This is a genomic window from Burkholderia sp. b14, from assembly GCF_900156195.1.
Classification (GTDB): domain Bacteria; phylum Pseudomonadota; class Gammaproteobacteria; order Burkholderiales; family Burkholderiaceae; genus Mycetohabitans.
This window is the reverse complement of the sequence record NZ_FTPJ01000003.1, coordinates 687,536-1,610,281: the sequence shown is the minus strand read 5'-3', so window position 1 is coordinate 1,610,281 and position 922,746 is coordinate 687,536. Positions and strand designations below refer to the sequence as shown.

The window sequence follows — 922,746 nt, the reverse complement described above, 5'->3', positions numbered from 1 at the left end:
CCTGTCCGTGCGCGCGCTATTTGACACCCCGGTGCTCAGTGCGCTGGTGCAAACGCTGAGCCAGCATCATGACGTAGTGGTGCCACCCAACGTCATTACGCCCGAGACGACGGCGCTCACGCCTTCGATGCTGCCGCTCATTGAGCTCACGCAGGCTGATATTGACCACATTGTCGAGCAGGTGCCCGGTGGCGTCGCGAATATCCAGGATATCTATGCGCTGTCGCCGCTGCAGGACGGAATTCTCTTTCACCATCTGCTCGCCAGCGACGATGATCCGTATCTGCTGATCACGCAGCTAGCCTTTGATACGCGAGCGCGGCTCGATCAGTATCTGGGTGCGGTCCAGCAAATCGTGAATCGCCACGACATTTTGCGCACTGCGTTTATCTGGAAAGGCTTATCCACGCCCGCGCAGGTGGTCTGGCGTGATGCGCCGCTGTCGACCACTGAACTTACTCTGGATCCTGCCGACGGGCCGATTGCCGAGCAGTTGGTGCAGCGTTTCGATTCTCGCCACACTCGGCTGGATCTAACGCAAGCGCCGCTGCTGCGTTTCGCGATTGCTCAGAACACTGATGGTCGCTGGTTGCTGGTGCGGCTACTGCACCATCTGATTGGCGATCGCTCGACTGCTGAAATGATGCACGCGGAGGTGCAAGCGTTCATTGCAGGTCAAGGCCGGACGCTGCCTGCTGCACAGCCGTTCCGTAATCTGGTCGCGCAAACGCGCCTGGGTGTAAGCCAAGCCGCGCACGAGCACTTTTTTACCGACATGCTTGCCGACATCGAGGAGCCAACGCTGCCGTTCGGCTTGGCGCAGGTGCATCGTGACGGCGCACATGTGCGTGAAGCGCACCGCAGGCTGCCGCAGGCACTAAACGATAGGCTGCGTGCGCAAGCGAGGCGCCTAAACGTGAGTGTCGCGAGCCTGTGTCATCTGGCGTGGGCACAGGTGCTCTCATGCGCTAGTGGCCAACAGTCGGTTGTGTTTGGTACGGTGCTGTTTGGACGGATGCGCGCTGGCGACGGTGCCGATTGTGCGATGGGGCTCTTTATCAATACGCTGCCGCTGCGCGTGGACTTAGAGGGCAGTGTGGTGGCAGCGGTGCGTGCCACGCATGCGCGGCTAGCGGCGCTGCTTGAGCATGAGCATGCGTCGCTGGCGCTCGCGCAGCGCTGCAGCGGCGTGCCGGCGGGCACGCCGCTCTTTAGTGCGCTGCTCAATTACCGGCACAATGCGATGGACTCAAACGAGCGCAGCATCCTCCCCGGTGTGGAGCTCCTGCACACCGAAGAGCGTGACAATTATCCGATCGGGCTGTCGATTGAAGATTTTGGACAGGCGTTGGGACTAATTGCGCAAATCGTTGAGCCACTGGACCCCGATCGGCTGTGCGGGTATATGCAGCAGGCGCTGGAAAGCCTGGCCGATGCGCTTGAGGGAACGCCCGTCCAGTCGATTGGGCAGTTGCAGGTACTGCCCAGCGAGGAGCGGACTTTATTGCTTCAAACGTGGAACGCAACGCAGCAGGACTCTCCACTGCATCAGTGCATCCACCAGTTGTTTGAAGCACAGGTGGCACGCACACCGGATGCGGTGGCGTTGGTCTGTGAGGATCAGACACTGAACTATGCGCAACTCAATGCGCAGGCCAACCGCTTGGCACATCAGCTCATCGAGTTAGGTGTTGTGCCTGATACACGGGTGGCATTATGCGCTCAGCGCAGCCCGGAAACGGTCGTGGGCATACTCGCTACGCTCAAGGCCGGCGGCGCGTATGTGCCGCTCGATCCCAACTATCCGCCAGAGCGCCTGGCTTATATGGTGACGGATAGTGCGCCCACCGTATTGCTCAGCATGGGAATACCGCCTGCCGCAGTGACGCAAAGCTTAGGCGTTAGCGTGCCGGTATTGGATCTGTATGCTGATGCAGGGCAGTGGGCGCATCAAAGCACGCACAATCCTGACGCGTGCAAGTTGTCGCTGAATGCACAGCATTTGGCCTATGTGATTTATACGTCAGGCTCTACAGGCCAGCCCAAAGGGGTTATGGTTCCCCACCAAGGCATTGCCAATCTTGTCACCGCGATCGCGCGAGCGCTTGGCATCACGACGCAGGACAGGATGTTGCAATTTGCGCCGCTGTCTTTTGATACGTCGGTCGAGGAAATCTTTACGCCGTTGACACAGGGGGCGGCAGTGGTGCTGCGCACGGATGCATGGTTGAGCGGGGCCGAACCATTTTGGGCGCTTTGTGAACGTCACCAGGTGAGCGTGGTGGATTTACCCGTGCAGTTTTGGACACAGTTGGCACAAGACGCAGCGCCCGTTGCCAGCCGGATACGTGCCATTCTCATTGGGGGAGAGGCGTTAAGCGCGTCAGCACGTGATGCCTGGTTTGCAGGTGATGGACACCGGCCGCGTTTGTTGAACGTTTATGGCCCAACCGAGACAACGGTGACCGCGACTGTGTATGAAGTCACCGATGACGAAAGTAGCTGGCGCACAATTGGCCGTCCAATTGATAACACCCGGCTCTATATCCTAGATCGCCACGGTCAGCCGGTGCCGCTGGGCGCAGTCGGCGAGTTGTATATTGGCGGCGCGGGCGTCGCGCGCGGTTACTTAAACCGACCGGAGCTGACCACTGAGTGTTTTGTGCGCGATCCGTTCTCGGTTGAGCCCGACGCGCGGATGTACAAAACGGGCGACTTGGCTCGTTATTTGTTTGATAGCAATGTTGAGTTTTTGGGCCGCAACGATGATCAAGTCAAAATTCGCGGCTTTCGCATTGAGCTGGGGGAGATAGAAGCGTGTCTCACGCAACACCCGCAAGTGCGCGATGCGGTGGTGCTGGCAACAGGTAACGACCAGAACAAGCGCTTGATCGCCTATGTGATTAGCCAGGCTGATGAATCGCTGGCCAGCACGTTGCGCGCGCATGTGGCCTCAGCGTTGCCCGAATATATGGTGCCTAGCGCGTTCGTGCGGCTCGATGCGTGGCCACTGACGCCTAACGGCAAGCTGGATCGGCGTGCGCTGCCCGCGCCAAGCGCTGACGCTCTTGCGCATCAAGCATATGAAGCGCCGCAAGGCGAACTCGAGACCACACTGGCGCAAATCTGGGCTGAGCTGCTGGGCGTCGAACAGGTGGGCCGCCATGATAGCTTTTTCGCACTTGGCGGCCATTCACTGCTGGCGGTACGTTTGATGAATCGGGTGGCCGCGCTCGGTATGCCATTGCCGCTCGCGGCGCTGTTTGCCGCACCTACGCTGGCTGGGCTGGCTGCCGTGCTCAGTGCGCAATGCACGTCAGACAGTAGCGTATCGTCGGCGATTACGCCCGTATCGCGTGACGGAGCATTGCCGCTGTCGTTTGCGCAGCAACGGCTATGGTTCCTTGCGCAACTCGACGGGGCGAGCGACGCCTATCATATACCGCTTGCGCTGTGCGTGCGGGGGCCGCTAAATCGGGGCGCATGGCAGCAGGCGCTGAATGCGCTCTTGGCGCGCCACGAAGCGCTGCGCTCGGTGTTCATCAGCGTTGACGGTCAGCCGCAGGTGCAGCTGCTGCCCGCCGAGACGGGCGTGCCGATAGCCTGGCATGACCTGCGCGGCGTGCCCGATAAGGAAGCCCGGTTAGCGCAATTCCGTGCTGAGGCGGCCCAAGCGCCGTTCGACCTGACCCGTGGTCCGCTGATGCGAGCCTGCGGGATTCAATTGGCTGATGACGAGCACATGGTGCTGCTCGTGCAGCATCATATTGTCTCGGATGGCTGGTCGATCGAGGTGCTGGTGCGCGAACTCAATGCGCTGTACCGCGCAGCTTGTGACGGACAGACGGATCCATTGCCGCCTCTAGCGATTCAGTATCCGGATTATGCGGCCTGGCAGCGACAGTGGCTCTCGGGCGAGCGGCTCAAGGCGCAAAGCGAGTACTGGCGCACGCAGCTCGCCGATGCTCCGGTATTGCTGGCGCTGCCGACTGACCGGCCTCGTCCGGCGCAGCAATCGTTTGCCGGCGCGCAGGTGCCGATTCGTATCGATGCCCACACCACGGGGGCGCTGAAGCGCGTGAGCCAAGCGCACGGCGCAACGCTGTTCATGACGGTGCTCGCGGCGTGGAGCGCGGTGCTCGCGCGGCTGTCGGGGCAGGATGATCTGGTCATTGGCATACCGAGCGCCAATCGCAACCACTATCAACTCGAGCCGTTAATTGGCTTCTTTGTCAATACGCTCGCACTGCGCGTGGATTTGTCCGGCGAGCCCAGTGTGACACAGTTGCTCGAGCGGGTGCGGCGTACAACGCTGGACGCGCAAGCGTATCAGGATTTGCCATTCGAACAAGTGGTGGAGATCGTGCAGCCGCCGCGCCGGCTCGAGCATACGCCGCTGTTTCAGGTGATGTTCGCGTGGCAGGACAGTGAGATCGCGGCTTGGGACTTGCCCGGCCTGACTGTGCAACCGATGGAGCTGGACTACGACGTCGCCAAGTTTGATCTGGAGTTAGGTCTGTACGAGGCGGGCGAGGAAATTGTCGGCAGCCTGGGCTATGCGACCGCGTTGTTTGAGCGCGCGACAATTGAGCGGCATGTCGGGTATCTGCAGACGATGTTGCAGGCAATAGCCGTGGATGGGCAGCAACCCGTCACGCATGTCGAGTTGTTGGCGTCAGCTGAGCGAACTTTGTTGCTTGACACGTGGAACGCGACGCAGCGGGACTATCCAGCGCACCTATGCATCCACCAGTTGTTCGAAGCGCAAGTAATACGCACGCCGGAGGCAACGGCACTGGTGTACGAAGACCAAACACTGAGCTATGCGCAACTGAATACACAGGCTAATCGTTTAGCACATCAGTTGATCGAGTTAGGCGTTGGACCCGATGCGCGGGTGGCCCTATGCGCTCAGCGCAGCCCGGAAACGGTCGTGGGCATGCTCGCCACGCTCAAGGCCGGTGGCACGTATGTGCCGCTGGATCCCACCTATCCGGCAGAACGCCTGGCTTATATGGTGGCAGATAGTGCGCCCACCGTATTACTCAGCGTGGGAACACCGCCTGCCGCAGTGACGCAAAGCTTAGGCGCGGGTGTGCCGGTACTGGATCTACACGCTGATGCAGCGCCGTGGGCGCACCAAAGCGCACACAATCCTGATGTATGCGAGTTGTCGCTGAATGCGCAGCACTCGGCCTATGTGATTTATACGTCAGGTTCCACAGGTCAGCCCAAAGGGGTCATGGTTTCACACCGCAGCTTGGTCAACTTGGTGACAGCGATGGTGCGTAGCCTGGGCTTAACTGCGCAAGACCGGATGCTGCAATGTTCGTCTCTATCCTTTGATGCGTCGGTTGGGGAAATGCTTGTCACGCTCACTCAGGGTGCGACATTAGTGCTACGCACCGATGCCTGGTTAGCCGGGGCTCAGTCATTCTGGGCGCTTTGCCAGGCTAACCGTGTCAGTGTGACGGATTTACCAACTCAATTTTGGGCTCAATTGGTCCAAGAAAAAGTTCCCCTTCCAGACAGTGTACGTGTGGTCATGATTAGTGGAGACGCGTTAAGCGCGTCAGCACGTGAGGGCTGGTTTGCAGGCGATGGGCACCGGCCGCGGTTGTTGAACGTTTATGGCCCGACCGAGACGACGGTGACCGCGACTGTGTATGAGGTCACCGACGACGAAAGTAACTGGCGCACAATTGGTCGGCCCATTGACAACACTCGGCTCTATATCCTGGATGCACATGGCCAGCCGGTGCCGCTGGGTGCGGTCGGTGAGCTGTATATTGGTGGTGCGGGCGTCGCGCGCGGTTACCTGAACCGGCCTGAGATGACCGCCGAGCGCTTCATGCGCGATCCATTTTCTCGAGAAGCCGACGCGCGGATGTACAAAACGGGCGACTTGGCTCGTTATTTGGCTGACGGCAATATTGAGTTTTTGGGCCGCAACGATGATCAAGTCAAGATTCGCGGCTTTCGCATTGAGCCCGGTGAGATCGAGGCGTGCCTGGTGCAACACTCGCAGGTGCATGAGGCGGTGGTGCTGGCCGTGGGAGAAAGCCAAGCTAAGCGCTTGGTGGCGTATGTGGTGGCCGAGCCCGATGACGCGTTAGCCAGCACTTTGCGCACGCATGTGGCGTCAGTGTTGCCTGAGTATATGGTGCCCAGTGCGTTTGTGCGGCTGGACGCGTGGCCGCTGACACCGAACGGCAAGCTCGATCGGCGTGCATTGCCGGCGCCGGACGCGGAGGCATTCGCGCATCAGGCGTATGAGGCGCCGCAAGGCGAGCTCGAAACCTCGCTAGCTGAGATTTGGTCCGAGCTGCTCGGTGTGGAGCAAGTGGGCCGGCACGACAGCTTCTTTGCGCTCGGTGGACATTCACTGCTGGCGGTGCAACTCATTGAGCGGTTGCGCCGTCGCGGTCTGGGAATCTCTGTGCGCGCGCTGTTCGATACGCCGGTGCTCAGCGCATTGGCCCAGTCGCTGGGCCAGCAACGTGACGTGGTGGTGCCAGCGAATCGCATCACGCGTGAGACAAACTCGCTGACGCCAGAGTGGTTGCCGCTGATCGAGCTAACGCAGGCCGATATCGATCGTATTGTCGAGCAGGTGCCGGGTGGGGTCGCGAACATCCAAGACATTTATGCGCTGTCGCCGTTGCAGGACGGCATCCTGTTTCACCATCTGCTGGCGGCTGAGGGTGATCCGTATCTACTGAGCGCGCAACTGGCTTTTGATACGCGCGAGCGGCTCGATCAGTATCTGGAGGCCGTTCAGCAGGTCGTCAATCGTCACGATATCCTGCGTACTGCGTTTGTCTGGGAAGGGCTGTCCACGCCCGCACAAGTGGTCTGGCGACATGCGCCGCTGTCGGTGACCGAACTGACGCTGGAGGTGAAGGATGGGCCGATTGCCGAGCAGTTGGCACAGCGTTTTGATCCCCGCCATACGCGGCTGGACCTGACGCAAGCGCCGCTGCTGCGTTTTGCGATTGCCCAGGACAACGATGGCTGCTGGCAGGTAGTTCAGCTGTTGCACCACCTGATTGGTGACCACTCGACTGCTGAAATGATGCACGCGGAGGTGCAAGCGTTCATTGCAGGTCAAGGCCGGACGCTGCCTGCTGCACAGCCATTCCGTAATCTGGTCGCGCAAGCACGCTTGGGTCTCAGTCAAGCTGAACACGAGCGCTTCTTTACCGAGATGCTTGCCGACATCGACGAGCCAACGCTACCGTTCGGTCTGGCGCAAGTGCATCATGATGCCACCCACGTGCGTGAAGCGCACCGCAGGCTGCCGCCCGCGTTGAACGATCGGCTGCGGGCGCACGCCAAGCGGCTGGGTGTAAGCCTAGCGAGCTTGTGCCACCTGGCGTGGGCGCAGGTGCTTGCACGCGCCAGCGGTCAACAACGAGTTGTATTCGGCACAGTCCTATTCGGGCGGATGCAAGCGGGTGAGGGCGCCGACAGTGCGATGGGGCTGTTTATCAATACGCTGCCGCTACGGGTGGACCTGGCCGGTAGTGTAGAGGCAGCCGTGCGCGCTATGCATGCACGGCTCGCGGCGCTGCTGGAGCATGAACATGCGTCATTGGCGCTGGCGCAGCGCTGTAGTAGCGTGCTGGCCGGCACACCGCTCTTTAGTGCGCTGCTGAACTATCGGCACAATGCGATCAGCACCGGTGAGAGCGGCAGGTTGCCGGGCGTTGAGCTATTGAAGGCCGAGGAGCGCACCAATTACCCGTTGACCCTGTCAGTCGAAGATTTCGATCAAGCGCTGGGATTGACGGCACAGGCGGTGGCGTCGCTGGACCCTGATCGGGTGTGCGGGTATATGCAGCAGGTGCTAGAGAGCTTGGCTGAGGCGCTCGAGACAGCGCCAGAGCAGCCGGTGCAGCAGCTGCAGGTGTTACCCAGCGAGGAGCGGACCCTACTGCTTGAGACGTGGAACGCGACGCAACGCGATTACCCCTCACATCTGTGCATCCACCAATTGTTCGAAGCACAAGTCGAGCGGACGCCACAGGCGCCGGCGTTAGTCTATGAAGACCAGACGCTCAGCTACGCTCAGTTGAATGCGCGGGCCAATCGCCTCGCGCATCAGTTGATCGAGCTGGGTGTTGTGCCCGATGGACGAGTGGCGATCTGCGTCGAACGTTCCCCGGCAATGGTCATCGGGCTGTTGGCGATTTTAAAAGCCGGGGGAGGCTATGTGCCGCTGGACCCGGCGTATCCGGGCGAGCGGCTCGCGCATATTCTCACGGATGCGGCGCCTGAGATTGTGCTGGCCGATGCAGCGGGCAGGGCGGCGCTGGGTGAGGCGGCCTTGGCTCATCGCACGGTGCTGGACCCGAATAGGCAGCCGGCGCAGGCGCAGACGAATCCGTTGGTGTGCACCCTCACGTCCCGGCATCTGGCGTATGTGATTTATACGTCCGGTTCCACCGGCGTGCCCAAGGGGGTACAGAATGAGCATCGTGCACTTGTCAATCGCCTGGTCTGGATGCAGCAAGCCTATGGTTTGACGACAGCCGACCGTGTGTTGCAGAAAACCTCCTTTGGCTTTGACGTATCGGTTTGGGAGTTTTTCTGGACGTTGCTCAATGGGGCGACTTTGGTTATAGCAGCCCCCGAGGTACACAAAGATCCCGCTGTCTTGATGGAGTTGATGATTCAGCAGCGCATCACTACGGCGCATTTTGTGCCGTCCATGCTTAGCACGTTCCTTCACCATGAAGGGGTTGAGCAGTGTACGTCCATAAAACGACTGATTTGCAGCGGCGAAGCGTTGCCTGGCGCAAGCGTACGGCTTTGCCAGAAGCTACTACCGAGTGTGCAGCTCTATAACCTGTATGGTCCAACGGAAGCGGCGATTGACGTAACGGCTTGGAGCTGTCCATCGGATTATGCGGACGATACCGTCCCGATCGGCCGGCCGATCGCGAACACGCAGATTTATTTACTGGATCGCAATGGCCAGCCGGTGCCGTTAGGTGCGGTGGGCGAATTGTATATTGGGGGGGCGGGTGTTGCGCGAGGTTACCTAAACCGTCCCGAATTGACGGCCGAGCGTTTTGTGCGTGATCCGTTCTCGGCCGAGCCTAATGCGTGGATGTACAAGACCGGGGATTTGGCGCGTTACTTGCCCGATGGGAACTTAGAGTTTCTGGGCCGCAACGACCATCAAGTCAAGCTTCGCGGCTTTCGGATTGAATTGGGCGAGATCGAGGCGTGCCTGACCCAGCATACGCAGGTGCACGACGCGGTGGTGCTGGCCCTGGGGGGAGACCAAGATAAACGGCTAGTCGCGTATGTGGTGGCCGAGCCCGATGACGCGTTAGCGGGCACCTTGCGCACGCATGTGGCGGCAGCGTTGCCCGAGTACATGGTGCCCAGTGCGTTTGTGCGGCTCGATGCGTTGCCGCTGACACCAAACGGTAAGCTGGATCGCCGAGCGTTGCCGGCACCGACTGCTGACGCGCTCGCACACCAGGCGTATGAGGCACCGCAGGGCAAGCTTGAGACCACGCTGGCTGAGATTTGGTCCGAGCTGCTCGGTGTCGATCAGGTGGGCCGCTACGACAGCTTCTTCGCGTTGGGTGGGCATTCGCTGCTCGCGGTGCAGATGATCAGCCGCAGCCGCACCGCATTGGGCATCTCCATTCCGATGCACACGCTATTCGAGGCACCCACCCTTGCCGCGCTGTCGCAGCGTGTATCGGCACAAGAGAACATGCAGGATGAGTCCTTTGCTGTGCTACTGCCCATTCAACCTCATGGTGCTCGACCTGCGCTTTTCTGTGTCCATCCTGTGACTGGGCTAAGTTGGCACTATCGAGGCCTGGTGAGCCATTTGGAGGCAGACCAACCGGTCTATGGCCTACAAGCCCGTGGACTCGACGGCGACTCGTCACCCGCCGTCACGATCGAGGCGATGGCGGCAGACTATATTCAGCAGATTCGTCGCATTCAACCACGCGGGCCTTACTATCTGCTAGGTTGGTCATTTGGTGGAAAAGTGGTCCATAGCATGGCAACGCAGCTTGAACAACAAGGCGAGCTAGTTGCGTTGTTAGCGGTGCTCGATACTACGCCGGATCATATGCAGCGGAATAACACGCCGGAGATTGCCGAAGACGATTTTTATCATCTGTTCGTACGTCACGCTGCAGGCAGTCTGTCAGAAGCCGGCCATTATTTGTGGGAGAAAACCCGTGCAGTGCTTGAAAATAATGTGCAGCTTGTTCAACATTTTTCGCCACGTATTTACAGTGGCGACATGTTGTTTTTTAGGGCGGCAGTGGCCCCAAATGCATGGACTCAACCTATCTCGCCAGAGGTATGGCAGCCTTATGTGTTAGGCAAGATTGAGGTTCATGACATCGCCTGCCAGCATTACGACATGGAGTTGCCTGCGCCTACTGCACAGATCGGTCGTGTTCTGCGCCAGAAGCTAAATGTATTACATAGAAATCAAACAACTGATAGTGAAAAAGAATATACAATATGATAATTAAATATTGGATTTGGTAAAAATCGGTTTTTCAATTTTTGACAAGATGACGTAAACATGAAAATCCTTGGCATCAACTCCGCCTATCATGAATCCTCCGCGTCGATTGTCATCGACGGTAAAATCGTAGCGGCGCTCGAAGAGGAGCGATTCACACGGATTAAGCATGCGAAAGAAGCGTCTGTAAGTGGCCCGGCTGAGCTACCGAAAAACAGCGTACTTCGGCTCGAAGGCGCTCTATGCCCGTTTTCGCTGGCCTTGGCTGACGCCGTTACTCGTCGTGCCGGTTGCGCTCGGCAGCGATTGTGCTGCTCGCGCGCATCCCGTACCCGGTCTATTGCCGCGATACTCGCTGGCTGATGTGGTTGCTGGGCCCGGCCACGGTTGCGTTCGCGGTGCCGATCTATGAGTACCGACAGTTGATCCGGCGCCATTGGCTGTCGTTGTCGGTCGGTGTTGCCGTGGGCGTGCTGTCCGGCGCCGCCGGTTCACTCGCGCTGGCGCGGTGGTTGCATTTGTCCGCCGACCTGCAGCACAGTCTGCTCACGCGTTCGGGGTCCACGCCGTTCGCATTGGCGGTGTCCGACCGGCTGCATGCGCCGCGCGATCTGACCGCGTTGTTTGTGATCGCGACTGGCGTGGTCGGCATGCTGGTCGGCAAACTGGTGCTGGCGATCCTGTCGCTCAGGAGTCGGTTGGCGCGCGGCACGCTGCTCGGCGCGGCGGCCCACGGTGCCGGAACCGCTAAGGCGTGCGAGCTGGGCAGCCAAGAGGGCGTTGTCGCCAGCCTGACGATGATGATCTGTGGGGTGTTGCTGGCTCCGCTGCTGGCCGTCTGGCTCGATTGAGTGATATCTGCTGTTTTGCTACAATCACCGTTCGTTTCGAGGAGCGTTGCGACGGCTAATAGCCGCCAGGCTCGAAACGTTTCGATCGGCGGTTCCGATTTGCGCGGTCAACGCGCGCGGCCGCCGCCACAACGGCGCTCACGTCTTTTATTTCTCTTGACAGAAAAGGAGGCGTGATGAACGCCGTAGTCTACGAAAAAAACCTATCCCAGGATTGTGTCGTTGCCGACCCGTCGCTCGCCGAATGGGGCCGCAAGGAACTGAACATCGCCGAGACCGAAATGCCGGGTCTGGTGCAGATCCGCGACGAGTACCAGGCCGAGCAGCCGCTGAAGGGGGCCCGCATCGCCGGCTCACTGCACATGACGATCCAGACCGGCGTGCTGATTGAGACGCTGAAGGCGCTGGGCGCGGACGTGCGCTGGGCGTCGTGCAACGTTTTCTCGACGCAGGACCACGCAGCGGCGGCGATCGCCGCAACCGGCACGCCAGTGTTCGCGTACAAGGGCGAGTCGCTCGACGAATACTGGGAGTTTGCGCACCGGATCTTTGAATGGCCGAACGGCCAGTTCGCCAACATGATCCTCGATGATGGCGGCGACGCGACGCTGCTGCTGATTCTGGGTGCGAAGGCCGAGCAGGATCGCTCAGTGATCGCCAAGCCGCTCAACGAGGAAGAGGTCGCGTTGTATAACGCGATTGCCCGTTACCTCGACACGGACCCGCACTGGTACTCGACGCGCCTCGCGCATATTCGCGGCGTCACCGAAGAAACCACGACCGGCGTGCATCGGCTGTACCAGATGGAGCGCGAGGGCCAGCTGCCGTTCCCGGCCATCAACGTGAACGATTCGGTGACCAAGTCCAAGTTCGACAACCTGTACGGTTGCCGCGAATCGTTGGTGGACGGCATCAAGCGCGCGACCGACGTGATGATCGCCGGCAAGATCGCCGTGGTGGCCGGCTACGGTGACGTTGGTAAGGGTTGCGCACAATCGCTGCGCGGGCTCGGCGCGACCGTGTGGGTGACCGAGATCGATCCGATCTGCGCATTGCAGGCGGCGATGGAAGGCTATCGCGTCGTCACGATGGACTACGCGGCGGATAAGGCCGACATCTTCGTAACGGCCACCGGCAACTACCATGTGATTAACCACGACCACATGAAGGCGATGCGCCACAACGCGATCGTCTGCAATATTGGCCACTTCGATTCCGAAATCGACGTGGCATCTACGCGCCAGTACCAGTGGGAGAATATCAAGCCGCAAGTGGACCACATCATCTTCCCGGATGGTAAGCGGGTGATCCTGCTGGCCGAGGGGCGGCTTGTAAACCTGGGGTGCGCGACCGGCCACCCATCGTTCGTGATGTCCAATTCGTTCACGAATCAGACGCTCGCGCAGATCGAGTTGTTCACGCGCGGCGACCAGTATCAGAACAAGGTCTACGTGCTGCCCAAGCATCTGGACGAAAAAGTCGCGCGGCTGCATCTGGCGCGCATCGGCGCGACACTGACCGAGCTCAGCGACGCGCAAGCGCGGTATATTGGCGTGGACAAGCACGGTCCGTTTAAGCCGGGCCACTACCGTTACTAACTGCGACTGCACGCGCGCCGGGGCACGATCGATAACGTGCCCCGGCGCGCACCGGCCGCATCACAGGGAGCCCCCGATGACTGTATTGCTGACCTGGTTGATCAATGCGCTTGCGCTGCTGATCATCACGTATATCGTGCCGTCGATCCAAATCAAGAGTTTCGGCACCGCGTTGATCGTCGCGCTCGTGCTCGGGTTGATCAACGCGATTATCCGGCCGCTCCTGATCCTATTCACGCTGCCGCTGACGGTGCTCACCCTGGGGTTGTTCATTCTGGTGATCAATGCGTTGTGCTTCTGGCTGAGTGCGACGTTGCTCAAGGGGTTCGAGGTCTCCGGCTTTTGGTCGGCATTCTTTGGCTCGATCCTGTACAGCATCGTGTCGTATCTGCTGAGCGCGTTGATCCTTGGGCATCGCTTTACCGTTGAGCGCTGGTACTAACGCGCGCTGGACGCACGCCGGCGGCACGTATCTCTTTCCAATACTTCTATGTCCTTGCCTGAAATCTCGTTCGAGTTCTTTCCGCCGAAGACGGCGGAAGGGGTCGATAAACTGCGCGCAACGCGTGCGCAACTGGCGCCGCTTAAGCCAAAGTTCATGTCGGTGACATTTGGCGCCGGCGGCTCGACACAGCAGGGCACGCTCGATACCGTGCTTGAAATGGCGGGTGAGGGCTTCGAGGCCGCGCCACATTTGTCGTGCATCGGCGCGTCGAAGGAGAGCTTGCGCGGCGTTTTGGCGCAGTACCGCCAGCACGGCATCAGGCACATCGTCGCGCTGCGCGGCGACTTGCCCTCTGGTATGGGAGAGGTCGGCGAGCTGCGCTATGCGTGCGACTTGGTTGCCTTCGTGCGCGCCGAGCACGGCGACTGGTTTCATATTGAAGTGGCCGCGTATCCCGAATACCACCCGCAGGCGAGGTCGCCGCGCGCGGACCTGGAGAATTTCGCACACAAGGTGAAGGCGGGCGCAAATTCAGCCATTACACAGTATTTCTATAATGCGGACGCCTATTTTCGCTTCGTCGACGACGCGCGCAGGCTTGGTGTTGACGCACCGATCGTGCCCGGCATCATGCCGATCACGAACTATGCGCAACTGATGCGGTTTTCCGAAATGTGCGGCGCAGAAGTCCCGAAGTGGATTGCGCGGCGACTGGAGAGTTTTGGTGACGACCGTGACGCCATTCGGGCATTTGGGCTGGATGTCGTGACCGCAATGTGCGAGCGGCTGGTCGTGAACGGTGCACCAGGATTGCATTTCTACACACTGAACGGCGCGTCGGCCAGCAAGGCGATTTGCGAGCGTCTGCGCATCTAGAGCGCAACAAGGACGGCCCGGCGCGCGTTGGCCGTTGAGAATTTGTCGAACGTGCGTTTTTTTTCCGCCTTGCCGGTTTGGCGAAATCCAGTACACTCGCGCCTACACCGGAGATCCCGGGACGACAATTCGGAGCAAGCATGCCACATAACCGTCCGTTATCCGAAACCTACCGCGCGACCTATCATGCCGTGCTCGCCGTGGTGACCGCGCTGGCACTGAGTGGCGCCGGGCTCGCGCAAGCCGCGTCGCTGCCCAACAAGACGCTAGTCTATTGCTCCGAGGGCAGCCCTGCGGGCTTCGATCCGGCGCAGTACACCACCGGCACCGATTTCACCGCCAATACGTTCACCGTCTTTAATCGTCTGGTCGAGTTCGAGCGTGGTGGCACGAAGATTGAACCTGGCCTAGCCGAAAAGTGGGATGTGTCGCCGGACGGTCTGCAATACACTTTCCATTTGCGTCATGGCGTAAAGTTTCACTCGAATGACATCTTCAAGCCGACGCGTGATTTCAATGCCGACGACGTGCTGTTCACGTTCAATCGGATGCTCGACCCGAATCTGCCGTTCAACAAGGCGTACAAGGTCCAGTTCCCGTACTTCACTGACTTGGGGCTGGACAAACTGATCGCAAAGGTCGAAAAGATCAATCCGTATACTGTGCGGTTCACGCTGAAGGAGGTCAACGCGCCGTTCCTGCAGAACTTGGCGATGGAGTTCGCATCGATCCAGTCAGCCGAATACGCGGACGCGCTGCTCAAGGCCAATCGCGCGCCGGATTTGAACCAGAAGCCGATCGGCACCGGACCGTTTATTTTCAAACGCTACACGAAGGATGCGACGATCCGTTTCGACGGCAATCCCGATTACTGGAAGCCGGGCGCGGTTAAGGTCGGCAAGCTGATCTTTTCAATCACTGTCGATCCAGGCGTGCGGAGCCAGAAGCTCAAGCGCGGCGAATGCCAGATCACAGTCTATCCGCGGCCGGCTGACATCGAGTCGCTCAAGAGCGACCCGAACGTGCAATTGCCGTCTAAGCCGGGCTTCAACCTTGGCTACTTGGCGTACAACGTCGAACACAAGCCGTTTGACAACGCGCAGGTGCGCCGCGCGCTGGATATGGCGATCAACAAGAAGGCTATCATCGAGTCGGTGTACCAGGGCGCGGGCCAGCTTGCGACCAACCCAATGCCGCCGACCCAATGGTCGTACGACGCATCGATCAAGGCGTTGCCGTATGATCCGCAGCAAGCCAAGGCGTTGTTGCAGAAGGCGGGCGTCAAGAAAGGCGCCGAGGTCACGTTGTGGGCCATGCCCGTGCAACGCTCGTACAACCCGAATGGCAAGCTGATGGCCGAGATGATCCAGGCCGACTGGGCGAAGGTTGGCGTGAAGGCGAAGATCGTCACGTATGAATGGGGCGAGTACATTAAGCGCGCCCATGCGGGCGAGCACGACGCGATGCTGATTGGCTGGACCGGCGACAATGGCGATCCCGACAACTGGCTCGGCACGTTGCTCGGCTGTGACGCAGTCCATGGCAACAACTTTGATAGGTGGTGCTACAAGCCCTTCGACGATCGGGTCGTCAAGGGCCGCGAGACCACCGATCAGGCGCAGCGCACGAAACTGTACATCGAGGCGCAAAAGATCTTTGCCAAGGAGCTGCCGTTCTCGCCGCTCGCGCATTCGACGACATACCAGCCGATCGCGAAGAACGTTGTCGACTTCAAGATCGATCCGCTGGGTTACACCCGTTTTGACGGCGTGAGCTTGAAGTAAGCGTTTCGACATCGTCCTGCGTGACGCTGGCGACGACACGTCGCTCAAGCGTTGAGCATGGACTGCGGCGGCCCGGGCGCGAGCCCGCGCCGCCGCTCACGCACTGGCACCCACAAACGGGAGTTTTCATGATCCGTTTTGTCTTGCGCCGCCTGGGAATGGTCATACCGACGTTTATCGGCATCACCCTTCTCGCGTTCGCGCTGATTCATCTGATACCCGGCGATCCCATCGAAGTGATGATGGGCGAGCGCGGCGTCGATCCGCAGATGCATGCCGAGGCGCTGCATCGCCTGGGGCTCGATGAGCCGCTGCCGTTGCAGTATCTGCACTATGTTGGCCGCGCGCTGCATGGCAACCTCGGCACGTCGTTGATCACCAATACCAGCGTGATGGACGAGTTCGTCGCGCGCTTTCCGGCGACACTGGAGCTGTCGGTCTGCGCCATGGCGTTCGCGCTGCTGTTCGGCCTGCCGGCGGGCGTTGCCGCGGCGCTCAGGCGCGGCTCGTGGCTCGATCACACGGTGATGGGGACCGCGCTGACCGGCTATTCGATGCCGATCTTCTGGTGGGGACTGCTGCTGATCATGCTGTTCTCGGTCACGCTCGGCTGGACACCGGTGTCCGGGCGCATCGCGGTGGAATACGACATCCCGTATACGACGGGCTTCATGCTGATCGATTCGCTGCTGTCCACCGATGAGGGCGCGTTCAAGTCCGCCGTGTCGCATTTGATCCTGCCGGCGGTGGTGTTGGGCACGATTCCGCTGGCGGTCGTTGCGCGGATGACGCGCTCGTCGATGCTCGAGGTGCTGCGCGAGGACTATATCCGCACTGCGCGCGCCAAGGGCTTGTCGCCGGTGCGGATCGTCCTCGTGCACGCGCTGCGCAACGCGCTGATTCCCGTTGTCACGGTGATTGGGCTGCAGGTCGGCACTTTGCTTGCGGGCGCGGTGTTGACCGAGACCCTGTTTTCGTGGCCTGGAATCGGCAAGTGGCTGATCGACGCCATCTCGCGCCGCGACTACCCAGTCGTGCAAGGCGGCATCCTGATGATCGCGACGCTGGTCATCCTGGTCAACCTGCTCGTCGATTTGCTGTACGGCGTGCTTAATCCGCGCATTCGCCACACGAGGTAACGATGGCAGACTTGCCAACTCCACCCCTGTCATCGCCGCAGGCGGTGACGCCGCCGCCGTCCGGACGCTTGCTGGCGGCGCGCGAATTTTGGGCCCAATTCTCGCGTAACCACGGCGCAGTCGGCGCGCTCGTGGTGGTCACGATATTGATCGTGGTCGCGCTGTTCGCGCCGCTGCTGGCGCCGCATAGCCCGATCGAGCAGTACCGGGAGTTTGTCAAGTTGCCACCGGCGTGGCTCGCCGGCGGCAACTGGCAGTTCGTGCTGGGCACTGATGAAGCGGGACGCGACATCCTGTCGCGGCTAATGTACGGCGCGCGGCTGTCGTTCTTCATCGGTCTGGTGTCAGTCGCGTTGGCGCTGCTGCCAGGCATCGTACTGGGCCTGGCCGCCGCATTCTTTCCGCGCTGGGGCGATGCGCCGATCATGCGGCTGATGGATGTGCTGCTCGCGCTGCCGTCATTGTTGCTCGCGGTGGCGGTCGTGGCCGTGATCGGGCCCGGATTGACCAACACGATGCTGGCCATTGCGATCGTCGCGCTGCCCGCCTACGTGCGGCTCACGCGCGCGTCCGCGCTCGGCGAGCTGCAAAAGGAGTATGTGACCGCCTCGCGCGTGGCGGGCGCCGGCACGTTGCGTCTGATGTTCTCTCAGGTGCTGCCTAACTGTACCGCGCCGTTGATTGTGCAAGCCACGCTCGGCTTCTCGACCGCGATTCTTGATGCCGCCGCGCTCGGCTTTCTCGGCCTGGGCGTGCAGCCGCCCTCAGCCGAATGGGGCGCGATGCTGGCCTCCGCGCGCGACTACATCGACAACGCGTGGTGGATCGTCACGATGCCGGGCTTGTCGATTCTGATCACCGTGCTGGCCATCAACCTGCTCGGCGACGGGTTGCGCGATGCACTCGATCCGAAATTGAAGAGGTTGTCATGAGCCCGAATCCGAATGCACCGTGCGATGCAGGTGCGCCGTTGCTGACGATCCGCAACCTGCATGTCGACTTCGACGGACTGGCCGCGGTCGATCGCGTGAATCTGTCGGTGGCCGCCGGCGAGGTGCTCGGCATTGTCGGCGAATCCGGTTCGGGCAAGAGCGTCACGTCGATGGCCCTGATGGGGCTGATCGACCCGCCGGGGCGCGTCAGCGCCGACGAACTATGCTTTGACGGCGTCGACCTGTTGCGCGCGTCGCCGGCTAAGCGCCGGCGCATCGTTGGCAAGGACATCGCGATGGTGTTTCAAGACGCGCTCACGAGTCTGAATCCAAGTTATACGGTCGGCTACCAGATCAAGGAAGTGCTTCGCTTGCATGAAGGGTTGCGCGGCGCGGCCCTGGAGCGCCGTGCGCTGGACCTGCTCGAGCAAGTTGGCATCCCGGACGCGAAGAACCGCATCAACGCGTTCCCCCACCAGATGTCGGGCGGGATGAATCAGCGCGTGATGATTGCTATGGCCGTGGCGTGCAACCCGAAACTGCTGATCGCCGACGAGCCGACCACCGCGCTGGACGTGACAATCCAGGCGCAGATCATGGACCTGCTGGTGCGCTTGCAGAAGGAGCGTGGTATGGCGCTCGTGCTGATCTCGCACGATCTGGCTGTGGTATCCGAGGTCGCGCAGCGGGTCGCGGTGATGTATGCGGGTGAGATCATCGAAATGAACCGCGTGCCGGATATTTTCTCGGCGCCGCACCATCCGTACACGGAGGCGCTGCTGGCGGCCATTCCCGAGCACAACCGCGGTGCGCGGCGGCTCGAGGCGCTCTCCGGCATGGTGCCTGGTCACGGCGACCGCCCTAGTGGCTGCCTGTTCGCGCCGCGTTGTAAGTATGGGGTTGACGATTGTTGGATAGGGCGGCCCGCGCTCGCCCAACTCGATGCGCAGGACGACGCGATGCGTGCCCGATGCATCCGTCCTCTAAATATGGAAAAGGTCGTGGTGCCGATACTCGATGCGGGGCGCATTGCGCTGGCCGGCGCGACGCCGGGGGATGACGCCGGCGAGTGCGTCGCGGCGCCGGCCGCGCCGCCTGCCAGCGGCGTTGCCAACGACCGGCATGACCCGCACGCACGCGGCGCGCACGAGAACGGAGGTAAACGATGAGCGCGGTGGCGCATGCCCGCGACACGGCGACGGCCGAGGATGCCGTGCTGGTTGCGGACCAACTGACCAAGCACTACGAGGTGCGCCGTGGCCTATTCGGCACGGCCACCGTGAAGGCGCTCAACGGCGTGTCGTTTTTGCTCGCCCGTGGTCGCACGCTGGCGGTCGTCGGCGAGTCGGGATGCGGTAAGTCAACACTTGCGCGGCAATTGACGATGGTCGAGAGCCCGACGTCTGGCCGCCTGTTGATCGATGGCGCCAATGTCGCGACCGCCACGCATGAACAGCTAGCCGAGGTGCGCAAACGCGTTCAGATGGTGTTCCAAAACCCGTTTGCCTCGTTGAACCCGCGCAAGACGGTCGAGCAGACGCTGGCCGAGCCGCTTGCGATCAATACCGGGATGAGCGCCGGCGAGCGGGCATCGCGCATCGCCGAGATGATGCGCACGGTCGGCCTGCGGCCCGAACACGCGAAGCGGTATCCGCACATGTTCTCCGGCGGGCAGCGGCAGCGCGTGGCGATTGCGCGCGCGATGATCCTGACGCCGCGCATCGTCGTAGCTGACGAGCCGGTGTCAGCGCTGGACGTGTCGATCCAGGCGCAGATCTTGAACTTGTTTATGGACCTGCAGGACAAGTTCGGCACCAGCTACGTGTTCATTTCGCACAACCTCGCGGTGGTCGAGCACGTCGCCGACGATGTGATGGTGATGTATTTCGGCGGCATCGCGGAACGAGGGGCCAAGGCAACCCTCTTCGCGCGGCCGCGGCATCCGTACACACGTGCGTTGATGTCGGCCACACCGGCTATTTTCGAATCCGACCGTCGCCTTAAGATCAAGCTGGAGGGGGAGCTGCCGTCGCCGTTGAACCCTCCTCGCGGCTGCACATTCCATCAGCGCTGTCCGTACCGGATCGAGCGGTGCGTGGCCGAAGAGCCGAGGTTGCGCGACGTTGACGGCCGCCAAGTGGCCTGCCACCGTGCGGAGGAGATGGATGCTTGAGTGGCGGCGCGGCCGCCGCGCGCGATGCAATACCGGCCTGACCAAGTGGCTCACGTGGTGGGTCGCCTTCGGATTGTTGGCCAGTATCGCATCATCCGCGCACGCATTGTCCGGCGCGTCCATGGTGCAGGTTCCGCTGGGGCCGTCAACCGTGCCGATACCCGCCAACCAGACCGAGGCGGCCACGCCGCTGCGCCAGCACAGTCAGCCGGCGCTGCAAGCCGACGACGGAACGGCGCCTAGCCGGCCCGGCGCCGCCCAGGCGAGTATGCCGCGGCCTGCGCACATGCCGTTCTATGTCGCGACCAGGGGCGCCCTGACACTGTACCTGTTTGGCACGCTGCACGTTGGCGACCCGGCTGACTATCCCGCCGAGCAACCGTTTCGGCAACCGATCATCGACGCGTTGCGTGCGGCGTCGTGCATGGCATTTGAGCTTTCGCCCGACGATCTGGTGATGTCGCAGGACGATGTGACGCGCTATGGCATGTGCTCGTATGCGTGTCTGCCACGGTTGCTGCCGGCCGATATGTGGACGAAGATCGTGCGTCGCATGCGCGGCAATCCTGCCGGGCTCGCGGTAATCCGCAAGACACGCCCATGGTTGGCGGCGCTGCTGATCGAGACCTACGACTCGTTGTCGGCCGGGTTGCAGGCCGAGTACGGTTCCGAGCCACAGCTCGAAAACCTATACGTGGGGCGTATCGTCGGTCTCGAGACGCGCGATGAGCAGATCGCCGCCTTTGCCGGACTGACGCTCGCCGAGCAGCGCGAGATGCTCGCGCAGGACTTGCGGCAGATGCCGGCCGACAACGTGTCCGACGTGCGCGTCCTGCATGCGCTATGGCATGCCGGTGATGCCGATGCGATGGCAAACTGGCAGGCGCGGCAATCGGCGAAACTGGCGCGCTCGCCGACGTTGTCGCGGCGCATTGATGATCGGATCGTGTACCAGCGCAGCGAGCGCTTTGTTGCACGTATGCTGCTGCTTGCCGAGCCCAACAGACCGATCTTCGTCGCGATCGGCGCACTGCATCTCGGCGGGCCAAAGGGCGTGCTCGCGCTATTGCGCGATCGCGGCTTTGATGTCGTGCCGCGCTGACATGTGCTGGGCTGCTCGCGTCGCTATCACGGCGCTGGCCGCGAAGCGGCAGGATCGTGCGGATGTGGCCGGGCCATGCCGAGGCGGCAGGCTAGTACGGATGTGGCCGGGTCATACCGAGGCGACGGGCTCATGCGAATGCGGCTGGGCTGTGCCGAGGCGGCAGGCCAGTGTGGCCAGCTTAGTGCAACGCGCCGCCCGTTTCCGGCACATCCATGCGGACTGATAAGGCAGTCTGCACAATGACCTTCAGCCCTTCAATGACGGACGCGGTTGGCAGGCTGGGCTGGCCTGGGTGGCGCACGGCCTGTCGCGGCGTATAGGGTATATGCACGAAGCCACCGCGCAATTGCGGTGCACGTGTCGCGATGTAGTGCGACAGGATGTAGAAGAGACGGTTGCACGTGAAGGTGCCGGCCGTTTGCGACACCGATGCAGGGAGGCCGGTCTCGCGTAGCGCATGGACGAGCGCCTTGATCGGCAGCGTGGAGAAGTAAGCCGCCGGTCCGTCGCTGACGATCGGGGCGTCGATTGGCTGGTAACCGTCGTTGTCCGGGATGCGTGCATCGTCCACGTTGATGGCGACGCGCTCGACGGACAAGTCCGGACGCCCGCCGGCTTGGCCGACACAGATTGCCAGCGACGGATGCGTTGCCTCGATCGCGTCTAGCAGTGCCTGATCGAGCGTGCGAAAGCGCACTGGCATCATCCGCGCGTGTACGATGGCGTCGCCAGACGGGGTCGCGATCCGTGCGCCGTCGAGTGCGCGCACGGCCTCCCACGATGGATTGATCAGTTCATTTTCGAATGGCTCAAAACCGGTTAGCAGTACGGTGTGCATCGTACGGTTTTCCTGAATGAAGTGATGGTGACACAGCAAGGCGGCGCACAGCCAAAGCGATATGATGCCCGGTGGCATGGGCAAAAGCCATTTAATTCGCTTAGCGGCGTCGTGCGCGCGGAAGCGTCTCGCTTCGGATTAAAAGTGTAAATGATAATGGTTATCGTTAATATGGATTGCGTCCATTGTTTGATCGCAACCCATGCTAAGTTTTCCTACATTTCCAATCGGCTTGCCTCTGTCAGGCGCCTCGCGGGCGAAAAAGTACGTTCACCAAGACAAGGCCGATGTTCATTCCGGTCCGCCGAAGATCGACGTGGAGATCGCGTCCGTTGCCAACTGTTCAGGGCTGCTAGATGAATTAAATGCCATCAGCGATGGCACGCCTGCCTGCCGGAAGGCGTCGCTGAAGCGTCTTCGATGGGGTACAGCGTCCTGCTCGCTCATCGATAAGCATGCTGCAATGCTCGACGAATTGAAAGCATGGCGTCGCGGTACGGCCTCGGCCACGATGCTGGGACTGGAGTGCCCTAGCGAGCTGTATGCTCAAGTGAAGCGACTGGTGGAGCAGCGGCTCGGCGAGACCTCGGAGCATTGTGGTGCGCTGGCGATCGATGCCGATGAGTTCGTGCATTGCCTGTATGTGATGGTCGTGACGCTGATTCAAGTATCAAAGGGCGACGGCGCCGGCGTTGAAGCAGCGTTCAGGCAAGCATCGGAATTGCTTGCGCATGACCCGGTCGGATGGCTCAAGGACGCGGGTATTCCGCATGGCATCGCGGATATGGCGGTGACCGCTGGCATGACTGGACCGTTGCTGGCACTGGCGGGGCTGGCGATCAAGGAGGGCCTTGCTGAATGGCGCCGTGCGCGCAAGACTGACAAGGCGTTGGCGCAGGCACTCGATCAAGTGGATAAAGAAATAGTCGCGCTGCAGGCGCTCTCTGCGTTGCTTGATGCGCGGCGTCACAACGTGGGTGGCACGGCAGAACAGCGCAATGATGAGGGTACGGGCGCTAATGCGACGCCTGTAAGCGGTCAGCCGCTGCCCAAGCTCACGGCCATCCAGCAGGAGCGGCGTGCCGCGTTGCGCTTTCTGCGCAAGCAGAACGATGCGGACAAGGTGATTGGTGCTAGTTCATTCGCCTCTGGTAGCGCCATTGCAACCAAATGTATCGTCGATACCACGTTAAAGGGCGTCTACATCGGACAGCAGGGTAGCGCTGTTGCAACAACTGCTGCTGGCGCTGCGGGCGTGGTTGGTTCGGCAGCACTGGGTCCGATGGCTGCGGCCGGTTCGCTGGCGCTCGGCGGTTACATGCTGCACAAGTCACGTAAAAAACGCGACGCGTTCCGTGCAGAAAAGCAAAGCACGGATTCGAGAATAGCTTTTTGGCTAAAACGAACTGAAGCGCAGCGCCGAGGCGGCGCGTCAATGGATCCGCCGTATGACGAGCATACGCTCAGCGAGCGCTATGCACGCTTTCTTCGCGAAAAGACTCAGCAGCACGATGCGTTCTTCACACGCTATACGGACTGGAATAAAGGGTTTGTCGCCGGTAGTGGCCTTTATACCGCTTGCACGGTCTCCAAGCTTGCGCTGGCTGGCATCGTCGCGGCGGGCGGCACCGCGCTCGCGACGCCAGCCGCGCCAGTCGTGCTGATGGCCGGGACAGGTCTAGCCAGTGCCGCGATGATTTTTTTCTCAATGCAGTACTTGAAGGGTCACGGCAAACTTCAGCGTTACCAGCGCTATTATCACGACGATGACCCCGAACTCGATCGGCATTTTTTGGCGAGTGTCGATTTGTTATGCGCGGACGATCGACCGGGGGCGGGTTTTGATCTGCGTAAGGTCTTCTATTATCAAGCGGCGGCACGCGAGGACCAGCGCCAGGCCTTCCTTGCTGACGTGGCTGCGCGATGCGCGAAGCGGTTTGACGATCAATATACCTATACAGCCGACGACGACGAGGCGATTCGCCGACGGGGCCCTAAACCGAATGGTAAGCAGCAGCTGACGCAGCTCGCGCGGCGTGCCGGGGAGGCAGTAGTAGGCCGGGCCAAGGCCGCATCGGCGTTTGCTCGTATGGTCCATCTGGATGCGCGGACACAGACCTCGCGGGCCGCGCGCAGCGCGTGGAGCAATGCATCCGGCGCGGCGCGCAATGCATGGAATGAGTCGCGGCGCCATTTGACAAGAATGAGCCTAAAAGCGTGGCTTGCCGATCCTGCGAATCATGCCGAACAGGCGCGCGTGCTCAAGCAAATGATCGAGACACAACTGATTTATTTGGAGCGTAAGCTTGAAACTAAGCACCGCGCGTATAGCCATATCGAGCGCGGGCTCAATGTTGATAGAGGCGCGATGCCAGCGCATCGTCGCGGCGTGGCGGGCGTGCCAGCCCCTGTCGCCGCGTCGATGCCGGACGTGGCCGCATCCGAGGTACAGCGGCTTGTGCTGGGATTAAGCCGCGACATCGAAAATGACGAATGCCTATACCGCCAGGCTGTACTCGTGCGCGATGCACTGAGCGTGCTGGCGAGCCGGCCTGCGGGGACCCCGGGCAGCCGGCAGTTGCTCGCTTGCGCAATCGAACAGTTCATCAGCACGCAACAGGGCATGCTGCCGGATGCGGATATGCCGCTGCCGGACCTGGAAGCCAGCCACGATCGCTTGGCGACGTACCTAATGAAGGAAGCGCCGGTGCGCTACAAGGACCTGCGCGGCAAGCTGGTCGAGACGGAGCTCCAAGCCACGCGCATTTGGCAGGCATGGGAACAACGGATGGCCAGCCTCGTGTCGCAGGCTGGCACCCTCCAGCCCAATGCTACGCGCGAAACGCCAGCACGTTCATCAGCACGATATTGGCCACGAGGATCGCCAGTGCGGTCGGCACTTGCGCCTTGATCACCGCGTTTTTGTCGGGCAACTCCAGCAGCGCTGCCGGCACGATGTTAAAGTTCGCGGCCATCGGCGTAAGCAGTGTGCCGCAATAGCCAGAGAACATGCCGATCGCGGCCATCACGGCTGGGTCGGCGTGGAACACCCCGACCAGCACCGGCACGCCGACGCCGCCGGTCATGACCGGGAACGCGGCAAAGCCGTTGCCCATAATGACCGTAAAGAGCGCCATGCCGATACAGTACACCGCGACCGCGATTACCCGCAGGTCCATGTTGATGTAGGCCGTGGTCAGGTGGGCAACTGCCTTGCCCACGCCAGCGTCCGAAAACACCAGTCCCAGCATGCCCAACATCTGCGGCAGCAGCACCGCCCACGACAGCGCATCGACCAGGCGCCGTGTTTCCCGGGTTGACTGCGCAAGCGTGTCGCGCGTGAGCAAGCATGCGAACGCCACGGCGACGAGGCAGCCGATGCCGAATGCCACGAGCGTGACGTTCTTCGGGTCCAGCAACGGTGTGCCGCCGACATTCAGATGCGGCGCGGACAGCGTGAGCACGACGGTGACGGCCGGGATCGTCAGCGCCGGAAGGAACAGCTTGTTGCCGAGTCGTTTCGCGCTCGCCGTGCGCAACTCCGCCGATAGCATTTTCGCCTTGCCGCCGGCCACGCCGCCGAATCCGGCGATGAGCGCCATTGCGATGACGAAGGCGCCGACCAGTTCAGCCGGCAGGCGCTCGCCGATTAGGAAGATGATGGCCGCCAAGGCCCAGAATGTGCCGGCCAGCCAGCGCTTTGGATGCGTGGTGTCGGTGACGATCATGCCCGCGACAATGGCCAGCAGGATGCCCACCAGCCAGTAAAGATAGTTGATCGACAGCATTACGCTTGTTCTCCGCTTGATTGGGTGGGGGGGACGTCGGCGCCGCGCGGCTGGGTCAGCAGTTCGCGATCCAGCGACCGGTCGAGCAGGTACAGCCGCGTGCCATGGATCAAAAAGGCGCAGATCGCGGTCGGGATACCCCACAGCGCGACGTGCAACGGCACTACGTCGATGCCTGCCTCGTGCAGGAACGTGGTCATCAGCACGATCGCGCCGAATGCCACGAACACGTCCTCACCGAAGAACAATCCGACGTTGTCGGTGGCCGCGGAGAACGCCCGCAGCTTGTATCGCACCGCATCGGCAAGCGCGCCATAGCGCGTTTGCGCGGCGCCTTCGGCCATCGGCGCGATCAACGGACGGACCATCTGCGGATGACCACCCAGGCCGGTCAGTCCCACCGCGGCGGTCACTTCCCGCACGAACAGGTAGACGATCAACAGGCGTCCCGCAGTGGCGGACTTGATGCCGGCAATCCACTGGTGAGCCCGCTCGCGCAGCCCGTGACGCTCCAGCAAGCCAATGACTGCGAGCGGCAGCAGGATAATCAGTGGAAGGTTACGCGTCTTAACAAAGCCGATACCGATTTCCGCGAGGATCTTGGCCGGCGGATAGTGAGCGGCGGCGGCTGTCACGATCGCGGCGGCGGTGACCACGAGCATCGGATTGAAGCGCAGCACGAAGCCGGCAATGATGACGGCCACTCCGAGCAGTGGCCAGAGATTGAGGGTAGTTTGCATGAGATCTCCAATTGGCAAGTCCAGCGGTGGTGAACAAGCATGAAAAACCCGGCTTCATGGACCGGGCTGTGTTGTCAAGCATCGGGTGCACAGCCCACCGCCATTGCGACGTGGCGGGCTGCGTCAACCCGGATGCCTTCATTGGCCAGCCGCGCGCGGATGCGGCGGGCAAATTCGAGTGCGTGCGGACCGTCTCCGTGCAGGCAGATCGTCTGGGTGTTCAACGTCACCCAATGTCCGTCCACGGACCTCACGCGCTTGTCCCGGATCATCACCAGCGTGCGCTCCAACACCGCCTCCTCGTCCTCGAGCAGCGCGCCGGGCAGCTTGCGCGGCACCAGCGAGCCATCGGACAGGTAGCCGCGATCAGCGAACACTTCTTCGATCGCGAGCAGACCGGCACGCCGGGTCGCTTCGATCAGGCGGCTGTTCGCCAGACCGAACACGGCCAGCGATGGGTCGAAGTCGCGCACCGCGGCAACGATCGCATTGGCCAGCGTGATATCGCGCGCGGCCATGTTGTACAGGGCCCCATGAGGTTTCACGTGAGCCACCTTGCCGCCTTCGGCATGCACGATTGCGGCAAGGGCGCCGAGCTGATACAGCATGCCGGAATAGACATCGGAAGGCGGTAGCGCCATCTCGGCACGTCCGAAATTGTCCGGATCGTTGAAGCTAGGATGCGCGCCGATCGCCACGCCTTTCTCGATGGCCCAGCGAACACTCTGACGCATGATGCTGGGGCCCCCTGCATGCCAGCCGCACGCGATGTTCGCCGAACTCACTAGTTCGAGCAGCGCTTCATCATTGCCACATCCCTCGCCGAGATCGGCGTTCAGATCGACTTCCATGTTCCTGCCTTCAATTCATGCCGCAGCCTTACAGCGCTCCTGCTGTAGTGCAATGGCCAGCTCGATATGGCGCAAATATTTGTTGAGTTCCGCCAGTGCGTTGCGCGCCTGTTCCAACGAACATTGGATGAAATGAACCCGTTGGTTCAACCGAGCCTGCGCGAGCAGCCACAGGTCCGCGGCGATCACGCTGCCGAACCGCGGGTAGCCGCCGGTGGTCTGGGCGTCGCTCATCAGCACGATCGGCTGCCCATTCGGTGGCACCTGAATGGTGCCCGGCAGCACGCCGTGTGACAGCAGATCGATCGGGCTTTGCCGCTCCAGCACCGGGCCGGCTAGCCGGAAGCCCATCCGGTTGCTGTTTGGTGTGATCGACCAGTCCTCGTTCCAGAACGCGGCGTGGGCCTGCGTCGAAAAGCTTGCATATTCGGGGCCGGGTATGACCCGCACGCGCGTCGCGATGGCGCCGAGCCGGTGACCAGCGCCCTGTTCAAGATACTCTAGTGCGCACCAAGATGGTGGCTTGACCCCGAACGCCGGTGCTTCCGGACTGAATGCGGGGTTGCGCGCGCTCGCGGGCAGTGGCGTCACCGGCAAGCGATCGCCGTCCTTCAATACCCGCCCCGCGAGCCCGCCGAAATGCGCGCCCAAATCCGTCGAGCGCGAGCCCAGCATCGGCATCACATCAATGCCGCCGGCAATCGCCAAGTAGCCGCGCATGCCGATCGACGGCGCGCGCAGCGTCAAGGTTTGTCCTGCTTGCACCGGCAGGCTGCGCCATGCGTAGACAGGCTGGTCATCCAGCGTGGCGTGGAAGTCGGCGCCGGTCAGCGCGATGCGTGTGGCACGCGGGAACCGCAGCACCACCGGCCCTAGGGTCAATTCGAGCCCTGCGGCCCCCGGGACGTTGCCCACTAGCCGGTTGGCTACCTGCAGCGCCACGGTGTCGAGCGCGCCGGCGGTGCACACGCCACACTGGCGATGGCCGGTGCGGCCCAGGTCCTGGACGCTCGTCAGCGTCCCCGCGCGGATGACCTCGATCATGCGTGCCTCCCTGCCCAGTCATTGCGCGCCTGCAGTACCGCAGCGCAAGCCCGTCCATCTTTCATGCCAGCACCTCCGCGATGGTGAAGCGGACTTTATCGCCTGGCAGCAGTGTCGTGCTTGGTGTCCTGGCTGGATCGAACAGCACCATGTCCGAGCGCCCGATCAATTGCCAGCCGCCCGGCGACGTGGCCGGGTAGATGCCAGTCTGCTCGCCGCCGATGCCCACTGATCCGGCCGGCACCGCGAATCGCGGCTCGTGCCGCCGCGGCGTGGCCAGGCTTGCGTCGAGTCCGCCCATGTAGGCGAATCCGGGCTGGAAGCCGAGAAAGAACACAACGTATTCACCGGCCGCATGCCGCTCGACCACTTCGCGGGGCGAGTAGCCGGTGTGCCGCGCCACGTTTTCCAGGTCCGGTCCCGCCTCGCCGCCGTAGCGCACCGGGATCTCGACGACGCGGCATGCTGTCTCCTCGGCCGGGGCTCGCGCCCAAGCGCCGCGCAGCTGTATCGCCAACCCGTCCGGATCGGCATGTAGCGGGTCAAATACCAGGGTGACGTTGTTCATGCCAGGTACCACGTCCAGCACATGTGGCCAGTCGCGTGCCATCCGGGCCACATGCCACACGCGCTGCTGGTACGCGAGCGTGGCCGGCGGTGGCAGCTCGCACACCAGTGCCTGATCGCCCAGCGGGAAAATTCTTGGTGCAGTCATCATTGATTCGCCTCCATAGCCATGCATTCTGGTGAAGGGGGCGCGTATCCGCGCGTGCCTCAGGCATATTTTTATCTCGTATTGTCAATAAAATATAGAGAATTTATCAATAAGTGTTTTCACGAGACATTGCCGAGCGTTTGTCCGCCGCTATACTGGGGGCCCTGCAACGAACCACGGTCATTTGGCATGATCCGCACGCCAACGAAGATTGTCTCGTCAGAACACCTCATGTCTGAAACCAGCGCGGAGCTGTCTGAGTTCGAGTATGGATTGATCCTGGCTAGCCACGCGTTCGATCGTTGGATGGTGCGCTGTATGTCCGCGGCGGGCGCCAAGGACATGACGGCAATCGAGGTGTCGCTGCTGCATCATGTGACACATCGCGAGCGCAGGAAGAAACTGGCGGATATCTGTTTCGTGCTGAACATCGAGGATACGCATGTGGCGACGTACGCGCTGAAAAAGCTGGTCGCGCGCGGTTACGTGGCCAGCGAGAAATCCGGTAAGGAGGTGTTTTTTTCGGCGACTGAGGCCGGCCGCGAGCTTTGCCTGAAGTATCGCGAGGTGCGCGAGAGTTGCTTGATGGTGACGTTGGCCGAAGCCGGCCTGGACAATGCGCAGATCGGTGACGCCGCGCAGTTGCTGCGCACCGCGTCAGGCCTCTACGATACGGCCGCGCGCGCCGCGACGTCGCTCTGAGCGCGTCGGGCGGCGATCAATAGCAGAGCGCGTCTGTGACGATAACGTCCAGCGGCAAATCGTGCGCTTCGTGCGGCAGTGAGTCCGCCCGCGAGCATTCATAGGCGATCCCCACGGTGACCGGCGGGCCCGCGTGCGCCGGCCAGGCAGCCAGCGTCCGGTCGAAATAGCCGCCGCCGTAGCCGAGCCGGTACCGTGATGCGTCGAAGCCAACACATGGCGCTAGCAGCAGGTCCGGTACGACGCTGACTTCGTGCGCCGGCACGGGAATCCGATAGCGCCCTTCTTTCATCGGCGAGTCGGGTGTCCACGCGTGGTAGGCCATCGGCGCGTGCGGCGCGACGATAACCGGTAATGCTGCCCGCCGCGCGGCGTCGCCGCTCAGCCAGTGCGCGACCACGCGTCGCGCGTCGAACTCTGCAGCAACCGGCCAGAACAGGCCCACGCAACGCGGCGCATACCGCTGCAGCACATCAGCCAGGCGCACCGCCAATTCGACGTCGGCCTGCGTGCGCTGCGGCGTGCCGGCGAAGCGCTCGCGTTCGGCCAGCAACCGGGCGCGCAACGCCGTCTTCAGCGACGATCGCGTTGCGCTTTCTTCGCTCAGCAGTCCTGGCTCGCGTGCTATGCTTTTTATCACTGGCAGAGTCCTTGTTTAAACGTGAAAAAGAAGATACCCGTGCGCGTTCACCGAGTATATCGTGCGGTCACAGGCGCGTTGACGGCGGCGCTCTTTGTCGTGTGCGGCAGCGCTTTTGCGGTACGGTCGCTACCTGGCGCCGTGCCGTCCGATCCGGACCAGATATTCGTGCAGCTTCGTGAGGCGGCACGCAGGAACGACGCGGCCGGCGCTACACGGCTGGCGGCATTGATTCCCGATTATCCCGCTGCGTCGTATCTGACGTACTTCCAGATCAAGCCCACGTTGTTCGATGACCAGGGCCACGCGCGTGTCGATGCGGATGACGCACCGGTGCTCGATTTCTTGTCGCGCTACGATGGCCAGGCGATTGCGGAGCGGATGCGCAGCGATTACCTTGCGGTGCTCGGCGCGCGCCATGATTGGCGCAATTTCGACGCCCAATATGCGCGGTTTGTGCTCGACGACGATACGCAGATCAAATGCTACGCGCTCGAGTCCAAGGCAGCACGGCGCCAGGATGTCGCCGATGCGGCGCGTGCGCTGCTCGTCGAGCCTAAATGGTATGGTGACGGCTGCATCGACCTGATCACCGATTTGGCGCAGCGCGGCCAGTTCAGCGCCGATGACGTATGGGCGCAGATTCGGCTGGCGCTCGAGCAAGGCTACTCGAGTCTGGCGTCCAAGTTTGTCGAGGCGCTCGGCAGCGACCGGCCCGATTCAGTGCTGTACGAGCAGGCGACGTCGTCTCCGCCGCTGTATCTGGCGCGCGGGATGGCGCCGAATACGCCGGCACACCAATTGGCGTTGGTCGCGATCACGGCGATGGCACGCAATGATCCCGTGCTAGCCGCGACGACCTTCGCGTCGGTCAGTGAAGCGCTTACCCCCCAGGAGCGGGCGCTTGGTTGGGGAACAATTGCATACCAGGGCGCCATCAAGCGGCTGCCGGCGGCCGCGCACTGGTACCGCCTGACGACCGGTGCGCTGTTGAGCCCGCCGTCTTACGAATGGCGGGTGCGCAGTGCATTGATGGTTGGCGACTGGGCCATGGTGCGCTGGAGCATTGAGCAGATGCCGCCGAGGTTGCGCGCGCAGCCCGCGTGGGTCTACTGGCATGCCCGTGCGCTGGCGCAGGCCGGCGACAAGGAAGCTGCAGCGCAGGAATACGAATCGATCGCATCGCAGTTCCACTTCTACGGTCAATTGGCCGCGGAGGAACTCGGCCGCAAGACGACGGTTCCACCGCGCACCGAGGTCACCGATGCGGAAGTGGATGCGATGAGCAAGGTGCCCGGCTTCGCGCTTGCGCAGCGCTTTTATGCGCTGAACCTGCGTTTGGAAGGCAATCGCGAATGGAATTGGCCGCTGCGGCCGATGAGCGATCGGCAGTTGCTCGCCGCCGCCGAGTATGCGCGTCGCATTCAACTGTACGATCGCGCGGTAAACACTGCGGAGCGCACGCAACTGCAGCACGACTTCACGCTGCGCTACCTGTCGCCGTTCCGCCAGACGGTCGAGCGCGATGCACAGCGCACCGGGCTGGACATCGAATGGGCATATGGGTTGATGCGACAGGAATCGCGCTTCATCATCAACGCACGCTCTGGCGTCGGCGCGAGCGGCTTGATGCAGCTGATGCCGACCACCGCGCAGATGGTTGCCAAAAAAATCGGCCTGGGCAGGCTCTCGCGTGCGCAGATGAACGACATCGACACGAATATCCTGCTCGGCACAAACTATCTGTCGATGATCTACAATCAGTTCGACGGCTCGGCCGTGCTCGCGACGGCTGGCTACAACGCCGGCCCCGGCCGGCCGCGCCAGTGGCAAAAGAGTCTCAACCGGCCAGTGGAGGGCGCGATCTTCGCGGAAACCATCCCGTTTTCAGAGACGCGGGATTATGTGAAGAACGTGCTGTCGAACACGACCTACTATGGCGCGTTGTTTGAGGGCCAGCCGCAGTCGCTGAAGGCGCGCCTGGGCGTGATCCTGCCCGCGCCGTGACGAATCAGCGTGCACGAGCGTGGGTAGCGCGCGTCGTGTTCACGTCGGGAGGCGAATTATGCGACAGACGAGCGTCGTCGTGCTTGGCGCGTCTGGGTTCATCGGCCGCTATGTCGTGAACGCGCTGGTTCATGCGGGCAAGCGGGTCGTCGTCGCGACGCGCCGGTGTCAACATGCCGCGCATCTGACGCGGCTGCCGGTCGACGTGGTCGAGGCCGATGTCTATCCAGAGCGTGGCGCTGCTGTATCTGATCGGTGCGACGTGCGAGGCGTACTACAGCGCAAAGCGTATGATCGGGAAAAGTGAACGGCTGATGAATGTATACGCAGTGGGTGGCGCCATCCGCGACGAGTTACTGGGCAAACCGGTGCAGGATCGCGACTACGTGGTGGTCGGGGCGACACCCGAGCAGATGATAGCGCAGGGCTTTCGCCCCGTCGGCAAGGACTTTCCGGTATTCCTGCACCCGCGCACGCAGGAAGAGTACGCGTTGGCGCGCACGGAGCGCAAGACGGCAGCCGGCTATCACGGGTTCCAGTTTTTCTATGCGCCGGATGTGACGCTGGAGCAGGACCTGGCGCGGCGTGATCTAACCATTAATGCAATGGCGCGGGCGGTGTCGTCCGATGGCACGCTGCACGGGCCCGTGATCGATCCGTTCAACGGCCAGGCGGATCTCCAGGCGCGTGTGTTTCGCCATGTCAGTGACGCGTTCGCCGAGGACCCGGTGCGCATTCTGCGGGTGGCGCGCTTTGCCGCGCGCTTCACCGATTTCACCGTTGCGCCGCAGACACTGGCGTTGATGCGGCAGATGGTCGCGGCGGGCGAAGCCGATGCGCTGGTGCCCGAGCGCGTATGGCAGGAACTCGCGCGCGGTTTGATGGAGGCCGAGCCCTCGCGGATGTTCGATGTACTGCGCCAATGCGGTGCGCTGGAGCGCGTGCTGCCCGAAGTGGCGAGGCTGTTCGGTGTGCCGCAGCGTGCCGACTATCATCCGGAAGTCGATACCGGCGTGCATGTGATGATGGTGATCGACTATGCGGCGGCGCGGCACTATGCGCTGCCGGTACGCTTTGCCGCGCTCACGCACGACTTGGGCAAGGCCGACACGCCATCCCATGTGCTGCCACGCCACACTGGACATGAGGCGCGTAGCGTCGAGCGCATCCTGCCGCTGTGCGAACGTCTTAGGGTCCCCAACGATTGCCGCGATCTGGCGGTGTTGGTAGCGCGCGAACACGGCAACGTCCATCGCGTGATGGAGATAGGGGCGGCCGCGCTGGTACGTATGCTCGAGCGCAGCGACGCGCTGCGCAAGCCTGCGCGGTTTGCGCAGGCGCTGCAGGCCTGCGAGGCGGACTTGCGCGGGCGCCTGAATTTCGTGTCTCATCCTTATCCTCAGGCCGAACGACTGCGCGTCGCGCTGATGGCCGCTCGCGGCGTCGACGCCGGCGCCATCGCGCAACGCACGGCCGGCGAGCCGGCCCGCATTAAGGAGGCCGTGCATATGGCGCGTGTGCGGGCTGTCGAGTGTGCGATACGCGAGGGCGCACGGTAGCGTGCCGGCGGCTATTCCGGGGCTTTCACTGGTTGCAGCGACACCCAAGCTTGCTATGCTGTGCCGCGCCGCCGCGTAATACACGCGGTGCTTAGCGCGGACGGTCCGGTGCGCTCGTTGCCGAGCTGTTCCCCGCGCACATCCGTCCGACCGTGCTGCCGGTCGCCTACAGATGTTCGACCAGGAAAGTCAGCGTGCGCCCATGTGCCAACGCGGCTGCGCGTTGCTGGTAAGTTGCGCGATGCGTGCAGTTGAAGCCGTGGTGTGCGCCTGGGTACAGATGGAATTGGGCATTGTTCCGGCCCGTGAAGCGCTCCTTTACCTGACCCACCGCGGATAGCGGGATATTGGCGTCCTCCTCGGCATAGTGAAACAGTATCGGCACATGCACCTGTGCCGCGCGGTCCAACTGGTTCTGGATGCCGCCGCCATAATAGGCGACCGAGGCGTCCACCGAGCCGTGCGCGGCCATGTTGTAGGCGAGCAGCCCGCCGAAGCAGTAACCGATCGCGGCGATCCTGCCATCTTGTTCCGGTAGCGCGCGCAGCGCCTGCGCGGTCGTGGCGAGGTCCTTCAGCGTCTTGCCAAAGTCGACCTGCTGCATCAGCGTGATGCCCCGGCTGCGATCCGCGTCTTCATACCCGAGCTCGACTCGCGGCTCGCTGCGCCAGAAAATGTCCGGCGCCAGCACTACGTAGCCGTCTGCCGCGTACTGGTCGGCCACTTCGCGGATGTGCTGGTTGACCCCAAAGATCTCCTGGATCAGTACGATCCCGGGCCCCTTGCCGGTGTGCGGGAGCGCGAGATACGCCTGGAACGTTCCGTCGTCGGTGGCAATGTCATGCCATGTCGAATGCGTAGTCACGTTGATTTCCGAGTCGCTAAAAAGAATCGAATGGAAAGAATTGGTCAGTGTGCCACCATTTCAATTGCTGCGCGCGCATCGCCGGTGCATTGCGTTGCGGCGGTGACCGGAATGAATCATGTCAAAGTATTCCCCTAAATTAATTTGATGGCCGACTCACAGTCCGATGCGTTTCAGGCCCCGCGGCCCGACGACGGCGACCAGCGCTGCGCACAGCGCGACAATCGATAGTCCAATCGGTAGCGTCGTGGCTTGAGCCACGCCACCGATCAGCGCAGGGCCCACCAGCAATCCCACATATGCCATTCCCGCAACACGTGCCAAGCCCTGCGCTGCGCGCACGCCTTTGACGTTGGCCGCCGCGGCAAACAGTACCGGCATCATGTTCGCCATGCCGAGTCCCATTAACGTGAAGCCGATCAGCACGATATACGGGAAAGGCAGCAGCAACGCGATCACCATGCCGGTACAGGCGAGCAATGCGCTCATGCAGACGAGTTGGGGCGCGCCGAGACGGGCGCGGATCCAGTCGCCCGCGAATCGTGCGACGGCCATGCCGGCTGAAAACGACGCGTACGCCGTACCTGCAAAAGCGGGGCTGGTCAGTACGATGTCGCGCATATAAACAGTCGTCCAGTCGTACATTGCACCTTCGGCGATTAGCGCGATCAGCGCGACACTGCCGAGCAGCGCCAACTCACGCGAGCCGCTGTGTGGCTTGCCCGGCGGCGGATGCCTATTCTCGGCGACATGCGGCAACACGCGGCCACGCGCCGCGAGTAGGACCGCGGTGGCTATCAATGACACTACAGCCATATGCAGTTCAGGGGCAATACCTAGGCCAAGCAACGCCGCACCGGCAGCCGCCCCGCCCATGCCGCCGATGCTCCACATGCCGTGCAACGACGACATGATCGGCCTGGCAGCAGCGTTCTCGATCGCACTGGCTTCGGCATTCATTGCAACATCGATGGTGGCCATCGTGACCCCGAACAGTGCAAGCATGGCCAGCAGTGCAATATAGGAAGGCATGGTGAGCACGAGCGACGCACTGACTCCCATTGCGGGGCCGGTAATCAGGTACGCGCGGCGTGTACCCACCTTCGCGAGCCATGGCCCGACACACAGCATCGCCGCAATCGAACCGCCGGCCACTGCAAGTAGCGCGACGGACAATTGTGCGGCGTCCAGTGCGAATTTGTCGCGTACCGTCGGTATGTTTACGCCCCACGACGCGTACAGCATGCCGCTCACGAAGAAGACCGCCATCGTCGCGATGCGCGCGCGCCATAGTGTCGAGCGCGGCAATCGCCGCGCGGTGGAGGAGGGCGACGTGGCAACCGGGTCAGGCACATTCGAAGAGTATTGATCGGACACAAGCGAACCCCGCGGCGAGCCCGCCGAATGGGGCGGCGCCGAGCTGAAGTGAACGGGACCGCGTCCAGCGCGCGGCAAGACCACTCATTTTAGCGAACGCTTGATACCCGCGTCGCCAGCGAGCCGTTAAGATCATTGCGTGCTGTGCTGTGCTGTGCTGTGCTGTGCTGTGCTGTGCTGTGCTGTGCTGTGCCGTAGGCCCAATGCCGGAGGGGGAAGACACAGCAGAGGATGCCTGCCGCAGGTACCACGCGGGAACGGAATAGGACTCGTCGCCCGTGAGCGGCGGTAGCGTGACTGATCGAGGTGATTCTTGAACATCCCTGTAACTGCTCCGATTCATCTGCTGCACGCCCAACCGGTGGGAGTGCTGGCGACGCATGCTCGCCAATCAACAGGATTTCCATTTCCGACGGTTTTGTCCTACGCGTTGGATGCGCACCATCGTCCGGTTGTCCTAGTCAGTCGTCTGGCAGAGCACACGCGCAATCTTGCCGCGGATTCGCGCGCGGGTTTTCTCGTCTACGATCCCGCAGTTGACGTGTCGAACACCGAACGGGTCACGATCGTCGGGCGGTTCGAGCCGACCGATGAGACAGGGGCGACGCTGGCGCGTCGATATTTGCGTTATCACCCAGAGGCTGAGCAATATTTGGCGCTGGGCGACTTTGTGTTTTACGTGCTCAGGCCGCAGCGCATCCGCTACATCGGCGGATTTGGCGCAATGGGATGGCTGGACGCCGCGCAATGGGATGGTTTGCCTGCACTTGCGGAGCACGAAGAGCAGGCGTTGATCGACGCATTGACGCCGAGCGACGCGGCAGCACGCGGTTTCCGCCTGCTTGGGGTCGATCGCTTCGGCGCGGATTGGGTGCAACACGGCTGCCGTGCACGTGTAGCGCTGAACGAGCCGCAAAACGATCTGGAGGCGTTGCGTGCGGCGCTTGCCGCCGAACTGCGTCAACTCGGCTGACTGCCCGGACGGTGGCGCGTTCGCTACACGAAATTATTTGAAACACGAACGCGTGCGCATTCTTCTGCTGAAAGGGTTAAACCCGACGTATTAATTAATCTGACCATTCGTCGTCAGTAGAATAGTGCCTCGCTTCCTTGCGGTCAGGAAAAGTCTGGACTAGTCAATACGCGAGGGCCCACGCTTTAGCGGTTTATCAAATAAAATCGAACTCGAATGTCGATTGCCATGGTCTCCGGATGATTGTTGATCAGTGGTCACTGCGTTCGCCGCTGTAATAGGCAGTCGCGCGAGCATATTTTTGTAACATGACGTCAATCCAATGCTGAATCTGTATATCAACTATTTGTCTCAGTCGCATTTTGTGTTAAATTCACCCGGTACTATTCCGAGGTGATCTCTATTGGAGCGACTTAACGGGCGCAGAACCGAGTCGTGTCTACTATCCAAGGACCCCTATGTCATCGTACAAAGAGCTTCTTGCACAGCGTGAAAAGCTGGAAAAGCAAATCGAAGAGGCAAAGGCCAAAGAGTTTGCTGAAGTTGTCAACGACATCAAACAAAAGATGGCCGATTATGGTATTACACTGGCTGATCTCGGCTTTGGCCGGGGCAAGCTGGCGAAGGCGGGACGGCCTCGTGCAGGTGTGGCGCCGAAATATCGCGACCCTGCTAGTGGCAGCACTTGGTCGGGTCGTGGCAAACCGCCGAAGTGGATTGCTGGAAAGAATCGGGATCAGTATTTGATTCAGCAATAAGTCAGGAGGCCGCGCAAGCGGTTATAGCGAGGGTGTGCCGAACCACGGATCGCCCACAAAGAGAAGGCCGTGTGCCCGACAAGGGCCACTGGCCTTTTTTATTGCTGCGTCTCAAACCGTGCCGGGCGCAAAACTGTGTCGGATGCGAAACTGTACCGGACGCGAAACTGTACCGGACGCGAAACAAGCCGGGCGTCAAACCATGGTGGATTCAAAACCATACCGGCTGCGTACTCTGACGGATACTGCGAAATGGCGTGTGATAGCCCTGCAGCGTGTTGCAGACGTGGAATGAGAATGCGTCACATCATCGTAAACTGATGATTTTATTCTGAAAAATCGTGAGAGCGGCGCGAACCAGATTCGGCTGATAAAATAGCCATCCAATCAATGGTCTTCGCCGCCCTGATCTATTTTTCATGACCGCTCCGTTGCCCGAGCGCCAAGTCGTCGCACAGAAATCCACATTGGTGAGCATCGTACTCAATACGGTGCTGATGATGACGCAGATCGTGGTCGGCGTGCTTGCCCATTCGCAAGCGCTGGTTGCCGACGGGGTGCATTCGCTGGCCGACCTCGTGTCTGACTTCGTCGTGCTGGTTGCCAATCGGCACAGCGGGGCCCACCCGGACGCCGATCACAACTACGGCCATAGCCGCTACGAAACCGTTGCTTCGCTTTTTCTGGGTAGCCTGCTGATCGTCGTGGGCATCGGCATGATGTGGCGCGGCGCGCAGCGCATCGCCGATCTCGATGGCATTCCGCCCGTGCATGTGTCCGCGCTCATCGTCGCCGTGGCGGTGTTGTTTTCCAAGGAATTACTGTTCCGCTATATGTTGCGCGAGGCGCAGCGGGTGCGTTCGGCGATGCTGGTGGCCAATGCATGGCATGCTCGATCCGATGCCGCGTCCTCGCTCGTGGTTGCGGTCGGCATCGTCGGCAGTCTGGCGGGCTGGCGGTGGCTGGATCCGATCGCGGTAGCCGTCGTCGGCTTCATGATTGTCCGGATGGGCTGGATTTTTAGCTGGGATGCGCTCCAGGACTTATCGGACCGAGCGTTGGACGAACAGACGACACGTCGGATCCGCGAAATGCTGCTATCGACACCTGGCGTACAAGGGGTGCATGAACTGAGAACGCGCAAGATGGGCGATGCGGCATTGGTCGATGCTCATATTCTCGTAGAACCTCGAATCACCGTTTCCGAGGGGCACTATATCGCAGAGACGGCCCGTTTGCGTGTGCTGAAGGAGCCGCACGTGCTTGATGCGTTGATCCACGTTGATCCGGAGAGCGACGACGAGCGCATCGCGTGGGAAGCGTTGCCGCCGCGCGATCAGTTGCGCAAGAATCTGGAGCGCGAACTCTTCCCTCACGGCGTGCAGTTCGTGTCGTTCGACATCCATTATCTGCGGCACGGCGTCGAGCTTGACTTGCTGCTCACACCGGGCAGCGGCGCGCAAGCCGGTGGTGACCATGACTTAACTCAGGCGCTCGATCTCGATGCCGTCGCCCAGCGTCTCGGCGTGTGCCAGATCCGGCTGCAGCAGAGGGTTGGTCCGGCTGCGGTGCACGCGACGACCTAATGTGCACACCGTATCAAAGCGGCAATTGCGTGTCGAACTTGATTTCCCGCAGTACGATGCTGGTGTGGACTTGCGCGACGGCTGGAATCGTGAAAATGCGCTCGTGCAGGAACGTGTCGTAAGCTTTGATATCGGCTGCAACGATTTTTAGGATGTAATCGGCCTCGCCCGTCGTGCTATAGCATTCGGTGACTTCCGGGCAGGTCGCGATTTCCCGCTCAAATTGCTCCACGCCGCCCTCGGTATGGCGCGTCAAATGGATATGGGCGAGCGCGCACATAGGTAATCCGAGCTTTTCCCGGTCGAGCAACGCAGTGTAGCGCTGGATCACCCCCGACTGCTCCATTTCCTTGATTCGTCGCCAGCACGGCGTACTCGATAAACCGACTTGATCGGAAATTTCCTGTACCGAGCGGCGCGCATCGAGCTGCAGCAGGCGCAATATCTTTTGAGAAAACGCATCGAGTGCCAAGAGTGCCTCCCTTTAGCGCGTTTCTATTTCTTGAATGGTAGAGAAGTCGCGAATAAAACGCAATTCGTATCGGTTGTATTGAGTGACTTGGTCTCTGTCCAGTCTACTTGCCGCGGCACTTTTACTCATAGTGCCCATATTCGCCGCGTTGGCGTGCGGGCCGGCGTTTTTGCGATTGGCAATTGTGTGAGTCGAGCGGCTCCATTAGACTGCGCGCGCTCGCAACAAAAACTTTTTTACGCTCTTATCATGCGCGTCGTGCTGGTGGCCAATACGCTGTGGTCCATTGTCATCTTTCGTCCAGGGCTGCTGCGCACGCTGGTTGGAATGGGGGTTGATGTCGTCGTGATGGCGCCTGTCGACGATACGTTGCCACGTGCACGCGAACTGAACGTGCGGGTCATCCCGCTGGAGCTGTCCGCGAAAGGCACGAACCCGCTGCACGATCTCGGGTTGGTGCGCACGCTCGTGACGCGCTACCGTGCGCTGAAACCGGACCTGGTGTTCCACTACACCATCAAGCCGAATATCTATGGTTCGATCGCGGCCAAGTTGGCTGGCGTGCCGTGTATCGCCGTGACCACCGGACTTGGCTACGCGTTCGTGAATACCAATCTCGTCGCGCGCGTGGCCAAGGTGCTGTACCGCTTCGCTTTTCGTTTCCCGCGCGAGGTGTGGTTTCTCAACGGTGACGACCGGCAGGACTTCGTCGCGCAGCGACTGGTCGATCCGGTCAAGACGCAGGTGTTGCCCGGCGAGGGCATCGACCTCGCCCATTTCGCGCCGCGTGCAGCGGGCATGCCCGACGGCAAGGTGCGCTTTCTGCTGATCGCCCGCATGCTGTGGGATAAGGGGGTTGGCGAATACGTCGAGGCCGCCCGCCTTGTCCGCGAGGTGTATCCGCAGGCGGTGTTCCAATTGCTCGGCGCGACCGACGTTGCCAATCCAAGTGCGATCAGTGCCAAGCAGATGCGCACGTGGGCCGCCGAAGGCGTGGTCGAGTACCTCGGCACGACGCAAGACGTGCGCGATATCATCGCGCGCGCTGATTGTCTCGTATTGCCGTCCTATCGCGAAGGCGTGCCTCGTACGCTGCTGGAGGGGGCGGCGATGGCCAAGCCGCTGGTGGCGACGAAGGTGATCGGGTGCCGGGAAGTCGTAGTCGACGGCGAAACCGGACTGTTGTGCGCGCCCAGGGATGCCGCGGACCTGGCGCGCAAACTTCAGCACATCATTGAAATGGGGCCAGACGCGCGCGCGACCATGGGCGCGCGCGGGCGACGAATGGTTGAGCAGCGCTACGACGAACGGATCGTCATTGAGCGCTATCTAGAAGCGATGCAGCGGATTGGATTGAGGATCACTGACATGCCGGTAGCGTGACGGCTGGCGGCTTAGGGGCTCAAAGGCCGCCGCCCTGTTGCCCGGGTCCCGTTTCGGACTCCGCGGGGCCTGCCGTTGGCTCGAGAGGCGTTGCTTTTGCGAGTTCGTCGTTCGTTGTCTCCGCCAGCCATTGGGCATGCGCCGCCTGGTGGACGCTCAACTCCGACAGCATGTTGCAAAACAATGCCCCCTGCTCGATCGCATCGTCGAGCGCCACATGCGTGTGCGGATGGGCGTCGAACCAGTGCTTCGGCAGTCGCGGCTTGATCGCCTTCCGGTAAGGCAGCCCGGTCATTGCAAACGCCAGCGTCTTGATGTCTAGCGCCGACCAGGAAAACGGGCAGCGGCCAGCAAAGCGCATCATGTACCAGAACATGAACGTGAAGTCGAAGCCGGCCGGATAGGCCACGAAGACGGGCTTGCCGGGTAAAGCCTCGACCCAATCGACATAGGCGGGCAGTGCTTCTTCGGGCGCGCGCGTATCTGTACGGCATGCTGCCCAAGCGTCGGGTTGCGTTTTCCACCACGCGTCCTGAATCGGATGCGCAGACGCGCCGGGCAGCGTGTCCAAGTTGGCAGAGAACGTTGCGATCAGTTGTTTGTCCGCGGTATAGGCCGCTGATGCGAAACTCAGCATTGAATGCGGGCCGGGAATTGGGCCGTCAGCCTCGATATCAGTGCTGACATAGATTTCGTCCATTGAGTATCCGGTTAACTGGCAGTAATGTGGTCCGCCACGTATGGGTTCGTGCGCCGCTCGTCGCCGAAGGTCGACATCGGACCGTGTCCGGGGACGAAGCGTACGTCGTCACCGAGCGGCCACAGCTTCTTGCGGATCGACGAGATAAGATCTGCATGATTGCCGCGCGGAAAATCTGTCCGCCCGATCGATCCCGCGAACAGTACGTCACCGACCAGCGCAAGTCGATGTTCGCGGCTGAAAAAAACCACGTGTCCCGGCGTGTGTCCCGGGCAGTGAAGGACCTCCAGTATCTCATTGCCGAACCGCACGGTATCGCCATCGTGTAGCCAGCGGTCCGGCTCGAACGCTTGCGCCGCCGGTAGGCCGAAACGCGTGCTCTGCTGCGGCAGCAATGCCAGCCAGAATTGTTCATCCGGATGCGGTCCTTCGATCGGCACGCCGTAGTAGCTTGCCAATGCACGGGCACCTGCGCAATGGTCGACGTGTCCGTGCGTCAACAAAACCTTTTCTACGCTCGCGCCGTGCTTTTGCACCTGCGCCTGGATCAATTCCAGATCTCCTCCCGGATCAACAATGGCGGCGCGTTGAGTCTGCTCGCACACGAGCAGCGAGCAGTTCTGCATGAAGGCAGTGACGGGAATCAGCTTGACTTGCATTGGGTTCGGAAGCGCACTGAACGGCTTGGCTGAATGAAGGCAACATTGTAGTCGTCATGTCCCGATCCGCGCATCCGCGCATCTGCACGTTCGCCTGGCCGCAGTAGCGTACTGCGGAAAATGACGATCTGCACTAATCGGGTATAATGGCCGGCATGCACCTTAATTGTGCATGCCAAGTCGGACGCCCCTGCACCATCCGGCGGAGTAGAAAAGGGCGCCGTCCAATAACAACGCCGCGTACGAAACGCGGTGGCATCCAGCATTGCAAGTCGGTGCGACACGTTCCATCCGGTTGGGCGCGGGGCGCCTGATTCCCGGCGTAGCCCGGCACCGGTACGGAGCCTTCACCGCTGGTCGACATGACGCTTGTTTCGCAAGCGCCATGCCAACCGTTGTAACGTCGTCAGCGGTGATTCGGGTCTGGTTGACGTCTCTAAAAAGGGGCGGCCAGACGTGCCTTAAAACCTGGCGGATCACGGCGCTTGCCGTTTCGCGATCGTCGCCCACCGTGCGCAGCCTGCCTGTTCGGTGCTGTGGCGCATCCGTTCGTTCGCCCAGAGCCGTGGCCCTTGGCGGCGGCTCACAATAGTGAAGACGTACCTATGAAAGCTCGATGGCCTCGATGTTATGGGACCGTTTGCGCTCTTCTTCTGCTGGCCGGTTGCGCGACGGACAGCGGTCGCAAGGAGCCAACGACGGTGAGCCCGACGATGGGAAGAGCGGGGGCAAGCAGTGCGGCGGTCGTCCAGTCGGTGTCAAGCCGCGCAAAGTTAGCCCTAGATGCACTCGCGCGCGGGGAGTCGGGCGATGCGCCGGCCGACACGGCCGCACGTCATGTCTCCTCGCTTGCCGATGCCGAGCCGCTGGTCGCGGATGCGCCTGATGTGTCGGACTTCAAGCAGGAGGGGCGCGCATCTTGGTATGGCCCCCGTTTCCATGGCCGTCGTACTGCGAACGGCGAGCGCTTCGACAAGAATGCGTTGACTGCTGCGCATCGGCGCTTGCCGCTGTCATCATTCGTGCGTGTGACCAACGTGGCGAACAAGAGATCGGTGGTGGTGCGGATTAACGATCGTGGGCCGTATCACAGCGGACGGATTATTGACGTGTCGCAGGCGGCGGCGAGTGCACTTGGGCTGCAGCATTCCGGGACCGCAAGAGTGCGGCTGCAAGGCTTGTCGCGCGACGAGGCCCGCGTGGCGATGGCCGAGCAACTCGCGTCGGTCAGATGATCGAAACTGCAGGTTGGTGCAATATGCTCTGTCCCGGGCCGTGGTTCAATCGCGGCTTTTTATCTTCCCGGTCCGTCCTTTTTCAATTCAAGCGCACGCGCATAGAGCACGCCACGTGATGCGCCCGTCAGTGCGACTGCCAGTTTGACCGCGGTGCTGACTGGCACTTCGTTCAGCAATGTCGTCAGTATTGCGTCGTGCTGGTGCGCATCACTTTGCGTGGGTGCGCCAGCACCTTCGACCACAAGGACGAACTCGCCACGCAGCCGGTTCGGATCCGCGGCAAGCCATGCTGGCCCTTCGGCCAGCCTGCACTGATGCAGGCTCTCGTGTAGCTTGGTGATTTCTCGCGCGATCAACATTCGACGCGACGGGCCAAGCGTTTCGGCCAACGCGCGTACGGTCTCGAGCGCGCGGTGCGGCGCCTCATAGAAAACAAGCGCTTCTTCACGCGACGCCAATGCTTGGAGCCGGGCGGTCCGCTGCGTTGGCTTGGTCGGCAAGAAACCGGCGAAGGTGAACGTGCTTGCCCAGTCGCCGACCACGCTTAGCGCCGCGGTCACCGCGCTGGCGCCCGGTATCGGCACCACGTCTAGTCCTGCGTCGCGTACTGCGTCGACCAGCCGTGCGCCCGGATCCGAGATGCCAGGCGTGCCCGCGTCTGATACGTACGCGATACGCTCGCCCGCGTGCAGGAAATCAACGACGCGTTGCGCGGCTTCGCGTTCGTTGTGTTCGTGAACCGCCAGCAAGGGGCCCGTGATTTGGTAACGCGCGAGCAGTTGTGCCGTGTTGCGCGTATCTTCCGCCGCAATGCGGTCCACCAGCGCAAGCACGTGCAACGCGCGCAGCGTGATGTCGGCGACATTGCCGATCGGCGTCGCCATCACATAAAGCGCTGGTGCCGGATAGTGCTGGTTCTCGGCGAGCGCGAGGGAATCGATCACGGAATACCTCAGGAGAAGCGATGAGCAACGAAGCGCCCGCCATTGTGCCACGACATGGTATAGCGACTGATACTGCCCGGCCGGCGACGCAGCCGACGCAGCCGACACAGCCGACACAGCCGACACAGCCGACGCGGGCCGAAAGGGCGTTAGACAACTTTTCGCGCCGGCCGATGTCGAAGCGGGTCGGTCGTGTTTTCGAGTCGCATGCGCTGCGCCATTTGAGCTGCCACGGGTTGGCGCTAGTAGCGCGCAACGTACGTTATCGGCGCGGGGAGATTGACCTTGTTATGCGGACCACCGATGGGACGATCGTATTTGTTGAGGTCCGTGCTCGCAATCGCCCCGATTATGGTGGAGCACTCGCCAGTGTCGATGTGCGCAAGCAATACCGCCTGATGGCCGCCGCCCGGGCTTTCCTGGCTACGCGTCTGGCAGACGGGCGCCTACGGGCGGTGCCGCCTTGCCGGTTTGACATCGTCGCGTTCGAGGGAGGCCAACTGACGTGGGTCGTCGATGCCTTCAGTGAAGATCCGCGACTGCGGTAAACTCGCGGGCGAGAAACGAGCATGAGCAATTGATGTCGATCGAGAGAATTCAGCGGCAGTTCCGTGAGAGCGCGGAGTTGCAATTGACTGCATTGGACGCACTGGGAGTGCCGATTGCCGCGGCGATCGATGCTATGTTCGCGACACTGGCGAACGGCGGCAAGATCCTGACATGCGGGGATGGCGTGTGCGCATCGGACGCGCAGCGTTTCGCGGCAGCGCTCGTCGGCCGTTTCGAGCGTGAGCGTCCGGGGTTGCCGGCGCTTGCGCTGGCCAACGATGACTCGATGAGAGCGTTGGGTGGCACCCAGGCGCACGACGAGGTCTTCGCGCGCCAGGTGCGGTCGCTGGGACACGGCGACGACATACTGCTGGCGATCGGTGTGCACGATGAGGCACCGGCGCTGGTTGCGGCCATCGATGCTGCGCATGAGCGGGAGATGATCGTCGTCGCGCTGACTGGGGCCGGCGGCGGGCCGCTGATCCAATCGTTGACCGATACCGACATCCATATTTGCGTGCCTGCGCAGCGTCATGCGCGGGTTCATGAGCTTCAACTGCTGACGATCCACTGCTTGTGCGATGGGATCGATGCAATGTTGCTCGGGGAAGAAGACTGACCAAATCAGGGAGAGCTTGTTGATGACTGCCACTTGCGTTCGCAAAACGCTTATGCATGCCGTCCTGGCCGTGGGCCTTGCTTCATCGCTCCAGGGCTGCGGCCTGCTGCTGCTGGGCGGCGCGGCCGGCGGTACGCTGGTTGCTGTTGACCGGCGCACGCTCGGGGCACAGACGGAGGACCGCGAGATCCAAATCAAGGCATTGAAACGGATCGGCGGTGCATTACCGGACACCGCCCACGTCAACCTAACGGTTTATAACCGTCGCGTGTTGTTGACCGGTGAGGTGCCGGATGAGGCCACGAAGCAAAAGGCCGAGTCGATTGTGCGTGACATCACTAATGTGAGCAGTATCGCCAATGAACTGGCCGTGCAACCCGCGAGTTCGTTTTCTTCGCGCACCAGCGATACGTATATCAGCAGTAAGGTGCAGGCTGCGTTGGTCGGCAGCAAGGATATCTCGGCAAACTATTACAAATGGACCACGGAGCGCGGCATTGTTTATTTGATGGGCTTGGTGACGGTTGATGAAGGCAATCGCGGGGCGGATGTCGTCAGTCGCGTGACCGGTGTGAAGCAGGTCGTCAAGTTGTTTCAGTACGTGAAGCCCGAGGATGCGAAGTCGCTGGTGGCGACGCCGGCATCCAGTGCTAGCGCGGCTTCTGCACCCGAGGTGGAGCAGCCGACGGGGGCGACAGTGGGCGAAGTGCCGCCGTCAGGGGTGACCGCGCAACCGCTTGATCAGCAACCGCCCGCTCCCGTGTCCAACTCGGCGATCAAGCCGGGTAACCCGGAGGCTTCAAATTGATGAGTGGCGTCAATCAGGTGCGTCGGCACGAGGTTTGGTTGTTGGGTGGGTTTAGGTCTGTTCAGTGGGGACTGTTGTGTTGGGGCGTGGCCGTTGTGCTGGCGGGGACGTCCACCGGTGCACATGCGTATGATGCCGAGCGCGCGCAGACCCTGGCGAAGCAGAATGCTTGCTTTGGTTGTCATGCCATCGAGCGCAAACTCGTCGGGCCCAGCTTTGCTGAGATCGCGCAACGGTACAAGGCGGATGCGACGGCGCCCGCGCGGCTGGTCAAGAAGGTCATGCAGGGTGGAGCAGGGGTATGGGGACCGATTCCGATGCCGTCGCAACCTCGGTTGAGTGAGGCTGATGCGAAGGTATTGGTGGATTGGGTGCTGGCAGGGGCGCCGCGGAAGTAGGAGGGGAAACGTCTTGCTTTCGAGGCCTGCATTTCTGCTATACTTGTCGTTTTAAGTGGGGCGGTAGCTCAGCTGGGAGAGCGTCGCGTTCGCAATGCGAAGGTCGGGAGTTCGATCCTCCTCCGCTCCACCAATAGATTCAAGGGTTTAGCCGATGGCTAGGCCCTTTTTCTTTGGTAGATTCGATTTATTGCGCCAATTTTGCGCCACTCGGGCTGTCGAAGCTCGAGGAGCAGTGAATGGCATCTATCATCCGTCGAGGCGATCTTCAGTGGCAGGCCCGCGTTCGCCGGAAGGGCTACCCTGTACAGACCAAGACGTTCAATACGCGCGCGGAAGCCGAAGCTTGGGCTCGACAGATCGAGTCCGAGATCGACCGCGGCATGTTCGTCAGCCGAACGGAAGCCGAGTCGACAACCCTGTGCGAGGTACTTGATCGGTACGAGCGTGAAATTGCGCCGCTGAAGAAAGGGAAAGCACAAGAAATTTCTTTCCTGCGGACGTGGAAAGCAGCTCCGATCGCACAACGATCGATGGCGTCAGTGCGCAGTTCGGACGTGGCCAAGCTACGCGACGACTGGCTGAAGCAGGCAGATCCACCTTTGAAGCCCGCGACGGTACTGCGGCGCCTGGCCGTTCTCTCGCACGTCTCCAGCATTGCCCGCAAGGAATGGGGAATGGAGAGCCTTTCCAATCCCGTCGAGCTCGTACGCAAACCGCAAGCAAAACGTCACGTTGCTCACCTTCTCGACACTAAGAATGATAGCTCCCGAGATGTCCCCCTTTCGCCTCGTGCCATCGAGGCGCTGAAAGAGTGGCGGAAGGCTTCCGACGGCCAGCGCGCCGGCGCCCGACGCGTCTTTTCCATCAAAGGAGACGCTGTAACCCGCGCGTTTGAGCGGGCCGTAGATCGAGCTCGGAAGATTTAAGAGCAGGAATGCGAAGACGCAGGCAAGGTACCCGACACGAAGTATCTAGTCGATCTTCGTTTCCATGACTTGCGGCACGAAGCTACGTCCCGGCTCGCGTCTATTTTCCCTATGCACGAACTTGCAAAGATCACCGGCCACCGCGATCCGCGGATGCTGATGCGGTATTACCACCCCAAAGCAGAAGATCTGGCAAAACGACTTAGATAGAGGCTGCGTACATACGTACGTATGTACGCGACGATCAGCAAGGCCATCTTGTTGCTTGGCGGACGATCGTATTTCGCCGAACGGCAGCGATAGGGCGCAGCCGATATGGCGATGAGTCAGCCGAGTGGCAACAAAATTTTCGAACTGATTGATGGCATCACGCCGGAGTGTCGTTCTTCGATGCCTTTTCGAGCGCGATGTCCGGCGCTGCACGCGGCACTACGGTCCTCGAACTGAGGACTTGGTGAAGCGAGACTGAAGTAACGATCAAGGCCGCCGCATACATACATGCGTACGTAATTACGTATATTATTGTTTTTAAATGGAAATATTGAATTTTCTGCTGCTTTGCTCTAGATTGATCAGCACAATTCGCAGCACCGAATCCCAATCGGGGCTGTGATGATGCTGGTGCCGCTGAGTCAAGTCAGTGAAGGGATAACTCAGAAAACGGCTGCGCTCCCGAGAGCGTAGGGAACCGACCAGGCTCTGCAATCTGCGCGAAGTTGCATTGCTGAATCGGTTTGTCAGTCCGCTAGCCACCTGCAAGGGGCTCTCACACGTGGGGGACGACACCCCACACGCGCTTTTCTTGTGTGTGAAAGGTAGACGTGCGCCCCTTGGTAGCCGCAGATTGCGGATCTCCGCGTGTCATTTTTATCGAACAACTTGCCGAATTGATCGGTAAGACCCCAGCCACGATCCGGACCTTCGCTGCAAAGGACCGGTACCGGTACCTCATCCCCACGCCTTTCAAGATGCCACATAGCCGCGCCTCTTTATCCCGACATACGCGTTCTGAAAGAACCTGGAATCGATCAAGGCAGCCAAACAGCAGCATGACGAAAACGTCATCTTCATCAAGGAGCTATACGAGCGCGCGAAGAAGAAGGTTCGCGCTGAACGGCAGATTGAGGACACCACCGCTCACGAGCTGGGATTCGACGAAATGATGCGGAGTCGATCAATCGGTGCACCAAGCATTGCGGAGTTGGAGAAACGGTTCCGGTTTCAAAAACGGCTTGCCATTGGAACGGGGACAGCTTTTCTTTTGATAGCGGCCTATGCAATTTCACGCGGCAACGTGCTCGGCATCTTCACGCTTGTCGCCGGATTGCCGGTGATGTTCATGGCCAGCTTGGATGTGCAATTTCGCCTCTGGCAGGTCCGCAACCGCCGACTGTCCGAGCAGAGCACGGCAGCCTTAGCGACTTCATGCGAGAGCCCGGTTGGTTTGTCAGCGTGCTCGATCCCGAGCTCGGGAAGCACCAGAAGGGAGAGCAGGCATGAAACGCAGCCCCCTTTTTCCTTACCGCGCTTCTGAACGGTTTCGTCTCGACCCCCGCACTCGCTGAGGGCACGACGCTTGGAGAGATCACCCAAGCGGCGAATCGCTCCGGCGATTATAGCCGCCAAGCCTTCATCTGTGCGATTCAGAGACCCATTTCGTGTTTGGATCGTCCGCTTCCTTCAGCCCCTCACGGACCTGCTGCCGGAACCATTGATCATGCGCTACCGCATCGGCGAACAACCGCAACGTAGGCTCGTGCCGAACCGTGACCTGCTCCAGGATCAGACGGTAAGCCTGCAGGGGCGACAGTCCTCGCTTGGCCAGAATAGCCGCCGCCTCGTCGTGGAGCACGTTGATCCGCGCCTTCACCTCGTCGTTGGTCATGATCAATACCCCGCTTCCTTCTGGTGTCGGACAGCCAAGATCGTGACGGCATCGGCATCCAAGCGGTACCGAGCTACGTAACCACTATCCCCGAAATCAATGGGCCACTCTCGATACTGCTCGGGCAGACCTTCTACGAGACGTCCCATTCGAGGGTGGGCGCCGAGAGCTTGTACGCCTTGTCTAATCGCTTCACCAGCCCGCCTCGCGGCATCAGGATTCTTCGGTCGCAGGAAGTCGCGCAGCCGCTGCATATCTCGGATAGCCGCCGGCGCAAAGATTACTTGTGGCATTCTGGCGGAGGCAGTTCGTTTTCAGTTCCCCAGCTCGCGAGCCACTTTTCCACTTCCTCGGCGGTCGCGTGCAGGCCAGTCGCCTGAAATTCATCCCATGCCTTGAGCGTGTCCTGGTTCAACGCCTCACGCTTTTCCTCGCGCTCGACATACTGCTCAATGGCTTCACGCATGATCCAATGCGGAGTGCGCCGACGAGCCTCGGCCAAGTGCTGAACCCGCCCTTTTAGTTCATCATCAATCTTGATAGATGTTGCCGTAACCATGACATGGCCTCCGTAGCAAAGGTAATACCTGCGACTACTATAGACCTAAGTGCAATTCGTGTCCACGCGACCCCAATAATTCGGCGAACCGGTTCATGGCTCGCTGGGACGGCTGGGCGTTCGCCGGCGCGCGTGCCTCGCCGCAGCCGCTGCTGCGGCACGGCGCAGTGCTTCTTGGTCGGCGCCTCGTAGGCGGACATCAATTCGATATTTGACCATCAGGTCGATCGCACGTCGCTTGAATTCATCGCTGCCAGTGAGCTCAAATGTGCCCCCGTACTTCTCCGCGGCCAACCGGAGCGCAGCCGTAATCGACATATCGTCACCGTCGCCTTTGGCGAGTACGTCGATGCCTCGACCGAGATCAACGAAAGCGTCACGACCATCGTCCAATCAATAGATAACCGCGCCGTCCCGGCGAACACGGAAATACAGTCCCTCGGCGACGTTTCGCGCAACCGGGTCCACATCATCAATGTGCACGACGCCGTCGGCCTCGTCATTGGCGAGGGCTTGCACCAGCTCTCGCGTACGTCGCTTTTCACTGTAGACGAAGCCGCGTAGCTGCCCTATAGCCGCACCGTCGCCAGCGGCCGCCTGCCATTCGACCCACTCGCGGTATGACAGTCTGCGATTCATTGGGTCTGCGAATATCGCCTGACGCTCTTTGCGGATCTCGCGTAGCAGCCGATCGCGCTCCCGCAGAGACTCGAATGCAACGACGCTATACAGCGCTTTACGGGCTGCGGCGACCGGAACCGTTTCTCGGATCTCGCGTCGCTTCTGACGAGCCGCCTCGCGGATGTCCAAGGATCGCTGCCGCACGGTGTCCGGGTCGAGTCGCGATACACGAACGCCCTCTTGTACTCGCCGTACCGGGCGCGTAGCTCGCGTCGGGCTTCGGCGTGCTCTTGCCGGCGCTCCTCGCGGATCTTGGGATCATGCTTCAGCGGCCGATGCTTGTCGTAGGTAAGAACGGCGTCGGTCGTCGACATCGAAGGTTTGAATGGGCCGAGCCGTTTAGTCAGCCGCGTTTTGCCCAGCTCCTCGTGCATGTCGCTGGCCTTGGTTGGCGTAGTGTCGCCTGAGTTGACGTCATAGATTGCGAACCCCCGCCCTTTTTCGCGCAGTCCGAGCCCGTACTTCGCGAGCAGGTTGTGAAGTTGCCGCCTTGGTAGATATCCCACCATAGGCCTAGGGCGATATCAGGTCATTGGAAGGGACGGGGTGCGTAGCGTAAGCCCTGGGAAGATAGACGGTCTTTGCTGCGGTAAACATGTCACTTTCCCCACAAATTCGAGTGATCAACTACTAAGTATATCTAAAGGAAAAGACATAAAGGAATAGATACAGGAGAATCGAGACAAATCTCCGGGAAGCCGCGCCATCGCTGGCCTTAACGGATTTTGCTAGCGTTTCAGTGAGAGTTGCTCATCACGGATAAGCCGACTTGTTTACAAGCCTTATCCACAGGCGAAAGCGCCCGTGAGAGTTCATCATCACGGGCGCTTCGCTGTGACGCTGCCTAGGTCGGAGGGGTGATTAAGCGTTGGAGTTCTGATTACGGAATCGCTGAGTCCGTCAGAACAGTTCCGGCTGCCGCGGCACATGAGGCGGGGACGGTAACAGGATCACACCACTGTCGGTCACTTCGACATTGGCGCGCAGATAGACAATCTGGACAGCCTTCAACGCCTTGAGGAAGGCTTTCTTGAAGTCCAGTACGGCACGATGCGTCTCATGGTTGCTACCGAATTGGCCCATAAGGGCCTCCCATCGAATGGGGCGGCTGCGACGCTGCGTATAGCTCATGCGGTAGGTAAGCCAAGTGTACACATCCATCGCAAGCGGTGAGCCCCGCAGTGCTTTGTAGACACGTAGGTCGATAGGCACTGGTTTATCGACGCACTCTCGGAAAAAACTTTCTGAGAGCCGCACCTTGCTTTTCCAGGTGCCGGCCAGTTCCCGCGCCTGAGGAATCCATAGAGTGCTGCTGTTGACCGGCGCTGGCAGCTCCGGAAGCTCAAGCCGCAATTCCTGTTCGTGTAGCTCCAGGCGATCGGCAATCGTTACGTTGTGCAACTGGAAGCCGCGATGCTGCATGTCGCCCGTGTACTGTACCGTGATGAGGGAGCCAAACAAGCGCTTCATCTGTTCGGCAACGCGCGTAGAACTACCGCGCTTGCCGCCGCCGCGTCGAATATCCAGCACGTCGCGGAGAAATACCGAAAGCGAGTCGCCCAGCTCGATAAGCGGCGATTGCGTTCGCACGGCCTCGGTGGCAACCCAGGACATGAGCAAGCGGGGATAGATCCAGAAGGGAATCCCGCCTTCGTAATCCGCGACGATTCGCAAGCGGAAGTCGCCGTTCTCGCGCTTGAACACGTCCACCTTAGGGTCTTTGTAGGGCATCGTAGCGATGACCAGGGCGCGCGCCATGAAACCCAGCGAGCCGGCGCTCTTGGCGTCCTCCTTCTCAATGGCAAGGTGCGCCTCGATCACCTCTTGCACCCATGCCGGCACCTTACCAGCGAGATAGTCGATCTCGGCCTGTACCTGGCGAAGCTGTATGCGTCTATCGGCGGCGCATAATTTGGCTGCAGCTTCGTTGCGTGTGGAGCACCAGCTGGCGGTCACCACGTCAGTCGTCAGTTTATGTGCGCTCCGATCGGATTGCTCCAGGATGACACGCGCAGCCTGAAGGCTCGTCATAGCGAACCTCCTTGGCTGTATTCGCATCCTTGCCTTTTTGCGTCCCCCTCGATCCCTCCCGAGAAATAGGAAAACGGATCAAGGTTGTGGGGTCATGGGCTCATTGGGCGGCCGGCCTGGCCAACGTTGAACCCCGCTTGCCATGCCGATGGGTTGATTCGAAGCTTGACGTTCATCGCGTACCCCCTGCCAACCCGGATGAGGGGACGCTTAGCCGCGCTTGCAGTTTCGCTACCTGCTCCGCCTTCGTCGGCCGGCCTCGCTGGGCTGGTCGGTTGGCGGGGTTGCACGGGTCAACAGCAATTTGCTGATCGATAAGCGCCGCAACATCGATGAGCCGAAAGACGCGCTTGCGGCCAACCTTCCCGGATTCTATCGGGTACGTGCCTTTGCTGAGGCGATTCCGGGTAGTTTGCGGCGCTTCGCTGGTGATCTCCGCCACCTGCGCAATCGACAGGGCGGGAGGGTACAGCGACGACAAGTACGGAAGTGAGCTGCCGGCATGCCCGGCAAAAAACGGAGGTTTGGAGCGTTGCATGGACGTACGCCTTCTGCAATCGCCCGCGCATCTGTACATTGGAATCGGTACTCACCATCGATCCGCCGATTCCTCGATGGCTTTCCTTACAGGCTCTTCTTCGTCCCGCCGCGGCCTGCTTCGTCGGTAGAACGGCCTCAAAGAGGCATCAGTGCTCTGTCGCTGGCTCTGTCCCGAAACGTCAACCGGGGTTCCTTCCAGTCTGACGGCCTGCTCAAGCAGGTTGGGGAGAAAGCTGGCCGTTTAGCGACGGCCAAAGCAATAACTGGGCTGATTGTACCGGGCTGTACCGATATAATTCAAGTTTCGCGGGCCTCCTGCGCCGATCACCAGCATTATTCGTTCGTTATCGGCCAGCCGCTTATCAACCAGCGGCTTCGAGGGCGCGTAGAGCAGAGCCATGTTGGCCAGTCACGGCACAGACGCCGGGATGGCTGCGCGGGGAAGCGGCTACGCGGGATCGCGTGGCGCGACCCCGCGGACCCGCGTCCGTCCCTTAATGGTGTGCACGTGCGGCGCGCGTGTGGGCAGCCTTCTTGGCGGCGGCGGAGCGGCCTGCCGCGCCCTTGGTCCTGGCGGCACGCTTGGCCGCAGCGGAGCGGCTGGCGGCCGGCCGTTTCGCCGCGGCGGACCTGGCCTGCTTTGACATCGACTCGCGTGTGGCACCGTCTGAATGCTCGCGTCGCAGTACGGAAGTCGTCGTGCGCGAGCGCTTAGCCTGGGTCTCCTTGCTTGCGGAACCCGTCGTCTTGTGTTGGCTTGCCGCGCTGTCCTTGGCCGCTTTTTTGCGGGTGGCCTCGCTGCTGGTGCCCTTCTTCGGCGGTTTCAGGTCGATGCCGGCTCGCCGCGCCTTTGACAACCCGATTGCCACGGCTTGCTTGGTCGAACGCACGCCATGCTTGCCGGCTCGCACATGCTCAACCTCTTCCTTGACGAATTCGCCGGCCTGTGTGCTGGCCGATTTCCCGGCGCGCTTGTCGGCCTGCGCTCGAGCCATAGTCTTTCTTTCTGGCATGACAATCCTCCTTGAAAGAGATGCTGTATGCGCAGATTGAGCAAACTCAGTGCCAACGCGTGGCTGCGGCAGGCGCTGGCCCTGCGCTCGCATGGATCGGATGGTTTTAGGCTATCGAGATGGCGCAACGCATGCCCTCGGCGTCCCGAATCGGTACCGGTGCAGCCCGATTCACCGATGCAGCCTGATTGCCCCATGTCGAGCGCGCAAAAGTCAGTGCTTGTGCGATCTCGGTCGCCGTCAGCTGGTCCCGAAAGCCGATGTGGTATCGGCTCGCCAGCCGTTACCGCAGCGGCTTTTGGACGCGGAACGGCTTCAATGTTCAGGCATACGATCGATAAAACATCGTTACCTGCGAGCACAAGATGAGCGTGCAGTATGGGCCGCCAGTGCCCGACCCGCTGCCCGCGTGCGGGGTTGGCTTCGGGCGGGAAGCGGGAGCGATGCTCACGCCGTGCCGTGCGGTGGCCCGGCGACACAAAGGGCGGGCGCGTTGGTTGCTAAATGCAGTAGGCTTTTTCATAGGAGCGAACATGACCAATACTGCAACACACCAAAAATCTACGCGATCCTCGACGATGCCACCTCATGGCGTCGATATGGCGCGTGCAGCCGAACAGGACGCGATTGCGCTGCTGGAGGCGGACCATCGCGCAGTCCAGCGGCTATTCGATACGTTCGAGAAGACGCCCGATAACGACCTTGATGCCAAGGCAACTCTGGTTACGCGCGCATGCGACGAGTTGGCCATGCATACGATTATTGAGGAAGAGATCCTGTATCCGGCCGCGCATCGCGCGCTGTCAGGACAGCCGCAAAAGGAAGTTGACGAGGCCTATGTCGAGCATTTTCTTGTCAAGACGTTGATGGAGAAACTCCGGGCCTCCCGGGCAGGCGACGATGGTTTTGATGCGGCGTTCAAGGTGTTGGCGGAAAACGTCCAGCATCATGTCAGCGAGGAAGAATCGGTGCTATTCCCTGCGCTGCGCAAAGCGGGCGTCGACCTAGATGAACTCGGCGCTCGTATCGCACAGCGCAAGGCGCAGTTGCAGGCAAAAGTGTCAAAGGATGTCGGTGACCGTACTTAATGCGTGAACGACCCTTGGTGCGCTGGGTCAGCCTGCCTGGCAAGGCAGGCTGACATTGCTGGGGGGCGCGCCACCGTTGGACTGACGTCGGAACAGGTGGTGCGCGCAGGCTTGCCACAGGTTGGCTTAAATTGACTCAGAGCAGCACAAGTCAGCGCAGATTGGCCGGCCTAGGTTAGCCCGAACTGGCTTAGGTTCGCTCAGGTGCCGGCAGGGACCCCGCGCCAGGAGTAGTATTTGATGACAAGCTGGGCCGATCTTGTGGCAGTTTCCACCCTTGTTCAAATTCGATGCAGCGCGCTTCGAGGCATTCTTCGCGATGCGGCTCCGGGACATGCTGACGGCGACGGAGCTTGCCAGCGGACATGATCATCCGATCAAGCAGCCTATTGGGCAATCAAATATAACCATAAGCTTAGGCATACGATCGACGTGCGCCATGGAAGCTTTGTCGGTTTGCTGCCCATTCGTCTGCTGTGCCGCTATGCTACTGTAGTTGTGTTGAATGCCACTGGACATTGGCCCTGCATCGAGGATCTTGCGGCCGGTTTCGTTTATCTGCACCTGCACGGCACCGGGAGTGAGGACGCCGGCGCGTACAAGCGGCCCAACGCCGCAATACGAAACCACACCGCATAGCGTGCTGGGCGCAAGCCGCCTGCCTGACGTATGATTAAAGCATCGGTGCGCCGCCCGTTACCGCAACCGTTGCGCCTGAAACATAGCTCGATTCGTCGGACGCGAGCATCACATACACGGGGGCCACTTCGGCTGGCTGTCCGGGCCGTTTCATCGGCACCTGCGTGCCAAATTGCTTGACCTTTTCCGCCGGCATCGTCGCGGGGATCAAAGGGGTCCAAATCGGCCCCGGCGCTACGCAGTTTGCTCGAATGCCTTTTTGCGCGAGCAATTGTGCCAATCCCGCCGTGAAATTTTGGATCGCCCCTTTGGTGGCGGCATACGCCAGCAACGTCGGATTCGGACGGTCGGCATTGATCGATGTGGTGTTGATGATGGCGCCGCCCGCCTTCATATGATGCAGCGCGGACCGGGTGATCCTGAACATCGCGCCAATGTTCGTATCGAAAGTGTTGTCCCACTCATCGTCTGAGATCTCGTCCAGCGACTCGTGCGTCATTTGAAACGCCGCATTATTGACCACAACATCGATTTTGCCGAATGCGTCAACGGCTTGCTGGACAATCCGCGCGCAGTGCTCGCGCTGTGCCACATCGCCGCGCACGAGCACGGCGCGTCGTCCCGCCTGCTCAACCCAGCGCGCTGTCTCGCGCGCATCGTCGTCCTCATTGAGATAGGCAATCAACACGTCAGCGCCTTCCCTAGCAAAAGCGATGGCGACTGCGCGTCCGATTCCGCTATCGCCGCCGGTAATGATCGACGCTTTGCCAGCAAGACGGCCCGAGCCTTGGTATGAATGCTCGCCATGGTCGGGTTGCGGTTGCATGTCCCCAGTGTGGCCAGGCACTGTAGTTTGCTGTTGGTGTGGCAGTGGGGGTTCTGGACGTTGATTTTCAGTCATGACACGCTCCTATTCGTTGATTGTCGCGCGACACCGGCGCGCACATGTAGGTGAAGCAACCAACAGGCCTGCCGCGCGCGCGCTCCGCTCAGCGCACGATGGAGCCGTACGACGTTGCGCCATACTGATCATAATTTGCCGCGGTAATTGGGTTCCCCGTCGGAAGTGGGCCACTCAACGCCGCTGCGACTTTGCTGCACAATGAGCGTTCATTTGCATTCCATCCGATCGTCCTGGCCAACCGTCTGCCCCGATGAACTCGTGCTGGACAGTACACTCAACGACAGGCGCATCAGTACCTCAATTGGAAATAGCCGTTGCTAATTTTTCATGGTTAAAGTGGCGGCGCGAGCATTCTTAGTGCAAGCGCGACTCGTTCGCATACCTTGGCAGTTTGGGTGCGGACCCTCGTGCAGTCTAGCTGACCGAGCGTGCGTGTGGGATGACAATGCTGCCGCAACATGGGACGGCGGCGCGCAAAAGTCAACGCGCCCGACAGCGTAATATATGGCCCAATACAACGAAGACGGGGAACGCAATGTTGGATGAACGTTTCGCGGCGAACGCCCAAGCGCTGTGCCTATCGCTGTCTTGGCTTGTGCGCAGTGCGCTCGTGCTGGCGGCGGTGGCCGTGGCGGCGGCGCCCGGTGTCGCGCTGGCCGGCGACGCTGGCACGGTCCGGGTGTTGTACGCCGGGTCGCTGGTGCATGTGATGGAGCACTCCATCGGGCCGGCATTCGAAAAGGCGTCAGGGCTGACGTTCTCTGGCTATGGCGCCGGCTCAAACAAGTTGGCCAACGAGTTGAAGGGTAAGCTGCGGCGCGGTGACGTGTTCATCAGCGCCACGCCGAAGGTCAATGCGAGCCTGGGCGGTGCTGCGAACGGCAATCAGGTTAGCTGGTATGTGAATTTTGGCGAGTCGCCGCTGCTGCTCGGCTACAACGCAAACAGCCGCTTTGCAGCGGCGCTGAAGACTGAACGCTGGGACAAGGTGTTGCTGCAGCCGGGCATCCGGATTGGGCGCACGGATCCGAAGCTCGATCCGAAGGGGGCCTTTACGCTCGAGGCGGTGACTCGCGCCGCGTCGCTGTATCGGCAGCCTGACCTGGTGCAGCGCATGCTCGGAACACCGGACAATCCGAAACAGGTGTTGCCGGAAGAAACACTAATGGGCCGCCTGCAGTCAGGGCAGCTCGACGTGGGCTTTTTTTATTCGACCGAGACGGCGCAGTTGCACATCCCGACAGTGAAATTGCCGGCCGAACTCGCGGTCAAGGCCAGCTATACGATCACGATCCTGAACGACGCGCCAAACCAGGAAGGCGCGATGCGCTTCGTGACGTTTCTGCTCGGCGCGAAGGCGCGCGCATTACTGCGTGACGCCGGCATCGACGTGATTGTGCCGAGTGTTGGCGGCGAGCGCACACAGCTCCCCGCACGCGTGCAGGCCATGCTCGACGCGGCGCGATGATGCTGCAACGTGGCAGTGGCAGTGGCAGTGGCAGTGGCAGTGGCAGTGGCGCGGGGCGGCGGCGCGCCACACCCCTGAGGTGGCTTGCGGCCTTGCTGGCGCTTTATCTGTGCGCGCCGTTTATTGCCATGCTGCCGCAGCTCGCGCATGCCGACTGGCGCGCGATCGAGCCCGGGGCGCTTGTCAAGGCAACCACCGTGTCGGTTGGCAGCGCGACGCTGGCTACGCTGCTGATCGCGCTCACCGGGATCCCGCTCGGTTATCTGCTGTCGCGTTCACGCTCTAGATGGGCGAGCGTGCTCGGCTTTGTTGTGCAATTGCCCCTGGCGTTGCCGCCGCTGTCCAGCGGCGTGCTCCTGTTGTTCCTGATCGGTCCGTACAGTCCGCTCGGTACGTTAACTGGCGGCGGGTTAACTGATTCGTTCGTGGGCATCGTGCTCGCGCAAACTTTCGTGGCCGCGCCGTTTCTGATTGTGGCTGCCCGTTCGGCATTCGATTCCGTCGATCCGGTCCTTGACGACGTCGCGGCTACGCTGGGGCATGACGCGCGCACGCGCTTGCTGCGCGTCTGGCTGCCGATCGCCTGGCCGTCCATCCGCGCCGGCATGGTGCTCGCGTGGCTGCGTGCATTCGGCGAGTTCGGCGCTACGATGATGGTGGCCTACCATCCGTACTCGCTGCCGGTGTATACGTATGTGATGTTCGGCTCGGTGGGTCTACCCGCGATGCTGCCGTTACTCGCGCCGACGTTGGGCATCGCGCTGGCACTGTCGCTGGCGGTCACCGTCCGTCTGCGGCCATCGTGCCCGGTCGCCATGGCCGCCCCGGGCGACGAGCTTGACCCATTGCGCTCGCTCGCCCGGGAAGTCGTGCCAGTGCCACGTCATTCGTCAGGTGGCACGCTTGCGTTTCACTTTACATGCACGCTCGGCGATTTCGTGCTCGATGTTCAATGGAGCGCGCGCAGCCGGCGGTTGGCGATCATTGGCGCGTCTGGGTCCGGCAAGTCCCTCACGCTGCGCATGATCGCCGGTCTGCAGCACGGCGCGACGCAATCGGTAATCGTCGATGGTGAAGTGCTGACGGCTAGCGCGCCGCAGTCGCGGCACATGGCCTACGTGCCGCAGGACTACGGTCTTTTTCCGCATATGAGCGTTGCGCGACAGCTTACGTTCGCCGCCGATGCCGACCCGGACGCCGCGCGCTACTGGAGCCTGCATTTGGGGATCGCACCACTGGCGCAGCGTCTGCCAGCCCAGCTTTCGCTTGGCCAGCGGCAGCGCGTGGCACTGGCGCGCGCATTGGCGCGCAAGGCGCGCGTGATCTTGCTAGACGAGCCGTTCTCCGCGCTGGACACCCCGCGCCGGCGTACGTTGCGCGAGACGTTGCGCACGTTGCAGCGGGAGATCGATGCGATCACGGTGCTCGTCACGCATGATCCAGAGGATGCGGCGTTGCTGGCCGACGAGATTCTTGTGCTGGACCGTGGACGCGTGTTGCAGCAAGGGCCGACGCGCGCGCTATTCGAGCGGCCGGCCAGCCTGAAGGTGGCGCAGTTGCTAGGTATCGACAACGTCGGCGAGGGCACACTGGTAGCCGGCGGCAAGGTAGATATCGGCGGCGTGTTGCTCGATGTGCGCGACGACGGTCTGCCAGCTGGTACACGGCTGATGTGGCGCGTCGATGCGCGCGGCGTCTCGATGACAGAGCAGGGCCAGCACACCGCAGTGGTGGAACGGGTGTATGAATCGCACGGCGAGACGCGCGTGGCGGTGCGACTGGGCACCGCGCTGCTTCATTGCCGTGCGCCATCGGACGCCGACGCGCGCACAGCGTTCGGGCTGCATGTTTGCGAAGGCCGCTGTTGCCGTGTCGATATCGCGGCAGGCACGACTACGGTGTGGCCCGTGATGCCGTAGCAGCTCGTCCGCCCAGCACGTCGTCCATCAGCTCGCTCATCCGCTTCCAATGCGAGCCTTCCCAGTAGATTCTGCCGCATACGTCGCAGGTCACAAACCGGTCGCATCGCTCGCGCACGTTGGGCGGAACCCGCGCGAGCACGTCAGCTTTATCGACTCGGCGCAAGGGCGCATTGCAGTGCAGGCATAGGCACAATGGCCGTGCCTGTGCGTGCAGCGACAGCCGCGCGGCGACTTCACGCAGCTGTTCGAGTGGATCGAGTGCGTGCACATAGCACCCATGCTCGATGCTGCGCCGCTTGAGTAATTCTCGGTCGCGCGTGAGCACAATGCGTCGCTCCTGCGCGGCGATTTGCTCGACGTTGCGATCGTCGATGCGATTGTCGTACAACGTGTCAAAGCCCGCCATGCGCAGCAGGCGCGCGAGCCGGCCTAGGTGGGCGTCAGCGAGGAACCGCAACGGGTCGGGTAGCGCGCCGCGCAGCGGCACCGGGGCGCGCTCGCTGGGTGGATACACGACCACGCTGTCCCCGTCGGCGAGCGGTCGCTCGAAGCCGGCCGCCTCACCATTGATGACAATCCGTCCCACTTCGGTATGCGGCACGCCCAGCGCCTCGATCGTATGCTTGACCGACGCATTGCGCGCGTACGATGCGGCGAATGTCCGCTGACGCAGTCCTGCCGGCAGGAACGCGTTCAGTTCAGCGTGGAAACGGAAGGTTGCCGTGGTCATTACAGTCGCTCCGGCGGCGGCTCGCGGCGCGACGCGCTACAGCGCGCGCCGGATCTTGGTCACGCCGAATAAGTTTAGCGCCAGCCCCGCGATCCGGTCGATCAGCCGGTGCAGTCGCGCACGCAGCACATGGCGTACACCAGCTTAGATACAACAGGAGCAGGCCGGCCGCAACATGCAGTGGCTCGACTGTAACATCCGGTATGCCAAAAAAGAAAAAAGCCGTCCACGAGTGGCGAACGGCGGAATATCGTACGACGTGATCAGCGTCGCAAGGATGTTATCCGATGTATCAACCTCGCAGAATTGGTATTTTCCCTACAGATCATGGCGGCATGAATTTAAGTTAACCGCGTTATTTGAGTGCCACGGATACGCAAATTTCGTTTTTTTTAGGATACCACTTCGTGAATGGAATGGCGTGTGGTGCAATGATTCATGTAGATGGAAAAATCAGTCGCTCTAGTCGTTCTATTATCGATTTCACGCTGTTTATCGGTAATCGAAAAAAGCATCGATTTCCTCCAATAGCGCTTGCGGCGCCTCCTCCGGAATATAGTGGCCGCACGGCAGCGTTCGGCCGCTGACGTCGCGGGCGACGCGGCGCCATTGCGCCAGAGGATCGAAGCACTGCGCGAGCACGCCAAGCTCGCCCCACAGCACGCGCAACGGGCAGGCAAGCTTGCTGCCCCGCTCGACGTCAACGCGCTCGTGCAGCAGGTCGATGCCGGCCGACGCACGATAGTCCTCGCACATCGCGTGCACGGCGCCGGGTTGCGCCAGCGCTTGACGATAGGCGTGCAGCGCGTGCGGCGCGAATGCCTCCCGACCGGCATGCTGCGATTCCATGAGCCGCTCAATATAGACGTGCGGTGCCGCGCCGATCAGCGTTTCGGGCAGCGGTTCCGGTTGGATCAGGAAAAACCAGTGAAAGTACTGCGTCGCGAAATGGCGGTTGGTTTGCTCGTACATCGCCAGCGTCGGCGCGATGTCCAGCAGCATCAGCCGCTCCACCGCGCCAGGGTGATCCAGCGCCATTCGATGTGCGACGCGCGCGCCCTGATCATGGGCGCAGATGAAGAAGCGTTCATGGCCAAGCTCGTGCATCAACTGCATGAGGTCGGCCGCCATTGTCCGCTTGGCATAAAGCACGTGTTGCGGATCGTCGGCAGCCGGCTTTGACGACGCACCGTATCCGCGCAGATCGGCGGCAATCACGGTGAACCGCTCCGCCAGTTGCGGCGCGACGCGATGCCAGATCATGTGCGTTTGAGGATGACCGTGCAGCAACAGCAGCGGCGGCCCGTCGCCTCCCAGGGCGGCGAAAATCTCGATGTCGGAGCGCCCCATCGCCGTGTCGACAACATGCACACTTACGTGGCGAAATCCAGCGATCGATTCGGTCGCACGCGTCATGGTCCCCTCGGGGCGGTCAGTGAAGGGCGTATTGTAGAAGCACGCTATTTCCTTTGTCCGTCTGAATCACGCAATTTTTATCGAAGCCGAACACTTCTTCAGTTAAAAGAACGGACGTGCATTAAAGTAAATTTCTGTTAGCCGCTACGTATAATAGAGCGGTCGTTCGATCGCCCCGGCTCCAGGAGACGTTCAGCATGGCCTTGCCCCCGTTACTGCAGTGTTTGTCGCTGCCGGTTGTATCGTCGCCGATGTTTATCGTTAGCTATCCGGAATTGGTGCTCGCGCAGTGCAAGGCGGGCATCGTCGGATCTTTTCCTGCGCTCAATGCGCGGCCGCCGGAATTGCTCGACGAATGGCTCACGCAAATCCAGCAGGCGCTGGCGCAGCACCGTGCCGAGCATCCGGACGCGGTGATCGGCCCGATCGCGGTCAATCAAATCGTGCATCAGTCTAATGCCCGTCTGGAGCGCGATGTGCGCGTGTGCATCGACCATCGGGTGCCAATCTTCATCACCAGTCTGCGCGCGCCGGTCAAGGAGATGATCGACGCGGTCCATTCATACGGCGGCATTGTGCTGCACGACGTGGTCAATCTGCGTCATGCGCAAAAAGCGCTGGAGGCGGGCGTCGACGGCTTGGTCCTGGTCGCGGCCGGTGCCGGCGGGCACGCGGGTACGCTGTCGCCGTTCGCGCTGGTCGGTGAAGTGCGTAAGCTATTCGATGGGCCGCTGGTCCTGTCCGGGGCGATCGCCAATGGCGCGTCCATTCTCGCCGCCCAGGCAATGGGTGCGGATTTGGCGTACATTGGCACGCGTTTCATTGCCACGCGCGAAGCGCATGCAGCGCACGCGTACAAGCAGGCCATCGTACAGGCCAGCGCGGCGGATATCATCTACACGAATTTGTTCACCGGCGTGCATGGCAACTACATGCGGCAGAGCATCGTGGCGGCCGGCCTAGATCCAGACAACTTGCCGATGTCCGATAAAAGTCAGATGAACTTTGGCGATGGCAGCAGCAAGGTTAAGGCATGGAAGGACATCTGGGGCGCCGGCCAAGGGGTTGGCCTGATGGACGATATTCCAAGCGTGGCCGAACTTGTCGCGCGGCTCAAAGACGAATACCAAGCCGCCCGCGTGAGGCTTGCGTTGTAGCGCGGCTCGTCGTGTTCCCGCCGGCTTGCTGGCAGGTGGCGGCACCGCGTGTGGCCAGCATCGTCACGTGTTCGCGGGTCGGCCAGTACGCGTCGCCAGCAAAGCGCTCGGCGATGAAGTCGACGAACGAGCGAACCTTTGCCGACAAGTGGCGCCGGCTGGGGTAAACTGCGAAGATCGGCAGCTCGCGCGGCCCTACGTGCTCGAGCAGCAGCGGCACCAGCGTGCCGTTTTCCAGGTCATCGCGTACGCAATCGGTGCCCAGATAGGCGATGCCGGCGCCGGCTATGGCTGCGGCACGTAGTGCCTCGATGTCGTCGGCCACGATATTGCCGCGGGTGACCACGCCGCCGCCGTTTTCGGCGTTGCCCAGCGGCCACTCGCGCGCGTGCGCGCCATTGGCGGCCAGACGCAGGCAGTTGTGTGCGCGCAGGTCCTCCGGCACCTGTGGCACGCCTTGCCGGCACAGGTAGTCAGGCGACGCGCAGATGACAAAATACGTGCGGGCAATCTGGCGGGCGATTAATGATGAAGTCCGCAGTTTGGACGAGCGTGAGCCGCGGATAGCCAGGTCGTAGCCTTCCTCCACCAGGTCGACGACGCGGTCGCTCATTGTGATGTCCACCTGCACGCTGGGGTGCTGGCGCGTGTACTCGACAATGGCTGGCATCAGGTACCGATTGCCGAACGTCGATAGCGCATTGATCCGCAGCGTGCCCTTTGGCACCACACTCGCGTCACTGACGGCTTGCTCGGCCTCCTCCAGCTCAGTGAGCGCCTGCACGCACCGCTCGTAATAGCCTCGCCCGGCTTCGGTGAGGCTGATACGGCGTGTGGTGCGGTTCAGCAACCGTGCGCCTAGGTGTGCCTCGAGGTGCATTACGTGTTTGCTGGCCATCGCAGGTGACAGGTGCATGCGCTCAGCTGCTGCCGCGAAGCTGCCGGCTTCGACGACATGGCGAAACACCTTCATGCTGACCAGCGTATCCATGATTGCGTGCGCTTACGCCGTGGCCGGCGCTTTATTCGTTCGTGCCAGGGAATAATGTTCGCTTTTAGGGCGGCAGGCAAGTGTGCGTTGCGTGCCGCGTTGACTCACGATCAGAACCGCCTGCATAGGCTTACGCCGAACGTGCCGACGGTCGACTGGTCAGTGAACTTGTCGTACCTGTACGCCGCATACAAGTCGGTGCGCTTGGACAGCAGATAGTCATCGCCGAGTGCCCCCGCGCCTGACACTCGCACGACGCTCAAGGGCGATGGCGATCTTGCTGAACGCGGTGTCACGCCGACCAATATTATATTTTACCGCTGCGGCAATGGCGTCAGTGTGCGTAGGGCCAGGCGTCGTGAGGGGGCGGAACATACGGCGGTGCGCGGCGTGCCGGCGGCACATGGCGATGCTCCGTATTGTACCGGGTGATGTCCGCCCGAAGTGAGCCGGCGCGCACCGCGCTGCGATCCATATCGGGCCGGGATGCCACACATATATCGACCGAAACCGGCACGATCGGGCTCAGTGGGCGCAATTGTGGTGTCGGCGCACCGATCCGCACGGTCATGTCGCGCTGCGCGGCGCCGGGTGCGACGAATGGCTGGACTAGCCTGCCGAGCTTGATCTTGCCATCTTGCCCGCGCGCTGCCGTAACCCACTGCGCTGCCGAACCGAACGTCCCGGCCTGCATGGACAGCGCACCGGCCAGCGCGCGTGGACCTTGCGGATCAACATGCGCGCTGCCGGCGTTGGCGGCGCCCACAGCCGGCAGGGCCCCGGAAGCGGTGTTGTGGAGACGGGCCGAGGTCCCGACGTTACCGTCCGCCGGACGCGCATCCTGCGGCGCGAAGCCGGGTAACCGCAGCGCCAAAATGAATGGCTGCATCTCCTCACGGCCCGGCGTGAGTGTCCCGGCAACTAGCCCGAGCGCGATCACCGCCCCGATTGCGACGGCAGACATGCTCAGTAACGAAAACGTACGGCCGCCACGCAGCAGCATGAAAGTCGATGATTGCAACGATTATCGAGCTAATCTATTCACGTGGCCTGTGCGTGTCGAGCCGAAAAATGTTAGGTGAGTTTCCGTGTTGTAACGGCATGTAACAGACGGGACAAGCGCCAAATCTATGAAGAATTTGCATAAAAAGGAGAGAAAAATGAATTTGTCTATTAGATAATTGGGCGCCGACAATAGGTACTTTTTCCACGTGGGCGCGCCCCTGGCCCGAGAGGGCCGCAGGCGATGCCCGACACGATGACGCCGCATGGCGCCGAGATGACCATGGCCCGATCCAAACTGCTACCCGACAACTTCACCCTCGCGTTGGTCACGACGGTGGCGATCGCGACTTTCTTGCCGTGTCGCGGCGGCGCGGCGCTGGCGTTCAACTGGCTCACGAATTGTGCCGTTGGTTTGCTGTTCTTCCTGCACGGCGCGAAGCTGTCGCGCGAGGCGGTCGTCGCTGGCGCGACCCATTGGCGGCTGCACCTGGTCGTGATGCTGTGCACGTTCGCCCTATTTCCGCTGCTTGGGCTGGCGCTCAGACCGCTGATCGCGCCGCTGTTGACGCCGGAACTGTATGCCGGCATGTTGTTCCTGTGTGCGTTGCCTTCGACAGTGCAGTCCTCGATCGCCTTCACGTCGATCGCCAAGGGCAACGTGCCGGCCGCGGTGTGCAGCGCGTCCGCTTCCAGCCTGCTCGGTATCTTCGCCACGCCGTTGATTGCCGGGATGATCCTGTCCAAGCAAGCCGCGGGCGGCGAGTCGTGGCACACCGTGTTCAATATCGTGCTGCAACTGCTGGTGCCGTTCGTTACAGGCCAACTGCTGCGGCCATGGATTGGCCGCTGGATTGCCCGTCATGCCGTGGTGCTGAAGCTGGTCGACCAGGGCTCGATCCTGCTCGTTGTCTATACCGCGTTCAGCGAGGCGGTCAATCAGGGGTTGTGGCACCAGATTCCGCTATCGGCGCTGTTCGCACTGCTGTTCTCATGCATGCTGTTGCTCGCGCTTGCGTTGCTGATCACCGGCTTTGCCGCCCGACGGCTTGGTTTTGATGAGGGAGACCGGATTACCATTATTTTCTGCGGTTCGAAAAAAAGCCTCGCAGCCGGTATTCCGATGGCCAAGGTAATTTTCGCTGGTCACGCGCTGGGCGCGATCGTGTTACCGCTGATGCTATTCCATCAGATCCAACTGATGACCTGCGCGGTGCTAGCGCAACGTTGGAGTGCGCGAGCGCCCCGCCGGCGCGACCTAATCGTTGGTGCGTCGTCGCGGCGCGGCTAAGCGCTGGCGTCGTTTGATGTGCCCGAGAGCAGCGGCGTGGCGTCCGGCGGCACGCCGAGCAATTGCAGCGACTCGCCGGTCACCGCGGCGAACACCGGTCCGGCGACCGAGCCGCCATAGAATGAACGGCCTGCCGGTTCATCGATCATCACCGCGACGATGACACGCGGATCGCTCATCGGCGCCATGCCGACAAATAGTGCGCGATACTTGTCCTTTGCATAGCTGGTGCCGGCGAGCTTGCGCACGGTGCCCGTTTTGCCGCCGGCGCGGTAGCTATCGATCATCGCGGCGCGCGCGGTGCCGCCGGGGCCGACCGCCATCTCCAGCATCGCGCGGATCGATGCCGCCGTGTCCGGTGTCGTCACGGCGCGATGGCCGCCGGTGGCCGTGTCCGGTTCGTCCCTGATCACCAGCTTGGCCGGCTTTATCACGCCGTCGCCGGCAAACGCGGTGTAGGCTTGGGCAACCTGCATCAGCGACATCGACAGTCCATACCCGTACGCATGCGTGGCTTGGTCGATCGGAACCCAGTGTTTGTACGGACGCAGCTTGCCCGGAGCGGCGCCGGGAAACGTGATGGCAGGCGGGTGGCCAAAGCCGTATTCTTGGTATTTGGACCAGATCGTCTCGGCCGGCAGCGACAGCGCCAGTTTTGCCATGGCGACGTTACTGGACTTTTGGATCGCCTGCGCGACGGTGATCATGCCGTAGTTCGACGTGTCGTGGATGACGTTGCGCCCGATCCGATAGGTGCCGGGGGACGTATCGATCAGCGTATCGGGGCGTACCTTGCCCGCATCCAGTGCCAGCGCAACGATCATCGGCTTGATCGTCGAGCCCGGCTCGAACGTGTCGGTCAGGGCGCGGTTGCGGACCTGGCCCGACACCCGGGCCGCCCGATCGTTTGGATCGAAGGTCGGCCAGTTTGCCATCGCCAGGATCTCGCCGCCGCGCGCATCGAGCACCACGACGCTGCCCGCCTTGGCTTGGTGTTGCTTGATCGCGGCTTCGAGCTGCGCATAGGCCAGCTGTTGGATACGGCGGTCGATCGTCAGCCGGATCGTGTCGCCATGCCGGGCCGGCGTGACGGGGCGCGCATCGTACAGGAACCGCCCGAGCCGGTCGCGGACCACCTCGCGTTGGCCAGCATTGCCTTTGAGCGCGTCGTTCAACGCTAGTTCGACGCCTTCCAAGCCGTTGTTCTCCAGGTCGGTGAAGCCCACGATTTGCGCGACCGATTCGCCTTCCGGATAGACGCGCTTCTCGCTGGCCACGCGCGTGATGCCCGCGCCGCCGAGCGTCTCGATGCGGGTTGCGGTTTCCTCGTCGATCTGGCGCTTGAGCAGCACGAAGCCACGATGCGGCGCGAGCCGGCGCTCGAGTTCGGCCACCGGCATGTCCAGCAGCTTGGCTAGTGGTGCCACTGTGTGCGGCTTGACCAGCCCGGGTGTGGCCCAGATCTCGTAGGTCGCTACGCTAACGGCAAGCAATGCGCCATGTCGGTCGACGATGCGCCCGCGCGTCGCATCCAGCGGCAACGTGAGCTGATAGCGCTTTTGGCCTTGGGCAGTATAGAAATCCCGGTCGATGACTTGTACCCACAACGCGCGCGCGGCCAACGCAGCGAAGCCAACGATCATCAACGCCAGGACCAGCCTGGAGCGCCAGCGTGGCATACGGACCGCGAGCAGGGGGCTTTTTAACGGTGCATAAGGATCACGCAACAACCTTTTATTCCAAAGCGACATGGCGGGTACGGCGTTCCGAAGCGGCGGTTGACGTGTATTTTGCTTTCAATCTCCTTTCGATGGCAAGCGTGCGTCGTCCAGAATTTACGTGTCGTCCGATATCTCTAAGCGACGATCGGATATGTGCATACTGACCAAGAATTCGTACATGCTTGATATCCGTACACGCCTGATGACTGCCCTCCACGAGCGCGAACGGTCTACAGTGCACCGAGATGGACCATGGCCGATAGCATCTACACGAAGGGCATTGATACGGCGAGCATCGCTCGCGCCTCGCATTCTCGGCGAACGGCAACCCTGATGTACGATGACGATGGCCGTCGGATTGACTCGCGTCTGTCATGGGGCTTAGCTGGCGTGCGCGAGGCGCCCGCACGTCGGTGCTGGCGGCACTATTGCCTCTTTGGCCTGTTGGGCGCAGAGCAGGCGAATTCGCTCGTAACTTGGTGTTTCGTGGCAAATTTACCGCACAAGCGCTGTGTGTGCACCGATCTTCGTAAAAATCTTCCCGCGTTTCTGCGGAAGAATAGTGTATTGCCAAGCGCCTCGCGTCCCCCTTGGGTGGCGCATCTCCCGGTATCCGCCGCGAGGCCTCTCCGGTACCCCAAAATACACAGGAGACAAATATGGGCGTCGACCGCCTCCCGTTCGGATCGCAGGATCCGCTACTGTTTGCCTACCAGCTGTCAGATAATCTGCGCGCCACCCGTGGCCGCATCTTTCTCACCGGGACGCAGGCGCTGGTGCGGCTCGCGTTGATGCAAAGCGCGCTAGACAAGGCGCGGGGGCTCAATACGGCAGGGTTCATCAGCGGCTATCGCGGCTCGCCGTTGGGCATGGTGGATCAGCAATTGTGGAAGGCTAAGCCCCATCTCGATGCGGGTGGCATCCGCTTCCTGCCGGCCGTCAACGAGGAACTCGGTGGCACCGCGGTACTCGGCACGCAGCGCGTGGAGGCCGACCCGCAGCGCACCGTCGACGGTGTGTTCGCGATATGGTATGGTAAGGGCCCGGGTGTGGATCGCGCCGGCGACGCGCTCAAGCACGGCAATGCGTATGGCTCGTCGCCGCACGGCGGCGTGCTGGTGGTGGCCGGCGACGATCATGGCTGCGTGTCCTCGTCAATGCCGCACCAGAGCGACTTTACTATGATCGCGTGGCAGATGCCGATCGTCAATCCGGCGAATGTCGCCGACATGCTCGAGTTCGGCTTGTACGGCTGGGCGCTGTCGCGGTTTTCGGGAAACTGGGTCGGCTTCAAGGCGATTTCTGAGACGGTCGAATCGGGCTCGACCGTGGACCTGGACGCGTTGCGAACCGAATGGTCCGCGCCGGCCGACTGTGTCAGCCCGCCGCACGGGCTACACAACCGCTGGCCCGATTTGCCGAGTCTGGCCATCGAGGCGCGCATGGCGGCTAAGCTTGACGCGGTCAGACATTTTGCGCGTGTCAACAGCATCGACAAGTGGGTGGCGCGCAGTACGCATGCGAACGTGGGCATCGTCACGTGCGGCAAGGCACACTTGGACCTGATGGAAGCTTTGCGGCGGCTCGGGCTCACGGTGCAGGATCTGGACGCCGCTGGTGTTCGCATTTACAAAGTCGGCCTGTCGTTCCCGCTCGAGATGACCCGCATTGACGCCTTCGTCAACGGGCTGTCAGAAGTACTCGTGATCGAGGAGAAAGGACCGGTCGTCGAGCAGCAGATCAAGGATAACTTGTTCAACCGCCGCGCCGATGCGCGGCCCGTGGTAATCGGTAAGCACGATGTGCAGGGGCGGCCATTGCTGTCGGCGCTCGGCGAGCTGCGTCCGTCGCGTGTGCTACCGGTATTCGCCGATTGGTTGGCACGCCACAAGCCGGCGTTGGACCGCCGCGAGCGGGTGGTCGAACTGGTCGCACCGCAGATCCTGTCGAACGCGGCCGATGTGGTGCGCCGGGTGCCGTATTTTTGTTCCGGCTGTCCACATAATACGTCGACCCGCGTGCCGGAGGGGTCGATCGCGCAGGCGGGCATTGGCTGCCACTTCATGGCCTCGTGGATGGAGCGGGATACGACCGGGCTGACCCAGATGGGCGGCGAGGGGGTGGATTGGGCCTCGCACTCGATGTTCACGAAGACGCCGCACGTATTCCAGAATCTGGGCGATGGCACGTATTTCCATTCCGGCTTGCTGGCGATTCGCCAGGCGGTGGCGGCGCGTACGAATATCACGTACAAAATCCTGTACAACGATGCAGTCGCGATGACCGGCGGGCAACCCGTGGACGGCAGTATCTCCGTGCCGCAGATCGCGCGGCAGGTCGAGGCCGAGGGCATTGCAGCGCTCGTCGTGGTCAGCGATGAGCCGCAGAAATACCAGGGGCACGAGGGGCTGTTTCCGCGCGGCACCACGTTTCAACCCCGCGCGCAACTCGATGAGGTGCAGCGTCGCCTGCGCGACACGCCCGGTGTTACCGTATTGATCTACGACCAGACCTGTGCCGCCGAGAAGCGGCGTCGCCGTAAGAAGGGCGAGCTCCCTGATCCGGATCGGCGCCTGTTCATCAACGAGGCGGTATGCGAGGGATGTGGCGATTGCGGCGTGCAGTCCAATTGCCTGTCCGTCGAGCCGCTGGAGACACCGTTGGGACGCAAGCGCCGTATCGAGCAATCATCGTGCAACAAGGACTACTCGTGTGTAAACGGCTTCTGCCCGAGCTTTGTGACCGTGCGGGGCGCGAAGCTGAAGCAGCCGGCCGGCACTGCATTTGACGTCAATGCATTATCCGCGGTGGCGGCGCGGCTGCCACGGCCGGCAACTCCATTGGGCGATGCACCGTACGATATTCTGGTGGCCGGCGTGGGCGGCACGGGTGTAGTCACCGCGGGTGCGCTGATCTCGATGGCTGCCCACCTGGATCGCAAGAGTGCATCAGTGCTCGATTTTATGGGATTCGCGCAAAAAGGTGGCGCGGTGCTGTCGTTCGTGCGGTTTGCCGCGACCGACGCGCTGCTGAACCAGGCGCGTATCGATACACAGCAGGCCGACTTGCTGCTGGCCTGCGACATGGTCGTGGGCGCGGGCGCCGACGCACTGCAAACGGTCCGGCATGGCCGTACCCGCATCATCGTCAATACCCATCCCATTCCGACCGCTTCGTTTGTCGGCAATCCTGATGCAGACCTTCACGCGCCAGCGTTGCTCGATAAGATGCGCTACGCAGCAGGTGACGAGCGACTCGAGACCTGCGATGCGCAGGCGCTCGCGCAACGGTTTCTCGGCGACAGGATCGGTTCCAACATTCTGATGCTCGGCTATGCGTGGCAGCGTGGCCTCGTGCCGGTATCACTCGATGCGATGCTGCGCGCGATCGAGTTGAACAACGTCGCGGTCAGCGCGAACAAGGTGGCATTCTCGCTCGGTCGGGTCGCCGCCGCGGATGCGGCGGCGCTCGACGGGCTGCTTCATACGCCGCGTGCCGAGGCCCCGACGCTGCCGTTCTCGGTGACGCCCGATGTCGCCACCGACGTGGACGCAGTGATTGCCGATCGCCAGGCTCGGCTGCTCGCCTATGGCGGGGCGCGGTACGTTGCGCGCTTTTGCGCGTTGCTCGACAAGGTACGTGAGGCGGAGCGGCGCCTGGCGCCCGGTGGCGCGGCAGCCGGGCACCGCAGTGAACCGTTGACGCGTGCAGTGGCGACGACCTTCTTCAAGCTGCTGGCTGTCAAAGACGAATACGAGGTCGCGCGCCTTTATAGCGACGGTACATTCCGGCAGGCGCTGCAGGCGCAATTTGACGGTGTGGCGGGACGCGATTTCCGTATCGAGTTCAACATGGCGCCCCCGGCACTCACGCACGCAGCTCTCGGGCAGCGGCCGAAGAAGGTGCGGCTGGGCCAATGGATGTGGCCTGCACTCGGTGTACTGGCCCGGCTCAAGGGATTGCGTGGCACGCCGCTGGATCCGTTCGGCAGAACGCTGGAAAGGCGCATGGAGCGGCAACTCGCGTTGGACTATGAGTCCAGCATCGATGCGCTGCTTGGCGTGCTTTCACCCGATACGTTGTCCGACGCGGTGCGGCTGGCTGAAGTCATGCAGCAAGTGCGTGGCTATGGACCGGTCAAGCTCGCCAGCGTGGTCGCAGCCAAGGCCCGCGAGCGCGCGCTCGCGCGGCGGCTTGGCATCGAGCCGGCGACCGGCGACGCGGTGCGGACCGCGCTCGAGCAGGCGCCCGCGACCGGCGCGTTGCGCGGTATACCGGTGGTGGCGCGCTGATTTGTCAGCCGCGAGCGCGGTGGCTGGCCTAGTGGCGCGTCGGCCTGCTGGTCGGTTGGCCGGCGATGCCGCCCGTTGCGTCAGATCATGGCGACTGCGATGGTGCCGCTTGGCCGTTCGTCGGCCGGATCCGGCCGCCAATCTACGTCGGTGCACAGCATGCACGGTCGCTCGCCGACCCACGTAGCGATCGGCAGCGGCCGTCTCATCGAGCAGGTAGCATCGCGACGCGTGCTCCAGCGACAGGAAGTTCCAGCATACCGCGGACAATGGCTCGCCGGCCGCAAACCGCTGTGCCGCACGCTTCATCGGATGAGAAAGCCAGCTCTGTACTCGTTCTGTGATGCTTGCTGGCCGCGATGGACACCGCAACGGCGCGCCGCGCCCGGTTTCGCGCGTACCAGTATGGTGCGCGTACTTCATCGGGGGAATCCGTCACGCGGAACTGTGTATCTTCGTTTCACCTCATTGTGCACATGCAAATCGTTTTTAATATTCTCATTCTGCTGTTGGCCGTCGCGGCGTCGGGGCTGATCGACCGGCTGGTACACGTCCCGCTGCCGATGCCGCTGATTCAGATCCTCGTCGGCGCCGCGCTTGCCTTCGCGCCGCTGGACCTGGCGACGCAGCTGCGGCTGGACCCGGAGATCTTTATGCTGCTGGTCATTCCGCCGCTGCTTTTTGCCGACGGATGGCGGATCCCGAAGCGCGAATTCTTCATGCAACGCCGCGCGATCCTCATGTTGGCGCTGTTTCTGGTGCTTTTCACCGTCGCCGGTCTGGGCTACTTCATCCATTGGATGATCCCGCAGATGCCGCTGCCGGTCGCCTTTGCGCTGGCTGCTGTACTGTCGCCGACCGATGCAGTCGCGCTCAGCGGCATCGCCGGCCCTGGGCGCATTCCACCCCACCTGATGCACATTCTCGAAGGCGAGGCGTTGATGAACGACGCGTCAGGGTTGGTCGCGTTTAAGTTCGCGGTCGCCGCGGCGGTCACGGGCGTGTTTTCGCTGCGTGACGCCACGATCGGTTTTGTGCTGATCGCCGCCGGCGGGCTGCTGGTCGGCGCGGCCATCGCATGGGCGGTCAGCTTCGTGTCCAGCCGCCTGTCGCAGCTGCCCGGCGACGGTGACCCGGCGGCCGGCGCACTGGTCACGTTGCTGATACCGTTTGCTGCGTACCTGTTCGCCGAACATCTGGGATTGTCCGGCATCCTGTCTGCGGTGTCGGCTGGGATGGCAATGAACTATGCGCCGATCGCGCACGTGGGTCCGCTGGATATACGGGTGCGTACGCAGAGTGCATGGTCGCTGATCGAATTCGTTTTCAACGGCGTCGCGTTCACGCTGCTCGGCATGCAGTTCCCGCACCTGATCGCGCCGGTGCTGATCGACGCGCATCATAGTGGCGCGACAGACTTCTGGACGTTGCTCAGCCAGCTCGCTGCAGTGATTATCGTGCTGTATGCGTTGCGCTTCGTCTGGGTCTGGTTGCTGCGCTGGTTCGCCAGCCGCCGCGCGTCTCGGCAAGGTGTCAAGGGCGCGGTGCCGGGCTTGCGGATCGTCGTGCTGACGACCGTGGCCGGCGTGCGTGGTGCGATCACGCTGGCCGGCGTGCTGTCACTGCCGATCGCGCTGCCGGATGGCACGCCGCTGCCCGCTCGGGAGCTAGCGGTGTTCATTGCGTCGAGCGTGATATTAGCGTCGCTCGCCATTGGCCTAATCGGACTGCCACTGCTCACGAGCGGTGTGCGGCGCGGCGTTGATCCGCACGCGCAAGAAGAGCGCGACGCGCGCGTGGCGGCCGCCGACGCAGCGATCCGCGCAATCGATGGCGAGCTGACGTCACTGAGCGCCGGCGAGGACACCGCACGCGCAGCGGCTGCTGGCGACGTGGCGGCGCGCCTGTGCGACGCATACCGGCATCGCAAGGCCAGGTTGGGCGAGGAGCAAGCGCAACGGCAGCAGGCGCGACTCACCGAGAGCGTCGAGGTGCAGATGCGTTTTGCCGCGATGCGCGCGGAGCGCATGGCGCTGGTGCGGTTGCGCGGGGCCAATCGGATCAACGACGTGACGCTGAATAAGCTGATTCGCGAGATCGACCTGTCCGAGACGGCGCTATCCACGCGCGCCGGTAAGCGACGGTTATGATGGCGGGCGCGTACAACGATGAGCGAACAACGACAACCAAGCAACGACAACCAAGCAACGACAGCCAACAACGACAGCCAACAACGACAATCGAAGGATAGCCTTTATGTTTGATTCCTACTTTCCATGCTGGCGTAGGGTCAGCGGCGTAACCGGGCGCTCCAGCGCGCCGCCCGGCGTCATTGCACCCGACGAGCGGCTGCCGGCCGCACAGACGCTGGCGATGGGCGTGCAGCATGTGGTCGCGATGTTCGGCTCGACCATACTCGCGCCGTTGTTGATGGGATTCGATCCGAACCTGTGCGTCCTGATGTCGGGTATCGGCACGCTGCTGTTTTTTGTGTTGGTCGGCGGCCGCGTGCCGAGTTACCTCGGATCGAGTTTTGCGTTCATTGGACTGGTGATCGCCGCCACGGGCTACACTGGGCAGGGTCCGAATCTGAACGTGCCGGTCGCGTTGGGCGGCATCGTCGCGTGCGGCGTTGTCTATACGGCGATCGGGTTGTGGGTGACCGTGGTCGGCACGAGCTGGATCGAGAAGCTGATGCCGCCGGTGGTCACCGGCGCGGTGGTGGCCGTGATCGGCCTGAACCTTGCGCCGATCGCAGTTAAGGGCGTCACGGCGACGACATTCGATGCGGCGATGGCGTTGCTGACCGTGGTCACCGTCGGCATAATCGCCGTGTTCACGCGCGGCATCGTGCAACGGCTGTTGATTCTCGTCGGACTGGCGCTTGCCTATGCGATGTATGCGCTCGTCACCAACGGGCTTGGGCTGGGCGAGCCGATCGACTTTTCGGTCGTTGCTCGCGCCGCCTGGTTCGGGATGCCGCGATTCGCGACGCCGGTATTCCAAATGCCGGCGATGTCGCTGCTGGCGCCGGTCGCGGTGATCCTGGTCGCGGAGAACCTTGGTCACATCAAGGCAGTCGGCGCAATGACCGGCCAGAGCCTGGACCAATATATTGGCCGTGCGTTCGTCGGCGACGGTTTGGCCACCATCGTGTCGGGCCTCGCTGGCGGTACTGGCGTGACGACATACGCGGAGAATATCGGCGTGATGGCCGCCACAAAGATCTACTCGACGCTCGTATTTGTGGTGGCCGCGCTGATCGCGGTCGTGCTCGGTTTCTCGCCGAAGTTCGGTGCGCTCATCGCGACGATCCCAGGCCCCGTCCTCGGCGGCGTATCGATCGTCGTATTCGGGCTGATCGCGGTGACCGGCGCGCGCATTTGGGTCGAGAACCGCGTCGATTTCACCGAAAACCGTAATCTGATCGTGGCCGCAGTCACGCTGGTGCTGGGCGCGGGCGACTTTACGGTGCACCTGGGCAACTTCGCGCTCGGCGGCATTGGCACCGCAACGTTCGGCGCTATCTTGCTGTACGCGCTGTTGCGCCGGCACGGGCGCTAGCACGCCTGCCCTCGTTAGTACCCGCGCTTGCGTTGTACGAGGCCAGCGACCGGCTCGTCGCGCTCGAGCACCGCACCGCGACCGGCGGCCATTCAGACCGTCTTCGAGTACTGCACCGCGACGCTGGAGGTATCCACATAGCGGTCGAACGTCATGCAGATATTGCGAATCAGCAGCCGGCCGCGCATCGGTACGACGATGCCCTCATTGTCTACCGACACCAGCCCGTCGGCTTGCAGTGCACGCAGGCGCTCCAGCTCCTGCTCGAAATACGACGAGAAGCGTATGCCGTACGTCGCCTCGACCTGCGCGAAGCGCAAGGAGAATGCACACATCAATTGCCCTATCACGTCTCGTCGCAGCTGGTCATCGGCGTTCAGCCGCCAGCCACGAGAAAGCGGCAGCTCGCCGCGGCGCACCCGAGCCTCGTAGCGCTCGACGTCCTTTTCGTTTTGCGCGTAGACATCGTCGATGCGGCCAATCGAGGACGCACCGATGCCCAATACGTCGCAGTCAGCGTGGGTGCTGTAGCCTTGAAAGTTGCGGTGCAGCGTGCCGTTGCGTTGCGCGATCGCCAGCTCGTCGTCCGGCCGGGCAAAATGATCCATCCCGATATAGACGTAGCCGGCGTCGCTGAGCCGTTCGATGACTAACTGCAGGATCGCCAGCCGCTGCGCGGGCGATGGCAGCGCGTTCGAATCGATCTGGCGCTGCATCTTGAACAGATGCGGCAGGTGGGAGTAAGCGAACACTGACAGCCGGTCCGGTGCAAGTTCGATGATGGTGTCGAGCGTGCGCGCATAGCTCGATACCGTCTGGTGCGGCAACCCATAGATCAAATCGACGCTGATCGACTTGTAGCCACTCTCGCGTGCCTGGCGGATCGCGCCGGCTGTCATCTCGTGTGGCTGGAGCCGGTTGACCGCTTGCTGCACGAGCGGATCGAAATCTTGTACGCCCAGGCTCAGACGGTTGAAGCCCATCTCGCGCAGCACTGCGATTGTCGAATCGTCAATCGCGCGAGGATCGATCTCGATTGAATACTCGACGTCGTTCCAATCCGGCGTGAGTGTGAAATGCTCGCCGATCCAGTTCATCAACTGCATGATTTGAAGCCGGCACAGGAACGTTGGCGTGCCGCCCCCCCAATGCAGTTGGCGTATCCGCCGGCCTTGTCCGAACAGCGTCGATTGCAGCGCAAGCTCCCGGCTCAGCGTTTCGACGTAGCGGTCGGCGCGGCTGCGGTTTTTCGTGACGACTTTGTTGCAGCCACAGTAAAAGCAAACGGTGTCGCAAAATGGAAGATGCACATACAGGGATAAGTCCCCGCCACGCGCATTGGACCGTTGGATGGCGCCTTGGTATGTCTCGACGTTCAGCGATGAATTGAACAACGCCGCGCTCGGATAGGACGTGTAGCGGGGGCCGTCGAGCGCGTAGCGACTGATCAACTCAGCATCGAACAGGTCGCGGGTGGTCGTCATGCGGGTGATGTCCTTGTGCGGTGCGCGGTGGCTTGCTCGGCTCTGGAGCCGAGCAGCGGCAACAAACTTTAGTCCACATACGAGTATGCCAGTGCCAGCGGTTCGGCCCATTGACAGAAATCAAAGCAGGTCTATCTTGGCATGGCGAGCGCCTATTCTGTGCCGACGGCATGCGCTACCGGAACGAAATTTTCTTTCCAGAGCAGGCGCAACAAGCGCCATGGTCTTCGGCTGCCCTACTTTTGGGCGCTGGTTACAATGCGATTTTTAGACCGGGGAAAGGGGATGGCGATTCACCGTGCAAAATGGCTCGTGTTGGCGGTGTGCCTGATATTAGCGCTAGCAGCGACGGAGGGCGCGCGTGCCAACGAGTCGCTGCTGAATGTGTCATATGACGTTACGCGCGAACTCTATGAGGATATCAACGCCAGCTTCGTCGCCAGCTATACGAAGAGCACAGGCGAATCCATATCAATCAGGCAGTCGCACGGTGCATCAACTTCCCAGGCGTTGTCCGTGCTATACGGGCGGCAGGCCGATATCGTAACGATGAACCATCCAACGGATATCGATCTGCTCGTTCAGCGTGGGAAACTTTTGCCTGAAAACTGGCGTACGCGGCTGCCGAATTCGAGCAGCCCTTATTCGACTACGGTGGTGTTCGTTGTGCGTAAGGGTAATCCGAAAAAGATTAGGGACTGGGATGACCTCGCGCGGCCGGGTATTCAGGTCATTATGGTCCACCCCAAAACATCGGGTAACGGCCGTTATACCTATTTGGCTGCATGGGGCTACAAACTGCAGCGGGGAGGGGATGACGCTCAGGCGAAGAAATTTGTGAAAGCGATTATGGCTGATACGCCGACGTTTGATACCGGGGGGCGAGGCGCAACGATGACGTTCACGCAGCATGGTATCGGCGACGTACTCGTGACGTTCGAGAATGAAGTGGCTTCTATCATAGGTGGCGAAGGGGGAGAGAACTATGAAGCGATATATCCGTCGATAAGCTTGCTTGTTGAGCCGCCGGTTGCCCTGGTGGACAAGGTCGTCGACGAGCGCAACACGCGTGAGCAAGCCCAGGCGTATCTCAATTACCTATGGTCGCCTAAGGCGCAGCAAATCATCGCAAATCACCATTTTCGACCACGCGACGCGACGATATTGGCGATGCATTCAGCGAAGTTTCCAGCAATTAAGACGTTTACTGTCGAACAGGTATTTGGTGGTTGGGCTAAAGCGGAGCAAACGCATTTTATCGACGGCGGAACGCTTGACGAAATAGTTCCGCAAAAGCGTCGATAGCGGCCTGAGATACACGGCGTGCATGAAGTGCCGCGCGCCGTTCAAGCGGGGGGCGGCTGCCTCCTGCGGCTATAGCCAGTACGAGCGTTACGCGATGTGCAGTCCCAGCCGGGCGAACAGCGCGCAGTCCTTGGCCAGCTGCGGGTGCCCCGGTTCCAGCAAGGGGTCTGCGTAGAGTACGGCGTTGGCGCCGGCAAAAAAGCATAGCGCCTGCAGCGCATCGTCCATGTGCTCGCGTCCGGCCGACAGGCGGATCACTGCCGTGGGCATTGTGATGCGCGCGACGGCAATCGTGCGGACGAACTCGAACGGGTCGAGCGCCGTGGCATCGGCTTGCGGCGTGCTCTTCACGCGCATCAGAGCGTTGATTGGCACCGATTCTGGGTAGGGCGTCATGTTCGCCAGTTGTGCAATCAACCCGGCCCGGTCGCGGCGCGACTCGCCCAGCCCGACGATGCCGCCGCAACACACCGCGATGCCCGCATTGCGCACTCGCTCGAGCGTGTCCAGGCGGTCCTGATAAGTGCGGGTCGAAATGATTTGCCCATAGAACTCGGGCGAGGTGTCGAGATTGTGGTTGTAGTAGTCCAGTCCCGCATCGCGCAGTGCCTTGGCCTGCTCGTCGTTGAGCATGCCCAGCGTGGCGCAGGTCTGGAGCCCGAGCGCCTTAACGCCGCGGATCATCTCCAGGATCTTGTCCCAATGCCGCGCCTTGGGATTGCGCCATGCGGCGCTTAGGCAGAACCGGCTCGCGCCGCTTTCCTTGGCCGCGCGGGCTGCACTGAGCACGTCGTGCAGCGACATGAGCGGCGCCGCCTTCAGTCCCATGCCAAGGTGAGCGGATGAAGGGCAGCGGGCGCAGTCTTCCTCGCACCCGGCGTTTCTGATCGACAGCAGCGCTGACAGCTCGATGGCGTTTGGAGCGCAGTGGTCGCGATGTGTTTGCTGCGCACGCAACAGCAGATCGCCCAGAGGCAATTCGTACAAGGCAGCGATGTCGCAGGTGCTCCAGCGCATGGTGTGCTGGTTACGCGTGACATCGGTGGTACTGCTGCGTTCGGCCCTCGCTGTACTGATGTCGGCCAGCGCGCATGTATCTGAACCGCCCCGAGCAATGGACGCTGGCAGGCCAGTGTGGGCCGTGCTTTGGGTCATAGTCATCGGTCTATCCCCGTTTCTGTCGAATCCGCTTGAATGTGCGCGGATTGATGCACATCGGCCAGTTTCCCACGGGGGTACGTCCTAGGCAGCGCCGATTGTCGGATTCCGTAAGCAGATTTACCAACGGGGTATGGTTTGCCGCCAAGGCCCGGACTAGCGCGCGTCAGTGCCCAAGTCGCTCGAGCAGTGCGTCGATATCGATGTACGTTGCCGTTTCCTCAGTGCACTTGCCGTCGCGATCGTAGAGCCATGCCCCGGCGCCGCGCGCAACGGCGATCAATGGCAACTGCTCATGGTGCTTCATCTGCGTGCACGGATGCCACACTGCGCGCAGACTACGGGAAATCAGATCAGACGAATTGTTCTTCAAAGTCTACAGTCATACGAATTACCCGGCGCCAGTCAACGGCCCGCCCAGACGACGGCGTTGTCCACTGCGTACAGCTGGCACGGATCGCGGCTGTGTTTCTGGCAATTGTCCAGCGCGACCGATACGGGATCGTCGCCCCCTTCGGCCCATGACCACGCACCACTGTCGGACAGCGCAAACGCGCGGCTCGGGTATTGTTTCAGGAATGTCTCATAGCCTTTGCGGCCGCTGTCATTTATGTAGGAGACTGCATCAATCGCGTCGATCGACGCATAGCCGGTCGGCTGCACAGCAGGCGTATCTTCGACGCGATAGCGCACGGCGGTGGGCATGCCAATCTGCGTGAGGAACTGCTGGGTTGGCGGCCACCAGAGCGCAATCCCGTCGCGATCCCCGACGATCCGGTGTGCATTGTCCTTGTAGAAGCCGAAATCCACAAGTTCTGCATGTGCACCGCCGGTTACGTAAGCACTGTACATCTGCGCCACCAGCTGTGGTGACCAGAACGAGTCGTTTTCGCCGTAGAACCACAGCGACGGCAGTCGCACTTTACCGCCATAAGTGGCGAACGCGTGCGTCAGGTTGTGCTGCCAGCTGCTGCATGCGTCCTGACGCAGTCCGCCGGCAAAGTTCAGCAGGCCGCGTACGCCGCGCTGCGGCCGCTGCCCATACGCGATCGTCGTCAGCCCACCGTGCGAAGCGCCGGCTACGACGATATGCTGCGCGTCGATATACGGCTGCGTTGACATGTAGGCGATCGTGGCCGTTACATCTTGCGCCTGGGCCAAGCCATTGTCGGCGACATCGCAACCGTGCTCGACATAGGCGCCGCCCGACTGCGCGAAACCCTGCCAATTCGGCGCTTCGCCTGCCCCTGCTCATATCGGATGCACCGGCGTCGCACAATCGCGGCAGGCGGCACGCGGGTCGGTGACGGGATATGAGGTAGGGTCGGCCTCATCGGCAAGGCTTCAAGCTTAAGCAATCAAAAATCGCCGGTGGTGATTAATCGAGTATGTCGCCGTCAACGTAGCGCCACCGACCGTCGTCACCGCGGCAAAACCGGCTCAGCTCGTGCAGCCGCTGTGCGCGCCCGCCACCTGCACCGGCGCTTCGGTAGCGCGCGATGAACTCGACCCGGCTATGCGCATCATCGTCGCTGACGTGTTGCTTGACCGTCAAGCCGAGCCAGCGGGTTGGTGTATCGGCGTTGCAGCTGAGATCCGGTGGACAGGTGGCAGGATCCCACGTCTGGCGCAAGTAGTCGAACGCATGGAGCGTATAGGCGGTATAGCGCGAGCGCATCAACTCGAGCGCCGAGGGCGCCGCTTCGCCGTCTTCGATGAAGCGCGCGCAGCAGGGGCCATAACGTGCCGAGCGGCCTTGCTGCATTGCGCCGCAGGGGCACGGCGCCTCGGGCGACAAGTGCAGACGTGCTGCGGGCCATGCGCGGGGCGTGTGCGGTGTGCTGTTCAAAACAGTTCGATCCCCATCGCGGTGGCTTCGCCGCCGCCAATGCACAGGCTTGCGACACCCCGCTTCAGGCCGCGTTGGCGCAGCGCGCCGATCAGCGTCGCGATGATGCGCGCACCCGAGGCGCCAATCGGATGGCCCAGCGCACAGGCGCCGCCATGCACGTTGACTTTCTCGTGGGGTAAGCGGTGTTCCTTCATCGCGGCCAGGGTGACGACCGCGAACGCTTCGTTGATTTCGTACAAGTCGACGTCCTGCGCGCGCCAACCATTCTTGTCGAGCAGCTTCGCGATCGCGCCGACCGGCGCGGTCGTGAACAGATTGAGCGCCTGCGCATGCGTGCTGTGGCCGACCACTCGGGCTACCGGGCGCAACTCGCCAGTGTACGCGAACGCGTCGGCGCGCGAAGCGCGCATCATCACGAGCGCGGCCGCGCCGTCGGAGATCGACGATGCATTGGCGGCCGTGATGGTGCCGTCCTTGCGGAACGCTGGTTTGAGCGTCGGGATCTTGTCTAAGTTTGCCTTGAACGGTTGCTCGTCACGTGACACGATCGCCTGGCTGGCGCGCGCGTTCACAGTAACCGGCACAATCTCCCAGTCGAACAAGCCGTTCTCGCTGGCTGCCTTCGCGCGCTGCAGCGAGGCGATCGCGAACGCATCCTGTTCTTCACGGGAGAATCCATATGACGCCGCACACTCCTCGGCGAAGGCGCCCATCAGCCGACCGCCGCCGCGCTCGTCCTTCAGATACGCATCCTCCAGGCCATCGAAGAACATATGGTCGATCAGTTGCGCATGACCCATGCGCAGCCCAGCGCGGGCTCTGGGCAGTAGGTAAGGTGCCTGCGTCATGCTTTCCATGCCGCCGGCCACGACGACCTGCGCGGTGCCCGCCACCAGCATGTCGTGCGCGAACATCGCAGCGCGCATGCCGGAACCGCACATCTTGTTGACCGTCGTGCAGCTGGTGGACAGCGGCAGCCCTGCGCCCAAAGCTGCCTGGCGCGCCGGCGCCTGGCCAACTCCGGCGGGCAGCACGCACCCCATCACCACCTCGTCGACCTGCGAGGGCTCCAAGCGCGCCCGTTGCAGTGCGGCGCTAATCGCCGCAGCGCCGAGCTGCGGGCAAGTCAGCGACGCGAAACCGCCCTGGAAACTAGTAATCGGCGTACGGGCGACGCTGGCGATCACGATCGGATCGTGTTCGATGGAGTCAGTCATCGGGGTGTTGTGTTCAAATCGAGGGGTTTCCTGGTTCGATTCAGCGCGTGACGCCGGCAGCTGGTTCGCCTTGGTGTACGTGGCCGACGGCTGCCGCCAGGCGCGCCGCATCGTCGGCGAGCACGTCGTTTGGATGAGGCGGCGGCGCCGCATCGGCTGGACGGTTGCGCTTTAGGGCATCCACGCATAGCGCATAGGTTGTATCCAGCTCGCCCGGCTCGCAGATCGTCATGCCCAGGTTGCGCATCTTGCCGTCGTGCACGCCGTACACCCAGCCATGCACGGTGAGCTGCTGGCCCCGTTGCCACGCATCGCTCACGATCGTCGTGCGGCACACGTTGACCACCTGCTCAATCGTGTTGAGCTCGACGAGCCGGTGGTGCCGTGCCTGGCCCAACGGCCATTCGGCAAGCAGCGCCGCGTGCTTGCCGTGCACGTCCTGGATGTGATGCAGCCAGTTGTCGGCCAATCCGACGCGCGTGCCGAACAGCGCGGCACGCACACCAGAGCAGCCATAGTGGCCAACCACCATGATGTGCTTGACCTTGAGCAACTCGACGGCGAACTGGATCACTGACAGGCAGTTCAGGTCCGAGTGCACGACCACGTTGGCAATGTTCCGGTGCACGAACACTTCGCCGGGCGGTAAGCCGATGATCTGGTTTGCGGGCACGCGCGAGTCGGAGCAGCCGATCCACAGGTACTCCGGGTTCTGTTGCTCGGCCAGTCTCGCGAAGTACTGGGGGTCTTCACTGAGCTTGCGTTCGACCCACAGCCGGTTGTTTTCAAACAGGTGTGCAAGCGGTTCGGACGCAGGAGTGGACGGTTTTTGGGGAGAGGATGGTTTTTGATCCATGGTCATCGTTTCGTTAGTTGGTCGTGCTTCGTACATTGCTTGTCGGTCAGGTCTCATGCAACGGCGGCGCGTGGCGTATGTTGGCCAGCGGCTTCGCGGCGCGGGCCGCCGCGAAGCATTCGGGGTAACGCACGCAAAATCGCTCGCTGCGTTCATAGGGAAAGAAATCGGGTAACATGCCAGCTAGTAACTGCTCTTTTGTCGACTGCCACAACGCCGGGTCGAAGAAATCCGGGTGGTGACGCAGAAACGCGGCGCGCACGCGCGGCTCACCGAGCAGGAACGTGCCGTAGGTCTGCGGGAAGATATCGTGCGGGCCGATCGCGTACCAGGGCTCGTCCGACATTTCGTCCTCGTCATGACGTGGTGGCGGCACGCGGCGCACATTGCAGTCCGTCAAGTATTCGATCTCGTCGTAATCGTAGAAGACGACGCGGCCGTGACGCGTCACGCCGAAGTTCTTATATAGCATGTCGCCGGGGAAAATGTTGGCCTTGATCAATTCCTTGATCGCGTCGCCGTATTCCTTGATGCCGTGATCGATCTGCTCGTCCGTGCCATTGTGCAGATACAGGTTCAGCGGCGTCATGCGGCGCTCAATGTACAGATGGCGGATCACTACGGTGTCGCCCTCGTACTCGATCATTGACGGCGCGTACCTCTCCAGTTCCTTGATCAGCGCATCGTCCAACCGCGACAGCGGCAACGCGACGTCCGAATACTCGAGCGTGTCGGCCATTCGGCCGAGGCGGTCGTGCCGCTTGACGAGCTGGTACTTGGCCTGGATCTGCTCGCGCGTCGTCTCCTTCGGCGGCGGGAAACTGTCCTTGATCAGCTTAAACACATAAGGGAACGAGGGCAGCGTGAACACCAGCATCACCAAGCCCTTGATGCCGGGAGCGATGATGAACTTGTCGCTGGAGTGCGATAGGTGATGCAGCAGGTCGCGGTAGAACAGGTTCTTGCCCTGTTTTTGCAGGCCCACCGACGTGTAGATCTCGGCCTTCGGCTTACCCGGCATGATCGAGCGCAGAAACTGCACGGTTGCCGATGGGACCTCCATGTCGACGAGGAAGTACGAGTGCGAGAAGCTGAAGATAATCAGGATTTGCTCGCGGCGCAACAGCACCGTATCCAGCGTCAGCCGGCTGTCCGCGGTATGGCGGATCGGCACTGAGAACGGGATCACATGCTCGCCGTTGATGATCCGCCCGACGATGTAGGCTGCCTTGTTGCGGAAGAACAGCGACGACAGCACGTGGATCTGGAAGTTGAACGCCGCGTCGAACTCGCCAAACGCGTCGTGAATCGAGCGCATCACGCAGCTCACGTCGCGTGGCAGATCCTCGAATGGCACATCGAGCTGGAAATTCGTGACGATGCGCTCCAGCGTCGACGCGAGCCCGTCGGCTTCCGGGTAGTATGCGCGATACGTGGGCTTGGCCGCCGGCTCGTCGTTCTCGATGTATTCGGTCGAGATGGCCGGGCGCACGAAAATGAAATCGTTATTGAAATACGAGCGGTGCAAGATCTTGCAGCACACCGAGTTGAAGAACGTCTCCGCGCACTCGGGTTGCCGGTGGTGGGTCAGTAGCCCAATGTAGTGCAATTTGATCTGCGGCCAGACTTCGTCGTCGATGTTCTCCGCGTCATACTCGTCCTCGAGCAGCTTGACGCACTCGCGCACCCGGTCGTCGTACGAGGTGATCCGCTCGCGCGCGAGCTTTTGCAACCCGTGCCAGTCGCCGCGCTCGAACTGGCGTTTCGCATCGATCGCGGCTTCGCGAAAGATCTGGTAGTGACGGTTGAAGCCATCCAGAATCGTCTGCGCAAGGTCAAAGCCGATCTGCGAAGACAGCAGTTTCGGGAAATGTTTCATCAATTTAGCGTCTTTTGCTGCGGTTCAGTCGCCGCATCATGCCGCTGCGACGACTCAAGCAGCGCTCGCGCTTGCGCTTCGTACTGGGCAAGATCCTCGAGCGTCGCGCTCAAATCTTCCAATTGACGCTCCAGCGCCTGCCGGTGCTCGGTTAGCGTGGTGAGAAAGGCCTGAAGCTGCGTGACCGTGTCGGTTGGCGATTCGTACAGCTCGAGCAGGGTGCGGACCTCGGATAGCGTGAAGCCGAGCCGCTTGCCGCGCAACGTCAGCTTCAACCGCGTGCGGTCCCGCGCTGAGAATACGCGGCGTAGGCCGCTCGCGCCTTCGCGGCTCGGCGACAGCAGGCCCTGGTCCTCGTAAAAACGGATCGCCCGCGGCGTCACGCCGAATTCACGGGCCAATTCAGTAATGGTGTAGTGCGTCGGCATGTCGGCGGCAACATGGATACAATGCACGTTTACGTTATCGTCAACCTTGCCGGAACGCAACGACTGCAAACCCGACCCCCATGAACGCGCTCGAACATCAGTTGGACTACGCTTTCGCCGATACCCTACCGGCCGACGGCACCGTGCACGAAGTCGCGCCCGGCGTGCTGTGGATCCGCATGCCGTTGCCCTTCAAACTCGACCACATCAACTTGTGGCTGCTGCGCGACCAATTCGGCGCGCAGCCCGGCTGGACGATCATCGATTCTGGGATCGCGAGCGACACGATCAAGGCTCATTGGGAGCGGATCTTCGACGATGTGCTGGGCGGCCTGCCGGTGCTACGTGTGCTGGTCACCCACTTTCACCCGGACCATTTGGGCTTGGCGCATTGGTTGTGCGGCGGTGGCGAACGCGGCCGCTGGCGCGCCCCGCTGTGGATGACGCTGGGCGAATACCTGATGGGTTGTCTATTGTCGTCGTCCAAGGAGGGGGGGTCGAACGCCGGCGGTGAGGCGGCTGCGCGGTTTTTCGCGTGCCATGGCCTGAACGATCCGCAGTCGGTCGAGAAGATCCGCGTACGCAAGGGGTATTATCACACGCTGGTTCCGCAGGTGCCCGCGTCGTACGTGCGGATGCAGGAGGGGGGCACGGTGACGATCGGCTCGCGGCGCTGGCGCGTCATCACCGGGGTGGGTCATTCAACCGAGCATTGTGCGCTGTATTGCGACGCGGATCGCCTGTTGATTTCCGGGGATATGGTGTTGCCGCGGATTTCGACGAATATATCGGTGTTGGAGATCGAGCCGTGCGGCAACCCGCTGGCGCAGTACCTGGATTCGCTCGGCCGCTATCACGGATTGCCCGAGGATACGCTCGTGTTGCCGTCGCACGGCAAGCCGTTCCGCGGCCTGCACACGCGCATCGCGCAGTTGCGCGAGCATCACGCGGCGCGGCTGGGCGAAGTACTCGAGGCGTGCGTGCGGCAGCCGCGCAGCGCAGCCGACATCGTGCCGCTGATGTTCAAGCGGCCGCTGGACCTGCATCAGATGACGTTCGCGATTGGCGAGGCGCTGGCCCATTTGCATTTCTTGTGGCACTCCGGCGAGCTTGAGCGCGTCGAGCACGACGGCGTGATTCGCTTTGCGCCGTACGCGGATTAGTGTGCTGTTCGACAAGCGCACGCGGTGTGTTCAAATCGATTGTCTCCAGTCGCGCTCGCAGTGCTCCGCAACAGAACCCTGCTCCGCTTTTGCTTCTCTTCATTGTTAACGCTTGCGACGGAAAACCCACCAGCGGGCGGAAAAAAAATTGACCGCAAGGCCAGCGAGCGAGCCGGCCGCTACTCCGACGTAAGGTACAAAGACGCGCGGCGGCAAATTAAGGACCACCACGCTGTACGCGGCATAGTTCACGCATCCGCCGGCGGACATCGCGGTGAGGTACCGCCACCATTCGCGCCATACGGATCCGCACCGCTTGTCCGAGAACGTGAATTGCCGGTTCAATCGCCAGGTGACCCAAACGGCCACGAGAAACGACGCCGCGCGCCCAGCGAAGTAGCCGAGCCCGAGCCACAGCATGAGCCATAGCATGCCAGCATCGACAATGAATCCCACTATACCGGCGAGCGCGAAACGAAGGAATTGCGAACGCACGTTAGCCTAGTCGACCTTCACGCTTGTATAGTCTTGTCGGCCGAACGGGCTCACCCGGTAGCCGCTGACATTGCTGCGCGTCAGCGCGGCCGCACTCGGGTACGCCAGGGGAATCCACAACGCCTTGTCATGAATGATTTTCTGCGCGGCGGCGTACGCCTTCGCGCGCGTGGGCTGATCGGTGGTGCGCTTGCCGTCCGCGATCAACTTGTCCAGTTGCGGGTCGCAGTAGCGGGAGAAATTGATGCCGGACTTCACCGAGGCGCACGAAAACTGCGGCGTCAGAAAGTTGTCTGGATCACCGTTGTCGCCGGACCAGCCCATGAAAAGCAGGTCATGCTGCCCTTGCTTAGCATCCTTGATCAGTTGTCCCCATTCGATGACCTTGACCTGCGCCTTGACGCCGATCCGGGCGAGATCCGCTTGCAATAGTTCCGCGCCGGCCTTCGGATTAGGATTCAACACGCTAGCGCTTGGCCGCACCCAAATCGACGTTTCGAAGCCGTTCGGATAACCGGCGTCGGTCAGCAGCTTTTTCGCCTGTTCGATGTTGTACGGGTACGGTTCGAGCGCTTTGTTATAGCTCCATGTATTCGGCGGGTACGGATTGACAGCTGCCACTGCAGTGTTGCCAAACACCGTCTTAATGTACGTCTGTCGGTCGAACGCGATGTTCAATGCTTGCCGGACTTTGTCATTGTCCAGCGGCTTATGCTGCGTGTTCAATGCGACAAACGCGGTCATGAACGCTGGTGTTTGCACGACCTTCAGCGACTTGTCGTTCCTGGCTGCCAGTACATCCTGCGGCTTGGGCGACAGCGCAATCTGGCATTCGCCTGACTTGATTTTTTGCGCGCGCACCGCCGCATCAGGCGTGATGGCGTAGATCAGCCGGTCGATCTGCGGTTTACGACCCCAGTAGGTTGGATTAACGTCGTAGCGGATCACCGCATCCTTCGTGTAGCTTTTCAGCACGAACGGACCGGTGCCAACCGGCTTCGCATTGATGTCGGCTTGTCTGCCCGCCTTTTCCAACTGGCTCGCGTACTCTGCCGAGTAGATTGACGCGAACGGCATCGTCAGGATCGACACAAACGCCGCATTGGACTCGGACAGTTCAAACTTCACCGTCAGGTCGTCCACTTTGGTGACCGATTTAACCAGCTTCGGCAGGTTCATCGACTGCGCATGTGGAAAGCCGCCGTTGCCCGCAATTTTGTGCCACGGATGATTCGGATCGAGCATCCGGTTGAACGTGAACAACACGTCGTCGGCGTTCAATGCGCGGGACGGCTTGAATTCTTCCGTAGTCTGAAACGATACGTTGGGGCGCAGGTGGAACGTGACGGCGAGCCCGTCCGGGCTGACCTCCCACCGGTCGGCGAGCGACGGCGCGAGCTTGCCGGCCGCCTCATCGTAGCGCAACAATTGATTGAAGACAACGTCGCCGGATGCGTTGGAGGTGGTCAGCGAGTTGTACTGCACGATGTCGAAGCCGTCCGGACTGGCCTCGGTGCACACGGTCAACGGCTTGGCCTGCAACCAGGTGGGCGCGGTCAGCAGCATGGTCGCCACGCTGAGCCACGCGGCTGCGCCGCGCGGTCCACGGGGCACGCTAACGGGGTGTTTCACACGCATACAATCTCCCAAAGCTTGTTCTTCACGGTTTCTGATGGTGGCCTCGACTGCCAGGCGACGGGGGCCGAATCCGGCTATTCTGATACGTTTTTCGCCACCGTGCTGTCTGTTGCGTCGCTTTATCGTGCGGCGCGTGGTTTGCGCGGCGCCCGCTCGAACGCGAAATCGTAGAGCCAGCGCGGCAGCACGTGCGGCAATGCGGCAACCACGCGCATCGGTCGGGGGAAGATGGCGAAGCGCTTCTTGGCGGCGATGGCGCTGCCGCGTTAGCGGCGAACCGGTCGGGATCCGTCAAAAACGGCATCGGGTAGGGGTTACCGTCGGCATCGGCGTACGGATGTAGCCGGGTGCGATCGTAACGATCGCCACGCCGGTGGGGCGCATCTCGACCCGCAGCGCCTCCAGGTACTTCAGCGCGGCCGCCTTGGACGCGCTGTAGGCGCCTGCGCCTGGCAGGCCGCGCACGCCCGCCACGCTGGCAATACCCACCAGCGTACCGCGCCGGGCGGCGACCATCGTGGCATGGCGCGGCGCGGGATGCCACGCACCCGCTACATCTTCTTCGCGGCTACTTGCCCGACTAGGTAATCAAGTACCTGGACGGTACCTTCCAGGCTGTTGGTCGCCGCCGGGCCGGTCTCGTATTTGCCTTGCACGACTACCGTCGGCACGCCGTCGATCTTGTAGTCCTGCGCCATTTGTGACACGCGCTTCAGTTCGCTCGCGACGGTGAACGAATTGTACGCATCGAGGTACTTTTTCTTGTCCACGCCTTGCTTGGCAAGAAAGTCTGCTTGCGCGTCCGGCGTCAGCAGGTAGTTCCGCTTGACGTGGATCTCGTCAAAGATCACCGGCGCGAGTTTGTCGCTCAGGCCGAGCACGTCCAGCGCGAGCAGCATCTTCGAATGTGGAATGAATTGGTCGCGAAACGCGACCGGCACGCGCCGGAACACGATGTTTGCACCTTGCTTGGCCTTCCACTTTTCAAGGTATGGGTCGAATTCGCCGCAATGCGGGCAGCCATACCACATGAATTCAGTTACTTCGACTTTGCCGGCCGGGGCCTTCACCGGATGGGCTGGCGCGAGCACCGTATAGTCCTTGCCGGCGACCGGCGCGGACGGTGACGCTTGGACGAACGGGGCTGCGCCGAGGGTGACAGCGACGGCGAGCAGGGCAGCGCTGAGGGTTTTCTTCATAGTGGACCGTGGCAAAAGCGTGGCAAGAAAAAAGCGGCACGAACCTGTTCAGACTGGTACGGATACCGCCGGTTCAAGAGCGTGCGCCACGCGCGCGTGGCGCGGGACGCGAGGCTATGGCTTCGTAAAACGGATCACGACGGTGTCGATGCCGGCATCGGACAGCCGCTGCCGGGCGCTGTTCATGTCTTCGAAGCGGGAGAACGGGCCGATGCGCACGCGGTAGTACACGACCCCGCCGGCGTCGCGCTGCGTGACCTTGGACTCGAATCCCTGCAGCGCCAGCCGTGCGCGCTGCTGCTCCGCATCCTGTTCCGTGCGGTACGCGCCGACCTGCAGGAAATAGCCGGTGTTGGCCTCGCTCGCGCCCGGCTTTTGCGGGGCGGCCGGCGTGCCGGCGCCTAGCTTGGCCGAGGCAGGGGTGGGCGCGCTGGCGCCGGGCGGCGCGGGACGGGGCGCCAACGTCGCGGACGGGCTCCAAGGCGCTCCGGGCTTGGGCTGCGCTGGTGTGGCGCTGGCCGTGGATGGGACCTCGATGATCTGCGGCTCTTCCAGCACGTCCGTTGACTGCGATTGCTGCGAGCTTTGGCCTGGCGCCGTGTTCGGCGGCGGCTGGGTACCCGACGGCGGTACCGGCTGACCAGGCGACTTGCCAGCCAGCACCCGATTCGGATCAAACGTCGCGCCGCTGCCTGCCGTGTCGGAGGTTGCCGCGGGCGCGTTGCCTTTGGACACGAACGGCGTTGGCGCTCCCCTGATGTACAGCGCCACCACAATCGCGATCGCCAGCCCGACGATCAATCCCAATACGATACCGAGGAACGTACCTCCACGTTGCTTCGAATTCGGCGAGGAAGATCGTCGTGCTTTTGCCATCGTGTTTGATTACCTGTATCTCTATGAAACCGCGCGGATGAAACCGTGGCCGTCATGCCGCCGTCGCGCCCACGTCATCCGTGACCGGGAAGCGCCGATTATACGGTCCCCGCGCATTCCGTTCCCTACATCTTCGCGGGCGCCGATACCCCGATCGTCGCGAGCCCGTTGGCTAGCACCTGGCGCGTTGCGGCCAGCAGTGCCGCGCGGGCCAGGCGCTCGCGCGCATCGTCCACGAGCACCCGTTCGGCGCGGTCGTTGTAGAACGAATGGAACTCGCCTGCCAGGTCGCGCAGATAGAATGCGACCGCATGAGGGGCCAGTTCGTTTGTTGCGTGCTCCAGCATTTGCGGATATTCGGCCAGTTTTTGCAGCAGCGCCTTGGACCGCTCGGTGCCGAGCGGCGTCAAATCGACCTGCGACCAGTCCTCAGGATCGTCTGCGTAGCGTGCGCGTAACTCCGACAGCACCGAGCAGATCCGCGCATGCGCGTATTGCACATAGTAGACCGGATTCTCGTCGTTTTGCTTCAGCGCGAGGTCGATGTCAAATGTGAATTCGGTATCGGCCTTGCGCGAAATTAGGAAGAAGCGCACCGCGTCGCGGCCCTTGCGCAGCATGTCGCTGTCCAGTTGCTGAGGGCTCAGTGAGGCGGCGGACTCGTCCGGATTGCCGCCGCCGGACCATACGATCAGGTCTCGCACCGTCACGTAGCTGCCCGCCCGCTTGGAGATTTTGATCTCGCGGCCGTCGCGCATCACGGTGACCATCTTATGCAGCACGTAGTCCGGATAGCCGCTCGGAATACCGATGGCCAGCGCCTGTAGGCCGGCGCGCACGCGCGCGATCGTGCCATGGTGATCCGAGCCCTGCACGTTGATCACTTTTGTAAAGCCGCGCTCCCACTTGGTGACGTGATAGGCGATGTCCGGCACGAAGTAGGTATAGGTGCCGTCCTTCTTGCGCATCACCCGGTTCTTGTCGTCGCCGTAGTCGGTGGTGCGTAACCACAGCGCGCCATCGTCCTCGTACGTCTTGCCGGCGGTCACCAGCGCCTGGACCGCGCGCTCGACGCGGCCTTCGTCGTACAGTGACGACTCCAGGTAGTACTGGTCGAACTTGACACCGAATGCCTTCAAGTCGATGTCCTGCTCACGGCGCAGGTAAGTCACGGCGAAGCGCCGGATTGCATCGAGATTGTCGACGTCACCGGCGCCCGTTACGGGCGTGCCATCACTGGCCGACGCCGTTTCGCCGGCCAGGTAGTCACGTGCGATATCCGCGATGTAGTCGCCGTTGTAGGCCGCTTCCGGCCATTGCGCATCGCCCGGCTTGAAGCCGCGCGCCCGCGCCTGCACCGAGAGCGCAAGCGTGTTGATCTGCACGCCGGCGTCGTTGTAGTAGAACTCGCGGTGCACGGTCCAGCCCTGTGTCTGCATCAGTGTGCCGAGGGCGTCGCCGAGTGCCGCCTGCCGGCCGTGGCCCACGTGCAGCGGCCCGGTCGGATTGGCCGACACGAATTCGATTAGCACTTGCTTACCATGGCCGCCGTGCCCCGGCGGCGCGAAGCCGAAGCGCTCGCGCTCTGCCAGTACCGCGTGCACGGTCTGCTGTTTCGCGGCGTCGGTCAGCCGCAGGTTCAGGAAACCTGGGCCGGCGACTTCCGCGCCGGCGATCAGCCCGGCCGCGCGCGGGTGCGCAAGGGTGGCCTCGGCCAGTTGTTGCGCGAGCGCGCGCGGATTGGCGCGCAGCGGCTTGGCCAGCTGCATCGCCAGGTTCGACGCGACATCGCCATGTGCGGCGATCTTGGGCCGGTCCAACGCGATGGTCGGCTGTATGAATGCTGCATCGCTGGCCGCCGGCGACGCCTGAACGGCTCCGGCGACGGCATCTGCTAGGATCAATTCGATGATGTGTTTCTGTGCGGGCAGCATGGAATGACGGCAGTTATCGGAACAGGCGGGCGCGGCGACCCGCTGGCCGCCTGCCTCGCGAACACGCCACAAAGCGAGAATGATGGATTTTAGCAGGTGCTAAACTGTCGAATACAGGTCCAAGCCGGTGCGGTGCGTATGCGGCGCCGCGACGCGGGCGCGACCGGATCGACGAAGCGAACAAGGAGCCGCCATGCTGATCACGTTTAAGTCTCGGGCCACCGTGGATGTGACGATGCTCGAAAACCTCGCGCAATTCCTGTTGGCGATCATCGGCAAGCGCTTCGGGCAGCGTGGCGTCATCGCGCATGACGAGTTGCAGCCGGCGATCGCCAAGCTCGAGGCGGCCATTGCGCAGGACAAGCAACGCCGGGCCGAACACGACGGCCATGCCGATGACGAGGAGGGGGATCACGAGGCGCATGAGGCGCCGATTGGCCTGGCGCAGCGCGCCTATCCGTTCCTCGACATGCTGCGGCAGGCGCACAAGGAGAACTCGGACGTGATCTGGGGCGTTTGAGCGCCAACCGTCCGAGTAATGCGGGTGCTCGATCGCGCGCCGCGCCGCCGCCGGGCACAGCCGGTGAACGGCTGATTGCGTGCCCAAGGGCGGGATCACAGTTGCGGCGCCAGCGCGCGCCGCGCGTCCTCCAGTGACAGGCCCATGCGGCGCGCGTAGTCCTCGAGTTGATCGTCGCCAATCCTGCCGACGGTAAAATATTGGCTGTCCGGGTGGGACAGATAGAAGCCCGACACGCTGGCCGCCGGCCACATTGCCAGCGATTCGGTCAGGCTCATGCCGATCTCGTCCGCTTGCAGCGCCGCAAACAGGTCACGTTTGACCAAATGGTCCGGACACGCTGGATAGCCGGGCGCGGGCCGAATGCCGGCGTATTGCTCGGCAATCAACTGATCGTTGTTCAGTGCCTCGTCGGCCGCATAGCCCCACAGGTCGCGTCGCACGCGCTGATGCAGTTGTTCGGCGAACGCTTCGGCAAGCCGGTCGGCGAGCGCCTTCAGCATGATCGCGCTGTAGTCGTCATGGTGCTGCTCGAACTGTTTCTCGCGCGCGTCGACTCCTAATCCCGCCGTGACCGCGAACAAGCCGATGTAGTCGGCGATGCCGCAGGCGCGCGGTGCAATGAAATCGGCCAGGCAGCGGTTGGGCCGCATCACGCCGTCTACGACGGGCCGCACGCTTTGCTGGCGTAGGTTGCGCCACGTCAGCGCAACCTGCGTGCGGCTCTCGTCGGTATAGATCTCGATGTCATCGTCGTTCACCGTGTTGGCGGGCAGCAGCGCGATCACGCCGTTCGCGCTCAACCATCGTCCCTGGATCAGCCGCGCGAGCATCGCCTTGCCATCGTCGAACACGCGCCGCGCCGATTCGCCGACCACCTCGTCGTCCAAGATCGCCGGGAAGCGTCCGGCCAGGTCCCAGGTTTGGAAGAACGGGCCCCAGTCAATGTAGTGTGCAAGCTCGGCCAGATCCTGGTTCTTGAATGTGCGCCGGCCGACGAATTTGGGCTTGGGGGGCACATAGCCGTCCCAGTCGATGCGGGTCTTGTTCTCACGTGCCTGCGCCAGGGTGACCAGCGGCTGGGCCTTCTTGTTCGCGTGCTGCTCGCGGATCCGATCGTAGTCGGCGCGCAACTCGTCGATGTAACGGGCCGCGCCCTCGTCGGACAGCAGGCTAGAGGCGACCGAGACCGAGCGCGACGCGTCGGGTACGTAGACAACTGGACCATCGTAGTGCGGCGCGATCTTCACCGCGGTGTGCACGCGCGAGGTGGTCGCGCCGCCGATCAGCAACGGAATGTTCTTGCCACGGAAATAATCGTCGCGTTGCATTTCGGCGGCAACGTAGGCCATCTCCTCCAAGCTCGGGGTGATCAGCCCGGACAGCCCGACAATGTCGGCGCCCTCGGCCTTGGCGGTCGCGAGGATGTCCGTACACGGCACCATCACGCCCATGTTGACCACCTCGAAGTTATTGCACTGGAGCACCACGGACACGATATTCTTGCCGATGTCGTGCACGTCGCCCTTGACCGTGGCGATCACGATCTTGCCCTTAGGCTTCACGTCCGAGCCGGCGGCGGCCAATTGGCGCTTTTCTTCCTCAATGAAGGGAATCAGGTGCGCGACAGCCTGCTTCATCACGCGCGCCGACTTCACCACCTGCGGCAGGAACATCTTGCCTTGTCCAAACAGGTCGCCGACGATGTTCATGCCGTCCATCAACGGCCCTTCGATCACGTTGATCGGTCGCCCGCCAGCTTGCGCGATTTTCACGCGCGCCTGCTCGGTATCCTCAACGATAAAGGTCGTGATGCCGTGCACGAGCGCGTGGGCCAGCCGCTGCTCGACCGGCTGCTCTCGCCATTGGAGGTTTTCCTCCTTTTTGGCCGCACCGCTCTTATACTTATCCGCGATCTCCAGTAGCCGGTCCGTCGCATCGGGCCGACGATTAAGCACGACGTCTTCGACGCGCTCGCGCAGCACGGGGTCCAACTCTTGGTACACGCCGAGCTGACCGGCATTGACAATGCCCATATCCATGCCGGCCTGGATCGCGTGATACAGGAACACCGTATGGATCGCCTCGCGCACTGGGTCGTTACCGCGAAACGAGAACGACACGTTCGATACGCCGCCGCTCACCTTGGCATACGGTAGGTTCTGCTTGATCCAGCGTGTCGCGTTAATGAAGTCGACCGCGTAGTTGTTGTGCTCGTCGATGCCGGTGGCGATCGCAAAGATATTTGGATCGAAGATAATGTCCTCGGGCGGAAAGCCCACTTCGTTCACGAGGATGTCGTAGCTGCGCTGGCAAATCTGGCACTTGCGCTCGAAGGTGTCGGCCTGGCCGTTTTCATCGAATGCCATCACGACGGCCGCCGCGCCGTAGCGGCGGATCAGCTTCGCATGGTGGCGAAACGCCTGCTCGCCTTCCTTCAGCGATATCGAGTTCACGATCGCCTTGCCTTGCACGCATTTCAGTCCCGCTTCGATCACGTCCCATTTGGACGAGTCGATCATGATCGGCACCCGTGCGATGTCCGGTTCTGACGCGATTAGGTTCAGGAAGCGGACCATTGCGGCGCGTGAATCGAGCATCGCCTCGTCCATGTTCACGTCGATCACCTGCGCGCCGTTCTCCACCTGCTGGCGCGCGACGGCGAGCGCGTCGTCGAACTGGCTGTTCAGGATCATGCGCGCGAAGGCTTTGGAGCCGGTCACATTGGTGCGTTCGCCGACGTTGATGAACAGTGTCGTGTCCGTGACGTTGAACGCTTCGAGCCCGCAAAGGCGCATCGTATGGTCGGTCATGAGTCTTTTTTTTCTTGATAATGCGCCCATGTGCGTGGCTTGACGTCCGCCAGGCGCGCGGCGATCGCTGCAATGTGCTCGGGCGTTGTGCCGCAGCAGCCGCCAGCCAGATTGATGAGGCCCGTGTCGGCGAATTCCTTGAGCAGTCCGGAGGTGACCTCCGGTGTCTCATCAAAACCGGTCTCGCTCATCGGGTTCGGTAACCCGGCGTTCGGATAGCACGACACGTACGTGTCGCACAGCTTCGCCAACTCGGCGATGTACGGCCGCATCAGCGCTGCCCCGAGCGCGCAGTTCAACCCGAAGGTTAGCGGCCGCGCATGGCGCAGCGCGTTCCAGAATGCCTCGACGGTCTGTCCGGACAGGATTCGTCCAGACGCGTCGGTCACCGTGCCGGAAATCATGATCGGCAGCACTTCGCCGGTATCCTCGAACAATTGGTCGAGCGCGAACAACGCGGCTTTCGCATTGAGCGTATCGAAGATCGTCTCCACCAGGAATAAGTCCGCGCCGCCATCGAGCAGCGCTTGCGCTTGCTCGTAGTAGCTGTCGCGCAATTCGTCGAAGGTGACATTGCGCGCGCCCGGGTCGTTGACGTCTGGTGAGATGCTCGCGGTCTTCGGCGTGGGCCCTATCGCCCCGGCGACAAAACGTGGCTTGTCCGGCGTCGAATACCGGTCGCATGCAGCGCGCGCCAGCTGGGCCGAAGCGATATTCATTTCGATCGCAAGCGCCTCCATTCGGTAATCGGCTTGGGCAATCCGGGTCGCGCCGAACGTGTTCGTCTCGACGATATCCGCGCCGGCGGCCAGGTACTGCTCGTGGATCTGGCCGATGATTTGCGGCTGCGTGATCGACAGCAACTCGTTGTTGCCCTTGACATCATGGTCCAGCGTGGCGAACCGTTCGCCCCGGTAATGGGCTTCGGACAGCTTGTAGCGCTGGATCATCGTGCCCATTGCGCCGTCCAGTATCAGGATGCGGCGCGCGAGCAGCGCGGGCAGTGCGCTGCCCCGGGTGTAGCGAAGGCTGTATGCGTTTTGCATGGAATGAATGCACGAATCGCGGCTGGCCACGTCGCGTCACGTCGTGACGGTCGGCGGCGGCGCGTGCCCAAATGCGCCACAATATAACATCTAAAAAGAAAAAAACCACTGGACATTGAACTGACCCGAAAAGTTGGGCAGCTTCGGAAAGCTAGGGCTGACTGGGCTGGGCCCTGTATTGCACAGGACCCAGCCCTTTTAGTTTGAGTTTGATGCGATTGTGGTTGTAGTCGTGGATGTAGCGTGCCAGACTGAACTGCAGTTCATCCAGGTTGCGCAAGCGCTCAAGATGGAAAAGCTCGGACTTGAGCGTGCCGCGTCAATCGCGCCAGCGCCTTTTTGAGCATCGCGCTCACTACCTCGAACGCCGCACGGCGGCTGGTCCCGTCAGCGACGATTTCGCCGTTATACAAGTCCAGCAGCGGCAAAAGGTCAAGCTTATGCCCGCCTCAAGTTCGTCCAAATAGCAAATGGGCTGGCTCACACCACTGGCGACATTAGCGTATTGCTGGTTATCGAGAACCAGCAACTTGAACGATATTCACTGCGCATTGCGCGCGAGCGTGATCACTTGACCGACTAAGCGAAGTGCGGCGTATTACAGGCGATTGTCAAGTCATGTGATCCGCTTGGCTGAAATGTATTAGCTGAAACGACCTGACGTGCTACGCACATTGAGTTATTGCCTGGCAGATGCCCGCTGTCGTTACCCGCTTGCATCGCCCGCCTGTCATACCGCGGCTTATCCGCCAGCTTATGTCCTCCGCCAAAAACCTCGCGCTTGTGAAGTATCGTTGCGCGCCTGTGCCTACTTTTCGCTAGCCTGCTGCGCAACTTTGCTACGCGTGGTGTCTTCTTTACTTCTTGCTGAGCTTGCCGATGGACTTCGATCTGAATGCCGCTTTGAACGACTATCAGGCCTATATCTGCGCGTTAGAGGCTCGCCCGACACCCGCCGCGTCGGCAGCACCGCCGCCGCAGCCATCCAACGCCGCGCTGACACCCCTTTTGACCAAGCAGCCCACTACCTACCAGGACCTGCCGACCGAAGTTATCGCGCGCATTGGTGACTACGTGCCCGTCCAAGACGTGATGCCATTTGCCACCGTTGACCGGCGCACCTATTATGCGATGCAGACTAGGCGCCTCGTTCATAGCTATTGGCAACGAGCAAAACAAGCGGTGACCTTTGAGTCGATCAACTGCCTGCTCGATGAGATGGACGGCACGCTTGCCGATCCAGCGCAGCACGTTGAACCCATGGACGCTCTATGCCAGCGGCTGCGAGCATTACACAGGGCAGATCGCGGCGATGTGTTTAAGCGTTTATTCGCAGCCGCGCAGCGTATCCCACAAGACGGTGTACAGATACAAAAAGCGCTGTTGCTCATGCACCGAGCTTTCACCTATGAGCGCGAATGGATGGAACTGTTTGACTTTGCCTACGCGCTGGCCGAACAGCGCGAGCCCGGGCAGGACAATGTGTGGCCGGAACTAGCGCTTGGGCTGTCGAATTTTTCACTCGACACACCTGAAACCCCTACGTTTGCTCAGTGGTATTACAAGATTCTGGCACGGCTGCCGTCGTTGAGCGTAGCCGAGCAAGCGCAGATCATTCCCACATTGGTCCGTTTACTAAATAAATTTAACCAAGCAGACCCGCGCGTCATTGAACTTTATACGCTCTTACATGACTACGCGTTACGCTTGCCCCCCTCTCATCAAGGCGCATCGGTCGGCGCGTTGGCAAGTTACGTGTGGCGCTTTCCGGAAGCGGAACAATCCGCGCGGTATGCGCAAATGCGCGATTGGGCGCTGTCGCTGCCTGACGACCAATGGGGGGTCGCGCTGCAGCGTTTGCCCGAAGGACTGGGTAGGTTCTCCCCTAAGCGACAAGCGCAAGAGCTGGCGTTGCTGGAACGCTATTTGACGCGCGTGCCGACGGTGCAGCGCACGCAAGCAGCAGTCGGGTTAATTAGAAGTATCTATTTCATCAATGACACGCTAGCCAAGCGGGGATGGCAGCAGGGATTGAGTCTACTGAACGGGGCGGGTGAAGCCACTTTATGGGAGGTACTGAGCGAGCTTCGGGCCAATGGAGTGCTATGGCACCTGAACAATCGCCAATGGAAAGTGGCGATGGGTGAGATCACGCGCTTTATGAAAGCCAACCAGTTTTCCAAACCAGCCCAGGCGCGAATCCAAGGCAGTGCGTGCTGGCTCAGAAGTCGGCCAGATTAATAGCTGAATCTGCATCATCAATTATTTGATCCTCACGTTGTTTCGGCTGCTTGCTGATTATCACTGTTAGCTTCGCACAAGCTTCTTCAGAAGTGTGAGTTGTCAACAGACGATGTAACAATTTCCGCATATTGGCATGGCACTATCCGCCAAGAACATGGCGTTCACAGCCCATCGCTGTGCTCAGCTTCCCGTTTTCAGCTAGCCTGCTGCGCGGCCTCACTTCGTATTGCGCCGTTTTTTATCGACTGCCGAGCTTACAGATGGACTTCGATCTGCATGCCGCTTTGAACGACTACCAAGCCTACATGTATGCGTTGGAGTCGTGCCCGCAGCCTGCTGCGTCGGCGCCCCCGCCGATACTGAAACCAGCAAGCGGTGGGCTGGCGAGCCCGTCGGCCAGCCGGCCTACGACATATCATGACCTGCCGCGCGAACTGATTGAGCAGATCGGTGACTACGTGCCCGTCCAAGACGTGGGAAACTTTTCAGCAGCCGATCGTCGCACGTACCATGCGATGCAAAGTCGGCGCTTAGTCTACCGCTACTGGCAACGAGCCAACCAAGCCGTGAGCCTCGCGTCAGTCAATCAGCTGCTCAGTGAGATGGGTAGCACGCTCGCCGATCCGGCGCGGCACGTCGAGCCGCTTGAGGCGCTGCGCCAGCGGTTGGAAGCGTTGCCATATCGCGAGCAGGGCGAAGCCTTTAAGCGCATGTACGCGGCGGCGCAGCGCATTCCGAAGGATGGCGTGCAGATACAAAAAGCGCTGTTGTTGCACTCATTGCGTGATTTTCATTGGAGCCATCGGGATGAATTATTCGACTTCGCTTACGCGATGGCGCAGCGGCGTGCGCCCGAAGAAGATAATGTTTGGACGGAACTCGCTGACAGTTTGAGATTCTTGTTGTTTGGCTCAGCTGAGTTTGTCGAGCGTTATCAGGCGCTCGTAGCTCGGCTTGCGTCCTTAAGGATGTCCGAGCAAGCGGAGCTGATCCCAGTATTGTGTCGGCGAATGGTTCACTTTGGGGGAAGCGACGACCGCCTCCCTGGGCTGTATGCGGTGTTACGCGAACAAGCATTGCAGCTGCCGCCCTCTCATCAAGGCGAGTCGGTTGGCATGTTAGCCAGTGCCATATGGGTTTTGCCGTACGCGGAGCGGCTCGCCCAGTACACGCAGCTGCGTGATGTAGCGCTGTCGCTGCCTGACGAGCAGTTGGGCGCTGCGCTACGCTATCTTCTAGAGGGGGTGACGGATTTACCGAGCGAGCATTATGCACACGAACTGCAGTTACTGGAACCGGCATTGCTTCGCGTACTGCCAGCGCAGCGTGCGCAGGCCGCACTCGGCCTATTCATGTATACCCACAAACTGGACGATGCACTGGCAAAGTGGGTCTGGCAGCGGGGGTTGAGCCTACTGAATGGCGCGAGCGAAGCTACCTTATGCGATGTGCTTAGCAGACTTCGAGCGCAGGGTGCGATAAGTAACTTAGACGATCATCAATGGAATATGGCGTTGGTTGAAATCACCCGCTTTATGGAAGCCAACCAGTTCTCCGAGCCGGCCCGGGCGCGATTCCAGGACAGCGTGCCTTGGCTCAGAAGTCTGCCACATTAACTATATTAACCAGTGGCTGAACCCGCATGCTTCGTTTATCCGGGGGATCCTTCGCAAGTCGGACAGGGTGATGTCAGTTCACCGTCTATCTTCAAGTGGTGACACCATCCTAGGATTCACCATGGACCACCGGATACCTCTCTCTTCCATTAATGTAGGCGCCAGCACATTATCTGCGCCACCCGCCGTGACAAATTAAGTTTAGGCGACTGTCACGCTCGATCGATCCGGAGTTAGACGCCGCGCTCATTTCTAGCCATATGATCATTATGATTAATATGGCAAAGGAGGGTGCGATGATTACCGAAGTCAATGCCGTGAACTTCCGACAAAACCTAGGTGAAATGTTCAATCAGGTACAGTATCGCAACGACAGTATCGTGATCAATAAGGACGGCAAGCCGGTCGCAGCGCTCGTCGACGCCGAATTATTCACCCGCATCCGGCGTATGCAGGACTGCTTCGATGCGCTCAGCGACCGAATCGCCGAAGCCTATGCTGGTATCAGGCTTGGCTTACTCGAGCAGCATGCCTGGGCGCATCGTTGCGGCTTGGCGCCAGGGCGGGTTGGAGGTGGCACTGTCGCACCACCTCTTAGACGAGAGGGTCCGAGTTCTACCGCGGTTGCCTAGGGTAGGCATGACACCGGCGCAAATTCGCGACCTAGCCGACAGTTTTATGTTATTGGCCGATGTAGTCGAGCCAGAAGGCGCACAGGGCGCAAGTCTGCGCGATTCCGCTGATCAGCCCATATTACTTACGCTGCTGGCAGCGAAAGGGCAGTATCTCATTACGGGGGACAAGGATTTGTTGGCGCTGGCGGATCGATATCCCATCGCCACGCCTACGGATTTCTGGACGCGCGATGGGACCTAGTTGAAATGGGCTGGTGATGCGAGTTCTAGAATGCACGACCTGTAGCTACCTTTTATTCCGACAGTGAAAGGGGCGCCGTACCTTTCGTAAAAGAGGTATTCGTATTGAAATGGATCAGATTTCGCCTCGCTCGATCAGCCGCGCCAGCGTTGATATGTCAATGCCGTAATTTTTCGGCTCGTGTATTGATCCGGCACGCTCGCGTTTGAGTAGCACGACACGATCGCGCGTAAGCGTTGCGGGATCGTCTTGCTTTAGCATTTGGCCTTCTGACACGAGGACCCACCGCATGCCGCTAGAGCCACTTTACGTTACGAACCGGGTTGTCACGATCATTCTGCCCAACTCGCCGTTTGTCGATGGGCCAAGGCGGTCGATCCTGTTGCTTCCCATGCCACGATCACGTTCGAGGATGCGCGTGAGGAACCGTCGGCGTTTCTGATTCTCATGGATGATGCCGATGATCCGGATCTATGGCCGCGTAACCGAACGCTCAAGCTGTTCCGGGATTGATGCGAGGTCCGCGTTCACACCGTTGTTCTGAACTACACCGATACACTGCTCGAGCACGATGACTGATCCAGATGCCACGGCAGCAGTTTATCGATCCGGTTAATCGGATGATCCGCGATGCGCCCCAGCACATTTCGCAGATACGCCTGTAGACTCTCCAGGTGTAGCTTGAGTTGGTGATCCAATTTCTCTGATTTGCGGCCGAACTGCATGCGTCGCAACTTGGCAATGAGCCGCTTCAGATGCTCGACTTCTGCAGCGCGCGAAGTGTGCCGGACTCAAGCAAATGACGCCGCTGCCGGCTGGCGGCCATATGAAGGATTCCTGCTCGAGTCGCATCATTAATAAGCACATGCCATTGTCGCTCCACCACAACAGCTTGAGCAAATCGGCGCGCTTGCCGCAAAAATGAATGGCCGTACCCAATGCCCGCGTATGGCCGCCTACTTAAGCAGCGCGTGCTCACCCAACGCATATCTCGCAAGGGCAGTTGTCTGGATAATGCCGCCATGCAGAATTTCTTCGGCACGCTTAAGTCCGAACTCTTCCATTTTGAGCGCTTGCACAACCTGGATGAGCTTGCGCAACCTGGATGAACTACAGACCAGTCTGGCACGCTACTCCACTACTACCACCACGATCGCATCAAGCTCAAATTAAAAGGGCTGAGTCCTGTGCAATACAGGACTCAGCCCAGTCAGCCCTAGCTTTCCGAAACTGTCCAACTTTGCGGGGTCGGTTCACATCCGGTAGGGGGCTTGGGGAGTCCGCCAGCGATCGAAGATCAGTGCAGCACGACGGGCTGGTTCATTAGGCTGTCGAATTGCCCGAGGAATTCGTCGACTTCCTCCAGCGACGGTTGCGCTTGGATCAGGCGCTGCACGTGCTCGCGAAAGCGCGCCGCCATCGAGCCGTCGATGAATATCTCGCGCTGCGCATTTTTGTCGACGATCTCGAATCCGCCGGACAGCATGGTGCCGTGCTCAGCTTGGGGGGCAAATTCGACAACGCAGTAGTTCGGGCTGTTGTAGATCATTTGCATGGCGACACTCCTCAATTCTGTTGCTCTGCCACGGTTTGCACCGTAGATGGAGAGGTTAATCAGAAATTCAAGGGGCCGACCCGGAACGGGTATTCCCTGCGATTACATTACGTTATGTTGTTGAGCTGACTGCCGTTCCGAATCTACCGATTCGACCGCCGGTGCGGAAAAGGATTCCAGCGCTAGGCCGACGCACTGAACGGCCAAGCGAAGCATCCGCGCTACGGTTGCGCCGGTGCTTGCCATGGCGATGATTCAGCATGGCCTATGCCTGGCACAGACGTGGGTGCATCGGCGGTCGCGGGCGCCGGACGCTTCTGAGCAGGCTCGGCCGGGGCGACGGTCTTTTCTTCGGACATGCCGGTCGCCTCGGATAGGATGGGCCGGCCTGTCCCGCTGTTCGCCGGCAGCTTGCCGTGCCATAGTAATTCGACTTGCGTGCCGTTTGGCTCGGTTTGCACTAGCCTGACCGGCAAGTAATCGAGCATGGGGCAGAGCCATACGTCGATGCGTCGTCGGTCGCCATTGCGGCGTGGCAGGCGCATGAAATGTAATGCATCAACGAATCCTTGCCGAGTCTGCACCGATTCGGTGCCAATCATCTCGATCGACCAGGTCTCGCCACTGTCGCTGTCGGCGACGAAAAACTGACGTGCGACGCCCGGTGTATAGGCCGACGGGTTACCGCGCACGAGGCTGGCTAATTGCATCACCATGCTGAAGCGGTCTTGCGCGCCGTCGGACAGTGGCACGATTTGAGGCGAACGCGAGAACGCGATGCGTCCCGGCTGCGTGTCGCGCTCAAAGCGCGTCGTATCGGTGCCTCGGCGCCCGCGCTGTTCCACGTAGCGTTGTGGCGCGAGCCCGAATGCGTCGACGCGGCCCTCGCTGGTGAAGCTGTATGTGCCTACGAACGGCAGCGTCATCGAGACGACCATTTGGTAACGTGTGCCATTGGTGGTCCAACGCAGCGTGCCAGCCTGATTTTGCACGCCATTGTAGAAAGTGTCGTACCGGATATCTGCGCTCGGGGGCAGCGCGAATTTTTCGCCGCCGGGCGTGAGCGGCGCGGAGGCCGGCGACAGAGCTGAGGCGGCTGATGTGCTCGAAGCGGTCGAAGTACCAGAAGTAGCCGAAGTAGCCGAAGCATCGGCTGCGCGCGACGCCTCGTCCAGCGGCGACGCGCCGCTCGCCACCGCGTCGCGCGTGGCCGGCTGCGGTTGCCAGCTGGCGCCGTATTCGCCGGCGAGCGGGCCGCGTGTGCCGGCAAAGGCCTGTGCGGCCGTGTCAGCCGGTGTGTGCGGGGTCAGCGCGCCCGGCCCGGTATTGTCTTTCGCGCGCGGTGTCCGGGTGGGCGGCAGGCCAGCGGTGTCGGCGCGCGTAGCACGGGACGTGTTCGGCTGTGGTACCACCGCTTGCAAGACATCGCTGGACGGCAGGGCTGCCGCGCTGGACGGCGAGAGAGGCGCCACGTGTGGCGCATCACCGGTCACCGACGCGGCGCGCTCGTGCTGCATCGCCGAGTCGATCGGCCGCGGTATCAGCACGGCGACCTGGATGGGGATCTCGCTCGGCATCAGTGCGGGGTTCAGTCCAGGCACGCGTTCTAACCACACGCCAGCTAGCGCATGGGCGAGCAATACCAGCGCCAAGGTGACGACCCAGCGCGTGGCTGGCCCGCGTGCATGCCGGCGGCATGAGTGGCTGGCAACGATCGTGCTGGGCCGCCGCGATGCGGCGTGCGAAGACAATTCCGCCATGGATTTCCAAGCAGGCGGGCACTACGCGTTGCATGCGCGATCGTACCCCAGTTCATAGGATAGCCATTGCATAGGACAGCCATTGCGCGCAGTCGCGCAGTGCCACGTCGATTTCGCCGCCCCAGCGGATATCAAACGTGCCTTCCTGTCCGGCCGCGATCAGCGCGAGCGCTCCAGTGGCATCGAACACTGGCCTGCAGAACGCATAGAGCGGCGGCAGCAGCATGCCCTGCGTCCGTGCGGCACCGTGTTTGCGAACCGTGGCAAATAGCGCTTTGGCATCCGCTGCGTGCGCGGGGCATTGGGCAGTTGCGACGCGCGTGCATCGCGCAGTTCGTGCTCGATTATCGCCGCTGCACGGCAGGTAGGTAGCAAACAGTCGCTCAGTGGCCGAACTGAGCAATGGCATTACATCGCCGAGCTTGAGCGAGGCTTTGGCTGGATGGCTCAACTCCGTCCAGTGTACGACAGTCGGCCCTGATTGCCCCAAACTGCGATGCCCACCGTCTGGTCGAGCTGATCACGTAGTCTGGTCAATGCGATTCGCGAGCTTCATGCCGTCCACGCGCACGAGTCGCGCCAGGCCCATCTGCAGCGTAAAGTCGCCGAGTTCGTAGCGCTGTGCCAAATCGCGCAGCATCATTGCATGTGGTTTGTTGATCAACACCGCGAGCAGCTTAAAGCCGACCTCGATCGACTGAATGCCAGAGCGCACCTTGTCTTCGCCGATATCGCCGCGCTCGTTTTCAACTTCCTCTCCCATTGTGGCGGGCGTCTGCTAGTGTTCAGACTATCGGGCGTGCCGCCCGCTTCCGGACAGGCCGATGAACGATTTTCCGAACGACCTACACTACGCCCGCTACGAAGCGCTAAAGCTGCGCCGACACGAGCATGGGATTCTCGAAGTGATCATGAGTGGTGAAGGGGCCAACAAGAGCGCGTTGGCCACCGCCGATGAACGGATGCATCGCGAACTGGCGGATATCTGGCGCGACATTGACACTGATCCGCACACACGGGTAGCGATCATCCGCGGCGAAGGTAAGGGATTCTCCGGCGGCGGCAATCTGGCATTGGTCGAGCAGATGGCCAACGACTTCCAGGTGCGCGCGCGGGTATGGCGCGAGGCGCGTGACCTCGTCTACAACCTGGTTAATTGCAGCAAGCTGGTGGTTTCAGCGATGCACGGTCCGGCGGTGGGGGCTGGCCTGGTGGCCGGCTTGCTCGCCGATATTTCAATCGCCGCGAAAAGCGCGCGCATTATCGACGGACATACGCGGCTGGGTGTGGCCGCCGGCGATCACGCGGCGATCGTCTGGCCGCTGCTGTGTGGCATGGCCAAGGCCAAGTATCACCTGCTGCTGTGCGAGCCGGTGTCCGGCGACGAAGCCGAGCGTATTGGCCTGGTGTCGCTGACGGTCGACGATATCGACCTGGTGCCGAAGTCCTTTGAGCTGGCGCAGCGATTGGCCAACGGCTCGCAAAGCGCCATCCGTTGGACCAAGTACGCGTTGAACAACTGGCTACGCAGCGCCGGCCCGACGTTCGATACATCGCTGGCGCTGGAATTCCTCGGCTTCGGTGGGCAGGACGTGCACGAAGGCATTCATTCGCTGCGCGAGCGTCGCGCGCCACGGTTTCCAGACGGTGCGCCGTTCTGACTGGACGATGCCCATTATGACCGAGCGGCAGAGGGAGGCAGGATCAATGAGCGAGTCAGGCGACAATAACCCATTTTCGTCATTCCCGCAGTTTTCGCCGAATGCCGGCTATCAGATGTTCGACAGCTTGCTCAAGCTGATGCGCATGCCGGACAGTTTTGCAGACGGCGGCGGGTCGACGTCGTCACCGCTCGGGCCCAGGCCGGATATCGTCGCGCAGCTGATGAGCGTCGAGGAGCTCGATAAGCGCATCATCGATCTTCAAGCGGTCGAACAGTGGCTCAAGCTCAACTTGTCGATGCTGCAGTCGATGATCCAGGCGCTGCAGGTGCAACGCTCGACGCTTGCGACGCTGCGCGCGTTCGGCGCATTCGTGCAGGCGCCGATGACGTCTGCGCCGGACGGCGCGTCTGGCGCAGGCCGTCCGTCGGGCGAGTCCGGCATAAGTGGCGATGCGCGCGGTGAGCCATGGTCGCCGCCGGCCGCAGCGGGTCAAGCAAACGAAGCAAATGGAGCGGATGATGCCCGGCGGACTGGCTCGCATGCGGCGCCTGCGGCTGACGATCCCCCAGAGCAAGCGGCGGCCGCGGATCCGTTTGCGTTCGCAAAGGCGTTTTACGATGTCGCGAGCGATGTGGTAAAGGGTGCGATGGAAGGCGCGGCCGGCGCCACCAGACCTGCCGACGCGGACCCGGCCGCCCCTGGCGAGGCATCGCCGCAACGGGACGCGCCGGCGGCGCACGGGATACGGGCGGCGCAGACGGGCGAACCGGTTGCCGGACAGCGGGGGCCCGATACGCAGGACGGCGCGCCAGCGGATCGCCGTACACCGGATACGTCGCGGGGTGAAGCCGCCGCCGCTGCCGCGGCGGCTGGTGCCGGCGAGCGCGCGGCCGCGTCCAGGGCTGGCGAGCCGCTCGACGTGTCAGCCTGGTGGAACTTGCTGCAGACGCAGTTCGAGCAGATTGCCCGGTTCGCGGTTGCGCCGCATACGATGCCCGGTGCATCGGTGTCGGCCGACGATATCAAGGAAGCGATGCGGCAGCGGGTCGACGAGGGGCTGGGGCGTTCGTCGCCGAGCGCTTCGGCGGGAGCGGGCCGATCCGCTACAAAGGTCCGCGCGCTGTCCAAGCGCGCGGCAGCAGCTGCAAGCGGATCGGCGACCCAGGGCGGCGCCATGGCGGAAAGTGGGATGGCTTCAAGCGGCACGTCGGTGGCGGCAGGCAAGTCGGCGAGGCGCAGCGGCTCGGCGAAGCACGGTGGCTCGGCGAAGCACGGCAGGTCCGCTGCGAAGGATAAATCTGCGACGCGCATCAAGTTGGCGACGGCGACGGGTCGCAAGGTCCCAACGGCTCGCAACGCTGCCACTCATGGTAACGCCACGAGTGGCACGGCCACGACAGGCAATAAGGCCGTGACTGGCAGTAGCGCCGACGCGGACAATAGGCCGTCAGCGGCCCGCAGGCGCACCAAGGGAACAATGCCGGCGGCCAGCGTGCGCGGGCGCCGCGGCCGGACCGCCGAATAGCACCGGACATCGATGCCGGATGCTCCCGCGCCGCTGGCTGCCCGACCCTTGCGTAGATCGGCCAGCAGACCGTGGCCAGCGTGTTGCTCGACCTGTAGACCGCCATCGTCATACCCCATGATGTGGCCGGCACCTGCGAACCAAACGAACCCATCTTGCCCTATTGTCCGGGATTTGTCCGCGTATAGCTGCGAATTTGTCGGTTACAAACCGCTTTCTTCTGTCCCCAAAAGCGTGAATTAGGGTTAGGATTGGCGGCCACGTTTGAACAATAAGGGGCGCGCCGCATTGGCGAAGCTTCACGACACCTATGGCCAAGCACATTTCCGCCGATGGGCAAACGGCAGAGGCAGCAGATTGGGGGCCGGCGCATGGCGACGGCGCGAGTGGCCGGATGCACAATGACGATACTGGCGTGCCCGAGCCGTCACTATCGCCGGTCGGCATTGGTGCCCTTGCCCATGAAATTGGTTTGACGAAGGATACGTTGCGCGTCTGGGAGCGCCGATACGGTTTTCCTCGGCCGCTGCGCAACACGGGTGGCGAACGCCTGTATCCGGCCGAGCAGGTCCGCAAGCTGCGGCTTGTGAAGCAGTTGCTGGAGGCCGGGCATCGTCCGGGCAACGTGTTGCTGCATTCTGAGTCGGTTTTGCGTACGATGGTGCGCCAGAGCACGCCGGTGTCACCCCACGTGGACTTGGTGCCGCTGCTCGAACTGATCGATACCGAGCGTTGGCCGGCGCTGCGCGACGAACTGATGTGGCGCCTGGTGCGCGTGGGCATCGAGCGCTTCATCGACGAAATCGCGATCCCGCTTGGCGCGCGGGTAGTCCAGGCGTCGGCGGGCGGATCGCCGAGCGCCGCGCATGCGCCGGCACTTGGACAAGTGCTGCAGGACGTTTTCCGACGTGCGGTGCGGCTGCTCACGGATAGCGTACGGGGCCGGCCCTGCGCGTTACTGGCAGCGGTCCCGGGCGCGGCGCATGATGTGCAACTGGCGATGATGGAAGTCTTGTTTGTGCTCTCCCGCTGCCGTTGCACGGTGATGAGTGCTGGTGTATCGATTGATGAGATCGCCGACGCGGCGCGCGCTAGCGATGTTGACATGGTCGTGTTATCGATGGCAGCCGCACCCGACGCCGAGTCTGCGGCGCGCGCGGCCAGCGAGCTGCAGACTCGGCTGCCGCCGCAAGTGCAATTGTGGACCAGCGGCGGCAACGTCCCGCGCCGCCTCGCGCAACAGGGGATCCAACACTTGGTGTCGATGACGCACATCGATAGTGCAGTCGCGCAGTGGCGTCAACACCGCGTGCTATCATAATTGGAACGCCGCACATTGGCGCCGCGCAACAGCCAAACACGATGGATAACAGACGCTGCGTGGCAACGCGAATTCTCTCTCGGAAGGCGTCGCCCGCTGCGGCATTTTTCCGCACCTGGGCGGGCCGCGCTCACGTAAAATCCTGCGTTTGCCCGTCTGCCGGGTCGAACCATGCGTCGCACGATATCGATGACGGGCGCAACGCAGTCTACGCTTTTCAGGTTGATAGGGTGGCACCATGAACACCATGCTTTATCCGGAACTCTACCGCTCGCTCGAATCGGTTCGCTGGGATATGGAAAAGGATATCCCGTGGGACAAGTTCGATGGGTCGATGTTGACTGACGAACAAGCGAACACAATTAAGATGAACGCGATCACCGAATGGTCCGCGTTGCCGGCGACGGAGATGTTCCTGCGCGATAACCATAACGACAGCGACTTCTGCGCGTTTATGAGCGTCTGGTTCTTTGAGGAACAAAAGCATGCGCTGGTATTGATGGAGTATCTACGGCGCTTCCGCCCCGAGTTCGTGCCGACCGAGCAGGAGTTGCACGCGGTGCGCTTCCCGTTCGACCCGGCGCCGCCGCTGGAAACGCTGATGCTGCATTTCTGCGGCGAGATCCGGTTGAACCACTGGTACCGCCGTGCGGCCGAGTGGCATACAGAGCCGGTAATCAAGCACATCTACGAGACGATTTCACGCGACGAGGCGCGGCATGGCGGTGCCTACCTTCGGTATATGAAGAAGGCACTGGCCACGGCCGGCGACTCCGCGCGCGCCGCATTCGCGAAAATCGGCGTGCTGATGGCGTCGGCTCGGCGTACCGAGAAGCCGCTGCACCCGACGAACCTGCACGTGAACCGACAGTTGTTTCCGCGGGACACCGTGCAATCGCGACTGCCCGACCCGGAATGGCTTGAGCGCTGGCTGGACGAACAGATCCGATTCGACGACACGTGGGAAAAAAAGGTGATCGAGCGGATCCTGCACAATTTGTCGCTGCTGTTCGAGCGCACGTTCACGACGGCGCAGGAATTGAACCGTTACCGCAAGGAGTTGGTGGCGCGACTGCAGCGCGATACCGACGTGAGCGGCACAGCGCAGCCGGCGTAGGCCCATGCCGGCTTCATTCGAGCGCAAGATCGTCGAGTGGCAAACGTTGCTCGGGTGCCGAGCCTCGCTCGGTGCGCCGGTCGTGTTCACCAATGGTGTGTTCGATATCCTGCATCGAGGGCATGTGACGTATCTAGACGATGCCCGCGCGTTGGGCGCGTGCCTGGTGGTCGGCGTCAACAGCGATGCGTCGGTGCGGCAGCTCGGCAAGGGCGACGATCGCCCGATCAATGTGGAAGCGGACCGCATGGCGTTGCTTGCCGCGCTGGAAAGCGTTGATTACGTTGTGATGTTCGACGAGCCGACGCCGATCGAGTTGATCCGCGCGTTGCGCCCGGACATTCTGGTCAAGGGCGGCGACTATGACATGGACAAGCTGCCGGAATCGGCATGGGTGCGCAGCTGGGGCGGCCGCGCACTAGCGATTCCGTTTGAGCACGACCGCTCGACGACGAAGCTGTTGCAGCGCGTACGCTCCCGCTGATCACGGGCTGAGCGCGTACGCGGCCATCCCCGAATCCTGGCCCGGCCCGCCGATCACCGGCTGTGGCTGTGGTTGCGGTTGCGGTTGCGGTTGCGGCTGTGCCGGGTCGAGCGGCTGGGCGCGCAGTGCATCCGGACGTACTTGGCTGCTCCGGCGAAACGGCTCCCTGGGACCGGCCGCCGGAGCCGGGCCAAACGCGCCACTGAGCGTCACGAATCCGAGTACGTTCGCCACTAGCAATCCTGCAATCAACCAGCGCAGCATCTGCGATTCTCCGTGCTTCTTCTCTAGAGGGGCCGCTGCGTCAGGCGCCGTGCCTGTGCGCCGTCACCTCGTCCTGCGCAATCAGCGCGAGCCCAGACAGTATCAAATGATCGTGCCGCGTGTGCGGCACAGTCAGCGCTGGCGCCAACGCGTCGGCGGCGCCGCCGCCAAGCACCATGCGTACCGACGCGCCGCCGAGTTCAGCACGCCATGTCAAGTAAGCATGCTCGATCAAGCCGGTTTGTGCGAGCGCACATCCGGCGCACAGCGACGCGGGCGTGTCGGCGCCGAACGTCAGGCCCGGCTTGCCGGCCAGCGCGGAGCGTGCGCCCGCCGGCGTCAGCGTCGGCAACTGCGAGGTATGCTCGCCGAGCGAGCGCATCATCAATGACCATCCCGGTGCAATCAAACCGCCGACAAAGATGCCGTCAGCGCGCAGCGCTTCGATCGTTGTCGCGGTGCCGAGCGTGACGATCAGCAGATGCTCACGCGGGTAGGCCGCACGTGCCCCGATCATGCCGGCCCAGCGATCGGTGCCCAGTTGTGCCGGCTCGCCATATCCGTTTGTCACCCCGCACTGCGAGCGGCGCGATACGATGGTCGTGCGTGCGATGCCTGGCCAGCGCGCATCGAGCATCGTCGACAGGCGCGCGGCGACGTGCTGGCCCGCAACGTTGGAGATCCAGATATCGGCTGGTGTCGGCAAGTCGTCCCACTGCAGTTCCGCCGCGCGTGCGGCGACGTCGCCCTGCGCGTCGTCTAGCGGGTTTTCGTGCGAGAACGCGCCGAGTTGCCGCAGACTGCCATCGGCATGCACCAGCGCCCATTTGGTGCGGCTATTGCCCGCGTCGATCACCAGGCGGTGGCCGGTCGTGCCGGCAAGGTCAGAATCGATCATGGCGGCTTACGCGTCGTCGTTGTGCGGCTGTTGTTCACGCGCGCATCCGGTAGCGGGCGGTTTGCCAGCGCCCGGGAGCGCGGGGGCGGGCGCGTCGGACGCGGGCACGCCGCCGGGGGGCAATCCGGACGGACGCAGTCCTGCGGTGGATACGGCAGCCGTTGGCAGTGCGCCCGTGCCCGCACCGCAAGTAGACGAACCGGGCGCCGGCTGCGCCGGCGCATCGATGCTTGCGGCAAGCCGCAGCGACACGTCGCCTGTGGCGATTGCCCGGATTGCTTGTGGCGTGCGTATCAGCAATTGTCCTTGTTCGTCAACGCCGTATGCGGTGCCGCGTGCCATCTCGTCGCCTTGCTCCAAGACGACGACTTCCTGGCCTGCATACGCATGCTCGGCGATCCAGGCGTCACGGAACGGCTCGAAGCCATGCCGGCCGAAGCGCTCCAGTCCGACTGCCAGCGCATTGAGCACCGCGCCGAGCACGGGGGTGAGCGCAGCATGCGGCCACGCGCGGGATAGTGCACCAGGCATGGTCGGCAGCGTGGCGCGAAGCGTTTCGTGCAACGACGCAATCTGCTGCTCCAACTCGTTGGCGCCATTGATGTTCAGGCCCACGCCGACTACCAGCGCGGTGGCGTCGCGCGTACTCCATACGGTTTCCACGAGCACGCCGGCTAGCTTTGCGCCGTCCAACAGGATGTCGTTTGGCCACTTGAGTGAGAGCCTCCCGCTGTCATCCAGCGGCAGAGTACGCAGCCCGTCCACGATCATTGCACCGAGCGCCAGGCTCAGCCCGGCGAGCCGGGCTGGCGCGCGCGGCATCAAGTAGCCGAGCGAGAACAGCAGCGCATTGCCCGGGGTGGCCAACCACGGCCGGCCGCGCCGCCCTCGTCCCGCCGTCTGCGAATAGGCAACGCGCACGCTTGGCTCGAACGGCACGCCGCGTGCTTTTTTCAGCCGTGCGGCGAGATCCGCGTTGGTCGAGCCGGTCTCGTAGACTACCTCGATTGCCCAGCGCGAAGGCCATGGGTCGAGCAGCTCGAGGAGTCGCTCGCGTTCGATGTGGCGGGCCGCCGGCCGCGGATCGCCGCTGGCGGTGGTCTCACCCGGGATGCCGGGCGGATCTTGGAGGGAAGAAGGATTGGACATCTTGCTATTGTAGCGAGGCTGTGCTGCGCCTTTCGATACAATGACGCTACGTTGACCCTTTGCCGTGCCCGCTTTGGATTTCGAGACGCCGCCGCTGCTCACTATCGATGCCGTAAAACCGAGCCAGGACCGGTCCGTGCCGTCAGGTACGGCGATTCGCCTAGGTGGCCAATGGACCGCGCTCTCGCTGGCGCTGGATCAACGGCGCGGCGGCATCGCAGCCAAGCTGCGCACGATGCGCGACGCGGCGGCCCGGGCCGATACGCTGTGGGACCTGTCGCCAATCCAGAGGCTGGATCATGTCGGCGCACAGGCGCTGTGGCAGATTTGGGGACGGCGCTTGCCGCCCGGCATCAGCTTGACCAGTACGCAGCGCGAGATCTTCAACCGGATCACGCTGCTTGAGGCAACGCGTGAACCGGCCGAGCCGGCGGCGGCAATCGATCCGATCACACGGCTCGGGCTCGCTATGTTCGATTTTGCCGGGCACCTGCGCGACGGCATCACACTGCTCGGTGGCCTGGTGATGGATGGCGGCAGGCTGCTGCGTGACCCGCGCCGCATCCCGTGGCGCGAGATCTCCGCAAACGTCTACGCGGCCGGTGCGCAAGCACTGCCGATCACCGCGCTGGTTGCATTTCTGATCGGCATCGTACTGTCGTATTTGTCCGCACAGCAACTGAGGTTGTTCGGCGCGAACGCTTACATTGTCAACATCCTTGGGCTGTCGATTATTCGGGAGCTTGGCCCGGTGCTGGCGGCGATTCTCGTGGCCGGCCGCTCCGGCTCGGCGATCACCGCTCAGCTGGGCGTGATGCGCGTGACCGAGGAGTTGGACGCAATGCGCGTGATGGGGATCTCGCATGGGCTACGGCTGATTTTTCCGCGGGTGATCGCGCTGGGTGTCGCGATGCCGTTGCTCGTGATGTGGACCGACGCGATCGCGCTGACCGGCGGGATGCTGGCCGCGCAACTGGTGCTCAATATCGACATGAGCTTCTTCATCCGTTCGTTGCCGAACGTGGTGCCGGTGGCGAATTTGTACATCGGCCTGGGCAAGGGCGTGGCGTTCGGCATGCTGATCGCGCTGGTCGGTTGCCACTTCGGCTTGCGCATCAAGCCCAATTCGCAAAGCCTGGGCGAGGGAACGACCACGTCGGTCGTGTCTTCGATCACGGTCGTGATCCTGGCCGACGCGGTGTTCGCAATCATGTTCCAACGGATCGGGTTGTCGTGAGGCGTGCATGATCCGACCGCACGCGCTGACCTCGATGGCCCTCGCACACGGCGCGCCGCCGGTGGCCGAGCCTGTTATCGAGGTGACCGACCTGACCAAGCGCTATGGCCGTACGGTAATCCACGAGCACCTGGACCTGGAGGTGCGGCGCGGCGAGATCGTATCGCTGGTCGGTGGTTCCGGCTCCGGCAAGACGACGCTGATCCGGCAGATTCTCGGGCTCGAGGCGCCAAGTTCGGGCACGATCCGCATCTTCGGCGAGGATACCGCGACGATGAGCGAGCACGCGGCCCGATTGCTACGCAGCCGTTCGGGCATGTTGTTTCAGCATGGCGCGCTGTTTTCCGCGATGACGGTTTTCGACAACATCGCACAGCCATTGCGCGAACTGGGCAAGATCCCGCCGGCGCTGTTGTCGGATATCGTCATGCTGAAGCTCGAAATGGTCGGGCTCTCGGGCCGGCACGCAACCAAGATGCCGGCCACGCTGTCCGGCGGGATGGTCAAGCGCGTGGGCATGGCACGCGCGTTAGCGTTGGAGCCGGAACTGCTGTTCCTGGACGAACCGACTGCCGGCCTGGATCCCCAGGCCTCAGAGGAGTTCGTCGAGTTGATTGCGACGCTGCATCGCGCGCTCGGCCTGACGGTGGTGATGGTCACGCACGACCTGGACACGATGGTGTCGTTGTCCACGCGTGTGGCGGTGCTGGCCGATCGCAAGGTGATCGTCGCGGCGCCGCTCGAGCAAGTTGCCGGCGTCGACCACCCGTTCATCCGCGAGTATTTTTTGGGCATGCGCGGCCGTCGTGCACTGCAGGCGCTGCCAGCGTCGCGCCGTGCCAAGCTGCCGGCGGACGCGCTCGAGCCGATACCCGACGACGCATTGCTCGAAGTCGAGCATGCCGCCCGGCGTGGGCATCGCGGCGAGCATCGTCGACCGGGCGTTGGCGTGGAGGGAAGCTGAGATGGAAAACAAGTCACATGCATTCTGGGCCGGGCTGTTTACGATCGTGCTGCTGGCGGCGATCGTGTTGACGATCGCGTGGTTCAGCATGGATCGCACCGAGCGCGTTCCGTATGACTTGGTCGCCACGACGAATGTAACCGGCCTGCGCGCCGACGCGGCGGTGCGCTATCGCGGACTGGCGGTCGGCAAGGTGCAGAACATTCACTTCGACACGCACCGCCCCGGCCGGATCGTGATCCGCATCCTCGTGGACAAGCGCGTGCCGTTGACCAACTCGAGCTTCGCGTCGCTCGGCTTTCAGGGCGTGACTGGGTTAGGCTTTATCCAGCTGGATGATACCGGCGACGATCCGCACCCCCTGAGCTCGTCCAACGAGAACGTCGCGCAGATTCCGATGCGGCCTGGCTTGGTCGACGATTTGCAGCGGCATGGCGTGGCCTTACTCAATCAAATGGAGAAGATTGCGGTCAACCTGCAGCAAATGACCGACGAACCGAACCGTCGGCAATACTTGGCCACCGCGCGCAGTATCCAGGATGCGGCCAGCGGTGTGGCTGCGCTCACGCAGCACCTGGAGCCGGTGACACGCAAGCTGCCGGGTACGATCGACGAGCTGAACCGGACGATGGGTTCGGTCAACATGCTGGCGACCAGCCTGTCCAACCCTAATGGACCCGTTGCGGCCAATCTGAATCGGGTGGGCCAGGCGGCCGAGCAGGCGGGTGTGGCATTGGCGCAGCTTAATACATCGATGCAGGAGCTGACCGCGCGAGTCGGCTACGAGACGTTGCCCCGCGTGAATTCGCTGGCCGACGACGTCAGGCAGGCCATGCGGTCGGTCAACAGCGCGGCAGGCGCGATCAACGCGAATCCGCGCGCACTACTGTTCGGTGCACCATCGCCCGAGCCCGGGCCCGGCGAGCCGGGTTTCTCGTGGTCGTCCGGCTCCCCGCACTAACGCGCGCACGTTGCCGCACTGCACGGTGGGCGTCCATTCGACAAGGATCATCGATGTCATTACGTATTATTAGTTCGCTTGCGGTGTTGCTGGGCGCGTTCACGTTCGGCGGATGTGGCACGGCCGGACACCGCGCGTCGCCGGTGGCCCATCGCTACGATCTCGGCGCGCCGGCCATGGCGGTGTACCCCGGTCCCATGAGCCCGAACGGGGCGGCATCTCGCGCTGGCGCCGCGTCGCCGGCGTTCGGTCCGTTTAAGCTGGTTGACATGGGCGCGCCGGCGGGCTTGGATTCGGACGGCATCGTCTACCGGCTCGCCTATGCGCACGCGCAGCAGCTGCGCACTTACACGTCGAACCGCTGGACCGCGACGCCGACACAGTTGCTGACGCAACGTTTGCGCGCACTGCTCGGCGCACGCGGCGTGGTGGTTTCGCCCGGCGACCCGGTGTCGGCACCGGTGTTGAGGGTCGAGTTGCTGGACTTCGAGCAGATCTTCGACAAGCCCGGCGCGAGCCGTGGCGTTGTCGCGTTGCGTGCGACGTTGCTGCGGCGGGGCGGACAGTTCATGCAGGCGACGTTCCGCGCTGATGCGCCGGCGCCGTCCGCCGATGCGATCGGCGGTGTGCGCGCCCTCGCGCAGGCCAGCGACGTTGCGCTGTCGCAACTAGTTGACTGGCTGGCCAGTCAGCCGGCGCTCGCGCGCTGAGCGACGGGGGCACGGCGTGCCGGTTGCCCCGTCGTTATAATTGACTCAATGCCGATGGCGGGACCGCTTTCCAATGACTTCTTTTTATCAGCACCATGTTTTCTTCTGCTTGAACCAGCGCGATCCGGGCGAGCGCCCGAGTTGCGCAAACTGCGGTTCGCAAGCGATGCAGGAATACGCGAAACGGCGTATCAAGGCGTTGGGCCTTGCCGGTGAGGGCAAGGTGCGCATCAACAAGGCCGGGTGCCTGGATCGGTGCGAGCTTGGTCCTGTGCTGGTCGTGTACCCCGATGCGACGTGGTACACCTATGTTGATGAAGCGGATATTGACGAGATTATCGATTCGCATCTGGTCGGCGGCCGGATCGTCGAGCGCCTGTTGATCGACGCGCCGCGCGGCGGAGTGTGACCGGATGAACGCGCAAACGCAGAAGTATCGGATCGATGGTCCGGTCGGCAAGATCGAGATCGCGATCGATCGTCCGGATCGTGGCGACGCGGGGGGCGAGCCACGTGGGCTGGCGTTGGTTGCACATCCGCATCCGCTGTTCGGCGGCTCGTTAGACAACAAGGTCGCGCAGACACTGGCGCGCACGTTGGTGCAACTCGGCTACGTGGCGGTGCGACCGAACTTCCGCGGTGTCGGTGCCACCGAAGGCGAGCATGATGACGGGCGCGGCGAGCAGGATGACCTGATTGCAGTGATCGATCACGCGCGCATGCTGCCGGGGCTGGCCGGTGTGCCGCTGGTACTGGCGGGTTTCTCGTTCGGCACATTCGTGCTGTCACACGTGGCGCAGCGACTGCGCGAACGCGGTGACGCGATCGAGCGCATGGTATTCGTTGGGACCGCGGCGAGCCGTTGGCAGGTCGCTGACGTGCCGTCCGACACCATCGTGATTCACGGCGAACTCGACGATACGGTGTCGATTGCGTCAGTGTACGATTGGGCGCGGCCACAGGAACTGCCGGTCGTGGTGATCCCGGGTGCCGAGCATTTTTTCCACCGCAAGCTGCACATCCTGAAGCGAGTGATTGCCGAGCGCTGGCGCGTATAATGGGTGCCGCGTCGCTGCCGCTGCACAGGCGGGGGGCGCATCACCCGTGCCGAGCCGGTGTTGGTTCGCCGCGTGGACACGAACGCTTGGTTCGTTCGCCAGTCCAATCGGCTTGCGCCGCGGGCCGCCGTAGCGGGCCGCTTCCCGAACTCCCCCGTTTAACGTCGATTCGATTGCTATGCGTTTGACCTTTGTCCCGACCGTTGTCGCCCGCGCGGCAACGCTCGCGTGCGTGCTGCCTGCCGCACTCGCCGCTTCCGCTCTGATTGTTCCCGCCGACGCGCTCGCGCAAGTGCCGCCTCCGGCTGTCAATGCGCGCTCGTGGGTGCTCGTCGATGCCAGCAGCGCGCAGACGCTTGCGTCGGCCAATGCCGACGAGCGGGTCGAGCCCGCTTCGTTGACCAAGTTGATGACCGCGTACTTGGTGTTCGATGCGTTGAAGACCAAGAAGATCTCGATGGACCAGACCGTGATCCCGAGCGAGGCGGTGCGTCGCGTGCGCGCGGAAGAGTCGCGCATGTTCATCGAGGCGAACAAGCCAGTGACCGTGCACGACCTGGTGTACGGGATGATCGTGCAGTCGGGCAACGACGCGGCGATCGCGTTGGCCGAACTTGTTGGCGGCAGCGAAGCGCACTTCGTGCAGATGATGAACGAGGCGGCGCAGAAGCTGGGCATGAAGAACACGCATTACGCCGACGTAAATGGCATGCCAAATCCCCAGCACTACACGAGCGCGGCCGACCTGGCCGTACTGTCAGCGCACCTGATTCGAGACTATCCTGAGTATTATCCGATCTTTGCAGTCAAGGATTTCACGTACAACAAGATCAAGCAGCCGAACCGCAACCGTCTGCTGTGGATCGACCCGACCGTGGACGGGGTTAAGACCGGCCATACGAAGGCGGCCGGCTTTTGCCTGATCGCCAGCGCGAAACGGCCGCTGCCGGGGGTGCCGGACGCGTCGCGCCGGCTGGTGAGCGTGATGATGGGCGAGCCTAAGGAGCACGATCGCACGCAGGACAGCCTGAAGATGCTGAACTACGGCTACGCGGCGTATGACACGCTGCGCCTGTACAAGGCCAATCAGGTCATCGATTCGCCGCGCGTGTACAAGGGCCAGCAGGACGCGGTGCCGGTCGGCGTCAAAAGCGACCAGTACATCACGGTTCCGAGGGGGGTGAGCGACAAGATCAAGCCGGTGCTCGAGCGCCATGGTCCGCTGGTCGGCCCGATCGCCGACGGGCAGGTGGTGGGCACGGTGAAGGTCGTCGCCGATGGCAAGGTACTGACGCAGTTCCCGGCCGTGGCGCTGCAAGCCGTGCCGCAGGCCGGCATCTTCGGGCGCTTGTGGGATTCGGCGCTGCTGACGCTGGCCAAGAAGTAAGCCGAGGATTAGGCGATCGGCCGCCGAGGCCGGCGCGCCCCGCGCGGGTGCGTCGTATGCATGAAACCGAGGATTGAAGGAACACTGTCATGAACTCATCCAGCGAATCACTGCTGCAGTTTCCGTGCGACTTCCCGATCAAGGTGATGGGCAAGGCGCACCCGCAGTTCCAGCAAGTCATCGTTGAGGTGATTCGGCAATTCGATGCCGAGTTCGACGACAGCCGGGTCCAGAGTCGGCCGTCCAACGGCGGCAACTACGTCGGCCTTACGGTGACTGTGCGTGCGACCAGCCGTACACAACTCGATGACCTTTACCGGGCGCTGACCGGGCACCCGATGGTGAAGGTCGTGCTATGACAACTGGGCGAGCGTCGTGCGCGGATAATCGTCGTGCGTGGCGCGCCGTCGCGATGCAACGCGGTGGCTAGTGCCGCCATCGCGCGGCTGCACCCGTAACGCGTTGTGTGGCGCCGATGTGCGCTGATGTAGCACTTACGCGGCGGCCGCGGACAAGGGTACGCCGCTCGGGCATTGCGCGTACAGGGCGCGAAAGCGCCCGGCTTCCTCGTGCAGCCATTCGCGTAACACCGTGACCCGGCGTGTCTCCAGCAGCGGTGCTGGACAGACGAACCAGTACGTCCCCGGGCTGGGGCCGTCTATGTCGAATAGCCGCACGAGCCGACCGTTGATCACCTCTTGCATCGCCAGCGAGCGGCGCACCAGCGCAATGCCCTGTCCCTCCAGCGCGGCTTGCAGCAGCATCGACGAGTCCTGGTATAGCACCCCGCGCCGCGGCTCGCTCCAGCCGCTCAGACCCGCCGCCTGAAACCATGGACCCCACATCTCGTCGTCGTTGCGCAGCAACGTCAGGCCGGACAGGTCGGCCGGCGTTTTCGGCAGCCGGCCGCCGTTGAAGTCGGGCGTGCATACGGGGAAAAACACCTCGTCGAGCAACGGCTCGACGAACAACCCCGGATAGTTGCCGCCGCCAAAACGCAGCGCAACGTCAACATCGTCCCGGTTGAAGTGCGTGATCGCGTTGGTGGACAGCAGCTCGACGTCGATTTCCGGGTGCCGCTCGATAAAGCGTCCGATCCGCGGCGTCATCCAGCGTGCGGCAAACGGCGGCAGCACGCTGATCACGAGCCGGCGTTGTCGGTCACCGGCGCGAACCGCATCGGTGGCCGCGGCAATGTCGAACAGGGCGGCGCGCACCTGGGCCGCATAGCGGCGCCCGCAGTCGGTCAACGCGACCCGCTTGCCATCACGCTTGAACAGCGGCATGCCGAGTTCGGCCTCCAGCGCACGGATCTGATGGCTGATCGCGCTGTGCGTCACGAACAGTTCCTGCGCGGCGCGCGAAAAGCTCTCGAGCCGGGCTGCGGCTTCGAAAGCCTTCAACGTGCCTAGATTGGGCAATTGGCGCAGGTCCATGGCGGTTCCTCTTCGATAGGTGGCGGGCGTCGCGGCGCTGGCCGTGCTTGTTAATTATGCTCACAAGCCGGCGAAAAAACATCGCTTTGCGCCGGGGCTGGCCATCGCTACGATTCTAGTTATCCTGGTGCATCCGGGGCGTGGGCAGGAGCGTACGATGAAACCCCTTTATTCAAGCATCACGTTCGAGGTTCAACCCGGGCAGACCGTGCCATTGCGCGTGAGCCGGGGCGTGGCGCTCACCATCGAAGGCGAGCGCGTTTGGATCACCCGCAGCGCGGACGAGCACGACTATTGGGTGGCCTCAGGCGAATCGCTGTCGCTGCGGCCTGGCGAGTTGATGTGGCTCGGCACAGAAGGCACGCGCACGGCGCGGGTGACCGTGGCTCTGCGCCCTCACTATGCTCAACGCGTTGCGTCATGGTGGTCGCGACGGCTGTCCGCCAGCCGGTTCAGCTGGCATACCGGATGGCTGTTAGTCTGATTGTCGCGGGTACGGGCGGGCGGACTCGCTTTTCGGTAAACTGACGGGATCATGCCCGCGCCGTCATTTGAATTTAACACCGAGCTTGTCGCATTGGCGGCGATGTCCAACGATGTCGTCGTGTGCTGGCGTGGCCTCGAGCCCTACGAAGCGAGCTTCGACGCGATGCGCGCGTTCACCGCCGCACGCACGCCGCTCACTACGGATGAAATCTGGCTGGTTGAACACCCGCCGGTCTACACGCTGGGCCAAGCCGGCGATCCGGCCCATCTGCTGGCCGCGCATAACGGTATCGCGCTGGTCCAGGTCGATCGCGGCGGGCAGATCACCTACCACGGGCCGGGCCAAGTCGTCGCGTACCTGCTGGTCGACCTACGGCGGCGCCGGCTATGGGTTCGTGACCTGGTGACGCGCATCGAGCAGGCGGTGATTGACACGCTGGCAGCGTATAATCTAGTCGGTGAGCGCCGGATCGGCGCACCAGGCATCTATGTCGCCGCCGGATCTACGCATCGCCATGCCGGTACGAAGATTGCAGCGCTTGGCCTGAAAATCCGCAATGGCTGTTCGTATCATGGCGTGAGCCTTAACGTGCGGATGGATTTGCAGCCGTTCCGCGACATCAACCCATGTGGCTACGTCGGTCTCGAAACGATCGACATGGCTTCGCTCGGCGTGTCGGCGCACTGGCACGACGTGGCAAGAACACTCGCCGAGCAGCTGACCGGCAACCTGCCGCCGGTTGCCGTCGCCGCATCGCCCGATGCAGCACGCGAAAGGGGCAACCCCGTGGTTGGCTGAGCAGGATGCGGCCGCCACTGCACTGGATTTCGACATGACGACTGCTGTTCCCGACCCATTCGCCACCCTCGCCGCATCTGCGGCGCACGCTTCTTCCGCCACCTACGATCCGAGCGCGAAGCAGAAGGCTCAGGCTAAGACTTCGCGGATCCCGATCAAGGTCGTGCCGATCGACAAGCTGAAGAAGCCGGATTGGATCCGCGTGAAGGCCGCGACCGGCAACTCCCGCTTTTATGAGATCAAACAAATCCTGCGCGAGCACAACCTGCACACGGTTTGCGAAGAAGCCAGTTGCCCGAATATCGGCGAATGCTTCGGCAAGGGGACGGCGACGTTCATGATCATGGGCGACAAGTGCACGCGCCGTTGCCCATTCTGCGACGTTGGGCATGGGCGACCGGATCCGCTGGATGTCGACGAGCCGGTGAACCTGGCACGTACCATCGCCGCGCTCAAGCTGCGCTACGTCGTGATCACCAGCGTGGACCGCGACGACTTGCGCGATGGCGGCGCCGGGCATTTTGTTGAGTGTATCCGGCAGGTGCGGGAGCTGTCACCGCAAACCCGGGTCGAGATCCTGACGCCGGACTTCCGAGGCCGGTTGGACCGCGCGCTGACCATTCTCAACGCAGCGCCGCCGGACGTGATGAACCACAATCTCGAAACCGTGCCACGACTATACAAAGAAGCGCGTCCAGGTTCCGACTACGCACACTCATTGAAGCTGTTGAAGGACTTCAAGGCGCTGCATCCGGACGTCGCGACCAAGTCGGGGTTGATGGTCGGGCTCGGCGAAACCGAGGAGGAGATCTTACAGGTCATGCGCGACTTGCGGGCGCACGATGTCGACATGCTGACGATCGGCCAGTACCTGCAACCCTCGGAGCACCATCTGCCGGTGCGCGCCTACGTGCATCCGGACACCTTCAAGATGTACGAGCGAGAAGCCTATGCGATGGGTTTCACGCACGCGGCCGTCGGCGCAATGGTGCGCTCTAGCTATCACGCGGACGTACAGGCGCAGGGCGCGGGTGTCGTCGCGGGCTGAAGCAGCGGGCGCCATCGCCGGGTGACGCGCGGGCGTCGTCGCGAACCGAGAGAGGGGGCCGGTCCACCAGGTTGCCTGCGCAGGCCTATCGTCAGGCTGCCAGCGCTTTTTCCAGCAACTGGTCGAGTTCTGCGAATTGCGGCGGACCGACATAACGTTTCAGGATCTGGCCGTCGCGGCCGATCACGAACGTGGTCGGTGTCAACTGGACGTTGCCAAACTGTTTAGCGGCGGAACCATCATCCATCGCCACCTTGAACGGCAGTTGCCGCGTTTGCGCATAGTTGGTCACGTACATCGGCGGATCGTATTGCATCGCGACGGCAACGAATTCGAGACCCTTGCCCTTGAACCGGTTGTACGTGTCGACCATCTGCGGCATTTCCTTCACGCACGTGTCGCAACTGGTCGCCCAGAAGCTGACTAGATAGACCTTGCCCTTCAGGTCCTCGGTGGTCAGCTTCTGACCGGACAGCAGCGTGAAGCTCGCTACGGGTGCCTGCTTGTGCGTACTAAAAGCGAAATACGCACCGACGGCCAGCGCGATGACGACAAGCGCGGTTGCGATCCATGAACGGGATGGGCGGGAAGTGGCGGGCTGGCTCATCGGCGTATTTTCGGCTGACACAACGCCGGTGGCGTCGCTGGATAGCATAACAACGATAGCCGACATTCTATCGCTGATTCGCGGTACCCGTGAGGCGTGCGTGCCCGCTGTGGCCTGATTGGCGCGTCGGCGATAATTGTCGTTTTTTTTGCGTTATGCCGCGTCGATCTCCAGCCGTGGCTGCGCGACGGGGGCCGGTCCAACGTTAAACCGACGTTTATGCTGGATGATATGGGTTATTTCTCTGCTGATAGTCGCCTGTTCGCCACAATTTGACTGGCGCACGGTGCGCAACGACGAGGGCCACTATACGGTGATGCTGCCGGCCAAGCCGTTGCTTGACGAGCGAGTGCTTACAATCGCCGGGCACACGCTGAAGATGCAAATGCAAACGGCGACGGTCGGCGACGCGATGTTCGCCGTTGGGGTCGTGACGCTTCCCGCCGACGATCCCGCGCTTCGTGCACAAGTGCTCACGTACCTGCAAAACGGTCTGGCGCGCAACGTCGGGGCGCAGCCCATGTTGTACGTGGTCCGGAGTCCGGGCAGCCATGACGCCGGGGGTGAAACGCGCATCGCGATGGATGTGGCCGGTCCGGTAGCCCATATGCAAACACAGGAGCAGCGCGTGATCCACGCGCAGTTTGTTGCGCGTGATCGACACGTGTACCAGGCTGCGGTCGTGTCCAGGCGTGAGCTCGACCCAGTGCAGTTGGAACAGTTTTTTGCGTCGTTGAAGGCGGATTGAGGCTCTATTTTTTCAATATCTGGAGCAACCTTGTGGTTGCGCTGCGCACCCATGTTCATTTTTCAAATGAGCTATGGACACTAACCACACGATTCTTATTGGTTTTTAAAGCTGTCCACATACGCTGTGGATAACTTTGTTGAAAAGTACCCGGGTCGCGGCTCGGGAGCACGCTGTGACGTCACGTGTAGAGGGGGTAATGTGATGTCAGGCAGTTCATGCATTTCTTTTATTTTCATGGAGTTGCGGTAAACCGTCGGAGATCTGCCGGATTCGGCCCAGAAGCGGTGCCGCTATCAAAACAGGTGTGCATAAGTCAAGGGTTGTTTTCTCCCGAAGGTTGGCTTTCGGGCTGAATTCTCACATGCTGGTGCGCCCGGGCGGGCTATGTGCTCGCATGCGACCGGCGTGCGGTTGTGAGTCGCGGCCAGGATCAGACCGTGATCGACGCGCGCCGGTATTGCACCGCCTCGCCGACGTGGACAGCGAGTACGTCATCGCTCAGATCAAGGTCGGCGATGGTGCGCGCAACGCGGCGCACCTTGTCGAAGGCACGCCCCGACCACCCCAGGCGCTCGCCGCAGATTTGCAGTAACGCTTCGCTGCGCGGATCGAGTGGGCACCAGCGGTTGAGGTCCTCAGCATTCAACGCGCAATTGGCCTTATGCTGGCGTGCCAATTGACGTTCGCGCGCGCGCCGCACACGCGCCGCGATCACGTGGCTCGCTTCGCCGCGCGCGCCGGTGCGGCGGGCAAGCTCGGCGGCCGACAGCGAAGGCACGTCGATGACGATGTCGATCCGATCGAGCAGTGGTCCAGACAGCCTGCCGACATAGCGGGCGATCTGATCGGGCGTGCATCGGCACCGTCCTAGCGGATCGCCGCGCAAGCCGCAAGGGCACGGGTTCATCGCGGCAACCAGTTGACATGCGGCGGGAAAGTCGGTTTGCGCAGCTGCCCGAGAAATCGTGATCTTGCCCGTTTCGAGCGGCTCGCGAAGGGTCTCCAGCACCGCGCGGCTGAACTCGGGCAGCTCATCGAGGAACAGTACGCCCAGGTGCGCTAGTGTGATTTCGCCGGGCCGTGGCGGGTTGTAGCCGCCGACCAGCGCGGCGGCGCTCGCACTATGATGCGGCGCGCGAAACGGACGGCGCCGCCAGTCTGCCGCCGTGAAGCCACGGCCGCTGGCGGACCGCAGCATTGCACAGGCCAGCGCGTCGTCGTCCGACATCGGTGGCAGTATGCCCGGCAGACGTTGCGCCAGCATCGACTTGCCGGCGCCGGGCGGTCCCACCATCAACATGTGATGCGAGCCGGCGGCAGCGATCTCCAGCGCCCGGCGCGCGGCAGGTTGGCCGATCACATCGGCCATATCCGGTGCGGGTTGTGCGGGTAGGGCGACGCCGCTCGGCTGCGCGCGCTCGATGCGAGCCTCGGGCTCGCCTTTCAGATGCGCGACGAGCGTGGCCAGGTCGGCAGCTCCGTACACGGCCACGCCTGGCGCCAGCGCGGCTTCCGCCGCATTGTCCAACGGCACGTACAGTTCCGGGTACGCCGCGTCGGGCCCAGCCTGTCTCGCGGTGCCGCACGCCATCGCGAACGCACCCCGGACCGGCCGCAGCGTGCCGCTGAGCGATAATTCGCCGGCGAATTCGCGGCCGGTCAGTGCATTGCACGGCAATTGCCCGCTCGCGGCCAGGATGCCCAGTGCGATCGGCAAATCGAAGCGCCCGGATTCCTTCGGTAAGTCCGCCGGGGCCAGATTGACGGTGATTCGCCGCACGGGCACGTCGAAACCGCAATGGGCCAATGCGGCCCGCACCCGCTCCCGGCTCTCACGCACTTCCAGGTCAGGCAGCCCGACGATCGCAAACGACGGCAGGCCGTTCGCCAAATGGACTTCGACAGTGACTTCGGGCGCGAGCGCGTGCAACGGCGCGCGGCTGCGGACCACGGCTAGCGACATGGCTCTTCCTTGCGGCATGTCGCCGCCGATCGGAATGTCCCGGAGCTTGCGCGCCTACACGCTGTCCACGCGCGCGGACAGCCTCTGCTCGAGCTCGGCCACACGCCGCTCCAGTTCCTCGAGCCTGAGCCGGGTGCGGGCTAGCACCTGGGCCTGGGTGTCGAATTCCTCGCGCGTGACCAGGTCCAGTTTGGAGAAGCCTTGCGACAGCATCGCCTTGACGTTGCGCTCGACATCCTTCGCCGGCGAGTTTTTCAGCATTTCGCTGAAGCGGGTCTGCAAATCGTTGAACACGTCGTTTGGCTGTTTCATCACTATTCCTCAATCTAAAAGTGGCATAAAGCCCGTGCATTACCTCTGATTGCCGCCATCGCGGCGCGATGTGATGCACGGCGCGTTTTGTCGCACAAATGCACGATTTTGGTGCAAAATCGACCAGACGCCTGTTTTTGGCGCAGCTCACCGCGGGCGGTTTGGCTGCGTGCCATCCCGGTCGCGCAGCCGATGGAAAGACTCTAGCACGTCCGACACGCCGCGTTGTCACGGTGAGTGCGGCGTTGACCATCCGGTCGAGCCCTGCTGGGCGCAGTGTCCGCGATGTACCACGTTGACACTTTCAAACCACTTGCAGTCCGTGGGCGCAGCATACGGCATGATCATTGCTTTAAGTGGCCCCAGCGCAAGAGGTCAGCCACCAAGAGGATTCCATGAAACTCATTACCGCAATCATCAAGCCGTTCAAGCTGGATGAAGCACGTGAGGCACTGTCGGCGATCGGCGTCTCGGGCATGACGGTGACCGAGGTCAAGGGCTTTGGTCGCCAAAAGGGGCATACCGAGCTGTATCGCGGCGCCGAGTATGTCGTTGACTTTCTGCCTAAAGTCAAGATCGAGGCCGCCGTGGCCGAGGACGTCGTCGAGCAGGCGATCGAGGTGATCGAGTGTGCGGCGCGTACCGGCAAGATCGGCGACGGCAAGATTTTTGTCACGCCGATCGAGCAGGTGATCCGCATTCGTACTGGGGAGACGGGTGCCGACGCGCTTTGACGCAAAGTGTCGGGGCCGCGCAGCGTCTGCAAACGAATTCGAATGAAGGGCAAGGAACAAGAGAAATCACTATGCGTAAGATTTTGAGGACGTTCCTGATAGTCGTATTGCTGTTGGCGGCTGGCATCGGGCTCTCGGCGCCGGCGTTGGCCGACGGCGCGCCGGGTGCCGTTGCAGCGTCCGCGCCCGAGTCGAGCGCGACGGATACGGCCCATGCCGCCAGTGCGGGGCCGGCCCCGACCCCGGTGGCGGCCGAGGCTGAAGCGCCGAGTGCTGCGCCAGCCATGGGCGCCAGCGCCGAACAGGCGGCCAGCGCGCCTGCCGTACCGACGGCACCGGTGGTGCTTGACGCATCAAAGATCAACTCTGGCGACACCGCATGGATGCTGATCTCCACGGCACTCGTGCTGTTCATGACGATCCCAGGGCTCGCGTTGTTCTACGGTGGTATGGTGCGCAAGAAAAACGTACTGGCGACCCTAATGCAGAGCTTTGCGATCACCTGTCTGGTGACGATCATCTGGGTGGTGCTCGGCTACAGCTTGGCCTTCACGCCCGGTAACGCGTTCATCGGCGGGTTCTCACGCGTGCTGCTGTCGGGCATGAGCTTTGTCAAGGGTGACAAGGGCGTCACGCTGACAGTGAGTCATCTGGCCCCGACGATCCCCGAATCAGTCTACATGACCTACCAGATGACTTTTGCGATCATCACGCCGGCATTGATCTGTGGTGCGTTCGCGGACCGGATGAAATTTTCGGCGATGCTGGTGTTCATGGCCCTGTGGTCGATCTTGGTGTACCCGCCGATTGCGCATATGGTGTGGGAGCCGACCGGCTGGCTCTCCGCAGCAGGCATCCTTGACTTTGCCGGCGGCACGGTTGTGCATATCAACGCAGGTATTGCCGGGTTGGTCTGCGCGCTGGTGTTGGGCAAGCGCGTCGGCTACGGCCGCGAGGCGATGGCGCCGCACAATCTAGTGCTGACGCTGGTCGGTACGGCGATGTTGTGGGTGGGCTGGTTTGGCTTCAACGCGGGCTCGGCGCTCGCCGCCGACGGTCGCGCCGGTTTCGCGATGGTAACCACGCAGGTCGCCACGGCCGCCGCGGCGCTCGCGTGGATGTTCACGGAATGGATTGGCAAAGGCAAGCCGTCCGTGTTGGGCATTGCATCCGGTGCGGTGGCAGGTCTGGTCGCGGTGACACCCGCATCCGGCTTCGTCGGCGTATCGGGCGCGCTGAGCATCGGCATCGTGGCCGGCGTGCTGTGCTTTCTGTCGGCGACATGGCTCAAGAACAAGCTTGGCTATGACGATTCGCTCGATGCATTCGGCGTACACGGCGTTGGCGGAATCATTGGTGCGGTTCTCACCGGCGTGTTCGCGCTTAAGGATATCGGCGGCGCCGACGGCAGCGTGATCCTGCAGCTTAAGGGCGTGGTCACCACGCTGATCTACAGCGGCCTCGTGTCGTTCGTCCTGCTTAAGATCATCGACGCGGTCATCGGCCTGCGCGTGACCGAGGAGGAAGAACGTGAGGGACTGGATGTGGTGCTTCACGGCGAGCATGTCGAATGAACCTGTGGCGTGCCCGGCGGGCAGCAGGCACGCCGTGGCGGGCCAATCGCGCAATAGCGAGAAGTGGCACAGCGTTTGACCCGTCGCGAAGCGGGTTTTTTATATCCGGTTCCCGCCATTGAACGTCAGCCATGAACTTCAGCCGTATCGAGCAGTATTGGCGCTGTATTGAGTAGTATTTGAGCGGCGTCGAGCGGTATTAAACTGCATCGAGCGGTAGCCACTCTGCCGTCAGAGCGGGTAGGGGCGGTGCGCGGCGATGCTGACGCGGACCTTGCAACGAGGCAAAACACCCCCATTTGGAAGAAGCAACCCTCTACAATTGCTTTTTTGAGCCTGTAAGCCTCGAGTTTCTATGGTTCCGCACCTCGTCACCGCGCTCAATGGTCCACTGCTCGACTTGGAGCGGCGGATTCTGGACGCCACGCCCGCGATTGAGCGCTGGTTCCGCCTCGAATGGCAGGAGCACACGCCACCGTTCTATTGCTCGGTGGACCTGCGCAATGCCGGCTTCAAGCTTGCGCCGGTCGATACGAACCTGTTTCCGGGCGGTTTCAACAACCTGCCCCTCGAAGTGCTGCCACTCGCCGTGCAAGCCGCGATGGCGGCCATCGAGAAGATCTGCCCGGACGCGAAGAATCTGCTGCTGATCCCGGAGCGCCATACGCGCAACGCGTTCTACCTGGACAACCTGGCGCGGCTCGTCACGATTATGCGCCAAGCGGGTCTGAACGTGCGGCTGGGCACGCTGGACGAAACCGTCACCGAGCCTGTTACGCTGCCGTTGCCTGACGGTCAGGCTCTGGTGGTCGAGCCGCTGGAGCGCTCGGCACGCCGTCTCGGGCTGAAGAACTTCGATCCCTGCTCGATCTTGTTGAACAACGACTTGTCGGCTGGGGTCCCGCCTGTGCTGGAGAACCTGCACGAGCAGTTTCTGCTGCCGCCGCTGCATGCCGGATGGGCGGTGCGGCGCAAATCGAACCACTTCGGCTGCTACGATGAGGTGGCTAAGAAGTTCTCCAAGTTCATTGGCGTCGACCCGTGGATGCTTAATCCATACTTCACTCGCGTGTCGGACATCGATTTCACCGAGCGCTTGCATGACGAGGCGCTGGCCGACGCGGTCGATGCGGTGCTGAAGAAGGTAGCGAAGAAGTACCGCGAGTACGGGATCAAGGATCGGCCGTACGTGGTGATCAAGGCCGATGCTGGCACCTATGGGATGGGCTTGCTGACCGTGCACGACGCATCGGAGCTTGCCGGGTTGAACAAGCGAGAGCGCAACCGGATGGCGGTCGTCAAGGAAGGGCTGCAGGTGCACGACGTCATTGTCCAGGAAGGCGTGCAGACGTTCGAGCACGTGAACGAGGCGGTGGCCGAGCCGGTCGTCTATATGATCGATCGCTACGTGGTCGGCGGCTTCTACCGCGTCCATGCGGGTCGTGCGCCGAATCAGAACCTGAACGCGCCGGGCATGCACTTCGTGCCGCTGGCCTTTGAGCATACGGCGCTGCCGGACGTGCACGCCAAGCCCGGTGCCGCGCCGCCCAATCGCTTCTATATGTACGGTGTTGTTGCTCGCCTGGCATTGCTAGCTGCATCGGTCGAATTGGAGAAGACCGATCCCGAGGCGATCCTGGTGTGACCCGCTGGCGCACGCGGGCTTCCACTGCGCGATAATGCACGCTGGATAGCCGCTTTGCGCCGGAACGACCCAATGGACATTCTCTTTATTGCCGACCCGTTGTCGCAGTTCAAGATCTATAAGGACACGACGTACGCGATGATGACGGAGGCCGCGCGCCGCGGCCATGCGCTTTATGCGTGTGAGCCGCGGCACCTCGCGTATGCGGGCGGCGGCGTCGAGGCCACGGTACGGCGTTTCTCGATTGTTGGCGATCACACGAACCCGGGTCAGTGGTACGACGCGGAACTCCCGGAGAATCGCGGCCTGGGCACATTCGGTGCGGTGTTGATGCGCAAGGACCCGCCGTTCGACATGGAGTATGTGACATCGACCTGGCTGTTGGAGATCGCCGAGCAGCACGGCGCGCGCATTTTCAACAAGCCGCGAGCGATCCGCGACCACTCCGAGAAGATGGCGATCGGCGAGTTCGCGCGGTTCACCGCGCCCACACTAGTCACGCGCGACGCGGCACGGCTGCGGGCATTCCACGGCGAGCACCGCGACGTGATCTTCAAGCCATTGGATGGCATGGGTGGCACGGGCGTGTTCCGGATACGCGAGGACGGCATGAACCTGGGCTCGACAATCGAGATGCTCAGCGACCATGGCGCGCGCACCGTGATGGCGCAGCGGTATATCCCGCAGATTAAGGACGGCGACAAGCGGATCCTGCTGATTGGCGGGGAGCCGGTACCTTATTCGCTGGCGCGGATCCCGCAGGGCACCGAGATCCGCGGCAACCTGGCCGCTGGTGGGGTAGGCTGCGCGCAGCCGCTGGCGCCGCGTGACCGCGAGATTGCCGCCGCGCTCGGCCCGGTGCTGGCCGAGCGCGGCCTGCTGCTAGTGGGCTTGGATGTGATCGGCGATTGGCTCACGGAGGTCAACGTGACGAGCCCGACATGTTTTCGCGAGATCACCGAGCAAACGGGGTTCAATGTCGCGTCGATGTTCGTCGACGCGCTAGAGCGCGCGGTTGGCTGACACGGGACCGAGACGATCTGCGCCAGCCTGATAAACTATTGAAGTTCATGGCGATTTTGACGCAGGCTGACATGGCTGGCATCTTGATCATTGCCCACGTGCCACTGGCATCGGCGTTGCGTGATTGTGTCGCGCATTTCTACGGCAGTTTGCCACCGCGCATCGGCGTGCTGGACGTGACACCGGACTGCGATCCGGTCGCGGCGCTGGCCGGCGCGCACGCGCAGCTACAGCAGGTGACCGAGCACAATGGTGCACTGGTATTGACTGATATGTTCGGGGCGACACCGGCCAACATTGCGGCGCAATTGGCGGCATTGCCGCACGTGCGGGTGGTGGCGGGTGCCAATCTGCCGATGTTGGTGCGTGCGGTGTGCTATCGGACGCTGCCGATCGACACGTTGGCGGACAAGGCACTGCAAGGCGGAGCCAAGGGCATCCACGGCGTCGTGCCGGGCACGCCTGCCACAGCGGCGTGCCTGCCGTGCGCCGAAATGGCGTCGGCGGCCCACGGGACTGCGTTGCCGCCGTGCAGCGCCGATCTGCCCGCGGATCCCGCGACGAGTATGCCGTGCGGCCCGACGGGCTGAGCGGCAGGCGCGCGTGCCGCATCGAGCCTGCGTGCGCCCGATGCAGGCTTTCCATCGTTTCAATCCCAACCAGAACATGATTCAAAAAGAAGCAACGATCGTTAATAAATTAGGGCTCCATGCACGGGCATCGGCCAAGCTGACGCAACTCGCTGGCAGCTTTCGGTGCGAGATCTGGATGGCGCGCAACGGCCGACGGATTAACGCAAAGAGCATCATGGGGGTCATGATGCTCGCGGCAGGTATCGGCAGCACGATCACCATCGAGACCGAGGGTCCCGACGAGCAGGCGGCGATGGATGCGATCCTCGCGCTGATCGCGGACAAGTTCGGCGAAGGTCAGTAACGCCAAACAATCGGTGCTGGCGGCCAGGTAGTGTCAACGCGTGCCGCGATCCCTACTGCGACATCGCGGCGCATTGCCCGATACTGCATCGCGGGCTGCGGCCAAACAGGGCAGAACCTATAATGGGCGTGACGGTCTGAGGCTGCGTCAGACATTGGCCGGGCAGACATGATGGCGCCCAGCGCGGGTTGGTTGACCACGCGCGTCCGATGCCCCCAATTGCCCAAACACAACTAGAGGAGGTGCGCGTGTCGTTCACGCTGCATGGAATCCCTGTATCTCGAGGCATCGCGATCGGCCGCGCGTACCTGATTGCGCCTGCCGCGCTGGACGTTGCCCATTATTTAGTCGAGCCCGACCATGTCGAGGCCGAGGTGGCCCGCTTCGTCGCGGCGCAGCAGGCTGTCCACGACGAACTCGATACGTTGCGAGCCGAGCTGCCGGCGGATGCGCCCAGCGAGATGGGCGCGTTCCTCAACGTCCACACACTGATCCTGCACGACGAGATGCTGGTCGAGGCGGTAATCGAACTGATCCGCGTGCGGCGCTACAACGCCGAATGGGCGCTCACCGAGCAGCTGGAGCGCCTGGCCAAGCACTTTGACGACATCGACGACGAGTACCTGCGCGAGCGCAAGGCAGACCTGGAGCAGGTCGTCGAGCGCGTGCTTAAGGCGTTGGCCGGATCACCGGCGACCGCCGTGATGGCCAACGGCGCGCGGTGCGGCATCGATGAGATGATTGTGGTCGCGCACGATATTGCACCGGCCGACATGCTGCAATTCAAGACGCAGACGTTTCGCGGGTTTGTCACGGACCTGGGCGGGCGCACGTCGCATACTGCAATCGTCGCGCGCAGCCTGGGCATCCCGGCGGCGGTGGGCATGCAGCACGCAAGCTCGCTGATTCGGCAGGACGACATGATCATCGTCGATGGCGAGCGTGGCGTGGTGATCGTCGACCCGGCGCCGATCGTGCTGGAGGAGTATACATACCGACAAAGCGAAAAGCTGCTTGAGCAACGCAAGCTGCAGCGGCTGAAGTTTTCGCCGACGCAGACCGTATGCGGCACAAAGATCGATCTGCTGGCAAATATCGAGCTGCCGGACGATGCACGCGCCGCGCTGGACGCCGGCGCAGTCGGCGTCGGGCTGTTCCGCACCGAATTTCTGTTCATGAACCCGCGTGGCGAGTTGCCGGAAGAGGAACAGCAATTCGATGCGTATCGACGCGTCGTGCAGACGATGAACGGCTTGCCGGTGACGATCCGCACAATCGACGTTGGCGCCGACAAACCGCTCGATTCGCGCGACGAATTCGAGACAGCGCCCAACCCGGCGCTTGGTTTGCGTGCGATCCGCTGGAGCCTGTCTGAGCCGCAGATGTTTCTCACGCAGTTGCGGGCCATCCTGCGTGCCTCGGCGTTTGGGGCCGTGAAGATTCTCGTGCCGATGCTCGCCCATGCGTGCGAGATCGACCAGACGCTGGACTTGATCGCGCAGGCCAAGCACCAGCTCGACGATGCGGGCCTAGCATACGATCCGAACGTGCGGGTCGGCGCGATGATCGAGATCCCGGCTGCCGTGATCGCGCTGCCTCTGTTTCTGAAGCGCCTCGACTTCCTGTCGATCGGCACCAACGACCTGATTCAATACACATTGGCGATTGATCGCGCGGACAATGCGGTCGCGCATTTATATGACCCGCTGCATCCCGCGGTACTGCAACTGATCGGCATGACACTGCGCGAAACCAGGCGAGCCGGCGTGCCGGTGTCGGTGTGCGGGGAAATGGCCGGCGATCCGGCGCTGACGCGGCTGCTGCTCGGGATGGGGCTGACCGAGTTCTCGATGCATCCGAGCCAGTTGTTGCTGGTCAAGCAGGAGGTGCTGCGCGCGCAATTGAAAAGTCTGGAAAAGCCGGTCGAGGACGTCCTGGCGTCATACGAGCCGGAAGAAATCCAGGCAGCGCTCGACCGGTTGCTGCAAGCGTAACGCGGCGGCGTGCTACGGCGCGGTGTCAGCGCCGCGATGCGGCACGCCACACACCAGGCAATCGGCCTGGCGGCCGATACGCATCGTCTGCCAGTCCATCGTCATCGCGTCGAGCATCATCAGCCGTCCGACCAGCGTACGCCCGATCCCGGCGATCACGCGCAGCGCTTCGGCCGCTTGCATCGCGCCGATGATGCCCACCAACGGGGAGAACACGCCCATCGTCGAGCATGCGACTTCATCGAACGGCTGGTCTGGCGCGAACACGCACGCATAGCAGGGTGAAGTCGGATCGCGCGCATCGAACGTACTGATCTGCCCGTCAAAGCGCAACGCCGCGCCGGATACCAGCGGCACGCGATGCCGGACGCATGCGCGATTCACCGCATGACGGGTCGCGAAATTGTCGCTGCAATCGAGCACGACGTCGGCGTGCAGCACCCATTGCTGCAGCAGTGCATCGTCCGCGCGCGCGCGGATCGCGTTCACGCGTACGTCGGGATTGATGCGGGTGAGCGTTGCACGTCCCGAGGCGACCTTGGCCTGTCCGATGGTGTCGCTCGAATGCAGAATCTGTCGTTGCAGGTTGGTCAGATCGACGGTGTCGGCATCGACCAGCGTCAGCGTGCCAACGCCCGCTGCACCGAGGTACATCGCAGCCGGCGAACCGAGGCCGCCGGCCCCGATAACCAACACGTGCGCGTCCAGAAAGCGCTGCTGTGCCTCAATACCGATTTCGTCGAGTAGGATGTGGCGCGAATAGCGCAGCAGTTGGTCGTCGTTCATTGCAGCATTCGTCGGAGTTCATGCGCGGCGTGTCGGCAACATCACCGCCGACACGCCGCCGCCGGCGTGTGCGATGTCGGCCGACAACGCGCGCCTGGTGTCTAGCGTGGCGCGGACGCGCCGGCGGGCGCCAATGCCGGGACATGGTCAGTACTCGGCACCGCAGGTAGCGCGGGCTTCACCGCGATCGGCGCGGACGCGGAGCGGGGCGGCTTATTCTCGGCCATCTTGCGCTCGGTCAGCGACTTGGAGACTTGCACCGGTTCGCCCTTGAGCTGGTGCATCGCCTGCTGCAGCATGAAGTCATCGCTGCTACCGAACTCGATCGGTGGACGGCTGCGTTCCTTCTCGCGCTGTTCCTGCGTCTTCTTCGAATTCTGCTCCTCAAGCTGACGCAATTGGTCGAGCCGGTTCTGCTCGCGCTTTTCCTGCTCGGCCTTCTCGTTCGGGTCCTGCGTGTTGGCCAGGTGATTCGAATAATCGACCTCGCGCGTGACCAGGGCATCGTCCGGATCGCCGTCCGCGAACTGGTCGACCGGGATGTCGGGACGAATACCCTTATTCTGGATCGAACGGCCGCTCGGCGTATAGTAGTACGCGGTCGTCAGGCGCAGTGCAGTGTCGGCGGTCATTGGGCGCACCGTCTGCACCGACCCCTTGCCGAACGTGGTCTTGCCCATGATCAGCGCGCGATGCTGGTCCTGCAGTGCGCCGGAGACAATTTCGGAGGCCGACGCCGAGTACGCGTTGACCAGCACCACCATCGGCACCGTCTTGTAAATCGCGGGCAGGTTCTTTAGCGGGTCGCTGTCGAAGGTCGACAACCGATAGTTGTCGAACGTGTCGCGATAGGTTTGCTTGGCATCGGCGATTTGGCCATTGGTCGACACGACCACCGAATCCGGCGGCAGAAATACGCCGGCCACGCCGACCGCGCTTTGCAGCAGGCCACCACCGTTGTTGCGCAAGTCCAGGATCAGGCCCTTGAGCTGCGGTTGCTGGTGTGCGATATCAGTGAGCTTAGCCGCCAGGTCCGGCACGGTGCGCTCTTGGAAGCTTGTAATTCGCACCCACGCATAGCCCGGTTGCACAATCTTTGTCTTCACGCTCTGGACTTTGATCACCGCGCGAGTGACGGTGATCGGGAACGTGCGCTCGTCGCTCTTGCGATAGATGGTCAACGTGACCTTCGTACCCGGCTCGCCGCGCATCTGCTTAACCGCCCGGTCCAGCGTCATGCCGCGCACCGGCTTGTCGTTGACCCGCGTAATCAGGTCGCCCGGGCGGATGCCGGCGCGAAACGCCGGCGTATCCTCGATCGGCGAGATGACCTTCACCAGGCCGTCCTCCTGCGAGATTTCGATGCCCAGCCCCGCGAAGCGCCCCTTGGTCTGTTCCTGTAATTCCTGATAATCAGTCTTGTCCAGGTACGATGAGTGCGGATCCAGGCTTGACACCATGCCTTTGATCGCCGCGGTCAACAGCTTCTTGTCATCGACTGGCTCGACGTACTCGTGCTTAATTTGGCCGAATACCTCGGCGAACAGCCGCAACTGATCTAGCGGCAGTGGCGCGGTTGTGCTGGTCGCGGCGGACGCCGAAAATTGGAGCGTGGCGAACATGCCGGTCGCGAGGCCGGCGGCGATCAGACCTGCGTTCTTCAGAGTCTTGCGCATAAAGTAAACAGTTGCGGTGGCGTGTTATGACGCGCGGCAGCGCCCGGCGGGCGCTCATCGGAGAGCAAGTATAACCGCCGTTGGACAGGCCACTGGCGGCACGGTTCGGAAAATTAGGCAGCCTTACCCTGGTTCGCGACCGCGGCCTGCGCGTTGGCGATCGCCGCTGCGTCACCTAGATAATAGTGCTTGATGGGTTTGAGTGCTTCGTTCAACTCGTAGACGAGCGGCACGCCGTTCGGGATGTTCAGCCCGACGATATCGATATCCGAGATGTCGTCCAGGTATTTGACCAGTGCGCGGATCGAGTTGCCATGCGCGGCAATTAGCACGTTGCGGCCCGACTTGATGGCCGGCGCGATCGATTCGTTCCAGATCGGCAGCACGCGCGCGACCGTGTCCTTCAAGCATTCCGTGAGCGGCAGCGACTCGCGCGGCACCTTGGCGTAGCGCGGGTCATTGTACGACGTGCGCGGATCGGACGGCTCGAGCGCCGGCGGTGGCGTATCGTAGCTGCGCCGCCATATCAGCACCTGTTCGTCACCGTACTGCGCTGCCGTTTCAGCCTTGTTCAGCCCGGACAGCGCGCCGTAGTGCCGCTCGTTCAGGCGCCACGAGTGCACGACGGGGATATACATGAGATCCATTTCATCCTGCACGTGCCACAGCGTGCGGATGGCGCGCTTGAGCACGGACGTATACGCGATGTCGAACGTGTAGCCGGCCTGCTTGAGCAGCACGCCGGCGTGCCGCGCTTGGGCCGCGCCTTTGTCAGTGAGGTCGACGTCGACCCAGCCAGTGAAGCGGTTTTCCTTGTTCCACGTCGATTCGCCGTGGCGGATGAGGACGAGCTTGTACATGTCAATGTGAACGGTAGTCAGGAAGCGGTAGGCCGCCGGCGCACGCCGATCCAACGGCGCACGTTAGCGCATCATACGGATATTTTATAATGTTGGATTGTCTTCTTTGTGCGAATGCCATCCGTGAAATTTTTCACCGAGCCAGCTAACCTTGTATTGATCGCTATTGCCCTCATTTCCGGAGGACTGCTGCTGTGGCCGGTCATCACGCGGCGCGACCGCGGCCTGTCCGCCGCGGACGCCACGCAACTGATCAACCGCCGTAATGCGGTCGTTATCGACTTGCGCGATGCCGATGAATTCGCGCAGGGTCACTTACCGCAGGCGCGTCATCTGCCGTTCGACGAGTTGAAGAGTAAAGTTGCGCAAGTGGCCAAAAACAAGAACACGCCAGTGCTGCTAGTCTGCCAAAACGGCGGGCATTCGGCCAGGGCGCAGCATGTGCTGAAGGAAGCCGGTTACGCGGAAGTGTTCATGCTGCAAGGCGGCGTCAACGCGTGGCAGCAGTCCGGCATGCCGGTCGTCAAGCAAGGAGCGGCGAAATGAACAAGGTGGTCATGTATAGCACCCAGGTCTGTCCGTATTGCCAGATGGCTGAGCGGCTGTTGAAGTCGCGCGGTGTCGAGCACATCGAGAAAGTGCTAATCGATCGCGATCCTGAACGTCGGGCGGAAATGATGGAGCGCACCGGCCGGCGTACAGTGCCGCAAGTCTTTATCGGCCAGACCCACGTCGGCGGCTACGATGACCTGTCCGCGCTCGACCGTGCCGGCGGGCTGATGCCGCTGCTCGAGGCAGTTTGACGCTCGTCTGATTGACACCTTTGCCGACGCTCCCGCGGCGTCGGCAAGCCGTTATACGCGCGCGCCCCGGTCTCGCTTGGGCCGCGCCATTCGCGCGGCGTGCAGCGGCTCGATGCCGGGCGCACCCGCCCCTTTCACCGAAGGAAAGTTCATGTCCGACCAGCAGAACAACCAGCCGTTCTTTAACATCCAGCGCATTTACTTAAAGGATTTGTCGCTCGAGCAGCCGAATTCGCCAGCAATCTTCTTGGAGCAGGAGATGCCCGGCGTTGAAGTCGAAGTCGACGTTAAGGCGGAGCGGCTTGCTGACGGCGTGTTCGAGGTGATCGTGACGGGCACCGTGACGGCGAAGGTCGCCACCAAGGTTGCCTTCCTGATCGAGGCCAAGCAAGCTGGTATCTTCGACATACGCAACATTCCGAACGAGCAGATCGATCCGCTGATCGGCATCGCCTGCCCGACGATTATTTTTCCGTACCTGCGCTCAAACGTCGCCGATGCGATCACCCGTGCCGGCTTCCCACCGATCCACTTGGCCGAAATCAACTTTCAGGCGCTGTACGAGCAGCGGCTGGCGCAGGTCAATAACCAGCCAGGCAACGGCGCGGCCAACGAAGGCTCCGCGACCACGCACTGAGCGCGGCGCAGATGATCGACGCACGGCCGATCGCTGTGGCGCCGAGTATCTGGACGGACTGCAACGAGGTTGCTGATGCGAGGTACCGGAAATGAAAGTTGCCGTACTCGGCGCCGGTGCGTGGGGCACTGCGCTGGCCAGTCACCTCGCGCAGCGCCATGACACGCTGCTGTGGGCCCGCGATCCGGCTCTCCTAGCCGACCTTGCTGCCGCGCGCGAGAATCGCCGCTATCTGCCAGGCATTGCGTTGGACCCCGCGCTGCGCTACGAGTCCGACCTGGGGAGCGCGCTGCAACATGCGCTTGCGGACGATGCGCTGTGCGTGCTTGGCACACCGGTCGCGGGGCTGGCCGACGCCTGCACCGCGATGCGCAATGCGGGCCACGTGCCGTCACACCTTGTTTGGTTGTGTAAGGGCTTCGATGTGGACACGATGCATTTGCCGCATCAGCTCGTTGCCGATGTGCTAGGCGCGCACCCGAGTTGCGGCGCGCTGTCTGGCCCGAGCTTCGCGCGGGAAGTGGCCCAGGGCCTGCCTGTCGCGTTGACCGTCGCCAGCGCGAGCGCCGAATGCCGGCGGCGCACCGTCGATGCATTCCATCATGGCTCGATGCGCGTCTATACTGGAGACGATGTCGTCGGCGTCGAAGTGGGCGGTGCGGTCAAGAACGTGCTGGCAGTCGCCACCGGCATTGCCGACGGGCTCGGGCTCGGCCTGAACGCACGTGCTGCGCTGATCACGCGCGGGCTGGCGGAAATGACGCGATTCGGCGTCGCGCTCGGTGGACGGTACGATACCTTTACTGGTCTGACCGGGTTGGGTGATCTGATCCTGACCGCGACCGGCGATCTGTCGCGCAACCGCACCGTGGGTTTCCAACTGGCGGCTGGACGCGCGCTGGATGAGATCTTGGCCGCGTTGGGGCATGTCGCCGAAGGGGTGCGATGCGCGCGCGCGGTATTGGCCATTGCGCGTCAGCATGGAATCGAGATGCCGATTACCGAAGCCGTCTGCGGCGTGCTGTTTGACGGCGTGGCGCCCCGCGCCGCAGTCGATGCGCTGTTGCGGCGGGATGTGAAGGCCGAGACGAACTGAACGGGGGCGGGCGAGTCGAGGTGTTCGTTTGCCGGGCACGGCATGTAGGAGGTCATCATGCAGTCAGCCCAACTGTTGATCGGCGGTTGTGTGCTTCGAGCGCGGCAAGCCGATATCACGACCCTAAAGGTTGACGCGATCGTCAACGCGGCTAATACGTCACTGCACGGTGGGGGCGGGGTCGATGGCGCGATTCACCGCGCGGCCGGTCCTGAGTTGCTTGAGGCGTGCCGGCACTCGGCGGCTGCCGCACCGGCGATGCCAGGATCACTGGCGCGTACCGGTTGCCGGCGCGGTATGTGATCCACGCGGTTGACCCCGTCTGGCACGACGGCGAGCACGGTGAACCCGACTTGCTGGCCGGTTGCTACCGCCGCGTGCTGGAATTGGCGCACGAGTCCCAGTGCCGCAGCATCGCGTTTCCGGCAATCAGTTGCGGAGTTTTCCATTTTCCGGCGCCGCAGGCCGTAAAGATCGCCGTATCGACCGTGATTGACACGTTGCGCGCCGTTCCGGCGCTCGAGCACGTGATCTTTGCGTGCTTCGATGCGGCCATGCTACGGCTTTACGAGGCGGAACTCGCGCGCTAAGAGATAACTGGCGACGACTATCGCGCCGTTCAGGCGCCGCCCTCGAAGCCATGTTGCCGCCACGCCTCGAATACCACGATGGCCACCGTATTGGACAGGTTTAGGCTGCGGCTGCCGACGCGCATCGGCAGGCGTACACGCTGGTCGGCGGCAAAGTGCTGCAGCACTGTGTCGCACAGGCCTCGCGTTTCGGCGCCGAATACAAACCAATCGCCGGGATGGAACGCGCGGTTTCCGAACATCGACGAGCCTCGGGTCGTGAATGCGAACATCCGGGCTGGGTCGGGCTGCTCTGTGGCGAGCAGTGTGTTCCAGTCTCGGTGTACGCGCATCTGCGCGTATTCGTGATAATCGAGACCGGCGCGGCGCATCTTCGCGTCGTCCAGTGGAAAGCCCAGCGGCTCGACCAGGTGCAGCGTGGCGCCAGTATTCGCGCAGAGGCGAATGATGTTGCCGGTGTTCGGCGGAATCTCGGGTTCGACTAGAACGACGTTGAACATGGAATGAGTCAATGAGGTGGCTGGCGTGGGTGTTGCCGGACGAGTGCCGGTCGTGATCGTGGCCGCCCGGGGCTGATTATGCGCGCGGCGTGCGCAGCGCGACGAAATTGGTGACGCGTCGCGCGCCAGCATCCTTGAGCATTCGCGCGAGCGTATCGAGCGTCGCCCCGGATGTCATCACGTCGTCGACAATGCCCACGTGTTGGCCGCGGACCGTCTTGCGCAGCGCGAATGCGCCAGCCAGGTTCGCGCGCCGGGCGGTTGCACCGAGCAGCGCTTGTTGCCCGGTGTCGCGCACACGCACGACGGCGCGCGGATCGGCGCGCACGCCGAGGCGCCGGGCGAGCGCACGTGCGATCTCCCAAGCCTGGTTGTAGCCGCGCGCTGAGAGCCTCGGCGCTGAAAGTGGCACGGCGATCAACACGTCGGGCAACTCAGGCAGGTCTTGCGACGCGAGTGCCAGCCGGCGCGCGAAATCGCGCCCAAGCTCGATACGGGAGCGAAATTTCAAGTCGGCCACCAACTGGTCGAGCGGCGGCGCATAATCGGCAAGCGTCACGGTGGCGTCGAACGCCGGTCGTGCCTGTACGCAAAACGAGCATTGCGTTGCAACATTGCGTGGCAGTGGCAGTGGCAGTGGCAGTGGCAGTGGCAGTGGCAGTGGCAGTGGCAGTGCGCAGCGCGGGCAGCGCAGCCGTGTTTCATTCCAGTAAATTTCATCGCAGGCGTTGCACAGTACATCGTGCGACAAATTGCCACAGAGCGCGCACTGCGTTGGTAATGCAGTGCGCCAAGCGCTGCGACATAAGCCGCGCAGCGTGGCTACCCAGCGGCGCTGCCCACGGCCGGTGCGCGGCGCGACGGGGGCGCGGCCTGGGTGGGCGATGCGCACCGCCGCCGCAGCGGGCCACCCGTGGCCCTGCTGTCGGCCACTGCTGTGATCGTTGACGGATATACTGTCGCGGGCTGGTGTGGGCAACGGGGTAGACTGCTTCATCAAGAAATGGAAAGGGATACTGGCTCAGGGCGGTCGAACGAGTATACTGCGGCCCTTCCCGCAAGCCTATGCTCATGCCAACCGATCACGACCGCCCGACGGACCAAGACACCGATGTGGGCGCGCAGCGCACCCCCAGGTTGCGCCAGCTCAGGCAGATTTTTGATCGCCGTGCCGCGCAATTTTGCGACGTGGCGTTCCTGCCGCGCGAGATCGCGCAGCGCATGCATGAACGATTGCAGTACATCAAGCTGCAGCCGGCGCGGGTGCTCGACGCGGGGTGCGGTGCGGGCGAGGACATCGATACGCTGCGCGTGCGCTTCGCGCAGGCCACCGTCTATGGCGTGGACCTATCGCGAGCGATGCTCGGCGCCGCGCACTCGTCGAGTTGCGGCGGCGCCGACGCGGCGTGCGGGCAGCTCGCCCCAGCAGGCGGCTGGCGTCGCTTGCTGCCGGCCGCACTGCGTCATCTCGCGCCGGGCCGCGCCCAACCGCGCGACCGGGTGCAGGCCGACTTCGGCGCGCTGCCGTTTGCGCCGGAGCGCTTTGACTTGCTATGGTCAAATCTGGCGCTGCAGTGGCATGCGCGTCCGGACCTGGTGTTTCCCGAGTGGCATCGGGTACTGAAAACCGGCGGGCTGCTGATGTTTTCCACGCTCGGTCCTGATACGCTGCGCGAGTTGCGTGGCGCATGGGCGGTCGCGGATGGCGGCGCGGCGCAGCACGTGCTCGACTTCGTCGATATGCACGACTGTGGCGACATGCTGGTTGCCAGCGGCTTCGAGATTCCGGTGATGGACATGGAGACACTCACCATCACGTACTCGTCTGCGCAATCGTTGTTGGCGGATGTGCGCCGCTGGGGGGCGATGCCGCCGCAAGGTGCGCGGCGCGGCGACGCGCGCGCCGATGTGTCGCGTGGCCTGATTTCGCGCGGCACGTATCGTCGCCTGCTCGACGCGCTGGAAGCCCAACGGCAGCCCGACGGCACGATACCGCTCACCTTCGAGGTGGTCTACGGTCATGCGTGGAAGGCGGTGGCCCGCGTGACGCCTGAAGGCCATGGCATCGTGCGCATCGACGAGATCGGCCATCTGTCGCGCGGTGGGCGCAGGACGTCTTCCTGATGCATCGGCAGGCGCGCGTGGGCGGCGAGACCGGTACTTCGTTATCCCGGAAATCGCTGCTGAAAATGACTGTCGCAAACTGCGTCAAAATGGCGCAGAGGCTTGTCGGGCAAAGGTTCGAGCCGGTTTGGCGTTGCTTGTGGATGGCCATGAACCCGCCTATAATGCGTCAGTTTGTCACCCGGGGTTCCGCAATATGGAGGCGATGGGCACGTAGCATACATTTGTCTGTGCCCGGACCATCTTTTGATTCGACGGGTGAGCGCCGGCAACGTCACGCAATTCGAGTTCAACCCGCGCTGTGTCCGAATCGAGCCGGGCCGCGAGTCGCGACAATATGTGACCGTGGCATCGGGTCGGGTGTTGATATCGGTTGGGCGGCATCTTGCGTTCGGCCATCGCGCCGAATTTGCGCGCGAGTTGCGCGCGCGGCTCAAGCAGAGCGCGTCGTGCGGGCACTGGGGCAGCAGGGCGGAAGGCGAGTCTGAATGGTAATTTTGGGTAAGGAAGCTATGAAAACAATCAAGCGAGCCCTCGTGGGCATGCTTGCCGCGAGTACGTGGCTCGTCGCAGGCACGGCCCAGGCGGTCAATGACATGCCGGGCGGCCCGGCGGTCAACCAACTGAATTTCCAGCCGCCCGTCACCAAGATCGCCGAGGAGCTCTACGGCTTGCATACGATGATGTTGATCATCTGCGCGGTGATCTTTGTCGGCGTGTTTGGTGTGATGTGCTATTCGATCCTCGTGCACCGCAAATCGAAAGGCTTCAAACCCGCCCACTTTCATGAAAGCACCACCGTCGAAATTATTTGGACCGTCGTGCCGTTCCTGATCGTCGTGCTGATGGCGTTGCCTGCGACGAAGGCGGTGGTCGCGATGAAAGACACGTCCAACGCGGATTTGACGATCAAGGTCACCGGCTACCAATGGAAATGGGGTTATGACTACGTGAAGGGGCTGGGCGAGGGGATCAGCTTTCTGTCGACGTTGACGACGCCACGCTCGATGATCAACGGCAAGGAGCCGATTTCCGATACCTATCTGCAGGAAGTCGACAATCCGCTCGTTGTGCCGGTGGGCCAGAAAATTCGGATTATCACAACGGCCGCGGACGTTGTGCACTCTTGGTACGTGCCTGCATTCGGTGTCAAGCAAGATGCGATTCCCGGCTTCACGCGCGAAACCTGGTTCAAGGCCGAAAAGGTCGGTACGTATCGTGGTTTCTGCACCGAGCTGTGCGGTAAAGAGCATGCGTACATGCCGGTTGTCGTTGAAGTCAAGAGCGCGGACGACTATGCGAAATGGGTCGCCGACGAGCAAAAGAAAATGAGCGCGTCCGCAAACGAGCCGAACAAAACGTATACGATGGATGAACTGAAGGAGCAGGGTGCAAAGGTGTACGCGGCCAACTGTGCGGTTTGCCACCAACCGACCGGCAAGGGCACCGGGCCGTTCCCGGCGCTTGACGGCAGCCCGGTCGTCAAAGGCCCGATTGCCGGACACCTGAACGTCGTGCTGAATGGAAAGGGACAAATGCCGGCGTGGGGGCCGACGCTAAGCGACGTCGACATTGCGTCGGTCATGACGTTTATGAGCAATACGTGGGACAACCACAACGGTGTGGTATTGCAACCACGGCAGGTCACAGACGCGCGCAACGGCAAAATGCCCGCCGTCGCGGTAGCCGGCAACGGCGCCTGATGTCCCGCATGCAACCGTTGATTCGGCCCCGGAATTCGTTTTAGGAGAAGTGTTATGTCAACGATCGGACACGACGTCGCGGCAGGTCACGATCACGCACACGACCATGCGCACGAGCATCCGCATGGCTGGCGGCGCTGGTTGTTCGCGACCAATCACAAGGACATTGGCACGCTGTACCTGATTTTCTCGTTCGTGATGTTTCTGTCGGGCGGGGTGATGGCGCTGCTGATTCGCGCGGAGTTGTTTGAACCAGGCCTGCAGATCATGCGGCCCGAGTTCTTCAACCAGCTCACGACGATGCACGGGCTGATCATGGTGTTCGGCGCCATCATGCCAGCGTTTGTCGGCTTTGCGAACTGGATGGTGCCGCTGCAAATCGGCGCGGCCGACATGGCGTTTGCGCGGATGAATAACTTCAGCTTCTGGCTGCTGCCGGTTGCCGCGGTACTGCTAGTCGGCTCGTTTTTCTCGCCGGGCGGCGCGACCGCCGCGGGATGGACGCTGTATGCGCCGCTGTCAGTGCAAATGGGGCCGGGCATGGATCTCGGCATCTTCGCGGTGCACATCATGGGTGCGTCGTCGATCATGGGCGCGATCAACATCATTGTGACGATCCTGAACATGCGCGCGCCTGGCATGACGCTGATGAAGATGCCGATGTTTTGCTGGACCTGGCTGATCACCGCATTTCTGTTGATCGCGGTGATGCCTGTACTGGCCGGTGCGATCACCATGTTGCTGTTTGATCGGCATTTCGGCACGGCGTTTTTCAATCCGGCCGGCGGCGGTGATCCGGTGCTGTATCAGCACATCTTCTGGTTCTTCGGTCACCCCGAAGTCTATATCATGATTTTGCCGGCGTTCGGGATCATCTCGCAGGTCGTACCGGCATTCTCGCGCAAGCCGCTGTTCGGCTATAGCTCGATGGTGTATGCCACGGCGTCGATTGCGATCCTGTCGTTCATGGTGTGGGCGCACCACATGTTCGTGACCGGTATGCCAGTCACCGGCCAGCTATTTTTCATGTACGCGACGATGCTCATTGCGGTGCCCACTGGCGTCAAGGTATTCAACTGGGTCGCAACGATGTGGCGTGGTGCGCTCTCGTTTGAGGCGCCGATGCTGTTCGCCATCGGCTTCATCTTTGTGTTCACGATGGGCGGCTTTACCGGATTGATCCTGTCGATGGCGCCGCTCGATGTCCCGCTTCACGGCACGTATTACGTGGTCGCGCACTTCCATTATGTACTCGTTGCCGGATCGCTGTTCGCGCTGTTTGCTGGATGGTATTACTGGTCGCCGAAGTGGACCGGCTGGATGTATAACGAGACACGCGGAAAGATTCATTTCTGGACGTCGATGATCTTCTTCAACATCACGTTCTTCCCGATGCACTTCCTTGGGCTGGCCGGTATGCCGCGCCGCTACGCTGACTATCCGGCGCAGTTCACCGATTTTAACCAGATTGCGACGATCGGTGCATTCGGTTTTGGGCTTGCACAAGTGTACTTCCTGCTGGCGGTCGCATTGCCGGCGTACCGTGGTCATGGCGAACACGTGAAAGCGGAAGACCAACCATGGGATGGTGCAACGGGTCTTGAGTGGACCGTGCCCAGCCCGGCGCCATTCCATACGTTCGAAACGCCGCCGACGGTTAAATGAGCATTGGACGGTAATCGAAACGAACATGCTGTTACTGTGATGGGGGCCCTGGCGGGCGCCGGGGCCGCAAAATGATGCGAACGGATTCACAAAAAAGACGAACGCCAGCTGAGCAACGTGCGGCCAACCGCCGATTGCTGGCTATTTTGATCGGGATTGTTGCCGTCTTCTTTATGAGTGTCGTGCTCAAGCATCGGGTCGCATGAAAAGTGGGAGGACGGTCATGTCGGATCGGCCGCAGGACTTGAAGGCGGGCGCCGTCGCGCGTTTCACCCAATCGATACGCGCGGTGCTATGGTCGTTTTTTGGCGTACGCAAGGGCAAAGATCATGAACGCGATCTGGCAAGCCTGAACCCGTTGCACGTGATCGTTGCGGGCGTTGTCTGCGCTGCGGTGTTCATCGGGATCCTGCTAGTGGTCGTTCACTGGGTGACGCAGCCGACCTCCTAATCGCGAAAGCCGGCGTCGGTGGTGGACAAGACAGGACCTGCATCAAGAAAGAACTGGACTGAAGTGGAGAATCAACAATGAGCGGACAAAACGAGAGCCCGTATTACTTCATACCCAATCCGTCGCAGCATCCGATCGCCGCGGCAGCGGGCTTGCTGGTCATGCTTGGCTCGCTCGCCGGCTGGATTAACGGCGTGTCGCTCGCGCCACTCACGTTTGCACTCGGTCTCGCGTGGTTGTTATTTGTGCTGTGGCACTGGTTCGGCGATTCGATCGGTGAGTCCGAGATCGGGATGTACGGCAAGCGCGTCGATACGTCGTATCGGTGGAGCATGAGCTGGTTTATCTTCTCCGAAGTGATGTTCTTTGGCGCGTTCTTTGGCGCGTTGTTTTATGCGCGGCAGTTCGCGTTGCACGACCTGGGTAATCTCGATGCGAAGTTGATATGGCCTGACTTTGCCGCAGTGTGGCCGAACAACGGCCCGTCCAATCTGGTCGCGCATTTCAAGTCGATGCAGCCGTGGCCCATTCCGACGATCAATACCGCATTGCTGCTAACGTCGGGCGCGACGCTAACGGTTGCGCACCATGCGTTGCGCGACGATCATCGTAACAAGGCGATTGTGTGGCTGGCCGCGACGGTGTTGCTCGGCGTGATTTTCCTATTCATGCAGGGATATGAGTATTTTCACGCGTACAACGAACTGAACCTGAAGTTGACCTCCGGTGTCTACGGCTCGACGTTCTTTTTGTTGACTGGGTTTCACGGTTTTCACGTGACGATGGGCGCGTTGATGCTGGCCGTTGTGCTGGTGCGACTGATCCGTGGACACTTCAAGCCCGATCATCACTTCGCGTTTGAAGGCGCCGCATGGTATTGGCACTTCGTTGACGTCGTCTGGCTTGGACTGTATGTGGTTGTTTACTGGTTGTGATATTCACTGTGACAAAACGCCGCCCTTCTTCAAGGCGGCGTTTTGCATTTTGCGGGAAGCGACGACATTTATCGTCCGTACGGAATGCCGGTCGACTCTATCCAACCCATCCAGTGCGCGAATAGGATGAACAGGAACAGTGAGATGGATAAGCCAACGCGCGTCGCGAGCGACCACACCATCCGTTTGGTGGTGCCGCGGTCGCGCATCATGAAATAGAGTGCGCACGCCATACTGGCAATAATCAGTGTGAACGCGATGGCAACAAGGATACCCATGAAGAAGGCCAAAAAAAGCTGTTTGGATATTATCCCACTATGTTGGATGGTACGCGCTGTCGTGCCGGCATGCTGAAAATCCGCTTTTGGCCAGCGTTGGCGGTGCTGATCGTTATCGCGGTGACCGTCCGGCTCGGATTCTGGCAGCGTGACCGTGCACACCAGAAAGAGGCGCTGCAGGCGCGTATCGAGCGGTTCGAGCATGCGACCCCGATATCGCTGGATGGTCGTAGATGGGCGCTGGCGGACATCGAGTTCCACCGCGTCGTGGTGCGCGGCCGGTTCGTGCCGGATGCGACGGTCTATTTGGACAATCGGCTGTACAACGACCAGCCCGGCTTCTATGTCGTCACGCCGCTGAAGCTGGCGGCTGGCGGCTACGTGCTGGTCAACCGGGGATGGCTGCCGCGCAACGCGCAGCAGCGCAGCGCGATCGCACCCTATCGTACGCCTTCCGGCAAGGTGACGATCGAGGGCGTGGCTCGGGCGGATGCGTCGCGCGCGTTCGAACTCGGGCGAGGGGGGGCGGCGCCGCACCAGTCGATCCGCCAGAACCTGGATGTGGGATCGTACGCAGCGGAGACCGGTTTGCCGCTGGAGCCGTTTGTGCTGCAACAGACCAATGACACGGCGGACGGGCTGGTGCGTGACTGGCCGGCACCGGACACCGGTGTCGAACGTAACTATGGCTATATGGTGCAGTGGTGGGGCATGGCGTTGGCGGCGCTTGCCTTTGGGCTGTATGCGGCGCGCCGCGCTGCGCGGGGCGGCAACGACGCTCAGGCATGATCCTGCACGGTGACTTGGTGACTTGGTGACTTGGTGACTTGGTGACTTGGTGACTTGGTGACTTGGTGACTTGGTGACTTGGCAGTGTGGCAGTGTGGCAGTGTGGCAGTGTGGCAGTGTGGCAGTGTGGCAGTGTGGCAGTGTGGCAGTGTGGCAGTGTGGCAGTGTGGCAGCGCGTGCAACGCGTAGCCAGCGCGGCAACCGATGTTGTGAATGAAGTGTGAAGGAGTGTAGCGTTGACCGATTCTTCTCGATCGGAACCCGGTTCCGAGGTGCCCGGTACGCGCCGCGTCGACCCGATGGTCACCGGCGGCGTGCCCGCATCGCATCGTGGCAGGCGGCGTACGCGGTGGATGCTGCTGTTGCTGGCCGCGGTTTGTGCCGCGCCCGTCGTCGCATCGTACTTGATGTACTACGTATTCAAGCCCGGCGGTGGCTCGACTAGCTACGGCCAATTGATCCAGCCGCAACGGCCGATTCCGGATCATCTTATCGTGCGTGATGAAACGGGTCATCCGATGCGGCTCGATTCGCTGAAAGGGAAATGGCTGATGTTGTCGGTCGATCCGAGCGCCTGCGATGACGCGTGCGCGAAAAAGCTGTACTTCATGCGGCAGGTGCGGGCGACGCAGGGCGCCGAACGTGAGCGAGTCCTTACTGTATGGCTGCGCACCGACGACGGCGCGATACCGGCGCGCGTCGCTGGTGCGTACCCGGACACGCCCAAGCTGATCGTGCCGCCGGCGCAGGTCGCCGCGTGGCTGCCGCCCGATCCGGATGTGGCTGGCGATTCGATCGCCTCGCACATTTACTTGGTTGACCCGAACGGAAACTTGATGATGCGCTTTCCGCGCGATCCGGATCCGTCGCGGATCAAGCAGGACCTGACCAAGCTGCTCAAATGGTCGAGAATCGGCTGAACGGTCGGGCCGCCTTTCGATGAAGTCCCTACACCATTGCCATGTTTGTCGTTGAGCTTGCGTTGATCGGCGCGGCGGTCGCGCTGTTGCCTCTCGGCTGGATCCTGTTGCGGGTGCGCTCGGACCGCTATCGCAAGCTGGCCTGGCTGACGATGTTCCTGACGCTGGACCTCGTGATGTTCGGTGGCTTCACGCGCTTGACCGACTCGGGCCTGGGCTGTCCGGACTGGCCCGGCTGCTATGCCAGTTCGTCGCCGTTTGCTGCGCATGCGTCGATCGCCGCCGCGTATGCGGCGATGCCTAGCGGACCGGTCAGTGTGATGAAGGCCTGGATCGAGATGACCCACCGCTATTTTGCGATGGCGATTGGGCTGCTGATCGTGCTGATGACCGCCATCGCGTGGATCCGACGATGGCGTGGCCAGCCCTTGCCGGCTTCGCCGTGGTGGCCGACCGCGTTGCTGGCGCTGGTGCTGGTGCAGGGGGCATTCGGTGCGTGGACCGTGACGTTGAAGTTGCAGCCGGTGATCGTGACCACGCACTTGTTGCTTGGCCTTGGCTTGCTGGCGGCGCTCGGCCTGTTCGCGGCGCGCATGACGCCAGCACCGCAGCGGGAGCCGGCCGCCAGCCGCGGTTCCGTGGCCGCGCTCGTCGCGCTTGCACTATTGATCGCGCAGATCGCACTCGGTGGCTGGGTCAGCACGAATTATGCGGTGCTCGCGTGCCCCGATTTCCCGACCTGCAATGGGCAATGGGTGCCGCCAATGGACTTCGCGCAGGGATTCCACCTATGGCGGGCCCTCGGCCTGGATGCCAACGGCGAGGTGATCACGCAGGACGCGCTCGTGGCGATTCACTGGACCCACCGCACGTTCGCGATAATCGTCATTGCCTATCTGCTCGGATGGGCGTGGCGCATCCGGCGCGTGAAGACGCTGACACGGTTGGCCGATGGCGTGCTGGCGGTCGTCGTGCTGCAGTTTCTGACCGGCCTGTCCAACATCGTGCTGCAATGGCCGCTGCCCGTCGCTGTCGCGCACAACGGCGGCGCGGCAATCCTGCTGTTGCTGGTTGTCATGTTAAACTGGCGCATTGCCTCCAGCCGCGCCGTTGCCGCCTCGTCGGCGGAATCGAGCCCCGTCACCGCGTGATTCACGAATGGACAGTACAACGCTTCGTCACTCGTCCGGCAGCCGCATCGCACAATATTTTGCGTTGACCAAGCCGCGTGTCACCCAGCTCGCCGTGTTCTGCGCGGTGATCGGCATGTTCCTGTCCACGCCCGGCATGGTGCCGTGGCAGAAATTGGTTGGCGGCACGATCGGCATCTGGCTGTTCGCCGGCGCGGCGTTTGCGATCAATTGCCTGGTTGAGCAGCGTATCGACGCGATGATGCGGCGTACCGCGTGGCGTCCGTCGGCGCGCGGCGAGATCACACCGGCGCAGATTCTGACTTTTTCCGCGGTGCTCGGTGGGCTGGGCATGGGGACGCTGTACACGTTCACGAACGCGTTGACGATGTGGTTGACGTTCGCGACGTTTATTGGTTACGCGGTCATCTATACAATCCTGCTGAAGCCGGCTACGCCGCAGAACATCGTGATCGGCGGCGCCTCGGGCGCGATGCCGCCCGCGCTGGGTTGGGCGGCAGTGCAGGGCACGGTGCCGGGCGACGCGTGGATCCTCGTGCTGATCATCTTTGTATGGACGCCACCGCATTTCTGGGCGCTGGCGCTGTATCGTCGCCAGGACTACGAGAGCGCGAAGTTGCCGATGCTGCCCGTTACCCATGGCGTGCACTTCACTGCGCTGCATATCCTGTTGTACACGCTCGTGTTGTTCGCCGTCACGCTGATGCCATTCGTGTCAGACATGAGCGGGGTGCTGTACCTCGCCAGCGCGGTCGTGCTCGGCGTACTGTTTCTGAGCTATGCATGGAAGATGTATCGCGACTATTCGGACGAGATTGCGCGCAAGACATTTCGGTATTCGATCGTCTATTTGTCGCTGTTGTTCGTTGCATTGCTGATCGATCACTACGCGCGCGGTTGGATCGGCTTCTGATGTCGGCGCGCGCTTTTTCCCATCTTCTGGCAGCGGCCCGGGTAGTATCCGGTCTACGCGAAGCGGCTCGTGCGAGCCACGGCGGGTTGCGGCGCGCGGTGGCCGCAGTCATGGTCGGCACGGCGCTCGCATTGGTTGGCTGCGGCGACAAGCCGGCGTTCATGAACGTCGACATCACTGGCGCGAGCCAGTTCGGCACCGACTTCGCGCTTGCCGATACCAACGGCCACGTACGTACACTGGCCGATTTCAAAGGCAAGGTGGTGGTGCTGTTCTTCGGCTACCTGCACTGCCCAGATGTGTGTCCGACGACGATGGCCGAACTTGCACAAGCGATGCAGCAATTGGGCGACCAGGCAAAACGCGTGCAGGTGCTGTTCGTCACGCTCGATCCAAAACGCGACAGTGCACCGTTGCTCGCACAGTACGTTGCGGCGTTCAACCCGTCGTTCATCGGCCTGCGGCCTGCCAACGACGTGCAGCTGTCGAAGGTGACCAAGTCGTTTCGCGTGTACTACGCGAAAGAGCCGGGCAAGGATGGTGCCGATTATACGGTGGATCACACTGCCGCGAGCTACGTGTTCGATCCCGCCGGCAAGCTGCGGCTGTTCGCGCGCGACGGCCAGGGTTCGATGCCGTGGGTGCACGATATCAAGTTGTTGCTCGACTAGGTGGCCCGTAGTCGGAGTTGGTAATCGGTGGTCGGTGGTCGGTGGTCGGCAGCCAGTAGCCCGATGGTCTCTCCCGTAAAAGCATAAGCGTATGCGTATTCGGTAGTTCACTTCGTTGGTGCTGCCATGCGACCATCGCGTTCTCAAAATCGAAGTGGGGTACCCATGCTACGCAGAACACTACTGAAAACGCTGTCCATCGTCGCAATGGCAGCTGCATTGTCGAATGTTGCGCGAGCCGATCCGGTGCTGCGCGTGGGCACGATGAGCGGCCCGGACGCGCAGATCTGGGCGAAAGTGGCGAAGGTGGCGGCGAAGAACGGCTTGAAGATTAAAGTCATCGAATTCAATGACTACGTGCAGCCGAATGCCGCGCTTGATGCCGGCGACCTGGACGCGAACGGCTTCCAGCACCAGCCGTTCTTGGACAGCCAGATCAAGCAGCGCGGCTACAAGATTGTGAATGTGGGCCTAACCTATGTGTCGCCGATGGGCTTCTACTCGAAAAAGTTCAAGTCGTTGAAGGAGCTGCCGGAAGGCGCCAAAGTCGGTATCCAGAACGATCCGTCCAACGGCAACCGCGCGCTGTTGCTGCTGCAGAAATACGGGATCATCAAGCTGAAGGCCGGTGCGGGCGTGGGCGGCGTGAACGCGACGCCGCTGGATGTGATTGAGAATCCAAAGAAGATCAAGCTGGTCGAGTTAGATGCCGCGCAGATGCCGCGCTCGCTCGATGATCTGGCTGCCGCAGCAATCAATAACAACTACGCGGTGGGCGCTGGCTTCTCGCCGATCAAGGATGCAATCGCGATCGAAGACCTGAAGGGGCCGTATGCGAACCTGATTGCCGTGCGCGTGCAGGACAAGAACAAGCCGTGGGTGAAGAAGCTGGTGGCCGCGTACGAGTCCGACGATATTCGCAAGTTCCTTGAGACGCAATTTAAGGGTGCGATCTTGCCCGCCTTCTAAGGCGTGACGCCCGTGGCCGGCTGCCGGGCAGGGTGGTCCGGCTACAGGGCCTACCTCCACACGGGGCCGCTCGCCGTATGGGTGGCTTACCGCGCCCGGCCATGTCGGCCGCGCATGAAGGCGCTGAGCCCGCATAAGCGCCGCGCCGACGAGCTCGCCCTTGGGGCGCGCGATAAGCGCATGTTCACGGCCGTGTCCTGCGACGACGCGCTCGCTATCACGGTGCATACGTTATCCACTAACCACAGATCCCGGTTTTTGCCTTTCCCTCCTTTCTCGCACGTACAGAACGCGTGCGGCTGGCCGACGGCACACTGGCGGGCAGCACCCTGACGATGGACCAAGCGCTGCGCAATCTCGCCTCGATTGGTTTGCCGATCGCCGACGTGGTAGTGAGCGATCGTGAACTGACGCTCGTTACCACGTACGTCGAAGGAGAGGCCGTTGTCGACGATGCTTAACGAGGCGTTGGCCTTGTCCGAAGTCGTCTAGCCCCGGCAGTGTGACTTGCGCAGCGCTGCAGGCGCTGGCCGGCTAACTCGCGGGTTGCCGATACGTTCCACATCGTGTGCGGCCATGCCGGCCGAGCGCTACGCGAAGACGATGGTGACGCGGCTGCTAGTCGCCGGGCGTTCGACCGTGCTTGTGTCGATGGTCCCGTTAGGGGGCGGCATTCGAAACTGACCGCCCTCCTAAGGCGCGAGTTAGCGCCGCGCGTACGGCCGAAGTACGCTGCCCGGAATGGGGCGTCGCGCGGCCTTTCTCCCGCTAATGCCCGGCCGACAGTCCGCATGCCGACGCTTCATGCGGCGTAGGCGAGGTGCGCGGGAGCGGTGAAAACCGTCAGCCGGCACCGGCCGTTTCAGCGCGTTACTTCTTCGCGTTAGGCTCTGTCAGTCTTTGTGCGTCGCGATGCGACTCGAGCCACATCGCGTTGATGACGCCGAACGCGAGTGCGACGCCAATACCCAATATCCAGCTGAAATACCACATGCTCTGCTCCGTCAGATCGGTCGATTGAAGTAAGGCGGCTCAGTACATCGAGTGCGTGTTGCTTTGCACCCCTTGCTCGGTGACCTTGCCGCGCATCACGCGATAGACCCAGCTGGTGTACAGCATAATCAGCGGCACGAACACGATCACCACGATCAGCATGATGCCCAGCGTGCGGTGGCTCGACGTCGAGTCCCACAGCGTCAGGCTGCTGGCCGGGTCCAGCGACGATGGCATGATGAATGGGAACATCGAGAAGCCAGCGGTCAGGATCACACCGGTCACCAGCAGCCCCGTCATGATGAAGCCCACCACGGTGAAGCGCGATGAGGCAAGCGCCAGTGCGAGCACGCCGGCCACGATGCCCAGCGCCGGTGCGAGCATCATCCATGGGTAGGCGATGTAGTTGGCCATCCACAGGCCGGGCGCGGCGGCCACGCGCTTGAGCAGCGGGTTGGCCAGCGCGTCCAGCGGCGCCGCGCGGGTGATCTCGAAGCCGGTGATGCGGGTGGCCACAAGAATGCCGGCCATGATGAACAGCACGACTGTGATCAGCGACGCGATGCGCAGCACGTGCGACGCGCGGCGCGCTACTGCCCCTTCGGTCTTGATGCGCAGGAACGCGGCGCCGTGCGCGACCAGCATGCCGACGCTGACCGCACCGCACAGCACCGCGAACGGGTTCAGCAGCGCGAAGAAGCCGCCATGGTAGCTCACGCGCAGATCGTCGTCGAAGCAAAATGGCACGCCTTGCAGCAGGTTGCCAAACGCGACACCGAACACCAGCGCCGGAATCGCGCTGCCGGCGAACAACGCCCAATCCCAGCTCGTGCGCCACCGCGGATCGTCGCGCTTGGCGCGGTACTCGAAGCCGACCGGTCGCATGAACAGCGCGAACAACACCAGCAGCATCGCGAAATAGAAGCCGGAAAAGGAAGCGGCGTAGACCAGCGGCCACGCGGCGAACATTGCACCGCCGGCCGTGATCAGCCACACCTGGTTGCCCTCCCAGGTGGGGCCAATCGCGTTGATGATCACGCGGCGTTCGGTGTCGGTTTTGCCGATGAACGGCAGCAGTGTACCGACACCCATGTCGAAGCCGTCGGTGAGCGCGAAGCCGAGCAGCAAGACGCCGATTAGCACCCACCAAATGACCTTCAAAGTCGGATAGTCAAACATAGTGATTTTGTCCAGTAACAAAGGCTTCGATCCACGGCATCAGGCTTGCCCTGCGTGAGACAGCTGTCGGGTTTCGTAAGCTGTTGCGTCGTCATGCGGCTGCGGCTGCTCGTGGTGGTAGCGGCCGGTATGCAGCGACGACGGCCCGAGTCTTGCATACTTGAACATCAGCGTGATCTCGACGATAAATAGCACCGTGTAGAACAAAACAAACCCGCCGATGCTCCAGTAAAGGTCTGAAGGCGCCAGGCTGGAGGCTGACGAGAACGTCGGCAGTACACCGGCGATCGTCCACGGCTGGCGGCCCATTTCGGCGACGATCCAGCCAAACTCGGCGGCGAGCCACGGCAACGGGATCGCCCAGACGCACCAGCGCAGGAACCAGCGCCGGCTCTCATGCGCCACGCTGCGCGTGGCGCAGAACCAGAAGGCGAGCACAAATGTCACGAGGAACAGGATGCCCAGACCGACCATCAGCCGGAATGACCAGAACACCGGTGCCACGGGAGGAATCGAGTGCTTGGCTGCCTCGGCGATTTGCGCGTCAGTCGCATTCAGCACCTCCGGTGCATAGCGCTTGACGAGCAGCCCGTAGCCGAGGTTGTTCTTGTGGGTGTCAAACACCGCGCGCGTTGCATCGGACATGTCGCCCTGCTTCATCTTTTGCAGCGCTCCGTACGCGACGATACCGTTACGGATGCGCTGCTCGTTCTGAGAGATCAGATCGCGCAGCCCGATCACGGGCTCATCGATCGAGCGCGTGGCGATTAGTCCCAGTGCGTAGGGTATGCGCAGCGCGTAGTCGGTGCGCTGCTCGTCCTGGTTCGGCAATCCGAATACGGTGAATGCAGCCGGTGCCGGCTCGGTGGTCCATTCCGATTCGATCGCGGCGAGCTTGGCTTGCTGAACTTCGCCGGTCGTGTAACCCGACTCGTCGCCGAGTACGATCACGCACAGCGTTGAGGCCAGCCCAAAACCGGCCGCGACGGCAAACGAGCGCAATGCGAAGTCAACATCGCGCTTCTTCAACAGGTACCACGAGGATACACCGAGCACGAACATCGCTGCCGTCACGTAGCCTGCCGACACAGTATGGACGAACTTGACCTGCGCGACCGGATTGAACACCACCTCAGCTAAGCTGGTCAGTTCCATGCGCATCGTTTCGTAATTGAACTCAGCGCCGACCGGATTGTTCATCCAGCCGTTGGCGATCAGGATCCACAACGCCGACAGGTTCGAGCCAAGTGCGACGAGGAACGTGACGATCAGATGCCCGACGCGCGACAGCCGGTTCCAGCCAAAGAACATGAGTCCAACGAACGTCGATTCGAGGAAGAATGCCATCAGACCTTCTACCGCGAGCGGCACGCCGAAAATATCGCCGACGTAGTGCGAGTAGTACGACCAGTTCGTGCCGAACTGGAACTCCAGCGTGATGCCGGTCACCACGCCCATCGCAAAGTTGATGCCAAACAACTTGGCCCAGAACTGGGTCATGTCCTTGTAGATCTGCTTGCGGGTCATCACATAGACGGCTTCCATGATGACCAACAGCCAGGACAGACCCAGCGTCAGTGGGACGAAAAGAAAGTGGTACAGCGCAGTAATGGCGAACTGCAGCCGCGAAAGGTCGACGACTTCGCTACTTATCATGATGATCACCTGAAGCGGGCGGATGTGTTGCGGGCACCGACAACAGCGCTTGCGCGACCTGGGCCGGCGGCAGTTCCATGTGCGGTGCCTGGGGATGACTGAACAACGTGTACTTGAAGACGAGCAAGATCGCGACCTTGGCCATCACAACCAGTGTCAACTCGCGAACCAGTCCAGGGCGGTGCAGGATCGCGGCTAGCAGACCGGAGCGCTGCGCAGGGTCGGCACGGTTGATATCGGTGCTATGGCGAACGTCATGGCTAAACATAGTGTTTCGTGGGCTGTGCGGCAGGCGCGACTTCAACGAAACTTATTTTATAGATGGGGGGAAATGAGGGGCAGTTATTGCAGCGCGTCAAACCGCCGCATTTTCACCGCGCTGCGGCCTCGCGCATCAGTATTGTGTCGATTTGTCGCGGTGCAAATAAAAACCCGGCCGAAGCCGGGTCCGGTGAGTGCACGCGGCAAACGCTCACGCGTATTGCTGCAGCGCGCCGCGCATTTTCTTCATCGCACTCGCCTCGATTTGGCGGATGCGCTCAGCGGACACGCCGAACTCGTCGGCCAGTTCATGCAGCGTCGCGCCGCCCGAGCCGTCGTCCTGCACCTGCAGCCAGCGCGCTTCGATGATACGACGGCTACGCGCATCGAGGGATTCAAGCGCATCAGCCAGGCCTTCAGTCTGCAGCAGGTCGCGCTGGCGTGACGCGAGCACCGCGGTCGGCTCGGTACGCGAGTCGGCCAGGTAGGCGATCGGCGCGAATGATTCCTCGCCGTCCTCGAACTGTCCTTCGAGCGCGATATCGCCGCCGGCCAGCCGCGTCTCCATCTCGGTCACTTCTTCACGCTTGACGTTCAGTTCCTTCGCGAGCCCTGCGATCTCGTCTGGCGTGAAAGGTTGCATGCCCTGCTTGTGGCTGCGCAGGTTGAAGAACAGCTTGCGCTGCGCCTTTGTCGTTGCGACTTTCACCATGCGCCAGTTGCGCAGGATGTATTCGTGGATCTCGGCCTTGATCCAATGAATCGCATACGACACCAACCGTACGTTCTGACGCGGATCGAAGCGCTTGACGGCCTTCATCAGGCCGATGTTGCCTTCCTGGATGAGATCCGCGTGAGGTAGACCGTAACCCAAGTAGTTGCGCGCGATCGACACGACCAGCCGCAGGTGCGACAGCACCAGCTGGCGCGCGGCATCCAAGTTGTTCTGCTCGCGGTATTCGGTCGCAAGGCGCGTTTCGTCGGTCTGCGACAACAGCGGGATGCGGTTGACTGCCTGAATGTAAGCGTCCAGATTGCCCAGCGTACCCGGCAGCATCGAATTCGAGGCGAGCGCCAGCGCGCCTGCGCCAGCCGGCGTCAAGCTTGCAGAGCTCGGTAGGCTCATTGCGTTGCTCACTCGTGTTACTCCTTGTATCGGCAGCTTCATGCGCTACTGCGCAAACGGCGTTCCGCTACATCTTAGCACTCAATGCCACAGAGTGCTAAACCGTTAGGCTGACAGTGGCGCAGCCGGTTCTGTTTAACTATTGATATGGATATTCTAATAGTTTTTTTGACCCGCGGACGCGGATAGAAGTTTCCTCCGGCGTGCGGGCTGAATATAAGGGGCAGAAGGCGGCAAAGAGTACGCGGTGAGCAGCGATCCGCGCGGCAACCTAAAATGGCGGGCGAACCACGTTGTCAGTGCTTGCTTAATATTTGGAGAACAATGAGTACGTTCACGACGAAGCACGGCCCGGCGGCGCCAGCGCAGCGCGTGCTGCGCGCAGCGTTGGCGGCACTGGCGCTGGCTGCCAGCGCGGCAGCCCATGCGGACCGGTTTGGCGTCCAACTCGGCGGCGGGATCGGCGACCGCCACATCAAGAAGGGCGACCTGGCGCTGGTATGGGATCCGGACATGACGTGGTGGGATACGGGATCCTGGCACTTTGCGCTGGTCGGCGAAATGCATGTGTCGTATTGGCATACGGACGAAGGCGATGGGCATTCGAACATCGGCGAGTTTGGTATGACGCCGGTGGTGCGTTTCATCAAGAACAGCGGCCAGGTCCGTCCGTATGTCGAGGCCGGCGTGGGCGTACGGTGGTTGACGCACCCGCGCATCTCAGCGCGTTTCACCGTCTCGTCGGCGTTCCAGTTCGCGGACATGGTTGGCGTGGGCGCGCAGTTCGGCGAGCGCCAGCAGTACCAGGCGGGATTTCGTTTCCAACATGTGTCCAATGGCGGTATCAAGCAGCCGAATCCTGGTATAAATTTCACCCAGCTTTATCTGCAATACAACTTCTGAAGCGGGCGTCACGCTCGGCCCGTTTCGCGTTCGAAGCGAGGCACAGATGGCGGCCAAGGTTATTGAGACGATCCGGGGATTGGAGCGCAAGCGCTTTCAAGCGATGGTTGACGGCAACAGCGAGTTGTTGGACACGTTAATTGCCGACCACGCCAGCTATGTGCATACGAATGGCAAGCGCGAAAGCAAACAGCAAGTGATCGATTCGATCGTCGGCGGCCGGCGGCGCTATCGGCAGATCGAGGTGCAGAGCCAGGAGATCGTGCCGCTGTCCCACGATATTTGCATGGTGAACGGGCGCGTGCTGATCGAGATGGAAGCCAACAGCGGCGCACTTGTGTACCCGATTGCCTACACGGCGGTTCAGGCAAACGACAACGGGCACTGGCGTCTGGTCGTCTGGCATGCGACGCGCTGCGCGGTGGAGTGAGCCGGCGCCACCGGGCGTCGTGTCCGCAAGCCGGAAGGCGGCTGCGGCAGCAGGTTGCCGCGTGCCAGTCGTCGCTGCAGTGGCGAGCGTCATCCGCTTGCCGCCATGGGCTGGGTTTTCAACAGTAGCGTGCGACCCAGATCGGTGCTCACACCGGCGCGTCGGCTATGGACCGAATAGGCCATCGGCACGAGCGCAGGCGCATGTCCAGCGTTGCATCGCAGGCGTAGCCGGCGGCCTGGGTTCATCGTTGAGCGCGGGCTGCGTTGTTGTCGCCCTTGCGGTCCGGTCAAAGCCGAACGGCCGATGAGGCGATAGCATGGTCGCTGTCAAACGACCGGCGAGGGCTTGCTCAACGGCGGGTTGATGCGGTTTCTGCCGGACGCAGGTCGGTCCGAATGTCAGCGCGAAGAAAGGATTTTGCGGCCCGATGCGAAACACTGTGCCGTTGTGCGAATGCGCGTGAGCGACTCGCGCATGAGGTAATTTGGCCACGATGCCAAAATGCTATATTGATGTCGCGTACAAAAAGTACGCTATCCGAAGCAATATGGAGATTAATATGGGATACAAAGTAATGAAGGTAGTGATGGCGGTTGCGTTGACCGTATCGGCCGTGACGGGTATTGCTGTGGCAACGAGCCAAAGCAGCTATGCGTGTGGCACCATGGCCCGTTATTGCAACTAACCTTGCGGTGCTATAGGAGTATTTGCAGCAGGTAGCAACGTGTGTCGCTGCGGCTATCCGACGCTGTCGCAGCGATACGCCAGCACAACGTAGCGAGCGAATCACAAACATGTCGCCACGCGTTGAGCCGTTGCATGGAACATAGCGTGTGCAGGCAACACAGGTGGACAGCGTTGCTGATCGGCCGCAACGGTCGATGCGCTTACGCGCACGGTGCCTGTCCCGATTCCCTCCATCGGGCAACGCGCTCGATGAGTTCGACTTGCTTCACGATGGCCTCGGGTGCCCTCGCGTGACCATCCAGTACGTCCGTTATCCATCGCGCGGTCGTTGCCGCATCCAAAGCGTCGGGCAGTTCGACCACGGGTGCTTGCGTCGATGCACGTTCAGCATCGACCAGCGTCTCGCATACCTGATCATGCAGCCAATCGACCTGCACCCGGCGCCGGGTATCGGCCGCGGCTTCTCCTTCGGTTCCACGCGCCAGCAACACACCACCGGCTGCTGCCTGCGGGAAATCGCGGAACAGCGCTGACAGGCTGTCACGGTAAGCCGGATGGGTATAGTTGACCAGCCGCAGTCCCGGTTCGGCGAACGGTTGTAGCAGCTTGACCAGCGTATGGGTCGTATTGCGCACGCCGAGTGTCGCGCGTAGCCCGAGCAAGCGGGACATCTTGGGCGCGAGCACGTCGATCGGCGCAAATGCGACCCGCGCGTGAGCGAGTGCCGGGTCGATTTCGTCGATCGAGCGCGCAGCCGGCAGGTCCAATTCGGCAAAGATTTCGGCGCTGGTCACCCGTCCCGGGTCCACTGTCACGCCATGCACGAGTACCGGCACGCCGCGACGCGCAAGCAACAAGGCGAGCAGCGGTGTGAGGTTTGGTTGCTTGCGCGCGCCGTTGTAGCTCGGTATCGACACAGGGCGGTAGTAATCGCCGCGCGTGGCGAGTGGTCTGAGCGACGCTTGCGCCGCAGCAAGCATCGCCGCAAGCTCCTGCGGCGTCTCGCCCTTGACTCTGTAAGCGAGCACCACTGCGCCCAGCTCGACATCGGAGACGCGCCCGTCGAGCATCGCGGTATAGAGCGCATAGGCATCGTCATGCGAAAGCGCGCGGGCGCCGCGCGCTCCTCGCCCGATCTCCTTAATCAACGGCGCACAACGAAAACTTGCGCCGCCGGGCGTGCTGTCGGATAACGGGTTCGATTCAGTCATGGCATCGGGCGACCAATGCACCGGCTATGTAAGCGCATGTGCCGATGCGATCAGCCGCTTCACTTCGGGAATGCAGGAGCCACACTGAGTATCGCATTCGAGGCTTTCTGGCAAGCGCGCAAGGCATGCCGCGCCGGACTGGCGATCGCCACCGGTTTAAACTTGGGTGTTTCGTCTAAGGCGTACGCCTCGCCGGTTGTTCCGCGGGCGGATACCGATGTAGTGCTCACACTCGTCAGGGGAGCATGTGATGGCTTATTTATTCGAGGTGCCCAACCCCGCGGTGCCGGTGGTGCAGTCGTCCGATGTGTTTCCGGTGCACCGTATCTATTGTGTCGGCCGCAATTACGAAGCGCACGCGCGCGAGATGGGCCACGACCCGCAACGCGAGCCCCCCTTTTTCTTTAGCAAGCCCGCCGACGCAGTGCTGTATGTGGCGCCCGGGACCGTGGGCGAATTTCCGTATCCGCCTGAGTCGGGCGAGGTCCATCACGAGATGGAACTGGTCGTGGCGATCGGGCGTGGGGGGCGCGACATCCCGGTAGAGCACGCACTGGAGCATGTGTACGGCTATGCGCTCGGGCTTGACATGACACGCCGCGATTTGCAGGCGCAGGCTAAGAAGTTGGGCCGTCCCTGGGACATGGCCAAGGGTTTTGACCTGTCTGCGCCAATTGGGCCGATCCATCCGGTATCGCAGGTCGGGCACGTCGCTGCCGGCCAATTGTGGCTGACGGTCAATGGCGTGCCGCGACAGCACGCGGACGTGTCGACGATGCTCTGGCCAGTGCCGGAAACGATCGCCTACTTATCGCGGTTCATTGCTCTGGCGGCGGGCGACCTGGTCTATACCGGAACGCCGGAAGGGGTGGGGGCGGTGGCGAAGGGCGATGTGCTCGAAGGCGGCCTGGACGGATTCGACATACTGACATTGCGTGTAGTCTGACACGCGCGCTGTAGGAGCAAGTTCATGAGGCACAAAAAGACGCGTGGTGCCGCCACTGGATCGAGACGGGCTTCAGCGCGTTTAACGCGCAGTTGGCGAACGATTCGCGCATCGGCAAGTTTGCGATCGGCGACACGCCGACCCTCGCTGACCTGTGCATCGTGTTGCAAGTTTTCAACGCGCAGCGCTTCAACATCGACCTGGCGCCCTTTGCCGCGATTCAGCGCCTCTTCGACAACGCGATGCAATTAGACGCATTCCGCCATGCTGTGCCCGCCGCTCAGCCGGATGCCAAATGAGCTGGGCTGAATCATTGCCGGTGTTCGGATCAACCTATGCGTCGGGCTTCGGATTGTGCGCGAGCCTGATCGTTGCGATCGGCGCGCAGAATGCGTATGTGCTGCGACAGGGTCTCAAACGCGTGCACGTTGGGATGGTCGTCGCGATCTGCGCATCGATCGATATCGTGCTCATCGCGGCGGGCGTCGCCGGCATGGGCGCGTTGATGACTCGGATGCCGGCGTTGCTCGTGGTGGTCAAATACGTCGGCGCGCTGTTCGTATTCCTGTATGGCCTGCGCGCGCTGTACAGCGCGTGGAAAGGGCCGGGACACCTCGATGCATCGGATCGAGACGGTGCGCAGTCGGCGGTTGGCATGGCCGGCACGATCGTCGCATTATCGTTGCTTAATCCGCATGTTTATCTCGATACCGTCGTGCTGCTCGGCGCGGTCGGCGGCCGCCATCCATGGCCGGCCAACCTGTGGTTCGCGCTCGGTGCAATGAGCGCGTCACTCGTATGGTTCTGCGCGCTCGGCTACGGCGCGCGGCTGTTACGGCCGGTGTTCGAGAAAGACGTCGCGTGGCGCGTGCTCGATGTGCTGATCGCCTGCGTGATGGGTTGGATCGCGCTGATGCTGGTGTCAGGCGGTTAACCGGGACGGGGCACGCGTTGCGCCGCGTGCTTACCCGAGCAGCGCGTCGGCAAATTCGGCGGCGACGAACGGTTGCAGGTCTTCGACCTTCTCGCCAACGCCGATGAAATACACCGGCACTGGGCGTTGGCGCGCGATGGCGGCCAGGATGCCACCCTTGGCGGTACCGTCTAGCTTCGTGACGATGAGTCCAGTCAACCCCAGCGCCTCGTCGAACGCCTTGGCCTGGGCCAACGCGTTCTGGCCGGTATTCGCATCAAGCACCAGCAGTATTTCGTGCGGGGCCCCGTCCATCGCCTTGCCGATTACCCGCTTGACCTTGCGTAGCTCCTCCATCAGATGCAACTGGGTCGGTAAGCGTCCGGCGGTGTCCGCCATCAGCACGTCGATGCCGCGCGCGCGCGCGGCGCCGACCGCGTCGAAGATCACCGCGGCCGGGTCACCGCTTTCCTGCTGGATCACAGCGACGTTGTTGCGCTGGCCCCAGATCACCAACTGCTCACGCGCGGCGGCGCGGAACGTGTCGCCGGCGGCCAGCATCACCGACTGGTTAAACGACTGCAGGTGCTTGGCGAGCTTGCCGATGCTTGTAGTCTTGCCGGCTCCGTTGACGCCGGCAATCATCATCACCAGCGGTTGTGTGCGGCCGAGCACCATCGATTGCTCAAGCGGCGTGAGCAATTCGATCAACAACGTGCGCAACGCCGCCTTGACCTGTTGTGCGTCAGTCAGTCTCTCGCTGCGGACCTTCTGACGTAGCGCATCGAGCAGGTAAGTAGTGGCATCCACACCGGCATCAGCCATCAATAATGCGGTCTCGAGCTCCTCGAACAGCGCCTCGTCGACCTTCACGCCGATGAAAATGCCGGTCAGGTTCGAGCTGGTTTTGGTCAGCCCCGATTTCAACCGGCTGAGCCACGAGCGCTTGGCGGTCGGCTCGGGAGCAGGGGGCGGCACGATCTCAACGATCTCTTCGTCCGCGCCGCCGACGAGCTGCTGCGTGGCGGTTCCAGCGGGCTTGGCGGGCACGGGTTGCGGTGCCACGCCGGACGCGGATCGGGCCGAGACTTCCGCAAGCGGCGCCGCAGAGGCTGGCGAGAGTGCCGGCGCCGGCGAAGCCGCGGGTGAGGATGACGTCCCGGATGCTGATGAGGGTGCCGGCTGGACTGATCCTGCCGGCTGCGCTGATTCGAGGGAGGAGGGCTCGGGCCCTGGCGCGCCGATCGCGCCCAGCGTGCCGCTTGGCGCTGCCTCAGGGGCCGACGCCGGTGCTGGTGGTGTGACAGGTGCTGTGGTTGCAGCAGGTGCAGTGGTCGTAGCAGGCGCAGCTGGCGCACCACGCGCTTCAGACGTGTCCGGGGCGGCCGGCGTGCCGGACGTGGTGGTTTGCGAGGCGGAATCCGCTACGGGCGCGTCTTGCTTCTGGCTGGACGCATCGCTCTTCCTGAATCGTTTGAAAAAGCTGAACATGGTTCGCAATGTGGCGGTACGCGCGCCGCGGGCGGGCGACGTCGGGGCCGGCAACGGAGCGCCGGTGGCAGACCAAACATTCTAGCAGAGCGCCGCATGGGCTTCTGAGTTTGTGCTCCGGCTATGGTAAGGTTGCTTCTCCTCACCCCGGCGCGGGAGGATGGCTGGTTGCGCGCGGCGACGGCGTCCGTTCCCGCGTCACGACAGCCTAATGGAATGAATCGATGAACCACTCGTCCCGCACGCGCGCCCGTGCGCCTTTTGCCGCCCTCGACGGTGCGCAAACGCGTGCCGCCGGTGCCGCAGCATCGCGCCGCGTTGCCGCGACGCGTCACGCGCCTCACCAGGTCCGCCTCATCGGCGGCATCTGGAAGCGTACGCCGCTGCCGGTGCTCGATCTGGCGGGGCTCAGGCCGACGCCGGACCGTGTGCGCGAAACCTTGTTCAACTGGTTGGGCCAGCAACTGGATGGCCTGGTGTGCCTGGACCTATTCGCCGGCACCGGGGCGCTCGGCTTCGAAGCTGCATCGCGCGGCGCGCAACGTGTGGTAATGGTCGAGCGCGATGGGCGCGCGGCTGCACAACTAAACGCGATCCGGCAAAAATTGGATGCGCAGACGATCGAAATTGTGCAGGCCGATGCGTTGCGGCTGGCGGCCGGCCTCGCGCCGGCAGGATTCGACATCGTGTTCCTCGACCCGCCGTTCAATGCCGAACTGCTTGGGCGCGCGCTGACGCTTGCGTTGCCGCTGGTGGCGCCTGGCGGTGTAGTTTATGTCGAATCCGATGCGCCATTGGCTGCGGTGCGGGACGCTCAAGCGCAGCAGGGCGTCGCTGCCACGCCCGGCTGGCCGTCGCTGCAGGAATGGCGCATCGTACGCCACGCGCGCGCCGGCGCGGTGCATTATCATTTGCTGCGGTGCGAAAATGGTGAATAATGCGCGTTCCAAAAACGAGCTGGCGGCGTTTTACCGCGACGTCACGCCGGCCACCGCTGTACCGGTCCCGCTTGCCGCCGGGCATTGGCGGCGAGTGCCAGCGCGACCGCGCATCGTGCCGCCGGCTTGTTAAGCGAGAGGAGAATATTGATGGTAGTTGCGGTCTATCCCGGTACGTTCGATCCGCTCACTCGCGGTCATGAAGATCTTGTGCGCCGTGCTTCGAGCATTTTCGACACGCTGGTGGTCGGAGTCGCCGACAGTCGCAACAAGAAGCCGTTTTTCTCGTTGCAGGAGCGTTTGGACATCGCGCAGGAGGTGCTGGGTCACTATCCGAACGTGAAGGTGATGAGTTTTGCGGGGTTGCTCAAGGACTTTGTCCGCGCCAATAATGCCCGGGTGATCGTGCGCGGCCTGCGTGCGGTGTCGGACTTCGAATATGAGTTTCAGATGGCGGGAATGAACCGCTATCTGCTGCCGGACGTCGAAACGATGTTCATGACGCCGTCTGATCAATATCAATTCATTTCGGGCACGATCGTGCGGGAAATCGCGCAGTTAGGCGGTGACGTCAGCAAATTCGTGTTTCCTTCGGTGGAGAGGTGGCTCAAGGACAAGGTCGCCGGGGCCTCTCGGGCCGCGGCCGGCGGTTGAATTACCGCTTGCACTACTGACGCAGCGGCAGCGGTATTGTCGAAGCGGCGCGGTCTATCGCACCTGACTCGGAGGCCACCGAGCGGACGTTCTTACTTTGCACGGACCGGGCATTCTCACGTTACGCTGACATGCAATGTTGCGCAGCCGAGAAGCAGGCCAGAAAAGTTATAATGTGTTGTTTTTTCTCGGAAAGTTGGTGGCCGTATGGCTTTGATGATTACCGACGAGTGCATCAATTGTGACGTTTGCGAGCCCGAGTGCCCGAACGGCGCGATTTCGATGGGGCCGGAAATCTATCTGATCGATCCGGATAAATGCACCGAGTGCATCGGTCATTTCGACGAGCCGCAATGTGTTCAGGTGTGTCCCGTCGAATGTATCCCGGTGAATCCCGAGCGGGTTGAGACCCGCGAGCAGCTAATGGACAAGTATCGCGCGCTGATGACGGTCGATGAGCGCGCCGACGGTGAGCGCTGAGCCACCCCGCGCCAATCTAATTGTCCTGTGCCGCCGTTGCGGCTTCTCTATCGTACTTAAGCGCGGTGAAGTTGCATCATTGCGCGTTCCATTTCCCCGCTGACAATCAGCGGCATCACCGCGAGACTTTTGTCGGTGGCTGCGTCGATAAGTTGCTGTTCTTCCTTGCGCGGCGGTTTCAGCACGAAATTGACCACGTCAGGTTTGGCGCCCGCGCGCGCGCCCTCCGGAATCAGCTCCCGCGGATGGCCAATGCCGATACGCAGACGCCAATATTGCTGCGTTGACAGATGAGCGGAAATATCCTTCAAGCCGTTGTGTCCGCCACTGCCGCCGCCTAACTTCAGTTTCGCGACGCCCGGCGGCAAATCCAACTCGTCATGAACGACGAGGATGGATTGGGGCAGAATCTTGAAGAACTGTGCCACTGCCACCACGGACAACCCAGACCGGTTCATAAACGTTTGGGGTTGCAGCAAGTGGATTTCCTCGCCGTGCAGGCGCACCTTCACATAGGCGCCGTGAAAGCGCCGCTCGTCGCGCAGCGTGGCGCCTGCTTTGTGTGCGAGCTGGTCGATGAACCAGAATCCCGCGTTATGCCGCGTGGCCGCATATTCAGCGCCCGGATTGCCGAGTCCGACGATCAACTTGATCATGATGGTCGTGCCACTCGTGAATTCAGTTAAAAAAACCCGCCGGGCATGGCCTCGGCGGGTCACTTCGTCCCGCTGATCCGACTTCGTTGCATCGTACCGGCGGATCGAGAGGATCGATTCTACTATGTGACGGGCACGCAGCATTGCGTCCCCGTATGCAGTGTCCGTACTGCGTTATGCAGCCGGCGTGCCGCCTTCTGACGATTCACCTGCTTCATCTGATACCGCGCCAGCAGGTAGCGTCGCCGACACGATCACCGGGTTTTCCTGCTCGACGTGCGGCGTCAGTTCAACCCCGGCCGGCAGCTTGACATCCTTCGCGTGCAACGACTGGTTCAACCCGAAGTTGGCCAGGTCGACTTCGATGAACTCGGGCAGGTTGCCCGGCAGGCACGATACTTCGATTTCGTTCAGCACGTGCGTAATCACGCCGCCACCGAGTTTCACCGCCGGCGAGCCTTCCTGGTTCATGTAGTGCAGCGGGACCTTCACCGTGATTTTCGTCTTTGCGTCGACACGCTGGAAGTCCACGTGCAGCACCATTCGACGGAACGGATGATATTGGACGTCGCGCAGCAGTACTTGTTCGGTCGCACCGGCGATCTCGAGATCGAGAATCGACGAATGAAATGCTTCTTTGTTCAGCGCGTGGTACAGCGCATTATGGTCCAACTCGATCAACTTCGGTTCGGTGCCAGCGCCGTACACGATTCCCGGCGTCTTGCCGGCATTGCGCAGGCGGCGGCTCGCACCCGTTCCCTGCTGGCTACGCTCGAAAGCGACTACTTTCATGTTGTCTCTCCAATGACTGCCCGCGACCAGGCAGTGGGTCCGGGCAAATTGCCCGGGTCATCAAAACGGGACCATCGAATCCGACACGGATCCCGTCGGTCCCGAAATACGCGGCGCGCGTTCGTAACTGCGCACCACGGGCTGGCAGTGCCACTCGAGGGCGGCCTTGCCGGAATACAGCTATTCTTAATGTTCGGCGAACAGCGACATCACCGAGTCGCCGCGGCGAATCCGCGAGAAAGTTTCAGCCAGCAGGCCGGCGCATGACAACGCGCGAATCCGCGAGCATTCCAGTGCCTCCTTGCCCAGCGGAATCGTGTCCGTCACGACCAGCTCATCGAGCGCTGAGTCCGCGATGCGCTGGATCGCGCCACCGGACAGCACCGGGTGCGTCGCATACGCGAACACTTTCTTCGCGCCGCGCTCTTTCAGCACTTGTGCGGCCTTGCACAGTGTGCCGGCAGTGTCGACCATGTCATCCATGATCACGCACGTGCGACCCTCAACTTCGCCGATGATGTTCATCACCTCGGCGACGTTCGCCTTCGGGCGGCGTTTGTCGATGATCGCCAGATCGGTGTTCAGCTGCTTTGCCAGCGCGCGCGCGCGTACCACGCCGCCGACGTCCGGCGACACGACCAGCAGCTTGTCGTACGCTTGCTTGCGCAGGTCGCCGAGCAGCACCGGCGTCGCGTAGATATTGTCAACCGGAATGTCGAAGAAACCTTGGATCTGATCGGCATGCAGATCCATCGTGATGATCCGTTCGACACCGGCGATTTCCAGCATGTTGGCGACGACCTTCGCGGAAATCGCAACGCGCGCCGAGCGCGGGCGGCGGTCCTGCCGCGCATAGCCGAAGTAGGGGATGGCTGCCGTGATCCGTCCGGCCGATGCGCGTTTGAGCGCGTCGACCATAATCATCAATTCCATCAGGTTGTCGTTCGTCGGCGCGCAGGTGGACTGCAAGACGAATACATCCTTGCCGCGGACGTTCTCTTGGATCTCGACCTGGATTTCTCCGTCCGAGAAGCGGCTGACCATCGCTTTGCCAAGAGGAATACCCAGGGTCTTGACGACTTCCTGTGCAAGCGAGGGATTCGCGTTGCCAGTAAATACCATCAGGCCGTCACTGTTCATCGTGCACCTGCTACTCGGGGGGCGTGGCATGGGATGGAGCGTGTGGCGCTAGGGCAAGATCATGCCCGCGCTATGGGTAACTGGCAGGGGAGGAAGGACTCGAACCCTCGAATGCCGGAATCAAAATCCGGTGCCTTAACCAACTTGGCGACTCCCCTACACGAACCGTCTGCCTGGTCGGGACTCGCGAACCCGACACGGCGAAACCTTTTATGACGCAAAAGTGTACAACGGATGGCGGTCCAGACTCGATGCTATCGCACTTTGCCAGCCGGCAGGGAGCTTTGCTTGCGCCAACTCCGCTTGCGCCCTGCTGGGAAATGCTGCGAATACACTCGCACCCGATCCCGTCATACGGGCGGGCGCGATTGTCGAAAACCAATCCAACACTTGCGCCACTTCTGCATATTTTCCCGCGACAACCGGCTGCATGTCGTTTCGACCAAAATGATCTGGCCAACCCGCCTCGCTTGCCTTATTGTCATCAGCGATGTTTTGCCGTGCAAGAAAGTCCATAATTGTGATGTGTTTGGTGTCTCTTGTCAATGCCTCGGAGCGGAAAATTTCAGCGGTCGGCACATGTACCGCGGGTTTAACCACCAGGAACGTGCGTGTTGGCAGCTGAACCGGTTGCAGTTGCTCGCCCACGCCTTGCGCAAAGGCATTGCGCCCGAACACGAAGAACGGCACGTCGGCGCCCAGTTCTAGTGCCAGGGCTTGCAGCGTCGCGCGCGGCAGATACAGCCGCCACAGCCGGTTCAACGCGAGCAGCGTGGTTGCCGCATCCGAGCTGCCGCCCCCGATGCCGGCTCCCATCGGCAGGCGCTTGTCGATGTCGATCTCCACACCGTAGCGACAACCGCTGCGCTGTTGCAACAGCTTTGCCGCTCGAACGCTTAGATCGGCCTGCTCGGGGACCCCGTCCAGTGGCCGCAGGTGGCGCACCGTGCCATCGTCGCGGCGCCGGAAATGCAGCACGTCGCTCCAGTCCAGCAACTGGAACACCGTCTGTAGCTCGTGATACCCGTCCTCGCGGCGGCCAGTCACATGTAGGAAAAGGTTGAGCTTCGCGGGGGCTGCGCAGTCGCGCAGTATGTCTTCGGTTTCAGTCATGGGGGTTCATCACGCCGTGGATGCCTGTGCGCGGCTTATTGGTCCAGTACGAGTTTGACCGACAGCGGTGGCGCCTGCCGCGTCAGGTTTACGCGCTTGACGCGGCTTACCGGCGCGGCGACGTACGCTAGGTATTCAATCGTCCAACCGTCCTGCTCGACGCGGCTCAGGCGGCCGGCGCCGTCGGTCGCCGTCCAGGCGCGCGAGTCTGGCGACACGGATGGCTGCAACCAGTAGCGCAGCCCTTCGACCGGCAGTGAGAAGCCCAGCGTGCCCTGCATTAGCTCGGATACGCTTGGCGCCATCTGTGGCGCTTTGTTGGGCAATTCGAGGGTGGCCAATCCTGGTGCCGACGCGACGATGGCCAGCGTCTGACCGAGCGGGCTCAGCAATTGCAGCTTGACGGTTTGGCCGGCTTCCTGCCAATCAAAATTGCCATACGCGTTGCGCGGCTGCCCATTTTGGTCCTCGTAGCTGACCGCGAAGCGTCCATGGTACGCGTGCACGGTTTGCCCGGCCTGCGCGCTGCCTGTGCCGGCAACGGGCGCAGTGGGCCGCTGTTGTGGCGTCACACAGGCGCTCAGCAGCGCAGCGAGCCCGAGCGCGCCACACCCGTGGCGCATGGCGCGCGACTGCCGCAGGCCGCCAGCAGCGCAGCGCAACACGCGGCGAACAGACGAAACACAACGAGCAGGCCGGGCGCGCACGTCGGCCAGTAGTGGAACTTGGTTCATCACAGGTCGTCGATCTGGAAGCGTTTCAGCGTCTTGACCAGCGTGTCGTTGTGCGGTTCCAGCTTCCGTGCGTCGCGCCACGCCGCGCGGGCCTGGTCACGATCGCCATTTTCCCACAGCACCTCGCCTAGATGCGCGCCAATCTCCGCGTTCGGCTGCAAGTTGTACGCGCGACGCAGCACCTTCACCGCACCAGCCTTGTCGCCGAGCCGATACTTGATCCAGCCGACGCTGTCCATGATGAATGCATCGTCCGGTGCCAGCGACGATGCTTTTTCGATCAGCTGATTGGCCTCGTCCAGCCGCTGGTTGCGGTCCGCGAGCGAATAGCCGAGTGCGTTATAAGCCTGCGGGTTTTCCGGTTGCAGCCGGATTAGATCGCGCAATTGCTTTTCCATTACGTCGTAGTGACCGTTGCGCTCGGCGGCCATCGCGTAGTCGTAGGCCAGGTCCGGATCGTCCGGAAACGCCTTAGCCGCTTGCGCGAGCCGCGCCTCGGCTTGGGCATAGCGCTTGGCGTCAAACAAGATCGCGCTGTCGGTACGCGCGATCAGCGCCGCTTCGCGCGGCGTCATCGGCTTGAGTTCGGCGAGCAGGTTGCGTGCGTCGTCGACCTTGCCCTCGCGGGCGATGATCTGCGCGCGCGTGATTTGTCCCGCCAGGTGTTGCGTGCTTCCGGGCGAGATCTTGTCCAGCCATTGCGACGCAGCCTGGTCATCCTTTTGCTCGAGCGCGATCTGTGCCAGATAGAGGTACGCTTGGCCCGGATCGGCGTTTGGCTGACGCTGCGCGGCCGCGACGTACCGTTGCAGGTATTGCTTCGCGCTCGACCAGTGCCGCTGCTGGATCTCGATCAGCGCGAGCGCCATCAACGGCAGCAGGTCGTGGCTGTCGTCATTGGCCAGTCGCGTGAACTCGATTTTCGCGTCGTCCAGCTGATCGCTGGCCAGATACAACTGGGCCAGCGACATCCGCGCCTCGCGCGCCTGCGGATTCTTACGCACGTATTGCGACAGCCGCTGCGTGGCCTCCGCGCGATCCTGTGGGCCGAGCTGCGCGAGCAGTAGCACTGCGGGCAGGAAGTCGGGCTTTTCCTTCAGCGCGACTTGCAGCGACTGGCGCGCGCCATCGCGGTCCTGCGTAAGTGCCTGCTGTCGGGCGATCGCGTAGTTCGCCTCTGGCTTGTCCATGTCGTGACGCAACAAACTCTGCAGCACATGCAGGCCCGACGTGCGGTTCGGGCCGCGCGCCAGCAGCATTTGCACCCCGATTAGCGCATTGGCACGATTATCCGGCGCAACCTTCGCCAATTGCTGCTCCAGCAGCGGCTTGGCTTCCTCGGGCTTGCCAGCCAGCACCAGCAGCGAGGCATCGATTTGCGCGGCACGATCCGACTGGGGCGCGTACTGTTGCCACAGCTGTGCCGCGTTCAGCGCGTCGACCGGGCTTTGCGCAAGCAGCGCGATTTCCGTGGCGCGCTGCGCGAAGCGCGGGTCCATCGTGTCGCGGGCCAATGCCAGGTAAGTCTGGTAGGCCGGTGCGGGCTGGTTGCGCTGCAGCGCAACCTCGGCGGCCAGCACCTGGTAGACCACCTGGCTGGTCAGCGGCAGGCGCGGCAGCGCCTTCTGCTCATCGGGCGTTGGCGTGCTGATGATATCGGTCAATTCCGGCGAGTCGTTGTCCTGCGCGGCGGTGGGCCGTGTGAGCACGAGCGAGACGGCGAGCAACGCGGCAGCCGCCGCCGGGCGTGCTGGGCCTCGGTGGAGCAGCTTGGCAAGAAGCAGGTTCATGGAAATCCAGTCAATGTTTCGATGGATTGTAACGCGGTGGCTACAATAGTGGGCGTGGACCACGGTGTGTCCACCTGCCTGCCTATTAGACATGCCAGAACTGCCGGAAGTTGAAGTGACGCGACGCGGAATTGAACCGTATGTCGCTGGACGACGCGTGCAGCGCGTCGAGGTGCGTAATGTTGCGCTGCGCTGGCCGGTGCCGGCCACGCTGGCGCGCGAGCTTGAGCAACGCGTGATCCACAAAGTGGAACGGCGCGGCAAGTACCTGCTGTTCGAGCTGGACGACGGATGGCTCATCGTGCACCTGGGGATGACCGGTACGCTGCGCGTGCTGCACAACCTGCCCGCGTTGCCGCCCGCCGCCCAGCACGATCATATCGACTGGGTCTTCGATGAGTTCGTGTTGCGTTTTCGCGACCCGCGTCGCTTCGGTGCGGTGTTGTGGCATCCGCGCGCGTCGGGCGGCGTGCTCGAGCATCCTTTATTGGCCAGCCTTGGAGTCGAGCCTTTTTCGAGCGCATTTTCGGGCACGCTGCTGCATCGTCGCACGCGTGGGCGCACGGTGTCGATCAAACAGGCGCTGCTGGCCGGCGACATCGTCGTCGGCGTGGGCAACATCTATGCATCCGAGAGTCTGTTTCGCGCCGGCATTCGGCCGAGTACGCCGGCGGGACGCGTGTCGCTGCCGCGCTATGAACTGCTGGCCGACGCTATTCGCGCGACACTGGCGGCGGCAATCGACAAGGGTGGCAGTACGTTGCGCGACTTTGTCGGCAGCCACGGCGAGAGCGGTTATTTCCAACTCGACTATTTCGTCTATGATCGGGCCGGCCTGCCTTGCCATGCTTGCGGTGTACCGATCCGGCACATCGTGCAAGGACAGCGCTCGACCTATTACTGCACGCGCTGCCAGCGCTGAATCGACCCCTTGGAGGCCAACATAGAACCAGCTGACTTCGCGCCGCGCCTGATCGCGTGGCAGCATACGCATGGGCGGCACGACCTGCCGTGGCAGCGCAGCCGGGACCCATATCGAGTCTGGCTGTCGGAGATCATGCTGCAGCAAACGCAGGTCTCGACGGTGATTCCGTATTATTCGAGGTTCCTCGCACGCTTTCCTCACGTTCACGCATTGGCGGCTGCCGCGGCTGACGACGTGATGGCGCTATGGAGTGGACTGGGATACTACACTCGCGCGCGCAACCTGCACCGGTGCGCGCAGGTCGTCGTCCAGCAGTATGGCGGCGCGTTCCCGCAGACTGTTGAGCAACTCGCGGCACTGCCGGGAATCGGCCGTTCGACGGCGGCGGCGATTGCCGCCTTCTCGTTCGGCGTGCGCTCGCCGATCCTGGATGGCAATGTCAAGCGGGTGCTCGCGCGGATTTTTGGGATTGACGGCTTTCCGGGCGACAAGCGCGTAGAGACCGCGATGTGGGCGCTAGCTGAGTCGTTGCTGCCGACGGCCGGTGACGCATCCGACAAGGCGTCCGGGAAGGCGTCCAATGACGCAGCCGATAGCGTACGCCAGCGCGATGGCGCACCGGTCGAGCCCATCGTGGCGTATACGCAAGGACTGATGGACCTGGGAGCGACGCTGTGCGTACGGGGCCGGCCAGATTGCGGTCGCTGCCCGTTTGCGCACGCGTGTGTGGCCAATCTGACGGGCCGACAGCGTGAACTGCCGGCCGCTAGGCCCAAAAAGCCCGTGCCGACACGCCGCATAATGATGCTGGTGCTGCGCAGTGCCGATCAGGTGCTGCTCGAGAAACGCCCGCCGTTGGGCATTTGGGGCGGGCTCTGGAGCTTGCCCGAGGCGCCGGACGTGGACGCGCTTGCCGCGCGTGCGGCGCAACTCGGCGGTGCGCCGGTCGTGCTGGCGCCGCTTGCCCCGCTGGCGCATACGTTCACACATTTTCGCCTCGAAATCGAGCCACGGCTCGCGCAACTGGTGGACGAACCGCGGGCCGCAGTGCGCGACGCGCAGGCGGACACTGCATGGGTGCGGCTGGATGCCATCGGCGACTATGGCTTGCCCGCGCCGGTGCGCAAGCTGCTCGATGCGCTGGACGGAACGTTGTTGTAGCCCAAGTTACAGCAGTGGGTGATGCAGGTTACAGCAGTGGAGTGGGTAGAGCAGGCTACAGCAGTTGGTGCTGCAGCATGTAGTGGTGCACGACGTCGATCCGCGCGCCGGCATCGAGGACTTCCATTAGTTTTTGCCGCGCGCGCGCGGAGACCGGCAGGACCTCGGCGAGCCGGTTGGATACCCAGCTTGGATCGTCGAATGCGTACGGCTCGATGAATGGCAGATTGCCCGGGCTGCGCTCGGACAGCGTGGCAACGATTCGCTCGAGCACCTCTGCGCACGCGCCGAACTTCGCGACGCGCTCGTCGCCGTTCAGCGGGCGGTCCTCGGGCAGTAACTGCACCTGGCCGCGTAGCAAGCCGTTGGGCTCAGTCCGATGCGACAACAACCGGAAGCGGCGTGTGCCTCGGGCGCGGATATGCATCAGGCCGAAACGCTCCACGTCGCAATCGACAATCTCGGCCAGGCAGCCGATCGATTCGGGTACTGGCGGCTCGTCCTGCTGGATCACTTCACTGCCGCTCTTGAGCAAGCATACGCCGAACGGCGCATGATCGCGCAGGCAGTCACGGGTCATGTCCTGGTAGCGGGCCTCGAACACCTTCAACGGCAGCAGGCCACCAGGAAACAGCACCGTGCGCAACGGGAACAGAGGCAGCTTAGCAAGGGTATCGGATGGGACAGTTGACATACGTTCGTGCTCGGTTTGGCGCGGCTAGCCGGACGCTCGGGCCGATGTACTGGCAAACGACGCGCTGTCACCATGCGCGCCGGCGATCTCGCGATGCCGCACCAGCACGTTTGCGGCGCTTGCGAAGCGCGCGGCGAGTGCCTCGGCAATGTAGACGGAGCGATGCTGCCCGCCGGTGCAGCCGATCGCCACGGTCAGGTACGCACGATTGTCGTCGCAGAAATGCGGCAACCACTTGGACAGGTACTCGGCGATATCGTCGATCATCGTGCCGACCAGCGGCGTGGCGGCAAGAAAGTCGATCACCGGCCGATCGAGTCCCGTCAGCGGCCGCAGCTCCCGGTCATAATAGGGATTAGGCAGAGTCCGCGCGTCGAATACCAGATCGGCGTCCAGCGGAATGCCACGCTTGAAGCCGAACGACTGGAACATTAGCGCGAGACCGGTCTGATCGTGTTCGATGAACTGCTTGACCCAGGCGCGCAGCGTGTTTGCGCGCAGGCTGCTGGTGTCAATCTGGTGCCCGAATTCCGCCAGATTGGCCACCAGCTCCCGTTCGTGCTCGATTGCATCGGCCAGCGAAGCCTGTATGCCATCGAGCGCGTCGTCCACCATTGACGCGGACAGCGGGTGCTTGCGGCGCGTTTCGGAGAATCGCTGGATGAGTGATTGCGTGCTCGCATTCAAGAACAGCACGCGAACGTCGTGGGTGTGGCCAAGTGCACGGATAATTTCCGGCATTTCGTCCAGCGAGCGCGCCGAGCGCGCGTCGATCGCGACGCCGAGTCGCGCCTGTCCCTCTCGGGACAGGAACGCCACGAGTTCCGGCAGGAACCGTGGCGGTAGGTTGTCGACGCAGTAGTAGCCGGCATCCTCGAGCGCCGCGAGTGCCACCGATTTGCCAGACCCGGACATGCCGGTGATCAAGATGATTCGCATCGAGTCAGGGTTCATGCGTTTCATCATAGCAGCGCTGCAGTGCTTCGGGCCGCTCAGATTAGCTTGCCTGGAAATTGTCCGTCCGGATCCTGCATCGCGAGCCGCTGGCGCTCCATAAAATCGCGCAATGTATCGATGCCGCGCAATTGCAGAATCGTATTGCGCACGGCGGCTTCGACCAGCACGGCCAGGTTGCGGCCGGCCGCAACCTGGATCGTGACCTTGCTGATTGGCAAGCCCAGCACGTCAACCGTTTGGCTTTCTAGCGGCAGGCGTTGGAATTCGCCGTCGGGGCGGCGCACCAGCTGTACAATCAGCTTGAGCTTCATTTTTCGGCGCACCGCGGTTTCGCCGAAAATCGTCTTGATGTCGAGCAGCCCGAGTCCGCGTACCTCCAGCAAGTTCTGCAGTAGCGGCGGGCAGCGGCCTTCGACGAAATCTGGGCCGAGCCGCACGAAGTCGACCGCATCATCTGCGACCAGCCCGTGGCCGCGGCTGATCAGCTCCAGCCCCAGTTCGCTCTTGCCCAGCCCCGAGTCGCCAGTCAGCAGCACCCCCATGCCGAGGATGTCGAGGAACACGCCGTGCAGCGTTGCGCGCGGCGCCAGGATACGCGACATGTATAGCCGCAAGCTGTCGATCACGGCGGCGGCGGACATCGGCGTGGTGAACAGCGGCGTCGAGGAGCGCGTGCAGCGAAGCACCAACTCCGGCGGCGCCGCTACGCCGCCGGCCACGACCAGGAACGGCGGTTCAAGGGCGATCAGCTCGGCCATGTTACGCGAGCGATCCTCATCGCTTTGCCGCTGATAGTAGTTGACCTCGGCTTCGCCCAGCACCTGGATCCGGTTCGGATGGATCAGGTTCAAGTGGCCGACCAGATCGGCGCTGGAGGTCGCATTGGCGACGGTTTCCGTTGAGAAACCGCGGTCCCAGCCTTCATGACCCGTCAGCCAACTTAGCTTCAGCGAAGCGGCGTTGTCGTCGAAGATGCTTTGCGCGTTGATGCTGGACGTATCCATGGTGGCCTTCTCGGGTTGCGTCGCGCGGCGCTGCTCATCGCGGTGTGCGACGCATGCGCTTGAATCTATTGTGTTAGAAGCGCACGCGTCGCGGCGATTAGGGTTGCCACTGAGTCAGCAGTTGGTGCAGCGCGCCACGGTCCGGCTCGGTGGACAGACTCTTGCGCGCTTGCTGGTCCGACAATAGTTGTGCGATCTCGGACAGGATTTCGAGATGTTGCTGCGTCGCCTGTTCTGGCACAAGCAGGAAGATCAGCAATTGGACCGGCTGGCCGTCCGGCGACTCAAACGGAATGGGTTCGGCAAGCCGCACAAATGCCGCCAGCGGCTGCTTCAGCCCCTTAATGCGCCCATGCGGGATCGCCACGCCTTCGCCCAGACCGGTCGAGCCGAGCCGTTCGCGCGCAAACAGGTTATCGGTGACGACGCTACGGGCAATGCCGTTTTGATTTTCAAAGATCAGGCCGGCTTGTTCGAAAACCCGCTTCTTGCTGGTCACGGACAGACCCAGCACGACATTCTCAATGGGCAGGATTTTAGCTAGACGATTCATAGGGACAGGCGAAAAGCAATTGTATCGCGCACGGGCTGTCGGCCAGCACTGGGGGCCGCGCGACGACTCACGGCAGACGCTTTCCGGCTGATGATTTTATAGGTGGCAACTATGGTAACCAAAGCATTATAGATCAGGCGAGTTGCGTATGGTGCAACGCGCCAACGCGGGTCCGGTCTACGCGATACAATGGTGCGGGTAATGAAAAAGCCGCCCGGTGCGGGCGGCTTGCCAACGCGGACCCGATCCGCGCTCAGGGTGCCGGTTGCTCGGGAACAGGCACGTACTTGATCGCCTCATGCTGGTGGCCTTGCAGCCGGCCCTTGTAACGCAATACCTGACGGTCGAGTTTGTCGATCAGCATGTCGATCGCCGCGTACAGGTCGCCATTCGCGCTCTCGACAAAGATGTCCTTGCCCTTCAGGTGCAGGTTGACCTCCACCCTTTGCCGTTTTTCCTTTTCCTTGTGATTGTCCACGGCCAGTAGCACAGTGCCATCGATCACCTGGTCAAAATGCCTGAGCACTCGGTCGAGCTTCGCGACCACATATTCGCGCAGGGCGGGCGTGACGTCCAGGTGGTGTCCACTGATCTTCAGATTCATAGCTGCCTCTCCGTGCTCAATAGCCGCTGGCGCAAAGGCATGATCCGGCGCCGCTCGAGCCTCGTCCCGCGTGTGGCGTGCACCCCGTTGTGACGAAAAAGGTGTGGCGGGCCGATATCGGCCGGCTCCTGAGCATATTCTATCTAAGCGCCGCGGCCGGTAAACGCCCACCGCAACATGCAGTAGGCTATAACGACTTACGCATGCTAACAGCCGGAATCTTCAGCGCTTCGCGATATTTCGCCACAGTTCGGCGTGCGACCACGAAGCCCTGTTCGGCCAGCAGTTCAGCGATGCGGCTGTCTGAAAGAGGTGTTTTCGGGTCTTCGGCTCCTATCAGTTGCTTGATGAGCGCGCGGATCGCGGTCGATGACGCCGCGCCCCCCGTATCGGTCGACACGTGCGAGCCAAAGAAGTACTTGAATTCGAGCGTCCCAAAGGGCGTCAGCATGTACTTCCCGGTCGTGACCCGCGATACGGTCGACTCATGCAAGCCCAGCGTATCAGCAATTTCTCGTAAAACCAAGGGGCGCATCGCGATCTCGCCATGCACGAAAAAACTACGCTGACGCTCGACGATTGCTTGTGCGACGCGCAAAATCGTTTCAAATCGTTGCTGGATGTTCTTGATCAGCCAGCGCGCTTCCTGCAGTTGCTGGCGCAACGAACCGCTGCCTGGGTCACCCCGGTTGCTGCGCAGGATGTTCGCGTATAAGTGGTTGACCCGCAGCCGCGGCACGACTTCGCGGTTCAACTCCGCCTGCCACCCCTGTGAGGTTTTCTTCACGATGATGTCCGGCACCACGTAGTCGGCCTCGGCCTTGCCGTACGCGGCGCCGGGGAACGGCTCGAGCGAGCGGATCAGCGCATGCGCGTCGCGCAGCGCGTCGTCGCTGGCCTTCAGGTGCTTGCGCAGACGCGTGAAGTCGCGCGCCGCCAGCAACTCCAGGTAGTTCGACACGATTTCCAGCGCCAGCGTGCGCGTGGCGCTTGGCTCCAGCCGCAACAATTGCAGCTTCAGGCATTCGGACGCCGAGCGCGCCCCGACCCCAGCCGGATCGAAGCTGTGCAGCAGCGCGAGCGCCGCGTTCAACTCATCGGCGTCGACCTCAAGTTCGGCCGGCAAGTCGGCGAGGATTTCGTCGCAGCTCGCGCTCAGGTAGCCATCGTCGTCCAGCGACTCGATCAGAAACGTGACCAGCGCGCGGTCGCGCGGGCTAGCCTTGGTCAGGCGCAACTGCGCGCCCAAATGCTCGCGTAGGCTGACCGTGGATTCGTGCAACTGCAGCGGCGGCATGTCGTCGTCGTCGGAGGTGCCACCGGGACGCACATAGTCGTCCAAATTCCACGACGCCGTGTCGGTGCCGCTGTCGCTGTTCATGCCGTTGTATTCGTCGACGGCGGCCGGCTCCGCGCTTTCCGCGCGCTCGCCGTTCACGCCGTTGGCGCTGCCGAGCACCGGTGCTGGTGCCTCGGCCATGCCGGTGGGCAGCGCGCTGCTTTGCGACGGCAACAGTGAGCCGTCCGCGGCGACCCGCAACGGGCTCGCGATCCAGTCGTCCTCGTTCTCCAGTAAAGGATTTTGCGCGATCGCCGTGGCGACCTCCTGCTGCAATTCGAGCGTCGACAGCTGCAGTAGCCGAATCGACTGCTGCAATTGCGGGGTCAGTGCCAGATGCTGCGATAGACGGAGTTGAAGGCTTGCTTTCATGGCAGATTGCTTTTTATTGTAGACAGTTTGCCACGTTGGCGGAACCTTGAGGGAACACGTTGGCCCATTTTGTGCATGTTTGAACGAGTCGGCGCACGCGAGCCACCCGCTGGCGCGGCAGTGTCGCCAGGTCGGCGCTGGCTGGGGCGGGAGCCCGCCCCAGTAAAGGGACTACATACGAAAATGTTCGCCCAGGTACACGCGGCGCACGCTCTCGTTCGCAATGATTTCCTTGGGCGCGCCGGCCGCGAGCACGCTGCCGTCGCTGATGATGTACGCGTGGTCGCAGATGCCGAGTGTCTCGCGCACGTTATGATCCGTGATCAACACGCCGATGCCGCGCTCCTTCAAAAAGCGCACGATTTTCTGGATTTCCAGTACGGCAATGGGGTCCACGCCGGCAAACGGCTCGTCCAGCAGGATAAAGCTGGGGCGGGTGGCGAGTGCGCGCGCGATTTCGACACGGCGCCGTTCGCCGCCGGACAGCGACATCGCCGGATTGTCGCGCAAGTGTGCGATCTGCAGCTCCTCGAGCAATGCGTCGGCACGCACCGATACCGCTTGCTTGGACAGCGGTTTGTCATGCTCGTCTAGTTGCAACTCCAGCACCGCGCGGATGTTCTCGTTGACAGACAGCTTACGGAATACCGATGCCTCCTGCGGCAGATAGGACAACCCCATCCGGGCGCGCTGGTGGATCGGCAGCACGCTGATCGGCGTGTCATCGAGCATGATCTCGCCGGCATCGAGCGGCACCAGTCCGACGATCATGTAGAACGAGGTCGTCTTGCCGGCGCCGTTCGGTCCGAGCAGCCCAACCACTTCGCCGCTTTTCACGTCAAGCGACACGTCCTTGACGACGGTGCGCGCGCCGTAACGTTTGCGCAAGTTGCGCACCGACAGCGTGCTGGCCGCAGTCCGAGCAGACACGGGGAGAACCGATGCGTTCATGGTTGCGACGTTCCTTGCAGCGTCGTGGACGGGGTCAGCGTCACGTCGCCGGCCGGTTGAGGCAGCGCGCCGCCCCCCGTGCTGGGGGTGAGCATCGCGCGCACGCGGCCGCTTGGATTGCCCGGTCCCGCGACATCCTTGCCCGACTGCGCGGTGTAAAAGTCCTTTTGACCATCGTAGGTGATCACACTGCCGCGCACCTCATCGACGAGTTTGGACAACCCATGCAAGCGCCGCACAACGGCGCGCGTGGTCAACGTTGTCAGGTCCTGCTTGCCGTCGTAGTCGATGCGCACCGCGTTGCCTTCGATGTATTCGTCCATGCCGTCGCGCTTCTGCCGGAAGTACGACAGTGTGCTGCCGTTGCTGGTGCCGATGGCGTGCTGGTAGCCTTGCGGATCCTGCTTGACTTCCACGCGGTCCGCACGGATCAGGATCGTGCCCTTGGTCGCGACGACGTGGCCGGTGAAGACCGTCAGCTGCTTCAGGTCGTCGTACGTCATGTTGTCCGCTTCGATGTTTAGCGGCTTGTCGCGATCCGCGCGCTCGGCGTGCGCAACGGACAGCGACAGCGCAAGCGGCAGCGCGACGGCCAGCGTCGACACGATCCGCCTGCCTGCCGTGCGGGCACGGCTCGCCCTGGCGCAGCGCTGCGGATGCAGCATGCGCGCAGGCACGGGGCGGTCAAACATTGGGTTCATGCGCGTCGTGCGAGAAAGAGGTGCCCGTCATTGACTGAACGGTCCGCCCGCCGCCGTGTCGGACGCGGCAATCATGCCGCGTACCTGGCCGAGCAGATGCATTTCGCGGGTCACGTTGTTGTAGATCATGCCATTGGCCGTCATCTGGGACGGGCCGCGTAGCAGTTTAACCGGCTTTTCGGTTTCGATGATATCGTCGTTGGTCAGCACGCGGAAGTGCTCGGAATCAGCTTGCATCCGCGGATCGGTCGGACCCGCGTCGCGCACGATGCGCGCGTCGTCGTACAGGTCCACGATCGAGCCGTCCGCATTAATGACAGCGTGCTTGCCGGTGGCGGTGACGACCGGCTGACCCGGCGCGAACGCGCGGATTGCTGGCAGCGTTGCGTGCGTCGCCGCATCGTCCTCATAGTGGACCATCGACGCGGCCGCGATCCGGTACTGCGTTACGCCACTTTCGTCCAGCATCGAGATCGAGAAGTGGTCGGCGAAATAGTCCGGCGTATGCGCCTTGGTCGCCGATACCCCCTGCGACGGGCGCGGCAATGTGTTCTGCAGCAGCCAGTACGTGCCGGCGGCGAGTACCGCCATGATCACGAGCGGCAACCAGGCGGACAGGCGTATCTCGCGCATCGCTTAGCCTTCGCACGCCGCCGCGAGCAGACCGTCATACCGGCCCTGTGCGCGCAGCAGTGTATCGATGACCTCGCGAGCGGCGCCGTGACCGCCGCGTGCGGTGGCGATCCAGTGCGCGCGACTGCGTACCTCGGGGTGCGCGCCCGCTGGCGCGGCGGCAAAACCGACGCGCAGCATGACCGCCAGATCAGGCCAGTCGTCGCCCATGTACCCGCATTCGTTGGCGGTGACGCCGGCGGCATCCAGCAACTTGTCGAACGCGACGAGTTTGTCGCTGATCCCTTGGTACAGATATGACACGCGGATCTCGCGCGCGCGCAACTCGACGATCTTCGAATCGCGCCCGGTGATGATCGCGGTCGCGACACCGGCCTGCTCGAGCAGCTTCAACCCATGGCCGTCCATCGAGTTGAAGCCCTTCATTGCATCGCCGTCTGGCGTAAAGTACAACGTGCCGTCGGTTAGCACGCCGTCCACGTCGAATATCATCAGCTTGACGCGCGCGGCACGTTCAATTGCGGTCAGGGCCATGGTCGGATCAGATGACTTTGGCGGAGAAAAGGTCGTGCGTGTTCAGCGCGCCGATCAGCGTGCCATCGGCGTCGGCGACCAGCATCTGGTTGATGCGGAACCGCTCCATCAGTTCCACGGCCTCCACTGCGAGTTGTTCGGCGCTAATCGTGCGCGGCTTGTGTGTCATCACGTCGGTAATCGGCAGGCCCAGGATGTCGCCCTTGTGCTCCAGCACGCGGCGCAAATCACCATCGGTGAAGATGCCTTCCACGTGTGAATCCTCATTCACGATCGCGGTCATGCCTAGCCGTTTCGCAGTGATTTCAAACAATGCGTCTCGCACCGTCGCGCACAGCGTCACGCGCGGCACCTCGTCGCCGGTGCGCATCACATCGCGCACATAGGTCAGTAGGCGCCGGCCCAACGTGCCGCCCGGATGTGAGCGCGCGAAATCGTCGGCGGAAAAGCCGCGCGCGTCGAGCACCGCTACCGCCAGCGCGTCGCCAAGCGCGAGCGTGGCTGTGGTACTGGCCGTGGGCGCGAGGTTCAGCGGGCATGCCTCTTTTTCCACGCGCGCATTCAAGTGCACGTCGGCCAGCTTGGCCAGGCTCGATTCCGGCCGTCCGGTCACCGCGATCAATTTTGCGCCGAGCCGCTTGATTAGCGGCAGGATCGCAACCAGTTCCTCCGATTCGCCGGAGTTGGACAAACCGATGAACACGTCGTTGGCGGTGACCATGCCCAGGTCGCCGTGGCTCGCCTCGGCCGGATGCACGAAGAACGCGGGTGTGCCGGTGCTCGCCAGCGTGGCCGCCAGCTTGCGCGCAATATGGCCTGACTTGCCGATGCCGGAGACTACCACGCGCCCCTTGCAGGCCAGCAACATTTCCACGGCGACGACAAACTCGCCGTTCAGGCGCGTACTCAGGCTCCGGATGGCCTCTGCCTCGATGTCGAGCACGTGCTGCGCCAGCTGCAATGCCCGGGCGCCATTGATTTTCGCTATCATGCGCGGAGTATAGCAAACGCGCATTTGGCTCGCGGCGCACCCGGCGGCGCGGCTCCCGAAGCGTTGATGGCGCTGCCGCGTGTGTACCGGCCGTTACTGCCTGGTTTTGCGCACGTCGGCCGACCACTGAAAGGACCGACGCAAGGGCTCGTATGACATCGCCGCTCGAACTCACGCTTTTTTTGTTGCTGGCCGCGGTGGTCGGGGTCGTGATCTTTCGCATGCTGAACTTGCCGCCCATGCTTGGCTACTTGAGCGTGGGCATGCTCGTCGGTCCCCATGCGCTGGGCATGGTGAGCGATTCGGAGCGGGTGCAGTATCTAGCCGAATTCGGCGTGGTGTTCCTGCTGTTCTCGATCGGGCTGGAGTTCTCGATCGCCAAGCTGCGCTCGATGCGCACGATCGTGTTCGGGCTGGGCCTGTCGCAGGTAATGGCCACGATTGCGTTGGCCGTGCTCGCCGGTATGGCCACGCGCGCCTGGCTGCACCTGAGTTGGCAGGCGAGCGTTGCGCTCGGCGGTACGCTGGCAATGTCTTCGACTGCAATTGTCAGCAAGTTGCTCGCCGAACGGCTCGAACTCGAGTCTGCGCACGGGCGCACCATCTTTGGCATCCTGTTGTTCCAGGACCTGGCCGTGGTGCCGCTGCTGCTCGTGATCGGCGCGCTCGGGGCTGATCCGAAGGAATTGGCGATTGCACTCGGGTGGGCTGTGGTCAAGACCGCCGTGGTGCTCACGATCTTGCTGTTTGTCGGACAGCGGTTCATGACTCGCTGGTTCAATGTGGTGGTCCGGCGGCGCTCGCAGGAACTGTTCATGCTGAACCTGCTATTGGTGACGCTGGGCGCCGCGTTCATCACGGAGACGTTCGGATTGTCGCTGGCGCTCGGCGCGTTCATTGCTGGCATGCTGATCTCCGAGACGCCATATCGGCATCAAGTCGAAGAGGACATTAAGCCGTTTCGCGATGTGCTGTTGGGCTTGTTCTTCATCACCACCGGGATGGTGTTCGATCCGCGGGTACTATGGCAGCACCCGCTGATGGTGCTGTTGTTCCTGGTCGGTCCGCTGCTGTTCAAGGCGGCGCTAATCACCGGCCTGGCTCGTCTGTTCGGCGCGATGCCCGGCGCGGCGATGCGCACCGGGCTCGCGCTCGCGCAAGCCGGCGAGTTCGGTTTCGTGCTGCTGAATTTGGTCCGCGAGCAACGCCTGATTTCGGACGAACTGATGCAAATAATCCTGGCGGCGATGTTGCTGTCGATGCTGGCGGCGCCGTTCGTTATCGATACGATGGACTGGATCGTGCTGCGCCTGTCTTCGAGCGAATGGATGATGCACTCCCTACAGATGACGCGTATCGTGACGCAGAGCATCACGCAGCAGGGGCACGTGATCATCTGCGGCTACGGGCGCAACGGGCAGAACCTGGCTCGGATGCTCGAGCACGAGGGCCTATCGTATGTCGCGCTGGATCTGGATCCGGACCGCGTGAGCGCCGCGGCGACGGCCGGCGAGCAAGTCGTGTTTGGCGACGCGGGGCGCCGGGAATCGCTGCTGGCCGCCGGTATCCATCGGGCGGCGGCGCTCGCGATCACCTATGCGAATACGCCCTCGGCGCTGCAGGTGCTGTATAACGTACATGAGCTGAAGCTAACCCTGCCGGTGATCGTGCGCACGGTGGACGACGCCGACCTAGACACGTTGCTGGCCGCGGGCGCCACTGAGGTGATCCCGGAGATCGTAGAAGGCAGTCTGATGCTCGCATCGCATACGCTGGTGCTGGTCGGCGTGCCGATGCGCCGCGTGCTGCGGCGCATCGAAGACTTGCGCAACAAGCGCTACAGCCTGTTGCGCGGCTATTTCCACGGCGCGGACGACTTGGATGAGGATGGCATCGAGCAGGTGAGGCTACAATCGGTGCCGATTGACGAAAGCGCTGACGCAGTCGGCCAGAGCCTGGACGAGCTCGGGTTGTTCGAAATGGGCATCGAAGTCACTGCGATCCGCCGGCATGGTATACGGGGTGTCGAGCCCGATCGCGACACGAAACTGCGCGCGCACGACATCGTCGTGCTGCGCGGCTTGCCCAACGCGCTCGCGCTGGCCGAGGAGCGGCTGCTGCGCGCGCGGCGTGGTGCGGCAACGAAGCCGGCCTAGCGCGGCACGCAGTCGAATGACGTCCGAATGAACCCGGCGCGGGCTGACACCCGGCGCCCGATCCGCAATGGAGACCACCATGCAAGAGCGCGCTGCGCCGCCACCGGCGGTGCTGACCGATTCTGCCGCCTATATCCGCCAACATATCCGTACTGTGCCCGACTGGCCGCAGCCTGGCGTGCAATTTCGCGACATCACGCCGCTGCTGCAGGACGCGAAATGCCTGCGGGTGCTGGTCGACTTGTTCGTGCAGCGCTATATCGACCAGCGGCTAGACTATATCGCAGGGCTTGATGCGCGAGGATTCATCGTCGGACCGATCCTTGCCTACGAGCTGAACGTGGGTTTTATTCCGATCCGCAAGAAAGGTAAACTGCCGTTCACGACCGTATCAGCGTCCTACTCGCTCGAATATGGGGAGGCGACGGTCGAAGTCCACGCAGATGCATGCCGCCCGGGCGAGCGCCTCGTGCTCATCGATGACTTGATCGCCACGGGCGGCACAATGATGGCCGGGCACGCGCTGCTGGAGCGGCTCGGTGCACGCGTCGTCGAGTGCGCGGCGATCATCAATCTGCCCGAGCTGGGAGGCTCGACGCTGCTGCGCAATGCCGGGGCACCGCTCTATACCGTATGCACGTTTTGAGCCGCTGCGGCCATGATCTGCTGGAGCAAGGCGATGTCTGAATTGCCGCTGTTCCTCGCCACGTCCGTGGCGATCACCGTCGCGTCGGGTCCGGGCTACTTGTCAGTACTCGCGCGGGACGTCTTGCAGGGGCGCGCCGTTGACCGCGTGTGGGCGTTAGGTTAGGCGGGCTGGCGGGCGTGACCTTCATCGCCTTCGACGCTCGGGTTGCCGCGTCGCAGAGTTGAAGAGGCGTTAGAATCATTGGTTTTATGCGCAAAGGGCATCGGCGATGACTTGGGGCTGCATTGACGCCGCGCGCCGTTTCCGGCGCGACCAGCATCTGCGGTTCGTGATCGGCGGGCAGCCGGTCGGCTGGATCCGCGCGGGCGACGTGCGTTGGCTCGCGCACTGGCCGGACGTGTTCGCCATCAGTGAGCGCTGCGTCGTGATGGCCGATGCATTCGATACCGTCCAGGCGCGCAGCGCCGCACTGGGCTCGGTCATGGGTGCGCTGGCCGCGCACGGCCTGATTCGCGGATGGCGCAACGAGACCTATGCGATACGCAATGCATTTGACGACCCGCCGCTCGCCTTTATCGAACGTGCGGCGTCGCGGTTCTTTGGCACGACGACATACGCTGTCCATCTGAACGGCGTGGTGGTGGGCCTCGACCGCGAGGCGCCGCCGCTGCGCGTCGGCGGTGCCGCCCCGCCGGTTGCGCCGCGCGCCGCGGACGGTGAACCGTATTTCTGGATCGCGCGCCGCAGCGACACGAAGCCGACCGATCCCGGCATGCTCGACAGCCTGGTTGGCGGCGGAATCGGCTGGGGGCTGCCGGTGTTCGACACACTGGTAAAGGAAGCGTACGAAGAGTCCGGCATCGATGCGTCGTTGCTCGTGAGCACGGCCAGCGCGGGGCGCACGATTCATGTTTTGCAGGAAATTGACGAGGGCACGCAGGCCGAGCAACTGTTCGTCTACGATCTGCTGGTGCCCGATGATTTCGCGCCGCGCAATACCGACGGGGAAGTCGCCGAGCACCGGCTGGTGTCGCGCACGCAATTGCTCGACATCGTTCGAGCTGGCCGGATGACCGTCGATGCGAGCCTGGCGACGCTTGATTGCCTGTTGCGCCGCGGCTGGCTTGATTCCGCCGAATGCGGCGCTTTCGACGTACTGCTGCAGGCGCCCGGCGATTGAACGCCGCTGCGTCGGCTGGCACCGGCAGACCTATCCAACCGTATTACCCGGTGACGAATTAAACAAGGGGTTATGGCATGGCCACCGAACACAGCTTCATTCTCAAACTCGCCTGCGCCGACCGGCCCGGCATCGTGCATGCGGTGTCCGGATTTCTGTTCGAGCGAGGCAGCAATATTCTGGATTCTGCACAGTTCGGCGATAGTCGCACCGGCGAGTTCTTCATGCGTGTGCACTTCCAGCAGGTGGGCGGCGATCCCGGCCTACACGCGCTGCGCGCCAGTTTCGCGACGCTGGCCGAGCAATTTGGCATGCGCTGGGAATTGCACGATGCGAACGTCAAGTCGCGCGTGATGATCATGGTGTCCAAGATCGGTCATTGTCTGAACGACTTGTTGTTCCGTTACCGCACCGGACAGCTTGCGATCGAGATCCCGGCGATCGTGTCGAACCACCAGGACTTCTACCAACTCGCGGCGAGCTACAACATCCCATTCCACTATCTACCGCTGGCCGACGGCACGCCGCAGGCGAAGGCGGCACAGGAATCCCGCGTCCTGGAGTTGGTCGAGCACCACGGCGTGGACCTTGTCGTGCTGGCGCGTTACATGCAAATTCTGTCGGGCGAGCTGTGTGAGAAGCTGGCCGGCCGGGCCATCAATATTCATCATTCGTTTCTGCCCAGCTTTAAGGGGGCGAAACCGTACTACCAGGCGTTTGATCGCGGTGTGAAGCTGATTGGTGCCACTGCGCATTATGTGACCACGGATCTGGATGAAGGTCCGATCATCGAGCAGGAAGTCGAACGCGTTGACCATAGCATGACGCCCGACGAACTGACGGCCGTGGGCCGGGACGTCGAATGCGTGACCCTTGCGCGGGCGGTGAAGTGGCACGTTGAGCACCGCATCGTGCTCAACGACACGAAAACCGTGGTATTTCGCTGACTCAGTGCACCGCCCACGGACAAGTGCACCGCCCACGGACACGCTCAGCACATCGGTGTTGGCGGGGCATGGGCGTTGACCAACGCGTCGTGCACTGCGAGCGGGCTAGGTGCGGCAGCGTGCGCCGCCCGCGCGCTCAGATCAGCTTGGAGAGCACCAATTCACGCTTGATATAGGCATAGAAGATGGGCGCCGCGATGACGCCGAGCAGCCCAAACGCCGCTTCCATCACCAGCATCGCAATCAGGAGTTCCCACGCCTTGGCCTCGATCTCGCCGCCGACGATACGCGCGTTCAGGAAGTACTCGAGCTTGTGGATCACCACCAGGAACGCGAGTGACGAAATCGCGACGCCGATCCCGGAAGCCAGCGAGATCAGCACGATCACGGTGTTCGAGATCAGGTTGCCGACCACCGGCAACAGGCCAACCACAAACGTGAAGATCACCAGCGTCTTGGACAGCGGCAGCCGCGAATGGAACAGCGGCAGGGCGACAAGCAGGTAGAGGCCGGTGAAGAACGCATTGACCGCTGAAATTTTGACTTGTGCGAACACGATCCGCCGAAACGCGTCGGCCAAGCGTGACACCCGCGTGACTAGCGCCGCGGACAGCGGCGCGCGAGTCGCATGATGCTGCGCGTCGACGGCCACGATTGCGCCGAGAATCATGCCGAGCAGCACGTGCGTGATGCCGCGCATCGCCGTTTTGCCGCCCTCCTGCAACTGCGTCGCGTGCGAGTGCAACAAGACGGTAATCTTCGATTCGATCTCGGCGGCGTTACTTGGCAGATACGTCAACGCCCAAGCCGGAAGCCGCGCACGCGCTTGATCGAAGAACCGCATCACCTGCTCGAACAGCGCTTGTACGCTGGTGACGTGCTTTTCTAGATGCTGTGCGATGCCCAACGAGATGCCGGTGAAGGCGGCGACCACCGCACAGGCGACGAACACGACCGCGAACCACCGCGCGCGCTGGCTGGACAAATGACGTTCCAGGCGCGGCGAGATTTGGTGCACGACCTGATAAACAAGTAGCCCCGCCAGCAGCGCGCCGAGCAACTTCAGCTCGATGACCAGCACCATCGCGGCGATCATGAATAGGTAGCTGGCGATATCCACCGGCGCGAGCCGGGACAACGACGCAGGGCCCGGTCGATTCACGTTGTGCGTCGGAAGCGGCTGCCCCGGACGCGACCCCTGCGCCGAGCCGCGTCCGTCATTGCCATCGCTCGGACGCGCCGCTTCATATTCTGTTGCCATCCCCAATCCTCGTTACGACTATTTGTCCGCACGGACGTTGGCGCAGCGTAGCACATGCGTTAGGCCTGCGTCTGGCGTGCGCCGAGCAGGGGCGCCAGGTATTTGCCGGTAAAGCTTGCCTTGGATTGTGCCACGTGTTCCGGCGTGCCCTGCGCGATGATTTGACCACCGCCAGCGCCCCCCTCCGGTCCGAGGTCGATAACCCAATCCGCCGTCTTGATCACGTCAAGATTATGCTCGATGATGACAACCGTATTGCCATGATCGCGCAATCGGTGAATGACTTCCAGCAGCAGTGCGATATCGTGGAAGTGTAATCCCGTCGTCGGCTCGTCCAGGATATAAAGCGTGCGACCAGTGTCGCGCTTACTCAGTTCCAGCGAAAGCTTGATTCGCTGTGCTTCGCCGCCGGACAATGTGGTCGCGGACTGGCCCAGCCGGATATAGCCGAGCCCCACGTCGAGCAGCGTCTTGAGCTTGCGCGCCACCACTGGCACCGCGCGGAAGAATTCATACGCGTGTTCGACCGTCATGTCGAGCACTTCGCTGATGCTGCAGCCCTTGTACTGGATTTCGAGCGTCTCCCGGTTGTATCGCTTACCGTGACACACGTCACATGGCACGTAGACATCGGGCAAAAAGTGCATCTCTACTTTCAGCACGCCGTCGCCCTGGCACGACTCGCAGCGTCCACCCTTGACGTTGAACGAAAATCGTCCCGGATCATAGCCGCGCTCCTTGGCCGACGGCACGCCGGCGAACAACTCCCGGATCGGCGTGAATAGGCCGGTGTAGGTGGCCGGGTTCGAGCGCGGTGTACGGCCGATCGGCGACTGATCGACGTTGATTACCTTGTCGAAATGCTCTAATCCGTCGATGGCCTCGTGCGGGGCGGGCTCGGCCGCCGAGCCGTACAGATGGTGTGCGACCGCGTGGTACAGCGTGTCGTTGATTAGCGTGGACTTGCCTGAGCCTGATACGCCGGTCACGCAGGTGAGCAGACCCACCGGCAGGTCCAGCGTTACATGCTTCAGGTTGTTGCCGTAGGCCCGCATGATCTGCAGCCGGCGCTCATCCGGTGCGCGCCGCTGCTGCGGCACCGCGATTCGCCGCGCGCCGCAAAGATATTGGCCGGTGATCGAGGCAGCGTCGTTCTCAATTTGCTGCGGTGTGCCGTGCGCGACCACCATGCCGCCGTGCTCGCCGGCGCCCGGGCCCATGTCTACCACGTAATCGGCCATCCGGATCATGTCCTCGTCGTGCTCCACGACGATGACCGAGTTGCCTAGATCGCGCAGGTGCTTCAATGTCGCGATCAATCGGTCGTTGTCGCGCTGATGCAGCCCAATCGAAGGCTCGTCGAGCACATACATCACGCCGGTCAGGCCCGAGCCAATCTGCGACGCGAGGCGGATGCGCTGAGCCTCGCCGCCGGACAGCGTGTCCGCGCTGCGCTCCAGCGACAGGTAATCGAGCCCGACGTTGTTTAGGAACATCAGACGCGCGACGATTTCTTTGACCACCTTGTCAGCGATTTCACGCTTGGCGCCGTCCAGCTTCAGCGTCTGGAAGTAACCTAGTGCGTCGCGCAGCGGCCAGCTGCTCACCTCTAAGATTGCTCGCGCGTTGTCGTCGGAGCCGATCTTCACATGGCGCGCCTCACGCCGCAGCCGGGTGCCCTCGCATGCGGGGCACGCCTGGTTGTTTTGGTATTTCGCCAGTTCCTCGCGCACCGCCGCCGAATCGGTTTCCCGGTAGCGGCGCTCCAAATTGCGGATAATGCCTTCGAACGGATGCTCGCGCACCGACGCGCGGCCGCGCTCGTTCATGTACGAGAAGGGGATGGCCTGTTCGCCGGAACCGTACAGCACGGACTGGCGCACCGCCTCGGGCAGGTCCTCGAATGCTGTTTCGATGTCGAACTCGTAGAATGCCGCCAGGCTTTGCAGCATCTGGAAATAGAACTGGTTGCGCCGGTCCCAGCCCTTCACTGCGCCGGCGGCCAGCGACAGCGACGGATGCGCGACTACCCGCTTCGGGTCGAAGAAGGTGATTTGTCCCAGGCCGTCGCATTCCGGGCATGCACCCATCGGGTTGTTGAATGAGAACAGCCGCGGCTCAAGTTCTTGCAGTGAGTAAGAGCAGACCGGGCACGCGAACTTTGCGCTAAACAGATGTTCGGTGTTGCTGTCCATCTCCAGCGCGATCGCGCGACCGTCGGCGAGCCTCAGCGCGGTCTCAAACGACTCTGCGAGCCGCTGCTTCATGTCTGGGCGCACTTTGAGCCGATCCACGACGACGTCGATCGTATGCTTGTCGTTCTTTTTTAGCTTGGGCAGCGCGTCGACGTCATAGATTTGCGCGGTCCCTTCGTGCGCGGTGCCGCCGCCGGAGCGCACTCGAAAGCGGATGAAGCCCTGCGCCTGCATCTGCTCGAATAGCTCGGCGTGCTCGCCCTTGCGGTTGACCACGACCGGCGCGAGAATCATCAGCTTCGTATCCTCGGGCAGAAACAGCGCGGCGTCGACCATCTGCGATACGCTTTGTGCCTGCAGGGCGATGCTGTGATCCGGGCAGTACGGCGTGCCCACCCGTGCGTACAATAGTCGCAGGTAATCATGGATCTCGGTGACGGTGCCGACCGTGGAGCGCGGGTTGTGCGACGTCGCCTTCTGCTCGATCGAGATGGCCGGCGACAGACCCTCGATCAGGTCGACATCCGGTTTTTCCATCAACTGCAGGAACTGCCGCGCATACGCGGACAGGCTCTCGACGTAGCGTCGCTGCCCCTCCGCGTACAGCGTGTCGAAGGCGAGCGATGACTTACCGGAACCCGACAACCCTGTGACCACGATCAGCTTGTGGCGCGGCAGATCAAGGTTGACGTTTTTCAGGTTGTGGGTGCGGGCCCCACGGATGCGAATCTCTTCCATTGAGCGATGGTGCCGGCTTCGCGGGCGTTGCTGCCAAACCTGCTACTATAACGACTTTTCTTCACCGCCGTACCAGCGCCCAACGGGCAGAGCTGACACCCGGTCAGGGTGCATGAATGGACGGAAATTCATCTCGATGCCCACATCGTCCGCTTCTTCTTCTCGAATGAGCGCGCCGGAGTTGCGCGCGACCGTCTCACTTGCGTCGGTTTTCGCGTTGCGCATGCTCGGTTTGTTCATGATCATGCCGGTGTTCTCCGTCTATGCCCACACGATCCCGGGCGGCGACGACACGGTGCTCGTTGGTATCGCGCTGGGCGTCTACGGCGTGACGCAGGCGGCGTTGTATATTTTCTACGGATGGTTGTCCGACCGCATCGGGCGCAAGCCGGTGATCGTCGCCGGGTTGGTGATCTTCGCGCTTGGGGCCGCGGTGGCCGCGCTCGCGGACACTATCCACTGGATCATCGTCGGCCGCGCGCTGCAAGGTGCGGGTGCGATTTCGTCGGCTGTGCTCGCGCTGATCGCCGACCTGACCAGCGAGCATCACCGTACGAAGGCGATGGCGATGATCGGCGGCAGCATTGGCGTCTCGTTTGCAGTAGCCATTGTCGGCGCGCCGGTGCTGTATGCGGTGATCGGCATGAGTGGGCTGTTCGCGGCAATCGGCGTACTATCGGTATTAGCGATCGCAGTGGTGCTGTGGATTGTGCCCGATCCAGCGTCACCGCCGGTCCATGTCAAGGCGCCGTTCGCTGAGGTGCTGCGTCACCGCGAACTGTTACGGATGAACTTCGGCGTGTTCGCGCTACACGCGACGCAGACCGCGCTGTTTGTCGTCGTGCCGCGGATCCTGGTCGGCGCCGGGCTGCCGGTCGCGTCGCACTGGAAGGTCTATCTGCCGGTCATGGCACTGGCGTTCGTGCTGATGGTGCCGGCGATTATCGCGGCAGAAAATCGGGGCCAGATGAAGGCCGTGATGCTCTCAGGCATCATCGCTATCCTGATTGGCCAGCTTGCGCTGGCCCAGGTCGGCCATGCGATGATGGCGGTAGCGGTTATCCTGCTCGTGTACTTTACTGGATTTAACGTGCTGGAGGCGTCGCAGCCGTCGATGGTATCGAAGCTCGCGCCGGGCACGCGCAAGGGCGCCGCGATGGGCGTCTATAACACGACGCAGGCGCTTGGGCTCGCGCTGGGTGGTGTGATGGGCGGCTGGCTGCTCAAGCTGCATGGCGATGCGTCGGTATTCCTGGCCTGTTCCGTGCTGGTGTTCGTTTGGCTTATCATTGCGGCCCCGATGAAGGTGCCGCCGCCAGCGGGCAGCCGCGGCGCGCATTGACCGCGCATCCGACGCCTCGTGTAACGCGTATCGAATCAAACTGGAGAAAGGCATATGGCATCCGTTAACAAAGTGATTCTTGTCGGCAATCTCGGCGCCGACCCGGAAACGCGCTACTTGCCAAGCGGCGATGCGGTGACCAACATTCGTCTGGCCACGACGGACCGGTACAAGGACAAGGCATCGGGTGAATTTAAGGAACTGACCGAGTGGCACCGCGTGGTGTTCTTCGGCCGCTTGGCGGAGATCGCCGCTGAATACTTGAAGAAGGGCTCGCCGGTGTACGTCGAAGGGCGTATCCGCACCCGCAAATGGCAGGATCAGAGCGGCCAGGACCGTTACTCGACCGAAATCGTCGCGGACAGCATGCAGTTGTTGGGTGGCCGTGGCGGCTCAGGCGGTGGTGGCTCAGGCGGTGGCGATGACTTCGGCGGCGGCACGTCAGGCGGATCGCGGGGCGAAGGCGGTGGCGCCGGTGGAGGGCGCGCGTCGGGTGGCGCACGCCAGGGTGCGGGCGGCGGTGCGAGCCGGCCCAGCGCGCCTGCCGGCGGCGGATTCGATGAGATGGACGACGATATTCCGTTCTAGCGAGTACTTTTAGGATGATGTAACTAGGAGGCCCGTACGCCTTATGCATACGGGCTTTTTCTTATTGCGGTTTCACTCTTATCAAATCGAGCCAAGGCAAGGGACAGTCTTTCCAAAGTCGATGGTGATTCCGTTGGTGTCCGGATACGCTATGTTCGGCAGTTCATCGTACGTCGTCGGGCGGCCCGTTGAGTCATTGTGCGGGCATGGTACCAAGCGTTGCCGCGCACGTGTGTTGTCAGACGCCGCCAGACTTGGCAATTAGGTGGGGCAGCTGTCGCAGAGCGACCGGCTTGATGGTTCTGCATGGCATAACCGCCACTTGGCGCCGTGGGCGGCAGAGTTCGAATCAAAGTCCATCGGCAACATGGTTAGTTGTGTTTCTAATAGACGTGGAAGTAACTGCCGGTGTCATTGGCGCACCCGCCCGCGCAGTGTCATCACCATCACACATCGTATTGATAGCTCCTTGGCAAACCGTGCAGGCGATTTGTCCCCTTCATGCGCGGCGCCGAGCGCTTGGCGCGCTGATGCAGCAGCGCCATCGGGTTGCCGCGCAGGGCCAAGGAGAAACTCATCCTCCATTAACCTTTTCTTCTTTATCAGCCCGACTACCTGCCAGCTCAAGTTCCGGCTAATACAAGTTAGCCGACAAGAGGCCTGCTCCATCGCAGTGATATGAGACGTACTGAGTGAGGCACGCGTAGCTAAACAGCACACGACAAAAACGCTTGGGGTTGCTGCGGATTGTGGCAACCACGCATGCGTCGTTTCCATTTCCGCGTGGAGGGCTATGTTCGGTTGAGTAGGTCACCCGTGTGCGGCCGCCTTCACAAACACGCGCTGCCTCTCGGTAAGCGCTGTTAACGGGGACTTTGTTGCCCGATAGCGGCGCAGCTGGCCGGTGACAATGGTGCATACCACGGCACCCGAGCGCAGCGCACGCTTGGCATTGTCAGCACGCGAAGTAGGGGCCTAAGCCCTGAATTGCCCGGATGATTAGTGGCAGATTTGCTTCATGTCGGCTTCGGACAAGCCCGTCATACGTTTGACCGTCTCGCGCTCCAATCCGCTTTCTAGCATCGTGCGCGCGATCTTCAGTGCGGCTTCCTTGTGGCCTTCTTCGCGCCCTTCTTCACGTCCTTCTTCACGTCCCAACATCCGGCCGCGCTCCAGACCTTTTTGCTCGCCTTTTTGCTCGAGCTTTTGTGCAATCGTCATCAAGACCTCCTCGTGTTGCGGGGAACGGATCGCCAACTCTCGCATAAATCGCTCCGGATCCGTCGTGTCGCCCCACTGCAGCATATAATGCATCAGCGACACCAATTGCTCGTGCGTAGTGTACCCCGCGATCAACAGGCTTGCCAGTTGCTCCAGCAGCGTCGCCAAATCACGTTGCCGGATATGCTTTTGCAGCAACTCTAGCATCGCCATGCGCCGATGCGTGAGGATTTCATCATCCGGAATCACCGTGACATCCACTAACGGAAAGCCTCCCGCATACAGCTGCGACGCCAACTCAGGCGCCTCGAAGCTGTCCAACCACCGCATTGAGTACGGATACGGACTGACTTGCCCGTGATAAAACAGCATCGGAATCACCAGCGGCAACTGGTCATGTCCGGCTTCTAGATGGCGCTGCATGGCGGCTATCGCGTAACGCATTAGCCGAAACGCCATGTGACGTTCCGGCCGGCTTTGATGCTCAATCAGCGCATAGACATACCCCTCGCCCTGCCGGGTCTGCAGCGACCACAGTACATCCGAATAGTAAGCGCGCAGATCTTCTTCCACAAAGCTGCCCGACTCCAGACGCAATGTGTTCAGGTCGCACTGCGCCAACCACTGCGTGGGCAAATGCAGGCTTAAGAAATCCCGCGCGGTGTCCGGATGCGTGAGAAACTGCTTAAAGAGCGCGTCGTGCGGCGTCATCGTCGATGAGCGTTTCATGCCGAACGTGAATGAGGGGAACCGCTTATTTTACCATCGCCTGCTCTCGATGCCCGCACGCTGCTGTGCATCGCTGCCTATGGATTTCTTGTTGCACCATGCCTCATTCGACAGTAATAGAACGCCGACATCCGCCGCCGGCCTGCCTTACCTGCGCACTACATGCCGCGCGGCCGCACAGCGCGTACAGCGACACATGCCTGATTCGATCGCGACGCTGCGCTGGTGCATCGCTAGGTCAGCTCATAATCCCAGTTCGGTGGCGATGATGTTGCGTTGAATATCAGAGGTTCCCGAATAGAGGAGGGATGCGATGGCGTCGCGCAGTCCTCTTTCAGTCGGGGTTTGAGCGAGATAACCTTGCGCACCGTAAATGCGCAGTGCGTCTATCGAAAACTTCGTGTACGTCTCCGAGACGAACAGCTTCGCACAGGCTGCTTCCAGCGTGGCATCTTTGCCCGCATCCTTGAGCCGCCCTACCCGGTAGACGAGTTCGCACGCGGCATCGAGGTTGACTTTCATGTCGGCGAGGCGATGGGAGGTGGCCTGGTTCTTCCCAATGGGTTGGCCGAACTGGCGGCAGGTACGCGCGTGGGTAATGCATGCTTCAAGGCGGCGCATGGCTCCCAACGTGATGGCAAGAATGCGTCCACGTTCATATTCGATGGCACTTCCAAAGACCTTGACGCCTCGTCCCTCCCGCCCCGGTACGCCTGACTTTTCCCCAACTGCCAGCCTTCGCGGCGTAATAGCATGGGGACACGCCGATAGCCGTAGCGCACGCATGTGTAGGCAATTTCGCGCATGCGTGCGTGAACTCAGCACGAGGGTCCTGGCGCTGCGGTAGTACTGAGCGCTGCGCGGTTGCTTTACGAGCCGGCAGGCCTGCCCCATCGTCAATCCGTAGCGGCTTACCACGTAACCCACTACCTCTGTCCTCAGCGCGGGCCGGGTCACTTTTTTGAGGCAACATCTTGCAACATAGTCTTGTCCAGGCTCAGTTCAGCAACTAGCTTCTTGGGCCGTGCATTCTCGTCCTGCAATTGCTTGAACTCACGCACTGGGTCCGACTGCATCCCAGCGTATTGCTTCTTCCTCCGCTAGAACGTCTGCTCGCAAATGCCGATCTGGCGAATCAAGTCTGCCACCGGCATCCCTAGTTCCGTTTGTTTGAGCACAGCCACAATTTGTTCGATCGCAAACGCTTGCGTTTTATGACAAACCACCTCGTTCAGGGCCAAGTTTGCCGCAAAATTCGCTTTCGAGTCAGCCCAGGATTCCTAAAGCAGATCAGTATTCCATCCACGCTAAATCTAACACCAGGCTGTAGGCTTTCACGCTGTATTATCGCGTCTCGTGCATCGCACCAACGTCGCCGTCCATTGATGGTCGTGAGCGTCATCATTTAACCCGTCAACGTACCGTACTTCCTTATGAACCCGGCTCTTGGCATCATTTTGATGATCGTTACACTCGCCGCCATCGGCGGCGGCATTGTCATTCCTGTGTTGCCCAGCCTGCTGCACGAGTTGAGCGCCACTGAGTCAGTCGCCAGCCAGTACGGCATGCTGCTGGCCATCTACGCGCTGGCACAGTGCCTGTGTTCATCCATGCTCGGCGCGCTCAGTGATCGTTTCGGTCGCCGTCCGATGCTGCTGGCCTCGCTAATCGGTGCCACGATTGACTATGCCGTGATGGCCATCGTCCCCTCGCTGTGGGTGTTGATAATCGGCCGCTTGGTGGCCGGCATGACGAGCGCTAACTTGGTGGTGGCGACCGCCTATCTTGCCGATATCGCACCTAGTGGGCAACGCGCCAGTCACTATGGTTACCTGCACGCCTGCTTTGGCCTGGGTCTGGTGGCCGGACCCGCGCTGGGAGGCTTGCTAAGCCAGGCTTCGTTACGGTATCCGTTTATGTTTGCTGCGCTATTGAGCGCACTGACTTTTGTGCTGGCCTGGCGGTCGCTGCCCGAATCCCATCACCCGCACCGTCGCGCGCTGGCCTGGAAAGAGATTCACCCTTTTGCCGCGTTGCAGGGTGTCATTCGGCACACTGGTGTGCTGCCGCTGCTGGCCGTATTTTTCATCATAGCGTTAGCAGGCCGTATACCGCATTCATTGTGGCCGATCTATAACGAAAACCGTTTTGGCTGGGACCCGCGCATGATCGGGATGTCACTGGCGGTGTTTGGCTTACTGCGCGCACTCACGCAGAGCTTGATGGTCAAGCCGGCCTCAGCGCGACTGGGCGAACGGCGAGCCATCCTACTGGGTCTGGGCATCGAGGGATTGGCGTATGTCATCATGGCTTTTGCGTCCCGCGGCTGGGTCGTATTTGCCGTGATGCCGATGCTGGTCACCGGTGGAATCGTATTGCCCACGCTGCAAGCGCTACTATCGCGGCGCGTGGCACAAGATAAGCAAGGGGAATTACAAGGCGCGTTGGCCAGTGTGCTGAGCCTGGTAGGGGGGATTGGGCCGCTGGTGGCCACTACACTCTACGCATTGTTCTACGCATCATGGACTGGCTGGGTGTGGCTTGTCGGCGCACTCCTGTTGCTGGGCGGCATGCTTAGATTGAACCGATTGTTGCGACAGTGGACTGCGCCTGATCTAAACGCTAACCAGCCATCGAGGCAATTGTCGGGCACGTGAAACAGAATCACGGCATGCACTGCTATGAGCGCTATAGTCTAGCAGGCTGTTGAAATAGTTCACCTCGTCGTCATCGAAGCGGGAGGGGTAAACGTTGAAACAAGGGAGCGGCCAGCATAGAGGCCGAAACGATGCGCAGAGCGCACGGCTACACCGAGGCTATGTTCACCATGGTGAAGCTCAATGACTTCGTGCCGGCCAGCCACCTCTTGCGCCCAATTCGTATCTGGCTGAACGACGCGCTCAAGCGTATGGAGCCGGTGTTCGTACGCATGGACGAGAGTGACGCGAAGGGCGGCCACCCGAGCATCGCCCCGCAGAAGCTGATTCGCGCGTTGCTGCTGCAGGTGCTGTATTCGATTCGAAGCGAGTGCATGCTGATGGAGCAAATTTCTACAACATGCTGTTTCGCTGGTTTGCCGGCCTTGCGATGGACGATACGGTGTGGGACCACTCTTTATGGGAGCGTGCTAGAGCCGTTTGCCCACGCGCTGATGCTGCAACGCCGTTATGATGAGGCCGGCATGTAATGGGAGGCCGCGGTGAGTTGGCAACGCGTCGTCGTGTCGTGGGGACTGCGCCGGTATTTCCGGCCGTATACCGAACTGCCGGATATCAGCGTGAGCCGCGTGCGCGCGCAGGTCAACAAGCGTCTGTGGACGCCCAGGGTACCGGCCGGATTCCGGCTGCGCGAGCGCTATGGCAGTGAGTGTGCGCCGCTCGTCGGCGAATGGCTCGAGCCTGAGCCGCCGGTGCCGGACCGCAAGCGCCCGATGGTCCTCTATCTGCATGGCGGCGGCTATTACTTCTGTTCACCACGTACGCATCGCACGATCACGTTCGAGTTGACGGCGCGGGCACGGGCCGCGTTGTTCGCGCTGGACTACCGGCTTGCACCCGAGCATCCGTTTCCAGCCGCGCTGCACGACGCGCTCGCGGCGTACCGCGCGTTGCTTGCGTGGCACGCGCCCAGTTCCATTGTGATTGCTGGCGATTCAGCGGGGGGGCGGCCTCGCGCTGGCAACGCTGGTCGCGCTGCGCGATGCGGGTGAGCCGCTGCCGGCCGGGGCCGTGCTGTTCTCGCCATGGACCGATCTGGCCGCATCCGGCGCGTCGATCGTCTCCAATCATGGACAGGACCCGATGTTTGCTGGGTCGGTGATTGGCCGCGCGGCGAAGCTGTACCTTGGCGACGCGTCGCCGGACCATCCGCTGGTTTCCCCCGTCTACGCAGATTTGCACGGGTTGCCGCCGCTGTTCATCCAGGTGGGCAGCACCGAGGTGCTGCTCGATGACTCGGTGCGCGTCGCGCACAATGCGCGCATGGCCGGCGTGACGACGCAGTTTCGGATATGGCCAGACATGCCGCACGTGTGGCAGATCTATGCGCCGTTTCTCCCGGAGGGGCGACGTGCACTGCGGGAGGCGGCACAGTTCGTGACGCGCGTTGCGGCGTGACGCGGCGCGCGTCGTCCCCCATCATGGCGCGTGCTGCGCGATCGCATCATACGCGGCCCGCACCGCCGGCTCGCCATAGCGTCGTTCCAGCCGGCGCACCGTGAAGTGCGCGTGGGCCATATTCTGGAAATGCTCGATGAATGCGGCGTTAACCAGCGCGCCAAGCACCGCGCCGAGCGCTGGCACGGATTTGGCGGCGAGTTGCTCGCTGACCTGGACCGAAAAGCGCGCAGCGACGGCATGGATTAACCGGGCCAATGCAGTGGATGCCTGGGCAGCCATGCCATGCGCGAAACCTTTGGCCGCGACGTCGGAGGAGGCCTTCGATACCGCTTGCGCGAGCGCGCCTCGCACGAAGAAGTAGCCCATCTCCGCGCGGCCTGGCCCAATTGCGGTGTGACCCATGGCAAGCACCGACAAGCATTCGAGTTGCACGTCGAGTGTGGACAGATCCTCGCCCTCGCTCCGCGCGATGTCGCAGATCGAGCGGAACATCAAGGTCGTCGTGACGGGCAACTCGATCGGCAGTGCGACGAGCCCGAATGCGCCGCCGGCCGCACCCGTGGTTGCCACCGCGACCTTATGTAGCCAGTTGCGCGGCCGCGGGGCCGCAATCGCCCCGAGCGTGGTGGGTCGTGCCTCTGCATCGGCCATCGCCGGATCGTATTCGGTGGACAACGGCAACGCGCTGTCGCGGTGGCCAAGGCTGTGCAGCGCAGCGCGCAGGCATCGGCGCAGCGCGATATGAGTCGCATCGAGCACTTTATCGTTGGCGCCGGCCGGCAGGCGCGACAGCAATGCCTCGAACGGCGCGCCGATCAAGCTGGTCAGCTTGATCGCTAGGCCGGGGCGCTCCAACAGTTGCCTGGCGCTGCGCAACGCCTTCAGGTCGGCATCGCGCATGGTCGCATTCGATGGGGCAATGAGCGCATTTGACATCGCATTGAACTCCGGAACAAAAAAGACGATTCGAGGACGGCCGTGACCGTCCATCTGAATTCGTTAGAGCGGCTTTTCTTGCTATAATTTCAATCAATTGATAAGGCAATTATTGTATACGCAAATATGCCATTCGACTCTTCCGCTCAACATTCGAGCGGGCAGGTACTGCCGTTTCGCGAATCGCTGCTTGCGATGCTGGGCCTCTCGTTTGTGACGATGCTTGTCGCGCTCGACCAGACCGTGGTGGGTACCGCGCTGCCCACCATCGTGGCAGACCTCAAAGGCTTTGACCTGTACGCGTGGGTCGCTACCGTGTACTTGTTGGCGTCGGTGATTACCGTGCCGATTTTTGGGCGGCTGGGTGACTACTACGGCCGCAAGCCATTTGTCATGGCATCTATCATTTTGTTCACGGCGGCTTCGGCGCTGTGCGGGCTCGCGCACGACATGTTATTTCTCGTGCTCGCGCGCGCCTTGCAGGGTGTGGCCGGTGGCATGCTGGTTGGCACGGCGTTCGCCTGTATTCCGGATTTGTTTCCCGATGCTCACGTCCGGCTGCGCTGGCAAGTGATGATGAGTTCGGCGTACGGCATCGCGAATGCGATCGGCCCGTCGCTCGGCGGATTCCTAACGCAGTATGGCGGATGGCGCTCGGTGTTCTACGTGAATCTGCCAGTCGGATTATTGTCGCTGTTCTTTGTCTGGCGTTGCTTGCCGCATTTGCGGCAGGCGCAGCACCAGGGTCGGATGCGGGTGGATTGGCTTGGCGCGGTGTTGATCGCAGCGTCGCTATGTGGCTTGCAACTATTCGTTGAGTTGTTGCCCAGGCACGGGTTGACGTGCGGCACTGGCGCGCTGCTTGTGGTCAGCGCGCTGTGCGCGGTGGGACTATGGAAGTGGGAGCGGCACGTCGCGCAGCCGATGCTGCCCATCGACATGTTCGGGCATCAAAGCTTGTCTGTGCTATTTGCGTTGTCGCTGTTGGTGGGCTTCTCGATGTTCTCGCTGCTGTTCTATGCACCGTTGCTGCTCCAGGGCGGTTTCGGTCTGTCGCCCCGCGATGCGGGCATCGTCGTCACACCGCTGGTGGTCTGCATCACGCTAGGCAGCATCCTGAACGGGCGCATTGTGACGCGGATCCGTCATCCCAATGCGCTGCTGCACGTTGGCTTTGCGCTGCTCGCATTGTCGTGTGTGGGCGTGGCGGTGTCCACACGGGCGATGCCGCAGGCGTGGCTGATGGTGTGCATGGCGCTCGGCGGACTCGGGCTGGGCCTCGTGACGCCGAACTTGACGGTATTCGCGCAGCAAAGCGCCAGTCGCGAGCATCTGGGCATTGTCACGGCGTTGCTGCAGTCATTGCGCATGATCGGCGGCATGCTCGGCACCGCAGTGACCGGAACATTGGTGTCTCATTGGTATGCGAGCGGAGTGCGCGATACGCTTGCGCGCAGCCATGCCGGTGCCTGGTTCGACGCGTTCGGCGATCCACAAGTGCTGATCAACCAGCAAGCTCAGCACAGGCTGGTTCAGCAGGTCGACGCGGCCGGGCACGATGGTGTCGCGCTCCTGGAGGGCGCGCGCGAGGCATTGGTAGGGGCGATCCACCTGGGCGTCGCGCTTGCTGCGCTCGTCGCAGTATGGGCGGTGTGGCACGCCCGGCGCGTGCCACGCATCCAGCTGGCGCGCTCCGCCAAGCATGAGCCGACAATGACGGAGTAGGCCGTGGAACTGCAAGAGCGAATCGCGATATTTCAACAATTTGGCCGGACCTACCGTGCATTCATGACCGCGTTCGAGTCGCGTGTCGGTTTGCCGTTGCCCCGCTGGCGGATTCTGCTGGCACTCTACGACCACGCACGGCTTGTCGAGCAGGGGGCGGCGAGCGGCGACGATACGCCGCACGGCGGACCAAGCCTGTCGCAAAAGCGGCTCGTGGAACGGCTCAGCATCGACCCGGGCGCATTGACCCGGCAGTTAAAGCAGCTTGAAAGCCTCGGGTGGATCGCCCGCAGTACGGACGAGCGGGACAACCGGTTAACCAATGTCGTGCTAACGGACGCAGGGCGTCAGGCAGTCGAGCACGGATTACCGCGCCGCAACGCGTTTCTTGCAAGTGCGCTCGGGGCACTGTCCGAAGATGCACTGCATGCGCTCGAGGAAGCACTCAAGAACATCGAGTGTTGCGTGACGCATGGCGAGCCGTCGGTCCTGGCCGAGCACGGCGACGCGTCAGCCATTGAATGACAGCTTGACCCGCGACAGCTTGACCCGCCGATAGGCATGCGGGTCCATCATCCGGGTGACTTCTCCGCAGGCAAAGCCTCGCCACGGGGCCTGGTATCCGGCGCGGCGCACGCAACGATGCCACGCGGCCCGGCTCAGTGCCGCGCCGCTCGCCCCACATTACAGGTTCCATGTCCTAGGCGGGCAGCCAGCGTGCCATCTCGACCTGCACCGGCTGATGGACAGCGCTGCCCAGCCATACGTCGCCGTCCTGGACCGTGCATTGCAGCCGCATCGTGCGTTCGGCCAGCGTCGCGAGCGCCGGCGCGACGCCTTCAGCGAGGTTCAATACGGTGACATTGCGCAGTCGCGCGACCTTGCCCTGGATCGCGTCCCACCAGATCCGGGATGTGCGTCCAGCGTATGCCAGCACGACCACGTCGTCTGCCCGCGCGCTCGCTTTAGCGATGCGCCGCTCGTCCGGCTGGCCGACTTCAATCCATCGTTGCACTGCGCCAGTCAAGTCCTTTTGCCACAGGTCCGGCTCGTCGGTATCGGACAGCCCTTTGCAGAACTCGAGCCGCTCGTGTGCATACAGCGCGAATGCCAACAGGCGCACCATCATCCGTTCATCGGTTTCGGACGGATGCCGGGCCAGCGTCAGCGAATGGTCTGCATAGTAATGACGATCCATGTCGGCGATCTGCAGCTCGGCTTTGTAAATTGTTGATTTCAGCGCCATCGGTTAAACAGTATTCGTTGCGAGTGCCGCGCCGGGACTTGCACGACCCGCATGGTCTGTGCAATCCGCGTGACCGCCGTCGCTTCTGTGGCGTACCGGCTCGCGTGATCGGCACCGCTTCGATGCTGGACACTTTTTACGCAGCATGCACAGCCTGTGTGGACGTGCATAGCTTGCGCGGACTGCACAGCCCGCGTAAGCGTGTATGCGATGCATCAAGATGGGGCACGGTCGCACGACTTATTGGCGCGCGGTTCGCGCGTTGTCCGGCAACGGCAGGTTGAAATTGGTGCGCAGTGGGTTGATGTCCAGCCCGCCGCGTCGCGTATAGCGTGCGTAGACTGCCAGCTTGATCGGCTTGCACACGCGTTGGATGTCGATGAAGATGCGCTCCACGCATTGCTCGTGAAACCCAGTGTGGTCACGGTATGATACGATGTAGCGTAACAGGCCGGCGTGGTCGATCGGTGGGCCGACGTACCGGATCTGGATGCTGCCCCAGTCCGGTTGCCCGGTCACCGGGCAATTGGACTTAAGTAGATTCGAAAACACCGTTTCATCGACAGGCGCCTGGTGGGTGTCCGCGCTCAGCAGTGACGGGTCAGGCGTGTAAATATCGGTGTCCAGATCCAACCGGTCTAGCGACGTTCCCGCAAGTTCATCTAGCGCCAGCGTCGCGAATTCGGCCGGCGGCGTGAGCCGTACCGACACGTTCGCGCCCGCGCATGCGCAGACGTCGCGGTGGATAGTCTCGCGCAGCGTGTCGATCGACGCAATACGTGTCTGCGCGAACGACCCTAGATACAGCTTGAACGATTTGGATTCGATAATATTGGGCGATTCGGCTGGCACGTGGAACGTAGCCAGCGCGATCTGCGGCTTGCCGCGCTCGTTCAGCCAAGATAGCTCGTACGCGTTCCAAATATCGGTGCCGAAGAACGGCAGTACTGCCGGTACGCCGATTGCGTCGCGGCCTTGCCTGCGCTCGATCGGGAACAACAGCGTCGGGTCATACTGCTGAGCATAGCCTACCGGCTTGCCCAAAGGGGATTGGTCGGGTGTCATGTTGCGGCTCGAACTTAAGCGAGGAACAATTTGTACGCTGGGTTGGCTGTTTCGTCCCAATGGGGATACCCCAGCGCCGCCAGGAACTGCTGGAACTGGGCGTCTTCGTCCATCGGCACTTGCAGGCCCACCAGGATCGAGCTGTAGTCCGCGCCGCCATTGCGGTAATGGAACAGGCTGATATTCCAGTCGGGCGCCATCGATGATAGGAACTTCATCAGCGCGCCCGGGCGTTCCGGGAACGCGAATCGGTACAGGCGCTCATCGCGGGCCAGCGGTGAGTGGCCGCCGACCATGTACCGCACGTGCTGTTTAGATAGCTCGTCGTTGGTCAGATTGACGATCGCAAAGCCATGTTTCTCGAAGGTCTGGGCAATCAGCTGCGACTCGTCGCGACGCTGGATCTGCAGGCCGACGAAAATGTGCGCTTGCTCAGCGTCGGCGATCCGATAGTTGAATTCGGTGACGTTGCGTGCGCCGATCAATTCGCACAAGCGCTTGAAGCTGCCGCGCTCCTCAGGGATCGTCGCTGCGAACACCGCTTCGCGTGCTTCGCCCACCTCGGCGCGTTCCGCAACGAAACGCATCCGATCGAAGTTCATGTTCGAGCCCGAGGTGATCGCAACAAACGTGCGGCCCTCCGACTTTTCGCGTTCGGCATAGGCCTTGGCGCCGGCGACGGCCAGCGCGCCGGCCGGTTCCAACACGCTGCGTGTATCCTGAAAAACGTCCTTGATCGCCGCGCATAGCGCGTCGGTGTCCACGGTCACGAAACCGTCGACGTATTGCTGCACGAGCCGAAATGTCTCTTCGCCGACGAGCTTGACCGCCGTGCCATCGCTGAACAGGCCGACTTCGCTGAGCGCGACGCGCTCACCTTTTGCGATCGAGCGCGCCATCGCGCATGAATCGTCGGTTTGTACGCCGATGACCTTGATCTCCGGGCGAAGCGCCTTGACGTATGCCGCGACGCCGGCGATTAGGCCACCGCCACCGATCGGCACGAAGATCGCGTCAATCGGACTCTGGTGCTGGCGCAGGATTTCCATTGCGACGGTGCCCTGGCCCGCGATCACGTCCGGATCGTCGAACGGATGCACAAACGTCAACCCGTACTGCTGCTGGATCTGCAGCGCATGCGTGTAGGTATCGGAATACGATTCGCCGTGCAACACGACCTCCACCGTCGGGCCACCGTGCGCGCGCACCGCATCGATCTTGACCTGCGGTGCGGTGATCGGCATCGCGATGACAGCCTTGCAGCCGAGTCGGGCCGCCGAATAGGCGACCCCTTGTGCATGGTTGCCGGCCGACGCGGTCACCACGCCGCGCGCCAGCGCGTCGCGCGGCAATTGCGCCATCCTATTGTATGCGCCGCGCAACTTAAACGAGAAGACCGGCTGATTGTCCTCGCGCTTCAGATAAATCGCATTCCGAATTCGAGCCGACAGGTTGCGTGCGTGTTCGAGTTCGGTTTCCCGCGCCACGTCGTAGACGCGGGCGGTCAGGATTTTCTTCAGATAATCGGGCGAGGACATGGCAGTCTGCAAAGGTATGGATCTGAAACGGCGGGAAAAGGATCAATCATAGCGCTATCCGGCGCCGCGTTCGTATGTAGGCGTGCATTCGATGCCGCAACGGCCGATTAGAGACCCGTGAAGTGGCCTGGATCAGCTGAGATATTGTTCAAACGGACAATGTCGAACGCATGGCCGCAATAAGCTGACATGGCGTGCTCCGGATGGAATACAAGATGCGGGTGGCGCGGCGAGCCGCATCCGGCGGCGTGGCTGCCCCGGATGCACCAATTCATAGGGTCGAATGGTTTTCTCCTCAAAAGGACGGCATCGGAAAGCCGGCACTCAGGTTGCTAGCCCAGCCAGCCGCGTCGATCGCAGGCGCCGTTCCGTTGTGCAGCTCGGCGCGCTGGCCGCGTCGGTGGGCGTGGGTGTGGCCACGACCGCGTTGGTCGGTGGCAACACGCGCATCGGCGGCTCGGGCGGTGGCGGCTCGGACAACGGTGAGAGCGCCCGCTTGCCGGTGTCCATCAAGGACGCGTCGCACGACACGGGCACTGGGTCGATGACCACGGTGCTGCTGGTGTTTCCTGACCATTTTTCGTTTCGTCCCGACGAGATATTCGTTGCCGTGCTGGGCCGCGCGCCATGGGCGCCAGACGTATTCGGTTATGTTGACCCGGTGCGCGGCACGTTTCATCCGACGGGAAGCGCAGCCGATTTCCGGCTCGACAGCGCGACGATGACGTTCAGCGTGTCGACATTGCGGCGCGACGGCGGCCAGTCACTGACGCTGACCATCCCGCCGTTGGCCAGCGGCCGCGTGTATTTCGCGTTCGGACGCGGGTTCGACGCAATGCCGCCATTCGGCGCGGGTGGGCCATCTAATGGCGCGGACAATCCGGTGCTGTACGACAAGTTCGAATTGCATACGGCTGACCACCCGAACTTCAAACTGACCAATGCCGATTTCTGGTCCGTGCCCTTCACGATTTCGGCAATCGACGCGAACACTGGGACACGGCGCGTGGTGGGTTATCCGCACCGGCGCGCCGACATGATCGCCGCATTTGATTCGATCCCTGTGCCCGACGCGGCGGAGCCGTTCGGCAATCCTAGCATCTTCAAGGCGCTGCGGGTGAGCGCGAACGATGGCCGGCTCACGCGGATACTGTCGCCCAAGCAGGCCCGTTTCACCGATTGGGGGAGGGACGATGCCACCCGGCTGGCCTTGGCGCAGCGCTTCACGCACTTCTGGGATCGCTACGTGAACGAGTTGTGCTGGCGGCCGAATCGCCTCTTTTCCTTCTACGGCAAGGATTTGACCGACAAGCGGGTATTCTACGGCCGCGTCGCGCCCGACGGCATGACGCTGTCACTGTTCACCGATGCGGCGTACACGGTGCCGTACCGCGTCCCGACGCTGCCGCGGCCTAGCGCGCGCTGGGGGCAGCCTGACTATTCCCCGGCCGATGGCAATCCGTCGCTGTTTCATAATACGGATTCGTCCGTAGGTCCGATCGACTGGGGATTTCTGCTGGCTGGTAACGCTGGCGCGCAGGCCGGCGACGGTGCGCATTGGGCCAGCGATCCGGCGGCGATCGCCATCGCGATGTCGATCTGTCGCGGCGTCATGCACCTGGACGACGGCTGCGTGTCATGGATTGATCCGGCGCGGTTCTACAACGGCGCGGGCGATGGCGTGGATACGCCGCGCATGCCGATCTTCTGGTACGCGAAGTTGCTACACGCGTTCGGCATCGACGCACGGGCGTACGCGTTTTCCTATGACGACGTGTACGGGACCGATCCGGCCGTGTATTTTGGCAGCCATCCCGAGTTGATCGTGCAGTTCGGCCAGATGTGAAGTACCCGGCGTGGCCATGCGCACTGACAACGCGCCGCCTGCGGTTGCAGTACAATCGGGGTCTGGAATCAGGATCGAACGATGCAGTGGCAGACCCGAACCGCTTTTTCGACTGTTAAGCCGCGCTGCAACTGGCCGGCGCCGTCGGCTATCGAGCGGCTCGCGCGTAGCTCGCGATCGTGCCGCTGCCGGTGACACCGGCGAAGCCTCACACCGTCAATGCTGGTCCACAAGACCTCGTGGCGACAGAACAGGCGCCCGTCAGGCTTTCCGCCTCCAGACCTTGCAGACCACAGCGCGTTACCGCGCCGTCGGCGCTCAAGTCCCGCGACTGCCTGGACGCGCTGGCCAACTGAATTGCAAAACATGAACGCACCTCAAGCCTTCGATCCTCATGGCGCGGCTGCCGCCGTTGCGCTGGATACTGAGCCGCGCTTGCGCGAGATTCCCTACAATTACACGTCGTTTTCCGACCGTGAGATCGTCATTCGCCTGCTTGGCGACGATGCGTGGCGCACGCTGGACGAGTTGCGTGCCGAGCGGCGCACTGGACGTTCGGCACGGATGCTGTACGAAGTACTCGGCGACATCTGGGTCGTGCGCCGCAATCCGTACCTGCAGGACGATCTGTTGGACAACCCAAAGCGCCGCGCGATGTTGATCGACGCGCTGAGCCATCGGCTCAACGAGATCGACAAGCGCCGGCATGCCGATCTGCGTGAGCACGGCGACGAGGCTGGTCACGGCCGCGCGGCCCGCGTCGGCTCGCTGGTCACGGCCGCACGCGGTGCGGTAGACGCGTTCGCGGCGCAATTCGAGCAAATTGCCGCGCTGCGACGCCGTGCGACGCGCGAACTGCGACGCTGGACCGAAAAGGACAATATCCGCTTCGACGGACTCTCGCGCGTGTCGCACGTGACCGATGCAACCGATTGGCGCGTCGAGTATCCGTTCGTCGTGCTGACGCCGGACACTGAAGCGGAAATGGCTGGCCTGGTGAAGGCTTGCTTCGAGTTGGGCTTGACGGTGATCCCGCGCGGCGGCGGCACAGGCTATACCGGCGGAGCGGTGCCGCTGACACCGTTTTCCGCAGTCATCAACACCGAGAAGCTTGAGCAACTCGGCCCGGTCGAGTTGACTGAGCTGCCGGGTGTGTCAGGCAAGGTCGCAACGATCTTCTCTGGGGCCGGCGTCGTGACGCGGCGCGTCACGCAGGCCGCCGAGCAGGCCGGGTATGTGTTCGCCGTGGATCCGACCTCGCTCGACGCATCGTGCATCGGCGGTAATATCGCGATGAACGCCGGCGGCAAAAAGGCCGTGCTGTGGGGGACCGCGCTGGACAATCTTGCGTGGTGGCGGATGGTCGACCCGGATGGCAACTGGCTCGAGGTCACGCGCGTCGGCCATAACCTGGGCAAGATCCACGACGTGCCGAGCGCCACTTTCGAGCTGCGCTGGTATGACGGCAGCGCGGCGCCCGGCGAAAAATTGTTGCGCAGCGAGACGCTGACCATCGAGGGCTGGCGCTTTCGCAAGGCGGGGCTGGGCAAGGATGTGACCGACAAGTTCCTCGCGGGTCTGCCCGGCGTGCAGAAAGAAGGCTGCGACGGACTGATCACATCGGCGCGTTGGGTGCTGCACAAGATGCCGGCCCATACGCGCACCGTCTGCTTGGAGTTCTTCGGCCAGGCGCGCGATGCGATCCCGAGCATCGTCGAGATCAAGGCGCACCTGTTCGCGACCGCGAAGGCGGGCGGCGCAATCCTGGCCGGGCTGGAGCACCTGGATGAGCGCTATCTGCGCGCCGTTGGCTACGCGACCAAGTCCAAGCGCAACGCATTGCCGAAAATGGTGCTGATTGGCGACATCGTCGGTGACGATGCGGACCGGGTCGCCGAGGCGGCATCGGAAGTCGTGCGCATGGCCAACGGCAAAAGCGGCGAGGGGTTTGTCGCGGTCTCGGCCGAGGCGCGCAAGCGCTTCTGGTTGGACCGTTCACGCACGGCGGCGATTGCCAAGCATACCAACGCGTTCAAGATCAACGAAGACGTTGTGATTCCGCTGAACCGGATGGGCGAGTACACCGACGGCATCGAGCGGATCAACATCGAGCTGTCGCTGAAGAACAAGCTGCAACTGGTGGATGCGCTCGAGGCGTTCTTCGTTGCAGGCAATCTGCCGCTGGGCAAGAGCGATGACGCGAACGAGATTCCCAGCGCGGAGCTGCTGGAGGACCGTGTCGCGCAGGCGCTGGCGTTGCTGCACCAGGTCCGCGCTCGTTGGCAGTATGTGCGCGACAATCTCGACGCGCCGCTCGCGCAGTCGCGTCAGCGGCTGCGCGAGCTGGGCTGCGAGGCGTTGGCCGAGAAATTTGCGGACCGGCTCGATGCGCAGCCCGACGCGAGCGTGTTTGATCTCGCGCAGGATCGCACGATCCGGATCTCGTGGAAGCGGGAGATCCGCGCCGAATTGCGGCAGATCTTCAACGGTGGGGCGTTCAAGCCGATCCTGGACGAGGCGCAGGCGGTGCACAAGCGGGTGTTGCGCGGCCGCGTGTTTGTCGCACTGCACATGCATGCTGGCGATGGCAACGTGCATACGAATATCCCGGTGAACTCGGACAACTACGAGATGCTGCAGGACGCGCACACGGCAGTGGCGCGGATCATGGCGCTGGCCCGATCACTGGACGGCGTGATCTCTGGTGAGCACGGCATCGGCATTACGAAGCTGGAGTTCTTGACCGAAGCGGAGATCGCCGAATTTCGCGCGTACAAGCAAAAGATCGATCCGCAGGGCCGCTTCAACAAGGGCAAGCTGCTGGATGGCGCGGATCTGCGCAATGCGTATACGCCGAGTTTCGGGTTGATGGGCTACGAGTCGCTGATCATGCAGCAGTCCGATATCGGCGCGATCGCCGATTCGGTCAAGGATTGCTTGCGTTGCGGCAAATGTAAGCCGGTGTGCGCGACGCACGTGCCGCGCGCGAACCTGTTGTATAGCCCGCGCAACAAGATCTTAGCGACGTCGCTGCTGGTCGAGGCGTTCCTGTATGAGGAGCAGACACGGCGTGGCGTGTCGATCAAGCATTGGGACGAGTTCAATGACGTCGCGGATCACTGCACCGTATGCCATCAGTGCGTGACGCCGTGCCCGGTCAAGATCGACTTTGGCGACGTGACGATGAACATGCGCAACCTGCTGCGCAAAATGGGCAAGAAACAATTCAATCCCGGGCAGGCTGTGGGCATGTTCTTTCTGAACGCGACCAATCCGCAGACAATTCATGCCGCGCGCGTGGTGATGATGGACATCGGCTACAAGGCGCAGCGCTTGGCCAGCGACGTGCTCAAGACGCTCGGGCGCAAGCAGACGCAGCGCCCGCCGGCGACCACCGGCCGTCCCAGGGTGGTTGAGCAGGTGATCCACTTCGTGAACAAGAAGATGCCGGGTAATCTGCCGAAGAAGACGGCGCGCGCGTTGCTCGACATCGAGGACAATAAGATAGTGCCGATCATCCGCAATCCGAAGACCACGACAGTGGACACAGAGGCGGTGTTCTACTTTCCCGGTTGCGGTTCGGAACGTTTGTTCTCGCAGGTCGGACTGGCCACGCAGGCGATGCTGTGGGAGGCCGGCGTGCAGACTGTGCTGCCGCCGGGATACCTATGCTGTGGCTACCCGCAACGCGGCGCCGGACAGTACGATAAGGCTGGGAAGATCGTCACGGACAACCGTGTGCTGTTCCACCGGGTCGCGAATACGTTGAACTACCTGGACATCAAGACGGTCGTCGTCTCGTGCGGAACCTGCTACGACCAACTCGCCGGCTATGAATTCGACAAGATATTCCCCGGCTGCCGCATCATTGACATCCATGAATTCTTATTGGAGAAGGGCCTTAAGCTGGACGGCGTGTCCGGTGTGCGCTACATGTATCACGACCCGTGCCATACGCCGATCAAGACCGTGGACCCGGTGAAGCTGGTCAACGAGCTGGTCGGCAGCCAGAAGCAGAGCTACCGGATCGAGAAGAACGATCGCTGCTGCGGCGAATCGGGCACGCTCGCGGTCACGCGTCCTGACGTGTCCACGCAAGTGCGCTTTCGCAAGGAGGAGGAAGTCCGCAAGGGGGCGGCCAAATTGCGCGGCATGCCGATTGCAGCAGCGCCGCTCGGCGCCGGCGCGCCGGCCGATGTGCCCGGCGGGCCCGTGACCAGCTCCGGCGTGGACGCGCCGCGCGCCGCGTTCGACGGCGACGTGAAAATCCTGACCAGCTGCCCGTCATGCCTGCAGGGATTGTCGCGCTATAACGAGGACGCGGGCATCGAGGCGGACTACATTGTCGTGGAGATGGCTCGCCATATGCTCGGTGAGAACTGGATGGCCGATTACGTGCAACGGGCGAACAGCGGCGGCATTGAACGGGTGCTTGTATGAACGCTGGTACGCCTGCTGGGTCGGCCGAGGTTGCGTCGCGCGACGCGGCATCGTGCGTGTTCTGTGCGCAGGAGGGGGGCACCGTGTTGTGGCGCGACGCGTGGCTGCGGGTGATCGAGGCGGACGAGCCGGACTATCCGGGATTTTGTCGGCTCGTGTGGAACGCGCATGTCACCGAGTTTAGCGACCTGTCGGCTGAAGAGCGTGAGCATCTGATACGTGCGCTGGCTGCGCTCGAGCGCGCCTTGCGCGCGACGTTGAATCCGGACAAGATCAATATCGCGAGCCTGGGCAACATGGTCGCTCACCAGCACTGGCACGTGATCCCGCGCTTTGCCGACGATCCGCATTTTCCGGCACCCGTGTGGGCCGCCCGGTGCCGCGAGCCGTCTGCGCGGCAGCATGCCGCACGCGTTGCGGCGGCGGCCGGCTTGGGCGCCGCGGTGCGCGACGCGTTGCAGCGCGAATTTGGCTGAACTGAGAATGGAGTCGTCGATGGCAGGTTTGTCTCCCGATACGCCGGTGCCGACTGGCATCGTCGTGCATTCGGCATCGCGCGTGCTGGAACTGCGCTATGCGGACGGTGCATGCTACAGGCTGCCTTTCGAGTACCTACGGGTGTGGTCCCCGTCGGCCGAGGTGCGCGGGCACGGCCCGGGCCAGGAAACGCTGCAGACTGGTAAGCGCGACGTGACGATCGTGTCAATTGAGCCAGTCGGCCACTATGCATTGCAGCCGACGTTTTCCGACGGACACAATTCCGGCATCTATTCATGGGATCTGCTGTACGATCTCGCGACCCGGCAAGCCGAATACTGGCAAGCCTATCTCGACAAGCTGGCGGACGCCGGCGTGGACCGTGACGCGCCGATGGGCGAGGCGGCGCGCACGCGCGACGGCCACCGCCACTGACATCCCTACACGCATTACCGCGGCGCATGCCGCGCTCTTTCACGCAAGGAACCGCCGCCATGACGAAGACCCATTTCGGTTATCAGACCGTCGATGAGAGCGAGAAGGCGCATAAGGTCGCTGGAGTGTTCCATTCCGTGGCCTCACGCTATGACGTGATGAATGACCTGATGTCGGGCGGACTGCACCGCATGTGGAAGGCCTTCGCCATCGCCCAGGCCGGGGTGCGTCTCGGCTACAGCGTGCTGGATCTGGCTGGTGGCACGGGCGACTTAGCCAAGGCGTTTGCCCGGCAAGCCGGACCGTCCGGACAGGTATGGCATACCGACATTAACGAGTCGATGCTGCGCGTGGGGCGCGACCGCCTGCTCGACCAGGGCATCGTCACGCCGACGCTATTGTGCGATGCGGAAAAAATTCCGTTTCCCGACCATTACTTCAATGTGGTGAGTGTCGCGTTCGGTCTGCGCAACATGACTCATAAGGAGGTCGCGCTCGCCGAGATGCGCCGCGTGCTCAAGCCTGGCGGCCGGCTGTTGGTGCTGGAGTTCTCCAAAGTGTGGCAACCGCTGAAGAAGTTCTACGATGTGTATTCATTCAAGGTGTTGCCGTGGCTCGGCGAGAAAGTGGCGCGCGATCCCGACAGCTATCGGTACTTGGCCGAGTCGATTCGGCTGCACCCGGATCAGGACACGCTAAAAACAATGATGGAACAAGCTGGACTAGACGCCGTCAAATATTACAATCTGTCAGGTGGCGTTGTTGCACTGCATGTCGCCACCAAATACTAGCGACCGTCCAGGAGATCAGATGTCGGCTCAGTCCCGTTTTTCCAGTCATTCCTCCCATTTGCCCGCTACCGGCGCACCGCGCCTGAGCACACGCATCAGCCGCCGGTTCGGCGCGATTGCAGCAGCCGGTTTGTTGGCTATCGGCTCGTTCAGCGCATTCGATGCCGACGCAAAGCGCATGGGCGGCGGCCGCTCGATCGGCAAGCAGTCACAGATCACGCGGCAGGCGACGCCGCCCGCACAACCGAACGCGCCGCGGCAGGGCACACCGTCCCAGCCCGCACAGGGCGCGCAGGCGGCCCGCGGGCAAACCCCGCCGCCCGCGGCGGCCCAGCCCAAGCGTAATTGGATGGGGCCACTCGCGGGATTGGCCGCCGGCTTTGGGTTGGCGGCGTTGTTGTCGCATTTTGGACTCGGCGGCGCGTTGGCCAGCGTACTAAGCAACGTGATCCTGATTGCCCTGGTTGCGCTCGTCGGGTTGTGGCTGTTCCGCAAGTTCGCTAATCGCAACGCACGGCCTGCTGCCGCTTATGCGCATGGTGGCTTCGAGCCGCCTTCCAGTGCGTCACTGCGGCAATATGACGCACCGGTGGCCGCGCCGTCGCAAGTACCCGCAGCGGACGGCTTGGGCCAAACGGGCGTCGTGCCCGAGGGCCAGGCCCGCGTCACCGCGGATCCTAGCGTGCTTGACGTTCCCGTGGTGCCAGCCGGCTTCGACGTCGACGCATTCATGCGCCAGGCAAAGGTGGCGTTCGTGCGGCTACAGGCGGCCTGGGATGCCGGCAATCTCGACGACATCCGCGAGTTCACGACGCCCGAAATGTTTGCCGAGATTAAGCTGGATCTCGATTCGCGCCACGGTGAAAACCGCACCGACGTGGTGCAGTTGAACGCCGATCTGGTCGGCGTCGAGGACCGGGGTGGCAACGAGTACGTGGCGTCGGTGCGCTTCCATGGTCTGCTGCGCGAGGCCCAGGGTGCCGCGGCCGAGCCATTCGCCGAAATGTGGAACTTAAGCCGCAACGCGCGCAGCGGTGAAGGCTGGGTGCTGGCCGGCATCCAGCAACTGTCCTGACGATCCGGCTACACGGAATCGGGCGGCGCAGGCAAGCGCCGCCACGGACGTTACAATAACAGCCCGCGCGAGCGCCGCTTGCGCGGGCTTTCTTTCTGCCCCGATGACCATTGCCGCCAAGCCTTTCGTTGCCGTCGTCAACCATTTACTGATCCGCGAAGCGTGGGCGCGCGAGCGCCTGCTGCCGTACGCGGGGAAAACCGCGCGGCTGGTGTTGTCTCCGGCCGTGCTAGAGTTGGCCGTGCAGGGCGATGGCACGGTCGCTGTGCGGCAGCGTCCGCCTGCCGGCGCCACTGCGCTGGCACCGGCCGCATCCGGCGGGGCGTGCGACGTGCGGGCCAAGGCACCGCACGCGGCGCGGGACGGCGCGTCGGCGTCGCACGCGCCTATGCCCCCAACGGTCGACGTAACGATCACGGTGCCGCCGTCGGCGTTGTCTGCGTTCACTGCCGGTGGGCAGGCGGCGATCCTCAAGCACGTGCGGATCGAGGGCGACGCGGAATTCGCGGCGACGATCGCGAAGCTCGCGGAGCATTTGCGCTGGGAGGCCGAGGAGGATCTCGCACGTCTGATCGGTGACGTGCCAGCCCACCGCATTGCGTCGGTGGCGCGGGCCGTCTCGGCCTACGCGCGCCGCGCCGCAGGGGGCTTAGTCGGTTCGCTGACCGAATACCTGCTGGACGAGAATCCGCAACTGGTCCGCCGCGCACGATTCGAGCAATTCGGCGATGAGCTCGCGCGCGCGCGCGACACGCTTGCTCGGATCGAGAAGCGCATCGAGCGCGCCGAATGCGGCGTCGCGACGCGCCCGGGCGGCGCCGCGTCATCCACGGGAGCACGCTCCCGCTCGGCTGACGACCTGCACTGATCCGGCCGCCCATGAGAATCCTACGCTTTTTCAAAATACTATTTACAGTCTATCGCTTCGGACTCGACGAGGTGATGCTGGGGCACATTGCCGACTGGCGCGTGAAGCTGCTGGTGCGCGTGATGACGTTCGGCCGTCCGATCCGGATTCCGCGCGCGCAGCGGTTGCGCCTGGCGTTGGAAAGTCTCGGGCCGATCTTCGTGAAGTTCGGTCAGGTCCTGTCCACCCGGCGCGACCTGTTGCCGGTGGATATCGCGACCGAGCTGGCGAAGCTGCAGGATCAGGTCCCGCCATTCGATTCTGCGGTGGCGACCGCGTTGATCGAGAAGTCGCTGGGCAAGCCGGTCGATGTGCTGTTCGATGAGTTCGAACGGGTGCCGGTGGCCAGCGCTTCGATCGCGCAGGTGCACTTCGCGCGCCTGAAGAGCGGCACGCACGCCGGCAAGCCCGTGGCAATCAAGGTGCTGCGCCCCGGCATGCTGCCGGTGATCGACTCCGATCTCGCGCTATTGCGCGACATCGCGCGCTGGACCGAGCGGCTGTGGGCTGACGGCAAGCGGCTGCGGCCCCGCGAGGTGGTGGCGGAGTTCGATAAGTACCTGCACGACGAATTGGATCTGATGCGCGAGGCGGCGAACGCGAGCCAACTGCGCCGCAACTTTGCTGCACTGGATCTGCTGCTGGTGCCGGAGATGTACTGGGAGTATTGCACGTCGACGGTGATCGTGATGGAGCGGATGATTGGCGTGCCGATCAGCCAGGTAGACACGCTGCGCTCGGCCGGCGTCGACATCCCGAAGCTTGCGCGGCAAGGCGTGGAGATCTTCTTCACACAGGTGTTTCGCGACGGGTTCTTCCATGCGGACATGCACCCCGGCAACATCCAGGTGAGCTTAGACCCGGACCATTTCGGCCGTTATATCGCGCTGGACTTCGGGATCATCGGCGCGCTGTCGGATTTCGACAAGAACTATCTGGCGCAGAATTTCCTTGCGTTTTTCAAACGCGACTACCACCGGGTCGCGACGTTGCACCTGGAATCCGGGTGGGTGCCCCCGCACACGCGGGTCGAGGAACTGGAGAGCGCGATCCGCGCGGTGTGCGAGCCGTATTTCGACCGCGCGCTGAAGGACATTTCGCTCGGCCAGGTGCTGATGCGACTGTTCTCGACGTCGCGGCGCTTCAACGTCGAGATCCAGCCGCAATTGGTCCTGCTGCAAAAGACGATGCTCAACGTCGAGGGCCTGGGCCGCGCGCTTGACCCGGAACTCGATCTGTGGAAAACGGCCAAGCCGTATCTCGAGCGCTGGATGAACGATCAGATTGGCTGGCGCGGTTGGATGGAAAGGCTGAAAATCGAATCGCCGCAATGGAGCAAGACGCTGCCACAAGTGCCGCGCCTGATCCATCATGCGTTGTCCCGGCATCACGATCAGCCGCCGCGTGCGACCGAGGCTTTGATGCGGCGGATACTGATTGAGCAGCAACGGACCAACCGTTTGCTACAAGGACTGCTGGTATTCGGGGTGGCGGTCGGCGCCGGCGCGCTGCTGGCCCACTTCGGGCTGGCGTCCCTGGTTGGTATCGAGTCGTGTATCGGAGGTCCCCGATGAACTCAGCGAGCGGCGGCTCGTGCCGCGATGGCGGATTTGGCCTGCAACAGGACGTGCCGCAATGGGTAGACAAACGCGCGTTCCTGTGCTCGATGCCGCCGCGATGCTGGCTCGGGTATGCTGTCCGAATAACGGCGCTGGCGCCGCCGGGCGCATTGCTCGCCGGGTTTTTCTTTGTCGGTGCGACGCCGAAAGGCCCGCCGTTTGGCATCGAGCGCGACACGCTGCTGAACTCGTCGTTCGAACGGGTGGACGAGCGTCCGGTCAACGGCTCACTGTCGGTGTTCGGTCAACATGAGCGCTGGATAAGCTGGCGTCGGCGTGCGTAAGACGCCACCATTTCCGGCTATAATTCAAGGCTTTGCGAGATCCTTGAGGGGTGATAGGGCGATGCCGATCTATGCATATCGTTGCGAGTCCTGCGGCTTTAAGAAAGACGCGTTGCAAAAACTTAGCGATGCACCGCTGAGCCAGTGTCCCGAGTGCGGCCGCGACACGTTCCGCAAGCAGGTCACTGCAGCGGGATTCCAGTTGAAAGGCTCCGGCTGGTACGTGACCGATTTCCGCGGCGGTAACTCGGGCGGCAATAACCAATCCGAGGGCGGGGAAGGCGGCGCGAGCAAGGCGCCCGCCGCGAAGGAGGCGGGCAGCGGCAGCGCGGACGGCGCGACCAGCGCCGGTGCGTCCACCGCACCGGCTGCGGCAGGCAGCGCGACACCGTCGTCCAACGCGGGCACGTCTGCCTGAGCATCGATCCATGAAAATCAAGACGACCAAGAAGACGCTGAAGAACGTATTTCTGACCGGGCTGCTGGTGCTCGTGCCACTGGCAATCACGCTGTGGGTGCTGGGGCTGATCATCGGCACGATGGACCAGACGCTGCTGTTGCTGCCCGAAGCGTGGCAGCCGGAGCGCGTGTTCGGCTTTCGCCTGCCCGGCCTGGGGGCGGTGCTGACGCTGGCGTTCGTTTTCGTGGTCGGCCTCTTGACTCAGAACCTGATCGGGCAGACGCTCGTCAACTGGTGGGAAAAGCTACTGGCTCATATTCCCGTCGTCGGTCCGTTGTACACGAGTGTCAAGCAGGTATCTGACACGCTGCTGTCGTCCAGCGGCAATGCGTTCCGCAAGGCGTTGCTGATCGAATATCCGCGCAAGGGCTCGTACACAATTGGCTTTCTGACCGGGATTCCAGGCGGTGACGTCGCTAACCACTTGAATGGCGATCATGTCAGCGTCTATGTACCGACCACGCCGAACCCTACGTCGGGCTTCTTCCTCATGGTGCCAAAAAACGAGGTGGTGGAGTTGGACATGACGGTGGATGCCGCGCTGAAGTACATCGTGTCAATGGGCGTGGTGGCCCCGGTTGCATCGCCGGTGCCGGCCGTTGCGCCGCCGCGCCGTCCCGTCGAGCCGCTGCTCTGATTATTGCGGGCGTCGCCCGCGCGCCGGCATGATGCCGATCGCGCCGTCGCCTATCTTTACGAATGAAAGACGAACATCATGTCGATGAGATCTGAATATTGTGGTCGGGTGACTGAAAAACTGCTGGGCCAATCGGTGTCGCTCTGCGGCTGGGTGCATCGGCGCCGCGACCATGGCGGTGTCATTTTCATCGACTTGCGCGACTGCGAGGGATTGGTGCAAGTGGTGTGCGACCCCGACCGGCCGGACATGTTTAAGACCGCCGAAGGGGTGCGCCATGAGTTCTGTGTGCGTGTGGTCGGCATCGTGCGGGCACGCCCGGAAGGCACCCTCAACGCGAATTTGACCAGTGGTCAGATCGAGGTGTTATGCCACGAGCTGACGGTACTCAATGCATCAGTGACGCCGCCGTTCCAGCTGGACGACGAGAACCTGTCAGAGACCACACGTCTGACGCATCGCGTACTGGACCTGCGCCGGCCGCAGATGCAGCACAACCTGCGCCTGCGCTACCGTGTCGCAATGGAGTCGCGCAAGTACCTGGACGAGCAGGGGTTCATCGACATCGAGACGCCGATGCTCACGAAGAGCACGCCGGAAGGCGCACGCGACTACCTGGTGCCGTCGCGCGTGAACGCAGGGATGTTCTTCGCGTTGCCGCAGTCGCCGCAGCTGTTCAAGCAGCTGCTGATGGTGGCGAACTTTGACCGGTATTATCAAATCACGAAATGCTTTCGCGACGAAGACCTGCGCGCGGACCGGCAGCCGGAGTTCACGCAGATCGACTGCGAGACGTCGTTCTTGAACGAGCAGGAGATCCGCGACCTATTCGAGGCGATGATTCGCCATGTGTTCAAGGCGACGATCAACGTCGAGCTTGCCGATCCATTCCCGGTCATGCAGCATGCGGAAGCGATGCGCCGCTTCGGCTCGGACAAGCCCGACCTGCGCGTGAAGCTAGAATTCACCGAGTTGACCGACGTGATGAAGGACGTCGATTTCAAGGTGTTCAGCACGCCGGCGAACACGAAGGACGGCCGGGTGGCCGCGCTGCGCGTGCCCAACGGAGCGGAGCTGACGCGTGGCGATATCGACGGCTATACGGACTTCGTGCGCATCTATGGTGCAAAGGGTCTTGCGTGGATCAAGGTCAACGAGGTGGCCAAGGGGCGCGACGGCTTGCAAAGCCCGATCGTGAAGAACCTGCATGATGCGTGCATTGCGGCAATCCTCGAGCGCACCGGCGCGCAGGACGGCGACATCCTTTTCTTCGGCGCGGACCGCGCCAAGGTGGTCAACGACAGTCTCAGTGCGCTGCGGTTAAAAATTGGCCACTCGGCGTTCGGCCGCAGTGCCGGACTGGTCGAGCAGGGCTGGAAACCGCTGTGGGTCATCGATTTTCCAATGTTCGATTACGACGACGAGGATAATCGCTGGGTTGCCGCGCATCACCCGTTCACCAGCCCAAAGGACGAACACCTCGAATATCTCGAGGTTGATCCGGGTCGTTGCCTTGCAAAAGCGTACGACATGGTGCTCAACGGCTGGGAAATTGGCGGCGGTTCGGTGCGGATCCATCGCGAAGACGTGCAAAGCAAGGTGTTCCGCGCGCTGAAGATCGGCCCGGAGGAAGCGCGTGCGAAATTTGGCTTCTTGCTCGACGCGTTGCAATACGGCGCGCCGCCGCACGGTGGCATTGCATTCGGCCTGGACCGGATCGTCACGATGATGGCCGGCGCGGATTCGATTCGCGACGTGATCGCGTTCCCGAAGACCCAGCGTGCGCAGTGCCTGCTCACGCAAGCGCCGAGCGAGGTGGATGAGCGTCAATTGCGCGACCTGCATATCCGGCTGCGCAACGCCGAGCCGGTGAACGCGTAGTACGGCGCGCGGCGCAAGTTGCCGATGTCCCGGCCGTTTAAGATCCCGGAGTCGGTGCTGGTGGTGATTCACACCGCCAAGCTGGACGTGCTGGTCCTCGAACGCGCCGATCGCTCCGGTTTCTGGCAATCGGTGACCGGTTCGAAGGACACGCCCGACGAGCCGCTTGCGCTGACCGCGGCACGCGAAGTGTTCGAGGAGACCGGCATCGCGGTTGGCACGGCGCAGGTGCCGGCCGACGCGCTGCTCGATTGGTGCCATGCGATCGAGTACGAGATCTACCCGCAATGGCGCTATCGCTATGCGCCCGGCGTGAAGCGTAATATCGAGCACTGGTTTAGCCTCTGCGTGCCGCAATCCATTGAGATCACGCTGGCACCGCGTGAGCACGTCGCGTATGCGTGGCTGCCTTACCGGGACGCCGCGGCGCGTTGTTTTTCGGCATCGAATCGCGACGCGATCCTGCAGTTGCCGGGGCGACTCGCTGCCAGTTAAGCGGAGCGCGGCAATGGTGGCCACCATCAGGCGTCTGGTTCGGCTTCGACAGACGATGCTGGATGGCCATCGTAAGCCTCGGTTGCGCTTTACCGCCGGCAATGACGTGCGGATCTTTGGATCCGGCACCGCGCTGTTCGATGCGTTGATTGAGCGAATTGACGCGGCCGAACACGAGGTCGCGCTCGAGACGTATATTTTCCGCGACGATCCATGCGGCGCGCGCGTCAGCGCGGCGCTGGCGCGTGCCGCCGCGAGGGGCGTGCACGTGCGGGTGATCACCGACGGCATCGGCACTCCGCGCAGTGAATTGCTACGTGCATGGCACGATGCCGGCATCGAGCACCGTATCTACAATCCGGGCGTCTTCAGTATCCGCTTCGGATTTTCCCGCACCCATCGCAAGCTGGCTGCCGTCGATCGACGCTATGGTTTTTGCGGCGGACACAACGTCATAGACGACCGGCTGGAAGCGGGCCAGCCGTTGCCGTTTGCCCGATGGGACTATTCGGCTGAGGTGATCGGTCCCGCCGTCGTGGATCTGGTCGAGGCGTTCGACCTGCAATGGCGACGTATCGACCAAGCTCGGATTCCGCCGCCGCCAGCAGTGCCGCACGAACGTCTGGCGCACGGACCGGGCGGCGCCCCGGCAACCGATGCCGCGGCAGCCCGCTGCTTAACTGCCGCTGGCCGGGACCCTCCCGGCGAGGCCACGCCGCGTCCCGCTCGGGCGCGCCGCCGTGCGCTCGGGGCGCTTGACACGCCGGCAGACGTACCGCAGGTCGCGTTTGTCGCACGCGATAACGTCAATAATCGACGCGCGATTGAGCGTGCCTATCGGCTGGCGATTCGGCAGGCGCGGGACGAGATCCTAGTGGCTAACCCGTACTTCGTGCCCGGCCGCCGGATGCGCCGCGAGTTGGTCCGCGCAGCACGCCGTGGCGTGCGGGTGTCATTGGTGATCGGACGCAACGAATTTGTCGCGCTGGACTATGCGGTGCCGTTTCTCTATCAGTCGTTGCTGCGCGTGGGTATCCGGATTGCCGAATATGACCGTACGATGCTGCATGGCAAAGTCGCGGTGGTGGATGGCGTTTGGGGCACGATCGGATCATCCAACCTCGATGCGTTATCGCTGGTGCTCAACCATGAAGCCAATCTAGTGTTGTTCCGGCATCCCGAGGTGGCCGGCATACGCGCGGCCATCCTCGAGGCTGTGGAACAATCGCGCGCCATCGACCCGCAGCGTTACGCATCGCGGCCGTGGCTGGTGCGAGTGGCGAACTGGATTGCGTACAACGGATATTGGCTCGCCATGAAGCTGCTCACCATCGGCAGCTACGATTGACGATGCAATCCATTCTTGATCCGGTGCGCAAAATCACTTGAAATGGCGCACATGCGGGTTCGACGGTGCGCCACGCAGCACCCAAAACGCGCGGGACCGGAGCACGAGCATCGAATCACATCATCACGTTGATGACCGATCATCGCGCTATACAGCACGGTCGTGCTTGTTAGAAACTCATTTCTAATAAATAGCTTGTTTCCGCGGGCGGCCGCCCATAATAATAGTACGGCCGTTCTATTTTGCGGTGCAATGAATGGACGGTAAAAATGGCGATACGAAAAGGCGAACAAACCCGTGCGGCGATTCTGGATGCTGCGTTGGCCCTGGCGAGCCGGGATGGGCTCGAGGGGTTGACGATCGGTCTGCTGGCCGAGCGCATGCAGATGAGTAAGAGCGGTGTGTTCGCGCACTTCGGTTCGCGCGAGGATTTGCAAGTTGAGGTGATCCGGGAATACCACCAGCGCTTCGAACAGGAAGTGTTCTTCCCGGCGATCCGGGAGCCGCGCGGGTTGCCGCGCCTTAGGGCGCTGGTTGGCCGATGGATGGAGAAGCGGATCCAAGAGGTCACCACGGGTTGCATCTACATCAGTGGTGCCGTCGAGTACGATGATCGAGCCGCCAGCGCCGTGCGCGAGGAACTCGCACGCAGCGTCAGTACTTGGCGCGGCACGCTGATCCGTGCCATCTTGCAAGCCAAGGATGAAGGGCATCTGCGTGCAGACACCGACCCGCGGCTAATGCTGTTCGAGTTGTACAGCGTGACGCTCGGGCTGCACCACGATGCGCGTTTCCTGCGCTTGCCGGATGCGGTCGAGGTCGCGTGGCGGGTGCTCGACAAAGTTTTTGTATCGTATCAAAGCGACGCTGGTCGCTGACGCGGGCAGAGCACTCCGCGCATCGCCGGTGCCTTAGTCAAAACGGAGAGAGTCATGGGACAGTACGCCGCACCGTTGCGCGACATGCAATTCGTGTTGCACGAATTGCTGAACGTCGAAGCCGAACTGAAGCAACTGCCTAAGCACGCGGATCTGGATGCCGATACGATTAATGCGGTGCTGCAGGAGGCGGGCAAGTTCTGCTCCGAGGTCCTGTTTCCGTTGAACCAGGTTGGCGACCAGCAGGGTTGCACGTACGTCGGCGACGGCGTGGTGACCACGCCCGAGGGCTTCAAGCAAGCGTACCAGCAGTATGTCGAGGCCGGATGGCCGGCGCTAGGCTGCGATCGGGCCTATGGCGGCCAGGGCTTGCCCGCGTTCGTGAACAACGCGCTGTACGAGATGCTCAATTCGGCGAACCAAGCATGGACCATGTATCCTGGCCTGTCGCACGGCGCGTATGAATGCCTGCACGCGCACGGCACGCCCGAGCTTCAGCAGCAGTACCTGCCAAAGCTGGTATCCGGTCAATGGACCGGCACGATGTGCCTGACCGAGCCGCATTGCGGCACCGACCTCGGGATCCTACGCACGCGGGCCGAGCCCAACGGCGACGGTTCGTACTCGATCACCGGCACGAAAATCTTCATTTCGAGTGGCGAGCACGACCTCGCCGACAACATCGTCCACCTGGTGCTCGCGCGGTTGCCGGACGCGCCGGCGGGGACCAAGGGCATTTCATTGTTCATCGTGCCCAAGTTCATCCCGGACGACAACGGCGAGCCTGGGCAGCGCAACGGCGTCAAGTGTGGCTCGATCGAGCACAAGATGGGTATCCATGGCAATGCGACGTGTGTAATTAACCTGGATGATGCCAAGGGCTGGATGGTCGGCGAGCCGAACAAGGGCTTGAATGCGATGTTCGTGATGATGAATGCGGCGCGGCTTGGCGTGGGCATGCAAGGCCTGGGGCTGACCGAGGTCGCGTACCAGAACTCGCTCGCCTACGCGAGGCAGCGGCTGCAGATGCGCTCGCTCAGCGGTCCGAAAGCGCCGGACAAAGCGGCCGATCCGATCATCGTACACCCAGATGTGCGGCGCATGTTGTTGACGCAGAAGGCCTATGTCGAGGCGGGTCGCGCGTTCACTTACTGGGCGGCTTTGCAGATCGACAAAGAGCTGTCGCACGAGGACGAGGCGGTGCGTCGGGATGCGGCCGACCTGGTGGCGTTGCTCACACCGGTCATCAAGGCGTTCCTGACCGACAACGCGTTCGAGGCAACCAACAACGCCATGCAGGTGTTTGGCGGCCATGGCTATATCGCTGAATGGGGCATGGAGCAATATGTGCGCGATGCGCGTATCAACATGATCTACGAAGGCACCAACACGATTCAGTCGCTGGACCTGTTGGGGCGCAAGGTGCTCGGCGACATGGGCGCGAAGCTGAAGAAGTTTGGCAAGCTCGTGCAGGATTTTGTCGAGGCCGAGGGCATCAACCCCGACATGCAGGAGTTCGTCAATCCGCTGGCGGATATCGGCGAGAAGGTACAGAAGCTGACGATGGAAATCGGCATGAAGGCGATGCAGAGCCCGGACGAAGTCGGCGCCGCGGCGGTACCGTACCTGCGCACGGTCGGGCATTTCGTGTTCTCGTACTTCTGGGCGCGCATGGCCCGTCTGGCGCTGGACAAGCAGGGTAGCGGTGACCCATTCTACCGGTCCAAGCTCGCGACCGCGCGGTTCTACTTCGCGAAGCTGTTGCCCGAGACGGCTTTCACGATCCGCGCTGCGCGTGCCGGCGCCAAGCCGCTGACCGAGATCGACGAAGCGCTGTTTTAATGGGTGGGAGCAGGCTTTAATTGGAGAGACACGTGAGCAATCTGATCATTCGCAAGGTGGCGGTGCTGGGCGCCGGCGTGATGGGCGCGCAAATCGCGGCGCACCTGATCAACGCGAAGGTGCCGGTGCTGCTGTTCGACCTGCCCGCGAAGGAGGGGCCCAAGAACGGCATCGCGCTCAACGCGATTGAGCACCTGAAAAAGCTGTCGCCGGCGCCGCTCGGCGTGAAGGGCGATGCCGCGCATATCGTTGCCGCCAACTACGAGGACGATCTGGACAAGCTGCGCGAGTGCGACCTGGTGATCGAGGCGATCGCCGAGCGCATGGACTGGAAGCACGATTTATACAAGAAGGTGTCCCCGTATATCGGCGAGAAGGCGATCTTCGCGACCAATACGTCGGGGCTGTCGATTATCCGGCTCTCGGAAGGCTTGTCCGATGACCTGAAAGCGCGCTTTTGCGGCGTGCACTTTTTCAATCCACCGCGGTACATGCATCTGGTCGAATTGATTCCGACCGAGCATACGCGCCCGGAGGTACTTGATCAACTCGAGACCGTGCTCACCAGCGTGGTCGGCAAGGGCGTGGTGCGTGCCAAGGACACACCAAACTTCATTGCGAACCGTGTTGGCATCTTCTCGATCCTCGCGGTGATCGCCGAGGCAGCCAAGTTCGGACTGCGCTTTGACGAAGTCGATGACCTGACCGGCTCACGGCTAGGCCGCGCAAAGTCGGCCACGTTCCGTACCGCCGACGTGGTTGGCCTGGATACGATGGCGCACGTCATTAAGACGATGCAGGACAACCTGGCCGACGATCCATTCTTCCCGGTTTACCAGACACCGCCGGTGCTCGCCGCGCTGGTGGCCAAGGGAGCGCTCGGACAAAAGAGCGGCGCAGGGTTCTATAAGAAGGAAGGCAAGGCCATCAAGGTGCTGGACGCGAAGACCGGCGAGTACGTGGACAGTGGCGCCAAGGCCGACGAGCTGGTCGCCCGCATCTTAAAGCGTGCGCCCGCTGAGCGGCTGAAGCTGTTGCGCGAGTCCACGCATCCGCAGGCGCAATTCCTGTGGTCGATCTTCCGTGATGTGTACCACTATATTGCCGTGCACCTTGAATCGATCGCCGATAACGCGCGCGACGTCGACTTGGCGATCCGCTGGGGCTTTGGTTGGAACGAGGGGCCGTTCGAAGGGTGGCAGGCCGCCGGCTGGAAGCAGGTTGCCCAATGGGTCCAGGAAGACATCCGCGCCGGCAAGGCATTGGCCGACGTGGTGCTGCCGGCATGGGTGCTGGACGGCCCTGTTGGGGAGCAGGGCGGCGTGCATACCGCGCAGGGCTCGTGGTCGCCGGCGCGGCGCACGTTCGTGCCGCGTAGCACGCTGCCGGTCTACCGCAAGCAGGTGTTCCGTGCATCGCTGGTTGGCGAGGCCAGCAACGATCCGCGCACGTATGGCAAGACGGTGTTCGAGACCGACGTGGTGCGCGCATGGGTCGACGAGCGGGCCGGCGAGGACGACGTGCTGATTCTGTCGTTCAAGTCGAAGATGAATACGATCGGGCCGAGTGTGATCGACGGAATCACGCAGGCGATCGACGTTGCTGAACAGCAATACAAGGCGCTGGTGATCTGGCAGCCGACGTCGCTGAAGCTCGGCGCGCCGGGCGGCCCGTTCTCCGCTGGCGCAAATCTTGAGGAAGCGATGCCCGCGTTCATGATGGGCGGCGCCCAGGGCATTGAGCCATTCGTGCAAAAATTCCAGCAGGGCATGCTGCGTGTGAAGTACGCGAATGTGCCGGTGATATCGGCCGCGTCGGGCGTTGCGCTGGGAGGCGGTTGTGAACTGCTGCTGCATAGCGCCAAGCGCGTCGCCCACGTGGAGACCTATATCGGGCTGGTCGAGGTTGGCGTGGGGCTGGTGCCAGCCGGCGGCGGGCTCAAGGAGGCGGCACTGCGCGCGGCTCAGGCCGCAACTGATGCGGGAGCGACGGGCAATCTGCTGCAGTTCCTGCAAAAGCCTTTCGAGGCCGCGGCGATGGCGAAAGTGTCGTCGTCCGCGCACGAGGCGCGTACGCTGGGTTATCTGAAGCCGTCTGACACGATTGTCTTTAATGTGCACGAATTGCTCGACACCGCAAAGAACGAAGCGCGCGCGCTGGCAGCGGCCGGCTATCGCCCGCCGCTGCCGGCCAATGCGATTCCGGTGGCGGGACGTTCGGCAATTTCAACCATCAAGGCGTCGTTGGTCAACATGCGCGATGGACGCTTTATCAGCGAACATGATTTCCTGATCGCCTGCCGCATCGCCGAGGTAATCTGCGGTGGGGACGTTGAAGCAGGCAGTACTGTTGATGAGGCGTGGCTGCTCGCGCTCGAGCGCCGTGCGTTCGTTGCGCTGCTCGGCACGCAGAAGACGCAGGAACGGATCATGGGCATGCTGCAGACCGGCAAGCCGGTGCGCAATTAACGCGGCCCGACAAGGAGTCTTGAGATGAGCAAACAAGTGCAAGATGCCTACATCGTCGCGGCTAGCCGCACGCCGATTGGCAAGGCGCCGCGCGGTGCTTTGCGCCATACGCGCCCTGACGAGTTGCTGACTCACGCGATCCGCTCGGCCCTCGCGCAGGTGCCAGCACTCGATACGAAGCTGATCGAGGATGCCATCGTCGGCTGTGCGATCCCGGAGGCGGAGCAGGGCCTGAACGTCGCGCGCATCGGCGCGCTGCTGGCAGGCCTACCGCCCAGCGTCGGCGGCGTTACGGTGAATCGCTTTTGCGCGTCCGGCATGACCGCGTTGGCGATGGCGGCCGATCGCATCCGTGTCGGCGAAGCGGAGGTGATGCTCGCCGGCGGCTGCGAGTCGATGAGCATGGTGCCGATAATGGGCAACAAGCCTTCGTTGCCGCCACCTATCTTCGATGCCGACGAGAATATAGGCATTGCCTATGGAATGGGGCTGACCGCCGAGCGTGTGGCACAGCGCTGGGAAGTGTCACGCGAGGCGCAGGATGAGTTCTCGCTGCGTTCGCACCAAAAGGCGTTGGCCGCTCAGCAGGCGGGCGAATTTGCCGACGAAATTGCGCCGTACACGGTGACGGACCGCATGCCGGATCTGGCGAGTGGCCGGATCGTCGTGAACCCACGTGAGATCGCGCTGGACGAAGGGCCTCGTGCCGACACGACGCTGGAAGGGCTCGGCAAGCTCAAAGCCGTGTTCGCGAACAAGGGCACGGTGACGGCCGGCAACAGCTCGCAGACCTCGGATGGCGCCGGTGCGCTGGTCGTGGTGTCGGAGAAGATCCTCAAGCAATTCAACCTCACACCGCTGGCGCGCTTCGTGAGCTTTGCGGTGCGCGGCGTGCCGCCGGAGATCATGGGCATCGGCCCAAAGGAAGCCATTCCGGCCGCGCTGAAGGCCGCCGGCCTGGCACTGCAGGACATTGACTGGATCGAACTGAACGAGGCGTTTGCCGCGCAGGCGCTGGCGGTGATTGGTGATCTGGGGCTTGACCCGGCCAAGGTGAACCCGCTGGGTGGCGCGATCGCGTTGGGTCACCCGTTGGGCGCCACGGGGGCGATCCGCGCCGCTACGGTCGTGCACGGGCTGCGTCGGCGCAAGCAAAAGTACGGCATGGTGACGATGTGCGTTGGTACTGGCATGGGGGCTGCCGGTATCCTCGAACGGGTATAACGCACGCCGATGCGTCGGGATGTATACCTGGCGCGACGCCTCAACGGCTCGACTGCTCGTGAGCAGCGTTGTTGCGCGAGCCATTTATTCGCCACTCACGTGCCGGGTTGCCCTACCCCCGTGCCGCGTGCGATCGGTCCACCGAGGAGACATCGGACGATGGATATCGTAATTAAACGTGAGCGCGGCGTGCTGACTCTCCAGTTGAATCGGCCGGATAAGAAAAATGCGATGACTGCCGTGATGTACCAGTCGATGGCCGACGCGCTCGCCCAGGCTCGCGACGATGCATCGGTGCGTGCGATCCTGATTCGCGGCCATGACGGGGTGTTTTGCGCAGGCAACGACCTGGAGGACTTCATGCAGCGGCCGCCGTCCGGGCCGGATGCCCCGGTGCTCCAGTTCCTGCAGCAGATCAGTACGGCGGCCAAGCCGATCGTCGCCGCCGTGTCGGGCCCGGCGGTTGGCATCGGCACGACGCTGCTGCTGCATTGCGATCTTGTTTATGCGGCCGACGATGCGCGCTTCTCGCTGCCGTTCACGCAGCTCGGGCTGTGTCCCGAGGCGGCGTCGAGCCTATTGCTGCCGCGCTTGGCCGGCTACCAGCGCGCCGCGCAGAAGCTGCTGCTTGGTGAGCCGTTCGATGCGCATGAAGCTCAAGCGATCGGTATCGTGAGTCAGGTCCTGCCGCTCGCACAGTTGCACGACTTCGTGCTGGCGCAGGCGACCAAGCTAGTAGCGTTGCCCGCGTCGTCGCTGCGTGTGACCAAGATGTTGCTCAAGCGCGACGCGCAGGCGCAGGTCGTGCAACGCATTGCCGAGGAGGCGGAGCAATTCGGCCGGATGCTGCGTTCACCCGAGGCGCGCGAAGCAATGAGCGCGTTCCTGCAAAAGCGTAAGCCGGACTTCTCGCCATTCGAGTGACTGCCACGCCGCACGAACGCCGGACAACGGGCTGCGATGTCGCGCGGCGCCGCCACGGTTCCTCGCCGGCCGTGCTCATCTAGCGGGGCGGTGCCGGCGCACTGTACTCGACGTAGCCGGATTCGCGACAAAAACTGACCAGTCGGATGCCGGCTTTGGCCGCGATTGACACGGCGAGCGCGGTCGGCGCGGAGATCGTCGCCACCATCGGCACGCTCACGCGCGCGCATTTGCGCACCAGTTCATAGCTGGCTCGACTCGACAGGAACACAAAGCCGTCGCGCATGTCCTCGCGCGCGAGCACGAGTTGTCCGATCAGCTTGTCCAGCGCATTGTGCCTGCCGACATCCTCGAACGCATAGCGGATCGTGCCGTGGGCATCGCACCACGAGGCCGCGTGCACGCCGCCGCATGCCTGCATTAGCGGCTGGTGTGCTGGTAATTCCCGCACCGCGCACGCGAGCGCATCCGTGGCCAGACGCTGCAGGAAACCGGTATGCTCGACGCGCTCCGGCTCTAGGTCGAGCAATTGCACGCTCTCGATGCCGCACACGCCGCAACCGGTCCGCCCGGCCAGGGCACGGCGTCTGTCCTTCAGTGACGCGAACGCGTGCTGCACCAGCGTGAGCTGCACCTGCGCGTAGCCCTCATCGTACATCAGTACCTCAATGTCATGGATTTCGCTGCCTGACGATACGATTCCCTCAGTCAGCGCAAAGCCGACTGCGAACAAATCCAAGTCCCGCGGCGTGCACATCATCACAGCGTGCGAAATCCCGTTAAATACCAGCGCCACCGGTACTTCGTCGGCGACGACATCGTGCTCTACCCGCCGCCCGCCCGCTGCCGTGCGCAGTACGGGGCGCTCCAGCAAGCCGGATTTTCCGGTATCAGCGTCGATGTCGACCCCGTTGCGGGAAATCGGGCCTGTATTGGTGTTGGCGTCGGGGTTGGTGCTGTCGGGGCTAGAGCTAGTGTCAGTGCCAGTAGTATTGGCAGTGCCAGCGATATTGGTACTGGCACCAGGGTCGGCGTCTGGGCCGTGCGGGTGGGCGGCGCGAGGCTCGGTATGCAAAGGCATGGGGAGCAATGAAGGGATGACGATTCGATCGTCCTACAATACCTGAAAAACGCACGATGCTGGCTGCATGCGATGCATCTGCGGTCGGCCTGCCGATGTTCCGTGCTATTCACCACCTTTTTTTGGGCGCTCACGACCATGCCGTTGCTCGATACTCCGTTGCTGCTCGACTTTGAGGTTTCATCGTGTGAAAACCTTACGTACATCCCGCTGGCGGTCCGCTACAACCTGGACCGCTTCGGCGTGCGTATCTCGCTGACGCAATGGCAGACATTGCCGCATGCGGATCGCGTGCTATTGGCGTGTTTTCCGCTGGACGATGATCCGCAGATTGAGCGCCGCTTTGACCAGGCGCTTGCCGAGATGCTGCGTACCCACCTAAACGCCGAGCCGTCCGTGCAGGCGCCAGACGTGTCGCCCGCATGGCAGCGTACCGACGCGGTGCCCGACGAGTTGCGCAGGCAATGCTCACTGGCTGGGGTGACCCCAGTCAGTGTCGCCCGCTGGGCCACACTGCCGCGGTTTCACCGATATGTGCTGACCAAGCTGTCACGAAGGCCGGTGGCGAACCACGATTTCGTGCCTGCGATGAAGTCCTTCGGCCTGATCTGACTGATCATGTCGGGCAACCTGGGGATGCCGTTTAACGCAAAGCGGGGCAACGCCGGCTAGCGCAGGCTTAGGCCACACGGGTTAGCGCAACTCGGCCAATGCCGTCCTGCGTAACCCGGGCAAGGCTGCTGAGCCGCATAAGGCGCTTCACTTTAAATCGGCGTACTAATAGGGTGATGTGTCAACATGGTCGCATGCCTACTGCCCAAAAGACCCCATTGATACGACTCAAGCTAATATCGCCAGAGGCCGCGGTGTCAGAGCTGGTCTGAATGCAACATCGGCCTGTCATTGCTGCCCAGGCAGGTCAATGCCTTCTCTATCCGCCAAAAATTTTGCCATTTTTGTTCATCACTGCGCTGATCCGCCCGCTTTTAGCTAGCCTGCTACGCAGCATCGCTTTGCGTTGCGTCTTTCTCACTTCTTGCTGAGCTTGCCGATGGACTTCGATTTAAACGCCGCTTTGAACAACACGCAGAGCGCCATTTATGCGATGGACGAACAAGCCCGCCCGCAGGCCACGGCTGCACCGCCTACGAGTGTGAAACGATTGGCAAGTCCCGTATCCGATACACCGCTAAAAAAGCCAAAAACGCACACTGCGCTGCCGGATGAAGTGATGTTGAATATTGCGGATCATCTGTCGTTTGCCGATCTTGCCGCGTTTTCACAAGTGAACAAACGCACTTATCATCTGATGGAGGAGAGGCGATGGGCCGCACGCTGCGGCGAGCAAACGTCCAAGGTCTCCAACCTCGCGTCGTGGCAACAGTTGATTGATGACATCGAGCGTATTCAGGCTGAACCGGGCCTGCGGGCCGAACCCTTCATCACACTGTCAAACCGATTACCGTGTTTACCCTACGAGCAGCAAAGCGAGGCTTTTGAACGGCTGTTCGCAGCAGCCGACCGCCTGCCAGAGCAAAGTCTTCAAATACAAAAAAAGATGCTTACCGGGCCTACCATGCGTCGCATTCACCCCCGCCAGCGGGCCAGGATATTTGATTTTGCCTATGCGATGGCCGAGAGACGGCGACCCGATCAAGACAATTTTTGGCCTGAACTGGCCCATGCGCTTTGGAGTATAAAGCTAGACCTATCAATCGCATCAAGGCAATCAAGCGAATATCAGGGGTACGTCGCAAGGTATCAGGCACTGCTCAACCAGCTCGCACACCTGGACTCGTTTCAGAAAGCCGAACTCGTTTCACGGTTGACTAATCAACTGAACGCTAGAATTTTTTTTCGTGGTGGAGGCAGTGTTTCCTCAGCCTATGCGATATTGCAGTAGCAGACATTATCGTTGCCTGCATCCGTTCAAGGCGCACCGGTCGGCACGTTGGCCGCCGCTGTAGAAACGCTGCCCGAGGCGGAGCGTGCAGCACGCTATGCAGAAATGCGACACTTGGCACTCTCGCTTCCGGATGAGCAACTGGGCATTGCGTTGCCCGGTTTTGCAGCCGGGTTGAGTAGCGTGCCACTCGAGCGACGCACGCCCGAATTTCAACGACTGGCGTTTGCGCTGCCGCGTGTGCCGCCTACCCAGCGCGTCCAAGTCGCAACTGATCTGCTGAAGCACACACCAGAGTTGGACGATGCGCTGTCAAAGCAGGTGTGGCGGCATGCGCTGCAATTGCTCGATGGCAGCAGCGACACGGCATTATCAGAGGTTCTTAGCAAGTCGCATATTTTGTTGTACGGTACGAAATTGCAATGGGAATATGTTATTGACGAACTTCAAGCTTTTATGGATCGGAACCACTACACTGAGCAAGCTCGTGCCACACAACTCGAGAGTATTCATTCTATTCTCTCGATTACTTCTCGATGGCGGGGAGTTTGTGGTCAGAACATTCGACTCCATCAGCGGTTTCGGCGTTAGACAGCCGGTTTAACTTTCTTTTCAGCTTGCGTCACTAATCTCAATGTAGCCGACTTTGCATGTCGGCTTTGCCTCGATAGACAAGCTGTACGCGCTTCAAGGTTACCGGCGCAGCGGATCAATTGGCTCGCGTCATCTTCGTCTTGCTTGGACTAAATTGTTGATACGGCACGCCTGCGCTGTTCGCAAGCGGCAGGCCTCAGCCGAGCGGCGGCAATACGCGCGGACGGCGTTGCGAATCGGTCGCGACGTAGGTCAGCGTCGCTTCGGTAACCTTAACGGTCTCGCCGGCCAGGCCCATACGTTGTGCATAGACCGACACGTCAACAGTGATCGATGTGCGGCCGGTGCGGATGATATCTGTATAGAAGCTGAGCAGGTCGCCGACGAACACCGGCTGCTTGAAGACAAACGAATTGACCGCGACCGTGACGACGCGGCCGTTCGCCCGCCGCGATGCCGGGATTGAACCGGCGATGTCAACCTGAGCCATGATCCAGCCGCCGAACACGTCGCCATGCACATTTGCATCGTGAGGCTGCGGCACGACGCGTAGCGCCACCGGTTTGTCATGAGGCAATTCAGTCAGGAAAGTGTTCATGAGCGGTTCCTGTGTATTGGTGGGCCGGCCGACGAGCCAGTCAGTGGTGGATGTCGATGCCAGGCCGGCGCATCGTGCGGCCTTCTGCGAGAATAGGAGCCCATTATTTTACCGGCAATCGATCCGCGATGCGCTGCTATGCCGCCGCTGAGCCGCCGCCGGCCGATCCCGTATTCGCTGTACAGCATCCTGCCGACACTAGTCGAGGTCGGTCTGGTGCTGGGGTGTTTCATTGTCAAGTATGAGGTGGACTACTATTCGGCTTCTCAGGCGCACGGGGTCTGGCGTGCTGGTTCGGCGGGCCAGGCCCAGCGCATTGAGTTCGGCATGCTGAGCCCTAGCACTAAGTCCGGCTTGCGATTAGGCGCGCATGGCCGCATGCGACCGGCTATTGCGTCGCGTGCAGCACCTCGCCGCGTTGCGAGCCCGTGTGCGCACGATTGCCCGGCACCGCCTAAGCGATCCACTCGCCGCGCAGCGTGAGCACCAGCGTGAAGGCGCAGGCCGCCAACATACCGAAGGCGGCAAAACCCATCTGATAGCTGCCAGTGCTTTCCTTGGCCATGCCCATGACGACTGGCAGGTAGAACCCGCCGATGCCTCCGGCCGCGCCGACAATGCCTGACAGTAGCCCAGTGCGTCCGGCCCAGCGACGCGGCACCAATTGGAAGGTTGCGCCGTTGCCTAACCCGAATGCGACATATAGACATAGCAGCAGCGCGATGCCGCTAGCCAACGGCGGCATCGTCGCGGCAAACAGCAGATCGGTGCAGCCGATGACCGCGAGCAGGACGAGCAATGTTCGCACGCCGCTCACGCGGTCGGCAACCAAACCGCCGATTGGGCGCACGATGGCACCGACCGCCGCCAGCAGCGACATGAATAAGCCGGCCTCGAGCTTGGGCAGTGCGTACAGGTCCGTGAGTAGCAGCGTCAAGTAGGATGACATGCCGACAAAGCCACCAAAGGTGATGCTGTAGACCAGCATGATCACCCAGGTGTCGCGCTCGGCCAGCACGGCGCGGTAGCGTTGCGGCAGCACCGCGATCGCAAGCAGTGCGCCGGCCAGCGGCAACAGCAATGTGCCGGTTGTGCCGGAGCCGAGCATGCCGGCATGCACCAGTTGCACCAGCGCGATGAGTCCCACCAGCGTGATGGCGAAGCTGCTCGCTGCGCGAGCTGTGCTGCCTGACTTGATGCTGCTGTCCTTGGCCCAGAAGAACAGTGCCAGGCCGGCCAGCGCCAGCAGTGGCAACGCGCCGAGCGTGGCAGCCTGCCAGCCCGCGTGCGTGGCCAATTGCGGGAGCAAGAACCCGTCGAGCACCGCACCGATATTGCCGGCGGCAGCCAGCCCGAGCACGAGCCCCTGCACGCGCGGCGGATAGTTGCTGCCAGCCATTGGCAGCGCGACCGCTAAGCTCGCTCCGCCTACGCCCAGGAATACGCCTAGCACCAGCAGCAACGTGTACGAAGGCACGCCCGGATAGGCCGGCAGCACGATGGTCGGGATTGCTGATAAGGCCACTGCGGCCAGCGCAATTACTCGGCCATTTGTGCACTGGTACAGGTTACCCAATGTCACGCGCAGGATGGCGGCCGACAACACCGGCACGGCGACCAGGAAGCTTTGTTCCGCGGGTGTCATGGTCAGGCTTTTGTTGATGAACGGTGCGAGCGGGCCGAACAGTACCCAAACGGTGAAGCCAGTATCAAGATAAAGAAAGCAGGCCACCAGCGCGCGCCAGTCGCCGCTTCGGAGCAAGCCGAGCAGGTTTTTCATCGAGATATGCCTCGCTGAGCAGATGGTGGGGAGTAACGGCATCGCGTCGTGTTGTTCGCTGGGCGGCGCAACGTGCGATGTGCCCCGGTTTTCCCCTCGACCGACGCGTTACCGCAACGACCGTGCCATTACTTTACGGTGCGGCATGCCGGCATCGTGCGCTGGCCGGCACGCTTTCGCAGCGCCGCCGCGCCGGTGATGTGTGCCGTCGAACATGACAGCAGCCGTGGAACAATTTGTGCGTAAAATGCATTAATTGGGGAATTGTCGCGTCGGCACTGTACGGTACGTTGTCGGTTGCTGCGTAGTCGCTGGCGGCATGACGGGCGCTAAACGCTACCATGGAGGCTGCGCGCTGCGCCGTGGCTGTCATCTGGTGCGGCGCAGCGCGGTGCCGTACGGTCCGACGCGTGGGTGCAGCGCGGTGCGGGGATGGCCAATGGAGTCGTTGCATGGAATTGAAATGGCTGGAAGACTTTGTGTCGCTGGCCGAGACGCGAAGTTTCAGCCGCTCAGCCGAACTGCGGCATGTGACGCAGCCTGCGTTTTCGCGGCGCATTCAGGCGTTGGAGGCTTGGCTTGGCACCGAGCTGATCGATCGTTCAGTGTACCCGACGCGGCTCACGCAAGCCGGACAGGTATTCTACGAGCAGGCGCTGACGATGCTGTCCCAGTTTCACGAAGCCCGTACCGTATTGCGCGGCCACGGGCGCGCGCCGGCTGCGACGATTGAGTTTGCCGTGCCGCATACGTTGTCGTTGACCTTCTTTCCGCGCTGGTTGGACAGGATCGAGAAGCATACCGGGCGGGTCAATGTGCGGCTGCGTGCGTTGAACGTGCACGATGCGGTACTGTCGCTGGTGGAGGGCGGTTGCGACTTGGTGATGGGCTATCATCATCCAAGTCATCCTGTTGCGCTGGACCCCGCGCGCTACGACATGCTCGTGCTGGGAATTGAGCCGATTAGCCCGTTCGCCGCGACCACGCGTAGCGGCCGTGCGCGTTTTACGCTGCCAGGCACGAAGGATGCACCGGTTCCCTACTTGTCGTATACGCCGAGTGCCTATCTAGGGCGGATGACGGAGACGATTATCGGCACTGCGCCGGTTCCGTTGTACCTGGATAAAGTGTACGAGACCGACATGGCCGAGGGGCTCAAGGCGATGACGCTGGCGGGTCACGGCGTCGCCTTCCTGCCGCACAGCGCGGTGGAGGACGCGGTGGCGGCCGAGCGCCTCGTGCGGCTCGACCGGCCGGCGCGGGGCGTGACGGCTGACCGGTTTACGCTCGCGATGGAGATCCGGTTGTATCGCGACAAGCTAGCGTCGCACAGGGACGAAGCGCGCGGCGAGCTGGTGGATACGGTGTGGCGCCTGGCGGCTGGGCTGGCTGTCGGCGCGTAACCAGCTGCGGGCTTCGGGCGCTGGTTTCTGGCTCTGGGCGCTAGCTTCAGCCGCTGTCGCCGGCCGCCGAGCGTCGACGGTGCGGCCGATTCCGAAGACAGCGATGCCACGGCGAGTTACTGGCGCGCTGCGTGCGCCGCCGCACGTTATGCAAGGAAAGCATAGAGCATGATAATTCGGCATTGGATTTAGTCGTGCCGCTTTTTCACAATGGCGGCCATCTTGACCGAAGAGGACCATTCATGTCCGCGCAGCAAACTGTTTCGAACGATTCACCGATGCCTTCCAAGCACGCCTTGCCTTCCTATTTACATGCCGATTCGCTCGGTCCGTGGGGCTCCTACCTGCAGCAAATCGATCGTGTTGCGCCGCACCTGGGCGCGCTTTCACGCTGGATTGAGACGCTCAAGCGTCCCAAGCGCATCCTGGTCGTCGATGTGCCGATCGAGATGGACGACGGTACGATCGCGCATTTTGAAGGCTACCGGGTTCAGCACAACACATCGCGCGGGCCCGGCAAGGGCGGCGTGCGGTATCACCAGGACGTGACGCTGTCCGAGGTGATGGCGCTGTCCGCGTGGATGTCGATCAAGAATGCGGCGGTCAACGTGCCGTATGGCGGCGCGAAGGGCGGTATCCGCGTTGACCCGCGCAAGCTCTCGCGCGGCGAACTCGAGCGAGTCACGCGCCGGTATACGAGCGAAATCGGCATTATCATCGGGCCGAACACCGACATTCCGGCGCCGGACGTCAACACCAATGAGCAGGTGATGGCGTGGATGATGGACACGTACTCGATGAACGTTGGTCAGACGGCGACGGGCGTGGTGACGGGCAAGCCGATCTCGCTGGGTGGATCGCTGGGCCGGCGCGAAGCGACCGGGCGCGGGGTGTTCACCGTCGGTTGCGAGGCAGCACGGCGCATCGGATTGGATATCGCATCGGCGCGCGTCGCGGTGCAGGGATTTGGCAATGTCGGCGGGATCGCCGCGAAGCTGTTCGTCGAGGCGGGCGCGAAAGTGGTCGCGGTCCAGGACCACACCGGCACGCTCTACAAGCCGTCCGGCATCGACGCGCATGCGTTGCTCGAGCATGTTGCGGCGCAAGGCGGCGTAGCCGGCTTCGCCGGCGCAGAGCCGCTCGGCGACGAGGATTTCTGGGGTATCGAGAGCGACATTCTGATTCCCGCTGCGCTCGAAGGCCAGATCAACGAGAAGAACGCATCGCGGATCCGCACGAAGATCGTGGTCGAAGGGGCGAATGGCCCAACTACGCCGCTCGCCGACGATATCCTGCGCGAGAACAACGTGCTGGTGATCCCCGATGTGGTCGCCAACGCTGGCGGCGTCACGGTGTCCTACTTCGAATGGGTGCAGGACTTCTCCAGCTTCTTCTGGACTGAGGACGAGATCAACCATCGGCTGGAGCGCGTGATGCGTGAAGCGTTTGCCAGCGTCTGGCAGGTCGCGCAGGAAAATGACGTGTCCGTGCGCACCGCGGCTTATATCATTGCGTGCAAGCGCATCCTGATGGCGCGCGAGATGCGCGGCCTGTATCCGTGATCCATTGCTAAGTCTCTAAGTCCTATTGCTGCAATTCAGACAGACCGCGTGGCGCGAGCCCGCGGTCTGTCTTTGCATTGGCCGCGCGCGGCGCGATCACCGGCAACGCGGTGGCGGCCTATACGCGAGCCGGCGCGAAGCGATTCACGGAACAACGAACGCAAAAGCTCGTAGATTAGTACTTCAACTCATTACTTTCATAATAATTACTTTGCTAAACTGACACGACTTTTCGCGAAGGAGATCGTGGATGAACATCAAGAAAGCCGCATTCACACTGGCTGCACTGGCCGCCCTTATCGGGGCTGCCCAGGCGCAAGAGACGGGGACGCTGAAGAAAATCAAGGATTCGGGCGTCATGGTGTTGGGGCACCGCGAGTCGTCGATTCCGTTCTCGTACTATGACGAGAAGCAGAACGTCGTGGGTTATTCGCAGGAGTTTGCGCTGAAGATCGTCGAGGCAGTCAAGCATGAACTGAAGACGCCCGATCTGAAGGTTAAGTTGATTCCGATCACGTCGCAAAACCGCATCCCGCTTGTACAGAACGGTACAATCGATATCGAGTGCGGCTCGACCACTAACAACCTGGAGCGGCAGAAGCAGGCGGTGTTCTCGAACACGATTTTCGTGGTCGGCACGCGGCTGATGACTAAGAGGAATTCGGGCATCAAGGACTTCGCTGACCTGAAGGGCAAGACGGTCGTGACCACGGCTGGCACAACGTCCGAACGGTTGCTGCGCAAGATGAACCAGGACCACAACATGGGCATGAACATCGTCAGTGCGAAGGACCATGGCGAGTCATTCTTGACGCTGTCGACCGGCCGTGCCGCCGCGTTCATGATGGATGATGCGCTGCTTGCCGGCGAACGTGCGAAGTCGAGTCATCCGGGCGACTTTGTGATCGTTGGCACCCCGCAAACGCACGAAGCGTACGGCTGCATGATGCGCAAGGACGACCCGGCGTTCAAGAAGGTCGTCGATGCGGCGATCGCGAAGGTCGAGACATCTGGTGAGGCGGCGCAGATCTACAAGAAGTGGTTTGAGTCCCCGATCCCGCCGAAAGGGCTGAACCTAAACTTTCCGTTGTCCGACGACATGAAGGCGCTATTCAAGAATCCGAACGACAAGGCGATGGACTGATCCGCTCGGCCGCATCGTTCACTGACAGGCGTGACTGAAACGGAAGGGATGCTTGCGGGCGCGCCTTCCGTTTCTTTTTGGAGTTGAGTCATGGGTTATCACTGGAATTGGGGCATTTTCATGACCCCGGTTTCGACCGGCGAGCCGACGACCTATCTGGGCTGGCTGGTCTCGGGGTTGTGGAATACGGTCGCGGTGTCGTTATGCGCGTGGGTGATCGCGCTGCTCGTCGGCGCGCTGATGGGCGTGTTGCGCACCGTGCCGAACAAATGGCTGTCCGGCATTGGCACGGTCTACGTCGCGGTGTTCCGCAACATCCCGCTGATCGTACAGTTTTTTATCTGGTACTTCGTGCTGCCGGAGATCCTGCCGCCGTCGATCGGCACGTGGTTCAAGCAGTTGCCGCCGGATGCGCAATTCTTCTCGGCATCGATTCTGTGTCTGGGGCTGTTCACGGCGGCCCGAGTCTGCGAGCAGGTGCGCTCGGGCATCAATGCGTTGCCGCGCGGGCAACGCGCCGCAGGCCTGGCGTTGGGCTTCACGTTGCCGCAGACTTATCGCTATGTGATGCTGCCGGTCGCGTTCCGAATCATCGTGCCGCCGCTGACCTCTGAGTTTCTCAATATTTTTAAGAACTCTGCCGTGGCGTCAACCATCGGTCTGCTGGACCTGTCCGCGCAAGCACGGCAACTGGTTGACTACACTGCGCAGGCGTATGAGTCTTTCATTGCGGTGACGCTCGCTTACGTATTGATCAACCTGGTCGTGATGGGCTGCATGCGCTGGGTCGAGAAAAAGACTCGGCTGCCGGGCTACATTGGAGGCAAATGATGCGTCAGTTCAACTGGTCCGGCATCCCGGATGCGCTGCCGACGCTGTGGACTGGCGCGGTGATGACATTGCAGGTCACCGTGCTGGCGATCGTTGTGGGCATCGTGTGGGGCACGCTGCTCGCGCTCATGCGGCTGTCGGGACTCAAGCCACTCGAATGGTTCGCGCGCGGCTATGTGACCCTGTTCCGCTCGATTCCGCTGGTGATGGTGCTGTTGTGGTTCTTCCTGCTGGTGCCCCAGCTGCTACAGCGGTTGCTGGACGTGTCGCCTGATGTCGATATCCGGCTCGTGTCGGCGATGGTCGCGTTCTCGTTGTTCGAGGCCGCGTATTACTCGGAGATCATCCGGGCCGGGATCCAGGCCGTGCCGCGCGGACAGCTCAGCGCTGCCTCCGCGCTCGGCATGACCTACGGCCAGGGCATGCGGCTGATCGTGTTGCCACAGGCGCTGCGCGCGATGGTGCCGCTGTTGCTGACGCAAGCCATCGTGCTGTTTCAGGACACGTCGCTCGTCTATGTGATCAGCGTCGCGGATTTCTTCCGGACCGCGGCAAACGTCGGTGACCGGGACGGTACGATCGTCGAGATGGTACTGTTCGCGGGCGCCGTGTATTTCGTGATTTGCGTGGTGGCGTCAAGCCTCGTCAAGGGTCTTCAGAAAAAGGTCGCAAGATGATTTCGATCAAGAATGTTTCAAAATGGTATGGGTCCTTCCAGGTGCTGACGGACTGCTCGACCGAGGTCAAGAAAGGCGAGGTGGTAGTCGTGTGCGGCCCGTCGGGCTCAGGCAAGTCGACGTTGATCAAGACGGTCAACGGACTAGAGCCGTTTCAAAAAGGCGAGATCATGATCAATGGGCAATCGGTCAGCAATCCTAAGACAAACTTGTCAAAGCTGCGTGCGAAAGTTGGGATGGTGTTCCAGCATTTCGAGCTGTTTCCGCACCTGTCGATCACCGAGAACCTGACGCTTGCGCAAATCAAGGTACTTGGTCGCTCGAAGGACGAGGCGAGCGCCAAGGGATTGAAGTTGCTTGATCGTGTCGGCCTGAAGGCGCATGCCGACAAGTATCCTGGGCAGTTGTCCGGCGGTCAGCAGCAGCGCGTGGCGATTGCACGCGCCCTGTCGATGGACCCGATCGCGATGCTGTTCGACGAGCCGACCTCGGCGCTCGATCCGGAGATGATCAATGAAGTGCTGGACGTGATGGTCGAGCTAGCGCAGGAAGGCATGACGATGATGTGCGTGACGCACGAAATGGGTTTTGCAAAGAAGGTTGCGCACCGGGTCATCTTCATGGACCGGGGGGTGATCGTTGAGGATGACCGCAAGGAAGACTTCTTTGTGAATCCGAAATCGGATCGCGCGAAGGATTTCCTGGCCAAGATCCTGCATTGACCGTTGCGTCCCCGGCGGTATCTACTGTCCGGGGAGCGGCCTGTTGCCACCGGCGGGTCGCATGCTACGGGTTCGTCACGTCGTATGGCGTCAGCTTGACCGTTGCGTCTTCAGTCTGTTTTGGCGGGTTCGATAATGCGAGCGCGACGAAATTAACGGCTGACGATTCGTTGAGCAGTCCTTGGACGCTAAGCAGCGATTTGCCCTTACCGTCGATGACGCCCATTGTTGTCGACGATCCGCCATCGCATGCGATGGCATAACCCGGGTCGCGGTTAAATGTCCCAAGCCGAGTGACCGTGATGGCTATCTCGGTCATCTGCATGCCTGTCGACTTGACGCCGCGTACGCCGCTATCATCTCCGGCGATGACTGTCCTGTACCGATTCGTTTTCAGTGCGGTGGGCGAGGCCGCGGGCCGAGACGACGATGGAAAATCAATTGCGCTGCGTGCATTCGGGTGCGACGCGTGGCCGAGTTCTCCAGGGCGGTTCAGTGGTGTATTCTCGAACGCATATTTCGGATTGGCCGCCTTTTCCGCGGGAAACTTGTTTTCGTATTGACCCGTGGTTTCGTTGATCTGCGCCAGCAATGGCGCGAGGGTCACGTAGGATCCATTCGGAAAAGTCACCTTATGATAGTCGTCCTCATAGGCGTCTTGGGGCCGCACACCTTCGATTTGTTTGATTCCTTTGACTTTGGCGCCGCCGATCGGGGCGTTGGCTGCGTACGATTTGATATCGATCTCGTCTTCCCGGATGCCGGTGTGTCCGTAGAATCCCCCATTGATGTACGCGATAGGGCCGAGCGGGTCGCGAGACAGCAGCTTGCTTTTCAAAGACTGATTTGGGGACATTAATCGCCGCGTTTCTTTATCTGACATGGCGCTGACGACGTACGGTTGTTTGCCGCCGCCCGCCAGATGTGGCACATATCTGTCTGCGGGGATTGACAGGTACTCAAGCCGTTTTGGGCCGTTCGATGTATCGATCCCTTTCATGCCGACACTGTCGAATACTTTGGAGTCGCCCTGGATCTTCACGTGGACGATGCCCGTGCCCGGTATGGCGCGCACACTGACCGGCCGATTGTCTCGACTCACCTTACGGACCGCTTCGCGGAACTTTGCAAGTGGCGAATCGGCAGGCACCGGTAAGCCCGTCGATCGCTGATCTGTTGCTGTACGATTGCCGATGCAGTCCGGTTTGAAACCATCGGCTTGGGTGGGGTCGCTCGTCGATGAAGTGGACGGCGCCGAACCGCGTCCGAGGACAGGGAAGCATTTCAGCATGGTGCGGGATATCCTTCGTGGCGTACATGGAAAGCATAGACGCAAAGCCGGCTCTGCTGGCGCGATAGTATCGGCGACGTCGATAACCGATGAAGGGTATCTCGCAGGTGAGGCGCGGCACCGCTAAGCGCGAAACGGGCAATGTCGTACCGAACCGGTTAATTCAGTTCAAATAGGGTTACCGGCGGCGGGCGGAATGGGCAACTTTACGATGGCACTGCTGCGGCGTTGTACGCGGATTCGATGGTGAACTCGCCGTCCTCGTTGGTGCTCAACACTGACTCGACGGTGGCCTTGCACAGCGGCTCTCGCGCCTTGGCCGCCACGTCGGCAGGCACCGGCACGTTGACACTGCACAACAATTGGCCCGCCTGGAACATCGCCAGATCCCCCGGGGCAAAGCGCGTCCACGTTTCATTATCGGTGAGCGGCTGCGTCGCAATCACCGCAACGCGATCCTCTGGCGTCGTGTATTGCGCAAAGTCGATTGTGACGTCCGTGTCGATCAAGTGCGCGGTCGAGAACGGCCAGCTGCGCACAAGGTAATACAAATGGGTCGAGCAGTGGACGAATAATGCCTGTCCGTTGGACATCAAAAAGTTGAACACACCGTGCCGAGTGATCTCGCGTGTGGCCTGTGCCAATGCGTCGAATAGCTCGTTTAGCGGTGGGTGGGTGCTAGGGAAGCACTCGCGCAGGTGCTGCATGATCGCACAAAACGCAAGCTCGCTGTCCGTCGTGCCGACCGGCAGGTACACGCCGCCGAGTGCTGGCGCATAGTCGCGCAGATCGCCGTTGTGCGCAAAGATCCAATGCCGGCCCCATAGCTCGCGCTGGAACGGATGACAGTTCTCCAGCACGATGCGACCCTGCGTGGCCTTGCGAATGTGTGCGATCGTGTTTTTCGACTTGATCGGGTATTGCTTGACCAGCTCGGCGATCGGCGAGGTCGCCGACGCCTGGTGGTCAATGAACAGCCGGCAGGCTTTGTCTTCGAAGAACGCGATGCCGAAGCCATCGGCATGATGGTCAGTGACGCCGCCGCGCGCCGCGAAACCCGTGAACGAAAAGGTTACGTCCGTGGGCGCCGCGCAATTCATTCCAAGCAGTTGGCACATGATGCGAGCACGCAATGCTTCGCGAGCGCGCTTAGCGCCCGCTACAATGATGTTTTTGAAGCATATCACCGAGCCCTGGGCCACCCACGCCGAAACAGCGACGTATGCGTCGCCGCTTCGCATTCAATGCGTGGCCACGGGCGAGCCTTCGCATGCGTGATGCGCATGCTTAACTGCCGATCGACATGAACTCGTCCCAGTCCCATTCCACCGCAGCCGGCGTCGGCTCGTCGGGCGCCACTGCGCTGACTCTCGCCCGTCCCGATGATTGGCATTTGCACGTGCGTGACGGCGCGCTGCTCGAAGCGGTGCTGCCGCATACTGCCCGGCAGTTTGGCCGCGCGATCATCATGCCGAATCTGAAGCCGCCGGTCACCACGACCGCGCAGGCCGGCGCTTATCGGCAGCGAATCCTTGCCGCGCGTCCCGCGCACGGCCCTGGTGCAGCGTTTGAGCCGCTGATGACGCTGTATCTGACCGACAACACGTCGCCGGACGAAGTCCGGCGGGCTCGCGAAAGCGGCTTCGTGCATGGCGTGAAGCTGTATCCAGCCGGTGCGACGACCAACTCGGACGCCGGTGTCACGGATCTGCGCCACTGCACGGCTACGCTGGAGGCGATGCAGCAGACCGGCCTGCCGCTGCTGGTGCACGGCGAAGTGACAGAACCATCGATCGACGTGTTCGATCGCGAAAAGGTGTTTATCGACCGAGTGCTCGAGCCGTTGCGGCGCAATTTCCCTGCGCTCAAGGTGGTGTTCGAGCACATCACGACGCGCGACGCCGCGCAGTATGTGCGCGACGCGGATGCAGCGTCGGGCACGCTGGGCGCAACGATCACCGCCCACCACTTGCTGCTGAATCGCAACGCGATGCTGGTCGGTGGCATCCGCCCGCATTATTACTGCCTGCCGGTGCTTAAGCGCGAGGCGCACCGCGTGGCGCTCGTCGAGGCGGCCACCTCGGGTCATCCGCGCTTTTTCCTCGGCACCGACAGCGCGCCGCATCCGAAGGGCCTGAAGGAGCACGCGTGCGGCTGTGCCGGTTGCTACACGGCGCTGCATGCGTTGGAGTTATACGCGCAGGCCTTTGACGAGGCCGGCGCCCTGGATCGGTTGGAAGGCTTTGCGAGCTTTTATGGCGCCGACTTCTATGGATTACCGCGTGCCACCGACACGGTGACGCTCGAGCGCGCGAGTTGGACGTTGCCGGAGGCCATCGACGCAGGCGGCATCAGCGTGGTGCCGCTCAAGGCCGGCGAAGCGCTCGGCTGGAAGCTGCGCTGACACGCATGGCGGACATGTCACCGCTGCGCGAGGCCGTGGCGCGGATCGACTGGTCGCGACCGTGGTTCGAGCCGTTCCGGGCCCATGGGATGCGTTGGCAACGGGTGCTCGATACTCATGGGGCCGGCGCGTGGCTCAGCACGATGACGCAGGATGCCCAAGCGGCGTCGCTGTGCATCGGCGCTGGCCTGCCGCTGACCTTCGTGGCGCAGTCTCTGTTGCCGCCCGGCACGCGTTACGAAGCGCACATTGCTGCGACAGGTTGCGTGCCCACGCGCGATAATCTGCACGATTTCTTCAACGCGGCGAGTTGGTTTGCCTTTCCGCGGACCAAACTCGCCACGATTGGCTGCAGCATGGCCGAGGCGCGGCGGCAGGCAGGTGCGCCCGCGCCCGGCAACGGCAGGGGGCCGGTACGCGATGCGCTGACTCACTTTGACGAAAACGGCGCAATCTTTGTGACTTCCGATGGTTCGTTAGCTGAAGCGCTGCACGCTTTTGACTGGCGCCGTCTGTTTGTCGAGCATCGCCAGGCGTGGCCTGCGCGTTGTGCTGTATACGTGTACGGCCATGCGCTGCTGGAGAAGCTGCTCGCGCCGTATCGCGCATGCACTGCGCATGCATGGGTCTGCCAAGTCGAGCCGGACTGGTTCGATGCGCCCGCGGCGCAGCGTCAGGCCGACGTGGATGTCCGTGTCGCCGCGGCATTGGTCGATGATAACGTCGTCGAGTGCCCGCCACGGCAGGCGTCGCGCGAGCTTGCCCAAAAGGGCGGGGCGCTGACGATCGCGCGGTTTTCGCCGTTGCCTGTGCTGGGCGTGCCGGGCTGGTGGGCGGCCAACGCCAATCCGCGGTTCTACGCGGACACGTCGGTGTTCCGCAGCGGCCGGCGCGGGCCGCGCCACCCATGCTAAGATGATGGCTTGCAAAGTAGGCCAGACAGCCGCGGCTGCCGCGCATCGCGCGGGAGGCGAGGAAAGTCCGGACTCCACAGGGCAGGGTGATGGCTAACGGCCATCCGTGGCGACACGCGGAATAGGGCAACAGAAAGCAAACCGCCGATGGCCTGGCGCAAGCCGGGATCAGGTAAGGGTGAAATGGTGCGGTAAGAGCGCACCGCGGCTGCGGCGACGCAGTCCGGCACGGTAACCTCCACCCGGAGCAATTCCAAGTAGGCAGGCGCGCGCCGGCAGCAAGGCGCAAGGACGGGCCCCGTCTTGACCTGCGGGTAGGAAGCTTGAGCGCGTCAGCAATGGCGCGCCTAGAGGAATGGCTGTCACGCGTGCCGGGTAACCGGCGCACGCACAGAATCCGGCTTACCGGCCTGCTTTGTTCCCTCCTTTCGCGACACGCGCTATGCGTCGACGATCTCGAACGAGTGCGTGAGTTCCGCGCTCTTGGCCAACATGATCGAGGCGGAGCAATACTTGTCGTGTGACAGGTTGATCGCGCGCTCCACGGTCGCCGGGTTCAAGTTCCGGCCGCTCACCGTGAAATGGAAATGGATCTTCGTGAATACCTTCGGATCCTGGCTTGCCCGCTCGGCCTTCAGCGTGACGTTGCAGTCGACAATGTCCTGACGGCTTTTCTTCAAAATCATCACGACGTCGTACGCTGTGCAGCCCCCGGTGCCCAGCAGCACTATTTCCATCGGTCGCGGGGCTAGGTTGCGGCCACCGCCTTCCGGGGCGCCATCCATTGCCACCATGTGGCCACTGCCCGTCTCGGCTACAAAAGCCATTCCGTCCTTGCCCAACCAGCTGACCTTGCATTCCATCGTGCGTTTCCAGACTTGAGTTTTTGTACATTGTAACGAACGCGCACGAGCGCTGTCGCGCGTCGCTGCCGCGTGAGCGTCGCATCGGCCGACGCCAAGCAACGGGAACCCGCCGCTGTGGACCGAGCCGGTTGCGGACGGCGGCGAAATCGTCCTGGTTGTCCGGCGTCGTTAGGTGAAGCGCTCGTTTAGGCCGCAGTGTTGGCGAGAGATCATTAACCTATTGATTGAAAAGAAATATTGGCTATTTATGGTGTGATTCCAATATTTTGTATGATGGCGGTGTGTTTAGCCCCGTAGTTTTTCTTGCGGCTTATCAGCGTAAGTTTCATAACGTCGTCTATTGGTCGATGCACGCTTGCTCGACCTCTGCTTGTCTCCTCCACCTCCTCCTTTGGTGGATTGAACCCGAACATTGGTTCGTTTTTTTTCACCATTATGTGGGCTAGGTTAGGGCTAGGGTAGCACCTGGCCTGAAAACCCTTTATAATTTAAAACTTTTCCGAAAATGCCCGCGGAAGAAGAATCAGGGAGAGCCTGCACCGCGCCATGATGCGCATCCACAAGCAGGACCACAGAAGGGCAGAGTATCTCATTTGGATCGATCATGAAGACGTTTTCCGCCAAAGCCCACGAGGTGAAGCGCGAATGGTACGTGATTGACGCGACGGACAAGGTCCTCGGCCGTGTCGCCAGCGAAGTGGCACGCCGCCTTCGCGGCAAGCACAAGCCGGAGTTCACGCCGCACGTCGATACCGGCGATTTCATCATCGTCGTCAATGTTGGCAAGCTGAAGGTCACTGGCAACAAGACGACCGATAAGAAGTATTACCGTCACTCGGGCTATCCGGGCGGCATTTATGAAACGACTTTTGGCAAGATGCAGGAGCGTTTCCCGGGCCGTGCACTTGAGAAGGCCGTCAAGGGCATGCTGCCGAAGGGCCCGCTCGGCTACGCGATGATCAAGAAGCTGAAGGTCTACGCGGACGCGACGCACCCGCACACCGCACAACAACCGAAGGCGCTCGAGATCTAAGGAGCCAGTCAGATGATCGGAAATTGGAACTACGGTACCGGCCGCCGCAAGAGCGCAGTGGCTCGCGTGTTTATCAAGGCTGGCAAGGGCGACATCGTCGTCAACGGCAAGCCCATCGCCGACTACTTCTCGCGCGAGACGTCGCTGATGATCGTGCGTCAGCCACTGGATCTAGTGAACCACGCGAACACGTTCGACATCAAGGTCAACGTGGTCGGTGGCGGCGAAACTGGCCAAGCTGGCGCCGTGCGTCACGGTATCACTCGTGCGCTGATCGACTACGATGCGACGCTGAAGCCGACGTTGTCGAACGCTGGCTTCGTGACGCGCGATGCACGTGAAGTCGAGCGTAAGAAGGTAGGTTTGCACAAGGCACGTCGTCGCAAGCAGTTCTCCAAGCGCTAAGCGAGCGCGTGCGCCGCGATGGACCGGTGCGCAGGTTCACCTGCAGGCGTCGGCATCGTGCAAAAAACCGCGGATCAGCCGATCCGCGGTTTTTTTCTTGGTGCGCCCAGCATGGGCGCACTTCTGTGGATGCAAGTCCCTGTTCTGCGGATGCAAGTCCCTGTTGATTTCAGGGCCTTCGGCACGATGTTCAGAACAGTCCTAGAATAGCGTTAAAGGCATTTTTGGAGAACTCGATGGACGCTGTGACCGATACCCCTGTGACCGAAATGCCGGCCCCGCTCGTCTTCACGGATGCAGCCGCCGACAAGGTCAAACAGCTGATCGATGAAGAAGGCAACCCAGAACTGAAGCTGCGCGTGTTCGTGCAAGGCGGCGGCTGCTCGGGATTTCAATACGGCTTTACGTTCGACGAGGAAGTCAACGAGGATGACACCGTGATGGACAAGAACGGCGTCCGGCTGTTGATCGACTCGATGAGCTACCAGTACCTGTTGGGCGCGGAAATCGACTACAAGGACGATTTGACCGGCGCGCAATTCGTGATCAAGAACCCGAACGCGACCACCACCTGCGGCTGCGGCTCGTCATTCTCGGTGTAAGCGTTCACTACCGAAATATAAGCGCATACTTGCCAAAATAAGTTGGCCGGCCCATCGCGAGTCGGTTCACTACGAGGGCGGATCAGCTCCCGTTGTCGTTTGCACACCGCCGCTGACGCATGCCGCCGAGAACTACGCAAGCGACACAGCCTAGCGCGGATACAATGCGCCGAGCACGCGGTCGCCAGCGGCACCGGTGACGCTTGGCAGGTTGCCAGGCAGGCGTGCGACGTGGCGCATCGCCAGCCAAGCGAATGCTAGCGCTTCGACTTGGTGTGGGGCCATGCCGAGGTCATCCGTGGTTTCGACGCGAACGCCCGCCGTATCAAAACGCTGCAGCGCGGTTTGCAACGCCGCCAGCAGGACGGTATTGCGCGCGCCGCCACCGCACACGTAGACGGCCTGGCAGCCGCCTGCATGATGTCCGATGTCACGCGCGACGGTCTGAGCTGTCAACGCGACCAGCGTCGCTTGCACGTCGTGCGGCGCCACGTCGGCAAACGACGAAAGCCGGCTCTGCACAACCATGACTCGTTGAACAAGTCCCGGCCGGTGCTTTTCGGGGGCGGCGCGCTGAAAAACGGTTCGTTGAGCAACGCGCGCAACAACGCATCGTTGACCTGCCCACGGGCGACGAACCGACCATTCTCGTCGAATGGTCTGTCCAAATGGCGTTGTGCCCACAGATCGAGCAACGCGTTCGCCGGGCCGCAGTCGAAGCCGCGGACCGGTTTGTGCGGATCCAAAATCGTAATGTTGCTGACGCCTCCGAGATTGCACACTACGCGGGTCTCGTGCTCGTGCGCGAACATCGCCGCATGAAACGCCGGCGCGAGCGGGGCGCCATGGCCGCCCGCCGCCACGTCGCGCGCGCGGAAATCGGCGACGACGTCGATACCGGTCAACTCCGCCAGCAACGCCGGATTGTTGATCTGCCGCGTATAGCCGAGTTCGGGGCGGTGTCTGATCGTCTGTCCGTGCACGCCAATGGCGCGGACGTGCTCGGCTGATACCTGTGCGCTGGTCTGCAGCGCGTGGCGGCACGCCGCATAGCACGTCGCCAGCGCGTTGGCGGCACGGGCCTCGCGGTGCACTTCGTCATCCGCTGCAGCTTGCAACGCGAACAAGGTGTCGCGCAACTCGGGCGGCAAGCTAATGAAGGCCTCGGCACGGACCTGGGGCCGTCCTTGCGTAAAGTCGACGATCACGCCGTCGACACCATCCATGCTCGTGCCTGACATCAGGCCGATATACAGCCCGTCGGCATCATGCGTCTGTCGTGAACGAGGGGGGCTGTCGTCGTATTCGGCGCTGGGTTGTCTCACCTAAAGCCCCCAGTGGCGTTGAGCGGTGCGTCGGCCCAATGGTCAGCGTGCACGATCGATGTGGCACGCCGCGGCGGCGTTGCTGCCAGGCTGTATTGCTGTCATTGTGATGCGACGCGCGGTGGCAGGACGTCGTTGTCGATCAACAAATTAGCCGAGTATCGCTCGAACGCGTGTAGCGTGGCGCCACGCAATGACGCGGGTTGACCGACCGATGCCGCGAGCGGATTGACATGGCGGCCTTGGTGCCGCACCTCATAGTGCAAATGGGGGCCGGTCGCCCAGCCGGTGCTGCCAACGTAGCCGATCACATCGCCGCGTGCGATTTTCGCACCGGTTTTCAGTTTCGGTGGGATTCGCGACAGGTGGGCATACACAGTCTCATAGTGCTGAGCATGGCGTACCACGATCGTCTTGCCATACCCGTGCCGCCACCCCGCGAATGCGACAGTTCCGGCCCCGCTTGCCCGCACCGGTGTGCCGCGTGGCGCGGCCCAATCCACGCCGCTGTGGAACGCGCGGCGTTTGGAAATCGGATGCACGCGCTCGCCGAAGCGCGACGACAGTCGGGCGCTGGCAACGGGACGCGGATCGAGCCCGCGCTGCAGCGAGTGCCCGTTGGCGGCATAGAAGTGGCCGCCGCGCTTGCTCGGCGGACGGTACCAGATGGCACGCACGGGCGCGGTGCCGACGGCATGGACCTCGAGGACGAGGATGCGTCGAGTGCGGGATGACTCGCCGGCCGCTGCGCCCAGTAGCACGCGGTAGCGCTGTCCGCGCAACGGGCCGGCCAGCGCGCGCATGGTCGGCAGCGCATCGAGCGCTGCGTCGATCGAGCTGCTCAATACGCCGGCTTGTCGCATCGCGCTGGCGAACTGGCTGTCGAGCGCGCCCGAGAACACGCGCTCGGATGGGGTGGTAGCGCGGTGTGGCTCGTCCAGCCGTAGGGGGCTGGCACTTGACAGCGCGCCGGCCGCTTGTGGCGGATGTTCCGCGGCGAATGTCTCGGTAGCGGCGCTGGCTGGGGGCGCAGAAGCGGCCAGCGCGGCGGCCACGTAATCGCCATACGGGCCCAGCGCCGTGCTGCGCCAACTGATGGCGCGCAACATGCTGCTGTTGACCTGGGCTTGCGTGGCCGCTGAGCGCGCCGACGTGTATGCCGAATGCGCCGGTATCGCGAGCGCGGATATCACAGCGGGAGCGTACGGGATCGTGCGTGCGATCGTTACGCTCAAGCTCACGGACGCGGCGGCGATCGGGTGAATGATCGCTTGATGGCGCCGCGCGGCGAAGTGACGCAGCGATACGGTGCCGCTGCGCGCGAGTGCAAAAACCTGCCGGAAGCAGTACCACATCACGTAAAATCCAGTTCTTGCACGAGAAAAGCGACGGCCTTGAGGGTTGTTTGAGGCAGGGTTGCGAGGTGCGGCGCGTGACGAGCGCCGCCGTGCCGCTCGTGATTCGATGACAGTTTCGTGAAAAGTTCCCGCCTAATGAGTACCGAGTCCAGCGTTGCCGGGTCGTCCCTGACCATTACCGATGAAGTCCGTGCCGCACTGGCGATAGCGCGTCGTGGTTGCGACGAGTTGCTGATCGAGGACGAGTTTGCGCAGAAACTGGCAAGGAGCGCGCAAACTGGCAAGCCATTGCGCATCAAGCTCGGGCTCGACCCGACCGCGCCGGACATCCACATCGGACACACCGTGGTGCTCAATAAGATGCGCCAGTTGCAGGACCTGGGTCATACCGTTATTTTCCTGATTGGCGACTTCACGTCGTTGATCGGCGATCCGTCTGGACGCAATCAGACGCGCCCGCCGCTCACCCGCGAGCAAATCGAGGCCAATGCGAAGACTTATTTCGAACAGGCCGCGCTGGTGCTCGATCGCGAAAAGACCGAGATCCGCTACAACAGCGAATGGTCAATGCCGCTGGGCGCCGACGGCATGATCAAGCTTGCGTCACGCTACACCGTGGCGCGGATGCTCGAGCGTGACGACTTCACCAAGCGGTTCCAGAGCGGCGTGCCGATCTCGATCCATGAATTCCTGTATCCCCTGATGCAAGGGTATGACTCGGTCGCGCTGCAATCGGATCTCGAGTTGGGTGGCACCGATCAGAAGTTCAATCTGCTGGTGGGCCGCGAGTTGCAGAAGCAGTATGGTCAGGAGCCGCAGTGCATCCTGACGATGCCGCTGCTCGAAGGGCTGGACGGGGTCGATAAGATGTCCAAGTCCAAGAACAACTACGTCGGTATCAGCGAGAAGCCGTCCGACATGTTCGGCAAGCTAATGAGCATCTCGGACACGCTGATGTGGCGTTACTTTGAGCTGCTTTCGTTCCGTAGCCTCGAGGAGATTGCAGACTTCAAGCGGCAGGTGCAGGCCGGCCGCAACCCACGTGAGCTGAAGGTGCTGCTTGCGCAGGAAATCGTCGCTCGTTTTCACTCGCAGGCCGATGCGCAGCGCGCGCTAGAGGATTTCAATCATCGTGCGAAGGGCGGGGTGCCTGACGATATTCCGGAAATGGCGTTGAGTGGCGCGCCGCTGCCAATCGGGCAATTGCTGAAGCAAGCTGGCCTGGTGCCGTCCACTAGCGAGGCATTGCGCAACATCGAACAGTCCGGCGTGAAGATCGACGGCACGACGATTACCGACAAAGGGCTGAAGCTTGAGGCAGGCGTGTATGTCGTGCAGGTCGGCAAACGGCGTTTTGCGCGCGTGACACTGCGCGCTTAGAGCAACGGACAACCCGACGACAGCCGAACCATAGCGAGGACTTGCATTGATCGCATTGATCCAACGGGTTGCGCGAGCCAGCGTGCAAGTCGATGCGCAGGTGATCGGCGCGATCGGCCCCGGGCTGCTCGCGCTGGTCTGCGCGGAACGCGGCGACTGCGAGGCTACAGCGGACAAGCTGCTCAACAAGCTGCTGGGTTATCGCGTATTCAGCGATACACAGGGCCGGATGAACCTGTCCGTGCGGAACATCGACGGTGCCGGCGGCGCAGGCGGGCTGTTGATCGTGTCGCAGTTCACGCTGGCGGCTGATACGAATAGCGGCTTGCGCCCCAGCCTTACCCCCGCCGCACCACCGGACGAAGGCAGGCGGTTGTACAACTATTTCGTCGCCCGTGCGCGGCAGCAGCATCCCATCGTCCAGACCGGTGAATTTGGCGCCGCGATGCAGGTATCGTCGGTCAACGATGGTCCGGTAACCTTCTGGCTGCGCGTGCCGGCCGCATGACTTGGGTGATCAAGCACGCCGGCGAGTGCCCGCGGATGCCATGCCTGTAGCAATCATGCGCTGGATGCCGCTAATCATCATTGACGTGAAGTCGGCATGCCCTGTCCAGTACACTGCCTGCGGGCCGAACAGCCTCGGATTGTCCGGCGGTGATGAATAGTCGATCGCGGGGCCTTTGCCGCTCGTGAGTTCAGTGACGCCGGCCGCTACGCGCCGGCGCAGTCAGTTCAGTATGCCGTTGGCCAGCCCACAAATGCGCATCACGCAGATCGGCTATTCGCCGCTGGTGCTCCACAGGTCGCGGATCGGTCCCGCATCCGGCGCTGCAAGGCCGAAGTGGCGATAGGCGAGCAGCGTCGCGACGCGTCCGCGCGGCGTGCGTTGCAGATAGCCTTGCTGGATTAAATAAGGCTCGATCACGTCTTCGATCGTGTCGCGTTCCTCGCCGATCGCGGCGGCCAAGTTGTCCAGGCCCACCGGGCCGCCATCGAACTTGTGTAGGATCGCCTCCAGCAGCTTGCGATCCATCAAGTCGAAGCCGACCGGGTCGACATCGAGCATCGCCAGTGCCGCATCGGCCGTCGTCGCCGTGATGCGGCCGTCGGACTTGACTTCGGCATAGTCTCGCACGCGCCGCAGCAGCCGGTTCGCGATCCGTGGCGTGCCGCGCGAACGCCGCGCGATCTCCAGCGCGCCTTCGGGCTGGATTTGCGCGCCGAGCAGGTGGGCCGAGCGTTCGACGATCCGCGCCAGTTCGCTTGCGGTATAGAATTCGAGCCGGGCGACGATGCCGAAGCGGTCCCGCAACGGATTGGTCAGCATGCCAGCGCGCGTCGTGGCCCCCACCAGCGTGAACGGATGCAGATCCAGCTTGACGCTGCGTGCGGCCGGTCCCTCGCCGATCATGATGTCGATCTGATAGTCTTCGAGCGCTGGGTACAGGATTTCCTCGACGACCGGCGACAACCGGTGGATCTCGTCGATGAACAGCACGTCGTTCGCCTCGAGATGGGTCAGCAGCGCAGCCAGGTCGCCGGCCCGTTCGAGCACCGGTCCGGACGTCTGGCGCAGGTTGACGCCCATTTCCCGCGCGACGATATGCGCAAGCGTGGTCTTGCCCAGTCCCGGGGGGCCGAATAGCAGCACATGGTCGAGCGCTTCCGAGCGGCGCTTTGCCGCTTCAATAAAGATCTCGAGCTGCCCGCGAACCTTTTCCTGCCCGACATATTCGTCCAGCAGCCGCGGGCGCAGCGCCCGCTCGAACGCCTCCTCATTGGGCGATGCGGGGGTCGTTGCAATGACGCGCTCCGAGCCGAGTTTGTCCGTTTCGATCATATGCTGATTGTACCGCGATGTAGCCGGCATGCCAGTTGCCATGCCGTGCTGCGCCGCGTGGAGCTCATGCCTTCGACAAGGCCTTCAGAGCGAGTTTGATGCCGTCCGACACACCGGTGCCGGCCGGCACGTTCTTGATCGCGGCAAGCGCTTCCTTCTCGGAATAACCGAGCGAGAGTAGAGCGTGCAGGATGTCCGGCGCGTGGTCGGACGATGAGGCGGCGGAGGCGGCCGCGCCGATGTCGGCGCCCAATTTGCCTTTCAACTCGAGTAACAGTCGCTCGGCGGTTTTCTTGCCGATGCCCGGCACCCGCGTCAGGCGGGTGGCATCCTGCAACGTCACTGTCTGCGCAAGATCGCTCACGCTCATCCCGGAGAGCACCGCGAGCGCCATGCGCGCCCCGATCCCGCTGATCTTCAGCAGTTCGCGAAACGTTTGTCGCTCCTGCTGCGTGAGAAAACCATACAGCAGATGCGCGTCCTCGCGCACGATCAGTTGGGTCAGCAACGTGACTTTGTCGCCAGTGCCCGGCAGGTTGTAGAACGTGCTCATCGGCACATCGACCTCGTAGCCGACGCCGTTACAGTCGACTAGCAGATGAGGCGGGTTTTTCTCGAGCAGGATGCCCGCAATGCGACCGATCATGACGAATCAATATAGAGTGGATGCGCCGAGTGTAGCGTATCGCGGCATCAACACGGCGCCGGCTTAACCGATCAGCCGGCCGCGTCGCACACGATAGCCTTTCTTCGTCAATGCCGGCGCGAGCGTGCCGAGCGCGTTGATCGCCGCGCCGCTGTTCGCGTGGCAGATCGCCATGCCGAGCGCGTCGGCGGCGTCGGTGCCGGGCAAGCCGCTCAAGTTCAGCAACCGGACCACCATCTGCTGCATCTGGTCCTTGGTCGCGCGCCCGTAGCCGACCACTGCTTGCTTGAGTTGCAGCGCGGTGTATTCGGCCACCGGTACGTGGCCCGATACGAGTGAGCAAATCGCCGCGCCGCGCGCCTGCCCCAACAGCAGCGTCGATTGCGGATTGACGTTGACAAATACTTTCTCAATCGCGGCCTGATCCGGGCGGTGCTCGCGGATCAGCGTCGCCACGCCGTCGAAGATCGTACCCAGGCGGCTCGGCAAATCGGCGTCCGCGGTACGGATCACCCCGCTGGTCACGTAGGTGAGCGCGTGTCCGTGCTTGTCGATGACGCCAAAGCCGGTGACGCGCAAGCCCGGATCAATGCCAAGTATTCTCATCGCGCCACTATAACCGACTGGTGTTGTCCCGACGCGGCCGGCGCGGCGGCGCTCACCGCGTCAGTGACGGAAATGCCGCGTGCCGGTAACGACCATCGCGACATTGTGCTCGTCGGCCGCTGCGATTACCTCGTCGTCGCGCATCGAGCCGCCGGGCTGGATCACGCAGGTCGCACCGGCCGCGACGACCACGTCGAGCCCGTCGCGGAACGGGAAGAATGCGTCGGAGGCGACCGCCGAGCCGGTCAACGACAGCTTTGCGTTTTGCGCCTTGATGCCGGCGATGCGAGCCGAATCGACGCGGCTCATCTGACCCGCCCCGACACCCAGCGTCATGCCGTTCGCGCAAAACACGATCGCATTGGACTTGACGAACTTCGCGACGCGCCACGCGAACAACAGGTCGTCCATTTCTTTGGGCGTCGGATGCCGTTTCGTGACCACGCGCAACTCGTGCGGCTGCACGTTCTTCGTGTCCGGCGACTGCACCAGCAAGCCGCCGCCGACGCGCTTCAGGTCGTACGCGTTGGCTGCATTGCCCAGCGGCACTTGCAGCACGCGCACGTTCTGCTTCGCGGCGAAGACTTGTCGCGCCGCGTCGGTCAACGACGGCGCGAGCAGCACTTCGACAAACTGCTTGGCGACCGCTTGCGCCGCCGCTTCGTCGACTTCGCGATTGAACGCGATGATGCCGCCGAATGCGGAAGTCGGGTCGGTCTGCAACGCCTTGGCGTACGCATCGGCCGGCGTTGTCGCCACGGCGACGCCGCACGGGTTTGCATGCTTGATGATCACACATGCCGGCGCATCGAACGTCTTCACGCATTCCCATGCCGCGTCGGCATCAGCGATGTTGTTGTACGACAGCGCCTTGCCCTGCAGTTGCCGGTAGTTGGCTAGCGAGCCTTCGGCAGATTGCAGGTCGCGATAGAACGCTGCGCCCTGGTGCGGGTTCTCGCCGTAGCGCAGGTCCTGCACCTTCGTGAAGGCCAGATTCAGCATGGCTGGGTACGCGCTGCGTGTCGCATGCTGCAGGTCCTCGCCGAGGCTAGTCAGGTAGTTCGTGATCGCGCCGTCATATTGCGCGGTGTGCGCAAACACCTTGGCCGCGAGCCGAAAGTTGGTTGCGTAGCTGACCGTGTTGCTGTTCGCGCGCATTTCGTCGAGCACCGCCGCATAGTCGGCCGGATCGACGATCACCGTCACGTCGCGGTGGTTCTTCGCGGCCGAGCGCAGCATCGTTGGGCCGCCGATGTCGATGTTTTCAATGGCTTCGTCGAGCGGGCATTTCTCCTTCGCGACAGTTTGCACGAACGGATACAGATTGACGACGAGCATGTCGATCGTCGGGATCCCATGCTGCTCGAGTGCAGCCATGTGCGCGGGCAGGTCGCGCCGCGCGAGAATGCCGCCATGGACCTTCGGGTGCAGCGTCTTTACGCGGCCGTCGAGCATTTCCGGAAAGCCAGTGTAGTCAGCCACCTCGGTGACCGGCAGGCCCGCGTCGGCGAGCAGCTTTGCAGTGCCGCCCGTGGACAGCAGGGTGACGCCAAGCTCATGCAGGCTGTTGGCGAAGTCGACAATGCCTGCCTTGTCGGAAACAGAAATGAGCGCTTGCTTGATCATGATGAAAAAAGAACCCGAAGCCGCGCTTGCGCGCGAATGACAAATGTGCGCCAGGCACGGGCGCCGCGCTACAGCAGACCATGCTCCTGCAGTTTCTTGCGCAGCGTGTTGCGGTTGATGCCGAGATATTCGGCTGCCAGAGACTGGTTGCCCCGCGCCTGTTCGAGGACGATTTCCAGCATCGGCTTCTCGACGCAGGACATCACCATTTCATAGACGTCGTGTGGGCGGGATCCGTCCAGATCGCGGAAATACATGCCGAGACTGTCGCGGACGCATTGTTCGATGTTGTGCTTGCTCATGCTGCTAATTAGTCGGTGTCGGGTAGCGTGTCGTGCGTGCCGGATGGGTCGTCGACGTAGACGAGGCGCTCCGATCGCGCCTTTTGAGCGTCGAAGAACGCGTTGACTGCCGCCAGTTGTTCCCGGGTGGAATCCAGCGTATTCATTCGATGCCGGAATGCGTTGGCGCCGGAAAGGCCGCGAGTGTACCAGCCGATGTGCTTGCGTGCGGTGCGCACACCGGTAAATTCGCCATAAAAGGCGTAATGGTCTTGCAGGTGCTCGTTCATCCACTGCTGGATCTCGTCGATCCGTGGCGGTGGCAGCACCTCACCGGTCACCAGGAAGTGCTCGATTTCGCGAAACAGCCAGGGTCGGCCTTGCGCCGCGCGTCCGATCATGATTGCGTCCGCGCCGGTGATCGACAGCACTTCGCGCGCCTTGTGCGGTGTCGTGATATCGCCGTTGGCGACTACTGGGATGCGCACTGATGCCTTGACCGCGGCGATCGTGTCATATTCGGCCTGACCATGATACAAGTCCGCGCGTGTGCGCCCGTGCACGGTGAGCATCGAGATGCCGGCCTGCTCGGCGAGCCGCGCGATCGTTAGCGCATTGCGGTGTTCGCGATCCCAGCCGGTGCGGATCTTCAATGTGACGGGAACGGCATCCGGCCCGGTGCCGACCGCACGCACGACTGCCTCGAGAATGCGTGCCACCAGCGCCTCGTTCTGCAGCAGCGCGGAGCCTGCCGCGACGTTGCAAACCTTCTTGGCCGGGCAGCCCATGTTGATGTCGATGATCTGTGCGCCATGCGCGACGTTGTATTGTGCGGCCTGCGCCAGCATCGCTGGGTCGGCGCCGGCGATCTGCACGGCGATCGGCTCGACCTCGCCGTCGTGATTGGCACGGCGCATCGTCTTTTCGCTTTTCCACAGTTGCGCGTTGGACGCGACCATCTCTGACACCGCGTAACCGGCCCCCATTCGCTTGCACAACTGGCGGAACGGGCGGTCCGTCACGCCGGCCATCGGGGCGACGAACAGATTGTTGCGCAGTACATGTTTGCCGATTACAGGCATCGGAAAGGGCGACGCGCCGCTACCCGGCCGGGCGCGGCGCGATCCGAAAGACGTTGGAAAGGGGCGTATTTTAGCGTTAACCGGCGGCGAACCCCGAGCGCTTTGAAAGTTTAATGAGCGTCACGGCTGTCATAGGCTTGGCCCCGCTTAGCGCCGTTGCCCGAACATCATCTGCCGCGCGAGCGTTGTCTTGACCGGTGGCACCAGGTCTAGCGCACCGAGCGCCAGGCCGCGCAGCGCCGCCAGCGGCGCGAAGTCGACGGTGAAGGCGCGTGCCAGCGCGTCGGTCGCGGCGATGGTCACGCGCCGGTCCAGCGCGCGGCGTGCGGCGAAGGCACGCAGCGCAGCCGGCTCGGGTCCGTGGTGCGCGAGTGCATCGACCAGCGCGTGCACGTCGCGCAGGCCTAGGTTCAGTCCTTGTCCGGCGACTGGATGTAACGTTTGCGCCGCGTTGCCGATCGATGCAACGCGGCGATCGGTCAACGCGGTCAGCGCATTGAGCCCAAGTGGGAAGGCTGCGCGCGCGCCAACCTTCTCGAAGCGGCCCATTCTGTCGCCGAATGCCCATTGCAACTCGTCCAGCCACTGTGCGTCGGACAGCGGCATGCGCCGTGCGGCCTGTGCCGGATCGCAGCACCAGACCAGCGCATAGTCCGCCTGCCGTGGGCCGCCGAGCGGCAGCAGCGCAAGGGGCCCTTCGCGCGTGAAGCGCTCCCATGCGACGCGCGGTTGTGGCGCGCTCACGCTGACTACGGCCACCAGCGCCGTCTGGCGATAGTCGCGCTGGGCGTGCTGGCCGGCGGCCAACCGCGTCGCCGCGGCTTCGTGATACATCCCGCCCTCCGCGTTGACGACCAGGCGCGTACGCACGACGCGTTGCGGTGCCGCGGCGCTCGCGTCACCATCGGGAACGGAGGGGGCGCCGACCGGCTCGATCGGCAGCGAGACGCCGTGTTCGTCTTGCCGCGGCGCGCGAGCCACGCTCGAGCTGATCCAGTCGCAGCCGGTGGCACGTACCGCTGTGGCTAGCGCATGCACTAGCGCGCCATAGCGCACCACGTAGCCGAGCGCTGGCACGCCGTGCTCGTCGCGCTCGATCACGGTGCGACCGAGGTAACCGCGCTGCGACACGTGGATGCGCTCGATTGGTGTCGCGTCGACCGGCCAGCCAAGCGGCTCGAGCAGCATGCGGCTGCCGTGCGACAATGCGAGCGCCCGCGGGTCGTCCAGCGATGCATCCGGTTCGCGCGCGTCGATCAACGCAACACGTAATGCACGGGTGCCGCCGCGGCGTGCGAGCCAGCCGGCGAGTGCCAGTCCCACTGGCCCAGCGCCGACGATCGCTACGTCATAGTCGTATCGCACTGCGTCGGCGCGTGCATCCGGCGCCGTATCGTGCAGGGGTTGGGCAAGATTCGATTCGATCATGGGGCAGATGTCCGTGGGATTCTGTCGCGCGGCCGCGCGTCACGCGCGCGCCGGTGTATCGCGCATCCAGGCTTCGATATCGTCGGCGTGTACCGGCACCTCTCGGGTCATCAGTTCGCAGCCGTGCGGTGTGACGATGGCGTCATCCTCGATGCGGATTCCGGTGTTCCAGTACGCGCGCGGCACATCCGGTGCGGCACGCACGTACAAGCCGGGTTCGATCGTCAGCGTCATGTTCGCGCGCAAGCGGCGCCACGGACGCGGCACGTCGCGCTCGGCCGTATCGCGCGCCAAGCTTCCAGCGTGCTGGGTATCCAGGGATGTGGCATCCGGGCAGGCGGCGTGCGCGCAGCGGGCATTCGGGCGGGCGGTATTCGGGCAGGCAGTATTCGAGTTCTGGCTGTCCGGGTCGGGATCTGGCTCCTGATAGTCGCCGCAGTCGTGCACGTCCAGACCGATCCAGTGACCGGTGCGATGCATGTAGAAACGCGTATAGGCGCGGCTGGCAATGACATCGTCGAGCGTGCCATGCACGGCCGCATCGAGCAGTTTCAAGTCAAGCATGCCCTGCGCCAGCACACGCACCGCCGCATCGTGCGGCACGTCGAACGGCACGCCGGCGCGTGTCGCGTCGATCGCAGCCTGTTGCGCCGCCAGCACGACATCGTACAGATCACGCTGCGCTGCCGTGAAGCGACCGTTGGCCGGAAACGTGCGGGTGATATCGGACGCGTAGCCGTCCAGTTCGCAACCCGCGTCGATTAGGACCAGGTCGCCGTCTCGCACGAGCGCGTTGCCGGCAGGATAGTGCAGCACGCAAGCGTTAGCGCCTGCCGCGACAATCGAGCCGTATGCCGGCGCCTGCGCACCGTGGCGGCGAAAAGCGTACAGCAATTGCGCTTCAAGTTCGTATTCGCGCACGCCCGGCTTGCATGCCCGCATGGCCTGCAGATGCGCGCGCGCCGAGATCGAAGCGGCCCGGCGCATTGTGTACAGCTCGTGCGCGTCTTTGATCAGACGCATCTCATCGAGCAGGATCGACAGATCGACCTGATGCGCTGGCAAAATGCGGCCGCTGCCGCCTTTGCTTACCTCCCGCCATCGCTGCACGGCCTCGTCTAGCTCCAGCGAGGTGTCGCGTGCGTAATGCAGCGTGTGCGCATTGGCCAGCAGCGCTGGCATCCGAGCGTCGAGTTCATCGACCGAGTAGGCGGCGTCCACGCCGAATAGCTGCTGTGCGCGTTGCGGTCCGTACCGCACCCCGTCCCAAGTTTCGCGCTCGATATCGCGCGGCAGGCAGAACAGCGTCGTGAACGACTGCGCTGCGTCGGCACGGATGACCAGCCAGGCGTGCGGTTCAGTGAACCCGCTCAGGTAGAAGAATGCGCTGTCATGCCGATACGGATACTCGGTGTCGCGGTTGCGGATCGCGATCGGTGCGGTTCGCACGATCGCCACGCCGCCGCCATGCGCGCGCAGTGCATCGATTACCCGCTCGCGGCGGGCGCGATACAGCGCCGGGCCGGCGGGCGGCCCCGGTAGTGCGTCGTCCGCCTTGGGGGGCGGGTCGTCGGCTGGGGTAGGGGAGCGCGTATCCGTTGGCATGTCGCGCTGCGCGACGGGGCTCGTCTTTGGAGTATCCATGGCGCGAGATTGTAGCGCCGGCTACGTGCGGGCCGCGCGTAGCGCACGCTCTAGTGCGTCTAGTTGCGCTGGCGTGCCGACGTTGGCCCATTGTCCGAGGAACAGCTCGTCGCTGGCGCGGCCTGCAGCAATTGTCGCGCGATAGTACGGCGTGAGTGCACATCGCGTGCCGCGCGGCAAGTCGGCGAACATCCGTGTGTCGTACACGCCGATGTTGCCGAACGTGTAGCGCGGCGCGCCGTCCAAACTCAGCGAGGCGCCGTTCAACACGAAGTCGCCGCATGAATGAAAGGGTGGGTTGGGCACCATCACCAGGTGCATGCCCGGCGCGTCGAGCGCGGTCAGCTGTTGTGCTGCCGCACGTAACCGCGTGTAATCGTAGTTGCAGTAGATGTCGCCGCTCACGGCCACGATGAGCGCCGGCGTGCCGCGGTGCTCCAGCAGGGCACGGGCCTGTGCGATGCCGCCGGCCGTTTCCAGCGCATCCGGCGAGTAGCGCAGCGTGACGCCGAAGCGCTGGCCGTTGCCCAGGCGCGTTTTGATCTGTTCGCCCAGCCACCCGTGGTTAATCACGATGGTGGTGAAGCCGGCTGCGGCCAGCCGCTCGATCTGCCACTCAATCAACGCCCGTCCGCCTACCTCGAGCAGCGGCTTCGGACAGGTGTCGCTCAGTGGCCGCATCCGTTCACCGCGCCCGGCGGCAAAGATCATCGCGGTATCCAGCGTCGCATCGATACCTCGCGCTGTGCATTTGAACATCATTCGCCCTGCTTAGAACGTGTAGCCGACTTGCACCGCGCGCCCTTCGAGTTCGTCCAACAGTACGGCGAACGGCGTCAATTCCCGGTAGCGTCGGGCCACCTTGCGCGCATAGTCGATAAAGCGCGGCACGTCGGTGAGGTAGCGCGGCTTGCTGTCCCGGTAGTGGAGGCGGGCGAACAGCCCAATGATCTTGATGTGCCGTTGCAAGCCCATCCATTCGAGTTGCCGGTAGAACTTGCCGAAATCCGCGTCCACCGGCAGGCCGGCCTTGCGCGCCCGCTCCCAGTACCAGGCGAAGCAGTCCAACTCAAACGACTCGTCCCAGCTGACGAACGCATCGCGTAGCAGCGATGCGACGTCATAGGTGAGGGGGCCGTGCACCGCATCCTGAAAGTCCAAGATGCCGGGATTGGGCTCGGCCACCATCAGATTGCGGGGCATGAAGTCGCGCAGCATGAACACCTGGGGTTGCGCGAGCGCGCTGCGCACGAGTGCGGCGAATGTCGTGTCGAGCGTCGCGCGTTGCTTGTCGGTCAGTGTTAAGCCCAGATGCCGCTCGACGTACCATTGCGGCATTAGCTCCATTTCGCGGCGCATGAACGGTTCATCGAACACCGGCAGCACGCCGGGGCGCGACGCCGACTGCCACCGGATCAGCGCGTCCAGTGCGTCGCGCATCAGCGCGCGCGCATTAGCCTCGTTCAACACGTCGATGTAGGTGCTCGTGCCCAGATCGGTCAGCAGCATGAAGCCGCGCTCGACGTCCTGCGCAAACACCTGGGGTGCGTGCAGACCCGTGTCGTGCAGCAGCGCGGCGATCGCGGCGAATTCGCGACACTTTTCCGGCGGTGGCGCGTCCATCGCGATCAACGTGCCGCGTTCGCCGGCCGAGCTTGCCGCGACCCGGAAATAGCGGCGAAAGCCCGCGTCCGAGGAGGCGAGCGTCAGTGTGTCGGGCGCGAGCCCCAGTGCTGCGGGCAGCGAGCCGAGCCAGTCGCGCAGCAAATCCAGCCGGGGATCGGCAATGGCGAAAGAGGGGCTTGCGCAGGTCTGCGTCATGAAAGTTGCGGGGATACGAAAACGTCTTGCCCTATAATACCCCACGACTTTTTTGATGCGACCAGCACCGGCGCGCGGCGCAGGCCCCGAGGCCGGGGCGGGCAGCTTTGCTGCGACGTTACCCGGGCGGCCGCTCATACCGGGGCGGCGTCGCTTCGTCTACTGCATTCATGCCGCCAACACAGCTCGATCGAACGAATTTGCCACCCGCGCCCCATTCGCGACGCGTGCTTCGCCTGACGCACGTCGCCGCCGCATTGCTTGCGGTACCGGGATTCCTGCCAGCGCTTGCGCACGCGCAATTGACCGGTGCAGCCGCACAGCCGACCCGGCTGGATGCGCCGTGGGGACTACGCGTCGCGCCGCAGCTCGAAGAGCATGTGCTGCCCTCAGGCGCGCCGCCGGCAGTGTTCGGGCTGGGCGAGGTGGCTAGCGGCACCGCGGAGCGCAACGCGTCGCTCGAGGGCAGTGCCGAGTTGCGCCGCTACACGTCCGTGATCAAGGCCGATTCGATTCACTACGACGTGGACACCGATCTGGCCGATGCGTTCGGCAATGTGCATATCGTCAACAATGGCAATGCGTTTGCGGGACCGGACGCGCACTTGAAGGTGGGCGCGTCTGAGGGCTATATTACGCGGCCGAAGTACCACTTCAACCTAACCGGTGGCTCCGGTGCTGCCGAGCGGATCGACATAATCGACGATGCGCGCTCGGTCGTGCACCGCGGTACGTATACCGGATGCCCATGCGACAGCGATCCGGCGTGGTACGTGCGGGCCACGCAGTTCAACATGGATACCGACGCCAACTTGGGCGTGGCGCACAATGGCGTATTGTTCTTCCAGCGCGTGCCGATCTTTGCCAGCCCGTGGCTGTCGTTTCCTCTCTCGGGCGGGCGCCAGAGCGGCTTGCTGCCGCCGACCGGCACGATGAGCTCGACCACCGGCTTTGAGATGTCGCTGCCGTATTATTTCAATCTCGCGCCGAACTACGATCTGACGCTTACGCCCCGGATGATGTCGCGGCGTGGCATGTTAATTGCGCCCAGTTTTCGCTACCTATCGCCGACGTACTCGGGCAACCTCACCGTCGAGTACCTGCCGTATGACCGCATCACGCACACCAAGCGCTATGCGGTGTTTTTCAACCACAGCCAGAACTTTGGCAACGGCTTCGGCGGATATATCTACTACAACCGAGTGTCGGACAAGACCTATCCGGAGGATCTCGCGTCGGGCAACTCGTTCCTGCTCGGCACGCAGATGCTGTACCAGCAGGAAATCGGCTTGACTTACAATAGTGGTCCGTGGGCCGCACTGCTGCGCGAGCAGCATTGGCAGACGCTGCCACCATCGACGGCGCCGTATGGCCGCGAACCCCAGTTGAACGTGAAATACAGCCGCTATAACGTCGGCGGCTTGGATTTTGGCGCCGAGGTTGACGCGACCCGCTTTTCGATCACCACGGCCGATGCGACCGAGGGCGCGCGCTTCGTGTTCAACCCGTACGTCTCGTATCCGATCCTGCGCCCTGGTTACTTCTTCACGCCGAAGGTGCAGTGGCATTTCACGTCATACGACCTATCCACGATCGGCGCGGACGCACCCGGCGGCCAGCCCAAGCGTTTCAACGTCAGCGTGCCGACGCTGAGCCTTGACTCCGGCCTGGTGTTTGACCGCAGCCTTCACCTGTTTGGCCAGGACTACATCCAAACGCTGGAACCGCGCCTGTACTATGTGTATACGCCGTACCGGAACCAGCAGTTTGCGCCATTGTTCGATACCGCGGAGGCGGACTTCGGCTTGGCCGAGATTTTCACGGCGAACAGCTTCGTCGGCAATGACCGCATCGCCGATGCAAACCGGCTGACTGCGGCGCTCACGTCACGCTTCATCGACGCGGCATCCGGCGACGAGCGGGCGCGCTTCGTGATCGCGCAGCAGTATTATTTTCGTAACCAGCGCGTGACGTTCACGCCATCGCAACCGACGTCACAGGCCGCGCACTCGGACGTGATCATCGGTTCGTCGTTCAAGCTCGGCGACGGCTTTGCGACCGAACAGGCGTTCCAGTACAACCAGAACAACAATCAGCTGGTGCGCACGAACCTCGGGTTTTCATGGAGCCCGGCCGAGCGTCGCGTGCTGAACGCGGCGTACCGCTATACGCGCTCGAACACGACGCTATCCTACGAGCCGATCAACCAGTTGGTGATCTCCGCGCAGTGGCCGCTTGCGCGACGCCTGTACGGCGTGGGCCGGGTGAATTACGACCTCGTCCGGCACCGCCTGGTCGACGCGTTGGCGGGCTTCGAGTACGATGCGCAATGCTGGTCATTCGGCATCGGGTTGCAGAAATACGCAAACGGCGTCAACAGTTCGAACCAGCCGTCCACCGGGACACGGATGCTCGCGCAACTGCAACTCAAGGGCTTTGCGACGATCGACAATGGACTGGGGCCGCAATTCCGAGCGAGCGTGCCGGGTTACCAGCCGGTGCCGCCGCTGCCTGCACCGCAGGCTCGGTTCACTCACTATCAATGAGACAATGTCGGTGGGTGGCGGACGGTGTCCGGCCCGCGCCGGTTTTTACCTGAACGGAGTAATGGTGGGAATGATGAAGACGATACGCTCGGCACTTCTGCAGTGCGTGCTTGCGCTATCCGCGCTCGGCGCGCTGGCGCCGCTCAACGGTGCGCACGCGCAAGCGTTGCCGTCGCATCAGACCGGACAGGAGGTGGATCGCATTGTCGCGGTCGTGAACAACGACGTGATCACGCGCCGCGAGCTTGACTTGCGTATGGCGCTGATCACACGCCGCTTGCAGCAGCAGAACGCGCCGTTGCCGTCGCCGGACCAGTTGCAGCTGCAGGTGCTGAATCAAATAGTTCTTGAGCGCATCCAGCTGCAGCGGGCCAAGGACGACGGCATCGTGATTGACGATGCGACGCTGCAACGCACGCTGACCCGGCTCGCGCAGGCGAACAACATGTCGCTCGACATGTACCGCGCACGGTTGGAGGCCGAGGGCGTGCCCTGGTCGGTTTTTAGCGCCGATGCGCGCAACGAGTTGCTGCTCTCGAAGCTGCGCGAGAAGGAAGTGGACAGCCGGATCACCGTGTCGGATGCGGAAGTGGCCAACTATATTGCCAGCCAGCGTGGGCCGACGCAGCGCGTGCATCAGGACCTGCGCTTTGAACATATCCTGATCAAGGCCGCGCTGAACGCGCCGCAGACTGAGATCGAGGCCGCGCGGCAAAAGGCATCGGATTTGCTCAAGCGCGCCCTGGCGAACGAGGACTTCGCGCGGCTCGCGAAAGACAACTCACAGGCGCCCGATGCGTCCAACGGCGGCGACCTCGGATTCCGTTCGATGTCGGCGTTGCCCGAAGCGATGACGCAGGCGGCCTCGCAGCTGCGTCCGGGGCAGGTTAATCCAGAGGTGCTGCGCACGCCGGAAGGTTTCGAGATTGTGCGGCTCGTCGATCGCCGGGTGTCCAGCGGCACGGGCAGCGAAGCGCCGAAGCTCGTGCAAACGCATGCGCGACACATCCTGATCCGGATCGGCGAAGGGCAGTCGGAGCCGGCGGCACGGCAAAAGCTGGTTGAACTGCGCGCACAGATCGAGGCAGGTGGCGACTTCGCGAATTTCGCCCGTACCTACTCGCAGGACGGTTCCGCATCGCAGGGAGGAGACCTGGGATGGATCAGCCCGGGCGAGACCGTGCCGGAATTCGAGCGGGCAATGAACAACCTGAAGGATGGCGAAATCAGCCAACCCATCCGGACCGAGTACGGTTATCACCTGGTCCAGGTGATCGGCCGCCGCGAAGCGCAAGGCTCTGTTGCGCAGCAGCAGGAGATCGCGCGGCAGGCGATTGGCCAGCGCAAAGCCGAGCAGGCCTACGCAGACTGGCTGCGGCAGCTGCGTGACAGCTCGTATGTGCAGTACAAGTTGGACGGACCGGCCTGAGCCCCGCGGAGCGGAACGTGACGACACCCGTTCGCATTGCGATCACCACCGGCGAGCCGGCCGGCGTCGGTCCGGAGTTGACCGCGCAAGCATTTGCGCGCGAGGTCGGGCGCTGGCGCGGGGACGCGCACTTCACGGTGCTCGGCGATCGCCGGCTGCTGGCCGAGCGCGCGAAGCAGGCGGGCGTGGATCCTGCCGTGTGGTCGACCGCGGCGGGCGCCGCTGTCGTGCTGCGCGATGTGCCGCTCGGCACGCCGAGTATGGCCGGCGTGCTGGACGCGGCAAACGGCCGCTATGTGCTCGCGCTGTTGGATGCGGCGATTGACGGCGCACTGGACGGCACGTTCGATGCCATTGTCACCGCGCCGCTGCAAAAAAGCACGATCAACGATGCCGGCGTGCCGTTCACCGGCCATACCGAATACCTGGCCGAGCGTACCGGTACGCCACGCGTCGTGATGATGCTGTCCGGCACCGGCGAGCAGCCGCTGCGCGTAGCCCTTGCCACCACGCATCTGGCACTTCGCGACGTGCCCGACGCGTTGAGCATCGACGGGCTGGTCGACACGTTGGCAATTGTCGATCGTGACTTGCGCGCGCGTTTCGGCATCGCGTCGCCGCGTATCCTTGTCGCCGGCCTCAACCCGCATGCGGGCGAGAACGGCTATTTGGGCCGCGAGGAAATTGACGTGATCGCACCGGCATTGCAGCGCGCGCGTGCATCGGGCATCGATGCACGCGGGCCGTATCCGGCCGATACGCTGTTCCAGCCGCGCTACCTGCGCGATGCCGATTGCGTGTTGGCGATGTACCACGACCAGGGCTTGCCGGTGCTCAAGTTCGCCACGTTCGGTGAGGGCATCAACGTCACGTTGGGATTGCCGATCGTGCGCACCTCCGTCGATCATGGCACGGCGCTCGACCTGGCGGGCACCGGCCGCGCCGATTGCGGCAGTTTGATTGCGGCGATCGATACCGCTGTGTCGATGGCTCGCCATCGACGGCACGCGGCGGCAGGCCGTTAACGGCCGCGTATGACCCGCTGAACGCGGCGGCGTGCCGGGCATCGCGCTGGCCGCCGCCATGCATCTGATTCGAAACGAGCTGCTTCATGAGTCATCGTCAGCACCAAGGCCACTTTGCGCGCAAGCGCTTTGGCCAGAATTTCCTTGTCGACACGGGCATGATCGACGCAATCGTGGAGGCGATCCGCCCGCAACCCGCGGACCGACTCGTGGAGATCGGCCCGGGCCTGGGCGCGTTGACCGCGCCGCTACTCGAGCGCGTGCAAACATTGCATGCGCTCGAGCTTGACCGTGACCTAATCGCGCGGCTGCAGCAGCGTTTTGGCAGCCGGCTCGTGTTGCATGCAGGCGACGCGCTGGCGTTCGACTTCGCTTCACTGGCTGATTCGGCGCATATCGGCGCGTCGCTCCGGGTGGTTGGGAATCTGCCGTATAACATCTCGAGTCCGCTGTTGTTCCACCTCGCGTCGTTTGCCGATGACGTGATTGACCAGCACTTCATGCTGCAGAACGAAGTGGTTGAGCGAATGATCGCCGAGCCGGGGAGTAAGGACTACAGCCGCCTGACCGTGATGCTGCAGTATCGATATGCGATCGACAAACTGATCGAGGTGCCGCCTGAGTCGTTCGAGCCGGCGCCGAAGGTGACCTCGGCGGTGGTGCGGATGATTCCGCGCGCCGCCGGCGACGTGCCGCCGGTCGATATCACTCGTCTTGGCGAAGTCGTGACGGCCGCGTTTTCGCAGCGCCGCAAAATGTTGCGCAATACGCTGGCGGCCTATCGGAGTCGAGTCGATTTTGACGCGCTCGGCTTTGATCTTGCGCGTCGTGCCGAGGATGTGCCGGTGCTTGAATACGTCGCGCTGGCGCAGCAGGTTGACGCCGGTGCAGGCTCGATGGGTAGCGTAGGCGCGGGTGGTGCGTTGGATCCTGAATCGACGCGTTAACACGTCTGCCTGCCCGCTTCGTGCGGCGTGCCGTGACGTTCCCATTTCAATCAAACATGGGTCGTGCTGATTAACGAGTAGGGTTAGAAAATGCCGGGCCTCTCGGAGGTCGAGTGCTGCAAACTTACGCTGACATTCAGCACGCAGAGGCTCGCGGCCGGCGTCAGAGTGGGAATGATGCAGCAGCGCATTGCCTTGTCTGGGATTTGGACTTACACTGTTAGCTAATATTTATTAGCTAACTTGGGTGGGAGGGCCGATATGTTGACTGTGAACATGCACGACGCTAAATCGCGGCTGTCGAGTTTGGTTGAACAACTTGAAGTGGGGCAAGAAAGCGAGGTGATCATTGCCCGGCATGGCACGCCCGTCGCACGGTTGGTGCCCTTTACCGCCCCCAAACGGATTGGCGCGGCACAGCATTTACTCGCCGGATTGGGCGTGCCGACTACCGTTGAGGCATTTAACGCGAACGACGATGTCATCGCAGCTGACTTTGAGGCGAGTGCAGGGCAAGGTCTTTTGCCGTGAAAGTGCTACTTGACACGCATATTGCGCTGTGGGCGGCAGAAGGTGCACCGCAGCTGTCTGCCCAAACCATCGAAATCATCGAGAATCCGGCCAATACGCTGCTGGTCAGTGCGGCGGCCATTTGGGAAATTGCAATCAAACACGCGAAGGGCAATCTGCGCATTCATCCGCGTGAAGCGCGCTTGGCGTTCCGTCTAGCGGGCTTCGCGCAGCTACCGATTATCAATGACCATGCAGAGATGGTCGCATTACTACCAACGCATGAAGATCACGCCGATCCGTTTGATCGCCTTATGGTAGCGCAAGCCCTCCACGAGGGGATCGCGCTGTTAAGCGCTGACCCGAAAATGTGGCGCTATCACCCGACGCTCATGCTGCAAGCCTAACGATAGCCAGAATGGGGGTGATTCGCATACATCGTTGTGGGTAAAGCTCAGGAGTTTAGGTTGGGGAGCATCAACGCTACGCGAGGCCGACGACGGCCACGAGCGTCCACTCGGCCACAGGGTGGTGCCGGTTGGGCCCGCCAGTGCCAGCACACGATGGCGAAGGCATCAAACGGCTTGCGGACTAACGCGGCGGTAACAGCCACCTGGATTAAGGACGTTTTTTCTCGATGAACTCGATCTTGTAGCCGTCCGGATCCTCGACGAAGGCGATCACCGTGGTGCCATGCTTCATCGGGCCGGCCTCGCGCGTGACCTTGCCGCCCTTCGCGCGCACCGCGTCGCACGCGTCACGGGCGTTGTCCACGGCAATCGCCAGATGGCCAAAGCCAGTGCCCGGCTCATAGACCGAGGTGTCCCAATTATGGGTCAATTCGATCACCGTATGGTCGTCCTCGTTACCGTAGCCGACGAACGCAAGCGTAAAGCGGCCTTCCGGATAGTCACGCTTGCGTAGCAATTGCATGCCTAGCACGTTCGTGTAGAAGTCCAGCGATCGCTCCAGGTTGCCGACTCGAAGCATTGTATGAAGAAGTCGCATGGTGGGATCCTTGAAATGTCGATGGCGTTGTGGGGAACGCGATAACAGCACCGTACGGCAGGCACGGCGCGATACGGCGAGGATTTTAACCCGCGCAGCACGGCTTTGCGCGATGCGGCCAAACGGCGCCGGTGAGCGTTACAGCGTGGGCAGCAGCTCGGGCGGATGGTTCTTCAACAAGCTGCGCGCCTCACGGAATTCCGGGAAGATCGACGCGACTGTGTTCCAGAAACGCGAGCTATGGTTCATTTCACGCAAATGCGCGAGTTCGTGCGCGACGACATAGTCGACGATCGACAGCGGAAAATGGATCAAGCGCCAGTTTAGCCGGATCTTGCCGTCGCTCGAGCAGCTCCCCCAGCGGGTTGCTGCTGATGATAGTGCGTACGCGCTATGTCGCACGCCGAGGCGTTGCGCATAGAGGTCGAGTCGCTCGCCGAACAGGCGTCGGGCTTCCTGCTGCAGCCAGCCTTGTACGCGATCCTTGATCTGCTGCGCGTGTGCATCCGGCGGCAAGCCCAGCTCGAGCATGGCCCGTTCGGGGTCATGCCGCAACGTGCCGCTTGACGACGTGATAGCGACGGTCAACGGCTTGCCTAGATAGGGCAAGGTCGCGCCATCGGTCCAGACGATCCGCGGCAGTGCGCGTTGTTCCGTGCGTGTTTGCCACTCGGCCAGCTTGGCGAAGATCCAACGCTGCTTGTCGGCGAGCGCCGCTTCGATATCAGCCAGCGTGGCCCAGCGTGGTGCGGTGACGGCCAGTCCGTTGCCGTCGATTGAGAATCCGATAGTGCGTCGCGCGGAACGCTTGAGCCGATAATCGAGCCGGTGCGAGCCAAGGTGCACGCAGCGCAGCCGGTTGCCGTCCGGCAGCTGAGTCTCGTTGCGCGGCGTGGCACCCGTCGGCAGTAATGGCGCTGGCGTCGCGCTTGCCGGGCCGGGGGACGGATGCAACGATGGCAACAGTGCGGCAAGCGGCTCCACCGGCGTTTGCGCCTGCAACGGTGGCAACGAGGGCAACGGCGCCGACGGGGGTTGCATCGATTCGGCACCGGGCCGGGGTAAGCAGGCGCCGCCGGCGGGTGCCGCCGCGCAGGTGGGCTCTGGCCCGGCCGGGACTTCGACGGATAGGCCCGGCAACGCGTTGCCGCTGTCGAACAGCGGCAGGTCGAGTTGACGCGAATCGAGCGCCGCGCGTCGCGGCAGGGGCGCGTGAGCCATAGCTATCGGTTCGACGGGGTGTCGCTGCGCGGGTCGCTGGCTATCGTATCGGAGCGCGCTCAGACCGCCTCGGACGACGACGTGCGTTTGGCATACACCGGCGTTTCGTCCTGCGCAGGATACGCGTGCGGATCGATGCGACGCATCTCGGTTTCAATCCATTCCTCGACGCGCGCCATGACTTCGTCAGCGTTCAGGTTACGGGTGTCGATGGGCTTGCCAATCGACACTGTGACTATACCCGGAAATTTCAGGAAGGAGTTGCGCGGCCACACGTGTCCGGCGTTGTGCGCGATCGGCACCACGGGTACCCCGGCAGCGACCGCGAAGCGCGTGCCGCCAGTCTTATATTTGCCACGCTTGCCCACTGGCACCCGTGTGCCTTCCGGGAACATGATGACCCATGAGCCCTCGGCCATCCGTTCCTTGCCCTGCCGAATCACCGACTTGAACGCGCTGTGTCCCTTGTTGCGATCGATGTGCACCATCTTCAGCATCCCGAGGGCCCAACCAAAAAATGGCACGTACAGCAGCTCGCGCTTGAAGACATAGCACAATGGACGCGGCATGATTGCCGGGAAGGCCAGCGTTTCCCACGCGGACTGGTGCTTGGACAGCAGCACGGCCGGGCCGTCGGGCAGGTTGTCCAGGCCTTCGATGTGCCAACTCGCGCCGACCAGGTGCCGCAGCGTCCACAGCGTCGAGCGGCACCAGCCGACGGCCATCCGATAGCGCCGGTGTGCGTTCAGAAACGGGAAAACAATGAAGCAGGCGCATGCATACGGGATCGTATAGACGATCAGGTAAACGAAGAACAGCGTCGAGCGAATCACGTGCATGATGGTTTGGTACAAAGCTTTGGGCGGTGCGGGTGCGTCAGCTCAGTCGGCCTCGGCGGCAAGGAAGTCGAGCGCAAACGCATGCAAGTCCGAATAGACTGTCGTGCCCGCCGGCAAATGGCCCGCGTCCAGCGTTTTCTGGCCCTTGCCGGTCAGCACCAGGTGACAGCTGAATCCTAGCGCTGCACCGGCTTGTAGGTCGCGCAGCGAATCGCCGACCACCGGCGTGCTGGCGGCATCGATCTCGAAGCGCCGGATGATCTGCGCGAGCAGGCCGGGTTTCGGTTTGCGGCAATCGCAATGGTCGGCGGGCGTATGCGGACAGAAGAAGATGGCATCGACCCGCCCGCCCAGCGCCGTCAGCTTGCGGTGCATCTTCTCGTGTATCTCGTTGAGCGTGGCCATGTCGAACAGGCCGCGACCGATGCCCGACTGGTTGCTCGCGATTACGACGCGGTAGCCCGCCTGGTTCAGCCGCGCGATCGCCTCGAGGCTGCCCGGGATCGGGATCCACTCGTCGGGTGACTTGATGAACGCGTCGGAGTCCTGGTTGACGACGCCGTCACGATCGAGGATCACGAGTTTCTTTTGCATCGTCAATTCACGCTGTTTGCCGGGAAAGAGAATCGGCCGTCACTCATGCTGCGAGCTTCGAGATATCGGCCACGCAATTCATCTGCTCGTGCAGCCGCGCCAACAAGCCCAGCCGGTTCGCCCGCAATGCAGCATCGTCGGCGTTGACCATGACGTCGTTGAAGAATGTATCGACCGCGTCGCGCAACGAGGCGAGCGCTGACAGCGCGCCTGTGTAGTCGCGTGAGTTAAGCCGGCCCTGCACGGTCGGCGTGACGTTGTGCAACTGCTCAAACAGCGCGCGTTCCGCCGGTTCCACCAACAGCTTTGTCTCGATGTGCTGGGCCGCGCCGTCGGATTTCTTCAGGATGTTTGTGATCCGCTTGTTGGCCGCTGCCAGCGATGCTGCCTCGGGCAACGCGGCAAATTCACGTACCGCATCGAGTCGGCCGGTGATGTCGTCAATGCGGGTCGGATTCTGGCTCAGTACCGCGTCCACCTCGTTCGCGTCGTAGCCGCGCTCGCGCAACAAACCGCGTAGCCGGTCGATGAAGAAGCCGTACAACGCGCTGGTGGGGTCGGCTACCTGCGGCTGGGACGCAAATTGCGCGTACGCATGCCGCAACAAGTCCATCAGATCCAGCGGCAGCCGCTTTTCGAGCACGATGCGCAGCACGCCGAGCGCGTGTCGGCGCAGCGCGAACGGGTCCTTCTCGCCGGTCGGCTGCAGGCCGATGCCCCAGATGCCCACCAGCGTCTCGAGCTTATCGGCGAGCGCGACCGCGGTGCTAATCGCGGTGGACGGTAGCTCGTCGCCAGCAAAGCGCGGTCGGTAGTGCTCCGAGCATGCCAGCGCGACATCGTCGGGTTCGCCGTCGTGGCGCGCGTAGTAGGCGCCCATCGTGCCTTGCAATTCTGGGAACTCGCCTACCATGTCGGTGAGCAGGTCCGCCTTAGCCAGCCGCGCGGCGCGCGCTGCCCGCTGCGCATCGACGCCGACGCCGGGCGCGATCACCGCCGCCAGCGCCTCGAGTCGCTCGACGCGCTGCAATTGGGAGCCCAGCTTGTTGTGGTACACGACATTGGCCAGCAGCGGCACGCGTTGCTCGAGCGTCTTTTTCTGGTCCTGTTCGAAGAAGAACTTCGCGTCGGCCAGCCGTGGACGCACGACGCGCTCGTTGCCCAGCACGATTTGCTGCGGCGTGTGGGTCTGCACGTTCGACACGATCAGGAAGCGTGACCGCAACTTGCCGCTGGCGTCGGTCAGCGCGAAATACTTCTGGTTCGTCTGCATCGTTAGGATCAAGCATTCCTGCGGCACCTGCAGGAATGCGTCATCGAAACGGCATTCGTAGACGATCGGCCATTCGACCAGCGCATTGACTTCGTCGAGCAGCGCCTCGGGCATCAGTACGTGGTCCGCGCCTGCATGCTCGAGCAATTGCGCGCGGATTGCCTCCTTGCGTGCCCGCATGCTGGCGATGACCTTGCCGCGCTGCTCAAGCGTGCGCGCATAGTCGTCTGCATGCAAGATCGCGACGCGACCCTCGGACAGAAACCGGTGGCCGAGCGTGACCGCGTCCGCATCCAATCCGAGCGCCGTGACTGGCACGATACGGTTCGCGTGCAGCGCAAGAAGCCGGTGCGCCGGGCGCACGAACTGCACGCTCGTGCCGTCCGGCCGCTGATACGTCATGACCTTCGGGATCGGCAGTTTGGCGAGGGTTTCGTCTAGTGCGGCCTGCAGACCATCTTCCAATGTCACGCCCGGTGCGGCGTAATTCAGGAAGAACGCTTCGGTCTTGCCGTCCATCGCGCGCTCCAGTCGCGTGAGCGGCATGTCCGGAAAGCCCAGCGCGGCGAGCTTTTTGGCTAGCGGCGCGCTGGGCTGCCCGTTGGCGTTGAGTGCCACGGAAACGGGAAGTACTTTTTCGCGCACCTGGCGCTGCGGCGCCACGGCGCGCACGTTGCGGATCGCGACCGCCAGCCGACGCGGCGTGCCGAACGGCTCGAATGAAGGCGAGCCGCCGTCAGCGACGTCGATCAGGTCGCGCGCGGCGAGTCGTTCGACCAAACCGTTAGCAAAGGCATTGGACAAGCGGGCGAGCGCCTTCGGCGGTAGCTCTTCGGTCAGCAGTTCGACGAGCAGGGTGGATGGTTGACTCATTGGGATGGCTTCTCTTCTGTCGTCTCAGGCGTCGTCTTCGAGCTTGCGCTCGACCTTCAGCGGCGGCACCCAATCGGGGCGGGCGGCCTCTTGCTGAGCGGTGACGGTGCCGCGCGCATGCGCGCCGGTCACCTCGCCCAGCATCGGAAAGCCGAGTGCCTCCCGCGAATCGTAGTACGCCTGCGCAATCAGCCGCGACAGCGCACGAATGCGGCCAATGTACGCGGCGCGCTCAGTCACGGAGATCGCCCCGCGAGCATCGAGCAGATTGAACGTATGCGCGGCCTTCAGGATCAACTCGTAGGCCGGCAGCGCAAGTCGTTGCTCGATAATGCGCCGGGCCTCGCTCTCATACGCGTTGAAGAACGTGAACAGCAGCTCGGCATTTGATTGCTCAAAGTTGTATGTCGACTGCTCGACCTCGTTCTGGTGAAATACGTCGCCGTAGGTTAGCTGGCGCAGCACCTTGCCGGCCGGGCCATCCTCTTCCCATTCGGTCCATACCAGATCAAACACGTTCTCGACCTGCTGGAGATACATGGCCAGGCGCTCGATGCCGTACGTGATCTCGCCGAGCACCGGCTTGCAATCGAGCCCGCCGACTTGCTGGAAGTACGTGAACTGCGTGATCTCCATGCCGTTGAGCCACACTTCCCACCCTAGGCCCCAAGCGCCCAGCGTCGGGTTCTCCCAGTCATCTTCGACAAAGCGCACATCGTTTTGCTTCAGATCTAGTCCGAGCGCTTGCAGCGAGCCCAAGTACAGGTCCAAGATATTCTCTGGCGCTGGCTTGAGGACGACCTGATACTGGTAGTAGTGCTGCATCCGGTTGGGATTTTCACCGTAGCGGCCATCCTTGGGACGCCGCGACGGCTGCACATAGGCAGCACGCCACGGCTCGGGACCAATCGCGCGCAGAAACGTTGCGGTGTGCGACGTGCCGGCGCCGACTTCCATGTCGTACGGTTGCAGGAGCGCGCAGCCCTGTTTGTCCCAGTAGGACTGCAGGGTCAGGATGATTTGCTGGAACGTGAGCATGAAATGCCTTTCAGGCGAAGCGTCTGGACGTGCGCACCGGCACACGCCGCCGCCCCGGGGGCAAGAAAATTGCTAAAGGGGGAGATTTTAGCGGAAAAGGGCGCGGGACCGATCGCTTTGCCGCGTACCGGGGTCGCCCACGCCTGCGGGCGCCCCCACGGCGCGGGACAGGGCACGTAGGCCGATTAGGCAGGAGGGAGCTGGCCTCTCCAAGTGTGGATCGCAAAGTCGACCGCCTCACGACCAGAGAAGAGCATGCTGCGTGCATTCCCCACGCTGAACGTCTTGATTGCCCCGCGGTCTTTCATCGCGCGGCCCACCGGTAGGAAGTGCTCGGAGTCAAGGAGGGCAGGGGCCTCGTAGACTGCCCATCGCCTGATACCGTTCTCGAGGATCGGCGAGCCTTCCCGCGTTTTCGGCCTGTTCGGCCACGCCCGTTGTTCCGCTAGGTGGAGCATCGTACAAACGTCGAAGTCTACGCCCAGAAGGAGAACGAAGGCGTCTGCGTCGTAGAGCTTGGCCAATGGTGACCTTTCACCAAGCGGGCTCTCGAGCGCATGGTCGGCTGTGATCTGATCGGCTCGCGGCCCAATTGCAGCAAACGAGCAGGTAGGGTGCAGGCTGCGGCGGGCGCCGGGCCAAGTACGAAATAGTTCAGCCACGGCGCCCATGTTGCGAGTCGGGGTGGTCGCCGGATCGTACGCCGGCATTTCTTCGCGAAGGGTCTCGACCCAGCTGGATGGCACAGGCGGCGCTTCCCATTCTGCGGGATCGGTCAAATGAGCAGTGTGGGTTGGCATGACCAGCGTCCCGTTAGGCCCGACGCAGTCCATTAGCGCTTGAATGACGGCCACGGCTCCTCCGGCGACCCACCCAAGCGAGCTGAGGGACGAATGCACGAGGATTGTGCTACCTGCCGTCACGCCACCTTCCGCGAGCTGCCGGGCAAGACTCGATCGGGTCCGCGGCACAGGGGTTTTTAGGATGAGGTTATGTTCGGTCATCACGGAATTTGTCAATCGAGGCGCGTCCTGGAGCACAGGCTGTTGGCTAAGGGGTTCATGCGTATCCGGCCTGGACTGCGCGCGTACTTGAGACATCAGCGCACCCAACGGCAACGCGAGTACGCCCTTGAAGACAGATGACGTGAACGCGCGGCGGCAACCGCAAAAGAAAGGTCGTTTCATGCTCGGCTCCTGTGTGGTTGATCGTTCAACGGCACGACAATCTTATCTTGTCACGATACTTGACCCCAAATATCGCGCGCGCTGTTGCAAGACTTGTTCTAGCTCATGCCAGTGCATGGGGCTGTGCCGGCTCCACTGTGTCATCGGCGTCTGAGACTCAGCTTCTGCATCGCGCCTACCCACCGTTCCATTTTTGTTTCCCGAAAAGAATAGGCTTTTGCAAAAGGTGGTGGGTGGTTGCCGTGCGTTAGAACGTAACCAAACTAGTCGGCGGCGGGTCGACGAAAACGTCCTGCTACGCCGATTTTGATGACTCAGACGACGCGCTCAAAGCGCAACTGCGCATTGAAGCTGCCCAGCACGGCCGCTCGATGGAGGAGGAGGTACGCGCCAAGCACTGATGCTGCCCAGTCCGCAAGGCGGGCTGGGCCGCCGGAACCACCATCGTTTTGCGGCGTTATCCGAACCTGAACTGGAATTCCCACCGCGCACAGAAAGGGCCCGGCCGGCCGCACTGCCTGAATGAGCGTCCTTGACACCCATGTCCTGTCGGAGCTGATACGCGCGCAGCCCGACGCAGGGGGGCTGGCCTGGCTGGATCGCCAAGCGTCACATGCGCTGTTGCTTACCGCGGTGACGGTGGCGCAATTGCAGTACGGCATCGAACGCTTGCCCGAAGGGCGACGCAAAAGAGCTTTGCGTGACGCGGCGCGGGCAATGCTGGAGCAGGACTTCCAACAACGCCGCGGGGAGAAGCGGCGTGCCTATTTGCATGGGCGGCCAGCGCGGGCGCCGCGTCCCATCCCAAACCCGATCGCCAACCCGACCAGCGATATGACCAATATGGTGATATTGCCGGCTATGATGTAGGGCGTCATGCCACTGCGGCCTTGCACGCGTACGTCAAGGGCGCCCACTGTGAAGCGGCGCAATTGGGTCTTGACCGAGCCGTCTGCATCGATCATCGCGGTGGCACCCGTGTTGGTGGCGCGCAGCATCGGCCGCCCGGTCTCGAGCGCGCGCATCCGTGCCATCTGCAGGTGCTGATCCAGGGCAATCGTATTGCCAAACCAGCCGAGGTTCGTCGAGTTGACCAGCACGCTGGCGGGTTGCGGCTGGCTGCGCAGCGTGCGGGCGATCTCTTCGCCGAAAATGTCCTCGTAGCAGATATTCGGCGCGATTGACTGCCCATGCACGACGAACGGTGGCTGTATTGAGCCGCCGCGCGAGAAGTCGCCCAATGGCATCTTCATCATGTCGACGAACCACCGGAAGCCCCACGGGATGAACTCGCCGAATGGCACCAAGTGATGCTTGTCGTACCGGTATAGGCCCGACGATTCCGGCGTGATCCCGTACAGTGCGTTGGTCAAATTCTTCGGCCCGTTTTCGGTCATTGTTGTGCCGACCGTACCGAACAGGACCGATGTGTGTGTGGCGTCCACGAAGCGCCGTACCGCCGTGCCGAACTCGGGCGGCGCTTCATACAGTGGCAATGGGATTGCAGTTTCGGGCGTTACGACCAGATCGGCCGGCTTTTCCGTGATGAGCTGCTGGTACAGTGTAATGGCGTGATGGATGCCGACCGGATCGAATTTCATGCTCTGCCCGACGTTGCCTTGAAGCAGGCGTACTGACAATGTGGGCCCGCTCGGCTGAGTCCACGTCACGCGCGCGAGCAGCATGCCGCAAACGAGCAGCCCTGAAGCAACGGCGACGGGCACGAGCCACGTGACCATACTGCGCGCCCCACCAATACGCATGGCTGCCTGTATGATCAACGCGCCGACGAGCGCGAGGATCCAGCCCACCCCGTAGACGCCGACGAGCGGCGCGAAACCGGCTAGTGGTCCGTCAATTTGCGCGTATCCGCTTGCGAGCCACGGAAAGCCAGTGAAGACGGTCCCGCGCAACCATTCGCCCAACGTCCACGCGCAGGCGAACGCCACGCTCGCATGCCAACTGGGCGTCAACGTCGCGCATTGCCCGCGCGGTGCGCGACATAAATGCCATAGTCCGGCCGAAAACGCCGGATAAAGGGCCAGATAGAGCGAGAACAGCACGACGGCGGCACCGGCCATGAGCGCGGGCATGTAGCCATAGAAATGCATGCTCACATATAACCACCACACCCCGCTGACGAATTGACCGAAACCGAATGCGCCACCGGTGAGCAACGCGCCGCGCAGCGTGCGGGTGCGCGAAACGAGCCAGAACGCACAGGCGAAGATCGCTACCTCAAGCCAGCCGCCGTGTGGCGTGGGCGCGAACGCAAGCGTATTCAGCGCGCCGATTGTGCCTGCCAGCGTCAAATGCAGTACCGCCGCACGACGGCTGCGCGACGCGTGTTGCAATGGCGGGAAGCCAGGTGAGGCAGCGCGCGGCGCGGGATCGGCGATCGGCTTATCGACCATCTGTCGGTATAGGAAAGACGTGCGTGGGGGTTGCCCTGAGTTTAATGATCATCGCGGTCGCGGGCCGCGAGCGCGCCGGCTGGCACGTGCTTAGCAAGCAGCATATGGACCTGTCGCGCGTCGCCACGCAGAATTTCAAACACGAAGTCGTCGATGCGCACTTTTTCGCCACGGTGCGGCACGCGGCCGAAGCGGTGCGTGACCAAGCCGCCGATCGTGTCGACCTCGTCATCGCAGTAGTGCGTGCCGAACGTCTCATTGAACTGCTCGATCTCGGTCAGCGCACGTACCCGGTAGCGGCCGTCCGGCGTCGCGATGATGTTGCCTTCCTCTTCGTCAAAGTCATATTCGTCCTCGATGTCACCGACGATCTGCTCGAGTACGTCTTCAATGGTGATCAATCCGGCGACACCGCCGTATTCGTCTACGACGATCGCAATATGGTTGTGGTTCGCGCGAAAGTCGTGCAACAGCACGTTCAGGCGCTTGGACTCGGGAATGAACACGGCGGGGCGCAACATGCCGCGCACGTCGAATTCCTCTTCCGCGTAGTAGCGCAGCAGGTCCTTCGCGAGCAGGATGCCGATCACGTTGTCGCGATTGCCATCGTACACCGGGTAGCGCGAGTGCGCTTTCTCCAGCACGAATGGAATAAACTGATCGGGGCTGTCGGCGATGTTGATCGCATCCATCTGCGCCCGGGGCACCATGATGTCGCGGGCGCACAGGTCAGCGACCTGGAACACGCCCTCGATCATCGATAGCGAGTCGGCGTCGATCAGGTTGCGTGCGTGTGCGTCCTGCAGGATTTCGAGCAACTCCGCACGGGATTCCGGCTCGGGCGAGATGAGATCGGTCAAGCGCTCCAGCAGCGAGCGCGGTTTGTCTGGATGTTTCGAGTGACTTTTCCGACTGGGATACGGGTCGTTCATTTTCAAGCGTCCCGCGGGACTGGACGCGCGATGGAGATAAACAAAGGATACACTAACCGAAATGCGCGTCTGTGACGCCGCGCACGATGGTAGTGGTTGCTGACCGGACGCCGTTGCCCGAGCAGCGCCCGAGCATTTTCTCGAGCGCGACATCGGGGATTTTGTGCGCCCGCAGCGCCTCGACGGTGCGCGCGACGTAGTCATAGGTGGTGCCGTAGCGGCCGCTTGCCCGGGCGAGCACGATACGCATGACGTCGTCCGACACGCGGCCAGCATAGGTTGCCGCTTCGCGGCGCATCACGAATGCCAGCGCGCGTACATCGCGCCCGTCATCGAGCATGCAGCGCAGCCACGCGGGACGGTACGAGCCCATCGACATTTCACGCCGCCACAGCACCTGCAGGTGCGGCATCGCACTGTGCCCATCGAGCCGGAACGCAATGCCCGGGCAGCAGCCGCCACGGTCCAGCGCGAGCACCAGGCCGGGCAGTTCGGGGGTGCCACGGTTCATCCGCGACCACAGGTATAGGCCCCGGTGATAGCCCATCACGCGTGCGCGGCACGATTCGACTGTTGGCAGACCGGGATTCCAAATCAACGATCCATAGCCGAACAGCCACAAGTCGCTCGCGCGGTCCCAATGCACCAGCGTATGTTCGATCGATGCCGCCAGTTCCGCGTCCGTCAGCAGCCGTGCGTCGCCGATCGTGGGCGGATAACCCGGCACCGCCCCGGGCGGCACGGCACTGGTGCGCACGGCCGGCGTGTGGGGGCACGGCGGCGCCGGTGCATCGTGCTCGCGTTCGTCAGGTTCGGCGTGGTTGCCACGTTCGTCTTGCATCATTCTCGGTAGGCTGTGGCTTGTTTAGCCCTGTTGCGCGTACGGGTCCGGATAGCCGAGTCGCGCCAGAATATCGGTTTCAATCGATTCCATCTCCTGCGCCTGCTCGTCATCTTCGTGATCGTAACCCTGCGCGTGCAGCACGCCGTGCACGATGAGGTGCGCGTAGTGTGCGTCCAGCGGCTTGTGCTGCTCGCGCGCCTCGCTTTCGACCACCGAGCAACAGAGCACCAGGTCGCCGCTGACCGACTCATTATCCGATTCCCCGTACGCGAACGTGAGCACGTTCGTTGGGTAGTCCTTGCCGCGATAGCTACGGTTCAGCGCGCGGCCTTCTTGCTCGTCGACGAAACGGATTGTCAACTCAGCGGGCGCGAAGAGCGCGGCGCGGACCCAACCGGCGATCCTAGCGCGCGGCAGCAACGCCTTATGAGCGGCGAACGCCTTGGCCGGGAACTGCACGCTGAGCGTGAGCTTCGGGGCAGGGGGCGCGTTCATGCCGGATGCGCGCCGTCCGGATGGCGCTTGGCGTGTGCATCGTAGGCCTCGACGATGCGTGCGACCAGCGGATGCCGCACCACGTCGGCACTCGTGAAATGCGTCAGCGCGATACCGCGCACGTTGTGCAGTACCTGTTGTGCCTCCACCAGTCCGCTCTTGTTGCCCCGCGGTAGGTCGATCTGCGTGATGTCGCCGGTGATCACCGCTTTGGACCCGAAGCCGATGCGCGTGAGAAACATCTTCATCTGCTCGGGCGTGGTGTTCTGCGCCTCGTCCAGGATGATGAACGCGTGATTCAATGTGCGCCCGCGCATGTACGCGAGCGGCGCGATTTCGATCATCTGGCGCTCAAACATCTTGGCCGTCTTATCAAAGCCGAGCAGGTCGTACAGCGCGTCGTATAACGGGCGCAGGTACGGGTCGACCTTCTGCGCGAGGTCGCCGGGCAGGAAGCCGAGCCGCTCGCCGGCCTCGACTGCCGGACGCGTCAACACGATCCGCTTGACCTGGTCTCGTTCCAGCGCGTCGACCGCGCAGGCGACCGCCAGGTACGTCTTGCCGGTGCCGGCCGGTCCCACTCCGAACGTCACATCGTGCTGCAAAATCTGCTTCAGATAATCGCGCTGCGCCGGCGTGCGTCCGCGCAGGTCGGCGCGCCGCGTGTACAGCGTTGGTCCGCGTTCGTCGTCGGGCGGCTCGGCGTCGGCTGGCCCATCGAAGGGATGGTCGGGGTCGCCGTGCAGGTGCAACGGCGCTGCCTCATCCCGCGTCGCGTCGGCACCTGCAGCCAGCTGCGGCTCGGTGCCTTCGGCACCCGCCGCGCGGGCGCTACTGCGGCTGGCGGCACGGCCTGGAGCGCGTGCCGGGTGCCCGGCACTGTAGCGCGCCTCGACCAGCGCGAGTTGGATATCGTCGACGGACAGCGGATCGCGTGCGAGATTGTAGAAGTTCTCCAGCGCGGTCAGAGCGACTTTTGCGGCGCGGCCGCGAACCGTGATTCGGTGGCCGCGGCGAGACAGTGTCACATCGAGCGCCTGCTCGATCTGGCGCAGGTTTTCGTCGAGCGGACCGCACAGGTTCGCCAGTCGCGTGTTGTCGTCGCGAGGCGCGGTGAATTCGAGCGTGGGCAGAGGTGTCTTCAAGATGCGTGAGAATGGGCGCCGGTCAATGCGTGCTTGCTGGCGTTAGCGCGAGTTCCCCGCGCAGTGAATGCGGATAGGCGTGGACAATCTCGACGTCGACCATCTGGCCGAGCAGGCGGGCGTGCGAAGCCTGCGGCGCCGGAAAGTTCACCACGCGGTTGTTTTCAGTGCGTCCGGCTAACTCGTTCGGATCCTTGCGGGCCGAGCGCTCGACCAGGATGCGCTGCACGGTGCCGACCATCGATTCGCTAATCTTCGCCGCGTGCGCTTCGATCGCGGCCTGCAATTGCTGAAGCCGCGCAAGCTTCACGTCGCGCGGCGTGTCATCATGCAGGGTCGCAGCCGGCGTGCCGGGGCGCGGACTGAAAATGAACGAGAAGCTGGTGTCGTATTGCACTTCGTCGATCAGCTTCATTGTCTTGGCATGGTCGCCGTCGGTCTCACCAGGGAACCCGACGATAAAGTCGGTCGATAACGAGAGCTGCGGCCGGATCGCGCGCAGCCGCCGCACGATCGACTTGTACTCGAGTACCGTATAGCCGCGCTTCATCGCCATCAGGATCCGGTCCGAGCCGTGCTGTACCGGCAGGTGCAGGTGGCTCACCAGCTTGGGCACGCTTTCGTACGTATCGATCAGCCGTTGCGAAAATTCCTTCGGGTGCGACGTCGTGTAGCGAATCCGCTCGATTCCCGGGATCTCCGCGACGTACTCAATCAGCATCGAAAAATCCGCGATCTCGGCGGTGCCGGCGCTGAGCGCACCCCGATAGGCGTTCACGTTCTGCCCGAGTAGCGTGACCTCGCGCACGCCCTGGTCCGCCAGGCCAGCCACCTCGGTTAGCACGTCGTCCAGCGGGCGGGATACCTCTTCGCCGCGCGTGTACGGCACGACGCAGTAGCTACAGTACTTGCTGCAGCCTTCCATGATCGATACGAACGCGGTGGGGCCTTCAACGCGCGGCGGTGGTAAGTTGTCGAATTTCTCGATCTCCGGAAACGAGATGTCGACTTGCGCGTGGCCGCTCGCGCGCCGCGCATCGATCATCGCGGGTAGCCGATGCAGCGTCTGCGGGCCGAACACGAGATCGACGTAGGGCGCGCGCGCGACGATCGCCGCGCCTTCCTGGCTGGCGACGCAGCCGCCGACGCCGATCAGCAGGTCGGGGCGCGCCTGCTTGAGTTCGCGCACCCGACCTAGGTCGGAAAAGACCTTTTCCTGCGCCTTTTCGCGAATCGAGCAGGTGTTGAACAGGATGACGTCCGCGTCTTCCGGGGAGTCGGTTTTGACAAGACCTTCAGCCGCGCCAAGTACGTCGACCATCTTGTCGGAATCGTACTCGTTCATTTGGCAGCCAAAAGTCTTTATATAGACTTTTTTGGGCATAGTGTCGCCGTTCGCAGTCGTTTATCTGGGGGCGGGGGAGAATCCGGAATTATACGCCTAGCCGGTGACATCCCTCATGTCGGCGAAGGGTGCGGGCAAAACGATCCGCCAGGAAGTCGAGCAGCAAGCGCAGCCGCGGCGATCGGTACCGGTTGCGGTGGGCGATCGCGTTCAGCGGCGCCGGATGACCGTGCCATGCCGGCATCACGATTTGCAGGTGGCCTGCGCGCACGTCGCTGGCAATATCCTAGATCGACTTGTACGCGATGTCATAGCCACGCTGCCGTCGCTTTGAGCGACGGTCACAACGCGCGTGGGGTATCGTTGCTTTTGCCACTGTACCGCCGCTGCAAATGCGCGTGGTTGAGAAGGCGCACGTGGCGCCGAACTCTCGTCTCCACGCTCAATATCGACGCGTTCGACTTCGGCAATGCGGGTGCGGCATGGCTTAGTGGTGGTGATCACCCACGGCGGCGGGTTTGACTGCGCTGCCGTGGGCCGTCACGACCGTTGCGCTGGTGGCGCTCGCGGTGACGTTGTTCATCGCCGGCGTTGGGCATCGCGCCGCGCGTATCGGCCGCGCGAACCCCTGCGCCGGTTAGCAGGTGCTCAAGCCGAGTGCCGCGGGCGCTGGGATCGACGCGTCGGTGCCCGGCTGCTCCAGTGCGCGCCGGAAATTGACCAATTCCTCGATTGTCAGCATCGGCAGTCGATGCTGCGTCGCAAAACGCTCGACATCGTCACCGCGCGTCATCGTGCCGTCTGGATTCATGAGTTCGCACAGCACACCGGCCGGTTTCAGCCCGGCCAGCCAGCATAAGTCGACTGTTCCTTCGGTGTGGCCACGGCGTGCGAGCACGCCGCCGGGTTGTGCGCGCAACGGAAACACGTGCCCCGGACGAACGATGTCGGTCGGTTTGGCCTGGTCCGCGATGGCCGCGCGAATTGTAGTCAGCCGGTCGGCTGCGGAGACGCCGGTGCTCACGCCGTCACGTGCTTCGATCGATACGGTGAAGGCAGTGCCGTGGCGGCTCTGGTTGGCCGCCACCATCTGCGGCAGCGCAAGCTGGCGAATCTTCGCATCCGGCAGGCACAAGCACACGATGCCGCTGCATTCACGGATCAACAGCGCCATCGTCTCGATCGTGAGCTTTTCGGCCGCAATGATCAGGTCGGCCTCGTTCTCGCGATTGAAGTCATCCTGTAACACGACAGGACGCCCAGCGCGTATCGCCTGCAATGCGGCGGCGATGCGCGTCGGGATCGCGTGGGGATCGGCGTGATAACGAGGGTACAGAACCGAGCCTGTCGGCGGCTCGAACAACGGTGTGGGTTTCGACATGAAACGCTCCTCGCAAGGGTTGGCGAAAAACGTTTCAGGGCAACGGCTGGCAAGAGACAACCCAAGGAAGACCGACACGGGCAGCCGCCGGCACGGCGAACTGGCCGTGTGCGCGCTGTCGGCGTCGTGCCCTCACATCTTCTCTCATCCGGACTATGACCGTCGGCTCTGGCATCGCACCAGATCTGCTGACCCGACGCGGCGTTTGCATGCCGCATCGGCGCTCGCGGGCTCGTCGCGCGCCGGTCGAAGAAGGACCGGTGCGCGGCATACCGCCGGTGGGGACTTTCACCCCGCCCTGAAGACGCATTAACGTGCCACCGGGCGTCGGTTCGATGACGCACGAGCGGCATCCGCGAGCATACAACAACACGCGACGTTGTGCTGCGCACGGTTGGTAGCGGCGTGCCGTCCATCAGTTAATTCGATTTGCGTCGCATCGCAACAATGCGGCGCGGCGCGGCGTGCGTGGCTCCAAGAATTTGACTTGAACGGTGCGCAACTCGCCAGACTGTAGGGTCTGTACGGGCGGTCGGCATTGCGGTTGGCATTTATATCGGCAGCCGCACGCCGCCGGAAATCGCGATCTCGATTCTCCCAGAAGTCGCGGCCGCGAAAAATGACATATCGCTACCGACGCCGCTGCGACCGCTGCAGGTGGGGAGTGAGGGCCGCACACGAGGCGACAGCTATGCACTCGCTCGCCATACAACGGCAGCGAGATGGGCCGGCCACAGTGCGGTTCATGACGCTGCATCGGCCCATGCCTTCGCGGCATGAATCGCGCGATGCCACGCCGCCAGCCCGCGTTCGACGTCCTCAGCGCGTGCGTGGCGTACGAAACGCCGATCCATTTGCCATTGCTGCTGTAGCTCGGCAATATCGTTCCAGTAGCCGACCGCGAGTCCGGCCAGATAGGCAGCACCCAACGCAGTCGTTTCCTGGATTTGAGGCCGGACCACGTCCACGCCGAGCAGGTCGGCTTGAATCTGCATTAGCAGGTCGTTTTCCACCGCACCCCCGTCCACGCGAAGCTCGCCGATGTGCAGTCCAGCGTCTGCTTCCATTGCGCGGACCACGTCGATCGACTGGTAAGCGATCGCCTCGAGGGCCGCCCGGGCAAGATGGCCGACCTGCGTGCCACGCGTAATGCCGAACACGGTGCCCCGCGCGTTGGCGTTCCAGTGCGGTGCGCCCAGTCCGGCGAAAGCGGGCACGATTGTCACGCCGTCCGTATGCTCGACCGAGCGCGCCAGTGCTTCGATGTCCCGTGCGTGCCGGATGATGCCCAGTTCATCGCGCAGCCATTGCACGAGCGCCCCGGCGATAAAAATACTCCCTTCCAGCGCGTACGTTACCTGGTTACCGATCTGCCATGCGATCGTGGTCACGAGGTTATTGCGCGATTCGATCGGCTGCTCGCCCGTATTCATCACCAGAAAGCAGCCGGTGCCGTAGGTGTTCTTGACCATGCCGGCACCCGTGCACATCTGGCCGAACAGCGCGGCGTGCTGATCACCGGCCACACCGGCGAGCGGAATGGTGGCGTTAAACAGGCTCGTCTGTGTGTCGGCGTAGATCTGCGAGGACTGGTACACCTCGGGCAGCATCGAACGCGGGATGTCGAATAGCGCGAGCAGCGCATCGTCCCACTGCAGGGTATGGATATTGAACAGCATCGTACGTGACGCGTTGGTCGCGTCCGTCACATGCAACTGGCGTCCGCTCAGGTTCCACATTAGCCAACTGTCGACGGTGCCGAAGGCGAGCTTACCCTGCGCCGCCTTGGCGCGCGCGCCATCGACGTGGTCCAGGATCCAGCGGATTTTGGTGGCGGAAAAATAAGCATCGATCGGCAGGCCGGTCTTCTCGCGCACCGTCGTTTCCAAGCCGCGCGCCTTCAGCTCGTTGCACAAGCCGGCGGTACGGCGGTCCTGCCACACGATCGCGTTGTAGACCGGCTCGCCAGTATCGCGGTCCCAGACGATCGTGGTCTCGCGTTGATTCGTAATGCCGATTGCGGCGATCGACGTGGCACTGAGCCCAGCTCCGACCACGGCTTCGGCGGCGACGCCGGCCTGGGTCGACCACATTTCGCGCGGATCGTGCTCGACCCAGCCGGGCTGCGGATAGATCTGGCGGAATTCCTTCTGCGACACGGACACGACATGTCCACCGTGATCGAACACAATCGCGCGCGAACTGGTAGTGCCCTGGTCGAGTGCAAGAATGTAGCGGTCAGTCATTGGCGTCTCCTCGGGCTTTCTATTTTGCCCGCGGCGCCAGGCCGCTGGCCAGGTTACACGTGAACCGCGCGGGCGAGGCGCAAATTGGGTTCGGCGGTGGCATGCGCATCGCCGCCGAATCGCTCGAACCAGGCCTGCACGTTGCCGACTGCCTGGGCGTCCAGTCGCAGGCCAACCTTGGAGCGGCGCCACAGCACGTCCTCGGCGCTGCACGCCCATTCCTCGTCACGCAAGTAGCGCAATTCGGCTTCGTACAAGCCGGGGGCAATTTCCGTGCCTAGATCGGACAGCTCTTTCGCGCTTTGCAGCAACCGCTCGACGCGTGTGCCATATGCGTGCGCGTAGCGCCGTGCAAGCGTGTCGGGCAGCCACCGATGACGCGCCGCGAATTGCTCGGCAAACGCCGCAAAGTTCGAGCCGGCGATATCGCCGCCGGGCAGCGGCGCATCGCGGGTCCAGGCCGGTTGCGTGATCGCCAGCGGCCCGCTGAGGCGGTCCAGCGCTTCTTCGGCGAGCTTGCGGAACGTCGTGATCTTGCCGCCGAACACCGATAGGATCGGCGCCTGCCCCGGGGGCATGTCTAGGTCTAAGCGGTAGTCACGCGTGACTGCTGACGCGGTGGCGCTCTCGTCGTTCTCCAGCAGCGGGCGGACACCCGCGTATGTCCATACCACGTCGGTACGCGCGATCGAGCGCTTGAAATAGCGGTTCACCGATTCACACAAATACGCGACTTCGCTTTCATCGATTTGCACGCGCGAGGCGTCGTCATGGTATTCGACGTCGGTCGTGCCGATCAGCGTAAAGTCTTTTTGGTAGGGAATGGCGAAGATGATGCGCTTGTCGGGGTTCTGGAAGATATACGCGAAATCATGATCGAACAGCTTGCGCGTGACGATGTGACTACCCTTAACAAGTCGGACGCGATGCTGCGCGCCCAGCTTCAACGTGTCGGTCAGCAACTCGCCGACCCACGGACCCGCGGCATTGGCGATGGCGCGCGCGCGAACCTGTTGCAGCCGTCCGTCGCGTGAGCGCAGTTGTGCGTCCCACGATGAGCCGTTGCGCTGCGCGCTCACTAGCCGCGTGCGCGTTAGGATCGTCGCGCCGCGAAGCTGCGCGTCGAGCGCGTTGAGCACGACCAGTCGCGCATCGTCGACCCAACCATCCGAATAGACGAAGCCGCGCGTGATCGAATCCACCAGCGGCGTGCCGCACGGATGGGTGCGCAAGTCGATGCTTTCTGAGCCGGGCAGCATCTCGCGCCGGGCGAGGTGGTCGTACAAGAACAGCCCGGCGCGGATTAGCCATGCCGGGCGCAGGTGTGGCATGTGCGGCATCACGAAACGCAGTGGGCGAATGATGTGCGGCGCTGCGCGTAGCAGAACTTCGCGCTCCTGCAGCGCTTTTCTGACCAGCCCGAACTCGTAGTATTCGAGATAGCGTAGCCCGCCGTGGATCAGCTTTGTGCTGGCTGAAGACGTGTGCGCTGCGAGGTCGTCTTGCTCGCACAGCAACACCTTTAGTCCACGGCCTGTCGCGTCTCGCGCAATACCCGCGCCATTGATGCCGCCGCCAACGACCAGTAGATCGTAGTGATCCGTGTTGTCCACCTTATCCCTCCGAATGTGACGGCACCGCCGCGCGGTCCCCGCGCTGCGTCCTTGCCTATGCGCGATTAGCAACATTAAATTTTCGCAAACGAAAATTTAGCGAATAAACTTAAAAATATCAAGATATTCAAATATGTGACAGAACGTTGGACGTTCGGGCAACGGAAGAGACGTTCAGCGCATATGCCCAGTCGCCGGGTGGTGTTCTGGGCTGAGGCGATGCCTGGCCGCCGGATGATGTTCGACGCTGGGAGGGAGCTCAGCCACCGGGTGCTGTTCGACGCTGGGAGGATGTCCAGCCGTCGGGTGCTGTTCGACGCTGGGAGGATGCCTAGTCGTTGGGTGCTGTTCGACGCTTGGAAGGTGCTCAGCCGTCGAGTGACGTTCGACGCTGGGAGGGAGCCTAGTCGCCGGGTGGCACCCGACGCAAGGACAGTGCCCGGACGCTGGGTGACGTGAGCCGCTGGCGTGGCAAATTGGGCGTCACCGGAATGATGTCCTGGCGGCTGTGTTTTTACGTTCCTCGGCGCTTGGGCGCGCCCGTGGCAGCGCTGGCGGCGAGGCGAGTGTCGTACTAGAGCATGCGCGCGCGGCGCTTGCGGTACCAGATCACGACGCCGGTCACCGACAGCATGGCGACGACGATGCCCATCGCCGAAATCGCGATCCGACCTGGCAGGCCAGTGATGCGCCCGGAATGCAGCGGGAATTGCATCTGCACGAAAATATCGGCAGCGGTGCCTTGCCATGGAATCCGCTCGCCGATCAAGCGCCCGTCGCGTGCATCGAAGTAAAGCACCGCCGGGCCGACGCCGGATCGGTCCCGCGAGACTGGGGAATCCTGATTCGGTGCGTCCTTCACTAGCAAAAGCGTGGCGAATTCACGCAGACTTCAGCATCGTTGTTCTCCAGTGACAAGCAAACCGAGCGACGGCGCTCATGCAAGCGTGAAATGTTTGTGGCGCGCGTTGCCGTGTTCAATTGGCGACGTGAACGTCAGTGCCCGCCGCCAGAATGACCTCTGTCATCTCACTGGGTGTCGGCGCGTCGGTAAACAGCGCGTCGACCTGGCTCAAATGGCCAAGGCGCACCAGCGCGGGGCGCCCGAACTTCGAATGGTCCGCCACCAGGAACACGCTGCGTGCGTGCTCGATAATGGCCTCTGCCACCCTAACCTCGCGCGTATCGAAGTCGCGCAGCGTGCCGTCCAGTTCGATGCTCGAGATGCCGATCAACGCATAGTCAACCTTGAATTGGCGGATGAAATCGATTGCCATCTCGCCGACCACGCCCTGGTCCCACGGACGAACGATGCCTCCGGTGACGAGCACCTCGCATTCGGCATAGCCGCTCATGACCGCCGCGACGTTCAGGTTGTTGGTGATCACGCGCAGGCCGCGATGGCGATTTAGCGCACGCGCCACTTCCTCGGTCGTCGTGCCCAGATTAATGAACAGCGACGCCTGGTCTGGAATATGGCTGGCGGCGAGTGCGGCGATGCGCCGCTTCTCCTCGTGGAACATGCGTTGGCGCGCGGTATACGACACGTTTTCCGAACTGGTAGGCAACGTGACTCCGCCGTGGTGGCGACGCAGCAAGTTTATTTCGGCGAGCCAATTCACGTCGCGCCGGATCGTCTGCGGCGTGACGTGAAAGCGTGCAGCAAGGTTCTCGACAGTAACGAAGCCTTCATGCTGAACGCAATCGAGCAATTCCTGCTGGCGTGCATTCAACGTGATGCGCGGGTCTCGGGTCATGTTCTTGTTAGCATGGTCGCGAAGCGGTCCGGGTTCGCGTATTGTAAAGGCCCACACACGATGTATAGCGAATGTTCTTTTTGGCACGGACTATTGGAACTGCCTGGACGAATGCCCGGTCTGTTCCAGGTCAGCAGAGTCGGGCGCGGCACGTTAAACTGCAACCGATACTACGTAGGGCATGCAGAAGTCGCGAACCGATACCCGGATCAAGCACTGCGAGCAGGGGTGCAGGCGTGCCGGGGCGCAGGCTTCGGAGGAAAAAATGCAAACCGACACTCAAACTGTGTTGCCGTGGCGTATCGAGGATATCGATTTGTCGCGGATCGATCGTTCGCGCGCCGCTGTGAACGAGGATTTGCTGCTGCTGTTATGCGCGGCATCGTTTATTGAAAGCGGCTCGGATTTGTATACCAGTAACCTCAGCGCGTTCTTCGATGGCGATCCAGAAGTGTCCGGATGGCTGAACCAGCATTGGGAACACGAGGAGTTGCAGCACGGCCGTGCGCTGAAGGCCTATATCAATTATGTTTGGCCAGAGTTCGATTGGGACCTGGCATTTGAGCATTTTTTTGACGAGTATTCGAAAACGTGCTCGTTGGAAGAGTTCGAAAAGACCCGGGCGTTGGAAATGGTCGCACGCTGCGTGGTGGAGACCGGTACGGCTACGTTGTATCGCGCGATCAACGAGTGCTCAGACGAGCCGGTGCTCAAGCAGATCACCGACAACATTCGTAGTGACGAGGTGCGGCATTACAAGTACTTCTTCAAGTTTTTCAAGAAGTACAACCAGATTGAGGGCAATGGCCGCCTTGCGGTGCTTGGCGCGCTGATGCGCCGCGTGATGGAAATCAAGAACGAAGATTCGGAGATCGCGTTGCGACATGTGTTCGCGGTCAGATATCCTGCACAGGTTCGCAATAGCGCCTACATGCGGGAAAAGGCGGCGCGCGTGAACACGCTGATACGCAGGCACTTATCGGCCGACATGTGCGTGAAGATGCTGCTCAAGCCGCTCGACCTGCCAGCGAAAATCCAACCCAGCGTGCATTATCCGCTGGCCAAGATCACGCAGCACGTATTTTTTCGCTAGCTAGTATGGCGTACGGCGGCGCTCGGTCGACGATCACGGACGGCTCGCTGCGCGTGAGCCGCCATTGACGAATCGGAGAAGACGATGACGGATCGGCAGACCGCGCTGATACGAGGCACATTCGATGAGTGGCCCGATGTGCTGCGCGCCTGGTTCGATGGCACGCATCTGCATGACAAGGCGTCGTTTGCGGCCTCATTGATCGCCGTCGATCCGCTCCGCTGGCCTTGCACGTCGCTGCTCAGCGTGGGCGAAATTGTCGTGCCTGATCCCCACGGTGTGCGGTTCGCGCTATGGCCGCAATCCCGCACCGCGCGGGCTCTTGCCGCCGGCGGCAACGCACTGCTCGAGTTCGTTTTCGAGCACGCGTGGTATCAGGTGCGCCTGGGCGTGAGCACGCCGCGCCGGCAGGACGCGACGACGCTAACTGTATTCGACGCCGTGCTGGAGGCGGCACAATGGCAGCGCGTCGACTATGCACAACTCGTAGCCGGCGTCACGTTCGAGCTGCTCGAGCCCGCGAGCGCTGCCGTGCTTGCGCGTTGGGACGCGCAAATCCGAGCGCTGCTCGCGCACGACTAGCGCGACGAGCCCTTCTTGGTACCACCGCCGAGCAGCGCACCCGGGCCGCCGTTGCGCCGTGGCGGTGATTCGGATGCGCGCGGCTGCCGTGCGTCGCGCTCCTGTGCTGGCGCCATTCGTTTGTCACGGCCACCGTGCGACGAAGGAGTGGTCGCTTCGCGATGCCGCCCTGGCGCGATCTGGGGCACCGCGCCGCTGCGCTTGCCTGCTGGCGCGGCGCCCGGCTTCGCAGTGTGCGTCGACGGGGATTTGCCCGCCTGTGCGGGCCGCAGGTTGGCGGCTGCTCCCGCCGGCGACCTGGCTGGCGCCGCCGGTTGTGACTTGGCAGCTGCCCCTGACTTGGTCGCTGCCCCTAGCTTAGCCGCTGCCCCTAGCTTAGCCGCTGCCCCTAGCTTAGCCGCTGCCCCTAGCTTAGCCGCTGCCCCTGTGCGGGATTTGGCCGCTGGCGCCGCTGGTGGTTTCGCCGCTTGACCAACTTGTGGCTTGGCGCCGGCGCGGCGGGGTTCGCGTGGCCCCGCGCCGCGCGCCGGCTGGCTGCGCCGCTGGATTGGCTCTGGTTTCGCGTTGGGATCCGGTTCGAAACCGGCAATGACCTCGCGCGGCAACGTGCGCTTAATTAGGCGCTCGATGTCCGTCAGCAATTGATGTTCGTCGACGCAGACTAGCGATACGGCCTCGCCCGTCGCGCCCGCGCGGCCTGTTCGGCCGATACGGTGCACGTAGTCTTCCGGAACATTCGGCAGGTCAAAATTCACCACATGCGGCAATTGGTCGATGTCGATGCCGCGCGCTGCGATGTCGGTAGCGACCAACACTTGCAGCGTGCCGTCCTTGAATTCTGACAATGCCCGGGTCCGGGCCGCTTGGCTTTTGTTGCCGTGGATAGCCAGGGCGCTGATACCGTCCTTCGTCAACTGTTCGGCAAGCCGGTTTGCGCCGTGCTTGGTGCGCGTGAACACGAGCACCTGAAACCAGTTGTGCGCCTTAATCAAATGCGTGAGTAGCTCGCGCTTGCGGTCGCGATCGACCGGATAGATCGTTTGGGTGACCGTCTCGGCGGTGGTATTGCGACGGGCCACTTCGATTAGCGCTGGCGAATCGAGCAGGTTGTCCGCGAGCGCCTTGATCTCGTCGGAGAATGTCGCCGAGAACAGCAGGTTCTGGCGCTGCAAAGGCAGATGCTTGAGCACCCGCTTGATGTCGTGGATAAAGCCCATATCCAGCATCCGGTCGGCCTCGTCGAGCACCAGGATCTGCAGGCTGCTGAGGTCGATCGTGCGCTGCTGAAGGTGATCTAGTAATCGTCCAGGCGTGGCCACGACGATGTCGACGCCGCGCCGCAGCGCGTCGATTTGCGGGTTGATGCCGACGCCGCCGAACATGACCGTCGAGCGCAGCTTGAGGTACTTGCCGTATTCGCGCACGCTTTGCTCGACTTGCGCAGCCAATTCGCGTGTCGGCGTCAAGATCAGGGCGCGAACCGGTACTTTGCTCGATGTCGCGCGCGAATGGGATAGCCTTTCCAGAATCGGCAGCGTGAAACCGGCAGTCTTGCCGGTGCCGGTTTGTGCGCCAGCCAGCAGGTCGCCGCCGCCGAGCACGGCCGGAATGGCTTGCCGCTGGATCGGTGTCGGCGTCGTGTAGCCGAGTTCGTTGACTGCACGAACCAGAGGTTCGGACAAGCCGAGAGAATCAAATGACATATTGGATGGTGTCGTCACCGGTCCGGCGCGCAACGCGCATCAGTCGCGAATCGGTGCAGTGAAAGTCTGAAGACGCGAGGGCAAGCCGACTGTCGCGATGCCCCGCGTAAGTAAAACAGCGTGATAACAAAGACAAAGGGCGCGGCCCGTGGTTCCGGCCGCGCCCTGAGATTGGGGATTCGCGTAGGATCAGTCGAGCGGCGCGGAGCGCAGTTCGTTGACCTGCTGCGGCGACACTGGCGTGCCCTTGTTGCCCCATGCCATGCGCAAGTACGTGACCACGGCGGCGACTTCCTGGTCCGACATCGAGTGCGCGAACGGCGGCATGCCGTACGGCTCAGGATTGGCGTGCGTGCTCGGCGGATAGCCACCATTAAGTACCATGCGGATCGGATTCACTGCCGACTGCATTTGCACCGACTGGTTGTTCGCCAGCGGCGGGAAGTGTGGCGGATAACCAAGACCGTTTTCCGCATGGCACTTCGCGCATTGATCGTTGTAGATCTTCCTGCCTTGCTCGAACAACTCCTTGCCGAACGCGACAGAGGTTTCCAACTGCATCGTCTCCGGTGCTTCCTTCTTCTGCGGAATCGTTTTCAGGTAAGTCGAGATTGCCCGGATGTCTTCGTCAGTCATGTATTGCAGGCTGTTGTGTACGACTTCAGACATAGGCCCGAACACCGCACCACGTTGCGACACGCCAGTCTTCAACAGATCTGAGATGTCCTGCAGATCCCAGTCACCCAGGCCCGCTTCCTTGCTCGATGTGAGCGACGGTGCATACCAGTTCTGCAGCGGGATCAGGCCACCGGCAAACGCCGCTGCCTGGTTCGAGCCGCCTAGCGCGTTGATCGACGTGTGGCACATGCCGCAGTGGCCCAGTCCCTCGACCAGGTAGGCGCCGCGGTTCCACTCGACCGACTTGGTCGGATCCGGCTTGTATTCGCCCTCGCGGAAGAACAACGTGCGCCAGCCGATCAGCATGTTGCGTTGATTAAATGGGAAGCGTAGTTCGTGCTCGCGGCTCGGCTGTGCAACCGGCGCCACTGAACGCAGATATGCGTAGATCGCGTCCGAGTCCGCGCGCGTGACTTTCGTATAGCTGGTGAACGGAAAGCCCGGATACAGCAATTCGCCGTTCTTGCCGCGGCCAGTGTGCATCGCGCGGTAGAAGTCGTCCGAACTCCACTTGCCGATCCCGTACTGCTCGTCCGGTGTGATGTTCGGCGTGTACATCGTACCGAACGGCGTGGCCATCGGCAAGCCACCGGCGAAGGGCTTGCCGCCGCGTACCGTGTGGCATGCAACGCAGTCGCCGGCGCGCGCTAAGTATTCGCCTTGCTTGATCAGCGCGGCCTGGTCGGCCGGGCTCGCGGCCATCGCGCTGCCGCCGTGGATATTGTTGCTGCCAGACCACAGCACCGGCACCAGTGCCGCGGCCGCTACCGCGATGACGGCCGACAGCGCGAAAAGAGTCTTGCGTTTCATCTTGATGTGTCTCCTGTCGCTTACTGCGGCTCACTGCCGCATTGCAGCGGCATCTTCGACGAACGGGCCGGCGCCGGCACTGGGTTAGCCGGTGCGGGTTGCGTGGAGAGCCAGTGGGCGACCGCGGCGATGTCGTCGTCGTTGAGGCGGGTCGCGACCGTGTGCATGCAGTCTGGCGCCTTCGCGCGGCGCACACCAGAGCGCCATGCGCCAAGCTGCGCGCTGATGTAGTCCGCATGTAGGCCCACTAGGCCCGGGATCGCCGGTTCCATGCCGGTCAGCGTCTTGCCGTGGCATGCCGCGCACGCGGGCACGTTGCGCGCCGGATCGCCGTTCAACACGATCTGCTTGCCGCGCGCCAGCGTCGACGCAGAGACGCTCGGCTGCGCCGGCGCCGGGTACGGCGGCCGTTGTTTTGAGTAATACTCGGCGATCTTGCGCAGGTAATCGTCGGAAAGGTACGTGACCAGATAGTTCATCGGCGGGTACTTGCGGTGCCCGTCGCGGAAATTGACCAACTGGTTGTACAGATATTCAGCGGGCTTGCCTGCAAGACGTGGAAAGTAGTCATTGTCGGTGCCCTGACCCTGATCGCCGTGGCATGCGGCGCACGCGGCGACGCGGGCTTCCATTGAGTTCAGAGGCGGCAGGTTCGCTTGCCCTTTGGCAGCGCTGGCAATGCCTGCGCTGGCAGCCAGAAGTGCAGCCAGCAACGGGCGCAAGAGGCGTCTAGAAGACACGCGTAACTCCATCGATAATGGGGACCGCATTGGGTAACGCAGGCGGTTTTGGCGAAGGCTTGGCGCGCCTTCCGAATCGCGGCGCCGACTTGCGGCGGCGAAGGTGCTGCAATGCAGCAGGTTATTCTATCACCGAACGGCCATATTGGCCATTTGGCTGAGCGTCGAGGGGGTCATTTGGCTGGACGTCGCGACGGACGACGCGATTCGGCCATCTGGCCGGTAATGCGATAATTGGCTAAGTCTCTTCGTAAGCCTCGCAGGTCTTTTCGCCATCGGACCAAAAACCTATTTGTGGCCGCTTGCCGCTGTCCCCAACGAGTTGATTTAAGTTATTTTATGCGTCAACGACTCAATAGATTCGCGCCGTGTAGCCGCCGATGGCCGCATTTCCTTCCGAAAATTTCTCGGTGATTTCATGGATTTCGATTCGATTCACGCGTACAGTGCGGTTGCAGACCATTACATGTTACAACAGCAGATTGCCGTTGTAGGCGCTGCGCCACCCAGTCTAATAGGGAGCAGTGCGCTTGCCGTGCTGCCGGCCCGCCAATGCGCGGCACAACAGTCGGTCAGTCCCGCACCGAGGCGCGCGACGACGTTTGAAGACCTGCCGCCTGAGATTATGCGGCGGATCGCCGCGCACACGTCGTTCGACGACATGGGCAGCTTGTCGTCGGCGACGCGGCGCACTTATCACGCGTTGCAGGACATGCGACGCAGCTGGCTTTGTTATCAGCGAGCCGACAATGTTTATCGGCTTGATTCGCGCCGCACGCAGGCGTTGCTGGACGAAATCGAACGGATCGACGGCGAAGCGATATTGCGGGCTGCGCCGCTCGAGGTGCTGTGGCCTCGAATACCGGAATTGCCACAGCAACACCGGGCGCAAACCTATAAGCGGATTTTCGACATGGCGGGCCGGTTGCCGACACATGCGAGCTTGCTGATACGCAAAGGGATGATTGGCACTATACCGGGATTGCCGGTCCAGGAGCAGGTGCCAATGTACGACTTCGTCCATGCGGCTATCGAAAAGAGTGATGCTGCCGGGCAAGGTCAGTTGTGGGCCTCGCTTGCATGGTTGCTTAGATGCTTGCCACTGGATCCGCCGCGCTTCGAGCGCGAATACTCGGCTTTTATCAGCAGGCTTGCCTCGCTGGATGCGCCTGCACAGGCGGAGTTGATCGTGCAGTTGGTGATGCTGCTGCCTGGCTTCTACGAGGATAGTCCGGATGAATCGGCCACGCTGGCCAGTTATCATCGGCTTATGCAAGATTGGGTGCAGCGATTGCCCCCGGCTTATCGGGGGGCGCCAATTGGCGCACTGGCCCATATGATATGGTTGCTGCCGGCGGAGCAAATGCCGGCGCATTATGCGCAGCTACGCAGCCTCACGGAGGCGTTGCCAGACGATCAGATCGGCTTGGTGCTTCGGCGCTTGCCGACTGCGTTGGTGTTGCTGCCACAACAGCACCATGCAGCCGAATTCACGCTGCTGGAGCCTCTTATCAGTCGCGTGCGGCCCGAGCATCGTGAGGCAGTCACATTGGGATTGCTCGAAAGCACCGTTGGACTGGACGACGCGACGCTATCCAGGTGGGCGTGGCGCAAGGCGTTTCAGCTGCTCGACAGCTGCGACGACACCTGTCTGTCTACCGTGGTCGACGAATTGGCCCATCAGCAATTGGTACCCTTGCTTCCCATGCAGCAGTGGGAGGATGCAAAGCACGAGATTCTAGCGTTCATCGAGCGTTACCCGCTCAGCGACGCGGCTCGCGCGAAGTTGCTCGACTTCGTCAATACGACGGTGCCGGAGGATTAACTTGCGTACGATTAGCCGTCAGCGGTGCTGCCATCCGCGTGCCTGCGCCATCAACCCGATGACTTCGTCGTCAGTGGTTTGCGTGAAATCGACGTAATATAGACTCACGCTACTGAACGAATCGAGCGGTGCGAGGCACACAGCGTCGTCCGCCAGCGTCGCAATCGAATTCCAGACGTCGCGTGGAGCGACCGGCGCTGCGGCGACTAGGCGTGCGGCGCCCAAATTGCGCAACGCGAGTAGGGCCACCTTCATCGTGCTTCCGGTGGCCACGCCGTCATCCACAATAATGATCGTGCGCTGCGCGGCTGGCATCGGTGTGGCGCCGTGTCGGTACCGCTCGCGGCGTCGCGCCAATTCCCGCTGCTGACGATGCTGCTCGGCGATCAGATAGTCATCCCCGGGGCGCAGCGCCACAACGATGTCCTCGTTCCAGAGCACTTGTGGCGGATCACCATCGACGATTGAACCTAGCGCGAGTTCCGGCTGCTGCGGCGCGCCGAGCTTGCGTACCAGCAGCACGTCAAGGCTGCCGCCCAGCGCTCGGGCGACCTCAAATGCCACCGGTACGCCGCCGCGCGGCAAGCCGACGACCAGCGGCGTCGCATCCCGATAGCGGGTCAGCGCGCCGGCCAGTGCACTGCCCGCCGCGCGGCGGTTTGGGAAAGGCAAAAGCGTGGACATCGTGTAGGTAATCCGGGATTTGTGTTGTCGCGACCGAAGATGCACCGCGACGGGTAGCTCATCATCGCGTGGACCGCCGGGGACGCTACACGTCGCGCGCCGCGGTCATCGCTTGTTCATTTCTAACTCCGCGCCAGTGGGTGGGTCCGTGGCCGGGTCCGACCTGAGTCGCTGCTTCATCGCGCTCAGCGCGGCATCCTCATCCGGTTGCAGTGTCACGCTCGCCTGGCCGTCACCGCCATCGACCGGCACCGGCGGATTCTCGACGAGGTTTAAGTCGCCACCCTCATTCCAGGGTCCGCGTACCGGTGCCGCGCCGGTCGACATCTTGAAATAACTGTTCGCATATTCCGGCGCGGGCGGCAGCTTGCCCGGCGGGAAATTCGACGTAATGGAATAAAGCGCTTTTTCAAATGATTTCTGATGAGAGACTTCGCGGGTCATCAAAAAGCCGAGCGCGTCTCGCACGCCAGAATCGTCGGTGACATTGATCAGCCGCTCATAGACGATCTTGGCCCTGGCCTCGGCGGCGATATTCGAGCGCAAGTCAGCGGTTGGCTCCCCGATTGTATCGATGTACGCGGCGCTCCACGGCACGCCGGCCGAATTCGTCAGCGGCGTGCCGGCGCCGTACAGCACTTGTGTCACGTGGCTGTCATTGCCGGCGCCATTCAGTTTGCGATAAAGCTCGGCCTGCTCATCGACCGCCTCGGCCAACTCGCCCTTCGCTCCACGATTGAGCATCGCGACGATAGACCCGATGATCTCCAGATGACTGAGTTCTTCTGTCGCGATGTCGAATAGCATGTCCTTGCGGCCGGGATCTTCCTCGCTGATGGCCTGCGTGAAGTAACGCATGGCTGCGGCCAATTCGCCTTGTGGGCCGCCGAACTGCTCCAGCAACAGATTAGCCAGGCCAGGGTCCGTGCCATTGACCCGTACGGTGTACTGCAATCGTTTGTTGTGGACGAACATGAAGCCTCCTGTGACGTGAAAGGTGTCGCGGTGCTCGCCAAGGCCGCACGCGTAGCGTCAGCCGCCGATTTGTTTGCGCAACGTGCGTTCCCGCCAATGCAATGCGCAACCGCATCGTGGCACGGGTATTGCGATAGCGACGTCACCCGCGTGCCCCGTAGAAGGCTATCTGGTGCACGCCGTGCGGTCGCAAGAAATCCATGCGCAGCCGGAACGGCTTGATCCGTTCGTTGAAAAGCGGCCGTATCCGGCGCAAGCGTGTGACAGGTAACGTAATGACGGCACTCTCGAGGGCAATGTGGATCAACGGAGGACGATGATGAACAGCTTGTCCGGCGTCAGTGATCATGGCGTCACGGTATTCGATTATTTGGACCACCATGCCAAGGTGACGGCGCAGCGCAACGCGCGGGGCGCGTGGGTACCGCAGATTCAAATCACGCGCGATCGCGAACCAGTGCAGTTCGATATGCCACAAGAGGTGGCGCCGGAATGGCTGACAGCTGATGAAGTCGTGCGCGCCGGAGTGGAGCGGGCGCGTTTGTTCATCGAGAGGCGACGAGGCGCTAGTTGACGGTGAACGACGCGGTACCGAGCGCCAGTCGGTTGACGGTGAACGATGCGGCACCGAGCGCTGGATTCCTGCTGCCTGTCGTACGCGGATGTCGGTGCGGGGTGTGTTGCTGGCGCGTCTGCGTACTAGTGGTATTGCTCGTACTCGTGGGTATCACATACCAAACGTACCACGTATCAAACACATCGTGTATCAAACGCATCGCGGGCTAAACCTATCGTGTGTGCGGCGCGGCTGGCTTGCGTTCGCTCAAGCCCGCAAATTGCGTGGCTTGCAGCCGGGAATGAACCATGCTAACGGCTAACGGCGTCGCCCGATAGAAGTAGCTGGCACCGTGTTTCAAACAAGGCGCGACGGCGGGCGCGGGGCGCCGCACGGCGTTGGTGTGTGGTGCCGACTCGACAGGAGAGGACCGTGCAGTACAACCCACCCCAAGCTGGAAGGCAGAATCCCGGCGCCGAGCAATCCTGGAGTGAAGGATTTAAGGTGCTCGTCACCGCTAAGCCCGGCATGGACGGCCGTTTTATTGGTGTGCTGAAGGTCGTGCGACAGGCCGATCGCCGCGTGATCTTCCCATTTCCGGGTGCTCCCGAGATCGGTCCATTCGACACGATTGAGCAGGCGCGTGCGGCGGCGCTCGAATATGGCCGCAAGGTTGTGGCTGACGACCGCCGCAATCCAGAGCGGTGACGACGCGGCGTTGCCGGAGGGCGCGCACGCGCCGGCGCCGAGGCGTTCAATACGATGGGGATGTGCAAATTCATGGCGATTTCTAGCGAGCAAACCGCGCAACAAGTCAGACAGGTTCTAGACGGCCGCCGACGCGGCGTACGGATCCTGTTGCCATTGGCTGGACCGGCCGTGGTGGTGTCGGTCGCCTATATGGACCCGGGCAACTTCGCCACCAATATCCAGGCCGGCGCTGGATATGGCTATCAGTTGCTGTGGGTGGTGCTGTTCGCCAGCCTCGTTGCGATGCTCTTCCAGGGCTTGTCGGCACGGCTCGGGATCGTGACCGGGTGTAACCTGGCCCAGTTATGCCGGGCGCGTTTGCCCAAGCCGGTGACCTTGTCGATGTGGATGGCCAGCGAACTCGCGGCGATGGCCACGGATCTGGCCGAGTTCATCGGCGGGGCCATCGGCGTGGCGTTACTGTTTCACATTCCGCTGCTCACCGCCATGGTGATCGTCGGCGTGCTGACGTACCTAATGCTAATGTTCCAGCGGCACGGTTTTCGGCCGCTGGAACTGGCGATCGGCGCCCTGGTCGGTATTATCGCATTAGCCTACGTTGCGCAGCTGTTCATCGTGCCGATTGATTGGCGGGCAGTGGGGCACGGCGCGCTCCACCCGTCAATACCCGACCATCCGGCATTGACCATCGCGGTCGGCATCGTCGGTGCGACGGTGATGCCGCATGCGCTTTTCTTGCATTCAGGATTGACCGGCGAGCGCGTCGTCGCGCGAAGCGACGCGGACCGTCGCGCGCTGCTGCGCTACAGTCGGATCGAGGTGCTCGTTGCGTTGAGTGTGGCGGGACTGGTCAACATGGCCATGGTGGTGATGGCCGCCGGCGCATTCCATCCTGGTCATGCACATGTTGCTGAGATCGACCAGGCGTACCGGACATTGACGCCGTTATTTGGTGCTGCAGCCTCGGCATTGTTCATCGTGTCGCTGATCGCTTCGGGCTTGTCAAGCTCGGTGGTCGGCACGATGGCGGGACAAATGATCATGCAGGGCTTCGTCGGTTTCCGCATTCCCGTCATCGTGCGCCGCTTAGTGACGATGTTGCCTGCATTCCTGGTAGTCGCTGCCGGTGTTGATGCGACCCGCGCCTTGATCATCAGCCAGGTGGTATTGAGTCTCACGGTGCCGGTGCCGATGATTGCGCTGGTTTGGTTGTGTCGCCATCGCGATGTGATGGGTGGCTATCGGCTCAGTCCGTGGCTTGCCGTATTATCGATGGTGGCCGCAGTGCTGGTGATTGGCCTAAACGTTGCGTTGATCGTCGATACACTGCGCTAACAGCCCGATTGCGTCTCAACAATGCGACGTGAAAACTTGTCGTCGCACGTGCGGCGGCTTAGGTGGCCGTACGGGTAAGGAGTAGGGTTCAGTCTTGGTCGGATCACCGTACAGGTTCTGACTGAACGGCTGGTAAGCCAGATTGTAGGCGCGGCGGCTGCCGTCGCTGAAGCGGGTCGTCAGTATCAAGCCCATGCTCGTGCTTGCCATGGCTGCCGAGTTAGCCAACGCAGGTGCGGGCATCGAGTTGAACGACGCGCCTTGGAGCGACGCCATGCTGACCGGCGGCGACAACGCTCCCGTCACGCGTTGTCGCTACCGCAGGCAGCCATCAGCGTGGAGCCCGCGAATGTGATGCCCAGCGCAAGCATCGGCGCGCCGACGAGCACATTGCTCGTCGTGCGGTGCTGGGTTGAACGCCGGCGTGGGGCGTTTGCGTCGTTACGGCTACGCCCGTTCTTGGCGAGAGGGGCGGGATACGGCTTTGGCCTGCTCATCGATCCATGCGTGCATCAGCTTGTAGGTGACAGCCAAAATGACCGGCCCGATGAACAGTCCGACGATGCCGAATGCAATCAGTCCACCAAGTACGCCGGCCAACACCAATAGCATCGGCAGGTCCACGCCACGCTGGATCAGCGGCGGACGTATGACATTGTCGAGACTGGAAACGACGAACGCCCAGATGAGCATGGCGACCCCGGCGATAGTCGCGTCCTGGTAGAACAACCAGATTGCCGCGCCAATTAACGGCAGCAGCGGACCGATCTGCGCCAGGCAGAAGATGAGGGTGATCGCGCATACCATGCCCGCGCCGGGTATCCCAGCGGCGAGTAGCCCCAGCCCGGCCAGCGCCGATTGCACAGCCGCGGTGACGACGATGCCCAGCGCGACGGCGCGGATGGCCTGGCCGGCCAGGCGCACCGCGGCCGTACCGCGTTCATCGGCAAGGCGATAAGCAAAGCGCCGCACAGCCCCGGCTGCCGCTTCGCCATGCATGTACAACACCCCGCATAGGATGAGCGTCAACAGCAGATGCACGAGTACGCCACCGACCGCGGTCGCGCGCGACACCATCCATTTCGCGCCGGTATCCGCGTAAGGGGCAACGAATTCCAGCAGGCCGTCGACGCCGGCGTGGGTGAGCCGCTGCCATGCCGAGGTGATGCGCTCGCCGACCAGCGGCACCTCGTGCAACCAAGCCGGTGGCGGAGCGGGCCGGTAGTCTGGCAGGGCGCGGGCGTGTTGCAGGATCGTATCGGCGTGGGCCGCGATGGCTACCACCGCGCCATACAGCGGCAACGCGATGACGATCAACAAGGCGGCCAGCATCAACGCAGTCGCTCGGCCGCGTCGTCCGCCGAGCCGCTCCTGTGCGCCGCGCATCATCGGCCACGTTGCCACGACGATCATCGTGGCCCAAATCAGCGCGGGCAGGAACGGGCTCATGATATACAGGCTGCCCCCGATCAACAGCGACAAAATAAAAATGATTAGCAAAGCCCGCGCGATATCTGTTTGCGCTTGTGAATGGTTCATACCGTCGATACCTCCAGCGTGATTGATGTGCCGCGCGCAGCGCGACGTGCATGGGGAGAGCAAGGATCGGTCCCGATTCACGTGCGCATGTTCCACACGATGGCGAAAAAACATGAGCTTATGGCCGGTGCGACATCACCGTTGCGACAGCCGCCGTTTCAACAGCGGTTCGAGCCGTTCGGCAAAGACTCGAAACCGTCTGGATACCGGTTCGCGGTGGGGGGCGAACAATGTCATCGGCATTGGGGCCGCTCGGTGCTTTGGCAGGACCTCAATCAGATCGCCGCGGCGCAGAATGCTTGCACCGAACAGATGCACAATCAGCCCTGATTGCCACAACCAACTCTGCGCACCGCTTCCATTAAGATGGCTCATGCCTGAGCCATGGAAAGTTCCAATTTCGAACACTGTCTAGGATGCGTGCACGGGCCGCCTCAGAGAAACGATTGGCTTCCATAAACTCGATGACCTGAGCCTTGGCAGATAATAATTTTTGATCGTTAATGGTCCGGAACACAGAATATGTCTGAAGCCCGGTGAGCAGACGCAATAACGCCGCTTCGCCCCTGCCATTGATCAAATCCAACCCTTGCGGCCATACTCGCTGCGACAGCGCCTCATCCAGATAACGAATACTAGACAGCAATCCGAGCGCCGCCCCCTCACGCTGCGCCGCTGGCACACGCGCCAAATGGCGCTCAAACAAGGCCAACTCCTGTGCATGTTGGTCAGGCGGCAACGCCTTGATTCCCGCCGCCGGCAAATGGCGAAATGCGATTCCCCACTGCTCGTCTGGCAGCGATAAAGCTAAGTCGCGCATTTGCGCGTAACGCACGGGCTGCTCCGTTTTTGGCAAGACCCATATGCTGTCCGCCAACGCGCCAACTGCCTTACCCTGATAAGCGGGTGGAAGGCGCAGAGTCTGTTCGTAAAAAAACGCGTACTGCGCGGATTTACTCGGGTGCGCCCTATCCGAATGCAAATGCCCCAGTAGCCCGACCAAGACCGAAATCAGCTCCGCTTGCTGGGACACGTTCAAAGACGGCAGCCGCGCCAAGATCGCCTGATAACGCTCAATGAACTCCGGTGAGCCGATGTTGAAATTGATCAACCCAATCGCCAGTGCCGGCCAGACATTGTCCTGCTCAGGCCCGCGCTGTGCCACTAAGGCGTGAGCGAAGTCAAATACTTCAAGACGCTGATACCATGGCAAATAACGAAATCTCAGCATCAGCGCCTTTTGTATTGGTAACCCATGCTTCGGAATGCGCTGCGCGGCTGCGAACAATCGCTTGAACGCTTCGCCTTGCTCGGCCTTCGGCAATGCTTGCAGACGCTGGCGCAACGCGTCAATCGGCTCGACGTGCTGCGCCGGATCGGCGAGCGTGCCATCCATCTCATTGAGCAGTTGATTGATTGACGCGAGACTTACGGCTTGATTGGCTCGTTGCCAGTAGCGGTAGACTAACTGCTTGGTTTGCATCGCATGATACGTGCGACGATTGACTACTGAAAAATTTTTCACGTCTTGAACGGGCACGTAGTCACCGATCCGCTCAATCAGTTCGGGCGGCAGGTCATGATATGTCGTGGGCCGGCTGGCCGACGTGTTAGCTAAAGCGCTGCTTGGTGGCTGCCGTGGCGGTGGCACCGACGCGGCGGGTTGCGGGCACGACTCCAACGCGCGGATGTAGGCACTATAGTCGTTTAAAGCGGCATTCAGATCAAAGTCCATCAGCACACTCAGCGGTCGATAAAAAGAAACGGCGCAATACGAAGCGAAACCGCACAGCAGGTTAGCTAAAAGCGGGAAGACGAGCACAGCTATGAACTTTTAAACGCCATGTTTTTGGCGGATAGTGCTCTGACGATATGCGGGAGCTGTTACATCGTTTTTTGGTAACGCACACTTTTGAAGAAGCTCGTGCGACGCTGGCCCTGGTAAACAGCAAGCAGCCCAAACAACGTGCGGCTCAAATAACTGATGATGCAGATAAGTTGCATCCTACTGTCTGCGGCCGCACCGCGCACACGTAATGCTGGAGCGAGCGAAGCTTGTCTATGGCGATGCCCACGAGCGTGGTTGGGTGCAGCGAAGAAGGTGCGTGCGCAGAAACGGCACGAACTGGCCACTGCCATCGAAGCGTTCCAGTCCCACGACCTGCGCGTTAAAGCGGGGCACCGACAAGGGGAAATCGGCAGGCATGGCGGCGGCCAACGACCAGCTAGGACACGCTGATGAGAAGATGACGCGCCGATATGTGCGGCACCGGAAGGGCAAGCTGGTGACGTCTACCCGGTAGCGAAGATTGCAGAACAGCGCGCTATTTGCGGAACAAAACAGCCCGCATCGTGGCGGGCCGCGTCAAATATGGTGGCGAATCAGGGACTCGAACCCCGGACCTGCGGATTATGATTCCGTCGCTCTAACCGACTGAGCTAATTCGCCGAAAGAATCTCAGATTATGGGCATGAGCAGACGTGTTGTCAACCACTTTCACGTCCCCCTTGGGGGCCGGCCGATGCAAAGCGGTTGGAATTGCGTTGCCGCAGCCTGCTTAATACGTCGAGCTTGCCCATGCGCGGCAGTCCGAGATTAAGGAATAGCAGGTCGAACGATTGCATCGACAGGGCTACGTCGGCCTCGACCCCGTCTTGATGTGATCGACCGCATAGCCCAAATGGCGGAGTGATCGGATCAGGCCATCCGCGAGTATGCTGTCATTTTCGGCAATAAGCATGCGTATGGGCATTTTAGTGCCGGCGGCGCAAACTTGTCCCCGTTCTCGGCGTTTTCTTATCGTACATATTGCAATGACATGCGGTGTCCAGCGCAATACGCATCGACCCTACCCTCCGGGGGACGCGGCGGGACCAGGCATGCTAGTTGCGAAAAGGACGCATGTATTTCGCGCTTGCAAACAACACTGTTTTTTTATACAGTATCCGAAGCCGTGCGTTGGCGCGGGCAGCGGTATTATCCAGAGATGGCCGGAATGGCCGCGATGCGAGGCGTGCCGCCTCGGTAACGGACTGCCGCTCATCATAGCAAAGGACGATTCATGGAAGAAAGCAAGAAAGGCTCAGCTGGACTGACTGCGGAGAAGAACAAGGCACTGGCTGCCGCGCTGTCGCAGATCGAGAAGCAGTTCGGTAAGGGGTCGATCATGCGACTTGGCCATGGCGAGGCAGTCGAAGACATTCAAGTCGTATCGACTGGCTCGCTCGGCCTAGACATTGCGCTAGGCGTCGGTGGGCTGCCGCGTGGCCGTGTCGTCGAGATTTACGGGCCGGAATCGTCCGGCAAGACGACGCTCACACTGCAAGTAATCGCTGAGATGCAGAAAATCGGCGGCACCTGCGCGTTTATCGACGCGGAACACGCGCTCGATGTCCAGTATGCGTCCAAGCTGGGCGTCAACGCGTCGGAACTGCTGATTTCTCAACCCGATACTGGCGAGCAGGCACTGGAAATCGCCGATGCGCTCGTGCGCTCGGGGTCGATCGACATGATCGTCATCGACTCGGTGGCTGCGCTCGTGCCGAAAGCCGAAATCGAAGGTGAAATGGGCGATTCACTGCCCGGCTTGCAGGCGCGGCTGATGTCGCAGGCGCTGCGCAAGCTGACCGGTACGATCAAGCGGACCAACTGCTTGGTCATCTTCATTAACCAGATTCGCATGAAGATCGGTGTGATGTTCGGCAACCCGGAAACCACCACCGGCGGCAATGCGTTGAAGTTTTACGCGTCGGTCCGGCTCGATATCCGTCGGATCGGCTCGATTAAGAAGAACGATGAAGTCATCGGTAACGAAACGCGGGTTAAGGTGGTCAAAAACAAAGTGTCGCCACCGTTTCGCGAGGCGATTTTCGACATCTTGTATGGCGAGGGGATTTCGCGACACGGTGAAATCATCGATCTTGGCGTCCAGGCGAAGATCGTTGAGAAGGCGGGTGCCTGGTATAGCTACAACGGCGAGAAGATTGGCCAGGGCAAGGACAATGCGCGGGAGTTCCTGCGTGAAAATCCGGATCTTGCGCGCGAGATCGAAAATCGCGTTCGTGAATCGCTCGGTGTCGTGGCGATGCCGGCCGGCGCGGTAGCCGCCGAGGGCGGACAAGCGTAACGCGAAGTGCGCACGAAGTGCCCGCGCCCTGTGCCAAGCCTGAAGGGGCGCGCGTTGAGGTATTTGTCGCGCCGAGATTACAGCCGTGCCGAACTGGCTGCTAAGCTCAAGCGCGACGCCCAGGAAGGCGACAATATTGAGCCGATTCTCGATGCACTCGAACGGGACGGTTGGCTGTCCGATAGTCGGTTTGCTGAAAGCGTCGTGCATCGCCGTGCGTCCCGCTTCGGCGCGGCCCGGATCGTTGGTGAGTTGAAGCGGCACGCGTTGCATGGCGACCTGCTGGACGACATCGGCAATCAATTACGGGAAACCGAATGGGAGCGGGCGAAAGCGGTGTGGCAAAAGAAATTTCAGGGCCATGTCGCGCAGTCGCCGGCCGAGCGTGCGAAGCAGGCGCGATTCCTGGCCGCCCGCGGCTTTTCCCGCGTGGTGATTTCGCGGCTCGTCAGCGGGATCGACGACGAAGCCGGCGATGAATGACGGTCTGCGTAGACCGCGTCGTGCTACGTAGCATGCTGTGCTCCGTCTATGCGTTCGTGGCGGTGAAGTGCGTTCCGGGGTGGGCACGCGGGTGTCGTCAGGCCGTCAGACCGGTATGCTAAAATCGCTGAGTTTTCCATCCGGCCGCAACCCTTTCCATGCCGCTCCCTCCCTCTGCTCCTCGTCGGGCGCGTCATCGCCGTGCGATTGACGTGCAAGCGTTCGAGCGCGGAGACGGCCTGTGGGACATCGAAGCATGCCTGACCGACTGCAACGCGCGTGACACGCAACTCGCAACCGGCGTTAGGCTGACCGAGCTACCTATCCACAAACTCCGGCTGCGGGTGACGATTGATCATCGGATAAATGTCGTCGATGCGCAGTCACCGGCGGTGAAATGGGTTTCTGATCTGGGGCATGGCGAAGACGTCAATCCAAGCGATCGCGCATTGATTGAGTTGGACCTGCGTCGTGGGCTCCGGCATGCCGTTACTGAGCGTCTTGGTGAGGCGGCGGGCCGCGCGCATCTGACCAATTTGCGCATGCTATCGACGAGTGTAGTAACCCTCCAGGCTTGCGTCGGCGACGTGTCGCAGACAGGCGTGTCAGACACGGACGCAGCCGGCGATGTGATGCCGTTTCAGCTTGTTCGCTGCCACGCGTCGAAGCTTGACGGCTCGTGGTCACGCAATGCTATCCGCGCTGGTATGGCCACGCGCCGCGTGAGGTCCGCGCCGCGTCGTGCGCGAAGCCGCGCCAAGCGCCGCACACAGCGATATTCATTCCAACTCTCAGACTGAAGGAATCACGCATGAAGATTCACGAGTACCAGGGTAAAGAGATCCTGCGGAAATTCGGGGTCACGGTGCCACGCGGCAAGCCCGCGTTTTCGGTAGACGAAGCCGTCAAGGTGGCCGAGGAGCTCGGCGGCCCGGTCTGGGTGGTGAAGGCCCAGATCCATGCGGGTGGCCGTGGCAAAGGCGGTGGTGTCAAGGTCGCGAAATCCCTGGATCAGGTGCGCGAATATTCGAACCAGATCCTTGGCATGCAGCTCAAGACGCACCAGACCGGCCCCGAAGGGCAAAAGGTCAACCGGCTGCTGATCGAAGAAGGCGCGGACATCAAGAAGGAACTGTATGTTGGCCTCGTCGTCGACCGTATCTCGCAAAAAGTCGTGCTGATGGCCTCCAGCGAAGGCGGCATGGACATCGAGGAAGTGGCTGCGAAGACGCCCGAGTTGATCCACAAGGTTGCGGTCGATCCGGCTAAGGGCTTGCAGGACGCTGAAGCAGACGAGATCGCTAAGAAAATCGGCGTGCCGGATACATCGCTCGCACAGGCTCGTGCAAACCTGCATGGACTGTACAAGGCGTTCTGGGAAACGGACGCATCGCTGGCTGAAATCAACCCGTTGATCCTGACCGGCGACGGCAAGGTAATCGCGTTGGACGCAAAGTTCAACTTCGATTCGAACGCGCTGTTCCGTCACTCGGAGATCGTTGCATACCGTGATCTTGACGAAGAGGATCCGGCTGAAATCGAGGCGTCAAAGTTCGATCTTGCGTACATCTCCCTGGATGGCAACATCGGCTGTCTGGTCAATGGCGCCGGCTTGGCGATGGCGACGATGGATACGATCAAGTTGTTCGGTGGCGAACCGGCGAACTTCCTCGATGTCGGCGGTGGTGCGACGACCGAGAAGGTAACCGAAGCGTTCAAGCTGATGCTGAAGAACCCGAACTTGAAGGCCATCCTTGTGAACATCTTCGGTGGGATCATGCGTTGCGATGTGATCGCCGAGGGCGTGATCGCGGCATCGAAGGCGGTGCACCTACAAGTCCCGCTGGTCGTGCGAATGAAGGGCACTAACGAGGACCTCGGCAAGAAGATGCTCGCCGACTCCGGGTTGCCGATCATTTCCGCGGACAGCATGGAAGAAGCCGCGCAGAAGGTCGTCGCCGCAGCCGAAGGCAAGTAAGCCGCCGCGCTCACTTCGAGGATACGCATGGTGTCGTTGCCACCGCGCCTGCGCGAGCTGCGACGCCGAACGAAAGAGGTCATTACATGTCGATTCTGATCAACAAAGATACGAAGGTCATCACGCAGGGTATTACCGGCAAGACTGGCCAGTTCCACACGCGCGCCTGCCGCGAGTACGCGAATGGCCGCGCTGCCTATGTCGCGGGTGTAAATCCGAAGAAAGCCGGCGAGGATTTCGAGGGCATTCCGATTTTCGGCAGCGTCAAGGAAGCCAAGGCGCAGACCGGTGCGACCGTGTCGGTGATCTATGTGCCGCCGGCCGGCGCCGCTGCGGCAATTTGGGAAGCCGTCGAAGCCGATCTGGACCTGGCGATCTGCATCACCGAAGGCATTCCGGTTCGGGACATGATCGAGGTGCGCGACCGGATGCGCCGCGAGAACCGCAAGACGTTGTTGCTCGGGCCGAACTGCCCGGGTGTGATCACACCCGACGAGCTGAAGATCGGCATCATGCCCGGTCACATCCACAAGAAAGGTCGCATCGGCGTTGTCTCCCGCTCGGGTACGCTGACGTATGAGGCGGTTGCCCAACTGACTGCGCTTGGCCTGGGCCAATCGTCGGCTGTCGGGATCGGCGGTGACCCGATCAACGGTCTGAAGCACATCGACGTAATGAAGATGTTCAACGACGATCCGGATACGGATGCGGTCATCATGATCGGTGAAATCGGCGGCCCGGACGAGGCGAATGCCTCGTACTGGATCAAGGACAACATGAAGAAGCCGGTCGTGGGCTTCATCGCCGGCGTGACGGCGCCCCCGGGCAAGCGGATGGGTCACGCTGGCGCATTGATCTCGGGTGGCGCCGACACCGCCGAAGCGAAGCTCGAGATCATGGAGTCGTGCGGCATCAAGGTAACGAAGAACCCATCCGAGATGGGTCGCTTGTTGAAGTCGGTGCTGTAAGCACCGCCGACACGTATTCATCACTTCCGGCACGGCCGGCCACCGCGATGCGGTGGCCGGCCGTATCTTTTTCCAGCCGGTGAAGCCCAGATCATCGCGCTGGCCTGCCGGAATCTTTCTCCCGCGCAACGGGTGCAAGGCGTGCTGTGGGGCACGGTCGGCGCCATCGCGCTGCGCGTCGTGCTGATTTCGTTCGCCGTATTGTTGCTCGACGTGCCAGTCCTGAAGCTCACTGGCGGCCTGTTGTTGCTGTGGATCGGTATCAAGTTGATGCGGCCGCAACCGGATGCGCATGGCAGCGTCAAGGCCGCGGACAAGCTGTGGGCGGCTGTGCGTACCATCATCGTTGCCGATTTCGTAATGAGCCTGGACAACGTGATCGCGATAGCCGGCGCGGCCGATGCGGCTGCGTCGGAGCATCGGCTGGGGCTGGTGGTCTTTGGCTTGCTGTTGAGTGTGCCGTTGATCGTATGGGGCAGCGCGCTGGTGCTCAAATTGCTGGGTCGTTTCCCGGCGATCGTCGCATTCGGCGCCGCGTTGCTCGGCTGGATTGCCGGTGGCCTGATCATCGGTGATCCCCTTGTGGGGAGGCTGCTTGAGGATAGCACGCAAGCGTATCACTACGTCGCCGGCGTTATCGGTGCGCTGACCGTGATCGGGATCGGTGGGTGGCTGAAACGCCGTAGCCGGTATGGCACGGCGGTGCGCGTTCGCTGACGCGCGGATACGGGACGCGACGGCCAATGCGTTCCGGCATTCCATCACGACGCTGCCGGTGTCGTTCATGCGCGGGGCCCCAATGGCGATCACGCAACAATGGCGCTCGTTTACGGCATTGCGATGCTCGCAAGTCCGGTGCACCGGTACCGGTCCTGCGATGCCGCCATGCCCAGTATGCCGATGGCGACACTGCAATGCCGCCACGCCCAGCATGCCGATGCGCCGCGACACGCGAATCTGGATGAGGCTCACGCACGGCACTCCGGCGGTGCAAAACGGTCCGGCAGCGTCGGCCTCGGGTCCGGCACTGGCCCGGGAATCGGGAGCGACGAAGTGGTCTTGCCGGCGGCGAAGCACTCCCAAGTCAGTGTGCCTGTGCTGCTGCGGTTGCTGCTGACGGATACTTGTGCATGGGGTGCGTCCGGATCGTCGGATGTCGACGGCACCAGCACGAGCGTGTTCTCGCCGGATGGTGCGACCAGCGATGTATAGCTGATCGTGATGGCCCCTGTTTTGTCGTCGATGTCAATCGACTCCACGTTGCGCGTCGCCGGCGGTCGTGCATAGCCGCTGCCGAGCCGTGGCGCGCCCGCTACGGCGTTTTCTGCCACGGCCAGCCGCGCTGGCGCAGCCAGCGATAGGCCCTCGCCGACTCGGCTGCGAGTCAGATAGTCGCGGTACGCCGGTAGCGCAAATGACGCGATGACGCCAACGATTGCCAGTACGATCATCAGTTCCACCAGCGTGAATGCCGCGCACGACGGTGTCGGTGTCCGTGCCGTGGTGCGGGAAGAATCGTCGGGCTTCTGGCGGGTCGATGCAGTCATCGGTGCGCTCCTCACAAGGGGCCGCTTCGGGAATCGAATGCGGTTTGAGGCATTCTGCGCAACAGGACGAGTCAGCTGCAGTCAGCTAAATAGCCAATGCATCGCCACAGCGGTGCGGAATTTTTGTATAGTGCGCCGGTTTCCCCGAGTCCGATCCGCCATGCCCGTATCGTTGCCGCAATTGCTGACGTTTGTCTTTCTTATCCTGGCCTGGATCCTGCCGTACGCGGTCACGTTACATACGTATCCGATTCCGACCTTCTACGCCGAGTACTTGGCGCTTGCGTTGTACTTGCTGGTCGGGGGATCGGTCTTCGCATGGGTGTTTGTGTCCGGCGAGCGCGCGGCGGTCGGTGCGCCGCGGGTGGCGCTCGTGCCGCTGCTGTTCGGCGCGTTGTTATTCGCGCAGCCGTTCATCATCGATACCGTTCAGCCATCGATGAATCTGCTCGGTGGCGGGTTTCTGCTCGCCGCGTTGATGACGACGCAGACGGGGTACTGGGTCAGTCGCCTGGGTTCGATGCAACGCGCGTTCAATGTGATGGCGTACGCGCTGCTGGCAGGTGGCGTATTCGCGGTGTTTTGTCAATTCGTCCAATTGTTTCATTTGGAAAACCGCGTGGCGCCCTTCGTGGTCAGCTACAACGTGCAGATAGGGCGGCGGCCGTTCGGCAACATGGCGCAGGCGAACCATTTGGCCACGTACATCGCGTTTGCGCTGGCCGCGGCGCTGTATCTGGTTCAGCAGCGACGGTTACGTTACCCAGTATGGATCATGTTGTCGGTGGTCTATACCGCCGGTCAGGCATTGACGGTCTCGCGTGGCCCTTGGTTGCAGACCGGCGTCATCGTGCTGGCGGGAGTATGGATGGCGTTCGAGGCGCATCGCAATCGCGTAACGTCCTATGGCGGACGCCACGACACCCGGCGTTCGCTGCGCGACTGGGCGACGCCGGTGTTGCTGCTGGTCATTTTCGTCGCCGTCAATATCGCGACGCGCTGGGCCAATGTGTCTTTCGGCTTGAATCTGGGTCAGTCCGCTGCCGAACGGTTTCAGGATGCCGGCCAGATTGCGCCGCGGTTGGCGCTCTGGAAATACGGGCTCGCGATGTTCGAGATGCACCCATGGTTCGGCGTCGGCTGGGGCGAATTTCCACGCATTCAATACGAACTCGTCAACAAGCTCGGTAACGTCGAGATTGCGAACAATTCCCATAACATCGTGATCGACCTGCTGGCCAAGACCGGTGTACTCGGACTGACGATCGTCGTGGTGGGACTGCTGCTGTGGTTCGTACGCGTTCTGCGTGGTGGTGAGCGGGTCGAACGGGTATTCGGCGTGGCGTTGATCGGCATCCTGTTGATGCACGCGCTGGTCGAGTATCCACAGCAGTACATGTTCTTCCTACTGCCGGCGTGGTTCGTGATTGGCTTGCTGGAGACCGCACCGCTGCGGGCGGCGCCCGCCGCCGCTCGGGGAGGGCAGGGCGCGCTGGTACTTGCCGGCCTCGTCGCGTTGTACCCAATCCAGCGCGACTATGCGCGCTCCGAAGTGCTGTACTACGGTTCTAACCCCTATGAGCAATACCGGGCCGATCCGGCGGTGCTGTTTTCCGCATGGGGCGAATATGGTTTCGCGACATTGTTGCCATTGGATAAGACCGATCTCGACAAGAAGCTGGCGATGCACCGCCAGGCGATGGCCCTATTGCCTGGAGAAACCGTGGTGCGGCGGTACGCGGTGCTGCAGGCGATCGCTGGCGATACCGATGGCGCGTTGCAGACCATGCGTCGGCTGAAAGTATTTGCGGACATGTTGAAGGATTGGCCGATGCAGCTTGCTGCGGTGTATCGCGCGTGTGACGATGCCGGCAGTGTGCTTGCGCCATTCAAGCAGACGCTTGTCGCCCGCTATGGGATCGTGCCGGTGGCGCCGCCGGAGGACGACGAAGACGGTGGGGAATGATCGGCTTCGCCGGTTTTGATCTAGCGCGGGACCCGTGGGTAACCCCCGTGGTTCCGGCCGTACCTATTCCCCCGCTACCCAATCCCCGGACTTGCCGCCGTGTTTCTCGAGCAGCTTTACATCGGTAATCGTCATGCCGCGATCCACGGCCTTGCACATGTCGTAGACGGTCAGCAGGCCGATCTGCACCGCCGTGAGCGCTTCCATTTCGACGCCGGTGCGGCCGATCGTCTCGACGCGGACGGTGCAGTGCACGGCCGCTGGCGTTTCGTCTAGGGTGAAATCGACGCTCACGCGGGTCAGCGCGAGCGGGTGGCACAGGGGAATCAAGTCGGATGTGCGCTTGGCGCCTTGGATCGCCGCGATACGCGCGACGCCCAGCACATCGCCCTTGGCGGCGCGGCCCTCGCGGATGAGCGCCAGTGTTTCGGCGCGCATCGCGATCGTGCCACGCGCAATCGCGACACGGCGGGTTGCATCTTTGTCGCCGACGTTGACCATCTGCGCCTGGCCGGATGCATCGAAATGGGTAAGTTCTGACATGATAGTGATGGCACGATATCGTTGCCGGAAGCGGCGTTGTGCAGCTTGCGGGGGCTTGCCGGTCCGCGGGAGGCTGGCCCGGTCCGCGGCGCATCAGCGTGCAATAGCGATTCACCGAGGCCCGCAGCCATCCCGGTATCATAGCAGTGGCACGCGTGGGCGCGTACGAGCACTGCGGCGCCCACGCCTACGTGTACTCACGGTGGTGCGGTGGCTGAACGGGTGCTGCCGTTGCACAGTCGTGTGCCGGGATGTCCTGACCGAGTCATGCAAATCAAACGTCTTATTGCGTTGTCCGTCATCGTTGCGCTGGTTTGGCCGCGGCTGCCAAGCGCCCAGCTATCCGGCGCGCCCGACACCGTGCAGGCCGGCGTGCGGGTGTCTACCGGCACGCCGGCGATTCCGGTGGTCAGCGCAACGGGCCGGGATGTTAGGCAATATGATCCGCGCTATTCCGATTCGCTGAGCGATGTCTTCGGCGTGTATCGCGGCAATGCGAGCAGCATCGAGCGTCCGGGTACGTCGAGGTTCACCGATGCGTCCCATGGACCGGACGGGCACTCGCTGCCCAGCCTTGGCGACGGCTCAGGCGGCTCGTTGTCGCCGCAGGCGGAGCGCAAGCTTGGCGAGCGGGTGATGCGTGCGGTGCGGCATGATCCCGATTACCTGGACGACTGGCTGGTGCGGGACTATTTGAACTCGGTCGCCTCACGTCTCGCGGCCGCGGCCCGCGAGCGCTACATCGGTGGCTACGTGCCGGATTTCGACCTGTTCTCAGTGCGCGACATGCAGATCAATGCGTTCTCGATGCCGGGCGGCTTCATCGGGATGAATACGGGCTTGATCGTCGCGACACGCACCGAATCGGAGCTGGCGTCGGTAGTCGGCCACGAGATGGGTCACGTGCTGCAACGGCATATCGCGCGGATGATCACGGTCAGCGAGCGCAACAGCTATGCGGCGATCGCCGGCATGCTGTTTGGCTTGCTTGCTGGCGCGTTGGCTCACAGCGCGGATCTGGGTTCGGCGGTGGCGATCGGGGGACAGGCGTTCGCCATCGACAATCAGTTGCGGTTTTCACGCACCGCCGAGCGCGAGGCGGATCGCGTCGGCTTTATGATGCTGAAAGGCGCGGGCTTTGATCCGTATGGAATGCCATCATTCTTCGAGCGCATGGAGCGGGGTACGGTCGCGAATGTTGGCGTGCCGCCCTATGCGCGAACGCACCCCCTGACCGGGGAGCGGATCGCCGATATGGCAGACCGGGCCCGCAATGCAGCGTATCGCCAGCCGCGGCAGTCGCCAGAGTACGTATTCGTGCGGGCACGCGTGCGGGTGTTGCAGAACAAGTCGGCAAGCGACCTTGCGGTTATCGAGCAGCGCTTGCGGGCGGAGATCGATGACCAGACCGCGCCGAGTGTGGCGGCGAACTGGTATGGCATTGCGCTGGCGCAAATGCTGCAAGCGCACTATGCGGCCGCGCAGGCTTCGTTGCGGCGCGCGCGGGCGGCATTCGGCGCATTGCAGTCGGCGCAGCCGGATGGCATGCCGTCCACGGTCAGCCTGGATGTGCTGGGCTCGGAAATCGCCCGCCGCGCCGGACGGCTGGACGATGCGTTGCGCGACGCCCAACTGGCGCGGCGCCGCAATCCGGCTTCGCACGCGGCGATCGACGCGTATTTGCAGGCGATGATCGCCGCGCGCCGGTACGCCGATGCGCAGGCGCTGGCACGGGCGCAGGCAGCCGCGGAGCCGCAGCGCAGTGAATGGTGGCGCTATCTGGCGCAAGCGAGTGCCGCACTGGGTGACACGGTCCAGCAGCGCCGCGCGCAAGCAGAGACGTTGGCGCTCGACGGCGCGTGGCCATCGGCGATCCGCCAGCTCAGGCAGGCGCGCGATACGCGCGGTGCGTCATACTACGACATGTCGGCGATCGCCGCGCGGCTGCGGGAATTCGAGGAGCGCTATCGGGAAGAGCGGGACGACGACAAGCATCGCGGATAGCGGGTCCACGGGGGCCGTCGTGCCGCACGCTCACGCTACGGAGTTGGCATGCGCGCTGCCGCGACGGCGGCGGGGCTAGGCTCGAAATGAAAGCGCACCGGCACATCAACGCGGTCAATGGGCTGGATCCGCAACGGCTCATGCGGACGCCAGACGAACGTATGCGGCTGCTCGTCGTCATCGAAATCGATGTGCTCGGAGAAGAGCGCTAGGTCGTAATCGTGCAATACCGCGACCCGGGCAGGCGCGCCATCATCGACGAACAATACGCCGCCGGCATCGTCGAGGTAGCACGCGCAAGGCACGAACGGTGCCCCGGTATGGTCGCACAGCGTCAGGACGTCACCGTGCAATGCTTCAGACAAATCCTCGTGCTTGGACATCCTGACAACGTACGGCGTGTACGCCAGTTCGACGTAGACTCGCTGCGGCCCGTTCTGGAAGTACCACTGGCCGTCTTTGTCGCCTTGGTAGTTGCGATTGATAAAGCCGAGCAGCGCCGGGTGCCGGATCGGCGTGCCCAGCTCGCCGCCCGACTGTGCTGCCTCATCGCGCATGCGCCAGTTGCCGCGTCTGTCCAGCAGCAGCCAGCCGGTGCAGTGTGAGACGTTGGGCCATTTGGCCAGTGCTTTCTTGACGATGTCATCCATCGCGAGTCACCGAGCGTAGGGTTGGAAGTAGCTCAGCACGCGCCGTGCCAGCCACTCGATGCGTCCTGGGAACGGCCCCGTCATGAAACCGACATGGCCGCCGTATTCGGGTTGCGCCAGTTCGACGGCCGCCGACACGTCGCGCGCTGCCGGTAGCGCATGCGCGGGCAGGAATGGGTCGTTGCGCGCGTTGAGCAGCAGCGTTGGCACTGTGATTTCGCACAGCAGCGGCTTAGACGCCGAGCGCTTCCAGTAGTCGTCCACGTCCCCAAAGCCGTGCAGCGGGGCGGTGACGATATCGTCGAACGCCCGGAAGTCGCGCGCCTGCAGCGCGGCGGTGACGTCGAACAAGCCAGGGTATTGTTGCGCCTTGATGACGGCCTTGCGCTTGAGCGTGCGTAGGAAATTACGCGTGTACAGGAGGTTGAAGCCGCTGGACAGCGCAACGCCGCCTACGCTCGGGTCCAGCGGCGCACTGATGGCCGCCGCAGCATCGACCAGTCTGCCAGCGTCCTCACGCCGTTCGCCGAGCCAGCGCAGCAGCACGTTGCCGCCCAGCGACACGCCGGCAACGAGCAGCGGGCCCGCGTGCGCGTCGTGCAGGCGGTGCAGAATCCAGTCCATTTCGGCGCTGTCGCCCAGATGGTAGAAACGCGGCGCCAGATTGATCGGGCCGCTGCAACTGCGGAAATGCGGGACCACGCCGCGCCAGCCCTGCAGTGCGACGGCCGTCATCAATGTGCGTGCGTAATGGCTGTCAGAACTGCCCTCCAGGCCGTGGAACAGCACGACGAGCGGCGCATCTGACGCCTGCCCGGCGGTATCAAGCCAATCCAACTCGATGAAATCGCCATCTGGTGTGGTCCATCGCTCGCGCCGGTAGGCGACTCGTGGCGCGCGTGCGAGCAGCGCCGGCACGATCGTTTGGATATGAGCATTGGGTAGCCAGCGGGGCGGCCGGTAGATCAAATCGATGTGGGCCGCGCCTGACGAGCGTTCAGTGTAGCGAACCCTGTCCATGGCGCATCTTCGCGGCGAACTGGCCGGCAGCCTTGTCCGGCATCGGGCTCGCGTGGATATGGGCGATCCGCCATTCGCCGCGCTCATGCACGAGCACGTAGGTCGAGAACACCATCGTCGCGGGCTCGGTCTGGTCGACCGGACGGTGTGCCTCAGCGATTGCGTAGACCACAGTGCTCAGGCTGTCGTGTATGCGGATGTCGACCGGCTCGATCGTCACGCGTGCCGCTTCGAACTGCTTCGCCAGCCCACCGCGGATTTCGCCAAGGCCGTGCATGTGCGTGCCGTCCGCGCAGATGCAGCTGGCGAATTCCTCGTCAATCCACAGGCTCATCGCATGATCCAGGTTCGCGTCGGCAATAGCTTGGTAGTACGCGTTGAGCGCGTCGGCGGCGGCGTCGAAAAGGCGGGCGAAACGTGGCATGGCGCGTCGATGATAGGTTCGGTTCTGGCGGGGCGCTCGTTTTGCGCGGCAAGCGTGGCGCGCCCCGACACAGCTCAGCGGTTGGCGATCAGCATCCCGCGCAGGTCGCCGAACACCTGTTCGGCAGACAGCTCGCGCAGGCACTTCAGGTGACCGAGCGGGCACTCGCGCGCGAAGCACGGGCTGCACTCGAGATGCAGCCATTGTACCTTCGCAAGCTCGGACAGGGGGGGGGTATGTCGCGGGTCGGTCGATCCGTAGAGCGCGACGAGCGGTCGGCGCAATGCCGCGGCCACATGCATCAAGCCGGAATCGTTGGTCACCACCGCGCTCGCGCGCGTGATCAGTGCACAGGCTTCGCCAAGCGACGTTTGGCCGCACAGGTTGCGCACGTTCGGGGCGCGTTCCGCGATGGCCTGAGCGACCGCGCTGTCCTTGGGCGAGCCCAGTGCGACGATCTGCGTGTACGGAAATGACTGGCCGATCATCCGAGCCAGCGCCGCGAAGTGCTCCGGCGGCCAGCGCTTGGCCGGCCCGTATTCGGCGCCGGGACAGAACGCGATCAGTGGCACCCGCGTGTCGAGATTAAACCGGTGTGACACGCGCACCGGCTCGTTCAAGTCAATTTCCAGCCGCGGCGGCGGCAAGTCGGCCGGCAGCTTGGCGCCCGGCGCGTAGGCGAGCGCCGCGTAATGCGGCACCATCGGCGCTCGCTCGCCCTTCGGCGGATTCGGATGCCGCACGTTCAGCAGCATATAGCGGCTCTCGCCGGTATAGCCGATGCGCAGCGGGATGCCGGCAAGCCATGGAATCAGTGCCGATTTCAGCGAGTTCGGTAACACGTAGGCTGCGTCATAGCCGGCTTCACGCAGATCGCTGGCCAATTGCCACCGCTGCCATAGCTGCAGCTTGCCGTGTTCAAGATCAGTCGAATGGATCTCGCGGATCTCCGGCATTCGCGCGAGCACCGGCGCCACCCACGCGGGCGCGACGGCATCGAGGACGATCCGCGGGTGCAGCCGCTTGATTAGCGCGAACAATGGCTGAGCCATCAACGCGTCGCCAATCCAATTGGGCGCGATTATGAGCGCACGGCGCATCAGGTCAGAAATTCCAGTCAAAAAGCGCTTCGGCCGGCTCTCGCCTGGGGCGCCGGAAGCGGGTCGATTACGGGGGAGGCAGCACGGAGACGCTGCGCGCGAAAGCTGTCGCACCGTGGTGTGACAGCTTTCACGACCAGCCTGCGCCGGTGCGTGGCGCTGGACTCAATGGCCCTTGAGCACCTCGCCGTCGCGCAGCTTGTAGCGCGTGCCGCAGTAAGGGCACCGGGCCTCGCCGTGCGTGACGTCGATGAAGATACGCGGATGCGCGCTCCAGCGAGGCATCGCCGGGTTTGGGCAATAGGCGGGGACGTCCTTCGCGCTGAGTTCAATCAGCGGCATTTCCTTCAGTTCGCTCATAGGGTCGATCTTGGGTTTCAAAGAGGCAGGTTCAGATCTGGGTCAGCCAGTGCGCGTACTGTTTGTTTTTCCCCGACACGATATCGAAGAATGCAGATTGGAGCTTTTCGGTGACCGGGCCGCGGCGGCCGGCGCCGATCGGGCGGTTATCCAGTTCGCGGATTGGCGTGACTTCGGCCGCGGTTCCGGTGAAGAACGCCTCGTCTGCGGTATACACCTCGTCCCGCGTGATGCGCTTCTCAATGACTTCGATGCCGAAGTCTTTCGCCAGCGTGATGATCGTGTCGCGCGTGATGCCGTCTAGGCACGACGACAGGTCCGGCGTATACAGCTTGCCATTGTTGACGAGGAAGAAGTTCTCGCCGGAGCCCTCGGACACGTAGCCGTCCACATCCAGCAGCAGCGCCTCGTCGTAGCCGTCGGCGATCGCCTCCTGGTTGGCGAGGATCGAGTTCACGTACCAGCCCGACGCCTTGGCGCGCACCATCGACACGTTGACGTGGTGGCGCGTGAACGACGAGGTCTTCACGCGAATGCCGTTGGACAGCCCTTCGTCGCCGAGGTAGGCGCCCCACGGCCATGCTGCGATTGCGACATGGATCGTGTTGCCTGTCGCCGACACGCCGAGCTTCTCGGAGCCGACCCAGATGATCGGGCGCAGGTAACACGACTGGAGTTTGTTTTCCCGCACGACGTCGCGCTGTGCGGCGATAATCGTTTCCTGGTCGAACGGCACGTCCATCTGGAAGATCTTTGCCGAGTTGAACAGGCGCCTCGTATGCTCCTTCAACCGGAAGATCGCGGTGCCCTCGCAGGTCTGGTACGCGCGCACCCCTTCGAATACGCCCATTCCGTAGTGCAGCGTGTGCGTCAGCACATGGATCTTCGCGTCGCGCCAGTCGATCAGCTTGCCGTCCATCCAGATCTTGCCATCGCGGTCGGCCATTGACATAGGGATTCTCCTCGCGGTGTCTGTCATTGGCCGCCCGCACGGAACGTGCAACGGCTCAGCCAAAGGACGTTATTTTAGCGCCAATTCGAACCCCGACGCGCATACGGCGTACAGCTTGCAGCGGCCCGCCGTCATTTCTCGCGGCGGGCCGCGCGCGGCACACGCCGGCGTTTCGGGATCCGTCAGTTGATCGTCAATTCCTCTTTGCGGTACGCCTTATTCATCGCAAGCGAGGCTGAATACAGCGCAAAATTGACCGTTGCCGCCATGTTCCAGCGTTTGTCCGATGTCGATCGCCGCGCCTTTGTCGATGGCGTGCGCACCTATGCGCTGACCTTTACCGCGATGTTCTCCTGGGGGCTAGTGACCGGCATCGCGATGAGCAAGTCGGTGCTGACCGTGCCGCAAGCCCTCGGGATGTCGCTGTTTGTGTATGCCGGTTCCTCGCAACTGGCCGTGTTGCCGCTGCTCGCCGCGTAGCTGCCGATGTGGACCGTGCTGCTGACCGCGGCGATGGTCAATACGTGGTTTATCGTGTTTAGTGCCGGCTTGGCGCCCATTTTCGTACCTGTCAAGGCCGCGCCGTCTGCTGGTGGGCTATTTCAACGGCGACGTGATTTACCTGCTGTTTCAGGCACGCGGATTCAAGCCAAGCTATGAACTCGGGAAAGAGCCGTTTTTCTGGGGCATGGCGGCATCGAGCTGGGTCCAGTGGCAGACATCGTCGATCGTCGGCATCCTGCCCGCACGCCTTTTCCCAGGCGATTGGGGATTGAGCCTCTGGTCGGCACGCTGGCGCTGGTGCCGATCATGGTGTCGGCGATTGTTGTCAAAATCCGCCAGTAACTGATTTGTTCGGCAAAATGTCGTGTAGAGCTGGTAAGCGGATGTTGTTGCTGGAGTGTCGTGTACCTTATGCGATAATATTTTAATCGACTGGGGCGACATGCATCATACGGTTCGCAGCCCCTTACACTAAACGATTGGTTGTTCGACTAGTTGAGCGTGCGGTAAAGCGACCATGTGATGCTGGGCGGCCAGTGCATCGACTTTGATGGCAAGGCTTGCGCGCCGGTAAGCGGGTGTGGCTAACAGTCCGGGGGAGCGGACAGTCCATATTTGTAACCCTGGCATAAAAGGTTATAGGGAAGCTACCTGTTGGTCAGGTAACATGCTCCCGATCGTTGGGTGACACACTATTTTTTTAAGTGTCGGTTTTTTAAGTGTCGGCTATAGTTGCTTGACAATCTAATGAGCGCGGGAATGTGCGTCGTTTTGCCGGTTAATCCTCGTGTCCGGTGCATGTTGTTAGGCTTTTTTGAATAATAGGCTTGGAGAGTACGTATTGCAACGGTTTACCGCTCCCATCGATGAAACTTCGTGGCAGTGTGACACTGCTGGTGACAGGCAGCATGGTGGCAACCCGTCGCTAAACGGCTTGCCCGCGGCAGTGCAGTGTGTCTGTCCACATTGTTGCCATGTTCGACATGGCTTGGCGCCGGCGGGCAGCGTAGAAGAGGATGCCGAATCTCAGGCGGCTATGAAGTACCCTTTGGTTTCGCTCGTTGTGCCGTTTTACAACGAAGAGCTGGTGGTCGAACCGTTCTTTCGCGCCGTCTTGCCGGTGCTGCGCAGCCTGCCCAAAGCGCACTATGAAGTTATTTGTGTCAACGATGGTAGTATCGATTCTACACAGCAGAAACTGTTGACTGCGCGCGCGAGCGATCAGCACATTTGTATCGTTGAATTGTCGCGCAATTTTGGCAAGGAGGCGGCTTTAACAGCCGGTATCCATGAGGCTCGAGGCGCGGCGGTCATCCCGTTTGACGCGGATCTGCAAGATCCGCCGGAGGTTATTCACCAGTTGGTGGCGCGATGGCGGGAGGGTTTCGATGTGGTATTGGCCAGACGTGTGAAGCGGCACACAGATACCTATGCCAAACGAGGGGCCGCCAAGCTTTTTTATCGACTACATAATGCAATCTCCGACACAGCAATTCCCGAAAATACGGGTGACTTCAGGTTGATGTCCCGCAATGTAGTGGAAGCGCTGAAGCGATTGCCTGAAAACCGGCGGTTTATGAAGGGATTGTTTGCATGGGTTGGGTTCCGCACGAGTGTGGTTGACTATGTTCGTCACTCAAGGGCGGGCGGCAAATCAAAGTTTTCTGCCTGGAAGTTGTGGAATTTGGCTCTCGAAGGACTGACCAGTTTTGGAACGTTACCGCTGCGGATGTGGACGTATATTGGTGGCACTGTTGCAGGGCTGGCCCTTTTTTATGCCACGTATTTAATTATGCGCACGCTGTTGCGGGGAGTCGATGTGCCGGGCTATGCATCGATCATTACTGTCGTGCTTTTTCTGGGTGGGATTCAATTGATAGGGATTGGTATGATAGGCGAGTACGTGGGACGCATATATATGGAAGCCAAAAGAAGGCCTGCGTATATTGTCCGGAAAATCTATCGTTAAGCGTGCATGGTTCATCGCAGTAAAAATTTATTCTGAAACTCAATTTCAAATTAGCTTTGTTCTACAAAACTGGTATTGATATGAAAAAGAAGGGCGGCGTGGATTGCGATTTGCGCATGCTCTGGTTGTTACCGATACACGCGGCTGTATGGACATTCGCCGCATGGCTGTCATGGGGTAACCTTGACAGGCAGGGTGACATGGTCGAGAACTACGTGTGGGGCATAGAATGGCAAGCCGGCTATTCAAAGCATCCCCCATTGTTTGCATGGATTACTGCAGCGTGGTTTCGCGTTTTCCCTCATACTGATATTGCGTACTTCTCTCTGTCGTCGCTTAACGTAATGGTGGGCTTGCTTGGTATCGTGGCTCTTGCCAAGCGCTTCTTGCCAGCGCGGCTCGCTGTCTTGGCAGGATTGGCAATGGCGGTCTCCCCACTGTACTCAAATCTTGCGATCAAGTTCAATGCTAATGCAGTTTTATTGTCGCTTTGGCCATGGACTGCATATTTCTTTGTCTGCTTTATGCAAAATCGCCGCGTGGGCTGCGCGATTGCGCTTGGTGTACTTTCCGGTGTATCGATGCTGGGTAAGTACTTTTCAGCGGTATTGCTCATAGCGTTATGCATTGCCGCATTTGTGTATCCGGCTTGGCGCGCCACTTTGTTGAGTTGGCGCTCGTGGCTGGTAGCAGGCACTGCAGCAGTCGTCGTGCTACCTCATCTTCACTGGCTCGTGGTCAATGATTTTCCAACACTCCATTACGCGCAAAACCGTGCGGGCGGAACGCTGGGAGATGCTATCGCGCGTTTTTGTACCTACACGGCTGCGCAATTAGGCTATCTTTTACCAAGTTTCTGCTTTGTTATTTTATTGGCCGGGGCACGCTGGCGGCAGGCGGCTCTCGCGATGGCGCGCAGTTGTGTCACGCCTTCCAGGCATGCTGGCCTTTGGTGGCTAGTCGCAGGCCCGCTTATTGTTGTGGGGGCGATAGCAGTGGTGGCGAAAACGCAGATGGCCTCCGTATGGGGCATGGCTCAGTGGTTCGCTATCGTTCCGTTTTGGCTGATGGTACTTCGTCGTGACGGATTCGAGATAACGCTGGAGCGCGTACCGCGGGTGATGTTGACCTACTGGCTGATCGTACTGACGATAGCGCCTATTGTCGGATGGCTGGCTGCGAAGCGCAATACAGAAGGGGGGAGCGAGCCGCGGGCTGAGCTTGCGGTTGCTGCAAGCGATCTTTGGCGCCAGCGGATGGGTGGGGATGTCCCGATAGTAGGCGGGGCAGTCCATGAAGCGCAATCGATTGCATTTTATGGTCGTGGACGCACACGTTTTTGGGACTTCCGTCACCCCCATGACACACCGTGGGTAAGCGCCACTGATGTGGCGCGTCAGGGCGCCCTTCTCGTTTGCCGGGACGGCGACCGTGATTGCATCGCTGCCGCAAGCTCGATTAGCGCAGTGTTGCCAACATTATGCGAGGTGCAAAAGCGGGCTTGGGGTATGACACTACCGGCGCGCAGATACCAGCTCTTTTTAATGCCGCCCCGCCTATAAAGACGCATCGACATTGTTTGGTGGGTTGAGCGCATCGCCTTCATGCCCGCAAGCACTACGTTGTGCGCAGTGTAAGCGCAATACACTTGGTCGCTGTGGCATTGCGTCACCATGCGATGCGTTAAAATGGACCATCGCGTGCAAATGCGTCATCTGAGCGGCAGGCAGCGGCCATCGCGCTGCGGCTTTACCCTTTCCTCAACTCCGTCAAGCCAACCTCATGACTCAAGTTCTGCGTTTGACCGACCTCATCGCGGACGGAAAGCTCCGCGGCCAGCGTGTGTTCATCCGTGCCGACCTGAACGTGCCACAAGACGATGCCGGCCACATTACCGAGGATACCCGCATTCGCGCGTCGGTCCCGGCGATCCGCCAGGCGCTCGATGCCGGTGCGGCGGTGATGGTGACATCGCACCTGGGCCGGCCCATCGAAGGGCAGTTCAAGTCGGAAGACTCTCTCGCACCCGTGGCCAAGCGCCTGGGCGAGTTGCTCGGCCGCGACGTGCCGCTGGTGGCTAACTGGGTTGAGCGTGGTGTGAGCGTGGCGCCCGGCAATGTCGTGCTGCTCGAGAATTGCCGCGTCAACCCGGGTGAGAAGAAGAATTCGGACGAGCTTGCGCAAAAGATGGCCGCGCTGTGCGACGTCTATGTCAATGACGCGTTTGGCACCGCACACCGTGCGGAGGCGACCACGCACGGGATCGCGAAGTACGCGAAAATAGCGTGTGCCGGTCCGCTGCTCGCGGCGGAACTCGATGCGCTGGGCAAAGCGCTCGGCAACCCGAAACGTCCGCTCGTGGCGATCGTGGCGGGTTCAAAGGTGTCGACGAAGCTGACAATCCTAAAGTCGCTTGCCGAGAAGGTCGACCAACTGATCGTGGGTGGCGGCATCGCGAACACGTTCATGCTGGCCGCCGGGCTGCCAATCGGCAAATCGCTGGCCGAAGTGGATTTAGTCGGTGAGGGCAAAGCGATCATCGACGCGGCGAACACGCGCGGGGCGTCGGTGCCGATTCCGACCGACGTGGTGACTGCGAAGGCGTTCGCGTCGGATGCCCACGCGCAGACCAAGGCGGCAAGCGAGGTGGCCGACGACGACATGATCCTGGATATCGGTCCGCAGACCGCGGCAGCGCTGGCCGTGCAACTGGAAAAGGCCGGCACAATCGTGTGGAACGGGCCCGTCGGCGTGTTCGAGTTCGATCAGTTTGGCAACGGCACGAAGACGCTCGCACAGGCCATTGCGAAGTCGGAGGCGTTCTCCATCGCCGGCGGCGGCGATACGCTCGCGGCGATTGCGAAGTACGGTATTCATGACAAGGTCAGTTATATCTCGACCGGTGGAGGGGCCTTTCTCGAGTTCCTCGAGGGCAAGACGCTGCCTGCGGTCGAGGTGCTGCAAAGCCGTGCGCAAACCGGTAACGCCGGCGCATAAACGGCCAACGGCGCGCGACCTTGTGCAACGCACCGCCGACACCGCAGCATAGCGGCGCGGCTGTCCTGGCTTGGCCGGCCGCGCGCAGCGGCGTTGCGCCGGTGTCGCATTCGCTCCGGGCAATCGCCTCCGCAGCAGCGCTTTAACCCAGTCGAGGAGACTCATGCATCGCGCTACCAAGATTGTCGCCACCATTGGACCCGCGTCCAGCTCGCCAGATATCCTGTCGCGGATGATCGCGGCGGGGCTGGATGTTGTGCGGCTGAATTTCTCGCATGGCACCGCCGATGATCATCGTCAGCGTGCCGAGTTCGTGCGGGAGGCTGCGCGACAGGCGGGCCGTGAAGTGGCGATCATGGCGGACCTGCAAGGCCCGAAAATCCGCGTCGGCAAGTTCGAGAACGGCCGTGTGACGCTCGCTGCTGGCGCGCCGTTCGTGCTGGATGCCGCGTGCGAACTGGGCAACGACGAGCGCGTCGGCCTGGACTATAAGGACCTGCCGCGCGATTTGAAGGCCGGCGATGTCCTACTGCTTAACGATGGCCTGATCGTGTTGAGCGTGCAGCGGGTGGTTGGCGAGGAGATCCACACGACCGTGAAGGTCGGCGGTGAATTATCGAACAATAAGGGGATCAACCGGCAGGGCGGTGGTCTGTCCGCTCCCGCACTGACGGCAAAGGACATGGAGGATATACGTACGGCCATGGCGCTCGGCGCAGATCTGGTCGCCGTGTCGTTTCCCAAAAACGCGACGGACATGGAGATGGCGCGGCAGCTCGCGAACATCGCCGGCGCACCGTACGGCTACAAGCCGAAGATGATCGCCAAAATCGAGCGTGCCGAGGCGATCCCGGCATTGCAGGAGATCCTCGATGCATCGGACGGCATCATGGTGGCGCGCGGCGATTTGGCGGTGGAGGTCGGTAACGCGGCGGTGCCGGCGCTGCAAAAGCGCATGATCCGGATGGCGCGGGAGGCGAACAAGACCGTGATTACCGCCACGCAAATGATGGAGTCGATGATCCAGAACCCGGTGCCGACGCGGGCAGAAGTCTCGGACGTAGCCAACGCGGTGCTGGATGGCACCGATGCAGTGATGTTGTCCGCGGAGACTGCGGCTGGCCGGTATCCGGTCGAGACCATCGAGACGATGGCGGCCATCTGCGTGGAGGCGGAAAAGTCCGAGCACGTCGAGCTGGACAAGGATTTCCTGGATCGTACGTTCACCCGCATCGACCAATCGATTGCGATGGGAGCGCTGTTCACCGCGTTCCACCTTGGCGCCAAGGCAATTATTGCGCTGACCGAGTCGGGCGCGACCGCGTTATGGATGAGCCGGCATTGGCTGCATGTGCCGATCTATGCATTGACGCCGCGCGTGGCCAGCGAGCGGATGATGGCGTTGTATCGCAATGTGGTGCCGCTGCACCTGGAATCGAGCCTGGACCGCGATACGGCGCTACAGCAGGCGCTCGAGTTGCTAGTGAGGAACGGTTACGCAGTGCGCGGCGACATTGTTGTGTTGACCGTGGGCGAGCCAATGGGGCAGGCGGGCGGTACCAATACGCTGAAGATCGTCAAGGTGGGCGACATTGTCTGAGGTTTTCACCGCTGGGCGCGTTCCAGTCAACGTACAATAATGGTCAATGACCGACGCGACAGCGCCCGATTTGAGGCAGCGCGCGGCGCACGGCACAACACGGATGCGCGCGGCTCACGGTAGCGCGGCCAATGCCGGGAAGAATTCTCATTGAAGGAGTGAAACATGCCTCTCGTATCGATGCGTCAACTGTTGGATCACGCGGCTGAAAACGGCTACGGATTGCCGGCGTTCAACGTCAACAACCTCGAGCAGGTGCAGGCGATCATGGCGGCTGCGGACGAGGCAAATGCGCCGGTGATCATGCAGGCGTCGGCGGGGGCGCGCAAATATGCGGGTGAAGCGTTCCTGCGCCATCTGATCGAGGCGGCGGTCGAGTCCTATCCGCATCTGCCGATCGTGATGCACCAGGACCACGGGCAATCGCCGGCGGTTTGCATGGCGGCGATCCGCAGTGGCTTTACCAGTGTAATGATGGACGGCTCGCTGCAGGCTGACGGCAAGACGGTTGCCAGTTATGAGTACAACGTCGAGGTGTCGCGACAAGTGGTCGAGTTTTCGCACGCGATCGGCGTGACGGTCGAGGCCGAGCTCGGCGTGCTCGGTTCGCTCGAGACGATGAAGGGCGACAAGGAGGACGGCCACGGTGCGGAAGGGACGATGACGCGCGAGCAACTGCTCACCGACGTCGAGCAGGCGGCCGACTTTGTGCGCGCGACGCAGTGCGATGCGCTGGCCATTGCGATCGGTACGTCCCATGGTGCTTACAAGTTTACGAAGAAGCCGACCGGCGACATTCTGGCCATCGATCGGATTAAGGAAATCCATGCGCGGATCCCGAACACGCACCTGGTGATGCACGGCTCGTCGTCGGTGCCGCAGGAGCTGCTGGCGGAGATCCGCGAGTTCGGCGGCGACATGAAGGAAACGTATGGCGTGCCGGTCGAGGAAATCCAGGAAGGCATCAAGCACGGTGTGCGTAAGATCAATATCGATACGGACCTGCGGCTGGCGATCACTGGTGCGATCCGCCGCTATTTCGTCGAGAACCCGAGCAAATTCGACCCGCGCGACTATCTGAAGCCGGCGCGCGAAGCGGCTAAGAAGGTGTGCCTGGCACGCTATCGGCAGTTCGGTTGCGAAGGGCAGGCCAGCAAGATCAAGCCGTTGCCGCTGGACAAGATCGCCGAGCAATACAAGTCGGGCGCGCTCAAGCAAGTGGTGCGCTGATTCGTCGCTAGCTGGGCCGGCGCGTGTTGCCGGTCCCGCGGCGCCATGCTGCGCTCGGTTTACAATACACGCCGTTCCCGCATTGCCGTGGAACGGCTTTTCCACTTTCTGGGACCCGACGATGCCCTCTGTGCTCTATGAATCCACGCTGAAGTCGCTGCCGCTACTGGGACGCGGCAAGGTTCGCGACAATTACGCGGTTGGCGACGACAAGTTGCTGATCGTGACGACCGACCGCCTGTCGGCGTTCGACGTGATCATGGGCGAGCCGATTCCGGACAAGGGGCGCGTGCTGAACCAAATGGCCAATTTCTGGTTCGACAAGCTTGCGCACGTGGTGCCAAACCACTTGACCGGCGTGGCGCCGGAAAGTGTCGTCGCGCCCGACGAGGTGCCGCAGGTCGCCGGTCGCGCGGTCGTGGTGCGGCGCCTGAAGCCGATCCTGGTGGAGGCGGTGGTGCGCGGCTACCTCACTGGCAGTGGCTGGAAGGACTATCAGGCCAGCGGCTCGGTGTGCGGCGTCGCGCTGCCGGCGGGCCTGCAGAACGCGCAACGGCTGCCGGAGCCGATCTTCACGCCGGCGGCAAAAGCGGACATCGGTCATCACGACGAGAACATCACGTTTGCTGACGTCGCGCAGCGTATTGGCGCCGAGCTGGCCGCGCGCATTCGCGACATCAGCATCTCGCTGTACAAGGCGGCCGCGGACTACGCGGCCACGCGCGGGATCATCATCGCGGACACCAAGTTCGAGTTTGGGCTCGATGACGACGGCAAGCTGTACCTGATGGACGAGGTGTTGACCGCCGACTCGTCACGATTCTGGCCTGCAGACCAATACCGGGTCGGCACCAACCCGCCGTCGTTCGACAAGCAGTTCGTGCGCGACTGGCTGGAGGCGCAGCCGTGGAACAAGGCGCCGCCGGCGCCGAAGCTGCCGCACGAGGTGATCGACAAAACCGCGGCGAAATACCGCGAAGCTCTCGAGCGGCTCACGGGCCAGCCACTGCATCGATAACGGAAGCGCGCAATGAATGAAGTTCAGCAGCAAGCACAGCAGCCAGCACAGCCCGGCGGTGCGCACAGCCACCCGAGCCCGTTGGTTGGCGTGGTGATGGGATCGTCGTCGGACTGGGACACGATGCAGCACGCCGTGGCGATCCTGCGCGAGTTCGGCGTGCCCTACGAGGCACGCGTCGTGTCCGCGCACCGGATGCCCGATGAGATGTTCGATTATGCGCAAGCAGCGCGTTCGCGTGGGTTGCGCGCGATCATTGCGGGTGCGGGCGGCGCCGCACACCTGCCCGGCATGCTCGCGGCCAAGACGACGGTGCCGGTGCTCGGCGTGCCGGTGGCTAGCAAGTACCTGCGGGGCGTGGACTCGTTGCACTCGATCGTGCAGATGCCCAAAGGCGTGCCGGTCGCGACGTTTGCGATCGGTGAGGCCGGCGCGGCCAATGCCGCGTTGTTCGTCGTTGCGTTGCTCGCGAGCGCGGACAGTGTCGGCGCGCCGGTCGACGCGGACGGCTTCGCGTCCAAACTCGCAATGTTCCGCGTGCGTCAGAACGATGCCGCGCGGGCGATGGTGCTGCCGGCGGATTGACGCGTCGCATGGGCCGATGCGCTGGCATGGCGGCCTTCGGCATTGAATTGTGTGTCTCAGAGGCTCTGCCGCCGACCTTATTATTCTGACAAGATGACAGATGTTCGCTTACCCGTAGGCACGGGTTCATCCTCGACAGCGTGTGCCGGCTCGCCCACATTCGGCGCGCCGATGTATCCACGCGCGCCAATCATGCCGGGCGCATGGCTGGGCATAGTCGGCGGCGGCCAACTCGGCCGGATGTTCTGTTTTGCCGCGCAGGCGATGGGCTACCGTGTCGCCGTGTTGGATCCGCAGATCACCTGTCCAGCGGGCGGTGTTGCTGATCGCCATCTTTGCGCCGCGTATGACGATCGCGAGGCGCTCGCTGAAATGGCGCGGCTGTGCGCGGCGGTGTCGACCGAGTTCGAGAATGTGCCAGCCGCCAGCCTAGACTGGCTGGCACGCACCACCTGCGTGAGTCCGTCCGCGCAGTGCGTCGCCATCGCGCAGGATCGTATCGCCGAAAAGCGCTGGATCGAGCAGGCCGGCGTATTGGTCGCGCCACACGTGGTGATCGAGTCGTCGGCCGCGCTGCAGGCCCTGTCCGACGAGGCCCTGGCGGCGGTGCTGCCGGGCATCCTGAAGACCGCGCGGCTCGGCTACGATGGCAAGGGGCAAATGAGCGTGTGCAACCCGGACGAGGTGCGCGCCGCGCATGCAGCGCTGGGTGGCGTCGCGTGCGTACTCGAGCAACGGTTGCCGCTCGCGTACGAGATCTCGGCCATCGTTGCGCGCGGCGCGGACCGCACGACGGTGGTGTTTCCAGTCGCGCAGAATATCCATGTTAACGGCATTCTGTCGCAGACGATTTCGCCGGCGCCGGTTGCGGATGCGGCGCTCATTGAGCGGGCGCAGGCTGCGGCGCTGTCGATTGCTGCACAACTAGACTATGTCGGCGTGCTGTGCGTGGAGTTCTTCGTGTTGAAGGACGGCTCGCTGGTGGCCAACGAAATGGCGCCTCGGCCGCACAATTCCGGCCACTATACGATCGACGCGTGCGTGTCGAACCAGTTCGAGCAGCAGGTACGCGCAATGACTGGCATGCCGCTGGGCTGCACGCGCCAGCATTCGCCCGCGGTCATGCTAAATTTGCTTGGTGATGTGTGGTTTGCCGACAAGACGCCGCGCGTGCCGCCATGGCACGAGGTTGCCGCGATACCGGGTGCGCACCTGCACCTGTACGCGAAGGAGGAAGCCCGCGTCGGGCGCAAGATGGGCCATCTGACGCTGACTGCGCTGACGCTGGATGAAGCTCGGGCGGCCGCGCGCGACTGCGCGCGCCTTTTGCATATCCGACTCGAATGAATGGTATCCGGCAACGCAACGACGGGCGTGGCGCGCCAACGCCGACGTCTGCTGACAGTGATGCGCCAACGCCGATGTTTGCCGACAGCGACGTGCCGACGCACGGGTGGCCGGCACTGGCCTTGATCGATGCCGCCGCACGCCGCTTGGCCGCTGGCGAACTAGTTGCGTTCCCGACCGAGACAGTGTACGGGTTAGGCGCGGATGCCCGCAATCCACAGGCCGTGGCGCGCATCTACGCAGCTAAGGGGCGGCCCGCGACTCATCCCGTCATTGTCCATTTGGCACCAGGTGACGATCCCGGTGGCTGGGTCCGCACGCTGGGTTCGGAGGCGCGGCGCCTGATCGATGCATTTTGGCCCGGGCCATTAACGTTAATCCTGAAGCGGGCCGACGCGATCCCGGATGCGGTGAGCGGCGGGCAGGACTCGATCGGGCTGCGATGTCCGTCGCACCCGGTGGCGCAGGCGTTGTTGCGCGCGTTCTCCGACTTGCAGCACGGCCACGGCGGTGTGGCGGCGCCGTCCGCGAACAAATTCGGCCATGTGAGCCCGACGACCGCGCAGCATGTACGCGACGAGTTTGGCGACAGCGTGCACGTACTGGACGGTGGCGCATGCGATGTCGGCATCGAGTCGACGATCATCGACCTGTCGCGTGGCTTTCCGGCGCTGCTGCGCCCTGGGCGGATCACGCCGCAACAGATCGCCGACGTGCTGGGCGCGCCGCCGCGGCTGCCCGACGGCAGCGATGCCACGGTGCCGCGCGCCTCGGGCACGTTGAAAGCTCACTATGCGCCGCGTACGCCGCTCGCGTTGCTGCCGCTCGAAGCAATCCTGTGCGAGGTCGCCGCCCATGCGCCGCATGAACGACTGGCGGTCATCGCGCGCGCTGGCCTGCCACAGGCCGAGGCATTGCGTGCGCGGCCCAACTTGCAGTTCGTCGCCGCGCCCGACGATCCGCACGTGTATGCGCGCGAACTGTACCGGATGCTGCGCGAACTGGATGGCGCGAACGTGCTGCGTATTTTCATCGAGCCATTGCCGGCCACCGCGGAATGGGCAGCGGTCAATGACCGGCTGCAGCGCGCGGCGGCGGCGTTCGAAGCTGGCGTCTGACACGAACAGAGCGGGCGTGGCCCGGTCGGGCGCCCCATCGCTGTCGATGCGTGGCTTGTGCGCGTTACCGGGCAATCACTTGCCGATGCCGTGCGCCGCGATCTGCTGCTGCGCGAATTGCGCGAACAACTGATGGGTGCGGGTCGTCGGGTGGATCTGGTCGGCGAACATATAGGTCTGGTCTGCGTTCTGCTCGGTGTAGCTGTCCGGCGCGCACAGCAGCGACGTGCCGTACGAGGCCGGGTTGGGCACGCCGGCCTGTTGCGCCGACGCGACCATTTGGGCCAAATTGCATGCGGTGCCGTTGGCGCCGACCTTGAATCCATTGGCTCGGTAATTGGCCGCTAGGTTGGTGATCCACGAGAATACGTCGAGCTGGATCACCTTCTGACCGATGCCGCCTTGCGTGAGCGCCGCCTTTAGCGCGGTGTTGAAGCCGGCCGACAGTTGCGTGAGCCCGGTGCCGCCATCGGCGCTGGACACACCGAGCGGCGTCACGCCGATGTTGGGTAGATTCGCGACGACCACCTTGGTTGCGCCGGCCTGCAGGATCTGGCCGACTACCTGGGCGAGCGTGAGGGCCGCCGTCGTGATGTTCTGTATCGCCGTGGCCTGCGTGATCTGGCCGGCCGCCAGCGCTTGCGCGTTGCCCAGCACATCGTTGGCCCCGGCCTCGACGAGCACTAACTGTTTGCTGTTGAAGCTGCCGTGCGCCTGCAAGTAGGCGCTGACCTGCCAAGTGACGGGCTCGGCCGTCATGCTGGCGCTGGTGGTCGAACCACTGGTATTGACCGTGGCCGCACCTTGCGCGTAATCCAAGCCGCCCGCCGCGGTCAGCGGCACGCCGAAGCCTGCGTTGAACGCCGGCGTGAGCGTATCGCCGTAGTATTGCGCGACGTTCTGCGCCCACACCTGCCCAGGATTTGTCGTGAAGCGGCCGCCGCCCAATGCGAGCGGGCCGGCAGCGCTCGTGCTGGTCACCGCATAGGTGCCGGCATCGGACAGGCTGTCGCCGAACGTGACCACTTGCAGCCGGATGTCTCCCGCCGGAGTCTGCGTCGATGGGTCGCCGCTGGTGCCGGCGCCGCACGCGGCGAGCAGCGCGAATACGGTACAGGCGATCGCTGTGCGCACGAAGCGCTGCAACGTGTTTTTCTGATTCTTCATTGAGTCTCCTCGTACGGTTGGTTGTGCTACCAGGCCGGATAGGCCGTAAGCGGCTGCACGCCGCGCGCTTGCCAAGCCGACCTCGCGGCGGATCATGTCGATACGGATAACGAAACGTTACCTGGGCGCTGGCAGTAGCCCAATGGCGTCGAATCGCATCCGCGTCCTCCGATATTCGTCTCGAGCGGCATGGCACCGCTCGTGCATTGTCATTGCTGTGCCGGGCGTGGGCGCACCGGCGCTACGTCCCGCTGGAGCCGTCTGAGCGGTCACAGTGAGAACGGATCAAGAGTACACCGACTCTAATCGCCGCTTACGTCTGTCGGCTAGAGGCTTTATTCAATGCGACACGTCCAACCTCGCATGCCGTCATGCCGTTAGGGTTTTTCTGGATGTTTGAAACACGGCATCGGCCGGCGGGCGTTACCGGGCGTGTTGGTATACCCATTCGAGCAGGGCATCATGTGCCTGCCGCGCGGCGGCGGCGCGTGGATCGTTGATAAAGCTCACCACCACGTAGCTTTCGCCGTTCGCGGCGGCGACATAGCCGGCAATCGCGCGCACGTCGCGCAATGTGCCAGTCTTGATCCGTGCATTGCCGCCCACCGGCGCTCCGGTGAGCCGGTGACGCATCGTGCCGTCGACGCCGGCAATGGGCAGCGACGCGACAAAGGCCTGCGCGACAGGGCTGGCGTTGGCCGCCACCAGCAGCTTAGCCATCGAGGCTGCGCTGACGTACTCGTTGCGCGACAAGCCGGAGCCATTGTCCAGTTGCAACTCGGGCATCGCCAGCCCACTCTTGGCCAGAAAATCGCGGATGACTTGTGCGCTGCGCGCGGGCGTGGACGGCACCGGCGGGGCGAGCGTGACGGGGATGTGCGATGCAATCGGGCGCGCGCCGACTGCGCCGATCGACAGGAATAGGTTGCGCGTCATCGTGTTGTTCGACAACTTATTGATGTCGTTCACGATCGTCGATAGTTCAACCCCGCGATGGGTCGCCACTAGCTGCGCGTTGGACGGCGTTGCACCTTCACGCACTTTGCCGGTGAAGGTGCCTCCGGTTTGCTTCCACAGCGCTAGGAAACCACCGGCAAAAAAGCTCGAGTGATCCAGTGCGGCCATGTTGACGGTACGTGCGCCGCAGCGCGTCGGATAGTCGCCGCTGAACACCGCTTGCACGATGCCTTGCGGCGTCGGCGTGATAGCCGGGGTCACACTTTGCAGCACGCCAGTGCACGCGCCGCGCGTCTTGCGCAACTGGTTGACGATTTTCAGTTGCGCGAGCGCAGGCGTCACGTCGATGGCCACGTCACCGTTCGGCGACGGGTTCAGCTTAAACGACAGCGACTTGAACGCATACAGCAGTGGATCCGGGCCGACGTTGTACGGCGAGTCGGTGTTGTTGTCGAACGCGGGCAGGTTATGTGTGGATGCGTCAAACCATCGCTTGTCCAAGACCAGATCGCCGTCCAGCGTGGTGATGCCTTGTTTGTGGATCTTGTCCACCAGGTCGATCAACTCCTCCGGCACGAGCTTTGGATCGCCAGTGCCTTGAATGTACAGGTTGCCGTGCAGTATGCCGGAGGCGTCGATGCTGCCGTCTCGGTATGCGCTCGTGCGCCACCGGTAATTCGGGCCGAGGATCGACAGGCCGGCGTAGGTGGTCACCAGTTTCATCGTCGATGCGGGCAGCATACGCTTGCTCGCATTCCACGCGAGTAAAGGCTGCCTGTCGTTCACGCGCTGCACGACGACGCTGACCGACGATAGCGGCACCCGCGCACGCGCGAGCCCGGCCATCACCGGCGCGGGCAGCGGGCCGGACGGTACGTTGGCTGTGCGGCCAGCGGTCTTGCTTTTGCTGCGCTTCGTGCGGGCCTTGGCGCACGATGCGTTGGCCGCCGCATTGCGACTTGCCTTGCGAGTTACCTTGCTCTTAGCCCGCCATCCCTTGGTTTGGGGCTTCGCGTCGGCGAAGGCCGGCGTGGGCACGCTTGGCAGTGCAATCCATGCTGCACACGCGAGCATCGCAGCCAGCCACTGGCGGCGTGATCGCTGCGTCGCATCACCCATTTGTCGCGGGAGGGTCGTGACGCGCGCAGCGCCCTGGTGGACATCGCCGTTACGGCTGCGCAATCGGACAACGGACAGGATAGAGCGGGCGAAGCCCGGGCGGGTGAAGCGGCCAAAGAAAGCGAACGGATACGGAAGCATAGAGAAGCGCGAGCGATAGAAACGCGCTGACGCCGACATGGCGGCCGGTTGCGCGCGAAGCGCTCATTGTAGTGACAATGGGACAGGTCGACGGCGCTACGATCAAAATTCGACACGGGACAGCAATGCGCCGGACCGGTGTGGCGACAAGGATAGAATGTGCGTATGACTCAATTGTGGATGGACGAACGGTCGGCACCATGCGTGTTTTACTCGTCGAAGATGACCCGATGATCGCTGAAGGTGTGCGCAAGGCGCTGCGTGCGGACGGCTGGGCAGTGGATTGGGTCCAGGACGGCGCAGTGGCGATCCTGGCCGCTGACGGCGAGCCGTACGACCTGATGCTGCTCGACCTCGGATTACCTCAGCGCGATGGACTGGATGTGCTCAAGACGGTTCGCGCTAAAAAACATGCGCTGCCAGTGCTGATCGTGACCGCCCGTGACGCGGTAGCCGATCGCGTCAAGGGGCTCGACGCGGGCGCGGACGACTATCTGGTCAAGCCGTTCGATCTGGACGAGCTTGGCGCCCGCATGCGGGCCCTGGTGCGCCGCCAGGCCGGTCGGACCGAGACAGTGATCCGGCACCGCGGCTTGACGTTGGATCCGGCCGCGCGCGAGGTCACACTCGATGGCGTGCCTGTTGCGTTGTCCGCGCGCGAGTACGGGTTGCTCGAGGCGCTGCTGGCGCGGCCTGGCGCGGTGCTCTCCAAGAGCCAGCTTGAGGAAAAAATCTATGGCTGGGGCGAGGAGATTGGCAGCAATACGGTCGAAGTCTATATCCATTCGCTGCGCAAGAAGCTTGGCGCGGAACTGATCCGCACCGTGCGCGGGCTGGGCTACATGATGCCGAAGGCGTGACGCGGGCTGATGAATTCGATTCGCCGACAACTGCTGTTCTCGCTAATTACGGTGCTGCTGGCGGGCTTTGGCCTGGCAGGCTGGCTCACCTTTCGGCAGGCCCGGGCCGAAGCCAATGAATTGTTTGACTTCCAATTGCAGCAAACTGCCGCGGCGTTGCCATCGGAGCCGTTCAGCTCCGCGTTCGGTGCGGGCGATCCGGAAAGCGGCGGTGTCGTGATCCAGATCTGGAGCCGCGAGGGCGTGCAGCTGTACTACTCGCACCCGCGCGCGCCCCTCGCGCCGCATGCCAGGCTGGGCTTTTCGACCGAACACACGTCGGGTGGCGACTGGCGGGTCTACAGCGCGGTGGTGGGCGACAATGTCGTGCAACTCGCTCAACCGATGAGCGTGCGCAGCCGGCTGGCGGCGGAAGTGGCGCTGCGCACGCTGTGGCCTTCGCTGATGCTGTTGCCGCTGCTGGGCGTGGCCGTCTGGCTGGTCATCGGCCGCGGGCTGAAGCCATTGCGCCGCGTGGCGCTTGCGTTGGACACGCGGCAGCCGGACGCGCTCGACCCGCTGCCGGACCAGCGGCTGCCCAACGAGGTGCAGCCGCTGGTGCGCGCGCTCAACGGATTGCTCGAGCGGCTGGCGCATGCGCTGGATACGCAGCGCGCGTTTGTCGCCGATGCCGCACACGAGTTGCGCACGCCGCTGGCCGCGTTGCAGATCCAGGTGCAGCTGCTGGAGCGCGCGCGGGACGACGCGGCGCGGCGGGAGGCGACAGCGGACCTGAGGCATGGGGTCGAGCGCGCGACGCGGCTGGTCGAGCAATTACTGGCGCTCGCGCGTGCCGAGCCCGCCGCGGACTGCGCCAGCGCAGGGGCACCCGTGTCGTTGCGTGCGGTGGTCGAGGACAGCGTGCGCGCGTACACGACGCTCGCCGCGCAACGCGGCGTGGATCTGGGCATGGACGCCGCCGCGGACGCGACCGTATCCGGCGACGCCGATGCGTTGCGCATGATGATCAGCAACCTAGTTGACAACGCGGTCAAGTACACGCCGCGGGGCGGGCGCGTCGACGTGTCGATCGATGTCGACGGCGCTGGCCGGCCGCGCGTGCAGATCGTCGATACCGGGCCCGGCATTCCGGCATCGGAGCGTGCGCGCGTGTTCGATCGATTCTATCGGATGCCGGCACGTGATGAGTCGCTTGCACAGATCTGCGGCAGCGGGTTGGGCCTGGCCATCGTGCATGGTGTCGCGCAGCAGCACGGTGCGTTATTGCAGTTGGACGACGGTCCGGGCGGACGCGGATTGCGCGTTAGCGTCACCTTTGCGCGGCACTCGGGCGGCGCGCGCGAAGCTACCTCGGCTCCGATGTGACGAGACATAAAAAGCGTTGATGTAACCAACGTTTACCGGCTGCTTTGTGTTTCGCCGGAACCGTATGCCGTTGATCGGGTCGGTAAAATAGGAGGGGGCCGTATGCGCGGCGCGCTGCGGATCCGACGTCCTTGAACCAGCCTAGGAAAGGAGTGACACGATGAAAAACTGCCATCGAATGGGGCTTGCCATGCTGGCGACCGGCTTACTCGGCGTCACCGGCTTTGCCACGCGGGTCGCAGCGCAGGACAACAACGGCTTGCCGCCGGTCAGCACGCAGGGCGAGGTCAGCTATACGTCGGGCGGTGTCGGATTGGACGAGTCGCAGGCGTTGCGCCGCGAGGCGCCGCATTGGCCGCTCACGTTGCGGTTCACTGGCTCGCGCGGCGAATACCTGGCCGACGTACAGGTGACCATCACGCGGGCGGGCGGCCAGGTCGTGCTCGATACAATTTCGCAGGGCCCGTACATGCTGGTCAAGCTCGCGCCCGGACGCTACACGGTACGCGCGCAGTATGAGGGCACGGCGCAAACGAAGTTGATCAAGCTGCAGCGCCATGCGACGCTCGCGTTCCGCTGGTCGCAGCCGTAAGCGCGGCGCGGTCGGCGGCGTGCCGCACGATATGCGGCAGCGCAATTTTGCCGATAATAGGTGCCACGGTTGCAACTGTGTGGCTGTGGCGCCTTGACGGAGGTTCAGATGGGTGTATCGTCAGACGAACATCCGATCACTATCGTCAGTAATCCGCACCGCGTTCGCATTATCCAACAAGGTGTCACTTACGCGGACACGCTGCACGCGCTTACGCTTCAGGAGACCGGCCTGGCACCGGTCCAATACTCGCCGCGCGCGGACGTGAACATGGCGCGGCTGATGCGATCGGAGCATCGTACCCCTTGCCCGTACAAGGGCGACGCAAGTTATTTTCATCGGAGAACCGAGGATGGCGTTGTCGAGAACGCGGCGTGGAGCTACGAAGAACCGTTCGATGCGCCGCTGCGCGCAACGCGGCGATGGGCCGAACCGGACACGTAAGACGCTGTACCGGAGCCGGTAAGCGCGTCAGCGGGGCGTGGTGAGCGCTGCCGGGCTGCGCAGCATCGCGAAACCACTGTCCGCGATGCGCTCCGCTTCCTGCTCCAGCGCGATTGACGTATGGTCAAGCAGCCAATCGCGCAGGATGCCGCCGAAGAACGCGTGCAGCAACTGTGCGCCGCGCCGCGGATCGAACTCGGCGGACAATTGGCCCTTGGCCATTGCATTGCGCAGCCCGATCTCCAGCCGCGCACGGCCATCGCGGGTCGCGTTGCGGTGACGCTCCAACACGGGGCCCATATCCTCCGTGTATTCGCATTTCGTGAACAGGATTTCGAAAACCCGCCGGCTGCGGGGATTTTGTGCGGCATCGCGCAGGCAGAACACGAATACGTCGCGGAGTTTGCCAAGCGGATCCTGTTCGCGCGAGTCGACGGTGGCTTCGACCAACGTTTCCATGGGTAGCGTGACCCGATCGACCATCGCGGTGAATAAGTCGGCCTTGTTTTTGAAGTGCCAGTAGATCGCGCCGCGCGTCAATCCGGCTGCCACGGCGACATGCGCGAGTGACGTGCGCGCCACACCCCGTTCAAAAAATACTATTTCGGCCGCGTCGAGAATGTGGTTGCGCGTCTCGAGCGCTGCTTCCTTGGTCCTTCTCATGGTCTCGTTGCTGCAAGCGCTGTTGCGCAAATTGCAGGGCCGGCACGAGCGGCCCGGGTGAATTGCACACAATGTGGGCCGGTGTGCAATGAATGACTTTAGAATGTTACGGTAATATACATTCAGCAATGAATGTATATACAATAGCACTCGTTGATCGTCAGGCCAACCGGCGTTTTCCTCCGGATTGCACGACACGCCGGGTACGGTTGTTGATCGGCGCGCGCGGATAAAGTGAAGCTCACCGCGTGCTCCCGCCGTATGCAACTTAGACGGTGCATTTTCGGTTCCGGGCGCCGCAGTATTTGCGCACGGCCTGTGATCAGGCGTCGGCAGACGCGACCCGGCAGTTCTAGGCGCGGGGTCCTTCCAATTCTTAGCCACAGTCAGATACAGAGGTGCGTTCCATGCGCGTCGATTGGGTTCGAGTACGTTTTTTCCCCGTTACCGCGGCGACCGCGGTAGCCACAGCTTTGATGCTTGCCGGATGCGGCAAGAAGCCGGTCGCTCCACCAGCGCAAGTACCCGAAGTCGGCGTGGTGACGGTGGAGCCCAGAGCGGTGCCGGTAATTACCGATTTGCCCGGGCGCACCAGTGCGTACCTCGTCGCACAGGTGCGCGCGCGCGTGGACGGCATTGTGCAGCGCCGCGAATTCACCGAAGGTAGCGAGGTCAAGGCCGGCCAGCGGCTGTACAAAATCGATTCGGCGCCGTACGAGGCCGCGCTCGCCAGCGCGAAGGCGTCGCTCGCCAAAGCGCAAGCCAATCTCGCATCGACCCGTGCTCAGGCGGAGCGCTTCAAGGTGCTGGTTGCCTCAAACGCGATCAGCAAGCAAGACTACGACAATGCGGTGGCCGCCGAGCGGCAGGCCGAGGCGGATGTCGCGGCCGGCAAGGCGTCGGTGCAGACAGCTGCCATCAATCTGGGCTATACCGACGTGGTATCACCGATTAACGGCCGCATCGGTTTGTCCGTCGTCACGCCGGGCGCATACGTGCAGGCGAACCAGGCCACGCTGATGGCCACTGTGCAGCAACTCGATCCGATGTATGTCGATCTGACCCAATCGAGCGCTGATGGTTTGCGGTTGCGGCGCGAGATCCAGGAGGGGCGCTTGCGCACTCAGGGCTCGAACAGCGCGAAAGTGCAGCTAATGCTCGAGGACGGCACGTTTTATCCAATCGAGGGCAAGCTGCAGTTTGCTGACGTGACGGTTGACCAGTCCACCGGCTCAGTCATCCTGCGGGCATTATTTCCAAACCCGGATCGCGTGCTGCTGCCCGGTATGTTTGTGCGCGCGCGCATCGTCGAAGGGGTGAACGAGCGGGCAATTGTTGTGCCGCAGGTCGGTATCACGCGCGACCAGAAAGGCATGCCGACCGCGTTGGTGGTCGGCCCGGACAACAAGGTCACGCTGCGCCAGCTGGTTACTAGCCGAACCCATGGCGCGAACTGGATTGTCGAGAGCGGCCTGAACCCGGGCGAGCGCGTCATCGTGCAGGGCACCGAAAAGGTGCGCCCGGGTGCAACCGTCAAGCCGGTGCCCGCGCAACTGCCGCCCGAAATGACAGCGAGCCCGTCGCCCGACGGGGCGTCGGCCGCATCCGGCGTGCAGCCCGCCGCGCCCCGCGGGGCCAGCCAGGCCGCCGCGAGTGCGAGCGCGCCGGCCGATGCAAGCGCTGCGCAATAATCCGAGGAGCATCGCTTCATGGCCAAATTCTTTATTGATCGCCCGATCTTTGCTTGGGTGATCGCGATTATTTTGATGCTGGCAGGGGTCGTGTCGATCTTCCAGTTGCCAGTCGCGCAGTATCCAACGATTGCGCCGCCGGCGATTCAGGTCAGCGCGAACTATCCGGGCGCATCCGCGAAAACGGTTGAGAATACCGTCACGCAGGTCATCGAGCAGCAAATGAGTGGGCTGGACCACTTGCTGTATCTGTCATCTACCAGCGACGACTCCGGTAGCGCGACGATCACGCTCACGTTTGCACCAGGCACGGATCCGGACATTGCACAGGTCCAGGTGCAAAACAAGCTGCAGCTGGCTACGCCACTGCTGCCACAAGTGGTACAGCAGCTCGGCACAAAGGTGACGAAATCGAGCAGCAGTTTCCTGCTGGTCATGGCGTTCGTGTCGAAAGACGGCGGCATGTCGAAGTACGACCTCGCAAACTATGTTGCCTCGAAAGTGCAGGATCCGATCAGCCGGATCGATGGCGTTGGCACGGTCACGCTGTTCGGTTCACAGTATGCGATGCGCATCTGGCTCGATCCGACTAAGTTGACGAACTACAGCCTGACGCCGATCGACGTACAGCAGGCGTTGCTGACGCAAAACGTACAGGTCGCTGGCGGCCAGCTTGGCGGCACGCCTGCGAAGCCCGGGCAGATGTTGCAGGCAACCATCACAGAGGCCACGCTGCTTAATACGCCGGAGCAATTTGGCAACATTTTATTAAAAGTGAACCCAGACGGTTCACGCGTGCGGTTGAAGGACGTCGCGCGCGTGGAGCTTGGCGGTGAGAACTACAATTTCGATACCAAGTACAACGGTCAGCCGACGGCGGGCTTCGGCATTCAGCTGGCCACTGGCGCGAACGCGCTGGCCACGGCCAAGGCGGTGCGCCAGAAGATCGACGAGTTGTCGAAGTACTTCCCGCAGGGGCTGGTCGTCGAATACCCGTATGACACGACGCCGTTCGTGAAGCTGTCGATCGAGGAAGTGGTCAAGACGCTGCTCGAGGGCATCGTGCTGGTGTTCTTGGTCATGTACCTGTTCCTACAGAATCTACGCGCGACTGTAATCCCGACGATCGCGGTGCCGGTGGTGCTGCTCGGCACGTTCGCGATCATGAACGCAGCGGGCTTCTCGATCAACGTGCTATCGATGTTCGGCCTGGTGTTGGCGATCGGATTGCTGGTGGACGATGCGATCGTGGTGGTAGAAAACGTCGAGCGGGTGATGGCCGAGGAGGGCCTGTCGCCACGCGAGGCGACGCGCAAGGCAATGGGGCAGATCACCGGCGCGCTGATTGGCGTGGCGCTCGTGTTGTCGGCCGTGTTCGTGCCGGTGGCGCTGTCCAGTGGCTCAGTGGGCGCGATTTACCGGCAGTTCTCGCTGACCATCGTCTCCGCGATGGTGCTGTCGGTGCTGGTCGCGTTGATCCTGACGCCGGCGCTGTGCGCGACGATCCTCAAGCCGATTCCGGCCGGCCATCACGAGGCGAAGACCGGCTTTTTCGGCTGGTTCAACCGCACGTTCGACCGCAGCCGCGACAAGTACCACGACGGCGTGCAGCATGTTATCCGACGCTCCGGCCGCTGGCTCATGATCTACTTGGCCGTGATCGTTGCAGTGGGGCTGCTGTTTATGCGGCTGCCGACTTCGTTCCTGCCCGATGAGGACCAAGGCACGATGTTCGTGCTGGTGCAGGCGCCGTCCGGCTCCACGCAGGAGCGTACCGCCAAGGTGCTGCAAGACGTGCAGCACTACCTGCTGCAGGACGAAAAGGATATCGTCGAGTCGGTGTTCACTGTTAACGGCTTCAGCTTCGCGGGCCGCGGGCAAAACTCCGGGCTGGTCTTCGTCCGCATGAAGGACTACTCGCAGCGCCTTGCGTCGAATCAGAAGGTACAGGCGCTGGTGCAGCGCACGTCCGCTCACTTCGCGTCGTATAAGGATGCGATGGTGATTCCGGTCAATCCGCCGTCGATTCCGGAGCTTGGCACCGCATCGGGCTTTGATTTTGAGCTGCAGGATCGGGGCGGGCTTGGCCACGAGAAACTGATGGAGGCGCGCAACCAGTTGCTTGGCATGGCCGCGAAGGATCCAACGCTCGCGCTGGTGCGTCCGAACGGGCTGAACGACATGCCGCAGTTCAAGATCAACATTGATCGTGAAAAGGCGCAGGCGCTGGGCGTGTCTGCATCTTCGATCGACCAGACGTTCTCGATCGCGTGGGCATCGCAGTACGTCAACAACTTCCTCGACACCGATGGCCGGATCAAGAAAGTGTATTTGCAGTCGGATGCGCCGTTCCGGATGAATCCGGAGGACTTGGCGAACTGGTACGTGCGCAGCGCGTCGGGCACGATGGTGCCGTTCACGTCAATCGCCACCGGTAACTGGACCTTCGGCTCGCCAAAGCTGGAGCGCTACAACGGCATCTCGGCAGTCGAGATCCAGGGCCAGGCTGCACCGGGCAAATCCACCGGCCAGGCGATGGCGGCGATGGAGGCGATTGCCGCGAAGCTGCCCGCCGGCATCGGCTTCGAATGGACCGGTTTGTCGTTCCAAGAGCGCCAGTCGGGGTCGCAGGCGCCGATCCTGTACGGGATCTCGATCCTTGTCGTGTTCCTGTGCCTGGCGGCGCTGTACGAAAGCTGGTCGATCCCGTTCGCCGTGATCCTGGTTGTGCCACTTGGGGTGATCGGCGCCCTGTTAGCGGTGACGTTGCGCGGGCTGGAAAACGACGTGTTCTTCCAGGTGGGCCTGTTGACCACGGTGGGCTTGTCCGCGAAGAATGCGATCTTAATTGTCGAATTTGCCCGCGAGCTGCAGCAGAAGGAAGGCATGAGCGCGATGGCCGCGGCGATGAAAGCGGCGCGCCTGCGGTTGCGTCCGATCCTGATGACTTCGCTAGCGTTCATCCTCGGCGTGTTCCCACTCGCAGTGAGCAACGGTGCGGGTTCGGGCAGCCAGCACGCGATTGGCACGGGCGTGATCGGCGGGATGCTGACCGCAACGTTCCTGGCGATTTTCATGATCCCCATGTTCTATGTTGTGATCCGCGATCGTTTTGGCTCGGACAACAAGCCGGCGGGTGAGCCGACGCCGTCACGCATCGAAGGTAACGGCTCGAACCAGCAAGGGCATTGATATGAAACCGATGAGCAAGCTTCCCATCGCCGTGGCCGTTGCCGCGCTGGTATCGGCGTGCACATTCCAGCCGAAGTACGAGCGTCCAGCGCCGCCCGTTGCGTCGACGTTTCCGCAGAGCGGTGTCTATGCGACGCAGCCGCGTGTAGCGCCTGGCCAGCAGGGCGCCAACGGTGTGGCCGCTGCTGATATCGGCTGGCGCGAGTTGTTCAACGATCCGCGCTTGCAGCGACTGATTGAGTTGTCGCTGCACAACAACCGGGATCTCGCGGTCGCGGTCTTGAAGGTGCAGCAGGCCGCCGCGCAGTATCGCGTGACCCGCGCGGACCTGCTTCCAACACTGGACGCGGTAGGCAGCGAGACCAAGACGCGTACGCCGAGGAATTTGTCGTCCTTTGATCGCACGATCAGCAACCAGTATTCGGTTGGTTTGTCGGCGTCATGGGAGATCGACTTCTGGGGCCGCTTGCGTAGCCTAAAGGATCAGGCGCTCGCACAGTACCTGGCGACCGCCCAGGCGCGTAAAGCTGCTGAGATCCTGCTGGTGTCGCAGGTTGCTGACCGATACCTGACGGTATTGGCCGCGGACGAGCAACTCGCGCTCACGCAGCGCACGCTTGATACCGCGAACGCATCGTATAACCTGGCGAAACTGCAGTTCGACACCGGTATCGGCTCCGAACTCGATCTGCGTCAGTCGCAGGGGATCGTCGAGCAGGCGCGTGCCAACCTGCAGGCGCAGCAGCGCGTGCGCGCGCAGGCCGAAAATGCCCTCGTGCTGCTGGTCGGCCAGCCGCTGCCGGAAGACCTGCCGGCCGGCCTGCCGCTGAACGCACAGAGTCTGCTCGCGGACATCCCGGCCGGGCTGCCGTCAGATCTGCTCACGCGCCGTCCGGACGTGATGGAGGCCGAACAGAGATTGCTGGCGGCCAATGCAAATATCGGCGCCGCGCGTGCCGCGTTCTTCCCGAATATCTCGTTGACCGGCAACTTCGGTACGCTGTCGCCGACACTGGGTGGGCTGTTCAAGCCGGGATCGGCTGCCTGGGGATTTACGCCGAAGATCGATTTGCCGATTTTCGAGGGTGGGTTGAACGTCGCGAATCTGCAATTGGCCGACGTCGGCAAAAAAATTGCGATCGCGCAGTACGAGAAGGCGATCCAAACTGCATTTCGCGAAGTGGCCGATGGCCTGGCCGCGCGCGGCACGTATGATCAGCAAATCCAGTCGCTGGACCGCTATGTGGCCTCGCAGCAACGGCGGCTTGAGCTGTCCGAGTTGCGTTATCGCAATGGCGTTGACAGCTATCTGAATGTGCTGACTGCACAAACCGACCTCTATGGCGCTCAGCAGTCGCTAATTTCGGCGCGGTTGAACCGGCTGACGAATCTCGTCGACCTATATCAATGCCTCGGCGGTGGTTGGCTGCAGCACACCGGCGATACCCCGCGGCCGGCTGACGCGGCGGCGGCGTTGGGTGCGGCGAGCACGCCAGTGACGGTGTCAGCGAGCGACGGTTAAGCGCGATGCGCGTGACGTTCGTTGGCGTCCCGCAGTCGCCCCCAATCGTCCTGGACCGGCTTTCGCAGGACACGGCGGGAGGGCGTTGCGAGTGCGCGCGGTCATGGCTGCGTGCGGTGGCGCGCATTCGCTTCGAAGGAGACTGTCATCTATGAGCGTCGGCCTGAACTCCCACCAACGCTGGCTCGCGTTGATGATACTCTGTCTCGGCGTGCTAATGATCGTGCTCGACACGACAATCGTCAACGTCGCCCTGCCGTCGATCCGTGCCGATCTCGGCTTCACGGAAACCACACTGGTGTGGGTCGTCAACGCCTACATGCTGACCTTCGGTGGTTTCCTGCTGCTGGGCGGACGGCTCGGCGACCTATACGGTCACCGCCGCGTATTCCTGGCCGGCATCACATTCTTCACACTCGCGTCGCTTGCGTGCGGGCTGTCGACGACGCAGCACGCGCTGGTCGCCGCGCGAGCGGTGCAAGGCCTGGGCGGGGCGGTGGTGTCCGCGGTGTCGCTGTCGCTAATCATGAACCTGTTTACCGAAGCGGGCGAGCGAGCGCGCGCGATGGGAGTGTACGGCTTTGTATGCGCCGGCGGTGGCAGCATTGGCGTGCTGCTTGGCGGCTTGCTGACAAGCGTGTTGAGCTGGCACTGGATTTTTCTGGTCAATCTACCGATCGGCATCGCGGTCTATGGGCTGTGCGCGGTATGGCTGCCATCGCGCCGCGCCGACGCGCTGCCGGCACGCGTGGACATCGGCGGCGCCATCACCGTGACCGCCTCGCTGATGTTGGCCGTCTACGCGATCGTGAACGGTAACCAGGCCGGTTGGTTGTCGCACACGACGCTCGGGTTGATCGCATTGGCCGTTGCACTACTTATCGGTTTCATTGTCGTCGAGGCGCGGGTGCGCGCGCCGCTGATGCCGCTCGGGTTGTTCCGCCTGCGTAACATCGCAGTCGCGAATCTGGTCGCCGTGTTGTGGGCCGCAGCCATGTTCGCCTGGTTCTTCCTCTCCGCGCTATATATGCAGCGCGTGCTCGGCTATAACCCCCTCGAGGTGGGGCTCGCGTTCCTGCCGGGGAACCTGATCATGGCGTTTTTCTCGCTGGGGTTGTCAGCCCGGCTGATCATGCGCTTCGGAATCCGCCGTCCGCTCGGCGTCGGCTTGCTGGCTGCGGCGCTTGGATTGGCGCTGTTTGCACGCGCGCCGGTGGACGGCGGCTTCCTGCTGGACGTGCTGCCCGGCATGGCGCTGTTGGGCTTGGGCGCGGGCATTGCGTTCAATCCGTTGCTATTGGCCGCAATGGGCGAAGTGGATCCATCCGAATCGGGGCTCGCGTCCGGCGTGGTCAATACGGCGTTCATGATGGGGGGCGCGCTGGGACTGGCTGTGCTGGCCAGCGTCGCGGCGGCACGTACCGACGCGCTGGCCGCGTCCGGCACCGTGGCGCAGGCTGCGCTCAACGCCGGGTATCACGTCGCGTTTGGCATCGGTGCATTATTTGCGTTGTTGGCCGGCGTGCTTGGATCCACACTGCTGCGCGTCAAGTCGCCCGCGCCCGACGTCCAGTCGGCGCTGACCGATTGATCGCAGCCCGGCCGGACAGGATGCTGCCGCGCTCAGAATGCGTAGCGGCCGACGATGAACAGCAGGTTGCCCGCGTTGATGCTGCCCAAGTGCGGTATGAACGTACCCATCACCGAAGCGCGCCGGTATGTATCGGATTGACGCGACCGGCGTCGCGAGTGGGAACGGCACGTAGTGCAGCACGTCGCTGCGTGCAGTGATGGCTGCGATGAAGCCCCCGCCGGCCGCTCATGTTGTGCTGATCGTTGGTTGGCCGCAAGTAATGTGAGCCGCCGCTGACGAACCGAGAGTTGGGCCGATGATGGCTAGCAGGGCGGGATGTCGATTGCAAGTCGTTACAGCGGGCGCCGCCACCGTACCAACAGGCTGGTGCCGTACGCGATGGCGGACAGCGAGGTGATCCAGAAGCTCGTCGGCCAGTCGGTGTAGAACGCCAGCGTGATGCCGCTCCATGCCTGCGTGAGCGCAAGCAGGGCCGCACACGCGACGCCGGCGCCGATCCGCGTGGTGAGATTCTGCGCGGCAGCGGCCGGCCCTACCATTAGCGTGAATACGAGCAGCACGCCGACGATTTGTGTGCATTGCGCGACCGCGATGGCGACAACCGCCAGGAACAGCACCGATACGGCGCGCAGCGACACGCCTTTGGCCTCAGCTAACTCGGGCTGCAGGCTCGAGAAAATCAGCGGCCGTGCGATTGCCGCTAACGCGGTAAGGGCCAGCAGCGCCAGCCAGGCGAGCGATGCCAGCACGCTGGTGCTCACGCCCAGCACGTTGCCGAACAACAGCGTGGTGACCTGCGTCGCATAGGCAGTGAAGAAATGCAGGAACAGCAAGCCGGCGCCGAGCGACAACGACAGCGTGATACCGATGGCGACGTCGCGTCCAGACAGGCGTTCGCCGAGCGCGCCCATCGCAATGCCGGCCGCGACCGTGAAGCCGATCATGCCCCACAGCGGCGAGACGCCGAGCAGCGCGGCGCCGGTGGCGCCGGTGAAGCCGACATGCGACAGCGCATGTCCCGCAAAGGTCTGCTGGCGCATCACCAGAAAGAAGCCGACGATGCCGGCGACGATCGCGACGATACCGGATGCCGCGAACGCGTTGATCATGAACTCGTATTCAAACATCGTGTGTTCCGCGGCGCGCGAGGGGGTGGTCGGGCTGGCGTGCCATCGACAGGTGATCAGAGCCAGGGTCCGACGCAGCGCTATGCTGATGGCTGTGGCTGTGGCCGCCGTCATCTTCGTGCGCGTGATCGCGCTTCTCGATTTCCACGCCGCCGGACATCACAAAGATCCGTCCGGCAAGTCGCATGACGTCGATCGGCGCGCCATATAACCGTGACAGTACCGGTGGCGTGATGACCTCGTCGACGGTGCCGAGCGCGGCGAGGCCGTTGCCCAGGTAGAGCACGCGGTCGATCGCGTTGAGTAGTGGATTGAGTTCATGGGCGCTGAACAGCACGGTGATGCCCAATTGGCGCTGTACCCGCCGCACCAACTCGATGACGCCGGCTTGGTGGTTCGGATCCAAGCTGATCAGCGGTTCATCCAGCAATAGTAATCGGGGCTGGCCGAGCAGGCATTGCGCGAGCAGCAGGCGCTGGCGTTCGCCGCCCGACAGTTCGGCGAGGGGCCGATCAGCCAGCGCCGACGCGCCGACGATCGCCAGTGCGTCGTCCACCGCTCGGCGGGTGCGGCTGCGGGCCAGCGTGATTCCCCAGCGGTGCCCGTTGACCGCGCATGCTACAAAGTCCCGGCCGGACAGGCGCCGCGCCGCCGGTGTGCTGCGCACCTGCGGCATGTAGCCGATCGCGGCATTGCCGCGCGTGACGGGCTGCCCGAGCACGCGTAGCGTGCCGCGGGAGGGGGGCACTAGCCCGAGCAGCGCACGCATTAGCGTGGTTTTGCCGGCACCGTTGGGACCTAGTACGCCGATGAACTCGCCGTTGTCCACCGTGAAGCTGACATCGTCGAGCAGGCGGCGTGGGCCCAATTCGAGCGTGACACGATCCAGCTCGATCGCCGGGGCAGTCATTGAGCCTGTCCTTGCAATGCCTTTTCCAAGGCGTCGAGTTGTTCCAGCATCCATTGCCGGTACGTTTTGCCGTCTGGCTCCGTTTCGGTAACGTGCACCGTCGGCACATGTGACTGCTGCGCAATCTTCAGCATCCGTTGGGTCGACGTGTCGCTGGCCTGGCTGTTGTAAATGAGCACCTTCACCTGCTGCGTCCTCAAGTCGCGCTCGAAGGCGGCGACATCGGCCGCGCTGGGCTCCGTCTCGTTCATTGCCGCAAGCTGAAAACGTTCGTTGCGCATCGTCAAGCCGATGGCCTCGGCCATGTAGCCGAACACGGGTTCCGTCGCGGTCACCGGCGCGCCTTGATAACGTTGTTTCAATGCTGCAATTTTCTCATCGATTGGCTTGAGCGAGTCGATAAATTGCGTCAGTCGGATGGCGTAGTCGGCCTTGTGCGCCGGATCCGCCTGTACGAGGAACGCACTGACCGCACGCGCCACCGCCGGCATGGTCGCGGGCAGGTACCACAGGTGCGGATTGTCGCCCGGCTTCTTGCCCACCAGCTCGGCGGCGACGATCTCGGTGCGCGCCTGGCGGTTTGCGCGCGCGCCGGCGAGCAACTTGGGCAGCCATGGATCGTAGTTCGCTCCGTTGTAGACGACCAGTTGCGCGGAGGCGAGCGCGCGCGCGGTTTTGGGGCTGGCTTCGAACAGGTGCGGATCCTGCTCGGGGTTGCTCAGAATGCTGGTGACCGACACATGCGGGCCGCCCAGCGCCTGGACCAGTTCGCCATAGAAGTTTTCGGCTGCGACGACTTGAATCGTCTGGGAGGCCGCAGCGCATGCGGGTGCGGCGGCCAATAGCGGCAGGCACAGGGCGATCGATGTGGCAACGGTTGCGACAAGGCGTTTCATCAAACGGCTCCGGATAGGTCCGCGACGCGGCGGACCGGGATCGACGAAAGGCCCGCTCCGACAGCGGCCGGGCGCGGGCGTGCTGGCGTCATCGCACGAGAATAGATGATATAACATAACAGCGCACCGCCGCCGCTCACCCTCGTATCGGGGGCCGTGGCCAGCGTATTTCGGGGGACGTCGAGGCTGAACAAAACGATGGCTTCTGTTATCGTCCCAAACATGCAAACGATTCTTTCCGTATCCAACCTTTCGAAGACGTATGCGTCTGGGTTCCAGGCGCTGCACGACATCAACCTCGATATCCGGCGTGGCGAAATCTTCGCACTGCTCGGGCCGAACGGCGCGGGCAAGACGACGCTGATCAGCATTATCTGCGGTATCGTCAATCCGAGCGCGGGCCGCGTGACGGTCGACGGCCATGACATCATCACCGATTATCGCGCCGCGCGCGCGACCATTGGGCTGGTGCCGCAAGAGTTGACCACTGACACGTTCGAATCGGTCTGGGGCACGGTCTCGTTCAGCCGCGGCCTGTTCGGCAAGCCGGCCGATCCTGCGCATATCGAAAAAGTGCTCAAGGCGCTGTCGCTCTGGGACAAGAAGGACAACAAGATCCGCACGCTGTCCGGCGGTATGAAGCGGCGCGTGATGATTGCCAAGGCGCTGTCGCACGAGCCGCGTATATTGTTTCTAGATGAGCCGACCGCAGGCGTGGACGTCGAGTTGCGGCGCGACATGTGGCGACTCGTGCGCTCGTTGCGCGACAGCGGCGTGACGATTATCCTGACCACGCACTATATCGATGAAGCGGAGGAGATGGCCGATCGCATCGGCGTGATCCGCAACGGCGAGATCATTCTCGTCGATCAGAAGACCGAGTTGATGCGCAAGCTCGGCAAGAAGCAACTCACGCTGCAACTGCACATGCCGCTGCAGCGCGTCCCGCAGCAGCTTGCTGCATACCGGCTTGAGCTGGCGCGCGGCGGCAACGAGCTAATCTACACTTATGACGAGCGTGCTGAGCACGCGGGTATCATCGAGTTGCTGCGCGCGCTGGATGACGCGAATATCGCGTTCAGGGACTTGCAGACGACGCAAAGCTCGCTGGAGGACATCTTCGTGAGCCTCATGCAAGAGCGCCGCGAACCATCACGACAGGAGGCGCTGTGATGAACGTGTATGCGATCCGTGCGATCTATCGCTTCGAGATGGCGCGTACCTGGCGCACGCTGATGCAGAGCATCGTGTCGCCAGTGATTTCAACGTCGCTGTATTTCATCGTGTTCGGTGCGGCCATCGGCTCGCGTATCCAGCATGTCAACGGCGTGAGCTACGGGGCATTCATCGTGCCCGGACTGATCATGCTGTCGCTGCTCACGCAAAGCATCTCGAATGCCTCGTTCGGCATCTACTTTCCGCGTTTCACCGGGACGATCTACGAGCTGCTGTCCGCGCCGGTGTCGTACGTCGAGATCGTGATCGGCTATGTTGGTGCGGCCGCGACCAAGTCGATCATGCTGGGACTGATCATTTTCGCGACGGCCCACTTGTTCGTGCCGGTCCAGGTCAACCATCCGGGTTTCATGCTGTTGTTTCTGCTGCTGACCGCGTTCACATTCGCGCTGTTCGGCTTCATCATCGGCGTGTGGGCCGACAACTTCGAGAAGCTACAGGTCGTGCCGTTGCTGATCATCACGCCGCTAACGTTTCTCGGCGGCAGCTTCTATTCGATCGACATGCTGCCGCCGTTTTGGCGCACGGTGGCACTGTTTAACCCAGTCGTGTATCTGGTCAGCGGATTTCGCTGGAGTTTTCAGGGCGAGGCCGAGGTGAGCATCGGCGTCTGCCTGGGCGTGACGATCTCATGCCTGGCGCTGTTTATGGCGATCGTCGCGTGGATCTTCAAGACCGGGTACCGCCTGAAGAGCTGAGCATGCCGGCGCCAGCTTTGCGTGCTTCGCGAATCCGAATCCTGTAGCGAGGCTGCGCGTGGCGTGCCTGCGCACGGCTGGTGCCGGACCAAACCTTGATCATCGAACCCCCGTCGTAAAAATCCGCCGTAGCGTAGCGCGGCGGTAACGGGGCAGGGAGTGCCACCGCCGAGGAAATCGACAGTTTGACCGGCAAACTACGAAGATTTGTTTTCCTGAACGGTGGGCGCTGCCAATGCGTTAAGCGCTTCGCTCAGATGACCGAATCCCACGGTGCGGAAAGCCGCATCGCGCAGTTGATGATGCCGACCATCGAGTAGGTCTGTGGGAAGTTGCCCCACATCTCGCCGGTGACCGGGTGCGTGTCTTCTGATAGCAATCCGAGGTGATTGCGCGCCGCCAGCATCGCTTCGAAGATCGCGCGCGCGTCTTCACGACGGCCGATCCTAGCCAGCGCGTCGATGCGCCAGAATGTGCAGATGTTGAACGCGGTTTCCGGCTTGCCGAAGTCGTCCGGTGCTTCATAGCGCCGCATGTAGGGCCCGTCGCACAGCGAGCGCTCGAGCGCTTCGACAGTGGATACGAAGCGTGGATCCTTCGGGTCGATCATGTTGACTTCGGCCATCAGCAGCACACTCGCGTCCAGATCCTGGCCGCCGACACTTTCAGCGAACGCGCCGCGCGCCTCATTCCACGCGTTATTCAGCAAGTATTCGCGGATCGCGTCGGCGCGCCCGCGCCACAGCATCTCGCGCTCGGGCAGCCTGAGCGTATGCGCGATCTTTGCGAGCCGGTCGCAAGCGGCCCAGTTCATCAGCACCGACGACGTATGGATGCGCGCGCGCGAGCGCAGCTCCCACATGCCGGCATCCGGCTTTGTATAGATTCGATAGGCATTTTCGCCGACGGCTTCCAGGTGCTCGAACTCGAACAGGCCGGCCGGGCGTATTAGGCGCCGGTCATGGAAAGCCTGCGTCGCACCCAGGATGATGTTGCCGTACACATCGTGCTGGAAGTGCTCGTGCGCCTGGTTGCCCACGCGCACCGGCGCGTGGTCGCGGTATCCGCCCAAATGCTCGACGATCGACTCCGGCAGCGACGCTTCCAGGCCGATGCCGTACAGCGGTTTGATATGTCCGCCCTTGGAGCGCAGCACGATGTTGCGCAGCCAGCGCAGGTAGTCCTCCATCGTGCCGACCTCGGACAGACTGTTCAGCGCACGTACGACGAAGAACGCATCGCGCAGCCAGCAATAGCGGTAGTCCCAGTTGCGGCTGCTGCTCGGTGCCTCTGGGATGCTGGTGGTCATCGCGGCGATGATCGCACCGGTATCCTCGAACAGCGACAGCTTCAGCGTGATCGCCGCGCGAATCACCGCATCCTGCCACTCCAGCGGTATCGCGAGCCGGCCAGTCCACGTGCGCCAGTATTGGATCGTGTCCTGCTCGAAATCGCGCGCGGTGTTCTCGATGCCTGTGGCAAGCGTCTCGTCCGGTCCGAGGATGAAGTTGACCTCGCGATCGAGCAGGAACTGCTGTTCCGCGACGATGTAGGACAACGGCGCGTCGGTCGTGAGTCGCAGCGTTTGCGCGGGGCCGACATAGCGGATGTGGTGGCTGCCGTGCGTGATCGCCGGTGGCAGCCGGCCCCAGTCAAAACGCGGGCGCAGCCGTACCGTGATGCGCACCGCGCCTTGCAGCGGCTTCACGCGGCGCACCATCGTCGTGGGGCGGAAATAACGCCCGCGCGAGTAGAAGCGCGGCGCGAAGTCGGTGATCTCGATACCCTGTCCGTTCGTGTCGTACAGGCGCGTGCGCAGCACTGCGGTGTTCGGCTCGTAGAACTGCTCGCCACGCGCATAGTTCTCGAGTTCGATGCTCCACAGGCCGGCGTGGTCCGAGGTGTCGATCAGTGCGTTGAAGACCGGATCGCCATCAAAGCGCGGCAGACAGCTCCAGACAACACAGCCCATCCTGTCGATCAGCGCGCTGAACGCACAATTGCCGATGACGCCGACATCGAGCGAGCGATGGGGGGCGGCACGGGGGGGGAGCGTCGGGGATGACTCGGTGGAAGACAGGATCATCGCGAAATACCTCAGCGTTCTAAGTTGGGATGGAGCAGGCGCGTCCACGGCGCGCGGCACAGCCATGGCCGCACCGCACGCGGCGCGTAGCGTGCAGTCTGCGCCAGCCCCGCGGTGTCGCGCAAGACTGACGGCACGTCGGTTGTGAAATCGACACGCGCGATCGCGATGCGGACCGAGACAGACGGGCTATCCGGTCGTCACAATCGAGCAGGAAGTCGAGGCCGCGCTTGGCACAGCATGGCCGCCGGCCTGCGCGCTGGAGTGTTGATGCACGGCATCGGATAGACGACGCTCGCGCGGTCCGCTAGATCGAGCCGACCGAGTCAAACACCGGACCTTGTACGTACCGCACATCGTATTGCTGCAGTAACTCGAACTGCGCTTCGTCCATGACGTGCGTGAAGATCAGCGGGATCTTCAGCCGGCTCGCGTAACTCACCAGTGGCTTGACCACTGCATCGCGCAACGCCGAGCCCGAATTCATTTTAATGAAGTCCAGCCGCGCCATGTCCGACACTGACAGAATTTGGCCGGCATTGGGCAGGTTGCCCGCGACCTTGAAGCCATAACTTTGGTAGCTCTTGGTCAAGTAGCCAAGAAACGTGCGATGCGCGACGGCCATCTCCGGCAGCTCGATGACCACACGCGCCGGATTCAAGCCGAGCGACACGAGCACGGTCGAGAAATGGCGTCCGTGGTCGTACTTGACGCTCTTCAATAACCGTTCATGCACGTTCAGAAATAGCAGGCCGCTGCGCTGCACGCCGAAGAAGTTGATCGCGTGCACAAGCCGCGACAGCCGGTCCAGTGCCACCAGATCCTGATCGTCGACGGTCGAGTCGAACGGATCGCGCACCGGCGTCCGCTCCGCGCCTGCTGACGCGGCCTGTGTCCTCGCCTGGTAGCCGATGTCGTCGCCGAAGCGGTCGGCCGCGTGCGCATCGGCGGCCAACGATTGCGCAAAGCCCCGCGAGCCCACGTCAAAGATCGGCTGGTACTGGCTGGTCAACTCCAGGCCATTGTGTCGGCCGCGCGCCGTTGCACCTGCGTGTAGCAACACGCGCTTGGCGAAGTAAGGATGGCGTACCGCGGCGGCGACGAGTGCAGGAAGGGACGGCGGAATCATTATCGAAATAGTAGCAGTCGCCGCGGCTGTCGCATCGACAAAAATTTGGCTGACGCGGTTGCGCCGAGCGGCATGCCACCGGTCGCACGCCGATGCGCCGGGTGCTCGAAGGTTGCTGATACCGGTGGCTTTCTGTTCGGGCTGGTGAACCGGGCAGTTCACGGCTCTTGTTTAGCCTTGCGTCGCGGCCCGCGCAGCATGCTGTTCCCACAGATGCGCGCAGATGAACATGACGACGCCGGCGAACAGCACGCCGACCAGCGCGTCAGGGCTGATCGTGCGCATCAGCGCGCCGGCAATCATCGGCCCAAAGCAACTCGCCACGCTCCACGATGCACCGATCAATGAGCTGGCGGTGACCAGCGCCGGGCCACGAAAACGTTCGCCGATCGCCGCCAGCGACAACGTGTAGATCCCGCCCGCGGCCGCGCCGAGCACGATTAGCACAGGCCAGCGCAGCCACGGCTGCGCGGCGATCATCGGCAATGTCGGCAGCAGCAGCGCCACGACCAGCGCGGCGCCCAAGTGCACGCGCGCCCGGCCGACGTGATCGGCCAGCCATCCAAGGGCAAACGCGCACACCGTATCGCCGAGCAGGATCGCAGAGCCGAACACGACGGCCAGTTCCGTTGCGACGCCATGGTGGATCGCAAACAGCGGTAGCAGCGACAAGGCTAGTGTATCGAACAGCGCAAAAAAGCCCGCACCGACCACTAGTGCCGGCATGCGGGGTAATACCGTTTGCCAGGCGCCATGAGGTTCATCGTCGGCTGGGCCGATGTCGTGGGCGATGCGCATCATCCACAGCCCCGGCAGCGCCAGCAGGAAGATCGCGCCGCACAATGCAAAACGCCATCCCGGGTAGTCGGCGATCATGCTGACCAGCAGCGGGCCAGCCATCTGGAACAGCGTGAAGTTGGTCGCGTACAGTGCGACGATGCGCCCACGCGATCGATCGTTGGCGAGCTGGTTCACCCAGGCTTCGGTGATCGTGAACAGCAGCATCAAAGCGGCGCCAGCGATCGCCCTCAGAAGCGCCCAGGCAATGAGGTTGACCGTCAACTGCATCGCAAGCGTCGCGATCGACGTTATCCACACCGTGCCGATGATGGCGCGGCGTGCGCCGATACGCGACGTGATGCGTGCTGCGAATGGCACGATTGCGATACCGCCGCCCGCCTGCGCGGCGGTCAGCATGCCGATCACGTGCGAGCCATAGCCGGCTTGCATCAACGCCAGGGCGGTGAGCGGCAACGTGGCGCCGATGCCTAGCCCGACGACGGCAACGCTGACGATTAACGCAAAGAAGTCGCGTGTAAAGATAGCTTTCATTCGTAGTATTATGGGGCCGGCGTACCAATGGCGGCAGGCCCGTTATCGTGGCGCCGCGCCCGCGGGTGATCGCAGCAGGCGGCGCGGGTTGTTCTGGCGCTCAGGAAGGTGTTACGCAGGCCGGCGCGCGCCGCTCCAGATTGTTCCAAGCTGCCAGCCCAAGCGCACCGAGCGCCATCGTGACGCCCAGCGCGTATCCGGACACCAGCATGCCGGCGGCCGGAATTGATACGCGCAGGTCACGCGCCACGTCTACCAGCCATCCCATGATCACGAACTCGGTGGTACCGATGCCGAAGGCGACAATGGCAATAGTGATGAGCGGCAAGGGCATGGGCAGGCTTCGGGGTGGGGAACCGCGGTTCGGGCACGCAGGGTGCGCGTGCCCCGGAGGCCGTGAAACACCATCTTACTGTATCCGGGGAAGCCCTGCTGCCGGACGTCGTCGATGGCGATTCGCCGGCGATTGCGCACCAGTCGTGCGCCGCGCGGCCATCAGCTCATACTGTGCCGCCGTGTCGCCCGGCGCCGGCGGCGAACCGCGGGCACCCGTGAGCCCTTCGTTGAGCATGGCTCAATAGCCGCTTGCTTCTTCGCGCATGAGCGCCAGTGCCAGTTCCGGCAGCGACGCGTTGTCATAGGCCGAGCGGCAGTTCGCGCGCAGTGCCGGCCGCGGGTGGCACTGCGCGGGCTGTACGGGAAACGGTACGTTTTTTGTGCGATCAGTGCGGATTGTCAGCGAGTGTTCATCTTGGGCGTGATGTAATGGATGTCATGCCGGACGATGACGCTGCACGCCGCACCCTTGTCACAGTATTCGACGGCCATCACTCTCGTTGTTCGCGAATTCGTATTGGCACTGCCGGTGGAGCCGGATATTTGGCCCGTGCCGCCCTTGCTCGAGTGCGCGGATCGCGACGATGTCGACTACGTGCTCGGACCGGTCTCGCAATGGCATCCCGGCAAGGTTAACGGGATTCGGGCGTTTGTCGATCCGAGCGGCTCGCGGGTGCCGGAGAGGTTGCACGTGGCATGCTCGCTGCGTCGCATTTTCCCGTCGAGATACACGAGCGTGAAGCCGATGCGCTGGCCGAGTGCTGCGGCTATCACGGTGACGCCGAGGAATACCTATCGCATGCGTCACGGATTGACGCGGCGACGTGGCGCGCCGGCTGTGGCCTCGTCAGGCGCAGGCGTGGCCGGTCAACTGACGCGCCACTCCCCCGTCGCAAAAGGCCATGGCGCCGCGGGGCGCGATGCCGGTTGCGCCGTGGCGTGCGGACTCTTCGTGCTGTTGGCCGAACCGCTTGGGTTGCCGCGTGTGACCATCGCGTCGGCCGGATGTTGCCGTTCTGGCGTGCCGCGGCCTGCGTTGCACTGCGGTGCAGGGGTGCCTTGCTCGGCGTCATAGCCACTGTCGTCGGCCTGGCCGTAGTGTGCGCAGACAAACTCGACGAAGGCGCGCGTCTTAGCCGCCATGTATTGCCGCTCCGGGTAGACTACGGACAGCGTGGTCTGACTTTCCAGAATCTCGCAGTCGGGCAATAGCTGGACCAGGCTGCCGCTGGCCACGTCACGCTCGACCACACGCTGCGGCAGCAACGCGATGCCCATGCCGCCGACAGCCGCGGCGCGTAGCATCTGTGCGCTGTTCACCACGTAGATCGGCTCGGGCATCGCCAACTGGTACTCGGCGCCGTGCGCATCGCGCAGATGCCAGAGCCGGCTGCGGTCACTGTGCGATTGCGCTAGCAACGACAGCGCAAGCAGGTCATTGGGCGTTTGCGGCGCGGCGTGCTCGAGCAGGTAATCCGGCGAAGCGACGATCACCGACGCGCACGAACTCAGGATCTGGCTGGAGAGTCCATTACCCGGCGCCACCGCGGCTTGCACTAGACCGACGTCGTAGCTGTCGCCGAGCGCGTCTACGGCCTGGTCACCCAGCGTGACATGTAAGCGGATCCGTGCGTGACGCTGGCGAAACTCTTCGACCAGTCCGATCAATTCGTCGCAAAGCGATGCCGAAGCGGCGACGCGCAATGTGCCGCGAGGCTCGTCGTCACCGTTGACCACGGTTGCTTCGATGAAGTCAAGTTCCTCGAGCAGTCGACGGCAACCCTGTAGGTAAACGTATCCTGCCTCCGTCAACGACACGTTGCGTGTCGTGCGATTGATAAGCCGCGTGTTCAGGTGGGCTTCCAATGTCGCGATCGAACGCGTGACCAAGGCATTGGAGACATTCAGTTGCTGTGCCGCGCGCCGAAAACTCTGTGTTTCCGCGACCCGGGTAAACACGCGCATGGCCTGGATCTGATTCATTCTGAGCTCGTGGTCGAGAAAGTTATGTTTGACAGCCGATTGTTTTTCCCATATTAAAGTTGCCCGGCCTTCGGTGTTCCGTTGGGGAAATCCATTCGGGATCTCAGACAGTTTATAGAGGATTGCGGAGATCAAGCAAACGGGGAGCGACAAAAATCGACAATTGGTAAGCGGATCGCATCGATGAGTGGACGCACCCGCAGCGCGTAATGCGCTCCGATATCACGTTATTGTCCCCAGTACCGCGGCACTTTCATGCATCTGCCCTCCCGTACACGGGGTAGATGCAACTTCGGCGCTTTGCGTCAGCTATTTCAAAATTGTAAACAGGTGCACGCAATTCTGTTCCGTTGTTGCATTCAGTGAATAACTGTCTGCATACGCGGCCGTTGTTAGGCTGCTAAAGATGAATATCTTCACCGGCTCGCTCGGCTTTACCACTTTATCGTGATGCGACTCGACGATTGGCCACGGTCGGAAAACAGCTGGCGCCTATAACTCCACGCTTAGTTTCAAATTATCCCGGCGCTCTTGTGCCGTAGGATTGCTGGTGTCTAAAAGATACTATGCCATGCATTTTCGGTAATATTGTCTTGGTGTATTCGACTATTTTGGTTTTTAATTCCGATATTCGTGCAAATTAGAAAAAATTTTCCTGTATTGGTTTGGATTTGTTTTCGGTTAGCGCGATGGAGCCGGCGTTCCGCGAAGCGGCTCCCTTAGGCCGGCGAAGTGCCTCAGTCTATTATGTCAGCGCGCCCATACAATACTCAGCACAGCGGCGACTGCGGCAAACAGATAGACTGATTCATACTCGAAGTCGCTGGCGATCAGTCTAGCCAGGGGCCCGGTGAGGCCCAGAGACAAATCGAGGAATACGGAATAGGCGGACAACGCCGCACCGCGGCTGGCCGGTGGCACCAGCGCGACGGCTTCGACACCCAGTGCGGGGAAGACCAGCGCGAAACCCAACCCGATCAGCGCCGCGCCGGCCAGCGCTACTTGCGGGATGGGCGCGAGCCACAGCGTCAGCAGGCCGCATGTTTCGACCAGGAACGATGCGATGGCGACGCGAAAGCCGCCATGCTTTTTGATGGCACCGGCGAATAGCAGTCGCGCGCCGCAAAACAGCGTGCCGAATACGGTCAACGATAGCGCTGCATCCAGCAGCACGCCACTTGCCCCGTATGTGAGCAAGCCGCGCATGACGGTCTTCTTGGGTCCGATTTTATCCGCCATGCGGCCGGCGAGTGGCCGCATGAGCAGTATCGATACGTATTGGATGCTGATTGCAGCGCCGGCAATGACCGAGCCATAGCCCAGGTCGTCATGGACATAGCCGGGCAGCACCGCGAGCGGCAAGCCAATGCTTAGGTAGCACAGGAACGTGAACAGCACGATCGTGACGATCTGCAACGTGACGGCCGCCGGCGTGCACCAAGCCTCTATCGGACGCGGATCCTATCAGTCGGCGGTGTCGATCTGCGCACCATGCTTGACCTTGGCGCCGCGCGGCACCGGCGACCACGTCGGACGCTGTGTTGCGCCGCCATCGACGATTACGATATAGCGCCCGGCCCAGCGCGATGCCTCGCGATTCGGCTTAAGCACCCATAGGAGCTGGCCTTCCCGGATGCGCGTCTCATAGTCAGCGTCCAGTATGCCGTAGTGATCCAAAAACGTATTGAGCGTGCCCGGGATTCGGATACAGCCTTTCGAGTGCCGCATGCCGAGCAGCGATTCAAGCCGGCCGGGATCGGTAGCGTGCATTTGCAGCCGCATCTGGCTCATTGCGCGGTTACCCCAGCCGCGCTGTGCCTGCGTCCATCCGAGGTCGTAGATTCGCTGGTCGCGCGCGCCATAGCCGCGAATGCCGTTGTCGTTGAACGTGCCTTCGGCGCGAAAGTCCATGTTGTCCGGAGTATGCCGGAATACCCCGAGCGGCGTGATGAAATGGTCATAGAGACCTGGCATGCCGGTAGAAACAGGCGATGCGCCAATCACCTGCCAAGGATCCGACGGCGTCTGACGCCACATCAACACGAATGCTTGTACGAATGGATTGCGGTCCACGACGGCGACGAATTCGCTTGCCACGTCAGGCAAGCCGGCTTGGGCGAGCGCGTTCTGCAGCAGTTGCCCATAGTGCGCTTGGGCAGCGGCGGGTATCGACAGGGTGCGGTTGACAGACTGCACATACAGCTTCCGATAGTCGAGCGCAGAAGGCACATTGGTATAGCGCGGCAGTACGGGGGCGGTGGACGGTGGCGCGTGGGTGGCCGAGGCCGTGGGTTGGGCCGGTGGCCGCGCGGGTGATGAGGCTGGCGTTTGCGTTGGAACCGGCATCGATGATGAGTCTACGGCAGACGATTGTCTCGGGGCAGCCGGTTGCCCGGAGGCCGAGGTAGCCAATGAGCCCAGGGCAGCAGATGAGCCTTGGGCAGCAGATGAGCCCGGGGCAGCAGATGAACTGGGGACAGGTGACGCGATAGGCGTGGACGCCGTTTCGATGATCGGTTTGACTGTGTCGACGGTCGATTGTGCGGTCAATCTTGGCCGCGGCGCAGGTTCGGCCGCGTGTGCGCCGGCGCTTGCGTCGGACTGCTGTGATGAGCCCACCGCCGGCATCGGTGTCCAAAGCGTTAGCGCAATCCATACGAGCGTGAGCATACGGCCGTGCAGCAATCTGGCCGAAGTGCAGTCAAACTGAGAGCGGCCGCAAGCTGAGTGTTGTGCGTTGTGCGCTGGTCGATGGAGAATAGGTGATGGATGGTGTGTTTTTTGCATCGCCAATAGACCGTGCCGCACCGCGGGAGTTCGCGCCACCTATCAGCGTGCCGCTGGGTGTGCGGCGGCAGTCCCAAGGAGTTGGAACGCAGCGACGGCGCACACGCGGCCGACGTCAACCCGAATGCCGATATAGAGGGCAATGGACCACCCCGGCAAATCCGCACGGGTATCGTCGACGACGCCTACGTGTGTGTGGCGTACTCGACAATGGGTCGACAGCAGACCGTGGCCCCGCTAGAATCGCGGTCCCGCGATCTCCGACGGCCTGCCGCAATGGACTATCAGGCGATCCTTCATAAAATTCAGCACGACGTCACGCCGTGGCTCGGCAAAGGCCGCGTCGCGGACTATATTCCCGAGCTTGCGAAGGTCGACCCGTCGCATTTCGGCATGGCAATTGTCACGTTGCGAGGCGAGGTCTTCTGCGCCGGCGACGCTTGGGTTCCGTTCTCGATCCAGAGCATCTCGAAACTGTTTGCGTGCACCCTGGCCTTTCAGTTGCAAGGCGACGCGTTGTGGCAACGCGTTGGCCGGGAGCCATCGGGCAATGCGTTCAATTCACTGGTGCAGCTCGAACATGAAAACGGAGTGCCGCGTAACCCCTTCATCAATGCAGGTGCCCTGGTTGTCACCGACGTGCTATGCCGGCGTTTCGTCCAGGCGGAAACAGCGCTCGTGCAATTCATGCGTCGTCTGGCCGGGCGCTCGGATATCGACTACAGCGCCAACGTCGCGGAATCGGAACTCGCGCATTCGGACCGAAATCGCGCAATGGCGCATTTCATGAAGAGCTTCGGTAACCTGCAGATGTCAGTGGACACGGTGATCGACGCGTATTGCCGGCAGTGTGCGATCGAAATGAACTGTGTCGACCTGGCTAGATCGGTCTTATTCCTGGCCAACGGTGGCGTGGTGCCGCACAGTGGCGAGCGCGTGCTCGGCGCGAGCCCGGCGAAACGCTTGAGCGCATTAATGCTCACCTGCGGTACGTACGATGCCGCCGGAGACTTCGTCTACCGTGTTGGATTGCCCGCCAAAAGCGGCGTCGGTGGCGGCATTGTTGCGGTATTGCCAGGGGAGTTCGGCATCTGCGTGTGGTCTCCCGCGCTGGACACGAACGGCAATTCACTGGCTGGTATGCAGGCGCTCGAGTGGCTAACGACGCTCAGCGGACGGTCGATATTTTGACGCGTCGCGCAGACCTGGTGCCGCGCAAACTAGGCGCGGGCGGCGTTTATGTCACGGCAGCGGGAATGCATCGCGTTAGATCGCCGATACGTCTCGAGCGGCGCTGATACTGCGATACCTTATAAAGATAGCGGGGCAATCATTGCCGGAGTTGAGCCCGGCGCCGGAGCGGATGCCGGAGTCGATGCTGGAGCCGATGCGGCTGCGGCTGCGGGTGCGGGTGCCGCGTTAGACGTTGCGGGGGACACCGAAGCCGGGATCGATACGGCTGGCGCCGGCATGGAGGTAGAGGCTGGCGCTCGAGCGGGACTGGCACCCACATTGGAAGCCGGGACGGCAACGGCGCCCGACGCTGCGATGGAACCCGATGCTGGTGCAGATTTTGGGGTTGCTTCAGCCGACGCAGCGGCGGCCGCTTCGACGTCTGCGCCGGCTGAGCGGACCTGCAGTGGCATGGCCGACGGAGTCGGCATCACGGGCATGTTCATCTTGAGCGGTGCGTCGGCTGGGGGGGCGGCCTTCTGATGAAACGTGCGCGTGTATGGACTGCTCGTCGCATCAAATTGTTCTTGCTGATACAGCGGTTTGGGCGACGAGCACGCGGCGAGCAAACTCGCAACGATCATCATGCACGTGCGTCGAAACAGTCGGGATCGAATCTGCATGGCGTAATGGATTCGGAGCGGCCAATCATGCGGCACGTCCACATCCGTGCTGCCTGTTTGCACACGTTTGGCCTGGGCGTGCGCGTTGTGCGCATGACTCAACATGCTGGTCGCGCTGCTCCAGCAAGTGCCGCAGCGCAGGCACTACGGTCCGTCGTGATCAGCGCATTATTATAGTTTCGTTCTGAAGGAAGGCATTGACGAAGTTCTATCGTAGGTTTTGCACGCGCTCGGCGCCGTGTCACGCGGTCTGCGCACGTATCGCGCAGCCGGTGTTCTGGATGGAACCGTCCGCTGACATTTCTCGGGTACGGCGGCAGCCGGTGGCATTGCACTGGTTAGCAGCATCGACTTGTCCAGCGGCATGATTAGCCTGGGGTAATGAATCGGCGAGGGCCGTACCGCGACGAGCAGCATGGACGGCGCAATGTACATCGTTGCGACGCTGTGCGTTGCGATGCTGTGGATTGCTGTGGGGGACGGGTGGGGCGGCGATGCTGCTTGTCGTGAGCGCGCAACGACGAACCGGTGGCGACCCTGCTATTGTAGTTGATAATGTAAATGATTATCATTATTATTTAGTGGCTTATAGCCTGTTCTAAGTGTCCGCGCTGCCCGGACGAGGGTTCTAGCGCGCCTTTTCGCCGCAACTCGTAGGCATATTATCAATGACGCGTAACAAAAAGACTTATCGTGCTCTGCTGATCGCCCCTTTATTCATCAGCGTAAAGTCGGGTTTTGCACAGGACGGGGTTACACAGCCCGTGCTGCCCACGATTGCGGTCAGCGCGTCGGCCGCGCATGGATCCTATGATGCAAGCCGTTCGCGTGCCGGCACTAAGACGGACATGTCGCTGATGGATGTGCCGCAGACCATCAACATCGTGCCACGCGCGGTGATCGATGACCAGAATGCGGCATCGATGCAGGACACGTTGCGCAACGTGCCGGGAGTCGGCTTTTCAGTCGGCGATGGCCAGCGCGACCAAATCACGATCCGTGGCTTTAACAGCATCACGGACCAGTATGTCGACGGCCTACGCGACGACGCGATGTACTATCGCGACTTGTCCAATGTGCAGCGGATCGAGATTTTAAAAGGACCGGCAGCGGTACTGTACGGGCGCGGCTCGGCAGGGGGCATCGTCAATCGTGTGCTTAAGCGGCCACAGGCGGAGCCAGTGCGGGATATCGGCGTGATGCTTGGCTCGCGTGGCGAGCGTCGCGGTGAAATCGACATGGGCTGGAACGCGAGTGATGCGGCACGCTTGCGTATCACCGGCGCCGTGGATAATTCGCGTAGTTTTCGCGATCAATTCGCGTTGAACCGCCAAGCAGTCGCGCCTTCGGCGCAATTCAAGCTGAGTCCGGATACAGTAGTGAACGTTGAGTTCGACTACCTACATGATCGCCGCACGTCCGATCAGGGCTTGCCTGCCTATAGGGGGCGGCCGGTCGATGTGCCGATCAACACTTACTACGGCTCTGCCGATGCGGCGAACAGCTCATACAATGACGCCTTGGCGAAAAGTGCAACGGTGTCGCTCGATCACCGCTTCAACAATTCGCTAGCCTTCCACGGCGCGCTGCGTGCCTATGATTTCTCACTGGAGCGGAAAAACTATGTCACGTTCCAGCCGATCAAGGCGGCTGTGCACCCGAGCGTCACGCTCGACCAGTCGACGCGCCAACGGACCGAGCATGGCGTGGACGGCGTATTTGAGCTGACGCAGCAAGCGACGCTGCTCGGCATGCGTCATGAACTGCTGTATGGGATCGAACTGTCGCAGCAGCAGAAATTCGACACGATCTATGGCGTATCGAAAGTGACAACGTATGATCTGTACCATCCACAGCTGATCGATTTACCTGGCGTGCCGGCCGGGATGCCGGCGCGCACGAATGCAGCGACGGTTGTCGGCCTGGCCGGCGTGTACGCGCAGGACCTGGTGACATTGACACCGCAGTGGAAGCTGCTCGCCGGCCTGCGCTTTGACTATTTGGATCAGATTCGCCACGATTACACGTCGTCCAACGTGAATCTTGCCCGTACCGACCGCGCATGGAGTCCGCGCGTCGGGCTGATCTACGAGCCGCTCGAGTGGCTGACGCTCTATGGCTCGCTCAGCCAGTCTTTCTCGCCGCTTGCTGATACCCTGATCAGCTCGGGTGCGTTCGCCAATGGCGCAGCGCTGGCGCCGCAAAAGACCACCGCATACGAAGTCGGTTCGAAGTTCGACCTCGGTGGCAAGGCGACGGCTACGGTTGCGCTGTTCGACATGCGGCAAACGAACCAACAAATTGGCGATCCGGCCAACCCCGGCTATGCGCTGCCGATCGGCACTCAGCACGTACGGGGTTTCGAGGCCGGCTTTTCCGGCGAAATCGCACCGAAGTGGTCCGTCTATGCCGGTTATGCGTATTTGAGTGGCACGGTTGACGGATCGCCGCAATCGACGGCGGCCGGGCTGACGCTGGCCAGCAACACGCCGGGCCTGATGCCACGCCATAGCGCAAGCCTGTGGCTCAAGCGCGAGCTTCCCTACGGCTTTTACGCGGCCGCCGGCGCACAGTTCCAATCAGCGCGCTACGCCTCTGCGAGCGATCAGGTCACGCTGCCTTCGTTTACCGTATTCAATTTGGGCGCCGGCTATCGCAGCAAGAAAATGGATGTGACGCTGACGCTGGACAATCTGTTCGATCGCCGCTATTTCATCTCGGCGCATGGCAATGCTGACATGTTCAACATGCCTGGTGAACCCCGTACGCTGACGGCCACGGTTAAGTGGCATCTGTAAGCGCGATGCTGCGCGCTAGGGACAATTTGGGTTCTTGAAATAGTCCTCACCCGTCCATATAATTAGCACTCGTCGCACGTGAGTGCTAACAACCCGTGCCACCAGGGTGCCTGGCTTGCCGGGCGCCAACGTTAAAAAGCGTTCTTCAGCCTGAATACAAAAGGAGTGTGTATGAACCTTCGTCCTTTGCACGATCGCGTCATCGTCAAGCGTCTGGACCAGGAAACCAAGACTGCGTCGGGCATCGTGATCCCCGAGGCAGCGGCTGAAAAGCCTGATCAGGGCGAAGTCCTGGCCATCGGCCCGGGCAAACGTGACGACAAGGGCGCGCAAATCGCGCTCGACGTCAAGGTGGGCGACCGTGTGTTGTTTGGCAAGTATGCCGGCCAAACGGTCAAAGTTGATGGGCAAGAGTTGCTTGTCATGCGCGAAGAAGACATCATGGCGGTCGTCCAGAAGTAACGGTCGCGTTCGGCTTTCCAAAGATTTCAAGGAGTTAGAAGATGGCAGCTAAAGACGTCGTATTTAGCGATTCCGCCCGTGCGAAGATGGTCGAGGGTGTGAACATTCTCGCCAACGCAGTGAAGGTGACGCTCGGCCCGAAGGGTCGCAATGTCGTGCTCGAGCGCAGCTTCGGCGGCCCGACGGTGACCAAGGACGGTGTGTCCGTCGCGAAGGAAATCGAGCTGAAGGACAAGCTGCAGAACCTGGGCGCGCAAATGGTTAAGGAAGTGGCTTCCAAAACCAGCGACAACGCCGGCGACGGTACGACGACGGCGACCGTGCTCGCGCAATCGATCGTGCGTGAAGGCATGAAGTATGTTGTATCGGGCATGAACCCGATGGACCTGAAGCGTGGTATCGACAAGGCGGTTGCCGCCGCAGTCGACGAGTTGCGCAAGATCAGCAAGCCGTGCACGACGAGCAAGGAAATCGCGCAAGTCGGCTCGATCTCGGCCAACAGCGACACGTCGATCGGCCAGCGCATCGCTGAAGCGATGGACAAAGTCGGCAAGGAAGGGGTGATCACCGTCGAAGACGGCAAGTCGCTCGCCGACGAACTCGAAGTCGTCGAAGGCATGCAATTTGACCGCGGCTACCTGTCGCCGTACTTCATCAACAACCCGGATAAGCAAGTCGCTGTTCTCGAGAATCCGTACGTGCTGCTGCACGACAAGAAGATCTCGAACATCCGCGACCTGCTGCCGGTGCTCGAACAAGTGGCCAAGGCCAGCCGCCCGCTGCTGATCATCGCGGAGGACGTCGAAGGCGAAGCGCTTGCGACGCTGGTGGTGAACAACATCCGCGGCATCCTGAAGACCGTTGCGGTCAAGGCGCCTGGCTTCGGCGATCGTCGCAAGGCGATGCTCGAGGATATCGCGATCCTGACCGGTGGTCAGGTCATCGCCGAGGAAACCGGCCTGTCGCTGGAAAAGGCCACGCTGCAGGAGTTGGGCCAAGCTAAGCGGATCGAAGTCGCGAAGGAAAACACGACGATCATTGATGGCGCGGGCGAAGCGAAGAACATCGAGGCGCGTGTGAAGCAGATCCGCACGCAAATCGAAGAAGCGACGTCGGACTACGATCGCGAAAAGCTGCAAGAGCGTGTCGCGAAGCTCGCGGGTGGTGTGGCAGTGATCAAAGTCGGCGCGGCCACCGAAGTCGAAATGAAGGAAAAGAAGGCGCGTGTCGAAGACGCGCTGCACGCCACGCGTGCCGCCGTTGAAGAAGGTATCGTGCCGGGTGGCGGCGTTGCGCTGATCCGTGCCCGTACTGCGATCGCCAGCGTCAAGGGCGAGAACGCCGACCAAGAGGCCGGCATTAAGATTGTGCTGCGTGCGATGGAAGAGCCGCTGCGCCAGATTGTGGCGAATGGCGGTGAAGAGGCCAGCGTGGTGGTCGCGGCCGTGGCGGCCGGCAAGGGCAACTACGGCTACAACGCGGCGAGCGGCGAATACGGCGACCTAGTTGAAGCCGGTGTGGTCGATCCGACGAAGGTCACGCGCACCGCGCTGCAAAACGCGGCGTCCGTTGCTGGCCTGCTGCTGACGACTGATGCGGCGGTGTGCGAGTTGCCGAAGGAAGACGCACCGGCACCGGCCGGCATGCCGGGCGGCATGGGTGGTATGGGCATGGACATGTAATTCGGCTCGTGCCGAATGGAGTCCGGGCGGCGCCCCGTGGGGGCGCCGCTCCCCCGGCCCGAAAAACCCGCAGCGATGCGGGTTTAGACTGCTGACGAACCCCATGTTTTTCGGAACATGGGGTTTGTTTTTTATGCGGCTGCGCTGTTGGTGCGGTATGGCGCGATTGGGGGGCAAGCCCGCAAGATCAGCAATGAGCCGCTGCAACGGTGCATTTTTTATAGTGCGCTGACTGCTGCCGCTAGCCGCCGGTCACGGTAGCCGGAACAGGACGGCGTTTTGTCTCGCGTGAACGGCAGCGGGCCGGGTCAATGGCGCAACACGCCGGCTGGCGTGTTCGGCTCCGCAGCTGGCGGACTTTGACCTTCGTCCGTGGTGCGGGCCCAGAAGAAGCGGTCCAGCAGGTATCCGCCCATGCCCGGTCGATAGGCGTGCCGGATCGCCTGGTGCACGTACTCCTGCGCCTCGCGCACTGCCTCGCCCGGATCCTGGCCATTGGCGAGCAGTGCCGTGATCGCAGCGCTCAGCGTATCGGCAAGCCCGATCAGCCGCTCACCGCCGCGGTCCCATGCATCCTGACGGACCTGACCTTCTTCGCTGAACAACGTGTTGAGCAGCTGCGAAGGCCGCGCGTCGGTGCACAACACGTATTCGCAGCCCTGCCCGAGCAGGTGGGCAATGGCACCGTCGAGCGTGATCGGATCGGCGTCGGAATCCGGCTGTGCCAACTGTACAAGGGTCGCCGGGTCTGCGATCAGCAACGTCGTCTGGGGCGCGAGTAGTTCCGCGATCGACTCGCGCAACTCGTCGCCGGCCAGCATGTGCTGCTCGTCGAGCGTGAAGTCCGGAACCAGAATCAGCGGCAAATCGTCATAATCTGCGACAACTTCCGCAATCGCACTGACAATTTCGGCCCGCGTCGTCGCGCCGACCTTGAAGGCGGCAACCGGCATGTCTTCGAGTAGCATCCGGGCTTGCGACGCGACCGCTTCGGGGTCCAGGCCGGTCACGTCGCCGGCGGCCGCCGAATCGCGCACTGCGTAGCCGGTCAACACCGACACCCCATGACAGCCGATGCTGGCTAGCGTGAGTAGGTCGGCCTGCAGGCCTGATGCGCCGGTCGGGTCCGACAGGCCAAAGGTGAGAACGATCGGAGGGGCGTCGCTGGACATGGAAGGCGTGAAGCGTTACAAGGGGATGGCGATGGCCGCGGCATGGGTGACATGAACCCGTGTCTTCGAATGGATCGGCCGCGCTGCATAGCCATTGCTAGGCAGCGACGCGACGACAAGGTACCATCGTGCCTTTCATTGTAACGGATCACTCGTTCGACGCGGCAACAAGATGGAATACAAGAGTTGGATGTGCCTGATTTGCGGTTGGATCTACGACGAAGAAGCGGGTCTTCCGGAAGAGGGGATTGCGCCCGGCACACGTTGGGAGGATGTCCCGATCAACTGGACTTGCCCCGAGTGCGGTGCACGGAAGGAAGATTTCGAGATGGTCCAAATCTGAACTACCGAGCGCCGACTCGTTGCATCGGTCGCGAGCGATGCGAATGCGCTATTCGCCGCTGCCGGTGCTGCGAGCCCATGCCGACGACGCGCCGACGCTGCTTGAGCAGGTCGGCGGCTACCTGGAAGAATGGCAAAATTGCGTCATGAATTTAAAGGGTCCAGATCCTCCAGATCCTTATGGCGTGTGTCGGCTGGCCGCCGGTGCGTTGCCCGCGCTTCGACTATGGCAGGATGGCGGCGACGTTGCGCAAGTCCATGCCAAGCATGTGATTGCACGATTGGACTTGCTGCTTGCTCAGCACGCGCGTGGCGTGGCAACGTACGCGCTGGGCTATGCGGGGAACGGGCGAGACGCTCAAGCGGCGGTTGGTCCAGATCGCCGTCGGCTGCATTCCGCTGCCCGATCCAGCTGCCGTGCTGTTCGACCTGGCCAGTGCAATCGAAGGCAGCCGGCGCGTGGCCGGGCTATAGTGGAGTCGGCAAAGTGCCATCGTCGAAGTCGCTAGAGACCCTCGGGTCTTTGCTAAAATCCGAAACATGTCAAAGACCACTGATCGCATCAACCTGACCAACCAGTTCCTGATCGCCATGCCAAGCATGGCCGATCCCACTTTTTCCGGAACGGTGGTGTACCTCTGCGATCACAGCGAGCGCGGTGCGTTCGGGCTGGTGATCAACAGGCCGACCGATATCGATCTGCAGGCGCTGTTTTCACGCATCGACCTAAAGCTAGAGATTGAGCCGCTGTTGCACGTACCCGTCTATTTCGGTGGACCGGTGCAGACCGAGCGCGGCTTTGTGCTGCATGACCCGGTCGGCAGCGGCAACTATACGTCGTCGATGTCGGTGCCCAGCGGGCTGGAGATGACCACGTCAAAGGACGTGCTCGAAGCGGTCGCGAACGGTAACGGACCCAAGCGCTTCCTGCTAACGCTCGGGCATGCCGGCTGGGGCGCGGGGCAGCTGGAGGACGAGATTTCGAAGAATGGCTGGCTGACCGTCGAGGCGGATCCGAAGATCGTGTTTGACGTGCCGGCCGAGCAACGTTTTGACGCGGCGCTCGCGCTGCTGGGCATCTCATCGACGATGCTCTCCGGCGAGGCAGGCCACGCATGAGTACGGCGGCGGCCACGCTGCTCGCGTTCGACTACGGACAAAAGCGCATCGGTGTGGCGATTGGCAACACGCTGACCCGCTGCGCTCGGGCACTCACAACCGTCGAAAACCGCAATCGCGAATACCGTTTCGCTGCGGTGGGCGAGTTGATCAACCAATGGCAGCCGCTGCGGCTGGTCGTCGGGCTGCCAGTGCATCCCGATGGCGCACCGCACGAGATGACGCAGCAGGCGCGGCGTTTCGGTAACCAACTCAATGGGCGTTTCAACCTGCCAGTGACCTGGGTCGATGAGCGCTATTCGTCGGTCGAGGCCGAAGCGGCAGGAGCGCGTGGTGCCATCGTGGACGCACAGGCAGCCTGCATCATTCTTCAGCAGTATTTTGATGAACCGCTATCCGAGAGCCGATGATGAGTGCCGCCATCGCGTCGATTGACGCGGAACAGTTGTATCGCGCGATGCGCGACCCGTTGCAGGCCGCGCTGGGCGATGCGATACGCTCAGGCACGACCGCACTGGCGGGAATCCATAGCGGCGGCGCGTGGATTGCTGAGCGGCTTGCCCAAGACCTGGGCGCGGCTTCATTTGGCGTGGTCAATGTCGCGCTGCACCGCGACGACTATGCGAAAAAAGGCCTGCACAGCCAGGCGCAACCCACGTCGTTGCCGTTTGGCGTTGACGGCAGGCGCATTGTGCTGGTGGATGACGTGCTATTCACCGGGCGCACGATCCGTGCCGCAATCAACGAGCTATACGACTACGGTCGCCCGGCGTGCGTTGAGTTGGCCGTGCTGGTCGACCGCGGCGGCCGTGAATTGCCGATCGCCGCGCGCTTCGTTGGCGCGGTGATCGACGTGCCGGTGAACGAGAGGCTTGTGCTGCGGCGTGACTGCCACGGTGCGCTGGCGTTCGTCACCGAAGCGCAAGCGTGACACGGCGTCGCGCGCATGGGCGTACCCGGCGTTGGCCGGTGTTGCATTGCTTATTTCATCCAGTGACGGCTGTGCGGCTGTCACCACGTTCATGATCGAACCGCGTTATCCATGAATACCGCCACCCCAGAGCCCGCCGAACCGACGCGCGCTGCTGCGCCGCCCGCTGAAGAACAACGTCCGGCCGCGCCGCATACTGAGGGGCAGCGCGCCGCCGCGCCGGCACCCGCCGCATTCCGCCCGGGTTTCCTGCGCGGCCACCCGCAATTGAACCGTCATGGTGAGCTTAAACATCTGCTGACGATCGAAGGCCTGCCTCCCGCGGTGGTCACGCATATCCTGGATACTGCGGCCCAATTCGTCAGCGTGACGGACCGCGACGTCAAGAAGGTGCCATTGTTGCGCGGCAAATCGGTGTTCAACCTGTTCTTCGAGAATTCGACGCGCACGCGCACGACGTTCGAGATTGCCGCGAAGCGGCTGTCCGCGGACGTGCTGAATTTGAACATTAATGCGTCATCGACGAGCAAGGGGGAGTCGCTGCTGGACACGATCAACAATCTGTCGGCGATGCATGCGGACATGTTCGTCGTGCGGCATGCGCAAAGCGGTGCGCCGTACCTGATCGCGCAGCACTGCGCGCCGCACGTACATGTGATCAATGCCGGAGACGGTCGCCACGCGCACCCGACGCAGGGGCTGCTGGATATGTATACGATTCGTCACTACAAGCGCGACTTCACGCAGCTGCGGGTGGCCATCGTCGGTGACATCCTGCATTCGCGCGTCGCGCGCTCCGATATCCATGCGTTGACCACGCTGGGCGTGCCTGAGATCCGTGCGATCGGGCCCCGCACGCTGCTGCCTGGCGGACTGGAGCACCTCGGCGTGCGCGTTTTCCACGACATGCAGCAGGGCTTGCGCGACGTTGACGTGATCATCATGTTGCGCCTGCAGAACGAGCGCATGAGTGGCGCACTGTTGCCGTCCGCGCAGGAGTACTTCAAGACGTGGGGCCTGACGTCGGAGCGGCTCGCGTACGCCAAGCCCGATGCGATCGTCATGCATCCGGGACCGATGAACCGCGGCGTCGAGATTGAATCAAGCGTCGCGGACGGCCCGCAGGCCGTGATCCTAAACCAGGTCACGTTCGGTATCGCGGTGCGTATGGCGGTGATGGGCATCGTCGCAGGCAACAATGACTGAAACGCAGTAAATGCAGCGGCAAGCATTCGAAAACACGTCTACGAGCATGAAGATTCATATCAAGGGTGGCCGCGTTATCGACCCGGTGGCGGGCACCGAGCAACAGGCGGATGTTTGGATCGCGGATGGCCACATTGTCTCGATTGGCGCCGCTACGGCGCCATGGCACGATGTCCAAACCCTCGATGCCACGGGGCTAGCGATCGCCCCGGGACTGGTCGATTTGTGCGCTCGGCTGCGCGAGCCGGGGTACGAGTATCGCGCGACGCTGGAGTCCGAGATGGCGGCGGCGCTGGCCGGCGGCGTAACTAGCCTCGTGTGTCCGCCCGATACCGACCCGCCGCTGGACGAGCCGGGGCTGGTTGAAATGTTGAAGTTCCGTGCTCGCAATCTGGACCAAGTCCATGTGTATCCGCTCGGGGCACTGACGGTGGGCTTGAAGGGTGAGGTTATCACCGAGATGGCCGAGTTGACCGAGGCGGGGTGCGTCGGCTTCACGCAGGCGGAGCGACCGATCGTCAACACTACGGTACTGCTGCGGGCGCTGCAATACGCGAACACGTTCGGCTACACGGTCTGGTTGCGGCCGCAGGACCCGTATCTGGGCCGCGGCGGTATCGCCGCCAGCGGACCGGTCGCGTCGCGGCTCGGGCTGCCGGGAGTGCCGGTGGCCGCCGAGACGATCGCGCTGCATACGATCTTCGAGCTGATGCGTGCGACGGGTGCGCGGGTTCATCTGCAACACTTGTCGTCGGCGGCGGGCCTCGAACTGGTGCGCGCAGCCAAGCGAGAAGGGCTGCCGGTCACGTGCGACGTCACGATCAATCATGTTCACTTGATCGATGTGGACATCGGCTACTTCGACGCTCAATTTCGCGTCGATCCGCCGCTGCGCTCGCAGCGCGACCGCGATGCGATCCGCGCGGCGCTTGCTGACGGCACCATCGATGCGATCTGCTCGGATCATACGCCCGTGGACGACGACGAAAAACTGCGGCCCTTCGGCGAGGCGTCGCCCGGGGCGAGCGGACTGGAACTGCTGCTATCGTTGGCGCTCAAGTGGGCGACTGAGGAGAAGCGGTCGTTGGCACACGCGCTGGCCAAGGTCACCTGTGCGCCGGCTGGATTGCTCGGGTTGCCGGCGGGCAGGCTCGAGCCCGGCGCCACTGCGGACCTGTGCGTGTTCGATCCCGCCGCGCATTGGCATGTCGAGCCACGGGCGCTAAAAAGCCAAGGGCACAATACGCCGTTCCTGGGATACGAATTGCCAGCGCGAGTGCGCACCACGATCGTGGCCGGGCGCGTTGCGTACGACAGCCGAGACCGGCAGGCGTGAACCGGTTTTCAGTCGCATGGCGCAAGGCGCGGCTTGTCGTGCACGTGCTGCAAGGCGCGTGGACGGTTGCCACGCGCTTTTCGCGCACCGACGACGATGGCCGCCGGGCATTGACGCGACAGTGGAGCCTGCGCTTTCTCGCGCTCGCTGGCGTGCGGCTCGTCGTGCACCATGACGAGCGTCGCATCGATGCGGGCACGATGGTGGTCGGCAATCATGTCTCGTGGATTGACATCTATGTGATCAATGCCTGGCGGCCGACACCGTTCGTCTCCAAGGCGGAGGTGCGCAACTGGCCCGTGATCGGTTGGCTGGCCGCCAAGCTCGACACCGCGTTCGTACGGCGCGACAAGCGCAGCGATGCAAAGCGGATCATGCACGAACTGGCGCAGCGGCTCCAAGGCGGGCGGTCGATCTGCGTGTTTCCGGAGGGCACGACGTCCGACGGCGTCGAGGTGCTGCCTTTTCATGCGAACCTGTTCCAAGCTGCGGTGTCGGCCGGCGCGCCGGTCCAACCGATTGGCCTGATGTACGAGGATGCGCACGGGTGCCAGTCCACCGCGCCCGCGTATGTGGGTGATATTACGCTTGGGCAATCGCTGGACGCATTGTTGCGTGACGGGCCGTTAACGGTCCATTTGTACGTCGGTGCGGCGCTTAAAGCCACCGAGCGACGAACTGCCGCGCATGATGCGCAGCATGTGGTCGGTGAAGCACTGCGTGAGATGCAGCGGCACGTGCAACCGCCATTGACGCGGCAGGTGCTATCCGATGCTCCTACATACATGAAGCGGTCCGTCAGTGCTCGACTTCTAATGTCGCAAGCCGACGCTGCAGATGCCATGAAGGATGCGTGGGACCGCGTGCATTGATCAGCGCTGCTTGCTGCAATCGATTTGTACTACAGTCCGTCTCTTGGGATCCGTATCGAGCCGTACTGCAGACAGTTTGTCGCCCCATACGCAGCCTGAGTCTAGCGCAATCACGTCGTCGCGCACTTGCAGGCCCAGTGCTGCCCAATGGCCGAACACGACCAGTGCATCAGCGGTGCGGCGGCCTGGCACGTTGAACCACGGCATGAAACCGACCGGTGCGCTGTTCGGACTGCCGCTTGCATTGAATTCTATCCGTCCGTGCACGTCGCAGAAACGCATGCGTGTCATCGCGTTGACGATCACGCGCGAGCGGTCATTACCGGACAGTTTGTCGTGCCATGTGTTGGGTTCGTTGCCCCATAGGTGCTGAAGGAATGCTTTCCAGTCAGTGCTGCGTAGCCGTGTTTCAACCTCGCGAGCAAGTGCAAGCGCGGTGCTGACATCCCACTGTGGCAGTACGCCGGCGTGTACGAGCAGCCTGCACCCATCATAGTGGGCCAGTGGGCGATGTCGTAGCCACTCGATTAGGTCGGCTGCGTCCGGTGCGCCGAGGATGTCGTCAAGTGTGTCACCGCGCTTTGGGCGATGCACGCCTGCTGCGATGGCCAGCAAATGCAGGTCGTGGTTGCCAAGTACGGCAACGGCGCGCTCGCCGAGCCCGGCGATGCGGCGTAATGCTGCAAGCGACGCGGGGCCGCGGTTCACCAAGTCGCCAGTGAACCATAACGGCGTGTCGGTCGGTGGTCCGAGCTTGTCGAGCAGCCGCTCCAGTGCATTGCAGCAGCCTTGTACGTCGCCGATGGCGATTGGTGTTGCGCTGGCCGTGTTGATAACGGCAGCGGTGGCTGCGGCGGGTTCAATCGCGCAGTGAGCTATGCATGATTTCAATATGTCAAGATCCTTCATCGTTTCGGCGAAGCACGAGGATGGCAAGACGGACGCTCACGGCAAACCTTGCATCAGCCAGCAAGCGGGACGTCACAACCGGTTGGGCATTGACAAGAAATTTAATGGTAGAAGCAACTCAAGCTATTTCGCATATGGGCAAAGCAGCTATTTCAGCTTACAGCAATCTGTGTAGGTGATTGCCGCGTAGCAAATCTTATATCACAGTGCATGACAGACGACTCTGGGCAAAACAAGGCCCCGCAGGTTCAACTGGTGGATGCAACACCGATGCTGGCGTTTAGTTTATCTGCTGGCGTTGTGAATACCAATGTTTTTCTCGGCCGTTGATTTAGCTGCTTGGCGACCTTGTTCAGATTTGCTTGCGAATAGCCTGCGAGGTTAGTGCCTTTCGGGAAATACTGGCGAAGCAGGCTGTTGGTATTCTCGTTGGTCCCGCGTTGCCATGGACTTTGTGGATCCCAGAAGTAGACTCGAACGTTGGTTGCTAAGTTAAACTTCTTATGCTGGGCGAGCTCTATGCCGCGGTCCCATGCGATCGATTGGCGCAATTTTATGGGAAGCTTTCGGACTTGTTTGCTTAACGCTGAAACGACGCTCTCAGTATCCTGGCGCATTTAACTGGTCATCGCAACACCTTCTGATCTAGTGTTCCCCAAAACGTAGATTAGGTGAGCAAGAAAAAGCGGTGTGGGTTATCCGCCGAACAAAAGGCATTGTTGTGGCGAAGATGGAAAGACGGTAAGTCGGACTGGCTTGAAGCTGCCGCCATGATCGCTCGGGGTTTCCAGCCTCAACGGACCGTCTTTTGTCAGCGCCGTCTTGCGGGTCTTGCCATTGCGATGTTTGGTCACATATTCCGGCCGCGCGGCGCTCGGCCGGCGCGTAGCCAGATGGTGGCCGAACTCGGCTCCCAGCGCGCGCTCGATCAGCACCTTCTTGAACGCCATGGATGCGGTCTGCATCGTCTCCGCGCTCATCAAGCCGGTCAAGAACCGTCTACGGTCTATTAACTCCTTTAGAATCGACGGCAGCGCCGTCTTGTGCCTGGCCGGTCGTATTGTTCTTGCGTGGTGGCATGCATGCTCCTTAGTCCACATGTTATGCCTTACACACAAAATTGATGACGGCCCCGTTTGCCAGGGCTATTCATTTATAATTCGGCGTTCCCCGATTGACGCCACCGGGTGCATGTCCCCGGGAACGTTTGTGCGAGTCGGGTCTGTTTTTGAACCGTAAGGAATTTGCATGATTCTCGTAACGGGTGGTGCCGGGTTCATCGGCAGCAATTTCGTGCTCAACTGGTTGCATAGCAAAGATGAAGCTATTCTTAACGTTGATAAGCTTACCTACGCAGGCAACCTACGCACGTTGAAGTCGCTTGAGGGTGACGCACGCCATTTGTTTGCGCGTGTGGACATCTGCGATCGCGCAGCACTCGGTACCCTCTTTGCAAATTATGCGCCGCGTGCGGTCGTGCACTTTGCCGCGGAAAGCCATGTTGATCGCTCGATTCATGGGCCAGCCGAATTTGTACAGACAAACGTGATCGGCACTTTCACGTTGCTGGAGGCCGCTCGCACCTACTGGAACAAGCTGGATGCTGATGCGAAGGCTGCATTTCGGTTCTTGCATGTGTCCACCGATGAGGTATTTGGCTCGCTATTGGAAAGCGATCCGCCATTTTCCGAAACGACACCGTATGCGCCAAACAGCCCATATTCGGCCACTAAAGCTGGCTCTGACCACTTGGTGAGGGCGTACCATCATACTTATGGCCTACCTACGCTGACGACAAACTGCTCGAATAACTACGGGCCGTACCATTTCCCTGAGAAACTGATTCCACTGACGATTGCCAATGCGCTCGCTGGCAAGCCGTTGCCGGTGTACGGTGACGGGCAGAATGTGCGCGACTGGTTGTATGTCGGCGACCATTGTGCGGCGATCTGTGAGGTGCTCGCGCGTGGCAAACCTGGTGAGACCTACAATGTAGGTGGTTGGAACGAAAAAAAGAACATTGAGGTTGTGCACACACTGTGCGATTTGCTGGATGAACTTAATCCAAAGGCCGCCGGCTCGTATCGCGACCAAATCACGTTTGTCACTGATCGTCCGGGCCACGATCGCCGTTATGCAATCGATGCAAGAAAGCTCGAGCGCGACCTTGGCTGGAAGCCTGCCGAGACATTCGAAAGCGGCCTGAAAAAGACTGTTCGATGGTACCTTGACAATCAAGACTGGGTAAACGATGTGCAGTCGGGTGAGTATCGCAAATGGGTTGAATTAAATTATGCACAACGCGCGTGACAATTGAGGGCAATGATGATGCACAGTGGGCGTAAGGGCATTATTCTCGCTGGTGGCTCCGGCACGCGACTTTATCCAATCACGCATGCCGTCTCCAAGCAGCTACTGCCAGTATACGATAAGCCGATGATTTACTATCCGCTTTCCACGCTGATGGTGGCCGGTATTCGGGACGTGCTGGTGATCTCGACGCCGGAGGACACGCCGCGTTTCGAAGCGATGTTGCGTGACGGGCACCAATGGGGCATAAATATTCATTATGCGATTCAGCCCTCACCGGATGGGCTAGCCCAGGCATTCGTCATTGGGCGCGAGTTCATCGGTAAGGCTCCTTCTGCGTTGATTCTCGGTGACAACATTTTCTATGGGCACGATCTTGTCAAGCAGCTCGAGAGGGCGAACGAGCGAGCAGACGGTGCCACCGTGTTTGCGTATCACGTGCACGATCCAGAGCGTTACGGGGTGGTCGAATTCGATCGTCAGTTTCGTGCGCTTTCTATCGAAGAAAAGCCGGCGAAACCACGCTCAAACTATGCTGTCACAGGTTTGTACTTCTATGACAACAGCGTGTGCGACATCGCAGCGACGATCAAGCCATCGCCGCGCGGTGAACTAGAAATCACCGATGTCAATTCTGTTTATCTTGCGCAAAGCAACTTGAACGTTGAAATCATGGGCCGTGGCTACGCATGGCTTGACACCGGAACGCACGACTCCTTAATTGAAGCGGCGACATTTATCGCAACGTTACAGAAACGGCAAGGGCTTGTCGTTGCATGTCCAGAGGAAATTGCATATCGGCTCGGTTGGATTGACGCTGAGCAATTGCAAAAATTAGCTGCTCCGCTCACGAAAAATGGCTACGGAAAATATCTACAAACTATTTTAACGGACCAAGTTGCATGGCCATCCAAGTAATACCGACTGAATTACCGGAAGTAAAGATCATTGAGCCAAAGGTATTTGGCGACACGCGAGGCTTTTTCTTTGAAAGCTTTAACGTACGTGAATTTGCTGAGCTTGTCGATTCGAATGCGGTGTTTGTGCAGGACAATCATTCGCGTTCCGCAAAGGGCGTGTTGCGTGGTCTGCACTATCAGATCGAACACGCGCAGGGCAAGCTTGTACGGGTCGTGCAAGGCGAAGTGTTTGATGTAGCAGTGGATATTCGAAAAAGCTCACCGAATTTTGCGAAATGGGTTGGCGTGTATTTGTCAGCCGAAAACAAGCGACAGCTTTGGGTGCCGGCAGGTTTCGCGCATGGTTTTGTAACCCTGTCGGAATCGGCGGAATTTTTGTATAAAACAACTGATTACTGGTTTCCAGAGTTTGAACGCAGCATTATCTGGAGCGACCCGCAGATTGGTATCAAGTGGCCGTATGATGGTGAGCTGCTGATTGCAGCAAAGGATGCTGTGAGTAGGCGCCTAGCAGAAGCGGAAGTTTTTGCTTAATGGAGGCGTTGATGAGTTTGAAAAACAAGCAACGCACGATACTGATTACTGGTGTAAACGGTCAGGTCGGTTTTGAACTGACGCGTACGCTACAAGGCCTTGGTAGAGTGGTAGCGGCCGACCGATCAATGCTGGACCTATCAGACCTTGGGCAGATACGCTCGATTGTGCACAGCGTGCAGCCCACGCTGATTGTGAATCCGGCCGCATACACCAGCGTTGATAAAGCCGAGAGCGAACCTGATCTGGCAATGATTATTAATGGTCAAGCGCCGGGTGTATTCGCTGACGAGGCTAAGAAGCTTGGCATCCCGCTAATTCACTATTCGACCGATTACGTATTTAATGGCGAGAAGGACGGGGAATATGTCGAGGGCGATCCTACTGATCCGCAGAACGTGTATGGCTCCACGAAGCTTGCTGGCGAACAGGCAATTGCGACGAGCGGTGCGAATTATTTAATTTTTCGAACGAGTTGGGTATATGGCAGACGCGGCAAGAACATCTTGCTGACAATGCTAAGGCTCGGTGCAGATCGGTCGAAGCTGAAAGTAGTAGCTGATCAGTTTGGAGCGCCGACATGGAGCAATACGATTGCGACGCTGACGGCACATGTCATTGCGCAGGCATTAATGGAAAAAGATCAAGAACATTGGTGGCACCAGCGGTCTGGCGTATATCATTTGAGTGCAGGTGGCTCAACGTCGTGGCATGGATTTGTATCGGCAATTTTTGAATTGTCAAAACTTGAAAAGCGGCCTGTGGTGGAGCGGATCTCGACGTCCGAATATCCAACATCAGCTAAGCGTCCGGCTAATTCACGGATGTCAAATGAAAAACTGGCGCGCGTGTTCGGATTGCGAGCGCCTGAATGGAGGGAGGCGCTACGCCTTTGCATGATTGACTAACGTATGGAATCATGGCAGGACGAAGCACGAGCTGACTGGCGCCGTCGTGGTTTTCTATCATCCCGACGCAGGTTGCGTGCAGCGTGCGAACGCTCTTGCGGAGATAGCGCATTGCGTGATCATTGACAATACCGAGCAGGCTAGCAGTGCGTCAAACCTTGGTTTAGAAGATGATGTCGTGTATATCGCCAATGGCGCAAACCTGGGCATCGCGACAGCAATCAATCAAGGTATAGAAGTACTAATTAAAGCGGGTTGTACAAGCGCTTTTATCTTTGACCAAGACAGCGAACCATCGAGCCAGCTTATTCGGGACTTGCCGTGCCTGCTCGAAAAGCAGTTGAATTATGGCACGCCGGTCGCATTGATGGGCCCTGCCTTTGAAGACATGCGGTTCGGTGGCGTGGCCCCTTTCGTACGTTTTAAATATTGGAAGCTGCAACGCATCACGCCGGTGGGTACGCAACCTATTGAAGTCGATTATTTAATCAGTTCGGGTTCGTGCATAAATCTCGCTGCATGGCGAAATATTGGCCCTATGGACGAAAGCCTTTTTATCGATTTGGTGGACTTGGAATGGTGCATCAGGGCACAATTAAAAGGCTATTTGGTGCTTGGTGCGCCGATGTTGCGTCTTGCGCATAAATTAGGCGATGAGCCGGTTCGCGTGTTCGGTCGTGCTTATCCAAGTCATAGCCCATTGCGTCATTATTACATATCTCGCAATACTGTCGCGCTAATCAAGCGACGCTATGTACCATGTAACTGGAAATCGACAGAACTTGTAAAAATTCCTGTCCGTTTTTTGATTTATGGTTTTTTTATGAGGCCACGCCTAAAACATCTATGGATGTCCTTTGTTGGTCTTTGGCATGGGTTGATAGGCCGGACGGGGCCATTAAAAAAGTCATAACGTACTGTATAATTTGCGGCATGCTTGATTTGCCAAATTTATTTAAAATCTAGTGTCAAAATGTTTAAACTTATATTTAATGATTTAAAGCAAAGTGCCGCCTCATGGCGGCTTTGGACTTTGCTTGGTTGGCTAGAAGTACGACAGCGTTACGCACGCTCGCGGATTGGCCCATTTTGGCTGACTATTAGCATGGGCGTGATGATCGGATCAATTGGCATCGTTTACGGTACGCTATTTGGCCAACAGATGAGGGATTATCTGCCATTTCTTGCTGTTAGCCTCGTTATGTGGGGTGCTTTTTCGCAGACTATTGTTGACGGTAGTACTGCGTACATCAGCAGTGGCCAATATATCCGCCAGGTATCGACGCCAAAGCTTATTTATGTATTGCAGGCTGCCTGGCGAAATTTAGTAATATCTGCGCACAACTTTTTAATTGTTTTGCTATTACTTATTGCGTTTGGAATCAAGGATTGGACGACGTTGCCATTCTTTGTTCCAGCCTTTGTGTTGTTTATTCTCAACGCGCTTTGGATTGCGATGGTGGTTAGCCTGCTATCGGCTAGGTTTCGCGATTTGCCGCAGATTGTCGCGGCAGTTATGCAGGTCGCCTTCTATGTAACACCTATCATTTACCGTCCAAATGCGTTAAGTCGATTTTCATTCATTGTAGAACTAAATCCTTTCGCGTACCTGATTGAACTCGTGCGCGCACCGTTGATCGGCCAGATGCCTAGTATCACGACATGGGGAGTGGCAATCAGCATGCTTGTGTTAGGCTGGTTCGTCGCGCTGGCCTTGAGTGGTCGCTACTTGAAACGCATTCCATATTGGGTTTGAAAGAAAGCAACATGGCATATATCGAACTCCGAGGTGCTACCCTCGACCTTCCAATTTATGATGTACAAGGTCGCTCACTAAAAAAGAAGCTGATGCGGATAGGCAGGAGGAACAGCATTGCCGAGAACCACGACGGAGTCATTGTAGTCCGGGCATTGGACAATATTGATTTGCGTCTCGAGAGCGGGGATCGTGTCGGACTCATAGGCCACAATGGTGCGGGTAAATCTACATTGTTAAGAATGATGGCGGGCATTTATGCGCCCACCCAAGGACAGGTCGTAACCGACGGCAAGACCGTTCCGCTACTTGATATCAATCTTGGAATGGACGAAAACTCGACTGGTATGCAAAATATTCGGCTGCGTGGGCTGCTGCTCGGCATGTCGGATCAGGAGATCCGTACAAAACAACAGTCGATAGCGGAATTCTGCGAACTGGGAGACTACCTTGACCTGCCATTACGTACATATTCTAGTGGGATGCGTATGCGCCTTGCATTCGCGGTGTCGACCGCAGTAGATGCCGAAATTTTATTGCTTGACGAAGTGATGGGTGTCGGTGATGCCTCCTTTATGCACAAAGCGGAGCAGCGTCTTGCGGATTTTCATAGTCGTGCAGAGATTGTGGTTTTTGCAATGCATGCGAATAGCGCGATCCGACGTGTTTGCAACAAGGCTTTGTGGATGGAGCGCGGTCATGTGCGTGCATTCGGCCCTGTCGAGGAAGTGGTAAATGCTTACGAGCAGCAAATAGGAAACTAAGTAAAGGGGGGGACGTGCCAGTTCAAAAAATTGCAACGCAGAATTTTACACATAATGTGACTGTAAAAAATCATTGGATTAAGTTGTGCCGCTTGCCTGATAAGTGTCGCGGGTAAAAATGATCTTTAATAAAAATTTTAAGCAGGTCGAGTTTGCATCTAGCTTTCCGATAAATCAATCTATAACACTTGCGCAGAATATTTAAATGGGGCGCGGCTGTCGGACGACTAAATGTTCATTGATTCAATACGTTAGCCGATGCCCGTAAAATAATTGAGTAGTGGTAGGTGGGGCGGGGCACAGCTTCCGATATTTTCTATTGGAGGAGTGTGTTCCGTTCGACGTAAAATCTTGTATCACGATATTGATTTGTAAATCCCCTTTTGTTGGAGAAATTAAATGCCGAACGACTGCGTTGCTCCAACTGTCGCCGTCATAATTCCGTTTTACAATGGTTCGAAATGGATCGAGCGTGCGCTTGTGAGTGTTACCGAACAAACCGTATTGGCCAACGAAGTTTTTGTTGTGAATGACGGCTCTCGTGTTGATGAACAAGCGGCGCTATATGAGTTATCCAAGAAATATCATTTTTGTATCATTGACAAGCCTAACGGTGGCCAGGGTTCGGCGCGCAATGCTGGCGTAGAAGCTGCTAGCTCTGAATATATTTGTTTCCTTGATCAAGATGATTTTTATCTTCATGACCATATCGAAGTATTGGTACATGCAATTCCGAGAAAGGATCGTCGCTTCGGTTTTGTCTATGGCGATGCAATAGAAGCCGATGGCAACGGAAATATTGTACGCACGGCCATGATCAAGGAGCATAATCCAGTCCATCCGAAGCGCGCAATCTTTGAACTGCTGCGGCAGGATATGTTTGTCTTGCCTTCAGCGTCACTTATTAGTCGTAAAGCGTTTCTTTCGGTCGGCGGCTTTGACTCACGCTTAACCGGCTATGAAGATGATGACTTATTTCTGCGCATTTTCCGTAAAGGTTATACAAATTATTTCGTCGATCGTCCTGTGTATGTTTGGTGCATCCATTCGGAAAGTACCTCCTATACAATCCGCATGAGTCGTAGCCGCTTCCTCTACTTTCAAAAGCTTGCTGAAACCTTTGGCGACGAAGAGGGTAAGCAGCGATTCTATTTCCGCGATTGTTTAGTCCCTCGATTCGGTAAAATTTTTATTGTCGATGCATTCAATGCAGTGATAAAACGTAGCGAATATCGGCATGAAGTTGATTCGATTTTGAGAAAGTACGCGTCGATGGTCTACGTTAATCCCCATATCGGTATCAAACACAAAGTAAAGTTATGGATGATGACATTTTTTCTGACTTCCTGCCCGCCTAGCTTCGTTTCTGCAATAAGCATTATTGCAAAGCTTCCTGCCATTCGGCGCCTGTTGATATAGTGCAATAAATTTTGTCTAAGCTTGTTTCATGTTATGGGTGCGGCCTTGTGTCAAAAATAATGGCCTTGTTTCCTGATGGGGGTAATTTAAAAGGCTGTGGTGTTTTGAGATATAAATTTTTGTGATATGCTCTTGAAAAGCGGTGTTTATCGTGGGGCGATTTAAACTTAAATTTTGTGGATTTTCATGCTGATTTCCGTTTCAATTGTCACCTATCGTCAGTCGTCGCATGTGCTGCGGAATACGCTTACGAGCCTAGGTGCTGCGTTGAGACGATTGGAAGGTTTGGGCGTGTCGGGGCGTCAGCCTTACGCTATGCTGACACTGGTGGATAATGGTACAGACTTACGCGGTTCAGACTATACATCCGCTCTTGAAAATTCCAATGCAGAAGTTTTGGTATTTTCTGGCCACGGTAATGTAGGTTATGGGCGAGGACATAACCTTGTTATAAATGGTGCAAGATCGCGTTTTCACTTGATATTGAACCCAGACGTTGAAATTGATGAAGATGCGCTTTGGAATGCAATTGATTTCCTCGACAAGCATGCCGATGTCGGTCTTATAACGCCGTTGATCTTTGGTGGCAACGGTATACAGCAGTACCTCTGCCGCCGATATCCCGCCGTTACTGATTTGCTATTGCGTGGCTTTACTCCTATATCTCTTAAAAGGTGGTTTGATCATCGTCTTGCTAACTATGAGATGCGAGAAGTTATTAACGACCACGACGTCGTTTGGGATCCACCGATCGTAAGTGGTTGCTTCATGCTATTCCGAACTGACATTCTCAAGAGACTTCGCGGTTTCGATCCACGCTATTTCTTGTACTTTGAGGATTACGATTTGAGCCTGCGTACTCACGCTGTTGCGCGGATCGCATACGTGCCGTCCGTGCGCATCGTGCATCACGGCGGCGGAGCGTCTCGTAAAGGCGTTAAGCACATCGGCATGTTTGCCCAATCAGCGTTTAAATTCTACCGCCGCTTTGGCTGGAAGTGGGTATGACTGGTTTCGTTGTCACAGGAGCGAATGGATTCATTGGCCGGCGGTTGTGTCAAGCGTTGCTCGGGCTCGGTGGTCAGGTCACCGGAGTGGCTCGTCATGGTCAGTCTGCTTGCGAAGGCATACATAACTGGTTGAGTGTAGGAAACGATTTTGAGGGGCTGGAACGTATTTGGCCGCGTCTCCTCCGCAGCGACTGCGTAATCCATCTCGCTGCCCGCGTTCATATTATGCGCGATGAGGCTGCGGACTCGCTTGCCGCGTATCGCGCGACGAATGTCGATGGCACAGTTCGCGTTGCAGAAGCGGCGCGCGCCGCAGGGGCGCGCCGCTTTGTCTTCGTCAGCAGCGTCAAGGCAGCGGGTGAAACGGATGGCGGTAGCCCGTTAAAGGAAACGGTCACTCCTGCGCCGGTTGATCCCTATGGCTTGTCAAAGCTGGAGGCAGAACGGGCGCTTACCACGTTCGGACGCAGCACCGGGATGGAAATTGTCATTGTGCGCCCGCCGCTAGTGTATGGACCAGGTGTGCGCGCCAATTTTTTGCAATTAATGACAGCGATTGACCGCGGGATTCCATTGCCACTTGGTTCCGTCGACGCGCGCCGCAGCATGGTCTTCTTAGATAACCTTGTAGACGCATTGGTGCGTTGTGCACTCCACCCATCTGCCGCAGGCGAAACGTTTCATGTGAGCGATGGCTTGGATTTGACGGTGGCAGAATTGGTGCGGATGCTTTCACGGCAGTTGAATGTACCCGCGCGGCTTATTCCGGTTCCGGTGCTAATGCTGCGGATTGCGGGCCGACTTACTGGCCGCTCAGAAGCGGTTGAGCGTCTAGTCAACGACTTGCGACTCGATATATCGCATATCAGCAAAGTTTTAGGATGGCGTGTTCCATACTCCATTGAAGAAGGTTTGCTGAAAACCGCTATATGGTATCGAGCAGCCCACTGAAACGAATGTCTCCTGTGCAAGTTTTGAATCTCCCCCCTTTAGAGGCGTGTGTGCTGCTCGCCGTGGCCGGGCTGGTCGCTGTTACTGCCATCTTGGCTTACCTGCTCCAAACCGGCCTTGCGTGGCGTCTTGCCACAGACGTGCCGAACGACCGCTCGCTACATATACGGCCAACGCCACGCGTCGGGGGATGGGGTATCGTTCCTGTCGTGGTGGTACTTATCTGGGTGAGCGCACCAGAGCTGTGGATGCCGGCCGCAGCGGCCGGTTTGCTGGCGGCGCTGTCACAGATTGATGACCGGCGCGGCTTACCTGCTCGGATGCGTTTTACTGGTCATCTGGTTGCGGTGGTGTCGTTAGTGCTTGCCTATCGGACGCCTGTCCCCTGGTGGGAGCTGGCGCTCATCGCATTCTTGCTGTTGTGGCTAATCAATCTCTACAACTTTATGGACGGTGCAGATGGTCTAGCGGGAGGTATGGCGTTATTTGGATTTGGCGGCTATGCATACGCAGCGCTTTCCGTCAACCATCCGGACGTGCAACTTGCTGTCGCGAGTGCAGTGATCTCCGGTGCTGCAGCCGGTTTTCTGCTTTTCAATTTCCATCCGGCCCGGGTCTTCCTTGGCGATGCCGGATCGATCCCGCTGGGGTTTCTTGCTGGAGCGCTGGGCTATTGGGGATGGAGAGGCGGAGTCTGGCCTGTGTGGTTTCCGGCGCTGACATTCGCACCCTTCATTGGCGATGCTTCTGTGACGCTGCTGAAGCGGTTGTGGCGTGGCGAGCGATTTTGGCACGCCCACAGAGAGCATTACTATCAACGGATGGTGCGTTCGGGGTTGGGACATGCGACTACGGCGCTAATTTGGTATTGGGTGATAGTGGCTGGCATAATGCTTGCCATTGTCGCTTTGCAGTTTACCCCTCTCTATCAGTGGATGGCAGTGTTCAGCTGGGTGCTGGTGCTCGTGGCGATGGGTTATTGGGTTGACCGGCGTTGGCGCAGCTATGTAGCCAGGTCTACTTTTCCTAAAGGTCTTGACGCCAATGATCAAACTTAAAGCCTCATGGCTTTCGACCAGTGCTTTTGCGTTTGATTTATGCTCGGTTGCGCTGGCCTGGGCCTGCGCCTACATCATTCGGTTTAATGGAGCGGTTCCGGACAATTTCCGCACCGGCGCGTTGCATGCACTGGTTTGGGTGCTGCCACTGTATGGCGCCATGTTTCGACTGCTTGGCCTATATCGCGGCATGTGGGTGTTCGCGAGCTTGCCGGATCTTGTGCGGATCGCCAAAGCGATCTGTTTCGGCGCCGTGCTGGTGATGATTGCGTCCGTGATGATCCAGCCGATTCCTATCATTCCCCGATCTGTGTTGGCTGTTTCGCCGATGTTGCTTTTTCTGGGAATGGGCGGCGCTCGTGCGATCTATCGTGCAACAAAGGAATTTTATCTATACGGTGGGCTGGTCGGTCAGGGCAAGCCAGTTTTCGTATTGGGGGCTGGTAATGCGGCGGCAGGTATTGTGCGTGAGCTAAAACGGTCGGGAGAGTGGCGGCTGGTTGGCTTGCTGGATGATGATCCTGTGAAGCACGGGCGGGAGCTTTACGGCTACCCAGTGCTTGGATCTATATCCGAACTGAAGCGGTTTGCCACTGAACTGAAGGTTGGGCACGTTATCATCGCCATTCCGTCTGCGTCGGTCGACGTGCATCGACGTATTGCGACCGCGTGCGTGAGGGCAGGAGTCCAAGCCTTTGTTCTACCAAAACTGACTGCACTGACTCAAGGTCAGTCGTCGCTGTCCAGAGTCCGCCAAATCGATTTGGAAGACCTGCTGGGACGCGATCCGGTGTCGATCGATACCGCACATGTCGAAGCGTTATTGAAGGGCCAAGTGGTGATGGTGACTGGAGCTGGCGGATCAATTGGGTCAGAATTGTGTCGGCAGATCCTGCGCTTCGGTCCCGCTCAACTGATTGCTTTTGACTTGTCCGAATACGCGATATACCGACTCAGCGAAGAGTTGCACGACCATTATCCAGACGTGTCGATCAAACCGGTAATTGGCGACGCCAAAGATTCTTTGCTGTTAGATCAGGTTATGGCCAGGTACGCGCCTCATATCGTTTTTCACGCCGCTGCATACAAGCATGTTCCGCTGATGGAGCAGCTTAACGCATGGCAAGCAATACGCAATAACGTGCTCGGCACGTATCGCGTTGCCAGTGCCGCGATCCGGCACAAGGTGTGCCGTTTCGTGCTGATATCAACCGACAAAGCCGTTAATCCAACCAACGTAATGGGGGCTAGCAAGCGGATGGCGGAAATGGTCTGCCAGGTATTGCAGCAGAGCACGCATGTAACCAAGCTTGAGACAGTGCGCTTTGGCAACGTGCTGGGCAGCGCGGGCAGCGTGATACCGAAGTTTCAGGAACAGATCGCGCGTGGCGGACCGGTGACCGTCACGCATCCGGGCATTACCCGCTTTTTCATGACGATTCCCGAAGCGTCGCAATTGGTGTTGCAGGCGTCGAGCATGGGTCAAGGCGGGGAGATCTTCCTGCTTGACATGGGCCAGCCGGTACGTATCGCCGATTTGGCGCGTGACCTGATCCGATTATACGGGTTTAACGATAACCAAATAAAAATTGTCTTTACCGGTTTGAGGCCGGGCGAGAAGCTGTACGAAGAGCTGTTGGCTGACAAAGAAACGACGACTCGCACGCCGCATTCGAAGTTGCGTATCGCCCGGGCGCGTGAAGTCCCGGGGAACTTGCTTGATGAACTGTTGCCGTGGTTGATGCAGAAGCGGATCCTGTCGGATGATGAAGTGCGGCGTGATCTGAGACGCTGGGTTCCCGAATATCAGCCGACTGGCGGCGCGATGCTGCACAGTGTGCCTACCAACAATCACGCCTCCCACGTCGGGTAATACGACCCATATTATGCGTTAGTGCTCAGCCAGCTCCCTTTTTCGGCTGGCGATGATCGCTAGCAATGTAGCGGTCGTCAGCGCGTAAAACGCTGCATTCATCACAACCGCGAAAACATCGTTCGTCAGTCCAAACACGAACGTACCCAGCACCATGATCAGACCCATGTATGCTGCATTTGTGATGGTTGGGTCTGAATGCCGCCGGTATTTCCAAAAGTATCGCAGTGGTCCGCCATAAAGCAATAGGAGACAGACAACGCCCACTGTACCTACCTCGGCAAGCATCGACAGTATCTCATTGTGCGCATGGTACATATGTAAATCGGATGCCAAATATTGATACTGTGGGATATGCATCATGGCTTCCCTGAATCGGCCTTTTCCGACACCGAAGGTCGGCTGTTCGGCATACAGTTCTAGTGATGCTTTCCATAATTGAAGACGTATGCCCGTCGACGATTCAGTATCGCCTCTCACGAGTTTGTGTATGTCAGATTCAAGCGCGTTCACGCGTTCTTGAACCATATTCGTAGTCGAAAGCGCGCCTAGTGCTGCTATCAGTAATAGTACTAGTCCGGCTGCGGCCCAACGATTGGACAACCAATGCCGTCTGGCCATCGAAGCCCACACGAGCACGGGTAGGGCTATCCAACCGCCGCGTGCGCCGGATAGATACGAGACGTAGCATCCACAGAGCAGTGCAATGACTTTAAATGCCCATTCGCCTAGCCAGATTCTCCGATCACGTTTAAGTGATGCAAAGGCAAGAAAGCCAAGCAGCAGGGCCGTTCCGCCAAAAGGGATGGGGTTCATGAACGCATTGCCGATGCGTCCGGGCGTGGACCAAGAGCCGGTGTGCAGCACCTCATGAAGTGCCCAGGCGCCGGTTGCGATGGCTCCGGCAACGAAGCCCCATTGTACCAAGCGGAGTTGGGCGGATGGCAGTGAGGCGAGCAGGAAGAAGCTAGGGACAATCAACCCAAACCGTAGTATAGAATCAAATGCCGATAGCTTGGCGGTCTGCAGTACGAGTACTTGAAATAAGACGGCAGCCGGCAATGCCAGCATGCTAATGAGATAAATTCGGTACTCGCGCCATATCGATCGGCAATGTTCCCAGTTGGACGGACGAGCTGCCCAACCTAGCGCTAACACGAGTAAAGTGAAATAGCAGTAACCGGTTCCCCCTTGCATTGTCAGCACTAGCGTAGGTGAAAGAATAATCGCGGCTGTGGCGACCCCTGTAACAAATCGGTTCGGGTGCATGAATACGAGGCTGTGGGTTGTTCTTCAGCGCGGCGCGCGGGCGATGGCATCTTCGATGCGCATGCCCGGCATCTTGCGCACGGGGCGCTCATTATAACTGCCGCCTTCATATCGATTGGCCACGCCGGTCACGGTCAGCACGCGGACGGTCAACGGTGTGCGCTTGAGCAGTTGGCCCGCTATGTACAACGCCGCAAAGGCCCGCGGGCTCCGCGGCTGAGCAACCCGGTCCACCCGCTGCAGCACCTTCCAGTTGCCGGAGCGGATCAGGTAGCGCTCAGCAATGCCGTACAAGGTGTCCTTCGACTGCACCTGATAGACCTCGATGTCATCGGCGCGTCAGGTCGCGCATAGTGCGTTGTGTGAACACAACTGCAACTTGAGCGAATCATTGAGATATGTGCGTCAATCGTATGCGACAGAACATCCACGTCCTGTTTCCAGACCCGCTCAAGAATGTGCGATCACGGCAGCGGTCGCGCGAGATGGCGAAACAGCTGCAGCGTTGTCGAACATAGAGTCGCCGAACTGCTCGCGCGAGCCCCACACCGGCTGCTGGTATGCGTCGAGACGCAGCAGCGTTTCGACGCATACCAGCAGGATTTGCGCGGACACCGGCTTCACGATGTAGTCGTCCGCGCCGGCGTCGAGCATCGACACGATATTCGTCTCGTAGCTGCGGCTGGTCATGAACAGCATGGGCAGCGTGGGAGGCAGGTTTTGCCTGGCCCATTTGAGCACCTCGTCGCTTGGCATGTCGGATACGCTCCAGTCCAGCACCAGCAGATCGAAGGTTTGCCTGAGCAACGGGTGCACGAAGGCCTTGCCTTCGGAGAATGAATGACACATGTGCCCAGCTTTGCTCAGCGTTTGGCAAATGCATTCCGCCTGGCTTGGGCCATCGTCCAGAACGCTGGTCATAGCGGCCGCCACCCCGCCACAAATCAACGCGGACGCTTGCGGAACACGAGCCAGCGGGGGGCCTTGAAGCGCACGATGCTCACGTACAGCCACACATAAGTTGCCACGAACAGCACGACAAAACAGAACAGGTGGACGGTGTGCCGCCAGAACAACGTTGCCGGGATCACGGCGATCAGGCAGAGCAACCACAGGTATGGCGAGGTCAGCGAATTGCGCCGGGTTAGCTCTCGTGCGGTGCGTGCGCCGACCACCCAGCGCATCAGTCGCTTGTAGACGAGCATATGCAAATGCACGCCGTCTGGAATGCCAGGTGACATGCCGCGCACGAATCGCTTACGGTAGATTGAAAAACAGACCTCGAAGATCGGATACATGAACAGCAGCAGCGGATACCAAGCGGAAACGTCGCGGTTGCGCATCACGAGCAGAATGGCCAACTCCGCCAGCATGAAGCCGATGAAATACGCACCGCCGTCTCCCAGAAAGATCAGTCCGGCCGGAAAGTTCCACAAAAAGAAGCCAATGATTGCCCCCATCATGACCAGCGAGCCAGACAGCACGATCGGGTCATGGACTTGGAATGCGACATACGCGAGTGAGGCGAACATCATGAAGCCGACCATCGACGCGAGTCCGTTGAAGCCGTCGATAATATTGATCGCATTGGCCAACCCGGCGACCGCGAGCACCGAGATCACCGCCGATACCCACGGATACGCGAGCGCGAAATCCAGCCATGGCACGCTGATACGGGTAATGGCCGCGTCGAGCAGCCAATACGCGAGTGCCGCGGCGACCATCGTCGCGACGAGCCGCGTAAAGGGACTCACGCGCCTGGTCAAGTCCTCGATCAGCCCGGAGGCGAACGCGGGCAAGCCGCAGGCGGCCAGCAGCAAAATGCCATCGGCTACCGATGGATACGCGCCGCGCAACTGCATGGCGCCGCCCACCAGCCCGAGCAGGATGCCAATGCCACCGATGCGCGGCACGGGCCGAACATGGAATTTTTGTACGCCCCCCAGATCGGTATCGGTCGACAGGCGCTGGTGCGTGTTCGCGTAACGGACGATGGCGAGCGTGACCAGCAGCGAAATCAAGAAGGCAATGGCGAAGCTGAGCATGGGTGCCGCATCTCCTCGCAGGGCTTAGGCGTAGCCGTTCGGATTGTTGACCTGCCAGCGCCAATGATCCGCGCACATCCTTTCGATGCCATGCTCGGCACGCCAGCCGATGACCCGCTCGGCCGCCGTCGGATCCGCGTAGCAGGACGCGACGTCGCCGGGACGGCGCGCGACAATTTCGTACGGGACTTTGCGACCGCTGACCTGCTCGAAGGCACGCACCACGTCCAGCACGCTGTAGCCCTTGCCGGTGCCCAAGTTCACGGTAAAGCTGCGGCTCTGCGCGAACAGTGTATCAAGTGCGGCAAGGTGTCCGCGCGCGAGGTCGACGACATGAATGTAATCGCGCACGCCGGTGCCGTCCGGCGTGTCGTAGTCTCCACCGAAGACCCGCAGACGCGGCAGCTTGCCCACGGCCACCTGCGCAACGAATGGCATCAGGTTGTTCGGGATGCCATTCGGGTCTTCGCCGATCAGCCCGCTCTCGTGTGCGCCCACCGGATTGAAATAGCGCAGCATGGCGACCTTCCAGCCAGCATCGGCGTGCGCCAGGTCGCGCAGGATTTGCTCGGCCATTAGCTTCGTTTGGCCGTAAGGGTTAGTCGCGGACAACGGGAATGACTCGTCGATCGGCACGCTTTGTGGGACGCCGTACACGGTGGCGGACGAACTGAATACGATGTGCTTGACATCATGCTCATTCATCACGCGCAGCAGCGCCAGCAGGCTGTCCAGGTTGTTCGCATAGTACTCCATCGGTTTTTGCACTGATTCACCTACTGCCTTGAGCGCGGCAAAGTGAATCGCGGCGCGGATCGGGCGGTGTTCGAACACTTGCCGAAGCGCGCGGTCATCGCGCGAGTCGGCTTGGTGGAACTGGATCGTCTTGCCGGTGATCTGCTCGACGCGGCGCACCGCGTCGACTTTGCTGTTGACCAGATTGTCGATTACCACGACATCGTAGCCCGCGTTGAGCAACGCCACGCAGGTATGCGAGCCGATAAAGCCCGCACCGCCGGTGACCAGGATCGTGCCTTGATTCGTCATCGTTGTCCTCATGTTTGACGGGCACGCGCACGGAACAGTGCGCGCTTGATGGATTGCAACACCGGGTACGGCGTTACGCAATGCAGCAGGTGCTTGCCTAGGCCGAGCCACCAATAGGGATTGAACGCCTCAAAGTAGGCAAGCTGCAGTCGCAGCGTCGAGACGATCTGCGTGCGTCGCTTTGTAGCACTGATGCTGCCTTCGTTCAGTTCGTAAACCAACCCGACTTCGGGCAGGTTCGCGCAGTCATGCGTGCGCATCAACCGTAGGAACAGGTCCAAATCCTCGGCCGCGCGGTACGCCGCGCGATAGTTGCCGGCCTGCCGGACCGCGTCCACGCGCAACATCATTGCCGGATGGATCAATGCGGTGCGCGCAAAGCGTTGCCGCCGTATGTCGGCCGGCTTGCTTGGCGGGGCCAACGTAAACAGCGGCGCGCCGTTGCGCGTGGCGACCTGTGCCCACATGCCGACCGCGGCCACGCGCGGATGCGCATCCAAATAGGCGGCTTGCTTCGCCAGCCGGCGTGCACAGGCAAGATCGCCAGCGTCGATACGGGCCGCGTAGCGCACCGAGCGTGCCGCCAGCGTATCGATGCCAGCGGCCAGCGCGCGTTCGATCCCACCATTGCGCGCCAGGCGTAGGATTTCGACCGACAGGCCATCGATAGCGGGCGCGGTGATCGGCGGCGTGCTGCCGTCGTCGACGATCAGCACGTGCACCGGCGCTGGCTCTTTAAATGAGCGAAGCGTGCGCTCCAGGTCGGCCTGGCAATTGTAGGCGGGGATCAGCACGCTCACGCTCGCGAGCGCGTCGTGATCAACATCGTTCATGGCTTGAGCTTGAGCCGGATATAGTAGAAATTCACCGCAGCCGCTGTGATGTAGCCTGCGGCCAAGCCGCCTAGCGCGCCGCGTGCACCGAATGCCGGGATCAATACGAAGTCCAGCGCGAGCGCGACGACCAGTGCCAACACCCATTTGGCTAGCAAGACGAATTTGGCCTGGTATTTGAGCACGACCAGATTGCTGATCGCCTCGATGCCGGCCGGCACCGACAGCCAGACCGCCACGCGCAGGATTTGTGCAGCGCCGTCGAAACCAGGTCCGAACACGATCCGCACGACCAGGTCCGCCGTTAGATCCAGCAGCAGCGCGCCGGCGCTCATCAGCGCTGCTGCCATCCACAGCAGCTGCCCCATATTGCGTCGCAGCTGCGATACGTCGGCGACACGATAGACGAACGCCGGTGCAAGCGTTTGCGCAAGCATCAGCGCGAGCGCGATCCAGTTCTCGTTCAATTGCTGTGCGGCTGCATAGCGGCCCAGGTCGGCAAATGACACGTAGCGCTCCAGCACCAGCCGGTCCAGCTTCAGGAACAAGTACATGCAGACGAGTCCGAGCCAGAAAACCGTTCCGGCGCGGCCGAACGTGTGCAGCAACGTGCGCTCCACACGCCAATCCAAACGCCCGTGGCGCGCGCGGTAATAGACGAGCAGCACGGCGGCGACGATCGCCGCCTCCATCACCCACAGCCATGCAAAGCTGGCCGCCGACGTGGCAGCGTGCACCAGCAGCCAGACGCCGCCGGCTTTGGCTAGCGCGGTGACGGTGCTCGTGATCAACTGTGGCTTGGCATAGGTGATGCTTTGCAGCCACGAATTGATCACGCCGATGAGTGGCTCGCGGAACAGCAGCGTCACGGCTAGCGCGGCCAGTATCGCGCCGACGGTCGGCTCAGTCAGCCCAGCAGCGATGCCGGCCCACGTCAGCGCGAGCGCGAGTGCCGATATTGCAAAGCGCAGCGCGAATGCGCTGCCGAGGATTGTGCCCAGGCGCTGCTCGCCATCGTGCACGATCATGGGGACTAGGATCTCCGCGCCGCACACCCAGGTCAGCGGCGCCAGCACGAGCAGTAGCGTGTTGGCATACTGCCACTTGCCGAACAGCTCGGCACCGAAGTAGCGGGCGAGCAGGCCGCTGATTAGGATCGCGACCCCAATTTGGGTGAGCCGCTCCAGGCCAAGCCAACAGAGGTTAGCGACCGCACGGACGACATCCGGATTGTTCTTGATTCGGTTTAGCATGCGCCGGCGGGGCGAAAAGTACGCGTCCTGACGTGGTATGGACGGCCATTTCGGCGATCATGGCCTTTAACCACGTTAAAATGACCAGACAAAGGGGTCTGAGTAAGCTGCAATTATAGATTGGATCCGGTTCCGAACTGGCGACCCGTGAGCGGCACTGCGAACAGACGGCGTAGGTTTGTTGCGCCACGCTTTGGCGGCCCCTCGAATTTTCGTTTCCAACAGGCACTCACTCATGATTTCTCAATCGATTTTCAAGGCTTACGACATTCGCGGTGTCATTGGCAAGACGCTCGATGCCGATGTGGCACGGCAGATCGGCCGCGCGTTCGGCAGCGAAGTGCGTGCGCAAGGTGGCGATGCGGTGGTGATCGGTCACGACGGGCGCTTGTCGGGCCCGCAATTGTCCGCCGCGCTGGCCGATGGCCTGCGCGCGGCGGGCGTGGACGTGATCGATATTGGCCTGGTGCCGACGCCACTCGGCTATTTTGCGGCCAGCGTGCCGCTCGCGGGGCGGCAGGTGGATTCGTGCATCGTTGTCACGGGCAGCCATAATCCACCGGACTACAACGGCTTCAAGATGGTGTTGCGCGGCGCCGCGATCTACGGCGAGCAGATTCAGGCATTGTATAAGCGCATCGTCGACAGCAATTTCGCCACGGGTGCCGGCAGCTACAGCGAACATGACGTGCGCGATGCCTACGTCGAGCGGATCGTGTCCGACATCAAGCCGGCTCGGCCGCTGAAGATCGTCGTCGATGCAGGCAATGGCGTGGCGGGATCACTTGCGCCGAGGCTGTTCAAGGCACTCGGATGCGAACTGGTCGAGCTGTTCTGCGACGTGGACGGCCATTTCCCGAACCACCATCCGGACCCGGCTCATCCCGAAAACTTGCAGGATGTGATTCGTGCGCTGAAGGAGACTGACGCGGAGATCGGCTTTGCGTTCGACGGTGACGGCGATCGGCTCGGCGTCGTGACCAGGGACGGCCAGATCATCTATCCGGACCGGCAATTGATGTTGTTTGCGCAAGAGGTGCTGTCGCGCAACCCGGGCGGGCAGATTATCTATGACGTGAAGTGCACACGCAATCTGGCCAAGTGGGTACGCGAGCAGGGCGGCGAGCCAGTGATGTGGAAGACCGGCCACTCGCTGGTGAAGGCGAAGCTGCGCGAAACCGGCGCGCCGCTTGCCGGCGAGATGAGCGGACACGTATTTTTCAAGGACCGCTGGTACGGTTTCGACGACGGTCTCTATACTGGTGCACGGCTGCTGGAAATTCTGTCGCGCGTGGCTGACCCGAGTCAGTTGCTCAATAGCTTGCCGAACTCGATCTCGACGCCCGAATTGCAGCTCAAACTCAACGAGGGCGAGAACTTCGAGCTGATTGGCCAACTGCAAAAGCATGCGACGTTCGACGGCGCCGACGACGTGATCACGATTGACGGCTTGCGCGTGGAGTATTCGGACGGCTTTGGGCTCGCACGCTCATCTAATACCACGCCTGTGGTCGTGATGCGCTTCGAGGCTGACAATGATGTCGCGCTCAAGCGGATCCAGGAGGACTTTAGGCGCGTGATCCTCGCGCAGAAGCCGGACGCAAAACTCCCATTCTAGGCGGTCCGGCACACCGCGGCCGTCGGGTCGCGCGACCCGTCTATCGGCGCCGCGTGGGGCCAGCCTACCGACGATGTTCGGGTCCGACGCGATAGCTGTGTCTATCCGCGCTACAATTCGCTACTTTTCGCCCGGCGGTCGAGAGCCCGCCGGCGATCCTCTTTCGCCGGCGATATGGCTGGTGTGGTTCCCGTAGCGTATTGATCCGCGTGCAAAAAATCCTAATCGTTCGGCTATCGTCGCTGGGCGACATCGTTCACAACATGCCGGTGGTCGCCGACATCCGGCGGCGCCATCCCGATGCAATCATTGACTGGCTGGTCGAGGAGAATTTCGTCGAGCTTGTCGAGCTCGTTCAAGGCGTGCGTCGCGCCATCCCGTTCTGTCTGCGCCGCTGGCGCAAGCGGCCGCTGTCGGCAGCGACGTGGCGCGAAGTGCGGCAATTCAGGCGCACCTTGGCCGCCGAGCAGTACGACGTGGTGATCGATTGCCAGGGTTTGGTCAAGAGCGCATGGGTCGCGAGCTGGGCGCGCGGCCACGTCGTCGGGCTGGGCAATCGCACCGACGGAGCCGGCTATGAGTGGCCGGTACGCTGGTTCTACCGCACGTGTGTGCCGATCGAGCCGCGCACGCACGTGGTCGAGCGCTCCCGGCAGCTGGTCGCGCGCGCACTCGGTGATCCGCCGCCGCGAGCCGATGCACCGGATATCGACTTCGGCATTGACCGGCGCCGCGCGGCGCTCGAACTGGCGCGTACGGGGCTGAACCTGCCGGTGCCGTACGTGGTGTTTGTGCACGCGACCTCGCGTGACGATAAGCAATGGCCTCAGAGTCGCTGGATCGAGCTGGGCCAGGCGCTCATCCGCCGCGGCGCGTCGATCGTGTTGCCGTGGGGCAATGAAGCCGAGCGTGCGACCAGCGAACGGCTCGCGCAGCCGTTCGGTGCCGCCGCGCTCGTGCCGCCGCGCTTGTCGCTGCCGGCGGTGACGGGGCTCATCGATGGCGCGGCGGCGACCGTCGGCGTCGATACCGGTCTGGTCCATATCGCCGCAGCGCTCAAGCGCCCGACGGTCGAGTTGTACAATTTTGCGACGGCGTGGCGCACCGGCGGCTATTGGTCGCCTGCCATCGTCAACCTGGGAACGGTGGGCGCCTCGCCGAGCCTGGCCGACGTCAAGCGTGCGCTGGCCCGCTTCGGATTGCTGTAGCGATATTTTCCTATGAGCGAATCACAAATCATCGAGGTCCAGACCGCCGATTGGCACGGGCAACACCTGTCGGTGCCGCGCGAGACATTGCTGGCCGCGGTAGAGTCCGGCAAAGTGCTGTATTTCCCTCGCTTGCGCTTTGCAATTGAAGGGGGCGAACCAGGGCTGCTGGATCCGGCAATCGCCGATCCGAAGCGCAAGAACATCAGCCTGGCGCCCAACGACGGCGCATTGCACGGCGTGTCGGGCGATGCGGTCACGCAGTCGGCCGTGCGTGCGCTGGTGTCGCGCTACCAGCTTAAGGCACGCGAGCTGGTCGATGGACTGTTCCCGGAATATACGGGTCAGCTTCGCGTTGCGCCCACCAGCCTGCGCTTGCATCGCGTCGAAGCGCGCAAGACGTCATGGCGCAAGGACGACAGTCGGCTGCACGTGGACGCATTTCCGTCGCGGCCGAACGGCGGCGAGCGAATCCTGCGCGTGTTCACGAACGTCAACCCACACGGCGAGCCGCGCGTGTGGCGGGTCGGCGAGCCGTTCGAGGAGGTGGCGCGCCGGTTTCTGCCTCAACTGCCTAAACCGGTGCCCGGCGCCGCATGGCTATTGAAGCTGCTCCACGTGACCAAGACGCGGCGCAGCGAGTACGACCATCTGATGTTGCACCTGCATGACGCGATGAAGGCCGACCTGGATTACCAGCGCAACGCGCCGCAGCAGACGATGCCGTTTCCGCCGGGCAGCGTCTGGGTCTGCTTTTCGGACCAGGCGTCGCATGCCGTGATGTCCGGCCAATTCATGCTCGAGCAGACCTTTTTCCTGCCGGTGCGCTCAATGGTGCAGCCGCAGCGCGCGCCGCTAGGCATTCTGGAGCGCCTCGCGGGCCACGCGCTTGTCTGACCGGTGGGCCGACGATCGATGCTAAGGATTCTGTATCGTGTGCTCTGGTACCTCGTCGCACCGTTGGCCGTTGTGCGCCTGGTGGTGCGCTCACGGCGCGAGCGTGGCTACATCGAGCACATTGGCGAGCGGTTCGGCCATGCGGCAGGCCGCGCGGCGCACGACAATGCCCCGCTGGTTTGGATCCATGCCGTGTCGCTCGGCGAAACGCGTGCCGCCCAACCGCTAGTGCAGGCGTTGCTCGACGAGCGTCCCGACGCGCGGGTGCTGCTCACGCACATGACGCCGAGCGGACGGGCGACCGGCGAGCAGCTATTCGGCTCGCGCGTGTTGCGCTGCTATCTGCCCTATGACATGCCCGGCCCGGTACGGCGGTTTCTGCGCGCATGGCGTCCCACGTTGGGCATCGTGATGGAAACCGAGGCGTGGCCGACGCTGATCGACGAGTGCCGCCATGCGGGCGTGCCGCTGGTGCTCACCAACGCGCGCATGTCGGAGCGCTCATACCGGCGCGCGTCGCGTTTTGGCGCGGCGGTGCGGCAAGTATTCGGCGGCTTTACGCGCGTGCTGGCGCAGAGCCCGGCCGACGCGCAGCGCCTGAGCGCGCTTGGCGCCCGTGATGTCGCGGTGCTCGGCAACCTGAAGTTCGATATGGCGGCCCCGGCGGAGTTGGCTGAGCGCGGCCGCGCCTGGCATGCGGCGATCGGCTCGCGGCCGGTGTGGGTGGCGGGCAGCACGCGCGACGGCGAGGAGGCGCTCGTGTTGGACGCATACCGCCGGCTCGGCGTCGCCGATGTGCTGCTGGTGCTGGTGCCTCGCCATCCGCAGCGCTTTGCCGAGGTCGCGGCGCTGGTCGAGCGCGCCGGACTCAAGCTGGCGCGCCGTTCGCAGTGGGCCGGTGCATCGGCGGCGAGCGGCTCACACGAGGTGGCCGCTATCGCGCCGCTGCCGGCTGACGTACAAGTGCTGCTCGGCGATTCGCTGGGCGAGATGCGCGCTTATTACGCGGCGGCGGACGTGGCCTTCATCGGCGGAAGCTTGCTGCCGCTCGGTGGCCAGAACCTGATCGAGGCCTGCGCCGTCGGCGTGCCGGTCGTGATCGGCCCACATACGTTCAATTTTGCCCAGGCGAGCGCCGACGCGATCGCGGCCGGTGCTGCACTGCGGGTGCAGGATCCGGCCGCGTTGGCGCAGGCCGTGCGCACATTGCTGACCGATCGCGCGCGCCGTGTGACGATGGGCGCCGCCGGGGCCGCGTTCGCGGCCCGTCACCGTGGCGCAACCCGTCGCACGATCGATGCGCTGGAGGCGCTGTTGCCGCCCGTTAAGCCGCGAACAGGCCGTTCTTCCCGATAAAGGGGCACCTCGTTCAGTCTGCTTTGCTCGTTCAATTCGCTATCACGGATGGCTTGTCATCGTGAATGTTGCGGATGTTCAGTATCATCGCGTCGAGCGATGCGCTAGCCATCGGCGCGAGATCCGCCTTATCGATGGTTAGTAAGCCAGACTTCATGGTGGCACGGGCCGGCAGGGCACTCAAATCCTCGGCGTGTTCCCTTGCTGGCGCAGCGTCAGCTGTACATTTTAATGACGGGTGATGGTCCGATACGCACTTGCGTTCTACGCAATGTTCATCAAAGCAGGCAGCCTGTCGCCTCGTCAAAATGACGCTTAATGATCCTTAATTGTTGATATTGTAATGGTGCTCGTTCACGTTGCTATGCTGTCATGCGATGGGCAATGGAGTCTTATCGCAGCATGCCGGTCATGCGAATGAGTATTACTGAAAAAGCGTTGGCAAAAACGCTCTCGAATATGGCGGATATGAAATAGGTGCGCGTCCCAATATCTGCTGGCTGCGCTCGTTATGTTAAGGATTCGTCTTACTCTCACCAATTCCGTGTAGTGGAAGTATGGTGTGATAGTGCAAGCCAGTTCGCTGCATGCGGATTTCTTCCAACGCTCGACGGAAGTTATACAACGTGGTGGCGTGGTGTGCCAAGGAGGCCTTTATGACAGCCGATTTAAAGATGACCGGTTGTTTCACCCCCTTTTTATCCTTCGTCAAAAAAACAAGAAAAAGCGGCAAAGATTGTAAGCTGAAGAAACCGAGCATCGATGCCAGCACACCCGCCGCTAGCGGTAAGCTGAATGGTCTGGCGATGCTAGGACAACTATGCCTTACTAGACCAGAAACCCCAAGGATGAACAATTATACTGTACTCTTAAAACATGAGGATAATAACGAAGATGGCGTACAGATTAAGCGAGGCAGACTAGCGGCATCGAGCTTTAACGTGAAACCAGCGCTTCGTAGCACCCGTGCCACCTCGTCATCGATTAAGAATGCGGGCTCAACGGTAACATGGACGTCGCATTCTGCTACTTCGGCGCAGCTTGGGCGGGTGGGAAGCAATGATTCGGCTACCGAAGTAGAAGACAGCAAGAATTCATTGTCAAACAGCGACAAGACTAATGCGACGCGAATGCAGAATTGGACTGCGGGCGTATGGAAGAAATTGGAGCGTTCGAATTCAATGGCCTCATTGCGAAAACGCCTGCCCCGGCTAACTCGCTCTAAATCTGACCCCCTGCCCCTCTCATACGCCGAACTACGCAAGCAGATGGATCTTCAATACCGTCAGTTGCTTAGCACGCCGCCGAAAGAACTAAAGGACGTTGAAGACGTACAGGCAGCTATCCCAGGGCTGGTGCGCACGGCAAAATGGGCGGAAGAAAAAAATGACCCAACACTGCCTCTTTTCGTTGTTCTATGTGCAGCTTATAAAAAGGTTTGTGTGACAAACGGCGGTTCCGCTGCGGTCGACAGATGGAAGAAAGACGTCGAGGCATTTGAAAAAGACGTGGCCGATGGTGGAAAGTGGGCACCGTTCAGGGACCAGTATGACCGATATGTAGGTGCACTAAATGAAAAAATTGTCGGACAAAGTCATCATGCAACGGAGGCGGCCGCGAACATCATCACTCGCCCTCCCCAGCGCGAAGTCGATACCGTCGTGGACATCGATCCGCGCGTACGCCGGTACCTTTTCGCCGTGAACGGTTGGGGCGTTCCAAAATAGCCTAGCCCCTGCAATTTGTCATCGCGCCGGACGATGATTGAGGATGCTCGACTTGATCGGCCTTTTCTCCGACATGGCCGACCACCACGTACGATTGTCGATGCGAGGGTAGTTCAATAAGTCGGCACCGACGGATCGACTTGCCGCGACCACGCATCGATACCGCCTTGCAGGTTATAGATGTGCTTGAAGCCGCGCGCCTCGAGGAACATGCCCACGCTCGCGCTGCGGGCGCCGTGATGACAGATGCAGACAATCTGCGCGTCGTCATCGAGTTCTTCGCTGCGCGCCGGAATGTCCTTCATCGGGATATGCACGATACCGTCGAGCCGGGCTGTCGATACCTCCCAGGGCTCGCGCACGTCGAGCAACACGGGTGCGGCCCGAGACGAGTCGGCAAGCCAGGCGGCGAGATCGGAGGCAGTGAGGTTCTGCATTGTTTAGAACTTGAATTGAGGCGGCTCGACCGCGTTGGTGAGGGGCGTGACGAACGTCTCGAAGATGTCGGCGATCCGGTATTGCTTGTCATCGACACGGGTGATGATCTGGGCGCGCATGACCGGTGCCACGCCGACGAATGCCGCGAGCCGGCCGCCGATCTTCAATTGCTCCAGCATTTCTTGCGGCAGCATCGGCAGCCCGCCCGATACGCAGATGACGTCATACGGCCCTTGTGTGGGCCAGCCGCGTGAGCCGTCGCCGGTTTCGACTTGTGCATGGGTCACGCCGTTTGCCGCCAGGTTGGCCCGGGCCAACTCCGCCAGCTCCGGGACAATGTCCAATGTCAGCACCGAGCGCGCGCGATGCGCGAGCAGCGCCGCCATGTAGCCGGAGCCGGCACCAATCTCCAGCACCACTTCGTGCTTTTTCACGGCCAGTTCCTGCAGCACTCGCGCCTCGATCTTCGGCAACAGCATGTGCTGGCCCGCCGGCAGCGGCACCTCAAGATCGGCGAACGCAATGTTGCGATAAGCAGCAGGTACGAAATGCTCGCGCTTGACGATCGCCAGCAGGTTTAACACGTCCTGGTCCAGCACCTCCCATGGGCGGATTTGCTGTTCGATCATGTTAAAGCGTGCTTGCTCGATGTTCATGGTGTCTTGACGGTTCGAATCGACGAAGATAAGCGTTGTAATTATACTCGACCCTCTGATGGCGTTGCCGTTTCCCCCGTCGCAGGCTTGGTTTTGCCGGTCTCTGTGGCAAATTGGTGCTGTAGGCCGCGCGTGCGGTACCGCTCCAGCGCGCCGGCGGCATCGCCGATCGTCCATTGCCGGATCTCATGAACTGTCGTCCCAACTGCGGTGCCTGTTGCATCGCGCCTTCCATTTCCGGTTCGATTCCCGGCATGCCGGGCGGTAAGCCCGCGGGCGTGGCGTGTGTTCAACTGGATGCGGACATGCGTTGCCGGATTTTTGGTGCGCCTGACAGGCCGCGGTGCTGCAGCGGCCTGCAGGCGTCTGAGGAAATGTGCGGACGCTCCCGCGCCCATGCGCTGCATTGGCTGACGCAGCTCGAGCAACTGACCGTCCCCTCGACGTAATGAAGGTGTTGCGCCGGCATGTCGGTGAATGCGGTGTTAAAGTCGTAGCGGGGCGTTCGGCGGCGTGTGCAAAACGCGTGTCAACGGTATAGGCTGACGTGCTGGTTGCCGCAAGGGGGGCGGCGCGCTGCAAGCGGAGTTGGGCATCCGGTAGCCGACACTTTCGCAGCAGCTGGGCGTGCTGCGGGACAATGAGCTGGTGGCGACCCGCCGCGAAGGCAAAAACATTGTCTATTCGGTGGCGAGCCCGAGCCCGAGTCCGAGTGCACTCGCGATCATGGCGGTGTTGTATGAGCAGTTTTGCGCCCATGCCAGCCAGGAGCCGACAGGCTGATTGACATCGCCAATTTCACGCCGAGGGGTTGCTCGCTGGCGGATTGCTCATCGGCGCCGCGGATGCCGTGCGGGTGGTGTCCGACGGCCGCATTGTCAGAATTAGTGGCATCTTGGGCGGGTTGCTGAGCCTGCCGCGCAATGACGTGGGCTGGCGGTTCATGTTCCTGGCGGGGTTGGCCGGCGCACCGGTCATCGCGACCCTGTTCGGCAAGCCGGTGGTCGTTGATATCGAATCGGGCGGGGGCGAGGTCCTGGCCGCCGGCTTCCGGGTCGGCGTCGGTAGCCGCTACGCCGGCGGCTGCACCAGTGGCCACGGCGTGTGCAGCCTTTCGCGCGGCTCGGTCTGCTCGCTGACCGCCACTGTGACGTGGACGGTGACCGGCGTGCTACCCGTCTTCGTGCAGCGGCACCTGTTCGGAGGTTGGTATGGTGGCCGTGACGGCCTGTTTCGCCGGCCTGCTGCGTGCGAGCCAAAAGAGGAGCATTGCATGATTGAAACGGTGGTCCGCACATTAGTGCGGGCAGCGGTCGCGCTGTCGTTGATCGCGGGGCTTGGCGTGGTGGTGACGATGGCCGTGGCGCCCGGTGTCGCGCACGCCGGAATTTTCCCGTTCGTGCCGGATCATTACACGTTCTCGCAGCGGCAGGTGCAGCGTGCGATCGAACGCAAGTTTCCGTATCAGCGCAGCGTTGGCCCATTGCTGGACCTGGCGCTGGCCAATCCTGTTGTCGCGTTGCGCGCAGATGTCAACCGCGTCGTGGTTACGGTCGACGCGCACTTGGCCAGTCCGTTGCTAGGGCGTCCAGTGGACAGTGTCGTGAGCTTGTCCAGCGAACTGGCGTACGATGCGCCTAGCCGCTCGGTCGTGCTGCGCAACCCGAGTATTGAGCGGGTCGACGTCGGCGGCGACGCGGCGCCGTACGCGCAACAGATCCATGCTGCCGCATCGATTGCCGTGGCTCAGTTGCTGGCTGACTACCCAGTCCACACGTTCAAGTCTGAACAATTGCGATTTGCCGGACAGCAATATGAACCCGGTACAATTACAATTCTTTCAGATGGCATACGCGTGCAGATCGTCGAGAAGTAGCGGCGTCGCGCGCTGCCGCCCCGGCTCAGGTTGTTTCTTCAAAGGACGATGGGATGGATCTGCTGCTGTTGCTCAAGGCGCTGGTGCTTGGCCTGGTGGAAGGCTTGACGGAATTCCTTCCTGTATCCAGTACAGGACATTTGATCCTTGTCGGTGAATTGATTGATTTTACTGGCGACGGCAGCAAGGTCTTCGATGTTGCGATCCAGTTCGGCGCCATCCTTGCGGTATGCTGGGAATATCGCGAGCGTATTGGCCAAGTGGTGCGGGGCCTGGCCACCGAGCCGCCAGCCCGGCGTTTCGCGCTCAATGTGATCGTTGCCTGTCTTCCCGCAGTCATGATGGGACTGCTGTTCGAGAAGCCTATCAAGGCGCTGCTGTTTTCGCCGGTGCCGGTGGCGATTGCGCTGATCGTCGGCGGCATCATCCTGCTGTGGGTGGAGGCGGCGCATCGCCGTCGCGATGGCGGCGCCGTGTATGTTGCCCGTGTGCAGTCGATCGATGAACTGACCGTTGTCGATGCTCTGAAAGTCGGGCTCGCGCAATGCTTCGCACTGATCCCCGGCACGTCACGCTCGGGGGCGACGATCGTGGGAGGACTCCTCACCGGCCTAGAGCGACGTGTTGCGACTGAGTTCTCGTTTTTCCTCGCCATCCCGTTGATTTTCGGCGCCACCGTGTATGAACTGGTCAAGGCGCGTGACGCACTGAGCGTATCGGATATTGGCCCGTTCACGGTCGGTTTCGTGACTGCGTTCGTCAGCGCATTCGCGTGCGTGCGCTGGCTGTTGCGCTACATCGCGACACATGATTTCACTGTGTTTGCGTGGTACCGGATTGGCTTTGGACTGCTGGTGCTGGTCGCTAGCTATCTGGCGGGTGTCACGTTCAACCACTGACCCGAGGTGTTCAACGCTTCGTGAACAGCAGATCCCATACGCCGTGGCCAAGTCGAAGCCCGCGGCGCTCGAATTTTGTCATCGGACGATAATCGGGGCGCGGTGCATAGCCGCTCGCCTCGTCCGACGCATTGGCGAGAGCCGATTCCGCGCGCAGTACGTCGAGCATCTGCTCCGCATAGTTCTGCCAGTCCGTCGCCAGATGCAAGTAGCCGCCGGTGCGCAGCCGCGATGCAAGCAGCTTGACGAACGGTGGCTGGATGAGCCGACGCTTGTGGTGGCGCGCCTTATGCCACGGGTCGGGGAAGAAGATGTGTACGCCATCCACGCTGTCCTCGGCCAACATATGCTCGATGACCTCGACCGCGTCGTGCTGAATCACGCGGATATTGTCCAGTTGCCTTTCCCCGATCAGCTTCAGCAGTGCCCCTACGCCCGGCTCGTGAACCTCGATGCCGAGAAAGTCGTCGCCTGGCCGTTGTACGGCGATATCAGCGGTTGTCGTGCCCATGCCAAAGCCGATCTCGAGCACGCGCGGCGCATCGCGACCAAAGGTTGCCTCCCAGTCGAGCGGCGCGCCGGTATAGGGCAGCTTGAATCGCGGGCCCAGTTCATCCAGCGCCCGTCGCTGGGCGTTGGATAAACGTCCCGCTCGAGTCACGAAGCTGCGGATGCGGCGCAGCGGCGGGGGGGCAGCGTTGGCGGGTGTCGCGCCGTGGCTGCTGTTCTCCTGGGCTTCATTCTCGGCACGCTTGTGCGCGGCCGCGTCGTTGTGGCGATCGGAAGGGTCGTGAGTCATCGTGCAGCGTTTGCGGCAGGCCGTCCAGCGCGGCACGTGCGTTGTCGGGTCGGCATGCGGCTGATAAGCAAAAAGCCGTTCGTATATTGAACGGCTTTCAGTGTCTTCGAGTGGGCGATGCGGCATGAACGCATGGTCCCGGGCATTCCGGCGGAAGTACAACTTCCACGAAGAGCGGAGATTGTGGCTTGGTTTGGCTATCCCGTCAACCGGACAATTCTATTTGTCCGTGACACCGGCGGGCGTGATGCGTGCGCCTGGCGTTTTGGCGCGCGGTTAGGGTGGCAACGCTGGCCGACAACCTTGATCCATGCAGGCACAAGTCGATGGTGCACGAATGAACCCGCTGGCATTCACCATGCTGCAATCGGTTTGCGGCGCGCTGGATAAGGTCATGCGGCTCGTGTCGTGCAAAGCACTCGAGCATGTGTTCGTCGAGCACGATTACCCATTGCGTCCGTCCACGAGTTGCTCGACGTGGCGGCGGTGCGCGAGCAGCAACCACCGCGCAGCGACTTCATTACCACTGGCCCTCTATACCGTCAGGCGTCTCGAATCAGTGTAGCAGAGCCTACAGATGAACTTAAAGAAGAGTTCAAAGCTTTGATGGAACGGATGGATGATGCGTGCCTGGCGACCTTTTCCATTCCGAAACGGCATTCCAAGCGTGTGTAGAAAAAGATCAAATCAGGGGATCTTGTAGTGGGAGAGTAGACGCCGAACTTCTTGTCTCGGAGCAACCTGGGTGTTTTGACCGGCACGATGGAACGCTCCGAGCCCAAATTCAAGTTCAGGTGTGAGTAGCAGGTTGTCAGTACGGCGACTGTTAGAGAATCCCGAGAGTCTTATGTGGCAAGGGTTGAACCATACTGGAGCGGGCGATGGGAATCGAACCCACGTCTCCAGCTTGGGAAGCTGGGGTAATAGCCATTATACGACGCCCGCGAAGCGCATTATTCTACAGTGTTTCTTTCGGCTTGGGGAGCAAAGCGTTGTAGCGGTGTCGTGAGCACATGAATTATTCAAGTCCCCAGCACGTCATGTGTCCGCTTTCATGGCTATGGTATGGAGCCACTTCCACTTATCAGTCGGGCACGTTGGTGACAGGAAACCCAGAAAATGAGATGCGAAGCAGTCTACAGCGACCGGCAGGACAAGCGGCTCACGCAGCGGAAGCGGCGCGGCGGTTGGGCGTTGAGCGCACGTTTTGGCGGCAGATTGGGCGCTACAAGGCCGACGGCCTGCAAGAGCTGATCGACAAGCGGCTGAACTTAACTGGTACCGGCGCGAGCACGGCGACACGCGCGAGCCTTGCACTGGCTGCACGAACAATTGCATACAGATTTTCTACACGCCCGATTCGTTTTCAGAATACGGGCGCCATCATGCTCAAAATCCGAACATCGTCACCGACACGGTGATGCGTGTGACGATCATCAATAATACCTCGACGATCACAAGCAGCACCAACGGCGACAGGTCGATGCCGCCGAGCGTGGGCACTACGCGGCGCAGCGGGTTCAGCAACGGCGCGGTCAATTGCAGCAGGATCGCCATCGCCGGGGAGCGCGGGTTGACCCACGAGAGCAGCGCCATGATCAGCGTTAGCCAGATCGTCAGGTTCAACGCCCACTTGATCATCGTCAACAGCGCGATGACGAATCCAGCGGGCAACAGTGAGGCCGGGTCGCCACCGGAGACGGCCACCATCAGGATGATGAACACGATCGCGGTGAGCCAGGCGGCGAACAGACTCGTCCAGTCGATGCCACGCGCGGCCGGAATGACCCGGCGCAACGGCAGCACGAGCCAGTTGGTTGCCTGGAAGATGCCCTGCGAGACCGGGTTGTACGGCGTGAGCCTGACCACATGCAACCACGCGCGCAGTAGCAGCGCGGCACCGAACAACGTGAAAATCGTATTGAGCAGAAAGCGGGCAATATCCCCGAACATCTTGTTTTCCCTTCGAGTGGCGCAGCCGACGAGTTGTAAGGTACCGGACGCGACGTGTCAAGGGCGCGGTGGCACGCGGCCGGATCGATGCGCCGCGCTATCGTTGGGCGCCGGTGCGTCCGTGCCACGCTGCAGCGCTGCTTCGACAGTGGCTTCGATCGCGTCGAGCCCGCTCGGCGCCGGCGAGCGTCGGCGCGCCAGCGCGGCCACTCTGCGCGTGAGCATTGCATAGAGCGCCATGTGATCTTCGCCCAATGCGGCCAAGGTGTCGAGCTGGCTGCGGATTACTGAAACGTCGCCGCGCGACACGGGCCCAGCGATCGCGCCGGGCAGACCTTTGTCGCGCACCGATTGTAGGGTGCGCTCGAGCATGGGCAGCAATGCGGCCAGTGCGGCGTCCTCGTCCAACCCAATATGTTTCCAAAGTGTGACGTTTTCGTACAGCGACGCCACCGCGAAGCTTGCCGCGTAGCTCGCCGCGCCGTGATAGAGCATTCGCGCACCAGACGGGATCGACAGTGGCACGCAGTCCAGGGCGCCGACGAGCGTACGCAGCGCGGCGTTCAGCGGCGCCGGAGCTTCGATTGTGATGGAGCAGCCCGCCAGCCGGTCCACGTCGGTTGCCTGTCCGGTGAACAGATATAGCGGATGGAAACCGCCCGTCAAGACGCCCTGGGCTCTGGCCGGCTCGAGTAAGTCGACACTGGATGCGCCGCTACAGTGCACGAGCGCGCACGAGCCGGCCCGCTCAGGGGAATAGCACAGCTGGGCGGCCACCGCGCCGATCGCATCATCTGGCACCGTCACGAAGACCAGCGTCGTAGCCTCGATAACATGTTGCAGATCTGAGACGATTTGACACTGTCCTGCCCGCTCGGCAAGTTGCCTGGACGATTCTTTTGAGCGGCTCGTGACCGCGGCAATCTGGTAGCCGCGTCGGTGCCACGCTGCTGCAAGGGTTTGGGCGAGCCGTCCGGCGCCGATGAAGCCAATGCTAGGATGAAGCGGAAAAGGCATGATTCATGCTTAGGTAAAGAGGACGGGGTCCATGATAGACCAACTGTGTATTGCTTCGCGTCAAACGTCGTAGCGACGCACTTGTTGCGTCCTCTGTCGTCGGTTGCGCGTTGAATATTGCGATGCAAGGCGTTTGTCAAGGGGCGAGTCGTGTGCCGCAGGTGGCGGGCGGCGGTAGGTGAGTAGCGTCGCGGTCCGTTATCGGCCACAACTCAATCAAAAAATACCTGACCAGGAGATTTGCGCCATGAGCTTCTTTTCGTATCGGAAACACCTGCGATTCCTCAATGCGGCTCAGCGCCGCTTGTGGTGGGAGCAAAGGATGCGCTTGACACCGCGCGTGCGGATCAGCGGTCTGTACGTGCCGCCGAACGTGAGTCGCGAGTTCGCGTATGTGAAGGTGGGTTGACGGTGCGGTACCTTACTGAAGTGGCGCAGCGTAATGGTCAATGCGCTGAGCAGCTACCATAGCGCTTGTAGTCGGCCCAGCCCTGTGGCGTTTGTCAACGCTGTGATCCTGGTGCTTGCATTGTCTGTTCTTTGTCAGGTTTTCTCCGAGTTTCCAATGTCTTAGGGGAAACCCGGCCCACGCCACCGCGCTCGGACCATACTCTATGCGGGTGCGTCAAACCACTGCCACTGCCACTGCCACTGACGCCGGTCGTCCCGTTACGGAGCCGGGCTGTGCTGCCGTGATAACACAATGAATGCGACGCGGCGCCGCCACGCGGTGACGTGCGAGTCCGGCACGGTTTAGTGACTTTGTAAATAATCTTTACCGACGCACGATATCAGACCAACAAATGTTGCGCAGCGAACGCGGCGTGTCGGTCCCGCACTGTCCCCTCACGTGCTGGCCGGCGCTCGCGTCCGGTCTTCGATGACGGCGAGACTTGCGGCAAGACGAATGCGGTCCCTATCATGCGGTCCCTGTCGCGCCAGCGCCCCATTGCATTTTGCAACAATTGGGCCCGGCCGTCCGCGCGCATTTTCGGTACATTGCAAGGGTGGTGCCGTAATAGGCGGCATTGTGTTCAGGAGAGAGTAGTGAAAAAGATCATCCAGATCCTAGTCAGCGCCGTCACCCTGTTGGCAGGGGCGAGCGCCGCGCAAGCGCATATATCGATCGGCGTGGGGATCGGGATTCCCGGTCCGGTATATGCCACTCCGATCTATACGCCGCCGCCAGTCGTCTATGCGCCGCTTCCACCTTCGGTAGTCTACGCGCCTCCGCCGCCGGTGGTCTACACACCGCCGCCCGCGGTCGTTGTGGGTGGCTACGGTGGCTATTACCGGCCGTGGTATCCGCATCCTCATTGGCACGGCGGTTATTATCGGCGCTGGTAGCGGACGGCAAGCCTGAGCCGTCGTGGTGACTGCGCCGTCGTGGTGATGATAGGTTGCTGCATACACGCCCGCTGGCGCCATTGCTATCCCAGGCCGATCTCCGTCCATAGTGCATCGACGCGCCGCTTGACGGCTGCGTCCATCACGATCGGCCGGCCCCATTCCCGGGAGGTCTCGCCGGGCCACTTGTTCGTTGCGTCGATGCCCATCTTGGAGCCGAGCCCGGCCACCGGCGACGCAAAGTCAAGATAGTCGATCGGCGTATTGTCAACCAGCACCGTGTCGCGGCTCGGGTCCACGCGTGTCGTCAGGGCCCAGATTACCTCTTTCCAGTCGCGCACATTCACGTCGTCGTCCACCACGACGATGAACTTTGTATACATGAATTGCCGCAAGAAGCTCCACACGCCGAACATCACGCGCTTGGCGTGGCCGGCGTAGCTTTTCTTCATCTGCACGATGGCCATCCGGTAGCTGCATCCTTCCGGCGGCAGGTAGAAGTCGGTGATCTCCGGAAACTGCTTTTGCAGCAGCGGCACAAATACCTCGTTCAGCGCGACGCCGAGCACGGCCGGTTCGTCCGGTGGTTTGCCCGTGTACGTCGAATGGTAGATCGCGTCGCGCCGCATCGTGATGCGTTCGACGGTGAACACTGGAAACCACTCTTGCTCGTTGTAATAGCCAGTGTGATCGCCATAGGGGCCCTCCAGCGCATGTTCGTAGCGGCCGGCCGGGCCGGCCACGCGAGCGCGCGGCGACATAGGTCCCGGCTGTGCCGAGATGTCTTGCGCTTCGCCTGCATCGGGCTGGATGAACCCCTCCAGGATGATTTCCGCGCGGGCTGGCACCTGCAGATGCGCCAATCCGGGCGTCAAGCAGCGGGCCAGTTCGGTTTTGCCGCCACGCAGCAACCCGGCGAACTGATATTCGGACAATGTGTCGGGTACCGGCGTGACGGCGCCGAGAATCGTTGCCGGATCGGCGCCGAGCGCGACGGCGACCGGATAGGGCTGGCCAGGATGGGCCAGCGCAAATTCGCGAAAATCCAGTGCGCCGCCGCGATGAGCGAGCCAGCGCATGATCAGCTTGTTGCGCCCGATCACTTGTTGCCGATAGATGCCCAGGTTTTGACGCGGCTTGTTCGGACCTCGCGTGACGGTGAGGCCCCAGGTGATCAGCGGCGCCGCATCGTGCGGCCAGCAGGTTTGGACTGGCAGCCGCGCCAGGTCGACATCGTCACCTTCGATCACGATTTCCTGGCAAGGTGGTGCGCTGACCGTACGGGGCGCCATGTCCCAGACGGCTTTGGCTAGCGAAAGCAGCCGTGTCGCATCCTTCAGGCCCTTCGGCGGCTCCGGCTCCTTCAGCGACGACAATAGGTGACCGATATCGCGCAGCGACGTTAGGGCCGCGTCGTCGCCATCGGCATCAACGCCCATGCCGAGCGCGACGCGACGTGGCGTGCCAAACAGGTTGCCGAGCACGGGCATTGTATGCCCAGTCGGGTTCTCGAACAACAGCGCGGGGCCGCCCGTATTAAGCACGCGGTCGCATAGCTCGGTCATTTCGAGCACTGGCGAGATGGCAGCACGCACCCTTCGCAGTTCTCCCAATGCTTCGAGGCGGCTCGCAAAATCACGCAGGTCTTTGTATTTCATCACACTATACGGACGTCGCCGGCCGTGCCGGGCACAAGGGGTACATTTTAGCTTGTGCGCGTGCGCGACACATTGGTTGCAAACCGGACCACCTGTCGGCCAGGGCACGCGGCTTGCTTCAGACCCATTGATTGACCGTTTTCTTTATAACTAAAGGTATTGATTTTTCGGATCCTTAGTTTTGACGATCTATAAAACCCTGTTAGAATCCGACCTCGTCAGTGGCGGGACCGCCTTGTGGTCCGCCATTCTGTTTGGCGCTTCGCGTCACGCTGATCCTTCCCGCTAAGGGCGGCGCAAACTGACATCGGCCGGCCGCAATACGCCGGCTTTTTAGTGCGGGTGGCCCGCGCGGCTTGATTGACGCGCGCGCAGCGTGTGTCACGAATCCTGACGCCCCCGTCCTCGTAGATGGCGCTCGCCATCTCTTCCCGGCATCGTCCCGCGGCTAACCAACGTAGGCGACGCCTTGGCCTGTCGTGCACATCGGCTGCGACTGCGCTTGCGTGCTCGCACGGATGTCGTCGTCGCTGCAAAGCACGGCGCGACCGGCCATGAACCATGGGAGCTTGTGAAGTATGAATACTTGGTTAGGCTGGCGACCGAAGAGCGATGTCGTGCAAACGGTACGCGAACTGCTACGCCGCGGCACGCGGCTTTCTTCCACGCTGTTGAGCCTCGTCGGCGCGCTGGCGGTGCTCACGAGCCTGACGTTGTGGTGGCAGCCGGCGCTGCGCGGCACCTTGGCCGCGAAGGTGATGCCGTTGATCGTGGATGCGGTGCATAATGGCCCGGCGCGATTGCTGTCCGGCCAACCGTTGCCGCCGTTCGCGCCGCACGCCAGAATGGAAGGCGACGCCGCCCCGCTGAGGATAACGCCCTTATCCGCTACGCCCAGCGGCAAAAGGTTCCTCGCGGCGACGTTCGAGCTGGGATATGACGACCTGCCCGGTGGGGCCGGCCTGGATCCGGTTACGCTCAATGGGCTCGATCCGCGCGCACTACCGTCGGTCGGCTCGCTGGCCCGGCTCATCCCATCCGAGCGTATTGCCTCCGATGCGCGAGACGATCGCGTGCTGGTGTCGACGCATGAGCAAGCGCTGGTTGCCGCTTACCTTGCACGGCGCTATCGCGTCGCGCAGGAGCCGGTCCGCCAGTTGGTTAAGGCGGCGTTCAACACTGGCCGCGAGGTTGGGCTCGACCCGCTGCTATTGCTGGCGGTGATGGCGATCGAATCGGGATTCAACCCGTATGCGGAAAGTGGCGTCGGCGCCAAGGGCCTGATGCAGGTGATGTCTAGCATTCATTCCGACAAGTTTGATTATTTCGGGGGGCAGAAGGCTGCGCTGCAGCCGCTGGCCAACATCAAGGTCGGCGCCCTGGTGCTCAAGGACTGCATTGCCCGTGGCGGCTCTGTAGCAGGTGGCTTGCGGCGTTACGTCGGCTCGACATCGCCGAACGACGGTGGCTATGGCGCGAAGGTGCTGGCCGAGCGCGCGCGGCTGCGGGATGTCGCGCGCGGACGTAGGGTGCCGGTTAACGCACCGCAATCGCCGGCGCCAATGCTCGTATCGACGCCGCCGCAGACCAATGCATCGACGCAACGGGTGCAAGTCAAGCTGGGCACTGAGCACCCGGTGGCCACACAAAAAGCGCTTGCCGGCGCCGATACGCATGCGCAGGACGACGCCGGCGCCAGTACCGTGTCGAAACATACCGAGCAGTTGGCCGACATCGGCGCTTGATCGGTGGCAGGCGCCGCTCGGCCGGCGGGGAAGAGGCGGCGGCGCTCGCTTAAGACGCGTCAAATAGGGTGTGCAACCGTGCGATAGCCTGTTGCAGTCGCTCGTACGACGTCGCGTATGAAATTCGCAGGTAATCGTGCGGCGCATGCACGCCGAAGTCCAGGCCCGGCACCATGCTGACCTTCGCTTCTTGAAGCATCACGGATGCGAGCGCCGCGCTGTCCGACGCAGCCCGGTGCGCGATGCCGCGGCAGTTCGCATAGACGTAGAACGCGCCATCCGGCAGGACCGGTATGCCGAAACCCAATTTGCGCAACGCCGGTACCAGGAAGTCGCGCCGTCGCTTGAACTCGAGCCGCCGTTGCTCGTAGATCTCAAGTGACGCGGGCTCGAAGCATGCGAGCGCCGCGTGCTGCGCGAGCGCGGACGCGCAGATGAACAGGTTCTGCGCGAGCTTCTCGAAGGCCGGTACCCAGTGCGGCGGCACCACGAGCCAGCCCAGGCGCCAGCCCGTCATGCTGAAGTACTTCGAAAAACTGTTTACGGTCACGACATGATCGTGTGCGCCGCGCAGTGACAGTGCCGAGACGGGCGGCGCATCATAGGTCAATCCCTGATAGATTTCGTCGATGATTGCGAAACCGTCGTAGGCACGGACCGTATCGACAATGCGTTGCAGTTCGCCCGCGTCGATCGATGTGCCGGTGGGGTTCGACGGCGACGCGAGTAGCACGCCGCGTGTGTTTGCGCCCCAATGTTGCTGTACGTGCGCCGCGCTCAACTGGAAGCGTTGCGCCGCGTCGCTCGGCACTAGAACCGCCCGGCCCTCGAAGGCGGTGACGAAGTGACGGTTGCACGGATAGGTCGGATCCGGCATCAGCACCTCGTCGTCGCGATCCACGAGCGCTGCGCAAGCGAGCAACAACGCCGCAGAGGCACCGGCCGTCACGATGATGCGGGCCGGCTCGACATCGATGCCATATATACGCCGGTAATGCATTGCAATGGCTTCGCGCAACGGCGTGATACCCAGCGCCGGCGTGTACTGCGTGAGGCCTCGGCGCAGGGCCGAAGCCGCCGCTTCGACGACGGCCGGTGGCGCCGTGAAATCGGGCTCGCCGATGCTCATGTGGATCACGTCATGGCCTGCCTGCTCGAGGCGGTTGGCTTGCTTGACGAATTCCATCACATGAAATGGCGCGATCTGGTCGATGCGTGAAGCGAGCCGACCGGCCCGGGCGGTGTCGAGCGGGTTGGGCATCGAATCAGTGTCGGTCATGCAGAATTCCTAGCGGATGCGGCAGCACGCATTCAACCGCGCGTCTTGACTTCGTCGGCGCGCATGGTCACCGCAAGCTTGTCGAGGACGCCGTTCACATACTTGTAGCCGTCGGCACCGCCAAATGTCTTAGCCAACTCGACGGCCTCGTTGATCACAACCCGGTACGGGATCTCGACATGATGCTGGAATTCGTATGCCGCGATCAGCAGCACCGCCCGTTCGACTGGCGACAATTGGTCGATCGGGCGATCCAGAAATGGCATGAGCGCTTCAGTCAGCGTCGCCGACTGCTTGATTACGCCATGTAGCAGCGCATCAAAATGGTCGCGGTCCGCTTTGTCGAAGCCGGGCTGCTCACGCATGGCCGCGTCGATCTCGCCTGGCGCTGCACCCGACAGCAGCCACTGATACAACCCTTGTGTGGCCAACTCGCGCGAGCGACGGCGAGCACTTCTCGTTGTCATGCCCGATCCTCGTCTGCCGCTTCGTCTTCTTCGTCCTCGTCGTCATCTTGATCGAGTTGGTCGAGCGCGGACGATAGGTTTGCCATTTCCACCGCAACGCGTGCCGCATCGCGGCCTTTCTCGGTCATTCTCGCGATCGCCTGCTCGTCGTTTTCGGTGGTCAACACCGCGTTGGCGATCGGCACGCCAAAGTCCAGCGCAATCCGGCTGATGCCCGCGCCGCTCTCGTTGGACACCAATTCGAAGTGATAGGTCTCGCCGCGAATCACCGCGCCGAGCGCGATCAGCGCGTCGAACTGGCCGCTTTCAGCGAGCTTTTGCAGCGCGAGCGGAATCTCCAGTGCGCCGGGCACCGTGACGAGCAGCACGTCTTCGCCCGCGATGCCAAGGCGCTCGAGTTCCTCGACACAGGCGTCGACTAGCCCGTTGCAGACCGGCTCGTTGAAGCGGGATTGGACGATGCCGATACGCAATCCGTCACCATCGTGATTCGGTTGATATTGTCCGATTTCCATGAGTGTTCCGTTGATGTGTTGGGCGAGGCGGGACGCCGCCGCCGGGCCATGATCCAAAATAGGCAGATAACGCGCGCGTCGCCCTATTCGTGCGAACGCGGGCCGCTGCCCGCGAATCCGTTTGCTGCTGCCGGCATGAGTTCAAAACCGGTGACCTCGAGGCCGTACCCCGACATGCTGCCCATCCTGCGCGGATTCGACAAGACCCGCATTTTGCCGACATGCAAATCATGCAGGATCTGCGCGCCGACGCCGTACGTCTTGAAATCGACCGGACGGCGCTTGAGTGCGGCTGCCTTGTCCTGCCGCTCGAATGCCTCAAATACGTCCAGCAGCCGCTCGCCGGACTCGTGCACGTTCAGCAACACCACGACGCCGGTTTCCCGCTGGGCAATCTCGCGCAGCGCTGCATCCAATGTCCAGGAGTGTGTACTGACACCCGTTTCGATCAAGTCGAGGATCGACAGCGGCTCGTGTACCCGTACCAGGGTCTCGACCTCAGGTGAGGGTTGCCCGCGTACCAGCGCCAGGTGCGGCGCGCCGCTCGGCTTGTCGTGAAACAGTACCGCATTAAACGGTCCATGCACGGTATGCATCGTGCGCTGCGCCACGCGTTCGATGATCGATTCGGTGCGACTGCGGTACTGGATCAAGTCCGCGATCGTGCCGACCTTCAAATCGTGCTGCGCGGCGAACTCGACGAGGTCGGGCAAGCGGGCCATCGTGCCATCGTCCTTGATCACCTCGCAGATCACCGATGCCGGCGTAAGCCCGGCCAGCGCCGTCAGGTCACAACCGGCCTCGGTATGGCCGGCGCGCACCAGCACGCCACCGGGCTGCGCCATGATCGGAAACACGTGTCCAGGTTGCACGATATCCTCGGCTCGAGCGTCGCGTGCGACGGCCGCCTGGATGGTGCGTGCACGGTCGGCAGCGGAGATGCCGGTGGTCACGCCTTGCGCGGCCTCGATGCTGACCGTGAACGCCGTGCCGTATTGCGTGCCGTTGCGCTGCGTCATCAGCGGCAGATTCAATGTGCGGCAGCGCTCCTGCGTCAGCGTCAGGCAGATCAGCCCGCGGCCATAGCGAGCCATGAAGTTGATCGCTTCCGGTGTGACGAAATCAGCGGCTAGCACCAAGTCGCCCTCGTTCTCGCGATCTTCTTCGTCGACGAGGATGACCATTCTGCCGGCCTTGAGTTCGGCAATGATCTCTTGCGTGGAAGCGAGTGTCATGGTGGACGATGGTGGCGCGATAGGAAAACCACTATTTTACGTCAGCACCGCGTCAAGAGCCGATTTCTATGCCGGTTCCGTGCGGGTTCTAGGCCGCTTGTGTGTCGGTATGGGGAGCGCAGCGCTTCGCGACGGTTGATCGCGTCACCGGGTGGTGGGACGCCTGGTAGATGTTTCGCGTGTTTCTTTGGCCGCTGGTCATTCTGGCGGAAACCGAATTTGGGAGAATTGCCTCCCCGCGAGAACCGCGCGACGCTCGACCTCGACAGCCGAGTCAATCAAATTTTGTTGCTCAAGAAACAGCAGGAATGCGCGAGTAGAGACTTTGCGGCAGTTATCCGGTAGCAGGAAACTGGCGCGCGCGATCTTGTGATCTTCAAACAGAAAAATGCCGGTTTGTTCGGCAGCAAGGCCGAAACCACTCATTGCTTCCTGTATGGCAAGTTCTCCGAGATTGGCTTTTCGGACAGGCGAAGCCATATTCGCTTGCATATATCGGTGATAGAGGTTCGTCTCGAGAACCGGGATGCTGTTATTGCGCGCCCATGTAACAATCCGTGCGCTGGTCGGCGTCTCGCTGCGCGTGACCTCATGCTGCACCATATCGACCAGTGCGACCAACCAGCCTGGCTTCAGAAGCAAATGGAGTGCATCGGCATAGGCGAGCGTAATCAGGGAGCCGGCATCAGGGAGCAGGGTGACGGTCGTGTTGCTCGCCATGGACTAACTGAGCAAGGCGTTGAGGTCATCCACCATGCGGCGCGTACTCGCCTCCGGCAGGCGCGGCATTGGCAGATGTGCCTGAGCCATCAGCAGAAACAAATCCTCGTCGCTCTCGATACCGAGTGCTTGCATCGCCTGGCGGTCGTCAATGCGACCGAGCGAGAAGTCGAGCAAGGTGCGGAAATTTTGGTTGCCGCGGGCTTCGGCTGCTTCGAACGTCTCCACTAGATAGCGAAGTTCGGTGTTAAAAAGCGCATTGACGGACGTGTCCGATTTCGCCGCAAGAATTTTAGCGCGCTTGAGCAGGTCGCGGTCAACCGCGCCCGTGAAGTTAACGGTTTCAGCCATGTTACCTCCATTGAGTTATAGTCATCGTAACACATATTTATGTAAAACACATAACCAAGTGTTGCGAAGCATGGAAGGTCTTGCGGATACGCAGAAAGTGCCCGGATCCTCTTATGATCGAGGGGCGCATCGCCTATCATCAAAATCAAGCTCGGATTTTGCATCGTGACGGCGAATTTTGCCCCTTCTCGCGTGCCTGACAAAGTGATTTGGTCGTTAAGCCGTGGTCCGACCTGGTAAATTAGCGATACTATTGAGCAGGCCGGTGATTCTAACCACCGTCGCTATGGCGGCAAGTGACTTTAAACCGGCGTTTCGGCGCGTGCAGCAGAGCGGCGACTTAGATTGCGCGTTTGCCGTCGTCGCGATGATCGTCAATACTGCTTTTGAGAAGTGCGCCGCGGGGCTATTGAGCGGTTCGATTCCCTCCCACAGCCGGTTTAGGCGCGACGCCGGCAAACAATAAACTCTTGAAAAATTGGATTACTTCAATGATTTATAGCCGTCCTGAGACGCACTGAGCATCCGCTCCACATAGCGCGCAATCATATCGACTTCGAGATTGACCGCGTCGCCAACGCGCAGGTATCGCAGCGTGGTCATTTGTATCGTGTGCGGGATCACGTTAATCGAGAATTTGCACCCATCGTCCAGGTCTTGCACGGCATTGACTGTTAGGCTGACACCATTGACCGTGATCGACCCCTTGTGCGCAAAGTACTTCGCAAGCGACGATGGCGCGATGATGCACAATTCGTGCGATTCGCCTACCGGATCGAAGCGGCTGACCTGGCCAAGCCCATCGACATGTCCGCTGACCAGGTGGCCGCCCAGGCGTTCATGCGCATGCAGCGCTTTTTCGAGGTTCACTTCGCCGGGTTGTGCGAGCCCGGCGGTGCAGTTCAGCGTTTCCCGTGACACATCGACTTCGAACTGCGTCGATGTCTTGTCCACGACCGTCAAGCATGCGCCTTGCACTGCGATGCTGTCGCCCAACCCGACATCGGACAGATCGAGCGTGCCGGCGGCGATCGACAGGCGCACGCCGTCCTCGATGGACGTGCCCAGCGGAGTGACCAATTCAATGCGGCCGATCGCCGCGACGATGCCTGTGAACATACGAGAGAATCCCTTCATTGTGAGCGCGGATCGCCCGTTTGCGGTGCGTTGTCAGATTCGGCCGACACAAGCCTGGCGAGGACCCGTAGATCGTCGCCGATCCGCTCGATCGAATGATATCGGAGCCGCACCCGCCGATCGAGCGCCGGCGGCGGCTCGAGGTTGAACATGCCGGTCGCGTTGCCGAGCAGGGCCGGAGCGATGTAAAGCAGCAGCTCGTCGACGCAGCCTTCGCGCAACAATGAGCCGTTGAGCTTGTAGCCCGCTTCGACATGCAATTCGTTGACGCCACGTGCAGCGAGCAGCCGTAGCGCAGCCGGCAGGTCAACCTTGCCGGACCGGTTCGGCAACGCAATCACTTCGGCGCCGGCCGCGCGCAACGCATGCGCACGCGGGGCGAATTCTCCGTCGTCGCGCGCGCAGATGACCAGCGGTGGCGCGCCGGCTAAAATCCTTGCATTCAGTGGCACGTCCAGACGGCTGTCCACCAGCACGCGCAGCGGTTGGCGAGGCGTGGGCACCGCGCGCACGGTCATCTGCGGATCGTCTTCGCGTACCGTGCCGATGCCGGTGAGGGTCGCGCACGCGCGGGCGCGCCATGTGTGTCCGTCCGTGCGCGCGGCGTTCGACGTGATCCACTGGCTTTGACCGTTCGGCAACGCGGTGCGACCGTCTAACGTCGCGGCGAGCTTGAGTCGCACCCACGGAACGCCACGCGTCATGCGTGACACGAAGCCGATGTTTAACTCTTGCGCCTCGTGCGCAAGCAGTCCGCAGCGCACGTCTATGCCCGCATCGCGCAGGATGGCCAGGCCACGGCCGCTGACCTGCGGGTTCGGATCCTCCATCGCGACGATTATCCGCGCCATGCCGGCTTCGACCAGCGTGTTCGCGCAAGGTGGCGTGCGACCGAAATGGCTGCAAGGCTCTAGCGTCACATAGGCAGTGGCGCCGGCGGGAGTGTAGCCGCGCGAGCGGGCGTCTTTCAGCGCGCGGATTTCCGCGTGGTCCTGTCCGGCCGGCTGCGTGAAGCCTTCGCCAATGACTTCACCGTCCTTGACGAGCACGCATCCCACGCGCGGGTTCGGCGACGTCGTGTATAACCCGCGCTCGGCGAGCACGAGCGCGCGTTGCATCTGCAGGCGATCAAAGTCTGAGAACATGGCAGGGGCCGGTGCTCAGCGTTGCAGCGCAGCGAACACGGTGCGGGCGATTGACAGCGTTTCGTCGATGACTGCGTCGTCGTGCGTGATCGACACGAAGCCAGCCTCGTACGCCGATGGGGCGAAATGCACGCCGGCATCGAGCATTGCGTGGAAGAACGCGTTGAAGCGGGGCACGTCGCAACGCATCACCTCGGCAAAGCTGTGCGGCACTTGCGAGGCGAAATACAGGCCGAACATGCCGCCCAGCGAGTCCGCGCTGAACGGCACGCCTGCGTCGCGCGCGGCGGCCTGCAGCCCACCGGCGAGCCGCGCGCTTTGCTGGGACAGGCGGTCATAAAAGCCGGGCGCCTGAATCTGGCGCAGCGTTTCGAGGCCGGCGGCGACCGCAAGTGGGTTGCCTGACAGGGTGCCGGCCTGGTAGACGCCGCCCAGCGGCGCCAGGTGCGCCATGATGTCGCGCCGGCCACCGAACGCAGCAATCGGCATCCCGCCGCCGATCACCTTGCCCAGGCAGGTCAGGTCCGGCACGATATTGAACAGCTGCTGCGCACCGCCGAGCGCGACGCGAAAACCGCACATGACCTCGTCAAAGATCAGCACGCTGCCGTACTCGGTGCACTGCTTGCGCAACGCGGCGAGGAATTCGGCCGACGCCCGCACGAGATTCATGTTGCCCGCGACCGGCTCGACAATGACCGCTGCGATCTGCGTGCCGAATGCGCTGAATGCTTCGTTCAACTGTTCAACGTTGTTGTACTCAAGCACGGTGGTGTGATGCGCGATGTCGGGCGGCACACCGGCCGAGGTGGGGTTGCCAAACGTCAGCAGTCCGGACCCGGCCTTCACGAGCAGGCTGTCGGCATGGCCGTGATAGCAACCTTCGAACTTGACAATGCGGCTGCGCCCGGTAAACCCGCGGGCGAGTCGCAACGCGCTCATCGTGGCCTCGGTGCCGCTCGAGACCATGCGGATCTGCTCGATTGATGGCATTAGGCGGCAGATCTCCTCGGCGATTTCGACCTCCGCCTCAGTCGGCGCGCCGAATGAGAAGCCCGAGGCGAGCGCGCGCTGTACCGCGGCCAGTACGCCTGGATTCAGATGTCCAAGGATCATCGGGCCCCACGAACCGATGTAGTCGATGTAGCGTTGCCCGTCTGCGTCCCATAAATAGGGGCCGTGCGCGCGTGCGATAAAGCGCGGCGTGCCGCCGACCGAGCGGAAAGCGCGCACCGGCGAGTTGACGCCGCCCGGAATCATGCGTTGGGCCCGTTCGAAAAGAAGTTGGCTCTTGGACATCGGATCCATCCCGCGTTGCAGCAATGACATCCGTGCATTGTACCGGAGCGGCGCGCGCGGCGCCGTCGCGTACAATGAGGTCCTTAATTGATGAAAGGCCGTGTGCGCGGCCTCCCGCAGTCTCTCCATGCCCGATTCCCCGACTGCTCGCCGCTGGCCCGATTGGCGCTTGATTCTCTTGCTTGGCGGGCTCGCCGCGTGTGGCCCGATCTCGATCGACATGTACTTGCCGAGCCTGCCGTCGCTGGCAGTGGCGTTCGACATCAGTGCGTCGGCCGCACAAGTGACGCTGACCAGCTTCATGTTCGGCTTCTCGATTGGCATGCTACTGTATGGCCCATTGTCCGACGCCTATGGTAGGCGCCCGATCTTGATCGGCGGTATCGTGCTGTATGGACTGGCCAGCATTGCCTGTGCGCTAGCGCCGTCGATCGGCTGGCTGATCGCAGTACGCTTCCTGCAGGCGCTGGGCGCCGGCGCTGCGTCGGTGCTCGCGCGCGCGATTGCGCGAGATGCGCATGGCCCCACCGATGCGGCCCGCGTGCTGTCGATGCTGGCCATCGTTACGTCAATCGGGCCGTTGCTCGCGCCGCTGGTGGGCGGGCAGTTGCTACTGCTCGGCGGCTGGCGCGCGGTGTTTGTGTCGCTGGCGCTGTTCGGCGCAGCCTGCGCCATCACGGCGGTGCGCAAGATTCCGGAAACGTGGCCGTCGCACAAGCGGCATGAGAACGCGCTCAGCGCGTCATTCGCCGTGTACGGGCGCTTGCTGACCGACCCGGTGGCATGGGGCCACATGCTCTGCGGTGGCATGGCGTTCGCCGGCATGTTCGCGTACATCACGGCCACGCCGTTCGTCTACATCGATTACTTCCATGTGTCGGCGCAGGCCTATGGGTTGTTTTTTGCGCTGAACATCGTCGGCATCATGGCGGGAAATGTCCTCAATGTACGGCTGGTCGGCGCACTCGGCGCGCTGCGCATGATCTCGGCCTCGTCGCTGGTGTGCTTGCTCGCCTCGCTCGGAGTGTTCATGGCCTGCACCACCGGCTGGGGCGGCCTGCGCTCGATCGTCGCGACGCTATTTTTTGTGGTTAGCGTGGTCGGTGTGCTAGGCGCGAACTGCACAACTGATCTGATGCACCGTTATCCACGCAACGCCGGTGCAGCGGCGGCGGTGTTCGGCGCGATGCAACTGGCGCTCGGCGCGTTGTCGAGCCTAGCGGTCGGTGCGTTGCAGGATGGCTCGCCACGCGCCATGGGGATCGTGATCGGCGTCTGCGGCGTGTTGACCTATGTCGGATATCAGCTTGTGGCCCGCTCGCACCGGTTACCGGCGATGGGTTGAGTGCCGGCTAGCGGTCGCGTGCCGACCAGCGGCGCGGCAGCGGGAGCGCAGAGCACAGGGGCGCAGCGGCGAAAGGGGCCGGCGACAGCGCGGCCAGGCGGGTTTTAGTCAGCTGTATCGCTCATCGGGCGCTTGGCCCAACGCGACGCATCGCCACCACTGTCAGGGGGGGCATCGCCGGGCAGCGTCTCGATCAACGTGTCCAGCAGGCGGTAGGCCTCGGCGAGTGTCTGCACGCCGATCTTGTTCTCCAATGACCGGTATTGTTCGTCAACCAGCGGGCTAATCCGCTTGACGAGGGCCTGGCTTTGCGGCGTTAGGCTCACGATCACTTTGCGCTGGTCGGACGCGACGCGCGAACGACGGATCAGTCCGTCCCGATCCATCCGTTCAAGCACCCCGGTCAGGCTCGGACTGAGAATGCAGCAAATTTTCGCGAGCTGTCCAGCTTCCATTTCCTGACGCGGATGGTCGTTCAGCGCGCGTATGATTCGCCACTGTTGCTCGGTCAGCGAGAATTGCTTGAGCATCGGGCGGAACATGCTCATGACGCTTTCGCGGGCCTGGAGTAGGAGCATCGCAAGGTTGCGATGGTCGAATTCACCGGTCATCGTCGTGTGGAGTCAGGCGTGTAGCGAAGCGGCTTATTATACGTTCCACGATGCGGTGCTCACGCGCGGTGTCTGATCTTGCCGACAATCATGCCGATCGGGATAACAGCAATGCAGCTGACGCATCACCGGGCGCCGCGCGGCGCAGCAATGCGGGCAGGTGATGCTTATTTGTGTGGGATGACAAAACAATGGTCGTGCGCCAGCCGTCATGCAATGCGCTGCTCGGTCTTTGAGTCGAACAACACCGCCTTGGAGAGGTTGAACAGTAGCGACATGGACTGCTGCGGCCGCGGATCGGAGGCCGGATGCACGCGGGACACCACCCGCTTGCCGTTGACCGGCGAGAAGACCAGCAGACGATCGTCGTGCCCAGGCGCTGGTGCATCACACCGGTGCATCAGCTTGATCTCCGAGCGCTTCTCGATGTGCAACTTCGCATCGAGGTTGGACAGCAGTTCGTCAAATAGGAAGGTGAATTGTGTGCGCACAATGTCCTTTAACATGACGGTGTGCCTGCGCGGCGACTGCTACGCTTCGTGACAAACGGTGTCGAGTGACCATTCGCTTGCTCCTGTCTGACCGCCAGATCGCACGGCAACGGATTGATATAACGAAGTTTTCGTTGAACTAAATGTACCGTTTGCTCGAAATTGTAGCTAAACTACAATTTATCGTCGAAAATATTTTTATCGGGCTACGGCCGATTGCGCGCCTGGCGCGACGGCCTACCCGAGCCAAATTTCCAACGTCACCGTCAACACACAATGCAAGTTGATCCAGGCTTTACGTTCGTCCTTTTCGGCGGCACCGGCGATTTGTCGATGCGCAAGATCTTGCCGGCGTTGTACCAGGCGCACCGCGGCGGCATGCTGCTTGCGGCAGGCAGAATCGTTGCGGTCGCGCGTGGCATCGGCGACCGCAACGCGTACGTGCAATGGATGCACACGCATGTGCGCCAGCACGTGAAGCCGGCCGGCGACGATGCTTCGTGGAACAGCTTTCTCGAGCGAATACTATTCGTGCAGATCGATCTCGGACAGCCGGAGGATTATGCGTTGCTACGCGATGCGATTTCGCCGCTGCCTGGCATTCGGGTGTTCTACTTGGCTACCGGGCCGTCGCTATTCGTGTCGATCTGCCGTGCACTGGCGACTGTGGGCTTGAGCGATGGCGCGCGCATCGTGCTGGAGAAGCCGCTTGGCTATGACCTGGAGTCGTCCAACGCGATCAATGACGCGGTCGGCGAGATCTTCGCGGAAGGCCAGATCTACCGGATCGATCACTACCTGGGCAAGGAGCCTGTTCAGAACCTGCTCGCGCTGCGTTTCGGCAACGCACTGTTCGAGCCGCTGTGGCGCCGAGAGTGGGTCGAGAGCATCCAAATCACAATCGCCGAAGAATTGGGCGTCGAGGGACGGGGCGACTTCTACGACAATACCGGCGCGTTGCGCGACATGGTGCAGAACCACCTGTTGCAGCTGCTGTCGATCGTGGCGATGGAGCCGCCTCACTCGATGGGGGCCGACGCGGTGCGCGATGAAAAACTGCGCGTGCTGCGCGCGCTCAAGCCCGTCGAGCCCCGCGACATCAGTCGCGTTGCGGTACGCGGCCAGTATCAGGCGGGCGTGGTCAAGGGTGCCGCGGTGCCGGCTTATGTGACCGAGCATGGCGTGAGCGCATCAAGCACGACCGAGACCTTCGTCGCGTTGAAGGTCGAAATCGAGAACTGGCGCTGGGCCGGCGTGCCGTTTTTCCTGCGCACCGGCAAGCGGCTTGCCGAGCGCGTTGCGGAAATCGTCGTCAACTTCCGCGCAGTCCCGCACTCGGCGCTCGGTCCAACGGCGCTGCGCAATGGCGCCAATCGTCTGGTGATCCGGCTGCAACCCAACGAATCGATCCGGTTATATTGCCAGGCCAAGCAGCCCGGTGAGGGGATGAATTTGCAAAGCGTGCATTTGGATCTGGCGTTCGACCAGTTCTTCAAGGAAGATCGCATGGAAGCCTACCAGCGCCTGTTGTTGGACGTGATCAACGGCCGGCTGGCGTTGTTCGTGCATCGGGACGAGCAGGAGGCGGCATGGAAGTGGGTCGAGCCGATCTTGGAAGAATGGGCTCGTCCCGGCACGTCGCCCAAGCCGTATGCGGCGGGGACGTGGGGACCGGCTGCAGCGAGCGCGATGCTCGCCCAGCATGGTACATACTGGCTCGAAGAAGAGAACTAGCAGGCACGCCACGCTTGTTTGAATCGCAGGGACCGGCCCGCCCGCAATGTCGGTGGGCGGTCGAAGGGAGTACGGAGGAGAAGTGATCGAGCTTCACGCTTTTGACGATGCGCGCGCCCAGCAGGACGCGCTGTCGCAGGCGGTCGGCGATGCGTTGCAGTCGTCGCTGGCCGCGCGTATCGGCGCGGCTCGTGCCACGCTCGCGGTGTCGGGCGGCACGAGCCCACGGCCGTTCTTGCACGCTTTGTCGCGGCGCGCGCTCGACTGGACGCGCATCGACGTCACCCTGGTCGACGATCGTTGGGTCCCGCCAATGCATGCCGACAGCAACGCGCGACTCGTGCGCGACACGTTGCTGCAGCACGCGGCGCGCGAAGCAGTGTTCCAGCCGCTGGTAGACGTCGACCAGGCGCCTGCCGCCCACGTCGCGGCACTGAACGCGGATGCCTCGCGCGCGCTGCCCGACGTGGCCGTGCTCGGCATGGGCGAGGATGGCCACACGGCGTCGATCTTCGCCGATGCGCCACAGTGGGATCTGGCTACACGGACCCACGAGCGCTATGTACTGGTCCAGCCGCGGCAGGCGCCGCATCTGCGGGTCAGCTTGTCGCTGTCGGCACTCAGGCAAATCGGCCGGCTGTTTCTGTTGGTCTCCGGGCAGCGCAAGCTGGACGTGCTGCGCGCCGCGATCGAGCATCCACAACACAACGCCATCTCCAAGCTGGCCAACGATACGGGAGTCAACGTCGATGCCTACTGGTGCGCCTAAGGCAGTGCTCGCGCGTGAGAGTCCACATCCGGATGGCCCGCGGCTGCTTGCCGACGTAGGCGGCACCAATGCGCGCTTCGCACTGGAATTCGGACCGGGGCAGATTGACGATATTCGTGTATACCCTTGCGCGGATTATCCGGGCATCGCCGCTGCGATCCGCAAGTTCCTGAAGGACAGTAAGATCGGTCGCGTGAACCACGCGGCCATTGCGATCGCTAATCCCGTCGATGGCGATCAGGTGCAGATGACCAACCGCAACTGGAGTTTTTCGATCGAGGCCACGCGTCGCGCATTAGGCTTTGATACGCTGTTGGTGGTCAACGACTTTACCGCGTTGGCGATGGCGCTGCCGGGTCTATCCGATGCACAACGCGCGCAGATTGGCGGCGGCGTACGCCGGCACAACAGTGTGATCGGGCTGCTCGGGCCGGGCACGGGTTTGGGCGTGTCAGGCTTGATTCCCGCAAACGACCGCTGGATCGCGCTGGGCAGTGAGGGCGGACATGCCACCTTCTCGCCGCAGGACGAGCGCGAGGATCGGGTGTTGCATTATGCGCGCAAGAAGTGGTCGCATGTGTCGTTCGAGCGAGTTTGCGCAGGACCGGGGCTGGCACTGATCTACCGCGCGCTTGCCGCATGCGAGAACAAACGGTTTGGCCCGCAACTCGAGCCGGCTGACGTGGTGCGGCGCGCGCAGGCGGCCGAGCCGCTCGCGCTGGAGGCAGTGGAGTGCTTCTGCACAGTGCTTGGCACATTTGCCGGCAATCTCGCAGTCACACTCGGCGCGCTGGGTGGCATTTATATCGGCGGCGGTGTCATCCCACATCTGGGTGAGTTGTTTTCGACTTCGCCGTTTCGTGCACGGTTCGAGGCGAAGGGCCGTTTCCAGGCGTACCTGGCGAACATCCCGACCTTCGTGATCACCGCGCAATATCCGGCCTTCCTCGGCGTGTCTGCGATCCTGGCCGAGCAACTCGGGCATCGTGCCGGCGGCGGATCAGCCGTGTTCGAGCGCATCCGGCAGATGCGCGACGTGCTCACGCCGGCCGAGCGGCGCGTAGCTGACTTGGCGTTGGACCACCCGCGCTCGATCGTCAACGATCCGATCATCGACATCGCGCGCAAGGCCGATGTGAGCCAGCCGACCGTGATCCGCTTCTGTCGCTCGTTTGGCTGCCAGGGACTGTCCGACTTCAAGCTGAAGCTGGCCACTGGCCTGACTGGCACGAACTCGGTTAGCCACAGCCAGGTCCACCTGGGCGACTCGGCGACCGACTTTGGCGTGAAGGTGCTCGACAACACCGTGTCGGCGATCCTGCAGCTGCGCGAGCATATGAACTTCGACAACATCGAGCGCGCGATCGACATGCTGCACAGCGCGCGGCGCATCGAATTCTACGGCCTGGGCAATTCGAACATCGTCGCTCAGGATGCGCACTACAAGTTTTTCCGCTTTGGCATCCCGACCATTGCATACGGCGACCTGTACATGCAGGCCGCGTCTGCCGCGTTGCTGGGCAAGGGCGATGTGATCGTCGCCGTCTCTAAGTCCGGCAAGGCGCCGGAGTTGCTGCGCGTGCTGGAGGTGGCGATGCAGGGTGGCGCGCAAGTCATTGCGATCACGTCGAGCAACACGCCGTTGGCCAAGCGTGCGAGCGTCGTGCTGGAAACGGACCCTATCGAGATCCGCGACTCGCAGGTGTCGATGATCTCGCGCGTGTTGCACCTGCTGGTGATCGACGTCTTGGCGGTCGGCGTCGCGATCCGGCGCGCGTTACCTGACGTGGGCATGCAGCAGGTGGTCGAGGCGGTGCGCGGGCATACCGACGAAGACGCCGCGGCGGTGCTGGACTGGCTCAGTCACGGCGCGGCATTGGAGCGGCGTGATACGCAATAAAAACGGTGCGGTCCATACGAATCAGCACCGATACGCGCCTCTGGCCGCCGCGAGAAACCCTAGTGCCGTTCCGCGTTCGCCACGCCGGCGTGGCGGCGGCCCCATCTGTCGTTGTCGTGCCAGCCGGTCAGAACACGTGCTGAATGCCCGCGTAGACGCCGGCCCAACCGCGGAGCGTTGTTGGTCACCGCGCTTGCAGATCGATTGACACCCAACCGGTTGCTGGGGACGAGCCAACCGATGGCTACTTCAGGCTGCCGGACAGGAATTGCTTGAGCCGCTCGCTCTTTGTGCGGCCGAATACCTCATCCGGCGGCCCTTGTTCCTCGACGCGGCCTTGATGCAGGAACATCACATGGCTTGACACGTTGCGCGCAAACGCCATTTCATGCGTTACGACGATCATCGTGCGGCCTTCTTCGGCTAGCGTTTGCATCACCTTCAGCACTTCGCCGACCAACTCAGGGTCCAACGCCGAGGTCGGCTCGTCAAACAGCATCACATCCGGGTGCATTGCCAGCGCGCGGGCGATGGCCACTCGCTGCTGCTGCCCACCGGACAGGTGCGACGGGTATTTCTTCTCGACCGATGCGCCGAGTCCAACCTTGTCCAGGTACTCGCGCGCCCGCTCCTGCGCCTGCGCGCGCGACAGGCCCAACACGTGCACGGGTGCCTCGGTGAGGTTTTCCAGTACCGTCATGTGTGACCACAGGTTGAAGTGCTGGAATACCATCGCCAGCTGGGTGCGCACGCGCTGCAACTGCTTGGCGTCGGCGACTTTCAGGTTGCCGGCGCGATCCGGTGCGGTCTTGACCTCGATGCCGTCCACATAGATCCGGCCCGCATTGGGCTGCTCCAGAAAGTTCACGCATCGCAGGAACGTGCTTTTGCCGGAGCCCGACGAACCGATGATGCTGATCACATCGCCGGCCTTGGCCTCGAGCGAAATACCTTTGAGTACCTCCTGGCTGCCATAGCGTTTGTGCAGATCATCAACGAACAACTTAGACATGGGCGAATTCATCGCGTGTTGAGCCTTTCACGGATTGAACTTATTGACCTTGCGGTCGTAGGTAGGCCAGCCAGCGCTGCTCGGCGCGCCGAAATAGACCCACCAGTGTGAACGAAATGCCCAAATAGAGCAGCGCGGCAATGCCGAACGCCTCGAACGATTGATACGTGGCCGAGTTGACGTCGCGTGCGATCTTCAAGATGTCCGGCACCGTCGCGGTGAAGGCGACCGTGGTGGCGTGCAGCATCAGGATCACTTCGTTGCTGTAGTACGGCAGCGCCCGGCGCAGCGCCGAGGGCAGGATCACGCGCCGGTAGAGCGCGAAGCCGGACATGCCGTACGCGCGCGCGGCCTCCATCTCACCGTACGGCGTTGCGCGGATCGCGCCGGCGAAAATCTCGGTGGTATAAGCACAAGTGTTCAGCGTGAACGCCAGCAGGGTGCAGTACATTCCCTGCCGGAAGAACGCATTGAGCAAGTCGTGCGAACGCACAAGCTCCAGACTGTAGATGCCGGTGTAGCACAGCAGCAACTGCACGTAGAGCGGGGTGCCGCGGAATATATAAGTATACAGCCAGACCGGGACGCTGATCCACCTGTGTCGAGATACGCGCGCGACCGCAAGCGGAATCGACAGGCAGAAACCGATGCCAATCGACACGACCAGCAGCCACAATGTGATGGCCACGCCGGTGATATTGTAGCCATCGGTGAACAGATAGGCTTTCCAGTAGGTATGTAGCAGTTCGATCATTGTCGCGACCGGGTATCAAAGATCCGCACGGCGAACGCCGGTTGAATAGCGGCGCTCCAGGTACAGCAACACGACGTTGGAAAGCGTCGTGATCGCCAAATAGATCACGCCGGCGACGATCGTGAAAAAGAAAAAGCGCATCGTGCCCTTGCCGGCGTCCTGCGACGCCTTGACCACGTCGGCAAGGCCGATGATCGATACCAGCGCGGTCGACTTGACGAGCACCTGCCAGTTATTGCCGATGCCGGGTAACGCAAAGCGCATCATCTGCGGGAACATCACCCGCGAAAACGCTTGCCAGCCTGTCATGCCGTACGCCGCCGCCGCCTCCATCTGGCCGCGCGGCACTGACAAGAATGCGCCGCGGAATGTCTCGGTGAAGTATGCGCCGTAGATGAAACCCAGCGTGAGTACGCCGGCGGTGAATGGGTCGATGTCGATCTGGTCGATCTGCATCAGGTCGGTCAGGTGATTCAGCCAGATTTGCATGCTGAAGAACACCAGTAGCATCAGCACCAGGTCGGGCACGCCGCGGATCAGCGTGGTATAGACTGTGCCGACCACGCGCGGCACATGGCTGCGCGAGAGCTTGGCCGCGGCGCCAAGCAGTCCGATTACGAAGGCGACCGCGAGCGATAGCAGCGACAACTTGATAGTTTGCCACGTGCCCGCTGCGATGACCGGGCCATACCCTTGCAGGAACATGGTGAAGTCAGTAGTCTAATGATGGGTCGAATATTCGGCGCAATTTGGGACGCCCGCCTATGTTAGGCGGCCAACAATGCGCGCAACGCGATGCCGGTACGCAGGATGTCTGCGTGATGCTCGGTACGCGAAGGGCGGTATTCTAACTCAATGGCGCACGAGGGCCGCCAGGCAGCGGGGCGGGCCTGGCAGCGCTGCGCCGGCTAGGCAGGGGCGATGACTCGGGCTGCGCCTTAGTGGCGGCCGGCACGGCATCTGGGGCGAGCCATGCGCGTCGTGCGTGCCCCAGCCGCTCGCGCATCTTCGCCCGCATCTGCGCCATTCGTGTCCAGTGCGTTTTTAGTATGACGCTGACGGTCGTTTTTTTACTGATCGTTTAGCGCAGTGTAGACGTTCAGTCACGCGGCTACGGTTTGCTCATGTAGTTGTTCGCGCTGTGCGGCGAGGCGCTGCTGCGCCGCGTGCAGCGCGTTCAGATTGATGATGCTTTATTGCAAGGCAGCATGGATCTGTTGCGTCATTTGCTGGTGCAACCGGCGTTGTTCGTCGCGGTTGTACTTCATGACCGCCATTGCACTTTGCCACAGTCTGTTCTGTTCGGCGCTCAGATGCAGCTTGACGCGTAGCGCGGCGAGTTTGCGCTCGACGCCGCCACAGTGCTGGATCGAATGCGCACCGGTGGGGCGTGGAGCGGATGGGATTGGCGGCGCAGCATGCCATGTGAGCGCGAGGTCATCGTGTTGGGATGGCTTAACAATTTCATTTGGGCTTCTGACGAGAACGGAAGCGCCGGGCCGGCTAGGTGCCAGACACGGGAAATGGCGTTCGTTCGCGCGGCTTCAATACAATGGTCAGCAATCTCGCGCAGACCGACAACGACCGCAATGTGATGCTTGCTGGCGTTGCGCACGATTTGCGCACGCCGTTGGCGCGGTTGCGGCTGCGCGCCGAGATGCTCGACGAATGCGACCGTATCGCGCGGAACTATCGCGCGGTGTGGCCGTCGGCAGACGCGGTTCGCGCCGACCTGCGTGCGGGGCCGCACTTCGTGCTGCCGGCTGCGACACTTGAGCGCGTGCTGTCCAACCTGCTGGACAATGCACAGGCCTATGGCGCGCCGCCCATGGTGATCAAAACCGCCCGCACGACGCGAGGCTTTACGTTACGGTCAGCGACCAGGGTGGCGGCATTTCGCCCCAGGATCTGGTCAATGCAAGCCGTCCCTTCGTGCGCCTGGACCCGGCGCGCGGCTGCAACGGTCATAGCAGCCTGGGGCTGGCTATCGTCGAGCGGCTCACGAACCGGCTGGGCGGCGAATGCCGGATCGGCAATCATGAGCGCAGCGGCCTGCGCGTCGAACTGGAGTTTCCGGCTCAGTCGGGCGCCGCGCAGGTCTGATCTCCCGCGACGTGCATCCCTGCACACGGGGACGGCGTAACTGCGTCAATTACCGAACAGGGTATTCAATGCCGCAGCAGCTTCGCTGTCGATTGTGTTGTACGTGACGCTGTTAGCCTCAAAGATATAGTGCGTGGTGTACTTGCCCAGCCGTGCCAAAATCTCCTCCTGGATCACGTCGGGCGCCGCGTCGAACTTCAGATACCACGCGGTCGACGATAATCTCGTCTGGAAGGCGCCGTATTCGGTCATCAGCGCGTCGAACTCGTGGGCGTCCTGGTCACGGCAGATGATGACGAGATTTCCTTTCATGCGGCCTCCTGCATTCATTCAGTGACCCATCATGATAACCGTTAATGGCCGCCGCGCCGCGCTGCGTGTGCAGTGCGGAAGGTAAGTGGTGCGGCTGGGCCACCTGGGCTGCGTGGCGCGCGTGCCGCATTCGCGCCACGGTGGAACAAGTCAAATACGTTAAAAGGTTGTAACGGTCATGGTGCTTGGTGTAGTGTCGGGGCGGTCTTGAAATGGGCAGCGTTTGCCATCGCGCTGTGGTGCGGCGGCGCGGTCCATCCGCATGCCCAGAGCGCCGGGGAGTTTGTCTGATGGATTTCGGTTTCAATTTCGGTTTTCGCTTCGATCCGAAGCGCGACGCCGCGGCGTCCGCGTGGCGCTTGTTGCCCAATCGGTGGGATTTCGTGGCCTTTCCGCTGATCATCGGCCTGATCGCGATGGCCGCGATCGGCTTCGAGCAGACAATGGCGCCGATCTCGACGCTGAAGGCTCAGGCGATCTCGCTAAGTCCGATGTATTTGCCGGAATATGCGCTGCGCACCACGTTGCGGATGCTCGCCGCGATGCTCGCCGCGTTCGTGTTCACGCTCGCCTACGGCACGCTTGCCGCAAAAAGCCGGCGGGCGGAGAAAGTGCTGGTGCCGATGCTGGATATCCTTCAATCGGTGCCGGTGCTCGGCTATATCTCGTTTACGGTCACCTTCTTCATTGCGCTGTTCCCGACGCGGGTTGCCGGGGCGGAGTGTGCAGCGATCTTCGCGATCTTCACCAGCCAGGCCTGGAACATGACGTTCAGCTTCTACCAGTCGCTGCGCACGGTGCCACGCGACCTGGACGAAGTGTCGCGCGGCTTTCACCTGACGGGCTGGCAGCGCTTTTGGAAGCTCGAGGTGCCGTTCTCGATGCCGGGCCTGATCTGGAACATGATGATGTCGATGTCCGGCGGCTGGTTCTTCGTCGTCGCGTCCGAGGCGATTACCGTTGGCAACAACACGATTACGCTGCCCGGCGTGGGTGCGTACTTGGCGCAGGCGATCACCGAGCGCAACCTGCCGGCGATTGGTTGGGTGATCTTGACGATGACGCTTGTGATTCTCGCCTACGACCAGTTGCTGTTCCGGCCGCTGGTCGCGTGGGCGGACAAGTTCCGCATGGAGAACACCGCGTCGGCGAGCGCCCCCCAATCTTGGCTGCTCGACCTGGTGCGCCGCACTCGGTTGATTCACCAGTTACTGGTGCCGGCCGGATGGCTGTTCGCGCGCATGGCGCGATTGCCGCTGCGTTGGCGCAAGCTGCCGCTGGTCGGGCCCGCGGTGAGGCCGCATCGCCAGCCCTCACGGCTTGGCGATCTCGCCTGGGGCGCTTTGGTGCTGGCTGGCACCGCGTACCTGTTGTGGCGCGTCATCAGCTATGTCAGCACCGGCGTGACGTGGGATGAGGTTGGGCATGTGCTCGCGATGGGATGCATTACGCTGGTGCGCGTGCTGGTGCTGATCGTGATTGCCTCGATCGTGTGGGTCCCACTGGGCGTGCTGATCGGCTTGCGCCCAGCGCTGGCCGAGAAGCTTCAGCCGCTCGCGCAGTTTCTGGCGGCGTTTCCGGCCAATCTGCTGTTCCCGGTATTCGTGATCGTGATCGTGCGTTTCGGGCTGAACCCGGACATCTGGCTGTCCCCGCTGATCGTGCTGGGCACGCAGTGGTACATCTTGTTCAATGTGATTGCCGGCGCGAGCGCGTATCCGAACGATTTTAAAGAGGCCGCGACCAACTTTCGCATTCGCGGCTGGCAATGGTGGCGTCAGGCGATGCTGCCGGGTATTTTCCCGTACTATGTGACGGGCGCGATCACGGCCTCTGGCGGCGCGTGGAATGCGAGCATCGTGTCCGAAGCGGTGCAATGGGGCGATACACACGTGGTCGCGCATGGGCTCGGTGCCTACATTGCGCAAATGACCGTGGACGGTGATTATCGCAAGATCATTCTCGGCATCGCGGTGATGTCGTTGTTTGTCACACTTTTCAATCGCTTGTTGTGGCGCCCGATGTACGCCTACGCCGAGAACAAACTGCGCCTGGATTGATCGATACGGTGGTTGCTATGCAAAATCCTACGAATGCCGCTGCGCCGGTAACGGCAGCGCCCGCCATTCGCGCGCCTGCGCCCGACGCTGTCCTTTTGTCCGTTGACCACGTGCGGCGTGGGTTCGAGAAGACCCAGGGCGAGCTGCTGGTGCTCGACGATGTCAACCTGTCGATCCGCGAGGGCGAGATCGTCGGCTTGCTCGGGCGCTCCGGCTCGGGCAAGTCCACGCTGCTGCGCATCATTGCGGGGCTGATTTCGCCGTCCGGGGGCGAGGTGACCTATCGCGGCCAGCCGCTGCGGGGCCCAGCGGAAGGCGTCGCGATGGTTTTCCAAACCTTTGCGCTGTTCCCGTGGCTCACCGTGCTGCAGAACGTCGAAGCGGGCCTAGAGGCCCAGGGCGTACCCGCGCGCATCCGGCGTGAGCGCGCGCTGGCCGCAATCGATCTGATCGGGCTGGACGGGTTCGAGAACGCGTACCCGCGCGAGCTGTCCGGCGGGATGCGACAGCGCGTGGGCTTTGCCCGTGCGCTGGTGGTGGATCCGACGCTGCTGCTGATGGACGAACCGTTCTCGGCGCTGGACGTGCTCACCGCCGAGACGCTACGCACCGACATGCTCGATTTGTGGACGCAAGGCCGCATGCCGATCAAGGCCGTGCTGATCGTCACGCACAATATCGAAGAGGCGGTGTTCATGTGCGACCGGATCCTGGTGCTGTCGTCCAATCCGGGGCGCGTGCTAGCCGAGATCCAGGTGCCGTTCAAGCATCCGCGCAACCGGCTCGATCCGGCGTTCCGCCGTCTAGTCGATGACATCTACGCGAAGATGACGGCGCGTCCGAGCGCTGGCGCGCCGCGCAAGGGCCTGGAGCTGCATAGCTGGTTGCCACACGTGTCGACCAACTTGATGGCTGGCCTGATCGAGACGCTGGCGGCCGCACCTTACCACGGCCGAGCGGACATGCCCGAGATTGCTCGCACGCTGCATCTGGAGGTCGACGATCTGTTCCCGATTGCCGAAGTGCTGCAATGGCTCGGCTTTGCCGACGTGCGTGAGGGCGATATCTTCCTGACACCGCCGGCCCGTGTATTTGCCGAATGCGGCACGCAGGAGCGCAAGATGATGTTCGCCGATCATCTGCTGCGCCACGTGCCGCTGGCGGCGCGGATCAAGCGGGTTCTCAATGAACGGCCTGGCCATCGTGCGCCGCGGGTGCGTTTCGAACAGGAACTCGAGGACTACTTGTCGGACAGTGCCGCGGAGGAAACGCTCGACGCGGTCATCAATTGGGGCCGCTACGGTGAGATCTTTTCATACAATGACCAGACGGAGATCTTCAGCCTGGAGGACGTCGAATCCTGATTGCAGTGGCTATGGCAGCGGGCATTGGGCAGGGCCGCCGCGACCCACTCGGGTACGCGCGGCAAACAATGGGAACAGTGGTAAGCAGGATAAACTCTGCTCAGCCTTCGTTGCTCTCGGGCGAGTCCGCGCACGCCTGCGCCTCATACGCGCCCAGACGGTTGTATAGCGTCTTCAAACTGATGCCAAGCGTTTGGGACGCGCGCCGCTTGTCACCGCCGCAGTGCTTCAGCGTCGCCAGGATGATTTGCTTTTGCGCATCGGCAAGCGGCGTGCCGACCCAGACGCTCATCGCATCGCCTTGCAGCACTGGCTTCTTGACTCGCGACGCCAGGTGCGGATGCTGAATCTCGACGGTTTTCTCCGCCAGAATGAACGCACGATAAACTGCATTTTTCAATTCGCGCACGTTACCCGGCCACGAATAAGTGCGCACCGTGTCAAGCGCGCGCTTGCTGAATGTCTTGCTGGTATTTTCCTGGGTGTTTAACTCGGCCAAAAAATACTGCGCGAGCAATTCGCGATCGCCGTTGCGTTCGCGCAGCGGCGGCGCGCGTAACGGGAAAACCGCAAGCCGGTACATCAGGTCTTCGCGCAGCCCGTTTTCCTTGACCGCGGTGGCCGGGTCGCGATTGGTCGCGGCGATCACGCGCACGTTGGCGCTGATCAACTCGTTGCCGCCGACCCGATAGAACGTGCCGGTTTCCAACGCACGCAGCAGCTTGACCTGACGCACCGGCGACATCTCGGTGACCTCGTCCAGAAACAGCGTGCCGCCGTGCGCATGTTCGAAGTAGCCGATGCGGCCTTGCACGGCGCCCGTAAAGCTGCCCTTTTCATGGCCGAACAACTCGGCCTCGATCAGGTTGTCCGGGATGGCGCCGCAATTGACCGCGACGAACGGGCCATCCTTGCGGTGGCTGGCGTCATGGATCGTGCGTGCGATCAACTCTTTGCCGGTTCCAGACTCGCCGACGATCAACGCGGTCGCGTCGGTGGCCGCGACCCGCTCGATTTGCTCGTATAGACCCAGCATTGCGTCGGACGAGCCATACAGCAGGCCGAACGACTTCAGGCCCGGCACCTTCGGGTGCGGGATGGTGCGTGAGTACTGTTCATCGGACGCTACTGGCGCGTCCGCCTCGCTTAACGACATGGTGTAGGGCTTTCTGGTGCAAAGAACCTATTTAACCACCTGCGCCAACTCAGCGGCAATTGCTTATGCTGAAGCGTCAGCCGTTTTGGCGTAAACGAATTGTGTTTTGAGCGCTCGACCGGAAGCGGTTACACTGGGGGCCCCGAGCGTGTCGATTATTCTTTGTAATCAACTTTACGCACCGAATAAGACTTCTAAATGGCATTATTACGCGGTTGGCGTAATAGTCTTGGATGAGGCGCGCAATTTTTCCAAATTGGCAGGCGGCACGTCGCATGCGCGTTGACGCGCAACGTCCGTGGGGCTGCCGACTTGCCGCTTATTTTCCGGACACGATTCCTTTCTCATGCCGCATATACTGATAGTCGATGACGACCCCAATTCCCGCAACGCATTGGCGGAGATCATCACGGGCGATGGTCTGACCATTGCGATGGCCGGCGACGTGCGTGAGGCGCGTATCCAGATCGTCAGGCAGGTGCCAGACGTTGTCTTTACCGACTTGAAGCTGCCGGATGGCAGCGGCGTGGACTTGTTCAACGATCTGGATCTGCGCTCCGGCGTAGAAATCGTGGTCATTACTGGGCACGCCACCGTGGAGTCCGCGGTCAGTGCGCTGAAAATGGGCGCAACGGATTACCTCGTCAAGCCGATCAATGTGCAACGGGTCAAGGCGATCCTCGCCAGGATCCCGCGTACCGGCGACCTGCGCGCCGAGATCGGCACGCTGCGTGGCGAACTGCGCCGCTTTGGGCGCTTTGGCCTGATGCTAGGCAATTCGGCGGCGATGCAACAGGTTTATGACCAAATCAACCGGGTGGCGCCGACATCCGCTTCGGTGCTGCTGGTCGGTGAATCCGGCACCGGCAAAGAAGTGGCCGCGCAGACCGTGCACGAGTTGAGCTTGCGGCGCAAGCAGGCGTTTCTGGCTGTCAATTGCGGCGCGGTGTCGCCGACGCTGATCGAGTCGGAAATGTTCGGTCATGAGCGGGGCGCGTTCACTGGTGCGGACCGACAGCACAAAGGCTATTTCGAGCGGGCCAGCGGTGGTACGTTATTTCTGGACGAGATCACCGAGATGCCGATCGAGTTGCAGGTTAAGCTGCTGCGCGTGCTCGAGACGGGCGTATTCATGCGGGTCGGCACCACTAAGGAAATCGAGACCGACGTGCGGCTGATCGCGGCGACCAATCGCGATCCCGAGCAGGCGGTACTCGAGGGCAAGCTGCGGCTGGATCTCTATCATCGGCTGAACGTATTTCCGATCAGCCTGCCGCCGCTGCGCGAGCGCGGCAAAGATGTCGAGTTGCTTGCGCAGAGCTTTTTGGACGAGCTCAACCAGCGCTACGGCACGGACAAGCACTTTCCGCCTTCGGTCAAGGAAACCATGCTGTCGTACACGTGGCCTGGCAATGTGCGTGAGCTTAAGAACTACGTGCAGCGCGCTTACATCATGGCGCCGGCTGATTCGTCTGCGACCGCATCGGTACCGCTGCAGATCTCGCTGTCTAAGCCGTCCGCCGGCACTGCGGTGACCATCCCGTTCGGCACATCGCTGGCCGACGCGGACCGTCAACTGATTCTGGCCACGTTGGAGCAATGCGGTGGCGTGAAGACGCGGGCTGCAGAGATCCTCGGCATCAGTTTGAAGACGCTGTACAACCGCTTGGTCGAATATGGCGATGACGCGCGCCACGCATCAGGCGAGGATGCCGGCGACAGCGATGAGGCGCCGGAGAACGTCGGGGCGAAGTACACCGGTAACTGACGAATAGGCTTAGCCGATCGATGAACAGGCGCCTGGGCGTGAGCGGGACTGATCGGCGGGTTCTTTGGCAGGGGTAGCCGGCATACGGGTTGCTGGTTCCCTTATCGTCTCCTTCAAGGAAGCGATTTATGTCAACGCTCAAATGGCGCGCCCATGCGCCGCAGCCCGATCCGCTTACGCCCACGCCGCCGCATCCGCCCGAGGTGCCACCGCCGGACATGCCACCGGACGAAGCGCCGCCTGATCCGACGCGTGATCCACCCGGTCCCGATATGCCGCCGATCGGCGATCCACCGCCGCAAGGCCCGGATATGCCGCACGTGCAAGCATCGGCGTTCCACGCGTCTGGTCAACGTCACCTGTGCGGGCGGCCCGCGTGGCTCAATGGCTGACGCACACATTGACCAGGGGGATGAACGCCGACGACCCCGGCCGTGGCGCCCATAAGATCGCTCTGCGCACCTGTTGCTGTAAGGATTACAACCCGGAGCGTAACGTTTACCCCACCACGCGAAGGCGGCGCGAAAGCTCAGCCGCACGGGTGGGTACAATCAGGGACCATGCAATGCAAGTTGGAGGCGCAATGAGCCGACCAAACACGCAAGCCGGCCAATGGTCGGACCGGTTGCCGTCCACCGGCACGGGTAACGCGGGCGACCACGAAGACAACATATCGGCCGGGCAGAACCGGCCTGCACCTGACGCGCCGGCAGATGGCGTCGCCAACCAGGGCGGCGCCCGCCGTGCCGGCTTGGACTATCATCGAGAAATAGGGACAGAGCAGGACGCGTAACACGATCGCGGTCATCCTGCTGGAAACCTACCCATTGCGCCTTTAGGGGCGCGGGCTGTGCTCGGCCTTTTTGTGCATTGCAGCATTAGGCACAAAATTTGCATGCTGGTGTCGATGATTTCATTTAAACAAACAGCAGGTGGCAATCCCTATGAGCAGATTGATCGTGGTATCCAATCGGGTCGCCCCGGCACAGGAGGGCCGTCCCGCGGCCGGAGGTCTGGCAATCGGCGTCTATGATGCGCTGAAGGAGGCCGGCGGCGTATGGTTTGGCTGGAATGGCGAGATCGGCGGTGAAGCGGGTAAGCCAACAATCGAGACCCGGGGCAACGTGACCTACGCAACGGTCGGCCTCAGTCGGCGCGACTATGATCAGTACTATCGCGGTTTTTCAAACGCGACGTTGTGGCCCGCTTTTCATTATCGGAACGATCTGACGCGGTTCGACCGCGCCGATTACGAAGGCTACATGCGCGTTAACGGGATGCTCGCCCGGCAATTGCAGAAGCTGGTTCGGCCGAACGACCTCATCTGGGTGCACGACTACCACTTGATCCCGTTCGGCAAGGCATGCCGCGAAATCGGCATGCGCAATCCGATTGGGTTTTTCCTGCATATTCCATTTCCGGCACCCGAGGTACTGCATACGATCCCGCCATACGCCACGCTGCTCAAGGCGCTGTGCAGTTACGACGTGGTCGGCTTCCAGACGAGCAGCGACTTGCAGTCTTTTACCGACATCGTGCAGCGCGAATGCGGCGGACAGTTGCTCGGCAACGGGATGGTCCACGCGTTCGACCACCGGTTCAAGGTCGCTGCGTATCCGATCGGCGTGTACCCGGATGCCATTGCGAAAGCCGCGCAGCAAAACGCCAGCCGCAAGCAGGTGGTCGGGCTGCGCGACAACATGCGTGAGCGCAAGCTGATCATCAGTGTAGACCGGCTCGACTACTCGAAGGGGCTTGCCGAGCGGTTTCAGGCATTCGAACGGCTGTTGCTGGATTCGCCAAGCCTGGCTGGGCACGTGTCACTGATGCAGATCGCACCGCCTACGCGTACCGACGTGCAAAACTACCAGTCGATTCGCAAACACCTGGAGGCGGAGGCGGGCCGGATCAACGGTCGTCTTGCACAACTGGACTGGACCCCGATCCTGTACTTGAACCGTAACTATGAGCGCAACCTGCTGATGTCGCTGTTCCGCGCGGCCCAGGTCGGATGCGTGACGCCGCTGCGCGACGGCATGAACTTGGTGGCCAAGGAATACGTCGCAGCACAAGACCCCGCTGATCCTGGCGTGCTTGTGTTGTCGCAGTTTGCCGGTGCCGCGGACCAATTGCCGGGTGCATTGATAGTCAATCCGTTCGACCTAGTGCAAGTCGCCGACGCGATGCGCCGCGCGTTGTCGATGCCTTTGGTGGACCGGCAACAGCGGCACCAAGCGATGATGGCAGTATTGCGGCAGAACGACCTGTCTGTATGGCGTGATTCATTCATGCGCGATCTACGTGAAGTGGTGGACCGCGACGACGCGTTGACTTTGCGCGTGATGGCGCAACCGGCGACGTTCGCCCGACCCGGTGTGCCGGTGCGGTTGCCTGCCACCACGTTGTCTTGACGATGCGCTCGCGCGCGATGGATCTGCTGGCTTGGGTATCGGATCCGGTCACGCACTGGATCAAGGACCGCTGTCCGACGATGGCGGCGTCGATCGCTTTCTATACGGCATTCTCGCTCGCACCGACGCTAGTCATTGTCATCGTGGTGGCCGGGTTTTTTTTCGGACAGGATGCGGTGCAAGGCCGGTTGTTCGGCGAAATACGCGGCGTGATTGGCGACGAAGCCGCACAAGGCGTGCAGGCCATCGTGGCGAACGCGTGGCACGCCGATATGGCAACGCGTACGACTACGGTGTCGATTCTGGGTATCGTGATCGGCGCATCCGCTACGTTCTCGACGCTGAACAGCGCGTTGAACGCGATCTGGCCGGTGCCGGAACCCGATACGCGCGCCAGCCTGCTCAGCCTGGTGCGGGTGCGCTTGATCTCGTTTGGCTTGGTGCTTGGCGTGGCATTCTTGATCGTTGTGCTGCTGATTTTAGACACCACGATCAGCGTGATTGGGCAATGGTTCTGGGGACCGCAAAGCGCTTCGTACCGGATAGCGAATGCAGTGCAGCACGTGGCCACACTCGGTTCGCTATGGCTGGCATTCTCCGCGATGCTGAAGTTCGTCCCCGATGCGTCGATCCAATGGCGCGATGCGTTCGCGGGCGGCTTGGCGGCGGCACTGCTGTTCTCCAGCGGCAAGAATATCTTCGCGTTCTACTTGGCACATGCGGGCACCGCCAATACGTTTGGCGCTGCGGGCTCCCTCGCCGTGCTGCTGATGTGGCTGTATTTCTCGTCGTCGGTGTTCCTGCTCGGCGCGGAGGTGAGCGCGACCGCCGCGCGCCGACGCAATGACGCCCATTAATCGTGGGTACGATCCTTGCAACCCCCCCTTGCCACTTCAATCCAGGAGAAGACGATGCAAACGACACGATGGATCCGCGTTGCCATTGGCATAATCTGTGCAGCTCATGTGGTCGGGCTGGCCGCCCAAAGCGCGGGCAGCAATAGGGCCGCGCCATTGTCGGGTTCCGAAACGCTCAGCGAGAAAATCAGTGATGGCGCTATTACCACGAAGGTCAAGGCTGCATTGCTGAACGCGAAGGGCGTGAAAGGCTTTCAAAATATCCACGTGAAGACCACGGCTGGCGCGGTGCGCTTGACCGGGACAGTACCCAGCCGTGAGGTGAAGGAAGCTGCTGCCGATGCGGCTAGAACGGTTGACGGTGTGACCCACGTGCACAACGACTTGCACATCGCGAATTAAGGCTATTGTGACATGCAGTCAGATACCGCATGGTGACTGCCAGGGCCGCGGCGAAGCGGCTTGTTAGGCCAGCTTCCACGCCCCTGCTGGATGCGGCGTGCATCGCCGCATCCAGCGCAGGCAGATTATCGTGCCGTAGCGTCGCGCAATTCGCGTACGCGATCATGATGCTTGAGTACGCCTTCGTATTGCCGCTCGACGAGCATCCGAATGTCCGCAGGCAACGCTTCATCCAGCGCCTGTCGGTAATGTTTCTTGGCTACGTCTTCGCCTTTTTCGCAGTCCGCTAGGATCTCGTGGTCACTGCGACCTTTGATGGCTGACTTCAGGTCCATCCAGCCACGATGCAGCGCCCCGGACGCGGATCCGTGATCTTCGGCCTTACCGCCGAGTGAATGGACGGCGGCTTGCAGCTCGCTGACCGCTTGCGAGCACGATTGGGCACAACTGGCGAACAGCGTCTTCAATTCCGGATTCGACGCATCCTCTGCCGCCTTGCGGAAGCCGGCTTCGCCGTCTTTGGACGTTTCGATCAGATCATTTAGAACGGAAACAATATGATTTGCCATCGTGTACCTCCGTTGGTTGTGGTTGATCGGAAACTGCGCACCGCGCAGATCCGGTATGCGGGTGGTCATCCCACCTGATTGGCTACCGGCGGCCCCTCCGTCCGGCTACCCCTGGCTCGGTTGCCACCCTGCAATGCGGCGAGACTAAGTGTGCCGCTCGTTGAGATCGGGCTGGCTGTCGCGCTCCACGTGCGGCGCTCGGGTCGGATCGAAGTCAGCCCAGCGTCCGTCGCGCCAGCGTCCGGAGGCGCGCTCGATATCCAGCGCACCTGCGTCGCGCAGCACACGTGATGCATTCTCCTGCGTGGCCGCGTCCACGTGCACGGCAACCAGCACGCCGGCGTCACGCGCCTCGCGGTCGACGAAGCGCTCGCGTCCATAATGCTGTTCGAGCGTGCGCCGGGTATGGCTCATCGCACCGATCATCGAGCCGACGTAAGCGCCGACCCCAGCGGAGATGATCGATACGAGCATCGGCGCGCCCGCGAGCACAAAAACCGCGACGCCAACGACTGCGCCCACGACAGCACCCAGCGCGACACCCTTGGCCGCGCCCTTCGGCGCTTCGCGTGCGCCGGGGTCGGTCGATACGTCGCCGCCGATCGAAAAGCGCGCGTGCTGGCCGGGTGGGTTGACGAAGAATAGGGTGACGTCCTCTTGGACAAAACCATGCTCGAACAGCGCCTGCGACGCGCGTTCGGCTTGAGGGAACGAGGTGAAGCGTCCCGCAACGATCAGTGACATAAAGCCTCCTTTGCAGGATGAGTGGGCAGGTTGCCTGGCGGCGTTAGGTTGCCGAGATTCGGAACAGGCCACTGTGCAGCACGACGGGTTGGCCGTCACTGTCCGCCAGTGCGAGCCGGGCGACTCGATGAATGCGGCTGCGTCCGCGCTCGAACGCTTGCAGCAATTCGCTCTCGAGCGCGGACGCGGCACCAAAGTGGTCCTCAAGGGCTTCGGCACTCACCGAGCACCGCACTAGGCGCCCATCGACGGACGCGGTGAAGTCAAGCATCATTCGTGCGCCGTCGAAGGAAGGTGGCGCGTCCTCGAAATGAATATGCGATGATGTTTTAGGTGGTACGTTCATGCCCCTCTTTACAGCAAGCAGCATGCCTGTAGCCAATCAGCGGCGACGCAACGGATCGACGACGCGCAAAACTTATCCATGCCGCCAGCGTTGCAAAAATAGCCGCCACCGCTAGCATGGAGAAGGTCCCCTAGTTGCCGGTGACGTTGAAAATCAGTGCAATGAGGGTTGTCTCGACAGCTTGGCCGGTCAGTCGGGCCGTGCCGAACATGCCATTCGCGCCAACGCTGCGCTCGCGTGGCGCCGAGACGAGAAGGGTGCATTTGTTGGGCGACTGGAACAGGCCGAAGCTGCAGCTGCGCAGCGCCATGCGCGACGTGGTATCGATCGTGCACGGGTGCGCGCCAAGCGTGGCCAGCAGCGCGAGGCCGGCGACAAGCCCTCGCTAGGTCCCGCGCGCGCCCAATTACTTCAGCTCGTACAGACCTGTATAGGTGGCCGAGTCGATTTCATTTAAGTGGATCATGAAGCGTGCCACCGCGTTGGTCGCGTCCGTACCAAGTGGCAGCGCGTCAATCTTTAGCGCGTGGATGCGAAACACGTACCGATGCGGCTTGTCGCCGCGTGGCGGCGCTGCACCGCCAAAGCCTACCGTGCCATAGTCGTTGCGTAGCTGCAGCGCACCGGTTGGCAGCAGGCTGCCGTCGGCCTTGCCGGCGCCATCCGGCAGCGATCGCACATGTGCCGGGATATTGACGAGAACCCAGTGCCAGAAACCGCTGCCGGTCGGCGCGTCCGGGTCGTACACGGTCAGCGCGAAGCTCTTGGTATCGGCGGGCGGGTCGGCCCATTGCAGCGCAGGCGACACGTTGCCGCCGTCGACGCCAAACGAACGGTCATCGAATTCCTGCTGCTTAGGCATGAATCCATTGTGCGAGAACCGATCGGACCAAATGCGAAATTCAGCCATGGACGTTGCTCCGGTAGATTGACGACGCGCGGTGCCGCGACATGACGGCGGCCGCATGGCATTGCCGTGCGGCGCGCGTGACGCAGCGTTCGCACCAGACGAGCGAGTGTAGCATTACGCGTGGCGCGACAGGGGGTGGGCGCCGCACGGGGCGACGAGACGCAGCGCTACGCGCGACGGCCGGCGAGTTCCGAGGCCAGCGCCAGCAAGTGCGCGGTGTGGGACGCCACATCGTAGTTGTACAGCAGATGCTCGTCGGGCCGGGTGAGCCGCGCGGTGCCGGCGCGCCAGCGCGTGAGCGCCTGCTCGACCGCCGCGGCGAAACTGCCCGCGTCCAGGTGCGAGAAGCGCCATTGCGCGTCGTCGCGAATGACTTCGGCGCAGCCGACGTTAGCGGCGGTGAGCACCGGCGTGCCGCACAGGATCGATTCGATGCCCACTAGCCCGAACGGTTCATAGGGCGCAGGCACGATCGTGAAGTCGGCTGCGCCGAACACGCATTGCATGTCTGTACGATAGCCGAGCGAGCGGATCCGCGGCGATGAGCTGGCGACCGGGCGGCCCGTGACCAACAGGCAGACCGGCTCGGCGCTCGCCTCGAAGTACGCGCGTAGCAGTTCGAATCCCTTGCCGGTGTTGGCCACGAACACAAATGCGGCGTGTCCGTCGGGGATGCCGAGCTGTGCCCGCATCGCATCGCGCTGTGCCGGCGCCATCGGCGCGAAGCAGTCGCTGCGCACCGGGGGATAGATGACACGGATCTTGTCCGGCGCGATGCTGAAATACTGCTGGACTTCTTGTGCCATCATCTTGGAGTGGGCGACGACCACGCCCGCGTTGCGATAGGTGTGGCGCTCCAGCGCGGTTTGCCAGCCGTCATTCCACTTTGGCTTGTTGCGACCATGGCGCAATGCGCCCGGATGCGTGCCGCCGCATACGACGATGTCGGCTGAGTCGACCCGATTGCACGCGATCACGATGTCCGCTTGGCTGCGTGTACGGCGCGCGCGCAGCCGCCAGGAGAACGCCGCGTCGCGCAGCGCGCGCGGCAGCCAGTTGACCCGGATGGCTTGCGCGTCGACGAGTCTGTACTCGGGCAGCGTTTTATCGAATTTGCGGGCGAAGACGATGGGGCGGACGCCCCGCGCGGCCATTGCGCCAATGATGTCGCGCGCGTAGCGCTCGAAGCCGCCGGCGTGGCGCAGCGCCTGGCATGACAATCCGATGCGCAGCCCCCGCCAGGTGCTGCCGGTGCCGCTGTCGCCGCGCGCTGACCGGTCTGCGCGCCGCGCATAATGGTATTTTAGGAACGTCGCCCGCGCATTCATCCGCGCGATGCCCAGGCCCGTCAGCCCGTCGAGGAATCCAGCTCGCAACATGAACGTGCGCACGAAAGCAAAGCCGCCGTGTGCGAGGGGGGCCAATGCGCTGATGCGGCGCTCGCGCGCGCGCAACATCCGGGCGCCGGCGCGAGCATAGGCCAGTGTCTTGTCCGCCACCTCTTCGCCAGAGCGATAACTGTAGTGCAGTAACCGGCCGTCAAGGCGCCCGGTGGGGCCTTCGACGATTAGCCGCTCGTGCACGGCATCGTCCGAGAATTTGGCCGCTTCGCGGCGGAACAACCGGACCACCCAATCCGGCGACCAGCCCGAGTGATTGACCCAGCGGCCGCAAAATTGCGAGCGGCGGGACATCGCATACCCTATATAGCCGGATGGCCCGCGCCCGGCCAGCACCGCTTCGATCGATTCCCTCAACTGTGGCGTCACGCGCTCGTCGGCATCCAGCGACAGCACCCACGGCCGGGTGGCGAGCGCGAGCGCCCGATTCTTCTGAGGGCCAAACCCCGGCCAGTCTGCTGTGACGACCTGTGCGCCGAAGCGCTCGCAGATCTGCACCGTCGCATCGGTGCTACCGGCGTCGACCACGACGATCTCATCAGCCAGGTCGCGCACGGATGCCAGACAGGCTTCGATGTCGTGGGCCTCATTGAGCGTGATGATGATCACACTGAGCGGTTCGCGATGCACGGTCATGACAATATGAGGGGAAGGTAACGGCGAAACCGGCAATATTAATGGATCTGGCCGCGGCGGCCCGTACGTCGGCGATTGCCTGACCAAGGGCGTGGCTGCACATACCACAGCTTCGTGACAATTCAATGTGCCAACACCATCGGCCAACATGTATCTGTTCAACGGCCTGGTGCTGGCGACATGGCGTTGGTGGAGCACGTCGCCACGGGCCTTCTGTTCGCGTCGCGGCCGGCGCGCTGGCTGGTGCGGCATCACGTGGGCGTGTTTCATGCGCGGCATTCAGCGAATGTGCCGCAGCGTTTTGTTCAGTGCTCGTCTTGCAGCGCGGGTACCGCGGCCGAGGTCTTTTTACCCGCGGTAGGCGGTGCTCCCAGGCGCCGCTCCCGACCGATCAGGCGCTTGATCGCGCGCTTGGCTAGAAACACTGCACGCTCCCGATACATTGCACCGCGATAGCGGTCAAATGACGCGTGTTTGGCTAGTTCTGGGTAGGCCTGCGTGACGGTACGGCAATGCTGGGCCAGCGTGTCGATGATGCGCAGCGCGTCGCCCAGCGCATGGCCATCGACGCGGGCCGCTTCCCGACGCGCGTGTGCGAATCCCATCGCAGTGAGCGCCATCCAGTAATTCCGGTGCGCCGGGTCAGCGCATTGCGATAGCGCGCGCTCGACATTCTTGGCCAGGTCCTGCACGCTGCGCATGTTTATGACTTGCGTGATGCTGCCCGAGCGTCGATGGTAGTTGTACAGGCGCTCGCTGAGCCGGTGCACTGTGCGGGCACGCAAATACAGGTGCGGCGTGACCGCGGCGTCCTCGTACAGTTGGGCAGGCGGGAACGCGATGCCATGCCACAGCGAGCGCCGGTAAATACGGGCCCATGCGAACATCTCGTAGGTGGCTGCGACATCCAGTAGCAGCCGATCGTCCACCTGATGCTCGCCAGCCCACTTGGCGCCGATCATCGTCAGCTCGTCCGATTGCTTGCCGTTGCGCCCTACGATCCAGATGTTGTAATCGATCACGTCGGCGCGCCCTATCCGCAGGATCGGAATGATCTTATCGGAGAAGTCCGGCTCCCACGTGTCGTCGCCATCCAGAAAGGACAGGTACGGCGACTGCGCTTGTGCGATGCCGGTATTACGGGCCGCGCTGCATCCGCCGTTGGGCTGCGTGATCACCCGGATATCAGCGTGCGGATTAGCTCGCACGATCGCGTCGATGCGCTCGCGGGAGCGGTCAGTCGAGCCGTCGTCGATCACCAGTGTCGTGATCTCGTCGAGATGGCGTTGCTTGAGTATCGACTGCAATGCATTCGCGATGCAGTCTTCGAGATTGTAGACGGGCACAACAACGGTCAGCAGCGTGCTCGTGGATACACGTCCGGAAAGAGTCATATCTGGCGTGAGAAAGCGGTTCGCGTCGCACTGCCCGGTCCGGGACATGCAGGAACCGCGCGGTGCGCTCGCACCCGCGCATCGCAGTGGGTTTGCCACACCTTACCGTCCGATGGATAGCATTTATGTGCGGTGCACCACATCATCGCGACGCGGTGCCCTATGCGAAGCGCCGGCGGATCATGAGTATACGGGCCGTCAGCCAATATGGTCCCGCCGTCAGGAATCGAACCTGAATCTCACGCTTAGGAGGCGCGTGCACTATCCATTGTGCTACGGCGAGAGGGCGTCATCATCGACGACATGCGACCCGGTGACCTGTCCGAAGCCGCGTACCGGTAGCATGCCGTGCGATCGGGAGTGGTCAGGATCACGGGGTCGTAAGAATACCACGAGCACGATCCCGACGCGCATCGGCGCGGCGCTCAGAATTCCACCACGGCGAAGTCGGCTTTGCTGACGTCGCACAACGGACAACGCCATTGCGCTGGGATATCGGCAAAGCGCGTGCCGGGAGCAATCCCTTCGTCCGGCAGCCCGTCTGCCTCGTTATAGATCCACCCGCAAATTAGGCAGACCCAGCTCTTGTATTCAATCACGTCAGACACGGCTGCAACCTTGGGCCTTTTTGGCCTGCTTGGAAAGCCGGTATCTTAGCGTAACGCAAGGCGCAGCCTACATCGGCCAATCGCCCGATACGGATTCACGCACAGTGGCTTGTGTCCGGCCGGTACAATGGGTGTTTTCTGTCCTTTTCTTGAGCCGATGTCGCTGTTTTCCATCACCGGCGCGCAACTCGCGTTCGGCCATGTCGCACTGCTTGACCACGCGGACTTCTCGATTGAACCGGGCGAGCGGGTGGGCCTGATCGGCCGCAACGGTGCGGGCAAGTCATCGTTGCTGAAGATCGTCGCCGGCCTGGCCAAGCCCGACGACGGCTTGATCACCCGTGCGCAGGCACTCACGACTGTCTACGTGCCGCAAGAGCCGGTCTTCGACCCTGGCATGCGCGTGTTCGACGCAGTGGCCGCGGGGCTCGAGCACACTCGTGCGCTGCTCGACGAGTACGATCGCGTTGCGCACGCGCTGGCCGATACGCCCGAAGGCCCGTCGCATGACGCGTTGTTGGCGCGCATGAATGTGCTGCAGGGCGCGCTGGACGCGCATGACGGATGGGCATGGCGCACCCGGGTCGCGACCACGCTCGCGCAATTGGGCCTGGAGGGCGCCGCGCGGGTGGATCAGCTCTCTGGTGGTCTGCTCAAACGCGTTGCGCTGGCCCGCGCGCTAGTGACGCAGCCCGATGTGCTACTGCTGGACGAGCCGACCAACCATCTCGATTTTGATTCGATACGCTGGCTCGAGGCGCTGTTGTTGTCGCTGCGCGGCAGCGTGTTGTTCATCACGCACGATCGCGCGTTCCTCGACCGCGTCGCGACCCGCATCGTCGAACTCGATCGCGGGCGTCTGTTGTCATACCCGGGTAACTTCTCGGCCTATCAGACACGCAAGGCGCAGCAGCTCGAAGTGGAGGCGGTCGAGAATGCGAAGTTTGACAAGTTGCTCGCCCAGGAGGAGATCTGGATCCGCAAGGGCGTCGAGGCGCGTCGCACGCGCAGTGTCGGGCGCATCGCACGCCTTGTGCAGATGCGCAACGAGCGCGCGCAGCGGCGTAACGTGCAGGGCAACGTGCGCCTTGACGTAAGCCAGGCCGACAAGTCCGGCAAGATTGTCGCCGAACTCACCGATGTGACTAAGCGCTACGGTGGGCAGACGGTCGTCGCGTGTTTTTCGACCACTGTGATGCGCGGCGACAAAATTGGCTTCGTCGGCCCGAACGGCGCGGGCAAGACCACGCTGCTTAAGCTGATGCTCGGCGAGATCGCACCGGACGAAGGCTGGGTGCGCACCGGCACGAATCTGCAAATTGCATACTTCGATCAGATGCGCGCGCAGTTGGACCCTGAGCGCAGCCTCGCGGACACAATCAGTCCGGGCAGCGACTGGGTGGAGATCAACGGTGCCCGCAAGCATGTGATGAGCTACCTGGGCGATTTCCTGTTTTCGCCGGAACGCGCCCGCTCGCCAGTCAAATCATTGTCCGGCGGTGAGCGCAACCGGCTATTGCTGGCGCGACTGTTCGCACGGCCCGCGAATGTGCTGGTCTTGGACGAGCCGACCAACGACCTGGACATTCCGACGCTCGAACTGCTCGAGGAGCTGTTGACCGACTATGACGGCACGGTGCTGCTCGTGAGCCATGACCGCACTTTCCTGGACAACGTTGTCACGTCGGTGATCGCGGCGGAAGGAAACGGCCAGTGGCGCGAGTACGTCGGCGGTTTCTCGGATTGGCAGATGCAGAAGGCGCGCGCCGATGTGCTGGCGCAGGCCGGTGCCGGGCTGCCGGCGAAGGCCGCCGCGCACCTCCCGGCCGCATCGAACGACGACAGTGCGTTGCATGACGCCCCCAGCGCCGCCTCAGCGCGCAATGAAAAGCGCAGCATCAAGCTGACGTTCAACGAGCAGCGCGAGCTGGATGCGTTGCCGGAGCGGATTGCACAGCTCGAGGCGGAGCAGCAGTCCATCAGTGCGCGGCTGGAAGACGGGTCGATCTTCGTGACGGATCCGGCCGAAGGCACGCGGCTCACCGAGCGCTATGCGGCGATCGACGACGAGCTGTTGGCCGCGCTCGAGCGCTGGGAGAGGCTGGAGGCCAAGCGCAAGCCGGTAAAATAGCGCCCGTTCCCACCCCGGCCGCCGGCAGCGCGCACGATTCGCGGGCATCGTGACGAGCGAGTTGTTTCGGCAGGGCTTTTTCAAGAACTCAACGAATTGTCCACGCGTTTGTCCACAACAACTGTGGACAACGGCGGAATTTATCGGAACATGGCTACAAAGAAATCCGGTCCCGCATACAGCGAAGCGTCGATCAAGGTGCTCAAGGGGCTCGAGCCGGTGAAACAACGGCCGGGCATGTACACGCGCACGGAGAATCCGCTGCATATCGTGCAGGAAGTCATCGACAACGCGTCGGACGAGGCACTGGGCGGATTTGGCGCGCAAATCGTCGTGACGCTGCATACCGACGGTTCGGTCAGCGTCGAAGATGACGGGCGGGGTATTCCGTTCGGCCTGCACCCTGAAGAAGGGGTGCCAGTGGTGGAGATCGTCTTCACCCGGTTGCATGCGGGCGGCAAGTTCGACAAGGCTGCCGGTGGCGCGTATACGTTCTCCGGCGGCTTGCATGGCGTGGGCGTGTCGGTGACCAATGCATTGTCGCAGCGACTCGATGTCACGGTGTGGCGGGACGGCAAGGTAGCCGACATCGGCTTCTCGCACGGCGACGTGGTGCGCCCGCTCACCGTACGCGCGGCCAAGGGCCGCATGGACAAGAAATCCGGCACCCGCGTCACGGCATGGCCCGACCCGCAATACTTTGACTCGGCCAACCTGCCGCAGTCCGAACTGCAGCGTTTGTTGCGCTCCAAGGCGGTGCTGCTGCCCGGCGTCGAGGTGGTATTGATCATCGAGAAAACCGGCGAGCGGCAGTCATGGAAATACGACGATGGGCTGCGTGGCTATCTGCTCGAGGGTCTGGCCGGCTACGATACATTGATCCCGCTGTTTGAGGGCGAGCGATACGCCGGGTCGTCACGCACGACCGACGACACGTTCGCCGAGGGCGAGGGCGCATCATGGGTCGTCGCATGGTCCGAGGAGGGCTCGCTGCTGCGCGAGTCGTATGTGAACCTGATTCCGACGCCGGCGGGCGGCACCCACGAGTCCGGGCTGCGCGACGGCCTGTTCCAGGCGGTCAAGAGCTTTGTCGAGCTGCATAACCTGCAGCCCAAGGGCGTCAAGTTGCTCGCCGAGGACGTGTTTGCACGGGTCTCGTTCGTGCTCTCTGCGAAGGTGCTCGATCCGCAATTCCAAGGTCAGATCAAGGAGCGACTCAACAGCCGGGATGCAGTCCGGCTGGTCTCTTCGTTCGTGCGACCGAGCCTGGAGCTGTGGCTCAACCAGCATGTCGAGCATGGACGCAAGCTGGCCGAATTGGTGATCAAGCAGGCGCAGGCGCGCACCCGTGCCGGCCAGAAGGTCGAGAAGCGTAAGAGTTCCGGCGTGGCGGTGTTGCCCGGCAAGCTGGTCGATTGCGAGTCGACGGACGTAGCACGCAATGAGTTGTTCCTGGTCGAGGGCGATTCCGCGGGCGGCTCGGCGAAGATGGGGCGCGATAAGGAGTTTCAGGCGATTCTGCCGCTGCGCGGCAAGGTCCTCAACACGTGGGAGACGGAGCGCGACCGGCTATTCGCGAACAATGAAGTGCACGACATCGCGGTGGCGATCGGCGTCGATCCGCACGTGAGCGACGATGCGATCGACCTGTCGAATCTGCGTTACGGCAAGATCTGCATCTTGTCGGATGCGGACGTGGACGGCTCGCATATCCAAGTGCTGCTGCTCACGCTGTTCTTTCGCCACTTTCCCCAACTCATCGAGCGCGGCCACGTGTATGTGGCGCGCCCGCCGCTGTTTCGCGTGGACGCGCCGGCTCGGGGTAAGAAGCCGGCGCAGAAACTCTACGCGCTGGACGAAGGCGAGCTTGAGGCGATAGTGGACAAGCTGCGCAAAGACGGCGTGCGCGAGTCTGCGTGGACGATTTCACGCTTTAAGGGACTGGGCGAGATGAACGCCGAGCAGTTGTGGGACACGACGATGAACCCGGATACCCGGCGGCTGATGCCCGTGCAACTGGGCGACCTAGATTTCGATGCGACCATCGGGCGCATGACGATGCTGATGGGCAAGGGCGAAGCCGCTGCCCGTCGCGCGTGGCTCGAAGAAAAGGGCAACGAGGCGCAGGCGGACATCTGACGCAGGGTGTGCGCGATGCCGCTAGGCGCCGCTGCGCACGATGCCCGGTGGACTTGAATTTGAGGCTGTCACCCAATGAGTGAAGAACTGGAATTGGATTTTTCGCCGCCCTCTGACGGCGAGTACCTGACGCTGGGCGACTATGCTGAGCGCGCTTACCTCGACTATGCGGTATCGGTGGTCAAGAGTCGTGCGCTGCCCGATGTGACCGATGGTCAGAAGCCGGTGCAACGTCGCATCCTGTATGCGATGCACGAGATGGGGCTGGCGGCCGACGCGAAGCCGGTCAAGTCAGCGCGCGTGGTCGGCGACGTGCTGGGCAAGTACCATCCGCATGGTGATTCGTCCGCGTACGAGGCGCTGGTACGGCTGGCGCAGGATTTCTCGATGCGCTACCCGCTGATCGACGGGCAGGGCAATTTCGGCTCGCGCGATGGCGATGGCGCCGCAGCGATGCGCTATACCGAAGCGAGGCTCACGCCGATCGCGCGGCTGCTGCTCGATGAGATCGAGCAGGGCACCGTCGACTTCATTGCGAACTACGATGGCTCGTTCGAGGAGCCCAGGTCGTTGCCGGTGCGCCTGCCGTTCGTGTTGCTCAACGGCGCATCCGGCATTGCGGTCGGCATGGCTACTGAGGTTCCGCCGCACAACCTGCGTGAGGTCGCGCAGGCGGCCATCGAACTGATCCGCAATCCGAACCTGGATCACGCAGCACTGATGGAGCGGATACCGGGCCCGGACTTCCCGGGCGGAGGCCAGATCATTTCGAGTCCAGCGGAGATTTCCGCGGCATACGAAAGCGGTCGCGGTAGCCTGAAGGTACGCGCGCGCTGGAAGATTGAGGAGTTGGCGCGCGGGCAGTGGCAACTGGTGATCACGGAGCTGCCGCCCAGCACATCGTCGCAGAAGGTGCTGGAGGAAATCGAGGAGTTGACCAATCCGAAGGTCAAGCTTGGTAAGAAGACGTTGACGCCCGAGCAACTGCAGACCAAGCAAAACCTGCTCGCGCTGCTCGACGCGGTGCGCGACGAGTCTGGCAAGGACTCGCCGGTACGGCTCGTGTTCGAACCGAAGTCCAGCCGCATCGACCAGACCGAGTTCATCAATACGTTGCTTGCGTACACGAGCCTGGAATCCAGTGCGCCGATCAACCTGGTGATGATCGGCGCCGATGGTCGGCCGCGGCAAAAGGGGCTGGGCGAGATCCTGCGCGAATGGATTGGCTACCGCTTCGCGACCGTGACGCGGCGAACGCGGTTCAGACTGTCCAAGGTGCAGGACCGGATCCATATCCTAGAAGGCCGGATGATCGTTTTCCTGAGCCTGGACGAAGTGATCCGGATCATTCGCGAGTCTGATGAACCGAAGGCGGCGCTCATCGCGGCTTTTGGGTTATCGCAGCGGCAGGCGGACGACATTCTCGAAATCCGTTTGCGCCAATTGGCGCGACTGGAAAAGATCAAGATCGAGAAGGAGCTGGGCGAGCTGCGCGACGAAAAGACCCGGCTCGAGCAGTTGCTGGATAGCGACGTGGCGATGAAGCGGCTGATTATCAAGGAAATCGAAGCCGATGCGAAGCAGTTCGGCGATGCGCGCCGCACGCTGATCCAGCAAGACAAGCGCGCGACGTTCGAGGCGCGGGTCGTCGACGAGCCGGTGACGGTCGTCGTCTCGCAGCGCGGCTGGGCCCGTACGCTGAAAGGACACGGGCTAGATGCGTCAGGCTTCACGTTCAAGGCTGGCGATAGCTTGTATGCCGCGTTCCAGTGCCGCACGCCCGATACGCTGGTGGCGTGGGGCAGCAATGGTCGCGTGTATTCGGTGCCGGTCGCGGCGCTGCCGGGCGGGCGCGGTGATGGCGTGCCGGTCACGTCGTTGATCGAATTGGAGGCTGGCACCCATCTGATGCACTATTTCGCTGCGCCGCTGGAACAGCCGTTGCTACTCGCCTCAAGCAACGGCTTCGGTTTCATCGCGCGGATCGGTGACATGATCAGCCGCGTGAAGGCCGGCAAGTCGTTCATGACGATTGATGCTGGCGCGCAGCCGCTCGCGCCGATGCCCATGTGGTCGGATGCGTCGCAGGTTGCATGTCTGGCACTCGGCGCGAAGGACGAGACACGCCTGCTGGTGTTTGGGCTGGACGAGATGAAGACATTGTCCAGCGGCGGACGTGGCGTGACATTGATTGGCCTGGACGGCAACGAGCAGTTGCTCCAGGCGCTGGCGATCGGCCAGGGCGGGTTGTTGCTCAGTGGCGCCGGGCGGGGTGGCAAGCCGCAGCAGGAGACACTGGTTGGTGCTGCACTCGCGCCCTACGTCGGCAAGCGTGCGCGGCGTGGCAAGGCGCCGGCGGTCAAGTTCAAGGTGTCGGGCATGCGCCCGGTATTGCTCGGGCAGCCGGCATGACGATTACGGAGAAACGAGCATGTTGAAAGTGCTGGAGGCGGCGATGTTCTTGCACATCGCCGCGGTCGTGATATGGGTCGGCGGCATGACGTTCGTGCAATTTTGCCTGCGTCCAGCGTTGTCCGACGTGTCGCCGCAATTGCGCCTGCCGTTGCTGGATTCGCTATTCGGCCGGTTCTTCTGGCTGGTCGCGGTGGCGATCGTCGTGATCCTGGCCACTGGCATATTCATGTTGGTGACGCTGGGCGGCGCGCAGGCGAACTGGCCGATGCATGCGATGGCCGCGATCGGTGTACTCATGATGCTACTGTTCGGCCACATCCGCTTCGCGTTATACCCGCGGCTGCAGCGCGCGGTCCAAGCGCAGAACTGGCCAGACGGCGCCCGCGTCGTCACGGGCCTGCGCCGGCTGGTGGCGCTCAACCTCGCGCTCGGTGCGGTAGCCACTGCGCTGGGCGTGATCGGGCGTTTCTGACCGTGGCCGCTACGCGGTTTGCCAGAGGACCAGCCCGTAGGTGAGCGCCACGGTCCCGTACACCGCATAGACCGGCACCTTGGCGCGCCAGAAGCACGTCAGCGCGAACGTGGCGGTGACCGCGTAGATTGGCTCCATGGGTACTTGCCAGGCGATCTTGGCGACGGCCGATATGAGAAAAGCCGTTGTCGCCACGCGCAACACTCGCATTGCGGACTTGAAACGCGGGTGCGATTCGAGCACCTTTAAGTTGCGCTGCGCGATCACCACCAGCGTTGCCGATGGCACGAATACCGAAAAGGTGGCGAACAGCGCGCCGGGGATGTGTCCGACCAGATACCCGAAGAACGGCACCACGTTCAACAACGGACCGGGCGAGACTGGCGACAGCGCGAAAACGAAAGTGAATTCGCTGTCGGAAATGTCCAGGATCGGCGGCACGAACAACGTCTTCAATACCGGCAGCGCCGAGAATCCGCCGCCGAATAGTGTCAGGCCCGCACCGGCCAGCCGGGGCCACAGCAACAGCATGGCGTTGCTCGATGGCAGCGGCAATGGCAATGCGTACAGTCCGAGTAGTACGGCGAGCAAGGCCAGCAGCAGTGAGTCGGTGCGGCACAGCACGAATGCTGATTTCGTCTGCTGCTCAGACGCCGGACTCGTGAACCAACCCAATGTGAACGCGGTGCCAAGCAGCGCGACATAGATGGCCGGGCTATTTAGGAGCAGCAGCGTGACGCTGGCCACGATGGCCGTGGCCCAGTCGATCGGGCGTTGTATCAAGGTGCGCACCTGCTTGATCCAGGTCGTGCCGATTAACGATGCCAGTACGACGCTGAAGTGCGTGACCAGCGATTGCGATGCGAGCGACGCCACGGTCGGCGTGCGATAGAACATCGCCAGCACGGTCATCACGATCGCGAAGGGCACCACGCTGCCAAGACCGGCCATCCACGCGCCCCGCCAGCCCCGCAGTGCGGCGCCGATCTGGATCGCGACATTGCAGCCGACCGGCCCGGGAATCAGCCAGGCCAGCGCGACCAGGTTCAGGTAGTCGAGCCGGTTGAACAGTTGCTTGCGCTCAACATAGTGACGCTCCAGTTGCGCGATCAGCGACAGCCCACCCCATGAAACGGATGATAGCCCAGCGATGACCAGCAGCAGCGACCACAATGGCTCTTGGCGGGATGGCACATCCTGCGTTGTCTGCGGCTGAAGCGGTCCACCATCGACGCCGGTGGCAGACGAGGGCGCCGGCGCGGCTGGTGAGGAGGCAACGGATGGAAGGTGAGATCGATTATGCGGCACGGCACGAGATTCAAGCGGACACACGTGGTTGCACGGCGTGCGTTGCTGCGACGCCTCCTGGTTCAGAATATGGACAAACCCCGAAGTGCTCGAGCAGCGCAAGCACCCCGTCGGGCGGCACCGGGCGCGAGAACAGGAAGCCTTGTGCCTCGATGTTGCCCAGTCCCGACAGCCATGCAATCTGCTCTTCGGTTTCCGTGCCTTCAACGACCACGGTCAACCCTAGCGAGCGGGCCAGATTGACGATTGCCGACACCATAACGCAGACATTGCGGTCCGCGGGAATGGCCTGGACGAACGAGCGGTCGATCTTCAGTGTGTCGACGGCAAAACGATTCAAGTAGGACAGCGACGAATAACCGGTGCCGAAGTCATCCAGTGCAATGCGCACGCCAAGCCGCTTGAGCGCGGCGACCTTCTCCGACACGATTTCGGGATACTCCATCATCGCCGTTTCCGTGATCTCGAGTTCGATGCGCCGTGCAGACAATTTATAGCGGTCCAGCGCCTGCTCCACGGCCCCGAACACATCGCCGCGCCAGAACTGCACGGCCGAGATGTTGATGGCCAGCGACAGTGTGTCGTAGCCGAGCGAGGTCCATTGCGCAAGCTGTTGGCATGCGCTGTCGATCACATAGTCGCCAATCGGCACGACCAAACCGGTGGACTCGGCAATCGTGATGAACTCGCTTGCGGTAATCTCGCCATGCTGCGGGTGGTTCCAGCGGAGCAGTGCCTCGAAGCCGGTGATGCAGCGGCGCGCCAAGTCGATCTTGGGCTGGTAGGCGAGAAACAACTGCCCTTCGGCAAGTGCGACGCGCAGTTGCTGCTCCCATTTCATCAAATGGTCGGCGCGGTGCGCGAGCTGCGGCGAATAGAACTGATAGCATCCGCGGCCGGCATCCTTGGCGCTGTACATCGCCAGGTCGGCCTTTTTCAGCAAATCGATCTCGCTTTCGCTAGTACTGGAGAGCAGCGCGATGCCGATGCTTGCGTGCAGCACGAATGAGCTGCCGCGCACGTCGAATGGCCTCAGGAAACTGCCGGCAATCGCCTCGGCCAATTGGACCACCTTCGGTTCAACGTGATCCTCCTTGACGATCACAACGAACTCGTCGCCGCCGATGCGCGAGAGGATACCGTTGCCATCGACCGTCTGTGCGAGCCGTGCCGATGTCATTTGCAGCACAATGTCTCCGGCGTTGTGGCCGAGCGTATCGTTGACCGTCTTGAAATTGTCCAGGTCGATGAACAGCAATGCGAGCCGGCCGACGTTTGCCGGCTGCGAGACTTCGGTGCGCAAAATCTGCAGCGTCTGGTAGCGGTTCGGCAAGCCGGTCAGCAAGTCATACTCGACGAGGTGCGTCATCTCGCGTTCACGGCCGAGCAGCTTGCGGATCAAGCCTGTGGCCACGCCGAAGAAGCCGAGGATCGCGATCGAAATGCACCCGGCCATCAACAGGTAGATATTGCGAGTGTGTTCATAATCGGCAAATTCTTCCTTTTGCGATAGGCCCACCATGACGCCGAGCGGGTAGCCGTCGATGTGGCGATACGACACGATGCGCATCACGCCATCGATCGGGTCGCGGTACGTGCCGGACACATGTTCAGACAGCGGATAGCTGCCGGTCGCAGAAAACGCGCCGGGTGCGTTCAGTGTGTTGCCAGTGCGGCGCGCCAGCACCGCGCCGGTGTCGGCGATTACCGATATCACGCCGTCGCGGCCAATTGCCGCGCTGTTATAGAAGTCATTGGTGAAATAGCTCGGGTCTTCCGACACCACGACCACACCCGCGAACGAGCCGTCGGGATAGTTGAGTCGGCGCGTGAGTTGCAACGTCCATTGGTGCGATACTCGGCCTAGTACCGGCTTGCTAATATACAGCTGGTCGAACGTCTCGTGCTTATGGACCTGAAAATGCTCGCGGTCGGACAAATTCAGCGGCTTAGGCCGCGAATCCTCTGTATTCGCGATTAGATAGCCATGCTCGTCAACCAGCGACACCTGAATCAGTGTGTCGCTCTGGATCACGCCCTTCTCGATCGTGCTGGCTAATTTAAAGCGCTGCGGCGACTTCTCGAATTCGTATTTGACGAAGCGGGTGATCTGGTCGACCTGGTGAATGGCCTTGACCGTATGTTGTTCGAAAGCCGCGGACAGCAGCGCGGCCGAAGCTGTGGCTTCGCGCTGGGCATTGTCCCGCTCCACTTGCAGCCGCGTATAGATTACTGCCCACAGCAGGATCAGCACCAATAACCCGAGAGCTGGGATGACCCACAGAGATCGCTGCCTGGACACCGCCGCGTCACGGCGCAAACGCGCTTCGCGTGCCGAGGGAGTCAGCGGAAGAGTCATGGAGCCAGGCCGTGATAGGGGGTGAATATCCCCGTGCGGCGGCGTGTCCAATGCGATGACGGGGCGTGATGCAGAACCGCCAAAGGCCGTGCCGCGCGGGCGCTCAAACAATGGTAATTAAAACAGCGCCACGCGTAAAACGCCCCCACCTTGTTAGGGTACCGTGTAACGCCTGGATGCTGCCTGTGACGCCAGCAGATTATGCGGGAAGAATGGCGGCGCGCCTACGCTGTCTACTCGGGATATATAAGAAATCTGTCCGAAGTCGGCTGAATCGTGCCTGGAACGTTCCATCTATGGCCGTTACCGTATTGCTGTCGATCCACGGTTCGCGCTTCGTGTCGTTGACGCGCCTCGCCATTGCACCCCAGAACCTCGCGTTGCCTCGTCTCATGATCGATCTACTCGAATCGTTGCGTTGTCGTGGGCAGTTCCAAGCACCGGCAAGGAAACGGCGCGCCGCGGGGCGGGGCACAGATGCCGTTATTCGACTTCGGCGATCAGTTCGATTTCCACGCAAGCACCCAGCGGAATCTGCGCGACGCCGAACGCCGAGCGGGCATGCTTGCCGCGTTCCCCGAACACCGTCACAAACAGCTCCGACGCCCCGTTCGTCACCAAGTGCTGCTCGGTGAAGTCCGGCGTCGAATTGACCAGGCTCATCATCTTGACAATGCGCTTGACGTGGTTCAGATCGCCCACGTGCGCGTGCAGCGTCGCAATCAGATCGATGGCAATGCTGCGCGCCGCCTGTTGTCCTTCTTCCGTGCCAATTGTGTCACCGAGCTTGCCGGTCCAGACTTGTCCGTTCCTTTTGGCGATATGGCCGGACAGGAACACGGTCTTGCCTGCCTGCGCACTCATCACGTAAGCGGCCGCCGGTGCGCCGGCAGTCGGTAGCTCGATGCCGAGCGTCTTCAGTTGATCGTATACATTCGACATGGGGACTCCAAAGGGTGAGGAAAATACAAGGGTGAGACCGGCCGGGCCGGATCAGAAAACTGCATACCGGCGCGCCGCAGCACCCGCCATCATCGACAATGTAACGCAGGACAGCGTTGCCCGGGCGCACGTCGGCGGGGGCCGCGATGCTGGACGGCATACGCCAGGCGGCGCTTTAACGTCGCGAACTGCGGCGACCCGGGGCTGTCTGCGTTTCTGTCGCGGTCTCTGGGCAAGTCTTGAATTTGGCGCGGGCCGTCCCCATTTGCGCGGACACGGACAAACCTGGCCTCGTGCCGTTGACGTCAACTCGCTGAAAGGACCTAGACTATGGCGCAAGAAACCATGAGCTTCCAGGCGGAAGTCAAGCAGCTTCTGCAACTGATGATTCACTCGCTGTACAGCAACAAGGAAATTTTCCTGCGTGAGCTGATTTCGAATGCGTCCGACGCGGCGGACAAATTGCGTTTCGAGGCGATCGCCGATGCCGGGCTGTATGAAGACGACCCAAACCTGCGTATCCGGATCGCGTACGACAAGGCTGCACGCACGATCGCGGTTGACGACAACGGGATTGGCATGAGCCGTGACGACGCGGTCTCGCACCTGGGCACGATCGCGCGTTCAGGGACCAAGGAGTTCTTTGCCAAACTGTCCGGCGATCAGCAAAAGGACGCGGCACTGATCGGCCAGTTCGGCGTCGGCTTCTATTCCGGCTTCATCGTCGCGGACCGGATCACTGTGGAATCGCGTCGCGCTGGCTTGCCCGCCGACCAGGGGGTGCGCTGGGAAAGCACTGGCGATGGCGAATTCAGCGTCGAGACGATCCAACGTGCGCAGCGCGGCACATCGATCACGCTGCATCTGCGCGAGGGCGAAGACGAGCTGCTGTCCTCCTACCGACTCAAGTCGATCATCCAGAAGTACTCGGATCATATTGGCCTGCCGATTCTAATGAAGAAGGAGGAGTGGGACGCTGAAAAGAACGAGATGGTCGTCAAAGACGAGGACGAGACCATCAACCAGGCTAGCGCACTGTGGACGCGTGCCAAGAGCGAGATCAGCGACGAGCAGTACAAGCACTTCTACGAGCATTTGTCGCACGATCACGAGGCGCCGCTTGCCTGGACCCACAACCGCGTCGAGGGACGCAGCGAATATATCCAGTTGCTGTACGTGCCTGGTCGTGCCCCGTTCGATATGTGGAATCGCGACCATCGCGGCGGGCTGAAGCTGTATGTGAAGCGCGTGTTCATCATGGATGAGGCCGAGCAGTTGTTGCCCAATTACCTGCGCTTCATCAAGGGCGTGGTCGATTCAAACGACCTGCCGTTGAATGTGTCGCGTGAGATTCTGCAGGAGAGCCGCGACGTGAAGGCGATCCGCGACGGCGTCACCAAGCGAGTGCTGTCGATGCTCGAGGAACTGGCTGGCGCCGACGACGACGCCGGCAAACAGAAGTACGCGACGTTCTGGCGCGAATTCGGCCAGGTGCTCAAGGAGGGCCTGGGCGAGGACTTCGCGAACCGGGAGCGCATCGCCAAGCTGCTGCGCTTCGCGTCGACGCAAACCGACAGCGCCGAGCAGAATGTGTCGCTGGCTGACTACGTCGCGCGGATGAAGCCGGAGCAGACGAAGATTTACTATGTGACCGCCGACAGTTGGCAGGCCGCGCGCAACAGTCCGCATCTGGAAGTATTCCGCAAGAAGGGTGTCGAGGTGCTGCTGCTGACCGATCGCGTCGACGAATGGATGCTGTCGTTCCTGCATGAGTTTGACGGCAAGCCGTTGGCCAGCGTCGCCCGTGGCGATCTGGATCTGGGTGCGTTGAACGACGAGGAGAAAAAGGCTCAGGAAAAGGTCGGTGAGGACCTGAAGCCGCTGGTCGAGCGGATGAAGGACGTGCTCAAGGAAAAGGCCAAGGACGTGCGTCTCACGTTCCGCCTGACCGACTCGCCAAGCTGCCTGGTGGCCGACGAGGGAGAGATGAGTGGCTACTTGCAGCGAATGTTGAAGGCGGCTGGCCAGAAGGCGCCCGATTTCCATCCGATCCTCGAAGTAAACCCGGAACATGCGCTGATCAAGCGGCTGTCGCCGGACGCAGCGGACTTTGCCGACTGGTGCCATTTGCTGTTCGATCAGGCGCTGCTCGCCGAGGGGGGCGCGCTCGATGATCCAGCGAGCTTTGTCAAGCGCACCAACACGTTGTTGCTGTCGGGCACGCATTGAACGACACGCTTGAGCGGCGCTCGGGCGGCCAGTTTTGTGCGCACGGCGACGGTTGGCGGGTGCAACCGCGTGCTGTCTTGAGCGCCGCACAGAAGGACTGGGTAACACGCGCGGGCTCGCTCACGCGCCATTTGGGCACGCTCGGTCGGGTGACCGTGCGGGTCACCTGTGAGAAGGTTGGCGTCGCGTGGCGCGACGAGGCGCGCGTGTTGCGCCTCGTCGCGCCACGCGCCGGTGTGGATTCGCGAGGCAGTGCTCGCAGTGGATGGCGTGGCCGTGGTGGCTGCGCACAGTGTCACGCCGCTGCGCGCGAGCTGGGGCGTATGGCAAGCCGTACGACGGCTGCGTACGCGAGCGTTGGCCGAGCTGCTGTATGCGGACATGACGGTGACACGCTCGCCGATCGTCAGCCGGCGCGTCGATGGCGCCCATCCGCTGTACCGGCTCGCTGTCGCACAGCTAGGCCCGGATCGGCCGCATGCATGCGTCGCGCGGCGCTCGGTGTTTACCCGCCATCGGCTACCGCTGATGGTGACCGAATGCTTCCTGCCGGCCATGTGGACCATGACGACCCTTTAAACTGCTGATGTTGCAAGGTTTTCCGCCGGTAATCCGGCCCGATACGACGATTCTGGTGCTGGGCAGCTTTCCCGGTGAGGCATCGCTCGGGGCAGGGCAGTACTATGCGCATCCTCGCAATCAGTTCTGGCGGTTATTGGGCGCGGTGCTTAACGAGCCTGAGTTGCAGGAGCTTGCGTATGACGCGCGGCTCAAACGCGTGTTGAAGCACGGAATCGGGATATGGGACGTGCTCGCCGCGTGTCATCGCGAGGGCAGTCTCGATTCGGCGATTCGCCATGCGAAGCCGAACGACTTCGCGTCGTTGAGAGCGCATGCACCGTTGCTGAAGAAGGTGTGCTTCAACGGCAAGACGGCGGGGCGGTTTGCCGATGTGATCGGTGCCGCGGGCTATGAGACGCTCGTACTGCCTTCGTCGAGTCCGGCCCATGCGATGCTGTCGTTCGAACAAAAGCTTTCGTGTTGGCGGGAGATTCTTTTCTGACGCCATCCGATCGCTGGTGACGCAATGTTGCGTGGCATGGGGCCAACCCACAGCCTGCGTGACCGAACGTCGAATCCGTTCCGCTTCAGTGGTAATCGCTTTCCCGCTGATGACGCACCGCCAGGATCGTCACCGTCCGATTGTCGTCGATCTCGAACAGCGCAACATATCCCGACGCGCCGAACGGAATGATCAATTCGCGCAGAAACGGCATCGATGGATGGGCTTTGCGGCATGTGAACGGCGACGATTCCAATGTAGCGATCCCGGCGGCGATGGCCGCAAGTGCACGAGTAGCGATTTCGACGTCGGCGTCGTCGCGATCGATAACGAAGCCATAAAGGCGGTCCAGATCATCTGAAGCCGCACGCGTGAACCGGACCGCGTACGTCATCGAGGCTTGCGCCTCGTATCGCGAAGAGCGTTGAGCCGCCGCTCTAGTTTCTCCAGTACTTCGGACGCAGGCAGATAGTCGCCGGTGCGTCGGGCCGCTTCGCGCGACGCGATGCCGCGGGCAATGAATTCGCTTTGATTGCGACGGCGTTCGATGCCCTCGCGGATCGAGTGCTCGACGAAACTCGACAGCGTTTCTCCTTCACCGAGGACGCTTTCGGCGGCGTCACGCAGTTCCGGTTCGACCCGAATGGAGGGGAAGGTGGCGGATTTCATGATATCTGTCAAAGCATCGCAGTTGCGATGCATTATCCGCTGATGGCTATGTTGATGCAAGTTAGCCGTTCGGTAGAGTCGATGGAGAGCGTCCAACGCTCCGAAATGGGCGACTTCCAGCGCCAGCGTCGCGCGACCCGTGGATAGCTGCAGGTCACCCCAACTCGATTACGGGTTGCTTAACCCGCTGCGCGACCCCGGATGCTATGCTTGGGACAAACAAAAACTGTGCAACACGCAAGACTTCGTTACATGACATCCTTGATCAAGCGCGCGTCGGCGCAAGCGCGCGCATTCCAGCGCGGTGAGCGGGCCGCGCAACCGTCGCGCGGCGCCACCCGCCGCACGGGACGCGACAAACACAAGAGCGCCGCGCAGCACGAGGCCGTACCCACCCTCGAAGCGCCGCGCAAAGCCCGTTTTGCGCCGGTGACATTTTCCGAAGAAGGGGGCGTGCGCTACCTGCATTTCGGCACTGAATGGATACAGGGCGCGATGCGCCTGAAAAAGCCGTTCGATATTGAACTCGAATACGCGCAGCAAATGATGGCGTGGCTGCTCTTTCTCGCGCCGCCCCAGCGTATTGTGCAATTGGGCTTGGGGGCGGCAGCCTTGACCAAGTTCTGTCATCGGCATTTTCTGCGCTCGCATGTGGAGGCGGTGGAATTGAACCCGGCAGTGATCATAGCCGCGCGCAGCATGTTTGAGTTGCCGAGCGACGACCGGCGCTTGAGTGTGCTCCAGATCGATGCATGGGATTTTGTTCATGACCCCGCGAACCACGGTACGGTCGGCGCGATGCAGATTGACCTGTATGACGCGACCGCACGCGGTCCGGTGCTCGATTCCGTCGCGTTTTATCGCGCGTGCCGTGCTTGCCTCGGCGGCGCCGCAGTGGTGACGGTCAACTTGTTCGGCGACCATCCGAGCTTTGTGCGCAACATGCGCCATTTGCGCGCGGCGTTCGATGCGCGGGTCATCGCGTTGCCCGAGGTGCATGAGGGCAACCGCGTCGTGCTGGCTTTCTCCGGACCCGCGTTGTCGATCGACTGGAACGTACTGACCGACCGCGCGAAGGTCATCGAGAAGGCGTGTGGGTTGAACGCCCGTCAGTGGGTCGCCGCCCTACGCGAGGCGTCCGGCGCGCCACGCCGCGACGCGCGCGACATCGCCGTCGGCGGGCATTTCATAATCTGAGTTCCTCCCCACCATCCCATCGTTTTCCCGACTTGCTTGGTGGTATCTGGATTATCCAGATGTTGCCCGCGATCGTACTGGCTTGTACACCCGTGTATGCGACCATCGCGGCTTGTTGCTCGGCTGGGCCGCGGGCATCCTGACCGGCACGTGGATGGCCGCATCGCTGAAGCTTGCGGGCTCGATTTATCTGTTGCATATCGGCGGATACACGATGCCGGGCTATGCGGCGGCGGTGTGGGCATTGCTCGTGAACATTGGGGTGGCGATCGTGGTCAGCATGATCGTGCGCGTGCTCGGCATGTCGCGCTTCGAAGACAGGACACGGCCCGAAGACTACTTGGACGTCGTTGAGAGCGAGACGTGATGCGCCCGTGGTCCGGAGCGTGCGGCAGCGCGAGTGCCGCCTTGAACCTACGGGCGCGCACCGGCATGCTGGGTAAATTGACGCTCTCAGACCTGGCGGTGCAGGACGACTGATCAGCGCGGCACCTGAAAGGCGGCACGTGCCCGATCGACGTCGGCCCGCACGCTGCAATCGTGCTGATGATCGTTGACTAGGCCCATCGCCTGCATCATCGCGTACATTGTCGTCGGCCCGACGAATTTCCAACCGCGCCGCTTTAAGTCTTTCGACAACGCAATCGACTCGGGGGACGTCGTCATCGTGCCGAGCACCTCCCGGGTCAGCTTGCGTGGCCGGCTCCGCGGGTCCGGCTCGAAGCGCCACAGGTAGGCGGCCAGCGAGCGCTCGCTATCGAGCAGCGCCAGCGCGCGGCGTGCGTTATGGATGGCAGCCTCGATCTTGCCCCGGTGCCGGATGATGCCGGTGTCGCCGAGCAACCGCTGCACGTCGCAGTCGGTAAACCGGGCCACCTTCTCGATGTCAAAGTTGGCGAATGCAGCGCGAAAGGCTTCCCGCTTGCGCAGGATCGTTAGCCAGCTGAGTCCGGCCTGGAACCCCTCAAGGCACAGTTTCTCGAACAGCCGGCGGTCGTCATCGACCGGAAACCCCCACTCCTTATCATGATAAGCGCAATACTCGGCGCCGGTGCCGCACCAATGGCAGCGCCGCGAGAGGTCCACTGTCGGTGCCGGCACGACCGATGGCCCGCCTGGCATCGCCGAAGCAGAAACAGAAGGGTGTATCATCGACGGTTTGGATTATCCTTGATGCGGTGTGTTGACCATGTATTGTAGTCGAGCGCGTGTCGGAGCCACTTAGCGCAATGGCGTAATCAACTGTTCAAGCTTGACCGCATCCGCCGCGAACAGGCGAATGCCTTCAGCCAACTTCTCGGTGGCCATGGCGTCGTCATTTAGCAGGTAGCGGAACGTCGGCTCATCGTGCGCGACGGGCTCGATCGGCACACTGGCCGCCTGCTGCGGGCAGAGCTTGCGCTGCACGGGCTCGTTGCTCTCATGCAGCTTCTGTAGCAAGTCTGGGCTGATCGTCAGCAGGTCGCAGCCGGCAAGCTCGACGACCTGGCTCGTTGTGCGAAAGCTTGCCCCCATCACTTCGGTCGAGTAGCCAAATTTTTTGTAGTATGCGTAGATACGCTTGACCGATTGCACGCCGGGATCGTTGGCGCCGCCATCGCGGGCCTCATCCCAATTCGCGCCGGCATTTTTCTTGTACCAGTCGTAGATGCGGCCGACGAATGGCGAAATCAGCTTGGCCCGGGCTTGCGCGCAGGCGACCGCTTGGGCGAGCGAGAACAGCAACGTCATGTTGCAATGGATCCCTTCCTGCTGCAACACCTCGGCGGCGCGCACGCCTTCCCACGTCGATGCGAGCTTGATCAGCACGCGCTCGCGGTCGATGCCCGCGGCCTCGTAGAGTGCGACCAGCTGATGTGCCTTCTCGATGCTTCTTTGGACGTCGAACGACAGCCGCGCGTCCACTTCTGTCGATACCCGCCCCGGGACGATCTTCAGGATCTCGACGCCAAACGCGACCAACAATCGGTCAATGATGTCGTCGACGGGCAGGCTCGCATGATCGCGTACTGTTTTCTCGAGCAGCGGGCGGTAGTTGTCCTTCTGCACCGCCTTCAGGATTAGCGACGGGTTGGTCGTCGCATCCTGTGGTTTGTAACGCGCGAGTTGCTGGAAATCGCCGGTGTCGGCGACGACGGTCGTGTACTGCTTCAACTGGTCTAGTGCAGTCGTCATGGCTAGGTTCCTTGTAGATCGTATCGCGTAATGCCGCGCTGATTTCTATTATTGTCTCGCAGCCGTGCGGCGTCCGATAGTTGTCCGACCAGTCGGTGCTCCCCCAGTTCGTCGGGGTGCCGGCAGCCGGACGTCGGACGCCGCGCCGCCGGCTTGCCGGCGCATTTAGCGGCGCCAGTTCAGGATGGTGTTCGCGATGAGGCCGGCCACTAGGCCCCAGAAGGCCGAGCCAATCGACAGCAGCGTGAACCCGGAGGCGGTCACCATGAAGGTAACGAGTGCCGCTTCGCGTTGTCGGGCATCCTGCATCGCATGGGTCAGGCCGGTCATGATCGAGCCGAACAGTGCCAGCGCGGCGACCGACACGATCAGTGCCTTGGGCAGGCTGGCGAACAGCGCCGCAATCGTCGCGCCGAAGATGCCGGCCAGCAAGTAGAACACGCCGCACCATACGGCGGCAGTGTAGCGCTTTGCCGGATCCTCGTGTGCGTCACGACTGGTGCAGATCGCTGCGGTGATGGCCGCGAGGTTGATCCCGTGCGAGCCAAATGGCGCTAGCAGCAGCGATGCGGTCCCGGTCGTGGCGATCAGTGGCGCCGATGGCGTGCTATAGTCGTGCGCGCGCAACACCGCCACGCCTGGCATGTTCTGCGAAGCCATCGCGACAATGAACAGCGGCACGCCGATGCTGATCAACGCGGCGAGGGAGAATGACGGGCGGGTGAACACGGGATGCGCGAGCGCGATGCTGAAATGACTAAAATCGATCAAGCCGAGCGCGCCGGCCAGCACCGTGCCGACCACCAGCGTAAGGGCGATCGCATAGCGGGGGCAAACGCGCTTGGTCACGAGGTAGGCGACGAACATCGTGAGCACCAGCGCGCGTTGTTGGCCCGCCTGAACAAAGATCGCGCTGCCGATCTCGAACAAAATGCCGGCCAGTAGGGCGGCGGCGATACCCGATGGGATCCTCGCCATCAATGAATCGAAGCAGCCAGTGACGCCAACCAGGGTTAGCAGCGCCGCACACACGACGAAAGCGCCGATTGCCTCAGCGTAGGGTACCCCGGGCAGGCTGGTGATGAGCAGCGCAGCGCCGGGCGTGGACCAGGCGACGACGATCGGCGCGCGAAAGCGTAGCGACAGCCCGATGGCCGTGACCGCCATGCCGATCGACAGCGCCCAGATCCACGATGAGATTTGGGTGTCGCTCAGGTGCGCGGCGCGGCCGGCCTGGAATATCAATGCGATCGAGCTGGTGTAGCCCGTCATCGCGGCCACAAAACCGGCGACCAGTGCCGACAGCGAGGTGTCACCGATCGGACGCAGCGGCGCGCGTAGTGTGGGCGGTGCGGCTGGGTCGGGTGGTGAGGACGCAGTCATGGATGGGAAGGGTTACTTGGCGTGATCGCGGCGTTGACCGTCAGTTTGAGGTCATCGGTCGCGGCATACTGTGAAGAACCTTCGAAACGCTCGGGCGGCATGATCGGCACGGGGACACGAAAACGCCAGTATAGGACAGGCGCCGCATCGCCGCCGGCTGTGTGGCCGACTCGCTGCCCCTGGGGCGTGTGCATGCCATCGGCGCGCCGACCGATGCCGGCGCGGGCAGCCGAAGTGCCCAAATGCTGCATTTCTCTGCGGCCGATTGACGCAGGGTGAGGGCGGCCTGCTGCCTGCAGCACGGTTGACTACGCGGTGCGCAGCGCGCAGTCGCGCGCCGGCGCTCAAGTGGACGCTCCTAGCGTCGGGGGTTACAATACGCCGTTTTTTTGGCCGGCTGCTCAACGCCAGCGGATTCGCGCAGAGCAGGGCGGTGCAGGCCTGCGCGGTTTCAGCGCCCCGATATTCCCCTACAGCCAGGTTAGATGCTTATGAACAGATTCGTCGTGATGGCTGCCATTGCGGTGCTCGCCGGGTCAGCCGGCACCGCGGCGGCGGACGTGGTCGGCAACGCGCGCGCCGCGCAAGGGAAGGTCGCCATGTGCATTGGCTGCCACGGCATTCCCGGCTATCGCGCCGCGTTCCCACAGGTCTACAAAGTGCCGATGCTCGGCGGTCAGAACGCGAAGTATCTGGAAAACGCATTGCAGGAATACAAGAAGGGTTCACGCAAGTTCGCGCCGATGCAAGCGATCGCCCAGTCGCTGACGGACCAGGACATTGCCGACCTGGCTGCGTACTACGCGGCTCAGACGCCGGCAAGCCGGCCCAATCCGGAGCGGTGACCGGAACGTGGCGAACGGTAGACGAGCAACAGGAGAACTCATGAAAAAGCGCATCATTGAAGCGTCGGGCGTCGCCAAGGCAATGATCGCCGCGTGTGCGGCCGTAGTATCGATCGGGGCCGCGCAAGCCGCAGACATTGGTAACGGGCGCGCAATCGTCGAGCGCACCAACTGCGCCGCGTGCCACGGAGCGGGGCTGGACAAGCCGGTGACTCCGGATTATCCGAAGCTCGCGGGGCAGCATGCCGACTACACCTATTGGGCATTGCGCCAATACCAGATGGGCGGTGGCAATCCGTCCTTTGGTCGCGACCATGCGATCATGGCTGCGCAGGTGCAGAGCCTGTCCGAAAGCGATTTGAAAGACATTGCCGCGTATATCGAGTCGCTGAAGGGCGATCTCGTGCTGAAGAAGTAAGCGGTCTTACGCCGCCGGCGCACACGCACGGCGGCGTCGCTGCGTCGGCCGGCCCTGTGCCGTCAATCCCGGGACGCGCGCTGTTCAATCAGCGCCAGATACGCGTCGGTATCCGGCGGGACGTTGTTGCGTTGTGCTTCCCAGATGATCTGGCCAAGACATTCCATGATCGCGTGGTGTGCGTCGTGGTCCGAGCCCAGGCGTGCAGTCAGGCGCTCGTGTGCGGCGCGGATGCCGCGCGGTTGGTCGATCGACAACTGCTCGCTGATTGCCAGGTGCATCGACAAGTGCAGGAACGGGTTCGTCTGGCCGCGCTCGGGCGAGTAGTCCTGCTCGCTTGCGTCGGCGCAGTCCAGGACAGCTTGGTACTCTGGGTGCTGGACGATCCAGTCCGCCGCTATGCTCTGCAGCGGGGTCAAGATTTCACCGGCGCGTTGCTTGCGCCACGTCTCGGTAAAAAAACGACGGACTTCGTCACGACTCGGATTGAACATCAGGCACTGAAACCGCTTGGTACGCGCAGCCGCGCAATTCCTCATTGTACGCCGAGCGTTGTCGTGGCGCCGCACCGTCGCACCGCGGTGCTCATCGCTGCATAGCCACGATGCAAGCTTCGTATCAGTGCATCCGCAGTGCTTTTGCGGCAATCATTATGTCATTGGGTGGGAGCGGGCGTCTTGCTCTTGAATTCGCACAGCGGCTCGATCGCACAATGCCAGCACTCAGGCAGCCGCGCACGGCATACGTAGCGGCCGTGCAGGATCAGCCAATGATGCGCGTCATGCCGGAATTCGGCCGGCGTGAGCTTCTCCAGCGCCACCTCTACCGCCCGCACGTCCTTGCCGGGTGCCAGCCCGGTGCGGTTCGCGACGCGGAAGATATGCGTGTCGACGGCGATCGTCGGGTGCCCGAATGCGGTGTTTAGCACGACGTTCGCCGTCTTGCGGCCCACCCCGGGTAGGGCCTCGAGCGCTTCGCGATCAGCCGGCACTTCGCCGTGGTGCTTGTCGAGCAGGATCCTGCAGGTCGCGATGACGTTTTTGGCCTTGGTCCGGTACAGTCCAATCGTCTTGATGTACTGCGCCACACCGTCTTCGCCGAGCGCCAGGATGGCTTTCGGCGTGTTGGCGACTGGGAACATCTGGCGCATCGCCTTGTTGACCGAGATGTCGGTCGCCTGTGCCGACAGCATCACGGCAATCAGCAGTTCGAACGGTGTCGTGTACTCTAGCTCCGTCGTCGGATGGGGATTCAAGCTTTGCAGCGTTTCGTAAATTGCGCGGCGCTTTTGGGCGTTCATGAAGATTCGTCGCTTTAGGGAACAGTTGGACGCAGACGGCGCATCATGCATCGAGGTCGGAGCCGTCTCTGCGCGCATCAGGCGGCGGGGGCGGCTCCGATGCAGCGCAGCCGTGTTCGTCCGTGTCCCATCCCAGGCGTCGCCGACGTGCTTCGGCCGCGTCGATTTGCGCTTGCACGGCTGGACTGACGTCCGATGTGTTGCGCGGCCCCAGCCCCTGGGCGGCCAGTTCCTCTTTCTTCTTACGGGCACGCTCGAGCGCCGCCTGGATGATTGCTTGCTTTCGTGCGGCGGCAGGGTTCTGCGACGACGCCATTGGCCCGGCCCCTGGCATGCCGGTCGTGGTGGCAGCGGCGGGCGTCGCGCCGGGCGGGTGACCGGGCTCGGCATTTGTGCGCTCTCGCACCGTGCCGGGCGACGCCCATCCCGATGCTGGCGGCATCGGTGTGGCATCCGGATTCATCGTCGCGCGACGAGCGGCGGCACGCTGCTGCGCCACGTCACGCTCTTTCGCGAGCCGTGCATTGCGCTGCGCGTGCCGGCGTCGGGCCGCATCGGCCTGCTGCGGTGACCATGCGTCCCATCCGGTGGCAGTGCCGGTCACGGGGACCATCTCGATACAATCGACGGGGCACGGTGCGACGCACAGATCGCAGCCGGTGCACCAATCTGCCAGCACCGTATGCAGCTGCTTTGGGGCGCCGACAATGGCATCGACCGGGCATGCTTGCATGCATAACGTGCAGCCGATGCACACAGTCTCATCGATTACCGCACGCGCCCGTGCACGCTCGACGCCGTTGGTCGGATTGAGCGCGATGATCGGCTTGCCGAGCAATGACGCCAGCCGGGCGATGCCTTGCTGTCCTCCGGGCGGACACTGGTTGTAGCCCGCCGTGCCGTCGGCAACGGCTTGCGCATAGGGGCGGCAGCCGCTATAGCCGCATTTGGTGCATTGGGTTTGGGGAAGCAGATCGTCGATCCGATCCGCGAGCGACGGAGAAGCAGTCACAGTGTCGGAACCTGGACGCGTCGAGAAGCGTGACGCATATTTTATCAATACGCAATTATCGCCTATTCCGATAGCGGCGTTGGACCCGCGTGCCATAATCCAACTGCTTTCCGTGTCAGTCTTAGGGCGATAACTGAGCGCGGCGCACCATTTCCTGCCGCTGTGGGCCTATCCGGTGGTGACGCGATCGGTCAACGCGGCTACTGCATCATGATTTGAACATGAACCAGCCGAGAATCAAAAGGGACCCCGAAGGCACGAGGCGCCGCATTCTCGCCGCCGCTGCCGAAGCATTCGCGAACGGCGGATTGTCCGGCGCGCGCGTGGACCAGATCGCCTGTCGTGCCGGGACCAACGAACGGATGCTGTACTACTACTTCGGCAGCAAGGAGCAGTTGTTCACTGCGGTGCTGGAGCAGGCGCTGACGGGATTTGCCGAAGCGGAACGCACGCTGGACCTGAACGGACTGGCGCCCGTGGAGGCCATGACGCGGCTTGCCCACTTCATATGGGCGTTCTATCATCAGCGTCCTGACCTGCTGCGCTTGCTGAACAACGAAAATCTGCATGAGGCGCGGTATCTGCAACAGTCGACGCGGATTCGTGAAACCGTTTCACCGATGCTCGCGACGCTTTCCGGGATCCTGGAACGTGGGCACCGCGCTGGGCTGTTCCGGGCCGGCATCGATCCGATGCGCCTCTATGTGACGATCTCCGGGTTAGGCTATTACATTGTGTCCAATCGGCATACGCTGAAGGCGACGCTCGGTCGGGATTTCGGACAAGGCGACGAGCACGCCGAGATGGTTCGACTCAATACGGATATGTTGCTGGCTTACTTACTGTATCGGTGATCTTACTGCATCGGTGACCGTCGTGCCGCGCTGCGCGACACAGCAGGCAGTGCGCAGCGCGACCCTATCGTGACGAAGGTCAGCGTCAAGCTTAAGCCCGTCACGGTTGTGAGGTTCTACCCGGTGCGTCGAGACAGGGGTTCGTCGATTCGCTTGCCAGCGTCGCCGTTCGGATGCGGCCTGATGTTGTGCCGTGCCGCGTTTAAGCTGACGGGGCGCGGTGTCCTATTTACCGCCGCGTCAGGAGTCAGACTTGTACAACCACCGCGTCGCGATACCTCCCGGCTCAGCAGCGCTGTTGCCGCAATGGCTCAATGAGCGTTCCTTGGCGAGCACGCCGTGTCCTTCGAGGCCCTCCGCGTCTAACGGGCCGCTGGCGGCTTTGAAAATGTTGGCCCGACCTAAGAACATGCGCGGTCAACCGCCTGCAGGAAGGCCTGCGGCGTTCGGTCTGCACGGCTCTCTTGTCGAAGGCAATCCAACGTTTCCTGCTGCGTCCCGCGTATATGGTCCGCAGCCGACGCTTCGCCAATCCGCGCTGGGCGCCGGGGAGCCCCCCAGCGCTCGCTGGATGCCTTCATTCCCACAAATGCTGCGTCAGGCGAGCACATCCTTCTCCACCGTGCCGTGGGCCCGTTGCAAGGCAATCGCGGCGGCTGTAGCACGAATGTTCCGCGGCTTGTTCATTCCCAAAGCCGCTTCGGCTTGGGAAGGGCAAGCGACGTCACCCATAAACGCGCCAGCACAAGGTGGCGTTGCACCGTTTCCAAAAGACGGACGTGCCGACGGGCCTAATGACCCATTCCAGCCGTTCGGTGTTCCCAGGTGGAAAAGTGACACCGCCTATTTAGACGAAGACGAGCCGTTTCCTTCGCTGCAGCAACCGGATCCCGCGAAGATGCTATTGTGCAGTCCATTTCGGCCGCCGAAGCCGCGCTCGGAGGAGGTGGATTCACCACAAGCTCGTATCCCCTTTGATGCATCGAAGGAGCAGTGGAAGATAAGTATATTACGTCCCCAGCAGGGGGGAGCCGTCTTCGCGAGAACGCCACCGGCTCCGCCATCTTCGACGCTGAAATACATACCACCTGTTAAAAAGCCATCGGGACAGCGCTCAAAGTCCGCGAGTCCGTTACAAGCTAGTCTCCCCGATAATGCATCGAAGGAGCAGTGGAAGATGAGCATATTACGTCCCCAGCAGGGGGAGGCCGTCTTCGCGAAAACGCCACCGGCCCCGCCATCTTCGACGCTGAAACACACACCTGTTAAAAAGCCATCAGGACAGCGCTCAAAGTCCGCGAGTCCGTTACAAGCTAGTTTCCTTGATGATGTATCGAAGCAGCAGTGGAAGAGCCGTATATTACCTCTCCAGGAGCGGAGCGTACCGGCGCATAAACCGCTGACCGAAACCCGTAGGAACGTCTATCAGCCGCAGTTGGCGCCAAGTATATTCTTGGCAGACCAAGAGACAGATTAATTTGAAGCCCAAACCAATTGGGAATGTGCACCCTGCCGGCATGCTACGCGAGTGTCGATGACGGCCGCCGATGGAGTGCCATTGCGAAATCACGCCGAGGCACTGGAGGCGTAAGCCGTGCATGGCGCCAGGCAGCGGCGCACAATTCGAATAGGACGCGATCATTGGAGCATGTATGGTTGACAGGCTAAAACTGAATGTATCTGGATGGGCTTTGCCACAGTTGCAGGTTCTACGTTCGGCTTCTGATGACAAGCCGGGCGTCACCCCAGGACGTGCCGGGGTTTCGGCACTGTTAAGCGGCTTGAAAAAGTATGGCTCGCGTCTGCGTGCTGCCGCGCTACCGTCTGAACGAGCGCAGTGGAATATATCCTCCCCAAGTACGGGCGGCGCGATGCAAGGCGCCCGCCCACCTCATGTTTGGGGACACGGCAATGCAATAGGCTTTTCTACAGTGCCGCGATTCGGGTCGCCACTTGAGCGTGGGGCGCCATCACAGTTGACCCCGATGGGGGGCAATAGCCCATTGGTTATGTCGATGCCTTCTCAACCTTTAAACCACGTGGTCGTTGTCCTGCCGCCGCCGCAGTCATCGATTATGTCTGCCATTTCACGGTTGTTAGGCGACGTACCAATGACGGCGGTACCAAGTAGTGCGATCATGCTGTCGTACGGTCCATACGGCTCTGGCAGTGGCAGCGCGCCGGCGCCTTCCTGGCCCGGCCACGGTAGCGTTCCGATGGCTGTGGGCTGGCATGAACCTAGCGGCGCCGAGTACGCGATGTCGGCGTTCGCCAATCACGGTGTGCCGCAGCAGAGGTTTCAAGAGCCGGGCGTTCATCCCAGTATGCCAATGCCGCAGCCTCCTTCCCCAAGATACGCTACGCCTCCAACCCTTGAGGATGCGCCGCCACGGCCGAATAATGAGGTTGCTCCGCCACGGCGGCCACCCAGACGAGTCGTTCCGCTGTCGTCGCAGCGGCGAAATACCGTTAGCCCCCAAAATCTTAATGCCTATTTGAGCGGGAAACAGAAAGAGGTTTTTGAACAGTTGGACGCGAAGAAAAAGCCGTCCAAAAAGGAATTACAAGATGCCAACGATGAGGCGTTCGCCGAAGGCATCAGGCTAAGCTTGATCCAACACGCAGCTTCGGACGGCTCGCGCGCAGATGCGACGCAGGCTTTGGATGAGTCTCGAAGTGCGGCCACGGATAGCGCGCCCTTGCGGACTCCCGCAGGCATAAAGCGCCAGCCAACGGAATCGGAGAACGATAGAGCAACTAAGCGACTCAGATCATCGTACATTCCCCTCGATCAAGCGCCCCGGGCATTTTACAAGCCCTCGCTCGCTCTGGGTAACATAGAGGACAACGCATCGGAGGAGTCCGAATCGCCCCATTAAAAGTAACGGCTCAGTTTTGCGTTGCGTGAACGCCAGTGCCGCTGATATGTCCGGCAAACCCAGATGCGGTGCGCCCGGTGTGAGGCCCACGTTAAGCTGCACTGCAACAAGTACAGCATTCAGATCCGTGACAGGATTGCACGAACTGTTTTAGAGGTCAGTCAAGCTAATCCTTGGCGACGTGCCCACTGTGATCGCGGTTGCCCGTGTTGGAGAGCCGACCGCACCGGCGCTACGTCTGCACTGCAGCCTCATGATCATGCTCATGAATGAACTCGCGGATCTGCGCATAGATGATCGTGCGCCAGCGTCGTCCCGAGAAGATCCCGTAGTGACCGCATTGCTCCACGGTGAAATGCCGGCGTGACGCTGACGCAATGCCGGTGCACAGCGTGTGGGCGGCGCGCGTCTGTCCACAGCCGGAGATGTCATCCAGTTCGCCCTCGATCGTAAAGAGCGCGGTATCGGTGATGTCCTGTGGGCGCACCGGCTCGCCGTTGACGATCCAAGTGCCTTGCGCGAGCCGGAATTCTTGAAACACGATACGGATCGTTTCCAAGTAATATTCCGCCGCCATGTCCAGCACGGCGTTGTATTCGTCGTAGAAGCGGCGATGCGCTTCGGCATCGTCTTCGTCGCCACGTACTAGGTTTTCGAAGAATTCCCAATGCGATTGCAAATGCCGCTCCGGGTTCATTGCAACGAACCCGGCGTGCTGCAGAAAACCCGGATAAACTTTGCGGCCTACGCCCGGATAGTTCGACGGCACCGTATAGATTACGTTGTTCTCAAACCACTCGTACGAATGCTGCGTTGCCAGCGAGTTCACCGACGTTGGGCTCTTACGGGCATCGATCGGCCCACCCATCATCGTCATCGTACGTGGTGTGTCCTCGCCGCGGCTGGCCATCAGCGAGATCGCCGCGAGCACCGGCACCGTTGGCTGGCATACCGAGATCACGTGCAGGTTCTTCGCGCCGATGTGTCGGATAAAGTCCTGGATGTACTCGACGTAGTCGTCCAGATGGAACGCGCCGGCCTCGAGCGGCACCATCCGTGCATCGATCCAGTCGGTGATGTAGACTTTGTGGTCCTGCAGCAGCGTGCGCACCGTATCGCGCAACAGCGTTGAGTGATGTCCGGACAGCGGTGCACAGACCAGCACGACGGGTTCATGCTTCAGTTGCGATACGGCGTCGCTGTTGTCGGAATACCGCTTGAAGCGCAGCAGCCGGCAAAACGGTTTTTCCAGGATCGTCTGTTCGACGACCGGAATGCTGCGGCCGTCCTTCTCGATTTGCTTAATGTTAAATTCGGGGCGTTCATAGTCCTTGCCGAGCCGGTATAGCAACTCGTAGGCGGCGGCCCAGCGCGATGCGCCAGGGACGTAGGCGAGCGGACTGGCCGGATTCGCGAACGATTTCGACGCGGATTGCGCCCAGGCAGTCAGCGGGCTCAGCAGCGCGCGCTGGAATTCGTGAAATTGATAGAGCATGCTTGCTCCGTGTTACGGCATGTGGGTTGATTCCCGCTGCCATCGGTACGGCGCCGGTCAAAGCCGGGCGCTCCTCGCCGCCCGCGCGAGATAAGCGGGCGGCCGGGCGCAGGATGACGCGTCCAATCCTGATATCCGATCATATCGGACAATCGCGGGCTGGTGCAATGCAGCAAATCCCGCTGGCGAGCGTGTCGCTTACTGCGGCCAGCGGCCATGCTCGGGCGTGCCGAGCAATGCCGCAAAGCAGGCGCCGGAATCAAACCGCGGCCAGCATAGCCAGTCGATTGAACCGTCGCGGCCGACCAGCGCCATGGTGTGACTATCGCCGATCAACGCATAGTCTTCGATTGCAAGGGGCATGGGTGGAGTCGGAGCAGCAGCTGCGCATGGTTCCCGATCATAAGGCAATTGAGCGCAGCCCGCGTGTTGCCGGCCTTTTGACAAACAGCTGAGCGGGCCGGCACGGGAACGTTTGTTGTTGACTCGCGGGCACACCGTGCCGTTGAGCGCGCCGGGCTTTCGCGGCAAGGTGGGCGGCGGTGCGATTCATCTGTCGCCGGACGGCCGTTTCCTGTATGCGACCAACCGTGGTGATGCTAACGAGATCGTGATCTATTCGGTCGATGCCGACAACGGCCGCCTGAGCCTCGTGGGCCGCCAGTCGAGCCTGGGCAGCACATCGCGTAGGGCGCGCGGTGCGGGTGCGGTGCCTCAGTCTGTGGGCGCCGGCGCGAGCACTTCGCGGCTGCCATTGACTCCCATTGACGACACCAGTGAGGCCGCTTCCATTTGCTCGACCAAACGGGCAGCGCGGTTGTAGCCGATGCGCAACTGCCGTTGCACCGATGAGATCGACGCGCGGCGGCTGCGCAACACGAATGCCACGGCCTCGTCATACAGTGGATCGGCCTCTGCATCGGGCGCCTCGCCGAATAAGTCCGTGGCCGCACTGTCCCCGGGCACGCCAGCTAGGATGCCTTCCTCGTATTCCGGTTCACCGAACTGTTTTAGATGTTCGACGACGCGATGTACTTCGTCGTCTGCGACGAAGGCACCATGGACCCGTTGCGGGTAGCCGGTACCGGGGGGTAGGAACAGCATGTCCCCTTGGCCGAGCAGCGATTCCGCGCCCATCTGATCGAGGATGGTGCGCGAGTCCACCTTGGACGAAACCTGGAAGGCCACCCGCGTCGGAATGTTCGCCTTGATCAAACCCGTAATCACGTCGACTGACGGCCGTTGCGTGGCCAGAATCAAGTGGATCCCCGCAGCCCGGGCCTTTTGTGCGAGCCGCGCGATCAACTCCTCGATCTTCTTGCCGGACACCATCATCAGGTCCGCTAGCTCGTCGATGACCACCACGATCATGGGCAGGGGCGCAAGCGGTTCCGGTGCGTCCGGCGTCAGCGAGAACGGATTGCCGACCTTGCGTCCGGCGTGCTCCGCATCGACGATTTTCTGGTTGAAGCCGGCGAGGTTGCGCACACCGAGCGCGGACATCAGCCGGTAGCGCTTTTCCATTTCCGCGACGCACCACGTCAGTGCGTTCGCGGCGAGCTTCATGTCGGTCACGACCGGCGCAAGCAGGTGCGGGATGCCCTCGTAGACCGACAGTTCCAGCATCTTCGGGTCAATCATGATCAGCCGGACGTCCTGTGGCGTTGCCTTGTACAGCAAGGACACGATCATCGCGTTGATCGCCACCGACTTGCCCGAGCCGGTGGTGCCGGCCACGAGCATGTGCGGCGCGCGCGCCAAGTCGGTCACGACCGGTTCACCCGTGATGTCCTTGCCCAGCGCGAGCGTGAGTTGCGATGCCGAACCCGTGTATTCCCGCGACGCGAGGATGTCCGCCAACCGGATCACTTGCCGCCGAGCGTTGGGCAGTTCGAGTCCCATGCAGGTCTTGCCCGGGATCGTCTCGACCACGCGGATTGACGTCAATCCGAGGCCGCGTGACAAGTCTTTCATCAAGCCTACGATCTGGCTGCCGCGTACCCCCAGTGCCGGCTCGACCTCGAAGCGCGTGATGACCGGGCCGGCCGAAGCGCCGATGACGGACACCGGTACCTTGAACTCCTTGAGCCGTTGCTCAATTAATTGGCCGGTCGCGGCGAGCGTCGCCTCGGATACCGGTTCGATAATGTCGGAGCCGCTTGCGAGCAGCGTCAGGGCCGGCAATTCGATAGGCGAGGCGGCGCTCGCCTGGAATGGGAACGTGTTGCGCTTCGAGGCGGGGTTTGCCGCCGGTACGGTTCCGTCGGATGCAGCATGCACCGTGGCGGAAACCGGCGCGCCGTCGGGATCGGGCATCAGCCCGGGCGTGGACATCGGCCCGGGGAGGGGCATTGGCAGGGGGATGGACATCGGCCCGGGGATGGGCATCGGCACGGGCGTGGATATCGGTTCGAGCATGGACATTGGCTCGGGTGTAGATGTCGGTGCTGACACTGGCAAGGGTGCCGGTGCGGAGACGGCAGTGGCAGCTGTTGCTGCCGCGACCTGGGCAGTCGGCGGGACGACAGGTGGGGGAGCGGTGGGGGATAGGCCTGGCGGTGCATCCACGCGCAGCTCAAGCGAGCGAAGGGTGTCCAAAGGCGTCTCGGCACGCGCTGGCGGGAGGGGGGCCAATGGTGGCGAGTCGGATTCCGACGACAATCGGATCGGCGGCGTGAGAGCCCATTCCGGTGTGGCTGCGTCAGGCGGTGTCGCAGCGGGTCTTGACTGGTCCGGATCCAATCGCGGCGCTGCACACGCCGAAGAAGACGTAACAGGGGACGTTGGAGCGAGCGTCGCCGGGGCCGGATCGTGAGGTATTGCCGCAGATTCTGACGAGGGTTGAGCCAGCGGTGACGCAGCAGGCACGGGCGCTTCTGGCAGCGCGGTGGCCGTGTTGCCGTGGCGACCCGCTTGTCGGTCAAGGCTTGCGCCGGCGAGCGCGGTCCATTGCGCTGCTTGTTGCTCGATCGCGCGCAGTGCCGCCACGATGCTTGGCGGTGCAGGCGGTGCAGGCGGTGCAGGCGGTGCAGCGAACACGCCGTCCAGTTGTGCTGGTCCACTCGCGGGGCTGGCGCGCTGTGCCGCAGCGCGTTCTAGGTAGTTGTCGCTCGGCCGATACGGGCGCGGCGGCGTGCGCGACGGCACTAGCCGGGGAGCGGGCGCGGCGGGGGCGCCGCCACGCGGCATCATGCGGCGCGCTTCGTCACCGTCGGGCACGGCTGTGCGCGGGATAGCGCGCGAATGGGCCGCGTACGGGGGCGCGGCCGGCCGCACCAGGGAGGCCGGCCTTGTCACGCGCAGGGTTTCCGCCGTCTTCAGCGGTTCGTTTCTGCCGCGTGAAAGAACCTTCGCGGTGTTGGGCGCAGGGGCGGTGCACGGCGCCGGGGTGGCCCTTGGCGACACCGCAGGCGGCGACGTGGCGGCGGATAGCGCGGTCGTTGGCCCGCGGCCGTGATCATGAAGGCTCGCCGATGGACCCGCCGACTCGAACCGGGCGTCCGGCGATGGGGCCGTAAAACCGCGTGTCATGCCCAGGTGCTTCGGCACGCGGCGCGCGTCGGGCCAGCGGGAGGCGCACGCGCGTTTGCCTCGCGTATCGTTCGGGCCAAAACCGCCGTTGCCGAGCGCGCAAAAATAACTTTTGCGCGGACTCTGCGTTGCGCCGCCGCCGGTGGGGCGACGTGTCGGGCGTTCGTGTTGTTCGTCGCGCGACGGGCGGCGTGTGCCGATACCGATGCCTAGGCCGAAAGTACGGTCCAGGTACGCGAGGCATGACGGCCATTGGGCGCCAAATAGCCACGGCAGTGTGGCGATCCACAACAGTGTGAACACGACGATCGACGCGGGTGTGCCCAGCAGCGCAGCCAGGCCCGCGGCGCTTGCACGGCCGATCGCGTCGTACGCGGCATGCGTGGCGAGCTGCGCCTCCAGTGCGCTGCTGGCGACCAAGACGACGACGGTGCCAAGCCACAGGCGGATCGTCCCGGGCCCCTGCAGGCCGGCGCTGCCCGGCCACAGCGCACGCGCGAGCCGCCACGCGAAGACGATGAGCCAGGCTGTGGAAAATCCGAATCCGCCGAGAACCACGCTGAGCATGCTTGAATAGAACCAGTCAGAGAAAGCAGGTGCCGCACTGCCGGACGACGATCGCGGACCAAGGAGCAAGTTTAACTGCTCGATGTGAATGCCGTGGCGACCACCGGTGCTGAGCGCGTATCGATGGCCGATGCAGCCTGCGTGTGCGCGAGCATCCCCGCGAAGGGGCAGCATGTTAACATCGCCGGCCATGCCGCACTATCGGTCTTGGCTACATCAAAGGGGAATTCATGTCCGTCAGTTCGTTTCATCACCGGCGTTTCGGCACGCCATTGTCGCCGGGCGCGACCCGTGTGATGCTGCTCGGAGCCGGCGAGTTGGGCAAAGAGGTGGTCATCGCGTTGCAGCGGCTCGGCGTCGAGGTGATCGCGGTCGATCGTTATGCCGATGCCCCCGGCCACCAGGTCGCACACCGTGCATACGTGATAGACATGACCGATGGCTGCGCGCTTCGTGCACTGGTCGAGCAGGAGCGCCCGCATCTGATCGTGCCCGAAATCGAGGCGATCGCCACCGACGAGCTTGCCGCAATTGAAGCCCAAGGACTGGCCGAGGTAATTCCTACTGCACGCGCGGCGCAATTGACGATGAACCGCGAAGGCATTCGCCGCCTGGCCGCCGAGCAACTGCAATTGCCGACCTCGCCCTACGCGTTTGCGGACTCGCTCGACGCGCTGCAAGCCGCGATCGACGACGGTATCGGCTACCCGTGCGTGGTCAAGCCCGTCATGTCATCCTCCGGCAAAGGCCAGTCCGTGCTCAGGAGCGCTGCAGACATTGAGCGGGCCTGGCATTGCGCGATGTCGGGCGGGCGTGTGCATCACGGCCGGGTGATCGTCGAGGGCTTTGTGCAGTTCGATTATGAGATCACGCTGCTCACCGTGCGAGCCACTGATCCAGCAAGCGGTGGGATCGCGACGTATTTCTGTGAGCCGGTGGGCCATCTGCAAGTAGACGGGGACTACGTCGAATCATGGCAACCGCAGCCTATGAGCCCGCTGGCGCTCGAGCGGGCGCGTGACGTCGCTCAGCGGATGACGGCCGCACTAGGTGGGCGTGGGCTATTTGGGGTCGAGCTATTCGTCCGCGGCGATCAGGTCTGGTTTTCCGAGGTCAGCCCGCGTCCGCACGATACCGGGCTCGTGACGCTGGCCACGCAGCGCTTTTCCGAATTCGAACTGCATGCACGCGCGATCCTGGGTTTGCCGGTGGATCCCGCGTTGCGCTCGCCCGGGGCGTCGGCGGTGGTCTACGGCGGTCGCGACGAGAAAGGCATTAGCTTCGACGGTGTTGCCGATGCGCTGGCGGTGCCGGGCGCGGATCTGCGGCTATTCGGTAAGCCGCAGAGCTTCGTCAAGCGCCGCATGGGCGTGGCGTTGGCGGTGGCATCGAGCGTCGACGAAGCCCGCGAGCGCGCACGCACGGCGGCTAGCCGTATCAAACCGGTCAGTGGCGGCGTATGAGCTCGATTGCACTGCGCCGCCGGATCATGGCCCGCAAGCCGCGTGTGATGCCACGACGCAAACCCGGGTGATAGATTTTCACGCCATCAATGGCCCCACCCTTGTAGCCACGGTCCGCACCGCATCACCTCGGCCGGGGCTCAGCCGGTCCAAAGGACTGAAACTGTACCAGCCCGTCCTTGCCGACGCGGTAGAGGTGGTACATGGAAGTCGACGGGTTGTAGAGAGTCAGGCACAGTGGCTTCAAATTCGACATGGGGCTTATCCTTTTGCTGGCCACTGCTGGCGCGCATGCAGCACGCGCAGGATCTCCACGCGCTTGTCCGTCACGCGGTAGACCATCAAGTAGTTTTCCGTCACCACGGCCTCGCGCGTGCCGCGCACGCGCCCCGGTCGGTACAGCGTCGGATTCGCCGGCAAGGCCTCGGCCTTCTGCTCGATCAGCTCGTCCAGCTCAAGCGCGGCCACCGGATTGTCCTCGGCGATGTAGTCCATGATTGCGGCGCGATCCTCGCGCGCCCTCGGGTTCCAGTGCAGCGCCAAGGTCAAGCGTTACCCCCGCGCTTCGCGATCCGCTGCTGCAGCGCCGCGCGGCGCTCGGCAAACTCGGCCTTGACTTCGGCGTGGGGAAGGGAAGGGCGCGGGTCATCAAGCGCCTGCTGCACCTGGTCGCGGAACCACTTGTCATAGGCCCGTGCGGCGTGCGCTTCCTTGAGCGCGGCCGACCGGTCGGGCCGTGTGGTGCGCTCGGCCGACGCCGGATCGAAGCCGGCTGCGTCCACGTCGAAGCGGCTGATGCCCAGTTCGCGCAGGAAGGCCACCAGCGTTTCGAGCTTGCGAAACACGCGCACGTCGCCGCGCTTGGCCGCCAGGAAACGCTCGGTCAGGCCGTACTTGGCCGCGATGGTCCAGCCGTTGCCATGGCCGACGACATGCGCCGCACGCACGGCGCCGGCTTCCACGAGTTGGGTGAGGGTCTTTTGGTCAATGGTCTCGGTTGCCATGGTGAAATCTCCGTCAATGGCTCTCGTTCATCAGTTCGGGCCGCATCGTTTTCGCTCCGGTGGTGGCCAGCGCGAGCTGGCGCTGAACTTGGTTCGACTTTTATTATTGTACACGCTACCACTTTACTATATATCGGGAGACATGGAATTCCCGGAAAGCCATGCGGCCAGCTTCGCGCTGCTCGTGTACGCGAGTGCGTGGCTTAAATGCCATGCGCCGGCTGCGTTTCTGTGCGCGCTACTCAACAGCCAACCGATGGGCTTTTATACGCCGTCACAGCTGGTGCAGGATGCGCGTCGGCATGGCGAAGGTGCTGCCAGCGGACGTGACCGTGAGCGACTGGGACAGCACGCTGCAAGGGCAAGACCTGGAGGCGCCGGTGCGGCTGGGCCTGTCGCTGATTCGCGGCTTAGCAAAGGAGGCGGCCGCGCGCATCGAATTGGCGCGTGCGGTGCGGCCCTTTGCAGATGTGACGGATCTGGCGCGGCGCGCGCAGCTCACGCGGCGCGATCTGCAAGCGTTGGCCGGCGCCAACGCACTGGTGAACCTCGCGGGCAATCGCCGCGCGGCGCTGTGGCACGCGCTCGCCGCAGTGCCTGACAAGGATCTGCTGCGTGCGACTGGCACCGACGACGCGACGCCGGCATTCGCGCCGCTCACGGAGGGGCAAGCGATCGCGCACGACTATCGCGCGCTCGGCCTGACGCTTGGGCGCCATCCGCTCGCGCTGCTGCGCGCGCAGCTACTTCGGCGTTGCTTGCTGCCGGCGACGACGCTGCAGGGCTATCGCGACGGGCAACTGGCGCGCGCGTGCGGCCTGGTGACGGTGCGTCAGCGCCCGGGCACCGCCAACGGCATGCTGTTTGTGACGCTCGAAGATGAAACCGGCCACACAAACGTGATTATCTGGCCGTCGCTGTTGGAGCGTCAGTGCAAGGAAGTGCTCGGTGCGTCGCTACTGGCCGTGTATGGCATCTGGCAACGGCAAGGCGAGGTGACTCATTTAGTCGCTCAGCGCCTGGTGGATCTGTCGCATTTACTCGGTTCGCTGACGACAACGAGCCGCAATTTTTGTTGACATCCCATCTTAGTTAAAGGCTTTACCGTGGCCAAACATAAGCAGCGTTGCGTCAGTCAACCCGCACGGGCTGCATCGGAATATCAATCGGCACGCGTACCAAGCGCGCATACCAGCCATGTTTGGGGCCGCCTCACTCTTTATCTAGTATGCCGTGCTTCGCCGGATCGGCGGCGCGTTCGCACTCGCGTACAACGCACAGCGAATGTCGTTCAAGGTACTGATTTTCGATCACGCGCAATACGCTATGTCGCCAGTGGCTTGGGATAGCCCCATTTGCTATTTGAACGAACTTGAGGCGGAAAATACTGCGCAAACCGGTGCGGGTTCACTTATGCGCGAGAGTCGGTGTACGAATGACCTAACGTCAGTGGGACTATGCCGGTGACATCTGTGTATCAGAAAGATAAACCGTTTGGTGCCCGGCTTAATCTCAGCCCGTTCGAATGTTTAAAGATTGAAGAACATTCTGGTGGTGCTGACATCTTGGCGTTTATCTCAAATAAATACGATGCGCTTACCCAGGTACTGAGTCGGCTGATATCCTGAAAATCGCCGACCATGACTACGCAGCCCACGCGTTGCAGGCGGTGCTCGACTATGAACAGGTGTTCCGTCAGCGTGGTTTTGCTCGGGTCGATATTATAAAAATTACGGGGAATGACGGTGGGGCACAGGCGCTGAAGGCAGTCGTCGTACATGGCCCGACGCTTAACGAGCGCGGCTACAGTGGGGCTGACATCGTGAAGATTGCCGGCAACGGCGGCGGTGCTTGGGCGCTCAAGGCGGTTGTTATGCACGGGCCAACGCTTTGCGAGCGTGGCTACAGCCGGACCGATATTGTAAAGATTGCCGATAACAACGGCGGCGCCCAGGCGCTCAAAGCGGTGTTCGAACACGGACCAGCGCTCACGCAAGCAGGGCGTTCGAACGAGGACATTGTGGATATGGCTGCGCGCATAGGCGCGGCCGGCCAGATACGAAAAATGGCTGCACAGTTGTCGAAGCGGCAATAGGTGCAGCGGTCAGCCAACATTGAAGGCACGCGACAATCCGATATGCGGTCACAGCGCCGCGATCACAGTATGGTTACCGGTCGTCACCTGATGACCTACCGAGGCGGGCGGGCCGCGTTAGCGACCCGATGCGGCAGTAGGCATTCTACTTCCTAGATCGGCGAACCTCAGCTAGGTAGTAGAAATGCGCCAAGGCCAACCATGCTTCGTTTTTCAGGTCGGTCTTTCTGATTTGGCAAACTGCTTAGCTATAGTCGATATATTTTTTTATTCTTTGAATAACTAAATTGGGATTTTGTCAAATGAAGATACTTGGCCACAGTAGGGTTATAGCGGCATTATCTAACATTAGAGATTTGCCGAGGCAAATCAATAGCAAAGCTATCTCGCAAAATTTGCGGAGCCCTATTCTTCAGAGTCTACAGCACTTGCGTGGCACTAAAAAAGATGCTTATTCTGGTTTTCGTGCTAGCCGGATGTCAATAAATGGTGCCGATGCGCAGCGGAAAAACATTTTTGGCGACAAGAAAATAGTCAGTAATTTTTGGCAGAAATCTAGCAACGTGTCTGACCAAAAGCGCGACGCTCTTATCGAGAAAGCCAACGATTTTCTGAGGCGGTTAGATCATGTGGAGAATGTCGCTGATAGATCAATCAATGCCACCCTTATAAAATTGAAAAATCATAGTCGAGGTATGCGAACAGAGCAACAATATGAGGTGGAAGATCTATCTGGAAAGATTAATAAAACCATTGAATCAACAAGAAGCAAGATTCAGGAAGTTATGCAAGAAAACAATTTGTTGCCTTACCGTAAGGCGACATTGCAAAAAACGGGGCTATCTCAAAACAAATATGATGAAATCATAAGAGATATTAATAATATTAGGAAGGATTTTCAGTCTAGTATAAATTCGGCAAAAAGCAGACTCGATGAGCTAAATAAAGTATAAAATTACTTAGCAATGTCGTGGATTAAGAGTCGGCGAGTCGCACGGTCAGGCTGCGCCAGTCCTTCTCATGCTTCACGCCAGATGAGCGTTATCTTATCGCCGGCCTAGCCGTGCCTTGATCCAATCGACGATAGGTCGCCGACGGCGCTCGCTATCTGCGGGACCAGCCGCCTTCCGTCGGTTGGGATCTTCCCACCATGTCACCGGTAACGGGTCGGGGTCAAAATTATATCGTGGTTCAGGTGCCAGTTTGGCTCGTTCTTCGCGGATGCGCGCCTGTATCGGCAAAAATAACTGTTCCTGCTTGCCCAACGTCTTTTCGAAAAATTTAAAGTCTAGCCACCCTTCGAGGTCAAGGAGAAGTCTTTCGCGTGTGGACGGTGGAATACCGCTACTCAGATCGAGGATCCGTTCCAGCGTCTGGGGAGAGTATATGTGCTTTCGGTTGCAGCGAATCTCTAGAATTATTTTTTTAAATCGATCTGTATCCATGCTCTGGCCACCGGACGTTCGGTCAAAGGTATCAAGCGCCAGCGCCAGCGCAAATTCGGGATTGTTCCCCTCGGCTAAGTTGCCAAAGGCAGCAATCAATCCTGCAACAATCGGCTCCTGATCGGATAGATCCAACATCGGCAAGATTTCATACTTCCACTGTTGCAGCTTTCGGCTTTGCTCGGCGGCGGTCAAGCCGGCCAGCGCTTCAGGTAACCCCGCCAACGCTTCGCCTTTGCCTATTGTCAACTGCTTGGCTGCTTCGAGCATGGATTCGTAGGTAGCAAGGCGTGTGTGCTCTGGCAGCCATCGAATCGCACGACCCAGCGCCTTGCGGGGTGTTGCTTGAAGCTTTTCGGGAAGCGCTTCGACGTAATTGAGCAAGCGCCGATGTCGCTCCAGCACCAAGTTTCGATCCAGGCAATGAAGCAAAAACAATTGGTTGGCGAGTCTCGTGCTCAATTTCGCCTGTCCGAGGTCGTCCAACCGTGCCATTTCGTTCAGCAGCCGATCAAATCGCGTCGTCAGCTCGGGCCTTGGACTATAGGGTCTGCCGTGAACGGCTGCCCAACTCTGTTCCCCGGTCCAATGAGAAGAGTCCAGTTGCAGCGCCAGGAATGGCAGTATCTTGCGCCGCTCTTCCAATGGACCAGCGATCGTGCGGTCGAGAATTGCATCGAACATTGCGATCATCGATTCAGCCGGCACAACATGATAGGAGCCCAGCCCCGCGGTGCTCACCACATGATAGTCAGGTCCAAAATGATGAATCATCTTGTCCTGCAGCGCCTTACTGTTCGGGATTTTCACTACCTCGGCAAATATGTGCGCAAATGCTTCTGTTTGCACTTCAAAAGGAAGCCCACTGATGCCAGACATGGCCAGCCTGTCTAGTGCTGCCAATAAGATGTTCGGATCCGCAACGTCGCTATTGAGCCCATCCAACAGCTCACGCAACGCTCCTATGCGGACCTCACTTTCGACGTTCTTCTCACGCAACGTCTTTTTTAGAAACGCGTGAACGCGCTCCATAGGCGCAATGCCAGAAGAAAGGGCCGATGCTTGCCGCTGAACCGTATGGGGATCCCCGCCGCTGCAGAAACCGCTTGAGGGGGAGTTGCCAGCACCGCTCTTGTGCGAATCGATGGACGCATAGATGGCGACGTTGTGAGCGTTCGGCGGTGGCGTGGTATTGAAATCCATGCTAGACGTATCGAGGATGAAAGAAAGCGTAAGGGCGCACTGCCACCTGGGCGGATGCGAGTAGGAGTGTGCCGACTATATAACGTACGGGTGACCGGTTTTCCGAACCATTGCTGATAAGGCATGCACAAAGTCGTTTTTTATGGCTTTATCGCATCAACAAGATAGGATAGAATCGCGAGCCCGCTAAGGTCCGGTAGGCGCGGCTGTATGAAGATAAAAACGGCTTACCTGATGGCTGTTGCCACGGTACCGAAGCTTTGTGCTACTTGCTGGACGTGATTTTGTTATCTGGAAAGGACGGTGCTAACCTGGCCCATCAAAACTTTAATTTTCGGAACAGAAAAGTGACAATCTGAAGCGCGATTTGGCGTAGTGCCGTAAATCAAATAATAGACGAGTCGCATAGTGATAGTGAGGCTATATCAGTCTTTTCTATTCGCCTCGCCAAATGGGCGTTATCTCATTGCCGGCCTAGCCGTGCCTTGATCCAATCGACGATGGGTCGCCGACGACGCTCGCCATCTGCTTGATTAGCCGTCTTCCGTCGGTCGGGATCTTCCCACCATGTCACCGGTAACGGATCAGGGTCAAAGTTATATCGTGGTTTAGGTGCCAATTTGGCTCTCTCTTCGCGGATGCGGGCTTGTATCGGCAAAAATAGCTGTTCCTGCTTGCCCAACGTCTTTTCGAAAAATTTAAAGTCTAGCCACCCTTCGAGGTCAAGGAGAAGTCTTTCGCGTGTGGACGGTGGAATACCATTACTCAGATCGAGGATCCGTTCCAGCGTCTCGGGAGAGTACATGTGCTTTCGGTTGCCGCGAATCCCTAAAATGATGTCGTTGAACTGGTGTTTATCCATACTCTGGCCACCGGACGTTCGGTCAAAGGTATCGAGCGCCAGCGCCAGTGCAAATTCGGGATTGTTCCCCTCGGCCAATTTGCCGAATGCTTCGATCAATCCTGCAACGATCGGTTCTTGATCGGATAGATCCAACATCGGCAGGATTTCATACTTCCACTGTTGCAGCTTTCGGCTTTGCTCGGCGGCGGTCAAGCCGGCCAGCGCTTCGGGCAACCCTGACAGCGCCTCGCCTTTGCCTATCGACAACCGCTTGGCTGCTTCGAGCATAGATTCGTAGGTAGCAAGGCGTGTGTGCTCTGGCAGCCATCGGATCGCACGACCCAGCGCCTTGCGAGGTGTCGCTTGAAGCTTCTCGGGAAGCGCTTCGACGTAACTGAGCAAATGCTGATGTCGGTTCAGCACAAGGGTGCGATCCAGGCAATGAAGCAAAAACAATTGGTTGGCGAGTTCCGCGCTTAATTCCGCTCGGCCGAGGTCGTCCAACCGCGCCATTTCGTTCAGCAGCCGATCAAATCGCGTTGTTAACTCTGGCCTCGGGTTATAAGGCCGTCCAGGGACAGCCGCCCAATTCTGATACCCGGACCAATGAGAAGAGTCCAATTGCAGCGCCAGGAATGGCAGTATCTTGCGCCGCTCTTCCAATGGACCAGCGATCGTGCGGTTGAGAATTGCATCGAACACTGCAATCATCGACTCGGCGGGAACAACGTGATAGGAGCCCAGCCCCGCGGTGCTCACCACATGATAGTCAGAATCAAAATGATGAATCATCTTGTCCTGCAGCGCCTTACTGTTTGGGATTTTCACCACCTCAGCAAAGATGTGCGTAAATGCTTCTGTCTGCTCAGCGCGAGGAAATTCATTAATTCCGGACATGGCCAGCCTGTCTAGTGCTGCCAATAGGATGTTTGGATCCGCAACGTCGCTATTGAGCTCATCCAAAAGCTGACGCAACGGTTCTATCCGAATCTCCCTTGGGCCGTCCTTTTCACGCAACGTCTTTTTTAGAAACGCGTTAACGCGCTCCATAGGCGCGACGCCAGAAGAACGGGCTGACGCCTGCCGCTGAGCCGTATTGGAGTCCCCGGCGTTGAAGAAACCGCTTGAGGGCGGGTTGCCAGCACCGCTCTTGTGCGAATCGATGGACGCATAGATGGCGGCATTGTGAGCGTTCGGCGGGGGCGTGGTATTGAAAGCCATACTGAACGTATCGAAAATGGAAGAAAGCGAAGGTCGCACTGCCACCTGGGCGGATGCCAGTAGGAGTGCGCCGACTATATAACGCACGGGTGACTGGTTTTCCGAACCATTGCTGATCAGGTATGTACAAAGTCGTTTTCAATGGCTTTGTCGCATCAACACAATAGGATAGAATCGAAGACCCGCTAAGGTCCGGTAGGCGTGGCTGTATGTAAAAACGGCTTGCCTGCTGGCTGTTGCCACGGTATCGAAGCCTTGTGCTACTTGCTGGACGTGATTTTTTTATCTGGAAAGGACGGCGCTCGTTTGGCCGTGCAGCAAGCGCTAACGCCAAGCGGTGTGCGCATATCCAGGGCGACAAAACAAGCAGCATCGTCGAACACGACCAACCTGCCATCTAACGCCTAGACGCTCACAAGGGCATTGCCTAGACGACTGCGGCACAATTCTGTTCATAAGCGGTGTCAGTCGTCGGCCCTGAACACTCCTGGGAAGATATAGGCAAGGCCGCGAAGTCGCAGCGGTTTCTTTTGCCAACTACTGCGCGAGCAGATTCACTTAAAGCATCCGTTGATTTGCCTTGCCGAGCTGATCCGCTGGGATCGGTTGAGCGCGGCGATGCATGCGAGTTCGTGCCGCACCGAGGCCGACCGACAGCCGTGCCGCGCTTGATCGCGGCACGGCTGTATTTGCAGCACGCCTTCGACTCGTCGCTCTGGCGATGGCTGGAGAAAACGTAGTAGCAAGTGTTCACTGGCAAGACGTACATGTAGACTAAGCCGCCAATCGATCCGTCGAGCCTGACGCGCTGATGCAAGCGACTGCGCGAAGCCAGCGTTGAAGAATTGCTCGCCGAGACGCTCGAAGCAGCCAAGCGTGCCCACGCTGTCAAGACTTCGAGCCAGCCATTGGTTGGTTGCGGCTCAAATAACTTGCCCCTCTTCGCCATGTTGAGCGCTCACGCTCATTGTCAGGTAGTACGCTCTGCTTCGCCCAGTAGGTGAAGCGTTCGCTGTCGAGCGCAACGTGTTTGCCTTGCCATTCAAAGTACGTGTCTGTCAATGGCACGGAGTGCTTGAAATGGATAGGTGGCTAGGTGTTTGGGCTCAGCTTACCAACCATACCCAATCTTTTGTCGAGCTTGATGCGGACGAGGTTACGCAAACCAGTGCGCGCTCGCTCGTGCGAGAGGGCCGGTGTGCCGATGGTTCAGCGTCGGTTTGAGCCATGTCGGCGATGTTTATGCCTCAAGAAGGCAAGCAATCGGCTAACGGGCTTAACCTCAGCCCACTCGAACGCATAAAGATTGAGAAACATTATGGTGGTAGTGCCACCCTGGCGTTTATCTCAAATCAGCACGATGAGCTCGCTCAAGTACTGAGTCGGGCTGATATCTTAAAAATTGCAAGCTATGACTGCGCAGCCCAGGCGTTGCAAGCGGTGCTCGACTGTGGGCCGATGCTTGGCAAACGCGGTTTCAGCCGAGCGGATATCGTCAAAATCGCGGGCAATGACGGTGGGGCACAGGCGCTGTATTCGGTGCTTGATGTTGAGCCGCCGCTTCGCGAACGCGGTTTCAGTCGAGCGGATATCGTCAAAATCGCAGGCAATATCGGTGGGGCACAGGCACTGCATACGGTGCTTGAGCTTGAGCCGACGTTTCGCGAGCGCGGTTTCAGTCGAGCGGATATCGTCAAAATCGCAGGCAATATCGGTGGGGCACAGGCACTGCAGGCGGTGCTTGAGCTTGAGTCGACGCTTCGCGAGCGCAGCTTCAACCGAGCGGATATCGTCAGAATCGCGGGCAATGGCGGTGGGGCACAGTCGCTGTATTCAGTGCGTGACGCTGGGCCGACGCTAGGCAGACGTGGCTTCAGCCGGGTTGATATCGTTAAAATCGCGGGCGGTGGCGCGCAGGCACTGCATACGGTGCTTGAACTTGAGCCGACGCTTCGCAAGCGCGGCTTTAATCCAACCGATATTGTCAGAATGGCAGGCAATGACGGTGGCGCGCAGGCACTGCAGGCGGTGTTTGAGCTTGAGCCAGCGTTTCGCGAGCGCAGTTTCAGCCAACCAGATATTGTCAAAATGGCGGGCAATAACGGCGGGGCGCAGGCATTGCAGGCAGTGCTTGAGCTTGATCCAGCGTTTCGCGAGCGCGGCTTCAATCCGACCGATATTGTCAAAATCGCAGGCAATAACGGCGGGGCACAGGCACTGCAAGCGGTGCTTGAGCTTGAGCCAGCGCTTCGTGAGCGCGGTTTTAGCCAACCCGATATTGTCAAAATGGCGAGCAATAGTGGCGGGGCGCAGGCATTGCAGGCAGGGCTTGAGCTTGAGCCGACGCTTCGCGAGCGTGACTTCCGTCAGGCTGACATCGTCAAAATGGCGAGCAACGGTGGCAGCGCCCAGGCGCTGAACGCAGTGATCAAGCTTGGCCCAACACTACGACAGCGCGGTTTCAGTCGAGCGGATATCGTCAAAATCGCGGCCAATGGCGGTGGGGCGCAAGCACTACAAGCGGTGCTCAAGCATGGGCCAACACTGGGCGAGCGCGGCTTTACTCTGACCGACATCGTCAAAATGGCGAGCAATAATGGCGGGGCTCAGGCGCTGAAGGCAGTGCTCGAGCATGGGCCAACACTGGATGAGCGCGGCTTTACTCTGACCGATATCGTCAAAATGGCGGGCAATATCGGCGGCGCTCAAGCATTGAAGACAGTGCTTGGGCATGGGCCGACGCTGCGGCAACGTGACTTGAGTCTAATCGATATCGTGGAGATTGCGAGCAATGGCGGCGCCCAGGCGTTGAAAGCGGTGCTCAAATATGGGCCGGTGCTGACGCAGGCAGGACGTTCCAACGAGGAGATCGTACATGTGGCCGCGCGCCGAGGAGGAGCTGGTCGAATACGAAAGATGGTGGCCCCTTTGCTAGGCGGCAACAGAGACGGCGTTACCAGCATTGAAGGCCCGTGACAAGGTGCAGGGCGTGTTGGTGGTGCCACGGTGGCCGCATGGTTGCCCGTTGCCGTGCGCGTGAGTAAGGCGCTGAACCTCAGTCGGCTGAACACAGGCGCTCGGGCCGCATTGCGTCACCCGTCAGGTTGTAGCTGCCACACTCGCCGGCATAAGTGAGGTTGCATGTGACGGATAACAATCATAAAAAGTTACATGTAACAAAAAGAGATCAGTATGGTCCATGTAAACTCACGCGTTCAAAAACACCGTGACGCACTGCGTAAGGCAGGACTTCACCCGATACAAATCTGGGCGCCAGATACACGTCGCCCCGACTTTGCGCAAGAATGCCGTCGCCAGTCTCAGCTTGTCGCCCAGGCGGACATGGCCGACCCGAATATGCAGCAATTTGTCGATGAGACTGTGGCGGATGTGAATGGCTGGACAGAATGAGGCGAGGGGACTTCGTGTCCATCGCCTCATTTTAGTTGAAACGATGTCCGTGAATTGTACAGGTGATGCGCAATGCATGCGTCCCGTCGCGCCGGATCCGGCCTTGGCTGCGTAAAGTGCTACAATTTAAAGCTATTTTCCGTATTTCATTAGGGGCAGCCGCGCACGCGGCCGCTTGAGCGAACGCCCATACATGTCAGATTCAGCCATTACCTCACGTTCCGTCCCGACTGACGCGGGGGCTTGCGGTGCTACGGCAAGCGCCGCCGCCTCCAATTCCGCGCCAGCCGCCGCTCCGTTGTCATTCGACGGGTTCGGCTTTGCTGCGCCGATCCTTCAGGCGATAGGCGAACAGGGCTACACGAAACCGACGCCGATCCAGGCGCAGGCGATTCCCATCGTGCTGGCCGGACGCGATGTTATGGGTGCGGCGCAGACCGGTACCGGCAAGACGGCCAGCTTCTCGCTACCGATCATCCAGCGCTTGTTGCCGCTCGCCAGTACCAGTGCGTCTCCCGCACGTCACCCGGTGCGGGCGTTAATTCTGACGCCTACGCGCGAACTCGCGGACCAGGTGGCGGCCAATGTGCATGCGTACGCCAAGCATACCCCGCTACGCAGCGCGGTCGTGTTCGGCGGCGTCGATATGAATCCACAAACGGCTGAATTGCGCCGCGGGGTCGAGATCCTGATCGCGACGCCCGGCCGGCTGCTCGATCATGTGCAGCAAAAGAGCACGTCACTGGCGCAGGTGCAGATGCTCGTGCTCGACGAAGCCGACCGGATGCTCGACATGGGCTTCCTGCCCGACTTGCAGCGAATCCTGAACCTGTTGCCGAGCCAAAGGCAAACGTTGTTGTTTTCCGCGACGTTCTCTGCCGAAATCAAGAAGCTCGCGTCGACCTACTTGCGCAATCCGGTCACGATTGAGGTGGCTCGCAGTAATTCGACGGCATCGAACGTGCGACAAATCGTCTTCGAGGTGGCCGAGCCGGACAAGCCGGCGGCGGTCGTGCAGTTGATTTGCCAGCGCGGATTGAAGCAGGTGATCGTTTTTTGCAACAGCAAGATCGGTGCGAGCCGGCTTGCAAGGCAACTTGAGCGCAATGGCGTGGTCGCCACCGCAATCCATGGTGACCGTTCGCAAAGCGAGCGGATGCAGGCGTTGGATGCGTTCAAACGCGGCGAGATCGAGGCCTTGGTTGCGACCGACGTGGCCGCGCGCGGCCTGGATATCGCGGAGTTGCCGGCGGTGATTAATTTCGACTTGCCGTTCAATGCGGAAGACTATGTGCACCGGATCGGGCGTACGGGTCGGGCCGGGGCATCCGGTGATGCGCTGTCGTTGTTCAGTGGCAACGAGCGTAAGCAACTGGCGGACATCGAAAAACTGATCAAGCGAGCGTTGACCATCGAGCCGCTCGAACTGGACCGGCCGGCACGTCAAGGCCGTTCGCGTTATCACGACGATCGCGATGACAGCCGTCGCGATCGTCATGCACACGTTGCTGACCGGGTGCGCGCGTCAATGCGTGACGCCCAGCCGGTTGATGATTTTTTCACGAAGCCGTATGAGCCGTCTCCTTCGGCCCGCCAGACATCGGAATGCGCGGAATCGAGCCCATCGACCGACAAGAAGGGGTCGAAGCGACCGCTGGCCGCGCTCCTGGGCGGCTTCGGCATGCCGCGCCGGAATTCGTGACCGTGTCACGCGCGCGTCGCCAGGCGCGCGCCCCAAGCGGGCACCGCCTCACGATAGAACGCCTCCAGCGTCGTGCATCGCTGGGGCGCCAACGCGAGCCCGAGATGCGACGCCGCAGCCAGTAGCGCCTTGAGCGGCCGGTCGATGTCGATCGGCGGTGCGCCGGTTTGCTTGCTCAATTTCTCGCCCTGCGCATTGATGACCACGGGCACGTGCAGATAAGCGGGCGTTGGATAGCCGAGGCAGCGCTGCAAGTAGATTTGTCGCGCGGTGGAATCGAGCAGGTCTGCGCCGCGCACGACGTCGGTAATCTGTTGCTGCGCGTCGTCGACGACCACTGCGAGCTGGTAGGCCCAAAGTCCATCCGCGCGCCTCATCACGAAGTCGCCGACCTCGGTGGCGAGATTCTGCTGTTGCGCATGCTGCCAGCGGTCATCGAAGACGATCACTGCGTTTTCCCCATCCGGCACCCGAATGCGCCACGCACGCGCTGGCTTGCCGTGCAATCCGCTTCGGCACGTTCCTGGGTAGGCGAGTGTCGTGTGTCGAACGTGCGTGCGCCGCAGCGAATCAGCGATTTCCTTGCGTGTGCATCCGCATGGATAAATCAGGCCCGCTGTATCCAATTGCGTGAGCGCTTGCTGGTACAGCGCGGTACGAGTGCTTTGCCATACCGGCGTTTCATCGCAGTGCATGCCGAGCCGGTGTAGCGTCTTCAAGATGTGTTCTGCTGCGCCGGGCACTGTGCGCGGTATATCGATGTCCTCTATCCTGACCAGCCACATGCCGTCATGCGCACGCGCGTCCAGGTAGCTCGCTAGCGCGCTGACCAGCGAGCCTTGATGCAGCGGGCCGCTCGGGGACGGCGCAAAACGGCCGCGATAGCGGCGCGGCGACGCGCTCCCGGTTACCCTCTGCATCGCAAAGCGTTTTTTACGTCATGACCAGTGGGCAAGCCGCGCCTATCGCGACCCGACAGGGCGCGCATCATGTGGCGATCTGTGCCGATGGCTCGGATGATGGGCACGTATCGTTCGCGCAGTGCGGGCACTGTTCGCCGGCGACATAAAGCGGCGATCGTTGTTCGGTCGGGGTGACGACCGCGCGGCACGCGAAGCACTGCACAGTGCCGGTCGGTTCGAGCTGCGGGTTGAGCGCCGTTCGATGATCGAACACAAAGCAGTCGCCATGGTAGTGAGCGCCGCCCACCTCTTCGAAGTACTTCAAGATGCCGCCATCGAGCTGGTACACGCTGTCGATGCCGATGTTGTGCATATGGATTGCGGCTTTCTCGCAGCGGATGCCGCCGGTGCAAAACGACACGACGGTCTTGCCTGCCAGTGTGTCTCGATGCGACGCGACAGCATCCGGAAACTCGCTGAACTTTGTCAGCCGATAGTCGATCGCGTTGTCGAATGTGCCCACGTCGACTTCGAACGCATTGCGCGTGTCGAGCATCACCACGGGACGGCCGGCGTCATCGTGCCCGCGATCGAGCCATTGCTTCAGGGTGCGCGCATCGATCGCCGGCGCGCGGCCGGCTTCGGGCCGTATCGCCGGTGACTTCATCGTGATGATCTCACGCTTGAGCCTGACCAGCATGCGTCGGAACGGTTGCTTGTCCGACAGGCTTTGCTTGAATGGCAAATCCGCGAACTTACCGCCAAACATCGGGTCGGTGCGCAGGTAGTCGATGAACGCGTCAGTTGCCTCGCGGCTGCCGGCGATGAACAGGTTGATGCCCTCGGGCGCTAGCAAAATCGTGCCGCGTAGCGCCAGCGCGTCACATCGCTGTCGCAGCACCGGACGCCACGTGTCGATCGCGTCCAGCGAAATGAATTTGTAGGCGGCAAGGTTGACGATACTCATGGTGTGCTGCTCTTGGCGAAAACAGAAATCAATGTGGCCGTGCGGCGACCGTAGGCATGGCCGTGCGGCGACTGTGGGCAGAAGGGCGCTTGGTCCGCCCATCGACCGGGATGGCGCCGGCGTCATAGGGTTGTATTATCGCCGATCCGTCGCCCAGACCGCATCAGCCAGTTGGTCAGCGAGCGGTCGCGCTTATTCACATAGGCCGTCTCGCTCACATAGTTCGTCTCGCCGACTGGGCCGCCTGGCGCAGACCGGTATGCTGTCGTGAGGGCCGGCGCGGCAGCATGACGGTCGGTGTCGCTCCCCGCAAGGTAAAATACCTCTATGTCTGATCCACGCTTCGTCCATCTGCGCGTTCACTCCGAGTTTTCCATTGCCGACGGCATCGTGCGTCTTGACGACGCGGTCGAGCGGGCAGTGGAAGACGGGCAAGGTGCGCTTGCACTGACCGATCTCGCCAACGCGTTCGGCCTGGTGCGTTTTTACAAGGCGGCTCGTGCGCACGGCGTCAAGCCGATCGTCGGTGCCGACGTCTGGGTCTCGAACCCCGACGATCGCGACAAGCCGGCACGGCTGTTGTTGCTCGTCAAGGACCGGCGTGGCTATCTAAACCTGTGCGAGTTGCTTAGCCGCGCGTGGTTGACGAACCAGTACCGCGGTCGGGCCGAGGTTGACTGCCAGTGGTTCGAAACGGGCCTTGCCGAAGGCCTGCTGGCGTTATCCGGTGCGCAACACGGCGACATCGGTATCGCGCTGGCCGCGGGCAACGTGCAGGCGGCCGCACGCCATGCGCAGCGCTGGTCGGCGATCTTCCCGAATGCGTTCTACATCGAGTTGCAGCGAATGCGGCAACCGGGTGTCGAAGCTTATGTACAGCAGGCGGTGGAGCTTGCTGCGCAGTTGAGGCTGCCCGTAGTGGCGACGCATCCGGTGCAGTTTATGACGCCGGAGGACTTCACCGCGCACGAAGCGCGTGTATGTATCTCCGAAGGCGACATACTTGCCAACCCGAGACGCGCGAAGCGGTTTTCGACGGACCAGTACTTTTTCACGCAGCAGCAGATGTGCGAGCTGTTTGCCGATATCCCGTCGGCGCTGGCCAACACGGTGGAAATCGCCAAGCGCTGCAACCTGACGCTTGAACTGGGCAAGCCCAAGCTGCCGTTGTTCCCGACACCGGACGGGATGTCGCTGGACGATTACCTCGTTCAGTTGTCCAGTAGTGGACTCGAGCAGCGCCTCGAGCAGTTGTTTCCGGACGCGACGCAACGTAACGCGCAGCGCCAGACGTATCAAGAACGGCTGGCGTTCGAGTGTGACACCATCATCAAGATGGGTTTTCCAGGTTACTTCTTGATCGTCGCGGACTTCATCAACTGGGCCAAGAACAATGGGGTGCCGGTGGGGCCGGGACGGGGATCGGGCGCCGGTTCGCTGGTGGCGTTCGCGCTCGGGATCACGGATTTGGATCCATTGCGCTACAACCTGCTGTTCGAGCGGTTCCTCAATCCCGAGCGTGTCTCGATGCCGGACTTCGACATCGACTTTTGCCAGGATGGCCGCGATCGCGTGATCCAATATGTGAAGAGCAAGTATGGCGCCGATGCGGTGTCGCAGATCGCCACATTTGGCACGATGGCAGCAAAGGCTGCGGTGCGCGACATCGGTCGCGTGCTGGACTTGGGCTACAACTTCACCGATGGTGTCGCGAAGCTGATTCCGTTTAAGCCCGGCAAGCATGTGACGATTGCCGACGCGATGAAGGAGGAGCCGCAGCTGCAGGAGCGATTCGACAACGAGGACGAGGTGCGCCAGTTGCTCGAACTCGCGCAACGCGTCGAAGGGTTGACGCGCAACGTCGGCATGCACGCCGGGGGTGTGTTGATCGCGCCAGGCAAGCTGACTGATTTTTGTCCGCTGTACACGCAGGGTGACGACGGTGGTGTCGTCAGCCAGTACGATAAGGATGACGTCGAGGCCGTCGGGCTCGTCAAGTTCGACTTTCTCGGATTGACCACGCTCACGATCCTCGATTGGGCCGAGCGCTACATCCGGCGACTGGACCCGTCCAAGCAGGATTGGTCGCTCGCGCAGGTGCCGCTGGACGACCCCGCGTCGTTCACGATCCTGAAGAACGCCAATACGGTGGCGGTGTTCCAGTTGGAAAGCCGCGGCATGCAAGGCATGCTCAAGGATGCGCAGCCCGACCGCTTTGAGGACATCATCGCGCTGGTCGCGCTGTACCGGCCGGGCCCGATGGATCTGATTCCAAGCTTTTGCGCGCGCAAGCATGGGCGAGAAACGGTCGAATATCCGGATCCCCGCGTCGAGCCTATCCTGAAAGAGACCTATGGCATCATGGTCTATCAGGAGCAGGTGATGCAGATGGCGCAGATCATCGGCGGCTATTCACTCGGCGGCGCGGACTTGCTGCGTCGCGCGATGGGCAAGAAAAAGCCTGAGGAGATGGCCAAGCATCGCGAGTTGTTCCGTGAAGGAGCAGCCAAGAATGGCTTGAGCGCGGAAAAGGCTGACGAGATCTTCGACTTGATGGAGAAGTTCGCCGGCTACGGCTTTAATAAGTCGCACGCGGCGGCATATGCGCTGCTCGCGTATTACACCGCGTGGCTCAAGGTGCATCATCCGGCCGAATTCATGGCGGCCAATATGTCGCTTGCGATGGATGACACCGACAAGGTGAAGATCCTTTTCGAGGACTGCATCGCGAACCATCTGGCGGTGCTGCCGCCGGACATTAATCAGTCGGCCTACCGCTTCGAGCCGGTGGCCGATGCGCCGGGCAAGCGCTCGAAGATGATCCGCTACGGCCTGGGTGCGATCAAGGGTAGTGGGCAGAACGCGATCGAGGAGATCTTGCGGGCCCGCGAGTCGCAGCCGTTCAGCGACCTGTTTGACTTCTGCGAGCGCGTCGATCGCCGCATTGTGAATCGCCGCACGATCGAGGCGCTGATCCGGGCCGGCGCATTTGATTCGCTGCACGAGAACCGGGCGCAACTGCTCGCGTCGGTGCCGCTGGCGATGGAGGCGGCCGAGCAGGCGAGCGCCAATGCGCTGCAGGGCGGCTTGTTCGACATGCCCGATGGCTCGAGCGGCCATCAGCATGAGTTGGTCGACGAGCCGGCGTGGACGGAGAAGCGCAAGCTGCAGGAGGAGAAAGCGGCGCTTGGCTTTTATATTTCTGGGCACTTGTTCGACGCATACAAGGACGAAGTGCGACGCTTCGTGCGCCAGAAAATCGGGGAGTTGAAGGAAGGGCGCGACAAGGTGATCGCTGGCGTGATCACGGCGATGCGCACGCAGATGACGCAACGCGGCAAGATGCTGGTCGCAGTGCTCGATGACGGCACTGGCCAGTGCGAGGTCACGGTCTTCAACGAGATCTACGATGCAAATCGCGCGATCTTCAAGGAAGACGAACTGCTGGTCGTGCAGGGACAAGCGCGCAACGACAGCTTTACCGGTGGCATTCGCTTCACCGTCGACATCGTCATGGATCTGGAGCGCGCCCGCCGCCGCTATGCGGACTCGCTACTGTTGTCGATCAATGGCAATGCGGATCCGAGGCGGTTGCGTGATTTGCTCGAACCGCACCGGCTGGCGGCAACTCCGCAGTCCGAACAGATGCCGGTGGTCGCCGGCACGTCGGGCCGGGCGCGTCATGCCGGTGGCCCGCCGCGCGGCCCGGCGGGCGATGGCGGCCACGGGCGTCGCAACGGCGACGCGCGTGGCGGCTCGGAGCCGGGCGGCTTGCGGGTCAGAATCCGCTACCAGGGCATTGGCGCGCAATGCGACTCGACGCTGGGCGACGCGTGGCGCGTGAGGCCCAGCGATGACCTTCTCAACCTGCTGCGCGCCGAATTCAGCGCGGGCGCTGTCGAGATTCAGTATCCGCAGCGCTGACACCACCGAAAGGATTGATTTGACTACATCTGAGAACAGCGGGGCCAGTAGCGTGGCCAAGCCCGTCGCGCACGTCGATGTACTGGCCCGCATCGGCCGGATCGTGCGGCCGTACTGGTGGGCGGTCGTGCTCGCGATCGTATCGATGGGGCTGGTGGCGGCGGCCGAGGCGGGCATTCCGGCGTTGCTCAAGCCATTGATCGACAAAGGTTTCGGTACGAAGGACCCGAGTTCGTCGGTTCACTGGTATGTTCCGGTGGCGATCATCGGGCTCGCGCTAGCTCGTGGGCTTGCACAGTACGCGTCCGGCTACCTATTGTCCTACGTGCTGAACCGCGCTTTGTTGGACCTGCGGTTGCAGATGTTCCAGACGATGCTGCGCGCACCGGCCGCTTTTTTCCAACGTGAGACGGCCAGCACGATCATCAATGCGATCGTGTTCGAGGTGAACCAGGTGCTCAACGTGTTGACGAACGTACTAGTCACGCTCGTGCGCGATTCGTTGACGGTGGTGTTCCTGCTCGGCTATCTGTTCTACCTCAATTGGCGGTTGACGCTAATCGTTGCGGTGATCCTGCCGGCGATCGGCTGGCTGGTCAGCAAGATTAACCGGCGTTTGCGCCGGCTCAATCGTGAGCAGCAAATGCTGACTAACCAGCTATCGTACGTCGTCGAGGAGACGGTCGGCGGCTACAAGGTCGTCAAGGTGCACAACGGCGAACCGTACGAAATGGGCCGCTTCATGCATATGAGCCGGCGCTTGCGTGGCTATGCAATGCGGGTGGCGATTTCCGGCGGCCTGGCTCAACCGCTGACGCAGTTCCTCGCATCGATCGCTTTGGCCGTGGTGATTACGATTGCCGTGATCCAATCGGCGAACGACCAGACGACGGTCGGTGGATTCGTCGCGTTCGTCACGTCGATGTTGCTCGTGATTTCGCCGTTGAAGCACTTGATCGACGTCAACCAGCCGTTGACACGCGGCATGACGGCCGCCGAGCTGATTTTTGGCCTGATTGACGAGCCGGTGGAGGATGCCGGCGGCGAACGGAAACTTGATCGTGCGACCGGCAGTGTCGAATTCGAACAGGTGAGTTTCGACTATGGGGCAGCGCAGCGGCCGACGCTCGACGACATCTCGTTGAAGATTGCGCCGGGTGAGATGGTGGCGCTGGCCGGGCCATCCGGCAGCGGCAAGACTACGCTGGTGAACCTGTTGCCCCGCTTCTTTGATCCGACCGCCGGGCGCGTGTTGATCGACGGCGTGCCGTTGCCCGAGTATCGATTGCCGGACCTGCGCAAACAGATCGCATTCGTTAGTCAGGATGTCGTGCTGTTCAACGATACGATTGCGGCTAACGTCGCCTATGGGCAGCCTGTAGAGCGCGAGCGCGTCGATGCCGCGCTACGCGCAGCCAGTCTCACGGAGGCAGTTGCGTTGATGCCGGCGGGGATCGATACGCTGGTTGGCGACAATGGCATGCGACTGTCCGGCGGACAGCGGCAACGGCTCGCGATTGCCCGCGCAATCTACAAGGATGCGCCGATTTTGATCCTCGATGAGGCGACGTCGGCACTCGATTCGGAGTCGGAACGCCATGTGCAAGCAGCGCTCGAAGTACTGATGCGGGGGCGGACCACGCTGGTGATCGCGCACCGACTGTCGACGATTGAGCGCGCCGATCGCATCCTTGTGCTCGATGGCGGTCGGATCGTTGAGGAGGGGACGCACGCGGAGCTATTGCGCCGCGACGGTCTGTATGCAAACCTGCATCGGATTCAGTATCAGCAAGGGACGGCGTAGCGGTGTACGCTACGCCGTGAGGTTGCTCCCGAAAAACAAATCCCTTGTTGAGCATTTAAACTCAAGCAAGAAGCGTCAAGAAGACGAGCAAGACGACGCGGGCGCGCTACACGCTCGAATTCAAGCTGGAGGCGGTGCGGTTGGTTAAAGCCGGTCAGCGTATTGCGGCAGTGGCTGCGACGTTGGACGTGCCGGCATCGGGTGGCATTGACCTCGCACGAGGTTCACATAGAGGCCGCGTGCGACATGCGTAATCAAGTCCGGCACGCTCGTGGCGTGCGAGCGCCTTGAGCATAGCGCGTTCGTTCTCGGGGAATAGGAGACGGAGCGTGTTTAACGAATACACCCAAATCCCTGCCTTGTCCCACCGGTCCATGGCCGCGATCAGTGCTCGAACAAGCATTCTATGATTTACAGAAACTAAACATTTATGGGCAGTATGTGTTCAGTGGCACAGGCAGGGCAAGACGGCTATGAACGGCAAAATAACAATGTTCACGCTCCGCTAATGTCGGCAACTCGGTGCTGGCTGACCGATTCACATCGGGAAAGGGGTGCGACGAAACTTGCCGCACTGAGATTGCGATGAGGCAACCTCGGTATCGGCAGGTGGTTTCGGACAAGCCGTGACGAACTGATGGTCGAAGCGAAACCCGGGTTCGATACTACAATCGTTTCCTTGCTAACTCGAACGTCAAGGAGCGACGCCGTCGTCGGCTCGGTTCGGTTCACTGCGGTCGCTTGCCCTCTTCTTTGTAGTCGACACTAAGGCCAACGATGCGAGTTATACGCTCGTCTAGCCACGTTCTTGCGATCTGGCGACCCGCAGTTTCGCCGTGACCCCCCTAGTATCGATCGATGCTGTTGGCGCAGGCCAGCACGACGTGCTCGCCATGCTAACGCCTGCGCCGTCTTGCGGCGCATTGTCAGCGCCGTGAGTTGCTCGTGTCCCGCTTCGCTCAACACGAGTTCCGCCTTGGGTCTTGCGCTCATCGCCGCCTCTTTGTATCCGTGGCATGCACTACACGGTACTACAGGTGGCAATTATTCAATAAATTCTTAATTCATGACACTAAGCGGTGTTTGAAATCGATGCCGCACCGGCTAAGGCTGAATTCGAGCTTTCTTCTGTCCGAAGGGCAGACCTAAGCAATAAATTTTTTGCTTATTCCTATCGTGATGCCTAAAATATCCATATCCTGTTAGCCAACAGGATTCGCTTTGAACGTCGCGCTAACATTCAGGAAGCGTTTCTCAAACTCGGCTGCTGCTTGATCTGCTGGAACATCATTTAGCGAGCGCAGTAGCCTTGATGAAACCGTCTCTAAGCGAGACTGGAAGGTTGGATTCGTGGCAGGCCGCCCGATCCAATCCTAACCTTGCTTTGGTGCCCGATGCTGAGCTACTGGCGAAACCACGTCGATGGGCACGATCTTGCCGTGCTCATACCGATAGCTCACGGTCTGCTTTTGGCCGACGACATACACCGTCGTCGCGGCGAGTTGTCGGTCGTGTAACAACAATTCCCCTGAAACGTCTTGCAGCGCGTGATGCTCGGTAACACGTACCACTATGCCGGTGTAATCCTTGCCGTGCACAGCCTCGGCGGCCCGAACAGGCCGGCTATCAGATAGCATGGCCGAGAGCAGTTTGCGCGAAGCGAGCCGCCGCATATACGGATCGGTCAGCTTCCCAGCGACCCACGGCAGGATGGTATCCTCCACTGGGAACTCCACATCTTCGTCTGCCTTCGTGGCGACGATCCGCAAGTTACCGGGCGCTTCCGAGTTATCGAGCACAATCGCTTGGTCGGCGTGCTCGAATGCGGCTGGCAGCAAATCCATCGTCGCAGCGTAGCGACGGCGAATCGCGTCCGGCTCGACGGCATGACCACCATCCGCCACGCGGTTAGCAACGCGGAGCACGTTGATTTCAGGACTTTCCGTCGTGACGAAGAATAGAGAGACGCGGTAGCCAAGCGCCTTCGCCTGCGTCATGAACGCGACTTTCTCAGGTGTGGACATGACCGTTTCGAAGGCAAAGTTGCGCCCCTCGAGCAGCGCCTGGAGACGACGCTGCTCCGCAATCCGAGCAGCCCTAAGGTTACGCTCGCGATAATCGGAGATCTGATCCTGAAGACTGCGGGCAATGTCGTCGGCGTTGATGTACTCTCCCGAGAACTGCTCCGGGTCGCCGACGACTGCCTCTGTAATGGTGGATTTCCCCGAGCCATTCGGCCCGGCGAAGATGATGACTGCTGGAATGCCTTGTTTTTCTGCGGTCGTGATGGTCATGCGACTTTAAAGGTCTTGCGCTTTACGCTGGACGCTCCAACGCTCACCTTGACGACATCGCCCGACACCTGCGTAGCCGCCTCTTTTGGATCGCGCACGACGTAAACGGGCTGGATGCCCTTTTTTTCAAGGTTATGGGCGGCCTTTTTCACCGCCGCGTTGGCGCGTGCCAAAAACACATCGCTGGCCATATAACGGCCAAGTCTGTCAGTAGGCATGATCCACTCCATTGGACACCTTCTAGTCAACATTATACTCTGTCGTACTAGGGGAAAGTCCCGCATCGGGAAGGGGCGGAGCAGAAGCTGACAATGGTGCGGGAGAGTTTCGAGCCAGGGAAATCGGTCTCGATGGTCGCGCGCCAACACGGCATGAATCCGAACCAGCTATTTCACTGGCGCAAACTGTATCAGGACGGGAGCCTGTCGGCGGTCAAGGCTGGTGAGGAGGTTATACCGGCGTCGGAACTGGCCGACGCACTCAAGCAGGTTCGGGAACTGCAACGACTGCTGGGCAAGAAGACCATGGAGAACGAGATTGTGCGCGAGGCAGTTGAATACGGGCGAGCAAAAAAGTGGATTGCGCGCTCGCCCTGGCTGCCGGAGGACGACCAGTGAAGCAGGTCTGCGAAGTTCTCGGCGTGGCGCGCTTCAATGTGGTGACGAAACTGTCTCGTCCGGCACAGTGGCGGGATGGACGCCGGTGGCGACGGATGGACGATGGTGCTTTGGTCGAGGAAATCCGGCTGGTGGTAGCCGAATTGCCCAGCTATGGCTACCGGCGCGTCTGGGGCATCCTGCGGCGTGAACGCTGTGGCGCCGGTCTGGCACCGGTCAACGCCAAGCGTGTGTACCGAGTCATGCGTACGCACGCATTGCTGATGCAACAAAGGCCGCAGCTATCTCGAGCGCAACGTCGCCGAGCCGGTGAGGCGATGCTGGAATAAGGCGCTAATCGAAAATATTTTCAGTTCGCTGAAAAGGTCGCACGCGTGCCGGCCGGCACCTCGCGACGCGGTGTGCCGCAATGTAAGGTTAAGAAGGCGCAGATTCGGTGCGGAACCGGCCTTTTTGCGAACTTTGGTTGCGGGGGTAGGATTTGAACCTACGACCTTCGGGTTATGAGCCCGACGAGCTGCCAGACTGCTCCACCCCGCGTCTGGAAAGAAAAAGATTATAGCGGGGTCTAACGAGTAGGTCAAATGATTACGGTGACCAACGCGCATGCCACCATGACGACGCTTAAGCCAGTGACCGTAGCAGGACGAGCGCGTGGCCGCCTCAGGAAGCCTCTGAGCCGGTGCAGTCTTGGTTGGGGCAGATCGGGTTCACATGGTCCGCTTCGTCCGGCGCGGTGGCGTCGACCGGCATGCGTGCGAGCTTGTTCACCAAGCAGCTGGAGCACAGGCAGCCCTGCTCGGGATCCAGCGCGCGGGCAGGCAACGGCGGCAAGCTTGCGCACCAGCAGGGGCGGCTGGGATTGTCCGCCCCGCAATCAAATGCTTTGCCGCAGTACGAGCACCGTTGTCCCATTTCCCACCATTCATTTCATTGACACTTGGCCTGGAGCCGTTCAAGCAGTTCGCGGGTGGAGTTGACCCCGTAGTCCCGGACACGACCTCACACTACGGTTGATGAATCCACGGTGCGTCGAAACTCGCGCGCTGAGCGATATTTCAGCGCGCTATGGGGATGCTTCTCGTTGTAATGCTCAAAGGCCATGGCGAGATTGAGCACGGTCGTCGCCGCATCCGATTTTGGCATAAAGGCTACGTAATCGCGCTTCATCGTCTTCACGAAGCTCTCAGCCATGCCGTTACTCTGTGGACTGCACACCGGCGTCGTCTGCGGCTTCAGACCGATTTCGGTTGCGAAGCGGCGCGTTTCGTCGGCCGTATAACCGGAGCCGTTATCGCTCAGCCACTCGATTTCCGAGGGTGCTTGTAGCGCATTGTCAAAGCGGTTTTCGACGGCCGCCAGCATCACATCACGCACCGCGTCGCCACTATAGCCAGCCGTCGTCGCCACCCAGCTTATCGCTTCGCGCTCGCAGCAATCCAGCGTGAACGTCACGCGCAGCGCCTCGCCATTGTCGCAACGGAACTCAAAGCCGTCCGAACACCAGCGTTGGTTGCTGCGTTCGACTGCGACCTTGCCATCGTGGCGACGTTGCACTCGAGGTGGCTGCGGCCTTCGTTGCATCAGCAATGCGTGCGTACGCATGACTCGGTACACGCGCTTGGCGTTGACCGGTGCCAGGCCGGCTCCACTGCATTCACGGCGCAGGACGCCCCAGACGTGCCGGTAGCCATAGCTGGGCAATTCGGCTACCACCAGCCGGATTTTCTCGACCAAAGCACCATCGTCCATCCGTCGCCACCGGCGTCCATCCCGCCACTGTGCCGGACGAGACAGTTTCGTCACCACATTGAAGCGCGCCACGCCGAGAACTTCGCAGACCTGCTTCACTGGTCGTCCTCCGGCAGCCAGGGCGAGCGCGCAATCCACTTTTTTGCTCGCCCGTATTCAACTGCCTCGCGCACAATCTCGTTCTCCATGGTCTTCTTGCCCAGCAGTCGTTGCAGTTCCCGAACCTGCTTAAGTGCGTCGGCCAGTTCCGACGCCGGTACAACTTCCTCGCCAGCCTTGACCGCCGACAGGCTCCCGTCCTGATACAGTTTGCGCCAGTGAAATAGCTGGTTCGGATTCACGCCGTGTTGGCGCGCGACCATCGAGACCGATTTCCCTGGCTCGAAGCTCTCCTGCACCATTGTCAGCTTCTGCTGTGCCGACCAGCGTCGCCGCCGCTCAGGGCCCCTCAACACTTCCATCACTTCCTGCCTGGTGTTAGTCACAAACACAGTCTTATGCCTATCCGCTAGTTTAAGTGGCTAACCGTGTCCGGTGATTCACGGGGCTGCTCCAATCTATGACCAGTACAACTATTATGACGAGCGCGGTGCTTGAGTTGTGGGCCATCTACCCGCGTCTCCGGATGCACGACGAGAAATGGAATGTGACGCCGTTTAGACAGATGGCGTAATGGTTTGTCGCGTCTAGCTCGATGGGATGAAGGCCGGCGGCCTTACCCGGTTGGCGTGGTTCTCAAATAGGGCGTTGCTAAAGGGCTGGCAATGAACGCTTACAAATATTATTGCATCGCAACGTCAACTGAGTCTTATCGGTTAGTTGGTTTCGGGAACGATTTCGTCAGGCCAGGGTGGGCTCGGTCTTCGGAGCTTCGGTGGTGATGGTAACACTACTGGGAACAGTGCGGGAAACGTTGATAGAGGCAAAGGTGCGGCAGGCTCTGGCGGTGTTACGGGTGTGTCTGCATCCGCTGTTGTCGGTGGTGCCGGGGGCGTCGGTATGGCAGCCGCCCCAAGGAGCTATTGCTATCGAGATCCCATCCGATGTGTTTTGAGACGTTGAATATTCGTTTGATGGGACCTCCTTTTAAGCCCCAGCGACATGAAGTGATTTCTACGCAGAATTCTGGCGAAGGCGGTCCATCACATCTTTGATGGACCACTTGCCACGCACGAGGCGAACAGCGGCACGCATGGGCCTAGTAATCCTCCATGAAGTTGATCGCCTTACTGACTCAAGATAGTTGCGAAGATGCTCTACTTCATTGCGCAAAGTATCCGCATCAGCCGAGTAGTTTTGATTCGTGATCTGCATGGCCTGTGTCGCGAGGGATATAAGCGGCGTTGGTTCGTGCGCGTTGGTGATGTGCGACACCATTTCCGACATTGAACGATCCCAGTTACTACGATCTTCGAGTGTGATTGTCTGCCCGGATTCCCGTATCGATATACCCACGAAGAGTTTGTTGCATACGACGGGAAGATAATCCTTGCTCAACAGTGTGTAGAGGATCGTCATGTAGTCTTCGTAGTAGGTAACAGTGTGATATACCTGCGAGGGGATGCGCTCCAACGCTTCGCGCGTGAATAACACGCCGCAAAATGGTGTGTGGTTTTGACCGGATAACGAAGCAACGAAGCGCGACCCATCGAAGTATCTCCCGGGGCTGGAAGCAAAGCGTGGTACATCATCGATCGTTCCGGCAGGGAATGCGCGTTCATTAAAATGTTCGCAATCGATGAATAGGATGCTTCGTTTCGGCATCACATTGATTGTGAGCGCGAGTCGTTCAGCTTCGTTCGGCAGTACCCAATCATCGTCGTCAATAAACCAGAACAGATCTGCATCAATGTTGTCGGCGACGAACTTAACGAGCTTGTACCTTGTGTCCCCGGCATCCTCATATCGGGTGCGCACAACGGTAGAATTGCGGACGAACGATGGCACATCCCCATTTGTATCCGTTACGAGATAACTTTTAAATTCCGTCGCATCGCCGGCCGCAGCGATAAAAGAGTTAATGGTGTCCAGACACCGCTCGAGTAATGCCTGCCTTTGGAACTGCGTACGAGTAACGATCGCAACTTTCTTCGATGTGTGCCCCGAAGCAGCGTTACGCAGGCTGTCTAGTTCGACGTCGATGCCGGAAGAAAATTGGAATAGCGGACTTGACAAGCCGACTCGAATGTTGCCATTCAACGTCTTAAGTTGGCGGTTTCGAATTCGTCCTGTGAGGTATGCGTGGAATGCCTGCGCATCTTTCGCACGATCAAATTCTTGCTTGTTGCCTTTGCTACCGTGCCAACAGGTAAGTTGAGGTGCAACGAGAACGGCTAGTCCGGCGCTGATAGTCTCAATGCTCAGGATGATGTCGTAAAGCTGAAAGCCGTCGAACGATGGAACTTTGACGCCGCGCTCGCGCATCTTTTTGATGTTGAGCAACATGACATTCCCGTCGATATTCATCGCCGGAAGGATATGTCCGGTCAAATTCGGGCCACCATGCGGATCTGCAATGTAACGCACCACGTCATTGGCTGTATATCCCACTTTTGTAGGAAGCAGTCCGGCGTTGCCTGCAAGTCCCCAGTTTGGCCATTCGCTATCGAGTTGGATAACTAGGTTACGGACTTTTTGATCGAAGTCTGAGCACAGATATACGTCGTCGTGAACGACGCACACGAAGTCTTCGATGGATTCCGAGATAATGCGATTTAGAAGTTCAAAGTACGACCGTTGGCCGGTCTCGACTATAATCGCGCTCTGGAAGCTCGTATGGCTTGCGGTAAATGTGGCGCCAGCCTTTTCTGATCTGGCAACGACGTGGATCATATCGGCCTCAAGCGATGGAATTGATTCAGTCCAAGCACCTTGACGTGTTTGTGCTTTCGACCCGCGTAGGTTGGTTTAACAACGGACTGGAAGCGCGTTTCGTATTCGTGAATTGCTAGGGAGGCAAGCTCGCGATCGCCAAAGTTCTTGAGCATGCCAATGGCCCGTTTTTCTCCATCGTTGCCGAAAAACTTCTTCATCAGAATGATGAAGTTGCGAAGGCTTAGATAGTGCTCCGGCGAAATGATGTCGCCGCGATAGAACCGGCCACCCGAGAAGTGGGCCACCGTTGAAGCGGGCTCATAGAGGACAGAATATCCGTTCAGCCACGCCTGCCATGAAATGTCGACATCTTCCATGTACAAGAAGTAGGTTTCGTCCAATCCGCCGACTGACCGGTAGAAGCCCGCGTCGATAAGTGAGAATGCGCCACTTGCCCATGGCGTCTCAAGCGACAGCGGGTCGTATTCCTTGGGATGCTCGAATGGCCATTGCCGTCCTTCGACGATGCCAATCCGAGGGGCACAGGCCTTGCGCCAGATAAGCAGATCGATGCTTCCTGCATTGACTATGCAGTCTGGATTAACGATGACGAAGTGATCCTGCAAATCATTTGCACGGAATAAAGTGTTATGATTCTCCGAAAAACCAGTCTTCTCCGTTGAGTTGTTCCGGATGTCTACAACGTCTATGCCAAACCGCTTCCCTGATGCGACGCGACGCGTGCTCTGCGGATCATAATTAATCGTCATCAACTTAACATGAAGTGACGTTGACCGCGACAGAGACGGAATTAAACACTCTTCGATGTGTTCTACGTGCGCAGCACTATATACGCACTGTACGGTGACAGTTTCCACGATGCCCTTGTTCAAGCTGCCTGCTATCAAATTTTTAGAGATGGGATTCTATACGATCCGGCCTGACACGGAGGTGTCAGGAACTTTGCGTGCTGAAGTCGGTTAAAAAAACTTAGGTCATGGCGCTGGTGAACCGCTCGTCGAACACAATGGCGAACTGATTGGCGGTTTGCCGCCAAGTGATAAGTGGTATCTTCCAATTCTTTTCGATGTTGCGCAAGGCCAAATACAGTAGTTTGCTGGCGGCTTCGTCGCTTGAGAAGTGGCCGCGGTTCTTTACGGTCTTGCGCAGCTGCATGTGCATGATTCCGATGGCGTTGGTAACTGGCGTGATATGAACCGATACCCTGCGTGTTCCCACCGCGCAGTTTTAGGCGTATGGTACGACCATTCGGGACAGGAGCCTCGGGGAGCACTTCGGGTGGGCAGGCCGCTCGTATGCGATGAGCCGCGAGCTCGTGTTAGTCATTAGCCGCTCCTGCGACCCGTCCGGTTGCGCTATGAGCGCGAATCCGTAGTTGTCGTGCTGTCCCACCGGCTCCAGATGTGTTTTCCATGGAGAACGTTTATGTGCTTCATTGGTTTAGACGTGTCGCGATCGGTCGCCGGGATCGCGTATTTGGAAGACGGCGTCGTGCGTGCCGGCGGCCGTGCCGGACCGCGCCGCGATGAACGCGAGAGATTTGCTGCCCAGCTTAGAGCTGACGATCACGTTGTGCTTGAAGCGACTGGCAATACTACGGCGATCGAATCGAATACGCTGCACGCGGCAACAACGTCACGAGCGAAACAACAGCAGTACAGGCGTCGGTAAGCGAGGCTTGCGCACTATGAATCGGTTATGCACCATCATCGAAGCGGGATGGCAATACGCGCGATTGCACGCGTCACGGCATTGGATCGGCGCACGGCCCGCTACTGGATTCATGCCGGCGAGTTTCCCGAACGGACGCAGCGCCCGCCAGCGACCAGCACGCTGGTCTCTATCGAGCCTATCTTGCTCAGCCCTGGCGTGAAGGCTGTCAAAATGCGGTAAGGTTATATCCGGAGATCGCGGCTCAGGGATTCGGCGGTTGCGGCATCGTGCGCCAAGCCCTTCAGCCTTGGTGACAAGCCTGTGCGTCCACGCAGCAGCAACGCACATATGTGCCGCGAGCGGTGCTTTCCTCTCGCCGCGTAGGCTGTTGGTTACTGGGCCGAGACACGGTGTCGCTCACCGACGACGACAAGCAGCACATCGAGCGCTTTGTTCAACAACTCGGCGAGCGAAATCCCCAGATTGTAGCGGTCCGGCTGCTGTCGCTCGAGTTCACCGACATGGTTAAGCGCCGCACACATGATGCGTTGGCAAGCTGGCTGCGCCAGATGCAGGCTAGCGGTGTACCGGAAACGCGGCGATTCTCGGCAGTTATCGGCCAAGACTACGACGCAGTACATGCAGCACTGCTAACGCCCTAGAGTAACGGCATCGTCGAAGGCCATATCAATCGGCTCAAATTCCTCAAGTGCCAAATGTATGGCTGCGCCGGCTTTCCGCTGCTTCATACTCGCGTGTTGAATCGATGCTGATCCACAGTACAAACTTCACACAAAGTGTAGAAGAACCATTTTCAACGTGCTGCTGACAATACTGTGTTTGGACCGCGCAAGTCAGTACAGTACGTCAGCGCCGAGTATCAAGCGTTGCTGGCGCGTCATCGCATCGTCTGCAGCATGAGTTGCAAGGGCAACTGTTGGGACAATTCGATTATGGAACGCTTCTGGCAACGCCAGTATGCTAACCACGACGAGGCACTGCGTGACATCAGCCAGTACATCGTCAGCTTCTACAACTGCGCGCGGTGGCATTCAACATTGGACTATCTGTCACCCGCTGCCTTCGAGGCGAAATTGGCAAAGAAAGAAACTATCTGACTGTCTGAAGTTAGTTGACCACGGCAATCCGTCAGCGCAAGGGAAAAACCCGAATCGTGCTTGAACTAAGGCAACAATATCCGCTCGCTGGCTTACTCAAGGCCACGGGTCTTGCTCGCAGCACCTTCTATTATCAGCGCAAGGCGCTGCAGATGGCGGATAAATATGCGAGCTTGAAGAAGGCCAGGATTGGCTTGATTTTCGACCAGCACAAAGGTCGGTATGGGTACTCGCATCGATTACCGCCGAAGAGCTTGCCCCACTCATTGCCGAGCGCGACGCGTTGTGCGGCGAGCTGTGTGTGACGAAGGTCGAGCGCGACTTGCTCAAGGAGCAGTTAAAGGCATATGGTATATGTTCGTCGCTGAGCCGGCGAGGCGATTGCTGAGATAATGCGCAACCGAAAGTTTTTGCAGTTCGCTGAAGGTCACACGCGTACATGGCCGGCACTTCGCGACGCGGCGTGCTGCAATGAAGAAGTGACCCACTGCTCCCACTTTAACAACGCGCATCGACTACACTCGATGCGCAGTTACGTCAGTCCCATGACATCCGGGAAGAATGGGTTCGCGGCTCAGCAACGTGCAGCTGCATCACTTCTTCAGCTCTAACATTCTTTAAATAGGGTTAAGGCTATTAAAATACAGATTCGGTGCGGAACTGGGCTTTTTGCGGCTCTTGGTCGCCGAAGTAGGATTTAAAACTACGATCTTTAGATTACGAGTCCGACGAGCTGCCAAACTGCCCCACCCAGCTTCTATAAATAAAAATTACAACGGGGGCCGCCGACCAGTAAAATAGTTATAGCGATCAACGTCTCATGCTGCTGTTTTAATGTTTGTGCCCTTGGCTGTTCCTATGCAGTCCGCGCCCGGCTGGACGGGTTCGCGCGGGCGTCTATCCTGTCCAACCGGCCGTGTTGCCTCTTGATCTCTTCAGCAATGATCCAAGCTTCGCTCTTTAGAGCGTCGCCGGTATGCTTGCTCTGCGTCAGCCTGAGGAGTGGGCAGAGGTGCCGGAGCATCGGGGCGATGAGCCGTTCGAAGAATGACGCATCGTGACGTTGGACCATGCCTTTCCTGAAGGACTGGTGGAGAAAAGTTTGGGGCGTTTGGTATCCGTCTAAGACGCCCTTTTATTCGTTGAGCAACACGGCGCCGCATTGACTGTTCTATTGGGCCTAAGCCGCCAAAATATGTAGGCTGAGCCTGCGGTGATAAGCCCGAAGCAAATAAAAGTAACCTTAAAGACGGGCAATAAGCTATCGCTTTCCTGCATGGTGAACAGTGACTGAAAAAGGTCCAATAAAATACTCGCGACAGTTACACCCAGGCTCATCGCGAGCATTTGAACGGTCGCAAATAGACCATTTCCACTGCTGGCGCCTCTGCCAACTAAGTCCTTAAGTGTGGCCGCACTCATTGCGGTCGCCTGTATTGAATAAAACCCACCAAAAGCAGCCAACTGGACTACACGAAGCCAAAGCGGTTGCTCTGGCGAAACCAATGAAAAACTCGCGATTATGCTGGCTATCAGCAAGCTATTAACAACCAGGATACGACGATAACCATAGTTTTTGATGAGCGGGTTAACAAACCGCTTGGCCCCCATGGCAGCCAAGGCCATAGACAGCATCATCAAGCCGGCCTCATAAGGGGCGTAACCAAGGCCTAGTTGTAACAGCAACGGAATCATATAAGGTAGCGCATCCCCGCCCATACGTGTCAGCCCGTTGCCGAGCAGACCTATGCGGTAGGTGCGTACCGTGAACAGGCTAAAAGAAAAAAGCGGATGATCCGTATGCGCCGCATGTCGACCATAGGCAATCAATGTCACCGAGCTGATTCCCAGCAATACCAAAACGACGGCAAAGGACAGATGGTGGTTCGCCAAGCCATTGAGCGCTAATGAAAGCGTCAGCACGCATGCTGCAAACAGCATATAGCCATTTAGGTCAAAGCGCTGTGCCGGTAGCTTGTTATTTGGGATGGCTATCTGAGCGGCTATGAGGACCGTCATGCCAATCGGCACATTAACCCAGAAAATCCATCGCCAGGAAGCAAGTGATACGATCCAGCCACCGAACGCTGGTCCCAGAGCTGAACCAAGAAGCCCGGGTATCGCCACAAAGCCCAATGCATGCAAGTACTGGCTTGGAGGATGCGTTCTTAGAATGGCCAGTCGTCCAGCGGGCAGCAATATGCCGCCGCCCAAGCCTTGAACGACCCGTGCCATCACCAATTCGTCCAAGGTGCGTGAGATGGCACAACCGATTGAGCCTACTGTAAAAAGGGCAACAGCTATGAGAAATATACACCGTGTACCTAGACGATCCGCCAGCCAGCCGGAAGCTGGGATGACCATAACCATCGCCAACGAGTAAGCGAGTACGACCGGTTGCATATGCAATGGATGTCTGCCAAGATTGTTCGCTATCTCCGGAAGGGCAGTATTCAGCACAGTAGAATCAAGGGTCTGCATAAAGAACCCGATTCCCACAATCCACAGTAGTACAGTCAATGCTTTTTCACTTTGCATGCGGTTTTATTGTGCAACAAGGTTTTAAAAACACGAGGCCGCTCTATCCCTATTGTCTCTATCCTGTGGTTTATGCTGCATGGCAGGAGAAGGTATGCAGGACCGGTTGTTTATCAAGCGTACTCTCAGGGTGAACAAATAGTCTACATGATTTGCTTTTTTTGGTACATAGTAATGTTCTTGCCACGCGGACGATCTCTATAAATGCTATGGAAAATATGCATAACTCATCAAATGGAGGGCGTGCGAGGATGTTGATTAATGGTTGCTTTCGACAGTAAAATATACCTTATCAATGGGAGATAAGCAGGATGACTTATTTCCATAACGAATGGCACTGCATTGCAGCCGTGCGAGCTATGTCGTTATTATGCGCTGCTGCCGAAACTTGGCTTGCAGCAGTTCGTGTATGAAGCCGCCCTAAAGGAAAAAAGCAATCTTCAGATTGCCTAGGCAGATGTGTGCGGAGGAATCCCTGGCGCCGGTCGCGCGGCGATTCGAGGGCGGGCAAAGCGTAAGCGCGATAGCCCGCAGACTGGCCGTCTCGGAGCGAACGCTGGGCAACTGGGTAAGGGCGATCAGGTCAATGAATTGAATGGTTCCGACGCCAAGACCGTCCCGCCGGAGTAGAGGGCGCATTCGCGCTGACGGGTCACCCTACATCAACACGATGTCGTACTGTTCCTGGCTCAGATTGGATTCGACCTGCAGCGACACGGGCTTGCCGATGAAGTCGCACAGCATCGCCAGATGCTGCGATTCTTCTTCGAGGAACAGGTCGATCACCTGCTGCGCGGCAACGACGCGAAACTCGCGGGGATTGAACTGCCTGGACTCGCGCAGGATTTCCCGAAGGATGTCGTAGCATACCGTGCGCGCCGTCTTGACTTGTCCCTTGCCTTGGCATACCGGGCAGGGCTCGCACAGCAGATGCGCAAGCGATTCGCGCGTGCGCTTGCGGGTCATCTCGACCAGACCGAGCTGCGAGAAGCCGTTGACGGTGACGCGTGTGCGGTCTCGGCTGAGTGCCTTTTTCAACTCGCCAAGCACCGCATCGCGATGCTCGCCATTCTCCATGTCAATGAAGTCGATGATAATGATGCCGCCGAGATTGCGCAGCCGCAATTGCCGAGCAATGGTATGGGCGGCCTCGAGATTGGTCTTGAAGATCGTGTCGTCGAAGTTACGCGCGCCGACGTAGCCCCCCGTGTTGACGTCGATTGTCGTCATCGCTTCGGTCTGGTCGATCATCAGGTAGCCACCGGACTTCAAGTCGACGCGGCGGGACAACGCGCGCAGGATCTCGGTTTCGATGTTGTACAGATCGAATAACGGGCGCTCACCGGTATAGTGATGCAGCTTAGCGGCGACAGCCGGCGTGAATTCATTGGCGAATTCGACGAGCATCTGCGATGTCTCGCGGGAATCGACCTGGATCCGTGTCGTCTCGTCGTTGACGAAGTCGCGCAATACGCGCTGCGCTAGGTTCAGGTCCTGGTACAGCAGTGTCGTCGGCGGCATCCGCGTCGCCTGCGCTTGGATCGTGGCCCATGTCTTGCGCAGGTAAGCAACGTCGTTGGACAGCGCCTCACTGGACGCATCCTCGGCGATCGTGCGCACAATATAACCGCCTTTTTCGTCGGCCGGCAGCACCGACGTTAGCCGGGCACGGACCGCTTCGCGTTCCGCCTCGCTTTCGATCTTCTGCGAGATGCCAATGTGCGGCTCCTGTGGCAAATAGACAAGCGTTCGCCCGGCAATGCTGATCTGCGTGGACAGGCGTGCGCCCTTGGTGCCGATCGGGTCCTTGACCACCTGGACCATCAACGTTTGCCCTTCGAAGACGATTTTCTCGATCGGTTGCTGCGGCGCACTGACCGCCGCATCCGACGCGAGCCGGGGGTGCCAGATGTCGGCCACGTGCAAGAACGCGGCGCGCTCGAGCCCGATGTCGATGAATGCCGATTGCATGCCGGGCAGCACGCGCACGACCTTGCCGAGATAGATATTGCCGACGCGACCGCGCGACAACGTTCTCTCGACATGAAGCTCCTGTACCGCGCCTTGCTGGACGATCGCGACGCGGGTTTCCTGTGGGGTGACGTTGATCAGGATTTCTTCGTTCATGATTTATTGGAACGCCACACGGGCCGCGCGTAGTAGCGCGGCAGTCTCGAAAAGGGGCAAGCCCATGATACCTGAATAGGACCCGTCGATCCGCTCGACGAACTCGGCCGCGCGGCCTTGGATACCGTAGGCGCCTGCCTTGCCGAGGGGCTCGCCGCTACGCGCGTAGCGCGCCAGCGATGCGTCGCCCACCGCGGCAAACCACACGCGTGACACGGACAGTGCGCTGGTGACAGTGGCATCAGCGCCGACCAGTGCGACGGCGGTCAATACCCGATGTTCGCGGCCGGCTAAGTGCTTGAGCATCTGCAACGCGTGATCGACGTCGCTCGGCTTGCCGAGGATTTCGTCATCGAGCGCCACAGTGGTGTCGGCCACGAGAATCGGCGCCGGCGTTGCATCGCGTTGTCGGGCCAGCAGTCGGTTCCGGCGTGCACCAGCGGCCGTTGCCTTGGCCAGCGTCACGCGTACAACGTAGTCCTGGGGAGATTCGCCCGGCCGTTCGGCTTCCAGTGCCTCGGCATCTTCGTGCTCTTGTGCGAGCAGCAATTCGAAGCGCACGCCGATCTGCTCCAGCAGCGCCCGACGACGGGGGCTTTGCGACGCAAGATAAATAAACGAATGGCGCGGCGTGACAGGGCAGGCACTGTTTGCGCCGGATGCCTTGTGTGTCAACGGGCTGGACGCCGCCGGATCGAGCGATGATGGAGTGGACATGATTACCTGGACGAGAAGGGCCGTGCCGCTCGCCGGCGGCCCGGGTGGTTGGCAAGCGGACACGTCAGACGTTACCGCTACGCCCGATGATAAGGATGATTTTGCGTGATGCTCCACGCGCGGTAAAGCTGCTCCGCCAGCAGCACGCGGACCATGGCGTGGGGCAGCGTCAGGCTGGAGAGTCGCAGCAGTAGATCGGCCTGTGCCTTGATAGCCGGATCCAACCCGTCCGCGCCGCCGATGACGAAGGCCACATCGCGGCCGTCTTGCTGCCAACGCGGCAGTTGCTGTGCCAGCTGCATCGTGGTCCAGTCAAGGCCATGTTCGTCCAACGCAATGAGTCGCGCGCCCTTGGGCAGCGCCGCCTCGATGCGGGTACGCTCGGCCGCCATCGCGCTTGTTGCGGCGCGTGCCGATGCCCGTTGTTCCGGCTTGATCTCGCGCAATTCAATGCGCAGTTCGGGCGGCATGCGCTTCGCGTATTCGTCAAAGCCGCGCGCAACCCAGTCCGGCATTCGGTGTCCGACTGCGACAATATGGAGCTTCATGCCAATGGCTTGGGCGCGGCTGCCGCCGCCATACATGTCACGTCGCCAGGCCCGGCGCGACTGGGCCGCTGTCTTGCGTGCCGGCCTGGCCGCCAAGCTTCATGCGCACCGGCTTGTCTCCCCAGATTTCCTCGAGTCGATAGTATTGACGCAGCGCGGGCTGCATAATGTGCACGACCGCGTCGCCGCAGTCGACCAGCACCCATTCGCCGGTGTCCTCGCCTTCGGTGCTGACGATGTCACCGCCGCTCGCTTTGACCTTTTCGCGCACACTGTTGGCCAACGCCTTGGTTTGCCGGTTCGAGGTGCCGCTTGCAACGACCACGCGGTCGAATAGTTCGGTCAGGTGGCTGGTGTTAAAGACGCGGATGTCCTGCGCCTTGACGTCCTCGAGTGCGTCGATGATAACGCGTTGCAATTTGCGGATATCCATGTTTATGTCTGATACAGATGATGTTGACGGATGTACTGCCAGACCGCGTCCGGCACGCTGGCGACTGCCTCAAGGTGGCCACACGCCCGTTCACGTAGCAACCGCCGCACGTTCGTGGCCGAGACGTCCAGTGACAGCGTGGTATCGAGCAGGACATGGCCGTGAGTCGTCGCACGCAGTGTGTCGGCCGACGCGCTGCGGCGCTCGATTTCGTCAAGCACCGTGGCATCCGCCTGCGATAGGTCGAATCCGGGACGCGTCGCGACACCAACATGGGCGAATTCGAATAATCGGCGCCAGTTTTTCCACGTATGCAGGCGGACCAGTTGGTCGGCCCCAATCAATAGCGTCAACGACGCCGCCGCGCCGTGGCGCGCGCGCCATGCGGCCAGCGTCTCAGTCGTGTACGTCGGGCCGGGATGATCGATTTCATCGGTCGCGACGCTCACCCGCGTGGCGGGTAGCATCAGCGACGCCGCCGCCAGGCGAGTCATCGCGAGCCGATGCCGCGCGCACGATACGTCGCTCTTTTGCCACGGTTGCCCCGCTGGCAGCAGCACAAGTTCGGTCAACCCAAGCCATTCGGCAAACCGGCGCGCGAGCGCTAGGTGGCCGACGTGGATCGGGTCGAACGTGCCGCCCAGGATGCCGATCCGTGTAGGCAGAAGGGGCGCGGCGGGCGTATCAATGGCGTCCGGCGATGATGGGTTCGGCGAACTCAGGTCTGCGTCCTTAAGCAATGCGATCGGGTGGCGGCCGCCGCGCTTCAGATCCAGTCGCGCACGACCAGGAAATCGCGATACAGCTGGGCCTCAGGCGAGCCGGCGTCCGGATGCCAATCGTAGCGCCATTTCGCTACCGGGGGCATCGACATCATAATGGACTCGGTCCGCCCGCCACTTTGCAGGCCGAACAGCGTGCCGCGGTCGAAGACGAGATTGAACTCGACGTAGCGGCCGCGCCGGTAGGCCTGGAAATCCCGTTCGCGCTCACCATAAGGCATCACGCGCCGCCGCTCGATGATCGGCAGATAGGCGGCGAGCAGGCCGTCTCCGACGTTGCGCGTCATCTCGAAGCCGCGCGCAAAGCCTAACTCCGCTATGTCATCGTAAAAAATGCCGCCAATGCCGCGTGGCTCTCCACGGTGCTTCAAGTAGAAATACTCGTCGCACCACCGCTTGAAGCGCGGATACCACTCGTCGCCGAACGGAGCCAGCGCGTCGCGGCACGTCAAATGGAAATGCCGCGCGTCCTCCTCGAACCCGTAGTACGGCGTCAGGTCCATGCCGCCACCGTACCAGAACACCGGCGCTTCGTCCGGGTGGGTCGTGACGAACAGCCGCACATTCATGTGCACGGTCGGGCAATAGGGATTGCGCGGATGGAGCACCAGCGACACCCCCATCGCCTCGAAGCTGCGCCCGGCCAGTTGCGGGCGGGCGGCACTGGCCGACGGAGGCAATGCGGCGCCGCTTACGTGCGAGAAACCGACCACGCCGCGCTCGAAGCATTCGCCGTCCTCGATCACGCGCGAGCAGCCGTCTCCTTGGAGCTTGTCACTCGGTTCACGGCGCCACGTATGCGTGTCGAATGGCTTGCCGTCGAGTTGGCCCAACGTATCGGCGATATGGCGCTGCAGCGCGAGCAAATAGTTGCGCACCGGTGCCAGATCGCCGAGCCCGGGGGCTGTGCCGCGCGCTGGCGCGCTGGCCGAAGCCGGAACGGAGGACGGGGTGGCTGGGTCGAACGGACGGCTCATTGCGGATCAGTGCTTGCGGTTCAGGGCGCGGTGACCAATGTCGCGGCGATACTGCATGCCATCGAATTGAATATGATGGATTGTCTCATAGGCGATCGACTGTGCCTCGCGCACCGAGTCGGCCAACCCAACCACGCACAGCACGCGTCCGCCCGAGGTGACCAGCTTGCCGTCGACTAGCGCGGTGCCCGCGTGGAATGTGACGGCCGTTTCGGTCTGCGCCGGAATGCCATCGATGCGGTCCCCTTTGCGCGTCGCGTCAGGATACTGGTGCGCTGCGAGCACGACACCCAGCGCCGTGCGCCGATCCCATTCGAGTTCGACCGTGTCGAGCATGCCGGCGAGCGCATGCTCGACGACACGGGCGAAGTCGCCCTTGAGCCGCGCCATGATCGGCTGCGTCTCCGGGTCGCCCATCCGGCAATTGAACTCGAGTGTCTTCGGGTTACCCTGTGCGTCGATCATTAACCCAGCATACAGGAAGCCGGTATAGCGCAGGCCCTCGTGCTCCATGCCGCGCACGGTTGGCAGGATGATCTCGCGCATCACGCGCGCATGCAATTGCGGCGTGACGATCGGTGCCGGTGAGTAGGCTCCCATGCCGCCGGTGTTTGGACCTTGGTCACCGTCGAGCAACCGCTTGTGGTCCTGGCTCGACGCCAGCGCGAGCACGTGCTTGCCGTCGACCATCACGATGAAGCTGGCTTCTTCGCCTTGCAGGTATTCCTCGATGACCACGCGCGCGCCCGCGTCGCCGAGTTTGTTGTCGGCGAGCATCATCTCGATCGCGCGGTGCGCTTCATCCAGCGTTTGCGCCACCACTACGCCTTTACCGGCCGCGAGTCCATCCGCCTTGATCACGATTGGTGCGCCCTTTGCCTCGGCGTACGCGTGCGCCGCCGCCGCGTCGGAGAACGTCTCGTATTCGGCGGTCGGAATGCCGTGGCGCTTCATGAACGCCTTAGCGAAATCCTTCGAGCTTTCAAGCTGCGCCGCCTCGCGAGTCGGCCCGAAGATCTTCAGGCCGCGCGAGCGGAACAGGTTGACGATGCCTGCCGCGAGTGGTGCTTCGGGCCCGACCACGGTGAATGCGACCTGCTCGCGCTCGGCGAAGTCGGCCAATGCGTGCAGGTCGGTGATATCGACGTTGTGCAGGCGCTCCTGCAGCGCCGTGCCACCATTGCCCGGCGCCACGTAGACCGCGGTGACGCGCGGCGATTGGGCGAGCTTCCACCCGAGTGCGTGTTCGCGACCGCCGGAGCCGACGACCAATACCTTCATGGATATCCTCGAAAAAGCCAAAAAATCTTCTGCGCGAGCCGTGACTAGTCGGCGATGACCGCGTTCGTGTAAACCTCCTGCACATCGTCGAGGTTTTCCAGCGCATCGAGCAGCTTTTGCATCTTGACTGCATCGTCGCCCGTGAACTCCACCTCGGTTTGTGGTTTCATCGTGACCTCGGCGAGTTCTGCCTTGAAGCCTGCGGCCTCGAGCGCGGCTTTGACCTGTGCGAAATCGTTCGGCGAGCACACTACCTCGATGCTGCCGTCGTCATTGGTCGTCACGTCGTCGGCGCCGGCCTCAAGCGCCGCCTCCATCAGTTTGTCCTCTGGCGTGCCAGGCGCGAACAGGAACTGACCGACATGGGCGAACAGGAATGCGACTGAGCCGTCGGTGCCTAGATTGCCGCCGTGCTTGGAGAACGCGTGGCGCACTTCGGCGACGGTGCGCGTGCGGTTGTCGGTCATCGTGTCGACGATGATCGCTGCACCGCCGATGCCGTACCCCTCGTAGCGGATTTCCTCATAATTCGCGCCTTCGACGCCACCTACGCCGCGCTGGATCGCGCGATTAACATTGTCCTTTGGCATGTTGGCGTCCGTTGCCTTGTCGATCGCCAGCCGCAGGCGCGGGTTCGATCCGGCATCGCTGCCGCCCAGCCGCGCCGCCACGGTGATTTCCTTGATCAACCGCGTCCAGACCTTGCCGCGCTTGGCATCTGCCGCGGCTTTCTTATGCTTGATGTTGGCCCATTTCGAGTGACCAGCCATGATGGTTTCTCCGACCGCGCATGCAACGCGCGCATCATTCATTCCAATATCGATGTGTCGTGGCGAAGTCCCTGGCGCGCGGCGCCATCGGGACGACAGCGTACGTCGCGCGCCCTGCTGTCCGCCGTGCGCGCGTCGCGTTCGCGCGCGAAGGGCGACGCGGCAAGGGCGTTCGACGGAAAGGCGCAATTTTAGCATGCCGGCTACGCCTACAAGCCGTGCGGCCGCAATGTGGCTTCCGACCCCATGCCGTGATCTGCTTCCCCGCCTGCCCTCCGGCTCTGCTCCCCGCCCGCTCCTCGGCCCTCTCCGGCCTAGGCCGTGCGGTGCCGGTCCCTAATTCTTGGTGCCGAACAGCCGGTCGCCCGCGTCGCCTAGGCCCGGCACGATGTACGCGTGCTCGTCCAAGTGTGAGTCCAGCGCTGCGACATACAATTTCACGTCGGGGTGCACGTGCGTGAATACCTGCACTCCTTCAGGAGCCGCAACGAGGGAGAGGAACAGGATATTGGCGCCCCGCACGCCACGGCGCTTCAGCACGTCGACCGCGTACACCGCCGAATAGCCGGTCGCCACCATTGGGTCGCACAGGATGAACGTGCGCTCCTCCAGGTCGGGCAGCCGCACCAGGTATTCGACCGGACGATGATCGTCTGCTCGGTATACGCCGATATGGCCAACGCGTGCCGACGGAATCAACTCCAGCAGCCCATCGGACATGCCCACGCCGGCGCGCAGCACCGGCACGATCGCCAGCTTGCGCCCGGCGATCACCGGTGCGTCGATTTCGACCAGCGGCGTGGCGATGCGGCGCGTGGTCAGCGGCAGATCGCGGGTGATCTCATAGCCCATCAGCAGCGTGATTTCCCGCAGCAGCTCGCGGAAGGTGCGCGTGGAGGTATCCCGGTCGCGCATGTGCGAGAGCTTGTGCTGAATTAGCGGGTGATTGAGGATGAAGAGGTTCGGGAATCGGCTGTCTTGTTTCATGGCGGCGGGAGGGTGGCGTGGCGCGGACGACGGCGAAGCGTCATACCAATTCAGTTTACCCAAATATTGGTGCCAATCCCAAGGTGATCGTCAATGCGGTGGTGCGTGTCAACGCGATACAGCCGATTCCAATACAATCAGCGCTTGGCATACGCTTGACGCGCCGGCCGCCGCGCAGGGCATCGACCCGCCCGCGTTCCGGAGCCAGCGGGAGAGGGCGATGCCGGCCGGCCGCTTCGGCGACAGCGCGGAGTTCGGCGCGGCCTGCGCCTTTCTGTGCAGCGCGCACGCGTCGTATATCACGGGCCAGAACCTGCTAATCGACGGCGGCGCGTACCCTGGCACGTTCTAACGCGTACGCATCGCCGATCCCGTTCGAAGCATCCACCGGAGGACAGCGCCCATGACCACCCGTATCGCGTTGATCGCGCACGATCACAAGAAAGACGACATCGTCACGCTGTGCGGCGAATATGTGCACGTGCTCAGTCGCTGCGAGCTTGTGGCAACGGGCACGACCGGCTCACGCATCGCGCACCGGCATGGCTTGCCGGTGCAGTGCAAGCTGTCGGGCCCGCATGGGGGCGACTTGCAGATCGGCGCGGAGCTGGCCGAAGGTCGCATCGACATAGTGATTTTCCTGCGCGACCCGATGACGCCGCAGCCGCATGAGCCGGATATCAACGCGCTCGTGCGCGCATGCGACGTGCACAACGTGCCGTGCGCGACAAACATGTCCACGGCGCGGATGATCCTTGAGCGGCTCGCGCAGCGGCTGGATGCGCCGGCCTGAATCGATTTGCCACCGGAGCCACGATGACCAAAGCCATTCGTTTTAAGCGCACCGGCGGACCGTAGGTGCTGCAGTGGGTTGACGTCGACGTGCCGGCACCCGGCGTGGGCGAGATCCGCGTGCGCCACCACGCGGTCGGTCTGAACTTCATCGATGTATATTCTCGCACCGGCCTGTACCCGCAGCCGCTGCCCGCGGGCCTGGGCATGGAGGCCGCTGGCGAAGTGGTCGACGTCGGCCCCGGCGTCACCGATTTCGCGCCGGGTGAACGTATCGCTTATGCGACGCGCCCGCCTGGCGCCTATGCGCAGGAGCGTGTGATCGCCGCCTCCAGCGTGGTCAAGCTGCCGCAGTCGATCTCGTACGAGCAAGGGGCCGCCATGATGCTGCAAGGCATGGCGGCGCAGTACCTGCTTCGGCGCGTTGTGCGACGCGGCCGATGCACATCGGGATCTGGAGGGCCGGCGCACGACCGGCTCATCAATCTTGCTGCCCTAGCGCCATATCGGCATTGTCACCGGCGTCGATGAGGCGTGCGATCGCGGCGTGTGCCGCACTGCGTTCATCGGCGCGCAGGAACGCGATCTGGTCGAGCGCATGCTGGATGACATCCTCCTCTCGCTCGCTCGTGTTGAGCGGTAGCAGCATGATTGCCTTGTGCCAGGCCGCCGCTCGCGTGTCGACGTGCAACGCCGGGACGCTTTCCAGCAGCGTCTGCGCGGCGAAAGCAGAGTACTGCGACGGCCAGCGCTCGATCATCGCGTACAGGGAGTACAACTGTGCCGGCTGCAGTTCCGCCGGAAACATCGGCAATGCCCGGAGCAGCCCAAGCCACGCTTCGGCCATCGCCGGTTGCGGTAGCGACATCGCGATCTGTCGAATCTGCCCATATTCCGTGATACTTGTCTGATGGCCCAACGCAGGCAGGGCGACACACAGTGCCGCCACCGCCTTGCCCTGGTCGGACGGTGGAAGGTCCAACAGCGCTTGCCGCAACGTGCGGTACCATTGCGTGGCTCGATGTAGCGTCGCTGCATCGCGTACATTGAATCCGTACACGAATGCCGGCAACTGGACCGCGAGCGCACTGATCAGCGTCGTCCGCTCGGCCGTGTCAAGCTGCGGGATCCATGCAACGAGTTCATCGTATCGCTGGATGAACCGTTCGCGCGGCAGTACGTGCAATTGTGATGCGAGGGCGGACCCATAGTGCGACGGTCTCGGATGGCGCTGCCACACATGCGCGTGACAGAATTCGTACGCGTTGGCGCGAACGCTTGGATCGAGGTATTTCAACGTGGTAACCACGGCCCTACTGACGACCGCATAACTTGCGGTAGGCAGTCCCGCGGCAGCGGTGAATACCGATTCGAAGGCTGCTGCTTGCTCGCGCTTGGGAAACCTTTGGCGCAGCAGTTGCGCCAACAGTGTCAAAATTGGGGTGACGCGCAGCCCAGGCCGCTCGACGATATCATGCTCGAGCTGTGCCACTAGCGCTTGTACGTCAGCGGCGCTGACTACGGTTTTGGCTTGGTCGGCATGGCGCTTGGATAGGGCCTGCTCGCGCAATACGGCATGGGTGCGCCGCTCGACCATCGACAGGTGGCAAAGGTCGCGGGTGTCCAGATACCGGCCGATTTGGATGATCAACTCGTCGGGCAAGTCGCAATAGGTGGCGGCTCGCGTACCTGCTACACCCGCGCGGGGCTGCAAGCGTGCATGAATCAGTGACGCCGGCCCGGGTTCGTGCATCGGTTGATGCTGTCGTTCCTCTCGTGTCACGGATAAAGCGGCTTCAAGGGCTGCAACCGAAACGTTTGCATCGGTGTCCATTTATCTCTCCTAGTACCGGGCAGTCGCGATGGGCTCGCGGGGGGGCCGTCTATAAACGGTGAGCCTTGATTCAACCGCAACGGCCGCCGTGTGTGTCTGTGGCCGTTGATAAGCAGACAGGACTTGGCGGATGAGATGGGCATATCAATCATATGTGAGCGTACACTGACATGATTTTGCGCCGCCTGCTTCACCTTTGATGCGTTTTTGGGCACGCGTGCGTTATGCAACCACGCTTGTGCCGGGCTGGCTTCGCGTGAAAGATCGTCTCCGGTTCTCGGGCTCGGGCATACCGGAGCCCGCGCGCAGGCGCGGCCTGCTTTGGACTTTCAATACGCGAATGGAACGCCCCGACCCTGACGAATTGCTCAATAAGCTGCAACGCGAGGAGGAAAAAAAACAGCGCGGCAAGCTGAAAATTTTTTTCGGTGCATCGGCGGGCGTGGGCAAGACGTTCGCGATGCTGCAGGCGGCACGGCGATGCCGCGACGAAGGCGTCGACGTCGTGGTCGGCGTGGCGGAAACCCACGGACGCAGGGAAACCGTGGCGCTGCTCGATGGAATGCCGTCGATTCCTGCTGCCCGTTATCCGTATCGCGGCAAGGTGTTGCCGGAATTCGACCTGAACGCGGCGCTGGCACGCAGGCCGCAGTTGATCCTGGTCGATGAGCTTGCGCATTCGAACGTGCCCGGCGCACGCCACCTGAAGCGTTGGCAGGATGTGCAGGAACTGCTGGATGCTGGGATCGACGTCTACACGACGCTTAACGTCCAGCATCTCGAAAGCCTGAACGATGTGGTTGGCCAGATCACTGGCATTCGTGTATGGGAAACGATTCCGGACCGAATATTCGATCTGGCGGACGAGGTCACGCTGGTGGATCTGCCCGCGGACGAACTGCTCGCGCGCCTGCGCGATGGCAAGGTCTATCTGCCACAGCAGGCAGAGCACGCGGTACGCCATTTCTTTCGTAAGGGCAACCTGATTGCGTTGCGGGAACTGGCGTTGCGACGCACCGCGGATCGGGTGGATGCGCAGATGCGCGAGTATCGCGCGGATCAGTCGATTGAGCGTGTCTGGCACGCGCGCGAGCGGATTATCGTGTGTATCGGCCCGGGCTCAGAGAGCGCGACGCTGGTGCGCGCGGCTGCGCGGCTCGCGGCGACCTTAAAGGCGGATTGGCTGGCGGTCTATGTCGAGACGCCGAAGCTGCAACGGCTGCCGGACACCGTCCGAAAGCGCACACTCGATGCGTTGAAATTGGCCGCCGAACTCGGCGCCGAAACGGTGACACTGGATGGGTCCGACGCGGCCCGCACGCTGCTGGCTTATGCGAGGATGCGCAACGTGTCTAGGCTCGTCGCCGGCATGCCGCGCACGCGACGCTGGCTTGCTCCGTCAGTCGGTGAGCGGTTGCTGCAATCAGCGTCCGACATCGACGTGACGCTGGTGGGCGCTGGCCGCGCGCATGAGCGGCGTGGTGCACGCGGCGACGTGCGCAGCTTCGCGTCGTCGCTGGGTGACGAGCGCCGCTCGACGTTGCGTCACTACGCGTATGCGGCGGCGATCAGTGCCGGCATCACGGTGGTGGCGACCGAACTGCTGCGCCGGATCGATCTGGCGAATCTAGCTATGCTGTACCTGCTCGGTGTGATCTTTGCCGCCGCAAGGCTGGGGCGCGGTCCGGGTGTGCTGATGTCGTTTCTCAGCGTCGCGTCGTTCGACTTTTTCTTCGTGCCACCGCGTATATCGCTGTCGGTGTCCGACACGCAATACCTGTTGACGTTCGCCGTGATGCTGCTCACGTCGCTGACGATCAGCCATTTGACGTCGAGTCTGCGCCGGCAGGCGCGTATCGCGACGCTGCGCGAGCGGCGCACCAGCGCGATGTACGCGATGACGCGAGAGTTGGGTGCGGCGCTTGCCACCGGCCAGATCATCGAAATCGGCATGCGGCATGTCGCGGAAGTGTTTCAGGCGCACGTGTCAATCTTATTGCCGGACAGCAACGACAAAGTCAGGCAGAAGGTCGAGGAGCCGGATCCGGCGATTATGCTGCAGCCATCGGCACTCGATACTGATATCGCGCAATGGGTTTACGACCAGCAAAAGCCAGCTGGACACGGTACCGACACGTTGCCGGCCGCCGACGCACTCTATCTGCCGCTAAAGGCGCCGATGCGCACGCGCGGCGTGTTGGCACTGGTGGCGGCGCGCTTTGAGGACCTGGCGGTGCCCGAGCAGCGTCGTATGATCGATACATTCGCCGCGCAGATCGCCCTAGCGCTGGAGCGCGTGCACTACGTCGAGATCGCGCAGGACGCGCTGGTCAGCATGGAGTCCGAGCGGTTGCGCAACTCGCTGTTGTCGGCCATTTCGCACGACCTGCGCACGCCGCTGACGGCCATCGTCGGCTTTGCGTCGATGCTCGCCGAGCAGCAGGGCGGTGGTGCGCCGCCTCGGCCGCAGGCCGAGCGCGACCTGATCGAGGCAATCCACGAGGAAGCGCTGCGCATGACGCGTTTGGTGACCAACTTGTTGGATATGGCCCGGTTGCAGGCCGGCGCGGTCCGGCTCAACCGCCAGTGGTTGATGCTCGAGGAAATGGTGGGCGCCGCACTCGCCGCATGCCGCCGGAGCTTGGCCGCCCATCCGGTGCACGCGCGCGTGCCGGCCGAGCTGCCGCTGCTGCGGCTCGATCCGGTGCTGATAGAGCATTTGTTCGCCAACCTGTTCGAGAATGCCGCGAAGTACACGCCGGCCGGCGCGCCATTATTGATTGATGCGGGTGTGGTCGAGGACGGCGCGCGCCGCTATGTCAAAGTGGCGGTCGAGGACAGCGGCCCCGGTCTGCCGCCGGGCGTGGAAGCGCGCGTGTTCGACAAGTTTACGCGTGGCGAAAAGGAATCGGCCAAGCCCGGCATCGGCCTCGGGTTGGCGATCTGCCGGGCCATCGTCGACGCTCACGGCGGTCGAATAGGCGCGGAAAACCGCGTTGATGCGCAAGGCCGCGTGCTGGGGGCGCGCTTCTGGTTCATGTTGCCGGCCGATGAGGTACCTCCGGGCGGCAGCGAAGCGCTGGAACAGGATGCCGACGCAGCGCGCAGCGGGCATGCGGTTGACGAGATCACACCGAAATCATGAGCGAATCGAACGTGACGATTGTCCTGATCGAGGACGAAAAGCAAATCCGCCGTTTCGTGGGCACCTCGCTGCAAGCGCAGGGCATGGCGGTATTCGACGCGGACACGGGTCGGCAGGGGCTGGTCGAGGCTGCCACGCGCCGGGCGGATCTGGTGATCGTGGACCTGGGCCTGCCCGATATCGACGGCCTGGACGTGATCCGCGAATTGCGCGGATGGACCGATCTGCCGATCATCGTGTTATCCGCTCGTAGTCAGGAGGAGCAGAAAGTGGCCGCGCTGGATGCGGGGGCGGACGACTACCTGACCAAGCCGTTCGGCGTGTCGGAGCTGCTGGCGCGGATCCGCGCGCAGTTGCGCCGGCGCAATCGCGGGGGCCAAGACGACACGCCGCAAGTACAGTTCGGCGGCATCGTCGTGGACCTGACCGCACGCCGCGTGACCCGGGATGGCGAGGTGGTGCATCTGACGCCGATCGAATACCGGCTCCTGGTCACGCTGGTGCGTCATGCCGGCCGCGTGTTGACGCACCGCCAATTGCTGCGCGACGTCTGGGGGCCTTCCCATGTGGAGAGCCATCATTACTTGCGCATCTACATGGGGCATTTACGACAGAAGCTGGAGCGCGATCCTGCGCAGCCCGAGCATATCGTGACCGAGACGGGTGTCGGATACCGGCTCGCCGGCGTGCAGTAGCAGCTTCACCGGGTGTGGCGCTGGGTCGCGGCACGGCCACGCTCGGCAGCGCGCCCGGCACTTTGATAGAATCGATGCAACCCGTTGTGCGGGACGGCCCGCGCGCTACGGTTCGTATCGGGGACGACCCCATTTCGTCAAGGTTGTAGCCGATGGCGTGGATCTTTCTGGTGATGGCGGGCCTGCTCGAAGTGGCATGGGCTGCCGGCCTGAAAAGCTCGGAAGGCTTTTCCCGGCCTGGCTGGTCGATCTTCACACTGGTGACGGCGCTGATCAGCTTCGGTTTGTTGGCACTGGCGATGAAACAGTTACCGCTGGGCACCGCGTATGCGGTGTGGACCGGCATCGGCGCGCTGGGCGCATTCGTGTTCGGCATCGTGATAATGGGCGAGGCGCTGACGCCGGCCCGGGCGGGCAGTGCAGTCCTGATCCTGGCCGGGCTGATCGGCTTGAAGCTCACGTCCGGCCATTGAGCGAGGCGGCGCTCGCGCGGCGACTGTCGCTATAATGGTTTCGGGTTTATCCAACACTGACGCTTGCGGCGCGCGCTGCACTGGCCCTTGCCGGTGCGCGCGGGGGCGCGCAAGGAGGCGTTAATGCTCTACGCCCTTTCTCTGGCAACCGGGCTTGCGTGGGCAAGCGGGCTGCGCTTGTACCTGACGGTTCTGTTGACCGGCCTGCTCGCGTCGTTCGACGTCGTGCGTCTTCCCGATGCGTTGTCGCTGCTGGGTTCGCCGTGGATCATCGGTGCCGCAGCGCTGTTGGCGATTGCCGAATTCCTGGCCGACAAGGTGCCCGCCGTCGACTCGCTGTGGGACGCGCTGCACACGCTGATTCGCATCCCGGCCGGCGCGATGCTCGCCTATGGCGCGGCCGGCCATGCCGATCCGCGCGTTTTGGCGGCGGCGGCGTTGGCCGGCGCGGCGATCGCCGGCACTGCGCACCTGGTCAAGGCTGGCGCCCGCGCGTTAATTAATCTCGCGCAGCAGCCGCCGTCGACCTGGGTCGTGTCGTTTGTGGAGGACACGATCGCCGTCCTTGGATTGTTGCTCGCGTTGTTCATGCCGGGGCTGTTCCTGCTGGGCATGCTGGTGTTCCTGGCGCTTGCCGCGTATGCGTTGCCGCCGTTGTGGCACGGCGTGCAGCTCGGTTTTCGCGGCATGGCGACGGACATGGTGCCGGTGCGCCGTCAGCTCTCGCCGTTGGCGGCGCGCGTGCCGCGCGGCAAATGATCGGCGCCGATTTCGTCGTGCGGGCAGATCATCCCGTTGAGCCGCTATTCGCGTCGCATGCTCGCTCGCTTGGCCTCGCCACGGCCGATACCGCGACGATCCCTTCTTTGGAACCGGCATAGTCGACATACTCGTTTGGCGATCCTAACCGGCAGCCGGAGACAAGTCGATGATCGCGCCGCCGCGCTTGCCGCGATCCGTCCTCATGCGGTGAGCCGCTTCGCGCGCAGAGATCAGTGTCGAGCGCGTTGGTTTTGAACATCCGCCGCAGCCGCTCGACATCCATGTTGGCCAGCGGCAACGACGGCGCCACGATGCGACTAGACCGCTTCGCGTTTCTCCGACCACTTGTCGCCGACCGGCGGCACGTAGCGTTGCAGCCCGTCAAGCAACGCGTCGACGTCCGACTCCACTTGGAGCAGTCCGACGTAGTCGTGCCGCATGAAGCCCTCATTGGCGGTGTGGCGCAGCATTGCCAGCAGCGGATCGTAATAGCCGGCGATGTTGAGCAGACCGACCGGCTTTTGGTGATAGCCGAGTTGCGCCCACGTGTAGACTTCGAACAACTCTTCGAACGTGCCGGCGCCGCCAGGCAGCGCGACGAACGCGTCGCTCAGGTCAGCCATCATTTTCTTGCGCTCGTGCATGTTTGCGACGACGTGTAACTCGGTCAAGCCGCGATGACCGACTTCCTTGTCGATCAATAGCTGCGGGATCACGCCGATCGCATGGCCTTGCGCTTGCAGCACGGCATCCGCGATCTCGCCCATCAAGCCGACGTGGCCTCCGCCATAGACCAGTGTGAGACCCGCGTGCGCGAGCGCGCGACCAAACGCCTGCGCCCCCTGCCGGTATTCGTCCCGACGGCCGACAGCGGAGCCACAATATACGCACACCGAATTAATCATCGCGCCCCCTTCGGGCGTTGCGTCTCGGCCTTGCCTGACTCGGACCGTGTCTCGCCCCTGCCGTCGCGCGGCGGCAGGTAGTCGGCGAATTCGCGCATCGGCAACCGGCCGGAAACCAGATCGTCGAACAATTGGCGCGAACGTCCGCGCAGATAAGGGGCCATCAGCGATACGATGTGTAGGCTCGCCTGATGCAATTCGGCCCGGATCGCTTCCTGCTCGTTGTACTTGCGTGGGTTCATCACGAACTGGTACGACAGCCAATAGGTCGAGATCACGCCGATGTTGGTCGAGATCACGCCGACCTCCTGGGGCGTCGCTTCCATCTCGCCGTCGGCAATCAATTGCTCGCACAACTGGCGCGCGAAATTGACTTTGTGCGTGATGATCTGCTTGAAGTGCGTCTCCAGTGTGCGGTTGCGCGCCAGCAAATCGTTCAGGTCCCGATAGAGGAACCGGTACGTCCACAGAAAATCTGCCATGTAGGCCAGATAGGCCCACATCTCGTCGATTGTTGGACGATGGTCATCGGGAAAGCGCAATCGCTTGCCGATCTCTTGCTCGAACTGAGCGAAGATGCTGTTGATGATGTCGTCCTTGTTGCGGAAATGGTAGTACAGGTTTCCTGGGCTGATTTCCATTTCCTCGGCGATCGTCGTCGTTGTGACGTTCGGCTCGCCGATCTCATTGAAGAGTCGCAACGACAGTTCGAGGATTCGGTCGCGGGTGCGACGGGGCGGTTTCGATTCCATGGCGTCGGCTCTGTGCGCCGGAAACTCCGGCTGGTGGGCTCGCACGGGCGAGATCGCCGGATTATAAACTGCCGTTTTCGCACTGAGGCGCAGGCTTTGTTGTATCGGACAGACTGATCGGCTTAGCAGACCTATGTAATAGATTCAGTGGAAGCATGCAGAGGTGCGAGCGGCGGCTCGGCGTTCCATGATCGGTCCGCTTCGGTGGCGTCCGGCAGCGGCGCGCCGGGCTGGGAGCGTTTAATATCGCGCACCAGAGAGCGGTATCGATGCATGCCGGAGTCGTCATCGACGCTGGCAACAGGCGGCGCGTTCGACGCGGACGGGGGCGCGAAGAGGCCGTCGGCGTGCCGGTCGGCTGGAGGTCACGCAGGGGACCGCCGTCTGCGCCGGCTTGCTCTTTGCGCCGGTGTGCTTCAGGGGCTACGGGGGTAGGTTGGACACTTTGGTCCACGCTCGCGCAGTGTAATGGCCCGCATTGCACGATGCCGGCGTGAAACCGGCCGGCGTGAAACTGGCGCGACAGTTACAAGACGTTCTTATTACGGGGCAGCAACAATGCGGGTACCGGCCAGCCGGTCATGCAACCATTGCCGATCCGGATCCAGCCATTGCGTACTGGCCCATAGCGTTATCCACGCGGACAGCGCGAGCAGCGTGTGCGGCACCGACCCTCCGAGCACCGAATGGAGCGCCAGCGGCGGCAGGAACCATAGCCAGGCAAGCACGTAGCGCAGCATTGCGCGCCCCAACCCGACCGGTGCGAGCGCGTGGTCAACGAGCCGCAGTCGCCAAGTTTTCATCGGCAATGTTTGGCCGCCATGGGTCCAAAACCAGACGAAATACGCGCCGACGACGAGAGTGATCCAGCCAGCCAACAGATTGTGATGCGTTAATCCATCGCGTTGCTGGGTCAGCGCGCTGAATAGGTAGCCGGCAATAAAGACGACGCCGAACAAAATGATGCCTTCGTAGAGCGCGCACAGCAGGCGGCGCCACAGGGATGGGGCGCGGCCACGAGGCACGTGTTCACGCGGCAGATTCACTGCGCGTGATCGTTGAAGAACCACGGCACCGACTGCGCCGGCTTTTCCGGCTCGGTTTGTGAGCCGGCGGCCGGGGAAGATGTCAACGCAGCGGCCGACGCCGACGGTGCCGGGTGGGTGTCGGGCGGCGTGCCCGGGCCAACTGGCGCCGTACCCGGGCCAACTGGCGCCGTACTGGCCGAGGTGCCGGCGCGTGGTGCAGCCGCGGCGGCATCGGCGCGCTCGCGTGAGCGCTCGAGCTTGCCTAGGTCCTTGATTTCAGGCTTACCGCTTGGCGGCGCGCTGACTACGGTCGGGCGTCGTGCTTTCTCGGTGGCCGCCAGCTTGCGCTTTAATTCGTCGGGCAATTGCTGATAGGCGCTCCACGCCTTTTCGCGTGCCTGTACGGAGAGTTCCTTGGACAACTGGTAGTTCTCACGCGCGACGCGCCGCTGCTGTGGCGTCATGCGGATCCATTCGGCCATTCGTTGATGCAGTCGCTGTTGCTCTTCTGTGCGCATTTTTGGATATCTGGCTGCAATTTTCAGCCATTTCCGCTTGCGCTCGGCGCTGAAATGATCCCATTGGGGGGCCAGCGGCGCTAGCGCGTCGCGCTGCGCCGCGGTAAGGCGGGCCCAGGACAGTGGGTTGGCCGCATCGGCTGCCATGTCGGCAACGGCGGCGTGGCTCGCCACTGCTGCTACCCCGCTGCCGACCGGCGCTGGCGCGGCGTCAGACGGCAACGCGCGAGACGACGATGCTGGGTGAAAGCGCGGATAGGTTGCCATGAACGCGACAAATGCAGCCATCACACCCGCATAGACCATAGCCAAACCGCGCTTGTTACTCACCGACATTGCTCCTAGTTAGCGTATCAGTGCCCGTGCGACAGGTAGGCGTGAAAGCCGTGGTCCAAGTAGGCGGACAGCGGCAGCTCGTCGCTGAGCATGGCTGCGTCGATCGCGGCGATGTCGGCTAGGCGCTGCTGGTTTTCCCAGTCGCGGATCGCGGCGAGACCGCACACCAGCGCCAGTAGCGGCCAGACTAGGGCTAGGCGGCTCCAGCGGGCGCGCTTGCGTGCGCCGCTGGTGCCCGTTGGCACGTTGCCGGCGCCGGCCAGCGCCGGCAGGTAAACCGGCCGCGTGCGAGTATCGGGTCTCTTTCTCGCAAGCGCGGCCTGTCGCGCGGCCGCCAGCCGGTCAGTCGTCGCGCGTGGCAGGCGCGCTGCGCCCTCGTCGAGCGCTCGGCGTACTTTCAGTGCAAATTCGATTTCTTTTGTCTCAAGTGTACCGCTCATAGTGTGATTCCTTTCGCCTTCAGCGCGACAGCCAGCGCATGCGTGGCCCGCGAGCAATGGGTCTTGACGCTGCCCTGCGAGCAGCCCATCGCGGCAGCGGTTTCGGCGACATCCATATCTTCCCAATAACGCATCAGAAACGCTTCACGTTGACGCGCGGGCAGTTTTTGGATCTCCTCGTCGATCAGCGCGAGCACTTGCTCCCGCTCGAGCCGGTCGGCGCTGTTCTCGACCGCGGTCGAATTGTCCGAGGATTCGTAGGTTTCCAGCACGTCGAACTCGTCGTCATCGCCGTTGCCCAGCGCCGAAAACAGGCTGACCCACGTGTTGCGCACCTTCTGGCGGCGAAAGAAATCGTGGGTCGCGTTCTGCAAAATGCGCTGGAACAGCAGCGGTAGCTCGGCCGCAGGCCGCTCGCCGTATTTCTCGGCGAGCTTGATCATCGCGTCCTGGACGACGTCCAGCGCGGCGTCGTCATCGCGCACCGCATACGCGACATGCTTAAATGCGCGCCTTTCGACGCCCGCCAGGAAATCGGCGAGTTCCTTGTCTGATGCCATCCTTGTGGAATTCGGCGCGACAGGTGACGCGTGACGCGCGGAAAGTGAATTGCCGGCTAGCCCGCGCCATCGGGGCGCGCCAACCCAACAAAAACGTGAAAACCCGCGGATGCTAGCAAAAAAAAAGGCCCTGTGGGAAGCCGGCATTTTTTGCTTGACCCTTGTTGCGCGACTCGATATGGTAATAGATTCGCAAGACGCTGTGATTGTCTCATTGAGGCGACGCTCACAAAGCTCGCATTCTCTCTAAGACGCGCCGCTTGAACCCGAGCCACAAGCCCGGTGGAGAGCCCCCGATCAATTTTTTGCCGAAAATTCGAAAGGTGAACGATGAATATGCCAAGCGCGGAATGCTCCACGTCGGATCTCTCCTCCCCTGCTGAAACCAAAACCGGCTCGATCGGCGCGACCGTGCTGATGCGCGCGCTCGCTGACGAAAACGTCGAATTCATTTGGGGATATCCGGGCGGCTCGGTACTCTACATCTACGACGAACTGTACAAGCAGGACAAGATCCAGCACGTGCTGGTGCGCCATGAGCAAGCCGCGGTGCACGCCGCGGACGCCTACGCGCGCTCCACCGGCAACGTCGGCGTGTGCCTGGTAACCTCCGGGCCCGGTGTGACGAACGCGGTGACCGGCATCGCCACCGCATACATGGACTCGATTCCGCTGGTGGTCATCAGCGGCCAGGTGCCGACGGCGGCGATTGGCCAGGACGCGTTCCAGGAATGTGACACGGTCGGGATTACGCGGCCGTGCGTGAAGCACAACTTCCTCGTGAAGGACGTGCACGAACTCGCCGCGACAGTTAAGAAGGCGTTCCACATTGCCCAGAGCGGCCGCCCCGGGCCGGTGTTGATCGACATCCCGAAGGATGTGTCGAAGGCGCCGTGTCACTACGAGCCGATCAAGCATATTGCGCTGCGCTCGTACAACCCGGTCACGAAGGGGCATTCAGGCCAGATCCGCAAGGCGGTCGCACTGCTGCTGTCTGCAAAGCGCCCGTACATCTATACCGGCGGGGGGATCATCCTGGCCGAGGCCTCGCGCGAGTTGAACCAGTTCGCGGATCTGCTCGGCTACCCGGTCACCAACACGCTGATGGGCCTGGGTGGCTATCGCGCGACGGATCGCAAGTTCCTCGGCATGCTCGGCATGCATGGCACGTACGAGGCCAACATGGCGATGCAGCACTGCGACGTGCTGATTGCGATCGGTGCCCGCTTCGACGACCGCGTCATTGGCGACCCCACGCATTTCGCGAGTACGCCGCGCAAGATCATCCATATCGACATCGACCCCTCATCGATTTCCAAGCGAGTGAAGGTCGACATCCCGATTGTGGGCGACGTGAAGGAAGTGCTCAAGGAATTGATCGAGCAGTTGCAGACCGCGCCGCACGGCCCGGACGGTGCCGCATTGGACGCGTGGTGGCAGCAGATCGAGCAGTGGCGTGCCCGCGATTGTTTGAAGTACGACCGCGACAGCGAGATCATCAAGCCGCAGTACGTCATCGAGACGCTCCACGAGCTGACCGGCGGCAACGCGTTCGTGTGCTCGGACGTCGGTCAACATCAAATGTGGGCTGCGCAATTCTACCGCTTCGACAAACCGCGCCGCTGGATCAATTCCGGGGGGCTCGGGACGATGGGCTTCGGTCTGCCGGCTGCGATGGGCGTGAAGATGGCGCATCCGGACGCCGACGTAGTGTGCATCACCGGTGAGGGCTCGATCCAGATGTGCATCCAAGAGCTGTCCACATGCAAGCAGTATGAGACGCCGGTCAAGATCGTGTCGTTGAACAACCGCTACCTGGGCATGGTCCGTCAGTGGCAACAACTCGAGTACAACAAGCGCTATTCGCATTCATACATGGACGCGCTGCCGGACTTCGTAAAGCTTGCTCAAGCGTATGGCCATGTTGGCCTGCGTATCGAGCGCAGGGCAGACGTCGAGCCGGCGTTGAAGGAGGCGTTGCGGCTCAAGGATCGTACCGTGTTTCTCGATTTCCAGACCGACCCGACCGAGAACGTCTGGCCGATGGTTCAGGCCGGTAAGGGCATCACTGAGATGCTGCTCGGCGCAGAGGACCTCTGACGAAGCGCGCGTCGGCGCGCGCGAAGGCGGCGCTGCCCGCGACACGCGGCGTGCCGCGGGTAGCGCCGGGCGCAAGAACATCGAAACGGGAAAGAGAAACAAGATGCGACACATTATTTCCGTGCTGCTGGAGAATGAACCCGGTGCGTTATCGCGCGTGGTCGGCCTGTTCTCGGCGCGTGGCTACAACATTGAGACCCTGACCGTCGCGCCGACCGAGGACCGCTCGCTGTCGCGCATGACGATCGTGACGATTGGCTCGAACGACGTGGTTGAACAGATCACGAAGCATTTGAACCGCCTGATCGAGGTGGTGAAGGTGGTCGACCTGACCGAGGGCGCCCACATCGAGCGCGAACTGATGTTGATCAAGGTGCGGGCGGTCGGCAAGGAAAGGGAGGAGATGAAGAGGATGTCGGATATTTTCCGCGGCCGCATCATCGACGTCACCGAGAAGACCTACACGATCGAGTTGACCGGGGCCAGCGGCAAGCTCGACGCATTCATCGACGGGATCGACGCCACGGCGATCCTGGAGACGGTGCGCACTGGCGGCTCGGGCATCGGTCGCGGCGAGCGGATCTTGAAGGTTTGACCTGTTCTGGTGCCGCGGCGGGCAGCGCGGCATCGGGGGCAATGAACACTGAATCGAAGTGACACTACACGAAGGAAATCACATGAAAGTTTATTACGATAAGGACGCCGATCTCTCGCTGATCAAGGACAAGCAAGTCACAATCATCGGTTACGGCTCGCAAGGCCACGCGCACGCGCTGAACTTGCGCGACAGCGGTGTGAACGTGACGGTGGGACTGCGTCGCGGCGGCGCGTCGTGGGCGAAGGCCGAGACCGCCGGCTTGAGCGTGAAGGAAGTGGCCGAAGCGGTGAAGGGTGCCGACATTGTGATGATCCTGCTGCCGGACGAGCAGATCGCCGACGTCTACAAGCGCGACGTGCATGAGCATATCAAACAAGGCGCGGCGCTCGCGTTCGCGCATGGCTTTAATGTGCACTATGGCCAAGTGGTACCGCGTGCCGACCTGGACGTGATCATGATCGCACCCAAGGCGCCGGGCCATACGGTGCGCGGCACCTACACACAGGGTGGCGGGGTGCCGCACTTGGTTGCGGTCGCACAGGACAAGTCGGGCGCGGCGCGTGACATCGCACTGTCGTATGCGGTAGCCAACGGCGGTGGCCGTGCGGGCATCATCGAGACGAACTTCCGCGAGGAAACCGAGACCGATTTGTTCGGCGAGCAGGCCGTGCTGTGCGGCGGCACGGTCGAGCTGATCAAGGCCGGCTTCGAGACGCTGGTTGAGGCAGGCTACGCGCCTGAGATGGCGTACTTCGAATGCCTGCATGAGTTGAAGCTGATCGTCGACCTGATCTATGAAGGCGGCATTGCGAACATGAACTACTCGATCTCGAACAACGCCGAGTACGGGGAGTACGTGACCGGCCCGCGCGTGATCACCGACGAGACGAAGCAGGTGATGAAGCATGTGTTGCGTGACATCCAGACCGGCGAGTACGCGAAAAGCTTCATCCTTGAGAACCGCGCCGGCGCGCCGACGCTGCAATCGCGGCGGCGCCTGACGGCCGAACACCAGATCGAGACGGTTGGCGCGAAGCTGCGTGCGATGATGCCGTGGATCGCGAAAAACAAGCTGGTCGATCAGTCGAAGAACTGATCACGCGCTCGCACCACGCACGCGCCATCGCGCGTTCGAGCCGCCTGGGGCGTCATGCCCGGGCGGCTTTTCTTTATTCGCCCACAGGCCGCGGGCGTGACAGGCGGCCGGGGTTTGCTATCCTTCTATTTTCTTGGAACTGGCGTTGCCTATATGACTTATCCTCATCCGATCATTGCCCGCGAAGGTTGGCCTTTCATCGCTGCCGCGTTCGTCGTGACGCTGCTGATCCATGCATTCGTGGGCTTCGGCTGGGCGTGGCCTTTCTGGCTGCTGACACTATTTGTCGTGCAGTTCTTTCGCGATCCGCAGCGGCCGGTGCCGCAGCAGCCGAATGCCGTGTTGTGCCCGGCTGACGGACGGATCGTCGCGGTCGAGACTGCGCACGATCCGTACGTGAACCGCGACGCGCTGAAGATCAGCGTGTTCATGAACGTGTTCAACGTTCATTCACAACGCTCGCCGGTTGACGGTGCGGTGACCCAGGTCGAATATTTCCCCGGCGCCTACCTGAATGCAGCAATCGACAAGGCGTCGCTGGAGAACGAGCGCAACGCGATCGTGCTGCAGACCGCGGACAATCACATTGTCACCTCGGTGCAGGTGGCCGGATTGATCGCTCGGCGCATCCTGTGCTACGTGCGCACCGGCGAGCCGCTCTTCCGCGGCCAGCGCTATGGCTTCATCCGCTTTGGCTCGCGCGTGGACGTCTATCTGCCGTTGGGCAGCAAGCCGCGGGTGTCGATCGGCGAGAAGGTACAGGCGTCGGCGACGATCCTGGCCGAGCTTTGAGCGGCGCAAGGAGGGCTTGATGGCTGATTTCAAACCGCGACGCCCGCGTGCGGGCGGGCCGCGCCTGGCGCGACCGTTCCGGCGCAACCGCACGGTGCAAGAGCAGATCGCGCGGCGCAGCCTGCGGGCCGCGCGCCAACAATTGCTACGCAAACGCAGCGTCTACCTGCTGCCCAATGCGTTCACAACCGCTGCATTGTTCTGCGGTTTCTTCGCCGTGGTACAGGCGATGAACGTGCGTTTTGAGATCGCCGCGATCGCCATCTTCGTCGCGATGGTGCTGGATGGCATGGACGGCCGCGTGGCACGCATGACGCATACACAAAGTGCGTTCGGCGAGCAGTTCGACAGCCTGTCGGACATGGTGTCGTTTGGTGTTGCGCCAGCGCTGGTGATGTACGAGTGGGTGCTCAAGGATCTAGGTCGCTGGGGGTGGCTTGCCGCGTTCGTCTATTGCGCTGGCGCCGCGCTGCGCCTGGCACGCTTCAATACGAACATCGGCGTGGTCGACAAGCGCTATTTTCAGGGCCTGCCGAGTCCGGCCGCTGCCGCGCTGGTGGCCGGCTTCGTATGGCTGGCGACCGATAATCGGGTGCCGCTCAAGCTCGGCTGGCTGCCGTGGGTCGCATTTGGCCTGACGATCTATGCGGGCGTTACCATGGTCTCCAATGCGCCGTTCTACAGCGGCAAGGCGCTCGACGTCCGGCATCGGGTGCCGTTTGCGGCGATCCTGCTGGTCGTAGTCGCCTTCGTACTTGTGTCGTCTGATCCGCCGCTGATGCTGTTCGGCCTGTTTGTATTGTATGGTTTGTCCGGCTATGTGCTGTGGATGTGGCGCGCGATATCGCGCAAGCCCAATCCGGTCGCGTTGGGTGCTGTCAAGCCGGCCGCCCACGAGCCCATCACGGATAAGGCGTCGGACAGGGTACGCGCGGTGGAAAGATCTGCTACCCAGGAGCACATCGCAAACAAGGCGTTGGACAACGAGCGCCGCGCGGACAAGCGGCCATAGTCATCGACTATTGGCCAATGGCACGGTTAGGTTGCGTTGCACGTTGACCTAATTGACGCTATAGTCGTCCGAATCAATATGGCTGCACGGCTTCTACTATCTCTACCGGTCGGCGCGTTATCTCGCGCGCCGACGTCGGCGTGTCTATCGCGCTGAATCGATTCTGCCTCCGCTTCGTCTCGCCTGTTCGCACCGGCGTCACCTGCGGTGTGCCGATAGAGGAGGTTGCCGCTTACCCCACTGATTCGAGTCCGGAGACTGACATGGCAGACAAGTTGATCATATTCGACACGACGTTGCGTGATGGCGAGCAATCGCCGGGCGCGTCGATGACGAAGGAGGAGAAGATCCGCATCGCACGACAGCTCGAGCGCATGAAGGTGGATGTGATCGAGGCGGGCTTCGCGGCCAGTTCGGACGGAGATTTTGACGCGATCCAGGCGATCGCCTCGCAGGTCAAGGACAGCGTGATCTGCTCGCTGGCGCGCGCCAATGACAAGGATATTGCGCGTGCGGCCGAGGCGCTTAAGCCGGCGGGGCGGTTCAGGATCCATACATTCATCGCGACCTCGGCGCTGCATATGGAGAAGAAGCTGCGCATGACGCCGGAGCAGGTGTACGAGCAGGCGCGGCTGGCAGTGCGTTTTGCTCGGCAGTTCACGGACGACATTGAGTTTTCGCCAGAGGACGGTAGCCGCTCGGACATGGATTTCCTGTGCCGGGTGCTGGAGGCGGTGATCGCGGAGGGCGCCACCACGATCAACATTCCGGATACCGTCGGCTATGCGGTGCCGGACGGCTATGCGGCGCTGATCCGGCAGATCCGCGAACGGGTGCCGAACTCCGACAAGGCGGTATTCTCAGTGCACTGCCACAATGATTTGGGTATGGCGGTGGCTAACTCGCTGGCGGCGGTGAAGCTGGGCGGCGCGCGGCAGATTGAGTGCACGGTGAACGGGCTTGGCGAGCGGGCCGGGAATACGTCGCTGGAGGAAGTGGTGATGGCGGTGAAGACGCGCCGTGACTACTTCAGGCTAGAGGTGGGCCTCGACACGACGCAGATCGTGCCGGTCTCGAAGCTGGTGTCGCAGACGACGGGCTTTGTGGTGCAGCCGAACAAGGCGGTGGTGGGGGCCAATGCGTTTGCGCACGCGTCGGGAATTCATCAGGACGGGGTGCTCAAAGCGCGGGACACGTACGAGATCATGCGTGCGGAAGACGTGGGCTGGAGCGCGAACAAGATTGTGCTCGGCAAACTGTCGGGCCGCAGCGCGTTCAAGCAGCGGCTGCAGGAATTGGGGGTGGCGCTAGACAGCGAGGCGGAACTGAACGCCGCATTCGCGCGTTTCAAGGAACTGGCCGATCGCAAGGCGGAGATCTTCGACGAGGATATCTTGTCGATCATCAGCCAGGAGGCCAATGCCGCGCACGATCACGAAACTTATCGGTTTGTGTCGTTGTCGCAGCATTCGGAAACGGGCGAGCGGCCGCACGCGAAAGTGGTGTTCACCGTCGACGGTAGCGAGATGATCGGCCAGGCGCACGGCAACGGCCCGGTCGATGCGACGTTGCATGCGATCGAGTCACGGGTCAATAGTGGTGCGGAATTGATACTGTATTCGGTCAACGCGATCACGGCTGGCACGCAGGCGCAAGGCGAGGTGACCGTGCGGCTGTCGAAGGCGGGGCGTATCGTCAATGGCGTCGGCACCGACCTGGACATCGTCGCCGCGTCGGCAAAGGCTTATATTGCGGCGTTGAACAAGCTTGATCCGAGCGCCGAAAAGCTCAATCCACAGCGCTCGTAGCGGTGCGGCCGCACGTCGCACGCTGCCATTCGTGCCGCACGTTGCATGTCACCATCCGTGCCATGCCATGCCATGCCATGCCATGCTGTGCTGTGCTGTGCTGTGCTGTGCTGTGCTGTGCTGTGCCGTGCCGTGCCGTGCCGTACGGCGCGCGCCGCCATCCGTGTCACGCGGCGCTGCTCGTCGGTTCGCCCACGCTTGGTCGTGACGGCGCTGCCCTGCCGCCGACACCGGCGTGGTCGCCGTCCGCTTTGGCGCGGCGCCGCTAAAATAGGAAGCGCCGGCGCTCTGGATCGTGCAGCGGGTCAGGCGTCTTCTGCGTGAGCCGCAACACACCGGCGTCGTCAAAATAGAAGTGGTACAACTGGTACCAGACGCCGTCATCCATGTAGCGATAACGCCACACTTCCCGCTTCATCCTTGGGAAATAGGCGGTTTCCTCCGGCTTGCCGAAGCGGATCAGCACATCGTTCTTCGTCCATTTGCCGACCTGTGCTTGATAGAATTCGCTGTTTTGCAACACCTGTCGCACGTCAACGACCTTGCCCGTGCCGTCGACATCGGCCGCCGTTGTCGTTTCGCCCATCGGCTGGGTTGGCCACATCAATCGCTTGCCCCCATTGGGCAGGTCATACACTTCACGGGGTGCGCCGAGCCGCGCGATCAGCATCGACGCATCGTCACCGGGCTTGAAGCGTTGCCAGGGCTGTACGCAACCGCACAGCGCCAGCAGGGCAAGACCGGCGGCGACTCGTGCTCGAGCGGGCGCGGCCCAGGCCGACCACGCAGGCGAATCCGATAATGACATGGTCCGAACTCCTTCTTCCATTGCAGCAATTTTGCCATGCATTGACGCAAAAGATCGCACCGGTCTTGCCGCGCGAGGGCACGCTAGCCTATGATCCGCGCTTTGATGTGAACGGCGAGGACTGGATGGGCAGCGAGCAATGCGGACAGGATCGAATGAATGGACGTGTAGGAGACTTGCCGGCGGGTGGGCCTCTGGCTGTGGCGCGCCGTGCGCATAGGCGCATCGCGCAGTCCGTGTGTGCTGGATGGCGGCGCTTGCGCGGCGTGGCCGCAGTGTTGCCGATGTCGATGGCGCTTGCCTGCGCGGCGCACGCGCAGGCAAGCGCCGCGGCCGCGACGGCTGTGCCCGGCTCGGGTTCGGCGCAGCGCGCGCTGCCCGCCGGCGCGCCGGTGCGGCTCGCGCTGATCGAAGGGATGTCCGGTGCATTTGCGAATGCGGGCGCGGCAGTCGAGCGCAATCTGCGCTTTGCGATCGAGCGGGTCAACGCCCGCGGCGGGGTGATGCTGCGAGACGGCGCGCATCCGCTGCAGTTGGTTGTGCTGGACAGCCGAGGGGCCACGGATGAGGCGCTGGTGCAGTTGCGCGCCGCCGCCGACGCGCGGATTGCTTTCGTGCTGCAAGGCAATAGCTCCGCGGTGGCCGCGGCGCTGATCGCCGCGATCAACAAGCACAATGTGCGCGAACCCAACCGTCGCATGCTGTTGCTGAACTACTCGGCCGATGATCCGGCGCTGACCGAGGACGACTGCAGCTTCTGGCATTTCCGCTTTGACGCGCACGCGGGCATGCGGATCAACGCGTTGACCGAGGTGATGCGCCGCGACTCGTCGCTCAAGAAGGTTTATTTACTTAACCAAGATTACAGCTTTGGCCGCCAGGTGAGTTCACTGGCCCGTTCGTCGCTTGCTGCGCAGCGGCCCGACGTGGCGATCGTGGGTGACGAGTTTGTGCCGGTGGGTCGGGTCAAGGACTTTGCGCCGTATCTGGCAAAGATCCGGGCGAGCGGCGCTGACGCGGTGCTGACCGGCAATTGGGGCAACGATCTGACGTTGCTGGTGCGCGCGGCGCGCGAGCAGAACCTGAAGCTGCGGTTCTACACCTTCTACGGCAACAGCCTCGGCGCGCCGGCGGCGCTCGGCGATGCCGGCGTGGGCCGTGTGATCGCGGTGGCGGACTGGCATCCGAATGTGGGCGGGGCGGCGTCCGACGCGTTCTACACGGCATTCCGGGCGCGGTATCCGGCGTCGTTGGACGATTATCCGTTGCTGAGAATCAGCGTGATGATCGACATGCTGGCTCGCGCGCTCACGCACGCCGGTTCGGACGACGCACTGGCGGTGGCAACCGCGCTGGAAGGCGCGCGCGCCGACTACGGCAGTGGTTTCCATCCGTCGTGGATGCGTGCCAACGATCACCAGCTAATCCAGCCCCTTTACGTCATGCAGATGGAGAAGGCGGGTACCGCACACGTGCGCTTTGACAATGAAGGTTCCGGCTATGGTTTTCGCACGCTGCTGACGCTCACGCCTGAGCAGACGATCCCGGCCAGCACGTGCCGGATGCGCCGTGTGCGCTGATCCTAGCTTGCCTCGGCTATGCTACAATTAAGTTTAGTTGTAAGCCCACGGCACGGCCTTTCTTCCGTGACCGCCTGTTGATCAATAAAGGAAATCATGTCTGTAGCGAATATCAACAAATCGGAAGTCGTCGCGCAATTCGCGCGCGGTATGAATGACACCGGTTCCCCGGAAGTGCAGGTCGCGTTGCTCACGAGCCGTATCAACGAATTGACGGTGCACTTTAAGGCTCACATGAAGGATCACCACAGCCGTCGTGGTCTGCTGCGCATGGTGAGCCGCCGCCGCAAGCTGCTCGACTACCTGAAGGCCAAGGATGCTGACCGCTATCGTGCGTTGATCCAGAAGCTGGGTCTGCGCAAGTAAGCGGCTCGATGGCAGACTTCTGCCTGCTACATGCAAAAGATGCCTGCGTCAGCATGCTGATGCAGGCATTTTATTTTTAGCGTTTCCGGTGTGATGCGTTCCGCACGTGCGCGTGCGACCGTCCGGCAAACGAGGCGGGGTTTTGTGTCATTCCAGCGCGGCAGCGGTACTGCTGTCGCGCTGGAATGGCATAACACTTCCCTGTTTCGAGCGGCTGGCAACGGTTGAGGAACGGTCGATGGACCGGCCGCGCATAGGCGCGGCGTCTCGAAGGAGTGAAAATGTTCAATAAAATCGTCAAAGAATTTAAATGGGGTCAGCACAACGTGCGGCTCGAAACGGGCGAGATCGCTCGTCAGGCAAGCGGTGCGGTGATTGTCGATGTCGAGGACACCGTCGTGCTGGCAACGGTGGTGGCGGCCAAGGCGGCTAAGCCGGGCCAGGACTTTTTCCCGCTGACCGTCGACTACATCGAGAAGACGTATGCGGCCGGCAAGATCCCGGGCGGCTTCTTCCGTCGCGAAGGCCGTCCTTCCGAGGGCGAGACATTGATCTCGCGGCTGATCGACCGCCCACTGCGTCCGCTGTTTCCGGAAGGCTTCTACAACGAAGTGCAGGTCGTGATCCATGTGCTGTCAATCAACCCGGACATTCCGGCGGACATCCCGTCGATGATCGGTGCATCGGCAGCGTTGGCGATCTCCGGTATTCCGTTCAATGGGCCGATCGGCGCAGCGCGCGTCGCCTATATCGACAATCAATTCGTGCTCAATCCGACCCGCTCGCAGTCCAAGGCATCGAAGTTGGACCTGGTGGTCGCCGGTACCGAGCGCGCGGTGCTGATGGTCGAGTCCGAAGCAGACCAGTTGCCGGAGGAGGTGATGCTTGGCGCGGTCGTGTTCGGTCATGAGCAGATGCAGGTGGCGATCGACGCGATCCACGACCTCGTTAAGGAAGGCGGCAAGCCTGAATGGGATTGGCAGCCGGCGCCGAAGGACGAAGCGTTGATTGCGCGCGTGACAGAGTTGGCGCTCGCCGAGTTGCAGGCGGCATACCAGATCCGGCAGAAACAGCAGCGCTCGGCCAAGCTGAAGGAGGTGTATGCGGCGGTCACGGCCAAGCTGGCCGAACAAGCCGTGGCAGCCGGGACGGCCATCGTCGATGCCGCGACGGTTGGCAATATCCTGTTCGATCTCGAGGCGAAGATCGTGCGCAGTCAGATCCTGAACGGCGAGCCGCGTATCGACGGGCGCGACACGCGCACCGTGCGTCCGATCGAAATCCGAACCGGCGTGTTGCCGCGCGCGCACGGCTCGGCGCTGTTCACCCGGGGCGAGACGCAGGCGCTGGTGGTGGCCACGCTTGGCACGAAGGGCGACGAGCAGATCATTGACGCGATCGAAGGCGAATATCGCGAGCGTTTCATGCTGCACTACAACATGCCGCCGTTCGCGACCGGCGAAACGGGTCGTGTCGGCTCGCCGAAGCGCCGCGAGATCGGTCACGGCCGGCTCGCCAAGCGCTCGCTCGTCGCGTGCCTGCCGGGCGATGATGAGTTCGGCTACACGATTCGTGTGGTATCTGAGATTACCGAGTCGAACGGCTCATCGTCAATGGCGTCCGTGTGCGGCGGCTGTCTGGCGCTGATGGACGCGGGTGTGCCGATGAAGGCGCACGTGGCGGGCATCGCGATGGGGCTGATCCTGGAAGGCAACAAGTTCGCGGTGCTGACCGACATCCTAGGCGACGAGGACCACCTGGGCGACATGGACTTCAAGGTGGCGGGTACCGCGCAGGGCGTGACCGCACTGCAGATGGATATCAAAATCCAGGGCATCACGAAGGAAATCATGCAGGTTGCCCTCGCGCAAGCGAAGGAAGGCCGCTTGCACATCCTGGATAAGATGACCTCGGCCGTGCCGTCGACGAACACGCAGCTGTCGCAGTTCGCGCCGCGGATGATCACGATGAAGATCAATCCGGAAAAGATTCGCGATGTGATCGGCAAGGGGGGCTCGGTGATCCGGGCGCTGACGGAGGAAACCAGCACGACGATCGACATCTCCGACGACGGTATCGTGACCATCGCGAGCACAAGCTCCGAGGGCATGGCCGAGGCGAAGAAGCGCATCGAGAACATCACGGCGGAAGTGGAGGTCGGCCAGATCTATGAGGGCGCGATACTGAAGCTGCTGGATTTCGGCGCGATCGTGAACATCTTGCCGGGGCGCGATGGCCTGTTGCATATTTCTGAGATCGCAAACGAGCGGATCAAGGACATCAACGACTACCTGAAGGAAGGCCAGCAGGTGAAGGTCAAGGTGATCCAGACCGACGAGAAGGGTCGAGTACGGTTGTCTGCGAAGGCGCTGCTCAACGAGGTGCCGGCCACGCCGCCCATAACACCGCCTGCAACGCCAGTGATGCCGCCTGCGACGCCGCCGGCGGAGCAGGAATAACGCGCCCAGGGCGGCGGTCACCACGCGGGTCTGACAAGATCGCGCGTGGTGGCGCCGCCGCGCCGCATCCGATTCGCACGGCCGGAGTGCTTCGCGCACTGCCGGCCGTTTTTCTTTATCATCGTCGTCAACCTGACGACCACGCAAAAAGTTCCGCATGAAAGCGATCGAGATTACCGAATACGGCGCCCCCGACGTATTGAAACCTGGTGAGCGCCCGATGCCGGAACTCAAGCCCGGCGAAGTGCTGATCAAGGTTGCGGCAGCCGGAGTGAACCGCCCGGACGTTTTCCAGCGCACCGGCAATTATCCCGTGCCGCCGGGCGCGTCGGACATTCCCGGCCTGGAAATCGCTGGCGAAATCGTCGATGGCGACCTCGGCGGTGCGAATAATCCGTTTGGCCTGACGCGCGGGCAACGCGTGTGCGCGCTGGTGCAAGGCGGTGGATACGCCGAGTATGCAAGCGCACCGCTCGCGCAGTGCCTGCCCGTGCCAGCGGGCTTATCGGACGTGCAGGCCGCGTCGTTGCCCGAGACGTTTTTTACCGTCTGGAGCAATGTGTTCGATCGCGCTCGGCTGGGTGCAGGCGAGCGCGGTCCCGACGAGACGCTGCTGGTACAGGGCGGCTCCAGTGGTATCGGTGTGACCGCGATCCAGCTCGCGCATGCGCTGGGTCATCGGGTGTTCGCCACGGCTGGCAACGCACAGAAGTGCGCCGCGTGCGAAGCGCTGGGCGCTGAGCGCGCGATCAACTACAAGACCGAGGACTTTGTCGCCGTCGTCAAGTCGCTGACCCATGACCGCGGTGTCGACGTGATCTTGGATATGGTGGGCGGCTCCTATGTAGGCCGCGAATTGAGTGCGTTGGCCGAAGGTGGCCGCATTGTGCTGATCGCATTGCTCGGTGGTGCCAACGCGCAGATCAACTTGGGCGAGGTATTGCGCCGGCGCTTGACGTTAACCGGCTCGATGCTGCGGCCGCGGCCGGTGGCGTTCAAAGCCGCCATCGCCGCACAATTGCACGAGCGGGTGTGGCCGCTAATCGAGCAGGGCGCGATCAAGCCGGTGATCTACCAGGTGTTTCCGGCCGAGCAGGCGGCCGCGGCGCACGCGATGATGGAGAGGGGGGAGCACATCGGGAAAATCGTGCTGACCTGGTGAGCCATGCCGGTTTGACCGCGACTCGTGCTGCACAGTAGAATTGCACGTTTGTGCACGGCTTTTGCTTATTGACTGACGCCTGCGCGTCACAGATCCACGAGACCCATGTCGAAGCAACAACGATCAAAGCTGGTAGTCGGAAACTGGAAGATGCACGGCCGCGTCGCCGACAATGATGCGCTGCTGCACGCGCTTGTGCAACGCGTGGCGACACTCGGGCCGCAAGTGCGACTCGGCGTGTGTGTGCCGCATCCGTATCTCGCGCAGGTCCAGGCGCGTCTTGCCGGCACGCCAATCGCGTATGGCGCGCAGGATGTGTCCGCGCACACGCAGGGCGCGTATACGGGTGAGGTCGCCGCTCCGATGGTCGCCGAGTTTGGCGCGACATTGGCGATCGTTGGTCACTCGGAGCGCCGCGCGTTGCATGCGGAATCGTCGGAGTGGGTAGCGGCTAAGACGCAGCGCGCACTCGAGGCTGGTATCACGCCGATCGTTTGTGTCGGCGAAACGCTGGATGAGCGGCAGGCCGGGCAGACCGACAGCGTGGTGCGTGCGCAGCTTGCAGCGGTACTCGACGTGCTGGACGAGGCCGACGTGGCGCGACTGATTGTGGCATACGAGCCGGTTTGGGCCATTGGTACCGGTCAGAGCGCGACGGCGCAGCAGGCGCAGCAGGTCCATGCCGCGTTGCGGGCGCAGCTCACGGCCAAAGGGGGAGGGCAGGTACCCCTGCTGTATGGCGGCAGCGTGAAGCCGGGCAATGCACAGGAATTGTTTTCGCAGGCGGATATCGACGGCGGCCTGATTGGTGGCGCATCGTTGTCGGCGACCGATTTCCTTGCGATCGGCGCGGCGGCAGCCGCGGCACTTGCCGGGAATCCGGCTCATTCTAGGTGATGCAAATGTTGTTCTTGAAGACGTTGATTATCGTGGTGCAGGTGCTGTCGGCGCTCGGCGTGATCGGGCTCGTTTTACTGCAGCATGGCAAGGGCGCCGACATGGGCGCGGCATTCGGCAGCGGAGCGTCGGGCAGCCTGTTCGGCGCCAGCGGTTCGGCCAATTTCCTGTCGCGTACCACGGCGGTCCTCGCCACCGTGTTCTTCGTCAGCACGCTCGCGCTGACCGCGCTGGGTAGCTACCGTCCGAAGACCGGCGGCGGCTTGTTGGGCGGTGCGGTGCCCTTGGCGGCAAGCGCGCCGGCAGCGGCGGGTTCGGGACCGGCTTCTGGTATTGCAGCGCCGGGCAGCGCAGCGTCGTCTGAGGCTGCGTCCACGCCGGGGCAAGATGTGCCGAAATAACGCGAAAGTTGGCAAAACTATGTTTCCTGCGGTATGCAGAAAAACGTGTTTGTGCGTTGAACAAACGACCTAACCAAGTTACAATTTAAATCTTGAAGCGATTCGCGGTAACAGTGGTAACGAAGGGTTAACGCTCCGAGTCACCTCCCGGATTGCAAACAGTGCCGACGTGGTGAAATTGGTAGACACGCTATCTTGAGGGGGTAGTGGCGCAAGCCGTATGAGTTCGAGTCTCATCGTCGGCACCAACGTTATCCAATGCCAGCCGCTTGCATTTACGCTTCGGCTGGCATTTATTTTTTTAAGCGCTGTTTCCGTCACGGTGCTGCGGCTTCGAAGTGACGCATCCGCGCAGTATCCTGGTCGGAGCGGTCGGGCCGGCCGGCACCTTGAACCAACCGATAGAGGATAGTTTTGAACCTCGCTGCCTATTTCCCCGTCCTGCTGTTTCTTCTCGTAGGCCTCGGTTTGGGGATTGCTTTAGTCGGTATCGGCAAGCTCTTGGGTCCGAACAAGCCGGACAGCGACAAGAATTCCCCGTACGAGTGTGGTTTCGAGGCGTTCGAAGACGCGCGCATGAAGTTCGACGTGCGCTACTACCTGGTTGCCATTCTCTTCATCATTTTTGATTTGGAAACGGCCTTTCTGTTCCCTTGGGGCGTTGCGTTGCGCGACATCGGTTGGCCGGGCTTCATCGCGATGATGATCTTCCTGCTCGAGTTCCTGCTGGGCTTCGCCTATATCTGGAAACGGGGTGGCCTGAACTGGGAATGAACGCCAATCACGCTTGAATGTCGGGTGCAAGGCTTGCCGCCCGTCTGGAGTCAAAAGCAATGAGTATCGAAGGGGTCTTGAAGGAAGGCTTTGTCACCACGACGGCTGACAAGCTGATCAACTGGACGCGGACCGGTTCGCTGTGGCCGATGACGTTCGGGCTCGCCTGCTGCGCGGTTGAGATGATGCATGCCGGCGCCGCACGCTATGACCTGGACCGTTTCGGTGTTGTGTTCCGACCGAGTCCGCGTCAGTCCGATGTCATGATCGTGGCCGGTACGCTGTGCAACAAGATGGCGCCTGCGCTGCGCAAGGTCTATGATCAGATGGCCGAGCCGCGCTGGGTGATCTCGATGGGCTCATGCGCGAATGGTGGCGGCTACTATCACTACTCGTACTCAGTCGTGCGCGGATGTGACCGGATCGTGCCGGTCGACGTGTACGTGCCCGGCTGCCCGCCGACCGCCGAGGCGCTGGTCTACGGCGTGATCCAGTTGCAGGCGAAGATTCGTCGTACTAACACCATCGCCCGGTCGTAACGCGGAGTTCCCCACATGGCAAGCAAACTCGAGATCCTGAGGGCGAACCTCAATAAGGCGCTCGGCGACAAGCTGAAAAGCGCGACGGAGTCACTCGGGCAATTGACGATCGTCGTCGCCGCTAGCGATCTGATCGACGTCGCGACGCGGCTGCGCGATGACCCGGCGCTTGGCTTCGAGCAATTGAGCGACTTGTGCGGCGTCGATTATTCGACGTATGGCGATGGCGGATACGACGGTCCTCGCTTTGCCGCGGTGTCGCACCTGCTGTCGATCCGCCACAACTGGCGACTGCGTTTGCGGGTCTTCGCGCCGGACGACGATGTGCCGATTCTGCCGTCGCTGATCGACGTGTGGAATTCGGTGAACTGGTACGAGCGCGAGGCGTTTGATCTGTACGGGATCGTGTTCGAAGGTCATCCCGATTTGCGTCGGATCCTGACCGACTACGGTTTCATCGGCCACCCGTTCCGCAAGGATTTCCCGCTGTCCGGCTATGTCGAGATGCGCTACGACGCGCAAGAAAAGCGCGTTGTCTACCAACCTGTCACGATCGAGCCGCGCGAGATCACGCCGCGCGTGATTCGCGAAGAACGCTATGGCGGCCTCAAGCACTGAGCGCCAGCCCGGCCGGCTGCGGACCGTTTGCGCGAGCGCATGCGGTCCGTGCGAGTCATTGAATTTCTAGCAAGCCCGCGAACATGGCTGACATCAAGAACTACACGCTGAACTTCGGTCCCCAGCATCCGGCAGCGCACGGCGTGCTGCGCCTCGTGCTCGAGTTGGACGGCGAGGTGATCCAGCGTGCCGATCCGCACATCGGTTTGCTGCATCGCGCGACCGAAAAGCTCGCCGAGCACAAGACGTTCCTCCAGTCGGTGCCGTACATGGACCGCCTCGACTACGTATCGATGATGGCCAACGAGCACGCGTACGTGATGGCGATCGAGAAGCTCGTCGGTATTGACGTGCCGGTCCGGGCCCAGTACATCCGCGTGATGTTTGACGAGATCACGCGGATCCTGAATCACTTGATGTGGATCGGCGCCCACGCACTGGACGTCGGCGCGATGGCGGTGTTCCTGTACGCGTTCCGCGAGCGCGAGGATTTGATGGACGTCTACGAGGCGGTGTCCGGCGCGCGCATGCACGCGGCATACTATCGGCCAGGTGGCGTCTACCGCGATCTGCCAGACGCGATGCCGCAATACAAGGCCTCGAAGATTCGCAACGAAAAGGCGCTCGCTCGGCTCAACGAGAACCGCCAGGGTTCGCTGCTCGATTTCATCGAAGACTTCACGAATCGCTTCCCTGGCTGCGTCGATGAGTACGAGACGCTACTGACCGACAATCGGATCTGGAAGCAGCGGTTGGTCGGCATCGGTGTCGTCACGCCGGAGCGTGCGCTGCAACTGGGCATGACTGGACCGATGCTGCGCGGTTCGGGTGTTGAATGGGACTTGCGCAAAAAGCAGCCGTACGAAGTGTATGACCAGCTTGATTTCGACATTCCGGTCGGCGCGGGCGGCGACTGCTATGATCGATATCTCGTGCGCATCGAGGAGATGCGCCAGTCAAACCGGATCATTAAACAGTGTATTGCATGGCTGCGTAAGAATCCGGGCCCGGTGATGGTCGACAATCACAAGGTCGCGCCGCCGTCGCGGCTAAACATGAAGTCGAACATGGAAGAGCTGATCCACCATTTCAAGCTCTTCACAGAAGGCATGCATGTTCCCGAGGGCGAAGCGTACGTCGCCGTCGAGCACCCGAAGGGCGAGTTTGGTATCTATCTGGTGTCGGACGGCGCGAACAAGCCGTACCGGCTGAAGATCCGCGCGCCCGGCTACGCGCATTTGTCCGCGCTCGACGAGATGGCGCGTGGTCACATGATCGCCGACGCGGTCACGATCATCGGGACACAGGACATCGTGTTCGGCGAGGTTGACCGATAGTGTCACCGCTTGGCGCATCGCGCGTGGCGCGATGCTGTCGTATCAAGGAGCGTCAGGTCTGCCGGTAGCGGTTCGCCGGCAGGTTTTCGTTCGGTAAGCATTGAATGAGTCGTGTCTGGAAATGATCTCAGCTGAAGGCCTCAAGGAAATCGATCGCGCGGTGGCGAAGTACCCCGCCGGTCACCAGCAGTCCGCCGTGATGGCGGCGCTTGCGATTGCGCAGCGAGAGCAGGGCTGGCTGTCGCCGGAGCTGATGCAATTCGTCGCCGACTATCTAAAGATGCCGGCCATCGCGGTGCAGGAAGTCGCGACGTTTTACACCATGTATGAGACTGCGCCAGTCGGTCAACATAAGATCACGCTGTGCACGAACCTGCCGTGCCAACTGGGCGGTGCAGAAGAGACCGCGGAATATCTGAAGCAGAAGCTGGGAATCGATTTTGGCGAGACGACGCCGGACGGCAAGTTCACGCTGAAAGAAGGCGAGTGCTTCGGCGCCTGTGGCGATGCGCCGGTGGTGTTGCTGAACAACCATCGGATGTGCAGCTTCATGAGCCGCGAGAAGATCGACCAGTTGCTCGAGGAGCTGTCCAAATGACGTCTTTGCACGATCGGCATATTAATCCGCTGATTCTCGCGGGCCTAAACGGCGAGAACTGGCATTTGCAGGACTACGTCGCGCGTGGGGGCTACCAGCAACTGCGTCGCATTCTCGAGCAGAAGATTGCGCCGGAGCAGGTGATCGCGGACGTGAAGGCGTCTGGCCTGCGCGGCCGTGGCGGCGCAGGGTTCCCGACGGGACTCAAGTGGAGTTTTATGCCACGTCAGTTCCCCGGGCAGAAGTACCTGGTGTGCAACTCCGACGAGGGCGAGCCCGGCACATTCAAGGACCGCGACATCCTGCGCTGGAATCCGCACGCATTGATCGAGGGCATGGCGATCGGCGCGTACGCGATGGGTATTACCGTCGGCTACAACTACATTCACGGCGAGATCTGGGAAGTCTATGAGCGCTTCGAGCAGGCGCTGGACGAGGCGCGTGCTGCCGGCTATCTCGGTCATAACATCCTGGGCAGTGGGTTCTCGTTCGAGTTGCATGCGCACCACGGCTATGGCGCCTATATTTGCGGCGAGGAAACCGCGCTGCTCGAGTCGCTCGAGGGCAAGAAGGGACAGCCGCGCTTCAAGCCGCCGTTCCCGGCCAGCTATGGCGCGTTCGGCAAGCCGACGACAATCAACAACACCGAGACGTTCGCGGCGGTGCCGTTCTTGCTGGCGATCGGTCCGCAGCAGTACCTAGAGTTGGGTAAGCCGAACAACGGCGGCACGAAGATCTTCTCGGTGTCCGGCGACGTGAACCTGCCGGGCAATTATGAAGTGCCGCTCGGCACGCCGTTCGCAAAGTTGATGGAGCTGGCCGGCGGCGTGCGCGGCAAGATCAAGGCGGTGATCCCGGGCGGCTCATCGGCGCCGGTGGTGCCAGGCGAACAGATGATGCAGACCGACTTGGACTACGACTCGATCGCGAAGGCCGGCTCGATGCTCGGTTCCGGCGCGGTGATTGTGATGAACGATACGCGCTGCATGGTGCGCTCGCTGCTGCGTCTGTCGTACTTCTACTACGAGGAGTCGTGCGGGCAGTGCACGCCGTGCCGCGAGGGCACCGGCTGGCTGTATCGGGTCGTGCACCGGATCGAGCATGGCCAGGGGCGCCAGGAAGACCTGGACCTGCTGAACTCGGTTGCGCAGAACATCATGGGCCGCACGATCTGCGCGTTGGGCGACGCAGCGGCGATGCCGGTGCGCGGCATGTTGAAGCATTTCTGGAACGAATTCGAATATCACGTCGAGCACAAGCATTGTCTCGTTCCGACGCAAGGCAGCATACCACGCGATACAGCGCTCGCCGCGACCGCGTGAGCGGGCGCCGCAAGTCGCCACGGCCCGCCGTGAGCGGGTGCACAGGATTAGGTTAGGGACCCTTCACCATCATGGTTGAACTTGAAATAGACGGCAAGAAGGTCGAGGTGCCGGAAGGCAGCATGGTGATCCAGGCTGCGCACAAGGTCGATACGTACATTCCTCACTTCTGCTATCACAAGAAGCTGTCGATCGCGGCGAACTGCCGGATGTGCCTGGTCGAGGTTGAGAAGATGCCGAAGGCCGTGCCGGCATGCGCGACGCCGGTGTCCGCCGGCATGGTCGTGCGCACGACGTCGGACAAGGCGGTGAAGGCGCAGCAGTCCGTGATGGAGTTCCTGCTGATTAACCACCCGCTGGATTGTCCGATCTGCGACCAGGGCGGCGAATGCCAGCTGCAAGATCTGGCGGTCGGCTACGGTAAGTCCGCGTCGCGGTATTCAGAAGAGAAGCGCGTCGTGTTCCACAAGAACGTCGGGCCGCTGATCTCGATGGAAGAAATGACGCGCTGCATCCACTGCACGCGCTGCGTGCGCTTCGGCCAGGAAGTGGCCGGGATCATGGAGCTCGGCATGCTGGGCCGCGGCGAGCACTCGGAGATCACGACGTTCGTCGGCAACACGGTTGACTCCGAGTTGTCGGGCAACATGATCGACCTATGTCCGGTGGGTGCGCTGACCAGCAAGCCATTCCGTTACAGTGCGCGGACGTGGGAATTGTCGCGTCGCCGCTCGGTCAGCCCGCACGACTCGGTCGGTGCGAACCTGATCGTGCAGGTGAAGAACAATCGGGTGATGCGTGTGCTGCCGCTGGAAAACGAGGCGATCAATGAGTGCTGGATTTCGGACAAGGATCGCTTTTCATACGAGGCGCTGAATAGCGCGGAGCGGCTGACGCAGCCGATGCTAAAGCAGGACGGCAAGTGGTGCGAGGTTGACTGGGAAATCGCACTGAACTACGTCGCGAACGGCTTGAAGAACATCAAGGCCGAGCATGGCGCGAACGCAATCGCTACGCTCGCTAGCCCGCATAGCACGCTCGAAGAATTGTTTCTGCTCAAGACGCTGACGCGTGCGCTGGGTAGCGCGAATCTGGATTTCCGGCTGCGCCAAAGCGATTTTTCCGCGTCGCTGCAGGGCGCACCGTGGATCGGCATGCCGATCGCGACGCTGTCCAGCGTCGATTCCGCGTTTGTGATCGGCTCGTTCCTGCGCCGCGATCATCCGCTGCTGGCGGCACGGCTGCGCCAGGCCGCCAGCAGTGGTGCCAAGGTGAGCTTGTTGCATGCGAGCGCCGATGATTCGCTAATCAATGTCGCGCACAAAATCGTCGCGGCACCGTCGGCTTGGGTCGACGCGCTGGCCGGCGTGGCTGCCGCAGTGGCCGAGATCCGTGGCGCAGCGTTGCCGGCCGAGCTCGGCGGTGTGCAGCCGGACGTTGCTGCGAAGGACATCGCCGCGTCGCTGTCGAACGGCGAGCAGCGCGTGATTCTGCTGGGCACGAGCGCGGTGAACCATCCCGAATTCGCGAAGCTGCATGCGATGGCACAGTGGATCGCGCAGACGAGTGGCGCGACGCTCGGCTTGCTGCCGGAGGCGGCCAACACCGTCGGCGCGCATCTGGTTGGCGCGCTGCCCGGCGAAGGCGGTGCTGACGCTGCGCAGGCATTTGCGTCGCCGTGCCGCGCGTATGTGCTGTTCAACGTCGAGCCGGAGTTCGACGTCGCGAATCCGCGGCAGGCCCGCGCGGCGCTCGCGCAGGCCGACATGGTCGTCGCGCTGTCGTCGTTCAAGACCGGCGCCGACTACGCGGACGTGCTGCTACCGATTGCACCGTTCACCGAGACGGCTGGTACGTTTGTCAACGCGCAGGGCACGGTGCAACCGTTCACGGGTGTCGTACGCCCGCTGGGTGAGTCCCGACCGGGCTGGAAGGTGTTGCGCGTGTTGGGTAACCTACTTGGGCTGCCGAATTTCGATTACACGAGTGCCGAGGAAGTGGCCACTGCGGCGTTGGAAGGCGTGGACGTGCAGGCCCGTCTATCGAACGCGACGCATGCGCCGCTGGCGCGCGGCGCCTCGACGCGCGCGGCCGGCGCATTCGAGCGGATTGCCGACGTGCCGATCTACGATGCCGACCCGCTGGTTCGCCGTGCACCGTCACTGCATCTGACCGGGGCCGCGAAGGCGGCGCTGCGCGTGTCGTTGCCCGCCGCGCTGTTTGACCAACTTGGACTGAAGGAAGGGGACGCGGTACGCGTGCGACAGGGCGAGGCATCGGTGACGCTGCCGGCGCTGCGTGATGCGAAGCTGCATGACGCGGTGGTGCGCGTGCCGGCGGCGACGTCCGCCGCCGCTGAACTTGGCAGCCTGTTTGGTGATCTGCTGGTGGAGAAGGCTTAAATGGGCGTGTTCGAAACGATCAATGCAACCGGCAGCCAACTGCTGGGCGTCGCGTGGCCGACCGTATGGGCGTTAGTGCGTATACTCGTCGTGTCGGTCGCGATCCTGCTGTGCGTCGCCTATCTGATTCTGTGGGAGCGCAAGCTGATTGGTTGGATGCACGTGCGGCTCGGACCGAACCGCGTCGGGCCGAAGGGGCTGTTGCAGCCGATCGCCGACGTGGTCAAGCTGTTGCTCAAGGAAGTGATTCAGCCGGCGCAGGCGACCAAGTGGATCTACCTCGTTGCGCCGATCATGGTTGTAGTGCCGGCGTTTGGCGTCTGGGCGGTGATTCCATTTCAGGCTGAGGCGGTGCTCGGCGACATCAACGCTGGTTTGCTGTATGCGATGGCGATTTCCTCGCTCGGCGTGTACGGCGTGATCCTCGCCGGCTGGGCATCGAATTCGAAGTACGCGTTCCTTGGCGCGATGCGCGCGGCTGCGCAGATGGTGTCGTATGAAATCGCGATGGGCTTCGCGCTGGTCGTCGTGCTGATGACGTCGGGCAGCCTGAACCTCTCCGATATCGTGCACTCGCAACAGCGCGGGTTGTTCGCCGGGCTCGGCCTAAATTTCCTGTCGTGGAACTGGCTGCCGCTGCTGCCGATGTTCGTCGTCTACTTCATTTCCGGCATCGCCGAAACCAACCGGCACCCGTTCGACGTCGTCGAAGGGGAGTCAGAAATCGTTGCTGGGCACATGATCGACTACTCGGGGATGGCGTTCGCGCTGTTCTTCCTCGCCGAGTACATCAATATGATCGTGATCTCGGCGCTCGCCGCGACGCTGTTCCTCGGTGGCTGGAGCGCGCCGTTCGAGTTCCTGTCGTTCATCCCGGGCATCGTCTGGCTGGTGCTCAAAGTGTTTTTCCTGCTGTCGGTGTTCATCTGGGCCCGTGCGACGTTCCCGCGTTACCGCTACGACCAGATCATGCGCCTGGGCTGGAAGATCTTCATTCCAGTATGTGTCGTGTGGCTGGTCGTGGTCGGTTTCTGGATCATGTCGCCGCTGAACATCTGGAAATAAGGTGTTGCCATGAACGCAATTCAGAATTTTTTCAAAACATTCTTTCTGACCGAGCTGCTCAAGGGGCTTGCGCTGACTGGACGGTATGCGTTCCAGCGCAAGATTACTGTGCAGTTCCCCGAGGAAAAGACGCCGGTTTCGCCGCGCTTTCGCGGGCTGCATGCGCTGCGCCGCTATGAGAACGGCGAAGAGCGCTGCATCGCGTGTAAGCTGTGCGAGGCGGTCTGTCCGGCGTTAGCGATCACGATCGAATCGGAAGTGCGCGCCGACAACACGCGCCGCACGACGCGTTACGACATCGACCTCACCAAGTGCATCTTCTGCGGCTTCTGCGAAGAGAGCTGCCCAGTCGATTCGATCGTCGAGACGCAGATCCTCGAGTATCACGGCGAGAAGCGCGGCGACCTGTATTTCACGAAGGACATGCTGCTGGCGGTCGGCGATCGCTACGAAGCCCAGATTGCGGCGGCAAAGGCGGCCGACGCACCGTACCGGTGAGCGTCATGGGGCTGGTTGCCCCGACGCATGATACGACAACGACACGCCTAACGATGATCCGGTAAACATGGAATTCACGACCGTCCTCTTCTACCTCTTCGCGCTGCTCATGACCGTGTCAGGGCTCAAGGTGATCACCGCGCGCAACCCGGTGAGCTCGGCGCTGTTTTTGGTGCTCGCGTTCTTCAACGCCGCGGCGATTTGGATGCTGCTCGAGGCCGAGTTCCTCGCGATCCTGTTGGTGCTCGTCTACGTCGGCGCGGTGATGGTGCTGTTCCTGTTCGTCGTGATGATGCTGGACATCAACCTCGACGTGTTGCGGCGCGACTTCCGCCGCTTCGTGCCGATGGCGACGATTGTCGGCGCGATCATCGTGATCGAGACCGCGCTGATCCTCTGGCACGGTTACGGCGCGACCGTCTCGCCGGTGCATGACGCCGCGCAGACGATGCAAGCAGCTGGAGCCGGGGGCGCGCTGTCGAACACCCGCCTGATTGGCCGGATCATCTACAGCGACTACATCTTCGCATTCGAGGTCGCGGGCCTCGTGCTGCTAGTCGCGATCGTCGCGGCGATCGCGTTGACGATCCGTGACGGCAAGGACGTGAAGCGCCAGCGCGTCAGCGAGCAGGTACGGGTGCGACGCGAGGATCGTGTGCGGCTGGTACGAATGGCTGCCGAGAAGCAGGCGCCGGACGCATCGACGCAGCCCGCGACGCCGGGCAACACCGGTGCTGGCGCGGTCGGCAGTACCCGCTGACCGGGACAAGGAGAAAAGAACTATGTTGAGCCTCGCTCATTACCTCGTGCTCGGCGCGATCCTGTTTGCGATCTCGATCGTTGGGATCTTCCTGAACCGCCGCAACGTGATCATCATCCTGATGGCGATCGAGTTGATGCTGCTCGCGGTGAACACCAATTTCGTCGCGTTCTCGCATTATCTCGGCGACGCGCACGGCCAGATCTTCGTGTTCTTCGTGCTGACCGTGGCCGCGGCCGAAGCGGCGATCGGCCTCGCGATCCTAGTCACATTGTTCCGCAGCCTCGATACGATCAACGTCGAGGATCTCGACCGGCTCAAGGGTTAAGAAAAAAGGCCCTGACTGTTATGGCAACGATACTCAATCCTAACCTGCTGCTGGCGGTCCCGCTAGCGCCCCTGGCCGGCTCGCTGATCGCCGGCCTGTTCGGCAAGACCATCGGCCGCCACAACGCGCATCGCGTGACGATCCTCGGCGTGGCGATTGCATTCGTGATCTCCGTGCTGGTGTTCCTCGACGTGCTCGATGGCGCCAGCTTCAATGGCACGATTTACGAATGGGCGACGCTGCCAAGTCTCGTACCGGGACAGGGCAGCTTGAAGCTCGAAATTGGTTTCCTGGTCGATTCGCTGACCGCGATGATGATGTGCGTGGTCACCTTCGTGTCGCTGATGGTGCACATCTACACGATCGGCTACATGGCGGAGGACCCGGGCTATCAGCGCTTTTTCTCGTACATCTCGCTGTTCACGTTCTCGATGTTGATGCTCGTGATGAGCAACAACTTCCTGCAACTATTTTTCGGGTGGGAAGCGGTCGGGCTGGTGTCCTACCTGCTGATCGGCTTCTGGTACACGCGTCCGACGGCGATCTACGCAAACCTGAAGGCGTTCCTCGTGAACCGCGTCGGCGACTTTGGCTTTCTGCTCGGCATCGGCCTGGTGCTCGCGTATGTCGGCTCGTTGAACTATGGCGATGTCTTCGCACATCGCGACGCACTGACCAGCGCAGGCGTGCTGCCAGGCACGCACTGGCAGCTGATCACGGTGACTTGCATCTGCTTGTTCATCGGCGCGATGGGCAAGTCCGCGCAGTTCCCGCTGCACGTGTGGCTGCCTGACTCGATGGAAGGCCCGACGCCGATCTCCGCGCTGATCCACGCCGCTACAATGGTGACCGCGGGTATCTTCATGGTCACGCGGATGTCGCCGCTGTTCGAGTTGTCCGACGCTGCGCTGTCGTTCGTGATGGTGATTGGCGCGATCACTGCGCTGTTCATGGGCTTCCTCGGTATCGTGCAGAACGATATCAAGCGGGTCGTTGCGTACTCGACGCTGTCCCAGCTCGGCTACATGACCGTGGCGCTCGGCGCCTCCGCTTACTCGGTTGCGGTATTCCACCTAATGACGCACGCGTTCTTCAAGGCGCTGCTGTTCCTGGGCGCCGGTTCGGTGATCATCGGCATGCATCATGACCAGGACATGCGCAACATGGGTGGGCTGCGCAAGTATATGCCGATCACGTGGATCACATCGCTGGTCGGCTCGCTTGCGCTGATCGGCACGCCGTTCTTCTCCGGCTTCTATTCGAAGGACTCGATCATCGAGGCGGTCAAGTTGTCGCACTTGCCGGGTTCGGGATTCGCGTATTTCGCGGTGACCGCCAGTGTGTTCGTGACCGCGTTGTACTCGTTCCGGATGGTTTTCATGGTGTTCCACGGTCCGGAGCGCTTCCGCAACGTGCATCACGATGACGATGGGCACGACCACGGTGCGCATCATGGGCATGGCGTGCACGAGCCGCACGAGACGTCATGGGTGGTTACGCTGCCGCTGGTGCTGCTTGCGATCCCGTCCGTCGTGATCGGTGCGATCGCGGTTGGCCCGATGATTTTCGGCGACTTCTTCTCGCACGGCGTCGTGTTCGACAAGGTTGTTTACGTCAGCGAGCATCACGAGGCGCTGCGTGAGATGGCCGAGGCGTTCCATGGCTGGATGGCGATGGGGTTGCATTCGGTCTCGGGCTTGCCGATTTGGCTCGCGCTGGCCGGTGTCATCGTCGCCTGGTTCCTGTACCTGAAGCGGCCTGACATCCCGGCGGCGATTCGTCAGCGTTTCTCGGGCATTTATACGCTGCTGGACAACAAGTACTACATGGACAAGATCAACGACGTTGTGTTCGCCAAGGGTGCGGTGACATTCGGCAAAGGGCTCTGGAAGGAGGGTGATGTCGTCGTGATCGACGGTCTAGTCAACGGCAGCGCGCGCGTAGTCGCGAAGTTTGCCGGCGTGGTCCGCTTTCTGCAAACCGGTTACATCTACCACTACGCGTTCGCCATGATTATCGGCATGTTGGGGTTGCTGACCCTGTTCGTTACGCTGAATAAATAACGCGAGGACAGGTATGCACGCTCATTTCCCCGTTTTGACTTTCGCGATCTGGCTGCCGATCGCGTTCGGTATCGCCGTCCTTGCGGTCGGCTCAGACAAGACACCGGGTGTCGCGCGCTGGACTGCGCTGATCGGCTCGGTGATCAGCTTCGTCGTCACACTGCCGTTGATCAGCGGCTTCGACGCAAGTACGTCAGCGCTGCAGTTTGTCGAAGTCGCGCCGTGGATCGAACGTTTCAACATCACGTACCACCTCGGCGTCGATGGGCTGTCGATGTGGTTCGTTGTGCTGACCGCATTCATCACGGTCATCGTTGTGATCGCCGGATGGGAGGTGATCACGGACCGCGTGGCGCAGTACATGGCCGCCTTCCTGATCTTGTCAGGTCTGATGGTGGGCGTGTTTTCGGCGGCCGACGGGATGCTGTTCTATGTGTTCTTCGAGGCGACGCTGATCCCAATGTATCTGATCATCGGCGTCTGGGGCGGCCCAAACCGCGTGTATGCGGCGTTCAAATTTTTCCTGTACACGCTGGCCGGCTCGTTGCTGATGCTGGTTGCATTGATCTACCTGTACACGCAGTCGCAATCGTTCGAGTTGTCAGCTTGGCATGCGCTGCCGCTCGGCATGACGCCGCAGGTGCTGTTGTTCGTCGCGTTCTTCCTCGCGTTCGCAGTGAAGGTGCCGATGTGGCCGGTGCACACGTGGTTGCCCGACGCGCACGTTGAGGCACCGACCGGTGGCTCGGTCGTGCTGGCGGCGATCATGCTGAAGCTGGGCGCATACGGCTTCCTGCGCTTCTCGCTGCCGATCGCGCCGGATGCGAGCCACTTGCTGGCGCCGGTCGTGATCACGCTGTCGCTCGTTGCCGTAATCTATATCGGCTTCGTCGCTCTGGTGCAGGCCGATATGAAGAAGCTAGTCGCGTATTCGTCGATCGCGCATATGGGCTTTGTCACGCTCGGCTTCTTCCTGTTCAGCCAGCTCGGCGTCGAAGGTGCCATCGTGCAGATGATCTCGCACGGTTTCGTGTCGGGTGCGATGTTTCTGTGCATCGGCGTGCTGTATGACCGCGTGCATTCGCGCCAGATTGCCGACTACGGCGGCGTCGTCAACACAATGCCCAAGTTCGCGGCGCTCGCGATGCTGTTCTCGATGGCTAACTGCGGGTTGCCGGGCACATCTGGGTTCGTCGGCGAATTCATGGTGATCCTGGCGGCCGTGAAGTTCAATTTCTGGATTGGATTACTCGCGGCGATCACGTTGATTCTGGGCGCCGCGTACACGCTGTGGATGTTTAAACGCGTTTATTTCGGCGCGGTCGCCAACGACCATGTCGCGAAGCTCGTCGACTTGAGTCGCCGCGAGTTCTGGATGTTGATGGTGCTAGCGTTGCTCGTGCTGTACATGGGCATCTTTCCGAAGCCGTTCACGGATGTGATGCACGAATCGGTGATTAACCTGCTCTCCCATGTCGCGCAGTCGAAGCTGCCGGCGACGCCGCAGTAAGGGAGGATTGAAAACATTATGCAAAACGCTCCTCTCAACGCCCTATTGCCCGATGCATTCCTGATGATCGTGACCGTCGTTGCATGGCTGAACGACATCATCACCGGCAAGAAGGGCCGCGGCCTGACCTATGTGATCGCGGTCGTGTCCGGCCTGATCGCCGCGCTCTGGTATGCGGTGATCGCGACCGATCCGCATCCGCACTACTACTTCTCGAACATGTATGTGGTCGACCCGTTCGCGAGCTTGATGAAGTCGTTCCTCTCGCTCGGTTTTGCGGTGTCGCTGATCTATTCGCGTAAGTACCTCGAGGAACGCGACCTGTTCCGCGGCGACTTCTATCTGTTGGCGCTGTTCTCGCTGCTTGGACAGCTAGTGATGGTGTCGGGCAACAATTTCCTGACGCTGTACCTGGGATTGGAACTGATGTCGCTATCGTTGTACGCAATCATCGCGCTGCGTCGTGACGTGCCGCAGTCCAACGAAGCGGCGATGAAGTACTACGTGCTCGGGGCGCTGGCGTCCGGCTTCCTGCTGTACGGCATCTCGATGATGTACGGCGCGACCGGCTCGCTCGAGCTGCATGACGTGTTCACTGCGATTGCATCGGGCCGTATCAACTATGCGGTGCTGCTGTTCGGTGTAGTCTTTATCGTTGCCGGCATCGCGTTCAAGATGGGGGCCGTGCCTTTCCACATGTGGGTACCCGACGTCTATCATGGCGCGCCGACCGCGATGACGTTGCTCACTGGCGGCGGCCCGAAGGTCGCGGCCTTCGCGTGGGGGCTGCGTTTCCTGGTGATGGGACTACTGCCGTTGGCGGTCGATTGGCAGGCGATGCTGGTGATTTTGGCCGCGCTGTCGTTGATCGTGGGCAACATCACCGGTATCGTGCAACGCAACGTGAAGCGAATGCTCGCTTACTCGGCAATCTCGAACATGGGCTTCGTGCTGCTCGGCCTGCTGTCCGGTGTCGTCGACGGCAAAGCGAGTGGTGCGGCGAGCGCGTACGGATCCGCGGTGTTTTACAGCGTCACGTATCTGCTGACGACGCTGGGCTCGTTCGGTATCTTGATGCTGCTTGCGCGCCGCGATTTTGAGGCCGACACGTTGGACGACTTCAAGGGCTTGAACAAGCGCAGCCCAGTGTTCGCGTTCGTGATGTTGGTGATGATGTTTTCGTTGGCGGGTATCCCGCCGACGGTCGGCTTCTATGCGAAATTTGCGGTGCTCGAGGCCGCGGTGAATGCGAACCTGACGTGGCTGGCGGTGCTCGCGGTCGTCACGTCGCTGTTTGGGGCGTTCTACTATCTGCGCATCGTCAAGCTGATGTACTTTGACGAACCAGTTGACGCGACGCCGATTACCGCCTACGGTGGCAATCGCGCACTGCTCGCGCTCAACGGTCTCGCGGTGCTGCTGCTTGGCATCGTTCCCGGACCGCTGATGTCGAGTTGCTTGCAGGCGGTGCGCCAGACACTGTCGCTGTAACGGCGGTTGCCACGATGTCGCCCTCTGGCTGGTTCATCGTCCTGGTCGCGCTGCTCGGCGCGAACCTGCCGTTCGTCAACCAGCGGTTGCTGGCGATACTGCCAGTACCCGGCGCCGCGCCGGGCGCACGCAAGAGCGCCTGGTGGCGGATCGCTGAATTGATTGTGCTTTACTTTGTCACGGGACTGCTCGGCTTCGCGCTCGAGGCACGGGCCGGCAATCGCTTTGAGCAAGAGTGGCAGTTTTACGCGATTACGTTCAGCCTGTTTGTCGTGCTTGCGTTTCCCGGCTTCGTTTTCCAGTATCTCGTCAAGCGGCGCGCCGCGTGAATCGGCGACCGCTCAAAAAGGGGCGACATGACACGCATTCCGACAGACGACGCTCATCTGGTCGAGACCCGTCTCGACGGCCAGACGCTATATGACGGCCATTTCCTGACGCTCAAGCGTGACATCGTGCGGTTGCCGGACGGCAAGTCGGCCACGCGTGAGTTCGTTGAGCATCCCGGTGCGGTGATGGTATTGCCGCTGTTGGATGACGGTCGCGTGCTGATGGAGCGCCAGTATCGTTATCCACTTGGCCGTGTGATGGTTGAGTTCCCGGCCGGCAAGCTCGATCCGCAGGAAGGGGTGCTCGCATGTGCTCAACGCGAACTGCGCGAGGAAACCGGCTATCGCGCGAACGAGTTCGTCTACTTGACCCGCATCCACCCGGTCATTTCGTATTCGACCGAGTTTATCGACCTGTACTTGGCGCGTGGGCTGACTGAAGGTGAGCGCGCGCTGGACGATGGTGAGTTTTTGGAAACGATTGTCGTCGAACCGGCCATATTGCACGAGTGGATTCGGCGCGGGGACGTTAGCGATGTCAAGACGATCATTGGTGCGTTTTGGCTTGAAAAAATTTTGTCTGGCGCTTGGCCGGAAAATACCGCGCAGGTAGTCTGATGCCGGCGTAGCCGATCCAAGCGCTGCGCTCGCAGCGGATCGCGCCCCATTAGATAAGGTTGAATTGAGCTGCCAGCCCGTTGAGGGCCCCGACACAGACGTCTTTACGACCGCCCAGCATTTGTGCGGGTGACACTCTCGGGTGTGGGGACGGTAGACGACAATATTTGCATCCGCGAGATCCTACAGCGCTGGACATCAAGCGCGACGCTTGCCGGCTACGCACTGATCGTCGATGAAGTGGACACGCAGCTGCACTTGCTCCCGACACCCTACCACTAGATGCGCACGGACTTGAAGCGATCTCGTGCACGGCAAATCGGTATTGTGTCAGATTCGAACCGATGATATACAGCTGTTATGGATGTATTGCTACGTCAACCTAGCGCAAAATCATTGCATTGACGAGGTGGATAATGGGAAGGAAGGCTTACAAGGTTCAGTCCGACCAACAGAGAAAGGCAGGGCGAGCGCAGGTTGTACCCGACCAAGATTCATCTGTCAGGCTGGTCAGCCGGCTGGATATCGATCCAGAGAGGCCATTCAAGGGAGTGGAAGCCATTTCGAGACGCTTGTACAATGGATCGCAAGAGATTCATACCACCAATCTTGAGATAGGCCACGATAAAAGTATTCCCAAAGACAAAAAAGAAGCCGTCTCGAAAGCCACACAGGAGCAAATGACCTATGGCTTATTGAATTTCTTGCACAAAATGCCCTATCTTAATCGCCCACCCAATTTTATCGGGCCGTCCGAGCAATCAAACAATGGCATTGAAACCATTTTAGTGCATGGCACGTTCAACGCCACCGCAGCCGAAGTAGGGTGGACCAGCCCGAATGGGAAATACGCCGATATTGTCCGGGAAAGATTTGGCGGGAAAGTGAGTGCTTTACAATGGAGTGGAAAAAATCATCGACTTGCCCGTATTGAGGCGGCGCAAACCCTTGCGAAAAAAATCGATGAAAACACACGGGCCGGTATCATCACGAATGTCATTGCCCATAGTCATGGTGGCAATGTCGCTTTTGAAGCGATTAAGCTGACACAAGGTAATATTGAACAACTGGTCACCTTAGGCACACCCATCCGAGGTGATCATTTACCGCCGACAAAGAAGCTTAGAGAAACGGTAGAACATTATATTCATATTTCAGGTGGCAAAGATACCATTGCCCCTAAAGGCGGCCTAGATTTTGTCACGCCATTTAAAGACAATTTCTCCCAAAAAATGGGATTCAATAAGGCTAAGATAAGCAATCCGTTGGCCAATACCGAGCTTCATGTGGCGGACGCCACCCATAGCGAACTCCATTCAAAAGCCGTTTTAGGGCTGCTCACCGCGATAACCCAAGCGACACGGTTGTAAGGCCGGTCAATGGACAGCGCAGGACGTGGCGCCTAAACCTTCTGTGCTTCGCTGGAATTTTCATTAGTTTTGGACGGGCGGCCGATCATTACACCGCCCACAAGACCGCCCCCACTTTAACCGCTGCTTTTCCCAGTTTGGCTGCCCACATGCCACCTTCCGCGTTTATTGACCTCGCCTACTGACCGACTCGTACGCCTTTAGGTAGACCTCTTTATACTTGACGCTGCGCCGCATGCGTTCAACGAACACGTTATCATGCCAGCTTCCTTTGCCGCCCATCGACAGTCCGAGGTTTCAGCCCAACACGGCATCAGTGAACGCGTTCGCCGTGAACTGGCTTTGCGCGGCCACCTTTCATTTTATGCTCAGGCCATTTCTACTGCCAATGTAGAGGAGGTTTCACGAAATAAATCTTCTTCTTTGGGGCGAATAAGCTGTTCAACCGTTCCATCAGCAGCAGGTAAATTCGCGCCGCGGATCAGCACAACAGGCGATCCTTCATCGGCTTGTCCCATTAGGAAAGACGCTGCTGCGGCGAGTTCATCGGCCACTGCCACCTGGGTTGTTCGTAAGAGCTGCCCAAACAGATCCGGCTTTCCAATATAATTTTTAAGCGGGGAAAAGCCTGCTACACCGATTGCGCACCCTGCCGTGCCATGGCGCCATACTCTGCCAAAACTATCGTTAATGATAATGTGGACATCGACGCCGCACAAGTGATGAAACTGTTTTTTTAATTCACGGGCACTGTGATCCGGGTCTTTCGGAAGTAGAAGCACACTGTCTTCATCGCCTACATTGGAATGATCGATACCGGCATTCGCCATCACGCATCCGAGACGGTGAGCGGTGATCAGTACACCATCCTGCCTGTGCGCAACGATTTCTGCCGACTCCGATAGGATAAGTTCAACGAGCCGTGGATCCTTATCCACTTTCTGCGCCAAATCGATAGCTTGCTTGCCGGGCGTGACAGAAGATAGCGCAACCCATCGCCCTTCGGACTTTGAAACGATCTTTTGTGCAAGCACTAACACATCGCCATTTTCTAGAGCGATACCATTTTTTTGGATCGCTTCCGTAATAATCTGGCCAAGATCATCCCCTGTTTGTATAAGAGGGATGCCACCGATGGCGGATACAGTCATGCTTCTTTCTGTTCGTGTAGCGTGGCTCATCCTCTTAGCTCCTTAATCTTCCCTTTAGTGGTAGAAAGATTCTCAGAAAAAATAGGCTCAGTCAATAACAAGTGACTAGACAATTTGCTTGCTACTATGCCAGCATGTCGTCGAACTATGGTAATGCAGTGCTTGTACGCAAGTTAGCGGTTCACGATGGAAGCAGACGTACCAATTTGTTGTGCAATAGGTACCTAAGCCAGGTAATTGTTTCGGTTGCTTTGAGCGCGACACAGTTGTCCTGATTTTCCGGGAAGTGAAACAATATGGGATGCAATGGGATGTCTCCTGTTTCTGTCGCCCAGCGTAATACCGGCATCTGGGCGGTCGTGCCGTTGAAAGCGCCTGAGTGTGCCAAAACCCGGTTGGCTGGCGTTTTGAGTCATGCTGCGCGCCAAGCGTTGTTTTTTTCCATGGCGAGTCATGTCATTGGCACGTTGCGCGCATCGCCTCGAATTGCTTCTCTATTGGTGGTGACGCCGTCGGAAAGTACGGCGGAGATGGCTCGGGCAGCGGGTGCTGAAATCTTGTGGGGGCCGCCGGATGAAGGCATGGCGAATGCCTGTTCACGAGCGATGGCCCACATTGCGGCGGCAGGCGGGGAGCGTGTGATGTTTGTCCCTGGTGATTTGCCGCTGCTGGATGAGGCAGCCATCGACATGTTGAGCCGTGCACCGGTCGATGCAATTGGCATGGCGCCGAACCGGGACGGTCATGGCACGAATGGATTGATTTGCCGACCTGGCGCCATTCCGTTGTTTTTCAGCGGGCCAAGCTTTTCCGCTCATCAAAACGCCGCTCGACGCGCCGGAATTGATGTTTGGGTTGTCCGTTCAAGAGAGTGGGCGCTGGATGTTGACTTGCCTGCCGACCTTGAGGAATTCGAGTCTTCCGTCAGAGACGCCAAGAGGAGGGTGCTATGCCAAAATTAGTAAGCGATCCTGTTTATAGAGTGATTCAAGAGGCCGAACGTTCTGCTAAGGGCAACCAGCCAAGGCTAGATGACAAGGCTTTGGCGTATGAGCTTGAAGCGGTGCAAGATTGGCGTGAGTTGGCCGGTCTGGCATCGGCATGGCGAGACATTGGATGGGGTAATGTCATCACCTATTCACGCAAGGTCTTTATTCCGCTCACCCATCTTTGTCGAGATGTCTGCCATTACTGTACCTTTGCCAAAGCGCCACGGGTCATTGGCCAAGCATTTCTTACCGTGGACCAAGCGCTGGACATTGCACGGGCGGGCGCTGCAGTAGGCTGTCGTGAGGCTTTGTTTACGCTCGGTGATCGGCCCGAAGCGCGTTATGCCGCTGCACGCGAAGCGCTGCAGCAACTGGGTCATGCTACGACGGCCGATTATGTCGCTGAGGTTGCGCAACGTGTACGAGCTGAAACCGGGCTGCTACCGCACTTTAATATGGGCGTGTTAAGCGCAGCAGAATATCAGATGCTACGGCCCCATGCCCCTTCCTTCGGGGTGATGCTAGAGACGGCTTCTGAACGTCTTTCCGAGCGTGGTGGGCCACATTACGGCTCTCCCGATAAGCACCCGGCAGCGCGGCTTGAAACGCTTCGCCTTGCCGGCGAAGCGCATATACCGATCACCTCAGGCATATTGATTGGTATCGGGGAGACACGCCGCGAGCGGCTTGAATCGCTCTTTGCGCTGCGGGATTTGCATGATCGCTATGGCCATCTGCAGGAAGTCATTATTCAGAACTTTCGCGCGAAACCCGGCACCAAAATGGTCAACGCGCCTGAGCCGTCAATGGACGAATTGTGTTGGACAACAGCGGTCGCCCGGTTGGTTCTGGGTTCCGCAATGAGCATTCAGGTGCCGCCTAATCTTTTCGATGGTGACCTGACCGACTTGATACGCGCGGGAATCAATGATTGGGGAGGCGTCTCACCGGTCACGCCTGATCACGTTAACCCAGAAGCGCCGTGGCCGCAAATTGACCGCTTAAGTGAGGTCACCGACAGGGGTGGGAAGACGTTGACCGAGCGGATAACCGTCTATCCTGCCTATATCGAGGAACGTGATCGTTGGATCGACCCGGGCTTGCATGCTGATGTGCTGCGCCATTCAGATTGCAGTGGTTTGGCAACAAGCGATCTATGGAAAGCAGGCTCCAAGACGATGGGGGATATTGCTCGCCTGGCAGTGACTACCACGGCTTCTCATGCTGACCGTGTTTGTTCGCAGACGATCGATATCGTGGATAAATGCGTGGCGGGCGAGCGCCTCGAAGAAGCCGAGCTTGTCCATTTATTCAACGCCCGCGGCCACGATTTTACGTACTTGACGCACACGGCGGACCGTTTGCGTAGGCAAACGAAGGGTGACACGATCACTTACGTCGTCAATCGGAACATCAACTACACAAACGTCTGCCAATACCATTGCAATTTTTGCGCTTTTTCGCGAGGGCCGATACAAGAAGAGCTGCGCGAAAAGCCCTATATCGTTGACCTCGACGAAATCCGTCGCCGCGTGAAAGAAGCGTGGGATCGTGGTGCGACGGAGGTTTGCCTGCAAGGAGGCATTCATCCCGACTATACGGGACGCACTTACGTTGATATCTGCGAAGCGGCTAAAACAGAATGTCCAGACATACATATTCACGCCTTCTCGCCCCTTGAGGTGATGCATGGCGCAACTAGCCTGGGGAAATCCATCAGCGCTTTTTTGTCTGATTTGAAAAATGCCGGGTTAAGTACTTTGCCTGGGACCGCAGCCGAGATTCTGGACGATGAAGTGCGGCGACAAATCTGTCCGGACAAGCTGAATACGCAAGAATGGCTGACAGTCGTGCGATCGGCACACGAGTTGGGATTGCGGACCACTTGCACGATCATGTTCGGCCATGTCGAATCTTATAAGCACTGGGCACGACATATCCTCAGGCTTGCGGAGCTGCAGCGCGATACAGGCGGTCTGACTGAGTTTGTTCCATTGCCCTTTGTCCATGAAGAAGCGCCGTTATTTAAAAAGAAAGGCGCGCGTCAGGGGCCGACTTTGCGAGAAGCCGTTTTGATGCATGCAGTCGGGCGTCTGGCGTTTCATGGCCTGATTGACAATATTCAAACGTCTTGGGTGAAAATGGGTGAGCAGGGCGCGCAGCTTTGCTTGCAGGCGGGGGCCAACGATTTGGGCGGTACCCTAATGAACGAGTCGATCAGCCGCGCAGCCGGTGCAGCCCACGGGCAGGAAATGCCGCCTGCTGCCATGGAAGCACTGGCCGCCAGACTCGGGCGCCGTGCAATGCAGCGTACCCCTCTTTACCGTGACGTCAGTACTGAGCGGCAGCAGGCTTCGTATGCTGCTCCTGCGCTGGCACCTGTGCGGTTCATGAAGGCCGGACGTTTGGTGCGTGGGCACGGCCATCAGGTCTTGAACGAAGCGTAACAATAATCGGGCCTGTATCAGTGGGTTCATGGTGTGGCTTGCCTGCAGACTGCCTAAATCGATGTTGTGATGGCGCTCACGCAGTGCTTCACATCATGGATTCACTAAGATGCTCAAACGTCTATATCAAAGTAGACAGACACTATTCGGCCTGACAGGATCGGAAGGGTGATCTGTTTAAGTCAAAAATGCTTGACCTTTACATAGGAAGGAAATGGCAAAGTATGTTGCGTTGTGCGGCGGGGTGGGCGGCGCTAAGTTGGCTTATGGTCTAGCGCATGTGCTTTCTGCGGACGAGTTGACGATCGTTGTCAACACGGGTGACGATTTTGAGCATCTTGGCTTGCTCGTCTGTCCCGATCTGGACACGGTTGTCTATACGCTGGCCGATGTGGCGGATGCAAAGAAAGGGTGGGGGCGGGCGAACGAGAGCTGGTCTTCGCAAGAAGCACTGGCTTGTTTGGGCGGACCGGTGTGGTTTCAGTTGGGTGACAAGGACCTTGCGCTTCATCTCTATCGGCGCAGCTTGCTTGACGGCGGTGCCAGCTTATGTGATTTAACTGCGACCATTGCTAGCGCATTCGGTGTCAAGCATTCGATCGTCCCGATGTCTGACGATCCGGTTAGAACTGTCGTTGAGACAGAAGAAGGCGATTTGCCTTTTCAGACGTATTTTGTTAAACGGCGATGTGAGCCGCGCGTGTCGGGTTTTCGCTTTGAAGGTGCTTCGTCGGCACGGTTATCGTCGCCATTTGAAGCAGCGCTGAGTGCGCCCGACCTGGCTGGCGTGATCTTATGTCCTTCTAATCCTTTCGTCAGCATTGGACCGATTCTGGCATTACCAGGCGTGCGTGACAGGCTGCGTGCCTGCAATGTGCCTGTTTTAGCTGTTGCACCGCTCGTCGGCGGCGAAGCAGTCAAAGGCCCATTGACTAAGATGATGCATGAACTGGGGATGAAGGCTTCGGTTGGCGCGATTGCTTCTCTTTATGCCGATTTCCTCGATATCTTGGTGATTGATCCGTCGGATGAACGCGATCATGACCTCTTGCGCACAGACCTTATGGCAGTCGATAAAGTCAAGACGCTCATGAAAACGCCTGATGAGCGTATCGCGCTTGCGCGACATGTGCTGACTTGCGTTGAACACTATCGAAACAATCGACAGGCGACCCATGCTGCATAGCAGCGCGCCGCATGAATCACATTGACCACGATTTCTTGCGAAGTAGATTGATTGCTATAAAGAAATAAAAAAATGATTAAGGGCATGCAGTACGGCAAACGCTTGCTGAACCAATCACGAAGAATGTACTATCCATTACGCATGCGCCGCCTTTGGGCTTTTGTTTCTCCTTTGGTATCTTTGAATCGGCGTGGTGACTGGCAGACAATCGCCGCGCTATTTCCTTATTTGATGGTTTATAAAGGGCGCGTCGCATTTGCACTCGCCTGCCTGGTTGGCGCAAAACTCGCTAATCTGGGCGTTCCAGTTGTGATGAAAGCGATTGTCGACCAGCTATCTGAAATTGACCGGTTGGCAGTGCAGGGGTCGTCGTTTTCATTGTTCCACGGCGTTGGTTTTCTTATTGTCGCTTATGCGGTCGTGCGCTTATCCAGTTCGTTTTTTGCGGAGCTGCGTGAAATTATTTTTGGAAAAGTAGCTTACAACGCGGCGCGACAAGTGGCACTCGCAGTATTCCGGCATTTGCACACGCTGTCATTGTGCTTTCACCTTGAGCGGCAAACGGGTGGCCTATCACGCGATATCGAGCGAGGAACGCGTGGCGTCAAGACGCTTGTTTCATATTCACTCTACAATATTCTACCAATATGTGTTGAAGTCGTGTTGGTACTTATTTTCTTTGCTATTCGCTACGATATCTATTATACGATTGTTACACTGTTCGTGCTTGCGGCTTACATTACGTTTACCGTGATGGTGACGGAATGGCGTACGCGCTTAAGGCAGGAGATGAATAAGCTTGATTCGCGCTCCAATACCCTAATGGTCGATTCGCTTATTAATTACGAGACAGTCAAGTGCTTTGGTAACGAGCAACACGAAATTCAGCGCTATGATGAAGGCATGATGCTTTATCATGATGCGGCGGTTCGGTCTCAAAGATCGCTTTCGTTTATGAATTTGGGTCAGCAGTCGATTATTGCGATCTGCATGATCGCCGTTTTATGGAGGGCGACGCAACAGGTTGTGGATAAGCAGTTGACATTGGGCGACTTTGTGTTAATTAATACGTTTATGCTGCAGATATATATTCCACTGAGTTTTTTGGGGAATATGTATCGAACTTTGAAGCAAAGTCTGACCGATATGGATCAGATGTTTTCGCTGCTAAATCTCAGGCGTGAAGTTGACGACATTCAAGGTGCGTTTCCGCTTGCTGTCCGGAGCGCTGAAGTATGCTTCGAGCATGTTAGCTTTTCATATGAGCCGCAACGGCAAATTTTACGAGATATAACGTTTACGATTGCGGCGGGCACGACGACTGCAATTGTCGGACATAGCGGCTCAGGTAAGTCAACACTCGCACGACTGTTGCTCCGCTTTTATGATGTGGACCATGGCGCTGGGCGTATTCTGATCGGTGGCCAAGATATTCGAGCTGTGACGCAAGATTCGCTGCGCGCGGCCATTGGCATTGTGCCGCAAGATACGGTGCTTTTCCGTGACACAATTTATTACAATATTGCGTATGGTCGGTTGTCTGCTTCGCCAGAAGAGGTGATTGCGGCTGCGCGCGCCGCCCATATTCATGCTTTTATTGAAAGCTTGCCTGCTGGCTATGCCACCATCGTGGGTGAGCGTGGTTTGAAATTATCTGGCGGCGAAAAGCAGCGCATCGCAATCGCCCGCACATTGCTGAAAAAGCCGCCTATTCTAATTTTTGATGAAGCGACTTCAGCACTCGATTCACGTGCTGAGCGTGCGATTCAGCGCGAGTTGAAACAGCTTGCGCGTCATCGTACAACGCTGATCATTGCGCATCGTCTATCAACAATTACGCATGCACAACAGATCCTTGTTATGGATCAAGGCCGTATCGTTGAACGCGGCACCCATAGAACATTGCTGAATGCAGGCGGCCTATATGCGCAAATGTGGGCATTGCAGCATAAGCAGCCTGAATAAAAGCATGTAAATAAAAACGATTGCTTTGATTAGCGCTCACCACGTAAAGCAGTGGATATATTGTAGTGAGCGCCGAGTTAAATATAATGACAACGGCTATAATGACAACGGGCACTGAAGTTCATTCTCGTCGAAATAATGCCCGAAACGATTACGCTTGGTCCAGATATAACGCTCATTTTCCTCGCGTAATGCAACCGCGAGGTCAACGCGCTCACATACCGGAATGCCATGGCGCTGCAGCGCCTCAAATTTATCCGGGTTGTTGCTCATCAGCCGTACCGACAGGATGCCAAGTTGGCGCACGATGCTCGCCGCGCAGTCATACTCGCGCGCGTCGTCTGGCAAACCCAGGTCGCGATTGGCATCGACAGTGTCACGTCCTTGTTCCTGGAGTCCGTATGCAAGAATTTTGTTGCACAAGCCAATGCCGCGTCCTTCATGGCCTCGCAGATACAATAGCGCGCCAACGCCCTCGGATGCGATATGGCGTAGTGCAGCGTCCAATTGTTCACCACAATCGCAACGCAGTGATCCTAGTACATCACCCGTAAGGCACTCAGAGTGAAGTCGTGTCAGTACTGATTCACGCTGGCAAACATCGCCCATTACTAGCGCGAGATACTCATTGTCATCGCTTTTCGAACGAAATGCGTGGGCAACAAAATTTCCGTAACGAGTTGGTAGTGCCGCTTTGCCAACATGCGTCACGTATTCGCTGCTTCTATCATGGCATTGTAGTAGCATCGGATCACCCCGGGAGGCTGAAGTGGTACTGCTGCAATACACAAAATTTTCTGTATCAGACAAAACTTAATCTTTATTCAGCATTGCTCACTGAGCAAGCACACCCAACATGCCAAATGGACCTATGTGCTTAACGATCGCTATGTAATGTTGAATACCCTAACAGCGCAGTGTGCAATGATGTTTTTAAGCTATGTCGTCGAGCAGGATTGCATACTTGTATGGAAATGGCAATAGAAAAATTGCATGTGGTATAGCCCTTTGCGGGAACGTGCGCTATACGGGCGGCAAGTGATGCGTGCGTGAATTTCGTTGTAGATAATAAAGCATTATTTGATGGCAGATTGCCGTAATTGTTGCTCTGTTGTTTCATCCGGCACGGTAGCACGTCAGCAGGTTCGACCGGTTGTTGCAACAACTTCGAATTAGCGGTGTTATAGGGGACGACCACGGGGTTGGGCCTCGAGGCAAACGGGACGGCCAATGATGTCATCGCCTGGCAGACCAAGCGTCAATCAGTTGGAGACGAAGCAAGCGTTCTGGAGATGCGTTGCCGAAGGAGCGGGGGAGGTTGCGCCACGCGCAAACGCGCTAGAATGGTCGGCCACGGTCTGATAATTTAGAACGATCATGCACAAATCGCGCGGATTGCGCTACACTGGATCGTACATTTCATGGGTATGAAAGTTCTCGATTTAACCTGCGAGCACGCGCACCGGTTCGAAGGCTGGTTTCAGTCGGCTGAGGACTTCAAGTCGCAACTGGAGAGGCACTTCGTTGAGTGTCCGATATGTGGTTCGAAGACGGTGCAGCGCGTGCCGTCGGCGCCCCGGTTGAACCTGTCAGGTGCGACCGCGCCGGCGCAATGCGATGGCGCGCCGGGCGTCGGCGGGCAGTCGCTGAATGCGGGCGAATTGCAGGCGCGTTGGCTGCAGATGATGCGGCAGGTGATCGAGCACACCGAAGACGTAGGCGAGCAGTTCGTTGAGGAAGCGCGGCGGATCCACTATGACGAGGCGCCGGCCCGCAGCATCCGCGGGGTCACGACGCTTGACGACGCGCGGGCTCTGTTGGACGAAGGCATCGACGTGATGCCGTTGCCGTTGCCAGCGTTGCTGAAAGAGCCGCTCCAATGATCTGGGCGGCGCTTCAGCTGCGCGTAACAGCGTGCGGCAAGAAAACGAGCGCATGGATTTCAGTACCCGTCCTGCCGACTCGGTTCCTTTAGCGTTGCGCGTACTGCGTGGCGCCGAACAGGACTTCGCGCGCCTTGTCGTCGGTCAGCGCCTTGCGCGCGGATACCAGCACTTCGACGCCCCGCTGCACCGCGGGCCGCGCATTAATGCGTTGCTGCCATGCGCTCACGTTTGGGAAGTTGTCGAGATCGATTCCCTGATTCTTCCACGAGCGCGTCCACGGGAATGCCGCGATGTCCGCGATCGTGTAGTCATCACCGGCCAGATAGGGATGCTTACCGAGCTGTTTCTCCATCACGCCATACAGCCGTCGCGCTTCGTTCGTGTAGCGATTGACCGCATATTCGATCTGCTCCGGCGCATAGATCCGGAAGTGGTGCGCCTGTCCGAGCATCGGGCCAAGTCCACCCATCTGAAACATCAGCCACTGCAATGTCGCATAACGTTGGGCCGGATCGGCTGGCAGAAATTTTCCGGTCTTCTCCGCGAGGTAGATCAGGATCGCGCCCGATTCGAACAGCGCGATCGGCTGGCCACCGGGACCCTCGTGATCGACGATCGCCGGGATTTTGTTGTTTGGGCTGATCGCCAGAAACTCGGGCTTGAACTGGTCGCCTGCGCCGATGTCGACCGCATGGACGGTGTAGGGCAGCGCTAGCTCTTCAAGCATGATATGGACCTTGTGGCCGTTCGGCGTGGCCCAGCTGTAAATATCGATCATATCCGCTTATCGAGGCGCGTCCCCGGTGCGCGGATCCGGCCCGCGCGCGCTTTCGGCGCCCCATCCTGTAGAAAGTTGAATGTTCACACGATGCCTGCAGCGCATCGAGCGCCGTCGGCTGCGAGGTGCATGCTATTTAAGCATAGAACCGGCTGGATCGCAGCGTCACGGGCCAGGCTCACACGCGGGACGCCGTTTTTGTCTTTCAGATACGATGCCAGCTCCAGTCGGGCGATTGCTGCGATGGACTTCATTCGGTCCGTCGGCCTGTCGCAGCGTACGCGCCGACGTGTACGCGTAGGCCCGCGGTCATTTATAGCGCGCTTCGCGATTTTCCAGGAACGCGCTGATCCCTTCGAGACCATCGCGATGATGCAGCGACGCGACGAAATGGTCCCGTTCGGCGACCAGCTGCTCGGCCAGCGGTTGCCTGGGGGCATCGTCGACGAGCGCCTTAATCCGGGCCACCGCGTTTGGCGACAGCCGCGCCAGCTCGTCAGCCCATGCGAGTGCGCTCTCCAACGCTGCGCCTGCTGCGCTGAGCCGGTTGACTACGCCCAGCGCCGCCAGGCGCGGCGCCGGCACCGGCTTGCCTTCCAGGATGATTTCGGTGGCTAGCGCGCGCGGCAGTGCCCGGGACAGGAACCATGAGCCGCCGCCATCGGGCGTGAGTCCGACACGCGCATACGACATCACGAATTTTGCGTTGTCCGCTGCCACCAGCAGGTCGCAGGCGAGCGCGAGCGAGAAACCTGCGCCGGCCGCTGCCCCTTCGACCGCGGCGATCACCGGTTTGCGTGAGGCGCGGATCGCGCTGATCCACGCGCCGAGCAGGTCGATGCTGTCGGCCTGCACCGATGGGCCCTTCGCCCGATTCTCCAGCAGCCGGTGCAGGTTGCCGCCCGCGCAGAAGAAATCGTCGGCGCCGGTCAGCACGATGACCCGGATCTCCGGGTCGCGCTCGGATGAATCGAGCGCCTCGATGCCGGCGGCGTACATGTCAGGGTGCAACGCGTTGCGTGCGCCCGGGTTGGACAGCGTGAGCACGAGCGTCGCATCCCGGCGGGTGGCGAGCAATTCGGCGGTCATCGGTGGATTCCTTCATGTTGGGGGGCGTCGCTCTCGACAGGCAGCAGCGACAGGCCCAGTTGTGCGCGGCGCGCCAGCCATGGCGACGGCCGGTAGTGCGGATCGTTCAGTGTGGCGCAGATGGGCGCGCGCCACACGCTACAGCGCGGCAAGGCGCTCGAGCGCGCTTGCCAGCGTTGTTTCGCGTTTGGCAAAGCAAAAGCGCACGACGCCGGCGTCGTGCGCCCGATGATAGAACGCGGACACGGGAATCGCCGCAACACCGATCTCGACGGTTAACCACCTGGCAAACTCCGCCTCTGGCAGTGCCGAGATTGCCGAATAATCGACGCACTGAAAATACGTACCTTCACATGGCAATAGCTTAAAACGCGTGCGTTCCAAGCCGGCACGAAAGAAGTCGCGCTTGGCCTGGTAGAACGCCGGCAACGTCAGGTAGGGCGCTGGGTCGGCCATGTACGCGGCGACGCCTGCCTGGGTGGCCGAATTCACCGTGAACACGTTGAACTGGTGGACCTTGCGGAACTCGGCGCTCAATTCGCGCGGCGCGGCGACGTAGCCGAGCTTCCAGCCGGTCACGTGATAGGTCTTGCCGAAGCTTGATACGACGAAGCTATGCGCCGCGAGGTCCGGATAGCGCGCAACACTCTCGTGGCGGGCGCCGTCAAACACCATATGCTCATAGACCTCGTCAGACAGCACTAGGATGTCCGTGCCGCGCACGATGTCCTGCAGCGCCCGCATGTCGCTGTCGCGCCAGATCGTGCCGGTTGGGTTGTGCGGCGTGTTCACGATGATCAGCCGGGTCTTCGGCGTGATCGCCGCGGCGAGTTGGTCGAACGCAATCCGATAATCGGGTGCGTCCAGCGTCACGAACACGGGTTTGCCACCCGCCAGCTCAATTGCCGGCAAGTAGCTGTCGTAGTAAGGCTCGATTACGATGACCTCGTCGCCCGGCTGCACGCAGCACAGCACGGCAGTGAGCAACGCTTGCGTTGCGCCCGCGGTGATGGTGATTTCGCTGGCCGCATCGTAACGATGGCCGTACAGCTGCTCGATCTTTGCGGCAATCGCATTGCGCAGCGACGCAAGACCGGCCATCGGCGGGTACTGGTTGAAGCCGTCACGCATCGCCTGCGCGACCGCCTCGATAATTGTCGGGTCGCAGTCGAAATCCGGAAACCCCTGACCCAGGTTGACGGCGTTGGCCTCGGACGCGAGCGCGCTCATCACCGTAAAGATCGTCGTGCCGACTTGCGGCAACCGCGATGGGAAGGAGGGCACGCGGGGCGACGTATCGGGCGGGCGATGCGAGGCGTTCATGGTATAAGCGTTGTGTCGATAGGGGGAACCGTGCGACCGGATGATCGATCTCAGCGGGCCTATTGTACGGTAGGCTCGTGCGTTGCGTCGCCCGCCGCCGACTGGGCAAGGCCTGCGGCCGCGACGAACTCGGCTGGCTGCACAATGCGCAAGTCGAACTCGCGCGCCATCCGACGCGCCATCTTTAACAGCGCCTTGTCCTTGGTGACCAACCACTGTGCGGCTGCGTCATATGCCAATTCGAGGAACTTCTGGTCGTCGCGGTCGCGGCACAGCGGCAGCGCGCGCGGTGCGGCGCCGGCTGCGTGCGCACTTGCGCTCGCATTCGCGCCTGCTTTCGGCACAGACATTGCAGGGCCACCCTGCGTGCGCAGCGCCGGTGCCACGCGCGCACACAGCCGGGCGAGCCGCGCGAGTGCCGCCGGCTTATCGATCGCATAGCGCACGAACTGCGGGTAGTCGAGCACGCGCTGCAGCTCGTTGAGGCAGCGGTCGTTCTGCACCGCGTCGAGGCTACCGTCCTGCAGCGCTATTGCAATCAGGCGGGTCGCGGGATCGTCAAATACCAGGATGTCGATCCACACGTTCGTGTCGAGTACCACCCGTGGACGGACGAAGGCAGCCGCAGGGGCGCTCGATGGTGCGACAGGGTCGGCCGGCAGCGGCGGGGCGGAACGGGAGGGCGTCATTGTCGATACAATGGCAACGCTTGCGGCCAATCACGCCGCGCGATGCCTTTTTTCAGTCAGCCTTCCATGATAATCGTTTTGTCGCCCGCCAAGTCACTGGACTATGACACACCGCCCCATGTACGCAAGCATACGCTACCGGCGTTCCTTGACGACTCGGCCGAGTTGATTACGCAGTTGCGCACGTTCTCGCCGCAGCAAATCGGCACATTGATGCGTCTTTCCGATCCGCTCGCGCGCTTGAACTATACGCGGTACGGCGACTGGTCTGCCGCGCGGTTCGCGCCACCGCATGCCAAGCAGGCGATGCTCGCGTTCAATGGCGATGTCTACGATGGGTTCGACGCGCGGTCCTTGTCTGCCGCCGATCTGGATTATGCGCAACGCCATATACGCGTGCTCTCCGGCTTATATGGGGTGCTGCGTCCGCTTGATCTAATGCTGCCGTACCGGCTCGAAATGGGTACGCGGCTTGCCAACCCGCGCGGCAAGGATCTGTACGCATTCTGGGGCGACAAGATTACCGCTGCGCTGAGCGCACAGCTCAAGCGCGCAGGTGGCGCGCGGGTATTGATCAATTGCGCGTCGGACGAGTATTTCCGTTCGGTCAGGCCGCGCCAGCTTGACGCACCGGTGATCACCCCAGTGTTCGAGGACTGGAAAAACGGTCAATACAAAATCATCAGCTTCTACGCCAAGCGTGCGCGTGGCGCGTTCGCCCGCTTTGCAGTCGTGAACCGGATCGACGAGCCGGCTAGGCTCATCGCGTTCGACGCCGACGGCTACCGGTTCGATGCGAAGGCGTCGAACGATTCGACCTATGTATTTCGTCGCAAGCAGGCCACTTGACTCCATTCGTTGCGGATCCGACCCATGAGCATTCACATCAGTAGTCAATTCGATTCAGGGGCAATTAATGTCGTATCGTGCGAGCGCGCGGACGACATTCGATTGCGGTTGCGCGCCGACACCCAAGCGGCGTTTGCGCAGTGGTTCTATTTCTCGCTGAGCGGTGCGAAAGACGTGGGCTGCACGATCACGTTCGAGAACGCGTCGCACAGTGCTTTTCCGGATGGATGGCACGGTTATCAGGCTGCTGCGAGTTATGATGGCATCGACTGGTTCCGGGTGCCCACCACGTATGACGGTCAGGTGCTGCGCATCTGTCATCGGCCGGCGCACGACCGGATCTATTACGCGTATTTCGAACCGTATCCGTATGCGCGACATGCACAGTGGGTCGACACGCTGGTCCAGCAGCCTGGCGTGCGCTTGACCGAACTGACCCGTACCGTGCAGGCGCGTGCGCTGGATCTGCTGACCGTTGGCGAACCGGCGCCGCACAAGCGCAACATCTGGATCATCGCAAGGCAGCATCCGGGCGAGACGATGGCGCAGTGGTTCGTCGAGGGTCTGCTCAGGCGCTTGTGCGGCCTTGGCGATTGGCGGGGCGACCCGCTGGGCCGCATCGTGCTCGAACGTGCGGTCTTTCACGTGGTACCGAACATGAACCCGGATGGCAGCGCGCTGGGTAACTTGCGCACCAATGCCGCTGGCGCGAACCTGAACCGGGAATGGTTGCAGCCGGACCCGCATCGCAGCCCCGAAGTGCTGGCCGTACGCGACGCTATCCATGCGAGCGGTTGCGACATGTTCTTCGATATCCATGGCGATGAAACGCTGCCATACGTCTTCGTCGCCGGCTCGGAAATGCTGCCCGATTTCTCTCACGCGCAACGTCGTATGCAAGACGAATTCATCCGCCATTTCAAGCGCGCCAGCGCGCACTTCCAGGATGAGCACGGATACGAGTCCGGGCGTTACCAGCAGGATGCGCTCCAGCTCGCCTCCAAGTATATCGGCCACACCTTTAAGTGCCTGTCGCTCACGCTTGAAATGCCATTTAAGGACGATGCGAACTTGCCTGACCCGCACGTCGGCTGGAACGGCGCGCGCAGTGCGTCGCTGGGTGCGGCGATGCTGCAGGCCATCGGTTGGCAACTCGACGCGATGTGACGCACTGCGGCATTGTGTGCGCAGCGTTTGTCACACGCAGGCGCGTGCATGGTGGGCTCAGCGCCGCCGGCCTTTCTTGCCGGTGCCTTTGCCTGCCGCCTTCGCTGGACTTTTGCGGCCCGAGCCGCGCAACGCCTTTTTGGCCTTGCCGGCCTGGCGACTCGGCGCAGCGCGCTTAAACGGCGCGACCGGATCATTCCAACTAAAGGCGAGCATTTTCGCGTCGACGTAGCCGCAGCGGAATTTCAGCGCGTCGGGCTTCGTTGAACCATCCTTGCGCATGCCGACCCCTTGGACGGTGACGATCGAATCGACCTTGATCCGTTGCTTGCCCTGGTCGAACGAGCCTTTCCATGGCTTGACTTCGGCGTGCGCGGGATCGAACGAGCTGTGTGGAAATTCGACGTGGTCAAACGCGCTCGATGTGCCGACGATAAAGTCGGCGTGCGCCGCGCAGTCCGCGACTAGCGGATTGGCTCTCATTTGCGTGATGAATTGGTAGACTAGCTCGTTGTGGTGTTCGACTTGGTCGGCGCAGGCCATCGTGGGAATGGCGATTGCCATGGCCACGAGCGCGCATGAGGCCATGGCGCCGATCAGTCGTTGCATCGGGCGCGACGTAGAATGACGATCCATCTAATCCTGTTGCTAGGTGCCGTGAAAAAAAGCCGCGGTCGAAGTGAGAGGATGTGCGCAAGTGGATTCGCACGCGATGTCGAGTCCGGACTTGGATACACTCAGCGGCCCGCGGTTGAGCTAGCGTTCTATCTTAACGCAAAACAGAGGAGGTACTGCGGCCGGCCGGCGTAGCGCGCGGCAACTGTTGCACACGACATAGTGGACCGCCAGGCTGCTGAGTCAGGCGCGCGGGCCCCGGTCCATGTGGCGGCGATCGAACCGGTAGCGGCGTACATCGTACGTGGTGACCCACGCCGGGCGATAGACGGCGAACAGCGCGGTTAGCATGCCACAGAACCACGCTTCGCCGGAGGCGAGCATGCCGACGGCCATCCCGTAGCCGGGCGGGATCACGGCCGTATCACCGTGGGCCAGCACCAGGTATAGGCCTAGTGCACCGGCACAGGCGGCAACCAGCGCTAGCGCGGCGGTCACGAAGCCGTGGCCGAAGATGAACATCAACAAGTTTCGCGGTAACCATGCGGCAATAACCCGCTGTAGCAGCGTCGAGACAAAGACCGGCACTGCCCCAAATATGACAAAGGTCAGACCCACGCCATCCCACGGTACGCTGAAAATCGCGGCCACCAGCGCGCATATGGCTGCCATCGACACCAACGCGAGCGACCAGCCGAACAGCGTGACCATCAATGTCGCGCCAAGCAGATGCATCACCGGGCCATCGTTCAGCCATGCGTTGGTGGCCCACATGACCGCGATCGCCACGGTCATGCCAAGCCACAGGTGCTGCAGCGTATCGTCGCGCAACCGCGCGAAGGGCTTCTTCCACGCCGCGAGCACAAGCAAAGCCACGGCGGCAAGGTTGCCACCTATCGCCAACCACCATGGTAACGACGTGTAGAGGAATCCCATATCACACATATTACTCGCTGCGCGGCTCCCGGTGGTGGAAGCAAATCGCACGCCCGCGCACGGCGTTGCGATTCAACGACGCTTGCGTGGAACGACCTTGTATGGCACGCCGTCTGGCTCCGCGGCTTGCAGTATCGCTTGGTCGCGCCCATTGGCTGCGTCGCGCCGCCGGTGCTCGCGGGTGGCCGCACGCAGCGGCGTCGGCCCAGCCTCACCATAGACCGGTTGCCGTGCCTGCTGGGTCGCATCGCGTAGCACTTCCAGTGCGCCAGTCTGCCAACCATTGTAGATCGCCACCGCGGCCGCGCGATTGGTGGCGCCAAGCTTCTCGAAGATCGCGCCGAGATGGATCTTGACCGTTCCTTCACTGATGCCCAGCGCGCGTGCGATGCTTTTGTTGGTCGCACCCATGTGCACAAGCCGCAGGATTTGCTCTTGGCGCGGCGACAGTAGGCCAGACGACGCACTTTGGCGCCGGCAGGCTGCTCGGTTCAGCGAACTGTCCCCGTACGCGTTGATTGGCACGACGGTGGGCGTGTGCAGATTCAGTCCACTGGGCGGCACGTAGTGCCCGCCGAGCAGCACGATCTCGAACGCGCGAACGATAAGACGCGGATTGAGGTGCCGCGGCACAACGCCGAGCACGCCGGCGTCGACCAGCGACTTGACCCGCGTTGGGCTGGCATCATCGACCAACGCCGCAATCGGCAGGTTGGGATAATGGCGCCGGAGATCGAAGATATCCTGCACACTCATCCCATCCTGCCAGTCGATGACGAGCATGTCTGGGCAGGCATGTTGCAGGACGCGCTGCGCTTGTCGCCAGTCACGCGCATCGTAGAATGATGCATGTCGATTAATCTGGCGCAGCAATGTTTTTAGCCCTTCGCGCCTCTCGGCTTACTCATTCAGCAAGCAGACTTTCATGACCACTTCTCCCTGACTGAGTCCACACAACCGCGCCGCCGCGTTGGCCAGCGCGGCGGACATCAGAGATCAATGATGGCAAAAACAAGCAGTGGGCCGGCATTAGCCGAAAGGCCAGTCGGGCCGCGTCTTGACGGCTCTTCGGCCGATGACGCGACGCACGTGGCGGGTGGGAAAAGCGCGGGTCTTAGTGGAAGTGAGGTTGCGCTGGTTCGGCATCCTCAGGCATTTCGGCATGCACGATCTCACCGAGTGGGTCAGCATACAGTGGCACGCCACAGTCGTCGCAGTACTCCGGTTCGAATCGTGCCGCGTGACGACGGATATCAGTGACACCAATTTCCTTGAGCAGTCCGATGACATCGTCGAGCATGCCACCGGCCGGATCTTCGTCGGGCGGCACGTCGTCATCTGGGCCGAGATCGCCGTTCTCGCGGCCGTACAGCGGCCATACCACGCCGTAGATCACGTCGTTGCTGCCGCGCCGGGTGAAGGCGATCCGATATTCATCTACGCGCCGTTCGCCGAAACCGGCGACAACCGCACGTAGTCCATCCGGTTTGGCACCGATCGTGTCGCCCAGATACCTGACTGCAGTGCGCACGGTATGCGGGCGGATTTGCTCATCCGCGTCGCGGCAGGCCGAGTAATACGCGTCCGGCAGCAGGCAGTCGAATTCGCAGCCGGGCAGCACACCCGACAAGTTCGCGCCGCCCTGCGCACGCCATTGTTCCAGGCACTGTCCGCGCTCAACGCGTGCGCCGTTCTCCTCCTCCTGCCAGCGAAACAGCGGCTCGCCGGCCGGCACGGCGACCACAGACAGCAGAAAGCGTGGATCGGCGAGGATTGGTGATGTTTCAGGAAGATCGCCGAAAGTTAGCTTGATCGTGCCGCCGACCAGCGCCGCTTGGCCAAGTTGCTGCGCGAGCCGGAACGTCTCGACGTGATGGCGTGGTAACTGGTCGATGCTGTACAGATACGGCGCTAACGCGACGCGCGCCCGTGCCGCGAAGATGTGCGCTTGCAACTGCGCACGCAGCGCATCGACGACGTCGCCTTTCAGCGGGCCGGACGGGATCATGTAACGCGTCCATGCGAGCACTGGTGCCGCGATCAGCAGTACATCGTACGGTTGACCCTCGTGCTCGATGCGGAACGATTCGCTATGGGTCTCGGCCATGTCGGCGAGGGCGCCATAGGCGTCCGTATGTTTTTGCTGCAGATGGTCTAAAGCGGCATCCAGTGTCGTCTGGTTGCCATTGCGGATCACTTTTTCGATGAGCGCATCGAGCTTTGCTTCCCAGAAGCGGTCTTCGATGCGGCTGCCGGACGCGAAAAGCGCGAGCGACAGACCGACCAGCTTGTCGGCGTCGGGTGGGAGACGTTTAGCGATACGCGAGCGCATGGTGTGCCAATTCAGGTGCAGAGAACCTTACATTTTAGTCCGGATCGAGGCTGACGGTACATTTTCCGTCGTCCATGGAGGCGGGCTTTCGTGCAATGGCACGTTTGCTGCCGCAGCAGGACTGCGTCGTGTCGAAGTTGCGATGCACTTGCGTGATACACGCGTCTCACGGGTATGCTGCCGCAGGCTTTGGCCGCCAGGAAGGCCAAACAAGCACGGAAAGACAGCAGAGACGACGGTCTCACGTGCGCTGTGACGCCGCGTCTCGGCGCAGGTCACCGGCGACCAGTCCGCGTCCGGCCGGGTTGCGTTGTGCAGTGCAGCGCTACAGCCCTCGCGAATTCAGGAGCGCATCGATGTAGTGGATTTTACGAGCCTGTTGCGCTGCCACATCGTGCCGCCCGTGAACGAACCTGCCGCAGGTCCGCCGGCTGGCACCGTTCCTGCATGGGCATACCAGCGCGCAAGTAACGACGGTCGCGTAAGTAACGGCCGCCGTGCAAAACGGCTCCCGTGCAAGCATGCAGGTATAGCGGACGCGGCGAGCCAAGCCCTCGGTACGCAGGCATAAAGCATATAGCACACGGACACACAGGCATACAGGCACGCAAGCCGCAGGCACGCGTGGTGCCCGGCTGGCCCATTCGTTGATTTGGCATCGAACAACTAGGATGGAGGCACAATCGTGAACGACACAACTCCCTTACAGCAACCCAGCATGAAAGCCGCCGTTTGGCGCGGCCGCAAGGACATTCGCGTCGAGCAGGTGCGGGTTCCCGATGCCCCTCCGCCAGGGTGGGTCAAGATCCGGGTGCACTGGTGCGGTATCTGCGGCTCTGACCTGCATGAATATGTGGCGGGACCAGTGTTCATCCCGGTCGAGCGTCCTCACCCGCTTACTGGGCTGAAGGGCCAGTGCATTCTCGGGCATGAATTCAGTGGCGAGATCGCCGACATCGGCGCTGGCGTAAGCGGTTTTCGCGTCGGCGAGCGGATCACAGCGGATGCATGCCAGCACTGCGGCACGTGCTATTACTGCAAGCATGGCCTGTATAACATTTGTGAAAACCTAGCGTTCACCGGCCTGATGAACAATGGGGCGTTCGCCGAGTACGTGAATGTGCCGGCGGAGCTACTTTACAAACTGCCGGATGATTTTCCGACCGAGGCTGGTGCGCTAATTGAGCCGCTCGCCGTTGGGCTACACGCGGTGAAGAAGGCGGGTAGCATCGTCGGGCAGACCGTGGTGGTGGTAGGTGCCGGTACCATCGGGTTGTGCACGATCATGTCCGCCAAGGCCGCTGGCGCTGGCCGTATCATCGCGCTCGAAATGTCCGCCGCGCGTAAGAAGAAGGCGCTGGAGGTCGGCGCTACGACGGTGATCGACCCGACCCAGGGTGACGCGATTGAACAGGTGCGCGCGTTGACCGGTGGCTATGGCGCGGACGTGTCGTTCGAGTGCATCGGCCATCGCACCACGGCCAAGCTGGCGATCGACTTGATCCGCAAGGCCGGCAAGTGCGTGATGGTCGGTATCTTTGAAGAGTCGAGCGAGTTCAATTTCTTTGAGCTCGTCTCGACCGAGAAGGAAGTCATCGGCTCGCTAGCCTACAATGGTGAATTCGCCGATGTGATCCGCTATGTTGCGGATGGGCGCATCGACGTGCAGCCGCTGATTACCGGTCGCATCGCGCTGTCTGACATCGTGAGCAAAGGATTCGAGGAGTTGGTCAACAATAAGGACGCGAACGTCAAAATCATCGTGTCGCCGGTCGCCGCCTGACGTGCGCGAAGTCAAGCCTGACGCGCGCGAAGTCAAAAAAGCCCGACGCCGTTGAACTGCACCCAAAAGTTGGACGCCGATCCGACCTTTGGGGTGCAGTGGCGTAGGGCTTTTCCATTGCTGCACCGGTACAGCAGATCCGGTGCGGTGTCTGCAACGGCGTGCGTTATGCGGTCAGCAACTGGCGCAGTACGAACGGCAGAATCCCGCCGTGCTTGTAGTAGTCGACCTCGATCGGCGTGTCGATGCGCAGCAGCACCGGCACCTTCTTCACGCCGTTTTTGCCGCGGACGACCAGCGTGACTTCCTGTTGCGGCTTGAACTCATCCGTCAGGCCCTCAATGTCGTAGGTCTCCTCGCCGGTGATGCCGAGCGACTGCACGCTGTCCTCATTGATGAACTGCAGCGGTAGCACGCCCATGCCCACCAGGTTCGAGCGGTGGATGCGCTCGAAGCTGCGCGCCACGACCGCCTTCACGCCGAGCAGGTACGTGCCCTTGGCCGCCCAGTCACGCGATGAGCCGGTGCCGTACTCTTCGCCGGCGAATACGATGGTTGGCGTGCCTTCGGCGATGTACTGCATCGCGGCGTCATAAATCGACATCTGTTCGCCGCTCGGCTGGTGAATGGTCAGGCCGCCTTCCACCCGCGAGCCGTCCGGCTTGGCGGGAATCATCAGGTTCTTGATCCGCACGTTGGCGAACGTGCCGCGCATCATCACGTCGTGGTTGCCGCGCCGCGAGCCGTAGCTGTTAAAGTCGGCCTTCTGCACACCGTTCTCCTTCAACCAGCGGCCGGCCGGCGAGTCTTCCTTGATTGATCCGGCCGGGCTAATGTGGTCGGTCGTCACCGAGTCGCCGAAGATGCCCAGTGCCCGGGCGTTCTTGACCGGCGTGATCGACTTGGTCGACTGCATCGAGAAATGCTCGCCGAAGAACGGTGGCTCGGCGATATAGGTCGACTTCGGCCAGTCATAGACCTGACCCTCGGCGCCCTCGATCTGACTCCACAAGTCGCCTTGCTTGGTCAACTGCGAGTAGTTCTCCTTGAACTTTTTCGCGTCCAACGCGTACTTGAGCAGCTGGTTGACTTCATCACTGGACGGCCAGATGTCGCCCAGGTAGATGTCGCGGCCGCCCTTGCCTCTGCCGACCGGCTCGGTCATCAGGTCGCGTGTGATCGTGCCAGCGATCGCGTACGCGACCACCAGCGGCGGCGACGCGAGGAAGTTCGCGCGGATGTTTGGATGGATCCGCGCCTCGAAGTTACGGTTGCCCGATAGCACCGCGGCGGCGACTACGTCATGCTTGACGATTGCATCATTGAGCGGCGGAGTTAGGTCACCGGCGTTGCCGATACAGGTCGTGCAGCCGTACGCTGCGACCGTGAAGCCGAGCTTCTCCAGGTACGGCAGCAGGCCGGTGGCGCTCAGGTACGCTGTGACGATCCGCGACCCCGGCGCGAGCGACGTCTTGATGTGCGGGGCCACCGTGAGGCCCGCGTCAACGGCCTTCTTCGCGAGTAGGCCGGCGGCGATCAGCACGCTCGGGTTCGATGTGTTCGTGCACGAAGTGATCGCGGCGATCAGCACGTCGCCGTTTTTCAACTCGACGCCATCGGTGGTCTTATATACCTTGCCCAGGTCGTCGGCTTTCTTTGCGAAGCCGTTTTGCGCGACGGGCAGCGAGAACAAGTCAGCGAACGTGCTTTTCACGTTGCCGATCTCAATCCGGTCCTGTGGGCGCTTCGGACCGGCAAGCGACGGCGCGACCGTGCTCAGGTCTAGCGTCAGCGTCTTCGTGTAGTCGATCTGGCCGGCGCCTGGGATGCCATACAGGCCCTGCGCTTTGAAGTAGTTCTCGAACGCGGCGATTTCCTCCTTCGTGCGGCCCGTGCCCTTGAAGTAGTCGATCGTCTTGTCGTCAACCGGGAAAAAGCCCATCGTTGCGCCATATTCTGGCGCCATGTTGCCGATTGTGGCACGGTCCGGCAGCGTCAGCGATGCGGTACCTTCACCAAAGAATTCGACGAACTTGCCGACCACCTTCTCCTTACGCAGCATCTCAGTGATCGTCAGCACCAGGTCCGTCGCGGTCACGCCTTCGCGCAGCCGGCCCTTGAGTTCGACGCCGATCACGTCAGGCGTCAGGAAATACACCGGCTGGCCGAGCATGCCCGCCTCCGCCTCGATGCCACCCACGCCCCAGCCGACCACGCCAATGCCGTTGATCATCGTCGTATGGCTGTCGGTGCCCACCAACGTGTCGGGATAGTAGATCATGCCGCCGTCCACGCTCTTTTTGTGCACGCCACGCGCCAAGTATTCCAGGTTCACCTGGTGCACGATGCCTACGCCCGGTGGCACGACCTTGAACGTGTCGAATGCCTGCATGCCCCATTTCATGAACTGGTAGCGCTCCTTATTGCGCTCGAACTCCAACTTCATGTTCAGGTCCAGTGCATCCTTCTGCCGGAAGTAGTCGATTTGCACCGAGTGGTCCACGACTAGGTCGACCGGCACCAACGGCTCAATGCGCTTCGGATTCTTGCCGGCGCGCTGCGCGACGCCGCGCATTGCCGCGATGTCGGCCAGTAGCGGCACGCCAGTGAAGTCTTGCAACACAACGCGCGACACAACAAACGGGATCTCGTCGGTGCGCGCGGCGTTGGGCTGCCACTTCGCCAACTGCTCGACGTGCTCCTCGCTGATCTTCTTGCCATCGTAATTGCGCAGCACGGATTCGAGCACGATACGAATCGACACGGGCAGGCGGTCGATCTGAATGCCGAGGGCTTTGCCGAGCTGCGGCAACGAGTAGTATTTACCCTTGCCTGAGCCGCTGTCGAATTCCTTAAGCGTTTTGTGGAGATTGTGGGCCATGGTGTTTCCCTTGGGTTGATACGCGTGGGTTCAGTCAAATCACGTACAAATCGACATACTCGTTGACGGGCATCGCCCCTCGAGGCGGGCCGGCTCCAGCGAGACGTCAACAATGGCGTTGCGCTGCTTGTCGGCGAAGCGACGCGCAAGATTCGCGCGGAACTTATCAACCAGCAACGAGATGCCGTCGGCGCGGCGGCGCGGGTGCCCGATCGGGTACTCAACCACCACCTCGTCGAATTTCGTGCCGTCGTCCAATTCGACGGTTAGCGCGTCGATGCGCGCGTCGCGTGCGACTTCGTCCTCATAGTCAGCCGCCTCAAGCCGGCCGGGCAGCTTCGTGCAGGCCGGGTAGGACAGCGCCTGTAGCCCACAACCAAGCGTGTCGAGTAGGCAGTAGCACACCGTCTCTAGCGCGAGCGCACTGTCGACGCGGCAGTGCTGCACGTAGTCGAGGCTGTCGACCAGCACGGAATCCGGTTCGGAGCGCACGTTCGAGGTTGGTGCAGACATGGCGGGGGCCCTGGTATACGGCCGGGTGTCGCTCAGTTACTTTGCAACAGACCCGGACGCTGCTTGAGCGCCTCGGTCTGGATCGGCGCCGGCGCACCGGCGACCATTGCGGGCGTCTTACATTCGTCGGCCAGTCGAGAGCTATTCTTGTCGGAGAACAGCATCGCCTTGGTCGGAATCACGATCAGATCCAGTCCTGTCGCTGCGTCGTGGAAGCGATCGGCGCCGGTGGTCGTCTGCTCGCGCGGCAGCTTGTAATTCTTGCCTGCCCAATGCACGGTGACAATCTGGTCGCGCTTCATGTCGCCACTCACGAAAAACTCGCTATTTTCCGCACAGCCCCATTTCGTCGCGCCTTCCGGCACCGGATCGGCGATCGTTTTTGCGGCGGCCTTCTTGGCGACGCGCTTCTTGAACAATCGATGGCTTGGCTCGGGTTTCTTTGTGCCGGATTTGACGGACGCGGAACTGGCGCCGGTTACGGCGGCCGTGGCGGCGCACGCGTCGGCAGTGACGAACAGCGTGGCGCAGAGCACGCCGATGGCGGTGGCGATAGCGAGTGTCTTCATCTGTATCCATACCTCGAAAAATGGGCGTCGACCGGGCGCGCGGGCGGCGCGCGCTGTTGGCCGGACGTTATTCTCGCCTACTTAACAAGGGGGCAGATATTGGGTTTGCCGTTGCGGCGCGATTTGCCGCGGCGGCATCCGACACGGTGTCCCTAGCAGGCGTGAACCAGGCTGCAACATCGCTCGCAAGCGGCCGACCGGACGCTTGCGCACGGCGCAGCACGCACCAGTAGTAGCGGTAGCTCGCGCGGTCGTGCAGCGTGTCGCGGTGGCGAATGGGTCCCCATTGCGCCTGCTGTGCGGCACGCAGGATGTCGGTGGCAAGCGCCAATTCGTCGTCGCGCGGCGCGAAGGCGGCGACGATCGGCTCGATTTGCGCCGGATGGATGCTCCACATCCGCGTGTAACCGAATTCGTCGCGGGCTCGCGTGGCATCCTGCGCGACGCGTTGCGCGTCGCGAACGTCGGTCGTCACGTTGTGCGACGGCACCTTGCCGTGCGCATGGCAGGCCGCGGCAATCTCGAGCTTGGCGCGGCGCACCAGCGGATGGTCGAATTGCCCCGGCGAGCGCATCGCGGCGTCAGGAACTGCGCCGTGATGCGCGGAGACGAAATCCATCAGGCCGAACGACAGCGATTGCACGGCTGGCAGCGCGGCCAGTGAAAATACCGCGTCGAGCGCGGCATGCGTCTCGATGAGCAAATGAACCGGGATGGGGGCGGGCAGACCCGTCTCGCGGCGCACCGCGTCGATGAATGCGCACTGCTCGGCCGCCTCGTGTAGCCCACGCACCTTCGGCAACATGATGTACGCGGGCGAGCGCCGTGGTGCATGTAGCACGATGCGCACGTCGTCGCGCCAATGCGGATGATCGTACGCGTGGATGCGCACGCCGACGCGGCCAAAGTGATTGGCCTCGCCGTGCAATAGCGAGGCGACCAGCGCCGCGTGCTCGGTCTCACGTCCGACCTGCGCGCCGTCTTCGCAATCGAGCGTGATGTCGAACACCGGTCCGAGCCGCTGCTGCAGCTCGAGCGACTTGCGCATCAGCTTCTCACTGCCCGCGTAATGATCGCACGCGGGCAGCAGCGCGGGCGGCACTTCGCCATCGAACAGGACATCGGCAGGCGTCAAGGCGCGCATTGTCGGCGTGAAGCGCGTGCCGGCTCAGCCGAGCAGGTGTTGCACGCCGTCACGCTCCTCGAGCAGCTCGCTGAGCGTGGCGTCCATCTTCTCGCGCGAGAACGAATCGATCTCCAGACCCTCGACGCGCTTGTACTCGCCGTTCTCGGTGATCACTGGCACGCCATAGACGATGTCTTCCGGGATGCCGTACGAGCCGTCGGACGGCACGCCCATCGTGACCCACTTGCCGTTGGAGCCGAGCACCCAGTCGCGCACATGGTCGATTGCCGCATTGGCTGCGGACGCGGCCGACGACAGTCCACGGGCCTCGATGATCGCCGCGCCGCGCTTGCCCACCGTCGGGATGAACACGTTGCGGTTCCATTCGTCGTCGTTGATCAGTTGGGTCAGTGACTGGCCCTCAACCGTTGCGAAGCGGAAATCCGGGTACATCGTCGGCGAGTGGTTACCCCATACCACGAGCTTCTCGATTGAGGCGACCGGCTTGCCCGCCTTAGCGGCCAACTGCGACAGCGCGCGGTTGTGGTCCAGGCGCAGCATCGCGGTAAAGTTCTTCTTGGGTAGGTCCGGTGCCGACTTCATCGCAATATAGGCGTTGGTGTTGGCCGGGTTGCCCACCACCAGCACCTTCACATCGCGGCTAGCGACCTCATTGAGCGCGCGACCCTGCACCGTAAAGATCTCGGCGTTGGCCGACAGCAAGTCCTTGCGTTCCATACCCTTGGAACGGGGGCGGGCGCCGACCAGCAGCGCAACGTCGGCATCCTTGAATGCAACTTTCGGATCGTCGGTGACGACCACGTCGGACAGCAGCGGGAAGGCGCAGTCCTCGAGCTCCATCACCACGCCCTTGACGGCGGCTTGCGCCTGCGGCAAATCGAGCAGTTGCAGAATGACGGGTTGGTCTTTGCCAAGTAGGTCGCCATTAGCGATGCGAAATAGCAGCGAGTAACCAATTTGACCTGCGGCGCCAGTGACGGCAACGCGCTGAGCGGGCTTAGCCATTGATAAATCTCCAGGACGAGACGTTGAACGCAACAAAGAACGCCATTTTAAGCGCGCCGCGTGGCTCTTTGCAGCATGCCCGGGCTGACGTTCGTCGCGCGTTGGTGAAGCGCGGTCTCGTTTGCCGCATGGGCGAACCACCTGCTGGGATGCGGTGCTCGCGCACGCGGCTAAACGGGGCGTGCCGGTAAATTTCGGTCTTTCCGTATTGCGCGGTGTATCGCGCACCGATCCGGCACGATACGCCGTAAAGCATTGCATAGCAACGAAGTTTAGGAGCCAAAGGGGGTAAAGTCAACCGTATCTTATATCTTATATAAGACAGATGAATAGGGCGAAAAAAGATGGACGGTGTGGCGACCTTCATGATGAAATAGCGCCATGAATTCGATCCACGCGAGCCCGGGCAACATGACGGACGGCACCGAGCGCGGCCTGGCCGCGGGCGCGCCGTCGCCCACATTCAGCCCGCTTTATCAACAGATCAAGGCGCTGATCACGCAAAGCCTGGAGTCGGGCGAGTGGAAGCCGGGCGAGATGATCCCGAGCGAGGTGGAATTAGCTGCACGCTACAAAGTCAGCCAGGGCACTGTGCGCAAGGCGATCGACGAGTTGGCCGCCGGCAATCTGCTTGTGCGCCGCCAGGGTAAGGGTACGTTCGTGGCGACCCACCACGAGGACCGCGTGCAGTTCCGTTTCCTGCGGCTGTTGCCCGACCAGGGCGAGTTGCAGCCGCACGAGAGCCGCCTGTTGGAGGTACGGCGCTTGCGTGCACCGGCGGAGATCGCACGGCAGCTGGAACTCAAGCCCGCGGACCCCGCGGTGCTGGTCAAGCGCGTGCTTGAGTTCGAGGCCAAGCCGACGGTGCTCGACGAAATCTGGCTGCCCGGTGCGATGTTTCGCGGGCTCACGCTGGAGCGGCTGTCCGAGTATAAGGGGCCGCTGTATGCGATGTTCGAGACGGAGTTCGGTACGCGAATGATCCGCGCGTCCGAGAAGATCCGCGCGGTGGCCGCCGACGCGGCGGTGGCCGCGCTGTTGGGTGTCGCACCCGGTTATCCGCTGCTGTCGGTCGATCGCGTATCGTACACGTACGGTGATCGACCGGTCGAAGTGCGGCGCGGCTGGTACGTGACGGCCGGATACCATTACCAAAACGATTTGAGCTGATAGAAAAAGACGATGGCACCGACGCGCGGCAGTCCAGTCTGGCGCGCGCCGCGCGCGTTGTGCAACCCCTATTGTTGCGTATAAGGCAAAGCAATCTTGCAACACTGGCGCCCGAAAGAACGCCGGCGCAACATTGTTGCGATGCATTGCGAAAAGAAAAGGCGTTAAAATTACGGGTTGGTGTCTCAACTTGGGGTCTAGCAATGGCTGAAGCCGTAAAAAAACCAAGACCGGAGTACCGGAACATCAGTATCGGCCAGATACTGACATACCGACTACCGCTCGCGGGCCGTGTGTCCATCCTGCATCGCGTCAGCGGTGCGCTGCTGTTCCTGCTGCTGCCTTTCTCGCTGTACCTGCTTGAGCAGAGCCTGACTTCGGAGCTCAGCTTTGCGTCCCTGAAAGCTTTCTTTTCCTATCCCTTAGTCAAACTCATCGTGCTCGTGCTGTCGTGGGCGTACCTGTTCCACTTCTGCGCCGGACTGCGCCACTTGCTGCTAGACACGCACCGTGCGGTCACGAAGCAGGGCGGCAAGCAAACGTCGATCGTCGTATTCGTGGTGTCGTCGGTGCTTACGATCGCCGTCGCGCTCAAACTGTTCGGAGTCTTTTAAATGGCAGCGAATCACCGCATTGGTCCGAAGCGTCTGGTCGTCGGCGCTCACTATGGGCTGCGCGACTGGATTGCGCAGCGCGCGACCGCGGCGATCATGGCAATCTACACGGTCATCCTGCTCGTCTGGTTCTTCTCGGCCGGTAACTTTTCGTATGACGGCTGGGCGGCGATCTTTTCGATCCAATGGATGAAGCTCGCGACGTTCGTCACGCTGCTCGCGCTTTTCTACCACGCCTGGGTCGGCGTGCGCGACATCTGGATGGATTACGTGAAGCCGGTCGGCGTGCGGCTCGTGCTGCAGGTGCTGACGATTGTCTGGCTCATCGCGTGCGCGGGCTACGCCGCACAGATTCTCTGGAGAGTTTAAAGCATGGTTGCAATTAAGAATTCGCTGCCGCGTCGCAAGTTCGACGTGGTGATCGTCGGCGCGGGCGGCTCTGGGATGCGCGCGTCGCTGCAACTGGCGAAGGCTGGCTTGTCGGTCGCCGTGCTCTCCAAGGTGTTCCCGACCCGCTCGCACACGGTGGCTGCGCAAGGCGGCATCGGCGCATCGCTCGGCAACATGAGCGAGGATAACTGGCACTACCACTTTTATGACACGATCAAGGGCTCAGACTGGCTTGGCGACCAGGACGCGATCGAGTTCATGTGCCGCGAGGCGACGAACGCGGTCTACGAGCTTGAGCACTTCGGCATGCCGTTCGACCGCAATCCAGACGGCACGATCTATCAGCGCCCGTTCGGCGGCCATACCGCGAACTATGGCGAGAAGCCGGTGCAGCGCGCTTGCGCGGCCGCGGACCGCACCGGCCACGCGCTGCTGCATACGTTGTACCAGCAGAATGTGCAGGCCAAAACGCATTTCTTCGTCGAATGGATGGCGCTGGACCTGATCCGTGACGCCGAAGGCGACGTGCTCGGTGTAACCGCGCTCGAGATGGAAACCGGTGACGTCTACATTCTCGAGGGCAAGTGCACGCTGTTCGCGACCGGCGGGGCCGGGCGCATCTTCAATGCGTCGACGAATGCGTTCATCAATACCGGCGACGGTCTCGGGATGGCCGCGCGCGCTGGCATCGCGTTGCAGGACATGGAATTCTGGCAGTTCCACCCGACCGGTGTTGCGGGCGCGGGCGTGCTGATTACCGAAGGGGTGCGCGGCGAGGGCGGCATTCTGCGTAACGCGAACGGAGAGCGCTTCATGGAGCGCTACGCGCCGACGCTGAAGGACTTGGCGCCCCGCGATTTTGTGTCGCGCTCGATGGATCAGGAAATCAAGGAAGGGCGCGGCTGTGGTCCGAACAAGGACTACGTGCTGCTGGACCTGTCGCACATCGGCGCGGAAACGATCATGAAGCGCTTGCCGTCGATTCGCGAGATCGCGCTGAAGTTTGCGAACGTCGATGCGATCAAGGAGCCGATTCCGGTGGTGCCGACGATCCATTACCAAATGGGCGGCATCCCAACGAATATCCATGGCCAGGTCGTCGGCACGCCGAAGGGCCATGAGGAGCCGGTCAACGGCTTCTACGCGGTCGGCGAATGCTCGTGCGTATCGGTCCACGGCGCGAACCGTCTTGGCACGAACTCGTTGCTGGACCTTGTGGTGTTCGGCCGCGCGGCCGGCAATCACATCATCAAGCACGTGAAGGACGTGAAGGAGCACAAGCCGTTGCCGGCCGATGCGGCCGATTTTGCGTTGGCGCGGCTGGCCAAACTCGATGCGTCCACGTCGGGCGAGTACACGCAGGCGGTGGCGGCGGACATCCGCAAGACGATGCAGGCGCATGCGGGCGTGTTCCGCACGTCGAAGCTGCTTGCCGAAGGTGTCGTGAAGATCCGCGAAGTGTGCGCGCGCGCTGGCGACGTGCATCTGAAGGACAAGTCGAAAGTGTTCAATACTGCGCGCGTCGAGGCGCTCGAGCTAGCCAACCTGACCGAAGTCGCTCGTGCGACGATGGTGTCGGCCGAGGCGCGCAAGGAGAGTCGGGGGGCGCACGCGCAGAGCGACTATGAGCACCGCGACGATGAAAACTGGCTGCGCCATACGCTGTGGTTCAGCGAAGGCGACCGTCTGGACTACAAGCCAGTCCACATGAAGCCGTTGACGGTCGATTCGGTCCCGCCGAAGCCGCGGACCTTCTGAGCGACGCGCAGCAAGTCAAAGGAAACGAACATGGCAAAACGTATTTTTGAAATTTACCGCTACGATCCGGACAAGGACGCCGCGCCGCGCATGCAGACGTACGAGATCGAGCTCGACTCGCATGACCGGATGCTGCTCGACGCGCTGGTCAAGCTCAAGTCAATCGATGAGACGATCTCGTTCCGCCGCTCGTGCCGCGAAGGCGTGTGCGGTTCGGATGCGATGAACATCAACGGCAAGAACGGGCTGGCGTGCCTGACGAACCTGAACGAGCTGCCGCACAAAATCGTGCTGCGTCCGTTGCCGGGACTGCCGGTCGTGCGCGACCTGATTTGCGACTTCACGCAGTTCTTCAACCAGTATCACTCGATCAAGCCGTACCTGATCAACGACACGCCGCCACCGGAGAAGGAGCGGTTGCAGTCGCCCGAGGAGCGCGACGAACTCGACGGCCTGTATGAGTGCATCCTGTGCGCGAGCTGCTCGACGTCGTGCCCCAGCTTTTGGTGGAACCCGGACAAGTTCGTCGGCCCGGCGGGTTTGTTGCAAGCGTACCGATTCATCGCCGACAGTCGCGACCAGGCAACCGGCGAGCGGCTGGACAACCTGGAAGACCCGTATCGTCTGTTCCGTTGCCACACGATCATGAACTGCGTCGACGTGTGCCCGAAGGGGCTCAATCCGACAAAGGCGATCGGCAAGATCAAGGAACTGATGGTGCGCCGGGCGGTTTGAGGCTGACGTGTCTTCGTCTCATCAGTCCGACCCTACGCGTCGCGCGCGGCTTCGCTGGCGCGCGCGACGCGGCCTGCTGGAAAACGATCTGATTTTTGAGCGTTTTTTCAGCCGATATGAACATGCACTCAGCGACGCGGACGTTGGTGCGCTCACGCAATTGCTGGAGCTGTCCGACAACGAGCTGATGGACCTGCTGCTGTCGCGCAGCGAACCCGATGGCGCGCTCGCGACGCTCGACGTGGCGCGCGTACTCGGCTGGCTGCGTACGGTGTGATTCATGCGTCATATCGCAAACTGTTTCCCATACCACGATTGAGGATCTGCCATGACCCCGTCAGACGTTAAAGCCACGCTATCGTTCAGCGACAATTCGCCGAGTGTCGAACTGCCGATCTACAAGGGCACGATGGGCCCCGATGCGATCGACATCCGCAAGCTGTACGGCCAGACCGGCAAATTCACGTATGACCCGGGGTTCATGTCCACCGCGTCGTGCAACTCCTCGATCACTTATATCGATGGCGACAAGGGCGAGCTGCTGTACCGCGGTTACCCGATCGACGAGCTGGCGCAGAATGCGGACTTTCTCGAGACGTGTTATGCGCTGCTCAAGGGCGATCTGCCGAATCAACAGCAGAAGAAGGAATTCGTCGATACCGTGGCCAAGCATACGATGGTCCACGAGCAGATGCAGTTCTTCTTCCGGGGCTTTCGCCGCGATGCGCATCCGATGGCGATCCTGACGGCGGCGGTGGGTGCGCTGTCGGCGTTCTACCACGATTCGCTGAACATCAACGATCCGCGTCATCGTGAGGTATCGGCGATCCGGATGATTGCGAAGCTGCCGACGCTCGTCGCGATGGCCTACAAATACAGCATTGGCCAGCCGTTCGTCTATCCGCGTAACGACCTATCGTACAGCGCAAACTTCATGCGCATGATGTTCGCGAACCCGTGCGAGGAATATGTGATCAACGACGTGCTGGTGCGCGCGCTCGATCGTATCTTGATTCTGCACGCGGATCACGAGCAAAACGCATCGACGTCGACCGTACGGCTGGCCGGCTCGTCCGGCGCGAATCCGTTTGCGTGTATCGCCGCGGGGATCGCGTGTCTGTGGGGGCCGGCGCATGGCGGTGCCAACGAGGCGGCGCTGAATATGCTCGAGGAAATCGGCTCGCCGGACAAGATTCCCGAGTTCATCAAGCAGGTCAAGGACAAGAACTCCGGTGTCAAGCTGATGGGTTTTGGCCACCGCGTGTACAAGAACTACGATCCGCGCGCGAAGTTGATGCGCGAGACGTGCCACGAAGTGCTCAACGAGCTTGGCTTGCACGATGATCCGCTGTTCAAATTGGCGATGGAGCTGGAGAAGATCGCGCTCGAGGACGAGTACTTCGTGTCGCGCAAGCTGTATCCGAACGTGGACTTCTATTCCGGCATCGTGCAGCGCGCGCTCGGTATTCCGACGTCGATGTTCACGTGTATTTTCGCGATGGCTCGTACGGTAGGCTGGATCGCGCAGTGGAGCGAGATGATTTCGGAGCCGGAGCAAAAGATCGGTCGTCCGCGTCAATTGTTCATCGGCCATACGTCGCGCGAGGTGAAGCCGATCGACAAGCGGTAAGAGCGGACCGGCGTGTTGCGGCTGTCGGTATTCGGCGGCTCGTAACCGGTAGCCTGTGTGAACGGGCAGTCTGCGTGAACCGGCCGTCAAGGTTGATTAGGCCGAGGACAGAGCGGGCCAGAGGTGCTGGACAGGCGCCTCTGGCCCGTGCGCTTTTCCCGCGCCGGGACGGTTGTAGGCTGGGCCGCCGTCTGCAGCCGTCTTTGATGCGTATGCGTTGGGATTGCCGGTAATGACTGGCAGGTCGAGACCGGCAGCAGTCGAACGCCGTAGGGCTGCAGCGTGCCCTGCGTCGCAAACGCGAGATCCACACTTGGCTCGATCTGACAAGGGAGCCTCGTGACGGGGCAAACGAGCTGTGCGGCGGATCCGCATGCGGGGCGGCGGGCACATCGGCGCTGCGCCGGGACATCGCTGTCCAGCGTGCATCAGTCAAGCTGGCAGTATTTATCCAGGTATTGCGGATACCACCATAACTTTTTGTTTTTATTGGGTTTTTTTATCAAAGGGCTAGCGAATCGGCCAGTGCTGCTGGCATAATCGGTGCGTGGACCCACGCAGCATCGACCTACGCTGTCCCTTCAATACCCCGGTCCAGCACTGACCCGAGACTGAACGCCATGCCCCAGACCCTGTATGACAAATTGTGGGATTCGCACGTCGTCCATACCGAGGAAGACGGCACCACGCTGCTCTATATCGACCGGCACCTGTTGCACGAGGTGACTTCGCCACAGGCATTTGAAGGCCTGAAGCTCGCGCAGCGACCAGTGTGGCGCATTAGCGCGAACCTGGCAGTGTCGGACCACAACGTGCCGACTACCGACCGCAGCCACGGCATTGCCGATCCGGTGTCCAAGCTGCAGGTCGATACGCTGGACGCCAACTGTGACGCTTATGGCATCACGCAATTCAAGATGAACGACCAGCGGCAGGGCATCGTTCACATCATTGGGCCGGAGCAGGGCGCGACGTTGCCCGGCATGACAATCGTGTGCGGCGATTCCCACACGTCGACGCACGGCGCGTTCGGCGCGCTCGCGCACGGCATCGGCACGTCCGAGGTCGAACACGTGCTCGCCACGCAAACGTTGCTGCAGAAAAAAAGCAAGAACATGCTGATCAAAGTTGATGGCGTGTTGCCGCGTGGATGCACGGCCAAGGACATCGTGCTCGCGATCATCGGGCGCATCGGCACGGCGGGCGGCACCGGCTACGCGATTGAATTCGGTGGCTCGACGATCCGTGCGCTGTCGATGGAAGGTCGCATGACCGTGTGCAACATGGCCATCGAGGCCGGCGCGCGCGCCGGGATGGTGGCGGTCGATGACACGACAATCGACTATTTGCGCGAGCGGCCGTTCTCGCCGAAGGGCGCCGAGTTTGAGCAGGCCGCGCAGTATTGGCGCACGTTCCGCTCCGATGAAGGCGCGTACTTTGATCGCGTCGTCGAGCTGGATGCCGCGCAGATTGTGCCGCAAGTGACGTGGGGCACGTCACCGGAGATGGTCACCTCGATCGACGCACGGGTGCCGGACCCGGAGCGCGAGAACGATCCGGTCAAGCGCGATGCGATGGAGCGCGCGCTCCAGTACATGGCGTTGGAGCCCGATACACCGATCGAGGCGATTAAGCCCGACAAGATCTTCATTGGCTCTTGCACGAATGCGCGGATCGAGGATCTGCGCGCGGCCGCGCACGTGGTGCGCAAGCTCGGGCGGCGCATTGCACCGAGCATCCGGCAGGCGCTGGTCGTGCCGGGCTCCGGGCTCGTGAAGGCGCAGGCCGAGCGCGAGGGGCTCGACAAAGTATTTAAGGACGCCGGGTTCGAATGGCGCGAGCCGGGTTGCTCGATGTGCCTGGCGATGAACGCGGACCGGCTCGAGCCGAGCGAGCGCTGCGCATCGACGTCGAATCGCAATTTCGAGGGGCGCCAGGGCAACGGCGGACGCACGCACCTGGTCAGCCCGGCGATGGCAGCCGCGGCGGCCATCGAAGGTCATTTTGTCGACGTGCGTCAGCTGGCCTGACGCGACGGGGAGAGCACCAGAATGAAGCGCGTATTCATCGGGTGGTTCGCAGTGGCCGCGGCGGTGCTGGGCTGTGCCGCGATCGCCGGATGCAACACCGTGTCGGGTTTCGGGCAGGACATGCGCGAGGCCGGCGCGGCGATCAAGAAGGCCGCGGAGTAATGCGGGTCGCGCCGCAGGTCACGGGTCACGCGCAGGGCCCGCGACGGCGGGCCTGACCTGGTCCGATCAGGACTCGATCACGTTCGAGGAAGTCATGAAAAAATTTGTCGTTCACACTGGTATCGTCGCACCGCTCGATCGCGAGAATGTCGACACCGATGCCATCATTCCGAAGCAGTTCCTGAAGTCGATCAAGCGTACGGGCTTTGGTCCCAATCTGTTTGACGAGTGGCGCTACCTGGACCATGGAGAGCCGGGCCAGGATTGCTCGAAGCGGCCGCTGAACCCGGATTTCGTGTTGAATCAGCCGCGCTACCGGGGCGCCTCGATCCTGCTTGCACGCCAGAACTTCGGCTGCGGCAGCTCACGCGAGCATGCGCCGTGGGCATTGCAGCAGTATGGCTTTCGGGCGATCATCGCGCCCAGCTTTGCAGACATCTTCTTCAACAACTGCTTCAAGAACGGCTTGCTGCCGATCGTGTTGCGCGGCTCCGATGTACACCGGCTGTTCAACGATACGGCCGCACTCAACGGCTTCCAGCTGACGATCGACCTGGAACAGCAGCAGGTGCGCACCGTGGACGGTGCCCACGTGTTCGAGTTCGATATCGCACCGTTTCGCAAGTACTGTTTGCTCAACGGGTTCGACGACATCGGTCTTACGCTGCGTCATGCTGACCGGATTCGTCAGTTCGAGGCCGAGCGGCTGGCCCGTCAACCGTGGCTGAACAATCGTCTCGTTGGTTGAGGCGGCACGCGTCGCCGCACATCGCGCCTTTCGATTCAATGTCTTTGGAATGGAACGTATGAAGATTGCCGTGTTGCCGGGCGATGGGATTGGCCCGGAAATCGTTACCGAGGCGGTAAAAGTCCTGAACGCACTCGACGAGCGATTTGAGCTAGAGCAGGCACCGGTCGGCGGCGCTGGCTACGAGGCAAGCGGGCACCCGTTGCCGGACGCCACGTTGGCGCTGGCCAGGCACGCGGACGCGATCCTGTTCGGCGCGGTCGGCGATTGGAAATACGACCAGCTCGAGCGTGCGTTGCGCCCGGAGCAGGCAATTCTTGGCTTGCGCAAGCACTTGCAGTTGTTCGCAAACTTTCGTCCGGCGATTTGCTATCCGGAGCTGACTGGTGCGTCATCGCTGAAGCCGGAGATCGTGTCTGGACTGGACATCCTGATCGTGCGCGAACTGAACGGCGATATCTACTTCGGCCAGCCGCGCGGCCTGCGCGACGCGCCGGACGGCCCGTTCCACGGTAGCCGCGAGGGTTTCGACACGATGCGCTATGCGGAGCCGGAGGTGCGACGGATTGCGCACGTGGCCTTCCAGGCCGCGCAAAAGCGCGCGAAGCGGTTGACCTCGGTCGACAAAGCCAACGTGCTGGAGACATCGCAACTGTGGAAGGACGTCATAATCGACGTGGCGCGCGACTATCCGGATGTCGAACTCTCGCATATGTATGTCGACAACGCGGCGATGCAACTGGTGAAGGCGCCCAAGGCGTTCGATGTGGTTGTGACGGGCAACATGTTTGGCGATATCCTGTCCGACGAAGCCGCGATGTTGACCGGCTCGATCGGGATGCTGCCCTCCGCGTCGCTTGACGCGAACAACAAGGGCCTATATGAGCCGTCGCACGGATCGGCGCCGGATATCGCGGGCAAGGGCGTGGCCAATCCGCTCGCAACGATCCTGTCGGCTGCGATGATGTTGCGCTACTCGCTGGGGCGCGCCGAACAGGCCGGCCGGATCGAGGACGCGGTTAAGCGTGTGCTCGCGCAAGGTTATCGCACGGCGGACATCGTCACGCCGGGTTGCAAGCAAGTCGGCACGCGCGAAATGGGCGATGCGGTCATCGCGGCGCTGGCGCGCTGATACACTGCCCAGGCGATTTGTCCGAGGCGGTGCAAATCGCTGAATCAGCTCGCTTTTTGAACGGGTTTGGCGCCATCGCGTCACGATTTCGTGTACACTGCGCACCATGATGCCAGCATCGTGCTCCACGAACCTAGTTGCCGCGATCGTCGGTGACGATCGCGGTGTGCGTTCGCGCGAGCGGAAATTAGCGGCCGTGCGTGTTCGCGCGGCGCATCGCACGCTTATTGGCACGACGATTATTCGTACCCGCAAAACGATCAAAGCTTGATCGTGTCCAGTCGTGTCCGCCCCATCTTCCCCGCGCGGCCACACTGGGGACAGATGCGGGGAAGAATCGATCCCAAAGGTAAGTCATGAACGTAGGTTTCGTTGGTTGGCGCGGCATGGTCGGCAGTGTCCTGATGCAGCGTATGCAACAGGAGCGTGATTTCGACCTGATAGAGCCGGTCTTCTTCAGTACCAGCAATGCGGGCGGTGCGGCGCCGGCATTCGCGAACACGAACACGAAGCTCAAGGACGCGTCCGATATCGACGAACTAAAGCGCTGCGACGCGATCATCACGTGCCAGGGTGGTGACTATACGAACGACATTTATCCGAAGCTGCGCGCAGCCGGCTGGAAGGGCTACTGGATCGACGCGGCATCCGCGCTGCGGATGAAGGACGATGCGGTGATCATCCTGGATCCGGTTAATCTCGACGTGATCCGTGATTCGCTGGTGCGTGGCGGACGCGATTTTATTGGTGGGAATTGCACCGTAAGCTTGATGCTGATGGCGCTGGGCGGATTGTTCCAGCACGACCTGGTCGACTGGCTGACCGCAATGACGTATCAGGCCGCGTCCGGGGCCGGCGCACAAAACATGCGCGAGCTTTTGGAGCAGATGGGGACGCTGCATGGCGCGGTGGAGCCGCAACTGGCCGATCCCGCGTCGGCCATCCTGGACATCGACCGCCGCGTGTCGTCCGCGATGAACAGTGATGCGATGCCGACGCAGCATTTCGGCGTGCCGCTGGCCGGTTCGCTGATTCCATGGATCGACAAGGACCTGGGCAATGGCATGTCAAAGGAAGAATGGAAGGGCGGCGCCGAGACGAACAAGATCCTCGGCCGTCCAGCCGTCGGCGAGCCGGGGTCGATCCCGGTCGACGGATTGTGCGTACGCATCGGTGCGATGCGTTGCCACTCGCAGGCATTGACGATCAAGCTGAAGAAGGACGTGCCGCTTGACGAGATTGATCAGATGCTGGCGACGGCGAACGATTGGGTGAAGGTCGTGCCGAACGAGCGCGACGCGTCGATGCACGGGCTGTCGCCGGCCAACGTGACCGGCACGTTGTCGGTGCCGGTCGGCCGGTTGCGCAAGCTTGCGATGGGCGGCGAATACTTATCGGCATTCACGGTCGGCGACCAGTTGCTGTGGGGCGCTGCCGAACCGCTGCGCCGGATGTTGCGCATTTTGCTCGAGCGTTGATCCGCCAGCGAACAACGCGCGTGCCCGTGCGCGCGAAAGACAAGGGCGTTACGCGCTGCGTGGCGCCTTTTTCGTTTTAAGATTCTGCTTTTGTGATCAAAAGCCGTTTTGTGATCGAAAGCCGACTGGGATCGGCGTCGGCGTGTGGCACAGGCCAACGGCGGCTCAGGTTAGCACGCATTGTGGCGCTGCAGGAGTATCAATGACTGTTCGAGCAGGAGGCGCGCGCGCGTGCGCTGTGGTGGTGGCGGCAATGGTTGCGGTGTTGCCGCCGGGCGCGGCGGCAGCCGGAACGAATACCAGCGCGGACGGCACGGGCGGCGCGTCGGTTGCCGAGAGCGCAGGCCCCAATCGTTTTGTCGTCAAGCCCGGCCAATCGCTGAACGACATAGCCAGTGCTGTGGTCCAGTCCAACGACCGGGCGATGCGTGACAGGATGGTGGCACTGCTGTTCGAGGCCAATCCCAGCGCGTTCATGGGGCGCGATCCGAACCGCTTGAAGATCGGCGCGGTGATCCGCGTACCAGACGACGCGGCGGCGACGGTGACGACCGGGGCGTCGGCGATGGCCGCGTCGGGCGCCGGCAATGCACTGCCGCCCGCGGCGTCGGGCACGGCCGCGCCGGGTGGCGCCGCGTCCTCATCTGCGGCGCGGGCGGTTTCGACACCTACCGTGGCGGCGAGCCAGGGTACGGACCACGCGTCGGCCCGCACGGCTGCCTCACTACGTCTGTCGTCGGCGATCGCGGCGGGTGCTGCTGTGCTGGCGGTCCTGTTGGTGGGGTTGCTGAGTGCACTGGTGCGACGACGGCGGCGCACGGCAGCTAACGGCGACATGGGCGGTGCACAAGGCGTTGGCCCACGCGAAGAGACTCGAGCGGGTGCGGCGCGTGCGCCGGATGATGGCTTGCCGCATCGCGTCTTGGCGATGCGGACCGGATCTGAGCCGTCTGACGGCGCGGCAGCCCATGCCGCTGACACGGCGTGCGAAAGCCCGACCAGTGACGCTGGTCAGGCCGGCCTGCTGCCTAGGGCCGTTTCCGCCGCCGGAGCGCACGACGCGTTGTCGCGCGGTGACACGGTCGAGCACGGTCCGAACGCTGCGCCGCCGTCATCGAGTGTTGTTTTAGCCGCCTCAGCAGCCGAATCGCTGACTGTCACAGCAACGCACGCTGGGGAGCGGCAAACGCCGCTAGCGCCCGACTTTCCGGCACACGCCGCTGCCGCGCTGGCATCGCTGGAGCTGTCGCTGCCGCCGCTGTCGTCCACGCCGTCGAGCGCGAACGATGCGGCAATTGCTGCCGTTGAGCGCGACGCACCGATGGCCTCGCCACCCTCCGTTGCGTCGCCGCCCGGCGTCGGTGCCGCCCCTTTCGGCGCACTGAACCTCGATTTTGATCTCAATTTGCCGCCGCTGGCCGAACAACCGTGCGTCGTGTCGACGCCGGACGAACTCGCCGCGATCGCCCGTAACAAGCTCGATCTGGCCGTCGAATACATGGAGTTGGGCGATGCGGCGGGCGCGCGCGCATTGGTCAGTGAAGTCATCGCGTCGAACGAGTCGACGACGCTGGACGAGGCGCGGAAGCTGCACGCCGTGCTTACGCCGCTTTGAGTGGGGTGGCGATGCGCATCGCGCTGGGACTTCAGTATGACGGCGCCGCATTTTGCGGCTGGCAGGCGCAGCCGCACGGCAATACGGTGCAGAATGTGCTCGAGCGTGCACTGGAGCAGTTCGCGCAAGTGCCGCTGCCCACGGTTGTCGCCGGCCGTACCGACACGGGTGTGCATGCGCTCGGTCAAGTCGTGCATTTTGATACACAGCTCGACCGAGCAGAATTTTCGTGGGTTCGTGGAGTCAACGCGTTCTTGCCGCCCAGTGTCTCGGTGCAGTGGGCCAAGCCGATGCCGCCGACTTTTCATGCGCGCTTTGCGGCGTTCGAGCGCACGTATTTCTATGTGCTGTATGTGCATCCCGTGCGCTCGCCGATGCTCGCGGGGCGCGCCGGGTGGGTTCATACGGCGCTGGATGTCGAGATGATGCGCGAGGCCGCCAGTTATTTGATTGGTGAGCACGATTTTTCGTCGTTTCGCTCGTCCGATTGCCAGGCGAAGACGCCCGTCAAGCACCTGTATGCGATTGATATCGTCGAGCATGGGCCGTTCGTGCATTTGCGCTTTCGCGCGAATGCGTTTCTGCACCACATGGTGCGCAACATTATGGGCTGCCTGGTGTCGGTGGGACGGCGCAGGCATCCGGCCCATTGGATGGCCGAAGTGCTAGCCGCTCGCGAGCGCAAGCACGCGGCGCCGACGTTCATGCCGGATGGCCTGTATCTGACGCAGGTGGGGTATCCTGACGACTTCGGCGTGCCGCCGCCCAATCTTGCCAGTTTGCCGTTCAGCGAGGTATGGCATCGTGACTGAGCCCGCCACCACCAGGGCCGCCGCGCCGGCCTGCCGTGCGCGGCGCACGCGCGTGAAGCTGTGTGGCCTGTCCACCGCGCAAGACGTCGATTGCGCGGTCGCACTGGGTGCCGATGCGATTGGACTGGTCTTCTATCCGCCCAGCCCGCGTTGTGTGAGCATCGAGATTGCCGCCGCGCTGGCGCGCCGAGTCCCGGCATTCATGACCGTGGTGGGGCTGTTCGTTAATGCCGACGACGCGCTGTTCGAACAGGTGCTCGACGCGGTGCCGCTTGGCATGGTGCAATTTCACGGCGACGAGACGCCGCAGCGTTGCGCTGCATTGGCGGGGCGCGCGGGCCTGCGCTGGCTGCGCGCCCTACGTGTCGGACCGGCTACCCAGCCGGCTGATTTGGTAGAATTATCGGTCAACTATGCTTGCGCGACGGGCTTGCTGCTCGATACGCTGGTCGCCGGCTATGGCGGAGGCGGAAAGGTTTTCGATTGGTCACTTATTCCAGCAGATATCGCGCGTCAGGCCGTTTTGAGTGGTGGGTTGAACGCGCAAAACGTAACTGACGCCATCCACCGGGTGCGCCCGTATGCCGTGGATGTGTCCAGTGGCATCGAAGTGCCGGGTGCAAAGGGCGTGAAGGATCATGCCCGAATGGCGGCGTTCGTCGATGCCGTGCGGGCCGCAGATGTGGCAGCGGCGGCGATGGGCGCCTGGTGAACAGTGGGCTCGCGTGATGCGCGGGCCCTGTCTGACGAGAGTGACGCAATGCACAACTTGCCTGATGAACGTGGCCACTTTGGCCCATATGGTGGCGTGTTCGTCGCCGAAACCTTGGTTCATGCGCTCGCTGAACTGCGCGACGCGTACGACCAATACCGGCAGGATCCCGAGTTCGTCAACGAATATGCGCGCGAGTTGAAGCATTTCGTCGGCCGTCCGTCGCCGATCTATCACGCACAGCGTTGGAGCGAGCTGCTCGGCGGTGCGCAGATTTACTTGAAGCGCGAGGACTTGAATCACACTGGCGCGCATAAGGTCAACAACGTGATCGGCCAGGCGTTGCTGGCGCGCCGTATGGGCAAACCGCGCGTCATCGCGGAGACGGGCGCCGGCCAGCACGGCGTGGCCACGGCGACGATCGCCGCGCGCCTTGGCATGGAATGCGTGGTGTACATGGGCGTCGAGGATGTGCGCCGGCAGGCGGCGAACGTTTACCGGATGAAGCTGCTTGGCGCGACCGTCGTGCCGGTTGACTCGGGCTCGCGCACGCTGAAGGACGCGCTGAACGAGGCGATGCGCGACTGGGTCACGAATGTCGAGAATACGTTTTACATCATCGGCACCGTGGCCGGCCCCCATCCGTATCCGATGATGGTGCGTGACTTTCAGCGCGTAATCGGCGACGAGTGCCGTGTGCAGATGCCCGAACTGGTCGGTCGCCAGCCGGACGCGGTGATCGCGTGTGTGGGGGGCGGCTCGAATGCGATGGGCATTTTCTATCCCTACATCGACGACACGGCGGTGCAATTGATCGGCGTAGAGGCGGCCGGCGATGGACTGGGCAGCGGCCGGCACGCGGCGTCGCTGATCGGCGGCACGCCCGGCGTGCTGCATGGCAACCGCACCTATCTGTTGCAGGACGAAAACGGGCAGATCATCGATACGCATTCGGTCTCCGCGGGGCTGGACTATCCGGGTGTCGGGCCGGAACATGCGTGGCTGCACGATACCGGCCGTGCACAGTACGTCGGGATCACCGATGATGAGGCGCTGCAGGCGTTTCACGACTGCTGCCGCATCGAGGGCATCATTCCCGCGCTCGAGTCCAGCCACGCGCTTGCGTATGCAGCGAAGCTTGCACCGAGCTTGGCGCGCGACAAGCTGCTGCTGGTGAACCTGTCGGGACGTGGCGACAAGGATATGCATACGGTGGCTGAGCGCGCCGGCATTGCGTTTTGAGCGTGCCGCGCGATACGACACCGATCACGATGCACGGCGACAAACTGAGCGAACGAGCCGGACCGGACGACGATCACGGCGAGCCGGCCGACGGCGGGTGTGACTTCGCGCTGGCGCTCGATGCACTGCATCCGCGCGCCATCCCGCCGGGGATTGCGTTACGCAATCGCGATTTCGTTGCCGACGTGGGCAGCCTAGCTGACCAGTCGATCGACCTGATTCTGGCCGACCCGCCATACGGGCTGGGCAAGGACTATGGTAACGATTCGGACAAACGCAACGGCCAGGATTTCATCGCGTGGACCTGCCGCTGGCTCGAGCTGGCCATTCCGAAGCTTAAGCCGAGCGGCTCACTGTATGTATTCTGCACGTGGCAATACGCGCCGGAAATCTTCTGCTTCTTGAAGCGCCGGCTCACGATGATCAACGAGATTATCTGGGACCGGCGCGTGCCGAGCATGGGCGGCACGACGCGCCGGTTCACGTCGGTGCACGACAACATCGGCTTTTTCGCGGCGTCGAAGGACTATTACTTCGACCTAGACTCGGTGCGTATCCCGTACGATCCTGTCACGAAGAAGGCCCGCTCGCGGCGCCTTTTCGAAGGTAGCAAATGGCTCGAACTCGGCTATAACCCGAAGGACGTCTGGTCGGTGTCGCGCCTGCATCGCCAGCATGGCGAGCGCGTCGCGCATCCGACGCAAAAGCCGCTGGAGATTATCGAGCGAATGGTGCTGTCCAGCTGCCCGCCGGGCGGTTTGGTGCTCGATCCGTTCATGGGCAGTGGCACCACCGCGGTGGCTTGCGCGCGGCACCAGCGCCGCTTTGTCGGCTACGAGATCAATCCTGAATACTGCGCGCTTGCTCGCCGGCGATTGGCTGCGCTGGAGGCAGACCGCGCGATCTTAGACGAGACTTCATCCCATGTCCCGAATTGAAACGAAGTTTGCGGCGTTGACCCGCGCTCGACGCAAGGGTCTGATTCCATTCATGACCGCGGGCGATCCGGATCCGGCGCGCACCGTCGAGTTCATGCACGCGCTGGCTGCTGGTGGCGCCGACGTGATCGAGCTTGGTGTGCCGTTCTCGGACCCGATGGCCGACGGACCCGTGATCCAGCGCTCGTCCGAGCGGGCGCTGGCGCGCGGTATCACGCTGCGGCGCGTGCTCGACGACGTGCGCGTGTTTCGCGAGCGCGACCGTGATACACCCGTGGTGCTGATGGGATACGCGAATCCGATTGAGCGGATGGGGCGCGAGGCGTTCGGCGCCGCGGCGCGTGAGGCCGGCGTCGATGGCGTGCTGGTGGTCGACTATCCGCCCGAGGAAGCTGCCGAATTCGCCGACGCGATGCGTGGCTACGGCATCGATCCGATCTTCCTGCTCGCGCCGACGTCCACTGAAGAGCGCATTGCCGCGGTGGGGCGCGTGGCGAGCGGCTATGTCTATTATGTGTCGCTCAAGGGCGTGACCGGTGCGGCAAATCTCGACGTTTCCAGCATCGCAGGTAAAATGCCGACCATCAAGGCGCGGGTGCCTTTGCCGATCGGAGTCGGTTTCGGCATTCGCGATGCCGCCATGGCCCGTGCGGTCGCCGAGGTTAGCGACGCGGTCGTGATCGGTAGCCGCATTGTCCAACTGCTCGAGCAGACACCCGGGCAGGACGCTGCGCACGTACTCAAGGCGTTTGTCGCCGAGGTGCGGCACGCGCTGGACCACGCAGCCTGAACCCGGCGGTATGCCGCGACGAAACTACGCATCGAGGAGCTTTCATGAGTTGGCTGGATAAACTGCTGCCGCCGAAGATCAAGCAAACGGATCCGCGCAGCCGCAAGAGCATCCCGGAAGGACTGTGGGTCAAGTGCCCGAACTGCGAAGCGGTGCTTTACCGCAATGATGTGCAGGCCAACCTGCACGTGTGTCCGAAGTGCGATCACCACATGCGGATGGGGGCACGCGAGCGGTTGGACGTGTTGCTCGATCCGGAGGGTCGCTATGAGATCGGCCAGGAGATCGTGCCGGTCGACGCGCTGAAGTTCAAGGACAGCCGTAAATATCCGGATCGGCTCAAGGACGCGATGGACGAGACCGGCGAGACCGACGCGATGGTCGTGATGGGCGGTGCGATTCACACGTTGCCGGTAGTGGTCGCCTGCTTTGAGTTTGCGTTCATGGGCGGCTCGATGGGCTCGGTCGTTGGCGAGCGCTTCGTGCGCGGGGCGAAGAACGCGCTCGAGCAGCAGGTCCCGTTTATTTGCTTTGCCGCATCGGGCGGCGCGCGGATGCAGGAAAGCGTGCTATCGCTGATGCAGATGGCCAAGACCACAGCGATGCTCACCAAGCTCTCCGAGGCCAAGCTGCCGTTCATCTCGGTGCTGACCGACCCAACGATGGGCGGCGTGTCGGCTAGCTTCGCGTTCCTGGGCGATGTCGTGATTGCCGAGCCCCGCGCGCTGATCGGCTTCGCCGGCCCGCGTGTGATCGAGCAGACGGTGCGTGAGAAACTGCCAGAGGGCTTTCAGCGTTCGGAATTTCTGCTGCAAAAAGGTGCGATTGACATGATCGTGGATCGGCGCAAGATGCGCGAGGAAATTGCCCGGCTGATCGCGCTGTTGACGCACCAGCCGGCGGACGCGGTCGCGTGAAACGGCGGCGTTTAGCAATGGGGCTGTCATGACTGTTTTCGCCACGCTTCAGGATTGGCTCACGCATTTGGAAACCGCCCATCCGGTCGGTATCGACATGGGGCTGGCACGCATTGGGTGCGTCAAAGCGGCGCTTGGCCTGCAGTTCGACTGTCCGGTGATCACCGTGGGCGGCACCAACGGCAAGGGATCGACGTGCGCGATTCTGGAAGCGATTCTGCTGCGTGCCGGCTATCACGTCGGGTGCCACACGTCGCCCCACTTGCTCGAGTTCAACGAACGCGCGCGTGTGGATGGCCGCAATGCGACTGATGACGAACTACTGCCGCATTTTGAAGCGATCGAGGCTGCACGGTTGTCGTTGCCCGAGCCGGTGTCGTTGACTTACTTCGAGTTCACGACGCTGGCGATTATGCGCTTGTTCGCATCCCGCCAGCTCGATGCGGTGATTTTAGAGGTCGGCCTGGGCGGCCGGCTCGACGCGGTGAATATCATCGATGCCGATTGTGCGGTCATCACCAGCGTCGATCTGGACCACCAGCATTACCTTGGCGACACGCGGGAACAGATCGGCCGCGAGAAGGCGGGGATCTTCCGTCCCGGCAAGCCGGCGATCGTTGGCGATCCGCTGCCGCCGTCCAGCGTGGTCGAGCATGCCGAGTCGATCGGCGCCGACCTGTGGTTGTTCAACCGCGATTTCCACTACGAGGGTCATGCCGGCAGCGAGCGGCAGCAATGGAGCTACCGCGGCCGTACGCTCAAACGCGCGGCGCTGGCCTATCCGGCGCTGCGCGGCGCAAACCAGTTACTCAATACCGCGGCGGCGCTCGCCGCGCTCGAGGCGCTGCGCGAGCGTCTGCCAGTCAGCGCGCAGGATATTCGGCTCGGGCTGGCCAATGTCGAGCTGCCCGGGCGCTTCCAGGTGCTGCCCGGCAAACCGGCGATCGTGCTGGATGTTGCGCACAACCCTCACGCGGCCGCGGTGTTGGCACAGAATCTGGGCAACATGGGCTATTTCCCCTACACCTATGCAGTGTTCGGCGCGATGGCCGACAAGGATATCGCCGGTGTGCTCGCACGCTTGAAAGGCGAGGTCGACCATTGGTGTGTAACCGAGTTGCCCACGTCGCGTGCGGCCAGTGCGGTCGACATCGAACAGACATTGGTGGCGCTGGGTGTGTCGCGCGGCGATCCCGACGCATCCTCGGACGCGTCGATTCGGCGGTTCGCGAATCCACAGCTTGCCTATCAGGATGCACTCAGCCGGGCGGGCGAAAATGATAGAATCGTGGTCTTTGGTAGTTTCTATACGGTAGCCGTCGTGATGGCCTATCGTAAGATGCAGCATCATTGATCCGCGCGGCGCGCGAGCCGGGCAAACCGGCCTGCCGGCGCCGCCACGAGCCATATATGGGATTGTTCTCCTTCGGCAGCAAAGACAACGCGGGCCCGTCTCGGACCACCGCGGGGAGCCGTGCCGGCCGCACGAGCCGCCGCGAGCAGCGTGCCGAGCGCCGCCCCGATCCGGACGCGATGCTGCTCGATCCGACGCTGCCTGAGAAACAGCGCGCGCGTCGGCGCCTGGTCGGTGCGATCGCGCTGGTCGTGGCGGCCGTGGTCGCGCTGCCGATGATTCTCGACTCCCAACCAAAGCCCTTTACCGACGACATCGCCATCCACATTCCGGCGCGGCTCGAATCGGCGCCGGCATCGTCGCATGCGCATGGCGATGAGGTGATGCCGGCCACCGCGCCGCCGCCGCGCGGCAAGACTGCGATGGAAACCGGGCGCGCTCGAGCACAAAGCGGTGCGAATGCGTCATTTGACGCGTCGAGCCCCGGCGGTACGCCGAATGCACCAGCCGGCAATCGCTACGTGGTGCAACTGGGCGCGCTGAACAGCGATGCCGCCGCGCGGGATTGGGTGGGCCGGTTGAAGGCGCTTGGCGTGCCGGCTTATGTCGAGCGCCGGCGCCAGTCCGACGGCAGCGAGCGCATCCTATTGCGCGCCGGACCTTTCGCCGATCGTTCGGCGGCCGCTGCCGCGGTGGCGAAGGTGCGCGAGGCCGGCCTGACTTCGGGCGGCGACAGCAAGCGCACACAGTAGAGAACGGCTGACGAAGTGACAGACGCGACGTTGACCGCTTTCGACTACGCCGTGATCGTGGTCATCGGCCTGTCGGCGCTACGCGGGATGTGGCGGGGGCTGCTGGCGGAGGTATTCGGCCTGATTGGGTGGGTCGTCGCGTTGATTGTCGCCGCGGTCTATGCGCCAGCGCTGGTACGCTATGTACCGGCGAACTGGCCCGGCGGTGTGCTGACGCAGTACCTAGTCGCATTTTTCGGCTTGGCGGCAACTGTACTGGTTGTCTCTGGCGTGGTCGGTGCGCTGATCACGCGGCTTGCCGAAGCCGGCGGGCTGCGCGGTGTCGATCGCACGTTGGGCATACTATTTGGGCTGATACGAGGCGTCCTGCTGGTACTCGTATTGGTGGCGGTCGCCGGGTTGACCGAGCTGCCGCGACAGAATTTTTGGCGCAACGCGATGTTCAGGCCTTATGCCGAATACGGCGTGCGCGAACTGAAACCGTTCCTGCCGGCCGCGATTGCAGCGTACGTGCATTTCTGAGCGGCACCCGGATTCAATTTCTTTGAAGGACATGCCATGTGCGGCATCGTAGGCGTAATTTCCCAGTCTCCCATCAATCAGCTGATCTATGACAGCTTGCTACTGCTGCAGCATCGCGGCCAGGACGCGGCCGGTATTGCAACGGTCAACGGCAGTACGTTCCACATGTACAAGGCAAACGGCATGGTGCGTGACGTGTTCCGCACGCGCAACATGCGTTCGCTGCCCGGCAACTGCGGGATCGGCCAGGTCCGCTACCCGACCGCCGGCTCGGCCAGCAGTGCAGAGGAGGCCCAACCGTTCTACGTGAATGCACCGTTCGGTATCATCCTCGCGCACAACGGCAACGTGACGAACTGGGAACAGCTTAAGGACGAAATGTTCCGCATCGACCGTCGGCACATCAACACGAGTTCCGATTCCGAGGTGTTGCTCAACGTGTTCGCACACGAGCTGCAGTTGGCCACGACCGGGTTCTCGCTGGAGCCTGATGCGATCTTCAAGGCGGTGTCCGGGGTGCACCGGCGTGTGAAGGGCTCTTATGCGATCGTCGCGTTGATTGCCGGATACGGGTTGCTGGCGTTTCGCGATCCGCATGGTATCCGGCCGCTGGCCATCGGCAAGCACGACACTGCGCAGGGCACCGAATGGATGATCGCATCCGAATCGGTCGCGCTCGAGGGCATCGGTTTCGAGTTCGTACGAGACGTGGCGCCGGGCGAAGCCGTGTTCATCGGCATGGACGGCGCGCTACACGCAAAGCAATGCGCGCAGCATCCTAGCCTGAACCCGTGTATCTTCGAGCTGGTCTACCTGGCGCGGCCCGACTCGGTACTCGATGGCGTGCCCGTCTATGACGCGCGGCTGCGCATGGGTGACTACTTGGCCGAGAAGATTAAGCGCACGCTGCCCGGCATGCAGATCGATGTCGTGATGCCGATTCCTGATTCGTCGCGGCCGGCGGCGATGCAGGTGGCCAAGAAGCTCAATATCGAGTATCGCGAAGGGTTCTTCAAAAACCGCTATGTTGGCCGCACCTTCATCATGCCTGGTCAGGCAGTGCGTAAGAAGTCGGTGCGCCAGAAGCTCAACGCGATGGCAGTCGAATTCAAGGGCCGCAACGTGCTGATCGTCGACGACTCGATCGTGCGCGGCACTACGTCACAAGAGATCGTGCAGATGGCGCGCGACGCCGGCGCGAACAAGGTGATCTTTGCGTCGGCGGCACCGCCAGTACGGTTCCCGAATGTGTATGGCATCGATATGCCGATCCGCGGTGAATTGGTGGCGCACGGCCGGACCGACCAAGAAGTGGCGCAGATCATCGGCGCCGATGCGCTCGTCTACCAGGACGTCGAGGACATGAAGCAGGCGGTGCGTGACACGAACCCGCAGCTGCAGAATTTTGAGGCATCGTGCTTCGATGGCCACTACATCACCGGCGACGTGACGGCCGAGTATCTAAGCAAGCTTGAACGGGTGCGGCTCGATCGGGCGTCACAGTCGGACCGTGATGTGGCCGGCGAAGGCAACGATCGCTCACAACTGCACTTGCATTTGGCGGTTGAATAAGCAAGCAATCCATCGGCGAATGTCATCCCATGAACGATTTTCTCCACCCGCACGATGGGGACCTGCCAGGATTGTCCAGCGATACGCTGGCGGTGCGTGCCGGTACGCGGCGCACGCTGTTCAACGAGCACTCCGAAGCGCTGCTGCTGACTTCGAGCTTCTGTTTCGACAGCGCGGCGCAGGCCGCCGAGCGCTTTGCCGACGCCGAAAACAGCTTCACTTATTCGCGCTTCACGAATCCGACGGTATCGATGTTCCAGGACCGTCTGGCGGCGCTCGAGGGCGGCGAGGCTTGTATCGCGACTGCTTCCGGCATGAGCGCTATCCTGTCGATCGTATTGTCGGTACTGCAGGCTGGTGAACACATTGTCAGTTCCCGAAGCCTGTTCGGCTCGACGCTCGGCATGTTCGCGCAAATGCTGCCGCGGCTGGGCATCACGACAACGTTCGTCGATCCGTCCGACCTGCATGCCTGGCGTCGCGCGGTGACGCCCACCACCCGGATGTTCTTTCTGGAGACGCCGTCGAATCCGCTCACCGAGGTGTCGGACATCGAAGCGGTGAGCCAGATCGCGAAGCAGGCAGGGGCGTTGTTCGTCGTCGACAACTGCTTCTGTAGCCCGGCGTTGCAGCAGCCGCTGAAGCTTGGGGCAGACGTGGTGATGCATTCGGCCACCAAGTATCTGGACGGCCAAGGTCGCGTGCTCGGCGGCGCGCTGGTGGGGGAGCGGCAGTTGTTGATGGAGAAGGTGTTCCCGTTCGTGCGCAGCGCTGGCCCGACGCTGTCCGCGTTCAACGCATGGGTGCTGCTTAAGGGCATGGAGACGCTGCACGTGCGGCTTGAGCGGCAGTCAGCCAACGCACTCGAGCTGGCGCGTTGGCTTGAAAACCATCCGGCGGTGAACCGGGTCTTTTATCCGGGGCTCCAGTCGCATCCGCAGTACACGCTCGCCCAGCGCCAGCAGCGTGCCGGCGGCGCGATCGTATCGTTCGAGCTCAACGGCGACTCGCCCGAGCAGATGCGCGCCAACGCGTGGCGCGTGATCGACGGCACGAGAATCTGCTCGATCACGGGCAACCTTGGCGACACGCGCACCACGCTGACCCATCCGGCGACTACCACACATGCGCGGATCACGGAGCAGGCCCGAGCGGCTGCCGGTATCACCGAAGGCTTAATCCGGATGTCGGTTGGTCTTGAAGGGGTCGATGACCTGAAGCGCGACCTGGCGCGCGGCCTGAACGGCTGACCGTCGCCACGATAGGCTCGCGTTGCCGCGCCCGCGTTGCCCGCTGCTTGTCCACCAACACGCCGCCACTGACTCGGCTCGCTGCACCGCGTGCGTGCGCAGCACGTCCAGCACCAACTGACATCTTGGACGCAAAGTGCTGATACATCGTCATTTTGGGGATGCCGGATTCGGCAATGATCCGATCGATACCAACCGCATGAAAACCGTATTGCGCGAACAGACGCGCCGCCGTATCGAGCAGGATTTGCCGCTTTTCGCGCATTGGATCGCCATCCCGATTAAGTGCTTGTCAGAGTCGATGCATGCATTGAACTGCGCGGTGTGCCATTCGACTATTCGTAGTGGCCCGATATCTTCGGATGTGTGATGCTTGCCACGCCGCGCTATGGGTGTGATAACGCACATACATCGGTAAACGAACGTTCCGTCTAGACGGGCGTGTATGGCGGCGTGCGCGAGTGGATCGGCCGTCCTGTCGGTGTCCTGGTACTCGCGACACGCCGGACGGTGCCCCCGCGTAATCCATTTGTCGCTCTGTTTGGCTGCTCAGCGCGACGCGGTCAACGTGCGCAGCACTGCATCGCCTTCGGGAGTCAACTCGACGTGCGATCCGCTCTCCGACGAATCGACGATACGTACTAGGCCGACCTCCGCTAGCGCGGCGACATCCGGCTTGGCCGCGAGGGCGCCGGCTGGCGCGTGCAGCAACAGTAGCAGCGTGGCTATTTCATGGTGGCTCAATAGGCGGCGCAACAACGGCTTGCGCGGTGACGGCGTATTGACGATATCGGCGTTCATGCGCTGGGTATCTGCAAGGTTTTTACAATGCTGGCCGCCGGCAAGGGGGATGCCGCCGGGCGGCGATGTCGAATGACCGGGGTTGGACCACGGGTACCGCGTGCTGTTCCGTGATGATTGTTTCCGTTCATTGCGGCATCGCGCCGCGTCGGACGATAGGTGTGCGGCGCGCGACGCCGAGTTCGCGCACGAGTTTACGGTTATGGGTAAGCGATGTCGGGCTGCTCGAAATCGGCGGTGGGAGGGCTCGTGCCAGGTCCTTGCGCTGCTCGTCCCTCGAACCGGAATCCAGGCGCAAGTGCACACGAAACCCAGTGTATTGTCGCCGCGCGCCTGGGCATGCGTTGAACCGGGGCGTTACGCAGCCCGGCTGACGCCGGCGTTGGTCGATGCCTGCTGTACGGCATCGAAGAACGTGCGTTGCCTTGTGGCGTCACAGCGCGCATACGCCCGGTTCACGCCATTCACGACCGCGCGGATCGACGCAGTCGTCAAATTCGCATCAATGCCGACGCCGAACGCGCTGCCGCATACGGCGGGGCCGGCCAGTTCAGCGATGGCGATGGCCTGCGCGTCGGCGCCCTGGGCCAACGCGCGCTCCTCGTAGTGCTGGATGCGCAGCGGCGTGTGCAGCGCGTGCATCAGCGCATCGAGGGGACCGTTGCCCGTGCCGGTCAGAACCTGCTGGCGGCCATGGATCTGAACGGTGACCGCGATGGATTCGCTACCCTCGTGCTTGGACAAGTCGTGGCCGATGTAGCGCAGCGGTGCATCGTTGCGCGCATATTCCTGTTGGAACAACGCCCAGATTTGTGCGGCGCTGACCTCCTGGCCGCTGTCGTCAGTGTGTCGCTGTACCGCGGCGCTGAAATCGACCTGCAGCCGCCGTGGCAGCGCGATGCCATAGCCCTGTTCGAGCAGGTATGCGATACCGCCCTTGCCGGATTGACTGTTGACGCGGATGATTGAGTCATAGGTACGGCCCAGGTCGCTCGGATCGATTGGCAGGTAAGGGACCTCCCAGAAGGCATTGACCTGCTGCGTGGCGAAGCCTTTCTTGATGGCATCTTGGTGAGAGCCCGAGAACGCGGTGAACACCAGGTCACCGGCGTACGGGTGGCGCGGATGTACAGGCAGTTGGGTACATGCTTCGGCGGTGCGCGCGATCTCGTTGATCTGCGAGAAGTCCAGGCCTGGGTCGACGCCCTGTGTGTACAGATTCAGCGCGAGTGTCACGAGATCGACGTTACCCGTGCGCTCGCCGTTGCCGAACAGGCATCCTTCAATCCGGTCCGCGCCAGCCATGACCGCGAGCTCTGCTGCGGCGACGGCCGTGCCGCGGTCGTTATGCGGATGCACGGACAGGATCAGCGAGTCCCGCCGCGCCAGGTGACGGTGCATCCATTCGATCTGGTCCGCGTAGAAATTCGGTATCCCAATCTCGACAGTAGCGGGCAGGTTGACGATGGCTTTGTGCTCGGGGCTTGGCTGCCAGATGTCGAACACCGCATCGCAGACTTCCTTGGCGAAGTCTAACTCGGTCGCGGTAAAAGTCTCCGGACTGTATTGCAGCGTGAACCGCGTTTGGGGCGCCGCGTCCGCGAGTTGCTTGATCAAGCGGGCGGCCCGCTCCGTCAGTTGTCGTACGCCATTGCGGTCAGTGCCGAATACGATGCGGCGAAATGCCGGCGCCGTGGCATTGTACAAGTGGACGATCGCACGCTGGGCACCGTGTAGCGACGCGAACGTACGCTCGATCAAGTCTTCGCGCGCCTGTGTGAGCACTTCGATTGTCACGTCGTCGGGGATGTGGCCGCCTTCAATCAACTCCCGCACGAAGTTGAAATCCGTTTCGGAGGCGGAGGGGAATGCGACTTCGATCTCTTTAAAACCAATGGCGACCAGCGTCTTGAACAGACGCATCTTACGCTTGGCGTCCATCGGCTCGAACAGCGCCTGGTTGCCGTCGCGCAAATCGGTGCTCATCCAGATCGGCGCGCGGGTGATCGTGCGCGCGGGCCACACACGATCCGGCAGCTCGATCGGCGTAAAAGGACGGTATTTGATCGAAGGGTCTTTCAGCATGGTTCGTCTCGCCAAGGGTTGAAAAACATCGGGCCGGCATTTGCGACCGGAAGGCATGGACGAACAAGACCGCCGGTCGGTTACCGGGGCCAGGTATCAGATTAGGGGATTCAGGGGTGCTTCGTTAATGAAGCTGCCATGAAGCGCGCGCAAACAGACCTAGCCCGAACAAGCAGGCTAGTAGTCGTAGCGATAGACGGATCGGTGCGCGGTTCATATGAGCAATAGAATCACAGTATCGTGGCGATGTCAATGAGGGCTAGCCTAGCGTCAGACTGACGTTGCAGCCGGCCAAGTTGTGCGTGCCGAAGCTGCTGTTAAGGCAACTCACTTTTGAGCCATGGCATACTGTTCCCGATTTGTGTCAGCGCCGCCTCAGAAAATTGATTGGTTTGTATAAAGCGGATAATCTCAGCCTTAACCAATGGCCATTGGTGAAAGTGCGGAGCTATTGGACCGTTCTCCCGAAGCTTGCAAAGAAAGCGCGAGAACGTTGCCGCATCCACGCCATTGAGCAGACTTAACGCCTGCTGCCACACCCGCTGCGCCAGCGCATTATCCAGATTATGGAGATGAATATCGAAAAGCAATCCAAGCGCCACCTGCTCACGCTGTGCCGCGGGTACGCGCGCCAGCTGGGGCTCAATTAGCGCGAACTCCTGCGCACGTAGTTCGGGCGGCAACCTATAGAGTCCTTTTAGAAAACACTGCGGGGGTCCCCACTCCTCACCTGGCAGCGATAGGGCGGCTCCCCACTGATCGTCGGGCAACGATAAGGCCCAATCGCGCAGCTCTGCGTAGATCGTGAATTGCTCCGCTGGCGGCAATCTCCAAACTTTACTCGCTAACGCGCCGACTGATGCGCCCTGATGAGACGGTGGCAGCTGCCGGGCCCGTTCGCGTAAGGCCGCATGCAGTTCAGGAATGTTCACGCGCCATTCTCTAGGTTTAAAATAAAATAATGCTTTGCACAATACCGGAATCAATGCCGCTTGCTCAGGCATGCTTAACGATGGCAACCGAGATAAAAGCGCCTGATAATACCCAAGAAACGCATCGAACGGGCAAGTCCAGCTAGTTGCTAATGCGTATGCCAGTTCCGGCCAGACATTTTCTTGTTCGGGCCCGCGCTGCGCTGCCATTGCGTGAACAAAGTCGAACACCTCCTGAAACTCCTGCCCAGACAATGCACGGTTATCGAAAAGATGACGTAACGTGAACAGCATTACCCTTTGTATCCGCACGCCGTATTCTGGAAGGCGGTCCGCAGCCGAGAACACTCGCTTAAACGCGTCGAGGCGCTCGGCCTGCGGCAGCGTGTGCAGACGCCGGCGCAGCGACTCAATGGGCTCGACCCGCTGCGTTGGCTGGTGGAGCGTGCGCTCCATCTCATCGAGCAGCTGGTTGACTGACGCCAAGTTCGTGGCTTGGTTAGCACGTTGCCAATAGTGCCAGACAAGCCGCCGGTCATGCATTGAACGATACGTATGGCGATCGATTGCCGAGAAATGTCCGATGTCTCGAATGGGCACGTAGTCACCGATCCGCTGAATCACTTCGGGCGGTAGGTCCTGATAGGTGGTGGGCCCGGTGGCCGACCTGCCTGTCAGGGCACCGCTTGACGGCGTCAATGGCGGCGGCGTCGAGCCGGCGGGTGCCGGGCAGGCTGCCAACGCGCACAGATAGGTCTGCTGGTTGTTTAAAGCGGCGTTTAGATCAAAGTCCATTGGCAAGCTCGGTAAGAGGTCGGATACATGCAACGCGAAGCGATGCTGCACCATAAAATAGTCGAAAGCGAACAGATAGTCGATCTTCGCCTATTGCGTGTCACTCATCAGTCTGCGCACTATCCTGATTCCCCTTGAGAATCAAAATGGAAACACATTTATTGTGTGTTAACGACCCCTAGTGCTTGCCGGCATGGCGGCGTCGCCGGATCACGTCCAAGAATGCATGCAGAATCGGCGTATCGTCGTCGCGCCGATACAGGCAACTGAGCTCGATGTGGCGCATGCGTCGCGACTGCAACGGCCGGTAGGTGACGCCCGGCAAGCGCAGGTTGGCGGCGGAAGCCGTGGTGATGCAGACGCCGAACCGGCTGGCCACCAGTGCGATGCAGGTCACCACATCCTCCACCTCCTGTTCCACCCGCAACGTTACACGTTCTTGCTCAAAGGCGGCCGCGATTTCTTGGGCGAGCCCATGCACGGGCGCGTTCGGATACAGGATCATCGGCTCGCCGTCCAAGTCGCGCAGTCGTATTCGCTCCTTCCTGCATAGCGGATGACCATCGTACAGCGCGACGAGGTACGGCTCCTCGAGTACTTTCTCGACGGCGATGTCGTCATCGTACGGCACCAGCCGGTTGAAGCCGATCGTGATCCGGCGCTCGCGCAGCGCATCGAGCTGTTGGGCCTTGGTCAGATTGTGCAGTCCTATCTTAATCCGTGGCCGTTCGGTATGAAAGGTGGCGAGCAACTGCGGAATCACCTGCAGGACGCCGGAGCTGAAGATGCCCACGTCCAGTCGTCCGATCAGCCCCTGGCCGGCGAGTTGTGTCTGCTCGGTAGCTCTTTGGGCAAGCGCCAGGATGTTGGGCACTTCGGCGAGCAGCGTGCGTCCCGCCTCAGTCAACTGCGCGCCGCGCGCACTGCGCACGAACAGCGTGACGCCCAGCTGCGCCTCCATGGCATGGATATGTCGCGTCAATGGTGGCTGCGCAATATGCAGACGCTGGGCGGCGCGTCCGAAATTGCGTTCCTGTGCGACTGCGAGGAAGTACCGCATTTGCTTCAGATCCATCGTTCGCATCCCGTTATGCCATACCGTTTTAGTATCGTAACGTAAAAAAATAGTATTGGACGGTATGTCCGGCGGTGGGCAAGATCATTACCGTGTTGGCGCGTCCGCGCCTGGCGGACTCAGTATTTCAAGGGAAGTTCGATGCCAATCGTACATATCTCGCTGGTCGAGGGCCGCAGTGAAGCAGCGGTCAAGGCTTGCGTCAAGGCGGTCGCCGTCACGGTGCACGAGACGCTTGGCGCACCGCTGCAGAGCATTCGTGTGTATGCAACCCAAGTGCCGGCCGTGCACTGGGCGATCGGTGCGCACACGAAGGACGAAGCGGCTGCGCAGCTGGAGCGGAGGGCCTGACATGACGCCACAACAGATCCAGCAGGCGGCCGCGGCGCTGCGCACGGCGGCCAGCAGCGGCGAGTACATTGCACCACTTCGCGACACCTGGCCGTCGTTGTCGATCGATTCAGCCTATGCAATCCAACGTGAGAACACTGAGTGGCGTATCGCGCGCGGGCAGCGTGTGATCGGCTGCAAGATCGGCCTCACGTCGGTCGCGGTGCAGCAGCAACTAGGCGTGGACCAGCCCGACTTCGGCATGCTGTTCGATGACATGGCTTTTGGCGACGGCGAGCCGATTCCCACGTCGGTGCTCGCGCAACCGAAGGCCGAGGCCGAAATCGCATTCATCATCGGTAAGGATATCGAGGCGGTTCGCCCCAGTCATGTGGACGTGCTGCGCGCCATCGACTATGCGTTGCCGGCGATCGAGATCGTCGGCAGCCGCATCGCGAATTGGAATATCCGGATCACCGATACGATTGCCGACAACGCGTCGTCGGGGGCTTTTGTGCTAGGCAATACGCCGGTAAGCGTTGCCGCGTTCGATATGCGGTTGTGCGGCATGGTGATGGAGCGCCGCGGCGAGCCGGTGTCGGTCGGCGCGGGCGCCGCATGCCTGGGCAGCCCCGTCAACGCACTCGTGTGGCTCGCCCGCACGATGGCGGCTTTGGGCACGCCGCTCAAGGCCGGCGACCTAGTGTTGTCCGGTGCGCTCGGGCCGATGGTCCCGATCGTGCCCGGCGACGTTGTCCAAGCTCGCATCAATGGTGTGGGTTCCGTGCGGGCAGCTTTTGAACGTGATTCGAACGAGGCCCATGGATGAGCTTCATTACTGAATACGCCACACTGCTTGATACGGCGGCGCGCGACGCGCACGAGGTCGAGCAGTTCGATCTCGACGCTCGTCTGTCGTTGGAGGACGCCTACGCGATTCAGGCCGCGTCCATTGCGCGGCGGCTCGAGCGCGGCGAGCGCAGGGTGGGCGTGAAGATGGGTTTCACGAGTCGCGCGAAGATGCTTCAGATGGGGTTGTCCGACGTGATCTGGGGCAGGCTGACCTGCGCTATGCAGCTCGAGGAAGGCGCATCGGTGTCGTTCAGGCGCTTCGTGCATCCGCGCGTGGAGCCGGAAATCGCATTTCTGCTCAAGCGGCCGCTGGCCGCAGATGTGACGGCCCCGGCGGCGTTGGCCGCCGTGGAGGCGATCGCGCCAGCGATCGAGGTTATCGATTCGCGCTACAAGAACTTCAAGTTCACGTTGCCCGAGGTGATCGCTGACAACGCCTCGTCCAGTGGCTTTGTGATTGGCGCGTGGTGTGATCCACACATCGACTTCTCGAACCTGGGCTTGACATTGAACATCGACGGACGAGTGAAGCAAGTCGGCTCGAGCGCGGCATTGCTCGGCCACCCGCTGCGTTCGTTGGTGGCGGCCGCGCGCTTGTCCGCGCAGGCCGGCGAGCCGCTGCAAGCTGGTTGGATCGTGATGGCGGGTGGCGCGACTTCGGCCGAGTACATCGCGCCGGGTCAGTACGTATCGATCGACATCGAGCGGCTGGGCAGCGCCGGATTCCACGTGGCCGGCTAAGTGGCGCGTGCTTTGCAGCGCGCGCCACTTAGCAAGAAACCGTATGATTGGAGCACAAGCATGACGCAAATGGTGAAGGTCGCCATTATCGGCTCGGGCAATATCGGCACCGACCTGATGATCAAGGTGATGCGCAACGGCAAGCACCTACAGATGGGTGCGATGGTGGGCGTCGATCCTCAGTCCGACGGATTGGCGCGAGCTGCACGGCTCGGCGTAGCGACAACTGCGCAGGGCATCGATGGATTGCTCGAGCTGGACGTATTTGACGACGTCGACATCGTGTTCGACGCGACGTCTGCCGCCGCGCACGCGCGGCACAATGAGATCCTGCAGGCCCATGGCGTGCAGGTGATCGACCTGACGCCAGCCGCGATTGGGCCGTTCGTGATTCCGGCGATTAATCTGCATGCTGAGACCGCGTCGAACATCAATATGGTCACGTGCGGCGGCCAGGCGACAATACCGATCGTGGCGGCAGTATCGCGCGTGGCCAAGGTTCACTACGCGGAAATCGTCGCGTCAATCGCCAGTCGGTCCGCGGGACCCGGCACGCGCGCGAACATTGACGAATTCACCGAGACCACGCGCCGCGCGATCGAGTCGTTGGGCGGCGCCACGCGCGGCAAGGCAATCATTGTCCTCAATCCGGCGGAGCCGCCGCTGATTATGCGGGATACGGTGTTTGTGCTGTCCGAGCACGTCGATACACGGCTGGTCGAGCAAAGCATCGAGCAAATAGTACAAAGCGTACAGGCCTACGTGCCGGGATACCGGCTCAAACAGAAGGTCCAATTCGACGAGATCGTGCCGCAGCGTCCACTGAACGTGCCAGGCATCGGGCCCGCGCACGGCCTGAAGACGTCCGTGTTCCTGGAGGTCGAAGGCGCGGCGCACTATTTGCCGTCGTATGCTGGCAATCTAGACATCATGACATCGGCCGCGCTTGCATGCGGCGACTTGATCGCGCACCGCCGCCTCGACACGGGCATGGCGCGCGGCCATCGGGAGACCGCACAATGAGCCACACCGGCAAGAAACTGTATATCTCCGACGTGACGTTGCGCGACGGCAGTCACGCCATACGACACCAGTACAGCGTGGAGAACGTGCGCGCGATTGCAGCAGCGTTGGACCGCGCCGGCGTGGACAGCATTGAGGTCGCGCATGGCGACGGGCTGCAGGGCTCCAGCTTCAACTATGGATTCGGTGCGCACAGCGACGTTGAATGGATCGAGGCCGCCGCGCAAAGCGTGACGAGGGCCAAAATCGCCACGCTGCTGTTGCCCGGCATCGGCACGATCCACGACCTACGCAATGCGTACGATGCCGGCGCCCGTGTCGTGCGCGTGGCGACGCACTGTACCGAGGCTGACGTCTCGCGACAACACTTAGAGTACGCCCGAGAACTGGGCATGGACCCGGTCGGTTTCCTGATGATGAGCCACATGACCACGCCGCAGAAGCTGGCCGAGCAAGCGCAGCTGATGGAAAGCTATGGCGCGCGCTGTATCTATGTGGTCGACTCCGGTGGTGCGCTCGGCATGAACGACGTGCGTGATCGGTTCCGCGCGCTGAAGGAGAGGCTGCGCGCCGATACGCAGACCGGCATCCACGCGCACCATAACCTGAGCCTTGGTGTGGCCAATTCGCTGGTTGCGGTCGAAGAAGGATGTGACCGCATCGATGCGAGCCTAGCCGGAATGGGTGCCGGGGCGGGCAATGCGCCGCTCGAGGTATTCATCGCGGCTGCTGACAAGCAGGGCTGGAATCACGGTTGTGACCTGTATCAGCTGATGGACGCAGCCGATGACCTGGTGCGGCCGTTGCAAGACCGCCCGGTGCGCGTCGATCGCGAGACGCTTGCGCTGGGTTATGCTGGCGTGTATTCGAGTTTTCTGCGTCATGCTGAGGTGGCCGCGCAGAAGTACGGCCTGAAGACCGTTGACATCCTGGTCGAACTTGGCCGTCGCAAGATGGTGGGCGGCCAGGAAGACATGATCGTCGATGTCGCGCTCGATCTTCGCTAGGCCGGCAGCAACCACGTGCCCGTGCGCGATTCCTACGAGCCGACGCCCGAACGGTCAGACATCGTTGGCGTGCACCCGCGTTGCCGCCGTGCGTCGAATAATAGCTGCAATGGTTGGAAATGGTTGCAGATGAAGAAAAGCGGCCACGCACGACAATTGATCGACGCGCGTCGGTGAGCGCTGACAGCGACGCGCGTTAAAATAAAATGAATTTATAGAGCGATAACAAAAGAAAACTTTTATTGTCGACAGCGGGTTCGTATAGTCATGACCAGAATCGACCTTGACGGAACCACGCGACCCGCATGAAGACTCCCCTCAAACTCGCTCCGTTCGTGTTGTTCGGCGCGATTGCGATCCAGGCCCATGCCCAAAGCAGCGTAACGCTGTATGGCCTCATTTCCGCCGGCATTGGCTTTGCCACGAACCAAAGTGGCAAGCCTGCGTGGCAGGCACTGTCTGGCACGAACCAGAATCCGCGTTGGGGGCTCAAGGGCACGGAAGACCTGGGCCAAGGGTTGTCGGCGATCTTCCAGCTGGAAAACGGCTTCAATGTGATGACGGGCAGCGCCGCGCAGAACGGCCGATTTTTTGGCCGGCAAGCGTATGTTGGTCTGGCGGATCGTCAGTATGGCTCGCTCACGTTCGGGCGGCAGTACGACGCGATCCACGATTATATCGGCCCGGTGATCATCGCGAGCAACGGGGTGAACATCGGCGACAACGACAACGGCTATAACGACATTCGTGTGCAGAATTCGGTGAAGTACGTCAGCCCAGTCTACTACGGGCTGAAGCTGACCGCGCAGTATGGCTTTAGTAACGCGAACGGCTTCACAAACAACAATGCGTACAGCTTCGGACTGGGCTACGAGCGCGGTGCATTGCGCTGGAGCGTGGTCTATGCACAGTACAACCAACCCTACAGTGCCACCAACGCGGATGGCGCCATTGCGAATGACTATGCATCGCCGCTACTGATCTTTAGCAAGAGCGCGACTGCGCCGTCGGTCTATGCGAGCCGCCAACGGATCGCCGGCACCGGCGGGTTCTACACGATTGGACGCGCGCAGTTTGCCGCGCTGTTCACCGACGTGCGCTACGACTACCTGGACAACTCGCACCTGCACCTGCAGAACTTCGGTTTGAACGTCGTCTATGCGATGACGCCGGCCTTCTTCCTGGGCGCTGCGTACGGATTCACGAATGGCAAGTACGACGTGGTCAACAAGCAGCCGAAGTGGCACCAGGTGAACCTACAAGCGGACTACTTTCTGTCCAAGCGCACCGACGTTGCACTGACTGTAATTGCGCAGCAGGCAGCCGGTGACGCAGACCATGCGCAGATTTTTGCCTACAATCGTTCGACTGGCATCCGGCAGCTGACCGCGACGCTCGGCATGCGCCACGTCTTTTGAGGCCGCGGACCATGAAGCCTTGTCTGAACCCCTCCCGGCGAGCATTCCTTGGGATGTCGGCGGCGCTGGCCGTCGGTACGCTGCTGGCTCCGTCGCGCGCGCGCGGTGGACAGTGTGGCAGCACGTCGCACGGTGATCATCGATACCGATCCGGGCCAGGACGACGCGATCGCCATCCTGCTCGCATTAGGTGCACAGGATCGCCTGGACGTGCGCGCGCTGACGGCCGTTGCTGGCAACGTGCCGCTGGCGCTCACAGAGCGCAACGCGCGGATTGTGCGCGATTGGGCCGGGCGCACCGACACGTTGCCCGTCTACGCAGGCTGTCCGCGCCCCCTTACGCGTGAATTGATCACGGCCGCCAATGTGCACGGCAGAAGCGGCCTGGAGGGCGTGGTGCTGCACGAACCACGCGCGCCGCTGGCCGTGCAGCACGCGGTGCCGTATCTGGTCGATGCGCTTAGCCATGCGGCGCCCCACAGCGTGACGCTGTGCGCGATTGGGCCACTGACCAATATTGCCAGTGCGCTGATCGAGGCGCCACAATGCCGACGCGGCCTGCGCGAAATCGTGCTGATGGGCGGTGCTTTCTTCGAGCGCGGTAATATCACGCCGGCGGCTGAATTCAACGTATACGTCGATCCGCAGGCGGCCGATGTGGTATTGAGCAGCGGCGTGCCGATCGTCGTGCTGCCGCGCGATGTTGCGCTCAAGGCACCGATCACACCGGCCCGCTTGGCCTCGCTGCGCGCACTGGACAATCGTTGCGGCGCAGTTGTAGCCGACATCATGGCTGCCGAATTGGCTTACAACAAGAAACGCCGCGGTGTCGATGAGGCGCCGATGTATGATCCGACAGCCGTCGGGTACCTAGTGGACCCATCCATGTTTAACGGCCGGCAGGTCAACGTGGTGGTCGAGACGACGGGGCAATGGACGCTTGGCGAGACCGTGGTGGACTGGAACGGGCGTAGTGGCCGACCGTGCAATGCGATATGGATCAACGATGTCGATGCCGATCGCTTCTATGCGTCGTTGGCCGAGCACATTGCAACATTGCCGTAAGTTAGCAAACGTTCAGATATGCTTGACGATCCATTCTCGGCAAGCCTGCACGTGCGGCCCACGGTCGTCGCCGGCAACAGAAATCAACGAGATCTCGCGCGTGACGCGCGGCTGTTCCAGGCGCAGTGCGACCAGTTCGGGATCGTACAGATGCAGCGTGTAGAGACTGGGCAGGACCACGGTGGCAAGACCGTTGCGCGCCAGCGCGTACAGCGGCTCGGTGTACTCCATCCGATACGCGACGTGCAAGCGCAGCTTTTCCGTGCCACCGGTGCGTTGCAGGGACTCGCTGACGCTGCCACGCACGAACACCGCCAGGTCACGGTCGACGAGCTTAGCCCACGGCACCGTCTTGGTTTGCGCGAGGGGGTCGTCCCGCCGGACCACGACCACGATCTCGTCGTCGAACAGATGCTGGTAACGCAGCGATTCGTCGCTCCCGTCCGGTTCGCGCACGCCGATGCCCAGGTCGGCGACGCCGTCGCGCACTGCTTGCACAAGCGCGCTGTTCGGCGAATCGGTCAGTGTGAAGCACAGCATCGGCTGCTCAATGCGCAGCGCATTGAGCACGGGCAGCAGGCGGCCGGCTACGGACGGGATGAACGAGACACGCACGGTTTGGGTCCGTTCGCCGATCAGTTGCGCCATGTCATCGAAGGTGCCCCGAGCGTGGTTGAGCAGTCGCTCGGCCAGCGGCAGCACTGCCGCGCCGGCGGGCGTCAGCGTGAGACGATGCGCGGAACGGGCAAACAGGCGGCCACCGAGCAGAAACTCAATCTGCCGGATCGAGGCGGTCAGCGCCGGCTGGGTGAGCGCAAGCGCTTGCGCGGCCTGCGTAAAACTGCGTGCATGAGCGAGCGCAACAAAGTGCTGCACTTGGCGCAGCGTGAGTGCCGGAAGCAGGGACAAGCGCTCGGATGACATGGTGCTATGACAGCAGGAACCCGGTACGCGGCAGTATAAGGCCAGCTCGCCACGAGGCAACACACGACAATATTCGGAATGGGCAATTTCGCTATGGATAGGAGAACATCGATGTCGTCGGCAGACGTGACTGCGGCGCGCCCGTCGCAGAGCAGGCTGGAGCGACGGTTTGCGCTCACCGCGCGCGGCAGCAGCCTTCGCGTTGAAATCATCGCCGGGTTAACCGCGTTTCTGGCGGCGGCCTACCTATTGGTCGTGATTCCGTCGCTGCTCGCCACCGGGGGAATGGATCGCGGCGCAGCGACCACGGCCACGATTATCGTATTCGTATTATGCACCGTGTTGATGGGGTTGTATGCGAACCTGCCGTTTCTTGTCGGTCCCGGTATCGGCGGGTCGGTGATCGTGGGCGTGACGCTGGCCAGTACCGAGCACATCGGATGGCAGACGGGATTGGGCATCGCATTCGTATCGGGCGTGTTGTTCCTTGTGCTGACACTGTTGGGCGCGCGTAGCGTCGTCATGCGGCTCATTCCAGTGCAGATTAAGCTCGGGCTGGGCGCATCAATCGGCTTGTTCGTCACAATGTTGGGTTTGCGCAATGCGGGCATGGTCGCCGTGAATGCGAAGACCAGTGCGCTGGCACTGGGCGATTTTTCGCGTCCCGGTGCGCTGGTGACGCTGATCGGGCTAGCTGTGGCGATCATGTTGCAAGCGCGCAAGGTGCCGGGCGCGATCTTGCTGGCGATCTTGGCCGCGGCGCTCGCCGGTGTACCGCTGGGCGTGACGCGCGTGCCGGAAACGCTCATTTCGCTGCCTCATGCAATCGGACCGGTCGCGTTCCAACTGGATATCGGCAGCGCGCTGAGCATCGCGGCCGCGCCGTATTTGTTTGCGTTTTTTGCTGCCGAGTTCTTTTCCACGCTTGGCACCGCACTGGCCGTCGGAGCAAAAGCCAACCTGCTGGATGAGCACGGCAATCTGCCGGATATCCACCGGCCGTTCCTGGTCGATTCTATCGCCGCGACGTTGGGTCCGTTGCTCGGCATACCGGCGCTTACTGCGTTGGTCGAATCAGCAGCGGGCGCCGAGGCCGGCGCGCGTACCGGGTTGTCGTCGCTGGCGGCGGCCGCGATGTTTGCGCTGATGCTATTGTTTGTGCCTGTGGCGCTGGCGATCCCGAAGGAGGCGACTGCGCCGGCGTTGATCCTGATCGGACTGTCGATGTTTTCCACGATCCGGCATGCCCATTTCGACGATTTCATTGACGCCCTACCGGTGATGTTAATGGTGCTGTTCACGCTCGTGTCCAACAGTTTCGGCACAGGCATTGCGGGCGGCCTATTATGCTACGTGCTGATCAAGTTGCTGGCCGGGCGGTGGCGAGAGGTGCCGTGGGGGCTCATGTTGTTGGCCGTGCCACTTGGCTACTACTTCTGGACCGTTGTCAAGCCGCATTAACCGGCGGCACGACGCTTACCTTCGTAACACCATGGCGAGACAGGCATGACGCATACTCCTAGCAACGTTCCGGCTGCCCGCACCGGTGTCGTACTCACCGATGCACATCGGCGCTTCTTCCACGCGATCCCAAAGGTCGAGCTGCATTGCCACCTGCTGGGTGCCGTGCGGCACGGCACATTCGTTGCGCTAGCCGAGCGCAACCATGCTCCGCTGGAGCGAGAGCAGATCGAGGCCTTTTACACGCGCGGGGAGAAGCCGGTCGGCGTGCTGCGTGTGTTGCGCGCGCTCGACCAGTACCTGCTGATCCAACCCGACGATTTGCACCGCATCGCCTACGAGTATCTGGAAGACGCCGTATCACACTATGTCCGGCATGCAGAGTTTTTTTGGAATCCTACCGGAACGGTGCGGGTATCGGGAACCGGTTACGCTCAGGCGCAGGCGGCGATCGTTGCCGCAATACGCGATGCAGCGCGTGATTTTGGCATCAGCGCGCGGTTAATCCCGAGTATCGACCGGGAACAGGATCCAGACGAGGCGGTGCAGATTGTCGAGTGGATGAAAACATATCGCGCGGACGAGGTCGCGGGCTTGGGCATGGACTACCGTGAAAACGATCGGCCGCCGGAGCTGTTTTGGAAGGCATATCGCAATGCGCGCGACGCAGGGTTTCGCACTTGCGCGCATGCCGGCGAGTTCGGCATGCCATGGCGCAACGTCGAGACGGCGATCGAGTTGCTGCAAGTCGATCGCGTCGATCATGGCTATACGATCATCGACAACCCGGCGCTATGCGCACGGTATGCCGCAAAGGGTATCGTGTTCACGGTCGTGCCGACCAACTCGTATTACCTGCGGACGTTGCCGGCCGAGCAATGGGCCGAGCGGCACCCGTTGCGGCATATGCCATCGCTGGGCTTGAAAGTGCACCCGAATACCGACGATCCGACGTTGCACAACGTCACGCCGAGCCAAGCCTGGGAATTGATGTTCAGTCATTTCGGGTTTCAGTTTGACGACTTGCGTACCTTCATGCTGAACGGCATTGACGGCGCCTGGGTCGATCCTTCGACCAAGGCCACCTGGCGCGCCGAATGGGCGCGTGAGTTTGCGCAACTTTCCGATGTGCTGCAAGAGGCGCTTGCGTCGCCGCGGGGCTGAACAGCTTAGCACCTCGGCCTGGGCGTAGCCACGGACGGCGCAGTGACCTCTTTGCCGGCGGGAATTCCGAGGGGGCGTGCCACCGCGATTTGCGGTTTAATCGGTACTGTAACGCTAAATAACCTTGATCCCGAGCCCTATTTGCGTCACGTCCTCGCTCGTATTTAGCTTATTTGTCGCGCGTTTCTCAATCAGCTCGTCGAGCTACACAGCCCTACTTTGTGTGACACCAGGCACTTTTGCTTTGTGTTGGCATTGGCCTAAGGCGTGTTTCCATGCCTTGATCAGGCATCGATTTAGCCCGCCACCACTGTACGCAAGCTTCAGCTAGACAGGATACCGAATCGATCAAATGGATGCCACGGATCCCCTCAGGCACCACCATTGGCAACTCGGTGCAGCCCAAAATCACAGCGTCGGCGTGCAACGCCCCGCATGCCGCAAGTGAACGGGCCAGTTGAGCCGACGCACCAGGAAGATCGCCTGCTTTGCTGAGCGAGATGGCGGCACTCGTTAGCTCGACGATTTCATCTTCAGGTTCGATGAGACGCACGCCGGCATCAGTCAATGCGTGATCGTACAATCGATAACGGGTAGTGGAGCGTGTACCTAGCACGATTGCGCTCCCTGCTCCTGAGAGCGCAGTCTGCCGCGCGGTCGCGGAGATCATATCAATGAACGGAATCCGCAAAGCCGCTGCGAATTCATCGCGCCAGTAGTGAGCGGTGTTGCACGCAATGGCGACGGCGCCGCATCCGGCTTGCGCTAATTGCGCAAGCCGCGCATGGATCATTGTCGGGACAATCGTGTCACCGTTCTCGATTGCAGTGGAGCGGTCCGGAATCTCTGGGCAGGAAAGCAGTAGAAAGGGGACATGGTCCTGATCGACCCGCGCGCCCGCACGTTGAGCCAGTAGCCGCAAGAAGTATGCGGTGGCCTCGCTGCCCATACCTCCTAAAATGCCAAGGCGATCTTTTCCAAACGAAGCATTCGTTCTCATCTACCCATCCTTAAATGTCGACGCTGTGACGCTTGATGACAGTCTTTATTCTGACGTCCCCAAACTCCTCGCAAAGAGCACTCGTGCTCGGCGTACCGGAGCCCAACCTTGGAAAGCTGTAGCGCTTCGCTCCGGTACCATCTCGCACGCGTACGGGTAAGCGTTTAGCTCACCGTGCTTAGCTTCCGCGCAATGATGGGGCCAATTTGGGCTAACGGTTCCAATTGCATCATTGCGCCATGTTCACAGTCGATGGAATGCATCTCAACATGGCCTTTTACGTAAGCTCGCCATGTTTCCGGCTCTGGCCGATAGCCTGGCTTTTCTAATGCTGCTTTGATATGCAGCACATCCCCTTCGAACGAAGAGCGAGGAACATAACGCTCGATCATTTGAGGTGTTTTTTCAAAGAAATCCAAAATGCTGTCAAATTGACGTTCATCTAATGCGGCATATAGGCTGCCTCCTTTGCGAAGCATTTCCCGACGCTCTTCGAAATCGAGGGGCAGTTTTTCTGAACTGGCTGAATCGCATCCGGCCTCTGCCAGCAGATCGGCAATCATGTCTTGTCTGGCAACCCGCCGCATGGGCTTGTTTTTCGTCCTAACGTAGCTATCCAAAAGGGCAAGTAAGGCAACGTGTTCGCCTTTCTTTTGAAGAATACAAGCCATTTCAAAGGCAATGAGCCCACCCAAAGACCAGCCTACCAGTTGATAAGGACCGCTAGGTTGAATACGGCGGATTTGCTCAACGTAATCCAAGGCCATTTCTTCAATCGTTTCCGGAAGAGGCCCCGGGTCCGAAAGACAGCGCGCCTGCAAACTATAAAGAGGATGCTGGCGATCGATATATCGCAGGAGTCCGGCATAGCACCAACCCAGTTCTCCCGCCGGATGGATGCAGAACACCGGGGGGCGATCTCCGTGGGATCTGAGCGGCAATACGACTTGGAATAATGAGTCAAGGTCGGTCGGCTGGTCTGGCTGCTGGCTAAGACCCGCTACGGTAGGCGTTTCAAACAAGTTTCGAATGGACAGCTCCAAGCCGAGTGTGGTGCGGACACGGTTGATCAACCGTGCAGCCAGCAACGAATGGCCCCCTAACTCAAAAAAATTGTCGTCGATACCAACGTGGGCGACGCCCAGCACCTCGGCAAATAGTTCGCAAAGCACCTGTTCTTCAGCGGTGCGCGGCATGCGTGCTGTTGCCGTCACCGTCATTTCCGGCTCTGGCAGTGCTTTGCGATCGACCTTACCGTTTGGTGTAAGCGGCAATGCATCAAGCACGACGAATACGGCCGGGATCATATAGTCCGGCAGGTTCTGACTTAGGTATTGTCTCAGTGTAGCGGGCGTAACCGTACAGTTTGCTGTTGCCACCAAATAGGCCACTAAGCGTTTGTCTGCTGACCGGTCATCCTCCCGTGTGATGACCGTCGCTTGTGCGACATTGGGGTGGCTGGCTAGCGCCGCACTAATTTCTTCCAACTCGACGCGAAAGCCGCGGATTTTGACTTGATGGTCGGTGCGGCCGAGATACTCGAGTTGGCCGTCTGCTCGCCATTTGGCCAAATCCCCGGTTCGATATAGCCGCTCGCCTTGGCCAAAGGGATTGGCGATAAAGCGCTCAGCGCTCAGCGCGGGTTGATTGACATAGCCCCGTGTCAGACCCGCGCCCGCAATATACAGCTCGCCGGCCACGCCACAGGGCACCGGATGCAAATACCGATCAAGCAGATAAACGCGCGCGTTGGACAAGGGCCGACCGATTGGCACGATACCGCTTGCCTGAGGCACGACTGCAAACCATGTGGAGGTCATCGTGCATTCGGTCGGACCATACTGATTAACCACATTAATCTGCTCGCCCAGCGTCTGGTGCACTTGAGTACATAAGTCCGCCTCAAGTGCCTCGCCGCTCGTCAAGATCGTGCGCAGCGTAGGGGTTGTTTGCGGGCCGTCAGCCACTTGGCAGACGCTGCGCAGCAAGCTGGGCGTGATGCTAAGCAACTTCGTGATGCCGTGCTCGTTGATTGCGCGCACGTACTGATGCGGCTCTTTGGCTTGCGTTGTTGGGATCAGCACTGTCCGCGCGCCTGCCACGAGTGGACCAAGTAGATCGCGCACAGACGCATCAAAGGCCAGGCTGGCTACGTTGAGCACGGCATCGGCCTCAGTGAGACGGTATTGGCGCACTAGGAAGTTCAAGTAATTGGCCGCACTGCTGTGCTGGGTCATCACGCCTTTAGGCTTGCCCGTTGAGCCTGACGTATAGGTGATATAAGCAAGATTGTGTGGTCTCACGACGCTGGTAGGCCGTGTTGAGGGCTGCGTGGCGATCTGAGTCCAGTGCGTATCCAGCGTCACGGTCTGAGTCTGGATGGCAGGCAACAGCGGCTCAAGGTGAGGCTGTAGCACCAATGCTGCGACTTGTGCATCCTCCAGCATATAAGCGATGCGCTCAGCCGGATAGCTTGGATCCAGGGGCAAGTAGGCGCCCCCTGCTTTCAAGATACCCAATAAGCCCACAAGCATTTGCAGCGAGCGTTCGGCACATAGAGCCACGATGACTTCGGTTCCTACGCCCATGGCACGGAGATGATGCGCAAGCTGGTTGGCCCGTTGGTCCAACTCGGCGTAAGTCATCTGCTGCGTTTCAAATACCGCAGCGATTGCGTTCGGCGTGCGTTGCACCTGCTCTTCAAATAGCTGGTGCAAGGTTGGCGCAGATGAAAAGTCAGCTGCCGTGTCATTCCACGCTGTGAGCAGTTGATGCCGTTCCGTGATGCTGAGCAGCGGCAAGTCTGACAGGCGCTGCGTCGGGTCGGCAACCACCGCCTCAAGCACGTTAATCCAATGCTGCCCCAGCCGCTTGATTGTCTCGGCGTCAAACAGGTCAGTCGTATATTGCAGCCAGCCTTCAATGCCGTCCGACATTTCACCAAAGTGCAGTGTTAAGTCGAATTTAGTACTCAGGCGTTCCAGATCGATCTTCTCAACGGTTAGTCCCGGTAGGGCAAAATCCGACATGGGCACATTGAACCCATTGACCATGACCTGAAAAATCGGTTGTCGAGACAGGTCGCGTACGGGTTGCAGTACTTCCACCAATTTTTCGAAAGGCACCGCCTGGTGCGCATAGGCGCCCAATGTGGTTTCGCGCACTTGCGCCAGCAATTCGTTGAAGCGGGGATTACCCGACAAGTCGGTACGCAGCGCCAAAGTATTGATAAAAAATCCGATGAGCGCTTCAGTTTGCACTTGCGTGCGTCCTGCGATCGGTGAGCCCACGACGATATCGTCTTGCCCGCTCCAGCGACTGAGCACGACCTGGAATGCGGCGAGCAACGTCATGTATAACGTTGCACCTTCGCGCTGCGCCAGCGCTTTGAGTTGTGCGGCAAGCGCCGCCGGCACGTGCACCGCGAGGCCATGCCCACGGCCGCTTGGCACGGCGGGCCGCGGCCGGTCGGTTGGTAGTTCCAACGCAGCAGGTGCTCCCGCCAATTGCTTGCGCCAGTAATTTAGCTCCCGTTCTAGCGCTTCGTCCTTGAGCCATGCGCGCTGCCAAAGCGCATAATCGGCATATTGGACCGGTAGCTCGGGTAATGGTGAGCCTTGCTTTTGACTAAAGGCCGTATATAACGCTTGGATTTCCCGTGTCAGCACACCTAGAGACCAGCCATCCGAAATAATGTGATGCAATATCACGCTTAACACATGAGTATCAGGCGCGAGACGTAGCAGTGCAAAGCGCACCAGCGGCCCTGCAGTCAGATCGAACGGCTGTTGAGCGGCGGCTAGCAGAAAATGCATGACGTCATGCTCAGCCACTTCATGCGGTATCAGTTCAACCGTCCAGGGCGGAGTGACCACTTGCACACCGTCACCCTCATGGGTTTCAAACCGGGTGCGTAATGTTTCATGACGCTGGACGATTTCACTTAATGCGGCAGCCAGTGCAGCGACATCCAATTTACCCGTCAAGCGCATGGCAATCGGTATTTGGTACGCTGCGCCTTGCCCTAATTGTTCCAAGAACCACAGACGTTCTTGCGAGAACGACAAAGGCAAAATGGTGGGACGCGTTTGTGTGGTCAACGCTGGAATGTCGAGGTCACGACTTTGCCGCAATGCGTCCAGACGAGGTGTCAGTTCGGCAATAGTAGGCGCTTCAAACAGCGCGCGCACCGGCAGTTCGGCCCCCAACGCTTGCTGGACTCGGGCTGCAAAGCGCATCGCTAGTAATGAGTGTCCTCCAAGTTCAAAGAAGTTGTCGTCAATACCCACGCGTGGCAGACCAAGTACTTCGGCGGCCAACTCAGTCAGCGTTTGCTCCTGAGGCGAACGCGGGGCGCGGTAGCGTTCCGAAATAAAATTCGGTGCTGGCAGTGCTTGACGGTCCACTTTGTTATTCGGCGTCAGCGGCATGGTGTCGAGCCTGACGAACGCCGATGGCACCATATAGTCTGGCAAGCTGCCTTTGAGCTGATCGCGCAGCGCAGTGGTGTCGATAGTGTCATCGCTGACGAAATAGGCTACCAATCGTTTTTCGCCTGGCTCGTCCTCCCGCGCTACGACTACAGCTTGATGGATGGACGGATAGGCCAGTAGTTGCGTTTCAATCTCGCCGAGTTCGACGCGAATGCCACGGATCTTGACTTGATGGTCGGTGCGGCCCAGATACTGAAGTTGGCCATCGGCTCGCCATTTGGCCAAGTCGCCGGTTCGATACAGCCGCTCGCCGTGCCCGAATGGGTTTGCGATAAAGCGCTCGGCACTCAACGCAGGCCGCTTGAAATAGCCGCGCGCCAACCCGACACTGGCGATGTACAACTCACCGACCACGCCCGGTGGAACCAGTTGCAGATGTCGGTCCAGTACGTAGACGCGTGCGTTTGAGATCGCGCGGCCGATCGGCACGATGCCGCTTGGCTGAGGCACGGCCGCGAACCAGGTTGAGCTGAGCGTGCACTCGGTCGGGCCGTACTGGTTGATCACGGCAACTTGTGCGCCGAACACTTGGCGAAGCCGATCGCACAAGGCCGCTTCCAGCGGCTCGCCGCAGGTCAAGATTGCCTGCAGTGCCAGTTGGGGCAAGGGGCGGTCTTGAGCCGCCTCGCACAGGCTACGCAGGAAGCTGGGCGTGATGCTAAGCATTTTGGTGACGCCCTGCTCGTGGATCACGGACAAATACTTGTGCGGCTCCTTGGCCTGCGCGGTAGGCACCAATACGGCTCGCCCCCCCGAGGTCAGCGGACCGAACAGGTCACGCACCGACGGGTCGAAGGCCAAGCCTGACACATTCAGTACGACATCCGCTGTGGTGAGCTGATAGTGGCGGGTCAGGAAGGTCAGATAATTGGCGACGCCACGATGTCGGATCATCACCCCTTTGGGCCGCCCGGTCGAACCCGACGTATAGATGACGTAAGCGAGATGCGCAGGCGTCACCCCGCTGTGCGGCGTATGGTGCGGCTGGGCCGCGATGTCGTGCCAGTCGGCATCCAAGCGCACACGTCGGGCGTCGGTGTCGGGCAATTGCGCTTCGAGGTGAGCTTGCGTGACCAGTACGGGGGCGCTGGCTTCTTCCAGCATATAAGCGAGGCGCTCGGGCGGATAGCTAGGGTCCAGCGGCGCGTAAGCGCCACCGGCCTTCAAAATGCCTAATATGCCGACCAGCATCTCGATTGAGCGCTCGACGCATAGCCCTACGATGACTTCAGGGCCGACGCCCAAAGCGCGAAGGTGATGGGCAAGCTGGTTAGCGCGCGTGTTCAGCTCAGCATAGGTTATCTGTTGCGCTTCGCACACGGCGGCTACCGCGTGCGGCGCACGCTGCGCTTGCGTCTCGAACAGCTGATGCAGGGTTTGTGTGTCCGGATAATCGGCTGCGGTGTTGTTCCACGTCGTGAGCAATTGATGTTGCTCTGCGGCGCTGAGTAGCGGCAGCTCAGAGAGGCGCTGTGCTGGATTGGCGGCCACTGCCTCAAGCACATTGACCCAATGCTGGCCGAGTCGCTCGATCGTATCGGCATCGAACAAGTCCGTCGCATATTGTAGCCAGCCGTCGATGCCGTCCGATGTCTCACCGAAGTACAGCGTGAGGTCAAACTTCGTGCCAAACGTATCGAATTGGACCGGTTCGGCGATGAGCCCTGGCAAAGCCAGGTTCGATGTCGACAGGTTGAGTCCATTGACCATGACTTGCACAATCGGCGCACGCGACAGGTCCCGAACGCGCTGTAACACTTCTACCAGCTTTTCAAATGGCACAGCCTGATACGCATAGGCCTCTAACGCTGTCTCCCGCACCTGCGCCAACAATTCGTTGAAGCGGGGATTACCCGACAAGTCGGTACGCAGCGCTAAGGTATTGAGGAAGAAGCCTAACAGTCCTTCCGTTTGTGCCTGCGTGCGCCCCGCAATCGGAGAACCAACCACGATATCATCTTGCCCGCTCCAGCGGCTGAGTACAATTTGGAACGCCGTGAGTAACGTCATGTATAACGTTGCGCCTTCACGCTGTGCTAGCGCTTTGAGTTGCGCGGCAAGCGCCGCCGGCACGTGCACCGCGAGGCCATGCCCACGGCCGCTTGGCACGGCGGGCCGCGGTCGGTCGGTTGGCAACTCTAACGCGGCAGGCGCTCCCGCCAATTGCTTGCGCCAGTAATTTAGCTCCCGTTCTAGCGCTTCGTCCTTGAGCCATGCGCGCTGCCAAAGCGCATAATCGGCATATTGGACCGGTAGCTCGGGCAGGGGCGAGGGCTGACCCTGAACAAACGCGCTGTATAGTTCGTTCAGTTCGCGTGTGAGTACGCCGATTGACCAGCCATCGGAGATGATGTGGTGCAACACAATACTCAACACATGAACATTGGAAGCAAGCCGTAGTAATTCAAAGCGCACCAGCGGGCCCGTAGCCAAATTGAACGGTTGCTCAGCGCTGGCCTGCAGATAATTGACAAGCTCGCATTCATCAAGCTCACGCGGTTTGAGCGTGACTTTCCATGGCGGATCGATCACTTGTACGCCGGTGCCATCGCGCGCCTCGAATCGGGTACGCAAAGCCTCATGGCGCCGAACGATTTCGCTAAGCGCGGCGTTTAATGCTGACACGTCTAGTTGCCCCGTCAATCGGGTAGCCATCGGTATCTGATAAGCGTCGCCTTGCCCTAACTGGTCTAAGAACCACAGACGTTCTTGCGCGAAAGACAAAGGTAGTGCGTCGGGCCTGGGCTGAACTGTCAGCGCGGGGATGGACAGTTCATTGTTTTGCTGCATTGCTGTGATGCGGGGAGCCAGTTCCGCCACGCTTGCGGCCTCGAACAACGTGCGAATAGGGACCTCAACGCCTAACGTGGCTCGGATGCGGCTGATCAGGCGGGTCGCCAGCAGCGAATGCCCGCCCAAATCGAAGAATCGGTCGTCAATGCCGACACGCGGCAGGCCGAGCACTTCTGCAAATAGCTCGGCCAGCGTCTGTTCTTGTGGCGAGCGCGCAGCGCGGTAGTGTTCAGAGACAAAATCCGGTGCCGGTAGCGCTTTGCGGTCGAGTTTGCCGTTGGGCGTGAGGGGCAAGTTGTCTAGCAGCACCATGGCGGCTGGCACCATGTAGGCTGGCAGCGCAGAGGCCGCGTAGCGACGAATGTCCGCAAGCTGATCAAGCTTAGCGGGGTTATTCGCATGGGCGCCAGGTGCCTGGCTAGCCAGCGCGGGCGAGGGTAAGTACAGGTCGGTGAACGTGGCGTTAGCCGCTTCGCTGGCGTGAACGAGCAAGATATCCATGCACGCTTGCGCGTCGCCTGACCAAGTCGCGGCAACCCAATAGCCACACGCCTGGCCCAGTGCATGGAAGTCGTCGGGCGTTAGCCCCTTTGCCCGCGTGCTACCTGCTTTGAGTCGATGCTGGACGGTCGCGATATCGCAGCCGCGCTCGAGCGCTTGCATGGCCTCGATTTCCCGTTCCAGGCGTGCGTTGGACACGCCTACGATGCGCAGGTGTGTGGGACGTTGCGTGTTCAGATGAGCTTTCAACGTGTCGAGATCAGCGAGCTGCTGACCCCAGTACCACTGTGGCACTTGAGCTAGCGAAAGCGTTTGAATAGGCGCTGTTGGCTGTTTATGCAGCACCACATCGTAGCGGTAGCGGCTTAGCTCATTTTCATATGGACCCCGCTTGAGTTGAATATCGACCGCGGCGATGGTGTCAATCGTACGCGGTAGCGTACTGAAGAACGCCGGTGCGAGTAGCAGTTCTTTTTCCGCGAGTAATGCTTGCTCGATACGTCGGCGTACGGTGGATACGTCATCAACGGCAGGATTGGCTTGATGCAGCTGCACGGCACTGACAAAACAATTCAGTAAGCTGAAGTTGCGCACGTCGCCGACAAAAAGCACACCACCGGGTGCAAGCAGTGCCATCGCTTGGCGCAGTACATCTTGTAAATAGCTGACATTGGGAAAGTACTGTGCCACCGAGTTGATCACGATGGTGTCGAAATAGCCTGACGGTAGCCCTTCGGTAACATGGGCCGCCTGCGTGCGTAATTCCACGCGCGAGGCCAATTCTGGATAGTGCGTCAGTTGCGCCTGGAGTGCCTCGATGGTGGGCATCGAGAAGTCTGTGCCCCAATAGGCTTCGCAATGCGGTGCTAGATGAGCGAGCAGCAGGCCGCTGCCCACACCGATTTCCAATAGTCGTCGGGGTTGGAGTGCTTGAATCCGTGCGACTGTGGCTGCACGCCATGCCTGCATGTCTGGCAGTGGGATCGGGCGTCCATCATAACTGCTGTCCCAGCCGACGAAATTCTCGCCAAAGGCACTGGATTGGTGGCTGCCGTAGTGGGTATCGTAGATCGTTTGCCATTCGCCGACCTGGCGCTCTTCAGTGGCCGCATTACGCTCAGCAGTCGTTTTATCGAGCGTGACATAGCCAACCAGCTGTGTGTGGCCTGGGCGGTCTTCGCGGGCAATCACCGCTGCCTGGGCGACGGCCGGGTGGCGACATAGCACGGCCTCGATTTCGCCTGGTTCGATCCGGAAGCCGCGCAACTTGACTTGATGATCGGCACGGCCGAGGAAATCGAGTGTACCGTCCGCTCGCCAGCGAGCTAGATCGCCGGTGCGGTACAAGCGCGCGCCTGCTGGGCCAAACGGCGCGGCAACGAAGCGTTCCGCCGTCAAAGCAGGGCGCTTGAGATAACCGCGTGCGAGCCCGATGCCACCAATATAAAGCTCGCCCGACACGCCGACTGGCACCGGCTGTAGATGCTCGTCTAAGACGTACAACTGGGTGTTGTCAATCGGCCGGCCAATTGATGAGGCTACTTCGGTAGCCGCCTCGTCAGGTAAAAACCGCCGCATCGCCACACATACTGTTGCCTCGGTGGGCCCGTACGCATTTGTCATGCGCTGCGACTGCGACCACTGTTCGACGAGGTGCGGAGGGCAGGATTCGCCGGCAACGATCAAATGCGAGCAGCTGGACAGGCTGTCGGCGGGCAGGGCTGCCAACGCGCTGGGCGGCAATGTGGCGTGGGTAATCGCTTGTTCTGATGCAAGCTTTGCCAGCGCGTCTCCCGGCAACAACTGCTCTGAGCGCCCGAGGACCAACGTTGCGCCTGACAGCAGCGACATGCACAGTTCCCAGAAAGCGGCATCAAAGCTCAATGAGGCAAACTGCAGGACACGGCTGTTCGGGTTCAGCGAAAAGCGCTTGATTTGGGCAGCCGTTAAATTATGGCTGCCGGCATGCGTGACCACAACGCCCTTCGGTTTTCCGGTCGAGCCGGAAGTGTAGATGACATAGGCGGGATGCCGAGGAGCGAGTGGCCGGCAACGATGGATGTCGCTCGGATTAAATTCGGATAGCTGCGTTAGCGCGGCGTAGACAGCCGGATCATCCAAATGAAGAACCGCGGTGTACTCGTGGGGTAAGCGCTTTGCGCTCGATGCATTGGTGAGGATGCGCTTGGGCTGCGCATCCTCTAGCATGAAAGCCAGTCGTTCGCACGGATAGTCCGGGTCGAGCGGCAGATAGGCCGCGCCCGCTTTCAAAATACCCAGCAATGCGCTGATCATCTGCGGCGAGCGCGGTAGCGCTAGGGCGACGATATCCTCCGGGCCAATGCCCTCGGCAATCAAATAATGCGCAAGGCGATTGGCTTGGGCATTCAATTCAGCATAGCTGACGTGTTGATCTTCGAAGATTAGTGCGATGGCATCAGGCGCTTTGGCCACCTGCGCCTCGAATAGTGCAGGCAGTGTTGCTTCGCAGATCGGCTGCGCCGTATCGTTCCAACCGTTGAGCAATTGCTGCCGTTCAGCCGTCTCCAGAAGATCGATGTGACCGATCGGTTGCGCAGGCGCGTCGGCGATGGCTTCCAACAAGCGGATGAAGCGGCGGGCCAATCTGTCTACCGTGTCACGATCGAACAGGTCAGTCGCATATTCGATCAATCCTTCCAGCCCCTGCGCACTGCCATCTGTACTCGATACTTCATCAAAGCTGAAGAATAAGTCAAATTTGGCGGTAAAAGTATCAATAGGTTCGGGTATTAAACGCAGGCCAGGCAGGTCAAATGGCTGCACAGCCGTGTTTTGTAATACCAATGAAACTTGGAAGAGGGGGTGATGTGCAGTTGAGCGGGTTGGATTAAGCCGTTCAACGAGCTGTTCAAACGGTGCATCCTGATGGGCATAAGCAGCCAGACAAGTCTCACGCACTCGTTTCAGCAGTGCATTGAAGCTCGGGTTACCTGATGTGTTGGTGCGCAGAACCAAGGTATTGACAAAAAAGCCGATCAGCTCGTCCAGCGCTTCGTCGGTACGTCCAGCAATGGCGGTGCCGATTGGAATGTCGTTGCCGGCGCCTAGACGGGTCAGCAACGTCGCCAATGCCGCTTGCAACACCATGAACAGGCTGGCTTCGTGGGCACGAGCAAGTGCTTGTAGCTTGCCGTGCAGCGTGGCATCGATTCGCATGGCCACATAGTCGCCGTGATAACTGGCCACGGGCGGTCGCGCCCGGTCAAACGGTAGCTCCAACCGTTCGGGCAGACCGGCCAAGGTTCGCTCCCAGTACGCGAACTGACGGCCAATCATGCTGTGCGGATCATGCTCATTACCAAATAACGCCTGTTGCCACAGCGTATAGTCGGCATATTGCACAGGCAACGGCGCCCAGGCTGGCGCCTGACCTTCGAGCCGGGCTGCATAGGCGCGGCCCAAGTCGTGGGCCAGTGGCGCCATTGACCAGCCATCGCCAGCGATATGGTGTAACAGCAGCAATAGCACGTGCTCTTGTGCGTCGAGCCGGAACAGCCACGCGCGCAGCGGGATTTCGCGGGATAGGTCGAAATGGTGAACTGCCGCTTGAGCCAACCTTTGTGACAGCGTTTCTGCTGTCACCTGGATTGTCTCCAGGGTGAGCGAGGCAGCTTCGACAGCGATGATCTGTTGCGTGGCGACTCCGTTGATGTCCTTGAAGACAGTGCGCAAGCTCTCATGGCGGGCTAGCAGGTCGTTCAACGCGGCCTGCAAAGCGTGGGTGTCCACCGTGCCAAACAGGCGTAACGGCAACGGCATGTTATAGGTGGCGCTGGGCCCTTCGAACTGGTGAGTAAACCATAAGCGGCGCTGCGCGAAGGACAACGGTAGGGTGGCGGGGCGTGGCTGTGGACGCAGAGGCGGCCGGGCGAACGCGTTAGGCGTGAGGCGCTGCGCCAAGTCGGCGACCGTGGGGGCTTCAAACAACGTGCGAATCGCGACGTCAATGTCCAACGCAGCGCGAATGCGGCTAATCAAACGCATCGCCAATAGCGAATGCCCGCCCAGGTCAAAGAAGTTATCGTCGATACCGACGGTCTCTAAGTCCAATACCTCAGCGAACAGGTTAGCCAACAGCGTTTCTGCCGCAGTGCGTGGCGCCTGAGCGCTGCTCGAGCTGAAGTCGGGAGCCGGTAAAGCCTGGCGATCGATTTTGCCGTTCGCCGTCAGCGGCAGCGCATCGAGTTCGACGAAGGCGGCCGGCATCATATAGCTGGGCAGTATTTGGCCAAGATGGGATTTCAGTTCGGCGGGCGTGACCGTGTGGCCGGCTGCCGTGACCCAATAGGCGACGAGCTGTTTATTCCCCGGACGGTCTTCGCGCAAGCTGATCGTGGCTTGGGCGATACCCGGATACCTGGCCAGTACGGATTCGATCTCGCTAAGCTCAATACGAAAACCTCTGAGCTTGATTTGATGATCAGCACGACCAAGATATTCCAATTGACCATCCGCGCGCCAACGCACGAGGTCGCCCGTTCGGTAAAGTCGAGTTCCCTGTTCAAAGGGGTTAGCAACGAAGCGTTCTGCCGTCAGATCAGGCCGGCCTAAATAAGCACGCGCCAATGCCGGTCCACCAATATAGAGTTCGCCGGTGACGCTAATGGGTACCGGCTGTAATGCATGATCGAGTACATAGACGCGCGTATTGGCGATCGGTCCACCCAGCGGCGGCGTCTCGGACTCGGCTAGCTGCGTCGCGCGCCACGCCAGTGCATTAATGACCCCTTCAGTCGGGCCATATAAGTTGTAAAGCGTGGCGTTCGGGAAGGTTGTCTGGCATGCGTGCAACACGGCGCTCGATAGCGCTTCAGCGCCGCATAGAATCAGCCGCAGATGTCGACAGTCGGCCACGCCTTCAGTGGCGCAAAGCTGCTCGAGCATGGCTGGAGCGATGTCAATCACGCTGATACGTTGCCATGCCATTAAAGTGGCAAGACGGCTTGCGTCCATCTGTATGGTCGGATCGGCCATGACCAGGGTGGCGCCAGACATCAACGGAATAAATATTTCTTCTATGGACGCGTCAAAGCTCAGCGAGATTTGCTGCAAGCAGTGATCGTCCGATCGCAATGACAGTAGCTGTTGTCCGGCATGCAGACGGCTCGACACAGCGTGATGATCGACCATGACCCCTTTGGGCCGACCAGTGGAGCCGGACGTGTAAACTACGTATGCTAGATGATGGGGGCGGATACCGCTTTGCGGCGCGTGTTGTGGTTGGGCGGCAATGCCCGCCCAGTCAGTATCTATACGTACCCGCTGCGCTTGCATGTCGGGCAATTGCGCCTCAAGATGCGATTGTGTGATGAGTACCGGGACGTTCGCATTGTCCAGCATATAGGCGATCCGCTCGGCAGGATAATTCGGATCGAGAGGCAAATAGGCCCCGCCCGCCTTCAATATACCCAATACGCCGACCAGCATGTCGATAGAGCGCTCAATGTACACGCCGACGACCACTTCGGGGCCGACGTCCAGTGTACGTAGATAGTGCGCCAACTGGTTCGCACGGGTGTTGAGTTCGTGATAGCTACACTGCTGTTGCTCGAAAACAATCGCCACGGCGTGTGGCGTTTTATCAGCCTGTGTCTCAAATAACTGGTGCAGCATTTGAGCTTGCGCATCGCTGATAGCGCCATCGTGTGCCGGAGACGAGGTTGTCGCGTTCCACGTCTCGAGCAATAGTGCGCGCTCGTCAGCTGACAGCACGTTCAGCTGGTGGACGGGCAGATTGGGTGTGTGCTCGAGTGCCGCCGCCAAGCTTTCCAACGCCTGCTGCATATAGCCGCATATCCGATCAGGATCGAGCGGCTGCACAGCCTGGGCAGTTAGCCCCAGCGCGTGGCCGCGGTCTTCCACTGACAGTCCGAGTGGGTAATTGTCACGCTCTTGGGCGCCTAAAAATTCGATGCCGGGCGTAGTTTGGATCTCACTGGGCGACACCCCTTCGTGCACATAGTTCAGCAGCGCGCTGAACAGCGGTGTACCGGCGGGTACGCCACTACAACGTTGCGCGAGCCCCAGCGACGCATGTTCATGTTCAAGCAGGGTGGCCAGACGGGCATGCGTGTGACGCACACCGTCTTGAACGCTGTTATTCAGGTCCACGCGAAGCGGTAGCGTATTGATGAACAATCCCATGGCGCTGTCAGCGCCGTCGCCTGCTTGCATGCGACCGAACAACACGGTGCCAAATACCACTTGCTGCTGACCCGTGACTCGCGCCAGTACCTGCGCCCAAGCCAGATGGCATAAGCTAGCCAGGCTCACGCCCAGCTGCTTGGCTTGTGTGCGCAGTCGATCATTCAAGTTCTGCGGCAGCATCCGATGCGATTCGGTAACATGCGTGCCGTCACGATGCACATCGGCCAACCCGAACGGCAACGTGGGCTCGTCCACATCGGCAAGCATCTCGGTAAAGAAACGCGCATGCTCACTTTCGCTGATGCCCAGACGCGCTTGTGCGACGAGATTGCGAAAAGGTCGTGCAGGTGGCAACGCGTCGCCTCGTCGTTCGAGGAAAGCCTGCACTTCGGTTTGCATGATCTCCTGCGTGGCATGATCACCGATGAGGTGATGTAGCAACTCGAGCAGCAGCCAGCGGCCATCACGATCCTGAGCGATGGCGAAGTGGAGTAGGGGCGCTTGAGTTAAATCGATCCGATATTGGCTAGGATCGAAGCGCCGTAGCAGTTGCTCGATGACGGGCCCATCGTCCGGATTCAACTTAAGTTCGGTAACGACCAGCGATGCATGACGCCAAACCACCTGCGCAGGGACGGACAGTCCTTCCCAGGCGAAAGCGGTGCGCAGAATATCGTGGCGATTAATCACTTGCTGGACGGCCTCCAGATAGCGATCCAGCACTTGCCGATTGGCAAAAGCCATTTGGGTGGTCAGCAGATACGGATCACGGTCAGCTGCAAGCAAATGGTGAAATAGAATGCCATCCTGCAATGGAGACAATGCATAGATATCTTGGATATTTGCGATGCCTCCCGGCACTTGTGTGACGATCCGGTCGATGTCAGCCTGAGTGAGCTCGATGAGCGGCAGCTGATCCGGCGTCAGCATTATGGTGTCGGGCGTGATGCGATTGGGTGGTACGACCACTTCCCGATGCTGGCCCAGGGACTGCGCCAATACGCTGAGTGTAGGGGTTTCAAATAGCGCGCGTACAGAGAGCATCAGGCCAACGCGGCGCAAGCGGTCGATCATCTGCACGGCGAGCAGCGAATTTCCACCCAGTGCAAAGAAGCTGTCATGCCGGCCGATGTGCGTTAAACCCAATAATTCAGCCCAAATCGCTGCCAGCGCCGTTTCAGCTTCGCCCTGCGGGGCTTCATACGCTTGACGTGCAAAGGCATTGGCGTGCGGCGCAGGCAACGCACGGCGATCGAGCTTGCCGCTAGGCGTCAGCGGGAACGCATCTAGCCGTACAAATGCAGCGGGCACCATGTACTCGGGTAAGCTGGTCAGCAGATGGGCGCGCAATGTGTTGGCAAGTTGTTCATCACACTCAGCTATGACATAAGCAATGAGCCGCTTGGCGCCACCGTCGCCCGAAGTCAGCACGGCGGCATCACGTACCTGCGGATGTTCACGCAGGCGCGCCTCGATTTCACCCGGCTCAATTCGAAAGCCGCGGATCTTGATCTGGTGGTCATTGCGCCCGAGGAACACCAGATTGCCGTCAGGCAAATAGCGAGCCAGGTCGCCGGTTTTGTACATGCGGGCGTTTTCAACGCCGCAAAACGGGTCTGTGACGAAGCGCTCGGCGGTCAACGCTGTGCGATTCAAATAGCCGCGCGCCACGCCCACTCCGCCAATGTACAACTCGCCTACTGCACCCATCGGCACCGGTTGACCGTGCGCATCCAGTAGATAAATTCGCGTGTTGTCTAATGGCCGGCCAATCGGAACCACTTCGCCATTGAAATCTTGTGAGCCACGCCAAACAGTGGAGCAGATAGTCGTTTCGGTTGGGCCGTATGCATTGAAGACCACCGCGCCTTGACGGACCAAATTTCGAAGTAGCGTCGCACTGGGGGCTTCGCCGCCTAAAATCAGCGTCAGAGGGGTGTTTAAATGGGGTAAATCGTCGCCTGCTTGCAGCAGTGCGGGGGGAATGTCCGCGTATGTGATCGCGTGCTTTTCCAAATAACACCACAGTTCAGTGCGATCATGGCGCGCGGTATCGGGCGGCAAATATAAGCTTGCCCCACTATTCAATGCGATGAATGTCTCGGAAGCATTGACGTCGAAACCGAGTGAAGCAAACTGCAAGATCCGACTAAAGGGGCCAATATCGAAACAGCTGATCTGAGCCTGAACAAGGTTCACGACACTTCGATGCTCCACCATCACGCCCTTGGGTGTGCCGGTCGAGCCGGACGTATAGATGACGTAAGCTAGATGACTGGAAAGAAGTTCGGGCACATGCGGATTGGTCGTTGCCCGTTCTGGCAATACATTAGGATCGAGTACGGTCCGTGATGCGAGCGCCGCTTGACCCAATGCGGCCTGACCTGCTGTATCGGCCAGCACAAGTTCTGGCGCCGAATCGGTCAAGATATGCGTCAGGCGCTCAGAGGGATACGCCGGATCCAGTGGCACATAGGCGCCGCCTGCTTTCAAAATCGCAAGCAGCCCCACGATCATCGCCGGCGAGCGTGCCATACACAAGGCTACGCGCGTGTCCGGCTGAACGCCCAATTCAATCAGCCGGTGTGCAAGACGGTTGGCTTGCGCATTCAGCTTAGTGTAGGAGAGCGCCTGGTCTTCATAAACTAGCGCAATAGCATCGGGGGTCCGTCTGACTTGCTCCTCAAAGACTTGGTGAAGACATTGGTGTGCCGGATACGGTACTGCTGTTGCGTTCCAGGTGTTAATCAACGTTTCGCGCTCGGCTGGTGGCAACAGATTCAACTTGCAAACGGGCGTCTCGACGTTGTTCGAGGCGGCATCGCATAATGCTTGTAAATGTTCACTGATGCATTGAACTCGGCGTGCATCCATGCGATGGGTATCATAGATCCAGCGAAAAGCGCCATCGCCCTTGACCTGAAGTGTCAGTAAGGCGCCACTGGCCTGCGTGTCAGCGGCAAGCTGCGATGATGCTTCATCGGATAGCACGGACACCGCTACCTGCCAAGGGTATGCGGCGCGCAGCGCGGATAGACTACGCAGAGTAGGATGTCGGACAACCAAATCGCGCAAGAATGTGTGGTGCTGCTCAAGCCGCAGGTATTCTGCTTCGATGGCATGACAAACCGAGGCAAAGGGCTGATCTAGGTCCACCGCGATTTCCATCGGCACAACAGGCGATAGATCGGCAAGCGTTTCTGGCTTGTCGTTACTTTCGCCGCTGACACGCCAACCGATCTGATACTGCGCTTGCTCGGTCAAACGGGCTAGATAGACCGCCAGCACGCTCAGCAACACCGTCAGTGACTGCTTTGATTCGCTTTTTTCCAGCAATGGCGGACGCCATGCGCTGATCGCCCATTGGGGCTCAAGCGCACTCTCACCTTGTTCAAAGGGCAGTGGCAAAGGCTGCAGGCGAGCTAGTCGCTCCTGCCAGAACGATTCACTGGATGCGAGCGCCTTGCGAATGTCCGGCGTCCCCCCAGTGTTACCTTGATCGTCGAGCAGAGATGGATGATGCGCGTCGTTCTCGATAAAAGGGTCGAGTTTAGCCGTTTGATCGTTCATATCGATGCTCTACGTGCAAAGGGAAGAATAAGGGTAAACAGAGAACCTGCCGCTTTCTTCGGCATTCAATAGCCGATTGAAAAGCAAGTCATGCTGCCGAATCGGCAGCCATACTGCTGGCAATGGAGAGGCTAGCTAGGTGTGTATCAACGCCATTTGCCAGTGTGTCGGTGGCTGAATCTGACACTACGCGTCCGCCTTTAAGCACAATGAGTCGGTCCGCCAAATGAAAAAAACGGTCATCATGGCTAATGACGATCAACGTCTTGCCTTGCTGCTTGAGTTGTGGCAGCAATGTTAAATAAAAATGTTGTCGAAAACGAGGATCTTGATCTGCAGCCCATTCGTCAAACAGGCAGACTTCCCGATCTTCAGCATAGCATTGCAGCAATGCCAACCGTTTTCGTTGCCCCGTAGAGAGACTGGTCTTTGAAAGCTTTCCTTGATCTACCGAGAGTTGTTCGTCTAATTCCAAATCACGCAACAGCGTACGTATTTGTGCATCAGGCAGCGCATTACCTTTTGCGTCAAGTACATCGGAGAACAGGAAGAAATCACCAAAAACACTGGAAAAACGTTCCCTATATGCGCTCGATCCATATGGAACGGGTTGCTCGTCCAAGCAAAGTCGTCCCGAGCTGGGCGGCAGCAGGCCACACAGCAAGTGTATCAATGTGGATTTGCCACTGCCGTTATCGCCAACAATAAATACCATTTCACCGCGGCGAATACTCAAATTGAATGGTCCAATGCCTTCACCTACCTTGCTTTCAGGGTAACGATAGCAAAGATCTTGTGCATGGATGGACTGCCATTTCGTATCAGTGTGCGACGTCGTATCCTCATCAGCTGTGGCATGCTGTGAGCGCAGATCCAGCCCGACGCGCTCAAGATGACGCAAGCTGCTCAAACCGGTGCTGACAGGCTGGCCAGAATGAATTAAAAAATTCAAAGGCCCTACGATAAACAGCGCTCCGATGACAAAGCGCACAATCACATCGGAGGGAAGCGCAAATGCTGCATAGCCCAGGTAGACCACCACAAACACGGTACCGTAAGCCGCACCGGACGACCATGCCTCATTGAGGTTCCAGCGCAGATGAACCCGTCTCATCAACCTTTGTGCTTGCCCAATCGCAGGCAGCAATAGCATGTCGTAAAAATGTTTGGCACGTGCTCGACTTAACAACATTTCCTTTTTGCCATCTGCAATCGCGTGGAAATGTTCAAACAGTGCCTCTTCACTGCGCCGCATTGCGTCAAGTGGCTTGCGAGTGGATTTCAGCAAGAATGCTGAGATCGCAAGCGGAATACCCAGTCCTACCAATAAGACAAGAAAAAGCTGAAACGACAGTGTGATTAAATAGATTGAACACACTAGCACCAAAATAACGTTATAAGCGAGATGGGGCGCAAGCATGATCAGCGGGCTAATACGGGTGATATCCTCAATCAAGACGCCAAATACAGTCGATTTATGGTTAATCAATTTGTAATAATCAACGTCAATAAATTGTTTGGATAAGTCTTTACGCAACTGACCCACCAATTCACTGCTGAGCTTTGCCAGAACGATTTGTGAAGCACCATTGGCTAGACACAGCGCACCGAACCATCCCAGCGCCGTCACAAGGCAAACCCAATTGGGTTGCGATAACCCTTGCGTTGCCAATCGATTGATATAGGCGAGCAGGCCGATCGTCAGCATTGCGCCGGCAGACGAAAGGATCGCTGTGGCAAGTAAGGGCCGGAAATACCGCTTCAGGTATTGAACCATCAACATCAATATCTTCCTTTTTCGCAGGCGGCGTTGCTCCGCTACGAATCTTGCATGGCAGACCTCCGAGTGCGTCTGCCTTCGATAGCCTACCCGTGGTCACGGTTAGTGTATTTGTCACATATAACAGTGATCTTGCGCCCCAAGTGGGGTCGTCCAATTTTCATAAGTTTTACAGGCAATTTTTTCCGTGATACTGCCACGGCGCCCCTTTTTATATTTCAATATCAGCATATGAAGGTGCGTGACGCCGTCGTTGCGAGCAGTTCTTTTCATCTGAGCAATGACGTCATCGCTGTAACCAAAAATAGTGTTGAACCTGCCGACAAAATCATCATAAAGAATGGGCTGCCGATCCAGAATAATCTCCGCTGCCAGGCCTGGTAAATGATTCTCTAGGACTTCATATAGCTTGAATGGCTTCTTCTCATCTCCCGGAGCCATCGTGACCATTTGAAGCGTACCGTCGCTTGACAAGTGCTGGTCGATATTGGACAGTATCTTTTCGACAAAGTCCATTCCATAAACGCCTGCTGCGGAGTTAAGGTAGTACTCGATTCCGGGTGGAGTAGGCTCGAACGGAGGATTGGAACAAATAAAATCGAATTGCTTATCCTTGACAGATTCAAAAATGTTCGAAATGCTGCCGTCACGAATATCGAAATTCTTATCGATGTGGTTGATGATGGCGTTATGTCCGGCCAATATTTTTGCTCTTGGATTGACATCTAATCCAACACAAGATGTGGCTCCGTTGAGTAGGCAAAAAATGCTCAATACGCCTGAACCAACGCCAATGTCTAGAACGCTCGCCTGTTCTATATCCTCTGGGGACGTATAGTCCATGAAGAATAACTGTTCCGGCTGTATTGGAAGAACTTGATCAGCATCTTGATAGTGAAAGGCATCCGTCACGATCTTGATTGGATAGGGCGACGACAATAAATCATTTTTTTCGTCGTTTTTACCATTCAGGTCGTGATGCATTGAATTCCACTGGGCTAGAGGCAAGCAGTTGGCTATCTGATGAGAGCTTGTCGCCTGATCATTGTTTTTCGTGATGAAAAAAATACATTTTTCTTCGTTTGTGTGGTGCATAGCTATATTTCTCGTATTATCTGGTTATCGGTATTGCAATCGAGCACTGACTTATCTGACGACAAACCGATCGCCAATAAACAAAGCATCAATGGCCGTTCCTTGGAACGTCTTGATTGCATCCGATGGCGTGCAGACAATAGGTTCGCTATCGTTGAATGAGGTATTGAGTACAACCGGTACACCGGTCTTATCGAAAAAATGCTTAATCAGTGCGTGGAATTTAGGGTTGCTCTCTCGACTGACCATCTGCACACGAGCGGAATGATCCTTATGAAGGACCGCTGGAATCGATGCTTGGCGATCTTGCTTTGCCGGGCAGGCGAACAGCATCAATTGGTGGCTCATCGATGCTTGGCCGAGTTCGAACCAGTTGGCGGCTTCTTCAGCCAGTACGCTCGGTGCGAGAGGACGAAATTCCTCACGGTGCTTAACCTTCACATTGAGCACCTCGCGCATCGACGCGCTGCGAGGATCGGCCAATAGTGAACGGTTACCCAGCGCGCGTGGACCAAATTCCATGCGGTCTTGAAACCAGGCTACGATCTTGCCGTCGGCGATCAGCGTTGCCGCATCGCGCGCGGGATCAGCGCTGTGTTGGGGTGATAGACCTGCGTCACGGAATGCGGCATCGATAGCGGCATCGGAAAACGCCGGGCCCAAATACGGGTTGGTATCCGCCTGCGCTGGACGTTGGCCGGAAAGCGAATAATAAAGATGTAGCGCGGCGCCAACCGCCGTGCCTGCATCGTGCGGAGCGGTGGGGACATACATTTGAGAAAATAAGCCGCTTTCCTTGATGACGGAATTGCTGACGCAATTTAACGCGACACCGCCTGCGTAGCACAATTTATCGGAGGCGGCGTGCTCACGCAGCTCGCGCACCAATCCCATAAGCGCGTGATCCGTGGCTTCTTGAAGGGCGGCGGCAACGTGGCGATGATGGTCGAGGATCGGTTCCTTATCGACTCGTGCCGGGCCAAACAATGCCTCGATCTGCTCGAAGTCGGGCAGACGGAAATGGGCTACTTCCGGATCGATCGTATATCGTCTTTCTTCTGAATTAAGCAGTTTCTTGAATCTATCTCGGAAGACAGCTGGATCACCATAAGCGGCCAGCCCCATCAGCTTGCAGGCATCATATTCAGAAAAGCCCAAATATTTGCTCAGTTTTTCCCACAGGAACCCGAGTGAGTGCGGATAGGCAACCTGATCCAGTGTCGTTATCTTATTGCCTTCCCCACGAGCCAGCAAAGTACAGCCCGACTCGCCGATCCCGTCGACGACAAGGATGGCAGCTTGATCGAAGCCAGACGGATAGAAAGTAGAAGCGGCATGAGCGATATGATGTGGAACAAAGGCTAACTTGCTGCCAAATTGACGATCTAAAAGCGCATCAATTGCACCAGGAACTTGTTTGAGCTTGGCAAGAAAAATTTCCTCTCCTTCCGCACTTCCCCAATCACCTGGTAGGCTGAGCGAATCGAGCTTGAACTCGCGCTTTCTGAGGGCGGGATCAAACGAGTAGGCGACCCCATCCAAATCAGTGGCTTTCAATCCTGCATGGGAAAGGCAAAACTGTATGCTGTTTTTTGGTAGCTCAGCTGGGCCACTGACACAAGCTTCTTTCGCATGCTTGATCCGTGTGAATCGCTCTTCTTCGGCCGCCGCTACGATTTTACCGTCGATGACAATCGAAGCGGAGGATTCATGATAGGCGGAGTTGATGCCAAGGATTTTCATATCAATATTGTTCAGTCAAGGAGTGACAAAAAATAACTTCGCTTATCACGTAAGCAGATCAGCCGCGCCGGTGCTTTGGCTCAGTCATCTTTCTCAATTAGGCTTTTGGGGCGCATGTCGGTCCAATGCGTGTTGACATAGTCAAGACAAGCTTGGCGTGTATCGGGTCCATGCACCACTTGCCAGCCCGCAGGCACCTCAGAAAAATTCGGCCACAATGAGTGCTGATTCTCAGAGTTAACCAGCACCACGAAGCTTCCATTTTGGTCATCAAAGGGATTAGTCATACATGAACTCCTTTACTTCCGCCGGTTGATAAGGTGACAGTGCCTAAAAAGAAGGAAAATGAATTCTGACTGCATTGCATACACGCTCAAAACACTCAGATGTTAAAACATTCGGCTTTACAGCATACGGCAAACGCACGTAACTACACCTGAGGAGGGCGACGGATACCTGCCTCAATATGAATTCGTAAATAGTTACCGTAGCGAAACTGACGAATACGGATCAAGCTTGCATGTAAAACGTCAACGTAACAGTGACTTGGAAGCTACGTGCAGCGTAAACGCCTCGCAATATCTAAATTAAATCCAGCGCCGAAGGGGGAGGAGGAGCGCAGGCAGGATGGATAGGTGTAGCAGGAGGTACTTCGTCATTTCCATTCACTCCAGACTTTACTTTCGTGAAACCAAACCTTTTGTTGAGATGCACTTGTCCTGCCAGCGAATCACCTCATGGCTTCATAAACAGCCGATATGTACAAGGTTTAACGATACCCAGTACCACCGTCATAAAGTGATTCAACTATAGAGGAGCTATTCGAAAAAGCCAAGCGCGCAGACCTAATTAAAACCGACAAATTTCGAACTGATATGCGCAAAGTTGCAATTTATTTGATGTAATGCTGAAATAAATGTTATTTATATTCATTATTGTAAATAATCGCTGCTCATCAAACAGTGATGACATGCGAGAGCGCTGCATTCGAGGGCTAATGTGCGATCAATTGATTCTTCTGGTTGTTGCGCACACAACTTGCATGCGATGCTTAAACGTGCATGAAATGCTAGAATGCGCGTTGCCCGATTATCTTTGATAGACGTGAAAACGGCAAGCACCATGACTCAAAATGTAAGCGCTGCGCACTTTTAACGACGGTAACCACTTATATTTGTTTTTCGACGACACCGTCGACCTGGCGCTCCGCCCACTATTTACGAGCGTTGACCCTGGCCCACAACCGTTTCCTTTCAAACGGGATAGTTCCGGCATGATGTTGATACGACGACCAGGAGGTCATGCCGCGCATCTCGGTCACCCATGCAAGCGTTGCCCTGAAGTCAACGACATGCGGGTATCGCGTGCATTGGTGGTACATCGCCGTGCCGCTACACTCAACGTATCCTGAATCGTGGAGTCGCATGATGCAATTTCTTGCTCTGTCGCGCTTGCGTACGGATCGTTATTCGGATGAGGACTTTGCACCGTTGCTCGAGGACGAGGCCCAGCGTGCCCGCACGCTGTACATCGAGGGCTCAGTGCGCCAGATCTGGTACCGCGGCGACAAGCGTGGGGCCTGCTCGATTCTCGAAGCCGATTCTGAGTCAGCGGCCCGCGCGATGATCGAGTCGTTGCCGTTGGTTAAGGCCGGGATGCTAGAACTCGAGCATCTAGTACCGCTACTGCCGTATCGCGGATTTGGTCCGCGCTGAGCATGAGGGACAGTCGAATGGACGACCCGAAGCTCAAGTCGAACAGTGCGCGCACCGCGATGGGCGCGCACGAGCGCGTATCAGCGGCGGCCTCGCCGGTGCAAGGCACTACGATCCATACCGACGCGCAAGGATTGGTGGTGGGTGAAACGAGCGTTTCGTCGGCCGGCTTTGAGGTTCCGGTCTATTTTGCAAAGCCCGGTTCGGGCGGCGGCTCGCACCCGGTGCTGCTGGTTGTGTCGGAAGTATTCGGTGTGCATGCGCACATCGCGGACGTATGCCGGCGCTTTGCTAAGCTGGGCTATCTGGCGCTCGCACCGGACCTGTTTGCGCGCCGTGGCGATGCTTCAGCGTACCAGACACTGCCTGAATTGATGCGCGAGGTGGTGTCCCGGACTGCCGATACACAGGTGATCGCCGACCTCGACGCAGTCGCAGCGCATGCCGGTGTGCTGGGTGGGGACGTCGGCCGGCTCGGCGTCACGGGTTTTTGCTGGGGTGGCCGCATCACATGGCTCTACGCGGCGCATAACGCGAGCGTCAAGACGGGCGTGGCATGGTACGGTCGGCTCGATGGCGATGTGACGGGCTGCACGCCCGCCCATCCGGTTAGCGTAGCGTCCCGGCTGTACGCGCCCGTGCTGGGCCTGTATGGCGGACAGGACCCGATCGTGCCGGCGGCACATCTGAGCGCGATGCGCGCCGGACTTGAGCAGGGGAGTCCCGCCGCCAGGTCATCGCGTATTGATGTCTATCCGCACGCCGGACATGCGTTTTTTGCCGACTATCGGGCGAGCTACCAACCCGCCGACGCTGCACATGCATGGAATGAGTGCTTGACGTGGTTGCGTTTGCACGGCGTTGCGTGATGTGTTTGGTAAGCTCGGGTTCTGCATGATCGCACGCGGACGGCTGACCTTGTCCGTTCATCGTGTCAGCGCTGTCGTTACGTCGTTCCACGCCAGTTCGCCCGGGCACACGGGTCCAATTATGCGGCCCGTTCGGGTATCGCAGACTGCGCGAGACGTTGGCCGGGGCACGGCGACGTGCTGCCGGCCAGTCGTGCCGATGCGGGCCTATCAAACAGATGTGACGGGCCGGTCCAGCGTAGCGGCCATCGGTGAAAACCCGTGTTCGCGCAACTATCTCAATGACGCGGCAACGGATCGCGAGGATCTGAAGGGCAGCGTTGCCGTCGATTTCCTCGCATGCCGGGTGCGCCTGTTGCGCCATCCACTGCGGCTGGCACGATGAAAACCACTAGCCCTAGCGCTTCTCACGGTACCGCTGGATGACTAAGACGTGCGTCAAACCCCACCGGCATCACGCCGGCCGTCATCGATGAGAGAATGACCTTGTCCACCCCGACGAACACGTTCGGCCAGCCGGTTGGGCGGCCTCTTGCCGATTGGTCTGCGCGCGCTTACCCGCGGCGCGTCACACTGCATGGACGCTATTGCCGGCTTGAACCGTTGCAGCCTGACCGGCATGCGTCAATGCTGCACGCCGCGTACGCAAAGGCGACCGACGGCCGGGACTGGACGTATCTGGCGGTCGGACCGTTCGATGACGAGGTCAGTTATCGGCGCTACGCCGAAAGTGCCGCGGCGAGCACGGATCCGTTGCATTTTGCGGTGATCAATCTAACAAGCGGCCGGGCGGTTGGCACGCTCGCCTTGATGCGCATCGATCCGGCCAACGGTGTAATCGAGGTGGGCTCGGTGGCATTCTCGCCGGAGCTGCAGCGCACACCGGCATCGACTGAAGCACAGTACCTGCTAATGAAGTACGTGTTCGACACGCTAGGATACCGTCGCTACGAGTGGAAGTGCGACAGCCTGAACGAGCCATCACGCAAGGCGGCCGTCCGACTCGGCTTTCGCTACGAGGGCACGTTCCGGCAAGCCGTCGTCTATAAGGGGCGCTCTCGCGACACAGCGTGGTTTTCGATCATCGATAGCGAATGGAGCGCGCTTGCCGCGGCGTTCGACGCATGGCTGTCGCCACAGAACTTTGATGCGCAATGCGCGCAGCGCCTTTGCCTCACGGCGATTCGCACGCAGCAGGCGGCGGCTCGGCGTGCCGGTGACCGTCCGGCCGCTTGACGCACTGCACGAGGCGGCGTGGCGGCCGCTATGGCGTGCCTATCAGGCATTCTATCACATCGCGCTAAGCGAGGCTGTATGCGCGACGACGTGGGCTAGGTTGATGGATCTAAACGAGCCGATGTTCGCCCTAGGCGCTTGTGACGCGCAGGAGCGTCTGCTGGGCATCGTGCACGCCATTTACCATTGCTTGTGCTGGACGACGGGTTTTTACTGTTACCTGCAGGATTTGTTTACGTTGCCCGACGCCCGCGGCCAAGGCGTGGGCCGGGCGTTGATCGAAGCCATGTACGAGCGTGCGCGCGATGCGGGGGCAAGCCGCGTGTACTGGCTCACCCATGAGGCAAACACGACCGCCCGTGCATTGTATGACAACCTCGCGACGTATGCCGGCTTCATTCAATACCACAAGGACATCGAATAGCGTCGCCACGGTATGGCCTGCGCAGGGGGGGGCTGCGATAGGCGCAGCACGATAAAGCGTCCGGGACCCGCTCACGCGTCGCAGACTACCGTTTGCTGGGGCGACGGAAGCAGTGGTGAACGCCATGCACGAGGATTCAGATGGCTGTGAGTCTTTCGCCCTGTCGCCTAGCGGCCAGGCGCGCACCCGCGGTGCCACTAAGCGCCAAGCCCACATGTCACAGCACCGTCTGCACTCGGGCTGTGCGACGCTTGATAGGCCTACCGCAAGCGATGACGCGCCAGCTATCGGCGCGGCATCAGCCTAGGAGCCCACACTATTAAAATAATCCACCTCCCTAGTGCCCAACAAGCGAAGCTGGTCTGTTTGTGGATCGGATTGGAGCCTTTTAAGCACTTCTTCCATGCCTGTGGCAATTGCTTCGGAATCGCGTACAGTGCTAATTCCGGGCAGTAAGGCGGGGCCTAGCGTCATGGGCGTTTGCATTGAGCTAGGGACGGCGATGGCTTGCGTCGGACTCGGGGTGGCGTAGCAGCAGCATACGGGTGTCTATCGTCGCCCGCTCTTGCTCCGTGAAGTGGTTGCGGTCCATAAAAGCGGTGACCTCGTTGACCGCATCTTGCCATTTTGGGGTTCTTAGCATGGCCCCCACCTTGCTCAGTACCTCCAGCAATGCTGTTGCGCTGCTGCCGTCAAGTAACTGCAACGCACGCTGCCACACGTGCTTCGAGAGCGCGTCGTCTAGCAGGAAGGTCCATTCCAGCAAACCCTGTGCGACCTGTACGCGCTGCTCGGGCAACACGCGCAGCAAGACTGGCTCCAGTAATTGGAGTTCGTGCGCGTGGTGCTCGCGCGGCAACATAACCAACCCGCGTGGCAGTTTACGCAGCGCAGCGCCCAGCTGCTCGTCCGGAAGCGATAGTGCTAGCTGTCGCAGCTCTGCATAGTGCGCTGCTCGCGCTTCTCTCGGTAGCCTTTCTATAGCGGCAGCTACCATGCCGACCGGCGCACCTTGTAGCGAGGGCGGCAGCGATCGTGCTTGCTGCCGCAAGGTCGCATGGGCCGAAAGCGTTTTGCTGCTGTCGGGATCCTCCAGAGGAGAGAAGCTCAGTTTCGGAGCCAATAGCGGAATCAGTTCGGCCTTCTGGGGCGCGTCCAGGTATGGCAGTTGGTTGAGCAATGCTTGATAACGTTGAATGTACCGCCGAGACGGCGTCCATACATTGACAAGCGCTTTGGCTAGTTCAGGCCAAAAATTCGCTTGATCGGGGCGACGCCGTTCAGCCAGCGCACAAGCGAAATCGAACATTCGAAGTCGCATGCTTTTCGAAATCCCCCCAGTGATGCAAGCATTGTTTTTTGTAAGGGAAGACCCTGTTCCGGGAGGCGGTCGGCTGCGGCAAATAACAATTTAAAGGCCTCGATTTTGTGTTTCTTAGATAGTCCCATTGATTGAGATTGTTTCCACAAAGCGGTGAGCGGTTCGGCCCGCAGATCCGGTTCGGCCTGTATTTGCTCAATTTCACCTATCAGTTGTTGCAGTGACGCGAGATCGGAGACGCTGGTCGCTTGCTGGTAACAGCGCCACGCCCATCGTCTTTCCTCCATCAGGGTATAGGTGTTGCGATTAACACGTGAAAACTCGGGAATATGATCCAACGGTAGGTAGCGTGCGACCTCCAGAATCACTTCGCCTGGCAAAGTGTCGTAGATTCTGGGCTTTTTGGGGTGTGTGTCGAGTGTGGTGTCCGCTGATCGTTTCACGCCCGTAGGCGGTGCAGCGGACGACCCTTGGTGGGCTTGTTCGTTCATCGTATAAATAGCGATGGGGGTAGTATCCAATGCGTCGTTAAAGTCTATCGACAACTCCGGGAATCAGATATGGGCCATGAAGCGGGTGATCAGGGCGAGAGGGCCCCGGACGCTGAGGCTAGGATAAGCGTAGGGTGTAGCGGGGCACAAATGGGCCGCCGTGGAACGAACGAGGGCGGATCATACGATGATTCACTGCCTGCTAGGCAGCAGGCTAGCAAAGAATGAATGCCTAACCGCGACCGCGAGCGGCCATCGACTAGTTTTGTGTCGAATAGTCATAACGTTTGCTCAGAAAGCGCAGTCCCTTCCTCGCCTGCGGGCTTGGCTTAGGTTGATGAACAGGCGGCCAGGCAGCAGGTGCGACGTCAACGGCGGGAGCTTTATCAAATTTTTTCTATGGTTGCTCGCCACTGGACAATAAAATGCACAATTCGGTCCGCAGAAGACCAATCGATTTCGGCCAATCTCCTGAAGCTGCGTTTCGCTTTGAACTTAATGAGCGTCTACGCGGAATGCAAAAGGTTGCACTTCACTTAGGCTTCCTGTCGATGCTGACACTCTGAGTAATCAAGCCGGAGAAGGTCGGCGACCTATTGGTTGGGCGGATTCAGATGGCGGATATTACGCCGGACGACGTCATGGTTGACGTGTACTAGAAAGCGTTGATATGGCAGCTAAACAGGCCCAACGCGAGGGTATCGATTCATTGCACGCAGCAATGAACACGTGGCCGCTCGATATGAGACGCTGTCTAATAATAGACTCATCGCCCAATGGAAAAGGGCCCACACTCACGTGCGAGCCCTTGATTTCCTTGGTAGGCCGTACTGGATTCGAACCAGTGACCAACGGATTAAAAGTCCGCTGCTCTACCAGCTGAGCTAACGACCCAAAGAGCCAAAAATTATATCGACAAAAAACCGCTTGGTCAAGCGAACGATTCACGGCGAGCCGCCGACCGGTACTCTCCTTATCGGATCTGCGCCAACCGGCTTTGTGCCGCCTGCGCGGCATTCGATCCGCTGTATCGCGCAAGCACTTGTCCCAGTGTTCGCTTCGCGGCTGCCTTCTGCCCTTGCTCCAATTGGTTGTTCGCGATAGCGAGCAATGCCTCTGGCGCGCGCGGGTGCGTGGGGTACTTTGTCACGACACCCTGCAACACTGTCGTCGACGCCTTGTAGTCTCGCTGTGCGTACAACGCATTGCCGAGCCAGTATTGTGCCGTCGGCTGATAGGGGCTGTTTAGATACTTCGACACGAAGGCCTTAAATCCCGACGTTGCGCCCTTGAAGTCACCGTTCTTGAACAGTTGCAGCGCTGCGTTGAACGCGTCCGTTTCGCCTGGCTGTACCTCGCCCTGGACGCCATCGATCGTCTGTTGCTGAGGTTCGAACTTCTTCAGTCGGGCATCCAGGTCGGTGTAGTAGTCACGCTGTTGCTTTTGCAGCGCGGCGACTTGATTGGCCAAGTCCTCGTTCTGTCCGCGCAACGTTGCTACCTGCTGGTTCAGCTGGTCAAGGCGGTTCGATTGATCGAGTATCGTGCGCTGCGCCGCGCTCATCTGGTTTGCCAACGAGTCGGCTTTCGCGCGCAGGTCCAGCACCGCCTGCCGTGCCTCGTTATCGTCGAACAGACCGGCGTGCGCAGGCGGCGCGGCAAGCGCGGCGCCTGTCGCAGCCACAGCTGCAGCAACGCGCAGCCTACTGAAACGGACTTTCATGCGTCAGTCACCACTGGTTATTGATAGACGAGATCGGCGCGGCGATTCTGCGCCCACGAGGCTTCGTCGTGGCCCGTCGCAGCCGGTTTTTCCTTACCCAGGCTCACTGCTTCCATCTGACTGTCGTTTACCCCGAGCAGTGCCAGCGCGCGGCGTACCGACTCGGCACGCTTTTGGCCCAATGCCAGGTTATATTCGCTGGTACCGCGCTCGTCGGTGTTGCCTTGGATCAGCACGTGGCGTTGCGGATGGCCCTTCAGGTATTGCGCGTGGGCTTGCAGCAGTGGCTGATATTCATTGTTGACGGCGTAGCTGTCGAAATCGAAGTAGATGCTGCGTTTGGCAAGCGGGCTGTTCGGGTTGTTAAGCTCGTCAACATTGACTTGCTGCACGTCGGTCGACTGCGGTTGCGTGCCCACGGCGCCTGCCTTGGCGTTGGCGCCTTCATCAAGCTTGACACCGGAGTGGCATGCCGCCAATGCGCCCACCATCAGCGCTGCAAAAACGATACGCAATTTGGACATCATTTGAAGCTCTCCTTATGGTTATTGCATGAAAGGGCCCCAGGACGGCTCACGCACGCCGCCGCCCGGGATCGACAACACCTGCCGTATGCTGCCGTCGGTCGAAACCGCGGCCAGCACTTGGCGGCCATTGACATGCGTCGCGTAGAGCAGGTATTGGCCGTTCGCCGCGAAACTCGGTGATTCGTCGTGCGTCGTGTCGGTGAGCGCCGTCGCGGATCCTGTCGACAGGTCCTGCAGATACAGCTTGAATGCACCGCCAACGCGCGAAATATACGCAAGTTCTTTGCCGTTCGGCGAGACGCGCGCACTGGTGTTGTAGCTGCCGTTGAACGTCACACGCTGCGCGGCGCTCACCGATTCGCCTTGTACGGGCATCTTGTAGATTTGAGGCGGGCCGCTGCGGTCGCTGGTGAAGTAGATTGACTGCCCATCCGGTGAGAAGGCCGGCTCGGTATCGATCGAGTTGCCGCGGGTAAGGCGGCGCAAGCCGGAGCCATCGGCGTTGACAATAAAGATCTGCGTATTGCCGGTCAGCGACAGCGCTACCGCGAGCTTCGTGCCGTCCGGCGACCACGCCGGTGCACTGTTGTTGCCCTTTTGGTCAGATACCATCATGCGCCGGCCGGTTGGCAAGTCGTGAATGTACACGATCGGTTTCTTTCTTTCGAAGGATACGTAGGCGAGCTTCGTGCCGTCCGGAGACCACGTTGGAGAGATGATCGGCTCCGGACTCGTCAGCGCGATATGCTCGTTCTGGCCGTCCGAGTCGGAGATCTTGAGTTGATAACGTCCGCCGTGCCGCGTCACATATGACAGCCGCGTGGCGAACATCCCGTGCGAGCCAAGTAGCTTTTGATAGATGTAGTCGGCGGCCTTGTGCGCGCTCATACGCAGCCCGCTTTCCGGGCTTACAAGTGAGAGCCCGCCCAGGCTTTGTTGCTTGACCGTGTCGTACAGACGGAATCGTACTTCGTACTGGCCGTTCGCGAGCCGCGTGACGCTGCCGCCGACGAACGCGCTTGCCCCCTTGGCCTTCCAACCGCCGAGATCGCCTGAGTCGGATTCGGACACCGGCGCGCTACCCGCGTCGATGTTGCTGAACTTGCCGCTGCGGGCCAGGTCGGCCCGCACGATCGCCGCGACCTGCTGCGGTGAACTGGCCCCGTTTGCAAAATTTGCCACCGCAATCGGGAACTGGGTCGAACCGACACCTGTGACGAGCACCGTCAGGTCGGCGCGCGCCGATGTGCCGGCGGTGATGAGCAATGACGCAACTAGCGTTTTCAGCCCCAGTTTTTTAATCAAACTCATGGCTTTTCCTACTTTCCCTGACTACATTGTTGGCGATTTTGCAACCCAGAACAGACCGTGAAACGGGGCGATCGTTCCCTTGGCGCCATCGCGCTGCGAGCTTCGCAAGCGTGCATGCGGATGCGCCGTAGTCAACGATCGGTCATCCCCCGGCAGGCCGCATCCGGATGTTGAAGCTTGCCGGTGCCTTGCCATGGGTGTCCAGCGGCATCGGATCGGAGCGTTGGACCGCACGCAGTGCCGCGTTGTCCCACTGCGCGTTACCGCTGCTGCGTGCGATGCGCGCGTCGAGCAGCGCACCGTCGGGTGCGCAGCGTACGGCAATCAGCGTGTCTAGCCCTTCAGTGGGCCCGGACCAGATGACATTGGGCCGCACACGGCGCTGCACCTTGTCCGCATAGCCAGCTGACGTTGCGGTTCCGCCGCTTCCCGTGCCTGTGCCGCTCTTGGCCAGTCCGTTACCCCCGGGCGCATCACCGGCCAGGCCCTGCAACTGCGCCAGCCGTGCCCGGCGCGCTTGGTTGAGCTTCTGGCGCGCGGCCTGCTCGGCCGCCTGCTTGGCCTTGGCCGCTTGTTGCTCCTGCTGTTTTTTCGCCTGGGCAAGCTTTTCCTGCTGCTCCTTTTCCTGCTGCGCCTTCAACGCTTCTTGCTTTTTCAGCGCCTCTTGCCGTTGCTGCGCCGCGAGCTGCTGCTCGCGCAATTTTTCTGCTTCTTGCTGCTTCAGTTTCTCGGCCGCTGCTTTTTGCGCGGCGAGTTGCTGGCGGCGCGCCTCGGCTTGCCTGTGCACGCGCTCCTGTTCGGCCACTTGCGCCTGGCGCTCCGCCTCTTGTTGCTTGCGCCGCTTCTCCTGGTGCAACGCGATGTCCGCCTCCTCGCGCTGTGCTGGCGGTGGCGCGAGCTGCGCTGGCGTCGGCGCAGGGGCAGGGGCAGGGGGGGGCGAGGCCGGCGTGCTCGGCACCTGCGTCCAGATTTCTGCTTCAGCGCCGGCAGGGGGGCTATTTTGCCATTTCATCCCGTGGTACAGAAAGAGTGCGAGCAGCACGTGCATCAACGCGGCGAGCGCGAGTGCGCGCAGCGTGCCACGTTCCCGCGGCGGGTCAAACGGATATCCTGTTTTCGGCTTCATTTCGGCTTGACGAGCAGCCCGACGCGTTTCACGCCGTTTGCTTTCAGCTGCGACATGACGTTCATCACGATCTCGTACTTGACCGCTTTGTCCGCGCCGATCACGACCGGCTGGTCGGGGTGGGCCTGCGCCCGGTCGGCGACAAAGTGGTCCAGGTCTGCCAGCGTCATCGGCAATTCCTGCGTGGTGCCCGACGCGTCGTTCTTGTATTTAACACTCATGGCGCCGTCAGGCTTGATATTGACGATAACGGGTGGCGTCTGTTCCTGCGGAGCAGCATTGCCGACCGTGGGCAAGTTGATGATCGACGGCGCGACAAGCGGAGCGGTCACCATGAAAATGACGAGTAGCACGAGCATCACGTCGATGTACGGAACGACGTTGATGTCGGACATCGCGCGGCGCGAACGGCCACCGCGCAGACTGGAGCGGATCGGAGTGCCGGCCATCGGGTTCCCCGTCAGTGAGCCTGCCGTTGCAGGATGTTCGAAAATTCTTCGATGAAGGTCTCGAAGCGGATCGACAGGCGGTCGATGTCGTGTGCGTAGCGATTATAGGCGACCACCGCCGGGATGGCCGCAAACAGACCGATGGCGGTGGCGACCAACGCCTCCGCGATGCCAGGGGCGACGCTAGCCAGCGTCGCCTGCTGCACGTTCGCAAGCCCGCGAAACGCGTTCATAATGCCCCAGACAGTGCCGAACAGGCCGATGTACGGGCTCACCGAGCCGACCGACGCAAGAAACGCTAGGTTGGCCTCGAGCGCGTCCATTTCGCGCTGGAACGCGGCGCGCATCGCGCGACGCGCACCATCCAGAATCGCACCGGGTTCGGCGACGCGTTTTTCCTTGGCTTTCAGGAACTCACGCATGCCTGACTCGAAGATCCGCTCGAGGGCGCCAATCGTATGACGATTGGTCGCCGCGCTCTGGTATAGCGTTTGTAGGTCGCCACCCGACCAGAAATCGCGCTCGAACCATTCAGTCTGCGCGCGGGCGCGACGGATCGAGAACCATTTGCGGAAGATGAAAGTCCAGGACATCAGCGACAGCAACAGCAGCAGTGCCATGACGGCTTGCGCCAGCAGGCTTGCGTTCAATACGAGCGAAATGATCGAAAGGTCTTGTGCGTTATTCATGGTGATTCACTGGGTGGAGCGGATCGGCTCACGTTCTGTGCAGTGTCAACGTATGTCAGCGTGCGAGCGTTGACAGCTGCGCATCGCGCGGGCCGCTCAGCAGCGCTTGGCGTACGGTGTCAGGCAATGGCACGGGCCGGATTGTCGTGCGTTGGACGCAGGCCACGCGGATCGTGCCGGTGGATAGCACTTTGCCGTCGCAACTTGCCTGTTGGTAAAAATCAACCGAGGCGGGGCCGAGCCGCTCGATACGACTCTCGATAATTAGCACGTCGTCCAGGCGCGCCGGGGCCCGGTAGTCGACGGCAGTGCTGCGCACGACGAACATGACCTGCTGGGTGTCGGCCAGCTGCCGCTGGTCGATGCCGCCTGCACGCAGCCACTCGGTGCGGGCCCGTTCGAAGAACTTGAGGTAATTGGCGTAGAAGACAATGCCGCCGGCGTCGGTGTCTTCAAAATATACGCGTACCGGCCATATAAAGCCGGGCCGGGCTGCCGGTTCAGGCGAGATCCTATTCATCCGCGGGATTCTACCGGAACGCGTGTGACAGTCCCGAACGATGAACGGTGTCGCGCTGCGTATAAGCAGCCGCGACGTCGCAATGACGGAAAAAAATGAACGGGCGTTTTTAATGCCACGCTCAGTTGCCTATTCAGCCCCCTTCCAATACACTAACGCGCCTAACCCTGCGTAACTGGCGATAGCGACTTTTAAGTCGGAGGTGGAGCAACCACCGTGAAGCGCGGGGTGCATTCTTGCCGTTCGCCTGGGCAGCCGTGATCCGGTCGCAGTCGTTGCGTCACCCGGGCTGTCCTGTCCTTGCGTCATCGGAAGTCTCCTTCCGCTAAGCCGTTCCAGGACCGTATTCCTGCCGTGGGCGCGACAGTGCACCGATTCGGTCAACCGTTTGAACATTGAAGGGAACTGACGCATGTTTGACAAAGCCGAGCAAACCATTGCGAACGTCGATCCGCAAGTCTGGCAGGCGATTCAGAACGAGAACCGCCGGCAAGAAGACCATATCGAGTTGATCGCGTCGGAAAACTATACGAGCCCGGCGGTGATGGCGGCCCAAGGCTCCCAACTGACCAACAAGTACGCCGAAGGGTATCCCGGCAAGCGGTACTACGGCGGCTGCGAATATGTCGATGTGGTCGAGCAGTTGGCGATCGAGCGGGTCAAGCAGCTGTTTGGCGCGGAGGCGGCGAATGTACAACCCAATTCGGGTTCGCAGGCCAATCAGGGGGTGTTCTTCGCGGTCCTCAAGCCGGGCGATACGATCATGGGCATGAGCCTCGCGCATGGCGGCCACCTGACGCACGGCTCGCCGGTCAACCTGTCCGGCAAGTGGTTCAATGTCGTCAGCTACGGGCTGAACGAGAACGAGGACATCGACTACGATGCAGCCGAGCAGCTCGCGCAGCAGCACAAGCCGAAGCTGCTGGTCGCGGGCGCGTCGGCGTTCTCGCTGCGCATCGACTTCGAGCGCCTGGCACGGATCGCGAAGTCGGTCGGTGCCTATTTCATGGTGGACATGGCGCACTATGCGGGGTTGATTGCCGCCGGCGTCTATCCGAACCCTGTGCCGCATGCCGACTTCGTGACGACAACCACGCACAAGAGCTTGCGTGGTCCGCGTGGCGGCGTGATTCTGATGAAGGCCGAGCACGAAAAGGCGGTCAATTCAGCGATTTTTCCGGGCATTCAGGGCGGTCCGTTGATGCACGTGATCGCGGCGAAGGCCGTCGCGTTCAAGGAAGCGCTGGCGCCGGAGTTCAAGTCCTACCAGCAGCAGGTCGTGGACAACGCGCGCGCGCTCGCCGAAACGCTGGTCAGGCGCGGCTTGCGGATCGTATCCGGCCGCACCGAGAGCCATGTGATGTTGGTCGATCTGCGTGCGAAACAGATCACGGGCAAGGCTGCGGAGGCCGCGTTGGGCGCCGCGCACATCACCGTGAACAAGAATGCGATCCCGAATGATCCGGAAAAGCCGTTCGTGACTAGCGGCATCCGGCTCGGCTCGCCGGCGATGACCACGCGTGGTTTCGGTCCCGAGCAGGCCGAGCAGGTCGGCAACCTGATTGCCGATGTGCTGGACAATCCAGAAGATGCGGCAACCATTGAGCGGGTGCGTGGCCAAGTCGCCGAACTCACGCGCCGGTTCCCGGTGTACAAGTAAGCTGCGGGACGAATCGCCATGCGCTGCCCGTTTTGCCGGCACGACGACACCCAGGTGGTGGATTCGCGCGTGTCGGAGGACGGCGCAGCGATCCGCCGCCGCCGCCGCTGCCCGGCTTGCGACAAGCGCTTCACGACATACGAGCGGGTCGAACTCGCGCTGCCAACGGTCGTCAAGAAGGATGGCACGCGAGTCGAATTCGACCGCCGCAAGATTCTGTCCAGTATGCAACTTGCGTTGCGCAAGCGGCCCGTGGCCGCCGAGGCGATCGACGAGGCGGTGGCGCGTGTCGAGTACCAGTTACTGGCATCCGGCGAGCGCGAGGTGCGCAGCGAACGGCTCGGCGAACTGGTGATGGACGAGTTGCGCAAGCTCGACAAGATCGCCTATGTACGTTTCGCATCGGTGTACAAGCGTTTTGAGGACGTGTCCGAGTTCAAGAATCTAATCGATGAGTTCGGTCGATCCGCAGCCGGCACGTCCGGCTCCGCGTCGCGCAAGCGGCAGTCATAGGCGCCTCTGACGGCGTCATCGCGTTTCCCATCCTATATCGCTGTTCCACCATTAAGCCGCATGGCGTGTAGTTCGACGTGCTGCGGCTAAAGATCCGCGACGCGAAGCGGGCGCAAGCGTCTGGCCCGGCGCCGCTGGCCATTCGGTCAATTGTTGCGCGCCGCGCGCCGTCCTACAGTGTTCGTCAATGGCAACGCATCGAGCGTTGTGTGTCACGGGCATCCAGGAGGCGTGACGGTGGAACGATATCGAGCCGCGCGGCGGCGCGGATTCATGCTGGCCGAGATCTGTACAGTCATGGCAATTTCATTGGCGTTGGCAGCATGGGTGATTCCGTCGCTCCACGAATGGCATTCGCGAGAGCAGATTCGGGCGACGGCGCGTGCACTGGCGCGCACGTTGTCGTTGGCCCGTAGCGAGGCCGTGGCGCGTCAGGCACCGGTGACGGTCTGCCGCTCGGATGGCGCGGGTCAGTGCATCTTACCTGGCCGACCGTGCGCCACGGGCGCGCTGGACTGGTCCTGCGGCTGGCTGGTGCAGACCCGGCAGCCTGGCGTCGGCGCGTGGCCGATCCTGCTACACACACAACCGGCTGTGAGCGATGTGACGATCACCGGCAGTACGACGGAAATGAGATTTTTGCCGCCCGCCGGCTTATCCGCTGGCAGCTTTCGCGGCTTTGCGGTGCGCGCAGCGCGCGCGTCACCGCGTATTGCGGCGTTGCATGTTCGTCTTGCGGCCGGTGGCCGTGCGTTGATCCATGCTGATGCGTATCGCAGATGAGTTTCGCGCGTGGCTTGTCGAGCCGGCTGCGCACGATCGGTGTGGTCCCGCCCACGGTCCGGGCGCCATGGCGCGCGTTACGTGTGTCGCGGCCGGGCGTAGCGGGGGCCACGATGATCGAAGCCGCGATAGCCACTGCATTGGCCGCGGTGGCCATCGTTGGCGCGGGCGCGGCGTGGCAGGCGATGGTGCGTTCGGATCAAGCTTTGTCGAATCGTATGCGAGCGGCGTTAATCGCGGACGCCGCGCTCGAGTTGATGCGCGCCGGACACCCGCAATCCGTGGCGCTCGCGCACGCGAGTCGGGATGCGTCACGCCAACTGCTCGACGGTACCGTGACGGTGGAACGCGATCCGGACGGGGCCGACCTGCTGATACTCGAATGGTCGGAACCGGCCGCCGGCGCGTCGCAGCGGGCAGCGGCGTGCCGCGGGACGATCGTGCCGCCCGACGGATATGTGCGCCGCTGCCTATCGCTGGGCTTCCTCGCATGATCAGCGTGCCACGCAGGCGTGCTGGGGGGCATACGCTGGTGGAATGGCTCCTTTCATCGACCATTGGTTTGATGCTCACGCTCTTGCTGGCCGGGTCGTATGGCACGCTTAGCGGGACGGCCGGTCGGGTTGACGAAACCCGCCGGGCCGTAGCCGCCGCTCAACAGGCGCTGGAGATCATTGCGGCGCATGCAAGACTTGCCGGAATGCCGCAGGCTTTCCCACAGACATCGCGCGCCTCAACGGCCCCAACGTCGACGCGGGCGGCTGAAGCCCCCGATTCGCTCGCTGCGGATGAGACGACGCGAGACCCGCCGATCTTCGGTTGTGAGCGCGGCATACCCGAACGCGAGCAAGCTGGGCGATGCCGCGCGGTCATGCACGACTCGGATGGCGTGGTTTTTCGGTATGCGGCCGACCCGGTGGCGACCTGGCCATCGAAAGACAACTGGCCCACCGATTGCCTGGGCCAGAACGTGACAGGCGACACGATTGCGGTGCGTTTCTACGTTCAGGAGCGTACACTCGACCAACCGGAGCTTTATTGCCGGGGCAATGGCCACGACATGACGGCACAGCCGTTGGTCGATGGCATCGAGCAGCTGCGTTTGTCCTATTGGCTCGCCGGCGCCCACGCCGCGGTTCGCGCGTCGTCGTTATCCGAGCCGGACTGGCGTCGTATCGTAGCCATCGATGTCTGCGTCGTGTCGCGCGGACCGGTGGCGACGCGTCCGACGACCTACCTTGATTGCGACGGCAAACGGGTGATGCCGGCCGATCGACGGATCCGTACCGCCTGGATGCGCCGCGTGGCGATTCGCAACACCGTTGCGGGCGGCGCGTGATGATGCGCGCGTTGCTCAGGCAGCGTGGCAGCGCGCTGCCGCTCGTGTTGATATTCGCTGTCGCGTTGACCGCGCTGCTCGAATCATCATTGGACGCGGTGCGCTCAACGGCGCGCATGGAGCGTGGACTCATCGCGCATATCGAAGCATTTCATGCGGCGGATTCGGCGCTGCGATGGTGCGAACGTTACGTGACGCATGCGTTCGACATCGGTGCACCGGTTCATGGTGTCACACCGAGCCCACAGGCCATGCCCGCATGGCATCAGCGTGCGCTATTCAACGGGGAAGCCGGTAGCGCGATACAGCCGGTGCGTCGCTGGCGTGCCGGCGGGCGGGCGCCGCAGTGCCTGATCGAGGGGGTGAATGTCTCAGAGTCTGGCGCGACCGCTTATCTGCTGACCGCGCGCGGCTTCGCGGTCGAGGAGGAGAGCGAGATATGGTTGCAGGCGATCATGTGGGTTGGCGACACGCAGCGGACGGTGCGTACCGGATGGCGGTTCGTGGCCCGCAGGCCGTTTTGAGCGCGGTACGGTGCCGGGGCATGACGCTGGTCGAACTGGCAATGGCATTGGCGCTCGTTGCTATCCTCGCAACCTATGCGTTGCCAACGTATCGTGAGCAAATGCGCCGCAGTATGCGGGTAGCCGCCGTCAGCGCCGTTTATCGCGCTGCTCACTATGTCGAGATCCAACTCGTACAGCGGACGCAGGCGCTCGGTGGAACTGGCATCGTCACGGATCCCATTGTACTTCCGGCAGAGTTCGGGCGCGTACCGCCGGGTGCGCGCGCCGCCTATGCGCTACGGGTTACCGGTGCGACGCGGGCCAATGGCGGGTACTCCGTGGTGGCTGAGCCGCTGCACGACGGCCCGATGGCCGACGATCACCTGTGCGGTGCGTTCAAGCTCGACGCCACGGGACAGCGAAGCAATTCCGGCGCAGCTGGGGCTGCGGGCGGATCCGCTAGTCCGTCGGACCCGGCGCGTATCCTCCCGCGATGGCACGAGCAGACGTATTGCTGGACTCGATGATGCGCGCGCCGCGCCGGCGCGTGCCGTCGAACCATCACGTGCACCCGGCGGCAGCCGTAGTGCACGCGTGTTCGCATCCTTTCTTAATGCGCACCATAATTGCATTTAAATCACGTGCGATCGATTGCTAGCGGAGCGCGCAGCGCGACAGATTCAATGTCTTGCGCGCTCGCTGCTGGGGACGGTTCTGCTGTATTCTCGTCATTTTCTGTCTCAACTTCTTCCTCATCAAGTGCCACGCCTTTTTCCATCGAGGCAGAGTCTTGCCGTAAAAACAGATCTTTGCTAGAGCTTTCTTTGGCCGTTGGTGCCCAATTTTTATCCATCCATTTTTCCACACACTGCGTCAGGTTCATCTGTGGATTCTGGCGCCCCTTTGACGCTAATTGCATCGCATGAAAAGGATTAATTGGGGTAGATTTAGCCGCTGCAGTCAACGAAGTAGAGGGTGCTGGTGCCGTATCATTGGGCGCCTTATTGGTCGCCTTCTCGCGCAGCACTTCCCCAATCACCTTTTTTGCCGCGCTGCCACTTGTCTTACCCGATGCTTTGCGCGCCTTTTCGGAAAGATCCGCACCCGCTGCGGCCGGTCCACCTACTTTAAGAACAATAGAGGCAGCTTTGGCGGCGGGATGGGGAACCATGCCGAGGGCCGTTGCCACAGCGGTTGTCGCCGTTAAACCGGCTGCGGCTGCAGCCGCATCATGCGTAGCACGACCTTTAATCGCTTCTGCGACTTGCTCGATACCTTCTGGTGTTGTGGTGACGCTTGCGAGTGCCGCACTGGCGGCGCCCCGCGCTGTCTTGTACGCGCCTTGAGCCGTATCTGCTATCACAGCGCCAGTAATTTGAGTCGCCTCTTGCGGTGTAATCGAGGCATTTCCGCGCGTAATATTGACGGCGCCTTGCACCGTCCTAGCATCATCGGCTAGATCCTGGAATGCTGTTTGCGCATTCTGCACTGACTGAGAGGGTTGCGTGATCAACGTCCGACATTTGTCCACCAAACCCACACGCTTATCATATTGATGAGTAATACCTTCGACGATAGGATTTGCTCCTTCTGCTGGCGCGATGCGTCGGCTTATATCACCAAGGCGTTGGTTACCGGTTTGCAAGATAGAATTAGGGACTTTCGGTGAATTTGTCGTTTGAACTGTCTCTGTTTCGTTAGCATTGTTGTCCCTTTTGGATAGACGGTCGATGAGCACGCCTCCCACGAAACCGCCGCCATATTTAGCTGCTTGAGTTGCTATTGTCCTCAGCATTCTACCTCCTATTTAAAAGCTGCATATAGGTTAAGCATGCCGGCCTAAAGCCCGCCCAAATAAATTGCCAATTCTGTTGCGCGGCCTGGTTAATTCATGGCCATCGCCAGCGGATACCGCTTTAGCCGCGTGGTGCGCCATTGCGGCAAATCTCCATCTAGATCGCTACGCAACTCGTTTGCAGCATTAACAGCGCGCCGTGGCACCGTGGCCTATCGTCGCTCATCGACCAACTCCATAACGCCGACCCTACGCTGGCGTCTGGCTGCCAATCTTCGGCTAACATCGCATCATGTGATGCAATTGTTACGCTGGCAAGTTTCTATACAAGCGTCACATTACTATAGAACAGGGAGCGGCGTTCATCCAAGGTTTTATTGGTCGCTTCAGGCGCCAACATGGAAGCAGCACAGGCAAAGGTTGTGCTCCACCACGTTTGCGAGCGTGCGCTGCAATAGGTGATCAAGGCACGATGAAGTAAAAAACCTGAAGTTGCCAAGATTCGGGGCGTTTGGATTGACCTCCCCCGTACCGGCGCAGGCCGCATGAGAAGTTAATTCTTCGGATCAGTTTAGTTAAGTTATACAAAGCCTTGCTCCGATAAAGTCATTATTACGTAGAATGGCTCAATGCGCTCTTAGACGACGATTTTTGTGGCATTCGTAGCTCAAAGGTTGAATTTTTAGAGCGGTTTCTATTGCATTTTTTTTGTGCATTGTCAAGTATGAATTGAATTAAATAGCATGGCATAACGTAGTAAATAATAACCAGGCCGTGCCGTCATTTGTTTCGCTAAGCGCGCGGCCAGACTGAATCAGGATGGTCGAGTGAGACGACACCAATAGTCTGCACGCCAGCGCGTAGCCGTGCTTAGCGCGTGGCGTGTGGGGCGTCCCTTTTGGGGTTGTGCGAGGCGTGCGGCATCAGCGCGTGACGCTGCATTGATGGAAGCACACCTATACTGGCATGTCGGCCGACGCGATTAAGCAACGGGATGTGCTTGAGATGACGGTGGCGCAAAAGCATGCGCTGGTGCGCTGGACACGCACGCAACGCCTAAGCGACATCACCCACGCGACGCGGGTCAATGGCGGTTACTCCGTGGTGGCCGAGCTGCTGCACGACGGCCCGATGGCCGACGATCACCTGTACGCTACATTCAGGCTCGATGCTACGGGAGAGCGGAGCAATTCCGGCGCCCGGGGTCGCGGGCGGACCCGCCAGTCCGCTGGACCCGATGAGGTGCATACTGCGCCGGCGCAAGGTGTCGCTACGACGTTCCAGTGCATCAACGAGCGGCAGTCGCGCGTGGTGCGAACACCCTAAGTGCTCCTGTGGGCGTCGCGCGGGCGTGTGGCCGGGCTGATGTCCTTCGCTACGGCGGCCGCCGTGCGGCGTTGCGGACGTACCGCCTTCCATAGCTTGTAGCCCTGCCACGCGGCGGCACCCAACACGGTCCATTTCAGCAACGGTTTGGCGTTGCGTACTACCACGCGACGCACAGGGCCGGCGAACGCGGCCGACGCGATCGAACCGAGAACCGGATGCTGGTTCAGCAATGCACCGATGACTGGGAGCCGGTGCAATGAGCGGAACCGACTAATGCCGGGCATTAGCCACCTGATCCAACTGAGCTTTGCGGCGCCTTGGCGCAGTTCCTGACCGGCTCCAGCGATGTCTAACCGGTCGAGATCGGCGCGCGCCAGCAATAGCTCCTTGCGGATCGCCCGCACCTTGGGGTCACCCGACCCGCGCACAGAAGCCGGCTGGGCGAGACGGCCGTTAGAATGGCGATTGTTCATGGCGATGGCTTACGGAAAATAGCGCGGTCCTTGTCGAATTCGGCCAGCGTTTCCTCGAAGATCAAAGGCGCGCGACGCACACCCGAACGCGCCTTCTGTACGCAGGCGAAGGCCGCGATAACGTACAGCACGGTCAGTATAGCTAACGCCTGCCATCGATACGTTTCCCAGAACGCCGCGGCGATTAGGACGGTCAGCGTGATTAGCCCCATTGTCGCGAACATCATGGCTGCGAGCCCAGCGAACAATACGCCGAGCAGCCGCTCCTTTTCTTCCGCGAGTTCGATACCGATCAACTCTAGGCGCGTTTGAAGCAGGGAAAAAACCGATCCGATTAGGCGTCGCAGCGGGCCATGAATCGGCGGTGGCGGTTGAGTGTCGTTGCTCATCAGCAGATCGCGCAGGGCGCGGCAGGCGGAACGTTCAATCAGCCACCGCGTCGCGCGCACGCGAGACGCGGTAACACCCAGTGCTGGCAGGTACAACGCGAACGCGTCGTCGCACCAGGCACTACTTACGGTTGATCAGCAGCCCGATCAATACACCGACACCGGCGGCGATGCCGATCGACGTCCATGGATGGTCGTGGACATAATCATCCGTGGCACGAGCCGCCTTCTTGCCTTTTTCGACGACCACAACTTGGACATCGGCTGCTTTTTCCTTTGCTTGCTTCAGACGCGCAAGCGCTTTTTCGCGCAATTCGGTCGCACGTTCGCCGGTCGTGCTCGCTGCTTGCTTGAGCAGGTCTTCGGCGTCCGACAGGACGGTTTTGATATCCGACATTAAATTCTCCTTGTTAACTTCCGTCATGACTGCTCCCGCGACAAACTTGTCATCACCCGTATCGTAACGGAACTGTGCAGCCATGGCGAGCGTACTGGTCGCCCTTGTCAGGAAGGGAAGGACCTGCCCACCATACTAAGCCGTCCGGCCTATGTCAATGTCGGACAAAAGATTAATTTCTGCCGCATTGCATAGCGCGCACGACCACCTGAATCCGTCGAATTACGGCGCACATCGGACGCTGGACGGGACAAAAGCAAATGTCAATGTCAAACGTATCGTCGTGCCGTTAAAACACTCGCGTGGCCGCACTTTAGAGGGAAGCAGGATTCGGACCCGCCAGTGTCGGTAACGAATCAAGCGGGGTTTTCGACTGCCGCCTGTGCCGCAGGCGCTTCCTTGCGCACACTAACTTCAACTGCGAAGCGCTCGACATCGAGATTGATTCGTTGCCGTCGGAGCGGGTGAGGCGTGCGCTGCGGCAGATCATCTACTAAGCACGGCGGTCCGGAAGCGATTCGGCGTGACAACGGGCCCGGCTACCTAAGGGCACCGGAGCATGCGGTACGAATGGCTGTCGCCGTACCACTGGAAAGACCTAGACCGAGTACAGCGTTTCGCGACCGACTGGAGGTGGACGGACCATCACGACCACCCGAACATGGCCCTGGGTGGCACCAGTACAGCAGTTGGCTATGGTTGCTTAGTTTTTGCTTCTGCACCTCGGGGAAGACGGGAGATTACCCCATCATTAACATCGGCGATAGTCGAACGCAGAACTTTGGCATCTTCAAAGTCAGTCAATGCGCAGATTGCCACTGGAAAGACGCCGCTTGCTTCGTTCGGGTTGATCTGATTGGCAAGCGCTACATACATTATGACGAATTACAACGTGCGCATCGAATCTTACTGGGTTGAGAACGGCTGAAAATTCAGTAGACAGCGATCGAGCTCGGATGCCGTTGAAAGGGACGATGTAAGTGCGGGTTGTGCAGAAGGGGGAATAAAGTTCAGGCTGCGGCTGATGATCGAAAGAAATATGCGGATCGCGTTAAAGTGCACCCATCTGAGTCGAAGACTGTAACACGAGTGCCCTTTATAGTGGCTCGTCGCTACTTGATCAAGCTGGAAGTGTTGGCTAAGAACCACACCATCGAATTGTCTGTTTGTACAACCTAATTTCGATGGATATGCTGTTATGCGCTGTCTGGTCGTTTTAGTGCTTGCATGTTGCAACATATCAAGGAGGTACACGGAATAGATTAAAGATCAAATTTAATCGATAGAATGGAGTTTTCGATCTAAGCGGGACTTTTAGTTAGCCATCTAAAGAGGAAAAATCATGAGACTGCTTGCTCTGCTGCTAACTGGTGTATTGACTTGGCTTTCCCCTATCTCAGCAATTGCTAAAACCCCCGTATCGACTGACATCACATCGGTGGAAAAATCAGTATGGGTGCGCTGGTTACCCAACGCACTGCCTGCTGCTGGTTATATCACATTGAAAAACAGTTCCGATCAGCCACTTGATGTCACCAAAATTAAGAGTCCAGGCTACCAAACAATTACAATCTATCAAACGGTAGTGGACGCGGAATCTAGTAAAATGGTTAAATTGGATAAATTTACAATACCGGCAAAAGGACAATTTGAACTCGTTCCTGGTAAATATCATTTAATGTTTGAAAAACCCACTCATTTAATTACACCTGGGGACAGTGCTAGGGTTATTTTCTTTCTTTCAGATGGTAAAGTTTTTAAAGTAAAGATGCCAGTACGTACGTCGCCGGAACTTAATTAAAAAAGGGTGTGTACATATTTGCACAGTCAGTCATGAATGATGCAATATGTTTCTATAAGGAGGCGCACACTTAAAGGTATTGTGCGCCTCCCGCAAGTCTGCTGGCCCAGTACCAGGGCGCGCAAGGCGGCGTGTCAATGACACGCTCGAATGCGGTGTCCCACTCACTCACCGGCAAGTCGATGCCTCCTTTGCGAAATGACGGCCCTGCTTTTTAGACGGGTGGGCTAAATCCCGAAACCTTGTTAAGACGACGGGCATATTCCCCTGGCGGATCTTATATTAGTCATAGGGCGCACCATGAAGGCCGACCGGTGGGGACAGAAGACTTCGATGACACGTCACCGTCTTGTTGTCGATATCATCGACGCCGGCCAGCACGATCCGCGCTCGCAATGTCACCGCCTACGCCACATCTTGCGGCGCATCGTCAGCGCCGTGAGTGGCTTGTGCTCCGCTTCGCACAACACGAGTTCCGCCTTTGGTCTTTCACTCATCGCCGCTTCTTCGTGTCCCTGGCATACGCCGGCGCGCTCCCGACACCTCCATGTTGCCGAACTTCGCGCCCCACGTGTAGAGCGATTCGTCACTGAACCTGTGCTTTCTTGCACAGCGCTTTGACCGGCATACCGGCCTCGGCTGTCTTCAGCAACCTGACGAGGTGCCTTTCGTAAGGCGCTTTTTCATGTTTGTCTTCCTCTTTGAAAACGGACTTTACTTGACCTCGACCAGCCCTGTTCGCCGAGGGCAGAGCGCTCCGGCGGGATTGAGGCAGAGGCAACGATTTTGGTACTGACCGCGCTGTCGCGCTGCGTGGGAATGTTGTTTGCGTTTCTCAGAGAACGTGCTTCGGGAGGGATCATGGAACCGCGTCAGGATCAAAATCTTAAGTGCCCCGGTAATCCCGATCGGTGGGTCCATTCCGCCTGCATACTTTGTTCTAACGGCTGCGGTCTAGAAATCGCTGTCAAGGACGAGCGCATCGTAGGCGTTCGCGGGAGGCTAGACCATCCGGTGAATTTCGGACATCTTGGCCCTAAAGGTGAGAATGCCTGGGTGGCGAATGAAAGTCCCCGACGTGGACGTCAACCGATGATCCGGCGCGTCAAAGGGGCGCCTCTGGAACCGGTGGGTTGGGGCGAAGCTTTGGACTTCTTTGTGCAAAAGTTTCAGGACGCATGGAAACAGGGCCACGGTAACCTTGCCTGCTACAACTCCGGACAACTGACTCTCGAGGAATTCTATACCCTGGGCAAGCTTTGGCGAGGCGGCCTGCAGTCGTCGAACATCGATGGCAACACGCGGCTGTGCACAGCGACTTCGGCCACCGGGCTGATGGCTAATTTCGGCTCTGATGGTCCCGTTGCATCCTATGTCGACATCGACGATGCAGAACTTTTATGCCTCTATGGGCACAATGTTGCCGAGGCACAAACGGTGCTGTGGGAGCGGATGCTAGCGGCAAAACAACGCAACCAGGGCCGTATTATTGTAGTGGACCCGCGCAAGAATCCGACCGTACGCCAGGGAGCAGACCTGCATTTGCAAATCCGAATTGGCACTAACGTGGCGCTGATGAACGGGCTAATTCATCTGCTGATTCGGAACGCCGCGGTCGATCTCGATTTCGTGCGCGAGCACACGGTCGGTTTCGAGCTGATGCAGTCGGTCGTGGCCGACTATCCGCCGGAACGCGTGGCCGACATCTGCGGTATCGAGATCGCCGCGCTCGAGACGGCGGCGCAATGGATAGGTAGTACCGATCGCATGGTTTCTACCGTGCTGCAGGGGTTTTATCAGGCTGTGGAGGCGACCGCGTCCTCTTCATTGGTCAATAGCGTGCATCTGCTGCGCGGCGCCATCGGCAAGCGCGGCGCGGGCCCCTTGTTAATGGCGGGACAACCCTCGGCCATGTCGAATCGGGAAGCTGGGGCGGACGGCTCCTACCCTGGCTATCGCAATCCCCACAACCTTACCCATATGCGGGAGTTGGCCGAACTCTGGAATATCGACCCCGCTACGTTCCAACCTGAGGTACCGAAAGACATCATCACGATGCTCGAAACCGCCGAGCGTGGGGAAATCGAATTCCTGTGGGTGATCGGCACCAACCCGGTTGTCAGTTTGCCCGACCAGAACCGTACGCGGCGCATTCTGGAGCAGTTGTTCGTGGTCGTGCAAGACCCCTTTGTCGACGCTGAAACGGTTGCTTTGGCCGACATTTATTTTCCGGTGGCCATGTGGGGCGAAAAGACCGGATGCGTGACAAATGCTGACCGCACCGTCAATCTGCTATGCAAGGCCGTCGAACCGCCGGGACAGGCACGCACCGACCTCGAGATTTTTGTCGAGGTCGCGCGCCGCCTTGGGTTCAAGGACCGGGACGGTGAACCGCTAATCCGCTACCGGGAACCACCAGAGGCGTTTGACGAGTGGCGACGCGTGTCAAAGGGTCGGCCGTGTGACTATTCAGGCATGACCTACGAGCTGCTGCTGAAAAAGGGGGGCGTACGCTGGCCCTGCAACGAGCAACACCCGGAGGGCAGTGAGCGACTATACGAAGATCTGCATTTCTGGACTGGGATCGACGAATGCGAAAGCTACGGCGCCGATTTCCTGACTGGCAACAAACACACACGCGAGGAATACGAGGCCATCGATCCCAAAGGCCGCGCCTTTCTGCGGCCAGCACAGTGGCGCCGGCCGCCCAATCCGCCAAGCGAGGCATACCCCTTCGTCCTATCGACCGGGCGTGTCGTCTACCATTTCCACACGCGAACCAAGACAGGACGCTCGGAAGCGCTGCATCGGCGTGTGCCAAATGCCTATGTTGAAATCCATCCCGACGACGCGCAACGGCTGGGTGTTCGTCTTGGAGACTGGGTGGAGGTATCGTCGATGCGCGGGCGATGGGAAGGGCCGGCGATGGTCGTCGACACGGTGCGGCCCGGGGAGTTGTTTATCCCTTTCCATTTCGGTAAAGGCCATCAGGCGGCCAATCAGCACACTACTTATGCTCGCGATCCTGTCAGTCAACAGCCGCAGTTCAAGTCGTCCCCAGTTCAGTTGAAGCGGCTAAGCTTTGCAGAACCGGAGCCTTGGCTGGTCGAGCGTCAGAATGACTTGCAGGGTAGGGATGTGAAGCCGTATGCTGCTAGAGATAGCGTATAAGCCGTCCGCGACCAATACGCGGCCAGCCACTTTTGTTGTAAATTTTGTTCTATCAGTGCTTGATTCTATTGGTCGGAGCGATAGGATTCGAACCTACGACCCTCTGATCCCAAATCAGATGCGCTACCAGGCTGCGCTACGCTCCGCCGAATTGATGATTATAGTCGAATGGTTGATGCGGCGTCAATTTTTTGAGTGCCCCGTGTCGATATACGGTGTACTGCACCCACACCTGCACCCGTACCCACGCACGTAGCGGATGCGTTAGTACGCCGGACATGCGCGCGTCGCCGCCGCCGTGCATCCTGTCGAACTGCACTCGGAGCCGCCTTCGCGGCTGAATCCGGTGCAACAGTCGATTCTGTACACGGACCATAGCAGCGACAATGGACTTAATTCTCTGGCGTCACGCCGATGCCGAAAACCTTTCTGAACGCGAAACTGGCCGGGCGCCCAGTGACTTGGGCGCGCCGATTGACCGTCCGCGGACGCAAGCAAGCCGAGTAAATCGCCAAGTGGGCTGGTTTCCTGGCTACCCGGCGAGGCTGCCGTGCTCAGCAGCCCAGCCAATCGAACGGTGCAAACGGCACAGTCATTGACCGACCATTTTCGCATACTACGCGAACTCGCGCCCGGTGTGGACGTTGCCGCACTGCTGATATCCGGTAAGGAAGCGAACTGGCGCATCAAAAAAGCTGGACCTGGTGATTGGCCAACCGCCGCCGTGACGAACAAGCGCAGGCCGTGCTGCATGCCGTCGTGAATCCGGACCTTGTGTGATTCGTGCCGATTGCGTATGTTGTCACCAAATCATCCTGTTTGCCATCCACACGTCACCGCTGGTTCTACATTGCACGCAACCTTTCTGTAATTTTGACAGGACACGCCAATGCGAGAGTTGCCGAATCCTACCTTGCCGCTTGCGTCCATTCCCCTCGATTCACGCAGGAGTCTTCCTCAGTCGCAAGAAACGGTTGCTGGACAACATCATCTCGGCGTGGCCTGGGCACGGACGGAAGAAGAGCTTCGCGAGGCACAACGGCTGCGTTACCGCGTCTTCGCAGAAGAAATGGGAGCGCAACTCAAAGGCTCCAAAGGCCAGGACGTCGACGAATTCGACGCGTACTGCGACCACCTATTGGTGCGCGACCTGGGCACGCTGCAGGTCGTCGGAACCTATCGTGTGCTGCCACCCTATCAGGCGGCACGCATTGGCAAGTTGTATGCAGAAAGTGAATTCGACATTTCGCGCCTCACGCATCTGCGCGCCAAGATGGTCGAAGTCGGGCGCTCGTGCGTGCACTCGGACTATCGTAGCGGTTCAGTCATCATGTCGCTATGGGCGGGACTGGCTGAATACATGCTGCAAAACGGCTATGAGACGATGCTTGGCTGTGCGAGCGTCCCGATGGTGGACGGCGGGCATTACGCGGCCAACTTGTTCATGTCGCTGTGCAAGGCATCGATGACCGCGCCGGAATATCGGGCCTTCCCCCATACCCCGCTACCGACGGACGAACTCGCCACTGGTTCTACGGTATTCCCGCCGCCGCTGATCAAAGGTTATTTACGCCTGGGCGCGAGGATCTGCGGCGCACCCGCATGGGATCCGGATTTCAACGTCGCGGATTTCCTCACGCTGTTTCGTTTCGCCGATATCAACAAGCGCTACGGGCGCCACTTCCTGGGCGAAATTAAACAGAGCTAATTCGCGGGATTAAGGCGGGACCGTGGTGGCAAGCATGATGGCCGACGTTCGGGAGACGGCAACATCCCGAACTGACAGTACCGTCGTGTCTGCTTGTTTATAGCGGACAATTTACCAGGACTATTGGCTAGGTGGCGCTTGATGTCTGCACGGTTTTGACTGAGTGCGTATGATTGACGTCAACAGGTTGTCGATACCGGGGGAAACATGCTGTTTGCATTTTGTCTCGTTGCGCCCGTTGCGGTCGGCGTATTGATCGCCTTTGCGATGCGGGTGGATCCGAAGACCGGGCATCTGCGTTGAGCCCAACGTTGGATGCTTGATGCCGCATGCAGCACGGCCTGCCAGTCAGCGCCGTACGACGCGGCGCCTGCGCTTGCCGCTATTGCGGTGGCAAATAGCGGGCCGGGTCGATCGACTTGCCATCGTATCGCAGCTCGAAGTGTAGTGCGGCCCGGTTGCTGTCGCTGTCACCCATTTCGGCAATGGTCTGTCCTTGCGTGACGTTCTGGCCTTCCTTGACTAGCAGTGCGCGGTTGTGTGCATAAGCGGTCAGGAAATTGGCATTGTGCTTGACGATCAGCAAGTTGCCGTAACCGCGCAGACCATTGCCGGCATAGACGACGGTTCCGGTTGCGGCGGCGACCACGGGCGTGCCGGGCGCATTCGCGATGTCAACGCCTTTGGAATCTACGCCGTTGAAACGGCGTACCACGTCGCCTCGGGCGGGCCAGATCAAGTTGATTGTCGTAGCGGGTGTCAACGAAGGCTTGACCTTAGCCGCAGCAGTGGTGTTCGGCGCGGCCGCCACGCCGCGTGATGGTGCTGGACGAGTCGGCGGCGCGACGCGCAGGACCTGGCCGACTGCGATCACGTTCGGATTAGGTAGATTATTCCACCGCGCGATCGCAGCGACGCTTTGGCCGTGACGTTGGGCGATCCGCGAAAGCGTGTCACCCCGTACGACGCGATAAAAGCCAGAACCGACCGGGGCGGAACCGCACGCGGACAGCAACAATGCAATACCGCAGCATACCGTCACGTACTGCACCGAACCGAGGGCGCGCACGCGTTTGAACATCGCGCTGCAACCATCGGCAAAACCACTTTTTATTTTCTGCATCGAAACTCGCGGCGCCCGCAAGGCGTTGGCCGGGCCATGCAGGCGGAGCATAAAACGATTCATTTTACGTCATTCGTCAAGCGCTATGTGGATTCGCACCACCGCGCTTTCATTTGCCCCGGGCGCAAGCCAGCGCAACCCAAGTCCGTTGTGAATGGCATCTGGCAAACCGAGCCAGGGTTCGATGCAATAAAAATCGGAATCGGGTTTTTCGGTCCACGTTGTGACGGCATACCACGGGATCGAGCCGGGGCGCTCGAGCGCTAGCGTGATCGTGCGGCCCAGTGACGGCGTGTGCAGCTTGACCTGCGCTCCACTTGACAGCGGGTCCAGCGCATGGAAACGGTCAACGATACGCGTGTCGTCGAGACGATACGCGTGTGCCGCGTCAGCCGCCTGGGCAATTGCACCATCATCGCGTTGGTACAGCATCTGCGTCGGCGGCAACGTGAGCCGGGATTCGCCCCGCAGCGTGTGAGGCAGCGAGAAATAGAAGTGATGGCCTGCATAGTACGGCAGCGGCGTGTCGCCGATGTTTGTCGTCGTGAGGGTCGCGTCAAGGGTGTGGCCGTCGACGAGATGATAGATCGCATCGAACCGAAAACTGAATGGATAGCCGGTGTGGGTGGCATCGCTGTCCGTCAGCGTCATATCGATGCGGGCGTTAGCCACGTCGATTGTCGACTCGAACGGCAGATATCGGGCGAATCCGTGCATCGGCAATGCCCGTACAACGCCGGCGCTATCGCGCCATCGACCGATCGTGCCCTCGACGCGATGCCGGCCGAGGAAGGGGAACAGCAGCGGATTGCCGCCGCGCACTCGGGCGGGCTCATTCCAATTCGCGTTGTCCGGCCATCCAATGACGTCGTGGTGACCCACGCGCCAGCGCAACAGACGACCGCCTGATTGCGGCGCGACCAGCAAGCTGGCGCACTCGCGTTTGAGTTCAATGACATCCTGGTTCTGGAAATGCATCTTGTGATCGAAATAGAAAAGTGGGGCGCCCTCCTGCCGACGGGCGAGTTTTCCATGACATCGGTGTGCCGCCGGATGTCGGCTATGCGGGTTCTCTCGGGTTGCTCGGCGGCAAATCGCTGTCAATAATGACTCAGACAATACCGTATCGGAGAGGAGACGACCATGGACTTGGCAACGGCGATGGGATGTGCGCTTTTTGGCATGTTTACCGGCGGCACGCTCCTCTTTTTCTATAAGCTGGCCAAATAACTGGTCTGCTGCCTTTGTGTTGCCACTGTCGCGGTCCGTGCCGCGGCAAGTTGGGCTCGGCCGGCATTGTTAAAGCCGGCCGGGGCCTTTTCCGAGCGGCTTTTGCGCGCGCGCCAATACGCGAACAGCCACGCTCAGTAGCAAGACCGCGACGATGACGACCGTCAGCGCGCCATTGCGCTGTGATGCGTTCGCGTGTTCCTGAGCCGCCTGCTGGCTCGCGAACACCGACGCCAGTTGGCCCCAATCCTGTGCCGACACGCTAGCCAATGGCAGTAGCGCTATCGTCATAGCACTGTCTGAAATCACATCGCGCCACTACAGCACAGGCGTGTTGTGCGAGGTCGGTGGCCAGGGTGTGCGACCTGCCGAACGGACAAGCCTATGCCGTCATGCCAAAAAAGAGCCCGCGCGCCGGCCAGCGTGCTAGGCGGCTCCGGCTGTGGCGCCCCCTGTCGACGTCAAATCCATTGCGCGGCACCGTGGCCGTATGCGTGCATGGTGGCGCTCGCCATTCCCGGCGCGCGTTCGACCAGGCTGTCGGACACTTGCCATCGGCAGCCCGAAAACTTGGCTGGATGCCCCCGGGCGGGCTTCACCTCGCCCGTTCATTGCGCGATCCGCGCTGATGCTGTCATTACATGGAGGACTTTCTTTCGTGAGCCTTGTGTTTCTGATCTTTCTGAGTGTTTTGCAGGGTGTGACTGAGTTGTTCCCGGTCAGCAGCCTCGGGCATACGCTGCTTGTGCCGGCACTGTTCGACATGCACATCGACAAGCATGCGCCGCAGCTGTTGCCCTTTTTGGTAGCGCTGCATTTGGGCACTGCCTTTGCGCTGCTGTGGTATTTTCGCAGGCGGTGGATCGCGATCATCCAAGGCTTGCTCGGCTCGCTGGGCGGCCGCCGTACCGAGGACGGACATTTGGCCTGGGCGTTGCTGATCGGCACAATTCCGGCAAGCGTCGTCGGTGTTCTGCTGGAAAAGCGGATCGAACAGGTCTTTCACGACTTGCGTATCGTGGCATTGGCGCTGGTGATCAACGGTATTTTGCTGTGGATCGGCGACCGGTTGCAGCGCGCGCGCGCGGCGCGTGCACCCGAGGATCTAACGTTCAAGCAGGCCGCGCTGGTTGGCATCGCGCAGATCGGTGCGCTGATTCCGGGTTTTTCGCGCAGCGGCTTGACAATGATCGCCGGTGTGGGTGCTGGCATGCCCGCGGAAAAGTCGGCGGAGTTCGCGTTCCTGCTCGGTACGCCGATTATTTTTGGAGCGGGCCTGCTCGAGGTGCCTAAACTGTTTCACGCGCCGGCGCAACTGGCGGACGCAATGCTAGGCGGCGTGCTGACCGGCATCGCCGCGTATCTGAGCGTGCGTTTTCTGATGCGTTATTTTGAAGGCCGCGGGCGGTTGGCTTCATTTGGACTCTATTGCATGATCGCCGGCTTGGCGTGTCTTGCCTGGTTCTTCTTCAATCCCCAGTCGGTGGCGTAAGCGTTACGCTGTCGCGTATTGTGAGCCGGCAAGCGGAGCCGGCTCCGTTGTTCAGTTATAATGGAACGCCTGTTTGTCGATCGCTCAGTTGGATTAGCACATCGGTCTTCTAAGCCGATGGTCGAGTCCCGATGGAGCCGCGAACGGGCGATGCGCAGTACAATCATGAACCCCTTGACCGCCCTTAGCTCAGTTGGATAGAGCAACGGCCTTCTAAGCCGTAGGCCGCAGGTTCGAATCCTGCAGGGCGGGCCAATAAAATCCAATATTTAAACGGCAGCGACAGTTCAGCCTATTGCGCTGTGGGACGCGACGTGGCCCGCGGAATAACGGAAAACGTAAACGACTACTCGATGAAGCGCTGAACGGATCCCGCTACGGTACGTCCGTGGCGCTGCTGTCTGCCACGGCTGCACGCAATCTCGCCATTGCCTTCGAGCGCTATAACGAAAAGCATCCGCATAGCGCGTTGAAATATCGCTCGCTACACGAGTTCCAACGCACGCCAATCCTCGTTGTCGAGCGCTTCTTCGCCGATCGTGGTGCGTACGCCGAGGATGACCGGCAGCGATAAGAATAGCCCAGGTGTCGCAGTGCTCTGGATCCATACGGTCTATGCGCTGCGCTTGTTAGCTGGGGCGTGCTCTGCAACGTAGGTGGTCGCACCCGCTGTACTCGCCGCACAACGCTAGGCCTTTCGTGACGCGCATCGCCCAAGGCAATCGTTGTTGCTGAAGTTGCCATTACAATCGACGCCAGTAGGTTAACACTTGCACGGCGAAGTACCCTGCTTAACAGGCACCGCCCATTTTGCTGTGGCGGAGTATCGTTATTTTAATTTTCTTACTAATGAAGTTTATAAAGATGCCTATTTCGCGCGCAGCGCTGGCATGCACGCTCGTGTTATCCGCATGCGGTGGCGACGATTCCGTTATACGCAATTCTTCCACCAAAACATATGAGCAGGTCGACCATGAGCCTGGGCATGTCCATCTGCTCATGCGCGGTCCCCACCATACGGCACTGAAATTGCCACAGCGGCTGGGCGGTGAGGGGCTGACCGCTGGGGACGAGGGCCACCTGAGACAAGATCCAATAGACGTGGTAAAAGACCACGCTTATTGGAAGGCCATTTATGGCACGACCTTTTATGGGCTGAGAGCGCTTTGGATAAGTGGGGTGCTGTCGGATATGCTGCAAGGTGCTTTCGATGAGCCGCCGCAACGCGCAAGCGCATCTTCACCGCCGCCGTCGGATGGCGTCTCCAAATGGGAGGCTTGCCCATACGGCGGCTCGATGCACCTAACTCGCAGGGAAGCGGCCGGGCCGGAACGCGCGGTAACGATACATGCGGCTTACGTGCAGTGCCGAGTAAGCGATTTCACATTGGGTACCGAAGTCGAGTTGACCGGCGAAGCATCGATTTCCGTGAAGGAGAAGGCTACGCTCCAGAGCGCTGTCGCCACCATGGGAGGAAACGGTGGCGCACTGTGCGTAAGTGACATGCATACGTCGATGGCCATCCACGGTGGTGTCTCAATCAGGCAGACTAACAGCTTAAACAGCGTTCCCCCGATTCGCTTTCTTAATACGCAGCCCGGCTTTAACATTTCGCAGACGTCGTCAGATGGCAATAAAAGCACAATCGGTTTGCAAGACGTCAGCGTGACGCGTCGAGCACTCGGCAGCGACGGGTCGGAACAGCTATGGCTGAAGGGCGCGTTGACGTTGCAACGCGACGTGTCGGTAGCTGCTGGCCTCATGCCGGAAAAACTGGACATTCATGTGGATACTCCTCTAAACCCCCTCTTGATATCGGCACGTGGGATAGATGCCGGTTCATTGATCGCGATAACAAAACAGGACAATAAAGCAACTTTGGCCGACTGGACCGACTCAAGCGATCTCGTCATCCATGCGGACACGCCCATTAATACCTCGCTTCGCGAGCTATTGAACCTGTTTCATAATTAAGCAAAAACGGACCGAAGTGGCGTGGGTAGGCAATGGCGTGCCGCTGGTCTGATGGCACGGTGGGGTTGCTGTAGCCTGTATGCTATTGCTCCCCCACCGCGCCTCAACCGGCAGGCCGCCGGTGAGGCAATAGGGTATGCTACTGTTCGTCGGCCGGCTTACCGGGGACAACCTCAGAAAGGTCGTCCTTGCGCACTTCAGCTTCGCGCACAGTTGTGCCTTGATCGTTGGTTTCGGATACGTCGGTGGTAAACGTATCGGAGTCGTTTTCGCCCGATGTTTGTTGCTGTTCGGGGGAATTGGAGCGGTTTGTCATTCAGTCCTCCTTGCTTGAGCAGGTGTAGTGCTATGACTTCTTAGCAACTCGTGTTCCACGAGGGCACAGTGGCCTATCAAACCGGCGTTTATGTGCCGTCTCGCGCGTTATTTTTCATCCCAAGTTCCGCTCCGGTGTGTCGCTTCCGTCGCCACCGTCGACTGGCGCTGTCGGGTTCTCCGCCAACGTCAGGTCACTGCTCTCATTCCATGGCCTGCGCACCGACGCGCGTCGTCCTCCGACATCTTGAAATAACTACTCGCATACTCGGGAATGCGTGCAACTTTACTCGGCGGGAACTCCGACGTGATCGTGTACAGCGCTTTTTCAAAAGACTTTTGGTGTGACACCGTGGATCATTAGAAAGCTTAGCGCCTCGCGCACGCCAGGGTCGCCAGTCACGCTGACCAATCGATCGTAAGTGGTCTTGGCACGTGCTTCCGCCGCGATATGGGATCGAAGGTTGATGGCCTCGGCGAGCTTTCTTTTTGCGCGCCCTGGACCCAGCGTGCTGGCCGCTCGCTCGCGCTCGATGTCCATCAGCGTCCGCTTCTACTAGCGCGGCAAGCATTGGTCAAGACGCTCAAACACCATGTTGCATGCACCCACTGTCATAAAGCTGTAAAATTGAAATTTTTTCATTGTTTGATGGCCAGTTAGGCTGTGCTGTTCGCCTGCTTCTTCCCGTTACTCTTTCCTATTACTAGACAAAAAAGAAATGCAAAAACAAGGAGCTTTATCCGGGCTACTATGGGTTGTCGGCATTGGTTTCTTTATGCAAACACTTGACGCCACGATCCTAAATACCGCGTTGCCAACGATGGCCAACAATTTCAATAAAAATCCACTGCAAATGCAGTCGATTGTGCTTGCCTACTCATTGACGGTGGTGATGCTGATTCCAGCCTCTGGCTGGTTAGCAGATCGCTTTGGAACACGGTCCGTATTTTTGGCGGCCATTGCATTATTCACAATAGGTTCCATCGGTTGTGCAACATCGCGCTCGTTGAACGAGCTGGTGATTGCGCGGGTGGTGCAAGGGCTGGGCGGCGGTGTGTTATTGCCGGCGGGGCGGCTAGCCATTATGCGAACGTTTCCCCCCAGCCAGTATGTACAAGCGTTGGGCTTCGTGGCAATACCCGGACTCGTTGGGGCGGTCTTGGGGCCAACGCTTGGGGGCTGGATCGTATCGGTTACCTCCTGGCGCTGGATCTTTGTGATGAATGTGCCGATTGGTATAGCGATTTTGATGACAAGCCGGCTTGTTATGAGTAATATAAAATTGCCGGTGCAACGTTTTGATCTAAAAGGTTATTTTCTGTTTGCAACATGCGTGTTGGCAATTTCGTTGTCGCTCAATGGGTTAACCGATTATACCCTGTCCAGCACCATCCTATTGACGTTAATCGGTGTCAGCTTGGCGACGTTCGCTGCCTATGGATTGCATGCAGTACGCATGGATTATCCGCTTTTTCCACTGAGTTTATTCCATGTACGCACATACCGTGTGGGCCTAGTGGGGAATTTGGTCACGCGCATTGGGGGCGATGCGATGCCTTATTTAATCCCGTTGCTATTACAAATCGGCCTCGGTTATTCGCCGTATGAAGCAGGGATGATGATGTTACCCGTCGCAGCGGCGGCCATGGGAGCAAAACGATTTATTGCCCCTCTCGTGACTCGCTACGGCTATCGTCGTATCTTGGCGAGCAACAGCCTGTTAGTAGGCGCAATAATAGCCAGCTTTTCTTTGGTTTCGACAGCGCAACCAGCTGGGTTACGAGTGATTCAACTGCTTGCTTTTGGCGCATTGTATTCAATACAAACCACTGCAATGAACGCGCTGACGCTAAAGGACCTTGCCGGGCCTGGTGCGAGCAGTGGTAATGCGCTGTTTTCGACTACTCAAATGCTGGCTATGAGCTTAAGTGTGACTGTCGCAAGTGTTTTATTGGTCTTTTTCCAATCGCTGTTTACGACCGATATGGACGCGGACTTACTGCCTATATTTCGTGCCACTTTTATTTGCATCGGGTTGGTTACCGCAGCCTCGGTTTGGGTATTTTGGCAACTTTCGCCTGATGCAATCTGCAAAGAGGATCAATGTAGTGTAACAGGTAAGCATAGTGAGAAAAGCCTAACGATATGATGCATCGACGTATGTTTGCAGGCGTGACTCGCGCTACTGGCTCGCCCGATGTTGTCGCGCCGCGTCCGTGGCTAGGCTCGCATCTGTAATGGCGACGATGACTTGATGCTGTTTAGCGTCAGCGTACCAGCGCTTGGATCGGGAATCCCGGCTACAGGCGCACGAGCGCGCTTGATTGATCTTAAACACGCGCGCAAGCTTGATATGGCGCTTATTCACATATTTTGTTTGCAACAATGTGGACAACCTTTGGATACGCAAGCTAAGTCGTTGTTGCCAAAGCCGAAACTGAGCTTGCTACCGCGTGACGCAGCGACGCACGGTTCCAGCGCGCCCGCCCGCGCAGGGATTTGTGCGTTGCGTGCGCGAAACGATGTCGAGCGATGCTGCGGCCAAACGCGCACCGTTTCAGAAAACCGTGTGACGCAGTCTTAAGTTTGGGAATGCGCGTCGTGGCTGGCGCGGCGCCGCATCCGGCGCGTTGGGTTCTCGCGTCCCGGCCACTTCACCATCGTGCCATGCACGACACAGGTCGATCTGGCGCGTCGCCTGCATCAGCGTTTCAACTAGCTTGCCGCGCAGGTCGCGGTAGCGTTTCGGTGCGCTTTTCATCAGATAAGTGGCCAACTTGTCGTGGCTTGATGCCAAGTCGGCGCGGGGCGCATGTGGGTCGACGAGTTCACCCTTTTGCACCGAGATGAACTGGTCGATTGCAACGGCCAGTTGCCGCTCGTGTGCGTTCGTCAACGGCAGTTGGCGCTTCAGCTTTCGGCATTGCGCCCGTACGGCCAATGCGTCGCGATACAGGCGCTGATCATATTCCAGATCCTTGTCCAATCCAACCAGGATTTCCTTTAGCGCGAGGCTGCGCGGCATGTCGGCCGGATGGTTTTCGACGCGAATATCCTCGACGTGTGTGACGGTCGCATCCAGCGGGGCGAATATTGCCTTGAATTTGTGTTCGCGCGACGTGTTGTCGTCGGCGTCCACGGTGCTGAGCCTGACGTCCTCAATGGCGTGCCCGTCCGAAGTTGGGGCAGGCGTGCCGCTCAACTTGTTGACCACGTGCTGATAGGTCTGTATTTTAGCCTCCAGCTTTCTACGCAGATAAGCGGCCTGGGTGTCCAGCATGTCTTCAAGCAACTCAATTTGGGCCGTTTGTGCTTCTCGTGTCGGTTGGGCGAGCCATGTTTTCAAGCTGCTTCGGGTCAGATACTGGCGTGAGTCGTTCCAAGCTTGCTTGGCGGCGCGCGTCGCGCTGTGCGGTGAGTTCAGCTTGGCGCTGTGAGCCAGGAATGATGACGCTGCCTTCAGCCGTCCCAATGAGTCTTGCGCTGCACGTCGGGCCGTGTTCGCAATAAATTGCTGGGTGGACGGTTTGGCGCCACGCGCATCAGAATCGCCGGTGTAAACATATTTGTCGTCGTAGCGTTTGCCGAGCTGGTCTGCGACCTGGCTCAGAAATGTTTGACGTTGGTCTTCGCGCTGGTATATCTGTTTGTAGAATGCTGATTGCAGCAGCAAGCCGTCCAACGGCGTTGCAGTGCTGCTGCCCCAATTGAGCACGTCCATGGATTCCAGGAACGTACGATTCAATTCTGGGTCATCGTCGGTGTAGTAGGTTTGGTAGCGCCGTTGCTTGCGGTAGTCAAAGAGCGCGCGCTGCGATGATGCGCTCATCATGAGCAGCCCGCTTATTGTCACGGCCAAGAGGCCCCCGGCGACGGCGGGATGGGCTACCGCAGCGCCTGCCGTACCGGCGGCGATGGCGCCCGCCACACCGGCCTTAGCCAACGTGCTCGCGGCGTAGACAGCGCTGCCAGCGAGGAAACTGTTGTTCCATCGCGCATAGCTTGTAAAGAACTGATCCCGCTGTTCCAACTTCAGTGATTGAAATCGCGCGTAGCGGTGCAGCAATTCGGCGTCTTCAGGACTTAGGTGGTGCCCGTTTTGGCGCAATTGATCGATCAGGGCATCGATATGTGCGTCTTTCAAGCGCGTGTCGGTGGCGGCCTTGGCGGCGCGGAACGCATTGAGCTGCTGGCGCGAACGATGAACCTTGTATGCGCCACTGGCGAGCGCCGTGGCGCCGACAAGCGGCTCCAGACCCAGCGTCGCGAGGCCTGCGACGTGATCCAATGCCGCCGCGGCAGGACTGTCTGCTGCGCACAGCGCAGCCTTGGCGGCAATGCCGACTGAGGCCTTGGCCAGCACGGTGCTACCGGAAGCGATCGAGCATGCCCCTAATGCGGCATCGGCACGGTTTTGCTGCCGCGTGAATGCCATCACCTGGCGCTTGACTTCCATAACGGCGCGCAAGCATGTCATCATCGATTGCGCATCGGTGAACAGTCGGACCGAAGCCGCTTGTGTGGGATGGTTGCGATCTCGCGTTGAGCCGGCAACGCCGGCGAGCCGCTCAAGACAGGCAACCTCTTGTTCGAGTTGCTGGATCGAGCGTTTTAGTTCTTTGTGGTGCTTGGCGGCATGCGCCATTTCTTGAATGCCTGACTTGATCTCCATGATCGCCAGCAAGGCCAACGTGCCGTCGGCAGCGATTTTCTCGTTCCGGCTGAAAATTTCCTCGGAAATGCCGGCTCGCTTGATGGTGTCCAGTGGATCCGCTTCAATTAATTCGGAAGACTGATCAAGGCCGTCGGAAGTGGTCTGCGTGTAACCTTTAAAGAGTTGAATCGGGGTAGCCATCGTGGCATATACGCCGCGCATGGCGGTACCTAAGCCCACCCGCGTGATGGCGCGTGGCAGGCGGACCTCGCGTTGCGACGCATCTGCAACGGATCTTTCCGACGAAACGGTCCGCCGTTCTGACGGGGACCGCGTGATGCGGGCGATCAGGTTCCTGCAATGCCAAGCAAGGTCGTGTATCTCGGCCAAGCTCAGCGCGGATGAGGTGCTATCGGGCGTGGGCGGGGTTTGCGCTGAAGGTCTGTCCACCGCTGACACAGGCACTGAACGCACGTTCCCGTCATGGGGCAGGCTTTCCAATTGAGCCATTGCGCGGCTGCGTGCCTCAACCTGTTTTTTCCATGCGTGAGGCAGACCTTCAATCTGGCCGTGGTGATACACATGGCTGGACGGCGCCGGCTGCAGCCGCGGTGGGGCGCCGACCAGTTGCGCCAGGCGTTCACCGAAATCCATTGTTAGGTCTACATCATGATTGCGTGGATGAAGTGACGAGCTCAACATCATATCGGGTACTCTCTGGTAGTGCTGACGTTGTCACTCTAGGACGCTTTGCAACGCGTTACCATGAACGCGCGCGAAGCCCCGTTGCCAGGGGCGTACACTGCGGGAAGTTCCCGAAATACAGTATTGACGTGGCTGCAAGCAATGTAGTCGCGGCTTTGATCATTGGGGAAGGCGCGTGCGTAATCGCTTTTCGAGAAACCTGACAAGTGCCCAACAGGTGGCGAGCACCTGCCGCTGCCAATGTGGTGGATAGACGACGTTCAGCGGCAATGGATCTTGCGCAAACGGCTCCGGCATGGTGACGAGCTGACCATGGCCCAACGCCGGCGCCACGATGAAGCGGGGTAGCGGCGCGATGTCGAGCTCGGCAACGGCCGCGTCGCGGACGACGTCCCCCTGTTGGCGCACCAGCGCGCCTTGAATCTCGACTGTGCGTTGCACGCCGGCGATCCGCAATTCCCAGCCGGTGCGCCCAGCAAGTTGCGGCTGGTCTTGTCCCCGCACGAACAGGACGGGTCGCTGCAAATCCGCCAGGATGGACGGCTATATGCCGGCTTGTTCGACGGCGACGCCAGCGAGCACTTTATGCTGCCAGCGCAGCGCTATGCGTATCTGCATGTCGTGTGCGACACGCCGGTAGCGGCTAAGCCGCGCCACAATGGCGTGGCTCAGCTATATGACGACTATTGGTAAAACTGATTGCCGGTAGACGGCTGACTGACACCCGAAGGGTCAAAGCCGCTATTGCCGGACGCATGGAAGGGGTCTGCGGACTCGGTGGAGTTCGTCGACGCGTCCTTGCTGTTGCTGCTCCCTGGATGGGTGACCGTGCTGGAGTTGTCGTTGGACGCCGGACTGTTGATCGTGCCCGAGCCACCGCTAGTGACCGGCGCTTTGCCATCGTGCTGGGAATGATCCGCAGCCGAGTGCCCATGATGCGGTGAGCATGGACATTCGCAGTCGCCATCCGTTGACGGGGCCGGGGAGCGATGCCTGCATGTTGTGTCGTCGTCATCGAACGAATTGTCGTCGTCGCTATGCGAATTCTGCAGCAGGGCCAGCAATTGTTCGATGAGTTTTTGCAAGAAATCGGAGTCGTCCGATGACGTGCCGTTCGTCGGACACGATATGGAATCGCTTTGCTCCGCGCGCTTATGGTGCGCAGCGTCCGGGGCGGTGCCGTACGTGTAGCTCGGGCTATCCGGGTTGAACGCCGAATAGGGCGAATCCGATTGAGTGATGGAAATGGTAATGGTCATGTTGCGCTCCTTGTTGGGCAGCGCGCCGTTATTTTGGAAAACCGCTGCCAGTCTGGCTGGCCATGGTCTCAAGCGGCGCGTTTGGGGGCCGTTGTAAGATCACCTGATACGGGGTGAGCCCAGCCCTGGGCCTGGGTCGTCTGCAACGGCCACTGTGCCCCGTGGGACATAGGACGCGGATTGCGCCGGACAACATCGCGCAATCGATGGCGGGCGCCGGCGGCACCTCTGCGCATTATTGGCTGTCGTCCAGTTCTTTATGCTGGTTTAATACGTTGTAGTTAGTCATAACGTGTCTTGCGTATTTCGCTTCATCGCCCACTCCAACGTATTCTTCGAGCCCCTTCTTCAGTGCCTTTTCGTTGGCCATCGGATTGTTGCGATCACCGCCGCTTTCGATGATGTGGGACTTGAGTTCGAAGGCTCCCGCGATTACGTTGTCGTGCGGGTTGCTCATATCCAGGTCCTTCGCGTCCTTGCCAGTCAATTTTTTAATGTTCTCTTTGTCCTGCTGCGTCAGCGTCGGCAACACGTCCTTTTCCCAGCGCCGCTGGCCGATCTGCATCAGGCTCAGATCCGGCGTACCGTCGCTGTTTTTCGACCATTCCTTCGGATTACCGCGCGATTCGGCCCACATCTGCCCACCGATCAGGTTGCCATCTAGCCCCGTCAGCCGCGCGGCCAGGTTGATGTCATTTTCCCACCGGTCGATCTTCGGATTCTTCCCTGGCGTATAGGCCTTGCCTGGCGTTGTCGGACCGTCCAGCGCTGGCTGGTCCTTGCCGGACCGGCTGTTCGCTTGGGTCGAGTCGGTAGCGTCGCTGTCGGATGAAGTGCCGTGGGTCTTGCCGGATGAGCCGCTCGTGCCGTCCTCCGGCGCGTCGCAATGGTGATGGTGACATCCGCCGCCGCCGTGATGCCGGCCAATGGCGCCACCCGAGTCCGGGCCATCGCCGGTATTGCCCTCGTTACCGTTGCCGTTAAACTGCATCAATAACTGGATCAGTTGATTGAGCAAATCGTCGGTGTTCGACCACTGCCTGTCCGATGACGTCGAGGTTTGCCCGTCTCCTGCTCGTTTGTGATGGATTCCCGACGTGTCGTTGTCGTAAAGCCCGGGCCATTGGGGCCAGTTGGAAGACGGCGAATCGGTTTGGATAATCGTGATCGTGGTTGTCATGCAAGGCCTCGTCCGAAATGAACAGATGTATCGTTATTTCATAGGTATTTGGCTGGTTGGATAAGCTGGACGCGAACACGAGGTGCCACAAGCGAACCCGATGGCCCGAACCGGGTCGGGCGTGGCCGATGATTCTCGTCGGGACGAAGAGACGGACGGTGGCCACTCACCACGGCATTCGCTAACCAGGTGTAGAGAAAATGATGGAAATATTCTGTCGCCGATAAACCGGACGGGGCGATTCGAGCGGCGTCCCCGGTGGGGCGGGGGCCGGGCAGGTCAGTTGGCAGGCGCGCGCCGGTGCGACGCGCGTTGTGTTCATTAGACGTTACGCGTGTGGGAGGGGTGCATTAAACGGCGCGTCATCGCAGGTTGGCTCGGACGGGCTTATGCAGGCTCGGTCCGGGCTTCGGTCCCCGTTTCAGCGCTGGCTCGCGCTCCAGTCCCGGCTTGCACAGCAGCCGGGGATGCGGTCTCTGCGCCCGGCGCAGGCACCGGATCGCTATCCGCATGGTCGGCGGCCGTGTGCGTGTCCATGCCGGCGCCAGGCAGCTTCGCTTTGCGCGAGGTATCGACCGCGAGCGCCGGCGCCGAGACGGAGCCCGCCGGCGCCGCCACGCAGCCTGCTGGCGTTGCGACAGAACCCGCCGGCGTCACCACGGAGCCTGCTGACGTCGCGACAGAACCCGCCGGCGCCGCCACAGGACCCGTCGGTGCCGCGATAGAACTCGCCGGTGCCGCGATAGAACTCGCCGGTGCCACGGCGCTTGCCTTGGGCTCGGCCGGCTTGGCATCTGTACCCTTGCGCGGCTTTTTGGCCAACGGGATCAGGCCGAAGGCGCGCGCCGCTTCGGCGATCTGCTGCGGGGAGAAGAGTTCGTCGGGCGTGATGCCGAATGTGCGGATGTGGCTCTCGATCGTCTGCATGGCTTGCGCACGATCGTCGCGACGCTGTTGCGCGCGCGCGACAATATCGCGCAGTTCATCGGCCTCGTCGCTCGAAATTGTGAATGCCGTTTGTTTTTGTTGCAATTCGGTGAAGCGATGGAATTCCTGGTCTGTTAAGAGTTTGGCCATGAAGATATGCAGTTTGAAGCAGGGAGAATGCATGCATCGGGCGAGGCGCAAGCTGGACTGGCGCGGGATCGCACTCGATGCGGGGGCCGTATTCTACCTGCGTTACTCGCCCTTGCCGAACGCGTGGTGCGGCGGGACATGCTCGCCGCCATGTCGCGCTGCCCACCAGGTACGAAGCCGGTCCATGTAGAGGTAAACCACCGGCGTGGTATAAAGCGTCAGCAACTGACTGACAATCAATCCGCCGACGATCGAGATGCCCAGCGGCGCGCGCATCTCGTGTCCTTCGCCGTGGCCGAAGGCAAGCGGCAACGCGCCGAGTAGCGCGGCGCAGGTGGTCATCATGATCGGCCTAAAGCGCAGCAGGCAGGCTTGGCGGATCGCCTCGCGCGAGCCCAGGCCGGTGCGCGCGGCGTCAATCGCGAAGTCCACCATCATGATTGCATTCTTCTTGACGATGCCAATTAGCAGGATCACGCCGATCAGCGCAATGAGGCTGAACTCGGTATCGAACAGCAGCAACGCCAGTAGCGCGCCGACGCCGGCCGACGGCAACGTGGACAGGATCGTCAGCGGATGGATATAGCTCTCGTACAGAATGCCCAGCACGATGTAGACCGCGGCGAGCGCCGCGAGAATCAATAGCAACTGGTTCGACAACGCTTGCTGGAACGCCTGCGCCGTGCCAGAGAAACTGCCGTGAAGGGTGCCGGGCATGCCGATGTCGGCCATGGTCTGGTAGATTGCGGCGGTCGCATCCGACAGTGATTTTCCCACCGGCAGATTGAATGAGATCGTCGTCGCAACGAATTGGTTCTGGTGGCTGACCGCTAGCGGCGTATTGCCTGGGCCGAAGCGCGCGATGGCTGACAACGGGATCATCGTTTCCTTGGCGGTGGATACCGCGGCGCCGGACGATGAGCTGGACTTGCCGCTGGAGGCGATCGAATTAATCGCCTGGTTGCGCGCTGAATCGAGCGCGACGCTCGCTGCACGGCTGGCGGCATTGGCCGCCGTCGTGCCGGCCGTCTTCGTCGCGTCCAACGCGCTGGTAACGGTCCCGGCCGTCGCGTTGGTGCTCGCGGTGCCCGATGCGCTGCCGCCAGATTGGCTAATAAAGATGTCCTTCAGGATCTCGGGGCTCTGCCAATAGCGGGGCGCTACTTCCATCACGACGTGATACTGGTTCAGCGCATTGTAGATCGTCGACACCTGCCGCTGGCCGAAGGCGTCATACAGCGTATTGTCAATCTGCGAAGGCGTGATGCCGTAGCGTGCAGCGCTCGGCCGATCGATGATCACATTTGCCTCCAGGCCGCCTTGCTGCTGGTTCGAATTCACATCGGCAAGCTCGGGCCGCTTTTGCAGCGCCTCGGTTAGGATCGCCGCCCATTTGTACAGTTCCGCGGTCGAATCGCCGAGCAGCGTGAATTGATACTGCGCGTTCGATTGTCTTCCGCCCACGTGGATATCCTGCACCGCTTGCAGGAACGTTCTAGCGCCCGCGACCTCGGCCAGCGGCGCGCGCAGTTGCTCGATGACCTGGTCCGCGGACACCCCGCGCTCGGCGAGCGGCTTCAGCGAGATGAACATGAAACCCGCGTTGGTCTGACGTCCGCCGGTAAAGCCGACGGTGGAGTCCACAGCCGGGTTGCGCTTGACGATGTCCATCATCTGCGAGAACTTCACCTGCATCGACTGGAACGACGTGCTCTGGTCCGCCTGGATTCCGCCGACGAGTCGGCCGGTGTCCTGTTGCGGAAAGAAGCCCTTCGGCACAATCGTGTACAGGTACACGTTCAAGCCAATGGTGGCGACCAGCACGGCCAGCACCAGCAACGCATGATCCAGCGCCCAGCCGAGCGAGCACTCATAGCCGCGCTGCAGGCGCGCGAAGCCGGCTTCGAGCCAGCGTGCGAGCCGGCCTTCGCCGCGGGGGCGGGTGGTTGGCGCGAGTAGTTTGGAGCACATCATCGGCGTGAGCGTCAGCGACACGAGCAGCGACACGAAGATCGCCAGCGACAGCGTGACAGCAAACTCACGAAACAGACGACCGACGATGCCGCCCATCAACAAGATCGGCAGGAACACCGCGACCAGCGATACGCTGATCGACAATACCGTGAAGCCGACTTCGCGCGCGCCCACGATGGCTGCGCGCATGCGCGGCATGCCGGCCTCGATGTGCCGCGAGACGTTCTCGAGCACGACGATCGCATCGTCGACGACGAAGCCGGTGGCGATCGTCAGCGCCATCAGCGACAAGTTGTCGATCGAATAGTCGAGCAGGTACATGCCGGCAAACGTACCGATGATCGACACGGGCACCGCAACGCTGGGAATCAGCGTCGCACGCCAGTTGCGTAAGAACAGGAACACGACCATCACCACCAGGATCACCGCGATCAACAACGTGCGCTCGGTGTCCCGCAGTGAAGCACGGATCGTCATCGTGCGGTCGGCGGTCGGCGTCACATCGATCGCCGCGGGCAGCGCCGCGCGTAGCTGGGGCAGCCTCGCTTTGACGCGGTCGACTGTCTCGATGATATTGGCGCCAGGCTGCCGGTACAGGATCACGAGCACCGCGCGTTCGCCGTTCATCATGCCCATGGTGCGCAGGTCTTCGACCGAATCGACGACCTGCGCGACGTCGGAAAGCCGCACCGCGGAGCCGTTGCGGTAAGCAATCACCAGGTCACGGTATTGATCAGCGCGCCGCGCCTGGTCGTTCGTGTACAGCTGCAAGTGTCGGTGGCCGGCCTCGATCGCACCTTTCGGGCTGTTTGCATTGGCCGACGCGAGCGCGGCGCGGATGTTTTCCAGTCCGATCCCGTAGTGGAACAGCACGGTCGGATTGACCTCGACGCGCACGGCCGGATTGGCCGCGCCACTGACGTTGACTTCGCCGACTCCGTCGATTTGCGACAGCGCCTGTTGCAGCACGGTCGATGCCGCGTCATACATCTGTCCGGCCGTCATCGTTTTCGACGTCAGCGCGAGGACGAGGATCGGCGCGTCGGCCGGGTTGACCTTGTGGTAGGTTGGATTTTGTCGCAGGTTGGCCGGCAGGTCCGCCCGCGCGGCGTTGATCGCGGCCTGCACGTCGCGAGCCGCCCCGTCAATGTCGCGGTTCAACCCAAATTGCAGCACGATCCGCGTATTGCCGATGCCGCTCATCGACGTCATCTCGGTGACGTCCGCAATGGCGCCCAGGTGTCGCTCGAGCGGGCTGGCCACGCTGGTGGCGACGGTCTCCGGGCTGGCGCCAGGCAGCGTTGCCAGCACCGAGATAGTCGGAAAGTCCACCTGCGGCAATGGCGACACCGGCAGCTTCACGAAAGCGAACAGCCCGGCCAGTGCGATGCCGACGGCCAGCAACGTGGTGGCGACGGGGCGCGCGATGAAAGGGCGGGAAAGGTTCATTGTCTGCTGCCTTCGCCGCTGGCATCGTGCGACAAGCGTTCGCGCAGCGCCGAAGCGAGCCGGTCGAAGCCAAGGTAAATCACCGGCGTCGTGAACAGCGTCAGCAGCTGGCTGACGACCAGCCCACCGGCGATCGCGATGCCTAGCGGATGACGCAATTCGTGACCGGAGCCCGTGCCCAGCATCAGCGGCAACGCACCGAGCAGCGCCGCCATCGTTGTCATCAGGATCGGCCGCAAGCGCAGCAGGCAGGCCTGGTAGATCGCGTCGCGAGGGGACTTGCCTTGCTCCCGCTGCGCTTCGAGCGCGAAGTCAATCATCATAATCGCGTTCTTCTTGACGATGCCGATGAGCAGCACAATGCCGATGATGCCGATGATATCCAGGTCATGTCCGGTGATGATCAATGCGAGCAGTGCGCCGACGCCAGCGGAAGGCAGCGTCGATAAGATCGTGATCGGATGAACAAAGCTCTCATATAGCACGCCAAGGACGATGTACATCGTGACGATCGCGGCCAGGATCAGGAATACCTGGTTGGACAGCGATGCTTGGAACGCCAGTGCCGCGCCCTGGTAGCGGATCTGGAATGAGGGCGGCAGGCCGATGTCGTCCTTCGCTTGTTCGATGGCCTTCACCGCCGCGCCGAGCGATTCGCCTGGCGCGAGGTTGAACGAGATGGTGGTGGTCGGGAACTGGCCCAAGTGCGAGATCAGCAGCGGCGCGTTTTGCTGATGGAAGGTCGCGATGGACGACAGCGGGACCTGGGCGCCAGCCGCGGTGGCCGATGGCAGATAGATCGCGCCCAGCGCGTCCGCCGGGGACTCGTGCAACTTCGGGTCTGCTTCCAGGATCACGCGATACTGGTTCGATTGGGTGAAGATGGTCGAGATGATGCGCTGCCCAAACGCGTCATACAGCGCGTTGTTGACCGTCGCCGGCGTGATGCCGAAGCGGGCGGCGGTACTGCGATCGATCTCGATATACGTCGAGAGCCCATTTTGCTGTAAGTCGCTGGTGACATCGACCAACTCCGGCGCCTGCTTGAGCCGCGCGACGAGCTTCGGCACCCAGTCGGCGAACGCTTGAGCATTCGCGTCGGTCAGCATGAATTGGTATTGCGTCGCGCTGACCGTCGAGTCAATCGTCAGGTCCTGCACCGGCTGCATGTACAGCGAGATGCTGGGTACCTGCGCGACGCGCTGCTGCAATGAGCGGATGATCTGCTGCGCGTCGCGGCTGCGTTCGTCGAACGGCTTCAAATTGATCAACAGACGGCCGCTATTTAGCGTGATATTGGTGCCGTCCACGCCGATGAACGACGACAGGCTCTGGACGTCCGGGTCCTTCAGGATTTCGGTAGCGAGCGCTTGCTGGTGCTCGGCCATGGCCGCGTACGACACACTTTGCGAGGCCTGTGTGATGCCCTGGATGATGCCGGTGTCCTGCGTCGGGAAAAAGCCCTTCGGCGTCACGATGTAAAGCACAATCGTGAGCACTAGCGTGAGCAGCGCGACGAGCAGCGTGAGCGGCTGGTGCTCGAGCACCCGCGAGAGCATTTTTCCGTAGGCGGCGATCACCGCGTCGAAGAACGCACGGGCCCTGGCCTCGAAGCGGCCGCTTTCCTTCGGCGGACTGTGTCGGAGCAGCTTGGCGCACATCATCGGCACGAGCGTGAGCGATACCACCGCCGAGAACACGATCGTCACGGCAAGTGTGATCGCAAACTCGTGGAACAGCCGGCCGACGACGTCACTCATGAACAGCAGCGGGATCAGCACCGCGATCAACGACACAGTCAGCGAGATGATGGTGAAACCGATTTGCTTGGAGCCCTTGAGCGCGGCTTGCAACGGCGTGTCGCCGTCCTCGACATAGCGCGCAATGTTCTCGATCATCACGATCGCGTCGTCGACGACGAAGCCGGTGGCGATGGTCAGCGCCATCAAGGACAGATTGTTCAGCGAAAATCCGTACAGGTACATCACCGCCAGCGTGCCAATCAGCGACAGCGGCACGGACAGGCTGGGAATCACGGTCGCCTGCCAACTGCCGAGGAATAGGTATATCACCAGCACCACCAGCACGACCGCCGCTGCCAGCTCGAACTGCACGTCGCGCACCGACGCGCGGATCGTCGTGGTGCGATCGGTCAACACGCGGGTCTCGACCGAAGCGGGCAGGCTTTGCTGCAACTGCGGCAGCAGCGCCTTGATGTTGTCAACTACCTGGATGACGTTGGCGCCCGGCTGCCGCTGCACATTGAGGATGATCGCCGGTTCGGTATCGACCCACGCGCCCAGCTTCGTGTTTTCCGGGCCGGAGACGATCTGTGCGACGTCGGTTAGCTTCACCGGGCGGCCGTTCTTATAGGCGATTACCGCACTGTGATACGCATTGGTATCGGTCAACTGGTCGTTCGCATTAATTGTGTATGCCCGCGTCGGACCATCAAAATTGCCTTTTGGCGTGTTGACGTTCAGGTTCGAAATCGTGGTGCGCAGATCGTCCAGGTTCAGGCCGTACGCTGCGAGCGCGCGCGGATTGGCTTGGATGCGGATCGCGGGCCGCTGTCCACCGCTCAGGCTCACCAGCCCCACGCCGCCCACTTGCGAGATTTTCTGCGCGAGCCGGGTATCGACCAGGTCCTGCACGTCGGTCAACGGTAGCGTCTCGGAGGTGATCGCCAGCGTGAGAATGGGGGCGTCGGCTGGATTGACCTTGGCGTAGATCGGCGGCGCTGGCAGGTCGGACGGCAGCAGGTTGCCTGCTGCGTTGATGGCCGCTTGCACTTCCTGCTCCGCGATGTCCAACGGCAAGTCCAGCGAAAACTGCAGTGTGATCACCGATGCGCCCGCCGAGCTTTGCGACGACATCTGGTTTAGCCCCGGCATCTGACCGAACTGGCGCTCCAGCGGCGCGGTCACCGACGAGGTCATTACCTCGGGGCTGGCACCCGGATAGAAGGTCTGCACTTGAATCGTTGGATAGTCGACTTCCGGCAGCGCGGATAGCGGCAGAAACCGCAGCGACACGAGGCCGACCAACATGATGGCGGCCATCAGCAGTGCTGTGCCGACCGGGCGGAGAATAAAGAGGCGAGATGGATTCATGCGTCGAATAGTCCGGGAGCGCGGCGCCGGGGCAGACCCCAGCCGGAATCAAGGCTGCGGTTAGCGCGTGTGGCCGTGCACGGCCGACGCGTGACGTGCGTCACGCGCCGCTTGGCCTGCCGACGCGGCCGAGCTGCCACTGGCGGTCGCGGCCGGAATCGTGATTTTGGCGCCTTCCCGTAACCGGTCTGAGCCCTCGATGACGACACGCTCTCCCACCGCCAGGCCGGAGACGATGCTGGTGCGCTCGCCATCGACCGCACCCGTTTTCACTGGGCGCACGGTGACGGTGTTGTCGGCTTTGACCACGTAGACAAATGTTCCCATCGAGCCATTGAGTACCGCGGAAGTCGGTACGAGGGTCGCGTTGCGGATCGTGTCGACGAGTAGCCGCACGTTGACGAACTGATTCGGGAACAATGCCTGCCTCGCGTTCTGGAATACCGCGCGCAGTTTCACGGTGCCGGTGGTCGTATCGATCTGGTTGTCGATGGTGTGCAACTCGCCGGTTTCCAACGGCCGGCTGTTGGTGCGGTCGTAGACGGTCGCGGACATCTTGGCACCCGCGGTCCATTGCTTAAGAATGGCTTGTAGGTTGTCCTCGGACGTGGTGAACACGACGCTCATGGGCTGCATCTGCGTGATCACGACAATGCCGTTTGTATCGCTGGTGGTCACGTAGTTGCCCGGATCCACCTGACGCAGTCCTACTCGGCCTGTCACCGGTGCGGTAATCCGCGCGTAGGTCAGGTCCAGCTTGTACGTATCGATCGTCGCCTGGTCCGACTTCACTTGGCCGCGGTACTGCTCGACGAGCGAGGCCTGCGTGTTGACCTGCTGGCGCGAGATCGAATCCTGCTTGAGCAACGCCTGGTACGCGTTCAGGTCCGACACCGCCTGTCGTAGCAGCGCTTGGTCCTTCGCCAGTTGCCCTTCGGCGTTGCGCAGTGAAATCTCGTAGGGGCGTGGATCGATTTGTGCTAGTACATCGCCGCGCTTGACGAGTTGGCCTTCCTGGAAATTAACCGACATCAGCGTGCCGTTCAACTGCGTGCGCACGGTCACCGTCGCGAGCGGTGTCACGGTGCCCAGCGCATTGATCACGATCGGCATCTGGCCATGGACTACGGTCGCGACTTTGACCGGCTGTGGCATGTTCGCGAACGCGCCGCCGCCGCGCTGCGCGCCAGGCGGCCTGCCGGCACTGCCCGTGGCTGCGCCGCTGGCGTGGGCGCCTGGCGTGCCGCGCATGGCATCACGTTGCCACGGATGCCACCAAAGCAGCACGACGACGACCGCGACGAGCCCCGTAGCCAGTTGCAACGCGCGCGTGCGGGTGCGGCGCGCCACGGCGCGCGGCGCATCGGATGATCGAGCTTGTTGTTGTTCGTCTTTCTGCATGGTCGAGCAAATCGTTGGGATGTGATGGCGGGGAAGGGCTGCGACGACGAGCCGACGTGGTCCGTGCCTGGTTTATCAGTACATCATCGTGCGGTTGAGTGAGCGAGCTGTACGCGTGTGCCCAGGCAGCAGGCTGTATTGTGCAGCGCTTGCTGACCGTATCATGTCAAGGATTTGAAACTGCACGAAATCCTACGTGCGTCAACCGTGTCAGTCCAGTGCCCTTTTTTTCGGAACGTTACACCACACCCGTCGTCGCCTGCGGCAACCGCGACGGGCGTGCGGCGTTGCAGCGAGGCGGCATGTTGGGCTGCCGCATCCGAGGTCGCGCCGGGGCGATGGGCGCGAACGCAGTGGCTGGGCGCCTGCTCTCAGGGGAATTGGCTTGGCTTAGCCAGCTTTGACTCAGCCAGCCTAAGTTAGGAAGATACCCGACTTGGGTACTGCGGTGTGGGCGGCGCGGCCACGGTGCTGGTTGACGCGCCATGGCGCGGTGTCCTCGAGCCTAGGCGCCCACCCAGGGCAAGCCGCGGAAACACCAGCCGCCGACCGTTTTGCGGTGTCCTTGAGCGTCTTTGTCGCCCTCAAAACCTTCCAGAATATCGTAGGCGCGCATGAAGCCTGCGTTCGCCGCTGCCACTGCAGCCAGCTTCGAGCGCGCGGCGCTGCGGCATAGCAGCAGGATCGGCGTATGCGGCATCGCGACTTGGGATAGCTGCTCGACGAACTCGGTGTTGGGGACGCCGCCTGGGTATCGCGTCCACTCGATGTGTATGTACTGGCCGTTCCCGACGACCGGGCGGCCGACCCAGTCCAGTTCCGCGCGAGTGCGTATGTCAATCAACCGGGCCCCCGGCTCCAGCGCTAACAGCTCGAATGCCTCGCCTGGCGCCAGCGCGCCGGCATACTGCAACTGGTGTTGCGCGCGACGCTGCTCGGCTGCTGCGTAAATTGCGTCCTGGGAAGTCATCACGGTGTCCAAAGTGCAATACTTTTATTTTAGCGTCGTCGTAGAATGACCCGCCTAGGCAGCGACAGGGTGCGCGACGTTGGTGTGTTATCGTCATTTTGCCCCTAATAGGGGCATGTTCGTCGCTACTCATCGAAATTGCACCAAATTTGTGCGCGATGCGCTGCGACGAGGGCGGGCGATACGCTGATCGTAGGTCGCGGTAGTGCGTAAGCACCGTAATTGGGCGTGTCCAGTGTCCTTGCGTTATAAATTGGCATGAAGTGTGCTCTAATCAGGCCCGATCCCGTTGCATGACCGGGAGGCCGGAATCGGGGGGCGATATCGTCCCCATTGTTCACCAGGAGAAAGGAATGACTAAAACCGTGGCCGACGTCACCAAACTCGTCGAGGACGAGGACGTCAAGTTCGTCGATTTTCGTTTCACCGACACCCGCGGCAAAGAGCAACACGTGACGGTGCCGGTGTCGGCGTTCGACGAGGACAAGTTTGAAGCCGGCCACGCGTTCGATGGTTCCTCAATTGCCGGCTGGAAGGGAATCGAAACGTCGGATATGCTGCTGCTGCCGGATCCGAACACTGCGTATATCGACCCGTTCTACGAGGAACCGACGTTGGTCCTCACCTGCGACGTGATCGAGCCATCGGACGGCAAAGGCTATGAGCGCGACCCGCGTTCGCTCGCCAAGCGCGCCGAGGCGTACCTGAAGAGCACGGGCTTGGGGGACACCGCGTTTTTTGGCCCGGAGCCCGAGTTCTTCATTTTTGATTCGGTGCAGTGGAACATCGATATGTCGGGCTGCTTCGTCAAGATTGGTTCCGAAGAGGCCGCCTGGTCGTCGGGCAGGGAGTTCGAACACGGCAACAGCGGTCACCGTCCGGGCGTCAAGGGCGGCTATTTCCCGGTTGCCCCGGTCGATTCGTTTCAGGACATGCGCTCGGAGATGTGCCTGTTGCTCGAGCAACTGGGCGTGCCGGTCGAAGTGCATCACCACGAGGTCGCCGGTTCCGGCCAGAACGAAATCGGCACGAAATTCTCGACACTAGTGCAACGCGCTGACTGGACGCAGATTTTAAAGTACGTCGTGCAGAACGTGGCCCATACGTACGGCAAGAGTGCGACGTTCATGCCTAAGCCGGTAGTGGGCGACAACGGTTCCGGCATGCACGTGCACCAATCGATCTGGAAGGATGGTCAAAACCTGTTCGCAGGCAACGGCTATGCGGGCCTGTCCGAGTTCGCGCTGTTTTACATCGGTGGCATCATTAGGCACGCCCGTGCGTTGAACGCGATCACGAACCCGACCACGAACTCGTATAAGCGGCTGGTGCCGCACTTCGAAGCGCCTGTCAAGCTCGCCTATTCGGCGCGTAACCGTTCCGCGTCGATCCGGATTCCACACGTGTCGAACCCGAAGGCGCGCCGGATCGAGACGCGTTTCCCGGATCCGATGGCCAACCCGTATCTGTGCTTCTCGGCGCTGCTGATGGCCGGTCTGGATGGCGTGCAAAACAAGATCCACCCGGGCGAGGCCGCGGACAAGAACCTGTACGATCTACCGCCGGAAGAGGACGCAAAGATCCCGACCGTCTGCGAGAATTTGGACACGGCGCTGGACGCGCTCGATGCCGATCGCGAGTTCCTCACGCGCGGCGGCGTGTTCACGGATTCGATGCTGGATGCGTACATCGAACTCAAGACGCAGGAGCTGCAACGCTTCCGTCAAACCACGCACCCGATCGAGTTCGAGATGTACTACTCGCTCTGAGCGATGGGGCGCGCTGTCCGGTAGGCGGTGCGGTGCGCCCATTGCGCGTTACCGCCCGCACCCACTATTGGACTCGCAAGCTCCAGGCGCTTGGGCACACCGTCAAGCTGATGGCTCCCCAATTCGTGAAACCATACGTGAAGACGAACAAGCACGATGCGGCTGACGCCGGAGCCATCTGCGAAGCGGGCACGTTTGGCGAATTGATCCACCGCCTTGCTAAGCCGATGCTCCCACGCACTTGTTTTTTGGCACTAATTTGCCGGTGCAACAAAAGATAATGCGGCACACAGTGGCATATTCGCCTCCTTCACCAACATGCCGTTCCGCCTTATTTTTGGATCAAAAAGCGCTCGCGATTCTTTCCAATCCATGACGGTGCCCGACCTCTACCGCTCCAGGTCTCACCCGTTTTGGGATTTTGGTATTTCGGCTCCGGCTGCGTCGCGCGTGCAGCGCCGCGAGCTTGACGCCTACGTCCAAATAAATCTTCGGCCGTGATCCCCAATTCGGTGATCTTCTCACGCATCTGTGCAACCACCGTTTCCAATTCCTGCGCCCGTAAGGCTTCTGCTTCCGCTTCAAGCTTTTCAATTTGAGCGCGCAACTCTTGGTATGTGGACATGTTCATTCCCTATGTTAAGTTAAAAATATCCTGGACGGATGCGAACTGGTTCAACTCACTTGTATGCCTGTGCCAACGTCTCAGACTGACGAAGCGCTGGCATGGCCTCTATGTAAAAGGCTGATTGCAGACTAACCGCTTGGGCCACGATAGTTATCACGTTCGATGATCAAATACCGCTTTGCTTTTTGGCCTTCTTACCCTGCGTATGCGCATAAATAATGCCAGCTGTTCTTTACGACGACCGGCGGCCCCACAAGATCCTCTATTGTACCTTAATGCGCCGACGGCCGAGCCGACCACTGGATTAAAAATGAGTAGTTTATGGTTTTCGCCGGCGGCGCGGCGCAGAAATGCAACAAATCACCTGCGGGTGTTTTCAATTGGCGCGATGCAAGACGAGTGCCGTCATCACCTTTAAGAAGAGGCCTAAGCTCGGATTGTCGCTGCTCGCCCAACTGTTCATAAAGCCTTATAAATAACTGGGTATTGTTCGTTGACGCATGGATAACCTGTTACTCGGCGCTGGACACCTCTGAACCCAATCGTCGAGTGGGCCACGGTTATCCCCATTTCAGCGCTCCGGCAGTCGCGCGGCATAATCCATGTCGGAAGTCCGAATGGGTTTGAAGGAGCGGCGTTCGAATAGGTGATTGAGCGTTTCCATGAGCGTCGTACCCTGCTCGTTAGCAAGCAGGGTACGACGTAGGCAAAGCTGTTTGTCCGAGTTGGCTGGACGTTGGCCCGGGGCTTCACTCATCACGCGCCGCGACGCGCCAAACGCCGTTATTATGTCGCAGGACTATGACGACAGCATGATGGAGACGGTTTATCTGTTGCGTTCGCCAGCCAACGTCGCTTACCTCGAGCGTTCGATTGCACAGTGGCGTAAGGGCATGGCAAAAGAAGGCAAACTGGTCGAAGACGCTGAATGAGCGTGCGCCGCGTGCTTTTTACGCTCGATATATGGGACGATTACATCTACTGGCAGGGGCAAGATCGCCAAGCCTTCAAGCGCATCAACCAGCTCATTCGCGAGGCACAGTGCACGCCTTTCAACGGCATCGGCAAGCCCGAACCGCTGAAGGCGAATCTCTCGGGCTTTGGGTCCTGCCGCATCGACGACACTCATCGCCTGGTGTACGAGGCGGACGATGTCCAGCTCAGCATCCTCTCCTGGCGTTGCCACTATTAGGCGTGACGGCGTGCCGCGGCGCGTGCTTGACAGTGCATCGTCAGGCGCGGCTGCGTGTTGCGCCCGACAGCGTCAAACGGCTGACGGCGTGGGTAAAAGAACTGTGACGGATACCCAACAGTGCCTCCAGCGTTATTCATGAGCCGCCGTATGCGGAACCGCACGTACGGTGGTGTGAGACAGCGACGGGGTTAACCCTACTCAGTTGGACCGGCTCGATGGTATTGAAGAACCTAACCAAATTGAAACAAAACCAATCCGATACGCTGGACGATTCAGCGCTGTGCTGCTCTGGGCTACTGCCTGGGCTCGACGCGCTGCCGACGGTCGTGCTGGTGCTGGACAAGCGGACACTGCGCGTGGCGTATGCGAATCCATCGGCCGAGTCGATGCTCGAGATGTCGCGTCGGCAACTGGAGCACACCACGTGGCCGGATCTGTTCTCCAATGGCGACGAGTTGGTGACGACCATCGCAGCGATTGCCGACAACCGGTTCCAGGCGACGCACCTGGATGCCACACTGGAGCGCCAGCTGCGCGAGCCGTTGCGTGTGCACGTGATCGTGGGCTACCTCGAGGCAGCATCGGATTACGTATTGCTAGAGCTGTTCGCCAACGACCAGCAATTGCGCAGCGATCGAGAGGAGCGCATCCATGACCTGACGTCGGTCAACAAGCAGTTGATTCGCAATCTGGCGCACGAGATCAAGAATCCGCTTGGCGGCATTCGCGGCGCGGCGCAGTTGCTTGAGTTCGAGTTGGGCGAGCGCGAGGTGCGCTACGACCTGCACGAATACACGCAGGTCATCATCAAGGAGTCCGACCGGTTGCAGACGCTGGTAGACCGGCTGCTCGAACCGCACCGCCATCCGCACATCGTCGGCGACGTGAACATCCACGAGGTCTGCGAACGGGTACGCACAGTGATCCTGGCCGAGTTTCCCCGAGGGCTGACGATCGAGCGCGACTATGATGTGAGCGTGCCGGAGTTTCGCGGCGACAAGGAGCAACTGATCCAGACGTTGCTGAATATCGTGCGCAATGCGACGCAGGCGCTCAAGGAGCGCATCTCGCAAGGTGACGCGCATATCGAGTTGCGTACGCGCATCGCGCGCAAGGTGACGATCGCCAAGCGGTTGTGCAAGCTGGCATTGGACTTGCGCGTAATCAACAATGGCCCCGGCATACCGGAGGAGATCCGTGACCGAATCTTCTATCCGCTGGTGTCGGGACGGGAAGAGGGCAGCGGGCTCGGGCTCACGCTTGCGCAGACCTTTGTGCAGCAGCACGAAGGGTTGATCGAAGTGGAAAGCCGTCCCGGTCATACCGAATTTCAGATCCTATTGCCGCTGACTCGATGATCGGCGCGCAGGCGACAGGTGCGCGCACGCAGATATTGAAGAAAAACGCCCAATAAATTTATGAAGCCAATTTGGATAGTTGACGACGATCAGTCGATACGCTGGGTGCTTGAGAAGGCACTGGCGCGCGAGAACTTCGCCACCCGTAGCTTTACCAGCGTGCGCGACGCGCTGGCCGCATTTGCGCAGGACCAGCCACAAGTGCTGGTATCGGATATCCGAATGCCGGGCGGCTCGGGGCTCGAACTGCTCAATGCGGTGCGCGAGCAGTGGCCGGAGGTGCCGGTGATCATCATGACAGCATTCTCGGACTTGGACAGCGCCGTCGCAGCCTTCCAGGGCGGGGCGTTCGAGTATCTGGCCAAGCCGTTCGACGTCGATAAGGCGGTCGAGTTGATCCGCCGCGCCGTTGATGAGAGCATGCGCGGCGAACAAGGCTACGATGACCGGCTCGCCGAGGCACCGGAGATGCTCGGGCAGGCCCCGGCGATGCAGGACCTGTTCCGCGCGATCGGCCGGTTGTCCCATTCCGTGGCGACGGTGCTGATTACTGGCGAGTCCGGGACCGGCAAGGAACTGGTGGCTCGTGCGCTGCATCGGCACAGCCCGCGCGCTAATGGACCGTTCATCGCATTGAACATGGCGGCGATTCCCAAAGATCTGCTTGAATCAGAGCTATTCGGGCACGAGCGTGGGGCGTTTACTGGCGCGCAGGCGATGCGGCAGGGCCGCTTCGAGCAAGCCGAGAACGGCACACTGTTCTTGGACGAAATCGGGGATATGCCGTTCGATCTGCAGACGCGACTGTTGCGTGTGCTCTCGGACGGGCAGTTCTACCGCGTCGGCGGCCACAGTCCTTTGCGGGCGAACGTGCGGGTGATCGCGGCGACGCATCAGAATCTGGACACGCGGGTGCGGCAGAGATTGTTTCGTGAGGATCTCTATCACCGGCTCAACGTGATCCGGCTGCGGCTGCCGCCGTTGCGGGAACGCAGCGAGGACATTTTGCTGCTCACGCGACATTTCCTGCAAAAGAGCGCGCGCGAGCTGGGTGTCGAGCCCAAGCGCGTCACCGATGCAACGCTGGCGTACCTGGCGTCGCTGCCGTTTCCTGGCAACGTGCGCCAACTGGAGAATCTGTGCAACTGGCTGACCGTGATGCCGCCCGCGCAGACCATCGAGATCAAGGATTTGCCACCGGAACTGGTCACAGAGCGACAATCGTCGACGCACGCCGTGGCCAATGAAGGGCTGCTGATCGGCAAGGCTGTCGGCGCCGCCGGCGCAGCAGCGGCGTCCCCGTTCGGCGATGCCCGTGCCGCAGCACTGGCGCGCAGCGGCGTGACGCCGCTGGCCGGTCCTGGCAGTGGCGCGTGCACGCCGGTATTGCCCCAGATCAGTGCATGGGAGGTCGGCTTGCGCACCGAAGTGGCGCGACTGCTGCGCGAGAACTCGCCCGAGGTGATGGACGGGCTGGCGCGCCGCTTCGAAGCCGCGGTGATCCGCGAGGCGCTAGATTTCACGCGCGGCCGCAAGGTCGAAGCCGCCGAGCGGCTTGGCATCGGACGCAATACGATCACCCGCAAGATCCAGGAGCTGCAACTGGAATCATGACGGCGCGATCGGGGCGCTGCCCGCTTAGCGCTCCAGCGTCGCGATTACCGGCGCATGGTCCGATGGCTGGTCCCAGCGACGCGGAGTCTTGTCGATCTCGCACGCGCTGCAGCACTGCGCGAGCGACGGTGACAGCAGGATGTGATCGATGCGTAATCCTGCGTTGCGGCGAAAGGCCAGCATCCGGTAGTCCCACCACGAGAACGACTTGTCAGGCTGCTCGAAGCAGCGAAAGGCATCGACGAGCCCGAGTTCGACGAGCGACCGGAAGGCATGGCGCTCCGCGGGTGACACGAGGTTCTGTCCTTCCCACGCTTGTGGGTCGTGCACGTCGCGATCTTCCGGCGCGATATTATAATCGCCCATTAGCGCGAACTGCGGGTGTGCACGCATTTCGGCGGCGACCCATTCACGCAGCGCGGCCAGCCATGACAGCTTGTACGCGAATTTGTCGGAGCCCGGCGCCTGCCCATTGGGAAAGTAAGCGCTGACCACGCGCACGCCGTCGATGGTCGCGGCAATCAAGCGTTGCTGCAGGTCGTCAAAGCCGGGAATGTTCCGTATGACGACCGCTTCGTCGACCGGCAAACCGTCGCGTACGAGGATTGCGACGCCGTTATAGGTTTTTTGTCCGGAAAACCAGCTGCGGTAGCCGGCCGCTTCAAGTGCCGCGCGTGGATACTTGTCGTCGGGCAGCTTCAGTTCCTGCAAGCACAATACGTCGACACGGCTCATGGCGAGCCAGTCGATGACGTGTTGCAAGCGGACTTTTAATGAATTGATGTTCCACGTGGCGATTTTCATGTTTGAGTGAGTGCCGCGACAGGATCGGCTTTGCGGCTATGTTTCAATGGTAGTGGGCTATCTGGCTACCCATCTAGCTACCCACCTTGGAGGTGGTAGAGAAAACGATGGTGCCGCTTATGATAGCGTTAGTCCGGCTTTAGTCCGCTGTGTGGCCCTCGCGGCTCTTGCGTGGCAACGATGCTGGTTCTGCGACAAATTCGTCAGGCGGCAGCAGACTTAAGAAAGTCTGGGCAACTTTGGCTTTCGGCGCGTGAGCCAGTCATCGTAACGCTCTGGGCATAGGATCACGATGCCGTGCTTCGGCCCCCGGCTTGTGCAAATGGCGCAGGAGCGGGTACGTGCGCCTTGCCACAGCACTTGTCACGGTGCTGGTACTGATGGCAACCGGTTTTCTCGTTGGGCGTTGGTCACCGCGGCCAACGTCTGCCACTGATGCCGTTTATGCAACTTGCTACCCGGATTGGTGGAGCACTTACGGTGATGGCGGCCCTGCTATGGTTGGGCCAATGTGTTCGACACGCAAAAATAAACGCGTTTGCCGATGTCAGTGATTCCAGAAAAATTACGTGGCCCTTGGACCAATAAGTCCTCTTGTACGCTTAAGGCAAGACGCGAATTACAGCATTGACAAGGCTGGTGAATTATGAAAGCGTTAGCCTATGAGGCTAGTCCTGCTATGGGCGCGTGATGATCACTGACCACGGAAACAATGGAGGTTGGCAATGAGAACGCGAGCGATGAAAGTAAAAGCGCAACAAAGAGCTAAAGTTGCAAGAATTTTACATGAGCATGAGGGAGAACTCAGTTCGTTTGCGCGGATGCAGCGGTATTACGGTGAGCTACAAGCAATACTCAACACCGTTGCGTCGCGTTTCGGCGCAACCGCTCGTCCAAGCCCGGCGATGCGCGAAATCGACAAGCGCGCTGCCGCTATTGAGGAGTGGGTAACGAGTGATCGACGGCAACATGTGCCGGTGCGCGTATTGGGACGCTTGGGGGGCGAGAACGGAGGGGATAGGATAAGCGGTGTAAATAACTGGCTAAATCGGAATAGGTCAGCAAGTCGAGAGCCAACGGAAGGCGAATTCCTTAATATCAACCCGTTCTCAGATTGGTCTGGATCAATCAATCAAGGTTGGATACAGGGAGCGTTTGATAGAGGCCATATGTTCCGCTTATTAACGGACGTGCCTGACCATCTTGTCGCTGCACATAACAATGCCGCTCAAAATCCGACTGAAGAAAACATCAACCAATATAAAGAAATGTTGAGCAATGCAGCGGGAAACTGGCAACATCGAAGCAGTGTTTTTGCAAAAGAGTTGATTGAGTGTGCTAAAAATGGATACGTCATTCACGAAGACGCAGCTGGTAGAAAAGGCGTTATGCCACGGATTAGGCATGAACTTTTAGAAGGGATACGAGGCAGGGCACCGAGGATACCGTAAAAGACTACTGCTTAAGCGCGATGTGAAGGTGACGTATGAGTTAGTGCGCCGCTATTGTAACCCATCCGGTGGGCAGGCCGTATGCACTGTGGCGCGCCGCCGATGAGCGTAGCAACTGGATGCGCTGCTGCAAAATCGCTGTGACAAATCCGCCGTCAACAACCAGACTGAGACCGACTCGTACGTTTTCAAATAGACTTGCTCATACTTGGTGCTGCGCCACAGCCATTCGACTATAGGAACCCGTGCAGGCACGCTGTTTGCGGTAATCGCAGGCAGTTAGTTCACCCCGTATCGTTACATTTTTTAGGAGATTGCTATGACTATTGTGACCGCTTGTGGCGCACGTTCCAACCTACTCGACTGGATTGTCGGCGCGCTTGTCATCATTGGTGCTATTAACTGGGGACTGGTCGGACTGTTTCAGTTTGATCTCGTCGCGGTGATGTTCGGCGTTGGATCGGTTGTGGCTCGTATTATTTACGTGCTGGTGGGGTTATCAGGGATTTACTGTTTGGTTAGAGCTTGCATTGCGGCCAAGGTTACAGCGTCCGACGACCGAGCGCATTGACCATACATGCGGTTACGCCAATAAATAATGGTTGATTATCGTATCCATTATACGCGAGCCGCGCGGGCGGATCGGTGTGACTATACCAATTCCTGCTTGAGAAGGAAGTGGATACGGCCGTCCGCGCGCTTGATGCAATCCGCTAGGGGGTGTCAACGTGCTGCGTACCTTTCCGCGGCAGACCTTTCCGTTTACTTGCCGCAAGGCTGAAGCAGGGGGTTCGTTTCTGAAGCGAAGCTCGATTCGGTAAACTGTCGGTCCTCGCCACGTGCGGCCCTCCCGAGCTGTCCTTCTACAAGGCATGTCTGGGACGATAACAGTAAGTTTTAAAATCACCGCGTACTATTCGTGCTCGGGGAGAAGCGATAGCAGGGCAATGCGTCATTCGCGCTATGTCGGCTTGAGAAGTGGCGCGTTAAATCCCATGCGCATCTTGCAGCGCGACATGCAGTGTCCGTCGCACCGCCTGCGCGAGACGAAGTGTGGTACGGCGAGAAAGTCGCTGCACAATAGCATAAACGAGTACCACTGATTGATGGAGATTGCGAATGCGCGATCGGCATATCCAACTTGATATGACAATTTTGCACGCCTAGTCCCAGCATGCGACCAACATGCAACGTCGGAACGCCCTAGCACGAAGGAGCTTCTGATGGATCTGATTCTCCGTAACGCATCGTTGCCCGACGGGCGTACGCAAATCGATATCGGCATAAGCGGCACGCGTATCGTCGCGGTAGAGCCGGCGCTGGTGGCGACCGCATCACAAGAAATCGATGCGCAGTGCAAGCTGGTCACGCCACCGTTTGTTGACGCGCATTTTCATATGGACGCGACACTGTCGTATGGGTTGCCACGGGTCAACGCGTCAGGCACGCTGCTCGAGGGTATCACGCTATGGGGTGAACTGAAGCCGACACTCACGCAACACGCAGTGCTCGAGCGCGCGCTGCAATACTGCGATTGGGCCGTCGCGCGTGGATTGCTGGCGATCCGCTCGCACGTGGACGTTTGCGATCCGAGGCTACTGGCCGTTGAAGCCCTCGTCGAAGTCAAGCGCCGCGTCGCGCCGTATCTCGATCTTCAATTAGTCGCATTTCCGCAGGATGGCCTGTTGCGCAGTCCCGGCGCTTTCGACAACTTAAAGCGCGCGATCGCGCTAGGCGTGGATGTCGTGGGCGGTATCCCGCATTTCGAGCGGACCATGGCCGATGGTGCCGAGTCAATTCGACTATTGTGCGAGTTTGCGGCGCAAAAAGATTTGCGATTGGATATGCATTGCGACGAATCGGACGACCCGATGTCGCGCCATATCGAGACGCTGGCCGCCGAAACGCACCGGCTTGGGTTGCAAGGTCGTGTTGCCGGCTCACATCTGACGTCGATGCACTCGATGAACAACGACTACGTGAGCAAATTGCTGCCCTTGATCCGCGAAGCCGGCGTGGCCGTGATTGCCAACCCGCTAGTCAACATCACGTTGCAGGGGCGTGCGGACACTTATCCGAAACGGCGTGGCATGACACGTGTGCCGGAGATGCTGGCTGCCGGCATCGATGTTGCGTTCGGTCACGATTGCGTGATGGACCCGTGGTATGGGCTCGGTTCGGGCGACATGCTGGAAGTCGCCCATATGGCGCTGCACGTCGCCCAGATGACCGGCGTTGATGCAAGCCGTGCTTGCTTTACCGCAATTACGCAGACGCCAGCACGGATCCTGGGCCTCGAAGGATATGGCGTTGCGCCCGGCTGCCATGCCGACCTGGTATGGCTCGACGCACGCGATCCTATCGAGGCGATCCGCCTGAGGGCTGCACGGCTCGCGGTGATTCGGCGCGGCCAGGTGGTCAGCCGGCAACCCGCAGCGCAGGCGACGCTGGCGTTACCCGGCCGCCCCGCATCGGTCGACTTCAAGCTGTGTCGGTGACGCGCATCATCTGCGTCAGGCCGCGTCGGCTTGCGCGGTCATGCCATTGTGCCGCAGCAGCGCATCGATACTCGGTTCGCGGCCGCGAAAAGCCTTGAATGACGCCATCGCGGAACGGCTGCCGCCGACCTCGAGTATCTGCGCGCGGTAGCGTGCTCCGGTTTCGCGATTGAGCACGCTGCCGCCGATGCTGGCCGCTTCCTCGAACGCGGCATAGGCGTCGGCCGACAGAACCTCAGCCCATTTGTAGCTGTAGTAGCCTGCCGCATAGCCGCCCGCGAACACGTGGCTGAACGTGTTTGGCCATCGTGAAAACGGTGCTTGTGGCACAACATGGCAGCTATCGTTGACTTGGCGGGCCAGTGCGTTGACGCTCATCTCGCCGTCGGGATCATACGTCGTGTGCAGCAGCATGTCGAACTTTGAGAAGACGATTTGCCGCAGTGTCGCGAGCCCGCTTTGGAAGTTGCGTGCCGCCAGCATCTTATCGAACAGCTCGCGCGGTAGCGGCGCACCGGTGTCCACGTGCGACGTCATGCCAGTCAGCACATCCCACTCCCAGCAGAAGTTCTCCATGAACTGCGACGGCAACTCGACCGCATCCCATTCGACACCGTTGATGCCGGACACCCCCAGCTCATCGATTCGCGTCAGCATATGGTGCAATCCATGGCCGAACTCATGGAACAATGTGATAACTTCATCATGCGTGAAGCAGGCTGGTTTGCCACCAACCGGCGCCGAGAAGTTGCACGTCAGATAGGCGGCCGGCGTTTGCAGTGTGCCATCGGCGCGTCGGTGGCGCGAGCGGGCATCGTCCATCCACGCGCCGCCACGCTTGCCCTCGCGGGCATACAGATCTAGATAGAACTGGGCGAGCAGTGTGCCGTCGTGATTTTCGACGCGGAAAAACCGTACGTCCGGATGCCAGGTTTCGGCCGTATCCGGCTTGATGAGTACGCCGAACAAGGCCTCGGTGACACGAAATAGGCCCTGCAGCACAGTGCCTTCCGGGAAATATTGCTTGACTTCGTTTTCGGAGAACGCGTAGCGCTTTTGCCGCAGCTTTTCGGACGCGTACGTGACATCCCATGGTTCGAGCTGCGCAAGCCCCAGCTCATCGGCCGCAAATGTTTGCAGCTGTGCCCAGTCTTTTTCCGCATACGGCCGCGCGCGCCGCGCCAGGTCATTGAGAAATGCAATGACCTGCTCCGGGGAGTCGGCCATCTTCGGCTCGAGCGACACTTGCGCAAAATTTCGGTAGCCCAGCATCGACGCTTCTTCCGCGCGCAGCTTCAGCTGCTCGGTCATGTTCGCGGTGTTATCCCACTGTGGCTTGCCGCTGCCGTAGTCGGGCCCGAGTTCCGACGCGCGGGTCGCGTATGCGCGGTACATCGCCTCGCGCATTGGGCGGTGTTCCGCGTATTGCAGCACCGGAAAGTACGACGGGAAGTGCAGCGTAAATTTCCAGCCCGGCTTGCCGTCTTTTTCGGCGGCGTGGCGCGCCGCGTCGATCGCGTCCGCAGGCAGGCCCGCGAGCTGTGCGTCGTCCGTCACGAAGTACGCGTACGCGTTCGTCGCGTCGAGCACATGGTCGGAGAACGCCTTGGACAGCGTGGCCTGCTGCTCCTGCAATTGCGCAAAGCGCGGCTTGCTGTGCTCGGGCAGTTCGGCGCCGGACAGGCGGAAATCGCGCAACGCGTTGTCAAGAATCTTCTTGCGCGCGTCGCTCAACTGCGCATACGCGTTGCTGGCCGCAATAGCCTTGTATTTTTCGTACAGCGCAAGGTTCTGGCCGACATTGGACCAGAATTCGGTCACGCGCGGCAGGTTCTGCGCGTGTGCCGCACGCAGTGCCGGCGTGTCGGCAACGGCATTCAGATGGCCAATCACGCTCCACGCGCGCGACAGCGGCTCGGTGGCCGCCTCGACCGGTTCGACCACCGCTTCCCAGGTGGCCGGCGTCTGCGGCGCACTGGCATGTCGTACCGCATCGTTCGCGGCTTCGAGCAGCACATCGAGCGCTGGGGTGACATGCTCGGGCTGGATCGATGCAAAGCGGGGCAGGTCGGTGAAATCGAGCAATGGATTGGGAGTAACGGTTTGACCCATGATGTTCCTGTCATATCTTGAAAGAGTGACGGCCCGGTGCGATGCACCGAGCTGCAGCGCTGCGCGTAACTTGTCACTATGATCTGGGGACGCGTGCGACAGTTTCCAGTCAATTATGCCCAATCCGGCACAACCGCACCGTCACCCGGCCGCGCGCTCGGCCGCTTCGATGGTGTTGACCAGCAGCATCGTGATCGTCATCGGACCGACACCGCCGGGTACCGGCGTAATGTAGCCGGCAACCTCGCGAACGCCGGCGAAATCCACGTCGCCGCACAGCTTGCCCTCGTCGTCGCGGTTCATGCCGACGTCGATGACAGTCGCACCGGGCTTGACCATGTCGGCCGTCACCAAATTGCGCTTGCCGGTCGCCGCGATGATGATGTCCGCGCTGCGCGTATGGGCCGCGAGATCACGCGTCTTGCTGTTGCAAATCGTCACGGTTGCACCGGCCTCGACCAGCAGCATCGCCATCGGCTTGCCGACAATGTTCGAGCGGCCGATCACCACCGCGTTGGCGCCAGCCAGCGGGATGCGCTCCGATTCGAACATTTTCATCACGCCGTACGGCGTGCAAGGGCGAAACAGCGGCTTGCCAGTCATCAACGCGCCCGCGTTGGCGACATGAAAGCCATCGACGTCCTTTTCCGGTGCGATCGCCTCGATGACCTTGTGCGCATCGATATGCGGCGGCAACGGTAGTTGCACGAGGATCCCATGGATCTGTGGATCGCGGTTCAGCGCGTCGATGTGGGCGAGCAGGTCGGCTTCGCTGAGTTCAGCTGGGTAGCGCTCATAGACCGAATGCAAACCGTTATCCTCGCACGCCTTGACCTTGTTGCGCACGTAGACCTGGCTGGCCGCGTTGTCGCCGATCAGCACCACGGCCAAGCCGGGCCGGTAACCGCGTGCGGTAAGCGCGGTCACACGTTGCGCCACTTCGGCGCGCAGCTGTTTGGAAAGGAGGGTGCCGTCGATGATTCTGGCTGTCATGGCAGGTGGTGGGTCGGTTTATCGAAGCGCAAAGCGGTGGGCGGTGCATGCTACACTGCGCTTGCACGGCAAGCGGCTGCACACGGGGCTGCACACGGCCCGAAAAGGCTGATTATACCGCCACGGGCGAGTGGCTTGGCCGCCCTGGGCGACCGGCTTCGTTCGCGCATCCGTTGTTTGACGCGGCTCCTACTGCTTTTTTGACAAGGCAAGGCGCAGCAGGTCGGCCACTGTGTTCACGTTGAGCTTTTCCATGATGTTCGCGCGGTGCGCCTCGACCGTCTTGATCGAGATGCCGAGATCGTCAGCAATTTGCTTGTTCAGCCGCCCGGCGGTGATGCGCTCGAGTACCTGGTGCTCGCGCGCGGTCAGTTTGGACAGGCGCTCGGCGGTCGCCCGCTGCTGCTGCGCGGTCGAGTTTTCGGTGCGGGCACGCTCGAGCATGCGCTCGACCAGCTTGCGCAACTCGGCTTCGTCGAACGGCTTTTCGATGAAATCCATCGCGCCTTTCTTCATCGTCGACACGGCCATCGGCACGTCGCCGTGGCCAGTGACGAAAATGATCGGCAGCATGGCATGCTCGGCAATCAACTTTTCCTGCAACTCGAGCCCGCTCATGCCGGACATGCGCACGTCCAGGATCAGGCAGCCGAGCTGCGATGGCTGGTAAGCATCGAGAAACTGTTCGGCGCTGGAGAAGCACTGGACACGGTAGCCATTGGCCTCGAGCAGCCAGCGTAGCGAGTCGCGGACTGCCTCGTCATCGTCGACAACGAAGACGGTTTCTTGTTGTGTGGTGACTGGGCTGCTCATAGTTCTCCCGTAACAGTTTGCGGCGCGGCCGCTGCGGACCCATGCTGCGTGGGTTCTTCGGTTTCGCCAAATGGCAACGTGAAATGAAAGGTACAGCCGGTCACGAGGCCATCGGGCTCAATATTGTTGACGACCCACAGACGTCCCCGGTGAGACTCGATAATCGAGCGGCAGATGTTCAGCCCCATGCCCATGCCATCCGACTTGGTGCTGTAGAACGGCTCGAACAGATGCTCGGCGGTGGCTTCGTCCACGCCCGGTCCCTGGTCCACCACGCTGATGCGCACGCACTGGTCATCGGCGACGATGCGCACCTCGACGCGGATCACGGGATCGATTGCGTTGGGACGGGCATCAGCCATCGCCTCGGCAGCGTTTTTCAGCAGGTTCACGAGTACCTGCTCGATCAGTACCGGGTCGACATTGATGACCGGTAGCCGCGCGCGCATGTCGGTGACGATGCGGATGCGCCGCTTGCGCGTCTCGATCTCGGCCAGGCCGACCGCATCCGCGATGATGTCGCTGATCTTCGTGCGTTGACGCTTCGGCTCGCTGCGTTTGACGAATGCGCGGATGCGCTTGATGATCATGCCGGCGCGCACCGCTTGCTGCGACGTTTTCTCGAGCACCGGTAAAAGGTTTTCTGGCGACGCACGGCCGGACTTCACCAGGGCAACGGTGCCCGATGCGTAGTTGTTGATCGCCGCCAGCGGTTGGTTTAACTCGTGCGCTAGTGACGAAGCCATTTCGCCCATCGTCATCAAGCGGCTGGTGAACTGCAGCTTTTCGTCCTGTTGCTGCGCCAGTTCCTGGGCTTGCTTGCGCTGCGTGATGTCCGTGGCGATTTGCATCTGCGCAAGATGGCCGTCGACCCACTGGATGTATTGCCGACGCACCTCAAACCACTTTTGGATGCTTTGTACGTAGATTTCGCACGCGTCCGACGTGCTTTCAGTCAGCGCGGCGGCCGGCAGGCCGGCGTAGGTGTCAACCAGGTCGATCGAGTCGTTCGACGCCTGGGTTGCCGTGTCAAGGCCGGAGCCTGCCAATTCCAGGTGTCCGTCCGGGCGGATACCGAATAGATGCCGGTAATAGCGGTTGGCAAACAGCAGTTCGGCCTGGTCTGCCGCCAGCACCGAGACTGCTGCGTCCAGCGATTCGAGTACGGTGGTGAAGCGCTCATGGGCGGCGGCCAACTCCTCGCGCGCGCGCTTGGGCTCGGTGATGTCGGTCATCGACGACATCCAGCCGGTCTGGCGCCCAGAGCTGTCGATCAGCGGCGATACATACAGCCGCGCGTAAAAGATCGAGCCATCCTTGCGGCGCACCCGCAACTCGAACCCCGACGAGGGTGCTTTGCCGCGCAGCGTCATGTCGAGCTGCCGGTGCATTTCCGGGCAGGCTTCGCGCGGCCAGTACGGGAACGGAGCGGTTTTGCCCACCAGGTCGCTTTCGTCCCAGCCGGTCATCCGGCAAAAGGCCGGGTTCACGTGCGTGATGCGTCCTTGCATATCGAGCACGCGCATGCCGATCAGCACCGAGTTTTCCATCGCGCGTCGGAAGAACGCTTCCGCGTACAGCGCCTGTTGCGCCTCGAAGCGCTGCCGCGTGTGCTTCCATAAGCTCCACAGGCTCCATAACACGAAGCACGACAGGCCGGCCACTAGCCACACCAGCGTGTTGTTCGTGAAATTGGTCAGTTGCGGATACGAGTACACGCGCACCGCCAGGCTATGGCCCGGCGGATCGAGCGGTAGATCGTAATACGCATCGCGCGGCAGCCGCGGGCGGGTGGACGTGGTGGACAGCTCGCGGTGGCTCGGATCGATGATCGAAATCTTGTACTTCGCGGACAGCTCGGCCGGAATGTCGTGCTTGAGCATACCTTGAACCGAGAACACGGCGGCCACCGTGCCGAGGAACTCGCGCTCATGGAAAATCGGCGTTTGCAGCGTTACGTAGCCGTTGCGCAAGTCGTCGTAGAGCAGCGCCGAGTAGATCTGCCGGCGCGAGGCACGTGCTTCAGTGAACGAAGCGCGGATCGCATCGTACAATTGCGCATTGTTTGGCTTGGCCAGCCGAGAGCCGACGTGCGGCTCCGGGGTGCTGGCCCAATGCGGCGTCTGCGAGCCGTCGAGCCAGTTCATGTAGATGATTTCCGGATGGCTTTGCATCACAGCGCTGGCGGCTGTCTGGAAGGTCCGCGCGTCACCATGACCGGCGGCAATGTCGCGCGCGAGGGCGGCAATGTGTTCCTGCGCGCTCGTCATTGACAGACGGATCTGTTGCTGGGCCCACGCGACGTTGCGATACAGCGTGTCTTCCTGCTGCTGTTGCTCGCGCCGGTTCAGGCTCCACAGAATCAGGCTCATTACGATCAGGAACACCACGATCGACACGAGCGGCGTGAGCAAGTAAGAGTTGGACCACCACGGGCCGTGGTGCCAGCGGTTGGGCGGCGGCGTCGGCCCGGGCCGCGCTGCACGAGCGAGGAGCCGTTCGGTCAACATAGAGGAGATTGTAGCGCAGGGTTAAAAGCACAAAGCGAGCAGTTCGCGGCAATGCAGCGATAGAATCCAGACGGATGCCAGATTTTCGGGTTGCATCGCAGCAATTTTTCATATGGCGAGAAATCATCTCGTCATTTGAAAATTTTGTTGCGCAGGCTCAGACCGGGTCTTTACAATTCGGTGGCCACCCGGCCAGGATGCCGCTTCCGGCCGCGCGATCCCGCAGGCGGACCCGCGCGCGGTAACTGGTCACTTTGTGCTGCACGTTCCCCATACCAGGACCAGGAGACGCTCATGTCCGCCGTACCCGAGGAAGTGATGAAGTATGTCACCGCCGAAAAAGACAACGACCCGCAAGAAACCGCCGAATGGCTCGAGGCGTTGGATGGCGTGCTGTCGGCCGTAGGCCCTGAGCGCGCACATTACCTGATCGAGAAGCAGATCGAATTTGCGCGGGTCCATGGCGAGCATCTGCCGTTTTCCGCAAACACACCGTACATCAATACGATCCCCGTGTCCGCGCAGGCTAAGAACCCCGGCGATCAGGACATCGAACACCGGATCCGCTCGTACACGCGCTGGAATGCGCTGGCGATGGTGCTGCGCGCCGGCAAGCACACGAACGTCGGTGGACACATTGCCTCGTTTGCGTCGGCCGCCACGCTCTATGACGTCGGGTACAACCATTTCTGGCACGCGCCGAGCGCCGAACATGGCGGCGACCTGGTGTTCGTGCAGGGCCACTCGTCGCCCGGCATTTATTCGCGCGCGTTCCTGTTAGGCCGACTAACCGAGGAACAACTGGACAACTTCCGGCAGGAGGTCGGGGGCAAGGGCATCTCATCGTATCCGCACCCGTGGCTGATGCCAGATTTCTGGCAGTTCCCGACGGTGTCGATGGGCCTAGGCCCGATCATGGCGATCTACCAGGCGCGTTTCATGCGCTACCTGGAGGCGCGCGGCATTGCGAAGACCGCCGGGCGCAAGGTTTGGGCTTTCCTCGGTGACGGCGAAACCGACGAGCCGGAATCGCTCGGTGCGATCGGCATGGCCGGACGTGAGAAGCTGGACAATCTCGTGTTCGTGATCAACTGTAACCTGCAGCGGCTGGACGGGCCGGTGCGAGGCAACGGCAAGATTATCCAAGAGTTGGAGTCCGAATTCCGCGGTGCGGGCTGGAACGTGATCAAGGTGATCTGGGGCAGCCGCTGGGATTCGCTGTTCGCGCGCGACAAGACGGGCGCGTTGATGCGCCGGATGATGGAAGTCGTCGATGGCGAATACCAGACGTACAAGTCGGAGTCCGGCGCCTACGTGCGCGAGCATTTCTTCAACACGCCGGAACTCAAGGCGCTGGTGGCGGACTGGTCCGACGATGACATCTGGAATTTGAACCGAGGCGGCCACGATCCGCATAAGATCTACGCGGCATTTCATGCGGCGCAGCATAATGTTGGCCAGCCGACCGTGATTCTGGCGAAGACCATCAAGGGTTACGGGATGGGCGAGGCCGGGCAGGCGATGAACATTACCCACCAGCAGAAGAAAATGCAGGTGGACCAACTGAAGAAGTTCCGTGACCAGTTCCGGCTGCCTATTTCGGACGACGAGATCGCCGATGTGCCTTATCTGAAGTTCGACGAGGGTTCAAAGGAGCTTGAGTACATGCGTCAGCACCGGCTGGCGCTCGGCGGCTATCTACCGCAGCGACGGATGAAGGCCGATACGTCCCTGGACGTGCCGCCGCTCTGCGCGTTCGAACCGGTGCTCAAGGGCACCGGTGAGGGACGCGAGATTTCCACGACGATGGCGTTCGTGCGGATCTTGAACATCCTGCTCAAGGACAAGGCGCTCGGCAAGCGGATTGTGCCGATCGTGCCGGACGAGTCGCGCACGTTCGGCATGGAGGGGCTGTTCCGCCAGATCGGCATCTGGAACCAGGAAGGGCAGAAGTACGTGCCGGAAGATTCCGACCAGCTGATGTTCTACAAGGAATCGACGACCGGGCAGATCCTGCAGGAAGGCATCAACGAGGCGGGCGGCATCTGCGACTGGATCGCGGCGGCGACATCGTACTCGACGCACAACGAGATCATGGTGCCGTTCTACATCTTCTACTCGATGTTTGGCTTCCAGCGCGTCGGCGATCTGGCCTGGGCCGCCGGCGACATGCGCTCGCGCGGCTTCCTGCTCGGCGGCACCGCGGGACGCACAACGCTCAATGGCGAAGGGTTACAGCATGAGGACGGGCATTCGCTGTTGTGGGCGTCGTCGATCCCCAATTGCGTCAGCTACGATCCGACATTTGGCTACGAGCTTGCGGTGATCATCCAGGATGGCTTGCGCCGCATGGTGCAGGAGCAGCAGGACGTGTTCTATTACCTGACGGTAATGAACGAAAACTACGAGCATCCGGCGATGCCCGAGGGCGAGCATGTCGCGCAGCACATCGTCAAGGGCATGTATTCATTGCGCAAGGCTGAAGCGGACAAGGACGCTCCGCGCGTGCAATTGCTCGGCGCTGGCACGATTCTGAACGAAGTGATTGCCGCAGCCGAGTTACTGAAAAACGATTGGGGCGTGGCCGCCGACCTTTGGAGCGTGCCGAGCTTCATCGAACTGGCCCGCGAAGGGCACGCAGTACAGCGCCAGAATCTGCTTAACCCGCTCGCCGAGCCCAAGCTGTCGCACGTGCAGACCTTGCTGAAGGACACGCAGGGGCCGGTGATCGCGTCGACTGACTATGTACGCTCGCTGGCCGAGCAGATCCGCGCATTCGTGCCGCGTCGCTATGTGGTGCTTGGCACCGATGGCTTTGGTCGTTCTGATACACGCGAGCAGCTGCGTCACTTCTTCGAAGTCGACCGCTATTGGGTCACGGTGGCCGCGCTGCACGCGTTGGCCGACGAAGGCACGATTGACCGCAAGCGGGTGGCGCAAGCGCTGCAGCAATACCAGCTCGATCCGGCCAAGCCGAATCCGGTGACAGTCTAACGCCATTTTCCCGCATCGCGCGAATGCGCTGCTCCGTGTGCGACAGCCGTGGCCGGCTGTCGCACACGCGTGGCTGATGGAGACAAAATCAATGAGTGAAGCGATCGAAGTGAAGGTGCCGGACATCGGCGACTACAAGGACGTGCCGGTGATCGAGGTGCTGGTCAAGCCGGGCGATGCCGTCGAGCCGGAGCAATCGCTGGTCACGCTCGAGTCGGACAAGGCGACGATGGACGTGCCGAGCCCGAGCGCCGGTGTCGTCAAGGAAGTCAAGATTAAGCAGGGCGATACGGTCTCCGAAGGGTCGCTAATCGTGATCCTCGATCGCGCGAGCAGTGCGCCGGCGTCTAACGGTCACAGTGCGGCGCAATCCGCCGCAGCCGCTGCGCCGGCCGCGGGCCAGGCGTCCGCCGCAAGCTCAGCGTCCGCTGCCACACCCGCGCCGCCGGCCGCTGCGGCTGCGTCCTCAGCTCGGCCTGTATCGCCGGCCGCGCCCACTGCGTCCTCACCCCAGGCTGCGTCGGATGGGGCCGGCGGCGTGCGCGAGGTCAAAGTTCCCGATATCGGTGACTATAAGGACGTGCCGGTGATTGAAGTGCACGTGAAGGTAGGCGACGTCGTCGAACCGGAGCAGTCGCTGCTCACGCTGGAATCGGACAAGGCAACGATGGACGTGCCGAGCCCGGCCGCCGGTACGGTGAAGGCGCTGAAAGTCAACGTCGGCGACATGGTCTCAGAAGGCACACTGATCGTCGTGCTGGAGAGCATCGGTGGTGCGGCCTACGAGCAAGCGCAGCTTGCGCCGGCCGCGCAGCCGGCTACTGCGTCCAAGCCGGTCAAGCCGCCTTTGGATCTGCCGGTTGCGTCAACGCCGGCCAGTGGTGCTCGCGAGCCGTCTGCGCTTGCGCAGGCGCCGGTGATCCCGATTGCCGGCGCACACCGCGCCAGTCACGCGAGCCCGTCGGTGCGCAAGTTCGCGCGCGAGTTGGGTGTCGAGGTCGCGCGCGTGCCGGGCACGGGCCCGAAGGGCCGGATCACGCGCGAGGATGTGACCGCCTATGTGAAGGGCGTGATGACCGGACAGCGCGGCGTGCCGGCGGGCGCAACCGCCGCGTCGGGCGGCGCGGGACTGGACCTGCTGCCCTGGCCGAAGGTCGACTTTGCGAAGTTCGGCCCGGTGCAGGCCAAGCCGCTGTCAAGGATCAAGAAGATCTCTGGGGCGAACCTGCATCGCAACTGGGTCATGATCCCCCACGTGACGAACAACGACGAAGCCGATATTACCGAGCTTGAGATGTTGCGCGTGCAACTAAACAAGGAAAACGAGAAGGCGGGCATCAAGGTGACAATGCTCGCGTTCGTGATCAAGGCGGTTGTCGCTGCGTTGAAAAAATTCCCAACCTTCAACACCAGCCTGGACGGCGAGAACCTGGTGTTCAAACAATATTTCAACATTGGCTTTGCGGCCGATACGCCGAACGGGCTCGTCGTGCCGGTGCTCAAGGAGGCTGACCACAAGGGTGTGCTCGACATTGCGAAGGAAACCGCGGAACTGGCGAGGCTGGCTCGTGAAGGCAAGCTGAAGCCAGACCAGATGCAGGGCGGCTCGATTTCGATTTCGTCGCTTGGTGGCATCGGCGGCACGCATTTCACGCCGATCATCAATGCACCGGAAGTAGCGATCCTCGGCTTGTCCAAGAGCGCTTACAAGCCGGTCTGGGACGGCAAGCAGTTTGTCCCGCGGTTGATGCTGCCGCTGTCACTGTCGTACGACCATCGCGTGATCGATGGCGCGCAGGCCGCGCGCTTCAACGCGTATCTGGTCCAGATCCTCGCGGATTTCCGCCGCGTGATGCTGTGATTAGACGATATCAACCCGTTGCGCGAACAAGAAGGGGACGTGGATGAGTCTCGTTGAAGTGAAAGTGCCTGACATCGGCGATTTCAAGGACGTCAGCGTGATCGAGGTACTGGTCCAGCCTGGTGATACGATCGACAAGGAGCAGTCGCTGTTGACGCTAGAAAGCGACAAGGCATCGATGGAGGTGCCGAGCGACTACGCCGGCACCGTGAAGGAGGTCAAGGTCAAGGCCGGTGATAACGTGTCCGAGGGCACCGTGATTGCGATCATGGAGGTTGCCGACCAGGCGGAGCGTGCTGATGATGGCCGTACCGCGGCACAGGCGCCGGCTGCGGCCACCGCGTCCGCCCCGGCCCCGGCGTCGGTGCCGACATCGCCGGCCGCGTCAGGCGCGCGGCTGGCGAGCGCGTCGCTGCCGACGTCGGCAGCGCTGCCTGCAGCCGGTGCGCCGGTTGCGGCCTATCGTGGCAGCGCCGATATCGAATGTGACGTGTTGGTGCTCGGTGCCGGCCCAGGCGGGTACTCGGCCGCGTTCCGCGCCGCTGACCTCGGCCTGAAAACTGTGCTCGTCGAGCGCTATCCGACACTGGGCGGCGTCTGCCTGAACGTCGGGTGCATTCCGTCGAAGGCGTTGCTGCACACCGCCGCCATCGTTGACGAGGCGGCGGCGCTGGCAGCGCATGGGATCACGCTCGGCAAGCCGCAGATCGATTTGGGTAAGCTGCGCGAGTTCAAGAGCGGCGTGGTGCGTAAGCTGACGACCGGGCTCGCTGGCATGGCCAAGGCGCGCAAGGTGCAGGTGGTGACCGGCGTTGGGGCATTCGTCGACCCTTATCATCTCGAGGTGCGGACCGACGGCGGCAAGCAGATCGTGCGGTTCAAGCAGGCGATTATCGCGGCCGGCTCGCAAGCCGTGAAACTGCCGTTTCTACCTGACGACGCACGCGTTATCGATTCCACTGGCGCGTTGGCGCTGCCGCAAATCCCGCAGCGGATGCTAGTGATCGGTGGCGGGATCATCGGGCTCGAGATGGCCACCGTGTATTCAACGCTCGGCGCGAGCATTGACGTGGTTGAGATGCTCGACGGCTTGATGCAGGGCGCGGACCGGGACCTCGTCAAAGTATGGGAGAAGTTCAACGCAAAGCGCTTTGCAAACGTGATGCTGCAGACCAAGACCACGGCTGTTGAAGCTAAGCCGGACGGCATCTATGTGAGTTTCGAAGGCGAGCATGCGCCAACGGATCCGCAGCGCTACGACTTGGTGCTCGTTGCAGTCGGGCGCAGTCCGAACGGCAAGCGCATTGGCGCCGAGCGTGCCGGCGTTGCAGTGACCGAGCGCGGTTTCATCGAGGTCGATCAGCAGATGCGTACCAACGTGTCGCATATCTATGCGATCGGCGATATCGTGGGTCAGCCGATGCTCGCTCACAAGGCGGTCCATGAAGGGCATGTGGCAGCGCAGGCCGCCGCCGGCGAAAAATCTTACTTTGATGCGCTGCAGATTCCTTCGGTGGCGTACACCGACCCCGAGGTCGCATGGGCCGGCAAGACAGAGGCGCAACTGAAGGCCGAAGGCATCCAGTACGGCAAGGCCGTGTTTCCGTGGGCTGCCTCCGGGCGCGCGATTGCGAACGGCCGGGACGAGGGCTTTACGAAGTTGCTGTTCGATGAACAGACCCATCGCGTGATCGGCGGCGGTATCGTCGGACTCAATGCGGGCGATCTGATCAGCGAGATTTGCCTGGCCGTGGAAATGGGCGCGGACGCGACGGATATCGGCAAGACGATTCATCCGCACCCGACGCTCGGGGAGTCGGTTGGGATGGCCGCGGAATTGTACGAAGGCGTCTGCACCGATCTGCCGCCACAGCGCAAAAAGTAACATGGGCCGTTAACGCGGGCTGTGCCGGTTCGTCGCGAATACGTGCAAGACCGTTGGGGCGCGTTCAGATAGCCTTCGCCTTATCAAATGGCCTGCTCTATGCCTCGTCGAGGTGTCGGCTCATTCAACGGCGCATTGCGTGAGACATCGAGTCGCGCTTTGCTGGCGCACCGGCAAAAGTGCATGGCGCAGGGCGCCAGCGCGTGGAACGGATACCATCGTGCTGTTCAGCCTTGCACCGGCATGGGCTCATGCACCACACCGTTGCCTTGGGCGCTGCTAGCTCCATGACGCCGAGCGGGTAGCCGTTACTTCTTGGCGGTGCGCGATGCCTGTGCGGCAGCTTGCTGAGCAGCTTTCGACGCAGCAGTGGCGGCGGCGTTGAAGTTGCTTTCAGCGATCTCAACTGCCTGCTTTGTGGCCTTTTGCACCGTTTCGTAGGTTGTGTTCGCGGCGGTGATCGCTGATTTCAACACCGAGACGACGGTTTCCGAGCCAGCCGGCGCGGTTTTCGCAACATTGTCGACCAACGCCTGCACGTTGCGGTTTTGTTCCTCGTACTGCGCTTCGGCAACGCGGACGAATTCGGCTTGCGTGGCCGACGCGATCTCGTACAGGTGATGGCCGTACGACAGGACTTTCTCCGCGGCAGGCTGCCCCAGGCTGGTTTGCAGCGACAACAGCTCCTGCGCATCCTTCACCGACAGCATGCGGTGCGCGTTTTCTTGAGATTCGGCCAGTGTCGCCTTCGCCGCTTTTAGGTTTAGCTCAACGAGTTTTTCGGCGCCTTCGAACGCTTTGTTCGCCAAACCAAACCACGTTTCCAAATTCACCTTCTGGGCGGCAGCGATTTGCTCGGGGGTCAACAGATTCATGCTTGCGCTCCTGATCCGACCCTGGCGGGGCCGCTGGTGGGGAGAAAGGCCGCCGCGCTGTTGTGCAGTGCAGCAGAATACGCATTTTAGGTGTGTTTGCGCGCGTGTCAAGTTTTTTGTGCAGTGCACAAATTAGGCTTCAGCTTAATAAACAAGTGTTTAGCGGCGTAAGCCGATGGGGCCGCAGCCAGCGCGGCTCGCTCAACGCAGCGTCTCAGCACACCGCGCTTCGCCTGGTCGAGATGTACACGCACCGTTGTGTGTCAATTTCGAGAACGTTTGAGTCATTGATTTGTTGTAGCGCGGCGCGCGACAAGAAAGGCATCTTTGTGCTGTCTCGAGGCAAACCTGGTTCAACATCGGTGGCACCAAACCATTAAGTCGGAGGTAGGCACCGTTAAGCGACGGTGTAGCGAACTACCGTACGCGCCTGATTACTGATTTCAATTACACTGCAAGGCTCGATTGTCTGCCCTGAACGCCTGACAGGTCTTGGATGAAGTATTGGCGATAAGTGCCTAATAGGTTAGTCATTCCGGGCTTGGCTACACTTTCGGAAATCCGGTCATAACACGAATGAAAAGCACCTTGTTTTCGTCGTTGAAAGGCATCTGTGTCGCTGCCTTTGGCACGGCGTTGTCCATCGCCGGCTCAGCCATGCTGATGGCTGCGCTGGTCGCGCCGGCCAACGCGTATGCCGTCACCGCCGCGAAGGAAGCACGCGAATCCCGTGCGCGCCATGCTACCGCCGGCAAAGGTGGCAAGGCATGGACTGCGAAGCACGCGTCCAGGACCCGGCAAGCCCGCGCCGCGCGCTCGAGCAAGGTGGTGCGGCAGGCCGCCGCGCAGCCGTCGAAACGGCGCGTGTCGGCGCGGCTGAAGGGCCGTACGCACCATGCGGCCGTGCGCCGGGTCGCGTACCAGCCCAGGCCCGCAGTAGGCGCGTTCACGCTGCAGTCCGACGGCAGCGTGGCGTTGCGCTCGACGGTGGGCTTCATGGTCGATCAGAACACCGGTGAGGTACTGTACGACAAGAACTCGGCGTCAGTCGTGCCGATCGCGTCGATCACGAAGCTGATGACCGCGATGGTCGTGCTGGATTCGAAGGCACCGCTCAATGAGAGGCTGACGGTGACCGACGAGGACCGCGACTACGAGAAGGGCACCGGTTCCCGATTGTTGATCGGCTCGACGTTGTCGCGTGAGGATATGCTGCACATCGCGCTGATGGCCTCGGAGAATCGCGCCGCCGCGGCGCTGTCGCGCTACTATCCCGGCGGCCGACCCGGGTTCATCGCAGCGATGAACCGCAAGGCCGTCGAATTGGGTATGGCCCAAACCCATTTCCAGAACGCGACCGGCCTGACCTCGCAGAACGTGTCCAGCGCGCGCGACCTCGCGAAGATGGTCAATGCGGCATATCGGTATCCGCTGATCCGCCAGTTCTCCACTGACCGCAGCTACGATGTGTTCACCGGCAAGCGCATGCTCGCCTATAACAGCACGAACGCGCTGGTGCGCAACGCTTCGTGGGATATCGGGTTGCAGAAAACCGGCTTTATCAACGAGGCCGGCGAATGCCTGGTCATGCAGGCGACGATCCATGGCCGGCCCGTGATCATGGTGCTGCTGGACTCGTTTGGCAAGTATTCGCGCTTTGCCGATGCACAACGGTTGCGCAATTGGATGGACACTGGCGGAGTGCAACGTGTGACGAGCGCACAGACCAACGGCGCTGGCACCTGAACTGCACCCGTGTGCCGGTGTGCGGTCAATCTGCGCATTGGCGTTGGCCGGGCCGGCGCGCGTTCGCGGGTCTATCGTTCGCCGGCGATACCTGGCGGACGGTGGAACCGTTCATTTCACGCGGCAGCAGCAGCCGTGGTGGTGTTCGCCGGCGGCTGGTACCCGAGCGCCTGTGAAATTTCCAGCGCGGTATGGGTGAGCTGCGCGAGCCATGCGTTTTGCAAGCGGTCCGCCGGCGCGGACAGTGACAGGCCCGCCACCAGTTTCGAGCTGTCGTCATAGATGCCAGCCGCGATGCATCGCACGCCTAGTTCCAGTTCCTCATTGTCACGTGCACACGCTTGCTGGCGCACGTGTGCCAGTTCGCGCTCTAGCTTTGCTAGATCCGTGATGCTGTTCTGCGTATGGCCGGCTAGCCCGGTGCGCGTTGCGTAGGCGCGCACGCGCGATGCTTCGTCCGCGGCCAGGAACAGCTTGCCGACGGACGTCAGGTGCAGCGGCGCGCGGCCACCGATCGCGCGGACCACCTGCATGCCGGAGCGCTCCGAATAGGCGCGTTCGATATAGACGATTTCGTCACCCTGCCTAACAGATAGGTTCACCGTTTGCCCAGTGAGCCGGTGCAGTTCGCGCATTGGGCCGAGCGCGGCGTCGCGCACCGACAACCGGGCTTTGACCAGATTGCCTAACTCGAGCAGACGCATGCCCAGGCGGTACGTGCCCGGATCCGAACGATCGACGAGCCGGCACGTTACCATGTCGTTCAGGATTCGATGGGCGGTCGAGGGATGAAGCTCGGTGCGTTGCGCGAGTTCCTTGAGGCTGACAGGATCGCTATGCGCGGCGAGCGCGTCGAGCAGCCGCATCATCCGGTTGATTACCTGGATCGAGGTCTTGGCTTCTGCGTTCAGGTCGCTCATCATGGATACCGCTGTGCTGCAGTAGAAACCCGATTGTATCTCGTATGGTGAAAGATGCGAACGGTATGATGCCGCTGCGCGAGCACCAGAGCGTGCCAAGATGCTGGCGGACATGGCCACGCAACTGAACGCGGCGCGCTTGCGCACCGCTGGCAAGCCGTGCCTGTCCGAGGCGTCGCAGGCCAAGCTTTACGCGTCGGAGATGGCCGAGCGGGTGTGCTCCAGCGCGATCCAGGTGCATAGCGGATACGGCTATCTTGAGGGCTATGCCGTCGAGCGACACTACCGTGATGCGCGCATTATGCAGCTTTATGAAGGAACAAGCGAGATACAGTGGATGGTGATGGCACGGCAGGTCTAGCACGCGCGCCGTGCTGGTCAGCGTGATGCGAGGGAGGGTTATGACGATAGGGTCGCCCGCAGTGGGCGTGGTTGAGGCCGCCGCCGGAGCGCGGCGAGATGTTCCGGCCGCCGCACCGGTGACAGCCGAACATTTGAGTTATCAGGTGATCAATCGGGTGGCGGTCGTGACGCTGAATCGTCCCGATGCGCTGAACGCGCTGTCGCATTCGATGGTGCGCACGCTGGCGCAATGGGTCGAGCAATGCCGGACGGACGACCAAATTTTGGCACTAGTGCTGTGCGGTGCCGGCGACAAGGGTTTTTGCGCAGGGGGCGATGTGCGGGCGCTGTACCGGCTGGCGAGCGCCGGCGAGCGCTCGTGGCAAGCGTTCTTCATTGACGAATATCGGCTCGATTTCGCGCTGCATTATTTCCCTAAGCCCGTGGTTGCGCTGATGGACGGCATTACGATGGGCGGCGGGATGGGGTTGGCACAGGGTGCCTCGCTGCGGATTGCCACCCAACGTAGCCGGATCGCGATGCCGGAAACACGAATCGGTTTCGTGCCAGATGTGGGGGCCACGCGATTCTTGGCCGTGCTGCCGGTGGAGTTGGAACTGTATGTTGGATTGACCGGCGTGACGCTCAGCGGGGCCGATGCGCAGCGGCTCGGATTGGCCGATCTGCTGGTTGACGCCGATGCGTTGCGCGATTTCGACGTGCGACTGTGTGAAGCGGACACCACGGACATCGATCGTGCGCTGAAGCAGGCATTCGGCGGCCCCGATTCCAAGCCGGTACGCAGTACCGTGGACGATTGGCGCGCGCTAGCCATGCGTCATTTCAATCCTCGCCACTCGGTTGAGCAGATCGTTGCGTCGCTACACGGCCATTTGTCGGCCGGTCCCCGCGAGGCCGAGCGCGAATGGCTCAGCGCGACCCTCGATGCGCTGAGCGCCTATTCTCCCACCATGCTCAACGTGACGCGGCAGGCGTTGCTGCGGGGACGCCATATGACGCTGGCTGAATGTCTGCGGATGGAACTGGCGATCGCCACACAGGCGATCGACCACGGCGACTTCTGCGAAGGGGTGCGGGCGCACCTGATCGACAAGGACAAGCGGCCGCGCTGGGCGCCGGCCACGCTGGCCGAGGTCCGCGAAGAGCATGTGGCCGCGATGCTGCGCTCGCCGTGGCGCGCCGACGCGCATCCGCTGGCCGACCTGCACGGCTGAGCCGTTCAACTCACACGCCTCGCGCACGCCGCGGCGCCTGCTTAGTGCCAGTGTGTGTGTCCGTCTTGCAGGCCCTTCCATATGGGGCTGGCTCCGGAGCTGCCATTGTCGTCTCTCATGTTGCGGCCCTGGGCATTGCCGCACGCCGGCGGCAATGAAAAACGACAAGTTATCGGGTTGGTGGCGGGGCGCGGCGTGGTGCCGCTGGCGGCACGATGGGGTCTGCAATGGGGGCGTCGGCCGGCGCGTCGCGCTGGCTCGATCCGCTCAGTCAAGCGCGGTTCAATGCGGAGTTAGCGTGCACTGTGTCATACGGGCTTATCGATGGCGAGCCCATGCCCGGGTGTGCCGGGCGGCCAGTGCGCGATGTGGCAATCGTGCCTATTAGTACAAGCGTGCAGCACGAGCATGGATTCCGGCGTAGAATTGCGGCGCTCCGAACATTCAAACCCATGAAAACCGTCGCGCTGCTTTTCGTCTGCCTTGGCAATATTTGCCGTTCCCCCACCGCCGAAGCGGTGATGCGCGCCAAGGTACACGAGGCCGGGCTGGCTGACACGATCCACTTAGACTCGGCCGGCACGGGAGACTGGCATGTAGGTGCCGCACCCGACCCCCGTGCGTGCCGCGCCGCGATGTCGCGCGGTTACGCATTGGACGCGTTGCGTGCTCGGCAGGTCAGCGCCGGCGATTTTGCGCGGTTCGATCTGCTGCTCGCGATGGATCATGACAACGTCGTCGAGCTGCGCCGCCGCTGCCCGTCCGAGCATGGGCATAAGATCCGGCTGCTAATGGAGTTTGCGCGCCGTTACGATACCGACATCGTTGACGATCCTTATTTCGGTGGCCACGAAGGCTTTGAGCGCGTGCTTGATGAAGTCGAGGACGCCTGCGACAGCTTGCTTGCGCAGTTGCGGCAGCGCTACGCGATCTAAGCGGCACGCAGCGCGCGAGCCGACGGCAGCGCACGTTGCCGCATGGAGCGGTGCACTAATCTGTCCCTGACCGCGGTAGGGGTACTTGACTAAAATGCTAGGATATTTATACTTGATAAAAATTGTCGAGAATTACGGGTGCCCCACACCATGAGACTCACTACAAAAGGTCGCTTCGCCGTTACCGCGATGATCGACTTGGCGTTACGCCAAGAGAAGGGCCCTGTGACGCTCGCAGGTATTAGTCAGCGGCAGCGGATCTCGCTGTCTTATTTGGAGCAGCTGTTTGGCAAGCTGCGCCGGCACGAGATCGTCGAGTCGGTGCGCGGACCGGGCGGCGGCTACCATCTCGCGCGCCGCCCCGACGAGGTGACCGTGGCCGACATCATTATCGCGGTTGACGAGCCGCTGGACGCGACGCAGTGCGGTGGCAAGGGCACGTGCGAGGGCACCAAACAGCCAGACGGCCATTGCATGACGCATGAATTGTGGTCGACGCTGAACCAGAAGATGGTCGAGTACCTCGATTCCGTGTCGCTGCAGGACTTAGTCGAGCAACAGCGCTCGCGCGAGAGTGCAGCGCCGGTGCGGCTCGATCGGCGAGGCGAGCCGGTAGCGCCGGACGCGGTCCGCGTCGGGCCGAAAGGACCGAATTCCGTGTTCAACATCGCGCAGTCCTGAGCGGACGACGACGCGACACACGTATTGGCAGCAGACACAGACTTGCGGAGCCCCATATGAAAAATCCCCCGTTCCACCTGCCCATTTACATGGACTACAGCGCGACGACGCCCATTGACCCGCGCGTGGCGGATAAGATGATCCCGTACCTGCGCGAGCAATTCGGTAACCCGGCCTCGCGTAGCCATGCATATGGCTGGGAAGCTGAGCGCGCGGTCGAACAGGCGCGCGAGCAGGTGGCCGCGTTGGTCAATGCCGATCCGCGCGAGATCATCTGGACGTCGGGTGCGACCGAGTCGGACAACCTGGCGCTGAAGGGCGCGGCGAATTTTTATCGCAGTAAGGGCAAGCACATCGTCACGGTGAAGACCGAGCACAAGGCCGTGCTCGACACCACGCGCGAACTGGAGCGACAGGGCTTCGAGGTAACGTACCTGGACGTGCGTGACAATGGCTTGCTCGATCTGGAGGCATTCAGCGCGGCGTTGCGACCGGACACCATTCTCGTGTCGGTGATGCATGTAAACAACGAGATTGGCGTGATCCAGGATATTGCGACGATCGGCGAGATCTGCCGGCAAAAAGGGATTGTATTCCACGTCGATGCCGCGCAGGCGACCGGCAAGGTCGAAATCGACCTACAGAAGTTGAAGGTCGACCTGATGTCGTTTTCCGCGCACAAGACATATGGGCCGAAGGGGATCGGTGCGCTGTATGTGCGGCGCAAGCCGCGCGTGCGGATCGAGGCGCAGATGCACGGCGGCGGCCATGAGCGGGGCATGCGCTCCGGCACGCTCGCCCCCCATCAGATTGTGGGCATGGGCGAGGCGTTCCGGCTGGCCCGCGAGGAAATGGCCACCGAGAACGAGCGGGTGCGGATGCTGCGTGATCGCTTGCTCAACGGGCTACTGCGGATCGACGAGGTGTACGTGAACGGCGACATGCATGCGCGCGTGCCGCATAACCTGAACGTGAGCTTCAATTTTGTTGAGGGCGAGTCTCTGATCATGGCGGTCAAGGATGTCGCGGTATCGTCTGGTTCTGCCTGTACGTCCGCGTCGCTGGAGCCGTCGTACGTATTGCGCGCGCTGGGCCGTAACGACGAGCTGGCGCATAGCTCGATCCGCTTCACGGTGGGACGCTTCACGACCGAGCAGGAAGTGGACTACGTGATCGAGTTGTTGAACAACAAGATCGCGAAGCTGCGCGAGCTTTCGCCGTTGTGGGAAATGCATCAGGAAGGGATCGACCTGTCGTCGATCCAATGGGCTGCGCATTGAGCGCGACGGCGTGAACCTCTACCGATACAGCAAGGAGTACTGCAATGGCTTATAGTGACAAGGTTCTGGACCACTATGAAAACCCGCGCAATGTCGGGTCGTTTGCGAAGGACGATGACGCGGTTGGCACCGGTATGGTCGGTGCGCCGGCGTGCGGTGACGTGATGAAGCTGCAAATCCGGGTCGGCGCGGATGGGACCATCGAGGACGCGAAGTTCAAGACCTATGGCTGCGGCTCCGCGATCGCGTCCAGTTCGTTGGTGACGGAATGGGTCAAAGGCAAGACGCTGGACCAGGCACTATCGATCAAGAATACCCAGATCGCCGAGGAGTTGGCGCTGCCACCGGTGAAGATCCACTGCTCGATTTTGGCGGAAGACGCGATCAAGGCGGCGGTGGCTGATTACAAGAAGCGGCGTGTGGCGGTGGCCGACGAACCTGCTGTCCAGGCGGGCGAAGCGGCGGCTTGACGTGGGGAGCCGCGCGACCGGCCGGTCCGGCCGGTCAAGCGCGGCAGTGGGCGAACCGATGAATGATGGCCGGCCGGACCGGCGAACGACGATGGCGATCACTTTGACGGAAAAAGCAGCACAGCACGTGCAAAAGTACCTGACGCGCCGCGGCAAAGGCATCGGGCTGCGGCTCGGAGTGCGCACGACCGGCTGCTCGGGTTTGGCGTACAAGCTCGAATACGTCGATGAACTGGACTGCGGCGACAGGGTGTTCGAGAGCCATGGGATCAAGGTCATCGTCGATCCGAAGAGCCTGGCGTACATCGACGGCACAGAGCTAGATTTCGCTCGCGAGGGGCTGAACGAGGGGTTCCGGTTTAACAACCCGAACGTGAAGGATGAATGCGGGTGCGGCGAGTCGTTCCGCGTCTGAATCGTCGCATGCTGCCTTTGGCGCCATTGGCGTATTTCCTCGGTGCCGCCGAACAGCAGGGCGCCAGTTGTGATTTCCGACCATGCCTTCGCTGACTCAAAACCACTTTGAATTGTTCCAGTTGCCCGAGCGTTTCGGGTTGGATGCGCGCGCGCTCGATGATGCCTATCGCGCCGTGCAGGCTCAGGTGCATCCGGATCGTTTCGCTTCAGCCGGCGACGCGCAAAAGCGCATCGCGATGCAATGGGCAACGCGCGCGAACGAGGCGTATCAGACACTGAAGTCGCCGCTGCGACGCGCCACCTACCTGTTGCACCTACGTGGCATCGACGTCGGCGCGGAAAACAATACCGCGATGGAACCGGCGTTCCTGATGCAGCAAATGGAATGGCGCGAGCGGACCGAGGATGCGGCTGCGGCGCGCAAGGTCGATGCGCTGCAGGCGCTGCTACGCGAGTTGCGGGACGAGGAATCAGCACGGCTCGTGCGGCTCGGCGAATGGCTCGATTCCGGTGCGGACCAGCCGGCGGCCGAAGCGGTGCGCCAGTTGATGTTTATCGAACGAGTCGCACACGAAATCGACGCACAGATCGACAAATTGGAGGCGGCGTGAAGCTTGCCGCCCGATGCGAGGCGCGGCCGTCACGCGCCCGGCACCGTACTCCACATGGATAAAGATGGCCTTACTGCAAATCTCCGAACCTGGCATGGCGCCGGCGCCGCATCAGCGCCGAATCGCCATCGGTATCGACCTTGGGACAACCCACTCGCTGGTGGCTGCGGTGCGCAACAGCATCCCGGAGGTGCTGCCTGACGACGAAGGGCGGGCGTTGCTGCCGTCCGTCGTTCGCTACCTGCCTAGCGGTGGACGCAAAATCGGTTATCCGGCGAAGGAAGACGCGGCGCTGGATCCGCGCAACACGATTGTCTCGGTCAAGCGCTTTATGGGGCGCGGCAAGGCCGACGTGCAGGATCTGGACAATGCACCTTACGCGTTCATCGATGCGCCGGGCATGCTCCAGCTGCAGACCGTGGACGGCGTGCGCAGTCCGGTCGAAGTCTCCGCGGAGATTCTCGCGACATTGCGGCAGCGCGCCGAGGATACGCTCGGTGACGATATAGTCGGAGCCGTCATCACAGTTCCCGCGTATTTTGACGACGCACAGCGGCAAGCCACGAAAGATGCTGCTCAGCTTGCCGGCTTGAATGTGTTGCGCTTGTTGAACGAGCCGACCGCCGCGGCCATCGCCTATGGGCTGGACAGCGGTGCGCAAGGGCTATACGCGGTGTATGACTTGGGTGGCGGCACATTTGACTTGTCGGTGCTCAAGCTCACGCGCGGGGTGTTTGAGGTGCTGTCCACGGGCGGCGATTCGGCGCTGGGCGGCGATGATTTCGATCAGGCGCTGTATCGGCATGTGCTGAACCGCGCGGCGCTCGGCACGCTGCCGCCGCAGGACGTGCGAGCGCTGCTGGATGCGGTGCGTGTCGCGAAGGAAACGCTGTCGGATCAGGATGAGACCGTACTCGATGTCACGTTATCCTGCGGCCGGCGCGTCGTGCTGACGCTCACGGAAGCCGAATTCGCGACGATGACCCAGCCGCTGGTTGAACGTACGTTGGCGCTCACGCGCAAGGCGTTGCGCGATGCGAAGGCGGGGCCGCAGGACTTTGACGGCATCGTGTTGGTGGGCGGCTCGACGCGTATGCGTGGCGTGCGGCGTGCTGTCGAACAGTATTTCGGCAAGGCGCCGTTGACCGACTTGGATCCGGACCAAGTCGTCGCACTGGGCGCCGCGATCCAGGCCGACGTGTTGGCCGGCAACCGGCGCGAGGGTGACGACTGGTTGCTGCTCGACGTGATACCGTTGTCGCTCGGATTGGAGACGATGGGCGGGCTGGTGGAAAAGATCATTGCGCGGAACTCGACGATTCCTGTGGCACGGGCGCAGGAATTCACGACGTTCAAGGATGGCCAGAGCGCGATGGCCATTCACGTGGTGCAAGGCGAGCGTGAATTGGTGTCCGACTGTCGCTCGCTCGCGCGTTTCGAGTTGCGCGGCATTCCGCCGATGGCCGCTGGCGCCGCTCGGATCCGCGTCACCTTCCAGGTCGATGCGGACGGGCTGTTGTCCGTGTCCGCTCGCGAAATGCAGTCGGGCACGCAGGCCGCAGTGGTCGTCAAGCCGTCGTACGGGCTGGGTGACAACGATATCGCGCGGATGCTCGAGGATAGTTTTAGCAGCGCGGAGCGCGACATGCATGCAAGGGCGTTGCGCGAAGCACAAATTGACGCGCGGCGTCTGGTGGACGCAACCGACGCGGCGCTGGCGGTCGATGGGGAATTGCTTGACGCTGCTGAGCGTGCCGACGTCGATGCCAAATTGAACGCGCTGCGCGCCGTGGTCGACGGCGATGACGCGGACCGCATTGACGAGGCGACGAAAGCCCTGGCGGCCGCGACCGACGAGTTCGCTGCGCGGCGCATGGACAAGAGTATTCGTGGCGCGCTCGCTGGCCGTAAGCTTGATGAAATTGGCTGATCGTTGTCGCTACTGTCGCTTTACAGGACTGTTTTCCCATGCCTCAAATTGTTGTTTTGCCCCATGTCGAATTGTGTCCCGAGGGAGCGGTGCTTGAAGCCGAGCCTGGCAAGAGCGTCTGCGATGCGTTGCTGGATGCTGGAATCGAGATCGAGCATGCGTGCGAGAAGTCGTGCGCGTGCACCACTTGCCACGTGATCGTGCGCGAAGGATTCGATGCGCTGGCGCCGTCCGAGGAGGATGAGGACGACCTGTTGGACAAGGCTTGGGGCCTGGAGCCGACTTCCCGGTTGTCGTGTCAGGCCAAGGTGCCGCAAAATGCGGATTTGGTGATCGAGATTCCAAAATACTCGATCAATCATGCGAAGGAAAACCACTGAGTCCAAGGAGGGCGGCAGCGATGAAATGGACCGACACGAACGACATCGCGATGGCACTGACCGATGCCCATCCCGACGTTGACCCTCAATACGTGCGTTTCACCGACCTGCATCGATGGGTGACGGAACTGGACGGCTTTGACGACGACCCGGAGCGCTCGAGTGAAAAGATTCTCGAGGCGATCCAGACTGCGTGGATCGAAGACGCCGACTACTAAACCTCGCGCACCTCCCCTATCTGCGTCGCTGGCGCCCCAGTCTGTAGCGTGTCAACCGGCGTGCGTTAGCGCGCCGTTTTCAATTTGTACGCGCTCGCCGGGCTGGAAGGAGGGGGGCTGCCGGTACGTGAAGTAGCGCAGCTTGCCGTTCTGCATCCGTACGTGGACCCGATAGTCCGTTTCGCTGCGCATATGTTTCTCGACCGAGTTGCCGGCCAGTCCACCGCCGAGTGCGCCGAGCAGCGTCATCGCGGTACGTCCACCGCCGCCGCCGAACTGATTGCCGATCACGCCGCCTGCTACCGCACCGCCGACCGCGCCGAGTCCTGTGCTATGGCCTTCGCGCCGAACGGGAACGACCGACTCCACGGTGCCACATGATGCGCACGCCGCCGCACGGGGCGGTGCATATTGTGGCTCGGTGCGGGGCCCAGCGCCATGTTGCGCGTAGCCGACGGGCGGTGTGGGCATGGCTGCACCGCTCGATTGCCGCGCACGTGGCGCATACGACGCGACGGCATCCATGGCCGGTTGCTGCGCGGTTTGGGTGATGGGCACGGCATCGCTGCGCGCGCTACTGCTGCTGGATGCATTGGGCAGCCACCCCGTGACGGCCGCGGTCGCGGCCAAGCTAGCAATGATGACCCCGACCGCGGCGGTCGCGACCAACGGGTGAAGTTTGCGTGGGCTTTCCATTTTTTGACCTTCACGAAAGGGGCGCTTTTCGATTGCGCCTAGTCTCCGCGATGCCCCGCCTGTTGTCGGTTTCAAGTTGTAACCAATTGCGGCATATCGGCCGTCGCACCCGTGTCGCTTTACCGTTTGTTACAAATAATTAGGGCCGGCAATTGCCGGCCCGCAGGGCGACGTTGGCGCACGGACCCGCTCGCGGCTGACCGTACGCGCGTATTGCCGTGTCAATCCTCGCGCCGCAGGTGCGGGAATAGAATCACGTCACGGATGCTCGGGCTGTCGGTCAGCAACATCACGAGCCGGTCGATGCCGATACCGCATCCACCGGTCGGCGGCATGCCGTATTCGAGCGCGCGGATGTAGTCGGCGTCGTAGTACATTGCTTCCTCGTCGCCGGCATCTTTCTGCTCGACCTGTTTGCGAAAGCGCGCCGCTTGGTCCTCCGGATCGTTCAGTTCCGAGAAGCCGTTTGCCATCTCGCGTCCGGTAATGAACAACTCGAAGCGCTCGGTAATGCCGGGGACCGTGTCCGACGCCCGCGCGAGCGGCGACACTTCCACCGGATAGTCGACGATATAGGTCGGCTCCCACAACTGCGCTTCAGCGGTTTCCTCGAACAAGGCAAGCTGCAGCGCGCCCACGCCGGCGTTGCGCAACGGCGCGTCGTGGGTATCGACGCCGAGCCGGCGCAATTCGGCACGCAGCCAGTCGCTGTCAGCAAGCTGTGCGTCGCTGTATTGCGGCGCATACTTCTGGATCGCGCCGGTGATCGTTAAGCGGTGAAAGGGCTGACTCAAGTCCAGTTCGCGCCCTTGATAGTGGATCGTCGTCGTCCCCCGCGCGTCCAGCGCCGCTTGCCGGATCAACTGCTCAGTGAAGTCCATCAGCCAGCGGTAGTCGGTGTACGCGGCGTAGAACTCCATCATCGTGAATTCCGGATTGTGCCGCGGCGAGATCCCTTCGTTGCGGAAATTCCGGTTGATTTCGAATACGCGGTCCAATCCGCCGACGATCAGCCGTTTCAGGTACAGCTCCGGCGCGATGCGCAGGAACATCTGCATGTCCAGCGCATTGTGGTGCGTGATGAACGGCTTGGCCGCCGCGCCGCCCGGGATCGGGTGCAGCATCGGCGTCTCCACTTCCATAAAGCCCGCATTCGTCATGAACTGGCGAATCGATGCGATCGCGCGCGTACGTGCCTGGAACGTCTGGCGCACTTCGGGCGTGACGATTAGATCCACGTAGCGCTGCCGGTAGCGCGTTTCCTGGTCGGACAACCCATGAAACTTATCCGGTAGCGGTCGGATGGCCTTGGATAGCAGCCGCAGCTCGGTGCAGCGTACCGATAGCTCGCCCTTATTGGTCCGGAACAGCACGCCGTGCGCCGCGATGATGTCGCCCAGGTCCCATTTTTTGAAGGCCTCGTAGACATCGGCACCGACGTCAGCCGGCGTGATGAAGAACTGGATTTGACCGGTGCCGTCTTGCACGGTCGTGAAGCTTGCCTTGCCCATCATGCGCTTGAGCATCATCCGGCCGGCAATCGATACGTTGAGCGCATGCGCCTCGAGGGCGTCCTTGTCAGTGTCGGCAAAGCGAGCGTGTAAATTCGCCGCGCTGTTTTCCGGACGGAAGTCGTTCGGATACGCGATACCTTGCTCGCGCAGCGCCCGCAACTTGTCGCGGCGCTCCGCAATGATCGCGTTGTCGTCGCTGTCGATGCCGGCCTGCGTGGCATGGGGATTCTTGTCGGTCATGGTCAATTGCGCTCGCAGTTATACGCCTTGCTTGAGGCTCGCGCTGATGAAATCGTCAAGGTCTCCGTCGAGCACCGCACGTGTGTTGCTCATTTCGACGTTTGTGCGCAAGTCCTTCACGCGGCTCTGGTCAAGCACGTACGAGCGGATCTGGTGGCCCCAGCCCACGTCGGTCTTGCTCGATTCGAGCTTGTCCTGTTCGGCTTGGCGTTTGCGCATCTCCACCTCGTACAGCCTCGATTTGAGCATCGCCATTGCCTCGGCGCGGTTTCGATGCTGTGAGCGGTCGTTCTGGCACTGCACGACGATGCCTGACGGCAAATGCGTGATGCGCACCGCCGAGTCGGTCTTGTTGATGTGTTGGCCGCCGGCCCCGGATGCGCGAAACGTGTCGATGCGCAGGTCGGCCGGGTTGACGTCGATGTCGATCGATTCATCCACTTCCGGATACACGAACACCGACGAGAACGACGTATGGCGGCCGCCAGATGAATCGAACGGCGACTTACGCACCAGGCGGTGGATGCCGGTCTCGGTGCGCAGGTAGCCATAGGCATACTCGCCTTCGACCTTGATCGTCGCATTCTTGATGCCCGCCACTTCGCCATCGGACTGCTCGAGCACTTCGGCCTTGAAGCCCTTACGCTCGCAGTAGCGCAGATACTGGCGCAATAGCATCGACGCCCAGTCCTGTGCCTCGGTGCCGCCGGCGCCAGCCTGGATGTCGACGAAGCAATTGTTCGGATCGGCCGGATTATTGAACATCCGGCGAAACTCGATATCAGCCACGCGGCGCTCCAGGGCCTGCACGTCGCGCTCGCAGGCCAGTAGCGTGTCATCGTCTTGTTCCTCGTTGGCCAGCTCGAACAGCTCCTGCGTGTCCGTCAGGTCGCCGCTCAGCGCCGAGAGCATCTGCACGACCGCGTCGAGTAGCTTCTTCTCACGACCGAGCGCCTGCGCTTGCTTCGCGTCGCTCCAGACGTTCGGGTCCTCGAGCGCGGTGTTGACTTCCGTTAGGCGGGTTTGTTTCGCATCGAAGTCAAAGATACCCCCGTAGCTCTGCCGCGCGCTTGCGCAGGTCGGCGAGGGTCGCTTCGATCGCGTTCAGACGTTCTGCTTCCATGTCGATCGGGGCCTTGCAAAAAGGGTAAATTATAGCGGATCGACATCAGGACGCCGCATGCTCGACGACCAACTGCACACGCGACACACCATTCCAAGTATCGCGCACGAGTCGGTAGGCGAACAGCGCCCGTGCCGGAAGCGTGTCGATGTGATTGAACCAAATTGCCGCAAAGCGCTGGCGCCCGCGGGCAAGCTGCAACTTCAAATGCCGTTCCTTGACGAGTGACTGAGACAGCACATCGAATTCCCCCGAAAAAACCGGCGCCGGGAAACCTTGGCCCCATACCGCGTTGTCGATCAGCTCAACGAACGATGGCGTGTGATACGCGTCCTCTAGCTCGCCGTCGGTCTCGATCTGTCGCGCGAGTGCGTCCTCGTTCAGCCATTCGCGCGCTAGCGCCTCGAATACCGCCGCGAAACGCGGCACGTTGTCGGTGCGCAGCGTGAGGCCGGCGGCCATCGCGTGGCCGCCAAAGCGCTCGATCAGTCCGGGCTCCCGCTTGGAGACTAGGTCCAGCGCGTCGCGCAAGTGAAAGCCTGGGATCGAGCGTCCCGAGCCTTTCACACGCTCGCCCGACTCGTCGGCCGGCGCGAACGTGATCGCTGGCCGGTGGAAGCGCTCCTTGAGCCGGCCGGCGACGATGCCGATCACGCCCTGGTGCCACGCCGGGTTGAATAGCGTGATCGTGGCCGCGTCACGCGGATCAAGCTGGGCGAGCTCGGCCAGCGCTTGCTCCTGCATTCCCGCCTCGATTTCACGCCGTTCGCGGTTTATTGCATCGAGTTGCTGTGCCAGCGCATCGGCGCGCTGCGCATCGTCGGTGACCAGGCATTCGATGCCAAGCGACATGTCGGAGAGCCGACCGGCCGCATTCAGTCGCGGCCCCAATGCAAACCCTAGGTCGAATGCGGATGCGTTGCGCGCATCGCGCGCGGCCACCCGGAAAAGCGCGGCCACGCCCGGTTGCATCTTGCCGTTACGGATGCGCTGAAGACCCTGTGCAACCAGCACGCGATTGTTCGCATCTAGCCGTACGACGTCGGCCACCGTGCCCAGCGCGACCAGGTCGAGCAGACCGTCCAGCCGCGGCTCGGGGCGGCCATCGAAGGTGCCGCGCTCGCGCAATAGCGCGCGCAGCGCCAGTAGCACGTAGAACATTACGCCGACGCCGGCCAGGTGCTTGCTCGGAAATGCGCAGCCTGGTTGGTTCGGGTTGACGATCGCGCGTGCCGCGGGCAGCGTGTCACCGGGCAGGTGGTGATCGGTAATCAGCACATCGATGCCGAGCGCGTTGGCAGCCGCCACGCCGTCTACGCTGGCGATCCCGTTGTCGACAGTGACCAGCAGGTCGGGGCGTGCGCCAGAGCGGCGGGCGGCCAGTTCGACGATATCCGGCGTCAATCCGTAACCGTATTCGAACCGGTTGGGCACCAGGTAGTCGATGTGCGCACCGAACAGGCGCAGGCCACGCACGGCCACCGCGCATGCCGTTGCGCCATCGCAATCATAGTCGGCTACCACCAGGATTTGCCGTCGCGCGTCAATCGCATTGGCCAGCAGCGCGGCCGCAGCGTCGACGCCTGAGAGCTGCGTTGGTGGCAGGAGTCGCGCCAGCACGGTTTCCACGTCGGCGGGCGTACCGATGCCGCGCGATGCATACAGCCGCGCGAGCACCGGATGGATGCCATGCCGCGCAAGGGCATGCGCGTCGGCGGGTGGGCAGGTTCGGGTGACGATTCGGGTCATGGGCGCGGGCTCACGGCAACAGCGACGCAAATGACCGGCGTCGCCAGAATTTTTTCATGTCGATGGGGCGCACGACGAGCGTCGTCATGCCGGTGTCGCCGCACAGCGTCAACGTGAGTTCCGCGAGTTCGCGGCGCTCTAACGCTGCGAGCGCTGGCGCGAACCAGTCGCGCTCCAGCACCGCGAACGCGGCGCGAAAGCGCGGCCAGTCCTGCTGCACAAATGGTGCGCTCAGTGGATCGAGTTCGACCAGCGTCACACCGGTTGTGCCACGACCCGCGGCGCGGGCCGCGGCCTGACCGCTGGTTTGTTGCCGCAGCGTGTCGAAAGTGGCGGGCGGCATCTCCAACGCCGCGCCGGACGCGAGCGCTAGCCCACGCGTAGCGGTTGCCTGCGATAGCACGCGCTCGAAGGGCCGCGACACTGGCGTCATGCGCCCTTGCGCGTAAAGCCAGATCGAGTTGGCGGCGGGCAACCCGCGTGCTTCTCGAGCTTGGTTGACCGGATGCTCGAACCAAGCCATCTGGACCTCGTTTTGCAGCTTCATCCACGTGCGCGGCCGGTGGCCGGTATGGGCTTCGTGTGGCAGCCAGATTTCGATGTTGCGTCCGGCGGCGCGCAGTGGTGCCGCGCTGGCCAACGAGCCGAGTTGCTCACTCGACAAGTACCAGCGCAGCGGCGTCGGGGCAGCCAGTTCTACGCCGAGTTCCTCAATGAGGGGCCGCGCGACGGTGAGTAGCGCGGCCGCGTCATCTGTCGAAAGCTGCAGCGTCTTGGGATCGACCAGCACCAGATGATCATGCGCGACCTGCACATGAACGGGCTCGACGCATGCCCAGACCGCATCACGCGGTTCGCCGCCGTCCGCAAGCAGCATGTACGGGGCGAGCGGCGCATCATCGTCAGCATCGAACGGGTCTGTCCGCCCGTTCGATGCTGCATCGTCTGCTTGCTGGCGCGGCGCAGTCGATGCGGCGGCATGGCCGACGCCGAAACAGCGGGCGACCCATCGCTCGTGTGGCAATGTGCGCTGGAAATCGTCCCCGATCACGCGTTCGACAAGCGTCGCGCGTTCGAGCAACCTGTCTAGTGCCGGCTTATCCAGGTTCTGTAGCGCAGGCTGCGCGTTGGCCGCGGTGGGCAACGCAAAGGGCAGCAGTAGGTGGAGGCGGGAAACGGGGTGTGTGACATGCATGATGGAGCGCATTGTAGGGCAATCCACCGGTCATATCGACCTCGCTCGCCTATCGCGCGTCATCTGTCGCGCGAGCGCACGCTTTGCGCCTCACCCTCACCATTGAAAACCGCCTGCTGCGACCATTCCAACGTAGCCACGGCCGTTCGCGTTTGCGGCAACTTTCAATACCCAGCGGTTATTCGGCGTCACGTGCGATATGCCAAGCGCCACACCGTACTGGCCGCGATAAGTCGCACCGGCGAACGTCATCAGGCTCTTGCCGGGCAAGGTTGGCTGTGGCAGCCCCGCTACCGCCATCGCTGCTGCGGTGCCCGCCGATGCGTTACGGTCCACCTGGGCTAGCGCCTCATCCATTTGCGCCTTGTTCACTGCGTCGGTGGGCTGCGTGCCGCGTGCGACGTCCGTAATCCTGCGTTCATGGCCGGGCTCGCCGACCGAGACGCGGGTGTCGTCGACGTGGATATCCAGTTGTTCGGCCAGAAGCGAGGGTAGGTCAGCCCCAATAAATTCGCGCAGCCGCCCCTGTGCAGCGCCGTGCCCGCATTCGCCGGGTTGGTCGCAGGAGAGGGTATCATCGTGAGCCGACGCCACATTGTCTGCTAGCATAGGCCCGGCATGGCCGCTGCTATTCTGGAGCGCCCGCCAAGCGGCACGGAGATCGTCGGCGGTCATCGGTTCGACGACCCCGCCTGGGTCCGCTGACACAACTTTGGCATGGCCGCCTGGGTCCGCGGGAGCACGCTCGAAGGGCCCGTCTTGGTTCACCAGCGCAACTTCGGCATGCCGGCCTTCGTCTGCCGGCGCAGGTTCAGTATGGCGGCTTTTGTCTGCCAGCACAAGCGCCGGTTGGCTGTCGGTGTTCGTCAGCTGGGGCCCCGGACGCACTTCATTGTCCGCCAGCATGGGCTGCAAAGACCCACCGTCATTCGCGTTAGCCAACTCTGCTTGCAGCGATACCGTGGTGGATGACTCTGCAACGACCGTGTCTTTTGAGTTTTTGTACCGATTGCCCGAGTTGTCCTTTGCGCTTCTGTTTTTTTTTGTTTGTCCTTCTAGTTGATCTACCCTGTTCCCCAGTATTGCTAACTCATTTTTTATTGTTTCCTTGTGCTCCGTCAATTGGTTTTTTGTCGTCAATGCGAGTTCGTTTATGGTCTCTGTGATTTTTCCGTAATGCCTATATGATTGATCTCGGATATCTTTTATTTGATCCTGAGTTGTTGTGTTTGCATTATTTAGCTTATTGATAAGTGATTTATTGTTGTGTGCTATCTGCTTCACGGCGCTATTAAGTTCGGATATGTTTTGGTTTAGAGATGTTTTTAAATTCGCTTGTTCATTAGAATTTCTAGTTAACTTTTGACTAAGGTTGCCGATTTTGTGATTAATATTATTTAATTGATCTTCCGTTGTTAAGCTGATACGATCTATTTTTTGATTTATTGCTGTATTTTCTGTGGCGATCTGATTTGTAAATTTTAAATAAGCGCTATGGGTGTCTATCTTTAGTTTGTCCAATTTTTCTTTCGTTTTTGAATGGTCAACGTCCAATCTAATTAGCGCCGATTCAAAGGGCGCTAGTTTGCTTTTTGTGATATCTGTTATGATGCTTTCTAGGGCTAATTCTTCATAGCTTTGGTTGGATGCGGTGGCGTCATTGATAAATGACAGGGCTAAAACTACGCTGAATGCAGATAATTTTCTGGATATTTTGGGAATAACGAAGTCCGAGCGTCGGTAGAGTGGAGTGGTATAGCCCGTGATTTGTCGCGAATAATCAAATGCGGTCATTTTAAACCTTTGGTTGGCATTGAGTCAAAAAATGAAAATTCGGGAAAATGTACGCGGCAATACCGGGGAATGCAATCGAGCCGAACTATTCGTGCGGAATAAAAAAGGGGTATGGCGGCTAAAAATAGTTTGAACCGTTAACCATTGGCAATGGGGGAGTCAAATGAATAATGGCCCTGGGGCGATCCCGTTGCGCAAAACTTCAGGTCAGGTATTAGGCCAAAAAACTGGAATTTCGTCGGCCTGCTGAAGCAACAGCTCGTGTCGCCTGAAGGCAGGCGCCGTGCTCCAGTTTGAAGCCGCGCGTGTGATGGCTTGGGCCGCGAGATGGACATGAGCCGGAAGCGATGGCGGGTGCTCAGCATGCGCGAATCAACACGATCGCGCGTGTCCTGGGTGCGTCAGGCCAGCAGGTGGCCATCGGATCCGGCTATTGCGCATGTAGCGGCCAAAGGGCACCGTTGTGTGGCAAACTTCACTGTTACCTGCGGCGGTGTCCAGCAGCGGGATCAGTCAGCGTGGATACAAAGGATTGATTTGAAGCTCCCTTACGAATGGCAAATCGGCTTGCGCTATACGCGTACTGGCAAACGTTCTTCCGGCAACGGGTTTATTTCGTTCATTTCGCTGATTTCAATGTCGGGCATCGCGCTCGGCGTCGCGGCGCTGATTGTCGTGCTGTCGGTGATGAACGGCTTTCAGAAGGAAGTGCGTGACCGGATGCTGTCGGTGCTGGCGCACATCGAGATCTTCTCGCCAACCGGCTCGATGCCAAACTGGCAATTGACTGCCGACGAGGCGCGCGAAAATCCGGCGGTGATCGGCGCGGCCCCGTACGTCGACGCGCAAGCGCTGCTCACACGGCAAAGTGCGGTCAACGGCGTCGCGTTGCGCGGCATCGACCCGGCGCTGGAGCCGCAGGTATCCGACATCGGTGCTGAGATGAAGGCGGGCCGGCTAGCCGATCTGCAGCCGGGATCGTTCGGCATTGTGCTCGGCGTTGATCTGGCAAGTGCGATGGGCGTGAGCGTCGGCGACAAGGTCACGTTGGTGGCTCCGGAGGGCACCATCACGCCGGCCGGCATGCTGCCGAGGCTCAAACAGTTCACGGTCGTCGGCGTGTTCGAGTCCGGTCATTACGAGTTCGACAGCACGCTGGCGATGGTATCGATCGCCGATGCGCAGGCGCTGTTCCGGTTGAGCGCGCCCAGCGGCGTGCGGCTCCGGATCAAGGACATGCAACGCGCGCCGGAAGTTGCGCGACAACTCGCACGATCGTTGTCCGGTGACCTGTATATCCGCGACTGGACGCAGCAGAACAAGACATGGTTTTCGGCGGTACAGATCGAGAAACGGATGATGTTCATTATCCTGACGCTGATCATTGCGGTCGCTGCCTTCAACCTCGTCTCCTCGCTGGTGATGACGGTCACTGACAAACAGGCCGATATCGCGATCCTGCGCACGCTTGGCGCGCAGCCGCGCTCGATCATGAAGATTTTTGTGATTCAGGGCGTGACCATCGGCTTCGTGGGCACCGGCCTCGGCATTGCGCTTGGTTGCGCCCTCGCCGTCAGTATCCCGTGGCTGGTACCGTTGATCGAGCGTGTGCTGGGCTTCCAATTCCTGCCGCCGTCGATCTACTTCATCAGCGAACTGCCCAGCGACTTGATCGCGGCTGACGTGGTGAAGATTGGCGCGATTGCGTTCGCGCTGTCTGCGCTCGCGACACTGTATCCGAGCTGGCGGGGTGCGCGCGTGCGTCCGGCTGAGGCATTGCGCTATGAGTAAAACAATGAACGAGCAGCAAATCGTGCTGGCCGCGACTGGCCTATCGAAGACCTTTGTGCAGGGCGGCCAGCCGGTGCCGGTGCTGGCCGACGCGCAACTGCACGTGTATCGTGGCGAGAAGCTGGCCATTGTCGGCGCGTCTGGCTCCGGCAAGAGTACGTTGCTGCATCTGCTGGGGGGGCTCGACGAGCCCAGTGCGGGGCATGTCGCGCTATTGGGCCGACCGTTCTCGCACTTGGCTGAGCGTGAGCGCAACGATTTGCGCAATTGCGCCCTGGGTTTCGTCTATCAGTTCCACCATCTGCTGCCCGAATTTACCGCGCTGGACAACGTCGCGATGCCGCTGCAGATCCGCCGGATGCCGATCGATGGCGCGCGTCGCGAGGCGTTGGCCACGCTGGAGCGCGTCGGCGTCGCGCATCGCGCGAAACACCGGCCAGCAGAGCTTTCCGGGGGCGAGCGGCAGCGCGTGGCGATCGCGCGCGCGCTGGTGACGCGGCCCGCCTGCGTACTGGCGGACGAGCCGACCGGCAACCTCGATGGCCATACTGCGGAAACGGTGTTTCAGCTGATGTTGGAATTGTCACAGACGTTCGAGACGAGCTTCGTGATCGTCACGCACGACATCGAGCTGGCCGCGCGCTGCGACCGGGTACTGCGCCTGCGAGATGGTGTGCTGCACGTTGAAACAACGGTGGCGCGCGCCGCGCTTGCCAAGACGATAGTCTGACGACGGCTCGGTTTGTGCCGTGTCGCACCGGCGTGGGCAGCGAGGAACCCTAATGTGGATCGATACCCATTGTCATTTGGATGCATCCGAATTCGATGCGGACCGGGCTGCCGTGGCGTCGGCAGCGCGCGATGCGCAAGTGTCGCGCATTGTGATTCCAGCGATCGCCCGTTTCAACTTCTCGGCGGTGCGCGAGTTAGCCCATTGCGTGAACGGGGGCGCCTATGCATTGGGCATCCACCCCCTGTACGCGCCGGCCACGCAGGACGAAGATCTCGCGGTGCTGCGCAGTGAGATCCACGCCAGCCTAGATGATCCGCGCTTTGTTGGCATCGGCGAAATCGGTCTGGATTTCTTCGTGCCGGGGCTGGATGCGGTCCGTCAGCGCGAGATCTATACGGCACAGTTGAAGATGGCGCGCGACTTCGACTTGCCGGTGATCTGCCACGTGCGCAAGTCGCAGGACTCGGTGATCGCCGAGTTGCGACGCTTCAACGTCGTGCGGGGTATCGCGCACGCATTCAATGGCAGCTTTCAGCAGGCCGATGCGTATATCGCACAAGGCTTCAAGCTCGGTTTTGGCGGCAACGTGACGTTTGAGCGTGCCCGACGCATCCGCCAGCTCGCGGCGCAATTGCCGCTCGATGCGCTGGTCATGGAGACCGACGCGCCAGATATTGCGCCGGAGTGGATTAACAAGAGGCGCAACACGCCCGACCAAGTGCCACGCATTGCGGCGGTGATTGCGGCCATGCGTTCACTGACGTTGCCGCAACTGGCCCTCTGTACAACGGCCAACGCGCATGCCGCGTTGCCGCGGCTCGCCCTCGCACAGCGATAATCGAATTTTGCATTCAGGCTGTATTCAGGCGTTCCGGATGGTTGTCGTTACGCAATCCGTCGCGCACGAACGCCCGGCCGAGGGGGATGATGCTTGCACGATTATGCGCGTTCGTCGTGGGCACTGGTGTGTTGCAGTGGCAGCCCAGTTTGCCGGACGTTGCCGGTTGGTTCGCCTGGGGTGCGGCAGTGCTCGCCGTCGCCGGGGTAGCATGTATCACGTATCGTGCGCGGGCAGCGGGGCGTGCCAGTTGTCACAAGTCGTGGCTGATGCGGGCGGCGAGCATCGGGTGCGCGGCACTGCTCGGCTTTGGCTACGCGGCGTGGCGCGCGCATAGCGCGCTGTCAGATGCTTTGCCGCCGCAGTGGGAGGGGCGCGATGTGACCCTAACCGGCACGGTGCGTGGCTTGCCGTCGCGCGATGCGCGCGGGCTTCGCTTTTTGTTTGACGTTGAGTCAACCTCGCCCCGGATCGAGCGGTTTCCCCGCACCGTCCAGTTGAGCTGGCTTGCCGCGTTCGGCCGGCAACCGTCGGCGACGCTTGTGCCGGGCGGGCGCCATACGCTCGTTGCGAGACTCAAGCGGGTGCATGGCAATGGCAATTTCGGATTGCCAGACACCGATGTGCGGCAACTGGCGCGCGGCGTGCGTGCGCTGGGCTACGTGCGCCACCTGCGGACCGATTCGCACTGGCAATCGGTGGCGTCTCCCGGCTCGCCACACGCGTCCGATATTGAGCGGGGCCCCGGTATCCGGGCGATGCTCAACGCTGTGGATCGTCGGCGTGCGTCCATTCGCGCGCGGATCGAGCAGGTCTTGTCCGAGTCTGCCCAAACGGGGACGGGCAGCGGCAGCGGCGAGCCCGCGGGTTCACATGCCGGGATCGTGATTGCGCTGGCGATCGGCGTACAGGATGCGATTACGGAGCCGGACTGGGAGCGACTGCGCCGTACCGGCACTAATCACCTGATGGCCATATCGGGCTTGCATATCGGCTCGGTTGCGGCGTTGGCTGCCACGATCATTGCCCTGGCCTGGCGCCGCGGTTTCGGCGTTGTGCCGGCGTTGCCGCTGCACGTGCCGGTTCCTATCGCATGTTGTGTCGGTGCGATGCTCGCCGGTGCCGGTTATGCCGCTCTCGCCGGGCTGGGCATTCCCGCTCAGCGCACGGTTGCCATGCTGTCGATCGCGACGCTTGCCTATGCGAGCGGGCGGCGCGTTGACCCGTTGCTGGTCCTCGCGTGGGCGCTCGTGATCGTGGTGTTGGTCGATCCGTGGGCAACGTTGTCGGCGAGCACGGCGCTATCGTTCGGTGCGGTCGCGGCCATCGTGGTGGCGTTGCGCTGCGCGGGCTGCCACCCGCCGCAGCGAGACGACGAACCGGACTGGCCGTCACTCGATCCGGCCGATACGTTGCCGCAGGCCAGCACGAGCAGGCCGGGCGAGCGGCCTGCTGTTATGCCTGGCCCACATCCGGCTAAGGCCTTAGGCGTGCTCGCGGCTCGCACGCGCGCCGCGGTGCGTGGGGTACCAGCACGGCTGGCGTTGGCCATGCGCGTGCAATGGGCGGTGACGCTCGGTCTTGCGCCGTTGACGGTCGTCTGGTTCTCGCAGATTCCGGCACTCGGTCCGGTGGCCAATGCTATCGCGATTCCGTGGGTCAGTACCCTGGTCGTGCCAGCCGTGCTGCTCGCCATTGCGATCCCGGCGCCATGGGACGCGCTGCTATTGCAATTGGCGCACCGCCTGGTGCAGTGGCTGTTTGCCATACTGGATGCGCTGGCTTCGCCCACGTGGGGCGTGTGGCACTTGCCGGCGCCCGAGCCGGCCGCGCTGCTGCTCGCGCTCGTCGGCGCGGCTTGGATGCTAGGGCCACGGGGTTGGCCATTGCGCGCGGCCGCGCCCATCTTGTGGCTGCCATTGCTGTGGCCGGCACCGCGGGCGCCACTCGCTGACGGTTTTCGCGTCACAGCGCTCGATATTGGGCAGGGCACCGCCGTGCTGGTCGAGACCGCGCGGCGACGACTGCTGTTCGATGCCGGTCCGGGCCCGGAGGCGGGCAATGCGGGGCAGCGTATCGTCGTGCCGTTCCTGCGCGCGCATGATGTGAACGCATTGGACATGCTGGTCGTCAGTCATCGTGATGTCGACCACGCGGGCGGCGTGCCTGCGGTGTTGGCCGACATGCCGATCGCGCAGATGCAGGCCTCGTTGCCGCCCGCTCATCCGTTGTGGGCGCGTGCCACCGCGTGCGGCGCAATCACGCGGGCGTGCCGTGCCGGGGAGCGATGGCGATGGGACGGCGTGACGTTCGAATTCCTGTGGCCGACGGATGCGGCAGATCCGCGCAAGCCGAATGCAACAGCATGCGTGCTGCGCGTCTCGAATGCGCTTGGCGCAGTGTTGATCGCATCAGATATCGAACGGGCCGCCGAGCGGGCGCTGGTTGAACGGCATGGGCCGGCATTGAGCAGTGACGTGCTGATCGTGCCGCACCATGGCAGCAAAACGTCATCGACGGATGCGTTTCTCGATTCGGTACGGCCGCGTATGGCGGTATTTCAGGTAGGTTACCGCAATCGCTTTGGTCATCCACACCCGCTGGTCGCCGCGCGTTATCGTGTGCGCGGCGTCGATATGCTGCGCAGCGATAACGATGGCGCGGTGCGTATCGACAGCGGGGTGTCTAGCTGGGTGGTCGATGCATATCGCCGCTCACGCAGGCGCTATTGGACCGGGCGCTGATCAGGGCATGGCCGCGGCGCAACGCGTGCCGATCGGCGTTGCACTAGACCCGTCGGTCGTCAACGCGTCTCGTCGGTCATCAATGCGTCCAATGGCGGGCGATCAAGGCTTCCAGAAGCAACGAATGCCTGCGATGCCGTACGCTCCGTGTTGTTCGGCCCGGGGTAATGCATCCGTTGATAGGCCGCCCAGTGCATAGACGGGCAGCAGAGTCTGCGAGGCCAGCGCGAGAAAGCCATTCCATCCCAGCGGTTCGGTGTCGGGATGGCTAGCGGTCGGCAGCACGGGCGAGAGCGTGACGAAATCCACACCGATGGACTGAGCCTTTTGCAGTTCTGCGATCGTGTGGCACGACGCTGCCACCAGTTTTCCTGCTGGCAGCGGGCGTTCCTCGCATGCCATCAGGCTTTGACTGTCCAGGTGCAGTCCGTCGACGTGCCGGTGTGCGCGGCGCGGAGCGTGGGCGTTCAACAGTAGAAGGGCATGATGCTGTTGGCACAGGGGCATCGCTTGCTCGGCCAAGCGCATGTAATCGATGGCATTCAACTTCTTTGAGCGAAGCTGGACCAATTCAATTCCCGAGTCCAGTGTCCGCTTCAACTGTTCGAGAAATAGCACGGGATGGTCGGCATCATAGGGATCCGGCGTGATCAGATATTGTTTGGGTAGAAACATCGGGGTAAAAGTATCTGGGCCATGGCATCGAAGGCCGCCGGCGGCTCACGGTTGTCTGTGGTGGCGGCATCGACAGTGCAGCGACTGCACCGCCGTTGATGCCGATAACACCCGCTGATTCGCCAACGTCCGCCAGCGCGACCATGAAACTGATAGGATGGCAAAATATCACCGGATTGACCGCCCGGACCGCTGCCGGCAATGTCCCACTTGACGGCAGCGGCTTGATGGTCGCTACCGACGAATTGTGGTCACTCATTGGACCGTTGCTGCCGACGCGGGTGCTACGGAATCACCGATCAGCCTAAGACTCACGCCGAAACCTATCATCTTCGTTGTATGGGACATGATGCGCCTCGATTTGCGGCGTGCCGAGCGCTACCGGCTCTCGTGCTACCTTTGAAGCCCAGGTGTCAAAATCACGTGCTTCGATCATGTTTCCAGTCCTGTTACCAGACGGTCTTGACGTGCTTGTAGGCGCGAATCTTCTCATCTCGAGTCACCAATGGTACAGCCAGCTTTCGCGCGGTCGCTACGATCATGCGATCGGCCGGGTCCTGATGAAACTTGCCCGGTAGATCTACCGACTTTAGGCCAATTTCAACATCTACAGGCACAAAGCGAACGGCGTCGATCGCGGAGACGGTCGTGAGCCAGCTTGCGACGTCCATCGACAGAACTAACTTTTCGCGCTCAACGAGCATTGCAATTTCCCAGGCGGAGATTGCAGACACCACAATCTGCCCATCATTCAACTCCCGCTCTATAGTCGTTTTGGCCTTTTTGCTCAGGGCGTCGTCACCGTTTGCCCACCAGACCAGCGCGTGCGTATCGAGGACAATCACTGGGCGGCATCCCACTCAACGTCAACCGGTTCGGTCGGGTCGTCGTAACGGGTAACGGAGCCACGCAAAACGTCGAGGGGACTCCGCTCATGATTGCGGTACGGTCGAACCTCCAGCGTCGGTTTACCGTGATCGGTCACGACGACGCTCTCGCCAGACGCTTCGACCTGGCGAAAAAATTCAAGCGCCTTCGCCTTGAATTCAGACTTCGAAACTTGGTTGATTTCCATTGGTGTCTCTATAGTCACATGACCATAGGCATTATATCATGTCATGGCGAAAATGACTGGTTGTACAAGTCATTTTGACCGCGTCGAGCGCCTTGTTGACGAACTCCGGACCGTTATCGACCTGAATCAGGTTGAGGCGTCGTCCTCGTTGGCGCAACTGCTCGAGTACACGTGCCATACGGGCACCTGGCAGCGAGAAGCCGACGCCGATGTGCGGGCACTCCCGATTCCACGTGTCGATGAGGGTCAACATTCAAACGCGCCGGCCGTTCGCAAGTGCGTCCGCGACGCAGTCTATTGTCCAACTCTCGTCTACGCCATTGGGTGTCGCATCACAGTGGTATGGAGGCACGGCGTGGTCCGACCGAGGCTTTTCTCAATTCCACACGTTCGCACATCGCGCTATTTCAAGTAGCCTATCGCCATTGGCCCGGCCATTTGACCGCGGCCGGTCGCCGCCTTGTCGCGCGCCGCATCGGTCGGCTGCGCCACGGCGTTGCGCAACGCGGCGGCGCCTATAACGCCTATAACAAGAGAAACAGGAGAGACTGTCGTTGAAAAGCGTGATTCACTTCTCGCATGCGAACGGGTTCCCCGCCTCGACATACCGAACGATCTTTGCCGAGTTGGCCGACGACTACGACGTGCGGTTCATCGAGCGGTACGGACATGATCCGCGCTATCCGGTCACGCACGACTGGCCGCATTTGGTCGACCAGTTGCTCGACGATGTGGCGGCACGACTGGAGCAGCCGGTGTGGCTGGTCGGTCATTCGTTGGGCGGTTATTTGTCGGTGATAGCCGCGCTGAAGAAACCTCATTGGGTCAAGGGTGTGGTGATGCTCGATTCGCCGCTGATCGCCGGTTGGCGCAGCCGGCTGCTGGGCGTCACGCAGTGGGCCGGCCTGGACGAGCGGCTTTCGCCGGCGGTGCTCACCCGCAAGCGCCGCACGCATTGGCCCAGTCGCGACGAAGCATGGCGGCATTTCAAGCGCAAGCAGGCTTTCGCGCGCTGGGACGAGCGCATGTTCGCAGACTACATTGATCATGGGATTCCGCCCCTTGGTCTCGGCGGCACCCGTGCACTGGCGTTCGACCGGGATATTGAATATCGGATCTACCGCACGCTACCTTGTACGCTGGGTGCGCACCTCGCCCATGGCGCGCCCGTGCCGGTCGGATTCGTGGCCGGCACGCATTCCCGAGAGGTGCGGCAGGTCGGGCTCGATGCGACACGGCGCATCGTCGGTCCCCATTTTGAATGGATTGACGGCTCGCATTTGTTTCCCATGGAGCGGCCGTTCGATACCGCTCGCGCGATCCGGCGCCTGCTGCGTGACTTGGAGCGGGGCGCTTAGAGAAAGCCGGGCTTTCGAGTATAATCCGGCTTTCCCGCGAGCATCCAGCGATGACCAAATATGTATTTGTCACCGGCGGCGTAGTTTCCTCCTTGGGCAAGGGCATTGCCGCCGCCTCCCTCGCCGCGATCCTCGAGTCGCGCGGTCTCAAAGTCACTTTACTGAAGCTTGATCCCTACATTAACGTCGATCCCGGCACGATGAGCCCGTTTCAGCACGGTGAAGTGTTCGTGACCGAGGACGGCGCCGAGACGGATCTGGACTTGGGACACTACGAGCGCTTCATCAGCACGAAGATGCGCCGTGCCAACAACTTCACGACGGGCCAGATCTACGAGTCGGTGATTCGCAAGGAGCGCCGCGGCGAGTACCTTGGCAAGACGGTCCAGGTCATTCCGCATATCACGAACGAGATCCAGGCGTTCATCGAGCGCGGTGCCGCGTCGGCGACATGCGGCGAGCCGGATGTCGCGATCGTCGAGATCGGCGGCACGGTCGGCGACATCGAATCGCTGCCGTTCCTAGAGGCAGCCCGGCAGATGAGCTTGCGGCTCGGGCGCCACAGCGCGTGCTTCGTGCATCTGACGTTGGTGCCGTTTATTGCGACGGCCGGCGAACTGAAAACCAAGCCGACGCAGCACAGCGTGCAGAAGTTGCGGGAAATCGGTATTTCACCGCACGTACTGCTGTGCCGCGCCGATCGCCGGATCCCAGATGACGAGCGCGCTAAGATCTCGATGTTCTCAAACGTGCCGCAGGATGCGGTGATCTCCGTGTGGGATGTGGACAGCATTTACAAGATCCCGCAGATGTTGTACGACCAGGGCCTGGACGAGATCATCTGCGACGAGCTGAAGTTCGCGCCGAATCCGGCCGATTTGACGCTGTGGTCGGACCTGGTATACCGGCTCGAGCACCCAGAGCACGAGGTCACGATCGGCATGGTCGGCAAGTATGTCGAACTCACCGAATCATACAAATCGTTGATCGAGGCGCTGCGCCATGCGTCTTTGCATACGCTCACGCGTGTGAACATCGAGTACATCGACTCGGAGCAGATCGAGACAGAGGGCGTCAACAGCCTCGCGCACTTGGACGCGATCTTGGTGCCGGGCGGTTTCGGCCGGCGTGGCACGGAAGGCAAGATCAAGGCGATCCGCTACGCGCGTGAGGCAAAGGTGCCGTATCTGGGAATCTGCCTGGGCATGCAACTGGCGGTGATTGAATTTGCGCGCCATGTCGCGAACCTGCAGCGGGCCAACAGCACTGAGTTCGATCCGTCGACGCCGAATCCGGTCGTCGCGCTGATTACCGAATGGTACGACCGCGATGGCACCGTCGAAAAGCGCAGTGAATCGTCGGATCTGGGTGGCACGATGCGGCTGGGCGCACAACGCTGTCCGGTTAAGCCGGGTACGCGCGCTGAGCAGATTTACGGCAATGATGTCAACGAGCGGCATCGGCATCGCTACGAGGTCAACAATCATTTCGTGCCGGCGCTCGAAGCCGGCGGGATGATCATTAGCGCGCGCACGCCGACCGAGGACTTGCCGGAGATGATGGAGTTGCGCGGAGACCTGCATCCGTGGTTCGTCGGCTGCCAGTTCCATCCCGAGTTCACCTCGACGCCGCGCAATGGCCATCCGCTGTTCAAAGCCTACGTGGAGGCCGCACTCGCGCGTCGCCAACAACGCGAGCATGGCGAGAAGGTGGCGGCTGCGCTGCGCGCCCATTAACGCAGGCCGGGAGTCAACATGAAACTATGCGATTTCGAGGTCGGCCTGGACAAGCCGTTCTTCCTGATTGCTGGCCCCTGTGTGGTCGAGTCCGAGCAGATGGCGCTCGATACCGCCGGCCGGCTCAACGAGATCTGCGCTGCGCTGCGCATTCCGTTCATTTATAAGTCATCGTACGATAAGGCCAACCGCAGTTCGGATAAATCGTTCCGCGGAGTCGGCATGGACGAGGGCCTGCGTATCCTCGGCGAGGTGCGTCGCCAGATCGGCGTGCCGGTATTAACCGACGTGCACGCGGAGGATGAGATCGACGCGGTCGCATCGGTCGTTGATGTGCTACAGACGCCCGCATTCCTGTGCCGGCAGACCGATTTCATTCACGCGTGCGCCCGTTCGGGCAAGCCCGTCAATATCAAGAAAGGGCAATTTCTGGCGCCGCACGACATGAAGAACGTGATCGACAAGGCGCGTTCGGCAGCCAGGGAAGCCGGGCTGTCGGTGGACCGCTTCCTTGCTTGTGAGCGCGGCGCTTCGTTCGGCTACAACAATCTGGTCTCCGACATGCGTTCGCTTGCGATCATGCGCGAGACTGGCGCCCCGGTGGTGTTCGACGCGACCCATTCGGTGCAGTTGCCTGGTGGCCAAGGCACCCAGTCTGGCGGGCAGCGCGAGTTCGTGCCGGTGCTGGCGCGTGCCGCGGTTGCGGTCGGCGTGGCGGGGCTGTTCATGGAGACGCATCCGGATCCCGCGCAGGCAAAGTCCGACGGCCCGAATGCGGTACCGTTGCAGCGGATGCATGCATTGCTGGAAACGCTGGTGACGCTCGATCGCGCGGTGAAATCCACGCCGCTGCTCGAGAACGATTTCAGCTGAGCCACGCGCAGTGTGACAGGCCGGTGGTGTCGCGAATGAACCTTGTCACGGTTCGGCGCGTCTGATCGGCAAGTCCGCACTGCCAGAGCACGGCGCGTGCATGCTGGCGGGCGGCATCGGGCGGCGACGCCGATCGGCGCAGACCGCTGCCCCGTTGACACAGCGTAGTCGAAACCGATTCATCCATCCTTTGAGGACATCATGAGTGCTATCGTAGACATCATCGGGCGCGAGATTCTCGATTCGCGCGGCAATCCGACCGTCGAATGCGACGTATTGCTCGAATCGGGCACGATGGGTCGCGCAGCGGTGCCGTCCGGTGCATCGACGGGGTCGCGCGAGGCGATCGAACTGCGCGACGGTGAAGCGGGCCGCTACAGCGGCAAGGGGGTGCTCAAGGCGGTTGAGCACGTGAACACCGACATCTCCGAGGCGATCATGGGCCTGGACGCGTCCGAGCAGGCGTTTCTGGACAAGACGCTGCTGGAGCTGGACGGCACCGACAACAAGTCGCGGATCGGCGCGAACGCGATGCTTGCCGTATCGATGGCGGTCGCGAAGGCCGCCGCCGAGGAGGCGGGTCTGCCGCTGTACCGCTACTTCGGGGGTTCCGGCGCGATGCAATTGCCGGTGCCGATGATGAATATCGTGAATGGCGGGGCGCACGCAAATAACAGCCTGGACATCCAGGAATTTATGATCGTGCCGGCGAGCCAGCCAACCTTCCGCGAGGCGCTGCGTTGCGGCGCCGAGGTGTTCCATGCGTTGAAAAAGATTTTGTCGGACCGCGGTATGAGCACCGCGGTCGGCGACGAAGGCGGCTTTGCGCCGAACTTTGGCAGCAACGACGAATGCCTGTCGACGATCCTTCAGGCGATAGAGAAGGCCGGTTATCGCGCCGGCGAAGACGTGCTACTTGCGCTGGACTGCGCGGCCAGCGAGTTCTACCACGACGGTAAGTACCAACTGGCCGGCGAGGGCCTGCAGTTGTCGTCGTCCGAGTTCACGGACTATCTTGCGACGTTGGCTGACAAGTTCCCGATCGTGTCGATTGAGGACGGCATGCATGAGAGCGATTGGGACGGTTGGAAGCTGCTGACTGATCGGCTCGGTAAGAAAGTCCAACTGGTCGGCGACGATCTGTTCGTGACTAATACGCGGATTCTGAAGGAAGGCATCGAGAAGGGCATCGCGAACTCGATCCTGATCAAGATCAATCAGATCGGGACGCTGACCGAGACGTTTGCGGCGATTGAAATGGCCAAGCGGGCCAGCTATACCGCTGTCGTGTCGCACCGCTCCGGCGAAACCGAGGATTCGACGATCGCCGACATCGCCGTCGGTCTGAACGCTGGCCAGATCAAGACCGGCTCGCTGTCGCGCAGCGACCGGATCGCCAAGTACAATCAGCTGCTGCGCATCGAAGAGGATTTGGGCGACATCGCGAGCTATCCTGGACGCTCCGCGTTCTATAACCTGCGCTGATGCAACGTGCTGGACGCGTGGCGACGCGGCCGGTGACCCGATAGGGGTCTTGTGACACGTGTGGCCGCCGCTCCCGATTCCGGGGCGGCGGCTTTGTGCAACCCACGCCTGCTCGGCGGCAGCTCGTTATGCGGCTCGTTACCGTTGTCTTGATCGGATTAATCGTGCTGATCCAGTTTCCGTTGTGGTGGGGCCACGGCGGCTGGCTGCACGTGCACGAGCTGCAGCAGCAACTCGCGGCGCAACAGAAGAAAAACAATGACTTGAAGCTGCGCAATGAGCGGATCGCCGGCGAAGTGCAGGACCTGCAAGCCGGGACTGCCGCGGTCGAGGAGCGGGCGCGCTACGAGATGGGGATGATCAAGGACAGCGAGGTGTTCGTGCAGTTTGTGTCGCCGAACGCCTCAACCGTGTCCGCGACGGCTACGCCGTCAATCCTGTCCACGCGCGCTCAGGTGTCGGCCCAACCGATGCGCGTGGTGCCGAACCCCGAGCCACGCATGAAGATGAAGGCCAGCCGGGTCGCGAAGGACACGGCTGTGCGACGTGCCGACAGCGCAGCGGGACGGCATAATCCTGGTTATTGATCCGGCGGTGATACTGGGATCCGGCGGTGACGTCGGTAGCCGGCGTTGCTCGGGATCCGGCGGTAACGCCGGACATCGCTAGTGCGTTGGCACCGGTCGCGGCAGGTCCAGTGCGCAGCATCACCAGCCCGGATAGTACCCTGGATAGCCCCATCCGCTGCCGACACCCCAGCCGGGTCTCCAGCGTCCGCTGTCGTATCCACCATACATCGGCGTGACCGCGTACGGATACCAGGACCACGCGCGCGCGTCGGCCTGCATGGCCGCGTCCTGCTCGCGCAACACCTGGCGACCGATTTCGTCATAGCGCCGTTTTTCTGCCGGGGTCAACGGCGTCGGTACGTGGTGGGGCGACTCCGGCAATTGGCTCAGCACGGTTTGCGGAGTGGGCGGGTAACTGACGGCGCAGCCGCCGAGCAGCAATGCCGACGCGGCGGCCAGAGCGCCAAACGCCGCCACGGTGGCGTGAGGGGAATACCTGTTCATGTCGATCTCCGTCGGCAGCGTCATGCCGTGTTCGTCGTGCTCGTCGTGCTCGCCGTGCGCGATGGCGCGCCGGCCGTGTTTCCTGCGCTGATCCGCCGTTCAATGTCGCTGCTGGCTTGGCGTGGCCGCGACGTTCAATGAGCGTTCATTGCCGTGGAAAAGTTGCGTGGCGTCGACCGCGTCGAATGCATAGCGCTGGTTGCAGAACTCGCAATGCACTTCTACATGGCCTTGCTCGACCAGGATGCTGTCGATCTCGTCACGTCCGAGCATTTGCAGCATCCCGCCGACCTTTTCGCGCGAGCAGGTACAGTTGAAACGCGTCGGCGCGGGGTCGAAGCGGCTGACGTTCTCTTGCCAGAACAATCGCCGCATCAGCGTATCCGGGTCGGCTGCGAGCATCTCGTCGGTCTTCAGCGTCGAGCCGAGGTGGCAGACCCGGTCCCACGTGTCGGCGTCGGTCTGTACTGCGCGTGGCACGATCCCGCCGTCGCCGGGCAATTTCTGCAACAGCATCCCGACCGCGCGTCGTTCGTCGGCCGCTAGCCACAACCGCGTGTCGAGCTGCTCCGAGTGGCGCATATAGTGCTCGAGCACCTGCGCGACGCTGTCCAGCGGGCCATCGTGCGCGTTGGTCAGGGGGACGATGCCCTGGTACGGCTGCTGGCCGGGAAGCTTTTCGTGCGGATCCAGCGTGATGACACAGCGCCCACGACCGTTCGCGTTGACCAACTCGGTCAGCGACGCAGTGTCGCTCAATGTGTCACATTCGCTACCCAGCTTGGCCGTGGCCCGCATCGACAAGTCGGAGCGGCACTGCACAACCAGCATCTTGACCGGCCCGTCGCCCAGTATCTGCACGACCAGCGTGCCATCGAACTTGATGTTGGCCGACAGCAGCGCAGCGGCGGCCAACATTTCGCCAAGCAACGTGCGCACCGGTACCGGATAGTCACGACGCACGAGGACTTCCTGCCACGTCTTTTCCAGCGTGACGACTTCGCCACGCACCGGCGCGGCCTCGAACATGAACTTTTGCAACTGGTCTGTCACGACTGACTTTCCTCGACTACGATAAATGGATAACGGCGCGGCGTCGGGCTTGCCTGATGGTCCGGATCAGCCGATGCGCACCAGGTTTTCCTTGAACAGCTGGCGCCGCTCGATGTAACTGCGCGCGTTTCTGTGCAGAGCTTGGATCTCGTCATCGTCGAGCTGACGCACCACGCGCGCCGGTGCTCCGAGGATCAGCGAATTGTCCGCAAACGTTTTGCCCTCGGTGACCACCGCGCCAGCGCCCACCAGGCAATGGCGGCCAATCACCGCGCCGTTCATCACCACGGCCTGAATGCCGATCAACGTGTTGTCATGGACCGTGCATCCGTGCAACATCGCCTGGTGCCCAATCGATACGTTCGTGCCGATGGTCAGCGCAAAGCCCGGATCCGTATGCATTACCACGCCGTCCTGCACGTTGCTGCCGGCGCCGATCGTCAACGGCTCGTTGTCGCCACGCAGCACCGCCGAAAACCATACGCTGGTGTTTTCGGCGAGCACGACCTGGCCAATCACCGTTGCGCTGTCGGCGACGAATGCAGATTCATGGATCGTCGGCGCGTCCTCGCCGAGCTTGTAGATCGCCACACTGCCTCCTTGTCGAAGTCCGGCCCCGCCGGCCAGACAATCCGTGACGCGCGAGCGCGCCGGTAAAATGCATGCTACGGGACATTGCCCAAAGCGATATTGTACCGGCGCGTCAGCGGCGGCGTCCGGGCTGTGCGTGGCCCGTTACCGCGGTTGCCATCTGAGCGCCGCCAGCATGAGGAAACATCAATATGGTCGAGTCGCTCGTTCAGCCGTGCTTGCGCCAGCGTGCACTGGAGACGCTCCTGCTCACCGATCCGCGCCGCAAGGTCGATGCAGTGACTGCGCTCGGCGCGCATTGGCGCTCGGGCGGGGTTGTCATCGATGCGAATCGCACGCTCGGCGAGCCGCCGGGCGTACCGGGCCGCCCGGCGCGTCCGCAGCGCGTCGCGCCCGAGCGCCTAGAGCGGCGCAGCATGCATACGGAGCAAGGACGAGCGGCGCTGCTGCACGCGCTGGCGCATATCGAATTCAACGCGATCAATCTCGCACTTGATGCGGTCTGGCGATTTCCGGCGTTGCCCGAGGCGTTCTATCGCGACTGGTTGACCGTGGCCGAAGAGGAAGCGTATCACTTCACGCTGTTGTCTGATCATCTGGGCACGCTCGGGTATGTGTACGGGGACTTTCCGGCGCACGACGGACTGTGGGAGATGGCCGAGCGCACGCGTGCGGACGTGCTCGCGCGTATCGCGCTGGTGCCGCGCACGCTGGAGGCACGCGGACTCGATGCGTCGCCGCCGATTCGCCGCAAGCTCGAGCAGGCTGGCGACCTTGCCGCCGCGCGCATCCTCGACATCATTCTGCGAGACGAGATTGGGCATGTGCGGATCGGCAACCATTGGTTCCGCTGGTTGTGCGAGCGCGCCGGCATCGCGCCGCTGTCCACCTACGCCCGGCTTGCGCGCGAGTATCGCGCGCCGCGGCTGAAGGGCCCATTCAATGTCGATGCACGTCGCGCGGCGGGCTTTGACGACGCGGAGCTTGCCGCGCTGAACCATCCCGACGCGCTTTTGTGACATGAGCCGAGCCGACGCGTGACGGAGCGGGACAGCATGACGCCACGTGAGTCAGTATCATGATGCGCCGCAGTGTAGGCGTCGCTATAATCGAACGACCATTCTTTTTCGAGGCGGTCAGATGAATGCTTCAACCTCCGAGTTCTTCACAGTGCGCGGCGTGAATCTGCATGTGCGTTGCTGGGGCCCGGATGATGCGCCGGTGTTGTTCATGCTGCACGGCTGGATGGACGTATCGGCATCGTTCCAGTTTGTCGTCGACGCGCTAAGCGGGAACTGGCGCGTGATTGCACCCGACGCACGGGGATTCGGATTGTCGGACTGGCCCGTGCAGCAGCACGGCGGCGGACATTATGGGTTCCATGACTACCTGGCGGATCTTGACGCGTTGCTGGATTGGTACGCTTCTGAAAGGCCGGTGAACCTGGTCGGCCATAGCATGGGGGCGAATCTGGCTTGCCTGTACGCCGGTGTGCGGCCGCACCGGGTGCGTCGCGTCGTGGACCTGGAGGGGTTCGGCCTGCCGGCGTCCAATCCCGCCCATGCTGGCGCGCGTATCGAGCATTGGCTCGATGAATTACGTCAGCCGCCCACACTGAAGACCTATGCGTCATTGGCTGAGGTGGCGGCACGGCTGACCAAGACTAACCCGCGCCTGGCGCCGTCGCGTGCCGCATTCCTGGCGATACACTGGTCGCGCCAGCGCACGGATGGGCGCTTCGAGTTGCTGGCGGATCCCGCGCACAAGCTGCGGGGGCCGCTGCCGTACCGCCTCGACGAGGTGATGGCGGTGTGGGCGCGCGTGAGCGCGAAGGTGTTGCATGTCGAGGCTGTCGATTCGCCGACATTGCACGCGCTGGCCGGCGATGTGCCGATCTCGGTGTTCAAGGCGCGGTTCCGGGCATTCACGCATTGGCAGCAGAAGACGATCGCGGACGCGGGGCATATGCTGCATCATGACCAGCCGGAGCAGGTGGCGGCGTTGATCGACGCGTTTTGCGCCTGATCCGTCACGGCGCTGCACCATGGCGCGCGGTGGCGCGGACCGCTGCGCCGCGCTTGCAGTAGAATGGTCGGACCTGCCGTGAACAACCATGAATGCTGATCTACATTGCCACTCGACCCTTTCTGACGGACGCCTGCCGCCCGCCGACGTTGCGCGCCGCGCGGCTGACGGCGGCGTGCAGTTGTGGGCGCTGACCGACCACGACGAGGTGCGCGGCATCGCGCAGGCGCGCGCGGCCGCCGCGGCGCTGCAAATGCGCTATGTGACGGGTGTCGAGATTTCGGTGACGTGGGCGTCGCGTACTATCCACGTGGTGGGGCTGGGCATCGATGAAGGCAACCGCGCGCTGGTCGATGGGCTGGCGGTGACGCGCAGTGGCCGGCAGGCAAGGGCGGTCGAGATCGGCCGGCGGCTCGCTGAGGTCGGCATCGATCACGCGTACGAAGGCGCGCTGCGCTATGTATCGAATCCGGACTTGATCTCGCGCACACACTTTGCGCGCTTTCTCGTCGACGCGGGCTATGCGGTGTCCACCGCCGACGTATTCACCCGTTACCTTGCTGAGAGCAAGCCGGGGTATGTGCCACATCGCTGGGCCACGCTCGAGGATGCAATGGGATGGATTCTCGGGGCGGGCGGCGTGGCAGTGCTCGCGCATCCGGGGCGCTACCAGTACACGCCGTTAGAATTTGACACATTGCTCTCGACGTTCAAGCAACTCGGTGGCGAGGCGATCGAGGTGGTGACCGGCAGCCATACGCCGGACCAGTACCGCGAATATGCGCAAGTGGCACGGCGCTTCGGCTTGCAGGCCTCGCGCGGTTCCGATTTCCATGCGCCTAGCGACGGCGCAACCGAGCTCGGCATTCTGCCGCCCTTGCCGTCGGACCTGACGCCGGTGTGGACCCGCTGGCTCTAACCGATCAATGTCCCAATACTTCCGCATCCACCCGGACAACCCGCAACCAAGGCTGATCAAACAGGCCGCGCAGATCATCGACGGCGGCGGCGTTGTCGCGCTGCCGACCGATTCGAGCTATGCGCTTGCCTGCCATCTCGACGACAAGGCTGCCGTCGAGCAGTTGCGACGCATCCGCGGTCTTGACGAGCGCCGGCATTTGTCGCTGATGGTACGCGACCTGTCCGAATTGGCGACGTTCGCGATGGTAGACAACCGGCAGTATCGTCTGATCAAGTCCGTCACGCCGGGCCCCTATGTGTTCATCTTGCAGGCGACCAAAGAAGTGCCGCGGCGCCTGTCACATCCGTCGCGTAAGACCATCGGGCTGCGCATGCCGGATCACGCGATCACACTGGCGCTGCTCGAGGCGCTTGGGCAGCCGGTGATCGCGTCAACGTTGACCTTGCCCGGCGACGATGAGCCGCAGAACGAACCCGAAGCGATCCGCGCGCGGCTGGAAAAACAACTCGATCTCGTGATCGACGGGGGGGCGTGCGCGGCCGAGCCGTCGACCGTAATCGACTTGAGCGGGGATGAGCCAATGCTCGTGCGGGTTGGCTGCGGCCCGTTGGAGCCTTTCGGGCTCGTCCGGTGAGCCCTGGCCGGTACGGCGTGCGGCACCTCGCGTGCGCGCAGCTGGCTATCGGCGCCTTGTTACAATAGCGCGATGGACTCTCTCGTACAGACAATCTTGGTCAGCGCGTTGCCGCTGCTCTTCGCGATCACGTTGCATGAAGCGGCGCATGGTATTGTTGCCCGCCGCTTCGGTGACAATACCGCGTACCTCATGGGGCGTATCTCACTCAATCCGATGCGTCACATCGATCCGATGGGTACGATCTTGATCCCGCTGATGATGTTGTTTGCGACCAGCGGTGCGTTCATCTTCGGCTATGCGAAACCGGTGCCAGTCGATTTTGGTCGCTTGCGTAATCCTCGCTGGGATAGCCTTTGGGTCGCGCTCGCGGGTCCCGCATGCAACCTGCTGCAAGCGCTCGCGTGGGCCTGTATTGCGATCGGACTGCGCGGCTTCGGCGTCGAGGAGCCGTTTTTTGTGCGCATGGCGTCAGCCGGCGTCGCGGTGAACCTGGTGCTATGCGCGCTGAACCTGTTTCCGCTGTTGCCGCTCGATGGGGGCCGTGTGCTCGCCGCGCTGTTGCCGGTGCGCGCCGCGTACCGCTTCGCGAAGATCGAGCCTTACGGCTTTTTCATCGTGATGGCGCTGGTGATGACGCGTGTACTCGATACATTGTGGCTGCGTCCGCTGGTGAACGTGGGCTACGATGTTGTGTTCGGCCTATTGCGTCCGATCGTTTCTTTGTTCAGCCACGTCTGAGCGGGCATTGGCCAGACTCCAACGATTTCCTCACATTCGACCTCTCGATACCATGTTCCCCGACCGTATCTTCTCCGGCATGCGCCCGACCGGCTCACTGCACCTTGGCCATTACCACGGTGTGCTGAAGAACTGGATCAAGCTGCAATCCGAGTATCCGTGCTTTTTCTGCGTGGTCGACCTGCATGCACTGACGACGCACTATGAAACACCGGATGTGATCGAGAACAATGTGTGGGAAGTGCTAATCGACTGGCTTGCGTCCGGCATTGACCCGGCGCAGGCCACGCTGTTCATTCAGAGCCGCGTGCAGGAGCACGCGGAGTTGTCACTGCTGCTGGGCATGAGCACGCCGCTTGGCTGGCTCGAGCGAGTGCCCACCTACAAAGAGCAGATCGAGAAGCTGCGCGACAAGGATTTGGGCACGTACGGTTTTCTCGGCTATCCGGTGCTGATGGCCGCGGATATCCTGCTGTACCGCGCGTCGCTGGTGCCGGTGGGCGAGGACCAGGTGCCGCACGTGGAAATGACGCGTGAGATCGCACGCCGCTTCAACTACCTATATGGGCGCGAACCGGGCTTTGAGGACAAGGCCAACGAGGCAGCGCGCAAACTCGGCGGCAAGCGCTCCAAGCTGTACCATGAGTTGCGCAATGCTTATCAGCAGGAGGGCGACGAAGAGGCGCTGGAGCAGGCGCGCGCGCTGCTGCAGGAGTCGCAAAGCCTGTCGATGAGTGACCGTGAGCGGCTGTTTGGCTATCTTGAAGGCTCGCGCAAGATCATTCTGGTTGAGCCGCAGGTACTGCTGACCGAGGCATCGCGGATGCCGGGGCTCGATGGACAGAAGATGTCCAAGTCGTACGGCAATACGATCGGGCTGCGGGAAGACAAGGTGTCGATCGAGAAAAAGGTCCGCACGATGCCGACCGACCCGGCGCGCGTGCGCCGCAGCGATCCGGGCGATCCGGACAAATGCCCGGTATGGCAGTTGCACCAGGTCTATACGGATCAACCGACGCACGAATGGGTGCAGCGCGGTTGCCGCAGCGCCGGGATCGGCTGCTTAGAGTGTAAGCAGCCGGTGATCGAGGGCATTCTGCGCGAGCAGCAGCCGATGCTCGAGCGGGCACAGAAGTATATGGACGATCCGTCACTGCTGCGCGCGATCGTCGCGGACGGCTGCGACAAGGCGCGCAAATTGGCTCATGAGACGATGCGCGACGTGCGCGAGGCAATGGGGCTGTCGTACAGTTGATGGCGATCTGCGCTGCCTCCGAGTGGATCCGCCGATGGGCCCATCTGGTGCCGCGTGATGGCACTGTGCTCGACGTGGCGTGCGGCAGTGGCCGGCATGTGCGCTGGTTTGCCCAGCGCGGCCATCCGGTCGTCGCGCTGGATCGCGATGCGCAGGCGTTGGCCGCGCTGGCCGAATTGCCGACAGTGCGCATCGTGCATGCCGACCTGGAGCCGAATGAGGATAGCGCGGCATGGCCCTTCGAGGCGCACCAGCGCTTCGCGGCTGTCGTCGTCACGCAGTATCTGCACCGCCCACTGTTCGATAACTTGACCGAGGCGCTGGCGCCGGGTGGCGTGCTGCTGTACGAGACGTTCGCGCAGGGCCACGAAACGTTGGGGCGGCCCTCGAACCCGCGCTTCCTATTACGCTCGGGCGAGCTGCTGGAAGTGGCGCGGCACGCCGCGTTGCGCGTCGTTGCGTTTGAGGACGGCTTTGTTGCCGGGCCCAAGCCCGCGTTCGTGCAGCGGCTGTGCGCCGCTCGAGAAAGCGGCAGTGACGTGCGTGACCGCGAAACGGGGTCCTATGACGGGCCAACGAGATACGATTTGCCCGGTCAATCCGCTACAATCCCAGTTTAACGATTGATTTTTCAGACAGTTTCATGAGCCAAGCAATGCAAGCCACACCCATTGGCGGCAGCATCCCGGCGATTGTCACGCCGATGCTGGAGGACGGGGCGCTGGATCTTCCGGCGCTGCGCGCGCTGATCGACTGGCATATCGAAGAGGGCAGCGATGCGCTGGTTGTGGTCGGCACAAGCGGCGAGTCGGCGACGGTATCGGTCGAGGAGCATGTGTTGCTGGTCAAGACGGCGGTCGAGCATGCGGCGCGCCGCATCCCGATTATCGCCGGCGCGGGCGGCAACTCGACTGCCGAAGCGATCGAGTTGACCCGGGCGGCCAAGGAGGTCGGCGCCGACGCGTCGCTACAGGTTGTGCCGTACTACAACAAGCCGACGCAGGAAGGGATGTACCGGCATTTCAGGTCGATCGCTGAGGCGGTAGACCTGCCGGTGATCTTGTACAATGTGCCAGGCCGTACCGTCGCCGATATGAGCAACGAGACGATCCTGCGGCTTGCTCAAGTGCCGGGCATTGCGGGTGTGAAGGATGCGACCGGCAATATCGATCGTGCGGCGCATTTGATCAACGCAGCACCGGCCGATTTCTCGATTTTCAGCGGTGACGATCCGACCGCGATCGCATTGATGCTGCTGGGCGGACACGGCAATATTTCGGTGACGGCCAACGTGGCGCCGCGCGCGATGAGTGAGCTATGCCGCGCCGCGATCGCCGGTGATGCAAAGACCGCGCGGGCCATCCATCTGAAGCTGTTGTCTTTACACAAGCACCTGTTTGCTGAGTCAAACCCGATCCCGGTCAAGTGGGCATTGCAGCAGATGGGCAAAATCCGCGGCGGCATTCGCCTGCCGCTGACACCGCTGGCCGATCAACATCATGAAACGGTACGCGCCGCGCTGCGCGACGCGGGGTTGACCGATTAAGCGTGCCCTGCCGGGACGACGGCACGGCCGGACCAGCAGGTTTCATTCGCATCACGAAGGATTTCATGGAACGTTTTGATTTCTCCGCGCGCGGGTTGCGCGTGACGGTATGGGCGGTCGCTGTGTTGTCGCTGGCAGGTTGTGACACGCTCAATGACGCGCTTGCTCCGGATCGCGTCGACTACCAGAACGCGACTTCCGCGCCGCGGCTCGAGGTGCCGGCGGATTTGAAGGCTGCGCCGCTGGACCAGCGTTATGTTGCTCCGTCCACGACTGCGGGTCTGGGCGGGCAGCCGATGCGGGCCACGACGCCGGCCGGCAATACGACCGAGGGCGTGCCCACCGCGCAGGATCCCTATGGGATGCACGTGGAGCAGGACGGCACACGCCGCTGGTTGGTAGTCAACGGGCGTACGCCGGACGAGTTGTGGCCTCAGCTCAAGGCGTTCTGGAAGCAGAGCGGCTTCGTGTTGAAGACGGATTCGCCGGCAACGGGAATCATCGAGACAGACTGGGCCGAAAACCGCGCAAAGATCCCAGGCGACTGGTTCCGCAACTCGGTGGGCAAACTGTTGGACTTCGTGTACTCGTCGGGCACACGCGATCGTTTCCGTATGCTGGTCGAGCGCAATGCGAACAGCAACGCTACTGTGATCACAATATCGCACACCGCTAGGGAGGAAGTGCTAACCGGACGGGACCAGACGTCGTCGCGCTGGGTCGAGCGGCCGCGTGATCCGAAGCTGGAGGCGGCGATCTATGCGCAACTGATGCAGAAGTTTGGGCTGACCGACAAGCAAGCCCAGCAGTTGATTGACGGCGCGCGGCACACCGGCCCGAAGGTGGAGGTGGCGATTGGCAGCGCAGGCGCATCGACGATCGACTTGGCCGAGTCGTTCGACCGTGCGTGGTGGCGCGTCGGCCTGGCGCTCGATCGCACGAACTTTGCCGTCGATAACCGCGATCGTGAGCGCGGCCTCTATTACGTCCGTTTCAATGATCCTGTGCAGGAGATTAAGCGGGAGGGACTGCTTGGCAAGCTGATCTATGGCGGCAAACCGAATGCCATCGGCAAGGTGTACCGGGTTAACGTGCGCCCGAAGGGCGACGGCGCCACGCAGGTCGTGGTGATTGACTCGAGCGGCCAGCTCGATACGTCCAGCGATGCGCAGCGGCTGCTGGCGGCCTTGCATCAGCAGCTCAATTGAGCCCGTCCGGATTGCAACCTACTGATTGTGTGATACTGTGCGTTTTGCGAGCTTAGGCAGCGGTAGCGACGGCAATTCGTTGCTCGTCGAGGCGCAAGACGGCACCACGACGACTCGCGTGCTGCTCGATTGCGGGTTTTCCGCGCGCGAACTCGAGCGGCGGCTCGCCCGCTTAGACGTCACGCTTGATGCGTTGCACGCGATCGTCATCACGCACGAGCACGCCGACCACATCGGCAGTGCGCTGACCGTTGCCCGGCGGGCGTCGATTCCGCTCTACATGAGCTGGGGCACGGCGCTGGCGGTCGGCGCAGACGATGCGCGGGGTGTCGAATGGCGAGTGTTGTGGGCCGGGGAGACGGTTGGCATCGGCGACCTGGAATGGCTGCCGTATACTGTGCCGCATGACGCGCGCGAGCCGCTGCAGTTCGTGTTCGGCGATGGTCAGCACCGCGTTGGCGTGCTCACTGACGTGGGCACGTCAACGCCGCATATTATCCAGACGCTGGATGGCTGCGACGGCTTGGTACTGGAATGTAACCACGACGTGCGCATGCTCGCGCAAAGCCGCTATCCACCCTCGCTGAAAGCCCGAGTCGGCGGCACGCACGGACACTTGAACAATGACGAGGCGGCGGCGATCCTGGCGGCAATCGACCGCTCGAAGCTACGCTGCATTGTCGCGGCCCACCTGTCACAGCAGAACAATCTACCCGAGCTGGCGCGCGATGCACTGGCCGCGGTCCTCGGTGCGTCCTCGGCTGAGGTGATTGTCGCGACACAAGATGACGGATTCGGCTGGCAAGCGCTTTGAGTGCGGCGCGTGTGCCGCTGTTGTGTGGCGACGCGGCGTTGAGACCAAAAAAACCGGCCCGCAGGCCGGTTTTTTTCGCTGACGGCAATTACTGGCTTGCGCCCGAAGCCGCGGCAGCAGCCGAAGCCGCGTCGATCGCAGCAGCCGCAGCGCCCGAAGCAGCGTCGACGGCCGCAGCAGCAGCGCCCGAAGCGGCAGCGGCCGCGTCCGAAGCAGCAGCAGCGTCGCTCGCAGCAGCCGGGCCTGCGCTTTCGTCCTTCTTGCCGCAAGCCGCCAGAGCCATCACTGCCAACAGAGATGCTACGAGGAGGGATTTCTTCATGATCACGTCCTTTTATGGTTACAGGTAAGCAACAGCGCGAATAATACCGGTATTGTGTGCTTCAACACCCACCTATGGCCGCTGGTGGGTCGCATGCTTGTCGCATCCCTCTCACCTACGGCTTGGGCAGGAATTATAGGCACTTTCATATCGACCGTCGATAAATCTAGGGCCGGTTCGTTGTCTTTTCCAGACAAAATCTCACATCGCGGAATACCGAAGGTCAGCCGCCTATGGCCCGCCAATCCGTATCCAGCCCGCACGATACCATTCGTACAACAGCTGTGTCATGGACGAATGGTGAGAGAGTGTTACAAATTTTTTCCCCGGAAGAGCTCGCTGATCGGCTAACGTGGTAATGGTTCTGCGCAAGCTTCGTATCAGCGTTGCTGATTCCCCGTTCAAGTAATAGCGCGTATCGTCGTACAGCAAAATCGTTTTCGGATCGAGCTCGATGCCGTTTTCGATGATGCGCGAAACAAACGCATGACGCGACAGTGCGCGCACAGGTGGATCAAAAAAAACACTCGACTTCGGGTCACTCAGGTAGCTGCCGACAAATTCCGCGATGTCCGCACGCGACCAACGCATCCGCTCGACCAGTTCCACGACGTGGTCGACCAGCGCCGGGGGCAGCGCGGCCGGATGCTCGCTCACGGGCGGCTGATTCGGATCCGCATAGCGGCGCGATGTGCCACGTGCCTGCGCCGCGCGTTCAGCCGCATGATACAGGAATTGCTCAGATAGCTCGCCGTCAAGTGGCGCGCGAAAGCCGATTGAACAGGTCATGCACTCGCCCAGCGCGATGCCATCGTGCGCGATGTGCGGCGGCAGATAAAGCATGTCACCCGGCTCAAGAATCCAGTCCTCGCTTGGCTCAAAATGCTGCAGCACTTTCAGCGGCAAGCCCGGGCGCAGCGAAAGGTCCCGCTGCGCGCCGATACGCCAGCGGCGCCGGCCGTGCAGCTGAAGCAAGAACACGTCGTACGAGTCGAAATGCGGTCCTACGCCACCGCCATCGGTCGCATACGAAATCATCACATCGTCCAGCCGCGCATCCGGCAGGAAGCGAAACTGGCTCATCAGCGCGTGCGCGGCCGGCACGTGCAGGTTCACGCCCTGCACGAGCAGCGTCCAGTGACGCTGACGCGTGGACGGCAAGCGTTCGAATGGCCCATGTTCGAGCTGCCAGCGCATCTCGCCGCGCAACGCACGCTGCCGGATCACGCGCGACTCGACATCGTCACGTTGCGCGAGGTCAAATAGGCACTGCCGGGTGACCGAGGAATGGATGTCGAGCAGCGCCTGTCGAACCAGCAATGGCTTTTTCTGCCAGTAGCGGCGCATGAACTGTGCCGGTGTCAGGCCGCCCAGCAGTGGGGTTGGCACGTCGGGGTGGGGCGGGGCGACAAATGCGGACGAGGTCGCCGATATACGCGTCGAAACGGCGCGCGACAACATCCGCGGCGCCGGTGGGGAAGGCCGCACAGGCATCGTATAATGGAGCTTGTATTCTGGAGAGTCGAATGAAAATCGCGAAGAACACCGTCGTTTCTGTCGCCTACAAGCTGTCGGATGCACAGGGCAACCTGATCGAGGAAAGCGACGAACCGATGGTCTATCTGCACGGCGGCTATGATGGCACGTTCCCGAAGATCGAGGAAGTGCTAGAAGGCCAAGAGGCGGGATTTTCGACGCAGATCCAGCTCGAGCCCGTCGACGCGTTCGGCGACTACGATCCTGAACTGGTCAAGATCGAGCCTCGAGACCGCTTTCCTGAGCCGCTCGAAGTCGGCATGCAGTTCGAGGGGACGCCCGAAGGCGGGGACGACGAGGTCGATACGCTGATCTACACGGTGACGGATCTCGCCGAGGACAAGGTTGTGCTCGATGGCAATCATCCGTTGGCCGGTATGGCTTTGCGCTTTTCGTTGACGGTCAGGGACGTGCGCGAGGCCACTGCCGATGAGGTCGAGCACGAGCACGCGCATGGCGCCGATGGGCTCGAAGTCATCGATGTGGACGAGGACGACGGCCAGGACGTTGACGGCGCGTCTCCGGCGGCCGGCAAGTCGCCGACGCTGCATTGACTGTCGAGCGTTTGCCTCGGTGCGAGGCGGGCCGTCAGCCGGCCAGCGCCCTGACACGCCTAAGGGCGGAGGGAGGCGGGATCGAATTGCGGCGCGTCGGCTGACGTGTGTCCTGACGGCTCGGTGTGGGGCCGGACAGCGCGCGTATCGGCCGGCATGTCGTCATTTGATGAGTCAGCTGGCGCCGCACCGGATGTTGGCACGGTCGGCGGATCACGCGGCGTCGGTGCGCGCTGCGCAGGTGCTGGCCAGAGTCCGATGGGCGGCGTCGTGGTTCCGCCCGGCACCCATAGCCCGTTAGCCGGCGCCGTGGTTCCGCCCGGCATCCATAACCCGTTAGCTGGCGTCGTGGTTCCGCCCGGCAGCCATAGTCCGTTGGCCGGCGCGGTATCCGGTCTTCGCTCGGGTGTGGCGGTTGCAGCGCCCGACGGCTGCGCCGCCGCGGTGGCGCCAACGTCGCTGGGTGACAATGCCGTGCCCGGCGGGCTGGATGCGGACGGTATTGACGCGAACCGAGCTGCATCGGGCCATGCACGTTCGTTGACGTGGAACACCGGCCAAGGCGTCGGTTCGACCCGGATATCGAGCCACCGTGGATCACGGTCAGTTCGCGCGATCGCGATTCGGGTGAAGTTCTTGACACGCTCGCCACGGTCATCGTGCAATGGCTGGTCGATTCGCACGCGCGGCAACGTGTCACGGCTCGCGCCGTGAATCAGTATGACCGTGCCGCTGAAGCTGCGCGACAGCTCGACCAGCGTCCGTTTAAACTCAACGTACCCGTCGCGCGGCAAGCGGCGACCCCATCTCAGCCAAGTAAAGCGCTCGCGTTGCTCATAGCGCTCAAAGTTGGGATCGGCGTCGATCAATACGCCGATCGCCTTGAGCTTGCGGCGCTTTGCATATTCCCCAGCGTGCCGCAGCCAGAACGCATTGGCGACCGCCCGATCCTCGAATTCGCCGTTGCGTCCGCCGGCACTCGAATAATGATTGTTGCCGTCTGGCACGTTCAGTGTCACGAAGGCGATACCACCGGTTTCCCAGCGTAGATTCTCGCGATACTGTCGGAAGCGCGGCAGGTCGCTTTGCCGTACCACGTGCATCGCCCTGCTGCCGAGCGAGTACGGCTGGTCGAAGAACGTTTGACGCACAAAGTCGAGTCGCTCGACCGAATCAAAGCCCCCGGCAAACTTGCTGTCGCAGTCTTCCCAGTCGTGGCGGCCCAGTATGACGACGAGGGGCACTGCGGACGTGTCGAGCAGCGTGCGGCGCGCGGCGAACAGCGCGTCGTCGCACGGCTCGCCCGGCCGGCGCAGCGCGCCGTCCCATACCGCGAATTGCAGCTTCGGGGTGCGCCGCAGCATGTCGAGTAGCGCCCGTGTGGCCGTATCGCTCGACGGCGACGGCGGCAGGCCTGCGATCACGGCGAAGCGCACGCCATCGACCGCGGGCGCAACACGAGGAGCCGCCTGTGCGCCCGGCCCGCGCACAGCAAGCAGCACAACTAACGCGGACGCGAGCGTGCACATCGCCACCGCCGTGCAGCGCTTTCGCGCGTGATGGGGGGGCATGTGCGGTGACCGCTCAGCGGGACTCACAATCCGCGCGCTCGACAAGCTCGCGCAGTTCATACAGCAATTCGAGTGCATCACGTGGGCGCAGCGCATCTAGGTCAAGGCCGCGTAACCGCTCGACTGCGGCGTGGGGCGCTTCGGGGCGCGCCTGCGGCGTGGCGAGGTCCGAAGCGCCTGTCGGTTGCTCGCAGCGCGGCTCGGTCGCTTCCTCGATCGTAAGCGCTGCTGAAGTAAACAAATCGAGTTGCGGCGCCGGCTGGCCGGCCGTTTGTTGTTCGAGCAACGCCAGGTGACGGCGGGCTGCGCGAATCACCGGTTGCGGGACGCCGGCCAGTTGCGCGACCTGTAATCCGTAACTTTGGTTCGCCGGACCTTCGTTGACCGCGTGCAGGAACACGATCCCATGGTCATGTTCGACCGCGGACAGGTGCACGTTTGCCGCCGTCGGGCATTGCGTCGGCAATTGCGTGAGTTCGAAGTAGTGCGTGGCGAAAAGCGTATAGCTCTGGTTGTGCGAGATTAAGTGGCGCGCGATGGCCCACGCGAGCGCGAGCCCGTCGAAGGTCGATGTGCCTCGACCGATTTCGTCCATCAACACAAGGCTGTGTGGCGTCGCATCGTTCAGAATGGCGGCGGCTTCGGTCATCTCGACCATGAATGTCGAGCGGCCGCCCGCGAGGTCGTCGGCGGCGCCGATCCGCGTGAAGATCCGGTCCACAGGACCGAAGCAGGCCCGCTTTGCCGGCACATAGCTGCCGATATACGCCATCAGCGTGATCAGCGCCGTTTGCCGCATGAACGTCGACTTGCCGCCCATATTCGGTCCGGTGATCAACAGCAGCTTGCGTTCCGCGCCGAGCCGGCAATCGTTTGCGATAAACTGTTCGACCTGGGCTTGGACGACCGGATGCCGTCCTTGCTCGATCTCGAGACCGGCCTGTGCGTCGAACGATGGCGCGACCCACTCCAGCGCACGTGCGCGGTCGGCGAGTGAGGCGAGTACGTCGAGCTCGGCCAGCGCGCACGCCACGCGCTGACAATCGCCGATGTGGGGTAACAACGCCTGCAACAATGCGTCGTACAGCGCACGTTCGCGCGCGAGCGCGCGTTCTTGTGCCGATAGTGCCTTGTCCTCGAACGCCTTGAGCTCCGGCGTGATATAGCGCTCCGCGTTCTTCAATGTCTGGCGCCGTCGGTAGTCGTCCGGCACTTTGTCGGTCTGCCCGCGCGTGACCTCAATATAGAAGCCATGGACCTTGTTGTATTCGACACGTAAATTCGCGATGCCGGTGCGGGTGCGTTCGCGGTTTTCGAGATCGACGAGGAACTGTCCGCAGTTTTCCGAGATGTCACGCAACTCATCCAATTCCGTATCATAGCCGCGGGCAATGACGCCGCCGTCGCGCACCATCGCGGCGGGCTCGGCCGCGATCGCCCGCTGCAGCAGATCGGTGCATTCAGGCGGAGCATGCAGCGATGCATCGAGCTGCTGCAACGAGTTCGAGTGCGCGATGACCGGCGCGATCCGCTCGCGTAACTCAGGCAGCTTGCGGAATGTGTCGCGTAGGCTAGCCAGATCGCGAGGCCGTGCACTGAGCAACGCGAGTCGGCCCGTGATGCGCTCGACGTCGGCGATCTGTCGCAACGCGTGGCGAAGCGCGTCCAGATCGTTGCCTGGTGGGCCGTCGAGCAACGCGCCAATTGCTTGCTGGCGGGCACGTGCGAGAGCCGGATTGCGCGGCGCATGATGCAGCCAGTGGCGCAGCAGGCGGCTACCCATCGACGTGCAGCATGTGTCAAGCAGCGAGAACAGCGTTGGGGAATCCGTGCCGCGCAGCGTTTCGGTCAACTCGAGGTTGCGCCGCGTTGCCGGATCGAGCCCGATGTACTCGGACTCCTGCTCGATCTTCAGCGAGCGGATGTGCCGCAGCTGTTGCCCCTGTGTCTGTGCCGCATACAGCAGCAACGCGCCGGCCGCGCCACATGCGGCGCCCAGCGTTTGCGCGCCGAATCCGTCGAGAGTGGCGACCGCCAACTGTTCACATAGGCGTTGCGCGCCGGAAGCGGGGTCGAAATGCCATTCAGGGACCCGTGTCAGCGTGCCCACGCTTGTGGGCAGTGTGAGCGCTTGCGCGGCGCTGTCGCTCACTAGCGTCTCGGCTGGCCGGATGCGCTCGATCGCGGCCGCCACCTGGTCTGCGCCGACCTCGGTCAGCCGCAGCGCGCCACTTGCCAGATTCAACCACGCGAGCCCGACGCCGGTTAACGTGCCGCGACGGTTGCGCGCGGGCGCGAGTGCGAGCAGGTACGCGTCACTTTTATCGGCGAGCAGCGCCGCGTCGGTCAGCGTGCCGGGTGTGACGATGCGTACGACTTTGCGCTCGACCGGGCCCTTGGAGGCGGCCGGATCGCCGATCTGCTCGCAGATGGCTACGGATTCGCCGAGCTTCACGAGCTTGGCCAGGTACTGCTCGAGCGAGTGGTGTGGCACCCCGGCCATCTTGATCGGGTTGCCTGCCGACGCGCCGCGCTGCGTGAGCGTCAAATCGAGCAATCGTGCCGCTTTTTCCGCGTCCTCATAGAACAACTCGTAGAAGTCGCCCATTCGGTACAGCACGAGCGTGCCGGGGTGCTCGGCCTTGATGCTGAGGTATTGGCGCATCATCGGCGTGTGGTTGCCGATTTCCGCGAGGGCGGCCGGTTTCGGCGCTTGGCCATTACTCAAGTCCATGTTGGCCATGTTGGATTGGCCCCCGGGCGATTCGGGGTGGTTCCGCGTGTGTTCACCAACGGGCACGTTTTCCATCAGTCATGCAAGCAGTCTGTCAAATTTTAGAATATCGACCGTGCGGCGGTTCCCTGCCGTGTCGACGCGACCTTGAAGACGCTAGTTTACGTGTATTCCACCAGTGACGGACGGCGAAGTCCTAATCTGTTTGGGCAATGTGCGTGTGTCAGTGCGATGGCCGCCGGGCGGTACCGCCCAAAATCCTTGGGATCGACACATTCTTAATCGTAATACCGACGATAGCCGTGAACGAGGCGAGCCTGGATAGGCGGCATACGCGTGGCCACGCATATTGTGCCTCGCGCCGCTCCCGCGGATAGGGCGGATAGATTCCGTTGGAAACATCGGTCCGCCATCTCGCGTCCACCGCCGGCGACGCAACGCACATCGTGGTGATTTTCTAGCCGCGCCGGCTCACCGCTGCACGATGATGCCGCCGGCGTGCACGATCGGAGGACGGCTGCGCAGCGGCATGGCGTTGAGCGGCCCGTTCGGGTTCGTTCCGGCCCGCTCTATCGACTATTGTGTCCAATTGGGCCATGAGCGCGTGCAGCATGTCGGGCGGGACAATGCCGCGGTGTTCGGGATTGCCGTCAGTGCGTTCTTGCCAGGTCTTAAAATGACCGACGCGCACTGCAGCTTTGTTTGGCGTCGGTGAGTGCAGATGAAGCACCCATTTCGGCGTCTTTGTGAGTGAGCCAAGCCGTTGATCCAACTCGCTGACCCATTCCGGCGACAGGCTGAGCTCATATTCCAACATATAGTTTTCGTGCACGGTGTTCTTCGCGACTTTTGTCCAATTGTGCCCGCCCGCCACCGTTATCCCGCCTGTGTCCCAAAGACCCTTGAATGCACTGAACGAAGGTGCGAGTAGGCATTCGATAGCGTGCGCTTGCTTGAACAGTGAGTCGATCTCGTTGCTGATGCGCTCCAGATGCCGAATATCGGTATCCGTGACCGTGAGCAGATGACTGAGCCGGTGACGCAACATTTGCTTGGACTTGTCGTCCAGGTCCAGCGATTCGAGTTCGGCTTCTTTCTGCTCGAAGTCCTGCCGGCGTGCGCGAGCCACTGTGACCATGCCAGTGCATTGCTGTTGGGCCAGGCGAAGCTGTGCAATGTACTTGGCAGGCGTATCGCGTGAGTCAAGGGCCGTATCAGCAGCCGTTATTGTCGCAAAGGCGTGACCCATTTCATCTATCAAGCCCTTCATTCCTTCGCGATGTTGGTCAATTTGTTTCCGCGCGTCGGCCGGAATGTCATCGGGAAGCTGTTTTTTGAATGCGTCGAATTCGGCGCGTTGCCGCTCAGCCGGGGTGGGCGTCGTAGCGGCATTGTCCATGCGCGTGGGCTTGGCTTTACGTGCTTTTTTCTTCTTGCCTTTGGATCTGGACGGTTGCACGGACTGCTTGCTTTGCTCCAGTTGGCTATGCTCCAGCCAGTCGTGATCGGCCGATCCGACATCGTGCGCGTACACGATGGTTTTCAGTATCGTCTGGATCCCGGCCTCGATAGCCTGTACGGAGCGATCAGCAAAGTACGCATTCTTGAAAGGCTGCAGCCATTGCCTGAGCAATGCGGTTTCGGCTTCCTCGTCGCGTTTGCCGACGCTGTTCCGGGCTGTGCTGACACGGCGCGCCGACTGGCCGGGCCGCGAGAATACTGGTTGTTCTTCAATCCATGCTTGCAACTTTTGGCTGACGGCATGCGTGTGGCTGGTGATGCCGTCGAGTATTGCCGTGCAAAATTCGGTATCCTGGTTCGGCTTGTCGTTCTTTTTATCCCGGTTGGCAGCGACGTGCTCCAATAGCGCCGACGCCACCTTGGTTTCCTCGATCAGTCGCAGGGCGAACTGCTGTTCGGCTGCAGGATCCGACAGGGACGGGCGCAGCGGGTTTTCCCATAACGAGTTCATGATCGAACAGAGTAGCGCCGCGTAGCCGGCGCTCCATGTCTCGAGCGAAAGTCCGTCATATCCGTTTGATGCCCTATGTGCGTCATCTCGCGCGCCGAGATGATAGGCGTGCCAGTACTGGGTCACCATCAGCGCGTTGTGCCGTATCGTGCCAAGGCGAGCATTGCGATAGCGTCCCATTAATGGTTCACGATTGGCTTGCCCGCGCTGCATCCTTAACGGGGAGCGTTGGCTCGTGCGCTGAGGCAGTGCAGATTGAGCTATTTCGTCCATTGCAAGTGTCAGCTCCTTCACGCACGCTGAGTTGTCGGCGAGCCATATTTGTAGCTTAGACCGTAAGGGCATTGGCAACCGGATGTTGCTGTAGGGCGGTTGTCCTTCTGCAGAGGCGGCGGGTTTGGGTTCGGTATGCGACGTTTCGGAAAGCGAAAAACTGGGCAGTTGCCAATGACCATCGAGCGCCCGAGGTGGTGTGGACGAACTAAGGGAAAACGATTTTGTCCAAATTTGAATTGATGTCTGGTCGATTTCCTCCGCTGCGCGGCGGATCATCTCGTCTTTGCCCATGTACAACGATGTTGCCGCGAAGGGAGGGCGAAACGGGTCGGCGCTTGCCATGGCTTGACCAACCATTGTTTTCCAAAATGTTGGCGGCAGTTCGCCCAGTAGACGTTGCGCTTCAATCAGGTTTTGTCTTCGTGCCCGCAGCGCGCTGATCTGCGCCTTTAGGTTTTCGCCTGCGGCCGGGATTTCCCGAGCGGGAAATAGACCGCTCATGGGCAAATGCTTTTCCAAACTTGGGCGCGAGATCCCGACTTCGTCCTGAAGCGATGCTATCGCGGCCTGGGTCAGCGTCAGGTAGGCATGCGCGGCGTTGGTAATATCCTTCAGCTGCAGCGCTTTTAGCGCTTTCGCGGTAGACGGGTCGGCGCAAAGCTTGGTGAACGTGTGTATCGACTCTTCAACGCGGCTGATCTCTGCCTTCATGGCAAAAAGATCGTTTGTCGGCGAGTGGGCGCTCAGGAACACGCGTGCGGCATCTCGCTGTTTTTTGCGTAACAGTTCTATGTCTCGCAGCACAGTTAAGCATGGCAACAGCTCGCTCGCCAGTTTTTTTGCTGCATCATCCAGCATGTTTGGCTTAGGGCAGCCGGCGGTGTTCGCCACGCGGGACGAAGCGGGCGGTATCGAGCCGATATCGCGAAGCGCCGGATTGGGCATGGGCGCGCGATTAGCCGTGATGCGGCCCGGCGTCTGGGTTGAGGAACCCGGTGTCTGGTTTGAGGATTGAGCGACGCAGGGTGGAGGACTAGTGGACTGCGTTGCGTCGGCAAGTGAGTGTCGGCGAATCGTCATGGTTTAGGGGCTGCGGCGCGTGCGGCACGACGTCGAGATACGGAAGCATTAAAGGATGTAGCATAGATGCTCTTCGCGCAGTCGATATCCGAAGTGGTTGGCCGGGTCGCGAACGGGGACTTTTTCGATCCAGCGCAACGCGCCGAGGGCAGAATGCCGGAAGTCGCGGCGTGTACGCGCACCCGCGACTGTTCCCTTGATACGGTTCAGGCCGCCGTTCCCACCCGGCTGTACGGCTTCAAGATCTGCACCATCTGCGCATACTGCTTCGGATTGCCGGCGACGATCTCATGCTGGTACAGGAAGTTCGAATCCCCTGTGTAGTTGCCGATCAAGCCCCCCGCTTCGGTGACGAGCAGGCTGCCGGCCGCGACGTCCCACGGTTGAATGCCTTGCTCGAAGAAGCCGTCATAGCGGCCGGCGGCCACATATGCGAGATCTAGCGCGGCTGCGCCTGGTCGGCGCAGGCCGGCGCACGCACGCGTCATTTCGCTGAACAGCTTCAGGTACTCGTCCAGGCCGCTCTGATCGCGAAACGGAAAACCGGTGCCGATCAGCCCGTCGGCCAGGCGGTCGCGCCGTGACACGCGGATGCGCCGGTCGTTGAGGAACGCACCACGGCCACGTGATGCGGTGAACAAGTCATTGCGTGTCGGGTCGTAGACCACTGCCTGCGTGACGACGCCGCGATGGGCAAGCGCGATCGACACGCAGTATTGCGGGAAGCCGTGGATGAAGTTCGTCGTGCCGTCCAGCGGATCGATGATCCACAGATACTCGGACTCGCTGGCGCTGGCCCCAGACTCCTCCGCGAGGAGCCCATGGTCGGGATACGCAGTGTGCAATATCTCAATGATTGCCGCCTCGGCTGCCTTATCGACCTCGGTGACGAAATCGTTGTGCTGCTTCTGGGTCACTTGTAGCAGGTCGACGTCCAGCGACGCGCGGTTGATGATTTGTCCGGCACGGCGTGCGGCCTTGACAGCGGTGTTGAGCATCGGATGCATGAGCTTTTTCCTTGGGCACGAGGCAACTGCCGCGGCGCGATACCGTGCGGCCAGAGCTAACGAATTGATTAAGAACGATGCGCACCAGCACGTCGGTCGTGCGGCGGCATAATGAATGAATAATTTTATCAGTAAGCGCCACTGCGCGTTGGCGCATGTTCCGCGCCGCTGCACTCGCGATACCATTGCAGTCCTTGGTTATCGAATCTGAACCGTGAATCACAGTGTCACTCCACTCGGCTCGTTCCCGGCAGGCCCGTCTTCGATAGGCCCGTCCTCGGCAGGCTCATCCCCAGCAGGCTCGTCTCCAGCAGGCTCGCGCTCGGCCGGCACGCCTTCGCGCATGCGCGGCGACTCGACGTCTTTGGCGGGCGGCTTTACGTCGGTGCGCTTCGTGCTCGTCGAGCCAAGCCATCCCGGCAATGTCGGCGCAGCGGCCCGCGCGTTGAAGACGATGGGTTTCTCCCGGCTTGTGCTGGTCGCCCCGCGGCTCGAGGCGGTACGCACCGATCCCGACGCGCAAGCAATGGCTAGCGGCGCAGGCGACGTGTTGGCGGCCGCGCATATCGTGCCTACGCTGGCCGATGCGTTGGCTGGTGTTCACTGGTCCGTGGCGCTGACTGCTCGCGAGCGCGAGTGGGGGCCGCCAACGCTGGCGCCCCGTGCGCTCGCGTTGCGTGCCGGCGGCTTGGCGGCGGCCGGCGATGATATCGCATTGGTGTTTGGCAACGAGCGCACGGGGCTGTCCAATGCCGATGTCGAGCGCTGCAACGCGCTGGCGCATATCCCAGCCAATCCCGCTTACAGCTCGCTGAACCTCGCACAGGCGGTCCAAGTGCTCGCTTACGAGTTGCGGCTGGCGCTATTGGACACCGCACAGCGGACGCCGCCCGCCGGCGTGGCCTCGTCGCTGGCGTCCCACGACGAAATCGAACGCATGTTCGTGCATCTGGAGAATGCGCTGATCGCGCTGGATTTCCTCGATCCCGCCAGTCCGAAGAAGCTGATGCCGCGGCTGCGCCGGTTGTTTGCGCGGGCCGGCCTGGAGCGCGAGGAAGTCAATATCGTGCGGGGTATCGCCAAGCATATCCTGCTGAAATCGCAGGGCTTGCGTAGCGGCGATCGGTAGTTGCCGCGTGTCGAATCGGGCGCGCTGCCGGTGCGCGATCTCAATACAATGACCCGCCTATGTGCTGTGAGTCGCCATGTTTGACAGACTTTGCGAAGACATTGTTGCCATCCGCCAGAAGGACCCAGCTGCACGCGGCACGTGGGAGGTCCTGACCTGTTACCCTGGGTTGCACGCGCTGATGTTCCACCGGCTCGCGCACCGTTGCTGGCGGGCGGGGTGGCGCTGGCTCGGGCGCTTCGTGTCGCACCTGGGGCGGTTTTTTACCGGGATCGAGATTCATCCGGGCGCGACCATCGGCCGTCGGGTCTTTATCGATCATGGGATGGGCGTGGTGATTGGCGAAACGGCCGAAGTGGGGGACGATTGCACGATTTATCAAGGCGTCACGCTGGGGGGCACGTCGTTGTCGCGCGGCGCCAAGCGGCATCCGACGCTGCAAGCCGGCGTGATCGTCGGTGCGAACGCGCAAGTGCTCGGTGGTTTCACGGTCGGCGAGGGCGCGAAGATCGGCTCCAATGCCGTGGTGGTGAAGCCGGTGCCCGCTGGGGCGACCGTCGTCGGCAATCCGGCGCGCGTGATTGTGCCCAACGTGCCATCGCCCGGCGCCACGCCAATCAACGGGGTGAGCGGCAAGCATGAAGGCATGCCGCTGAAACAGCCTTTTGCTGCGTATGGCCTGACGCCGAACGCCCATGATCCGATGTCGCTAGTCATTCACGGACTGATCGATCATGCCGCGCAGCAGTCGGGTCGGATTGACGAGTTGGTGGCAGCGCTCGAGCGCCTGGGCGCGCGTCTGGAACAACTCGACGGCTGCCAGTCTAGCATCGCAGACCTACGTAAGCTCGGCGAGGTTATTCAGAACAAGTAGCCCGCGTTGGGCCGCCGCAGACATCGAGCGGTAGTGCGTGGATGCCGTCTGCGTCGATTTTCAGGTAGCCGCCGCGCGGTGCACCGTGGTCCAGCTCCCAGTCTGGCAGCACCCAGCGTGTGGTGCCATGTTGGTGATGGCAAGCGGGTAAATGCGTGTGGCCATGGATCATCGTGCGGGTATGGGTCGCGGCGAACAGACGCGCGAGCGCGTCGGGTGTCGCGTCATATCGCGGCGACGGTTGTGCCGGTCGGGCGAGGCTCTTGCGTCGCATGCTCTCGCCGACCCTTTCACGCCAGCGCAACGGCAGCGCAAGAAATAGGCTTTGCGCGAGTGCAGTGCGCGCGACGCGGCGAAATCGTTGGTAGCCGACATCGGCCGTGCACAGCGCGTCGCCATGCGTGAGTACGATGCGCTCGCCAAAGGCAGTGATGACGAATGGATCGGGCAGCGGCATGGCGCCCGCAGCCGCCATGAAGCGGCGGCCGAGCAAGAAATCGCGGTTGCCAGGCATCACGTACAACGCGATGCCGTGTTCGGACAGCGTATGCATCAGCTCGGCAATATGTCGTGAAAACGGCGACGCGAGCATCTCGTCGCCGATCCAATACTCGAACAGGTCGCCGAGAATGAATACCGAATCGGCGTCGCGCGCGGTGACGCGGATGAAATGCGCGAACGCATCGACGGTGCGCGGCAGCGCCTCGCTCAGATGCAGGTCGGAGATCAGCAGCAGCGCGCGCGACGCGGCGCCGTTATCAGCGGGGCTCAACGCGCGCGTTCCGGTCTCAGACGACGACGGCCTTCTCGATCACGACGTCTTCCAGCGGCACGTCCTGGTGAAAGCCGCTACTGCCGGTGCGCACCGCCTTGATTTTGTTGACCACGTCCATGCCTTCGACCACCTTGCCGAACACGGTGTAGCCCCAGCCTTGCGGCGTCGGCGCGCTGTGATTTAAGAAGTCGTTGTCGTTGACGTTGATGAAGAACTGGGCGCTCGCCGAATGCGGATCGTTGGTGCGGGCCATCGCAATCGTGCCGACCTCGTTCTTCAGTCCGTTGTTCGCCTCGTTGTCGATCGGCGCATCGGTTGGCTTTTGCTTCATGCCGGGTTCGAACCCGCCCCCCTGGATCATGAAGCCGTTGATCACGCGGTGAAACACCGTGTTGTCATAGTGGCCCTTCTTCACATAGTTCAAGAAGTTATCGACCGTCTTGGGCGCCTTTTCGGCGTTCAATTCCAGCTTGATGACGCCGTAATTCGTGTGTAGTTCGACCATGTTCGTTCCTTGTCCGTGTCGGTTGAATGAGGGTTACGCTCGGTTGCGCTGCAACGGCGTTCTTACTTGGACACCACCGTGGCCGATTGGATCACGATGGGCTTTTGCGGCACGTCTGAAAAGCTGCCGCGCAGGGTGGTGGGCGTCGCCTCAATCTTCTTGACGACGTCCAAGCCAGCGATGACTTTGCCGAATACTGCATAGCCGTGGCCGTCAGGATTCGGGTAATCGAGATTCGGATTGTCCACCGTATTGATGAAGAATTGAGCGCTTGCCGAGTTCGGATCACTGGTGCGTGCCATCGCGATCGAACCGGCCGTATTCTTCAGCCCGTTGCGGCTTTCCAGTGGGATCGGCGCCCGTGTGGGCTTTTGCTTCATCTCCGGTGTGAAACCGCCGCCTTGAATCATGAAGCCGCGAATGACGCGATGAAAGATCGTGTTGTTGTATTGGCCTGATGCCACATACTGGATGAAATTATCGACTGTGCGTGGCGCTTTCTCCGGATACAGTTCGACGCGAACCTCGCCCATCGACGTGTTGAACAGCACATTCGGATGGCTTGCGCCCGCCTGGCGAGTTCCGGCATTGGATTGGGCATGCACCGGCGCTGACGCGATGAACGCCGTGCCAAGCAGGGTGGACAGCAGCAGTTTCATGTTTCGGCTCCTGTGTTAAGGGCATCGGTTGAAAAAATACCTCGTGCGCCGCGTGCAGCGCAACACGCCCGCGACGGCGCGGGCCGGGGCGGACGGATCAAGGTTGTGTCGTCTGCGGCGCCATATAGGGGGCGAGCGCAGGCGCCGCGCTGGTGCCCGGGACGATTGTCGGGAAGTTCGGCGTCGCGTTCTGCGGTGGCGGTGTGGTCGGCACCGCCACCGCGCGGCCGGCCGGTGCCTCGCCGTCGCCCTGCGGTGCGCCGGCGCCGCCGGGTTGTGCGTCGGTGGCGCCATGCGGTGCATCGGTGGCGCTAGGCCGTGCATCGGCGCGCGCCAGCGGGCTCATCAGTTGCGTGAGCTGCCGGCTGCGCCGCGCCGAATACGCGTCACGTGAATCGAGCGCGCTGGCGCGCTTGAACGACTCCGCCGCCAGCCGCAGGTAGAGGTCGCCCAAGTTGGCTTGCGCGAGCGCATAGCCTGGACTGGCGCGCAGCGCCGTCTCGAGCGCCACGCGGGCTTCATCCAACTTGCCGCGCTTCGCATACAGCGCGGCCAAGTTATTGTACGGCTCGGGCAGTTCTGGATAGGTTTGCGTGAGCGCCGTGTACGCGGTTATCGCGTCGTCGTCGCGGCCCAATTGCGCGAGCACATTAGCGCGCTTGAAGCGCGCCTGCGCATCGCGCGGGTGCGAGCGCACGCGCGCGTCGAGCCGCGTGAGCGCGCCGGCCCAGTCGTGCTGCGCGATCGCGGCGTCGATTTCGGGCGTGCCGTCGGCGACGGCGGGCGAAACCTGCGCTTGCGCTGTGCCGGCGGCGACCAAGAAGCTCATTGCCGCAAGCGCGATGCGACCGCGGGTCATGTTCATAGGCTCTTTTCACGGTGTTATACTTCAGCCCATTCTAACAAACGTCCGGCTGTTCCCGAAAAGAAGAACAGTCAACGGTCTTCGCGCCACTCGTGGCCGCATCCGACCCAGTCGTCTCCCCGAACGGATCACGTCGGCGGCCGTGTGGCCGTGCGACACCCTCGCGCGAAGCGGGTGGCGTATCGCGTGAGTGTCGCGGCCGGCTGCGTTTGACAGCGCTCGGCGCACGCAACGTTTTTCTATGGATCAGCTCCGTCTATATAACACGCTCAGTCGCAACAAAGAGACCTTCGTTCCCTTGCACGATGGCGAAGTACGCATGTACGTATGCGGTATGACCGTCTATGACTATTGCCACGTCGGTCATGGTCGGCTGATGGTCGTGTTCGACATGATCCAGCGCTGGCTGCGCACGCTTGGCTATCGTGTCACGTATGTGCGCAATATCACCGACATCGACGACAAAATCATTCGTCGCGCGGTGGACAACGGCGAGCCGATTCGCGCGCTGACCGAGCGCTTCATTGAGGCAATGCACGAGGACGAGGCGGCGTTGAACATCCAACGCCCGGACCATGAGCCGCGCGCCACGCAATTCATTGCGCAGATGCTGGGCATGATCGACGCGCTTGAGCGCAACGGCTATGCGTACCAGGGCCGTGATGGCGACGTCAATTATGCGGTGCGCAAGTTTGCCGCATACGGCCAGTTGTCCGGCAAGTCGCTCGAGGATCTGCGCGCGGGTGAGCGCGTGGCGCAGAACGACGCCAAGGAGGATCCGCTCGATTTTGTGCTGTGGAAGCGCTCAAAGGACGGCGAGCCGCCCGACACCGGCTGGGATTCGAAATGGGGGCGCGGGCGACCGGGCTGGCACATTGAGTGCTCGGCCATGAGTTGCGCGTTGCTCGGCGAGCGGTTCGACATCCACGGCGGCGGCCAGGACCTGCAATTTCCTCACCATGAGAATGAGATCGCGCAGAGCGAGGGCGCGACTGGCCAGCCTTTCGTCAACTACTGGTTGCACAACGGGTTCGTCAACGTTGACAATGAGAAGATGTCCAAATCACTTGGCAACTTCTTCACGCTGCGTGACGTGTTGCAGCGCTATGACGGCGAAGTGATCCGAATGCTGATTCTGCGCGCGCATTATCGCTCGCCGCTGAATTATAGTGATCCGCACCTGGATGACGCGCGCGCGGCGCTCACGCGGCTTTATACTGCGCTCAAGGATGTCACGCCGGACGGTCATGCGCTGGACTGGAGCGAGCGTCATGCGGCGGCATTCCGCGCCGCGATGAACGACGATTTCAACACACCGGTTGCGTTCGCAACGTTGTTCGACCTGGTCACGGACTTGAACCGTACTGGCGATCCCGCGTTGGCGCGCCAGCTCAAGGGATTGGCCGGCGTACTGGGCATGCTCGGGCGCGATCCGCGCGAATATCTACAGGCAAGCGCGCCCGCTGCGCAGGGGCTTGCGCTGCTCGATGCTGCGCAGATCGACGAACAAATCGAAGCCCGCGCGCAGGCCAAGCGCGCGAAGAACTATGCCGAAGCAGACCGGATCCGAGCGGCATTGCTCGATGCCGGTGTCGTGCTCGAAGACAAACCGGGTGGAAAGACCGAATGGCGACGCGTGTGAAGCGCGGCGGCGTTGGCATGAGTCCGCAGTCAGGAGGCGAGATGGCAACGGCCAAGAAGGCGGCGCGCAGCACTGAGGCGAAGGCGCCGCCGGAGGCGACGACAGCGGCGGCAAAGCGCGGCACGGCCCGTACGCGTGTGACGCACACCAATGGGCTTGACGAAGACGCCGCGCCACGACGCGCGCCTCGTGCAGCCTCGAACGTGGAGCCGGCACGCAGCGCGCGCGCGTCGGTGTCGGGGGCTGAGCCAGTGCGCCAGGCGCGTTCGCCGGAGTCAGACGTTGGGCTGGCGCGCAAAGCTGCCGCACCGGCGTCCGAGGCATCGGTGCCGGCCGCATTGCAGGAGCGGATGTCCGCCGCGTCTCGACCCGAATATTGGGACCGTGCGTGCGCAGACCTGGTTCGTCGCGATCGTATCCTGAAAAAGTTGATTCCGCAGTTCGGGCCCGTTCACTTGATGGTGCGCGGCGATCCGTTTATGACGCTTGCCCGTTCCATCGTGGGGCAGCAGATCTCGGTCAGCGCTGCGCAGGCGATATGGGCGCGGCTCGCGGCCGCATGCCCGTCGATTGCGCCGGCGCGCATCGTGAAGCTTGGGCAGCCGCGATTGCTCGAGTGCGGATTGTCCAAGCGCAAGTCGGAGTACATCCTGGACCTTGCGCAGCATTTTACGTCCGGTGCGCTGCATATCGCATCATGGGCGTCGATGGATGACGAGGCGGTCATTGGCGAGCTTACGCAGATACGCGGAATTGGTCGCTGGACCGCCGAAATGTTTCTAATTTTCAACCTGATGCGCCCGAACGTGCTGCCGCTGGATGACCTCGGGCTGATCCGTGCGATCAGTGTCAATTATTTCAGCGGCGAGCCGGTCACGCGCAGTGAAGCCAGGGAGGTCGCGGCGAATTGGGAGCCGTGGCGTACTGTCGCGACGTGGTACATGTGGCGCAGTCTGGAACCGCTGAGCGCGCAGGCTTAGCCCGCGCCATCGGGTGCAGGTTGGACATGGTGACGCAATGTCCGCTGCCAGCATCGCATCGGTAACTATCAGAACGCCGATGCGATAGTTCAGAGCCGGTTCCGGTAAGGCGACACGCGGTTAGAATACGCGCTGCCGGATAGTTCAAGGATTCGAACAAATGAAGACCACCTTTCTGGATTTCGAGCAGCCGATCGCGGAGCTCGAAGTAAAGATCGAAGAATTGCGCTTCGTGCAGGATGATTCGGCCGTCGATATTTCGGAAGAGATCGAGCGGCTGTCCAAGAAAAGTCAGCAACTGACGAAGGACCTGTATGCGCACCTGTCGCCTTGGCAGGTGTCACAGATCGCGCGGCATCCGCAGCGCCCCTATACACTCGACTATGTGAACGAGTTGTTCACGGATTTCCACGAATTGCACGGTGACCGGTCATTTGCCGATGATCTGTCGATCATCGGTGGCCTGGCGCGCTTCAATGGTCATCCGTGCATGGTGATTGGTCAGCAGAAGGGACGCGACACGAAGGAGCGCGCGTTGCGCAACTTCGGTATGTCGCGTCCGGAAGGCTATCGCAAGGCTGAGCGGCTGATGCGGGTGGCTGAGAAATTTAACTTGCCGATTTTCACGTTCATCGACACGCCGGGTGCGTATCCGGGCGTGGGCGCCGAGGAACGAGGTCAGTCCGAGGCCATCGGTCGCAATCTCTATGTGATGGCCGAGTTGAAAGTGCCGACGATCGCGACGATCATTGGCGAGGGCGGCTCCGGCGGCGCATTGGCCATTGCCGTCGCCGACAGCGTGTTGATGTTGCAGTTCTCGACCTATTCGGTGATTTCGCCGGAAGGGTGTGCGTCGATCCTATGGAAGAGTGCGGCGAAGGCACCCGAGGCAGCGGAGGCGCTGGGCTTGACCGCGCACCGGCTCAAGGCGCTCGGCCTGATCGACAAGATCGTCAACGAGCCGCTGGGCGGTGCACATCGGGATCCAAAAGGCATGGCCGCGATGCTGCGTCGCGCGCTGGCTGACTCGCTGCGACAATTCCAGGGCATGAGTTCAAATGATCTGTGTGCCCGCCGCTTCGAACGGCTGATGAACTACGGTAAATACAAGGTCGGCCCGTTCGGCAACTAACAGCGTAACGCGGCACGCGCCGGGTGACATCCATACGGGTAAGCGGATGACGACTGCGGACGAATCATCGGTCGAGCGTCTGGTTCTCGGTGCGGTGGCAGCACAGGTCGCCGCGCTGCATGGCGATGAGTCCGTTGCGATCGCTTTCAGTGGGGGCCTCGACTCCACGGTGCTCCTGCATGCGGCGACTCGCGTGCTCGGCGCGTGCCGGTGTGTCGCGTTGCACGTTCATCACGGGCTCAGTCCTCATGCCGATGCCTGGCGCAGCCATTGCGCCGACGTGGCGTGCCGGCTCGGCGTCGTTTTCGATTGCCGCGCTGTTGCGATCGCGCGCACGCCACAGCACAGCGTCGAAGCGCTGGCGCGTGACGCCCGCTATGCAGCGCTCGAACAGATGTGCGCGGCCCATCGCGTGCGCATGCTGTGGCTCGGCCATCACGCGGACGACCAAGCCGAGACCGTGCTGCTGCAATTACTGCGTGGTGCGGGGCTGCCCGGACTCGCCGCGATGCCGTTGCATCGCGTGCTGCCGAACGGGCTCGTCCACGTGCGGCCTTTATTGTCGGTACTGCGGGCTTCTCTCGACGCGTATGCGCGTCAGCATGCACTGCGCTGGATCGAGGATGAATCCAATGCAGACCCTCGGTATGCGCGCAATGCGGTGCGGCGACATGTGACGCCGACGCTGGCCGTCCATTTTCCCGGGTATCGCGACGCGCTAGCGCGAACGGCCCGGCATGCCGCCGCCGCGCAGCGTCTGCTCGAAGATTTGGCCATGATCGATCTGCGTGCATGCACGTTTGCCAGCCGGCGTGCTGCCGTCGTGACCTTGAAGCGATCCGATGCATCGGTGCCCGTGGGTCCAACGTTATCGCGGCGTGCGCTGGTTGAACTCAGTGACGAGCGCGCGGTCAATCTGTTGCGCTTCTGGATGCGCAAGGCGGGGCTGGCGACGGCATCCGCAGCGCGCGTCGATGAAATACTGCGCCAATTGCGTGAGGCTGGTGACGACGCAGCGCTGCGGATCGAGCACAACGAACATTGCTTGCGCTTGTATCGCAACCGAGTCTGGTGGGAACGCCAGGATGACGGGGCGGCCAGCCATGACGCGATGCCGCCGAGCGCCGAGTTGCGATGGTCGGGCCAGGCGGTCTGGCGGCTGCCGGCGTGGCGAGGGGCGATTGTTTTCGTGCTGTGTGATGCCGATGATGAGCAGGGGGTGCAGCGCAGCGTCCTCGAATGCGCGCCGCTCACGGTGCGCGGCCGGCGCGGCGGCGAGCGCATGCGCTTGCGCGCCGGTGGCCCGCTTCGCACGTTGAAGAACCTTTTCCAAGAGGCGGCGGTGCCGGCCTGGCGACGCGATGTCCCGTTGTTGTTCGTCGGCGACATGTTGCTATGGGTGCCTGGGCTGGGCGTCGATCCCAACGTCGCGGGCAGAGGTCGGGTGCGGATCGAATGGCGCCCGGACATATTGCTTGCATGATCCCCGGCCGCGGGCGCGCGGCGGCGTGGCACGCATTTTCGCTTGTCAAGTGCACCGGCATACGGTAGGGTTACCGGTTTGCTCGTCTGGCTTTCCCCGATTTTTCTCGATTGGGCAGGCGTGCACGCGCTGACGGCGCCGCTTCTCGTTTGTGTCCCTTTTTGTCGAACGACCCCGCGTGCGCGCCGGCGTGGTTTCCCCTCTAGCTCATAACGACAATGGCACTCATCGTCCATAAATACGGCGGCACCTCGATGGGCTCGGTCGAGCGCATCAGGAATGTCGCGAGGCGCGTCGCGAAGTGGCACAAGGCGGGTCACCGGTTGGTCGTCGTGCCGTCCGCGATGTCCGGTGAAACCAACCGCTTGCTCGCGCTTGCGAAGGAAATGTCGGCGCAGCCTAGTCCGCGTGAACTCGACATGATCGCTTCGACGGGCGAGCAGGTCAGCGTTGGCCTGTTGTCGATTGCACTGCAGGAAGAAGGCGTCAACGCGGTCAGCTATGCAGGCTGGCAGGTTGCGGTCAAGACCGATAGCGCGTTCACGAAGGCTCGCATTAGCGAGATTGATGATAAACGCGTGCTGGCCGACCTGGATGCCGGCAAGGTCGTCGTCATCACGGGTTTTCAGGGCGTGGATCCTGACGGCCACATCACCACGTTGGGTCGGGGGGGCTCCGATACGTCGGCAGTCGCGATCGCGGCCGCGATGCGCGCCGACGAATGCTTGATCTACACTGACGTAGACGGCGTGTACACGACCGACCCGCGCGTTGTCGAAGAGGCACGCCGGCTTGATCGGGTCACGTTCGAGGAGATGCTGGAGATGGCCAGCCTCGGCTCCAAAGTGCTGCAGATTCGATCGGTCGAATTTGCTGGCAAATACCGGGTCAAGACGCGCGTGTTGTCGAGCCTGACTGATCCGCTGATGCCGCTGGACGACGAAATGCGTTCGGGCACCCTGATTACCTTTGAAGAAGACGAGAAAATGGAACAAGCCGTTATCTCCGGTATCGCCTTTCAGCGTGACGAAGCGCGCATTGCAGTCATGGGCGTGCCCGACAAGCCAGGCATTGCCTACCAGATCCTCGGGCCGGTCGCCGACGCCAACATCGACGTTGATATGATCATCCAGAACACCAGCGTGGACGGTAAGACCGACTTCACGTTCACCGTTGGCCGTGGCGACTACCAGCGCGCGATGGACATCCTCAACCAGTCCGACGGACATGGGAATGTGCAGACGGTGCTGGGCGATCCAAAGGTGTCGAAGGTATCGGTCGTCGGCGTCGGCATGCGCTCGCACGTGGGCGTCGCTAGCAAGATGTTCCGCACGTTGTCAGAGGAGGGCATCAACATCCAGATGATCTCGACGTCCGAAATCAAGATCTCGGTGTTGATCGACGAAAAGTACATGGAGCTTGCCGTGCGCGCGCTTCATAAAGCGTTCGAACTCGACCAGGCGGATTGAGCGGTGGCTGTCGCATTGGCGGCTGCCGATCGTGGCGCGCCCGTTGTAGCGTCTTATGAATTGACGTGATCGCGTAGAGCCGCTATGATCTTGCCTTCGTCGCGTGGACTCCCTACGCGAGCGAAGTTTCGGGAGACGTGGCCGAGAGGTCGAAGGCACTCCCCTGCTAAGGGAGCATCTGGGCCAAAACCTGGATCGAGGGTTCGAATCCCTCCGTCTCCGCCAGTACTTCGGTATAGGGCGGTGGAAACCCCGGTTCTTCACGGAGAACCGGGGTTTTCTTTATTTGTCGCCTGTTCCGATTGCTACGCAAATTACGTGCGTGTTACACGTGAGCTAGTGGAGAGTCGGGTGGCAACACACCTGACGCGGCGCGGCGGCGTTTACTATCTGTGCCGCAGCATTCCCCCAAACCTAATCGACGGCTTCGGTGGCGATCCCTGCGAGCACTGTGGGGCGGACCTCGTGGCGGCGGAGAAACAGGCCAAAGTTCTAAGGTTGGAAAATCGATTAGCAAGGCTGCGGGTAGGTCTGGAGCGTGGTCGGTGCCCTTATCTTCGGGGCGCTTGCCTGACCTACCTCCGGTTTTAATCCAGACCGCAGTGAGCGTCCGAGGTTAAAAACCGCTGAGCTCCTTCAGTGCTCGGGCGAATGGCTCAGATGTCAGGTAACCAATGGCATGATCCGCCATTAATCTCATCATTTTTGTTCGCCACTGCGCTGATCCAACCGCTTTGGGCTAGCCTGCTGTGCAGCATCGCTTCGCGTTGCGCGTGCCTCATGCCTTATCCCTTATCGAGCTTGCCATGGACTTTGATCCGAACGCCGCATCGCACAGTGCTCAAGTGGCCCTCTATGCTATGGAGAGTCGCCAAGCCGGCCATCCTGCCGCGGCTGCGCCGCCTCATGTCCCAAAGTTGGCAGCGGCTGAGCGCGCGCGCATGCCGCAACACCCGACGACAGGCTTGTTGGCCAGCGCAACGAATAGCTTGACGGATGGCTTAGCAACAGGCCGAACAAGCCGTCCGACAACGTACCACGATCTGCCGCCAGAAGTCCTTCAACAAGTGGCTGACCATGTCCCATTCGACGACATCGGCAACTTGTCGACCGTGGACAAGCAAACGTACCACGTGCTACGGGAAAGGTGGCTGAGCCGGCGTTGCTGGCAACGTGCCAAGGCTGCTCGCAACGTACCGCTCTCTCCGTTAGAGAGCAGGGATGATCCGGGGATGAACGTGCTCGATCACGCGTCGATGCAACAGCTGCTCACCGAGATCGAGCGTATCCGCGTCGAGCCGGCGCTGCGCGCTGAACCGCTCAAGGCCCTGTGGCCCGCAATAAGGGCCATGCGCTGGGAGCAGCAGCAAGCAGCGTTCGAACAAGTTTTTGAGGCCGCAGGTCGTGTGCCCAAGCAAGGCTTGCAGATACAAAATGACATGATCCGGGCCATACATCAATTTTCACGCTCACAGCCGCGATGCAATGTGTACGAGTTTGTCTATGGGCTATACAAGTTTGTATATGCTCAAGCCGAGCGCCGTAGCGCTGAGCAGGGCAGCACGTGGGCTGCGGTTGCATCGCTGCTCGGATATTTGGACAACGACGCGTCACAGTTGTGGTACGAGGGCGAATATCAGGCTTTTTGGGGCCGGCTCCCCGCGTTGTGCACAGCCGAACAAGCGGACTTGATCGCGGAACTGGCGATACTGTTGCCCCGCGTTTTCCGCCATGGCAGTGGTAGAAGCGCAAAGACTGTCCAGTATTACGAAACGTTGCTGGCATGGGTGCGGCGCTTACCGCCATCCTATCAGGGTGCACCAATCGGCGCATTGGCCCATTCGATACGGTTGCTGCCGGACGCACACCGGCCCATGCACTATGCCAATCTGCGGCACTTGATACTGGCACTGCCGGATCACCAACTAGACAGCGCGCTACGTTGCCTACCGTTCGGGTTGACGACACTGCCGACGGCTCAATACGCGCACGAGCTTTCGCTACTTGACCCCGTTTTTCACCGCGTGCTGCCCAAGCAACGTGCCTCGGTGGCGCTCGGACTGCTCAAAAGCACGAAAGGCTTGAACGAAACGCTGTCAAAGCAGCTATGGCAGCGTGCGCTGCGCCTGCTCGAAAGCGGCGATGAGACGGATGTACAGAGCGTGCTCAAAGAGATGAAGCAGGTGATGTCCTCTTTGCCTCTCCAGCATTTGGAGGACGCAAAGATTGAAATCAGAGCTTTTGTCGATCGCACTCGATTTAGTGAGGAAACTCGTCAAGCGCTGCTCGACTATAGTAATCCTAATGTACTGTGGGTCATTCCAGAAATAGTCTATTAACTGTTGGTCAAAAATGGCTTTTTGAGAGAGAGGCGCGAAAGAAAACTTGGACTACTTGGAGGTAGTTCATGTACTCGTATGAAGAGCTCATTCGAGCGGTTCGGTGCTACGTAAAACTAGGAAAGCGCATCGCAGCTACCATTGGTCAGCTGAGGTATCCGACAAAGAACTCGCTCAAATCCTGGCATCGAGAATACGAACAATGTCATGATTTGCGATCGGGTTATGTGCGTTCGAGGCCGAAGTACTTGCTCGAACAGAAGAAGGTGGCTGTTGACCACTACCTAAGCCATGGTCAGTGTAATCTGCTCGCGTAGCGGCTGGCGGAAAAAATCTCCCTTTGGCATCGGCGTCTTCGGATCCATTTAACCCTCGTCGAAATTTGCAGGAAAGTCACGCTAATATGCTGCCTCTTGCAATTCCACAATACCGTTTCAGCTTCATAGCGTTGCTGCATGAGCCGGGCGGATTGTTCAAGTCCGGCTCAGTAGCGAGCGAAGGCCGTTTCGAGTTCCTCGATATGCTTCGCGAAAACCGCCGGGCGTCTTTGGCGGAAGGTCTCAAGGTTCGCGAGCTTCCAGCGTAGTGCCGGCAGCTCGGCAGCGTGGGGAATGGCGAGGAGTGACCAGTCCGGCGTGCCACGCGCCAGGCCGAGCAGGAAGTGTCGATGCGCGAGAGTCAGGTGCGCTGGCAGTTCCTGCCGTAATCGCTGGCGGGTATTGAGCAGCGTGTCCAGACTGCAAGGCACTTCGGTCATGCCGACAAAGCTGCTGTCGTAGTCCCGCGTAATATTCTTGTCGCGGCCAAACAGCACCTCGTGGATGGGGCGATTATGGCCGGCGAGATACACGACGAAGCACTCGATCATGCCATGCGTCAGTCGGCCCGATTGATAAAGCTGCCAGACGTCGAACAGATCGCGCGGGTGCTGGCGATCGAGGGCCGCCACGAGTTTGCCGCCATAGAGTTCGTCGAGCGCGAGCACGGGAAGTTCCAGTTCCGCAGTGAATTGTTCCGTCGTTCGCGCACACAACGCGCGCCGTTCGATGGGCAGGGCCGTGCCGCGAAAGACGGTATTGACTTCAATTTTGACCTGACTGGTTTCATCTTCGACAAGAAGCTTGGTATCGCTGAGACCCTTACTGCCGATGAGGCGGGTGCGTACTCCTTGCGGAGTCAGCCGTTGTTCGACGGCAGCCAGTTCCTGTTGAATGGTGGAGAGCGCTTCCTCACGCGGTGTCTGCCGGGGTATATAGACGACGTCGATGTCGACCGACAGACGCGGCATATTCTGCACAAACAGGTTGATGGCCGTGCCACCCTTCATCGCGAAGAGATCGTTGGCAAAGACATCCGGCGCGATGCGCAGCAGTAACCGGACGGTGTCGGCGAAGAATTTATCCATGCGGTCTCAGTACGAGGAGTGTGCTATCGGGAAGCTGGCTTATCCAGCGCCGGCCGCTACCGGTGGGAAGCGAGAATTGCGCGAGCAGTGCATCGACATCGAGCAGGTTGGTCTCGCGCGCCCAGGTTAGGCACAGGCGAACGGTTTTCACGCTGGTACAGCAGGCGAGCAACTGACCGAGCAATTTCTTGCGTGGGCTGCGCAGGCCTTCGAAGACCGCATGGGCGTCGTCCAATCCTTCACGGACGCCGACGTCGTACAGGAGTTCAAGTACGGCGCGTTCGGGGACCGCGACCTGAACACCAGCCGGGACATCGGGTGGTGCGATAAGTGTCTGGGTGGCGAAGGGGGAATCGGGCCAGTTGAACAATCGGGCATACATATAGCGCGCGGGAAAGCGGCTGGTGAACCAAGACGGCAGCGCAAAGCGCGTATCGCCCCACAGCACCAAGGGCTCGCGCCGGCCGACCTGGTGCCGCACGCCCTGCCAGGCAAGGGCGGTTTTGCCGCCGACGTGCAGACCGGGGACGCGCTGCTGCAGGAACCGGAGCGTGGCGTGGAGATTGAAATCATCGTTGGGAAAGGCATATACGCCCGATGCCAGCCGGACCAGCCAACCGCTGCTCACGTAGCGGGCGGCGAGCTGGGACGACACACCAAGCCGGTTCAGTGTGGCGACGTCGAACGGCGCTCCGCGGGGCAGGTTAGTCTGCAGGCGTTTGATTAGTTGATGTCGAGGAATTCGCTTCATGAGTGAATTTTACGACAAATTCTAATCTTACGGGCGCAAACTGATCGGAAGTTGACGTACAGATAGATCAAGGTCGGCGGTTGACCTGTACCTCTCGCGTTGCCGCCGCCGACTCAAGGGAAACCTACGTTGCCATGTCAACTTAAGCGCGGCTTCGTTGAGCGGGAAGTAGTCGCGCGCCTTGATGATCTTGTGCAGTTGCATATGCAGCGACTCAATTGCATCCGTCGTGTAGATGATCTTTCGGATGCTCGGCGAAAAGGCGAGGGAATGATCGTCGAGGATAGTTTGTCGTTGCGTAATCTTTTTGTGGCTATCGCGCTGGTATTTGATGTGTGCACTGCGCGTCGAAGAGAAAAGGCGTATCTTTCGCCGGCCCGCACGGTTGCATGCTGGACGGCACGCGCACGACGGTCAGCGCGGCGTACAGCTCACTAACATAATCCAGACCACCCCACTGTTGTGCGTCGCCGATCACGTACAAACGGCATTTGGCGCGGGTAATAGCGACGTTGAACAGGTTCGGCGTATTGGTTGCCCACGCGCGGGCGCGCGCGCCTTGCTGGCCGGGCGCCGTGCCCAGTACGAGGAAGACGATGGCGGCTTCCTTGCCTTGAAATGTGTGGACGGTGCCGACCTCGATGCCGTCGAATTTACCACGTCGCACAAGATCGCCGCAACGTGGTCAGGCACTGGCGCAGCACGTCCAGCTCGTCGTCCGACACCGGATGGTGCACGCGTGTGGAGGCCACGTCGAACCAGGCGCTGTCGCCGAGGACACAAGAAAAAGGCGTGGACAGCGGCTGTCCCGCGTCATCGACACGCCCCTGCACCATCTGGCCGGCGTACGCGATACGGTTGGCGACCGAGAACATTGGATCGTTACAGCGCCGATGCGTGCGCAACGGCATGCCGGTCCAGGTGCGCGTCTTGCCGTCGGTGTATTGGGCCGCCGTGCTAATCTAGGAGCCGAACGGCGTGATGCGGTCGGCGAGCGTTTGCACCGACTCGTCAGCGGGCGACCAGGCTGGATCGACCTGATGGCGGTGACGCAACGCTTCCGTGACGTGCAACGGCACGGTGAAGATCGGTTCAACTTGCAACGGATCACCGACGATGACCGCACGACGGCTGCGCCCGATCGCACCAGCGGCCGATTGCGGGGTGGCCTGTCCCGCTTCGTCGATTAGCAGCCATCCGAGACTGTCCTGGCCCATGCCAATGAACAGGCAATCGAACGAGGCGAGGGTCGTGGACACGACAGGTACCACGAAAAGCAGCACATCCCACAGCAGTGGCCGTTGATTGGCGAGCAGCTTGTCCTGCAGCGTGTTGGTTAGCATGCCGTGCACCACGCGCAGATTGCATTTGCGTTGAAACAGGCAGCGCTGGGCACGCTGGTAGCTGAGGTGTGCCGCAAGATGGGTACCAGCGATGCGACGTTTTACAACTGGCGGTGAAGTATAGGGGCTTGGGCTTTGTCAAGGCAGACAATGGCAGCGAATTCATCTCCAAGGGCTCGACAAGTGGGCGTATGAGAACGGCGTCAAGTATCGATTTTCCCACCTCGGCAAGCTAACCGATAACGCGAAGAATGAGTCGTTCAACGGCGACTTGGCTGTGCATAAGCGCATTCTACCTAAATGATCTTAGGCGGAGCGAAGCTGCAAATGGTGGCACACTTGAACGTCGGGCAGCTGTAAGGCGGTGCTGTCCCCGCCGTGTTTTTTTGCAAACGAGACCGGTTTCATCCAGGGTAAGACAGTATGATTTTGCGTGAGAGGTGTAAATAAACACTGTGTTCATGCGATCATCAAACGTGCGAATGAGGTTTAATGTAGGGGGAACAGGTACTGATTTTTAAAATTTGTCGGTTCAATCAAAGATGACAAGCTTGCGTTTGTCGTACCGGGCGTCTATAGTCAAAATAGCCTTATTCAACGAAGCGGCGCACGGTGGCTACGCATCATGCTTAGACATGGTGTGAGTGATCGCACAATAGGTACTTTGAAAGTGAACGGATGCATTGCAGTAGCCGCTGATTATCGCAGTAAGCGTGTAATTAAACGATGAAGTGCCCGTCTTGTAAGAGCCGACGCAATAAAGTGCAATTTGCGATATGTGGAATTTACAGTGCGAGCGTAAAATGAAGGAGAATTGTGATTCCAAAGGATTACGCAAGGCCATACATATTCACAAGCCAGCTGGCAGTGTGGTACCCAGATACTGCGTTTGAAGGCCTCAGGCGATTGCCTAAACAAGCGTGCTACTTCTTGACACACTGTGGCCGGCCGTCTATGTTGAGTTCTTAATTAAGAATTATAAAAATAAAAATTAACTTCTCCACTTTAAAACTTGAAAGGATAAGCATTATGCGTCGAGTAACCATCGTAACAATGACGTTTGCTGCTACTTTAGGTTGCGTAACATGCGTATCGGCCTTTGAGACAAGGGAATCCGCCTATGGGCTAATAGAAAGCAAGTACAAACAAGAGGCAAAGCAGGCCAGTTGCATGCGCACATTCGAGAACAGCACATCCGTGCGGATCGGCGTCTGCGAGGCTCAGGGAGGACCAAGTGATTACACTTCCATGAGGCAATGGCGGCTCGTGGAACAGGAAGATGGCACTTATTTAATCCAAAATAAGTATCGCAACGATTTGGGGGCTGGCAGCTGCCTACAAGCTCTGCCACAGTCGACAGACCTGATTGTGGGAAGCTGTAACGGTGATACATCTGCTCCATTATCGACAAAGCAGTGGAAATTGGAAGGCGGTACCTTTCGACTCGCAAAAAATCTCTACAAGGAAAGCGTGCAGCCAAGCCATAATTGTGCCCGTGTCTATGCCGGCAGCAACGCAGAGATACAGATTGGCGCGTGCGATGCGCAAGGCGGGTCCAGTGATTACACCTCTATGAGACAGTGGCAATTCGCTATGTTTCCCCCGCCTGTGACACCGGGTGGAATGGCATCGCTCTCTTACCACATTCCTACTACCCCGCCGATCACCCAAATCACCTTCCCCATCACCGTGATCCGTGCTCCCGATGCGGCTGGCTACTACTTTGCCCAGCAGTATGGTTTTTCGGGCGGCAGCGTCGGTTACATGGGTGTGCGCCCGCGTCCGGGTGGAAAGTCGCTTGCGGCTTTCTCGGTGTTCGGCAGTGGAACAGAAGTCGTCGATACCGCTCGTTGCACAGGTGGCGCAGATGGCGGAGCAGGCGTTAGTTGCTCGGCCGAACACGAGTTGGTTCATGGCCGGAAGTATCTTCTCACCATTACTCGGGATTCAGCTGACCCACGCGTATGGCGAGGCAGCATTACCGACTCTGTAACGCATCAGCAAGTCGTGCTTGGCGCCTATAAAGTACCAGCGACATGGGGTTCACTGTTTTTTAGCCAAGGCGGATTTATTGAATACTATGCAAAAGTAAGCTCCTGCGCGAGCATTCCCCTGGCTGAAATACTCTTTTCACCCCCTTATGGCTCCGATGGGCGGGCCGGCTCGCTCTATGCCCCAAAGGAATATGGGCGGTGCCAGGGCAACATGAATTATTTTCATGAGGTACGAGGCGAGGACTCTTATTTCAAGGTGGGTTTCTAGAGTCAATCGTCATGAGAAAGCTCGCGAATGCGGGCTTTCTCATGGAATGAATCTCTGATCTTAGTGTCAATAGCAAAAGATTTTCCCTAACCGCCAGTAAGGATTTCAATAATTACCAATAAGGGTCCCTAATAAATAGGGTGCTTTCAAGAAACTGGCCGCGATGACTGGGCGACGCTGGCGCTGTTGGGCCTGACGCATTTGTCGCCCGGGCTGACCTCAAAACCCCAGTCACCGTGGTCGTACCAGTTGTCCCCGAGCAATTCGGCCGGATGCTGGGTGCGGCTCTGCCCGTTGCCGCAGCGCATGTCGCTGGCTGGACAGTAGTGGTCACAGCCCCAGCAGATCCGCTCCGGATGCAGCGGGTGCAGCGGAAATACCTTAGCCATGCGTTTTCTCCGAGCGTTCGATTGTGACGACGCAAAGCATCATTATCCCGCCCTTGTCTCGGGCCAGAACTGAGTCGGAATGACGCGGAGATAGGACTCGCCTTCCGCCGGGCGTGAACGGCCAGCAGACTAACGCTGTTATTTGCTGCGTTGATGTCGTCATCCGTGTCTGAGATGACGCAACGCGCGAAGTAGCACCGTCGCCGGCATGGTCCTGGCATGCAGTCGATGGGGTAGCCTTTGCCATTGGACAAGATGAATCCGTTGGCCTCGTCGGCGAATCCGGCTATGGGAAGTCCACCCTGTCGCGCGCGACCATGCGGCATGATTCGATCTCGCGCGGCGAGAGCCGTTTCGATGATCTCGATGTCGTCCCGTTTGGCGCTTGAACCGGCGTTGTTGACCATGCGCGGCACTTTCATTGCGCGCGTGTAAACAGGGAGCGGGTTTCCCTGCTGCCGGCCAGCTATGCAGGAGACGACGCGCCGTCGTCCGATGGATTGATGTCGCGGTGGCCGTCGTCGCGCAGTATCTTGACCGGAATCGACTTCGCGGCCGGCACCTTGCTGTGCTCGGCATGATGCCACAGCGGCAGCAATACATTGCACTCGGGATAGTATCCGGCAATGCAGCCGAGTGGCACATCGTAGGCGTGCACGCGCAGACCGCTAAGGCGCCGCTCGACGCCATCGCCCGCGATGGTTTGCAGCGTAATCATGTCGTTCTCGTGCAGGCTGCGACGGCGGATGTCCTCCGGGTTCATTAGGATGACCATTCGTGAGTCCTGGATGCCGCGGAAGCGGTCGTCATGAGCGTAAATCGTCGTGTTGAACTGATTGTCGCTGCGCAGTGTCATGAGCCGCAGCGCATCCGGCTCGCGCTGCAGCATGTCCAGGTCCTCGCCGAGCGCTGCGGGCACGAGGAATTCGGCCTTGCTCGATGCCGTGGCAAAGCGCCGCTCGCGTGCCGGCAGCGGGCGCGGGAACCCACCTGGTTGCCCCATGCGCCGCTCGAAGTCCTCGAACATGTCCGGATAAGTTTTGGCGATATCGCTGCGCACCAGCGCATAGTTGTCGCGCCACGCGTCCCAGTCGGGCCCCGCACGCGGGTCCAGCGTGGCCTTCGCTATCCCGGCGACGATGTAAGGCTCCGAGCGCAGCTTGTCGCTGGCCGGCTGCGCATAGCCACGGGAGCCATGAATGCACGCAGTGCTGTCCTCTATCGACACGGCTTGTTCGCCGCTTGCCTGTCGATCGATTTCGATGCGGCTCAGGCAGGGCAGTACATAGGACATCTCGCCCGGCAATAGGTGGGAGCGGTTCAATTTGGTGGCGACGTTGACAGTGAGCCGCAGTTTGCGCCAGGCCGGCTCGATGCGCGAGCGGTCTGGGACGGAGCGGATTAGGTTGCCGCCGAGGTTCAGCACTGCGTCGATTTTGCCGGCGAGCATGGCTTCGAATGTTTCGACGGTGTTCAGCCCTTTTTCGCGAGGTGGCTCAAACGAGAACTGCTCGGCGAGCCGGTCCAGCGGTGCTAGCTCTGGCTTCTCGGTGATGCCGACCGTGCGCTGCCCCTGCACATTCGAGTGTCCACGCACCGGCGAGGGCCCCGCGCCCGGCTTGCCGATGTTGCCACGCAGGAACAACAAATTGCATAGCAGACGCACGTTTTGCACACCCAGCCGGTGTTGTGTGAGGCCCATTCCGTAGTGGGCGATCACCGCGTTGGCCTTCATGTACTCGGCGGCCGCTGCCTGCAACGCGTCACGCGTTAACCCGCTGGCCGTCTCAATGTCGGTCCATGCTGTGTTGCGCAGGTAATCGGCGAACGCGTCGTAGCCGGTCGTATGCTGTTCGATAAATGACACATCGATCGCCCGCGGTGCACCATTTTGCCGTGCCCAATCATCGGCGTCGATCACGGCCTTGCAGATGCCGATGATCGCGGCGCTGTCACCACCGTTTCTGACCTGATGGTACTGCGTGCTGATTGGCGTGCTGGCCGGCGTGAGCATCTGCACGGGCGACTGCGGATTGGCGAAGCGGATCAGTCCCGGTTCGCGCAGTGGGTTGAACGTGATGATCGGCACGCCGCGTTTGCGCGCGTGCTGCAGCGGATGCAGCATACGCGGGCTGTTGGTCCCGACGTTTTGTCCGAAGAAGAACATCAAATCGGTCTTTTCAAAGTCCTCGAGCGTGATGGTGCCGACGCCCACGCCGATGGCTTCCTTCAGGCCGACGCTGCTGCTTTCATGACACATGTTGGAGCTGTCCGGCAGATTGTTGGTGCCGAAAAGACGCGCGAATAGTTGCAGCATGTAAGCTGTTTCGAGCGACGCGCGCCCTGACGTGTAGAACACCACCCGCGCGGGATCTAGCGCGCGCAATTCGCGGCCGATTTCATTGAACGCGTGCTGCCAGCTCACTTCGACGTACTTGTCCTGCGCGCGATCGTAGCGCAGCGGCGCGGTGAGGCGACCCGCTGCCTCCAAATCGCGGTCATGCCAGGTGGCCAGCTCGCTTATCGTGTGAACGTCAAAAAAGTCCGGCGTCACGCGCTTTTTCGTGATATCCCACGCGGTGGCTTTCGCCCCATTTTCACAAAACTCGGCCAAGTGCGGCCGCGCTGGCTTTGCCCATGCGCAGCCCACGCACATGTAGCCATCGGGCTTGTTCTGATGGATCAGCAGGCCGCTATCCTTGAGCGCGACTTTTTCCTTCGTAAGCATTTCGGCGACTGCCTTCAGCGAGCCCCAGCCGCCCGATGCATAGCGGTAAGCTGCGCGTTTGGATTTCGGGGCGTTCGGTGCGTCTGGCATGATCGACCTCGCTATGCACCGCGGGGGCGATGGAGTGCAAAGCAGCGCAATACGGCGATGCCGGTCAGCGTGCCCAGCAGCGCCGTGGCCACCGGGAAGGTGCCAGCCATATCGAGCGCGATGCGCGCCGGCCGGCGCACTCCGAGTAGTTGGACGCGCCGGCGTGTCATCGCCGCGCCCAGGCTCGCCAACTCGGCTTCGAGCGCGCGTTCGGCACGCGGTAGCAGCACGGTTTCTTCGTCGGCGACGTGATGGATCACGGTACGCATCAGTTGCATGAAAAGACTGTCGTAAGCCGCATTGTCCGGTCCCATGCCGCGCAGTTGTTCCATCGTTTGCCGTATCGCGTCATGCTCGGGCTTGCTTTTTTTCAGTACGTCATCATCCGGATCAACGCGTGCGAGTGCCGGGTAAAGAATTTCCTCTTCAAGCTGTGTGTGGATCTCCAGCGCAGTACATGCGACGCTAACGATCGCGCGCTTGCGCCACCAGGGCGAGTCAGGGCGATAGCGATGAAAGGCCGCCAGCACGTGGGTGTGGTCGGCGCGGATCGCAGCGGTAACGGGCAGCGCCGCAAGCGAGGATAAAACCATAACCTCTCCTGGTCACAAAGCGTCATGCGTGATGCATTTGCTGTGCCCGACTGCGTCTGCCTAACGCGGTGAGCGGGCGCTGGCGTTGCGGCGGCGGCCTTGTCGAAGCTGTACAGCCAATGGCCGGGCACGGGCGTTGCGCGGCAAGCGAGGCCGGCGCAACCACACCCGTCCGGCGTCGTTTTTTTAAAGTTCGACGAAGGAGGTTCACGATGGCACGCAAGACCTTGGAAGACCTGTTTATCCATTCGTTATCTGAGATCTACAGTGCAGAGAAGCAATTGACACGCGCACTTGGCAAGCTAGCGCGCGCCAGCACGAATCCTGAACTTGCACAGGCCTTCGAGACGCATTTGCAGGAAACGCATGAGCAGGTCGAGCGCATCGATCAGGTGGTCGAGAAATGCGGCATCAAGCTGAAACGGATCAAATGCGTAGCAATGGAGGGGCTAATCGAGGAAGGCACGGAACTGCTGGACGAAATCGGGAAGGGGCCCGTGCTCGATGCGGGGCTGATCGGTGCAGCCCAGAAAGTAGAGCACTATGAGATTGCGTCTTACGGCACGCTGTGCGCGCTCGCGAAACAGCTCGGTAAGGACGACGCGGTGCCGTTGCTCAAGGCGACGCTTGAAGAGGAGAAGGCGACCGATCAGAAGCTGACGCAGTTTGCCGAGAAGGTCGGCAATCCGCAGGCTAGCCAAGCCTAATAGAACCGTGCCACGCGCCGGCGCCGTGTGGTCGTTGACGTGTGGTAGGGCTCAGACGGTGCCGCTTCGGCGGGCACGCTTCGCAGCTGCAGGCCGTGCGATACTGCCGGACGGCAGCGGGTCCCGCGCGCCGGGTGCGGGGCACGTCGGCTTTATCATAGTGAGCGAACGGCAATACTGCACCATTCGCTGAAACTGCCCCGCCACGGCAATACCGCGAGGCCTCCGGACACGCTGGCATGGGGAAAGACGCTTCTTGCATGATCAAGCTGTGTCTGAACGTCATTGAGATCGATGTAGTACAGCGCACGCTGGCGTCCATCGGTGGGCGCCTCGGCGAATTGACGCAGCAGCAGTCGCACCAGTGCGTCCTCATCGGGGAAACTGTAGCCGACCAGCACGACGATCCGGGACTCGCGCAGCAGCCGCACGGCCTTCGGGAACAGCGCCTGGAAATAGGGTTGGTCGTAGTCCTGGGCGCGCGAGGGCAGCATGATATCCGGCGGGTTGCTGCGCAGTATCTGCGTGTCGCGGCGACGATAGTCGACTTCAAAATGACCGTCATGCCGATAGATCTCAAACCCCCCATTGAGTTTCAGCAGATGACCGCCTGCAAAGGGCACCGCTACCGCACGCCTGTCCGTCTCACCGCACCACGCGGACGGCGTGAAGCCTCGATACAACTCGCGCGAATGGGCACGTCGGAGCGCTGTGTCTACCATCGCCTCAATGACAAAGTCGTAGTTCGTCGTCAGGAAATTCACGCCGATGCGGGGTGCGGGCCGCTCGCCAGTCGACGCCGCGCCCGCGTGCTCCTGCAGCGCGGCAAACAGCGAACTGATCGCTGTCTGTGCGTCGCTGAGCGGCTGGCCGAACGAAAGCGTGTCGCCGACTAGGGTGGGAGGCGTGGTGTGCTGGTGGAACTTGCGAAGCACCGCATAGCGCAATTCTCGCTCGACCAGTTCCAGATAAAACTCATCGACGTATCGGTTGCGGATCAGCGGATACTTTTTCAACATGCCTACCTGATAGACGATGTCGAGAAACGCGGATCGGTTTAGCCCGACAGTGCGATCGATCTGCGTCATACGCAGAAAGTCTTCCAAGAATGGAGACTCGCTCGTCCAGTCGTCATCGGTAAAGTCGAATAAATCGGCGCCGGTCGGATAGCGAGTGTCCCATGCGTGGGAGAACCCGGCGCCGAGCACGAACGTCACGTTACCCACCGCGGGATCGCCGTGCCGCGCCAGCGCATGGATGGCTTGCGCAAACTTGATCGGCGCTTGTCGGGATCGTGATGAGGAGGTTGGACCGCTGCGTCGGCGCGGGTTGCGTTGTGGGTCGATGTGTTCCGTCATGAGTCGTTGAGTCGGGGACGATGTCCGAGGTCGGGTGGCGCGCTACCAAGCCGCGCCCGCCGCCGTTTTTGTTGCGTGCCTGGCCGAGTGCAATACCCGTGCCCGCCGCGCGACGATGCACTGCTGACCATCGACGAACTGGCGGAACGAGGCTGGCGCGCGCAGGAGCGCAGTCGTAACCTGCGCGAGGATAATGTCGGCGGGCGGGGCGAACTCGGGGCGGCTGATGGGCAGCAAACGACGCGTGTACTGGTGCGACTCGCGTCTGTCGATGGACGGCGCGCGGCGCCCCACAAGGCGCGAAACGGCACGCCGCTTCAGCGCGATTTGCTTCTGGCACTCTTGCGGGCAACGGCGGCACGCGCAGTGTCCTTGACCGATGCCGGGCTTCCGCTATTCCATTGCTCCATCCACGATAATGTGTCTGCGTACGCGAGGAACTGCTGTAGATACCCGGGCGACAATTCGCGCATCAACAAAAGCGACCGATGCACGAGACTGCTGGAATTGAGCGGACCGGCATTTCTCGGCACTTGGTTTAGCGATTGCCGAAGCTGCTTTTCAATGCGGACCCTGGCCCAGGTCTTTCTGAAATACTCCAGCGTTGCCGGCTCCGGATCGGACACGGGGTGCGGCGCAGCGGCAGTGGCGCCGGCATCGCCGTGCGCGTGTTTGCGCGCGGCGATGTAGTCGAGCAACGCCGCGAGCGTAGGGCCCCCGGGCTCGCGTGATGCCGTTTTGGCAGCTGCGTTGCCGCAGCAGGGAGCCGCCCGCTCGAGATCAGCGGCATACGCATCCAGTAACTCGCCAAGCCGGCGCTCCAGGCGGTGTCGCACCGCGCCGACATGCCCGGCCGTGCGCCGCTCCAGTGCGTCGATAAAGCGGAAGCGTACCGGGTCCAGCCGATCGGCGCCGGATGCTCGCCATGCGTCAAGCCGGGCCCGCGCATGCGTTTCGCTATGGTTCACGGCGTTCACCGTTGATGGCGGGCAGCCTCGGCACCGCGGCGATCTCCACGCGCCGGTTGCGGGCCCGTCCAGCGTCGTCAGCATTCGAGCTCACCGGTTGTTCAGAGCCGAACGCGGCGGCGAACACTGATGAGGCCGGCACGCCTTCCGAGATGAAGGCGCGCGTCACCGTCAACGCGCGCTGTGCCGACAGGTCCCAGTTATCGGCGAAGCGACGATTGCCCGCGCGGACCTGCTGGTCATCGGCGAAACCGCTCACCATTAGGATCTCGTCACGGGCGCTAAGGTACGAGCGAAGCGGATTGGCGAGACTTTTCAACAGCTCGCGGCCTTCGGGCTGCAACTGATCCGAATTCAGTGCGAATAGTACGCTGCCGCTGATGCCGATACGGCCATTCACCAGCGTCACGCGTCCGGCGGCCAGTGGCCCGGCCAATGCCTGTTCCAGCGTCTTGCGGCGCTGTGTTTCCATTTGCCGCTGTCGAACTTCGTTCTCGAGCTTGGACGACAGTTGCAGTTGCATGCCGATGACGCCGACCAGGATCAGCACGAACGCCCCCAGCAATACCGACATCAAGTCGGCAAACGCGGCCCAGATGGGCGCCGCCGCTTCCACGTCGCCGTCGATGTTGTCGTTCATGGCGCTTCGGCTCCAGCACGCGCCCGCTGCATGGCGAGTTGTTGCAACTCCTCGATAATCTGTTTCTGCGACATCATGCTTAAGTCAATGACTTCCCGCGCCTGCGCGACGTAGTAGGCGAGTTGCTCGTCACTGCGCGCGAGCGACTTGTCCAGCGCCGCTTCGATGCGCTGTAGATGCTCAACCAGCGTATCGTTGGACGCGCCAAAGGACTGGGCCGCTGCGCCGAACGCCTCGCCCAAGCTGGCCACCTCGACCGCGCTGCTGGTGAGTTGCGTCGCGGCGGCCTCCACCTGCTGCGTGCTGGCCCGGACCTCGTCGGTGAACCGGTTGCCGACGCGCTCCAGCAAGCTTGCCGATGTCGAGACCAGTGCGTCGATGGCCGAGCGCTGCTCATTGGACGCATGGTTGACCGCGTCGAGTAGCGTCGCCAGCGTTTCGAGTACTCGGCCGCGTTCCTGCAGAACCGCTGTGTCGCGCTCGAGGCTATCGGACAGTTGCTGGCGCAGCTCGGCGATCACCTGCGCTGCGGCCAGCGGCGCCTGCGACGCGGCTTGCACGAGCTTGCCGATCTCTGCGATCGTCTTATTGGCCTGCTCGTTGGCTTGCGCCGAGATCTGTTGCGCTGTACGCGCCAGCGTGTCGCAGATGTGTTGCTGCTGCGCGGCGGCGTGCGTGCCGGCTTCCTCCCATTGGTGGCGCAACGTGGCGGCCATCGACGTCAGTGTCGTGGTCCAGGTGTCCAGTCGGTGTTCGTCCTGCGATTGCAGTTCGGCGCGCAGCCGCGCCTGCGATTGTTCCATTGCATCCAGCGACGCCATTGAGCGCTGCGCGAGCGTCGCAACGGCCGCTTCGAGCGCGCGTTGATGGTCCGCGGCGCGTTGCTCCGCGGCCTGCTCCTGCCGGGTTAGCGTCTGCTGACAAGTCTGGGCAAGCGTCGCCACGTTGGCTTCCAGGCGTGCCGACAGCGTCTGCAACAGGGTCGCGGCGCGTTGTTCGGCCGCCTCTGCGAATTGGTCCGCCGAGACGCGAAGGTGCTCGAGCAGCGCGTCATTGGATTGCCGATGGTCGGCCAATGCCTCGCTCCAGACCGCCGCCACATCGCGCGTGGTCGTGTCCAGGCTCGCGGATAGCGCATGTAACTGTTGCTGCACGGCGCCGGCGACGGTATCGTGCAGCGACGCCGTATCGCGTGCCAGGCTAGCCATCGTCGCCTGGACGACCGGCTGCAGCGCCGCGCCCGCGGCGCGGGCGCTGTCAGCCACGCACTCTGTCAACGAGTGTGTCACGGAGGAGATCAGGCGCGCGTGCGCGTGCTCGATCCGGTCGAGGAAAGCTTGCTGCCCGGCGAGCTGTTGCTCGCTCAACGTCCGTGTCTGCTGCTCGATATGCGTGATCATCGTTTGCAGCCGGTCGACCAGTGCAGGCAACGCATCGGCTTGCCGCTGCAAGACCTGCAAAGTCGTCTCGCGCTGGTGAGCGCTCGAATGGGCCCGCAATGTCGTCGCAATGGCGGTATCGAGCTGCTGCGCGGCCTCGATGCGCTCGCGTCGGCACAGGGCGGAAAGCAGGCCCAGCATGGCGGATGCCGCCACGCCCGCGATCGATGTGCCGAACGCAAAGCCCAGTCCGCTGACCGGCGCGGCAAGCGACGCCCGGATGGCGCCCAGATCGGTCGCGCTTTGCAGTGCGGCGCCGGTGCCGCGCAGCGTCGTTACCATGCCGAGCAGGGTACCCAGCATGCCGAGCAGCACCAGCAATCCCACCAGGTAGGGCGTTAGCACCGGGGCCGGCAACGCGACCCGCTGACCGTCCAGCCGCAGGCGCACCGCACTGCGTAAGTCGGGATGCAACTGTGCCAGCCAGGGCTCCAGCGTCGGCGGGGGGGCGGATAGGCCGGCTACGGCGCGCATCAACGTGGCACTGGCCTGTTGGTAGTGGCGCAATTCCAAAGCGCCTGCAAGATAACCGCCACCGATCAGCAGCGTGACGGCCGAGGCCAGCGGGTTGGCGCCGAAGTAGCCGGCGCCGATCCAGCATACGATGGCCAGGCCGGCCAGGAAGACAACAACGTTAAGGTGAAAGCGGGTCATAGCAGGTTGGTTAGCAGGTACGGTAGGCCGACAGCAGTCCCTGCACCGGTTGGAACCGGACGTCGAGTTCGGCGATCAGCACGCTGCGCATGTCGTTGCGAAATACGTCCAGCCAGCTGCCAGGCGCACCCGCAGGCGTCGGTGCGTCAGTTTGAAGTGGAACTTGCGTGCACGCTTGCTGTGGCACGTGCGTCTGTGCCGGCGGCGCGGGGAGAGACGCGGCGTCGCGCAAGCGGGCAAAATGCGCGCCGAGCAACGCGGGCACGTTGGCCAGCAGGTGATGCTCGCGTGCTGCTAGTGCCTGCTCCATGACGGTATCGACGGCGCACAGCTGCGCCATATCCGGCGCGCGCGTCACTAGCATTGTGCGTAGCCGCCCCCGCAGCGCACCGATATCCGTTGCCATCGCGTGCTGCACGCCGACGTAGCGGTGACGAAAATCGGCGTAGTCGGGCACGGCGTCGCTGCTCGCCCCGCGTAGCGCTGCGGGCTTGGCTGCGTGGCGCGCTCCGGTGGCGAAGCCGCAAGCTGCATCGATGCGGCGGATCAACGACGTGCGCACGGTGGCAGTATGCGCCGACGCGTCGTCGCCCAGATCTGCTACGCTGGCCGCGTCCGATGCGGCACCGTACGCAGTAGCGTTGAGCGCGGTTGACAACGCAATGGCGTCGGTCCAGCCGAGCCATTGGCTCAACTGGTCCGGCAACGATTGTCCGGGTTCGGCTACATCGAGTTGTGCGAGCCGCGCAAGCAAACGAACAAGTGTCGGAGCGCTGGACGCCGTTGGCCGGGGGACTTGCACCATACCACCAGAGTCAAAAAGACAGCAGTTTACACGTCTGTGGAACACGCGGGCCGCATCCGTTCTCGCCTGTCATCATCACCAGCGCGGTTGTCCACGCGTGGACATCATCGGCGTTGACCACATGCTAGATAAAGCACGGCGCGATCTCGATCCAGCTATTTAGCCACCGTAGCGAGACACGATTCGGCTCACGGTGATGGCCATGTCGTGCATCATCGACGCGGCGGGCAGGCCTGCGCTCCCGTACCAGAATGCCCGATGAGCTAAACGAGGCGTTAGCTCGAGATGGTGCGCGCTGGGTTATTTATGTGGCTCGCGTCAGTCAAAAGCGTCATCGGGCGAGCACGGGCACGTTAGCTGGTGAGATTGTGACGCTGCGCGCACCGCGCGACTCGACGAAGGTAACGCCGGTACTGAGCAGCAAAGCGACGACTGCCTGATTGTGCATGGTGCGGTGATCGTTACTGTGCGGCGGTCGGATTCAGCGCTGCTGCTGAATTATCGTGGCGTAGAGCAATGGCGATTCAATGATGGGCGAGACAATCGAGCCGTTTCATATCATGCGATTGTGCGAGGGGCCCCTGACGCGCAGCCGTGTTTTTCTGTGAGGTAGCCCGGCCTCTGCAGGTCAATGCTTGGCGGTACTCACGGCAATTTGTCGCATTGAATAAAGGGAATGTGCTTGGATGCTTTCGGGTTAGTGCTTTATAGTTGTCGTTACCTTAAGTGCCGAAGCGGCATATGGCAGTTGAGCACAACGCTTGAACGCGTTGTGAGCAGCAGCAAACGATGAAGTGATCTGTCAGCGAACGGGTGCATCGCATTAGCTGTTTTTGCTGAATACAAATGATGTCTGGAGGGAAAATGAAGAAGTACCCCAGCTTAAACACAATGGCCTCGCGTCTGCGTGCCACGTCTACTTTTTCTATTTTATTCTGTTTCCGACTTTGCCCACTTAGCGTACGGCAAGACAGTGTCGCTTTGAGCACGTGGCGCGTCAGGGCACGGTCTTGCATCCAGCGGCAGCATGGGTTGAGTGCCGCCGTTTGAGGCCTGGCGTAGCGCGCTCTATTGGACGGCGGAGAATGTAATGCGGTCCTATTCAAGAGTAGCGATCCATTGATAGCGAAGTGATAAGGACAACATGGCAAATAAGATTTGCTACGCTGTCTGCGTCGATTTTGCGATGGAATTAGGATGTCGAAATCGCTCACGTGTAGCATCCGAATTGGAAATTGGCATGGTTCCAAGGAAAGTGATTAGTTTTCCAAACCAGAAGGCCGTGACACAATCTTTGACCCATGTCAGGAGTGGATATGAATCAAAAAATCAGCCCGCTAATCAATGTGCTTGAAGCACGCTACAAGACGGCGGGGCGACTTGCTGAACTGGGCTACCAGTCTGTCTTTGATGTGGCGCGTGTGACGCGGGAGCAGTTTGTCCGTGAACATCGCGAACAGCTCGGCCCTAAGGCCGCCCGTGCCTGTTATGACCAAACAGTCGGCTATGCGCAGCAAGTGGCGTTCCGGTTTCGTCAGCGGCGCTTGACGCGCCTGGTGCAGCAAACCTTTGGGCCGTTTTCTGGTCCCGGTCCCAGCTATGATGAGCAGTTTCGCTTAGACTGGGGGCAGATGAGTGCGGTAGACGCCATCGAAGCGAATACGTCACCGGCAGCCTATCTCGTGTCGCTGTATCACTTGGCGATGAATCAAGAACGAAACGCGCCTCAGCCCGACGCGATCAACTCGCTGGCAAAGCGCCGCCCCGATATTCCAGAGCTGATCGTGGATAACGACAGTTTGAACCAGCGGTTACCCGAACTGACACTGGTCAATACGGTGTTGAGCCGTGCGATTGAGGACACGGTGCCGGACGGAAAAACGGTCGATGAAACGTTGGCAGAGACTTACTATCCGAACCAGCTGCCATACCATTTTGCGCATCAGCAAACCATCGAAGGATTCGCCGTGAGCGGCACATCACTCACGGAGGTGATGCAGCGGGTCGATACCTCGTGGCCTTACTTTATTGCCCCTATCTCGCCTGCCGACACCACAGCAAGAATGGAGGCGATGCGACTTGCGAGTCCATTAGCGCCGCCATTGCAAATGTTGATTGCTGCTGCACCTTATTTTAGTACTCATATGCTGACGTTGGCGCAACTTGTCGCTAAATGGGGAAGTGATTTTTACTCCACGACAGAAATTGATCCGTGGTCAGATCTTAATGGCCATGCTTATGTCACGCCATTGCAAAATGCCGTGCTTAACGGGGTGACTGAATTAATTTCGGTAGGGAATCAGTACGATGTCTTTACGCAATTAACATTAAAATCTGCAAACGATTGTCATGTTGTGTTGGGTGGGCAAAATAAAGAATATTATTATCGTGGCATTAATAATTCAATAACTACTGAAGGTAAGCCATATAAGCGCTACCCTATATTACAATATCGCGATGAGGATAATGCGGGATTGGATCTGAAGGCTAATCCGCTGCGTGCCGATTTCTTTATCCGTATGCAGACGTGGTCGTCTAAAAAATATTATGCAGAAATCAGCTTTACATTGATATTAGATGGCAACGATAATCCTGTTTTCTACACATCGAATCAAGTCAACTTTTACCACAATCACTTTGGAATCAGCCCAACACCGATCCATCACAATCATGCAACTTACCTCAGCAACGTCACCCAGCTGACTTGCCACACGGGCTTAAGCGTGGCGGATCTAGAACGCGCACTGTGCACGCGAGTCGGTGGCGATACTGTGATAGTGTCGCCCCATATTGTGACTCGTAATGCAATCTTCACTAACGGAAAGACCGATCAAACGCCGCATATGCCTTACCATTATGGTGCCGTCTACCTGCATGCGGGTAAAAGACCAGCGATTGAAATGGTAGAGGATAAAGATGGTAATCTTACACTCACTGATTTGACCGATGATCGTCTGGATCGATTGAACCGTCTGATACGCATGCAGCGTGCATTGGACTTGCCATTTGACCAACTGGATTATTTGATCACAGCCGGCATGCGTGCCGAAGGTGTCGATCCGCTTCAAGCGGATGGCAATTTGGGACTGTACACAAACACAAATACGTTGCGGCTGCTTGGGGTCTTTCGTCATTACCAGCAGCGTTACGGCGTTACGGCCGAACAGTTCGCCGCCGTCGTGCATCAAATCACACCGTATGCGATTACTCCCGATGTGCCCATGTTGGACCGCTTATTTAACATCAAGCAGCTATTTGATCAATCTTACACGCTGGATTGGGAAAATGTAGATTATACGGCGACGGCCACCACTGTGGATAAGGAGCGGGACGCACGTATTGTCAAGCAATTGGCAGCAGGTTTAAAGCTCACCGATGCGGAGTTTTCGCTGCTGGCGGACCTCGTTGCTCAGTATCAAGGCAATCAAGCTAACCATAACTTTCCCAATAGCTTAGATGCCGTCTCCGCGCTGTACCGGCTGGCTAGCATTCCGCGTTGGTTGGGGCTGACCATTGCAAGTGGTTTGGCGTTCATTCGCTTACTAGATCAGGCCAAGTGGTTAGGCGATGACTGCTCGTTGCTTGCGCAGTTGGCAGGTGTACCCGCGATCGCGGTATTAGATAATAACGGCCGACCGCAAGCTAATGACATACTCGATGGGCTGATGTTGCTGTCCATAGCGACTGACTGGTTGCACGCGCAGGAGGTAAGCGTGGCGCAATGCGCTGCGTGGCTGTTGCCTGTGCCGCCGCAAATAGGTAATCAACGCCAGTTAGACTTAATTCAGCAGCTGAGCCAAGGTATCAGTCACAGTGTCGTGACACCCCCTCGTTATGCTCAATCGGGTGCGCCAACAACGGATACTGAGGGCGTGGCGCTGGATTGGGCAACGCTGATGCAACAAGCCAATTTGGTTGATGCACAGGGGCTAGTACAAGACAATGTGAACACGGTTTCGCAAGACAGTATCACAGCGGCCGTGCAGGCCGTTGTCATGGCGCAAGCACTGGATAAGGACAGTCAGGCGCAGGCCACGACCGCACTGAGTGCATTACTTTATAACGCGCAGCAGTCGCAGCACGGCATCTTGGCGAGCACATTGGCCCAATTGCTGATGGTGCCGCAAGCGCTGGTGCGGCCGCTGGTGCAATGGGCTGGCAGTACGCCCTGTGAGTTTTTAAATCAAACCTTGGCTCAAAAGTCGGTGACCTGCCCACAGCAAATTACCGATACTTACCTGAAGCTACTCGCGATGCTATCGCGCGGCGCACAGCTAGCCTCCTGCTTTGAACTGAGTGCGGCGATGTTAAACAGCTACTTGGCGCAGCCTGCCTGGTTTGGCGAGTGCGAACCGAACCTCACGACGCTAAGCTTTGCGACACTGTATCACCTCGGTTGTTATCGCGACTGGCTGCATCACACCTCGCACACCGAGAACGATCTGCTTGCATATCTGGGACGGGTCAACAGCAACGCGCCACCGTCGGCGCAAGATGCCGCCCCGTTGCTGGCAAATTTGCTGGGTTGGCAGGCCAGTGAAGTGCAAGCTGCAGCGGCCTATGTGATGGGCGATGCCGATACGCCAGCGCGCACCATACCGCAAATTGCAACGATCTTACGCTTATACCGCTTGTCGCAGCAAACGGGCTTGGCGGTTGCGTCATTGACTTCAACGATCAGCATTCGCACCAACAGTGACTACGCGAGCTGGCAGCGACTAGGACAGGCAGTGGCCGCCGCCAGTGAACAGGTCACGACGGCCATGCATTAGCCAAGTGAGAGCGACTGACCGATTCCCTGATCACACCGGCTGGCACTGAACCTGTGTGCATCAAAGCCGCTTTATCTTAAGCAAAGGATCACCATCATGCAAAATGCGCTTGCCAAACGGCTCAATGAATCCCGACGCGATGCGCTACAAGCCTATTATCGGGGTTATGTTGCGCCGACGCTGCCGGGTGTAGGCGATCAAGCGGTGACCCAAGACGATCTGTATCAATATTTGCTCATTGATACCGCAGTGAGCGAAGAGGTCGAAACTAGCCGTGTCGCGCAGGCAATCGCGAGCCTGCAGCAGTACCTATACCGCATTGCGTTGAATCAGGAGCCAGGCTTTAACCCAATGTCGCAAGACGATATCGCATCATGGCGGGAGATCGATAGCCAGTATGCGCGCTGGTCAGCCAGTCAGCAGGTCAGTGACTATCCGGAAAACTATATTTTACCGTCCACGCGTCAGGACAAAAGTCACTTCTTTGAAGAGCTGGAAAATTCCCTAAACCAAAATCGACTCAACGCTGACCGCGTGCAGGACGCGGTGCTCAGCTACTTGAACGAGTTCGAGGCGGTCAGCAATCTGTTGGTGATCAACGGCTGTTGCAGCCAAACCGATTTTGGCAAAGGGACTTATTACTTTATCGGTCGAACCGCTGCGGAGCCGCATAGCTATTACTGGCGCAGCATGGATTTGAGTAAAAACGGCGGCACGGCCGAGCATCCGCAGATTACGCCAAATTGTTGGAATGATTGGCGAGCGATCACCTTACCACTGAATAGCAGCAATGTGCTCAGTTGGACTGTGCGGCCGGTATTCTTCAATAACCGGTTGTACGTTAGCTGGGTTGAACGGGACCCCACGCCGAAGAAGAAGAGTGACGGCACCGACGTCACGCCGGAAGTGCATGCCTACCGCGTGCATTACGGATATTTGCGTTATGACGGCACCTGGTCCGCGCCGAATGTGGCCGAGCTGCAAGGGTTCGACAAAACGGGAAATTCCTATGCCTTGACAGGTGGTGTACTAGAGATTACGGAAGATACCAATTTTGAATTAACTAAGGTTGATACCGTGGCGATCGTGGATTTTAGCCGCGGCGTGACCGGCAGCACTCGTCCAGAAGGCAACCTGTTTATTGGCTTGTTTGTGTATGAAGGTGAGCAGGGTAAAATTCCTGATCAATCGGCGTTTTTGTTCTGTGATACATCTTTTATCAGTATAAAAACAACCGGCGATAACGTTAAATCAGATTTTCTGATCTACCAGCCGGGCGCTGTCAAAGACGGTATTCGCTATCAGTCGTTGCAATATAATTTGCAGGGCAAAAAATACCAAATTGTCGCTGGGTCAATTCAAAAGAAAACCTCGCATTATGATTCAGGTATTCCTAGCAACTGGCCGGGGGCTTTGGCCACACCTTCGGTGTCGATTGCGAGTGACGGACTGACGCTGCGAGTTGGCGCTGAACTAGGTCGGTGCCCCGATGAAACGCGTGATGGGGGCGTATGGAAAAGCCTGTATGTGTTTCCTAGTGGTGACCAGACGCCAACCGGAAGCACAAGTAATCGAATGCGTTATCATTTGACAGCGGGTGATGCAAATCGATCAATCAAGTTTAGTTTTAATGGGTCAAATTATTATTTTTACGATACCAAAATTAAATACGATGCTACTTATGGGAATGTGGATATTCCAGCTGGTGTTTATAAATGCGATACTACCACTCTTCCCATATATATGGGCGTGGATACTGGCTTAAGATTTGTAGTTGATAGTTCACGTAACATTGCTTTTAAAGGCGGTACGCCCACATCCAAAATTCTGGACTTGCATGGAAAGTGGATAAGTTTTTATAATAAACCTGCCACTGAAATATTTTTTTCTATCGGCCCAGAAAATGGTTATTGGGATTCATATCACTTGACCTTTGGGATTAACAAAAACGCCAATAAGGTCAGTGTCACCTATCGGTTTCAACATAAATTATCCATCTACACGGTTCAAGGCGGTACGGAAAAAAGTATGGTGGCGAGCAACACCACCACGCAACGTGACGTGCTGCAACCAACAGACAACTGTGCTGCCACGCATTCAATTAGCAGCGAGGACTTTCCGGAGCAAGGAAATATCACTTACCATCTGCGCAATGAACTGGTGCGCACCCCGTCTTCTGGCAGTGTCGGTAGTGCCTATCAAACGTGGTCAGTGCAAGTTGAATTGGTGTCGGTGAACACACCGGATCAGATTCCTCAGCTGTGCACGCGTTATGACAGCCAGCAAGGTAACGTCCAATTCATTACGTTTAACGGTAATAAAGCGGAGGATGGCGGTTTCCCCCTGCCCGACACTCGGCTCAATACGACTTTTGTGCGCGAATTGATTCGCCGGGCCAATGTTAGTTTGGGCACGCTGCTGCACTATACGACTCAAGCAATGCCGCAAGAACCGCAATTACGTGTCGACAGTAGTGCACCTAATGGCCATTTGCAGCCGATGGATTTCACGAGTGCCAACGGCCTGTATTTTTGGGAGCTGTTTTTCCATGTGCCGTACCTGGTCGCCACGCGCTTTAGCAGCGAGAATCAAAACACCGATGCGCAGCACTGGCTGCACTATATCTTCGATCCGGCGGCCAAAGATAAAGACACCGATGCGGTCACCGGTATCACGGCACCCGACTATTGGAACGTCTACCCGCTGTGTCCGCCTGAGGACGCCGATGTATCGACGGCCAGCTTTTTGATGCGCGATGCGCTCAATCCGGATGCGCAAGCGTATGCCGATCCGGTTATTTATCAAAAAGCGGTATTTATGGCTTATGTGCGCACGCTCATTGCGACGGGTGACAATGCGTATCGGCTGCTCACGCCCGATGGACTGACGGCGGCCCGCGTATTTTATGATCAGGCACGGGAGCTGATGGGACCGCCGCCCACAGTCTCGATGAGCAGCCGTTGGATACCCAATACGTTGCAGGTCCTCGCGAGCCAAAAATACGCGGCGGTGCGTGAATTAGAGCACGAACCGAACGTGCGCTGGCTGGCACTGCCGGCGCAAAATCTGAGTCTGCTCAGTATATTAGACAACCCGAACTTTCGCCCGCCGCTCAATACGCAATTGCTTACGTATTGGCAAATGCTCGACGCACGGCTGTACAACCTGCGTCATAGCTTAACCCTGGATGGCAAGCCGCTCAGCCTGCCACTGTTTGCGACGCCTGCTGATCCATTGGCGCTGTTGACGCAGCGTGCCCAAGCGGGATCGTTAGGTAACAGCGGCAATGGCGCCAGTCAAATTATTCTGCCATATCGTTTTCAATCGCTGCTGCCCACGGCGTACCGCGCGGTCGATATGCTCAGCCAGTTTGGCAATACGCTGCTCAGCGTGCTGGAGCGTGGTGAAAATGCCCATCAGCTGGAACTGGGCCAACAACACTTGGTGGATCTGTCCAACTTCACGATCAGCTTGCAGCAGCAAGAGCTGGATGCGCTCAAAGCCGATGTCGACACGCTACAGGCCCAAAAGACGCTGGCGGATCAGCGCTACCAATACTATTTGGATAGCTATAACGACAATATCAGTCGCGCCGAGCAAGAATCGATGGATCTGCAAAATGCCGTCAGTGATATGTCCGTGAGCGAAGCAGCAATGTATGCGGTTGCTGGCGGCCTCGATATGGCGCCGAACGTTTTTGGTCTGGCTAATGGCGGTTCTCGTTGGGGCGCGGCGACGCAGGCTGTCTCGCTTGGCATGAGCGTGGCGCGCACCGCGATGGAAGGGAAAGCCGCCCGTCTCGCACAAAGCGAAGCGTACCGGCGTCGGCGCGACGACTGGCGACTTCAGTATGAACAAGCGCAGTTAGAATCCCAGGTGATCGACAAACAACTGCAGGCGCTCGCAATACGGCAAAAAGCCGCTCAAACGGTGATTGACCAAGCCCATACGCAGCAAGCGCAACAACAAGCGATGCTCGATTTTCTGAGTTCTCGCTTTACGCAAGCGAGCCTGTATCAGTGGTTGACCAGCCAACTCTCCGCACTATATTACCAAGCGTACGATGCGGTACTGTCACTGTGCATGAACGTGCAGGCGTGCTGGCAGTATGAGTTGGGGGATTTCAGCACATATTGGGTTCCGACTAACGCGTGGAACGATAGTTACCGTGGGTTGCTGGTCGGCGAGACGTTGTCGCTCAGCCTGCATCGAATGGAATCTGCCTATCTGGTGCGCAATGACCGTCGGCTCAATATCACCCGGACCTTTTCGCTTAAGACGCTGCTAGGCGATCAATTTGACACGCAAAAAGCGCAAGGTAATTTTGAGTTCACGTTGTCGGAACAGGACTTTGACACCCATTATCCGGGCCATTATGCGCGCTGCTTACAACAGGTCAGTGTCACGCTGCCTACGCTGACCGGCCCTTATCAAGATGTGCGGGCATTGCTAACCCAAACTCGCAGCCAAACGCTGTTACAACCGGATATCGACGGTGTCAAATATTTAAACGATAACGCAAAGGGCAGTGGCACACATGTCGTGAATAACTTGCGGCCCAGCCAACAGATTGCGCTGTCCTCGGGCTTGGACGACAGCGGCACGTTTGCGCTGCTTGTGCAGGATGGGCGCTATTTACCATTTGAGGGGACCGGCGCGGTGTCCAGTTGGATGCTGACTTTCCCGCGTGCAGTGGAGGAAACGATTGATGGTAAAAAATTGCCCGCCGATCCTGCACAAAAAGCGTCGTTGGACGCGCTCAATGATGTACTTATTCAAGTGCAGTACACCGCCTTGGATGGTGGGGTCAGTTTTACCAATGCGGTCAAGCAAACGTTGATCCCGAGTTAAAGCGCCGGTTTGGCCTGCAGGGGCATCGTGCTTGCCAAGTCGTGCTCGGACAGCCACGTTAAGCACTTGGTCAAACTCGGGATGGTATGGCCGGTCGGCTAGCGCATAGGTGCGAGAGGACACCGAACGGCGTTTTTCTATGTTCAGTAGCCTGTTTCTCGAGTACAAACCATGAATACGACTCGTCCAGCTGAAATAACTGCGCCTAACGTCAGTGTGCCGTCGCTGGCACTGCCCAAAGGCGGTGGCGCCATTCAGGGGCTGGGCGAGACGCTCAGTGCCGGTGGCGTCAGCGGCACAGCATCCTTGAGCCTGCCATTGCCGCTCACCGAAGTAGGCAGTGCCACGCCGGCGCTAGCGCTCACCTACAGCAGTGGCGCGGGCAATAGCCCATTCGGGCTAGGCATGGCGCTGAGCGTGCCCAGCATTGGCCGGCGCACCGCGAAAGGCGTGCCACGTTACACAGAGACGGACGAATGGGTCGATGCGAGCGGCGCAGTACTGGTGCGCGTCGGCGACGCACCAACTCAGACGCTGAACGGTCGCGCGTTTCACGTCACACTGTTCGCGCCGCGCGTCGAGGGCGGTTTTGATCGGCTTGAATACTGGCAAGCGCAAGACGACGCCACGCTCGCCTTTTGGCATGTGCGAGCCGCAGACGGTGCGCAGCATCTGTTTGGCTATACGGCAGCCGCGCGCTTGGCCGACCCGGCCACGCCCGAGCGCATCGCACGCTGGTGGCTCGAAGAAACTGTCACGCCACACGGTGAGCATGTGTATTATGCGTATCAGGGTGAAGATGACAGCGGCATCGATATCAGCTCCGACATTGAGCAGCCACGCGAGCGGCGCGCGCAGCGGTATCTAAAGCGTGTGTGCTACGGCAACCGCCAAGCGTGCACCGACTTGTACTTAACGAATGACACGCCGGTGCCTGCCGATTGGCATGTCGAGCTGGTATTGGACTATGGTGAGCATGCGCAAACTCCCGAGGCGTTGCCTACCTATGCGCCGACGCATGCATGGCTCGCGCGGGCCGATCCATTCTCCGAGTATGCGGCGGGGTTTGAAGTGCGCACGCATCGGCTGTGCCAGCAGGTGCTGCTGTTTCACCGCTTCGACGCGCTCGGCGCCGACCCGGTGCTGGTGCGGCGGCTGTACCTCGAGTATGACGAAAACCCGGTCCTTACGCGGCTGCGCGCCGCGTGGGTTACTGGCTACGGACCCGATCCCGCCAGCGGCGAAGCAGCCACGGTTAGCTTGCCGCCGCTCGAATTCGGCTTTGGTGCTTTTACGCTGGATCAGAGTCAGTTCACGCCGTTTGAACCACTGAAGGGGCTCAATGATGGTGCGCTTTATCAAATGGTCGATCTATATGGTGAAGGCCTACCGGGCGTGTTGTACCGCGATGGCAGTAGTTGTTGGTATCGTGCGCCGATTCGTGCGACGTTAGACAACGACGCGATTGCGTACGATGCGTGGCAGCCGCTGCCGCAGGTGCCAGTTGGCGGCTTGGGGCCCGACACGCGGCACGCGCTGATGGATTTGACCGGCGACGGGCAGCTCGATTGGGTCGTGGCACAGCCTGGCATGGCCGGCTTTTTCTCGTTGGGGCCGGATAAGCACTGGCAAGCGTTTGTGCCGTTTAGTGCGTTTCCAACCGAATTCTTGCATCCGGACGCACAGCTTATCGATCTGATCGGTGCCGGCCTGCCAGATTTGGCACTGATTGGCCCCAAAAGCGTGCGGCTGTACGCAAACCGGCGCGAGGCCGGCTTTGGCGCGCCCGAAGACGTCGAGCATGCGCCGGATCGGCTGCCCAGCGGTCGCGGCGCGTCGAGTGAACTGGTCGCGGTCAGCGACGTACTCGGCTCGGGACAGTCCCACTTGGTGCGCGTGCGTCACGACGCATTGGTGTGCTGGCCGAATCTGGGCCGCGGCCAGTTCGGGGCGGCGATTCCATTCGCGCCGCTGCCGTTCGAGCCCCGCACGTTTGATCCGGCACGCGTGCGGCTCGCGGACTTGGACGGCTCAGGCGCGGCTGACTTGATCTATCTAGAAAGTGACCGACTGCTCATTTTCCTGAACCAGGGCGGCAATGGGTTTGCGCAGCCGGTGACGCTCGCGTGGCCCGACGGCGTGCGCTATGACGACACGTGTCAAGTCAGCTTCGCGGACGTGCACGGCACCGGCTGCGCGGCGCTGGTATTGACCGTGCCGCATCCCAGCCCGCGCCACTGGATCGTGGACTTTGTCGCGGGCAGCAAACCATACTTGCTTGAGCGGGTCAATAACAACCGGGGACTGGACACGCAGCTTGTGTATCGCAGCTCCGCGCAAGCGTGGCTTGACGAAAAGCGCGAGACGCCCGACGCGGTGAGCCGACTGCCGTTTCCGGTGCCGCTCGTGGCGCAACGGATCCAGACCGATGAGATTACCGGTAATACACTGACGCAACACTATACGTATCGCCACGGCTTTTATGACGGACACGAGCGCGAGTTTCGTGGCTTTGGCTATGTCGCGCATATGGACACTGAGCGCGAGGCGCTCACGCAACCGGATGACGATACACTCAGCGCACCAGTGCTGACTAAAACGTGGTATCGCGTCGGCACCGAGCAAGACGACGCGCCCGATGCCGACTATTACGCGGGCGATGAGAAAGCGCCGTCACTGGGCGCCACGCGCTGGGTCGATGACCAAGGTGAGCCGATCGCGCAGCCCGACGCCGACCTATTGCGTCAAATGCGTCGTGCGCTACGCGGGCACGTGCTGCGCGAGGAGGTGTACGGCGTTGATGACACGCCGGCGGCCGCGCACCCGTACACGGTAAGCGCATACCGCTATCAGGTGCGCGTGGTGCACGATGCGCCCGGCGCACGCGTGCTATTGCCGCAGCAATTGGAGCAATTAAGCGTGCATTATGAGCGTGCGCCCGACGATCCAATGATCACGCATGACGTGCTGCTGCACGCGGACGCCTATGGCTATCCGACCGAGGCGGCCACCGTGCACTATCCACGGCGAATCAATCCCGCTACACCCGTCGAGTATAACGATCCGCAACAGCAAACGTTGCGCGTGAGGTGCACACGGCATCGGTGGATTCACCTGGATCAGGGGCCCGCACACTGGCGGCTGGGGCTGCCGTGCGAAACACAAACGGCAGCCTTGCAGCCGCAGGCCAGTACAGCAGAGAGGCTTGGTTACGAACAGTTGACCGACGGTCGACTGGATACCGCACCGCGTGAGTTGATTGGTTGGCAACGCCTGAACTATGTCGATACGGAAGGTACCAAATTGCCATTCGGTCAGGCAACGCTTGAGGGGCTGCTGGCCTGCACACGGCAGGTCGAGGTGACGCGGGATCAGCTGGAGCAAGCCTGCAAAGACTTGCCGTCGCCTGGCGACCTCGATCAATGGATGGCGCAAGCGAAGTATCAAAAGTTTGACGAAGACGGCAACGACTATTACTGGGTGGAATCGCCGCGCGCGCATTATCTGGGCTTGAGCGACTTTTATCGGCTCAGCCATCAAACCGATGCGTTCGGCGCTCAAACGCGCATCGAATACGATGCGTCCGGCTACTGTGTGACGCGCGTGACCGACGCATTGGGCTATGTGACGCAAGCCGAGTATGACTATCGATGGCTGCAACCGACGCGCGTGATCGATGCGAATGAGAACCGGCATGAAGCGGCGTACGATCCTCTGGGTCGGATACGTGTCACCAGCTTTTACGGTACGCAAGCCGATCGCGAAATTGGTTTCGCACCGGTCGAAATTTATCGAACCGCCGTCACGACGCTCGACGCGGCACTGGCCGACCCCATCGGCGCGATCCAGCACGCGGCTAGCGTTTCCTACGATGCGTTACTTAGCTGGATGGGTCAGCTCGAGGATGGCGTACTGAGCGACGTTGAACAAGCCACGCTGTGTCAATATGGGTTGCTCACGCCCAGCGGTCAGCTCCGCGCGCGGTGGTGGTGGCTGAGCGCCGCGCCCTCCGGCCTGTCAGCCGAGCGCTGGGCACAGATTCAAGCGCTGCTCAATGACGCTGCCCGTACGCCGGTGCATACGGCGAGTTTGGTGCACGACGGCTATCCGGACGACACGCATCGGCAGATCCGCTGCACGGTGGCGTTCACCGACGGCTTCGGCCGTGCACTGCAAACCAAGCAGCGTGTTGCCGCCGGCCCCGCGTGGGCAACCGATGCGCAGGGCAACCTGGTGCTCGAAGCAGAACAGCTGGTGAGCCACGATACGCCGACGCGTTGGGCGGTCTCGGGTCGCGTCGAATACAACAATAAAGGTTTAGCGGTGCGCGTGTATCAACCGTATTTTGTGGACACGCCCCGCTATGTGAACGATGCATCGCTGCGGCAGTTCGTGCCGCACGACACGTTCTATTATGATCCGTTGGGCCGTAATACGCGGGTGCACACCGCGGCAAAATGTCAGCGGCGTAGTCGCTTTGATGTCTGGTTTGACGCGCACGAAGACGAAAATGACACGGGCGACGATCCGCTGTATCGCGACACGCCCACGGTCGAGGTGCGCGACAATCGGGGCTTAGCGGTGCGCGAAGTGCGCTATAACCGCACGCCCGACGCTGCCTCGCGGCAGACATTGATTACCCAGCATGTGTTTGATGCGGCAGGGGCGCTGGTAACCAGTGCGGATCCACGACACATTGCGCAAGACACCGTTAATTTTCGCTATTGGCGCACGCTCTCAGGGCAACTGCTGCGCACGGACAGCGTCGATGCGGGCGCGCAGCTGCAGCTACGCGATGCGCGTGGGCTGATCACGTGGACAGCGACCGCCAACGGGCATCGTCAGCGCTGGGTCTATGATGTGCTCGGCCGTCAGAGCGCACGGTTTGAGCAACCCGCCGGCGCCGCAGAAGCGTGCCGTGAACGGTTGAGCTATGGGGCGCCGGACAGCGACGTGCGCCGCAATGATCGTGGCCAGCTGGTTCGCCATGCGGACCCAGCGGGCGTGACTAAAATCGACGGCTATAGCTTGAGCGGTGAACCGCTGAACGCTACGCGCGGCTTTTTAGCGACGCTGGACGCGCCCGATTGGCCGGAAGCGGAAACGGCGCAGACCGCGCTGCTCGAGCCCGAGCGCTATACAACCTGCTGGACCTATAACGCGCTGGGCGAGACGCTCACGCACACCGATGCGGGTGGGCATTGCCGGCGCTTTGAATCCGATATGGCTGGCCAGCTCAAAGTGGTCTGGCTACGCTTAGCCGGCCAGCACGGCCAAGACGAGCGCTGCGTCGCGTCGGATTTCCTCTATAACGCGGCTGGCCAGCCGCTGCAGGTGCGCGCGGGCAATGGCGTGGTGCGTACCTATACTTATGAGCCAGCCACGCAACGCTTGACGCAGCTGCGTGTGCAGCGTGAGCGTGATAAAGCGCTGTTGCAGGATCTGAGTTATACGTATGATCTGGTGGGCAATATCATGCAAATCGATGATGCGGCGCAGCCGGTGCGCTATACGCGCAACCAGCGTGTGACGGCGACAAGCATCTATCGCTACGACGCGCTGTATCAATTGGTCCACGCCACCGGGCGGGAAAGCGCGCGGGCGAATAAGCAAAGTGCCATGCTGCCGCCATGGCAAGGCTTGGATGATACACAACGAGTGAACTACGCACGCGACTACACATACGATGCGAGCGGCAATCTGCACCATATGCAGCATAGAGGAGTACAACACTATACGCTTGAAATGACCGTGGCCGCCGGTTCGAACCGCGCGGTGCCTTGCGAGTGGACCGAACAACCCGATCAAGTGCATCGGTATTTCGACGCAAACGGCAATTTGACGCAATTGCAGCCTGGCCAGCCCGTGAACTGGAACGCATGCAATCAGCTCAGCCGCACCGTGCAGATCAAACGCGACACGGGTGATGATGATGACGAGCGCTATGCTTACAGCGATCAAGGACAACGCGCGCGCAAACAGCGCCGCTGGCGCGAGGGCAGTCAACAGCATACCGAAGACGTGCGCTATTTACCGGGGCTCGAGCAGCGCGAACATCGGCAGGCCAATATAAAAGATGCCGAGCAATTTAGCGTGGCCGAAGCGGTGCAAATCATTGTGGTGGAGGCGGGCGGTATCGCGTTGCGGGTCATACATTGGAAAGTGGGCCAGCCCGACGGGATCGACAACGATCAAGCACGCTATACTTTTGATAATCACCTGGGCTCAAGCACACTGGAGCTTGATAACGCGGCACAGCTATTGACCTACGAAGAGTATTATCCCTATGGTGGCACCGCGCTGTGGTCTGCCAAAAGCGAGCTGGAGGCGAAATATAAAACTGTGCGCTATTCTGGCAAAGAGCGCGATGCGACCGGGCTTTATTATTATGGCTTCCGGTATTACGCGCCATGGCTAGGACGATGGCTGAATCCTGATCCGGCGGAAACGGTCGATGGGCTGAATTTATTCAGCATGGTAAGGAACAATCCAATCAAGCTAATAGACGAGGATGGATTAATCCCAGTTCAACCTGATATTTTTGAGAAAGTGGTATCTGGTATAAAATATGGGCAAAAATTGAACGAAACTGTAGAGCTAAGTTCGGAAAAATTGATTTCAAATGAGAAAAATATAAGTGTTAAGCAGCATAAGCAATATTTGAATGAATTGGCCGCGACGGCTCAAGCACAGATGCCGTCAAAAGGATTGAAAAGCAAGATCTACCAAAATATAAGGGGCAGCCTTGCTAAGAAAGATCGGTTCCCTGGGATAAGTATAGACGACCCTAAAAAGCCAATATATAAAATTAATGATATCGAGTTATTTGTTAATGAAATTAAGGGAAGATACAGAGGTGATTCTGAAAATCCCCAGGAAATGCATCCATACGTGGAGAGTAAACTAAGAAAGCATATTGAAACCAACGGAGAAGAGATTTCAACCTTTGTTGGCATCCCGGCTTTGCATGCAGAAGTTAGAGCCTTAAATGATGTTCTTAACCAGCTGTCACCTAACGATATTCCATCATATGAAGAGCTTTCTGAGATTATGGTTTCCACTTATAAACTTGGTGATGGTGTAAATAAGGAGAATTTATATGATCTCAGAATATATAAAGAAGAAAAATCAATAGGAAGATTTCATGTGACAGTGTATGCAAAAGACAGTTCATCTTTGCTTGAAAGCCTAAATAGAGAAAAATATCAATGGAAGTTTGACGGGGCAATTTCGCGTTGGGTCAAAGCGGAAAAGCGCGGCATTTCACAACCAGGGACGCAAAGTGGTCCATTTGTTGCTTGCACAAACTGCCAAGCGTTTCTAAGATCAACTCGGATACTGACCGATATTAAACGCTGATTAGGATTTAAGCTGGAATCCAGCCCGGTAGTAACATAGCAGCAGGCGTAACATAAGCAATAGTGTCCTGTCCCATAAGAAACGAAAGCAGCTTACGAGGGCCGTTTGCAATGCGAGAGGCGCTTGAGGCGCGATCGTGGATCGCGCGCTCAGGCTAGCAATCAGGCAGTGGACGTGGGCTGGCCGGACTGCCGGGGCAGCTCGCCGCCGACGTTCCCGGGCAACAGACATTGATCCTGTTGAGCTGGCATATGCTGAACAGGCCGTATATCGCGGCAGCCCGTTCGCCCCCGCTATCTCCGGAGCAAATCGCTGCGTAGCGGGCCTCGTGTGCCGCAGCCAACGCGGATGCTGCCAAGAGGGCGCGGGGGGAGCGTAGCTACGGCGTTATGACCACGCTGCCTTATGGGACTTGTGTGGGGATGGGCGAACCTGCGCGTTCAGCGCCCGATGCCGAAACCCGGTTAAAATCTGCCCCCGGTTCAATGCGCGTCAAACCCAAAGGGACAAGGTCGCGGGGGAGTCGGTGGACAGTCGTAAAGCCAGGGCCATCGGTCGGTGCTGTCCACACCCCTGTGGTATAAGTAGCGCAGCCGTCTACGGACGGGCGTGGGATGACCACTGGTTTCGTGCGACCCGGGAGGATGACCCTCTTTCTCACGCTAGCCTTCGCTGATTTTAAATAAAATAGCGGCATAGTCACGCGCACTATGCAAGACGTGAATGACGTCGATGCATTCGGCAGGCTGACCGATGATCCGGTAAAAAATCTGATAGCTGCCGTGTACCCGGTGCCGCACGCCGTGGTCTTGGTAGCGTGGCACGAGCGGGAACGCGAGCGGTATATTGGCAAGACTGAGGCATTTGTCCCGCAGTTCATGCACAAAGCTCAGCGCACGATGCGGGTTGTCGCGAGCAATATAGTCGCCGATAGCCTCAAGGTCAGCTTCTGCGTCGGGCAGAATACGTACAATCATGCATCACCGCTCGCCATCTTCCGATACTTCGACTCAAGCCGATCGAACACCTGCTCGGCGGGCACGCCCTTTCCAGCCTTCGAATCGGCGACACCGCGTTCAATCACGGCGTCGAGCGCCGCAAGCTGCATCTCGCGTTCCTGCACGAGACGCACGCCCTCGCGCAGCACTTCGCTTTTCGAGCCATATCGACCTGAAGTAATGAGTTGAGCAACGTAATGTTCAAGCTGCTGGCCAAGTTCGCCACTGATTGCCATTGCCTTATCCTCGAAATGTCTACTGCATATCTTAGCGAAATCAATAACAGTTATCAATATCATAATATCATTTCTGTAGCTTGCGCGCGGCGGCCTGATCGTCACATTCATAGAAATATAGATCACGTTCAGCATACCCGCCCCGAACGGAAGACAGCTCTGCCAGCTGGCATTGAAGCGCCGGCATTATCCGCTGGAGATGATCGTGTTGTATGTGCGCTGGTGCGTGGCTTACCCGCTGAGCCTGCAGCGCCTGGAGAAGGTGCGGGCTCGGAGTGGGTCGTTCAACGGTACACCGCTGAGTGATCAAACTCGTGCCGTTATTCGAAAAAGCGTTCCGCCGGTACAAGCGCGCGGTGGGTAGGAGCTGTATCGCACTACCAAACGCATCGTCAGGCTGATGATGAGCTTCAAGGATTCCCGGTGTACACCACAGTGCGCTCGCTGGTACCAAGCCCATCAGCGCACAACCGGATAGCAATCAGGTAACGACTGAGGCGATCGAGTCGTTTTTCATTACGCAGTCGCGTGGTGGTACCCGGTGTGCAGTAGTGTTAGGGTTCGACGAAAAACGCAGCAAGGTCAGCGGTGTCAAGTAGGCGAGCGCTTCATGGTGATGTGTTAAGCGTCGATGGAAGGACACAACTATTTTGCCATGCTGCATGAAGCGCGCGCGGCAAGCGGACGGCGAGCACGCGTGTCGCATCACGCTGATGCGAGTGTGCGAAGGGGTACAAGAGGCGACGGTGAACCTATGCGATTAGCAGTTTATAGCAGCTTTTCTTTCTCATTCCACAGGCCTGCGACTCAATCTTTATTTTCGGCTAGCAGGGGATTGTGTCGGCATGACGGCAAAGTGGTGGTGCAGCCTTTTCAGGCCAACGCCTGACGGTGCTCACGGCAATTTGTCGCATTGAACAAAGGAAATTTGCTTGAATGCTTTCCGGCTAGTGCTTTATAGTGGTTGCTACCTTAGGTGTCAAAGTGGCATATGGCAGTTGGGCATGACGCTCGGACATGGGGGCGCAGTCAAGTGATCAGGTGATTTGCCAGCGAACGGGCGCATCGCAGCGCAGTAACCGTTTTGGCTGAATACAAACGAAGTCTGGAGGGATGAGAATGAAGAAGTACCCCAGCTTGAGCATCATGGCCTCGCGCCTGCGCGGCACGTCTACTTTTCCTGTTTTATTCTGTTCCCAAACTTTGTCCGCTTAACGTACAGCGAGACGGCTTTGCTGTGAGCGCGTTGTGCGTCATCACGACGTCTTGCTTTCAAGATGGGCAGGTGTTGAGCGTTGTTGTTTGAGGCAATCAATCCTTCGTGTAGCGCGCTTGGTTGGATGGTCTAGGGTGTAACACTGCCCTAACCAAACGTAATTACCCATTAATGGAAAATGATGAGGACAACTTGTCAAAATGAGCTTTGCTATGTTGTTTTCGTCGATTTTTCGACGGTTCATGAGGCCAAGATCGCTTGCGCTTCAGCGTTCGAATTGGGAAGTGCCGTGGTTCTAAGGCATGTGCTCACCTTTCCCACCTTATCTCCTTTAGCGTTCTAAAAAAGATGGCAGACCTACTCACCTTTCAGTCGGGCAATCCAGACCAACGGCTGCTTGATGCCGGCTATCGTAACGTATTCGATATCGCATCGACCAGCCGCGCTGCTTTTGTGGAATCTATCCCGTCTCTGACGGCTAAGGATGCTCGTGCGGTGTACCGTCAGGCGCGCCAGCGTGCAGACAACTTGAAAGCCCTTTATCGCGCTTGGCAATTGCGTCAGGAGCCCGTGATAGGCAAACTCGCGAAGCTCAATACCTGGCCGGATGCGCCCGCGCTCAAAGATGCGCTAATCCGCAATATTGGCGGTGATGGCGACTTCTCTGATCTGATAGAGCGCGCCAGCGCGTATGCGGACGCTGCCTCCATTCAATCGCTGTTTTCCCCCGGTCGTTACGCTGCTGCGCTGTACCGCGTGGCGAGTGCACTGCACGATACGGATTCTCATTTACACATTGATCAACGTCGGCCGGATCTAAAAGACTTGGTGCTGAGCGAAACCACGATGCAGCAACAGGTCACGTCGCTCGATCTCTTGCTGCAGGTGCTGCAATCGGGCGGTGAGCCTATCGACGCATTGTCTGATCGATATTTTCCGATGACGCTGCCCTACGACGACAATTTGGCGCAAATCAATGCCGCGTTGTCGGCTCAGGCGCGAACGTTAAATGGCCTGTGGGACACGCTGACCGATGCCACCGCTCAGGCCGTCTCGCGGCAAGCCTTTGCGTTCGGTGCCGCCCGTCGCGTCGGGACTGTTCGGGCAGACGGTGATTACTTGCCAGGCAACGTGTTTTATCTTCAGGCGTTAGACGGCGACAAAGATCCCATGGTGTATCTGTCGCAGTACACAAGCGGTAACGGGGTCAGTGGTGCGCAACTAATAAAGGGCAATCCCGATCATGCGTTGGCGGCCATCGTGGCGCCCCTGGCGTTGAGCTGGTCAGTCGCGCAACACTGTTATTACTTGGGTGTGCCGGACGGCACACAAATGGCCGATGAACCCAACCACGTATTGAATGGCTGCTTTTTGCGAGGTAATAGCAGCACGAACGCAGACCAGGACGGCAATTTTGCGCAGATGGCGAGCCGATCGGGTGGCACCGAACCCCAGTCCGGTTTTCATTTGCCGATCACGCCGATACCCGGCAGGCAAAAAAACCAATACTATTTGAAGACCGATAAAGGGTATGTTGGGGTAGACACTTCCGGTCAGTCCAACTGGAAAGACGCACTAATCGTGACGGCTCCATGGGATAAGGCGCTGTTGGTGGCGATGCGCAAAGACGCCGAAGGCCATCCGATCGAAGACGGCTCAACACCGTTTCCCGAAGTCGTATTTGAGCAGCCCTCGCCGCCGGCGCGTGAGACGTTGTCGCTGACGCCGGTGAGCTATCAGCTGATGACCAACACCGAGTTGAGCGAAACTGATATCGCCGACCACTACGGTATGGAGGACGTCAGTCTGCGCAGTGCGGGCTCGCTAGCGACGACGCTCAATTCAATCGCCACCTTCTGTGAAAAAACCCGCCTGCGCTTTAACCAATTGCTGGAACTGACTGCGCAGTACGCTTACGATGAAAACGGCAAGGAAAGCGGCGCGCGCAGCCGATTTTTGCGCTTTGGCAAGCGGGATCCTGTTCGCGTGAACGAGTACGGTGCAGCCTATTTGAATGGTGTACTGGACGACGCTGACGCGGACCCAGCCCGCTATTTGTGGGTACAGAAAGACGGCAAAAACTTGAACTTGACGGACGAGACGGTGGTCGAGTTGGCCGGCCGTGCGGAAAAACTGGTACGCCTGTCCAACTCAACCGGGTTATCGTTTGAGGCGCTGGATTGGGTGATCGTCAATGCGAGTCGCTGCGTGCCGGAACATCACAATAAGCCGGTACTGGACAAACCCGTGCTGGAAGCCTTGGCCGAATATGTGCGGTTGAAACAGCGTTACGGTTTGGACGTCAACACGTTTGTGACTTTTATCGACGCCGCCAATCCGTATGCGCCGGACCAAGTGCTTAGCTTTTACGCGTCTGCGTTCCGCCCGGCCGACGGCGGTGATGCGATTGCGTTAGGCACAACGGTGAACTATGCACGAGATCAGCAAGATGCGCTGTCCGCGATCTGCTGCAAGGCGCTAGGTGTGACCAGCGACGAGTTCGAGCGGATTGGCAGTGGTTGTTTCGGGGGCGCAGGCCAATTTACACTGGACGAACACACCGCAGGTCAGCTGTATCGCTTTGGTGCCATTCCGCGTTTGCTAGGGCTGACATTTGCGCAAGCCGAAGTGTTGTGGCGTTTGATGGCCGGTGGGCAGGACTCGCTGTTGGAACAGCTAGGGCAGCCGCAGTCGCTGGTCCCCCTGGCGATGTTAAGCCGCACGGAAAAGGTCCTGGACTGGATGGCTTCAGTGGGACTGAACCTGTTCCAGCTGCAGGGGATGGTGAGTACCGTTTGGAGCGGCACGGCTACCGCGGAGATGTTTAATTTTCTGAAAAACGTCTGTGATAGCGTCAATCCCTCCAGCACCGCTGCCACTCGGCAGGCCGCGCTGGATGAAGCGCTACAGCAAAAGGTGCTGCGCGCGTTGGCTGCGGGTTTCAATCTGAAAAGCAATGTAATGGGTGGGGTGACCACATGGCTAGAGAAAATAACGGCCAATGCAGAAAATGCGTTCACGCTGGCCGGTTACTGGCAGGCCATTCAGACACGGTTTAGTCAGACCGATGTCAATTTGGACGATTTGCAGAAGGATACCGGGCTTGTGCAGGCGACGCAGCGCCTCAGTCAGCTGGTGCTGATTGCGCAATGGCTGACGTTGACCGAGCAAGACTTGCAGTTGCTCACAAGTTATCCGGACCGCCTGGTGGCCGGAGCCGTCACGGTTCCTGCACCGGATATGACATTGCTATTGACGCTGTCGCGCTTCAAGCAGTGGCAAACGCAGGTGGTGGTTTCCCGTGATGAGGCGATGCGCTGTTTTGATCAGCTCAATGCCCAGGAGATGACATTTGACGCGGCCGCCGCGCTGATCGCGTCGCTGCATAAACTGGACACGAAGACCGTCGCGCAAATGAGTGTCTCATTATTGGGCAAGGACACATGGCCGAAAAGCTTTGATGTGCTGTGGCAATTGCTAACGTGGTTGCGTGCGGGGCAAGCTCTGAACGTTGGGACTACCACGTTGGAGCAACTTCAGACGATGATGCGGGCCGACCCGTCCGCTGAAGACCGTACCTTATTAGCGGCAGTGGCTCAGAACCTAAGTGCAGGGATCAGCGCCCGTCAATAATCGAGTTCAAAGGAAATCAGTTATGCCAGCTTCGCTATTTACACAAACTTTAAAGGAAGCGCGCCGCGACGCACTGGTGGATCGCTATATTGCGACGCAGGTGCCGGTAGACTTAAAAGACAGCATTCATACTGCCAATGATTTGTACGAGTATTTGCTGCTAGACACTCAAATCAGCGATCGCGTGAACACGTCACCGCTGGCCGAAGCGATCAGTAGCTTGCAGTTGTTTATTCACCGGGCGATTGAGGGCTATGACGGTGAGCTCGCAGATACCGCAAAGCCGTACTTTGCGCAGGAACAGTTTCTGTACAACTGGGACGCCTTTAACCGGCGCTACAGCACGTGGGCTGGTAAAGAGCGGCTTAGGTTCTATGCGGGGAACTATATCGATCCGACGCTGCGGTTGAATAAGACCCGGCTATTTCAGACGCTGGAGCAGGGGATATCGCAAGGGAAATTAAGCGACACGCTGGTTCGGTCGAAAATAGGCGAGTATTTGGGTGAATACGATACGCTTGCCAACCTTGAATATATCAATGCAGCCAAAGGTGAGGATGAAAAGACGATATTCTTTGTGGCACGCACGCAGAGTCAGCCTTATAAATTCTATTGGAGAAAGTTAACACTGGTTGATGAAAATGGTAAATTGGTACCGAATCAGTGGACCGAGTGGCGAGAAATAACGGCTGGGATAGCGGATCCGTACATGAGGTTAGTGAATATTTTCTGGAAAGATAATAGGCTAAATGTATGCTGGTATAATAAAATAGATAAGGGTGAGGATGGCGTCAGTTGTGCTAGAAATGTTTGGAAAATGAATGATAATTTTAGCTGGACGTCGATAAGGAAAGATTTTGCGTATGGGTTTAAAGGGGTTGACAAGTATAGTGATGTGTTCTGTGTTGGGGTTCGAAATGTAGAATTTAGGAGCGCTATTGAAGGTATTGGAGGGGTTGTGGCAACTTTTGGTATTTCCGAGTCAAATTTTATTTTAAAATTTAAAAAGACTGGTTTAGCTATTGGTTCTGTTAAATTGCTTGATGAATCTGGTAAAGTTGTTAGGGAATTGTCGGAGACTGCAGAGGAAAATATCGAGATTGAGCCTTATTATCCAAAAGAAAATTTCACGATGTCTTTGTCTTTTGATTTAATTTATTTTGGAGATTTTAAATTTTATTTTGGGTCAAATCTGGCAAATTTTGAAGATATTAAAAATATAACTGGATTTATAGAATTTAATTGCTATGGGGAATTTTTATTATCTGAAGAATTCAAGCTACCAAGTGGCGAAAATGTTGCATTAAAGCCACCAAAAAATGTCGATCTGGCTAAGCTATTTTCTGATCGGCACGATGCGCTTTTTAATTATGACGTACAAAAGGATTTGGGCGGCCTACCTGCATTCAGTGGCCCTTACGGAATGTACGTGTGGGAAATATTCTTTCATATCCCGTTTCTGGTGGCCGTACGGATGCAAACCGAACAACGGTATGACGAGGCAACCACTTGGTTTAAGCGGATTTTCAACAGCAGCGGCTACCGTGATGACGAAGGCGAACTGATTCCCGATGTCAACGGTAAGCCACGCTATTGGAATGTGATGCCGTTGCAGTTGGATACTGCTTGGGATATGAGCCAACCAGCGACTACGGATCCAGACGTCATCGCGGTAGCCGACCCAATGCACTACAAGCTGGCGATCTTTCTGCATGCGCTGGATTTGCTGATCGCACGCGGCGATCACGCGTATCGAATGCTGGAGCGCGACACGCTGGTCGAAGCCAAAATGTATTACATCCAAGCGCAGCAACTGCTCGGGCCGCGTCCGGATATCCGCATCACGAACACATGGCCTAACCCGACACTGAGCGACGAGGCGGGGGCGCTTGTCGAGCCGACTCGCGGCCATCTATCCGGCGCACTCACCTTTGCGAGCTGGTTGCGCACGGGTGACACGGCCGACATGGGCAATGGCGATTTTCTGCCTCCGGTCAACGATGTGTTGTTGGGCTACTGGGACAAGCTTGAACTGCGCTTATATAACTTGCGTCATAACTTGAGTCTAGATGGTCAGCCGCTAAATCTGCCCCTCTACGCCACGCCGGTGGACCCGGCCAAACTACAGCGCCAGCAAGCCGGAGGCGACGGCGCGAGCAGTGGCACGATGAACGGCCAGGCTGGTGCGCAGGGCTGGCGTTACCCGCTGTTGGCGGATCGTGCGCGCAACGCGGTGGGCCTGTTGACGCAATTTGGCGGCAGCCTGCAGATGGCGCTGGAGCGGCAGGATAACGAAAAAATGACGCTATTGTTGCAGACACAGCAGCAGGTAGTGCTGAAACAACAGGCAGACTTACAGCAGAGCAACCTGAAAGGACTGCAGCATAGCTTAAACGCGCTGCAAGCCAGCCGTGACAGCGCGACATTGCGCCAAACTCACTTCCGTAGTTTGATTGACGGTAACCTGTCTGAGGCGGAAATCGCTGGGCTGACACTGCGCAGCACCGCGATGACGACCAACTTGGCCGCAACCGGGTTGCTGATTGCCGGCGGTGCCGCAAACGCGGCGCCGAACGTCTTCGGCCTGGCTAACGGCGGGTCCGAGTGGGGCGCACCTGTACTAGGGGCCGCTTATGCGACGCAAGCGGCGGCCGTTGCACAAGATCAAAGCGCGGGCATTTCCGAGGTGACCGCCAGCTATCAGCGCCGCCAAGAAGAATGGCAACTGCAACATGATATTGCCAAAAACGAAGCGATCCAGCTAGACGCGCAAATCAAAAGCCTGACCGAACAAATTGCGATGGCTCAAAAACAAATCACACTGGCTGAAACCGAGCAAGCGCATGCCCAGGCGCTGTACGAGCTTCAGACCACGCGTTTTACCGGGCAAGCTTTATATAATTGGTTAGCGGCGCGTCTGTCCGCCCTCTATTACCAACTGTACGATGTCACGCTGCCGGTGTGCTTGCAGGCAAAAGCGGCGCTTGTGAAAGAGCTGGGCGCCCAAGATACTGATAGTGTGTTTCGGGTACCAGTGTGGGACAACCTGTGGCAGGGGCTACTGGCAGGCGAAGGGCTAAGTGTAGAGCTGCAAAAGCTTGAAGGCGTGTGGCTGGCACGCGGCGCTAAGGGGTTGGAGGCAACACGCACGGTATCGCTGGATACGTTGCTCGGTGCCGGCACCCTTAGGAAAGCCATTCAAGACGTGTTGGACGGCAAACCCGTGTCCCCGTCTGGGGGCGTGAGCCTGTCGCTGCAGGCCAATATTTTTCAGGCCACGCTGGACTTGAGCGTGTTAGGGCTGGACAAGTCCTACAACATGACAGAAAAGGTGCGTCGTATCAAGAGCGTTGCGGTAACGCTGCCGACGCTGCTGGGCCCCTATCAGGACATCGAGGCGACGCTGACATCAGGGACGGAGACGGCGACGCTCTCGCATGGCCTGAACGATAACGGTCGGTTTGTCACCGATTTTAACGACAGCCGTTTCTTGCCGTTTGAGGGCATGGATGTCACTCAGGGTGAGCTGTCGCTCAATATTTTCCATGCGGGCAAGGACGATAACGCACAACGAGATTGGGTGGAAAACTTAAACGACATCATCGTGCACCTACATTACATCATTCGAGATGCGTAGTCCCTGCTTTACATTTGCTCACAGGCCTTCGTTGGGCGCGGCCTGGAGGATAAAAAGTACTTTAGTATCTCTCAGGAGTCAGCTATGTCAGTGCAGTCAGCTTCCGATGTCGCCCTATCCGAGCCGACGCTACCCAAAGGCGGTGGAGCCATGCGTGGGCTGGGCGAGGCGTTCGGGCCGGTTGACTCGTCGGGCGTCGCGACGATGACGCTGCCGTTGCCCGTGTCGGCCGGTCGTGGCTACGCGCCGCAACTGGCATTGCGCTATGCGAGCGGCAGTGGCAATGGCCCGTTTGGCGTCGGATGGCAACTCGGGCTGACCAGCATTGGGCGATACACAGCTCGCGGCACGCCACAATACGGCGACAACGACGCATTCGTCGGCCCTGGCGGCGACGTACTCGAGCCGGAGCGCGATGCCGATGGCGCTGTGGTGCCACCTTCTGAGGTTAGTACCTATAATGGCCTAAGGTTAGACGACACCTACCAGGTGGCGCGTTACTTTCCGCGTATCGAGCGCGGTTTTGCGCGCATCGAGCATTGGATTGGCAAAGCGGGCGGCGGTGACTTCTGGCTCGTTCATGACGCGAGCGGTGATCTGCATTGCTTTGGCAAAACAACCGCAGCCCGCATTGCCGATCCAGCGCAACCGTCGCATATCGCGGTGTGGTTGCTCGAAGAATCGGTCTCGCCCAACGGGCAACACATTGGGTATGGGTACAAGCCGGAGGATGATGCCGGTGTCGACCTGCAAGGCAGTGAAGCGAGGCGTGACCATGCCGCCCATCGCTACCTGGCCCAAGTGAAGTACGGCAACGTGTTGGCAGCCGACGCACTGTATCTGTTCACTTCATCGAAGCTAGATGACCAGTCATGGTTGTTCTCGCTGGTGCTCGATTACGGCGAACGGGGCACCGACCCGCAAACCCGGCCATCATGGTTGGCGACTGAGCATTGGCCGGTTAGGCGCGATGCGTTTTCACGCTACGACTACGGGTTCGAAGTGCGTTGTCACCGTTTATGTCGTCAGGCGCTGATGTTTCATCACTTTCCGGAAGAACTGGGCGAGCCCGCCACGCTAGTCGCCAGGCTGCTGCTCGAGTATGACGAGAATCCGGTGCTTACCCGGCTCGTTGGCGTGCAACGGCTCGCTTATGAGCCAGACGGCACGCTGCAATCACTGCCGCCGCTGGAGCTGGACTACACGCCGTTCGACGCTTCGGTGTCATCGGGCCAGTGGCAGCCATGTGAACTTTTTCCCGGATTGAATAACGCGCATCCGTACCAACTAGTGGATTTGCACGGCGAAGGCATCGCCGGCCTCTTGTATCGAGTGGGCTCCCTCTGGTATTACCGGGCGCCGATGCGGGCTAGCGGCGGCGGCGATGCGGTGACCTACGACGCGTGGCGGCCACTGCCCGAGATCCCGTCACTACAGTCATCGGCGATGGCGCTGACGGATATCAACGGCGATGGCAGGCTGGACTGGCTTGTTACGCAGCTTGGTCTGGCTGGCTACTTTAGCTTGGCGCCCGACGGCACTTGGTCGACTTTTACGCCGTTCTCGGCGCTGCCCGTCGAGTTTTTCAACCAGCAGGCGACGCTGGCCGATTTGATGGGCGCGGGGCTGTCCGACCTCGCGCTCATTGGTCCCAAGAGCGTGCGCTTGTACGCAAACAAGCGGCACGGCTTTGCGGCCGGCATCAACGTGGAGCAGGCATCGACACTTCCCATTGCCGGGCGCGATGCACGAGAGGTGGTGGCGTTTTGCGACCTGCTGGGCTCTGGCCAGCAACACCTGATCCGCATTCGCTGCGATGAGGTGACGGTCTGGCCAAACCTTGGGCGGGGCCGCTTTGGGCAGCCGTTCAGTTTTGCGCCATTGCCCTTCAATGCGCAGCAATTTGATCCTGCTTGCGTATACCTGGCGGATTTGGATGGATCGGGCGCGGCCGATCTGTTATATGCGCAAAGCGACCACATCCGTATTTTCTTTAATCAATCGGGCAACGGGTTTGCACCGCCCGTCGATCTGGCCTTGCCGCCGGGCGTGCGCTTTGACCGGCTCTGTGCGCTCAGCGTGGCGGATATCCAAGGGCAGGGCATGGCCAGCGTCGTGCTATCGGTGCCCCATCCGAGCCCGAAGCATTGGCGCTACGATTTCGCCCGTGCTAAGCCCTATTTGATGAATGTCATTAACAACAACATGGGGATGGCGCACCGGATCGTCTACCGCAGCTCGGCTCAGGAATGGCTCGATGAAAAGCAGCAAGGCACGTGCTCAGCCAGTGGTCTGCCGTTTCCGGTGCACGTGGTGTCACGGCAAATCCAACTCGATGAAATTTCCGGCAATCAGCGGGTCCAGCAATACCGGTATCGTCAAGGTGTCTACGACGGGCAGGAGCGGGAATTTCGTGGGTTTGGCTTCATCGAGACACAAGATACGGGCGAGGATGCGAAGCCCGCGGGGCGCAATGTCAGCGAGGCACCGCCGCGGTTGACTCGAACCTGGTACCACATGGGTCGGCAGGATGACGAAACGGCGCTGTACGGCGAGCCCTGGCAGGACTCCAAAGCGTTCGCTTGCCACCCGAGCCGTTTGACCCGATGGGATGCAGAGACAAGCCAGGATGTGTTGCTCGACGATCCGGATGCAAAGCGCCGATGGTGGCTATACCGCGCGTTAAACGGCAGTGTATTGCGCAGCGAAATCTATGGTTTGGACGGTGCGCCCCACCAGCAGGTGCCCTATCGCGTGACGGTAGCCCGTTATCAGGTGCGCGAGGTCCAGGCGGCGGGTCGCGATTACGCCCCGGTCGCTATGCCGTTGCCGCTGGAGCAGCTGGACTATGCGTACGAGCGCATCGAGGGCGATCCACAGGTCAGCCAGACGGTGACTTTGCGCATCGATGCCTATGGTGTGCCGCTGCATAGCGTGACGGTTCACTATCCCCGGCGCGCCAAACCGGCGACGTCGCCTTACCCGGATACGTTACCAGATACTGCCTGGCACAGTTCGTACGACCCACAGCAGCAGCGCCTGCGGCTCACTGAGCAGCGCGCGAGCGTTTGGCATCTGACGCATCCCCAGCAGTGGCGGCTGGGTTTGCCGTGGCAGCAACGCAGCAACGCGTTGACCTACGACGCGGCGCGCGTGCCGGCCGGGGGGCTGAATTTTGAAAATCTAAGCCAGGCGGATGGTTTGTTGGGTGATGACCAGGTGCGCGTATTCGGCGGTCAAAGCGTGGTGGTGTACCGGGACACGGACACCCAGGGCGCCCCCAATTTCCTGGCGCTGGTCGATCACCAGGAAGTCGCGGAGTTGGATCAATCGAGCCTGGCCGCCTACGGCGGCTTATTCGATGAGCCGACGCTGACCGCAAAGCTCGTGGACGCCGGCTATCAGGCTTCACCCACCGTACTGGCCGTGCCCAATACAGTGGAAGCGCCGGTGTGGGTGATCGCCAGCGGCTATCGCACTTACCGTGGGCCAGACAGCTTTTATGTGCCGAGCGAAGTGCAAAAGACTAAACTCACCGGTGCCACGCAGCTCTCGTACGATCCGTATTGTTGTGCGGTCACGCAGGTACAGGACGCGCTGGGCAACACCACGTCGGCGCAATACGACTACCGATTTCTGCAGCCGTGGCGCATGACGGATGTCAACGACAACCACCATGAAGTGCAGTTCGATGCGATGGGCCGCGTAGTGGCCAGCACATTCTACGGCACGGAGCAGGCGCGCGACGTGGGATTTGATCCCATCACGGTTGCTCCGGTACCAACGAGTCTGACGGTGGAGCAGGCGATTGAGCAAGCCGGGGCCTCGACGCAGCGGGTGGCGAGCGTTCATGCGACGGATCTGTTTGCGTGGATGGGTCAGGTGTCCCGCTCAGAACTGTCGCCAGGAGAAGTGGATGCATGTTGGCAGCAACTGATCGCTGAACGGTTCATCACGCCCCAGGGTTACATTCGCGCAAGCGCGCGTGACGGGCTGCGTGGCGGCGTGCTGAAGCGCCTTTCCGAACCTGTGCGCCAAGCGCTCGCCCGCGCTACACGGAACCCGGTGAACGCCGTGACGCTGACCGCTGACCGCTATCCGAATGACACAGAGCAGCAGGTTCGGGTGGATGTTGCGTATACGGACGGCTTTGGCCGCACGCTGCAGGGCTGTGCCAAGGTGCCCAGCGGGTTGGCGTGGCAGCGTACTGCCGACGGCGAGATTGTCGTCGATGTCGATGGCAAGCCAAAGGAAGTGGATACCGGTTCAGCACCACGCTGGGCTGTGTCGGGGCGGATCGAATACGACAACAAGGGTCAGCCGGTGCGCCACTACCAACCCTACTTCATGAATGACTGGGCGTATGTCGTGGATCGCGCGATGCGCAGCTGTGGTTATGCGGAGACCACCTACTACGACCCGATCGGGCGGGCGGTGCGAGTCGTAACCGCGAAAGGGTATGAGCGCAGGACGAGTGTTTATCCGTGGTTTGTCGTCAATGAAGATGAAAACGATACGGCTGGCTAATCCTGCCAACGCAGGGTGGACTAACACGAAAGGTATGCGATGAACGAAACCAACTGGGAAAACGTCTGTCAAGGCACGCCGGTAATACACGTGATGGACAACCGCGGGTTGGGCATTCGCACGCTTCACTACAATCGCGACAGTAGCACGTCGGCGTTGGACGAGCGCGTGAGTGTGGCGCAATACACGGAATTGGGACATCTGCTGTCGATGACCGATGCGCGCCTGTTTGACGCGCAGCAGCAGGATCCTACGGTGGCACCCAATGTGCATTGCGTCAGCTCATTGAGCGGTCGCGCGCTGCGCCGTGACAGCGTGGACGCGGGTTTGAGCGTCGCGCTGTTCGATGTGGAAGGGCATATGGCCTGGAACCAGGATGGTCGTGGCACCCAATGGCGGCAGGTCTGCGACGCGTTGGGGCGTGCCGTTGCCACCTACGTTCAGGCTTCACAAGAGGTCGAGCGGTGCCACGAGCGCATCCTCTATGGCGAACAAGTGCCCCAGGCGTCGGCGCATAATCTGAGAGGCCAGGTGGCGCGCTATTACGATTCGGCGGGCCAGGTGCGTACGGCAGGATACACCCTAAGCGGGAAGTCATTGCAGGATACTAGACAGTTGCTGGTCAACCGGGATGCCCCGGCTAATTGGGCGGGCGAAGACGAAGCAGCGTGGGCGGCTCAACTGTCGGCCGATGCGTGGACCACCGAGCGGCAATACGATGCGCTGGGCGAAACGGTCTGGCAAACGGATGCGAAAGGTAACCGGCAGCGCCTTCGTGTCGACGTGGCGGGTCGGCTACAGATGAGTTGGCTAAAACTAGCCAACGCGAGTGACGAGCAGATTATCGTTGGCGACATCCAGTACACCGCCGCCGGTCAGCGGCTGAGCCAGACAGCCGGCAACGGCATGGTCACGACCTACGACTATGAAGCCCAAACGCAACGCCTGCTGTGCACGAACACGCGCCGCGACGATGGCACGCCGCTGCAAGCGCAGGAATATACGTATGATCCGGTTGGCAACATTCTGACCGTGGGCGACGCCACACAGCCAACCCGCCACTTTCGCAACCAGCGAGTGACACCGCTGCACACATACCGCTACGACGCGCTGTACCAATTGCTGGAGGCCAGCGGACGAGAGAACGCCCCGGCTGGCCGTCAGGGGCTGGGCCTGCCGACACCGCAGCGCGATCCGATCAATTTGACCAACTACATCCGCAGCTATACGTACGATCGGGGGGGCAACCTCACCGCGATTCGCCATCAAGGCCAGGGAGACAACGCTTATCGCAACGATATCGTGATTGCGACCCGAAGCAACTACGGTGTCGCGCAGACTGAACAAGGCAATCTGCACCCGGAAGACATCGACGGCGGCGGTTTTTTTGATTGTAATGGCAACAGTTTGCAATTGCAGCCCGGCCAGCCCGTTGGTTGGAATGAGCGCAACCAGTTAAGGCAGGTGACGATCGTCGATCGCGGCAATGATGATGACAATGACCGGGAAACGTACGGCTACGATGGCAGCGGGATGCGGGTGTGGAAACAGCGCCGCACGAAGACCGGCAGCACGTGGCGCACCGAAGAGGTGATCTACCTGCCGGGTTTGGAGCTTCGCACGACACGCGTGGGCGAGAACGTCGAAGAGGCACTGGACGTGGTTTCTGCTGCAGACGGCGCGGTGCGCGTGTTGCATTGGCATGCCGGGCAGCCCACACAGATACCGAACGACCAATATCGCTGGAGCGTGAGTAATCTGATCGGCTCGGTGAACCTGGAGCTGGACAGTGACGCTCGCATTCTGACGCGCGAAGAATACTACCCGTACGGCGGCACCGCGGTGTGGGGCGGCAACGATTGTGAAGTGAAATATAAGTTTGTCCGGTATGCAGGTAAGGAGCGTGATGCGACGGGCTTGTATTACTACGGCCATCGCTATTACCAGCCGTGGTTGGGGCGCTGGGCAAGTGCCGATCCAGCAGGACCGGTTGATGGTCTGAATCTTTACGCGATGGTGAGAAATAATCCCATCAACCACGCGGATCCGAATGGGTTAAAGGCATCGAATTGGCAGCTATTTAAAACCATGGCAAAAAAGCACGGCCCGAAGTTGGTGCCATGGATAGCGCCGATTGTAGCGGCGGGCGCCATAGCGTTGGGCGCGCCGGCTGTGGTCATCGGCGCGGTAGCGGCGACTGCAGGGCTCATTTACTCGGGCTACCAAGGTTATAAAGCTTTCCAGCGATTCAGACGCGGCGACGCAGGGGATGCGACCCGGCGTCGCCAGGAATCTGTCATTGCGACGGCGTCCCCCAAGCAACTGAGTTTCTTGAGCAAAGTCGGTAGGGCATTGCGCTGGGGAGGAGCGGCCGCCGCGGTGGCGGGGGGCATTGCCGCAGCCGTCGGCGCAGCGCCGTTTGTTGTCGCGAGCGTGGGTATTGCGGCGGCCATTGGCGGTGCGGTATTTGCTGTGTCGGCCGCCTCACGGCTTGCACGAAGACATGCCGCTCATCAGGCTCACCAAATCCAACGGGAGGGTGGAGGAATCCTAAGTTACGGCGCTCGTTCTGCGGCCACTACGTTTGTATCAGCCGAGATGCATGGCGCCTCGCACACTGGAGCCGCGGTGGCAATGGCCGGTACCGCGCCGATTTCAGTTTTAGGGTGGGCGGAACAAAATGCTGAAGCGAGCGTAGCTGGTGCCCATGCGGGCGGCGTGGCGGTGGGGGAATATGAAAGTATTTCACGAGCCGTTGGCGTTGAAACGGCGACGGATATACCGGCGCTCGTTGGGACGGCATTGGGCGGTGGTGCAATGGGTTATCTACACGGCCAACTTGAAGGAGCCACAGAAGTAGGTCAGGCGGCTGGGGCGATGGCACGCCAAACGCGGGCCCGGCTTTGGCTGGGATTCGATGCCATCAATGCGTACACCCGGAGTTTGGGCGAATCCATATTCGACACCGGGGTTTCGTTGGTTCGAGATGTCGCCCATTCTATGGGGCTGACTGGAGGGCGCTCATGGGGGGGACGGGCTGCTCAATTCGGGTGGCGCGTGGCAGGCTGGTTGTTGGGGAACCGGATCAGGGCGGCGGCAGGGTACGCGATTGGAGGCGCCGTTTTAGGTGCGGTGGGAATCGGTGCACTCCCAGCGAGCACCGGTGCGATAACATTTGCCACTGCAGCGGGCGGGGCCGCTTACGGAGGGTATCACGCCCTGCCCGAGGGCGGGTTTGTCTCGGGTATGCGGCGCATAGCCACCGGAATAACCAATAGGGTGACGACCTATTGGATTACGCTTCCTAACCTTGGAACCAGTTCAATCGCTTGAATCTGCTCACGCTGGATTGGTGGGACGGCATGTGGCTGAACGAGTCGTTTGCGACGTTCTTTGAGGACAAGACCAAGATCCGCTTCTTCCCGGACCGCTTCAATTGGGCCGACGAGGTGAAGAACCAGTATCGTGTGATCGCGGCGGAACTGAAATCATCGGCACACCCGGCTCAGCCCAACTTCAACACGTACGCGTCCAATGACTTCGTGCTGAGTGCGGGCACGTTTGTCTACGATAAGTGCGGCCAGGTGCTCAAGATGATCGAGGGCTATCTGGGTGAGCAGGTGCTGCGCGGCGCGTTGCAGTCCTAATTGGCCGATTTCCGCTGCGCCTGACCAACCTTAAGCTGGAAGCCAAGTTGCTCGTGGAGGCAGGGCTGGCTGATGCTTCGCGCCCAACCAGCATCGATTCGATTGGGCCAGCGCCGGCGGCACAGCTGCGTATGCTGCGCCGTGACACGGCGGGCTTTTCGCAGCCGAGCGTTGAGCGCCGCGTGCAGCGCTTGCTGGGTCCGGTCAAGCCGCGGCCCAGCGTCCGATAGGCGGCAAAGTAGCCCCTAGCCGTTGGCCGGGGACAGGGTTGCTCGGGCTCAGGACGTGCGCGTTATGCCGTCATGGTGAAAGGCGGCATGACGCGCCGTGTTCTTGGACAACCTTAAGTTTCTGCCGGCTGGTCACCCCGGTCGGTCGGCTCGGTCGCCGCACTCAGTGCGCGTTAGGCTCGGTCACGAACCCGATTTTGGCCAACCCGCCCGATTGCGCATAGGACATCACGTCGGCTACGCGCTCGTACGCGACCTTGCGATCGGCTCGCAAATGCAGTTCCGGCTGCGGGTGGGTCTGCGCGACGGCAGCGATCTTGCGCTGCAACTCAGCGTCGGACACTTTGACGTCATCCCAGAACACGGTGCCATCGGCATTGACCGACACCGTGACGTGCGCGGGCCGCACGTCTTGCCTCTGGCTGCTTGCGTGCGGCAGGTCAAGCTTGACTGCGTGTTGGATCGCCGGAATCGTCACGATGAAGATGATGAGTAGCACGAGCATCACGTCGACCAGCGGCGTCATGTTAATCTCGTTCATCAGCCCGTCGTCATCGTCGTCCGCAAAGGGGGTCATGGCCATTGTCGTACCCCGCTCATTTGCCAGCGGTGGCCAGCCGCGGGTCTTCGCCGCGCTGGAGCGTCGAGGACAATTGTTTGCCTGTTACGAAGTACGCGTGCAGTCCGTGCGCGAAGCGATTCAGCTTGGTCACCACGGCCTTGTTCGAGCGGGTCAGCGCGTTGTAGCCGAGCACCGCGGGAATCGCGACGAACAGACCGAATGCCGTCATGATCAGCGATTCGCCCACCGGTCCCGCAACCTTGTCGATTGACGTGTCGCCGGTCGCCCCGATCGTCAGCAGCGCATGATAGATGCCCCAGACGGTGCCGAACAGGCCGACGAACGGTGCGGTGCTGCCGATCGATGCCAGGATCGCCAGCCCACTTTGCATCCGGGCGACGCAGTCGTCCATGGTGTCCTTTAGGCAGCGCGTTATCCAGTCCGAAATGTCCATCCGGTCATGCAGGTGGGGCTGGCTCTTGTGGTGATGATCGGCGGCTTCCTTGCCGGACAGCGCGAGTGCGACAAACGGGTTATCGGCGGCGCTGGAGCCGGTCGAGCCAAGCTTCACGAGACCTTCGGTGAAATCGTCGGAATGCCAGAACTGCTGCTCGGTGTTACGCGTCAGGCGCCGCAACCGCAGCACGTTCCATCCTTTCATTAGGATCACGCTCCACGACAGCACTGACATGATCAATAGTGTGATCGCGATGCCGCGTGTGACGAAATCCCCTTGCGCCCATACGTGGGCCATACCGTAGTTCTGCATGGTGTTTCCTTCGGATCCTCGTTATCGGTGACGCTGTTGAGCGGTGGACTCGGCAATGGGCGCATCGGCGGCGCGGTATCAGCGCGGCGTTGCTCAGTCGCCCAGATTGAACACATACGGCTGGTCGGCCGTAACCCGGATCGGTTGCCCATTTTCAATGTACGGCCGGCACGTGCTAGCTAGCGCGGCATTGCGTGCGGCGGCGTCCAATCGATCATAACCGCTGCTTTTCTTGACCGTGGCCCGTTCCACCTTGCCCTCCGGACCGATGACCAGATTGATGATCACCGTGCCCGTTTCCTCGCGTCGTCTGGACAGGGCGGGATAATCGGGCCGCATGATCTGGCAGTCGAGTTTGGCGACGCCCTTGGGTACGCCCTGCGCGACGGCCGGGCGAGGGCTCGGCGCGGGTGACGCGGGCTCGGCGGCCGGTGCCGGCGCGGGCGCGGGCGCTGCTGGGGGCGCCGGCAGCGTGGGCGCCGATTGCGATGGGGTATCACGTACCGGCATCGGTGGTGTAGGCACCGGCGTAGGATTTTTGACAACGGGCTTGGGACTGGGCCGCGGCGTGACCACAGACTTGGGCTTGGGTTTGGGCGCCGGCGCCGGCGTCGGCGTGGACTGCACGGCGACCGGCGCCGGCGGGGCTAGCAGTTCGGCCATGATTGGCCGGGACTCGACCGTCACGGTCGGGACGGTGTCGGCACGCCCATAAACCAGCCATGCGATCACGCCGGCATGCAGCAGTGCCACTACGGCGAGCGTGGTCGTGTAATGCGCGACGGGGCGCGATTTCATCGGCGAGGCTGCACTGGAGCGCAGTGCTCCAGCCAAACTGGGAGAAACCTGCATATTAGCGTTGGCCAACGGCAGATGCACGGGGGGCGCGACGCGGACAATGGCCGACCTTGCTTCGATGCGAACCGGCGTGTGCCCAACTCAACGTCGAAAAATCAGAAAAGAGATGCATAGCGTTGTCGCGAATCCAAGCAGCAGTTCCATGAAGTCCTCCGAGAGCGAGGCGAGGTAGCGTGGCTGGCTCGCGCGTCGCGCTGGCTGGCACGGAGAAAGACGGATCCAGCAGAACCGACGCGGCATCGGGCTGCAGCCCGGTATCAATCGGCGTCAGGCCGCCTTGCGTTCGTAGAACGTAACCGGCGCCGGCGCCACATGACGCGCCGGGTGGGCGCCGGGGCCGCACAGGCTAGGGCACGCGCCGCAGGCGGCGACCAGGTCACGCACGGTTTCCTCGCACTTGCCGCAGCACGTTGCCACGCCCAACTCAAATTGCAACTCGTCGAACGTCGATGCACCGGACTCCAGCCACGCACGGATAGTACGGTCAGAAACAGACTTGCACACGCAGACGATCATGATGCGCTGACAGCTAAAGTTAATGCGAATTATTATCATTCTTTGTGGCGACGTGCGCAAGCGAGATCGATGATTTTTTGTAACAGCGGGGCGGCTAACCTCGCGTCAGGCCGGCACGTTGAGATAAACCGGTTCCGACGCTATTTCGACGTGTTCGGCAGCTACGTTGACGCCGAGCAGTTGCCAAGCGATACGAGTCAATTGCCGGGCGTCGCCTGTGGTGACGAGCCGCAACGGCGTTGGCACGGGTGTTGGTTCGGTGTGCGCGACGGCGGCCGGGCCCGTGTCGGCCAGTAACTGCTGGTCGGTCAGCCGTCGCACCAATTGACGTGCGATGGCTTCGCCGGTGTCGATGATGTGAAGCTGGTCGGCGGTAATGGTGCGCACCGCATTTAGCAGAAACGGATAGTGGGTACAGCCCAGCACCAATGTGTCGGCGCTGGCGTCCAGGATTGGCTGCAGGCATGCGGACAGACGCTGTATGACGACCGGCGAATCGATGTCGCCTGCCTCGATGGCGTCGACCAGGCCATGGCCTGCCTGGCACACGAATCGGCAATCGCCGCCGTACTGGGCGAGCAGCGCGTTGAAGCGCGCGCTCTTGAGCGTGCTGGCGGTCGCCAGTACGCCGGCCACGCGGGTGCGCGACTGCAACGCGGCAGGCTTGATGCCCGGCTCGACGCCGATGATCGGCAGCTGTAGCCGCTCGCGCAGCATCGATACGGTATGCGCGGTGGCGGTGTTGCAGGCCACTACAATCGCCTTCACATGTTGCGCCGCGAGCCACCGGCCGATGCCCAGCGTGCGCGCCGCGATGAACGTGTCGTCGCGCTCGCCATACGGCGCGTAGCGGGAATCGGCGCAATACAGCAGCGCCTCATCGGGTAATGCCGCACGGATCGCGTGCAGCACCGATAGACCCCCGACTCCGGAGTCGAACACGCCGACCGGCGCCGCGTTGCGCATCGTCATTATCACCGTACTGGTGGCTGCCGTCGCTTAAGATTGGACGGCCGTCATCACGGACTGCTGGTAATTCTGGATGCCCACCTTGTTGATCAATTCGAGTTGTGTCTCGAGCCAATCGATATGCTCTTCCGTGTCGTCCAAGATGCGGCGGAAGATTTCGCGTGACACGTAGTCACGCACGGACTCGCAATACGCAATCGCTTCCTTACAGGTCGTTTGCGATGCCAGTTCGAGCTTCAGGTCACATTCAAGGATTTCCTGCGTGGTCTCGCCGACCAGTAGTTTGTGCAGATCCTGCAGATTCGGCAAACCGTCGAGCATGAATACGCGCTCAATCAGCCAGTCGGCGTGCTTCATTTCACCGATTGACTCGTCGTATTCGTGCTTGCCCAGCTTGTCCAACCCCCAGTGTCGGTACATCCGCGCATGCAGAAAGTACTGGTTGATCGCTGTCAGTTCGTTTTTCAACTGAGCGTTCAAATATTCGATGACTTTTTTGTCGCCTTGCATGATCGGTTCCTTGTTGGGGACAGGCACGGATGGTGTGCAAGTCATTGATCGAATAGAGCAGTCCGTTGCCCGCTAAATGGGAAGCCGCGCAGCTGCGCGGCCCGCCGATTCACTACGCGGCCGCAATCGAAACCTTGCCGATCCTGGCCTGCCATTGCTTTGGGCCAGTCTGATGGACCGACGTGCCGTTGGCATCGACTGCCACGGTGACCGGCATGTCCTTGACCTCAAACTCGTAAATGGCTTCCATCCCAAGATCTTCGAACGCGACCACGCGCGAGCCGCGGATTGCCTTGGACACAAGGTACGCGGCGCCGCCGACCGCCATCAAGTAGGCAGCCTTGTGCTGCTTGATCGCATCGATCGCGACCGGGCCGCGCTCGGCCTTGCCAATCATCGAAATGAGGCCGGTTTGCGCGAGCATCATCTCGGTGAACTTATCCATCCGCGTCGCGGTCGTCGGGCCGGCGGGACCGACGACTTCATCGCGCACCGGATCGACTGGGCCGACATAATAAATCACGCGGTTTGTGAAGTCGACTGGCAGCGGCCGGCCGTTGGCCAGCATGTCCGCAATGCGCTTATGCGCGGCATCGCGTCCGGTTAGCATTTTGCCCGAGAGCAACAGCGTCTGGCCCGGCTTCCAGCTGGCGACTTGCTCGCGCGTCAGCGTATCGAGGTCCACACGTTGGCTGGTCTCAGTGTTCGGTTGCCAATGCACATTGGGCCACGCCTCCAGCGGCGGCGGATCCAGCCGCGCGACGCCGGAGCCGTCGAGCGTGAAGTGCACATGGCGGGTCGCCGCGCAGTTCGGAATGATCGCAATCGGCTTGCTGGCCGCGTGCGTGGGCGCCGCCATGATCTTCACGTCCAGCACAGTCGACAGACCACCCAGCCCTTGTGCGCCGATGCCCAGCGCGTTGACCTTTTCGTGCAACTCAATGCGCAGCGCTTCAATCCAGTCGCGCGGCCCGCGGGCGATCACATCTTGGATGTCGATCGGATCCATCAGCGATTCCTTCGCCATCAACACCGCCTTCTCGGCGGTGCCGCCAATGCCGATGCCGAGCATGCCCGGTGGGCACCAGCCGGCGCCCATCGTCGGCACAGTCTTGAGCACCCAGTCAACGATCGAATCGGATGGGTTCAGCATCGCGAACTTGGACTTGTTTTCCGAGCCGCCACCCTTGGCTGCCACCTGCACGTCGAGTTTGTCGCCCGGAACGATCTCATAGTGGATCACTGCCGGCGTGTTGTCCTGGGTGTTCTTGCGCGCACCTTCGGGCGGATTGACGATCGAAGCGCGCAGCACGTTATCCGGGTGCGTGTAGCCGCGCCGCACGCCTTCGTTGATCATATCCGTCACGCTCATCGTCGCGCCATCCCAGCGCACGTCCATGCCGACCTTGACGAACACCGTGACGATGCCAGTGTCCTGACAGATCGGGCGGCGCCCCTCGGCGCACATCCGGCTGTTGGTGAGGATCTGCGCGATCGCGTCCTTCGCAGCCGAGCTTTGCTCGCGCTCGTAGGCGCGGCCCAACGCCTGGATATAGTCCAGCGGATGGTAGTAGCTGATGTATTGCAGCGCATCGGCGATGCTTTGGATCAGGTCTTCCTGCTTGATGACTCTCATGATGCTTTTCTCGTGGGGGTACTGCGTCGGTTGGCAGCGGAATCAACGCTCAATCGTGGTTCGAAGCGGCGACTGAAACAGGCGCATGCGGCGCGTGCGATGTGAGCCGGTCCACCCAGGCCATCACGAGTGCCGATAGCAGGAACGCGGCGTGGATCAGCACTTGCCACATCACCGCTTGTGACGAATGCTGGTCGGGATCGATGAAGGTCTTGAGCAAGTGGATTGACGAGATGCTGATCAGTGCCATCGATAGCTTGACCTTCAGCACGCCGGCATTGACGTGGTCAAGCCACTCCGGTTCGTCCGGGTGGCCCTCCAGACCCAGTCGCGACACGAACGTCTCGTAGCCGCCGATAATCACCATGATCAGCAAATTCGAGATCATCACGACGTCGATCAGCCCGAGGACCACCAGCATTACATTGGTCTCGGTCAGCGACGCCGCGTGCGATACCAGGTGCCAAAGCTCCTTGAGGAATAGGAACACATAAATGGCTTGTGCGAGGATCAGGCCCAAATACAGGGGGAGTTGCAGCCAGCGACTGAAGAAGATCAGCGATGGCAGCGCGCGCATACGGCGCGGCCCAGACGGCGGAAATGGCGGGTGACTGGAAGGCATCGTGCAGCTGAATAAACGGTGTCGCACTGCCCGTGCACGCGCGCGGGCAGGGGCGAACGCCAGGGTGGGATCAAAACGCGGTTATTGTACCGCGTCGCAGTAGAATTGCCGCGGCGCGCCCCGCTCAGCCGATTGGCGCGGCACGCTCGGCTCACGCGTGGGTGATGAGTCACGTGCGGATGTCGGGTCACGATGCGACCGACGGGACACTAGCCGGCCGCATGCTGGCCCACGCAATGCCCGGCGACCACGCATACCAGCGTGCCCCCGTGCACTGCGCTCAGACGTTCGCCAAGAATGACGATCTCGTATGCAGCGGCCAGAGCATGCCGATCGCGCTTATGAACCGCAGTAACGCGAATAGCGCGAAGACCGGCACTGGCACGCATACGATGATGCTTTTGCCAATGCCAGCGTTGGTGCCGACGAGCAGCATCGCGCAGAGGGGCAAGAGGACGTAGCGGTTCACTGCGGGGACACGGCGAATCCGATGCCGTTTAGCTTTTTCTTAATTGAGCAGGCATTGTAGGGTTCATTGTAGAGTTCTGGGTAAGCGCCAGCCAGCACGTGAGCCGATGCGGTGCAGCGATCGTCTTTGCTGCACCGCAACAGCGTCAGTCGATACGGCGGCACACGACAACGATTTTGTTCATTCCATTATCAGGAGATAGTTTGATGTCTGCCATTGAATCGGTCCTGCAAGAGCAGCGCGTGTTTCCTCCCTGCGCGCAGACCACGGCCGCGGCCGCCATCGCTGGCATGGATGCCTATCGGGCGCTGGTCGCCGAGGCCGAGCGCGACTACGAGGGATTCTGGGCCCGCCTGGCGCGCGAGCACTTGGCGTGGCATAAGCCGTTCACGAAAGTGCTGGACGAATCCAATGCACCGTTCTACACGTGGTTCGAGGACGGTCAGCTCAACGCTTCATACAATTGCCTGGACCGGCAGATCGCCGCGGGCCACGCGCAAAAGAACGCAATCGTGTTCGAGTCTGACGATGGCACGCTCACGCCTGTTTCGTATAGTGAGCTGCACCGGCGCGTGTGCCAGTTTGCCAATGCACTGAAGTCGCGCGGCGTGCGCAAGGGCGATCGCGTGGTGATTTACATGCCGATGTCGGTCGAAGGCGTCGTCGCGATGCAGGCTTGTGCCCGAATCGGCGCGACACATTCAGTCGTGTTTGGCGGGTTTTCGTCGAAATCGCTCAATGAGCGGCTGATCGATGTCGGCGCCGTGGCGCTGGTCACGGCCGACGAGCAGATGCGCGGCGGTAAGGCGCTGCCGCTCAAGCGTATTGCCGACGAGGCACTGGCGATGGGCGGATGCGACGCGGTGAAGGATGTCATCGTCTACCGGCGCACCGGTGGCAAGGTCACCTGGCACGAAGGGCGCGACCATTGGCTGCATGAACTGGTGGCCCAACAGCCTGAGCAATGCGAGCCGGAATGGGTCGGCGCTGAACATCCGCTGTTTATTCTGTACACGTCGGGTTCTACCGGCAAGCCAAAGGGCGTGCAGCACAGCACCGGCGGCTATTTGCTGTGGGCCGCGTTGACGATGAAATGGGCGTTTGATATCAAACCGGACGACGTGTTCTGGTGTACCGCCGACATCGGCTGGATCACCGGCCATACGTATATCGCGTATGGACCGCTTGCGTGCGGTGCGACCCAGGTGGTGTTCGAGGGTGTGCCGACCTATCCGAATGCGGGCCGTTTCTGGGACATGATTGCACGCCACAACGTGAGCGTGTTTTACACCGCGCCCACAGCGATCCGCTCGCTGATCAAGGCATCCGACGCGGACCCGAAGTGCCACCCGAGCGCGTATGATCTGTCCTCGCTGCGTATCATCGGCACGGTTGGCGAGCCGATCAATCCGCAGGCGTGGGTCTGGTATTACGAGCAGGTCGGCGGCAAGCGCTGCCCGGTGATCGACACGTGGTGGCAGACTGAGACCGGCGGCCACATGATCACGCCGCTACCCGGGGCCACGCCGCTGGTGCCTGGCTCCTGCACACTGCCGTTGCCGGGCATCATGGCGACGATCGTCGACGAGACTGGCCAAGACGTGCCGAACGGGCAGGGTGGGATTCTGGTGGTCAAGCGTCCGTGGCCATCAATGATCCGCACGATCTGGGGCAATCCTGAGCGCTTCAGCAAGAGCTACTTCCCGGAAGAGTTGGGTGGCAGGCTGTACCTCGCAGGGGACGGCAGCGTGCGGGACAAGGACACCGGCTATTTCACAATCATGGGCCGCATCGATGATGTGCTAAACGTCTCCGGCCACCGCCTCGGCACGATGGAGATCGAATCGGCGCTGGTCGCCAATCCGATGGTCGCCGAAGCGGCGGTCGTCGGGCGGCCCGATGATACGACCGGTGAAGCGGTGGTTGCTTTCGTCGTGCTCAAGCGCGCCCGCCCACAGGGCGACGAGGCGGTGCAAGTAGCGAACGCATTGCGTGCATGGGTGGCCAACGAAATTGGGCCGATCGCCAAGCCGAAGGATATCCGGTTTGGGGAGAACTTGCCCAAGACCCGCTCCGGCAAGATCATGCGGCGGTTGCTGCGCTCGCTTGCCAAGGGCGAGACGATTACGCAGGATGTATCCACGCTGGAGAACCCGGCGATCCTCGAGCAGTTGAACGAGGCCCGCTGAGCGATGCTCGCCGTCAGCTACTGAAGCGGAAGCCAGATGCCGATACGCGTGCGCTAGTCGACCGTATCCGGCATCCGTGAGCGCCAGATCGACGAGCGTTCGGTCAGGCTCCCGTACGAAGGCGTTCGATATGGTCCAGTGTTGATCGCGACACGATACGGTTCAGTGTTGGCCGCGATAGAGGGTGTGCGTTGGGTGCCGCGTTGCCGCTCAGGTTTCTCAGCCGCTGCGCAAGCCGGGACCGTTCCTCGCCTGCTATCGCGTCGTTGGCACCGACGCTGTGCTTGTCGCCGTGTCGGCGGGCTTCGCCTATCGCCTGTTCAAGCAAGCTGACGAACTTGTGCAGCGGCAGGTCTTTAGGCCGCCATGCGAAAACGGCAGTGCAAATTTCGATATCGGGATTCTCCAACGCGTGCTGATCGCGCTCGCCGGCGAGCATGGCGGCCTCGCTCTCGGAAAAACCGTAGTTCAGCAAATGAATGGCGTAGTTGCGGTTTGATATCTCGACATTTCCGTCTTGGATTCTCGGAAACAATCGTTCGATCGTCATCGCTTCCTTGCCTTGCAATCCGATGATTCGTGTCAGTGCCGGTGCGCGTTCGCGTTCCGGCAGCGCTTCGATTTGCGACTTCAGGTGGTGTAGCAGGGTGCGATGCTGCAGTTCGCGTGCCGACGCGTTATCACCCGACGGCAAGCTGCTGTCCCGCTCGTTGCGGTGCGCCGCGGGCGACGCGCCGTTATTGGAGCGCATCACATGATCGATTATCTGATCCAGCACGTCCTTCCTGTCCCGCGGCGCCAGCCATTCAAGTTTAAAAGACTGAATGACCCAATCCAGTTCGGCACGGCTGTGCTCGAGCCGTTCCAACGACGCCGTCCATAGCGTTCTTGCTTGATCGTGCTGCTTGGGGCCGGGGGCCAGCTGGCGAACGGCCTGGAGTTTCTTGTTTACGAGAAAGCAATGCCGTCGGGGCAGCAGTATCTGCCGGAACTTGCGGTTGACCTCGGACAACTGCGCCGTATCGCTGAGCGGAAGGCCGCGGAATATGTTGGCGAGAATCTCCGTTGGCATCTCGTTCAGACCAGTGGCGGCCTGCGGGCTGTTGGACGGTTGCTTGTCAACCAGCCCGTCGAGTCGATGCGCCCCATAATGTCGTTGCGCGGTGGTTTGGCACCCGCCTGCATTGGCCGCGTAAGCCGCTGGGGGGACCGGTTCAAATGTCTGCGTGCCTTGACTGGCACGCGATGTGACGCTCAAGGAGAGAGGATGTGGCATTCGGTAGCCTCTGAAAACCGCGATTGTCGGAGCAAGCGCGACAATAGGCTGCACCGGTGCCGAAACGGCAATGGAAGAACCGAATCAGCCATGCAAGACAAGCTGCGGTCTCAGCTCGGCCATGACGACGGGCCGCAGCTGCCTGATTCACGGTCCACGCATACACCCCATCGCCTTTAGCGCTCGTTCGCGCGCCTGTTGGTGAGGCACCACCGGCAGTGGATAGTCCTGCCCGAGCCGAACCGACGCAGAAGCCAGTTGTGCGGGTTGTGCGTGCCACGGCGCATGGATGCATCCGGCCGATAAGCGCGCGAGTTCGGGCACCCAGCGCCGCACATAGTCGCCCTGCGGGTCAAATTTCTGCCCCTGTAGCACCGGGTTGAAGATGCGAAAGTACGGTGCCGCATCGGCGCCACTGCCGGCTACCCATTGCCAATTCGCAGGGTTGCTAGCGCCGTCGGCATCGACGAGCGTGTCCCAAAACCAGGTCTCTCCTTCACGCCAGTCGATGAGCAGATGCTTGACCAGGAACGATGCCGTCACCATCCGCACGCGATTGTGCATCCAACCGGTATGCCACAGTTCGCGCATGCCGGCGTCCACAAGCGGATAGCCGGTGCGGCCGCGCTGCCACGCGCGCAGATCTGTGGCATCGACACGCCACGGCATGGTGTCGAATTGCCGTTTGAAATTGACTTGATGCAACGGCGCACAATGGTAGAGCAGATAGTATGAGAACTCGCGCCAGCCAAGCTCGTCAAGAAACTTATCCACGCTGCCGCTCGCGGTGGACGTGCTGCGCCCATTGCCGCAGCGGTGCGCGGCGCGTGCCGCAGACAGTACGGCATGCCATACCTGCCGTGCCGAGAGATTGCCAAAGCGAAGATACGGAGACAGTCGACTGGTTGCCTGCATCGCGGGCACGTCGCGGCCACTTGCGTAGCGGGTCAGCGCGTTCGCGAGAAAATCGTCTAGCTGCGTCCATCCTGCTTGCTCGCCGCATTGCCACGTTTCGCGCAGTCCACCGGCCCAGTCGGGTGTGCGAGGCTGGAGCGCCAGTGCAGACAGATTTTTTACGCGTGCCGCCACGGCGACGTTTTCCGGCACCGGAAAGAAGTCGATTCGCTGAGGTCCGGGCCGTGGCGCTTCAGGGCAATACTCGTGGCGCGCGGCGCGCCAGTACGCGCCGAAGACCTGAAACGGACGGCCATCTCGCGTGGCGACGGTCCACGGCTCTCGCAGCAGGTGTCCGTTGAAGGTGAAAGCCGCAATGCCGCGTTCTTTGAGCGCCGTCTTGATCGCGATGTCGGTTTCGCGTTGCGACGCCGAATACCTGCGATTCCAGCACACCTTGATCGCGCCGATTGCCACGGCGAACGCTTCAATGGTCTGCGACTCGGAGCCGTGAAGGACAGTCAATTCGCCGCCCAACGCGATGAGCGCAGCATTGAGTGCGTGTAGAGATTCATGGAGCCACCAGCGCCCAGCTGCGCCCGGCGGGCGCGTATTTCGTGGCGCCGGGTCGTGAACATACACGCACACGACAGGGTGACCCGTGGCAATGGCGTATTCGAGCGCGGGATTGTCGGCTAGGCGTTGATCGTCGCGAAACCACACGACGACGGGCGGTAGCGAGTAGGGCGGCGCAGACGGCGGCATTGGGAAGTCGCGAAGCGGGTAGCCAACATAATCTTCATAATACGGGTTCCCGCGCGGATGACTGTTGGAATTTATCAACAGCGTCGCATCGTTTCCTGCAGGCTACAGGCGGGCGGGTTAACTAGCGGGAGGTGTCGGGCAGCGAAGACTTGCGAGCGGTCAGCGGTGAAGTCCGCATCCTCGTGCTGGCTCGTGTTACGGACTCTTTTGCAAGCTCGCGTGTATTGCCTCGATCAGCGCATGGTCGTTGGCTTTCTCGATTTCTTGAGTCGTAACCGGAGGCCGTGTCGGGTCGCACATTCTGTCATGCAGGTCTCGTTGCAGTGGGGTCAACGCGCCTCTGACGGCTGCCCCGACACGTTCGTATTCAGCCTGTTCCACGCTGCTATCTAGCGGCGGCGCGGAAGGTTGCGGTGTGCAGGACTGCGGCTCGGCAGGCGAAGGCGGTGCTATTAGGGCAGCGGGGGGGAATGAGTTATAAGGGAAAAAGTACGCCTGCGATTGGTTCAGGAACTGCGGCATGGTATTGGCGAAGGGTCCATTTGCAGTCCAGAGAAGATTGCGCAGAGCAGCGACCGGCCCCCACGATGGTATCTGGGAAGGCGCAGGTGCCGGACGCGCGCCTGAACTCACGGGCGTGGGCGTTGTTGTTTCAATGGGTCCCAGTCGTGGCGGTGTGGTGAGGTAAGGACCGTTGTCTGACATGTGGTGTTCCAGAAATAGCTGGACGAGCGCGGCAGCGAAGCGAGCGCCCGTCATATGTCGGATATCGATTATCGCTGTTGCGCCATCCGGCTCGCGCGTCGGTCGGCGCAATCGTGGATGGTGTCGCGAAGTCGATTCAAACAAGATCGATCCAGCGACGGAGCAAGCCGTTGCGGCGGCAGTCGGCTGGCAGCGCAATCTGTTTGCTGACGCGCCTGTTTCGGCGGGCAGCGGCGGCGCGCGCAGGCCGGTACGCTCACTTTCATGGTCGGCGCTGACATGCAGTTGTTCGAGCGCATTCAACTGGTGTTGCTGAGCATGGGAAAGAACGTCGTTCGTTGCGGTGAACCGGGCATGGGGCAGATGGCCAAGATCTGCAACAATCTGGTCGCCGGCGAATATTTGCCTGACCCGATGGCAAATACTTGTCCGACTCGATTACATCTTGGGCGTCTCGCCGCCTGTACATGCCAGCTTCCGTGACGATAGACTGCCGCATCCCGTTTCCCGGTTGTAGAATGTCACGCCACTGACACTACTCTGCCGTGTGGCGTTGTCATCGATGTTTTGAACACCCGTCGGCCGCGGGTATTCCTATGTTGTTCGATGTTGCGCCGAGGTGGCTTGTTTCAAGCAAGATGATTGAGTGGCCCGGCGCGTTTCGCCAAGCACAAAAGAAAAGTGGCCGGCGGCAATAGACAGGCTATGGGTGGCCAATATCTCGCGGGTCTTTTTCAGTCGTGTTGATTTCTCGAAATCGAGTGCATCACGCATGGCATTGGGAATCGATCACACGGTTTTGAGTTGAGCAAAAGACAGCTTTACACGGATTGAGCAATTGAGTAAAAAAGTGGTGCCGTTTAATCTAGTTTTCGAGCAAAGGAAGCGGAATAGGGCGGCGTTAAAAGACGCTCGAACCGCAAGTGAATCGGTGCACGCCAACGCGGCCTTGAAGGATTTAGCCGCATCCGGTTGGCTTATCAGGGCATTACGTTACAGAATAATCCGGTTTGTCGCTGTGATGCTTATGGGTGCTGCGGGGGCATGTGGGGGCGGCGGCGGCAAGTCTGATGATGACAGGGTCCAACGCGTAGTCGTCAAAGAGGCGGACGGGGAACGAGAGCGGGCCCGGTCGCCAATGGATCCCGTACAAGGCCAGCACACCGGTACCACGGCCGGTTCTCCAGCCCTTACGACAAATTCGGCCCATACGACGAATATCATCAACATTACAAATGTAGGCCGATTTTATGCGACGGATGGAAAGGTCGAGATTGGTAGTCTGAATCACGACAAAGGCAGGAAGAGGCGTAGTACTTGGCGGACAGGCCACAGCGTAAGCGAAGCTGTGGTGAATGACTTGAATGTGGGCGTGGGCGAGTACGAAGCGCGGATCTCGGACGTCGGCGTACAGACCGAACCTGAGCCCGCCGTCCAAGTCGCGGACGTCGGCGTACAGACCAAACCTGAGCCTGCCGCCCAAGTCGCGGACGTTGGCGTACAGACCGACTCCGAGCCCGTTGCCCAAGTCGCGGACCTCGGCGTACAGACCGACTCTGAGCCCGCCGCCCAAGTCGCGGACGTTGGCGTACAGACCAAACCTGAGCCTGCCGCCCAAGTCGCGGACGTTGGCGTACAGACCGACTCCGAGCCCGTTGCCCAAGTCGCGGACCTCGGCGTACAGACCGACTCCGAGCCTGCCGCCCAAGTCGCGGACGTTGGCGTACAGACCGACTCCGAGCCCGTTGCCCAAGTCGCGGACCTCGGCGTACAGACCGAACCCGAGCCTGCCGCTCAAGTCGCGGACGTTGGCGTACAGACCGAACCCGAGCCCGCCGCTCAAGTCGCAGACGCCGATGTACAGACCGGACTTGTGGAGATGCACGAAGCACAAGGCCAATACGTCGGCCGCGTAAGAGACATCTACGGTTTCACCGCGTTGGTCACCCCGGCGGGCAGGTTTTATGCGATATATACTGATGGCAAAGACATAGGTGAGGCCGACGACATAGGTGATGCCGTTGTTGGCGATCTCGGCAATCTCGGGAAGGGAATCCTCTATCGAAAGGAGCAGCCTGCAATCAAGGTCACATTAACGGCGTTGCCCGCTTCCGGCCGTTCGCTGACTTCCATCGTCGGTTCCACACTAGTCTCAACCGCGTCCAACCTAGTCTCAACCGCGTCCAAGCGGCGTTTCAGTTATCAGAATACTGCCGAAGAGGTCAACGACGCGTACCTCAATCGGCGATCGATTCACCTCGTCGCATCCGCCGAGGGACTGCCGCCGCTCGACTTCAATGGCAGTATCAGCACAGTGTTACATACCACGCCGGCTGTGAGCAAAGTAGCCGGGACATACAAAGGCATGTCCAGCAAACGTGACTACCATGTCAACGAGACCAATATGCCGAGCATACTTGACAATATGCCGGGCATACTTGAAATGACGATCGATTACCAGGGCAGGATCAAAGGAACAGAGGGATATTGCTCGTTTGCCGGCAAGATCGTTCCTCGTGAGTGGGGCAATGCCTACGATATCGAGATTGGGTTCGCAGACAACATGATGTGTTCCTACCAAAACTTGATGGTTCGCGGCGTAGCTTTCTACATTAAACAGGAAAAGAGAGACCGGCTTCGCGCGATAATGCAAACGTCGTGCAAGGGCGGCATGCTGTTCAACGTGACGCGCGTCGACGCCAATCCGTGAACCGGTACAATGCTGGCTGTGACTGTTAATTCATGGCTGCGCGATGTCCGATTCATCGTTCGACTCTCGCTCCGGTTGCGCTGCAGCGCACGCGCGGTGTGCCGCCGGGCCGGTGGCCGGCTCGCAACCGCCCGCCTCCGTGACCGCTGCTGACCAATCCATGCGTGATCCGGCGCGAGATTTCCTGCTCGGTCCGCTGCTCAAGGGAGTGTCCCGCTCATTCTACTTGACGCTGCGCGTGTTGCCCGCCGGCATGCGGGACCCGGTGGGCCTGGCGTATCTGCTGGCGCGCGCCGCCGACACGATCGCAGACACACCGCTGATCGAGCCCGCGTTGCGGCTGAAAATGCTATTGACACTGCGTGCGCACGTGAATGGCGACGAACACGATTGCGGGCCACTGCGCGAGATTGCCGGGCAGTTGGCTGCGCAACAACAGTCCGACGAGCGGCGGCTGCTGGAATCGCTCGAGCCGGCACTGGCGATCCTGCAGCAGTTGGACGAGCGCGATCGCGAGGCGGTCCGTGACATTGTGTCGACACTCACACGCGGTATGGAATTCGATTTGATCACGTTTGCGCACGAGCGCTCCGGGCAGATCGTGGCGTTACGTGCATGGCACGAGCTGGATCAGTACACCTACATGGTCGCCGGCTGCGTCGGCGCGTTCTGGACCGAGATGACCTATACGCATCTGCCACGCGCGCTGCACGGCGACCCCGTGGCGATGTCGGAGCGCGGTGTGCGTTTTGGTAGGGCACTGCAGCTGACTAACGTGCTGCGCGATTGCGCCAAGGACCTGCGGACCGGCCGCTGCTACTTGCCGTCCACGATGCTCGAGCGGTACGGCTTGACGCCGCAGGATCTGTTGACTGCCGAGGCGGCTGGCCGTGCGCGCCCGGTGATGTTAGAACTCGTGCGCCATGCGCTGGACCAGTTCCGCGACGCAATCGACTATACGCTGGCGATCCGCCGTTCGGCGCCGCGCCTGAGGCTGGCATGCCTGTGGCCGATCGTCATCGGCCTGAAAACGCTGCTGTTGCTGGTCGACAGCGCGAACTGGTTGGTGCCGGAGGCGAGCGTCAAGGTTCGACGCCAGCAGGTGTACGGCGTTATCGCCACCTCGATCCTGCTCGTCGGGTCCGATACGCTGCTGCGCGCATGGCTGGAGCGGTTGATCGCTGCAATAGAGTGCCGGCTCCATTGCACTTCGCGCGACGGCGGTTGAACCGCGTTAGAGTTTGGTATCCTTGACGCGCATTTCGAATCTTGTCCGTCTATGAAACTGCTCGACGTGCTGGTTGAACAGCGCATCGCCGCCGCGGCCGCGCGGAGCAGCATCGCCTGCGGGCGAAGTGGCTGGCGCTGACCATGGCGCTCGAATCGCTGCGTGACGGGCCGATGGTGGTGCCGCACGAGTATTGCCGCCGTGTCGCTGAACGCCTAGCTGGCTGTGGCGGTGCCGTCGCGCCAGCAGTGATCGACTGAGCGACCCTTCGACGCGGAGCTTGCATGCACAACAGCGGTTTGTCTGACGCGGGCCCGTTGGCCCGGGATCTGCGTTTCATGGCGTTGGCGCGCGCCGCCGCGCGCCACGCTTATGCGATTGGCGAAGTGCCGGTGGGCGCCGTGATCGTGCGGGGCGATGAAGTGATTGCGCAGGGCTTCAACCAGCCGATCAGCACTCACGATCCGTCTGCGCATGCGGAGATGGTCGCGCTGCGAGCGGCTGCACAGGCGTTGTCTAATTACCGGATGCCGGGCTGCGAATTATATGTAACGCTCGAGCCGTGCCTAATGTGCGCGGGCGCGATCATGCATGCGCGCATCGCTCGAGTGGTGTTCGGCGCGCATGATCCGAAGACTGGCGCGTGTGGCAGTGTCGTTGACGTGTTCGCGCAGCCGCGGTTGAATCATCATGCAAGCGTCGTTGGCGGCGTACTGGCCGATGAATGCTCGCACGAGCTAAGCCAGTTCTTCGTCGAGCGCCGCCGGCAGCTGCGCGCGTCGCGCACACTCGGCGATGCAAATTGATCCCGGTCGACGTCGTGCCATGTGATCCCAATTGACGTCGCGCCGTGCTGGCACGGGTCGCAGTACGCGCCGCGCACCGTCTTTCCCCGCACAGGAGTGTCATGAAGCCCCGCACGATCGAACTGATTGCCCCTTGCGGCTACCCGCAGGATCCACAAACCGTTGCCCGGGCGCTGGCGCGCTGGGTCGATGCTGGCCATCACATTCGGGGCATTGATACGAGCGAGCGGCGCTTCCAGCGCTTCGCGGGCACGGATACACAACGGGCCGCGGATCTGAATCGGCTTGCAGACCCTGCGCGGGCGCTGCCGGACATCGTGCTGGCTGTGCGCGGCGGCTACGGCGCGATTCGGTTGCTGCATGGACTGGACTACGCGGGATTACAACGCCGGCTGGCTGGTGAACCGATCGCGATCTGCGGCCATAGTGACTTCACCGCGATCCAGATGGCGCTGTTCGCGCACAGCGGCCTCATTACGTTCGGCGGCCCGATGCTGAGCAGCAACTTTGGCGCGCCGAGACTGAGCGAATTCACAGTCGAGCATTTCTGGACGGCGATTAGCAAACCGGAATTCACGATTGGCGAGCCGACGCCGCAGCCTGACGACGTCGACCTGCACGGCACGCTGTGGGGCGGCAATCTCGCGACGATCGCCGCGCTGGCCGGTACGCGATACTTGCCGGACATCGATGAGGGCATCTTGTTTGTTGAGGACGCCAACGAACATCCATTCCGCGTCGAGCGGATGCTGTACCAATTGCATCTGGCCGGCATCCTACCGCGCCAACAGGCGCTGGTGCTCGGCGATTTCACCGGGGTGCGGTTGTCGGACTATGACAATGGCTATGATTTTGACGCGATGGTCGAGCAGATCCGCGCGCTGACCGGTATTCCGGTGATCACCGGGCTGCGTTTTGGCCACGGCGCGGATACTGTGACGCTGCCCGTGGGCGTGCCCGCGCGGTTGAAAGCCGGCGCCGACGGCTTTACGCTGACAATTAGCGGCCATCCGACCCTGGCGGAGTAATACTACCTGTGGCAGCGGAGCTATCCGACGCTGGATTGTAGCGAGGCGCCGGGAACCAAGAAGCGCTGCCCCGCGCGTCAAGCCTCGCGCATGTGTGAGGTGCGCGCGGTCAGCTCCACTTCATGCCGGTCCGCGACCTGTCGTGCGCGATTGCGGTGATACAGCCGGCAATAGGCGAATGCAACGAAGCTCCACGGTGCAAGATACGAGAACTCCGGCACCGATACCATCATCATCATATAGGTCGCGACGCAGCATTGCCGTAGTGCGATTGCCTTCGGCGCCCAATCGAGCTTGAATGCTGGATACAGCAATAGCCCACTGAACAGGGCGATGCCCAGCAGGCCATTGTTGACTAGCAGCGTTGAAAACATGTCGGTGGTGCGGATGTAGCCGAAGCCGATTCCCACCAGCTTATTCGCAACGGGCGCATTGAGCCAGAAGTCGATAGCAGCCATGAACCCGGCCGAGCGCTCCTGGCCCGATGAATTGGCGCCGGTGAGTTTCTTGATCACCACGTCATCCGCCAATTGCACGACTTGCTCGTTAAACACGATGACGATCGCGATGATGGCAAGCGCGGCTAGCACCAGCTTGATGATATTGATCCGCGTGTGCATCATCCGGATGCCGAGGTAGCACAGGTAGCCGACCATCGCCGTCGTGGAGGCCGTCATCACGAGCGACACGCCAATCATGATCGCGGGCCAGCGCGACCGTTGCACGGTGCGGGCATAGACCCAGAACGGGAACATCGACAGCACATACATCGACGGTTCACCCGTCAGCGACTTCAGGCGCTGCATTGAAATACCGCCGACGCCCATTGTCTGAAAGTCGCTGCCCGTGACGATGTCCTTGGGCAGCGGCCGGGCCAGTGTGTTGGTAAACTGACGATTGGACAGAAAGTCGCCCGACTGGCCGGTTACAAAATAGTAGGCGCACTCATAAAGTCCGTACACGGCAAACAGTACGCCGGAGGCAACGATGATGCGATCCCATGCGTCATCGTAGTAGACGTACAGGTAGGTGCCATAGAGAACCACCGCGACGACATAGAGAGATTGCGTGAAAAGCGAAGAGCGCATGACAAACGAATGGTCATACGGATTGACCAGCGATAACGTGTCGAGGTCAGGCGTATAACCGTCGGTCAGGTCGGCTAGCTGCGTCAGTGTGAACAGCAATACCCAGACAAAAATCGCGGTTAAAAGGATACGCAAATAGCGGGTACGCTCGCCGCCTCCATACAGCATGGCGATTGCCAGTGATAAGAAGCACATCAAATAACCCGGCGTGGTGCCTTGCACACTGGGAAACACCAGCACGGACGTGATCGGCACAAAAAATGCCCACACCAGATAATAACGATCCACTGCCTTAAAGGCACCACGTGCCGTACCGGAGCCAAACCTCTCGTTCCATGATGGACCGACGACGTGCTGCCCATCGCCGGGACGCGCTGGTGCGGCAGACAGAGTGCGGCCGCGATGGTTCGAATTCGTGTCGTTCATCTCACAGGGTGTTCCGCAATCAATCACTGAAGCAACCGCTGGCTATTGCCGTCATGGCATCGGGCCATTACCGTCGCATCTTGTGACGCACTTGAGCCGGGAGGGGCGTATACGCTTTGGTTATTGGGCATAGCATCGCGTACGATCCAACGCGTATCAGTGCGTTGACGTACCATTTCGAATTAAAGACGTGCCGGCGGCGGGCGCATAGATAGGGTGCTTGCTGTTGGCGACAGCCATACCGGGTACATCATATTGCCGGTACATTGGGTCGAGCACGGTAATGGGCTACGTTATGCGTCGTCAGCGTGTGTGCAGCGAAACATCAATCTTTTCAAGTGCCCAAACCAAGTAAAATGTACTCTCGTTCTTTTGACGCATGAAGCGTCATCCTAGTTCTCTTAGCTGTGCGTGCAAATAATTTGCTCGCTGGCTAGCTTCGGGTTCGTCGATTCGGCTGTCGATTGCCATCCGCACCCTGTGTCACTGTGCGTCCGGCTTCAATCCACCGTTTCGTCACGAAGAAGTTCCATTCCTACGAAGTGCAAGACGACGCCCGGTGTTCCAGAGGTGTGGTTCTTCGTCGCGTCCAATGTGGCACGGGCACGAAGTGCTTTCGTCAAATATTTGGCGAAGGCAAGTGCGTTTCGATGATCGACCTTTGTATGACTATACATTCAAATTCATGATTTCGAAGAAGAGAAATTCATCTAAAAGCGCTTACCATTGCGCCTCAAACGTCGATTTGGATTCCCAAGGCGGTGCGAAAGGCGCGCTATGCGTGCGACGTGAATTCCTTCGCACACTGGTTGCTACTGCCGGAACGATGGCGCTGGCGGTGTGTGCAAGCAGCGAGGTAGGGGCTGCTAGTCTCGACCGCGCGCGCCGCTGGCCCAGCAGTGGCGCAGCTTCGTCAGGTTCAGCAGCATCGGCTTCGAGTGCTGCTAGTACTACACCCGTCAGTGTGACGACCTCCAGTGTCGCGGCAACATCCAGTTCCATGTCGTCGAACAGCTACAATGCCGTGTCGTCTGGATTCTTCGGGATTAACGGACACATTAATTCGGGTAATGCGTATGGCACGGCGTTTGCCACACAGATAGCCTACATGCGCGACCTTGGCATTTCGAATGTTCGCCAAGACGTCTGGGATACGATTGGAGCAAAGAGCATTGCATCTTTCGTTGACACATTGAGGGGGACTGGCATTAGCGTTTCAGTGGTGATTACCCCAAAGCTATCCAATACCGATGAAGCCTCTGCGTACAGCAATAGCTTTCAGCTCGCGTACTCCATCGCAAGTATTCTAAAGGGCAAGGTGCTGTTGTATGAGTGCGGTAACGAAATGGAAATCGGTTTCGTCTCCCGTGGCGGCAACTTTCGCACCGACTACCGAGCGACGCCGTACTTTATTTATCGCGGGATGATACGCGGCATGATCGATGGTGTACGCGCCGCAGATCCCCGCGCGGCAGTGGCCGTTACCGCCGGGTGGTTGCACTTCGGTATTCTGCAAATGTTGGCCGACGGCACGGATCCACAAGGTGGAACGAGTGGACCACGCGTCAATTGGGATGTCACCTCCTGGCACTGGTATAGCGATATGGGGGACATCACGAATGCAAACGGTATCGACGTGCTTCATGAGTTGACGCGGCGCTTCCGGCGACCGATCTGGATTTCCGAGTATGGTTATCGACCGTATGGTCAGTCCGGCAACACGCTGCTTAATGCACAAGCGAGTTATCTGGCCACTCAAACGCGGCAGTTCGTGAAGCTCAAGTCGCAGTACAGTTTGTTGCAGTCGATCCAGCTGTATGAACTATTCGACATGTCGGCTGACGATGGCTATGGCCTGATCGAGTCGGATGGTGTCACGAAAAAGCCAGCCTATAGCGCCGTAAAAGAAAGCATTGCCAGCAGCAAGGCGTAGCGACGGAGTACTACGACTCGACGCTCGTGCAATGAGCGTTGCCGACGCATGGGGTTAGCGCGGAATTGGCGCCTGCGTTTCAGGAGCGCTGCGAACATGCTACAGCGGGCCGGGCCCGCTCCGTCAAGTGGGTCTGGCGCGCGCAGGTCAGCGCATGTCCCGCGCGGATGCTAGGCGCTTCGCAAAACTTGAAGCTCAGCCAGGACAGTGCGATTGCCGGCACCAACGGGGCAAGCATATAGACACCAAGCGGCGCACCAGTCCATTGATAGTGCCTACACAGCCAGAACACGAGATATAGCGGTATGCCATGCAGTAGGTACACGGAGTAGCTGAGTCTGCCTAACCAAGCAAATGACCGGCGATGAACCTTGAATGTGGTTGCGAAGCTGACAAACAACGTGATGCCGACGAGGTAGCCGATCGACGACGAAACGTGCGCATAATCATGGCGTCGAAGATTGTAGAGAGTTATTGCCACCGCAGTTAAAGCGATCAGTGCGGTCAACGCGATCAATACGCCACGGTAGGTCATCGACAAGGTAGGGGTAGAGCCCCTGCGCGGCCAGATAAACAAGATTGCGTTGGGTTCGTCGTACGCTTTGCGGAATACTGCACCCCAGAACATGATGGACAAATGATACAGCATTCCTTTGTACTGTCCCAATGCATGACTAGGAATGACATGCAATGCAGTGGTCAAGACGAACAGTATGCATAGTCCCGCGCTGGCGGTAACGAGTGCGCGCATTTGATGCAGCAAGCCACCCCAGAACAAAACTAGACATAGAATATAGAAATACAATTCGGTTTCCAATGTCCAGTAGTGGCCCATGATTGTGTCGAAGCCGAATGCCGTCGGAATCATCGTCAGGTTGACAAGAATGCCGATGCTACTCATCTTTTGTTGGAACAGCGTCCAGTACGCAAAATATCCAAGCGGTATCGAAAACCAGAATGCGGGATACAGCCGCATGAAACGGCGTATCAGAAATTTACGCGTACCATCGGCGATGCTGCCCCGCAGGCTGTTTGGAATCAGCATTCCGCTGATTCCAAAAAAAATCACGACACCGACGCGCCCGAAGTTAACTGAACGCTGCAGTGCATCCAATCCATGTTGAGATCCGGCCAGAGGGGCGAGCAGTTCGGCATAGTGCGTCCAGATAACGAACAATACCGCGATAGCGCGCATCGCGTCGATGTGGTCTAAACGGCCATTTGCTGGAGGGTTTGCCATTCAGTGGCCCTGGATCTGGTTATCGAGGAAGTCCATAGGATATGGACGATCCGCATCGATTGCAGCATTGTCTTCGTGACCCTACCCCGTGGCTGCGGCATCCAATCATGCGGGTGGGTACGTGTATGCAAAGTTCTTTACATTACAGTCGAACACGAGGCGCTTCGGTGTGTCACCGCACATCCATTAAAATTCAAGCAGTACGCCAAAAAAATTGACCCAAACGGTTGGAAACGATAGCGCATTTTTTTCGCAATCGCTATTGCCGCGGCGCCGCCCGCCCAATCAGCGACACGCCTTGCACATAAAGAATGTAAGCCAGCGCGGCCGCCACTGCACTCTCCGCGACCAACACCGCGGCGGCCGCGCCTTGTTCGGCGAACCACTTCGCGAGCAACGGCAGCAGAGCAACGTTGAGGAAGCCGGAGGAGATCAGCACGCGGCTGAACGCGGTCTTCATACCCAGCGGCAGCATCGTTTGTACGCCGAACAGATCCGTCATCCCCGCCATAAATGGAATGAACGCCATCCAGCGCAGCACGCCGATCGTCGGCTCGTAGTTCGCGCCGTACAGAATGCGCACCGCAAGCGGCGCGCAGAAAAAGATGCATAGCGAGATCGCCAACACCATCGCGCCCTGAACTACGAACAACTTGCGCAGGAAGGTCATCGCATCTTCACGCGCATGGTGCATCAGGTAGCTGATGTGCGGGTACGCAGCGGCTTTCATCGGCTGCAACATGCTGATCGCGGCGCGGATCAGCTTGTCGCCCGCGGCGAAATAGCCGGCGGCGACGTTGCCTGAGACAAAGCCAAGCAGCACGGTATTGGTCGATGCATAGAACGCGACCGACGTCGACGCGAGGAATACTTGCCAGCCGCCGGCTAGTGCATCGACGATATCCGCGATGCTTACTCGAACAAATTCAACCTCACGTCGGATGAACATGTAGACGAAGATCGCGATGCCCGAGCCAAGCGGCACGGCGGCGTTGACGACCATCGCGAGTGTGACGTCGGAACGCTCGCGCACGAGCAGGAACATCGCGGGGACGCTGAGCGCGCGGCTGGCGAATAGCAGCAGGCTCATCGTGCGCAGGTTCTCCACGCCCTGAAAGTACCAACTCGGTGTGAGCGCGGCCCCGATGGTCATGCCGAAGCCGATGATCAGCAGCGTGCGGTCGAAGGCGAAGCGATCGACGATGAAGGTCAACGCGAGCAGGATGACGAATCCGGCCACGGTGATCGCCACCTGCGCGAGAAAAGTGGCCCAGAACACGCGCGAGCGCTCGGCGCGATTTCCGCGTGCGAGCGCGATGCGCGGCGTGGCGGTTAGATCGAAGCTGTAATTGGTGAAATTGATGAAATAGGTGATGACAGCCAGCGCGAACGCAAGCTGGCCGTAGCCCTCAGGGCCAAGAACGCGGGTGAGCAACGGCAGCGTAAGCAGCGGTACGACGTAGGTCGAGACCTGCAGCGTCATCAACAACAGAAAGTTTTTCTTTACGGACGACATGTCCCGCTCCGGACTGGAGAAAATGAACCGGCGCAGGCCGTGCACGGCAATTTCACGCGGGTGTCACGCTGATCGATCATGCCCATTTGCGTACGGTATCGGGTTCTGTTCCGGCATGTAAATCGAGTAGGGCGCTCAACCGTGTCGCATAGTGCTCGCGCGTATACTGGGACCAATCGTAGCGGCGCCGCGTGTCGCGCAAATGCATGCCCAGTGCATCGAGCGCGGCGACCAGGCTGGCAGGTGTGCGCTGGTACTTGATCTTGTTGCCGATTTCATCGCCAAAACTGGCCAGGCTGCCCAGATCGTGCACGAGCACTGGCAGACCCATCATCGCCGCCTCGACGATCACCAACGGTGCGTTTTCAGCCCAGATCGACGGCAGCAGGACCGCATCGTGCGCGCGCAACGCCTCAAACAACTGCGCGTGGTCGAGCCGACCTGCAAAGCGCAATCGGCCGTTATCGACCAGCGCCTTGTACTTCGCGTGCAGGGCATCGCGTTGCGAGCCGTCGCCGTAGACGGTCACGCTGCTGAGCCGATGCCATTGCGTGTGGCTGGCCAGTTCGAGAAACGGATCCAGTCCTTTTTCGGGTTCGATGCGTCCAACGAACGCCAGGTCGAAGCGGTCTTTGCCGACGGTGCGGGGCGGGGCCTGGTTGATGCGGGTATTGACCGGATTGGGCAGGATTGCTGAGCGCGTAATGCCGCGCCGTGCCAGCGCATCGCGCATGTAAGGGCTTGGGCACAGGAACTGGTCAAAGACAGCAGACGGATTCAACAACGTATCAACCACGTGCCAATGCAGCTTTTTCACCGCATCGTGCAGCATGCTGCGCGCACTGGCGCATGTGAGCAGCCGCCGGCTGTCGCTCAGCGCCTCCAGCGGCAGAGGTTTGGACATGCCCGGTTGCGGATAGATCAACAGATTCGGGTTGTAGAACACCAGGTGGTAGTCATGGCAGGTCAGAAAGGTCCGGTAACCGAGCTTGCGCTTGTATCGTTGTATGACTGGCAGAATCGATGGCGACAGCAGACTGTGATAGTTGTGCACCAACACGCGTTGGGGCTGCACGCGTTCGATCGTGGCGGCCAGCGCGCGCGCCGCGGCAGGATTCCACGCGCGCCGCGCCATGCCATGCGCGGGGGGCACTGATCGTTCGTCGAAGCCCTCGGCGTCCACGCCGGGCAACTCCCGCAGTACGTCCACCGAGGTCCGGTATACTTCCTCCGCCCCGCCTTTGCGCACGAAATCGTTGATGACCAGCACCCTCACCTCGCGCTCGGCGACGGTGGGTCTCGTGGCGCGCACGGTCAACGGCCGGCCCGCCATGCGCTCACGCCGCCGCGCGGCGCGGCCGTGGCGCTCGGCGTTCCCTCAGCGCGGGAGATAGCCGTGTCTGAAGCGGCTTGCACAGCATCGGCGACTCCCGCCGCATGAGCGGTTGCGACGGGTGTGGCGCCGGACGTGCCGGACACGCCGGATGCACCCGGTGCGCCCGCCGCCGGCTGAGAGGCTCGGCCGTACTGGTCGTCCAGCCGCACGATATCGTCCTCGCCCAGGTAGTGTCCGGATTGCACTTCAATGATCTCCAGCGGCGTCTTGCCCGGATTCTCAAGCCGGTGCACCGTGCCCAGCGGAATATACGTCGATTCGTTCTCGCTCAGCAGGAACGTGTTGTCGCCGCACGTCACGCGCGCGGTGCCGCGCACCACGGTCCAGTGCTCCGCGCGATGGTAGTGCATCTGCAGCGACAATTGCTTGCCCGGCTCGACAACGATGCGCTTGACCTGGAAACGCTCGCCGTGGTCGATGGAGTCGTAATAGCCCCAGGGGCGATGGACCTTGCGATGATCTTCGGCTTCGACGTATTGCTCGGACTTGAGCCGTGCCACCACGGCCTTGACTTGCTGTACATCATGCTTGTTAGCGACCAGCACTGCATCGGCGGTCTCGATCACCACGATGTCCTTCAAGCCAACGCAGGCGATCAGGCGTCCTTCGGAATGCGCGAAGCTGTCCTCCGTGCCTTCGAAGATCACGCGGCCGCGCGATACGTTGCCGGCTGCGTCCTTTGGCAGGATTTCCCAGATGGCGTCCCAGGAGCCGACGTCGGACCAGCCGGCCGCCAGGGGCACAACGACGCCTTGGATACCCAGACCCGCTGGATCGGCGAGCCGTTCCATCACGGCGTAGTCGATCGAATCGGACGGGCATGCGTCGAAGGCGACCGCGTCTGCCTTGAAAAAGCCACCGGCTTGCTCTGCGCCGCTTCGCCAAGCTGCTTCACAGGCGGCATGTATAGGCGGGTTCAGCGCGGCGATTGCCGCGAGCCAGGTTGACGCGCGTACCACGAAGATGCCGCTGTTCCACCAATATTCGCCGGACTGCAGGTATTGGCGGGCCAGTTCCTGGTGCGGCTTCTCAACGAAGCGCTCGATTGCGTGGCCGCCCAGCGTGCCATTGGTATGCTGCACCGGTGCGCCGATTCGGATGTATCCATAGCCGGTCTCCGCGTGCCGGGGCAGCACGCCAAGCGTGGCGATGGCGCCGGCTTGCGCGTAGCAGGCGGCCAGCGCGATGGCGTCCTGAAACGCCTTCGGATCAGTGACCGCATGGTCGGCGGGCATCACCACCAGCACCGGGTCGCCGTGACGCGCCTGCGCGTCCAGCGCAGCAAGCGTGAGCGCTGGCGCGGTGTTGCGTGCTACCGGCTCCAACAGGATGCGGGCGGACTTGCCACTGGCGCGCACCTGTGCGGCACTCATGAAACGGTGGCGCTCGCCGCACACGAGCAGCAGTTCGTCATCTAGCGTCGCGCTGCTGATGCCGTCCAAGCGACGGGCAGTTGCCGTCAGCAGCGATTCATCGGCGATCAGGCCAATCAATTGCTTTGGGTGGTGCTCGCGCGACAGCGGCCACAGCCGCGTGCCGGAACCGCCGGCCAGGATCACCGGCAGCAGGTGCGGCGGCGCGTCGGCCGGGACGGAAGACGTGAATGTAGACTCAGTGCCGGTCATCGATTTACTCCGGAATCTGCGGGAAGGCGAGGTGAGAATGGGTAAGCGTCCGGTTCGGTGCGTGCATCGGCGCGCGCCGCGCGGGCCGGCTGGGCGATGCTGCCTAGTGCGCCGGCCACCGGCTCGACGAGGCCGCGCACGCCGCGTAGTAGGCCGCGGCTGGGCAAGGTCGCGTCGCGCATCGAGTGGATCATGCCGATGTACGGCATGCCGTGTTCGAGGAACGGTCCATCGACCTTGCGAAAACCAAACCGGCTATAAAACGCTTCGCGGTAGATCGGCGAGTGGATCCGCACCGGCGCACCTGGCCAACGCTCGCGCGCATGGCCCAGCGCCCGCCTGAGCAGTCGCTCGGCGGTGTCGTCGTCGCGCCGCGCGGCGCTCGTCAGGAATTTGTCGATCATCGTTTCCGGGTCGATGTCATCGCCCGGCAGCAGGCGCGCGTAGCCTCCCACCGATCGCTGCTGCGCGCGCGTATCGATCGCGAAAACGTGCAACGCGTGCTCGTCTTTGCCGTCGATGTCCAAGTGCACGTGAGCGTCCTCGACAACTAGTACGGCATTGCGCGCGCGCAGGATCAGATATAGCTCGTCCGAACTCAGTTGCCTGAATTCGCAGCATTTCCAGTCCATGATGGGTTCCTCGTTCAGCCAGCGCGGAAAACGTCAAGCGTGGCCGGATAGCACCGTGTGCAGCCGGCACCGCAATGTTGCAATGCCAAAAGCGTCCGCACCCTATGGAACGAAGGTACTGGCGAGTGCGTGCGGGCTCTGTTCGCAAGCGCACTATTTGGCATGGATTCCCGCGGGGTCGTGAGGTCGCGACGCCGGCGTTGTGCATTGCACGGTCAACGTGCGCTGACCCACTGTTCGGCAGCGAACCGATGCCCGTGCGGGTTTTCGCGTACAACGTGCGCTTGCGGTGCTGCACGGCGGTGTTTCCGGATAGCGTCTGCCGCGCTGTTTCCATCCGCCCGGGATCCGCAAAACACAGCATCGATCATGCGACACGAATCCTCACCAAAGGAGCCGAACATGGGTAGTGCCAATCTGGAGTCGAAGCGATCCGGTCCTGGAACCGTGCCGAACGAGCGCGATCGCGCGGCGGCCGCTCGCGAGCTGAACGACGCAGCGGGCGCCGCCAGTTTTCTCGAACAATTATTCGAGCGCGGCTTGCTAATTCCAAGCGATGTCGACGGGCTGTACGGTCGTGGCGCCGTATTCGAGGACGTCGTTGAGCGCATCAGCGACTTGATCGGTGCATGGGGGATGGAGCGCGGCGCTGACGTGATGCGGTTTCCGCCGGCGATGAGCCGCACGTTGCTTGAGCAGAGCGGTTATCTAAGGAACTTTCCGCAGTTGGCTGGCACGGTCTTTAGCTTTTGCGGCAATGATTTTAGCCATCCTCGCTTGCTCGCGTGCCTGGATAAAGGTGAGGACTGGACCGCCGAGCAGAAGCCTACACGCATCATGATGACGCCAGTGGCCTGCTATCCCGTCTACTCGGTGATGGCCAAGCGCGGTCCGGTGCCGGCACAAGGCCACCTGATTGATATTTTTTCGTATGTTTTCCGTCAGGAGCCGTCACTGAAGCCGGAGCGGATGCAGCTGTTTCGGCAACGTGAGTTTGTCAGGATGGGCACGCCCGAGCAAGTGCTCGCTTTCCGACAGGACTGGATGGACCATGCGCGCTGGATGTTCGACGCGCTGGAACTGCCGATGTCGCTGGAGCTGGCCAACGATCCGTTTTTCGGCCGTGGCGGGCGCGTCGTGGCAAACAGCCAACGTGCGCTGCAGCTCAAGTTCGAAGCGGCGGTGACCGTGCTCAATCCGAACAAGCCGACCGCGTGTGGCAGCTTCAACTACCATATGGACAACTTCGGCAAGACGTGGAACATCCGTACCGAAACCGGCGAAATCGCGCATACTGGGTGTTGCGGCTTTGGGCTTGAACGGATTGCGCTCTCGCTATTCAAATTGCATGGTTTCGATATCGCCGCCTGGCCGCAGCGAGTGCGGCAGACCCTATGGAAGTTGCCATGCGGCCAATAGTCGCGCGACAAAGCGTGCGAGCAACGTCCCCTCGATGGTGCGCGCGTCGTCGAATTCGTCTAGTTCTTCGAAACGATCCCCGCTCTTGGCCGCGTGCCCGAACGCCATGGCAACAAAAAGTGCGACGGCTTGGATCGCGAGCACGATGATGACGATATGCAGCATGTTATTCATGGTCCTTTCCCTTCAAGCGCGCCGCCTCGTTCGGCGTGCCCCCCAGCCCGACAGCGCGAGATTCGGCAAGGTGTGTGCCGTTGCACTGTTGGCCATCGTTGCTGCATATCGGCAGCACTGCGCGAAACTTGAGGGTCGTGATTAAACCCGATACCCGCCTTGGGCGCGGGGAGCAACGCGAAGGCGGCACGCGCACGGCGACGAGCATGGCCCGATTGGGTGCGTCAGCGCACCGACCCCACTTCTACGGATGCCGCCTACTAACCGGCACATCCGTGCCGTGGACGCGTCGTCATGGAGGGGCACGGCCGGGTGGCCCGTGCGCCACAACACGCAGGCGCCGGGTGAAAGAACAACGAGGGTTAGAGAATGGACACGACGATGCGGCCTGTCTCGTTTGATGGGCATTTCGGCTGGCTTCATAGCGCGCAGGCTGGTGATCCGGGCGACGCGGGTTGGGGCGTGGTGCTGTGCAACTCGCTCGGGCATGAAGCATTATGGTTGCACCAGACGATGCGGCAACTAGCCGAGCGGTTGGCGTCGCGGCGCATTCCGGTGTTGCGCTTTGACTATGCAGGTACCGGCGATTCGCTGGATCGTGACGCGCTGGTCGAGCCGACCCAATGGACGGGCGAAGCGGTGAGCGCCGTCGAACATCTGCGGCGCATGATGGGGGTGCAACGCATTGCGCTGGTCGGGGCGCGCTACGGCGCAATGGTGGCCGCGCAGGCCGCGCCCCAGGTTGGCGCGCAGCGCGTCGTATTGATGGCGCCCGTCGTCTCGGGCCGGCAGTTCGTTCGCGAACTCAAGGTGCTGCAGCAGACGTGGCGAGAGAAGACGGGCTCGCACGTGCAGACAGACGCGCCACCGGCTGGCGCATTCGATGTGCTCGGGCATCGGTTCGACCTGGCCGCGATGGAGCAGGTAGCGAAGCACGACTTACGCCGTGTCCAGGCACCGCCCGCGGCGTCGGTGCTGATCATGCATGTCGACCCGCACGATCCGAGCCATGCGCTCGCCGATGTGTACCGGTCACAAGGCGCACGTGTGGACGCTGGTTTGTTCGCCGAATACCCGGGCGCGATGCAGCCATCCTGGCTCGCCGAAGTGCCGCAGGCCACACTCGACGTCGTCACGCAGTGGCTGGTGAACGAAGAGGTGACGCCTCAGACCGTCCCGGCGGGCGCATTGTGTCCCGCATCGCCGATGCTGGTGTGTGCCGGTGCGCCGCTTCAGACTGACTGGATGGTAGAGCAGCCGGTCAAATTGGATCAGGGTCGGTTGTTCGGCATCCTCTGCGAACCGGCGGACAGATTGGGCCGTGCGCCGCTGGTTGTGATCCCCAACACGGCCGCCACGCACCATGTCGGGGACGGACGCTTCAACGTGGAGTTGGCGCGCCAGCTCGCGCGTGCGGGGTTTGCTTCGCTGCGGCTTGATGCGAGCGGGCTGGGCGACAGCGCAGCGGCGGCCACGCAGACCGATCCGGGCTCGTTGAGCTTCGACGCGCTGGCCGCCGACACGTCCGATGCCGTCGATTGGGCGTGCTCGCGTGGCCATCCGGGCATTGCGGTGTTCGGTATCTGCTCTGGTGCGTACCTGGGCTTGCGTGCCGCGCTCGACAATGCGGCGATTCGGGGCTTGATACTGGTGAACCTGTTCGGCTTTTCGTTTCCCGATGGGTTCACGATGCATGACGCTGGTCGGGTGGGTGCCGGATCGACCCGCGCGCATTTCCGCTCGATGTGGCGCGCGCAGAAGTGGGCCCAAGTGTTGCGCGGCGAGGTCAGCCTGTGGCCGGTCATCGGCACGCTGTGCCGCTATGCAGTGGCGCGCACGCGGGGCCTTGCGGCCGCCTGGACGCAAGACATGCGGGATACGCCGGGCAGCAGCCAGCGGGTGCGTCGCCAGATGAAAGAGCTGGCCGCGCGCGGGGTTCGCGTGCAGTTGCTATTTAGTCCGCTGGACCATGGTCTGGACGAACTCGAGGTTCATTTCGGTCATGGCGGCCAACGGCTCGCACGGATCGGCGGTGCGCATGCTCGCGTGATACCCAACATGGACCATGAGGTGCTGAATCCGGCAGCACGCGAGCGGGTAGCGGCATTATGCGAGGCGTTCCTCACGGAACTTTTTGCCGACGTGCTCGATGAGCGGCAGGCTTGCCTATCGTTGCACGCCGAACTTGCCCGTGCGTCCTACCCGCACGCACATGTGCCGGCAGCTACGCCGACGCTGCCGTCTGAGGAGGCGATGCTATAGCGAGAACGGAGAGGGGACCGAACACGAGTTCGGCGTATTGATGGTGCGATCAGTACAGCGTTGCGACGAAGAACCGCGCCTTACCGGCTTGCACACGCAAAACCTCGCTGGCGGGTACCCTCGTTTTATGCTCGCTGAGTGACGTATATAATTTAATATTATTAAGTTAATAATACGCTAAGCAATCCCTCGCAACGCCTGCCACGCATATATGCCCATGTAGGCCAGTGCTCAGCGTATTGCTTAGCGTAAGATTTTATACCAAACTAATGATTATAGGAAGCGGCCAATGCCAGCCTCCCTATAGTTCCCTGAGCCACCCAGCGTCGACTCGGAAGCGCACAGTTCCATCAGTGATTCGTCATCCAGCGGTAAATCCAATGCTTGACAATTCATGCTTTGGGACTGATCCATAAGAATCTCCTTTTTCATAGTTTAAAAACTCCACCAACATTATGGGTGGCTCCGAGGCCGATGTCATTCATGAACGACATGACTGAATTCAGTTTAGTAAGAGAATAGTATATTGCAAAGGCCATGTGCTTAAATCCTAAGCGTATTGGCGGTTTGACATAGCGCTAAATGCTGCGCTTGAGACCGGGGAAGCCAATTTGGTTGATGTCGTTAATAACGCGTTTGATCATCGAGCCAATTGAGAGACGGTACTTGCGCCAGTTACGCACGATGTAGCCGAAAAGCGCTTTGGGTTAGCACTGTAATATCTACAAAATGAACGACAAAAATTTAATCGTTACATTAAGTCCAGCGCGTGGTGATCTCGAGCGACGTGAGCGAGATGCAATCAGGCCGTTCGCCCGTTCTTGTTCATTGCGCCTATATCCGACAGGAAGTCGAGGGCCATCATCGTTGGCATTCGCTGTATGGTCGCCGCATCACGGTTTTGCGACATCGAGCGGCGTGGTGGTGTCCACGTACTCCATATCGAGCGGGATTGCGGCGTAGTCAAGATGGCGATGTGTTAGTCAGGCATCCTTCGGAATGCGCGAAACTGTCCTACGTGCCTTTGAAGATCACAAACTGGGAGGCGTATCGGGCACGGTGCGCAGCAGCTTACGCGACTGGGCGGCGCGCACGCCAGCGTGGTAGCGACAGCCGGTTAGCCTGGCATGATCGCATACGACGGCACGTCGTTGCGCGCCGGATCGTTGACTGGCGACGCCAATTCAGCCTGCAGCCGCTGGTAGCCTTCCATGACCAGGCTGGAAAACGCGGCACGGAAGCGATCCGCAGAAAAGCGTTGCGCGTTGGCGCGGCATGCGAGCGGCGTGAACGTGCCGCAGGGCAGCGCCTCGAACCGCTCAACGGCATCGATCAACGCGGGCGTGGTTTGCGCATCGAAGAATAGGCCAGTGGGTTGTGCGTCGGTATGGGCGCGCACCGATTCGAGCGCACCGCCCTTACCGTAGGCGATGACGGGCGTGCCGCACGCTTGCGCTTCGACCGGTGAGATACCGAAGTCCTCCTCGGCGGCGAACACGAATGCCTTGGCACGTTGCAGGTGCGAATGCAACACGTCGAAGGATTGATAGCCGAGCAGCGTCACGTTCGGGCCTGCCAGCGCGCGGATCTTGGTCATCTCCGGGCCGTCGCCAATGACGACTAGCTTGCGCTGTGGCATCCGAGAAAAGGCGTCCACGATGAGGTCAATGCGCTTGTAGGGCACCATCCTGGACGCGGTCAGATAGAAGTCCTCTTTGGCAGTATTCAATCGCAAGTGCTCGACATCCACCGGCGGATAAATGACCGTCGAATCACGACGATAGACCTTACGGATGCGCCGCGCGACAAAACGCGAGTTTGCTGCGATCAGGTCCACGCCGTTGGCTGAACGCGCGTCCCAGTTGCGGATGTAATGCAGCAGCGCGCGCGCGAGCACGGACTTCACGCCGTGCGTGAGTCCCGCCTCGCTCAGGTACTGGTGTTGCAGATCCCATGCGTAGCGCACCGGTGAATGCACATAGCTCACGTGTAACTGGTCTGGCCCGTTCAGCACGCCCTTGGCTACGGCGTACGAGCTGGACAGGATCACGTCGTAGCCGGACAGATCGAATTGCTCAATGGCCAGCGGAAACAGCGGCAGGTAGCCGCGGTACTTGCGCCGGGCCATTGGCAACTTCTGGATAAACGACGTGTGGACCGGCTTGCCGCGCAGGCACGAGCGGTCTTCCAGGAAGTCGACCAGGCTGAAGATGTCCGCTTGCGGGAAACAGTCGATCATTTGGGCGAGCACCCGTTCGGCGCCGCCATGGACGACCAGCCAGTCGTGAACAATCGCTACCTTCAAGCGTGGGCCCTCTCGGATGGGGTTGCGGCCTCGCGGCCAACGCGGTGTCGACGCCGCGTGCGCTCTGCGCATCATTATCCGCAGCACTCGGCGTTATCTATGTACGGGGGCGCACAATGATGCGCACTAGGCACAACGATGCGTAAGGCACGCGCGCTGCCGCGGCAGCTGCCCTGGAGTCACCCCGCGGTGCGCTGGTACCGCCGGGAATCGTCGTCGGTGCGCATTGAACGCATGGCCGCTCAGTGCCGCGTGGGCAGTGTGAGGTAGCGTTCGAGCCGGTGCTGGAGTCCTTCGAGCAGGTGGCACAGCACCCAGTACACGCCTGCTGCGCCGACATAAAGCGGCAGCGGCTGGTAGGTGGCCGCGATCACTTCCTGCGCGCTGCGCAGCAGTTCGGTCACCGTGATCACCGATACCAGCGAGGTGTCCTTGATCAGACTGATCAGGCTGTTAGACAGACTCGGCACCGCGATGCGCAGCGCTTGCGGCCCCACCACATAGCGCAGCGTCTGCTGGCGTGATAGGCCCAAGCTGTACGCGGCGAGCCATTGGCCGCGTGCGATGCCCAAGATTGCGCCGCGCATGCTCTCGGACAGGTACGCGGCGACGTTCGCGGACAACGCCAGCACGCCGGCCGGCGTTGGATCCAACTCGATTCCCACGCTCGGCAGGCCGTAGTAGACAACGAAGATCTGCACCAGCAGCGGCGTGCCGCGCATGACGCTGACGTATGCGCGAGCGACGCCCACCGGCCAACGCCGTTCGCTGACGCCCATCAGCGCGATGAGCAGGCCGCCGGCTAGCCCAAACGCCATGGATAGCAGCGCGAACTTGATCGTCAGCAACGCACCCGCGGCGAGCGCGGGCGCGGACTGCAGCAACAACATCAACGGTGACATCGAGGTGGCGGCTTACTTCAGCGGTCGGGTCACGTCGATGCCGAACCACTTGACGGAGATCTTCGGCAGCGTGCCATCGGCCTTTAGTTGCGCAATGGCGTCGTCAATGGCCTTGGCAAACTTCGGGTTGCCTTTCTTGAAGGGGATACCGACCCGTTCCTGCTGGCCCAGCGTGCTACTCGGACGCAATGGCAGCGCGGTAGTCTTAATTAGGTACGCGAGCATCAGCCGGTCGTTGAGCGCCGCGTCGATGCGGCCCGCTGCCAGGTCGCGCAGATACTCGGGCGCACCCGGGTAGGTCTTCACCTCGATGCCGGGCACCGACTTAGCCATGTTGTTGTAGTTCGAGCCCAGGCTCACGCCGAGCTTCTTGCCCTTCAGGTCGCCGAGCGATTTGAACTGGCGTGAATCGTTCTTGCGCTGGATGAGTTGCGCGACCGAGTAAGTATAGGGCTGCGAAAAGTCGAGCGTCTGCTGCCGCACGGGCGTGATACCGACCTGGTTCACGACCACGTCGAATTTGCCGGCTTGCAGTCCGGCGATGATGCCGCTCCATTCCGTGGTGACGAACTCGGGCTTCACGCCGAGCCGCAGCGCGATCGCCTTGGCCACGTCCACGTCGTAGCCGACGAGTTCGCCATGGGCGTCGCGAGCGTTAAATGGCGGATAAGTCCCTTCGAGGCCGATGCGCAGCGTGCCGCGCTCCTTGGCCTGATCGAGCAGGTCGGCGGCTGGTGCAGCCACAGCGGCCACGCCGAGCGCGACGCCAACCAGTGTCGCGGCGATCCATTTCTTGAGCAGCGAAAGTTTCATCGTTTTCCCTCTTGGCGGGTAGTGACAAATGGCGGCCAACATAGCGAAGCTGCAATCAAAGCTTAAATATCATTTGTGTTCCCTATACTATGCGCGAATTGCGATGGTCAGCAGTGGCACGCACGCATTCGGCCACCAGCGTCGGGCCGCGGTAGATCAGGCCGGTATAAAGCTGTACCAACGATGCACCGGCTGCAAGCTTTGCATTCGCGTCCTCGCCGCTGAAAATCCCGCCCACGCCGATGATTGGCACCGTGTCGCCCAATTGCGTGTGCAATTGTTGGATCACCCGGTTGGACGAATCGAACACCGGCCGCCCGGACAGGCCGCCGGCCTCGTCGCCATGGCGCAGGTCCTGCACCGCGGTGCGCGACAGCGTGGTATTGGTCGCGATCACGCCATCGATACGGTGCCGCAGCAGCGTGTCCGCAATCGACTTGATCTGTTCGTCGTCAAGGTCCGGCGCAATTTTCAGCGCCAGTGGCACCTGCTTGCCGTGCAGATCCGCCAGTCGCTGTTGCTTGTCCTTGAGCGCGCCTAGTAGCGCATCCAGTTCGCCGGCGGCTTGCAACTGGCGCAGGTTCTTTGTATTCGGCGATGAGATATTGACCGCCACATAGCTGGCGAACGGATAGACGCGCTCTAGGCAGTACAGGTAGTCGTCGACCGCGCGCTCGATCGGCGTATCGGCATTCTTGCCAATGTTCAGCCCCAACACGCCACGATAGCGTGCGGCTCGCACGTTGGCGACGAAGGCATCCACGCCATGATTGTTGAAGCCCATCCGGTTGATCAACGCATCGGCCTGTGGCAGTCGGAATAGTCGCGGGCGCGGATTGCCCGGTTGCGGGCGCGGTGTCACCGTGCCGACCTCGATAAAGCCAAAGCCGAGCGCCGCCAATCCGTCGATGCAAGCGCCGTCCTTGTCCAGGCCGGCGGCAAGCCCCACCGGGTTGCGAAAGGTCAAGCCCATCACGGTGCGCGGCGCATCGGACGCGTGCGGGGCGAGACAACGCGCGATGCCGGCGCGGGCGGCCGCGCCCAGCAGGCGCAGCGTCAAGTGATGGGCGTCCTCCGCATCCATGCGGAACAGGGGCGCCCGTGCGAGCGGATAAAGGGAACTGAGCACGGAAGTAGGCTGGGCCGACGGCCCTGAGTCGAAAGCCCGTTATTTTACCGGGCGCGCAAGCTGTTCGATGGCGGTATCGAGCGGTGGCACGTCGGCCTGTTCAGGCTCCAGATCGCGCCATTGACCCTCGACTAGTCCCTCGAGCGGCTTGAAATTCGCCTTGTACGCCATCTTGCTGCTTTCGCGAATCCAGTAGCCCAAGTACACGTACGGCAACTTCAGACTGCGTGCCTGCTCGATCTGCCACAGGATGTTGTAGGTACCGAAGCTCGAGCGCTCAACATCAGGCTCGTAGAACGTATAGACCGAAGACAAGCCATCGCCGAGGATATCAATCATGCTGACCATGCGCAGTTTGCCCTTGCGGGGGCTCGCGCCTTCGCGCACCGCGCGCGAGCGCGCCGTGCCGCGTGGCTCGTACGGCTCGCGGAACTCGACCAGCCGCGAGTTGATGCGGCTTTGCAATAGAAACTGCTCGTACTGATCGCGACTGTCACGATCCATTCCGCCGCCGGCATGCCGTGCGGCTTGGTAGCGTATGTACAATGCGTAGTGTTCCTCGTCGTATTGCAGCGGCGAGACCGTCGCGACCAACTCGTGATGGCGGCGCCACACCTTGCGCTGGGTCCGGCTTGCATCGAAGCGCTCGACCGGCACGCGCACCGACACGCAGGCGCGACAGCCGTCGCAATAGGGTCGGTAAGTGAAGACCCCGGAGCGACGGAAGCCTGCCTTGACCAATTCGGTATAGACATCTGAGTTGATCAGATGACTTGGCGTGGCGACCTGTGAACGCGCAATGCGTCCTTCCAGGTAGCTGCAGGGGTAGGGCGCTGTCGCATAGAATTGCAGCGCCGACAGCGGCGATATCGGCAGTTCGTTCAGGTAGGTCACGTCAGCCCTTCACACAGCAATCATTTGCCCAATATGTGGCGACATCAGATCGCTTCGGTGCCGATGGCATGTTTGCGGCGGCCAAGTCAAGCCAGCACACGAGGCTGTATCAACGGTATCACGAAATGACGGCAGGTTGTGGCGCAGGTCTCCCGAGCAGCATAGTCGAAGGTTTCCACGGTACGAGAGCTCTTGCCAAGCAGCAGGGTGTCCCTTATAGGGCCGCCACTTCGATAAGCTTATCGGACAGCGTGGGCTCGCGCACTGCATTGCGTCGGACACGCAGCTTGCAAATTGCTTTCGACCCCAGCGGCAGGACCCCGCCGCGCAGTCCGGGCGAGCTAGTCGTGACTGTTGTTCCAGTAACGATGCAGCACTTGCTTGTCGAATTGCCACGGGATGGGCGAGTGCCGTATCGCAGCGCGCATGTGGGCGATAAACGCGCGACGCGATACTTCACGCGCGCCCAGCGAGGCAAGGTGAGCGGTGTTTTGTTGGCAATCGACCATATCGACCCGGTGCTCGCGCAAATGCGCGATGAGCGCGGCGAGGGCGATTTTCGACGCGTCCGTACGGTGTGCAAACATCGATTCGCCGTAGAACATGTGACCCAAGCTCACGCCGTACAGTCCGCCGACGCGTCGGCCCTCGACCCAGGTTTCGACGCTATGGGCCAGGCCGGTGCGGTGCAACGCCTCATAGGCGGCGATCACTGCGGGCGTGATCCACGTGCCATGCTGCCCGTTCCGGTTCGCGTTCGCGCACGCGTGCATTACGTCGACAAAGCCAGCGTCCACACGGATTTCCCATGAAGGCTCGCGCAGGACTTTTTTCAGAGTCTTGCGCAGCGACATCGACACCTTGAATTCACTGGGCACCAGGACCATGCGCGGATCGGGACTCCACCACAGCACAGGCTGGCCCTTCGAATACCACGGGAAGATACCGTGCTGGTACGCATCGAGCAGTCGTCGCGGATCCAGCTCGGCGCTCGCGGCAAGCAGGCCGGGTGCGCCGCTGGCTTCGTCCAGCGCGCGCTCAAGTGGTGGGAACGGATCGTCGGGGCTGAGCCAGGGAACCATAGTGAGATCGGCGTGCCGGCACGAGTGTTGCGTCGCGACGCCGCGCGGCGCGTGACCCGCGCGCGGGATTAGCTCTCATGCAGTGAGCGGAAGATGTCGCCGGTGTGTAGGCCGAAGCCGCCCGCGACGCGATCGGCGAAGAAAAAGCGCAGCGTTTGCCCAACGGTCGGGAACGCGATTTCGTCCCAAGGGATATCGGCTTCATCGAATAGCCGCACCTCCAAGCTTTCCTCGCCGGCCTGCACGTCGATGTCGAGCAGCCGCGCGAGGTAGAACAGGTGCACCTGGTGCACATGCGGCACATTGAGCAGCGTGAACAGCGTCTGAACCTCGACGCGCGCGCCCGCTTCTTCCAGCGTCTCACGTGCGGCGCCCTCCGCGGTTGTCTCGCCGATTTCCATGAAGCCAGCCGGCAATGTCCAGTAGCCATAGCGCGGTTCGATCGCGCGGCGGCACAGTAGCACCTTATTGTCCCAGACCGGGACCGTTCCGACCACGTTACGTGGATTCAGATAGTGGATTGTATTGCAGTTGTCACACACGAAGCGCTCGCGGTTGTCGCCGGGAGGCACGCGCAGACTCACCACGTGGCCGCAGACAGAACAAAATTTCATCGATCGAGGGTCGGTGGGACAATGGTGCGCAGTTTAACATCGGGCGCGTGGCCGACATTCTAGGAGAGACGCAATGCAATCGCGAGAACCTCAATACTATCGCATTCCATTCCCCGTTCCCTGCTGATCGTCGATAGGCACTATGGTGCGAAACACCTTACGTCAACGCGGGAACGGGTACGGTCTTGGATAGCATGCGCCCGAACTGCTTTTACGGCATCGGATTGGCGCAATGGTTTGCTGGACTCAGCGTTGGCGAGTGTGTCTTTGCTGGGATGACAACTGAAATTGCATCGATACGAGGTGTCGCGTCCCCTTATGGGATTTCCGCCGATATTCATCGCTGATGGCCATACCACGATGAGACGCCAGTATGATCGGCGCAGGCAATCCTCGAACATCATCATTGGACCTTAAATGGGTCTTTCGTCAGAGCGCAACGGACGGTGGATTGCGCATTCTAGCCAATACGACGGCATTGGGGTTAGTTCACTTAGCGTACTCACGCGTGATGTATTTGAAGTGAGATTGCGTGGGCGATGCGCAGAGCAGAAGCTGCCGCAGGCCTGAACAAGCTCGTCAGCGTAACCGTCGTGGGCCCGGCGTAGACCAATGTTGAGGCTGCGCCGTGTTCAGATCGAGCCGTGCTGGCTCGTCGGGGTAAAGGGAGGGCGCTTCGGGTAGCGGCAATCTTATCCGGTCTTGGCGTCGACGCTACAGCGTGAACTCCAGCATGACTGCCCCCGATACCACTCCAGATGCAACATTGCCTTGCCGGAAAACAAAAACCTCGGGTTTCGTACGACACCCGAGGTTTTCTGAATTTGGTTGCGGGGGTAGGATTTGAACCTACGACCTTCGGGTTATGAGCCCGACGAGCTGCCAGACTGCTCCACCCCGCGTCCGTCGAAGAATTAAATTATACACAGATCTGTTCTGCGGTGCAACGATGTGCAACGCGGAATGTTAGCGCAACGTGAAACTGCTTGGTTCGCGGATGCACTGCGCAGCGCCGCCATGCCGGTAAAATGCTGGCTGATGCGAGAGTCTGCGACTTCATTGGCTTCATCTTGGCCGGCCTTGCCGGCTTCTTATTCACCGGCGGCGTTGCCGGCCGGAACCATTGCCCATGGACATCACTCGAGACCTGCAGCACATTGCCCTTCAGGAAGAGGCGCTCGTTGCGCCACGCTTTGACGCGGATTTTGGATGGCAGCTCGGCGCACACTTGCATGAGCTTGCCAAGGCGAGGGCGCATGCCGTCGCGATCGACGTGCGCACGTTTGGCCATCCGGTGTTTTACTGCGCGCTGCAGGGCGCGACACCGGACAATGCGCGGTGGGTGCGCCGCAAGAGCAATACGGTGGAGCATTTCCGGCGTAGTTCGTACGCGGTGGGGCTGCGCCTTGCACAGTCCGGCGCCACGCTGGCCGACAAGTACGGCCTGTCGGGCGCCGACTACGCCTCGTACGGCGGCGCGTTTCCATTGACCGTGCATGGCGCGGGCGTAATCGGTTCGGTTACCGTGTCGGGCCTTGCGCAACGCCAAGACCATGAACTGGTGGTCGAAGCGCTCTGTGCTTTGCTCGGGCACGATTACAGCGGATTGGCGTTGCCGCACGACTGAATCGGCGTCTAGCGATCGACCGACTTGGCGGGCCATGTTGCGGCTCGCTAGAATGGGAATCCACGTCCGATTCCTGAGGCTGGCATGCAGATTGATTTTCCCGCTGAAGCCGGAGCGTACCGCGATAGCAACCTGACCGTGGAGTTCGATGCCATTGTCAATGGCGAGCGGGTACGTTGCGCCATCTCCGTTGAAGCCCTGGAGGATCATTTCGGTGTTGTATCGAACGACCGCGACGGCTGGATCCGCGCGTTCGACCGGGGCCGCGCGCGCATCCTCGAAACAGCGCGCGAGCATCTGAAGCGCTGCGACGGACACCCGGTGCTGCTCAAGAGCGGTCATTTCCCTCCTGGCGACGCGTTACGGGAGTGACCGGCGCGAACCGCCGGGCCGTGGGACCGCACGGTGGCCCTGCCGGCTCCGGATGATCCGCCGCGTCGCTGTCGCGGCCCGTCGCATCGTTGTGCTGCGCGGGCGCGACGGCGTTTCGGCCTGGCTTGCGCGCCGCAGGCGGTTCATGACGGCTCGTCACTGTCCTTCATGAACGCGCGCATGAACACCAGCGCGCCGAATCCCCACATCGCATTGACGACGAAACCGAACGCGAGGCGCGGCAGCATGTTGCCGCTAGGCCAGATACCGCGGATCGGGTCAAGCACGAACACCGTTGTTGCGGTCAGCACGACGCCGCCAAACACGAATGAGCCGAGCCATGGCGCAGGCCGTTGTGGATCGACGCGCAGCAGCCACGCCAGCACGATGCCCCATAGCGCGCCGAGCAGTGCGGTGAGCAGGAACTCGGGGACGCCGAGGGGGGCGAACGGCTTGATCGAGAACGGCAGTTGGTCGGTCAATGCGGCCGCGTGCAGCAACGCGATCGCCGCCTCGTGAAAAAACAGCACGGCGAGAAAGCCGGCAATGAACGGCAAAATGACACTTTGCATGATGGGATTGACAGACGGCAGGCGCGTGTTTGCACGCTTAGGATATTCATTATAGTGACCTCAGGTGAGGATTCGCGCATATTACGAATCGGCACAACTCAAGCTGAAAAAAGTTGCTTGGTTGGTGCAACTAGGTCATTAGGCTCGCAGTTCAGGGTGCGCCTGGCCCTGTCGATGTAGAAACACCATTTGACATCGTGTTGGCATCTTGACGTTGGCCATCACGACGCGCTTGATCGGCGGACTAAACTTAAAGGTTGGTGCTGAAGTGGTGGTGCTGGCTAAATCCACAGAAGTGTCGATCGCGCGTCTGTAGCGCGATCCTCGCCGCCGTTCAGTTGCTACATGTCGCGCCGTGCTACCGGGCGATCGCATCGCTTGGTAGGTGATCTCGCAGGATGCGGTCATTGGTCTTCGAATCCGGGCGCTTGATCGGCATGTTGTCCGGGTTATTGGCCTTGCCAGCGTCTTCAGGACGTTTCGACATACCACCTGCGCCGCTGCCTGGGACTGGCGCGGACGACCCAGCGCCCACAGCGGCAGATCTCGCGCCAGAGGCGCTTGCTACAGTGGGCGACGCCGCCGTGCCTGCCGGAATCGTCCAACCGGAGCACGGCGCGAGCTGGCTTGCCGCGCGGCTGGCGTAGGGCGCAGCGACTGCGGAGGTGGCCACCACTACGACGCTGTACTTCGTTAGCCATGTCATTTGCCTCATCGCTTTCTCCTTTTGTCACGCCACAGCGGCCGGCGCCTGCGCGAACTCGATTCTATCTTTCATTGAAGCATAAATCGCACTGCGGGGTACTGTGCGCTGTTGCAGGCGCTGGCCATGCCGGCGGGATTATGCTGGCCGGGACCGCACCGTGGCGCCGGCGGGCATTGCCGGCCAGCACGACATATTGCCCGATGAATCGGTGCTCGAACGCACGGAAGGCCGGCGCCGCGCAATGATGAGTTAATGACGCGTATGATCGCTACAATACTCATGCTGGCCGGATGCAACACGGTGTCTGGCGCAGGGCAAGGTATCTCCACGGGCGGCGGGGCGGTAACTAACTTCGCGGAGAAGGCGAAGTAGAAAAAAAGCCGCAGCGCGTGCTGCGGCTGAAGACTTTCCAATGGACCGAGTGTGGTCCAGCGATGATCGTAAAGGGCATACCCGGCCCCCTCTGTTCGCCTGGGCGCGCACTGATCCGCCAAAATGAATGAGGGAGGCTCGAGCATGGCGCCTGGTGGGCGATGGAGCAGGAGGCGAAGCCGTATCCTCTGGACGTGTAGAGCACACGGCGCTGTTTTGAGAGCCCGTGTCGACACCCGGCGGTGTATCTGTTGAAGTGGCAACCCAAAGCTGAAGATTGATGAACGGGCTGATATATGACACGAGCGTCGTCACAGCGAAGATCGTGGTTTGCCTGCTGCTGTGCTGCTAATAGCGCTTGTTGCTCACTTCGAGTCACATGCCCGGCGCCTGTGGGATTTCTTCCGGTTTGGGTGGCACCGGCATGTTCGTTTCGGCAGCATGGTCGAAATAATTGAGGACGACGCATACCATCCGGCCGATGGCGTCGGCGTATGGCTCGCGCTTGGCGCCGTCGAACATAGCGAGACGGTCTGCAGCGAGCGATAACGCTTAACGGCTCCGGGCTGCTGCGATGAGTTCAAGTTTTGAGGGAATGTATTTTTGAATTAGCAATTTCTTCAGCCGTCGCAGGCTGGGTTTTTTGCGCAAACACACGCGCGGGCGCGAAGCTGCCGCAGAGACGATAAAATATTATCTTATCCTTCATACTGCGCATTCTGCGACTGCTGCTCCAATGACCCATTTCGACGCCCATCGCGCCCGACGCATCTGCGTCGCGCCGATGATGGATTGGACCGACCGCCATTGCCGCTATTTCCACCGGCAGTTATCCCGCCACGTCTACCTATACACGGAAATGGTGACGACTGGCGCGCTGTTGTTTGGCGACGTCGCACGACACCTGTCGTTCATGCCACAGGAGGCCCCGATTGCATTACAGCTCGGCGGCAGCGAGCCGGACGAGCTCGCCCGCTGCGCGAAACTGGCAGAGCGGTGGGGCTACGATGAAGTCAACCTGAATTGCGGCTGTCCGTCCGAGCGGGTGCAGCGCGGCGCGTTCGGTGCGTGCCTCATGAAGGAGGCAACGTTGGTCGCCGATTGTGTGAAGGCAATGTGCGATGCGGTCGCAATGCCCGTGACGGTCAAGCATCGGATCGGCGTAGACGCGATCGACGACTATGAGTTCGTGCGCGACTTCGTGGGCACGGTGGCGCAAGGTGGATGTCGCGTATTTATCGTCCACGCGCGCAACGCGATACTGAAGGGCCTGTCGCCGAAAGAGAACCGCGAGATTCCACCGTTGAAGTATGACTACGCGTACCGACTCAAGCACGACTTCCCTGAGTTCGAGATCGTCATCAATGGCGGCATCAAGACGCTCGATGAGGCGCATGAACACCTGCATCACGTCGACGGCGTGATGATCGGGCGCGAAGCCTATCACAACCCCTTTCTGCTGGCAGACGTCGATAGGCGCTTCTACGAGCCGTCGGCGCTGGTGCGCACGCGCGGCGAGATCGAGCAGGCGATGATCGAGTACCTTCGGGCCGAACAAGCTCGGGGCACCTACATCGGCGCCGTCACGCGGCATATGCTCGGGCTTTATCGCGACCAGCCTGGCGCGAGAGGGTGGCGTCGCGTGTTGTCGGATCATCGAAAGCTGGCCACTGGCGATCCGCGCATATTCGACGAGGCGCGCGCCATGCTCAACGCCCGCCCGCTCGGGTACGATCGCATGGCGAAAGCGCATGCCGAGTGAAGCCAGTATCTGGGTCAGAATTTTTTGCGTTCTACCGCTAGCAAAATGGGAAATCCCTGCGTATAATTTCGGTCTTCGCTGGTGATCGTTCTTACCGGCGTGCAGCGTTCCTCGATATATCGGTTCCTGCAGTGGTGGCCGTAGCTCAGTTGGTAGAGTCCAGGATTGTGATTCCTGTTGTCGTGGGTTCGAGTCCCATCGGCCACCCCAAAGAATTTATAAGAATCAAGCATTTAGAAAACGGCGCTGAGGTGTTACCCAGTGCCGTTTTTGCTTTGCCATTCCCAATTTGGGCATTACATACCTCGCCGCTTCACGATCTTTGTGCGATCGTAGACAGCAACTTTGAAATGGCCAGCGTGATCTCGATAGCCTATCTGCAGCCGCGGCAAGTCGAGAAGTTTGAGCCTCCGATTGCCCGCCAACGTGGCGTATGCCGCGGCCATTCCGACGATGGTCCTTTGGCCGCCGAGCGATGCGATCTAAGACGTGAACGCCAGGAAGCCTTCCAGTTCCGCTGCCTCGGTGCGCGGATGCTCCTCGTTGCGCCGCACTTCACAACAGGGCACGGAAACGCTTTTTAACAACAAGCGCGTTGCCCGCTTCGCCACTATCGAGGCGGTCGCCATACGGAAATTGCAGCAACTGCACGCTGCCGTTGCTCTGGATTTTTTGAAGATTCCGCCGGGAAATCAGCTGGAGGCCGTGAAGCGAGATCGAATCAGCCAGTAAAGCATCCGCGTTAATAACCAATGGCACGTATGTTTCAAGTTCGCAAATGGCAATGCGACGGATGTGGAAATTGTCAACTACCATTAAACTATTATCGGGAGATGAACTTATGGCACGGGAAGTTCCGCTGGCGACGCCTGGTGAAATTCTGGCACGCGAATGGCTTGAGCCAATGGGCATTTCGCAATATGCTCTGGCGAAAGCGATCGAGGTGCCACCGCGTCGTATCAACGAGATCATTAAACACGGTCGTGCCATCACGGCTGATACAGCTGTGCGGTTGGGCGCTTTCTTTGGTGTTGATCCGCAAAGCTGGATGAGCCTCCAGACGCACTACGATACGGAAATGACGAAGGAGCGGATCGGTGCCGAGAAAATCGCTGCGATCCGGCAACTTGCAACGTCGGTTTGACATAGCGCAAACCATGCACAATAATCTGCGATATTTGATACATGTCAAATGTACGTCCAAGCCTGCTAAACGAAAGCCAGCGGGTTTTTTGCGTTGACCGACTCATCGGCCATTTAGACCGTCAAATTGCAGTCCAGGACAAGCCGGCAAGTGTCCACGGCAATTTCGGCATTGCGTCAAGCTTTTGTCATTACCGGCAACGATGCACTGCATCTATGTACAGCATGGGGACGCACTGACCTGAACGTACTGCGACAAGAAACTAGTTAAAAGTCAGAGAAATTAAAGGTTAGGAAGAGAAAAATTTTTCTACATCATTGTTTTGCCCACCTTGCAGCTTAATAAAAGTTTTTCCGGTAAGGCGGGCGCCCGAAGCACAGGCGCAATAAGACGATAAGATTTATGGTTTTTATTTGTGGTGGTTGTCATATAAGAGGAAAAATTTTGACTAAGCTTTATTAGCGGCTATTTGTTTGTTGTTGATTTTTGCATGTTTTAGCGGTACCTTTCGATAAGAATATAGGGGGTGCCTTCTTGTAAATGTTTGCTCATAGAGGGGCCTATTGTGTAAACTCCAATAATACGGAAACCCATGCTATAAAGTTGTGATGTGGTTGCTGCTGGTCTATAAAAAAACCTTTCCATAATTTCGTCATCGCATATCCATTTCATATTAATTCCAATTTCTGTGCTGGCTATAATGGTTTTCCCTCTTTCCGCTTGTTTTGCGGGAAAACAAAACCCACCATCCATTGCAAATGCATTTTTTGTTGTGAAGAATGCCATGCAAATTAAAGAGATAAAAAATTTATTATTCATTCTGCCTCTCCTTTGATGAATAAATTAAGAGACGTGACACAATGCGGACGTAAATGCACTTATAACAAGCTTGTCAGATGGCGCAATAAAAATTTCTCATGTGTGAGTGCGTCACTAGCAAGCCGTTACTTATCCTCACGCTCACCAAGCGTAACATGCGTTTTTCCAGATGGCTAGTATGAGAAGCCCAACTAAGAGTCGCTAACACAAGTCGTCCACGAAACGTGAACAGATAACGGCAGCGGCCAAGCGGAGCAAGGCGATATGAATGTCCAGACGCCGCTCAAAGCGGATGCGCAGCTTACCCAAACCGGCAAACCAGGCGTGCGTGCGCTCAACTACCCAGCGATGCCGTCCGAGCCGCTCGCGCTTTTCTACGCCTCGACGGGCGATGCGTGCAGTGATTGCGCGTTGCTTCAGATAGCGTCGGCAGCGGGCAAAGTCGTAGCCCTTGTCCGCATGCAGTTTGCTCGGACGTTTGCGCGGCGAACCGCTCAAGCCCGGCACGGCTGGGAGGGTATCGAGGGTGCGCTCGAACGCCATCGAATCATGTCGGTTGGCACCCGTGACTGTGATCGCCAAGGGAACGCCCCGGGCATCTACGACCAGATGCCTTTTGCTCCCGAGTTTGCCCCGGTTCGTCGGGTTGGGGCCGGTTTCCTGGCCCCCCGGGGGCTGGCAACGCTGGCCGCATCCAGGCTCGCTCGCTCCCAATCAATCTGGTCATGTTCACGCAACCGGCAAAGCATCGCCAGATGCAGCCTGCTCCACACGCCTGCGGCCTGCCAGTCGCGCAATCGGCGCCAGCATGTCATGCCGCTGCCAAAGCCGAGCTCCTGCGGCAAGTCTTCCCATGGAACGCCTGTATGCAGGACATACAGAATACCGTTCAATGCCGCCCGGTCGTCAACAGTGCGCCGACGCCCGCCTTTCGGTGAGGGCGTGAATGCTGGAATCAACGGCTCCAGCACCGCCCACAATTCATTGCTGATTTTGCGTCTTGCCATGACCTTAGAATACGCGCCTTACGGCCTGACGTCCAGGTTGCGTTAGCGACTCTAAGCGTGAGGGGGGACGAGTTGAAGGGCTTTCGCCCATCATACGAAGGTGTGCCTGCTTACCGGCCTTAAGCGCGGAGCTGGACGCTCGGAGAGCGCCAGCTCAACCTATTTCAACACGGGTGTGCGTGCTTGCTCACTCACGCACGATCGTTACATCACTGCAATTAAAAAACCCCTCGTTGCCTGCATCTATACGTTGCCAGTAGCTATAAAGAACCGCATCGCCTTTACGATCTTCCGGAATAGAAACGTTGAGTTTATAAAATGACCGTACATTCGGCAAATGGCCTTCGCCATTAGCGGGCACCGGGGCCGGAGCGGGTGCATCGTAAATTAGGTCAAGATCAGACCAGGTTAGTGGTCGAGTCGGATCGTATGAGGGCTTGGAGATAAACACACGCATGCGTGAAGGATTATGTGCCGTCGTGTTTTCCCAGACCAGCTCTATAGCACCATTTTTGGGGGTAATTTTGGTTTTACGCCAAAGGGTCGTGGGTGTACGGTCCAGTCCCTGCTTACGCGGGTCACCTCCCGCGCACAGTAGCCCGTCGGGCACGGCCTTTATGATTTCGCTAAAATCCTCGGGATCCCTTGGATTGGCAGAAACCTCATTCCACTGCACAAACGGGTAAGGACTGTTGTCGCCTGCGCGATAGGCGGCCCGGCAATCAGCGTTCGGAATATCGGAGCCGTTGGGTGACCCCCAATAGCCTCCGTCCAAATTGCATTGATACTGTCGGGCGATCGGAAAGCCTACTGCGCCATGCGCGCTCACTTCCTGCACCACGCCGCTTATGCCTACTATCCCCGCTAACCATAGCCAAGTCGCACGCCAGCCCAGGCTAGAACGCCCCAAATTTTTTCTCATCTTTTTCATCGCTTTCTCCTTGAGATAAAAATTTAGCTTGTACCGCACCCGCTCCCAAATAGTTAGGCCGATCACTACGATGCCTAACACCATTGCAACAGCCAACCGACATACCTACTGGATACGCCGATCTACTTCTTGCCCGTTTGC

The 922,746-nt window shown here is 61.1% G+C and carries 777 protein-coding genes, 13 tRNA genes, 1 other RNA gene, 82 pseudogenes and 3 riboswitches (1 of these 876 running past the window's edge); of the genes and pseudogenes, 463 read left to right on the top strand and 410 right to left on the bottom strand.

From position 1 onward, the window contains the following. From B0B13_RS11855 to B0B13_RS11800, 12 genes and pseudogenes are all read left to right on the top strand, one after another. Positions 1-10,513: the 3' portion of a non-ribosomal peptide synthetase gene (locus tag B0B13_RS11855; protein WP_076796559.1), read on the top strand. The gene continues 3,029 nt to the left of window position 1, outside the view; only the last 10,513 of its 13,542 coding nucleotides appear in the window; the start codon falls outside the window, past its left edge; its stop codon occupies positions 10,511-10,513. A 60-nt stretch (positions 10,514-10,573) separates the two neighbouring features. Next, positions 10,574-10,681 (top strand): annotated as a pseudogene (locus B0B13_RS18010) (carbamoyltransferase N-terminal domain-containing protein); the annotation flags it as partial. A 52-nt stretch (positions 10,682-10,733) separates the two neighbouring features. Next, positions 10,734-11,364: pseudogene (locus B0B13_RS11845) on the top strand (LrgB family protein); the annotation flags it as partial. A 32-nt stretch (positions 11,365-11,396) separates the two neighbouring features. Next, a riboswitch (S-adenosyl-L-homocysteine riboswitch) is annotated at positions 11,397-11,511 on the top strand. A gap of 29 nt (positions 11,512-11,540) precedes the next feature. Beyond that, the gene (ahcY, locus tag B0B13_RS11840; RefSeq protein ID WP_076796556.1) at positions 11,541-12,962 is read left to right on the top strand and encodes an adenosylhomocysteinase; all 1,422 of its coding nucleotides are present in this window, start codon (positions 11,541-11,543) and stop codon (positions 12,960-12,962) included. 76 nt (positions 12,963-13,038) lie between these two features. Continuing rightward, complete coding sequence (locus B0B13_RS11835; RefSeq protein WP_076785924.1) at positions 13,039-13,404, top strand: phage holin family protein; 366 nt, start codon at positions 13,039-13,041, stop codon at positions 13,402-13,404. A gap of 48 nt (positions 13,405-13,452) precedes the next feature. After that, on the top strand, positions 13,453-14,283 hold the full coding sequence (gene metF, locus B0B13_RS11830; RefSeq protein ID WP_076796553.1) for a methylenetetrahydrofolate reductase [NAD(P)H]: 831 nt from the start codon (positions 13,453-13,455) through the stop codon (positions 14,281-14,283). A gap of 140 nt (positions 14,284-14,423) precedes the next feature. Continuing rightward, positions 14,424-16,067, top strand: a complete 1,644-nt coding sequence (locus B0B13_RS11825) for an ABC transporter substrate-binding protein (RefSeq protein WP_076796551.1) — start codon at positions 14,424-14,426, stop codon at positions 16,065-16,067. A gap of 128 nt (positions 16,068-16,195) precedes the next feature. Next, entirely contained in the window at positions 16,196-17,206 is a 1,011-nt protein-coding gene (locus B0B13_RS11820; protein ID WP_076787569.1) for an ABC transporter permease subunit, read from the top strand. A gap of 2 nt (positions 17,207-17,208) precedes the next feature. Further along, on the top strand, positions 17,209-18,138 hold the full coding sequence (locus B0B13_RS11815) for an ABC transporter permease subunit (protein WP_076796548.1): 930 nt from the start codon (positions 17,209-17,211) through the stop codon (positions 18,136-18,138). Next, entirely contained in the window at positions 18,135-19,307 is a 1,173-nt protein-coding gene (locus B0B13_RS11810; protein ID WP_076796545.1) for an ABC transporter ATP-binding protein, read from the top strand. The genes B0B13_RS11815 and B0B13_RS11810 overlap by 4 nt, the downstream gene beginning before the upstream one ends. Beyond that, positions 19,304-20,311, top strand: a complete 1,008-nt coding sequence (locus B0B13_RS11805) for a peptide ABC transporter ATP-binding protein (protein WP_076796542.1) — start codon at positions 19,304-19,306, stop codon at positions 20,309-20,311. Before B0B13_RS11810 ends, B0B13_RS11805 begins: the two co-directional genes overlap by 4 nt. Next, positions 20,304-21,413: a TraB/GumN family protein gene (locus B0B13_RS11800; RefSeq protein ID WP_076796540.1), complete on the top strand. Its 1,110-nt coding sequence runs from the start codon at positions 20,304-20,306 to the stop codon at positions 21,411-21,413. The genes B0B13_RS11805 and B0B13_RS11800 overlap by 8 nt, the downstream gene beginning before the upstream one ends. A gap of 181 nt (positions 21,414-21,594) precedes the next feature. Here the strand turns inward: B0B13_RS11800 and pcp are convergent, their stop codons facing one another. Both pcp and B0B13_RS18475 read right to left on the bottom strand, forming a co-directional pair. Then, complete coding sequence (gene pcp / locus B0B13_RS11795) at positions 21,595-22,254, bottom strand: pyroglutamyl-peptidase I (protein WP_076797310.1); 660 nt, start codon at positions 22,252-22,254, stop codon at positions 21,595-21,597. A 291-nt stretch (positions 22,255-22,545) separates the two neighbouring features. Beyond that, positions 22,546-22,701 (bottom strand): hypothetical protein, encoded by a 156-nt coding sequence (locus B0B13_RS18475; RefSeq protein ID WP_170872432.1) that lies wholly within the window; start codon positions 22,699-22,701, stop codon positions 22,546-22,548. 16 nt (positions 22,702-22,717) lie between these two features. Between B0B13_RS18475 and B0B13_RS11790 the strand changes: the two genes are divergently transcribed. After that, a complete protein-coding gene (locus B0B13_RS11790) occupies positions 22,718-25,165 on the top strand; it encodes a hypothetical protein (RefSeq protein ID WP_139337404.1) in 2,448 nt (815 codons plus the stop codon). On the opposite strand, the gene B0B13_RS11785 is transcribed toward B0B13_RS11790, so the two are convergent. The 5 genes from B0B13_RS11785 to pxpB all read right to left on the bottom strand — a co-directional run bounded on the left by B0B13_RS11785 (position 25,086) and on the right by pxpB (position 29,392). Beyond that, positions 25,086-26,042, bottom strand: coding sequence for a DUF979 domain-containing protein (locus B0B13_RS11785; RefSeq protein WP_076785932.1), 957 nt, complete (start codon positions 26,040-26,042; stop codon positions 25,086-25,088). The genes B0B13_RS11790 and B0B13_RS11785 overlap by 80 nt on opposite strands. Next, on the bottom strand, positions 26,042-26,782 hold the full coding sequence (locus tag B0B13_RS11780; RefSeq protein WP_076785933.1) for a DUF969 domain-containing protein: 741 nt from the start codon (positions 26,780-26,782) through the stop codon (positions 26,042-26,044). The genes B0B13_RS11785 and B0B13_RS11780 overlap by 1 nt, the downstream gene beginning before the upstream one ends. 74 nt (positions 26,783-26,856) lie before the next feature. Continuing rightward, positions 26,857-27,633, bottom strand: coding sequence for a 5-oxoprolinase subunit PxpA (pxpA, locus tag B0B13_RS11775; protein ID WP_076785934.1), 777 nt, complete (start codon positions 27,631-27,633; stop codon positions 26,857-26,859). Positions 27,634-27,648: 15 nt separating this feature from the next. After that, entirely contained in the window at positions 27,649-28,677 is a 1,029-nt protein-coding gene (locus B0B13_RS11770) for a 5-oxoprolinase subunit C family protein (RefSeq protein ID WP_076785935.1), read from the bottom strand. Positions 28,678-28,738: 61 nt separating this feature from the next. Next, positions 28,739-29,392 carry a 5-oxoprolinase subunit PxpB gene (pxpB, locus tag B0B13_RS11765; RefSeq protein WP_076787574.1) on the bottom strand — a complete coding sequence of 218 codons (654 nt, stop codon included), beginning with the start codon at positions 29,390-29,392 and terminating at the stop codon, positions 28,739-28,741. Positions 29,393-29,581: 189 nt separating this feature from the next. Here pxpB and B0B13_RS11760 point away from each other — a divergent pair, with 189 nt between their 5' ends. After that, on the top strand, positions 29,582-30,094 hold the full coding sequence (locus tag B0B13_RS11760) for a winged helix DNA-binding protein (RefSeq protein ID WP_076785936.1): 513 nt from the start codon (positions 29,582-29,584) through the stop codon (positions 30,092-30,094). A 16-nt stretch (positions 30,095-30,110) separates the two neighbouring features. Here the strand turns inward: B0B13_RS11760 and B0B13_RS11755 are convergent, their stop codons facing one another. Beyond that, positions 30,111-30,734: a 5-formyltetrahydrofolate cyclo-ligase gene (locus B0B13_RS11755; protein WP_076796534.1), complete on the bottom strand. Its 624-nt coding sequence runs from the start codon at positions 30,732-30,734 to the stop codon at positions 30,111-30,113. Between the two features lie 33 nt (positions 30,735-30,767). Here B0B13_RS11755 and B0B13_RS11750 point away from each other — a divergent pair, with 33 nt between their 5' ends. Genes B0B13_RS11750 through B0B13_RS11740 form a run of 3 tightly spaced genes read left to right on the top strand, consistent with a single transcriptional unit; the run spans position 30,768 to position 34,300 of the window. Continuing rightward, positions 30,768-32,741 (top strand): lytic transglycosylase domain-containing protein, encoded by a 1,974-nt coding sequence (locus B0B13_RS11750; protein ID WP_076797309.1) that lies wholly within the window; start codon positions 30,768-30,770, stop codon positions 32,739-32,741. A 58-nt stretch (positions 32,742-32,799) separates the two neighbouring features. After that, entirely contained in the window at positions 32,800-33,048 is a 249-nt protein-coding gene (locus B0B13_RS11745) for an NAD-dependent epimerase/dehydratase family protein (protein WP_076785938.1), read from the top strand. Between the two features lie 7 nt (positions 33,049-33,055). Beyond that, the gene (locus B0B13_RS11740; protein WP_076796531.1) at positions 33,056-34,300 is read left to right on the top strand and encodes a multifunctional CCA addition/repair protein; all 1,245 of its coding nucleotides are present in this window, start codon (positions 33,056-33,058) and stop codon (positions 34,298-34,300) included. Between the two features lie 166 nt (positions 34,301-34,466). Here the strand turns inward: B0B13_RS11740 and B0B13_RS11735 are convergent, their stop codons facing one another. Then, complete coding sequence (locus tag B0B13_RS11735; protein ID WP_076785940.1) at positions 34,467-35,165, bottom strand: dienelactone hydrolase family protein; 699 nt, start codon at positions 35,163-35,165, stop codon at positions 34,467-34,469. A 156-nt stretch (positions 35,166-35,321) separates the two neighbouring features. Further along, positions 35,322-36,542 carry an MFS transporter gene (locus tag B0B13_RS11730; RefSeq protein WP_076797308.1) on the bottom strand — a complete coding sequence of 407 codons (1,221 nt, stop codon included), beginning with the start codon at positions 36,540-36,542 and terminating at the stop codon, positions 35,322-35,324. A 313-nt stretch (positions 36,543-36,855) separates the two neighbouring features. On the opposite strand from B0B13_RS11730, the gene B0B13_RS11725 reads away from it, so the two are divergent. From B0B13_RS11725 to B0B13_RS11715, 3 genes are all read left to right on the top strand, one after another. Next, positions 36,856-37,515 carry a HugZ family pyridoxamine 5'-phosphate oxidase gene (locus B0B13_RS11725; RefSeq protein WP_076796528.1) on the top strand — a complete coding sequence of 220 codons (660 nt, stop codon included), beginning with the start codon at positions 36,856-36,858 and terminating at the stop codon, positions 37,513-37,515. 458 nt (positions 37,516-37,973) lie between these two features. Beyond that, positions 37,974-38,273: an H-NS histone family protein gene (locus B0B13_RS11720; protein WP_041753907.1), complete on the top strand. Its 300-nt coding sequence runs from the start codon at positions 37,974-37,976 to the stop codon at positions 38,271-38,273. A gap of 419 nt (positions 38,274-38,692) precedes the next feature. Continuing rightward, entirely contained in the window at positions 38,693-39,859 is a 1,167-nt protein-coding gene (locus tag B0B13_RS11715) for a cation diffusion facilitator family transporter (RefSeq protein ID WP_076796525.1), read from the top strand. Between the two features lie 13 nt (positions 39,860-39,872). On the opposite strand, the gene B0B13_RS11710 is transcribed toward B0B13_RS11715, so the two are convergent. Beyond that, on the bottom strand, positions 39,873-40,331 hold the full coding sequence (locus tag B0B13_RS11710; RefSeq protein WP_076785944.1) for an Lrp/AsnC family transcriptional regulator: 459 nt from the start codon (positions 40,329-40,331) through the stop codon (positions 39,873-39,875). Between the two features lie 249 nt (positions 40,332-40,580). Here B0B13_RS11710 and B0B13_RS11705 point away from each other — a divergent pair, with 249 nt between their 5' ends. Further along, positions 40,581-41,714: a glycosyltransferase family 4 protein gene (locus B0B13_RS11705; protein ID WP_076796522.1), complete on the top strand. Its 1,134-nt coding sequence runs from the start codon at positions 40,581-40,583 to the stop codon at positions 41,712-41,714. A gap of 19 nt (positions 41,715-41,733) precedes the next feature. Here B0B13_RS11705 and B0B13_RS11700 read toward each other — a convergent pair whose 3' ends face one another. Together B0B13_RS11700 and B0B13_RS11695 are read right to left on the bottom strand one after the other, a co-directional pair. After that, on the bottom strand, positions 41,734-42,414 hold the full coding sequence (locus B0B13_RS11700; RefSeq protein WP_076796520.1) for a 3'-5' exonuclease family protein: 681 nt from the start codon (positions 42,412-42,414) through the stop codon (positions 41,734-41,736). A gap of 11 nt (positions 42,415-42,425) precedes the next feature. Further along, the gene (locus B0B13_RS11695) at positions 42,426-43,073 is read right to left on the bottom strand and encodes an MBL fold metallo-hydrolase (RefSeq protein ID WP_076785946.1); all 648 of its coding nucleotides are present in this window, start codon (positions 43,071-43,073) and stop codon (positions 42,426-42,428) included. Positions 43,074-43,678: 605 nt separating this feature from the next. Here B0B13_RS11695 and B0B13_RS11690 point away from each other — a divergent pair. Further along, positions 43,679-44,308 (top strand): septal ring lytic transglycosylase RlpA family protein, encoded by a 630-nt coding sequence (locus B0B13_RS11690; RefSeq protein ID WP_076796517.1) that lies wholly within the window; start codon positions 43,679-43,681, stop codon positions 44,306-44,308. Positions 44,309-44,367: 59 nt separating this feature from the next. Here the strand turns inward: B0B13_RS11690 and rsmI are convergent, their stop codons facing one another. Further along, positions 44,368-45,195 (bottom strand): 16S rRNA (cytidine(1402)-2'-O)-methyltransferase, encoded by an 828-nt coding sequence (rsmI, locus tag B0B13_RS11685; RefSeq protein ID WP_076797307.1) that lies wholly within the window; start codon positions 45,193-45,195, stop codon positions 44,368-44,370. 233 nt (positions 45,196-45,428) lie between these two features. Between rsmI and B0B13_RS11680 the strand changes: the two genes are divergently transcribed. The 7 genes and pseudogenes from B0B13_RS11680 to B0B13_RS19445 all read left to right on the top strand — a co-directional run bounded on the left by B0B13_RS11680 (position 45,429) and on the right by B0B13_RS19445 (position 50,092). Beyond that, positions 45,429-45,803, top strand: coding sequence for a YraN family protein (locus B0B13_RS11680; protein WP_076787580.1), 375 nt, complete (start codon positions 45,429-45,431; stop codon positions 45,801-45,803). 32 nt (positions 45,804-45,835) lie between these two features. Continuing rightward, positions 45,836-46,423 (top strand): SIS domain-containing protein, encoded by a 588-nt coding sequence (locus tag B0B13_RS11675; RefSeq protein WP_076796512.1) that lies wholly within the window; start codon positions 45,836-45,838, stop codon positions 46,421-46,423. Between the two features lie 22 nt (positions 46,424-46,445). Then, positions 46,446-47,231 carry a BON domain-containing protein gene (locus B0B13_RS11670; RefSeq protein ID WP_076797306.1) on the top strand — a complete coding sequence of 262 codons (786 nt, stop codon included), beginning with the start codon at positions 46,446-46,448 and terminating at the stop codon, positions 47,229-47,231. Beyond that, positions 47,231-47,629 carry a c-type cytochrome gene (locus B0B13_RS11665; RefSeq protein WP_076796509.1) on the top strand — a complete coding sequence of 133 codons (399 nt, stop codon included), beginning with the start codon at positions 47,231-47,233 and terminating at the stop codon, positions 47,627-47,629. The genes B0B13_RS11670 and B0B13_RS11665 overlap by 1 nt, the downstream gene beginning before the upstream one ends. A gap of 57 nt (positions 47,630-47,686) precedes the next feature. Beyond that, positions 47,687-47,762: transfer RNA gene (locus tag B0B13_RS11660), tRNA-Ala, on the top strand. A 106-nt stretch (positions 47,763-47,868) separates the two neighbouring features. Further along, positions 47,869-48,768, top strand: a pseudogene (locus tag B0B13_RS11655) (tyrosine-type recombinase/integrase). Positions 48,769-49,759: 991 nt separating this feature from the next. Then, positions 49,760-50,092, top strand: coding sequence for a hypothetical protein (locus tag B0B13_RS19445; protein ID WP_235091359.1), 333 nt, complete (start codon positions 49,760-49,762; stop codon positions 50,090-50,092). 96 nt (positions 50,093-50,188) lie between these two features. Here the strand turns inward: B0B13_RS19445 and B0B13_RS11645 are convergent, their stop codons facing one another. From B0B13_RS11645 to B0B13_RS11615, 8 genes are all read right to left on the bottom strand, one after another. Continuing rightward, a complete protein-coding gene (locus B0B13_RS11645; protein WP_170872431.1) occupies positions 50,189-50,443 on the bottom strand; it encodes a hypothetical protein in 255 nt (84 codons plus the stop codon). A gap of 2 nt (positions 50,444-50,445) precedes the next feature. Next, the gene (locus tag B0B13_RS11640; RefSeq protein ID WP_235091472.1) at positions 50,446-50,697 is read right to left on the bottom strand and encodes a type II toxin-antitoxin system RelE/ParE family toxin; all 252 of its coding nucleotides are present in this window, start codon (positions 50,695-50,697) and stop codon (positions 50,446-50,448) included. A 26-nt stretch (positions 50,698-50,723) separates the two neighbouring features. After that, positions 50,724-51,002: a CopG family ribbon-helix-helix protein gene (locus tag B0B13_RS11635; RefSeq protein WP_076785951.1), complete on the bottom strand. Its 279-nt coding sequence runs from the start codon at positions 51,000-51,002 to the stop codon at positions 50,724-50,726. A gap of 93 nt (positions 51,003-51,095) precedes the next feature. After that, the gene (locus B0B13_RS19440) at positions 51,096-51,395 is read right to left on the bottom strand and encodes an LPD7 domain-containing protein (RefSeq protein ID WP_237574006.1); all 300 of its coding nucleotides are present in this window, start codon (positions 51,393-51,395) and stop codon (positions 51,096-51,098) included. After that, positions 51,396-51,641: a hypothetical protein gene (locus B0B13_RS19435; RefSeq protein ID WP_235091357.1), complete on the bottom strand. Its 246-nt coding sequence runs from the start codon at positions 51,639-51,641 to the stop codon at positions 51,396-51,398. Next, the gene (locus B0B13_RS20085; RefSeq protein ID WP_422393111.1) at positions 51,638-52,192 is read right to left on the bottom strand and encodes a hypothetical protein; all 555 of its coding nucleotides are present in this window, start codon (positions 52,190-52,192) and stop codon (positions 51,638-51,640) included. Before B0B13_RS20085 ends, B0B13_RS19435 begins: the two co-directional genes overlap by 4 nt. 391 nt (positions 52,193-52,583) lie before the next feature. Then, positions 52,584-53,714, bottom strand: coding sequence for a replication protein RepA (locus tag B0B13_RS11625; RefSeq protein WP_170872430.1), 1,131 nt, complete (start codon positions 53,712-53,714; stop codon positions 52,584-52,586). 1,034 nt (positions 53,715-54,748) lie between these two features. Next, a complete protein-coding gene (locus B0B13_RS11615) occupies positions 54,749-55,267 on the bottom strand; it encodes a DUF6496 domain-containing protein (RefSeq protein ID WP_076796504.1) in 519 nt (172 codons plus the stop codon). 578 nt (positions 55,268-55,845) lie between these two features. On the opposite strand from B0B13_RS11615, the gene B0B13_RS11610 reads away from it, so the two are divergent. Next, positions 55,846-56,355, top strand: a complete 510-nt coding sequence (locus B0B13_RS11610; protein ID WP_076796501.1) for a hemerythrin domain-containing protein — start codon at positions 55,846-55,848, stop codon at positions 56,353-56,355. A 673-nt stretch (positions 56,356-57,028) separates the two neighbouring features. On the opposite strand, the gene B0B13_RS11600 is transcribed toward B0B13_RS11610, so the two are convergent. Beyond that, positions 57,029-57,895 (bottom strand): SDR family oxidoreductase, encoded by an 867-nt coding sequence (locus tag B0B13_RS11600; protein ID WP_076785955.1) that lies wholly within the window; start codon positions 57,893-57,895, stop codon positions 57,029-57,031. A 538-nt stretch (positions 57,896-58,433) separates the two neighbouring features. Between B0B13_RS11600 and B0B13_RS11595 the strand changes: the two genes are divergently transcribed. Continuing rightward, the gene (locus tag B0B13_RS11595) at positions 58,434-59,366 is read left to right on the top strand and encodes an extracellular solute-binding protein (protein WP_237574005.1); all 933 of its coding nucleotides are present in this window, start codon (positions 58,434-58,436) and stop codon (positions 59,364-59,366) included. After that, entirely contained in the window at positions 59,363-61,285 is a 1,923-nt protein-coding gene (locus B0B13_RS11590) for an ATP-binding cassette domain-containing protein (protein WP_083703726.1), read from the top strand. The genes B0B13_RS11595 and B0B13_RS11590 overlap by 4 nt, the downstream gene beginning before the upstream one ends. Here the strand turns inward: B0B13_RS11590 and B0B13_RS11585 are convergent. Together B0B13_RS11585 and B0B13_RS11580 are read right to left on the bottom strand one after the other, a co-directional pair. Continuing rightward, positions 61,260-62,018 carry a Mut7-C RNAse domain-containing protein gene (locus B0B13_RS11585; RefSeq protein WP_076785957.1) on the bottom strand — a complete coding sequence of 253 codons (759 nt, stop codon included), beginning with the start codon at positions 62,016-62,018 and terminating at the stop codon, positions 61,260-61,262. The two genes, B0B13_RS11590 and B0B13_RS11585, sit on opposite strands and share 26 nt — an antisense overlap. Positions 62,019-62,510: 492 nt before the next feature. After that, on the bottom strand, positions 62,511-63,368 hold the full coding sequence (locus tag B0B13_RS11580) for an alpha/beta fold hydrolase (RefSeq protein WP_076797302.1): 858 nt from the start codon (positions 63,366-63,368) through the stop codon (positions 62,511-62,513). 263 nt (positions 63,369-63,631) lie between these two features. Here B0B13_RS11580 and B0B13_RS11575 point away from each other — a divergent pair, with 263 nt between their 5' ends. After that, entirely contained in the window at positions 63,632-64,591 is a 960-nt protein-coding gene (locus B0B13_RS11575) for an NAD(P)H-dependent flavin oxidoreductase (RefSeq protein ID WP_076785959.1), read from the top strand. On the opposite strand, the gene B0B13_RS11570 is transcribed toward B0B13_RS11575, so the two are convergent. The 3 genes from B0B13_RS11570 to B0B13_RS11565 all read right to left on the bottom strand — a co-directional run bounded on the left by B0B13_RS11570 (position 64,548) and on the right by B0B13_RS11565 (position 66,546). After that, positions 64,548-65,582 (bottom strand): LysR family transcriptional regulator, encoded by a 1,035-nt coding sequence (locus tag B0B13_RS11570; RefSeq protein WP_076796494.1) that lies wholly within the window; start codon positions 65,580-65,582, stop codon positions 64,548-64,550. The two genes, B0B13_RS11575 and B0B13_RS11570, sit on opposite strands and share 44 nt — an antisense overlap. A gap of 110 nt (positions 65,583-65,692) precedes the next feature. After that, positions 65,693-65,845, bottom strand: coding sequence for a hypothetical protein (locus tag B0B13_RS18470; RefSeq protein WP_170872429.1), 153 nt, complete (start codon positions 65,843-65,845; stop codon positions 65,693-65,695). Positions 65,846-65,916: 71 nt separating this feature from the next. Beyond that, complete coding sequence (locus B0B13_RS11565; protein ID WP_212667364.1) at positions 65,917-66,546, bottom strand: hypothetical protein; 630 nt, start codon at positions 66,544-66,546, stop codon at positions 65,917-65,919. A 321-nt stretch (positions 66,547-66,867) separates the two neighbouring features. Between B0B13_RS11565 and B0B13_RS11560 the strand changes: the two genes are divergently transcribed. Continuing rightward, positions 66,868-67,875, top strand: coding sequence for a bile acid:sodium symporter family protein (locus tag B0B13_RS11560; RefSeq protein WP_076797301.1), 1,008 nt, complete (start codon positions 66,868-66,870; stop codon positions 67,873-67,875). Here the strand turns inward: B0B13_RS11560 and B0B13_RS11555 are convergent. Continuing rightward, entirely contained in the window at positions 67,872-69,626 is a 1,755-nt protein-coding gene (locus B0B13_RS11555; protein ID WP_076785962.1) for a peptidoglycan D,D-transpeptidase FtsI family protein, read from the bottom strand. The two genes, B0B13_RS11560 and B0B13_RS11555, sit on opposite strands and share 4 nt — an antisense overlap. Positions 69,627-70,255: 629 nt before the next feature. Between B0B13_RS11555 and B0B13_RS11550 the strand changes: the two genes are divergently transcribed. After that, positions 70,256-73,888 (top strand): indolepyruvate ferredoxin oxidoreductase family protein, encoded by a 3,633-nt coding sequence (locus B0B13_RS11550; protein ID WP_076796488.1) that lies wholly within the window; start codon positions 70,256-70,258, stop codon positions 73,886-73,888. Positions 73,889-74,044: 156 nt separating this feature from the next. Here B0B13_RS11550 and B0B13_RS20080 read toward each other — a convergent pair. Continuing rightward, positions 74,045-74,194 (bottom strand): annotated as a pseudogene (locus tag B0B13_RS20080) (EAL domain-containing protein); the annotation flags it as partial. A gap of 170 nt (positions 74,195-74,364) precedes the next feature. Here B0B13_RS20080 and B0B13_RS11545 point away from each other — a divergent pair. Further along, a complete protein-coding gene (locus tag B0B13_RS11545; RefSeq protein WP_076796485.1) occupies positions 74,365-76,038 on the top strand; it encodes a Na+/H+ antiporter in 1,674 nt (557 codons plus the stop codon). A gap of 106 nt (positions 76,039-76,144) precedes the next feature. After that, a complete protein-coding gene (locus B0B13_RS11540) occupies positions 76,145-77,452 on the top strand; it encodes a solute carrier family 23 protein (RefSeq protein WP_076796483.1) in 1,308 nt (435 codons plus the stop codon). Positions 77,453-77,544: 92 nt separating this feature from the next. Here B0B13_RS11540 and hemN read toward each other — a convergent pair whose 3' ends face one another. Continuing rightward, positions 77,545-78,936 carry an oxygen-independent coproporphyrinogen III oxidase gene (gene hemN / locus B0B13_RS11535; RefSeq protein ID WP_076796480.1) on the bottom strand — a complete coding sequence of 464 codons (1,392 nt, stop codon included), beginning with the start codon at positions 78,934-78,936 and terminating at the stop codon, positions 77,545-77,547. A gap of 285 nt (positions 78,937-79,221) precedes the next feature. Here hemN and B0B13_RS11530 point away from each other — a divergent pair, with 285 nt between their 5' ends. Then, the gene (locus B0B13_RS11530) at positions 79,222-80,241 is read left to right on the top strand and encodes a sulfate ABC transporter substrate-binding protein (RefSeq protein WP_076785967.1); all 1,020 of its coding nucleotides are present in this window, start codon (positions 79,222-79,224) and stop codon (positions 80,239-80,241) included. Between the two features lie 87 nt (positions 80,242-80,328). On the opposite strand, the gene bioB is transcribed toward B0B13_RS11530, so the two are convergent. From bioB to B0B13_RS11490, 8 genes and pseudogenes are all read right to left on the bottom strand, one after another. Then, positions 80,329-81,402 carry a biotin synthase BioB gene (bioB, locus tag B0B13_RS11525; RefSeq protein WP_370643237.1) on the bottom strand — a complete coding sequence of 358 codons (1,074 nt, stop codon included), beginning with the start codon at positions 81,400-81,402 and terminating at the stop codon, positions 80,329-80,331. 226 nt (positions 81,403-81,628) lie between these two features. Beyond that, a pseudogene (locus B0B13_RS11520) lies at positions 81,629-81,772 on the bottom strand (adenosylmethionine--8-amino-7-oxononanoate transaminase); the annotation flags it as partial. 44 nt (positions 81,773-81,816) lie between these two features. Further along, positions 81,817-82,635, bottom strand: a pseudogene (locus tag B0B13_RS11515) (dienelactone hydrolase family protein); the annotation flags it as partial. Between the two features lie 142 nt (positions 82,636-82,777). Beyond that, on the bottom strand, positions 82,778-83,203 hold the full coding sequence (locus B0B13_RS11510; RefSeq protein WP_255710802.1) for a YchJ family metal-binding protein: 426 nt from the start codon (positions 83,201-83,203) through the stop codon (positions 82,778-82,780). Between the two features lie 41 nt (positions 83,204-83,244). Next, complete coding sequence (locus tag B0B13_RS11505; protein WP_076797299.1) at positions 83,245-84,468, bottom strand: acetyl-CoA C-acetyltransferase; 1,224 nt, start codon at positions 84,466-84,468, stop codon at positions 83,245-83,247. A 40-nt stretch (positions 84,469-84,508) separates the two neighbouring features. Beyond that, entirely contained in the window at positions 84,509-85,324 is an 816-nt protein-coding gene (can, locus tag B0B13_RS11500) for a carbonate dehydratase (protein WP_076797298.1), read from the bottom strand. Positions 85,325-85,370: 46 nt separating this feature from the next. Beyond that, on the bottom strand, positions 85,371-87,203 hold the full coding sequence (gene aceK, locus B0B13_RS11495; RefSeq protein ID WP_076796471.1) for a bifunctional isocitrate dehydrogenase kinase/phosphatase: 1,833 nt from the start codon (positions 87,201-87,203) through the stop codon (positions 85,371-85,373). Continuing rightward, a complete protein-coding gene (locus tag B0B13_RS11490) occupies positions 87,203-87,631 on the bottom strand; it encodes a MerR family transcriptional regulator (RefSeq protein WP_076797297.1) in 429 nt (142 codons plus the stop codon). Before B0B13_RS11490 ends, aceK begins: the two co-directional genes overlap by 1 nt. Positions 87,632-87,711: 80 nt before the next feature. Here B0B13_RS11490 and B0B13_RS11485 point away from each other — a divergent pair, with 80 nt between their 5' ends. Continuing rightward, complete coding sequence (locus B0B13_RS11485) at positions 87,712-88,794, top strand: MBL fold metallo-hydrolase (protein ID WP_076796467.1); 1,083 nt, start codon at positions 87,712-87,714, stop codon at positions 88,792-88,794. A gap of 105 nt (positions 88,795-88,899) precedes the next feature. On the opposite strand, the gene B0B13_RS11480 is transcribed toward B0B13_RS11485, so the two are convergent. From B0B13_RS11480 to argS, 6 genes and pseudogenes are all read right to left on the bottom strand, one after another. Then, positions 88,900-89,289, bottom strand: coding sequence for a GtrA family protein (locus B0B13_RS11480; RefSeq protein ID WP_076796465.1), 390 nt, complete (start codon positions 89,287-89,289; stop codon positions 88,900-88,902). Positions 89,290-89,295: 6 nt separating this feature from the next. Then, on the bottom strand, positions 89,296-90,855 hold the full coding sequence (locus tag B0B13_RS11475; protein WP_076797296.1) for an ABC transporter substrate-binding protein: 1,560 nt from the start codon (positions 90,853-90,855) through the stop codon (positions 89,296-89,298). Between the two features lie 191 nt (positions 90,856-91,046). Further along, positions 91,047-91,458: pseudogene (locus B0B13_RS11470) on the bottom strand (SDR family NAD(P)-dependent oxidoreductase); the annotation flags it as partial. Between the two features lie 20 nt (positions 91,459-91,478). Beyond that, entirely contained in the window at positions 91,479-92,126 is a 648-nt protein-coding gene (locus tag B0B13_RS11465) for a thiol:disulfide interchange protein DsbA/DsbL (protein ID WP_076796462.1), read from the bottom strand. Positions 92,127-92,240: 114 nt separating this feature from the next. After that, a complete protein-coding gene (locus B0B13_RS11460; protein WP_076796459.1) occupies positions 92,241-93,002 on the bottom strand; it encodes an SPOR domain-containing protein in 762 nt (253 codons plus the stop codon). Between the two features lie 125 nt (positions 93,003-93,127). Then, positions 93,128-94,936 (bottom strand): arginine--tRNA ligase, encoded by a 1,809-nt coding sequence (argS, locus tag B0B13_RS11455; RefSeq protein WP_076796457.1) that lies wholly within the window; start codon positions 94,934-94,936, stop codon positions 93,128-93,130. 193 nt (positions 94,937-95,129) lie between these two features. Here argS and B0B13_RS11450 point away from each other — a divergent pair, with 193 nt between their 5' ends. Then, a complete protein-coding gene (locus tag B0B13_RS11450) occupies positions 95,130-95,456 on the top strand; it encodes a DUF1840 domain-containing protein (protein ID WP_076796454.1) in 327 nt (108 codons plus the stop codon). A gap of 95 nt (positions 95,457-95,551) precedes the next feature. Here B0B13_RS11450 and metH read toward each other — a convergent pair whose 3' ends face one another. The 3 genes and pseudogenes from metH to B0B13_RS17250 form a co-directional block, all read right to left on the bottom strand. Further along, positions 95,552-98,269 carry a methionine synthase gene (metH, locus tag B0B13_RS11445; protein ID WP_235091319.1) on the bottom strand — a complete coding sequence of 906 codons (2,718 nt, stop codon included), beginning with the start codon at positions 98,267-98,269 and terminating at the stop codon, positions 95,552-95,554. Then, positions 98,266-99,315, bottom strand: a complete 1,050-nt coding sequence (locus B0B13_RS11440) for a homocysteine S-methyltransferase family protein (protein WP_076796451.1) — start codon at positions 99,313-99,315, stop codon at positions 98,266-98,268. The genes metH and B0B13_RS11440 overlap by 4 nt, the downstream gene beginning before the upstream one ends. Before the next feature lie 151 nt (positions 99,316-99,466). After that, positions 99,467-99,764, bottom strand: a pseudogene (locus tag B0B13_RS17250) (IS3 family transposase); the annotation flags it as partial. A 415-nt stretch (positions 99,765-100,179) separates the two neighbouring features. Between B0B13_RS17250 and B0B13_RS11430 the strand changes: the two are divergent. The 4 genes from B0B13_RS11430 (at position 100,180) to B0B13_RS11415 (ending at position 104,051) form a co-directional block, all read left to right on the top strand. Further along, positions 100,180-101,556 carry a hypothetical protein gene (locus tag B0B13_RS11430; protein WP_076796449.1) on the top strand — a complete coding sequence of 459 codons (1,377 nt, stop codon included), beginning with the start codon at positions 100,180-100,182 and terminating at the stop codon, positions 101,554-101,556. Positions 101,557-101,819: 263 nt separating this feature from the next. Beyond that, on the top strand, positions 101,820-103,175 hold the full coding sequence (locus B0B13_RS18465) for a hypothetical protein (protein WP_076796446.1): 1,356 nt from the start codon (positions 101,820-101,822) through the stop codon (positions 103,173-103,175). A 296-nt stretch (positions 103,176-103,471) separates the two neighbouring features. Continuing rightward, positions 103,472-103,807, top strand: coding sequence for a type II toxin-antitoxin system Phd/YefM family antitoxin (locus B0B13_RS19430; RefSeq protein ID WP_170872428.1), 336 nt, complete (start codon positions 103,472-103,474; stop codon positions 103,805-103,807). Beyond that, positions 103,704-104,051, top strand: a complete 348-nt coding sequence (locus tag B0B13_RS11415) for a PIN domain-containing protein (protein ID WP_083703720.1) — start codon at positions 103,704-103,706, stop codon at positions 104,049-104,051. The genes B0B13_RS19430 and B0B13_RS11415 overlap by 104 nt, the downstream gene beginning before the upstream one ends. 114 nt (positions 104,052-104,165) lie before the next feature. Here the strand turns inward: B0B13_RS11415 and B0B13_RS18460 are convergent, their stop codons facing one another. The 3 genes and pseudogenes from B0B13_RS18460 to B0B13_RS19805 all read right to left on the bottom strand — a co-directional run. Beyond that, positions 104,166-104,312, bottom strand: coding sequence for a hypothetical protein (locus tag B0B13_RS18460; protein ID WP_170872370.1), 147 nt, complete (start codon positions 104,310-104,312; stop codon positions 104,166-104,168). Between the two features lie 284 nt (positions 104,313-104,596). Continuing rightward, positions 104,597-104,821 (bottom strand): annotated as a pseudogene (locus B0B13_RS19425) (transposase domain-containing protein); the annotation flags it as partial. A gap of 64 nt (positions 104,822-104,885) precedes the next feature. Continuing rightward, positions 104,886-104,939: pseudogene (locus B0B13_RS19805) on the bottom strand (hypothetical protein); the annotation flags it as partial. A 38-nt stretch (positions 104,940-104,977) separates the two neighbouring features. Between B0B13_RS19805 and B0B13_RS17235 the strand changes: the two are divergent. Continuing rightward, positions 104,978-105,271, top strand: a pseudogene (locus tag B0B13_RS17235) (IS3 family transposase); the annotation flags it as partial. Positions 105,272-105,348: 77 nt separating this feature from the next. Here B0B13_RS17235 and B0B13_RS11395 read toward each other — a convergent pair. From B0B13_RS11395 to B0B13_RS11385, 3 genes and pseudogenes are all read right to left on the bottom strand, one after another. Then, on the bottom strand, positions 105,349-105,606 hold the full coding sequence (locus B0B13_RS11395) for a BTH_I0359 family protein (protein ID WP_076785985.1): 258 nt from the start codon (positions 105,604-105,606) through the stop codon (positions 105,349-105,351). A 221-nt stretch (positions 105,607-105,827) separates the two neighbouring features. Beyond that, complete coding sequence (locus B0B13_RS19420; RefSeq protein WP_237573996.1) at positions 105,828-107,366, bottom strand: DUF3108 domain-containing protein; 1,539 nt, start codon at positions 107,364-107,366, stop codon at positions 105,828-105,830. Positions 107,367-107,418: 52 nt separating this feature from the next. Continuing rightward, positions 107,419-108,129: pseudogene (locus B0B13_RS11385) on the bottom strand (IclR family transcriptional regulator). A gap of 61 nt (positions 108,130-108,190) precedes the next feature. On the opposite strand from B0B13_RS11385, the gene B0B13_RS11380 reads away from it, so the two are divergent. From B0B13_RS11380 to rfaE2, 5 genes are all read left to right on the top strand, one after another. Beyond that, on the top strand, positions 108,191-109,027 hold the full coding sequence (locus tag B0B13_RS11380) for an enoyl-CoA hydratase/isomerase family protein (RefSeq protein WP_076796441.1): 837 nt from the start codon (positions 108,191-108,193) through the stop codon (positions 109,025-109,027). Between the two features lie 46 nt (positions 109,028-109,073). Continuing rightward, complete coding sequence (locus B0B13_RS18745; protein WP_076796438.1) at positions 109,074-110,555, top strand: PhaM family polyhydroxyalkanoate granule multifunctional regulatory protein; 1,482 nt, start codon at positions 109,074-109,076, stop codon at positions 110,553-110,555. A gap of 310 nt (positions 110,556-110,865) precedes the next feature. Beyond that, positions 110,866-111,876 (top strand): MerR family transcriptional regulator, encoded by a 1,011-nt coding sequence (locus B0B13_RS11370; protein ID WP_083703719.1) that lies wholly within the window; start codon positions 110,866-110,868, stop codon positions 111,874-111,876. Positions 111,877-112,114: 238 nt separating this feature from the next. Next, entirely contained in the window at positions 112,115-112,993 is an 879-nt protein-coding gene (locus B0B13_RS11365) for a ferritin family protein (protein ID WP_076785990.1), read from the top strand. A gap of 4 nt (positions 112,994-112,997) precedes the next feature. Beyond that, complete coding sequence (rfaE2, locus tag B0B13_RS11360) at positions 112,998-113,477, top strand: D-glycero-beta-D-manno-heptose 1-phosphate adenylyltransferase (RefSeq protein ID WP_076796436.1); 480 nt, start codon at positions 112,998-113,000, stop codon at positions 113,475-113,477. Here the strand turns inward: rfaE2 and B0B13_RS11355 are convergent, their stop codons facing one another. The 3 genes and pseudogenes from B0B13_RS11355 to B0B13_RS11345 form a co-directional block, all read right to left on the bottom strand. Next, positions 113,478-113,741, bottom strand: a complete 264-nt coding sequence (locus B0B13_RS11355; protein ID WP_076796433.1) for a hypothetical protein — start codon at positions 113,739-113,741, stop codon at positions 113,478-113,480. It lies immediately after the preceding gene. A gap of 40 nt (positions 113,742-113,781) precedes the next feature. Next, the gene (locus B0B13_RS11350; RefSeq protein ID WP_076796431.1) at positions 113,782-114,639 is read right to left on the bottom strand and encodes a type III pantothenate kinase; all 858 of its coding nucleotides are present in this window, start codon (positions 114,637-114,639) and stop codon (positions 113,782-113,784) included. Between the two features lie 234 nt (positions 114,640-114,873). Then, positions 114,874-115,788 (bottom strand): annotated as a pseudogene (locus B0B13_RS11345) (biotin--[acetyl-CoA-carboxylase] ligase); the annotation flags it as partial. 73 nt (positions 115,789-115,861) lie between these two features. Here B0B13_RS11345 and B0B13_RS11340 point away from each other — a divergent pair. From B0B13_RS11340 to B0B13_RS11305, 8 genes are all read left to right on the top strand, one after another. Further along, entirely contained in the window at positions 115,862-117,025 is a 1,164-nt protein-coding gene (locus tag B0B13_RS11340) for an MlaE family ABC transporter permease (protein ID WP_076796428.1), read from the top strand. A gap of 7 nt (positions 117,026-117,032) precedes the next feature. Further along, complete coding sequence (locus B0B13_RS11335; RefSeq protein ID WP_076785995.1) at positions 117,033-117,989, top strand: ABC transporter ATP-binding protein; 957 nt, start codon at positions 117,033-117,035, stop codon at positions 117,987-117,989. Between the two features lies 1 nt (position 117,990). Beyond that, positions 117,991-118,950 (top strand): MlaD family protein, encoded by a 960-nt coding sequence (locus B0B13_RS11330; RefSeq protein WP_076797292.1) that lies wholly within the window; start codon positions 117,991-117,993, stop codon positions 118,948-118,950. A 53-nt stretch (positions 118,951-119,003) separates the two neighbouring features. Then, positions 119,004-119,660, top strand: coding sequence for an ABC-type transport auxiliary lipoprotein family protein (locus tag B0B13_RS11325; protein WP_076796425.1), 657 nt, complete (start codon positions 119,004-119,006; stop codon positions 119,658-119,660). A gap of 73 nt (positions 119,661-119,733) precedes the next feature. Beyond that, the gene (locus B0B13_RS11320; RefSeq protein WP_076785997.1) at positions 119,734-120,069 is read left to right on the top strand and encodes a (2Fe-2S) ferredoxin domain-containing protein; all 336 of its coding nucleotides are present in this window, start codon (positions 119,734-119,736) and stop codon (positions 120,067-120,069) included. A gap of 4 nt (positions 120,070-120,073) precedes the next feature. Beyond that, positions 120,074-120,718: an alpha/beta hydrolase gene (locus B0B13_RS11315; protein ID WP_076785998.1), complete on the top strand. Its 645-nt coding sequence runs from the start codon at positions 120,074-120,076 to the stop codon at positions 120,716-120,718. Between the two features lie 178 nt (positions 120,719-120,896). Next, complete coding sequence (locus B0B13_RS11310; protein ID WP_076796422.1) at positions 120,897-122,105, top strand: D-alanyl-D-alanine carboxypeptidase family protein; 1,209 nt, start codon at positions 120,897-120,899, stop codon at positions 122,103-122,105. A gap of 89 nt (positions 122,106-122,194) precedes the next feature. Continuing rightward, on the top strand, positions 122,195-122,464 hold the full coding sequence (locus B0B13_RS11305) for a DUF493 family protein (protein WP_076786000.1): 270 nt from the start codon (positions 122,195-122,197) through the stop codon (positions 122,462-122,464). Between the two features lie 135 nt (positions 122,465-122,599). Here the strand turns inward: B0B13_RS11305 and B0B13_RS11300 are convergent, their stop codons facing one another. Further along, the gene (locus B0B13_RS11300) at positions 122,600-123,541 is read right to left on the bottom strand and encodes a transcriptional regulator GcvA (RefSeq protein WP_076796419.1); all 942 of its coding nucleotides are present in this window, start codon (positions 123,539-123,541) and stop codon (positions 122,600-122,602) included. Positions 123,542-123,698: 157 nt separating this feature from the next. Here B0B13_RS11300 and B0B13_RS11295 point away from each other — a divergent pair, with 157 nt between their 5' ends. From B0B13_RS11295 to lipA, 3 genes are all read left to right on the top strand, one after another. Further along, the gene (locus B0B13_RS11295) at positions 123,699-124,025 is read left to right on the top strand and encodes a DUF2917 domain-containing protein (RefSeq protein WP_076797291.1); all 327 of its coding nucleotides are present in this window, start codon (positions 123,699-123,701) and stop codon (positions 124,023-124,025) included. 102 nt (positions 124,026-124,127) lie between these two features. Next, complete coding sequence (lipB, locus tag B0B13_RS11290) at positions 124,128-124,826, top strand: lipoyl(octanoyl) transferase LipB (RefSeq protein ID WP_076797290.1); 699 nt, start codon at positions 124,128-124,130, stop codon at positions 124,824-124,826. Between the two features lie 34 nt (positions 124,827-124,860). Beyond that, complete coding sequence (gene lipA / locus B0B13_RS11285; RefSeq protein WP_076797289.1) at positions 124,861-125,874, top strand: lipoyl synthase; 1,014 nt, start codon at positions 124,861-124,863, stop codon at positions 125,872-125,874. Between the two features lie 91 nt (positions 125,875-125,965). Here the strand turns inward: lipA and B0B13_RS11280 are convergent, their stop codons facing one another. After that, positions 125,966-126,481, bottom strand: coding sequence for a TlpA disulfide reductase family protein (locus tag B0B13_RS11280; RefSeq protein ID WP_076797287.1), 516 nt, complete (start codon positions 126,479-126,481; stop codon positions 125,966-125,968). Positions 126,482-126,707: 226 nt separating this feature from the next. Here B0B13_RS11280 and B0B13_RS11275 point away from each other — a divergent pair, with 226 nt between their 5' ends. Further along, positions 126,708-127,229 (top strand): hypothetical protein, encoded by a 522-nt coding sequence (locus B0B13_RS11275; RefSeq protein ID WP_083703715.1) that lies wholly within the window; start codon positions 126,708-126,710, stop codon positions 127,227-127,229. A gap of 433 nt (positions 127,230-127,662) precedes the next feature. Here B0B13_RS11275 and B0B13_RS11270 read toward each other — a convergent pair whose 3' ends face one another. Continuing rightward, a complete protein-coding gene (locus B0B13_RS11270; RefSeq protein WP_076786002.1) occupies positions 127,663-129,195 on the bottom strand; it encodes a YifB family Mg chelatase-like AAA ATPase in 1,533 nt (510 codons plus the stop codon). Positions 129,196-129,249: 54 nt separating this feature from the next. Continuing rightward, entirely contained in the window at positions 129,250-129,507 is a 258-nt protein-coding gene (locus tag B0B13_RS11265) for an accessory factor UbiK family protein (protein WP_076786003.1), read from the bottom strand. A 395-nt stretch (positions 129,508-129,902) separates the two neighbouring features. Between B0B13_RS11265 and B0B13_RS11260 the strand changes: the two genes are divergently transcribed. The 7 genes from B0B13_RS11260 (at position 129,903) to ptsP (ending at position 137,413) form a co-directional block, all read left to right on the top strand. Next, positions 129,903-130,241 carry a P-II family nitrogen regulator gene (locus tag B0B13_RS11260; protein ID WP_076786004.1) on the top strand — a complete coding sequence of 113 codons (339 nt, stop codon included), beginning with the start codon at positions 129,903-129,905 and terminating at the stop codon, positions 130,239-130,241. A gap of 71 nt (positions 130,242-130,312) precedes the next feature. Further along, complete coding sequence (locus B0B13_RS11255) at positions 130,313-131,815, top strand: ammonium transporter (protein ID WP_076796417.1); 1,503 nt, start codon at positions 130,313-130,315, stop codon at positions 131,813-131,815. 355 nt (positions 131,816-132,170) lie between these two features. Further along, positions 132,171-133,460 carry a glutamate--cysteine ligase gene (gene gshA, locus B0B13_RS11250; RefSeq protein WP_076786006.1) on the top strand — a complete coding sequence of 430 codons (1,290 nt, stop codon included), beginning with the start codon at positions 132,171-132,173 and terminating at the stop codon, positions 133,458-133,460. 72 nt (positions 133,461-133,532) lie between these two features. Continuing rightward, entirely contained in the window at positions 133,533-134,483 is a 951-nt protein-coding gene (gene gshB / locus B0B13_RS11245) for a glutathione synthase (protein WP_076796414.1), read from the top strand. Between the two features lie 71 nt (positions 134,484-134,554). After that, on the top strand, positions 134,555-135,073 hold the full coding sequence (locus B0B13_RS11240; protein WP_076797286.1) for a PTS sugar transporter subunit IIA: 519 nt from the start codon (positions 134,555-134,557) through the stop codon (positions 135,071-135,073). 76 nt (positions 135,074-135,149) lie between these two features. Then, complete coding sequence (locus B0B13_RS11235; RefSeq protein ID WP_076787634.1) at positions 135,150-135,419, top strand: HPr family phosphocarrier protein; 270 nt, start codon at positions 135,150-135,152, stop codon at positions 135,417-135,419. 248 nt (positions 135,420-135,667) lie between these two features. Then, entirely contained in the window at positions 135,668-137,413 is a 1,746-nt protein-coding gene (ptsP, locus tag B0B13_RS11230) for a phosphoenolpyruvate--protein phosphotransferase (protein WP_076797285.1), read from the top strand. A gap of 12 nt (positions 137,414-137,425) precedes the next feature. Here ptsP and B0B13_RS11225 read toward each other — a convergent pair whose 3' ends face one another. From B0B13_RS11225 to gpmA, 3 genes are all read right to left on the bottom strand, one after another. Further along, positions 137,426-138,199: a HesA/MoeB/ThiF family protein gene (locus B0B13_RS11225; RefSeq protein ID WP_076796412.1), complete on the bottom strand. Its 774-nt coding sequence runs from the start codon at positions 138,197-138,199 to the stop codon at positions 137,426-137,428. 101 nt (positions 138,200-138,300) lie between these two features. After that, on the bottom strand, positions 138,301-139,875 hold the full coding sequence (locus B0B13_RS11220) for a S41 family peptidase (protein WP_076786009.1): 1,575 nt from the start codon (positions 139,873-139,875) through the stop codon (positions 138,301-138,303). Positions 139,876-139,988: 113 nt separating this feature from the next. After that, positions 139,989-140,735 (bottom strand): 2,3-diphosphoglycerate-dependent phosphoglycerate mutase, encoded by a 747-nt coding sequence (gpmA, locus tag B0B13_RS11215; protein WP_076786010.1) that lies wholly within the window; start codon positions 140,733-140,735, stop codon positions 139,989-139,991. A 123-nt stretch (positions 140,736-140,858) separates the two neighbouring features. Between gpmA and B0B13_RS11210 the strand changes: the two genes are divergently transcribed. The 5 genes and pseudogenes from B0B13_RS11210 (at position 140,859) to B0B13_RS11190 (ending at position 143,861) form a co-directional block, all read left to right on the top strand. Then, the gene (locus B0B13_RS11210) at positions 140,859-141,281 is read left to right on the top strand and encodes a rhodanese-like domain-containing protein (protein ID WP_076797284.1); all 423 of its coding nucleotides are present in this window, start codon (positions 140,859-140,861) and stop codon (positions 141,279-141,281) included. Then, positions 141,278-141,538: a glutaredoxin 3 gene (gene grxC, locus B0B13_RS11205; RefSeq protein ID WP_076786011.1), complete on the top strand. Its 261-nt coding sequence runs from the start codon at positions 141,278-141,280 to the stop codon at positions 141,536-141,538. Before B0B13_RS11210 ends, grxC begins: the two co-directional genes overlap by 4 nt. 151 nt (positions 141,539-141,689) lie before the next feature. Continuing rightward, positions 141,690-142,175: a protein-export chaperone SecB gene (gene secB, locus B0B13_RS11200; RefSeq protein ID WP_076786012.1), complete on the top strand. Its 486-nt coding sequence runs from the start codon at positions 141,690-141,692 to the stop codon at positions 142,173-142,175. Positions 142,176-142,266: 91 nt separating this feature from the next. Further along, positions 142,267-143,271, top strand: coding sequence for an NAD(P)H-dependent glycerol-3-phosphate dehydrogenase (locus B0B13_RS11195; protein WP_076796410.1), 1,005 nt, complete (start codon positions 142,267-142,269; stop codon positions 143,269-143,271). Positions 143,272-143,328: 57 nt separating this feature from the next. Beyond that, positions 143,329-143,861 (top strand): annotated as a pseudogene (locus tag B0B13_RS11190) (O-acetyl-ADP-ribose deacetylase). 29 nt (positions 143,862-143,890) lie between these two features. On the opposite strand, the gene trmL reads toward B0B13_RS11190, so the two are convergent. Together trmL and B0B13_RS11180 are read right to left on the bottom strand one after the other, a co-directional pair. Then, positions 143,891-144,361 carry a tRNA (uridine(34)/cytosine(34)/5-carboxymethylaminomethyluridine(34)-2'-O)-methyltransferase TrmL gene (trmL, locus tag B0B13_RS11185; RefSeq protein WP_076786015.1) on the bottom strand — a complete coding sequence of 157 codons (471 nt, stop codon included), beginning with the start codon at positions 144,359-144,361 and terminating at the stop codon, positions 143,891-143,893. Between the two features lie 76 nt (positions 144,362-144,437). Then, the gene (locus B0B13_RS11180) at positions 144,438-145,358 is read right to left on the bottom strand and encodes a ComF family protein (RefSeq protein ID WP_083703713.1); all 921 of its coding nucleotides are present in this window, start codon (positions 145,356-145,358) and stop codon (positions 144,438-144,440) included. 74 nt (positions 145,359-145,432) lie between these two features. On the opposite strand from B0B13_RS11180, the gene B0B13_RS11175 reads away from it, so the two are divergent. The 6 genes and pseudogenes from B0B13_RS11175 to B0B13_RS11150 all read left to right on the top strand — a co-directional run bounded on the left by B0B13_RS11175 (position 145,433) and on the right by B0B13_RS11150 (position 151,239). Continuing rightward, entirely contained in the window at positions 145,433-146,485 is a 1,053-nt protein-coding gene (locus B0B13_RS11175) for a methyltransferase domain-containing protein (protein ID WP_083703712.1), read from the top strand. Positions 146,486-146,659: 174 nt separating this feature from the next. Beyond that, complete coding sequence (locus B0B13_RS11170; RefSeq protein WP_255763148.1) at positions 146,660-146,980, top strand: DUF2244 domain-containing protein; 321 nt, start codon at positions 146,660-146,662, stop codon at positions 146,978-146,980. Further along, positions 146,974-148,182, top strand: a pseudogene (gene coxB / locus B0B13_RS11165) (cytochrome c oxidase subunit II); the annotation flags it as partial. The gene B0B13_RS11170 and the pseudogene coxB, both read left to right, overlap by 7 nt. Positions 148,183-148,242: 60 nt before the next feature. Continuing rightward, positions 148,243-149,853: a cytochrome c oxidase subunit I gene (gene ctaD, locus B0B13_RS11160; protein ID WP_076786017.1), complete on the top strand. Its 1,611-nt coding sequence runs from the start codon at positions 148,243-148,245 to the stop codon at positions 149,851-149,853. A 223-nt stretch (positions 149,854-150,076) separates the two neighbouring features. Further along, a complete protein-coding gene (locus tag B0B13_RS11155) occupies positions 150,077-150,304 on the top strand; it encodes a DUF2970 domain-containing protein (RefSeq protein ID WP_076796405.1) in 228 nt (75 codons plus the stop codon). Positions 150,305-150,381: 77 nt separating this feature from the next. After that, positions 150,382-151,239 carry a cytochrome c oxidase subunit 3 gene (locus B0B13_RS11150; protein WP_076786019.1) on the top strand — a complete coding sequence of 286 codons (858 nt, stop codon included), beginning with the start codon at positions 150,382-150,384 and terminating at the stop codon, positions 151,237-151,239. 68 nt (positions 151,240-151,307) lie between these two features. Here the strand turns inward: B0B13_RS11150 and B0B13_RS11145 are convergent, their stop codons facing one another. Then, positions 151,308-151,517 carry a twin transmembrane helix small protein gene (locus tag B0B13_RS11145; protein ID WP_076786020.1) on the bottom strand — a complete coding sequence of 70 codons (210 nt, stop codon included), beginning with the start codon at positions 151,515-151,517 and terminating at the stop codon, positions 151,308-151,310. Between the two features lie 72 nt (positions 151,518-151,589). On the opposite strand from B0B13_RS11145, the gene B0B13_RS11140 reads away from it, so the two are divergent. The 7 genes and pseudogenes from B0B13_RS11140 to B0B13_RS17985 form a co-directional block, all read left to right on the top strand. Further along, complete coding sequence (locus B0B13_RS11140; protein ID WP_237574003.1) at positions 151,590-152,306, top strand: SURF1 family protein; 717 nt, start codon at positions 151,590-151,592, stop codon at positions 152,304-152,306. A gap of 299 nt (positions 152,307-152,605) precedes the next feature. Continuing rightward, on the top strand, positions 152,606-153,226 hold the full coding sequence (locus tag B0B13_RS11135; protein ID WP_076787644.1) for an SCO family protein: 621 nt from the start codon (positions 152,606-152,608) through the stop codon (positions 153,224-153,226). 41 nt (positions 153,227-153,267) lie between these two features. Further along, positions 153,268-154,377 carry a COX15/CtaA family protein gene (locus B0B13_RS11130; RefSeq protein ID WP_076786022.1) on the top strand — a complete coding sequence of 370 codons (1,110 nt, stop codon included), beginning with the start codon at positions 153,268-153,270 and terminating at the stop codon, positions 154,375-154,377. A gap of 7 nt (positions 154,378-154,384) precedes the next feature. After that, positions 154,385-155,290, top strand: coding sequence for a heme o synthase (gene cyoE, locus B0B13_RS11125; protein WP_076786023.1), 906 nt, complete (start codon positions 154,385-154,387; stop codon positions 155,288-155,290). Positions 155,291-155,400: 110 nt separating this feature from the next. Then, entirely contained in the window at positions 155,401-155,961 is a 561-nt protein-coding gene (locus B0B13_RS11120) for an SCO family protein (protein WP_076797281.1), read from the top strand. A gap of 165 nt (positions 155,962-156,126) precedes the next feature. After that, positions 156,127-156,930, top strand: coding sequence for a MetQ/NlpA family ABC transporter substrate-binding protein (locus tag B0B13_RS11115; RefSeq protein ID WP_076796397.1), 804 nt, complete (start codon positions 156,127-156,129; stop codon positions 156,928-156,930). A 293-nt stretch (positions 156,931-157,223) separates the two neighbouring features. Continuing rightward, positions 157,224-157,391, top strand: a pseudogene (locus tag B0B13_RS17985) (N-acetylglucosamine-6-phosphate deacetylase); the annotation flags it as partial. 409 nt (positions 157,392-157,800) lie between these two features. On the opposite strand, the gene cydX reads toward B0B13_RS17985, so the two are convergent. The 5 genes from cydX to rpoH all read right to left on the bottom strand — a co-directional run bounded on the left by cydX (position 157,801) and on the right by rpoH (position 162,157). Then, positions 157,801-157,923 carry a cytochrome bd-I oxidase subunit CydX gene (gene cydX / locus B0B13_RS11110; RefSeq protein WP_076786025.1) on the bottom strand — a complete coding sequence of 41 codons (123 nt, stop codon included), beginning with the start codon at positions 157,921-157,923 and terminating at the stop codon, positions 157,801-157,803. A 39-nt stretch (positions 157,924-157,962) separates the two neighbouring features. After that, positions 157,963-159,102 (bottom strand): cytochrome d ubiquinol oxidase subunit II, encoded by a 1,140-nt coding sequence (gene cydB / locus B0B13_RS11105; protein ID WP_076786026.1) that lies wholly within the window; start codon positions 159,100-159,102, stop codon positions 157,963-157,965. Between the two features lie 39 nt (positions 159,103-159,141). Continuing rightward, positions 159,142-160,758, bottom strand: coding sequence for a cytochrome ubiquinol oxidase subunit I (locus B0B13_RS11100; RefSeq protein WP_076797280.1), 1,617 nt, complete (start codon positions 160,756-160,758; stop codon positions 159,142-159,144). Then, positions 160,748-161,026: a cytochrome oxidase putative small subunit CydP gene (gene cydP, locus B0B13_RS11095; RefSeq protein WP_076786028.1), complete on the bottom strand. Its 279-nt coding sequence runs from the start codon at positions 161,024-161,026 to the stop codon at positions 160,748-160,750. The genes B0B13_RS11100 and cydP overlap by 11 nt, the downstream gene beginning before the upstream one ends. 204 nt (positions 161,027-161,230) lie before the next feature. Next, on the bottom strand, positions 161,231-162,157 hold the full coding sequence (gene rpoH / locus B0B13_RS11090) for an RNA polymerase sigma factor RpoH (protein WP_076787648.1): 927 nt from the start codon (positions 162,155-162,157) through the stop codon (positions 161,231-161,233). A 312-nt stretch (positions 162,158-162,469) separates the two neighbouring features. Here rpoH and B0B13_RS11085 point away from each other — a divergent pair, with 312 nt between their 5' ends. The 3 genes from B0B13_RS11085 (at position 162,470) to B0B13_RS19415 (ending at position 164,166) form a co-directional block, all read left to right on the top strand. Then, positions 162,470-163,048: an acyloxyacyl hydrolase gene (locus B0B13_RS11085; protein WP_076796395.1), complete on the top strand. Its 579-nt coding sequence runs from the start codon at positions 162,470-162,472 to the stop codon at positions 163,046-163,048. Positions 163,049-163,094: 46 nt separating this feature from the next. Next, complete coding sequence (locus B0B13_RS11080; RefSeq protein WP_076786030.1) at positions 163,095-163,478, top strand: nuclear transport factor 2 family protein; 384 nt, start codon at positions 163,095-163,097, stop codon at positions 163,476-163,478. Between the two features lie 562 nt (positions 163,479-164,040). Then, positions 164,041-164,166, top strand: coding sequence for a hypothetical protein (locus B0B13_RS19415; protein ID WP_255710790.1), 126 nt, complete (start codon positions 164,041-164,043; stop codon positions 164,164-164,166). A 202-nt stretch (positions 164,167-164,368) separates the two neighbouring features. Here the strand turns inward: B0B13_RS19415 and ybiB are convergent, their stop codons facing one another. Further along, a complete protein-coding gene (gene ybiB / locus B0B13_RS11065; protein WP_076796386.1) occupies positions 164,369-165,379 on the bottom strand; it encodes a DNA-binding protein YbiB in 1,011 nt (336 codons plus the stop codon). A gap of 250 nt (positions 165,380-165,629) precedes the next feature. Here ybiB and B0B13_RS11060 point away from each other — a divergent pair, with 250 nt between their 5' ends. From B0B13_RS11060 to B0B13_RS11050, 3 genes are all read left to right on the top strand, one after another. Further along, entirely contained in the window at positions 165,630-166,325 is a 696-nt protein-coding gene (locus B0B13_RS11060) for a fumarylacetoacetate hydrolase family protein (RefSeq protein ID WP_076796383.1), read from the top strand. Positions 166,326-166,417: 92 nt separating this feature from the next. Beyond that, entirely contained in the window at positions 166,418-166,624 is a 207-nt protein-coding gene (locus B0B13_RS11055; protein ID WP_076786032.1) for a glutathione S-transferase family protein, read from the top strand. Next, positions 166,621-167,259 (top strand): LysE/ArgO family amino acid transporter, encoded by a 639-nt coding sequence (locus B0B13_RS11050; protein WP_076796380.1) that lies wholly within the window; start codon positions 166,621-166,623, stop codon positions 167,257-167,259. The genes B0B13_RS11055 and B0B13_RS11050 overlap by 4 nt, the downstream gene beginning before the upstream one ends. 30 nt (positions 167,260-167,289) lie before the next feature. Here B0B13_RS11050 and ftsY read toward each other — a convergent pair whose 3' ends face one another. Further along, a complete protein-coding gene (gene ftsY, locus B0B13_RS11045) occupies positions 167,290-168,729 on the bottom strand; it encodes a signal recognition particle-docking protein FtsY (RefSeq protein ID WP_076796377.1) in 1,440 nt (479 codons plus the stop codon). A gap of 224 nt (positions 168,730-168,953) precedes the next feature. Here ftsY and rsmD point away from each other — a divergent pair, with 224 nt between their 5' ends. The 3 genes from rsmD (at position 168,954) to B0B13_RS11030 (ending at position 170,801) form a co-directional block, all read left to right on the top strand. Next, positions 168,954-169,667, top strand: a complete 714-nt coding sequence (gene rsmD / locus B0B13_RS11040) for a 16S rRNA (guanine(966)-N(2))-methyltransferase RsmD (RefSeq protein ID WP_076796375.1) — start codon at positions 168,954-168,956, stop codon at positions 169,665-169,667. A gap of 150 nt (positions 169,668-169,817) precedes the next feature. Then, positions 169,818-170,321, top strand: coding sequence for a pantetheine-phosphate adenylyltransferase (gene coaD / locus B0B13_RS11035; protein ID WP_041753866.1), 504 nt, complete (start codon positions 169,818-169,820; stop codon positions 170,319-170,321). A 207-nt stretch (positions 170,322-170,528) separates the two neighbouring features. Then, a complete protein-coding gene (locus B0B13_RS11030; RefSeq protein ID WP_013436365.1) occupies positions 170,529-170,801 on the top strand; it encodes a YfhL family 4Fe-4S dicluster ferredoxin in 273 nt (90 codons plus the stop codon). 56 nt (positions 170,802-170,857) lie between these two features. Here the strand turns inward: B0B13_RS11030 and pth are convergent, their stop codons facing one another. From pth to B0B13_RS10995, 7 genes are all read right to left on the bottom strand, one after another. Further along, positions 170,858-171,457, bottom strand: a complete 600-nt coding sequence (gene pth / locus B0B13_RS11025) for an aminoacyl-tRNA hydrolase (RefSeq protein ID WP_076797279.1) — start codon at positions 171,455-171,457, stop codon at positions 170,858-170,860. A gap of 174 nt (positions 171,458-171,631) precedes the next feature. Further along, the gene (locus tag B0B13_RS11020) at positions 171,632-172,249 is read right to left on the bottom strand and encodes a 50S ribosomal protein L25/general stress protein Ctc (RefSeq protein ID WP_076786036.1); all 618 of its coding nucleotides are present in this window, start codon (positions 172,247-172,249) and stop codon (positions 171,632-171,634) included. A gap of 186 nt (positions 172,250-172,435) precedes the next feature. Then, entirely contained in the window at positions 172,436-173,389 is a 954-nt protein-coding gene (locus tag B0B13_RS11015) for a ribose-phosphate pyrophosphokinase (RefSeq protein ID WP_076786037.1), read from the bottom strand. Between the two features lie 81 nt (positions 173,390-173,470). After that, positions 173,471-173,547: transfer RNA gene (locus B0B13_RS11010), tRNA-Gln, on the bottom strand. A gap of 52 nt (positions 173,548-173,599) precedes the next feature. Beyond that, complete coding sequence (gene ispE / locus B0B13_RS11005) at positions 173,600-174,502, bottom strand: 4-(cytidine 5'-diphospho)-2-C-methyl-D-erythritol kinase (RefSeq protein ID WP_076796372.1); 903 nt, start codon at positions 174,500-174,502, stop codon at positions 173,600-173,602. 35 nt (positions 174,503-174,537) lie between these two features. Next, a complete protein-coding gene (lolB, locus tag B0B13_RS11000; protein ID WP_076787650.1) occupies positions 174,538-175,125 on the bottom strand; it encodes a lipoprotein insertase outer membrane protein LolB in 588 nt (195 codons plus the stop codon). A gap of 110 nt (positions 175,126-175,235) precedes the next feature. Further along, entirely contained in the window at positions 175,236-177,026 is a 1,791-nt protein-coding gene (locus B0B13_RS10995; protein ID WP_076796370.1) for a tetratricopeptide repeat protein, read from the bottom strand. Positions 177,027-177,117: 91 nt separating this feature from the next. Between B0B13_RS10995 and mutM the strand changes: the two genes are divergently transcribed. Both mutM and B0B13_RS10985 read left to right on the top strand, forming a co-directional pair. Beyond that, positions 177,118-177,948, top strand: coding sequence for a bifunctional DNA-formamidopyrimidine glycosylase/DNA-(apurinic or apyrimidinic site) lyase (gene mutM / locus B0B13_RS10990; RefSeq protein ID WP_076786040.1), 831 nt, complete (start codon positions 177,118-177,120; stop codon positions 177,946-177,948). Between the two features lie 84 nt (positions 177,949-178,032). After that, the gene (locus B0B13_RS10985) at positions 178,033-179,112 is read left to right on the top strand and encodes an A/G-specific adenine glycosylase (protein WP_237574001.1); all 1,080 of its coding nucleotides are present in this window, start codon (positions 178,033-178,035) and stop codon (positions 179,110-179,112) included. Positions 179,113-179,167: 55 nt separating this feature from the next. Here B0B13_RS10985 and B0B13_RS10980 read toward each other — a convergent pair whose 3' ends face one another. From B0B13_RS10980 to B0B13_RS10930, 11 genes are all read right to left on the bottom strand, one after another. After that, positions 179,168-179,806, bottom strand: a complete 639-nt coding sequence (locus B0B13_RS10980) for an LON peptidase substrate-binding domain-containing protein (RefSeq protein WP_076786042.1) — start codon at positions 179,804-179,806, stop codon at positions 179,168-179,170. Between the two features lie 24 nt (positions 179,807-179,830). Then, the gene (gene rapZ, locus B0B13_RS10975) at positions 179,831-180,745 is read right to left on the bottom strand and encodes an RNase adapter RapZ (RefSeq protein ID WP_076797278.1); all 915 of its coding nucleotides are present in this window, start codon (positions 180,743-180,745) and stop codon (positions 179,831-179,833) included. 53 nt (positions 180,746-180,798) lie between these two features. Next, entirely contained in the window at positions 180,799-181,767 is a 969-nt protein-coding gene (gene hprK / locus B0B13_RS10970) for an HPr(Ser) kinase/phosphatase (protein WP_041754506.1), read from the bottom strand. Between the two features lie 97 nt (positions 181,768-181,864). Beyond that, positions 181,865-182,320: a PTS IIA-like nitrogen regulatory protein PtsN gene (gene ptsN / locus B0B13_RS10965; protein ID WP_076796362.1), complete on the bottom strand. Its 456-nt coding sequence runs from the start codon at positions 182,318-182,320 to the stop codon at positions 181,865-181,867. A gap of 253 nt (positions 182,321-182,573) precedes the next feature. After that, the gene (gene hpf / locus B0B13_RS10960; RefSeq protein ID WP_076786045.1) at positions 182,574-182,924 is read right to left on the bottom strand and encodes a ribosome hibernation-promoting factor, HPF/YfiA family; all 351 of its coding nucleotides are present in this window, start codon (positions 182,922-182,924) and stop codon (positions 182,574-182,576) included. 187 nt (positions 182,925-183,111) lie between these two features. Continuing rightward, the gene (locus tag B0B13_RS10955; RefSeq protein WP_076786046.1) at positions 183,112-184,635 is read right to left on the bottom strand and encodes an RNA polymerase factor sigma-54; all 1,524 of its coding nucleotides are present in this window, start codon (positions 184,633-184,635) and stop codon (positions 183,112-183,114) included. A 171-nt stretch (positions 184,636-184,806) separates the two neighbouring features. Further along, positions 184,807-185,586, bottom strand: coding sequence for an LPS export ABC transporter ATP-binding protein (gene lptB, locus B0B13_RS10950; protein WP_076786047.1), 780 nt, complete (start codon positions 185,584-185,586; stop codon positions 184,807-184,809). Further along, complete coding sequence (lptA, locus tag B0B13_RS10945) at positions 185,583-186,251, bottom strand: lipopolysaccharide transport periplasmic protein LptA (RefSeq protein WP_076787652.1); 669 nt, start codon at positions 186,249-186,251, stop codon at positions 185,583-185,585. The genes lptB and lptA overlap by 4 nt, the downstream gene beginning before the upstream one ends. A 63-nt stretch (positions 186,252-186,314) precedes the next feature. Next, entirely contained in the window at positions 186,315-186,920 is a 606-nt protein-coding gene (gene lptC, locus B0B13_RS10940) for an LPS export ABC transporter periplasmic protein LptC (protein ID WP_076786048.1), read from the bottom strand. A gap of 3 nt (positions 186,921-186,923) precedes the next feature. Beyond that, positions 186,924-187,454, bottom strand: coding sequence for a KdsC family phosphatase (locus tag B0B13_RS10935; protein WP_076786049.1), 531 nt, complete (start codon positions 187,452-187,454; stop codon positions 186,924-186,926). Between the two features lie 7 nt (positions 187,455-187,461). Next, positions 187,462-188,445: a KpsF/GutQ family sugar-phosphate isomerase gene (locus tag B0B13_RS10930; RefSeq protein ID WP_076786050.1), complete on the bottom strand. Its 984-nt coding sequence runs from the start codon at positions 188,443-188,445 to the stop codon at positions 187,462-187,464. A 152-nt stretch (positions 188,446-188,597) separates the two neighbouring features. Between B0B13_RS10930 and B0B13_RS10925 the strand changes: the two genes are divergently transcribed. From B0B13_RS10925 to purU, 5 genes and pseudogenes are all read left to right on the top strand, one after another. Beyond that, complete coding sequence (locus B0B13_RS10925; RefSeq protein ID WP_076786051.1) at positions 188,598-190,601, top strand: monovalent cation:proton antiporter family protein; 2,004 nt, start codon at positions 188,598-188,600, stop codon at positions 190,599-190,601. Between the two features lie 79 nt (positions 190,602-190,680). After that, positions 190,681-191,247, top strand: a complete 567-nt coding sequence (locus tag B0B13_RS10920; RefSeq protein WP_139337397.1) for an adenine phosphoribosyltransferase — start codon at positions 190,681-190,683, stop codon at positions 191,245-191,247. A 33-nt stretch (positions 191,248-191,280) separates the two neighbouring features. After that, a pseudogene (locus B0B13_RS18455) lies at positions 191,281-191,409 on the top strand (LysE family translocator); the annotation flags it as partial. Positions 191,410-191,518: 109 nt separating this feature from the next. Continuing rightward, a complete protein-coding gene (locus B0B13_RS10915) occupies positions 191,519-192,430 on the top strand; it encodes an NUDIX hydrolase (protein ID WP_076796356.1) in 912 nt (303 codons plus the stop codon). A gap of 77 nt (positions 192,431-192,507) precedes the next feature. Beyond that, positions 192,508-193,377, top strand: a complete 870-nt coding sequence (gene purU, locus B0B13_RS10910) for a formyltetrahydrofolate deformylase (protein WP_076786054.1) — start codon at positions 192,508-192,510, stop codon at positions 193,375-193,377. A gap of 136 nt (positions 193,378-193,513) precedes the next feature. On the opposite strand, the gene B0B13_RS10905 is transcribed toward purU, so the two are convergent. From B0B13_RS10905 to B0B13_RS19410, 3 genes are read right to left on the bottom strand one after another with little or no spacing between them, the layout of a single operon-like run. Then, a complete protein-coding gene (locus tag B0B13_RS10905; RefSeq protein ID WP_370643236.1) occupies positions 193,514-194,638 on the bottom strand; it encodes an AI-2E family transporter in 1,125 nt (374 codons plus the stop codon). A gap of 59 nt (positions 194,639-194,697) precedes the next feature. Next, positions 194,698-197,571, bottom strand: coding sequence for an excinuclease ABC subunit UvrA (uvrA, locus tag B0B13_RS10900; protein ID WP_076796350.1), 2,874 nt, complete (start codon positions 197,569-197,571; stop codon positions 194,698-194,700). Between the two features lie 45 nt (positions 197,572-197,616). After that, positions 197,617-197,817: a hypothetical protein gene (locus B0B13_RS19410; RefSeq protein WP_235091483.1), complete on the bottom strand. Its 201-nt coding sequence runs from the start codon at positions 197,815-197,817 to the stop codon at positions 197,617-197,619. Here B0B13_RS19410 and B0B13_RS10895 point away from each other — a divergent pair. Both B0B13_RS10895 and B0B13_RS10890 read left to right on the top strand, forming a co-directional pair. Further along, positions 197,738-198,913 (top strand): MFS transporter, encoded by a 1,176-nt coding sequence (locus B0B13_RS10895; RefSeq protein ID WP_237573999.1) that lies wholly within the window; start codon positions 197,738-197,740, stop codon positions 198,911-198,913. The two genes, B0B13_RS19410 and B0B13_RS10895, sit on opposite strands and share 80 nt — an antisense overlap. A gap of 54 nt (positions 198,914-198,967) precedes the next feature. After that, positions 198,968-199,501: a single-stranded DNA-binding protein gene (locus B0B13_RS10890; protein WP_076796345.1), complete on the top strand. Its 534-nt coding sequence runs from the start codon at positions 198,968-198,970 to the stop codon at positions 199,499-199,501. Between the two features lie 999 nt (positions 199,502-200,500). Here the strand turns inward: B0B13_RS10890 and B0B13_RS10885 are convergent. From B0B13_RS10885 to B0B13_RS19405, 3 genes and pseudogenes are all read right to left on the bottom strand, one after another. Continuing rightward, positions 200,501-201,451, bottom strand: coding sequence for an Rpn family recombination-promoting nuclease/putative transposase (locus tag B0B13_RS10885; protein ID WP_076786059.1), 951 nt, complete (start codon positions 201,449-201,451; stop codon positions 200,501-200,503). A gap of 243 nt (positions 201,452-201,694) precedes the next feature. Beyond that, complete coding sequence (locus B0B13_RS10880; protein WP_235091242.1) at positions 201,695-202,237, bottom strand: acyl-CoA dehydrogenase family protein; 543 nt, start codon at positions 202,235-202,237, stop codon at positions 201,695-201,697. Beyond that, positions 202,156-202,677, bottom strand: a pseudogene (locus B0B13_RS19405) (transposase); the annotation flags it as partial. The gene B0B13_RS10880 and the pseudogene B0B13_RS19405, both read right to left, overlap by 82 nt. Before the next feature lie 207 nt (positions 202,678-202,884). Here B0B13_RS19405 and B0B13_RS10870 point away from each other — a divergent pair. From B0B13_RS10870 to B0B13_RS10860, 3 genes and pseudogenes are all read left to right on the top strand, one after another. After that, positions 202,885-204,108 carry a TCR/Tet family MFS transporter gene (locus B0B13_RS10870; protein WP_076796342.1) on the top strand — a complete coding sequence of 408 codons (1,224 nt, stop codon included), beginning with the start codon at positions 202,885-202,887 and terminating at the stop codon, positions 204,106-204,108. A gap of 131 nt (positions 204,109-204,239) precedes the next feature. Continuing rightward, positions 204,240-204,583, top strand: a pseudogene (locus tag B0B13_RS10865) (transposase); the annotation flags it as partial. Positions 204,584-204,650: 67 nt separating this feature from the next. Beyond that, positions 204,651-205,566 (top strand): annotated as a pseudogene (locus B0B13_RS10860) (alpha/beta hydrolase). A 21-nt stretch (positions 205,567-205,587) separates the two neighbouring features. On the opposite strand, the gene B0B13_RS10855 reads toward B0B13_RS10860, so the two are convergent. Continuing rightward, complete coding sequence (locus B0B13_RS10855) at positions 205,588-206,505, bottom strand: EcsC family protein (protein ID WP_170872426.1); 918 nt, start codon at positions 206,503-206,505, stop codon at positions 205,588-205,590. Positions 206,506-206,631: 126 nt separating this feature from the next. On the opposite strand from B0B13_RS10855, the gene B0B13_RS10850 reads away from it, so the two are divergent. Both B0B13_RS10850 and B0B13_RS10845 read left to right on the top strand, forming a co-directional pair. Further along, on the top strand, positions 206,632-208,230 hold the full coding sequence (locus B0B13_RS10850) for an MFS transporter (RefSeq protein WP_076796340.1): 1,599 nt from the start codon (positions 206,632-206,634) through the stop codon (positions 208,228-208,230). Positions 208,231-208,233: 3 nt separating this feature from the next. Beyond that, positions 208,234-208,755 (top strand): MarR family winged helix-turn-helix transcriptional regulator, encoded by a 522-nt coding sequence (locus B0B13_RS10845; RefSeq protein WP_076796337.1) that lies wholly within the window; start codon positions 208,234-208,236, stop codon positions 208,753-208,755. Positions 208,756-208,930: 175 nt separating this feature from the next. Here B0B13_RS10845 and B0B13_RS10840 read toward each other — a convergent pair whose 3' ends face one another. The 3 genes from B0B13_RS10840 to ilvA form a co-directional block, all read right to left on the bottom strand. Next, positions 208,931-209,476 (bottom strand): YaeQ family protein, encoded by a 546-nt coding sequence (locus tag B0B13_RS10840; RefSeq protein WP_076796334.1) that lies wholly within the window; start codon positions 209,474-209,476, stop codon positions 208,931-208,933. Positions 209,477-209,716: 240 nt separating this feature from the next. Beyond that, positions 209,717-210,541: an NADPH-dependent 7-cyano-7-deazaguanine reductase QueF gene (queF, locus tag B0B13_RS10835; RefSeq protein ID WP_076786064.1), complete on the bottom strand. Its 825-nt coding sequence runs from the start codon at positions 210,539-210,541 to the stop codon at positions 209,717-209,719. 14 nt (positions 210,542-210,555) lie between these two features. Further along, entirely contained in the window at positions 210,556-212,079 is a 1,524-nt protein-coding gene (gene ilvA / locus B0B13_RS10830) for a threonine ammonia-lyase, biosynthetic (RefSeq protein ID WP_076786065.1), read from the bottom strand. A gap of 373 nt (positions 212,080-212,452) precedes the next feature. On the opposite strand from ilvA, the gene B0B13_RS10825 reads away from it, so the two are divergent. The 19 genes from B0B13_RS10825 to B0B13_RS10735 all read left to right on the top strand — a co-directional run bounded on the left by B0B13_RS10825 (position 212,453) and on the right by B0B13_RS10735 (position 236,110). After that, on the top strand, positions 212,453-213,925 hold the full coding sequence (locus B0B13_RS10825) for a beta-1,3-glucanase family protein (protein ID WP_076796331.1): 1,473 nt from the start codon (positions 212,453-212,455) through the stop codon (positions 213,923-213,925). Positions 213,926-214,291: 366 nt separating this feature from the next. Further along, complete coding sequence (locus B0B13_RS10820; RefSeq protein WP_076796329.1) at positions 214,292-218,365, top strand: DUF3683 domain-containing protein; 4,074 nt, start codon at positions 214,292-214,294, stop codon at positions 218,363-218,365. Next, complete coding sequence (locus B0B13_RS10815; protein ID WP_076796326.1) at positions 218,362-218,841, top strand: HIT family protein; 480 nt, start codon at positions 218,362-218,364, stop codon at positions 218,839-218,841. The genes B0B13_RS10820 and B0B13_RS10815 overlap by 4 nt, the downstream gene beginning before the upstream one ends. 19 nt (positions 218,842-218,860) lie before the next feature. Then, positions 218,861-219,277: a gamma-butyrobetaine hydroxylase family protein gene (locus B0B13_RS10810; RefSeq protein WP_076787662.1), complete on the top strand. Its 417-nt coding sequence runs from the start codon at positions 218,861-218,863 to the stop codon at positions 219,275-219,277. 59 nt (positions 219,278-219,336) lie between these two features. Continuing rightward, on the top strand, positions 219,337-220,068 hold the full coding sequence (gene ubiE, locus B0B13_RS10805; RefSeq protein ID WP_076797276.1) for a bifunctional demethylmenaquinone methyltransferase/2-methoxy-6-polyprenyl-1,4-benzoquinol methylase UbiE: 732 nt from the start codon (positions 219,337-219,339) through the stop codon (positions 220,066-220,068). A gap of 19 nt (positions 220,069-220,087) precedes the next feature. Next, on the top strand, positions 220,088-221,143 hold the full coding sequence (locus B0B13_RS10800; protein ID WP_083703710.1) for a Tim44 domain-containing protein: 1,056 nt from the start codon (positions 220,088-220,090) through the stop codon (positions 221,141-221,143). 103 nt (positions 221,144-221,246) lie between these two features. After that, positions 221,247-222,011 carry a ubiquinone biosynthesis accessory factor UbiJ gene (locus B0B13_RS10795; RefSeq protein WP_076796323.1) on the top strand — a complete coding sequence of 255 codons (765 nt, stop codon included), beginning with the start codon at positions 221,247-221,249 and terminating at the stop codon, positions 222,009-222,011. A gap of 11 nt (positions 222,012-222,022) precedes the next feature. Next, entirely contained in the window at positions 222,023-223,624 is a 1,602-nt protein-coding gene (gene ubiB, locus B0B13_RS10790; RefSeq protein ID WP_076796321.1) for a ubiquinone biosynthesis regulatory protein kinase UbiB, read from the top strand. Beyond that, positions 223,621-223,953 carry a class I SAM-dependent methyltransferase gene (locus tag B0B13_RS10785; RefSeq protein WP_235091230.1) on the top strand — a complete coding sequence of 111 codons (333 nt, stop codon included), beginning with the start codon at positions 223,621-223,623 and terminating at the stop codon, positions 223,951-223,953. Before ubiB ends, B0B13_RS10785 begins: the two co-directional genes overlap by 4 nt. A 61-nt stretch (positions 223,954-224,014) precedes the next feature. Further along, positions 224,015-224,371 carry an FmdB family zinc ribbon protein gene (locus B0B13_RS10780; RefSeq protein ID WP_076786070.1) on the top strand — a complete coding sequence of 119 codons (357 nt, stop codon included), beginning with the start codon at positions 224,015-224,017 and terminating at the stop codon, positions 224,369-224,371. 10 nt (positions 224,372-224,381) lie between these two features. Then, positions 224,382-225,050 (top strand): DUF502 domain-containing protein, encoded by a 669-nt coding sequence (locus B0B13_RS10775; protein ID WP_139337059.1) that lies wholly within the window; start codon positions 224,382-224,384, stop codon positions 225,048-225,050. A 78-nt stretch (positions 225,051-225,128) separates the two neighbouring features. Continuing rightward, positions 225,129-226,931 (top strand): aspartate--tRNA ligase, encoded by a 1,803-nt coding sequence (gene aspS, locus B0B13_RS10770; protein ID WP_076786071.1) that lies wholly within the window; start codon positions 225,129-225,131, stop codon positions 226,929-226,931. 24 nt (positions 226,932-226,955) lie between these two features. Continuing rightward, positions 226,956-227,426, top strand: a complete 471-nt coding sequence (gene nudB, locus B0B13_RS10765) for a dihydroneopterin triphosphate diphosphatase (protein ID WP_076786072.1) — start codon at positions 226,956-226,958, stop codon at positions 227,424-227,426. 13 nt (positions 227,427-227,439) lie between these two features. Continuing rightward, on the top strand, positions 227,440-228,774 hold the full coding sequence (locus B0B13_RS10760; RefSeq protein ID WP_076796318.1) for a phospholipase D-like domain-containing protein: 1,335 nt from the start codon (positions 227,440-227,442) through the stop codon (positions 228,772-228,774). Positions 228,775-229,049: 275 nt separating this feature from the next. Continuing rightward, positions 229,050-229,652 carry a TetR/AcrR family transcriptional regulator gene (locus B0B13_RS10755; RefSeq protein ID WP_076787672.1) on the top strand — a complete coding sequence of 201 codons (603 nt, stop codon included), beginning with the start codon at positions 229,050-229,052 and terminating at the stop codon, positions 229,650-229,652. A gap of 54 nt (positions 229,653-229,706) precedes the next feature. After that, positions 229,707-231,494: an acyl-CoA dehydrogenase C-terminal domain-containing protein gene (locus tag B0B13_RS10750; RefSeq protein ID WP_076796316.1), complete on the top strand. Its 1,788-nt coding sequence runs from the start codon at positions 229,707-229,709 to the stop codon at positions 231,492-231,494. 32 nt (positions 231,495-231,526) lie between these two features. Then, positions 231,527-233,962, top strand: a complete 2,436-nt coding sequence (locus B0B13_RS10745; RefSeq protein ID WP_076796313.1) for a 3-hydroxyacyl-CoA dehydrogenase/enoyl-CoA hydratase family protein — start codon at positions 231,527-231,529, stop codon at positions 233,960-233,962. A gap of 24 nt (positions 233,963-233,986) precedes the next feature. Next, positions 233,987-235,186, top strand: a complete 1,200-nt coding sequence (locus B0B13_RS10740; protein WP_076786076.1) for an acetyl-CoA C-acyltransferase — start codon at positions 233,987-233,989, stop codon at positions 235,184-235,186. 159 nt (positions 235,187-235,345) lie between these two features. Continuing rightward, on the top strand, positions 235,346-236,110 hold the full coding sequence (locus tag B0B13_RS10735; RefSeq protein WP_076796311.1) for an enoyl-CoA hydratase: 765 nt from the start codon (positions 235,346-235,348) through the stop codon (positions 236,108-236,110). Positions 236,111-236,189: 79 nt separating this feature from the next. Here B0B13_RS10735 and fdhD read toward each other — a convergent pair whose 3' ends face one another. Continuing rightward, entirely contained in the window at positions 236,190-237,200 is a 1,011-nt protein-coding gene (gene fdhD / locus B0B13_RS10730; protein WP_235091217.1) for a formate dehydrogenase accessory sulfurtransferase FdhD, read from the bottom strand. Between the two features lie 129 nt (positions 237,201-237,329). On the opposite strand from fdhD, the gene B0B13_RS10725 reads away from it, so the two are divergent. The 3 genes from B0B13_RS10725 to B0B13_RS10715 all read left to right on the top strand — a co-directional run bounded on the left by B0B13_RS10725 (position 237,330) and on the right by B0B13_RS10715 (position 239,685). Then, entirely contained in the window at positions 237,330-237,803 is a 474-nt protein-coding gene (locus tag B0B13_RS10725; RefSeq protein WP_076787676.1) for a nitrate reductase associated protein, read from the top strand. Between the two features lie 439 nt (positions 237,804-238,242). Continuing rightward, positions 238,243-239,094: an F-box protein gene (locus tag B0B13_RS10720; RefSeq protein ID WP_076796308.1), complete on the top strand. Its 852-nt coding sequence runs from the start codon at positions 238,243-238,245 to the stop codon at positions 239,092-239,094. A gap of 12 nt (positions 239,095-239,106) precedes the next feature. Then, complete coding sequence (locus B0B13_RS10715) at positions 239,107-239,685, top strand: hypothetical protein (protein WP_076796306.1); 579 nt, start codon at positions 239,107-239,109, stop codon at positions 239,683-239,685. A 199-nt stretch (positions 239,686-239,884) separates the two neighbouring features. Here B0B13_RS10715 and B0B13_RS10710 read toward each other — a convergent pair whose 3' ends face one another. Both B0B13_RS10710 and B0B13_RS10705 read right to left on the bottom strand, forming a co-directional pair. Next, positions 239,885-240,286 carry an acyl-CoA thioesterase gene (locus B0B13_RS10710; protein ID WP_076796304.1) on the bottom strand — a complete coding sequence of 134 codons (402 nt, stop codon included), beginning with the start codon at positions 240,284-240,286 and terminating at the stop codon, positions 239,885-239,887. Positions 240,287-240,740: 454 nt separating this feature from the next. Next, the gene (locus tag B0B13_RS10705; protein ID WP_076796302.1) at positions 240,741-242,066 is read right to left on the bottom strand and encodes an MFS transporter; all 1,326 of its coding nucleotides are present in this window, start codon (positions 242,064-242,066) and stop codon (positions 240,741-240,743) included. A 452-nt stretch (positions 242,067-242,518) separates the two neighbouring features. Between B0B13_RS10705 and B0B13_RS10700 the strand changes: the two genes are divergently transcribed. The 6 genes from B0B13_RS10700 to B0B13_RS10675 all read left to right on the top strand — a co-directional run bounded on the left by B0B13_RS10700 (position 242,519) and on the right by B0B13_RS10675 (position 248,405). Beyond that, positions 242,519-243,469, top strand: coding sequence for a LysR family transcriptional regulator (locus B0B13_RS10700; RefSeq protein ID WP_076786082.1), 951 nt, complete (start codon positions 242,519-242,521; stop codon positions 243,467-243,469). Positions 243,470-243,711: 242 nt separating this feature from the next. Further along, on the top strand, positions 243,712-245,031 hold the full coding sequence (locus B0B13_RS10695; protein WP_139337396.1) for a Glu/Leu/Phe/Val family dehydrogenase: 1,320 nt from the start codon (positions 243,712-243,714) through the stop codon (positions 245,029-245,031). Positions 245,032-245,281: 250 nt separating this feature from the next. Further along, complete coding sequence (locus B0B13_RS10690) at positions 245,282-246,175, top strand: glutamate/aspartate ABC transporter substrate-binding protein (RefSeq protein WP_076796299.1); 894 nt, start codon at positions 245,282-245,284, stop codon at positions 246,173-246,175. 90 nt (positions 246,176-246,265) lie between these two features. Next, positions 246,266-247,006 (top strand): amino acid ABC transporter permease, encoded by a 741-nt coding sequence (locus B0B13_RS10685; protein WP_076796297.1) that lies wholly within the window; start codon positions 246,266-246,268, stop codon positions 247,004-247,006. After that, on the top strand, positions 247,006-247,683 hold the full coding sequence (gltK, locus tag B0B13_RS10680) for a glutamate/aspartate ABC transporter permease GltK (RefSeq protein WP_076797273.1): 678 nt from the start codon (positions 247,006-247,008) through the stop codon (positions 247,681-247,683). The genes B0B13_RS10685 and gltK overlap by 1 nt, the downstream gene beginning before the upstream one ends. Continuing rightward, complete coding sequence (locus B0B13_RS10675; RefSeq protein WP_076796294.1) at positions 247,680-248,405, top strand: amino acid ABC transporter ATP-binding protein; 726 nt, start codon at positions 247,680-247,682, stop codon at positions 248,403-248,405. The genes gltK and B0B13_RS10675 overlap by 4 nt, the downstream gene beginning before the upstream one ends. Before the next feature lie 64 nt (positions 248,406-248,469). On the opposite strand, the gene B0B13_RS10670 is transcribed toward B0B13_RS10675, so the two are convergent. Continuing rightward, on the bottom strand, positions 248,470-249,696 hold the full coding sequence (locus B0B13_RS10670) for a hypothetical protein (protein WP_076796292.1): 1,227 nt from the start codon (positions 249,694-249,696) through the stop codon (positions 248,470-248,472). A 206-nt stretch (positions 249,697-249,902) separates the two neighbouring features. After that, complete coding sequence (locus tag B0B13_RS10665) at positions 249,903-250,814, bottom strand: class II glutamine amidotransferase (RefSeq protein ID WP_076787682.1); 912 nt, start codon at positions 250,812-250,814, stop codon at positions 249,903-249,905. A gap of 185 nt (positions 250,815-250,999) precedes the next feature. Between B0B13_RS10665 and pyrC the strand changes: the two genes are divergently transcribed. From pyrC to rnpB, 3 genes are all read left to right on the top strand, one after another. After that, positions 251,000-252,100: a dihydroorotase gene (gene pyrC / locus B0B13_RS10660; RefSeq protein WP_076796289.1), complete on the top strand. Its 1,101-nt coding sequence runs from the start codon at positions 251,000-251,002 to the stop codon at positions 252,098-252,100. A gap of 5 nt (positions 252,101-252,105) precedes the next feature. Then, positions 252,106-253,014, top strand: coding sequence for a DUF3025 domain-containing protein (locus tag B0B13_RS10655; RefSeq protein ID WP_076796287.1), 909 nt, complete (start codon positions 252,106-252,108; stop codon positions 253,012-253,014). Between the two features lie 13 nt (positions 253,015-253,027). Beyond that, an RNA gene (gene rnpB, locus B0B13_RS10650) (RNase P RNA component class A) lies at positions 253,028-253,435 on the top strand. A 19-nt stretch (positions 253,436-253,454) separates the two neighbouring features. On the opposite strand, the gene B0B13_RS10645 is transcribed toward rnpB, so the two are convergent. After that, entirely contained in the window at positions 253,455-253,877 is a 423-nt protein-coding gene (locus B0B13_RS10645) for an OsmC family protein (protein WP_076786089.1), read from the bottom strand. A gap of 607 nt (positions 253,878-254,484) precedes the next feature. Between B0B13_RS10645 and rplM the strand changes: the two genes are divergently transcribed. The 3 genes from rplM (at position 254,485) to erpA (ending at position 255,920) form a co-directional block, all read left to right on the top strand. Further along, positions 254,485-254,913, top strand: coding sequence for a 50S ribosomal protein L13 (gene rplM, locus B0B13_RS10640; protein ID WP_076796285.1), 429 nt, complete (start codon positions 254,485-254,487; stop codon positions 254,911-254,913). Positions 254,914-254,925: 12 nt separating this feature from the next. Then, the gene (rpsI, locus tag B0B13_RS10635; protein WP_076786090.1) at positions 254,926-255,318 is read left to right on the top strand and encodes a 30S ribosomal protein S9; all 393 of its coding nucleotides are present in this window, start codon (positions 254,926-254,928) and stop codon (positions 255,316-255,318) included. 236 nt (positions 255,319-255,554) lie between these two features. Then, a complete protein-coding gene (gene erpA / locus B0B13_RS10630) occupies positions 255,555-255,920 on the top strand; it encodes an iron-sulfur cluster insertion protein ErpA (RefSeq protein WP_076786092.1) in 366 nt (121 codons plus the stop codon). Positions 255,921-256,070: 150 nt separating this feature from the next. On the opposite strand, the pseudogene B0B13_RS10625 reads toward erpA, so the two are convergent. After that, positions 256,071-257,161 (bottom strand): annotated as a pseudogene (locus tag B0B13_RS10625) (anhydro-N-acetylmuramic acid kinase). 185 nt (positions 257,162-257,346) lie between these two features. After that, a complete protein-coding gene (locus tag B0B13_RS10620; protein ID WP_076796284.1) occupies positions 257,347-258,600 on the bottom strand; it encodes a M23 family metallopeptidase in 1,254 nt (417 codons plus the stop codon). A 138-nt stretch (positions 258,601-258,738) separates the two neighbouring features. Between B0B13_RS10620 and tyrS the strand changes: the two genes are divergently transcribed. Together tyrS and dtd are read left to right on the top strand one after the other, a co-directional pair. Continuing rightward, positions 258,739-259,983, top strand: coding sequence for a tyrosine--tRNA ligase (tyrS, locus tag B0B13_RS10615; protein WP_076786094.1), 1,245 nt, complete (start codon positions 258,739-258,741; stop codon positions 259,981-259,983). A gap of 46 nt (positions 259,984-260,029) precedes the next feature. After that, the gene (gene dtd / locus B0B13_RS10610) at positions 260,030-260,491 is read left to right on the top strand and encodes a D-aminoacyl-tRNA deacylase (RefSeq protein WP_076796282.1); all 462 of its coding nucleotides are present in this window, start codon (positions 260,030-260,032) and stop codon (positions 260,489-260,491) included. A gap of 273 nt (positions 260,492-260,764) precedes the next feature. Here dtd and ruvB read toward each other — a convergent pair whose 3' ends face one another. The 10 genes from ruvB to B0B13_RS10555 form a co-directional block, all read right to left on the bottom strand. Beyond that, the gene (gene ruvB, locus B0B13_RS10600) at positions 260,765-261,826 is read right to left on the bottom strand and encodes a Holliday junction branch migration DNA helicase RuvB (protein ID WP_076786096.1); all 1,062 of its coding nucleotides are present in this window, start codon (positions 261,824-261,826) and stop codon (positions 260,765-260,767) included. A 64-nt stretch (positions 261,827-261,890) separates the two neighbouring features. Continuing rightward, a complete protein-coding gene (ruvA, locus tag B0B13_RS10595; protein WP_076786097.1) occupies positions 261,891-262,472 on the bottom strand; it encodes a Holliday junction branch migration protein RuvA in 582 nt (193 codons plus the stop codon). A 63-nt stretch (positions 262,473-262,535) separates the two neighbouring features. Beyond that, the gene (ruvC, locus tag B0B13_RS10590) at positions 262,536-263,078 is read right to left on the bottom strand and encodes a crossover junction endodeoxyribonuclease RuvC (RefSeq protein WP_076796280.1); all 543 of its coding nucleotides are present in this window, start codon (positions 263,076-263,078) and stop codon (positions 262,536-262,538) included. 60 nt (positions 263,079-263,138) lie between these two features. Further along, the gene (gene purH / locus B0B13_RS10585) at positions 263,139-264,704 is read right to left on the bottom strand and encodes a bifunctional phosphoribosylaminoimidazolecarboxamide formyltransferase/IMP cyclohydrolase (RefSeq protein ID WP_076796277.1); all 1,566 of its coding nucleotides are present in this window, start codon (positions 264,702-264,704) and stop codon (positions 263,139-263,141) included. 68 nt (positions 264,705-264,772) lie between these two features. Next, positions 264,773-265,006, bottom strand: a complete 234-nt coding sequence (locus B0B13_RS10580; RefSeq protein WP_013436270.1) for a Fis family transcriptional regulator — start codon at positions 265,004-265,006, stop codon at positions 264,773-264,775. 8 nt (positions 265,007-265,014) lie between these two features. Next, positions 265,015-266,067, bottom strand: coding sequence for a tRNA dihydrouridine synthase DusB (gene dusB / locus B0B13_RS10575; RefSeq protein WP_076796274.1), 1,053 nt, complete (start codon positions 266,065-266,067; stop codon positions 265,015-265,017). A 147-nt stretch (positions 266,068-266,214) separates the two neighbouring features. Then, positions 266,215-267,495, bottom strand: coding sequence for a UbiH/UbiF/VisC/COQ6 family ubiquinone biosynthesis hydroxylase (locus B0B13_RS10570; RefSeq protein ID WP_235091183.1), 1,281 nt, complete (start codon positions 267,493-267,495; stop codon positions 266,215-266,217). A gap of 39 nt (positions 267,496-267,534) precedes the next feature. Continuing rightward, complete coding sequence (locus B0B13_RS10565; RefSeq protein ID WP_083703788.1) at positions 267,535-269,100, bottom strand: aminopeptidase P N-terminal domain-containing protein; 1,566 nt, start codon at positions 269,098-269,100, stop codon at positions 267,535-267,537. Between the two features lie 60 nt (positions 269,101-269,160). Further along, positions 269,161-269,898, bottom strand: a complete 738-nt coding sequence (gene murU / locus B0B13_RS10560; RefSeq protein ID WP_237573968.1) for an N-acetylmuramate alpha-1-phosphate uridylyltransferase MurU — start codon at positions 269,896-269,898, stop codon at positions 269,161-269,163. A gap of 12 nt (positions 269,899-269,910) precedes the next feature. Beyond that, positions 269,911-270,960, bottom strand: coding sequence for an aminoglycoside phosphotransferase family protein (locus tag B0B13_RS10555; protein ID WP_076796268.1), 1,050 nt, complete (start codon positions 270,958-270,960; stop codon positions 269,911-269,913). Positions 270,961-271,130: 170 nt separating this feature from the next. Here B0B13_RS10555 and B0B13_RS10550 point away from each other — a divergent pair, with 170 nt between their 5' ends. The 6 genes from B0B13_RS10550 (at position 271,131) to B0B13_RS10525 (ending at position 277,824) form a co-directional block, all read left to right on the top strand. Next, entirely contained in the window at positions 271,131-273,506 is a 2,376-nt protein-coding gene (locus tag B0B13_RS10550) for an LPS-assembly protein LptD (protein ID WP_076796266.1), read from the top strand. 70 nt (positions 273,507-273,576) lie between these two features. Beyond that, complete coding sequence (locus tag B0B13_RS10545) at positions 273,577-274,935, top strand: peptidylprolyl isomerase (RefSeq protein ID WP_076786104.1); 1,359 nt, start codon at positions 273,577-273,579, stop codon at positions 274,933-274,935. Between the two features lie 17 nt (positions 274,936-274,952). After that, complete coding sequence (gene pdxA / locus B0B13_RS10540; protein ID WP_237573967.1) at positions 274,953-275,960, top strand: 4-hydroxythreonine-4-phosphate dehydrogenase PdxA; 1,008 nt, start codon at positions 274,953-274,955, stop codon at positions 275,958-275,960. 86 nt (positions 275,961-276,046) lie between these two features. After that, positions 276,047-276,907, top strand: coding sequence for a 16S rRNA (adenine(1518)-N(6)/adenine(1519)-N(6))-dimethyltransferase RsmA (gene rsmA / locus B0B13_RS10535; protein WP_076796260.1), 861 nt, complete (start codon positions 276,047-276,049; stop codon positions 276,905-276,907). A 261-nt stretch (positions 276,908-277,168) separates the two neighbouring features. Then, positions 277,169-277,438, top strand: coding sequence for a type II toxin-antitoxin system Phd/YefM family antitoxin (locus B0B13_RS10530; protein WP_076796258.1), 270 nt, complete (start codon positions 277,169-277,171; stop codon positions 277,436-277,438). After that, positions 277,435-277,824, top strand: a complete 390-nt coding sequence (locus B0B13_RS10525) for a type II toxin-antitoxin system VapC family toxin (protein WP_076786108.1) — start codon at positions 277,435-277,437, stop codon at positions 277,822-277,824. Before B0B13_RS10530 ends, B0B13_RS10525 begins: the two co-directional genes overlap by 4 nt. 211 nt (positions 277,825-278,035) lie before the next feature. On the opposite strand, the gene gloA is transcribed toward B0B13_RS10525, so the two are convergent. From gloA to B0B13_RS10490, 7 genes are all read right to left on the bottom strand, one after another. Then, on the bottom strand, positions 278,036-278,425 hold the full coding sequence (gene gloA, locus B0B13_RS10520; RefSeq protein ID WP_076786109.1) for a lactoylglutathione lyase: 390 nt from the start codon (positions 278,423-278,425) through the stop codon (positions 278,036-278,038). Positions 278,426-278,563: 138 nt separating this feature from the next. Continuing rightward, positions 278,564-279,646: a M48 family metallopeptidase gene (locus tag B0B13_RS10515; RefSeq protein WP_237573965.1), complete on the bottom strand. Its 1,083-nt coding sequence runs from the start codon at positions 279,644-279,646 to the stop codon at positions 278,564-278,566. Positions 279,647-279,705: 59 nt separating this feature from the next. Continuing rightward, positions 279,706-280,485, bottom strand: coding sequence for a lysophospholipid acyltransferase family protein (locus B0B13_RS10510; RefSeq protein WP_076796255.1), 780 nt, complete (start codon positions 280,483-280,485; stop codon positions 279,706-279,708). Positions 280,486-280,527: 42 nt separating this feature from the next. Next, entirely contained in the window at positions 280,528-281,079 is a 552-nt protein-coding gene (gene gmhB, locus B0B13_RS10505; RefSeq protein ID WP_139337063.1) for a D-glycero-beta-D-manno-heptose 1,7-bisphosphate 7-phosphatase, read from the bottom strand. Between the two features lie 43 nt (positions 281,080-281,122). After that, positions 281,123-283,225: a glycine--tRNA ligase subunit beta gene (gene glyS / locus B0B13_RS10500; protein ID WP_076796252.1), complete on the bottom strand. Its 2,103-nt coding sequence runs from the start codon at positions 283,223-283,225 to the stop codon at positions 281,123-281,125. Positions 283,226-283,249: 24 nt separating this feature from the next. Next, positions 283,250-284,263 (bottom strand): glycine--tRNA ligase subunit alpha, encoded by a 1,014-nt coding sequence (gene glyQ, locus B0B13_RS10495; protein WP_076796250.1) that lies wholly within the window; start codon positions 284,261-284,263, stop codon positions 283,250-283,252. Between the two features lie 185 nt (positions 284,264-284,448). After that, entirely contained in the window at positions 284,449-285,450 is a 1,002-nt protein-coding gene (locus B0B13_RS10490) for an AAC(3) family N-acetyltransferase (protein ID WP_237573963.1), read from the bottom strand. A 338-nt stretch (positions 285,451-285,788) separates the two neighbouring features. On the opposite strand from B0B13_RS10490, the gene B0B13_RS20075 reads away from it, so the two are divergent. Together B0B13_RS20075 and B0B13_RS19800 are read left to right on the top strand one after the other, a co-directional pair. Beyond that, a complete protein-coding gene (locus tag B0B13_RS20075) occupies positions 285,789-285,851 on the top strand; it encodes a FitA-like ribbon-helix-helix domain-containing protein (RefSeq protein WP_373566393.1) in 63 nt (20 codons plus the stop codon). A gap of 121 nt (positions 285,852-285,972) precedes the next feature. Further along, positions 285,973-286,320: a PIN domain-containing protein gene (locus tag B0B13_RS19800; protein ID WP_338893456.1), complete on the top strand. Its 348-nt coding sequence runs from the start codon at positions 285,973-285,975 to the stop codon at positions 286,318-286,320. Here B0B13_RS19800 and lnt read toward each other — a convergent pair. The 7 genes and pseudogenes from lnt to B0B13_RS19395 all read right to left on the bottom strand — a co-directional run. Next, complete coding sequence (gene lnt / locus B0B13_RS10480) at positions 286,215-287,864, bottom strand: apolipoprotein N-acyltransferase (RefSeq protein ID WP_076796247.1); 1,650 nt, start codon at positions 287,862-287,864, stop codon at positions 286,215-286,217. The genes B0B13_RS19800 and lnt overlap by 106 nt on opposite strands. 41 nt (positions 287,865-287,905) lie before the next feature. Beyond that, positions 287,906-288,796: a CorC family transporter gene (locus tag B0B13_RS10475; protein ID WP_076786115.1), complete on the bottom strand. Its 891-nt coding sequence runs from the start codon at positions 288,794-288,796 to the stop codon at positions 287,906-287,908. A 52-nt stretch (positions 288,797-288,848) separates the two neighbouring features. Further along, a complete protein-coding gene (locus B0B13_RS10470) occupies positions 288,849-289,640 on the bottom strand; it encodes a gamma-glutamylcyclotransferase (RefSeq protein WP_083703709.1) in 792 nt (263 codons plus the stop codon). Positions 289,641-289,661: 21 nt separating this feature from the next. Next, a complete protein-coding gene (ybeY, locus tag B0B13_RS10465) occupies positions 289,662-290,135 on the bottom strand; it encodes an rRNA maturation RNase YbeY (protein ID WP_076796244.1) in 474 nt (157 codons plus the stop codon). After that, positions 290,132-291,280: a PhoH family protein gene (locus tag B0B13_RS10460; protein ID WP_076796241.1), complete on the bottom strand. Its 1,149-nt coding sequence runs from the start codon at positions 291,278-291,280 to the stop codon at positions 290,132-290,134. The genes ybeY and B0B13_RS10460 overlap by 4 nt, the downstream gene beginning before the upstream one ends. A gap of 22 nt (positions 291,281-291,302) precedes the next feature. Then, positions 291,303-292,664, bottom strand: a complete 1,362-nt coding sequence (gene miaB, locus B0B13_RS10455; protein ID WP_076796239.1) for a tRNA (N6-isopentenyl adenosine(37)-C2)-methylthiotransferase MiaB — start codon at positions 292,662-292,664, stop codon at positions 291,303-291,305. Between the two features lie 49 nt (positions 292,665-292,713). Next, positions 292,714-292,944 (bottom strand): annotated as a pseudogene (locus tag B0B13_RS19395) (hypothetical protein); the annotation flags it as partial. Positions 292,945-292,978: 34 nt separating this feature from the next. Between B0B13_RS19395 and B0B13_RS19795 the strand changes: the two are divergent. Next, positions 292,979-293,266 (top strand): annotated as a pseudogene (locus B0B13_RS19795) (MFS transporter); the annotation flags it as partial. Here the strand turns inward: B0B13_RS19795 and ribB are convergent. From ribB to B0B13_RS10415, 5 genes and pseudogenes are all read right to left on the bottom strand, one after another. Next, positions 293,263-294,006 (bottom strand): 3,4-dihydroxy-2-butanone-4-phosphate synthase, encoded by a 744-nt coding sequence (ribB, locus tag B0B13_RS10440; RefSeq protein WP_370643013.1) that lies wholly within the window; start codon positions 294,004-294,006, stop codon positions 293,263-293,265. The pseudogene B0B13_RS19795 and the gene ribB overlap by 4 nt on opposite strands. A gap of 132 nt (positions 294,007-294,138) precedes the next feature. Continuing rightward, a riboswitch (FMN riboswitch) is annotated at positions 294,139-294,316 on the bottom strand. A 433-nt stretch (positions 294,317-294,749) separates the two neighbouring features. Next, complete coding sequence (glpK, locus tag B0B13_RS10435; RefSeq protein ID WP_076786119.1) at positions 294,750-296,252, bottom strand: glycerol kinase GlpK; 1,503 nt, start codon at positions 296,250-296,252, stop codon at positions 294,750-294,752. 53 nt (positions 296,253-296,305) lie between these two features. Then, positions 296,306-297,865, bottom strand: a complete 1,560-nt coding sequence (gene glpD, locus B0B13_RS10430; protein ID WP_235091101.1) for a glycerol-3-phosphate dehydrogenase — start codon at positions 297,863-297,865, stop codon at positions 296,306-296,308. A 574-nt stretch (positions 297,866-298,439) separates the two neighbouring features. Then, positions 298,440-298,679, bottom strand: a pseudogene (locus B0B13_RS10420) (PepSY domain-containing protein); the annotation flags it as partial. A gap of 163 nt (positions 298,680-298,842) precedes the next feature. Then, positions 298,843-299,622 carry a DeoR/GlpR family DNA-binding transcription regulator gene (locus B0B13_RS10415; RefSeq protein ID WP_076786122.1) on the bottom strand — a complete coding sequence of 260 codons (780 nt, stop codon included), beginning with the start codon at positions 299,620-299,622 and terminating at the stop codon, positions 298,843-298,845. 265 nt (positions 299,623-299,887) lie between these two features. Between B0B13_RS10415 and B0B13_RS10410 the strand changes: the two genes are divergently transcribed. Further along, positions 299,888-300,715 carry a ferritin-like domain-containing protein gene (locus B0B13_RS10410; protein ID WP_076797269.1) on the top strand — a complete coding sequence of 276 codons (828 nt, stop codon included), beginning with the start codon at positions 299,888-299,890 and terminating at the stop codon, positions 300,713-300,715. Positions 300,716-300,799: 84 nt separating this feature from the next. Further along, positions 300,800-301,297 carry a hypothetical protein gene (locus B0B13_RS10405; protein ID WP_076796228.1) on the top strand — a complete coding sequence of 166 codons (498 nt, stop codon included), beginning with the start codon at positions 300,800-300,802 and terminating at the stop codon, positions 301,295-301,297. On the opposite strand, the gene B0B13_RS10400 is transcribed toward B0B13_RS10405, so the two are convergent. The 3 genes from B0B13_RS10400 to B0B13_RS10390 form a co-directional block, all read right to left on the bottom strand. Next, on the bottom strand, positions 301,294-303,000 hold the full coding sequence (locus tag B0B13_RS10400; protein WP_076796225.1) for a DEAD/DEAH box helicase: 1,707 nt from the start codon (positions 302,998-303,000) through the stop codon (positions 301,294-301,296). The genes B0B13_RS10405 and B0B13_RS10400 overlap by 4 nt on opposite strands. Positions 303,001-303,189: 189 nt before the next feature. After that, complete coding sequence (locus tag B0B13_RS10395) at positions 303,190-304,488, bottom strand: c-type cytochrome (RefSeq protein WP_076796222.1); 1,299 nt, start codon at positions 304,486-304,488, stop codon at positions 303,190-303,192. A 20-nt stretch (positions 304,489-304,508) separates the two neighbouring features. Beyond that, positions 304,509-305,240, bottom strand: coding sequence for a c-type cytochrome (locus B0B13_RS10390; protein ID WP_076786126.1), 732 nt, complete (start codon positions 305,238-305,240; stop codon positions 304,509-304,511). 406 nt (positions 305,241-305,646) lie between these two features. Here B0B13_RS10390 and B0B13_RS10385 point away from each other — a divergent pair, with 406 nt between their 5' ends. Then, the gene (locus tag B0B13_RS10385; RefSeq protein WP_076796220.1) at positions 305,647-307,053 is read left to right on the top strand and encodes an amino acid adenylation domain-containing protein; all 1,407 of its coding nucleotides are present in this window, start codon (positions 305,647-305,649) and stop codon (positions 307,051-307,053) included. An 18-nt stretch (positions 307,054-307,071) separates the two neighbouring features. Here B0B13_RS10385 and B0B13_RS10380 read toward each other — a convergent pair whose 3' ends face one another. Next, positions 307,072-307,737: a phosphoribosyltransferase gene (locus tag B0B13_RS10380; RefSeq protein WP_076796217.1), complete on the bottom strand. Its 666-nt coding sequence runs from the start codon at positions 307,735-307,737 to the stop codon at positions 307,072-307,074. Positions 307,738-307,842: 105 nt separating this feature from the next. Further along, a complete protein-coding gene (locus tag B0B13_RS10375) occupies positions 307,843-308,712 on the bottom strand; it encodes a manganese catalase family protein (RefSeq protein ID WP_076796214.1) in 870 nt (289 codons plus the stop codon). Positions 308,713-309,031: 319 nt separating this feature from the next. On the opposite strand from B0B13_RS10375, the gene B0B13_RS10365 reads away from it, so the two are divergent. The 3 genes from B0B13_RS10365 to B0B13_RS10355 all read left to right on the top strand — a co-directional run bounded on the left by B0B13_RS10365 (position 309,032) and on the right by B0B13_RS10355 (position 311,314). After that, positions 309,032-309,286 (top strand): DUF6566 family protein, encoded by a 255-nt coding sequence (locus B0B13_RS10365; protein ID WP_076797268.1) that lies wholly within the window; start codon positions 309,032-309,034, stop codon positions 309,284-309,286. A gap of 414 nt (positions 309,287-309,700) precedes the next feature. After that, positions 309,701-309,976, top strand: a complete 276-nt coding sequence (locus B0B13_RS10360; protein ID WP_076786132.1) for a DUF6723 family protein — start codon at positions 309,701-309,703, stop codon at positions 309,974-309,976. A 72-nt stretch (positions 309,977-310,048) separates the two neighbouring features. Next, complete coding sequence (locus tag B0B13_RS10355; RefSeq protein ID WP_083703787.1) at positions 310,049-311,314, top strand: Nramp family divalent metal transporter; 1,266 nt, start codon at positions 310,049-310,051, stop codon at positions 311,312-311,314. Between the two features lie 15 nt (positions 311,315-311,329). Here B0B13_RS10355 and B0B13_RS18740 read toward each other — a convergent pair whose 3' ends face one another. The 6 genes and pseudogenes from B0B13_RS18740 to B0B13_RS10325 all read right to left on the bottom strand — a co-directional run. After that, positions 311,330-311,590 (bottom strand): hypothetical protein, encoded by a 261-nt coding sequence (locus B0B13_RS18740; RefSeq protein ID WP_076796208.1) that lies wholly within the window; start codon positions 311,588-311,590, stop codon positions 311,330-311,332. A 171-nt stretch (positions 311,591-311,761) separates the two neighbouring features. Then, positions 311,762-312,853: an AI-2E family transporter YdiK gene (ydiK, locus tag B0B13_RS10345; RefSeq protein ID WP_076796206.1), complete on the bottom strand. Its 1,092-nt coding sequence runs from the start codon at positions 312,851-312,853 to the stop codon at positions 311,762-311,764. Between the two features lie 135 nt (positions 312,854-312,988). Continuing rightward, positions 312,989-313,147: pseudogene (locus tag B0B13_RS19790) on the bottom strand (LysR family transcriptional regulator); the annotation flags it as partial. Positions 313,148-313,214: 67 nt separating this feature from the next. After that, entirely contained in the window at positions 313,215-314,588 is a 1,374-nt protein-coding gene (locus B0B13_RS10335; RefSeq protein ID WP_076796203.1) for a hypothetical protein, read from the bottom strand. Positions 314,589-315,225: 637 nt separating this feature from the next. Continuing rightward, positions 315,226-315,302: transfer RNA gene (locus B0B13_RS10330), tRNA-Met, on the bottom strand. 83 nt (positions 315,303-315,385) lie between these two features. Further along, positions 315,386-315,600 (bottom strand): annotated as a pseudogene (locus B0B13_RS10325) (response regulator); the annotation flags it as partial. A 315-nt stretch (positions 315,601-315,915) separates the two neighbouring features. On the opposite strand from B0B13_RS10325, the gene recA reads away from it, so the two are divergent. The 6 genes and pseudogenes from recA to B0B13_RS10295 form a co-directional block, all read left to right on the top strand. After that, complete coding sequence (gene recA, locus B0B13_RS10320) at positions 315,916-316,980, top strand: recombinase RecA (protein WP_076786136.1); 1,065 nt, start codon at positions 315,916-315,918, stop codon at positions 316,978-316,980. Between the two features lie 15 nt (positions 316,981-316,995). Then, positions 316,996-317,463, top strand: a pseudogene (gene recX / locus B0B13_RS10315) (recombination regulator RecX); the annotation flags it as partial. 158 nt (positions 317,464-317,621) lie between these two features. Further along, complete coding sequence (locus B0B13_RS10310) at positions 317,622-318,263, top strand: DUF2889 domain-containing protein (RefSeq protein ID WP_076796197.1); 642 nt, start codon at positions 317,622-317,624, stop codon at positions 318,261-318,263. An 11-nt stretch (positions 318,264-318,274) separates the two neighbouring features. Next, complete coding sequence (gene sucC, locus B0B13_RS10305; RefSeq protein WP_076786139.1) at positions 318,275-319,441, top strand: ADP-forming succinate--CoA ligase subunit beta; 1,167 nt, start codon at positions 318,275-318,277, stop codon at positions 319,439-319,441. 86 nt (positions 319,442-319,527) lie between these two features. Beyond that, a complete protein-coding gene (gene sucD / locus B0B13_RS10300) occupies positions 319,528-320,409 on the top strand; it encodes a succinate--CoA ligase subunit alpha (protein ID WP_041754466.1) in 882 nt (293 codons plus the stop codon). Between the two features lie 66 nt (positions 320,410-320,475). Continuing rightward, a pseudogene (locus B0B13_RS10295) lies at positions 320,476-321,126 on the top strand (YjbE family putative metal transport protein); the annotation flags it as partial. A 251-nt stretch (positions 321,127-321,377) separates the two neighbouring features. Here the strand turns inward: B0B13_RS10295 and B0B13_RS10290 are convergent. Next, a complete protein-coding gene (locus B0B13_RS10290; protein WP_076796192.1) occupies positions 321,378-321,956 on the bottom strand; it encodes a pilin in 579 nt (192 codons plus the stop codon). Positions 321,957-322,116: 160 nt separating this feature from the next. Here B0B13_RS10290 and B0B13_RS10285 point away from each other — a divergent pair, with 160 nt between their 5' ends. Continuing rightward, positions 322,117-323,922, top strand: coding sequence for a PglL family O-oligosaccharyltransferase (locus B0B13_RS10285; protein ID WP_076796189.1), 1,806 nt, complete (start codon positions 322,117-322,119; stop codon positions 323,920-323,922). 63 nt (positions 323,923-323,985) lie between these two features. On the opposite strand, the gene moaC is transcribed toward B0B13_RS10285, so the two are convergent. Continuing rightward, entirely contained in the window at positions 323,986-324,465 is a 480-nt protein-coding gene (gene moaC / locus B0B13_RS10280) for a cyclic pyranopterin monophosphate synthase MoaC (RefSeq protein ID WP_076796186.1), read from the bottom strand. Between the two features lie 267 nt (positions 324,466-324,732). Between moaC and B0B13_RS10275 the strand changes: the two genes are divergently transcribed. Continuing rightward, positions 324,733-326,469, top strand: coding sequence for a M48 family metalloprotease (locus B0B13_RS10275; protein ID WP_076796184.1), 1,737 nt, complete (start codon positions 324,733-324,735; stop codon positions 326,467-326,469). 35 nt (positions 326,470-326,504) lie between these two features. On the opposite strand, the gene B0B13_RS10270 is transcribed toward B0B13_RS10275, so the two are convergent. The 6 genes from B0B13_RS10270 to B0B13_RS10245 form a co-directional block, all read right to left on the bottom strand. Beyond that, a complete protein-coding gene (locus tag B0B13_RS10270) occupies positions 326,505-327,119 on the bottom strand; it encodes a DUF2946 family protein (protein WP_076796181.1) in 615 nt (204 codons plus the stop codon). 6 nt (positions 327,120-327,125) lie between these two features. Further along, positions 327,126-328,139 carry a hydrolase gene (locus tag B0B13_RS10265; protein WP_076786146.1) on the bottom strand — a complete coding sequence of 338 codons (1,014 nt, stop codon included), beginning with the start codon at positions 328,137-328,139 and terminating at the stop codon, positions 327,126-327,128. After that, positions 328,117-328,563 (bottom strand): nuclear transport factor 2 family protein, encoded by a 447-nt coding sequence (locus tag B0B13_RS10260; RefSeq protein WP_076786147.1) that lies wholly within the window; start codon positions 328,561-328,563, stop codon positions 328,117-328,119. Before B0B13_RS10260 ends, B0B13_RS10265 begins: the two co-directional genes overlap by 23 nt. Before the next feature lie 74 nt (positions 328,564-328,637). Next, complete coding sequence (gene waaF, locus B0B13_RS10255) at positions 328,638-329,663, bottom strand: lipopolysaccharide heptosyltransferase II (RefSeq protein WP_076786148.1); 1,026 nt, start codon at positions 329,661-329,663, stop codon at positions 328,638-328,640. A gap of 165 nt (positions 329,664-329,828) precedes the next feature. Further along, positions 329,829-330,023, bottom strand: coding sequence for a zinc-finger domain-containing protein (locus B0B13_RS10250; RefSeq protein ID WP_076786149.1), 195 nt, complete (start codon positions 330,021-330,023; stop codon positions 329,829-329,831). Between the two features lie 31 nt (positions 330,024-330,054). Next, positions 330,055-330,975 (bottom strand): branched-chain amino acid transaminase, encoded by a 921-nt coding sequence (locus B0B13_RS10245; RefSeq protein ID WP_076786150.1) that lies wholly within the window; start codon positions 330,973-330,975, stop codon positions 330,055-330,057. A gap of 267 nt (positions 330,976-331,242) precedes the next feature. On the opposite strand from B0B13_RS10245, the pseudogene B0B13_RS10240 reads away from it, so the two are divergent. From B0B13_RS10240 to B0B13_RS10195, 10 genes and pseudogenes are all read left to right on the top strand, one after another. Continuing rightward, a pseudogene (locus B0B13_RS10240) lies at positions 331,243-331,809 on the top strand (AzlC family ABC transporter permease); the annotation flags it as partial. A 706-nt stretch (positions 331,810-332,515) separates the two neighbouring features. Further along, a complete protein-coding gene (locus B0B13_RS10235; RefSeq protein ID WP_076797267.1) occupies positions 332,516-333,448 on the top strand; it encodes a glycosyltransferase family 2 protein in 933 nt (310 codons plus the stop codon). A 56-nt stretch (positions 333,449-333,504) separates the two neighbouring features. Beyond that, complete coding sequence (locus B0B13_RS10230; RefSeq protein WP_139337395.1) at positions 333,505-335,010, top strand: glycosyltransferase family 39 protein; 1,506 nt, start codon at positions 333,505-333,507, stop codon at positions 335,008-335,010. Between the two features lie 220 nt (positions 335,011-335,230). Then, a complete protein-coding gene (locus B0B13_RS10225; RefSeq protein WP_076796175.1) occupies positions 335,231-336,445 on the top strand; it encodes a phosphoglycerate kinase in 1,215 nt (404 codons plus the stop codon). Between the two features lie 163 nt (positions 336,446-336,608). Continuing rightward, on the top strand, positions 336,609-338,045 hold the full coding sequence (pyk, locus tag B0B13_RS10220; protein WP_076786153.1) for a pyruvate kinase: 1,437 nt from the start codon (positions 336,609-336,611) through the stop codon (positions 338,043-338,045). A 165-nt stretch (positions 338,046-338,210) separates the two neighbouring features. Continuing rightward, a complete protein-coding gene (fba, locus tag B0B13_RS10215; protein WP_076786154.1) occupies positions 338,211-339,275 on the top strand; it encodes a class II fructose-bisphosphate aldolase in 1,065 nt (354 codons plus the stop codon). Between the two features lie 121 nt (positions 339,276-339,396). Then, positions 339,397-340,293 (top strand): phosphoribosylaminoimidazolesuccinocarboxamide synthase, encoded by an 897-nt coding sequence (locus B0B13_RS10210; protein ID WP_076786155.1) that lies wholly within the window; start codon positions 339,397-339,399, stop codon positions 340,291-340,293. Between the two features lie 12 nt (positions 340,294-340,305). Beyond that, positions 340,306-340,878 (top strand): 5-(carboxyamino)imidazole ribonucleotide mutase, encoded by a 573-nt coding sequence (gene purE / locus B0B13_RS10205; protein WP_076796172.1) that lies wholly within the window; start codon positions 340,306-340,308, stop codon positions 340,876-340,878. Between the two features lie 171 nt (positions 340,879-341,049). Further along, entirely contained in the window at positions 341,050-342,225 is a 1,176-nt protein-coding gene (locus B0B13_RS10200; RefSeq protein ID WP_076796169.1) for a 5-(carboxyamino)imidazole ribonucleotide synthase, read from the top strand. A gap of 74 nt (positions 342,226-342,299) precedes the next feature. After that, entirely contained in the window at positions 342,300-343,343 is a 1,044-nt protein-coding gene (locus B0B13_RS10195; protein WP_076797266.1) for an L-threonylcarbamoyladenylate synthase, read from the top strand. A 75-nt stretch (positions 343,344-343,418) separates the two neighbouring features. Here B0B13_RS10195 and B0B13_RS10190 read toward each other — a convergent pair whose 3' ends face one another. Continuing rightward, on the bottom strand, positions 343,419-344,510 hold the full coding sequence (locus tag B0B13_RS10190; protein ID WP_076797265.1) for an SGNH/GDSL hydrolase family protein: 1,092 nt from the start codon (positions 344,508-344,510) through the stop codon (positions 343,419-343,421). Between the two features lie 423 nt (positions 344,511-344,933). Further along, complete coding sequence (gene dacB, locus B0B13_RS10185; protein WP_170872461.1) at positions 344,934-346,541, bottom strand: D-alanyl-D-alanine carboxypeptidase/D-alanyl-D-alanine endopeptidase; 1,608 nt, start codon at positions 346,539-346,541, stop codon at positions 344,934-344,936. A gap of 386 nt (positions 346,542-346,927) precedes the next feature. Between dacB and B0B13_RS10180 the strand changes: the two genes are divergently transcribed. The 4 genes from B0B13_RS10180 (at position 346,928) to B0B13_RS10165 (ending at position 349,988) form a co-directional block, all read left to right on the top strand. After that, on the top strand, positions 346,928-347,587 hold the full coding sequence (locus tag B0B13_RS10180; protein ID WP_076796167.1) for a response regulator: 660 nt from the start codon (positions 346,928-346,930) through the stop codon (positions 347,585-347,587). 9 nt (positions 347,588-347,596) lie between these two features. Continuing rightward, the gene (locus B0B13_RS10175) at positions 347,597-348,952 is read left to right on the top strand and encodes an ATP-binding protein (protein ID WP_076796164.1); all 1,356 of its coding nucleotides are present in this window, start codon (positions 347,597-347,599) and stop codon (positions 348,950-348,952) included. Positions 348,953-349,112: 160 nt separating this feature from the next. Beyond that, on the top strand, positions 349,113-349,544 hold the full coding sequence (locus tag B0B13_RS10170) for a carboxypeptidase-like regulatory domain-containing protein (protein ID WP_076796161.1): 432 nt from the start codon (positions 349,113-349,115) through the stop codon (positions 349,542-349,544). 108 nt (positions 349,545-349,652) lie between these two features. Then, positions 349,653-349,988, top strand: a complete 336-nt coding sequence (locus B0B13_RS10165; protein WP_076797263.1) for a DUF427 domain-containing protein — start codon at positions 349,653-349,655, stop codon at positions 349,986-349,988. 27 nt (positions 349,989-350,015) lie between these two features. Here B0B13_RS10165 and B0B13_RS10160 read toward each other — a convergent pair whose 3' ends face one another. Next, the gene (locus tag B0B13_RS10160) at positions 350,016-350,651 is read right to left on the bottom strand and encodes a TetR family transcriptional regulator (RefSeq protein ID WP_076796159.1); all 636 of its coding nucleotides are present in this window, start codon (positions 350,649-350,651) and stop codon (positions 350,016-350,018) included. Positions 350,652-351,058: 407 nt separating this feature from the next. Between B0B13_RS10160 and B0B13_RS10155 the strand changes: the two genes are divergently transcribed. From B0B13_RS10155 to B0B13_RS10140, 4 genes are all read left to right on the top strand, one after another. Beyond that, positions 351,059-352,342, top strand: coding sequence for an efflux RND transporter periplasmic adaptor subunit (locus B0B13_RS10155; RefSeq protein WP_076796156.1), 1,284 nt, complete (start codon positions 351,059-351,061; stop codon positions 352,340-352,342). 18 nt (positions 352,343-352,360) lie between these two features. Next, positions 352,361-355,534: an efflux RND transporter permease subunit gene (locus B0B13_RS10150; protein WP_076796153.1), complete on the top strand. Its 3,174-nt coding sequence runs from the start codon at positions 352,361-352,363 to the stop codon at positions 355,532-355,534. Positions 355,535-355,544: 10 nt separating this feature from the next. Further along, on the top strand, positions 355,545-357,056 hold the full coding sequence (locus B0B13_RS10145) for an efflux transporter outer membrane subunit (RefSeq protein ID WP_076797262.1): 1,512 nt from the start codon (positions 355,545-355,547) through the stop codon (positions 357,054-357,056). Between the two features lie 151 nt (positions 357,057-357,207). Beyond that, positions 357,208-358,647 carry an MFS transporter gene (locus B0B13_RS10140; RefSeq protein ID WP_076796151.1) on the top strand — a complete coding sequence of 480 codons (1,440 nt, stop codon included), beginning with the start codon at positions 357,208-357,210 and terminating at the stop codon, positions 358,645-358,647. Here the strand turns inward: B0B13_RS10140 and B0B13_RS19785 are convergent. The 4 genes and pseudogenes from B0B13_RS19785 to B0B13_RS10120 all read right to left on the bottom strand — a co-directional run. Next, positions 358,558-358,860, bottom strand: a pseudogene (locus B0B13_RS19785) (hypothetical protein); the annotation flags it as partial. The gene B0B13_RS10140 and the pseudogene B0B13_RS19785 overlap by 90 nt on opposite strands. Before the next feature lie 122 nt (positions 358,861-358,982). After that, a complete protein-coding gene (locus B0B13_RS10130) occupies positions 358,983-359,777 on the bottom strand; it encodes a metal ABC transporter permease (protein ID WP_076796146.1) in 795 nt (264 codons plus the stop codon). Beyond that, positions 359,770-360,687, bottom strand: a complete 918-nt coding sequence (locus B0B13_RS10125) for a metal ABC transporter ATP-binding protein (protein WP_237573961.1) — start codon at positions 360,685-360,687, stop codon at positions 359,770-359,772. The genes B0B13_RS10130 and B0B13_RS10125 overlap by 8 nt, the downstream gene beginning before the upstream one ends. Continuing rightward, positions 360,684-361,700, bottom strand: a complete 1,017-nt coding sequence (locus tag B0B13_RS10120; protein ID WP_370643230.1) for a metal ABC transporter solute-binding protein — start codon at positions 361,698-361,700, stop codon at positions 360,684-360,686. The genes B0B13_RS10125 and B0B13_RS10120 overlap by 4 nt, the downstream gene beginning before the upstream one ends. A 105-nt stretch (positions 361,701-361,805) precedes the next feature. Between B0B13_RS10120 and B0B13_RS10110 the strand changes: the two genes are divergently transcribed. Next, entirely contained in the window at positions 361,806-362,756 is a 951-nt protein-coding gene (locus B0B13_RS10110; protein WP_076786170.1) for an ABC transporter ATP-binding protein, read from the top strand. Then, positions 362,756-363,517 (top strand): ABC transporter permease, encoded by a 762-nt coding sequence (locus B0B13_RS10105; protein WP_076786171.1) that lies wholly within the window; start codon positions 362,756-362,758, stop codon positions 363,515-363,517. The genes B0B13_RS10110 and B0B13_RS10105 overlap by 1 nt, the downstream gene beginning before the upstream one ends. A gap of 253 nt (positions 363,518-363,770) precedes the next feature. Here the strand turns inward: B0B13_RS10105 and B0B13_RS10100 are convergent, their stop codons facing one another. The 7 genes and pseudogenes from B0B13_RS10100 to B0B13_RS19375 form a co-directional block, all read right to left on the bottom strand. Further along, a complete protein-coding gene (locus B0B13_RS10100; protein WP_076796136.1) occupies positions 363,771-365,603 on the bottom strand; it encodes a glycoside hydrolase family 15 protein in 1,833 nt (610 codons plus the stop codon). Between the two features lie 307 nt (positions 365,604-365,910). Further along, positions 365,911-366,732, bottom strand: a complete 822-nt coding sequence (locus tag B0B13_RS10095; protein WP_076796133.1) for an EAL domain-containing protein — start codon at positions 366,730-366,732, stop codon at positions 365,911-365,913. A gap of 171 nt (positions 366,733-366,903) precedes the next feature. Beyond that, a complete protein-coding gene (locus B0B13_RS10090) occupies positions 366,904-368,064 on the bottom strand; it encodes an MFS transporter (protein ID WP_076786173.1) in 1,161 nt (386 codons plus the stop codon). A 124-nt stretch (positions 368,065-368,188) separates the two neighbouring features. Beyond that, positions 368,189-368,398, bottom strand: a pseudogene (locus tag B0B13_RS10085) (MFS transporter); the annotation flags it as partial. Positions 368,399-369,267: 869 nt separating this feature from the next. Further along, positions 369,268-370,383 (bottom strand): LysR family transcriptional regulator, encoded by a 1,116-nt coding sequence (locus tag B0B13_RS10080; protein ID WP_076796127.1) that lies wholly within the window; start codon positions 370,381-370,383, stop codon positions 369,268-369,270. Between the two features lie 750 nt (positions 370,384-371,133). Further along, positions 371,134-371,832, bottom strand: coding sequence for an MFS transporter (locus B0B13_RS10075; protein WP_076796125.1), 699 nt, complete (start codon positions 371,830-371,832; stop codon positions 371,134-371,136). 15 nt (positions 371,833-371,847) lie between these two features. Continuing rightward, complete coding sequence (locus B0B13_RS19375; RefSeq protein WP_237573959.1) at positions 371,848-372,612, bottom strand: L,D-transpeptidase; 765 nt, start codon at positions 372,610-372,612, stop codon at positions 371,848-371,850. A gap of 834 nt (positions 372,613-373,446) precedes the next feature. On the opposite strand from B0B13_RS19375, the gene B0B13_RS10065 reads away from it, so the two are divergent. The 5 genes from B0B13_RS10065 to groL all read left to right on the top strand — a co-directional run bounded on the left by B0B13_RS10065 (position 373,447) and on the right by groL (position 379,968). Further along, positions 373,447-374,361 carry a glutaminase gene (locus tag B0B13_RS10065; protein ID WP_076787716.1) on the top strand — a complete coding sequence of 305 codons (915 nt, stop codon included), beginning with the start codon at positions 373,447-373,449 and terminating at the stop codon, positions 374,359-374,361. 48 nt (positions 374,362-374,409) lie between these two features. Continuing rightward, positions 374,410-374,886 (top strand): hypothetical protein, encoded by a 477-nt coding sequence (locus tag B0B13_RS10060; protein ID WP_076796122.1) that lies wholly within the window; start codon positions 374,410-374,412, stop codon positions 374,884-374,886. An 808-nt stretch (positions 374,887-375,694) separates the two neighbouring features. After that, on the top strand, positions 375,695-377,824 hold the full coding sequence (locus tag B0B13_RS10050) for a TonB-dependent receptor (protein ID WP_076796117.1): 2,130 nt from the start codon (positions 375,695-375,697) through the stop codon (positions 377,822-377,824). A gap of 171 nt (positions 377,825-377,995) precedes the next feature. Then, positions 377,996-378,286: a co-chaperone GroES gene (groES, locus tag B0B13_RS10045; protein WP_076786181.1), complete on the top strand. Its 291-nt coding sequence runs from the start codon at positions 377,996-377,998 to the stop codon at positions 378,284-378,286. Positions 378,287-378,327: 41 nt separating this feature from the next. Further along, complete coding sequence (gene groL / locus B0B13_RS10040) at positions 378,328-379,968, top strand: chaperonin GroEL (RefSeq protein ID WP_076786182.1); 1,641 nt, start codon at positions 378,328-378,330, stop codon at positions 379,966-379,968. A gap of 308 nt (positions 379,969-380,276) precedes the next feature. On the opposite strand, the gene thiD is transcribed toward groL, so the two are convergent. Then, the gene (gene thiD, locus B0B13_RS10035; protein WP_076786183.1) at positions 380,277-381,140 is read right to left on the bottom strand and encodes a bifunctional hydroxymethylpyrimidine kinase/phosphomethylpyrimidine kinase; all 864 of its coding nucleotides are present in this window, start codon (positions 381,138-381,140) and stop codon (positions 380,277-380,279) included. 172 nt (positions 381,141-381,312) lie between these two features. Here thiD and B0B13_RS10030 point away from each other — a divergent pair, with 172 nt between their 5' ends. The 8 genes from B0B13_RS10030 to B0B13_RS09995 all read left to right on the top strand — a co-directional run bounded on the left by B0B13_RS10030 (position 381,313) and on the right by B0B13_RS09995 (position 386,946). After that, positions 381,313-381,483: a rubredoxin gene (locus B0B13_RS10030; RefSeq protein WP_004186709.1), complete on the top strand. Its 171-nt coding sequence runs from the start codon at positions 381,313-381,315 to the stop codon at positions 381,481-381,483. Between the two features lie 293 nt (positions 381,484-381,776). Beyond that, on the top strand, positions 381,777-381,956 hold the full coding sequence (locus B0B13_RS10025) for a hypothetical protein (protein ID WP_139337394.1): 180 nt from the start codon (positions 381,777-381,779) through the stop codon (positions 381,954-381,956). Between the two features lie 66 nt (positions 381,957-382,022). Then, positions 382,023-382,601, top strand: a complete 579-nt coding sequence (locus B0B13_RS10020; protein ID WP_076786186.1) for a YqgE/AlgH family protein — start codon at positions 382,023-382,025, stop codon at positions 382,599-382,601. After that, positions 382,598-383,011: a Holliday junction resolvase RuvX gene (ruvX, locus tag B0B13_RS10015; RefSeq protein ID WP_076796112.1), complete on the top strand. Its 414-nt coding sequence runs from the start codon at positions 382,598-382,600 to the stop codon at positions 383,009-383,011. The genes B0B13_RS10020 and ruvX overlap by 4 nt, the downstream gene beginning before the upstream one ends. A gap of 11 nt (positions 383,012-383,022) precedes the next feature. Further along, positions 383,023-383,532: a bifunctional pyr operon transcriptional regulator/uracil phosphoribosyltransferase PyrR gene (gene pyrR, locus B0B13_RS10010; RefSeq protein ID WP_076797261.1), complete on the top strand. Its 510-nt coding sequence runs from the start codon at positions 383,023-383,025 to the stop codon at positions 383,530-383,532. A 111-nt stretch (positions 383,533-383,643) separates the two neighbouring features. Next, positions 383,644-384,738, top strand: a complete 1,095-nt coding sequence (locus B0B13_RS10005) for an aspartate carbamoyltransferase catalytic subunit (RefSeq protein WP_076786188.1) — start codon at positions 383,644-383,646, stop codon at positions 384,736-384,738. 46 nt (positions 384,739-384,784) lie between these two features. Next, a complete protein-coding gene (locus tag B0B13_RS10000; RefSeq protein ID WP_076787721.1) occupies positions 384,785-386,074 on the top strand; it encodes a dihydroorotase in 1,290 nt (429 codons plus the stop codon). Beyond that, complete coding sequence (locus tag B0B13_RS09995; protein ID WP_076796109.1) at positions 386,071-386,946, top strand: lysophospholipid acyltransferase family protein; 876 nt, start codon at positions 386,071-386,073, stop codon at positions 386,944-386,946. The genes B0B13_RS10000 and B0B13_RS09995 overlap by 4 nt, the downstream gene beginning before the upstream one ends. Here the strand turns inward: B0B13_RS09995 and B0B13_RS09990 are convergent, their stop codons facing one another. The 3 genes and pseudogenes from B0B13_RS09990 to B0B13_RS09980 form a co-directional block, all read right to left on the bottom strand. Next, the gene (locus B0B13_RS09990) at positions 386,947-387,837 is read right to left on the bottom strand and encodes a symmetrical bis(5'-nucleosyl)-tetraphosphatase (RefSeq protein WP_255710775.1); all 891 of its coding nucleotides are present in this window, start codon (positions 387,835-387,837) and stop codon (positions 386,947-386,949) included. Between the two features lie 266 nt (positions 387,838-388,103). Next, a pseudogene (locus tag B0B13_RS09985) lies at positions 388,104-388,469 on the bottom strand (IS30 family transposase); the annotation flags it as partial. 135 nt (positions 388,470-388,604) lie between these two features. Next, positions 388,605-388,955: pseudogene (locus B0B13_RS09980) on the bottom strand (transposase); the annotation flags it as partial. A 148-nt stretch (positions 388,956-389,103) separates the two neighbouring features. Between B0B13_RS09980 and rfbB the strand changes: the two are divergent. From rfbB to B0B13_RS09920, 12 genes are all read left to right on the top strand, one after another. Beyond that, positions 389,104-390,165, top strand: coding sequence for a dTDP-glucose 4,6-dehydratase (rfbB, locus tag B0B13_RS09975; RefSeq protein WP_076796104.1), 1,062 nt, complete (start codon positions 389,104-389,106; stop codon positions 390,163-390,165). Positions 390,166-390,183: 18 nt separating this feature from the next. Next, on the top strand, positions 390,184-391,083 hold the full coding sequence (gene rfbA, locus B0B13_RS09970; protein ID WP_076787726.1) for a glucose-1-phosphate thymidylyltransferase RfbA: 900 nt from the start codon (positions 390,184-390,186) through the stop codon (positions 391,081-391,083). Next, on the top strand, positions 391,068-391,619 hold the full coding sequence (gene rfbC, locus B0B13_RS09965; RefSeq protein WP_076796102.1) for a dTDP-4-dehydrorhamnose 3,5-epimerase: 552 nt from the start codon (positions 391,068-391,070) through the stop codon (positions 391,617-391,619). The genes rfbA and rfbC overlap by 16 nt, the downstream gene beginning before the upstream one ends. 11 nt (positions 391,620-391,630) lie before the next feature. Continuing rightward, complete coding sequence (gene rfbD / locus B0B13_RS09960) at positions 391,631-392,527, top strand: dTDP-4-dehydrorhamnose reductase (RefSeq protein WP_076797260.1); 897 nt, start codon at positions 391,631-391,633, stop codon at positions 392,525-392,527. A 46-nt stretch (positions 392,528-392,573) separates the two neighbouring features. Further along, positions 392,574-393,440, top strand: a complete 867-nt coding sequence (locus tag B0B13_RS09955) for a glycosyltransferase family 2 protein (RefSeq protein ID WP_237573958.1) — start codon at positions 392,574-392,576, stop codon at positions 393,438-393,440. A gap of 60 nt (positions 393,441-393,500) precedes the next feature. Next, the gene (locus B0B13_RS09950; protein WP_076786194.1) at positions 393,501-394,283 is read left to right on the top strand and encodes an ABC transporter permease; all 783 of its coding nucleotides are present in this window, start codon (positions 393,501-393,503) and stop codon (positions 394,281-394,283) included. An 11-nt stretch (positions 394,284-394,294) separates the two neighbouring features. After that, on the top strand, positions 394,295-395,047 hold the full coding sequence (locus B0B13_RS09945; RefSeq protein ID WP_076786195.1) for an ABC transporter ATP-binding protein: 753 nt from the start codon (positions 394,295-394,297) through the stop codon (positions 395,045-395,047). 399 nt (positions 395,048-395,446) lie between these two features. Continuing rightward, positions 395,447-396,466, top strand: a complete 1,020-nt coding sequence (locus B0B13_RS09940; RefSeq protein ID WP_076786196.1) for a glycosyltransferase family 2 protein — start codon at positions 395,447-395,449, stop codon at positions 396,464-396,466. A gap of 186 nt (positions 396,467-396,652) precedes the next feature. Further along, the gene (locus B0B13_RS09935) at positions 396,653-397,474 is read left to right on the top strand and encodes a glycosyltransferase family 2 protein (RefSeq protein WP_076786197.1); all 822 of its coding nucleotides are present in this window, start codon (positions 396,653-396,655) and stop codon (positions 397,472-397,474) included. After that, positions 397,471-398,427 carry an NAD-dependent epimerase/dehydratase family protein gene (locus B0B13_RS09930; RefSeq protein WP_076786198.1) on the top strand — a complete coding sequence of 319 codons (957 nt, stop codon included), beginning with the start codon at positions 397,471-397,473 and terminating at the stop codon, positions 398,425-398,427. The genes B0B13_RS09935 and B0B13_RS09930 overlap by 4 nt, the downstream gene beginning before the upstream one ends. Before the next feature lie 5 nt (positions 398,428-398,432). Then, positions 398,433-399,485 carry an MraY family glycosyltransferase gene (locus B0B13_RS09925; RefSeq protein WP_083703703.1) on the top strand — a complete coding sequence of 351 codons (1,053 nt, stop codon included), beginning with the start codon at positions 398,433-398,435 and terminating at the stop codon, positions 399,483-399,485. Beyond that, positions 399,472-401,358, top strand: coding sequence for a polysaccharide biosynthesis protein (locus B0B13_RS09920; RefSeq protein ID WP_076796097.1), 1,887 nt, complete (start codon positions 399,472-399,474; stop codon positions 401,356-401,358). The genes B0B13_RS09925 and B0B13_RS09920 overlap by 14 nt, the downstream gene beginning before the upstream one ends. Before the next feature lie 18 nt (positions 401,359-401,376). Here B0B13_RS09920 and B0B13_RS09915 read toward each other — a convergent pair whose 3' ends face one another. From B0B13_RS09915 to B0B13_RS09885, 7 genes are all read right to left on the bottom strand, one after another. Next, positions 401,377-402,429, bottom strand: coding sequence for an O-antigen ligase family protein (locus B0B13_RS09915; RefSeq protein ID WP_170872424.1), 1,053 nt, complete (start codon positions 402,427-402,429; stop codon positions 401,377-401,379). Between the two features lie 222 nt (positions 402,430-402,651). Continuing rightward, a complete protein-coding gene (locus B0B13_RS09910) occupies positions 402,652-402,939 on the bottom strand; it encodes a hypothetical protein (RefSeq protein WP_076796092.1) in 288 nt (95 codons plus the stop codon). A 138-nt stretch (positions 402,940-403,077) separates the two neighbouring features. Then, positions 403,078-403,548 (bottom strand): response regulator transcription factor, encoded by a 471-nt coding sequence (locus tag B0B13_RS09905; protein ID WP_076796090.1) that lies wholly within the window; start codon positions 403,546-403,548, stop codon positions 403,078-403,080. Between the two features lie 23 nt (positions 403,549-403,571). Then, on the bottom strand, positions 403,572-404,672 hold the full coding sequence (locus tag B0B13_RS09900) for an MraY family glycosyltransferase (protein ID WP_076786204.1): 1,101 nt from the start codon (positions 404,670-404,672) through the stop codon (positions 403,572-403,574). 24 nt (positions 404,673-404,696) lie between these two features. Further along, positions 404,697-405,719 carry a UDP-glucose 4-epimerase GalE gene (gene galE / locus B0B13_RS09895; RefSeq protein ID WP_076786205.1) on the bottom strand — a complete coding sequence of 341 codons (1,023 nt, stop codon included), beginning with the start codon at positions 405,717-405,719 and terminating at the stop codon, positions 404,697-404,699. An 8-nt stretch (positions 405,720-405,727) separates the two neighbouring features. Beyond that, positions 405,728-406,552 carry a glycosyltransferase gene (locus B0B13_RS09890; protein WP_076786206.1) on the bottom strand — a complete coding sequence of 275 codons (825 nt, stop codon included), beginning with the start codon at positions 406,550-406,552 and terminating at the stop codon, positions 405,728-405,730. Further along, positions 406,549-407,805, bottom strand: a complete 1,257-nt coding sequence (locus B0B13_RS09885) for an oligosaccharide flippase family protein (RefSeq protein WP_076796088.1) — start codon at positions 407,803-407,805, stop codon at positions 406,549-406,551. Before B0B13_RS09885 ends, B0B13_RS09890 begins: the two co-directional genes overlap by 4 nt. 235 nt (positions 407,806-408,040) lie before the next feature. Between B0B13_RS09885 and B0B13_RS09880 the strand changes: the two genes are divergently transcribed. From B0B13_RS09880 to waaA, 4 genes are all read left to right on the top strand, one after another. Continuing rightward, positions 408,041-409,423, top strand: a complete 1,383-nt coding sequence (locus B0B13_RS09880) for a phosphomannomutase/phosphoglucomutase (protein ID WP_076796085.1) — start codon at positions 408,041-408,043, stop codon at positions 409,421-409,423. A gap of 209 nt (positions 409,424-409,632) precedes the next feature. Then, on the top strand, positions 409,633-410,631 hold the full coding sequence (gene waaC / locus B0B13_RS09875; RefSeq protein WP_076797259.1) for a lipopolysaccharide heptosyltransferase I: 999 nt from the start codon (positions 409,633-409,635) through the stop codon (positions 410,629-410,631). A 12-nt stretch (positions 410,632-410,643) separates the two neighbouring features. After that, positions 410,644-411,528, top strand: coding sequence for a Kdo hydroxylase KdoO (kdoO, locus tag B0B13_RS09870; protein WP_076796082.1), 885 nt, complete (start codon positions 410,644-410,646; stop codon positions 411,526-411,528). A gap of 18 nt (positions 411,529-411,546) precedes the next feature. Further along, positions 411,547-412,884, top strand: a complete 1,338-nt coding sequence (waaA, locus tag B0B13_RS09865; RefSeq protein ID WP_076796080.1) for a lipid IV(A) 3-deoxy-D-manno-octulosonic acid transferase — start codon at positions 411,547-411,549, stop codon at positions 412,882-412,884. Between the two features lie 31 nt (positions 412,885-412,915). Here the strand turns inward: waaA and B0B13_RS19370 are convergent, their stop codons facing one another. After that, positions 412,916-413,041: a P-loop NTPase family protein gene (locus B0B13_RS19370; protein WP_139337392.1), complete on the bottom strand. Its 126-nt coding sequence runs from the start codon at positions 413,039-413,041 to the stop codon at positions 412,916-412,918. A gap of 499 nt (positions 413,042-413,540) precedes the next feature. Between B0B13_RS19370 and B0B13_RS17965 the strand changes: the two genes are divergently transcribed. Beyond that, the gene (locus tag B0B13_RS17965) at positions 413,541-414,611 is read left to right on the top strand and encodes a hypothetical protein (RefSeq protein WP_139337391.1); all 1,071 of its coding nucleotides are present in this window, start codon (positions 413,541-413,543) and stop codon (positions 414,609-414,611) included. A 113-nt stretch (positions 414,612-414,724) separates the two neighbouring features. On the opposite strand, the gene B0B13_RS09850 is transcribed toward B0B13_RS17965, so the two are convergent. Continuing rightward, positions 414,725-415,048: a rhodanese-like domain-containing protein gene (locus B0B13_RS09850; RefSeq protein WP_076786212.1), complete on the bottom strand. Its 324-nt coding sequence runs from the start codon at positions 415,046-415,048 to the stop codon at positions 414,725-414,727. A gap of 3 nt (positions 415,049-415,051) precedes the next feature. After that, positions 415,052-415,705: a protein-L-isoaspartate O-methyltransferase family protein gene (locus B0B13_RS09845; protein WP_076796072.1), complete on the bottom strand. Its 654-nt coding sequence runs from the start codon at positions 415,703-415,705 to the stop codon at positions 415,052-415,054. A gap of 188 nt (positions 415,706-415,893) precedes the next feature. On the opposite strand from B0B13_RS09845, the gene B0B13_RS19365 reads away from it, so the two are divergent. The 5 genes and pseudogenes from B0B13_RS19365 (at position 415,894) to B0B13_RS09830 (ending at position 418,480) form a co-directional block, all read left to right on the top strand. Continuing rightward, the gene (locus tag B0B13_RS19365; RefSeq protein WP_076796069.1) at positions 415,894-416,154 is read left to right on the top strand and encodes a YkgJ family cysteine cluster protein; all 261 of its coding nucleotides are present in this window, start codon (positions 415,894-415,896) and stop codon (positions 416,152-416,154) included. Positions 416,155-416,275: 121 nt separating this feature from the next. Beyond that, positions 416,276-416,488, top strand: a pseudogene (locus tag B0B13_RS17225) (ArsR/SmtB family transcription factor); the annotation flags it as partial. Beyond that, positions 416,485-416,912 (top strand): annotated as a pseudogene (locus B0B13_RS17220) (YeeE/YedE family protein); the annotation flags it as partial. The pseudogenes B0B13_RS17225 and B0B13_RS17220, both read left to right, overlap by 4 nt. 66 nt (positions 416,913-416,978) lie before the next feature. Continuing rightward, positions 416,979-417,581 (top strand): DUF1439 domain-containing protein, encoded by a 603-nt coding sequence (locus B0B13_RS09835; protein WP_076797258.1) that lies wholly within the window; start codon positions 416,979-416,981, stop codon positions 417,579-417,581. Between the two features lie 53 nt (positions 417,582-417,634). Further along, entirely contained in the window at positions 417,635-418,480 is an 846-nt protein-coding gene (locus B0B13_RS09830) for an undecaprenyl-diphosphate phosphatase (protein ID WP_076796067.1), read from the top strand. Positions 418,481-418,490: 10 nt separating this feature from the next. On the opposite strand, the gene trmB is transcribed toward B0B13_RS09830, so the two are convergent. Beyond that, positions 418,491-419,279 (bottom strand): tRNA (guanosine(46)-N7)-methyltransferase TrmB, encoded by a 789-nt coding sequence (gene trmB, locus B0B13_RS09825; RefSeq protein WP_076787733.1) that lies wholly within the window; start codon positions 419,277-419,279, stop codon positions 418,491-418,493. A 337-nt stretch (positions 419,280-419,616) separates the two neighbouring features. Between trmB and B0B13_RS09820 the strand changes: the two genes are divergently transcribed. Further along, complete coding sequence (locus B0B13_RS09820) at positions 419,617-419,844, top strand: hypothetical protein (RefSeq protein ID WP_170872423.1); 228 nt, start codon at positions 419,617-419,619, stop codon at positions 419,842-419,844. A gap of 305 nt (positions 419,845-420,149) precedes the next feature. Here the strand turns inward: B0B13_RS09820 and B0B13_RS09815 are convergent. The 3 genes from B0B13_RS09815 to B0B13_RS09800 form a co-directional block, all read right to left on the bottom strand. After that, positions 420,150-420,224 (bottom strand) — tRNA-Gly (locus B0B13_RS09815). A gap of 444 nt (positions 420,225-420,668) precedes the next feature. Continuing rightward, positions 420,669-421,232, bottom strand: coding sequence for a YggT family protein (locus B0B13_RS09805; RefSeq protein WP_076796061.1), 564 nt, complete (start codon positions 421,230-421,232; stop codon positions 420,669-420,671). Positions 421,233-421,289: 57 nt separating this feature from the next. After that, positions 421,290-422,249 carry a Rossmann-like and DUF2520 domain-containing protein gene (locus tag B0B13_RS09800; protein WP_076796058.1) on the bottom strand — a complete coding sequence of 320 codons (960 nt, stop codon included), beginning with the start codon at positions 422,247-422,249 and terminating at the stop codon, positions 421,290-421,292. 247 nt (positions 422,250-422,496) lie between these two features. Here B0B13_RS09800 and B0B13_RS18440 point away from each other — a divergent pair, with 247 nt between their 5' ends. Next, positions 422,497-422,658, top strand: a complete 162-nt coding sequence (locus B0B13_RS18440; RefSeq protein ID WP_170872422.1) for a hypothetical protein — start codon at positions 422,497-422,499, stop codon at positions 422,656-422,658. A gap of 638 nt (positions 422,659-423,296) precedes the next feature. Continuing rightward, positions 423,297-423,596, top strand: a complete 300-nt coding sequence (locus B0B13_RS09790) for a hypothetical protein (RefSeq protein ID WP_076796054.1) — start codon at positions 423,297-423,299, stop codon at positions 423,594-423,596. 83 nt (positions 423,597-423,679) lie between these two features. Here B0B13_RS09790 and B0B13_RS09785 read toward each other — a convergent pair whose 3' ends face one another. After that, positions 423,680-425,254: a UbiD family decarboxylase gene (locus B0B13_RS09785; protein WP_076796050.1), complete on the bottom strand. Its 1,575-nt coding sequence runs from the start codon at positions 425,252-425,254 to the stop codon at positions 423,680-423,682. A 578-nt stretch (positions 425,255-425,832) separates the two neighbouring features. On the opposite strand from B0B13_RS09785, the gene B0B13_RS09780 reads away from it, so the two are divergent. Further along, a complete protein-coding gene (locus B0B13_RS09780) occupies positions 425,833-426,999 on the top strand; it encodes a lytic transglycosylase domain-containing protein (protein WP_076796048.1) in 1,167 nt (388 codons plus the stop codon). 49 nt (positions 427,000-427,048) lie between these two features. Here B0B13_RS09780 and B0B13_RS09775 read toward each other — a convergent pair whose 3' ends face one another. From B0B13_RS09775 to hemL, 9 genes are all read right to left on the bottom strand, one after another. Next, positions 427,049-428,278, bottom strand: a complete 1,230-nt coding sequence (locus tag B0B13_RS09775; protein WP_170872421.1) for a pyridoxal phosphate-dependent aminotransferase — start codon at positions 428,276-428,278, stop codon at positions 427,049-427,051. A 32-nt stretch (positions 428,279-428,310) separates the two neighbouring features. Beyond that, positions 428,311-428,745 (bottom strand): transcription antitermination factor NusB, encoded by a 435-nt coding sequence (nusB, locus tag B0B13_RS09770; protein WP_076786223.1) that lies wholly within the window; start codon positions 428,743-428,745, stop codon positions 428,311-428,313. Beyond that, positions 428,742-429,260, bottom strand: coding sequence for a 6,7-dimethyl-8-ribityllumazine synthase (gene ribH, locus B0B13_RS09765; protein ID WP_076786224.1), 519 nt, complete (start codon positions 429,258-429,260; stop codon positions 428,742-428,744). Before ribH ends, nusB begins: the two co-directional genes overlap by 4 nt. Before the next feature lie 83 nt (positions 429,261-429,343). Next, positions 429,344-430,495 (bottom strand): bifunctional 3,4-dihydroxy-2-butanone-4-phosphate synthase/GTP cyclohydrolase II, encoded by a 1,152-nt coding sequence (gene ribBA / locus B0B13_RS09760; protein WP_076796046.1) that lies wholly within the window; start codon positions 430,493-430,495, stop codon positions 429,344-429,346. Positions 430,496-430,693: 198 nt separating this feature from the next. Beyond that, positions 430,694-431,215 carry a hypothetical protein gene (locus B0B13_RS09755; protein ID WP_076796043.1) on the bottom strand — a complete coding sequence of 174 codons (522 nt, stop codon included), beginning with the start codon at positions 431,213-431,215 and terminating at the stop codon, positions 430,694-430,696. Between the two features lie 3 nt (positions 431,216-431,218). Then, complete coding sequence (locus tag B0B13_RS09750; protein ID WP_076796041.1) at positions 431,219-431,566, bottom strand: hypothetical protein; 348 nt, start codon at positions 431,564-431,566, stop codon at positions 431,219-431,221. Between the two features lie 483 nt (positions 431,567-432,049). Continuing rightward, positions 432,050-432,685 (bottom strand): riboflavin synthase, encoded by a 636-nt coding sequence (locus tag B0B13_RS09740; RefSeq protein ID WP_076796038.1) that lies wholly within the window; start codon positions 432,683-432,685, stop codon positions 432,050-432,052. A gap of 14 nt (positions 432,686-432,699) precedes the next feature. Continuing rightward, positions 432,700-433,848 (bottom strand): bifunctional diaminohydroxyphosphoribosylaminopyrimidine deaminase/5-amino-6-(5-phosphoribosylamino)uracil reductase RibD, encoded by a 1,149-nt coding sequence (ribD, locus tag B0B13_RS09735; protein ID WP_076786230.1) that lies wholly within the window; start codon positions 433,846-433,848, stop codon positions 432,700-432,702. Positions 433,849-433,863: 15 nt separating this feature from the next. Then, complete coding sequence (gene hemL / locus B0B13_RS09730; RefSeq protein WP_076787737.1) at positions 433,864-435,147, bottom strand: glutamate-1-semialdehyde 2,1-aminomutase; 1,284 nt, start codon at positions 435,145-435,147, stop codon at positions 433,864-433,866. A 127-nt stretch (positions 435,148-435,274) separates the two neighbouring features. Here hemL and B0B13_RS09725 point away from each other — a divergent pair, with 127 nt between their 5' ends. Then, on the top strand, positions 435,275-436,492 hold the full coding sequence (locus tag B0B13_RS09725; protein WP_076796035.1) for a Bcr/CflA family multidrug efflux MFS transporter: 1,218 nt from the start codon (positions 435,275-435,277) through the stop codon (positions 436,490-436,492). A 104-nt stretch (positions 436,493-436,596) separates the two neighbouring features. On the opposite strand, the gene hpaR is transcribed toward B0B13_RS09725, so the two are convergent. Together hpaR and B0B13_RS17960 are read right to left on the bottom strand one after the other, a co-directional pair. Further along, complete coding sequence (gene hpaR / locus B0B13_RS09720; protein ID WP_076786232.1) at positions 436,597-437,103, bottom strand: homoprotocatechuate degradation operon regulator HpaR; 507 nt, start codon at positions 437,101-437,103, stop codon at positions 436,597-436,599. A gap of 209 nt (positions 437,104-437,312) precedes the next feature. Then, a pseudogene (locus B0B13_RS17960) lies at positions 437,313-437,459 on the bottom strand (sugar ABC transporter ATP-binding protein); the annotation flags it as partial. A gap of 411 nt (positions 437,460-437,870) precedes the next feature. Between B0B13_RS17960 and zwf the strand changes: the two are divergent. From zwf to B0B13_RS09700, 3 genes are all read left to right on the top strand, one after another. Beyond that, on the top strand, positions 437,871-439,328 hold the full coding sequence (gene zwf, locus B0B13_RS09710) for a glucose-6-phosphate dehydrogenase (protein ID WP_076796029.1): 1,458 nt from the start codon (positions 437,871-437,873) through the stop codon (positions 439,326-439,328). Between the two features lie 82 nt (positions 439,329-439,410). Next, a complete protein-coding gene (gene pgl, locus B0B13_RS09705; RefSeq protein WP_076786235.1) occupies positions 439,411-440,097 on the top strand; it encodes a 6-phosphogluconolactonase in 687 nt (228 codons plus the stop codon). Continuing rightward, positions 440,078-441,997 (top strand): bifunctional transcriptional regulator/glucokinase, encoded by a 1,920-nt coding sequence (locus B0B13_RS09700; RefSeq protein WP_076796027.1) that lies wholly within the window; start codon positions 440,078-440,080, stop codon positions 441,995-441,997. The genes pgl and B0B13_RS09700 overlap by 20 nt, the downstream gene beginning before the upstream one ends. A gap of 244 nt (positions 441,998-442,241) precedes the next feature. Here the strand turns inward: B0B13_RS09700 and B0B13_RS09695 are convergent, their stop codons facing one another. From B0B13_RS09695 to B0B13_RS09685, 3 genes are read right to left on the bottom strand one after another with little or no spacing between them, the layout of a single operon-like run. Further along, entirely contained in the window at positions 442,242-443,021 is a 780-nt protein-coding gene (locus B0B13_RS09695) for an ABC transporter ATP-binding protein (protein WP_076786237.1), read from the bottom strand. 28 nt (positions 443,022-443,049) lie between these two features. Then, on the bottom strand, positions 443,050-443,763 hold the full coding sequence (locus tag B0B13_RS09690) for an ABC transporter permease (RefSeq protein ID WP_076796024.1): 714 nt from the start codon (positions 443,761-443,763) through the stop codon (positions 443,050-443,052). Between the two features lie 15 nt (positions 443,764-443,778). Continuing rightward, a complete protein-coding gene (locus B0B13_RS09685; protein WP_076796022.1) occupies positions 443,779-444,468 on the bottom strand; it encodes an ABC transporter permease in 690 nt (229 codons plus the stop codon). A gap of 829 nt (positions 444,469-445,297) precedes the next feature. Between B0B13_RS09685 and B0B13_RS09675 the strand changes: the two are divergent. Beyond that, positions 445,298-445,866: pseudogene (locus tag B0B13_RS09675) on the top strand (ATP-binding protein); the annotation flags it as partial. A gap of 45 nt (positions 445,867-445,911) precedes the next feature. Here the strand turns inward: B0B13_RS09675 and B0B13_RS09670 are convergent. Further along, the gene (locus B0B13_RS09670) at positions 445,912-446,178 is read right to left on the bottom strand and encodes a double-stranded DNA-specific endonuclease (protein WP_076796015.1); all 267 of its coding nucleotides are present in this window, start codon (positions 446,176-446,178) and stop codon (positions 445,912-445,914) included. Between the two features lie 290 nt (positions 446,179-446,468). On the opposite strand from B0B13_RS09670, the gene B0B13_RS09665 reads away from it, so the two are divergent. Next, the gene (locus B0B13_RS09665) at positions 446,469-448,238 is read left to right on the top strand and encodes an ABC transporter permease (protein WP_076796012.1); all 1,770 of its coding nucleotides are present in this window, start codon (positions 446,469-446,471) and stop codon (positions 448,236-448,238) included. Positions 448,239-448,255: 17 nt separating this feature from the next. Continuing rightward, positions 448,256-449,602, top strand: a complete 1,347-nt coding sequence (locus B0B13_RS09660; RefSeq protein ID WP_076786242.1) for an ABC transporter ATP-binding protein — start codon at positions 448,256-448,258, stop codon at positions 449,600-449,602. A 100-nt stretch (positions 449,603-449,702) separates the two neighbouring features. On the opposite strand, the gene B0B13_RS09655 is transcribed toward B0B13_RS09660, so the two are convergent. Beyond that, positions 449,703-450,758, bottom strand: coding sequence for a sigma-54 interaction domain-containing protein (locus B0B13_RS09655; RefSeq protein ID WP_076796009.1), 1,056 nt, complete (start codon positions 450,756-450,758; stop codon positions 449,703-449,705). Positions 450,759-451,104: 346 nt separating this feature from the next. Between B0B13_RS09655 and B0B13_RS09650 the strand changes: the two genes are divergently transcribed. The 6 genes from B0B13_RS09650 (at position 451,105) to B0B13_RS09625 (ending at position 456,196) form a co-directional block, all read left to right on the top strand. Further along, positions 451,105-452,526 carry a sigma-54-dependent transcriptional regulator gene (locus B0B13_RS09650; RefSeq protein ID WP_076786244.1) on the top strand — a complete coding sequence of 474 codons (1,422 nt, stop codon included), beginning with the start codon at positions 451,105-451,107 and terminating at the stop codon, positions 452,524-452,526. Positions 452,527-452,654: 128 nt separating this feature from the next. Next, positions 452,655-452,918, top strand: a complete 264-nt coding sequence (locus B0B13_RS09645; protein WP_076786245.1) for a hypothetical protein — start codon at positions 452,655-452,657, stop codon at positions 452,916-452,918. Positions 452,919-453,109: 191 nt separating this feature from the next. Continuing rightward, positions 453,110-453,319, top strand: a complete 210-nt coding sequence (locus B0B13_RS09640) for a hypothetical protein (protein ID WP_076796006.1) — start codon at positions 453,110-453,112, stop codon at positions 453,317-453,319. 151 nt (positions 453,320-453,470) lie between these two features. Then, positions 453,471-454,937, top strand: a complete 1,467-nt coding sequence (otsA, locus tag B0B13_RS09635) for an alpha,alpha-trehalose-phosphate synthase (UDP-forming) (RefSeq protein WP_076796003.1) — start codon at positions 453,471-453,473, stop codon at positions 454,935-454,937. Between the two features lie 2 nt (positions 454,938-454,939). Then, positions 454,940-455,794, top strand: a complete 855-nt coding sequence (locus B0B13_RS09630; protein ID WP_237573956.1) for a YihY/virulence factor BrkB family protein — start codon at positions 454,940-454,942, stop codon at positions 455,792-455,794. 54 nt (positions 455,795-455,848) lie between these two features. After that, a complete protein-coding gene (locus B0B13_RS09625) occupies positions 455,849-456,196 on the top strand; it encodes a BON domain-containing protein (RefSeq protein ID WP_076786248.1) in 348 nt (115 codons plus the stop codon). A gap of 125 nt (positions 456,197-456,321) precedes the next feature. On the opposite strand, the gene B0B13_RS09620 is transcribed toward B0B13_RS09625, so the two are convergent. From B0B13_RS09620 to B0B13_RS09575, 11 genes and pseudogenes are all read right to left on the bottom strand, one after another. Further along, entirely contained in the window at positions 456,322-456,765 is a 444-nt protein-coding gene (locus B0B13_RS09620) for a PA2169 family four-helix-bundle protein (RefSeq protein WP_076787742.1), read from the bottom strand. A gap of 144 nt (positions 456,766-456,909) precedes the next feature. Then, the gene (locus B0B13_RS09615; RefSeq protein WP_076796000.1) at positions 456,910-457,509 is read right to left on the bottom strand and encodes a hypothetical protein; all 600 of its coding nucleotides are present in this window, start codon (positions 457,507-457,509) and stop codon (positions 456,910-456,912) included. Between the two features lie 43 nt (positions 457,510-457,552). Beyond that, on the bottom strand, positions 457,553-457,855 hold the full coding sequence (locus tag B0B13_RS09610) for a DUF1488 family protein (protein WP_076797256.1): 303 nt from the start codon (positions 457,853-457,855) through the stop codon (positions 457,553-457,555). A gap of 130 nt (positions 457,856-457,985) precedes the next feature. Further along, positions 457,986-458,165: a hypothetical protein gene (locus tag B0B13_RS09605; protein ID WP_076795998.1), complete on the bottom strand. Its 180-nt coding sequence runs from the start codon at positions 458,163-458,165 to the stop codon at positions 457,986-457,988. Positions 458,166-458,261: 96 nt separating this feature from the next. Next, positions 458,262-458,765 (bottom strand): YbhB/YbcL family Raf kinase inhibitor-like protein, encoded by a 504-nt coding sequence (locus B0B13_RS09600; protein WP_076795995.1) that lies wholly within the window; start codon positions 458,763-458,765, stop codon positions 458,262-458,264. 167 nt (positions 458,766-458,932) lie between these two features. Next, the gene (locus B0B13_RS20070; RefSeq protein WP_370643011.1) at positions 458,933-459,457 is read right to left on the bottom strand and encodes a glycosyltransferase; all 525 of its coding nucleotides are present in this window, start codon (positions 459,455-459,457) and stop codon (positions 458,933-458,935) included. A gap of 57 nt (positions 459,458-459,514) precedes the next feature. Continuing rightward, positions 459,515-459,946: pseudogene (locus tag B0B13_RS20065) on the bottom strand (glycosyltransferase family 4 protein); the annotation flags it as partial. Positions 459,947-460,051: 105 nt separating this feature from the next. After that, positions 460,052-460,801: pseudogene (locus B0B13_RS20060) on the bottom strand (glycosyltransferase family 2 protein); the annotation flags it as partial. 305 nt (positions 460,802-461,106) lie between these two features. Further along, positions 461,107-462,243, bottom strand: a complete 1,137-nt coding sequence (locus B0B13_RS09585; protein WP_083703701.1) for a glycosyltransferase family 2 protein — start codon at positions 462,241-462,243, stop codon at positions 461,107-461,109. Between the two features lie 160 nt (positions 462,244-462,403). Further along, positions 462,404-462,478: transfer RNA gene (locus B0B13_RS09580), tRNA-Arg, on the bottom strand. Between the two features lie 142 nt (positions 462,479-462,620). Continuing rightward, a complete protein-coding gene (locus tag B0B13_RS09575; protein WP_076786253.1) occupies positions 462,621-462,803 on the bottom strand; it encodes a rubredoxin in 183 nt (60 codons plus the stop codon). 157 nt (positions 462,804-462,960) lie between these two features. Here B0B13_RS09575 and B0B13_RS09570 point away from each other — a divergent pair, with 157 nt between their 5' ends. From B0B13_RS09570 to B0B13_RS09555, 4 genes are all read left to right on the top strand, one after another. Continuing rightward, positions 462,961-464,934, top strand: a complete 1,974-nt coding sequence (locus tag B0B13_RS09570; protein ID WP_139337390.1) for an ATP-binding cassette domain-containing protein — start codon at positions 462,961-462,963, stop codon at positions 464,932-464,934. 150 nt (positions 464,935-465,084) lie between these two features. Beyond that, positions 465,085-467,073, top strand: coding sequence for a DNA topoisomerase IV subunit B (gene parE / locus B0B13_RS09565; RefSeq protein WP_076795990.1), 1,989 nt, complete (start codon positions 465,085-465,087; stop codon positions 467,071-467,073). A gap of 75 nt (positions 467,074-467,148) precedes the next feature. Beyond that, complete coding sequence (gene parC / locus B0B13_RS09560; RefSeq protein ID WP_076795987.1) at positions 467,149-469,485, top strand: DNA topoisomerase IV subunit A; 2,337 nt, start codon at positions 467,149-467,151, stop codon at positions 469,483-469,485. A 19-nt stretch (positions 469,486-469,504) separates the two neighbouring features. Continuing rightward, positions 469,505-469,960 carry a DUF4149 domain-containing protein gene (locus B0B13_RS09555; RefSeq protein WP_076795984.1) on the top strand — a complete coding sequence of 152 codons (456 nt, stop codon included), beginning with the start codon at positions 469,505-469,507 and terminating at the stop codon, positions 469,958-469,960. A gap of 9 nt (positions 469,961-469,969) precedes the next feature. Here B0B13_RS09555 and B0B13_RS09550 read toward each other — a convergent pair whose 3' ends face one another. From B0B13_RS09550 to B0B13_RS09540, 3 genes are all read right to left on the bottom strand, one after another. After that, positions 469,970-471,154, bottom strand: a complete 1,185-nt coding sequence (locus B0B13_RS09550; protein WP_076786262.1) for a chromate transporter — start codon at positions 471,152-471,154, stop codon at positions 469,970-469,972. Between the two features lie 124 nt (positions 471,155-471,278). After that, entirely contained in the window at positions 471,279-473,627 is a 2,349-nt protein-coding gene (locus B0B13_RS09545) for a bifunctional diguanylate cyclase/phosphodiesterase (protein ID WP_076786264.1), read from the bottom strand. 483 nt (positions 473,628-474,110) lie between these two features. Beyond that, on the bottom strand, positions 474,111-474,569 hold the full coding sequence (locus tag B0B13_RS09540) for a RidA family protein (protein ID WP_076786266.1): 459 nt from the start codon (positions 474,567-474,569) through the stop codon (positions 474,111-474,113). A 330-nt stretch (positions 474,570-474,899) separates the two neighbouring features. On the opposite strand from B0B13_RS09540, the gene htpG reads away from it, so the two are divergent. The 3 genes and pseudogenes from htpG to B0B13_RS09525 all read left to right on the top strand — a co-directional run bounded on the left by htpG (position 474,900) and on the right by B0B13_RS09525 (position 477,861). Further along, complete coding sequence (htpG, locus tag B0B13_RS09535; protein WP_076795982.1) at positions 474,900-476,798, top strand: molecular chaperone HtpG; 1,899 nt, start codon at positions 474,900-474,902, stop codon at positions 476,796-476,798. Then, a pseudogene (locus tag B0B13_RS09530) lies at positions 476,795-477,377 on the top strand (chorismate--pyruvate lyase family protein). Before htpG ends, B0B13_RS09530 begins: the two are co-directional and overlap by 4 nt. Before the next feature lie 7 nt (positions 477,378-477,384). Next, entirely contained in the window at positions 477,385-477,861 is a 477-nt protein-coding gene (locus B0B13_RS09525; protein ID WP_076795979.1) for a DNA-deoxyinosine glycosylase, read from the top strand. A gap of 85 nt (positions 477,862-477,946) precedes the next feature. Here B0B13_RS09525 and B0B13_RS09520 read toward each other — a convergent pair whose 3' ends face one another. Together B0B13_RS09520 and B0B13_RS09515 are read right to left on the bottom strand one after the other, a co-directional pair. Further along, positions 477,947-478,255, bottom strand: a complete 309-nt coding sequence (locus B0B13_RS09520) for a type II toxin-antitoxin system RelE/ParE family toxin (protein WP_076795977.1) — start codon at positions 478,253-478,255, stop codon at positions 477,947-477,949. Continuing rightward, positions 478,252-478,530: a YlcI/YnfO family protein gene (locus B0B13_RS09515; protein WP_076797253.1), complete on the bottom strand. Its 279-nt coding sequence runs from the start codon at positions 478,528-478,530 to the stop codon at positions 478,252-478,254. The genes B0B13_RS09520 and B0B13_RS09515 overlap by 4 nt, the downstream gene beginning before the upstream one ends. Before the next feature lie 252 nt (positions 478,531-478,782). Here B0B13_RS09515 and B0B13_RS09510 point away from each other — a divergent pair, with 252 nt between their 5' ends. Both B0B13_RS09510 and B0B13_RS09505 read left to right on the top strand, forming a co-directional pair. Continuing rightward, a complete protein-coding gene (locus tag B0B13_RS09510) occupies positions 478,783-479,727 on the top strand; it encodes a class I SAM-dependent methyltransferase (RefSeq protein WP_076795975.1) in 945 nt (314 codons plus the stop codon). Between the two features lie 32 nt (positions 479,728-479,759). Next, positions 479,760-480,094: pseudogene (locus tag B0B13_RS09505) on the top strand (sodium:solute symporter); the annotation flags it as partial. A 113-nt stretch (positions 480,095-480,207) separates the two neighbouring features. On the opposite strand, the gene B0B13_RS09500 reads toward B0B13_RS09505, so the two are convergent. From B0B13_RS09500 to B0B13_RS20055, 4 genes and pseudogenes are all read right to left on the bottom strand, one after another. Continuing rightward, the gene (locus tag B0B13_RS09500; RefSeq protein ID WP_076795972.1) at positions 480,208-480,849 is read right to left on the bottom strand and encodes a DNA-3-methyladenine glycosylase I; all 642 of its coding nucleotides are present in this window, start codon (positions 480,847-480,849) and stop codon (positions 480,208-480,210) included. Between the two features lie 99 nt (positions 480,850-480,948). Next, positions 480,949-481,902: a transaldolase gene (tal, locus tag B0B13_RS09495; RefSeq protein ID WP_076786282.1), complete on the bottom strand. Its 954-nt coding sequence runs from the start codon at positions 481,900-481,902 to the stop codon at positions 480,949-480,951. A gap of 165 nt (positions 481,903-482,067) precedes the next feature. Next, a complete protein-coding gene (locus B0B13_RS09490; RefSeq protein WP_076795970.1) occupies positions 482,068-483,285 on the bottom strand; it encodes a benzoate/H(+) symporter BenE family transporter in 1,218 nt (405 codons plus the stop codon). A gap of 8 nt (positions 483,286-483,293) precedes the next feature. Next, positions 483,294-483,479 (bottom strand): annotated as a pseudogene (locus B0B13_RS20055) (hypothetical protein); the annotation flags it as partial. Between the two features lie 297 nt (positions 483,480-483,776). Here B0B13_RS20055 and B0B13_RS09480 point away from each other — a divergent pair. Continuing rightward, a complete protein-coding gene (locus B0B13_RS09480) occupies positions 483,777-484,130 on the top strand; it encodes a c-type cytochrome (RefSeq protein ID WP_076786288.1) in 354 nt (117 codons plus the stop codon). Positions 484,131-484,170: 40 nt separating this feature from the next. Further along, positions 484,171-484,548, top strand: coding sequence for a c-type cytochrome (locus B0B13_RS09475; protein ID WP_076795964.1), 378 nt, complete (start codon positions 484,171-484,173; stop codon positions 484,546-484,548). A 62-nt stretch (positions 484,549-484,610) separates the two neighbouring features. On the opposite strand, the gene B0B13_RS09470 is transcribed toward B0B13_RS09475, so the two are convergent. From B0B13_RS09470 to rsxB, 3 genes are all read right to left on the bottom strand, one after another. Then, the gene (locus B0B13_RS09470) at positions 484,611-485,042 is read right to left on the bottom strand and encodes a DUF1841 family protein (protein WP_076795962.1); all 432 of its coding nucleotides are present in this window, start codon (positions 485,040-485,042) and stop codon (positions 484,611-484,613) included. Between the two features lie 161 nt (positions 485,043-485,203). Next, positions 485,204-485,848, bottom strand: a complete 645-nt coding sequence (nth, locus tag B0B13_RS09465; protein ID WP_076786292.1) for an endonuclease III — start codon at positions 485,846-485,848, stop codon at positions 485,204-485,206. A 43-nt stretch (positions 485,849-485,891) separates the two neighbouring features. Continuing rightward, positions 485,892-486,860 carry an electron transport complex subunit RsxB gene (rsxB, locus tag B0B13_RS09460; RefSeq protein ID WP_076797252.1) on the bottom strand — a complete coding sequence of 323 codons (969 nt, stop codon included), beginning with the start codon at positions 486,858-486,860 and terminating at the stop codon, positions 485,892-485,894. 221 nt (positions 486,861-487,081) lie between these two features. Here rsxB and B0B13_RS09455 point away from each other — a divergent pair, with 221 nt between their 5' ends. After that, positions 487,082-487,714 carry a TetR/AcrR family transcriptional regulator gene (locus B0B13_RS09455; RefSeq protein WP_076795959.1) on the top strand — a complete coding sequence of 211 codons (633 nt, stop codon included), beginning with the start codon at positions 487,082-487,084 and terminating at the stop codon, positions 487,712-487,714. Positions 487,715-490,825: 3,111 nt separating this feature from the next. On the opposite strand, the gene B0B13_RS09440 is transcribed toward B0B13_RS09455, so the two are convergent. Next, positions 490,826-492,088 carry a polyhydroxyalkanoate depolymerase gene (locus B0B13_RS09440; protein ID WP_076795951.1) on the bottom strand — a complete coding sequence of 421 codons (1,263 nt, stop codon included), beginning with the start codon at positions 492,086-492,088 and terminating at the stop codon, positions 490,826-490,828. Positions 492,089-492,295: 207 nt separating this feature from the next. Beyond that, a pseudogene (locus B0B13_RS18435) lies at positions 492,296-492,451 on the bottom strand (trehalase-like domain-containing protein); the annotation flags it as partial. A 118-nt stretch (positions 492,452-492,569) separates the two neighbouring features. On the opposite strand from B0B13_RS18435, the pseudogene B0B13_RS19350 reads away from it, so the two are divergent. Then, positions 492,570-492,776, top strand: a pseudogene (locus B0B13_RS19350) (beta-propeller fold lactonase family protein); the annotation flags it as partial. A 26-nt stretch (positions 492,777-492,802) separates the two neighbouring features. On the opposite strand, the gene B0B13_RS09430 reads toward B0B13_RS19350, so the two are convergent. After that, entirely contained in the window at positions 492,803-496,186 is a 3,384-nt protein-coding gene (locus tag B0B13_RS09430) for a DNA translocase FtsK (protein ID WP_076797251.1), read from the bottom strand. 230 nt (positions 496,187-496,416) lie between these two features. On the opposite strand from B0B13_RS09430, the gene purT reads away from it, so the two are divergent. Continuing rightward, entirely contained in the window at positions 496,417-497,649 is a 1,233-nt protein-coding gene (gene purT / locus B0B13_RS09425; RefSeq protein ID WP_076795948.1) for a formate-dependent phosphoribosylglycinamide formyltransferase, read from the top strand. 261 nt (positions 497,650-497,910) lie between these two features. On the opposite strand, the gene B0B13_RS09415 is transcribed toward purT, so the two are convergent. Together B0B13_RS09415 and B0B13_RS09410 are read right to left on the bottom strand one after the other, a co-directional pair. Continuing rightward, complete coding sequence (locus B0B13_RS09415) at positions 497,911-498,198, bottom strand: type II toxin-antitoxin system RelE/ParE family toxin (RefSeq protein ID WP_076786310.1); 288 nt, start codon at positions 498,196-498,198, stop codon at positions 497,911-497,913. Further along, positions 498,195-498,653: an antitoxin PaaA2 family protein gene (locus B0B13_RS09410; RefSeq protein WP_076786312.1), complete on the bottom strand. Its 459-nt coding sequence runs from the start codon at positions 498,651-498,653 to the stop codon at positions 498,195-498,197. The genes B0B13_RS09415 and B0B13_RS09410 overlap by 4 nt, the downstream gene beginning before the upstream one ends. A 136-nt stretch (positions 498,654-498,789) precedes the next feature. On the opposite strand from B0B13_RS09410, the pseudogene B0B13_RS09405 reads away from it, so the two are divergent. The 3 genes and pseudogenes from B0B13_RS09405 to B0B13_RS09390 form a co-directional block, all read left to right on the top strand. Next, positions 498,790-499,732 (top strand): annotated as a pseudogene (locus B0B13_RS09405) (helix-hairpin-helix domain-containing protein); the annotation flags it as partial. 581 nt (positions 499,733-500,313) lie between these two features. Then, positions 500,314-500,748: a TAL effector repeat-containing protein gene (locus B0B13_RS09395; protein ID WP_076795942.1), complete on the top strand. Its 435-nt coding sequence runs from the start codon at positions 500,314-500,316 to the stop codon at positions 500,746-500,748. Positions 500,749-501,050: 302 nt separating this feature from the next. Beyond that, positions 501,051-501,701 carry a hypothetical protein gene (locus tag B0B13_RS09390; protein WP_237573955.1) on the top strand — a complete coding sequence of 217 codons (651 nt, stop codon included), beginning with the start codon at positions 501,051-501,053 and terminating at the stop codon, positions 501,699-501,701. Positions 501,702-501,794: 93 nt separating this feature from the next. On the opposite strand, the gene B0B13_RS09385 is transcribed toward B0B13_RS09390, so the two are convergent. Further along, positions 501,795-503,396 (bottom strand): hypothetical protein, encoded by a 1,602-nt coding sequence (locus tag B0B13_RS09385; protein WP_076795937.1) that lies wholly within the window; start codon positions 503,394-503,396, stop codon positions 501,795-501,797. Positions 503,397-503,859: 463 nt separating this feature from the next. Next, a complete protein-coding gene (locus B0B13_RS09380) occupies positions 503,860-505,461 on the bottom strand; it encodes a hypothetical protein (RefSeq protein ID WP_076795935.1) in 1,602 nt (533 codons plus the stop codon). A 540-nt stretch (positions 505,462-506,001) separates the two neighbouring features. Between B0B13_RS09380 and B0B13_RS17205 the strand changes: the two are divergent. The 4 genes and pseudogenes from B0B13_RS17205 to B0B13_RS09355 form a co-directional block, all read left to right on the top strand. Next, a pseudogene (locus B0B13_RS17205) lies at positions 506,002-506,363 on the top strand (transposase); the annotation flags it as partial. A 325-nt stretch (positions 506,364-506,688) separates the two neighbouring features. Further along, complete coding sequence (locus B0B13_RS09365) at positions 506,689-508,437, top strand: TAL effector repeat-containing protein (protein WP_076795930.1); 1,749 nt, start codon at positions 506,689-506,691, stop codon at positions 508,435-508,437. A 216-nt stretch (positions 508,438-508,653) separates the two neighbouring features. After that, on the top strand, positions 508,654-508,872 hold the full coding sequence (locus B0B13_RS09360; protein WP_076795928.1) for an antitoxin MazE family protein: 219 nt from the start codon (positions 508,654-508,656) through the stop codon (positions 508,870-508,872). Positions 508,873-509,065: 193 nt separating this feature from the next. Next, a complete protein-coding gene (locus B0B13_RS09355; protein ID WP_370643228.1) occupies positions 509,066-510,574 on the top strand; it encodes a DEAD/DEAH box helicase in 1,509 nt (502 codons plus the stop codon). A 5-nt stretch (positions 510,575-510,579) separates the two neighbouring features. Here the strand turns inward: B0B13_RS09355 and gluQRS are convergent, their stop codons facing one another. Further along, complete coding sequence (gene gluQRS, locus B0B13_RS09350; protein WP_076795923.1) at positions 510,580-511,494, bottom strand: tRNA glutamyl-Q(34) synthetase GluQRS; 915 nt, start codon at positions 511,492-511,494, stop codon at positions 510,580-510,582. 67 nt (positions 511,495-511,561) lie between these two features. Beyond that, positions 511,562-512,443 carry a sulfurtransferase gene (locus B0B13_RS09345; protein WP_076795920.1) on the bottom strand — a complete coding sequence of 294 codons (882 nt, stop codon included), beginning with the start codon at positions 512,441-512,443 and terminating at the stop codon, positions 511,562-511,564. 327 nt (positions 512,444-512,770) lie between these two features. Here B0B13_RS09345 and dnaE point away from each other — a divergent pair, with 327 nt between their 5' ends. From dnaE to B0B13_RS20050, 3 genes and pseudogenes are all read left to right on the top strand, one after another. Continuing rightward, entirely contained in the window at positions 512,771-516,367 is a 3,597-nt protein-coding gene (gene dnaE / locus B0B13_RS09340) for a DNA polymerase III subunit alpha (protein WP_076795918.1), read from the top strand. Further along, the gene (gene msbA, locus B0B13_RS09335; RefSeq protein WP_139337387.1) at positions 516,297-518,171 is read left to right on the top strand and encodes a lipid A export permease/ATP-binding protein MsbA; all 1,875 of its coding nucleotides are present in this window, start codon (positions 516,297-516,299) and stop codon (positions 518,169-518,171) included. Before dnaE ends, msbA begins: the two co-directional genes overlap by 71 nt. Before the next feature lie 125 nt (positions 518,172-518,296). Next, positions 518,297-518,363, top strand: a pseudogene (locus tag B0B13_RS20050) (hypothetical protein); the annotation flags it as partial. A 1,181-nt stretch (positions 518,364-519,544) separates the two neighbouring features. On the opposite strand, the gene B0B13_RS09315 reads toward B0B13_RS20050, so the two are convergent. Then, entirely contained in the window at positions 519,545-520,465 is a 921-nt protein-coding gene (locus B0B13_RS09315) for an ATPase (protein WP_076795913.1), read from the bottom strand. Next, positions 520,462-520,695, bottom strand: a complete 234-nt coding sequence (locus tag B0B13_RS09310) for an FHA domain-containing protein (protein WP_076795910.1) — start codon at positions 520,693-520,695, stop codon at positions 520,462-520,464. Before B0B13_RS09310 ends, B0B13_RS09315 begins: the two co-directional genes overlap by 4 nt. 81 nt (positions 520,696-520,776) lie before the next feature. Here B0B13_RS09310 and B0B13_RS17200 point away from each other — a divergent pair. Next, positions 520,777-521,408 (top strand): annotated as a pseudogene (locus B0B13_RS17200) (transposase); the annotation flags it as partial. A 137-nt stretch (positions 521,409-521,545) separates the two neighbouring features. Here the strand turns inward: B0B13_RS17200 and B0B13_RS09295 are convergent. The 3 genes from B0B13_RS09295 to B0B13_RS09285 all read right to left on the bottom strand — a co-directional run bounded on the left by B0B13_RS09295 (position 521,546) and on the right by B0B13_RS09285 (position 523,295). Then, positions 521,546-521,622 (bottom strand) — tRNA-Met (locus B0B13_RS09295). Positions 521,623-521,745: 123 nt separating this feature from the next. After that, positions 521,746-521,997, bottom strand: coding sequence for a cysteine-rich CWC family protein (locus tag B0B13_RS09290; RefSeq protein ID WP_076786347.1), 252 nt, complete (start codon positions 521,995-521,997; stop codon positions 521,746-521,748). Between the two features lie 87 nt (positions 521,998-522,084). Continuing rightward, positions 522,085-523,295 (bottom strand): IS3 family transposase gene (locus B0B13_RS09285; RefSeq protein WP_139337386.1). Its coding sequence is split into 2 segments (ribosomal slippage): positions 522,085-522,971 and positions 522,971-523,295, totalling 1,212 coding nucleotides; the frame shifts between segments, so codons are not numbered across the junction. 419 nt (positions 523,296-523,714) lie between these two features. On the opposite strand from B0B13_RS09285, the gene B0B13_RS18430 reads away from it, so the two are divergent. Then, positions 523,715-523,888 carry a hypothetical protein gene (locus tag B0B13_RS18430; RefSeq protein WP_170872420.1) on the top strand — a complete coding sequence of 58 codons (174 nt, stop codon included), beginning with the start codon at positions 523,715-523,717 and terminating at the stop codon, positions 523,886-523,888. A gap of 59 nt (positions 523,889-523,947) precedes the next feature. Here B0B13_RS18430 and B0B13_RS09275 read toward each other — a convergent pair whose 3' ends face one another. The 3 genes and pseudogenes from B0B13_RS09275 to B0B13_RS09265 form a co-directional block, all read right to left on the bottom strand. After that, on the bottom strand, positions 523,948-525,666 hold the full coding sequence (locus tag B0B13_RS09275) for a hypothetical protein (protein ID WP_076786353.1): 1,719 nt from the start codon (positions 525,664-525,666) through the stop codon (positions 523,948-523,950). Then, the gene (locus B0B13_RS09270) at positions 525,663-526,541 is read right to left on the bottom strand and encodes a glycosyltransferase family protein (RefSeq protein WP_139337077.1); all 879 of its coding nucleotides are present in this window, start codon (positions 526,539-526,541) and stop codon (positions 525,663-525,665) included. The genes B0B13_RS09275 and B0B13_RS09270 overlap by 4 nt, the downstream gene beginning before the upstream one ends. A 97-nt stretch (positions 526,542-526,638) precedes the next feature. Continuing rightward, positions 526,639-526,860, bottom strand: a pseudogene (locus B0B13_RS09265) (transposase); the annotation flags it as partial. A 234-nt stretch (positions 526,861-527,094) separates the two neighbouring features. Between B0B13_RS09265 and B0B13_RS20045 the strand changes: the two are divergent. From B0B13_RS20045 to B0B13_RS19335, 7 genes and pseudogenes are all read left to right on the top strand, one after another. Next, positions 527,095-527,274: pseudogene (locus tag B0B13_RS20045) on the top strand (IS110 family RNA-guided transposase); the annotation flags it as partial. 114 nt (positions 527,275-527,388) lie between these two features. Next, positions 527,389-527,562, top strand: a complete 174-nt coding sequence (locus tag B0B13_RS09255) for a hypothetical protein (protein ID WP_237573950.1) — start codon at positions 527,389-527,391, stop codon at positions 527,560-527,562. A 170-nt stretch (positions 527,563-527,732) separates the two neighbouring features. Continuing rightward, positions 527,733-527,984, top strand: coding sequence for a hypothetical protein (locus tag B0B13_RS09250; protein ID WP_076786359.1), 252 nt, complete (start codon positions 527,733-527,735; stop codon positions 527,982-527,984). A 198-nt stretch (positions 527,985-528,182) separates the two neighbouring features. Next, positions 528,183-528,440: pseudogene (locus B0B13_RS19340) on the top strand (IS3-like element ISPsy37 family transposase); the annotation flags it as partial. A gap of 44 nt (positions 528,441-528,484) precedes the next feature. Continuing rightward, positions 528,485-528,670: pseudogene (locus tag B0B13_RS09240) on the top strand (IS3 family transposase); the annotation flags it as partial. 8 nt (positions 528,671-528,678) lie between these two features. Then, positions 528,679-528,789, top strand: a pseudogene (locus B0B13_RS20040) (IS66 family transposase); the annotation flags it as partial. After that, positions 528,778-529,051 (top strand): annotated as a pseudogene (locus tag B0B13_RS19335) (IS3 family transposase); the annotation flags it as partial. The pseudogenes B0B13_RS20040 and B0B13_RS19335, both read left to right, overlap by 12 nt. 511 nt (positions 529,052-529,562) lie before the next feature. Here B0B13_RS19335 and mdtD (B0B13_RS09230) read toward each other — a convergent pair. After that, positions 529,563-530,978 (bottom strand): multidrug transporter subunit MdtD, encoded by a 1,416-nt coding sequence (gene mdtD / locus B0B13_RS09230; RefSeq protein ID WP_076795891.1) that lies wholly within the window; start codon positions 530,976-530,978, stop codon positions 529,563-529,565. A gap of 457 nt (positions 530,979-531,435) precedes the next feature. Between mdtD (B0B13_RS09230) and B0B13_RS19775 the strand changes: the two genes are divergently transcribed. Beyond that, positions 531,436-531,573, top strand: a complete 138-nt coding sequence (locus tag B0B13_RS19775; RefSeq protein WP_076795888.1) for a transposase — start codon at positions 531,436-531,438, stop codon at positions 531,571-531,573. A 62-nt stretch (positions 531,574-531,635) separates the two neighbouring features. Here B0B13_RS19775 and rng read toward each other — a convergent pair whose 3' ends face one another. The 9 genes from rng to upp form a co-directional block, all read right to left on the bottom strand. After that, positions 531,636-533,105: a ribonuclease G gene (gene rng, locus B0B13_RS09220; RefSeq protein ID WP_076786367.1), complete on the bottom strand. Its 1,470-nt coding sequence runs from the start codon at positions 533,103-533,105 to the stop codon at positions 531,636-531,638. 3 nt (positions 533,106-533,108) lie between these two features. Beyond that, entirely contained in the window at positions 533,109-533,822 is a 714-nt protein-coding gene (locus tag B0B13_RS09215; protein WP_237573949.1) for a Maf family protein, read from the bottom strand. A 77-nt stretch (positions 533,823-533,899) separates the two neighbouring features. Then, positions 533,900-534,370, bottom strand: coding sequence for a 23S rRNA (pseudouridine(1915)-N(3))-methyltransferase RlmH (gene rlmH / locus B0B13_RS09210; RefSeq protein WP_076797249.1), 471 nt, complete (start codon positions 534,368-534,370; stop codon positions 533,900-533,902). Positions 534,371-534,407: 37 nt separating this feature from the next. Further along, the gene (gene rsfS, locus B0B13_RS09205; RefSeq protein WP_076795886.1) at positions 534,408-534,803 is read right to left on the bottom strand and encodes a ribosome silencing factor; all 396 of its coding nucleotides are present in this window, start codon (positions 534,801-534,803) and stop codon (positions 534,408-534,410) included. A gap of 2 nt (positions 534,804-534,805) precedes the next feature. Beyond that, entirely contained in the window at positions 534,806-535,525 is a 720-nt protein-coding gene (locus tag B0B13_RS09200) for a nicotinate-nucleotide adenylyltransferase (RefSeq protein WP_076797248.1), read from the bottom strand. Positions 535,526-535,569: 44 nt separating this feature from the next. Next, positions 535,570-536,562, bottom strand: coding sequence for an oxygen-dependent coproporphyrinogen oxidase (hemF, locus tag B0B13_RS09195; RefSeq protein ID WP_235090709.1), 993 nt, complete (start codon positions 536,560-536,562; stop codon positions 535,570-535,572). A gap of 6 nt (positions 536,563-536,568) precedes the next feature. Continuing rightward, entirely contained in the window at positions 536,569-537,843 is a 1,275-nt protein-coding gene (purD, locus tag B0B13_RS09190) for a phosphoribosylamine--glycine ligase (RefSeq protein WP_076786372.1), read from the bottom strand. Positions 537,844-537,887: 44 nt separating this feature from the next. Then, the gene (locus B0B13_RS09185; RefSeq protein ID WP_076786374.1) at positions 537,888-538,613 is read right to left on the bottom strand and encodes a YebC/PmpR family DNA-binding transcriptional regulator; all 726 of its coding nucleotides are present in this window, start codon (positions 538,611-538,613) and stop codon (positions 537,888-537,890) included. A 336-nt stretch (positions 538,614-538,949) separates the two neighbouring features. After that, the gene (gene upp / locus B0B13_RS09180; protein ID WP_076786379.1) at positions 538,950-539,600 is read right to left on the bottom strand and encodes a uracil phosphoribosyltransferase; all 651 of its coding nucleotides are present in this window, start codon (positions 539,598-539,600) and stop codon (positions 538,950-538,952) included. 124 nt (positions 539,601-539,724) lie between these two features. Between upp and B0B13_RS09175 the strand changes: the two are divergent. From B0B13_RS09175 to B0B13_RS09165, 3 genes and pseudogenes are all read left to right on the top strand, one after another. Then, positions 539,725-539,952: pseudogene (locus tag B0B13_RS09175) on the top strand (SDR family oxidoreductase); the annotation flags it as partial. A gap of 51 nt (positions 539,953-540,003) precedes the next feature. Beyond that, positions 540,004-540,393 (top strand): methylglyoxal synthase, encoded by a 390-nt coding sequence (locus B0B13_RS09170; protein ID WP_076795884.1) that lies wholly within the window; start codon positions 540,004-540,006, stop codon positions 540,391-540,393. Positions 540,394-540,458: 65 nt separating this feature from the next. Further along, a pseudogene (locus B0B13_RS09165) lies at positions 540,459-540,815 on the top strand (alcohol dehydrogenase catalytic domain-containing protein); the annotation flags it as partial. Positions 540,816-540,873: 58 nt separating this feature from the next. On the opposite strand, the gene B0B13_RS09160 reads toward B0B13_RS09165, so the two are convergent. Next, positions 540,874-542,226, bottom strand: coding sequence for an F-box protein (locus B0B13_RS09160; RefSeq protein ID WP_076795881.1), 1,353 nt, complete (start codon positions 542,224-542,226; stop codon positions 540,874-540,876). 340 nt (positions 542,227-542,566) lie between these two features. Between B0B13_RS09160 and B0B13_RS09155 the strand changes: the two genes are divergently transcribed. The 5 genes and pseudogenes from B0B13_RS09155 to B0B13_RS19330 all read left to right on the top strand — a co-directional run. Further along, positions 542,567-545,371 carry a DUF4118 domain-containing protein gene (locus B0B13_RS09155; RefSeq protein ID WP_076797247.1) on the top strand — a complete coding sequence of 935 codons (2,805 nt, stop codon included), beginning with the start codon at positions 542,567-542,569 and terminating at the stop codon, positions 545,369-545,371. Next, on the top strand, positions 545,368-546,066 hold the full coding sequence (gene kdpE / locus B0B13_RS09150; protein ID WP_076795878.1) for a two-component system response regulator KdpE: 699 nt from the start codon (positions 545,368-545,370) through the stop codon (positions 546,064-546,066). The genes B0B13_RS09155 and kdpE overlap by 4 nt, the downstream gene beginning before the upstream one ends. Before the next feature lie 152 nt (positions 546,067-546,218). Beyond that, positions 546,219-546,539 carry a DMT family transporter gene (locus tag B0B13_RS09145; RefSeq protein WP_076795875.1) on the top strand — a complete coding sequence of 107 codons (321 nt, stop codon included), beginning with the start codon at positions 546,219-546,221 and terminating at the stop codon, positions 546,537-546,539. A gap of 123 nt (positions 546,540-546,662) precedes the next feature. Further along, entirely contained in the window at positions 546,663-547,298 is a 636-nt protein-coding gene (locus tag B0B13_RS09140) for a DUF4126 domain-containing protein (RefSeq protein ID WP_076797246.1), read from the top strand. Further along, positions 547,262-547,408 (top strand): annotated as a pseudogene (locus tag B0B13_RS19330) (ABC transporter permease); the annotation flags it as partial. The gene B0B13_RS09140 and the pseudogene B0B13_RS19330, both read left to right, overlap by 37 nt. On the opposite strand, the pseudogene B0B13_RS19325 reads toward B0B13_RS19330, so the two are convergent. The 7 genes and pseudogenes from B0B13_RS19325 to B0B13_RS09105 form a co-directional block, all read right to left on the bottom strand. Next, positions 547,396-547,614, bottom strand: a pseudogene (locus tag B0B13_RS19325) (NAD(P)-dependent oxidoreductase); the annotation flags it as partial. The pseudogenes B0B13_RS19330 and B0B13_RS19325 overlap by 13 nt on opposite strands. A gap of 4 nt (positions 547,615-547,618) precedes the next feature. Next, entirely contained in the window at positions 547,619-548,203 is a 585-nt protein-coding gene (locus B0B13_RS09130; protein WP_076797245.1) for an LOG family protein, read from the bottom strand. Then, positions 548,203-548,958 carry a TetR/AcrR family transcriptional regulator gene (locus B0B13_RS09125; RefSeq protein ID WP_076795870.1) on the bottom strand — a complete coding sequence of 252 codons (756 nt, stop codon included), beginning with the start codon at positions 548,956-548,958 and terminating at the stop codon, positions 548,203-548,205. The genes B0B13_RS09130 and B0B13_RS09125 overlap by 1 nt, the downstream gene beginning before the upstream one ends. Before the next feature lie 542 nt (positions 548,959-549,500). After that, complete coding sequence (locus B0B13_RS09120) at positions 549,501-550,028, bottom strand: RDD family protein (RefSeq protein WP_083703698.1); 528 nt, start codon at positions 550,026-550,028, stop codon at positions 549,501-549,503. Next, a complete protein-coding gene (locus B0B13_RS09115; protein WP_083703784.1) occupies positions 550,001-550,834 on the bottom strand; it encodes a DUF3106 domain-containing protein in 834 nt (277 codons plus the stop codon). The genes B0B13_RS09120 and B0B13_RS09115 overlap by 28 nt, the downstream gene beginning before the upstream one ends. Before the next feature lie 23 nt (positions 550,835-550,857). After that, positions 550,858-551,280, bottom strand: a complete 423-nt coding sequence (locus B0B13_RS09110; protein ID WP_076795863.1) for a DUF3619 family protein — start codon at positions 551,278-551,280, stop codon at positions 550,858-550,860. Further along, positions 551,277-551,840 carry an RNA polymerase sigma factor gene (locus B0B13_RS09105; protein ID WP_076795860.1) on the bottom strand — a complete coding sequence of 188 codons (564 nt, stop codon included), beginning with the start codon at positions 551,838-551,840 and terminating at the stop codon, positions 551,277-551,279. Before B0B13_RS09105 ends, B0B13_RS09110 begins: the two co-directional genes overlap by 4 nt. 330 nt (positions 551,841-552,170) lie before the next feature. Between B0B13_RS09105 and B0B13_RS09100 the strand changes: the two genes are divergently transcribed. The 6 genes from B0B13_RS09100 (at position 552,171) to B0B13_RS09075 (ending at position 559,246) form a co-directional block, all read left to right on the top strand. After that, the gene (locus B0B13_RS09100) at positions 552,171-553,940 is read left to right on the top strand and encodes an acetolactate synthase 3 catalytic subunit (RefSeq protein ID WP_076795857.1); all 1,770 of its coding nucleotides are present in this window, start codon (positions 552,171-552,173) and stop codon (positions 553,938-553,940) included. A gap of 103 nt (positions 553,941-554,043) precedes the next feature. Then, positions 554,044-554,535, top strand: coding sequence for an acetolactate synthase small subunit (ilvN, locus tag B0B13_RS09095; protein ID WP_076786401.1), 492 nt, complete (start codon positions 554,044-554,046; stop codon positions 554,533-554,535). A gap of 82 nt (positions 554,536-554,617) precedes the next feature. After that, positions 554,618-555,634 (top strand): ketol-acid reductoisomerase, encoded by a 1,017-nt coding sequence (gene ilvC, locus B0B13_RS09090; protein WP_076786403.1) that lies wholly within the window; start codon positions 554,618-554,620, stop codon positions 555,632-555,634. Between the two features lie 153 nt (positions 555,635-555,787). After that, positions 555,788-556,426: a phosphatidylserine decarboxylase gene (locus B0B13_RS09085; RefSeq protein WP_076795854.1), complete on the top strand. Its 639-nt coding sequence runs from the start codon at positions 555,788-555,790 to the stop codon at positions 556,424-556,426. A 19-nt stretch (positions 556,427-556,445) separates the two neighbouring features. Continuing rightward, positions 556,446-557,438 carry a CDP-diacylglycerol--serine O-phosphatidyltransferase gene (pssA, locus tag B0B13_RS09080; RefSeq protein ID WP_076795852.1) on the top strand — a complete coding sequence of 331 codons (993 nt, stop codon included), beginning with the start codon at positions 556,446-556,448 and terminating at the stop codon, positions 557,436-557,438. 263 nt (positions 557,439-557,701) lie between these two features. After that, positions 557,702-559,246, top strand: a complete 1,545-nt coding sequence (locus tag B0B13_RS09075; protein WP_076795850.1) for a 2-isopropylmalate synthase — start codon at positions 557,702-557,704, stop codon at positions 559,244-559,246. A gap of 265 nt (positions 559,247-559,511) precedes the next feature. Here the strand turns inward: B0B13_RS09075 and B0B13_RS09065 are convergent, their stop codons facing one another. Then, the gene (locus tag B0B13_RS09065) at positions 559,512-560,054 is read right to left on the bottom strand and encodes a hypothetical protein (protein WP_076797244.1); all 543 of its coding nucleotides are present in this window, start codon (positions 560,052-560,054) and stop codon (positions 559,512-559,514) included. Between the two features lie 284 nt (positions 560,055-560,338). On the opposite strand from B0B13_RS09065, the gene B0B13_RS09060 reads away from it, so the two are divergent. The 25 genes from B0B13_RS09060 to B0B13_RS08950 all read left to right on the top strand — a co-directional run bounded on the left by B0B13_RS09060 (position 560,339) and on the right by B0B13_RS08950 (position 584,541). Beyond that, the gene (locus B0B13_RS09060) at positions 560,339-561,634 is read left to right on the top strand and encodes a branched-chain amino acid ABC transporter substrate-binding protein (protein WP_237573970.1); all 1,296 of its coding nucleotides are present in this window, start codon (positions 560,339-560,341) and stop codon (positions 561,632-561,634) included. A gap of 96 nt (positions 561,635-561,730) precedes the next feature. Next, on the top strand, positions 561,731-562,000 hold the full coding sequence (gene rpsO, locus B0B13_RS09055) for a 30S ribosomal protein S15 (protein ID WP_076795848.1): 270 nt from the start codon (positions 561,731-561,733) through the stop codon (positions 561,998-562,000). A gap of 275 nt (positions 562,001-562,275) precedes the next feature. Continuing rightward, a complete protein-coding gene (pnp, locus tag B0B13_RS09050) occupies positions 562,276-564,459 on the top strand; it encodes a polyribonucleotide nucleotidyltransferase (RefSeq protein WP_235090698.1) in 2,184 nt (727 codons plus the stop codon). Positions 564,460-564,616: 157 nt separating this feature from the next. Continuing rightward, on the top strand, positions 564,617-565,621 hold the full coding sequence (locus B0B13_RS09045; protein WP_076795843.1) for an NAD(P)H-quinone oxidoreductase: 1,005 nt from the start codon (positions 564,617-564,619) through the stop codon (positions 565,619-565,621). Between the two features lie 105 nt (positions 565,622-565,726). Next, positions 565,727-566,518 carry a triose-phosphate isomerase gene (gene tpiA, locus B0B13_RS09040; protein ID WP_076795840.1) on the top strand — a complete coding sequence of 264 codons (792 nt, stop codon included), beginning with the start codon at positions 565,727-565,729 and terminating at the stop codon, positions 566,516-566,518. Between the two features lie 5 nt (positions 566,519-566,523). Then, positions 566,524-566,919: a preprotein translocase subunit SecG gene (secG, locus tag B0B13_RS09035; protein WP_076797242.1), complete on the top strand. Its 396-nt coding sequence runs from the start codon at positions 566,524-566,526 to the stop codon at positions 566,917-566,919. A gap of 163 nt (positions 566,920-567,082) precedes the next feature. Beyond that, positions 567,083-567,167: transfer RNA gene (locus B0B13_RS09030), tRNA-Leu, on the top strand. Between the two features lie 166 nt (positions 567,168-567,333). Continuing rightward, positions 567,334-567,693, top strand: coding sequence for an NADH-quinone oxidoreductase subunit A (locus B0B13_RS09025; protein ID WP_076786423.1), 360 nt, complete (start codon positions 567,334-567,336; stop codon positions 567,691-567,693). Positions 567,694-567,752: 59 nt separating this feature from the next. Next, a complete protein-coding gene (locus B0B13_RS09020) occupies positions 567,753-568,232 on the top strand; it encodes a NuoB/complex I 20 kDa subunit family protein (RefSeq protein ID WP_076786425.1) in 480 nt (159 codons plus the stop codon). Positions 568,233-568,247: 15 nt separating this feature from the next. Continuing rightward, positions 568,248-568,850, top strand: coding sequence for an NADH-quinone oxidoreductase subunit C (locus B0B13_RS09015; protein WP_076786427.1), 603 nt, complete (start codon positions 568,248-568,250; stop codon positions 568,848-568,850). A gap of 83 nt (positions 568,851-568,933) precedes the next feature. Further along, the gene (locus B0B13_RS09010) at positions 568,934-570,187 is read left to right on the top strand and encodes an NADH-quinone oxidoreductase subunit D (RefSeq protein ID WP_076786429.1); all 1,254 of its coding nucleotides are present in this window, start codon (positions 568,934-568,936) and stop codon (positions 570,185-570,187) included. A gap of 121 nt (positions 570,188-570,308) precedes the next feature. Then, positions 570,309-570,785, top strand: coding sequence for an NADH-quinone oxidoreductase subunit NuoE (nuoE, locus tag B0B13_RS09005; RefSeq protein WP_076786431.1), 477 nt, complete (start codon positions 570,309-570,311; stop codon positions 570,783-570,785). Continuing rightward, positions 570,782-572,107 (top strand): NADH-quinone oxidoreductase subunit NuoF, encoded by a 1,326-nt coding sequence (nuoF, locus tag B0B13_RS09000; protein WP_076795837.1) that lies wholly within the window; start codon positions 570,782-570,784, stop codon positions 572,105-572,107. Before nuoE ends, nuoF begins: the two co-directional genes overlap by 4 nt. Positions 572,108-572,178: 71 nt before the next feature. Then, entirely contained in the window at positions 572,179-574,509 is a 2,331-nt protein-coding gene (gene nuoG, locus B0B13_RS08995) for an NADH-quinone oxidoreductase subunit NuoG (protein WP_076795835.1), read from the top strand. Next, the gene (gene nuoH, locus B0B13_RS08990; protein ID WP_139337384.1) at positions 574,510-575,574 is read left to right on the top strand and encodes an NADH-quinone oxidoreductase subunit NuoH; all 1,065 of its coding nucleotides are present in this window, start codon (positions 574,510-574,512) and stop codon (positions 575,572-575,574) included. 9 nt (positions 575,575-575,583) lie between these two features. Then, on the top strand, positions 575,584-576,072 hold the full coding sequence (gene nuoI, locus B0B13_RS17940; protein ID WP_076786439.1) for an NADH-quinone oxidoreductase subunit NuoI: 489 nt from the start codon (positions 575,584-575,586) through the stop codon (positions 576,070-576,072). A gap of 67 nt (positions 576,073-576,139) precedes the next feature. Beyond that, a complete protein-coding gene (locus B0B13_RS08985) occupies positions 576,140-576,832 on the top strand; it encodes an NADH-quinone oxidoreductase subunit J (RefSeq protein ID WP_076795832.1) in 693 nt (230 codons plus the stop codon). A gap of 22 nt (positions 576,833-576,854) precedes the next feature. Then, positions 576,855-577,160 carry an NADH-quinone oxidoreductase subunit NuoK gene (gene nuoK, locus B0B13_RS08980; RefSeq protein WP_041753724.1) on the top strand — a complete coding sequence of 102 codons (306 nt, stop codon included), beginning with the start codon at positions 576,855-576,857 and terminating at the stop codon, positions 577,158-577,160. 20 nt (positions 577,161-577,180) lie between these two features. Continuing rightward, the gene (gene nuoL, locus B0B13_RS08975) at positions 577,181-579,223 is read left to right on the top strand and encodes an NADH-quinone oxidoreductase subunit L (RefSeq protein ID WP_076795829.1); all 2,043 of its coding nucleotides are present in this window, start codon (positions 577,181-577,183) and stop codon (positions 579,221-579,223) included. Positions 579,224-579,236: 13 nt separating this feature from the next. Continuing rightward, positions 579,237-580,733 carry an NADH-quinone oxidoreductase subunit M gene (locus B0B13_RS08970; protein WP_076795826.1) on the top strand — a complete coding sequence of 499 codons (1,497 nt, stop codon included), beginning with the start codon at positions 579,237-579,239 and terminating at the stop codon, positions 580,731-580,733. Positions 580,734-580,751: 18 nt separating this feature from the next. Continuing rightward, positions 580,752-582,224, top strand: a complete 1,473-nt coding sequence (gene nuoN, locus B0B13_RS08965) for an NADH-quinone oxidoreductase subunit NuoN (protein WP_076795824.1) — start codon at positions 580,752-580,754, stop codon at positions 582,222-582,224. A 14-nt stretch (positions 582,225-582,238) separates the two neighbouring features. Further along, positions 582,239-582,553: a DUF2818 family protein gene (locus B0B13_RS08960; RefSeq protein WP_076786448.1), complete on the top strand. Its 315-nt coding sequence runs from the start codon at positions 582,239-582,241 to the stop codon at positions 582,551-582,553. 27 nt (positions 582,554-582,580) lie between these two features. Then, complete coding sequence (locus B0B13_RS08955) at positions 582,581-583,171, top strand: NUDIX domain-containing protein (RefSeq protein WP_076795822.1); 591 nt, start codon at positions 582,581-582,583, stop codon at positions 583,169-583,171. A gap of 129 nt (positions 583,172-583,300) precedes the next feature. Next, positions 583,301-583,453, top strand: coding sequence for a hypothetical protein (locus B0B13_RS18425; RefSeq protein ID WP_212667360.1), 153 nt, complete (start codon positions 583,301-583,303; stop codon positions 583,451-583,453). Positions 583,454-583,587: 134 nt separating this feature from the next. After that, positions 583,588-584,541, top strand: coding sequence for an esterase/lipase family protein (locus tag B0B13_RS08950; protein WP_235090690.1), 954 nt, complete (start codon positions 583,588-583,590; stop codon positions 584,539-584,541). Between the two features lie 180 nt (positions 584,542-584,721). Here the strand turns inward: B0B13_RS08950 and B0B13_RS19320 are convergent. Both B0B13_RS19320 and cofE read right to left on the bottom strand, forming a co-directional pair. Beyond that, positions 584,722-584,883 (bottom strand): annotated as a pseudogene (locus B0B13_RS19320) (IS3 family transposase); the annotation flags it as partial. Between the two features lie 26 nt (positions 584,884-584,909). Further along, positions 584,910-585,692 (bottom strand): coenzyme F420-0:L-glutamate ligase, encoded by a 783-nt coding sequence (gene cofE / locus B0B13_RS08940; protein ID WP_237573947.1) that lies wholly within the window; start codon positions 585,690-585,692, stop codon positions 584,910-584,912. Positions 585,693-586,003: 311 nt separating this feature from the next. Between cofE and cofC the strand changes: the two genes are divergently transcribed. From cofC to B0B13_RS08920, 4 genes are all read left to right on the top strand, one after another. Beyond that, positions 586,004-586,654, top strand: coding sequence for a 2-phospho-L-lactate guanylyltransferase (gene cofC, locus B0B13_RS08935; protein WP_076795815.1), 651 nt, complete (start codon positions 586,004-586,006; stop codon positions 586,652-586,654). Then, on the top strand, positions 586,642-589,128 hold the full coding sequence (gene cofH, locus B0B13_RS08930) for a 5-amino-6-(D-ribitylamino)uracil--L-tyrosine 4-hydroxyphenyl transferase CofH (protein WP_076795812.1): 2,487 nt from the start codon (positions 586,642-586,644) through the stop codon (positions 589,126-589,128). The genes cofC and cofH overlap by 13 nt, the downstream gene beginning before the upstream one ends. Positions 589,129-589,342: 214 nt before the next feature. Then, positions 589,343-590,314, top strand: a complete 972-nt coding sequence (gene cofD / locus B0B13_RS08925; RefSeq protein WP_076795810.1) for a 2-phospho-L-lactate transferase — start codon at positions 589,343-589,345, stop codon at positions 590,312-590,314. A 141-nt stretch (positions 590,315-590,455) separates the two neighbouring features. After that, the gene (locus B0B13_RS08920) at positions 590,456-592,279 is read left to right on the top strand and encodes an ABCB family ABC transporter ATP-binding protein/permease (RefSeq protein WP_076797241.1); all 1,824 of its coding nucleotides are present in this window, start codon (positions 590,456-590,458) and stop codon (positions 592,277-592,279) included. Positions 592,280-592,375: 96 nt separating this feature from the next. Here B0B13_RS08920 and ribA read toward each other — a convergent pair whose 3' ends face one another. Beyond that, positions 592,376-593,026 (bottom strand): GTP cyclohydrolase II, encoded by a 651-nt coding sequence (gene ribA, locus B0B13_RS08915; protein WP_076786461.1) that lies wholly within the window; start codon positions 593,024-593,026, stop codon positions 592,376-592,378. Positions 593,027-593,706: 680 nt separating this feature from the next. Here ribA and B0B13_RS08910 point away from each other — a divergent pair. Beyond that, positions 593,707-594,162, top strand: a complete 456-nt coding sequence (locus B0B13_RS08910; RefSeq protein ID WP_076795807.1) for a DUF1178 family protein — start codon at positions 593,707-593,709, stop codon at positions 594,160-594,162. 88 nt (positions 594,163-594,250) lie between these two features. Here the strand turns inward: B0B13_RS08910 and B0B13_RS08905 are convergent, their stop codons facing one another. The 4 genes from B0B13_RS08905 to B0B13_RS08890 form a co-directional block, all read right to left on the bottom strand. Then, the gene (locus B0B13_RS08905; protein WP_076795805.1) at positions 594,251-594,943 is read right to left on the bottom strand and encodes a glutathione binding-like protein; all 693 of its coding nucleotides are present in this window, start codon (positions 594,941-594,943) and stop codon (positions 594,251-594,253) included. Between the two features lie 309 nt (positions 594,944-595,252). Then, positions 595,253-596,032, bottom strand: a complete 780-nt coding sequence (locus B0B13_RS08900; protein ID WP_076786467.1) for an oxepin-CoA hydrolase, alternative type — start codon at positions 596,030-596,032, stop codon at positions 595,253-595,255. A gap of 138 nt (positions 596,033-596,170) precedes the next feature. Next, complete coding sequence (locus tag B0B13_RS08895) at positions 596,171-597,355, bottom strand: pyridoxal phosphate-dependent aminotransferase (protein WP_076795802.1); 1,185 nt, start codon at positions 597,353-597,355, stop codon at positions 596,171-596,173. Between the two features lie 59 nt (positions 597,356-597,414). Continuing rightward, positions 597,415-597,957, bottom strand: coding sequence for a PIN domain-containing protein (locus B0B13_RS08890; protein ID WP_237573969.1), 543 nt, complete (start codon positions 597,955-597,957; stop codon positions 597,415-597,417). Between the two features lie 153 nt (positions 597,958-598,110). Here B0B13_RS08890 and yaaA point away from each other — a divergent pair, with 153 nt between their 5' ends. Beyond that, on the top strand, positions 598,111-598,893 hold the full coding sequence (gene yaaA / locus B0B13_RS08885) for a peroxide stress protein YaaA (protein ID WP_076795800.1): 783 nt from the start codon (positions 598,111-598,113) through the stop codon (positions 598,891-598,893). A 24-nt stretch (positions 598,894-598,917) separates the two neighbouring features. Next, complete coding sequence (locus B0B13_RS08880) at positions 598,918-600,060, top strand: M14 family metallopeptidase (RefSeq protein WP_076795797.1); 1,143 nt, start codon at positions 598,918-598,920, stop codon at positions 600,058-600,060. 57 nt (positions 600,061-600,117) lie between these two features. Here B0B13_RS08880 and B0B13_RS08875 read toward each other — a convergent pair whose 3' ends face one another. From B0B13_RS08875 to B0B13_RS08860, 4 genes are all read right to left on the bottom strand, one after another. Continuing rightward, entirely contained in the window at positions 600,118-600,696 is a 579-nt protein-coding gene (locus B0B13_RS08875; RefSeq protein WP_076786475.1) for a BspC domain-containing protein, read from the bottom strand. A gap of 222 nt (positions 600,697-600,918) precedes the next feature. Then, entirely contained in the window at positions 600,919-601,611 is a 693-nt protein-coding gene (locus tag B0B13_RS08870) for an energy-coupling factor ABC transporter permease (RefSeq protein ID WP_076797239.1), read from the bottom strand. A 72-nt stretch (positions 601,612-601,683) separates the two neighbouring features. Beyond that, positions 601,684-602,484, bottom strand: coding sequence for a helix-turn-helix transcriptional regulator (locus B0B13_RS08865; RefSeq protein WP_237573946.1), 801 nt, complete (start codon positions 602,482-602,484; stop codon positions 601,684-601,686). 241 nt (positions 602,485-602,725) lie between these two features. Then, on the bottom strand, positions 602,726-603,943 hold the full coding sequence (locus B0B13_RS08860) for a DUF2863 family protein (RefSeq protein WP_076795795.1): 1,218 nt from the start codon (positions 603,941-603,943) through the stop codon (positions 602,726-602,728). Between the two features lie 718 nt (positions 603,944-604,661). Between B0B13_RS08860 and B0B13_RS08855 the strand changes: the two genes are divergently transcribed. Further along, on the top strand, positions 604,662-605,726 hold the full coding sequence (locus tag B0B13_RS08855) for a 2,3-butanediol dehydrogenase (protein ID WP_076786479.1): 1,065 nt from the start codon (positions 604,662-604,664) through the stop codon (positions 605,724-605,726). 166 nt (positions 605,727-605,892) lie between these two features. Here B0B13_RS08855 and acnA read toward each other — a convergent pair whose 3' ends face one another. The 6 genes and pseudogenes from acnA to B0B13_RS08830 all read right to left on the bottom strand — a co-directional run bounded on the left by acnA (position 605,893) and on the right by B0B13_RS08830 (position 611,841). After that, a complete protein-coding gene (gene acnA / locus B0B13_RS08850; RefSeq protein ID WP_076795792.1) occupies positions 605,893-608,607 on the bottom strand; it encodes an aconitate hydratase AcnA in 2,715 nt (904 codons plus the stop codon). Between the two features lie 34 nt (positions 608,608-608,641). Beyond that, positions 608,642-608,937, bottom strand: a pseudogene (gene prpD, locus B0B13_RS19315) (2-methylcitrate dehydratase); the annotation flags it as partial. Then, positions 608,934-609,120, bottom strand: a pseudogene (prpD, locus tag B0B13_RS20035) (2-methylcitrate dehydratase); the annotation flags it as partial. The pseudogenes prpD (B0B13_RS20035) and prpD (B0B13_RS19315), both read right to left, overlap by 4 nt. Positions 609,121-609,152: 32 nt before the next feature. Next, positions 609,153-609,689, bottom strand: coding sequence for a hypothetical protein (locus B0B13_RS08840; protein WP_076795787.1), 537 nt, complete (start codon positions 609,687-609,689; stop codon positions 609,153-609,155). A 67-nt stretch (positions 609,690-609,756) separates the two neighbouring features. Further along, positions 609,757-610,833, bottom strand: a complete 1,077-nt coding sequence (locus tag B0B13_RS08835; RefSeq protein ID WP_083703695.1) for an HpcH/HpaI aldolase/citrate lyase family protein — start codon at positions 610,831-610,833, stop codon at positions 609,757-609,759. 24 nt (positions 610,834-610,857) lie between these two features. Then, positions 610,858-611,841, bottom strand: a complete 984-nt coding sequence (locus B0B13_RS08830) for a malate dehydrogenase (protein ID WP_076795784.1) — start codon at positions 611,839-611,841, stop codon at positions 610,858-610,860. A 411-nt stretch (positions 611,842-612,252) separates the two neighbouring features. On the opposite strand from B0B13_RS08830, the gene B0B13_RS08825 reads away from it, so the two are divergent. The 24 genes from B0B13_RS08825 (at position 612,253) to B0B13_RS08710 (ending at position 636,164) form a co-directional block, all read left to right on the top strand. Further along, a complete protein-coding gene (locus tag B0B13_RS08825; RefSeq protein ID WP_235090715.1) occupies positions 612,253-613,011 on the top strand; it encodes a GntR family transcriptional regulator in 759 nt (252 codons plus the stop codon). Positions 613,012-613,214: 203 nt separating this feature from the next. After that, positions 613,215-613,625, top strand: coding sequence for a succinate dehydrogenase, cytochrome b556 subunit (gene sdhC, locus B0B13_RS08820; RefSeq protein WP_076786491.1), 411 nt, complete (start codon positions 613,215-613,217; stop codon positions 613,623-613,625). Beyond that, positions 613,626-613,994, top strand: coding sequence for a succinate dehydrogenase, hydrophobic membrane anchor protein (gene sdhD, locus B0B13_RS08815; protein ID WP_076786493.1), 369 nt, complete (start codon positions 613,626-613,628; stop codon positions 613,992-613,994). 3 nt (positions 613,995-613,997) lie between these two features. After that, positions 613,998-615,773 carry a succinate dehydrogenase flavoprotein subunit gene (gene sdhA, locus B0B13_RS08810; RefSeq protein ID WP_076786495.1) on the top strand — a complete coding sequence of 592 codons (1,776 nt, stop codon included), beginning with the start codon at positions 613,998-614,000 and terminating at the stop codon, positions 615,771-615,773. A 30-nt stretch (positions 615,774-615,803) separates the two neighbouring features. Beyond that, positions 615,804-616,508: a succinate dehydrogenase iron-sulfur subunit gene (locus tag B0B13_RS08805; protein WP_076786497.1), complete on the top strand. Its 705-nt coding sequence runs from the start codon at positions 615,804-615,806 to the stop codon at positions 616,506-616,508. Between the two features lie 7 nt (positions 616,509-616,515). Continuing rightward, positions 616,516-616,785, top strand: coding sequence for an FAD assembly factor SdhE (locus tag B0B13_RS08800; RefSeq protein ID WP_076795780.1), 270 nt, complete (start codon positions 616,516-616,518; stop codon positions 616,783-616,785). A gap of 51 nt (positions 616,786-616,836) precedes the next feature. Next, entirely contained in the window at positions 616,837-618,138 is a 1,302-nt protein-coding gene (gene gltA / locus B0B13_RS08795) for a citrate synthase (RefSeq protein WP_076795777.1), read from the top strand. Positions 618,139-618,758: 620 nt separating this feature from the next. Continuing rightward, complete coding sequence (leuC, locus tag B0B13_RS08790; RefSeq protein ID WP_076795774.1) at positions 618,759-620,168, top strand: 3-isopropylmalate dehydratase large subunit; 1,410 nt, start codon at positions 618,759-618,761, stop codon at positions 620,166-620,168. A 21-nt stretch (positions 620,169-620,189) separates the two neighbouring features. After that, a complete protein-coding gene (locus B0B13_RS17190) occupies positions 620,190-620,330 on the top strand; it encodes an entericidin A/B family lipoprotein (RefSeq protein WP_083703694.1) in 141 nt (46 codons plus the stop codon). Positions 620,331-620,424: 94 nt separating this feature from the next. Beyond that, positions 620,425-621,078, top strand: coding sequence for a 3-isopropylmalate dehydratase small subunit (gene leuD, locus B0B13_RS08780; protein ID WP_076795772.1), 654 nt, complete (start codon positions 620,425-620,427; stop codon positions 621,076-621,078). Between the two features lie 58 nt (positions 621,079-621,136). After that, entirely contained in the window at positions 621,137-622,210 is a 1,074-nt protein-coding gene (leuB, locus tag B0B13_RS08775) for a 3-isopropylmalate dehydrogenase (RefSeq protein WP_076786507.1), read from the top strand. A 356-nt stretch (positions 622,211-622,566) separates the two neighbouring features. Further along, positions 622,567-623,688 carry an aspartate-semialdehyde dehydrogenase gene (asd, locus tag B0B13_RS08770; RefSeq protein ID WP_076795769.1) on the top strand — a complete coding sequence of 374 codons (1,122 nt, stop codon included), beginning with the start codon at positions 622,567-622,569 and terminating at the stop codon, positions 623,686-623,688. Between the two features lie 202 nt (positions 623,689-623,890). Further along, positions 623,891-625,303: a FimV/HubP family polar landmark protein gene (locus B0B13_RS08765; RefSeq protein WP_076795767.1), complete on the top strand. Its 1,413-nt coding sequence runs from the start codon at positions 623,891-623,893 to the stop codon at positions 625,301-625,303. A gap of 11 nt (positions 625,304-625,314) precedes the next feature. After that, positions 625,315-626,115 (top strand): tRNA pseudouridine(38-40) synthase TruA, encoded by an 801-nt coding sequence (truA, locus tag B0B13_RS08760; RefSeq protein WP_076786514.1) that lies wholly within the window; start codon positions 625,315-625,317, stop codon positions 626,113-626,115. Next, a complete protein-coding gene (locus B0B13_RS08755; protein WP_139337383.1) occupies positions 626,108-626,827 on the top strand; it encodes a phosphoribosylanthranilate isomerase in 720 nt (239 codons plus the stop codon). Before truA ends, B0B13_RS08755 begins: the two co-directional genes overlap by 8 nt. Before the next feature lie 48 nt (positions 626,828-626,875). Continuing rightward, positions 626,876-628,069: a tryptophan synthase subunit beta gene (trpB, locus tag B0B13_RS08750; protein WP_076797236.1), complete on the top strand. Its 1,194-nt coding sequence runs from the start codon at positions 626,876-626,878 to the stop codon at positions 628,067-628,069. Between the two features lie 29 nt (positions 628,070-628,098). After that, a complete protein-coding gene (locus tag B0B13_RS08745) occupies positions 628,099-629,007 on the top strand; it encodes a DNA-methyltransferase (RefSeq protein ID WP_286137283.1) in 909 nt (302 codons plus the stop codon). Further along, positions 628,994-629,797, top strand: a complete 804-nt coding sequence (gene trpA / locus B0B13_RS08740) for a tryptophan synthase subunit alpha (protein WP_076786518.1) — start codon at positions 628,994-628,996, stop codon at positions 629,795-629,797. Before B0B13_RS08745 ends, trpA begins: the two co-directional genes overlap by 14 nt. A gap of 44 nt (positions 629,798-629,841) precedes the next feature. After that, positions 629,842-630,714: an acetyl-CoA carboxylase, carboxyltransferase subunit beta gene (gene accD, locus B0B13_RS08735; protein ID WP_076786520.1), complete on the top strand. Its 873-nt coding sequence runs from the start codon at positions 629,842-629,844 to the stop codon at positions 630,712-630,714. A 28-nt stretch (positions 630,715-630,742) separates the two neighbouring features. Next, a complete protein-coding gene (gene folC / locus B0B13_RS08730; RefSeq protein ID WP_076795764.1) occupies positions 630,743-632,068 on the top strand; it encodes a bifunctional tetrahydrofolate synthase/dihydrofolate synthase in 1,326 nt (441 codons plus the stop codon). A 56-nt stretch (positions 632,069-632,124) separates the two neighbouring features. Next, positions 632,125-632,820 (top strand): SPOR domain-containing protein, encoded by a 696-nt coding sequence (locus B0B13_RS08725; RefSeq protein WP_076797235.1) that lies wholly within the window; start codon positions 632,125-632,127, stop codon positions 632,818-632,820. Positions 632,821-632,835: 15 nt separating this feature from the next. Further along, entirely contained in the window at positions 632,836-633,342 is a 507-nt protein-coding gene (locus B0B13_RS08720) for a CvpA family protein (protein ID WP_083703693.1), read from the top strand. A gap of 36 nt (positions 633,343-633,378) precedes the next feature. Further along, complete coding sequence (purF, locus tag B0B13_RS08715; RefSeq protein WP_076786524.1) at positions 633,379-634,914, top strand: amidophosphoribosyltransferase; 1,536 nt, start codon at positions 633,379-633,381, stop codon at positions 634,912-634,914. A gap of 29 nt (positions 634,915-634,943) precedes the next feature. After that, entirely contained in the window at positions 634,944-636,164 is a 1,221-nt protein-coding gene (locus B0B13_RS08710) for an O-succinylhomoserine sulfhydrylase (RefSeq protein ID WP_076786526.1), read from the top strand. Between the two features lie 124 nt (positions 636,165-636,288). Here the strand turns inward: B0B13_RS08710 and B0B13_RS19310 are convergent. The 5 genes and pseudogenes from B0B13_RS19310 to B0B13_RS08685 form a co-directional block, all read right to left on the bottom strand. Continuing rightward, a pseudogene (locus B0B13_RS19310) lies at positions 636,289-636,429 on the bottom strand (TetR/AcrR family transcriptional regulator); the annotation flags it as partial. A gap of 284 nt (positions 636,430-636,713) precedes the next feature. After that, complete coding sequence (locus tag B0B13_RS08700; protein ID WP_076786528.1) at positions 636,714-636,965, bottom strand: hypothetical protein; 252 nt, start codon at positions 636,963-636,965, stop codon at positions 636,714-636,716. A 357-nt stretch (positions 636,966-637,322) separates the two neighbouring features. After that, complete coding sequence (leuA, locus tag B0B13_RS08695; protein ID WP_076795759.1) at positions 637,323-639,050, bottom strand: 2-isopropylmalate synthase; 1,728 nt, start codon at positions 639,048-639,050, stop codon at positions 637,323-637,325. 317 nt (positions 639,051-639,367) lie between these two features. Continuing rightward, positions 639,368-640,468, bottom strand: a complete 1,101-nt coding sequence (locus tag B0B13_RS08690) for a hypothetical protein (protein ID WP_338909844.1) — start codon at positions 640,466-640,468, stop codon at positions 639,368-639,370. A gap of 487 nt (positions 640,469-640,955) precedes the next feature. After that, positions 640,956-641,852 carry a LysR family transcriptional regulator gene (locus B0B13_RS08685; RefSeq protein ID WP_076797233.1) on the bottom strand — a complete coding sequence of 299 codons (897 nt, stop codon included), beginning with the start codon at positions 641,850-641,852 and terminating at the stop codon, positions 640,956-640,958. A gap of 141 nt (positions 641,853-641,993) precedes the next feature. Between B0B13_RS08685 and B0B13_RS08680 the strand changes: the two genes are divergently transcribed. The 7 genes and pseudogenes from B0B13_RS08680 to B0B13_RS08650 all read left to right on the top strand — a co-directional run bounded on the left by B0B13_RS08680 (position 641,994) and on the right by B0B13_RS08650 (position 648,288). After that, positions 641,994-642,203, top strand: a complete 210-nt coding sequence (locus B0B13_RS08680; protein WP_076786533.1) for a tautomerase family protein — start codon at positions 641,994-641,996, stop codon at positions 642,201-642,203. Between the two features lies 1 nt (position 642,204). Continuing rightward, positions 642,205-643,011: a 2-keto-4-pentenoate hydratase gene (locus tag B0B13_RS08675; RefSeq protein WP_076795757.1), complete on the top strand. Its 807-nt coding sequence runs from the start codon at positions 642,205-642,207 to the stop codon at positions 643,009-643,011. Further along, positions 643,008-643,775: a 2-keto-4-pentenoate hydratase gene (locus B0B13_RS08670; protein ID WP_076795755.1), complete on the top strand. Its 768-nt coding sequence runs from the start codon at positions 643,008-643,010 to the stop codon at positions 643,773-643,775. The genes B0B13_RS08675 and B0B13_RS08670 overlap by 4 nt, the downstream gene beginning before the upstream one ends. Before the next feature lie 60 nt (positions 643,776-643,835). Then, positions 643,836-644,798, top strand: a complete 963-nt coding sequence (locus B0B13_RS08665; protein WP_076797232.1) for an acetaldehyde dehydrogenase (acetylating) — start codon at positions 643,836-643,838, stop codon at positions 644,796-644,798. Further along, on the top strand, positions 644,795-645,805 hold the full coding sequence (gene dmpG, locus B0B13_RS08660) for a 4-hydroxy-2-oxovalerate aldolase (RefSeq protein WP_076795753.1): 1,011 nt from the start codon (positions 644,795-644,797) through the stop codon (positions 645,803-645,805). The genes B0B13_RS08665 and dmpG overlap by 4 nt, the downstream gene beginning before the upstream one ends. 305 nt (positions 645,806-646,110) lie before the next feature. Next, positions 646,111-647,223 (top strand): porin, encoded by a 1,113-nt coding sequence (locus B0B13_RS08655; protein WP_076795750.1) that lies wholly within the window; start codon positions 646,111-646,113, stop codon positions 647,221-647,223. Between the two features lie 11 nt (positions 647,224-647,234). Further along, positions 647,235-648,288 (top strand): annotated as a pseudogene (locus B0B13_RS08650) (nucleoside hydrolase). Between the two features lie 12 nt (positions 648,289-648,300). Here the strand turns inward: B0B13_RS08650 and B0B13_RS08645 are convergent. After that, a complete protein-coding gene (locus B0B13_RS08645) occupies positions 648,301-649,212 on the bottom strand; it encodes a LysR family transcriptional regulator (protein ID WP_076795747.1) in 912 nt (303 codons plus the stop codon). 111 nt (positions 649,213-649,323) lie between these two features. On the opposite strand from B0B13_RS08645, the gene B0B13_RS08640 reads away from it, so the two are divergent. Further along, the gene (locus B0B13_RS08640; protein WP_076795745.1) at positions 649,324-650,673 is read left to right on the top strand and encodes an NCS2 family permease; all 1,350 of its coding nucleotides are present in this window, start codon (positions 649,324-649,326) and stop codon (positions 650,671-650,673) included. Positions 650,674-650,718: 45 nt separating this feature from the next. Beyond that, positions 650,719-651,837 carry an adenosine deaminase gene (add, locus tag B0B13_RS08635; protein WP_076795742.1) on the top strand — a complete coding sequence of 373 codons (1,119 nt, stop codon included), beginning with the start codon at positions 650,719-650,721 and terminating at the stop codon, positions 651,835-651,837. Positions 651,838-652,051: 214 nt separating this feature from the next. Here add and B0B13_RS08630 read toward each other — a convergent pair whose 3' ends face one another. The 6 genes from B0B13_RS08630 to B0B13_RS08605 all read right to left on the bottom strand — a co-directional run bounded on the left by B0B13_RS08630 (position 652,052) and on the right by B0B13_RS08605 (position 675,288). Beyond that, complete coding sequence (locus tag B0B13_RS08630) at positions 652,052-652,837, bottom strand: aspartate/glutamate racemase family protein (RefSeq protein WP_083703692.1); 786 nt, start codon at positions 652,835-652,837, stop codon at positions 652,052-652,054. Between the two features lie 164 nt (positions 652,838-653,001). Further along, positions 653,002-670,383, bottom strand: a complete 17,382-nt coding sequence (locus B0B13_RS08625; protein WP_076795737.1) for a non-ribosomal peptide synthetase — start codon at positions 670,381-670,383, stop codon at positions 653,002-653,004. Positions 670,384-670,471: 88 nt separating this feature from the next. Beyond that, positions 670,472-672,166 carry a cyclic peptide export ABC transporter gene (locus B0B13_RS08620; RefSeq protein ID WP_076786550.1) on the bottom strand — a complete coding sequence of 565 codons (1,695 nt, stop codon included), beginning with the start codon at positions 672,164-672,166 and terminating at the stop codon, positions 670,472-670,474. 111 nt (positions 672,167-672,277) lie between these two features. After that, a complete protein-coding gene (locus tag B0B13_RS08615; RefSeq protein ID WP_076786552.1) occupies positions 672,278-673,258 on the bottom strand; it encodes a methyltransferase in 981 nt (326 codons plus the stop codon). 51 nt (positions 673,259-673,309) lie between these two features. Continuing rightward, entirely contained in the window at positions 673,310-675,001 is a 1,692-nt protein-coding gene (locus tag B0B13_RS08610; protein WP_076795735.1) for a carbamoyltransferase family protein, read from the bottom strand. A gap of 80 nt (positions 675,002-675,081) precedes the next feature. Then, positions 675,082-675,288 (bottom strand): MbtH family protein, encoded by a 207-nt coding sequence (locus B0B13_RS08605; RefSeq protein ID WP_076786556.1) that lies wholly within the window; start codon positions 675,286-675,288, stop codon positions 675,082-675,084. A 1,140-nt stretch (positions 675,289-676,428) separates the two neighbouring features. Between B0B13_RS08605 and B0B13_RS08600 the strand changes: the two genes are divergently transcribed. The 3 genes and pseudogenes from B0B13_RS08600 to B0B13_RS19300 all read left to right on the top strand — a co-directional run bounded on the left by B0B13_RS08600 (position 676,429) and on the right by B0B13_RS19300 (position 679,245). Beyond that, positions 676,429-676,716 (top strand): muconolactone Delta-isomerase family protein, encoded by a 288-nt coding sequence (locus tag B0B13_RS08600; protein WP_076797231.1) that lies wholly within the window; start codon positions 676,429-676,431, stop codon positions 676,714-676,716. Between the two features lie 17 nt (positions 676,717-676,733). After that, positions 676,734-677,585, top strand: coding sequence for a dienelactone hydrolase family protein (locus B0B13_RS08595; RefSeq protein WP_076795732.1), 852 nt, complete (start codon positions 676,734-676,736; stop codon positions 677,583-677,585). A gap of 486 nt (positions 677,586-678,071) precedes the next feature. After that, a pseudogene (locus tag B0B13_RS19300) lies at positions 678,072-679,245 on the top strand (GNAT family N-acetyltransferase). Positions 679,246-679,735: 490 nt separating this feature from the next. Here B0B13_RS19300 and B0B13_RS08580 read toward each other — a convergent pair. The 10 genes from B0B13_RS08580 to ybgC form a co-directional block, all read right to left on the bottom strand. Continuing rightward, positions 679,736-680,425, bottom strand: coding sequence for a hypothetical protein (locus tag B0B13_RS08580; protein ID WP_212667359.1), 690 nt, complete (start codon positions 680,423-680,425; stop codon positions 679,736-679,738). 59 nt (positions 680,426-680,484) lie between these two features. Continuing rightward, the gene (locus B0B13_RS17935; protein WP_139337381.1) at positions 680,485-681,087 is read right to left on the bottom strand and encodes a hypothetical protein; all 603 of its coding nucleotides are present in this window, start codon (positions 681,085-681,087) and stop codon (positions 680,485-680,487) included. A gap of 788 nt (positions 681,088-681,875) precedes the next feature. Further along, a tRNA-Lys gene (locus B0B13_RS08575) sits at positions 681,876-681,951 on the bottom strand. A 79-nt stretch (positions 681,952-682,030) separates the two neighbouring features. Next, entirely contained in the window at positions 682,031-682,780 is a 750-nt protein-coding gene (gene ybgF / locus B0B13_RS08570) for a tol-pal system protein YbgF (protein WP_076786564.1), read from the bottom strand. Between the two features lie 17 nt (positions 682,781-682,797). After that, the gene (gene pal / locus B0B13_RS08565) at positions 682,798-683,307 is read right to left on the bottom strand and encodes a peptidoglycan-associated lipoprotein Pal (RefSeq protein WP_076786566.1); all 510 of its coding nucleotides are present in this window, start codon (positions 683,305-683,307) and stop codon (positions 682,798-682,800) included. An 18-nt stretch (positions 683,308-683,325) separates the two neighbouring features. Further along, the gene (tolB, locus tag B0B13_RS08560; RefSeq protein ID WP_076795725.1) at positions 683,326-684,618 is read right to left on the bottom strand and encodes a Tol-Pal system beta propeller repeat protein TolB; all 1,293 of its coding nucleotides are present in this window, start codon (positions 684,616-684,618) and stop codon (positions 683,326-683,328) included. A 142-nt stretch (positions 684,619-684,760) separates the two neighbouring features. Then, positions 684,761-685,744, bottom strand: coding sequence for a cell envelope integrity protein TolA (gene tolA, locus B0B13_RS08555; RefSeq protein WP_076795722.1), 984 nt, complete (start codon positions 685,742-685,744; stop codon positions 684,761-684,763). Beyond that, positions 685,741-686,193, bottom strand: a complete 453-nt coding sequence (gene tolR, locus B0B13_RS08550) for a protein TolR (protein ID WP_076786571.1) — start codon at positions 686,191-686,193, stop codon at positions 685,741-685,743. The genes tolA and tolR overlap by 4 nt, the downstream gene beginning before the upstream one ends. An 11-nt stretch (positions 686,194-686,204) precedes the next feature. Further along, positions 686,205-686,882 carry a protein TolQ gene (gene tolQ / locus B0B13_RS08545; protein ID WP_076786573.1) on the bottom strand — a complete coding sequence of 226 codons (678 nt, stop codon included), beginning with the start codon at positions 686,880-686,882 and terminating at the stop codon, positions 686,205-686,207. Between the two features lie 55 nt (positions 686,883-686,937). Then, positions 686,938-687,411: a tol-pal system-associated acyl-CoA thioesterase gene (gene ybgC, locus B0B13_RS08540; protein ID WP_076795719.1), complete on the bottom strand. Its 474-nt coding sequence runs from the start codon at positions 687,409-687,411 to the stop codon at positions 686,938-686,940. Positions 687,412-687,563: 152 nt separating this feature from the next. Next, positions 687,564-687,662: riboswitch (ZMP/ZTP riboswitch) on the top strand. A 152-nt stretch (positions 687,663-687,814) separates the two neighbouring features. Here ybgC and glyA point away from each other — a divergent pair. From glyA to B0B13_RS08505, 7 genes are all read left to right on the top strand, one after another. Then, positions 687,815-689,062, top strand: coding sequence for a serine hydroxymethyltransferase (glyA, locus tag B0B13_RS08535; RefSeq protein ID WP_076786576.1), 1,248 nt, complete (start codon positions 687,815-687,817; stop codon positions 689,060-689,062). Positions 689,063-689,080: 18 nt separating this feature from the next. Continuing rightward, entirely contained in the window at positions 689,081-689,575 is a 495-nt protein-coding gene (gene nrdR / locus B0B13_RS08530; protein ID WP_076786578.1) for a transcriptional regulator NrdR, read from the top strand. A gap of 237 nt (positions 689,576-689,812) precedes the next feature. Beyond that, positions 689,813-690,358 (top strand): GspH/FimT family pseudopilin, encoded by a 546-nt coding sequence (locus tag B0B13_RS08525; protein ID WP_139337379.1) that lies wholly within the window; start codon positions 689,813-689,815, stop codon positions 690,356-690,358. Further along, positions 690,355-690,852 carry a hypothetical protein gene (locus B0B13_RS18410; RefSeq protein WP_076786580.1) on the top strand — a complete coding sequence of 166 codons (498 nt, stop codon included), beginning with the start codon at positions 690,355-690,357 and terminating at the stop codon, positions 690,850-690,852. Before B0B13_RS08525 ends, B0B13_RS18410 begins: the two co-directional genes overlap by 4 nt. A gap of 71 nt (positions 690,853-690,923) precedes the next feature. Next, on the top strand, positions 690,924-691,697 hold the full coding sequence (locus B0B13_RS18405; protein WP_170872415.1) for a PilW family protein: 774 nt from the start codon (positions 690,924-690,926) through the stop codon (positions 691,695-691,697). Positions 691,698-691,699: 2 nt separating this feature from the next. After that, entirely contained in the window at positions 691,700-692,221 is a 522-nt protein-coding gene (locus tag B0B13_RS08510; protein ID WP_170872414.1) for a pilus assembly PilX family protein, read from the top strand. Beyond that, complete coding sequence (locus B0B13_RS08505; protein ID WP_306666076.1) at positions 692,137-692,730, top strand: type IV pilin protein; 594 nt, start codon at positions 692,137-692,139, stop codon at positions 692,728-692,730. The genes B0B13_RS08510 and B0B13_RS08505 overlap by 85 nt, the downstream gene beginning before the upstream one ends. Before the next feature lie 110 nt (positions 692,731-692,840). On the opposite strand, the gene B0B13_RS08500 is transcribed toward B0B13_RS08505, so the two are convergent. Beyond that, positions 692,841-693,998 (bottom strand): hypothetical protein, encoded by a 1,158-nt coding sequence (locus B0B13_RS08500; RefSeq protein WP_139337378.1) that lies wholly within the window; start codon positions 693,996-693,998, stop codon positions 692,841-692,843. A gap of 966 nt (positions 693,999-694,964) precedes the next feature. Between B0B13_RS08500 and B0B13_RS08495 the strand changes: the two genes are divergently transcribed. Further along, entirely contained in the window at positions 694,965-695,324 is a 360-nt protein-coding gene (locus B0B13_RS08495) for a hypothetical protein (protein WP_076795703.1), read from the top strand. Here B0B13_RS08495 and B0B13_RS08490 read toward each other — a convergent pair. From B0B13_RS08490 to B0B13_RS17930, 4 genes are all read right to left on the bottom strand, one after another. Beyond that, on the bottom strand, positions 695,321-695,800 hold the full coding sequence (locus B0B13_RS08490; protein WP_076795700.1) for a DUF3318 domain-containing protein: 480 nt from the start codon (positions 695,798-695,800) through the stop codon (positions 695,321-695,323). The genes B0B13_RS08495 and B0B13_RS08490 overlap by 4 nt on opposite strands. Continuing rightward, positions 695,797-696,189, bottom strand: coding sequence for a phage holin family protein (locus B0B13_RS08485; RefSeq protein ID WP_076787796.1), 393 nt, complete (start codon positions 696,187-696,189; stop codon positions 695,797-695,799). The genes B0B13_RS08490 and B0B13_RS08485 overlap by 4 nt, the downstream gene beginning before the upstream one ends. A 121-nt stretch (positions 696,190-696,310) precedes the next feature. Beyond that, complete coding sequence (locus B0B13_RS08480) at positions 696,311-696,613, bottom strand: ElaB/YgaM/YqjD family protein (protein WP_076797229.1); 303 nt, start codon at positions 696,611-696,613, stop codon at positions 696,311-696,313. A 666-nt stretch (positions 696,614-697,279) separates the two neighbouring features. After that, positions 697,280-697,462, bottom strand: coding sequence for a hypothetical protein (locus tag B0B13_RS17930; protein WP_139337377.1), 183 nt, complete (start codon positions 697,460-697,462; stop codon positions 697,280-697,282). 466 nt (positions 697,463-697,928) lie between these two features. Between B0B13_RS17930 and B0B13_RS08475 the strand changes: the two genes are divergently transcribed. Further along, positions 697,929-698,387 carry a copper chaperone PCu(A)C gene (locus B0B13_RS08475; RefSeq protein WP_076795694.1) on the top strand — a complete coding sequence of 153 codons (459 nt, stop codon included), beginning with the start codon at positions 697,929-697,931 and terminating at the stop codon, positions 698,385-698,387. 525 nt (positions 698,388-698,912) lie between these two features. Here B0B13_RS08475 and B0B13_RS19295 read toward each other — a convergent pair. After that, positions 698,913-699,015: pseudogene (locus tag B0B13_RS19295) on the bottom strand (transposase); the annotation flags it as partial. A 233-nt stretch (positions 699,016-699,248) separates the two neighbouring features. On the opposite strand from B0B13_RS19295, the gene B0B13_RS08470 reads away from it, so the two are divergent. Next, positions 699,249-701,558: a molybdopterin oxidoreductase family protein gene (locus tag B0B13_RS08470; RefSeq protein WP_076795691.1), complete on the top strand. Its 2,310-nt coding sequence runs from the start codon at positions 699,249-699,251 to the stop codon at positions 701,556-701,558. Between the two features lie 69 nt (positions 701,559-701,627). On the opposite strand, the gene B0B13_RS08465 is transcribed toward B0B13_RS08470, so the two are convergent. Then, a tRNA-Pro gene (locus tag B0B13_RS08465) sits at positions 701,628-701,704 on the bottom strand. A 743-nt stretch (positions 701,705-702,447) separates the two neighbouring features. On the opposite strand from B0B13_RS08465, the gene B0B13_RS08450 reads away from it, so the two are divergent. Continuing rightward, positions 702,448-703,266 (top strand): GNAT family N-acetyltransferase, encoded by an 819-nt coding sequence (locus B0B13_RS08450; protein ID WP_076795686.1) that lies wholly within the window; start codon positions 702,448-702,450, stop codon positions 703,264-703,266. A 382-nt stretch (positions 703,267-703,648) separates the two neighbouring features. On the opposite strand, the gene B0B13_RS08445 is transcribed toward B0B13_RS08450, so the two are convergent. The 3 genes from B0B13_RS08445 to B0B13_RS08435 form a co-directional block, all read right to left on the bottom strand. Next, positions 703,649-704,347: a peptidoglycan DD-metalloendopeptidase family protein gene (locus B0B13_RS08445; RefSeq protein WP_076797228.1), complete on the bottom strand. Its 699-nt coding sequence runs from the start codon at positions 704,345-704,347 to the stop codon at positions 703,649-703,651. Between the two features lie 111 nt (positions 704,348-704,458). Further along, positions 704,459-705,367: an aldose epimerase family protein gene (locus B0B13_RS08440; protein WP_076795684.1), complete on the bottom strand. Its 909-nt coding sequence runs from the start codon at positions 705,365-705,367 to the stop codon at positions 704,459-704,461. 321 nt (positions 705,368-705,688) lie between these two features. Beyond that, positions 705,689-705,910 (bottom strand): hypothetical protein, encoded by a 222-nt coding sequence (locus B0B13_RS08435; RefSeq protein ID WP_076795681.1) that lies wholly within the window; start codon positions 705,908-705,910, stop codon positions 705,689-705,691. A gap of 367 nt (positions 705,911-706,277) precedes the next feature. On the opposite strand from B0B13_RS08435, the gene B0B13_RS08430 reads away from it, so the two are divergent. The 3 genes from B0B13_RS08430 (at position 706,278) to B0B13_RS19770 (ending at position 707,685) form a co-directional block, all read left to right on the top strand. After that, a complete protein-coding gene (locus B0B13_RS08430; RefSeq protein ID WP_076797227.1) occupies positions 706,278-707,111 on the top strand; it encodes an undecaprenyl-diphosphate phosphatase in 834 nt (277 codons plus the stop codon). A 178-nt stretch (positions 707,112-707,289) separates the two neighbouring features. Next, positions 707,290-707,366 (top strand) — tRNA-Arg (locus B0B13_RS08425). 40 nt (positions 707,367-707,406) lie between these two features. Then, positions 707,407-707,685, top strand: a complete 279-nt coding sequence (locus B0B13_RS19770; protein ID WP_139337376.1) for an integrase core domain-containing protein — start codon at positions 707,407-707,409, stop codon at positions 707,683-707,685. On the opposite strand, the pseudogene B0B13_RS17180 reads toward B0B13_RS19770, so the two are convergent. Next, positions 707,614-707,824 (bottom strand): annotated as a pseudogene (locus B0B13_RS17180) (MFS transporter); the annotation flags it as partial. The gene B0B13_RS19770 and the pseudogene B0B13_RS17180 overlap by 72 nt on opposite strands. Before the next feature lie 136 nt (positions 707,825-707,960). Between B0B13_RS17180 and B0B13_RS08415 the strand changes: the two are divergent. Next, positions 707,961-709,085: a hypothetical protein gene (locus B0B13_RS08415; RefSeq protein ID WP_076795679.1), complete on the top strand. Its 1,125-nt coding sequence runs from the start codon at positions 707,961-707,963 to the stop codon at positions 709,083-709,085. Between the two features lie 139 nt (positions 709,086-709,224). Here B0B13_RS08415 and B0B13_RS18400 read toward each other — a convergent pair whose 3' ends face one another. Together B0B13_RS18400 and B0B13_RS20030 are read right to left on the bottom strand one after the other, a co-directional pair. Continuing rightward, positions 709,225-709,401 (bottom strand): hypothetical protein, encoded by a 177-nt coding sequence (locus B0B13_RS18400; protein WP_170872413.1) that lies wholly within the window; start codon positions 709,399-709,401, stop codon positions 709,225-709,227. Between the two features lie 327 nt (positions 709,402-709,728). Next, a complete protein-coding gene (locus tag B0B13_RS20030) occupies positions 709,729-709,941 on the bottom strand; it encodes a manganese catalase family protein (RefSeq protein ID WP_076786613.1) in 213 nt (70 codons plus the stop codon). Between the two features lie 178 nt (positions 709,942-710,119). Here B0B13_RS20030 and mdtD (B0B13_RS08405) point away from each other — a divergent pair, with 178 nt between their 5' ends. Then, positions 710,120-711,550, top strand: a complete 1,431-nt coding sequence (mdtD, locus tag B0B13_RS08405; RefSeq protein WP_076795676.1) for a multidrug transporter subunit MdtD — start codon at positions 710,120-710,122, stop codon at positions 711,548-711,550. Positions 711,551-711,958: 408 nt separating this feature from the next. Here the strand turns inward: mdtD (B0B13_RS08405) and B0B13_RS08395 are convergent, their stop codons facing one another. Then, positions 711,959-714,256 (bottom strand): hypothetical protein, encoded by a 2,298-nt coding sequence (locus B0B13_RS08395; protein ID WP_139337375.1) that lies wholly within the window; start codon positions 714,254-714,256, stop codon positions 711,959-711,961. 663 nt (positions 714,257-714,919) lie between these two features. Further along, positions 714,920-715,201, bottom strand: coding sequence for a type 2 periplasmic-binding domain-containing protein (locus B0B13_RS08390; protein WP_083703688.1), 282 nt, complete (start codon positions 715,199-715,201; stop codon positions 714,920-714,922). 36 nt (positions 715,202-715,237) lie between these two features. Between B0B13_RS08390 and B0B13_RS19280 the strand changes: the two are divergent. Next, positions 715,238-715,381: pseudogene (locus B0B13_RS19280) on the top strand (pirin family protein); the annotation flags it as partial. Positions 715,382-715,443: 62 nt separating this feature from the next. Here the strand turns inward: B0B13_RS19280 and B0B13_RS08380 are convergent. The 7 genes and pseudogenes from B0B13_RS08380 to B0B13_RS08350 all read right to left on the bottom strand — a co-directional run bounded on the left by B0B13_RS08380 (position 715,444) and on the right by B0B13_RS08350 (position 727,183). Beyond that, positions 715,444-716,019 carry a hypothetical protein gene (locus B0B13_RS08380; RefSeq protein WP_139337373.1) on the bottom strand — a complete coding sequence of 192 codons (576 nt, stop codon included), beginning with the start codon at positions 716,017-716,019 and terminating at the stop codon, positions 715,444-715,446. Positions 716,020-716,254: 235 nt separating this feature from the next. After that, positions 716,255-717,199, bottom strand: coding sequence for a lysozyme family protein (locus B0B13_RS08375; RefSeq protein ID WP_076795664.1), 945 nt, complete (start codon positions 717,197-717,199; stop codon positions 716,255-716,257). A gap of 804 nt (positions 717,200-718,003) precedes the next feature. Next, positions 718,004-718,276 (bottom strand): annotated as a pseudogene (locus B0B13_RS08370) (hypothetical protein); the annotation flags it as partial. A 102-nt stretch (positions 718,277-718,378) separates the two neighbouring features. Continuing rightward, the gene (locus B0B13_RS08365; RefSeq protein WP_076795661.1) at positions 718,379-721,699 is read right to left on the bottom strand and encodes an efflux RND transporter permease subunit; all 3,321 of its coding nucleotides are present in this window, start codon (positions 721,697-721,699) and stop codon (positions 718,379-718,381) included. Beyond that, positions 721,696-724,812 (bottom strand): MdtB/MuxB family multidrug efflux RND transporter permease subunit, encoded by a 3,117-nt coding sequence (locus B0B13_RS08360; protein WP_076795658.1) that lies wholly within the window; start codon positions 724,810-724,812, stop codon positions 721,696-721,698. The genes B0B13_RS08365 and B0B13_RS08360 overlap by 4 nt, the downstream gene beginning before the upstream one ends. Before the next feature lie 60 nt (positions 724,813-724,872). Beyond that, positions 724,873-726,213, bottom strand: coding sequence for an MdtA/MuxA family multidrug efflux RND transporter periplasmic adaptor subunit (locus B0B13_RS08355; RefSeq protein WP_076795655.1), 1,341 nt, complete (start codon positions 726,211-726,213; stop codon positions 724,873-724,875). A 505-nt stretch (positions 726,214-726,718) separates the two neighbouring features. After that, positions 726,719-727,183 carry a rhodanese-like domain-containing protein gene (locus tag B0B13_RS08350; protein WP_076795652.1) on the bottom strand — a complete coding sequence of 155 codons (465 nt, stop codon included), beginning with the start codon at positions 727,181-727,183 and terminating at the stop codon, positions 726,719-726,721. Between the two features lie 353 nt (positions 727,184-727,536). On the opposite strand from B0B13_RS08350, the gene glnA reads away from it, so the two are divergent. Together glnA and B0B13_RS17910 are read left to right on the top strand one after the other, a co-directional pair. Next, positions 727,537-728,952: a type I glutamate--ammonia ligase gene (gene glnA / locus B0B13_RS08345; RefSeq protein ID WP_076786634.1), complete on the top strand. Its 1,416-nt coding sequence runs from the start codon at positions 727,537-727,539 to the stop codon at positions 728,950-728,952. A gap of 62 nt (positions 728,953-729,014) precedes the next feature. Then, positions 729,015-729,146: pseudogene (locus tag B0B13_RS17910) on the top strand (IS110 family transposase); the annotation flags it as partial. Between the two features lie 137 nt (positions 729,147-729,283). Here the strand turns inward: B0B13_RS17910 and B0B13_RS08335 are convergent. Continuing rightward, positions 729,284-729,577 (bottom strand): H-NS histone family protein, encoded by a 294-nt coding sequence (locus B0B13_RS08335; protein WP_076787803.1) that lies wholly within the window; start codon positions 729,575-729,577, stop codon positions 729,284-729,286. Between the two features lie 752 nt (positions 729,578-730,329). Between B0B13_RS08335 and B0B13_RS08330 the strand changes: the two are divergent. From B0B13_RS08330 to ntrC, 4 genes and pseudogenes are all read left to right on the top strand, one after another. Next, positions 730,330-730,512, top strand: a pseudogene (locus tag B0B13_RS08330) (type II toxin-antitoxin system Phd/YefM family antitoxin); the annotation flags it as partial. Beyond that, positions 730,509-730,772: a Txe/YoeB family addiction module toxin gene (locus B0B13_RS08325; protein ID WP_076795644.1), complete on the top strand. Its 264-nt coding sequence runs from the start codon at positions 730,509-730,511 to the stop codon at positions 730,770-730,772. The pseudogene B0B13_RS08330 and the gene B0B13_RS08325, both read left to right, overlap by 4 nt. 218 nt (positions 730,773-730,990) lie before the next feature. Beyond that, positions 730,991-732,133 carry a nitrogen regulation protein NR(II) gene (gene glnL / locus B0B13_RS08320; protein ID WP_076795642.1) on the top strand — a complete coding sequence of 381 codons (1,143 nt, stop codon included), beginning with the start codon at positions 730,991-730,993 and terminating at the stop codon, positions 732,131-732,133. A gap of 60 nt (positions 732,134-732,193) precedes the next feature. Beyond that, positions 732,194-733,747 (top strand): nitrogen regulation protein NR(I), encoded by a 1,554-nt coding sequence (ntrC, locus tag B0B13_RS08315; RefSeq protein WP_076795639.1) that lies wholly within the window; start codon positions 732,194-732,196, stop codon positions 733,745-733,747. Positions 733,748-733,771: 24 nt separating this feature from the next. Here the strand turns inward: ntrC and xth are convergent, their stop codons facing one another. After that, entirely contained in the window at positions 733,772-734,551 is a 780-nt protein-coding gene (xth, locus tag B0B13_RS08310) for an exodeoxyribonuclease III (protein ID WP_076795637.1), read from the bottom strand. 435 nt (positions 734,552-734,986) lie between these two features. Between xth and B0B13_RS19275 the strand changes: the two genes are divergently transcribed. From B0B13_RS19275 to B0B13_RS08300, 4 genes are all read left to right on the top strand, one after another. Continuing rightward, a complete protein-coding gene (locus B0B13_RS19275) occupies positions 734,987-735,139 on the top strand; it encodes a hypothetical protein (RefSeq protein ID WP_306666077.1) in 153 nt (50 codons plus the stop codon). A gap of 152 nt (positions 735,140-735,291) precedes the next feature. Next, positions 735,292-736,002, top strand: coding sequence for a hypothetical protein (locus B0B13_RS17900; protein ID WP_139337372.1), 711 nt, complete (start codon positions 735,292-735,294; stop codon positions 736,000-736,002). Positions 736,003-736,321: 319 nt separating this feature from the next. Beyond that, positions 736,322-736,573, top strand: a complete 252-nt coding sequence (locus B0B13_RS08305; RefSeq protein WP_076795634.1) for a DUF378 domain-containing protein — start codon at positions 736,322-736,324, stop codon at positions 736,571-736,573. A 652-nt stretch (positions 736,574-737,225) separates the two neighbouring features. Beyond that, a complete protein-coding gene (locus tag B0B13_RS08300; RefSeq protein ID WP_076795631.1) occupies positions 737,226-738,500 on the top strand; it encodes an amidohydrolase family protein in 1,275 nt (424 codons plus the stop codon). Positions 738,501-738,515: 15 nt separating this feature from the next. Here the strand turns inward: B0B13_RS08300 and B0B13_RS08295 are convergent, their stop codons facing one another. The 4 genes from B0B13_RS08295 to fixL all read right to left on the bottom strand — a co-directional run bounded on the left by B0B13_RS08295 (position 738,516) and on the right by fixL (position 744,928). Next, the gene (locus tag B0B13_RS08295; RefSeq protein ID WP_076795629.1) at positions 738,516-740,612 is read right to left on the bottom strand and encodes a M3 family metallopeptidase; all 2,097 of its coding nucleotides are present in this window, start codon (positions 740,610-740,612) and stop codon (positions 738,516-738,518) included. 141 nt (positions 740,613-740,753) lie between these two features. Continuing rightward, entirely contained in the window at positions 740,754-741,605 is an 852-nt protein-coding gene (gene folD / locus B0B13_RS08290; protein ID WP_076795626.1) for a bifunctional methylenetetrahydrofolate dehydrogenase/methenyltetrahydrofolate cyclohydrolase FolD, read from the bottom strand. A gap of 189 nt (positions 741,606-741,794) precedes the next feature. Then, the gene (gene fixJ / locus B0B13_RS08285) at positions 741,795-742,418 is read right to left on the bottom strand and encodes an oxygen response regulator transcription factor FixJ (RefSeq protein ID WP_076786657.1); all 624 of its coding nucleotides are present in this window, start codon (positions 742,416-742,418) and stop codon (positions 741,795-741,797) included. After that, entirely contained in the window at positions 742,415-744,928 is a 2,514-nt protein-coding gene (fixL, locus tag B0B13_RS08280; RefSeq protein ID WP_076795624.1) for an oxygen sensor histidine kinase FixL, read from the bottom strand. Before fixL ends, fixJ begins: the two co-directional genes overlap by 4 nt. A gap of 294 nt (positions 744,929-745,222) precedes the next feature. Between fixL and aceE the strand changes: the two genes are divergently transcribed. The 3 genes from aceE to lpdA all read left to right on the top strand — a co-directional run bounded on the left by aceE (position 745,223) and on the right by lpdA (position 751,668). Beyond that, entirely contained in the window at positions 745,223-747,922 is a 2,700-nt protein-coding gene (gene aceE / locus B0B13_RS08275; protein WP_076786661.1) for a pyruvate dehydrogenase (acetyl-transferring), homodimeric type, read from the top strand. Between the two features lie 91 nt (positions 747,923-748,013). Continuing rightward, the gene (aceF, locus tag B0B13_RS08270; protein WP_076797226.1) at positions 748,014-749,783 is read left to right on the top strand and encodes a dihydrolipoyllysine-residue acetyltransferase; all 1,770 of its coding nucleotides are present in this window, start codon (positions 748,014-748,016) and stop codon (positions 749,781-749,783) included. Between the two features lie 43 nt (positions 749,784-749,826). Beyond that, positions 749,827-751,668 carry a dihydrolipoyl dehydrogenase gene (gene lpdA / locus B0B13_RS08265; RefSeq protein WP_076795621.1) on the top strand — a complete coding sequence of 614 codons (1,842 nt, stop codon included), beginning with the start codon at positions 749,827-749,829 and terminating at the stop codon, positions 751,666-751,668. Positions 751,669-751,976: 308 nt separating this feature from the next. Here lpdA and B0B13_RS08260 read toward each other — a convergent pair whose 3' ends face one another. Beyond that, a complete protein-coding gene (locus tag B0B13_RS08260) occupies positions 751,977-752,543 on the bottom strand; it encodes a phasin family protein (RefSeq protein ID WP_076786665.1) in 567 nt (188 codons plus the stop codon). Between the two features lie 576 nt (positions 752,544-753,119). On the opposite strand from B0B13_RS08260, the gene pbpG reads away from it, so the two are divergent. Then, on the top strand, positions 753,120-754,289 hold the full coding sequence (gene pbpG, locus B0B13_RS08255; RefSeq protein ID WP_076795618.1) for a D-alanyl-D-alanine endopeptidase: 1,170 nt from the start codon (positions 753,120-753,122) through the stop codon (positions 754,287-754,289). Between the two features lie 116 nt (positions 754,290-754,405). Here the strand turns inward: pbpG and B0B13_RS08250 are convergent, their stop codons facing one another. Further along, a complete protein-coding gene (locus B0B13_RS08250) occupies positions 754,406-755,209 on the bottom strand; it encodes an IclR family transcriptional regulator (protein ID WP_076787806.1) in 804 nt (267 codons plus the stop codon). A gap of 74 nt (positions 755,210-755,283) precedes the next feature. Between B0B13_RS08250 and B0B13_RS08245 the strand changes: the two are divergent. The 11 genes and pseudogenes from B0B13_RS08245 to iscX form a co-directional block, all read left to right on the top strand. Further along, positions 755,284-755,570 (top strand): annotated as a pseudogene (locus B0B13_RS08245) (acyl-CoA dehydrogenase family protein); the annotation flags it as partial. 40 nt (positions 755,571-755,610) lie between these two features. Next, positions 755,611-756,786 carry an enoyl-CoA hydratase/isomerase family protein gene (locus B0B13_RS08240; RefSeq protein ID WP_235090567.1) on the top strand — a complete coding sequence of 392 codons (1,176 nt, stop codon included), beginning with the start codon at positions 755,611-755,613 and terminating at the stop codon, positions 756,784-756,786. 452 nt (positions 756,787-757,238) lie between these two features. Continuing rightward, entirely contained in the window at positions 757,239-757,721 is a 483-nt protein-coding gene (locus B0B13_RS08230; RefSeq protein WP_076795613.1) for a low molecular weight protein-tyrosine-phosphatase, read from the top strand. Positions 757,722-757,871: 150 nt separating this feature from the next. After that, the gene (gene iscR, locus B0B13_RS08225; protein ID WP_076786673.1) at positions 757,872-758,402 is read left to right on the top strand and encodes a Fe-S cluster assembly transcriptional regulator IscR; all 531 of its coding nucleotides are present in this window, start codon (positions 757,872-757,874) and stop codon (positions 758,400-758,402) included. A 56-nt stretch (positions 758,403-758,458) separates the two neighbouring features. Continuing rightward, the gene (locus tag B0B13_RS08220) at positions 758,459-759,682 is read left to right on the top strand and encodes an IscS subfamily cysteine desulfurase (RefSeq protein WP_076795607.1); all 1,224 of its coding nucleotides are present in this window, start codon (positions 758,459-758,461) and stop codon (positions 759,680-759,682) included. A gap of 44 nt (positions 759,683-759,726) precedes the next feature. After that, positions 759,727-760,152, top strand: coding sequence for a Fe-S cluster assembly scaffold IscU (iscU, locus tag B0B13_RS08215; protein WP_076786677.1), 426 nt, complete (start codon positions 759,727-759,729; stop codon positions 760,150-760,152). Positions 760,153-760,243: 91 nt separating this feature from the next. Then, on the top strand, positions 760,244-760,567 hold the full coding sequence (iscA, locus tag B0B13_RS08210; protein WP_139337092.1) for an iron-sulfur cluster assembly protein IscA: 324 nt from the start codon (positions 760,244-760,246) through the stop codon (positions 760,565-760,567). An 82-nt stretch (positions 760,568-760,649) separates the two neighbouring features. Further along, positions 760,650-761,180 carry a Fe-S protein assembly co-chaperone HscB gene (gene hscB / locus B0B13_RS08205; RefSeq protein WP_076795604.1) on the top strand — a complete coding sequence of 177 codons (531 nt, stop codon included), beginning with the start codon at positions 760,650-760,652 and terminating at the stop codon, positions 761,178-761,180. 64 nt (positions 761,181-761,244) lie between these two features. Continuing rightward, complete coding sequence (hscA, locus tag B0B13_RS08200) at positions 761,245-763,110, top strand: Fe-S protein assembly chaperone HscA (protein WP_076787811.1); 1,866 nt, start codon at positions 761,245-761,247, stop codon at positions 763,108-763,110. 38 nt (positions 763,111-763,148) lie between these two features. After that, the gene (gene fdx, locus B0B13_RS08195; RefSeq protein ID WP_076786681.1) at positions 763,149-763,490 is read left to right on the top strand and encodes an ISC system 2Fe-2S type ferredoxin; all 342 of its coding nucleotides are present in this window, start codon (positions 763,149-763,151) and stop codon (positions 763,488-763,490) included. Between the two features lie 20 nt (positions 763,491-763,510). After that, positions 763,511-763,708: a Fe-S cluster assembly protein IscX gene (gene iscX, locus B0B13_RS08190; RefSeq protein ID WP_076786684.1), complete on the top strand. Its 198-nt coding sequence runs from the start codon at positions 763,511-763,513 to the stop codon at positions 763,706-763,708. A gap of 51 nt (positions 763,709-763,759) precedes the next feature. Here iscX and B0B13_RS08185 read toward each other — a convergent pair whose 3' ends face one another. The 6 genes from B0B13_RS08185 to B0B13_RS17170 form a co-directional block, all read right to left on the bottom strand. Then, on the bottom strand, positions 763,760-764,404 hold the full coding sequence (locus tag B0B13_RS08185; protein ID WP_076795602.1) for a glycine zipper 2TM domain-containing protein: 645 nt from the start codon (positions 764,402-764,404) through the stop codon (positions 763,760-763,762). A 221-nt stretch (positions 764,405-764,625) separates the two neighbouring features. After that, positions 764,626-766,158 (bottom strand): lysine--tRNA ligase, encoded by a 1,533-nt coding sequence (gene lysS / locus B0B13_RS08180; RefSeq protein ID WP_076795600.1) that lies wholly within the window; start codon positions 766,156-766,158, stop codon positions 764,626-764,628. 18 nt (positions 766,159-766,176) lie between these two features. Continuing rightward, positions 766,177-767,281 (bottom strand): peptide chain release factor 2 gene (prfB, locus tag B0B13_RS08175; RefSeq protein ID WP_175972439.1). Its coding sequence is split into 2 segments (ribosomal slippage): positions 766,177-767,208 and positions 767,210-767,281, totalling 1,104 coding nucleotides; the frame shifts between segments, so codons are not numbered across the junction. A 45-nt stretch (positions 767,282-767,326) separates the two neighbouring features. Continuing rightward, on the bottom strand, positions 767,327-769,030 hold the full coding sequence (recJ, locus tag B0B13_RS08170) for a single-stranded-DNA-specific exonuclease RecJ (RefSeq protein ID WP_076795597.1): 1,704 nt from the start codon (positions 769,028-769,030) through the stop codon (positions 767,327-767,329). A gap of 10 nt (positions 769,031-769,040) precedes the next feature. Continuing rightward, positions 769,041-770,237, bottom strand: coding sequence for a regulator (locus B0B13_RS08165; protein WP_139337094.1), 1,197 nt, complete (start codon positions 770,235-770,237; stop codon positions 769,041-769,043). An 84-nt stretch (positions 770,238-770,321) separates the two neighbouring features. After that, a complete protein-coding gene (locus B0B13_RS17170) occupies positions 770,322-772,019 on the bottom strand; it encodes a YadA-like family protein (RefSeq protein WP_083703686.1) in 1,698 nt (565 codons plus the stop codon). A 537-nt stretch (positions 772,020-772,556) separates the two neighbouring features. Here B0B13_RS17170 and B0B13_RS08155 point away from each other — a divergent pair. From B0B13_RS08155 to B0B13_RS08140, 4 genes are all read left to right on the top strand, one after another. Beyond that, the gene (locus tag B0B13_RS08155) at positions 772,557-773,810 is read left to right on the top strand and encodes a lipoprotein-releasing ABC transporter permease subunit (RefSeq protein ID WP_076795592.1); all 1,254 of its coding nucleotides are present in this window, start codon (positions 772,557-772,559) and stop codon (positions 773,808-773,810) included. Between the two features lie 4 nt (positions 773,811-773,814). Further along, a complete protein-coding gene (locus B0B13_RS08150; protein WP_235090560.1) occupies positions 773,815-774,540 on the top strand; it encodes an ABC transporter ATP-binding protein in 726 nt (241 codons plus the stop codon). 52 nt (positions 774,541-774,592) lie between these two features. Continuing rightward, a complete protein-coding gene (locus B0B13_RS08145) occupies positions 774,593-775,381 on the top strand; it encodes a TatD family hydrolase (RefSeq protein ID WP_076786699.1) in 789 nt (262 codons plus the stop codon). Between the two features lie 89 nt (positions 775,382-775,470). Next, on the top strand, positions 775,471-778,125 hold the full coding sequence (locus B0B13_RS08140) for a ComEC/Rec2 family competence protein (protein ID WP_076797224.1): 2,655 nt from the start codon (positions 775,471-775,473) through the stop codon (positions 778,123-778,125). 102 nt (positions 778,126-778,227) lie between these two features. Here the strand turns inward: B0B13_RS08140 and B0B13_RS08135 are convergent, their stop codons facing one another. From B0B13_RS08135 to B0B13_RS08115, 4 genes are all read right to left on the bottom strand, one after another. Beyond that, entirely contained in the window at positions 778,228-778,800 is a 573-nt protein-coding gene (locus B0B13_RS08135; RefSeq protein WP_076786701.1) for a thiamine phosphate synthase, read from the bottom strand. A gap of 449 nt (positions 778,801-779,249) precedes the next feature. Beyond that, entirely contained in the window at positions 779,250-779,645 is a 396-nt protein-coding gene (locus B0B13_RS08125) for a type II toxin-antitoxin system VapC family toxin (RefSeq protein ID WP_076786703.1), read from the bottom strand. After that, positions 779,642-779,875, bottom strand: a complete 234-nt coding sequence (locus B0B13_RS08120; protein ID WP_076795584.1) for a type II toxin-antitoxin system Phd/YefM family antitoxin — start codon at positions 779,873-779,875, stop codon at positions 779,642-779,644. The genes B0B13_RS08125 and B0B13_RS08120 overlap by 4 nt, the downstream gene beginning before the upstream one ends. Positions 779,876-779,906: 31 nt before the next feature. Beyond that, positions 779,907-780,128: a hypothetical protein gene (locus B0B13_RS08115; protein WP_083703685.1), complete on the bottom strand. Its 222-nt coding sequence runs from the start codon at positions 780,126-780,128 to the stop codon at positions 779,907-779,909. Positions 780,129-780,429: 301 nt separating this feature from the next. Between B0B13_RS08115 and B0B13_RS08110 the strand changes: the two genes are divergently transcribed. The 5 genes from B0B13_RS08110 to ftsB all read left to right on the top strand — a co-directional run bounded on the left by B0B13_RS08110 (position 780,430) and on the right by ftsB (position 785,914). Then, positions 780,430-781,233 carry an alpha/beta fold hydrolase gene (locus B0B13_RS08110; RefSeq protein WP_076795581.1) on the top strand — a complete coding sequence of 268 codons (804 nt, stop codon included), beginning with the start codon at positions 780,430-780,432 and terminating at the stop codon, positions 781,231-781,233. A 50-nt stretch (positions 781,234-781,283) separates the two neighbouring features. Then, positions 781,284-782,969, top strand: a complete 1,686-nt coding sequence (pyrG, locus tag B0B13_RS08105; protein ID WP_076786710.1) for a CTP synthase — start codon at positions 781,284-781,286, stop codon at positions 782,967-782,969. An 18-nt stretch (positions 782,970-782,987) separates the two neighbouring features. Next, positions 782,988-783,842: a 3-deoxy-8-phosphooctulonate synthase gene (gene kdsA / locus B0B13_RS08100; protein WP_076786713.1), complete on the top strand. Its 855-nt coding sequence runs from the start codon at positions 782,988-782,990 to the stop codon at positions 783,840-783,842. 201 nt (positions 783,843-784,043) lie between these two features. Further along, positions 784,044-785,327, top strand: a complete 1,284-nt coding sequence (gene eno / locus B0B13_RS08095; protein WP_076786715.1) for a phosphopyruvate hydratase — start codon at positions 784,044-784,046, stop codon at positions 785,325-785,327. 128 nt (positions 785,328-785,455) lie between these two features. Beyond that, the gene (gene ftsB / locus B0B13_RS08090; protein WP_076786717.1) at positions 785,456-785,914 is read left to right on the top strand and encodes a cell division protein FtsB; all 459 of its coding nucleotides are present in this window, start codon (positions 785,456-785,458) and stop codon (positions 785,912-785,914) included. A 120-nt stretch (positions 785,915-786,034) separates the two neighbouring features. Here the strand turns inward: ftsB and B0B13_RS08085 are convergent, their stop codons facing one another. From B0B13_RS08085 to B0B13_RS08075, 3 genes are all read right to left on the bottom strand, one after another. Next, positions 786,035-786,400, bottom strand: coding sequence for a hypothetical protein (locus tag B0B13_RS08085; protein WP_076797223.1), 366 nt, complete (start codon positions 786,398-786,400; stop codon positions 786,035-786,037). 99 nt (positions 786,401-786,499) lie between these two features. Continuing rightward, on the bottom strand, positions 786,500-787,453 hold the full coding sequence (gene hslO / locus B0B13_RS08080) for an Hsp33 family molecular chaperone HslO (protein WP_076786720.1): 954 nt from the start codon (positions 787,451-787,453) through the stop codon (positions 786,500-786,502). A gap of 66 nt (positions 787,454-787,519) precedes the next feature. Then, positions 787,520-788,044: a gamma carbonic anhydrase family protein gene (locus tag B0B13_RS08075; protein ID WP_076795579.1), complete on the bottom strand. Its 525-nt coding sequence runs from the start codon at positions 788,042-788,044 to the stop codon at positions 787,520-787,522. Positions 788,045-788,235: 191 nt separating this feature from the next. Between B0B13_RS08075 and B0B13_RS08070 the strand changes: the two genes are divergently transcribed. The 10 genes from B0B13_RS08070 to B0B13_RS08025 all read left to right on the top strand — a co-directional run bounded on the left by B0B13_RS08070 (position 788,236) and on the right by B0B13_RS08025 (position 797,189). After that, positions 788,236-789,063: a ferritin-like domain-containing protein gene (locus B0B13_RS08070; protein ID WP_076795576.1), complete on the top strand. Its 828-nt coding sequence runs from the start codon at positions 788,236-788,238 to the stop codon at positions 789,061-789,063. A 121-nt stretch (positions 789,064-789,184) separates the two neighbouring features. Beyond that, positions 789,185-790,069 (top strand): alpha/beta fold hydrolase, encoded by an 885-nt coding sequence (locus B0B13_RS08065; protein WP_076795574.1) that lies wholly within the window; start codon positions 789,185-789,187, stop codon positions 790,067-790,069. A gap of 88 nt (positions 790,070-790,157) precedes the next feature. Then, complete coding sequence (locus B0B13_RS08060; protein ID WP_076795572.1) at positions 790,158-790,988, top strand: 3',5'-nucleoside bisphosphate phosphatase; 831 nt, start codon at positions 790,158-790,160, stop codon at positions 790,986-790,988. A gap of 7 nt (positions 790,989-790,995) precedes the next feature. Beyond that, positions 790,996-791,625 (top strand): L-threonylcarbamoyladenylate synthase, encoded by a 630-nt coding sequence (locus tag B0B13_RS08055; protein WP_076786731.1) that lies wholly within the window; start codon positions 790,996-790,998, stop codon positions 791,623-791,625. Positions 791,626-791,697: 72 nt separating this feature from the next. Further along, the gene (locus tag B0B13_RS08050; RefSeq protein WP_076786733.1) at positions 791,698-792,366 is read left to right on the top strand and encodes a site-2 protease family protein; all 669 of its coding nucleotides are present in this window, start codon (positions 791,698-791,700) and stop codon (positions 792,364-792,366) included. Positions 792,367-792,418: 52 nt separating this feature from the next. Beyond that, positions 792,419-793,621, top strand: coding sequence for a tryptophan--tRNA ligase (locus B0B13_RS08045; protein WP_076786735.1), 1,203 nt, complete (start codon positions 792,419-792,421; stop codon positions 793,619-793,621). Next, entirely contained in the window at positions 793,621-794,241 is a 621-nt protein-coding gene (locus B0B13_RS08040; RefSeq protein ID WP_076786737.1) for a class I SAM-dependent methyltransferase, read from the top strand. The genes B0B13_RS08045 and B0B13_RS08040 overlap by 1 nt, the downstream gene beginning before the upstream one ends. Before the next feature lie 23 nt (positions 794,242-794,264). Next, positions 794,265-795,167 (top strand): 4-hydroxy-tetrahydrodipicolinate synthase, encoded by a 903-nt coding sequence (dapA, locus tag B0B13_RS08035; RefSeq protein WP_076786739.1) that lies wholly within the window; start codon positions 794,265-794,267, stop codon positions 795,165-795,167. Positions 795,168-795,232: 65 nt separating this feature from the next. After that, positions 795,233-796,375 (top strand): NlpB/DapX family lipoprotein, encoded by a 1,143-nt coding sequence (gene bamC / locus B0B13_RS08030; RefSeq protein WP_076795569.1) that lies wholly within the window; start codon positions 795,233-795,235, stop codon positions 796,373-796,375. Positions 796,376-796,412: 37 nt separating this feature from the next. Next, positions 796,413-797,189 (top strand): MBL fold metallo-hydrolase, encoded by a 777-nt coding sequence (locus tag B0B13_RS08025; protein ID WP_076786741.1) that lies wholly within the window; start codon positions 796,413-796,415, stop codon positions 797,187-797,189. Positions 797,190-797,277: 88 nt separating this feature from the next. Here the strand turns inward: B0B13_RS08025 and B0B13_RS08020 are convergent, their stop codons facing one another. After that, positions 797,278-797,511 (bottom strand): hypothetical protein, encoded by a 234-nt coding sequence (locus B0B13_RS08020; RefSeq protein WP_076797222.1) that lies wholly within the window; start codon positions 797,509-797,511, stop codon positions 797,278-797,280. A 231-nt stretch (positions 797,512-797,742) separates the two neighbouring features. Further along, positions 797,743-799,005 carry a cupin domain-containing protein gene (locus B0B13_RS08015; protein WP_083703684.1) on the bottom strand — a complete coding sequence of 421 codons (1,263 nt, stop codon included), beginning with the start codon at positions 799,003-799,005 and terminating at the stop codon, positions 797,743-797,745. A gap of 32 nt (positions 799,006-799,037) precedes the next feature. On the opposite strand from B0B13_RS08015, the gene B0B13_RS08010 reads away from it, so the two are divergent. Next, positions 799,038-799,601: an FKBP-type peptidyl-prolyl cis-trans isomerase gene (locus tag B0B13_RS08010; RefSeq protein ID WP_076786747.1), complete on the top strand. Its 564-nt coding sequence runs from the start codon at positions 799,038-799,040 to the stop codon at positions 799,599-799,601. A 59-nt stretch (positions 799,602-799,660) separates the two neighbouring features. Here the strand turns inward: B0B13_RS08010 and B0B13_RS08005 are convergent, their stop codons facing one another. The 3 genes from B0B13_RS08005 to B0B13_RS07995 all read right to left on the bottom strand — a co-directional run bounded on the left by B0B13_RS08005 (position 799,661) and on the right by B0B13_RS07995 (position 806,865). After that, positions 799,661-801,172, bottom strand: a complete 1,512-nt coding sequence (locus tag B0B13_RS08005) for a hypothetical protein (protein ID WP_076795564.1) — start codon at positions 801,170-801,172, stop codon at positions 799,661-799,663. A 13-nt stretch (positions 801,173-801,185) separates the two neighbouring features. Continuing rightward, positions 801,186-803,906: a DNA mismatch repair protein MutS gene (gene mutS / locus B0B13_RS08000; RefSeq protein ID WP_076797221.1), complete on the bottom strand. Its 2,721-nt coding sequence runs from the start codon at positions 803,904-803,906 to the stop codon at positions 801,186-801,188. A 457-nt stretch (positions 803,907-804,363) separates the two neighbouring features. Next, on the bottom strand, positions 804,364-806,865 hold the full coding sequence (locus B0B13_RS07995; protein WP_139337371.1) for a hypothetical protein: 2,502 nt from the start codon (positions 806,863-806,865) through the stop codon (positions 804,364-804,366). A 79-nt stretch (positions 806,866-806,944) separates the two neighbouring features. Here B0B13_RS07995 and B0B13_RS17895 point away from each other — a divergent pair, with 79 nt between their 5' ends. After that, complete coding sequence (locus B0B13_RS17895) at positions 806,945-807,169, top strand: hypothetical protein (RefSeq protein ID WP_139337370.1); 225 nt, start codon at positions 806,945-806,947, stop codon at positions 807,167-807,169. A 271-nt stretch (positions 807,170-807,440) separates the two neighbouring features. Here B0B13_RS17895 and B0B13_RS07990 read toward each other — a convergent pair whose 3' ends face one another. Next, positions 807,441-808,241 (bottom strand): inositol monophosphatase family protein, encoded by an 801-nt coding sequence (locus tag B0B13_RS07990; protein ID WP_076786755.1) that lies wholly within the window; start codon positions 808,239-808,241, stop codon positions 807,441-807,443. Positions 808,242-808,584: 343 nt separating this feature from the next. On the opposite strand from B0B13_RS07990, the gene B0B13_RS07985 reads away from it, so the two are divergent. Further along, a complete protein-coding gene (locus B0B13_RS07985; protein ID WP_076795560.1) occupies positions 808,585-809,370 on the top strand; it encodes an RNA methyltransferase in 786 nt (261 codons plus the stop codon). Positions 809,371-809,446: 76 nt separating this feature from the next. Next, entirely contained in the window at positions 809,447-810,244 is a 798-nt protein-coding gene (cysE, locus tag B0B13_RS07980) for a serine O-acetyltransferase (protein WP_076795557.1), read from the top strand. Here cysE and B0B13_RS07975 read toward each other — a convergent pair. The 4 genes from B0B13_RS07975 to B0B13_RS07960 form a co-directional block, all read right to left on the bottom strand. Further along, the gene (locus B0B13_RS07975; protein WP_076795555.1) at positions 810,228-811,016 is read right to left on the bottom strand and encodes a UDP-2,3-diacylglucosamine diphosphatase; all 789 of its coding nucleotides are present in this window, start codon (positions 811,014-811,016) and stop codon (positions 810,228-810,230) included. The genes cysE and B0B13_RS07975 overlap by 17 nt on opposite strands. Positions 811,017-811,032: 16 nt before the next feature. Then, complete coding sequence (locus B0B13_RS07970; RefSeq protein ID WP_076786763.1) at positions 811,033-811,524, bottom strand: peptidylprolyl isomerase; 492 nt, start codon at positions 811,522-811,524, stop codon at positions 811,033-811,035. Between the two features lie 62 nt (positions 811,525-811,586). After that, positions 811,587-812,183: a peptidylprolyl isomerase gene (locus B0B13_RS07965; RefSeq protein WP_076795552.1), complete on the bottom strand. Its 597-nt coding sequence runs from the start codon at positions 812,181-812,183 to the stop codon at positions 811,587-811,589. A 97-nt stretch (positions 812,184-812,280) separates the two neighbouring features. Continuing rightward, positions 812,281-813,048, bottom strand: a complete 768-nt coding sequence (locus B0B13_RS07960) for a tetratricopeptide repeat protein (protein ID WP_422393160.1) — start codon at positions 813,046-813,048, stop codon at positions 812,281-812,283. 241 nt (positions 813,049-813,289) lie between these two features. Here B0B13_RS07960 and cysS point away from each other — a divergent pair, with 241 nt between their 5' ends. From cysS to B0B13_RS07920, 8 genes and pseudogenes are all read left to right on the top strand, one after another. After that, positions 813,290-814,690, top strand: a complete 1,401-nt coding sequence (gene cysS / locus B0B13_RS07955; RefSeq protein WP_076795550.1) for a cysteine--tRNA ligase — start codon at positions 813,290-813,292, stop codon at positions 814,688-814,690. Between the two features lie 41 nt (positions 814,691-814,731). After that, the gene (locus B0B13_RS07950; RefSeq protein WP_076797220.1) at positions 814,732-815,670 is read left to right on the top strand and encodes a DNA-3-methyladenine glycosylase family protein; all 939 of its coding nucleotides are present in this window, start codon (positions 814,732-814,734) and stop codon (positions 815,668-815,670) included. A gap of 160 nt (positions 815,671-815,830) precedes the next feature. Beyond that, positions 815,831-816,802 (top strand): acetyl-CoA carboxylase carboxyltransferase subunit alpha, encoded by a 972-nt coding sequence (locus B0B13_RS07945; RefSeq protein ID WP_076795547.1) that lies wholly within the window; start codon positions 815,831-815,833, stop codon positions 816,800-816,802. A gap of 46 nt (positions 816,803-816,848) precedes the next feature. Continuing rightward, on the top strand, positions 816,849-818,285 hold the full coding sequence (tilS, locus tag B0B13_RS07940) for a tRNA lysidine(34) synthetase TilS (RefSeq protein ID WP_076795545.1): 1,437 nt from the start codon (positions 816,849-816,851) through the stop codon (positions 818,283-818,285). A 218-nt stretch (positions 818,286-818,503) separates the two neighbouring features. Continuing rightward, positions 818,504-819,754: an aspartate kinase gene (locus tag B0B13_RS07935; RefSeq protein ID WP_076795542.1), complete on the top strand. Its 1,251-nt coding sequence runs from the start codon at positions 818,504-818,506 to the stop codon at positions 819,752-819,754. Between the two features lie 131 nt (positions 819,755-819,885). Next, a tRNA-Ser gene (locus B0B13_RS07930) sits at positions 819,886-819,979 on the top strand. A 581-nt stretch (positions 819,980-820,560) separates the two neighbouring features. Beyond that, positions 820,561-822,093, top strand: a complete 1,533-nt coding sequence (locus B0B13_RS07925; RefSeq protein ID WP_076795540.1) for an F-box protein — start codon at positions 820,561-820,563, stop codon at positions 822,091-822,093. A 68-nt stretch (positions 822,094-822,161) separates the two neighbouring features. Further along, a pseudogene (locus B0B13_RS07920) lies at positions 822,162-822,395 on the top strand (IS3 family transposase); the annotation flags it as partial. Between the two features lie 182 nt (positions 822,396-822,577). Here B0B13_RS07920 and B0B13_RS07915 read toward each other — a convergent pair. From B0B13_RS07915 to B0B13_RS20015, 6 genes and pseudogenes are all read right to left on the bottom strand, one after another. Then, entirely contained in the window at positions 822,578-823,498 is a 921-nt protein-coding gene (locus B0B13_RS07915) for a nucleotidyl transferase AbiEii/AbiGii toxin family protein (protein ID WP_076795537.1), read from the bottom strand. Then, on the bottom strand, positions 823,491-824,249 hold the full coding sequence (locus tag B0B13_RS07910; RefSeq protein WP_076795535.1) for a type IV toxin-antitoxin system AbiEi family antitoxin domain-containing protein: 759 nt from the start codon (positions 824,247-824,249) through the stop codon (positions 823,491-823,493). Before B0B13_RS07910 ends, B0B13_RS07915 begins: the two co-directional genes overlap by 8 nt. Before the next feature lie 132 nt (positions 824,250-824,381). After that, positions 824,382-824,513 (bottom strand): annotated as a pseudogene (locus tag B0B13_RS17890) (IS256 family transposase); the annotation flags it as partial. Between the two features lie 49 nt (positions 824,514-824,562). Beyond that, complete coding sequence (locus B0B13_RS20025; protein WP_237573917.1) at positions 824,563-824,916, bottom strand: AAA domain-containing protein; 354 nt, start codon at positions 824,914-824,916, stop codon at positions 824,563-824,565. Further along, positions 824,903-825,124: a hypothetical protein gene (locus tag B0B13_RS20020; RefSeq protein WP_237573916.1), complete on the bottom strand. Its 222-nt coding sequence runs from the start codon at positions 825,122-825,124 to the stop codon at positions 824,903-824,905. The genes B0B13_RS20025 and B0B13_RS20020 overlap by 14 nt, the downstream gene beginning before the upstream one ends. Positions 825,125-825,211: 87 nt before the next feature. Further along, positions 825,212-825,592 (bottom strand): AAA domain-containing protein, encoded by a 381-nt coding sequence (locus B0B13_RS20015; RefSeq protein ID WP_237573915.1) that lies wholly within the window; start codon positions 825,590-825,592, stop codon positions 825,212-825,214. 3 nt (positions 825,593-825,595) lie between these two features. Here B0B13_RS20015 and B0B13_RS18390 point away from each other — a divergent pair. From B0B13_RS18390 to B0B13_RS17880, 3 genes and pseudogenes are all read left to right on the top strand, one after another. Beyond that, positions 825,596-825,706: pseudogene (locus B0B13_RS18390) on the top strand (transposase); the annotation flags it as partial. 23 nt (positions 825,707-825,729) lie between these two features. Then, a pseudogene (locus B0B13_RS18730) lies at positions 825,730-825,866 on the top strand (IS3 family transposase); the annotation flags it as partial. An 896-nt stretch (positions 825,867-826,762) separates the two neighbouring features. After that, positions 826,763-827,854, top strand: coding sequence for an RICIN domain-containing protein (locus tag B0B13_RS17880; protein WP_170872411.1), 1,092 nt, complete (start codon positions 826,763-826,765; stop codon positions 827,852-827,854). Between the two features lie 146 nt (positions 827,855-828,000). On the opposite strand, the gene B0B13_RS07885 is transcribed toward B0B13_RS17880, so the two are convergent. Further along, positions 828,001-828,243, bottom strand: coding sequence for a DUF3079 domain-containing protein (locus B0B13_RS07885; RefSeq protein ID WP_076795530.1), 243 nt, complete (start codon positions 828,241-828,243; stop codon positions 828,001-828,003). 239 nt (positions 828,244-828,482) lie between these two features. Here B0B13_RS07885 and B0B13_RS17160 point away from each other — a divergent pair. Further along, a pseudogene (locus B0B13_RS17160) lies at positions 828,483-828,632 on the top strand (ATP-binding cassette domain-containing protein); the annotation flags it as partial. 77 nt (positions 828,633-828,709) lie between these two features. On the opposite strand, the gene B0B13_RS07875 reads toward B0B13_RS17160, so the two are convergent. Beyond that, the gene (locus tag B0B13_RS07875) at positions 828,710-831,061 is read right to left on the bottom strand and encodes an FdhF/YdeP family oxidoreductase (protein ID WP_076795527.1); all 2,352 of its coding nucleotides are present in this window, start codon (positions 831,059-831,061) and stop codon (positions 828,710-828,712) included. 11 nt (positions 831,062-831,072) lie between these two features. Continuing rightward, positions 831,073-831,654: a hemerythrin domain-containing protein gene (locus B0B13_RS07870; protein ID WP_076786801.1), complete on the bottom strand. Its 582-nt coding sequence runs from the start codon at positions 831,652-831,654 to the stop codon at positions 831,073-831,075. A gap of 212 nt (positions 831,655-831,866) precedes the next feature. On the opposite strand from B0B13_RS07870, the gene B0B13_RS07865 reads away from it, so the two are divergent. Next, positions 831,867-832,361, top strand: a complete 495-nt coding sequence (locus B0B13_RS07865; RefSeq protein ID WP_076786803.1) for a YciE/YciF ferroxidase family protein — start codon at positions 831,867-831,869, stop codon at positions 832,359-832,361. Positions 832,362-832,516: 155 nt separating this feature from the next. Here B0B13_RS07865 and B0B13_RS07860 read toward each other — a convergent pair whose 3' ends face one another. The 5 genes from B0B13_RS07860 to B0B13_RS07835 all read right to left on the bottom strand — a co-directional run bounded on the left by B0B13_RS07860 (position 832,517) and on the right by B0B13_RS07835 (position 838,225). Next, positions 832,517-833,719 (bottom strand): SIR2 family protein, encoded by a 1,203-nt coding sequence (locus B0B13_RS07860; protein ID WP_083703683.1) that lies wholly within the window; start codon positions 833,717-833,719, stop codon positions 832,517-832,519. Between the two features lie 317 nt (positions 833,720-834,036). Further along, positions 834,037-834,696: a DUF2894 domain-containing protein gene (locus B0B13_RS07850; RefSeq protein WP_076795525.1), complete on the bottom strand. Its 660-nt coding sequence runs from the start codon at positions 834,694-834,696 to the stop codon at positions 834,037-834,039. Continuing rightward, positions 834,677-835,327, bottom strand: coding sequence for an OmpA family protein (locus B0B13_RS07845; RefSeq protein WP_076786809.1), 651 nt, complete (start codon positions 835,325-835,327; stop codon positions 834,677-834,679). Before B0B13_RS07845 ends, B0B13_RS07850 begins: the two co-directional genes overlap by 20 nt. Next, positions 835,324-837,420 (bottom strand): DUF802 domain-containing protein, encoded by a 2,097-nt coding sequence (locus B0B13_RS07840; RefSeq protein ID WP_076795522.1) that lies wholly within the window; start codon positions 837,418-837,420, stop codon positions 835,324-835,326. The genes B0B13_RS07845 and B0B13_RS07840 overlap by 4 nt, the downstream gene beginning before the upstream one ends. 10 nt (positions 837,421-837,430) lie before the next feature. After that, a complete protein-coding gene (locus tag B0B13_RS07835; protein ID WP_076795520.1) occupies positions 837,431-838,225 on the bottom strand; it encodes a DUF3348 domain-containing protein in 795 nt (264 codons plus the stop codon). Between the two features lie 1,316 nt (positions 838,226-839,541). Here B0B13_RS07835 and B0B13_RS07820 point away from each other — a divergent pair. The 3 genes from B0B13_RS07820 (at position 839,542) to B0B13_RS07805 (ending at position 855,207) form a co-directional block, all read left to right on the top strand. Further along, the gene (locus tag B0B13_RS07820; protein WP_076795517.1) at positions 839,542-842,997 is read left to right on the top strand and encodes a Tc toxin subunit A; all 3,456 of its coding nucleotides are present in this window, start codon (positions 839,542-839,544) and stop codon (positions 842,995-842,997) included. 96 nt (positions 842,998-843,093) lie between these two features. After that, positions 843,094-847,848, top strand: a complete 4,755-nt coding sequence (locus B0B13_RS07815; protein WP_237573912.1) for a Tc toxin subunit A-related protein — start codon at positions 843,094-843,096, stop codon at positions 847,846-847,848. Between the two features lie 171 nt (positions 847,849-848,019). Continuing rightward, positions 848,020-855,207: a SpvB/TcaC N-terminal domain-containing protein gene (locus tag B0B13_RS07805; RefSeq protein ID WP_083703680.1), complete on the top strand. Its 7,188-nt coding sequence runs from the start codon at positions 848,020-848,022 to the stop codon at positions 855,205-855,207. 662 nt (positions 855,208-855,869) lie between these two features. Here B0B13_RS07805 and B0B13_RS07795 read toward each other — a convergent pair. Together B0B13_RS07795 and B0B13_RS07790 are read right to left on the bottom strand one after the other, a co-directional pair. Then, complete coding sequence (locus tag B0B13_RS07795; RefSeq protein WP_076795515.1) at positions 855,870-856,184, bottom strand: type II toxin-antitoxin system RelE/ParE family toxin; 315 nt, start codon at positions 856,182-856,184, stop codon at positions 855,870-855,872. Continuing rightward, the gene (locus B0B13_RS07790; protein ID WP_370643219.1) at positions 856,181-856,576 is read right to left on the bottom strand and encodes a type II toxin-antitoxin system ParD family antitoxin; all 396 of its coding nucleotides are present in this window, start codon (positions 856,574-856,576) and stop codon (positions 856,181-856,183) included. Before B0B13_RS07790 ends, B0B13_RS07795 begins: the two co-directional genes overlap by 4 nt. 64 nt (positions 856,577-856,640) lie before the next feature. Between B0B13_RS07790 and B0B13_RS19255 the strand changes: the two are divergent. The 6 genes and pseudogenes from B0B13_RS19255 to B0B13_RS07765 form a co-directional block, all read left to right on the top strand. Continuing rightward, positions 856,641-856,809: pseudogene (locus B0B13_RS19255) on the top strand (IS6 family transposase); the annotation flags it as partial. A gap of 1,196 nt (positions 856,810-858,005) precedes the next feature. Further along, positions 858,006-861,290 carry a Tc toxin subunit A gene (locus B0B13_RS07785; protein ID WP_076795510.1) on the top strand — a complete coding sequence of 1,095 codons (3,285 nt, stop codon included), beginning with the start codon at positions 858,006-858,008 and terminating at the stop codon, positions 861,288-861,290. Between the two features lie 22 nt (positions 861,291-861,312). Next, positions 861,313-864,927 carry a Tc toxin subunit A-related protein gene (locus B0B13_RS07780; protein WP_076795507.1) on the top strand — a complete coding sequence of 1,205 codons (3,615 nt, stop codon included), beginning with the start codon at positions 861,313-861,315 and terminating at the stop codon, positions 864,925-864,927. Positions 864,928-865,011: 84 nt separating this feature from the next. Beyond that, the gene (locus tag B0B13_RS07775; RefSeq protein WP_076795505.1) at positions 865,012-869,454 is read left to right on the top strand and encodes a SpvB/TcaC N-terminal domain-containing protein; all 4,443 of its coding nucleotides are present in this window, start codon (positions 865,012-865,014) and stop codon (positions 869,452-869,454) included. A gap of 39 nt (positions 869,455-869,493) precedes the next feature. After that, a complete protein-coding gene (locus B0B13_RS19250; RefSeq protein ID WP_076795502.1) occupies positions 869,494-872,787 on the top strand; it encodes an RHS repeat-associated core domain-containing protein in 3,294 nt (1,097 codons plus the stop codon). Continuing rightward, positions 872,787-873,095: pseudogene (locus tag B0B13_RS07765) on the top strand (M1 family aminopeptidase); the annotation flags it as partial. The gene B0B13_RS19250 and the pseudogene B0B13_RS07765, both read left to right, overlap by 1 nt. A 399-nt stretch (positions 873,096-873,494) precedes the next feature. On the opposite strand, the gene B0B13_RS07760 reads toward B0B13_RS07765, so the two are convergent. From B0B13_RS07760 to B0B13_RS19245, 9 genes and pseudogenes are all read right to left on the bottom strand, one after another. Further along, complete coding sequence (locus tag B0B13_RS07760) at positions 873,495-873,914, bottom strand: ExbD/TolR family protein (RefSeq protein WP_076795500.1); 420 nt, start codon at positions 873,912-873,914, stop codon at positions 873,495-873,497. 13 nt (positions 873,915-873,927) lie between these two features. Further along, positions 873,928-874,662, bottom strand: coding sequence for a MotA/TolQ/ExbB proton channel family protein (locus B0B13_RS07755; protein ID WP_076795497.1), 735 nt, complete (start codon positions 874,660-874,662; stop codon positions 873,928-873,930). 93 nt (positions 874,663-874,755) lie between these two features. Continuing rightward, positions 874,756-875,460, bottom strand: a complete 705-nt coding sequence (locus B0B13_RS07750) for an energy transducer TonB (protein WP_083703679.1) — start codon at positions 875,458-875,460, stop codon at positions 874,756-874,758. A 327-nt stretch (positions 875,461-875,787) separates the two neighbouring features. After that, on the bottom strand, positions 875,788-876,036 hold the full coding sequence (locus tag B0B13_RS07745; RefSeq protein WP_076795494.1) for a (2Fe-2S)-binding protein: 249 nt from the start codon (positions 876,034-876,036) through the stop codon (positions 875,788-875,790). A 105-nt stretch (positions 876,037-876,141) separates the two neighbouring features. Continuing rightward, positions 876,142-877,008: a glutamate racemase gene (gene murI / locus B0B13_RS07740; protein WP_076795491.1), complete on the bottom strand. Its 867-nt coding sequence runs from the start codon at positions 877,006-877,008 to the stop codon at positions 876,142-876,144. 27 nt (positions 877,009-877,035) lie between these two features. Beyond that, the gene (bfr, locus tag B0B13_RS07735) at positions 877,036-877,515 is read right to left on the bottom strand and encodes a bacterioferritin (RefSeq protein ID WP_076797216.1); all 480 of its coding nucleotides are present in this window, start codon (positions 877,513-877,515) and stop codon (positions 877,036-877,038) included. A gap of 112 nt (positions 877,516-877,627) precedes the next feature. Next, positions 877,628-879,151, bottom strand: a complete 1,524-nt coding sequence (locus B0B13_RS07730) for a fumarate hydratase (protein ID WP_076795488.1) — start codon at positions 879,149-879,151, stop codon at positions 877,628-877,630. Between the two features lie 49 nt (positions 879,152-879,200). Further along, on the bottom strand, positions 879,201-879,773 hold the full coding sequence (locus B0B13_RS07725; RefSeq protein ID WP_076786840.1) for a TIGR00645 family protein: 573 nt from the start codon (positions 879,771-879,773) through the stop codon (positions 879,201-879,203). A 313-nt stretch (positions 879,774-880,086) separates the two neighbouring features. Further along, positions 880,087-880,242: pseudogene (locus tag B0B13_RS19245) on the bottom strand (DMT family transporter); the annotation flags it as partial. A 206-nt stretch (positions 880,243-880,448) separates the two neighbouring features. Between B0B13_RS19245 and acs the strand changes: the two are divergent. Beyond that, on the top strand, positions 880,449-882,431 hold the full coding sequence (gene acs / locus B0B13_RS07715; RefSeq protein WP_076795483.1) for an acetate--CoA ligase: 1,983 nt from the start codon (positions 880,449-880,451) through the stop codon (positions 882,429-882,431). Positions 882,432-882,534: 103 nt separating this feature from the next. Here the strand turns inward: acs and B0B13_RS07710 are convergent, their stop codons facing one another. Together B0B13_RS07710 and B0B13_RS07705 are read right to left on the bottom strand one after the other, a co-directional pair. After that, the gene (locus B0B13_RS07710) at positions 882,535-883,707 is read right to left on the bottom strand and encodes an F-box protein (RefSeq protein ID WP_139337368.1); all 1,173 of its coding nucleotides are present in this window, start codon (positions 883,705-883,707) and stop codon (positions 882,535-882,537) included. Positions 883,708-883,854: 147 nt separating this feature from the next. Continuing rightward, positions 883,855-885,366, bottom strand: coding sequence for a cryptochrome/photolyase family protein (locus B0B13_RS07705; protein ID WP_076795478.1), 1,512 nt, complete (start codon positions 885,364-885,366; stop codon positions 883,855-883,857). Between the two features lie 984 nt (positions 885,367-886,350). On the opposite strand from B0B13_RS07705, the gene B0B13_RS20010 reads away from it, so the two are divergent. Then, positions 886,351-886,554: a hypothetical protein gene (locus B0B13_RS20010; protein ID WP_370643217.1), complete on the top strand. Its 204-nt coding sequence runs from the start codon at positions 886,351-886,353 to the stop codon at positions 886,552-886,554. 111 nt (positions 886,555-886,665) lie between these two features. On the opposite strand, the gene B0B13_RS17875 is transcribed toward B0B13_RS20010, so the two are convergent. Together B0B13_RS17875 and B0B13_RS17870 are read right to left on the bottom strand one after the other, a co-directional pair. Beyond that, a complete protein-coding gene (locus B0B13_RS17875) occupies positions 886,666-886,845 on the bottom strand; it encodes a hypothetical protein (protein ID WP_139337367.1) in 180 nt (59 codons plus the stop codon). 214 nt (positions 886,846-887,059) lie between these two features. After that, positions 887,060-887,956 (bottom strand): hypothetical protein, encoded by an 897-nt coding sequence (locus B0B13_RS17870; protein ID WP_139337366.1) that lies wholly within the window; start codon positions 887,954-887,956, stop codon positions 887,060-887,062. Between B0B13_RS17870 and B0B13_RS17865 the strand changes: the two genes are divergently transcribed. The 5 genes and pseudogenes from B0B13_RS17865 to ldcA all read left to right on the top strand — a co-directional run bounded on the left by B0B13_RS17865 (position 887,951) and on the right by ldcA (position 891,843). Then, positions 887,951-888,781: a hypothetical protein gene (locus B0B13_RS17865; RefSeq protein WP_139337365.1), complete on the top strand. Its 831-nt coding sequence runs from the start codon at positions 887,951-887,953 to the stop codon at positions 888,779-888,781. The genes B0B13_RS17870 and B0B13_RS17865 overlap by 6 nt on opposite strands. A 160-nt stretch (positions 888,782-888,941) precedes the next feature. Next, positions 888,942-890,009 (top strand): phytoene/squalene synthase family protein, encoded by a 1,068-nt coding sequence (locus B0B13_RS07685; RefSeq protein ID WP_076797215.1) that lies wholly within the window; start codon positions 888,942-888,944, stop codon positions 890,007-890,009. 98 nt (positions 890,010-890,107) lie between these two features. Then, positions 890,108-890,269: pseudogene (locus B0B13_RS17860) on the top strand (DnaJ family domain-containing protein); the annotation flags it as partial. A 24-nt stretch (positions 890,270-890,293) separates the two neighbouring features. Then, positions 890,294-890,815: a tRNA adenosine(34) deaminase TadA gene (tadA, locus tag B0B13_RS07680; RefSeq protein WP_076786849.1), complete on the top strand. Its 522-nt coding sequence runs from the start codon at positions 890,294-890,296 to the stop codon at positions 890,813-890,815. Positions 890,816-890,916: 101 nt separating this feature from the next. Then, positions 890,917-891,843, top strand: coding sequence for a muramoyltetrapeptide carboxypeptidase (gene ldcA / locus B0B13_RS07675; protein WP_076786851.1), 927 nt, complete (start codon positions 890,917-890,919; stop codon positions 891,841-891,843). Between the two features lie 77 nt (positions 891,844-891,920). Here the strand turns inward: ldcA and B0B13_RS07670 are convergent, their stop codons facing one another. Beyond that, positions 891,921-893,357, bottom strand: coding sequence for a hypothetical protein (locus B0B13_RS07670; RefSeq protein WP_235090519.1), 1,437 nt, complete (start codon positions 893,355-893,357; stop codon positions 891,921-891,923). A gap of 640 nt (positions 893,358-893,997) precedes the next feature. Here B0B13_RS07670 and B0B13_RS07660 point away from each other — a divergent pair. Beyond that, entirely contained in the window at positions 893,998-895,290 is a 1,293-nt protein-coding gene (locus B0B13_RS07660; protein WP_139337364.1) for a glycoside hydrolase 5 family protein, read from the top strand. 79 nt (positions 895,291-895,369) lie between these two features. Here the strand turns inward: B0B13_RS07660 and B0B13_RS07655 are convergent, their stop codons facing one another. The 5 genes from B0B13_RS07655 to B0B13_RS07635 all read right to left on the bottom strand — a co-directional run bounded on the left by B0B13_RS07655 (position 895,370) and on the right by B0B13_RS07635 (position 901,699). Beyond that, the gene (locus tag B0B13_RS07655) at positions 895,370-896,530 is read right to left on the bottom strand and encodes an acyltransferase family protein (protein WP_076795466.1); all 1,161 of its coding nucleotides are present in this window, start codon (positions 896,528-896,530) and stop codon (positions 895,370-895,372) included. A gap of 259 nt (positions 896,531-896,789) precedes the next feature. Continuing rightward, the gene (locus B0B13_RS07650) at positions 896,790-898,046 is read right to left on the bottom strand and encodes an oligosaccharide flippase family protein (protein ID WP_076786861.1); all 1,257 of its coding nucleotides are present in this window, start codon (positions 898,044-898,046) and stop codon (positions 896,790-896,792) included. A gap of 76 nt (positions 898,047-898,122) precedes the next feature. After that, positions 898,123-899,322, bottom strand: coding sequence for a glycosyltransferase family 4 protein (locus tag B0B13_RS07645; RefSeq protein ID WP_076797214.1), 1,200 nt, complete (start codon positions 899,320-899,322; stop codon positions 898,123-898,125). Between the two features lie 38 nt (positions 899,323-899,360). Continuing rightward, positions 899,361-901,067, bottom strand: coding sequence for a mannose-1-phosphate guanylyltransferase/mannose-6-phosphate isomerase (locus tag B0B13_RS07640; protein WP_076795463.1), 1,707 nt, complete (start codon positions 901,065-901,067; stop codon positions 899,361-899,363). Then, positions 901,064-901,699 (bottom strand): GNAT family N-acetyltransferase, encoded by a 636-nt coding sequence (locus B0B13_RS07635; protein WP_076786866.1) that lies wholly within the window; start codon positions 901,697-901,699, stop codon positions 901,064-901,066. The genes B0B13_RS07640 and B0B13_RS07635 overlap by 4 nt, the downstream gene beginning before the upstream one ends. 402 nt (positions 901,700-902,101) lie before the next feature. Here B0B13_RS07635 and B0B13_RS07630 point away from each other — a divergent pair, with 402 nt between their 5' ends. Next, positions 902,102-903,118: an amino acid--[acyl-carrier-protein] ligase gene (locus B0B13_RS07630; protein WP_083703782.1), complete on the top strand. Its 1,017-nt coding sequence runs from the start codon at positions 902,102-902,104 to the stop codon at positions 903,116-903,118. Here B0B13_RS07630 and B0B13_RS07625 read toward each other — a convergent pair. After that, complete coding sequence (locus B0B13_RS07625; protein WP_076795461.1) at positions 903,092-903,292, bottom strand: hypothetical protein; 201 nt, start codon at positions 903,290-903,292, stop codon at positions 903,092-903,094. The genes B0B13_RS07630 and B0B13_RS07625 overlap by 27 nt on opposite strands. 381 nt (positions 903,293-903,673) lie before the next feature. Between B0B13_RS07625 and B0B13_RS07620 the strand changes: the two genes are divergently transcribed. Next, a complete protein-coding gene (locus B0B13_RS07620) occupies positions 903,674-905,554 on the top strand; it encodes an alpha/beta hydrolase (protein WP_212667358.1) in 1,881 nt (626 codons plus the stop codon). A 273-nt stretch (positions 905,555-905,827) separates the two neighbouring features. Here B0B13_RS07620 and B0B13_RS18385 read toward each other — a convergent pair whose 3' ends face one another. From B0B13_RS18385 to B0B13_RS07580, 9 genes are all read right to left on the bottom strand, one after another. Further along, positions 905,828-905,968, bottom strand: coding sequence for a burhizin family lasso peptide (locus tag B0B13_RS18385; RefSeq protein ID WP_170872410.1), 141 nt, complete (start codon positions 905,966-905,968; stop codon positions 905,828-905,830). Positions 905,969-906,671: 703 nt separating this feature from the next. Beyond that, positions 906,672-907,859 carry a glycosyltransferase family 4 protein gene (locus B0B13_RS07615; protein ID WP_076797212.1) on the bottom strand — a complete coding sequence of 396 codons (1,188 nt, stop codon included), beginning with the start codon at positions 907,857-907,859 and terminating at the stop codon, positions 906,672-906,674. Positions 907,860-908,101: 242 nt separating this feature from the next. Then, positions 908,102-908,761 (bottom strand): amino acid ABC transporter permease, encoded by a 660-nt coding sequence (locus B0B13_RS07610; protein WP_076795455.1) that lies wholly within the window; start codon positions 908,759-908,761, stop codon positions 908,102-908,104. Between the two features lie 12 nt (positions 908,762-908,773). Beyond that, positions 908,774-909,574, bottom strand: a complete 801-nt coding sequence (locus tag B0B13_RS07605) for a cystine ABC transporter substrate-binding protein (RefSeq protein WP_076795452.1) — start codon at positions 909,572-909,574, stop codon at positions 908,774-908,776. Between the two features lie 82 nt (positions 909,575-909,656). Continuing rightward, a complete protein-coding gene (locus tag B0B13_RS07600; protein WP_076786882.1) occupies positions 909,657-910,703 on the bottom strand; it encodes a quinone-dependent dihydroorotate dehydrogenase in 1,047 nt (348 codons plus the stop codon). Positions 910,704-910,742: 39 nt separating this feature from the next. Continuing rightward, a complete protein-coding gene (locus tag B0B13_RS07595; protein ID WP_076786884.1) occupies positions 910,743-911,597 on the bottom strand; it encodes an arginyltransferase in 855 nt (284 codons plus the stop codon). A gap of 341 nt (positions 911,598-911,938) precedes the next feature. Next, entirely contained in the window at positions 911,939-912,679 is a 741-nt protein-coding gene (gene aat / locus B0B13_RS07590) for a leucyl/phenylalanyl-tRNA--protein transferase (RefSeq protein ID WP_076795449.1), read from the bottom strand. 68 nt (positions 912,680-912,747) lie between these two features. Continuing rightward, the gene (locus B0B13_RS07585; RefSeq protein ID WP_076786888.1) at positions 912,748-913,293 is read right to left on the bottom strand and encodes an NUDIX hydrolase; all 546 of its coding nucleotides are present in this window, start codon (positions 913,291-913,293) and stop codon (positions 912,748-912,750) included. Positions 913,294-914,118: 825 nt separating this feature from the next. Beyond that, positions 914,119-914,195: transfer RNA gene (locus B0B13_RS07580), tRNA-Met, on the bottom strand. A 227-nt stretch (positions 914,196-914,422) separates the two neighbouring features. On the opposite strand from B0B13_RS07580, the gene B0B13_RS07575 reads away from it, so the two are divergent. Next, positions 914,423-914,920, top strand: a complete 498-nt coding sequence (locus tag B0B13_RS07575; RefSeq protein WP_076795446.1) for a heme-degrading domain-containing protein — start codon at positions 914,423-914,425, stop codon at positions 914,918-914,920. An 84-nt stretch (positions 914,921-915,004) separates the two neighbouring features. Then, on the top strand, positions 915,005-915,292 hold the full coding sequence (locus tag B0B13_RS07570) for a DUF1488 family protein (RefSeq protein ID WP_076786893.1): 288 nt from the start codon (positions 915,005-915,007) through the stop codon (positions 915,290-915,292). Between the two features lie 143 nt (positions 915,293-915,435). On the opposite strand, the gene B0B13_RS07565 is transcribed toward B0B13_RS07570, so the two are convergent. Continuing rightward, positions 915,436-915,864, bottom strand: a complete 429-nt coding sequence (locus B0B13_RS07565) for a hypothetical protein (protein WP_076795444.1) — start codon at positions 915,862-915,864, stop codon at positions 915,436-915,438. 202 nt (positions 915,865-916,066) lie between these two features. On the opposite strand from B0B13_RS07565, the pseudogene B0B13_RS20005 reads away from it, so the two are divergent. Further along, positions 916,067-916,180, top strand: a pseudogene (locus B0B13_RS20005) (TOBE domain-containing protein); the annotation flags it as partial. Between the two features lie 42 nt (positions 916,181-916,222). Here the strand turns inward: B0B13_RS20005 and B0B13_RS19235 are convergent. Then, positions 916,223-916,351, bottom strand: a complete 129-nt coding sequence (locus tag B0B13_RS19235; protein WP_255710750.1) for a hypothetical protein — start codon at positions 916,349-916,351, stop codon at positions 916,223-916,225. Between the two features lie 471 nt (positions 916,352-916,822). On the opposite strand from B0B13_RS19235, the gene B0B13_RS19230 reads away from it, so the two are divergent. Continuing rightward, positions 916,823-916,942, top strand: coding sequence for an entericidin (locus tag B0B13_RS19230; RefSeq protein WP_076786897.1), 120 nt, complete (start codon positions 916,823-916,825; stop codon positions 916,940-916,942). A 375-nt stretch (positions 916,943-917,317) separates the two neighbouring features. Here the strand turns inward: B0B13_RS19230 and B0B13_RS18380 are convergent, their stop codons facing one another. Then, positions 917,318-917,464 carry a hypothetical protein gene (locus B0B13_RS18380; protein ID WP_170872409.1) on the bottom strand — a complete coding sequence of 49 codons (147 nt, stop codon included), beginning with the start codon at positions 917,462-917,464 and terminating at the stop codon, positions 917,318-917,320. A gap of 214 nt (positions 917,465-917,678) precedes the next feature. Here B0B13_RS18380 and dusA point away from each other — a divergent pair, with 214 nt between their 5' ends. The 3 genes from dusA to B0B13_RS18715 all read left to right on the top strand — a co-directional run bounded on the left by dusA (position 917,679) and on the right by B0B13_RS18715 (position 919,288). Continuing rightward, a complete protein-coding gene (gene dusA / locus B0B13_RS07550; protein ID WP_076786899.1) occupies positions 917,679-918,704 on the top strand; it encodes a tRNA dihydrouridine(20/20a) synthase DusA in 1,026 nt (341 codons plus the stop codon). Positions 918,705-918,838: 134 nt separating this feature from the next. After that, positions 918,839-918,914 (top strand) — tRNA-His (locus B0B13_RS07545). Then, complete coding sequence (locus tag B0B13_RS18715) at positions 918,887-919,288, top strand: hypothetical protein (RefSeq protein ID WP_212667357.1); 402 nt, start codon at positions 918,887-918,889, stop codon at positions 919,286-919,288. The genes B0B13_RS07545 and B0B13_RS18715 overlap by 28 nt, the downstream gene beginning before the upstream one ends. Here B0B13_RS18715 and B0B13_RS20000 read toward each other — a convergent pair. Continuing rightward, the gene (locus B0B13_RS20000; protein ID WP_170872408.1) at positions 919,260-919,520 is read right to left on the bottom strand and encodes a hypothetical protein; all 261 of its coding nucleotides are present in this window, start codon (positions 919,518-919,520) and stop codon (positions 919,260-919,262) included. The two genes, B0B13_RS18715 and B0B13_RS20000, sit on opposite strands and share 29 nt — an antisense overlap. Before the next feature lie 25 nt (positions 919,521-919,545). Between B0B13_RS20000 and B0B13_RS07535 the strand changes: the two genes are divergently transcribed. Then, positions 919,546-919,848, top strand: a complete 303-nt coding sequence (locus tag B0B13_RS07535; RefSeq protein WP_076786903.1) for a HigA family addiction module antitoxin — start codon at positions 919,546-919,548, stop codon at positions 919,846-919,848. A 495-nt stretch (positions 919,849-920,343) separates the two neighbouring features. Here the strand turns inward: B0B13_RS07535 and B0B13_RS17855 are convergent, their stop codons facing one another. The 3 genes and pseudogenes from B0B13_RS17855 to B0B13_RS07520 form a co-directional block, all read right to left on the bottom strand. Further along, positions 920,344-920,667, bottom strand: a complete 324-nt coding sequence (locus tag B0B13_RS17855) for a hypothetical protein (protein ID WP_139337107.1) — start codon at positions 920,665-920,667, stop codon at positions 920,344-920,346. Positions 920,668-920,868: 201 nt separating this feature from the next. Continuing rightward, positions 920,869-921,674 (bottom strand): IS5 family transposase gene (locus B0B13_RS07530; protein WP_139337362.1). Its coding sequence is split into 2 segments (ribosomal slippage): positions 920,869-921,344 and positions 921,344-921,674, totalling 807 coding nucleotides; the frame shifts between segments, so codons are not numbered across the junction. A 190-nt stretch (positions 921,675-921,864) separates the two neighbouring features. After that, a pseudogene (locus B0B13_RS07520) lies at positions 921,865-922,605 on the bottom strand (lytic polysaccharide monooxygenase); the annotation flags it as partial. Positions 922,606-922,746: the final 141 nt, after the last annotated feature.

Bases quoted from the DNA above. Each gene is read 5' to 3' on its own strand.
- B0B13_RS09610 (WP_076797256.1), bottom strand. From the start codon at position 457,855: ATGAACGTACCACCTAAAACATCATCGCATATTCATTTCGAGGACGCG.
- B0B13_RS07910 (WP_076795535.1), bottom strand. From the start codon at position 824,249: ATGAAGCGAATTCCTCGACATCAACTAATCAAACGCCTGCAGACTAAC.
- B0B13_RS10380 (WP_076796217.1), bottom strand. From the start codon at position 307,737: ATGTCCACGCTTTTGCCTTTCCCAAACCGCCGCGCGGCGGGCAGTGCA.
- B0B13_RS11545 (WP_076796485.1), top strand. From the start codon at position 74,365: ATGCAAATCGTTTTTAATATTCTCATTCTGCTGTTGGCCGTCGCGGCG.
- gshB (WP_076796414.1), top strand. From the start codon at position 133,533: ATGGACATTCTCTTTATTGCCGACCCGTTGTCGCAGTTCAAGATCTAT.
- secB (WP_076786012.1), top strand. From the start codon at position 141,690: ATGTCCGACCAGCAGAACAACCAGCCGTTCTTTAACATCCAGCGCATT.
- B0B13_RS11740 (WP_076796531.1), top strand. From the start codon at position 33,056: ATGAATGTATACGCAGTGGGTGGCGCCATCCGCGACGAGTTACTGGGC.
- B0B13_RS11085 (WP_076796395.1), top strand. From the start codon at position 162,470: ATGAGTACGTTCACGACGAAGCACGGCCCGGCGGCGCCAGCGCAGCGC.
- hemF (WP_235090709.1), bottom strand. From the start codon at position 536,562: ATGAGCCGTCCGTTCGACCCAGCCACCCCGTCCTCCGTTCCGGCTTCG.
- B0B13_RS09455 (WP_076795959.1), top strand. From the start codon at position 487,082: ATGAACCAGCCGAGAATCAAAAGGGACCCCGAAGGCACGAGGCGCCGC.
- B0B13_RS09345 (WP_076795920.1), bottom strand. From the start codon at position 512,443: ATGAGTATCGTCAACCTTGCCGCCTACAAATTCATTTCGCTGGACGCG.
- B0B13_RS08300 (WP_076795631.1), top strand. From the start codon at position 737,226: ATGGATCTGATTCTCCGTAACGCATCGTTGCCCGACGGGCGTACGCAA.
- leuD (WP_076795772.1), top strand. From the start codon at position 620,425: ATGAAAAAATTTGTCGTTCACACTGGTATCGTCGCACCGCTCGATCGC.
- B0B13_RS11050 (WP_076796380.1), top strand. From the start codon at position 166,621: ATGAGCTGGGCTGAATCATTGCCGGTGTTCGGATCAACCTATGCGTCG.
- B0B13_RS09585 (WP_083703701.1), bottom strand. From the start codon at position 462,243: ATGTCCCGGACCGGGCAGTGCGACGCGAACCGCTTTCTCACGCCAGAT.
- msbA (WP_139337387.1), top strand. From the start codon at position 516,297: ATGACCTTCTCAACCTGCTGCGCGCCGAATTCAGCGCGGGCGCTGTCG.
- B0B13_RS07990 (WP_076786755.1), bottom strand. From the start codon at position 808,241: ATGCATCCGATGCTCAACACCGCTGTCAAGGCCGCACGCCGTGCCGGA.
- B0B13_RS10060 (WP_076796122.1), top strand. From the start codon at position 374,410: ATGTCACGGCAGCGGGAATGCATCGCGTTAGATCGCCGATACGTCTCG.
- mutM (WP_076786040.1), top strand. From the start codon at position 177,118: ATGCCAGAACTGCCGGAAGTTGAAGTGACGCGACGCGGAATTGAACCG.
- B0B13_RS08250 (WP_076787806.1), bottom strand. From the start codon at position 755,209: ATGAGCGACCTGAACGCAGAAGCCAAGACCTCGATCCAGGTAATCAAC.
- B0B13_RS11225 (WP_076796412.1), bottom strand. From the start codon at position 138,199: ATGAACGACGACCAACTGCTGCGCTATTCGCGCCACATCCTACTCGAC.
- truA (WP_076786514.1), top strand. From the start codon at position 625,315: ATGCGCATCGCGCTGGGACTTCAGTATGACGGCGCCGCATTTTGCGGC.
- B0B13_RS10675 (WP_076796294.1), top strand. From the start codon at position 247,680: ATGATTTCGATCAAGAATGTTTCAAAATGGTATGGGTCCTTCCAGGTG.
- B0B13_RS09065 (WP_076797244.1), bottom strand. From the start codon at position 560,054: ATGTCATTATCGGATTCGCCTGCGTGGTCGGCCTGGGCCGCGCCCGCT.
- B0B13_RS11240 (WP_076797286.1), top strand. From the start codon at position 134,555: ATGGCTGGCATCTTGATCATTGCCCACGTGCCACTGGCATCGGCGTTG.
- galE (WP_076786205.1), bottom strand. From the start codon at position 405,719: ATGACGAATCAAGGCACGATCCTGGTCACCGGCGGTGCGGGCTTTATC.
- B0B13_RS08260 (WP_076786665.1), bottom strand. From the start codon at position 752,543: ATGAATCTGTTGACCCCCGAGCAAATCGCTGCCGCCCAGAAGGTGAAT.
- B0B13_RS09935 (WP_076786197.1), top strand. From the start codon at position 396,653: ATGCTGATTTCCGTTTCAATTGTCACCTATCGTCAGTCGTCGCATGTG.
- B0B13_RS07750 (WP_083703679.1), bottom strand. From the start codon at position 875,460: ATGAAATCGCGCCCCGTCGCGCATTACACGACCACGCTCGCCGTAGTG.
- queF (WP_076786064.1), bottom strand. From the start codon at position 210,541: ATGACACCCGACCAATCCCCTTTGGGCAAGCCGGTAGGCTATGCTCAG.
- B0B13_RS08860 (WP_076795795.1), bottom strand. From the start codon at position 603,943: ATGCGCTCGCGTATCGCTAAACGTCTCCCACCCGACGCCGACAAGCTG.
- B0B13_RS10245 (WP_076786150.1), bottom strand. From the start codon at position 330,975: ATGTCAATGGCCGACCGCGATGGCAAGATCTGGATGGACGGCAAGCTG.
- B0B13_RS10385 (WP_076796220.1), top strand. From the start codon at position 305,647: ATGGATTTCGATTCGATTCACGCGTACAGTGCGGTTGCAGACCATTAC.
- B0B13_RS11080 (WP_076786030.1), top strand. From the start codon at position 163,095: ATGGCGGCCAAGGTTATTGAGACGATCCGGGGATTGGAGCGCAAGCGC.
- B0B13_RS11540 (WP_076796483.1), top strand. From the start codon at position 76,145: ATGTTTGATTCCTACTTTCCATGCTGGCGTAGGGTCAGCGGCGTAACC.
- B0B13_RS11060 (WP_076796383.1), top strand. From the start codon at position 165,630: ATGGCTTATTTATTCGAGGTGCCCAACCCCGCGGTGCCGGTGGTGCAG.
- rlmH (WP_076797249.1), bottom strand. From the start codon at position 534,370: ATGAAGCTCCATATTGTCGCAGTCGGACACCGAATGCCGGACTGGGTT.
- ptsN (WP_076796362.1), bottom strand. From the start codon at position 182,320: ATGAATCGTCTAGCTAAAATCCTGCCCATTGAGAATGTCGTGCTGGGT.
- B0B13_RS10810 (WP_076787662.1), top strand. From the start codon at position 218,861: ATGGCAGGTTTGTCTCCCGATACGCCGGTGCCGACTGGCATCGTCGTG.
- B0B13_RS11635 (WP_076785951.1), bottom strand. From the start codon at position 51,002: ATGGTTACGGCAACATCTATCAAGATTGATGATGAACTAAAAGGGCGG.
- B0B13_RS10735 (WP_076796311.1), top strand. From the start codon at position 235,346: ATGGATATCGTAATTAAACGTGAGCGCGGCGTGCTGACTCTCCAGTTG.
- B0B13_RS09630 (WP_237573956.1), top strand. From the start codon at position 454,940: ATGCGCTCGCGCGCGATGGATCTGCTGGCTTGGGTATCGGATCCGGTC.
- rsmI (WP_076797307.1), bottom strand. From the start codon at position 45,195: ATGGCGACGCCGATCGGCAATGTCGCCGACATCACGCTGCGCGCGTTG.
- B0B13_RS11690 (WP_076796517.1), top strand. From the start codon at position 43,679: ATGAAAGCTCGATGGCCTCGATGTTATGGGACCGTTTGCGCTCTTCTT.
- B0B13_RS10685 (WP_076796297.1), top strand. From the start codon at position 246,266: ATGGGTTATCACTGGAATTGGGGCATTTTCATGACCCCGGTTTCGACC.
- B0B13_RS10720 (WP_076796308.1), top strand. From the start codon at position 238,243: ATGGACTTCGATTTAAACGCCGCTTTGAACAACACGCAGAGCGCCATT.
- ilvA (WP_076786065.1), bottom strand. From the start codon at position 212,079: ATGTCCTCGCCCGATTATCTGAAGAAAATCCTGACCGCCCGCGTCTAC.
- B0B13_RS09695 (WP_076786237.1), bottom strand. From the start codon at position 443,021: ATGAATTCGCCCATGTCTAAGTTGTTCGTTGATGATCTGCACAAACGC.
- gpmA (WP_076786010.1), bottom strand. From the start codon at position 140,735: ATGTACAAGCTCGTCCTCATCCGCCACGGCGAATCGACGTGGAACAAG.
- B0B13_RS08700 (WP_076786528.1), bottom strand. From the start codon at position 636,965: ATGAACGCCGATATCGTCAATACGCCGTCACCGCGCAAGCCGTTGTTG.
- B0B13_RS08505 (WP_306666076.1), top strand. From the start codon at position 692,137: ATGGTTGCAGGCGATCATGTGGGTTGGCGACACGCAGCGGACGGTGCG.
- aceE (WP_076786661.1), top strand. From the start codon at position 745,223: ATGTCCGCCGTACCCGAGGAAGTGATGAAGTATGTCACCGCCGAAAAA.
- B0B13_RS10915 (WP_076796356.1), top strand. From the start codon at position 191,519: ATGACTTGGGGCTGCATTGACGCCGCGCGCCGTTTCCGGCGCGACCAG.
- B0B13_RS08240 (WP_235090567.1), top strand. From the start codon at position 755,611: ATGACGATAGGGTCGCCCGCAGTGGGCGTGGTTGAGGCCGCCGCCGGA.
- B0B13_RS11255 (WP_076796417.1), top strand. From the start codon at position 130,313: ATGCGTAAGATTTTGAGGACGTTCCTGATAGTCGTATTGCTGTTGGCG.
- B0B13_RS11315 (WP_076785998.1), top strand. From the start codon at position 120,074: ATGAACGCGCAAACGCAGAAGTATCGGATCGATGGTCCGGTCGGCAAG.
- B0B13_RS08060 (WP_076795572.1), top strand. From the start codon at position 790,158: ATGAATGCTGATCTACATTGCCACTCGACCCTTTCTGACGGACGCCTG.
- B0B13_RS08840 (WP_076795787.1), bottom strand. From the start codon at position 609,689: ATGAAGACACTCGCTATCGCCACCGCCATCGGCGTGCTCTGCGCCACG.
- B0B13_RS07710 (WP_139337368.1), bottom strand. From the start codon at position 883,707: ATGCCACATCCTCTCTCCTTGAGCGTCACATCGCGTGCCAGTCAAGGC.
- B0B13_RS08445 (WP_076797228.1), bottom strand. From the start codon at position 704,347: ATGTTCAAACGCGTGCGCGCCCTCGGTTCGGTGCAGTACGTGACGGTA.
- B0B13_RS10470 (WP_083703709.1), bottom strand. From the start codon at position 289,640: ATGATGCAAGACGAACGTGGCAACCACGCCGAACCTGACGAACGCGAG.
- trpA (WP_076786518.1), top strand. From the start codon at position 628,994: ATGTCCCGAATTGAAACGAAGTTTGCGGCGTTGACCCGCGCTCGACGC.
- dapA (WP_076786739.1), top strand. From the start codon at position 794,265: ATGAGCCAAGCAATGCAAGCCACACCCATTGGCGGCAGCATCCCGGCG.
- B0B13_RS08140 (WP_076797224.1), top strand. From the start codon at position 775,471: ATGCTTGCACGATTATGCGCGTTCGTCGTGGGCACTGGTGTGTTGCAG.
- trpB (WP_076797236.1), top strand. From the start codon at position 626,876: ATGCACAACTTGCCTGATGAACGTGGCCACTTTGGCCCATATGGTGGC.
- B0B13_RS09700 (WP_076796027.1), top strand. From the start codon at position 440,078: ATGCCTACTGGTGCGCCTAAGGCAGTGCTCGCGCGTGAGAGTCCACAT.
- B0B13_RS08135 (WP_076786701.1), bottom strand. From the start codon at position 778,800: ATGTTTCTACCCAAACAATATCTGATCACGCCGGATCCCTATGATGCC.
- nuoE (WP_076786431.1), top strand. From the start codon at position 570,309: ATGATCTCAGCTGAAGGCCTCAAGGAAATCGATCGCGCGGTGGCGAAG.
- cydB (WP_076786026.1), bottom strand. From the start codon at position 159,102: ATGTTTGACTATCCGACTTTGAAGGTCATTTGGTGGGTGCTAATCGGC.
- ribB (WP_370643013.1), bottom strand. From the start codon at position 294,006: ATGTCGAAACCCACACCGTTGTTCGAGCCGCCGACAGGCTCGGTTCTG.
- asd (WP_076795769.1), top strand. From the start codon at position 622,567: ATGAACGTAGGTTTCGTTGGTTGGCGCGGCATGGTCGGCAGTGTCCTG.
- B0B13_RS10275 (WP_076796184.1), top strand. From the start codon at position 324,733: ATGCAAATCAAACGTCTTATTGCGTTGTCCGTCATCGTTGCGCTGGTT.
- secG (WP_076797242.1), top strand. From the start codon at position 566,524: ATGTTGTTCTTGAAGACGTTGATTATCGTGGTGCAGGTGCTGTCGGCG.
- B0B13_RS17865 (WP_139337365.1), top strand. From the start codon at position 887,951: ATGCACGAAGCACAAGGCCAATACGTCGGCCGCGTAAGAGACATCTAC.
- B0B13_RS07705 (WP_076795478.1), bottom strand. From the start codon at position 885,366: ATGCCGCCGTCTGCGCCGCCCTACTCGCTACCGCCCGTCGTCGTGTGG.
- B0B13_RS08615 (WP_076786552.1), bottom strand. From the start codon at position 673,258: ATGCACCACACAAACGAAGAAAAATGTATTTTTTTCATCACGAAAAAC.
- iscU (WP_076786677.1), top strand. From the start codon at position 759,727: ATGGCTTATAGTGACAAGGTTCTGGACCACTATGAAAACCCGCGCAAT.
- B0B13_RS11300 (WP_076796419.1), bottom strand. From the start codon at position 123,541: ATGGACCTGCGCCAATTGCCCAATCTAGGCACGTTGAAGGCTTTCGAA.
- B0B13_RS08295 (WP_076795629.1), bottom strand. From the start codon at position 740,612: ATGGGTCAAACCGTTACTCCCAATCCATTGCTCGATTTCACCGACCTG.
- B0B13_RS17190 (WP_083703694.1), top strand. From the start codon at position 620,190: ATGAAGCGCGTATTCATCGGGTGGTTCGCAGTGGCCGCGGCGGTGCTG.
- B0B13_RS09480 (WP_076786288.1), top strand. From the start codon at position 483,777: ATGAACAGATTCGTCGTGATGGCTGCCATTGCGGTGCTCGCCGGGTCA.
- B0B13_RS08855 (WP_076786479.1), top strand. From the start codon at position 604,662: ATGAAAGCCGCCGTTTGGCGCGGCCGCAAGGACATTCGCGTCGAGCAG.
- recA (WP_076786136.1), top strand. From the start codon at position 315,916: ATGGAAGAAAGCAAGAAAGGCTCAGCTGGACTGACTGCGGAGAAGAAC.
- purU (WP_076786054.1), top strand. From the start codon at position 192,508: ATGGCCACCGAACACAGCTTCATTCTCAAACTCGCCTGCGCCGACCGG.
- B0B13_RS07885 (WP_076795530.1), bottom strand. From the start codon at position 828,243: ATGGCTAAGGTATTTCCGCTGCACCCGCTGCATCCGGAGCGGATCTGC.
- cofD (WP_076795810.1), top strand. From the start codon at position 589,343: ATGGCAAAGTATGTTGCGTTGTGCGGCGGGGTGGGCGGCGCTAAGTTG.
- pyk (WP_076786153.1), top strand. From the start codon at position 336,609: ATGCATCGCGCTACCAAGATTGTCGCCACCATTGGACCCGCGTCCAGC.
- B0B13_RS10510 (WP_076796255.1), bottom strand. From the start codon at position 280,485: ATGCACGTGATTCGCTCGACGCTGTTCTTCGTTTACCTGATCGTCTAT.
- B0B13_RS10415 (WP_076786122.1), bottom strand. From the start codon at position 299,622: ATGACCCGAGACCCGCGCATCACGTTGAATGCACGCCAGCAGGAATTG.
- B0B13_RS11705 (WP_076796522.1), top strand. From the start codon at position 40,581: ATGCGCGTCGTGCTGGTGGCCAATACGCTGTGGTCCATTGTCATCTTT.
- ruvC (WP_076796280.1), bottom strand. From the start codon at position 263,078: ATGAGAATACTTGGCATTGATCCGGGCTTGCGCGTCACCGGCTTTGGC.
- B0B13_RS08985 (WP_076795832.1), top strand. From the start codon at position 576,140: ATGGAATTCACGACCGTCCTCTTCTACCTCTTCGCGCTGCTCATGACC.
- B0B13_RS11415 (WP_083703720.1), top strand. From the start codon at position 103,704: ATGCCTGGGCGCATCGTTGCGGCTTGGCGCCAGGGCGGGTTGGAGGTG.
- aspS (WP_076786071.1), top strand. From the start codon at position 225,129: ATGTCGATGAGATCTGAATATTGTGGTCGGGTGACTGAAAAACTGCTG.
- B0B13_RS11145 (WP_076786020.1), bottom strand. From the start codon at position 151,517: ATGGGTATCCTTGTTGCCATCGCGTTCACACTGATTATTGCCAGTATG.
- B0B13_RS09125 (WP_076795870.1), bottom strand. From the start codon at position 548,958: ATGGAATCGAAACCGCCCCGTCGCACCCGCGACCGAATCCTCGAACTG.
- B0B13_RS20070 (WP_370643011.1), bottom strand. From the start codon at position 459,457: ATGCGGGCACAGCTCGGCATCCCCGACGGACACGCCGCATTTGTGTTC.
- B0B13_RS08595 (WP_076795732.1), top strand. From the start codon at position 676,734: ATGGACGACCCGAAGCTCAAGTCGAACAGTGCGCGCACCGCGATGGGC.
- B0B13_RS07625 (WP_076795461.1), bottom strand. From the start codon at position 903,292: ATGAATAACATGCTGCATATCGTCATCATCGTGCTCGCGATCCAAGCC.
- B0B13_RS11235 (WP_076787634.1), top strand. From the start codon at position 135,150: ATGATTCAAAAAGAAGCAACGATCGTTAATAAATTAGGGCTCCATGCA.
- B0B13_RS09380 (WP_076795935.1), bottom strand. From the start codon at position 505,461: ATGGCTTTCAATACCACGCCCCCGCCGAACGCTCACAATGCCGCCATC.
- bamC (WP_076795569.1), top strand. From the start codon at position 795,233: ATGGAACGTTTTGATTTCTCCGCGCGCGGGTTGCGCGTGACGGTATGG.
- nuoI (WP_076786439.1), top strand. From the start codon at position 575,584: ATGAACGCAATTCAGAATTTTTTCAAAACATTCTTTCTGACCGAGCTG.
- B0B13_RS10265 (WP_076786146.1), bottom strand. From the start codon at position 328,139: ATGGACAGGGTTCGCTACACTGAACGCTCGTCAGGCGCGGCCCACATC.
- B0B13_RS17930 (WP_139337377.1), bottom strand. From the start codon at position 697,462: ATGTATGTAGCGCTTGCCAATCAGATCAACCCGAACGAAGCAAGCGGC.
- nth (WP_076786292.1), bottom strand. From the start codon at position 485,848: ATGAACGCCCAAAAGCGCCGCGCAATTTACGAAACGCTGCAAAGCTTG.
- B0B13_RS10105 (WP_076786171.1), top strand. From the start codon at position 362,756: ATGAACGTGTATGCGATCCGTGCGATCTATCGCTTCGAGATGGCGCGT.
- B0B13_RS09640 (WP_076796006.1), top strand. From the start codon at position 453,110: ATGAGCCGACCAAACACGCAAGCCGGCCAATGGTCGGACCGGTTGCCG.
- B0B13_RS09290 (WP_076786347.1), bottom strand. From the start codon at position 521,997: ATGGGACAACGGTGCTCGTACTGCGGCAAAGCATTTGATTGCGGGGCG.
- B0B13_RS09800 (WP_076796058.1), bottom strand. From the start codon at position 422,249: ATGCCTTTTCCGCTTCATCCTAGCATTGGCTTCATCGGCGCCGGACGG.
- gloA (WP_076786109.1), bottom strand. From the start codon at position 278,425: ATGCGACTTCTTCATACAATGCTTCGAGTCGGCAACCTGGAGCGATCG.
- B0B13_RS09500 (WP_076795972.1), bottom strand. From the start codon at position 480,849: ATGCCAGGCGGGCCATCGGTCGTGCCGGCACCGACAGTGGACCTCTCG.
- B0B13_RS10980 (WP_076786042.1), bottom strand. From the start codon at position 179,806: ATGTCAACTGTCCCATCCGATACCCTTGCTAAGCTGCCTCTGTTCCCG.
- B0B13_RS10995 (WP_076796370.1), bottom strand. From the start codon at position 177,026: ATGAACCTGCTTCTTGCCAAGCTGCTCCACCGAGGCCCAGCACGCCCG.
- B0B13_RS08475 (WP_076795694.1), top strand. From the start codon at position 697,929: ATGAGACTGCTTGCTCTGCTGCTAACTGGTGTATTGACTTGGCTTTCC.
- B0B13_RS09780 (WP_076796048.1), top strand. From the start codon at position 425,833: ATGAATACTTGGTTAGGCTGGCGACCGAAGAGCGATGTCGTGCAAACG.
- B0B13_RS08960 (WP_076786448.1), top strand. From the start codon at position 582,239: ATGTCGCCCTCTGGCTGGTTCATCGTCCTGGTCGCGCTGCTCGGCGCG.
- B0B13_RS09510 (WP_076795975.1), top strand. From the start codon at position 478,783: ATGACATCCTTGATCAAGCGCGCGTCGGCGCAAGCGCGCGCATTCCAG.
- B0B13_RS11335 (WP_076785995.1), top strand. From the start codon at position 117,033: ATGATCCGACCGCACGCGCTGACCTCGATGGCCCTCGCACACGGCGCG.
- ntrC (WP_076795639.1), top strand. From the start codon at position 732,194: ATGAAGCCAATTTGGATAGTTGACGACGATCAGTCGATACGCTGGGTG.
- cysS (WP_076795550.1), top strand. From the start codon at position 813,290: ATGGATCAGCTCCGTCTATATAACACGCTCAGTCGCAACAAAGAGACC.
- B0B13_RS08645 (WP_076795747.1), bottom strand. From the start codon at position 649,212: ATGTCATCCGAGCGCTTGTCCCTGCTTCCGGCACTCACGCTGCGCCAA.
- B0B13_RS17965 (WP_139337391.1), top strand. From the start codon at position 413,541: ATGACAGCCGATTTAAAGATGACCGGTTGTTTCACCCCCTTTTTATCC.
- moaC (WP_076796186.1), bottom strand. From the start codon at position 324,465: ATGTCAGAACTTACCCATTTCGATGCATCCGGCCAGGCGCAGATGGTC.
- B0B13_RS09775 (WP_170872421.1), bottom strand. From the start codon at position 428,278: ATGACCGACACTGATTCGATGCCCAACCCGCTCGACACCGCCCGGGCC.
- gltK (WP_076797273.1), top strand. From the start codon at position 247,006: ATGCGTCAGTTCAACTGGTCCGGCATCCCGGATGCGCTGCCGACGCTG.
- B0B13_RS08625 (WP_076795737.1), bottom strand. From the start codon at position 670,383: ATGAACGATCAAACGGCTAAACTCGACCCTTTTATCGAGAACGACGCG.
- B0B13_RS11155 (WP_076796405.1), top strand. From the start codon at position 150,077: ATGTCGGATCGGCCGCAGGACTTGAAGGCGGGCGCCGTCGCGCGTTTC.
- B0B13_RS09440 (WP_076795951.1), bottom strand. From the start codon at position 492,088: ATGCTCTATCAATTTCACGAATTCCAGCGCGCGCTGCTGAGCCCGCTG.
- B0B13_RS10850 (WP_076796340.1), top strand. From the start codon at position 206,632: ATGCCATTCGACTCTTCCGCTCAACATTCGAGCGGGCAGGTACTGCCG.
- glyQ (WP_076796250.1), bottom strand. From the start codon at position 284,263: ATGCTCACGTTCCAGCAAATCATCCTGACCCTGCAGTCCTACTGGGAC.
- ftsB (WP_076786717.1), top strand. From the start codon at position 785,456: ATGCGGCTCGTTACCGTTGTCTTGATCGGATTAATCGTGCTGATCCAG.
- B0B13_RS10020 (WP_076786186.1), top strand. From the start codon at position 382,023: ATGTCAAAGACCACTGATCGCATCAACCTGACCAACCAGTTCCTGATC.
- B0B13_RS07745 (WP_076795494.1), bottom strand. From the start codon at position 876,036: ATGATCGTCTGCGTGTGCAAGTCTGTTTCTGACCGTACTATCCGTGCG.
- B0B13_RS08115 (WP_083703685.1), bottom strand. From the start codon at position 780,128: ATGTTGACCCTCATCGACACGTGGAATCGGGAGTGCCCGCACATCGGC.
- cofH (WP_076795812.1), top strand. From the start codon at position 586,642: ATGCCAAAATTAGTAAGCGATCCTGTTTATAGAGTGATTCAAGAGGCC.
- B0B13_RS07815 (WP_237573912.1), top strand. From the start codon at position 843,094: ATGCAAAATGCGCTTGCCAAACGGCTCAATGAATCCCGACGCGATGCG.
- ahcY (WP_076796556.1), top strand. From the start codon at position 11,541: ATGAACGCCGTAGTCTACGAAAAAAACCTATCCCAGGATTGTGTCGTT.
- B0B13_RS19800 (WP_338893456.1), top strand. From the start codon at position 285,973: ATGAGCGTCCTTGACACCCATGTCCTGTCGGAGCTGATACGCGCGCAG.
- B0B13_RS10030 (WP_004186709.1), top strand. From the start codon at position 381,313: ATGGAATACAAGAGTTGGATGTGCCTGATTTGCGGTTGGATCTACGAC.
- pssA (WP_076795852.1), top strand. From the start codon at position 556,446: ATGGCTGATTTCAAACCGCGACGCCCGCGTGCGGGCGGGCCGCGCCTG.
- B0B13_RS08745 (WP_286137283.1), top strand. From the start codon at position 628,099: ATGCACGGCGACAAACTGAGCGAACGAGCCGGACCGGACGACGATCAC.
- B0B13_RS08015 (WP_083703684.1), bottom strand. From the start codon at position 799,005: ATGCCTGTGCGGCCTTCCCCACCGGCGCCGCGGATGTTGTCGCGCGCC.
- xth (WP_076795637.1), bottom strand. From the start codon at position 734,551: ATGAAAATCGCCACGTGGAACATCAATTCATTAAAAGTCCGCTTGCAA.
- B0B13_RS10670 (WP_076796292.1), bottom strand. From the start codon at position 249,696: ATGCTGAAATGCTTCCCTGTCCTCGGACGCGGTTCGGCGCCGTCCACT.
- hprK (WP_041754506.1), bottom strand. From the start codon at position 181,767: ATGGATACGTCCAGCATCAACGCGCAAAGCATCTTCGACGACAACGCC.
- B0B13_RS08675 (WP_076795757.1), top strand. From the start codon at position 642,205: ATGACGCCACAACAGATCCAGCAGGCGGCCGCGGCGCTGCGCACGGCG.
- B0B13_RS10210 (WP_076786155.1), top strand. From the start codon at position 339,397: ATGCCCTCTGTGCTCTATGAATCCACGCTGAAGTCGCTGCCGCTACTG.
- B0B13_RS08870 (WP_076797239.1), bottom strand. From the start codon at position 601,611: ATGGGATTCCTCTACACGTCGTTACCATGGTGGTTGGCGATAGGTGGC.
- B0B13_RS10815 (WP_076796326.1), top strand. From the start codon at position 218,362: ATGAACGCTGGTACGCCTGCTGGGTCGGCCGAGGTTGCGTCGCGCGAC.
- B0B13_RS18380 (WP_170872409.1), bottom strand. From the start codon at position 917,464: ATGTTCGACGGCGCCAAGCGCGAGCCATACGCCGACGCCATCGGCCGG.
- gluQRS (WP_076795923.1), bottom strand. From the start codon at position 511,494: ATGCAGAGGGTAACCGGGAGCGCGTCGCCGCGCCGCTATCGCGGCCGT.
- hemN (WP_076796480.1), bottom strand. From the start codon at position 78,936: ATGACGACCACCCGCGACCTGTTCGATGCTGAGTTGATCAGTCGCTAC.
- B0B13_RS09275 (WP_076786353.1), bottom strand. From the start codon at position 525,666: ATGATCCACGTCGTTGCCAGATCAGAAAAGGCTGGCGCCACATTTACC.
- B0B13_RS11365 (WP_076785990.1), top strand. From the start codon at position 112,115: ATGAACACCATGCTTTATCCGGAACTCTACCGCTCGCTCGAATCGGTT.
- ribH (WP_076786224.1), bottom strand. From the start codon at position 429,260: ATGGAAATCGGACAATATCAACCGAATCACGATGGTGACGGATTGCGT.
- B0B13_RS18465 (WP_076796446.1), top strand. From the start codon at position 101,820: ATGGACTTCGATCTGCATGCCGCTTTGAACGACTACCAAGCCTACATG.
- B0B13_RS08875 (WP_076786475.1), bottom strand. From the start codon at position 600,696: ATGGATCGTCATTCTACGTCGCGCCCGATGCAACGACTGATCGGCGCC.
- B0B13_RS10200 (WP_076796169.1), top strand. From the start codon at position 341,050: ATGTATCCACGCGCGCCAATCATGCCGGGCGCATGGCTGGGCATAGTC.
- tal (WP_076786282.1), bottom strand. From the start codon at position 481,902: ATGACGACTGCACTAGACCAGTTGAAGCAGTACACGACCGTCGTCGCC.
- B0B13_RS08005 (WP_076795564.1), bottom strand. From the start codon at position 801,172: ATGCCCCCCCATCACGCGCGAAAGCGCTGCACGGCGGTGGCGATGTGC.
- B0B13_RS10190 (WP_076797265.1), bottom strand. From the start codon at position 344,510: ATGAAGAATCAGAAAAACACGTTGCAGCGCTTCGTGCGCACAGCGATC.
- B0B13_RS09525 (WP_076795979.1), top strand. From the start codon at position 477,385: ATGTTGCAAGGTTTTCCGCCGGTAATCCGGCCCGATACGACGATTCTG.
- argS (WP_076796457.1), bottom strand. From the start codon at position 94,936: ATGCTGCCCGCACAGAAACACATCATCGAATTGATCCTAGCAGATGCC.
- B0B13_RS08470 (WP_076795691.1), top strand. From the start codon at position 699,249: ATGGAACCGCGTCAGGATCAAAATCTTAAGTGCCCCGGTAATCCCGAT.
- bfr (WP_076797216.1), bottom strand. From the start codon at position 877,515: ATGCAAGGCGACAAAAAAGTCATCGAATATTTGAACGCTCAGTTGAAA.
- gltA (WP_076795777.1), top strand. From the start codon at position 616,837: ATGACCCCGTCAGACGTTAAAGCCACGCTATCGTTCAGCGACAATTCG.
- rfbA (WP_076787726.1), top strand. From the start codon at position 390,184: ATGCACAGTGGGCGTAAGGGCATTATTCTCGCTGGTGGCTCCGGCACG.
- kdpE (WP_076795878.1), top strand. From the start codon at position 545,368: ATGAGCGAATCGAACGTGACGATTGTCCTGATCGAGGACGAAAAGCAA.
- zwf (WP_076796029.1), top strand. From the start codon at position 437,871: ATGCAAGTTGATCCAGGCTTTACGTTCGTCCTTTTCGGCGGCACCGGC.
- B0B13_RS09045 (WP_076795843.1), top strand. From the start codon at position 564,617: ATGAAAGCGATCGAGATTACCGAATACGGCGCCCCCGACGTATTGAAA.
- B0B13_RS19250 (WP_076795502.1), top strand. From the start codon at position 869,494: ATGAACGAAACCAACTGGGAAAACGTCTGTCAAGGCACGCCGGTAATA.
- B0B13_RS09880 (WP_076796085.1), top strand. From the start codon at position 408,041: ATGATTTCTCAATCGATTTTCAAGGCTTACGACATTCGCGGTGTCATT.
- B0B13_RS17880 (WP_170872411.1), top strand. From the start codon at position 826,763: ATGCGCACATTCGAGAACAGCACATCCGTGCGGATCGGCGTCTGCGAG.
- B0B13_RS09930 (WP_076786198.1), top strand. From the start codon at position 397,471: ATGACTGGTTTCGTTGTCACAGGAGCGAATGGATTCATTGGCCGGCGG.
- B0B13_RS10050 (WP_076796117.1), top strand. From the start codon at position 375,695: ATGACGCGTAACAAAAAGACTTATCGTGCTCTGCTGATCGCCCCTTTA.
- B0B13_RS19235 (WP_255710750.1), bottom strand. From the start codon at position 916,351: ATGTCGAAACGTCCTGAAGACGCTGGCAAGGCCAATAACCCGGACAAC.
- B0B13_RS11275 (WP_083703715.1), top strand. From the start codon at position 126,708: ATGATATGGGTTATTTCTCTGCTGATAGTCGCCTGTTCGCCACAATTT.
- B0B13_RS10090 (WP_076786173.1), bottom strand. From the start codon at position 368,064: ATGAAAGCTATCTTTACACGCGACTTCTTTGCGTTAATCGTCAGCGTT.
- grxC (WP_076786011.1), top strand. From the start codon at position 141,278: ATGAACAAGGTGGTCATGTATAGCACCCAGGTCTGTCCGTATTGCCAG.
- B0B13_RS09540 (WP_076786266.1), bottom strand. From the start codon at position 474,569: ATGTCGAATGTATACGATCAACTGAAGACGCTCGGCATCGAGCTACCG.
- B0B13_RS10855 (WP_170872426.1), bottom strand. From the start codon at position 206,505: ATGTCAAATGCGCTCATTGCCCCATCGAATGCGACCATGCGCGATGCC.
- B0B13_RS10270 (WP_076796181.1), bottom strand. From the start codon at position 327,119: ATGGATGACATCGTCAAGAAAGCACTGGCCAAATGGCCCAACGTCTCA.
- B0B13_RS07585 (WP_076786888.1), bottom strand. From the start codon at position 913,293: ATGAAATTTTGTTCTGTCTGCGGCCACGTGGTGAGTCTGCGCGTGCCT.
- B0B13_RS07870 (WP_076786801.1), bottom strand. From the start codon at position 831,654: ATGGTTTTATCCTCGCTTGCGGCGCTGCCCGTTACCGCTGCGATCCGC.
- B0B13_RS08220 (WP_076795607.1), top strand. From the start codon at position 758,459: ATGAAAAATCCCCCGTTCCACCTGCCCATTTACATGGACTACAGCGCG.
- B0B13_RS09725 (WP_076796035.1), top strand. From the start codon at position 435,275: ATGCCCGATTCCCCGACTGCTCGCCGCTGGCCCGATTGGCGCTTGATT.
- B0B13_RS09315 (WP_076795913.1), bottom strand. From the start codon at position 520,465: ATGACCATCACGACCGCAGAAAAACAAGGCATTCCAGCAGTCATCATC.
- B0B13_RS10895 (WP_237573999.1), top strand. From the start codon at position 197,738: ATGAGCGCGCCGGAGTTGCGCGCGACCGTCTCACTTGCGTCGGTTTTC.
- B0B13_RS09075 (WP_076795850.1), top strand. From the start codon at position 557,702: ATGGCAGACAAGTTGATCATATTCGACACGACGTTGCGTGATGGCGAG.
- B0B13_RS09145 (WP_076795875.1), top strand. From the start codon at position 546,219: ATGGCGTGGATCTTTCTGGTGATGGCGGGCCTGCTCGAAGTGGCATGG.
- B0B13_RS07565 (WP_076795444.1), bottom strand. From the start codon at position 915,864: ATGCAAAGTGTCATTTTGCCGTTCATTGCCGGCTTTCTCGCCGTGCTG.
- B0B13_RS11665 (WP_076796509.1), top strand. From the start codon at position 47,231: ATGAGTGGCGTCAATCAGGTGCGTCGGCACGAGGTTTGGTTGTTGGGT.
- B0B13_RS10935 (WP_076786049.1), bottom strand. From the start codon at position 187,454: ATGGCCCTGACCGCAATTGAACGTGCCGCGCGCGTCAAGCTGATGATA.
- B0B13_RS11595 (WP_237574005.1), top strand. From the start codon at position 58,434: ATGTTGGATGAACGTTTCGCGGCGAACGCCCAAGCGCTGTGCCTATCG.
- B0B13_RS11715 (WP_076796525.1), top strand. From the start codon at position 38,693: ATGACCGCTCCGTTGCCCGAGCGCCAAGTCGTCGCACAGAAATCCACA.
- B0B13_RS11015 (WP_076786037.1), bottom strand. From the start codon at position 173,389: ATGAACAGTGACGGCCTGATGGTATTTACTGGCAACGCGAATCCCTCG.
- tolB (WP_076795725.1), bottom strand. From the start codon at position 684,618: ATGAGTTTGATTAAAAAACTGGGGCTGAAAACGCTAGTTGCGTCATTG.
- miaB (WP_076796239.1), bottom strand. From the start codon at position 292,664: ATGCCCAAAAAAGTCTATATAAAGACTTTTGGCTGCCAAATGAACGAG.
- B0B13_RS08020 (WP_076797222.1), bottom strand. From the start codon at position 797,511: ATGAAGAAATCCCTCCTCGTAGCATCTCTGTTGGCAGTGATGGCTCTG.
- B0B13_RS08765 (WP_076795767.1), top strand. From the start codon at position 623,891: ATGACTGTTCGAGCAGGAGGCGCGCGCGCGTGCGCTGTGGTGGTGGCG.
- B0B13_RS09555 (WP_076795984.1), top strand. From the start codon at position 469,505: ATGTTGAAAGTGCTGGAGGCGGCGATGTTCTTGCACATCGCCGCGGTC.
- B0B13_RS09430 (WP_076797251.1), bottom strand. From the start codon at position 496,186: ATGCTCAGCGTGGTTCTCGGCGGATTCGGATTTTCCACAGCCTGGCTC.
- iscR (WP_076786673.1), top strand. From the start codon at position 757,872: ATGAGACTCACTACAAAAGGTCGCTTCGCCGTTACCGCGATGATCGAC.
- B0B13_RS09515 (WP_076797253.1), bottom strand. From the start codon at position 478,530: ATGAAATCCGCCACCTTCCCCTCCATTCGGGTCGAACCGGAACTGCGT.
- metH (WP_235091319.1), bottom strand. From the start codon at position 98,269: ATGACCGACCATACGATGCGCCTTTGCGGGCTCGAAGCGTTCAACGTC.
- dmpG (WP_076795753.1), top strand. From the start codon at position 644,795: ATGAGCCACACCGGCAAGAAACTGTATATCTCCGACGTGACGTTGCGC.
- B0B13_RS10775 (WP_139337059.1), top strand. From the start codon at position 224,382: ATGAAAATCAAGACGACCAAGAAGACGCTGAAGAACGTATTTCTGACC.
- B0B13_RS09570 (WP_139337390.1), top strand. From the start codon at position 462,961: ATGTCGCTGTTTTCCATCACCGGCGCGCAACTCGCGTTCGGCCATGTC.
- B0B13_RS09170 (WP_076795884.1), top strand. From the start codon at position 540,004: ATGACCACCCGTATCGCGTTGATCGCGCACGATCACAAGAAAGACGAC.
- B0B13_RS20000 (WP_170872408.1), bottom strand. From the start codon at position 919,520: ATGGTAGTTGACAATTTCCACATCCGTCGCATTGCCATTTGCGAACTT.
- dnaE (WP_076795918.1), top strand. From the start codon at position 512,771: ATGTCTGATCCACGCTTCGTCCATCTGCGCGTTCACTCCGAGTTTTCC.
- rsfS (WP_076795886.1), bottom strand. From the start codon at position 534,803: ATGGATATCCGCAAATTGCAACGCGTTATCATCGACGCACTCGAGGAC.
- B0B13_RS10000 (WP_076787721.1), top strand. From the start codon at position 384,785: ATGAAGATTCATATCAAGGGTGGCCGCGTTATCGACCCGGTGGCGGGC.
- waaF (WP_076786148.1), bottom strand. From the start codon at position 329,663: ATGCGCCGTGCGCTCATAATCGCGCCCAATTGGATTGGCGACGCGTTG.
- yaaA (WP_076795800.1), top strand. From the start codon at position 598,111: ATGATAATCGTTTTGTCGCCCGCCAAGTCACTGGACTATGACACACCG.
- B0B13_RS09060 (WP_237573970.1), top strand. From the start codon at position 560,339: ATGTCGATGGCGCTTGCCTGCGCGGCGCACGCGCAGGCAAGCGCCGCG.
- B0B13_RS08880 (WP_076795797.1), top strand. From the start codon at position 598,918: ATGAGCATTCACATCAGTAGTCAATTCGATTCAGGGGCAATTAATGTC.
- B0B13_RS11195 (WP_076796410.1), top strand. From the start codon at position 142,267: ATGAAAGTTGCCGTACTCGGCGCCGGTGCGTGGGGCACTGCGCTGGCC.
- B0B13_RS08185 (WP_076795602.1), bottom strand. From the start codon at position 764,404: ATGGAAAGCCCACGCAAACTTCACCCGTTGGTCGCGACCGCCGCGGTC.
- ubiB (WP_076796321.1), top strand. From the start codon at position 222,023: ATGAGAATCCTACGCTTTTTCAAAATACTATTTACAGTCTATCGCTTC.
- B0B13_RS11565 (WP_212667364.1), bottom strand. From the start codon at position 66,546: ATGTCTGCCGTCGCAATCGGGGCGGTGATCGCGCTCGGGCTAGTTGCC.
- B0B13_RS11530 (WP_076785967.1), top strand. From the start codon at position 79,222: ATGGCGATTCACCGTGCAAAATGGCTCGTGTTGGCGGTGTGCCTGATA.
- B0B13_RS09645 (WP_076786245.1), top strand. From the start codon at position 452,655: ATGTCAACGCTCAAATGGCGCGCCCATGCGCCGCAGCCCGATCCGCTT.
- B0B13_RS10550 (WP_076796266.1), top strand. From the start codon at position 271,131: ATGCCGCCAACACAGCTCGATCGAACGAATTTGCCACCCGCGCCCCAT.
- nuoL (WP_076795829.1), top strand. From the start codon at position 577,181: ATGGCAACGATACTCAATCCTAACCTGCTGCTGGCGGTCCCGCTAGCG.
- B0B13_RS07950 (WP_076797220.1), top strand. From the start codon at position 814,732: ATGGCAACGGCCAAGAAGGCGGCGCGCAGCACTGAGGCGAAGGCGCCG.
- B0B13_RS10890 (WP_076796345.1), top strand. From the start codon at position 198,968: ATGGCATCCGTTAACAAAGTGATTCTTGTCGGCAATCTCGGCGCCGAC.
- lptC (WP_076786048.1), bottom strand. From the start codon at position 186,920: ATGCGCGAGATACGCCTGTCCGCCTGGTTGCCGCTCGTGATCATGGCG.
- ruvB (WP_076786096.1), bottom strand. From the start codon at position 261,826: ATGATCGAAACGGACAAACTCGGCTCGGAGCGCGTCATTGCAACGACC.
- B0B13_RS10665 (WP_076787682.1), bottom strand. From the start codon at position 250,814: ATGTGCCAACTGCTTGGAATGAATTGCGCGGCGCCCACGGACGTAACC.
- B0B13_RS08415 (WP_076795679.1), top strand. From the start codon at position 707,961: ATGAAGTTTATAAAGATGCCTATTTCGCGCGCAGCGCTGGCATGCACG.
- B0B13_RS09490 (WP_076795970.1), bottom strand. From the start codon at position 483,285: ATGACTGCGTCCTCACCACCCGACCCAGCCGCACCGCCCACACTACGC.
- ybgF (WP_076786564.1), bottom strand. From the start codon at position 682,780: ATGAAAGTCCGTTTCAGTAGGCTGCGCGTTGCTGCAGCTGTGGCTGCG.
- B0B13_RS09885 (WP_076796088.1), bottom strand. From the start codon at position 407,805: ATGCTAAACCGAATCAAGAACAATCCGGATGTCGTCCGTGCGGTCGCT.
- B0B13_RS20030 (WP_076786613.1), bottom strand. From the start codon at position 709,941: ATGGACATCGAGCGCGAGCGAGCGGCCAGCACGCTGGGTCCAGGGCGC.
- B0B13_RS09785 (WP_076796050.1), bottom strand. From the start codon at position 425,254: ATGAAATACAAAGACCTGCGTGATTTTGCGAGCCGCCTCGAAGCATTG.
- B0B13_RS08805 (WP_076786497.1), top strand. From the start codon at position 615,804: ATGGCAAAACGTATTTTTGAAATTTACCGCTACGATCCGGACAAGGAC.
- B0B13_RS10620 (WP_076796284.1), bottom strand. From the start codon at position 258,600: ATGTGGTACTGCTTCCGGCAGGTTTTTGCACTCGCGCGCAGCGGCACC.
- nuoF (WP_076795837.1), top strand. From the start codon at position 570,782: ATGACGTCTTTGCACGATCGGCATATTAATCCGCTGATTCTCGCGGGC.
- B0B13_RS18405 (WP_170872415.1), top strand. From the start codon at position 690,924: ATGCTCACGCTCTTGCTGGCCGGGTCGTATGGCACGCTTAGCGGGACG.
- B0B13_RS11350 (WP_076796431.1), bottom strand. From the start codon at position 114,639: ATGATCGATTCTGACCTTGCCGGCACGACCGGCCACCGCCTGGTGATC.
- B0B13_RS10645 (WP_076786089.1), bottom strand. From the start codon at position 253,877: ATGGAATGCAAGGTCAGCTGGTTGGGCAAGGACGGAATGGCTTTTGTA.
- nuoN (WP_076795824.1), top strand. From the start codon at position 580,752: ATGCAAAACGCTCCTCTCAACGCCCTATTGCCCGATGCATTCCTGATG.
- B0B13_RS19370 (WP_139337392.1), bottom strand. From the start codon at position 413,041: ATGAAGTCTGGCTTACTAACCATCGATAAGGCGGATCTCGCGCCGATG.
- B0B13_RS10475 (WP_076786115.1), bottom strand. From the start codon at position 288,796: ATGAACGACCCGTATCCCAGTCGGAAAAGTCACTCGAAACATCCAGAC.
- B0B13_RS08165 (WP_139337094.1), bottom strand. From the start codon at position 770,237: ATGCGCTCCATCATGCATGTCACACACCCCGTTTCCCGCCTCCACCTA.
- B0B13_RS10800 (WP_083703710.1), top strand. From the start codon at position 220,088: ATGTCGGCTCAGTCCCGTTTTTCCAGTCATTCCTCCCATTTGCCCGCT.
- coaD (WP_041753866.1), top strand. From the start codon at position 169,818: ATGGTAGTTGCGGTCTATCCCGGTACGTTCGATCCGCTCACTCGCGGT.
- B0B13_RS11305 (WP_076786000.1), top strand. From the start codon at position 122,195: ATGAACTCATCCAGCGAATCACTGCTGCAGTTTCCGTGCGACTTCCCG.
- fba (WP_076786154.1), top strand. From the start codon at position 338,211: ATGCCTCTCGTATCGATGCGTCAACTGTTGGATCACGCGGCTGAAAAC.
- B0B13_RS09740 (WP_076796038.1), bottom strand. From the start codon at position 432,685: ATGTTCACAGGCATCGTCGCGGCGATCGGCCGCATTGAATTGGTCACT.
- B0B13_RS10545 (WP_076786104.1), top strand. From the start codon at position 273,577: ATGATGAAGACGATACGCTCGGCACTTCTGCAGTGCGTGCTTGCGCTA.
- B0B13_RS20015 (WP_237573915.1), bottom strand. From the start codon at position 825,592: ATGCTAACCAACACGCTGCAGGACAAGCTGCTCGCCAATCAACGGCCA.
- B0B13_RS10400 (WP_076796225.1), bottom strand. From the start codon at position 303,000: ATGTCATTTGATTCTCTCGGCTTGTCCGAACCTCTGGTTCGTGCAGTC.
- ilvN (WP_076786401.1), top strand. From the start codon at position 554,044: ATGCGACACATTATTTCCGTGCTGCTGGAGAATGAACCCGGTGCGTTA.
- B0B13_RS08120 (WP_076795584.1), bottom strand. From the start codon at position 779,875: ATGGAAATCAACCAAGTTTCGAAGTCTGAATTCAAGGCGAAGGCGCTT.
- B0B13_RS09835 (WP_076797258.1), top strand. From the start codon at position 416,979: ATGATTGAAACGGTGGTCCGCACATTAGTGCGGGCAGCGGTCGCGCTG.
- B0B13_RS08725 (WP_076797235.1), top strand. From the start codon at position 632,125: ATGGGATTGTTCTCCTTCGGCAGCAAAGACAACGCGGGCCCGTCTCGG.
- B0B13_RS10780 (WP_076786070.1), top strand. From the start codon at position 224,015: ATGCCGATCTATGCATATCGTTGCGAGTCCTGCGGCTTTAAGAAAGAC.
- B0B13_RS09020 (WP_076786425.1), top strand. From the start codon at position 567,753: ATGAGTATCGAAGGGGTCTTGAAGGAAGGCTTTGTCACCACGACGGCT.
- B0B13_RS07620 (WP_212667358.1), top strand. From the start codon at position 903,674: ATGCGGCCTGTCTCGTTTGATGGGCATTTCGGCTGGCTTCATAGCGCG.
- B0B13_RS09690 (WP_076796024.1), bottom strand. From the start codon at position 443,763: ATGATCGAACTGCTACATACCTACTGGAAAGCCTATCTGTTCACCGAT.
- B0B13_RS10310 (WP_076796197.1), top strand. From the start codon at position 317,622: ATGCCGCTCCCTCCCTCTGCTCCTCGTCGGGCGCGTCATCGCCGTGCG.
- B0B13_RS11475 (WP_076797296.1), bottom strand. From the start codon at position 90,855: ATGCTGCTGACCGCGCCCACCTGGTTGCAGGCCAAGCCGTTGACCGTG.
- B0B13_RS07610 (WP_076795455.1), bottom strand. From the start codon at position 908,761: ATGTCACCGTTGATGTTGTTGCTGCAGTCCGCGCCCGCGCTCGCCGCG.
- B0B13_RS08895 (WP_076795802.1), bottom strand. From the start codon at position 597,355: ATGAACGCCTCGCATCGCCCGCCCGATACGTCGCCCCGCGTGCCCTCC.
- hpaR (WP_076786232.1), bottom strand. From the start codon at position 437,103: ATGACCGGTGAATTCGACCATCGCAACCTTGCGATGCTCCTACTCCAG.
- B0B13_RS09365 (WP_076795930.1), top strand. From the start codon at position 506,689: ATGTCGGCGATGTTTATGCCTCAAGAAGGCAAGCAATCGGCTAACGGG.
- lipB (WP_076797290.1), top strand. From the start codon at position 124,128: ATGTCCAACGATGTCGTCGTGTGCTGGCGTGGCCTCGAGCCCTACGAA.
- B0B13_RS09950 (WP_076786194.1), top strand. From the start codon at position 393,501: ATGTTTAAACTTATATTTAATGATTTAAAGCAAAGTGCCGCCTCATGG.
- fixL (WP_076795624.1), bottom strand. From the start codon at position 744,928: ATGTTGACCGAACGGCTCCTCGCTCGTGCAGCGCGGCCCGGGCCGACG.
- glpK (WP_076786119.1), bottom strand. From the start codon at position 296,252: ATGACTGACCGCTACATTCTTGCACTCGACCAGGGCACTACCAGTTCG.
- B0B13_RS09475 (WP_076795964.1), top strand. From the start codon at position 484,171: ATGAAAAAGCGCATCATTGAAGCGTCGGGCGTCGCCAAGGCAATGATC.
- B0B13_RS19365 (WP_076796069.1), top strand. From the start codon at position 415,894: ATGAACTGTCGTCCCAACTGCGGTGCCTGTTGCATCGCGCCTTCCATT.
- acnA (WP_076795792.1), bottom strand. From the start codon at position 608,607: ATGGCCCACAATCTCCACAAAACGCTTAAGGAATTCGACAGCGGCTCA.
- ribBA (WP_076796046.1), bottom strand. From the start codon at position 430,495: ATGACACTCGCTTCCACGCAAGAGATCATTGCCGAACTCAAGGCCGGC.
- B0B13_RS17875 (WP_139337367.1), bottom strand. From the start codon at position 886,845: ATGCGTGATGCACTCGATTTCGAGAAATCAACACGACTGAAAAAGACC.
- B0B13_RS10155 (WP_076796156.1), top strand. From the start codon at position 351,059: ATGCGCGTCGATTGGGTTCGAGTACGTTTTTTCCCCGTTACCGCGGCG.
- B0B13_RS11330 (WP_076797292.1), top strand. From the start codon at position 117,991: ATGGAAAACAAGTCACATGCATTCTGGGCCGGGCTGTTTACGATCGTG.
- B0B13_RS09920 (WP_076796097.1), top strand. From the start codon at position 399,472: ATGATCAAACTTAAAGCCTCATGGCTTTCGACCAGTGCTTTTGCGTTT.
- B0B13_RS08955 (WP_076795822.1), top strand. From the start codon at position 582,581: ATGACACGCATTCCGACAGACGACGCTCATCTGGTCGAGACCCGTCTC.
- B0B13_RS18460 (WP_170872370.1), bottom strand. From the start codon at position 104,312: ATGCTAAAGCAAGACGATCCCGCAACGCTTACGCGCGATCGTGTCGTG.
- B0B13_RS07685 (WP_076797215.1), top strand. From the start codon at position 888,942: ATGCGTGATCCGGCGCGAGATTTCCTGCTCGGTCCGCTGCTCAAGGGA.
- B0B13_RS10145 (WP_076797262.1), top strand. From the start codon at position 355,545: ATGAGCAAGCTTCCCATCGCCGTGGCCGTTGCCGCGCTGGTATCGGCG.
- B0B13_RS07630 (WP_083703782.1), top strand. From the start codon at position 902,102: ATGGGTAGTGCCAATCTGGAGTCGAAGCGATCCGGTCCTGGAACCGTG.
- rplM (WP_076796285.1), top strand. From the start codon at position 254,485: ATGAAGACGTTTTCCGCCAAAGCCCACGAGGTGAAGCGCGAATGGTAC.
- B0B13_RS09850 (WP_076786212.1), bottom strand. From the start codon at position 415,048: ATGCAGAACCTCACTGCCTCCGATCTCGCCGCCTGGCTTGCCGACTCG.
- B0B13_RS11675 (WP_076796512.1), top strand. From the start codon at position 45,836: ATGTCGATCGAGAGAATTCAGCGGCAGTTCCGTGAGAGCGCGGAGTTG.
- B0B13_RS10710 (WP_076796304.1), bottom strand. From the start codon at position 240,286: ATGAACACTTTCCTGACTGAATTGCCTCATGACAAACCGGTGGCGCTA.
- B0B13_RS11670 (WP_076797306.1), top strand. From the start codon at position 46,446: ATGACTGCCACTTGCGTTCGCAAAACGCTTATGCATGCCGTCCTGGCC.
- B0B13_RS08830 (WP_076795784.1), bottom strand. From the start codon at position 611,841: ATGGCTAAGCCCGCTCAGCGCGTTGCCGTCACTGGCGCCGCAGGTCAA.
- cydP (WP_076786028.1), bottom strand. From the start codon at position 161,026: ATGTTTAGCCATGACGTTCGCCATAGCACCGATATCAACCGTGCCGAC.
- B0B13_RS11395 (WP_076785985.1), bottom strand. From the start codon at position 105,606: ATGCAAATGATCTACAACAGCCCGAACTACTGCGTTGTCGAATTTGCC.
- mdtD (WP_076795676.1), top strand. From the start codon at position 710,120: ATGCAAAAACAAGGAGCTTTATCCGGGCTACTATGGGTTGTCGGCATT.
- B0B13_RS09360 (WP_076795928.1), top strand. From the start codon at position 508,654: ATGGTCCATGTAAACTCACGCGTTCAAAAACACCGTGACGCACTGCGT.
- B0B13_RS10515 (WP_237573965.1), bottom strand. From the start codon at position 279,646: ATGGCTCACGCGCCCCTGCCGCGACGCGCGGCGCTCGATTCGCGTCAA.
- B0B13_RS10390 (WP_076786126.1), bottom strand. From the start codon at position 305,240: ATGGAGTTACGCGTGTCTTCTAGACGCCTCTTGCGCCCGTTGCTGGCT.
- lipA (WP_076797289.1), top strand. From the start codon at position 124,861: ATGACGACTGCTGTTCCCGACCCATTCGCCACCCTCGCCGCATCTGCG.
- B0B13_RS11575 (WP_076785959.1), top strand. From the start codon at position 63,632: ATGGCCTTGCCCCCGTTACTGCAGTGTTTGTCGCTGCCGGTTGTATCG.
- B0B13_RS09255 (WP_237573950.1), top strand. From the start codon at position 527,389: ATGGCAATACGCGCGATTGCACGCGTCACGGCATTGGATCGGCGCACG.
- B0B13_RS08085 (WP_076797223.1), bottom strand. From the start codon at position 786,400: ATGAACAGGTATTCCCCTCACGCCACCGTGGCGGCGTTTGGCGCTCTG.
- B0B13_RS08395 (WP_139337375.1), bottom strand. From the start codon at position 714,256: ATGGCTACCCCGATTCAACTCTTTAAAGGTTACACGCAGACCACTTCC.
- sdhC (WP_076786491.1), top strand. From the start codon at position 613,215: ATGGCTGAAGCCGTAAAAAAACCAAGACCGGAGTACCGGAACATCAGT.
- B0B13_RS11805 (WP_076796542.1), top strand. From the start codon at position 19,304: ATGAGCGCGGTGGCGCATGCCCGCGACACGGCGACGGCCGAGGATGCC.
- B0B13_RS10820 (WP_076796329.1), top strand. From the start codon at position 214,292: ATGAACGCACCTCAAGCCTTCGATCCTCATGGCGCGGCTGCCGCCGTT.
- groL (WP_076786182.1), top strand. From the start codon at position 378,328: ATGGCAGCTAAAGACGTCGTATTTAGCGATTCCGCCCGTGCGAAGATG.
- B0B13_RS18745 (WP_076796438.1), top strand. From the start codon at position 109,074: ATGAGCGAGTCAGGCGACAATAACCCATTTTCGTCATTCCCGCAGTTT.
- B0B13_RS07755 (WP_076795497.1), bottom strand. From the start codon at position 874,662: ATGCAGAACTACGGTATGGCCCACGTATGGGCGCAAGGGGATTTCGTC.
- B0B13_RS10160 (WP_076796159.1), bottom strand. From the start codon at position 350,651: ATGAGAAGGACCAAGGAAGCAGCGCTCGAGACGCGCAACCACATTCTC.
- B0B13_RS07760 (WP_076795500.1), bottom strand. From the start codon at position 873,914: ATGGCCATGACCCCCTTTGCGGACGACGATGACGACGGGCTGATGAAC.
- B0B13_RS09905 (WP_076796090.1), bottom strand. From the start codon at position 403,548: ATGACCAGCGTTCTGGACGATGGCCCAAGCCAGGCGGAATGCATTTGC.
- B0B13_RS11100 (WP_076797280.1), bottom strand. From the start codon at position 160,758: ATGATAAGTAGCGAAGTCGTCGACCTTTCGCGGCTGCAGTTCGCCATT.
- B0B13_RS07935 (WP_076795542.1), top strand. From the start codon at position 818,504: ATGGCACTCATCGTCCATAAATACGGCGGCACCTCGATGGGCTCGGTC.
- B0B13_RS10880 (WP_235091242.1), bottom strand. From the start codon at position 202,237: ATGCGTGCGCTACGGCTATCGGCGTGTCCCCATGCTATTACGCCGCGA.
- B0B13_RS11625 (WP_170872430.1), bottom strand. From the start codon at position 53,714: ATGACGAGCCTTCAGGCTGCGCGTGTCATCCTGGAGCAATCCGATCGG.
- B0B13_RS09410 (WP_076786312.1), bottom strand. From the start codon at position 498,653: ATGGCAACCGAGACCATTGACCAAAAGACCCTCACCCAACTCGTGGAA.
- ribA (WP_076786461.1), bottom strand. From the start codon at position 593,026: ATGCTACTACAATGCCATGATAGAAGCAGCGAATACGTGACGCATGTT.
- B0B13_RS11370 (WP_083703719.1), top strand. From the start codon at position 110,866: ATGGCCAAGCACATTTCCGCCGATGGGCAAACGGCAGAGGCAGCAGAT.
- B0B13_RS11760 (WP_076785936.1), top strand. From the start codon at position 29,582: ATGATCCGCACGCCAACGAAGATTGTCTCGTCAGAACACCTCATGTCT.
- dacB (WP_170872461.1), bottom strand. From the start codon at position 346,541: ATGCTCGCGTGTGCAGCATGGATTGCACTGCCAAGCGTGCCCACGCCG.
- purT (WP_076795948.1), top strand. From the start codon at position 496,417: ATGTCCGTCAGTTCGTTTCATCACCGGCGTTTCGGCACGCCATTGTCG.
- trmB (WP_076787733.1), bottom strand. From the start codon at position 419,279: ATGACTCACGACCCTTCCGATCGCCACAACGACGCGGCCGCGCACAAG.
- rng (WP_076786367.1), bottom strand. From the start codon at position 533,105: ATGAACGAAGAAATCCTGATCAACGTCACCCCACAGGAAACCCGCGTC.
- B0B13_RS18440 (WP_170872422.1), top strand. From the start codon at position 422,497: ATGAGCTTCTTTTCGTATCGGAAACACCTGCGATTCCTCAATGCGGCT.
- B0B13_RS11820 (WP_076787569.1), top strand. From the start codon at position 16,196: ATGATCCGTTTTGTCTTGCGCCGCCTGGGAATGGTCATACCGACGTTT.
- B0B13_RS10930 (WP_076786050.1), bottom strand. From the start codon at position 188,445: ATGATAGCGAAAATCAATGGCGCCCGGGCATTGCAGCTGGCGCAGCAC.
- B0B13_RS11560 (WP_076797301.1), top strand. From the start codon at position 66,868: ATGGCCCGATCCAAACTGCTACCCGACAACTTCACCCTCGCGTTGGTC.
- B0B13_RS08485 (WP_076787796.1), bottom strand. From the start codon at position 696,189: ATGAGCAACGACACTCAACCGCCACCGCCGATTCATGGCCCGCTGCGA.
- rfbD (WP_076797260.1), top strand. From the start codon at position 391,631: ATGAGTTTGAAAAACAAGCAACGCACGATACTGATTACTGGTGTAAAC.
- ydiK (WP_076796206.1), bottom strand. From the start codon at position 312,853: ATGAACCATTCACAAGCGCAAACAGATATCGCGCGGGCTTTGCTAATC.
- pal (WP_076786566.1), bottom strand. From the start codon at position 683,307: ATGATGTCCAAATTGCGTATCGTTTTTGCAGCGCTGATGGTGGGCGCA.
- mdtD (WP_076795891.1), bottom strand. From the start codon at position 530,978: ATGCAAAGTGAAAAAGCATTGACTGTACTACTGTGGATTGTGGGAATC.
- B0B13_RS10175 (WP_076796164.1), top strand. From the start codon at position 347,597: ATGAATTCGATTCGCCGACAACTGCTGTTCTCGCTAATTACGGTGCTG.
- B0B13_RS11745 (WP_076785938.1), top strand. From the start codon at position 32,800: ATGCGACAGACGAGCGTCGTCGTGCTTGGCGCGTCTGGGTTCATCGGC.
- B0B13_RS11585 (WP_076785957.1), bottom strand. From the start codon at position 62,018: ATGACCACGGCAACCTTCCGTTTCCACGCTGAACTGAACGCGTTCCTG.
- B0B13_RS11770 (WP_076785935.1), bottom strand. From the start codon at position 28,677: ATGATCGAGGTCATCCGCGCGGGGACGCTGACGAGCGTCCAGGACCTG.
- B0B13_RS09385 (WP_076795937.1), bottom strand. From the start codon at position 503,396: ATGGATTTCAATACCACGCCACCGCCGAACGCTCACAACGTCGCCATC.
- B0B13_RS08685 (WP_076797233.1), bottom strand. From the start codon at position 641,852: ATGGATCTGAAGCAAATGCGGTACTTCCTCGCAGTCGCACAGGAACGC.
- ctaD (WP_076786017.1), top strand. From the start codon at position 148,243: ATGTCAACGATCGGACACGACGTCGCGGCAGGTCACGATCACGCACAC.
- erpA (WP_076786092.1), top strand. From the start codon at position 255,555: ATGGACGCTGTGACCGATACCCCTGTGACCGAAATGCCGGCCCCGCTC.
- B0B13_RS11175 (WP_083703712.1), top strand. From the start codon at position 145,433: ATGCCAACCGATCACGACCGCCCGACGGACCAAGACACCGATGTGGGC.
- B0B13_RS11325 (WP_076796425.1), top strand. From the start codon at position 119,004: ATGTCATTACGTATTATTAGTTCGCTTGCGGTGTTGCTGGGCGCGTTC.
- otsA (WP_076796003.1), top strand. From the start codon at position 453,471: ATGAGCAGATTGATCGTGGTATCCAATCGGGTCGCCCCGGCACAGGAG.
- accD (WP_076786520.1), top strand. From the start codon at position 629,842: ATGAGTTGGCTGGATAAACTGCTGCCGCCGAAGATCAAGCAAACGGAT.
- B0B13_RS07535 (WP_076786903.1), top strand. From the start codon at position 919,546: ATGGCACGGGAAGTTCCGCTGGCGACGCCTGGTGAAATTCTGGCACGC.
- B0B13_RS09915 (WP_170872424.1), bottom strand. From the start codon at position 402,429: ATGCTGGCATTGCCGGCTGCCGTCTTATTTCAAGTACTCGTACTGCAG.
- B0B13_RS08375 (WP_076795664.1), bottom strand. From the start codon at position 717,199: ATGACAACCACGATCACGATTATCCAAACCGATTCGCCGTCTTCCAAC.
- B0B13_RS09685 (WP_076796022.1), bottom strand. From the start codon at position 444,468: ATGTTCCTGCAAGGGTATGGCCCGGTCATCGCAGCGGGCACGTGGCAA.
- B0B13_RS07790 (WP_370643219.1), bottom strand. From the start codon at position 856,576: ATGCTGAACGTGATCTATATTTCTATGAATGTGACGATCAGGCCGCCG.
- B0B13_RS11615 (WP_076796504.1), bottom strand. From the start codon at position 55,267: ATGCCAGAAAGAAAGACTATGGCTCGAGCGCAGGCCGACAAGCGCGCC.
- tadA (WP_076786849.1), top strand. From the start codon at position 890,294: ATGCACAACAGCGGTTTGTCTGACGCGGGCCCGTTGGCCCGGGATCTG.
- B0B13_RS07865 (WP_076786803.1), top strand. From the start codon at position 831,867: ATGGCACGCAAGACCTTGGAAGACCTGTTTATCCATTCGTTATCTGAG.
- B0B13_RS10490 (WP_237573963.1), bottom strand. From the start codon at position 285,450: ATGAAACGACCTTTCTTTTGCGGTTGCCGCCGCGCGTTCACGTCATCT.
- B0B13_RS08640 (WP_076795745.1), top strand. From the start codon at position 649,324: ATGTCGTCGGCAGACGTGACTGCGGCGCGCCCGTCGCAGAGCAGGCTG.
- B0B13_RS09945 (WP_076786195.1), top strand. From the start codon at position 394,295: ATGGCATATATCGAACTCCGAGGTGCTACCCTCGACCTTCCAATTTAT.
- ruvA (WP_076786097.1), bottom strand. From the start codon at position 262,472: ATGATCGGTCGCATTGCGGGCATCCTGCTCGAGAAAAACCCGCCTCAT.
- B0B13_RS09665 (WP_076796012.1), top strand. From the start codon at position 446,469: ATGGATTTCGGTTTCAATTTCGGTTTTCGCTTCGATCCGAAGCGCGAC.
- nuoG (WP_076795835.1), top strand. From the start codon at position 572,179: ATGGTTGAACTTGAAATAGACGGCAAGAAGGTCGAGGTGCCGGAAGGC.
- aceF (WP_076797226.1), top strand. From the start codon at position 748,014: ATGAGTGAAGCGATCGAAGTGAAGGTGCCGGACATCGGCGACTACAAG.
- B0B13_RS09805 (WP_076796061.1), bottom strand. From the start codon at position 421,232: ATGTTCGGGGATATTGCCCGCTTTCTGCTCAATACGATTTTCACGTTG.
- B0B13_RS09105 (WP_076795860.1), bottom strand. From the start codon at position 551,840: ATGGCATCAGACAAGGAACTCGCCGATTTCCTGGCGGGCGTCGAAAGG.
- B0B13_RS17900 (WP_139337372.1), top strand. From the start codon at position 735,292: ATGAAAGTAAAAGCGCAACAAAGAGCTAAAGTTGCAAGAATTTTACAT.
- B0B13_RS08920 (WP_076797241.1), top strand. From the start codon at position 590,456: ATGCGCCGCCTTTGGGCTTTTGTTTCTCCTTTGGTATCTTTGAATCGG.
- B0B13_RS10750 (WP_076796316.1), top strand. From the start codon at position 229,707: ATGGGACAGTACGCCGCACCGTTGCGCGACATGCAATTCGTGTTGCAC.
- B0B13_RS09085 (WP_076795854.1), top strand. From the start codon at position 555,788: ATGACTTATCCTCATCCGATCATTGCCCGCGAAGGTTGGCCTTTCATC.
- B0B13_RS09160 (WP_076795881.1), bottom strand. From the start codon at position 542,226: ATGGACACCGATGCAAACGTTTCGGTTGCAGCCCTTGAAGCCGCTTTA.
- B0B13_RS09155 (WP_076797247.1), top strand. From the start codon at position 542,567: ATGGAACGCCCCGACCCTGACGAATTGCTCAATAAGCTGCAACGCGAG.
- B0B13_RS09900 (WP_076786204.1), bottom strand. From the start codon at position 404,672: ATGCTCAGCTTCGCCATTGCCTTCTTGATTTCGCTGCTGGTCACGCTC.
- B0B13_RS07915 (WP_076795537.1), bottom strand. From the start codon at position 823,498: ATGGATAAATTCTTCGCCGACACCGTCCGGTTACTGCTGCGCATCGCG.
- B0B13_RS11270 (WP_076786002.1), bottom strand. From the start codon at position 129,195: ATGTCGCTAGCCGTGGTCCGCAGCCGCGCGCCGTTGCACGCGCTCGCG.
- B0B13_RS19410 (WP_235091483.1), bottom strand. From the start codon at position 197,817: ATGATCATGAACAAACCGAGCATGCGCAACGCGAAAACCGACGCAAGT.
- B0B13_RS07845 (WP_076786809.1), bottom strand. From the start codon at position 835,327: ATGAACGACAACATCGACGGCGACGTGGAAGCGGCGGCGCCCATCTGG.
- B0B13_RS08360 (WP_076795658.1), bottom strand. From the start codon at position 724,812: ATGAATCCATCTCGCCTCTTTATTCTCCGCCCGGTCGGCACAGCACTG.
- can (WP_076797298.1), bottom strand. From the start codon at position 85,324: ATGGATCAAAAACCATCCTCTCCCCAAAAACCGTCCACTCCTGCGTCC.
- B0B13_RS07875 (WP_076795527.1), bottom strand. From the start codon at position 831,061: ATGCCAGACGCACCGAACGCCCCGAAATCCAAACGCGCAGCTTACCGC.
- rsmD (WP_076796375.1), top strand. From the start codon at position 168,954: ATGAACCACTCGTCCCGCACGCGCGCCCGTGCGCCTTTTGCCGCCCTC.
- B0B13_RS10785 (WP_235091230.1), top strand. From the start codon at position 223,621: ATGAACTCAGCGAGCGGCGGCTCGTGCCGCGATGGCGGATTTGGCCTG.
- nudB (WP_076786072.1), top strand. From the start codon at position 226,956: ATGTCCCGGCCGTTTAAGATCCCGGAGTCGGTGCTGGTGGTGATTCAC.
- trmL (WP_076786015.1), bottom strand. From the start codon at position 144,361: ATGTTCAACGTCGTTCTAGTCGAACCCGAGATTCCGCCGAACACCGGC.
- B0B13_RS10125 (WP_237573961.1), bottom strand. From the start codon at position 360,687: ATGACTGCCCCGGCGATCGAGCTGGATCGTGTCACGCTCGAATTGGGC.
- B0B13_RS08055 (WP_076786731.1), top strand. From the start codon at position 790,996: ATGTCCCAATACTTCCGCATCCACCCGGACAACCCGCAACCAAGGCTG.
- B0B13_RS10700 (WP_076786082.1), top strand. From the start codon at position 242,519: ATGGAATTGAAATGGCTGGAAGACTTTGTGTCGCTGGCCGAGACGCGA.
- B0B13_RS18740 (WP_076796208.1), bottom strand. From the start codon at position 311,590: ATGGCGTCGCTCCAAGGCGCGTCGTTCAACTCGATGCCCGCACCTGCG.
- B0B13_RS18430 (WP_170872420.1), top strand. From the start codon at position 523,715: ATGGTAACACTACTGGGAACAGTGCGGGAAACGTTGATAGAGGCAAAG.
- B0B13_RS08150 (WP_235090560.1), top strand. From the start codon at position 773,815: ATGAACGAGCAGCAAATCGTGCTGGCCGCGACTGGCCTATCGAAGACC.
- tyrS (WP_076786094.1), top strand. From the start codon at position 258,739: ATGAGTACCGAGTCCAGCGTTGCCGGGTCGTCCCTGACCATTACCGAT.
- B0B13_RS07965 (WP_076795552.1), bottom strand. From the start codon at position 812,183: ATGAAACTGCTGCTGTCCACCCTGCTTGGCACGGCGTTCATCGCGTCA.
- glyS (WP_076796252.1), bottom strand. From the start codon at position 283,225: ATGAGTCAACCATCCACCCTGCTCGTCGAACTGCTGACCGAAGAGCTA.
- metF (WP_076796553.1), top strand. From the start codon at position 13,453: ATGTCCTTGCCTGAAATCTCGTTCGAGTTCTTTCCGCCGAAGACGGCG.
- B0B13_RS11555 (WP_076785962.1), bottom strand. From the start codon at position 69,626: ATGTCGCTTTGGAATAAAAGGTTGTTGCGTGATCCTTATGCACCGTTA.
- glnL (WP_076795642.1), top strand. From the start codon at position 730,991: ATGGTATTGAAGAACCTAACCAAATTGAAACAAAACCAATCCGATACG.
- B0B13_RS09625 (WP_076786248.1), top strand. From the start codon at position 455,849: ATGCAAACGACACGATGGATCCGCGTTGCCATTGGCATAATCTGTGCA.
- folC (WP_076795764.1), top strand. From the start codon at position 630,743: ATGACTGTTTTCGCCACGCTTCAGGATTGGCTCACGCATTTGGAAACC.
- B0B13_RS08500 (WP_139337378.1), bottom strand. From the start codon at position 693,998: ATGCTGAGGACAATAGCAACTCAAGCAGCTAAATATGGCGGCGGTTTC.
- B0B13_RS09140 (WP_076797246.1), top strand. From the start codon at position 546,663: ATGCTCTACGCCCTTTCTCTGGCAACCGGGCTTGCGTGGGCAAGCGGG.
- fdx (WP_076786681.1), top strand. From the start codon at position 763,149: ATGCCTCAAATTGTTGTTTTGCCCCATGTCGAATTGTGTCCCGAGGGA.
- B0B13_RS11310 (WP_076796422.1), top strand. From the start codon at position 120,897: ATGCGTTTGACCTTTGTCCCGACCGTTGTCGCCCGCGCGGCAACGCTC.
- ribD (WP_076786230.1), bottom strand. From the start codon at position 433,848: ATGTTCTCAGACTTTGATCGCCTGCAGATGCAACGCGCGCTCGTGCTC.
- iscA (WP_139337092.1), top strand. From the start codon at position 760,244: ATGGCGATCACTTTGACGGAAAAAGCAGCACAGCACGTGCAAAAGTAC.
- ybiB (WP_076796386.1), bottom strand. From the start codon at position 165,379: ATGACTGAATCGAACCCGTTATCCGACAGCACGCCCGGCGGCGCAAGT.
- B0B13_RS11785 (WP_076785932.1), bottom strand. From the start codon at position 26,042: ATGCTGTCGATCAACTATCTTTACTGGCTGGTGGGCATCCTGCTGGCC.
- B0B13_RS08510 (WP_170872414.1), top strand. From the start codon at position 691,700: ATGCGCGCGTTGCTCAGGCAGCGTGGCAGCGCGCTGCCGCTCGTGTTG.
- B0B13_RS11600 (WP_076785955.1), bottom strand. From the start codon at position 57,895: ATGACTGAAAATCAACGTCCAGAACCCCCACTGCCACACCAACAGCAA.
- uvrA (WP_076796350.1), bottom strand. From the start codon at position 197,571: ATGGAAGAGATTCGCATCCGTGGGGCCCGCACCCACAACCTGAAAAAC.
- B0B13_RS08630 (WP_083703692.1), bottom strand. From the start codon at position 652,837: ATGAGAACGAATGCTTCGTTTGGAAAAGATCGCCTTGGCATTTTAGGA.
- B0B13_RS09015 (WP_076786427.1), top strand. From the start codon at position 568,248: ATGGCAAGCAAACTCGAGATCCTGAGGGCGAACCTCAATAAGGCGCTC.
- B0B13_RS07780 (WP_076795507.1), top strand. From the start codon at position 861,313: ATGCCAGCTTCGCTATTTACACAAACTTTAAAGGAAGCGCGCCGCGAC.
- B0B13_RS11380 (WP_076796441.1), top strand. From the start codon at position 108,191: ATGAACGATTTTCCGAACGACCTACACTACGCCCGCTACGAAGCGCTA.
- rpsO (WP_076795848.1), top strand. From the start codon at position 561,731: ATGTCTGTAGCGAATATCAACAAATCGGAAGTCGTCGCGCAATTCGCG.
- B0B13_RS11485 (WP_076796467.1), top strand. From the start codon at position 87,712: ATGAACGCGCTCGAACATCAGTTGGACTACGCTTTCGCCGATACCCTA.
- B0B13_RS10395 (WP_076796222.1), bottom strand. From the start codon at position 304,488: ATGAAACGCAAGACTCTTTTCGCGCTGTCGGCCGTCATCGCGGTAGCG.
- B0B13_RS08825 (WP_235090715.1), top strand. From the start codon at position 612,253: ATGACGGACGGCACCGAGCGCGGCCTGGCCGCGGGCGCGCCGTCGCCC.
- B0B13_RS09820 (WP_170872423.1), top strand. From the start codon at position 419,617: ATGAACCCGCTGGCATTCACCATGCTGCAATCGGTTTGCGGCGCGCTG.
- B0B13_RS10095 (WP_076796133.1), bottom strand. From the start codon at position 366,732: ATGATTCCGCCGTCCCTTCCTGCACTCGTCGCCGCCGCGGTACGCCAT.
- sdhD (WP_076786493.1), top strand. From the start codon at position 613,626: ATGGCAGCGAATCACCGCATTGGTCCGAAGCGTCTGGTCGTCGGCGCT.
- B0B13_RS07840 (WP_076795522.1), bottom strand. From the start codon at position 837,420: ATGACCCGCTTTCACCTTAACGTTGTTGTCTTCCTGGCCGGCCTGGCC.
- lptB (WP_076786047.1), bottom strand. From the start codon at position 185,586: ATGAACGCATCGGTTCTCCCCGTGTCTGCTCGGACTGCGGCCAGCACG.
- B0B13_RS08910 (WP_076795807.1), top strand. From the start codon at position 593,707: ATGAAAGTTCTCGATTTAACCTGCGAGCACGCGCACCGGTTCGAAGGC.
- sucD (WP_041754466.1), top strand. From the start codon at position 319,528: ATGTCGATTCTGATCAACAAAGATACGAAGGTCATCACGCAGGGTATT.
- ispE (WP_076796372.1), bottom strand. From the start codon at position 174,502: ATGACTGAAACCGAAGACATACTGCGCGACTGCGCAGCCCCCGCGAAG.
- murI (WP_076795491.1), bottom strand. From the start codon at position 877,008: ATGACGATGCGCAACGCGGCGCCGGTCGGCGTGTTCGACTCCGGAGTC.
- B0B13_RS17895 (WP_139337370.1), top strand. From the start codon at position 806,945: ATGTCTCGCAGCACAGTTAAGCATGGCAACAGCTCGCTCGCCAGTTTT.
- lptA (WP_076787652.1), bottom strand. From the start codon at position 186,251: ATGCTGCATCCGCAGCGCTGCGCCAGGGCGAGCCGTGCCCGCACGGCA.
- glyA (WP_076786576.1), top strand. From the start codon at position 687,815: ATGTTTGACAAAGCCGAGCAAACCATTGCGAACGTCGATCCGCAAGTC.
- B0B13_RS10905 (WP_370643236.1), bottom strand. From the start codon at position 194,638: ATGGCAACAGAATATGAAGCGGCGCGTCCGAGCGATGGCAATGACGGA.
- B0B13_RS08450 (WP_076795686.1), top strand. From the start codon at position 702,448: ATGCGAGAGTTGCCGAATCCTACCTTGCCGCTTGCGTCCATTCCCCTC.
- B0B13_RS11800 (WP_076796540.1), top strand. From the start codon at position 20,304: ATGCTTGAGTGGCGGCGCGGCCGCCGCGCGCGATGCAATACCGGCCTG.
- B0B13_RS11135 (WP_076787644.1), top strand. From the start codon at position 152,606: ATGGTCACCGGCGGCGTGCCCGCATCGCATCGTGGCAGGCGGCGTACG.
- gshA (WP_076786006.1), top strand. From the start codon at position 132,171: ATGGTTCCGCACCTCGTCACCGCGCTCAATGGTCCACTGCTCGACTTG.
- B0B13_RS09010 (WP_076786429.1), top strand. From the start codon at position 568,934: ATGGCTGACATCAAGAACTACACGCTGAACTTCGGTCCCCAGCATCCG.
- cofE (WP_237573947.1), bottom strand. From the start codon at position 585,692: ATGACTGTATCCGCCATCGGTGGCATCCCTCTTATACAAACAGGGGAT.
- B0B13_RS08835 (WP_083703695.1), bottom strand. From the start codon at position 610,833: ATGCGCGCCTTGACGCCTGCCGATGTCCTGTTCGATGGCGAAGTGCCG.
- B0B13_RS10120 (WP_370643230.1), bottom strand. From the start codon at position 361,700: ATGTTATATCATCTATTCTCGTGCGATGACGCCAGCACGCCCGCGCCC.
- purH (WP_076796277.1), bottom strand. From the start codon at position 264,704: ATGATCAAGCAAGCGCTCATTTCTGTTTCCGACAAGGCAGGCATTGTC.
- B0B13_RS07650 (WP_076786861.1), bottom strand. From the start codon at position 898,046: ATGTCGTCCGTAAAGAAAAACTTTCTGTTGTTGATGACGCTGCAGGTC.
- B0B13_RS11320 (WP_076785997.1), top strand. From the start codon at position 119,734: ATGACTTCTTTTTATCAGCACCATGTTTTCTTCTGCTTGAACCAGCGC.
- B0B13_RS10080 (WP_076796127.1), bottom strand. From the start codon at position 370,383: ATGAATCAGATCCAGGCCATGCGCGTGTTTACCCGGGTCGCGGAAACA.
- B0B13_RS07635 (WP_076786866.1), bottom strand. From the start codon at position 901,699: ATGGACTGGAAATGCTGCGAATTCAGGCAACTGAGTTCGGACGAGCTA.
- hemL (WP_076787737.1), bottom strand. From the start codon at position 435,147: ATGTCCAAGAGCCAACTTCTTTTCGAACGGGCCCAACGCATGATTCCG.
- B0B13_RS11465 (WP_076796462.1), bottom strand. From the start codon at position 92,126: ATGAAGAAAACCCTCAGCGCTGCCCTGCTCGCCGTCGCTGTCACCCTC.
- B0B13_RS09355 (WP_370643228.1), top strand. From the start codon at position 509,066: ATGTCAGATTCAGCCATTACCTCACGTTCCGTCCCGACTGACGCGGGG.
- kdsA (WP_076786713.1), top strand. From the start codon at position 782,988: ATGAAACTATGCGATTTCGAGGTCGGCCTGGACAAGCCGTTCTTCCTG.
- B0B13_RS10870 (WP_076796342.1), top strand. From the start codon at position 202,885: ATGAACCCGGCTCTTGGCATCATTTTGATGATCGTTACACTCGCCGCC.
- groES (WP_076786181.1), top strand. From the start codon at position 377,996: ATGAACCTTCGTCCTTTGCACGATCGCGTCATCGTCAAGCGTCTGGAC.
- B0B13_RS10740 (WP_076786076.1), top strand. From the start codon at position 233,987: ATGAGCAAACAAGTGCAAGATGCCTACATCGTCGCGGCTAGCCGCACG.
- B0B13_RS08610 (WP_076795735.1), bottom strand. From the start codon at position 675,001: ATGAAAATCCTTGGCATCAACTCCGCCTATCATGAATCCTCCGCTTCG.
- B0B13_RS09940 (WP_076786196.1), top strand. From the start codon at position 395,447: ATGCCGAACGACTGCGTTGCTCCAACTGTCGCCGTCATAATTCCGTTT.
- B0B13_RS08950 (WP_235090690.1), top strand. From the start codon at position 583,588: ATGGGAAGGAAGGCTTACAAGGTTCAGTCCGACCAACAGAGAAAGGCA.
- B0B13_RS07570 (WP_076786893.1), top strand. From the start codon at position 915,005: ATGCAGATTGATTTTCCCGCTGAAGCCGGAGCGTACCGCGATAGCAAC.
- B0B13_RS07860 (WP_083703683.1), bottom strand. From the start codon at position 833,719: ATGACGGAACACATCGACCCACAACGCAACCCGCGCCGACGCAGCGGT.
- B0B13_RS08605 (WP_076786556.1), bottom strand. From the start codon at position 675,288: ATGACTAATCCCTTTGATGACCAAAATGGAAGCTTCGTGGTGCTGGTT.
- B0B13_RS09845 (WP_076796072.1), bottom strand. From the start codon at position 415,705: ATGAACATCGAGCAAGCACGCTTTAACATGATCGAACAGCAAATCCGC.
- B0B13_RS08970 (WP_076795826.1), top strand. From the start codon at position 579,237: ATGCACGCTCATTTCCCCGTTTTGACTTTCGCGATCTGGCTGCCGATC.
- pxpB (WP_076787574.1), bottom strand. From the start codon at position 29,392: ATGACTGCACCAAGAATTTTCCCGCTGGGCGATCAGGCACTGGTGTGC.
- B0B13_RS10555 (WP_076796268.1), bottom strand. From the start codon at position 270,960: ATGACGCAGACCTGCGCAAGCCCCTCTTTCGCCATTGCCGATCCCCGG.
- B0B13_RS08710 (WP_076786526.1), top strand. From the start codon at position 634,944: ATGAACGATTTTCTCCACCCGCACGATGGGGACCTGCCAGGATTGTCC.
- B0B13_RS08065 (WP_076795574.1), top strand. From the start codon at position 789,185: ATGAATGCTTCAACCTCCGAGTTCTTCACAGTGCGCGGCGTGAATCTG.
- B0B13_RS10065 (WP_076787716.1), top strand. From the start codon at position 373,447: ATGGACTATCAGGCGATCCTTCATAAAATTCAGCACGACGTCACGCCG.
- sdhA (WP_076786495.1), top strand. From the start codon at position 613,998: ATGGTTGCAATTAAGAATTCGCTGCCGCGTCGCAAGTTCGACGTGGTG.
- ybeY (WP_076796244.1), bottom strand. From the start codon at position 290,135: ATGAACGCGCCCCCTGCCCCGAAGCTCACGCTCAGCGTGCAGTTCCCG.
- B0B13_RS11790 (WP_139337404.1), top strand. From the start codon at position 22,718: ATGCTCGACGAATTGAAAGCATGGCGTCGCGGTACGGCCTCGGCCACG.
- murU (WP_237573968.1), bottom strand. From the start codon at position 269,898: ATGTTCAAATGCACAGCGCGAGGTATCGATGCGACGCTGGATACCGCG.
- B0B13_RS08230 (WP_076795613.1), top strand. From the start codon at position 757,239: ATGAAAACCGTCGCGCTGCTTTTCGTCTGCCTTGGCAATATTTGCCGT.
- B0B13_RS08490 (WP_076795700.1), bottom strand. From the start codon at position 695,800: ATGAACAATCGCCATTCTAACGGCCGTCTCGCCCAGCCGGCTTCTGTG.
- B0B13_RS07835 (WP_076795520.1), bottom strand. From the start codon at position 838,225: ATGGTGCAAGTCCCCCGGCCAACGGCGTCCAGCGCTCCGACACTTGTT.
- B0B13_RS19420 (WP_237573996.1), bottom strand. From the start codon at position 107,366: ATGGCGGAATTGTCTTCGCACGCCGCATCGCGGCGGCCCAGCACGATC.
- B0B13_RS11720 (WP_041753907.1), top strand. From the start codon at position 37,974: ATGTCATCGTACAAAGAGCTTCTTGCACAGCGTGAAAAGCTGGAAAAG.
- B0B13_RS08365 (WP_076795661.1), bottom strand. From the start codon at position 721,699: ATGAACCTTTCCCGCCCTTTCATCGCGCGCCCCGTCGCCACCACGTTG.
- B0B13_RS08045 (WP_076786735.1), top strand. From the start codon at position 792,419: ATGTTCCCCGACCGTATCTTCTCCGGCATGCGCCCGACCGGCTCACTG.
- B0B13_RS08070 (WP_076795576.1), top strand. From the start codon at position 788,236: ATGGTCGAGTCGCTCGTTCAGCCGTGCTTGCGCCAGCGTGCACTGGAG.
- B0B13_RS09470 (WP_076795962.1), bottom strand. From the start codon at position 485,042: ATGTTCAATCCGAGTCGTGACGAAGTCCGTCGTTTTTTTACCGAGACG.
- B0B13_RS09110 (WP_076795863.1), bottom strand. From the start codon at position 551,280: ATGAGCGGTACACTTGAGACAAAAGAAATCGAATTTGCACTGAAAGTA.
- cydX (WP_076786025.1), bottom strand. From the start codon at position 157,923: ATGTGGTATTTCAGCTGGATATTGGGTATTGGCGTCGCACTCGCGTTC.
- B0B13_RS10170 (WP_076796161.1), top strand. From the start codon at position 349,113: ATGAAAAACTGCCATCGAATGGGGCTTGCCATGCTGGCGACCGGCTTA.
- B0B13_RS18410 (WP_076786580.1), top strand. From the start codon at position 690,355: ATGAGTTTCGCGCGTGGCTTGTCGAGCCGGCTGCGCACGATCGGTGTG.
- B0B13_RS18400 (WP_170872413.1), bottom strand. From the start codon at position 709,401: ATGACAAACCGCTCCAATTCCCCCGAACAGCAACAAACATCGGGCGAA.
- nrdR (WP_076786578.1), top strand. From the start codon at position 689,081: ATGCGCTGCCCGTTTTGCCGGCACGACGACACCCAGGTGGTGGATTCG.
- B0B13_RS17855 (WP_139337107.1), bottom strand. From the start codon at position 920,667: ATGAATAATAAATTTTTTATCTCTTTAATTTGCATGGCATTCTTCACA.
- B0B13_RS07785 (WP_076795510.1), top strand. From the start codon at position 858,006: ATGGCAGACCTACTCACCTTTCAGTCGGGCAATCCAGACCAACGGCTG.
- B0B13_RS07730 (WP_076795488.1), bottom strand. From the start codon at position 879,151: ATGAGAGTCATCAAGCAGGAAGACCTGATCCAAAGCATCGCCGATGCG.
- B0B13_RS09890 (WP_076786206.1), bottom strand. From the start codon at position 406,552: ATGAACGATGTTGATCACGACGCGCTCGCGAGCGTGAGCGTGCTGATC.
- B0B13_RS11260 (WP_076786004.1), top strand. From the start codon at position 129,903: ATGAAACTCATTACCGCAATCATCAAGCCGTTCAAGCTGGATGAAGCA.
- B0B13_RS07605 (WP_076795452.1), bottom strand. From the start codon at position 909,574: ATGAAACTTTCGCTGCTCAAGAAATGGATCGCCGCGACACTGGTTGGC.
- B0B13_RS08620 (WP_076786550.1), bottom strand. From the start codon at position 672,166: ATGTTGATGGTTCAATACCTGAAGCGGTATTTCCGGCCCTTACTTGCC.
- B0B13_RS10365 (WP_076797268.1), top strand. From the start codon at position 309,032: ATGAACAGCTTGTCCGGCGTCAGTGATCATGGCGTCACGGTATTCGAT.
- B0B13_RS08010 (WP_076786747.1), top strand. From the start codon at position 799,038: ATGAAAATCGCGAAGAACACCGTCGTTTCTGTCGCCTACAAGCTGTCG.
- sucC (WP_076786139.1), top strand. From the start codon at position 318,275: ATGAAGATTCACGAGTACCAGGGTAAAGAGATCCTGCGGAAATTCGGG.
- B0B13_RS08435 (WP_076795681.1), bottom strand. From the start codon at position 705,910: ATGACGATAGCGCTACTGCCATTGGCTAGCGTGTCGGCACAGGATTGG.
- B0B13_RS19435 (WP_235091357.1), bottom strand. From the start codon at position 51,641: ATGAATCGCAGACTGTCATACCGCGAGTGGGTCGAATGGCAGGCGGCC.
- rsmA (WP_076796260.1), top strand. From the start codon at position 276,047: ATGAGTCATCGTCAGCACCAAGGCCACTTTGCGCGCAAGCGCTTTGGC.
- B0B13_RS11815 (WP_076796548.1), top strand. From the start codon at position 17,209: ATGGCAGACTTGCCAACTCCACCCCTGTCATCGCCGCAGGCGGTGACG.
- B0B13_RS09520 (WP_076795977.1), bottom strand. From the start codon at position 478,255: ATGACGTACGCGGTCCGGTTCACGCGTGCGGCTTCAGATGATCTGGAC.
- B0B13_RS11640 (WP_235091472.1), bottom strand. From the start codon at position 50,697: ATGCAGCGGCTGCGCGACTTCCTGCGACCGAAGAATCCTGATGCCGCG.
- lpdA (WP_076795621.1), top strand. From the start codon at position 749,827: ATGAGTCTCGTTGAAGTGAAAGTGCCTGACATCGGCGATTTCAAGGAC.
- upp (WP_076786379.1), bottom strand. From the start codon at position 539,600: ATGAAACAAGACAGCCGATTCCCGAACCTCTTCATCCTCAATCACCCG.
- B0B13_RS10570 (WP_235091183.1), bottom strand. From the start codon at position 267,495: ATGATCGAATCGAATCTTGCCCAACCCCTGCACGATACGGCGCCGGAT.
- B0B13_RS19275 (WP_306666077.1), top strand. From the start codon at position 734,987: ATGCCGTTTATGCAACTTGCTACCCGGATTGGTGGAGCACTTACGGTG.
- B0B13_RS09390 (WP_237573955.1), top strand. From the start codon at position 501,051: ATGAAGATACTTGGCCACAGTAGGGTTATAGCGGCATTATCTAACATT.
- B0B13_RS11505 (WP_076797299.1), bottom strand. From the start codon at position 84,468: ATGACTGACTCCATCGAACACGATCCGATCGTGATCGCCAGCGTCGCC.
- gmhB (WP_139337063.1), bottom strand. From the start codon at position 281,079: ATGCAAAAGAAACTCGTGATCCTCGATCGTGACGGCGTCGTCAACCAG.
- tolQ (WP_076786573.1), bottom strand. From the start codon at position 686,882: ATGAATAACGCACAAGACCTTTCGATCATTTCGCTCGTATTGAACGCA.
- rfbC (WP_076796102.1), top strand. From the start codon at position 391,068: ATGGCCATCCAAGTAATACCGACTGAATTACCGGAAGTAAAGATCATT.
- lnt (WP_076796247.1), bottom strand. From the start codon at position 287,864: ATGGTCGATAAGCCGATCGCCGATCCCGCGCCGCGCGCTGCCTCACCT.
- B0B13_RS11835 (WP_076785924.1), top strand. From the start codon at position 13,039: ATGACTGTATTGCTGACCTGGTTGATCAATGCGCTTGCGCTGCTGATC.
- recJ (WP_076795597.1), bottom strand. From the start codon at position 769,030: ATGACCCGAATCGTCACCCGAACCTGCCCACCCGCCGACGCGCATGCC.
- B0B13_RS10290 (WP_076796192.1), bottom strand. From the start codon at position 321,956: ATGACTGCATCGACCCGCCAGAAGCCCGACGATTCTTCCCGCACCACG.
- B0B13_RS10925 (WP_076786051.1), top strand. From the start codon at position 188,598: ATGACATCGCCGCTCGAACTCACGCTTTTTTTGTTGCTGGCCGCGGTG.
- B0B13_RS08600 (WP_076797231.1), top strand. From the start codon at position 676,429: ATGCAATTTCTTGCTCTGTCGCGCTTGCGTACGGATCGTTATTCGGAT.
- pth (WP_076797279.1), bottom strand. From the start codon at position 171,457: ATGATCAAGTTGATCGTCGGACTCGGCAATCCGGGCGCTGAATATGCG.
- B0B13_RS19430 (WP_170872428.1), top strand. From the start codon at position 103,472: ATGATTACCGAAGTCAATGCCGTGAACTTCCGACAAAACCTAGGTGAA.
- B0B13_RS18385 (WP_170872410.1), bottom strand. From the start codon at position 905,968: ATGGATCAGTCCCAAAGCATGAATTGTCAAGCATTGGATTTACCGCTG.
- B0B13_RS10335 (WP_076796203.1), bottom strand. From the start codon at position 314,588: ATGGACTTTGATCTGAATGCCGCTTTAAACGACTATAGTGCCTACATC.
- tilS (WP_076795545.1), top strand. From the start codon at position 816,849: ATGACGACTGCGGACGAATCATCGGTCGAGCGTCTGGTTCTCGGTGCG.
- B0B13_RS10285 (WP_076796189.1), top strand. From the start codon at position 322,117: ATGCCCGTATCGTTGCCGCAATTGCTGACGTTTGTCTTTCTTATCCTG.
- B0B13_RS09600 (WP_076795995.1), bottom strand. From the start codon at position 458,765: ATGGCTGAATTTCGCATTTGGTCCGATCGGTTCTCGCACAATGGATTC.
- B0B13_RS20010 (WP_370643217.1), top strand. From the start codon at position 886,351: ATGCAGTTGTTCGAGCGCATTCAACTGGTGTTGCTGAGCATGGGAAAG.
- B0B13_RS11115 (WP_076796397.1), top strand. From the start codon at position 156,127: ATGCTACGCAGAACACTACTGAAAACGCTGTCCATCGTCGCAATGGCA.
- B0B13_RS11610 (WP_076796501.1), top strand. From the start codon at position 55,846: ATGCCACCTCATGGCGTCGATATGGCGCGTGCAGCCGAACAGGACGCG.
- B0B13_RS07970 (WP_076786763.1), bottom strand. From the start codon at position 811,524: ATGGTCGAACTACACACGAATTACGGCGTCATCAAGCTGGAATTGAAC.
- pcp (WP_076797310.1), bottom strand. From the start codon at position 22,254: ATGCACACCGTACTGCTAACCGGTTTTGAGCCATTCGAAAATGAACTG.
- B0B13_RS10165 (WP_076797263.1), top strand. From the start codon at position 349,653: ATGGGTGTATCGTCAGACGAACATCCGATCACTATCGTCAGTAATCCG.
- B0B13_RS09755 (WP_076796043.1), bottom strand. From the start codon at position 431,215: ATGGCGAGCAACACGACCGTCACCCTGCTCCCTGATGCCGGCTCCCTG.
- B0B13_RS10655 (WP_076796287.1), top strand. From the start codon at position 252,106: ATGGCGGACATGTCACCGCTGCGCGAGGCCGTGGCGCGGATCGACTGG.
- B0B13_RS10530 (WP_076796258.1), top strand. From the start codon at position 277,169: ATGTTGACTGTGAACATGCACGACGCTAAATCGCGGCTGTCGAGTTTG.
- B0B13_RS10250 (WP_076786149.1), bottom strand. From the start codon at position 330,023: ATGAGCGAACTGAAGGAAATGCCGCTGATTGAACTCAGCGCGAAGGAC.
- B0B13_RS20020 (WP_237573916.1), bottom strand. From the start codon at position 825,124: ATGTTCTCGGTCGCCAACCGTATCGCGTACGCCGGCCAGATGGTGCAG.
- B0B13_RS07960 (WP_422393160.1), bottom strand. From the start codon at position 813,048: ATGAACATGACCCGCGGTCGCATCGCGCTTGCGGCAATGAGCTTCTTG.
- B0B13_RS11020 (WP_076786036.1), bottom strand. From the start codon at position 172,249: ATGAAAGTAGTCGCTTTCGAGCGTAGCCAGCAGGGAACGGGTGCGAGC.
- cyoE (WP_076786023.1), top strand. From the start codon at position 154,385: ATGGACAGTACAACGCTTCGTCACTCGTCCGGCAGCCGCATCGCACAA.
- B0B13_RS11490 (WP_076797297.1), bottom strand. From the start codon at position 87,631: ATGCCGACGCACTACACCATTACTGAATTGGCCCGTGAATTCGGCGTG.
- leuC (WP_076795774.1), top strand. From the start codon at position 618,759: ATGCCCCAGACCCTGTATGACAAATTGTGGGATTCGCACGTCGTCCAT.
- B0B13_RS10180 (WP_076796167.1), top strand. From the start codon at position 346,928: ATGCGTGTTTTACTCGTCGAAGATGACCCGATGATCGCTGAAGGTGTG.
- B0B13_RS10405 (WP_076796228.1), top strand. From the start codon at position 300,800: ATGACGGATCGGCAGACCGCGCTGATACGAGGCACATTCGATGAGTGG.
- kdoO (WP_076796082.1), top strand. From the start codon at position 410,644: ATGAGCGAATCACAAATCATCGAGGTCCAGACCGCCGATTGGCACGGG.
- B0B13_RS10005 (WP_076786188.1), top strand. From the start codon at position 383,644: ATGAATACCGCCACCCCAGAGCCCGCCGAACCGACGCGCGCTGCTGCG.
- B0B13_RS11280 (WP_076797287.1), bottom strand. From the start codon at position 126,481: ATGAGCCAGCCCGCCACTTCCCGCCCATCCCGTTCATGGATCGCAACC.
- B0B13_RS07945 (WP_076795547.1), top strand. From the start codon at position 815,831: ATGAAGACCACCTTTCTGGATTTCGAGCAGCCGATCGCGGAGCTCGAA.
- B0B13_RS20085 (WP_422393111.1), bottom strand. From the start codon at position 52,192: ATGGTGGGATATCTACCAAGGCGGCAACTTCACAACCTGCTCGCGAAG.
- B0B13_RS11825 (WP_076796551.1), top strand. From the start codon at position 14,424: ATGCCACATAACCGTCCGTTATCCGAAACCTACCGCGCGACCTATCAT.
- B0B13_RS11810 (WP_076796545.1), top strand. From the start codon at position 18,135: ATGAGCCCGAATCCGAATGCACCGTGCGATGCAGGTGCGCCGTTGCTG.
- B0B13_RS08355 (WP_076795655.1), bottom strand. From the start codon at position 726,213: ATGCAGAAAGACGAACAACAACAAGCTCGATCATCCGATGCGCCGCGC.
- B0B13_RS09925 (WP_083703703.1), top strand. From the start codon at position 398,433: ATGTCTCCTGTGCAAGTTTTGAATCTCCCCCCTTTAGAGGCGTGTGTG.
- aat (WP_076795449.1), bottom strand. From the start codon at position 912,679: ATGGTTCCCTGGCTCAGCCCCGACGATCCGTTCCCACCACTTGAGCGC.
- B0B13_RS08050 (WP_076786733.1), top strand. From the start codon at position 791,698: ATGGACTCTCTCGTACAGACAATCTTGGTCAGCGCGTTGCCGCTGCTC.
- B0B13_RS10580 (WP_013436270.1), bottom strand. From the start codon at position 265,006: ATGAGCAAGCACAACATCGAACAATGCGTCCGCGACAGTCTCGGCATG.
- B0B13_RS08380 (WP_139337373.1), bottom strand. From the start codon at position 716,019: ATGACCATTACCATTTCCATCACTCAATCGGATTCGCCCTATTCGGCG.
- B0B13_RS11645 (WP_170872431.1), bottom strand. From the start codon at position 50,443: ATGACCAACGACGAGGTGAAGGCGCGGATCAACGTGCTCCACGACGAG.
- mutS (WP_076797221.1), bottom strand. From the start codon at position 803,906: ATGGACTTGAGTAATGGCCAAGCGCCGAAACCGGCCGCCCTCGCGGAA.
- B0B13_RS10690 (WP_076796299.1), top strand. From the start codon at position 245,282: ATGAACATCAAGAAAGCCGCATTCACACTGGCTGCACTGGCCGCCCTT.
- B0B13_RS10955 (WP_076786046.1), bottom strand. From the start codon at position 184,635: ATGAAAGCAAGCCTTCAACTCCGTCTATCGCAGCATCTGGCACTGACC.
- B0B13_RS10410 (WP_076797269.1), top strand. From the start codon at position 299,888: ATGCAAACCGACACTCAAACTGTGTTGCCGTGGCGTATCGAGGATATC.
- B0B13_RS11355 (WP_076796433.1), bottom strand. From the start codon at position 113,741: ATGCTGCGCTGGTTGATTGCAGGATTGCTAGTGGCGAACGTACTCGGA.
- B0B13_RS11450 (WP_076796454.1), top strand. From the start codon at position 95,130: ATGCTGATCACGTTTAAGTCTCGGGCCACCGTGGATGTGACGATGCTC.
- B0B13_RS09545 (WP_076786264.1), bottom strand. From the start codon at position 473,627: ATGACTCTTCCGCTGACTCCCTCGGCACGCGAAGCGCGTTTGCGCCGT.
- B0B13_RS11580 (WP_076797302.1), bottom strand. From the start codon at position 63,368: ATGGGGCGCTCCGACATCGAGATTTTCGCCGCCCTGGGAGGCGACGGG.
- B0B13_RS18475 (WP_170872432.1), bottom strand. From the start codon at position 22,701: ATGAGCGAGCAGGACGCTGTACCCCATCGAAGACGCTTCAGCGACGCC.
- tpiA (WP_076795840.1), top strand. From the start codon at position 565,727: ATGTCGAAGCAACAACGATCAAAGCTGGTAGTCGGAAACTGGAAGATG.
- B0B13_RS08305 (WP_076795634.1), top strand. From the start codon at position 736,322: ATGACTATTGTGACCGCTTGTGGCGCACGTTCCAACCTACTCGACTGG.
- ubiE (WP_076797276.1), top strand. From the start codon at position 219,337: ATGACGAAGACCCATTTCGGTTATCAGACCGTCGATGAGAGCGAGAAG.
- B0B13_RS10705 (WP_076796302.1), bottom strand. From the start codon at position 242,066: ATGAAAAACCTGCTCGGCTTGCTCCGAAGCGGCGACTGGCGCGCGCTG.
- purE (WP_076796172.1), top strand. From the start codon at position 340,306: ATGAATGAAGTTCAGCAGCAAGCACAGCAGCCAGCACAGCCCGGCGGT.
- B0B13_RS07775 (WP_076795505.1), top strand. From the start codon at position 865,012: ATGTCAGTGCAGTCAGCTTCCGATGTCGCCCTATCCGAGCCGACGCTA.
- B0B13_RS10235 (WP_076797267.1), top strand. From the start codon at position 332,516: ATGAAGTACCCTTTGGTTTCGCTCGTTGTGCCGTTTTACAACGAAGAG.
- B0B13_RS11590 (WP_083703726.1), top strand. From the start codon at position 59,363: ATGATGCTGCAACGTGGCAGTGGCAGTGGCAGTGGCAGTGGCAGTGGC.
- folD (WP_076795626.1), bottom strand. From the start codon at position 741,605: ATGACAGCCAGAATCATCGACGGCACCCTCCTTTCCAAACAGCTGCGC.
- B0B13_RS09830 (WP_076796067.1), top strand. From the start codon at position 417,635: ATGGATCTGCTGCTGTTGCTCAAGGCGCTGGTGCTTGGCCTGGTGGAA.
- lysS (WP_076795600.1), bottom strand. From the start codon at position 766,158: ATGACCGACAAGAATCCCCATGCCACGCAGGCCGGCATCGACAGCGAC.
- B0B13_RS10795 (WP_076796323.1), top strand. From the start codon at position 221,247: ATGACCATTGCCGCCAAGCCTTTCGTTGCCGTCGTCAACCATTTACTG.
- rpsI (WP_076786090.1), top strand. From the start codon at position 254,926: ATGATCGGAAATTGGAACTACGGTACCGGCCGCCGCAAGAGCGCAGTG.
- leuA (WP_076795759.1), bottom strand. From the start codon at position 639,050: ATGCTGAAAGACCCTTCGATCAAATACCGTCCTTTTACGCCGATCGAG.
- cysE (WP_076795557.1), top strand. From the start codon at position 809,447: ATGTTTGACAGACTTTGCGAAGACATTGTTGCCATCCGCCAGAAGGAC.
- B0B13_RS07820 (WP_076795517.1), top strand. From the start codon at position 839,542: ATGAATCAAAAAATCAGCCCGCTAATCAATGTGCTTGAAGCACGCTAC.
- B0B13_RS11150 (WP_076786019.1), top strand. From the start codon at position 150,382: ATGAGCGGACAAAACGAGAGCCCGTATTACTTCATACCCAATCCGTCG.
- B0B13_RS07575 (WP_076795446.1), top strand. From the start codon at position 914,423: ATGGACATCACTCGAGACCTGCAGCACATTGCCCTTCAGGAAGAGGCG.
- B0B13_RS08900 (WP_076786467.1), bottom strand. From the start codon at position 596,032: ATGACCGCCGAATTGCTCGCCACCCGCCGGGATGCGACGCTCGTGCTC.
- B0B13_RS07925 (WP_076795540.1), top strand. From the start codon at position 820,561: ATGGACTTTGATCCGAACGCCGCATCGCACAGTGCTCAAGTGGCCCTC.
- cofC (WP_076795815.1), top strand. From the start codon at position 586,004: ATGTCTCCTGTTTCTGTCGCCCAGCGTAATACCGGCATCTGGGCGGTC.
- B0B13_RS08480 (WP_076797229.1), bottom strand. From the start codon at position 696,613: ATGACGGAAGTTAACAAGGAGAATTTAATGTCGGATATCAAAACCGTC.
- B0B13_RS11700 (WP_076796520.1), bottom strand. From the start codon at position 42,414: ATGGACGAAATCTATGTCAGCACTGATATCGAGGCTGACGGCCCAATT.
- pyrG (WP_076786710.1), top strand. From the start codon at position 781,284: ATGACCAAATATGTATTTGTCACCGGCGGCGTAGTTTCCTCCTTGGGC.
- pxpA (WP_076785934.1), bottom strand. From the start codon at position 27,633: ATGGAAGTCGATCTGAACGCCGATCTCGGCGAGGGATGTGGCAATGAT.
- B0B13_RS11780 (WP_076785933.1), bottom strand. From the start codon at position 26,782: ATGCAAACTACCCTCAATCTCTGGCCACTGCTCGGAGTGGCCGTCATC.
- hscA (WP_076787811.1), top strand. From the start codon at position 761,245: ATGGCCTTACTGCAAATCTCCGAACCTGGCATGGCGCCGGCGCCGCAT.
- dusB (WP_076796274.1), bottom strand. From the start codon at position 266,067: ATGCCTGTAATCGGCAAACATGTACTGCGCAACAATCTGTTCGTCGCC.
- B0B13_RS10140 (WP_076796151.1), top strand. From the start codon at position 357,208: ATGAGCGTCGGCCTGAACTCCCACCAACGCTGGCTCGCGTTGATGATA.
- add (WP_076795742.1), top strand. From the start codon at position 650,719: ATGACGCATACTCCTAGCAACGTTCCGGCTGCCCGCACCGGTGTCGTA.
- rfbB (WP_076796104.1), top strand. From the start codon at position 389,104: ATGATTCTCGTAACGGGTGGTGCCGGGTTCATCGGCAGCAATTTCGTG.
- ftsY (WP_076796377.1), bottom strand. From the start codon at position 168,729: ATGTTCAGCTTTTTCAAACGATTCAGGAAGAGCGATGCGTCCAGCCAG.
- ruvX (WP_076796112.1), top strand. From the start codon at position 382,598: ATGAGTACGGCGGCGGCCACGCTGCTCGCGTTCGACTACGGACAAAAG.
- B0B13_RS10840 (WP_076796334.1), bottom strand. From the start codon at position 209,476: ATGGCGCTGAAATCAACAATTTACAAAGCCGAGCTGCAGATCGCCGAC.
- B0B13_RS08040 (WP_076786737.1), top strand. From the start codon at position 793,621: ATGGCGATCTGCGCTGCCTCCGAGTGGATCCGCCGATGGGCCCATCTG.
- B0B13_RS11570 (WP_076796494.1), bottom strand. From the start codon at position 65,582: ATGGATACGCTGGTCAGCATGAAGGTGTTTCGCCATGTCGTCGAAGCC.
- tolA (WP_076795722.1), bottom strand. From the start codon at position 685,744: ATGAAGCCGAAAACAGGATATCCGTTTGACCCGCCGCGGGAACGTGGC.
- B0B13_RS09185 (WP_076786374.1), bottom strand. From the start codon at position 538,613: ATGGCTGGTCACTCGAAATGGGCCAACATCAAGCATAAGAAAGCCGCG.
- eno (WP_076786715.1), top strand. From the start codon at position 784,044: ATGAGTGCTATCGTAGACATCATCGGGCGCGAGATTCTCGATTCGCGC.
- B0B13_RS10760 (WP_076796318.1), top strand. From the start codon at position 227,440: ATGGTGGCCACCATCAGGCGTCTGGTTCGGCTTCGACAGACGATGCTG.
- B0B13_RS11680 (WP_076787580.1), top strand. From the start codon at position 45,429: ATGTCGAAGCGGGTCGGTCGTGTTTTCGAGTCGCATGCGCTGCGCCAT.
- hscB (WP_076795604.1), top strand. From the start codon at position 760,650: ATGCCTTCGCTGACTCAAAACCACTTTGAATTGTTCCAGTTGCCCGAG.
- B0B13_RS10110 (WP_076786170.1), top strand. From the start codon at position 361,806: ATGCAAACGATTCTTTCCGTATCCAACCTTTCGAAGACGTATGCGTCT.
- B0B13_RS11460 (WP_076796459.1), bottom strand. From the start codon at position 93,002: ATGGCAAAAGCACGACGATCTTCCTCGCCGAATTCGAAGCAACGTGGA.
- fixJ (WP_076786657.1), bottom strand. From the start codon at position 742,418: ATGAGCAGCCCAGTCACCACACAACAAGAAACCGTCTTCGTTGTCGAC.
- B0B13_RS09215 (WP_237573949.1), bottom strand. From the start codon at position 533,822: ATGTCCACTCCATCATCGCTCGATCCGGCGGCGTCCAGCCCGTTGACA.
- hpf (WP_076786045.1), bottom strand. From the start codon at position 182,924: ATGAATCTGAAGATCAGTGGACACCACCTGGACGTCACGCCCGCCCTG.
- dusA (WP_076786899.1), top strand. From the start codon at position 917,679: ATGACCCATTTCGACGCCCATCGCGCCCGACGCATCTGCGTCGCGCCG.
- B0B13_RS10260 (WP_076786147.1), bottom strand. From the start codon at position 328,563: ATGCCACGTTTCGCCCGCCTTTTCGACGCCGCCGCCGACGCGCTCAAC.
- B0B13_RS08670 (WP_076795755.1), top strand. From the start codon at position 643,008: ATGAGCTTCATTACTGAATACGCCACACTGCTTGATACGGCGGCGCGC.
- nusB (WP_076786223.1), bottom strand. From the start codon at position 428,745: ATGACAACGAGAAGTGCTCGCCGTCGCTCGCGCGAGTTGGCCACACAA.
- B0B13_RS09615 (WP_076796000.1), bottom strand. From the start codon at position 457,509: ATGTCACTGATCGTTGCGGGACGCTTCACCTCGTTCCCTCAAGCCGAA.
- B0B13_RS10885 (WP_076786059.1), bottom strand. From the start codon at position 201,451: ATGAAACGCTCATCGACGATGACGCCGCACGACGCGCTCTTTAAGCAG.
- B0B13_RS10130 (WP_076796146.1), bottom strand. From the start codon at position 359,777: ATGTTTGAATACGAGTTCATGATCAACGCGTTCGCGGCATCCGGTATC.
- B0B13_RS10195 (WP_076797266.1), top strand. From the start codon at position 342,300: ATGTTTGCCGACAGCGACGTGCCGACGCACGGGTGGCCGGCACTGGCC.
- B0B13_RS10150 (WP_076796153.1), top strand. From the start codon at position 352,361: ATGGCCAAATTCTTTATTGATCGCCCGATCTTTGCTTGGGTGATCGCG.
- B0B13_RS08680 (WP_076786533.1), top strand. From the start codon at position 641,994: ATGCCAATCGTACATATCTCGCTGGTCGAGGGCCGCAGTGAAGCAGCG.
- B0B13_RS17170 (WP_083703686.1), bottom strand. From the start codon at position 772,019: ATGACCGCATTTGATTATTCGCGACAAATCACGGGCTATACCACTCCA.
- B0B13_RS11550 (WP_076796488.1), top strand. From the start codon at position 70,256: ATGGGCGTCGACCGCCTCCCGTTCGGATCGCAGGATCCGCTACTGTTT.
- B0B13_RS10565 (WP_083703788.1), bottom strand. From the start codon at position 269,100: ATGCCAACGGATACGCGCTCCCCTACCCCAGCCGACGACCCGCCCCCC.
- B0B13_RS11695 (WP_076785946.1), bottom strand. From the start codon at position 43,073: ATGCAAGTCAAGCTGATTCCCGTCACTGCCTTCATGCAGAACTGCTCG.
- nuoH (WP_139337384.1), top strand. From the start codon at position 574,510: ATGGGCGTGTTCGAAACGATCAATGCAACCGGCAGCCAACTGCTGGGC.
- B0B13_RS09750 (WP_076796041.1), bottom strand. From the start codon at position 431,566: ATGGCTGAAACCGTTAACTTCACGGGCGCGGTTGACCGCGACCTGCTC.
- B0B13_RS07985 (WP_076795560.1), top strand. From the start codon at position 808,585: ATGCGCGGCGACTCGACGTCTTTGGCGGGCGGCTTTACGTCGGTGCGC.
- pbpG (WP_076795618.1), top strand. From the start codon at position 753,120: ATGAAAAGCACCTTGTTTTCGTCGTTGAAAGGCATCTGTGTCGCTGCC.
- B0B13_RS10100 (WP_076796136.1), bottom strand. From the start codon at position 365,603: ATGATCCTGTCTTCCACCGAGTCATCCCCGACGCTCCCCCCCCGTGCC.
- B0B13_RS19775 (WP_076795888.1), top strand. From the start codon at position 531,436: ATGTGTGCGGAGGAATCCCTGGCGCCGGTCGCGCGGCGATTCGAGGGC.
- lolB (WP_076787650.1), bottom strand. From the start codon at position 175,125: ATGCGCCACGGGTGTGGCGCGCTCGGGCTCGCTGCGCTGCTGAGCGCC.
- B0B13_RS09605 (WP_076795998.1), bottom strand. From the start codon at position 458,165: ATGGCGCTGCGCAGCTGCAGCTTCGGCCTGTTCCAGTCGCCCAACAAA.
- B0B13_RS07795 (WP_076795515.1), bottom strand. From the start codon at position 856,184: ATGATTGTACGTATTCTGCCCGACGCAGAAGCTGACCTTGAGGCTATC.
- B0B13_RS11030 (WP_013436365.1), top strand. From the start codon at position 170,529: ATGGCTTTGATGATTACCGACGAGTGCATCAATTGTGACGTTTGCGAG.
- B0B13_RS08655 (WP_076795750.1), top strand. From the start codon at position 646,111: ATGAAGACTCCCCTCAAACTCGCTCCGTTCGTGTTGTTCGGCGCGATT.
- thiD (WP_076786183.1), bottom strand. From the start codon at position 381,140: ATGTCCAGCGACGCCCCTCCGATCGTTCTCACCTTTGGCCTGTCGGAC.
- B0B13_RS10225 (WP_076796175.1), top strand. From the start codon at position 335,231: ATGACTCAAGTTCTGCGTTTGACCGACCTCATCGCGGACGGAAAGCTC.
- B0B13_RS07640 (WP_076795463.1), bottom strand. From the start codon at position 901,067: ATGACCGGCACTGAGTCTACATTCACGTCTTCCGTCCCGGCCGACGCG.
- B0B13_RS11220 (WP_076786009.1), bottom strand. From the start codon at position 139,875: ATGCGCAAGACTCTGAAGAACGCAGGTCTGATCGCCGCCGGCCTCGCG.
- B0B13_RS09650 (WP_076786244.1), top strand. From the start codon at position 451,105: ATGCCGCATATACTGATAGTCGATGACGACCCCAATTCCCGCAACGCA.
- glnA (WP_076786634.1), top strand. From the start codon at position 727,537: ATGACTAAAACCGTGGCCGACGTCACCAAACTCGTCGAGGACGAGGAC.
- B0B13_RS10695 (WP_139337396.1), top strand. From the start codon at position 243,712: ATGTCCGCGCAGCAAACTGTTTCGAACGATTCACCGATGCCTTCCAAG.
- B0B13_RS09620 (WP_076787742.1), bottom strand. From the start codon at position 456,765: ATGGCAAATCATATTGTTTCCGTTCTAAATGATCTGATCGAAACGTCC.
- B0B13_RS08335 (WP_076787803.1), bottom strand. From the start codon at position 729,577: ATGTCCACATACCAAGAGTTGCGCGCTCAAATTGAAAAGCTTGAAGCG.
- leuB (WP_076786507.1), top strand. From the start codon at position 621,137: ATGAAGATTGCCGTGTTGCCGGGCGATGGGATTGGCCCGGAAATCGTT.
- B0B13_RS07805 (WP_083703680.1), top strand. From the start codon at position 848,020: ATGAATACGACTCGTCCAGCTGAAATAACTGCGCCTAACGTCAGTGTG.
- B0B13_RS09670 (WP_076796015.1), bottom strand. From the start codon at position 446,178: ATGAAAGGAAATCTCGTCATCATCTGCCGTGACCAGGACGCCCACGAG.
- B0B13_RS08495 (WP_076795703.1), top strand. From the start codon at position 694,965: ATGTCGGCCGACGCGATTAAGCAACGGGATGTGCTTGAGATGACGGTG.
- B0B13_RS19415 (WP_255710790.1), top strand. From the start codon at position 164,041: ATGGGATACAAAGTAATGAAGGTAGTGATGGCGGTTGCGTTGACCGTA.
- rapZ (WP_076797278.1), bottom strand. From the start codon at position 180,745: ATGCGAATCATCTTGATCACCGGCATGTCCGGGTCTGGCAAATCGGTG.
- B0B13_RS11265 (WP_076786003.1), bottom strand. From the start codon at position 129,507: ATGAAACAGCCAAACGACGTGTTCAACGATTTGCAGACCCGCTTCAGC.
- B0B13_RS11180 (WP_083703713.1), bottom strand. From the start codon at position 145,358: ATGAAGCAGTCTACCCCGTTGCCCACACCAGCCCGCGACAGTATATCC.
- B0B13_RS07655 (WP_076795466.1), bottom strand. From the start codon at position 896,530: ATGGCAAACCCTCCAGCAAATGGCCGTTTAGACCACATCGACGCGATG.
- B0B13_RS10355 (WP_083703787.1), top strand. From the start codon at position 310,049: ATGGCGATTTCTAGCGAGCAAACCGCGCAACAAGTCAGACAGGTTCTA.
- B0B13_RS08350 (WP_076795652.1), bottom strand. From the start codon at position 727,183: ATGACTTCCCAGGACGCAATTTACGCAGCAGCCGAGCAGCGTCGCGCG.
- B0B13_RS09655 (WP_076796009.1), bottom strand. From the start codon at position 450,758: ATGTCGTTAAGCGAGGCGGACGCGCCAGTAGCGTCCGATGAACAGTAC.
- B0B13_RS09660 (WP_076786242.1), top strand. From the start codon at position 448,256: ATGCAAAATCCTACGAATGCCGCTGCGCCGGTAACGGCAGCGCCCGCC.
- ilvC (WP_076786403.1), top strand. From the start codon at position 554,618: ATGAAAGTTTATTACGATAAGGACGCCGATCTCTCGCTGATCAAGGAC.
- rfaE2 (WP_076796436.1), top strand. From the start codon at position 112,998: ATGCCGGCTTCATTCGAGCGCAAGATCGTCGAGTGGCAAACGTTGCTC.
- B0B13_RS11440 (WP_076796451.1), bottom strand. From the start codon at position 99,315: ATGCAAAACGCATACAGCCTTCGCTACACCCGGGGCAGCGCACTGCCC.
- purD (WP_076786372.1), bottom strand. From the start codon at position 537,843: ATGAAGGTATTGGTCGTCGGCTCCGGCGGTCGCGAACACGCACTCGGG.
- B0B13_RS10375 (WP_076796214.1), bottom strand. From the start codon at position 308,712: ATGTTCGTCCACAACAAACGATTGCAGTACACCGTACGGGTCAATGGC.
- parC (WP_076795987.1), top strand. From the start codon at position 467,149: ATGAGTGAAGAACTGGAATTGGATTTTTCGCCGCCCTCTGACGGCGAG.
- B0B13_RS10920 (WP_139337397.1), top strand. From the start codon at position 190,681: ATGCAAGAGCGCGCTGCGCCGCCACCGGCGGTGCTGACCGATTCTGCC.
- tolR (WP_076786571.1), bottom strand. From the start codon at position 686,193: ATGGCCGGCACTCCGATCCGCTCCAGTCTGCGCGGTGGCCGTTCGCGC.
- B0B13_RS07670 (WP_235090519.1), bottom strand. From the start codon at position 893,357: ATGAACGACACGAATTCGAACCATCGCGGCCGCACTCTGTCTGCCGCA.
- B0B13_RS08665 (WP_076797232.1), top strand. From the start codon at position 643,836: ATGACGCAAATGGTGAAGGTCGCCATTATCGGCTCGGGCAATATCGGC.
- B0B13_RS10725 (WP_076787676.1), top strand. From the start codon at position 237,330: ATGCCGTTGCTCGATACTCCGTTGCTGCTCGACTTTGAGGTTTCATCG.
- ldcA (WP_076786851.1), top strand. From the start codon at position 890,917: ATGAAGCCCCGCACGATCGAACTGATTGCCCCTTGCGGCTACCCGCAG.
- iscX (WP_076786684.1), top strand. From the start codon at position 763,511: ATGAAATGGACCGACACGAACGACATCGCGATGGCACTGACCGATGCC.
- B0B13_RS08145 (WP_076786699.1), top strand. From the start codon at position 774,593: ATGTGGATCGATACCCATTGTCATTTGGATGCATCCGAATTCGATGCG.
- B0B13_RS08440 (WP_076795684.1), bottom strand. From the start codon at position 705,367: ATGCATTTCCAGAACCAGGATGTCATTGAACTCAAACGCGAGTGCGCC.
- nuoK (WP_041753724.1), top strand. From the start codon at position 576,855: ATGTTGAGCCTCGCTCATTACCTCGTGCTCGGCGCGATCCTGTTTGCG.
- B0B13_RS08325 (WP_076795644.1), top strand. From the start codon at position 730,509: ATGAGCGTGCGCCGCGTGCTTTTTACGCTCGATATATGGGACGATTAC.
- bioB (WP_370643237.1), bottom strand. From the start codon at position 81,402: ATGACTATGACCCAAAGCACGGCCCACACTGGCCTGCCAGCGTCCATT.
- parE (WP_076795990.1), top strand. From the start codon at position 465,085: ATGGCTACAAAGAAATCCGGTCCCGCATACAGCGAAGCGTCGATCAAG.
- B0B13_RS09100 (WP_076795857.1), top strand. From the start codon at position 552,171: ATGAATATGCCAAGCGCGGAATGCTCCACGTCGGATCTCTCCTCCCCT.
- htpG (WP_076795982.1), top strand. From the start codon at position 474,900: ATGGCGCAAGAAACCATGAGCTTCCAGGCGGAAGTCAAGCAGCTTCTG.
- pyrC (WP_076796289.1), top strand. From the start codon at position 251,000: ATGAACTCGTCCCAGTCCCATTCCACCGCAGCCGGCGTCGGCTCGTCG.
- acs (WP_076795483.1), top strand. From the start codon at position 880,449: ATGTCTGCCATTGAATCGGTCCTGCAAGAGCAGCGCGTGTTTCCTCCC.
- waaA (WP_076796080.1), top strand. From the start codon at position 411,547: ATGCTAAGGATTCTGTATCGTGTGCTCTGGTACCTCGTCGCACCGTTG.
- B0B13_RS09310 (WP_076795910.1), bottom strand. From the start codon at position 520,695: ATGGAGTGGATCATGCCTACTGACAGACTTGGCCGTTATATGGCCAGC.
- B0B13_RS08905 (WP_076795805.1), bottom strand. From the start codon at position 594,943: ATGATCGATATTTACAGCTGGGCCACGCCGAACGGCCACAAGGTCCAT.
- purF (WP_076786524.1), top strand. From the start codon at position 633,379: ATGTGCGGCATCGTAGGCGTAATTTCCCAGTCTCCCATCAATCAGCTG.
- B0B13_RS07995 (WP_139337371.1), bottom strand. From the start codon at position 806,865: ATGAAGGCAGAGATCAGCCGCGTTGAAGAGTCGATACACACGTTCACC.
- B0B13_RS19230 (WP_076786897.1), top strand. From the start codon at position 916,823: ATGACGCGTATGATCGCTACAATACTCATGCTGGCCGGATGCAACACG.
- B0B13_RS11295 (WP_076797291.1), top strand. From the start codon at position 123,699: ATGAAACCCCTTTATTCAAGCATCACGTTCGAGGTTCAACCCGGGCAG.
- aceK (WP_076796471.1), bottom strand. From the start codon at position 87,203: ATGAAACATTTCCCGAAACTGCTGTCTTCGCAGATCGGCTTTGACCTT.
- B0B13_RS11120 (WP_076797281.1), top strand. From the start codon at position 155,401: ATGGTCGGCACGGCGCTCGCATTGGTTGGCTGCGGCGACAAGCCGGCG.
- B0B13_RS11130 (WP_076786022.1), top strand. From the start codon at position 153,268: ATGTTTGTCGTTGAGCTTGCGTTGATCGGCGCGGCGGTCGCGCTGTTG.
- B0B13_RS07725 (WP_076786840.1), bottom strand. From the start codon at position 879,773: ATGCCTTCCAGTCACCCGCCATTTCCGCCGTCTGGGCCGCGCCGTATG.